General features: G+C 43.9%; 801 protein-coding genes, 62 tRNA genes, 12 rRNA genes, 1 other RNA gene, 7 pseudogenes, 1 riboswitch and 1 other annotated feature (1 of these 885 cut by a window edge). Of the genes and pseudogenes, 579 read left to right on the forward strand and 304 right to left on the reverse strand.

Translation table 11 applies throughout. The annotated features are described in order from the left end of the window. Positions 1-131: 131 nt before the first annotated feature. From JCM16456_RS23500 to JCM16456_RS00550, 11 genes are all read left to right on the forward strand, one after another. A complete protein-coding gene (locus JCM16456_RS23500; RefSeq protein ID WP_156430415.1) occupies positions 132-299 on the forward strand; it encodes a hypothetical protein in 168 nt (55 codons plus the stop codon). Between the two features lie 105 nt (positions 300-404). Next, on the forward strand, positions 405-2,084 hold the full coding sequence (locus JCM16456_RS00505; RefSeq protein ID WP_068711434.1) for a methyl-accepting chemotaxis protein: 1,680 nt from the start codon (positions 405-407) through the stop codon (positions 2,082-2,084). A 93-nt stretch (positions 2,085-2,177) separates the two neighbouring features. Beyond that, positions 2,178-2,852, forward strand: coding sequence for a RadC family protein (gene radC / locus JCM16456_RS00510; protein WP_068711436.1), 675 nt, complete (start codon positions 2,178-2,180; stop codon positions 2,850-2,852). A 605-nt stretch (positions 2,853-3,457) separates the two neighbouring features. After that, positions 3,458-3,694 carry a 50S ribosomal protein L28 gene (gene rpmB / locus JCM16456_RS00515; RefSeq protein WP_068711438.1) on the forward strand — a complete coding sequence of 79 codons (237 nt, stop codon included), beginning with the start codon at positions 3,458-3,460 and terminating at the stop codon, positions 3,692-3,694. Between the two features lie 13 nt (positions 3,695-3,707). After that, the gene (rpmG, locus tag JCM16456_RS00520; protein WP_001051801.1) at positions 3,708-3,875 is read left to right on the forward strand and encodes a 50S ribosomal protein L33; all 168 of its coding nucleotides are present in this window, start codon (positions 3,708-3,710) and stop codon (positions 3,873-3,875) included. Between the two features lie 156 nt (positions 3,876-4,031). After that, a complete protein-coding gene (locus JCM16456_RS00525; protein WP_068711440.1) occupies positions 4,032-4,529 on the forward strand; it encodes a hypothetical protein in 498 nt (165 codons plus the stop codon). Between the two features lie 105 nt (positions 4,530-4,634). After that, positions 4,635-5,444 (forward strand): bifunctional DNA-formamidopyrimidine glycosylase/DNA-(apurinic or apyrimidinic site) lyase, encoded by an 810-nt coding sequence (gene mutM / locus JCM16456_RS00530; RefSeq protein WP_068711442.1) that lies wholly within the window; start codon positions 4,635-4,637, stop codon positions 5,442-5,444. 31 nt (positions 5,445-5,475) lie between these two features. Next, complete coding sequence (locus JCM16456_RS00535; protein WP_068711444.1) at positions 5,476-6,480, forward strand: NAD-dependent epimerase; 1,005 nt, start codon at positions 5,476-5,478, stop codon at positions 6,478-6,480. A gap of 117 nt (positions 6,481-6,597) precedes the next feature. Beyond that, complete coding sequence (locus tag JCM16456_RS00540; protein ID WP_068711446.1) at positions 6,598-7,500, forward strand: glycosyltransferase family 8 protein; 903 nt, start codon at positions 6,598-6,600, stop codon at positions 7,498-7,500. A gap of 164 nt (positions 7,501-7,664) precedes the next feature. After that, complete coding sequence (locus JCM16456_RS00545) at positions 7,665-8,705, forward strand: capsular polysaccharide synthesis protein (RefSeq protein ID WP_068711448.1); 1,041 nt, start codon at positions 7,665-7,667, stop codon at positions 8,703-8,705. Positions 8,706-8,887: 182 nt separating this feature from the next. Next, entirely contained in the window at positions 8,888-9,850 is a 963-nt protein-coding gene (locus JCM16456_RS00550; protein WP_068711450.1) for a glycosyltransferase family 9 protein, read from the forward strand. Positions 9,851-9,908: 58 nt separating this feature from the next. On the opposite strand, the gene JCM16456_RS00555 is transcribed toward JCM16456_RS00550, so the two are convergent. From JCM16456_RS00555 to JCM16456_RS00575, 5 genes are all read right to left on the reverse strand, one after another. Next, positions 9,909-10,460 carry a YrbL family protein gene (locus JCM16456_RS00555; RefSeq protein WP_068711451.1) on the reverse strand — a complete coding sequence of 184 codons (552 nt, stop codon included), beginning with the start codon at positions 10,458-10,460 and terminating at the stop codon, positions 9,909-9,911. Next, positions 10,457-10,939, reverse strand: coding sequence for a pantetheine-phosphate adenylyltransferase (gene coaD, locus JCM16456_RS00560; RefSeq protein WP_068711453.1), 483 nt, complete (start codon positions 10,937-10,939; stop codon positions 10,457-10,459). The genes JCM16456_RS00555 and coaD overlap by 4 nt, the downstream gene beginning before the upstream one ends. Beyond that, entirely contained in the window at positions 10,936-11,970 is a 1,035-nt protein-coding gene (locus JCM16456_RS00565) for a glycosyltransferase family 4 protein (protein WP_068711455.1), read from the reverse strand. The genes coaD and JCM16456_RS00565 overlap by 4 nt, the downstream gene beginning before the upstream one ends. 5 nt (positions 11,971-11,975) lie before the next feature. After that, positions 11,976-12,758: a glycosyltransferase family 2 protein gene (locus JCM16456_RS00570; RefSeq protein ID WP_068711457.1), complete on the reverse strand. Its 783-nt coding sequence runs from the start codon at positions 12,756-12,758 to the stop codon at positions 11,976-11,978. Positions 12,759-12,827: 69 nt separating this feature from the next. Then, complete coding sequence (locus JCM16456_RS00575) at positions 12,828-13,883, reverse strand: glycosyltransferase family 9 protein (protein ID WP_068711459.1); 1,056 nt, start codon at positions 13,881-13,883, stop codon at positions 12,828-12,830. 327 nt (positions 13,884-14,210) lie between these two features. Here JCM16456_RS00575 and JCM16456_RS00580 point away from each other — a divergent pair, with 327 nt between their 5' ends. The 4 genes from JCM16456_RS00580 to JCM16456_RS00595 are packed head-to-tail and all read left to right on the forward strand — an operon-like array spanning position 14,211 to position 19,481. Then, the gene (locus JCM16456_RS00580) at positions 14,211-14,933 is read left to right on the forward strand and encodes a 3-deoxy-D-manno-octulosonic acid kinase (protein WP_068711461.1); all 723 of its coding nucleotides are present in this window, start codon (positions 14,211-14,213) and stop codon (positions 14,931-14,933) included. 52 nt (positions 14,934-14,985) lie between these two features. Then, complete coding sequence (locus JCM16456_RS00585; RefSeq protein ID WP_068711463.1) at positions 14,986-16,818, forward strand: DUF3413 domain-containing protein; 1,833 nt, start codon at positions 14,986-14,988, stop codon at positions 16,816-16,818. 55 nt (positions 16,819-16,873) lie between these two features. Then, complete coding sequence (gene waaA, locus JCM16456_RS00590) at positions 16,874-18,208, forward strand: lipid IV(A) 3-deoxy-D-manno-octulosonic acid transferase (RefSeq protein ID WP_331710513.1); 1,335 nt, start codon at positions 16,874-16,876, stop codon at positions 18,206-18,208. Beyond that, positions 18,195-19,481, forward strand: coding sequence for a PIG-L family deacetylase (locus JCM16456_RS00595; RefSeq protein ID WP_068711467.1), 1,287 nt, complete (start codon positions 18,195-18,197; stop codon positions 19,479-19,481). The genes waaA and JCM16456_RS00595 overlap by 14 nt, the downstream gene beginning before the upstream one ends. 1,725 nt (positions 19,482-21,206) lie before the next feature. Here the strand turns inward: JCM16456_RS00595 and JCM16456_RS00600 are convergent. The 7 genes from JCM16456_RS00600 to rfaD form a co-directional block, all read right to left on the reverse strand. Next, on the reverse strand, positions 21,207-22,391 hold the full coding sequence (locus JCM16456_RS00600; RefSeq protein WP_068711469.1) for a glycosyltransferase: 1,185 nt from the start codon (positions 22,389-22,391) through the stop codon (positions 21,207-21,209). After that, complete coding sequence (locus JCM16456_RS00605) at positions 22,360-23,205, reverse strand: O-antigen ligase family protein (RefSeq protein WP_082712195.1); 846 nt, start codon at positions 23,203-23,205, stop codon at positions 22,360-22,362. The genes JCM16456_RS00600 and JCM16456_RS00605 overlap by 32 nt, the downstream gene beginning before the upstream one ends. Next, entirely contained in the window at positions 23,190-23,726 is a 537-nt protein-coding gene (locus JCM16456_RS00610; protein ID WP_068711474.1) for a hypothetical protein, read from the reverse strand. The genes JCM16456_RS00605 and JCM16456_RS00610 overlap by 16 nt, the downstream gene beginning before the upstream one ends. Beyond that, on the reverse strand, positions 23,723-24,748 hold the full coding sequence (gene waaF / locus JCM16456_RS00615) for a lipopolysaccharide heptosyltransferase II (protein WP_068711476.1): 1,026 nt from the start codon (positions 24,746-24,748) through the stop codon (positions 23,723-23,725). The genes JCM16456_RS00610 and waaF overlap by 4 nt, the downstream gene beginning before the upstream one ends. Continuing rightward, positions 24,745-25,737, reverse strand: coding sequence for a lauroyl-Kdo(2)-lipid IV(A) myristoyltransferase (gene lpxM / locus JCM16456_RS00620; RefSeq protein ID WP_068711478.1), 993 nt, complete (start codon positions 25,735-25,737; stop codon positions 24,745-24,747). The genes waaF and lpxM overlap by 4 nt, the downstream gene beginning before the upstream one ends. Positions 25,738-25,929: 192 nt before the next feature. Next, positions 25,930-27,096: a nucleotide sugar dehydrogenase gene (locus JCM16456_RS00625; RefSeq protein WP_068711479.1), complete on the reverse strand. Its 1,167-nt coding sequence runs from the start codon at positions 27,094-27,096 to the stop codon at positions 25,930-25,932. A gap of 41 nt (positions 27,097-27,137) precedes the next feature. Further along, positions 27,138-28,079 (reverse strand): ADP-glyceromanno-heptose 6-epimerase, encoded by a 942-nt coding sequence (gene rfaD / locus JCM16456_RS00630; protein WP_068711481.1) that lies wholly within the window; start codon positions 28,077-28,079, stop codon positions 27,138-27,140. A gap of 195 nt (positions 28,080-28,274) precedes the next feature. Between rfaD and JCM16456_RS00635 the strand changes: the two genes are divergently transcribed. The 9 genes from JCM16456_RS00635 (at position 28,275) to JCM16456_RS00675 (ending at position 37,213) form a co-directional block, all read left to right on the forward strand. Continuing rightward, entirely contained in the window at positions 28,275-29,096 is an 822-nt protein-coding gene (locus JCM16456_RS00635; RefSeq protein WP_068711483.1) for a hypothetical protein, read from the forward strand. After that, the gene (locus tag JCM16456_RS00640) at positions 29,089-30,495 is read left to right on the forward strand and encodes a lipopolysaccharide biosynthesis protein (protein ID WP_068711485.1); all 1,407 of its coding nucleotides are present in this window, start codon (positions 29,089-29,091) and stop codon (positions 30,493-30,495) included. The genes JCM16456_RS00635 and JCM16456_RS00640 overlap by 8 nt, the downstream gene beginning before the upstream one ends. After that, on the forward strand, positions 30,492-31,532 hold the full coding sequence (locus JCM16456_RS00645; protein ID WP_068711487.1) for a glycosyltransferase family 10 domain-containing protein: 1,041 nt from the start codon (positions 30,492-30,494) through the stop codon (positions 31,530-31,532). Before JCM16456_RS00640 ends, JCM16456_RS00645 begins: the two co-directional genes overlap by 4 nt. Next, entirely contained in the window at positions 31,519-32,376 is an 858-nt protein-coding gene (locus JCM16456_RS00650; protein ID WP_068711489.1) for an alpha-1,2-fucosyltransferase, read from the forward strand. The genes JCM16456_RS00645 and JCM16456_RS00650 overlap by 14 nt, the downstream gene beginning before the upstream one ends. Further along, positions 32,340-32,834 (forward strand): acyltransferase, encoded by a 495-nt coding sequence (locus JCM16456_RS24300; RefSeq protein WP_082712196.1) that lies wholly within the window; start codon positions 32,340-32,342, stop codon positions 32,832-32,834. Before JCM16456_RS00650 ends, JCM16456_RS24300 begins: the two co-directional genes overlap by 37 nt. After that, complete coding sequence (locus JCM16456_RS00660; protein ID WP_068711493.1) at positions 32,827-33,834, forward strand: glycosyltransferase family 2 protein; 1,008 nt, start codon at positions 32,827-32,829, stop codon at positions 33,832-33,834. The genes JCM16456_RS24300 and JCM16456_RS00660 overlap by 8 nt, the downstream gene beginning before the upstream one ends. Positions 33,835-34,220: 386 nt before the next feature. Next, a complete protein-coding gene (locus tag JCM16456_RS00665; RefSeq protein ID WP_156430416.1) occupies positions 34,221-34,997 on the forward strand; it encodes a hypothetical protein in 777 nt (258 codons plus the stop codon). Continuing rightward, entirely contained in the window at positions 34,981-36,087 is a 1,107-nt protein-coding gene (locus tag JCM16456_RS00670; protein ID WP_231894433.1) for a glycosyltransferase, read from the forward strand. The genes JCM16456_RS00665 and JCM16456_RS00670 overlap by 17 nt, the downstream gene beginning before the upstream one ends. Further along, positions 36,059-37,213, forward strand: a complete 1,155-nt coding sequence (locus JCM16456_RS00675; RefSeq protein ID WP_231894411.1) for a glycosyltransferase family 4 protein — start codon at positions 36,059-36,061, stop codon at positions 37,211-37,213. The genes JCM16456_RS00670 and JCM16456_RS00675 overlap by 29 nt, the downstream gene beginning before the upstream one ends. Before the next feature lie 60 nt (positions 37,214-37,273). On the opposite strand, the gene JCM16456_RS00680 is transcribed toward JCM16456_RS00675, so the two are convergent. Beyond that, positions 37,274-39,142: a polysaccharide biosynthesis protein gene (locus JCM16456_RS00680; protein ID WP_068711499.1), complete on the reverse strand. Its 1,869-nt coding sequence runs from the start codon at positions 39,140-39,142 to the stop codon at positions 37,274-37,276. 212 nt (positions 39,143-39,354) lie between these two features. On the opposite strand from JCM16456_RS00680, the gene JCM16456_RS00685 reads away from it, so the two are divergent. Continuing rightward, positions 39,355-40,311, forward strand: a complete 957-nt coding sequence (locus JCM16456_RS00685; RefSeq protein WP_068711501.1) for a UDP-glucose 4-epimerase family protein — start codon at positions 39,355-39,357, stop codon at positions 40,309-40,311. Between the two features lie 4 nt (positions 40,312-40,315). Beyond that, the gene (locus tag JCM16456_RS00690; protein ID WP_068711503.1) at positions 40,316-40,861 is read left to right on the forward strand and encodes a sugar transferase; all 546 of its coding nucleotides are present in this window, start codon (positions 40,316-40,318) and stop codon (positions 40,859-40,861) included. A 51-nt stretch (positions 40,862-40,912) separates the two neighbouring features. Here the strand turns inward: JCM16456_RS00690 and JCM16456_RS00695 are convergent, their stop codons facing one another. The 5 genes from JCM16456_RS00695 to JCM16456_RS00715 all read right to left on the reverse strand — a co-directional run bounded on the left by JCM16456_RS00695 (position 40,913) and on the right by JCM16456_RS00715 (position 47,158). Further along, complete coding sequence (locus JCM16456_RS00695) at positions 40,913-41,656, reverse strand: S1 family peptidase (protein WP_068711505.1); 744 nt, start codon at positions 41,654-41,656, stop codon at positions 40,913-40,915. 1,441 nt (positions 41,657-43,097) lie between these two features. Further along, on the reverse strand, positions 43,098-45,293 hold the full coding sequence (locus JCM16456_RS00700) for a YjbH domain-containing protein (protein WP_068711507.1): 2,196 nt from the start codon (positions 45,291-45,293) through the stop codon (positions 43,098-43,100). Further along, positions 45,290-46,087, reverse strand: coding sequence for a capsule biosynthesis GfcC family protein (locus JCM16456_RS00705; RefSeq protein WP_068711509.1), 798 nt, complete (start codon positions 46,085-46,087; stop codon positions 45,290-45,292). Before JCM16456_RS00705 ends, JCM16456_RS00700 begins: the two co-directional genes overlap by 4 nt. Beyond that, complete coding sequence (locus tag JCM16456_RS00710; protein ID WP_082712197.1) at positions 46,087-46,785, reverse strand: YjbF family lipoprotein; 699 nt, start codon at positions 46,783-46,785, stop codon at positions 46,087-46,089. Before JCM16456_RS00710 ends, JCM16456_RS00705 begins: the two co-directional genes overlap by 1 nt. 79 nt (positions 46,786-46,864) lie before the next feature. After that, positions 46,865-47,158 carry a hypothetical protein gene (locus tag JCM16456_RS00715; protein ID WP_068711511.1) on the reverse strand — a complete coding sequence of 98 codons (294 nt, stop codon included), beginning with the start codon at positions 47,156-47,158 and terminating at the stop codon, positions 46,865-46,867. 618 nt (positions 47,159-47,776) lie between these two features. Here JCM16456_RS00715 and JCM16456_RS00720 point away from each other — a divergent pair. The 13 genes from JCM16456_RS00720 to JCM16456_RS00780 are packed head-to-tail and all read left to right on the forward strand — an operon-like array spanning position 47,777 to position 61,088. After that, a complete protein-coding gene (locus JCM16456_RS00720) occupies positions 47,777-48,928 on the forward strand; it encodes a polysaccharide export protein (protein WP_068711512.1) in 1,152 nt (383 codons plus the stop codon). 15 nt (positions 48,929-48,943) lie between these two features. Next, positions 48,944-49,384, forward strand: coding sequence for an arsenate reductase/protein-tyrosine-phosphatase family protein (locus JCM16456_RS00725; RefSeq protein ID WP_068711514.1), 441 nt, complete (start codon positions 48,944-48,946; stop codon positions 49,382-49,384). Between the two features lie 15 nt (positions 49,385-49,399). Then, positions 49,400-51,577, forward strand: coding sequence for a polysaccharide biosynthesis tyrosine autokinase (locus tag JCM16456_RS00730; protein ID WP_068711516.1), 2,178 nt, complete (start codon positions 49,400-49,402; stop codon positions 51,575-51,577). 20 nt (positions 51,578-51,597) lie between these two features. Further along, positions 51,598-52,665: a dTDP-glucose 4,6-dehydratase gene (gene rfbB / locus JCM16456_RS00735; RefSeq protein WP_068711517.1), complete on the forward strand. Its 1,068-nt coding sequence runs from the start codon at positions 51,598-51,600 to the stop codon at positions 52,663-52,665. A 51-nt stretch (positions 52,666-52,716) separates the two neighbouring features. Then, entirely contained in the window at positions 52,717-53,616 is a 900-nt protein-coding gene (gene rfbA / locus JCM16456_RS00740; protein WP_068711519.1) for a glucose-1-phosphate thymidylyltransferase RfbA, read from the forward strand. Beyond that, positions 53,616-54,158 (forward strand): dTDP-4-dehydrorhamnose 3,5-epimerase, encoded by a 543-nt coding sequence (gene rfbC, locus JCM16456_RS00745; protein WP_068711521.1) that lies wholly within the window; start codon positions 53,616-53,618, stop codon positions 54,156-54,158. The genes rfbA and rfbC overlap by 1 nt, the downstream gene beginning before the upstream one ends. Before the next feature lies 1 nt (position 54,159). Further along, the gene (locus JCM16456_RS00750) at positions 54,160-54,981 is read left to right on the forward strand and encodes an NAD-dependent epimerase/dehydratase family protein (RefSeq protein ID WP_068711523.1); all 822 of its coding nucleotides are present in this window, start codon (positions 54,160-54,162) and stop codon (positions 54,979-54,981) included. Further along, positions 54,972-55,568 carry a CatB-related O-acetyltransferase gene (locus tag JCM16456_RS00755; RefSeq protein ID WP_082712198.1) on the forward strand — a complete coding sequence of 199 codons (597 nt, stop codon included), beginning with the start codon at positions 54,972-54,974 and terminating at the stop codon, positions 55,566-55,568. The genes JCM16456_RS00750 and JCM16456_RS00755 overlap by 10 nt, the downstream gene beginning before the upstream one ends. Beyond that, a complete protein-coding gene (locus tag JCM16456_RS00760) occupies positions 55,561-56,757 on the forward strand; it encodes a hypothetical protein (RefSeq protein WP_068711525.1) in 1,197 nt (398 codons plus the stop codon). The genes JCM16456_RS00755 and JCM16456_RS00760 overlap by 8 nt, the downstream gene beginning before the upstream one ends. Then, entirely contained in the window at positions 56,747-57,967 is a 1,221-nt protein-coding gene (locus tag JCM16456_RS00765) for a hypothetical protein (protein WP_156430419.1), read from the forward strand. Before JCM16456_RS00760 ends, JCM16456_RS00765 begins: the two co-directional genes overlap by 11 nt. 10 nt (positions 57,968-57,977) lie before the next feature. Then, positions 57,978-59,195 (forward strand): oligosaccharide flippase family protein, encoded by a 1,218-nt coding sequence (locus JCM16456_RS00770; protein ID WP_068711530.1) that lies wholly within the window; start codon positions 57,978-57,980, stop codon positions 59,193-59,195. Next, on the forward strand, positions 59,195-60,292 hold the full coding sequence (locus tag JCM16456_RS00775) for a glycosyltransferase (protein ID WP_068711532.1): 1,098 nt from the start codon (positions 59,195-59,197) through the stop codon (positions 60,290-60,292). Before JCM16456_RS00770 ends, JCM16456_RS00775 begins: the two co-directional genes overlap by 1 nt. Positions 60,293-60,338: 46 nt before the next feature. Next, positions 60,339-61,088 carry a glycosyltransferase family 2 protein gene (locus tag JCM16456_RS00780; protein WP_068711533.1) on the forward strand — a complete coding sequence of 250 codons (750 nt, stop codon included), beginning with the start codon at positions 60,339-60,341 and terminating at the stop codon, positions 61,086-61,088. Between the two features lie 380 nt (positions 61,089-61,468). Here the strand turns inward: JCM16456_RS00780 and wecA are convergent, their stop codons facing one another. Beyond that, positions 61,469-62,554: a UDP-N-acetylglucosamine--undecaprenyl-phosphate N-acetylglucosaminephosphotransferase gene (gene wecA, locus JCM16456_RS00785; protein WP_068711535.1), complete on the reverse strand. Its 1,086-nt coding sequence runs from the start codon at positions 62,552-62,554 to the stop codon at positions 61,469-61,471. A 417-nt stretch (positions 62,555-62,971) separates the two neighbouring features. Here wecA and galU (JCM16456_RS00790) point away from each other — a divergent pair, with 417 nt between their 5' ends. The 7 genes from galU (JCM16456_RS00790) to JCM16456_RS00820 all read left to right on the forward strand — a co-directional run bounded on the left by galU (JCM16456_RS00790) (position 62,972) and on the right by JCM16456_RS00820 (position 70,738). Continuing rightward, positions 62,972-63,859 carry a UTP--glucose-1-phosphate uridylyltransferase GalU gene (galU, locus tag JCM16456_RS00790; RefSeq protein WP_068711537.1) on the forward strand — a complete coding sequence of 296 codons (888 nt, stop codon included), beginning with the start codon at positions 62,972-62,974 and terminating at the stop codon, positions 63,857-63,859. 364 nt (positions 63,860-64,223) lie between these two features. Next, positions 64,224-65,336, forward strand: a complete 1,113-nt coding sequence (gene gmd, locus JCM16456_RS00795) for a GDP-mannose 4,6-dehydratase (RefSeq protein WP_068711539.1) — start codon at positions 64,224-64,226, stop codon at positions 65,334-65,336. Positions 65,337-65,338: 2 nt separating this feature from the next. Next, on the forward strand, positions 65,339-66,256 hold the full coding sequence (locus JCM16456_RS00800) for a GDP-L-fucose synthase family protein (RefSeq protein WP_068711541.1): 918 nt from the start codon (positions 65,339-65,341) through the stop codon (positions 66,254-66,256). Further along, positions 66,253-67,422: a DegT/DnrJ/EryC1/StrS family aminotransferase gene (locus tag JCM16456_RS00805; protein WP_068711543.1), complete on the forward strand. Its 1,170-nt coding sequence runs from the start codon at positions 66,253-66,255 to the stop codon at positions 67,420-67,422. The genes JCM16456_RS00800 and JCM16456_RS00805 overlap by 4 nt, the downstream gene beginning before the upstream one ends. Before the next feature lie 9 nt (positions 67,423-67,431). Next, positions 67,432-67,893 (forward strand): GDP-mannose mannosyl hydrolase, encoded by a 462-nt coding sequence (locus tag JCM16456_RS00810; RefSeq protein ID WP_068711545.1) that lies wholly within the window; start codon positions 67,432-67,434, stop codon positions 67,891-67,893. Further along, complete coding sequence (locus JCM16456_RS00815) at positions 67,893-69,299, forward strand: mannose-1-phosphate guanylyltransferase/mannose-6-phosphate isomerase (RefSeq protein ID WP_068715826.1); 1,407 nt, start codon at positions 67,893-67,895, stop codon at positions 69,297-69,299. The genes JCM16456_RS00810 and JCM16456_RS00815 overlap by 1 nt, the downstream gene beginning before the upstream one ends. Then, positions 69,299-70,738 carry a phosphomannomutase gene (locus JCM16456_RS00820; protein ID WP_068711547.1) on the forward strand — a complete coding sequence of 480 codons (1,440 nt, stop codon included), beginning with the start codon at positions 69,299-69,301 and terminating at the stop codon, positions 70,736-70,738. Before JCM16456_RS00815 ends, JCM16456_RS00820 begins: the two co-directional genes overlap by 1 nt. 76 nt (positions 70,739-70,814) lie before the next feature. On the opposite strand, the gene manA is transcribed toward JCM16456_RS00820, so the two are convergent. After that, positions 70,815-72,011, reverse strand: a complete 1,197-nt coding sequence (gene manA / locus JCM16456_RS00825; RefSeq protein WP_068711549.1) for a mannose-6-phosphate isomerase, class I — start codon at positions 72,009-72,011, stop codon at positions 70,815-70,817. A gap of 129 nt (positions 72,012-72,140) precedes the next feature. Next, on the reverse strand, positions 72,141-74,048 hold the full coding sequence (locus JCM16456_RS00830; RefSeq protein ID WP_068711551.1) for a PTS fructose transporter subunit IIABC: 1,908 nt from the start codon (positions 74,046-74,048) through the stop codon (positions 72,141-72,143). A gap of 198 nt (positions 74,049-74,246) precedes the next feature. Here JCM16456_RS00830 and JCM16456_RS00835 point away from each other — a divergent pair, with 198 nt between their 5' ends. Beyond that, positions 74,247-75,092 (forward strand): helix-turn-helix transcriptional regulator, encoded by an 846-nt coding sequence (locus JCM16456_RS00835; RefSeq protein WP_068711553.1) that lies wholly within the window; start codon positions 74,247-74,249, stop codon positions 75,090-75,092. On the opposite strand, the gene JCM16456_RS00840 is transcribed toward JCM16456_RS00835, so the two are convergent. Beyond that, complete coding sequence (locus tag JCM16456_RS00840) at positions 75,085-75,870, reverse strand: PTS sugar transporter subunit IIA (RefSeq protein ID WP_068711555.1); 786 nt, start codon at positions 75,868-75,870, stop codon at positions 75,085-75,087. The two genes, JCM16456_RS00835 and JCM16456_RS00840, sit on opposite strands and share 8 nt — an antisense overlap. A gap of 2 nt (positions 75,871-75,872) precedes the next feature. Continuing rightward, positions 75,873-76,172 carry a PTS fructose transporter subunit IIB gene (locus JCM16456_RS00845; protein WP_068711557.1) on the reverse strand — a complete coding sequence of 100 codons (300 nt, stop codon included), beginning with the start codon at positions 76,170-76,172 and terminating at the stop codon, positions 75,873-75,875. A 153-nt stretch (positions 76,173-76,325) separates the two neighbouring features. On the opposite strand from JCM16456_RS00845, the gene rfbB (JCM16456_RS00850) reads away from it, so the two are divergent. The 19 genes from rfbB (JCM16456_RS00850) to JCM16456_RS00940 all read left to right on the forward strand — a co-directional run bounded on the left by rfbB (JCM16456_RS00850) (position 76,326) and on the right by JCM16456_RS00940 (position 98,021). Further along, complete coding sequence (gene rfbB / locus JCM16456_RS00850; protein WP_068711559.1) at positions 76,326-77,393, forward strand: dTDP-glucose 4,6-dehydratase; 1,068 nt, start codon at positions 76,326-76,328, stop codon at positions 77,391-77,393. A 733-nt stretch (positions 77,394-78,126) separates the two neighbouring features. Further along, positions 78,127-79,284 (forward strand): polysaccharide export protein, encoded by a 1,158-nt coding sequence (locus JCM16456_RS00855; RefSeq protein WP_068711561.1) that lies wholly within the window; start codon positions 78,127-78,129, stop codon positions 79,282-79,284. Positions 79,285-79,495: 211 nt separating this feature from the next. Continuing rightward, positions 79,496-81,646, forward strand: a complete 2,151-nt coding sequence (locus JCM16456_RS00860) for a polysaccharide biosynthesis tyrosine autokinase (protein WP_068711563.1) — start codon at positions 79,496-79,498, stop codon at positions 81,644-81,646. Positions 81,647-81,739: 93 nt separating this feature from the next. After that, positions 81,740-82,999, forward strand: a complete 1,260-nt coding sequence (locus JCM16456_RS00865) for an oligosaccharide flippase family protein (protein WP_068711565.1) — start codon at positions 81,740-81,742, stop codon at positions 82,997-82,999. Positions 83,000-83,005: 6 nt separating this feature from the next. After that, a complete protein-coding gene (locus tag JCM16456_RS00870) occupies positions 83,006-83,893 on the forward strand; it encodes a glycosyltransferase family 2 protein (RefSeq protein ID WP_068711567.1) in 888 nt (295 codons plus the stop codon). Further along, positions 83,884-85,002: a hypothetical protein gene (locus JCM16456_RS00875; protein ID WP_068711569.1), complete on the forward strand. Its 1,119-nt coding sequence runs from the start codon at positions 83,884-83,886 to the stop codon at positions 85,000-85,002. The genes JCM16456_RS00870 and JCM16456_RS00875 overlap by 10 nt, the downstream gene beginning before the upstream one ends. Further along, positions 84,990-86,165, forward strand: a complete 1,176-nt coding sequence (locus JCM16456_RS00880; protein ID WP_068711571.1) for a capsular polysaccharide export protein, LipB/KpsS family — start codon at positions 84,990-84,992, stop codon at positions 86,163-86,165. The genes JCM16456_RS00875 and JCM16456_RS00880 overlap by 13 nt, the downstream gene beginning before the upstream one ends. A gap of 1 nt (position 86,166) precedes the next feature. Then, entirely contained in the window at positions 86,167-86,943 is a 777-nt protein-coding gene (locus JCM16456_RS00885; protein WP_068711573.1) for a glycosyltransferase, read from the forward strand. A gap of 6 nt (positions 86,944-86,949) precedes the next feature. Continuing rightward, entirely contained in the window at positions 86,950-87,489 is a 540-nt protein-coding gene (locus JCM16456_RS24305; RefSeq protein WP_068711575.1) for an acyltransferase, read from the forward strand. A gap of 23 nt (positions 87,490-87,512) precedes the next feature. Continuing rightward, positions 87,513-88,559, forward strand: a complete 1,047-nt coding sequence (locus JCM16456_RS00895) for an acyltransferase family protein (protein ID WP_068711576.1) — start codon at positions 87,513-87,515, stop codon at positions 88,557-88,559. 8 nt (positions 88,560-88,567) lie between these two features. Continuing rightward, positions 88,568-89,626 (forward strand): glycosyltransferase, encoded by a 1,059-nt coding sequence (locus JCM16456_RS00900; RefSeq protein ID WP_082712199.1) that lies wholly within the window; start codon positions 88,568-88,570, stop codon positions 89,624-89,626. 21 nt (positions 89,627-89,647) lie between these two features. Next, positions 89,648-90,445, forward strand: a complete 798-nt coding sequence (gene kdsA, locus JCM16456_RS00905) for a 3-deoxy-8-phosphooctulonate synthase (protein ID WP_068711580.1) — start codon at positions 89,648-89,650, stop codon at positions 90,443-90,445. Positions 90,446-90,489: 44 nt separating this feature from the next. Next, positions 90,490-91,245: a 3-deoxy-manno-octulosonate cytidylyltransferase gene (kdsB, locus tag JCM16456_RS00910; RefSeq protein ID WP_068711581.1), complete on the forward strand. Its 756-nt coding sequence runs from the start codon at positions 90,490-90,492 to the stop codon at positions 91,243-91,245. Continuing rightward, positions 91,245-92,177 (forward strand): KpsF/GutQ family sugar-phosphate isomerase, encoded by a 933-nt coding sequence (locus JCM16456_RS00915; RefSeq protein WP_068711583.1) that lies wholly within the window; start codon positions 91,245-91,247, stop codon positions 92,175-92,177. Before kdsB ends, JCM16456_RS00915 begins: the two co-directional genes overlap by 1 nt. A 423-nt stretch (positions 92,178-92,600) precedes the next feature. Beyond that, positions 92,601-94,085 (forward strand): undecaprenyl-phosphate galactose phosphotransferase WbaP, encoded by a 1,485-nt coding sequence (wbaP, locus tag JCM16456_RS00920; protein ID WP_068711585.1) that lies wholly within the window; start codon positions 92,601-92,603, stop codon positions 94,083-94,085. A gap of 76 nt (positions 94,086-94,161) precedes the next feature. Then, entirely contained in the window at positions 94,162-95,049 is an 888-nt protein-coding gene (gene galU, locus JCM16456_RS00925) for a UTP--glucose-1-phosphate uridylyltransferase GalU (protein WP_068711587.1), read from the forward strand. A gap of 252 nt (positions 95,050-95,301) precedes the next feature. Next, positions 95,302-96,273 (forward strand): alpha/beta hydrolase, encoded by a 972-nt coding sequence (locus tag JCM16456_RS00930; RefSeq protein WP_068711589.1) that lies wholly within the window; start codon positions 95,302-95,304, stop codon positions 96,271-96,273. A 19-nt stretch (positions 96,274-96,292) separates the two neighbouring features. Next, positions 96,293-97,654 carry an MBL fold metallo-hydrolase RNA specificity domain-containing protein gene (locus tag JCM16456_RS00935; RefSeq protein WP_068711591.1) on the forward strand — a complete coding sequence of 454 codons (1,362 nt, stop codon included), beginning with the start codon at positions 96,293-96,295 and terminating at the stop codon, positions 97,652-97,654. A gap of 13 nt (positions 97,655-97,667) precedes the next feature. Further along, the gene (locus JCM16456_RS00940; protein WP_068711593.1) at positions 97,668-98,021 is read left to right on the forward strand and encodes an endonuclease domain-containing protein; all 354 of its coding nucleotides are present in this window, start codon (positions 97,668-97,670) and stop codon (positions 98,019-98,021) included. Between the two features lie 553 nt (positions 98,022-98,574). Here JCM16456_RS00940 and JCM16456_RS00945 read toward each other — a convergent pair. Beyond that, positions 98,575-99,594 (reverse strand): acyltransferase family protein, encoded by a 1,020-nt coding sequence (locus JCM16456_RS00945; RefSeq protein WP_068711595.1) that lies wholly within the window; start codon positions 99,592-99,594, stop codon positions 98,575-98,577. A gap of 734 nt (positions 99,595-100,328) precedes the next feature. Between JCM16456_RS00945 and JCM16456_RS00950 the strand changes: the two genes are divergently transcribed. The 3 genes from JCM16456_RS00950 to JCM16456_RS00960 are packed head-to-tail and all read left to right on the forward strand — an operon-like array spanning position 100,329 to position 103,485. Beyond that, positions 100,329-100,529 carry a DUF1656 domain-containing protein gene (locus JCM16456_RS00950; protein WP_068711597.1) on the forward strand — a complete coding sequence of 67 codons (201 nt, stop codon included), beginning with the start codon at positions 100,329-100,331 and terminating at the stop codon, positions 100,527-100,529. A gap of 8 nt (positions 100,530-100,537) precedes the next feature. Further along, positions 100,538-101,416: an efflux RND transporter periplasmic adaptor subunit gene (locus JCM16456_RS00955; RefSeq protein WP_068711599.1), complete on the forward strand. Its 879-nt coding sequence runs from the start codon at positions 100,538-100,540 to the stop codon at positions 101,414-101,416. After that, positions 101,413-103,485, forward strand: coding sequence for an FUSC family protein (locus tag JCM16456_RS00960; protein WP_068711601.1), 2,073 nt, complete (start codon positions 101,413-101,415; stop codon positions 103,483-103,485). The genes JCM16456_RS00955 and JCM16456_RS00960 overlap by 4 nt, the downstream gene beginning before the upstream one ends. A 1,011-nt stretch (positions 103,486-104,496) precedes the next feature. Here JCM16456_RS00960 and JCM16456_RS00965 read toward each other — a convergent pair. The 8 genes from JCM16456_RS00965 to JCM16456_RS01000 all read right to left on the reverse strand — a co-directional run bounded on the left by JCM16456_RS00965 (position 104,497) and on the right by JCM16456_RS01000 (position 111,631). After that, positions 104,497-105,276, reverse strand: coding sequence for an ETEC_3214 domain-containing protein (locus JCM16456_RS00965; RefSeq protein WP_068711603.1), 780 nt, complete (start codon positions 105,274-105,276; stop codon positions 104,497-104,499). Continuing rightward, positions 105,276-105,458 carry a hypothetical protein gene (locus JCM16456_RS00970; RefSeq protein ID WP_068711604.1) on the reverse strand — a complete coding sequence of 61 codons (183 nt, stop codon included), beginning with the start codon at positions 105,456-105,458 and terminating at the stop codon, positions 105,276-105,278. The genes JCM16456_RS00965 and JCM16456_RS00970 overlap by 1 nt, the downstream gene beginning before the upstream one ends. A gap of 57 nt (positions 105,459-105,515) precedes the next feature. Beyond that, positions 105,516-107,051 (reverse strand): transglycosylase SLT domain-containing protein, encoded by a 1,536-nt coding sequence (locus JCM16456_RS00975; protein WP_068715828.1) that lies wholly within the window; start codon positions 107,049-107,051, stop codon positions 105,516-105,518. Positions 107,052-107,215: 164 nt separating this feature from the next. Then, the gene (locus JCM16456_RS00980) at positions 107,216-107,821 is read right to left on the reverse strand and encodes an LPP20 family lipoprotein (protein ID WP_068711606.1); all 606 of its coding nucleotides are present in this window, start codon (positions 107,819-107,821) and stop codon (positions 107,216-107,218) included. A gap of 12 nt (positions 107,822-107,833) precedes the next feature. Further along, positions 107,834-108,823: a hypothetical protein gene (locus JCM16456_RS00985; protein WP_068711608.1), complete on the reverse strand. Its 990-nt coding sequence runs from the start codon at positions 108,821-108,823 to the stop codon at positions 107,834-107,836. Positions 108,824-108,897: 74 nt separating this feature from the next. Beyond that, the gene (locus JCM16456_RS00990; protein ID WP_068711610.1) at positions 108,898-109,878 is read right to left on the reverse strand and encodes an LPP20 family lipoprotein; all 981 of its coding nucleotides are present in this window, start codon (positions 109,876-109,878) and stop codon (positions 108,898-108,900) included. A 239-nt stretch (positions 109,879-110,117) separates the two neighbouring features. After that, complete coding sequence (locus JCM16456_RS00995) at positions 110,118-110,705, reverse strand: uracil-DNA glycosylase family protein (protein WP_068711612.1); 588 nt, start codon at positions 110,703-110,705, stop codon at positions 110,118-110,120. Further along, positions 110,705-111,631, reverse strand: a complete 927-nt coding sequence (locus tag JCM16456_RS01000; RefSeq protein ID WP_068711614.1) for a D-2-hydroxyacid dehydrogenase — start codon at positions 111,629-111,631, stop codon at positions 110,705-110,707. The genes JCM16456_RS00995 and JCM16456_RS01000 overlap by 1 nt, the downstream gene beginning before the upstream one ends. A 71-nt stretch (positions 111,632-111,702) precedes the next feature. On the opposite strand from JCM16456_RS01000, the gene JCM16456_RS01005 reads away from it, so the two are divergent. Then, positions 111,703-112,290 (forward strand): YjaG family protein, encoded by a 588-nt coding sequence (locus JCM16456_RS01005; RefSeq protein ID WP_068711616.1) that lies wholly within the window; start codon positions 111,703-111,705, stop codon positions 112,288-112,290. A 429-nt stretch (positions 112,291-112,719) separates the two neighbouring features. Here the strand turns inward: JCM16456_RS01005 and JCM16456_RS01010 are convergent, their stop codons facing one another. Together JCM16456_RS01010 and licT are read right to left on the reverse strand one after the other, a co-directional pair. Beyond that, positions 112,720-114,624, reverse strand: coding sequence for a beta-glucoside-specific PTS transporter subunit IIABC (locus JCM16456_RS01010; protein WP_068711618.1), 1,905 nt, complete (start codon positions 114,622-114,624; stop codon positions 112,720-112,722). Between the two features lie 307 nt (positions 114,625-114,931). After that, positions 114,932-115,774 carry a BglG family transcription antiterminator LicT gene (gene licT / locus JCM16456_RS01015; RefSeq protein ID WP_068711620.1) on the reverse strand — a complete coding sequence of 281 codons (843 nt, stop codon included), beginning with the start codon at positions 115,772-115,774 and terminating at the stop codon, positions 114,932-114,934. 697 nt (positions 115,775-116,471) lie between these two features. Between licT and JCM16456_RS01020 the strand changes: the two genes are divergently transcribed. The 3 genes from JCM16456_RS01020 (at position 116,472) to JCM16456_RS01030 (ending at position 121,279) form a co-directional block, all read left to right on the forward strand. Continuing rightward, positions 116,472-117,875 carry a glycoside hydrolase family 1 protein gene (locus JCM16456_RS01020; protein ID WP_068711622.1) on the forward strand — a complete coding sequence of 468 codons (1,404 nt, stop codon included), beginning with the start codon at positions 116,472-116,474 and terminating at the stop codon, positions 117,873-117,875. A gap of 110 nt (positions 117,876-117,985) precedes the next feature. Next, complete coding sequence (locus JCM16456_RS01025; RefSeq protein ID WP_068711623.1) at positions 117,986-119,557, forward strand: carbohydrate porin; 1,572 nt, start codon at positions 117,986-117,988, stop codon at positions 119,555-119,557. A 135-nt stretch (positions 119,558-119,692) separates the two neighbouring features. Further along, positions 119,693-121,279 (forward strand): carboxylesterase/lipase family protein, encoded by a 1,587-nt coding sequence (locus JCM16456_RS01030; protein WP_068711625.1) that lies wholly within the window; start codon positions 119,693-119,695, stop codon positions 121,277-121,279. 277 nt (positions 121,280-121,556) lie between these two features. On the opposite strand, the gene JCM16456_RS01035 is transcribed toward JCM16456_RS01030, so the two are convergent. Continuing rightward, positions 121,557-122,684, reverse strand: a complete 1,128-nt coding sequence (locus JCM16456_RS01035; protein WP_068711627.1) for a CNNM domain-containing protein — start codon at positions 122,682-122,684, stop codon at positions 121,557-121,559. Between the two features lie 433 nt (positions 122,685-123,117). Here JCM16456_RS01035 and hupA point away from each other — a divergent pair, with 433 nt between their 5' ends. Both hupA and JCM16456_RS01045 read left to right on the forward strand, forming a co-directional pair. Continuing rightward, on the forward strand, positions 123,118-123,390 hold the full coding sequence (gene hupA / locus JCM16456_RS01040) for a nucleoid-associated protein HU-alpha (protein WP_068711629.1): 273 nt from the start codon (positions 123,118-123,120) through the stop codon (positions 123,388-123,390). 50 nt (positions 123,391-123,440) lie between these two features. After that, positions 123,441-124,133 carry a DUF1481 domain-containing protein gene (locus JCM16456_RS01045; protein ID WP_068711631.1) on the forward strand — a complete coding sequence of 231 codons (693 nt, stop codon included), beginning with the start codon at positions 123,441-123,443 and terminating at the stop codon, positions 124,131-124,133. 94 nt (positions 124,134-124,227) lie between these two features. On the opposite strand, the gene purD is transcribed toward JCM16456_RS01045, so the two are convergent. The 3 genes from purD to JCM16456_RS24030 all read right to left on the reverse strand — a co-directional run bounded on the left by purD (position 124,228) and on the right by JCM16456_RS24030 (position 127,454). Then, positions 124,228-125,517, reverse strand: a complete 1,290-nt coding sequence (gene purD, locus JCM16456_RS01050) for a phosphoribosylamine--glycine ligase (RefSeq protein WP_068711633.1) — start codon at positions 125,515-125,517, stop codon at positions 124,228-124,230. Between the two features lie 104 nt (positions 125,518-125,621). After that, positions 125,622-127,229 carry a bifunctional phosphoribosylaminoimidazolecarboxamide formyltransferase/IMP cyclohydrolase gene (gene purH / locus JCM16456_RS01055; protein ID WP_068711635.1) on the reverse strand — a complete coding sequence of 536 codons (1,608 nt, stop codon included), beginning with the start codon at positions 127,227-127,229 and terminating at the stop codon, positions 125,622-125,624. 48 nt (positions 127,230-127,277) lie between these two features. Next, entirely contained in the window at positions 127,278-127,454 is a 177-nt protein-coding gene (locus JCM16456_RS24030; RefSeq protein ID WP_082712201.1) for a phosphoribosylamine--glycine ligase, read from the reverse strand. Positions 127,455-127,463: 9 nt separating this feature from the next. Here JCM16456_RS24030 and zntR point away from each other — a divergent pair, with 9 nt between their 5' ends. After that, a complete protein-coding gene (gene zntR, locus JCM16456_RS01060) occupies positions 127,464-127,862 on the forward strand; it encodes a Zn(2+)-responsive transcriptional regulator (protein ID WP_068711637.1) in 399 nt (132 codons plus the stop codon). Between the two features lie 40 nt (positions 127,863-127,902). On the opposite strand, the gene JCM16456_RS01065 is transcribed toward zntR, so the two are convergent. Continuing rightward, entirely contained in the window at positions 127,903-129,546 is a 1,644-nt protein-coding gene (locus tag JCM16456_RS01065; RefSeq protein ID WP_068711639.1) for a methyl-accepting chemotaxis protein, read from the reverse strand. Positions 129,547-129,725: 179 nt separating this feature from the next. Here JCM16456_RS01065 and JCM16456_RS01070 point away from each other — a divergent pair, with 179 nt between their 5' ends. Both JCM16456_RS01070 and JCM16456_RS01075 read left to right on the forward strand, forming a co-directional pair. Beyond that, complete coding sequence (locus JCM16456_RS01070) at positions 129,726-131,090, forward strand: ABC transporter substrate-binding protein (protein WP_068711641.1); 1,365 nt, start codon at positions 129,726-129,728, stop codon at positions 131,088-131,090. Positions 131,091-131,333: 243 nt separating this feature from the next. Further along, positions 131,334-132,755: a sugar porter family MFS transporter gene (locus JCM16456_RS01075; protein WP_197655208.1), complete on the forward strand. Its 1,422-nt coding sequence runs from the start codon at positions 131,334-131,336 to the stop codon at positions 132,753-132,755. Between the two features lie 92 nt (positions 132,756-132,847). Here the strand turns inward: JCM16456_RS01075 and fis are convergent, their stop codons facing one another. The 11 genes from fis to JCM16456_RS01130 all read right to left on the reverse strand — a co-directional run bounded on the left by fis (position 132,848) and on the right by JCM16456_RS01130 (position 144,491). Next, positions 132,848-133,144, reverse strand: coding sequence for a DNA-binding transcriptional regulator Fis (fis, locus tag JCM16456_RS01080; RefSeq protein WP_000462885.1), 297 nt, complete (start codon positions 133,142-133,144; stop codon positions 132,848-132,850). Positions 133,145-133,163: 19 nt separating this feature from the next. Next, positions 133,164-134,135 (reverse strand): tRNA dihydrouridine synthase DusB, encoded by a 972-nt coding sequence (gene dusB, locus JCM16456_RS01085; RefSeq protein ID WP_068715829.1) that lies wholly within the window; start codon positions 134,133-134,135, stop codon positions 133,164-133,166. A gap of 139 nt (positions 134,136-134,274) precedes the next feature. After that, positions 134,275-135,162: a 50S ribosomal protein L11 methyltransferase gene (gene prmA / locus JCM16456_RS01090; protein ID WP_068711645.1), complete on the reverse strand. Its 888-nt coding sequence runs from the start codon at positions 135,160-135,162 to the stop codon at positions 134,275-134,277. Positions 135,163-135,292: 130 nt separating this feature from the next. Beyond that, positions 135,293-136,753, reverse strand: a complete 1,461-nt coding sequence (gene panF, locus JCM16456_RS01095; RefSeq protein WP_068711647.1) for a sodium/pantothenate symporter — start codon at positions 136,751-136,753, stop codon at positions 135,293-135,295. Beyond that, positions 136,746-137,030: a YhdT family protein gene (locus JCM16456_RS01100; RefSeq protein WP_068711649.1), complete on the reverse strand. Its 285-nt coding sequence runs from the start codon at positions 137,028-137,030 to the stop codon at positions 136,746-136,748. Before JCM16456_RS01100 ends, panF begins: the two co-directional genes overlap by 8 nt. A 95-nt stretch (positions 137,031-137,125) precedes the next feature. Beyond that, a complete protein-coding gene (gene accC, locus JCM16456_RS01105; protein ID WP_068711651.1) occupies positions 137,126-138,469 on the reverse strand; it encodes an acetyl-CoA carboxylase biotin carboxylase subunit in 1,344 nt (447 codons plus the stop codon). Positions 138,470-138,483: 14 nt separating this feature from the next. Continuing rightward, positions 138,484-138,948, reverse strand: a complete 465-nt coding sequence (accB, locus tag JCM16456_RS01110) for an acetyl-CoA carboxylase biotin carboxyl carrier protein (RefSeq protein WP_068711653.1) — start codon at positions 138,946-138,948, stop codon at positions 138,484-138,486. A gap of 57 nt (positions 138,949-139,005) precedes the next feature. Then, entirely contained in the window at positions 139,006-139,458 is a 453-nt protein-coding gene (aroQ, locus tag JCM16456_RS01115) for a type II 3-dehydroquinate dehydratase (RefSeq protein WP_068711654.1), read from the reverse strand. Between the two features lie 355 nt (positions 139,459-139,813). After that, entirely contained in the window at positions 139,814-141,766 is a 1,953-nt protein-coding gene (acs, locus tag JCM16456_RS01120; RefSeq protein WP_068711657.1) for an acetate--CoA ligase, read from the reverse strand. Positions 141,767-142,019: 253 nt separating this feature from the next. Next, on the reverse strand, positions 142,020-142,655 hold the full coding sequence (locus tag JCM16456_RS01125) for a 3'-5' exonuclease (RefSeq protein ID WP_068711659.1): 636 nt from the start codon (positions 142,653-142,655) through the stop codon (positions 142,020-142,022). A gap of 12 nt (positions 142,656-142,667) precedes the next feature. Next, complete coding sequence (locus JCM16456_RS01130) at positions 142,668-144,491, reverse strand: DUF294 nucleotidyltransferase-like domain-containing protein (RefSeq protein ID WP_068711661.1); 1,824 nt, start codon at positions 144,489-144,491, stop codon at positions 142,668-142,670. A gap of 219 nt (positions 144,492-144,710) precedes the next feature. Between JCM16456_RS01130 and JCM16456_RS01135 the strand changes: the two genes are divergently transcribed. Next, on the forward strand, positions 144,711-145,913 hold the full coding sequence (locus JCM16456_RS01135) for a 3-phenylpropionate MFS transporter (protein WP_068711663.1): 1,203 nt from the start codon (positions 144,711-144,713) through the stop codon (positions 145,911-145,913). A gap of 143 nt (positions 145,914-146,056) precedes the next feature. After that, on the forward strand, positions 146,057-149,485 hold the full coding sequence (locus JCM16456_RS01140) for a hybrid sensor histidine kinase/response regulator (RefSeq protein ID WP_068711665.1): 3,429 nt from the start codon (positions 146,057-146,059) through the stop codon (positions 149,483-149,485). Between the two features lie 51 nt (positions 149,486-149,536). Here the strand turns inward: JCM16456_RS01140 and gppA are convergent, their stop codons facing one another. Next, positions 149,537-151,030 carry a guanosine-5'-triphosphate,3'-diphosphate diphosphatase gene (gene gppA, locus JCM16456_RS01145; protein ID WP_068711667.1) on the reverse strand — a complete coding sequence of 498 codons (1,494 nt, stop codon included), beginning with the start codon at positions 151,028-151,030 and terminating at the stop codon, positions 149,537-149,539. 7 nt (positions 151,031-151,037) lie between these two features. Continuing rightward, on the reverse strand, positions 151,038-152,339 hold the full coding sequence (gene rhlB / locus JCM16456_RS01150) for an ATP-dependent RNA helicase RhlB (protein WP_068711669.1): 1,302 nt from the start codon (positions 152,337-152,339) through the stop codon (positions 151,038-151,040). A gap of 111 nt (positions 152,340-152,450) precedes the next feature. On the opposite strand from rhlB, the gene trxA reads away from it, so the two are divergent. From trxA to JCM16456_RS01230, 17 genes and pseudogenes are all read left to right on the forward strand, one after another. Further along, complete coding sequence (gene trxA / locus JCM16456_RS01155) at positions 152,451-152,777, forward strand: thioredoxin TrxA (RefSeq protein WP_068711671.1); 327 nt, start codon at positions 152,451-152,453, stop codon at positions 152,775-152,777. A gap of 201 nt (positions 152,778-152,978) precedes the next feature. After that, entirely contained in the window at positions 152,979-154,238 is a 1,260-nt protein-coding gene (gene rho, locus JCM16456_RS01160) for a transcription termination factor Rho (RefSeq protein WP_068711673.1), read from the forward strand. 101 nt (positions 154,239-154,339) lie between these two features. After that, a complete protein-coding gene (locus JCM16456_RS01165) occupies positions 154,340-155,323 on the forward strand; it encodes a HEAT repeat domain-containing protein (protein WP_068711675.1) in 984 nt (327 codons plus the stop codon). A gap of 107 nt (positions 155,324-155,430) precedes the next feature. Continuing rightward, positions 155,431-156,811, forward strand: a pseudogene (ubiD, locus tag JCM16456_RS01170) (4-hydroxy-3-polyprenylbenzoate decarboxylase); the annotation flags it as partial. Positions 156,812-156,900: 89 nt separating this feature from the next. Beyond that, positions 156,901-157,284 (forward strand): annotated as a pseudogene (locus tag JCM16456_RS24420) (4-hydroxy-3-polyprenylbenzoate decarboxylase); the annotation flags it as partial. Then, entirely contained in the window at positions 157,281-157,550 is a 270-nt protein-coding gene (locus JCM16456_RS01175) for a 2Fe-2S iron-sulfur cluster-binding protein (protein WP_068711679.1), read from the forward strand. The pseudogene JCM16456_RS24420 and the gene JCM16456_RS01175, both read left to right, overlap by 4 nt. A gap of 14 nt (positions 157,551-157,564) precedes the next feature. Continuing rightward, positions 157,565-158,272, forward strand: coding sequence for an NAD(P)H-flavin reductase (fre, locus tag JCM16456_RS01180; protein WP_068711681.1), 708 nt, complete (start codon positions 157,565-157,567; stop codon positions 158,270-158,272). A gap of 454 nt (positions 158,273-158,726) precedes the next feature. Beyond that, a 16S ribosomal RNA gene (locus JCM16456_RS01185) occupies positions 158,727-160,279 on the forward strand. A 108-nt stretch (positions 160,280-160,387) separates the two neighbouring features. Continuing rightward, positions 160,388-160,463: transfer RNA gene (locus JCM16456_RS01190), tRNA-Glu, on the forward strand. A gap of 340 nt (positions 160,464-160,803) precedes the next feature. Then, a 23S ribosomal RNA gene (locus tag JCM16456_RS01195) occupies positions 160,804-163,693 on the forward strand. A 168-nt stretch (positions 163,694-163,861) separates the two neighbouring features. Further along, positions 163,862-163,977: ribosomal RNA gene (gene rrf, locus JCM16456_RS01200) — 5S ribosomal RNA — on the forward strand. 314 nt (positions 163,978-164,291) lie between these two features. Then, positions 164,292-165,844, forward strand: a 16S ribosomal RNA gene (locus tag JCM16456_RS01205). A gap of 61 nt (positions 165,845-165,905) precedes the next feature. Then, positions 165,906-165,982 (forward strand) — tRNA-Ile (locus tag JCM16456_RS01210). A 25-nt stretch (positions 165,983-166,007) separates the two neighbouring features. After that, positions 166,008-166,083, forward strand: a tRNA-Ala gene (locus tag JCM16456_RS01215). Positions 166,084-166,413: 330 nt separating this feature from the next. Then, positions 166,414-169,303, forward strand: a 23S ribosomal RNA gene (locus JCM16456_RS01220). A 169-nt stretch (positions 169,304-169,472) separates the two neighbouring features. After that, a 5S ribosomal RNA gene (gene rrf / locus JCM16456_RS01225) occupies positions 169,473-169,588 on the forward strand. Together the 16S, 23S and 5S rRNA genes with 4 tRNA genes alongside form the textbook arrangement of a ribosomal RNA operon. A 47-nt stretch (positions 169,589-169,635) precedes the next feature. Next, positions 169,636-169,712, forward strand: a tRNA-Asp gene (locus JCM16456_RS01230). A gap of 750 nt (positions 169,713-170,462) precedes the next feature. Here JCM16456_RS01230 and pssA read toward each other — a convergent pair. Further along, positions 170,463-171,803 carry a CDP-diacylglycerol--serine O-phosphatidyltransferase gene (gene pssA, locus JCM16456_RS01235; RefSeq protein ID WP_068711683.1) on the reverse strand — a complete coding sequence of 447 codons (1,341 nt, stop codon included), beginning with the start codon at positions 171,801-171,803 and terminating at the stop codon, positions 170,463-170,465. A gap of 87 nt (positions 171,804-171,890) precedes the next feature. Continuing rightward, complete coding sequence (locus JCM16456_RS01240) at positions 171,891-172,325, reverse strand: GNAT family N-acetyltransferase (protein WP_068711685.1); 435 nt, start codon at positions 172,323-172,325, stop codon at positions 171,891-171,893. 64 nt (positions 172,326-172,389) lie between these two features. Between JCM16456_RS01240 and murB the strand changes: the two genes are divergently transcribed. Both murB and birA read left to right on the forward strand, forming a co-directional pair. After that, positions 172,390-173,436 (forward strand): UDP-N-acetylmuramate dehydrogenase, encoded by a 1,047-nt coding sequence (gene murB / locus JCM16456_RS01245; RefSeq protein ID WP_068711687.1) that lies wholly within the window; start codon positions 172,390-172,392, stop codon positions 173,434-173,436. Next, positions 173,433-174,395 (forward strand): bifunctional biotin--[acetyl-CoA-carboxylase] ligase/biotin operon repressor BirA, encoded by a 963-nt coding sequence (gene birA / locus JCM16456_RS01250; RefSeq protein WP_068711689.1) that lies wholly within the window; start codon positions 173,433-173,435, stop codon positions 174,393-174,395. Before murB ends, birA begins: the two co-directional genes overlap by 4 nt. A gap of 74 nt (positions 174,396-174,469) precedes the next feature. Here the strand turns inward: birA and coaA are convergent, their stop codons facing one another. Continuing rightward, entirely contained in the window at positions 174,470-175,393 is a 924-nt protein-coding gene (gene coaA / locus JCM16456_RS01255) for a type I pantothenate kinase (RefSeq protein ID WP_068715830.1), read from the reverse strand. A gap of 206 nt (positions 175,394-175,599) precedes the next feature. Here coaA and JCM16456_RS01260 point away from each other — a divergent pair. The 13 genes from JCM16456_RS01260 to rpoC all read left to right on the forward strand — a co-directional run bounded on the left by JCM16456_RS01260 (position 175,600) and on the right by rpoC (position 189,490). Beyond that, positions 175,600-175,675, forward strand: a tRNA-Thr gene (locus tag JCM16456_RS01260). Positions 175,676-175,710: 35 nt separating this feature from the next. Then, a tRNA-Tyr gene (locus JCM16456_RS01265) sits at positions 175,711-175,795 on the forward strand. A gap of 35 nt (positions 175,796-175,830) precedes the next feature. Beyond that, positions 175,831-175,905: transfer RNA gene (locus tag JCM16456_RS01270), tRNA-Gly, on the forward strand. Positions 175,906-175,918: 13 nt separating this feature from the next. After that, a tRNA-Thr gene (locus JCM16456_RS01275) sits at positions 175,919-175,994 on the forward strand. A gap of 104 nt (positions 175,995-176,098) precedes the next feature. Next, complete coding sequence (tuf, locus tag JCM16456_RS01280; RefSeq protein WP_068711691.1) at positions 176,099-177,283, forward strand: elongation factor Tu; 1,185 nt, start codon at positions 176,099-176,101, stop codon at positions 177,281-177,283. 234 nt (positions 177,284-177,517) lie between these two features. Further along, the gene (gene secE / locus JCM16456_RS01285; RefSeq protein WP_068711693.1) at positions 177,518-177,901 is read left to right on the forward strand and encodes a preprotein translocase subunit SecE; all 384 of its coding nucleotides are present in this window, start codon (positions 177,518-177,520) and stop codon (positions 177,899-177,901) included. A gap of 19 nt (positions 177,902-177,920) precedes the next feature. Then, positions 177,921-178,469, forward strand: coding sequence for a transcription termination/antitermination protein NusG (gene nusG, locus JCM16456_RS01290; protein WP_068711695.1), 549 nt, complete (start codon positions 177,921-177,923; stop codon positions 178,467-178,469). Between the two features lie 129 nt (positions 178,470-178,598). Then, on the forward strand, positions 178,599-179,027 hold the full coding sequence (rplK, locus tag JCM16456_RS01295; RefSeq protein WP_068711697.1) for a 50S ribosomal protein L11: 429 nt from the start codon (positions 178,599-178,601) through the stop codon (positions 179,025-179,027). A gap of 4 nt (positions 179,028-179,031) precedes the next feature. Then, positions 179,032-179,733, forward strand: coding sequence for a 50S ribosomal protein L1 (gene rplA, locus JCM16456_RS01300; protein WP_068711699.1), 702 nt, complete (start codon positions 179,032-179,034; stop codon positions 179,731-179,733). Between the two features lie 260 nt (positions 179,734-179,993). Then, complete coding sequence (rplJ, locus tag JCM16456_RS01305; protein WP_068711701.1) at positions 179,994-180,488, forward strand: 50S ribosomal protein L10; 495 nt, start codon at positions 179,994-179,996, stop codon at positions 180,486-180,488. A gap of 60 nt (positions 180,489-180,548) precedes the next feature. Further along, positions 180,549-180,917, forward strand: a complete 369-nt coding sequence (rplL, locus tag JCM16456_RS01310) for a 50S ribosomal protein L7/L12 (RefSeq protein ID WP_068711703.1) — start codon at positions 180,549-180,551, stop codon at positions 180,915-180,917. Between the two features lie 245 nt (positions 180,918-181,162). Continuing rightward, positions 181,163-185,191: a DNA-directed RNA polymerase subunit beta gene (rpoB, locus tag JCM16456_RS01315; RefSeq protein WP_068711705.1), complete on the forward strand. Its 4,029-nt coding sequence runs from the start codon at positions 181,163-181,165 to the stop codon at positions 185,189-185,191. 96 nt (positions 185,192-185,287) lie between these two features. After that, positions 185,288-189,490: a DNA-directed RNA polymerase subunit beta' gene (gene rpoC / locus JCM16456_RS01320; protein WP_068711707.1), complete on the forward strand. Its 4,203-nt coding sequence runs from the start codon at positions 185,288-185,290 to the stop codon at positions 189,488-189,490. Between the two features lie 98 nt (positions 189,491-189,588). Here the strand turns inward: rpoC and JCM16456_RS01325 are convergent, their stop codons facing one another. Beyond that, complete coding sequence (locus JCM16456_RS01325; RefSeq protein WP_068715832.1) at positions 189,589-190,077, reverse strand: Rsd/AlgQ family anti-sigma factor; 489 nt, start codon at positions 190,075-190,077, stop codon at positions 189,589-189,591. 181 nt (positions 190,078-190,258) lie between these two features. Between JCM16456_RS01325 and nudC the strand changes: the two genes are divergently transcribed. Beyond that, positions 190,259-191,038: an NAD(+) diphosphatase gene (nudC, locus tag JCM16456_RS01330; RefSeq protein ID WP_068711709.1), complete on the forward strand. Its 780-nt coding sequence runs from the start codon at positions 190,259-190,261 to the stop codon at positions 191,036-191,038. A gap of 197 nt (positions 191,039-191,235) precedes the next feature. On the opposite strand, the gene JCM16456_RS23505 is transcribed toward nudC, so the two are convergent. Further along, a complete protein-coding gene (locus tag JCM16456_RS23505) occupies positions 191,236-191,403 on the reverse strand; it encodes a hypothetical protein (RefSeq protein ID WP_156430422.1) in 168 nt (55 codons plus the stop codon). Positions 191,404-191,555: 152 nt separating this feature from the next. Here JCM16456_RS23505 and hemE point away from each other — a divergent pair, with 152 nt between their 5' ends. From hemE to JCM16456_RS01345, 3 genes are all read left to right on the forward strand, one after another. Continuing rightward, positions 191,556-192,626: a uroporphyrinogen decarboxylase gene (gene hemE, locus JCM16456_RS01335; protein WP_068711711.1), complete on the forward strand. Its 1,071-nt coding sequence runs from the start codon at positions 191,556-191,558 to the stop codon at positions 192,624-192,626. A gap of 82 nt (positions 192,627-192,708) precedes the next feature. After that, positions 192,709-193,344: a TetR/AcrR family transcriptional regulator gene (locus JCM16456_RS01340; RefSeq protein ID WP_068711713.1), complete on the forward strand. Its 636-nt coding sequence runs from the start codon at positions 192,709-192,711 to the stop codon at positions 193,342-193,344. 90 nt (positions 193,345-193,434) lie between these two features. Continuing rightward, complete coding sequence (locus tag JCM16456_RS01345; protein WP_068711715.1) at positions 193,435-194,397, forward strand: acetyltransferase; 963 nt, start codon at positions 193,435-193,437, stop codon at positions 194,395-194,397. Between the two features lie 32 nt (positions 194,398-194,429). Here JCM16456_RS01345 and JCM16456_RS01350 read toward each other — a convergent pair whose 3' ends face one another. The 5 genes from JCM16456_RS01350 to rsgA form a co-directional block, all read right to left on the reverse strand. Further along, positions 194,430-195,566, reverse strand: a complete 1,137-nt coding sequence (locus JCM16456_RS01350) for a murein hydrolase activator EnvC family protein (RefSeq protein ID WP_068711717.1) — start codon at positions 195,564-195,566, stop codon at positions 194,430-194,432. A gap of 163 nt (positions 195,567-195,729) precedes the next feature. After that, on the reverse strand, positions 195,730-197,262 hold the full coding sequence (gene gpmM / locus JCM16456_RS01355) for a 2,3-bisphosphoglycerate-independent phosphoglycerate mutase (protein ID WP_068711719.1): 1,533 nt from the start codon (positions 197,260-197,262) through the stop codon (positions 195,730-195,732). A 172-nt stretch (positions 197,263-197,434) separates the two neighbouring features. Beyond that, entirely contained in the window at positions 197,435-198,316 is an 882-nt protein-coding gene (locus JCM16456_RS01360; RefSeq protein WP_068711721.1) for a DMT family transporter, read from the reverse strand. A 173-nt stretch (positions 198,317-198,489) separates the two neighbouring features. Beyond that, positions 198,490-199,347, reverse strand: coding sequence for an archaetidylserine decarboxylase (gene asd, locus JCM16456_RS01365; protein WP_068711723.1), 858 nt, complete (start codon positions 199,345-199,347; stop codon positions 198,490-198,492). A gap of 100 nt (positions 199,348-199,447) precedes the next feature. Further along, entirely contained in the window at positions 199,448-200,509 is a 1,062-nt protein-coding gene (rsgA, locus tag JCM16456_RS01370) for a small ribosomal subunit biogenesis GTPase RsgA (RefSeq protein WP_068711725.1), read from the reverse strand. Between the two features lie 145 nt (positions 200,510-200,654). Here rsgA and orn point away from each other — a divergent pair, with 145 nt between their 5' ends. The 13 genes from orn to JCM16456_RS01435 all read left to right on the forward strand — a co-directional run bounded on the left by orn (position 200,655) and on the right by JCM16456_RS01435 (position 202,818). Beyond that, positions 200,655-201,200, forward strand: a complete 546-nt coding sequence (gene orn / locus JCM16456_RS01375; protein ID WP_068711727.1) for an oligoribonuclease — start codon at positions 200,655-200,657, stop codon at positions 201,198-201,200. Positions 201,201-201,376: 176 nt separating this feature from the next. Beyond that, positions 201,377-201,452, forward strand: a tRNA-Gly gene (locus JCM16456_RS01380). A 44-nt stretch (positions 201,453-201,496) separates the two neighbouring features. After that, positions 201,497-201,572 (forward strand) — tRNA-Gly (locus tag JCM16456_RS01385). 47 nt (positions 201,573-201,619) lie between these two features. Then, positions 201,620-201,695 (forward strand) — tRNA-Gly (locus JCM16456_RS01390). Between the two features lie 58 nt (positions 201,696-201,753). Further along, positions 201,754-201,830: transfer RNA gene (locus JCM16456_RS01395), tRNA-Met, on the forward strand. A 34-nt stretch (positions 201,831-201,864) separates the two neighbouring features. Then, positions 201,865-201,940, forward strand: a tRNA-Gly gene (locus tag JCM16456_RS01400). 58 nt (positions 201,941-201,998) lie between these two features. Then, positions 201,999-202,075 (forward strand) — tRNA-Met (locus JCM16456_RS01405). Positions 202,076-202,109: 34 nt separating this feature from the next. After that, positions 202,110-202,185: transfer RNA gene (locus JCM16456_RS01410), tRNA-Gly, on the forward strand. 58 nt (positions 202,186-202,243) lie between these two features. After that, positions 202,244-202,320: transfer RNA gene (locus JCM16456_RS01415), tRNA-Met, on the forward strand. Between the two features lie 34 nt (positions 202,321-202,354). Then, a tRNA-Gly gene (locus JCM16456_RS01420) sits at positions 202,355-202,430 on the forward strand. Positions 202,431-202,488: 58 nt separating this feature from the next. Then, positions 202,489-202,565, forward strand: a tRNA-Met gene (locus tag JCM16456_RS01425). Between the two features lie 42 nt (positions 202,566-202,607). Further along, a tRNA-Gly gene (locus JCM16456_RS01430) sits at positions 202,608-202,683 on the forward strand. A gap of 58 nt (positions 202,684-202,741) precedes the next feature. Further along, positions 202,742-202,818: transfer RNA gene (locus JCM16456_RS01435), tRNA-Met, on the forward strand. A 712-nt stretch (positions 202,819-203,530) separates the two neighbouring features. On the opposite strand, the gene queG is transcribed toward JCM16456_RS01435, so the two are convergent. Beyond that, a complete protein-coding gene (gene queG, locus JCM16456_RS01440; protein WP_068711729.1) occupies positions 203,531-204,643 on the reverse strand; it encodes a tRNA epoxyqueuosine(34) reductase QueG in 1,113 nt (370 codons plus the stop codon). Between the two features lie 211 nt (positions 204,644-204,854). Here queG and tsaE point away from each other — a divergent pair, with 211 nt between their 5' ends. From tsaE to JCM16456_RS01485, 9 genes are all read left to right on the forward strand, one after another. Further along, positions 204,855-205,319 carry a tRNA (adenosine(37)-N6)-threonylcarbamoyltransferase complex ATPase subunit type 1 TsaE gene (gene tsaE, locus JCM16456_RS01445; protein WP_068711731.1) on the forward strand — a complete coding sequence of 155 codons (465 nt, stop codon included), beginning with the start codon at positions 204,855-204,857 and terminating at the stop codon, positions 205,317-205,319. Next, positions 205,313-207,031 (forward strand): N-acetylmuramoyl-L-alanine amidase, encoded by a 1,719-nt coding sequence (locus JCM16456_RS01450; protein ID WP_068711733.1) that lies wholly within the window; start codon positions 205,313-205,315, stop codon positions 207,029-207,031. The genes tsaE and JCM16456_RS01450 overlap by 7 nt, the downstream gene beginning before the upstream one ends. Positions 207,032-207,038: 7 nt before the next feature. After that, on the forward strand, positions 207,039-209,018 hold the full coding sequence (mutL, locus tag JCM16456_RS01455; RefSeq protein WP_068711735.1) for a DNA mismatch repair endonuclease MutL: 1,980 nt from the start codon (positions 207,039-207,041) through the stop codon (positions 209,016-209,018). Then, on the forward strand, positions 209,015-209,947 hold the full coding sequence (gene miaA / locus JCM16456_RS01460; protein WP_068711737.1) for a tRNA (adenosine(37)-N6)-dimethylallyltransferase MiaA: 933 nt from the start codon (positions 209,015-209,017) through the stop codon (positions 209,945-209,947). The genes mutL and miaA overlap by 4 nt, the downstream gene beginning before the upstream one ends. Before the next feature lie 192 nt (positions 209,948-210,139). Further along, on the forward strand, positions 210,140-210,403 hold the full coding sequence (hfq, locus tag JCM16456_RS01465; protein WP_068711739.1) for an RNA chaperone Hfq: 264 nt from the start codon (positions 210,140-210,142) through the stop codon (positions 210,401-210,403). Between the two features lie 31 nt (positions 210,404-210,434). Beyond that, positions 210,435-211,724 carry a ribosome rescue GTPase HflX gene (gene hflX / locus JCM16456_RS01470; protein WP_068711741.1) on the forward strand — a complete coding sequence of 430 codons (1,290 nt, stop codon included), beginning with the start codon at positions 210,435-210,437 and terminating at the stop codon, positions 211,722-211,724. 45 nt (positions 211,725-211,769) lie between these two features. Continuing rightward, complete coding sequence (gene hflK / locus JCM16456_RS01475; RefSeq protein WP_068711743.1) at positions 211,770-212,969, forward strand: FtsH protease activity modulator HflK; 1,200 nt, start codon at positions 211,770-211,772, stop codon at positions 212,967-212,969. 2 nt (positions 212,970-212,971) lie between these two features. Then, complete coding sequence (hflC, locus tag JCM16456_RS01480; RefSeq protein ID WP_068711745.1) at positions 212,972-213,955, forward strand: protease modulator HflC; 984 nt, start codon at positions 212,972-212,974, stop codon at positions 213,953-213,955. Positions 213,956-214,083: 128 nt separating this feature from the next. Next, positions 214,084-214,266 carry a DUF2065 domain-containing protein gene (locus JCM16456_RS01485; protein ID WP_068711747.1) on the forward strand — a complete coding sequence of 61 codons (183 nt, stop codon included), beginning with the start codon at positions 214,084-214,086 and terminating at the stop codon, positions 214,264-214,266. A 56-nt stretch (positions 214,267-214,322) separates the two neighbouring features. Here JCM16456_RS01485 and JCM16456_RS01490 read toward each other — a convergent pair whose 3' ends face one another. Both JCM16456_RS01490 and JCM16456_RS01495 read right to left on the reverse strand, forming a co-directional pair. After that, positions 214,323-214,550, reverse strand: coding sequence for a SlyX family protein (locus JCM16456_RS01490; protein WP_068711749.1), 228 nt, complete (start codon positions 214,548-214,550; stop codon positions 214,323-214,325). Between the two features lie 2 nt (positions 214,551-214,552). After that, positions 214,553-215,491 carry a WD40 repeat domain-containing protein gene (locus JCM16456_RS01495; RefSeq protein ID WP_068711751.1) on the reverse strand — a complete coding sequence of 313 codons (939 nt, stop codon included), beginning with the start codon at positions 215,489-215,491 and terminating at the stop codon, positions 214,553-214,555. A 178-nt stretch (positions 215,492-215,669) separates the two neighbouring features. On the opposite strand from JCM16456_RS01495, the gene fkpA reads away from it, so the two are divergent. The 14 genes from fkpA (at position 215,670) to rplI (ending at position 225,508) form a co-directional block, all read left to right on the forward strand. After that, positions 215,670-216,467, forward strand: coding sequence for an FKBP-type peptidyl-prolyl cis-trans isomerase (fkpA, locus tag JCM16456_RS01500; protein WP_068711753.1), 798 nt, complete (start codon positions 215,670-215,672; stop codon positions 216,465-216,467). A gap of 173 nt (positions 216,468-216,640) precedes the next feature. Further along, positions 216,641-217,363, forward strand: coding sequence for a helix-turn-helix transcriptional regulator (locus JCM16456_RS01505; protein WP_068711755.1), 723 nt, complete (start codon positions 216,641-216,643; stop codon positions 217,361-217,363). Positions 217,364-217,371: 8 nt separating this feature from the next. After that, the gene (tusD, locus tag JCM16456_RS01510; protein WP_179946793.1) at positions 217,372-217,767 is read left to right on the forward strand and encodes a sulfurtransferase complex subunit TusD; all 396 of its coding nucleotides are present in this window, start codon (positions 217,372-217,374) and stop codon (positions 217,765-217,767) included. Then, a complete protein-coding gene (gene tusC / locus JCM16456_RS01515; RefSeq protein WP_068711756.1) occupies positions 217,764-218,120 on the forward strand; it encodes a sulfurtransferase complex subunit TusC in 357 nt (118 codons plus the stop codon). Before tusD ends, tusC begins: the two co-directional genes overlap by 4 nt. Before the next feature lie 8 nt (positions 218,121-218,128). Next, positions 218,129-218,404, forward strand: coding sequence for a sulfurtransferase complex subunit TusB (gene tusB / locus JCM16456_RS01520; RefSeq protein ID WP_068711758.1), 276 nt, complete (start codon positions 218,129-218,131; stop codon positions 218,402-218,404). A gap of 170 nt (positions 218,405-218,574) precedes the next feature. Continuing rightward, positions 218,575-218,949, forward strand: coding sequence for a 30S ribosomal protein S12 (gene rpsL / locus JCM16456_RS01525; protein WP_004399892.1), 375 nt, complete (start codon positions 218,575-218,577; stop codon positions 218,947-218,949). A gap of 101 nt (positions 218,950-219,050) precedes the next feature. Next, positions 219,051-219,521, forward strand: coding sequence for a 30S ribosomal protein S7 (gene rpsG / locus JCM16456_RS01530; RefSeq protein ID WP_068711760.1), 471 nt, complete (start codon positions 219,051-219,053; stop codon positions 219,519-219,521). A 75-nt stretch (positions 219,522-219,596) separates the two neighbouring features. Continuing rightward, complete coding sequence (gene fusA / locus JCM16456_RS01535) at positions 219,597-221,693, forward strand: elongation factor G (RefSeq protein ID WP_068711762.1); 2,097 nt, start codon at positions 219,597-219,599, stop codon at positions 221,691-221,693. Positions 221,694-221,799: 106 nt separating this feature from the next. Further along, on the forward strand, positions 221,800-222,984 hold the full coding sequence (tuf, locus tag JCM16456_RS01540; RefSeq protein ID WP_068711691.1) for an elongation factor Tu: 1,185 nt from the start codon (positions 221,800-221,802) through the stop codon (positions 222,982-222,984). Between the two features lie 184 nt (positions 222,985-223,168). Further along, entirely contained in the window at positions 223,169-223,357 is a 189-nt protein-coding gene (locus tag JCM16456_RS01545) for a (2Fe-2S)-binding protein (protein WP_068711764.1), read from the forward strand. A 74-nt stretch (positions 223,358-223,431) separates the two neighbouring features. Then, positions 223,432-223,908, forward strand: a complete 477-nt coding sequence (gene bfr, locus JCM16456_RS01550; protein ID WP_068711766.1) for a bacterioferritin — start codon at positions 223,432-223,434, stop codon at positions 223,906-223,908. A gap of 205 nt (positions 223,909-224,113) precedes the next feature. Continuing rightward, positions 224,114-224,482, forward strand: a complete 369-nt coding sequence (gene rpsF, locus JCM16456_RS01555) for a 30S ribosomal protein S6 (RefSeq protein ID WP_068711768.1) — start codon at positions 224,114-224,116, stop codon at positions 224,480-224,482. A gap of 315 nt (positions 224,483-224,797) precedes the next feature. Then, positions 224,798-225,025: a 30S ribosomal protein S18 gene (rpsR, locus tag JCM16456_RS01560; RefSeq protein ID WP_000090471.1), complete on the forward strand. Its 228-nt coding sequence runs from the start codon at positions 224,798-224,800 to the stop codon at positions 225,023-225,025. Positions 225,026-225,058: 33 nt separating this feature from the next. Further along, positions 225,059-225,508, forward strand: coding sequence for a 50S ribosomal protein L9 (gene rplI / locus JCM16456_RS01565; RefSeq protein ID WP_068711770.1), 450 nt, complete (start codon positions 225,059-225,061; stop codon positions 225,506-225,508). Positions 225,509-225,577: 69 nt separating this feature from the next. On the opposite strand, the gene JCM16456_RS01570 is transcribed toward rplI, so the two are convergent. Further along, positions 225,578-226,360, reverse strand: a complete 783-nt coding sequence (locus tag JCM16456_RS01570) for a DUF481 domain-containing protein (RefSeq protein WP_068711772.1) — start codon at positions 226,358-226,360, stop codon at positions 225,578-225,580. 171 nt (positions 226,361-226,531) lie between these two features. Between JCM16456_RS01570 and JCM16456_RS01575 the strand changes: the two genes are divergently transcribed. Both JCM16456_RS01575 and alr read left to right on the forward strand, forming a co-directional pair. After that, positions 226,532-227,938: a replicative DNA helicase gene (locus JCM16456_RS01575; protein WP_068711774.1), complete on the forward strand. Its 1,407-nt coding sequence runs from the start codon at positions 226,532-226,534 to the stop codon at positions 227,936-227,938. Between the two features lie 4 nt (positions 227,939-227,942). Beyond that, positions 227,943-229,037: an alanine racemase gene (gene alr / locus JCM16456_RS01580; protein ID WP_068711776.1), complete on the forward strand. Its 1,095-nt coding sequence runs from the start codon at positions 227,943-227,945 to the stop codon at positions 229,035-229,037. Positions 229,038-229,048: 11 nt separating this feature from the next. Here the strand turns inward: alr and JCM16456_RS01585 are convergent, their stop codons facing one another. Continuing rightward, entirely contained in the window at positions 229,049-229,468 is a 420-nt protein-coding gene (locus tag JCM16456_RS01585) for a secondary thiamine-phosphate synthase enzyme YjbQ (protein WP_068711778.1), read from the reverse strand. 265 nt (positions 229,469-229,733) lie between these two features. On the opposite strand from JCM16456_RS01585, the gene pgi reads away from it, so the two are divergent. Continuing rightward, positions 229,734-231,386 (forward strand): glucose-6-phosphate isomerase, encoded by a 1,653-nt coding sequence (pgi, locus tag JCM16456_RS01590; protein WP_068711780.1) that lies wholly within the window; start codon positions 229,734-229,736, stop codon positions 231,384-231,386. A gap of 105 nt (positions 231,387-231,491) precedes the next feature. Here the strand turns inward: pgi and JCM16456_RS01595 are convergent, their stop codons facing one another. Both JCM16456_RS01595 and zur read right to left on the reverse strand, forming a co-directional pair. Continuing rightward, a complete protein-coding gene (locus tag JCM16456_RS01595; protein WP_068711782.1) occupies positions 231,492-231,953 on the reverse strand; it encodes a chemotaxis protein CheX in 462 nt (153 codons plus the stop codon). A 25-nt stretch (positions 231,954-231,978) separates the two neighbouring features. Further along, complete coding sequence (gene zur, locus JCM16456_RS01600) at positions 231,979-232,428, reverse strand: zinc uptake transcriptional repressor Zur (RefSeq protein ID WP_068711784.1); 450 nt, start codon at positions 232,426-232,428, stop codon at positions 231,979-231,981. A gap of 421 nt (positions 232,429-232,849) precedes the next feature. Between zur and dusA the strand changes: the two genes are divergently transcribed. The 16 genes from dusA (at position 232,850) to JCM16456_RS01680 (ending at position 252,518) form a co-directional block, all read left to right on the forward strand. Beyond that, positions 232,850-233,824 (forward strand): tRNA dihydrouridine(20/20a) synthase DusA, encoded by a 975-nt coding sequence (gene dusA, locus JCM16456_RS01605; protein WP_082712202.1) that lies wholly within the window; start codon positions 232,850-232,852, stop codon positions 233,822-233,824. Positions 233,825-233,970: 146 nt separating this feature from the next. Next, complete coding sequence (locus JCM16456_RS24425; protein WP_068711786.1) at positions 233,971-234,174, forward strand: envelope stress response protein PspG; 204 nt, start codon at positions 233,971-233,973, stop codon at positions 234,172-234,174. 97 nt (positions 234,175-234,271) lie between these two features. After that, positions 234,272-234,943 carry a TIGR04219 family outer membrane beta-barrel protein gene (locus tag JCM16456_RS01615; RefSeq protein WP_068711788.1) on the forward strand — a complete coding sequence of 224 codons (672 nt, stop codon included), beginning with the start codon at positions 234,272-234,274 and terminating at the stop codon, positions 234,941-234,943. A gap of 114 nt (positions 234,944-235,057) precedes the next feature. Next, positions 235,058-235,294 (forward strand): hypothetical protein, encoded by a 237-nt coding sequence (locus JCM16456_RS01620; RefSeq protein WP_068711790.1) that lies wholly within the window; start codon positions 235,058-235,060, stop codon positions 235,292-235,294. A 90-nt stretch (positions 235,295-235,384) separates the two neighbouring features. Next, on the forward strand, positions 235,385-237,220 hold the full coding sequence (locus JCM16456_RS01625) for an assimilatory sulfite reductase (NADPH) flavoprotein subunit (protein ID WP_068711792.1): 1,836 nt from the start codon (positions 235,385-235,387) through the stop codon (positions 237,218-237,220). After that, the gene (cysI, locus tag JCM16456_RS01630) at positions 237,220-238,953 is read left to right on the forward strand and encodes an assimilatory sulfite reductase (NADPH) hemoprotein subunit (protein ID WP_068711794.1); all 1,734 of its coding nucleotides are present in this window, start codon (positions 237,220-237,222) and stop codon (positions 238,951-238,953) included. Before JCM16456_RS01625 ends, cysI begins: the two co-directional genes overlap by 1 nt. Continuing rightward, a complete protein-coding gene (locus tag JCM16456_RS01635) occupies positions 238,946-239,722 on the forward strand; it encodes a phosphoadenylyl-sulfate reductase (protein WP_068711796.1) in 777 nt (258 codons plus the stop codon). The genes cysI and JCM16456_RS01635 overlap by 8 nt, the downstream gene beginning before the upstream one ends. A 552-nt stretch (positions 239,723-240,274) precedes the next feature. Next, a 16S ribosomal RNA gene (locus JCM16456_RS01640) occupies positions 240,275-241,827 on the forward strand. Between the two features lie 108 nt (positions 241,828-241,935). Further along, positions 241,936-242,011: transfer RNA gene (locus JCM16456_RS01645), tRNA-Glu, on the forward strand. A gap of 340 nt (positions 242,012-242,351) precedes the next feature. Next, a 23S ribosomal RNA gene (locus JCM16456_RS01650) occupies positions 242,352-245,241 on the forward strand. 169 nt (positions 245,242-245,410) lie between these two features. After that, positions 245,411-245,526, forward strand: a 5S ribosomal RNA gene (gene rrf / locus JCM16456_RS01655). A 314-nt stretch (positions 245,527-245,840) separates the two neighbouring features. Next, positions 245,841-247,393 (forward strand): 16S ribosomal RNA (locus JCM16456_RS01660). Positions 247,394-247,739: 346 nt separating this feature from the next. Then, positions 247,740-250,630 (forward strand): 23S ribosomal RNA (locus JCM16456_RS01665). Positions 250,631-250,798: 168 nt separating this feature from the next. Continuing rightward, a 5S ribosomal RNA gene (gene rrf / locus JCM16456_RS01670) occupies positions 250,799-250,914 on the forward strand. 47 nt (positions 250,915-250,961) lie between these two features. After that, positions 250,962-251,038, forward strand: a tRNA-Asp gene (locus tag JCM16456_RS01675). A 574-nt stretch (positions 251,039-251,612) separates the two neighbouring features. Further along, positions 251,613-252,518, forward strand: coding sequence for a phospholipase A (locus tag JCM16456_RS01680; protein WP_068711798.1), 906 nt, complete (start codon positions 251,613-251,615; stop codon positions 252,516-252,518). A gap of 103 nt (positions 252,519-252,621) precedes the next feature. On the opposite strand, the gene JCM16456_RS01685 is transcribed toward JCM16456_RS01680, so the two are convergent. After that, complete coding sequence (locus JCM16456_RS01685) at positions 252,622-253,914, reverse strand: cation:proton antiporter (protein WP_068711799.1); 1,293 nt, start codon at positions 253,912-253,914, stop codon at positions 252,622-252,624. Between the two features lie 191 nt (positions 253,915-254,105). Between JCM16456_RS01685 and metH the strand changes: the two genes are divergently transcribed. After that, the gene (metH, locus tag JCM16456_RS01690; protein WP_068711801.1) at positions 254,106-257,786 is read left to right on the forward strand and encodes a methionine synthase; all 3,681 of its coding nucleotides are present in this window, start codon (positions 254,106-254,108) and stop codon (positions 257,784-257,786) included. Positions 257,787-257,867: 81 nt separating this feature from the next. Here the strand turns inward: metH and lysC are convergent, their stop codons facing one another. Beyond that, positions 257,868-259,217 (reverse strand): lysine-sensitive aspartokinase 3, encoded by a 1,350-nt coding sequence (gene lysC / locus JCM16456_RS01695; protein WP_068711803.1) that lies wholly within the window; start codon positions 259,215-259,217, stop codon positions 257,868-257,870. Between the two features lie 119 nt (positions 259,218-259,336). Further along, positions 259,337-259,512, reverse strand: a riboswitch (Lysine riboswitch). 173 nt (positions 259,513-259,685) lie between these two features. Here lysC and JCM16456_RS01700 point away from each other — a divergent pair. Continuing rightward, complete coding sequence (locus tag JCM16456_RS01700) at positions 259,686-260,813, forward strand: pyridoxal-phosphate-dependent aminotransferase family protein (protein WP_068711805.1); 1,128 nt, start codon at positions 259,686-259,688, stop codon at positions 260,811-260,813. Between the two features lie 47 nt (positions 260,814-260,860). Here JCM16456_RS01700 and JCM16456_RS01705 read toward each other — a convergent pair whose 3' ends face one another. The 4 genes from JCM16456_RS01705 to JCM16456_RS01720 form a co-directional block, all read right to left on the reverse strand. Next, the gene (locus tag JCM16456_RS01705; protein ID WP_068711807.1) at positions 260,861-262,633 is read right to left on the reverse strand and encodes a PglL family O-oligosaccharyltransferase; all 1,773 of its coding nucleotides are present in this window, start codon (positions 262,631-262,633) and stop codon (positions 260,861-260,863) included. 67 nt (positions 262,634-262,700) lie between these two features. After that, on the reverse strand, positions 262,701-265,523 hold the full coding sequence (uvrA, locus tag JCM16456_RS01710) for an excinuclease ABC subunit UvrA (RefSeq protein ID WP_068711809.1): 2,823 nt from the start codon (positions 265,521-265,523) through the stop codon (positions 262,701-262,703). Between the two features lie 136 nt (positions 265,524-265,659). Then, the gene (gene galU, locus JCM16456_RS01715) at positions 265,660-266,529 is read right to left on the reverse strand and encodes a UTP--glucose-1-phosphate uridylyltransferase GalU (protein WP_068711811.1); all 870 of its coding nucleotides are present in this window, start codon (positions 266,527-266,529) and stop codon (positions 265,660-265,662) included. Positions 266,530-266,645: 116 nt separating this feature from the next. Then, positions 266,646-267,293, reverse strand: a complete 648-nt coding sequence (locus JCM16456_RS01720) for a helix-turn-helix transcriptional regulator (protein WP_068711813.1) — start codon at positions 267,291-267,293, stop codon at positions 266,646-266,648. Between the two features lie 295 nt (positions 267,294-267,588). Here JCM16456_RS01720 and JCM16456_RS01725 point away from each other — a divergent pair, with 295 nt between their 5' ends. Continuing rightward, a complete protein-coding gene (locus tag JCM16456_RS01725; protein WP_068711815.1) occupies positions 267,589-268,137 on the forward strand; it encodes a single-stranded DNA-binding protein in 549 nt (182 codons plus the stop codon). 69 nt (positions 268,138-268,206) lie between these two features. Here the strand turns inward: JCM16456_RS01725 and JCM16456_RS01730 are convergent, their stop codons facing one another. Both JCM16456_RS01730 and JCM16456_RS01735 read right to left on the reverse strand, forming a co-directional pair. Next, positions 268,207-268,962: a replication initiation protein gene (locus JCM16456_RS01730; RefSeq protein WP_162266521.1), complete on the reverse strand. Its 756-nt coding sequence runs from the start codon at positions 268,960-268,962 to the stop codon at positions 268,207-268,209. 214 nt (positions 268,963-269,176) lie between these two features. Further along, positions 269,177-269,656 (reverse strand): YbaK/EbsC family protein, encoded by a 480-nt coding sequence (locus JCM16456_RS01735; protein WP_068711819.1) that lies wholly within the window; start codon positions 269,654-269,656, stop codon positions 269,177-269,179. Positions 269,657-270,161: 505 nt separating this feature from the next. Here JCM16456_RS01735 and JCM16456_RS01740 point away from each other — a divergent pair. From JCM16456_RS01740 to JCM16456_RS01875, 28 genes are all read left to right on the forward strand, one after another. Then, positions 270,162-271,385: a DUF2075 domain-containing protein gene (locus JCM16456_RS01740; protein WP_068711821.1), complete on the forward strand. Its 1,224-nt coding sequence runs from the start codon at positions 270,162-270,164 to the stop codon at positions 271,383-271,385. 190 nt (positions 271,386-271,575) lie between these two features. After that, the gene (csrD, locus tag JCM16456_RS01745; RefSeq protein WP_068711823.1) at positions 271,576-273,579 is read left to right on the forward strand and encodes an RNase E specificity factor CsrD; all 2,004 of its coding nucleotides are present in this window, start codon (positions 271,576-271,578) and stop codon (positions 273,577-273,579) included. A 68-nt stretch (positions 273,580-273,647) separates the two neighbouring features. Continuing rightward, complete coding sequence (locus JCM16456_RS01750) at positions 273,648-275,033, forward strand: PilN domain-containing protein (protein WP_231894413.1); 1,386 nt, start codon at positions 273,648-273,650, stop codon at positions 275,031-275,033. After that, positions 275,030-275,677: a type II secretion system protein GspM gene (gene gspM, locus JCM16456_RS01755; RefSeq protein WP_068711825.1), complete on the forward strand. Its 648-nt coding sequence runs from the start codon at positions 275,030-275,032 to the stop codon at positions 275,675-275,677. Before JCM16456_RS01750 ends, gspM begins: the two co-directional genes overlap by 4 nt. 10 nt (positions 275,678-275,687) lie before the next feature. Next, entirely contained in the window at positions 275,688-275,984 is a 297-nt protein-coding gene (locus JCM16456_RS01760; RefSeq protein ID WP_068711827.1) for a hypothetical protein, read from the forward strand. Positions 275,985-275,998: 14 nt separating this feature from the next. Continuing rightward, the gene (gene mshL / locus JCM16456_RS01765) at positions 275,999-277,678 is read left to right on the forward strand and encodes a pilus (MSHA type) biogenesis protein MshL (protein ID WP_068711829.1); all 1,680 of its coding nucleotides are present in this window, start codon (positions 275,999-276,001) and stop codon (positions 277,676-277,678) included. A gap of 4 nt (positions 277,679-277,682) precedes the next feature. Then, positions 277,683-278,528: an ExeA family protein gene (locus JCM16456_RS01770; RefSeq protein WP_068711831.1), complete on the forward strand. Its 846-nt coding sequence runs from the start codon at positions 277,683-277,685 to the stop codon at positions 278,526-278,528. Then, positions 278,525-279,598: a tetratricopeptide repeat protein gene (locus JCM16456_RS01775; RefSeq protein ID WP_068711833.1), complete on the forward strand. Its 1,074-nt coding sequence runs from the start codon at positions 278,525-278,527 to the stop codon at positions 279,596-279,598. The genes JCM16456_RS01770 and JCM16456_RS01775 overlap by 4 nt, the downstream gene beginning before the upstream one ends. Further along, a complete protein-coding gene (locus tag JCM16456_RS01780; protein ID WP_068711835.1) occupies positions 279,588-281,315 on the forward strand; it encodes a GspE/PulE family protein in 1,728 nt (575 codons plus the stop codon). The genes JCM16456_RS01775 and JCM16456_RS01780 overlap by 11 nt, the downstream gene beginning before the upstream one ends. A gap of 9 nt (positions 281,316-281,324) precedes the next feature. Then, positions 281,325-282,557 (forward strand): type II secretion system F family protein, encoded by a 1,233-nt coding sequence (locus tag JCM16456_RS01785; RefSeq protein ID WP_068711837.1) that lies wholly within the window; start codon positions 281,325-281,327, stop codon positions 282,555-282,557. Between the two features lies 1 nt (position 282,558). Then, entirely contained in the window at positions 282,559-283,002 is a 444-nt protein-coding gene (locus JCM16456_RS01790) for a hypothetical protein (RefSeq protein WP_068711839.1), read from the forward strand. 51 nt (positions 283,003-283,053) lie between these two features. Further along, positions 283,054-283,638, forward strand: coding sequence for a prepilin-type N-terminal cleavage/methylation domain-containing protein (locus JCM16456_RS01795; RefSeq protein ID WP_068711841.1), 585 nt, complete (start codon positions 283,054-283,056; stop codon positions 283,636-283,638). Between the two features lie 43 nt (positions 283,639-283,681). After that, on the forward strand, positions 283,682-284,161 hold the full coding sequence (locus tag JCM16456_RS01800) for a type II secretion system protein (RefSeq protein ID WP_068715841.1): 480 nt from the start codon (positions 283,682-283,684) through the stop codon (positions 284,159-284,161). 20 nt (positions 284,162-284,181) lie between these two features. Further along, positions 284,182-284,664, forward strand: a complete 483-nt coding sequence (locus tag JCM16456_RS01805) for a prepilin-type N-terminal cleavage/methylation domain-containing protein (RefSeq protein ID WP_068711843.1) — start codon at positions 284,182-284,184, stop codon at positions 284,662-284,664. After that, entirely contained in the window at positions 284,661-285,239 is a 579-nt protein-coding gene (locus tag JCM16456_RS01810; protein ID WP_068711844.1) for a type IV pilus modification PilV family protein, read from the forward strand. Before JCM16456_RS01805 ends, JCM16456_RS01810 begins: the two co-directional genes overlap by 4 nt. Next, complete coding sequence (locus JCM16456_RS01815; RefSeq protein WP_068711846.1) at positions 285,239-285,964, forward strand: PilW family protein; 726 nt, start codon at positions 285,239-285,241, stop codon at positions 285,962-285,964. Before JCM16456_RS01810 ends, JCM16456_RS01815 begins: the two co-directional genes overlap by 1 nt. Next, complete coding sequence (locus JCM16456_RS01820; RefSeq protein WP_068711848.1) at positions 285,954-286,382, forward strand: MSHA biogenesis protein MshP; 429 nt, start codon at positions 285,954-285,956, stop codon at positions 286,380-286,382. The genes JCM16456_RS01815 and JCM16456_RS01820 overlap by 11 nt, the downstream gene beginning before the upstream one ends. Positions 286,383-286,385: 3 nt before the next feature. Then, positions 286,386-290,048 (forward strand): DUF6701 domain-containing protein, encoded by a 3,663-nt coding sequence (locus JCM16456_RS01825; protein ID WP_156430425.1) that lies wholly within the window; start codon positions 286,386-286,388, stop codon positions 290,046-290,048. A gap of 156 nt (positions 290,049-290,204) precedes the next feature. Then, positions 290,205-291,248 carry a rod shape-determining protein gene (locus tag JCM16456_RS01830; RefSeq protein ID WP_068711852.1) on the forward strand — a complete coding sequence of 348 codons (1,044 nt, stop codon included), beginning with the start codon at positions 290,205-290,207 and terminating at the stop codon, positions 291,246-291,248. Positions 291,249-291,306: 58 nt separating this feature from the next. Then, entirely contained in the window at positions 291,307-292,200 is an 894-nt protein-coding gene (gene mreC / locus JCM16456_RS01835) for a rod shape-determining protein MreC (RefSeq protein WP_068711854.1), read from the forward strand. After that, positions 292,184-292,678 (forward strand): rod shape-determining protein MreD, encoded by a 495-nt coding sequence (gene mreD / locus JCM16456_RS01840; protein ID WP_068711856.1) that lies wholly within the window; start codon positions 292,184-292,186, stop codon positions 292,676-292,678. The genes mreC and mreD overlap by 17 nt, the downstream gene beginning before the upstream one ends. Next, positions 292,675-293,256, forward strand: coding sequence for a Maf family protein (locus tag JCM16456_RS01845; protein ID WP_068711857.1), 582 nt, complete (start codon positions 292,675-292,677; stop codon positions 293,254-293,256). Before mreD ends, JCM16456_RS01845 begins: the two co-directional genes overlap by 4 nt. A gap of 138 nt (positions 293,257-293,394) precedes the next feature. After that, a complete protein-coding gene (gene rng, locus JCM16456_RS01850) occupies positions 293,395-294,864 on the forward strand; it encodes a ribonuclease G (protein ID WP_068711862.1) in 1,470 nt (489 codons plus the stop codon). An 11-nt stretch (positions 294,865-294,875) separates the two neighbouring features. Next, on the forward strand, positions 294,876-298,766 hold the full coding sequence (locus tag JCM16456_RS01855) for a YhdP family protein (protein WP_068711864.1): 3,891 nt from the start codon (positions 294,876-294,878) through the stop codon (positions 298,764-298,766). A gap of 13 nt (positions 298,767-298,779) precedes the next feature. Next, the gene (locus tag JCM16456_RS01860; protein ID WP_068711866.1) at positions 298,780-299,607 is read left to right on the forward strand and encodes a carbon-nitrogen hydrolase family protein; all 828 of its coding nucleotides are present in this window, start codon (positions 298,780-298,782) and stop codon (positions 299,605-299,607) included. A gap of 2 nt (positions 299,608-299,609) precedes the next feature. Continuing rightward, complete coding sequence (tldD, locus tag JCM16456_RS01865; protein WP_068711868.1) at positions 299,610-301,055, forward strand: metalloprotease TldD; 1,446 nt, start codon at positions 299,610-299,612, stop codon at positions 301,053-301,055. A gap of 204 nt (positions 301,056-301,259) precedes the next feature. Continuing rightward, positions 301,260-301,679: a ribonuclease E inhibitor RraB gene (rraB, locus tag JCM16456_RS01870; protein ID WP_068711870.1), complete on the forward strand. Its 420-nt coding sequence runs from the start codon at positions 301,260-301,262 to the stop codon at positions 301,677-301,679. 94 nt (positions 301,680-301,773) lie between these two features. After that, positions 301,774-302,544 carry a glycosyl hydrolase 2 galactose-binding domain-containing protein gene (locus JCM16456_RS01875; protein WP_068711872.1) on the forward strand — a complete coding sequence of 257 codons (771 nt, stop codon included), beginning with the start codon at positions 301,774-301,776 and terminating at the stop codon, positions 302,542-302,544. Positions 302,545-302,598: 54 nt separating this feature from the next. On the opposite strand, the gene JCM16456_RS01880 is transcribed toward JCM16456_RS01875, so the two are convergent. The 3 genes from JCM16456_RS01880 to argR all read right to left on the reverse strand — a co-directional run bounded on the left by JCM16456_RS01880 (position 302,599) and on the right by argR (position 304,971). After that, on the reverse strand, positions 302,599-302,979 hold the full coding sequence (locus tag JCM16456_RS01880; protein ID WP_068711874.1) for a DUF2061 domain-containing protein: 381 nt from the start codon (positions 302,977-302,979) through the stop codon (positions 302,599-302,601). 242 nt (positions 302,980-303,221) lie between these two features. After that, positions 303,222-304,190, reverse strand: coding sequence for a TAXI family TRAP transporter solute-binding subunit (locus JCM16456_RS01885; RefSeq protein WP_068711875.1), 969 nt, complete (start codon positions 304,188-304,190; stop codon positions 303,222-303,224). A gap of 310 nt (positions 304,191-304,500) precedes the next feature. Next, the gene (gene argR / locus JCM16456_RS01890; RefSeq protein WP_068711877.1) at positions 304,501-304,971 is read right to left on the reverse strand and encodes a transcriptional regulator ArgR; all 471 of its coding nucleotides are present in this window, start codon (positions 304,969-304,971) and stop codon (positions 304,501-304,503) included. A gap of 473 nt (positions 304,972-305,444) precedes the next feature. Between argR and mdh the strand changes: the two genes are divergently transcribed. Next, entirely contained in the window at positions 305,445-306,383 is a 939-nt protein-coding gene (mdh, locus tag JCM16456_RS01895; RefSeq protein ID WP_068711879.1) for a malate dehydrogenase, read from the forward strand. A 128-nt stretch (positions 306,384-306,511) separates the two neighbouring features. Here the strand turns inward: mdh and ispB are convergent, their stop codons facing one another. Further along, a complete protein-coding gene (ispB, locus tag JCM16456_RS01900) occupies positions 306,512-307,483 on the reverse strand; it encodes an octaprenyl diphosphate synthase (protein ID WP_068711881.1) in 972 nt (323 codons plus the stop codon). Between the two features lie 270 nt (positions 307,484-307,753). Between ispB and rplU the strand changes: the two genes are divergently transcribed. The 6 genes from rplU (at position 307,754) to folA (ending at position 311,643) form a co-directional block, all read left to right on the forward strand. After that, positions 307,754-308,065, forward strand: coding sequence for a 50S ribosomal protein L21 (gene rplU / locus JCM16456_RS01905; RefSeq protein ID WP_068711883.1), 312 nt, complete (start codon positions 307,754-307,756; stop codon positions 308,063-308,065). Between the two features lie 20 nt (positions 308,066-308,085). Continuing rightward, a complete protein-coding gene (gene rpmA, locus JCM16456_RS01910) occupies positions 308,086-308,343 on the forward strand; it encodes a 50S ribosomal protein L27 (protein ID WP_068711885.1) in 258 nt (85 codons plus the stop codon). Between the two features lie 217 nt (positions 308,344-308,560). Then, positions 308,561-309,736 (forward strand): Obg family GTPase CgtA, encoded by a 1,176-nt coding sequence (cgtA, locus tag JCM16456_RS01915; RefSeq protein WP_068711887.1) that lies wholly within the window; start codon positions 308,561-308,563, stop codon positions 309,734-309,736. Between the two features lie 167 nt (positions 309,737-309,903). Next, positions 309,904-310,665 carry a threonine/serine exporter family protein gene (locus JCM16456_RS01920; protein ID WP_068711889.1) on the forward strand — a complete coding sequence of 254 codons (762 nt, stop codon included), beginning with the start codon at positions 309,904-309,906 and terminating at the stop codon, positions 310,663-310,665. Between the two features lie 2 nt (positions 310,666-310,667). After that, positions 310,668-311,135 carry a threonine/serine exporter family protein gene (locus JCM16456_RS01925; RefSeq protein ID WP_068711891.1) on the forward strand — a complete coding sequence of 156 codons (468 nt, stop codon included), beginning with the start codon at positions 310,668-310,670 and terminating at the stop codon, positions 311,133-311,135. A 25-nt stretch (positions 311,136-311,160) separates the two neighbouring features. Further along, positions 311,161-311,643, forward strand: coding sequence for a type 3 dihydrofolate reductase (gene folA, locus JCM16456_RS01930; protein ID WP_068711893.1), 483 nt, complete (start codon positions 311,161-311,163; stop codon positions 311,641-311,643). A 56-nt stretch (positions 311,644-311,699) separates the two neighbouring features. Here the strand turns inward: folA and apaH are convergent, their stop codons facing one another. The 6 genes from apaH to lptD are packed head-to-tail and all read right to left on the reverse strand — an operon-like array spanning position 311,700 to position 318,466. Beyond that, on the reverse strand, positions 311,700-312,515 hold the full coding sequence (gene apaH, locus JCM16456_RS01935; RefSeq protein ID WP_068711895.1) for a bis(5'-nucleosyl)-tetraphosphatase (symmetrical) ApaH: 816 nt from the start codon (positions 312,513-312,515) through the stop codon (positions 311,700-311,702). 11 nt (positions 312,516-312,526) lie between these two features. Then, positions 312,527-312,907 carry a Co2+/Mg2+ efflux protein ApaG gene (apaG, locus tag JCM16456_RS01940; RefSeq protein ID WP_068711897.1) on the reverse strand — a complete coding sequence of 127 codons (381 nt, stop codon included), beginning with the start codon at positions 312,905-312,907 and terminating at the stop codon, positions 312,527-312,529. Between the two features lie 58 nt (positions 312,908-312,965). Further along, positions 312,966-313,775 (reverse strand): 16S rRNA (adenine(1518)-N(6)/adenine(1519)-N(6))-dimethyltransferase RsmA, encoded by an 810-nt coding sequence (rsmA, locus tag JCM16456_RS01945; protein ID WP_068711899.1) that lies wholly within the window; start codon positions 313,773-313,775, stop codon positions 312,966-312,968. A gap of 13 nt (positions 313,776-313,788) precedes the next feature. Next, positions 313,789-314,787, reverse strand: coding sequence for a 4-hydroxythreonine-4-phosphate dehydrogenase PdxA (pdxA, locus tag JCM16456_RS01950; protein ID WP_408068375.1), 999 nt, complete (start codon positions 314,785-314,787; stop codon positions 313,789-313,791). Then, positions 314,771-316,066 carry a peptidylprolyl isomerase SurA gene (gene surA / locus JCM16456_RS01955; protein WP_068711902.1) on the reverse strand — a complete coding sequence of 432 codons (1,296 nt, stop codon included), beginning with the start codon at positions 316,064-316,066 and terminating at the stop codon, positions 314,771-314,773. Before surA ends, pdxA begins: the two co-directional genes overlap by 17 nt. A 48-nt stretch (positions 316,067-316,114) precedes the next feature. Further along, positions 316,115-318,466 (reverse strand): LPS assembly protein LptD, encoded by a 2,352-nt coding sequence (lptD, locus tag JCM16456_RS01960; protein WP_068711904.1) that lies wholly within the window; start codon positions 318,464-318,466, stop codon positions 316,115-316,117. 153 nt (positions 318,467-318,619) lie between these two features. Here lptD and djlA point away from each other — a divergent pair, with 153 nt between their 5' ends. Further along, positions 318,620-319,471 (forward strand): co-chaperone DjlA, encoded by an 852-nt coding sequence (gene djlA, locus JCM16456_RS01965; RefSeq protein WP_068711906.1) that lies wholly within the window; start codon positions 318,620-318,622, stop codon positions 319,469-319,471. A 110-nt stretch (positions 319,472-319,581) separates the two neighbouring features. On the opposite strand, the gene JCM16456_RS01970 is transcribed toward djlA, so the two are convergent. From JCM16456_RS01970 to mutY, 12 genes are all read right to left on the reverse strand, one after another. After that, positions 319,582-319,657: transfer RNA gene (locus JCM16456_RS01970), tRNA-Asn, on the reverse strand. Positions 319,658-319,685: 28 nt separating this feature from the next. Beyond that, positions 319,686-319,761: transfer RNA gene (locus JCM16456_RS01975), tRNA-Thr, on the reverse strand. A gap of 37 nt (positions 319,762-319,798) precedes the next feature. After that, positions 319,799-319,874: transfer RNA gene (locus tag JCM16456_RS01980), tRNA-Asn, on the reverse strand. A 29-nt stretch (positions 319,875-319,903) separates the two neighbouring features. Continuing rightward, positions 319,904-319,979 (reverse strand) — tRNA-Thr (locus JCM16456_RS01985). 45 nt (positions 319,980-320,024) lie between these two features. Further along, positions 320,025-320,100: transfer RNA gene (locus JCM16456_RS01990), tRNA-Phe, on the reverse strand. Positions 320,101-320,718: 618 nt separating this feature from the next. Further along, positions 320,719-320,794: transfer RNA gene (locus JCM16456_RS01995), tRNA-Asn, on the reverse strand. 23 nt (positions 320,795-320,817) lie between these two features. Beyond that, positions 320,818-320,893 (reverse strand) — tRNA-Phe (locus tag JCM16456_RS02000). A 7-nt stretch (positions 320,894-320,900) separates the two neighbouring features. Further along, positions 320,901-320,976, reverse strand: a tRNA-Thr gene (locus tag JCM16456_RS02005). Positions 320,977-321,035: 59 nt separating this feature from the next. After that, positions 321,036-321,111: transfer RNA gene (locus tag JCM16456_RS02010), tRNA-Phe, on the reverse strand. Positions 321,112-321,216: 105 nt separating this feature from the next. Then, complete coding sequence (gene mltC, locus JCM16456_RS02015; protein ID WP_068711908.1) at positions 321,217-322,359, reverse strand: membrane-bound lytic murein transglycosylase MltC; 1,143 nt, start codon at positions 322,357-322,359, stop codon at positions 321,217-321,219. Between the two features lie 52 nt (positions 322,360-322,411). Continuing rightward, complete coding sequence (locus JCM16456_RS02020; protein WP_068711910.1) at positions 322,412-322,684, reverse strand: oxidative damage protection protein; 273 nt, start codon at positions 322,682-322,684, stop codon at positions 322,412-322,414. A gap of 12 nt (positions 322,685-322,696) precedes the next feature. Then, positions 322,697-323,752 (reverse strand): A/G-specific adenine glycosylase, encoded by a 1,056-nt coding sequence (gene mutY, locus JCM16456_RS02025; RefSeq protein WP_068711912.1) that lies wholly within the window; start codon positions 323,750-323,752, stop codon positions 322,697-322,699. Between the two features lie 177 nt (positions 323,753-323,929). Here mutY and trmB point away from each other — a divergent pair, with 177 nt between their 5' ends. Both trmB and glsB read left to right on the forward strand, forming a co-directional pair. Beyond that, the gene (trmB, locus tag JCM16456_RS02030) at positions 323,930-324,649 is read left to right on the forward strand and encodes a tRNA (guanosine(46)-N7)-methyltransferase TrmB (protein ID WP_068711914.1); all 720 of its coding nucleotides are present in this window, start codon (positions 323,930-323,932) and stop codon (positions 324,647-324,649) included. Between the two features lie 101 nt (positions 324,650-324,750). After that, complete coding sequence (gene glsB / locus JCM16456_RS02035) at positions 324,751-325,671, forward strand: glutaminase B (protein ID WP_068711916.1); 921 nt, start codon at positions 324,751-324,753, stop codon at positions 325,669-325,671. Between the two features lie 80 nt (positions 325,672-325,751). On the opposite strand, the gene hemW is transcribed toward glsB, so the two are convergent. From hemW to JCM16456_RS02065, 6 genes are all read right to left on the reverse strand, one after another. Then, on the reverse strand, positions 325,752-326,933 hold the full coding sequence (gene hemW / locus JCM16456_RS02040) for a radical SAM family heme chaperone HemW (protein WP_068711918.1): 1,182 nt from the start codon (positions 326,931-326,933) through the stop codon (positions 325,752-325,754). After that, a complete protein-coding gene (locus tag JCM16456_RS02045; protein WP_068711920.1) occupies positions 326,933-327,532 on the reverse strand; it encodes an XTP/dITP diphosphatase in 600 nt (199 codons plus the stop codon). The genes hemW and JCM16456_RS02045 overlap by 1 nt, the downstream gene beginning before the upstream one ends. Before the next feature lie 158 nt (positions 327,533-327,690). Next, positions 327,691-327,981: a DUF167 family protein YggU gene (gene yggU, locus JCM16456_RS02050; RefSeq protein ID WP_068711922.1), complete on the reverse strand. Its 291-nt coding sequence runs from the start codon at positions 327,979-327,981 to the stop codon at positions 327,691-327,693. Beyond that, a complete protein-coding gene (locus tag JCM16456_RS02055) occupies positions 327,981-328,538 on the reverse strand; it encodes a YggT family protein (protein WP_068711924.1) in 558 nt (185 codons plus the stop codon). The genes yggU and JCM16456_RS02055 overlap by 1 nt, the downstream gene beginning before the upstream one ends. Before the next feature lie 70 nt (positions 328,539-328,608). Next, positions 328,609-329,427, reverse strand: a complete 819-nt coding sequence (gene proC / locus JCM16456_RS02060; RefSeq protein WP_068711926.1) for a pyrroline-5-carboxylate reductase — start codon at positions 329,425-329,427, stop codon at positions 328,609-328,611. 53 nt (positions 329,428-329,480) lie between these two features. Continuing rightward, positions 329,481-330,188: a YggS family pyridoxal phosphate-dependent enzyme gene (locus JCM16456_RS02065; RefSeq protein WP_068711928.1), complete on the reverse strand. Its 708-nt coding sequence runs from the start codon at positions 330,186-330,188 to the stop codon at positions 329,481-329,483. Positions 330,189-330,213: 25 nt separating this feature from the next. Between JCM16456_RS02065 and JCM16456_RS02070 the strand changes: the two genes are divergently transcribed. After that, entirely contained in the window at positions 330,214-331,251 is a 1,038-nt protein-coding gene (locus JCM16456_RS02070) for a type IV pilus twitching motility protein PilT (RefSeq protein WP_068711930.1), read from the forward strand. A gap of 10 nt (positions 331,252-331,261) precedes the next feature. Further along, a complete protein-coding gene (locus JCM16456_RS02075; protein ID WP_068711932.1) occupies positions 331,262-332,371 on the forward strand; it encodes a PilT/PilU family type 4a pilus ATPase in 1,110 nt (369 codons plus the stop codon). A gap of 56 nt (positions 332,372-332,427) precedes the next feature. On the opposite strand, the gene ruvX is transcribed toward JCM16456_RS02075, so the two are convergent. The 5 genes from ruvX to JCM16456_RS02100 all read right to left on the reverse strand — a co-directional run bounded on the left by ruvX (position 332,428) and on the right by JCM16456_RS02100 (position 336,030). After that, positions 332,428-332,850, reverse strand: coding sequence for a Holliday junction resolvase RuvX (gene ruvX / locus JCM16456_RS02080; protein WP_068711934.1), 423 nt, complete (start codon positions 332,848-332,850; stop codon positions 332,428-332,430). A gap of 80 nt (positions 332,851-332,930) precedes the next feature. Further along, entirely contained in the window at positions 332,931-333,494 is a 564-nt protein-coding gene (locus JCM16456_RS02085) for a YqgE/AlgH family protein (protein ID WP_068715843.1), read from the reverse strand. 40 nt (positions 333,495-333,534) lie between these two features. Beyond that, positions 333,535-334,491: a glutathione synthase gene (gshB, locus tag JCM16456_RS02090; RefSeq protein WP_068711936.1), complete on the reverse strand. Its 957-nt coding sequence runs from the start codon at positions 334,489-334,491 to the stop codon at positions 333,535-333,537. Between the two features lie 14 nt (positions 334,492-334,505). Beyond that, on the reverse strand, positions 334,506-335,237 hold the full coding sequence (gene rsmE / locus JCM16456_RS02095; RefSeq protein WP_068711938.1) for a 16S rRNA (uracil(1498)-N(3))-methyltransferase: 732 nt from the start codon (positions 335,235-335,237) through the stop codon (positions 334,506-334,508). 85 nt (positions 335,238-335,322) lie between these two features. Continuing rightward, a complete protein-coding gene (locus JCM16456_RS02100) occupies positions 335,323-336,030 on the reverse strand; it encodes an endonuclease (RefSeq protein ID WP_068711940.1) in 708 nt (235 codons plus the stop codon). Between the two features lie 94 nt (positions 336,031-336,124). Here JCM16456_RS02100 and JCM16456_RS02105 point away from each other — a divergent pair, with 94 nt between their 5' ends. Beyond that, complete coding sequence (locus JCM16456_RS02105) at positions 336,125-336,355, forward strand: hypothetical protein (RefSeq protein ID WP_068711941.1); 231 nt, start codon at positions 336,125-336,127, stop codon at positions 336,353-336,355. A gap of 24 nt (positions 336,356-336,379) precedes the next feature. Here JCM16456_RS02105 and JCM16456_RS02110 read toward each other — a convergent pair whose 3' ends face one another. Together JCM16456_RS02110 and metK are read right to left on the reverse strand one after the other, a co-directional pair. Then, positions 336,380-336,880 (reverse strand): SprT family zinc-dependent metalloprotease, encoded by a 501-nt coding sequence (locus JCM16456_RS02110; protein ID WP_068711942.1) that lies wholly within the window; start codon positions 336,878-336,880, stop codon positions 336,380-336,382. A 155-nt stretch (positions 336,881-337,035) separates the two neighbouring features. Beyond that, entirely contained in the window at positions 337,036-338,190 is a 1,155-nt protein-coding gene (gene metK / locus JCM16456_RS02115) for a methionine adenosyltransferase (RefSeq protein WP_068711944.1), read from the reverse strand. Positions 338,191-338,509: 319 nt separating this feature from the next. Between metK and tkt the strand changes: the two genes are divergently transcribed. Both tkt and JCM16456_RS02125 read left to right on the forward strand, forming a co-directional pair. Beyond that, on the forward strand, positions 338,510-340,507 hold the full coding sequence (gene tkt / locus JCM16456_RS02120) for a transketolase (RefSeq protein ID WP_068711946.1): 1,998 nt from the start codon (positions 338,510-338,512) through the stop codon (positions 340,505-340,507). Positions 340,508-340,706: 199 nt separating this feature from the next. Continuing rightward, positions 340,707-342,800 carry a TonB-dependent receptor domain-containing protein gene (locus tag JCM16456_RS02125; protein WP_068711947.1) on the forward strand — a complete coding sequence of 698 codons (2,094 nt, stop codon included), beginning with the start codon at positions 340,707-340,709 and terminating at the stop codon, positions 342,798-342,800. A gap of 102 nt (positions 342,801-342,902) precedes the next feature. Here the strand turns inward: JCM16456_RS02125 and JCM16456_RS23510 are convergent, their stop codons facing one another. From JCM16456_RS23510 to JCM16456_RS23515, 3 genes are all read right to left on the reverse strand, one after another. Then, entirely contained in the window at positions 342,903-343,070 is a 168-nt protein-coding gene (locus JCM16456_RS23510; protein ID WP_156430427.1) for a hypothetical protein, read from the reverse strand. Between the two features lie 31 nt (positions 343,071-343,101). Then, the gene (locus tag JCM16456_RS02130) at positions 343,102-343,998 is read right to left on the reverse strand and encodes a LysR family transcriptional regulator (protein WP_068711951.1); all 897 of its coding nucleotides are present in this window, start codon (positions 343,996-343,998) and stop codon (positions 343,102-343,104) included. Between the two features lie 354 nt (positions 343,999-344,352). Further along, entirely contained in the window at positions 344,353-344,520 is a 168-nt protein-coding gene (locus JCM16456_RS23515; protein WP_156430428.1) for a hypothetical protein, read from the reverse strand. A 228-nt stretch (positions 344,521-344,748) separates the two neighbouring features. Here JCM16456_RS23515 and epd point away from each other — a divergent pair, with 228 nt between their 5' ends. From epd to mscS, 4 genes are all read left to right on the forward strand, one after another. Further along, the gene (gene epd / locus JCM16456_RS02135) at positions 344,749-345,777 is read left to right on the forward strand and encodes an erythrose-4-phosphate dehydrogenase (protein WP_068711953.1); all 1,029 of its coding nucleotides are present in this window, start codon (positions 344,749-344,751) and stop codon (positions 345,775-345,777) included. Positions 345,778-345,935: 158 nt separating this feature from the next. Beyond that, positions 345,936-347,096, forward strand: a complete 1,161-nt coding sequence (locus tag JCM16456_RS02140) for a phosphoglycerate kinase (RefSeq protein ID WP_068711955.1) — start codon at positions 345,936-345,938, stop codon at positions 347,094-347,096. A 152-nt stretch (positions 347,097-347,248) separates the two neighbouring features. After that, a complete protein-coding gene (gene fbaA, locus JCM16456_RS02145) occupies positions 347,249-348,325 on the forward strand; it encodes a class II fructose-bisphosphate aldolase (protein ID WP_068711956.1) in 1,077 nt (358 codons plus the stop codon). A gap of 242 nt (positions 348,326-348,567) precedes the next feature. After that, positions 348,568-349,434 (forward strand): small-conductance mechanosensitive channel MscS, encoded by an 867-nt coding sequence (mscS, locus tag JCM16456_RS02150; RefSeq protein ID WP_068711958.1) that lies wholly within the window; start codon positions 348,568-348,570, stop codon positions 349,432-349,434. A gap of 89 nt (positions 349,435-349,523) precedes the next feature. On the opposite strand, the gene JCM16456_RS02155 is transcribed toward mscS, so the two are convergent. Then, positions 349,524-350,156 carry a LysE/ArgO family amino acid transporter gene (locus JCM16456_RS02155; RefSeq protein WP_068711960.1) on the reverse strand — a complete coding sequence of 211 codons (633 nt, stop codon included), beginning with the start codon at positions 350,154-350,156 and terminating at the stop codon, positions 349,524-349,526. Between the two features lie 117 nt (positions 350,157-350,273). Here JCM16456_RS02155 and JCM16456_RS02160 point away from each other — a divergent pair, with 117 nt between their 5' ends. From JCM16456_RS02160 to JCM16456_RS02170, 3 genes are all read left to right on the forward strand, one after another. Beyond that, positions 350,274-351,170 carry a LysR family transcriptional regulator ArgP gene (locus JCM16456_RS02160; protein ID WP_068711965.1) on the forward strand — a complete coding sequence of 299 codons (897 nt, stop codon included), beginning with the start codon at positions 350,274-350,276 and terminating at the stop codon, positions 351,168-351,170. 60 nt (positions 351,171-351,230) lie between these two features. Then, positions 351,231-351,944 (forward strand): SIMPL domain-containing protein, encoded by a 714-nt coding sequence (locus tag JCM16456_RS02165; RefSeq protein WP_068711967.1) that lies wholly within the window; start codon positions 351,231-351,233, stop codon positions 351,942-351,944. Positions 351,945-352,102: 158 nt separating this feature from the next. Then, positions 352,103-353,926 (forward strand): sensor domain-containing diguanylate cyclase, encoded by a 1,824-nt coding sequence (locus JCM16456_RS02170; RefSeq protein WP_068711969.1) that lies wholly within the window; start codon positions 352,103-352,105, stop codon positions 353,924-353,926. Positions 353,927-354,331: 405 nt separating this feature from the next. On the opposite strand, the gene pykF is transcribed toward JCM16456_RS02170, so the two are convergent. Continuing rightward, positions 354,332-355,744, reverse strand: coding sequence for a pyruvate kinase PykF (gene pykF, locus JCM16456_RS02175; RefSeq protein WP_068711971.1), 1,413 nt, complete (start codon positions 355,742-355,744; stop codon positions 354,332-354,334). Positions 355,745-356,173: 429 nt separating this feature from the next. On the opposite strand from pykF, the gene JCM16456_RS02180 reads away from it, so the two are divergent. Together JCM16456_RS02180 and glmS are read left to right on the forward strand one after the other, a co-directional pair. Continuing rightward, complete coding sequence (locus JCM16456_RS02180; RefSeq protein ID WP_068711973.1) at positions 356,174-356,935, forward strand: DeoR/GlpR family DNA-binding transcription regulator; 762 nt, start codon at positions 356,174-356,176, stop codon at positions 356,933-356,935. A gap of 67 nt (positions 356,936-357,002) precedes the next feature. Next, positions 357,003-358,835 carry a glutamine--fructose-6-phosphate transaminase (isomerizing) gene (gene glmS / locus JCM16456_RS02185; RefSeq protein WP_068711975.1) on the forward strand — a complete coding sequence of 611 codons (1,833 nt, stop codon included), beginning with the start codon at positions 357,003-357,005 and terminating at the stop codon, positions 358,833-358,835. 831 nt (positions 358,836-359,666) lie between these two features. On the opposite strand, the gene JCM16456_RS02195 is transcribed toward glmS, so the two are convergent. Then, the gene (locus tag JCM16456_RS02195) at positions 359,667-360,575 is read right to left on the reverse strand and encodes a LysR family transcriptional regulator (RefSeq protein WP_068711979.1); all 909 of its coding nucleotides are present in this window, start codon (positions 360,573-360,575) and stop codon (positions 359,667-359,669) included. 127 nt (positions 360,576-360,702) lie between these two features. Here JCM16456_RS02195 and JCM16456_RS02200 point away from each other — a divergent pair, with 127 nt between their 5' ends. Next, positions 360,703-361,545, forward strand: a complete 843-nt coding sequence (locus JCM16456_RS02200; RefSeq protein ID WP_068711981.1) for a nitroreductase family protein — start codon at positions 360,703-360,705, stop codon at positions 361,543-361,545. 914 nt (positions 361,546-362,459) lie between these two features. Next, positions 362,460-362,546: transfer RNA gene (locus JCM16456_RS02205), tRNA-Leu, on the forward strand. 80 nt (positions 362,547-362,626) lie between these two features. Here JCM16456_RS02205 and JCM16456_RS02210 read toward each other — a convergent pair. Then, positions 362,627-363,511: a LysR family transcriptional regulator gene (locus JCM16456_RS02210; protein ID WP_068711983.1), complete on the reverse strand. Its 885-nt coding sequence runs from the start codon at positions 363,509-363,511 to the stop codon at positions 362,627-362,629. A gap of 184 nt (positions 363,512-363,695) precedes the next feature. Here JCM16456_RS02210 and JCM16456_RS02215 point away from each other — a divergent pair, with 184 nt between their 5' ends. Then, positions 363,696-364,052 (forward strand): cupin domain-containing protein, encoded by a 357-nt coding sequence (locus JCM16456_RS02215; protein ID WP_068711984.1) that lies wholly within the window; start codon positions 363,696-363,698, stop codon positions 364,050-364,052. A gap of 58 nt (positions 364,053-364,110) precedes the next feature. Here JCM16456_RS02215 and JCM16456_RS02220 read toward each other — a convergent pair whose 3' ends face one another. Continuing rightward, positions 364,111-366,108 (reverse strand): glycoside hydrolase family 28 protein, encoded by a 1,998-nt coding sequence (locus JCM16456_RS02220; protein ID WP_082712204.1) that lies wholly within the window; start codon positions 366,106-366,108, stop codon positions 364,111-364,113. 343 nt (positions 366,109-366,451) lie between these two features. Between JCM16456_RS02220 and JCM16456_RS02225 the strand changes: the two genes are divergently transcribed. The 21 genes from JCM16456_RS02225 to hypB all read left to right on the forward strand — a co-directional run bounded on the left by JCM16456_RS02225 (position 366,452) and on the right by hypB (position 390,462). Next, the gene (locus JCM16456_RS02225; RefSeq protein WP_068711989.1) at positions 366,452-367,057 is read left to right on the forward strand and encodes a 4Fe-4S dicluster domain-containing protein; all 606 of its coding nucleotides are present in this window, start codon (positions 366,452-366,454) and stop codon (positions 367,055-367,057) included. Positions 367,058-367,059: 2 nt separating this feature from the next. Next, positions 367,060-369,093 (forward strand): hydrogenase 4 subunit B, encoded by a 2,034-nt coding sequence (gene hyfB, locus JCM16456_RS02230; protein ID WP_068711990.1) that lies wholly within the window; start codon positions 367,060-367,062, stop codon positions 369,091-369,093. Beyond that, on the forward strand, positions 369,093-370,046 hold the full coding sequence (locus JCM16456_RS02235) for a respiratory chain complex I subunit 1 family protein (RefSeq protein ID WP_068711991.1): 954 nt from the start codon (positions 369,093-369,095) through the stop codon (positions 370,044-370,046). The genes hyfB and JCM16456_RS02235 overlap by 1 nt, the downstream gene beginning before the upstream one ends. A 13-nt stretch (positions 370,047-370,059) precedes the next feature. Continuing rightward, positions 370,060-371,499 (forward strand): hydrogenase 4 subunit D, encoded by a 1,440-nt coding sequence (locus JCM16456_RS02240; RefSeq protein ID WP_068711992.1) that lies wholly within the window; start codon positions 370,060-370,062, stop codon positions 371,497-371,499. 12 nt (positions 371,500-371,511) lie between these two features. Continuing rightward, positions 371,512-372,159, forward strand: coding sequence for a hydrogenase 4 membrane subunit (gene hyfE, locus JCM16456_RS02245; RefSeq protein ID WP_068711994.1), 648 nt, complete (start codon positions 371,512-371,514; stop codon positions 372,157-372,159). Positions 372,160-372,163: 4 nt separating this feature from the next. Beyond that, on the forward strand, positions 372,164-373,750 hold the full coding sequence (locus JCM16456_RS02250) for a hydrogenase 4 subunit F (protein ID WP_068711996.1): 1,587 nt from the start codon (positions 372,164-372,166) through the stop codon (positions 373,748-373,750). A gap of 16 nt (positions 373,751-373,766) precedes the next feature. Then, a complete protein-coding gene (locus JCM16456_RS02255) occupies positions 373,767-375,509 on the forward strand; it encodes a hydrogenase large subunit (protein ID WP_068711998.1) in 1,743 nt (580 codons plus the stop codon). An 8-nt stretch (positions 375,510-375,517) separates the two neighbouring features. Continuing rightward, positions 375,518-376,099: a formate hydrogenlyase complex iron-sulfur subunit gene (locus tag JCM16456_RS02260; RefSeq protein WP_068711999.1), complete on the forward strand. Its 582-nt coding sequence runs from the start codon at positions 375,518-375,520 to the stop codon at positions 376,097-376,099. Continuing rightward, positions 376,096-376,911 carry an NADH-quinone oxidoreductase subunit B family protein gene (locus JCM16456_RS02265; protein ID WP_068712000.1) on the forward strand — a complete coding sequence of 272 codons (816 nt, stop codon included), beginning with the start codon at positions 376,096-376,098 and terminating at the stop codon, positions 376,909-376,911. Before JCM16456_RS02260 ends, JCM16456_RS02265 begins: the two co-directional genes overlap by 4 nt. Further along, positions 376,898-377,332 carry a formate hydrogenlyase maturation HycH family protein gene (locus JCM16456_RS02270; RefSeq protein WP_068712001.1) on the forward strand — a complete coding sequence of 145 codons (435 nt, stop codon included), beginning with the start codon at positions 376,898-376,900 and terminating at the stop codon, positions 377,330-377,332. Before JCM16456_RS02265 ends, JCM16456_RS02270 begins: the two co-directional genes overlap by 14 nt. Beyond that, the gene (gene hycI / locus JCM16456_RS02275) at positions 377,329-377,787 is read left to right on the forward strand and encodes a hydrogenase maturation peptidase HycI (protein WP_068712004.1); all 459 of its coding nucleotides are present in this window, start codon (positions 377,329-377,331) and stop codon (positions 377,785-377,787) included. Before JCM16456_RS02270 ends, hycI begins: the two co-directional genes overlap by 4 nt. Positions 377,788-378,020: 233 nt before the next feature. Beyond that, complete coding sequence (locus JCM16456_RS02280; protein ID WP_068712006.1) at positions 378,021-378,569, forward strand: 4Fe-4S dicluster domain-containing protein; 549 nt, start codon at positions 378,021-378,023, stop codon at positions 378,567-378,569. Between the two features lie 15 nt (positions 378,570-378,584). Continuing rightward, on the forward strand, positions 378,585-380,729 hold the full coding sequence (gene fdhF, locus JCM16456_RS02285) for a formate dehydrogenase subunit alpha (RefSeq protein ID WP_068712008.1): 2,145 nt from the start codon (positions 378,585-378,587) through the stop codon (positions 380,727-380,729). A gap of 142 nt (positions 380,730-380,871) precedes the next feature. Then, a complete protein-coding gene (locus JCM16456_RS02290; RefSeq protein WP_231894414.1) occupies positions 380,872-382,893 on the forward strand; it encodes a sigma 54-interacting transcriptional regulator in 2,022 nt (673 codons plus the stop codon). Between the two features lie 21 nt (positions 382,894-382,914). Further along, a complete protein-coding gene (gene fdhD, locus JCM16456_RS02295) occupies positions 382,915-383,739 on the forward strand; it encodes a formate dehydrogenase accessory sulfurtransferase FdhD (RefSeq protein WP_068712012.1) in 825 nt (274 codons plus the stop codon). Positions 383,740-384,072: 333 nt separating this feature from the next. Beyond that, positions 384,073-386,541 (forward strand): carbamoyltransferase HypF, encoded by a 2,469-nt coding sequence (gene hypF, locus JCM16456_RS02300; protein WP_068712017.1) that lies wholly within the window; start codon positions 384,073-384,075, stop codon positions 386,539-386,541. A gap of 36 nt (positions 386,542-386,577) precedes the next feature. Beyond that, positions 386,578-386,832 carry a HypC/HybG/HupF family hydrogenase formation chaperone gene (locus JCM16456_RS02305; RefSeq protein WP_068712019.1) on the forward strand — a complete coding sequence of 85 codons (255 nt, stop codon included), beginning with the start codon at positions 386,578-386,580 and terminating at the stop codon, positions 386,830-386,832. Next, a complete protein-coding gene (gene hypD / locus JCM16456_RS02310; RefSeq protein WP_068712020.1) occupies positions 386,829-387,962 on the forward strand; it encodes a hydrogenase formation protein HypD in 1,134 nt (377 codons plus the stop codon). Before JCM16456_RS02305 ends, hypD begins: the two co-directional genes overlap by 4 nt. Beyond that, on the forward strand, positions 387,959-388,957 hold the full coding sequence (gene hypE, locus JCM16456_RS02315) for a hydrogenase expression/formation protein HypE (RefSeq protein WP_068712021.1): 999 nt from the start codon (positions 387,959-387,961) through the stop codon (positions 388,955-388,957). The genes hypD and hypE overlap by 4 nt, the downstream gene beginning before the upstream one ends. Positions 388,958-388,966: 9 nt before the next feature. Further along, a complete protein-coding gene (gene hypA / locus JCM16456_RS02320; protein ID WP_068712022.1) occupies positions 388,967-389,308 on the forward strand; it encodes a hydrogenase maturation nickel metallochaperone HypA in 342 nt (113 codons plus the stop codon). 2 nt (positions 389,309-389,310) lie between these two features. Next, positions 389,311-390,462 (forward strand): hydrogenase nickel incorporation protein HypB, encoded by a 1,152-nt coding sequence (gene hypB / locus JCM16456_RS02325; protein ID WP_068712025.1) that lies wholly within the window; start codon positions 389,311-389,313, stop codon positions 390,460-390,462. A 110-nt stretch (positions 390,463-390,572) separates the two neighbouring features. Here hypB and JCM16456_RS02330 read toward each other — a convergent pair whose 3' ends face one another. From JCM16456_RS02330 to JCM16456_RS02345, 4 genes are all read right to left on the reverse strand, one after another. Beyond that, entirely contained in the window at positions 390,573-392,327 is a 1,755-nt protein-coding gene (locus JCM16456_RS02330) for a lysophospholipid acyltransferase family protein (RefSeq protein ID WP_068712026.1), read from the reverse strand. 164 nt (positions 392,328-392,491) lie between these two features. Beyond that, positions 392,492-393,883 carry an NAD-dependent succinate-semialdehyde dehydrogenase gene (locus JCM16456_RS02335; RefSeq protein WP_068712027.1) on the reverse strand — a complete coding sequence of 464 codons (1,392 nt, stop codon included), beginning with the start codon at positions 393,881-393,883 and terminating at the stop codon, positions 392,492-392,494. 489 nt (positions 393,884-394,372) lie between these two features. Then, a complete protein-coding gene (locus JCM16456_RS02340) occupies positions 394,373-395,839 on the reverse strand; it encodes a leucyl aminopeptidase (RefSeq protein WP_068712030.1) in 1,467 nt (488 codons plus the stop codon). Positions 395,840-396,221: 382 nt separating this feature from the next. Next, on the reverse strand, positions 396,222-396,893 hold the full coding sequence (locus tag JCM16456_RS02345) for a glutathione S-transferase family protein (RefSeq protein ID WP_068712032.1): 672 nt from the start codon (positions 396,891-396,893) through the stop codon (positions 396,222-396,224). 109 nt (positions 396,894-397,002) lie between these two features. Here JCM16456_RS02345 and JCM16456_RS02350 point away from each other — a divergent pair, with 109 nt between their 5' ends. Continuing rightward, positions 397,003-397,851: a LysR family transcriptional regulator gene (locus tag JCM16456_RS02350; protein WP_068712033.1), complete on the forward strand. Its 849-nt coding sequence runs from the start codon at positions 397,003-397,005 to the stop codon at positions 397,849-397,851. A 267-nt stretch (positions 397,852-398,118) separates the two neighbouring features. Then, positions 398,119-398,712, forward strand: coding sequence for a porin family protein (locus JCM16456_RS02355; RefSeq protein WP_068712034.1), 594 nt, complete (start codon positions 398,119-398,121; stop codon positions 398,710-398,712). Positions 398,713-398,816: 104 nt separating this feature from the next. On the opposite strand, the gene JCM16456_RS02360 is transcribed toward JCM16456_RS02355, so the two are convergent. From JCM16456_RS02360 to rpsU, 8 genes are all read right to left on the reverse strand, one after another. Beyond that, positions 398,817-399,467: a restriction endonuclease gene (locus JCM16456_RS02360; protein ID WP_162266522.1), complete on the reverse strand. Its 651-nt coding sequence runs from the start codon at positions 399,465-399,467 to the stop codon at positions 398,817-398,819. Between the two features lie 415 nt (positions 399,468-399,882). Beyond that, on the reverse strand, positions 399,883-401,289 hold the full coding sequence (locus JCM16456_RS02365) for a HipA domain-containing protein (RefSeq protein ID WP_068712037.1): 1,407 nt from the start codon (positions 401,287-401,289) through the stop codon (positions 399,883-399,885). After that, complete coding sequence (locus JCM16456_RS02370) at positions 401,282-401,617, reverse strand: helix-turn-helix domain-containing protein (protein WP_068712038.1); 336 nt, start codon at positions 401,615-401,617, stop codon at positions 401,282-401,284. The genes JCM16456_RS02365 and JCM16456_RS02370 overlap by 8 nt, the downstream gene beginning before the upstream one ends. A 347-nt stretch (positions 401,618-401,964) precedes the next feature. Next, positions 401,965-402,040: transfer RNA gene (locus JCM16456_RS02375), tRNA-Ile, on the reverse strand. A gap of 154 nt (positions 402,041-402,194) precedes the next feature. Next, the gene (gene rpoD / locus JCM16456_RS02380) at positions 402,195-404,084 is read right to left on the reverse strand and encodes an RNA polymerase sigma factor RpoD (RefSeq protein WP_068712041.1); all 1,890 of its coding nucleotides are present in this window, start codon (positions 404,082-404,084) and stop codon (positions 402,195-402,197) included. 102 nt (positions 404,085-404,186) lie between these two features. Then, complete coding sequence (gene dnaG, locus JCM16456_RS02385) at positions 404,187-405,935, reverse strand: DNA primase (RefSeq protein ID WP_068712042.1); 1,749 nt, start codon at positions 405,933-405,935, stop codon at positions 404,187-404,189. A 96-nt stretch (positions 405,936-406,031) separates the two neighbouring features. Further along, positions 406,032-406,475 (reverse strand): GatB/YqeY domain-containing protein, encoded by a 444-nt coding sequence (locus JCM16456_RS02390; RefSeq protein ID WP_068712047.1) that lies wholly within the window; start codon positions 406,473-406,475, stop codon positions 406,032-406,034. Between the two features lie 28 nt (positions 406,476-406,503). After that, the gene (gene rpsU, locus JCM16456_RS02395) at positions 406,504-406,719 is read right to left on the reverse strand and encodes a 30S ribosomal protein S21 (RefSeq protein ID WP_001145625.1); all 216 of its coding nucleotides are present in this window, start codon (positions 406,717-406,719) and stop codon (positions 406,504-406,506) included. Between the two features lie 253 nt (positions 406,720-406,972). On the opposite strand from rpsU, the gene tsaD reads away from it, so the two are divergent. Next, a complete protein-coding gene (tsaD, locus tag JCM16456_RS02400) occupies positions 406,973-407,995 on the forward strand; it encodes a tRNA (adenosine(37)-N6)-threonylcarbamoyltransferase complex transferase subunit TsaD (RefSeq protein WP_068712049.1) in 1,023 nt (340 codons plus the stop codon). 65 nt (positions 407,996-408,060) lie between these two features. Beyond that, positions 408,061-408,879 (forward strand): alpha/beta fold hydrolase, encoded by an 819-nt coding sequence (locus tag JCM16456_RS02405; RefSeq protein WP_068712051.1) that lies wholly within the window; start codon positions 408,061-408,063, stop codon positions 408,877-408,879. Positions 408,880-408,955: 76 nt separating this feature from the next. Here the strand turns inward: JCM16456_RS02405 and plsY are convergent, their stop codons facing one another. After that, positions 408,956-409,561 carry a glycerol-3-phosphate 1-O-acyltransferase PlsY gene (gene plsY, locus JCM16456_RS02410; RefSeq protein ID WP_068712052.1) on the reverse strand — a complete coding sequence of 202 codons (606 nt, stop codon included), beginning with the start codon at positions 409,559-409,561 and terminating at the stop codon, positions 408,956-408,958. A gap of 175 nt (positions 409,562-409,736) precedes the next feature. Here plsY and folB point away from each other — a divergent pair, with 175 nt between their 5' ends. From folB to rpoS, 11 genes are all read left to right on the forward strand, one after another. Beyond that, positions 409,737-410,090: a dihydroneopterin aldolase gene (folB, locus tag JCM16456_RS02415; RefSeq protein ID WP_068712053.1), complete on the forward strand. Its 354-nt coding sequence runs from the start codon at positions 409,737-409,739 to the stop codon at positions 410,088-410,090. Further along, a complete protein-coding gene (gene folK / locus JCM16456_RS02420) occupies positions 410,087-410,587 on the forward strand; it encodes a 2-amino-4-hydroxy-6-hydroxymethyldihydropteridine diphosphokinase (protein WP_068712055.1) in 501 nt (166 codons plus the stop codon). The genes folB and folK overlap by 4 nt, the downstream gene beginning before the upstream one ends. Positions 410,588-410,591: 4 nt before the next feature. Next, positions 410,592-411,362 (forward strand): undecaprenyl-diphosphate phosphatase, encoded by a 771-nt coding sequence (locus JCM16456_RS02425; RefSeq protein WP_068712057.1) that lies wholly within the window; start codon positions 410,592-410,594, stop codon positions 411,360-411,362. Positions 411,363-411,748: 386 nt separating this feature from the next. Then, a complete protein-coding gene (ftsB, locus tag JCM16456_RS02430) occupies positions 411,749-412,030 on the forward strand; it encodes a cell division protein FtsB (RefSeq protein WP_068712059.1) in 282 nt (93 codons plus the stop codon). Then, a complete protein-coding gene (ispD, locus tag JCM16456_RS02435) occupies positions 412,030-412,731 on the forward strand; it encodes a 2-C-methyl-D-erythritol 4-phosphate cytidylyltransferase (protein WP_068712060.1) in 702 nt (233 codons plus the stop codon). Before ftsB ends, ispD begins: the two co-directional genes overlap by 1 nt. Then, a complete protein-coding gene (gene ispF, locus JCM16456_RS02440; RefSeq protein WP_068712061.1) occupies positions 412,728-413,204 on the forward strand; it encodes a 2-C-methyl-D-erythritol 2,4-cyclodiphosphate synthase in 477 nt (158 codons plus the stop codon). Before ispD ends, ispF begins: the two co-directional genes overlap by 4 nt. 19 nt (positions 413,205-413,223) lie before the next feature. Next, positions 413,224-414,270, forward strand: a complete 1,047-nt coding sequence (gene truD, locus JCM16456_RS02445) for a tRNA pseudouridine(13) synthase TruD (RefSeq protein ID WP_068712062.1) — start codon at positions 413,224-413,226, stop codon at positions 414,268-414,270. Further along, positions 414,263-415,018, forward strand: coding sequence for a 5'/3'-nucleotidase SurE (gene surE / locus JCM16456_RS02450; protein WP_068712064.1), 756 nt, complete (start codon positions 414,263-414,265; stop codon positions 415,016-415,018). The genes truD and surE overlap by 8 nt, the downstream gene beginning before the upstream one ends. A 4-nt stretch (positions 415,019-415,022) precedes the next feature. Then, on the forward strand, positions 415,023-415,649 hold the full coding sequence (locus tag JCM16456_RS02455; RefSeq protein ID WP_068712066.1) for a protein-L-isoaspartate(D-aspartate) O-methyltransferase: 627 nt from the start codon (positions 415,023-415,025) through the stop codon (positions 415,647-415,649). Next, positions 415,649-416,563, forward strand: coding sequence for a peptidoglycan DD-metalloendopeptidase family protein (locus JCM16456_RS02460; RefSeq protein WP_068712067.1), 915 nt, complete (start codon positions 415,649-415,651; stop codon positions 416,561-416,563). Before JCM16456_RS02455 ends, JCM16456_RS02460 begins: the two co-directional genes overlap by 1 nt. Before the next feature lie 77 nt (positions 416,564-416,640). Continuing rightward, positions 416,641-417,642 (forward strand): RNA polymerase sigma factor RpoS, encoded by a 1,002-nt coding sequence (rpoS, locus tag JCM16456_RS02465; RefSeq protein WP_068712068.1) that lies wholly within the window; start codon positions 416,641-416,643, stop codon positions 417,640-417,642. A 78-nt stretch (positions 417,643-417,720) separates the two neighbouring features. On the opposite strand, the gene mutS is transcribed toward rpoS, so the two are convergent. Then, positions 417,721-420,285, reverse strand: a complete 2,565-nt coding sequence (gene mutS / locus JCM16456_RS02470; protein ID WP_068712069.1) for a DNA mismatch repair protein MutS — start codon at positions 420,283-420,285, stop codon at positions 417,721-417,723. 84 nt (positions 420,286-420,369) lie between these two features. Here mutS and JCM16456_RS02475 point away from each other — a divergent pair, with 84 nt between their 5' ends. The 23 genes from JCM16456_RS02475 to luxS all read left to right on the forward strand — a co-directional run bounded on the left by JCM16456_RS02475 (position 420,370) and on the right by luxS (position 439,049). Further along, positions 420,370-420,855 (forward strand): CinA family protein, encoded by a 486-nt coding sequence (locus JCM16456_RS02475; RefSeq protein WP_068715848.1) that lies wholly within the window; start codon positions 420,370-420,372, stop codon positions 420,853-420,855. Positions 420,856-421,011: 156 nt separating this feature from the next. Then, positions 421,012-422,061, forward strand: coding sequence for a recombinase RecA (gene recA / locus JCM16456_RS02480; protein WP_068712071.1), 1,050 nt, complete (start codon positions 421,012-421,014; stop codon positions 422,059-422,061). Between the two features lie 70 nt (positions 422,062-422,131). After that, the gene (recX, locus tag JCM16456_RS02485; protein ID WP_068715850.1) at positions 422,132-422,599 is read left to right on the forward strand and encodes a recombination regulator RecX; all 468 of its coding nucleotides are present in this window, start codon (positions 422,132-422,134) and stop codon (positions 422,597-422,599) included. Positions 422,600-422,755: 156 nt separating this feature from the next. Further along, on the forward strand, positions 422,756-425,338 hold the full coding sequence (gene alaS / locus JCM16456_RS02490) for an alanine--tRNA ligase (protein WP_068712073.1): 2,583 nt from the start codon (positions 422,756-422,758) through the stop codon (positions 425,336-425,338). Between the two features lie 195 nt (positions 425,339-425,533). Then, a complete protein-coding gene (locus JCM16456_RS02495) occupies positions 425,534-426,721 on the forward strand; it encodes an aspartate kinase (RefSeq protein ID WP_068712074.1) in 1,188 nt (395 codons plus the stop codon). A 91-nt stretch (positions 426,722-426,812) separates the two neighbouring features. Further along, positions 426,813-427,010, forward strand: coding sequence for a carbon storage regulator CsrA (csrA, locus tag JCM16456_RS02500; RefSeq protein ID WP_004415691.1), 198 nt, complete (start codon positions 426,813-426,815; stop codon positions 427,008-427,010). A 184-nt stretch (positions 427,011-427,194) separates the two neighbouring features. Continuing rightward, positions 427,195-427,287: transfer RNA gene (locus JCM16456_RS02505), tRNA-Ser, on the forward strand. 39 nt (positions 427,288-427,326) lie between these two features. Then, positions 427,327-427,403 (forward strand) — tRNA-Arg (locus JCM16456_RS02510). Positions 427,404-427,431: 28 nt separating this feature from the next. Beyond that, positions 427,432-427,524 (forward strand) — tRNA-Ser (locus JCM16456_RS02515). A 76-nt stretch (positions 427,525-427,600) separates the two neighbouring features. Then, positions 427,601-427,677, forward strand: a tRNA-Arg gene (locus tag JCM16456_RS02520). A gap of 85 nt (positions 427,678-427,762) precedes the next feature. Further along, positions 427,763-427,839 (forward strand) — tRNA-Arg (locus tag JCM16456_RS02525). An 82-nt stretch (positions 427,840-427,921) separates the two neighbouring features. Continuing rightward, a tRNA-Arg gene (locus tag JCM16456_RS02530) sits at positions 427,922-427,998 on the forward strand. A gap of 81 nt (positions 427,999-428,079) precedes the next feature. Next, positions 428,080-428,156: transfer RNA gene (locus tag JCM16456_RS02535), tRNA-Arg, on the forward strand. Between the two features lie 82 nt (positions 428,157-428,238). Further along, a tRNA-Arg gene (locus tag JCM16456_RS02540) sits at positions 428,239-428,315 on the forward strand. Between the two features lie 345 nt (positions 428,316-428,660). Beyond that, positions 428,661-428,909, forward strand: a complete 249-nt coding sequence (locus JCM16456_RS02545; protein WP_068712075.1) for an oxaloacetate decarboxylase subunit gamma — start codon at positions 428,661-428,663, stop codon at positions 428,907-428,909. 23 nt (positions 428,910-428,932) lie between these two features. Beyond that, a complete protein-coding gene (oadA, locus tag JCM16456_RS02550; RefSeq protein ID WP_068712076.1) occupies positions 428,933-430,726 on the forward strand; it encodes a sodium-extruding oxaloacetate decarboxylase subunit alpha in 1,794 nt (597 codons plus the stop codon). Between the two features lie 12 nt (positions 430,727-430,738). Further along, positions 430,739-431,869, forward strand: coding sequence for a sodium ion-translocating decarboxylase subunit beta (locus JCM16456_RS02555; RefSeq protein WP_068712077.1), 1,131 nt, complete (start codon positions 430,739-430,741; stop codon positions 431,867-431,869). Between the two features lie 99 nt (positions 431,870-431,968). Further along, complete coding sequence (locus JCM16456_RS02560) at positions 431,969-432,919, forward strand: NADP-dependent oxidoreductase (RefSeq protein ID WP_068712078.1); 951 nt, start codon at positions 431,969-431,971, stop codon at positions 432,917-432,919. Then, entirely contained in the window at positions 432,913-433,371 is a 459-nt protein-coding gene (locus tag JCM16456_RS02565; protein ID WP_068712081.1) for a YqaA family protein, read from the forward strand. The genes JCM16456_RS02560 and JCM16456_RS02565 overlap by 7 nt, the downstream gene beginning before the upstream one ends. Positions 433,372-433,381: 10 nt before the next feature. Further along, positions 433,382-436,234 carry a M16 family metallopeptidase gene (locus JCM16456_RS02570; RefSeq protein WP_068712085.1) on the forward strand — a complete coding sequence of 951 codons (2,853 nt, stop codon included), beginning with the start codon at positions 433,382-433,384 and terminating at the stop codon, positions 436,232-436,234. 97 nt (positions 436,235-436,331) lie between these two features. Next, positions 436,332-437,897: a glutamate--cysteine ligase gene (gshA, locus tag JCM16456_RS02575; RefSeq protein ID WP_068712087.1), complete on the forward strand. Its 1,566-nt coding sequence runs from the start codon at positions 436,332-436,334 to the stop codon at positions 437,895-437,897. Between the two features lies 1 nt (position 437,898). After that, positions 437,899-438,504, forward strand: a complete 606-nt coding sequence (locus JCM16456_RS02580; RefSeq protein WP_068712091.1) for a transglycosylase SLT domain-containing protein — start codon at positions 437,899-437,901, stop codon at positions 438,502-438,504. Between the two features lie 26 nt (positions 438,505-438,530). After that, positions 438,531-439,049, forward strand: a complete 519-nt coding sequence (luxS, locus tag JCM16456_RS02585; RefSeq protein WP_068712093.1) for an S-ribosylhomocysteine lyase — start codon at positions 438,531-438,533, stop codon at positions 439,047-439,049. Between the two features lie 106 nt (positions 439,050-439,155). On the opposite strand, the gene JCM16456_RS02590 is transcribed toward luxS, so the two are convergent. Both JCM16456_RS02590 and JCM16456_RS02595 read right to left on the reverse strand, forming a co-directional pair. Beyond that, a complete protein-coding gene (locus JCM16456_RS02590; protein WP_068712094.1) occupies positions 439,156-440,433 on the reverse strand; it encodes an HlyC/CorC family transporter in 1,278 nt (425 codons plus the stop codon). Positions 440,434-440,519: 86 nt separating this feature from the next. Beyond that, entirely contained in the window at positions 440,520-441,314 is a 795-nt protein-coding gene (locus tag JCM16456_RS02595) for a cytochrome C assembly family protein (protein ID WP_068712095.1), read from the reverse strand. A 226-nt stretch (positions 441,315-441,540) separates the two neighbouring features. On the opposite strand from JCM16456_RS02595, the gene ffh reads away from it, so the two are divergent. The 5 genes from ffh (at position 441,541) to rplS (ending at position 445,141) form a co-directional block, all read left to right on the forward strand. Further along, positions 441,541-442,932 carry a signal recognition particle protein gene (gene ffh / locus JCM16456_RS02600; RefSeq protein ID WP_068712097.1) on the forward strand — a complete coding sequence of 464 codons (1,392 nt, stop codon included), beginning with the start codon at positions 441,541-441,543 and terminating at the stop codon, positions 442,930-442,932. A 221-nt stretch (positions 442,933-443,153) separates the two neighbouring features. Continuing rightward, positions 443,154-443,402 (forward strand): 30S ribosomal protein S16, encoded by a 249-nt coding sequence (gene rpsP, locus JCM16456_RS02605; protein WP_068712099.1) that lies wholly within the window; start codon positions 443,154-443,156, stop codon positions 443,400-443,402. A gap of 21 nt (positions 443,403-443,423) precedes the next feature. Beyond that, on the forward strand, positions 443,424-443,978 hold the full coding sequence (gene rimM / locus JCM16456_RS02610) for a ribosome maturation factor RimM (RefSeq protein WP_068712103.1): 555 nt from the start codon (positions 443,424-443,426) through the stop codon (positions 443,976-443,978). A 24-nt stretch (positions 443,979-444,002) separates the two neighbouring features. After that, positions 444,003-444,746 carry a tRNA (guanosine(37)-N1)-methyltransferase TrmD gene (gene trmD / locus JCM16456_RS02615; RefSeq protein WP_068712105.1) on the forward strand — a complete coding sequence of 248 codons (744 nt, stop codon included), beginning with the start codon at positions 444,003-444,005 and terminating at the stop codon, positions 444,744-444,746. A 41-nt stretch (positions 444,747-444,787) separates the two neighbouring features. Continuing rightward, a complete protein-coding gene (gene rplS / locus JCM16456_RS02620) occupies positions 444,788-445,141 on the forward strand; it encodes a 50S ribosomal protein L19 (RefSeq protein WP_068712106.1) in 354 nt (117 codons plus the stop codon). Positions 445,142-445,403: 262 nt separating this feature from the next. Here the strand turns inward: rplS and degS are convergent, their stop codons facing one another. The 3 genes from degS to zapG form a co-directional block, all read right to left on the reverse strand. After that, positions 445,404-446,465, reverse strand: coding sequence for an outer membrane-stress sensor serine endopeptidase DegS (gene degS / locus JCM16456_RS02625; protein ID WP_068712107.1), 1,062 nt, complete (start codon positions 446,463-446,465; stop codon positions 445,404-445,406). Between the two features lie 279 nt (positions 446,466-446,744). Then, positions 446,745-448,112: a Do family serine endopeptidase gene (locus tag JCM16456_RS02630; RefSeq protein ID WP_068712109.1), complete on the reverse strand. Its 1,368-nt coding sequence runs from the start codon at positions 448,110-448,112 to the stop codon at positions 446,745-446,747. 123 nt (positions 448,113-448,235) lie between these two features. After that, positions 448,236-448,685 (reverse strand): Z-ring associated protein ZapG, encoded by a 450-nt coding sequence (gene zapG / locus JCM16456_RS02635; protein ID WP_068712111.1) that lies wholly within the window; start codon positions 448,683-448,685, stop codon positions 448,236-448,238. A gap of 150 nt (positions 448,686-448,835) precedes the next feature. Between zapG and zapE the strand changes: the two genes are divergently transcribed. The 8 genes from zapE (at position 448,836) to sspB (ending at position 455,371) form a co-directional block, all read left to right on the forward strand. Further along, positions 448,836-449,939: a cell division protein ZapE gene (gene zapE / locus JCM16456_RS02640; protein ID WP_068712115.1), complete on the forward strand. Its 1,104-nt coding sequence runs from the start codon at positions 448,836-448,838 to the stop codon at positions 449,937-449,939. Positions 449,940-450,206: 267 nt separating this feature from the next. Beyond that, positions 450,207-450,635, forward strand: a complete 429-nt coding sequence (gene rplM, locus JCM16456_RS02645; protein WP_068712116.1) for a 50S ribosomal protein L13 — start codon at positions 450,207-450,209, stop codon at positions 450,633-450,635. Between the two features lie 15 nt (positions 450,636-450,650). Continuing rightward, positions 450,651-451,043: a 30S ribosomal protein S9 gene (gene rpsI / locus JCM16456_RS02650; RefSeq protein ID WP_068712117.1), complete on the forward strand. Its 393-nt coding sequence runs from the start codon at positions 450,651-450,653 to the stop codon at positions 451,041-451,043. A 539-nt stretch (positions 451,044-451,582) separates the two neighbouring features. Then, positions 451,583-452,179, forward strand: coding sequence for a ubiquinol-cytochrome c reductase iron-sulfur subunit (petA, locus tag JCM16456_RS02655; protein WP_068712121.1), 597 nt, complete (start codon positions 451,583-451,585; stop codon positions 452,177-452,179). Beyond that, on the forward strand, positions 452,176-453,438 hold the full coding sequence (locus JCM16456_RS02660; protein WP_068712123.1) for a cytochrome b: 1,263 nt from the start codon (positions 452,176-452,178) through the stop codon (positions 453,436-453,438). The genes petA and JCM16456_RS02660 overlap by 4 nt, the downstream gene beginning before the upstream one ends. Continuing rightward, on the forward strand, positions 453,435-454,139 hold the full coding sequence (locus JCM16456_RS02665) for a cytochrome c1 (protein WP_068712125.1): 705 nt from the start codon (positions 453,435-453,437) through the stop codon (positions 454,137-454,139). The genes JCM16456_RS02660 and JCM16456_RS02665 overlap by 4 nt, the downstream gene beginning before the upstream one ends. Positions 454,140-454,236: 97 nt before the next feature. Further along, entirely contained in the window at positions 454,237-454,872 is a 636-nt protein-coding gene (sspA, locus tag JCM16456_RS02670) for a stringent starvation protein SspA (protein ID WP_068712127.1), read from the forward strand. A gap of 10 nt (positions 454,873-454,882) precedes the next feature. Continuing rightward, the gene (sspB, locus tag JCM16456_RS02675) at positions 454,883-455,371 is read left to right on the forward strand and encodes a ClpXP protease specificity-enhancing factor (RefSeq protein ID WP_068712129.1); all 489 of its coding nucleotides are present in this window, start codon (positions 454,883-454,885) and stop codon (positions 455,369-455,371) included. A 104-nt stretch (positions 455,372-455,475) separates the two neighbouring features. On the opposite strand, the gene JCM16456_RS02680 is transcribed toward sspB, so the two are convergent. From JCM16456_RS02680 to JCM16456_RS02695, 4 genes are read right to left on the reverse strand one after another with little or no spacing between them, the layout of a single operon-like run. Further along, on the reverse strand, positions 455,476-456,048 hold the full coding sequence (locus JCM16456_RS02680; RefSeq protein WP_068712131.1) for a BON domain-containing protein: 573 nt from the start codon (positions 456,046-456,048) through the stop codon (positions 455,476-455,478). 4 nt (positions 456,049-456,052) lie between these two features. After that, positions 456,053-456,643, reverse strand: a complete 591-nt coding sequence (locus JCM16456_RS02685; RefSeq protein WP_068712133.1) for a phosphoheptose isomerase — start codon at positions 456,641-456,643, stop codon at positions 456,053-456,055. Positions 456,644-456,646: 3 nt separating this feature from the next. Then, positions 456,647-457,015, reverse strand: a complete 369-nt coding sequence (locus JCM16456_RS02690; RefSeq protein WP_068712135.1) for a YraN family protein — start codon at positions 457,013-457,015, stop codon at positions 456,647-456,649. A gap of 2 nt (positions 457,016-457,017) precedes the next feature. Further along, complete coding sequence (locus JCM16456_RS02695; protein ID WP_068712136.1) at positions 457,018-458,814, reverse strand: penicillin-binding protein activator; 1,797 nt, start codon at positions 458,812-458,814, stop codon at positions 457,018-457,020. Between the two features lie 69 nt (positions 458,815-458,883). Between JCM16456_RS02695 and rsmI the strand changes: the two genes are divergently transcribed. The 16 genes from rsmI (at position 458,884) to lpxC (ending at position 476,961) form a co-directional block, all read left to right on the forward strand. After that, on the forward strand, positions 458,884-459,741 hold the full coding sequence (rsmI, locus tag JCM16456_RS02700; RefSeq protein WP_068712137.1) for a 16S rRNA (cytidine(1402)-2'-O)-methyltransferase: 858 nt from the start codon (positions 458,884-458,886) through the stop codon (positions 459,739-459,741). Between the two features lie 109 nt (positions 459,742-459,850). Further along, an RNA gene (gene rnpB / locus JCM16456_RS02705) (RNase P RNA component class A) lies at positions 459,851-460,243 on the forward strand. A 183-nt stretch (positions 460,244-460,426) separates the two neighbouring features. Then, the gene (gene rsmH, locus JCM16456_RS02710; protein ID WP_068712138.1) at positions 460,427-461,377 is read left to right on the forward strand and encodes a 16S rRNA (cytosine(1402)-N(4))-methyltransferase RsmH; all 951 of its coding nucleotides are present in this window, start codon (positions 460,427-460,429) and stop codon (positions 461,375-461,377) included. Between the two features lie 7 nt (positions 461,378-461,384). Then, positions 461,385-461,702, forward strand: coding sequence for a cell division protein FtsL (ftsL, locus tag JCM16456_RS02715; protein WP_068712140.1), 318 nt, complete (start codon positions 461,385-461,387; stop codon positions 461,700-461,702). Beyond that, positions 461,699-463,465 carry a penicillin-binding transpeptidase domain-containing protein gene (locus JCM16456_RS02720; RefSeq protein WP_068712142.1) on the forward strand — a complete coding sequence of 589 codons (1,767 nt, stop codon included), beginning with the start codon at positions 461,699-461,701 and terminating at the stop codon, positions 463,463-463,465. Before ftsL ends, JCM16456_RS02720 begins: the two co-directional genes overlap by 4 nt. A gap of 11 nt (positions 463,466-463,476) precedes the next feature. Further along, positions 463,477-464,967, forward strand: coding sequence for a UDP-N-acetylmuramoyl-L-alanyl-D-glutamate--2,6-diaminopimelate ligase (gene murE, locus JCM16456_RS02725; RefSeq protein WP_068715852.1), 1,491 nt, complete (start codon positions 463,477-463,479; stop codon positions 464,965-464,967). After that, positions 464,964-466,325 (forward strand): UDP-N-acetylmuramoyl-tripeptide--D-alanyl-D-alanine ligase, encoded by a 1,362-nt coding sequence (locus JCM16456_RS02730; protein ID WP_068712143.1) that lies wholly within the window; start codon positions 464,964-464,966, stop codon positions 466,323-466,325. The genes murE and JCM16456_RS02730 overlap by 4 nt, the downstream gene beginning before the upstream one ends. Next, positions 466,322-467,404, forward strand: coding sequence for a phospho-N-acetylmuramoyl-pentapeptide-transferase (gene mraY / locus JCM16456_RS02735; protein WP_068712144.1), 1,083 nt, complete (start codon positions 466,322-466,324; stop codon positions 467,402-467,404). The genes JCM16456_RS02730 and mraY overlap by 4 nt, the downstream gene beginning before the upstream one ends. A 24-nt stretch (positions 467,405-467,428) precedes the next feature. Continuing rightward, positions 467,429-468,751, forward strand: coding sequence for a UDP-N-acetylmuramoyl-L-alanine--D-glutamate ligase (gene murD / locus JCM16456_RS02740; protein WP_068712149.1), 1,323 nt, complete (start codon positions 467,429-467,431; stop codon positions 468,749-468,751). Positions 468,752-468,765: 14 nt separating this feature from the next. Then, complete coding sequence (ftsW, locus tag JCM16456_RS02745; protein WP_068712151.1) at positions 468,766-469,962, forward strand: cell division protein FtsW; 1,197 nt, start codon at positions 468,766-468,768, stop codon at positions 469,960-469,962. Further along, a complete protein-coding gene (murG, locus tag JCM16456_RS02750; protein WP_068712152.1) occupies positions 469,949-471,013 on the forward strand; it encodes an undecaprenyldiphospho-muramoylpentapeptide beta-N-acetylglucosaminyltransferase in 1,065 nt (354 codons plus the stop codon). The genes ftsW and murG overlap by 14 nt, the downstream gene beginning before the upstream one ends. 10 nt (positions 471,014-471,023) lie before the next feature. After that, complete coding sequence (murC, locus tag JCM16456_RS02755; RefSeq protein WP_068712153.1) at positions 471,024-472,484, forward strand: UDP-N-acetylmuramate--L-alanine ligase; 1,461 nt, start codon at positions 471,024-471,026, stop codon at positions 472,482-472,484. 184 nt (positions 472,485-472,668) lie between these two features. Beyond that, positions 472,669-473,451 (forward strand): cell division protein FtsQ/DivIB, encoded by a 783-nt coding sequence (locus tag JCM16456_RS02760; RefSeq protein ID WP_068712155.1) that lies wholly within the window; start codon positions 472,669-472,671, stop codon positions 473,449-473,451. Beyond that, entirely contained in the window at positions 473,444-474,709 is a 1,266-nt protein-coding gene (gene ftsA / locus JCM16456_RS02765) for a cell division protein FtsA (protein WP_068712157.1), read from the forward strand. Before JCM16456_RS02760 ends, ftsA begins: the two co-directional genes overlap by 8 nt. Before the next feature lie 30 nt (positions 474,710-474,739). Further along, positions 474,740-475,945, forward strand: coding sequence for a cell division protein FtsZ (gene ftsZ / locus JCM16456_RS02770; protein WP_068712158.1), 1,206 nt, complete (start codon positions 474,740-474,742; stop codon positions 475,943-475,945). A 98-nt stretch (positions 475,946-476,043) separates the two neighbouring features. Beyond that, the gene (gene lpxC / locus JCM16456_RS02775; RefSeq protein WP_068712159.1) at positions 476,044-476,961 is read left to right on the forward strand and encodes a UDP-3-O-acyl-N-acetylglucosamine deacetylase; all 918 of its coding nucleotides are present in this window, start codon (positions 476,044-476,046) and stop codon (positions 476,959-476,961) included. A 592-nt stretch (positions 476,962-477,553) separates the two neighbouring features. Here lpxC and JCM16456_RS23520 read toward each other — a convergent pair. After that, the gene (locus tag JCM16456_RS23520) at positions 477,554-477,721 is read right to left on the reverse strand and encodes a hypothetical protein (RefSeq protein ID WP_156430422.1); all 168 of its coding nucleotides are present in this window, start codon (positions 477,719-477,721) and stop codon (positions 477,554-477,556) included. A gap of 353 nt (positions 477,722-478,074) precedes the next feature. On the opposite strand from JCM16456_RS23520, the gene secA reads away from it, so the two are divergent. The 6 genes from secA (at position 478,075) to JCM16456_RS02805 (ending at position 488,007) form a co-directional block, all read left to right on the forward strand. Continuing rightward, entirely contained in the window at positions 478,075-480,789 is a 2,715-nt protein-coding gene (secA, locus tag JCM16456_RS02780) for a preprotein translocase subunit SecA (RefSeq protein WP_068712163.1), read from the forward strand. Positions 480,790-480,864: 75 nt separating this feature from the next. After that, complete coding sequence (gene mutT, locus JCM16456_RS02785) at positions 480,865-481,263, forward strand: 8-oxo-dGTP diphosphatase MutT (protein ID WP_068712164.1); 399 nt, start codon at positions 480,865-480,867, stop codon at positions 481,261-481,263. An 86-nt stretch (positions 481,264-481,349) separates the two neighbouring features. Continuing rightward, entirely contained in the window at positions 481,350-482,174 is an 825-nt protein-coding gene (gene dapB / locus JCM16456_RS02790) for a 4-hydroxy-tetrahydrodipicolinate reductase (RefSeq protein WP_179946786.1), read from the forward strand. 482 nt (positions 482,175-482,656) lie between these two features. After that, positions 482,657-483,796: a glutamine-hydrolyzing carbamoyl-phosphate synthase small subunit gene (gene carA, locus JCM16456_RS02795; RefSeq protein WP_068712169.1), complete on the forward strand. Its 1,140-nt coding sequence runs from the start codon at positions 482,657-482,659 to the stop codon at positions 483,794-483,796. 16 nt (positions 483,797-483,812) lie between these two features. Further along, positions 483,813-487,043, forward strand: a complete 3,231-nt coding sequence (gene carB / locus JCM16456_RS02800; protein WP_068712170.1) for a carbamoyl-phosphate synthase large subunit — start codon at positions 483,813-483,815, stop codon at positions 487,041-487,043. Between the two features lie 184 nt (positions 487,044-487,227). Continuing rightward, positions 487,228-488,007 carry a TSUP family transporter gene (locus JCM16456_RS02805; RefSeq protein WP_068712171.1) on the forward strand — a complete coding sequence of 260 codons (780 nt, stop codon included), beginning with the start codon at positions 487,228-487,230 and terminating at the stop codon, positions 488,005-488,007. Here the strand turns inward: JCM16456_RS02805 and JCM16456_RS02810 are convergent. From JCM16456_RS02810 to gltB, 9 genes are all read right to left on the reverse strand, one after another. Beyond that, on the reverse strand, positions 487,943-488,803 hold the full coding sequence (locus JCM16456_RS02810) for a LysR family transcriptional regulator (RefSeq protein ID WP_068712172.1): 861 nt from the start codon (positions 488,801-488,803) through the stop codon (positions 487,943-487,945). The two genes, JCM16456_RS02805 and JCM16456_RS02810, sit on opposite strands and share 65 nt — an antisense overlap. Before the next feature lie 120 nt (positions 488,804-488,923). Next, on the reverse strand, positions 488,924-489,802 hold the full coding sequence (gene pdxY / locus JCM16456_RS02815) for a pyridoxal kinase PdxY (RefSeq protein ID WP_068712174.1): 879 nt from the start codon (positions 489,800-489,802) through the stop codon (positions 488,924-488,926). A 182-nt stretch (positions 489,803-489,984) separates the two neighbouring features. After that, positions 489,985-490,605: a TRIC cation channel family protein gene (locus JCM16456_RS02820; RefSeq protein ID WP_068712175.1), complete on the reverse strand. Its 621-nt coding sequence runs from the start codon at positions 490,603-490,605 to the stop codon at positions 489,985-489,987. A gap of 82 nt (positions 490,606-490,687) precedes the next feature. After that, entirely contained in the window at positions 490,688-491,521 is an 834-nt protein-coding gene (gene btuF, locus JCM16456_RS02825) for a vitamin B12 ABC transporter substrate-binding protein BtuF (RefSeq protein ID WP_068712176.1), read from the reverse strand. Beyond that, positions 491,522-492,475: a cobalamin biosynthesis family protein gene (locus tag JCM16456_RS02830; RefSeq protein WP_068712178.1), complete on the reverse strand. Its 954-nt coding sequence runs from the start codon at positions 492,473-492,475 to the stop codon at positions 491,522-491,524. 10 nt (positions 492,476-492,485) lie between these two features. Then, a complete protein-coding gene (gene mtnN / locus JCM16456_RS02835) occupies positions 492,486-493,181 on the reverse strand; it encodes a 5'-methylthioadenosine/S-adenosylhomocysteine nucleosidase (RefSeq protein WP_068712181.1) in 696 nt (231 codons plus the stop codon). Between the two features lie 68 nt (positions 493,182-493,249). Beyond that, positions 493,250-493,690 carry a DUF1499 domain-containing protein gene (locus tag JCM16456_RS02840; RefSeq protein WP_082712206.1) on the reverse strand — a complete coding sequence of 147 codons (441 nt, stop codon included), beginning with the start codon at positions 493,688-493,690 and terminating at the stop codon, positions 493,250-493,252. Positions 493,691-493,942: 252 nt separating this feature from the next. Then, positions 493,943-495,355, reverse strand: coding sequence for an FAD-dependent oxidoreductase (locus tag JCM16456_RS02845; RefSeq protein WP_068712183.1), 1,413 nt, complete (start codon positions 495,353-495,355; stop codon positions 493,943-493,945). Positions 495,356-495,375: 20 nt separating this feature from the next. Continuing rightward, a complete protein-coding gene (gene gltB / locus JCM16456_RS02850; RefSeq protein WP_068712185.1) occupies positions 495,376-499,839 on the reverse strand; it encodes a glutamate synthase large subunit in 4,464 nt (1,487 codons plus the stop codon). Between the two features lie 598 nt (positions 499,840-500,437). Here gltB and JCM16456_RS02855 point away from each other — a divergent pair. Continuing rightward, on the forward strand, positions 500,438-501,397 hold the full coding sequence (locus JCM16456_RS02855) for a TIGR01212 family radical SAM protein (RefSeq protein WP_068712186.1): 960 nt from the start codon (positions 500,438-500,440) through the stop codon (positions 501,395-501,397). A 17-nt stretch (positions 501,398-501,414) separates the two neighbouring features. Here the strand turns inward: JCM16456_RS02855 and JCM16456_RS02860 are convergent, their stop codons facing one another. The 3 genes from JCM16456_RS02860 to JCM16456_RS02870 all read right to left on the reverse strand — a co-directional run bounded on the left by JCM16456_RS02860 (position 501,415) and on the right by JCM16456_RS02870 (position 504,707). Then, complete coding sequence (locus JCM16456_RS02860; RefSeq protein WP_068712187.1) at positions 501,415-501,978, reverse strand: sugar O-acetyltransferase; 564 nt, start codon at positions 501,976-501,978, stop codon at positions 501,415-501,417. A 172-nt stretch (positions 501,979-502,150) separates the two neighbouring features. Further along, complete coding sequence (locus tag JCM16456_RS02865; RefSeq protein ID WP_068712188.1) at positions 502,151-503,002, reverse strand: helix-turn-helix transcriptional regulator; 852 nt, start codon at positions 503,000-503,002, stop codon at positions 502,151-502,153. A gap of 331 nt (positions 503,003-503,333) precedes the next feature. After that, positions 503,334-504,707, reverse strand: a complete 1,374-nt coding sequence (locus JCM16456_RS02870; protein ID WP_068712189.1) for an acetaldehyde dehydrogenase (acetylating) — start codon at positions 504,705-504,707, stop codon at positions 503,334-503,336. A gap of 316 nt (positions 504,708-505,023) precedes the next feature. Here JCM16456_RS02870 and arcB point away from each other — a divergent pair, with 316 nt between their 5' ends. Next, positions 505,024-507,357 carry an aerobic respiration two-component sensor histidine kinase ArcB gene (gene arcB, locus JCM16456_RS02875; protein ID WP_408068376.1) on the forward strand — a complete coding sequence of 778 codons (2,334 nt, stop codon included), beginning with the start codon at positions 505,024-505,026 and terminating at the stop codon, positions 507,355-507,357. 1 nt (position 507,358) lies between these two features. Continuing rightward, on the forward strand, positions 507,359-507,808 hold the full coding sequence (locus JCM16456_RS02880; protein ID WP_068712191.1) for a hypothetical protein: 450 nt from the start codon (positions 507,359-507,361) through the stop codon (positions 507,806-507,808). Between the two features lie 61 nt (positions 507,809-507,869). Here the strand turns inward: JCM16456_RS02880 and arcA are convergent, their stop codons facing one another. Continuing rightward, the gene (gene arcA, locus JCM16456_RS02885; protein WP_068712193.1) at positions 507,870-508,586 is read right to left on the reverse strand and encodes a two-component system response regulator ArcA; all 717 of its coding nucleotides are present in this window, start codon (positions 508,584-508,586) and stop codon (positions 507,870-507,872) included. Positions 508,587-508,903: 317 nt separating this feature from the next. Here arcA and JCM16456_RS02890 point away from each other — a divergent pair, with 317 nt between their 5' ends. Both JCM16456_RS02890 and JCM16456_RS02895 read left to right on the forward strand, forming a co-directional pair. Beyond that, positions 508,904-509,299 carry a DUF3293 domain-containing protein gene (locus tag JCM16456_RS02890; protein ID WP_068712195.1) on the forward strand — a complete coding sequence of 132 codons (396 nt, stop codon included), beginning with the start codon at positions 508,904-508,906 and terminating at the stop codon, positions 509,297-509,299. A gap of 50 nt (positions 509,300-509,349) precedes the next feature. After that, positions 509,350-509,838, forward strand: coding sequence for a putative 4-hydroxy-4-methyl-2-oxoglutarate aldolase (locus JCM16456_RS02895; RefSeq protein WP_068712197.1), 489 nt, complete (start codon positions 509,350-509,352; stop codon positions 509,836-509,838). 20 nt (positions 509,839-509,858) lie between these two features. Here JCM16456_RS02895 and JCM16456_RS02900 read toward each other — a convergent pair whose 3' ends face one another. Next, a complete protein-coding gene (locus JCM16456_RS02900; RefSeq protein WP_068712198.1) occupies positions 509,859-510,344 on the reverse strand; it encodes a hypothetical protein in 486 nt (161 codons plus the stop codon). Positions 510,345-510,688: 344 nt separating this feature from the next. After that, positions 510,689-510,814 (forward strand) — a sequence feature (Thr leader region). 30 nt (positions 510,815-510,844) lie between these two features. Here JCM16456_RS02900 and thrA point away from each other — a divergent pair. Genes thrA through thrC form a run of 3 tightly spaced genes read left to right on the forward strand, consistent with a single transcriptional unit; the run spans position 510,845 to position 515,563 of the window. Continuing rightward, positions 510,845-513,304 carry a bifunctional aspartate kinase/homoserine dehydrogenase I gene (gene thrA, locus JCM16456_RS02905; RefSeq protein WP_068712199.1) on the forward strand — a complete coding sequence of 820 codons (2,460 nt, stop codon included), beginning with the start codon at positions 510,845-510,847 and terminating at the stop codon, positions 513,302-513,304. 19 nt (positions 513,305-513,323) lie between these two features. Further along, positions 513,324-514,280, forward strand: a complete 957-nt coding sequence (thrB, locus tag JCM16456_RS02910; RefSeq protein WP_068712200.1) for a homoserine kinase — start codon at positions 513,324-513,326, stop codon at positions 514,278-514,280. Next, a complete protein-coding gene (gene thrC / locus JCM16456_RS02915) occupies positions 514,277-515,563 on the forward strand; it encodes a threonine synthase (protein ID WP_068712201.1) in 1,287 nt (428 codons plus the stop codon). Before thrB ends, thrC begins: the two co-directional genes overlap by 4 nt. Positions 515,564-515,655: 92 nt before the next feature. Here the strand turns inward: thrC and grcA are convergent, their stop codons facing one another. Continuing rightward, entirely contained in the window at positions 515,656-516,033 is a 378-nt protein-coding gene (grcA, locus tag JCM16456_RS02920) for an autonomous glycyl radical cofactor GrcA (protein ID WP_068712203.1), read from the reverse strand. 326 nt (positions 516,034-516,359) lie between these two features. Here grcA and nfo point away from each other — a divergent pair, with 326 nt between their 5' ends. The 3 genes from nfo (at position 516,360) to JCM16456_RS02935 (ending at position 518,853) form a co-directional block, all read left to right on the forward strand. Beyond that, entirely contained in the window at positions 516,360-517,235 is an 876-nt protein-coding gene (gene nfo / locus JCM16456_RS02925) for a deoxyribonuclease IV (RefSeq protein WP_068712205.1), read from the forward strand. Positions 517,236-517,514: 279 nt separating this feature from the next. Continuing rightward, positions 517,515-518,207 (forward strand): uracil-DNA glycosylase, encoded by a 693-nt coding sequence (gene ung / locus JCM16456_RS02930; RefSeq protein WP_068712207.1) that lies wholly within the window; start codon positions 517,515-517,517, stop codon positions 518,205-518,207. 94 nt (positions 518,208-518,301) lie between these two features. Further along, a complete protein-coding gene (locus tag JCM16456_RS02935; protein ID WP_068712208.1) occupies positions 518,302-518,853 on the forward strand; it encodes a hemerythrin domain-containing protein in 552 nt (183 codons plus the stop codon). A gap of 88 nt (positions 518,854-518,941) precedes the next feature. Here JCM16456_RS02935 and JCM16456_RS02940 read toward each other — a convergent pair whose 3' ends face one another. Next, complete coding sequence (locus tag JCM16456_RS02940; RefSeq protein WP_068712209.1) at positions 518,942-519,124, reverse strand: DUF3545 family protein; 183 nt, start codon at positions 519,122-519,124, stop codon at positions 518,942-518,944. A gap of 720 nt (positions 519,125-519,844) precedes the next feature. Between JCM16456_RS02940 and JCM16456_RS02945 the strand changes: the two genes are divergently transcribed. From JCM16456_RS02945 to JCM16456_RS02955, 3 genes are all read left to right on the forward strand, one after another. After that, positions 519,845-521,275 carry an alanine/glycine:cation symporter family protein gene (locus JCM16456_RS02945; protein ID WP_068712210.1) on the forward strand — a complete coding sequence of 477 codons (1,431 nt, stop codon included), beginning with the start codon at positions 519,845-519,847 and terminating at the stop codon, positions 521,273-521,275. Between the two features lie 121 nt (positions 521,276-521,396). After that, positions 521,397-522,170, forward strand: coding sequence for a peroxide stress protein YaaA (gene yaaA, locus JCM16456_RS02950; RefSeq protein ID WP_068712211.1), 774 nt, complete (start codon positions 521,397-521,399; stop codon positions 522,168-522,170). Positions 522,171-522,172: 2 nt separating this feature from the next. Beyond that, positions 522,173-522,943, forward strand: a complete 771-nt coding sequence (locus JCM16456_RS02955; RefSeq protein ID WP_068712213.1) for a TatD family hydrolase — start codon at positions 522,173-522,175, stop codon at positions 522,941-522,943. Positions 522,944-523,043: 100 nt separating this feature from the next. On the opposite strand, the gene JCM16456_RS02960 is transcribed toward JCM16456_RS02955, so the two are convergent. The 4 genes from JCM16456_RS02960 to JCM16456_RS02975 all read right to left on the reverse strand — a co-directional run bounded on the left by JCM16456_RS02960 (position 523,044) and on the right by JCM16456_RS02975 (position 527,801). After that, positions 523,044-524,009, reverse strand: a complete 966-nt coding sequence (locus JCM16456_RS02960) for an ABC transporter permease (protein ID WP_068712215.1) — start codon at positions 524,007-524,009, stop codon at positions 523,044-523,046. After that, on the reverse strand, positions 524,009-525,124 hold the full coding sequence (locus tag JCM16456_RS02965) for an ABC transporter permease (RefSeq protein WP_068712216.1): 1,116 nt from the start codon (positions 525,122-525,124) through the stop codon (positions 524,009-524,011). The genes JCM16456_RS02960 and JCM16456_RS02965 overlap by 1 nt, the downstream gene beginning before the upstream one ends. Positions 525,125-525,126: 2 nt before the next feature. Continuing rightward, entirely contained in the window at positions 525,127-526,683 is a 1,557-nt protein-coding gene (locus JCM16456_RS02970; protein ID WP_068712219.1) for an ABC transporter ATP-binding protein, read from the reverse strand. Between the two features lie 122 nt (positions 526,684-526,805). Continuing rightward, on the reverse strand, positions 526,806-527,801 hold the full coding sequence (locus JCM16456_RS02975) for a BMP family lipoprotein (protein ID WP_225250766.1): 996 nt from the start codon (positions 527,799-527,801) through the stop codon (positions 526,806-526,808). Between the two features lie 902 nt (positions 527,802-528,703). Here JCM16456_RS02975 and JCM16456_RS02980 point away from each other — a divergent pair. From JCM16456_RS02980 to deoD, 5 genes are all read left to right on the forward strand, one after another. Beyond that, a complete protein-coding gene (locus JCM16456_RS02980; protein WP_068712223.1) occupies positions 528,704-529,972 on the forward strand; it encodes a NupC/NupG family nucleoside CNT transporter in 1,269 nt (422 codons plus the stop codon). 456 nt (positions 529,973-530,428) lie between these two features. Next, a complete protein-coding gene (deoC, locus tag JCM16456_RS02985) occupies positions 530,429-531,208 on the forward strand; it encodes a deoxyribose-phosphate aldolase (RefSeq protein ID WP_068712224.1) in 780 nt (259 codons plus the stop codon). A 77-nt stretch (positions 531,209-531,285) separates the two neighbouring features. Then, a complete protein-coding gene (deoA, locus tag JCM16456_RS02990) occupies positions 531,286-532,605 on the forward strand; it encodes a thymidine phosphorylase (protein WP_068712226.1) in 1,320 nt (439 codons plus the stop codon). Between the two features lie 34 nt (positions 532,606-532,639). Beyond that, complete coding sequence (locus tag JCM16456_RS02995; RefSeq protein ID WP_068712227.1) at positions 532,640-533,878, forward strand: phosphopentomutase; 1,239 nt, start codon at positions 532,640-532,642, stop codon at positions 533,876-533,878. A gap of 42 nt (positions 533,879-533,920) precedes the next feature. Continuing rightward, positions 533,921-534,643 carry a purine-nucleoside phosphorylase gene (deoD, locus tag JCM16456_RS03000; protein ID WP_068712231.1) on the forward strand — a complete coding sequence of 241 codons (723 nt, stop codon included), beginning with the start codon at positions 533,921-533,923 and terminating at the stop codon, positions 534,641-534,643. A gap of 60 nt (positions 534,644-534,703) precedes the next feature. Here the strand turns inward: deoD and JCM16456_RS03005 are convergent, their stop codons facing one another. After that, positions 534,704-535,330, reverse strand: a complete 627-nt coding sequence (locus tag JCM16456_RS03005; protein WP_068712233.1) for a YtjB family periplasmic protein — start codon at positions 535,328-535,330, stop codon at positions 534,704-534,706. Positions 535,331-535,432: 102 nt separating this feature from the next. Between JCM16456_RS03005 and serB the strand changes: the two genes are divergently transcribed. After that, positions 535,433-536,413 (forward strand): phosphoserine phosphatase, encoded by a 981-nt coding sequence (gene serB, locus JCM16456_RS03010; protein WP_068712234.1) that lies wholly within the window; start codon positions 535,433-535,435, stop codon positions 536,411-536,413. Positions 536,414-536,509: 96 nt separating this feature from the next. Here serB and JCM16456_RS03015 read toward each other — a convergent pair whose 3' ends face one another. After that, positions 536,510-538,852, reverse strand: a complete 2,343-nt coding sequence (locus JCM16456_RS03015) for a PilZ domain-containing protein (RefSeq protein WP_068712235.1) — start codon at positions 538,850-538,852, stop codon at positions 536,510-536,512. A gap of 288 nt (positions 538,853-539,140) precedes the next feature. Here JCM16456_RS03015 and radA point away from each other — a divergent pair, with 288 nt between their 5' ends. From radA to JCM16456_RS23525, 3 genes are all read left to right on the forward strand, one after another. Further along, complete coding sequence (gene radA / locus JCM16456_RS03020) at positions 539,141-540,517, forward strand: DNA repair protein RadA (protein ID WP_068712239.1); 1,377 nt, start codon at positions 539,141-539,143, stop codon at positions 540,515-540,517. Between the two features lie 325 nt (positions 540,518-540,842). Continuing rightward, positions 540,843-542,930 carry an elongation factor G gene (fusA, locus tag JCM16456_RS03025; RefSeq protein WP_068712241.1) on the forward strand — a complete coding sequence of 696 codons (2,088 nt, stop codon included), beginning with the start codon at positions 540,843-540,845 and terminating at the stop codon, positions 542,928-542,930. Positions 542,931-543,101: 171 nt separating this feature from the next. Continuing rightward, positions 543,102-543,254 carry a hypothetical protein gene (locus JCM16456_RS23525; RefSeq protein WP_156430434.1) on the forward strand — a complete coding sequence of 51 codons (153 nt, stop codon included), beginning with the start codon at positions 543,102-543,104 and terminating at the stop codon, positions 543,252-543,254. 163 nt (positions 543,255-543,417) lie between these two features. On the opposite strand, the gene JCM16456_RS03030 is transcribed toward JCM16456_RS23525, so the two are convergent. Both JCM16456_RS03030 and JCM16456_RS03035 read right to left on the reverse strand, forming a co-directional pair. Next, positions 543,418-545,109, reverse strand: coding sequence for an AMP-binding protein (locus JCM16456_RS03030; protein ID WP_156430435.1), 1,692 nt, complete (start codon positions 545,107-545,109; stop codon positions 543,418-543,420). 72 nt (positions 545,110-545,181) lie between these two features. After that, on the reverse strand, positions 545,182-546,324 hold the full coding sequence (locus JCM16456_RS03035; protein ID WP_231894415.1) for an HD domain-containing phosphohydrolase: 1,143 nt from the start codon (positions 546,322-546,324) through the stop codon (positions 545,182-545,184). Positions 546,325-546,792: 468 nt separating this feature from the next. Between JCM16456_RS03035 and galM the strand changes: the two genes are divergently transcribed. Next, a complete protein-coding gene (galM, locus tag JCM16456_RS03040) occupies positions 546,793-547,842 on the forward strand; it encodes a galactose-1-epimerase (protein ID WP_068712244.1) in 1,050 nt (349 codons plus the stop codon). Between the two features lie 66 nt (positions 547,843-547,908). Here galM and JCM16456_RS03045 read toward each other — a convergent pair whose 3' ends face one another. Genes JCM16456_RS03045 through JCM16456_RS03055 form a run of 3 tightly spaced genes read right to left on the reverse strand, consistent with a single transcriptional unit; the run spans position 547,909 to position 550,960 of the window. After that, on the reverse strand, positions 547,909-548,463 hold the full coding sequence (locus tag JCM16456_RS03045; RefSeq protein ID WP_068712246.1) for a gamma-glutamylcyclotransferase family protein: 555 nt from the start codon (positions 548,461-548,463) through the stop codon (positions 547,909-547,911). Positions 548,464-548,510: 47 nt separating this feature from the next. After that, entirely contained in the window at positions 548,511-549,449 is a 939-nt protein-coding gene (locus JCM16456_RS03050) for a zinc transporter ZntB (protein ID WP_068712248.1), read from the reverse strand. Between the two features lie 59 nt (positions 549,450-549,508). Next, positions 549,509-550,960 carry a RimK family protein gene (locus JCM16456_RS03055; protein WP_068712250.1) on the reverse strand — a complete coding sequence of 484 codons (1,452 nt, stop codon included), beginning with the start codon at positions 550,958-550,960 and terminating at the stop codon, positions 549,509-549,511. Between the two features lie 70 nt (positions 550,961-551,030). On the opposite strand from JCM16456_RS03055, the gene JCM16456_RS03060 reads away from it, so the two are divergent. Then, the gene (locus JCM16456_RS03060) at positions 551,031-552,116 is read left to right on the forward strand and encodes a GNAT family N-acetyltransferase/peptidase C39 family protein (protein WP_068712252.1); all 1,086 of its coding nucleotides are present in this window, start codon (positions 551,031-551,033) and stop codon (positions 552,114-552,116) included. Positions 552,117-552,324: 208 nt separating this feature from the next. Then, positions 552,325-553,503, forward strand: a complete 1,179-nt coding sequence (locus tag JCM16456_RS03065; RefSeq protein WP_068712254.1) for a uroporphyrinogen decarboxylase/cobalamine-independent methonine synthase family protein — start codon at positions 552,325-552,327, stop codon at positions 553,501-553,503. 80 nt (positions 553,504-553,583) lie between these two features. Here JCM16456_RS03065 and JCM16456_RS03070 read toward each other — a convergent pair whose 3' ends face one another. From JCM16456_RS03070 to JCM16456_RS03085, 4 genes are all read right to left on the reverse strand, one after another. Next, a complete protein-coding gene (locus JCM16456_RS03070; protein ID WP_068712256.1) occupies positions 553,584-554,591 on the reverse strand; it encodes an adenosine deaminase in 1,008 nt (335 codons plus the stop codon). 150 nt (positions 554,592-554,741) lie between these two features. Continuing rightward, positions 554,742-555,773 (reverse strand): 2,3,4,5-tetrahydropyridine-2,6-dicarboxylate N-succinyltransferase, encoded by a 1,032-nt coding sequence (gene dapD, locus JCM16456_RS03075; protein ID WP_068712259.1) that lies wholly within the window; start codon positions 555,771-555,773, stop codon positions 554,742-554,744. A 273-nt stretch (positions 555,774-556,046) separates the two neighbouring features. Continuing rightward, entirely contained in the window at positions 556,047-556,340 is a 294-nt protein-coding gene (locus JCM16456_RS03080; RefSeq protein WP_068712260.1) for a YebG family protein, read from the reverse strand. An 89-nt stretch (positions 556,341-556,429) separates the two neighbouring features. Continuing rightward, a complete protein-coding gene (locus tag JCM16456_RS03085; RefSeq protein WP_068712262.1) occupies positions 556,430-557,320 on the reverse strand; it encodes a LysR family transcriptional regulator in 891 nt (296 codons plus the stop codon). A gap of 193 nt (positions 557,321-557,513) precedes the next feature. On the opposite strand from JCM16456_RS03085, the gene recC reads away from it, so the two are divergent. The 3 genes from recC to recD all read left to right on the forward strand — a co-directional run bounded on the left by recC (position 557,514) and on the right by recD (position 566,970). Continuing rightward, the gene (gene recC, locus JCM16456_RS03090; protein ID WP_068712264.1) at positions 557,514-560,963 is read left to right on the forward strand and encodes an exodeoxyribonuclease V subunit gamma; all 3,450 of its coding nucleotides are present in this window, start codon (positions 557,514-557,516) and stop codon (positions 560,961-560,963) included. Between the two features lie 293 nt (positions 560,964-561,256). Beyond that, positions 561,257-564,871, forward strand: coding sequence for an exodeoxyribonuclease V subunit beta (gene recB / locus JCM16456_RS03095; protein WP_068712266.1), 3,615 nt, complete (start codon positions 561,257-561,259; stop codon positions 564,869-564,871). After that, the gene (gene recD, locus JCM16456_RS03100) at positions 564,868-566,970 is read left to right on the forward strand and encodes an exodeoxyribonuclease V subunit alpha (protein ID WP_068712268.1); all 2,103 of its coding nucleotides are present in this window, start codon (positions 564,868-564,870) and stop codon (positions 566,968-566,970) included. The genes recB and recD overlap by 4 nt, the downstream gene beginning before the upstream one ends. A 74-nt stretch (positions 566,971-567,044) precedes the next feature. On the opposite strand, the gene JCM16456_RS03105 is transcribed toward recD, so the two are convergent. Further along, positions 567,045-567,233, reverse strand: a complete 189-nt coding sequence (locus tag JCM16456_RS03105) for a hypothetical protein (protein ID WP_068712270.1) — start codon at positions 567,231-567,233, stop codon at positions 567,045-567,047. Positions 567,234-567,572: 339 nt separating this feature from the next. Beyond that, complete coding sequence (argA, locus tag JCM16456_RS03110; RefSeq protein ID WP_068712272.1) at positions 567,573-568,910, reverse strand: amino-acid N-acetyltransferase; 1,338 nt, start codon at positions 568,908-568,910, stop codon at positions 567,573-567,575. Between the two features lie 294 nt (positions 568,911-569,204). Between argA and JCM16456_RS03115 the strand changes: the two genes are divergently transcribed. The 4 genes from JCM16456_RS03115 (at position 569,205) to csdE (ending at position 572,156) form a co-directional block, all read left to right on the forward strand. Further along, positions 569,205-569,600, forward strand: coding sequence for a DUF2850 domain-containing protein (locus JCM16456_RS03115; protein WP_068712274.1), 396 nt, complete (start codon positions 569,205-569,207; stop codon positions 569,598-569,600). A 73-nt stretch (positions 569,601-569,673) separates the two neighbouring features. Continuing rightward, positions 569,674-570,774: a murein transglycosylase A gene (gene mltA, locus JCM16456_RS03120; protein ID WP_068712276.1), complete on the forward strand. Its 1,101-nt coding sequence runs from the start codon at positions 569,674-569,676 to the stop codon at positions 570,772-570,774. A gap of 92 nt (positions 570,775-570,866) precedes the next feature. Next, the gene (gene tcdA / locus JCM16456_RS03125; protein WP_068712278.1) at positions 570,867-571,682 is read left to right on the forward strand and encodes a tRNA cyclic N6-threonylcarbamoyladenosine(37) synthase TcdA; all 816 of its coding nucleotides are present in this window, start codon (positions 570,867-570,869) and stop codon (positions 571,680-571,682) included. Positions 571,683-571,730: 48 nt separating this feature from the next. Then, entirely contained in the window at positions 571,731-572,156 is a 426-nt protein-coding gene (gene csdE / locus JCM16456_RS03130; RefSeq protein WP_068712280.1) for a cysteine desulfurase sulfur acceptor subunit CsdE, read from the forward strand. Positions 572,157-572,250: 94 nt separating this feature from the next. Here csdE and csdA read toward each other — a convergent pair whose 3' ends face one another. The 4 genes from csdA to JCM16456_RS03150 form a co-directional block, all read right to left on the reverse strand. Beyond that, the gene (gene csdA, locus JCM16456_RS03135; protein WP_068712282.1) at positions 572,251-573,459 is read right to left on the reverse strand and encodes a cysteine desulfurase CsdA; all 1,209 of its coding nucleotides are present in this window, start codon (positions 573,457-573,459) and stop codon (positions 572,251-572,253) included. 6 nt (positions 573,460-573,465) lie between these two features. Beyond that, positions 573,466-574,068 (reverse strand): DJ-1 family glyoxalase III, encoded by a 603-nt coding sequence (locus JCM16456_RS03140; RefSeq protein ID WP_068715858.1) that lies wholly within the window; start codon positions 574,066-574,068, stop codon positions 573,466-573,468. Further along, on the reverse strand, positions 574,065-574,976 hold the full coding sequence (gene panE, locus JCM16456_RS03145) for a 2-dehydropantoate 2-reductase (RefSeq protein ID WP_068712285.1): 912 nt from the start codon (positions 574,974-574,976) through the stop codon (positions 574,065-574,067). Before panE ends, JCM16456_RS03140 begins: the two co-directional genes overlap by 4 nt. A gap of 113 nt (positions 574,977-575,089) precedes the next feature. Next, a complete protein-coding gene (locus JCM16456_RS03150) occupies positions 575,090-575,878 on the reverse strand; it encodes a nucleoside-specific channel-forming Tsx family protein (protein ID WP_068712287.1) in 789 nt (262 codons plus the stop codon). 332 nt (positions 575,879-576,210) lie between these two features. Here JCM16456_RS03150 and JCM16456_RS03155 point away from each other — a divergent pair, with 332 nt between their 5' ends. Further along, positions 576,211-576,795 (forward strand): LON peptidase substrate-binding domain-containing protein, encoded by a 585-nt coding sequence (locus JCM16456_RS03155; protein WP_179946787.1) that lies wholly within the window; start codon positions 576,211-576,213, stop codon positions 576,793-576,795. 107 nt (positions 576,796-576,902) lie between these two features. Here the strand turns inward: JCM16456_RS03155 and JCM16456_RS23530 are convergent, their stop codons facing one another. Beyond that, positions 576,903-577,070, reverse strand: a complete 168-nt coding sequence (locus JCM16456_RS23530; protein ID WP_156430436.1) for a hypothetical protein — start codon at positions 577,068-577,070, stop codon at positions 576,903-576,905. Between the two features lie 78 nt (positions 577,071-577,148). Between JCM16456_RS23530 and JCM16456_RS03160 the strand changes: the two genes are divergently transcribed. Together JCM16456_RS03160 and JCM16456_RS03165 are read left to right on the forward strand one after the other, a co-directional pair. Then, on the forward strand, positions 577,149-577,748 hold the full coding sequence (locus tag JCM16456_RS03160) for a sigma-70 family RNA polymerase sigma factor (protein WP_408068372.1): 600 nt from the start codon (positions 577,149-577,151) through the stop codon (positions 577,746-577,748). Then, complete coding sequence (locus JCM16456_RS03165; protein WP_068712291.1) at positions 577,745-578,449, forward strand: ChrR family anti-sigma-E factor; 705 nt, start codon at positions 577,745-577,747, stop codon at positions 578,447-578,449. Before JCM16456_RS03160 ends, JCM16456_RS03165 begins: the two co-directional genes overlap by 4 nt. A gap of 107 nt (positions 578,450-578,556) precedes the next feature. Here the strand turns inward: JCM16456_RS03165 and JCM16456_RS03170 are convergent, their stop codons facing one another. The 4 genes from JCM16456_RS03170 to JCM16456_RS03185 form a co-directional block, all read right to left on the reverse strand. Further along, on the reverse strand, positions 578,557-579,912 hold the full coding sequence (locus JCM16456_RS03170; protein ID WP_068712293.1) for an AmpG family muropeptide MFS transporter: 1,356 nt from the start codon (positions 579,910-579,912) through the stop codon (positions 578,557-578,559). Between the two features lie 111 nt (positions 579,913-580,023). Continuing rightward, positions 580,024-580,569: a peptidylprolyl isomerase gene (locus JCM16456_RS03175; protein WP_068712295.1), complete on the reverse strand. Its 546-nt coding sequence runs from the start codon at positions 580,567-580,569 to the stop codon at positions 580,024-580,026. Continuing rightward, the gene (locus tag JCM16456_RS03180; RefSeq protein ID WP_068712297.1) at positions 580,562-581,137 is read right to left on the reverse strand and encodes a YajG family lipoprotein; all 576 of its coding nucleotides are present in this window, start codon (positions 581,135-581,137) and stop codon (positions 580,562-580,564) included. Before JCM16456_RS03180 ends, JCM16456_RS03175 begins: the two co-directional genes overlap by 8 nt. A 34-nt stretch (positions 581,138-581,171) precedes the next feature. Further along, complete coding sequence (locus tag JCM16456_RS03185; RefSeq protein WP_068712299.1) at positions 581,172-582,305, reverse strand: methyltransferase; 1,134 nt, start codon at positions 582,303-582,305, stop codon at positions 581,172-581,174. 188 nt (positions 582,306-582,493) lie between these two features. On the opposite strand from JCM16456_RS03185, the gene JCM16456_RS03190 reads away from it, so the two are divergent. From JCM16456_RS03190 to nqrM, 9 genes are all read left to right on the forward strand, one after another. Further along, complete coding sequence (locus JCM16456_RS03190; RefSeq protein ID WP_068712301.1) at positions 582,494-582,799, forward strand: BolA family protein; 306 nt, start codon at positions 582,494-582,496, stop codon at positions 582,797-582,799. 500 nt (positions 582,800-583,299) lie between these two features. Continuing rightward, positions 583,300-584,640, forward strand: coding sequence for a Na(+)-translocating NADH-quinone reductase subunit A (locus tag JCM16456_RS03195; RefSeq protein ID WP_068715862.1), 1,341 nt, complete (start codon positions 583,300-583,302; stop codon positions 584,638-584,640). A gap of 4 nt (positions 584,641-584,644) precedes the next feature. Next, positions 584,645-585,889 carry an NADH:ubiquinone reductase (Na(+)-transporting) subunit B gene (locus JCM16456_RS03200; RefSeq protein ID WP_068712303.1) on the forward strand — a complete coding sequence of 415 codons (1,245 nt, stop codon included), beginning with the start codon at positions 584,645-584,647 and terminating at the stop codon, positions 585,887-585,889. Then, positions 585,879-586,664, forward strand: coding sequence for a Na(+)-translocating NADH-quinone reductase subunit C (locus JCM16456_RS03205; protein WP_068712305.1), 786 nt, complete (start codon positions 585,879-585,881; stop codon positions 586,662-586,664). Before JCM16456_RS03200 ends, JCM16456_RS03205 begins: the two co-directional genes overlap by 11 nt. After that, the gene (locus JCM16456_RS03210; protein WP_068712307.1) at positions 586,664-587,296 is read left to right on the forward strand and encodes an NADH:ubiquinone reductase (Na(+)-transporting) subunit D; all 633 of its coding nucleotides are present in this window, start codon (positions 586,664-586,666) and stop codon (positions 587,294-587,296) included. Before JCM16456_RS03205 ends, JCM16456_RS03210 begins: the two co-directional genes overlap by 1 nt. 7 nt (positions 587,297-587,303) lie before the next feature. Then, a complete protein-coding gene (gene nqrE / locus JCM16456_RS03215) occupies positions 587,304-587,900 on the forward strand; it encodes an NADH:ubiquinone reductase (Na(+)-transporting) subunit E (RefSeq protein ID WP_068712309.1) in 597 nt (198 codons plus the stop codon). 33 nt (positions 587,901-587,933) lie between these two features. Then, positions 587,934-589,160 (forward strand): NADH:ubiquinone reductase (Na(+)-transporting) subunit F, encoded by a 1,227-nt coding sequence (gene nqrF, locus JCM16456_RS03220; protein WP_068712311.1) that lies wholly within the window; start codon positions 587,934-587,936, stop codon positions 589,158-589,160. A 169-nt stretch (positions 589,161-589,329) separates the two neighbouring features. Beyond that, on the forward strand, positions 589,330-590,337 hold the full coding sequence (locus JCM16456_RS03225) for an FAD:protein FMN transferase (RefSeq protein WP_082712315.1): 1,008 nt from the start codon (positions 589,330-589,332) through the stop codon (positions 590,335-590,337). Between the two features lie 18 nt (positions 590,338-590,355). Next, positions 590,356-590,589, forward strand: a complete 234-nt coding sequence (gene nqrM / locus JCM16456_RS03230) for a (Na+)-NQR maturation NqrM (protein WP_068712315.1) — start codon at positions 590,356-590,358, stop codon at positions 590,587-590,589. A gap of 41 nt (positions 590,590-590,630) precedes the next feature. Here nqrM and JCM16456_RS03235 read toward each other — a convergent pair whose 3' ends face one another. Continuing rightward, positions 590,631-591,851: a GGDEF domain-containing response regulator gene (locus JCM16456_RS03235; RefSeq protein WP_068712317.1), complete on the reverse strand. Its 1,221-nt coding sequence runs from the start codon at positions 591,849-591,851 to the stop codon at positions 590,631-590,633. A 153-nt stretch (positions 591,852-592,004) separates the two neighbouring features. Between JCM16456_RS03235 and dinB the strand changes: the two genes are divergently transcribed. The 3 genes from dinB to JCM16456_RS03250 all read left to right on the forward strand — a co-directional run bounded on the left by dinB (position 592,005) and on the right by JCM16456_RS03250 (position 595,478). Continuing rightward, on the forward strand, positions 592,005-593,072 hold the full coding sequence (dinB, locus tag JCM16456_RS03240) for a DNA polymerase IV (protein ID WP_068712319.1): 1,068 nt from the start codon (positions 592,005-592,007) through the stop codon (positions 593,070-593,072). Positions 593,073-593,132: 60 nt separating this feature from the next. Then, positions 593,133-593,879, forward strand: a complete 747-nt coding sequence (locus tag JCM16456_RS03245) for a DUF2884 family protein (RefSeq protein ID WP_068712321.1) — start codon at positions 593,133-593,135, stop codon at positions 593,877-593,879. A gap of 243 nt (positions 593,880-594,122) precedes the next feature. Further along, on the forward strand, positions 594,123-595,478 hold the full coding sequence (locus JCM16456_RS03250; RefSeq protein ID WP_068712323.1) for a sodium-dependent transporter: 1,356 nt from the start codon (positions 594,123-594,125) through the stop codon (positions 595,476-595,478). Positions 595,479-595,557: 79 nt separating this feature from the next. Here the strand turns inward: JCM16456_RS03250 and JCM16456_RS03255 are convergent, their stop codons facing one another. From JCM16456_RS03255 to gabT, 5 genes are all read right to left on the reverse strand, one after another. Further along, positions 595,558-596,661: a succinylglutamate desuccinylase/aspartoacylase family protein gene (locus tag JCM16456_RS03255; protein WP_068712325.1), complete on the reverse strand. Its 1,104-nt coding sequence runs from the start codon at positions 596,659-596,661 to the stop codon at positions 595,558-595,560. Beyond that, on the reverse strand, positions 596,621-597,526 hold the full coding sequence (gene rimK, locus JCM16456_RS03260) for a 30S ribosomal protein S6--L-glutamate ligase (protein WP_068712329.1): 906 nt from the start codon (positions 597,524-597,526) through the stop codon (positions 596,621-596,623). The genes JCM16456_RS03255 and rimK overlap by 41 nt, the downstream gene beginning before the upstream one ends. Further along, on the reverse strand, positions 597,523-597,966 hold the full coding sequence (locus tag JCM16456_RS03265) for an ATP-dependent zinc protease family protein (protein ID WP_068715864.1): 444 nt from the start codon (positions 597,964-597,966) through the stop codon (positions 597,523-597,525). The genes rimK and JCM16456_RS03265 overlap by 4 nt, the downstream gene beginning before the upstream one ends. A gap of 299 nt (positions 597,967-598,265) precedes the next feature. Continuing rightward, entirely contained in the window at positions 598,266-599,738 is a 1,473-nt protein-coding gene (locus tag JCM16456_RS03270; protein ID WP_068712331.1) for an aminoacyl-histidine dipeptidase, read from the reverse strand. Between the two features lie 744 nt (positions 599,739-600,482). Then, complete coding sequence (gene gabT / locus JCM16456_RS03280; RefSeq protein ID WP_068712335.1) at positions 600,483-601,757, reverse strand: 4-aminobutyrate--2-oxoglutarate transaminase; 1,275 nt, start codon at positions 601,755-601,757, stop codon at positions 600,483-600,485. Between the two features lie 491 nt (positions 601,758-602,248). On the opposite strand from gabT, the gene JCM16456_RS03285 reads away from it, so the two are divergent. From JCM16456_RS03285 to pgpA, 14 genes are all read left to right on the forward strand, one after another. Next, positions 602,249-603,538 carry an NCS2 family permease gene (locus JCM16456_RS03285; RefSeq protein WP_068712337.1) on the forward strand — a complete coding sequence of 430 codons (1,290 nt, stop codon included), beginning with the start codon at positions 602,249-602,251 and terminating at the stop codon, positions 603,536-603,538. A 34-nt stretch (positions 603,539-603,572) separates the two neighbouring features. Then, positions 603,573-604,037 carry a xanthine phosphoribosyltransferase gene (gene gpt, locus JCM16456_RS03290; protein WP_068712339.1) on the forward strand — a complete coding sequence of 155 codons (465 nt, stop codon included), beginning with the start codon at positions 603,573-603,575 and terminating at the stop codon, positions 604,035-604,037. 270 nt (positions 604,038-604,307) lie between these two features. Then, positions 604,308-605,555 carry an esterase FrsA gene (gene frsA / locus JCM16456_RS03295; RefSeq protein ID WP_068712341.1) on the forward strand — a complete coding sequence of 416 codons (1,248 nt, stop codon included), beginning with the start codon at positions 604,308-604,310 and terminating at the stop codon, positions 605,553-605,555. Between the two features lie 99 nt (positions 605,556-605,654). Further along, positions 605,655-606,026, forward strand: coding sequence for a sigma factor-binding protein Crl (gene crl, locus JCM16456_RS03300; RefSeq protein ID WP_068712343.1), 372 nt, complete (start codon positions 605,655-605,657; stop codon positions 606,024-606,026). A gap of 140 nt (positions 606,027-606,166) precedes the next feature. Then, a complete protein-coding gene (proB, locus tag JCM16456_RS03305; protein WP_068715866.1) occupies positions 606,167-607,300 on the forward strand; it encodes a glutamate 5-kinase in 1,134 nt (377 codons plus the stop codon). A 9-nt stretch (positions 607,301-607,309) separates the two neighbouring features. After that, positions 607,310-608,560, forward strand: a complete 1,251-nt coding sequence (locus JCM16456_RS03310) for a glutamate-5-semialdehyde dehydrogenase (protein ID WP_068712345.1) — start codon at positions 607,310-607,312, stop codon at positions 608,558-608,560. 103 nt (positions 608,561-608,663) lie between these two features. Further along, entirely contained in the window at positions 608,664-609,113 is a 450-nt protein-coding gene (gene nrdR / locus JCM16456_RS03315) for a transcriptional regulator NrdR (protein WP_068712348.1), read from the forward strand. A gap of 12 nt (positions 609,114-609,125) precedes the next feature. Next, positions 609,126-610,226: a bifunctional diaminohydroxyphosphoribosylaminopyrimidine deaminase/5-amino-6-(5-phosphoribosylamino)uracil reductase RibD gene (ribD, locus tag JCM16456_RS03320; RefSeq protein WP_068712349.1), complete on the forward strand. Its 1,101-nt coding sequence runs from the start codon at positions 609,126-609,128 to the stop codon at positions 610,224-610,226. A gap of 12 nt (positions 610,227-610,238) precedes the next feature. After that, positions 610,239-610,895, forward strand: coding sequence for a riboflavin synthase (locus JCM16456_RS03325; protein ID WP_068712351.1), 657 nt, complete (start codon positions 610,239-610,241; stop codon positions 610,893-610,895). A gap of 59 nt (positions 610,896-610,954) precedes the next feature. Then, entirely contained in the window at positions 610,955-612,064 is a 1,110-nt protein-coding gene (ribBA, locus tag JCM16456_RS03330; RefSeq protein ID WP_068712353.1) for a bifunctional 3,4-dihydroxy-2-butanone-4-phosphate synthase/GTP cyclohydrolase II, read from the forward strand. A gap of 142 nt (positions 612,065-612,206) precedes the next feature. Beyond that, positions 612,207-612,677, forward strand: a complete 471-nt coding sequence (gene ribH / locus JCM16456_RS03335) for a 6,7-dimethyl-8-ribityllumazine synthase (protein WP_068712355.1) — start codon at positions 612,207-612,209, stop codon at positions 612,675-612,677. After that, positions 612,677-613,147 (forward strand): transcription antitermination factor NusB, encoded by a 471-nt coding sequence (nusB, locus tag JCM16456_RS03340; protein WP_068712357.1) that lies wholly within the window; start codon positions 612,677-612,679, stop codon positions 613,145-613,147. Before ribH ends, nusB begins: the two co-directional genes overlap by 1 nt. 159 nt (positions 613,148-613,306) lie before the next feature. Continuing rightward, entirely contained in the window at positions 613,307-614,275 is a 969-nt protein-coding gene (gene thiL, locus JCM16456_RS03345) for a thiamine-phosphate kinase (RefSeq protein WP_068712359.1), read from the forward strand. Position 614,276: 1 nt separating this feature from the next. Further along, a complete protein-coding gene (pgpA, locus tag JCM16456_RS03350; RefSeq protein ID WP_068712361.1) occupies positions 614,277-614,780 on the forward strand; it encodes a phosphatidylglycerophosphatase A in 504 nt (167 codons plus the stop codon). 87 nt (positions 614,781-614,867) lie between these two features. Here pgpA and JCM16456_RS03355 read toward each other — a convergent pair whose 3' ends face one another. From JCM16456_RS03355 to map, 3 genes are all read right to left on the reverse strand, one after another. Next, positions 614,868-615,251 (reverse strand): DUF3461 family protein, encoded by a 384-nt coding sequence (locus JCM16456_RS03355; RefSeq protein WP_068712363.1) that lies wholly within the window; start codon positions 615,249-615,251, stop codon positions 614,868-614,870. Positions 615,252-615,377: 126 nt separating this feature from the next. Continuing rightward, complete coding sequence (gene glnD / locus JCM16456_RS03360) at positions 615,378-618,002, reverse strand: bifunctional uridylyltransferase/uridylyl-removing protein GlnD (protein WP_068712365.1); 2,625 nt, start codon at positions 618,000-618,002, stop codon at positions 615,378-615,380. A 108-nt stretch (positions 618,003-618,110) separates the two neighbouring features. Beyond that, entirely contained in the window at positions 618,111-618,953 is an 843-nt protein-coding gene (gene map / locus JCM16456_RS03365; protein WP_068712368.1) for a type I methionyl aminopeptidase, read from the reverse strand. 340 nt (positions 618,954-619,293) lie between these two features. Here map and rpsB point away from each other — a divergent pair, with 340 nt between their 5' ends. From rpsB to JCM16456_RS03470, 21 genes are all read left to right on the forward strand, one after another. Next, on the forward strand, positions 619,294-620,022 hold the full coding sequence (gene rpsB / locus JCM16456_RS03370) for a 30S ribosomal protein S2 (protein ID WP_068712370.1): 729 nt from the start codon (positions 619,294-619,296) through the stop codon (positions 620,020-620,022). 134 nt (positions 620,023-620,156) lie between these two features. Continuing rightward, positions 620,157-620,999 carry a translation elongation factor Ts gene (tsf, locus tag JCM16456_RS03375; RefSeq protein WP_068712372.1) on the forward strand — a complete coding sequence of 281 codons (843 nt, stop codon included), beginning with the start codon at positions 620,157-620,159 and terminating at the stop codon, positions 620,997-620,999. 158 nt (positions 621,000-621,157) lie between these two features. After that, positions 621,158-621,883: a UMP kinase gene (gene pyrH / locus JCM16456_RS03380; protein WP_068712374.1), complete on the forward strand. Its 726-nt coding sequence runs from the start codon at positions 621,158-621,160 to the stop codon at positions 621,881-621,883. Positions 621,884-621,922: 39 nt separating this feature from the next. Next, positions 621,923-622,480: a ribosome recycling factor gene (gene frr / locus JCM16456_RS03385; RefSeq protein WP_068712376.1), complete on the forward strand. Its 558-nt coding sequence runs from the start codon at positions 621,923-621,925 to the stop codon at positions 622,478-622,480. Between the two features lie 98 nt (positions 622,481-622,578). Further along, positions 622,579-623,331 (forward strand): isoprenyl transferase, encoded by a 753-nt coding sequence (locus JCM16456_RS03390; RefSeq protein WP_068712378.1) that lies wholly within the window; start codon positions 622,579-622,581, stop codon positions 623,329-623,331. 18 nt (positions 623,332-623,349) lie between these two features. Next, positions 623,350-624,189, forward strand: coding sequence for a phosphatidate cytidylyltransferase (locus JCM16456_RS03395; protein ID WP_068712380.1), 840 nt, complete (start codon positions 623,350-623,352; stop codon positions 624,187-624,189). Positions 624,190-624,241: 52 nt separating this feature from the next. After that, positions 624,242-625,450, forward strand: coding sequence for a 1-deoxy-D-xylulose-5-phosphate reductoisomerase (ispC, locus tag JCM16456_RS03400; protein WP_068712382.1), 1,209 nt, complete (start codon positions 624,242-624,244; stop codon positions 625,448-625,450). Beyond that, positions 625,447-626,805, forward strand: coding sequence for a sigma E protease regulator RseP (gene rseP, locus JCM16456_RS03405; RefSeq protein WP_068712383.1), 1,359 nt, complete (start codon positions 625,447-625,449; stop codon positions 626,803-626,805). The genes ispC and rseP overlap by 4 nt, the downstream gene beginning before the upstream one ends. Before the next feature lie 47 nt (positions 626,806-626,852). Next, the gene (gene bamA, locus JCM16456_RS03410; RefSeq protein WP_068712385.1) at positions 626,853-629,264 is read left to right on the forward strand and encodes an outer membrane protein assembly factor BamA; all 2,412 of its coding nucleotides are present in this window, start codon (positions 626,853-626,855) and stop codon (positions 629,262-629,264) included. Between the two features lie 14 nt (positions 629,265-629,278). Further along, positions 629,279-629,788 (forward strand): OmpH family outer membrane protein, encoded by a 510-nt coding sequence (locus JCM16456_RS03415; RefSeq protein WP_068712387.1) that lies wholly within the window; start codon positions 629,279-629,281, stop codon positions 629,786-629,788. Between the two features lie 8 nt (positions 629,789-629,796). After that, on the forward strand, positions 629,797-630,828 hold the full coding sequence (lpxD, locus tag JCM16456_RS03420) for a UDP-3-O-(3-hydroxymyristoyl)glucosamine N-acyltransferase (protein ID WP_068712389.1): 1,032 nt from the start codon (positions 629,797-629,799) through the stop codon (positions 630,826-630,828). 119 nt (positions 630,829-630,947) lie between these two features. Then, on the forward strand, positions 630,948-631,379 hold the full coding sequence (gene fabZ / locus JCM16456_RS03425) for a 3-hydroxyacyl-ACP dehydratase FabZ (protein WP_179946795.1): 432 nt from the start codon (positions 630,948-630,950) through the stop codon (positions 631,377-631,379). 1 nt (position 631,380) lies between these two features. After that, entirely contained in the window at positions 631,381-632,169 is a 789-nt protein-coding gene (gene lpxA, locus JCM16456_RS03430) for an acyl-ACP--UDP-N-acetylglucosamine O-acyltransferase (protein WP_068712393.1), read from the forward strand. 129 nt (positions 632,170-632,298) lie between these two features. Next, the gene (gene lpxB / locus JCM16456_RS03435) at positions 632,299-633,441 is read left to right on the forward strand and encodes a lipid-A-disaccharide synthase (RefSeq protein WP_068712395.1); all 1,143 of its coding nucleotides are present in this window, start codon (positions 632,299-632,301) and stop codon (positions 633,439-633,441) included. A gap of 1 nt (position 633,442) precedes the next feature. Beyond that, the gene (gene rnhB / locus JCM16456_RS03440; protein ID WP_068712397.1) at positions 633,443-634,060 is read left to right on the forward strand and encodes a ribonuclease HII; all 618 of its coding nucleotides are present in this window, start codon (positions 633,443-633,445) and stop codon (positions 634,058-634,060) included. Positions 634,061-634,130: 70 nt separating this feature from the next. After that, positions 634,131-637,610: a DNA polymerase III subunit alpha gene (dnaE, locus tag JCM16456_RS03445; RefSeq protein WP_068712399.1), complete on the forward strand. Its 3,480-nt coding sequence runs from the start codon at positions 634,131-634,133 to the stop codon at positions 637,608-637,610. A 45-nt stretch (positions 637,611-637,655) separates the two neighbouring features. After that, positions 637,656-638,615, forward strand: a complete 960-nt coding sequence (gene accA / locus JCM16456_RS03450; protein ID WP_068712401.1) for an acetyl-CoA carboxylase carboxyl transferase subunit alpha — start codon at positions 637,656-637,658, stop codon at positions 638,613-638,615. Between the two features lie 176 nt (positions 638,616-638,791). Beyond that, positions 638,792-640,117, forward strand: coding sequence for a tRNA lysidine(34) synthetase TilS (gene tilS, locus JCM16456_RS03455; protein WP_068712403.1), 1,326 nt, complete (start codon positions 638,792-638,794; stop codon positions 640,115-640,117). A gap of 23 nt (positions 640,118-640,140) precedes the next feature. Continuing rightward, positions 640,141-640,467 carry a c-type cytochrome gene (locus JCM16456_RS03460; RefSeq protein WP_068712405.1) on the forward strand — a complete coding sequence of 109 codons (327 nt, stop codon included), beginning with the start codon at positions 640,141-640,143 and terminating at the stop codon, positions 640,465-640,467. Between the two features lie 108 nt (positions 640,468-640,575). Then, positions 640,576-640,914, forward strand: a complete 339-nt coding sequence (gene glnB, locus JCM16456_RS03465) for a nitrogen regulatory protein P-II (protein WP_068712407.1) — start codon at positions 640,576-640,578, stop codon at positions 640,912-640,914. Between the two features lie 101 nt (positions 640,915-641,015). After that, the gene (locus JCM16456_RS03470; protein ID WP_068712409.1) at positions 641,016-641,873 is read left to right on the forward strand and encodes an endonuclease/exonuclease/phosphatase family protein; all 858 of its coding nucleotides are present in this window, start codon (positions 641,016-641,018) and stop codon (positions 641,871-641,873) included. A gap of 85 nt (positions 641,874-641,958) precedes the next feature. Here the strand turns inward: JCM16456_RS03470 and JCM16456_RS03475 are convergent, their stop codons facing one another. Both JCM16456_RS03475 and gloB read right to left on the reverse strand, forming a co-directional pair. Beyond that, positions 641,959-643,536, reverse strand: coding sequence for a LysM peptidoglycan-binding domain-containing protein (locus JCM16456_RS03475; protein ID WP_068712411.1), 1,578 nt, complete (start codon positions 643,534-643,536; stop codon positions 641,959-641,961). Between the two features lie 72 nt (positions 643,537-643,608). Beyond that, a complete protein-coding gene (gene gloB / locus JCM16456_RS03480) occupies positions 643,609-644,367 on the reverse strand; it encodes a hydroxyacylglutathione hydrolase (RefSeq protein WP_068712413.1) in 759 nt (252 codons plus the stop codon). A gap of 37 nt (positions 644,368-644,404) precedes the next feature. On the opposite strand from gloB, the gene JCM16456_RS03485 reads away from it, so the two are divergent. Continuing rightward, positions 644,405-645,154: a class I SAM-dependent methyltransferase gene (locus tag JCM16456_RS03485; protein WP_068712415.1), complete on the forward strand. Its 750-nt coding sequence runs from the start codon at positions 644,405-644,407 to the stop codon at positions 645,152-645,154. Positions 645,155-645,161: 7 nt separating this feature from the next. Here the strand turns inward: JCM16456_RS03485 and rnhA are convergent, their stop codons facing one another. Beyond that, positions 645,162-645,626, reverse strand: coding sequence for a ribonuclease HI (gene rnhA, locus JCM16456_RS03490; protein ID WP_068712417.1), 465 nt, complete (start codon positions 645,624-645,626; stop codon positions 645,162-645,164). Positions 645,627-645,682: 56 nt separating this feature from the next. Between rnhA and dnaQ the strand changes: the two genes are divergently transcribed. The 4 genes from dnaQ (at position 645,683) to JCM16456_RS03510 (ending at position 649,326) form a co-directional block, all read left to right on the forward strand. Then, positions 645,683-646,417: a DNA polymerase III subunit epsilon gene (gene dnaQ / locus JCM16456_RS03495; RefSeq protein ID WP_068712419.1), complete on the forward strand. Its 735-nt coding sequence runs from the start codon at positions 645,683-645,685 to the stop codon at positions 646,415-646,417. An 8-nt stretch (positions 646,418-646,425) separates the two neighbouring features. Further along, positions 646,426-647,676: a TIGR03503 family protein gene (locus JCM16456_RS03500; RefSeq protein ID WP_068712421.1), complete on the forward strand. Its 1,251-nt coding sequence runs from the start codon at positions 646,426-646,428 to the stop codon at positions 647,674-647,676. A 155-nt stretch (positions 647,677-647,831) separates the two neighbouring features. Then, complete coding sequence (gene lpcA, locus JCM16456_RS03505) at positions 647,832-648,407, forward strand: D-sedoheptulose 7-phosphate isomerase (protein ID WP_068712423.1); 576 nt, start codon at positions 647,832-647,834, stop codon at positions 648,405-648,407. Between the two features lie 73 nt (positions 648,408-648,480). Continuing rightward, entirely contained in the window at positions 648,481-649,326 is an 846-nt protein-coding gene (locus JCM16456_RS03510) for a class II glutamine amidotransferase (protein WP_068712426.1), read from the forward strand. Between the two features lie 101 nt (positions 649,327-649,427). Here the strand turns inward: JCM16456_RS03510 and purN are convergent, their stop codons facing one another. Together purN and purM are read right to left on the reverse strand one after the other, a co-directional pair. Further along, a complete protein-coding gene (purN, locus tag JCM16456_RS03515; RefSeq protein ID WP_068712428.1) occupies positions 649,428-650,066 on the reverse strand; it encodes a phosphoribosylglycinamide formyltransferase in 639 nt (212 codons plus the stop codon). Positions 650,067-650,069: 3 nt separating this feature from the next. After that, positions 650,070-651,110, reverse strand: coding sequence for a phosphoribosylformylglycinamidine cyclo-ligase (purM, locus tag JCM16456_RS03520; protein ID WP_068712430.1), 1,041 nt, complete (start codon positions 651,108-651,110; stop codon positions 650,070-650,072). Between the two features lie 249 nt (positions 651,111-651,359). On the opposite strand from purM, the gene upp reads away from it, so the two are divergent. Continuing rightward, positions 651,360-651,986: a uracil phosphoribosyltransferase gene (gene upp, locus JCM16456_RS03525; protein WP_068715868.1), complete on the forward strand. Its 627-nt coding sequence runs from the start codon at positions 651,360-651,362 to the stop codon at positions 651,984-651,986. 77 nt (positions 651,987-652,063) lie between these two features. On the opposite strand, the gene rluF is transcribed toward upp, so the two are convergent. Together rluF and smrA are read right to left on the reverse strand one after the other, a co-directional pair. Then, complete coding sequence (gene rluF, locus JCM16456_RS03530; protein ID WP_068712431.1) at positions 652,064-653,128, reverse strand: 23S rRNA pseudouridine(2604) synthase RluF; 1,065 nt, start codon at positions 653,126-653,128, stop codon at positions 652,064-652,066. A 100-nt stretch (positions 653,129-653,228) separates the two neighbouring features. Further along, positions 653,229-653,810 carry a DNA endonuclease SmrA gene (smrA, locus tag JCM16456_RS03535; protein ID WP_068712433.1) on the reverse strand — a complete coding sequence of 194 codons (582 nt, stop codon included), beginning with the start codon at positions 653,808-653,810 and terminating at the stop codon, positions 653,229-653,231. A gap of 532 nt (positions 653,811-654,342) precedes the next feature. Here smrA and JCM16456_RS03540 point away from each other — a divergent pair. Beyond that, positions 654,343-654,419, forward strand: a tRNA-Pro gene (locus tag JCM16456_RS03540). A gap of 191 nt (positions 654,420-654,610) precedes the next feature. Here the strand turns inward: JCM16456_RS03540 and JCM16456_RS03545 are convergent. Both JCM16456_RS03545 and JCM16456_RS03550 read right to left on the reverse strand, forming a co-directional pair. Next, positions 654,611-655,483, reverse strand: coding sequence for a TraB/GumN family protein (locus JCM16456_RS03545; protein WP_068712435.1), 873 nt, complete (start codon positions 655,481-655,483; stop codon positions 654,611-654,613). A gap of 146 nt (positions 655,484-655,629) precedes the next feature. Beyond that, positions 655,630-658,326, reverse strand: coding sequence for a heavy metal translocating P-type ATPase (locus JCM16456_RS03550; protein ID WP_068712437.1), 2,697 nt, complete (start codon positions 658,324-658,326; stop codon positions 655,630-655,632). A gap of 227 nt (positions 658,327-658,553) precedes the next feature. On the opposite strand from JCM16456_RS03550, the gene gltX reads away from it, so the two are divergent. Continuing rightward, positions 658,554-659,981 (forward strand): glutamate--tRNA ligase, encoded by a 1,428-nt coding sequence (gene gltX / locus JCM16456_RS03555; RefSeq protein ID WP_068712439.1) that lies wholly within the window; start codon positions 658,554-658,556, stop codon positions 659,979-659,981. 140 nt (positions 659,982-660,121) lie between these two features. Here gltX and JCM16456_RS03560 read toward each other — a convergent pair whose 3' ends face one another. The 9 genes from JCM16456_RS03560 to JCM16456_RS03600 all read right to left on the reverse strand — a co-directional run bounded on the left by JCM16456_RS03560 (position 660,122) and on the right by JCM16456_RS03600 (position 669,344). After that, positions 660,122-660,628, reverse strand: coding sequence for a Fe3+-citrate ABC transporter substrate-binding protein (locus JCM16456_RS03560; protein ID WP_068712441.1), 507 nt, complete (start codon positions 660,626-660,628; stop codon positions 660,122-660,124). A gap of 451 nt (positions 660,629-661,079) precedes the next feature. Continuing rightward, the gene (locus tag JCM16456_RS03565) at positions 661,080-662,108 is read right to left on the reverse strand and encodes a LacI family DNA-binding transcriptional regulator (protein ID WP_068712443.1); all 1,029 of its coding nucleotides are present in this window, start codon (positions 662,106-662,108) and stop codon (positions 661,080-661,082) included. A gap of 30 nt (positions 662,109-662,138) precedes the next feature. Continuing rightward, the gene (locus tag JCM16456_RS24080) at positions 662,139-662,765 is read right to left on the reverse strand and encodes a protein-tyrosine phosphatase family protein (RefSeq protein ID WP_068712445.1); all 627 of its coding nucleotides are present in this window, start codon (positions 662,763-662,765) and stop codon (positions 662,139-662,141) included. A 12-nt stretch (positions 662,766-662,777) separates the two neighbouring features. Next, the gene (locus JCM16456_RS24085; RefSeq protein ID WP_068712446.1) at positions 662,778-663,578 is read right to left on the reverse strand and encodes an inositol monophosphatase family protein; all 801 of its coding nucleotides are present in this window, start codon (positions 663,576-663,578) and stop codon (positions 662,778-662,780) included. A 108-nt stretch (positions 663,579-663,686) separates the two neighbouring features. Then, complete coding sequence (locus JCM16456_RS03580) at positions 663,687-664,799, reverse strand: ABC transporter substrate-binding protein (RefSeq protein ID WP_068712448.1); 1,113 nt, start codon at positions 664,797-664,799, stop codon at positions 663,687-663,689. A gap of 10 nt (positions 664,800-664,809) precedes the next feature. Continuing rightward, the gene (locus JCM16456_RS03585) at positions 664,810-665,988 is read right to left on the reverse strand and encodes an ABC transporter ATP-binding protein (RefSeq protein WP_082712208.1); all 1,179 of its coding nucleotides are present in this window, start codon (positions 665,986-665,988) and stop codon (positions 664,810-664,812) included. A gap of 1 nt (position 665,989) precedes the next feature. Further along, positions 665,990-667,807 carry an ABC transporter permease gene (locus JCM16456_RS03590; RefSeq protein WP_197655209.1) on the reverse strand — a complete coding sequence of 606 codons (1,818 nt, stop codon included), beginning with the start codon at positions 667,805-667,807 and terminating at the stop codon, positions 665,990-665,992. 176 nt (positions 667,808-667,983) lie between these two features. Continuing rightward, positions 667,984-668,059: transfer RNA gene (locus JCM16456_RS03595), tRNA-Arg, on the reverse strand. A gap of 133 nt (positions 668,060-668,192) precedes the next feature. Then, entirely contained in the window at positions 668,193-669,344 is a 1,152-nt protein-coding gene (locus tag JCM16456_RS03600; protein WP_068712450.1) for a flagella assembly protein FlgT, read from the reverse strand. Between the two features lie 164 nt (positions 669,345-669,508). Between JCM16456_RS03600 and JCM16456_RS03605 the strand changes: the two genes are divergently transcribed. Next, on the forward strand, positions 669,509-670,144 hold the full coding sequence (locus JCM16456_RS03605) for a FlgO family outer membrane protein (RefSeq protein WP_068712452.1): 636 nt from the start codon (positions 669,509-669,511) through the stop codon (positions 670,142-670,144). Between the two features lie 11 nt (positions 670,145-670,155). Next, complete coding sequence (gene flgP / locus JCM16456_RS03610; protein WP_068712454.1) at positions 670,156-670,590, forward strand: flagellar assembly lipoprotein FlgP; 435 nt, start codon at positions 670,156-670,158, stop codon at positions 670,588-670,590. 96 nt (positions 670,591-670,686) lie between these two features. On the opposite strand, the gene JCM16456_RS03615 is transcribed toward flgP, so the two are convergent. From JCM16456_RS03615 to flgA, 3 genes are all read right to left on the reverse strand, one after another. Beyond that, complete coding sequence (locus tag JCM16456_RS03615) at positions 670,687-671,112, reverse strand: flagella synthesis protein FlgN (RefSeq protein ID WP_068712456.1); 426 nt, start codon at positions 671,110-671,112, stop codon at positions 670,687-670,689. Between the two features lie 27 nt (positions 671,113-671,139). Next, positions 671,140-671,457 (reverse strand): flagellar biosynthesis anti-sigma factor FlgM, encoded by a 318-nt coding sequence (flgM, locus tag JCM16456_RS03620; RefSeq protein ID WP_068712458.1) that lies wholly within the window; start codon positions 671,455-671,457, stop codon positions 671,140-671,142. 117 nt (positions 671,458-671,574) lie between these two features. Further along, positions 671,575-672,318, reverse strand: a complete 744-nt coding sequence (flgA, locus tag JCM16456_RS03625) for a flagellar basal body P-ring formation chaperone FlgA (protein ID WP_068712460.1) — start codon at positions 672,316-672,318, stop codon at positions 671,575-671,577. A gap of 78 nt (positions 672,319-672,396) precedes the next feature. On the opposite strand from flgA, the gene JCM16456_RS03630 reads away from it, so the two are divergent. The 15 genes from JCM16456_RS03630 (at position 672,397) to JCM16456_RS03700 (ending at position 688,492) form a co-directional block, all read left to right on the forward strand. Further along, positions 672,397-673,323, forward strand: coding sequence for a chemotaxis protein CheV (locus JCM16456_RS03630; RefSeq protein WP_068712462.1), 927 nt, complete (start codon positions 672,397-672,399; stop codon positions 673,321-673,323). A gap of 11 nt (positions 673,324-673,334) precedes the next feature. Continuing rightward, the gene (locus JCM16456_RS03635; RefSeq protein WP_068712464.1) at positions 673,335-674,162 is read left to right on the forward strand and encodes a CheR family methyltransferase; all 828 of its coding nucleotides are present in this window, start codon (positions 673,335-673,337) and stop codon (positions 674,160-674,162) included. 290 nt (positions 674,163-674,452) lie between these two features. Continuing rightward, positions 674,453-674,848 carry a flagellar basal body rod protein FlgB gene (flgB, locus tag JCM16456_RS03640; RefSeq protein ID WP_068712466.1) on the forward strand — a complete coding sequence of 132 codons (396 nt, stop codon included), beginning with the start codon at positions 674,453-674,455 and terminating at the stop codon, positions 674,846-674,848. Between the two features lie 4 nt (positions 674,849-674,852). Then, complete coding sequence (gene flgC, locus JCM16456_RS03645) at positions 674,853-675,269, forward strand: flagellar basal body rod protein FlgC (RefSeq protein WP_068712468.1); 417 nt, start codon at positions 674,853-674,855, stop codon at positions 675,267-675,269. 17 nt (positions 675,270-675,286) lie between these two features. Next, positions 675,287-675,994, forward strand: a complete 708-nt coding sequence (gene flgD / locus JCM16456_RS03650; RefSeq protein WP_068712470.1) for a flagellar hook assembly protein FlgD — start codon at positions 675,287-675,289, stop codon at positions 675,992-675,994. A 30-nt stretch (positions 675,995-676,024) separates the two neighbouring features. Next, positions 676,025-677,329 carry a flagellar hook protein FlgE gene (gene flgE / locus JCM16456_RS03655; protein ID WP_068712472.1) on the forward strand — a complete coding sequence of 435 codons (1,305 nt, stop codon included), beginning with the start codon at positions 676,025-676,027 and terminating at the stop codon, positions 677,327-677,329. A 193-nt stretch (positions 677,330-677,522) separates the two neighbouring features. After that, positions 677,523-678,272, forward strand: a complete 750-nt coding sequence (gene flgF, locus JCM16456_RS03660; RefSeq protein ID WP_068712474.1) for a flagellar basal-body rod protein FlgF — start codon at positions 677,523-677,525, stop codon at positions 678,270-678,272. Between the two features lie 21 nt (positions 678,273-678,293). Next, the gene (flgG, locus tag JCM16456_RS03665; protein ID WP_068712476.1) at positions 678,294-679,082 is read left to right on the forward strand and encodes a flagellar basal-body rod protein FlgG; all 789 of its coding nucleotides are present in this window, start codon (positions 678,294-678,296) and stop codon (positions 679,080-679,082) included. A 23-nt stretch (positions 679,083-679,105) separates the two neighbouring features. Further along, a complete protein-coding gene (gene flgH / locus JCM16456_RS03670; protein ID WP_068712478.1) occupies positions 679,106-679,894 on the forward strand; it encodes a flagellar basal body L-ring protein FlgH in 789 nt (262 codons plus the stop codon). A gap of 85 nt (positions 679,895-679,979) precedes the next feature. After that, complete coding sequence (locus JCM16456_RS03675) at positions 679,980-681,065, forward strand: flagellar basal body P-ring protein FlgI (protein ID WP_068712480.1); 1,086 nt, start codon at positions 679,980-679,982, stop codon at positions 681,063-681,065. A gap of 17 nt (positions 681,066-681,082) precedes the next feature. Next, positions 681,083-682,024, forward strand: a complete 942-nt coding sequence (gene flgJ, locus JCM16456_RS03680; RefSeq protein WP_068712481.1) for a flagellar assembly peptidoglycan hydrolase FlgJ — start codon at positions 681,083-681,085, stop codon at positions 682,022-682,024. A 171-nt stretch (positions 682,025-682,195) separates the two neighbouring features. Beyond that, on the forward strand, positions 682,196-684,100 hold the full coding sequence (flgK, locus tag JCM16456_RS03685) for a flagellar hook-associated protein FlgK (RefSeq protein WP_068712483.1): 1,905 nt from the start codon (positions 682,196-682,198) through the stop codon (positions 684,098-684,100). 12 nt (positions 684,101-684,112) lie between these two features. Further along, positions 684,113-685,318, forward strand: a complete 1,206-nt coding sequence (gene flgL / locus JCM16456_RS03690; RefSeq protein ID WP_068712485.1) for a flagellar hook-associated protein FlgL — start codon at positions 684,113-684,115, stop codon at positions 685,316-685,318. A 380-nt stretch (positions 685,319-685,698) separates the two neighbouring features. Beyond that, a complete protein-coding gene (locus tag JCM16456_RS03695; RefSeq protein ID WP_068712487.1) occupies positions 685,699-686,838 on the forward strand; it encodes a flagellin in 1,140 nt (379 codons plus the stop codon). Between the two features lie 517 nt (positions 686,839-687,355). Next, positions 687,356-688,492, forward strand: coding sequence for a flagellin (locus JCM16456_RS03700; RefSeq protein WP_068712489.1), 1,137 nt, complete (start codon positions 687,356-687,358; stop codon positions 688,490-688,492). Between the two features lie 439 nt (positions 688,493-688,931). Here JCM16456_RS03700 and JCM16456_RS03705 read toward each other — a convergent pair. The 22 genes from JCM16456_RS03705 to lolB all read right to left on the reverse strand — a co-directional run bounded on the left by JCM16456_RS03705 (position 688,932) and on the right by lolB (position 695,498). Beyond that, positions 688,932-689,016 (reverse strand) — tRNA-Leu (locus tag JCM16456_RS03705). A gap of 49 nt (positions 689,017-689,065) precedes the next feature. Further along, positions 689,066-689,140 (reverse strand) — tRNA-Gln (locus JCM16456_RS03710). A gap of 29 nt (positions 689,141-689,169) precedes the next feature. After that, a tRNA-Leu gene (locus JCM16456_RS03715) sits at positions 689,170-689,254 on the reverse strand. Positions 689,255-689,309: 55 nt separating this feature from the next. After that, positions 689,310-689,384, reverse strand: a tRNA-Gln gene (locus JCM16456_RS03720). Between the two features lie 28 nt (positions 689,385-689,412). Continuing rightward, positions 689,413-689,497 (reverse strand) — tRNA-Leu (locus JCM16456_RS03725). 44 nt (positions 689,498-689,541) lie between these two features. After that, positions 689,542-689,615, reverse strand: a tRNA-Gln gene (locus JCM16456_RS03730). 24 nt (positions 689,616-689,639) lie between these two features. Then, positions 689,640-689,726: transfer RNA gene (locus JCM16456_RS03735), tRNA-Leu, on the reverse strand. Positions 689,727-689,757: 31 nt separating this feature from the next. Beyond that, positions 689,758-689,834: transfer RNA gene (locus JCM16456_RS03740), tRNA-Met, on the reverse strand. A 10-nt stretch (positions 689,835-689,844) separates the two neighbouring features. Beyond that, positions 689,845-689,929: transfer RNA gene (locus JCM16456_RS03745), tRNA-Leu, on the reverse strand. 49 nt (positions 689,930-689,978) lie between these two features. Continuing rightward, positions 689,979-690,053: transfer RNA gene (locus JCM16456_RS03750), tRNA-Gln, on the reverse strand. Positions 690,054-690,082: 29 nt separating this feature from the next. Then, positions 690,083-690,167 (reverse strand) — tRNA-Leu (locus JCM16456_RS03755). 55 nt (positions 690,168-690,222) lie between these two features. After that, positions 690,223-690,297 (reverse strand) — tRNA-Gln (locus tag JCM16456_RS03760). Positions 690,298-690,325: 28 nt separating this feature from the next. Next, a tRNA-Leu gene (locus tag JCM16456_RS03765) sits at positions 690,326-690,410 on the reverse strand. Positions 690,411-690,449: 39 nt separating this feature from the next. Beyond that, positions 690,450-690,526, reverse strand: a tRNA-Met gene (locus JCM16456_RS03770). A gap of 80 nt (positions 690,527-690,606) precedes the next feature. After that, positions 690,607-690,681 (reverse strand) — tRNA-Gln (locus tag JCM16456_RS03775). Positions 690,682-690,711: 30 nt separating this feature from the next. Continuing rightward, positions 690,712-690,796: transfer RNA gene (locus tag JCM16456_RS03780), tRNA-Leu, on the reverse strand. A 39-nt stretch (positions 690,797-690,835) separates the two neighbouring features. After that, positions 690,836-690,912, reverse strand: a tRNA-Met gene (locus JCM16456_RS03785). 281 nt (positions 690,913-691,193) lie between these two features. Beyond that, on the reverse strand, positions 691,194-692,285 hold the full coding sequence (ychF, locus tag JCM16456_RS03790) for a redox-regulated ATPase YchF (protein ID WP_068712491.1): 1,092 nt from the start codon (positions 692,283-692,285) through the stop codon (positions 691,194-691,196). Positions 692,286-692,295: 10 nt separating this feature from the next. Beyond that, positions 692,296-692,886 (reverse strand): aminoacyl-tRNA hydrolase, encoded by a 591-nt coding sequence (pth, locus tag JCM16456_RS03795; protein WP_068712493.1) that lies wholly within the window; start codon positions 692,884-692,886, stop codon positions 692,296-692,298. Positions 692,887-693,028: 142 nt separating this feature from the next. Next, entirely contained in the window at positions 693,029-693,976 is a 948-nt protein-coding gene (locus JCM16456_RS03800) for a ribose-phosphate pyrophosphokinase (RefSeq protein ID WP_068712495.1), read from the reverse strand. Positions 693,977-694,005: 29 nt separating this feature from the next. After that, positions 694,006-694,878: a 4-(cytidine 5'-diphospho)-2-C-methyl-D-erythritol kinase gene (gene ispE / locus JCM16456_RS03805; protein WP_068712496.1), complete on the reverse strand. Its 873-nt coding sequence runs from the start codon at positions 694,876-694,878 to the stop codon at positions 694,006-694,008. After that, positions 694,875-695,498 (reverse strand): lipoprotein insertase outer membrane protein LolB, encoded by a 624-nt coding sequence (gene lolB / locus JCM16456_RS03810; RefSeq protein WP_068712498.1) that lies wholly within the window; start codon positions 695,496-695,498, stop codon positions 694,875-694,877. Before lolB ends, ispE begins: the two co-directional genes overlap by 4 nt. Before the next feature lie 319 nt (positions 695,499-695,817). On the opposite strand from lolB, the gene hemA reads away from it, so the two are divergent. The 8 genes from hemA (at position 695,818) to ybaK (ending at position 703,663) form a co-directional block, all read left to right on the forward strand. Next, complete coding sequence (hemA, locus tag JCM16456_RS03815; protein WP_068712500.1) at positions 695,818-697,080, forward strand: glutamyl-tRNA reductase; 1,263 nt, start codon at positions 695,818-695,820, stop codon at positions 697,078-697,080. Between the two features lie 26 nt (positions 697,081-697,106). After that, positions 697,107-698,195, forward strand: a complete 1,089-nt coding sequence (gene prfA / locus JCM16456_RS03820) for a peptide chain release factor 1 (protein WP_068712502.1) — start codon at positions 697,107-697,109, stop codon at positions 698,193-698,195. 3 nt (positions 698,196-698,198) lie between these two features. After that, positions 698,199-699,044 (forward strand): peptide chain release factor N(5)-glutamine methyltransferase, encoded by an 846-nt coding sequence (gene prmC / locus JCM16456_RS03825; RefSeq protein WP_068712504.1) that lies wholly within the window; start codon positions 698,199-698,201, stop codon positions 699,042-699,044. Positions 699,045-699,055: 11 nt separating this feature from the next. Then, positions 699,056-699,439 carry a SirB2 family protein gene (locus JCM16456_RS03830; RefSeq protein WP_068712506.1) on the forward strand — a complete coding sequence of 128 codons (384 nt, stop codon included), beginning with the start codon at positions 699,056-699,058 and terminating at the stop codon, positions 699,437-699,439. Between the two features lie 15 nt (positions 699,440-699,454). Then, positions 699,455-700,270: a SirB1 family protein gene (locus tag JCM16456_RS03835; protein ID WP_068712508.1), complete on the forward strand. Its 816-nt coding sequence runs from the start codon at positions 699,455-699,457 to the stop codon at positions 700,268-700,270. A gap of 20 nt (positions 700,271-700,290) precedes the next feature. Then, positions 700,291-701,142, forward strand: a complete 852-nt coding sequence (gene kdsA, locus JCM16456_RS03840; RefSeq protein WP_068712510.1) for a 3-deoxy-8-phosphooctulonate synthase — start codon at positions 700,291-700,293, stop codon at positions 701,140-701,142. Between the two features lie 248 nt (positions 701,143-701,390). Continuing rightward, positions 701,391-703,055 carry a bifunctional UDP-sugar hydrolase/5'-nucleotidase UshA gene (gene ushA / locus JCM16456_RS03845; RefSeq protein WP_068712512.1) on the forward strand — a complete coding sequence of 555 codons (1,665 nt, stop codon included), beginning with the start codon at positions 701,391-701,393 and terminating at the stop codon, positions 703,053-703,055. Between the two features lie 131 nt (positions 703,056-703,186). Next, positions 703,187-703,663: a Cys-tRNA(Pro) deacylase gene (ybaK, locus tag JCM16456_RS03850; RefSeq protein WP_068712514.1), complete on the forward strand. Its 477-nt coding sequence runs from the start codon at positions 703,187-703,189 to the stop codon at positions 703,661-703,663. Positions 703,664-703,765: 102 nt separating this feature from the next. On the opposite strand, the gene JCM16456_RS03855 is transcribed toward ybaK, so the two are convergent. Next, on the reverse strand, positions 703,766-705,010 hold the full coding sequence (locus JCM16456_RS03855) for a uracil-xanthine permease family protein (protein ID WP_068712516.1): 1,245 nt from the start codon (positions 705,008-705,010) through the stop codon (positions 703,766-703,768). 308 nt (positions 705,011-705,318) lie between these two features. Here JCM16456_RS03855 and JCM16456_RS03860 point away from each other — a divergent pair, with 308 nt between their 5' ends. After that, a complete protein-coding gene (locus tag JCM16456_RS03860) occupies positions 705,319-706,572 on the forward strand; it encodes a DUF2066 domain-containing protein (protein ID WP_068712518.1) in 1,254 nt (417 codons plus the stop codon). 127 nt (positions 706,573-706,699) lie between these two features. Here JCM16456_RS03860 and wrbA read toward each other — a convergent pair whose 3' ends face one another. From wrbA to bepA, 3 genes are read right to left on the reverse strand one after another with little or no spacing between them, the layout of a single operon-like run. Further along, entirely contained in the window at positions 706,700-707,290 is a 591-nt protein-coding gene (wrbA, locus tag JCM16456_RS03865; RefSeq protein ID WP_068712520.1) for an NAD(P)H:quinone oxidoreductase, read from the reverse strand. Then, positions 707,287-707,637, reverse strand: coding sequence for an arsenate reductase (glutaredoxin) (gene arsC, locus JCM16456_RS03870; protein ID WP_068712522.1), 351 nt, complete (start codon positions 707,635-707,637; stop codon positions 707,287-707,289). Before arsC ends, wrbA begins: the two co-directional genes overlap by 4 nt. A gap of 19 nt (positions 707,638-707,656) precedes the next feature. After that, positions 707,657-709,126, reverse strand: a complete 1,470-nt coding sequence (gene bepA / locus JCM16456_RS03875; RefSeq protein ID WP_068712524.1) for a beta-barrel assembly-enhancing protease — start codon at positions 709,124-709,126, stop codon at positions 707,657-707,659. A 386-nt stretch (positions 709,127-709,512) separates the two neighbouring features. Between bepA and JCM16456_RS03880 the strand changes: the two genes are divergently transcribed. Both JCM16456_RS03880 and JCM16456_RS03885 read left to right on the forward strand, forming a co-directional pair. Further along, positions 709,513-710,577 (forward strand): AI-2E family transporter, encoded by a 1,065-nt coding sequence (locus tag JCM16456_RS03880; protein ID WP_068712526.1) that lies wholly within the window; start codon positions 709,513-709,515, stop codon positions 710,575-710,577. A gap of 157 nt (positions 710,578-710,734) precedes the next feature. After that, positions 710,735-712,606 (forward strand): methyl-accepting chemotaxis protein, encoded by a 1,872-nt coding sequence (locus JCM16456_RS03885; RefSeq protein WP_068712528.1) that lies wholly within the window; start codon positions 710,735-710,737, stop codon positions 712,604-712,606. Positions 712,607-712,712: 106 nt separating this feature from the next. Here JCM16456_RS03885 and bcp read toward each other — a convergent pair whose 3' ends face one another. Together bcp and JCM16456_RS03895 are read right to left on the reverse strand one after the other, a co-directional pair. Continuing rightward, on the reverse strand, positions 712,713-713,183 hold the full coding sequence (gene bcp, locus JCM16456_RS03890) for a thioredoxin-dependent thiol peroxidase (RefSeq protein WP_068712530.1): 471 nt from the start codon (positions 713,181-713,183) through the stop codon (positions 712,713-712,715). A 10-nt stretch (positions 713,184-713,193) separates the two neighbouring features. Continuing rightward, on the reverse strand, positions 713,194-713,739 hold the full coding sequence (locus tag JCM16456_RS03895) for a glycine cleavage system protein R (protein ID WP_068712532.1): 546 nt from the start codon (positions 713,737-713,739) through the stop codon (positions 713,194-713,196). 380 nt (positions 713,740-714,119) lie between these two features. Here JCM16456_RS03895 and dapA point away from each other — a divergent pair, with 380 nt between their 5' ends. Further along, the gene (gene dapA, locus JCM16456_RS03900) at positions 714,120-714,995 is read left to right on the forward strand and encodes a 4-hydroxy-tetrahydrodipicolinate synthase (protein WP_068712534.1); all 876 of its coding nucleotides are present in this window, start codon (positions 714,120-714,122) and stop codon (positions 714,993-714,995) included. A gap of 63 nt (positions 714,996-715,058) precedes the next feature. Beyond that, the gene (bamC, locus tag JCM16456_RS03905) at positions 715,059-716,111 is read left to right on the forward strand and encodes an outer membrane protein assembly factor BamC (protein WP_068712535.1); all 1,053 of its coding nucleotides are present in this window, start codon (positions 715,059-715,061) and stop codon (positions 716,109-716,111) included. 213 nt (positions 716,112-716,324) lie between these two features. On the opposite strand, the pseudogene JCM16456_RS24120 reads toward bamC, so the two are convergent. The 4 genes and pseudogenes from JCM16456_RS24120 to JCM16456_RS03925 all read right to left on the reverse strand — a co-directional run. Further along, positions 716,325-716,513 (reverse strand): annotated as a pseudogene (locus JCM16456_RS24120) (DUF2897 family protein); the annotation flags it as partial. A gap of 8 nt (positions 716,514-716,521) precedes the next feature. After that, positions 716,522-717,196, reverse strand: a complete 675-nt coding sequence (locus JCM16456_RS03915) for a M15 family metallopeptidase (RefSeq protein ID WP_068712537.1) — start codon at positions 717,194-717,196, stop codon at positions 716,522-716,524. Positions 717,197-717,214: 18 nt separating this feature from the next. Then, entirely contained in the window at positions 717,215-718,348 is a 1,134-nt protein-coding gene (gene dapE / locus JCM16456_RS03920; RefSeq protein WP_068712539.1) for a succinyl-diaminopimelate desuccinylase, read from the reverse strand. A 15-nt stretch (positions 718,349-718,363) separates the two neighbouring features. After that, on the reverse strand, positions 718,364-718,711 hold the full coding sequence (locus tag JCM16456_RS03925; protein WP_068712541.1) for an ArsC family reductase: 348 nt from the start codon (positions 718,709-718,711) through the stop codon (positions 718,364-718,366). A gap of 320 nt (positions 718,712-719,031) precedes the next feature. On the opposite strand from JCM16456_RS03925, the gene JCM16456_RS03930 reads away from it, so the two are divergent. Then, positions 719,032-719,319 (forward strand): winged helix-turn-helix domain-containing protein, encoded by a 288-nt coding sequence (locus tag JCM16456_RS03930; protein ID WP_068712542.1) that lies wholly within the window; start codon positions 719,032-719,034, stop codon positions 719,317-719,319. A gap of 115 nt (positions 719,320-719,434) precedes the next feature. On the opposite strand, the gene JCM16456_RS03935 is transcribed toward JCM16456_RS03930, so the two are convergent. Next, positions 719,435-719,782, reverse strand: a complete 348-nt coding sequence (locus JCM16456_RS03935; RefSeq protein WP_068712544.1) for a DUF2956 domain-containing protein — start codon at positions 719,780-719,782, stop codon at positions 719,435-719,437. 178 nt (positions 719,783-719,960) lie between these two features. Here JCM16456_RS03935 and JCM16456_RS03940 point away from each other — a divergent pair, with 178 nt between their 5' ends. Both JCM16456_RS03940 and JCM16456_RS03945 read left to right on the forward strand, forming a co-directional pair. Continuing rightward, positions 719,961-720,419, forward strand: coding sequence for a DUF2919 domain-containing protein (locus JCM16456_RS03940; RefSeq protein ID WP_082712316.1), 459 nt, complete (start codon positions 719,961-719,963; stop codon positions 720,417-720,419). A 66-nt stretch (positions 720,420-720,485) separates the two neighbouring features. Then, the gene (locus JCM16456_RS03945) at positions 720,486-721,391 is read left to right on the forward strand and encodes a Dyp-type peroxidase (protein ID WP_068712548.1); all 906 of its coding nucleotides are present in this window, start codon (positions 720,486-720,488) and stop codon (positions 721,389-721,391) included. 74 nt (positions 721,392-721,465) lie between these two features. Here JCM16456_RS03945 and JCM16456_RS03950 read toward each other — a convergent pair whose 3' ends face one another. Further along, positions 721,466-722,599 (reverse strand): flagellin, encoded by a 1,134-nt coding sequence (locus JCM16456_RS03950; protein WP_068712550.1) that lies wholly within the window; start codon positions 722,597-722,599, stop codon positions 721,466-721,468. A gap of 526 nt (positions 722,600-723,125) precedes the next feature. On the opposite strand from JCM16456_RS03950, the gene JCM16456_RS03955 reads away from it, so the two are divergent. From JCM16456_RS03955 to flhB, 25 genes and pseudogenes are all read left to right on the forward strand, one after another. Then, entirely contained in the window at positions 723,126-724,259 is a 1,134-nt protein-coding gene (locus tag JCM16456_RS03955) for a flagellin (protein ID WP_068712552.1), read from the forward strand. Between the two features lie 241 nt (positions 724,260-724,500). After that, positions 724,501-725,634: a flagellin gene (locus JCM16456_RS03960; RefSeq protein ID WP_068712553.1), complete on the forward strand. Its 1,134-nt coding sequence runs from the start codon at positions 724,501-724,503 to the stop codon at positions 725,632-725,634. A 227-nt stretch (positions 725,635-725,861) separates the two neighbouring features. Then, a complete protein-coding gene (locus tag JCM16456_RS03965; RefSeq protein WP_068712555.1) occupies positions 725,862-726,992 on the forward strand; it encodes a flagellin in 1,131 nt (376 codons plus the stop codon). A 76-nt stretch (positions 726,993-727,068) separates the two neighbouring features. Beyond that, the gene (gene flaG, locus JCM16456_RS03970; RefSeq protein ID WP_068712556.1) at positions 727,069-727,521 is read left to right on the forward strand and encodes a flagellar protein FlaG; all 453 of its coding nucleotides are present in this window, start codon (positions 727,069-727,071) and stop codon (positions 727,519-727,521) included. A gap of 18 nt (positions 727,522-727,539) precedes the next feature. Further along, the gene (gene fliD / locus JCM16456_RS03975) at positions 727,540-729,558 is read left to right on the forward strand and encodes a flagellar filament capping protein FliD (protein ID WP_068712558.1); all 2,019 of its coding nucleotides are present in this window, start codon (positions 727,540-727,542) and stop codon (positions 729,556-729,558) included. Position 729,559: 1 nt separating this feature from the next. Further along, on the forward strand, positions 729,560-729,865 hold the full coding sequence (locus JCM16456_RS03980) for a flagellar protein FliT (RefSeq protein ID WP_068712560.1): 306 nt from the start codon (positions 729,560-729,562) through the stop codon (positions 729,863-729,865). 11 nt (positions 729,866-729,876) lie between these two features. Further along, the gene (fliS, locus tag JCM16456_RS03985) at positions 729,877-730,287 is read left to right on the forward strand and encodes a flagellar export chaperone FliS (RefSeq protein WP_068712562.1); all 411 of its coding nucleotides are present in this window, start codon (positions 729,877-729,879) and stop codon (positions 730,285-730,287) included. A gap of 230 nt (positions 730,288-730,517) precedes the next feature. Continuing rightward, on the forward strand, positions 730,518-731,987 hold the full coding sequence (locus JCM16456_RS03990; RefSeq protein ID WP_068712564.1) for a sigma-54 dependent transcriptional regulator: 1,470 nt from the start codon (positions 730,518-730,520) through the stop codon (positions 731,985-731,987). A gap of 160 nt (positions 731,988-732,147) precedes the next feature. Then, on the forward strand, positions 732,148-733,200 hold the full coding sequence (locus JCM16456_RS03995) for a sensor histidine kinase (RefSeq protein ID WP_068712565.1): 1,053 nt from the start codon (positions 732,148-732,150) through the stop codon (positions 733,198-733,200). Then, on the forward strand, positions 733,200-734,618 hold the full coding sequence (locus JCM16456_RS04000) for a sigma-54-dependent transcriptional regulator (RefSeq protein ID WP_068712567.1): 1,419 nt from the start codon (positions 733,200-733,202) through the stop codon (positions 734,616-734,618). The genes JCM16456_RS03995 and JCM16456_RS04000 overlap by 1 nt, the downstream gene beginning before the upstream one ends. 82 nt (positions 734,619-734,700) lie before the next feature. Continuing rightward, entirely contained in the window at positions 734,701-735,012 is a 312-nt protein-coding gene (gene fliE / locus JCM16456_RS04005; protein WP_068715872.1) for a flagellar hook-basal body complex protein FliE, read from the forward strand. Between the two features lie 80 nt (positions 735,013-735,092). After that, positions 735,093-736,790: a flagellar basal-body MS-ring/collar protein FliF gene (gene fliF / locus JCM16456_RS04010; protein WP_408068377.1), complete on the forward strand. Its 1,698-nt coding sequence runs from the start codon at positions 735,093-735,095 to the stop codon at positions 736,788-736,790. Continuing rightward, complete coding sequence (gene fliG / locus JCM16456_RS04015; RefSeq protein WP_068712571.1) at positions 736,783-737,832, forward strand: flagellar motor switch protein FliG; 1,050 nt, start codon at positions 736,783-736,785, stop codon at positions 737,830-737,832. Before fliF ends, fliG begins: the two co-directional genes overlap by 8 nt. A 77-nt stretch (positions 737,833-737,909) precedes the next feature. Next, the gene (gene fliH, locus JCM16456_RS04020) at positions 737,910-738,716 is read left to right on the forward strand and encodes a flagellar assembly protein FliH (protein ID WP_068712573.1); all 807 of its coding nucleotides are present in this window, start codon (positions 737,910-737,912) and stop codon (positions 738,714-738,716) included. Further along, the gene (gene fliI / locus JCM16456_RS04025) at positions 738,716-740,041 is read left to right on the forward strand and encodes a flagellar protein export ATPase FliI (protein ID WP_068712575.1); all 1,326 of its coding nucleotides are present in this window, start codon (positions 738,716-738,718) and stop codon (positions 740,039-740,041) included. Before fliH ends, fliI begins: the two co-directional genes overlap by 1 nt. Before the next feature lie 3 nt (positions 740,042-740,044). Beyond that, positions 740,045-740,494 (forward strand): flagellar export protein FliJ, encoded by a 450-nt coding sequence (fliJ, locus tag JCM16456_RS04030; RefSeq protein ID WP_068712585.1) that lies wholly within the window; start codon positions 740,045-740,047, stop codon positions 740,492-740,494. Between the two features lie 181 nt (positions 740,495-740,675). Continuing rightward, on the forward strand, positions 740,676-742,484 hold the full coding sequence (locus JCM16456_RS04035; protein ID WP_068712587.1) for a flagellar hook-length control protein FliK: 1,809 nt from the start codon (positions 740,676-740,678) through the stop codon (positions 742,482-742,484). Positions 742,485-742,516: 32 nt separating this feature from the next. Next, the gene (gene fliL / locus JCM16456_RS04040; protein WP_068712589.1) at positions 742,517-743,011 is read left to right on the forward strand and encodes a flagellar basal body-associated protein FliL; all 495 of its coding nucleotides are present in this window, start codon (positions 742,517-742,519) and stop codon (positions 743,009-743,011) included. Positions 743,012-743,018: 7 nt separating this feature from the next. Further along, positions 743,019-744,086, forward strand: coding sequence for a flagellar motor switch protein FliM (gene fliM, locus JCM16456_RS04045; protein WP_068712591.1), 1,068 nt, complete (start codon positions 743,019-743,021; stop codon positions 744,084-744,086). Between the two features lie 16 nt (positions 744,087-744,102). Further along, positions 744,103-744,513, forward strand: coding sequence for a flagellar motor switch protein FliN (gene fliN / locus JCM16456_RS04050; RefSeq protein ID WP_068712593.1), 411 nt, complete (start codon positions 744,103-744,105; stop codon positions 744,511-744,513). 15 nt (positions 744,514-744,528) lie between these two features. Beyond that, a complete protein-coding gene (fliO, locus tag JCM16456_RS04055; RefSeq protein WP_404819152.1) occupies positions 744,529-744,915 on the forward strand; it encodes a flagellar biosynthetic protein FliO in 387 nt (128 codons plus the stop codon). 181 nt (positions 744,916-745,096) lie between these two features. Beyond that, positions 745,097-745,777 (forward strand): annotated as a pseudogene (fliP, locus tag JCM16456_RS04060) (flagellar type III secretion system pore protein FliP); the annotation flags it as partial. Between the two features lie 13 nt (positions 745,778-745,790). Continuing rightward, positions 745,791-746,060: a flagellar biosynthesis protein FliQ gene (gene fliQ, locus JCM16456_RS04065; RefSeq protein ID WP_068712599.1), complete on the forward strand. Its 270-nt coding sequence runs from the start codon at positions 745,791-745,793 to the stop codon at positions 746,058-746,060. A 9-nt stretch (positions 746,061-746,069) separates the two neighbouring features. Continuing rightward, on the forward strand, positions 746,070-746,852 hold the full coding sequence (gene fliR, locus JCM16456_RS04070) for a flagellar biosynthetic protein FliR (RefSeq protein WP_068712601.1): 783 nt from the start codon (positions 746,070-746,072) through the stop codon (positions 746,850-746,852). Positions 746,853-746,861: 9 nt separating this feature from the next. Further along, positions 746,862-747,992 (forward strand): flagellar biosynthesis protein FlhB, encoded by a 1,131-nt coding sequence (gene flhB, locus JCM16456_RS04075; RefSeq protein ID WP_068712602.1) that lies wholly within the window; start codon positions 746,862-746,864, stop codon positions 747,990-747,992. 18 nt (positions 747,993-748,010) lie between these two features. On the opposite strand, the gene smrB is transcribed toward flhB, so the two are convergent. Then, entirely contained in the window at positions 748,011-748,565 is a 555-nt protein-coding gene (smrB, locus tag JCM16456_RS04080) for an endonuclease SmrB (RefSeq protein WP_068712604.1), read from the reverse strand. A gap of 63 nt (positions 748,566-748,628) precedes the next feature. Here smrB and prmB point away from each other — a divergent pair, with 63 nt between their 5' ends. The 7 genes from prmB to JCM16456_RS04115 all read left to right on the forward strand — a co-directional run bounded on the left by prmB (position 748,629) and on the right by JCM16456_RS04115 (position 755,527). Beyond that, entirely contained in the window at positions 748,629-749,561 is a 933-nt protein-coding gene (gene prmB, locus JCM16456_RS04085) for a 50S ribosomal protein L3 N(5)-glutamine methyltransferase (protein WP_068712606.1), read from the forward strand. Positions 749,562-749,739: 178 nt separating this feature from the next. After that, positions 749,740-750,825 (forward strand): chorismate synthase, encoded by a 1,086-nt coding sequence (aroC, locus tag JCM16456_RS04090; protein WP_068712608.1) that lies wholly within the window; start codon positions 749,740-749,742, stop codon positions 750,823-750,825. Positions 750,826-750,946: 121 nt separating this feature from the next. Beyond that, positions 750,947-751,477 carry an elongation factor P hydroxylase gene (locus tag JCM16456_RS04095; RefSeq protein ID WP_068712610.1) on the forward strand — a complete coding sequence of 177 codons (531 nt, stop codon included), beginning with the start codon at positions 750,947-750,949 and terminating at the stop codon, positions 751,475-751,477. A 10-nt stretch (positions 751,478-751,487) separates the two neighbouring features. Further along, positions 751,488-751,751 (forward strand): YfcL family protein, encoded by a 264-nt coding sequence (locus JCM16456_RS04100; RefSeq protein WP_068712612.1) that lies wholly within the window; start codon positions 751,488-751,490, stop codon positions 751,749-751,751. A 109-nt stretch (positions 751,752-751,860) separates the two neighbouring features. Continuing rightward, entirely contained in the window at positions 751,861-752,388 is a 528-nt protein-coding gene (locus JCM16456_RS04105; protein WP_068712614.1) for an NADPH-dependent FMN reductase, read from the forward strand. A 272-nt stretch (positions 752,389-752,660) separates the two neighbouring features. Beyond that, a complete protein-coding gene (locus JCM16456_RS04110) occupies positions 752,661-753,593 on the forward strand; it encodes a TAXI family TRAP transporter solute-binding subunit (protein ID WP_068712616.1) in 933 nt (310 codons plus the stop codon). Between the two features lie 41 nt (positions 753,594-753,634). Further along, positions 753,635-755,527 (forward strand): TRAP transporter permease, encoded by a 1,893-nt coding sequence (locus tag JCM16456_RS04115; RefSeq protein WP_068712618.1) that lies wholly within the window; start codon positions 753,635-753,637, stop codon positions 755,525-755,527. A 99-nt stretch (positions 755,528-755,626) separates the two neighbouring features. Here the strand turns inward: JCM16456_RS04115 and mnmC are convergent, their stop codons facing one another. Then, positions 755,627-757,651: a bifunctional tRNA (5-methylaminomethyl-2-thiouridine)(34)-methyltransferase MnmD/FAD-dependent 5-carboxymethylaminomethyl-2-thiouridine(34) oxidoreductase MnmC gene (gene mnmC / locus JCM16456_RS04120; protein WP_068715874.1), complete on the reverse strand. Its 2,025-nt coding sequence runs from the start codon at positions 757,649-757,651 to the stop codon at positions 755,627-755,629. A 128-nt stretch (positions 757,652-757,779) separates the two neighbouring features. Between mnmC and fabB the strand changes: the two genes are divergently transcribed. From fabB to JCM16456_RS04135, 3 genes are all read left to right on the forward strand, one after another. Then, complete coding sequence (gene fabB / locus JCM16456_RS04125; protein ID WP_068712620.1) at positions 757,780-758,991, forward strand: beta-ketoacyl-ACP synthase I; 1,212 nt, start codon at positions 757,780-757,782, stop codon at positions 758,989-758,991. A 191-nt stretch (positions 758,992-759,182) separates the two neighbouring features. After that, positions 759,183-760,313, forward strand: coding sequence for a 4-phosphoerythronate dehydrogenase (locus tag JCM16456_RS04130; RefSeq protein ID WP_068712622.1), 1,131 nt, complete (start codon positions 759,183-759,185; stop codon positions 760,311-760,313). After that, on the forward strand, positions 760,313-761,326 hold the full coding sequence (locus tag JCM16456_RS04135; protein WP_068712625.1) for an aspartate-semialdehyde dehydrogenase: 1,014 nt from the start codon (positions 760,313-760,315) through the stop codon (positions 761,324-761,326). Before JCM16456_RS04130 ends, JCM16456_RS04135 begins: the two co-directional genes overlap by 1 nt. A gap of 63 nt (positions 761,327-761,389) precedes the next feature. Here JCM16456_RS04135 and fcrX read toward each other — a convergent pair whose 3' ends face one another. After that, on the reverse strand, positions 761,390-761,839 hold the full coding sequence (gene fcrX, locus JCM16456_RS04140) for a ferric iron uptake transcriptional regulator FcrX (protein WP_068712627.1): 450 nt from the start codon (positions 761,837-761,839) through the stop codon (positions 761,390-761,392). Between the two features lie 417 nt (positions 761,840-762,256). Continuing rightward, positions 762,257-763,165, reverse strand: coding sequence for a LysR family transcriptional regulator (locus JCM16456_RS04145; protein ID WP_068712629.1), 909 nt, complete (start codon positions 763,163-763,165; stop codon positions 762,257-762,259). 130 nt (positions 763,166-763,295) lie between these two features. Between JCM16456_RS04145 and JCM16456_RS04150 the strand changes: the two genes are divergently transcribed. Together JCM16456_RS04150 and JCM16456_RS04155 are read left to right on the forward strand one after the other, a co-directional pair. Then, a complete protein-coding gene (locus JCM16456_RS04150) occupies positions 763,296-763,721 on the forward strand; it encodes a CidA/LrgA family protein (RefSeq protein WP_068712631.1) in 426 nt (141 codons plus the stop codon). A 3-nt stretch (positions 763,722-763,724) separates the two neighbouring features. Then, complete coding sequence (locus JCM16456_RS04155; protein ID WP_068715876.1) at positions 763,725-764,420, forward strand: LrgB family protein; 696 nt, start codon at positions 763,725-763,727, stop codon at positions 764,418-764,420. Between the two features lie 102 nt (positions 764,421-764,522). On the opposite strand, the gene fldA is transcribed toward JCM16456_RS04155, so the two are convergent. Together fldA and JCM16456_RS04165 are read right to left on the reverse strand one after the other, a co-directional pair. Beyond that, on the reverse strand, positions 764,523-765,050 hold the full coding sequence (gene fldA, locus JCM16456_RS04160; protein ID WP_068712633.1) for a flavodoxin FldA: 528 nt from the start codon (positions 765,048-765,050) through the stop codon (positions 764,523-764,525). Between the two features lie 369 nt (positions 765,051-765,419). Next, positions 765,420-766,187 carry an alpha/beta fold hydrolase gene (locus JCM16456_RS04165; RefSeq protein ID WP_068712635.1) on the reverse strand — a complete coding sequence of 256 codons (768 nt, stop codon included), beginning with the start codon at positions 766,185-766,187 and terminating at the stop codon, positions 765,420-765,422. Positions 766,188-766,279: 92 nt separating this feature from the next. On the opposite strand from JCM16456_RS04165, the gene seqA reads away from it, so the two are divergent. Together seqA and pgm are read left to right on the forward strand one after the other, a co-directional pair. Further along, positions 766,280-766,843: a replication initiation negative regulator SeqA gene (gene seqA / locus JCM16456_RS04170; RefSeq protein ID WP_068712637.1), complete on the forward strand. Its 564-nt coding sequence runs from the start codon at positions 766,280-766,282 to the stop codon at positions 766,841-766,843. 107 nt (positions 766,844-766,950) lie between these two features. Then, positions 766,951-768,597 carry a phosphoglucomutase (alpha-D-glucose-1,6-bisphosphate-dependent) gene (pgm, locus tag JCM16456_RS04175; protein WP_068712639.1) on the forward strand — a complete coding sequence of 549 codons (1,647 nt, stop codon included), beginning with the start codon at positions 766,951-766,953 and terminating at the stop codon, positions 768,595-768,597. Positions 768,598-768,670: 73 nt separating this feature from the next. On the opposite strand, the gene JCM16456_RS04180 is transcribed toward pgm, so the two are convergent. Further along, positions 768,671-769,426, reverse strand: a complete 756-nt coding sequence (locus JCM16456_RS04180) for a DUF1853 family protein (RefSeq protein ID WP_068712640.1) — start codon at positions 769,424-769,426, stop codon at positions 768,671-768,673. 82 nt (positions 769,427-769,508) lie between these two features. On the opposite strand from JCM16456_RS04180, the gene JCM16456_RS04185 reads away from it, so the two are divergent. Next, a complete protein-coding gene (locus JCM16456_RS04185; RefSeq protein WP_068712641.1) occupies positions 769,509-770,267 on the forward strand; it encodes a Nif3-like dinuclear metal center hexameric protein in 759 nt (252 codons plus the stop codon). A 78-nt stretch (positions 770,268-770,345) separates the two neighbouring features. On the opposite strand, the gene JCM16456_RS04190 is transcribed toward JCM16456_RS04185, so the two are convergent. Beyond that, positions 770,346-771,632, reverse strand: coding sequence for a citrate synthase (locus JCM16456_RS04190; protein WP_068712643.1), 1,287 nt, complete (start codon positions 771,630-771,632; stop codon positions 770,346-770,348). 401 nt (positions 771,633-772,033) lie between these two features. Here JCM16456_RS04190 and sdhC point away from each other — a divergent pair, with 401 nt between their 5' ends. The 8 genes from sdhC (at position 772,034) to sucD (ending at position 781,603) form a co-directional block, all read left to right on the forward strand. Then, positions 772,034-772,426, forward strand: a complete 393-nt coding sequence (gene sdhC, locus JCM16456_RS04195; RefSeq protein WP_068712645.1) for a succinate dehydrogenase cytochrome b556 subunit — start codon at positions 772,034-772,036, stop codon at positions 772,424-772,426. Further along, a complete protein-coding gene (sdhD, locus tag JCM16456_RS04200) occupies positions 772,420-772,764 on the forward strand; it encodes a succinate dehydrogenase, hydrophobic membrane anchor protein (RefSeq protein WP_068712647.1) in 345 nt (114 codons plus the stop codon). The genes sdhC and sdhD overlap by 7 nt, the downstream gene beginning before the upstream one ends. Then, on the forward strand, positions 772,765-774,531 hold the full coding sequence (gene sdhA, locus JCM16456_RS04205; protein WP_068712649.1) for a succinate dehydrogenase flavoprotein subunit: 1,767 nt from the start codon (positions 772,765-772,767) through the stop codon (positions 774,529-774,531). It abuts the gene before it with no gap. A 14-nt stretch (positions 774,532-774,545) separates the two neighbouring features. After that, on the forward strand, positions 774,546-775,259 hold the full coding sequence (locus JCM16456_RS04210) for a succinate dehydrogenase iron-sulfur subunit (protein ID WP_068712651.1): 714 nt from the start codon (positions 774,546-774,548) through the stop codon (positions 775,257-775,259). 86 nt (positions 775,260-775,345) lie between these two features. Further along, a complete protein-coding gene (sucA, locus tag JCM16456_RS04215) occupies positions 775,346-778,156 on the forward strand; it encodes a 2-oxoglutarate dehydrogenase E1 component (RefSeq protein WP_068712653.1) in 2,811 nt (936 codons plus the stop codon). A gap of 28 nt (positions 778,157-778,184) precedes the next feature. Beyond that, entirely contained in the window at positions 778,185-779,399 is a 1,215-nt protein-coding gene (odhB, locus tag JCM16456_RS04220; protein WP_068712655.1) for a 2-oxoglutarate dehydrogenase complex dihydrolipoyllysine-residue succinyltransferase, read from the forward strand. Between the two features lie 165 nt (positions 779,400-779,564). Further along, positions 779,565-780,731, forward strand: coding sequence for an ADP-forming succinate--CoA ligase subunit beta (sucC, locus tag JCM16456_RS04225; protein WP_068712657.1), 1,167 nt, complete (start codon positions 779,565-779,567; stop codon positions 780,729-780,731). Further along, positions 780,731-781,603: a succinate--CoA ligase subunit alpha gene (sucD, locus tag JCM16456_RS04230; protein ID WP_068712659.1), complete on the forward strand. Its 873-nt coding sequence runs from the start codon at positions 780,731-780,733 to the stop codon at positions 781,601-781,603. Before sucC ends, sucD begins: the two co-directional genes overlap by 1 nt. 104 nt (positions 781,604-781,707) lie before the next feature. Here the strand turns inward: sucD and znuB are convergent, their stop codons facing one another. Together znuB and znuC are read right to left on the reverse strand one after the other, a co-directional pair. After that, the gene (gene znuB / locus JCM16456_RS04235; RefSeq protein ID WP_068712661.1) at positions 781,708-782,490 is read right to left on the reverse strand and encodes a zinc ABC transporter permease subunit ZnuB; all 783 of its coding nucleotides are present in this window, start codon (positions 782,488-782,490) and stop codon (positions 781,708-781,710) included. Further along, a complete protein-coding gene (gene znuC / locus JCM16456_RS04240) occupies positions 782,483-783,271 on the reverse strand; it encodes a zinc ABC transporter ATP-binding protein ZnuC (protein ID WP_068712663.1) in 789 nt (262 codons plus the stop codon). The genes znuB and znuC overlap by 8 nt, the downstream gene beginning before the upstream one ends. An 80-nt stretch (positions 783,272-783,351) precedes the next feature. On the opposite strand from znuC, the gene znuA reads away from it, so the two are divergent. The 4 genes from znuA (at position 783,352) to JCM16456_RS04260 (ending at position 787,366) form a co-directional block, all read left to right on the forward strand. After that, entirely contained in the window at positions 783,352-784,236 is an 885-nt protein-coding gene (gene znuA / locus JCM16456_RS04245) for a zinc ABC transporter substrate-binding protein ZnuA (RefSeq protein WP_068712665.1), read from the forward strand. 402 nt (positions 784,237-784,638) lie between these two features. Next, positions 784,639-784,866: a FeoA family protein gene (locus tag JCM16456_RS04250; RefSeq protein ID WP_068712667.1), complete on the forward strand. Its 228-nt coding sequence runs from the start codon at positions 784,639-784,641 to the stop codon at positions 784,864-784,866. Next, entirely contained in the window at positions 784,866-787,139 is a 2,274-nt protein-coding gene (feoB, locus tag JCM16456_RS04255) for a Fe(2+) transporter permease subunit FeoB (RefSeq protein WP_068712669.1), read from the forward strand. The genes JCM16456_RS04250 and feoB overlap by 1 nt, the downstream gene beginning before the upstream one ends. Next, the gene (locus JCM16456_RS04260; protein ID WP_068712671.1) at positions 787,136-787,366 is read left to right on the forward strand and encodes a FeoC-like transcriptional regulator; all 231 of its coding nucleotides are present in this window, start codon (positions 787,136-787,138) and stop codon (positions 787,364-787,366) included. Before feoB ends, JCM16456_RS04260 begins: the two co-directional genes overlap by 4 nt. Before the next feature lie 107 nt (positions 787,367-787,473). Here JCM16456_RS04260 and JCM16456_RS04265 read toward each other — a convergent pair whose 3' ends face one another. The 3 genes from JCM16456_RS04265 to argS all read right to left on the reverse strand — a co-directional run bounded on the left by JCM16456_RS04265 (position 787,474) and on the right by argS (position 789,970). Next, positions 787,474-787,899, reverse strand: a complete 426-nt coding sequence (locus JCM16456_RS04265) for an HIT family protein (protein WP_068712673.1) — start codon at positions 787,897-787,899, stop codon at positions 787,474-787,476. A gap of 43 nt (positions 787,900-787,942) precedes the next feature. Then, complete coding sequence (locus JCM16456_RS23540) at positions 787,943-788,173, reverse strand: hypothetical protein (protein ID WP_156430439.1); 231 nt, start codon at positions 788,171-788,173, stop codon at positions 787,943-787,945. Positions 788,174-788,239: 66 nt separating this feature from the next. Continuing rightward, on the reverse strand, positions 788,240-789,970 hold the full coding sequence (gene argS / locus JCM16456_RS04270; RefSeq protein WP_068712675.1) for an arginine--tRNA ligase: 1,731 nt from the start codon (positions 789,968-789,970) through the stop codon (positions 788,240-788,242). Positions 789,971-790,178: 208 nt separating this feature from the next. Here argS and JCM16456_RS04275 point away from each other — a divergent pair, with 208 nt between their 5' ends. Continuing rightward, positions 790,179-790,772 (forward strand): VOC family protein, encoded by a 594-nt coding sequence (locus JCM16456_RS04275; protein ID WP_068712677.1) that lies wholly within the window; start codon positions 790,179-790,181, stop codon positions 790,770-790,772. Here the strand turns inward: JCM16456_RS04275 and JCM16456_RS04280 are convergent. Next, entirely contained in the window at positions 790,769-793,558 is a 2,790-nt protein-coding gene (locus tag JCM16456_RS04280; protein WP_068712679.1) for an insulinase family protein, read from the reverse strand. The genes JCM16456_RS04275 and JCM16456_RS04280 overlap by 4 nt on opposite strands. Before the next feature lie 404 nt (positions 793,559-793,962). Between JCM16456_RS04280 and sixA the strand changes: the two genes are divergently transcribed. From sixA to JCM16456_RS04395, 24 genes and pseudogenes are all read left to right on the forward strand, one after another. Next, the gene (sixA, locus tag JCM16456_RS04285; RefSeq protein ID WP_068712681.1) at positions 793,963-794,430 is read left to right on the forward strand and encodes a phosphohistidine phosphatase SixA; all 468 of its coding nucleotides are present in this window, start codon (positions 793,963-793,965) and stop codon (positions 794,428-794,430) included. A gap of 315 nt (positions 794,431-794,745) precedes the next feature. Further along, positions 794,746-796,842, forward strand: coding sequence for a flagellar biosynthesis protein FlhA (flhA, locus tag JCM16456_RS04290; protein WP_068712683.1), 2,097 nt, complete (start codon positions 794,746-794,748; stop codon positions 796,840-796,842). Between the two features lie 31 nt (positions 796,843-796,873). Beyond that, positions 796,874-797,300, forward strand: a pseudogene (locus JCM16456_RS24430) (hypothetical protein); the annotation flags it as partial. 20 nt (positions 797,301-797,320) lie between these two features. After that, a complete protein-coding gene (flhF, locus tag JCM16456_RS04295; protein WP_408068378.1) occupies positions 797,321-798,388 on the forward strand; it encodes a flagellar biosynthesis protein FlhF in 1,068 nt (355 codons plus the stop codon). 12 nt (positions 798,389-798,400) lie between these two features. Continuing rightward, positions 798,401-799,288 (forward strand): MinD/ParA family protein, encoded by an 888-nt coding sequence (locus JCM16456_RS04300; RefSeq protein WP_068712687.1) that lies wholly within the window; start codon positions 798,401-798,403, stop codon positions 799,286-799,288. Further along, on the forward strand, positions 799,281-800,015 hold the full coding sequence (locus JCM16456_RS04305) for an RNA polymerase sigma factor FliA (RefSeq protein ID WP_068712689.1): 735 nt from the start codon (positions 799,281-799,283) through the stop codon (positions 800,013-800,015). The genes JCM16456_RS04300 and JCM16456_RS04305 overlap by 8 nt, the downstream gene beginning before the upstream one ends. A gap of 45 nt (positions 800,016-800,060) precedes the next feature. Beyond that, the gene (cheY, locus tag JCM16456_RS04310; protein ID WP_000697869.1) at positions 800,061-800,429 is read left to right on the forward strand and encodes a chemotaxis response regulator CheY; all 369 of its coding nucleotides are present in this window, start codon (positions 800,061-800,063) and stop codon (positions 800,427-800,429) included. A 58-nt stretch (positions 800,430-800,487) separates the two neighbouring features. Beyond that, positions 800,488-801,240, forward strand: a complete 753-nt coding sequence (locus JCM16456_RS04315; RefSeq protein ID WP_068712691.1) for a protein phosphatase CheZ — start codon at positions 800,488-800,490, stop codon at positions 801,238-801,240. Between the two features lie 9 nt (positions 801,241-801,249). Then, on the forward strand, positions 801,250-803,556 hold the full coding sequence (locus JCM16456_RS04320) for a chemotaxis protein CheA (RefSeq protein ID WP_068712693.1): 2,307 nt from the start codon (positions 801,250-801,252) through the stop codon (positions 803,554-803,556). A 28-nt stretch (positions 803,557-803,584) separates the two neighbouring features. Further along, positions 803,585-804,706, forward strand: coding sequence for a protein-glutamate methylesterase/protein-glutamine glutaminase (locus JCM16456_RS04325; RefSeq protein WP_068712695.1), 1,122 nt, complete (start codon positions 803,585-803,587; stop codon positions 804,704-804,706). Positions 804,707-804,715: 9 nt separating this feature from the next. Continuing rightward, positions 804,716-805,492 (forward strand): ParA family protein, encoded by a 777-nt coding sequence (locus tag JCM16456_RS04330; protein ID WP_068712697.1) that lies wholly within the window; start codon positions 804,716-804,718, stop codon positions 805,490-805,492. After that, a complete protein-coding gene (locus JCM16456_RS04335) occupies positions 805,485-806,606 on the forward strand; it encodes a chemotaxis protein CheW (RefSeq protein WP_068712699.1) in 1,122 nt (373 codons plus the stop codon). Before JCM16456_RS04330 ends, JCM16456_RS04335 begins: the two co-directional genes overlap by 8 nt. A 36-nt stretch (positions 806,607-806,642) precedes the next feature. After that, on the forward strand, positions 806,643-807,131 hold the full coding sequence (locus tag JCM16456_RS04340; protein WP_068712701.1) for a chemotaxis protein CheW: 489 nt from the start codon (positions 806,643-806,645) through the stop codon (positions 807,129-807,131). Continuing rightward, positions 807,131-807,640: a DUF2802 domain-containing protein gene (locus tag JCM16456_RS04345; protein WP_068712703.1), complete on the forward strand. Its 510-nt coding sequence runs from the start codon at positions 807,131-807,133 to the stop codon at positions 807,638-807,640. Before JCM16456_RS04340 ends, JCM16456_RS04345 begins: the two co-directional genes overlap by 1 nt. A gap of 203 nt (positions 807,641-807,843) precedes the next feature. Continuing rightward, positions 807,844-808,467, forward strand: coding sequence for a cytochrome c biogenesis heme-transporting ATPase CcmA (ccmA, locus tag JCM16456_RS04350; protein WP_068712705.1), 624 nt, complete (start codon positions 807,844-807,846; stop codon positions 808,465-808,467). Then, the gene (ccmB, locus tag JCM16456_RS04355) at positions 808,464-809,132 is read left to right on the forward strand and encodes a heme exporter protein CcmB (RefSeq protein ID WP_068712707.1); all 669 of its coding nucleotides are present in this window, start codon (positions 808,464-808,466) and stop codon (positions 809,130-809,132) included. Before ccmA ends, ccmB begins: the two co-directional genes overlap by 4 nt. A 133-nt stretch (positions 809,133-809,265) precedes the next feature. Further along, entirely contained in the window at positions 809,266-810,021 is a 756-nt protein-coding gene (locus tag JCM16456_RS04360) for a heme ABC transporter permease (protein WP_068712709.1), read from the forward strand. A 1-nt stretch (position 810,022) separates the two neighbouring features. Next, positions 810,023-810,229 (forward strand): heme exporter protein CcmD, encoded by a 207-nt coding sequence (ccmD, locus tag JCM16456_RS04365; RefSeq protein ID WP_068712711.1) that lies wholly within the window; start codon positions 810,023-810,025, stop codon positions 810,227-810,229. After that, positions 810,226-810,714 (forward strand): cytochrome c maturation protein CcmE, encoded by a 489-nt coding sequence (gene ccmE / locus JCM16456_RS04370; RefSeq protein ID WP_068712713.1) that lies wholly within the window; start codon positions 810,226-810,228, stop codon positions 810,712-810,714. Before ccmD ends, ccmE begins: the two co-directional genes overlap by 4 nt. Then, entirely contained in the window at positions 810,711-812,663 is a 1,953-nt protein-coding gene (locus tag JCM16456_RS04375) for a heme lyase CcmF/NrfE family subunit (protein WP_068712715.1), read from the forward strand. Before ccmE ends, JCM16456_RS04375 begins: the two co-directional genes overlap by 4 nt. Next, positions 812,660-813,214: a DsbE family thiol:disulfide interchange protein gene (locus JCM16456_RS04380; protein WP_068712717.1), complete on the forward strand. Its 555-nt coding sequence runs from the start codon at positions 812,660-812,662 to the stop codon at positions 813,212-813,214. The genes JCM16456_RS04375 and JCM16456_RS04380 overlap by 4 nt, the downstream gene beginning before the upstream one ends. After that, positions 813,211-813,693: a cytochrome c-type biogenesis protein gene (locus JCM16456_RS04385; RefSeq protein ID WP_404819149.1), complete on the forward strand. Its 483-nt coding sequence runs from the start codon at positions 813,211-813,213 to the stop codon at positions 813,691-813,693. Before JCM16456_RS04380 ends, JCM16456_RS04385 begins: the two co-directional genes overlap by 4 nt. Next, the gene (gene ccmI / locus JCM16456_RS04390; protein ID WP_068712719.1) at positions 813,690-814,589 is read left to right on the forward strand and encodes a c-type cytochrome biogenesis protein CcmI; all 900 of its coding nucleotides are present in this window, start codon (positions 813,690-813,692) and stop codon (positions 814,587-814,589) included. The genes JCM16456_RS04385 and ccmI overlap by 4 nt, the downstream gene beginning before the upstream one ends. A 120-nt stretch (positions 814,590-814,709) precedes the next feature. Further along, entirely contained in the window at positions 814,710-815,462 is a 753-nt protein-coding gene (locus JCM16456_RS04395; protein WP_068712721.1) for an MlaA family lipoprotein, read from the forward strand. Here the strand turns inward: JCM16456_RS04395 and JCM16456_RS04400 are convergent, their stop codons facing one another. From JCM16456_RS04400 to JCM16456_RS04410, 3 genes are all read right to left on the reverse strand, one after another. After that, complete coding sequence (locus JCM16456_RS04400; RefSeq protein WP_068712723.1) at positions 815,463-816,128, reverse strand: SDR family oxidoreductase; 666 nt, start codon at positions 816,126-816,128, stop codon at positions 815,463-815,465. A gap of 176 nt (positions 816,129-816,304) precedes the next feature. Next, complete coding sequence (locus JCM16456_RS04405; RefSeq protein ID WP_068712726.1) at positions 816,305-816,808, reverse strand: VC2046/SO_2500 family protein; 504 nt, start codon at positions 816,806-816,808, stop codon at positions 816,305-816,307. Positions 816,809-816,977: 169 nt separating this feature from the next. Continuing rightward, complete coding sequence (locus JCM16456_RS04410; protein WP_068712727.1) at positions 816,978-817,976, reverse strand: branched-chain amino acid aminotransferase; 999 nt, start codon at positions 817,974-817,976, stop codon at positions 816,978-816,980. A gap of 730 nt (positions 817,977-818,706) precedes the next feature. Between JCM16456_RS04410 and JCM16456_RS04415 the strand changes: the two genes are divergently transcribed. After that, positions 818,707-819,324, forward strand: a complete 618-nt coding sequence (locus JCM16456_RS04415; protein WP_068712729.1) for a YagU family protein — start codon at positions 818,707-818,709, stop codon at positions 819,322-819,324. 190 nt (positions 819,325-819,514) lie between these two features. Beyond that, the gene (locus JCM16456_RS04420) at positions 819,515-819,985 is read left to right on the forward strand and encodes a GNAT family N-acetyltransferase (protein ID WP_068712731.1); all 471 of its coding nucleotides are present in this window, start codon (positions 819,515-819,517) and stop codon (positions 819,983-819,985) included. A gap of 57 nt (positions 819,986-820,042) precedes the next feature. Here the strand turns inward: JCM16456_RS04420 and sodB are convergent, their stop codons facing one another. Then, on the reverse strand, positions 820,043-820,624 hold the full coding sequence (sodB, locus tag JCM16456_RS04425) for a superoxide dismutase [Fe] (RefSeq protein ID WP_068712733.1): 582 nt from the start codon (positions 820,622-820,624) through the stop codon (positions 820,043-820,045). A gap of 364 nt (positions 820,625-820,988) precedes the next feature. Here sodB and JCM16456_RS04430 point away from each other — a divergent pair, with 364 nt between their 5' ends. Together JCM16456_RS04430 and JCM16456_RS04435 are read left to right on the forward strand one after the other, a co-directional pair. Next, on the forward strand, positions 820,989-821,324 hold the full coding sequence (locus JCM16456_RS04430) for a Grx4 family monothiol glutaredoxin (RefSeq protein WP_068712736.1): 336 nt from the start codon (positions 820,989-820,991) through the stop codon (positions 821,322-821,324). An 83-nt stretch (positions 821,325-821,407) separates the two neighbouring features. Next, a complete protein-coding gene (locus tag JCM16456_RS04435) occupies positions 821,408-823,369 on the forward strand; it encodes a DNA topoisomerase III (protein WP_068712738.1) in 1,962 nt (653 codons plus the stop codon). A gap of 44 nt (positions 823,370-823,413) precedes the next feature. Here the strand turns inward: JCM16456_RS04435 and JCM16456_RS04440 are convergent, their stop codons facing one another. The 3 genes from JCM16456_RS04440 to JCM16456_RS04450 all read right to left on the reverse strand — a co-directional run bounded on the left by JCM16456_RS04440 (position 823,414) and on the right by JCM16456_RS04450 (position 827,066). Next, on the reverse strand, positions 823,414-825,174 hold the full coding sequence (locus JCM16456_RS04440; RefSeq protein WP_068712739.1) for a sensor domain-containing diguanylate cyclase: 1,761 nt from the start codon (positions 825,172-825,174) through the stop codon (positions 823,414-823,416). A gap of 226 nt (positions 825,175-825,400) precedes the next feature. Then, on the reverse strand, positions 825,401-825,820 hold the full coding sequence (locus JCM16456_RS04445; protein ID WP_068712741.1) for a DoxX family protein: 420 nt from the start codon (positions 825,818-825,820) through the stop codon (positions 825,401-825,403). A gap of 349 nt (positions 825,821-826,169) precedes the next feature. Continuing rightward, on the reverse strand, positions 826,170-827,066 hold the full coding sequence (locus tag JCM16456_RS04450; RefSeq protein ID WP_156430440.1) for a LysR family transcriptional regulator: 897 nt from the start codon (positions 827,064-827,066) through the stop codon (positions 826,170-826,172). Positions 827,067-827,223: 157 nt separating this feature from the next. Between JCM16456_RS04450 and JCM16456_RS04455 the strand changes: the two genes are divergently transcribed. Then, positions 827,224-828,441, forward strand: coding sequence for a multidrug effflux MFS transporter (locus JCM16456_RS04455; protein ID WP_068712745.1), 1,218 nt, complete (start codon positions 827,224-827,226; stop codon positions 828,439-828,441). 65 nt (positions 828,442-828,506) lie between these two features. Here the strand turns inward: JCM16456_RS04455 and JCM16456_RS04460 are convergent, their stop codons facing one another. Beyond that, positions 828,507-829,754, reverse strand: a complete 1,248-nt coding sequence (locus tag JCM16456_RS04460) for a glycosyl hydrolase (RefSeq protein ID WP_068712747.1) — start codon at positions 829,752-829,754, stop codon at positions 828,507-828,509. A 368-nt stretch (positions 829,755-830,122) separates the two neighbouring features. Here JCM16456_RS04460 and JCM16456_RS04465 point away from each other — a divergent pair, with 368 nt between their 5' ends. The 6 genes from JCM16456_RS04465 to JCM16456_RS04490 all read left to right on the forward strand — a co-directional run bounded on the left by JCM16456_RS04465 (position 830,123) and on the right by JCM16456_RS04490 (position 837,821). Further along, the gene (locus tag JCM16456_RS04465; protein ID WP_068712749.1) at positions 830,123-831,997 is read left to right on the forward strand and encodes a beta-glucoside-specific PTS transporter subunit IIABC; all 1,875 of its coding nucleotides are present in this window, start codon (positions 830,123-830,125) and stop codon (positions 831,995-831,997) included. Position 831,998: 1 nt separating this feature from the next. Further along, complete coding sequence (locus tag JCM16456_RS04470; protein ID WP_068712751.1) at positions 831,999-833,456, forward strand: glycoside hydrolase family 1 protein; 1,458 nt, start codon at positions 831,999-832,001, stop codon at positions 833,454-833,456. Positions 833,457-833,480: 24 nt separating this feature from the next. Next, a complete protein-coding gene (locus JCM16456_RS04475) occupies positions 833,481-834,335 on the forward strand; it encodes a PRD domain-containing protein (protein ID WP_068712753.1) in 855 nt (284 codons plus the stop codon). Positions 834,336-834,495: 160 nt separating this feature from the next. Further along, positions 834,496-834,586 (forward strand) — tRNA-Ser (locus JCM16456_RS04480). A gap of 659 nt (positions 834,587-835,245) precedes the next feature. Continuing rightward, a complete protein-coding gene (locus tag JCM16456_RS04485; RefSeq protein ID WP_068712755.1) occupies positions 835,246-835,920 on the forward strand; it encodes a LuxR C-terminal-related transcriptional regulator in 675 nt (224 codons plus the stop codon). Then, positions 835,920-837,821, forward strand: coding sequence for a sensor histidine kinase (locus tag JCM16456_RS04490; RefSeq protein ID WP_068712757.1), 1,902 nt, complete (start codon positions 835,920-835,922; stop codon positions 837,819-837,821). The genes JCM16456_RS04485 and JCM16456_RS04490 overlap by 1 nt, the downstream gene beginning before the upstream one ends. Positions 837,822-838,380: 559 nt before the next feature. Here the strand turns inward: JCM16456_RS04490 and aphA are convergent. From aphA to cowN, 3 genes are all read right to left on the reverse strand, one after another. Next, positions 838,381-839,091: an acid phosphatase AphA gene (gene aphA, locus JCM16456_RS04495; RefSeq protein WP_231894417.1), complete on the reverse strand. Its 711-nt coding sequence runs from the start codon at positions 839,089-839,091 to the stop codon at positions 838,381-838,383. 95 nt (positions 839,092-839,186) lie between these two features. Continuing rightward, entirely contained in the window at positions 839,187-839,654 is a 468-nt protein-coding gene (locus tag JCM16456_RS04500) for a DMT family transporter (protein ID WP_068712759.1), read from the reverse strand. Between the two features lie 154 nt (positions 839,655-839,808). Beyond that, entirely contained in the window at positions 839,809-840,099 is a 291-nt protein-coding gene (cowN, locus tag JCM16456_RS04505; RefSeq protein ID WP_068712761.1) for a N(2)-fixation sustaining protein CowN, read from the reverse strand. Between the two features lie 247 nt (positions 840,100-840,346). Between cowN and JCM16456_RS04510 the strand changes: the two genes are divergently transcribed. Together JCM16456_RS04510 and JCM16456_RS04515 are read left to right on the forward strand one after the other, a co-directional pair. Further along, positions 840,347-841,198 carry an MCP four helix bundle domain-containing protein gene (locus JCM16456_RS04510; protein ID WP_068712763.1) on the forward strand — a complete coding sequence of 284 codons (852 nt, stop codon included), beginning with the start codon at positions 840,347-840,349 and terminating at the stop codon, positions 841,196-841,198. Beyond that, entirely contained in the window at positions 841,199-841,939 is a 741-nt protein-coding gene (locus JCM16456_RS04515) for a methyl-accepting chemotaxis protein (protein WP_068712765.1), read from the forward strand. Positions 841,940-842,124: 185 nt separating this feature from the next. On the opposite strand, the gene JCM16456_RS04520 is transcribed toward JCM16456_RS04515, so the two are convergent. From JCM16456_RS04520 to JCM16456_RS04530, 3 genes are all read right to left on the reverse strand, one after another. Continuing rightward, positions 842,125-842,201: transfer RNA gene (locus tag JCM16456_RS04520), tRNA-Pro, on the reverse strand. A 62-nt stretch (positions 842,202-842,263) separates the two neighbouring features. Then, entirely contained in the window at positions 842,264-844,072 is a 1,809-nt protein-coding gene (locus JCM16456_RS04525) for a DUF3413 domain-containing protein (RefSeq protein ID WP_068712767.1), read from the reverse strand. 36 nt (positions 844,073-844,108) lie between these two features. Further along, positions 844,109-844,324, reverse strand: coding sequence for a YejL family protein (locus JCM16456_RS04530; RefSeq protein WP_068712769.1), 216 nt, complete (start codon positions 844,322-844,324; stop codon positions 844,109-844,111). 84 nt (positions 844,325-844,408) lie between these two features. Between JCM16456_RS04530 and yejK the strand changes: the two genes are divergently transcribed. Beyond that, the gene (yejK, locus tag JCM16456_RS04535) at positions 844,409-845,410 is read left to right on the forward strand and encodes a nucleoid-associated protein YejK (RefSeq protein ID WP_068712771.1); all 1,002 of its coding nucleotides are present in this window, start codon (positions 844,409-844,411) and stop codon (positions 845,408-845,410) included. A gap of 93 nt (positions 845,411-845,503) precedes the next feature. Here yejK and nhaC read toward each other — a convergent pair whose 3' ends face one another. Beyond that, a complete protein-coding gene (nhaC, locus tag JCM16456_RS04540) occupies positions 845,504-846,949 on the reverse strand; it encodes a Na+/H+ antiporter NhaC (protein WP_068712773.1) in 1,446 nt (481 codons plus the stop codon). A gap of 425 nt (positions 846,950-847,374) precedes the next feature. Here nhaC and asd (JCM16456_RS04545) point away from each other — a divergent pair, with 425 nt between their 5' ends. Beyond that, complete coding sequence (asd, locus tag JCM16456_RS04545; protein ID WP_068712775.1) at positions 847,375-848,487, forward strand: aspartate-semialdehyde dehydrogenase; 1,113 nt, start codon at positions 847,375-847,377, stop codon at positions 848,485-848,487. A gap of 116 nt (positions 848,488-848,603) precedes the next feature. Here asd (JCM16456_RS04545) and JCM16456_RS04550 read toward each other — a convergent pair whose 3' ends face one another. Continuing rightward, entirely contained in the window at positions 848,604-849,242 is a 639-nt protein-coding gene (locus tag JCM16456_RS04550) for a YchE family NAAT transporter (RefSeq protein ID WP_068712777.1), read from the reverse strand. A gap of 700 nt (positions 849,243-849,942) precedes the next feature. On the opposite strand from JCM16456_RS04550, the gene adhE reads away from it, so the two are divergent. After that, entirely contained in the window at positions 849,943-852,693 is a 2,751-nt protein-coding gene (gene adhE, locus JCM16456_RS04555; protein WP_068712779.1) for a bifunctional acetaldehyde-CoA/alcohol dehydrogenase, read from the forward strand. A 187-nt stretch (positions 852,694-852,880) separates the two neighbouring features. Then, positions 852,881-853,048, forward strand: coding sequence for a hypothetical protein (locus tag JCM16456_RS23545; protein WP_156430441.1), 168 nt, complete (start codon positions 852,881-852,883; stop codon positions 853,046-853,048). 368 nt (positions 853,049-853,416) lie between these two features. Here the strand turns inward: JCM16456_RS23545 and JCM16456_RS04560 are convergent, their stop codons facing one another. The 3 genes and pseudogenes from JCM16456_RS04560 to JCM16456_RS04570 all read right to left on the reverse strand — a co-directional run. Then, positions 853,417-854,976: a SulP family inorganic anion transporter gene (locus JCM16456_RS04560; protein ID WP_068712781.1), complete on the reverse strand. Its 1,560-nt coding sequence runs from the start codon at positions 854,974-854,976 to the stop codon at positions 853,417-853,419. 200 nt (positions 854,977-855,176) lie between these two features. After that, entirely contained in the window at positions 855,177-858,230 is a 3,054-nt protein-coding gene (gene rne / locus JCM16456_RS04565) for a ribonuclease E (protein ID WP_082712212.1), read from the reverse strand. A gap of 724 nt (positions 858,231-858,954) precedes the next feature. Then, positions 858,955-859,980: pseudogene (locus JCM16456_RS04570) on the reverse strand (ribonuclease E/G); the annotation flags it as partial. 362 nt (positions 859,981-860,342) lie between these two features. Here JCM16456_RS04570 and rluC point away from each other — a divergent pair. Next, complete coding sequence (gene rluC / locus JCM16456_RS04575) at positions 860,343-861,293, forward strand: 23S rRNA pseudouridine(955/2504/2580) synthase RluC (protein ID WP_068712785.1); 951 nt, start codon at positions 860,343-860,345, stop codon at positions 861,291-861,293. Between the two features lie 76 nt (positions 861,294-861,369). On the opposite strand, the gene JCM16456_RS04580 is transcribed toward rluC, so the two are convergent. Next, on the reverse strand, positions 861,370-861,951 hold the full coding sequence (locus tag JCM16456_RS04580) for a Maf family protein (RefSeq protein WP_068712787.1): 582 nt from the start codon (positions 861,949-861,951) through the stop codon (positions 861,370-861,372). Positions 861,952-862,097: 146 nt separating this feature from the next. On the opposite strand from JCM16456_RS04580, the gene yceD reads away from it, so the two are divergent. From yceD to JCM16456_RS04660, 16 genes are all read left to right on the forward strand, one after another. Beyond that, positions 862,098-862,622 (forward strand): 23S rRNA accumulation protein YceD, encoded by a 525-nt coding sequence (gene yceD / locus JCM16456_RS04585; RefSeq protein WP_068712789.1) that lies wholly within the window; start codon positions 862,098-862,100, stop codon positions 862,620-862,622. A 36-nt stretch (positions 862,623-862,658) separates the two neighbouring features. Further along, complete coding sequence (rpmF, locus tag JCM16456_RS04590) at positions 862,659-862,829, forward strand: 50S ribosomal protein L32 (RefSeq protein ID WP_068712791.1); 171 nt, start codon at positions 862,659-862,661, stop codon at positions 862,827-862,829. A 9-nt stretch (positions 862,830-862,838) separates the two neighbouring features. Beyond that, positions 862,839-863,864, forward strand: coding sequence for a phosphate acyltransferase PlsX (gene plsX / locus JCM16456_RS04595; RefSeq protein ID WP_068712793.1), 1,026 nt, complete (start codon positions 862,839-862,841; stop codon positions 863,862-863,864). A gap of 5 nt (positions 863,865-863,869) precedes the next feature. Further along, the gene (locus JCM16456_RS04600) at positions 863,870-864,823 is read left to right on the forward strand and encodes a beta-ketoacyl-ACP synthase III (RefSeq protein ID WP_068712795.1); all 954 of its coding nucleotides are present in this window, start codon (positions 863,870-863,872) and stop codon (positions 864,821-864,823) included. Positions 864,824-864,890: 67 nt separating this feature from the next. Next, the gene (gene fabD / locus JCM16456_RS04605; RefSeq protein ID WP_068712798.1) at positions 864,891-865,814 is read left to right on the forward strand and encodes an ACP S-malonyltransferase; all 924 of its coding nucleotides are present in this window, start codon (positions 864,891-864,893) and stop codon (positions 865,812-865,814) included. A 29-nt stretch (positions 865,815-865,843) separates the two neighbouring features. Then, complete coding sequence (gene fabG / locus JCM16456_RS04610; RefSeq protein ID WP_068715884.1) at positions 865,844-866,578, forward strand: 3-oxoacyl-ACP reductase FabG; 735 nt, start codon at positions 865,844-865,846, stop codon at positions 866,576-866,578. 231 nt (positions 866,579-866,809) lie between these two features. Next, positions 866,810-867,043, forward strand: coding sequence for an acyl carrier protein (acpP, locus tag JCM16456_RS04615; protein WP_014204679.1), 234 nt, complete (start codon positions 866,810-866,812; stop codon positions 867,041-867,043). A gap of 89 nt (positions 867,044-867,132) precedes the next feature. Beyond that, complete coding sequence (gene fabF, locus JCM16456_RS04620) at positions 867,133-868,380, forward strand: beta-ketoacyl-ACP synthase II (protein ID WP_068715886.1); 1,248 nt, start codon at positions 867,133-867,135, stop codon at positions 868,378-868,380. Positions 868,381-868,475: 95 nt separating this feature from the next. Next, entirely contained in the window at positions 868,476-869,282 is an 807-nt protein-coding gene (gene pabC / locus JCM16456_RS04625; RefSeq protein ID WP_068712800.1) for an aminodeoxychorismate lyase, read from the forward strand. Further along, on the forward strand, positions 869,276-870,292 hold the full coding sequence (gene mltG, locus JCM16456_RS04630) for an endolytic transglycosylase MltG (protein WP_068712802.1): 1,017 nt from the start codon (positions 869,276-869,278) through the stop codon (positions 870,290-870,292). Before pabC ends, mltG begins: the two co-directional genes overlap by 7 nt. Next, entirely contained in the window at positions 870,289-870,915 is a 627-nt protein-coding gene (tmk, locus tag JCM16456_RS04635) for a dTMP kinase (RefSeq protein WP_068712803.1), read from the forward strand. The genes mltG and tmk overlap by 4 nt, the downstream gene beginning before the upstream one ends. 13 nt (positions 870,916-870,928) lie before the next feature. Further along, on the forward strand, positions 870,929-871,897 hold the full coding sequence (gene holB, locus JCM16456_RS04640; RefSeq protein WP_068712805.1) for a DNA polymerase III subunit delta': 969 nt from the start codon (positions 870,929-870,931) through the stop codon (positions 871,895-871,897). Continuing rightward, the gene (locus tag JCM16456_RS04645; RefSeq protein WP_068712806.1) at positions 871,888-872,655 is read left to right on the forward strand and encodes a TatD family hydrolase; all 768 of its coding nucleotides are present in this window, start codon (positions 871,888-871,890) and stop codon (positions 872,653-872,655) included. Before holB ends, JCM16456_RS04645 begins: the two co-directional genes overlap by 10 nt. A 445-nt stretch (positions 872,656-873,100) precedes the next feature. After that, the gene (locus tag JCM16456_RS04650) at positions 873,101-874,723 is read left to right on the forward strand and encodes a PTS transporter subunit EIIC (protein WP_068712808.1); all 1,623 of its coding nucleotides are present in this window, start codon (positions 873,101-873,103) and stop codon (positions 874,721-874,723) included. Further along, complete coding sequence (locus JCM16456_RS04655) at positions 874,723-875,202, forward strand: RDD family protein (RefSeq protein ID WP_068712810.1); 480 nt, start codon at positions 874,723-874,725, stop codon at positions 875,200-875,202. Before JCM16456_RS04650 ends, JCM16456_RS04655 begins: the two co-directional genes overlap by 1 nt. A gap of 359 nt (positions 875,203-875,561) precedes the next feature. After that, positions 875,562-875,972, forward strand: coding sequence for a hypothetical protein (locus JCM16456_RS04660; RefSeq protein ID WP_068712812.1), 411 nt, complete (start codon positions 875,562-875,564; stop codon positions 875,970-875,972). A gap of 77 nt (positions 875,973-876,049) precedes the next feature. On the opposite strand, the gene JCM16456_RS23550 is transcribed toward JCM16456_RS04660, so the two are convergent. Further along, complete coding sequence (locus JCM16456_RS23550; RefSeq protein ID WP_156430442.1) at positions 876,050-876,145, reverse strand: MetS family NSS transporter small subunit; 96 nt, start codon at positions 876,143-876,145, stop codon at positions 876,050-876,052. Continuing rightward, positions 876,142-877,617 carry a sodium-dependent transporter gene (locus JCM16456_RS04665; protein WP_068712814.1) on the reverse strand — a complete coding sequence of 492 codons (1,476 nt, stop codon included), beginning with the start codon at positions 877,615-877,617 and terminating at the stop codon, positions 876,142-876,144. Before JCM16456_RS04665 ends, JCM16456_RS23550 begins: the two co-directional genes overlap by 4 nt. 658 nt (positions 877,618-878,275) lie before the next feature. Between JCM16456_RS04665 and cydH the strand changes: the two genes are divergently transcribed. From cydH to JCM16456_RS23560, 3 genes are read left to right on the forward strand one after another with little or no spacing between them, the layout of a single operon-like run. After that, entirely contained in the window at positions 878,276-878,365 is a 90-nt protein-coding gene (gene cydH / locus JCM16456_RS23555; RefSeq protein WP_156430443.1) for a cytochrome bd-I oxidase subunit CydH, read from the forward strand. 30 nt (positions 878,366-878,395) lie between these two features. Then, a complete protein-coding gene (locus JCM16456_RS04670; RefSeq protein ID WP_068712815.1) occupies positions 878,396-879,595 on the forward strand; it encodes a patatin-like phospholipase family protein in 1,200 nt (399 codons plus the stop codon). A gap of 20 nt (positions 879,596-879,615) precedes the next feature. Further along, positions 879,616-879,783, forward strand: coding sequence for a hypothetical protein (locus JCM16456_RS23560; RefSeq protein ID WP_156430444.1), 168 nt, complete (start codon positions 879,616-879,618; stop codon positions 879,781-879,783). A 140-nt stretch (positions 879,784-879,923) separates the two neighbouring features. Here the strand turns inward: JCM16456_RS23560 and pyk are convergent, their stop codons facing one another. After that, positions 879,924-881,369 carry a pyruvate kinase gene (pyk, locus tag JCM16456_RS04675; RefSeq protein WP_068712817.1) on the reverse strand — a complete coding sequence of 482 codons (1,446 nt, stop codon included), beginning with the start codon at positions 881,367-881,369 and terminating at the stop codon, positions 879,924-879,926. A 283-nt stretch (positions 881,370-881,652) separates the two neighbouring features. On the opposite strand from pyk, the gene mlc reads away from it, so the two are divergent. Both mlc and JCM16456_RS04685 read left to right on the forward strand, forming a co-directional pair. Next, complete coding sequence (gene mlc / locus JCM16456_RS04680) at positions 881,653-882,876, forward strand: sugar metabolism global transcriptional regulator Mlc (protein WP_068712818.1); 1,224 nt, start codon at positions 881,653-881,655, stop codon at positions 882,874-882,876. 108 nt (positions 882,877-882,984) lie between these two features. Then, complete coding sequence (locus tag JCM16456_RS04685; protein WP_068712820.1) at positions 882,985-883,926, forward strand: chemotaxis protein CheV; 942 nt, start codon at positions 882,985-882,987, stop codon at positions 883,924-883,926. A gap of 89 nt (positions 883,927-884,015) precedes the next feature. Here JCM16456_RS04685 and JCM16456_RS04690 read toward each other — a convergent pair whose 3' ends face one another. From JCM16456_RS04690 to JCM16456_RS04710, 5 genes are all read right to left on the reverse strand, one after another. Continuing rightward, a complete protein-coding gene (locus JCM16456_RS04690; RefSeq protein ID WP_068712822.1) occupies positions 884,016-887,087 on the reverse strand; it encodes an error-prone DNA polymerase in 3,072 nt (1,023 codons plus the stop codon). Positions 887,088-887,150: 63 nt separating this feature from the next. Next, complete coding sequence (locus tag JCM16456_RS04695; protein ID WP_068712824.1) at positions 887,151-888,560, reverse strand: Y-family DNA polymerase; 1,410 nt, start codon at positions 888,558-888,560, stop codon at positions 887,151-887,153. A gap of 3 nt (positions 888,561-888,563) precedes the next feature. Further along, entirely contained in the window at positions 888,564-889,238 is a 675-nt protein-coding gene (gene imuA, locus JCM16456_RS04700; RefSeq protein ID WP_068712826.1) for a translesion DNA synthesis-associated protein ImuA, read from the reverse strand. 257 nt (positions 889,239-889,495) lie between these two features. Beyond that, on the reverse strand, positions 889,496-890,098 hold the full coding sequence (gene gstA / locus JCM16456_RS04705) for a glutathione transferase GstA (RefSeq protein ID WP_068712828.1): 603 nt from the start codon (positions 890,096-890,098) through the stop codon (positions 889,496-889,498). 136 nt (positions 890,099-890,234) lie between these two features. Further along, positions 890,235-890,978, reverse strand: a complete 744-nt coding sequence (locus tag JCM16456_RS04710) for a YciK family oxidoreductase (RefSeq protein WP_068712830.1) — start codon at positions 890,976-890,978, stop codon at positions 890,235-890,237. An 88-nt stretch (positions 890,979-891,066) separates the two neighbouring features. Here JCM16456_RS04710 and sohB point away from each other — a divergent pair, with 88 nt between their 5' ends. After that, the gene (sohB, locus tag JCM16456_RS04715; RefSeq protein WP_068712832.1) at positions 891,067-892,128 is read left to right on the forward strand and encodes a protease SohB; all 1,062 of its coding nucleotides are present in this window, start codon (positions 891,067-891,069) and stop codon (positions 892,126-892,128) included. A 308-nt stretch (positions 892,129-892,436) separates the two neighbouring features. Next, on the forward strand, positions 892,437-893,399 hold the full coding sequence (locus JCM16456_RS04720) for a transposase (RefSeq protein WP_231894418.1): 963 nt from the start codon (positions 892,437-892,439) through the stop codon (positions 893,397-893,399). A gap of 7 nt (positions 893,400-893,406) precedes the next feature. Here JCM16456_RS04720 and fes read toward each other — a convergent pair whose 3' ends face one another. Together fes and rrtA are read right to left on the reverse strand one after the other, a co-directional pair. Beyond that, the gene (gene fes / locus JCM16456_RS04725) at positions 893,407-894,714 is read right to left on the reverse strand and encodes an enterochelin esterase (protein ID WP_068712836.1); all 1,308 of its coding nucleotides are present in this window, start codon (positions 894,712-894,714) and stop codon (positions 893,407-893,409) included. Between the two features lie 224 nt (positions 894,715-894,938). Beyond that, entirely contained in the window at positions 894,939-895,502 is a 564-nt protein-coding gene (gene rrtA / locus JCM16456_RS04730; RefSeq protein ID WP_068712837.1) for a rhombosortase, read from the reverse strand. A 3-nt stretch (positions 895,503-895,505) separates the two neighbouring features. Between rrtA and JCM16456_RS04735 the strand changes: the two genes are divergently transcribed. Further along, positions 895,506-896,117, forward strand: coding sequence for a tRNA-uridine aminocarboxypropyltransferase (locus JCM16456_RS04735; protein ID WP_068712839.1), 612 nt, complete (start codon positions 895,506-895,508; stop codon positions 896,115-896,117). A 20-nt stretch (positions 896,118-896,137) separates the two neighbouring features. On the opposite strand, the gene JCM16456_RS04740 is transcribed toward JCM16456_RS04735, so the two are convergent. The 3 genes from JCM16456_RS04740 to JCM16456_RS04750 form a co-directional block, all read right to left on the reverse strand. Then, entirely contained in the window at positions 896,138-897,448 is a 1,311-nt protein-coding gene (locus JCM16456_RS04740; RefSeq protein WP_068712841.1) for an anti-phage deoxyguanosine triphosphatase, read from the reverse strand. 44 nt (positions 897,449-897,492) lie between these two features. Beyond that, positions 897,493-898,077, reverse strand: a complete 585-nt coding sequence (yfbR, locus tag JCM16456_RS04745) for a 5'-deoxynucleotidase (protein ID WP_068712843.1) — start codon at positions 898,075-898,077, stop codon at positions 897,493-897,495. A 122-nt stretch (positions 898,078-898,199) separates the two neighbouring features. After that, positions 898,200-899,417: a pyridoxal phosphate-dependent aminotransferase gene (locus JCM16456_RS04750; protein WP_068712845.1), complete on the reverse strand. Its 1,218-nt coding sequence runs from the start codon at positions 899,415-899,417 to the stop codon at positions 898,200-898,202. A 218-nt stretch (positions 899,418-899,635) separates the two neighbouring features. Here JCM16456_RS04750 and JCM16456_RS04755 point away from each other — a divergent pair, with 218 nt between their 5' ends. From JCM16456_RS04755 to JCM16456_RS23565, 7 genes are all read left to right on the forward strand, one after another. Next, complete coding sequence (locus JCM16456_RS04755) at positions 899,636-900,943, forward strand: isochorismate synthase (protein ID WP_068715888.1); 1,308 nt, start codon at positions 899,636-899,638, stop codon at positions 900,941-900,943. Next, positions 900,940-902,652, forward strand: coding sequence for a 2-succinyl-5-enolpyruvyl-6-hydroxy-3-cyclohexene-1-carboxylic-acid synthase (gene menD / locus JCM16456_RS04760; RefSeq protein WP_068712847.1), 1,713 nt, complete (start codon positions 900,940-900,942; stop codon positions 902,650-902,652). The genes JCM16456_RS04755 and menD overlap by 4 nt, the downstream gene beginning before the upstream one ends. Further along, positions 902,642-903,418, forward strand: coding sequence for a 2-succinyl-6-hydroxy-2,4-cyclohexadiene-1-carboxylate synthase (menH, locus tag JCM16456_RS04765; RefSeq protein WP_068712849.1), 777 nt, complete (start codon positions 902,642-902,644; stop codon positions 903,416-903,418). The genes menD and menH overlap by 11 nt, the downstream gene beginning before the upstream one ends. Positions 903,419-903,464: 46 nt before the next feature. After that, positions 903,465-904,331, forward strand: a complete 867-nt coding sequence (gene menB, locus JCM16456_RS04770) for a 1,4-dihydroxy-2-naphthoyl-CoA synthase (protein ID WP_068712851.1) — start codon at positions 903,465-903,467, stop codon at positions 904,329-904,331. A 287-nt stretch (positions 904,332-904,618) separates the two neighbouring features. Further along, the gene (gene menC / locus JCM16456_RS04775) at positions 904,619-905,617 is read left to right on the forward strand and encodes an o-succinylbenzoate synthase (RefSeq protein WP_068712853.1); all 999 of its coding nucleotides are present in this window, start codon (positions 904,619-904,621) and stop codon (positions 905,615-905,617) included. Next, positions 905,617-907,023, forward strand: coding sequence for an o-succinylbenzoate--CoA ligase (gene menE, locus JCM16456_RS04780; RefSeq protein WP_068715890.1), 1,407 nt, complete (start codon positions 905,617-905,619; stop codon positions 907,021-907,023). The genes menC and menE overlap by 1 nt, the downstream gene beginning before the upstream one ends. A 95-nt stretch (positions 907,024-907,118) precedes the next feature. Then, a complete protein-coding gene (locus JCM16456_RS23565) occupies positions 907,119-907,304 on the forward strand; it encodes a hypothetical protein (protein WP_156430445.1) in 186 nt (61 codons plus the stop codon). On the opposite strand, the gene JCM16456_RS04785 is transcribed toward JCM16456_RS23565, so the two are convergent. The 3 genes from JCM16456_RS04785 to JCM16456_RS04795 form a co-directional block, all read right to left on the reverse strand. Continuing rightward, entirely contained in the window at positions 907,255-908,178 is a 924-nt protein-coding gene (locus tag JCM16456_RS04785; protein WP_068712855.1) for a YeiH family protein, read from the reverse strand. The two genes, JCM16456_RS23565 and JCM16456_RS04785, sit on opposite strands and share 50 nt — an antisense overlap. Before the next feature lie 420 nt (positions 908,179-908,598). Further along, positions 908,599-910,467 (reverse strand): MFS transporter, encoded by a 1,869-nt coding sequence (locus tag JCM16456_RS04790; protein ID WP_068712857.1) that lies wholly within the window; start codon positions 910,465-910,467, stop codon positions 908,599-908,601. Positions 910,468-910,481: 14 nt separating this feature from the next. Beyond that, complete coding sequence (locus JCM16456_RS04795) at positions 910,482-911,072, reverse strand: TetR/AcrR family transcriptional regulator (protein ID WP_068712859.1); 591 nt, start codon at positions 911,070-911,072, stop codon at positions 910,482-910,484. Positions 911,073-911,259: 187 nt separating this feature from the next. On the opposite strand from JCM16456_RS04795, the pseudogene JCM16456_RS04800 reads away from it, so the two are divergent. Further along, positions 911,260-912,126, forward strand: a pseudogene (locus JCM16456_RS04800) (Tim44 domain-containing protein). An 86-nt stretch (positions 912,127-912,212) separates the two neighbouring features. On the opposite strand, the gene JCM16456_RS04805 reads toward JCM16456_RS04800, so the two are convergent. Both JCM16456_RS04805 and JCM16456_RS04810 read right to left on the reverse strand, forming a co-directional pair. Beyond that, positions 912,213-913,508: a cation:proton antiporter gene (locus JCM16456_RS04805; protein WP_068712861.1), complete on the reverse strand. Its 1,296-nt coding sequence runs from the start codon at positions 913,506-913,508 to the stop codon at positions 912,213-912,215. 402 nt (positions 913,509-913,910) lie between these two features. Beyond that, positions 913,911-914,426, reverse strand: coding sequence for a copper resistance protein NlpE (locus tag JCM16456_RS04810; RefSeq protein WP_068712863.1), 516 nt, complete (start codon positions 914,424-914,426; stop codon positions 913,911-913,913). Between the two features lie 321 nt (positions 914,427-914,747). Here JCM16456_RS04810 and JCM16456_RS04815 point away from each other — a divergent pair, with 321 nt between their 5' ends. The 3 genes from JCM16456_RS04815 (at position 914,748) to JCM16456_RS04825 (ending at position 919,780) form a co-directional block, all read left to right on the forward strand. Next, entirely contained in the window at positions 914,748-915,206 is a 459-nt protein-coding gene (locus tag JCM16456_RS04815; protein WP_068712865.1) for an Lrp/AsnC family transcriptional regulator, read from the forward strand. 252 nt (positions 915,207-915,458) lie between these two features. Next, the gene (locus JCM16456_RS04820) at positions 915,459-917,375 is read left to right on the forward strand and encodes a methyl-accepting chemotaxis protein (RefSeq protein WP_068712866.1); all 1,917 of its coding nucleotides are present in this window, start codon (positions 915,459-915,461) and stop codon (positions 917,373-917,375) included. 488 nt (positions 917,376-917,863) lie between these two features. Next, positions 917,864-919,780, forward strand: coding sequence for a HAMP domain-containing methyl-accepting chemotaxis protein (locus tag JCM16456_RS04825; protein ID WP_068712868.1), 1,917 nt, complete (start codon positions 917,864-917,866; stop codon positions 919,778-919,780). Positions 919,781-919,993: 213 nt separating this feature from the next. Here the strand turns inward: JCM16456_RS04825 and tesB are convergent, their stop codons facing one another. Beyond that, the gene (gene tesB, locus JCM16456_RS04830; RefSeq protein ID WP_068712870.1) at positions 919,994-920,857 is read right to left on the reverse strand and encodes an acyl-CoA thioesterase II; all 864 of its coding nucleotides are present in this window, start codon (positions 920,855-920,857) and stop codon (positions 919,994-919,996) included. 84 nt (positions 920,858-920,941) lie between these two features. Then, complete coding sequence (locus tag JCM16456_RS04835; protein ID WP_068712872.1) at positions 920,942-921,253, reverse strand: MGMT family protein; 312 nt, start codon at positions 921,251-921,253, stop codon at positions 920,942-920,944. 53 nt (positions 921,254-921,306) lie between these two features. On the opposite strand from JCM16456_RS04835, the gene JCM16456_RS04840 reads away from it, so the two are divergent. Together JCM16456_RS04840 and JCM16456_RS04845 are read left to right on the forward strand one after the other, a co-directional pair. Next, on the forward strand, positions 921,307-922,053 hold the full coding sequence (locus JCM16456_RS04840) for a VP0952 family biofilm-associated protein (protein WP_068712874.1): 747 nt from the start codon (positions 921,307-921,309) through the stop codon (positions 922,051-922,053). Between the two features lie 235 nt (positions 922,054-922,288). Beyond that, positions 922,289-922,746, forward strand: the 5' portion of a protein-coding gene (locus JCM16456_RS04845; RefSeq protein WP_162266524.1) for a GGDEF domain-containing protein. Its footprint extends 1,423 nt past the window's final position; the window shows 458 of its 1,881 coding nt (coding positions 1-458); the start codon lies at positions 922,289-922,291; its stop codon lies off the right edge, out of view.

Here is a 922,746-nt window from a genome sequence, read left to right on the forward strand (position 1 = left end):
TCGAATATGAGATAGTTGCTTATAAACAACTCGTTGCATTTGAAGTGGTTTGGGTTTGGTGCAATGAAAAGCAGCCACCTTCTTTAGCTTAAGGCTATTGCAAGGATCTAATATACCCAAATGACCTCAAGATGCAGACTTCAGAGCTTCATCAACGAGCACAGGTTAAGCTCAATGACGGCAGGAATGGTCATTCCCTTTCAACGTCATTGGGCGCAGAAATGGGCTTGTTGATGAGCTCCCAAGGGGCGAGTTGTATTCGCTCCTATGCTGCGTTATCGATTTTCTACGTAGAATAACTAGGTATTCAAATCGGTGCCTTGCCTATGAGCGAATACATTCTCGCTGAAACCGCATCTTGAGGTTACTTGGGTATAAGAACAGAGCATATCAAAGGATATTTTATGGCGATCTCGTTACGCAGTAAGACCAAATTACTCTTACTTACCGTTATTCCGCTTGTGGTGATTACGTCTATTGTGACTTGGGTTTTCTATCGCAGCGGAGTGCAAAACTTAAAACAAGAGTTAACCCAATATCGTCACGACTTAATTGAAACGCGCAAAGCGGAGCTTAAATCCTACATATTGATGGGCGTTACAGCGGTTAAGCCTCTTTACGATGCCGATCAGCATGGAGAAAACCAAGCGTTGGCGAAGCAAATCCTAAAAGCCATGCGCTTTGGCGACGACGGCTATTTCTTTGGCTATAACTCGCAAGGCATTACGGTACTGCATGGCATGAATGCAAGTTTAGAGGGCAAAAACCTTTATGGCTTGAAAGATGAAAATGGTTTACTCGTCATTCAAGAAATCATCAAAACGGCGAAGCAAGGTGATGGGTATCTTGAGTTCTCTTGGAATAAACCGTCGTTACACAAAGCAGTGCAAAAACTGGGTTATCAACAGTACCTATCGAAATGGGACTGGGTGCTCGGGACAGGGGTTTATATTGATGACATCGATCATCAAGTGGCCGCCTATCGTAGCGCTCGTGAGGCGCAGCTTTATTCTCAAACTTGGTATGCGATTGGCTTATCGGTGCTCGGGTTAATCATTACGATTATTGTGGTGAGTGTGCTGGTGGCGCGAGGAGTTAAGCCGCTAAAACACATTGCTGAATCTTTACAGGATGTCGCAACAGGTGAGGGGGACTTAACCGCCCGCCTTGCTGTAGAAAGCCAAGATGAAATTGGTGATGCTGCGCGAGCCTTCAACCAGTTTATGGATAAAATCCATGCCATGATCAAAGACGTTAGTCGAGCAGAAACAGGTATCGCGCAAGCGGTGGTGTCACTCAATCAACAGAATGCTCAAGCCAACCAACAGATGAGTGAGCACAGCTTAGAAACCGATAAAGTGGTGACGGCAGTCACCGAAATGAGTGCCACTGCGCGAGAAGTCGCACAAAACACCAACTCCACAGCGCATGCGATTGAATCGGCAAATGAACAGAACTCTGCAGCTCAACATGAAGTAAATGATGCAGTGAAAGGCATTGATGCGTTGGTGAAAGAAGTTAATACCACATCGGATGCGATTTCTGAATTGAGCGCACAAGCGGGTCAAATCACTAAGATTTTAAGTGTGATAGGTGATATTGCCGAGCAAACCAACTTACTCGCCCTTAATGCCGCAATTGAAGCGGCGCGAGCGGGTGAGCAGGGACGAGGTTTTGCAGTAGTAGCGGATGAAGTGCGTTCACTTGCTGGCAGAACACAAGTCAGTACCCAAGAAATCGGTGATATGTTGACAACCCTCAACCACGGCGTAGAAAAAGCCGTCAAGAGTATGCAGGTCAGTCAGCAGCGTGGTGAGCAAACTGCGAAAGATTCACAAGCGATCCGAGAAAGCTTGGCGGGCATTGCTCAGGTGGTCAATACCATTCAAGAAATGGGCATTCAAACCGCATCAGCGGCAGAAGAGCAAAGTTTGGTGGCAGAAGACATCAATCAGAACCTTGTCCACATTCAGCAAATCGTGAATGAATTGGGGGATGGCGTTCATCAGTCTGTGGTGATTGGAGAATCTTTAGCATCTTCAGGTAATGAAATGAGTGCCTTGGTAGGAAACTTTAGGATCTAAGTTAAGTGAAGTGACTCCAAAGGATCGCATCGAGTAATTGAGCTTATTCGCGATTTTTGCCTTGATAGGGCTTCTGAGATAAGGAGCCCGTTTATGAAACTCAAACAGTTGCCCAGCGATTCATTGCCGAGAGAAAAATTGTTAAAGCGAGGTGCTCACTCGTTATCGGATGCGGAGCTACTGGCGATTTTTTTACGCACAGGAACACAAGGAATGAATGTGCTGACACTCGCAGATCACTTGTTGAATGATTTTGGCTCATTGCGGGCTCTGTTTTGCGCGTCTCAAGAACAATTTTGTTCGCGCAAAGGATTGGGGGTAGCTAAGTTTGTGCAACTGCAAGCTGTGGTTGAGATGACCCAACGTTTTCTGGCAGAAACGCTGCAAAGAGGCGATGCGCTCACCAGTCCCGACCAAACTAAGCTCTATCTCTCAAGCGTGCTGCGCGATCGCCAGCGTGAAGCCTTCTATTTATTATTTCTCGATAATCAGCATCGAGTGATTCAAGATGAAATTTTGTTTGAAGGCACGATCGATTCTGCTTCTGTCTATCCTCGTGAAGTTGTGAAACGAGCGCTGCATCATAATGCGGCGGCGGTCATTCTTGCTCATAATCATCCATCGGGTATTGCCGAACCAAGTCATGCTGACCGCAGAATCACAACTCGGCTTATCGATGCCCTTTCATTGGTGGATATTCGTGTTTTAGACCATTTTGTTGTCGGTGATGGTGAAGTTATCTCTTTTGTTGAGCGCGGATGGATTTAAATCATGCGAGTGAATTTGGTGAATAAATCGTCAAAATGAAATATTTCTTAGCCCATTGAGAAATTTTTTACGATCAAATTTAGCGATATTGCTTAGGATTAAGGATCTGGTTCCGCAAACCGGAAAATTTACAAAAAAAGGTCAGTAGTTGGCTCGTTATGCCCCGTGATTACAACAAATTTGGGTGGCGTTTTTTTCAACAAATAAAAAATCTGCAAGCAAAAAAATGCTCGAGTTAGAGTAAATAAATCCTAAAAAACAAGGAGCTTGGCAGATAATGACCATTTTGGTGGCGATATAATTAACTTTATAAAGCGGGTCATAGTATTAGCTTGTGTCACTCTATTACTTTTTCCCTTGTTAGTTGGCTAAAATCTGATACTATTCGCAAACATTTTTAAACCCCAACTCAGCTCGCCAGAGAAAAAAGATCAGTGAATCCTGCAAAAAGGATCTGTTCGGGTCTTGAGCAATGCATGGCAAGTTAGTATAATGCGCGACCTTTGATAGCCTTGTATGGATTTACCATAATGGTTTTTAACCTCTGACCGAGGTTCGGCCAAGCAAGGTTGATATCGAGCTGAAACGATTTGGAGAAGACATTCATGTCCCGAGTATGCCAAGTAACTGGTAAGCGTCCAGCAACGGGTAACAACCGTTCACACGCAAAAAATGCTACTAAGCGTCGTTTTCTGCCGAACCTACAAACTCATCGTTTCTGGGTAGAGAGCGAAAAACGTTTTGTTAAATTACGCCTATCTGCTAAAGGCATGCGTATCATCGACAAGAAAGGCATCGATGCTGTTCTTGCTGATATGCGTGCAAACGGCGAAAACGTTTAAGAGGAAATAGACCATGGCAAAAGGCATTCGTGAGAAAATCCGCCTAGTATCTTCAGCAGGTACTGGCCACTTCTACACTACTGACAAAAACAAACGTAACATGCCAGGCAAATTTGAGATCAAAAAATACGATCCAGTAGTTCGCCAGCACGTTGTGTACAAAGAAGCTAAAATCAAGTAATTGATTTAAGTCTCTTTACAGAGTGTAAATAAAACCCAACCTTCCGGTTGGGTTTTTTATTATCTGGACTTCATGCTTTACCTTTAGCTATATTCACTCATAGTGCGTCAAGATAATTCAAAGACGTATGGTCGTGTTTAGTAAAGAGGATTCCCCATGCGTGTAGCGCCATCAAAACGACGTCGCTGGAACAATATCATGATTGTTTTGGTGATTTTATTTATGGGTGTCCTTAACTTACCAACCTTAATCAAATCCTATTTGATTGCTCCCCCTGAAGAGGCGGCCCCGGCTTATCCTTATGTTCTTAATCACCATAAAGAACTGCATCAACTGAATTTTGCCCAGTTTTCATTAACGAAAAATGCTCAAGGTGAATGGCAAGCCAGCCAGTCGCTCCCCATTGCCCCACTCGAACTTGTGACACATTGGCAAGAGTTAAGTGGTACGGTTATCGATGAGAACACCATGCAGTCACTCGAACCTAAGCTGGGTAATCCAGGAACCGTAGAAGTGTGGTACCAAGACCAAGAAGAACCGCAAAGAGTGACGTACTATCAAACAGATAAGTTTTGGTTGTTTCATACTTGGCAAGGCCAATGGGTTGCGATTTCTGTCGCGAAAAGTTATATCATCCCTTATCTCGCTAAATAGCATCGTCCAGTTGTATTTAAGATGAGATCGCTATATTCACGTGAAGTAGTCACTTAAAAATAGCCTTTCAAGATCGCTAAACATTTATCTGAGGATTGATAGACCATGCCGGAATTACCTGAAGTTGAAGTGAGTCGCCAAGGTATTTCACCTTACTTAGTTGGAGTGACGGTGAAATCCATTGAAGTAAGAACCCCAAAACTCAGATGGGAGATCCCTTACGACTTGAAAAAGCTTGAAGGGCAGGTGATTCGTCACATTACACGGCGCGCTAAGTATCTATTATTGGCAACCGATGTGGGAACGGCCATCGTGCATCTTGGCATGTCGGGCTCACTACGAGTATTGGATGCGCCAATGGCTCCCGGTAAACACGACCATGTTGATCTGTTTATGAGTAATGGCCGAGTACTGCGTTACAATGACCCTCGCCGTTTTGGCGCATGGTTATGGTGCGATAAAGGGCAAGAGCACGCGGTGTTAGCCAATCTCGGCCCTGAGCCATTAAGCGATGAATTTACCGCTGAGTATATGATTGAGCGCGCCAAGCAAAAACGTGTCGCAATTAAGCAGTTCATTATGGATAACAAAATCGTGGTTGGGGTGGGGAATATTTACGCTAATGAATCTTTGTTTACCTCGCACATTTTGCCTTATCGAGAAACGGGGTCCTTATCTGCAGCTGAGTGGCATACGTTAGTACAAGAAATTAAAACAGTATTGGAACATTCGATTCAACAAGGCGGCACGACCTTAAAAGATTTTGCTCAAGCAGATGGCAAGCCCGGTTATTTTGCCCAAGAGTTAAGAGTGTATGGCAAAGCCGGTCAACCGTGTCCTGAATGTGGGGCTGACATTGCTGAACAAAAAATAGGCCAGAGAAATACCTTTTTCTGCCGCGTGTGCCAACGTTAATCTAATTAGTAAATAAATTAAGGGAGCTTTTATGAAATATTTGGTGACTGGTGCTGCTGGTTTTATTGGTTCGGCTGTTGTTCAGCGCCTTTGTGCTTTGGGTCACCAAGTGGTGGGAATCGATAATTTAAACGATTACTACCCTGTCTCTCTTAAAATGGATCGCCTAAAACGTATTGAGCATGAACTGTTTACGTTTAAAGAGCTGGACCTCGCCGACAGAGAAGGCATTGCCGAGTTATTCGCAACGGAGCAATTTCATCGCGTTATTCACTTAGCCGCTCAAGCCGGTGTGCGTTATTCCATCGAAAATCCAATGGCATATGCCGATAGTAACCTAGTGGGTCATCTAACGATTCTTGAAGGGTGTCGCCACAACAAAGTGCAGCATTTAGTGTATGCCTCTTCCAGTTCTGTTTACGGTTTAAACCGTAAGATGCCATTTGATACCTCTGACTCTGTTGATCACCCAGTTTCTCTTTATGCGGCGACCAAAAAAGCCAATGAAATGATGGCTCATAGCTATTCTCATCTTTATGATGTACCAACCACTGGCTTGCGCTTCTTTACGGTCTATGGCCCGTGGGGACGTCCGGATATGGCGCTGTTCAAATTCACCAATGCCATTGTTAAAGGTGAAGCGATTGATGTGTACAACAATGGCGACATGCAGCGCGATTTCACCTACATTGATGATATCGTTGAAGGTATTCTACGCATTCAAGATGTGATCCCAACTCGCCAAGAAGATTGGAATGTTGAGCAAGGATCGCCAGCCAGCAGTTCGGCACCTTACCGTATTTACAATATTGGACACGGTAGCCCAGTAAAACTGATGGATTACATTGAAGCACTGGAAGAGTCATTAGGTGTTGAAGCGAAGAAAAACTTTATGCCGATGCAGCCAGGTGACGTGTATGCTACATACGCAGATACCGAAGATCTCTTTAAGGCTATCGATTACCGACCTCAGGTCAAGGTAAAAGAAGGCGTACAAGCCTTTGTTGATTGGTATAAAGAGTATTACGGTTGCTAAGTAAGCCTTATGGAAAGTGAGCCGAAATGGCTCACTTTATGTATGGTAACGTACCATTCTTAAGATACTTCCCGTATAATTTGCGTCAGTATCCCCTTCAGAGATTTGCTCTTTATTATGATCGATATTGTTCTTTGTACAGACGAAAACTACGCAGCATATTGCTCTGTTGTTATGGTATCTGCGCTAAAAAATACTGTTTGTCCCGAAATGTTTCATTTTCATGTATTGACTCCCAATTTAACCTCATTATCTCAGGAAAAAATGAATAGTTTGGTCACGGAGTATGGTGCTAAATTAAGTATTTATGAAGCAGATACAGGCTTTTTTGACTCTGTGAAAGCTGATTTAGGTCGCTTTGGTATTGGAACTTTATTGAGACTATATATGGATCACTACTTACCACAAGAGTGTGAGCGTGTGATTTATCTCGATTGTGATCTGTTGATTTTAGGTGATTTAGCCAAGTTATCGAACGTTAATCTTAATGGTAATGTTGTTGGTGGAGTTCCTGATTTGTGCTCACCACAAACTTTTAAATCAAGAGAATATGAATATTTTAATGCAGGTGTTTTAGTTATTGATTTAGGTCTTTGGCGAGAAAAAAATATCGCCCAGCTAGCACTAGATTATTTGTCTAATCATAATGCTAAGTATTTAGACCAAGATGCTTTAAACTACATATTTCAAGGTCAATGGAAAATCTTGGATATTAGTTGGAACATGCAGCCAGCCGCTTATACTGCTTATGATAAAAAATATGATTATATTCCTCGTAAACAAATTGAAGAGGCAGTACATTTCCCGAATATCGTACACTTTATTGGTCCTGTAAAACCATGGCATGCTAACTGTACTCATCCACTGCAACAGTTATTTCTAGATTTTTCTAACTTTACCCCATGGCCAATCTCCCAGAAAGATTTACGTGCTCAAATTTCATGGACAAAACGAATAAACCGTCTGTTCAAGCACCTTAAAATCACTAAGCGACGCAAGATAACTAAGTATCAATTGTAGTAACCATCCTACATTAAATGTATTAGTTGTAATTCATTTTTCGTCGATTTGACACGATACGAACAGATACCTTATACATCTACAAAAAACATGGATTGTTTATTAGCGAGAGAGAATAATCACTAATATCGTCTAATAAGATAAAGCATTGAGTACAAATATATATGAAATTGACAAATCAAATTAAATCACTTGATCGTCGCATTGGTCCTTTACGACGCAAAAGTTCACTACTAAATTGTCTCTATAACCATATTACAGATATTAATGTTGAGCACAGTTTTCATTCAAAAAAAAGAAAAGAACAAGTTAAAAGTCAATCGACTCTTGCTATTAAGAAACTGTTAGAACCGACATCTTTGGTCTGCGATTCTACTGAACTGCCTAAGATTATTTGGATGTATTGGCATTCAGGTTTTGATACTGCACCAGAAGTTGTTCACTTAGCGGTTAGATCGTGGCAGGAAATGAATCCTGGGTATGAAGTAAGGCTCCTAACTGATAAGAATTTAAAAGATTATCTCGATTTTGACTTTAATATGGTTTTTAAGACCGCATCTATCCGTTGTTTAATGCCAACGAAGGCTGATATCTTGCGTTTTTACCTGTTAAGTCGATATGGCGGTGTTTGGGTTGATGCGACGACCTTTTGTATGGTTCCGTTAGATAAGTGGATTCACGAAGCTATGGCACCTTGCTCTCTTTTTAACTTCGTACAAAAAAACAATTTAACTCGACCTGTTGAAGCTTGGTTCATCGCTTCACCAAAGGCGTCTCCAATTATTCAAAGTGTTTTAAAACAGTATGTCGATTTGGTTTTTAAACCAAGATCTTACAGCTTATTTGTTATGGGTAAGCAAGCGCATTTTGAGCGGCTATTAAGTAAAGAAGAACGAGAGAAACCGTTGGATCCGAGCATTATTCAACGAGCAGAGCAACATGGTTTTATGCCCTATTTTTCAGTTGCTTATTTCTTCTATAAAGCGCTGAAAGATAATTTAACTCCAGAGCAAGTGAGCATTTACCTGAGACAAGATGAGCAGCAGTTAATGACCAATAAATTGGCTAAGACGAAAGATACAGAAGAAAACTTTATGAATTCTTGTGTCTCAAAGCAGACTTACCTTAGCTCTTATGCGAAAAGTGAATTGTTTGCGATGAGAAAGCATGAACTTTTAGCAAGAATTGAACAACAAACCGCCTAATTACTATTTGTAACAATTTGATTTCCCTCTTGTTTGGAGCTGCATCTGTTACTTTGATATTGTCGACAGTCAATGCTTTCATAGATGAGCAATACTTGGTTATGAGACCTTTGTTATTGTTACTCATAGGATTTTGTAATAGAACCATTACTAATGGTTAAGTTGTTCTAGAGATGAGGGAAATGCTAAAAATAGCTGTCTTTAACGTTGGTCGTAAGTGTTTTGGTAATACCATACTGCAGTTACCTTTTTTTGTTGCTTTGAAACAGCACTACCCAGATTGCCATATCACGTTATTTACGTCTCAACAAACGAGTCAAGTGCTGCTTTTTGATGGTTGTGTCGACCAAATTATCTCGGATAGAAAAGTGTCGCCAGTACGTTTATCCTCGATGATTAAAACGGGTGAATACGATCTTTTATTTAATTTAAGACGAACCAGTGGGCGCATTCATTTAAGTTGCGTTCTTAGTGGTATGGGCAACAAGTATGCCTACACAACTAGCCGTTTCCATGATGTCTTTTACAAAAAAAATGTGGTGTTTGATAAATGTACCATGTATCCAGCCATAGCGTATTTATCCTTGTTAAATGAAGTGACGGATAGCCATTACAATACGGATATTATTCGAACCTTAACGCCTGCTTCTGAACAGCGCCCTAATGCGCTCACATTGCTTCCTGGAGGAAGCTCTCATCCGAAAAAATGGCCGATTGGTCATTATATTAAAGCGGCAGAACAGCTGGTGTGCGATGAGCAGTTGAAGCACCAAATAGAGCAGGTCAACATTGTCTTGGGTCCTCAAGAAGAGGAATATCTCAGCCAGATTCCAGAGAGTATTGGTGTTGTTCCTGTGCGGATTCACAAACAACCTAACGTAAAACAATTGGTTGAGTTAGCGTCACAAAGTGTACTTGCTCTATCGAATGATTGTGGACCCGGGCATATATTTCAAATGAGCAAAGTGCCAATGGTGGTTTTATTTGGTTGGATTGATGGAGTATCACCATACCATGTTATTCAGGAATGGTTTTTAAGCCATAATAACTCGTGTGCTGTGACTCCAGATGTAGAACTAAAACAAGTTGATACTATCCCAGTCGAAAAAGTAGTGGGAATGGCTCGAGTGGTCGCCCATCTTTAGTCTCGTAAAAGATGAGAGAAAGCAGCTGACAAAAAAGAGCATGTAAATGCTCTTTTTCTCATAATAAGATATGTTGAAATGCTCGATTGATGCGCTTTAAGGTCTGTTTATAGGTGTAAGACGGAAACAGCATCCCAATCTTGATAAAGTTGGCAAACCCAATGCCATCAATCAAAATTAGCTCATACTCTCCTTGAGTGTTAGAGCGTAAGCAAATGTTTTGTAGGCGTAAATCGGTGACGGATACCGGTATGGCTAACATTTTGTCACGAAAGCGAATCGCTGCATCGCGAATCTTATCCATATCCAGTGCGATGTCGCTGTCCATCAGAGTCAGTAGGTTATGAGCCACACTGCCATCTTGTTCGAGCACTAATTCACAGACCAACCCTCTTCCTTGATTGGTTTCGACCCATTCGATCGGTTTGGCAACCGGAGCATCTTTATGCGCTAGATAGCGACGTGCGTAACGATACTCGCGTACACTTTCATCGATACGACGCTTTTGGTGATAGCGTACTTTAATGCATCGATCTGGAAAGTTCGGATGCTGATAACAGATCCGTTCCGAGCCCTTACCTATGACGTGTGCATGAGTAAGGTCAATCATGATTGCACCTTTTTCTCAATTGCCTCCGCAATGAACTCGGGAACAAAAGAGCGAATATCACCACCATGGATAGCCACTTCTCGCACGATGGTGGATGAAAGAAACATGTACTGCTCAGTCGGCGTAAGGAAAATGCTTTCTAAATTGGGTTGCAGATGGCGGTACATGTTCGTTAAACCAAACTCATATTCAAAATCGATAGTGGTACGCAAACCGCGAATCAATACATCCGCTTGTTCTTGCTTAACAAAATCGATCAGTAGTCCAGAAAAACCTTTCACTGAAACATTCGGTAGATGTTTGGTTACCTCAATGGCTTGTTCAACGCGCTCTTCTAAGGTGAACATGGTCTTTTTTGATGGGCTGGCCGCAACGCCCAGTACAACATGATCAAAAAGATTCGCGACACGTTGAATAATATCGAGATGACCGTTGGTTAACGGGTCAAATGTTCCCGGATAAACGACTTTCTTAATCATAATGGGTCAATTCTTTCGTAAATATCCTGATAAAGCATTGCAGTATGCTCAATTTTGAATGTCTGCAGCTTTTCTAATGCACCCGCTGCCAATGTCTCACGTAGTGGTTCATCATCTTTGATGGCGAGAATGGCAGACGCTAATGCCTGACTGTTACCTGGTTCAATTAGCAAACCAGATACGTGATCTTCAATAATATCGGGAATACCACCTGCTCGGCTTGCTACAACCGGCAATCCGCTATGCAGACCTTCTAAAATAACCGAACCTAAACCTTCGGTATAAGATGGATGAACCTGCATATCCGCAGCGGCAAACCAAGTTCCCATATTGCTCTGTTTGCCCATAAACGACAGGTTTGAGGGAGCGCCTGCGAGCTGCTCTAAATCTGCGCGCTCTTTGCCGTCACCCAATAACGCGAAATGGACATCAGGGTGGGATTTTTCGAGCAATTTAGCTGCGCCAATAGTGACATCAAATCCCTTGTGTTTGAGCATGTTGGCCGCATGAATTACCAGAAATTTCCCGGAAAATTGTTGCTGAATTTGCTCTAGTGCGGTTGGGTCAATTGGGTAGGTCACCGGAGAGCTTGGTATTTTAACGGTGTGCAGATTAGGGTAAGCATCATGGACTTTTTGAACAATGTCGCTACTTAAGCCAATGACCACTTTAGCGTTTGAATAAGCTTTAGTTGCCAACCATTTCTTTTTCAACACGTTATCAATACGGCGAGTAACGATATACGGAACCTTGAACAGTAAGTTCTGCAACCATGCCCAATAAATAGCTCGTCCTTCATGCACATGAATGAGCTGACAGCCTTCCGTAATATGACGTTGATGAGCACGCAAGTAGTGTGGTGCTAACACCAGACGGCAATCCAATTGGCGAATGGCTTCTGCAAAAGGGCTTTTGGGGTTCGCAACCACCGTAAGGTCGTACCCCATGGTAATTTGCTGCTTAATTAATTGCAGGGTTTGGTTTTCACCACCATGATACCCAGACGCCAAATTGACGTGACAAATCTTCATTCGTCTTACCAAACTTTGTTGAAGTCTTCTTGCGCGAGGACTTTTGGATCACGTTGGTATTCAAGCAATTTAGCGTATTTAAGATAACTGTTTACCGCAGAACTTAACGCTACAGTCATGCCATCTACGCCACCGAGAAAACCACGTTGTAGAATGTACTTACGGAAAAACGCGCTAAAACCGTGGGTAAACGGTGAGAATGCATTCGCGCGCTTTCCTTTTTGATACATGATCTTAGCGGCACGACCACTAAAATTGCGTCCTGGTTTAGCAAAGAGCTGACCGAGGTTTTCAAATGAATAGTGGATTAAATCGCAATCCAAATGTTTCGGGTTGTTCGCCTGAACAGACGCGTGTTGTTTGACTTCGGAGAATTTGGTTTTCTGACGGTTATAGAGACGAATACAGTAGTCAGGATACCAACCGCACTGTTTAATCCAGCGGCTACCAATATAATTACGGCGGCGGAAAGCAAACGCATCGTGCTCGGTGTGGGTGAGATCGAGCTGTTTAATCTGCTCAATGGCTTCAGGAGTTAAGCGTTCATCGGCATCAATGCTGAGAACCCAATCATTACTCGCGTGAGGTAGACCCACATTTTTTTGGAAACCGTCACCCAAGTAAGCCTGTTCTACGATAATGGCACCCATTTCGCGGGCAATCTCTTGCGTTGTGTCGGTACTTAATGAATCCACAATAATCACTTCAGAGCAAACGGTCTGAAGTGATTCAATACACTCTTTGATGTTCTTCGATTCATTGAGGGTAATGACAATGCCTGTAATCATTTTTATTCTCTCTAATTTCCAGTAAAAAGCCCGCCAAGGCATGGAGATTGGTCGGCAATATTAGCGATTTTATCGCCACAAGTCTTGCATAACCTTGTCAAACATCGCTTTGACCTGCTCTACAGAGATTCTTTCCATTGCTCGTTCGTCTTTGACTCGCGTGCGCCAATCTAACTCATCGATTGACTTATTTGGGTGCTCTAGCGCAATCGCTTCACGATAGGCTGATACCACATAATTACCAAAACAGTACGGGCCAGTTCGCTCTGGGTTGTGATGCGCGTAAAGGCCAATAACCGGTGTACCCATGGCATTCGCCATATGAGTTGGTCCGGTGTCAGGTGCGATCACCAAATCGACTTTGTCCAATAGCGCTAACATCTGCTTAATCGAGCTTTTGCCGACCACGTTGGTCACTGGATGGTGAATTTCGGCTAACACGGCGTTGCACAGCTTGGTTTCTACTGGCGAAGGGCTACCAGCGATAATCACATTAAAACCATGTTCTACTGCGTAATCGACGATCTGGGCATAGCCAGTGGCTGTCCAGTTTTTATATGCTTTACTTGCTCCAGGCACCATCACTAGGTTGCGCTTGGTGTTATCCAATTGAGCGTCTGCCCATTCGCCATCTTGTGGAGAGTACGGAATATGCCAAGTAGGATTCATATCCATCACTCCAAGTGTGTGCCCAAACGCAAGTAGTCCATCAAGCACATGTGGTGTGGCTGGAGAAGGCACTTTCACATTTGTGAACCATGTTTGGAAATCCTGACTCCGCAATGCATCAAAGCCCAGTTTATAGCGTGCTTTTATGCCCAGCGTTGCCACACTGGCACGTAAGGCGTATTGCATGTGTAACAGCGCATCAAATTGGCGACCTTTTAACTGGCTCCAAAGTTGTCGATACCCTTGCCACCCTTGTTTTTTATCAAACACGATAACTTCTATACCGGGCAGATCGTGGATCAATTGCGCTTCCAATTTTCCGGTAATCCAGGTGATCTGCGTTTGTGGCCATGCACGTTGAATGGCCTGCACCGCGGCAACGGTATTACACACATCCCCAATCGCAGAAAGACGCAATATACACAGCGATTGTGGGGCAGAAGTAAACAAAGTCATGGTGTCTCACTTGAATATCAATCTAATGGTAAAGCGGCGATTTGAGCAGTGCGCTTGTATGTTCATATAACGGCGTAATTTTATTGCGCCCATTAGTAAGCGTCTACTCATTTACCGGAAAACTATTGCAATACTGCTCAGCAATGCTTTGATTGTATTAGATGCAAAATCCTTTGTGGATTAAAAATAACTCAGTGTAAGTTAATTTATGGTTAAACTAGACACTTGTATAGCAAAAGTTTGTGTATTAGAGATAAGATAGTGACGAGCTTGTTGAGTTTTAGGTAAACTGCGTTACTTATTGACCAATAAGGAAAGAGTGAGCTTGTGAAAATACTTCATCCCTCGGCGAACCAGCAAATTTGGTACGACGAACATCTATTTAGTGGCGACCCACAGCAAGCATTTGACCCCCATTATTGGCAGCAGCAGCAAAAAGTTACCGGCAGTGCTCAAGGGCGCGGAACCACATGGTTTGTTCAATTAGACACCCTAGAGGGCGCTTTACGCCATTATCGCCGTGGTGGATTGTTTGGCAAGGTTGTCAAAGACCAATACTGGTTTCACGCGTGGGAACAGACTCGCAGTTATCAAGAATTCATTTTATTACAAAAGCTTAGTCAAGCTAACGTGAATGTTCCTCGCCCGATAGCGGCACGCGCCGTGAAGAGCGGCCCTTTTTACCGCGCCGATTTGTTGAGTGAAAAAATACCTAACGCCAGAGATATGGTGGAACTACTGTGTTCACATGCACTTAATCGACAAATCTATCAAAAAGTTGGACAGATGGTACGTCGTATGCACAATGTAGGGGTCAATCACACTGATCTCAACATTCACAATATACTGATAGATGACAACGAGAATGTTTGGATCATCGATTTTGATAAATGTGGCTTTGCCTCTCTAGGTGGCGAATGGGCCGAGCAAAATTTAGCTCGTCTTAAACGCTCATTTCTCAAGGAGCAGCCAAAATTTCCTACGCATTGGTCTTTAGAATGCTGGCAATGGCTAATGGAAGGCTATCAGCATCCTGAGGGCAATTCTTAGTCTTGAGTTGTTCGCCTGTCTTGTGGCAGGCAAATGAAAATAGGTCTCTGATATGAAAAACGTTAAGAGTAAATACACAACCCTCGGGTTGTTTGCTCTGGTGAATGCGTTGATTGCGATATTGATTGCAATGCGTTATTTCCAATATTTGCCTGTTATTCCAACCGACGGCATTGGGTTTACCTATTTAGTAACAGCGGTACTCGGTCATATCTCTATGCTGGCTGGCGTCATTGCTTTAGTTGGTCTTTTGGTGATGTGGTTGCCGTTTGGCGTTGCTCGTTGCCTTGTCGCGCTGTTAGCTACGTTATCTTTGGCCGCTTTAACGATAGATACATTTGTCTTTGCTCAGTATCGTTTTCATATCAATGCCGTTGTGCTCAACATGGTGTTATCAGGACAGATTGTTGAGTTTGCCTTACCCACTTGGCTCAAAGTGATTGGGAGCTTTGTTGCTCTATGGTTGATGCAATGGTGGTTAGTTGGGGTTACCCATCGCTACCTTACACCAATGCGCTGGCGTTTTGGCAAAGCATTTAGCGGGTTAATCGTGGTATGTGTACTGGTTTCTAGTGGTATTCACGTATGGGCTTCAGCCAATGGTCGTCAATCGGTGTTAATGACAGACCGTTATTTGCCATTGTATTACCCATTAACGGCCAATTCGTTAATGAAAAAAATGGGTTGGGTGGATCTTCAAGCGCTAGAGAATGAAAAGTCCCTGAAAAACAGCAGTAAAAAAAGCGATCTTCATTACCCAAAATCACCGCTACAAACGGAGCCGGTCGCCAAACCGCTTAACATCGTATTTTTGGTCATCGATTCATGGCGTTACGACAGCTTCACACCAGAAGTGTCACCGAACTTGTGGCGTTATGCGCAGCAAGGACGTATTTATCAGCACCATATCTCCACCGGTAATGCGACCCGTGCTGGCATCTTTGGTTTATTCTATGGCATACCATCTACCTACTGGCAAGCGTTCTTGGCTAACCAACGTTCACCAGTGCTAATGGATCGCATGCAACAATTGGGGTATGACATCCAAGCCTTTGGTTCAGCAAAAATCACTAACCCAGAGTTTAACCAAACCGTATTTCGTCATGTGCCGAATTTGCGCCTAGAGTCTGACGGTAATTCACCTTATCAACGAGATGAAGATGTCAACCACGATTGGATGCAATGGTTTGAGCACCGCGATACATCCAAACCAAGTTTCTCATTCTTGTTTTACGATGCGCCGCACGGTTACGATTTTCCTGCCGATTACTCACCTACCTTTGAGCCGATGCTTAAAGATGTGGATTATCTGAAGCTAAACAATGACTTTGATCCAAAGCCATTTATGAACCGCTATAAAACATCTGTTCATTTCACCGATGGTTTAGCGGGCCAAGTGTTAGATAAACTCAAAGCCAGTGGCCAGTTAGATAACACGGTGGTGATTATTACGGGCGACCATGGCCAAGAGTTAAACGACAATAAATTGAATTATTGGGGGCACAACAGTAACTTCACCAACTATCAGGTTCATGTGCCATTTGTGGTGTTAGCACCCGGTATAAAAGCAGGTGAAGAGCTGAATATGACCAGCCACCAAGATGTAGCGCCAACATTGCTGCACCATTTCCTTGGTGTGACTAGCCCGATAGCGGATTATTCAACGGGGGTTGATTTACTTGACCCAGTGGCTAAGCGCGATTGGATCATCTCCGCGAAATACAGTGGTTATGCGGTGATTACCGATAAAACCATCCTCGAAGTATCGTCGGTAACCGGTGGCTATGAGCTACTTGATAAGACAAATCGACCGATCAGTGACGCGAAGCCAAACTTCTCGCAATTACAGGCGGCGTTGGAAGAAATCAGCCGTTTTAGTAAGTAAATATCGATGCCCGACACGCTTTGCATGTCGGGCATTTTTTCTTTTGTGATAAAGTGTGGCTCTAAATCAGACGAACCAAGAACCCAACATCCTTATGTTCCGTATTTTCTATACCTTACTGATTACCCTAATTTCGCCTTTGGCGTTGTACGCCTTATTAAAAAAACGCAGCGACAAGCCCGCGGTTGGTTCGCGGTGGAAGGAATATTTCGGCCACGTGTCGCCACTCAAGAGTATTGCTTCTGCAGAGGATGATAACCGAACGGTTGTTTGGCTTCATACAGTGTCGGTGGGGGAAGTATTAGGCGCTACGGCTTTTGTCCGGGCGTTAAAAAAACGCTATCCCGAGGTAAGCGTGGTTATGACCACCACCACGACCACAGGGGCTGAACAAGTCGGCAAATTGGGTGATTTGGTCGAACACCGTTTTATGCCGCTTGATTTTCCTTGGGCCATTCGCCGTTTTATTCGTACGATTCAACCCAATCAACTGTTGATCATGGAAACTGAATTGTGGCCAAACACACTTGCGGTTGCCAAGCAGATGAAAGTGCCGGTTTCGGTGATTAACGCACGTTTATCGCAACGCTCTGCGCAGCGTTATCAAAAATTGGCTGCAATTGGCCGTTTCCTTGCTCGTCATATCGAACATATTTATTGCCTACATCAAGATGACGCAAAGCGCTTTGAATCATTGGGATTTGCCGCAACACAAGTGTCGGTGACCGGTTCGCTTAAATTCGACATTCAAGTCTCTGAGCAAGTGATTGAACAGGGCAGAAAATTAAGAACTGCATTAGGTGTCGACCGCCCGGTATGGGTTGCAGCCAGTACACACCAAGGGGAAGATGAACAGTTACTTGAAGTGCATCGTCAGGTCATCACTCAGTTACCTAATGCGTTGATGATATTGGTGCCACGTCACCCAGAGCGATTTAAAAGTGTGGCAGAGCTGGTGGTGTCGCAAGGCATGACGTGCGTCAGGCGAACCTACGCTCAAGCGGTTGAGGCTCAAACACAAGTCTATCTTGCGGATACCATGGGCGAGATGATGACGGTACTGAGCGCGAGCGATGTGTGTTTTATGGCGGGCAGTTTACTTGGCAATAAGGTCGGTGGGCATAATTTACTTGAACCTGCTGCTCTTGGCTTACCGACGATCACTGGACCAAGCTATTTCAATTTCACTGATATTACCCAGCAACTGTTACAAGCCAAAGCGACCACGGTGTGCGAAACCCCAGAACAAATCGCCACCACGTTGGTCGGCTTGTTGAATAATGAATCTGAACGAGCAGCACAAGGGCAAAGTGCATTACAGGTGGTAAACCGCAATCGTGGCTCAATAGATAACACGTTAACAGGATTATTTTCTCATGAAGCAGCTTGATTACCAGTACCCACTCAACCCAGATTGGCAGATGCCTGTTACCATTGATGCCAGTGGGCAACTGATATTTGATAAAAATGAGCTACCTGACTTAGATAAGATGACGCTATTGCTGGAATTTAGCTATAGCGCAAAAAGTAAGCAGAAAATGGGTTGTGTGACTCTGTCTCAACCGAACTATCAAGCCGAAGGGCGAGCAGGCGAACAGTATTTCGAAGCGGGGCAATCGGGAAAACGGTATGTGAACTTGTCGGCTTTTGAGCATCTCGATGAGTTAACCCTTAAAGCCGATGATTGCCATATGGGTGAACAAGCGCGTTTAATTGGGTTTCATAACCCAGATGTGTCGCAAGGCCCTATTTTAATTGTGGCACCGCATGCGGATGATGCTGAGTTAGCGGCTTATGGCCTGTACGCCAAGCATCATAAGAATGTGTGGATTGTTACCTTATATGCCGGTGAAACGCTGCAAAAGCTGGATAAACAGTATATTCCTAACCTTGATACCAAGCTCGAAGAGGGCATTGCGCGCAAGGCTAATATCCGCCATTGGAATAGCATGACCACACCGTTACTGGCTAATGTTCCCGCAAAGCAATTAGTGAATTTGGCCTATACCGGAATCACAGAGGATAACCTTCACTCGGCCCCTCATACCGAACTGCCTTACGGAGTTTCCGGTTTAAATCCAAGTCACTTTCGGCAATGGAATGGCGTGTCACTTGCCAATGATGATAAGGGCGAAAACTCACCACAGTCGATGGTAAATGAGCTAGCACAGCTACTGGATATCATTCAACCTGCGACTGTGCTGGTCACTGACCCTGAAATCGACCCTCATCCTGAACACCGAGCTGCGGCAAATGCGTTGGCCCTTGCTATCAAGCAGAGTGAGCACTTACCGCAGCAGGTATTACTTTATATTAATCACCTAAAAGGCATTCACGATTTTCCTTATGGACCAGAGCATGTGACTACGGCTCTTGCACCAAACTATCAGGAATTTCGTCAGCTTCAGGCTGTGAAGGTCTTTAGTCATCAGTTACCGTTTTCTACTCAGCTTAATAAGGTCGTAGCACTGGATTCGATGCATGATTTACGCGCCAAAGACCGCTTCGAGAAGAAACTCAAACGCTGGTGGAAGGAAAAACGCTTTGGTTATGGCTATCGCTACTACGGTGCCCACGCCTACTTCCAAACCCATATCAAAGCCGCAGAAGTGTTTACTGTCGTATCAGGTGAGGCGTTTAGTGAGCAGTTACTAGCAAGGTAATAGTTAACCACCATAGACCGAGCATCACTCAATCCGCGGCTCGAGCATATTGGCTACGGCGATCTCGATCCGGCCCCCTCCTTCTTTAGAGGGAGGGCTGGGGAGGGAGCTAGCGCGCGTTGCAGCTACAGTATTCGCAGTATTTTTTTGAGTACTTGGTGTGATTTGATGCTTTTGCATTAGCTTCAGTGGAAGCCAAATAAAATACGCAGGAATTTTAATTTTATTGAATTATTTGTATTTAATTTGTTGTTTTACAAAGAAAAGTTAGACTCCTGCGCATGTTCCCCCCTCTAACTCCCCCCTTAAAACCAAGGGGGGAGGACCAGATCGAGCACGCTGTGATTTTGGTGCTCACCGCATGCCCGAGGACCAGATCGAGAATGCTGAGATTTTAGTGCTCACCGCATGCCCGAGGACCAGATCGAGCACGCTGTGATTTTGGTGCTCACCGCATGCCCGAGGACCAGATTGAGCACGCTGTGATTTTAGCGCTCACCGTCATGTTCAAGAACTAAATGGATTTGTAGTAATTACTTGAAATTAAGCCAATGTTGATAGCTTATGTGATCACAGTTTCAAGCATTACTGAAGCCACGGCTCGAGCACATTGGCTACGGCGATCTCGATCCGGCCCCCTCCTTCTTTATAGGGAGGGCTGGGGAGGGAGCTAGCGCGCGCTGAAGTTACTGTATTCAAAGTATTTTTTGAGTACTTAGTGTGATTTGATGCTTTTGCATTAGCTTCAGTGGAAGCCAAATAAAATACGCAGGATTTTAAATTTTATTGAATTGTTTGTATTTAATGTGTTGTTTTACAAAGAAAAGTTAGACTCCTGCGCATGATCCCCCCTCTAACTCCCCCCTTAAAACCAAGGGGGGAGGACCAGATCGAGCACGCTGTGATTTTGGTGCTCACCGCATGCCCGAGGACCAGATCGAGCACGCTGTGATTTTAGCGCTCACCATCATGTTCAAGAACCGGATTGATTTGTAGTAATTGCATGAAGTTAAGCCAATTCTGATAGCTGATGTGGTCACAGTTTCAAGCATCACTGAACCCACGGTTCGAGCACGCTGTGATTTTGGTGCTCACCATCATGTTCAAGAACCGGATAGATTTGTAGTAATTGCTTGAAATTAAGCCAATGTTGATAGCTGATGTGGTCACAGTTTCAAGCATCACAGAAGCCACAGCTCGAGCGCATTGGCCAAAGCGAACTCGATCTGGCCCCCTCCTTCTTTAGAGGGAGGGCTGGGGAGGGAGCTAGTGCGCGATGAAGTTACAGTATTCGCAGTATTTTTTTGAGTACTTGGTGTGATTTGATGCTTTTGCATTAGCTTCAGTGGAAGCCAAATAAACTACGCAGGAATTTTAATTTTATTGAATTATTTGTATTTAATGTGTTGTTTTACAAAGAAAAGTTAGACTCCTGCGCATGATCCCCCTTCTAACTCCCCCCTTAAAACCAAGGGGGGAGGACCAGATCGAGCACGCTGCGATTTTAGCGCTCACCGTCATGTTCAAGAATCGGATGGATTTGTAGTAATTGCATGAAGTTAAGCCAATTCTGATAGCTTATGTGATCACAGTTTCAAGCATTACTGAACCCACGGCTCGAGTACATTGGCTACGGCGATCTCGATTTGGCCCCCTCCTTCTTTAGAGGGAGGGCTGGGGAGGGAGCTAGCGCGCGATGAAGTTACTATAATCCATATAAAACAATTAATTAGAATGGATGTCAGCAAACTCATCAATAAAGGTATTCACAATTTGTTTGCCATCAAATTGAGCCAGAGAGCGCGCTACGCAGTCATTGTAGACGTCATTCTGCTTCGCATTTAAAGCGAACCACATCTTCTCGGCTAATGCTTCTGGGGTCATCTCAGCTAAGTATTGACCAAGCTCTCCTTGCATAATGTCAGTCACACCGCCTGGGCAGTTGGTTGCGACTACCGTGGTACCGCACGCAAGTGCTTCAATTATCACCATTCCCAACCCTTCAGAACGGGAACTTAGCACAAATAAATCAGCATGATGGAACCAGGCATAAGGGGGATTTTGCGCGCCTTTGAAAAATACACGATCACGTAGCTGCAGCTCATCAACCAGCTTTTCTAAGCGCTCTCTTTCTTTACCATCACCGACAATCACCAAGTCTTGTGCTATCTCATGTTGTTGTATCAAACGATGGTAAGCATTAATCAGCAAAGGAAAATTCTTCACAGGATTGAGTCGACCTAACCCCAAAATAAAAGGTTTGGAGTGAAGTGTTTCACGAGAACCCACCGGATGAGATTCAATGCGTTCGAACTCTATAGGGTTGGTAATTAGTGCCATCTTCGCTGGCGTTATTTTGTGATGTTGTGTCATCTGACCAAAGCTTTCCAGTGCGCCTTTCGAGATGCAAACAACATTACGGTTGCTGTACAACTGCGAAAAAGCCCAACGAGATAGAAAGCCATAGTGTTCTTGAGCTTGTGTGCTTTCGCAGACAAATACAAAACGAGGATCTCGCAACGGCCAAACATGCTCAAAGGTGCCGTGACCACGAAAGATAATTAAATCAAACGGTTTTCCCGCTTCTTTTTCCATTTGTGCTAGCTTTTTAGCAAAGATTCTTGCTTCGGCATAAGCAAAAAAGAGCGAGTAAGTCTTACGCATCAAGAGGTTGGAAAAACGGCATAAGATTAGCCACAAAATCCCAATACCAGTTTGTAGAACGCCTCTTTTTACATCAATCAGAGAAACTGGAATCGCGGGGTTGTCTGGTTTTAATTCAACACGGCGATTTTTGAGATAGATCAGATCTACCTCATGACCATTATTATGATAGGCGCTCGCTAGATTGACAGCGACACGCTCCATACCACCAATTTTAAGACTGTTGACAACTACCGCGATTTTCATTGTTTGTCTCATCTGTATGTGTTGGGAAAAGATGATGTGTTATAGCAAAAGTATAGAAAGCAGCCATAAATACGTTATGAGTCAATACTCCGTATGTGCGGAAGTTAAATGATTCAAATCCATTGATAGTAAGCCAGTAAACGACAATACATAAAGCTAGCAGTATCCAGTGCTCTGAATGTGGAATATGGTTCCTAAGCTTAACTAATGAACATAGCATAACAATGTACGTTCCGTTTAAAATAGCAAAGCCAAAAAGCCCATAGGTGACAAGGGCATCCATGTGGAAACTGTGTAAATGTCGAAGACCAACGATAATGTCATAGTGTTCATTTATACGTTCAGCAAAAACTTGTGAGAGCATAATAACAGCAGCAGGACCTCGCTCTCCAACACCAATAAATGGATGATCAGCTATCCATTTTGAGGCTTCTATCCATGAGTTTATCCGTATACCTATGTTGGACATAGGTATATTGTGCCAATCGAAATTTAAGAGTTTTTGGACGGTGTTTGTGTCGCTTTGATTAAAACGATCAAGTATGACAGGGAGTAGGCAGTAGCCAACGAGAGAGATCAGAACAATAGTAGCAACATAAGAAATGATGAGTTTTATTGCACCTTTATGGCCATAAGCTATTTTATGAAGGAATGGGAATAAAACAGCGATCATTAATATACCTAGAAAAACCATTCTAGATTGAGATATGACGGTTATAGTTATAAAAAAGATAGCAAATAGGGCTAGAACTAAAGCTGTTATTAAACGGATTTTGGTAAATTCATATTTTTTGGAATTTAAATAAAAAAACAAAAACCAAACAGGCTTAGTATAGAAAAAATACCACCAAACATTGAGGTATATTGAGCATTTTTGATGTCGAAGTCAACTCTGTCCCCATTAAGCCCTCTCATGAAACTGTCAATAAAATCAGATTTTATTGACATCCCCAATATAAAACTCGCGGCAAATAGGATAAACAATAAATATATGGATTTTGGTTTACCTCTTAGCCAGTAAGCCATGGGAATAAAAATAAATAGCCTAGCTGCTCTATCAATTTCAGGGAGGTCTTTAGCATATTGTGGAATGACAGATAAGCTATTTATCCAACTAATAATTGTGGCTACTATAGCTAAACCTAACATTATAAACATTGGTTCTTGAAATATTTTATTGCGATAATAGAAAAATATCGGCAAAGAACCAATTAAAAATAGAGCCCGGAAAAAACCACTAACTTGAGGAAAAGGAATAGAAAATAGCACATATCCAAAAATAGCCAATAGCATGATTAACTGATAACGTTCATGCTCAAAAATATTTTTTATCATAATAGGTCAATAACTCGATTAGCTTCTAGGAGAGTCATACATTTTAAATGTCCTAGTGGACACTGACGTTGAAAACAAGGGCGACACTCAATATCGGTACTAACAATATTGACTTTATCAGTAAGTGGCGGAGTGTAATCTGGTGATGTGGACCCATAGACCCCAATTACATGACATCCGACTGCTGCAGCTACATGCATCAAGCCTGAATCGTTACTGACGACGGTTTTACAAGCACCGAGTAAATCCACCGCTTGAATTAAGCTGGTAGCACCTGCCAAGTTATGCAATTCACTTTGCTGCTGGGTGGCAACATGCTGAACAATTTCTTCGCAAGTAGCGTGGTCTTTCTTGGATCCGAATAGCCAAACTTGATAGCCTTTTTCAACTGCGTATTGTGCTACTTCTGCGTAGTGCTTAGTTGGCCACTGTTTTGAAGGGCCAAACTCCGCACCAGGGCAAAGGCCAATAACCGGTTTGGTAAGCGAAAGAGAAAACTGGCTTAGTGCTTGTTGTTGGGTATCCAAATCTACAGTGAGTTTAGGAACCGGTAGGGTGGATAAGCCACCTAACGAACTTGAATCGATCATCTCTTTCTTGGGGTGAGCTAGCGCAACTAGGCGTTCCACCATGTACTGAAAGGCTTTACGATTAGGGCGAATATCATTCAATAGCCCATAGCGCATTTCCCCTTTCCAACCAATACGCTTTGGAATTCGAGCAAAGAAAGGGACCAATGCAGACTTAGCTGAGCGAGGAACAATATAAGCTCGGTCATATTGTTCAGTACGTAACTGACGACCAATGCTGTAACGAGTTTTGATATCAAATGCGCCATGCCCCAGTGGCATTTCTAATGCTTGGCGAACTTCTGGCATGCGCTCGAGGATGGGCTTGCACCAACCTGGAGCTAATACATCAATGATAAGTTCAGGTTCTTGTTCTTTTAGGCGTTTAAACAGCGATTGTGACATCACCATATCGCCGACCCATGAAGGGCCAATAATTAACACTTTGCTCATTTTTTATCACTTTCTTGTAATTGAGCTTTTGCTTCTCGATAAAAGTCACGACCGTCTGGCTGGGTCTTCAATAAACGCAATGTCCACATATATTGCTCTGGTGACTGCGAAACTGTCTGTTCGATGAATTTGTTCATCATGCGAGCATCTTGCTCTTCCGATTGTGTTGGAAAATCATCAAAAGCTGGATAAATATCAACGGTGTATCTCCCCGATTTAGCGTCAATCGAAGTAAACACCGGAACAATAGCTGCTCTAGAGAGTTTAGACAATTTCCCTAGTCCTTTCAGAGTGGCTTTGGTTGTCGCAAAAAAATCCACAAAAACACTGACATCGGCACCGTGGTCTTGATCAGGTAAATAATAGCCAAGGTAGCCGTCACGAACCGATTTAATAAAAGGTTTAACTCCGTCGTCACGTTCGTGTACTTTACCGCCATATTGCACTCGTTGACGATGCATCAGCCAATCTTGAACTTCGTTTTTTTGTCTTTTAGCCATCGCGGCAACAGGTAAGTCCAAAGAGGCAAGCAAAATGGCTGGAATATCAATGGTCCAATAGTGTGGTACCAACAGAATGACATTCTTACCTTGTTCTTGTGCGGCTTTAATATGCTCTAAGCCGCGAACATCACACTGTTGCTGTAACCAATGGCGGCTTTTGAGTGTTAGTAAGCCAAAACCGGTAAGAAATACACCAGCAGTAACCAAGGTGTTGAGCAGTATCAGCTCTCTCTCTTCAACGCTTTTTTCAGGAAAACAATGCGCTAAGTTTGTTCGTGCGTTGAGCATTGTGCCGGTTTTCTTTTTGATCATCTTATTAGCCAACTTGGTTGATAACCAGTAGCGAAACTGATGAGGAAGTAAAGAAAACGGGATCCACACAACCAAAGTTAACCAGGTTCCCCAGTATTTAGGAGCGAAAAAACGCCAGGTTAATCGAGGGTTATACGCTTTAGGGTCGAAATCATCACGAGCAGAAGAAGGCATGCAAATCTCAAATCTATTACAAATCACACTAACAAATAAGTCGGTAGTATAGCAGTCAAGCACTGAGAAGGAAGATAAGTTGGTTAAACAAGGGGCTATTTTTACGTAAATAACCTCACGAGCTATTGAATAATGAGTGAAGAATAAGAAACGCGGTTAGCGAACATATCGCTAACCGCCAGTTTAAACGAGTTAGTCGTTACCGAATAAATCACGGGTGTAGACTTTACTTTCTACATCGGCAAGCTCTTTAGCCATACGGTTAGAAACAATCACATCTGCTTCTTGTTTAAAGGCATCTAAGTCGCGGATAACGCGAGAGTTAAAGAACTGGTCTTCTTTTAGTACAGGTTCGTAAACGATCACTTCAATCCCTTTTGCTTTAAGGCGTTTCATAATGCCTTGGATAGAAGAAGCGCGGAAGTTATCTGAACCAGACTTCATGATCAGGCGATAAACACCAACTACTTTAGGGTTGCGTTTTAAAATGCTATCAGCAACAAAATCTTTACGGGTACGGTTTGCTTCAACAATCGCATTAATAATGTTGTTTGGTACGTCATGGTAGTTAGCCAGTAACTGCTTAGTATCTTTCGGTAAACAGTAACCACCATAGCCAAAGGAGGGGTTGTTATAGTGGGAACCGATACGAGGGTCTAAACCTACCCCTTCAATGATCTGACGGGAATCTAATCCATGTACTTCAGCATAAGAATCAAGTTCATTAAAGTAAGCAACACGCATCGCTAAATAGGTATTAGAGAACAGTTTAACTGCTTCAGCTTCAGTAGAGTGAGTAAAGATCACTGGAATGTCTTCTTTTTCTGCACCTTCTACCAATAAGTTGGCAAACACTTTTGCGCGTTCACTCTGCTCACCAATAATAATGCGAGATGGATACAGGTTATCGTAAAGAGCCTTACCTTCACGCAAAAACTCAGGTGAGAATATAATGTTGTCGCAGTTCAATTCTTCTTTGATGCGAGCAGTGTAGCCAACAGGCACTGTTGACTTAATGATCATAGTGGCGTGAGGGTTAATTGCCATCACGTCTTTGATCACTGCTTCTACTGATGAAGTATCAAAGTAGTGAGCTTCTGAGTCATAGTTCGTTGGTGTTGCAATAACGACATACTCAGCATCGACATACGCTTCATTTTTATCTGTCGTTGCAGTGAAGTTCAGTTCTTTGGTACTTAGAAAGCGTTCAATTTCTGCATCAACGATGGGAGATTGATTGTTATTCAGCATCGCCACTTTTTCTGGAATGATATCAAGTGCGACGACTTTATGGTGTTGCGATAACAGCATGGAGATTGACAATCCCACATACCCTGTACCAGCTACTGCTATTTTCATATTATTAAGCCTTAAGATATTGATAAATATTTATGTCGCTGCTAGCCGTTAATGATTTTCATGTATTCAGCAACGCCTTCTGACACAGTTTTAAATTTCACATCGCACCCTGCGGCGCGTAGGTTCGTCAAATCCGCCTGTGTAAATTCTTGATAGGCACCTTTTAAATGTTCTGGAAACGGTATGGTTTCAATGGTGCCTTTACCATGATGTTTAACGACCGCTTTAGCGACTTCTTCGAACGATTCTGCATTGCCTGTGCCACAGTTAAATATGCCAGACACACCATGTTCCATAAACCACAAGTTAACCGCGGCAACATCACCCACGTAAACAAAATCTCGTCTAAATTGTTGGCTGCCTTCAAATAATTTAGGGTTCTCACCCGCGTTCATTTGATTATTTAAATGAAAAGCGACTGATGCCATTGAGCCTTTATGGTTTTCACGTGGACCGTAAACGTTGAAGTAACGGAAACCGGTAATTTGCGAAAGTGTTTCACCGTGTTGTTCAGCATCTTGCCATAAACGGCGCACGTAATTATCAAATTGCTGTTTGGAATAACCATAAACGTTTAGAGCACCTTCATATTGAGGCTCTTCAACAAACGTTGTTGTTTCGCCATAGGTGGCCGCAGAAGACGCATAAAGGAAAGGAATTTCTCGGTCTAAACAGTAATGTAAAAGCTCTTTTGAATATTCATAGTTATTGAGCATCATGTACTTGCCATCCCACTCAGTGGTAGCTGAACAAGCACCTTCATGGAATACCGCATCAATAGGACCAAAATCGTCACCCGCCATAATTTGGGTGAGAAAATCATCACGATCCATGTAATCAGCAATCTGAAGATCGACCAAGTTTTTGAACTTATGTCCATTTTTAAGGTGATCTACGACCAAAATGTCAGTGATGCCACGATCGTTAAGAGCCTTAACGATGTTGCTGCCAATCATGCCAGCGCCGCCAGTTACAATAATCATTACTTATCCTAGTTTTACAATCTCACTGTCGCCATTATAAACAGTTCTAAGGAGCTTGTAAGTGATCTTAGAGAAAATCGCTAAATTCAATGAGTTGTCTACTATTTAAGATAGGCAATGTTATGATTAAACTATAATGATGTCAGAACGACTAAAAAAAAAAGATATGAAACGATAGATAACTAAGGATAGGTAATGAAGAACGCTGATTTTTTCGAGGTAAAAGAGCCCTCAATTGGTGGTTTAGTCAACTTCTTGAGGTATATATATGCCCAAAAGAAAATCATAGTGTGTTTGACCTTTCTTAGTGCCCTTGGGGGGTGGCTATATTGTCAATATGCCCAGAATAACTGGATTGTACAAGCGACGGTAGTCGAGCCAACTAAACATGATATGAAAGACCTTTTTGTAAAATTGGGGGCCATAAATTTCATTTTCGATGAAACTTTAGATTTATCTCATAAAAGCAATGAGATAAAATATAACACAATGTTACTAGATCAAATTGAAAGTGAAAAAGTTTTTAATGATTTTATACTAGAGTTCGGCAATAGGAATAATCAAATTAATTTCAATAAATTAAATAACAAACAAGCAGTATTTTCTTATGAAGAATTGAAAGATAAAAATAAATATAGAGTATTAATAAGTTCTAGACAGAAAAGGAATGATCCTGAAATTCTTACAGGATATATCAGATATGTAAATGATAAGGTATTAAAAAATATCAAACAGGACTTGTTTTCAGTTTTAGAGTTTAAAAAAAATGAGTTAGAGTCTAGGAAATTAATGACAAAAGATAATCTACTAACATTAGGTAACATGATTAGAACTATCGATCTTATATCTCTAAAGGATGTAAATGTAAAAACATACAGATTGGTTTCAAATCTGCCTAAACCTTCATTGTCTTGGCCTAATAAGAAGTTAATAATGACATTTTCTATCTTTGTAGGATTGTTTATTTCAATGGTTTTTATTCTAATATTAATGGCTTTTAAAGAATCAAATGAATAAAGATGTAATCATACTTGCTTTGGGAAAAGTAACACAAGTAGCTATATCTCTAGCTAGTATTAGGATTATGACTGAATGGCTTAGTGAAAAAGAGATTAGTAATTATTATTTGCTAATTAGTTTAGTGTCACTTTTTGGTTTTGTATTATATAATTCATTTGGTCAATATTATGCTCGTTTTTTATTAGAGTGGAAAAGAAGAAGTGTTTTAAAATTAATAACAATTTCATTTATATGGTATAGGCTATATACAGTTCCTTTGGTCTTATTTATATCATGGGCGGTTTTTTACCTTTTAAACTATGAGAATAGTTTTAATTTTATACAATATTCAACATGTATAGTTCTCAGCTGTATATCTAGTTCTTTTGGATTCCTTATTAGTAGTGTTAACATTCTTTCTTATAGAAGAGATTTTGTCTTATATACAATATATCAGCTAATATTAGGTCTTGTTCTATCAATATTATTATGCATTACATTGGGATACAACGGTACATATTGGCTAGTTGGACAGTATATATCGCAGATGATTTTTATCCCGAAGCTTTATAGCATTGTCTGTAGTGATGAACATATTAAAAAAGAAAAAAGTTTTTTAGACATTGTAAATAGAAGAGAATTATTTGTTTTCTGTGCTCCCGTGATATTTACACTTTTCTTACAATGGGGTAGTTCCAATCTATACAGATTTATTGTGGAATTTAACTATGGGCCTATCGTATTTTCACAAATTGCTGTTGGTTTGGCTTTAGCTAATTCAGTATTTAGAATAATGGAATCTTTATTTAATCAATATGTTAATCCTATTTTTTATAAAAGGATTTCAAATGTGAAAAATGAACAGAGAGCTGAAGTTTGGAATGACATAGCGAAAAAAATAATACCATTATATATTATAATGGCAATGTTTTTGTGTGGCAGTTCAAGATTTATAACGCAGATTTTAGTATCAAATACCTATCATGATGCATATAAATACGTAATTATTGGTGCATTAATAGAATTGTTTAGAGTCCTTAATAATTTGTTTTACTTAGTATCTCAGTCTGAAGTTAAAACAGGAAGTACGATATATCCATATTTAATTTCAATAATATATATCATTATTTCTTTAACACTGTTTGACTACTCTAATCATATAGAGCTGGTTGCAGTTAATGTTATGATTGCATCTGCATTATCAAGTGCTTTTATGTATTATATGATGAAAAGAATATCCGAAATTAAAATAAACATTGTTGAATTATCATTAGCAGTTTTGTTTTCCCTACCACTTATTATACCAGGGTTTTATGATTTTCATAATTTAGCTATTCAAGTTTTTTCTTTAATTATATCTGTATTATACTTGATTGGTTTATTTCTTTGGTTTACGAAAAAGAGAAACTATAAATGATTAAGGTTTGTTTAGTTGTTAGTGACTATTTAAAAAATAATAGAATATTTGATGAAAGTGGGATTCATCGTGATGATATATTTGACCGTTTTTGTGTATTAAAAAAGAAATTTAAATCTTTGGGTTTTGATTTACAAACTCAAGATATCAATACTATAAACGAATCTGATATAGTTTTGTACGCTAGTAATATGCCACAAGATTTACCTGAGAGAAATAAGATTGATAAGTCTTATATCATTTTGTCTGAGAGTGAGTTTATTCGTCCAGATAACTACGATTTAGAAAACCATAAATATTTTAAACGAATATTTACATGGAAAGATGATATTGTTGATGGTGAAAAATATATAAAGCTAAATTATGCACATAAGATACCAAATAGTATAAATATAAATAATAATAAAGATAAGTTGTTAGTATTAATTTCAGCAAACAAAAAGCCCCCATTCAGTAAAAATAAAGATCTATATTCTGAGAGAGTCTCTGCAATAAGATGGTTTGAGAAAAATGCAGCTAATGATTTTGATCTTTACGGGATAGGCTGGGATAGGTTTAGATTTTACGGACCAAGATTAATTAGAGTATTGAATAGAGCTCCTTTTATAGGTAAGTTGATTTATAAGATATTCAAACTAGGTTATCCTTCTTACAAGGGAATGGTGGATAATAAAAAAGAGGTGATGGAAAAATACAAGTTTTCAATATGTTATGAAAATGCGAAAGATATTCCTGGGTATATTACAGAAAAAATATTTGATAGTTTTTTTGCTGGGTGTGTACCAGTTTATTTTGGAGCTGATAATATTGATAAACATATACCAAAAGAATGCTTCATCGATATGAGGTCATTTGATAATTACGAAGATTTGTATCATTTTTTAAAAAACATGCCGAATGAAAGGTATGAAGAGTACTTGAATGCTATATTTAATTATATTCAAAGCCGTAGTATTTATCCATTTTCCAGTGAAGGTTTTTCAGACACTATTATTGAAATAATAAAAAAGGACTATAATAAAAATGATAATTTCTAGAATAAATGGAGGCTTAGGAAACCAGATGTTTCAATATGCTATCGCAAGAAGTATTGCGATGCATCATTCCGTCGATTTTAAATTAGACATATCTTCATTTGAAAAAAATAAACAATTTGGATTTCGACTTAACAAGTTAAATGCAAAAATAGATATTGCAAAAAAAGAAGAAATTGAAAAGTATAAGGGAAGCGAGTCTAAAATATCTAAAATAATTAGAAGGTTTCCTTTATTAAGTGATGTTATATATCCTAAATTATATAGAGAAAAAGAAAGAACAGTATATGACATCGATGTCTTTAATAGTTCCAGTTTGTATTTGGATGGTTATTGGCAGAATGAAAAGTATTTTAATAAAATAAAAAATGAATTATACGAAGAGTTCATGCCCAAAGGTAATTTAGATGAAAAAATCATCGAATATGAAAGAGAAATAAGACAATGCACCGCGGTCAGTATTCATGTTAGGCGAGGAGATTATTTAAATATCCCAGATATTGGCGTTCTCGATTTGAATTATTACATGTCATCTGTTGAATATATATTGAGCCTTTTTGATAATGTAAAGTTTTTCATATTTTCCAATGATATTTCTTGGTGTGAAAATAATTTTAATTTTATAAAAAACAAGGTTTTTATATCGGGTTCGTCCAGTGAGATTGACGATTTGTATCTGATGAGTTTATGTGATCATAACATAATTGCGAATAGCTCTTTCAGTTGGTGGGGAGGGTGGTTGAATAAAAATGAAGATAAGGTAGTAATTTCACCTAAAAATTGGATGAAAGTAAATCCTAAGGATCATAAATGGGTTCCAGATACATGGTTGCAATTTCCAAATTAATATATAAGTTATCTTTCAAAATATATAATATAAGAGCTTGGCTTATAAAACATAGCTTTCATAGTTGTGGAAAAGGTTTTAAAGCGTGGGGGATTTTTTCTATAAAAAATCCGGACAAGCTTACCGTAGGAAATTACGTTTCAATTAATGATTTTGTATATATTAATGCGAAAGGTGGAGTTAGTATTGGTAACGATGTTGCCTTGTCTGTAGGATGCAAAATTATATCTACCTCTTTAGATTATAACAACATTGGGCCTAATAAAATTCATATTGATAAAGAAATAATAATAGGTAATAAAGTACAAATAGGTGCTGGCGCAATTATATTACCTGGTGTAACGATTGGAAATAATGTTGTAGTTGGTGCTGGAAGTGTAGTGACTGAAAGTATAGGAAACAATACCATAGTGGCTGGAGTCCCTGCTAGAAAAATTAGGGATTTAAATAATGAATAAAAATGAACTTTTAGTTTCTGTGATAATGCCTGTATTTAATTCAGAATCTCATTTGTCTGAAGCAATAGAAAGTATACTAAGCCAAAACTTCAAACAATTTGAACTAATAATTGTAAATGATGGTTCTACAGATAACAGTTTACGCATTATACAATCTTTCGTTGATCGTGATAGTAGAATTATTCTCATTAATCAGAGTAATTTAGGACTACCTATAGCATTAAACAATGCTATAGGGGTTTCTAAAGGGAAATATATTGTAAGAATGGATGCAGATGACATCTCTTTACCTGGGCGACTTGAAAAGCAGGTTGGTTTTATGGAGTGTAATAAGGAAGTTGACATTTGTGGTTGTTGGGCTCAACTTATTGACGATCATGGAAATAAGTTATCTAGGACCATGAAACATCCAGAAGATGATTATTTTCTTAAAGCTAAGCTTATTTTTTCTGTTTGTTTTATTCACCCGTCAGTAATAATGAGGAAGTCATCTTTAGATAATTATAACTTACGATATAATACAAGCTATAGATTCAGTCAAGATTATGAACTATGGTCTAAGGCTAGTGAATACCTGACTTTTTCTAATATCCAAGAGTGCTTATTAATGTATAGGATTAATAGTGAAGGGATTACGAAAAAAATGGCTAACAATAAAAATGATATAAAAATGGAGATGATTAAATCTATACAATATTCTATGTTGGAAAAATATGGCATTCACCTTAATACTGAGCTTTACCATATTCACTATAACATATCAGTAAATGACAGAATGATTAATAGTGATATTAATCATGAGTGCCTTAATAGTTATATGGATGAAGTAATAAATCAGGTTGGGTGCGATAAAGAAAAATTAATAAAAAGGGTATTATTTAAAAAATATATTATTTATATGTATTTTTCTTTTAGGAAAGATAAGTTAAATTTTTTAAAATTATTTAAATATAAAAATAGTTATTTATCATTGCTATACTATTTGCGTGGTTTAATATGATATGTAAAAGAGAAAATTGCGATAATCGTTATATAGAATTTATTGATATTTTTTGTTTGTTCATTATATCTATGAGCTTTGCATTTCCCGTTAGAATGCCATATATAGAATCAATATATATTTTCGATATACTAATTTTTCTATATGTCTCAATCACATTGTTTATAACTGGTAATCCAGTTAAGCTAGTAACAAAAAAAATAATTTATCTTTCTATCGCTACAATATCGCCTTCTCTTTTCTTGATTACTTACAGCAATAGTATAAATTTATCCTTAATTTTCATATCTCAGTATTTATTTACAGCTGTATTTTTATTTTTGTTTTTAGATAGGATTTTTGTTAGAAAAAAATTTAATATTTTCTTAAGATTCACGATATTTAATATGTCTGTGGTTTTTCTTGTGTATTTATTTGATGTTAAGATTTTTGGATCTTATAAGATATTTAGTCAGGATTGGGGAGGGAGATTCTATTTGACAGATTTTACTCCTAATGACGTGGGACACTATTTTTTGTTCTTTATGTTTTGCTGTGATTGGATCTGGAGTAAGAGGCCGGGAATAAGATATTTGTTTTATATTATATCTATTATAACTTTTATTTTCACTAAATCTAAGACCGTTTATCTTCAAATAGTAATTTTCTTTCTGTCTAAAGTAAGAAAAGTATACGTAGCTATATCTGGATTTGTGATTTTTTTATCTATAGTCTTTTTTATTCCTTTTTCTGAATTAACTTTTTTTACCAGAGATTTTTCGGCAGATAAGTCTAGTAACAGTATTAGACTTGATATGATAAATAACGCAGTTGATTATGTGTATAAATCAATATTTCATCCAGCTTATTATTCTAAAGTTAATGTTGATGGTGCTCATCATATTGCGGTTAGTTCGCATAATATAATAGCGTCATATATTGTTAATTTTGGATTTATTAGTTTCACTATTCTGATTTTATTATCTATTTTGTTTTTGTTTGTTTATAGGAAAAATTATTATATTAAGTATCTTAAATATATTATTTTTATAGATATTTTCACTTTAATGCTTAATCCCATGCTAAGTGCAAGAGTTCTTTGGTTTCCATTATCTACATATATATATATAATAATTTTAAGTAATTCTGAAGGAAGATACCTTGAAAGTGATAATGCTTATTAATACCCTTTGTAAAGGAGGGGCAGAGAGAGTCGTTACTGATTTGTTTAACCGATTTCACAACGAAGGGTATCCCTGTGACTTAGTCACATTGGAGAGTGTAAAAGATAATCCGTACACTTTATCCAAGAATAACATTCATACTTTATCAAATTCCAGTACTAATCGAGGAATCATTAACTTCATCAAATTACCTATACTTGCATTTAGGTTAAGCAAATTAATAAAAAATAATAATGTTAACGTTGTACAAAGTCACTTATATAGAGCTAATTATGTTAATATCCTAGCAAAAATACTATTTAGAAGTAAACATAAAGCCCAAATATTCAATCATTCAATAACTAGTCGATTTTATAATGAAGGCTTGTCTGGTAAGATTAATTTGTTTTTGGTTAAGTTGCTTTATAAGTTTGCTGATGAAATTTATGGAGTATCAAGTAGAGTTAATATAGATATTAATGAGGTGTTACCATATACTGTGAACGAAATGACAAAAGTTATTTCTAATCCTGTAAGTATAAAAAAAGCAGAAATGTTAGGTATTGTTGAACCTACAAAATTTATATTTTCATCAAATTTGAAGTATATTTGCGTTGTTGGGAGGCTAATTAAGATTAAACGATTCAATGATGTAGTTTCTTCAATGAGATTTCTCCCAGATAATGTTAATCTAATTATCATTGGCGATGGACCAGAACATGAATCGATTAAAAATTTAGCCTCAAACTTGGGGCTGTTAGATAGAGTTCATTTTGTTGGTTGGGTAAATAATCCATACTCATTTATTTCTAGATGCCTTTGCCTAGTATGCTCATCAGAAAGCGAAAGTTTTGGGAATGTTATAATAGAAAGCTATGCGTGTGGAGTTCCCGTAATATCTAGTAGGTGTGGTGGTCCTGAAGAAATTATAGATGATGAATTTGGCTTGCTATTTGATATTGGTAATGTAAAGCAGTTATCAGATAATATTAAAATTTATTTGAATAACGAAGAAGTGCGATTAGAGCACATTAACTCGTCAAAAGATAAAATCTCTAAATATGATGAGGATGTAGTTTTTGATGAGTATAAAAAAGCACTTTTTAGGTAGAGATTTTATGAGTTTAAAAAAAATACTTATAGTTGTTAACGTCGATTGGTTTTTTGTGTCACATCGATTACCAATTGCTTTAAAAGCCATAGAAATGGGCTATGAAGTCCACTTAGCTGCAAAGGATACCGGTCGATTTGGTGAATTAAAAAACCTTGGGATTATAACACATAACGTAAATTTTGGTCGTGGTAAAATTAGTTTACTTAACGAGATATACACCTTGTTTTCTTTACTTAGTCTTTTGAGATTAATACGTCCTAATTTAGTTCATGCAGTCACTATCAAGCCGGTACTTTATGCAGGTATTATTAAGAAATTGTTTATGAGTAATATGCCATTTATTGCAGCCATATCCGGTTTAGGTATAAGTTTTTCTAGTGACAAGAAAGGAATAGTTCCTTATATAGTTAAAGCTCTTTATAGGTTAGCTTTAAGTTCTAATACGACAAAAGTTATTTTTCAAAACCAAGATGACAGGGAAACGGTTTTGTCACTCTGTCCAAAGATTATTGGAAATGATTATCTTATTAGAGGTTCTGGGGTTGATCTGAATGAGTATAGTTGTGTCGACGAATCTAAAGAAAATATAGTAGTAATGGCTTCAAGATTGCTAGTTGATAAAGGCTTGTATCAATTCCATGCTGCAGCAAAAATAGTGAAGCAACGCTTGCCAAGGGCTAGGTTTATTTTGGCTGGAACTCCAGATGAGGGTAGTTTAAATAGTATTTCATTAGACACATTAGAAAAATGGAAGAGTGAAGGCATTGTTGAGCCTATTGGTTTCTGTTCTGATATGTCTCAGTTACTTCAAATGTCAAATCTAGTTGTGTTTCCATCTTTCTATGGTGAGGGAGTACCTAAGATCTTAATCGAAGCTGCTGCTAGTGGTAGAGCTGTAATAACGACCGATAATCCGGGATGTAAAGATGCCATTATTCATGGAGAGACAGGTTTATTGGTACCAAAAAAAGATTCTGAAGCTTTAGCAGATGCCATTATCAACCTTTTAGATGACGATGCTAAGAGAATTGAGATGGGTATGAAAGCCCGTGAATTTGCGAAAAGAGAGTTTGATATAAAAGAAGTAATCAATAAGCATATCGATATTTACCAGTCGTTCTAAATTTAGTTATTAATAGTAGTAGATGTTCTCATTCTACTCGATGAGAACATCTATAGACATCTACACCCTGTTAGTCGTATAACCAGTTGGGGCATCTTTTAAAATTCGAATTGCGCAATTTACATCAAAGTTGTGACAACAATCATCTAATTCAATTAGTAGATTGTTCATTTGTTCCCAAGATAATTTTTCTTCACAAGCAGTCATGATTTTTTTATGACTAGTGCCTTCGACATTCTCACCAATCAGTAGCTCTTCATATAATTTTTCACCTGGTCTAAGCCCAGAAAATCGGATTTCAATATCACCTTCGTCTGATTTTCCATCATAATATTCTTGCATGCCCATTAGGTGTATCATTCTTTTGGCTAAATCCAGAATCTTAACTGGTTCACCCATATCTAATACAAACACTTGACCATTTATACCCATTGCTCCTGCTTGTATGACTAACTGTGCGGCTTCAGGTATAAGCATAAAATAACGAATTATATCTGGGTGGGTTACAGTTACAGGACCGCCGAGGCGTATTTGTTTTTTGAATAAGGGAACAACGGAGCCCGACGAGCCTAAAACATTACCAAATCTAACCATGGTGAACGTTGTTTGGCTGTTTTTATCCGCAAGCGCTTGAAGAACAAGCTCTGCTAGGCGTTTTGTAGCGCCCATTACATTGGTTGGGCGTACTGCTTTATCGGTAGATATTAAAGTGAAGTTTTTTACTCCGGCTTTTATAGCTGCCTGAGCACAACCTAAAGTGCCAAATACATTATTTCGCATCCCTTCAATGACATTGTCTTCCACAATTGGAACATGTTTGTAAGCAGCTGCGTGATAAACGGTTTCGACTTTATGTAATTTCATTAGATTGAGAACCCTGTTCTCATTTTGAACAGATCCCAGTGCAGATACTATTTTTGTCGAAATTTTAAGATTTTTCTTAAGTGTATTTATTTCTTGGTCTATTGCATATAGATTGTATTCATTTAATTCAAATAATATCAGTGTTGATGGTCTTTGAATCAGTATTTGTCTACAAAGTTCAGAGCCAATGGAGCCACCAGCTCCTGTAACCATAACAGACTGATTAACAATATTCTTCTTGAGGAGATTCATATCAGGGTCGACTGGTGCTCTACCTAATAAGTCAGCGATATCTAAATCTTGTACATCTGTCGGTTTAGCTCTTCCTGCTGCAATGTCTTCAACACATGGAACTGATTGAACCTCAATGGGCCAATGAGAAATTTTTTCAACCAGTCTTAATCTCTCTCCTATCTTTACATTATTGACAGCTAACAATAATTTTACAGGTTCATATAGTGACTGTAATTTACTGAATTCATTGCTGTTATGTACTTTTATACCAAATATTATTTGCCCGATTTTATGCGGGTCATCGTCTAACATTATGACAGGGTGGTAATCATTACCTTGAATAAGAGCATAAGCTAATTCTCTACCTGTAGCACCTGCGCCATAGATAAAAACATTAGGTTTACGCCTTTTAAAGTAGTGGTAGTAAATTGTTCTAAATAAAATACGTGGCCCACCTAGAGTGAGTGTCGCTAATCCGACATAGATGAATGGCACGCTGCGAGGAATGAACGCTTGGAAAAAAAAGCCACTGAGTGCAAAAGTTAAAGCAGATACAATAACCGATATAAAAATATATCCAATTGCGGGTAATGTCATATATCTCAGAACAGCTCTATACATACCTAAGCGAACGAAGCAGTAAAGAGTGATGGCTAGCGTCATAAAAAAAGCGCACAACTCTTGTAATCCTGCTTGGAAAGTGAAGGAGTTAAGTCTTAATGCAACAGATATATAAAGGGAGAACATGATAGCAACACAATCGTATGCAATTGTAATTCCGCGTTTATGCATACGTTTTGCATTAAGAATATAATTTATTGATTTCCACATAGCCAAACTACTTATCTTTCTGTTAGATATCAGTGTGATGTTTACTGATTGCTGTCGCTTCGATGTGCTCAGATTGTAGTTGTCTTGCGGCTTTTTTGCTAGTATCAAGCGCGAGTTAGGTCGTAAAGACGGTAAACCCACACATTGTGAAGATTATTCTTTTTGAATTGCGTGGCGTGTCACGTGCTTAAGTAATGCCGATAGGAGAAAGGATGGTGAACATCTTTATAACAGGTATCACCGGGTTTGTTGGAAGTGCTGTTGCAAAAGAAGCTATGGCCCGGGGGATTCATGTTAAAGGGCAAGCCTCCCGACCAACCAATTTATTATCATGTAATGTAACGTCTCTTTACATAGATCGTAAAACAGATTGGTCAGATTGTTTTAGCAACATTGATTGCGTTGTACACTGTGCTGCTAGAGTGCATCAAATGGATGACGATAGTGCTTCACCGCTTGACCAATATCGAGAAGTGAACACGCTTGGTACTCTTAATTTGGCAAGACAAGCTGCTGCGAGTGGTGTAAAGCGTTTTGTGTTTATCAGTTCTATAAAAGTAAATGGTGAATATACATCTGCAAATCAGCCCTTCATTGAAGAGGTTACCTATCCTCCCGTCGACCCATATGGGCTGAGCAAATTTGAGGCTGAAGAACAATTAATGAAGCTGGCTAAAGAAACTGATATGGAAGTTGTAATTATAAGACCTCCGCTAATTTATGGACCTGGTGTAAAAGCCAACTTTTTATCCATGATGAATTGGGTATATAAAAAACTACCATTACCGCTAGGTCGTATCCATAATCGACGAAGTCTTGTGTTTGTCGATAATCTTGTTGATCTAATATTGACAACGTTAAGCCACCCATTGGCAGCAAACCAAACTTTCTTAGTCTCTGATGGCCATGATGTTTCTGTAACACAGTTGCTGCAAACTATCGCTCATGATATGAACGTTCGTTCTACATTGCTTCCAATTCCTCAGTCAATACTTTACATATCATTGAGCTTGTTAGGAAAAAAGAATGTTGCGCAAAAACTGGTTGGCTCTTTACAAATAGATATTTCGAAAACCAAAGAACGCTTGGGCTGGACACCTAAATATTCTTTTACTGTAGGAGTCCATAGAACCGTAACAGATTATTTGGTTAAGCAAGAGAGTAAATGACAACATGCTTCGTTTGATAGATTTTTTTGCCGCATTATGTGGTTTTATTGTGCTCCTACCTATTTTTTTAATTCTGTATGTAATGGGGCTATTCGATACAGGTTCTCCATTGTTTTTTCAAGAACGGGTTGGTAAACAACAAAAACCTTTTACTTTAATTAAATTTCGAACGATGCCTGTCCACACAAAGTCTGTTGCAACTCATCTAGTTGGTTCTAGTTCCGTCACCAAGCTAGGGCAGTTTTTACGTCGTACTAAACTAGATGAACTTCCTCAGTTACTAAATGTGATAAAAGGAGACATGAGTTTGGTCGGCCCTCGTCCATGCCTCTTCAATCAAGATGATGTTATCCGTGAAAGGTTGGAGAGAAACGTATTTGATGTTCGTCCTGGTATCACGGGTTTGGCGCAAATCCGCGAAGTAGATATGTCTAGACCTGTTGAGTTAGCTCAACTTGATCAAGAGATGATTAGAACGATATCGGTAAAACAGTACTTTTCGTACATAATAAAAACAGTGCTTGGCGAGGGGTCAGGCGATCGAGTGTAAAAAAAAAGAAGAGGCTTTGAGCCTCTTCTCTTTTTTTCTCTTCTCAATATATTATTCAGCTTGGGCTAACATACCTTTAGAGCCAGTAGTGTTCCAAGTCAAAACAGTTGACTGACTCTGATAAAAACCATCTACTTCTTTATTCAACCAATCTTTCACAAAGTTCAGTGAGACGAACAAGCTTAGGCGGTCATAAGGCAGCTTTTCACCATTCGCTAGGCGAGTGTTATAAGTGCTTGCCATTGATGAGATAATTCCGACCAACTCACCGCGCTCGTTAAATGCACCACCGCCGCTCATGCCTTCACGAATTGGAGCATCAGTGATACTCGCGTTACATTTCTTGAAGTAGCTGTTGTTGGTGAAGTTCAGGTCGATATGGTAAACACCTTTTCCGCTCAAGAGGTTACCAAAGCCATCTTTACCATAAGTAATCACAGTTTCGTTTACATAAACCAATCCCATGTCCGGGAAGCTGGTTACTTTGCTGTTATCAGACTTGATGATAGCAATGTCACACTCTGGATGGTATGCCACTACTGAGTCCCAGTTTACCTTCGCCACGTGAGCTGCAGTCAAGCTCAGGTCTTTAGTAATCGGAACGCTTGAGCCGAAACCTTGGTAAAGAAGTGGAATTCCCACCATTTCGTAGTCGATTGCAGGCACATTTGCATTGTTGCTCTCAAGTGTTGCCAAAGGACCATTACTGGTCGCACATCCTGTTGCGAGTAGGGATAGAGCGCCAATAATCAAAGTTTTAAAAAATGTAGACGCAAGTGAGCGAGAGTAAGCCATAGGATGCCTCTTATATTTGGTGAATATAATCAAACAACAAATGTGTAATGAGATGCGCGTCTCGCCCGAAGAGCAGAGTGTTTCTGTCTTGGTGTTGATAGGAGTTTAAGTGAATCAATTTCTATTGCAATCGATCACATAAAGATCACCCATTTAGGATTATATTGCCCAAAAGTGAGAAGTCTTATTATTGATACAATGTTTTCATGCTGAGATTATCAGTGCAACTTGTTAATTTATTTGAATAAAAAATATTTGCCTAAATTTGGATTGAAAGTCCGCTGTGTTTTTTACTCAAAATATGGAGCAAAAAAATCATCGTAAAGGGGTATATCAGTAAAACCTGTTATTGGCATTCTTTGAGTGTTTTGGGGGGTGATGTTTGGTTTGGGGTTAGTGGTTTTAGTCATTATTGACCACTAATTTTAGGTATTTACTGCATACCCGAATACCGGATCGAGCACGCTGCGATTTTGGTGATTGCCGTCATGTTCAAGAACCGGATTGATTTGTAGTAATTGCTTGAAATTAAGCCCATTCTGATAGCTGATGTGGTTACAGTTTCAAGCATCACAGAAGCCACGGCTCGAGCGCATTGGCCAAAGCGATCTCGATCCGGCCCCCTCCTTCTTTAGAGGGAGGGCTGGGGAGGGAGCTAGCGCGCGCTGAAGCTACAGTATTCGAGTTGATTTTCAGGTTTTTACACTGGATTTGGTAGAAATAAAATAAACCAAGTATAAGTGCGATATTTATTTTTTATTTTTAAATTCAGTGTGTTATGAAGTTAATCTTTGGCTTCTGCGCATGATCCCCCCTCTAACTCCCCCCTTAAAACCAAGGGGGGAGGACCAGATCGAGTACGCTGCGATTTTGGTGCTCACCGCATGCCTGAGGACCAGATCGAATACGCTGTGATTTTGGTACTTACCGAATGCCCGAGTACCAGATTGAATTCACGGTGATTGTGATATTTACCGAATGCACAAATATCACAGAAGCCACGGCTCGAGCGCATTGGCCAAAGCGATCTCGATCCGGCCCCCTCCTTCTTTAGAGGGAGGGTTGGGGAGGGAGCTAGCGCGTGCTGAAGCTACAGTATTCGGAGATTTTTCAGGTTTTTGCTTTAGATTTTGTAGAAATTGAATAAGCCAAGTGTAAGTTCGTGTTTTTATATTTATCTTTATTAAATTCAGTGTGTTATGAAGTTAATCTTTAACTTCTGCGTATGATCCCCCCTCTAACTCCCCCTTAAAACCAAGGGGGGAGGACCGGATCGAGTGCGCTGTGATTTTGGTGATTGCCGCATGCCCGAGTACCGGATCGAGTGCGCTGTGATTTTGGTGATTGCCGCATGCCCGAGTACCGGATCGAGTGTGCTGCGATTTTGGTGCTCACCGCATGCTCGAGTACTGAGTCGAGCATGCGGTGATTTTGGACTCAATCAATATTGAGGTGGGCGGGTAAACCATGGTGAGCGGGCGTCGGTCATCTCATACAAGCTGTATTGACGGTGTAGCTTGCTGCCGCCGTCGCGTTGTAGAGGTAGCCATGAAAGCGTGGCTCGGTCGGTGCTTGGTTTCACTGTCATCAAATCCAAAGGAATAGAAACGTAGAAACCTTTCGAGAAGCTACCTTCACCATATTCCGATGCCGATAGGTTAGTTTTCGTCGCAAATACGCCAGCTATTACACCGCTGTCAAACTGTTTGGAAAAATCAACGGTGATCCCTTTGTCTTCACTCAGGTAACGACCTGCACTGATTTTAAACAGTGTATTATCAAACATATCCCAGAATTTTGGTTGCCAATATAAAGTCGCATGGCCAGTTAATACCCCTGTTTGTACACGGTAGTAACGAGCAGTTTGGCTATCGTAATGGCGTTCTTGCTTATACAGGTTCAGATAAGTATCCGGATCGCGCTGTTTTACATAGTTACCTTCAATACCAAATGCCCAGTTTTGGTTCAGTGGGCGATAAAGGAATTCACTGCCGACACCAGCAAACATGGTTTCTAGGTAACCCGCATAGGCCTGACCATACACATTGCGACTCAAACGATCGAAATAAGTCAACTGCAGGTTATCTACTCTAAACGTATCTTCATAGTATTGACGAGTTAGCGTGCGTACACGCTTAAGGTTGGTACCGTCAGGCGGAACGGTGTACTTAAACTTGTCGTAGTTATCGAGCAGATTGCCGTACAAACTTCCTGAAATTAGGAAGTGATCCCCCAAGCGGTAACTGGCATTGGCTTTTACACCAATAGCATAAAGATAGAAATCTTCAGAGCCACCGAAAGACTGTGTGAGTGATGGAGCTAAACCAAATTTCCAGTCGTCGTGAGTTTGCGCTTTAAGCTCACCAGAAACCGCAACAGGGTTACCGGTTTCTCGCGCATCATCAAATGCGGCATTTGGGTAATCATGATCAGCCACGCGTTTAAATGAGTAAGTATTAATCCGCGTTTCCGTGACTGGCTGATCTTGCGCTGTATTAATGAATCGATAAGTTTGTGCTTTTACCCCAGTATTGGCGATCAACAGTGCCGCACGCTCTTCCGCTTCTTTGCGTTGGCGATAGCGGGTTTGTTCCCCAGTTACCGTCACAGTTTCACCATTTTTGTACACTTTTGCCCGTTCATAACCCGCAACTTGGCCAATTTGCTTGGTCAGCTCAATCCATTCATCAGGAGTTAGATCGTCTTTTTCCTGCTGGGGTTGATAGGTCGGCATCGGCTCATCCACCCACGTTTGCGATAAGGTCGCCAAATTAGTTGCCATGGTAAAGCCGGCTGTGATGGTATTACCTCGTTCATAACTTAGGCGTAACTTAGCCCAGTCATTAAACGCATACACCATTCCCACGTTCCAGGAGGTTGATACGGTCATGCTATTTGCCCCCCCCGTGACAGGAAAATCACTGCGATAATCGTTACCATCGTATTCCAGTTTTAGGCTTAACGGTGCCCACGGGGTTTGATACTCAACACCACCGTACACGGCAGCACAACCACCAAACATTCGCGAAATATCAACACTGCCACCTTTACCAGAAACGCTGGTATCGCGGCCGCAATCAGATGAACTGTCTTTATCGCCGATAAGATTTCCGCGGTTACCGATATAGCCCCAGCCCACGCCTAACGTAAAGTCTAAAGGCCCAACGCTTTTACTGGCTGCAATATATTCACCATCAAACAGCCCAGTACCACCAATGTCGCGTAATCCGATCGCCACTTCAGGCAGGTAATAGCTTTCTTCCCATACCCGCAACTTCGCATCAATCGATTTATCGGTGTAATCCGTGTCACCACTAAAGCTTTCATCATTGCTGTACAGCATGTCGTGAACTTGGGTATAACGAATCGTCGTTTCTAACCACGGGAACAATTGCAACGACATGGTGTAATGCAAATATTCGTCGTTATTGGTGACACCAAAACTCAGTTCGCCCTCTGGCATTGAGCGGGCCGTGGGCATTTGCATTAACCCCACGCCACCAAAGTCAGATTGAGAGTGGGTCAATTCTGGAGCAGAAAATGCGTCAGCATAAACAGTCGGTGTAAGCGCCAACCCCACCAAAGCGGCAAGTATCGAACGTTGAGGTCGGCGATGAATCAAAGCGTTATTTTTCATAATGGATAGGTATTTCTCAACAATTCGATAACTAAGCTATTGGTATTATATGGTGTATGGCTTTGGTTAAATAATGAATGATCATTAGGCATCGGCACATAAATAGTGGCGCCAGGGGCAACTTCCTGAAAATGACGATTCCAATATTCCACCGAGTGAGTTTCTACTACACCATCTGGTTGAATAACAGTAAGTTCAGACACTGTAGGCGTAAGCAAACCCGCTTGAGCCGCGTAATATTTCGCGTCTTTACGCTGTTGCCAATCAAATTTTCCAGATTGATAAACAGCACCAAAAACATAAACTTGAGTTTCGTTTGTACGCAATTCTAATAACCACTTCCCCTTAAGGTTCGGGTTTTTATTGCTATCAATAGCGGTAACATCTGGATCGATCGGGGTAAATACACGAGTGCCAAAACGCATGGTGTGAATTTGTTTGCGCAGTAATCGCCAAAATGGTTTTAATTCCATTGCGGCAAAATCTTCTTCGTTAGCGAGGCGCATCAATACATCTTGTTTTAGTGTTTGAGGTTGCGTTTCATCAAATAACGCACTGCTTTGCCAGTTGATGTCTAAAGAAGACAGTTTAAGCTGCTTTAATGTTTTGTTCACCAACTGATCTGCTCGCGGCACTATCGGGAAATCAAGCTGCAACGCAGGCTGATTATCCAATTGCACCATTACTTGAGTGGCCGGAAGAGAGGAGGTGACCGCGTTGGCTGCCCAGCTCATTGTGCTCGCCAAACCTAACATTGCAAACAAAGCACTTTGGAGGATACGTATTAATTTCATTACTGCTGCTCTCCAAAAGCCTTACCCTGAGTTAGGGTCATTGTGGAAAGAGAAGGGGCTAACGTTTGCACGCTTTTCAGCACCGTACCGTTATCGGGGTTAAGCCAATAGGTATTGGTATAAGTACTATCTAAACGCGGAATTGTTACTGTTTCATATACAAGTAAGGTGTCAACGGTTCCTTCAATAGGTAAGGTAAGTTGAGTATGGCCTTGAATAACAAAGTGGGATTCAGCGTTATATTTTGAATGATATCCAGGCTGCCAACTTAACTGATATTTCCAATATTTAGGTGTGCTTTCTTTTTGTAAGCCTAAAATAATAGGATCAATTGTATTTGATGATAATTTTGTAATATTACCGCCACCTAAATTGATGGTTTTAATAATACGGCCTGCACGTGTCACAATCATTTCTTTATTTGCCGAAAGCCACTTTAAATTAGGTGGGATATTATTAGAAGACGTGTGGGGATTATTTTCAGACCAAGCAAGAACTAATAATGCTTCTGGGCTGCTATTTTGTTGTGCCAGCATACTGGCATAGGGCAGTTGGGCAATTTTTTGTGGTGTGATAGCTACACCCTGAGGGCCTTCAAAGGCAAGGGCTAGGGTTTGTGTAAGGGATGAACTGCTTTGGGTACATCCACCAAGTAAGCCGAGAGTACCAAGTAATAACAAAGAGGTTAACTGACGCATAACATGCTACTAAATAAAAGAAAAAGGGCCGACAAAAAACAACCGCCCAAAGGCGGCTGTGCTTAATGAGCAGTCAAACTTAGTTAGTTGTAACTGAAGTTGTGCTGTTGTTGTCAGAGCTGTTTGCTGCAACGGCTACGCCAGCTACTACAGCACCAGCAACGGCAACAGTTGTTGCTGTTACAGTACCAGCTGCTGCGCCTGCAGCCGCTGTGCCACCTGCTGCTGCACCTGTTGAAGTTCCAGTTGCTGCAGTTGTGGTTGTGCTTGATGTGCTGCCTGTTACGCTAGATGAAGTGGCTACTTCATCAGCAAAAGCAGCAGTTGAACCTAAAGCCAACATCGCCGCTAAGGCAATCGCTGTTTTTTTCATAAATAATTCTCCATAGAGAGCGTGTTTACATCGATGTATGCTCAACTAATTGAGCTTATTTAAGATAAAATTATCTGTCGCAAATGTAAACAATATTAAATTCGGTCAAGAGTTTTATTTTTGAAGCACTAATTCTTTTTATTCAACTTCACATTCAAAGCTGGGCACGCTATCATGCGTCGCCTTAAAGTTTAAATAAAATGCATTGAAATGCATTCTTGGCCATGAATATAGCGTTATGGGAGTAAGATCTCATGCGGTAGCGTGGTCGAAATAAAATAACTGTTTATTTTGTTAATTAAAGTGCTAGCATGAGCAATGAATATATTGGCTTAGGATTCATTGGCTTAATGCAATAAATAACAATTGATATGCAATTTGGAGCGTATTGGTGTTCATCATTATGTCATCCACAAATTGCACTATTTATTGCCTTCATAAAAAGCACAATTACAACGTTAGGTTAGGCTAGAGAAAACTCCTCTTGCCATAGTGATGAATATGTCGATATCTTGTCTATGCTCATGGCCGGAGGTGTATCCACACTTCTGCTTAGCTATGACGTGCGACACGGACGTGATATCTCAGATATCTTAATGATTAGTTAGGAAAGTTGGTGTGTTAAACAAGACAATCTCCCTTATATTGGCCTCCTGCACTTTGGCAGGATGCACCATTCCCGGCGCCACCTTGCCGACCAGTAATAAAAATCAGGTATGGAATGCCGATGACTCCGATACACTCTCACCGCGAGTTAACGTATACCCTTTAACGCCTAATCTGATCAACGAGCTCAAACTCAATCAAATTACCCCATCGTCTCAGGTGAACTTAGGCCTGGAAGAGGAACTGTCCGATTACCAATACCATATTGGCACCGGTGATGTACTTAACGTGACGATTTGGGACCACCCTGAGTTAACAATCCCTGCTGGTTCATACCGCAGTTCGGAAGAAGCCGGTAACTGGGTACATGCCGATGGCACCATCTTCTACCCTTATATCGGTAAAATTGCCGTTAAGGGGCTAACGGTAACCCAAGTTCGTGATCTCATTACTCAGCGAATTAAAAAATACGTTGAAGACCCACAGGTCGATGTCAACATCGCGGCATTTCGTTCTCAAAAATCTTACGTGACTGGTGAAGTGAATAAACCGGGCGCGCAAGCCATTTCTAACATCCCGCTTACACTGCTTGATGCGGTCAATGCCGCTGGAGGCATTACCCAAGATGCCGATTGGCGCAATATCACCTTGACTCATCACGATGGTAAAGAAGAACACCTTTCCCTTTATGCTCTGATACAAAAAGGCGATTTAACTCAAAACCGCCTATTGCACAAAGGCGATATTATTCACGTGCCACGCAACGATACTCAAAAAATCTTTATCATGGGCGAAGTTGCCGACCCGCAAGTGGTCAAAATCGATCGCGCAGGCATGAGCTTAACCGAAGCACTAGCCAACTCTGGCGGAATTAATGAAAAAGAAGCCGACCCAACTGGGATTTTTGTCATCCGCAGTACGGGCTTAGCTAACGCCACCACTAAGCAGAGTAATGCGCCCCTTGCTGATGTATTCCAGCTAAATATGAAAGATGCTACCGCTTTGGTGATGGGCACGGAATTTGAACTGCAACCTTACGATGTGGTTTATGTGACTGCTGCCCCTGTGGCGCGTTGGAATCGTCTTATCAGCCAGCTAGTACCAACCATCTCTGGGTTTAACGACCTAACAGAAGGTATGCTGCGTTTACGTAACTGGCCATAGAAAGGAAATCGCGACATGTTTGATAACATTTTGGTGGTCTGCGTTGGTAATATTTGCCGCTCTCCCATTGGAGAGCGCTACTTACAGCAGTTATTTCCTAATAAACAGATTGCCTCAGCCGGCCTTGCCTCGAAAAAAAGCCATTTAGAAGGCAAACCTGCCGATGCCAGCGCGCAGCTGGTGGCGCAAGAGCATGGTCTCGATTTAACTGGGCATAAGTCACAGCAACTGACATCCGCTTTGTGTGCTCAATACGATTTGATCTTGGTAATGGAAAAAGGTCATTTAACGGCTTTAAACGATATTGCCCCAGAGGCAAGAGGCAAAGCCATGTTATTTGGCCAGTGGATTGGGCAAAAAGACATTCCCGATCCTTACCGCCAAAGTAAAGAAGCCTTTGATTACGCCTATCAATTAATTGCTCAAGCGGCTGATGCTTGGGCTGCCAAACTTTAATACGATTAGAAGATTATGACGGACAAAACTGCAACTTCACGTAACGCATCGGATAATGATGAGATTGACTTAGGTCAGCTGTTTGGCCTGCTACTGGATGGCAAATGGGTTATCGCCATTACTACCTTTTTATTTGCCCTTTTTGGTATTGCCTTTGCGTTACTTTCTACGCCGATTTATCAAGCCGATGCATTGATTCAAGTGGAACAAAAAAGCTCGGGCGGCTTTTCTGCCATTATGAGTGAAAGCTTGGGGGATATGTTTGCCTCTGAGTCAACCGCAGATGCGGAAATTCAATTGATTAAATCACGGATGATATTGGGCGGCACGGTGGATAAATTCGATTTAACCACCGTAGTGAGTCCAGATTACTTCCCGTTGATTGGTAAAGGCATTGCTCGTTTAACCGGTAACCAGCAGTTTGTTAAAGTGAGCAGTTTTGAATTACCTAAAATGGTATTTCCCGATGAAAACTCTTATCAAATCGTTGTATTAAACGGAGAGCAAGGTATTTATCAACTGGTGAACGATGATAACCAAGTTCTCCTGAAAGGGAAAGTGGGCACAAAAGTCGTTGACAACGGTTATGAACTGCAGATCAGTGCATTACAAGCAAAAAGTGGCACCCATTTCAATATTGAAAAACGCAATGACCTAGATGCAATTGATTGGTTAAAGCAAAACTTAGGTGCCGCGGAGCAAGGTAAGCAAACGGGCATTATCAAGTTAAGCTTTGCTAATGAAAATGGCCAACTGGCGCAAGACATTTTAAATGATATCGCCCAACGTTACTTTTTACAGAACGTAGAGCGTAACTCAGCAGAAGCTGGGCAGAGCATTCAGTTTTTAAAAGAGAAGCTTCCGCAACTGAAAGAAAAATTGGTCGAATCAGAAAACAAGCTCAATGCCTATCGTAAAAAGCGTGAATCTGTTGACCTCACCATGGAAGCTGAATCGACTTTGAAAGTGATGGTTAATTTGGATGCGCAGCTTAATGAGCTGACCTTTAAAGAAGCTGAAATCAGCCAAAAATACACCAAAGATCACCCTGCATATAAGGCTCTACTGGATAAGCGTCAAACCTTATTAAATCAAAAATCAAAGATTAATAAACGCATCGAGAACTTGCCTGAAACGCAAAAAGAGATTTTAAGCCTGCAACGTGATGTTGAAGTAAACCAACAAATCTACGTGCAGCTACTCAATAAAATTGAAGAGTTGAGTGTGGTGAAGGCAGGTACTGTAGGTAACGTTCGTATTGTGGACCATGCGCAGACCTTCTCTAAACCTATTAAACCTAAAAAGCCTCTGATTGTTGCTATTGCAACTATATTAGGTTTATTACTGAGTGTTGCATATGTCTTTGTGAAATCTGCTTTGCACAAGGGAGTTGAAAACCCAGATGAAATTGAAGAACTTGGCCTTTCTGTATATGCCAGCATTCCCCGCTCTGAATTGCAATTTTCGCTAGCAGATAAGCTAAGTGGTAAAAAGCGCGGCTCAAGCAAAGATATGCTGTTGTTGGCGGAGATGAACCCTGCCGACCTTGCTATTGAAGCGCTGCGTAGTCTAAGAACCAGCTTGCACTTTGCCATGATGGAAGCCAAAAACAATATCTTGATGATTTCTGGCCCTGCGCCGGGCATTGGTAAATCGTTTGTTTCGACCAACTTTGCAGCGGTGTACGCAAAAGCGGGCAAAAAAGTACTGATTATTGATGCGGATATGCGTAAAGGATATTTACAACGTGCTTTTGGCCTTAAATGGGACCAAGGTTTATCGGATTACTTGAGTGGTGAAATTGGCATTGATGACGTGGTGAAATCCACACGTGTCGAGAACTTAGATGTGGTTACTCGTGGGCAAGTACCACCGAACCCATCGGAGCTACTGATGCACGGACGCTTAAAAGAGCTACTGACTTGGGCATCACAAAATTATGATCTCGTGATTGTGGATACACCGCCGGTACTGGCAGTAACTGATGCTAGTATTGTCGGGGCGATTGCTGGCACCACTTTAATGGTGGCGCGTTTTAGTCAAAACACTGCTAAAGAGATTGATGTGGCTCGTAACCGATTTGAGCAATCGGGTATTGAAGTGAAAGGGGTTATCTTTAACGCAGTTGAGAAGAAAGCTTCCACCCATTATGGGTATGGTTATTACAATTACAACTACGACTCCAGTAAATAACAATAGGATAGTTGACTAGCATGAAAATTTTAGTAACCGGGGGAGCCGGTTTTATTGGCTCAGCCGTTGTGCGCCATATTATTAACGACACACAAGATGCCGTGATCAATGTAGATAAACTGACGTATGCCGGAAATCTAGAATCGTTGTTTGGTGTTGACTCAAGTGAACGTTACGTGTTTGAACAGGCAGATATTTGTGATCGCACAGCGATGGATCGCATTTTTGCCGAGCATCAGCCCGATGCTGTTATGCACTTAGCGGCCGAATCCCATGTTGACCGCTCAATTGATGGGCCAGCTACGTTTATTGAAACCAATATTGTGGGCACTTACACCTTGCTTGAGGCAACTCGTCACTATTGGAACAACTTGGATGAAGCGCGTAAAAGCGCATTTCGTTTCCACCATATTTCAACCGATGAAGTGTATGGCGATTTAGAAGGCTCCGATGATTTCTTTACTGAGACTACGTCATATTCCCCCTCTAGCCCATATTCTGCGTCGAAAGCATCAAGTGACCATTTAGTTCGTTCATGGCTGCGTACCTACGGTTTGCCAACGTTAGTCACTAACTGTTCGAATAACTACGGTCCTTACCATTTCCCGGAAAAACTGATTCCGCTAATGATTTTAAATGCATTGGATGGTAAGGCTTTACCTGTTTACGGTAATGGCATGCAGATTCGAGACTGGCTATTTGTGGAAGATCACGCGCGCGCACTCTACAAAGTAGTGACTGAAGGTGAAGTTGGTGAAACCTACAACATTGGTGGTCACAATGAGAAAGCCAATATCGATGTGGTGAAAACCATTTGTGCATTACTTGAAGAATTGGTGCCAAACAAGCCCGCTGGTGTCGAACGCTATGCAGATTTAATTACTTACGTGACCGATCGCCCTGGGCATGATGTGCGTTATGCGATTGACCCAAGCAAAATTGGTCGCGAGTTGGGTTGGGTGCCAGAAGAAACCTTTGAATCGGGTATTCGAAAAACCGTTGAGTGGTATTTGCATAACACAGAGTGGTGGAGTCGCGTGCTAGATGGTTCTTACTCAATGGAACGTTTGGGAACTCACCAAGCGTAATTCACCTCATTCTGGTTACCTCTTTATATTTTAGTTGGCTAAGGCAAAAAAATGAAAGGTATTATTTTAGCGGGTGGGTCGGGTACTCGCCTTTATCCTATCACCCGTGGAGTTTCAAAGCAGTTGTTACCTGTATACGATAAACCAATGATCTATTATCCATTGGCTACTCTGATGCTTGCAGGTATTCGAGATATACTAATTATTACTACTCCAGAAGAAAATGAATCGTTTAAACGTCTACTTGGGAATGGTAGTGACTTCGGCATCAATCTGCAATACGCAATCCAAGAGTCACCTGATGGTTTAGCACAGGCATTCATTATTGGCGAAAATTTTATAGGTAAAGACAAGTGTTGCTTAATTCTTGGTGATAATATTTTTTATGGTCAATCCTTTTCTCGTACTTTACGAAATGCTGTAGAGCGGGAAAATGGCGCTACCGTATTTGGTTATCATGTAAAAGATCCTGAAAGATTTGGTGTCGTCGAGTTTGACGAAAAGTATAATGCTCTTAGTATAGAAGAAAAACCGGATACTCCTAAATCCAATTGGGCAGTTACAGGTTTATATTTTTATGATAACCGAGTCGTAGAATTTGCTAAGAAAGTTAAACCATCAAGACGCGGTGAACTCGAGATTACGTCTATTAATCAGATGTATTTAGAAGATAAAACGTTAAAAGTTGAGTTGCTTGGGCGTGGTTTTGCGTGGTTAGATACAGGTACACATGAGAGTTTGCATGAAGCATCTTCGTTTGTTCAAACCATTGAAAACGTTCAAGGATTAAAAGTAGCCTGTCTTGAGGAAATAGCATGGTTTAATGGATGGCTCAGTGATGAATCGTTATTTGAGCATGCACAGCCCATGCTCAAAAATGATTATGGCAACTACCTAATATCATTGTTAGATAATAGACGATTAAGAGAATCACTTAAGGCAAATAGATAATGAACGTTATTAAAACAAAACTCAAAGATTGTGTAATAATTCAACCCCAAGTTTTTGGTGATAATAGGGGTTTTTTTTTAGAGAGTTTTAATTTAAATAGATACTTAAGTTTGGCAGGAATAAAGGATAATTTTGTCCAAGATAATCGTTCTCGTTCATCAAAAGGTGTACTTAGAGGATTGCATTTTCAAAAGACGAAACCACAAGGGAAATTAGTTTCAGTGACAAAAGGTTCTGTTTTAGATATTGCTGTAGATTTGAGAAAATATTCACCATCGTTTGGTCAATGGGAAAGTATTGTTCTTTCTGATGAAAACAAAACACAGTTCTGGGTACCACCAGGTTTTGCTCATGGTTTTGTAGTACTTAGTGATGTTGCGGATTTTTCATACAAATGCACAAATTACTATGACCCAAAAGATGAGTCTGGAATTCTCTGGAATGATCCAGATTTAGATATTGATTGGGGAATTGATAATCCAATTTTGTCCGAAAAGGATAAAAATCTTCCATTATTTTCAGAATTTTTGAATAGAAATTAAAATGAAAAGAATCACAGTAATAGGTTCATCTGGCTTTATTGGAAGCGCGGTAAGAAATAAGTTCCAATTGGAAGGTTATGATGTTTATGCTCCCGCTCGTCATGATTTAGATTTTAGCCTAAATTTAGGAATTATTATATATTGTGCAGGATATGGTGATTGTAATAGACCTAATGATGTACTAGATGCCAATATAAATTATCTAAGAGATATTCTAGATCGAGCTAATTTCGAAAAATTGATTTATCTGTCTTCAACTAGAGTTTATATGGGGTCGAATAGTGCTAATGAATCTAGTGATCTTGTTTTAGAAATTAATGACAATCGAAAACTATTTAATTTGACAAAACTAGTTGCCGAGGATTTATGTCTAAATTCAAATAAGAATACGATAGTGGTTAGACCTTCAAATGTATATGGTTTAGCATTAAATAGTTCGCTCTTTTTACCATCAATAATAAAAGATGCTATAAACAAAAATGTTGTTAATATGTATGTTGATAAAACATATTCTAAAGATTATGTATCTGTTCTTGATGTTGTTGATATCATATTTAGATTATCAATGACTAATAATGAATTCGAAGTTTATAATATTGCTTCAGGTGAGAATGTTACAGCAGAGGATATTGCAAGTATCTTGGTATCAAACACAGGATGTAAAGTTATTTGGCATGATAATAATGTGACAGATGTATTTCCTGTAACATCAATTTCACGACTAAAATATGAATTTAATTATAAACCAAGTTGCGTATTGTCAGACCTAAAAATGATGATATTAGATTATAAGAGAGAAATCGGGAGAGACTATTGTATATAATTAAAAGATTAATTAAATACCTTTGCTCCTCTTTAATTAACATTAAATTAATGCTGACAAAGAGAAATATTAAAATTGGACATGGTGTGTATATTTCTAACTCATCTATATTACATGGTGACAATTTAATTAATGATTATTGCCGGCTCATTGATGTAGAACTCGGTCGCTATAGTTATGTATCACCACTCTCAATTATCATAAATACTAAGATTGGTCGATACTGCTCAATTGGTCCTGGTACAAAAATTGGCTTAGGTCTACATCCCATTGATAAACTATCAACATCACCTTTTATTTATAATAAAAGCTTATTTAAAGAGAAAAGAAAAGATGATTTTGAGTTAGTCGAAATTGGTAATGATGTCTGGATTGGGGCTAATGCGCTAGTCATGGGAGGGGTAAAAATTGCGACAGGTGCTGTTATTGGATCAGGAGCGGTTGTTACACATGATGTAGAGCCTTATGAAATAGTTGTCGGAGTTCCTGCTAAAGTAATAAAGAAAAGGTTCAATGATGAGAAAATAGCAGAGCTTTTAAGCTCCGAGTGGTGGAGAAATAACCCAAAGGATGTCTTGTGTGAGTAGGAAAAAAGTCATAGTTGTAGGTTCATCAAATGTAATATTCACATATTCCTATATCATGTCTTTGAGTGAAGTGTCTGATATAGTTGGTTACATTGATGTTGGAGTTCAGAATATAGAATTACCAATTAGGTTAAAGAATATTCCAAAGATGAAGTATTCTTCAAATAGAACTTCATTGGGAATAAAATCTAACATAAAAAAATTACTTAAACGGATTGGTATCGATAGAAATAAGTATATACTTTCGTTGGTAAACAAAATTGAGTTTTCAAAAAAAAATATTACTAGCCCAGAGCTTAAAGAGTTTATTTTTTCTAGAAAACCAGATCATATATTATATATCTGGAGTACCACGGTAAAAAAAATAAAGTCGGATATTTCATCTATTATTGAGGAAGATGACATGGATTGTAAGCAGTCGTTACTGATCAATACATATCCCGTTAGAAGTAACATACAATATGATGAATATAATCCTGATGCGAAGGTTGATGCAGAGTATTTTAATAGTTTTGATAAATTAATATTAACATCAGATTTAATGAAGGAGTATTTTACTAGTTCATTAGGAATTAATGAGAGTAGTTTAGTATTACATCAGGATAAGTTACATTCAAGTTTTTTTAAGTATAATAAAAAATCAAATATCGGAATATGTAATGAAATAAGTAAAGTTATTTTTCTTGGGAATACTAATTTCAAAGAAAGAACAATTGATGATGTATCCGGAATAATAAAAAAATTAGCCGAGGGTAATGTTGAAGTCTGGATCCAAAGTAGTGGTGATAAGATAAAACATCATAATGTTAAATATTTTAATCCTTATACTTATCAAGAAATGTTAGATGGTAAATTATCCACATTCGTTTCTCAGTTTAATGCCGTTATTATGCTATATAATGATTTGGATAATCTTAGATCAAATATAAGCTATCCAACTAGGTTTGCAATGGGAACATTAGGTTTAATACCTATACTAATTAAATCTAACCAATTCAAGGCGATAGAGGAGCTCTATAAAAACAACAATACGGTAGTATTGTTTGATAACTATCAAGAATTATTAAATATATGTAAGAACAAGGAATTTCTGTTGGAGAAAACTAAACTTATTAGAGAGAATTTATCCGAAGTTATGGAGAATCATGATTCTTCGTTAAGATTGATGAATGAATTATATGAAAATTAATTATAAAAACATATATAGATTCTTGGTGGCTGCTTTAATTGTTTTTACTATTCCATTATCTATGATGGATAATGTACTAAGTACGTATACTAGTTTTAATATACCTAAAGTAAATAGTATTAGTGCATTATTGTTCTTTATAATGTTACCATTTTTTTTTGTTTACCAACGTTTTTCTAAATATAGATTTTCAAACAAATCATTTTTTTTGGTTTTTTCTATAGTAATTTTGTATTTTGTAGAAATTATTGTAGTGATTTATCATTATGATACGGTAGGTTATTCATCTGGACAAATAAAAAGCGCAATTGAGTATCATGCGCCTATTTTTTTACTACAAATAATGTACATTGTTATAGGATTTAGTTTTTGTCATGAATTTTATGGCTTCGTAAAAAAAATGGTTTTTGTTTTTTTTATTTTCTATCTACTTATATTATTCCTGTATGCTGTAGATTTTTCCATATTGAAGCTTTTTTTAGTTGAAGAGAAAATAAACTATTTATTTTTGGGTGATATGACTGCAATGATGTTTATGGTTTTCTTTTCTTTCTCTGAAAACAAAAAGCCATTAATATTTTCCTTAGGTCTTGTTGTGTTGTTTTTGATAACCTCAAGAAGTTCTTTTTATATATATATAATCTCCTTTTGTTTCTATGGTCTCCATTGTTATTGGCTTGGTAGTCGAAATAAAAGGTTAGTGATGTTTTCTTTAATCTTCATAGCTACTAGCCTTTTCTTGCTTGTCGGTGCTGATAGTGTATTAAAACATCTTGATATGGATAATTATCGAGTGTTTCGTGTATTTAGTGACTCAGATACATCAAAGATGGGAAGGGATATTATTAACCATTCTGGAATGCAGTCTATTATATCGAATTGGTTCATCGGTGATTTTGGTGGACAAGTCGATATGAATTTGGATGGGAGAGGTGCTAGGTGGGGGCAATATATACATAATTTTTTCTCTATCTGGAGACAGTTCGGATTTGTTGCCTTTGTTATTTATTCTTCTATGCTAGGTTTTCTATCTTTTTTTACAGCTCGAGTTATTATGAGTAGGAAATCATCTCAACAAACGGATTTATATATTTTATTTGCTATTTTTTCTATTATTTCAGTTTTAATGGCAAGGTCTTATATTTTTACATCTATATATTTATTTATGGGATATTTCATTGCTTACAATCTCAAAAAAGTAAGTGATTAAATAGATTAACATGACAAAAAATTCTTTATTATTTGTGATATCTAAACTACTAGGGTTAATATTAACGTTTTTTACCACGGCTCTAGTTGCGCGACATTTGTCCGTTGCTGAATTTGGATTATATTCAATAGTAAAAGTCGTTTTCTCATTTGTCTTTGTGATTTCGTGTGTAGTAAATGATGCCTATATCATTTCCGAAATGAAAGATAACCCTAAAAATGTGGTAATTATTAATTTTATTCGCCATTTATTATACATATTACTGTCAGTTATAATATTTTTTTACTTTGATAATAATATAATTGTTATCTCTATTATGGCCCTGTATTTTTTTCAATTGTCAAATTTGGGTGTGGCAAGGCTAAACTTTTCAAATAGTGGAAAGTTAATTTTATTAATTAACATTTCTTCTCTCTTTATTTCATTGATGATATCATATTTTATATATATATATTCACATGAAATGATAATATCACTACTGATAGTTCTACCTTTATTTTATTTTTTATTGCAAGTTTTTTGTCTTTTTTTTACTGATGTAAGAAAGTTTTACTTCTTATTTTTATATCGGTTCAAGTCTTCTGAGATTAAAGAGAATCTATTATCTGTTTGGCCAATACTTATTACATCCCTTTTGATATTAGCTTATACAAGAGTTGATTATATTGTTATTTCTTATTATTTGACTAAGATTGATTTAGGTATATATGCTGTTTCAGGTCAAATTTCCGAACCTTTTTCTTTTGCTATTTCCGCATATGCATCATCGATAATAATTAAGATAAAAAGTATAGATGATGTAGAAGAGAGAAATCGATATATATCATCTCAGTTAAAGTATGTGCATTTATATTCAATTGTTTTATGCATTATGTTTTATTTCTTTGGGCAGTATTTTATTAGTGTTTTTTTTGGTGATAAATATCTTTCATCTTATATTCCAGCATTTATTTTGTTGTTTGGGAAAATATTTGTTTTTTCCAATCTATTTTTTAGTTTTATTATGATAATAGATAGTAAGTATAAGGTTCGAATGGTTAGGACTTTTTATGGAATAATCGTTAATATTATATTAAACTTTATATTGATACCTTTATTCGGGATCATAGGGGCGGCGGTAGCAACTTCATTATCACAACTGATTACGCTAACGATAATTAACTATTGCTCAGTACAAACCAGGGATTATTTTTATGTTTTTATTAATAGTTTTAGATTGGGAAAATAATGAAGATTGTACATATTTGTAATAATTATGTCGGCACTAAAGTACATGCAAATCAAATAGAAAATATTTCAATAGATAAATCAGTATATCAAAATGTTATAGTGCCAGTTTATGATAAAAATCATATTGGCATAAATGAAATAGAAAAAGATAATATTGAAATTAACTATATTTATGTTAATGTGAAGTTTCTAAAATTTTTTCCCTTAATAAAATTATTGTACATTACTTATATAATATTTGCTAATTTTAAAGAAATAATAAAATCTGCCGACGTCATTTACTCTCATACACTTTGGACAAACGGCCTACCTTGTTATTTAGCAAGTATAATATATAGAAAAAAGTTTTTCATTACTATAAGGAGTACTGATGTTGGCTCTTTTATAAAATTTCTACCACATTATAGACCTTTGATGAAATTAATTATTAGAAAAGCTTCTAATGTCATATTCCTTACCCCGATTTATAAGAAAAGAGTAGTAAATAGCTACCCTTGGTTATTTAAAGGTATATCATCAATATATATACCTAATGGTATTGACGAATATTGGTTCACTAAAGTTAATAACAAGTCTAAACAGAATCAATTTATTTTTGTAGGAAGGTTTACAAAAAATAAAAACTTTAAAACAGTTTATAAATCATTTATGAAGTTTTATGATTTAAATAGGTCTTATAAGCTTCTCGTAATTGGTGGTAGTGAATCTGAGTTAAAACACATATTAAAAGTTGATAAATTGCCTGGTTGTATAGTTGTAAAGGGGAAAATAACAAACATTGAAGAGTTATCTGACTTATATTTAACATCTAGGGCTCTGGTATTACCATCTATTAATGAAACATTTGGCTTGGTCTATCTAGAGGCTCTTTCTCGTAAATGTCCTGTAATTCTATCAAAAGGTGAAGCAATCGATGGGCTTTTCCCTCCTTGTGAATCTATATCTACTGTTGATAGTTATAATGTTGAGCATATTTATGATGCATTGCTGAAGTATGGTAACGATGACTTTGAGTTTGACTTCGATGATGATGAATTGGTATCTAAATATTCATGGTCAAGTATCTCAGATAAAATATTTAACACGATAAAATAATTTTGAAATGGTGAAATAACAGTTAAATTGATTAGTAGGGTCTAATATGCTTATATCAATAATAACGCCCTCATATAATAGCGTTGATTTTATTGAAAAAACTTATGAGTCAATTCGGGATCAGAGTTATTCTGACTGGGAATGGGTTATTACAGATGATTGTTCCACTGATGGCACATTTGATTTTATTAGAAAATTATCTTTATCTGATAATAGAGTAAGAGTGTTCCAAAATGAAAGTAATTCTGGTGCGGCAGTTTCTAGAAATAATTCAATTCTTAATGCAAAAGGTGAATATATAGCTTTTATTGATAGTGATGATCTTTGGTCTAATAATAAGTTAAAGAAACAATTAGATTTTATGGAGTCTAATAATATTAAATTTTGTTTCACTTCTTTTGAAGTTGTTGATTTAAATGGTAATCCTTTATCGAAGATAGTTGATAGAGAGAAATTATCCCCTCTCTCTTATGGTGATATGCTAAAGAAAAAGGCGACGTTAGGCTGCTCTACCGTAATGCTGAGAAGAGATAATTTCTCAGATATATCTATGCCTTTAATCAGGACTGGACAGGATTATGGTTTGTGGTTGAAATTATTAAAAACTGGGGAGTTGGCTTATCATCTAGATATCCCACTTACAAGATATAGAATTTTGCCCAATTCAATATCTCGAAATAAGGTTAAAAAGGCTAAAAGGCAATGGCAGATTTATAGAGAAATTGAAGGTCTTAGTCTTATCAAGTCATTTGAATGTTTTTGCTTTTACGCTTGGCGAGCAGTTTTTCGTAAATAATACAGTTATATTCCAGTTTATTTGTAAGCGCCCCATGATTTCATGGGGCGTTTTAGTTGAGATATTCCACGGACAGCGAGACAGCATGAACAATCTGATTTTAAAGGGATAAGCTCAGGACTGGATTCATTATCCCCCTCGGCTTTAATTGACCTTTTTCGCATGTTTTAGTTTATAGATAGAGGTAATAGACGAGTGCGAAAGGTGTCATTCAGCGTAAGAGAATACGCTGCGTAATGGATGAAAATTACTTAATTAAGTCTTCAGAAGGCTTGTATGACGAGAACGTTCATGAGCTTTCCGAGGGGTTACATTGAAAAATAAAAGCGCCAATCGGCGCTTTTTATGTCTATCAGATAGGTAGGAATTTAAGGGTTTACTCAAACCCCTTCCTGCTGATGAATAAAAACTTCTTTATCTTTACCTTTTAGGTGTTTAACAAATGCAGTAATGCGCCAAATATAAGCTAATGTTGTTGCATAAGCAGCAAAGGCGATAATAAAGCTAACCAGCATAATGCTTTCTTTGATTTGGAAAACTTCACCCAAAACACCAAAACCAGCTAAAATGGCAGAGACAAAGCAAATAAACGCTAGGGTTTGGTGTGGTGTTAGCCCTAAGCGTTGGCAAATATGGTGTAAGTGCTCACGATCTGGTTTGAATGGGGAGTGACCACGGCGAATGCGGCGCATCATAATGGCTGCCATATCCATTAATGGAATAGCAATAATCCATACCGCAGTAATTGGGCGTATTACATGAACGCTGGGTTGCTGGCTAGCTCCCATTAATAGCAAAATTACAGTCATGCCGATCATCATGCTACCGGCATCGCCCATAAATACTTTGCGTTTTTTACCCAAAATACCAAGGTTCATACAAATGTATGGCACCATAGCAACGATAAGAGTTAAACATAGGCCTATTGCCCAGTGCTGCCCTGCTAAACCGAGCAAAATAGCTAGCGCAGCAAAAGTCACAATAGAAAGCCCACCAAGTAAGCCATCAATACCATCCACCATATTAAATGCATTAATACAGCCTATTACTGCAAACACGGTAAAAATAGTACCAAAGTAGCCTAACGATATATCGCCAGTGCCGAACAGATTCCCAAGATGGCTCAAGCTGGTATTAGTGACAAACATAACAAGTAAAGCTAAACCTGCTTGAATGCCCAAGCGAAGTTTGAAGCTGATATCATATTTATCATCTAATGCCCCTGTTGCAATCAGTACAGTAATACAGAAGAAATACAAGCCTGTATGTGCTAATACATTGGGGTTAAAGAATAAGTAAACAGAGGTAACGAGATAGAGTGAAATCCCACCTACTAGGGGAACTGCACCAGTATGACGTTTACGAAAGTTTGGTTGGTCTACCAGTCCTATTTTTTTCGCCACTTCCCTTGTAACAAATAGGGAAATAAATGACAAAAAGAATATTAATATCATTTCCATGATCATAGTATTTAGCCGACGTTGTTGTTACAGAAATATAATTTTTTTAGAACGCCATTCTACCTCTAAAAGGGTAGGGTGAAAAGTTCAAAATACACACAAATTTGTTAAGAAATTAGTCATTCTTACCTATGCGACACCACGCTTTTTATCAACTAATTAATATTCATGAGAATTTATAGTCTTTAAAATAATATTGCTGTTTAGGCGGGTGTATTATGAAGTTTAAAATTTGTGATATTGAGTTAGAAGATGGCTCTGGTTATTTTATAATCGCATTTTAATGGTTAGTTTAACTTTTCTATCAAATATATTGAGATATTTATAGATAAATGCAGGGGGGGGGGCTTAAGAAAAGAATAGATATTGTACTTTTATTTATGATTGGAAATAATACGCACGTCAGATAACTAGGTGATAATTATGATTAAAAAATGTCTTTTCCCTGCTGCAGGGTACGGAACCCGCTTTTTGCCAGCAACAAAATCAATGCCAAAAGAGATGATGCCAGTGGTAAATAAGCCACTTATTGAGTATGGGGTTGATGAGGCCATTCACGCCGGTATGACGGATATGTGCATTGTCACTGGCCGTGGTAAACATTCGATTATGGACCACTTTGATACTAACTATGAGTTGGAACACCAAATCAACGGCACTTCGAAAGAGGTTCTGCTTGAAGATATTCGTGGTGTGATGGATTCCGCCAGCTTCACTTATATTCGTCAGCGTGAAATGAAAGGCTTAGGTCACGCTATTTTGACTGGTAAAGCTTTAGTGGGTGATAACCCATTTGCTGTCGTGCTCGCTGATGACCTTTGCGTGAATGAAGACAAAGGCGTGTTAGCACAAATGGCAGAGCTGTATAACCAGTTTCGTTGCACCATTGTTGCAGTGCAAGAAGTTCCTGAATCAGAGACCCATAAATATGGCGTGATCTCCGGTGAGATGATTAAAGACAACATCTTCCGTGTGGATGACATGGTGGAGAAACCAGAACCAGGTACTGCGCCAAGTAATATGGCGATTATTGGTCGCTACATTATGACGCCAGATATCTTCGATTTAATTGAACAAACTGAACCAGGCAAAGGCGGTGAAATTCAAATTACCGATGCCCTGCTTAAACAAGCTCAAACTGGTTGTGTTTTGGCTTACAAGTTTAAAGGTAAGCGTTTCGATTGCGGTAGTGTGGAAGGCTACATTGAAGCGACTAACTACTGTTATGAAAACGTCTATCAGAAACAAAACCAGAAAAAGATTGAGCCTACTGTTGTAAAAGTGAAAACAGCAGAAGTTGAAATGGCATAACACTGTTTAGATAAATGAAAGGAAAAAGGAGCTTCGGCTCCTTTTTTACGTTTACTCAACTAAGCTGCTAACGAGGACTGCTGATGGAAGTGATAGGGTGTTAACAGCTCATAAGTGGTTCGGATTTGAATTATTAGCCCCTTATATTGGTGTGACTGGTAGGCTGTTAGTTGCTCTATTTACAATGCTCGATTTTTGAATCGCACGATATTGCATATGTAGAAGAAACATGAATCAATTCCTGTTATTGTTAGCACTGTAAAAATGATGTATGCCAATCTGTTGTGGCGATAAGTACGCTATCCTAAATCTATTGGTCGTATTTTAAAATGAACATACTCATATGAATGCTGGGTGAACAAACATGTCGAAAAAAGTAGCACTGATTACAGGGATTACGGGTCAAGATGGTTCGTATTTGACTGAGTTTCTTGTTGAAAAAGGGTATGAAGTGCACGGTATTATCCGTCGGGCTTCATCTTTTAACACGGAACGTATCGATGCAGTCTGCGAAGTCAGTGATCAAGTTCATCTTCATTATGGTGACTTGAGTGACTCCTCTAATCTGATCCGGTTAATTAAAGAAATTCAGCCGGACGAGGTGTATAACCTTGGGGCAATGTCTCATGTGGCAGTTTCTTTTGAATCGCCAGAATATGCAGCGGATGTTGATGCGTTAGGCACTATTCGTTTGCTTGAGGCTATTCGTATTAACGGATTAGAAAAGAAAACACGTTTTTATCAAGCGTCTACTTCAGAATTGTATGGGGAAGTGCAAGAGATTCCTCAACGAGAAACTACTCCTTTTCATCCCCGCTCTCCTTATGCTGTGGCCAAAATGTATGCTTATTGGATTACGGTAAATTACCGAGAGTCTTATGGTATGTACGCTTGCAACGGTATTCTGTTTAATCATGAATCCCCTCGTCGTGGAGAGACGTTTGTAACTCGTAAAATCACACGTGTTATTTCCAATATTTCTCAGGGGCTTGAAGATTGCTTGTATCTTGGGAATATGGATTCATTGCGAGATTGGGGACATGCCAAAGATTATGTGCGTATGCAGTGGATGATGTTGCAACAAGACTCGGCTGACGATTTCGTTATTGCAACAGGTAAGCAGATTTCTGTCCGGGAGTTTGTACGAATGTCCGCGAAAGAAGCAGGTATTGAATTAACTTTCTCAGGACAGGGGGTGGATGAAATTGCCACTGTCACTGCTGTAGAAAGTGATAAAGCACCTGCAGTTAAAGTCGGTGATGTGATTGTTCGAGTTAATCCTAAGTTCTTCCGCCCTGCGGAAGTCGAAACGTTGCTCGGAGATCCTACCAAAGCAAAAGAAAAACTGGGTTGGGTTCCTGAAATTTCAGTCGAAGAGCTTTGCGCAGAAATGGTTGCAAATGATATGAATAAAGCAAAACAGCATGCCTTACTTAAAGCACATGGTTTTGATGTGTCGGTAACTAAAGAGGCCTAGTAATGAAAATTTTTATAACGGGTGGCTCGGGCATGGTTGGGCGCAACTTATGTACATTGGCTTTGGCTGCTGGACATGAAGTTTTTGCTCCTAGACGCGATGAATTAGACTTATCTAATTATCAAGCTGTGCGTGATTATCTCCAAGAATGTGCTCCTGATGTCGTCATTCACTGTGCTGGTTTAGTTGGTGGGATCCAAGCTAATATTGCCGCGCCTTATGACTTTTGTTTCCAGAATCTTCAAATGGGAATGAATGTTGTGCAGGGCGCTTATGAAAGTGGGATTAAAAATCTCATTAATCTAGGCAGTTCTTGTATGTATCCAAGATTTGGTCAGAACCCTTTAACCGAAGATCAAGTTCTATCTGGTGAGTTAGAGCCTACAAATGAAGGATATGCTGTTGCCAAGGTAGCGGTTGCTCGATTGGCTGAATATCTCAATCGTCAGTTCAATCTAAATTACAAAACATATATTCCATGTAATTTATATGGTTACTGGGATAAGTTTGATCCTTTAAAGGCTCATATGATTCCAGCGGTCATTCGTAAACTGGATGATGCGGTAAAAGCTAATGCGAAAACGGTAGACATTTGGGGCGATGGATTATCTCGTCGAGAATTTATGTTTGCTGAAGATTTAGCTGATTTTGTATTGTTTTCTTTAACTTGTTTTGACGATGTTCCTAGCTTGATTAATGTGGGGATCGGTTCAGATCATACAATCAACGAATATTACCAAGCGATTGCTGATGTAGTTGGTTTTTCTGGTGAGTTTAAACATGATTTGTCTAAACCTGCTGGTATGAAACAAAAATTAGTAGATGTCTCAAAGCAAACTGCTTTGGGATGGGTTCCAAAGACATCGATATCTGATGGTATCAAGAAAACGTACCAATTTTATCTTAATGAGGTTTTATGATGCTTCCTTTAGCTACTTCAACATGGGATGACAAAGAATATCAAGCTATTCAGAGCGTGGTTGATAGTGGCATGTTTAGTATGGGTAAACGTGTTGCTGAGTTTGAAAAAGATTTTGCTCAATATGTCGGTAGTCGTTATTGCGTAATGGTGAATTCAGGTTCTTCTGCGAACTTATTAGCAATTGCTGCAATGTTTTATCGCAAAGAGAATGCTTTGAAGCCTGGGGATGAAGTTATTGTTCCGGCTGTTTCTTGGTCAACAACGTACTATCCTCTTCACCAGTATGGTTTAAAGTTAAAATTTGTCGATATTGATCAAAATACGTTGAATTTGGATCTTAACCAACTGGAAGCCGCAATTACGGATAAAACTCGAGCTATTTTTTCTGTTAACCTGCTAGGCAATCCAGTTGATTATCCGAAGTTACAAGCGTTAATTGCCGATAAAAATATAGTGTTACTAGAAGACAATTGTGAATCCATGGGAGCAACAATTGAAGGTAAGCAAGCTGGTACATTCGGCTTAATGGGAACTTACAGTGCGTTCTTTAGTCACCATATTTCGACAATGGAAGGCGGTATGGTTGTCACTGATGATGAAGAACTGTACCACATTATGCTTTCCGTTCGTGCCCATGGTTGGACCCGTAATTTACCTAAAGATAATCTGGTTTGTGAGAAAAGTGACAACCCATTTGAAGAATCTTTTCGGTTTGTATTACCAGGCTACAACCTGCGACCTTTAGATATGTCTGGGGCTCTTGGTGTTGAACAGCTTAAAAAATTGCCAGCTATTGTCGCAGGGCGAAGAGATAATGCTGCTTACTTCCAGGAAATATTTGCAGGTGTAGAGGGTATTTCTATTCAAAGTGAAGTTGGTGCTAGTAGTTGGTTCGGTTTTGCATTATTAGTCCATGCAGGAAAAGAGAAACGTAATGCGATCGTGTCTGCTCTTCAGATGAAAGGTGTGGATTGTCGACCTATTGTGGCTGGTAATTTTGTTCGCAACGAAGTTGTGAACTATTTTGACTATGAAGTGCATGGTGAATTGACAGTTGCAGATTTTATTACGGATTGTGGCTTCTTTATTGGTAACCACCATTATGATGTTAAAGAAGCTCTTCTAGCAATTAAAAACGTGATTGTGTCTGAATTGGCTGGTTAATTATATTTTATGTTTTTGACGGACGATCAGTTTAAGAACGTCATTGAGTATACTCCGCTAGTTTCTATTGATTTGGTTGTTTGTAATATGAGTGGCCAAATTCTGGTGGGCAAGCGAAATAATCGCCCTGCGAAGGGCGATTGGTTTGTTCCTGGTGGTAGAGTACTGAAAAATGAAGCATTGCACCAAGCGTTTAAGCGCTTATCGCTTAAAGAGTTAGGTGTCGAGTTCTCAATGTCTAATGCATCGTTTTTAGGTGTATTCGAACATTTTTATGACGATTGCTTTTTTGATGAATTTATATCAACTCACTATGTTGTTTTGGCCTATCAGTTGAATATTGATGAGCATTCTTTGTGCTTACAAGATGAGCAGCATTGTGAATATCGCTGGATGGATATAGCCAGCCTACTAAGTTCTGATTCTGTGCACCAAAATACAAAGCGTTATTTTGAAAGGGAATGTTTATGATGTTATTGCCTGTCATTATGGCTGGTGGTTCTGGCAGCCGATTATGGCCAATGTCTCGTACTTTTTACCCCAAGCAGTTTCTGACTTTGTTCGGTGAGCAGTCTATGTTGCAAAGTACGATCCATCGTCTTAAGGGGTTGGAGCATGAGTCTCCGTTGGTTATTTGCAATGAAGAACATCGATTTATTGTTGCTGAACAGCTTAGACAAGGGGCTTATGAGCATTCAGGAATATTATTAGAACCGGCTGGACGGAATACGGCTCCCGCAATTGCGCTTGCCGCTATTCATGCTCTTAAAAAGAATGAGGATGCGCTTCTACTTGTTCTAGCTGCTGACCACGTGATTTTAGATACCCCTGCTTTTTGCGAATCTATTGAGCGGGCTATTCCGTTAGCAGAAAAGGGTAAACTGGTTACTTTTGGTATCGTTCCTTCTCACCCAGAGACTGGTTATGGTTACATTAAAGCAGGAAAAGCTGTCGGAGATTTTTCATCCCTAGTGGATGCTTTTGTTGAAAAACCAAATTTGGAAAAGGCAAAAGAATATGTAGATAGTCAGCAATATCTTTGGAATAGCGGGATGTTTTTATTTAAAGCTTCTCGATATTTAGCTGAATTGGAGAAATTTCGTCCTGATATTCTTGAATCCTGCCAGTTAGCTCTTGAGCATATAGATCATGACTTAGATTTTATTAGGGTAGACAAAGATGCATTTTTGTCTTGTCCTGACGAATCTGTGGACTATGCCGTAATGGAAAAAACGCATGAAGCTGTAGTTGTTCCTATGGACGCTAAATGGAGTGATGTTGGCTCTTGGTCCGCGATTTGGGAAATATCCGATAAAGATAAAAATCAGAATGTGATCAAAGGTGATGTTTTAGTTGATGATTCGCAAGGCTGTTATATCAATTCTCAAAGCAAGCTTATTGCAACCGTTGGTGTTAATAACCTTGTTGTTATCGAGACAAAAGATGCTGTATTAGTCGCAAATAAAGATACGGTCCAAGATGTAAAGAATATTGTTGGCCAACTTAAAGAATTCAACAGAACGGAACATTTACAGCATCGTGAAGTTTATCGTCCTTGGGGAAGTCATGACGCAATTGCTGAAGGGCGTCGTTTCCACGTTAAACGTGTAACTATTAAGCCTGGGGAGAGAACGGCTCGTCAAATACACTTTAATCGAGCAGAACATTGGATTGTTGTATCGGGTACAGCGAGAGTCCGTAAGGGTGATGACGAGATATTACTTGCAGAAAATCAATCTATTTATATTCCTATTGGAATAAGTCACTCGATGGAAAATCCAGGGAAAGTGCCTTTGGTTGTTATAGAGGTTCGTTCGGGTGACTATCTAGGTGAGGACGATGTTATTCGTTTAGAAGAATATAGAGCAGGTTATTAATGAGTTTACTTATTACACATCAGGTTATTCAAAAATCTGGCATTCAATTTGGTACAAGTGGTGCCCGTGGTTTAGTTACTCAATTTTCAGCAGATGTTTGTGCTGCATTTACTCATGCGTTTATTGAAAGTCTGGCAAAGTTTGCACCGATAAAACGCATTGCTATCGCAATTGATAACCGACCAAGTAGCCCCGACATGGCACGAGCTTGTATTGCTGCTCTAGAGCAACGCAATATCGATTATGTCTACTATGGCGTTGTTCCTACTCCTGGTCTTGCCTATGCCGCGATGCAGCAGGGTATTCCTTGTATTATGGTCACCGGCAGTCATATCCCTTTTGATCGTAATGGATTAAAGTTTTATACGCCTGAAGGTGAAATAACTAAGGATGATGAGCAGTCAATTTGGCATGCTCAATATGAATTTGCATCGATTAGTCAACTGCCTGATGTGACTGTTGATGGTTATGCGGCACAGTTTTATGCCGAGCGTTATACGAGTTTATTTGCCGCTGATTTACTCGCGGGTAAAAAAATCGGCATTTATGAGCATTCTAGCGCTGGTCGTGATATTTACGCCTCTTTATTCAGTTCGTTAGGTGCCGAAGTTATTTCGCTAGAGCGTAGTGATGAGTTTGTCCCTATTGATACTGAAGCGGTTTCTGAAGCGGATAAACTCAAAGCGCGCTCTTGGTCAGAAGCTCATAAACTGGATGCTATCTTCTCTACCGATGGTGATGGCGACCGTCCTCTTGTTGCTGATGAACATGGTGAGTGGCTACGCGGTGATATTCTTGGGCTGCTTTGTGCGAAGGCGATGAAGATTGATGCGTTAGCGATTCCTGTTAGTTGTAATACAGTGATTGATCGCTGTGACCAATTTAAATTGGTTAAGCGCACTAAAATTGGTTCACCTTATGTGATCGCTGAATTCGCTCATTTAGCTAATGAATATCGTTCGATTGCAGGCTTTGAAGCCAATGGTGGTTACTTATTAGGTAGTGATACAGAGATCAACGGTAAAGTATTGAAAGCGTTGCCAACTCGCGATGCAGTATTACCTTTTATTATGCTGTTATCAGATGCTAAAGAGTGCGGTATTGCTGCTCTTGCAAAAGATTGGGCATCTCGTCAGGCGCATAGCGATCGCATTCAGAATTTTGCAACAGAGAATAGTCGCAAAATTATTGCATTTGGTACGGATCACGCGGAACGCTTACTGACCATGTTAAAAGTGGACAATACGACAGTGACCACTATCGATGTAACGGATGGTTTGCGTTTAACTCTAGAGAGTGGCGATATTGTTCATCTACGTCCATCAGGTAATGCGCCTGAGTTAAGGTGTTATGCAGAATCTGATGACTACGCTAAAGCAAAAAGCCTCGTCGATAACGTTCTTACCCATGTGAAAGCAATTGATATTTCACAGTTGTAGATTGTTGTTACTTTGATAGGGTTAATTATTTAAAAGCCAGTTCAGTTGTTGAACTGGCTTTTTTACCTTTATCCACTTAATTGTAAACGCGAGCTACGCGTGCTTGTGATTGAATTGTATATTGCTCAACATAGGCAGGAATAAATACTGACTGCCCTTTTTGTAGCACGAATGTTTCAGATCGGTGGCTAAGTACTACTTCTTCATCTATCGCCATAATGATTTCTGCACTTTGAGGTTTTACCACTGCTTGCAGTGGTGATGGGTATAACGAAAATTTAAAGTCATTTACAGGAATCGCGTATTTCTGCTCACCAAATTCATGCACAGTGGGTTCGAGTTTCAATGTATCGAAGGGTTTTTCTTTAAAGGCCGTACAGCTCGCCAGTTCGATAACATCAATATGCTTTGGAGTTAGCCCTGCTCTGAGTACATTATCAGAGTTAGCCATCACTTCTAAGCCAGTTCCTTTTAGATAGGCGTGAGGAGTGCGCGCATCTAAATACATCGCTTCACCAGGTTCTAAGGTTATTACATTTAGAAATAAAGGAGTAAATAACCCGATATCATCAGGATAATGCTGCTTTAAATCCGTAATTAGAGTAAATGGTGAAGAATCACTAGACTGAGAAAATGATACTAATTCGGAAATAGCCGATTTTTTTTCTAACCCCTGTAGTGAAAGTAATGATATGAAAAAGTGTTTCAAACCATCTTCTGTTTGATTTTTTGTGAATTTTTCAACCAAGGGAACAAGAGTTTTTGAAGCTAATTCTTGAAATAATTCTATTATTTCAATGTGGCTTCTAAATCCATTCATCGCTTGATATTGAGAGAGAGCATATACAAGTTCAGGTTTATGGTTTGGGTCTTTGTAGTTTCTTATTGGTGAATCTAAAGGGATTTTTGCTAAATTTTCTTTTTCATAACCAATCTCAGCTTCTTTCTTATCTGGGTGAACTTGGACTGATAAGGCTTTGTCTGCGGCTAACACTTTAAAAAGAAAGGGTAATTCTTGGTATTTTTGGGCTGTTTTCTCAGATAGGATTTCTTGTCTTGATTGTTCTATTAGTGTGCTTAGTTTTATTGTTTCACCATGCCATTTTACTGTTGAGCAGCCATTCTGATGTGCACCCATCCATATTTCTGCTTGAGGTAGATGGTTAGGGTTAGGAATATCAAATAGATTAGCTATGGCTGTTTTGCTGCCCCATGCGTAGTGCTGTATTACATTCTGCATGGGTAAAAATGAGGGGAAATCTGATACTGACATTTTAGATCCATTCTTTGTTGTGCAGTGGAAAATACACTAATTTTTGTTAACACATCTTACCTAAGTTTGAGCCATAAGTTAGTGTTAGGAAGGGGAAAACGTGCTGGTTATCCCCTTGTACATTATTTGTCAATGATGTTGGTTAGATGCTAACAACATTTGTTTTTTTTGATATTTCATTTTCTTCAACATCACACAAGTTACGGCTGTGACTATTGCACCAGCAACCATGCAAAGTAGAGCGGTTACTGGATGGTTTATCGCTCCAAGTACTGCGACTACTGGCCCACCATGCGCAACACTGTCGGTAATGCCAAAAGTAAAGCCTAATACTGCCGCCACAATTGAGCCAAGCATATTCGCTGGAATAACTGACATTGGGTCTTGTGCTGCAAATGGTATTGCTCCTTCTGAAATACCAACCAATCCCATAGCTCCCGCCGCTTTACCCGCTTCGATTTCCGATGCCTCAAAGATATTCATCTTACGGCCGATAATGGTTGCCAGCCCCATACCTAAAGGTGCGGCTGGAATCGCGCAGGCCATTGCGCCCATAAATTGTGTTTGTCCACTGGCAATCATACCAACCGAGAACAAGAACGCCACTTTGTTAAATGGACCACCCATATCAAAGCCAGCCATGCCACCTAAAACAATACCAAGCAAAATAGTATTACCTGTGCTCATGGTAGTGAGCATTTCTGTAAGGTTGTTCATTAGGGCGGCAATTGGAGCCCCAATCACAAACATAAATAAGCCTGCGATAAAAAGGGAGCCAAGGATTGGGGCGATCATGATGGGTACAAGAGGTTGAATAAATTTGTGGTATTGGATGCGAACCACTGCTCTAACAAAATAGCCGACTAACAGTCCGGCGATGATGGCTCCAATAAAACCAGTACCAGCACTTGCACCGTAAAATGAACCGTTGTTGGCTATCCAGCCTCCGATAAGCCCGGGGGCTAGTGCAGGGCGATCTGCAATGGCGTAGGCGATGTATCCTGCCAATATTGGAATCATTAAGGTGAAGGATACAGAACCAACATCAAGAACTTTATTCCACAAGCTATCTGGTGGAATGGCCATGCCGGCTTCTGTTGGAACCCCACCAATAGCCAGCGATAAGGCGATGAGTAGACCACCGGTTACGACGAATGGAATCATATGTGATACCCCATTCATCAAATATTTGTAGAGTTCTGGGCGCCCTTTTTCAGTCGACTCTACCGCTGTTGTTTGGTTATCTCCTTGATAAGTTGGTGCGGATAACGCTCTTTCAATCAGTCCCTTGGCATCTTTAATTGGTGCTTTGACGCCAGTTTGGATCAGTCTTTTTCCTTTAAAGCGATTCATGTCTACTTGTTTATCACAAGAAACGATAATGGCATCTGCTTGCTCTATTTCTGCTGGTGTTGGGCTGTTTTTTACGCCAATAGAACCATTGGTTTCAACTTTAATTTTGTACCCTAATGCTGCGGCTCCTTTTTCAAGAGATTCTGCAGCTAAATAGGTGTGGGCGATGCCTGCTGGGCATCCGGTTACACCGATTAGATATCCTTTTTTCCCCTGTTCTATGGTCTCTTTTTTTTCTGTTGGCATTAAGAGCAATTCAAGTGCTTCAGCGGAGTTTTTGGCATTGAGAAATTGAGAAATAAAATCGAGTTCAATGAGCTTTGTCGAGAGTTCAGCCAATACTTCAACGTGGTGGTTGGCATTATTCTCCGGAGAGGCAATCATGAAAAACAGTTTTGATGGGTTGCCATCTTCTGCTCCATATTCAATGCCGCAACGACTAACGCCAATGACAACCGCAGGAGTAATAACTGATGAGCTTTTCGCATGTGGAATTGCTACACCATCATCAAATCCAGTATTACCTAAAGCTTCTCTGGCGTATACGTCATTGATGAATTGGGTTTTATTTGAAATACGTTGATTATCTAAAAGTGCTTGAGCTAACTCATCGAATACTTCTTCTTTCGTTGTTGCTGTGAGGTTCAGAAGTATGAGTTGCTCATTGATTAGTTCGTTGATCATGAGGTGACCCCTGTTCATTTTTATTGTGCGGTTATTGTGGGATTAGGACCGAATAATAAATAGAGGACTCATAATTCATTTACTGGATTTTTGTAACCTCAAAAAAGGTTCGTGATCTAGGTCGTTTTTCCTATTCTGCACATAAAGTGACGTTATCAACCGTGGTAGCATCGCCTTGGATCGTGTGGAGATAAATGAATGGAAAGTGTTTTTACTAATATTCTAGGTGCAGTATTGGAGGAAAGAGAGAGTTGTCACCAGATATGGTTTGCTCAGGATAATTTGACACCACCGCCATTTAGTTACCAAGTGAACTTTCCACGTTTAGAGTTGGTTCTTAAAGGTAAATATCATAATCAGCTAGATGATGGAGGGCATAGCATTGTTGAAGCTGACATTATGGTTGGGGATGCACTTTACATTCCACCTAACTGTTGGAATAAGCCGAATTGGGATGACGAATGCTCTGTGCTGAGTTTGCTTTACGGTAAACGTCAGTTAGGATTTAGTTTTGTTGCCAAGCGTGCCGGAGAGGTGGGATTTTATGATGTGCAAAAGCATAGTGTTCCCACAAGAACAGGTTTTGCTATCGACAATATTCTTGAAAGCTTAAATGCGTTAGCGAGAGAGACCAAGCGTCAGCCAATGGGAGAACATTTGTTGTGTGCTCTGTTAAGTTACACGACTTCGATGATTCAACTTCCCTTAAATGGTTCTCACAATCATAGTAAGGACCTTTATCAAGGGATATGTATTTATATCCAAGAAAACTTTCATCGCTCTATCTCTCGTGAATCAATTGCGGCAAGGTTTCATATTTCTCCTAATCATTTATCTCGTTTATTTCGTCAGCAAGGCCATATGACATTGGCTGATTACATGACGTGGGTTCGTATGGAGCGAGCTAAGTTTATGTTGAAGAAATATCAATTTCGGTTATGTGATGTATCTACCCGATGTGGATATCAAGATGTAAATTATTTTTGTCGTGTATTTAAAACGAGGACTGGCATGACGCCATCCCAATATAGAGCTTCTATGTAGAGCGATATGGGGTAGAAAGAATGTAGCGGCATGCTGCATATAGGCTTTCTTCTCTTTGATACACTAACATCTGTTGTCCGTGAGTTTCATCTAATAGCCATCGAGTTAGGTGAGTACTGGAAATGATCATGTCTCTTGAACTTCCCTCGGGGAGCAAAAGTGCAATGGATAGTGAAATCGGCGGTTGAGATAAATGGGCGCTCCAGTGGATTGGTGTTAATAATGGAAGCACTACTAACGTTAAGTTGTGAACGCATGGCGACATAGCGTGTGGAATGGCAATTCCATTCGGTAAGCCGGTTGAGCTGATGTTTTCTCTACTCGCTAGTTGTTCGTATAAAAATAGAGGGTTTTCGTTAGCCGCTAAGTTTGCAATAGTTTGGAGCACATCTTGCTTGTTTTGGTAAGGCTGATTTTTGGCATAGTGCCAAGATAGACTAAAGGGTAAATTAAGCGCTGGTTCTTTCTCGATTGCCGACAAACTATGCTGTTTACAGGATGTTGAAAGAATATTTGAGTGTTCTCGAACGGCTTCAGTAAACACCATACATGCCAATTCGGCATCACTTCCTTCTATCACTATTTGGCATAAATCGTTGGGCTTGTTTACCATGGTGAGCGAGCGTAATACATCGCTCATATCGACTTGCCGATTTTTTACAAAATTAAATAGCACAATTTGCGATTTGAAATAGAGGGTCAGCTTTTTCAGGTGTTGCAGGTGCCAACTTGGTAGACCTTCTATGGGAACAAGAAACGTGATGGAAGTTTTAAACATGCCTAACTCACATATTTGGTGAGTACACTGTGCACATCAACTAATACGGTTTCAATAGGAATTGTGATTGGTCGACAACCATGAAATCGTTCAATACCCTCGATTTTTATATCAGAGACAATTATCTGGATATCAGATGTGGCGATGTCATTAACCGTTAGTGTATTTTCGATACCCATAGCGCCTTGGGTCTCAACTTTGATGGTTAACCCTAGCCGATGTGCTTCTTTCTGCAATAAATCGGCTGCCATATATGTATGGGCTATTCCGGTTGGGCAAGCGGTGACTGCGACAATTTTCAATGTATGGCTCCGCGAAAGTATGATGTTGCGATTATACGAAGCTCGTTATGAAATTTCTCACGCAATATGCTTAAGTTTGATCCGCGAGTGAAACTAATCATATTGCTTACTATTTTTAGTAATCTAACAGCGATACTAATTTAGGTTTAATCTATGAAAATCCTTATCACAGGTGGTGCCGGTTTTATTGGTTCCGCAGTCATCCGTTATATTATCGAACATACCTCAGATTCGGTTGTGAATGTCGATAAGTTGACTTACGCAGGGAATCTAGAATCGCTGTTAAGCGTTGATACAAGTGAACGTTACGTTTTTGAACAAGCAGACATTTGTGATCGCGCTGCGATGGAGCGCATTTTTACTCAGCATCAGCCCGATGCCGTTATGCACTTGGCGGCTGAGTCCCATGTTGACCGTTCAATTGATGGCCCTGCCGCATTTATTGAAACCAATATTGTAGGTACTTATACCTTATTAGAGGCTACTCGTGAGTATTGGAATACGCTTGAAGAGCCTAGTAAAAGTGCTTTTCGTTTCCATCACATTTCAACCGATGAGGTGTATGGCGATTTGGGCAAAGAAAGAGGGTTATTTACCGAATCAACAGCTTATTCACCATCGAGTCCTTATTCTGCCTCCAAAGCTTCAAGCGATCATCTTGTGCGTGCATGGCATCGTACATTTGGTTTGCCTGTGGTTATCACCAACTGTTCCAATAATTACGGGCCTTACCAGTTCCCAGAAAAGCTGATTCCACTCATAATTCAACATGCCCTGGTAGGTAAAGCATTGCCTATTTATGGTGATGGTATGCAGATTCGTGATTGGTTATTTGTGGAAGACCATGCTCGCGCTTTGTTCAAAGTGATGACAAAGGGCGAGGTAGGCGAAACTTATAATATCGGCGGGCATAATGAGAAAGCCAATATCGATGTGGTCAGAACCATTTGTTCGTTACTTGAAGAGTTGGTGCCAAACAAACCAGAAAATGTCGAACACTATGCGGATTTAATTACTTTTGTGGCTGATAGGCCGGGACATGATGTTCGTTATGCCATTGATGCCAGCAAGATTGCCCGTGAATTAAATTGGATGCCGCAAGAGACATTTGAATCCGGCTTACGCAAGACGATTGAATGGTATCTTTCTCACCAAACGTGGTGTAGCAGAGTACTAGATGGCTCTTACGCTTTACAGCGTTTAGGTTGTCATAGTGACTAATAATCTTAAGAAATAACCGTATATTTATATCTAATCAGTGTAAGAACGAAAATAAATTTATTATGTATTTATAAGATAAAGGAGTCTTGGCTCCTTTTTTTATACTTTAAATTCTATATCTTTCTATTTTTAAATTTGTTTATAACTTCCTTTTTTATCTATTATTTAAAATAAAGTTATTTAAATGGAAATCTAATTCTAACGACAATGTTTTGAAAGTAATAAATTCGTTATTTATATACGTTGAAAGGTTTTACATTTGTATTTACGAGTGAGTTATAGCATGCCACTCTGCATGCTTGAATGATACTGGTATAAAAATCATCCGGTTATGCATAGTTACGAGCTGTTGGTTATTGAATGAGTTTTTATAGTACGATGTTTTCTTTGGTGCTGATTGGTTGTTTTATGACTGGCCCAAGAAGATGGCGTGTTAAGTCTTATGCCCAAAAAAATGTGAAGTTTTTATTTTATTCATGCTTTTTCAATAAATTTATTTATTGTTTTTAGTTACATATTCCATTTATTAATCCATTTCTTTCAAATAAGTGATCTTCTTCCAATATTTTTTGTTTACGAATGAAAGTTATTTTTGCGTCAAGATTTCAAATATTGGGTAAAAATTCAAAATGACGCTTGTTTCGTGTAGAAAAAAAGCGTTAATTACATAATTATATTTTGCATTAAATAAAAAGTTTAATTCACGTCGCAACATTCAAGCAGGAGAGGGCCATTGATAAACAAGGTTGTTTCACTAAGTATACTGTCGTGCGCATTAGTTGGATGCACGGTGTTACCCGGGGGAGGGCTGTCTACTTATGATAAGCATGTTATCTATACGAAATCGAAAGATGGAAAATCCTCTGCTTCAAAAGTGAATGTTTACCCTCTTAATCCCGATCTGATTAATAAGCTAAGGGATGAACAAATTGTTCCAACTGGCAAAGCCAATGATGCGTTATACCAACAGCTGATTTCATACCAGTACCACATTGGCCCTGGCGATGTACTTAACGTGACGATTTGGGACCACCCAGAGCTGACTATTCCTGCTGGTTCTTATCGTAGCTCGACTGAAGCGGGTAACTGGGTTCACGCCGATGGCACTATTTACTATCCCTACATTGGCAAACTTCATGTGGCTGGGAAAACCGTTTCAGAAGTGCGTGACCTCATTGCCAAGAAAATTGATTACTACATTGAAGACCCACAAGTGGACGTCAACATCGCGGCATTTCGTTCGCAAAAATGTTACGTCACCGGGGAAGTGAATGATCAAAGTGAACAGGCCATCACCAATATTCCTATGACTATTCTCGATGCGATTAACAAAGCTGGCGGCATAACTAAAGATGCCGATTGGCAGAACATTACGTTAACGCGCAACGGAGTCGAACAGCACCTTTCTCTGTATGCCTTGATGCAAAAAGGCGACTTAACCCAAAACCGGTTATTACAAAATGGCGACATCATTCATGTGCCACGTAATGACGAACAAAAAGTGTTTGTGATGGGTGAAGTAGGGCAATCGCAAGTGTTACGCATTGGTCGCACTGGGATGAGCCTAACTGAAGCGCTTGCCGATGCTGGTGGTATTGATGAGAAAGAAGCGGATGCTACTGGGATCTTCGTGATTCGCAGTACGGCGGCAGAGCGCATTAAGCGCAAAGATGCCGACTCTAGTGTGATAGCGAATGTGTACCAACTGGATATGCAGGATGCGTCTTCTCTCGTAATGGGCACGGAATTTAGGCTCCAACCTTACGATGTGGTTTATGTGACCGCAGCGCCTGTGGCTCGTTGGAACCGTTTGATTGAACAAATTACACCATCGATTACCAACTTCAACAACTTGACCGAAGGTGTTCTACGCGTACGTACTTGGCCATAGAAACCAAGGCTGGCTACACAATGTGGGGAGAGCTTATCGCCCCACATTGCTTAGCCGCAACAAGCTGTCTTCCAGACCCTTTTCAACAACGTGAAGCATTATTTGAACTGTCTTTTAAGTTAATCGATAAATCGCAAAGTCCTGGATAGGAAAATGCCATTTTCTTACACGACTTTCCTTGGACACTAGCCTTAAAGCGAAAAGATATACAATGAAAACTACGGACAAACAGAGTCACTCAGTCAGTTCTGCAACGGATGATATGAGTTTAAATAAGATCATCGGGCTATTGTTTGATGAGAAATGGTTAATTATCTCCGTGACATCTCTTTTTATCGTCATTGGTGTCGCTTATGCCATTCTCGCTACGCCTATTTATAAAGCGGATGCTTTGATTCAAGTCGAAGATAAAAGCGATGGCGGTTTTTCGGCTTTGGTCGGCGACATGGGCGATGTGTTCTCACAAGAGTCTACGGCGATGACCGAAATTGGGTTGATGACCTCGCGCATGATTCTCGGTAAAACCGTGGATAAATACCATCTGCAAATCGTGGTAAAACCGAATTATTTCCCGGTCATTGGTAAAGGCATTGCACGCTTAACAGATAGTGAGCAGTTACTAACAGTAACCAAATTTGAGATGCCGGATTACGCGAAATATCAGCCGCATAAGATTGTGATTACCGATGCAAAAAACAAAGAGTATCAACTGATTGGTAAAAAGGATGAGGTGATATTAACGGGCAAGGAAGGCGAAGTCGCGCACACGGATAGCGGCTATACCTTGTTAGTTTCTGCGTTAGATGCAGAGGATGGCTTTGAATTTGATATTGCTAAGCGCACTCGCCTCAATGCGATTAACTGGCTTAACCAGAATATCGCCGCAGTTGAGAAAGGTAAGCAGACTGGGTTAATTCGTATCTCTTATCAGGATGCCGATCCGGCCAAAGCAGAAGAGATGTTGAATGACATTGCTGATAACTACTTTTTGCAGAACGTAGAACGAGATTCTGCCGAAGCAGAACAGAGTATTCAGTTTTTAAAGGAGCAGTTGCCTAAATTCAAAGAAAAACTGACCCACTCTGAAGATAAGCTGAATGACTACCGTCAAAAACGTGAGTCGGTGGATTTAAACCTCGAAGCCCAATCGACTTTGAATGTGGTAGTCGACGTTGAATCACAATTAAACGCACTGACTTTCAAAGAAGCTGAAATCAGTAAGAAATATAAGAAAACTCACCCAGCCTATAAAGCGTTATTAGATAAACGCCACACCCTGCTTGAAGAGAAAGCCAAAATCAATAAACAGGTGAAAAACCTGCCAGAAACGCAACGTGAAGTATTGCGTTTAAAACGTGATGTGGAAGTTGACCAACAAATTTACGTACAACTACTGAATAAGATTCAAGAGCTTAATGTGGTTAAAGCGGGCACGGTTGGTAATGCGCGTATTGTCGATACCGCAGTGGCTAACTTAAAACCTGTTTCTCCAAAGAAAGTGCTGATCGTCGTTATCTTAACGCTGCTTGGCGGCATGATCAGTGTGGCGATTGTCTTACTCAAAATGTTGTTGAACAGAGGAATAGAAAGCCCAGAAGAGATCGAATCTCTTGGGTTGCCTGTGTACGCGAGCATTCCTAAATCCACCATACAAAGTGGCTTAATGGAGCGTAAGTCGTCTCACAGTACAAGTATGCGGTTGTTATCGGTACTGGAACCAGCCGATTTATCGGTTGAGGCGTTACGTAGCCTGCGAACCAGTTTGCACTTTGCGGTGATGGAAGCCGAAAACAATATCGTGATGATATCGGGTTCGACACCGGGCATTGGCAAAACCTTTGTTTCCACTAACTTTGGTGCGGTGTGTGCTCACACGGGCAAGAAAGTGATTTTGATTGATGCGGATATGCGCCGTGGCTCTGCTCATCGCTTCATCGGTGTGTCGAATAAAGGCGGTTTAGCGGAATACTTGTCCGGTGAACTGAGCATCGAAGAGGTGATTAAACACACGGATATTGAGAATTTTGATGTGATTACCCGTGGCCAAGTGCCGCCGAATCCATCGGAGCTGTTAACTCGCCCTCGTTTTAAAGAACTGCTTAATGCACTTTCTGAGAAGTACCAGTTGGTGTTGATTGATACACCACCAGTATTAGCGGTGACTGATGCGAGCATTGTTGGACACTTAGCGGGTACGTCATTAATGGTTGCGCGCTTTGGCGTGAATACCACAAAGGATGTCGAAGTGGCATGGGGTCGATTTAAGCGCGCCAGCATTGAGGTGACTGGGGTGGTGTTCAACGGCGCTGAGAAGAAAGCGGACAACTATTACTACTACGACTATTCATCCAGTAAAGAGTAACTATCAGTAAAGAGTAACTATGTTCACACATCATCTCAGGTGGTTACGTCATGTTTGTTTACGGACGGTTTGTTTGCAATGGAATGGCGATAAATGAATAAATTAACTTGGAACATCATTTGGTTAATTTTTGACAAGCTGATCACTCTGCTCGGCGGCTTTTTAATTACCGTATTAACGGCACGTTATTTAGGCCCTGAGAAGATCGGCATCATCAACTATTTTCTCGCTATCTTGGCCTTTATCGTCCCCATTACCCAGTTTGGGGGCGATATCCTGATTTTCTTAAAAAGTGCCAAGAATGAACAAACGGGCAAGATGCTGATTAACCACACCAAGAACATGCGTCGTTTGCTGTTTACGGTGTCGTTTGCGGCGATTTATCTGTTTACTTACCAAGAGTACAACCAGTATGACCGGTTAGTGTTGGTGATATTGGGCGTTGCTTCTTTCTACCAATCTTATGATTTGTATAAGTTTTACTTTAATGGCGTGATGCGCTCTAAAGAGAACGTTATCTCAGGGCAGGTGGGATTACTGGCGAGTTTACTGCTGCGTTCGCTTTTTGTGTTCCTTAAATTACCGTATTACTTTTTTGCGTTGCCCTATGTGGCGCTGTACATCATTCCATTTTGGTATCGCAGATATCGCATTAAAGCCAAAGGGATTGAAACCGCGAAGTACGCCACTCAGTTTAAAGGTTATTTCCTTAAAAATGGCCTGCCTATTTTGATTAGCTCTTTGTCTATCTTGGTGTACATCAAGGTGGGGCAAATCATGCTTGGTACGTTTTTAAGTAATAAAGAAGTGGGGCTGTATACCTCTGCTCTTACATTGGCCCAGTGTTGGCAGTTTGTGCCTTTGGCGCTGATCATGAGTTTTATCTCGAAGTCGGTATCAAGCACCACTTTTAAAGACAAAGGGTTTCGTCTGTGCTTTTTGGCGTCCACGTTTTGCAGTGTGCCGTTTTTATTGGCGACCTATTTCTTTGCCACACCCATTATTGAGGCGACCTTTGGCGCTGAATTCTTAGAGGCGCAATCACTGCTGTTCTTACTCACTCTCACCACTATGTTCTCTCTGTACGGCACCATTTCGTCGCGCATCATTATTGAGGCGGGCGGTAACAAATACATGATGATGAAATCGCTGGTGGTTTCCATCATGAGTGTGGGGCTGAGCTACTGGTTTGTGAAAGAGTATGGATTGATTGGCGCAGGCTATGCGGCTCTCATTTCTGAAGCGATATCCGGCACTGTCGGTAATTACTTCTTTAGAAAATCCAACATATTTAAATTGCAGTATTCGATGCTGATGTCGAAAAAAGACATTCTTTCTTTCGTTAAGGGATAACTCATCATGGATAAAGTAAAAGATAACTATCAATCGGGGTTGGTTTCTGTGGTTATCCCGACATGCAATCGCGGTGAGCTATTTTACAAAGCCATCGAAAGTGTTTTAGGGCAAACCTACACTCAAGTCGAAATTATTGTGATTGATGATAATTCCGATGCACCGCCAGCGTTGGAGCAGTATCAGGCGCAACCGATGCCGATTATTTATCACAAGAACGACTCTAACTTAGGCGGGGCCATTTCACGCAATATTGGGGCTGCGCTTGGTCATGGCGAATTTGTCTGTTTTTTGGATGACGATGATGTTTATTTAGAAAACAAACTGGCTTTGCTGGTGGCAGAGCTTGAGCAAGATGCAGGGATTGATGCGGTGTTTGGCAAAATCGTCAAATTGAGTGATCCCAAGCGAGAATATCCCATTGATTTTGTGGACTCAAAAAGCATTCTGAATAGCTTGGAGAGCATTAAGTATTTGCACACCAACACCTCATTGATTCGTCACACCGTGTTTGATCGCATTCGGTTTGATGAGGCGTTAGCCAAGTTTCAAGATACGCAGTTACATATTGAGTTGGTGCAAAAATGCCGTTGTAAGTACCTCGATATTCCGGTGGCGTTGTGGAATGACAACCATGGCAGCGGCCAGATTACCGATATGAAAAATGCGGCGCAGCATGTACGCAGTATTGATAACTACACCAAGCTGAAGAATAACCTGTATCAACGCGATTCAATCAGTTGGCTGCAGTATCAAAAAATGGCGTTTAACCTGTCCAAAATGAAGGTGAAGTACGCGCTGAACTTTGGCCGCAGTCAGGATCTGCAACTGAATCTGTTTGAAACCAATGTGCTCTCATTGCTCAAATTTAGGAGAGCGTTATTTTGCAAATAGCCGTTAGCTTATCGCTCATCTTATATTCTCTCGCGACCTTCAACCCCATCATGATGCCGTTGGCTTTATGTATGCTGTTGGCGTGTTGCGTGACGAAACTAAAAGAGTTAAGCCCAGCGCATTTATTGGTGTTCTTCGTCACGCTGATTTTCCCTATCCTATTTAATGTGCTGTTCTCGATAGAGCATATTTACATCAATTCGGTAGTGAAATACGTGATGTTCGTGCTGTACGTTTTTCTGATGTTGCAACTGTCTCGATATGACCATGAGGTGGTTGAGAAGGCATTTGTTCATTGTTTGTTGCTGCACTTGGTGTTCTTTTATATCCAAGTGGTGGCTTACTTTGCTACAGGTGAGTTCATTGAGTTCAGTAAATACGTACGCGCAAAAGATGCCGTGGTTCTTTATGAATCCAAGGCATTGATGGACAGTTTTATTTCGGCTCGCTTCACGGGGTTATTTACCGAACCTTCGTATTACAGCATGGTCGCGTTACCTATATCCGCTATCTTCCTGATTTTAAATAAACACAAGCTGTTATCTGTGTTTGGCATCATCAGTGTCGGTTTGAGCCTATCCATTGCCGCCATCATCATTATGGCGCTGATGATTGGGATTTATATTGTTCTTAGCAAAGGCAATAAGTATCTCAAAGTGTTGTGTGTTGTTGCGGCAATACTCCTCACACCGGTTTTTTATGGCTTTTACGATGCTCGAATCAACGCGGAAGCGGACTATGATGCCATCGCTAGCCGTTCCCATGTGTTCACTGAATTACAGGTTCGCAACGCCTATCTCAATATGGTGGGCGAAGGGGTCTTTATCGATGAAGCCAAACCCTTGGGCATTGTTGGTTTAACTGGGGCGGAAATTCGCGATAGCTCTTTCTATATCTACTTACTCTACTCAGTGGGTTTGTTTGGTTTTCTTACCTTCTTTGCCTTGATGTTTTATCTGTTCGGTTTCAAAAGCATGGTGTATCTGATGCCTCTGTTGCTCTTCAAATACCACCTGCTCTCGACCATGTTTTTTATGACTTTGTTCCTGTTCTATTTCTACAAGGAAGAAGTTTCTCATTTCGCGGAGGTTAGAGAATGCGAAATATAGCGCTTGTCTGTGATTGCATTGAACGTTTTTGGTTTTTCAGACGGTTTTACACTTCACAACCGGACTATTCATTAACGCTCATCACCAATGATTTTGTGGTCCGCCTGCTGTGTGCGTGGCACAAGATCCCGTGTATTCAGTTGTCGCAAAACTTGCCGACGCCTGAGTATGCCCAATATGCCGATAGCGTAGCGAACTCTTCTGAGATTACCGTAGGGGGTTATCAACAAGATTTCGCCTGTAAGGTATACAGCTCTTATCTTGGTCAGGTGCCACACCGGTTAGCCCAGTTTGATGTGTTCCTAATCTGGAATGGTCAGCAGTTATTGGATAAAAGCATCATTGATGTGTTCCCAGATAAATGCGTTTATATGGAACTCTCTAATCTACCGAACAAAATCTTTGTCGATAAACTGGGTGTGAATGCGATGTCATCGCTCTTTTTCCATCCTGAGGTATTGGATAAAGAAGATCCGGTGGAAGATGAGTTTCATCACCAGTGGGTGGGGGAGTATGAGCAATACAAAATGGCTCCACCGCCACAATCTAAGGTGTCTAAATTTCAGCTCTATTGCCGTGCCATCAATATGTTGGTGACCTCTTGCTCCAGTATCGCTGGGATAAAAAACTTGCGTTATCGCATGAAAAAAATCACCCCAGAGCCAGTCGATTTTTCTCAGTTCCACCTAAAAAATGCGGACTTAGATGCGGCCTTTGTGTTTTGCCCTTTGCAGGTCTCTTCCGATACTCAGTTGTTGATTCATTCGGACTTCAACAACAAAGACATTATTCGTGAGGCAATGACCATCGCCCAAGATAAGGGGCTTGCGCTTTATGTGAAATTTCACCCAGCCGAACGCAACTTGGCCGAAGTTAAAGAGATCGTCGAGATGAGCCAAGCGCAAGGTTTTACGTTGGTTGCTAACAATACTAATGACTTATTGCGCCAATGCCGCGAAGTAGTGGTGAATAACTCCACGGTTGGGTTGGAAGCGATGATCTATGGCAAACCGACTCATGTGTTTGGTCGAGCCTTGTATAAGTCTTTCGATAATGAGCGGTTAAAGAAATATATCCATCGTTATTTGATCAGCGGTATCGATTATTTTGCTGACCATCCGGTGGATGTCGTCTCCATTTTGAACCAAGTGGAGGGGAAATAGCATGGTGTGTTACTTAATTCCTTACTTCAATTGCTTTGACGATTTGATTTTAACGTTACGCTCACTAGAAGGTGACTCAGCGGATGTGGTTATCGTTGATGATGGTAGTGAGGTTTCGTTAGCGTCTCAGATCGATATAAGTCAATTTAATCTTAAGATTCATGTGCTTGAGCTAGAAGCCAATCAGGGTATTGAAGGAGCATTGAATCGAGGATTGCAATTTATCGATCAGCAAGGCTATCGCTATATTGCTCGGATTGACTGTGGTGATTTATCCATGCCGGGGCGCATTGCGGCCCAAGTTGCGGCAATGGAAGCAGATGAAGAGATCGTACTGTGTGGCGGTTGGGCGGATTATGTGAATGAAGAGTATGAATTTCTGTTTACCAATAAAGTGCCCACTGATGATAGCAGCCTAAGAAAGCAGATGTTTTTAAACAATATGTTTATTCACCCTGCGGTAATGATACGCGCGGATGCGATTAAGCAGATTGGTGGTTACCCGACCAATCGTAAAGCTGCTGAAGATTACGCGGTGTTCTTTAAGTTAATGCAGTTGGGAAAGGTAAAAAACCTACCTCAATCTTTGATTCGTTATGTGGTGTCATCGGCGAGCATTTCTTCTCAAAAGCGTAATGAGCAGGTGAAGAACCGCATTATGGTCATTTGGGATAACAAAGCCTGCTCGCTGCATTTTGCTTATGGATTAATGCGCTCATGTTTGCTGTTGGCCATTCCTCGTACCGTGACGATGAAATTGCGCTCGTTATTAAGGTAGGTGAATGTGGATAAGTTATTAGTCGGTCTTTCCGTTTTGTTCGCCAATGTGAAAGCGCTTTTTTATAAAGTGGCCTATGCAGGGCGAGTTAGAGCCGAGTTGATTGTTGCATCGCCTTATTTCCCATCTGTGCGAGTGCGCAATGGCGGGATGATCACTTGTGCTCGGGTGAAGTTTCGTCGGCGTTGTTCCATTTTTGCCGATGGTGGAGTGGTGGACATTGGTCGCGGCACGTTTCTGAATAACGATTGCTCCATCAATAGTAATCAGTCGATTGTGATTGGAGAGAACACTTTGTTGGGGGAAGGGGTCAAAATTTATGACCATAACCACCGTGTTATTGATGGTGTGGTGAGCCATAGCGAGTTGGATTCGGCTCCTGTCAGTATCGGTAGTGAGTGTTGGATTGGCTCCAATGTGGTGATTTTACCCGGGGTTTCTATTTGCGATCGAACCATTATTGGAGCGGGTGCTGTGGTAACCAAGAGCATTACTGAGCCTGGTACCTACATTACTGAAAATATCCGTTTAAGGAAACTGAACTAAACATTCAATTCAAGGAGGGGCTTATGGTTAGAGATCCTAGAATTGATATATTTCGTGGTTTTTTGATATTGCTTGTTGTTCTGGGACATGTAAAAAATATCCCAATAGCTTTACATCACGCTATATATGCTTTTCATATGCCAGCTTTTTTTATCTTGGCTGGTTACTTATTTAATTACCATAAAGCTGGTGGTGTTTATGACAGCATCGTTAAAAAGTTTAATCGTTTAATTATACCAGCTTGGGTATTTGGTCTTATTTGTGGTTTGCCTTTTCTAGCGTTGACATTGTGGAAATTTAATGCTGATGCAGTCAATAATTTCTTAACGCGACTTTATGGTACTTTAACGGGTTATCCTTCATGGGATACCACGTTTAACTGTACACCACTATGGTTTTTATATGCGCTGTTTGTGATTGAAGCGATTGCCATTTTTTGCAAAAAACTCAGTGAACGAGTTTTTATTGCCACCTTAATGGGGCTGGGTATTGTCGGGGTGTTGATCAGCTATCAAACTGATGTGATTACGCCATTTAATGTCCTGATTGGTTTATCTTGTTTGGTCTACTTTGTTTTTGGTTTTTTCATCAAAAAAATCAGTGCTTCTGTACCCAAAGAACTTTTGTTTGTTGCTCCGTTGATGTACTGCGGTATTTGTTATTTTTTTGTTATTCAAACCAAAGGCGATGTAATTAGCTTGGCAGATAATAGCTTTGGTCCTGAGAATGATTTTGTGTGGAATATGTTGTTGTCATTAAGTGGAACCGGAGTCGCATTTGTTATTTCTTCTTTGCTTTCCAAAAATGAATTGTTATCAAAAGGGTTCTCTTGGTTAGGTGTTAATACCATTCCAATTATTGCCTTTGATTATTATGTTAACGATATTTTCGTGAAAGCTTTCGCTATAACAGGGATATCTGTTCTGCATGATTGGTGGTTTATATTCCCGCTTAAACTCGCCATTTTAATTGGCATTGTATGGTGTGTTACACGTATTTCTTGGTTGAATAATATTCAAAGTGGGAAGGTCCCCGCATTGAATAAAAAGCGAATGTCGGAGCAAATGTAGATAGCGTTATGAAAATAGTTCATGTTATAGAATCCTCAGCAACAGGCACCTTATCTATCGTGACGATGGCCGCTCAATATCAAGCGGATAAGCACGATGTGACCGTTATTTTCTCACGTCGCCCTGATACTCCACCGAATATTGCAACGCTCTTCCCAAGTAATGTGACTTTGGTGGAAGTGGGGATGAGCCCTAAGCATTTTCCTTTGTCTCTCTTCGCATTACGCCGTGAACTTAAGAAGATTCAGCCTGATGTTGTTCACTGTCATTCTTCATTTGGTGGCTTTGTCGGGCGTTTAAGTTCGGTGTTTATGCGTTGCAAAGTCTTCTACAGTCCGCACTGTATTTCCTTTATGCGTAAAGACATTAGCCCGCTGAAAAACGTTTTGTTCAAAGCGTTTGAGTCGGCAGCTTGCTTAAGACGGGCTACTTATATTGCTTGTTCGGAGAGTGAGCGCGTCGCGATTAAACAAGCATTGCCCTTTGTTGAGGTTTCCCTGTTGGAAAATGCGGTAGACCTGTCTGAATTTAAAACGTTGGCAAATCCATTCCATCCACAAGGTAAGAAAACCGTATTGACGGTGGGGGGCATTCGTCCTCAAAAAGGCTTTATTGAGTTTGCGAAGATTGCCCATGAGTGTAAGGAACTGAATTTGCGCTTTGTTTGGATTGGTGATGGCGCAGAGCAAGATAGGGCACTGTTGGAACAAGCTGGTGTCGAGGTGACCGGTTGGAAAAGTCGCCAAGAGGTGATTGCGCGGTTGAATGATGCCGACCTCTATTTATCAACTTCCCTTTGGGAGGGCATGCCTGTGTCGGTGATTGAAGCCAGTGCGGCGGGTCTTCCTCTATTACTCCGAGACTGCGCCGGCAATAGCGATATTGTTGCCGATAAGCGTGGCGGATGTCTATTTACCCAAACAGCAGAGGCAATTGAGTTATTAACTCAATTTGTTGCCGATCCAGAGCAGTTTCGTCACGCGACTCTCCCCGATAGAACGGCTGTATTTCAGCGTTTTTCTGTGGAGCGTTTTGCTCGCAATCTGGAAGAGATTTACCAAATCTAAACACTATTTATCGAGGCTTATATGTTTTTAATTGCAGGACCTTGTGTCATTGAATCAGAGCAACTTGTCATGGATGTTGCGGGCAAGATGAAAGAAATTACGTCAGAGTTGGGGATCGATTACATCTTTAAATCCAGCTTTGATAAAGCCAATCGCAGTTCTACGAGCAGCTACCGTGGCCCTGGTATCGAAAAAGGGCTGAGCATTCTTGCCAATGTGAAAAAAGAGTTTGGCTTGAGAGTGCTAACCGATGTTCATGAAGATACGCCAATTGATGAAGTGGCTTCTGTGGTGGATGTGCTGCAAACCCCGGCCTTTTTGGTGCGTCAAACCAACTTTATTCAGAAAGTGGCTGCAGCAGGCAAGCCTGTGAATATCAAGAAAGGTCAGTTTCAAGCTCCGTGGGATATGGAGCAGGTAGTGAAAAAATGCCATGAAGTTGGCAACAAAGATATTTGGCTATGTGACCGTGGTACATCGTTTGGTTACAACACCTTGATCTCTGATATGCGCGGTTTGTCTGTGATGCGTCAAACCGGATGCAAAGTGGTGTTTGATGCGACTCATTCGGTCCAGCAGCCGGGCGGTTTAGGTGCAACATCGGGTGGCCAACGTGAGATGGTGCCGGTATTGGCGCGTGCTGCGGTTGCGGTGGGTATTGATGGTTTGTTTATGGAAACGCACCCCAACCCAGAAGTGGCGTTGAGTGATGGCCCAAATATGTTGCCTCTCTCTGTGATGAAAGAGATGTTGGAGACGTTAGTCGAGCTAGACCAAGTGGTACACAAGCGTCCATATCTTGAAAGCAAGCTTTCATAATTTGGCGGCGCTCATGTGTAACAACAGAAAGTTAGGTGGATAAAATGGCATTTGAAAACGTAAAAATTGTGATTCCATCTCGTTATGGATCGTCCCGTTTACCGGGTAAGCCGTTAATGCCCTTGTGCCAAAAGCCCATGTTTTGGCATGTGGTCAATCAAGCAGTGACTGCCGGATTTTCAATCCAAGATATTGTGGTCGCAACCGATGATGAGCGCATTATGGAAGCCGCTCAACGCTATGTAATTCCCGCCGTGTTAACCGACGTTAACCACGCCAGTGGTACAGACCGGTTGTTTGAAGTGTGTCAAAAGTTAGGTTGGCGAGATGATACGTTAGTGATCAACGTGCAGGGGGATGAACCGATGATACCTCCTGCGCTTATTACCACATTGGCAAACTTTGCGACGCAGTCTCCCCAGTTTGATATTTGTACCGTGATGAGTCCGATTGCTTCCGTTGCTGACCTCCATAATCCCAATGTAGTCAAAGTGGCGGAGGGCGAACAGCAGCGCGCCGTTTATTTCTCGCGTTCACCTATTCCGTTTGATCGAGAGTCAAACGATTCGTTGAACCGTGCTTATCGGCATATTGGGATTTATGCGTACCGAGTTGAGTGTTTGCGTCAATTCTGTTCATTTCCTGAGTCATCGTTAGAGAAAATAGAAAAGCTAGAACAGCTGCGGGCATTGAGTAATGGAATGTCTGTTGGGGTTGTTCGTTATGACGATGCGCCTCCTCATGGGATTGATACCCAAGAGGATTATGACAATGTTAAACGAATAATGGAAAACAGCTAATGTCGATTTTAGATCAAGCAAAACAGGTTATTGATATTGAAATTGCAGGTTTAACCCAGATTTCTAATCAACTTGATGACCACTTTGAACAAGCCGTTAAGGCTATCCTGAATACTCATGGTCGCACCATCATTTGTGGTATGGGTAAGTCCGGTATTATTGGTAAAAAAATTGCCGCATCATTTGCTAGCACGGGCACGCCAAGCTTTTTTATGCACCCCGGAGAGGCGTTTCATGGTGACTTGGGCATGGTGCAACCTGAAGACGTATTTATTGCGATCTCAAATTCTGGTGAAACCGATGAAGTCTTAAAGTTGTTGCCGTTTCTTCGTGATAACGGCAACTACGTGATTGCCATTACCGGTAAGCCGAATTCCACGTTGGCGACTTCTGCGCATTGCCATCTTAATATTGCTGTGCCGCAGGAAGCATGTCCTTATCAGTTGGCACCCACCAGTTCAACAACAGCAACACTTGTGATGGGGGATGCGTTAACCATTACCCTGATGGAGTTAAGAGATTTTCAGCCAGAGAATTTTGCACGCTTTCACCCTGGAGGTAGCTTAGGACGCCGTTTATTAAGAAAAGTTCGTGATGAAATGGCAACCGATAGATTACCTGTTGTGAGGATGAACAGTGCCTTGCCAGAAATCATTGATGTGATCTCGCATGGCTGTTTAGGGTTGGCTGTGGTGGTCGATGAAGACAACAGAGTGAAAGGCATTGTGACTGATGGCGATTTACGCCGTTCAATGCAAAAGTATGGTCAAAATGCGTTTAGTGTGTGTGCGGAATCGATCTACAGTGAGAATCCGGTGTGCATTTCTCCAGAGACATCGATGGGTAAAGCGTTTGAATTGATGGAATCAAAACGCATTAGCGCTCTTTTGGTGTTGGATGACTCTAAGTTGGTTGGAGTTTTGAAAAAGTAAGGGTACTCGCCAGTGGGTATATTGACTGACATGGAATAGACAATTCCTAACATACTTTTTATCAATAAGTTATTGACTAATATATTTATGCGAGAGTTAGTATATATTTCTCTCGCATTTTTATGCCTATTATTATACTTAAAAGATATTAATTAAATCTTTGATAAATACAGGTTTAATAACATTTATTATGGGGTGAAGATCAAATCTGATTAAACGCTTGGATAGAATTGACATTAAATTGATATTTAAACAATAAGAGATCTTAATCTAAATTGTGTTTTCAATAAGATCGCATTATTTGGAATTTATTTGTTAAACACTTATCCTCCGTCCTTTAGGGAGAGCAAGGGTAATTATGTCTTTATTTATTTCTAGATAAAGATCTCAAAACGCAATTTGTGACAATTAATAGGTTATGCTATGGAACATGTAAATGTTGAGAGCGGTGGTTATGGAGTTAAATATTCGAGGTTGATTCCAGTTTTTAACTCTATGATATTAATCCTTTTTGATTTATTTGCCTTTATTGTTTCTGAAAATATTGCTTATGTTATTTCTGACAAAGGTTCGTGGTCCGGATTTTATTTATTAGGTGATGGCTATTCTTTAGGTAGTAACTACTGGCAAGGTACTGTCTTTTTCATTATCGCCTTTATGTCAATTTTTTGGTTTGGTGTTAACCGTCTTCATTATACTCGTCGAAAGCCATTCTGGGATGAGCTGAAGGATGTGATTAAAAATCTATTTATCCTATCTATTTTATCTCTAGCAATGAACTTGCTGTTAGTCTCCAATTATTCTGTTGAAATTTGGGCTATTTCTTGGGCTGTATTGTTTGTGTTGTTACCGCTATGCCGCAATAGCGCAAAGCTTATTTTGAACAAACTAGGCCTTTGGAGCGTACCATGTGTGATTATTGGTGAGCAGCAAAATGCCATTGAGGCGTACAAGGCGATTAGTAGCGATATGTCAACGGGTTACACCATTAAAGCTTTTGTTAACCCCTATGAGTCTTCTCAGTTGGATGTTCACCAAGAAAATAGTACGGATGTGCCATACATCAGTGAGACCGCATTTATTGGTAACTTAGATAAATACTATCGAGTGTTTATCGCGTTAGAAAAAGAAGATAACAAGACTCGAGATTACTGGGTAAGAAAGCTAGCATATTTGAATGTTTCAAATATATCGGTTATTCCTGCGATGCGTGGTATTCCGTTATATGGCGCTGATGTTTCGAACTTTTTTAGTTCTGAATTAATGATGTTAAGTGTGAAAAATAACTTATCTAAAACGTCGGCACGAATTTTAAAACGTTGCTTTGATATTGTAACTTCCGCTCTTTTACTTACTCTATTATCGCCGTTTTTCCTTTTTGTTGCTTTGATGGTAAAACGTGATGGTGGTTCCGCTACTTTTGGCCATGAAAGAATAGGTTTTAATGGTAAGCCTTTTAAATGTTTAAAATTCCGTACCATGGTAATGAATTCTCAAGAAGTATTGCAGGAACTGTTAGAAAATGACCCTCAAGCGCGCGCTGAATGGGATCGAGAATTTAAACTGAAAAATGACCCGCGTATAACCAAAATTGGTCATTTCTTACGTAAAACTAGTCTTGATGAATTACCACAGCTTTGGAATGTTTTAAAAGGTGAAATGAGCCTTGTGGGTCCTCGCCCAGTTATTGATGAAGAATTGAAACGCTATGGCGATGATGTTTTGTATTACAACTTAGTTAAACCGGGTATGTCAGGTTTATGGCAAGTAACAGGCCGTAGTGACACGGATTATACCACTCGTGTTTATTTAGATAGTTGGTACGTAAAAAACTGGTCTCTTTGGTACGATATTGTCATTTTATTTAAGACAGTCGGTGTTGTTGTTAGAGGAGATGGCGCTTATTAATTCAACAGAAAAAGGAATTTTAGTTAGTTATTAATATTGAACAGGCCTCCCTTAAATTAAAAATTTAGGAATTATTATGATTAAGAAATGTCTCTTCCCAGCAGCGGGTTACGGTACACGTTTTCTTCCAGCTACCAAATCGATGCCTAAAGAAATGATGCCGGTTGTGAATAAGCCTCTAATTGAGTACGGAGTGGATGAAGCCATTCACGCAGGTATGACAGATATGTGTATTGTAACGGGGCGCGGTAAGCACTCGATCATGGATCATTTCGATACTAACTATGAGCTAGAGCATCAGATCAACGGCACGGCAAAAGAAGCCTTGCTAGAGGATATTCGTGATGTGATGGATTCTGCGAGTTTTACTTATATTCGTCAGCGCGAGATGAAAGGCTTAGGTCATGCCATTCTTACTGGTAAAGCGTTAGTGGGTGATAACCCGTTTGCGGTGGTGTTAGCCGATGACCTCTGCGTTAACGAGGAAAAAGGCGTATTAGCGCAAATGACTGAACTGTACAATCAGTTCCGTTGTACGATCGTTGCTGTGCAAGAGGTGCCTGAATCCGAGACCCACAAATATGGTGTGATCTCCGGTGAGATGATCAAAGACAACATCTTCCGTGTTGATGACATGGTGGAGAAACCAGCTCAAGGCACTGCACCAAGTAATATGGCGATTATTGGTCGTTACATTATGACTCCAGATATCTTTGATTTAATTGAACAAACTGAACCAGGTAAAGGCGGCGAAATTCAGATCACCGACGCGCTACTTAAACAAGCGCAAACAGGCTGTGTTCTCGCGTACAAATTTGAAGGTAAGCGTTTCGATTGCGGTAGTGTTGAAGGCTACATTGAAGCAACGAACTACTGCTATGAAAATGTTTATCATAAAGCGGCGCCTAAAAAGGCCGAGCCTGCGGTAGTTAAAGTGGCTACCCCAGAAGTTGAAATGGCTTAATCTGGACGTTGGTATAAGAGTAAAGATATAAGAGTAAAAAGGAGCTGCGGCTCCTTTTTCTTTTGCTCGCTTCGCAGTGATGATGATGGTCATAACATTGGCCATTGTTTTGAACCTCGTCGAAATCCCTCCTCCTTTTTGCACTGTTTGTAAGTGATTTATTTGGGTCACTCGCAAACAGCCGTCAGCAAGATGTTCTCTAGCGCTTGGTTATTGAGTAATAGCCCTCTCACAATCAAAAGGAGAGCCGTGATGCTATTTATTACCAACCGCATACCTGTTCAATCGGCACGTTCCAAAGCGGGGCGCGCGATTCGGTTTGATTATCAGAATACCGATGTGTCGAAATGGCTCTACTTTTGTGAGCGACGCGGTGAACAAGACTATACAGAAATCCTTTCAGCCCCGTTTTTTGATCGGCTAAAAGCCTTACCGGCCCATACTCAGCTACTCTTTTATATTCATGGCTTTAACAACAATATGGAGCCACATGTGTTTCATAATGCCCAGCAGCTAGAGAACTTAATTAACCGCGATACTCCCGATTTAGTGAAGGTGATTCCTTTGATTTGGCCGTGTGACGATGATTCGGTGGTCAGGATTGTGGATGATTATTGGGACGATCAAAAAGCCGCAGATTTTAGTGCAATTGCGTTTAGTCGATTGTTGGATAAGTTTGATCAGTGGCGCCGCGCACCTGCGCAACAAACGGTGCCTTGCTTAAAGCGGATGAATTTATTGGCTCATTCGATGGGTAACCGAGTGTTAGTCAATACGCTTCATTATTGGGTCGATGGGAATGGTTACGATGGTGTGCCTTTGCTGTTTCGCAATGTGTTTATGGTGGCGCCCGATGTAGAAAATTCTGTATTAGAGCCGAAGAAACGCGGTCGGCATGTGTTGGATAGCTGTAAGAACACCTTGGTCTATTATGCGAGTGATGATTACGCCATGCCAGCGTCGAAAATTGCCAATTTGCGACACCGAATGTTGAGCCGTCGGTTGGGGATGACCGGCCCTGCTAATCCTCATTTGCTGCCGAGCAATCGGGTTTTTAGTTTCGACTGTGATAGTTTCAATAATCGGTTTGATTATCCGACTGGCCACTCCTATTTTCTTAATGACGCCGACGGCAACATTAGCCCCATTATTTCTCACATGGCGCAATCCATTCAGTTCGGGTGTGTACCTGAAACATGGGATCCCACGTTAGTGAGTGCTTAGTTCGGTTGGAGGTTAGGTTATGATTTCTCATACTGTCAAACATCATGGTGGTCATCATACGGTGACAGGTTCCTGCCACGAACTGCGCTGGGGCGATACCAGTATTCTGATTGATTGTGGTTTGTTTCAAGGTAGCGATAAAACGGCGCAAGAACCTACGATTGATTTCGCATTAGATGATATTTGTGGGTTAGTACTTACTCACTCGCACATCGACCATGTAGGGCGTTTACCTTGGTTAGTGGCCGCTGGGTTTAATCATCCAATTTATTGCACTCCGGCAACTGCTGAATTGGTGCCTTTGATGCTGGAAGATGGACTCAAGTTGCAGTTGGGTATGAGTCATAGTCAGGCGCATAAGGTGATTGATGCGATTACGGCGCTGATGATTCCAATGGAATATGGCCATTGGTACACCATTGATTGGTTTGCGGATTCGGCTTCTTGGCTAACGAAATCGGCTGAACCGACGGTAGATATTCGCTTTAACCCCGCAGGGCATATTTTAGGCTCGGCCTTTGTGGAGTTTCGGTTACCGAATGAAGAAATCGTGGTGTTTTCTGGTGATTTGGGGCCGAGTAATACGCCACTGTTGCCCGATCCTATCTCTCCCCCTCACGCAGATTATCTCTACATCGAAACCACGTATGGTGATAAATGCCATGAGAGTGTTGAAGACCGTGCGAATCGCTTGAAAGCGATTATTGATCGTTCGTTAAGTGATGGCGGCGTTATTTTGATTCCGGCTTTTAGCGTGGGAAGAACGCAGGAGTTGTTGTTTGATATTGAGCGATTGATACACGAACGAGAGATCGCTAGTGATTTGCCCATTGTTCTTGATTCACCCATGGCCAGCCGAGTGACGGAGTCGTACCGTCGCTTTAAAGCGTTGTGGGGTAAAGAGGCTAAACAGCGTTTGGCGCAGCATCGTCATCCGCTCGCTTTTGAGCAGTGTATTAAGATTGCGGATTTTCGTGGTCATCAGAAGTTGGTGAATCGTCTGGCATCAACAGGAGAGCCGGCGATTGTTGTGGCGGCATCTGGCATGTGTGAAGGCGGCCGTATTGTTGATTATCTTCGCCATCTATTACCCGACCCAAGAACGGATGTGATTTTTGCTGGCTACCAAGCGCAAGGCACGTTAGGCGACGCTATTTTACGTGGTGAGTCGCATGTGTTGGTTGATGGAGAACTGGTCCCCGTGAATGCTCATATCCATGCGATGTCGGGTTATTCAGCCCACGCCGATAAAGCGGATTTACTGCGTTTTATTGAAGGCATTCCTACCGCACCCAAAGAGATTCACTTGATTCACGGCGAACCTCATACGCAAGATGAATTTGCCCAACAGCTACGGCGGTTAGGCTATCAAGTAAGTTAGTAGGTAGTCGCCATTGAATTCTCGTGATCGCACCGAGTTGCGAAAGGCGTTACGTCAACATCAGACTGAACCGGAAATTAAGCTTTGGTATTGTCTGCGGCGAAAGCAATTAGGCGTTAAGTTTCGACGCCAGCATAGCATCGGCCGATACATTGTGGATTTTTATTGCTCAGAACAAAAACTGGTTATCGAGCTGGATGGCGATAGCCATTTTTCCGACGCGGCAATAAATTACGATCATCAGCGAGATCAATTTATCCGCAACCAAGGCATGCAGGTTCTCCGCTTCACCAATCTCGAGGTAATGGAGAACATCGAAGGTGTCCTATTTATGATCCAACAAGCTTTGAATATTCAACCCGAATAGATCTAGTTTGCCGTGATCTGGAGATTTTCTGTATCCAAAACACCACGAAACCCACGGTTCGAGCACAATTAGCCGCCGCGAACTCGATCAGCCCCTCCTTCTTTAGATGGAGGGATGGGGAGGGAGCTAGCACGCGCCGAAGCTACTGCATTCGCGTTGTTTTTAGTTTTTTATTTTATATTTAGTAAAAATCAAACAAACCAAGTGTAAGTTCAATTTTTTGTATTTATTTGTATTAAATTCAGTGTCTTATGGATTTAATCTTTGGCTCCTGCGTATGATCCCCCCTCTAACTCCCCCCTTAAAACCAAGGGGGGAGGACCGGATCGAGTTCGTTGTGATTTTGGTGATTGCCGTCATGTTCAAGAACCGGATTGATTTGTAGCAATTGCTTGAAATTAAGCCAATTCTGATAGCGGATGTGGTTACAGTTTCAAGCATCACTGAATCCACAGCTCAAGCGCATTGGCCAAAGCGATCTCGATCTGGCCCCCTCCTTCTTTAGAGGGAGGGCTGGGGAGGGAGCTAGCGCGCGCCGAAGTTACTGTATTTTTTACCCCGTAAACACGATGCGGACATTCTTTTTCAGTCCGTTCGGGAGTGAGTCATGATTGACGATTAATCTCACCATGCTTGTTTGGATGTAGGTAATGATGCCAGCAGATATGTAGGTAATTAGATATTTCTCCAGATACCCATTATCTGGTAGTAGCGTGATAAACACGATGTGCCATAGATAAACCCAGATTGAGTTTTGGGCGATAAAGAAGACAGCGTTAGATATCTTCACCGCTTCAAGTGCAGCAACGATTTTGTCGCTAATCGACCATAAGATGATGAATGCGATAATGGAGTAAGAGAAATAGTAAAAAGAGGGCGGGTATTTGTAATCTTGGGTCGATATTGAGCTATCAGTAAAACTGAACAGATACCAGCGAGTGAGAATAAACGTTGCTGCCGCGATGACCAGAGTCCCTATCAGCTCCGTTTTCTTTAATTGATAGATACGTAGGCCGAACGCAAAAATTAAAGAGTAGGCCAGTACATAGTGACTGACTAGAGAGAGTAAACGTAACTTATCGCCTTGTATGTAAGGTAACGAATAGTAACGGAATAATTCATAAGCGATAGCAAGTATTGCTAGGGTAAGAAGAAATCGAACGTTGCTCCTTTCCTTTTGATTCCACCAGTACAAAAGTGGTGATACCAAAGCAACGAGGATGAAGACACGAATGATCCACACGTAGCCGATGCCATCGTATAGCAAATAGGATTTAACTATGGTTTCCAAATTAAGGGTTAATGTGCCGGGGAATACATAGGTCATCAGTAAAAAGAACATCGACAGAAATGCCCATACAGGCAGCACTAACCGCTTAAATCTTTTCCAAACATAGATGGTGAATTTTTCACTGTTTTTGAAACTAATCGCAAATGAAATGCCAGAGATGATGACCATAAGCGGCACGTCGAAGTTGCGAATTTGCATGATGACATCAGGAGGAGTGACATGAGCCAAAATAATCATGGACAGGCCAATGAACCTTAACAGATCAATTCTTTTGTCTCTCATTTTTTAACCTTATCAATATGAAGAAGCCTGGTAAGGCTATCACTCAAGATTTTTAGGACATCGAATTAGGGTGATTTTTTTGTTAACAATTTATCTATGGGGATCAGATCTCAAAATCGACATCAGGTTGTGTAACCCTCAGATTTGTTTGGAATGAATGTGACGTTTGCTGGCTAAGATATGGCGATCGATAGCTGGTTAAATGAACGAACATTACCACCATTATTACCAATAAAAACTAGAATGGTATCGGCTGTTCTTGGGTAATTAGTTCCTAATAAGAAATAGTTTGTATCCGAATAATTTCTTGAAGTGTGTCACATTTAGGGCTAAAAATGACATTCTATAAATAGGAATAAAAACAGCTCAACGGATATACATCTAATCTGCTCGAACTTATGTTTTACTTTGACAAAGTTATTGAGCGGGGTTCTCTATCCTGTCTTATACTCCTGATGCTTGATGACCAAAAAATAGTCAATAGGCTGTTGCCAAGCGATGAAGGAAGTGATTCCTCAAGACAGAAATCCACAGTACTCAACCGTATGTCGTCTTCCTTCGTCTCCTTTCTTTGGAGTCGTCTCTTTGAAGTCGAAGTGTGTTGCTGAGTGTGGAACGTATAAACCAGCGGCTGTCGTCCATTATCAATCAACAATATTTCATCCACCTTCGTTGGCGTAAAGCAAGAATGATGGATGCTTTGAAGGGATCAACAATGCAGGATTATGTCCAATATGTTTGAAGAAGTTGCATTAGGGGGCTTACTTTTTAGTCCACTCGTCTTATTTGCACCGTTGGCCTTTGTTCTTTCTTGGATAACGCGGGTTATTTTGTACAAAACAGGGCTTTACGCCAAAATTTGGCGAGCAGCTTGGTTCGAAGTCGGGCTGTATGTTTGTTATCTCGCTTTAGTCGTATATTTACTCGGGAGCTAATCATCATTATGGCAAAAACAGTTCGAATCTCTCTAACCTTAGTGGTTGTGGTGATTGCTTTTCTCGCTGGACATTGGGTCTGGCAACATTATCTATATTCTCCTTGGACTCGCGATGGGCGCGTCCGTGCTGATGTCATCACTATTGCCCCAGACGTTTCTGGGTGGGTCACTCATCTTAATGTTAGCGATAACCAAGACGTGAAAAAAGGCGATGTACTGTTTACGGTGGATGATACGCGTTACAAAGCATCGATTGCCGAATTAGAGGCGCAAGTTGAAAGTAATCAGTATTCACTTGAATTAGCTAAACATCAGTATGAACGCCGTAAGGCTCTGAGTAAAAACGGTAAGCTAGTTAGTGATGAAACGGCGGAAAGTGCTCGTATTCAAACTAAGCTTGCGGAAGCTGCGTTAGATTTAAGCCTCGCTAAATTGAATACAGCAAAAATAAACCTTGATCGTTCGGTAATTAAAGCACCTGCTGATGGCAGCATGATTAACTTAACGTTGCGTGAAGGCAATTATGTCAGCCAAGGTAAGTCGGTTTTATCGCTAGTGAAAAAAGATTCGTTATACGTTACTGGTTATTTTGAAGAAACAAAGTTACCGCTCATTCATGAGGGACAAAAAGCAACGATTACCTTGATGAGTGGCGGCAAACCATTGATGGGGACGGTAACGAGTATTGGTAAAGCCATCGCTGATTCTAATACCAATGGCAACACTCAATTGTTGCCTCAAGTTCAGCAAACCTTTAACTGGGTTCGCTTAGCACAGCGTATTCCTGTGGATATTCGTTTGGATGACATTCCAGAGGATGTTCATTTAAGTGCAGGGATGACGGTGTCGATTTATCTGCAAGATGACGCAGTGCCAGCGCTATGAAGCTTCTGTTTAACAGCATTTTCTTTCCTTCCAATCAGGCGGTGAAATTTGCATTGAAGGGAGTATTGGCGATGGCCGTCTCTCTTTATATTGCGATGTTTTTCAATTTAGACCGTCCTTATTGGGCGCTTATAGGGGCGATATTCTTACAGATTCGCCCTGAAAGTGGCCTAGTGATTGAAAAAGGGTTGTGCCAAATTATTGGGACTATTGCAGGTGGGTTATTTGCGATTTTTGTGTTGGAGTTTTTTGCTCCATATCCAGAAATTGCGATTGGTCTTCTCGCATTGTGGCTTGGGGTGAACGCTGCGCTTTCTGCGTTGGTGCGTCAAGTTAACCTTATTTATGCTTTTGCTATGGCAGGTATGACCGCTTGTTTGATTGTTCTGTTGGTGATGATCCAACCGGCAACGGCAAGTAGCCAAACTATCTTTCAGGTTGCTCAAGCTCGTGTCAGTGAGATTATTGTTGGGGTGATTTGTGCGGCACTGATTAGTACGTTGATCTGGCCTGTTCGGGTACGCGACGGACTAAAAATGCACGCGCGAAGTGTTATCAATCAGTCTCTCCACTATTTTACTCTTGAGCTTAATCCTGATGGCTCGCACGAAGAACGGCACAAATCGATCGATAGTATTTTGGAATCGCTTACTGCATTGAGTGACGATTCTAGTGCGGTTGCCTATGAAGGCCCTAATGGCCCAGGGCAAAGTCGAGCATCTAACTTGTTGACCAACAAAACACTCTCCTTGTTAGCACTCATCCAGATTTTTGGGCGTTTACAACGTAAACACACTGAGTTGGTGTCTGAGAATTTGCAGAATTTGCTCAATGAAATGCGTGATACCTTTGATGCTATGGAGCAGTCCCAAGATTATCGCGAGTGCTATGAGATGGCGCAAAAGTTGCGCCGTAAGCAAATTTATGCGGTCAATAACACCGTAAAAGAGACGGCGTTTGAGGCGCGAATGCATAAAATTGCCCTCGAACTCAGTGCGGAATTGATCATGGTATTGAAAGGGTACAATGCGCTATTAGAGGATCAATCGGTGTTGCTTAATGCTCCGCGAATTGTGTCTCACCGTGACTTTTTGGTGGGGTTAACAACGGGTTTGCGCAGTATGGTGATGTTTTTGGTCGGAGCGGGGTTGTGGATTGGCACTGGGGCGACGGCGGTATTGATGATGATGATTTTGCCCGTGGTCTTTTCCATTATGATGGCCCGTTTGCCGATGATGATTTTGACCATAGTGTTAAGGCGAATTTTGGTCGGCGTTGTGTTGGTTTTACCTGTCACTATCTTTATCGTAGTGCCGCTTTTGGCACAAAGTAGTGGTGACTTTGAGTTGTTGGTACTGGTGCTGGCTTTACCTTATTTTGTCGGTTTACTTGCTTTAGCGAACAGGCCAACTTTGCCTTATGGGCTGGGGATCAGTATTCCTTTCACTATCTTTGTAATGCCTAGTAGCAATATGAGCCGAGCGTTTGCCATTGATTCCACTGTGAGTAATGCAATGGCGATCTTTGTGGGGGTCACTTTGCTGTATTGGCTGTTTAAGTTAATTACCGGTCCAAGCTTGTCATTGATGATGGGAAGTTTGATTCGCAACACTTACCGCGACTTGATTGATGTTCCTCATAAAAAGGCGGGAGAGAGCTGGTTTAATGCGCGTATGGGTGACCGTTTGTTGCGTATCTCGACTTACGAGAAAGGGATGAGTCAACATCGCGATCTCACCGACTTGGCATTGACCGCACTAAACCTAGGGCATGTTTCGTTGCGTTTACGTAAGGTCATTCAAAGCAGTTGCGGTTCAGCGTTAGACGATGAGCTTGACCGCTGGCAAGTCGCATTGGCCGATGCTTTTATGCATTGCTATCGTGGCCAAGGTACTTCTTCTTATACTGATGCCTGCCATCACTTACTAAGTCAGTTACCTAAGGATCAGATTCCGACTGATAAGTATGAATTGATTCGCGGTAGTTTTGAAAGAATGTCCCTCACCTTTGAACGCACCTCAGCCACGATTGCTGAAAATCGTGCCCTAGCAAAAGCTCAAACGGCTTAGCTTCACTAATCACATAGATCGAGTGAGCTGTGGTTTTGTATTTACTACATACAAAAACACCACAGAACTTACGGTTCGAGCGCAATTAGCCGCCGCGAACGCGATCTGGCCCCCTCCTTCTTTAGAGGGAGGGCTGGGGAGGGAGCCAGCGCGCGCTGAAGTTACTGTATTTGTGATATTTTATAGTTTTTTGAATTGTATTTAGTAAAAGCCAAATAAAGCGCTTGTAAGAAAAGCTATTACAGCTAATTTTTATTTAATTCAGTGTGTTATGAAGATTATATTTAACTCCTGCGCATGATCCCCCCTCTAACTCCCCCCTTAAAACCAAGGGGGGAGGACCAGATCGAGTACGCTGCGATTTTGGTGCTTACCGCATGCCCGAGGACAGGATCGAGTTCGCTGTGGTTTTGGTGCTCACCGCATGCCGAGGACCAGATCGAGTTCGTTGTGATTTTGGTGCTTACCGCATGCCCGAGAACCAGATCGAGCACGCTGTGATTTTGGTGCTCACCGTACGCCCGAGGACCAGATCGAGTTTGCTGTGATTTGGGTATTTCCCGTATCCAAAACACCACAGAACCCACGGCTCGAGCGCATTTTCCGCAGCGAACGCGATCTGGCCCCCTCCTTCTTTAGAGGGAGGGCTGGGGAGGGAGTTAGCGCGCGCTGAAGTCGATGTGTTTGTGGTATTTTATAGTTTTTTGAATTGTATTTAGTAAAAGCCAAATAAAATACTTATAAGTAAAAGTATTATTGTTAATTGTTATTTAATTCAGTGTGTTATGAGGATAATCTTTAACTCCTGCGCATGATCCCCCCTCTAACTCCCCCCTTAAAACCAAGGGGGGAGGACCGGATCGAGCACGCTGCGATTTTGGTGCTTGCCATGATATTTATGTGCAGGTTTTAGAGCTTTTGGGTTGCTATGTTCCTGAAGCTATTTAAGCGTCTGGGGCTGTTTTAAATACAAAAAAAGCAGCCCGAAGGCTGCGTTCACTATGTAATATTCTATTGGGTAATTAAACGATATTCGGATTTAGTGAGAATCGCGTCTTCCAAAGGACCAATACCCTGTAAAGCGCTGTAGCCAAAGAAGTTTGGCTTAAAGCCTGCGCGCACGGCTTCTAAATCTTTTTGGCTGTCGCGACCAAAGGTTTGGTCATCTGATAGGCGATTAAGTAGAGTGCGATGGGTTTCATCTAGCGCGGTATCAAACTCGGTGTAACCTGCAACAGAAGAGTATAGATTGCTAAATTCGCCAGTGGCGTTTTCTTCCAAATAGTACGTGACCATGCGTGACATGGTTGAACGGAAGTCTTGTACACTTTCTTGTTGGCTAAACGTTGTGTTTAATAGGTCTGAGCCACCTGCGTGTTGGGCGGTATTAGGAATAAACCCTTCTGAAGGGAACACGAGGTAGGCCATTAGGGCATCATTTTTAGTGACAGCAGATAGAATGAACTTATCATCGCGGTAGTATTTGATGACATCACCACTGTACGAATGTTTGATGTAGACCGGAGCACCAAATGTTTCCTCTAAGATGCTATCTGATGCGCGAATATAAATTTTATTCAGTTTTTCTTGTGACGGTATGGTTGTGAATTGTGACAATCCAAAATCATAGAGTTTTTCGACGGCATCGGATGAATCATTAAAATTACCGAGAGCGATGATAACTAATGAACATAGGGTAATGATGGCTGCTACCCTTTGTCCGACGTTAAATTTTACTCCGCCAACTTCAACTTCTCTTTTTTCTTTTGGTGGATTATTTTCCGTAGTCATTATTTTTTGATCTCATCAATTGTATCTGATAGTGCTTCTTTGCCGTTTTCGATGGTGTCATTAACCTGCTCTTGGATAGATTCCATTCGGTCATTACCGACCACACCGGTGATCTCATCTTTGTATTGCACGCCAATATAGATACCAATAACGATAAGAATCAGAGCGATATATTTAAACATAACGTGCTTCCTGTTTGTTAAAGCAGAGGCCTTGTGACCTCTGCTGGTGGGAGGTGATTACTGGTAAAGAGCCATGCGTGAGCTGACTTTTTTCAGGTAGTTTTTAGTTTCGTCATAAGGGAGGTTTTCAATTAGATGTTGATAAACCTCATCTGGTGTCATTGAGTTAATAATGCCAGCAGCTTTGCGAATATTAGTGGAATGATCTTGGTTAAACGCACGTGCTACGTTACCTGCACCTGTGTTGTAAGCTGCGATGGTACAGAATGTACGGCTCTTTTCGTCTTTAATTGCGCTTAGGTATTTATCATTCAAAATATGCAAATAAGCAGTACCTGTTTCGACGTTTACTGGTGGCTGATACAACTCATCTGCTTTCATCGGTGCATCAATGTTACGGATGGTGCGGTTGACATCATAACCAGCGCTGCTTGGTACTACTTGCATAAGACCGTAAGCTGGCACGTGAGATTTCGCGTCAGGGCGGAATGAAGACTCACTGTGCATGATCGCCATCACTAGCGCCGGGTTGATATCGAACTCTTTGCTCTCAGAGTCGGCCATTGGACGATATTGCTCTGCGCGTTTTTTCAGGGCACCTTCTGGTAGCTTGATTGTGTAGCTAACCACTTTCATTGGCTTAGGTGTTGCAGCTTTCGATGTCGGCTTGGCCGGTGTGTCAGTAACACTCGGTTTTGTCGTCTCAGTCGCCTCTGGAGTAACGGGCTGTTGAGGTACTTTTGCAATTTGTTCTGATTGCTCAGTCATTGGTTCTACAGCTGCTGGCTTATCGTTAGTTTCTACGGTAGGCGTTTTGGCAACGGAAGTTTCTTTTACTTCAGGTTGTTGAACCTCTTTTGGCGTTTGAGCGGTTTGTGTTGGTTCTGTTGTTGGCGATGGTTCTGGTTCAACAACAGGTTCAGGAATGCCTAGCTCAGCTCGTTTAGCTTTGTACAAGGTACGTAATGCTTTTACTCGTTCTTGTGCATCCGCAACTAGTGCCATTTTTTTCTTATACGCGCGTTCATAGATGAACGAATCTGGAATGCCGGTATTAGAGTGAATGAGACGTTCAGCTTGATTATCCAGCTCATTCATTTGTGCTTCCGTTTGTTCAACAATGAAGTTGTACTCTTTTTTCTCTTGTTCTGCGGAATAATCCACTTCTTGTTGTGATACTTGACCGTCGGTCATGGCAAGCTTATCACCATCTAAGTCAACAGAAAGGTTACCCAACTGTTTTTGAGCCTCTTCTTCTGAGGTGTCTGCAGGAACTAAAACAGAAATCGTGGCGGTATTATTTTCGTAGTCGATGACTTTTTTTACCGCATCATTGTCGCTGTATTCGACCGAGGTTGTTTGGTCAGATACGTCACCAGTGCCCCATTTTTCAATGTGTTTGGCTTTTTCTGCATCAAGCTGAGCCGTGTAGTCATCACGCCACTGTTCATACTCGTCTAAGTAGTTATTCACATACTTATAGAATTCTTCGAGCTTTTGTTCATGAGTTTGATGTGATTGTGCAACTGCGGTATCGAGTTCAGCGAAAGGGTCGGTTGTTGACCATGAAGTCGGGCTAACCATCACGGTCATAAGTGCAAGGGTAATTGCAGAGAGTTTTGTATTTTTCACAGTGCTGTCCCAGCCAGAGAGAGTCCAAAGAGAAAGAGACCACGAAATCGCAGTCTCTTTGATACCCGACCTAGAGGTCATCACGGGGTAGCAAGGTGATATCTCTAGGTGGGTATGTCAGCTCATTACATTTTTTTCAATGAAGTTAGCGCGTTTTGTAGATCTTTTGCTGCTTTATCATCATTGAATTGTTTCCAAAGCTTGCTGTCGCTATTGGCGGCATCAACAACTTTGTTTACGTTAGCGTCGTAAGCGTTTTGGTCCATACCTACTAATACGTATAGGCCACCCGCTGGGCTTGCTTGGCTTACGATTAAACGGCTGTTGGTCAGTGAGCGAGTCACGATGTTTTTGGTCGCACTTTCAAACGATTCAACAACATTTTCATCAGCACCCGTTGCCGTGGTGGTTTTGGTGGTGCTTTCAATCGCTTGCTTGAACATGTTGTTAACGTCTGTTTGGAATTCAGCTGCCAAGTTAACACGTGCGTCATTAATCGCGATTTTACGCATGACGGACATACCAGCTACGCTTTTTTTCGCATAACCTGTTGCGCCGATAGCCAGGTCTTTTGGCATGACGTCACAAATCCAAGATGGTGCTTCAACTGTCGGTGAATCAGGGAAAGTACATTGTGCAAAGTTTTGTGCTTCTTCAATGGTCCCAGTGTTCACTGTTTTACAACCCGCTAGGGCAAGTGTGATAACACTCAGTGCGATTAGCTTTTTCATATGACCAACCTATTATTTTGTTAACTCTTTAGCTTGACACTCTAAATCTAATAGTGAGCACGCAGAGAATTTAAGTTTCGCAGAGTCACCTTCTTTGATTTTAAGAGCCAAATCTTCTTTGATTGCCACCCAAGAATAGTCTGGTTTTACTGCATCTGCTTGGTTATCAACAACGTAACCTTTACCGATTTCAAAGGTTTCTACACCTGCATCAGTTTTGTAACGGCTAGAGAAAACCACATCTGTTTTTGGTGCTACGTTACGTTTAGAACCTACACCAATACGAACCATTGGGCCGAATTGCTCACATTGACGCATTTCCAGTACAGGGGCGCTTGCTGCTAGCATATCCTTAAGATCGTTAGAGTATTTTACTGCTTCTTCAGCAGCGGCTACTGCCATGCTTGTATATGATGCATTGTTGATTGGGCAGCTAGAATTGCGGGTTTCAGTAGAGCGGTTTTCATCACCTTTAAGCTCTACACGCTTAACCAATTGCATATCTGGTAGTGAGTAGACTTTCATTACCCCTTTAACGTCTGCTTCAAAGTAACACTTCGCAGGAATTTTATGCCATTTCCCTTTTTTGTCTTTCCATGAAGAAGCTTCTTCAAAACGCTTACCTAACTCTGAAGAATTAATTTGTGTGATTACTGCGTAATCAGCAATTGGCACGCCTTTGCTGTTGTAACGACCACTTTGTTCTGCGAGTTTAATTTCAGATTTTAATTTGTTGGCAATTTTGCGGTCTACTAGGGTCGTCCCCGTGGCAACCACTTGACCCTCAAGTGCGTTAAGCATTGTTGCTTGAATACGTTTTAACGCTGGATCTTTAAAGTCTGCTTCAACAGGGAGCACGATAACTTTGCTTGATGTACTTGTTTTGGCAGGAACTGCAGATTTTTCCATTGGTACTTTCGTATCAGGTGTACAAACACCTTTAACAGCACAACCAGAAAGTAAAGTTACCACACCCAATGCCACTGCGGTTTGTTTGAACATAATAGACAACTCCATATTGTTATTTATTACCCGCCTAGTGCCGGGTTGTTTGTATGTATTTTTTGAATTTATTGTTATTTAAGGCCTAAAGCTGACCAAATGCCTTTCTCATTGATAATGTCTGAGAAATTGCGTTCGGAGCCTTCGTTGGCTAAATCGTAGCCAGACATTGAGTTACCCGTAGAGATGATTTCTTGAGTAGCAATGACATGGCGATTTTGATTATTGGTCAGACTCAGAGTGGTTACCTTGGTAGAGATATACGATGATGCCATAAAGGCACGCCGAAACTCTGAAGTCATTTTTAAGGTGTGAGTAGCTCTGCTATTTGCGCCCATTGTGGTCGCAATACCTTGTTCGTTTAGGGCGCGAGCAAGGAATTCTGCACTTTTTTTGTCGTGATATGAGCGCACAATGCGAATCAACATACGTGATTGCATGGTCGATTTTTTCTCGAGCAGGGTTTTGACTGAGGGTGCTGATGGGAGTGCTTGCCCTGAAGTTAAAGCAGATAACATCGCCATACGAACAATCACGCTATCACGATATTCATTGGCGTTTTTGTTTTCCATCCACCATATAAGCGGGTCTTGGTGTGTTAACGCATCAAGTTGTATTTTTGCCTGTTCATTGGTGTTGCGAATATCTGTTTTGAGCTGTTGGATAACCGTCTGTTTTTTTATTCTGGCTTGAACGAAGTAGGCGATGTCATTTTTGTCGTTTTTAGTATATTCAATACCAGTAAAGGTGACGTTAGCTGTTTTGCTATTAACGTTATTATCAACAACTGAATAATTGTTGGATTTGTCATTAAAGTTTTTTGCCACTTCCCGCATAGAGAACGACGAATTAACTTGAGTCCAAAGTTCGGAATTGATTTGGCTTAATGCTGATTGTTTAGCTGAATTAAGAGTACGTCCTTGTCCTACCGCTTGAATGTAATCGCTATTGGTTTCTTGTGGTGTGGTATACCAACTTGGTGGAGTCGTAGATTGACACGCACTAAGCACTAGCGCCAAAAAAGAAGGAGCAAGTAACTTTCTGATTTTTTTCATAATGAATAGACAACACTTAAGCCAAACGATGAATTATCTGTTCGAACGCCCTTATGATTTGAGCTTATCCTTGTGCGAACAGTGCATAGGTTGATGGTAAAACCACCAGCTATTTACATTTATTTACTGGTGAATGCTATCTATCAATGTAGCTAAATTAAATCTAAATTTTAGATCCATATCTAAAAATATGAACTTGATCAGATAATCAGTGTCCGAAAAGTGGAACTAACCCTAATTTATTTGGATTTTACGGTTGTTATTTGCTTGGAAATGTGTCGACGAATATATGGCGTCAATTCTTTGTCAAACCACTCGTTACGTTTTAGCCAAATATTATTTCGTGGTGATGGGTGAGGTAGGGGAATATAGTGTGGTGCCCAGCGTTGCCACTGTTTTACTGTTTCGGTCAGTGTCGCGGGTTTGTTGGGTAAATAATAGTTTTGGGCATAATTGCCCACTAATAGTGTTATCTCTATATTTGGAAGATAATTTAAGATTTTTTCGTGCCACATTGGTGCACATTCTTTGCGGGGTGGTTTGTCGCCGCTTTTCGCTTTTCCTGGATAACAAAAACCCATGGGCATGATCGCGATTTGGCTTTCATCATAAAACGTTTCTTTGTTCACTCCCATCCACACTCGTAAGCGGTCACCACTTGGATCATTCCATGGAATGGATGTGGCGTGTACGCGTGTCCCTGGTGCTTGACCGATGATGAGTATACGAGCACTTGATTGTGCCCGAATTACAGGGTTGGCTCCCAGGGGGAGGTGAGGTTCACATGCTCGACATTGACGAACTTCATTGAGTAGTTGCACCAGCATTAGTAACCTTTATCAAAGTCGATGGCGTTACTGAGCTGGAAACCGTCGTTCCATAACGTGTAATTGTGTACAAATTGTTCCACGACTTGGCTTGGGAAGCTGAGCGCGGCAATGTGTGGTGTTACGGTGATGGCATGGTGGTGCCAAAATGGATGTTCTGGATCGAGAGGTTCTTTATCAAACACATCTAAATAGGCGTGCTGAATATGGCCTTGGGCAATCGCATCAATTAAGTCTGGCTCAACGAGCGTCTTACCTCTTCCGACATTAAAAAGAATGGCATTTTGGCAATGTGATAAGGTCTCGATATTGAGTAGGCCTTGAGTCTCGTCGGTATTAGGGAGGGTGTTTACTACAATATCAGCATTAGTTAATGCGCTGGCGATTTCGCTGCGATGATAGATTTGACTAAATTGTCCCTCTTTAGGTGGAATGCCTGTACTGTTCACGCCAATAATCTTTAGTCCCATGCTGGCTGCGACTCGACTTAAATATCCACCAATTGATCCTGTGCCTAAAATCACCATTTCTTTGCCAATAATGGATTCGTATAAATGTGGTGTCCATTGCGCCGCTTCTTGCTGTTGGCGGTACAGTGGAAAGTGGCGGTAGTGATTGATGATGTAGCCGATCACATATTCTGAAATTAATTGACCGAAAATGCCTTTGATATTGGTGAGCTCATAGTCGGTGCGTTTGGGGTCGATAACCAGTGCGTCTACGCCCGCATAAACCGATTGTAACCACTCAAGTTTAGGAAATTCATCAATGCAAGGTGCAGCCATAGGTGGGGCTGCGAGTAGGATGGTGGCTTGCGCTTTATCTTCGGTTATTTGCAAATTATCGAGTTGCAGGCGCTCTATCGATTGGCGGTATAAATCATCGTGCTCAGTCAAAATATAGAGTTGATGTTGAAAATTGTTCATTAGCGTGCCTTTTTTCCCTGCTGGTTATCCAGTACACTTCCGCTGTCTTTTTCTGCAACGATTGAGTGACTATGCTACAAAACCCTCTACAGCTTCGCCTTGAGAAGTTTGAACCTTGGCAACAGATTACCTTTATGGCGTGTCTATGTGAACGCATGTATCCTAATTACGCCGTTTTTTGTGAACACACTGAGTTTGCCGAGGCTCGTGGCTATCGGGAAATCCTTGATAGCGTGTGGGAGTTAATGACGGTAAAAAACGCCAAAATTAACTTTGAGCGTCAGTTGGAGAAATTGGAAGAATTAATCCCAAGTTCACAAGACTATGAGTTTTACGGTGTTTACCCTGCGATTGATGCGTGTGAAGCATTGGCCAATTTGTTGCACGGTCTGCTTGATCGTGAAGGTTTGCTTGAGTCTGTGATTGATGTTAGCCAAGTGTCTGTTCGTACCGTCGCTCAGCTTGAAGAAGCGCAAGGTGCAGATGAAATCACCAACACAAATCAAAAAGAAAATGAAGCGGTGTGTGCTGAGTGGGATGTGCAGTGGGCTATTTATCGTCCATTGAAAGATGCCCAAGAGCGCGACATTCAATTGATTAAAGATTTGCGCCAAGAGTTACGTGAAGAAGCCGTCAGTAATATTGGTATGAGTGTATAGCTCGGTTGGTATTGCTTTGAATGCAATAAAGCGGCCTCAGATATTTTTCTGGGGCCGTTTTTTATGTTTGAAAACTATTAACTAGATGATTTTATTGGCATCTGCGCGCGCTAGCTCCCTCCCCAGCCCTCCCTCTAAAGAAGGAGGGGGCCAGATCGAGATCGCCGTGGCCAATTGCGGTCGAACCGTGGGTTCTGTGGTGTTTTTGAATGCTGGAAATACCAAAATCACAGCAAACTCGAGCTGTTACTCGGGCGTACGGTGACCTCTACAGAGGAGGCTAGATCGAGATCGCAGTGGCCAATGCGCATAATCTAGAAAAATTAAATGAGTACCACAAGCCAATAAAAAGCCCCAGCCTCTAAAGAGGATGGGGCAGTCCGAGTTCGCTGTGGCCCATGCGCACGCGCAATGGGCCTGTAGAGCGTATTACACCAATGAAAGAATTGGAGATTGTAGATTAATGTGATGCTCTTTGGTTGAAGGCAACACATCCAAATACTCTTCCGTATTGGTGATGATAACTGGTGTGGTCACATCGTAGCCTTTGGCACGAATGGCTTCGATATCAAATTTCAGCAGTAAATCGCCTTTTTTGACTTTTTGACCTTCGCTGACTTGAGGAGTGAAGAACTCTCCGTTTAGTTGCACCGTATCAATCCCTACGTGGATAAGCACTTCAGCGCCATGCTCACTTTTTAGACCAAAGGCATGGTGAGTTTTGAAGATGGATTCGACCACGCCATCGACAGGGGAGTAAAGCTCGCCATTTTCTGGAATGACGGCAATGCCTTTACCCATGAGTTCACTAGCAAAGGTTTCATCTGCCACTTGGCTTAGGGAAATAATTTCACCATTAAAGGGGCTACTGAGAATCTCTTTTTCTGGTTTTAGTGGTGCAGCAGGGGCTGCTGGTGAATCAGTTGATGCTTCGTTAGTAACCACTTCGTCTTCCTCGCGGAAGAACAGAACCGTTAATACAGCAGGAATAATAAGACCGACCGCTGCGGCAATCATGGCTCCGTACACCGTCATATCAATACCCGTGCTAGGAATGTACTGCGCGATACTGAAAATGGCAGGAATACCCATTGAGAATACCTTGGTGCCAAAGAAACCGATCAAACCACCACCGACAGCGCCACCAACACAGCCAAAGATAAAAGGTTTTTTACGCGGTAGGTTCAAACCGTATACTGCAGGTTCAGTGATACCAAAGAAACCAGTGATACCTACAGAGCCAGCTAGCGCTTTGGTTTTTTGGTTTTTAGCAATAATAAAGATACCGATAGCCGCACCAACTTGACCAAATACCGCTGGTAACGTCATTGGGCTGAATACATCAAAGCCATTCACACTGAGGTTGTTGATAAATACAGGAGCTAGCCCCCAGTGCAGACCGAAGATAACCAATACTTGCCAGAATGCGCCCATTAATGCACCAGCAATGATAGGGCTAGTGTCGTACATAAACATGAAAATGCTTGATAGACCATGACCAATCATGGTGGCGATAGGGCCAATAACCAAGAATGTTAGCGGTACGGTGATCAGCAAGCACAAGAATGGGGTGAACAGGTTTTTGATGGCATCAGGAAGCCATTTATCCAAACGTTTTTCTAATTGAACGTTAAACCAAGACGCCAAAATGATTGGAATAACCGAAGATGCGTAGTTCATGTAGCTGATTGGAATACCAAAGAAATACTCAGGAGCAACCGCTGGGCCACCTAATTCAGAGGCAAATATCGCATTAAAGTGCGTGGTGATCTCGGGGTGAACTAATGCTGCGGCAATCGACATGCCGATAAAGGGTTTACCACCAAATTTTTTCGCTGAGGTGTAGCCAAGGAAAATCGGTAAGAAATAGAAAGTACCATCGGCAGCGGCATTAAGTATGCGGTATGCGCCGCTACCACCATCGATCCAACCCATCGCTAGGCTTAAAGCAAGTACCCCTTTCAAGATACCAGCCCCTGCCATCACGCCGAGAATTGGCGCAAAAATGCTGGAAATGATATCAATCAGTCGGTTCATTATTGGCTGATTAGAAGGAACATTTTCACTGTTATTGAGTGTGCCAACTAATGGCATTACAGCATCGAATACTTGTCCTACATGGTTACCAATAACAACTTGGAATTGGCCACCGCTTTTTACAACGGTAATGATACCAGGCTGTTTTTTAAGATCTTCGGCTTGACCTTTTTCCATGTCTTTTAATTGGAAACGAAGCCGTGTTGCACAGTGAACTAGGCTTGTGACGTTATCTGCGCCACCGACTTTGGCTACGATTTCTTTGGCTAGAGCATCGTAGTTTTTTTCATTGCTCATATAGATTGTCCTCTATGACTGCATACATCGATAAAGCGAAATCGATAGAGCGCAAGCAAAGAGTTTCTTCCTATTTCAGGAGCATGACCTAATAGGCAAGTCAGTCCCTAAAGAAGAATCTCGTTATGAAAATGCGCTTTCATAATGATTTCTTTCGTTTGGGTCTTGCCTGCCTGACCAGTAACAATCCTAATAAACAACCAAATTAGTGAAGGAATAGGGAATCCGATTCCTTACATATCCCTTAGGCATGTTGGTGAGGGTGCCTAAGGTGTAATGTCGTAGGTAAAGTGCTGTTACGTACGACTCAAATCGTGCGTCTTAGACGTTCGATATGAATAGTTAAAAACATCATTTCTTCCTGCGTCATGGTATGACGGAATTTTTCTTCCACATACAGGTAGATCTTCTGAGTGCAGGAAAATGATTGTGGGTACTGCAAGCGTACCGATTGAAACAGTGCGTCATCGTCACTTGTTACCGATGAACTATGCATTAAACGGTGCGCAAAAAATTTTAAATGCGTCACTAAACGTTGGTAATTTAAGCTTTCTTCATCCATTTCGATACGCAATTGGTATTTGATGATCTGAATAATGTCGCGAATCAGGTTGGTGATACCTATGGTGTTATGCATGTCTTCACTTAGCTGAGCATTCACCAAGTGCAGCGCAATAAAACCTGCTTCATCTTCCGGGAAAGCGATACCAGACGCCTTTTTGATGATGTCTAATGCTTCTAAGCCCAGTGCGTATTCTTTGGGATACAGTTTTTTTATTTCCCATAGCATCGCGTTTTGGATTTCTTTGCCTTGAACACAACGCTCGAGCGCAAAAAACAAGTGATCTGCTAGAGAAATACGAATACTGGGGTGCAGTTCACCAGGTAGTTTTTTCTGCGCGGTTTCGACAATGGTTTCTGTTGCGAGCAACAGGTCGATTGGTATTTCAGCCAACAGTTGATGATAGCGGGCGTCGATATTCCCATCCTGAGTCCGCTCTAAACTGAAGACTTTTTCTACTTTGTTTTTATCAATCGGCATCCCGGGTTTCATTTGAAAGCCGAGCCCTTTCCCCATGACAACAATTTCATTGTTGTCCGTGTCAGTGGAGATGATGACGTTATTGTTTAGGACTTTTTCAATTAGCATGATCACGCACTTTTGTTCTCAAATTTATGGATACAAAAAAACCTAGCCCGTGAAAGCTTCTGGAGGCTCTCATCGTCTAGGTTTCGCCTGCTTAATGCAGTAACAATCCAAATACGAATCTATTAATACTGAAACCGCTTTCACTGTGCAAGTACCAAACTGTTTAAGTGTGAGTTCGCTCTCTTTCGTTTTTGTTCCGTGAGTGAACTTAATTAAGTATTTACTAAATAAATTTTATATATCAAAAGGATATGTCTAGATGGTACTTCTGTTCTAAAAAAACCTTGGTGATGATTATCACAGCTTTTTATATTTTTCATTGCATCGACTCTCACCGTTGCTTTACAGTTTTGCCCATACAAACCGGATTGTTACTGCTAAGCAGGCAAGACCTTATATCCATAGTGAAATCGTTGTGTTTCGTTATGGATATGAGGTTTTTTTTTGGGTTTTTTTAGTCTTTTTATCGACTATTTTGATGTTTATTAGGGTTGCTACCGCCACTGAGCGGGCAAAACCTAGATGAGATTTCTAACGTGTGGGGAAATTTCGTCTAGGTTTTTTTTTACCCAAAATTCAGTCCCTTTAAATAAGATTTTGAACATAAATATGGTGTGAATCACCGAGGGTGAGTGTGACATTTAGAAAAATGAGCACTACCGGTGCAACAGCAAAATAAGCAACAGGAGTTTTTAGTATGAGTTTTCAATTTCCCGAGTCTTTTTTATGGGGCGGTGCCATTGCTGCGAACCAGGTTGAAGGTGCTCACATTACCGATGGTAAAGGGCTTTCCACTTCGGATGTACAACCAAACGGCGCGTTTGGCGAATTAGTCGAGCGCCAAGACGATGACTTCAATATCAAAGACGTTGCGATCGATTTTTATCATCGTTATCCAGAAGATATCGCGTTGTTTTCTGAAATGGGCTTTACCTGTTTACGTTTGTCTATCGCTTGGTCACGTATTTTCCCTAACGGTAATGATGCCGAGCCAAACGAAGCGGGTCTTGCTTACTACGACAAAGTATTTGATGAGTTAGAAAAACATAACATCACCCCATTAGTGACGCTTTCTCACTATGAAATGCCTCTGAACTTGGCTCATAAATACCAAGGTTGGGCAAGTCGTGATGTGATTGGTTTCTTTACCCAATACGCAGAAACCGTGTTTAAACGCTATGGTCACCGTGTAAAACGCTGGCTAACGTTCAATGAAATCAATGTCACTTTACACGAACCATTTACTGGTTCTGGCTTACCGCGTGATTGTGATGAGCAGACTCGTTTCCAAGCGATTCATCACCAACTCGTTGCGAGTGCCAAAGCGGTTAAGTTATGTCATGACCTGATTCCAGATGCCCAAATTGGCAACATGATTTTGGGTGCAATGCTTTACCCTCGTACTTGTCATCCAAACGATATGGTGAAAACTCTAGTGCAAAACCGCGAGTGGTTGATGTTTGGTGACATTCAAGCGCGTGGTTATTACCCAAGTTACATGACTCGTAAATTTAAAGAGATGGGTGTGGAACTAACTATCACTGAAGCAGATAAAGAAGACTTGAAAGAGACCATCGACTTTATTTCCTTTAGCTATTACATGACCGGGTGTGCGAGCGCTGATCCACAAGAGATGGAAAAGGCGGATGCCAATATGCTGCAGATGATCGCTAACCCTTATTTACAAGCCTCTGAATGGGGATGGCAAATTGACCCTGTGGGGTTGCGTTACCTACTGAACTTCCTTTACGACCGTTATCAAAAACCGTTGTTCATTGTGGAAAATGGCTTAGGTGCCAAGGACGTATTGAATGACGAGGGCGTGGTAGAGGATGACTATCGTATCGCTTATCTTAACGATCACCTCTACCAAGTGGGTGAAGCAATTCAAGATGGCGTTGAAGTGATGGGTTACACCTCGTGGGGACCTATTGATTTGGTTAGTGCTTCTACCGCACAAATGTCGAAACGTTATGGCTTTATTTATGTTGATCGTAACGATCAAGGCGAAGGTTCTTTAGCACGTAAACCGAAGAAAAGTTTTTATTGGTACAAAGACATGATTCAGTCTCGTGGCGCAAATCTCGCGGCACCTGAATAAAAAATAAAAGGTCGAAAAGGCCTTACCTTAACACCCTACAAACGAACACTCTCCATTAAGTTTTCCTGAGCTTGATGTGAGTTTGTTCGTCCCAAATAAGGATAATAATCATGAATAGCGTGACACATAGAACCAGTGGTAGAACAATAAAACCCCTATGTCTTGCTGTATTATTAGCACTGAGTGGGGCTGCAAATGCACAAGATCTGACTGTTCAACAGCAGATGGAGCAACTGCAGCAACAAATACAGCAAGCTCAGGATTTACTCAAACAACTTGCCGCAAAAAATCCTAGTGCGGTCGATCCTAAAACAGCGCATACCACTCCAGAGTTGGATGCGACTCAGTCTCCTGAACAAACTGCGGCAGTACATGCTGAGCAATCAAAACAAAATCTACCAACTTATACCAAACAAGTGCCTGTAGAGAGTGGTTTTACCTTTACCGGTTATTTCCGTGGCGGTTGGGCAACTGGGGGAGAAGGCTCGCCAGAGTCTTATGCGATTGGTTCATTGGGTCGTTTTGGTAACGAATATGGTGGCTGGTACGATCTTAACTTGAATCAGCGTGTGTATCAGGAAAATGGTCGAGAGATTAGTGCACATATTCAATTAGATGGTAACGAAACACAAAGCCGGACATCAGGATTATTTGGCGAGGATGACAGTTATCTGCAATTTTCTGAGTTGTACGTTCGTACCAAAGGTTTTATTCCAGGCGCGCCGGATGCTGAGTTTTGGGTTGGTCGTCATGCTATTCCTGTGTATGAAATTCAAATGCTGGACTGGAAGGGATACAAAGCGGCTTCTGCGGCGGGTGTCGGTTTTGACAAACTTGCGTTGGGTGAAGGGGACGTAAGTATCGCCTTGCTGCGTGAAGATTTTGATTATCTTAATAAAACAAACAAAGATGATGATGTTGATATGAACAGCAACACCATTGACGTGCGTTATAAAAATATTCCTATCGACAATGGGTTAACACTTGAGCTGGACGGTAAATACCAGTTTGCAAATAAATCTTCTAGTGTCGATGATGCTGAAAGCTCCAGTGATTACTACGACATTAAAAACGCCTACATGCTAGGGGCACGCTTACACCAAGCTTATTCTGATGGTGCGTTTGACGATATTAGTTTGCAGTATGCCAATAACTCATTTGCTAGTAACTTTGCCAACATCAGTGGTGCCAATGCCGATTTTGGTCATGGGACCAACTCTTACTACGGACATCACACCGATGGCTATGCATTTCGTGTAATGACACAAGGTGAGAACTATTTCTTTGATAAGAATATGATCATGGCGCATGCGTTTGTTTATGCGCAAGGTGATGATTTGTATGATTATCAATTAGAAAATGACCATATGGACTTTAAATCGTTACGTGCGGTAGTTCGTCCTGCTTATATCTGGAACCAATACAACCAGAGCGGTGTTGAGTTAGGTTACTTTACTCAAACGAATACGATCGATTCGCTGGATTATAAGGAAAGCGGTTACAAAGCAACGATGTTCCATACCTTTAAAGTGGCAACCAGTATGTTGCAATCTCGTCCAGAAATTCGTTTCTACACGACTTATCTGAAATCAGAAGATAATGACATTACTGATTTCAGCTTCGACAGTGGTCGTAACGATCAATGGAGCTTTGGTGTTCAAGCCGAGCTTTGGTGGTTGTAATCAAAACTAAGGGATGGCTAGGCTATCCCTTTTTCTCATTGTCAGAACTCGTCGAGAGTTTTATTTATCAATGAATTATCCTTGATCCAAGGATAAAAGTATTTCCATTAAACCCCAAAAAAGAGGGCCGTTGTGATGAAACAGAAGTTGCTTAGCCGTTGTATTGTCGGTTTGTTATGTACGCTTGGCAGTTATGCCGCATTTGCTGGGCCTGTTGTACAGACAGTGTCGGGTGATGTAGAAGGAGTGAGTGTCAATAATGTCGATTCATTTAAAGGTATTCCATTTGCTAAGCCTCCTGTTGGCGAGCTTCGTTGGCGTGCGCCACAAGCAGTAACGCCTTGGAAAGGTGTTTTTAAAGCGACCCAATATGGTCATGATTGTATGCAAAAGCCTTTTCCAAGTGATGCTGCCCCATTGGGAACGACGCCTGCTGAAGATTGTTTGGTGCTTAATGTTTGGAAACCTACGCAAAGCGCTTCCCAGCTTCGTCCGGTGATGGTGTGGATTTACGGTGGTGGCTTTGTTAATGGCGGTGCGTCACCTGCTGTGTATGATGCCAGCGAGTTTGCCAAGCAAGGCGTTGTGGCGGTGAGTTTTAACTATCGGTTAGGGCGTTTTGGCTTTTTTGCTCATCCAGCGTTAGTTGCGGAAGGGAAGGCCCATCCGCAAGAAGCACTCGGTAACTACGGTTTTATGGACCAAATTGCCGCGCTTAAATGGGTAAAAGAGAATATCAAACAGTTTGGCGGCGACCCTGAAAAAGTCACTATTGTCGGTGAGTCTGCTGGTGGTTTTTCTGATCATGTGTTGCTCAATTCTCCTTTGGCGAAAGGGCTATTTAGCCAAGCTATCATTCAGTCTGGATTGGGTCGGCAGTGGGAAAATTCTAAACGTGTTGATGCACCAGTGACGGATGTGGAACATTCTGCTCAAGCAAATGGTGTTGCGTTTGCGAAGAAGTGGGGCATTACTGGGGATGATAGTCAAGCGCTTGCTAAATTGCGCGCGTTGCCTGCTGCGAGTGTTGTAGATGACATGAATATGATGAATAAGAATACACCGACTTATTCAGGCCCTATGATTGATGGCAAAGTGATGGTTAAACAGCCGCAGTCTTATTATTCTGCGGGTCAAAATTTGGATGTGCCTATTATGGTTGGGGCAAATGGTGCGGATATTGGCTTTGCGCCAGTAGTTAACAGCACCGAGGAAGCATTGGCTATTTTTGGCAAAGACCAGTATCAAGCTGCGTTAGCGGCTTATGAATCTAATGGTCTTAAAGCACCACAAGCGATTGCCCAAGCATTAGCAAGTGATCGATTAATGGTGGAACCAGCTCGTTATGTTGCTCAGCAGGCGGCTAAACAAAGTGGTAAAGCTTACCTCTATCGCTTCTCTTATGTTGCTGATTCTATGAAGTCGCAGTGGCCGGGCGCTTTGCATGCCACTGATATTCCTTATACGTTCAATACAGTACAAGCAAAATATGGTGAGCAACTTACTGCAAATGACCAAGCTATGGCGAAGATGATGAATCATTATTGGGTGAACTTTATTAAAACCGGTTCACCTAATGGCACTGGGTTACCAAAGTGGGATGCATTTGACCCTGCAGTGGATAATCTTATGCTTTTTTCCGAGCAAGGGGTGAAGCAAACGAAGATGATTGTTGACCCTTGGAAGGCTCGTTTGGATTTGGTGCAAGGGATTCAGCCATAAACAGTGCTTCGTATGCGGTGAGCGAAAAATACCGAGAATGCAGTAACTTCATCGCGCGCTGGCTCCCTCCCCAGCCCTCCCTCTAAAGAAGGAAGGGGCCAGGCCGCATTCGATGCGTTCAATGCGCTCGAGCTGTGGGTTCTGAGGTACTTGTGAATACGGCAAATACAAAATCACAGCGAACTCGAACTGGTTTTCGGACTAGCGATTAGCGCCAAAATCGCCGCGCAGGCGATCTGGAGCTCGAGTATGCAGTGAGTATTATTGTTTGAGGTGATTAACTCTCGTCGCTTCCTTCTAAGATCTTAGGCTTATCTGATTTTTCTTTTTCTGTTGTTGGCGGAGCTTCAAGGTCATCATCTCGGCTTTCGATGACACCATGGGTTATCTTCCATGCTTCCCACTTTTCAGAGGCGAGCTTTTGCATGTCCATGGTGTTATCTGCTTCATCGACAATCTCTTCTCCTAGCAAATATTCAAAAATATCTTCTATGGTGACAATACCGATAACCGTACCGTACTCATCAACCACCAATGAAATTTGTTGACGGCGTTTGATCATCTGCTCAAAGGTCTTTGGCAAACTGAACGTTTTTAGTACGGTGTAGATAGGACGCATGACTGAGCCTAAAGTTTTACTTCCCAGACCCGACTGTTGCAGTTTAAACAGCTCCAAACGATGGACAAAACCAACGATGTTCTCGCGTGTTTCGCTATAAACCAAAGGTCTTGAGAACGGTGTATCTTTGTGATGATTTAAAAATTCATTAATCGTGAGCGATTGGTCGACACGAAACAATACGGTTCTTGGTGTAATAACATGAGTAATCGGCATGCTCTGCAACGATAACAAGTTATTGAGTATACGCGATTCTCCCTCATCCATTTCTCCGCTTTCATTAGCAAGCAGTGCCATTGCCGACATCTCTTCACGATATTTCGGGTGCTCAGTATTGCGAGATAAGCGGCGAGTGATCTGTTGTGAGAACCACACAAAAGGCGTAAGAAACCACACCATCCACTGCAGAATCCGAGCTGTGGTTGGGGCCAATTCTCGCCAGTAAGACGCACCAATGGTTTTTGGTACGATCTCTGAAAGCACCAAAATGCCGAGGGTGAGTACAGCAGAGAACACACCTAACCATTCACTGCCAAAGACAATGGCGGCTTGGGCGCCTGCACTAGCGGCACCAATGGTATGAGCAATGGTGTTAAGCGTAAGAATAGATGCGAGTGGACGATCGATATCAGCTTTTAAATTATAGAGACGCTGAGCAGCAGGATCGCCTTTTTGACGAAGTTGTGCAATGTAGCTTGGGGTAATACAAAGTAGAACGGCTTCGAGAACCGAACAGATAAATGAAATGCCAATCGCTACACAAACGTAGACGGTAAGCAGGAACATGTTGAATCCTTATTGTGTGTTCAATCTTAGCTGCTATGCAGACATTGAAACGAAGTTAAAGTATACCTAAATCACCTCAAATGTCGGCGAGGTTTTTTTCTCATCAACCTTCAAAGTGTTTTGGGTATCACTTTTTACCACTTATCTTTATTGTAGAAGTTCATATCTTTTTCGGAAAAACCGCCCTAAAAGCAGAGAGAAAGACGATTCTTGGTCGATATATAAGCACTTCTCTAGGTATAAAATGAGGCCATTATGGTGTCAAAACAAGCGTGAATAACTGGTTAAAGAGTAACAAATTGTGAGCTCTTACTCATATTATGGTTAAAAGTGCGTCAGAGTAACTCATCTTGTACGACAAACCTTTGCCATACGGGCTATTTATGCTTTAGAGTGAAGTGAATTCGATAACCTATCTAAGAAGGGAAACCTAATGAACAAGACCCAATTGATCGATTTTATCGCAGAGAAAGCTGACCTATCAAAAGCTCAAGCTAAAGCTGCTCTTGAAGCTACTCTAGGTGCGGTAGAAGGCGCGCTAAAAGAGGGTGACCAAGTTCAACTAATTGGTTTTGGTACTTTTAAAGTAAATCACCGTGCAGCTCGCACTGGCCGTAACCCTAAAACTGGTGACGAGATCCAAATCGCAGCAGCAAATGTACCAGCATTCGTCGCTGGTAAAGCACTGAAAGATTCAGTGAAATAATAGTTCTGTAACGCCGGGGTTTCCCGGCGTTCTTTATTCAAGTCGTTATTATGAAGTCACGCATTGTTCCTTTTCTTTTTGCCGCTGTTCTAGCTGGCTGTTCCTCATCTATATCAACCCCAAAATTAGTTAACACTCAGCATTACACTGGCGGTGAGCGCATTGGTGATGAAGCGCGTTATTACTGGTTTACTGAGAAAAACAATGTGCCAGACCAAGCATCAGATTATGTTATCGCTGGGCCTTTTAACTGGTACAAAACCACCTATCGTTGGGAAGATGGTTTTGTACGAGAAGTCTCTCGAGTAGGTGAACGTCTACAAAACGAAGAAGTGGCACCGTTTGAAACTTTGCTGCGCTTTGATAGCCATGGAGAGGCGATTTATCAGCGTTATCGATTAGATGGTAAAGTGTTGCCCTTATCAAGCGAGCAGATTGACCAATACGTTAAACAAGCTCGTTATGTTAGTAAGGTGACGCAAGATCAGAAAAAACAAGGTTTGGAGTTGATTCAAGGCGTGTGGAATGGTCAAGAGTTTGACCGCTGCAATGATGCCAAATATCAGAGACTGCAGTTTAACGATACCCTGCCAAGTTTAGTGATAAACCGTTTAGCATCGCTCGATAGTTATGTTGCTTTTATCGGTAAAGTGAACAAAGACTCGGTATACATTGATACTTTGCTTACCTTGGCAGAAGGCTCCCATGGGTGTATGCAAGCGCCAGATTTGCTTGCCAAGTGAGAAGATGGGTTAAATACCACTGCCTAGCCGATGAATCCAATAAAAAAGCGCTGAAATATCAGCGCTTTTTTCATTTTAGTGTCGCTAAGGGCAATTATTTTTCCGCTTGCTCACGAGCAATGGCGCGATAGCCGATGTCGTTACGGTAGAACATGCCGTTCCAGCTCACTTGCTTAGCTAGCTCATAAGCACGTTGCTGCGCTTCAGAGACCGTGTTACCCAGTGCGGTTGCACACAGTACGCGACCACCGTTGGTCACCACGTTGCCTTCTTTTTCAGAAGTACCTGCGTGGAAGATCTTTTGACCTTCTGCTTCTGTAGTTGGCAGAGTGATGATATCGCCTTTGTTGTAGTCACCTGGGTAACCACCAGCGGCTAGAACGATACCGATAGACGCACGAGGATCCCATTTCGATTCTACTTGGTCTAGCTTGCCTTCTAGTGCAGCTTGGCAAAGCTCAACAAGGTCTGATTGCATGCGCATCATGATAGGTTGAGTTTCTGGGTCACCAAAGCGGCAGTTGTATTCGATCACTTTTGGTGTGCCTTCGCTATCGATCATCAGACCTGCGTAAAGGAAACCAGTGTATGGGTGACCTTCTGCTTCCATTCCGCGTACGGTTGGGTAGATTACTTCTTCCATAATGCGGTTATGGATTTCAGGTGTTACAACTGGAGCAGGAGAGTAAGCACCCATGCCGCCAGTGTTAGGGCCTGTGTCTTTGTCGCCAACACGTTTGTGGTCTTGGCTGGTTGCCATAGGAAGAACGTTTTTGCCATCAACCATCACGATGAAGCTGGCTTCTTCGCCATCAAGGAACTCTTCGATAACCACACGGCTACCTGCATCACCAAAGGCATTGCCCGCGAGCATGTCTTTGATGGCATCTTCTGCTTCTTCAAGTGTCATCGCAACGATAACGCCTTTACCTGCAGCAAGACCGTCAGCTTTAACAACGATAGGTGCGCCTTGTTCACGAACGTAAGCTAATGCTGGTTCAATTTCAGTGAAGTTAGCGTAAGCAGCTGTTGGGATGTTGTGGCGAGCTAGGAAGTCTTTGGTGAAAGCTTTTGAGCCTTCAAGTTGAGCTGCGCCTTGAGTTGGGCCAAAGATTGGCAGGTTCGCTTCACGGAACGCATCAACCACACCGATAACCAGTGGGACTTCTGGGCCAACGATAGTCAATTCAATCGCATTGTCTTTTGCAAAGGCAACTAAGCCAGCAATATCTTCAACCGCGATAGTTACGTTTTCTAGTTTTGGTTCTAGAGCTGTACCTGCATTACCTGGTGCAACAAATACTTTTGCTACGTTAGGGTTTTGTGCAACTTTCCAACCTAGAGCGTGTTCACGACCGCCGGAACCGATTACCAATACATTCATCTTTGAATCCTTGTACTGTGAGGACTTGCTGAGAGTTTAAATAGCTTACACCAACGGGGTGTAAAAAATGAGGCGACCAGCGAATAACTGGTCGCCTGTTTTTCTTAGTGACGAAAGTGACGCATACCGGTGAAGATCATCGCCATGCCGTGTTCGTCAGCTGCTGCGATAACTTCGTCATCACGAATTGAGCCGCCAGGTTGGATAACGCATTTGATGCCCGCTTCGGCTGCTGCATCGATACCATCACGGAATGGGAAGAACGCGTCAGACGCCATTACGCTGCCTGCCACTTCTAGATTTTCATCGGCAGCTTTGATACCCGCAATTTTAGCAGAGTAAACGCGGCTCATTTGGCCTGCGCCAACACCGATAGTACCGTTGCCTTTCGCGTATACAATTGCGTTAGATTTGACGAATTTCGCTACTTTCCAGCAGAATAGTGCGTCTTTCATTTCTTCTTCAGTCGGTTGACGTTTGGTCACCACTTTAAGATCGTCAAGAGCAACCATGCCGTGGTCACGGTCTTGAACCAATAGGCCGCCGTTAACACGTTTCACGTCGAAACCTGTTGATTGTGCAGTCCATTCGCCGCACTCAAGTAGGCGTAGGTTTTTCTTCGCTGCAATTACTTCAACTGCTTCTGCTGTCACTTTAGGTGCGATGATCACTTCGGCAAATTGACGGTCGATGATCGATTTCGCTGTTTCAGCGTCTAGTTCGCGGTTGAACGCGATGATGCCACCAAACGCTGATGTCGGGTCAGTTTTGAAGGCACGATCGTAAGCCGCTAGGATGTTATCGGCAATTGCTACACCACAAGGGTTTGCGTGTTTTACGATAACACAAGCTGGCTCGGCAAATTCTTTCACACATTCTAGCGCTGCGTCAGTATCAGCGATGTTGTTGTAAGAAAGCGCTTTACCTTGTAGCTGTTTAGCAGAAGAAACAGAACCATTTTGTGCATCACTTTCTACATAGAAAGCAGCATCTTGGTGGCTGTTTTCGCCGTAACGCATGTCTTGTTTTTTCTCGAACTGCATGTTGAAAGTGCGAGGGAATTTACTTTTATTTTCAAAAGAAGGTTCGTCGCCTTCTTTGTTTTCGCCGTAAGAAGGAACCATAGTACCGAAGTAGTTCGCGATCATGCCGTCGTATGCTGCAGTGTGTTCAAACGCTGCAATCGCTAGGTCGAAACGAGTGTCTAGAGTAAGCGACTTGTCGTTTGCATCCATTTCAGCGATGACGCGGTCGTAATCAGACGCTTTAACCACGATAGTCACGTCTTTGTGGTTTTTAGCTGCAGAGCGAACCATAGTTGGACCACCGATATCGATGTTTTCAACAGCGTCAGCTAGAGTACAACCTTCTTTTGCTACGGTTTCGGCAAATGGGTAAAGGTTCACTACCACTATGTCGATTGGCTTGATGCCGTGCTCTTCCATGATTGCATCGTCTTGACCGCGACGGCCTAGCACACCACCATGAACTTTAGGGTGAAGCGTTTTAACGCGTCCATCCATCATTTCTGGGAAACCGGTGTAATCAGATACTTCTGTTACAGCAATACCTTGTTCTGCAAGTAGGCGAGCTGTGCCACCTGTAGACAGAATGTCGACACCGCGCTGTGTTAGCGCTTTTGCAAACTCAACAATACCGGTTTTATCTGATACGCTGATAAGTGCGCGACGGATTGGACGAGCGTTATTCATGCTTCCATTTTCCTCAAATTCGTGGAGTTAATGACGAAAGATACTTGCTCAACTCAACCTAAACTTTGAAAACAAGAGATTGTGTTTGGCAAGAACCTTATGTCGAATTTTGATGGCGCGTATTCTAACTAATTTATTACATAAAAGCTCGCGCAATCGTTTGGCATGCGAAAAATAAACGCTAAAACGACCTTTTTCAAGTGAAAAATTTAACGAATAAACAATGAGGCTGTCATGTTTCAGATTGGTGAATTAGCAAAACGGTGTGGTGTTTCAACCGATACGCTGCGATTTTATGAAAAAAATGGGCTAATTATTCCGGCTGGTCGTAGTGAATCTGGGTATCGCTTTTACGATGAAGGAAACCAAAAACAAGTTCATTTTATTCTCAAGGCAAAAGAGGTTGGGTTAAGCCTAGAAGAGATTAAAGAGCTATTGGAGATTCGCTTGGAAGCAAACAGCCATAGCTGTGCTGAGGTGAAGGCGATTACCACGACGAAGTTGCATGTGATTGATGAAAAAATCGCGGAGCTAAAACGCATTCGGACAGCGTTGAAAAAAATCAATGATGCGTGCTGTGGTGATGTGGACGACGATGCAAGTCACTGTTCAATTTTGGCAGCGTTGGAATAGGCCACAGGAAGAGGATCCCTCCTGTGGCACTTTTGCTCAGTTAAACTTTAAAACTTTTCATACTATGAGTGAGGTTTTGCCCGGTGTTGAGCAGGGTTTCACTGGCAGCAGAGACTTTCTTAGCACGCTCTGAAGCTCGAGCGCTAATTTGGGTAATGCGTTCTAAACTATCGGCCATATGATGTGTGGCGTCAGATTGATGTCCAATTGCGGTGACGATTTGACTGTTCACGTTCAATATTGTTTGTATCTGGTTATCAACAACGATTAGAGCTTGTTGCGCATCTTCGGCTTTTTTCAAGGTGGCTAGTGACTGTTGCTGAGTTTGTTCCATGGATTGACTCACCTCTTTCGCCCGTTGTTGCAAGCCTGTGACGATTTGTTCTATTTCGTCGGTGCTTTGTTGAGTGCGCGTGGCAAGTGTTCGTACTTCATCGGCAACCACTGCAAATCCGCGACCTTGTTCGCCTGCACGCGCAGCTTCGATTGCAGCGTTCAATGCCAATAAGTTGGTTTGTTCTGCCACGCCTCGAATGACTTCCAACACGGAGCCTACATTTTCCGTTTCTCGAGCAAGAGCTTGGGTGTTACCGTCGGTTTGGGTTAAGGATTGAGAAAGTGATGCCATGTCTTGGGATGCATCTTCAATCAAACGACGGCCCTCTCTTCCTTTCTCACTGGCGTTTTGTGCCGATTCTGCTGCATTCTCTGCAGCCTGTGTTACATCGTGATTGCTATTAACGAGTTCTTGCATCGCATTGGACACATTATCTACCGATTGTTTTTGTTCGTTTGCTTTACTTGATGCATCTAGTGCTAGGTTCGTTAGTTCATTGGCCGACGTGGTGACTTCCTGCGCCATCGGTTTTATGTCGATAATTGTTGAACGAAGTTTGTCGGTAAATAGGTTGAAGGCGCGAGCTATCTCTGACAGTTCATCTTTGCCATTGGCATTGAGTTTGCGCGAGAGATCACCATCGCCTTGGGATATCTCTCGAAGTGCAGCTAAGGTATCACGGCAGGGGCGTACGATGCTTGAGCTAATACGTAGCGCGAAGAGCAACATGATCAGAATTGCGACGCCAAGGCCAATAAAAATTGTTTTGGTGCGAGTGGCAATCAAAGTATCAACGTCATCGACGTATACGCCAGACCCGACAACCCATCCCCAAGGCTGAAATAATTTAACGTAAGAGACTTTTTCGATATCAGTGCTTGAGCCCGGTTTAGGCCACATATAGCTAACCACTCCCCCCTCTTGAGATTGTTTAGCAGCACTTACTATCGCCATAAATAGCGCTTTACCTGTTGGATCTTTGACGCCCGATAGCTCCTTACCTTCCAGCTGTGGCTTGATAGGGTGCATCACCATGACAGGGGTTAGGTCATTAATCCAAAAATAGTCACCTTGATCATAGCGAATCTGATTGATCACGCTTTTGGCTTGTTGCTTGGCGTCTGCTTCAGAGAGCTTTCCCTCGCTTTGTTGCTGATGGTAGTAGGCTAAAATAGATGAAGCACTTTCAACTAAGTGACGTGTTTTGGTTTTTTTTGCTTCCATCAAATCGGTTTGGTAACTGCTTAGCATTAACATAAATGGAATCAAAAGCAGAATAGTCGTGATCCCAATCATCAGGTATTGTCTTGTAGCAATTGGGAAGTTGCGTAACACTCCAGCAGTCATGTTGCTCTCCTTTTCATCAATACCCTCAACTGTAGTTGAAAACCGAGAATTCGTTACTCATTCCTTTGGGTTATTTGTTTTTGTCATAGAGCACTATACTTTTTTTACTACATATACATCTCGAAAGTTAATTCACTGCGTTGTCGCGGAGTGCCCAGTGATTTTAAAAGGAGAAGTTCATGTCCCGACTTTCTCAATGTTGGTTTGCTATTTTTATGCTGTTTTACCTGCTGTTTCTGAGGCAGGCGATGGCTGTGCCCTCTGTGTTTTATTGGCAACAAGCATCGCAGCAGGAAATTAACGTTATGTTAAACAAGCATCCTTATTCTGATGCCATTATTCAAAGGTTAGGCGAATTTGAAGCGCTCACTGGGATTAAAGTGCACTATGAGGTCACGTCAGAAGAAACCTATTTTGAAGACCTTAACGCATTATTGGCTAAGAATAAGGCTCCTGATGTGTTTATGACGGGGTCGTATCAACTCTGGGATTATGCGACCAAAGGTTATGTGCAGAGCTTAGATGATATTCTTCGAGATCGGCACTTAACTAACCCTCAATATGCATTAGAAGACTTTTTTGAGGGGGTTCTTAATGGTGATCGTTGGGATCTCGTACCAGGGCACCCTGTGGGAACGGGGAAGTTATGGGCACTACCACTTGGTTTTGAAGCGAACGTTATGATTTATAACAAGCGAGCTATCGAAATGGTCGGGGGAAACATACCGCAGACTTTTGCTGAGTTAATGACAACAGCGGCAAAGCTCAAAGGTTGGAATGGTGCTGGTTCTTATGGTGTAGCGGTGCGCGGAACGTTATCGTGGGCGACGATTCATCCCGGTTATATGACCGCATTCAGTAACTATGGTGCGCGGGATTTTGTGATCAGAAAGCAGCGTTTGGTTTCGCAGCTCGATTCTCCCAAGGCCATTGCGGTTACGCAGAAGTACACGGATTTAATTAAACAAAGTGGCCCTGAGGATTGGCAAAACTACACCTGGTATCAAGTAGCAAAAGATATAGGCTCAGGGAAAGCGGCGATTGCATTAGATGCGGACATTATTGGTTACTTCCAAAGTCATGATAGTGGGGCGATAGAGAGAGATAACCTCGGCTTTGCGCCCATTCCTGTTTTTGATAATGGTGTAAGTGGCGCTAATGAGTGGATTTGGTCGTTAGCGATGGCGAATGGGTCTCATCGTAAGCAAGCAGCATGGCTCTTTATGCAGTACTTTACTGGGAAGGAACACATGATGTGGGGGGCGACGCATGCCAATGTTGTTAACCCGGTTCGTAAATCAATTTGGGACAGTCCGCAATGGCAGTCAGCCATTAAGGAGCTAACGGGGTATGAAGATACCTTTCGAACTATTATCGATAATACGGAGATTAAATTTACTCCACAGCCACGGTTCTTTGAAACGACTACCGATTGGGCTGCTGCGTTGCAAGATATCGTGCTAAAAGGTGAGTCGGTAAAAGAGCGTATGCAAGAAGCCGCCGATACCATCAATCAAAAGATGTTGGATGTAGAAGTGCGATAGTATTTTCTGATATGTATAAAAAAGCCGCACTGATTTCATGCGGCTTTTTTATTAAGCTCAATAAAACAGGTGGTTAGACTGAAGACTTAAGTCATAAAGGTGATATATACACCGTTTATATGTACTTTTTTGCTAAAAAAATACATAAAAGCGCTCATTTTCTCATGGTGCGATTTCCTCAAGCGTTTCCGAATTGACGGTACGTATTATTGAGTGACCCTACTCATGAGGAATAACACTCTAATGTTTAATTACAATACTCTTATCTCTGTCGCCGCGTCTCTAGCGGGCCTCTTATTTGGTTTAGACATCGGACTGATTTCAGGTGCATTGCCTTTCATCACTAACGAGTGGAGCATTACCATTCATCAACAAGAGTGGATCGTCAGCACAATGATGCTCGGTGCCACATTAGGCTCAATTTCTAATAACTGGCTATCTGCGAGTCTTGGTCGAAAAAGGAGTTTAATGTGGGGGGGGATCATTTTTGCTATCGGTACGCTTGGTTGTACTTTCTCTAGCAATATTGATGTCATGCTGTTCTTTCGTGTGATTCAAGGTTTTGCGATTGGTATAGCGTCCTTTGCTGCTCCTCTTTATCTTTCTGAAATGTCGGATAAAGCGGTACGTGGTCGTCGAATTGCCACTTATCAATTGATGGTGACCGTTGGGATCTTGCTGGCGTTTCTGTCGGATACTTGGTTTGCGCAAACTGGCAACTGGCGCATGATGTTTGCAGTCCTGTTGATTCCGACTTTGGTGCTGGTGGCTGCGGTGTATTTTATGCCTCGTTCACCTCGTTGGTTAGCGTCTCGTGGTTATGTTCAAGAAGCGCAACAAGTATTACTTTCTTTGCGTATGGACGAACGTGCGGCAAGTTCTGAGTTCCAAGAAATTGTGGCTAGCTTGAAAGTGAAACAATCTGGCTTTGCGCTGTTTAAAGCGAATAAAAACTTTCGTCGCAGTGTCGGGTTGGGATTGGTTTTGCAATTTATGCAGCAATTTACCGGTATGAATATTTTGATGTACTACGCGCCTAAGATCTTTGAAATGGCGGGCTTTACGAGCAATATGGAGCAGATGTTTGGTACGGTTTTGGTTGGTGTCGCCTTTGTGGCAGCCACCTTCATTGCCATTGGTATGGCAGACAGTTGGGGCCGCAAGCCAGCATTAAAGATTGGTTTTACCGTAATGGGTATTGGCATGTTCTGCCTAGGCTTGCTGCTAAAATTTGTTCTAGCAGGAGAGGCGCCAGTTTACTTTTCTTACTTAGCTGTACTGACTTCTATCGTTTGTATCTGTGGTTACGCTATGAGCGCAGCACCTATGGTATGGGTATTGTGTTCAGAAGTTCAGCCGCTAAAAGGTCGCGATTTTGGTATCGCTTGTTCAACCACCATGAACTGGATTTCTAACATGGTGTTAGGCGCAACTTTCTTGTCACTTCTCAATGGTATTGGTACGGCACCAACTTTCTGGTTGTACGCGGTATTTAACATTGTGTTTGTGGCTGTGACGATTTTCTTTGTGCCTGAAACTAAGGGTGTGACACTCGAATCCATTGAAGCGAATTTAATGGCGGGTAAACCGTTACGTGATATTGGTATCCCTCATAGCGAGTTGGCAACCAATAAAACGTCATTAAGGTCGCGACATGCTCATTAATATACGTTAATCGCGGTGCGATGATAGATGAAAAAATAAAAGCCACGCTATTGATAGCGTGGCTTTTAAAATCAATGAATTAGAATTTCTTCTTAGTTCATGCCGTATTTTTTTAGTTTCTTACGAAGAGTACCGCGGTTGATACCCATCATTGTTGCTGCGCGAGTTTGGTTACCGCGAGTGTACTGCATGATGGTATCTAGTAGTGGCTGTTCAACTTCTGCTAGAACTAATTCGTAAAGTTCTGTTACTTCTTGACCGTTTAATTGAGCAAGATAGTTTTTAAGAGATGCTTTAACTGAATCACGTAGTGGTTTTTGCGTGATTTGGTCTTGTGAAGTTACTGTTGTTACTGTTAAAGCTTCTGAAGTCAGATTTTGTTCGAACATATTCGGTCTAGCTCTTCTCTTAATATTGTGCAACGTTATCAAAATAACCTTCGAGCGCCTCTAGTTGCAGCGGCGCTGACTCGATGGCGTTAAAGGTCCGGCGAAACTCAATTGCTTGTTCATGTTCTTTGAGATACCACCCTACGTGCTTGCGCGCGATACGGGGGCCAAGATACTCACCATAAAATTGGTGCAGAGCTTGTACATGACCAAGCATGATGTCCTTCACTTCCGAATGCGGGAGTTCTGGCATCGTTTTGCCGGTTTCCAAAAAGTGTCGGATTTCCTGAAAAATCCACGGGCGTCCTTGGGCTGGACGTCCAATCATTAAAGCGTCTGCACCGGTGTACTCCAGTACGTGCTTGGCCTTCTCCGGACTATCGATATCACCATTAGCGATAACCGGTATATTGATGGCTGCCTTGACCGCTTTAATGCTGTCATATTCCGCCTCACCTTTGTACATACAAGCGCGGGTTCTCCCATGAAGGGCCAGTGCTTGGATGCCGCAGTCTTCGGCTAGTTTAGCGATATAGATACAGTTTTTATTGTCTGTATCCCAGCCCGTTCTGGTTTTCAGTGTTACAGGAACATTGACTGCATTCACTACGGTTTCCAAGATATCTTTTATGATCTCTGGGTAACGAAGCAAAGCAGAACCAGCGAGCTTTTTATTCACTTTTTTTGCTGGGCAGCCCATGTTGATATCGATGATTTGCGCACCATTTTCAACACTAAATTGAGCCGCCTCGGCCATAAGCTGTGGGTCACTTCCAGCAATTTGCACTGAGCGAACGCCCGATTCGCCTTCATGCACCATGCGATTTTTTGACTTCGACGTTTTCCACAGTTCAGGATTAGAGGACATCATTTCACTGACGGCCATTCCTGCACCATAGCGTAGACACAACTCTCGAAACGGTCTGTCTGTAACTCCTGCCATAGGGGCAACGATGAGATTGTTCTTAAGTTGATAATTTCCGATTTTCAAAACGTCTTCACAGTTCTGTACCAGCAAGGGCGCGCATTTTACGCATTTTTTCACTGCGTGAAAAGACTAATATTTGAGCATTTACAAATTGTTTTTGTAATTTGTTGGTTTTTCAGTCAATTAGCGTACAAACCTTTCTCTAGCTGTGTTTGCGGCCAGTGATGCGACACCATTCTTGCATCTCAACAATTGGGTCGATATTCAATTCATCACGGTAGTAATTGGCAACATCTTCCGCTTGAGTGTCTAGCACACCAGACATGGCTAATTGACCGTTCGGTTTGATGAGGCTTTTAATGACAGGTGAAAGTTCACGTAGTGGGCCGGCAAGAATGTTCGCAACCACTACGTCTGCTACTAACCCTTCTGGTTGGTTTTGCGGCAGGTAAACTTCGATCTGATCTTCTACACCGTTACGTGCAGCATTGTCTTTTGATGCTTGTAGCGCTTGAGGGTCGATATCAATACCGATAACTTTGGCTGCACCCAATTTGATCGCGGCAATAGCGAGAATACCTGAACCACAACCAAAATCGATAACGGTTTTGCCTGACAGATCTAGGCTATCTAACCATTGCAGGCATAGAGCGGTTGTTGGGTGGGTACCTGTACCAAATGCTAAGCCTGGATCAAGCATAACGTTAACGGCATCAGGTTCTGGGATATCACGCCAGCTTGGACAAATCCATAAACGTTCACCAAACTTCATAGGATGGAAGTTGTCCATCCATTCGCGTTCCCAATCTTTATCTTCAATCTGTTCAACTTTATGTGCAAAGTCGTCTGCCAAAAGAGGGCTTGCTTGGATTTGAGCTAAAACTTGAGCTGTGTCGATCTCTGCATCGTAAAGTGCCAATACATCGGTGTCACCCCAAAGGCGGGTTTCCCCCGGTAGTGGTTCAAAAACAGGGGTATCTTTTGCATCTAAAAAAGTAACAGATAGCGCACCTGTTTCTTCCATTAGCATATCGCCAATGGCTTCGGCATTTTCGTTTGTAGCATTCAGCTTAATTTGAATCCAAGGCATCTCACATGACTCTCATTAGGAATTTAGGGGGCGAAGTTTATCAGATCCCCTGCGTGATGGCATCTTATCCACATCATGAGTGATGAAGAAAAGAAAACGGAGCCAATTGGCTCCGTTCTATTTCAAAGTGTTAGGTGGTTTCAGGTGCCACCATTTTGTTGCTTTTCGGTTTTAGTAGACTGCCGATAACAAACACAATGAGGCTGATGATTTGGGTGGGCACAATTGGATGCACTCCACCGAGATCGGGTTTTAGCCAGCTCAGTAAAATGAAGGTGACAAGGCCAACGACCATCGAACTTGATGCTCCAGCTGCCGAGGCTTTTTTCCAGTAAAGACCCAAGACCAGTGGCCAAAGAAAAGCCGCTTGTAGAGCACCAAAGGCCATTAAGTTGAGCCAAATGATCATATCCGGTGGGTTGGTGGCCGCACAAAAAACCAAAAGGGCAAAGATAGCGGTAACCCAAAGTGATAGACGGTTCAAACGACGTTCGCCGTCTGCTCTCTCGACCACTTGTGGATTGATGTAGTTGATGTACAAATCTTTAAGTAGTGTTGCCGATGCTTGAATCAGTTGTGAGTCGATGGTTGACATAATAGCCGCCATTGGCCCTGCTAAGAAAATCCCTGCTACGACAGGAGGGAGTACGGTCATCATTAGTGTTGGCATAATTTGGTCTGGACTACCAACTTCTGGCACGATGGCTCGGCCAAGAGCGCCTGCTAGTGAAGTACCTAACATCAATAGTGCGACCACTATGGTGCCAATGATCATGCCCTTATGCACAGAGCGGCTATCGCGATAAGACATGCAGCGTACCGCCGCGTGGGGAAGGCCAATCACACCAAAACAGACCAAAACCCAGAAACTTAAAATGAACGGTTGGCTGATAAAGTGATTAGGGCCATAAGGCGTTACGAGTGATGGGTCAATATCATGCAGTTTGGTGACCAATTCTCCGACACTGCCGCCAACATGAATTACGCCCCACAGCAGTGCGACAGTACCAATTAACATCATGATACCTTGTACTGCATCGGTTAAGACTACGGCTCTAAAGCCGCCAATTGTGGTGTATAAACCCACGGTAAAGGCGAAGATAAACAGCCCTTGTTGGTAAGGTAGGCCTGTGACTGTTTGGAGTAAACGAGCTCCTCCCACAAACTGAACTACCATGGTGCCAAAGAAGGCGAGCAGTAGAGACAGTGATGCCAGAATCACCACGGGACGGCTTTTAAAGCGAGCGTAAAGGATGTCGTTTACGGTAACAGCGTTGTGACGACGAGCTTCAATAGCGAATTTTTTGCCGAGAACTCCTAGGGTAAGCCACGCGACAGGCAATTGGATCATGGTAAGTAAAACCCATCCCAGCCCCATTTTGTAAGCCGCGCCCGGGCCGCCAATAAAACTACTGGCACTGGCGTAAGTGGCGGAAAGGGTCATGGCAAGCACAAAACCACCCATGCTGCGTCCGCCAACAAAATATTCATTTAAAAAGTGATTTTTGCTTTTGAAACGTCGAGTAAACGCCGCCAAAGCAAAGACCGCTATAAGGTATATTACGAGAGGAATGAGCAGTTCGCTATTCATGATTGTCCTCATCCGCAGCGATATCCAATGGTACGTCTTTGTAAAATACTTTCACCATAACGATACATAAGATGGTGAAAAGCAGTGGGCCGATAATGCACGAAAGCAGGAACCATAAAGGAAAGCCCCAATACAGTGTGGGCATGGTGTGATTGTCTGTTGTAGGAGACAAACCGTAGGCGGTGGCATACCACCAGAGGAAATACAGGACAGCAAGAGCGAAAGCCAAGAAGGCTTCTTTATGCGCCTGACGATAGATGTCAGTGAGCTTAGACATGCAATCTCCCTTGTTTATTTTCATAAATGAAACGTTATATAAATGAAAAGGCCACCCGTAGGTGACCTTTCGTATTTAAAGAAGCGACTGGCTGATTATTGCAGACCCAGTTTTTTCTCCAAATAGTGGATGTTGGTACCGCCATTCTGGAAGTTTTCATCCAGCATGATCGATTGTTGTAGAGGAACGTTAGTTTTAATCCCTTCAACAATCATCTCGTTAAGTGCGTTACGCATACGAGCGATAGCGACATCGCGGTTTTCACCGTAAGTGATCAGTTTGCCGATCATTGAATCGTAGTATGCAGGAACGGTATAACCAGAGTAGATGTGCGATTCCCAACGAACGCCCATGCCACCAGGAGCATGGAACATGTCGATTTTGCCAGGGCATGGCAGGAAGCGCTCAGGATCTTCCGCGTTAATACGGCATTCCATTGCATGGCCACGAATCTTAATATCATCTTGAGTAAATGACAAAGGTTGACCCGCTGCGATACGCAACTGCTCTTTGATGATATCGACGCCAGTGACCATTTCAGTTACTGGGTGCTCAACTTGAACACGGGTGTTCATTTCGATGAAGTAGAATTCGCCGTTTTCGTATAGGAACTCAAAAGTACCTGCACCGCGGTAGCCGATTTCTAGACATGCACGAGTACAACGTTCACCGATGTACTTACGCATTTCTTCAGTGATACCCGGTGCTGGAGCTTCTTCAACCACTTTTTGGTGACGACGTTGCATAGAACAGTCACGTTCACCTAGGTGAATTGCGCCGCCTTGGCCATCAGCCAAAACTTGAACTTCAACGTGACGAGGGTTTTCAAGGTATTTCTCCATGTAAACGATGTCGTTGTTGAATGCTGCTTTCGCTTCTGCACGAGTCATTGCAATCGAGTTGATGAGTTCAGCTTCAGAGCGAACTACACGCATACCACGACCGCCGCCGCCACCTGATGCTTTGATGATGACAGGATAGCCGATACGCTTAGCGTGAGCTTTGTTTTTCGCTTCATCGTTATCTAGTGGACCGTCTGAACCTGGTACACAAGGCACGCCTGCTTTTTTCATTGCAGTGATTGCTGACACTTTATCACCCATCATGCGGATGGTTTCCGCTTTAGGGCCGATAAAGATAAAGCCAGATTGTTCCACTTGCTCTGCAAAGTCTGCGTTTTCAGATAGGAAACCGTAGCCAGGGTGAATCGCCACTGCGCCTGTTACTTCTGCAGCAGAAATGAGGCGAGGGATGTTCAGGTAGCTGTCGATACTGCGAGCAGGACCGATACAGATAGTTTCGTCGGCCAGTAGAACGTGTTTCAAATCACGGTCAGCTGTTGAGTGAACAGCAACGGTTTTGATGCCGAGTTCTTTACAGGCGCGAAGGATACGAAGCGCAATTTCGCCTCGGTTCGCGATGACAATTTTGTCTAACATGATTTCAGCTCCACTTATTCGATGATAACAAGTGGTTGATCAAATTCTACAGGTTGACCGTCTTCAACTAGGATAGCTTTTACTACACCAGCTTTGTCTGCTTCGATTTGGTTCATCATTTTCATCGCTTCAACGATACATAGAGTATCGCCAACGTTTACACTTTGACCAACTTCAACGAATGCTTTAGCGTCTGGGCTAGGAGAGCCGTAGAACGTGCCAACCATTGGAGAAAGTACTTTGTGACCCGCTGGTTCTTGAGAAGCTGGAGCCGCTGCTGGAGCAGATGCCGCTACTGGAGCCGCTGGAGCTGGAGCTGCTACTGGAGCAGGTGCCGCAGCATATTGAATAGGTGCAGCAACTTGTGCAGGGCTATTACGGCTGATACGTACCGATTCTTCGCCTTCAGAGATTTCTAGCTCAGCAATGCCAGACTCTTCAACTAGTTCGATAAGCTTCTTGATTTTACGAATATCCATTGTTTCTTTCTCTTTTATCTGTGAATAAGACAGCCCCACAAGGGACTGCAGAGTGATTTATTTCTTCGTCTGCAGGTAATTTAGCGCTGCCGACAAAGCGAATTGATAACCTTGTGCGCCTAAGCCACAAATCACACCTTGTGCTTTATCTGACAAGTAAGAGTGATGGCGGAATGGCTCTCGCGCATGAATGTTTGACAAGTGCACTTCAATAAACGGGATAGCTACACCAAGTAAGGCATCACGTAGCGCTACACTTGTATGGGTAAATGCTGCTGGGTTAATGACGATAAAATCTACTTTCCCGTACGCTTGGTGAATCGCTTCTACCAATTCATATTCACGGTTAGACTGAAGGTGCTCCAGCTCAATGCCTGCGTTTATTGCTTGTTCACGTAACGTCGTTACGATTTGTTCTAACGTTTGTGAGCCATAGTGTGCTGGTTCACGTAAACCTAATAAATTTAGGTTTGGTCCATTGAGAACAAGAATGCGTGATTTTGCAGTCATTGTGCGGTTATCTTCCTTTATAGTAGATGAAATCGAAAACGTACCCTCATCATAGTGCATTTGACGCCAAATATTTGTCAAAATTCCGCTGATTTTTAAAATTGACCAAGATTATAGCTAATTCACAACAAATGGCAGCAATTTACTGGTCTAATCAGCTAGTTTTATTTGTTAAATGGGGAAATGAACACCGTACTGATTGTGAGGGTACTGCGGAGTTGAGTGTTTTCTCATTGCACTTTAATACTATTGTTCATAATCGAGAAGAGTAAAGCCAATAAAAAACTCCGATTACTGGGTATTCGGAGTTTTTATGCGATCGATATAACTTTATTGATGAATTAATAAATTAAGTTTACTGAGTGTATTTAGCTTTCTCAGTGATTAAGCGATCGACAACGCTTGGGTCGGCAAGTGTGGAGGTATCACCGAGATTACCTGTGTCACCCGTGGCAATTTTACGCAGTATGCGACGCATGATTTTTCCTGAGCGAGTTTTGGGTAATGCGTCTGTCCAATGTAAAACATCTGGGGTCGCGATTGGACCAATCTCTTTTCTTACCCAGTCTTTCACTTCTTTGTGTAGTTGAGCATCGGGGTAAACTCCGTCATTGAGAGTGATGTAGGCATAAATGGCTTGGCCTTTAATGTCGTGGGGAACTCCGACTACCGCCGCTTCTGCAATTTTATCAAAGGCAACAAGAGCTGATTCGATTTCGGCCGTTCCCATACGGTGACCGGAAACGTTGAGTACGTCATCTACTCGCCCTGTAATCCAAAAGTAACCGTCTTCATCTCGTCTTGCGCCATCGCCAGTAAAGTACATGCCTTTAAAGGTCGAAAAGTAGGTTTGTTCAAAACGTTCATGATCGCCATATACTGTGCGCATTTGTCCTGGCCATGAGTCAGTAATAACTAAGTTACCCTCTGTAGCACCTTCTAGTAGGTTTCCTTCGTTATCAACTAGTGCTGGCTGTACACCAAAAAAAGGACGAGTTGCTGAGCCGGGTTTTAACTCTGTGGCACCCGGTAGAGGAGTGATCAAAATTCCCCCGGTTTCAGTTTGCCACCATGTATCAACGATAGGGGAGTTCTCATTACCAATGGTTTTGTAGTACCACGTCCATGCTTCTGGGTTGATAGGCTCTCCGACTGAGCCCATGATGCGTAGGCTTGAACGAGAAGTGCCTTTCACCGCCTCGTCCCCTTTAGCCATCAAGGCTCGAATGGCGGTCGGTGCGGTGTAGAGTAAGGTGACTTGATGTTTATCGACTACTTCGCTCATACGACTGGTTGATGGATAATTTGGTACACCTTCAAACAAAATCGTTTTTGCCCCGTTAGATAGCGGGCCGTAAATTAAATAGGTATGTCCGGTAATCCACCCCACATCGGCGGTACACCAGAACACATCATCAGGCTGATAATCAAAGACATACTTAAAAGTCATGGTGGCATAAACCAGATAGCCCCCGGTGGTGTGCAATACGCCTTTAGGTTTACCCGTTGAACCAGAGGTATACAAGATGAAGAGTGGATCTTCTGCGTTCATTGGTTCTGGTGGGCATTGGTCGCTGACTTTAGCTATTGCGTCATGCCACCAAACATCGCGACTACTATCCCAAGCAACTTCTCCTCCTGTGCGTTGAAATACAATCACACTTTTTACGCCGTTGACACTGGGGTTGGCCAGGGCTTCATCGACATTTTTCTTGAGTGGGACAGGGCGGCCAGCACGAATGCCTTCATCGGCGGTGACCACGATTTTTGCGTTGGAGTCGACGATACGGCCCGCCAGCGCTTCGGGAGAGAAGCCTCCGAATACGACAGTATGCACTGCTCCTATTCGGGTACAGGCGAGCATGGCGACTGCCGCTTCGGGGACCATTGGCATGTATAGGCAAACCACATCGCCTTTTTTTACCCCTTGATCTTTGAGTGCATTAGCAAAACGACAAACACTCTGATGAAGCTGAGAGAAAGTGATCTTGTCATCTTGTGTTGGATCGTCGCCTTCCCAAATGATCGCGACATCATCACCATGATCTGCGAGATGGCGGTCTAGGCAGTTAGCAGAGACGTTCAGTTGTCCATCATCAAACCAGCGTATATCTACATGGCCGGTATCGAATGAGGTGTGTTTGACTCGAGTATAAGGTTTTATCCAATCAACAATTTTTCCATGTTCAGCCCAGAAGGCATCTGGGTTATTCACAGATTGCTGATACATGTTTAAGTAGGTTTCATTATCGGCATGGGTGTGCGCTTTTATTGTGCTTTTGACCGGATAAACGTGCGATTCACTCATTATCTTTCTCCTTGTGAAATCGTCAAATTTCCTTGTGGGCGTAGGTGTAACAGAAAATTTGTTCTGCCTATAACCTTTAGTCACGGGCCTCGAATACACAATTAGACTTTAGGAGTAAGCAAGGAAAAGAATGAGCATGGAAAATATCAACTTAAAGCATCAATTCAGCTTTAGGCTAAGGTAAGGTGAGCTTGCTGTCTTTAGTCGAAGGCTATCTTATTGAAATGTCGAAAGAGAGAGTGAGTTCACATCGTTATCTATGATGCTGTGGGGATTTTAACGATGGTAAATCACCATGAGTTAAGCGCACAAAAATCAGTGCGGCAGCGATAGCGTCTTGTAAAGCGTCGTGCTTGTCCTGAAGCGGTAGATCTAGGTGGCGACAAATGGCATCAAGGCTGAGATCGATATACGCATTGGGGAGCTGTTTCTCGAGTTGCTCTTGGTAAAGTTGGCTTACTTCAATTAGAGGATTGGGAAGAGGAAACCCCAGTTGTTTACGACAAGCAATATCAAGAATTTTTTTATCGTAGCGAATGTGATAGCCAACTAATGGACGGTTACCAATAAAGGCGAGAAGCTGCTGGAGTGCCTCTTTTTCGTTGAGTCCGTCGTGGAGGTCTTGATGACGGAGTTGATGTATTTTTACGGAAGCTGAATCAAGTGAGTGAGGTGCGGCTAAACGGATATCAAAAGGCTGGCTAAGTAATACTCTGTTGTCATTGATTTTAACCGCTGCGATGCTCACAAGATCTGCTCGCTCAGGATCAAGGCTGGTGGTCTCGCAGTCGAGCGAGACAAACTCTTGTTTCGATGGGGCATCAAATAGGTATTGATAGGCAGAACCTTCTAATTTATAAGACCATAAATGTCTAAGTAGCCAGTTCATTGGGTATACCTTCTAGTCACGAATTTGATAGTGATAAGCGAGCCACTGCTTGAATTTTTTCACCACATGCAGACTATGACGTAGCAGGTCTCGTTCAGCACGGTCGAGCTCTCTTACATTTAATTGGTTGATGTTTTGATGGTGTTTCAGTTGTTGAGCTAAACGCAGTTTGAAAAACAGCTTTAATGCTTCTGAAAGGTTTTCGGCTGTTTGTTTATCTAGAACACATTTTTGTTGCAGTGCGCTAATGCGTTCAAACGTATTGGTAACCGATATTCCATATTCCAAGCTGAGGGTTCGAATGCCATGCACTACCGGGAAAATACCGCCTTGTTTGATATCTAAACCGCTTTTGTCTTGTTTCACTTGCCCAAATAACGTTAACGGCGATGAGAATGCGAGTGCTGGACGTGCAAAGTCGGCCAGTAGGGCTTCTTGATGAAGTGTAAGCCGATTTAAGGTGTGTTTTAAAGAAGCCATAAGAGCGGCATCGCCTGCAACACAGTGGGCATCAGCAACAATTGCCAATCGCATCAGTTCTTCTGCATTGCGACTTTGGCACCACTGCTGAAGAGTGTTATCCCAATCCTGCTGAGATTTTACCCATTGACTGTTTTTTACCATTACGCCACCGGGGCAAAGTGGGTAGCCTAGGTCTAATAGGGTTTGGGTTATTTGTTGCATGGTTTGTTCATAGTCGGGCCAATCGGCATGATTGGCGATGATCAGCGCGTTATCTTGATCGGTCTTGAGGATCTGTTCATGTCGGCCTTCTGAGCCGAGTACCATTAAACAGCACTGTTTTTGGCGTTCAGGTGGTACGAGCAAAGAGAAGGCTTTCTCCATAATCTGTTCATTGACTGCGGAGATAAGCTCCATGATAAAACGAGTTCTTACCCCTCGATTGTATAAGCTTTCCACTAACACACGTTGTTTGTTCGCTGCTTCTGCAAGGGCTTCTAGGTTATCTGCTCGCGCGATGGCTAAGGTAATGATATGAGAGTGAGTTGAGAAGATACTCAGAATTTGAGTCATGTCCAACATCCCAACGGCACTGCCGTTGTGTGTCACCATTAAGCGCTTCACTTTTCTTCGGGTCATTTGCACCATTGCATCAAAAAGGTAATCACCTTGCTCGACGGCAAGAACTGGCGTTGTTGCGATAGACCCAATTGGGCTAGTGAGGTCTTGGTGTTGTATGACCAAGGCATGCAGCAAATTGGTTTGAGTGATAATGGCGTAGCTCGCGCTCGTATTGTGTGCGGATTCTTTTGTCTCTGGTGACAGTAGTACTAAAGCACAATCGACAGCGCGTTCTGTCATGGCAAGTGTCGCTTCTTCTATGGTTGTGTTAGGTCGCAGTTGGAGTGCGGGTTGGATAATGGAGCTGTCTACTTTGGTTAGAATAAATTCGGCGATATTTTTTTGTTGATGTGCTTTTTCTAATAAGGCGCGTCTGGTGACAAGGCTGGTATTAAAGTAGGACGCGAACTCTTCATTTTGTTGGTAAAACTGTAAAAATATTGCCTTAGGCAGCAAATAGGTGAGGGTGTCTTCCAACGCGACATAGCGGTGTTTTGATAGTGGCTCAAATAGGGCTCGAACATCAAACAAATCCTCTTGAGTGTAATGAGCGTAAATTTCTCCGCTTTCCGCTGATTTTTCCTCAACCAATCCTTTAATCACAATATACAGTGAGTGACTGGGTTGCTGGGCTTCAACCACGACTTGGTGACGACGAAAATAAGCGATATCTAAGGCGTTACGTAGTGTTTTTTGCTCACCCGTGGTTAAGCAAGCAAAAGGTGGGGACTGCATATCAAATTTTTCTGGCATGGTGATATCGTCCGAACAGAACTGGGTATCAGTAAGTGTGGCGGGTTTATCTATCTGCTCCAGACGACTTTGGTCTAATCATCTGAGCTTGAGTTTGTTTGACTGCTTGTCCGGAGAGGATTCCTAAATGGACACAATAAGTTGAGGAATCATCACTTTAGATAACACCTTGTTAGCGGCATAATAAATGCCCGTCACCTCTTTGAGACAAGGACCGCTATTTTGAAAACTTCTCCCTATGGATGGATATCCCAATATTTATTCGGCTTCTTTTTTGCGTACGGAGTTTATTTGCCATTTTGGGCACTGTGGTTCTCTTCGCAGGGCATTCCAACCGAAGATATTGGGACATTAGTCGGAATAGGGTTTGCAACTCGATGTTTGTCTAACTTGGTGATTACCCCTCGAGTACATAAAGTCGAATTTTTTCTTCCTGTCTTAAGGTGGCTTGCTTTTGGCGGGATGATTGCGGTTTCGCTCCATTTTACTGCGGGTGGCAGTTTTTGGTTAATGGCGTTAATGACGGTGTTGTTCAATATATGTATGGGGCCGATGATGCCGCTGCCAGATGCGATGGCCAATTATTATGCTAAGCAAAACATGCTCGATTACGGTTCGACTCGGGTATGGGGGTCGATCTCCTTTATCGTGGGGTCGACCTTGGTGGGATACCTTGCTTCTCGCTATGGAAGTCATTGGATTCTCTATGTCGGATTGGGCGGTTTCGTGGCAACTTGGCTGATGAGTTTGAGAATACCTAACCCATTACCTGTGTCTCTTAGTGAAGAAACGAAAAAGGCACGCCCCAAACTGTTTGCGTTGCTTCGTGAATGGTCGGTCGTGAAATTTCTATTGTTGGTTGCGCTTATTCAAGGCAGCCATGCGGCTTACTACAGTGTGGGATCGTTGTATTGGAAAGAGTCTGGTTATTCAGAAAATATTATTGGTTATTTGTGGAGTTTGGGGGTCGTTGCTGAAGTGTTGTTGTTTGCTTTAAGTAAACGACTTTTCTCGGGATTTAGTGTTCGTACACTTTTTTACGTATCCGCGATTGCGGTCTTTGTTCGTTGGGGGATTACCGCAACTACGACCGCATTGATTCCTTTGGTTGTTGTGCAACTTTTGCATAGTTTGACTTATGCTCTGGCTCATTTAGCGGCCATTCGCTACATCCAATTTGCCAATCAGAGTCGGATGGTCGCCTTACAAGCGCTATATAATGCCATCGCACAAGGGGCGAGCATTGCGATTATGACGTCATTTAGTGGGTGGGGATTCTCCCATTGGGGCGCGAATGTGTTTTGGGTGATGGCGGCGATGGGGATTGGCGCTTTATTTATTCGTTTAGATATACCGCGCTCGCAAATTAGAGGATCTAACTCATCGAAAGAGTCTGCTGTCGCACAGAAATCACTCTCATAGATTGAGAGATAAAAATATCCTCGGTTTAATGAAAGCCTCTTCTACTCTTAGAAGAGGCTTTCTTTTTAACTATCGGTTTTCTCGGGATTTGTTTGTTCATCTGATTAACCTAAATGTGAGAATGGAACGAGACAGGATGTGATATGCAAGATTGGTTGGTGATTCCAGTATCATTGCTGTATCTCGGTACGCTATTTTTGATTGCGTGGTATGGCGACCGTCAAACTCGTTGGTTGGCGAATTGGCGCCCATGGGTGTATAGCCTGTCTATTTCTGTTTACTGCACATCGTGGACATTTTATGGCACTGTTGGGCAAGCCAGTGTGAATCCGTGGTCTTTTCTTCCCATTTATGTTGCACCTATATTGGTATTTGTGTTTGGTTGGCGTGTGATAGCCAGACTGATTTTGATCGCAAAGCGTGAACACATTACTTCCATTGCGGATTTTATCGGTGCCCGATACGGAAAATCACAGGGGCTATCCGTAGTGATAACCTTGATTGCTGTGGTGGGCATCCTTCCCTATATTGCGCTGCAGCTTCGTGCCATTACTACTGGGTTAAATGTGGTGGCTCCCAACCTATTTTCGCTATTGGACTATGACAGTACAAACGTTTCATGGTTTGTGGTTTTGGCCTTGGCGTTATTTACCATGCTATTTGGTACACGACAGGTAGATAACACGGAACATCACCGTGGCATGATGATGGCTGTAGCTTTTGAATCAGTGGTAAAACTGGTGTGTTTTCTCTGTGTGGGGATTTTTATTTGTTACCTTTCATGGAAAACACCGAACTTTTCTATGAGTGAGATTGCAGCACAACATTATCAGTCGCCTAATTGGCCAACGTTGATCATTCATTTGTTGATGACAATGGTTGCTGTGATTTGTTTACCTCGGCAATTTCACACGACAGTGGTGGAGAATGAACAAGGGCAAGATTTACATACCGCACGTTGGATGTTCCCATGTTATTTAATGTTAATGGCACTATTTGTTCTGCCTATTGCTTGGGTTGGGCAGGGAATGCTAGGTTGGATTTCTCCAGATACCTACATGATTAGTATCCCTAAATTTGTAGGCGCAGACACCATAGCACTGCTTGCCTTTTTAGGGGGTACCTCTGCTGCTTCTGGCATGGTTATCGTATCTACCATCGCACTAGCTATAATGGTGTCGAATGATTTAGTGATGCCATTAATGTTAAGACGCATGCGCTTGAGTCAGCGTAATCACCGCCATATCGCCAATGTGTTGGCAAATGTCCGTCGTACGCTGATTTTTCTCCTGCTCATAGGTGCATGGCTTTTTTACCAAGTACTCGATGTTATTCCTTCTTTGTCTGCGATTGGCTTTCTTTCCTTTGCGGCTGTCACTCAGTTTGCTCCAGCACTGTTGGGTGGAATGTATTGGCGTGAGGGAAACCGAAAAGGGGTTTATTCTGGCTTAGCGATCGGTTTTACGGTGTGGTTGCTTACGCTGATGAGCGCTTCGGGGTTGTTAGCCGGTGATGCTGACAATAATGTGCTTATTTGGGTCATTACACCGCCTCTATGGTTACAAAATATAGGTGTTGCTGTAGCAGATTGGGGAATGTTGCTCAGTATCATTTTGAATACGCTTTGTTATGCAACGGTTTCTCTGCTTACTCGTTCTAGTTTAAGTGAACGATTGCAATCGGCAGCTTTTGTCGGTACGCCTCTACCAGATAATGACAATATGAGCATTTACCAAAGCCGTGTGACGGTAAATGAGCTTGAAATGCTGGCATCACGTTTTGTGGGAAGAGCGCGAGTAAGAACGGCATTTAATCAATATTGGAACGCTCAGGGTGATACTTTGTTGCCTGGTCAGCAGGCTCCTGCTTCATTGATTCGTCATACTGAGAGAGTGTTAGCTGGCGTATTTGGTGCCTCATCTGCCAAATTGGTTCTGACCTCTGCGTTGCAAGGTCGCAATATGTATTTGGAAGATGTCGCCACGATTGTTGATGAAGCTTCGGAATTGTATGATTTTAGCCGTGGGTTGCTGCAAGGTGCAATTGAGCATATTAGTCAAGGTTTGGCTGTTGTTGATAAACATTTGCGGCTGGTGGCGTGGAATCAACGCTATTTGGAACTGTTTAACTTTCCACCCGGATTAGTTCAAGTTGGTCGACCTATCGAAAACATTATTCGTCACAACGCTCAGCAAGGATTATGTGGCCCTGGTGATGTTGAAGAGCATGTTGAAAAACGCTTACGTCATTTAGAAAAAGGTACCGCTCATACTTCGGCGCGAGAAAGGCCAGATGGACGTGTTATTGAAGTGCAAGGTAATCCGATGCCTGGCGGTGGTTTTGTGATGAGTTTTAACGACATTACCGCGTTTCGTAGCGTTGAACAGAGTTTGAAAGAAGCGAATGAACATCTAGAAGAGCGTGTTTTGCAACGAACTCATCAATTGGAAACACTTAACCGTCAATTGGTTACTGCGACTCAGCGTTCAGAGCATGAATCGCAATCTAAATCGCGTTTTTTAGCGGCGGTGAGCCACGATTTAATGCAACCTCTCAATGCGGCTCGGCTTTTTTCTTCATCACTGGGTGAGCTTACTTTAGACGCAGAAACAAAACGTTTGGCACATCATATCGAAAGTGCTTTGGGGGCTGCTGAAGATCTCATTGGCGATTTACTCGATATATCACGCTTGGAATCGGGTAAGTTGGAGGTCTATCCGCAATCTTTTGCGGTTGGCGATATCCTTGATAATCTAGCGGCAGAGTTTCGTGCGTTAGCGAAGCTGCAGCAAATTGAATTTCATATGGTACCTTCTTCTCTTTACATTGTGTCGGATGTCAAATTGTTGCGCCGGGTAATTCAAAACTTCCTCACCAATGCCTTTCGTTACTGCTCCAAAGGCAAGGTGGTACTTGGCGTTCGTCATGAGCATGATAGTGTGCGCGTTGAAGTTTGGGACAATGGTGTTGGTATCGAAGAAGAGAAGCAGCAGGAAATTTTTGAGGAGTTTACACGTGGCTCTCAAGTTCGGTCCGATCAAGGTTTAGGGCTAGGATTGGCTATCTCTAAAGGCATTGCTCAAGTATTGGGGCATGAAATTTCAATGCGCTCTTGGCCGGGGAAAGGCAGTGTATTTTCTGTTTCTATTCCTCGAGCGCAACGACCGGTTACAGCGATGATATATTCTCCACCTAGCGAGGCTGCGCACGATGCAACTCAATTAAAGGTGTTGTGTGTTGATAATGAGGAGAGCATCTTACTCGGTATGAGAGAGTTACTTGAGCGTTGGGGATGCGATGTCAAAACGTCGACCGATTTGGTGTCAAGTTTACAGGTGATTGATGATGGATGGCTGCCGGAAGTTATTTTGTCGGATTATCGTCTTGAACAGGGTAGAACGGGACTGGAAGTATTGCAGCAATTTCGTTTACGAATGAGAAGTGAGTTTATTGGTGTGATCATCAGTGCTGACCGAACGGCAGAAATTGTTGATGCAGTGAAATCTAATGGCTTTCGCTTTTTACCTAAGCCAGTTAAGCCGCTTAAGTTACGTGCTATGTTACAGCAGTAATAGTAACGCCCTCAAAGAGGGCGTTAACATAGATTAGATTTCTCAATGATGTTACTTCGCGATAACGGTCAGAGGCCAGCCGATATCTGTTTGACGGTTCGCTTCTAGCTCGAGTTCGGTACGAGTTAATGGGTTGTTGTTTAACCATTGGGCATCAAGAGTCAATGTGAGGACATCACCATTTGCTTCGAGTTTGAATTCTGGCTCGAGTTCTGTATGACGACGGTGGCTAAGCAGCACAGCTAAACGTAATAAACGCAGAATACGTTTGGCACTTGTGCCAGATAGTGCATGCTGCTCTGGTAGTGAGGTTAGCTGTTCCCGATACCGTCTTGCCAGTTCGCCAAGGTAGTATTTTTGCGCGCGAGTATAACCAGGCAAATCTAGATTTTGTAATAGATACGCACTGTGTTCGCCACCTTTTTTAAAATCAATACTCAAACCTATTTCATGCAGTTGCGCTGCACTGCATAGCAGCATCTCTGCTTGGCTCTCTTCGACCCATTCGCTACTGCCACATTGTTGCAGTAGCTTACTTGCAAGATCTGCCACCTGTTGGGCATAAGATTGATCGATTTGGTAGCGACGTTGAATGCTGCGAAGTGTTCGCGCGCGAATGTCGTCTTGACGTAACCCTTCGACCATCTCATACACGAGACCTTCACGTAAAGCGCCACCAGCTAATGTCATCTCTTCGATATGGAATGATTCGAAAATCGCGATGAGAATGGATAACCCACTTGGGAATACCAATGCACGTTCGAGAGTTAATCCTTCGATTTCCAACTCTTCAAGGTGAGCCGACATCATGGCTTGTTTTTGCAACCGTTGCAGTTTTGGTAATGTAATGATTTCGTCCATCCCCTGAGCCAGCATGATTTCTTGTAATGCCTGAACGGTGCCACTGGCTCCAACACAAACATTCCAACCCAGTTCACAATACTGTTTTAAAATCGGCTCAAGGGTCTGTTTTGCGGCTGCAATCGCATTATTGAAGTTCGTCGTGTTGAGCTGACGATCTTTAAAGTGCCGTTCTAACCAAGTGACACACCCCATTTTTAAGCTGGTGAGTGCTTTGGCCTCAAATCCTTCACCTATGATGAACTCTGTACTTGCTCCACCAATATCAACGACTAAACGACGCCCCATTCCTCCCGAAGTATGCGCGACACCTTTGTAAATGGTGGCGGCTTCTTCTTCTCCGGGGATTACTTCAATAGGGTGTCCGAGGATCTGATTAGCTTTAACAAGAAACTCATTAACGTTGTTTGCTGTACGCAATGTTGCGGTTCCAACGATGCGGATATTCTCTTTGGGAATATCTTGAAGTCGCTCGGCAAATAGGCTCAAACAGTCCCAGCCGCGCTGCATCGCTTCTAGACTTAATACGTTATTTTCATCAAGCCCAGCGGCTAAGCGTACTTTACGCTTAATTTTTGCCATCGTTTGCACACTGCCATCAATGTGACGGACCACCAACATATGGAAGCTGTTGGAGCCTAAATCGATGGCTGCGTATAGTGGAGAAGATACATCGTGACTCATAGGTGAATTACGAATCCTTGTTCTGATTATGATGTGAACGACGTTGTGGTTTACGTTTACCAGAATGACGAGAACCACCCGTGTTGGTGCGACGTTGTTGCTGGTTTTTACGCATCACGATCGGTTTTGGTAAATCAGTTAATAGCGCTGTGGCATCGTACTCTGATACAGGAATTGCGTGTTCAATATACTCTTCAATACCTGGTAGATTGATTGCGTATTGCTCACAAGCAAAACTGATGGAATTACCGCTTTCGCCTGCGCGACCGGTACGACCAATACGGTGAACGTAGTCCTCACTATCGTCGGGTAAGTCGTAGTTGAAGACGTGAGTTACCTGTGGAATATGTAAACCACGAGCTGCCACGTCAGTTGCTACCAAAATGTCCAATTCGCCGCGAGTGAATTCTTCAAGAATGCGCTCACGTTTTTTCTGAGGTACATCACCGGTTAGCAAACCTACACGGTGTTTGTCTGCGGCAAGATGGCCCCAAATTTTCTCACATTGGTGTTTGGTGTTAGCAAAAATAATCGCACGATCAGGCCACTCTTCTTCAATAAGAGTTTGTAATAGCGACATTTTGTGTTCGTTTGATGGATAGAACAACTCTTCCTTAATACGAGCACCAGTTTTTTGCGATGGTTCCACCACCACATGTTCAGGGGTGTTCATGTGTTCAAAGGCCAGTTCTTGCACTCGGTATGACAGAGTGGCTGAAAATAGCATGTTGAGACGATCTTTCGGTTCCGGCATACGACGGAAAAGGAAACGAATGTCTTTAATGAAACCTAGGTCAAACATACGGTCTGCTTCATCTAATACAACCGCTTGAATGTTGTTTAGATTAAACACACGTTGTTTGTAAAAATCGATGATACGACCTGTGGTGCCGATCAGAATATCGACGCCTTCTTGCAGTTTAGATAACTGTTTGTCGTAGCTTTCGCCGCCATAAGCAAGCGCTGCTTTGAGTCCTGTGCTCTCAATAAGACATTCTGCATCATGAAAAATTTGGATCGCCAATTCACGAGTCGGAGCCATAATAATGGCACGAGGTTGTGTTGGTTGACGACCTTCATGTGCAGGTGTCACGAGTAAATGGTTAAAAGTAGCAGTAAGAAACGCAAGCGTTTTACCAGTCCCTGTTTGGGCTTGGCCTGCAATGTCTTGGCCGGCGAGCAGTACCGGCAACGCCATAGCCTGAATTGGGGTGCAATATTCGAACCCTTTTTTATTCAGTCCATCAATGACTTGCGGGTGTAAACCGAAGTCGGCGAATTTTTGCTCTGTGATATGCGTCTTTTTCATAGCTATAGAATATCAGCCTAGGCTTGCAATATGGAAGTAAATACATTCCAATAGAGCATCTATTTACTGGTTAGTATGCAACCAGTTCAGAAAAACACAGTGGAGTGGAAGATGAGTGATAAATTTTTGCAGCTAACAGATGATAGTTTTGAAGCTGATGTAATCAATGCTGCAGGCCCTGTTCTTGTTGATTTTTGGGCAGAATGGTGTGGTCCTTGTAAAATGATTGCTCCTATTCTTGATGAAATCGCAGAAGAATATGAAGGCAAGCTCACTATCGGTAAACTAAACATCGACCAAAACGCAGGTACACCACCTAAATATGGTATTCGTGGTATTCCAACGCTTCTTTTGTTTAAAGATGGTAGTGTTGCTGCAACAAAAGTAGGTGCATTGTCGAAGACTCAACTTAAAGAATTCTTAGACGCAAACCTATAATTCGCATTTACATAAACCGTACATAGAAATATGTGCGGTTTGTTTTTTGAAAAAAACAATTTCTAGACTAGGCTAAGTTTTAGTGCTAGTTTATCGCACGTTAATTAAACAAGTGTTCACTTCTTGGTCAATCCTGAGACCAAATCCTTCTTACTTAACTAGAAAACAGATCCTATTTTGACTAAACAAGTATCCACCACAATGAATCTAACTGAATTGAAGAACAGACCAGTGTCTGATCTTGTGAAACTTGGTGAAAGCCTAGGCCTTGAGAATCTAGCACGCCTGAGAAAACAAGATATCATCTTCTCCATCCTTAAAGCGCACGCAAAAAGTGGTGAAGATATCTTTGGCGACGGGGTGCTGGAAATTCTGCAAGACGGTTTTGGTTTCCTACGCAGCGCAGACAGCTCATATCTGGCAGGTCCAGACGATATTTACGTGTCTCCAAGCCAAATTCGCCGCTTTAACTTGCGTACAGGCGATTCAATCGCCGGGAAAATCCGTCCACCAAAAGAAGGTGAGCGTTACTTTGCACTTCTAAAAGTGAACACGGTTAACGACGATAAGCCTGATAATGCCCGTAATAAAATCCTATTTGAAAACTTAACTCCGCTACATGCCAACGAACGTATGGTTATGGAACGTGGTAACGGTTCAACAGAGGATATTACGGCACGTGTTCTCGATTTAGCTGCTCCAATTGGTAAAGGTCAACGTGGTCTTATCGTTGCTCCACCAAAAGCAGGTAAAACGATGTTGCTACAAAACATCGCTCAAAGTATTGCTTACAACCACCCAGAATGTGAATTGATGGTTCTTCTTATCGATGAACGTCCAGAAGAAGTAACAGAGATGCAGCGTCTTGTTAAAGGCGAAGTGGTTGCTTCTACGTTTGATGAACCGGCTTCTCGTCACGTACAAGTGGCTGAAATGGTTATCGAGAAAGCAAAACGTCTTGTTGAACACAAAAAAGACGTGGTTATCTTGCTTGACTCTATCACTCGTCTTGCTCGTGCATACAACACTGTCGTGCCTTCATCAGGTAAAGTCCTGACCGGTGGTGTGGATGCCAATGCGTTACATCGTCCAAAACGTTTCTTCGGTGCTGCTCGTAATGTTGAAGAGGGTGGTAGCTTAACTATCATCGCTACAGCACTAGTTGATACCGGTTCTAAAATGGATGAAGTGATTTACGAAGAGTTCAAAGGTACAGGTAACATGGAACTGCACTTGAACCGTAAGATTGCTGAGAAACGTGTTTTCCCTGCGATTGACTTCAACCGTTCTGGTACTCGTCGCGAAGAGTTGCTAACTAAGACTGACGAGCTACAGAAAATGTGGATTTTGCGTAAGATTGTTCATCCTATGGGTGAAACTGATGCAATGGAATTCCTCATTGATAAATTGGCGATGACCAAAACCAACGACGAATTCTTCGACGCGATGCGTCGTCAATAAGTCTGATTGGCAGAAAAACACCACCTTTTAGGGTGGTGTTTTTGTTTGCATTCTTGTTAGTGCTTGCCCACAATTAATAAGAATGAAAATAAGGATTAATTATGCAACAAGGATTGTTGTACTCGTTTCTTTTATCGCTAGCGCTCTACACAGGTTCGGTCTCTGCCGTAGATATGTCGACGACTGAACAACAGAAATTACTGCAGGATGTTACCCTACAGCATAAAGTTGAACAGTTATATGACTACGCGATTCAAGACAATATTGATGCACTGAGTTTTGCGCTTCAAAGGTTGGCTTTACCCCAGCAAGAAGCCGCCCGTTTTTTGCTATTCCAAAAAATAGAGCAGCAGAACTTGTCGCTTTCTTCTTTATTGGTTGATTTTGTTCAACTGCAGAATCGCATTTTACCTGTCTATCAGATAACAGAGAAAGGTGATGGGTATGAGTTCTCTGTTCCTGCCTTCAACTACTCATCCATTGGTCTACGCTTGTTAAAGCATTGGAAACGAGATCAGCGTGCAGTTGATTTTGTTTTGAAGGCGGAGATGAAAGATCTCAATTTGAAACAGTGGTTGTCTGGCCCCAATCGTATTTCCCATGAAAAATTGTTGATTGAAGATTTGGATAAACTGTCGGTTGCTGCTATCCAAGGCTTGGTTGATCAACTTACGTCTGTGAAGGTGACAAGTTGGTTGCCTTCTTCAGCGGTTATGGTTCGTTTGGCGCAAATTAGTCACAATCAAGACATATATAAATTGTTATGGTTAATGCGATCTGACAGTGCTATTGAAGCTGAACTAGAGCGTTTATCTAGCCGTAAAGATCCATTCGCTATTTCACAATTGATGCTGGCAGCACAAAATCCTCGTCTGAAGGATCTGGCAATACGGGCTTTGGCCCAGGTGGATCCCATGAGTGATGAAGTAAAACAGTTCTTAGTGGACCGGTTGTCTGATGACAACGATGTAGTGAGCGTCGCGAGAACCTTGGTTGAGCATGGACGACAAAATTGGCTACAAGAATTATTAGATTCGAATAAGCATGTGAAAGCCACAGCTATTATGCAGGCGTTGAATCGTTAGATAGCATAAAAGCCCTCTTTGGAAGAGGATGGTTTTGTAAAAAAGAAGAAACGAGTTATCGGACTTTTTGTTATACTGGCTTTATCCTAAATAGCGTCGAAACACTCATGATTTTTAAGGATTTACCTGAATTCATAGCTTATTTGGAACAAAATGGGCTACTCAAACGTATTGAACATCCTATAGATCCCGACTATGAGATGACAGAAATTAGTGACCGCACGCTTCGTGCTGGTGGTCCCGCGCTGCTATTCGAAAATCCTATTGGCTACGATATGCCAGTTCTGACCAATTTATTTGGTACGCCAGAGCGTGTTGCTTTGGGCATGGGACGAGAAGATGTTCAAGGTTTGCGAGAGGTGGGTAAATGGCTTGCTTATCTCAAAGAACCAGAGCCGCCACGTGGATTGAAAGAGGCACTGGAAAAGTTACCGGTATTCAAACAGGTTTTGAATATGCCAGCTAAGCGCATTCGTCGAGCTGCATGTCAGGAAGTGATCTGGCAAGGCGACGATGTCGACCTCGATAAAATTCCAGTGATGAGCTGCTGGGCTGATGATGTAGCACCTTTGTTGACTTGGGGACTAACGGTTACCAAAGGACCAACGAAAAAACGGCAAAATATAGGTATTTATCGCCAGCAAAAAATAGGCAAGAATAAGATCATCATGCGTTGGCTTGCTCATCGCGGTGGTGCGCTAGACTTCCAAGATTGGCAGGAAGCGAATCCGGGTAAGCCTTTTCCTGTCTCTGTCGCATTTGGTGCAGACCCAGCCACTATTCTTGCGGCTGTCACTCCTATTCCCGATACATTATCTGAATATGCCTTTGCTGGGCTTTTACGTGGCAGTCGTTCCGAAGTAACTAAATCCTTAAGTAATGATCTCGATATCCCTGCCAGTGCAGAGCTGGTATTAGAGGGGTACATCGACCCAAACGAGTATGCTCAAGAGGGACCTTATGGCGATCATACTGGTTATTACAATGAAGTAGAGATGCATCGTGTATTCACAGTGACTCATGTCTCTATGCGCAAGAAGCCAATTTACCACAGCACTTATACGGGGCGTCCACCGGATGAGCCAGCTGTTTTGGGTGTGGCGCTAAATGAAGTTTTTGTGCCTATCTTGCAAAAGCAATTTCCAGAGATTACGGATTTCTACTTACCCCCAGAAGGATGTTCGTACCGATTGGCTGTTGTCACGATGAAGAAGCAGTATCCGGGACATGCTAAGCGGGTAATGATGGGGGTGTGGTCTTTCTTACGTCAATTTATGTATACCAAGTATGTGATTGTCTGTGATGAGAGTGTTGATCCCCGGAACTGGGATGACGTTATTAAAGCAATGACGGATAACATGGCGCCGGTTGCTGACTCACTTTTTATTGAAAATACTCCCATCGATTCCCTAGATTTTGCTTCGCCTGTGGTTGGCCTTGGTTCAAAGTTGGGGATGGATGCCACTATTAAGTGGGAGCCAGAGTTAGAGATGACCCAAATGAATAAGGTGTCATCGAAAACGGGTGCCGAGATTTCTTTAATAGAAGCTGTGAAATTGCAATATCCACGAATCCGAGATATTCATTTACCTGAGTCAGCACAAGGACGGTTTATCTTAATTAATATGGAAAAAGATAAGGCGGGACAATCTGAGGATATACTGCAGGCGGTAATCAATGCATTATCTGACTGCCACGACGTTAAGTTTATTGCCCTTTTCGATTTGGATGTGAATATCCAAGATTGGAATGATGTGATCTGGGCAGTCACGACGCGAATGGATCCTGAGCGAGACTCTATTCGTTTGAAAGCAACCGGCGGAAGAAGTTCGTTGTTAGCGTTGGATGCTACCAATAAATTTATTGGTGAAGTAGAGCGCGAGTGGGGAACACCAATTAAGAAAGATCCTAAACTGGTAGCTAAGATTGATGAATTATGGGATGAGTTAGATATCCTATGACCCATACTGTTATATTGCTTCCTAGTAACATTCAGTTTGAGGTTGAACCTGGGCAAACGGTGTTAGAGGCTGCGCTCAACCAGCAGATCTCTTTTCCACATCGTTGTCAGGTCGGTGCATGTGCTGCATGCCTATGTCGAAAAGTAGAAGGTGAAGTGAGCTATCAACTTGAGCCCATGCTGACAGAAAAAGAGCAGCAGTTAGGTTGGGTGTTTGCGTGCCAAGCTTCCCCTGAAAGTGATTTAGTGCTTACTTTTGATGAGTAAGTTTAGAGGATCCCATGATTATAAATTGTAAAGTAAAGTCGATAGATGCTTTGGCAAGTAATACTTATAAAATTCTTTTGCAGCCAGAAAGCCCTGTTACCTTCAAAGCAGGTCAATACCTAATGGTTGTTATGGGCTTAAAAGATAAAAGACCATTTTCTATTGCCAATTCTCCAACTAGAGAGAATGAGTTTGAGCTTCATATCGGAGCATCTGAACATAATGCTTATGCTGGCGAAGTTGTGGAAAAAATGCGTCTTGCATTGACTACTCAAGAAAGTGTTGAGATCGATGTCCCACACGGTAAAGCATCATTGCAAGAAAGCGAACGCCCACTATTACTAATTGCTGGTGGTACTGGCTTTAGTTACGTACGTTCGATTCTCGATGATGTGGTTGCTAATCAATGGCAGCAACCAACATATCTGTACTGGGGAGCAAAAGATAAATCCCAGCTTTATGCTTTTGATGAGCTTGTGGCGATCGCTGATGGACATGACAATATTCACTTTATTCCAGTAGTTGAACATCAAGATGACAACTGGCAAGGGAAAGTCGGTAATGTTCTGCAGGCTGTCAGTCAAGATTTCGATACGCTAGAAGAATTTGATATCTATTTAGCGGGGCGTTTTGAAATGGCTGGAGCGGCTCGTGAACAATTTGTTCTAAATAAACAGGCTAACGCTGATCGTATGTTTGCTGACGCTTTTGCTTTTATCTAGGATTAGGCGGTAGTCATATCATCTAAAAAGGGCAAAAATGCCCTTTTTTTCGTCTAATTGCTCATTCAAGCAGCGAACGTGCCATTTTTTCATTTTTTTTGCAAAAATCGCTTGCGGCTTTTTAATTACTCCCTATAATGCGCCCTCACTGACACGGCAGACGCCACAAGGCTTCGGCAGTATCAGTAAGAGGATAAGACGCTCGAATGAGAAAGTTGAGAAAAGTGTTTGACACTGACAACAAAATCGCTAGAATGCACCTCCGCTTTGAGAGAAAAGTTCTTTAAAAGCAAAGCTCTTTAACAATTTAAACCTATCAATCTGTGTGGGCACTCGTTGATGATAATCATAGCTTCTTAGGAAGCACAATGGTTTCAATGAACTGAGTGACCAATCGATACTTTAGTATCGGCACAGTCAATTTATTCAGTATTCATTGAGCCGAAAAAACTTTTAATTGAAGAGTTTGATCATGGCTCAGATTGAACGCTGGCGGCAGGCCTAACACATGCAAGTCGAGCGGCAGCGACATAAACAAACCTTCGGGGGCGATTATGGGCGGCGAGCGGCGGACGGGTGAGTAATGCCTGGGAAATTGCCCTGATGTGGGGGATAACCATTGGAAACGATGGCTAATACCGCATAATAGCTTCGGCTTAAAGAGGGGGACCTTCGGGCCTCTCGCGTCAGGATATGCCCAGGTGGGATTAGCTAGTTGGTGAGGTAAGGGCTCACCAAGGCGACGATCCCTAGCTGGTCTGAGAGGATGATCAGCCACACTGGAACTGAGACACGGTCCAGACTCCTACGGGAGGCAGCAGTGGGGAATATTGCACAATGGGCGCAAGCCTGATGCAGCCATGCCGCGTGTATGAAGAAGGCCTTCGGGTTGTAAAGTACTTTCAGCAGTGAGGAAGGCGGATGTGTTAATAGCGCATTCGTTTGACGTTAGCTGCAGAAGAAGCACCGGCTAACTCCGTGCCAGCAGCCGCGGTAATACGGAGGGTGCGAGCGTTAATCGGAATTACTGGGCGTAAAGCGCATGCAGGTGGTCTGTTAAGTCAGATGTGAAAGCCCGGGGCTTAACCTCGGAATAGCATTTGAAACTGGCAGGCTAGAGTACTGTAGAGGGGGGTAGAATTTCAGGTGTAGCGGTGAAATGCGTAGAGATCTGAAGGAATACCGGTGGCGAAGGCGGCCCCCTGGACAGATACTGACACTCAGATGCGAAAGCGTGGGGAGCAAACAGGATTAGATACCCTGGTAGTCCACGCCGTAAACGATGTCTACTTGGAGGTTGTGGCCTTGAGCCGTGGCTTTCGGAGCTAACGCGTTAAGTAGACCGCCTGGGGAGTACGGTCGCAAGATTAAAACTCAAATGAATTGACGGGGGCCCGCACAAGCGGTGGAGCATGTGGTTTAATTCGATGCAACGCGAAGAACCTTACCTACTCTTGACATCCAGAGAACTTAGCAGAGATGCTTTGGTGCCTTCGGGAACTCTGAGACAGGTGCTGCATGGCTGTCGTCAGCTCGTGTTGTGAAATGTTGGGTTAAGTCCCGCAACGAGCGCAACCCTTATCCTTGTTTGCCAGCACGTAATGGTGGGAACTCCAGGGAGACTGCCGGTGATAAACCGGAGGAAGGTGGGGACGACGTCAAGTCATCATGGCCCTTACGAGTAGGGCTACACACGTGCTACAATGGCGCATACAGAGGGCGGCCAACTTGCAAAAGTGAGCGAATCCCAAAAAGTGCGTCGTAGTCCGGATTGGAGTCTGCAACTCGACTCCATGAAGTCGGAATCGCTAGTAATCGTGGATCAGAATGCCACGGTGAATACGTTCCCGGGCCTTGTACACACCGCCCGTCACACCATGGGAGTGGGCTGCAAAAGAAGCAGGTAGTTTAACCTTCGGGAGGACGCTTGCCACTTTGTGGTTCATGACTGGGGTGAAGTCGTAACAAGGTAGCGCTAGGGGAACCTGGCGCTGGATCACCTCCTTAATACGAAGATTATTGCGATGAGTGTTCACACAGATTGATACGGTTTAGTTATAGAGAGCACCGTGTAGATTCCTCTGCCCTCAGCCGATAACGGCGCAGAGATATTGTGTCCCGTTCGTCTAGAGGCCTAGGACACCGCCCTTTCACGGCGGTAACAGGGGTTCGACTCCCCTACGGGATACCATCTTTAAGTGTTCTTGCGAGAATATTTAGAAATGGTTTTACTTTTGTAATGAAAGTGAATCTTTGCTCTTTAACAATTTGGAAAGCTGACAAAACAATGTTTTATTTCAATGAAATAGAAGATTGTTTGTAAAGTTCTCAATTGTCTTCTTTATGAAGACAAACAAAAACACATTCAAGTGTTCTTGGATTTACTTTTTAAGTAAATGTTCAAAATTGAGTCCGGCAATATCGAGTCTGCAACATGTATAAAAATGCAGACAACCTTGGTGACTAACCTTTGTCTTCACTTTTAAAAAGTGAAAGCAAACAAGTCAACCCAAAACTCTTTTGGGTTGTATGGTTAAGTGACTAAGCGTACACGGTGGATGCCTTGGCAGTCAGAGGCGATGAAGGACGTACTAACTTGCGATAAGCGTAGATGAGGCAGTAAGAGCCACTTGAGTCTACGATTTCCGAATGGGGAAACCCAACTGCATAAGCAGTTATCATTAACTGAATACATAGGTTAATGAAGCGAACCGGGAGAACTGAAACATCTAAGTACCCCGAGGAAAAGAAATCAACCGAGATTCCGAAAGTAGCGGCGAGCGAAATTGGATTAGCCCTTAAGCTTTCTATGCGTCAGGCGAAGGTTCTGGAAAGGACCGCGATACAGGGTGATAGCCCCGTAGCCGTTAGCGTATATTCAGTGAAATCGAGTAAGGCGGGACACGTGATATCCTGTCTGAACATGGGGGGACCATCCTCCAAGGCTAAATACTCCTGACTGACCGATAGTGAACCAGTACCGTGAGGGAAAGGCGAAAAGAACCCCTGTGAGGGGAGTGAAATAGAACCTGAAACCGTGTACGTACAAGCAGTAGGAGCCTCCTTGTGGGGTGACTGCGTACCTTTTGTATAATGGGTCAGCGACTTATATTCAGTGGCAAGGTTAACCAATTAGGGGAGCCGTAGGGAAACCGAGTCTTAACTGGGCGTTCAGTCTCTGGATATAGACCCGAAACCGAGTGATCTAGCCATGGGCAGGTTGAAGGTTGAGTAACATCAACTGGAGGACCGAACCGACTAATGTTGAAAAATTAGCGGATGACTTGTGGCTAGGGGTGAAAGGCCAATCAAACTCGGAGATAGCTGGTTCTCCCCGAAAGCTATTTAGGTAGCGCCTCGGACGAATACTACTGGGGGTAGAGCACTGTTAAGGCTAGGGGGTCATCCCGACTTACCAACCCTTTGCAAACTCCGAATACCAGTAAGTACTATCCGGGAGACACACGGCGGGTGCTAACGTCCGTCGTGGAGAGGGAAACAACCCAGACCGCCAGCTAAGGTCCCAAATTATAGCTAAGTGGGAAACGATGTGGGAAGGCTTAGACAGCTAGGATGTTGGCTTAGAAGCAGCCATCATTTAAAGAAAGCGTAATAGCTCACTAGTCGAGTCGGCCTGCGCGGAAGATGTAACGGGGCTAAGCTATAAACCGAAGCTGCGGCAATGCGATTTATCGTATTGGGTAGGGGAGCGTTCTGTAAGCCGTTGAAGGTGTGTTGTAAAGCATGCTGGAGGTATCAGAAGTGCGAATGCTGACATGAGTAACGATAATGGGGGTGAAAAACCTCCACGCCGGAAGACCAAGGGTTCCTGTCCAACGTTAATCGGGGCAGGGTAAGTCGACCCCTAAGGCGAGGCTGAAAAGCGTAGTCGATGGGAAACGGGTTAATATTCCCGTACTTCTTACAATTGCGATGGGGGGACGGAGAAGGCTAGGTGGGCCTGGCGACGGTCGTCCAGGTTCAAGTGCGTAGGCTGAGTATTTAGGCAAATCCGGATACTCCTAAGGCCGAGACACGATGTCGAGCATCTAAGGATGTGAAGTCATTGATGCCATGCTTCCAGGAAAAGCCTCTAAGCTTCAGATTGTAAGGAATCGTACCCCAAACCGACACAGGTGGTCGGGTAGAGAATACCAAGGCGCTTGAGAGAACTCGGGTGAAGGAACTAGGCAAAATGGTACCGTAACTTCGGGAGAAGGTACGCTCTCGACGGTGAAGTCCCTTGCGGATGGAGCTATTGAGAGTCGCAGATACCAGGTGGCTGCAACTGTTTATTAAAAACACAGCACTGTGCAAAATCGTAAGATGACGTATACGGTGTGACGCCTGCCCGGTGCCGGAAGGTTAATTGATGGGGTTAGACTTAGGTCGAAGCTCTTGATCGAAGCCCCGGTAAACGGCGGCCGTAACTATAACGGTCCTAAGGTAGCGAAATTCCTTGTCGGGTAAGTTCCGACCTGCACGAATGGCGTAATGATGGCCACGCTGTCTCCACCCGAGACTCAGTGAAATTGAAATCGCTGTGAAGATGCAGTGTACCCGCGGCTAGACGGAAAGACCCCGTGAACCTTTACTACAGCTTGGCACTGAACATTGAGCCTACATGTGTAGGATAGGTGGGAGGCTATGAAGCAAGTACGCCAGTATTTGTGGAGCCATCCTTGAAATACCACCCTTGTATGTTTGATGTTCTAACTTGGTCCCGTTATCCGGGATAAGGACAGTGCCTGGTGGGTAGTTTGACTGGGGCGGTCTCCTCCCAAAGAGTAACGGAGGAGCACGAAGGTGGGCTAATCACGGTTGGACATCGTGAGGTTAGTGCAATGGCATAAGCCCGCTTAACTGCGAGAATGACGGTTCGAGCAGGTGCGAAAGCAGGTCATAGTGATCCGGTGGTTCTGAATGGAAGGGCCATCGCTCAACGGATAAAAGGTACTCCGGGGATAACAGGCTGATACCGCCCAAGAGTTCATATCGACGGCGGTGTTTGGCACCTCGATGTCGGCTCATCACATCCTGGGGCTGAAGTCGGTCCCAAGGGTATGGCTGTTCGCCATTTAAAGTGGTACGCGAGCTGGGTTTAGAACGTCGTGAGACAGTTCGGTCCCTATCTGCCGTGGGCGTTGGAGAATTGAAAGGGGCTGCTCCTAGTACGAGAGGACCGGAGTGGACGAACCTCTGGTGTTCGGGTTGTGTCGCCAGACGCATTGCCCGGTAGCTAAGTTCGGAATCGATAACCGCTGAAAGCATCTAAGCGGGAAGCGAGCCTTGAGATGAGTTCTCCCTGGCGCTATAAGCGTCCTAAAGGGTTGTTCGAGACTAGAACGTTGATAGGCAGGGTGTGTAAGCGTTGTGAGGCGTTGAGCTAACCTGTACTAATTGCCCGTGAGACTTAACCATACAACACCAAAAGGGTTTTGTACGGACTCGATTAAGACATTTGATTGTGTTTGAACTTTATAAAATCAGTTTTCCAGATTTAGGAATAGAATTTATCAACTACATCCTTGTAGTTGACCCTTCGGGCCGCACTAAAGTGCGTTAAATTTTGTTCCAGACAAAATTTTGCTTGGCGACCATAGCGATTTGGACCCACCTGATTCCATGCCGAACTCAGAAGTGAAACGAATTAGCGCCGATGGTAGTGTGGGGCTTCCCCATGTGAGAGTAGGACATCGCCAGGCTTTAATCTCGCTTGCTTGATGAAATATCAAGCAAGTCACCATAAAGTTTTAAGTTGATTAGAATTTTATGTTGACTTTCAAAGTGGGTAGCGTAAGATACGCCTCCTGCCTAAGTGCTAAGACACTGAAAGCAAAGCTCTTTAACAATTTAAACCTATCAATCTGTGTGGGCACTCGTTGATGATAATCATAGCTTCTTAGGAAGCACAATGGTTTCAATGAACTGAGTGACCAATTAAGACTTCGGTCTTAGCACAGTCAATTCATTTCAACTTCGGTTGAAATATCAGTATTCATTGAGCCGAAAAAACTTTTAATTGAAGAGTTTGATCATGGCTCAGATTGAACGCTGGCGGCAGGCCTAACACATGCAAGTCGAGCGGCAGCGACATAAACAAACCTTCGGGGGCGATTATGGGCGGCGAGCGGCGGACGGGTGAGTAATGCCTGGGAAATTGCCCTGATGTGGGGGATAACCATTGGAAACGATGGCTAATACCGCATAATAGCTTCGGCTTAAAGAGGGGGACCTTCGGGCCTCTCGCGTCAGGATATGCCCAGGTGGGATTAGCTAGTTGGTGAGGTAAGGGCTCACCAAGGCGACGATCCCTAGCTGGTCTGAGAGGATGATCAGCCACACTGGAACTGAGACACGGTCCAGACTCCTACGGGAGGCAGCAGTGGGGAATATTGCACAATGGGCGCAAGCCTGATGCAGCCATGCCGCGTGTATGAAGAAGGCCTTCGGGTTGTAAAGTACTTTCAGCAGTGAGGAAGGCGGATGTGTTAATAGCGCATTCGTTTGACGTTAGCTGCAGAAGAAGCACCGGCTAACTCCGTGCCAGCAGCCGCGGTAATACGGAGGGTGCGAGCGTTAATCGGAATTACTGGGCGTAAAGCGCATGCAGGTGGTCTGTTAAGTCAGATGTGAAAGCCCGGGGCTTAACCTCGGAATAGCATTTGAAACTGGCAGGCTAGAGTACTGTAGAGGGGGGTAGAATTTCAGGTGTAGCGGTGAAATGCGTAGAGATCTGAAGGAATACCGGTGGCGAAGGCGGCCCCCTGGACAGATACTGACACTCAGATGCGAAAGCGTGGGGAGCAAACAGGATTAGATACCCTGGTAGTCCACGCCGTAAACGATGTCTACTTGGAGGTTGTGGCCTTGAGCCGTGGCTTTCGGAGCTAACGCGTTAAGTAGACCGCCTGGGGAGTACGGTCGCAAGATTAAAACTCAAATGAATTGACGGGGGCCCGCACAAGCGGTGGAGCATGTGGTTTAATTCGATGCAACGCGAAGAACCTTACCTACTCTTGACATCCAGAGAACTTAGCAGAGATGCTTTGGTGCCTTCGGGAACTCTGAGACAGGTGCTGCATGGCTGTCGTCAGCTCGTGTTGTGAAATGTTGGGTTAAGTCCCGCAACGAGCGCAACCCTTATCCTTGTTTGCCAGCGAGTAATGTCGGGAACTCCAGGGAGACTGCCGGTGATAAACCGGAGGAAGGTGGGGACGACGTCAAGTCATCATGGCCCTTACGAGTAGGGCTACACACGTGCTACAATGGCGCATACAGAGGGCGGCCAACTTGCAAAAGTGAGCGAATCCCAAAAAGTGCGTCGTAGTCCGGATTGGAGTCTGCAACTCGACTCCATGAAGTCGGAATCGCTAGTAATCGTGGATCAGAATGCCACGGTGAATACGTTCCCGGGCCTTGTACACACCGCCCGTCACACCATGGGAGTGGGCTGCAAAAGAAGCAGGTAGTTTAACCTTCGGGAGGACGCTTGCCACTTTGTGGTTCATGACTGGGGTGAAGTCGTAACAAGGTAGCGCTAGGGGAACCTGGCGCTGGATCACCTCCTTAATACGAAGATTATTGCGATGAGTGTTCACACAGATTGATACGGTTTAATAGAGCACCTAGTGGGTCTGTAGCTCAGGTGGTTAGAGCGTTCGCCTGATAAGCGAGAGGTCGGTGGTTCGAGTCCACTCAGACCCACCAACATTTCCGTAAGGAAAACAACGATGGGGTTATAGCTCAGCTGGGAGAGCGCCTGCCTTGCACGCAGGAGGTCTGCGGTTCGATCCCGCATAGCTCCACCATCTTTAAGCGCATTTGCGTAAGTGTTCTTAAAAATGGTTTCGAAAGAAATCTCTGCTCTTTAACAATTTGGAAAGCTGACAAAACAATGTTTTATTTCAATGAAATAGAAGATTGTTTGTAAAGTTCTCAATTGTCTTCTTTATGAAGACAAACAAAAACACATTCAAGTGTTCTTGGATTTACTTTTTAAGTAAATGTTCAAAATTGAGTCCGGCAATATCGAGTCTGCAACATGTATAAAAATGCAGACAACCTTGGTGACTAACCTTTGTCTTCACTTTTAAAAAGTGAAAGCAAACAAGTCAACCCAAAACTCTTTTGGGTTGTATGGTTAAGTGACTAAGCGTACACGGTGGATGCCTTGGCAGTCAGAGGCGATGAAGGACGTACTAACTTGCGATAAGCGTAGATGAGGCAGTAAGAGCCACTTGAGTCTACGATTTCCGAATGGGGAAACCCAACTGCATAAGCAGTTATCATTAACTGAATACATAGGTTAATGAAGCGAACCGGGAGAACTGAAACATCTAAGTACCCCGAGGAAAAGAAATCAACCGAGATTCCGAAAGTAGCGGCGAGCGAAATTGGATTAGCCCTTAAGCTTTCTATGCGTCAGGCGAAGGTTCTGGAAAGGACCGCGATACAGGGTGATAGCCCCGTAGCCGTTAGCGTATATTCAGTGAAATCGAGTAAGGCGGGACACGTGATATCCTGTCTGAACATGGGGGGACCATCCTCCAAGGCTAAATACTCCTGACTGACCGATAGTGAACCAGTACCGTGAGGGAAAGGCGAAAAGAACCCCTGTGAGGGGAGTGAAATAGAACCTGAAACCGTGTACGTACAAGCAGTAGGAGCCTCCTTGTGGGGTGACTGCGTACCTTTTGTATAATGGGTCAGCGACTTATATTCAGTGGCAAGGTTAACCAATTAGGGGAGCCGTAGGGAAACCGAGTCTTAACTGGGCGTTCAGTCTCTGGATATAGACCCGAAACCGAGTGATCTAGCCATGGGCAGGTTGAAGGTTGAGTAACATCAACTGGAGGACCGAACCGACTAATGTTGAAAAATTAGCGGATGACTTGTGGCTAGGGGTGAAAGGCCAATCAAACTCGGAGATAGCTGGTTCTCCCCGAAAGCTATTTAGGTAGCGCCTCGGACGAATACTACTGGGGGTAGAGCACTGTTAAGGCTAGGGGGTCATCCCGACTTACCAACCCTTTGCAAACTCCGAATACCAGTAAGTACTATCCGGGAGACACACGGCGGGTGCTAACGTCCGTCGTGGAGAGGGAAACAACCCAGACCGCCAGCTAAGGTCCCAAATTATAGCTAAGTGGGAAACGATGTGGGAAGGCTTAGACAGCTAGGATGTTGGCTTAGAAGCAGCCATCATTTAAAGAAAGCGTAATAGCTCACTAGTCGAGTCGGCCTGCGCGGAAGATGTAACGGGGCTAAGCTATAAACCGAAGCTGCGGCAATGCGATTTATCGTATTGGGTAGGGGAGCGTTCTGTAAGCCGTTGAAGGTGTGTTGTAAAGCATGCTGGAGGTATCAGAAGTGCGAATGCTGACATGAGTAACGATAATGGGGGTGAAAAACCTCCACGCCGGAAGACCAAGGGTTCCTGTCCAACGTTAATCGGGGCAGGGTAAGTCGACCCCTAAGGCGAGGCTGAAAAGCGTAGTCGATGGGAAACGGGTTAATATTCCCGTACTTCTTACAATTGCGATGGGGGGACGGAGAAGGCTAGGTGGGCCTGGCGACGGTCGTCCAGGTTCAAGTGCGTAGGCTGAGTATTTAGGCAAATCCGGATACTCCTAAGGCCGAGACACGATGTCGAGCATCTAAGGATGTGAAGTCATTGATGCCATGCTTCCAGGAAAAGCCTCTAAGCTTCAGATTGTAAGGAATCGTACCCCAAACCGACACAGGTGGTCGGGTAGAGAATACCAAGGCGCTTGAGAGAACTCGGGTGAAGGAACTAGGCAAAATGGTACCGTAACTTCGGGAGAAGGTACGCTCTCGACGGTGAAGTCCCTTGCGGATGGAGCTATTGAGAGTCGCAGATACCAGGTGGCTGCAACTGTTTATTAAAAACACAGCACTGTGCAAAATCGTAAGATGACGTATACGGTGTGACGCCTGCCCGGTGCCGGAAGGTTAATTGATGGGGTTAGACTTAGGTCGAAGCTCTTGATCGAAGCCCCGGTAAACGGCGGCCGTAACTATAACGGTCCTAAGGTAGCGAAATTCCTTGTCGGGTAAGTTCCGACCTGCACGAATGGCGTAATGATGGCCACGCTGTCTCCACCCGAGACTCAGTGAAATTGAAATCGCTGTGAAGATGCAGTGTACCCGCGGCTAGACGGAAAGACCCCGTGAACCTTTACTACAGCTTGGCACTGAACATTGAGCCTACATGTGTAGGATAGGTGGGAGGCTATGAAGCAAGTACGCCAGTATTTGTGGAGCCATCCTTGAAATACCACCCTTGTATGTTTGATGTTCTAACTTGGTCCCGTTATCCGGGATAAGGACAGTGCCTGGTGGGTAGTTTGACTGGGGCGGTCTCCTCCCAAAGAGTAACGGAGGAGCACGAAGGTGGGCTAATCACGGTTGGACATCGTGAGGTTAGTGCAATGGCATAAGCCCGCTTAACTGCGAGAATGACGGTTCGAGCAGGTGCGAAAGCAGGTCATAGTGATCCGGTGGTTCTGAATGGAAGGGCCATCGCTCAACGGATAAAAGGTACTCCGGGGATAACAGGCTGATACCGCCCAAGAGTTCATATCGACGGCGGTGTTTGGCACCTCGATGTCGGCTCATCACATCCTGGGGCTGAAGTCGGTCCCAAGGGTATGGCTGTTCGCCATTTAAAGTGGTACGCGAGCTGGGTTTAGAACGTCGTGAGACAGTTCGGTCCCTATCTGCCGTGGGCGTTGGAGAATTGAAAGGGGCTGCTCCTAGTACGAGAGGACCGGAGTGGACGAACCTCTGGTGTTCGGGTTGTGTCGCCAGACGCATTGCCCGGTAGCTAAGTTCGGAATCGATAACCGCTGAAAGCATCTAAGCGGGAAGCGAGCCTTGAGATGAGTTCTCCCTGGCGCTATAAGCGTCCTAAAGGGTTGTTCGAGACTAGAACGTTGATAGGCAGGGTGTGTAAGCGTTGTGAGGCGTTGAGCTAACCTGTACTAATTGCCCGTGAGACTTAACCATACAACACCAAAAGGGTTTTGTACGGACTCGATTAAGACATTTGAATTGTGTTTGAACTTTATAAAAACAGTTTTCCAGATTTAGGAATAGAATTTATCAACTACATCCTTGTAGTTGACCCTTCGGGCCGCACTAAAGTGCGTTAAATTTTGTTCCAGACAAAATTTTGCTTGGCGACCATAGCGATTTGGACCCACCTGATTCCATGCCGAACTCAGAAGTGAAACGAATTAGCGCCGATGGTAGTGTGGGGCTTCCCCATGTGAGAGTAGGACATCGCCAGGCTTTAATTTCCATTAGCGAGATGCAAGTCTTGTTAATCTGAACATAGCGGAGCGGTAGTTCAGCTGGTTAGAATACCGGCCTGTCACGCCGGGGGTCGCGGGTTCGAATCCCGTCCGTTCCGCCACTTATTTGAAAAAGCCTCAGTCGAAAGACTGAGGCTTTTTTGCATTTGATGTTTTTATCGACTGGTTAATGGTGGCATTGCCGTGGGACGAATCCCGGTTGCCCGCAACCCCGGCCGTTCCGCCACTATTTGAAAAAGCCTCAATCGAAAGACTGAGGCTTTTTTGCATTTGATGTTTTTTATCGACTGGTTAATGGTGGCATTGCCGTGGGACGAATCCCGGTTGCCCGCAACCCCGGCCGTTCCGCCACTTATTTAAAAAAGCCTCAGTCAAAAGACTGAGGCTTTTTTGCGTTTGATGTTTTTTATCGACTGGTCAATGGCTGGCATTGCCGTGGACGAATCCCGGTTGCCCGCAACCCCGGCCGTTCCGCCACTTATTTAAAAAAGCCTCAGTCGAAAGACTGAGGCTTTTTTGCGTTTGATGTTTTTTATCGACTGGTTAATGGTGGCATTGCCGTGGGACGAATCCCGGTTGCCCGCAACCCTGGCCGTTCCGCCACTTATTTGAAAAAGCCTCAGTCGAAAGACTGAGGCTTTTTTGCATTTGATGTTTTTTTATCGACTGGTCAATGGTTGGCATTGCCGTGGGACGAATCCCGGTTGCCCGCAAACCCGGCCGTTCCGCCACTTTATACCACACCGTGCTGAATGTTTGTTCTGAAGCTCTTCAATAGATGTGTGTGATGTTTGCATGATACAAAAAAAAGCCACTCTTAGAAGAGTGGCTTAGTTCGTTAGGTAATAGAGTTACAGGATTTGTTTTAAAACTCTATCCGCTTTTACCCTTGTGATTTTTCGAATGAGACGTTGAACTGGAGCTGGATAATTCTCCATTTGTTCTATCTGCATGTAGCTACCGATTAAGTGCGTATGCTGTAGGATATTTTCTTTCTCTTTTTCGAACTGACCTGTTAGGTGCTGATTTTCATCACGAACCAAGAGACCATTTTCTAGATCTAATTTCCAAGCTCTAGGGTTTAGGTTATTTCCTGTTAAAAGCATATAGCGCTTATCAACCCAAACACCTTTTAAGTGAAAACTGTTTTCTTCATGTTTCCATAGATGGATAGACAATTTTCGACCGGCTATATTGGCTTCGTTGATACGAGCAAAGCGGCGCAAGTTCAGTTCATATAAGTAAGGTAAACCACCGATGGTTTTAAATTCTTGCTCCGGTGAAATATAAAAGTCGTTCGCCGTTTTATCGCCGATCACAATGTCGACTTTAACTCCACGACGAATCGCTTTCTTCACTTCTTTTGCCACACTCTTTGGAAAATTAAAGTATGGTGTACAAATAAAGATCTCTTCTTTTGCCTGAGCAATCATCTGAATGATGGTTTGGTTTAGAAAATTACGTCGTTTACCAATTCCGACTAGTGGAGTGATACCTATTTCTTGGTCACTTACTGATTGTGGGGCAAACTTGTAGTGTGATTGCGCCAAAGAAGATCTAAATTGGCGAATATCAATTTTAATTTCTTTTGTTTTTGGCTTATTACTAGCTGATAGGTCATAAACTGCAGGATGTGCGATCATTTCACTTTGTACGTAATTCACCATGGTATTGGCGAGTTCAGTACTCTCTATTGCATGATATCTATCAAAGCGGTAGCGATCTTTATAATGCAGATAAACGTTATTTAGGCTAGCACCACTGTAAATCACTTTATCATCGATGATGAAGCCTTTTAGGTGAAGAACGCCAAACACTTCACGGCCACGGACCGGTATGCCATAAACAGGAATGCTATGTTCGTACTTTTCTGCAAATTCTGCATACATAGCAGAATTACCTTGTGAAGATGCTGCTCCGATTAGACCGCGTTGAGCTCGGTGCCAGTCTACGCAGATATTAATATCTAAACCAGGGTTACGCTGTTTTGCTTCATATATTTCTGTCAGTATTTCACGTCCAGCATCATCGTTTTCTAAATACAGAGCAACGATGTAAATACGTTTTGTTGCGTGACGTATTGATTCGATCAACTGAGTGCGAAACTCTTTAGCAGAGAGAAGAACATTAAAATTCTCTGGAGATAGCGCAATCGCTGGTAGCTTTTTGACAGGGTGTCTACGAGCAATCATAGGGATGCTTTACCTTTATATGTGCAAAATTGCGGACTAAGTATTCTACCAAATTCGCCAGTTATATTGCTAGGAATGGTGTTCATTCTACATCTCATCCTGCATAAAATGCATAGGAATGAGATTCTTACCATGTTGAGTGTAGCGCTGATATAAACCTTTTAAGTCCGATGGAAGCGCATTTTCGTCAATTGTTACGAAATAGCCCTGCTGATAGAAATGCTCTAGATGCCCATAAGCGAAACAGTAGTCATGTGGGCCGAGTATATGCTGAGCACAATAGGCGAGTAATTCCTTGCCTATCCGTAGGTTGCGGCACTGTTCTGCCACAACCATACCTGTTAGGAGTCGATATTTGCCAATTTCTCTAAAGCGTACAAGAGCAACCATTGATGATTCTTTGTAGGCAACAATGGTCAATTCGTCACTTTTGGGCTTTGCTCCAGGGTAATGCTGTTTATAAAAGCGCTTAATTAACGGAATCTTGATGGGATCAAGAGTTTCAAACTGTAGAGTTGCCATTTGTTCTGTTCTGCATCGGTATCTGTTGTAGAATGCTTAGAGTTTAATAGATTACAAGAATGCCATGCAATTTCATCTCGATATATCATTAAAACCTTATCACACGTTTGGTATCGATCAGTCCTGTGAACGATTGGCAATCGCAGAATCGGTAGATGACCTCAAATGTATTTATCGCAATCCCGAATGGGCAAACTTCACTAAGCTTGTTATCGGTAAAGGAAGCAACATGCTTTTTACTGAGCCTTACCAAGGACTAGTTGTCGTTAATCGTATTAAGGGGATTAAATCTACTGAGGACGCAGACGCTTTTTATTTGCATATTGGTTCTGGAGAGGACTGGCCTTCATTAGTGCAATGGAGCGTTAGTCATGGTATCGCAGGTTTAGAAAATCTTGCGCTTATTCCTGGGTGTGCTGGTTCTGCACCGGTGCAAAATATCGGAGCTTATGGCGTCGAATTTAAAGATGTTTGTCAGTACGTAGATTATCTTTGTTTAGAGAGCCTTGAAGTGAAGCGACTACCGCTAGCGGAGTGTAAGTTTGGATATCGTGATTCTGTGTTCAAGCATCGTCTATTTAATAAAGCGGTTGTTGTCGCTATCGGTTTGAAATTAAATAAAAATTGGCAGCCCAATTTGCAATACGGTCCTCTAAAAACATTGGGGGATAATTGCTCTGCAAAAGCAATATTCGATACGGTGTGCAAAATTCGCCAAGAAAAGCTTCCTGACCCAATAAAGCAAGGCAATGCTGGGAGCTTTTTTAAGAACCCTATTATTAATCTAGAACACTACCAGCGGCTATTAACACAATATCCCGATATAGTGGGATACCCAGCAGGGGCTGACATGAAGGTCGCTGCAGGGTGGTTAATTGATAAGGCTGGCCTAAAAGGTGTATCCATAGGCGGTGCCTGTGTACATCCCAATCAAGCGTTGGTTATTGTTAACCAAAATGGCGATGCAACTGCTCAAGATGTTATTGATTTAGCAGCCAAAGTGTATGACGAGGTTTATCAAAAATATCAGATTAAATTAGAGCATGAGGTTCGCTTTATGGCTGCTGAATCAGAGACCCACTTAGCACAATTAATGGAGACGTCAGAGTGAAAGATCATAGTGTGAAATTAAATTTGTTAAACACCTTGTCCGATGGTGCGTTTCACTCTGGGGAATCATTAGGTAAACAACTTGGAATCACTCGAGCCGCAATCAGTAAACATATTCAAGGAATACAAGAGTGGGGCGTTGATATTTTTAGGGTACAGGGTAAAGGATATCAATTGGCACAACCTTTCATCATGCTTAACCATGAACGGATACAAAGCCAAGTAAATAACCCGGTTGAGTTACACCCTATTATCGATTCAACAAACCAATATTTGCTTGAGAGAACAGACACTATCACTTCTGGAACCGTGTGCGTAGCGGAATATCAATCTCAAGGTCGAGGTAGGCGAGGGCGTCAGTGGATGTCCCCATTTGGGACGAACCTATATTTTTCAATTTTTTGGCGCTTAGAAGCCGGCATGGCTGCTGCTATGGGCCTAAGTTTAGTGGTGGGGGTTGCCGTTGTTGAGGCGATTGAAGCTCTAGGTATTGAGGGTGTGAAGCTCAAATGGCCAAATGATCTGTACCACGATGATAAGAAGCTAGCTGGCATTTTGGTTGAGATGTCAGGGCAAGCCGGAGGTGCTGCGAATCTAGTGATTGGTATGGGCATGAATCTCGCGATGCAAGATAAAAAAGGGGCGATAGATCAGCCATGGACGAGTTTAGTTGAAGTGATCGGTAATGATCAGTTTGATCGTAACCAATTGGTGGTTGCCTTCATCAAAACGCTAGATCAAGCGCTTAAAGATTACGAGATGTATGGAATGCAAGATTTTGTTGCTAGGTGGAATCGGTTAGATAATTTTATAGACCGTCCAGTTCGCTTGATCATGGGTAATAACGAAATTAACGGTATCGAACGTGGTATTGATGCTCATGGCGGTGTATTACTGGAAACCAATGACGGTGTAAAGAGCTTTATTGGGGGAGAGATTTCACTGCGCAGCAATGGCTAAGATTGTATTGTTTATCCAAATAAAAAGAGACTTTGCAGTCTCTTTTTCTGTATCGATACCGTCTAAATCAGCGATTACTTTCGAAGTAAAATTTCTTCAACAGTATGATTTTCGCCCTTTTGTAGGATAAGTTGAGCTCGATACTTAGTCGGCAAAATGTTCTGCTGTAAATTCTTACCATTGATGGTATGCCAAATCGTCTGAGCTTTTTCTACTGCTGCGTCTTCTGAGAGTTGCGTATAGTGACTAAAATACGAACCTGGTTTAGCAAACGCGCTGAAGCGGAATTTCATAAAGCGATCTACATACCATTTTTCGATTAGTCTCGAGTCTGCATCCACATAAATAGAGAAATCAAGAAAATCTGATATGAATACTGTATGTGGAGCATGAGGATAATCCATGCCACTTTGCAGGACATTCAATCCTTCTATAATGAGCACGTCAGGACAGTCTACGACTTTCTCTTCGTCTGTAATATCGTAAGTGACGTGAGAATATACAGGAGCAACAACATGACGCTCGCCAGCTTTTACATCAGAGACAAATTGCACGAGTTTGCGAATGTCATAGGATTCTGGAAATCCTTTCTTGTGCATGATGTTTTTGTCTTGTAGAACTTTATTCGGATATAGAAAACCATCGGTTGTTATCAATTCTACTTTTGGGTGATTACCCCAGCGAGATAATAACGCTCGTAACAAACGGGCTGTTGTACTCTTTCCTACCGCCACACTACCAGCAATTCCGATAATAAATGGGGGGGCCTTCTCTTTGTTACCTAGAAACTGTTCGAGGACCGTATTGCGATTCTGTCTTGCTGCAACATAGAGGTTCAATAAACGAGCGAGCGGTAGGTAAATCTCTACAGCCTCTTCCATCGTCAATTTTTCATTAATACCTTGCAGCTCTTTCAGATCACTTTCTGATAGCGTCATTGGAACAGTGTTACGCAGATTTGCCCACTGTTCACGATCAAAAGACAAGTACGGACTCATAGTATTCTCGACAATCTCACCCATGCGAGAATGGAACATACAATACGTAGCAAATAATGCAAACGACAATCACGGCATATTTCATAATTGAATAAAAAATAGGGTAAAAACTAGTCATCTAACGCGAGTTGATTTAATTTGAGCATTTTTTTTGAAAATAGGGGTTGCAAGCTCCTAAATCATTCAATAGAATGCGCCCCACTTATGCCGACTTAGCTCAGTAGGTAGAGCAACTGACTTGTAATCAGTAGGTCACCAGTTCGATTCCGGTAGTCGGCACCATTTTCTCCAAGTAGTGAAAATGGCTATGTATTTTTGGAGGGGTTCCCGAGTGGCCAAAGGGAGCAGACTGTAAATCTGCCGGCTCCGCCTTCGATGGTTCGAATCCGTCCCCCTCCACCATATTGAATAGGAAATAGCACAAAGAGTTACGTGTTGCGGGCATCGTATAATGGCTATTACCTCAGCCTTCCAAGCTGATGATGCGGGTTCGATTCCCGCTGCCCGCTCCACTCATTTTAGTGTGCTGATATAGCTCAGTCGGTAGAGCGCATCCTTGGTAAGGATGAGGTCGGCAGTTCGATTCTGCCTATCAGCACCAGCTCTAAGCAAAGTTTTCCTTTTCATATATACTTCTACCGATAATTATTGGTTGCGTGGTCATACTTTTTGAGCCACCTAAATCCGTACCTAGAGGGACAACTCATGTCTAAAGAAAAATTTGAACGTACGAAACCGCACGTAAACGTTGGTACTATCGGCCACGTTGACCACGGTAAAACAACTCTAACTGCAGCTATCTGTACTGTACTTTCTAAAGTATACGGCGGTGCAGCTCGTGACTTCGCGTCAATCGATAACGCTCCAGAAGAACGTGAACGTGGTATCACAATCGCGACTTCTCACGTAGAATACGACACTCCAACTCGTCACTACGCACACGTAGACTGTCCAGGACACGCTGACTATGTTAAAAACATGATCACAGGTGCTGCACAGATGGACGGTGGTATCCTAGTTGTTGCTGCAACAGATGGTCCAATGCCACAAACTCGTGAGCACATCCTACTAGGCCGTCAGGTTGGTATCCCTTACATCATCGTATTCATGAACAAATGTGACATGGTTGATGATGAAGAGCTACTAGAACTAGTAGAAATGGAAGTTCGTGAACTTCTAACTGAATACGATTTCCCAGGCGACGACCTACCAGTAATCCAAGGCTCAGCACTTGGCGCACTAAACGGTGAAGCACAATGGGAAGAGAAAATCGTTGAACTAGCGAAAGCTCTAGACGAATACATCCCAGAGCCAGAGCGTGCAGTAGATCAGCCATTCCTAATGCCTATCGAAGACGTATTCTCAATCCAAGGTCGTGGTACAGTAGTAACTGGCCGTATCGAGCGCGGTATCCTAAAAGTAGGTGATGAAGTACAAATCGTGGGTATTCACGACACAACTTCAACTACTTGTACAGGTGTTGAGATGTTCCGTAAACTTCTAGACGAAGGTCGTGCGGGTGAGAACGTTGGTGCACTACTACGTGGTACTAAACGTGACGAAGTTGAACGTGGTCAAGTACTAGCGGCACCAGGTTCAATCACTCCACACACTACTTTTGAATCAGAAGTATACGTACTGTCTAAAGATGAAGGTGGTCGTCACACACCATTCTTCAAAGGCTACCGTCCACAGTTCTACTTCCGTACAACTGACGTAACTGGTGACATCCAGCTACCAGAAGGCGTAGAAATGGTAATGCCAGGCGACAACATCCGTATGACAGTAACTCTAATCGCGCCAATCGCGATGGATGATGGTCTACGTTTCGCGATCCGTGAAGGCGGCCGTACAGTAGGTGCTGGTGTTGTAGCTAAGATCGTTGCTTAATTGCAATAATCGTTTGACGAAACACTAGTAAAAAGGGCATCATTTGATGCCCTTTTTAACTGCTATCGAATGGTTTGTCGAATTGTTAATCAATCGAAAGCAGTATATTTGTAGGGCTAAGAGCATTTCTTAGTCTGAAGTGTTATGATTCAGCATTCAAAATGTTGAAAATGGATTTGCCCTGCAACAGCGGGGTTGTTGTCGTCTAAAGTAAGACTTGTGACAGGTTGGTTTATGAAAGCAAAAACTGCTGAAACTCCTGATAATAGCTCAAGTGCTGCAGAGATATTCAAGTGGGTTGTCACTTTTGCTCTGCTAGCTGTCGCTGTTGTGGGTAATTACCTATACAAAGATATGTCCGTTGTGATTCGTGCTGCTGGCGTGATCGTATTGATCGCTGCTGCCCTTGGCGTTGCTGCTGTTACTACCAAAGGTAAAGCTGCCGTGATTTTTGCTCGCGAATCTCGTATGGAAATTCGCAAAGTTGTTTGGCCAACACGCCAAGAAACAATGCAAACTACACTAATTGTTCTTGCTGTTAGCATCGTTATGGCCCTTGTGCTATGGGGTATTGACGGCATTATGGTAAAACTAGTCGATTTTGTGACTCGTATTTAATTGAGAGAGGGTAAGATACATGAGTGAAGCACCAAAAAAACGCTGGTACGTAGTTCAAGCCTTCTCAGGATTTGAAGGTCGTGTAGCTCAGTCTCTACGCGAGCATATCAAAATCCACGGCATGGAAGAGCACTTCGGTGAAGTACTTGTTCCTACTGAAGAAGTGGTTGAAATGCGTGCTGGTCAACGCCGTAAGAGCGAACGCAAATTCTTCCCAGGTTACGTCCTTGTGCAAATGGTTATGAATGACGAATCATGGCACTTGGTTCGTAGCGTTCCACGCGTAATGGGTTTCATCGGTGGTACTTCTGATCGTCCAGCACCAATTACTGATAAAGAAGCTGATGCGATTTTGAACCGTCTTGAAAAAGCAAGTGAAGCACCTCGTCCTAAAACTATGTTTGAAGCGGGTGAAGTGGTTCGTGTTAACGATGGTCCATTTGCAGACTTTAACGGTACAGTTGAAGAAGTGGATTACGAGAAGAGCCGTTTGAAAGTGTCTGTATCGATCTTTGGTCGTGCAACACCTGTAGAGCTTGAATTTGGTCAAGTGGAAAAACTTGATTAAAAAAACATCTTTTAGGCTTGTTTAGGGCGCGAAATCTGATTATAATTTCGCGCCTTTTTACAGGTCTCTATTGTAAAACGGGGAGCTGATCAAAGGATTAGCGTTTGAACCCAAATTTTAGGAAATATCATGGCTAAGAAAGTTGAAGCTTATATCAAGCTGCAAGTTGCAGCTGGTATGGCAAACCCAAGTCCACCAGTTGGTCCAGCACTAGGTCAACGTGGTGTGAACATCATGGAATTCTGTAAAGCGTTCAACGCAAAAACAGAATCTGTTGAGAAAGGTCTACCAATCCCAGTTGTTATCACTGTATACAGTGACCGTTCGTTTACATTCGAAACTAAGACTCCACCAGCAGCAGTTCTTCTTAAGAAAGCAGCAGGTATCAAGTCTGGTTCAGGTCGCCCTAACACTAACAAAGTGGGTACAGTAACTGAAGCTCAAATCCAAGAAATCGCAGAAACTAAAGCTGCTGATATGACTGGTGCAGACGTTGAAGCTATGAAGCGTTCTATTGCGGGTACTGCTCGTTCAATGGGCCTAGTGGTAGAGGGTTAATACAATGGCTAAACTAACTAAACGCATGCGTACTATCCGCGAAAAAGTGGATGTAACTAAAGAGTACGACATCAACGAAGCTGTAGCTCTTCTTAAAGAACTTGCAACTGCTAAATTCGTTGAGTCTGTTGACGTTGCTGTTAACCTAGGCATCGATGCACGTAAATCTGACCAAAACGTTCGTGGCGCAACTGTGCTACCACACGGTACTGGTCGTGACGTACGTGTTGCTGTATTCACTCAAGGTGCAAACGCTGAAGCTGCTAAAGAAGCTGGCGCTGACCTAGTGGGTATGGAAGATCTAGCTGAGCAAGTTAAGAAAGGCGAAATGAACTTCGACGTAGTTATCGCATCTCCAGATGCAATGCGCGTTGTAGGTCAGCTTGGTACTATCCTTGGTCCTCGTGGTCTTATGCCAAACCCTAAAGTTGGTACTGTAACTCCTAACGTTGCTGAAGCAGTTAAAAATGCTAAAGCTGGTCAGGTTCGTTACCGTAACGACAAGAACGGTATCGTTCATACTACGATTGGTAAAGTGTCTTTCGACTCTGCACAAATCAAAGAGAACCTAGAAGCTCTTCTAGTTGCTCTTAAAAAAGCAAAACCATCAGCAGCAAAAGGTGTTTACGTTAAGAAAGTAAGCATCTCTACCACTATGGGTGCTGGTGTTTCAGTAGATCAGAACACTCTATCTGCTGTAATTTAATGCATTTGCTTAGGCGTGAAATTAGTGTATAATTCTGCGCCTAATATTTGTGGTTGGGGCTGATTTTAATTTTCGAATTAATAGCCAGTCTCCGTCCAAGACCGTAGGCGTTATCGATAGATAACTTAATCGTTCCTACGTAGATGGTGCCCGAACTGACGAAAGCTCTATTTATATCTTTCTTCTGGGAATGCACCTCAATAGCTCTCACTGTTGTGATAATAGTGAGTGGTGTAACGACAACCAGGAGTTAATCCAACATGGCATTAAATCTTCAAGACAAAAAAGCAATTGTTGCTGAAGTCAACGAAGCAGCCAATGGTGCACTTTCTGCAGTTGTTGCTGACTCTCGTGGCGTTCAAGTTGCTGCAATGACAACTCTACGTAAACAAGCTCGTGAAGCTGGCGTTTACCTAAAAGTTGTTCGCAACACTCTAGCTCGTCGCGCAGTAGAAGGCACGTCTTACGAATGTCTACAAGACGTATTCGTAGGTCCAACTTTGATCGGTTTCTCTAACGAGCACCCAGGTGCTGCAGCGCGTCTTTTCAAAGACTTCGCTAAAGAGAACAAAGAATTTGAGATCAAAGCTGCTGCATTTGAAGGCGCTTTAGCTGATGTAGAAGTACTAGCTACACTACCAACTTACGACGAAGCAATCGCACGCCTAATGATGTGCATGAAAGAAGCTTCTGCTGGCAAATTGGTACGTACTATTGCTGCTGTTCGCGACCAGAAACAAGAAGCTGCTGCATAATAAAGCTTGCTTTTTATTGGTTGCAAAATAAACTTATTGTTGACTTAAAAGAGAATTGTTATGTCTATTACTAACGAGCAAATCCTAGACGCTGTTGCAGAAATGTCTGTAATGCAAGTTGTTGAACTAATCGAAGCAATGGAAGAGAAATTCGGTGTTTCTGCTGCTGCTGCTGTTGTTGCTGGCGGCGCTGCTGCAGGCGATGCTGCTGCTGAGCAAACTGAATTCGACGTAATCCTAACTGCTGCTGGCGCAAACAAAGTTGCTGTTATCAAAGCAGTACGTGGTGCGACTGGTCTAGGTCTTAAAGAAGCTAAAGGTCTTGTAGACGGTGCTCCAGCACCTCTTAAAGAAGCAGTTTCTAAAGAAGAAGCTGAAGCTCTTAAGAAAGAACTAGAAGAAGCTGGTGCGTCTGTTGAAGTTAAGTAATTACTTAATTTCATAGCCGTAATGGCTAATGGCTGGTGGTTTAATAACCACCGGCCTTTTTGCGCTGTAGGGTGTCGGCGAGTTTTCCCGCTGTTTAGACGTCGATTCCCGTGCAAATCACGACCTATTCTTTCGTAGTAAGTCGTCACTACAGTAAACAGCTATTAGTCACTGTCCTAACCCTTCGTTATTGAAATAACCAAGGCGGACAGTTTGGGTCACTTATCAGCGAGCTGAGGAACCCCATGGTTTACTCTTATACCGAGAAAAAGCGCATCCGTAAGGACTTTGGTACTCGTCCACAAGTGTTGGACATTCCATACCTGCTATCGATCCAGCTCGATTCGTTCGAAAAGTTCATCGAACAGGATCCTGAGGGACAATACGGTCTTGAAGCCGCTTTTCGTTCTGTATTTCCAATCCAGAGCTACAACGGCAATTCAGAGCTGCAATACGTTAGCTACCGTCTTGGTGAGCCAGTATTTGACGTTAAAGAATGTCAAATCCGTGGCGTAACTTATTCAAAACCACTTCGCGTGAAATTGCGTCTGGTGATTTTTGATAAAGACGCGCCAGCAGGTACTGTCAAGGATATTAAAGAACAAGAAGTCTACATGGGTGAAATTCCACTCATGACTGAAAATGGTACCTTCGTAATCAATGGTACCGAGAGGGTTATCGTATCCCAGCTGCACCGAAGCCCCGGCGTGTTCTTCGACAGCGATAAGGGTAAGACTCACTCATCAGGTAAAGTTCTTTATAACGCACGTATTATTCCTTACCGTGGTTCATGGTTGGATTTCGAATTCGATCCGAAAGACAACTTGTACGTACGTATTGACCGTCGTCGTAAACTACCTGCTTCAATCATTCTGCGTGCTCTAGGCAAAACGACAGAAGAGATTCTTGATATTTTCTTCGAAAAAATTCACTTCGAAGTGAAAGATCAGACTCTTTACATGGAGTTAGAACCAGAGCGTCTACGTGGCGAAACTGCTACGTTTGATATCGAAGCTGATGGTAAAGTCTACGTAGAAAAAGGTCGCCGTGTTACAGCACGTCACATTCGTCAACTTGAAAAAGACGGCGTGAAGTTCATCGATGTTCCTGTGGAATACATCGTGGGCAAAGTATCGTCTAAAGATTATATCGACGAAGCGACTGGTGAAGTTATCGTAGCTGCTAACCAAGAAATCAGTCTTGAAGCGCTAGCTAACCTATCTCAAGCAGGTTACAAGAAACTAGAAGTTCTATTTACGAACGATCTAGATCACGGTCCATTCATGTCTGACACACTACGTGTCGACAGTTCGTCTGACCGTATTTCTGCATTGGTAGAAATCTACCGAATGATGCGCCCTGGCGAGCCGCCAACAAAAGAAGCAGCAGAAGCGCTGTTTGAAAGCCTATTCTTCTCTGAAGAACGTTACGACCTATCTACTGTAGGCCGTATGAAGTTCAACAGCTCGATCGGTCGCGAAGACGCTGGTGAACAAGGCACACTCGATGAACTAGACATCATCGAAGTGATGAAAAAACTGATCTCTATCCGTAACGGTAAAGGCGAAGTGGACGATATCGACCACCTAGGTAACCGCCGTATCCGTAGCGTGGGTGAGATGGCAGAAAACCAATTCCGTGTTGGTCTTGTACGTGTAGAACGCGCTGTTAAAGAACGTCTAAGCCTAGGCGATCTCGACAACGTGATGCCACAAGATCTGATCAATGCGAAACCAATTTCTGCTGCAGTTAAAGAATTCTTTGGCTCTTCACAGCTTTCACAGTTCATGGACCAAAACAACCCATTGTCAGAAGTGACGCATAAACGTCGTATTTCTGCATTAGGTCCTGGTGGTTTGACTCGTGAACGTGCGGGCTTCGAAGTACGTGACGTACAGGTAACTCACTACGGTCGTCTATGTCCTATCGAAACTCCTGAAGGTCCAAACATCGGTTTGATCAACTCTCTATCAGCGTTTGCGCGTTGTAACGAATACGGTTTCCTAGAAACTCCGTACCGTCGCGTGGTTGATGGTGTTGTTACTGATGAAGTAGATTACTTGTCTGCGATTGAAGAAGGTCAATTCGTTATCGCTCAGGCGAACGCGAAACTGACTGAAGAAAGCACTTTTGCTGATGAGCTAATCACTGCTCGTCAAAAAGGTGAATCTGGTCTTCACCCTCGTGAACACGTTAACTATATGGACGTTGCAACTAACCAAGTTGTATCGATTGCAGCATCGCTTATCCCATTCCTAGAACACGATGACGCGAACCGCGCATTGATGGGTGCGAACATGCAACGTCAGGCTGTTCCAACACTGAAATCAGATAAACCTCTAGTAGGTACTGGTATCGAACGTAACGTAGCGGTTGACTCAGGTGTAACTGCAGTTGCGAAACGTGGTGGTATGATTCAGTCAGTTGACGCTTCACGCATCGTAGTAAAAGTTAACGAAGAAGAATTGATTCCTGGCGAAGCGGGTATCGATATCTACAACTTAACTAAATACACTCGTTCTAACCAGAACACTTGTATCAACCAGCGTCCATGTGTGATGCCAGGTGAACCTGTGTCTCGTGGTGACGTTCTAGCTGACGGTCCTTCTACCGACCTTGGTGAACTTGCGCTTGGCCAAAACATGCGTATCGCGTTCATGCCTTGGAACGGTTACAACTTCGAAGACTCGATCTTAGTTTCTGAGAAAGTTGTTCAAGACGACCGCTTTACCACTATCCACATCCAAGAACTTTCTTGTGTGGCTCGTGATACTAAGCTAGGTGCTGAAGAGATCACTGCTGACATTCCAAACGTAGGTGAAGCTGCTCTATCTAAGCTAGATGAGTCAGGTATCGTTTACATTGGTGCAGAAGTTAAGGGTGGCGACATCCTAGTTGGTAAAGTAACACCTAAAGGTGAAACTCAGCTAACTCCTGAAGAAAAACTGCTACGTGCTATCTTCGGTGAAAAAGCATCTGACGTTAAAGATACTTCTCTACGTGTTCCTGGTTCAGTTACTGGTACGGTTATCGACGTACAAGTCTTCACTCGCGATGGCGTAGAGAAAGACAAACGTGCGCTTGAAATCGAACAGATGCAGTTGAAAGAAGCGAAGAAAGACTTAACCGAAGAATTCCAAATCTTGGAAGGCGGTTTGCTTGCTCGTGTTCGTTCTCTGTTGATTGCTGGCGGTTATAGCGAAGCGAAACTAGACGGTCTAGATCGTAAGAAATGGTTAGAACAGACTCTTGAAGATGATGAACTACAAAACCAACTAGAGCAGTTGGCAGAGCAGTTCGACGAGCTGAAAGCTGAATTCGATAAAAAATTCGAAGCTAAGCGTCGTAAGATCACTCAAGGTGATGATCTTGCTCCTGGCGTATTGAAGATCGTTAAAGTTTATCTAGCAGTTAAACGTCGTATCCAGCCTGGTGATAAGATGGCGGGTCGTCACGGTAACAAAGGTGTAATTTCTAAGATTAACCCAATCGAAGATATGCCTTACGATGAAACTGGTCGTCCTGTAGACATCGTTCTTAACCCACTGGGTGTACCGTCTCGTATGAACATCGGTCAGATCCTTGAAGTTCACTTAGGTGCAGCAGCAAAAGGCATCGGTGACAAGATCAATACGATGGTCAAAGAGCAACAAGAACTAGCTAAACATCGTGAGTTCCTGCAAAAAGTTTATGATCTGGGTAATACACGCCAGCAAGTAGACATTGCTAGCCTATCTGATGATGAAGTTCGTACCTTGATTGAAAACTTGCGTGGTGGTCTACCGATTGCAACGCCAGTGTTCGATGGTGCATCTGAGAAGAACATCAAAGCGCTGCTTAAACTTGCAGACCTTCCAGAATCTGGTCAGTTGACTCTGTTTGATGGTCGTACTGGTGATGCATTTGAGCGTCCTGTAACTGTTGGTTACATGTACATGCTTAAACTGAACCACCTTGTTGATGACAAGATGCACGCTCGTTCAACTGGTTCTTACAGCCTAGTAACTCAGCAACCACTAGGTGGTAAAGCTCAGTTCGGTGGCCAGCGTTTCGGTGAGATGGAAGTTTGGGCACTTGAAGCATACGGTGCCGCTTACACGCTACAAGAAATGTTGACTGTTAAGTCCGATGACGTGAACGGCCGTACTAAGATGTATAAAAACATTGTGGACGGTAATCACTCTATGGAACCTGGTATGCCTGAATCGTTCAACGTATTGTTGAAAGAGATTCGCTCACTAGGTATCAACATCGAGCTAGAAGACGAAGAGTAAACCCTATAGCAGCCCCTTCGAGGGCTGCTAGATTGGTTTTCGGTAGGAAGGTGCTTACTTCGGTAAGCTCCTTTTAACTCCTTACAGGAGCTGATTGTGAAAGACTTATTAAACTTTCTAAAAGCACAGCATAAGACTGAAGAATTTGACGCGATCAAAATCGGTCTTTCTTCGCCAGACATGATTCGTTCATGGTCTTTTGGTGAAGTTAAAAAACCTGAGACCATCAACTATCGTACGTTCAAACCTGAGCGCGATGGTTTGTTCTGTGCGCGTATTTTTGGTCCAGTTAAAGACTATGAATGTCTTTGTGGCAAATACAAGCGTCTGAAACACCGTGGTGTTATCTGTGAGAAGTGTGGCGTAGAAGTTACACAAACTAAAGTTCGCCGTGAACGTATGGGTCACATCGAACTTGCTTCTCCTGTTGCTCACATCTGGTTCCTAAAATCACTACCATCTCGTATCGGTCTATTAATGGATATGCCGCTACGTGACATCGAACGTGTACTTTACTTCGAAATGTATGTAGTGACTGAGCCAGGCATGACTGATCTTGAAAAAGGTCAGATGCTGACTGAAGAAGAATACCTAGATCGCCTAGAAGAGTGGGGTGATGAATTCACCGCTAAGATGGGTGCAGAAGCGATCAAAGATCTGCTTCAATCTATGGATCTTCCTGCAGAAGTTGAGATGATGCGTGAAGAGTTACAAACCACTAACTCTGAAACAAAACGCAAGAAAATCACTAAGCGTTTGAAATTGGTTGAAGCGTTCGTTACTTCTGGTAATAAACCAGAATGGATGATCCTAACTGTTCTTCCAGTTCTTCCGCCAGATCTTCGTCCTCTAGTTCCACTAGACGGCGGTCGCTTTGCGACTTCTGATCTGAACGATCTTTACCGTCGTGTGATCAACCGTAACAACCGTTTGAAACGCCTTCTAGAGCTAGCTGCTCCGGACATCATCGTACGTAACGAAAAACGTATGTTGCAAGAGTCTGTTGATGCGCTTCTTGATAACGGTCGTCGTGGTCGTGCGATCACTGGTTCTAACAAGCGTCCTCTGAAATCTCTTGCTGATATGATCAAGGGTAAACAAGGTCGTTTCCGTCAGAACCTTCTTGGTAAACGTGTAGACTACTCAGGCCGTTCTGTTATCACAGTTGGTCCATACCTACACCTACACCAATGTGGTCTTCCTAAGAAGATGGCACTTGAGCTGTTCAAACCATTCATCTACAGCAAGCTAGAGACTCGTGGTCTTGCGACTACAATCAAAGCTGCGAAGAAAATGGTTGAGCGCGAAGAAGCAGTTGTTTGGGATATCCTAGACGAAGTAATTCGTGAACACCCTGTAATGCTTAACCGTGCACCAACACTGCACCGTTTGGGTATCCAGGCATTTGAACCTGTACTAATCGAAGGTAAAGCGATTCAGCTTCACCCGTTGGTTTGTGCGGCGTACAACGCGGACTTCGATGGTGACCAAATGGCGGTACACGTACCGCTAACGCTAGAAGCTCAACTTGAAGCTCGTACACTGATGATGTCGACGAATAACATTCTGTCGCCAGCGTCAGGTGATCCGATCATCGTACCTTCTCAGGACGTTGTATTGGGTCTGTACTACATGACTCGTTCGAAAATCAACGACAAAGGCGAAGGTATGTACCTTGCTGGCCCTAAAGAGGCTGAGAAAGCGTACCGCACCAAGACCGCTACGTTGCACGCTCGAGTTAAAGTACGTATTACCGAGACTGTAATTGATGACGATGGCAATACCACGACTGAAACTAAGATGGTAGATACTACCGTTGGTCGTGCAATGCTATGGCAAATCGTACCGAAAGGTCTGCCATACTCTGTTATCAACCAAAAACTTGGTAAGAAACAGATTTCTAACCTGTTGAACGTGGCTTACCGTAAGCTAGGTCTGAAAGATACTGTTATCTTCGCTGACCAAATCATGTACACAGGTTTTGCTTACGCAGCACTTTCTGGTGTTTCTGTTGGTATCGACGACATGGTTGTTCCACCAGCGAAATACACTGAGATCTCTGCAGCGGAAGAAGAAGTTCGTGAAATTCAAGAACAGTTCCAATCTGGTCTTGTAACAGCGGGCGAACGCTACAACAAAGTGATCGATATCTGGGCTTCTACCAACGACCGTGTTGCTAAAGCGATGATGGCTAACTTGTCATCTGAAACTGTTATCAACCGTGATGGTGAAGAAGAACAACAAGAGTCGTTCAACAGCATCTACATGATGGCCGACTCTGGTGCGCGTGGTTCTGCAGCTCAGATTCGTCAGCTTGCTGGTATGCGTGGTCTGATGGCTCGTCCAGATGGTTCAATCATCGAAACGCCAATCACCGCGAACTTTAAAGAAGGTCTAAACGTACTTCAGTACTTTATCTCAACGCACGGTGCTCGTAAGGGTCTTGCGGATACAGCATTGAAGACAGCGAACTCGGGTTACTTGACTCGTCGTCTAGTAGACGTTGCACAAGACGTGGTTGTTACTGAACACGACTGTGGCACGCACGAAGGCGTTGTTATGACTCCTCACATCGAGGGTGGTGACGTTAAAGTAGCACTGACTGAACTTGTTCTTGGTCGTGTGGTTGCAGAAGATGTTCTGATCCCTGGTACTGAAGAAGTTCTTGTTCCTCGTAACACGTTGATCGACGAGAAATGGTGTCAAATCCTGAATGAAAATTCAGTTGACCAAATCTTCGTACGTTCAGTGGTAACCTGTGATTCTGACTTCGGTTGTTGTTCACTATGTTACGGTCGTGACCTAGCTCGCGGTCATATGGTGAACCAAGGTGAAGCAGTTGGTGTTATCGCAGCTCAGTCAATCGGTGAACCTGGTACACAGCTTACCATGCGTACGTTCCATATCGGTGGTGCGGCATCGACAGCAGCAGCGGAAAACAGCATCAAAGCGAAGAACAAAGGTTCTGTTAAACTGCACAACGCTAAATTCGTAACAAACAAAGAAGGTAAGCTAGTTATCACGTCTCGTGCTTCTGAGCTAACCATCATTGACGAATTCGGTCGTACTAAAGAGAAACACAAACTTCCTTACGGTTCTCACCTAAGTAAAGGTGATAATGACGGCGTAGAAGTTGGTGACGTAGTTGCAAACTGGGAAGCGCACACACTGCCAATCATCACTGAAGTGGCAGGTCGCATCCAGTTTGTTGACATGATCGACGGTGTAACGGTTTCTCGCCAGACTGATGACCTAACAGGTCTATCTTCAAGCGAAGTAACTGATGCAGCAGCTCGTCCATCAGCAGGTAAAGATATGCGTCCAGCAATCAAACTTGTTGATGAGAAAGGTAATGATGTAACGATTCCTGGTACTGATATGCCAGCTCAATACTTCCTACCTGGCAAAGCAATTGTAAACATCGAAGATGGCGCGGAAGTTAACGTGGGTGATACGCTAGCTCGTATTCCTCAAAAATCTGGCGGTAACAAAGATATCACCGGTGGTCTTCCACGCGTTGCTGACTTGTTCGAAGCTCGTAAACCGAAAGAGCCTGCAATTCTTGCTGAACACACAGGTACTGTGTCATTCGGTAAAGAAACGAAAGGTAAACGTCGTCTAGTAATCACTCGTGATGGCGGTGACGCTTACGAAGAGATGATTCCTAAGCATCGTCAGTTGAACGTGTTTGAAGGTGAACGTGTTGAACGTGGTGACGTAATTGCTGATGGTCCAGAGTCTCCACATGACATTCTACGTCTACGTGGTGTTCACGCTGTGACTCAGTACATCACTAACGAAGTTCAGGAAGTATACCGTCTACAAGGCGTTAAGATTAACGATAAGCACATTGAAACTATCGTTCGTCAAATGCTACGTAAGTGTACTATCACTCATGCTGGGGATTCTGAATTCCTACCGGGTGAACAGGTTGAATACGCACAAGTTAAGATTGCTAACCGTGATCTAGAAGCTGAAGGCAAAGAGCCTGCACGTTTTGAACGTGAGCTATTAGGTATCACTAAAGCCTCTCTTGCAACTGAGTCATTCATCTCTGCTGCATCGTTCCAAGAAACAACTCGCGTTCTTACTGAAGCGGCTGTATCTGGTAAACGTGATGAACTACGCGGCTTGAAAGAGAACGTAATTGTTGGTCGTCTGATCCCAGCTGGTACTGGTTTCGCATACCACCAAGAACGTCAAGCTAAGCGCGAAGCGCAGAAAGAAGGCCCTTCTGTTGAACAAGCAACAGATAACCTTGCTGCATTGCTAAACGCTGGTTTCTCTTCTGACGAGTAATCGACAGCGATAAAAAAAGGCACCTTAGGGTGCCTTTTTTATTACTTGCCGTTTTGTTTTTGATAATAAAATCTGAAATGTTCTACGTTATCTGTGTGCTATGCACCAGGAGGTACAGCTAAGCTATCGGCAATTAATTGAATTAATGAATCTTCGATACCAAAGCGTTGCTCTAGTGCTTCTCCCACTTCGGAAAGATCATGATCCAGATCTTCTAAATCTTCATCGTCAGCAATCGTTGCGTATTTATCTGTGAAGCTTAGTAAAGGTTCATTCGTTTCAATAATATCGCCATAAGTGGCATTGATATCATCTGTGGCGTGAAAACCGGTGGCGTGCCATTTGTTCATCACCATATCGTATATTTTGAAATGTCCTTCCGAAATGTAATCAACGAGGTCTTGGCAGAAGACCTGAAGCTCAATAGGTGATGGTAGCTCAGCTATCGTTGCTTTAGCAGCACTTGGCTGCAGATTAGCTAGTTTGCAATAGGCGACGATCAGCACTTGTCTTTTGTTTAACCAATGGTCAATAACGTCGCTGGAGCCACCCCACTGTTCTTGTGTTTTTTTCAGTTTATTTAGCATAACAATGCCCTCATGGCTCATCATCAAACGATGATTATTCTATGGCTCATAGGAATAAAAAATGGAAAAAAACCTATTGGGTATACAAGAATTTATAGAACATTTAACCAACAACTACAAACTCTGGCATGAAATCAGATTGCCAGTAAAATGAAGTGACTTCAAGAAATGAGGATCAAAAATGTTAAAGAATAGTGATGAGAAAAACGCTTATTGGTGTGTTGTTTCAGGAACTGAGGTTTGGAGTGTTGATGGTGATATCCCTTTTGGCACTGCCGAGCAGTTCCAACTTCCTGTATCACAAGCAGTTCAGATCGGTAGTTATCAAGATTCACCGGTATATTGGATTAATGCTGATGAGCTTGAAACCGTCCCTGAATTGGTTTCTTTACGTAGCTTATTAGCGCTTGATACAACTCGTTTTCATTTATTGAGTAAAGCGGTTCAATATGGTCACATGACTCAATCGCAACGTTTTTGTCCAAACTGTGGGGGGCGCAACTATTTCAATCATAATCAGACGGCAATGCAGTGCCAAGATTGTCGTACATTGCACTATCCGCGTATTTCCCCATGCGTCATTGTTGCTGTGAGAAAAGAAAATCAGATCTTACTGGCTCAGCATCCACGCCATAAAACCGGAATGTATACGGTTATTGCTGGTTTTGTTGAGTCTGGAGAAACGTTGGAAGAGTGTGTGGCACGTGAAGTTCAAGAAGAAACGGGCTTACAAATTACTAATATTCGCTATTTTGGTAGTCAGCCGTGGGCATTCCCTTCCAACATGATGATGGGCTTTTTGGCTGAATACGCTGGTGGAGAAGTGAAACCTGATTACAGCGAATTAAGTGATGCACAGTGGTTTAGCCCTGATACCCTACCAGAGCTAGCACCTAAAGGTACGATCGCTCGCGAACTGATTGAACATACGGTTGCTACTATTTTAGAACAGGGCAAATAAAAAAATCCCTCCAAGAAGGAGGGGGTAAGTAATATGTCGTTATGAGATGTCGGTAGTTTGAGTACCTGCTACTTTTATTATTGTGTAGTGAGCGAACAAATTTGTAACATTTTGATAAATATACCCAAGTAACCTCAAGATGCGGTTTCAGCGAGAATGTATTCGTTCATAGGCAAGGCACCGATTTGAATACATAGTTATTCTACGTAGAAAATCGGTAACGCAGCATAGGAGCGAATACAACTCGCCCCTTGGGAGCTCATCAACAAGCCCATTTCTGCGCCCAATGACGTTGAAAGGGAATGACCATTCCTTCCGTCATTGAGCTTGACCTGTGCTCGTTGATGAAGCTCTGAAGTCTGCATCTTGAGGTCATTTGGGTATAGTAGCAAAATATTTATTGATTTATCGCTTAATTACTTGAACTGGATAACAAAGCCGAGCGGTTTTCCTTATAGAAGGGTGTTAGAATACCTGCCCAGTAAATCAGCTAATAGAAGAATAATTGGAAGACGGAATGACAGAATTAAAAAACGATCGTTATTTACGCGCCTTGCTTAAACAACCGGTCGATTGCACTCCTGTATGGATGATGCGTCAGGCTGGACGTTATTTGCCTGAGTACCGTGAAACTCGCGCTATCGCTGGCGATTTTATGTCCTTGTGTCGTAATGCTGAACTTGCTTCAGAAGTGACTTTGCAGCCTTTGCGTCGTTTCCCTTTGGATGCGGCCATTTTGTTTTCCGATATTTTGACTATTCCCGATGCAATGGGGTTAGGCTTACGTTTTGAAACAGGCGAAGGCCCTGTATTTGATAAGCCAATTACTTGTCGAGCAGATGTGGAGCGTATCGGCATACCAGACCCTGAAGGTGAGCTGCAGTATGTGATGAATGCGGTACGTCAAATCCGCAAAGATCTACAAGGAGAAGTTCCTCTGATTGGTTTCTCTGGTAGCCCTTGGACATTAGCGACTTATATGGTTGAAGGTGGAAGCTCAAAAGCATTCACTAAGATCAAAAAAATGATGTATAGCGACCCACATACCTTGCATCTGTTGCTTGATAAATTAGCGGATAGTGTCATTGATTATTTGAACGCACAAATTAAAGCGGGCGCTCAATCGGTGATGGTATTTGATACGTGGGGTGGAGTACTAACACCAAGAGATTACAACGACTTCTCTTTGCAATACATGCACAAAATTGTGGATGGATTAATTCGTGAAAATGATGGTCTTCGCGTACCTATAACCTTATTCACCAAGAATGGCGGCATGTGGCTTGAAAAGATTGCTGCAACAGGTTGCGATGCTGTTGGTTTAGATTGGACCATTAATATTGCGGATGCGAAAGCGCGTATTGGTGACAAAGTTGCACTGCAAGGCAATATGGATCCATCTATGCTGTATGCACAACACGATCGTATTCGTGAAGAAGTTGGCAATATTTTAGCGGGGTTTGGCGAAGGTACTGGACATGTATTTAACTTAGGTCATGGTATTCATCTTGACGTGCCACCTGAAAATGCGGGTGTGTTTGTGGATGCCGTTCATGAACTGTCTAAGCCTTATCACTCAAATAAATAAGTACTCATTGGCACTGTATTGCAGTGCCTACATTACAGAACGAACTTGGTAAATTGCGAACGTAGTGAGGGAATCCTCTTCGATGAAAACGAAAGACCGAATTGTTTATGCTGCATTAGAACTGTTTAATGATAATGGGGAGCGTAGCATTACGACTAACCATATCGCTGCCCATATCGATATTAGTCCGGGTAATTTGTACTACCATTTCCGTAATAAACAAGAAATTGTGCGTGAAATATTTAAATTGTATTCAGCAGAATTGATTGAACGTTTTACACCGCTACAAGGGCAGTACGAGAGTTTAACTTTACTTAAGCATTATCTCGATTCGATCTTTACTTTGATGTGGCGTTACCGTTTTTTCTACGCAAACTTACCAGATATTTTGCAGCGAGATGATCAATTACACGCGGAATATATTGCAGTACAAGATAAGCTCCAAGCAAATCTAATCAATATTATCCGAGCTTTTGTGGAAATGGATTTGTTAGATATTGCTGAGCAAGATATGCAGAAAACAGCGACAACTCTTCATATCGTGGCCTCTTCTTGGCTTGCGTATCGTTCTGCTATGTCGCCTAAAACTCGTATTACAGAGTCAGTGATTCATCAAGGTGTGTTACAAATTATCTCTATCGTAAAACCGACTGCTACAGCAACCGGATATGAGCAGCTGCAACTGTTGGAAGAAGGTGTGCGCGCGATGCATGCTTAAAAAGAAATGAGATATAACCTTTCTGTCTTGGGCAAGAAAGGTTAATGCTGGTAACGTGACTGAGTGAATTGACTCAGTAAACGGTTTGATATGCATTATGACATCTTTAACGGTGATGCCGATGGCATCATCGCTCTTCTTCAGCTTCGTTTAGCCAACCCTATTTCCAGCACTTTAATTACCGGTATTAAGCGCGATATTGAGCTTGTTGAGCAGATAAACTGTCAAGCCGGTGATAGTGTCACCGTGTTAGATGTCTCCATGGCAAAAAATAATGCGGCACTGGCAAAAGTGCTCGAACACGATGTCCCCGTCTTTTACGCGGATCATCACCTTCCGGGGGAAATTCCTCAACATCCCTTACTTGACGCGCATATTGATACCGACCCTAATATGTGTACTGGATTAATTGTCGACCGTTTGTTAGAAGGGCAGTTTCATGCTTGGGCGATTACGGCTGCCTTTGGCGATAACCTGATAGCAAAAGCAACTGAATTAGCAGAAATAGCGGGTTACTCTCAACAAGAACAGAGTCAGTTATGTGAATTAGGTACACTGATTAATTATAACGGTTATGGCCGAGCGGTAGATGAACTGCACTATCACCCCGCAGAATTGTTTCGCACTTTATGCCAATACGACAGTCCATTTGCTGCGATTACTGATACTGGGTCGCCTTATTACCAGTTAAAAAAAGGTTATGAGCAAGATATGGCCCTAGCTCAATCTATCACTCCTTATTGGGAAAGTGATTGCTTGCGGGTTTTCCTTTTGCCGCCAACGTCTGCGTCATACCGTATTAGTGGTGTATATGGTAATCAGCTAGCTAACGAGTCTCCTAATCAAGCCCATCTGGTTCTTACGGAAATGAATAGTGGGCAAGCTTATACCGTTTCACTGCGAGCCCCTCTTTCCAATAAACAAGGTGCTGGTAAGTTATGCAGTGAGTTTGCAACTGGGGGAGGCCGTGAAGGTGCAGGTGGCATTAACAATTTACCTGCTGAACAGCTCGACGAGCTGATCAGCAAGGTGGCAAACTTTTATCAATATTAATAGCATCTTGATGTTACTTGGGGAGCAAACTACTAGCGAGTTAACCAGGATGTTGGGTTGACTGCTTGGCTATTGCGTCTTACTTCAAAATAGACTGCTGGTTGTGGTTGTCCTCCGGTATCTCCCGCAAGAGCAATGGTTTCTCCCGCTCTCACTTTATCCCCCTCTTTTTTGGTGAGAGCTTGGTTGAAACCATACAGTGTCATATCCCCTCTACCATGGTCGATAAGTACCATCAAACCATAGCCACGTAGGTAATCAGAGAAAACAATGGTTCCGGGATATACGGCTTTAACTGGTTCGCCGTAATTGGCGCGAATAACAATCCCTTTCCAGTTTATTTGTCCACCCTGATAATCGCCATAACGATGCAGTAACGAGCCTTTAATCGGCCAAGGCAGCTTCCCTCTTTGTCGTGCTAAACCATCCATAGGGACCGCATTACGTTTCGCTGCTTTGGCAATTTCTGCTTTTAAGCGTGTTTCATTACGCTGAAGTTCAGCTAGGTAAACCTTGTCCCCAGAAATGCCTTTTCGAATTTTGCTAATGGTGCTGTGTCGTTGTTGCTGGCTATTGGCAAGTGCTTGGTATTTCTTGGTTTGTTTTTCTAAGAGCGAGGTAATTTGATCTCGTTCCAGCTTTAATTGATGTTCACTGTTGTCTAGCTCTTGATGGGTTCTCTCAAGTGTTTGAATCGCTTGAGTGCGAGATTTTGCTAGGTGTTGGTAATACTGGCTAATGCGATCTTCTTCCACTCCAGTATTTAGCAAGTTGCCACTGGCGCTTGCTCGTTTGGTGATGTAGTAAGTTTGCATGAGCTTGGTAAGAATATCGGTTTGCTCTTTACGCTTTGCTTCAAGTTGGGCAATTTTATGTTGGAGTTGCGCTATGTTTTGGTTTGCTTTCTTTTGTTGCAGTTTTGTCTCATTGATTTGCTTTTTTTGACTTGCGATATCCAGCTCTTGCTTTTTCAACTCTTGTTGTAGTTTATCTAACTCTTTTTGTTGTTGAGATAACGACTGCTTTTGACGCTGAATTTCACCGCTTACTCCTTTCAATTCTTGTTGAGACGCCGCATGAGCGCTAACAGACAAAAATAGGATCAAAATGAGTGCAGTTGCTGATGTAACTAAGTTGAAAAAGCGAGAGCGGTGAGTCTTAAACGTCATAGTGATTAGTTTTATTTACCATGTATAGCGAGACAGTATTACTCAAAGCGGTAAGTGAGGCGAGTGTGCCATGCAAAAAGTTTGTCATTCTATGCACAATTGAAGAATGAAATACAAAAAAGGCCTCGCATTGGAGGCCCTTTCAATTGTGATGCAAACGGCATTATTTGAACAGCACTTGGCCAGTCATTTCCGTAGGAATTTCAGTATCTGTTAGCGCCAACATGGTTGGAGCTAGGTCAGACAGTTTACCGCCTTCTTTGAATTCAAAATCTTTGTTACCAACATAGATTAGAGGTACAGGAAGGTTAGTGTGAGCTGTGTGGATACCACCTGTTTCAGGGTTAACCATCATTTCAGCATTACCGTGGTCAGCCGTGATCAACAGTTGACCATCCACTTCTTTAATTGCTTCAACGATACGACCAACACAAGCGTCAACTGCTTCACAAGCTTGAACTGCTGCATCGTATACGCCAGTGTGACCAACCATGTCGCCATTCGGGTAGTTACAGATGATCGCGTCGTATTTACCAGACTTGATTGCAGCAACGAGTTTGTCAGTCAGTTCACCTGAACTCATTTCTGGTTGTAGGTCGTACGTTGCAACTTTTGGAGAAGCAACAATTTGACGATCTTCACCATTAAATTCAGTTTCTACACCACCGTTGAAGAAGAACGTTACGTGCGCGTATTTTTCAGTTTCAGAAATACGTAGCTGAGTTTTACCTGCTTTTGCTAGCCATTCACCGTAAGTGTTTGTTAGAGACGCTGGTGGGTAAGCACAAGCTAGAGGAATGTCCGCAGCGTATTGAGTTAGCATAACGAAATCAATTGCTGGGAACTTAGCACGTTCAAAGCCTGCGAAATCTGTAACGAAAGTACGAGTGATTTCACGAGCACGGTCGGCACGGTAGTTCATGAACAAAACAGTGTCGCCATCTTCAATTGCTGAAGACTCTTGACCTGCTGCACAAACGACAGTCGCTTTCACGAATTCGTCGTTTTCTTCACGAGCGTAAGCTGCTTCAAGGCCAGCAACTGCTGAATCTGCAGTGAATTCACCTTTTGCTTCAACAAGAACGTCGTAAGCTTTTTGTACGCGATCCCAGTTGTTGTCACGGTCCATTGCGTAGTAACGACCGATCAAAGATGCAGTACGACCTTTGCCCAATTTAGCAAACAGTTCGTCAAAGCGTTTTAGGGAAGCTTCTGCGCTGCGAGGTGGAGTATCACGACCATCAAGGAAGCAGTGGAGGAAGATTTTTTCTGCACCACGAGCGGCGGCTAGTTCAACTGCAGCATAGATGTGATCTTCGTGAGAGTGTACGCCACCTGGAGACATAAGCCCCATGATGTGTACTGCTTTACCATTTTTTGCTGCTTTATCAATGGCTGAAACCAACACTTCGTTTGTTTGGAATTCACCATCTTGGATAGCTTTAGTAATGCGCGTTAGGTCTTGATAAACGATACGGCCTGCACCGATGTTTGTGTGACCTACTTCAGAGTTACCCATTTGACCATCAGGTAGACCTACGTCTAAACCAGAGGCTGAAATCAGAGTATGTGGGTTGTTTGCTGCTAGACCGTCTAGAACAGGGGTCTTTGCGTTGTTAATCGCATTGTTGCTGTTGTCTTCACGGTAACCCCACCCGTCAAGAATGACTAGAGCCATAGGCTTCTTAGCTGACATAGTATTGACCTCGTCAAATTCAAAGTAACTGAAATTAGCGTAATTTTACTACACTTTTTCCTCTTTGCAGTAGGTTAAGATCAATGATTCTACCTATCAATGTGATTAACCCCGACAGAGAGTCGTAAGTGGTAAATTAGTAACCATTTTAGGTGTAAGGATATTACGTACCCTAGTACACCAATATTCCAGTGCCTAGCACAGCGACAAAAGCGCCTGACCAAGCATACCGGTTTGGACATTGCTTCGTGTACAACCAGATAATTGGTAATAACATAATTGGAGTGGTAGAAGACAATAACGCAACCATGCCGACATTTCCATCTCGTAATGCGTACATGATAAGGGTCATACCCACCGCCATTGCCAGAAAACCGTTAACGAATGTTATGGCAAAAATTGTCGGTGTCATTTTTTGGGTTGCTTTCGCCATACGATAGCCAGTTAAACGTAGAGTGCTGTGTGCAATAAATGCGGTAAGCATACGTATGGCGGATGCGGCAATTGGGTCAATATCCGTCATCATAACGGGTTTTGCTAGTATTCCGCCTAATGCTTGGCAAATTGCCGCGGTGATGCCAAGAGCAATACCAGCACCTAAATGACCACTTACACTGTCTAATCGATGACTCTTTTTCCGACCAAAGAATATCGCACTTAATACACCAATAAAGACTAAAGTTGACCCCATTAGTTCCCGATTAGTCATGGTTTCGCTAAATAGGAAATAGCCTAATACCGCAGAAAATACAGCATGGCAGGAAAACAGCAAACCAGATTGGCGTGGTCCCATTCGGTTGAGGCAAGCAAACAGTGCGGTATCACCAATAAAAATACCAATAAGACCAGATAATGCCATGGGCAAAATATCGCTGGTGGCGACCGTACTCCACCCGCCCGTAAAAAGTGCAAATAGAGTCAAAATTATTGAGGTGCATCCCATGCGCCAGCGGCTATAAGCAAAAGAACCAAGATGTTTAGATGGTACTATCGACATTAAGCTGGAGATTGCCCAAAGCAAAGCTGCGCCTAACGCCAACCATTCGTAACCCATGAAGTTTATCCATAACGTGAAAGGGTAGAGAAGAGTGCTAATATGCCATTTAACCAAGCGAAAGCAATGACTATTTTGATGGTCGATTGAGTGTTGAGAACGGTTGAGGATAAAAAGAGACCCCAATAATTGGTGTCCAACTATTGGGGGCAGTTTACAGCGCTGGGATTTGTTTATGCTTTGTGTGCGTACGCAGAACCTAAACGAGTCGGCGTATTAACGCGCATCGAATCATCAAAACGAATCGCGTCTTTGGCAAACAGGTTAATCACTGTAGAACCTAGCTTAAAGCGACCCATCTCTTCCCCTTTCTTAAAGCGGATAGCCTTTTCGCCTTCTGCTGGGTAATTCCAACGATAAATGGTATTACCACGTGGTGGGGTAATAGTACCTGCCCACACGACTTCGATACTGCCTACGATGGTTGCGCCTACAAGAACTTGAGCCATCGGGCCATATGGTGTGTCAAAAATACATACGACACGTTCATTGCGCGCAAAAAGATTAGGGACATTCTCAGCGGTTAATGGGTTTACTGAGAAGAGATCTCCCGGTACGTAAATCATTTGACGCAGTGTTCCATCACATGGCATGTGCACACGGTGATAGTCACTTGGCGACAAATAGAGTGTGGCAAAGTCACCTTCCAGAAACTCATTAGCCAATTCAGCATCACCACCTAACAATTCTTGAGCAGAAAAGTCATGGCCTTTTGCCTGAATAAGCTTACCATCATTGATGTAGCCGAATTGACTAACACAAGCATCAGCAGGATGAGCCAATGTTTCCTCACCTTCCACTAGAGGGCGTGCGCCAGGTTTGAGTTCGCGAACAAAAAACTCGTTAAACGTACTAAAGTGTTTGGGATCGGAGTGCAACGCTTCATCCATATTCACTTTATACTGTTTGATAAACAAACGAATAACCGCTGTGGTTAGACCGCCTGCTTTGGCTGAAGCCAGTTTCCCTACCAATCGGGTTAAACCGTGCTGAGGGATCCAGTACTGCAGTCCAACTTTAATTTTATCCATTGTCGATAATTCCAATGTCTATTTATCATTTGGGCGCGAAATGTTACTGAAAAATTGTCATGATGTCAGTATTTGTGCATTTCTAGCCCACAAAATTCGATCAAAGATCGGCTTTCTTGCTCTTTGAATATTGGCGATTGGCTTTATTTTCCGCCATGCTTTCAATAATACGGTGGTAGTTGTCAAAACGAATTTCACTGATTTCTCCGTTCTCGACGGCCTCTCTGAGTAGGCAACCAGGATCATCACCATGTTTACAATCGCGGAACTTACAGCCGCCAAGGAAAGGGCGAAACTCACGATAAGCCTCAGTAATATCGTCATTCTCTAAATGCCATAAGCCGAATTCTCGAACCCCCGGTGAATCGATAAGATCACCACCTGACGGGATATGGTAAAGGCGAGCTGCCGTTGTGGTATGCTGGCCTAAACCTGAGTTTTCGGAAATTTCACCTTCTTCGACAGTATCTTCTAACTCAGGCATCAGTGCATTAACTAGACTAGACTTGCCTACCCCTGATTGACCAACAAAAATATTGATCTTGTTCTGAAGTAGGGTTTCGAGTTCTGCAATGCCTTCGCCTGTTTCTTTACTCACGTAGAGTACTTGATAACCAATGTTACGGTAAATCTCGAGCCATTCATGATAGAGTTCGCGCACCTCATCGTTTAACAAGTCGATTTTGTTAAGAACTAAGAGAGGGGCTATGTCTAAAGTTTCTGACGCGATCAAATAACGATCGATGATGTTTAGGGATAGTTCAGGTAAAACCGAGGAAACGATTACCATTTGGTCAACGTTGGCTGCAACTGGTTTAAGTCCATCGTAGTAATCTGGACGAGTTAATACAGAGCTGCGAGGTTCTACCGCTTCTACGACACCAGAAATACCGGCGAGAGTTTCGATGCCTGGACGCCAAATCACGCGGTCGCCCGATACGAGGGTTTCAATACCTCTGCGCATATTGCACCGATGGATGTCACCAGTTTCAACATCTTCGATGTCAGCATGCTGACCAAAACGGGTAATCACTAACCCATTTTTGGCACTTTCTAGCATGGATTCGTCCCATTGAATGGTCTCTTCCTGGGTAAGTCGTTTACTTTGATTGCTTCTTACTCGCCTTACTTGGCCTTTAGTCAGCTTTTTTCTTTTTGCCACTATGCGTTTCTTTATTCTAAGTTAGAGAATGTCGGCTGCATGTATACCAGCAGATGTTATGAAATCCAAGAGAGTGCGGTATCTTGGTTTTCTGATTTTAGGTATAGTACCTTTTTTCCAGACAATCCCATATAGGCACCTATCTATGTCTTTTAACGAACAGAATCTTATCTGGGTCGATTTAGAGATGACGGGTTTAGATCCAGAAACCCACAAAATTATCGAAATCGCCACCATTGTGACGGACAGTGAACTGAATATCTTGGCCGAAGGCCCTGTGCTTGCAATTCATCAGCCTGAATCTGAGTTAGCCAAAATGGATGATTGGTGTACCAATACACATACCGCTAGTGGGTTGGTAGAACGAATTCGTGCTAGTCAGATCACAGAAGATGATGCCGTGGCGCAAACCATTGAGTTTTTAGAAAAATGGGTTCCTAAAGGAAAATCACCGATTTGTGGTAATAGTATTGGTCAAGACCGCCGTTTCCTATATAAACATATGCCAACGCTTGAAGAGTATTTCCACTACCGCTATATCGATGTGAGTACGATTAAGGAGCTCACTCGCCGTTGGAAACCAGAAATGTTATCCGGTTTTACCAAGCAAGGTAGTCATTTAGCTTTGGATGATATTCGTGAATCGATCGCTGAATTGCAGTTCTATCGTCAACATGTGTTCTCTATTTAGGGGATAAAATGGCGACTTTGTCAGGGTAAAAAGCCTGGGAAGTGAAGGAAACTATTCGTTTTGTATGCTTTTTAAGCGGTTGAAGTTATTTTTTCTTTTTTTTTGACGAAGCTCTTGCATCAAAAAAAAATGCTCTTATAATTCGCAGCCCTGACAACGGGAAACCGAAAGTCAAAGCGACACTAGCTCAGTTGGTAGAGCGCAACCTTGCCAAGGTTGAGGTCACGAGTTCGAACCTCGTGTGTCGCTCCAATCTTTTTTAAGATTGAAAGCACAACGTTTAAACGACGCACGATGCGACACTAGCTCAGTTGGTAGAGCGCAACCTTGCCAAGGTTGAGGTCACGAGTTCGAACCTCGTGTGTCGCTCCAATCTCCCTTTTAAGGTTGAGAGCAGCAACGTTTAAACGACATACGATGCGACACTAGCTCAGTTGGTAGAGCGCAACCTTGCCAAGGTTGAGGTCACGAGTTCGAACCTCGTGTGTCGCTCCAGTTTGCTTCTCATAGAGAAGAGAGTCTTCATCGTACTTTAACGGTGACACAATATGGACGCGGGGTGGAGCAGCTTGGTAGCTCGTCGGGCTCATAACCCGAAGGTCGTCAGTTCAAATCTGGCCCCCGCAACCAAATTTTAATGATTTGTTGAAAAACAAGTTGTTATGCGACACTAGCTCAGTTGGTAGAGCGCAACCTTGCCAAGGTTGAGGTCACGAGTTCGAACCTCGTGTGTCGCTCCAGTTTGCTTCTCATAGAGAAGAAAGTCTTCATCGTACTTTAACGGTGACACAATACGGACGCGGGGTGGAGCAGCTTGGTAGCTCGTCGGGCTCATAACCCGAAGGTCGTCAGTTCAAATCTGGCCCCCGCAACCAAATTCTAATGATTTGTTGAAAAACAAGTTGTTATGCGACACTAGCTCAGTTGGTAGAGCGCAACCTTGCCAAGGTTGAGGTCACGAGTTCGAACCTCGTGTGTCGCTCCAGTTTACTTCTCATAGAGAAGAGAGTCTTCATCGTACTTTAACGGTGACACAATACGGACGCGGGGTGGAGCAGCTTGGTAGCTCGTCGGGCTCATAACCCGAAGGTCGTCAGTTCAAATCTGGCCCCCGCAACCAAATTTTAATGATTTGTTGAAAAACAAGTTGTTATGCGACACTAGCTCAGTTGGTAGAGCGCAACCTTGCCAAGGTTGAGGTCACGAGTTCGAACCTCGTGTGTCGCTCCAGTTTACTTCTCATAGAGAAGAGAGTCTTCATCGTACTTTAACGGTGACACAACACGGACGCGGGGTGGAGCAGCTTGGTAGCTCGTCGGGCTCATAACCCGAAGGTCGTCAGTTCAAATCTGGCCCCCGCAACCAAATTTAGATAATTTGAGTGACTCGAGTTATCACATTTCAGATGCGACACTAGCTCAGTTGGTAGAGCGCAACCTTGCCAAGGTTGAGGTCACGAGTTCGAACCTCGTGTGTCGCTCCAAATTCCTTCTCATTGAGAAGAGAGTCTTCATCGTACTATAACGATGGCACAATACGGACGCGGGGTGGAGCAGCTTGGTAGCTCGTCGGGCTCATAACCCGAAGGTCGTCAGTTCAAATCTGGCCCCCGCAACCAAATTTCGCTCAGAGTTGTCACTCTCAGCCTATAGCTTGAATGGGTAGCATAACTGTTGTCCATTCAAGTTATTTTCATTTTTGAGTTGTACCGGCTTATAAAATGAAGCTAACTTATCGTATTTTAAAATTAAGATTTTTACGATAAGTGCTGTAACAGTTAAGAATTGGAACTGTCATTTAGGTCACATCTTAAGGTAGAGCAGAGTAGTTGTTTGTGCTAGGCTTAAGTTCTCTTCGGTACATGCTCTTTTATTTAATGCTGAGAAGCATTACTCCCTAATAATGATTAAGTGGTAGGCCGAAGTTATTATGACTCTTGGTTTATATCCTGTCATTTCAATATGTTTTCCCAAACTTCTGAACTATCCGTTCACAGACTTATCCACATTTTTATATTGTGGATAACTTGGTGCATAAAGTGTTTTTTACAGTAAAAATGGCCTTGATAAAGAGGATCTTTATTGGTATATCAGTTTTTTGTATTTGATAGATTTTTTCTTAACTTGTTGTTTTTTAATGATTAATTGTGTTTGGTTTAGTTAACGATATTGCAATGAAAAGATCATTAACTACAAAATCCTTGATCCTAGTCATTTCCTGCTGTTGTGACTAACTTTATCTGACGTTAGAAAACGTTGTCTCATTAAATTTTTTTCCACACTTCCTTTTTGTGAGTGATGTCAAGTCAGAAGTGAAAAATTCGCTGAACCTTAGGCATCTCTAGGTAAACCTTTTTGTACAATGCGGATTAGGCGGTCTTTTTTTCTGTCTTTAAACGGTAATTGCTTCAACTGTTGAGTGAGAGCCCAATCAATATGTACGTCGAGTAGCTCTGATTTCCCTCTGTTTTCTTCAAGAGTATCAATGATAGCTTGAGAGTATGGTGCATTACCCATAGCCACAATAAGATTACGTTGCCATTGCTCATGACCAATTCGTCGGATAGCGGAACCTTCCATGTTTTTGAGAAATGTCGCTTCATCCCATGCAAATAATGCTAATAAATCTGGATCCATAAAGGCTTTGCGACGATGAAAATCCGTTTCTTGCGTTATCTCTGCAAAACGATTCCATGGGCAAACTAACTGACAGTCATCACAACCGTAGATACGATTGCCCATGAGTGGGCGAAACTCTTCTGGAATAACCCCTGAAAACTCGATAGTGAGGTAGGAGATACAGCGACGAGCATCAATGACGCCCTCAGCTACAATGGCTTGAGTGGGGCAAGACGTCATGCATGCGGTACATTTTCCACACTGATTTTCTTGTGGTGTATCAATGGGCAGCGGAATATCGACCAGTAATTCCCCAAGAAAGAACCATGAGCCTGCTTCCTTATCGAGGATAAGCGAATGTTTTCCTGTCCAACCGAGCCCTGCTTTTTGTGCTAGAGGACGTTCAAGGATGGGCGCGGAGTCGACAAATGGACGGTATCCCAACTCTCCAGTGACTTCTTTGATTTTGTCACCCAGCTTTTTGAGCTGATTACGTACGAGTTTGTGATAGTCTCGACCTAATGCATAACGACTTATGTATGCTTGTGAACCATCTTCTAAGTTTGAAGCAAAGTGAGCATCTGGCGGTAAGTAATCCATTCGTACGCTGATGACACGAATGGTTCCGGGCAATAATTCAGCAGGTCTCGCGCGCATCATGCCATGGCGTGCCATCCAATCCATATCACCATGATAGCCTGCGTCTAACCAGCGCTGCAGAGCTTCTTCATGTTCGGATAGATCAACATCGCAGATACCGGCTTGGCTAAAGCCTAGCTCTTGAGCCCAAATTTTGATGTTATCTGCCAGAGCTTGGTAGTTCATATCATATCTACGATCGAAGGGGGCGAGGATCTTAACGGATCTATTCTATGGGATCTAGTGTGTGAGCCTTAGCAATTTAACATGAAACTGAGCATGTTTTTCTGTTTGCTTACAGAAGAGATCTTGTTAATCAATTCCACTACAGTTTACTATTCCTTTTCTACAAGCATATTTTGCGCCGTAAAGGCGATCTTTTTTGAGATAGTATTTCATGAACACCAAAACATTTACTCTGAAGAACGAACAAGACACCGTTAGTTTGGGCACTGCGTTGTCCAGATTATGTCGTCAGCAAACGACAATCTTTTTATATGGTGATCTTGGTGCGGGTAAGACGACATTTAGCCGAGGTTTTATTCGTGCATTGGGTCATCAGGGAAATGTTAAAAGTCCAACATATACGTTGGTTGAGCCTTACCAATTAGATAAATGGCAGGTTTATCACTTTGATCTTTACCGCCTAGCAGATCCTGAAGAGCTCGAGTTTATGGGGATTCGTGATTATTTTACGGATGATGCTATCTGTTTGGTCGAATGGCCGGATAAGGGCCAGGGATTGTTGCCTGAGCCAAATTTGACTATCGATATTCGCTATGATGGAGAGCAGAGACAAGTTGCTATCACTGCGAATGACGAGTATGGACGTACCTTATTGAGCCAGTTGGAGTTATGTTGATTGTTAACCGTTTTCGTATCGTAGTTTTTCTCTTTGGGCTCTTTTTAAGTGTGGTTTCAACGTTTGTTCAGGCAAACGTTTTAGAGGGGATTCGTGTTTGGCCCTCGCCAGATGAAACTCGTATTGTGATGGATGTGAAATCTGAAGTGACGTTCAGTTACTTCACTCTATCCAGTCCTAACCGGCTGGTGATTGATTTGAAATCCACATCATTACATACCAAATTGCCAATTAAAGTCACTGATAGTGCAATAGTGAAGCAGATTCGCGCGAGTTCACCTCCAGAGAAAGGCACTTATCGTTTGGTGATTGAATTGAGCAAACGAGTTTCGCCACAGCTCTTTACTTTGCCTCCAACACCAGGCGGCCAATATGGGCATCGTCTTGTGGTTGATTTGCCCAATGAAACTCCGAAAGAAGCGCAAGCTGCGAGTAATTCTATTGCGAAATTAAAAGCAAGTCGCGATATCTCTCAGTTATCGGGTAACGAAGACATTATTATTGCTGTTGACCCTGGTCATGGTGGTGAGGATCCCGGTTCAATCGGCCCAGGTCGTCGTTTTGAAAAAAACGTCACAATTGCTGTGGCAAAGAAATTAGCTGACTTAATTAACCAAGTTCCTGGGATGAAAGCGATTTTGACCCGATCTGGGGACTATTATGTCAGTTTGAACAAGCGAACCGAGATTGCTCGAAAACAAAAGGCGCATTTATTAGTCTCAATTCATGCAGACGCTTTTAGCTCTCCACAGCCTCGAGGAGCATCTGTTTTTGTTTTGAATACTCGTCGAGCGAATACTGAAATTGCTCGTTGGGTTGAAAATCACGAAGAACAGTCTGATTTACTGGGTGGTGCCGGAGCGGTGCTCGCGAAAAATACCAGTGATCGAAATATCAGCCAAACGTTATTGGATTTGCAATTTAGTCATTCCCAGAAAGAGGGTTTTACTCTTGCGACGGATATTATTAAGCAACTTAGTAAAGTTGCACATATGCATAAAAGAAAGCCTGTGAATGCAAGCTTGGCTGTATTGAAATCTCCTGATATTCCTTCAGTGTTGGTTGAAACAGGGTTTATTTCGAACCCTACGGAAGAGCGTTTGTTGTTCCAAAGTTCACATCAAAACAAATTAGCTCGTGCAATTGCCACCGCGGTGGTGGATTACTTTAAAGGGAATCCACCAGAAGGCACTCTGTTCGCTAACCGCAATAAAACACACAACTATCGTGTCCAGCGGGGGGATTCACTCTCTATTATTGCTCATCGTTTTGGTATGTCAGTCGATGACATAAAAAAAGAGAACGCCCTAAAGAGTAATATGCTCAACATTGGACAAATATTGCGAATACCTGGTGGGCACACTTCCATTGCGGTTCCTAAAGAGAGTTCTCCTGTTGAAACGAGAGTGATTACTCACGTAGTGCAATCGGGAGAGTACTTGGGGCAAATAGCCAGTCGCTACAAAGTGTCAGTGGCCGATATAAAGGAAGAGAATAAGCTCAAGTCGAATACACTATGGATTGGGCAAAAACTCAAAATTACAGTGAATCTTAAAGATCGACCAATTCGCAAGCATACTGTGGCGCGAGGTGAGTTCTTAGGTAAAATTGCTGCTAAATATGATGTCGGTGTCAGTAGTATTCGTAAAGCGAACCATCTTAAGTCTGATAGTTTGGCTATTGGCCAAGTACTAATCATCCCAAATAAATAAGCAAATCATGGCAATCCAAATATTACCTGCTCGTCTTGCCAACCAAATTGCGGCTGGTGAAGTTGTTGAAAGACCGGCTTCTGTTGTTAAAGAGTTGGTCGAAAATAGCTTGGACTCTGGAGCAACCCGAATCGATATCGATATCGATAAAGGTGGCGCTAAGTTGATCCGTATTCGTGATAACGGTTGTGGCATTCCTAAAGATGAGCTCTCATTGGCGTTAAGTCGCCATGCGACGTCAAAGATTTCCAATCTTGATGATCTAGAAGCGATCATGAGTTTAGGATTTCGTGGTGAAGCGCTAGCAAGTATTAGTTCTGTTTCTCGTTTAACACTCACATCACGAACGACGGCGCAGGAAGAAGCATGGTCTGCTTATAGTGAAGGGCGAGACATGGCGGTTAAACTTCAGCCAGCGGCTCATCCTGTAGGCAGTACTGTAGAAGTGTTGGATCTCTTTTTTAATACTCCAGCTCGGCGCAAATTTTTACGTACGGAAAAAACGGAATTTTCTCATATTGATGAGTTGGTGAGGAGAATCGCACTTAGCCGTTTTGATGTGAGCTTTACATTGCGCCATAACGGCTCTGTCGTCAGGCAGTATCGTGCAGCTCAGACTCGTGCTCAAGAGGAGAAACGGATAGGTGCAGTATGTGGCAGTGCTTTTGCTCGGTCGATGTTGCGAGTGGATCTTGAGCATCAAGGACTGAAGTTATGTGGCTGGATTACCACACCGGAAGGAGCTCGGCAGCAAAACGATCTACAATTTTGTTATGTGAACGGACGCATGATGAAGGATAAGTTGATCAATCATGCGATTCGTCAAAGCTACGAGACTAGCTTACGTCCTGATCAATATGCTACCTACGTTCTTTTTATTGAAATCGATCCGCATCAAGTGGACGTTAATGTCCATCCAGCAAAGCACGAAGTTCGCTTTCATCAAGCCCGGTTAGTGCATGACTTTATTTATCAAGCTGTCAGTAGTGCGCTGTCTCAAGCATGTCATGTTGATGCAACAGTATTAAACGAAGCGGCGTTTCATTCTCCTGTTGAGGGTAACCCTGCGGATAAGTCTAAGTTAGATGAGATAGCGTCAGCTCCGGAGCGTCTATTAAATGCAGTAGAGCAAACACCGGCTTATCCTGGCCGTGCCGATTACGAAAAAACGAGATCAGAGAGCCGGTCAAATGAATCGCATTATCGAGTTCAAGAGCCAGCAGAAAATCATCGTGATTGGCAACCTTCGAGTCGTCAAACTGAACGCAACAAGAAGGGGGAAAGGACCGGTGATAGTGCCCCGACGGCAGAGCAGGTTCGTGTATATCAACAATTGATGCAAACGCCTGATGTTGAACCAGAGATTGTCGAGAATTCGACTTCTTATGAAGTCGTCTCTGATGTTACAACCGCACCGATTGAAAAGCTGGGTAAAGCTATCACTGTGATTCAAGGACAATTCCTAGTCATGGGATCGGCACAAGGTTGTGTATTGGTTTCTCTTGCTCAAGCAGAACGATTGAAGTTACTCGGCCAACTGGATGCATCGCATCAGGCTTTAAAGAGCCAGCCTTTGTTAGTACCGCTTTCGGTCAAAGTTGCTCCGAGTGAGTTGGTGGCGGTGGAACGTTATCATGAACTGTTTTTGCAATTGGGGTTGGATTTTCAGCCGCGCACCAAGCAGACGGTGATGGTGATGGGAGTACCTCAACCAATTAGACAGCAAAACTTGCAACTTCTTGTGCCAGATCTGTTATCTTACGCGGCCTTAACTTTGAACGAGGATGCCCCTGCGTTGGATCATACTCAACTTACCGTATGGCTAAGTGACCGTGTTAAATCCACAAAAACTGACTACACTCTATCTGAGGCGATTCAGTTGATCTCAGAAATTGAGCAGTTGTGGCAAGGGAAACTCCCTTTGCAAGATGGGCACTTTGTTCGACCTATAGATTTTTCAGCGACTATTGCAGTATTGACTTCATGACCAAACAACTACCTCTTGCCCTTTTTTTGATGGGACCTACAGCGTCTGGTAAGACAGACCTAGCGATTCGACTGCGTGAAAAATATCCTGTCGATATTATTAGTGTAGATTCGGCTTTGATCTACAAAGGTATGGATATTGGTACGGCAAAACCGACTGCTCAAGAGCTAGCGCAAGCGCCTCATGAATTGATCGATATTTTGGATCCTAGTGAATCCTATTCAGCGGCGGATTTTAGACGTGATGCTTTAAACGAGATGAATGCCATTGTTGAGCGTGGGAGAATTCCCCTGCTTGTTGGTGGAACTATGTTGTATTACAAAGCATTACTGGAAGGTTTATCGCCGTTACCGGCAGCAGATCCCAAAATTCGGCAACAAATAGAGCAAGAAGCATTGACTAAGGGTTGGTCATTACTGCACGATGAGCTAAAGATGATTGATCCAGTGTCAGCTGATCGGATTCATCCTAATGATCCACAACGGTTATCAAGGGCATTGGAAGTTTATCGAATTTCGGGTAAAACTTTAACTGAACTGACCGAAACGAAAGGGGAGGCAATTCCTTTTCGAGTTAAGCAGTTTGCAATTGCTCCCAAGGAAAGGGCAGAACTGCATCGTCGTATTGAACTGCGGTTCGAAAAAATGGTCGAAGCAGGGTTTGAAGATGAAGTGAAAGAGCTCTATTCACGAAAAGATCTTCATCCTGATTTACCATCGATTCGCTGTGTTGGATATCGTCAGATGTGGGACTACTTAGATGGGAATTGCAGTTTGGATGAAGCGGTTTTTCGCGGCATCTGTGCAACCCGTCAATTGGCCAAGCGGCAGATCACCTGGTTACGCAGCTGGGATGATTTAACTTGGTTAGATAGCGAGAACATTGAGCACGCCTTAGAAACTCTCTCAAATGCCATAGCATCAGATTGAGTAAGCTGTGTATAATGGAATCGCTTTTGCGTAATGTGCCCTGTAAGGGATCCGTTACTTGAACTTGGCTATGTGTGCCCCAATAACGGATCAGGGTGTTTTCATTCGTTTAGCTCAGATGTAAAGGCCGCACAGAACTCTAGTGCACCGCTAGCTAAATAATTACTACAAAATACAAATAAGGAAAATAAAATGGCTAAGGGGCAATCTCTACAAGACCCATTCTTAAATGCACTACGTCGCGAGCGTATCCCTGTATCAATTTACCTAGTGAACGGTATCAAACTACAAGGCCAAATTGAGTCTTTCGATCAGTTTGTGATCCTTTTGAAGAACACCGTTAACCAAATGGTTTATAAACACGCGATCTCTACAGTCGTTCCTGCTCGTCCAGTTAGCCACCACAGTGGTGACCGCCCAGCACAGGATCGCCCTTCTGATAAAGCGGAAGATTAATTAAGAAGTTTATTTATAAGGAGTTGATAGCTTGTTTGACCGTTATGAATCCGGGGAGCGAGCCGTACTTGTTCATATCAACTTCACGCAAGAGGGTGAATGGGCTGATCTTAGCGAATTTGAAATGCTAGTATCATCCGCCGGAGTATCGACACTGCAAGTCATTACTGGCAGTCGTCAATCTCCGCACCCTAAATATTATGTCGGTGAAGGTAAGGCCCAAGAAATCGCGGCTGCAGTGCGAGCTGTAGAAGCGGATATTGTGCTCTTCAACCACGCCCTATCTCCAGCCCAAGAGCGTAACCTTGAACAGTTATGTCAATGTCGAGTGATTGATCGTACGGGATTAATCTTAGATATCTTTGCGCAGCGAGCGCGTACCCACGAAGGTAAGTTACAAGTTGAATTGGCACAATTGCGCCATTTATCGACTCGATTAATTCGTGGTTGGACGCACTTGGAGCGCCAAAAAGGCGGGATTGGTTTACGTGGCCCTGGTGAAACTCAGTTAGAAACTGACCGACGTTTGTTGCGTGAACGTATCAAAGCAATTTTGCGTCGCCTCGACAAAGTGGCGAAGCAACGAGAACAAGGTCGCCGAGCACGAAACCGCGCGGATATCCCAACCATATCTTTGGTTGGTTACACCAACGCGGGAAAATCTACCCTGTTTAACCGCATTACTGAAGCGGGGGTTTATGCAGCCGATCAGCTGTTTGCCACATTAGATCCTACACTAAGAAAGATCGAACTGGCGGATGTCGGCCCAGCAATCTTGGCTGACACAGTTGGGTTTATTCGTCACCTTCCGCATGATCTTGTGGCCGCTTTTAAAGCGACGTTACAAGAAACACAAGAAGCTGACATTTTGTTACATGTTATCGATGCAAGTGATGACCGCTTTCGTGAGAATATTGAAGCGGTTAATGACGTGTTAGTAGAGATCGACGCTAGTGAAGTGCCGACGCTACTTGTCATGAATAAGATCGATAATCTAGACAATCCTCAACCTCGTATTGAACGTGACGATGAAGGGGTACCTAAAGTTGTTTGGTTATCAGCAATGGACGGTATCGGAATTGATCTTCTATTTGAGGCATTGACTGAACGTTTAGCCAGTCAAATCGTTGAACATAGTTTGTGTATTCCACCACAGCTTTTTGGTCGAATTCGCAGTATTTTCTTCGAAATGAACTGTATTAAGCAGGAAGAATATGATCCAGAAGGCAATTTATTGATAACAGTTCGTCTACAACAGGTGGATTGGTCTAGACTAGAGAAAAGAGAAGCAGCAGTTTTGCGTGACTTTATAGTTACTTAAATGACTGCTAGAGTATAACGTCATATCAAATGATGGAGCTTTCTAATGGCGTGGAATGAGCCTGGTAATAACAACGGCAACAATGGCCGCGATAATGACCCTTGGGGTAACAATAATCGTGGTAATAATGGTGGCCGCGAGCAAGGTCCTCCGGATTTAGACGAAGTCTTTAATAAGCTGAGTCAAAAGCTTGGAGGCAAGTTTGGTAAGAAGGGTGGCGGTAAAGGTCCTTCTTTTTCGAATGGCGGATTCATCGGTATTGGTGTCATTGCGCTTATCGCCGTTGTCATTTGGGTCTTTGCCGGTTTTTACACCATAGGTGAAGCCGAGCGTGGTGTAGTGCTACGTTTAGGCAAATACGATCGTATTGTTGATCCTGGTTTGAACTGGCGTCCGCGCTTTATTGACCAAGTTACCCCTGTTAATGTTCAAGCGATTCGCTCACTACGCGCGTCGGGTTTGATGTTAACAAAAGATGAGAACGTAGTTACCGTTTCAATGGATGTTCAATATCGTGTGTCTGACCCGTACAAATATTTGTATGTGGTGACCAACGCGGATGATAGCTTACGTCAAGCAACTGACTCTGCATTACGTGCAGTTATTGGTGACTCCTTGATGGATAGTATCTTGACTAGTGGCCGTCAACAAATTCGTCAGACAACTCAACAAACGCTAAATGACATTATCGACTCTTACGATATGGGCGTTTCGATTGTTGATGTGAACTTCCAATCGGCTCGTCCACCAGAGCAAGTTAAAGATGCCTTTGACGATGCTATCGCGGCTCGAGAAGATGAAGAACGTTTCATTCGCGAAGCAGAAGCGTACAAAAACGAAATTCTGCCAAAAGCGACTGGTCGTGCTGAGCGTTTGAAGAAAGAAGCACAAGGTTACAGTGAAAAAACCATTAACGAAGCGTTAGGTCAAGTTGCTCAATTCGAGAAATTATTACCTGAATATGAAGCGGCGCCTAAAGTCACTCGTGATCGTCTCTACTTGGATACGATGGAGAAAGTCTACTCAAGCACTTCAAAAGTGCTGATTGACTCGAAATCTAGCGGTAACTTGCTGTATTTGCCTTTGGATAAGCTGACAGAGAAAGCATCAAAGTCACAAGGTAGTAGTCAATCAGACTCTTCTATCTATGATTCGGTGACAGTGGATTCACAAAGCTCGAGCAGTTCAAAGAGTAATTCAGATTCTCAATCACGCACTAACGATTCACGTCAAGGGAGATACTAAGCATGCGTAAGTTAATGATCCCAGCGGTTGTCGTTGTTCTGGCGTTACTGCTTATGTCGATGTTTGTTATCCCTGAAGGTGAACGTGGTATCGTTATTCGTTTTGGTAAGGTTCTGAAAAACGAACAAGATCTTTCGAAGATATACGAACCCGGCTTGCACTTTAAAATGCCAATGTTTGATCGAGTAAAAACGTTAGACGCTCGTATCCAAACAATGGATGGCCGTTCAGACCGTTTTGTTACTTCAGAGAAAAAAGACGTTATCATCGACTCTTATGTGAAATGGCGTATTCAAGACTTTGGTCGTTACTACTTGGCTACAGGTGGTGGTAATACTCTAACAGCTGAAGCGCTATTGGAACGTAAGGTAACAGACGTATTGCGTGCAGAAATCGGTTCGCGAGAAATTAAGCAGATTGTTTCTGGTCCGCGTAACGATGATATTTTGCCTGACAGTACTGATGCGGATGTAGTGACCACAGAAGCGGCAAAAGAAGCGTTGGAAGTGGATGGTCAGCGTGACCAAATCATGGCTAACGTTTTGAAAGATACACAACAGAGCGCGGCAAAAGATTTAGGTGTATATGTGGTTGATTTCCGTATGAAGAAAATCAACTTACCTGATGAAATTAGCGAGTCTATCTATCGTCGTATGCGTGCTGAACGTGAATCTGTTGCACGTAAACACCGCTCTCAAGGTCGTGAAAAAGCCGAAGTTATTCGTGCTCAAGCAGAACTTGAAGTGGCAACTATCTTGGCAGAAGCAGATAAAACAGCACGTGTAACACGTGGTGGTGCAGACGCTAAAGCTGCTAAGATTTACGCTAACGCGTACAACGAATCTCCAGAGTTCTTTAGTTTCCTTCGCTCATTGCAGGCATATGAGAAATCATTCGACAGTAAGAGTGATATCTTAGTTCTTGATCCGAAGAGTGATTTCTTCAAATACATGAACGATGCTAAAGGCACTGTGAAATCGAAATAACGGCAAGTTCTAACCCATATAACAAAAGGTCCCGAAAGGGGCCTTTTTTGTTCTATTGCCAGATAGGTATACAAAAAACAATGGGTTATCTTGGTTCAATCAATTTGGGGAAATGAGGTGGGCGTGATATGAAAACTGTATTGGGTGTGCTTGGTGTGGTGTTGATTATTGAAGGTATTGGTCCTTTGTTGGCACCACAAGGGTGGAGAGCTATGATCGCACAATTGAGCCAGCAACCAGACCAGCAATTACGCCGCATAGGTGGTTGTTTAGTGGTTGCTGGCGTGGTGATGGCTCATTTCTTTTTGTAAGCAATTCCATGAAATTACTATCGAATTTTATGCCGATTGATATGATGCAAGGATCATTAATAGTGCGGTGGTGGTGTTTCTTCCGATTGATCGGCGATATTTGAGGAACTCATATTTTTGATTTTTCCCACCATGTATCTCATCTGATCTTGCATCTTGCTGATCGTTAATTGCTGTTGGCTCAATGCATCATTGAGCTCGCTAATGGTCTGCTCTTGAAAGGCGAGTTGGCATTCTAAATCGTCTATACGTTGTTGCAGTTGTGTCGTTGATTCATCTGTCATGATTACTCTTCGAATTTCCAAGCTTGAGCAATCCCAGCGGAAGACGCTGAGATAATGCGTTGTTGTTTATCTAATGTGGCATCATACACTACCGCTCGAGGAGGTCGTGCATCTTTTCTAGGTTTGGTTTCAAAAGAGTCTTGGCGTTTGCCTGTATGGGTATTCCAAATGTCGATACGACTTGAAGGTGTTCCTGTAATTAAGTATCGGCCATCATCGCTAAAACGGGCACTAGAGAAGATTAACTGACGCGAAAAACTGCTTAAGGTTGCTTCTTTTTTGCCGGTTTTCAAATTCCAAATAAACGCGTCCTTTCCGTCATCTGACGTAAACGCGTACTCTCCATCACGCTGCAACGCGACTCTATTCACTCTGTGTTCATGTTTAAACGTTAAGATGATTTGAGCGGTTTGGGTATCCCAGAGATAAGCAATGTAGTCATTGCCCCCAGTTAAGGCGTATCGACCGTTAGGAGAAAGCGCAACGGTGTTCACTTTCTCATTATGAGCAAGGAACTCTATACGTCTCCCGCTGACTAAGTCGACGTAGATGGCTTTTCCATTGGATAATCCCAATAGAATTTGCTGTCCGTCACTGGATATATCTATATCGCGGATTAGGCCGTCAGACACTGACCACAGTCCTTTTGCCTGTGCCATGCCCAAATCCCAAACAGCGAAGTCGGCTTGAGTAGCCGTCACCGCATAGCGATCGTTATCTGAGATACGTATGTTAATCACCGTATTGGCGTCGGGATCTTGTGCGCCTAAATCGGCCAGACGTTTACGTTCTGTTAGATCCCACAATATTAATTGATGTTCTTTCGAGTAAATTAGAGCAAAGCGTCCGTCGCGACTTAAGCCAAAAGCGGTGGAACCATTGGGCTCGAGATCCCATTCTTCAACAGAATTACTCGTGAAAAAACACCCAGTTAACGTCATGATGACAAACGTATATAGGATGAGATGAGAAATTATTGGTTTCACGTTTAATATTCCACTTAGTATAAAGACAATCGCATAACATAAAGCTATATTGGTACAATTGTGCGTTGTGCACCAATGGAAAACTCAGTTTTGTGCACAATCCAATAGGACTGCCGAATAATTGGAGAATTTGATGAAATCATTATTTAAAGTGTCACTGCTTGCCGCTACCGTTATGTTAGCTGTTGGCTGCCAGAAAGATGAACCTACAAAAGCTGACACTAAACCAGCTACTGAGCAATCGCAAAGCGCAGTAAACTTTAAATCAGACGATGACAAAGCAGCTTACGCTATTGGTGTGTCATTTGCGAATTACCTATCCACTAGTCTAGAAAAACCAAAAGAAATTGGTATTGAGCTGAACAAAGATATTGTTCTGCAAGGTATTGAAGATGCATTTGCTGGTAAAGCGGGCATGAAAGACGAAGAGACTCGTGAAGTTCTACAAGGTCTTGATAAACGTGTTGCTGAAAAGATGAAAGCTCAACAAGAAGAGAAAGCAGCAGCTAATGAGAAAGCAGGTGCGGATTTCCGCGCTAAATTCGCTAAAGAGAAAGGTGTTAAAACCACTAAGTCTGGTTTGATGTACCAAGTAGAAAAAGCCGGTTCTGGTGAATCACCTAAAGCGACCGATACGGTTGAAGTTCATTACAAAGGTACGCTAGTGGACGGTACTACGTTCGATAGTTCATATGATCGTGGTGAGCCAGTAACATTCCCACTAAACAAAGTGATTCCTGGTTGGACCGAAGGTGTTCAACTGATGAAAGTTGGTGCGAAATACAAATTTGTTATCCCACCACAATTGGCTTACGGCGCACAAGCAACGCCAACTATCCCTGGTAATTCAACGCTTGTATTTGAAGTTGAATTGTTGAAAATTGAAAAACCGGATGCAAAGGCAGCGAATAAGCCTCAAGCTAAAAAGTAATCTTGGTTTTTACTGATTGATGCTAAAGGGCCTGTTTTACAGGCCCTTTTTATATTGCGAAGACGATATAAATTGTTCTACGTCACTTGTTGATAATATAGAGCAAACCAATATTAAAATTTTCTGATAAACTTACCCTAATTTGTTGAATTATTGTTCTAAGGTCAAAAACAGTGACTACCACAGAAACCATTAATCCTGATCTGCTGTTGGAGATGGAATCCGTGCATGTGAAGCCTTTTACTCAACATGACAAAGTGATTCTTAAATCTTATGAAGCAGTGGTAGACGGCATCGCCAGTTTGATTGGTCCCTTTTGTGAAATCGTTTTGCATTCACTGGAAGATCTTAATACCTCTGCAGTGAAGATCGCTAACGGAGAGAACACCGGACGCCAAGTTGGGTCTCCTATCACCGATTTAGCCCTTAAAATGCTGAAAGACATTGAAGGGTCGGAACGTAATTTTTCTCGTTCCTACTTTACTCGGGCGAAAGGAGGAGTTTTGATGAAGTCGATTACCGTTGCTATACGCAATGGCGATAATCGAGTCATTGGATTGCTTTGCATCAACGTGAATTTGGATGCGCCATTCTCCCAAATCCTCAATTCATTTTTGCCTACGCCTGAAGCCCAGGCGGCTGCGTCCAATGTTAATTTCGCCAGTGATGTTGAAGAGCTGGTGGATCAAACGGTTGAGCGTACCATCGAAGAAATTAATGCCGATAAATCGGTATCGAATAATACTAAGAATCGTCAGATTGTGATGGAGTTATTCGATAAAGGGATTTTTGACATTAAAGATGCGATAAACCGTGTTGCAGACCGGCTAAATATTTCAAAACATACTGTCTACCTTTATATTCGTCAGCGTAAGACTGAGGAAGATGACAAGTGAGTTCTGTTGTGACACCACTGACCTATACGTTGTTAGTGAATGGACCGGCTTATGGTACTCAATCGGCACGTAACGCCTATTTGTTTGCGCAAGCCTTGTTAGCCAAAGGACACTCGTTGTCTAGCGTCTTTTTTTATCAAGAAGGTGTTCTTAATGGTTCAGCGTTAACTGTGCCAGCTAACGATGAGTTTGATTTAGTCAAAGCATGGCAGGATTTGTCTCTTGAGCATCAAGTGCGCTTAGAAACTTGCGTTGCCGCTTCTCTCCGGAGAGGGGTTGTCGGTGACCAAGAAGCACAGCAACATTCCCTCAAGCAAAGTAATTTAGCTCAGACCTTTACACAAAGTGGATTAGGTAGTTTGGCCGAAGCATTGTTAACTCAGGATCGGGTGGTGCAGTTTTGAGTAAATTAGCTTTCGTTTTCCATTCCTCACCACACCAAACTTCAGCTGGGCGCGAAGCGTTAGATGCGGTATTAGCCGCTTCTGCGTACAGTGAAGAGATAAGTGTATTCTTTATTGGTGAAGGCGTTTTGCAATTGCTACGTGACCAGCAGCCCGATCTTATTCTTAGTCGGAATTACATCAGTGCATTTAAATTGCTGGATCTCTATGACATCGAGGATCGAGTCATTTGCCAAGATAGCCTTATTGAATGGGGTATCGATGCCAATGAGTTGGTGATTGATGGTGAGATTATTGAGCGTAATCAGTTCGCTCTACGTTTGTCTCGGTTCGATAAAATCATTAATTACTAGGGGGGACGATGTTATACATTGTTAAGAGCATCGATAAGCTGCCTTTGGTAATATCACTACTGCAAAAAGAAGATGCGTTACTTCTCACTGAGGCCGCAGTATATGCTGCCAGTGAGCGTTCATCAGCCTTTTCGCTCTTGTCTGAGCATAGCTTAACCTACGTATTATCAGAGGATCTCGATGCGAGAGGTTGGAGTGAAAAAGCATCCCCTTTAGTGAAGGTAGTTGATATGTTGGGGTTTGTAGAGCTTACAGAACAATATAAGCAGTCAATTACTTGGTAAGCACTATGACTGTATACTCTTTTTGATTCTCATTTTTCTGCCTCATATGGTGAAAAAAGATCTGTATATTTCTTGACACACCCTCAACGGCTGCATAGAATTTTGCGTCCCTATTTAGGTAGGGATAGATTTTTCACAAAGCTTACTTTAAGTAAATCAGGAGCTAGTTAATGGCAACTATTAACCAGTTGGTACGTAAACCTCGTGCAAAGCAAGTTGTTAAAAGCAACGTGCCTGCACTAGAAGCGTGCCCACAAAAACGTGGTGTATGTACTCGTGTTTACACTACTACACCTAAAAAACCTAACTCAGCACTTCGTAAAGTTTGTCGTGTACGTTTGACAAACGGCTTCGAAGTAACATCATACATCGGCGGTGAAGGCCACAACCTTCAAGAGCACTCAGTTGTTCTAATCCGTGGTGGTCGTGTTAAAGACCTTCCAGGTGTGCGTTACCACACTGTTCGCGGTGCACTTGACTGTGCAGGCGTAAATGACCGTAAACAAGGTCGTTCTAAGTACGGTGTGAAACGTCCTAAGTCTTAATGGAATCCGTTAAGTAAGGCCAAACACTAAATTATTTTGAATTTTTTGAAAAAACTGAAAAGTTTTGGATAAAACCTGAAGAAGACAACGGAGATAAATCCATGCCACGTCGTCGCGTTATTGGTCAGCGTAAGATCCTTCCAGATCCAAAGTTCAAATCTGAACTGCTGGCAAAATTCGTTAACATCCTAATGGTTGACGGTAAAAAATCTACTGCAGAGAAAATCGTTTACACTGCACTAGACACTATGGCTGAAAAGTCTGGTAAAGACCACCTAGCTGTATTTGAAGAAGCTCTTGAAAATGTTCGCCCAGCGGTAGAAGTTAAATCTCGCCGTGTGGGTGGTTCAACTTACCAAGTGCCAGTAGAAGTACGTCCGGTTCGCCGTAACGCACTTGCTATGCGTTGGTTGGTTGAAGCTGCGCGTAAGCGTGGTGAAAAATCTATGGCTGGTCGCCTAGCTGCTGAAATGCTAGACGCTGCTGAAAACAAAGGTACTGCTGTTAAGAAACGTGAAGACGTTCACCGTATGGCAGAAGCGAACAAAGCGTTCGCACATTACCGCTGGTAATGCCTTCTGTGCTGCGAGGTTCTCTCGCAGCACATTTCTACAATCTAAGGTTAACCTTAGTAAGAGGATACAATCGTGGCTAGGAAAACTCCTATTGAGCTCTATCGTAATATCGGTATATGTGCTCACGTAGACGCAGGAAAAACAACCACTACTGAGCGTATTCTGTTCTACACTGGCCTTTCCCATAAAATTGGCGAAGTTCACGATGGTGCTGCAACCATGGACTGGATGGAGCAGGAGCAAGAACGTGGTATTACTATCACTTCCGCTGCGACTACGACATTCTGGCGTGGTATGGATGCACAATTTGAACCACACCGAATTAACATCATTGATACCCCAGGACACGTTGACTTTACTATTGAAGTAGAGCGTTCTCTTCGCGTGCTTGACGGTGCTGTTGTTGTATTCTGTGGTGCATCGGGTGTTGAACCTCAGTCAGAAACTGTATGGCGTCAAGCTGACAAATACCACGTTCCACGTATGGTATTCGTTAACAAAATGGACCGTGCAGGTGCAGACTTCTTACGCGTTGTAGACCAAATTAAAAATCGTCTTGGTGCGACTCCTGTCCCTATCCAATTAAACATTGGTGCAGAAGATGAGTTTAAAGGTGTCATCGACCTTATCAAGATGAAAGCCATTAACTGGAATGAAGAAGATCAGGGTATGACTTATACCCATGAAGACATTCCAGCAGAACTTGTTGAACTTGCAGAAGAATGGCGCACCCACATGGTGGAAGCTGCGGCAGAAGCGAACGACGAGTTAATGGATAAATACCTTGAAGAAGGTGAGCTAACTGAAGCAGAGATCAAACAAGGTCTTCGTCAGCGTACGCTTAATAATGAAATCGTGTTGGCTACTTGTGGTAGTGCATTCAAAAATAAAGGCGTTCAAGCTGTTCTTGATGCTGTTATTGACTACCTACCGTCACCAACCGAAGTCCCTGCTATCAAAGGTATTGATGACGATGAAAATGAAGTTGAACGTCCTGCTGACGACAACGCCCCATTTTCAGCGTTAGCATTTAAGATTGCGACCGACCCATTTGTGGGTACGCTAGCGTTTATGCGTGTTTACTCCGGTGTTGTGAACTCTGGTGATGCTGTATATAACTCAGTAAAACAAAAACGTGAACGTTTTGGTCGTATCGTGCAAATGCACTCAAACAAACGTGAAGAAGTTAAAGAAGTTCGCGCAGGTGACATCGCGGCTGCTATAGGCCTTAAAGATGTGACAACAGGTGATACTTTATGTGATCCAAACCACAAAGTGATTTTGGAGCGTATGGAATTCCCTGAGCCAGTAATTCAGATCGCTGTAGAACCTCGTTCTAAGGCTGACCAAGAAAAAATGGGTATTGCACTAGGTAAACTAGCTGCAGAAGATCCATCTTTCCGCGTTGAAACAGACAACGAAACAGGTCAAACGCTGATTTCGGGTATGGGTGAGCTTCATCTAGACATCATCGTTGACCGTATGAAACGTGAATTCAGCGTTGACTGTAACGTGGGTAAACCTCAGGTTGCGTACCGTGAAACCATTCGTGGTAAAGCGGAAGTTGAAGGTAAGTTTGTTCGTCAATCAGGCGGTCGTGGTCAATATGGTCACGTTTGGCTGAAGATTGAACCTTCTGAACCTGGCGAAGGCTTTGTCTTCGTTGATGAAATCGTGGGTGGTGTAATCCCTAAAGAATACATCGGCCCGGTAGCGAAAGGTATCGAGGAGCAAATGAACAACGGTGTGTTGGCTGGTTATCCTGTATTGGATGTTAAGGCAACACTATTCGATGGTTCATTCCACGATGTCGATTCAAACGAGATGGCGTTTAAGATCGCCGGCTCGATGGCGTTCAAGAAGGGGGCGCTTGAAGCAACCCCTGTGCTACTTGAACCGCTTATGAAAGTTGAAGTAACCACTCCTGAAGATTGGATGGGAGATGTCGTTGGTGACATTAACCGTCGTCGCGGTCTTATTGATGGTATGGATGATGGTCCTGTAGGGCTAAAAATTGTCCATGCTAAAGTCCCTCTATCTGAAATGTTTGGCTACGCAACTGACCTGCGCTCTGCAACTCAAGGTCGTGCATCGTACTCAATGGAATTCTCCGAGTACGCTGAAGTGCCTAAAAATGTTGCAGATGCAATCATTGCTGAGCGCGGTTAATTATGAATCTATTGCGCTGACGAGCGTTGGCGCATAAAATAGCAATTTCTGGCGCGCCTCAAGTCAACGTGCTTGGGGTGAATCATAACTAGGAAGGAACACGATCGTGTCTAAAGAAAAATTTGAACGTACGAAACCGCACGTAAACGTTGGTACTATCGGCCACGTTGACCACGGTAAAACAACTCTAACTGCAGCTATCTGTACTGTACTTTCTAAAGTATACGGCGGTGCAGCTCGTGACTTCGCGTCAATCGATAACGCTCCAGAAGAACGTGAACGTGGTATCACAATCGCGACTTCTCACGTAGAGTACGACACTCCAACTCGTCACTACGCACACGTAGACTGTCCAGGACACGCTGACTATGTTAAAAACATGATCACAGGTGCTGCACAGATGGACGGTGGTATCCTAGTTGTTGCTGCAACAGATGGTCCAATGCCACAAACTCGTGAGCACATCCTACTAGGCCGTCAGGTTGGTATCCCTTACATCATCGTATTCATGAACAAATGTGACATGGTTGATGATGAAGAGCTACTAGAACTAGTAGAAATGGAAGTTCGTGAACTTCTAACTGAATACGATTTCCCAGGCGACGACCTACCAGTAATCCAAGGCTCAGCACTTGGCGCACTAAACGGTGAAGCACAATGGGAAGAGAAAATCGTTGAACTAGCGAAAGCTCTAGACGAATACATCCCAGAGCCAGAGCGTGCAGTAGATCAGCCATTCCTAATGCCTATCGAAGACGTATTCTCAATCCAAGGTCGTGGTACAGTAGTAACTGGCCGTATCGAACGCGGTATCCTAAAAGTAGGTGATGAAGTACAAATCGTGGGTATTCACGACACAACTTCAACTACTTGTACAGGTGTTGAGATGTTCCGTAAACTTCTAGACGAAGGTCGTGCGGGTGAGAACGTTGGTGCACTACTACGTGGTACTAAACGTGACGAAGTTGAACGTGGTCAAGTACTAGCGGCACCAGGTTCAATCACTCCACACACTACTTTTGAATCAGAAGTATACGTACTGTCTAAAGATGAAGGTGGTCGTCACACACCATTCTTCAAAGGCTACCGTCCACAGTTCTACTTCCGTACAACTGACGTAACTGGTGACATCCAGCTACCAGAAGGCGTAGAAATGGTAATGCCAGGCGACAACATCCGTATGACAGTAACTCTAATCGCGCCAATCGCGATGGATGATGGTCTACGTTTCGCGATCCGTGAAGGCGGCCGTACAGTAGGTGCTGGTGTTGTAGCTAAGATCGTTGCTTAATTGCAATAATCTTTCTGCGAACCTCGCATAGAAAAGGGAAGCTTCGGCTTCCCTTTTTGTTGTTTGGAATAACTTAATGATAAATATATATATAATTTATTGGCATAAAAGTTAGCCAATAAATTATGGAAATAAGAATAGTTATTGTTTATATTGTCTTTAGTTTTTATATGAAGATGATGTTATGTACGTTTGTATCTGCCACGGTGTTTCAGATAAAAAGATTAAGCAGTTAGCCATTGAACATGGTGTGACGGATATTCGTGGAATAAAAAAATGTACTGCTTTGGGGAGCCAGTGTGGTCGCTGTGTACGCCAAGCTAAAGAAATTTTAGAGCAGGTAAAACCAGTAGAATTACAAAAGGCCAGTTGATTATTTTTTGTTCTTTTTTTGACACTCTAGATTTTGGTTCTTAAAGTTATTAGAACCAACTGGAGGGTATATCAATGAAAGGCGATCCAATTATAATTCAGCATCTCAACAAAATTCTTGGCAATGAACTCATTGCTATCAACCAATACTTCCTGCATGCCCGAATGTACAAAGACTGGGGCTTAAAACATCTTGCCGATAAGGAATATCATGAATCTATCGATGAGATGAAACACGCAGACCATCTGGTCGAACGCATTCTCTTTTTAGAAGGGTTGCCAAATCTGCAAGACCTCGGCAAATTAATGATTGGTGAAGACACCAAAGAAATGCTAGAAAGCGACTTAAAATTGGAAATGGTCGCAATCCCGGATTTGCGTGATGCAATTGCCTATGCTGAAGATATTCGTGACTATGTTTCTCGCGATCTCTTCCAAGAAATTCTTGAAGATGAAGAAGAACATGTCGATTGGTTAGAAACCCAATTAGGGCTCATTGAAATGACTGGCTTGGAAAATTATCTACAAGCGCAGTTTGTCGATGAAGACTAAGCATTTCGACTTTTCTATAATGTGCCCAAGCATGTGCTTGGGCTTTGTCTTTTAAACTCGTCCCACTTCACAATTCTCTTGCTTACTCCATAGTGATTCTGTACAATTCGTGCTCCTTTATTCTCGGTTAACTATCATTCGTTCCTTGCTTCCTTTGGATGACCGGGCCAAATTGGGAAGCTGAATAATCCGTAAGGAGCAATACATGCGTCATTACGAAATCGTATTCATGGTGCACCCAGATCAAAGCGAGCAAGTTGCTGGCATGATCGAACGTTACACTGGTTCTATCACTGAAGCTGGCGGTACTGTACACCGTCTAGAAGATTGGGGTCGTCGTCAACTGGCTTACCCAATCAACAAACTGCACAAAGCTCACTACGTTCTTATGAACGTTGAAGCTGACCAAGCAGTTATCGATGAGCTAGAAACTGCTTTCCGTTTCAACGATGCAGTTCTACGTAACATGATCATGCGTACTAAACACGCTGTGACTGAAGCTTCAATCATGCTTAAAGCTAAAGAAGAGCGTACTAAGCGTGACGAAGTGAAATCAGAAGCTAACGCTGAGTAATTTCGTTGTGACTATGCGAAGTGAGATATAAAAAACGTTGTTATTTATTCTCTAATTCGAAGCCACGTTGTTGAGTGTTGTATATCGTCTTTTGACTTTAACTTCATGAAATAGAATAAAAACTGAACTCAGTAAGACAATTTAGTCGGCATTAGTAAAGTTTTTGTGGTGAGTCACTAACCAAACCTCAGAATTTAGTACAAGGCAAGTATCATCAAGGTAAGACATTCTGACTTATCTAAAGCTCCGCAAAGGGCTAAAAAAATGATGCTACATGCTGACAACATTACTCATATTTAGATCAGGAGATAGCCCATGGCTCGTTTCTTCCGTCGTCGTAAATTCTGCCGTTTTACTGCAGAAGGCGTACAAGAGATTGATTACAAAGACGTAGCAACTCTTAAGAACTACATCACTGAAGCTGGTAAAATCGTACCTAGCCGTATCACTGGTACAAGCGCTAAATATCAACGTCAGCTAGCTCGTGCAATCAAACGTGCTCGCTACCTAGCTCTGCTGCCTTACACTGACAAACATCAGTAATCGGCACCGTTTATTAAGAAAGAGGATTAAGCAATGCAAGTTATTCTACTTGATAAAATCGGTCACCTAGGTACCCTTGGCGATACAGTTAACGTTAAATCTGGTTACGCTCGTAACTTCCTTATCCCTCAAGGTAAGGCTGTTATGGCAACTAAAGCTAACGTTGAAATGTTCGAAACTCGTCGTGCTGAACTAGAAGCAAAAGTTGCTGAAGTTCTAGCTGCTGCACAAGCTCGCGCTGACAAACTTAACGCTCTAGAAGCTGTAGTTATCGCTTCTAAAGCTGGTGACGAAGGCAAACTATTCGGTTCTATCGGTACTCGTGACATCGCTGATGCGATCACTGCCGCTGGTGTTGAAGTTGCTAAGAGCGAAGTTCGTCTACCTGAAGGTGCACTACGCACAACTGGTGAATTTGAAATCCAAGTTCAACTTCACGCAGAAGTTTTCGCAGCTGTGAAACTTCAAGTTGTTGCTGAGTAATCTCTCGGTATTCTGACTTAAAAAAAACACCAGCCTCGGCTGGTGTTTTTTTATGTCTGTAATTTGGGATTAGAACGAAACAAGAACACTGACGGTAAATATACCATCGTGTTTGAGCAGACCTTCCGGTACTTTATCGTAGTACTGCAAGTTGTGGCTTAGCTTTAGTGCTATGTCATCTGTGATGTTGTTGGTGATACCGACATCACTTGTATAGATTGTGTTACTGTCACCTGTTACAACGGTAACATCAGCATAAAAATTAAGATTCTTTCTTATCGCCCAATTATTTTTCACGTTCACTCGAATAATTGGCTCTTGGATTAAATCATCAAAAACGACATCATTGGAGTCTATTTCATCGACATTAGGTTCTTGATACCGATAACCAGGACCTAATTCAAATTCCCAAGTGACTTTTTCGGTGTGCATCAATTGGTAACCTAGACCTGCTGATAATGTGTAATCTTTGTAATAAGCAGTGTAGTTGGAGTCGGTACCTTTAAAGCTGCCATATAAATAGCGCTTAGGACCAAGTTTGTAGTCACTTTGCAGCGAATAGTCCGATTTTCGTTTATCTTTATACGTTTCACGAACTAATTTATAGAGCTTCCATTGCCCTGTCGTTCGGTGACGTCCTTCGGTGTAGCTGGCTTGTAACAGTGTGTTCAGGGCTTCTGTATTAGTATTCCCAGAATGTGCTTGATAGCCTAGCTCAACTTGACCTTCCCATGGTGAGGGTACTTTTATGTCCGTATTTTCGGGTGCTTCGGTTTGGGGCTGGGTAGTGTCTTCGGCACAAGCAATGCCCGAAAGCAACAAACTAACACTAAAAAGCCAAAATCTGGACACAAAAACCTCTGATGTTCTAATTTTACTGAGTGAATGATAGGGTTTGTACGGTGAATATTAGTCAAGCTTAGGTTAATTCTGCCTGAGAACACACAAACTTCCGATCCGGTAATTACAAATTATCTAATACCGCTATAATAAGCGGTCATTAAAGCGTTACAGAGTGAAGTCATGGCTGAACCACGAACTGAAAATCGAAACCGTAAACCATCTGATGCACAAGTTGATGCTATCAAAGTACCACCACACTCCATTGAAGCAGAGCAGTCTGTCATCGGTGGTTTGTTGTTGGACAATGAACGTTGGGATACCGTCTCTGAGAGAGTGGTCACGCAGGACTTTTATAGTCGCCCTCATCGCCTGATTTTTGATGCGGTAAAATCTATCCTTGAAAATAGCGAACCTCTCGATCTTATTACGCTCTCTGAGTTTTTGGAACTAAGAGAACAACTCGATGATGTTGGTGGTTTCGCTTATCTTGCCGATCTAGCTAAGAATACCCCAAGTGCGGCAAACATCAATGCTTATGCAGAGATAGTGGCTGAGCGTGCTTTGGTGCGAAACCTTATCGGTGTGGCAAATGAAATTGCTGATGCTGGTTATGACCCTCAGGGGCGTACATCGGAAGACCTTCTGGATATGGCGGAGAGTAAGGTTTTCGCGATTGCCGAGGCACGTACCTCTGAAAATGAAGGACCGCAGAGCGTTGATAATATCCTGAATAAGACACTAGAGCGCATTGAATTATTGTATAAAATGCCACAAGACGGTGTGACAGGTGTTGATACTGGCTTTACCGACTTGAACAAGAAAACGGCGGGTTTGCAAGGCTCGGATCTGATCATTGTTGCAGCGCGTCCTTCGATGGGTAAAACCACATTTGCCATGAACTTATGTGAAAATGCGGCGATGGCTCAGGACAAACCCGTTCTTATTTTCTCTTTGGAGATGCCTGCCGAACAGTTGATGATGCGTATGTTGGCCTCTTTAGCTCGTGTGGATCAGACTCGTATTCGTACAGGTCAGTTGGACGATGAAGACTGGGCGCGGATTTCTTCTACCATGGGACGACTTATGGAGAAGAAAAACATGTACATTGATGACAGCTCAGGTTTAACACCAACCGAAGTGCGTTCTCGTGCTCGTCGTATCGCCCGCGAGCATGGCGGCATATCCATGATCATGGTCGACTACCTTCAGTTGATGCGCGTCCCTTCTTTGGTGGATAACCGTACACTCGAGATTGCAGAAATTTCTCGTTCATTAAAAGCATTAGCCAAAGAGCTGAATGTGCCGGTTGTGGCACTTTCTCAGTTGAACCGCTCATTGGAACAACGTGCTGATAAACGCCCGGTAAACTCGGATTTGCGTGAATCAGGCTCTATTGAACAAGATGCCGACTTAATCATGTTTATCTACCGGGATGAGGTGTATCACCCTGATAGCGCTTTAAAAGGGACGGCTGAAATCATCATTGGTAAGCAACGTAACGGTCCTATCGGTTCGGTGCGTCTTACTTTCCAAGGTCAATTCTCCCGCTTCGATAATTATGCTGGACCAGCATTCGATGATGAGTAGTACTATGCAATACAAACAGGCGGCGACAGCGCACATTGATTTAGATGCGCTGCAATTTAATTTGGGCAAAATTAAGCAACAGGCGCCTAACAGTAAAATCATGGCTGTGGTTAAAGCTAATGGATATGGTCATGGTTTAAGAGACATTGCCCAAAATGCAAATGTTGATGCCTTTGGTGTCGCACGAATTGAAGAAGCATTGCAGCTAAGAGCTTGTGGGATTGTTAAGCCGATTTTGTTGCTCGAAGGTTTTTATTCTCCGGTCGATCTTCCAGTTCTCACCACTAACAACATTCAAACAGTCGTTCACTGTGTTGAGCAGTTAGACGCTTTAGAGCAAGCGGAATTAGAACAGCCTGTATCAGTTTGGCTTAAAATTGATAGTGGTATGCATCGCCTTGGCGTGCGGCCTGAACACTACTCTGATTTTGTTCGCCGCTTAAAAGCCTGTCCGAATGTTGTTAAACCTCTTCGTTATATTAGCCATTTTGCCTGTGCTGATGAGCTCGATAACACCATGACTACGGAGCAAATTTCTCGATTTCGTCAATTGACGGATGATGAGCAAGGTGAACGCTCCATGGCAGCTTCCGCTGGATTACTAGCATGGCCTGAAAGCCAGTTTGATTGGGTGCGTCCTGGAATCATCATGTATGGTGTGTCACCATTCGTTGAGAAAAATGCTGCTGACATGGGATATCGTCCAGTGATGACTCTGAAGTCACATTTGATCGCAGTGAGTGACGTTAAGGCAGGGGAGTCGATTGGTTACGGCACCATTTGGAAAAGTGAGCGTGATACTCGTATTGGTGTCATTGCGATTGGTTATGGCGATGGATACCCTAGAACCGCGCCAAGTGGAACACCAGTTGTGGTCAATGGTCGTACTGTACCAATTGCGGGACGAGTTTCAATGGATATGCTGACGGTTGATCTTGGCCCTAACGCACAGGATAAAGTGGGTGATGAAGCGATTTTATGGGGAGAGCAGTTACCCGTTGAAGTGGTAGCTTCTCATATCGGTACGCTAGGCTATGAGTTAGTGACTAAACTTACCGCTCGAGTTGCGATGTCTTACCATTACAAAGCAGGCCAATAGGCCTGCTTTGTTTATTCACCTTGGATCGTCGCGATAAGGCGTCTTTGACCGCCAAAGTCTCGGTGCTCCCCAAGGTAAATACCCTGCCATGTTCCTAAAGCCAATGACCCGTTGTGGATGGGGATTGTCACACTGGCACCTAAAAGTGATGCCTTAATGTGCGCAGGCATATCATCATCACCTTCATAGGTATGCTGAAAGTAAGATGCTCTTTCAGGCACAACGTGATTAAAGTAGCGTTCCATGTCTCCGCGTACGGTAGGATCAGCATTTTCATTAATGGTAAGACTTGCCGATGTATGTTGGATAAATAAGTGCAGTAATCCCACCGATACTTCTTTCAGTCTAGGCAGTTGCTGTTCGATATCACGAGTAATTAAGTGAAATCCACGAGGATAAGCGGGTAATAGGATAGTGTGCTGCTGCCACATGGTGAGCGCTCCGTAGGCTATTGTTTGTTCGACAGTATAGCGTTATGGTGGGCGTGGATCGATTGCAATATAATGAGGCGATTCCTATGGGTTACTGACTTAACTCAATGTGGAGATGAGTAAGGTCAGTCATACTCGGTCGTCGAAAACGTATTACAAAACTGTGACCTTTAGATCACGGTATTTTTTCTTTTTTTTATCGGGGATTCCAAAGGTAGATTTCTGCTGGAGGAATAAGACCAACTGCTATATCGGGATAGATACCATGCTAAAAAATATCAATCCAACGCAAACTGAAGCTTGGAAAGCGTTGACTGCGCATTTTGAAACCGCGCAAGACATGAACTTAAAATCATTGTTTGCTGAAGACAGCGAACGCTTTGCTAAATTCTCAGCTAGCTTCGGTTCTGATCTGTTAGTGGATTATTCAAAAAACCTTATCAACGAAGAAACCATGCAGCGCTTGTTTGCACTAGCCAAAGAAGTGGATATTCAAAGTGCAATTAAGGCCATGTTTAGTGGTGAAAAAATTAACCGTACTGAAGATCGTGCCGTTCTTCATACGGCACTTCGTAACCGCAGCAATACTCCAGTGTATGTTGATGGCCAAGATGTAATGCCAGCAGTAAATGCGGTTCTAGAAAAAATGAAGTCTTTTTCAGAACGCGTTATTTCTGGTGAGTGGAAAGGTTTTACTGGTAAGGCAATCACTGACGTAGTGAACATCGGTATCGGTGGCTCAGACCTTGGTCCTTACATGGTGACTGAAGCGCTAGTACCTTTCAAAAACCATCTAACCATGCATTTTGTTTCTAACGTTGACGGCACACATATTGCTGAAACGTTGAAAGGTGTTGATCCAGAAACCACATTGTTCTTGGTTGCTTCAAAAACATTTACCACTCAAGAAACTATGACGAATGCGCACACTGCTCGTGATTGGTTCTTGAAAGCAGCAGGTGATGAAGCTCATGTGGCAAAACATTTTGCCGCTCTATCTACCAATGGTAAAGCAGTTGCTGAATTTGGTATCGATACAGAAAACATGTTTGAGTTTTGGGACTGGGTTGGTGGTCGTTACTCACTATGGTCAGCGATTGGTCTATCCATTATTCTTTCTATTGGTTTTGATAACTATGTTGAGTTACTAGCTGGTGCGCATGAAATCGATAAGCACTTTGTGGAGACTCCACTTGAGCAAAATATTCCAGTGATCTTGGCTCTGATCGGCATTTGGTACAACAATTTCCACGGTGCTGAAACAGAAGCTATTCTACCTTACGACCAATACATGCACCGTTTCCCGGCTTACTTCCAACAAGGTAACATGGAATCGAACGGTAAATTTGTCGATCGTAATGGTGACGCTGTTACTTACCAAACCGGTCCTATCATTTGGGGCGAACCAGGCACTAACGGTCAACACGCGTTCTACCAGTTGATCCACCAAGGTACTAAAATGATCCCGTGTGACTTTATTGCTCCGGCGAAAACTCACAACCCAACTGGCGATCACCATCAAAAACTGATGTCTAACTTCTTTGCTCAAACTGAAGCATTGGCATTTGGTAAATCTGCAGAAACCGTTCGTGAAGAATTAGTAAAAGCGGGTAAATCAGAAGATGAGATTGCAGCACTAGTACCTTTCAAAGTCTTTGAAGGTAACCGTCCAACCAACTCTATTTTGGTTAAAGAGATCACTCCTCGTTCACTAGGTAACCTTATTGCGATTTACGAACATAAGATCTTTGTTCAAGGTGTCATTTGGAACATCTTTACCTTTGACCAGTGGGGTGTTGAGTTAGGTAAACAACTTGCAAACCAAATCCTGCCTGAATTGGTTGATGGTAGTAAAGTCGTTTCTCACGATAGTTCTACTAATGGCTTGATCAACGCATTTAAACAACTGCGTGATTAATCTTGATTAGCGCTCTAACCATAGAGCGCTAATGATGACTAATAAAAAAGCTGATGGTTTGCACCATCAGCTTTTTTAATTCTATTTGTGTTGGGATTGCCAATATTATTCGAAGCAAATCTCGATAAATGCATTACCCCATTGAGATGCAAATGGCATAAGGATAATCGAGCCTTCACATTTATGACGAATGGTATGGCCTCTGCCTGATACGACAACTGGCGTTGCCATATCAAAATCAAATCCACTTTCGGCTAGAATACGCTTTGCACCACCAGTCACCATGTTGGTTATTTCACCAACCATGTCGGTTACTTCTTCATTAATGCTGTTAGGCCGTTCACCTAGCATGTTTTGCATAATTTCAAAGGCTAAGCTTTCGTCAAAAGTTATCGACATTGAGCCCCTTGTTTGAGGACCTACCATGCCTATCAGCCCAGAGATATCTCCCCGAGCGATCTCATCTTTCTTCAGACGAGGTTTTTGTGGCTTCAATTCTAAGGAAGCCATGGTTTTTAGCACATTCATCAATGAAGCTAAAAACGGGTTCACAAATTCAGCTCGCATAACCTTCTTCTATTCGTTTAATCCATTATTTAGAGGAACATGACTGGCAAACACCATGTGATTCAATAACATGGTTCTGAATGGTAAAGCCGTGTTTCTCCGCATTTTCTTCCAATAGAGCTACAAGAGTATCATTTTGCAGTTCAATAACGTTACCGCATTTGTCACATATCAATAGATGTGAGAAGTGCTTATGTGCGTTACAAGAACAGCATGAGATAAAACTATTGGTAGACTCTACTCGGTGAATAAAGCCTTGTTCCATTAAAAAGTCGAGTGCACGATAAACTGTAGGAGGCTTTGCTTGAGGTTCACTTTCTTTAAGATCTTCAAGAAGCTCGTAAGCACTAGATGCTTTTTTACTGGAACAAATCAGCTCAAAGACACGCTTACGTTGTGTAGTAAGCCTGACTCCTCTTGCTGCACAGATTTCTTCAATTTGCTGAGTTAGCTTATTGTCCAAATTTATCACCATTGCTGTTGGACTCTAGTAATCATATACCATTTCACGGTGAATATCGTTTTGCATTAGAGAAATAGCAGAGCTTTATTCAATCACTAACATCGATATTCTCATCGATAAGGGAAAAGTATTCACTTTGATGATCGAACAATACCATTTATCAGTCAATTACGATATGACTAAAGTGAGTGGCGGTGACAAGGTTTTGATGCTCTGCTCTTCTCAAAAGGCACTTCTCGGTTATTAAGGTGGATATTTGTTCTGCACGATAGGTGTTCAGTGTGTATAATCCGCCGAAGATAAAGGTGCGTAGGCACTTCTAATAGTTTTTGAGTAGCGATGATCTAAAAGCTCTTTGAGCATGATGATTTTCCTAAGAGTGAATAATTGAGGTACATCAGTGTCAACACCTGATCTTACGAAAGACTTTGTTATGCAACGATTATCTGTTGCTCCTATGCTCGATTGGACCGACCGTCATTGTCGTTATTTTCACCGTTTAATGACGTCGCAAACATTGCTGTATACCGAGATGGTAACTACCGGTGCAATCATTCATGGTAAAGGGGATTTCCTTGCTTATAACGAGCAAGAGCATCCGCTTGCTCTGCAGTTAGGTGGCTCTAATCCAGTGGATTTGGTGCACTGTGCTAAGTTAGCTCAAGAGCGTGGGTACGATGAAGTGAACTTAAACGTAGGGTGTCCTTCTGATCGCGTACAAAATGGACGCTTTGGCGCATGCTTAATGGCAGAGGCTGAATTGGTGGCGGAATGTATTGCTGCGATGAAAGCGGTGGTGGATATTCCTGTGACCGTTAAAACTCGTATCGGTATTGATGATTTGGACTCATATGAGTTTTTGACCAACTTCATCGCGACTGTGTCAGAAAAAGGTGGATGTGAACAGTTTACTATCCACGCTCGTAAAGCATGGTTAAGTGGTCTTAGTCCCAAAGAGAACCGAGAGATTCCACCTTTGGATTACCCGCGTGCATACCAAATTAAAAAAGATTTTCCAGAGTTGACGATTGCTATTAACGGTGGTGTTAAAACGCTGGATGAAGCCAAACAGCACTTAACCCATTTAGATGGTGTGATGATTGGTCGAGAGGCTTACCAAAATCCATATATCTTGGCACAAGTTGACCAAGAGATTTTTGGTGTCGATACCTCTGTGAAGAAACGCTCTGACATTGTGAAAGAGATGTACCCATACATTGAAGCGTGTTTATCTAATGGCAGTTATTTAGGTCATATCACTCGTCATATGCTTGGGTTATTCCAAAATATGCCTGGAGCTCGTCAATGGCGTCGTTACATCAGTGAAAACGCACATAAACCCGGTGCCGGTATTGAGGTTTTGGAACAAGCATTAGCTAAAATTCCGTATCAAGAACTGGATGTGTGATCTTTATTCATAAATCGGTGAATGAATAAAAAGAAGAAGCCATACCTATCTAGGTTTGGCTTTTTGTCATTTAGAATGCGCATCAATAAAAAATAATGATAGAGAACAGTAGTCACTGTTCCAAATAACAACGTTAGAGGACGATTATGTACGCGGCTATTTTTTTATTTTCTTTTTTTGCCACTTTGTGGAGCTTGGGGATTAGCAAGTTGAACTTGATAATTTCTCTCGCGGTTGCTTTGGCTATTGTTTTTTTACTCAGTATGTTAGGTACTGTCTTTAAGATTCTACCTTGGTTAATTTTGGTTTGTGCGGGGATATGGTTATATCGCCGTTACGGAAGAGCGTGATCGCATAATCTTCAGTCCCATAACAACTCATTTTCTTTCCACTATACTGATACTTACGTACAAGGAACGGTAACTGTGAAAGGTGTGGAGTTCGTTGATGAGGAAATACTGTGTAAGATATGGGGCTTTTATACCTTTAGCTCTATCTCTCCCTGCGTGGAGTGCAGATAGTTTCTACTCAGGACAAGTAGGAACTGATGTTTGGCTAGCAGAAACTCAAGGCTCAGGTTCGGAAACTGAGCCATCTAATGTGCCTTCGTTATATATTGCGTTTGAGCATCAGTTTCCTTTTCTTCCCAATTGGGCTTTTCATTATACCAATTTAGTTGAAGACGATATGGCTTACGACCGCTATAGCTATCTCTTCTACTATTCTGTTCTAAACACTGAGTTGTATCGAGTTGATACCGGTGTAAAAGTCTCTCGTTTTAAGGACGGCTTCTATGTAGGGGCTAACTTGCAGATGTACCATTTTAATGCGACAACAGTGACATTTCATTCCTATGGTGAAGTTGCGATCCCCTATATGGTTATCGATGCTTTTGCTGAAATGGATATCGCGCATTTGGGGGGAGACAATGTGCGTTATCGAGATATGTCAATGGGTGTGCAATGGCAAATACCGATTAATATGGGAACGTTAGCGTTACGAGCCGGTTATCGGGAATCGAAAGTGGAATTAAATAATTTGGCGATTCCTAGTATTGTCAGTGATCCTAGATCAATTACATCATCAGGGTTGTTTATTGGGGCTAGAGTTATTTTCTGATGTGACTCTGTAAGCTTAACTCTTGCTATTGTTGAAGTTGTAAATAAACTGGATTTTATCGTAGATGTCGACCATCTTTAATCTATCAATATGGTGGATAGGGTGGGATGAGACATGACGATTACTGAATTAAAATCGCTGTTTCAAGAAAAACAGCTTATCGAAGCGATTATTGAACCTTCAACTCAAGATGGTGCTTGGATTGTTGAGTTTAGGCATCAACGTGGTGGATTCGTACTTTTAACCGATGCTACGGGAAGCGAATGCCAATACGATAACTTAGATTTGGCGTCTGAATCCGCGATGGAAGTCGGCTTTAATCAGGTTAGAGTTGAATCACGCGAATTTTGAGTTACAGCTTTATTTCTTCCAAAAAGTTATAAAACATACCTATCTATTCTTTCTTGTTATTAGGATGAGTGGTTAATCTATCGTCACGCAATGAATATGGAAGTCGTGACAATGTCTTCAGGAAATACCACATCAAAAGAAATAGCTGGTTTAGCGAGTCCTCTAAATGATTTGCAACTGAATCAGTTGCAAGAAACCGTTTCGCAACTCTCATCGACGCAATTGGCGTGGGTGAGTGGTTATTTTTGGGGATTAAGTCAATCGTCGAACGTCGCGATTGCACCATCTGCTCAAGCAGCTGCAACGCCAGCTGGCAAACTCACTATTATTTATGCTTCTCAAACCGGTAACGCCAAAGGCGTGGCGGAAGCATTGAAAGAACAGGCAAGTAATGCCGGTATCCCTGTATCCTTAGTGGATGCAAGTGACTATAAAGGTAAAGATTTAGCCAAAGAAACGCATGTTATTATTGTTTCATCAACCAACGGTGAAGGTGAAGCGCCGGATAATGCATTGGCGTTACATGAATTCCTTCAATCGAAGAAAGCACCTAAATTGCCAAACTTACAATATGGCGTGTTGGCGTTGGGAGACTCAAGTTATGAGTTTTTCTGCCAAACAGGGAAAGACTTCGATGAATTTTTAGAAAAACAGGGGGCAAAACGTTTTATCGACCGTGTCGATTGTGACGTTGATTATGACGCTCCAGCGCAAGAGTGGTCAGCTAAAGCGATTACTTTGGTAAAAGAAACTCTGGCAAGTGCAGCCGCAAGTATTGCGACTGCTGCAACTGCACAAAGTACAGCTCATTCTAATTACACCAAACAGAATCCATTTATCGCAAGCCTGCTTACTAACCAAAAAATTACTGGGCGAGACTCAGGTAAAGATGTTCGTCATGTAGAAATTGATCTGGCAGAGTCGGGTATCCATTACCAACCGGGTGATGCACTTGGTGTTTGGTATGAAAACTCTTCTGAATTAGCCAATGAGATTCTCAGTGCTGTCGGTCTTTCTGGAGTAGAGAGTGTTGATGTGGAGGGTGAAAGCCTTTCAATTCATAGTGCGCTTGTTTCGAAATTTGAAATTACCGCCGCGAATCCGCAATTTATCAATAAATTAAGTGAGCTTGTTGAAAATGCAGATTTGCAGAAGCTGGTGGCTGATAAAGATGAGCTTCGTGACTTTGCTGGTAAGACTCAGATTGTCGATGTATTACATCAATATCCGGTCAAACTCTCTGCTGAGCAACTTGTGTCGCTATTACGTCGTTTAACTCCGCGTCTGTACTCTATTGCATCAAGCCAAACCGAAGTAGATGAGGAAGTTCATCTTACTGTTGGTGTGGTTGAATACGATTACGATGGTAAGGTTCGCGAGGGCGGCGCATCAAGTTATTTAACCCGTCGTCTAGAAGAAGGCGATAACGTTAAGGTGTTCATTGAGCACAACAATAACTTCAAATTGCCTGAAGACGATAACGCTCCAATTATTATGGTTGGTCCAGGAACTGGGATTGCGCCTTTCCGCAGTTTTATTCAAGAGCGTGATAATCGAGGTGCCGCTGGTAAGAATTGGTTGTTCTTCGGTGATAGAACTTTTACGCAGGACTTCTTATATCAAGTTGAGTGGCAGAAGTATCTAAAAGATGGAGTGCTTACTCGTCTTGATGTGGCATTTAGCCGTGATCAGCATGAAAAAGTTTACGTACAGCATCGTATTTTGGAAGAAGCACAGCAGGTTTGGCAGTGGCTTCAAGAAGGAGCTTATATCTACATTTGTGGAGATGCGACTCGCATGGCCAAAGATGTTCATGATGCATTGATTACTGTAGCTAAACAAGAAGGTGGTTTAACTCAGGAGCAAGCTGAGGAATTCCTAAATGAACTGCGTAAAGCGAAACGTTACCAAAGGGACGTATACTAATGAGCATTAATCCAGAAACCAAAGTACAAGAAGTGTTAGGCGAGGTGCTTGGTCCACTTGCGGATAATGAGCGCTTTAAAGGAGAGAGTAACTTCCTACGTGGTACGATCGAGCAGGATCTACAAGATCGAATTACTGGCGGATTTACATCAGATAACTTCCAGTTAATCCGTTTCCACGGTATGTATCAACAAGATGACCGTGATATTCGTGCTGAACGTGCGAAACAAAAACTTGAGCCGCTACATAATGTGATGCTACGCGCTCGTATGCCTGGTGGGGTAATTAAGCCCGAGCAATGGTTAGCGATCGATAAGTTTGCTGCCGAGCACACTATGTACGGGAGTATTCGTTTGACGACGCGTCAAACCTTCCAATTTCACGGTGTACTTAAACCAAACATTAAGATGATGCATAAAATGCTGCATCAGATTGGGATTGATTCCATAGCAACTGCAGGTGATGTGAACCGTAACGTGTTATGTACGACTAACCCTGTTGAGTCTGAATTGCACCAAGAAGCCTACGAATGGGCGAAAAAGATCAGTGAACATTTGCTTCCAAAAACGCGTGCTTATGCTGAGATTTGGTTAGATGGTGAAAAGCTAGAAGGTCCTGATGAAGAGCCTATCTTGGGTAGCACTTATCTACCGCGTAAGTTCAAGACAACCGTTGTTATCCCGCCACAAAATGATGTTGACGTTCACGCGAACGATTTGAATTTCATTGCGATTGCTGATAACGGCAAGCTGGTGGGCTTTAACGTTCTTGTTGGTGGTGGTTTGGCAATGACGCATGGTGATACTTCAACGTATCCACGCCGTGCTGATGAATTCGGTTATATCTCTTTAGAAAATACGCTGAAGATTGCAGAAGCGGTGGTAACCACGCAACGTGATTGGGGTAACCGTTCTAATCGTAAAAATGCGAAAACCAAGTACACATTAGATCGCGTTGGTATTGATGTGTTTAAAGCGGAAGTTGAGCGTCGAGCTGGTGTTCAATTTGAAGCGATTCGTCCATATGAATTTACTGGTCGCGGTGATCGTATTGGTTGGACCAAAGGTATCGATGGTAAATACCATTTAGCTCTGTTTATCGAAAATGGTCGTTTGTTGGATTACCCTGGCCGTCCGCTGAAAACCGGTGTCGCTGAAATTGCGAAAATTCACCACGGTGATTTCCGCATGACCGCCAACCAAAACCTGATCATTGCGGGAGTACCTGCTGAGCAAAAAGATGAAATTGAACGCATTGCTCGTGAACACGGCTTAATGGATGACTCGGTTTCAGAGCAACGTAAGAACTCAATGGCATGTGTGGCTTTTCCAACTTGCCCATTAGCGATGGCGGAAGCAGAACGTTTCTTACCTGATTTCGTTACTCAGGTGGAAGGCATTCTGGAAAAACACGGCCTACCAAAAGAAGACAATATCATTTTACGTGTAACGGGCTGTCCTAACGGGTGTGGTCGTGCAATGTTAGCTGAAATTGGTATGGTGGGTAAGGCTCCAGGTCGGTATAACCTTCATTTAGGTGGTAACCGAGCAGGGACTCGAGTGCCGAAGATGTATAAAGAGAATATTACGGTAGAGCAGATTCTCACGGATATTGATGAGCTGGTGGGGCGTTGGGCTCAAGAGCGTCTAGCTGGTGAATGTTTTGGTGACTTTACTATCCGAGCAGGCATCATCGATGAAGTCGTCGTATCAAAGAGGGATTTTCATGCCTAATTCTCAGTATTCTGTTCCAGAGCTATCAGAATTGCTCTCTTTGTCTAAGGTGGAGCGTGTGCTTCGCCTTCAAAACGTCAATCAGTATTTGGAAACATTGACCGCGCAAGAGCGTGTTCAGTGGGCTTTAGATAACTTGCCGGGGACTCATGCCTTATCTTCTAGTTTTGGTATCCAAGCTGCAGTGATGCTGCATTTGGTATCGACAGAGAAGAAAGAGACTCCAGTAATTTTGACCGACACTGGATACCTATTTCCTGAGACCTACCGTTTTATTGATGAGTTAACTGAGCGTTTGGGGCTTAATCTGCAAATCTATAAAGCAGAACATTCTCCAGCGTGGCAGGAGGCGCGTTATGGAAAACTCTGGGAACAAGGTATAGAAGGTATAGAAAAGTACAACCATATTAATAAAGTAGAACCAATGCATAGGGCATTGGATGATCTCCAAGTGAATACATGGTTTTCTGGTTTACGTCATGAGCAATCTCAATCGCGTGCGAACTTACCTATCCTTGGTATTCAAAATGGTGTGTTTAAATTCTTACCGATTGTAGATTGGACCAATAAAGATGTTCACTATTATCTAAAAGAGTTTGATCTTCCATACCATCCGCTTTGGGACCAAGGTTACTTATCCGTAGGTGATACTCATACCACCAGAAAATGGGAGCCGGGAATGAGTGAAGAAGAAACACGATTTTTTGGTTTGAAACGAGAATGTGGCCTTCATGAAGATGATCATGAACAACATGGTTCTGGTATTTAATAGAAAATGATCAAAAAAAGAAAAAAGAGGCATGTGAATCACAGCCTCTTTTTTATTAGCGCTAGTCGGCTGTGGATAACTCAGTGGAAAAGATGTGCCTTAGATATGGGTAAAGTGGGATAAATAAAGCTTTGCTCGAGAATGCAGCACTTAACCGTTATTTTTGCAATTTTATGAAAAAAGCGCTTGCCACTGTGAGAGAGATCTCTATAATGCCGCTCCATCGACAGGGCAAGCGCTGACAGGCGTCAGAGGCAACAAAGTCAAGTCGAGAGGTCAAAAAAAGAAATTTAAAAAGTGGTTGACACTATTTTGAAAATCGTTAGAATGGCCGCCTCTTTCGCTGCGAAGTAACTCGCAAAGTTGAAAGAAAGCTCTTTAACAATTTAAACCTATCAATCTGTGTGGGCACTCGTTGATGATAATCATAGCTTCTTAGGAAGCACAATGGTGTCAATGAACTGAGTGACCAATCAAGTCTTCGGACTTAGCACAGTCAATTCATTTCAACTTCGGTTGAAATATCAGTATTCATTGAGCCGAAAAAACTTTTAATTGAAGAGTTTGATCATGGCTCAGATTGAACGCTGGCGGCAGGCCTAACACATGCAAGTCGAGCGGCAGCGACATAAACAAACCTTCGGGGGCGGTTATGGGCGGCGAGCGGCGGACGGGTGAGTAATGCCTGGGAAATTGCCCTGATGTGGGGGATAACCATTGGAAACGATGGCTAATACCGCATAATAGCTTCGGCTTAAAGAGGGGGACCTTCGGGCCTCTCGCGTCAGGATATGCCCAGGTGGGATTAGCTAGTTGGTGAGGTAAGGGCTCACCAAGGCGACGATCCCTAGCTGGTCTGAGAGGATGATCAGCCACACTGGAACTGAGACACGGTCCAGACTCCTACGGGAGGCAGCAGTGGGGAATATTGCACAATGGGCGCAAGCCTGATGCAGCCATGCCGCGTGTATGAAGAAGGCCTTCGGGTTGTAAAGTACTTTCAGCAGTGAGGAAGGCGGATGTGTTAATAGCGCATTCGTTTGACGTTAGCTGCAGAAGAAGCACCGGCTAACTCCGTGCCAGCAGCCGCGGTAATACGGAGGGTGCGAGCGTTAATCGGAATTACTGGGCGTAAAGCGCATGCAGGTGGTCTGTTAAGTCAGATGTGAAAGCCCGGGGCTTAACCTCGGAATAGCATTTGAAACTGGCAGGCTAGAGTACTGTAGAGGGGGGTAGAATTTCAGGTGTAGCGGTGAAATGCGTAGAGATCTGAAGGAATACCGGTGGCGAAGGCGGCCCCCTGGACAGATACTGACACTCAGATGCGAAAGCGTGGGGAGCAAACAGGATTAGATACCCTGGTAGTCCACGCCGTAAACGATGTCTACTTGGAGGTTGTGGCCTTGAGCCGTGGCTTTCGGAGCTAACGCGTTAAGTAGACCGCCTGGGGAGTACGGTCGCAAGATTAAAACTCAAATGAATTGACGGGGGCCCGCACAAGCGGTGGAGCATGTGGTTTAATTCGATGCAACGCGAAGAACCTTACCTACTCTTGACATCCAGAGAACTTAGCAGAGATGCTTTGGTGCCTTCGGGAACTCTGAGACAGGTGCTGCATGGCTGTCGTCAGCTCGTGTTGTGAAATGTTGGGTTAAGTCCCGCAACGAGCGCAACCCTTATCCTTGTTTGCCAGCGAGTAATGTCGGGAACTCCAGGGAGACTGCCGGTGATAAACCGGAGGAAGGTGGGGACGACGTCAAGTCATCATGGCCCTTACGAGTAGGGCTACACACGTGCTACAATGGCGCATACAGAGGGCGGCCAACTTGCAAAAGTGAGCGAATCCCAAAAAGTGCGTCGTAGTCCGGATTGGAGTCTGCAACTCGACTCCATGAAGTCGGAATCGCTAGTAATCGTGGATCAGAATGCCACGGTGAATACGTTCCCGGGCCTTGTACACACCGCCCGTCACACCATGGGAGTGGGCTGCAAAAGAAGCAGGTAGTTTAACCTTCGGGAGGACGCTTGCCACTTTGTGGTTCATGACTGGGGTGAAGTCGTAACAAGGTAGCGCTAGGGGAACCTGGCGCTGGATCACCTCCTTAATACGAAGATTATTGCGATGAGTGTTCACACAGATTGATACGGTTTAGTTATAGAGAGCACCGTGTAGATTCCTCTGCCCTCAGCCGATAACGGCGCAGAGATATTGTGTCCCGTTCGTCTAGAGGCCTAGGACACCGCCCTTTCACGGCGGTAACAGGGGTTCGACTCCCCTACGGGATACCATCTTTAAGTGTTCTTGCGAGAATATTTAGAAATGGTTTTACTTTTGTAATGAAAGTGAATCTTTGCTCTTTAACAATTTGGAAAGCTGACAAAACAATGTTTTATTTCAATGAAATAGAAGATTGTTTGTAAAGTTCTCAATTGTCTTCTTTATGAAGACAAACAAAAACACATTCAAGTGTTCTTGGATTTACTTTTTAAGTAAATGTTCAAAATTGAGTCCGGCAATATCGAGTCTGCAACATGTATAAAAATGCAGACAACCTTGGTGACTAACCTTTGTCTTCACTTTTAAAAAGTGAAAGCAAACAAGTCAACCCAAAACTCTTTTGGGTTGTATGGTTAAGTGACTAAGCGTACACGGTGGATGCCTTGGCAGTCAGAGGCGATGAAGGACGTACTAACTTGCGATAAGCGTAGATGAGGCAGTAAGAGCCACTTGAGTCTACGATTTCCGAATGGGGAAACCCAACTGCATAAGCAGTTATCATTAACTGAATACATAGGTTAATGAAGCGAACCGGGAGAACTGAAACATCTAAGTACCCCGAGGAAAAGAAATCAACCGAGATTCCGAAAGTAGCGGCGAGCGAAATTGGATTAGCCCTTAAGCTTTCTATGCGTCAGGCGAAGGTTCTGGAAAGGACCGCGATACAGGGTGATAGCCCCGTAGCCGTTAGCGTATATTCAGTGAAATCGAGTAAGGCGGGACACGTGATATCCTGTCTGAACATGGGGGGACCATCCTCCAAGGCTAAATACTCCTGACTGACCGATAGTGAACCAGTACCGTGAGGGAAAGGCGAAAAGAACCCCTGTGAGGGGAGTGAAATAGAACCTGAAACCGTGTACGTACAAGCAGTAGGAGCCTCCTTGTGGGGTGACTGCGTACCTTTTGTATAATGGGTCAGCGACTTATATTCAGTGGCAAGGTTAACCAATTAGGGGAGCCGTAGGGAAACCGAGTCTTAACTGGGCGTTCAGTCTCTGGATATAGACCCGAAACCGAGTGATCTAGCCATGGGCAGGTTGAAGGTTGAGTAACATCAACTGGAGGACCGAACCGACTAATGTTGAAAAATTAGCGGATGACTTGTGGCTAGGGGTGAAAGGCCAATCAAACTCGGAGATAGCTGGTTCTCCCCGAAAGCTATTTAGGTAGCGCCTCGGACGAATACTACTGGGGGTAGAGCACTGTTAAGGCTAGGGGGTCATCCCGACTTACCAACCCTTTGCAAACTCCGAATACCAGTAAGTACTATCCGGGAGACACACGGCGGGTGCTAACGTCCGTCGTGGAGAGGGAAACAACCCAGACCGCCAGCTAAGGTCCCAAATTATAGCTAAGTGGGAAACGATGTGGGAAGGCTTAGACAGCTAGGATGTTGGCTTAGAAGCAGCCATCATTTAAAGAAAGCGTAATAGCTCACTAGTCGAGTCGGCCTGCGCGGAAGATGTAACGGGGCTAAGCTATAAACCGAAGCTGCGGCAATGCGATTTATCGTATTGGGTAGGGGAGCGTTCTGTAAGCCGTTGAAGGTGTGTTGTAAAGCATGCTGGAGGTATCAGAAGTGCGAATGCTGACATGAGTAACGATAATGGGGGTGAAAAACCTCCACGCCGGAAGACCAAGGGTTCCTGTCCAACGTTAATCGGGGCAGGGTAAGTCGACCCCTAAGGCGAGGCTGAAAAGCGTAGTCGATGGGAAACGGGTTAATATTCCCGTACTTCTTACAATTGCGATGGGGGGACGGAGAAGGCTAGGTGGGCCTGGCGACGGTCGTCCAGGTTCAAGTGCGTAGGCTGAGTATTTAGGCAAATCCGGATACTCCTAAGGCCGAGACACGATGTCGAGCATCTAAGGATGTGAAGTCATTGATGCCATGCTTCCAGGAAAAGCCTCTAAGCTTCAGATTGTAAGGAATCGTACCCCAAACCGACACAGGTGGTCGGGTAGAGAATACCAAGGCGCTTGAGAGAACTCGGGTGAAGGAACTAGGCAAAATGGTACCGTAACTTCGGGAGAAGGTACGCTCTCGACGGTGAAGTCCCTTGCGGATGGAGCTATTGAGAGTCGCAGATACCAGGTGGCTGCAACTGTTTATTAAAAACACAGCACTGTGCAAAATCGTAAGATGACGTATACGGTGTGACGCCTGCCCGGTGCCGGAAGGTTAATTGATGGGGTTAGACTTAGGTCGAAGCTCTTGATCGAAGCCCCGGTAAACGGCGGCCGTAACTATAACGGTCCTAAGGTAGCGAAATTCCTTGTCGGGTAAGTTCCGACCTGCACGAATGGCGTAATGATGGCCACGCTGTCTCCACCCGAGACTCAGTGAAATTGAAATCGCTGTGAAGATGCAGTGTACCCGCGGCTAGACGGAAAGACCCCGTGAACCTTTACTACAGCTTGGCACTGAACATTGAGCCTACATGTGTAGGATAGGTGGGAGGCTATGAAGCAAGTACGCCAGTATTTGTGGAGCCATCCTTGAAATACCACCCTTGTATGTTTGATGTTCTAACTTGGTCCCGTTATCCGGGATAAGGACAGTGCCTGGTGGGTAGTTTGACTGGGGCGGTCTCCTCCCAAAGAGTAACGGAGGAGCACGAAGGTGGGCTAATCACGGTTGGACATCGTGAGGTTAGTGCAATGGCATAAGCCCGCTTAACTGCGAGAATGACGGTTCGAGCAGGTGCGAAAGCAGGTCATAGTGATCCGGTGGTTCTGAATGGAAGGGCCATCGCTCAACGGATAAAAGGTACTCCGGGGATAACAGGCTGATACCGCCCAAGAGTTCATATCGACGGCGGTGTTTGGCACCTCGATGTCGGCTCATCACATCCTGGGGCTGAAGTCGGTCCCAAGGGTATGGCTGTTCGCCATTTAAAGTGGTACGCGAGCTGGGTTTAGAACGTCGTGAGACAGTTCGGTCCCTATCTGCCGTGGGCGTTGGAGAATTGAAAGGGGCTGCTCCTAGTACGAGAGGACCGGAGTGGACGAACCTCTGGTGTTCGGGTTGTGTCGCCAGACGCATTGCCCGGTAGCTAAGTTCGGAATCGATAACCGCTGAAAGCATCTAAGCGGGAAGCGAGCCTTGAGATGAGTTCTCCCTGGCGCTATAAGCGTCCTAAAGGGTTGTTCGAGACTAGAACGTTGATAGGCAGGGTGTGTAAGCGTTGTGAGGCGTTGAGCTAACCTGTACTAATTGCCCGTGAGACTTAACCATACAACACCAAAAGGGTTTTGTACGGACTCGATTAAGACATTTGAATTGTGTTTGAACTTTATAAAAACAGTTTTCCAGATTTAGGAATAGAATTTATCAACTACATCCTTGTAGTTGACCCTTCGGGCCGCACTAAAGTGCGTTAAATTTTGTTCCAGACAAAATTTTGCTTGGCGACCATAGCGATTTGGACCCACCTGATTCCATGCCGAACTCAGAAGTGAAACGAATTAGCGCCGATGGTAGTGTGGGGCTTCCCCATGTGAGAGTAGGACATCGCCAGGCTTTAATCTCGCTTGCTTGATGAAATATCAAGCAAGTCACCATAAAGTTTTAAGTTGATTAGAATTTTATGTTGACTTTCAAAGTGGGTAGCGTAAGATACGCCTCCTGCCTAAGTGCTAAGACACTGAAAGCAAAGCTCTTTAACAATTTAAACCTATCAATCTGTGTGGGCACTCGTTGATGATAATCATAGCTTCTTAGGAAGCACAATGGTTTCAATGAACTGAGTGACCAATTAAGACTTCGGTCTTAGCACAGTCAATTCATTTCAACTTCGGTTGAAATATCAGTATTCATTGAGCCGAAAAAACTTTTAATTGAAGAGTTTGATCATGGCTCAGATTGAACGCTGGCGGCAGGCCTAACACATGCAAGTCGAGCGGCAGCGACATAAACAAACCTTCGGGGGCGATTATGGGCGGCGAGCGGCGGACGGGTGAGTAATGCCTGGGAAATTGCCCTGATGTGGGGGATAACCATTGGAAACGATGGCTAATACCGCATAATAGCTACGGCTTAAAGAGGGGGACCTTCGGGCCTCTCGCGTCAGGATATGCCCAGGTGGGATTAGCTAGTTGGTGAGGTAAGGGCTCACCAAGGCGACGATCCCTAGCTGGTCTGAGAGGATGATCAGCCACACTGGAACTGAGACACGGTCCAGACTCCTACGGGAGGCAGCAGTGGGGAATATTGCACAATGGGCGCAAGCCTGATGCAGCCATGCCGCGTGTATGAAGAAGGCCTTCGGGTTGTAAAGTACTTTCAGCAGTGAGGAAGGCGGATGTGTTAATAGCGCATTCGTTTGACGTTAGCTGCAGAAGAAGCACCGGCTAACTCCGTGCCAGCAGCCGCGGTAATACGGAGGGTGCGAGCGTTAATCGGAATTACTGGGCGTAAAGCGCATGCAGGTGGTCTGTTAAGTCAGATGTGAAAGCCCGGGGCTTAACCTCGGAATAGCATTTGAAACTGGCAGGCTAGAGTACTGTAGAGGGGGGTAGAATTTCAGGTGTAGCGGTGAAATGCGTAGAGATCTGAAGGAATACCGGTGGCGAAGGCGGCCCCCTGGACAGATACTGACACTCAGATGCGAAAGCGTGGGGAGCAAACAGGATTAGATACCCTGGTAGTCCACGCCGTAAACGATGTCTACTTGGAGGTTGTGGCCTTGAGCCGTGGCTTTCGGAGCTAACGCGTTAAGTAGACCGCCTGGGGAGTACGGTCGCAAGATTAAAACTCAAATGAATTGACGGGGGCCCGCACAAGCGGTGGAGCATGTGGTTTAATTCGATGCAACGCGAAGAACCTTACCTACTCTTGACATCCAGAGAACTTAGCAGAGATGCTTTGGTGCCTTCGGGAACTCTGAGACAGGTGCTGCATGGCTGTCGTCAGCTCGTGTTGTGAAATGTTGGGTTAAGTCCCGCAACGAGCGCAACCCTTATCCTTGTTTGCCAGCGAGTAATGTCGGGAACTCCAGGGAGACTGCCGGTGATAAACCGGAGGAAGGTGGGGACGACGTCAAGTCATCATGGCCCTTACGAGTAGGGCTACACACGTGCTACAATGGCGCATACAGAGGGCGGCCAACTTGCAAAAGTGAGCGAATCCCAAAAAGTGCGTCGTAGTCCGGATTGGAGTCTGCAACTCGACTCCATGAAGTCGGAATCGCTAGTAATCGTGGATCAGAATGCCACGGTGAATACGTTCCCGGGCCTTGTACACACCGCCCGTCACACCATGGGAGTGGGCTGCAAAAGAAGCAGGTAGTTTAACCTTCGGGAGGACGCTTGCCACTTTGTGGTTCATGACTGGGGTGAAGTCGTAACAAGGTAGCGCTAGGGGAACCTGGCGCTGGATCACCTCCTTAATACGAAGATTATTGCGATGAGTGTTCACACAGATTGATGGTTTTGAAGCGCAAGCTTCGAGCTATTATTGCTCTTTAACAATTTGGAAAGCTGACAAAACAATGTTTTATTTCAATGAAATAGAAGATTGTTTGTAAAGTTCTCAATTGTCTTCTTTAAGAAGACAAACAAAAACACATTCAAGTGTTCTTGGATTTACTTTTTAAGTAAATGTTCAAAATTGAGTCCGGCAATATCGAGTCTGCAACATGTATAAAAATGCAGACAACCTTGGTGACTAACCTTTGTCTTCACTTTTAAAAAGTGAAAGCAAACAAGTCAACCCAAAACTCTTTTGGGTTGTATGGTTAAGTGACTAAGCGTACACGGTGGATGCCTTGGCAGTCAGAGGCGATGAAGGACGTACTAACTTGCGATAAGCGTAGATGAGGCAGTAAGAGCCACTTGAGTCTACGATTTCCGAATGGGGAAACCCAACTGCATAAGCAGTTATCATTAACTGAATACATAGGTTAATGAAGCGAACCGGGAGAACTGAAACATCTAAGTACCCCGAGGAAAAGAAATCAACCGAGATTCCGAAAGTAGCGGCGAGCGAAATTGGATTAGCCCTTAAGCTTTATATGCGTCAGGCGAAGGTTCTGGAAAGGACCGCGATACAGGGTGATAGCCCCGTAGCCGTTAGCGTATATTCAGTGAAATCGAGTAAGGCGGGACACGTGATATCCTGTCTGAATATGGGGGGACCATCCTCCAAGGCTAAATACTCCTGACTGACCGATAGTGAACCAGTACCGTGAGGGAAAGGCGAAAAGAACCCCTGTGAGGGGAGTGAAATAGAACCTGAAACCGTGTACGTACAAGCAGTAGGAGCCTCCTTTGTGGGGTGACTGCGTACCTTTTGTATAATGGGTCAGCGACTTATATTCAGTGGCAAGGTTAACCAATTAGGGGAGCCGTAGGGAAACCGAGTCTTAACTGGGCGTTCAGTCTCTGGATATAGACCCGAAACCGAGTGATCTAGCCATGGGCAGGTTGAAGGTTGAGTAACATCAACTGGAGGACCGAACCGACTAATGTTGAAAAATTAGCGGATGACTTGTGGCTAGGGGTGAAAGGCCAATCAAACTCGGAGATAGCTGGTTCTCCCCGAAAGCTATTTAGGTAGCGCCTCGGACGAATACTACTGGGGGTAGAGCACTGTTAAGGCTAGGGGGTCATCCCGACTTACCAACCCTTTGCAAACTCCGAATACCAGTAAGTACTATCCGGGAGACACACGGCGGGTGCTAACGTCCGTCGTGGAGAGGGAAACAACCCAGACCGCCAGCTAAGGTCCCAAATTATAGCTAAGTGGGAAACGATGTGGGAAGGCTTAGACAGCTAGGATGTTGGCTTAGAAGCAGCCATCATTTAAAGAAAGCGTAATAGCTCACTAGTCGAGTCGGCCTGCGCGGAAGATGTAACGGGGCTAAGCTATAAACCGAAGCTGCGGCAATGCGATTTATCGTATTGGGTAGGGGAGCGTTCTGTAAGCCGTTGAAGGTGTGTTGTAAAGCATGCTGGAGGTATCAGAAGTGCGAATGCTGACATGAGTAACGATAATGGGGGTGAAAAACCTCCACGCCGGAAGACCAAGGGTTCCTGTCCAACGTTAATCGGGGCAGGGTAAGTCGACCCCTAAGGCGAGGCTGAAAAGCGTAGTCGATGGGAAACGGGTTAATATTCCCGTACTTCTTACAATTGCGATGGGGGGACGGAGAAGGCTAGGTGGGCCTGGCGACGGTCGTCCAGGTTCAAGTGCGTAGGCTGAGTATTTAGGCAAATCCGGATACTCTCAAGGCCGAGACACGATGTCGAGCATCTAAGGATGTGAAGTCATTGATGCCATGCTTCCAGGAAAAGCCTCTAAGCTTCAGATTGTAAGGAATCGTACCCCAAACCGACACAGGTGGTCGGGTAGAGAATACCAAGGCGCTTGAGAGAACTCGGGTGAAGGAACTAGGCAAAATGGTACCGTAACTTCGGGAGAAGGTACGCTCTCGACGGTAAAGTCCCTTGCGGATGGAGCTATTGAGAGTCGCAGATACCAGGTGGCTGCAACTGTTTATTAAAAACACAGCACTGTGCAAAATCGTAAGATGACGTATACGGTGTGACGCCTGCCCGGTGCCGGAAGGTTAATTGATGGGGTTAGACTTAGGTCGAAGCTCTTGATCGAAGCCCCGGTAAACGGCGGCCGTAACTATAACGGTCCTAAGGTAGCGAAATTCCTTGTCGGGTAAGTTCCGACCTGCACGAATGGCGTAATGATGGCCACGCTGTCTCCACCCGAGACTCAGTGAAATTGAAATCGCTGTGAAGATGCAGTGTACCCGCGGCTAGACGGAAAGACCCCGTGAACCTTTACTACAGCTTGGCACTGAACATTGAGCCTACATGTGTAGGATAGGTGGGAGGCTATGAAGCAAGTACGCCAGTATTTGTGGAGCCATCCTTGAAATACCACCCTTGTATGTTTGATGTTCTAACTTGGTCCCGTTATCCGGGATAAGGACAGTGCCTGGTGGGTAGTTTGACTGGGGCGGTCTCCTCCCAAAGAGTAACGGAGGAGCACGAAGGTGGGCTAATCACGGTTGGACATCGTGAGGTTAGTGCAATGGCATAAGCCCGCTTAACTGCGAGAATGACGGTTCGAGCAGGTGCGAAAGCAGGTCATAGTGATCCGGTGGTTCTGAATGGAAGGGCCATCGCTCAACGGATAAAAGGTACTCCGGGGATAACAGGCTGATACCGCCCAAGAGTTCATATCGACGGCGGTGTTTGGCACCTCGATGTCGGCTCATCACATCCTGGGGCTGAAGTCGGTCCCAAGGGTATGGCTGTTCGCCATTTAAAGTGGTACGCGAGCTGGGTTTAGAACGTCGTGAGACAGTTCGGTCCCTATCTGCCGTGGGCGTTGGAGAATTGAAAGGGGCTGCTCCTAGTACGAGAGGACCGGAGTGGACGAACCTCTGGTGTTCGGGTTGTGTCGCCAGACGCATTGCCCGGTAGCTAAGTTCGGAATCGATAACCGCTGAAAGCATCTAAGCGGGAAGCGAGCCTTGAGATGAGTTCTCCCTGGCGCTATAAGCGTCCTAAAGGGTTGTTCGAGACTAGAACGTTGATAGGCAGGGTGTGTAAGCGTTGTGAGGCGTTGAGCTAACCTGTACTAATTGCCCGTGAGACTTAACCATACAACACCAAAAGGGTTTTGTACGGACTCGATTAAGACATTTGATTGTGTTTGAACTTTATAAAATCAGTTTTCCAGATTTAGGAATAGAATTTATCAACTACATCCTTGTAGTTGACCCTTCGGGCCGCACTAAAGTGCGTTAAATTTTGTTCCAGACAAAATTTTGCTTGGCGACCATAGCGATTTGGACCCACCTGATTCCATGCCGAACTCAGAAGTGAAACGAATTAGCGCCGATGGTAGTGTGGGGCTTCCCCATGTGAGAGTAGGACATCGCCAGGCTTTAATTTCCATTAGCGAGATGCAAGTCTTGTTAATCTGAACATAGCGGAGCGGTAGTTCAGCTGGTTAGAATACCGGCCTGTCACGCCGGGGGTCGCGGGTTCGAATCCCGTCCGTTCCGCCACTTATTTGAAAAAGCCTCAGTCGAAAGACTGAGGCTTTTTTGCATTTGATGTTTTTATCGACTGGTTAATGGTGGCATTGCCGTGGGACGAATCCCGGTTGCCCGCAACCCCGGCCGTTCCGCCACTATTTGAAAAAGCCTCAGTCAAAAGACTGAGGCTTTTTTGCATTTGATGTTTTTTATCGACTGGTCAATGGCTGGCATTGCCGTGGACGAATCCCGGTTGTCCGCAACCCCGGCCGTTCCGCCACTATTTGAAAAAGCCTCAGTCGAAAGACTGAGGCTTTTTTGCGTTTGATGTTTTTTATCGACTGGTTAATGGTGGCCTTGCCGTGGGACGAATCCCGGTTGCCCGCAACCCCGGCCGTTCCGCCACTTATTTGAAGAAGCCTTAGTCGAACGAATGAGGCTTTTTTTGTTTATTGTGATTTTAGCTAATAGTGATCAATGTTAAATTGTTGTGATTAAACCTTAGCTCACCTTTTATTAGCGGAATGCCGATGCTAATTTATACCAATCGTGGAGATTGGTATTATCTGCTGAATGTTTAGCATCTAGCTATGGAGCTCATTGAATGAGATTGCCTTTATTATTGTTCCTTTTATTCTGTTCTGTGATGAATGCAGGCTATGCTGAAACCGCATCTACTGACGTGAAATCAAATAATGAGTCTTTGGTTGATGAGAGAGTGCAGGATGAGAAGAAGGTTCAGGATAACCCTTTTGTTATCATGCCACATAAGGCTAACTATATACTTCCTATAACTTATAACTCCAATCCAAATAACAAACCTTTTCGTGAAGATGATGAAAACGCAGATGATTTAAAAAAGTACGAAGCTAAATTTCAGATTTCATTTAAGATGCCTTTGGCTCTTGACCTCGTAGGTGATGGGGATCTTTATTTCGCTTATACAAATCAATCATGGTGGCAAGTATATAATCAAGATGATTCTGCTCCTTTTCGTGAAACAGTTCATGAACCTGAAGTTTTTATGCTTTTCGATAATGACTGGAAAATTGGTGGTTTCACCAATTCATATTGGGCCTTAGGTGCAAACCATCAGTCAAATGGTCGTTCTGGTACACTATCGAGAAGTTGGAATCGTTTATACGGTTCTATGGTGTTTGATAAAGGTGATTTTGCCTTGAGTGCTACAGCGTGGTGGAGAATACCGGAAAGCCGGAAGGACAGCCCTACTGATGCTACGGGGGATGATAATCCAGACATCACTCATTATATGGGACACTTTGAACTAGTTGGTTTATATGGGGTTGGTCAGCAGCGTTATACGTTTTTAGTCCGTAATAATCTCAAGCAGGATAACAAAGGGGCTTTACAACTGACATGGAGTTATCCAATTCATCGTAATTTGAGAGCTTATGTTCAATATTTTAATGGCTACGGTGAAAGTTTGGTTGATTATAATGTTCACACGCAACGTATTGGTATTGGTATTGCACTGAATGATCTGTTGTAGTTCAGTCCGTTGTTTATCTAAAAGAAAGCCTCCTAATTAGGAGGCTTTCTTATGCGGGATGTGTTGTTGATGATCTTTGATTCCAACAACACTAATTGCCAGATCACTCTTGTTGTTCTTCCATTTTCTTCTCGGCAATTTTTGCTTTCTCGATCATTGGAGTAATGGTTGATCCTTGAATTAGAATAGAGAAAACAACAACGGCATACGTCATCACTAGAATCAGCTCTTTGACATCTATTAATTTATCGGGGATAACCATGATGCCCGACGGGATAGAAAGCGCCATTGCTAAGGCTAAACCACCACGCAATCCTCCCCAAGTCAAAATACGGATAGACCACGGGTTATAGGTCCGGTAACGTTTAAAGCCAATGTAGGGGATGGCAACACTGACATAGCGACCTAGTAATACTAAAGGAACTGCTATTGACATGACGATCCAGTCTTCTTCATGAAATTTGAATAGGAGCATAGACATACCAATCAACAGAAATAATACACCATTTAAGAATTCATCTACTAATTCCCAGAAGTGATCTAAGTGTTCTTCACTCTCTTTAGAAAAACCAATAAAACGCGTCCAGTTACCGATCATAATTCCAGATACGACCATCGCTAGCGGGCCAGATACATGGATAATATCGGCAAAGACAAAGCCAGCAGTTGGAACGCCTATTGTCAGCAACAACTCCATTGAGTGGTCATCAGTGGCGCAAATCAAATAATGGAAAATGAGACCGAGCACTAAACCGTAAAGGATGCCGCCTAAGGCTTCATGTGCGAATAACTCAGCTACACTGCCAATAGTCGGTGCTTGGTGTCCAAAGGCTATAGTAAAAATAGTAACGAAAATAACTAGGCCAAAACCATCGTTAAATAAAGACTCGCCTTCAATTTGTGTAGATATACGTTTGGGAGCATTGAGTTTTTTGACTATGGCTAGTACTGCAATCGGGTCGGTTGGCGAAATAAGAGCTCCAAAAAGTAGACAATGTATTAACTGGAGGTCTATACCGATAAAGTGGCATACACCATAAAGCCCATAGCCGATAAAAAAGGTTGAGAAAAGTGTAGAGCCTAGGGCGAGAACGGTAATTTCCCACTTTTGATCTTTTAGGTTAGGAAGTTTGATGCCTAAACCGCCAGCGAATAGCAGAAATCCCAATATACCTTTGAGCAAAAAGTCTTCAAAGTTAATACTAGTCATGGTTGTGCGAGCGATTTTAGTTAATTGAAACCAATCATTTTGACCTGCAACTAAGATGAGCAGCGAAAGCAACATTGAGCCTGCGGTAATCGCAATAGTTGTTTGCATTTTACCTATCTTGCTATTAAAGAAGGCAATTAGCATCGCAGCAGCAGAAAGAAAACAGAGTGTGTAATAGACTGACATTTTCTTCTCTTTGATGTAACAAATTATGAGCGGAAATTGTCTGACGATGATGAGTAAATAGCAAACATTTTTTGTTGCTCATTTAATCAATTAAAAACCTTTGGTTTTATAATGTTTCTTTGTTTGGACGTCTAGATTTCTAGATGGTCTGTGGTAGGATAATTGGTAATCATAAGGAATGAGGCTGAATAGTGAGTAGTTATAACAGACAACAGATAGAAGAACGGTTAAAACAAAGCATACTGCTTATTGATGGCGGTATGGGAACCATGATTCAAGGGTATAAGCTACAAGAGCAAGATTATCGTGGAGACCGTTTTGCTCAATGGCATTGTGACCTCAAGGGTAATAATGACTTACTCGTTTTAACTCAGCCTCAGTTAATTAAAGATATCCATTCTGCTTACCTAGAGGCTGGGGCGGATATTCTTGAAACAAACACTTTTAACGCCACTACGATTGCGATGGCGGATTATGATATGCAGTCGATCAGTGAAGAGATTAACTACGCTGCAGCTAAATTGGCAAGGGAAGTGGCTGATGAATGGACGGAAAAAACACCAGACAAGCCTCGTTATGTTGCTGGCGTTTTAGGTCCAACTAACCGCACTTGTTCAATATCACCAGATGTTAATGACCCTGGATATCGCAATGTTCATTTCGATGAACTTGTGCAAGCTTATTCCGAGTCAACTCGAGCACTTATTCAAGGTGGATGTGACATCATTTTGATTGAAACCATCTTTGATACATTGAACGCCAAAGCGTGTGCTTTTGCTGTTGAGACTGTATTTGAAGAACTCGATATCACATTACCTATTATGATCTCTGGGACTATCACAGATGCGTCAGGTCGGACTCTGTCGGGGCAAACGACGGAAGCATTTTACAATTCCATGCGTCATGTTGACCCCATCTCATTCGGTTTAAACTGTGCGCTTGGGCCGGACGAGCTGCGCCAATATGTTTCTGAAATGGCGCGTATTTCTGACTGCTTTGTTTCGGCTCATCCAAACGCCGGTCTGCCAAATGCGTTTGGTGAATACGATTTATCGCCAGAAGATATGGCTGAACATATATCTGAATGGGCTAATTCCGGCTTTCTAAATCTTGTTGGTGGCTGCTGTGGTACTACACCTGAGCATATCCGAGCTATGGCAAAAGTGGTGGAAGGAGTCGCTCCTCGTGTTATTCCAGAGATCAATCGTGAATGCCGTTTATCAGGTCTTGAACCACTTAATATTGCTAAAGAAACCTTATTTATTAACGTTGGTGAACGAACTAACGTGACTGGTTCTGCTCGCTTTAAACGTCTGATAAAAGAAGAGCTATACGATGAAGCTTTAGAGGTGGCACGTCAACAAGTTGAAAACGGTGCTCAAATCATCGATATCAATATGGATGAAGGCATGCTTGATGCTCAGGCATGCATGGTACGCTTTCTCAACCTTTGTGCATCGGAGCCTGAAATTTCGAAAGTGCCTATTATGGTCGACTCATCGAAATGGGAGGTCATTGAAGCGGGTTTAAAATGCATTCAAGGTAAGGGGGTTGTTAACTCTATCTCTTTGAAAGAAGGGAAAGAGAAGTTTGTTGAACACGCCAAACTGGTACGTCGCTACGGTGCTGCCGTCATTGTCATGGCATTTGATGAAGTAGGACAAGCGGATACTCGCGAACGTAAACTGCAAATTTGTACCAGAGCTTACCGCATTTTGGTCGATGAAGTGGGTTTCCCTCCTGAAGATATTATCTTTGACCCCAATATTTTCGCTGTCGCGACAGGGATTGATGAGCACAATAACTACGCTCTTGATTTTATTAACGCAGTTGCTGATATAAAACGGGATTTACCTTATGCCATGATTTCTGGTGGGGTGTCTAACGTCTCATTCTCTTTCCGTGGTAATAACTATGTACGTGAAGCGATTCATGCGGTGTTCTTGTATCACTGTTTTAAGAACGGCATGGATATGGGAATTGTAAACGCAGGACAGCTTGAAATTTACGATAACGTTCCGGTTAAATTACGCGATGCTGTAGAAGATGTGATTTTGAATCGGCGTGATGATGCAACAGAACGTTTATTGGAAATTGCCGAGCAGTATCGTGAAAATGCGGTAGGTAAAGAAGAAGACACGTCCGCTTTAGAGTGGCGTACATGGCCTGTTGAAAAGCGTCTAGAACACGCGTTGGTGAAAGGCATTACAGAGTTTATTGTTGAAGATACAGAAGAAGCTCGGGTCAATGCGGCTAAACCAATAGAGGTTATTGAAGGCCCACTAATGGACGGTATGAATGTGGTGGGTGACTTATTTGGGGAAGGGAAAATGTTTCTTCCTCAAGTAGTGAAATCTGCACGAGTTATGAAGCAAGCCGTCGCTCACCTAGAACCATTTATCAATGCCCTCAAGCAATCAGGCTCATCAAACGGTAAAATTTTGATGGCTACTGTAAAAGGTGATGTTCACGATATTGGTAAGAATATTGTGGGAGTCGTATTGCAATGTAATAACTTTGAGATCATTGACTTAGGTGTGATGGTTCCTTGTGAGCAGATATTAAAAGTTGCTAAAGAACAAAATGTAGACATTATTGGTTTGTCTGGTTTGATTACACCATCATTAGACGAAATGGTACATGTTGCGAAAGAGATGGAACGCCTCGGTTTTGATATTCCTCTAATGATCGGCGGTGCGACAACATCGAAAGCACACACCGCAGTGAAAATTGAACAGAACTACCATCAACCGGTGGTCTATGTGAATAATGCCTCTCGCGCGGTTGGTGTTTGTACCGCGTTGTTATCAGATGAACAACGTCCTAGTTTTATAGAAAAACTCAATACGGATTATGAACGTACACGTGATCAGCATGCTCGCAAAACGCCTAAAACACGCCCTGTTACATTGGCAGAAGCCCGTGCGAATAAAGTTGATATCGATTGGAAAAACTACACGCCGCCAGTTCCGCTTAAAACTGGAATCCATGTATTTGACAATATGGATGTTGCCACCTTGCGTCAGTACATTGACTGGACCCCATTTTTTATGACGTGGTCCTTGATGGGGAAATATCCTGCGATTCTAGATCATGAGGAGGTTGGTGAAGAAGCTAAACGTTTATTTCATGATGCTAATGAATGGCTTGATCGTATTGAAAGTGAAGGATTGCTGAAAGCCTCAGGGATTTGTGGATTATTTCCAGCAGCCAGTGTAGGTGATGATATCGAAGTTTATAACGATAAAGAGCGTGGTGATGTCTGCCATATTCTCCATCATTTACGCCAACAAACACTTAAACCTAAAGGACCTAATTACTGTTTATCTGATTACATTGCGCCGAAGGAGAGTGGTAAAGCGGATTGGATTGGTGCTTTTGCCGTTACTGGTGGAATTAATGAACGTGAACTTGCCGATCAGTTGAAAGCACAAGGCGATGACTATAATGCGATTATGGTACAAGCGGTCGCAGATCGTTTAGCGGAAGCGTTCGCGGAATATTTACATCAAGTGATACGTAAAGAAATCTGGGGCTATGCTGCTAACGAAAGCTTATCGAATGATGAGCTGATTCGTGAAAAATACCAAGGGATTCGTCCTGCTCCTGGTTATGCTGCTTGCCCGGAACACACTGAAAAAGGGGCGATTTGGGAACTACTTAAGGTTGAAGAGACGATCGGTATGCAATTAACTTCGAGTTATGCCATGTATCCAGGGGCATCAGTATCTGGTTGGTACTTTTCTCATCCAGAGTCCCGCTATTTTGCAGTGGCACAGATTCAAGAAGATCAGTTGGAAGACTACGCTGAGCGCAAAGGTTGGGATCGTATTGAGGCTGAAAAGTGGTTGGGTCCTAATATCAATGGTTAATCCGATTCATCGATAACTGGGCAAGAAAAGGGCCATCAAATGATGGCCCTTATTACTTCTCGTTCGCCAGTAGGCTTTTTATTATTTTTCGAACAGCTCACCATGGAGATGCTGAATCACTTCTTTAGCTGATGATGAATCAACTAAGAAACAAAGATTATGGTCGCTGGCACCATAGCAAATCATACGCAAATTAAAATCATCAAGTACACCAAACACTTGCTTCGCGTAGCCACGGTTTTCCATTTGGTTACCTATTAAAGCCACCAAACTTAAATCGTGTTCTACTTTTACGGTACACAGATCTTGTAACTCGTCTTTCACTGCTTGTGGTAGTTCTGGAGCTCCGCCGGAAGTATCAGTCTTATCCAGAGTTAGCGATACACTAATTTCTGAAGTTGTAATTAAATCGACAGATATTTTATGTTTAGCAAGTATTTCAAATACCTTAGATAAGAAGCCACATGCTTGGAACATCTTTGCACTATGTAATGTCACCATAGTTTGATTATTACGTAGTGCAAGAGCTCGAAATGGTGGAGCGCTTTCTACTTCTTGGCGTATCCACGTGCCGCCACGTTCAGGTTCTTTTGAAGATCCTACAAATACGGGAATACCATCACGTAATGCTGGTAGTAACGTTGATGGATGAAGAATTTTGGCGCCGAAATTTGCCATTTCGGACGCTTCGTTAAAGCTGATTTCAGGAATTGGTTGGGCATTTGGTGCAATGCGAGGATCGGTACTGTAAATGCCAGGGACGTCAGTCCAGATCTCTAAACCGGATGCTTGAACCGCTTCTGCGATCAATGCTGCAGAATAGTCGCTGCCTCCACGACCTAGTGTCGTGGTGTTGCCATCTTCGTCGGAGCCGATAAAGCCTTGAGTCACCACAACATGGTTTTGACAAAGAGGAACAAGAAGCTCTTTGGCTAGAGAGTCAATTTCAACAAGTTGAGGTTCTGCTTTACCAAAGTTGTCATCGGTACGTAGTACTTCGCGAATATCAAAACGGACAGCATTAATACCACGCTCGACCATAACTTGAGTCAAGATGTAAGTCGACATCAACTCACCGCAAGCCACTAAATGGTCGGTCAGTTTATGGCTAGATTGATATGATGCAGCTTCTGAAGCACTGGTCACGATGTCTAAAATAGCATGAACCTGTTTTTCAACTTGAGTGGGTTCGCTTAATTGGTCAATGATTGCATGGTGTATATCTGCAATTTGATTAATGAGCGCAGCTCGGACATCAGCGTCTGCTACACCGTTAGCCAGTTCAACCAATAAATTGGTTACACCTGAACAGGCACTACTCACAACCAATTTGGTATTTTGATTGTTTTCGATAATAGCAGCACAGCGACTCATTGCGATAAAGTCTGCTACGCTAGTTCCGCCAAATTTCGCTACATTAAATGCGCTCACGATGTATTCTCCCGATACGTCCTAAAATAAAATGGGTTGTAAGAACAACCTTATGTCCTAATAATATGAAGAGAGAGACGTAGAGCCAAAAAGAGGTGTTAACTAAGAAAGGTTAAGAAGACCTCAGAAGCTCTTCATCAGACGGAGCTGATGACAGTTGAAGGGATTCAGCCCGTTCACCCGACAAGTCATTACCACATTATGACTTATCTCGGCACTACTCCCCCTCAGTGAATTGTATCGGAATTGTGGTTCCACAAAACACCTACCTGGGTAGTGCTCCTCTTCTGCTTGATAGCCTATTCATTGAACGTGTTTGTGTGATTAATGTCAATCGTAAATTGCATGATTATGCCAGTTAACTGCAATTTTTATGATGACTCATCCTTTCTGACTAATCGTTAGTGGCATTGAATGCTTTTCCATCTACTCTAAGCTTAGCAATTTGTTTGTCAGCAAGGAGGCGTTATGGCCATTACCAGTTTTTTACCACCACGACGTATTTTGATGGGCCCTGGTCCTTCAGATATTTCCCCTCAAGTATTACAAGCACTTAGTAGACCAACAGTGGGGCATCTGGATCCGTTATTTATTACTATGATGGATGAAGTGAAGTCTTTGCTGCAATATGCATTTCAAACTAAAAACAGTTTTACCATTGCCTTGTCTGCACCTGGTAGTGCGGGGATGGAAGCGTGCTTTGTAAATTTAGTCGAGCCAGGCGATAAAGTGATTGTGTGTCGCAATGGTGTTTTTGGCGAACGAATGCGTGAGAACGTGCTCCGTTGTGGAGGTGAGGTCGTTGTCGTAGATGATGAATGGGGCGCTCCTGTTTCTGTCGATAAAGTCGAGCAAACCCTTAAAGCTCATCCGGATGCAAAAGCGTTAGCATTTGTTCATGCAGAGACCTCGACAGGGGCTCTTAGTGATGCCCAAGCTTTAGGTGCTTTGGCTAAACGTTTCGGTATGCTCAGTATTGTTGATGCGGTGACCTCTCTTGGCGGTGTGCCACTGCTGGTGGATGAATGGCAGCTTGATGCGGTCTATTCTGGTAGTCAAAAATGCCTTTCTTGTGTTCCAGGGTTGTCACCTCTGACATTCTCAGATGCTGCAATTGCGAAAATTAGTTCACGTAAGACTCCGATACAAAGTTGGTTTTTGGACCAAACACTGGTTCTAGCTTATTGGAGTGGTGAAGGGCGGCGTAGCTATCATCATACAGCGCCAGTGAACAGTTTATACGCATTACATGAGTCGCTGTTAATGTTACAGCAGGAAGGGTTAGAAAATGCTTGGAAACGTCATCAAACCATGCATCAAAAGTTAAAAGTGGGGTTAGAAAATTTAGGCTTTGAATTTGTGGTTGATGAGGCATATCGTTTGCCGCAGTTGAATGCGGTTTACTTACCTCAAGGGGTAAATGACGGTGCAGTAAGGCAGCACTTGCTTAAGACTTATAACCTTGAGATTGGTGCAGGATTAGGTGGATTGGCAGGGAAGGCATGGCGTATTGGTTTGATGGGGTACGCCGCTAGGGAAGAAAATGTGGCTCTATGTTTAAGTGCATTAGAGGATTCTCTAAACACGAGTAAGTAATCTTTAGAGATAAGGCCTGAGTTTTCAGGCCTTACTTCTTTATGTGATTAAGGTGTTTTTGAAGCAACGGATGAGGCGGCTGACTTTGTCGCTGGATCGACATATTGCACGGAATCCAACTCTAATGCCATTCCTGGGAATAAGAACTTAGCCTCACTACGAATCTGTTCTGCGCGGCTAGCTTCCCCAATGCTTTGATAAGCAATAATCAAATTTTTGTAGAATTCAGGTCTTGGTTTCCGTTTGATGATCTCTAATGTCCAATCAATAAAAGGTTGAATATACTTCGGCTCGTGTTGTTTTAATCCCATACCTAAATAAGTGCTGTATACGTCCCAATCGTAACGGTCTTGCCATACATACAAGTTAGTTACCTTACTTAGCAAGGAGATGTCATGCGGGGGTAAACGCTCAAACCGTAGTAAAACATAGTTAGTTTGTAATGCGCTGCCCATAAAGGTTATTGTGAGTAATGGTATGAGTAGCGAGAATATTCTTAACCCGGCTTTTATCCATTGGTGGAATGGCCAATAGCTATACTTTGCTGAACGTTGATCAATCCAGTACAGCAGAATTAAAAAAGTGATCCAATGAGCAGCTGAATGGTAAAAAGGATACTCAAGTTGGGTGTGCAAACTAATCGGTACAATCAGAGCGAACAGAGCTAAGCGCGTATCTTTTTTTGTGTGATATAGCCTTAAAAGCACAAACCCTACAGCAATGAAAATACCAACGATAGGTAGCAAACCACCCTCAACAGCCCAGTAAAGTAGCTCATTATGAGGATGATCCATTGAGGGTAATCCGGGGTGATAATTAGCATTGAGTTGGTGCTGACGAGCTGTGTATAACAAATATTCAGATTCGAATTTACCATAGCCATAACCAGTAAATGGTTTTTCAATCACCATGTCGAGGGTTTGGGGAAACGTATAGCGACGAGGGCTTTGAAGATCGGCTTTATTAACCACAAATCCGGCATTTCCTTGAATCTGGACGGCTGATATACCAGATGATACCCCAAGGATAATAATGGCTACCCAGCTAATAAATCGGCGGCGCGGAGCGTACTTATAGAGATAAGGTGTTAACAGTAGGGATGTAAGCACTAAGGCTAGCCAACCTGTACGTGATGCTAATACCACTAAGAGCAAGGTTGATACAAACGTGGCAATATAAAGTAACGATATTTCAATGATCCGGCGATTATATTTTTGCGGTTGGCGTGCAAGCATATATCCAGCGAGAACAAACCCAGTAGCCATGAAGCTCGCCATGACGTTAGGTTGTTGAAAAATACCATAAGGGCGCAAAAACCTTAGTGTGCCATCGGTTCTCTCGGGAGCAATAAAATATTGATAAAGGCCAAAGATAGCCTCTATCAACGTTGCGAGAATAATGAGCCATAGTAAACGTTGACGTTCTTTATTGCTGAACTGAAATTGTTGCAGTAATAGAAAAAAGCCCCAGCCGCTCCAAAGTCCTATCAGTCGTAAAGCACTCTCTTCTAAAGACGCATTGCGGTAAAGCACCGGAATTGTCATAAGGATGCAAGCAATCAATAGGCCAACAGTGAGTTTGGAGTAGCGGAGTTTTAAATTATTACCCAACTGATACAACCCAATTCCCGCGGCAATGCTGACGGCTATCCAAGTTGTACTATTAAAAGAGAGTGCAAGTCCAGAACCGCCAGGGTTAGACATAAAAAAATGCATCGCGTAAACATAGAGTAATGCGATTGCGTAAATAAAGGCTTTATTGAGCGGAACCACTGGGGCTCTTGGTTCCAATTTAGTACCGCTTAAGAGTAATATCGCCATAATTTTCTCATAGACTTATAAAAAGAAACCAGCGTTCATGCTGGCTTCGATACTTTACCTTTTTGTCCTATTTCAACATAGGTTTAAGGAATCGAGCTGTGTGCGAACTTGCCACATCAACAATGTCTTCGGGTGTGCCTTCTGCAATGATTTCACCACCACCTTGTCCACCTTCAGGACCAAGATCGATAATCCAGTCTGCCGTTTTTATCACGTCTAAATTGTGTTCTATGACGACAATCGTATTTCCTTTATCGCGCAGTTGGTGAAGCACTGTAAGCAACTGCTGGATATCGTGGAAATGCAAACCAGTGGTTGGTTCATCGAGAATATACAGTGTTTTACCCGTATCTCGTTTAGACAATTCACGAGCCAATTTAACTCGTTGAGCTTCACCACCCGAAAGTGTAGTCGCTGCTTGACCTAAACGTATATAAGATAAACCAACATCCATCAATGTTTGCAATTTGCGAGCAATAGCCGGAACTGGTTCAAAAAATTCGCGAGATTCTTCGATGGTCATCTCAAGCACTTCGTGGATCGTTTTGCCTTTGTAGCGAACCTCTAAGGTTTCCCGGTTATAACGTTTCCCTTTACAAACATCGCATGGAACATACACATCGGGTAGAAAATGCATTTCCACTTTGATTACCCCATCGCCTTGGCAAGCTTCACAGCGCCCGCCACGGACGTTAAAACTAAATCGGCCAGGTTTGTAACCACGAGAACGAGATTCTTGAGTACCAGCAAAGAGTTCGCGGATTGGGGTAAAAATTCCAGTATAAGTGGCTGGGTTAGAGCGTGGAGTTCGACCAATTGGGCTTTGATCAATGTCGATTACTTTATCAAAATGCTCCAAGCCTTTTACTTTTTTGTATGGAGCTGGTGTTGAGGTGGTTGCTCCATTGAGTGCTGTGTGCGCAATTTTAAAGAAGGTATCATTTATTAAGGTTGATTTCCCTGAGCCGGACACACCAGTTACGCACGTAAATAGACCTACCGGAATGGATAAATCGACATTCTTTAAGTTATTGCCCGTTGCTCCCAGCACCTCAACAACTTTCTTGGCATTTTTTGCAACGCGTTGAGTCGGAACTGCTATTGATTTTGCGCCACTGAGGTATTGTCCTGTAAGAGAGTTTGGATTAGCAATGATCTCATCCACTTTACCCTCTGCGACAACTTGACCGCCATGAACACCAGCACCTGGACCAATATCAATTACATGATCAGCTGTACGAATAGCATCTTCATCATGCTCAACGACTAAAACAGTATTACCTAGATCTCGCAGATGAATTAAAGTTTTTAATAAGCGCTCATTGTCGCGTTGATGTAAGCCGATAGAAGGTTCATCAAGTACATACATCACACCAACAAGACCTGCACCAATTTGACTTGCTAAGCGAATACGCTGAGCTTCTCCACCAGATAAAGTATCGGCACTGCGTGATAAGTTAAGGTAGTTCAACCCCACATTGACTAGAAAATGTAAGCGATCTTTGATCTCTTTCATTACTTTCTCTGCAATTTGGGCTTTTTGACCTTTTAGCTCTAAGGTGTCAAAAAAGCCCAGCGCATCAGAAATACTCAACTCAACGATTTCGGGTAAGGCTGTATCATGAATAAAGACATTGCGAGCCTCTTCCCTTAAGCGAGTACCATGACAGTTTGCACAAGATTTATTGGATATATATTTGCTCAGTTCCTCGCGTACCGAGCTGGATTCTGTTTCACGATAGCGACGTTCTAGAGTATTCAAAATGCCTTCAAAAGGATGGCGTTTGATACGGATGTCACCACGATCGTTTACATACTTAAATTCAATTTCGGTATGGCCAGAACCATGTAATATGGTGTCTTGAATCTTCTTTGGTAGCTCATCAAACGGCGTAGTTAATTTGAACTTATAGTGTTCAGAGAGAGAAACCAGAATCTGAAAATAATAGAAATTACGCTTATCCCAACCCACGATAGCGCCATCGGCGAGGCTTAAGTTTGGATTTTGAATCACGCGTTCAGCATCAAAATATTGCTGTACGCCTAAACCGTCACAAGTTGGACATGCCCCTGCAGGGTTATTAAAAGAAAAGAGTCTAGGTTCTAACTCTCGCATGCTGTAACCACAGTGAGGACAAGCAAAGTTAGCAGAAAAGACGTGCTCTTCACCATCTCCATCCATTGGTGCAACAACAACGACACCACCAGAAAGTTCTAGTGCAGTTTCAAACGATTCCGCGAGGCGTTGTTGTAAATCTGCCCGTACTTTAAAACGGTCAACAACCACTTCAATGGTGTGTTTCTTTTGTAGTTCTAGAGCTGGTGGATCGGATAAATCACAGGTTTCTCCGTCGATACGAGCGCGGATAAAACCTTGTGCTGCTAGGTTTTGCAAAGTCTTAACGTGTTCCCCTTTACGCTCTTTGATGATTGGCGCAAGGAGCATCATTTTCGAACCTTCAGGAAGTGCTAAAACTTGGTCTACCATTTGGCTTACTGTTTGAGCGCTTAGAGGAACGCCATGTTCGGGACAGCGAGGTTCGCCGATGCGCGCGTAGAGCAAGCGCAGATAGTCATAGACTTCGGTAATCGTACCCACGGTAGAACGTGGGTTATGCGAAGTTGATTTCTGCTCGATAGAGATCGCAGGAGAGAGACCTTCAATATGGTCTACGTCAGGCTTTTCCATTAATGATAGAAACTGGCGCGCATAAGCAGACAGTGATTCAACGTAACGACGCTGTCCTTCAGCGTAGAGCGTATCAAATGCAAGAGAAGACTTTCCTGAACCAGAAAGTCCGGTGATCACAACCAATTTGTCTCTTGGAATTGTGATATTGATATTTTTTAAGTTATGGGTGCGAGCGCCGCGTACTTCGATTTTGTCCATCTGTCTGCTCTACATAAAATACCGAGGTGACAAGTATTACATAGAGTGAGAATTGTGCAAAGAAGTACTGGATAAAAAAACAGTTAGAAACGCTCGTTCCTAACTGTTTGATTTGGGATTCAACGCAAAAAGTGTATTAACCTTTTTTGGTTGAATGCTTATCTAAGGCCACTTTCTTTTCATTTTTCTTGTAGAGGTTTTCATAGCAGTAGTTAGTTGCTTCGATATAGCCTTCTACGCTACCACAGTCAAAACGGTGACCTTTGAATTTATACGCCAGTACACAGCCAGATTTGGCTTGCTTTAACAGTGCATCAGTAATTTGAATTTCGCCGCCTTTTCCTGGTTCAGTTTTTTCAATGAGATCAAAAATATCTGGAGTCAAAATATAACGACCAATGATTGCTAAGTTGCTTGGTGCTTTGCCAGGTTCAGGTTTCTCTACCATGTCATCTACACGGTAAATATCGTCTTTGATCATTTCACCAGAGATTACACCGTACTTGTGCGTTTCATCTGCAGGAACTTCCTGAACCGCGACAATTGAACAGCGGAACTGGTTATAAAGCGCGACCATTTGCGCCAATACGCCTTTGTCTTCATTGACACATAAGTCATCAGCAAGAACCACAGCAAAGGCCTCATCACCAACCAGTTCACGACCGGTTAGAATGGCATGGCCTAAGCCCTTCATTTCTCTTTGACGAATAAACGTGAATGTCGCGCTGTCCATAATGCTACGGATGTCGCCTAACAGCTCTTCTTTGTTGGTGCCTTTGATTTGATGCTCCAACTCATAGTTCATATCAAAATGATCCATGATGGAGTGTTTGCCGCGTCCAGTCACGATACACATGCCGTTCATGCCTGCTTGAATGGCTTCTTCAACACCGTACTCTATGAGTGGTTTATTGACGACTGGCATCATCTCTTTTGGCATGGATTTGGTTGCTGGCAAAAAACGCGTGCCGTAGCCAGCTGCAGGGAAAAGGCACTTTTTAATCATAACAATGACCTATTTAAAATCGAAAGTTCGAATGCTTGTGGGCACTTTAACACGGGCGTACGTTCTGTATCAGTAGATTTGCCAGATCTTAAGATAAAAATGTGCTGCAAAACGCACTACAACCTTAGGGTTTGCTTTGCCCATTCTATGGCTTCGACCCTATTTTTCACGTTAAGTTTTTTATAAATATTGTAGAGATGTGATTTCACCGTCAATTCACTGATGAAGAGTGTATCCGCAAGTTCAGTATTGGAGCTCGCAGAACAAAGGTTACGTAATATCTCGGTTTCTCGTTGACTCAGCATGGGAAAAGGGTGGGGTATTTCTTGATGAAGCTTTGCTTGCCAATAATTGATCAACTGTTCACTAACATGCTCTGGAAATCGAATTCGACCATTAATAATATCCGCTAGACTGACCGCCATCTCAGCAGTAGGCATTCCTTGATAAAAAACGCCACGTAGACGACCAAACCCTAGCAATTCATGTGTCGTTAGCCGTTTAGGTACATCGAATAGAACAACCTCAAAACGTTGTTCAGTAATTTGAATTGGAGAGAGTGCCTGACGTAAAGCTTGATGCTCACCGTAACTCAACAGCAAGATTTTATGCTTATATTCTTGATAGTGAAGAGAGATTTCTTCAGGGGTGACAATTGGAACATTAACACATAGAAGTTTTAGTGCATCAAGCATTTCTTGATTCACCTTTTGCGTGTTCAACGTTATCAAGTACAAGGTTCTTGCGTATTGATTTTTTGCCATCGTCTTTTCTCTCAATTGCTCATCTGATGGCACGTTTTTACAAAGATAATACCTGTGTTGACGATACAAATTTGAGAAATTTGCGTTCAACTTCTTAGCTTTTGTCTAAGGTTGAGTAAGAGGAAAAACAAAAATAAGAGACCGCCCGCAAAATCAAGATGAATGACATGAACTTTGATTTTTAGCACAGTACCAATAGAGTCGTGGCGGTAAGGGAAGATTGGTGAGAAGGATAAAGCATGTTATCCTTGCTGACTAATTTTAGAAACACTCACAGTGATAGACGGAGCAGAACATGGCAAGCCGTGGTGTGAACAAAGTAATTTTAATTGGCAACCTAGGTAACGATCCTGAAATTCGTTATATGCCAAATGGTGGTGCGGTAGCAAACATCACTATCGCAACCTCAGAGTCCTGGCGTGATAAAGCAACAGGTGAACAGCGTGAGAAAACTGAGTGGCACCGTGTTGCACTGTTTGGCAAACTTGCTGAAGTAGCGGGTGAGTATCTACGCAAAGGCTCTCAAGTATACATCGAAGGTCAATTACAGACTCGTAAATGGCAAGATCAAAGTGGTCAAGACCGATACACAACAGAAGTTGTCGTGCAAGGTTTTAATGGTGTAATGCAAATGCTAGGTGGTCGTCAAGGTGGCGCTCCGGCTGGTGGAATGCAGCAACAACAGCAAGGTGGTTGGGGTCAACCTCAGCAACCTGCGATGCAGCAGCAACCGCAGTACAATGCTCCTCAGCAGCCACAACAGCAGCAACAACAACAACCTTCTCAGTCAGCGCCTCAGTATAATGAGCCGCCAATGGACTTTGATGACGATATCCCGTTCTAAGACTTCTTTAGAATGCGAAGAGATCAAAAAAGCTCACACCTTGGTGTGAGCTTTTCTTTATCATCAACTTTAGTATTTACTATCGATGTATTTTTCAATGTACTGTTTTACCTTGGCACGCTCTTCACGTGTTTTAGACGAAATGTGAAACTCAATTTGGTTTACGGTTCGTAATCGGTTGATGTAGTACATTTCGACATTGATGTCGGTTAACTGGTTAATTTCTTGAATAGGTTTCAGTAAAGCGCGCTCTTTAAAGTGCTGCCAACAGTTTAACGACTCTTCAACGCCAAACTGCTTACGAAGTTTATCCACTTCAATAGTAAATGATTTTTTCACCTGCCAAGATTTGCACATTTCGTATAAACGAATGGAGTAGTAGCTGGTCAAAAAGGCAATGTTAATAAATTTGTATTGTGTATAAGGTGGTTCAACGTAATGCACAAGTGGTGTATACGAATCCGAAATACGAATGCGAGCTTCATTTTTTGAAGGAAAATCAACACTATCGATGATTGCTTCATTAATGCTGATCTGCTCACTTTCTACTTTAAACGGCGCTCCGACCATAGTGCTAAGTGCGTCTCGAATCCCTGAAAAATTATTCGATTGCAGAGTTAGCCCAATCGCTTGGCAATACTCTTTGATATTGATGTCGACGTAGGGTTGTTCTTTGTCAGCGAGGGAGGCAAAGCAATACTTTATGACCTTGTACTGGTTATATGAAATTTTGTATTCAGATGCTTGGATAAAGTCATTACTTTTCACCACAACTTTATTACGCATTTTATTAATATTGATTGATGGAGATTTTTTTATCGTCATAGTCTCACCATGCCACATATCGACTGTTCATTAAGGTCAAGATTTCTCTTTGAGAGAGAAATCCCACATCTAAATGATGCTTAAAAGAGACTAACCACTCTATTAACATAGAGAATTAAATGCTCTTTGGCTACCACTGAAAAATGAACAGTTAGCGAGTTATATTGAGGTTTCATGAAACCTGTACGCGTTACCTGTTCGGAAACATTATTCTTTATGCAAGCTCAAGAGATACCGCTGCAGCTTTAGCTCCTGTGAGCTGGATAAGATCTTGTGGTGCGAGTTTGACAACCAAACCTCGATCACCAGCATTTACGTAGAGCGCTTTGAGGTTCATCAACTCTTTGGCAACGTACACTGGCATTAAATTAAATACGCCTAGAGGACTGGTTCCTCCGGAGACAAATCCAGTTAATTTGGTGGATTTATCCGCATTCATCATACGAGCTTTTTTTCCCATCAATAGGCTGGCAACGTTATCCATGTTAACCTTTTTATGAACAGGTAATACTACACAGACCGGTTGTTTTTTATCGACTTCAATAATCAGTGTTTTCGCAACACTATTTTCATCTTGTCCCATGGACTGGGCTGCTTGAACCCCGATCGATGATCCTTGTGGGTTATATTCATACGTCTCAATAGAGAACGAAATACCACTTTCAGATAAAATATGGCGAATAGCTTGCTGCATATATGACCTTAATTTTTAGGTTAATTATTGTGTGTAAAACACAATAATTATATTTATGTGGTTTTCGTTTTTAATTAAATAAATGTTATAACTTAATGTATACGTTTATTTTTTAAAACAAAGCCATTCAAGGAAGCTTTTATTTAAAGTTAATTATTTAAGAGCTTGCTCCAAAAAACTGTGTGTATTATAAAAACTGTTCATACTTTAAACAAGATGGATTCGTGTTACGAAAGTGTGTTTTTTTGAATTTTAAATGAACATTATCAATTAATTGCAAAGCTATCGCACACAAAAAATATCGAAATAAACACAAAATTTAACACCTCAAAGGCTTCAAAATGTAAAGAGAATGTATTGATGGGGGAGGGGAGTAAGTTTAGGTGTCTTTTGTTAAAGCATCTATTCAGTTATTCTTGCCGATTATTTTTTATCTGGCAATACTAAAATCGTGATAAATATTGTGTTGCTTTTAATTCTAATGTTATTGGAGTGGATTTAAGATATGGAGATGCCATTCTTAGAGCAAAATAGGTCGATATTTAAGCTCTCTCCCGATAAGCCTCTTCAGGCAGAACAAAAAAATTTAAAAAATAGATTAGACGCATTTCTTTGTTCTAATAAAGATAAAAATCATGCTTGTTTTATTATTTATGGCGATGCAGGAACCGGAAAGAGCGTGTTTCTTAACCGAGTGTTTATGGAGCTACAGCAGCACGCAAGAGCAGATAGTCAGCATCCTCTATTTGGCTTAAATAATGCGTTACTGGTCAATCATCCTGAAATGCTCAAAGCATACAAAAATGCGACGGAATCTATACCAACCTTAAAAAAGAAAGATTATGAGCGTCCGACTACCTTCATTAATCAGCATCATAAAACAGGTAACATTGCCGATATTGTTTTCGTTGATGAAGCACATTTGCTTTTGACTGGACCTGATCGCTATAACCACTTTTTTCAAGATAATCATTTAGAAGAGATCATGCAGATAGCTCGTCTTGTGGTACTTGTTTTCGATGAAAAACAGGTGTTAAAAGCTAAAAGTTGCTGGGAGCAAAAGATGCTTAATGAGCTACTTCAAGATTACCCAGTAGAGACGTTTACTCTACAACGTCAATTTCGCATGAATGTAGCCAAGCAGCATGCAGAATGGATTGAACAATTTTGCCAAGGAAAACTGCGACCTATCCCGCTATCCACAGAGCGATTTGAGCTACGCCCTTACAGTAGTGCTCAACAAATGTATGAGGATATTCAGCAGCACAATCAATATCGTGGATTATCAAGAATGCTTGCAACCTACGATTACCCTTACCGGCTTGATGGTCATGATTACTTTATTATTGAAGGTGATTTTTGCCTGCGCTGGGATCGAGCCAAACCGCACGCGAAAGATCCTTGGGCAGAGCGGGAAGATACCATTGAGGAAGTCGGGTCGGTATACACTATTCAGGGGTTTGATCTTAACTACGTAGGACTAATCCTTGGCCCATCAGTGACATGGGATGAGGCTTCTCAGCAGATTGTGTTGCATCCAGATAAGTATGAAGATAAAGCGGCATTTAATGGTTTAGGCGCTAGAGATGATGCTCAGGAGATTAAGCAAAAGCTCATGTGGAATAGTATTAATGTATTAATGACTAGAGCGATTAATGGCTTGTATATTTATGCACACGATCCTGTTTTACGGCAAAAGCTCACTCAGGCAAAGATCCAAGCGGGGTAAGCATGATCTTTTGGTTCGATCAAACGTTATTGTTATTTTCTTCCTCTAACGCGTGTTGAGCCTCAAATTAATAAAAAAGCCGCTTAAATAGTGGTTTTTTTATATACTTATCTTAGGTTGTTTGTTTTAAAATTCATCACCTAAACGACCTTCATTCCGCGTAAGAGAACAGAAAAGGAATTCCATTTTCATGAGGTATACGCCAACTCTTAAGCTAAGTACACGCTTGGTTGCTTTTGTGACGTTAATCGTGATCTGCGCTATGTTCATTCTGTTCGTTGGTGGCGTGCTTTCATTTCAGCGTTTGGGCCAAGAATATATGACCCATTATTTAGAAGGGATTGTTGAAGTTCTTGATAAAGAAATGGAAGATCCTGAAGCTGTGTACTCCATGCAGCGCTGGATGCCGAAAATGTTGCAGGCGAGTAATATTGTTGAGATGCAATTGTCATCCAAATCCGGTGTTATTTATCGTTTTCGAGATACGACGAATAAAGTCGCTGCAGATAGGCTGTACGATTCCACACTCAAACTCAGGCGGCACGACGGATACGAAGTGACATTTAAAGTGATACCTCCGTATAACGGTTATAGCTATTCGTTGGGGGCAATGCTGTCGATCACCTTTGCGGTTGTTTTGATCATAATAGGGTTATTACAGGGATTGAAATGGCTAAAAAATCAATTACTCGGTTCTGAGCTTCTCGAGGAGCGAGGGCGGATGATTTTAGCTGGTCAGGTCGAGCGTTTTGCTGTGGGGGACGAGCGAGAGTGGCCTTATACCGCCAGCGAAGCATTGGATAAACTGATTGAAGAGTTGAAAGATGCTCGACAAGAACGCAGCCGTTTTGACACCTTTATTCGTAGCCAAACTTTCTTAGATCAGCTTACCGGATCTGCAAACCGCGTTCTTTTTGATAATAAATTGGAAGCGGCTCTGCAAGAAAATGGTGCTCATGGCGGAGTTGTCATGTTGCGAATTGACGAAATTGAAGCAGCCAAAGAAGAGAATGATAAGCAGTTGGTTGACGACTTCATTATCAGCGTAGGGCAGTGCTTATCAAATGTCACATCACGCTATCCCGATGTTATTTTGTCACGTTATTACGAATCTATTTTTGCTGTTTTTTTGCCTCATCAGTCATCTAAAGATGTGGCTTACGCAGCTTCGCAATGCCTCAAATTGACTGAGCGAATTATACCGCCAGCACCACTTGATAAAGAGAACTGGTTTCATCTTGGCGTCACGATGTACAACGAAGGTGAGCGCCGGGGACGAATTATCAATGAAGTAGAAACCGCATTGAAAAATGCCCAATTACAAGGTATGAATGCTTGGAGTCGATTTAAGAAGTTATCCAAGCCCCAAGATGAACGTGGCAGTGTTCGCTGGAGAACCTTGTTTGATGAGGCATTAAAGCCCCAGAATATTTTGCTTTATCAACAGCCTTGTTACGTACTAAATAAGAACGACCAGTTAACTAAAGTTCACCAAGAGATTTTTGCCAGAATAGACGATCCGCAACAGGGCATTATTAAAGCGTCGCGCTTTAGTGCTGCTTTAGAAATGGTAGGATATGAAGCAATGATGGACCGTGCGGTATTTGATCGAGTTATCGACTTTCTTCGCGTTAGTACGTCGAAAGAGTGTTTTTCACTCAATATGAATGTAGTCCCTTTTGCGGATAAACGTTTTGTTCGTTGGTTGCGTTTTGAGCTGATGCAAATGCCTTTAGAATGGCGTCAAAGGATCTCTTTTGATTTTTCGGAAGGCCATCTGGTGCAGCATTTGGATTATATGCGCCCAGTTTTAAAAATGATGTCTGCTTTAGGTTATAAGATTGTTGTTGGGCAAGCTGGACGAACAATAGTGAGTACTCACTATCTTAAAGACGTCAAGGTTGATGTGCTTAAACTACATCGTAGCTTGGTGAAGCGCATCGAAAAGCGCCATGAAAATCAGCTATTTGTTCGGAGTATGCTCGGGGTATGTAGTGGTACTGATACGAAAGTAATTGCAGTTGGGGTTGAAGAAGAGTCAGAATGGGCGATGCTCAAAACCCTTGGTGTTGATGGTGTTCAAGGACGTTTTTTCGATGAAGAGCGTCCACTACAACCCGAAAATCAAATGAAGAAACGCAGAGTTGAGTCTGTAGTTAAACCTGGTAGAAGAAATAGATGGCGAACTAAATGATAAGATTGGATGAATTAATAACCAAACTTAAAACAAAAAAAACGAACAAGCAGTCGATCGTTTTTGCTGTGTTTCAGCCTGATGCTATCTATTTTTCATCGAATGATACTCAATTAAGGCTACCTGCCCGTTACCCCTTAAGCGATAAAGGGCTCGCTGTTTCTCTCGCTTCTGCTTTAGCTACGGCTGGCATTCAAAATGTACTAGTGGATGTTATCCTTCACGTAAATCAGTACCAAAGTTTTCAAATTGATAAGCCAGCTATTCCTCAAACAGAATGGCAAGGTGCGTTACCTTTTCTCCTCAAGGATTTGATTAGAGAAAAAGTAACCGATGTTGTCGCAGATGCTTATGAGCTACCGAATAGTAGTAAGATTCAGTCTTATGTTGTGCACAAAAAACTTATTCTAGAATTTCAGCACCATCTCGACCAGCAACACTGTGAATTGCATCGTGTGCTTCCCGAGCAAGAAGTATGGGCTCGAGCTGATTCGGTACAAGAGCTCAGTCATTTCTTGCTACTGCAAAAAAGTGCACAAGGCAGTTTTAAACTTGAAGCCTTCTATCAGCAAAGATGTACGTTCCAAAGAACTCTGCGTGGGATTAGTTCTCCTTTGACGGGGCCTGATAGCTTGCCTTTGCAACTGGATGGACTCGCTCTAGAGTTGCAGCGTTCTGTTGACTATTTGTCAGCTCAGATGAAAGGTATTCCGCTTCACCTACTCAAAATTTGTTGTGATGAAGAGAATAATGAAGAAGTCTCAGCGGCACTGAATGAGCGTCTTAGCGTGAAATCTTCGGTGCTTGATTCAAACTTATCTTCTTCTGGGGTGGTGTTAGCTCAAATTGCCCATAAAGTGCCAACTGATGCAATTAATTTCTATCAGGCACATCTCAAGCCGCAGATTGACCACTTTACCTTAACTAATGTTGTTGCTGGTTGGGGCACTGTATGTGTGATTATGTTGCTGGTAACTGCGTTTTATCAGTATGAGCTATCTCAAAAAAGTAAGCATTTACTCACCTTGCAATCTCAGCAAACAATGTTGATCGCTCAGCGAAATGAGCTCAAAAAACAAGCTGCGAATCATCAACCATCTCCAGAGAAATTGGCCGCGATTAGCCGCTTGAAAAAAGAAATAGATGCTAAAAATACCTCTATAGGCGCTGTTGATAGCATAGAGCAATCAAAGCGGGCGGGGTATTCAGGGATCATGAATGGTCTCGCTAAGTTAGCCAATACTGATATTGCCTTATCTGAGATTGAAATTGATAATAACCAATTAAATATAAAGGGTTTTGCTCGTAGCGCTGCATCAGTGCCTGCTTGGATTTCACGATTTAAGCAAGAACTTCATCTCATTGGGCGTAGTTTCGAAAAATTGAATATTGAGCGTAATGACAAGGGCGTAGTAACATTTGAACTGAAGACGAAGCAGGAGGCTAACCAATGAAAGCGTACTGGCTACGTTGGAATCAGCTTTTTTCTGAGCGCTCCAATAGAGAAAAAATTCTCATAGCACTAGGTGGCTTAGTTGTTTTATTCCTCATTTTACAGATGTTGGTACTAGACCCTGTGCTTGCTAAGGTGACTGTACAGCAGCAGAAAACCCTTAATGTTGTCGCTGACACTCAGAAATTAACCACTGAAATAGCTCAGCTCAAAACCATCTTATCTACCGATCCTAATGCAGAAGTGGATAAACAATTCGCCAGTTTGCAGGTCCAGAGCCAACAGCTTTCGATGAGCATGTCTCAGGTTATGGAGGGGATGGTTTCCCCATCCGATATGGCCAAACTATTAGAAAGTGTATTGCGTAACGGTAATAAGCTCAAACTCATTAGTTTAACCTCGCTACCAGCCAAACCGGTTGGAAAAAGTAAGAGTGGTGTTGATGGTGCTTATTATATTCACCCTGTGCGTATGGAGTTAACTGGTCGCTACTTCGCTATTCGTGATTACCTCGCTGCGCTAGAAAGTTTGCCGATAAAATATTATTGGCATAGCTTTAAATACAGTGTTGAAACTTATCCTCAAGCCCGCATGGTTTTAGTGGTTTATACAATTGGCTCTCGAGAGGAATTTATTGGTGGGTAGGTATTGCAGATTGTTGGCTGTGTTGCTGTTTATTTCTTGGCGTGTAGTGGCAGCTCAGGATCCTACGGAGCCACTGTCTTGGATGAATCCCAGCCAAGAAAAAAAGGTGGTTCGACAACCGTTGCCCACTTTAAATAGCATTATTTGTTCCTCTGGCTGTAGCGCCATTATTAATGGTGAAATAGTCAGTCAAAATGATGTGATTAATGGTTATAAAATCAAAAGCATAAGTGTATCTTCGGTTGTGCTAGTGCGTGACAAGCAAGAATGGACACTTGATTTATACTCACAAGATATCAAGCAATAAGGTACTGGAATCGTATGCGTAGATGGTATTTAGGAACCTTGATCTTGGGGCTGGCTGGCTGTTCTATGGGCCATAGAGACCCCGTTGAGATTAAGCAGGCTCTGAATGAGGCGGTTGAAAGCAGTCAATCAAAGCGTCTGGCTTCTATTCCTGATGAGGTCGCTGCTGATTTAATGCCTGATTCAGGTATTTCAATGCCTTCAGACACACCTAAACAGTTAAAACGATTTCGAATTCAAACCGATGGTGTTGATGCAAAAGCTTTCTTTACCAGCCTAGTCAGAGGTACTGGTTATAGTGTGGCATTGCACCCTGATGTATCCGGAAAAATTACCGTCAACCTATCGGATGTGACTTTGGATGATGTGTTGAACGTCGTTCGAGATCTTTATGGATACGAAATAGAGAAAACAGGTCAAGTTATTCAGGTGTACCCCGCTGGATTGCGTACCGTGACTATTCCAGTTGATTATCTGCAATTTAAACGCATTGGCCGTTCGTTAACGGCGATTAACACGGGAACGATCACTAGTAATACCAACAACTCGAATAGTTCTAATTCCACTTCATCTTCAACGTCGTCGTCTTCCAATTCACTGGCATCTTTACTCAGCTCTGATTCTGGAGATAACAATAACAGTTCTGACGGTTCAACCAATACTTCTTCATTAAGTGGGGGAACTGAAATAGAAACGACCAGTAAAAGTGATTTCTGGGACCAATTACAGAAGGCCATCACTCAACTCGTCGGCTCAGGACGTGGACAAAGTGTGGTGGTATCGCCTCAAGCAGGTGTGATTACCGTCCGTGCTTTTCCTGAGCAAATCCGTGAAATTCGTCGTTTTCTTGGTGTCTCGGAGCAGCGATTGCATCGCCAAGTGATCTTGGAGGCGAAAGTTCTTGAAGTGACATTGAATGATAGCTATCAACAAGGAATTAACTGGTCAAACTTAACCTTGGGTAATAATAAAATTACCTTTGGGGTTGATGGCGTCACTTCATTGCCGGGTATGGATACAATAGGCACTTTGTTAGGCGGGACGACCAGTTTATCTATTTCGGATGGTAGTTTTTCTGGCGTACTCAGTTTTATGTCTACCCAAGGGGATATTAACGTACTTTCTAGTCCAAGAATCACGGCAGCAAATAATCAAAAAGCGGTGATTAAAGTTGGGACAGATGAATATTATGTGACGAATTTAACCAGTACCGTTGGTTCTGGTGATAATGCTCAGTCGGCCCCGGATATCGAGCTAACCCCATTTTTCTCCGGTATTTCTTTAGACGTGACACCTCAGATTGATGACCAAGGTAATGTATTGTTGCACGTGCATCCTGCAGTGATTGATGTGGAAGAAGATTCCAAATCAATTACCTATCAAGACCAAGAGATTGAACTGCCGTTAGCAAAAAGCTCTATTCGTGAATCTGACTCGGTGATTCGTGCCAAGGATGGTGATGTAGTAGTCATTGGTGGTTTGATGAAAACCAGTGTGTCTAAGAAACAGACGAAAGTGCCGCTACTTGGCGATATTCCTGGGTTAGGCCATTTGTTTCGGAGTAAATCGAATGCAACTGAAAAAACGGAGTTAGTGATTTTGCTCAAACCAACAGTGGTTGGTGTAAACACATGGCAAAAGGAATTGGAACGTTCCAGAGACTTATTGCAGCAGTGGCTTCCTGATACTAAGTAGGCTGATGTATTTAGAACATTTTGGTTTCACTCAATTTCCATTTCATCTAACCCCAGATACCTCGTTATTTCTGGGGCTAGCTCCACACTATGAGGCGTTACAAACCGTTAATGCGGCACTCATGATGGGAGAGGGAGTCATTAAGGTTGTTGGTGAAGTTGGCACCGGAAAAACCATGGTGTGCCGGATGCTACTCTCACATTTAGCGGACGCTTTTATTTGCCTTTACTTGCCAAATCCAGCATTGACTGGTCTTGAGTTAAGACAAAATATTGCGCGTGAGTTGCAATTAGGTCAGCCAGATGAAGCGGTGATCTTAGGGGATATTCAAGCTAAGCTCATTGAGTTGCATCAGCAAGGCATGAAAGTCGTGGCAATCGTCGATGAAGCTCAGGCCTTACCTGACGATGCGCTCGAAATGTTACGCCTTATGGGCAATCTTGAAACCGACCAAGATAAGTTGCTGCAATTGGTGTTACTTGGGCAGCCTGAGTTGGATGTTCGCTTGTCTCAACATCATTTAAGGCAATTTCGTCAGAGAATTACGTTTAGCGCCACTTTAAGACCGCTGACGCTGGCTGAGACGATTGCTTATATCGACAACCGTTTAACTAAGTCAGGCGTCAATGTAGAGTTGTTTTCACTGAGTCAAAAAAAAGCTGTGTGGCGAGCGGCAAGAGGAACACCCCGTTTAATTAATCAGATTTGTCACAAAACGCTGTTGCTCTGTTTTAACCAAGAACTAAAAAGTGTAGTTAATTCAATGCTTTTTTCTGCCATTCAAGATACATTTGATGCATGCAAACCCAGATTTAAAACCCCTTGTCTTTGGGGATGGAGTCATTCATGAGCACAGTTAATCAGGCGTTAATGCAATTAGTAAAAAAACGTTCTGGGCCGTTGCAAGACATTCCTCAAGCGACTGTTCCGGAAATAAAGAAACGTCATGGATGGCCTTGGTTTATTGCGGGATTCTCTGTCAGCTTAGCCATTGGTGGTTGGGCTGTGACTTCCAATCACCAGTCTCAGTTATCTACTGATACCCTAGTGCTCCCTGCTCAAGCCAGCGGCGTGACTCATAGCCCTACTCAAAAGGCTGTTGAACTCCAAGCTCAAGTTTATTCGCCAGAAAAAAACGCGCCATCCCAAGCGGTTTCTGCAGTAAGGGGCAGCGCTGAATTGGCGGCAAAGCCTACTCTGCTTGCCAGCGCTTCTCCATCAGAGCCTTCCTCTCAAACCGCAGCGGCTGCGAGTAACAAGGCAAAGCAAAATGTGACCACATTAGTCAATACGCCTCAAGCTATAATTGAACAAGTGGATTTAACCCCCAAACAACTGGCAGAAAATGCGCAAAGCCGGGCATTAAAAGCGTTAGACAGTAATGACTTTGATGCTGCAGTCGATGCTTACGCAGAGGCGCTTCGTTATACACCAAAGGATGAAGAGTTAAGACAGCGCTTAGCCGCACTTTATTACGGTAAAAATGATGTACGCAAGGCGTTTGACTTATTGCAGATTGGCATTGAAATGAACCCCAAAGGTGAGACGCTTCGTATTGCTTTGTCCCGATTGTTGATCAAAGAAAAGCAGTTAACGGCTGCTTTAACTCCGCTGTCACCATTGACAGATGATGCTTCTGTTGAATATCTCTCGTTACGTGCAGCGCTCGCTCAAAAGAATCAGTTTAATGATATAGCTTTAGAAAGTTATCAGGCATTAGTGCAAAAAGAGCCCAATAATGCTCGCTGGTGGTTAGGTTTAGGCATTCAGCAAGAGCGAGCATTTAAATTGGCTCAAGCTAAAACCTCCTATCAAAATGCATTGAGTAAAGTAGGAGTCTCGTCCAGTTCAATTACGTTCATTCAAGACAGATTAAAAACGCTAGACCATTTACAAGGAGGGGAACCTCATGCCAATTAAATTAAGAAAACGTCTTGGTGACTTGTTAGTTGAAGAAGGCATTGTAAGTGAGGAACAGGTTCAACAGGCTCTTAACGCTCAACGTAATACAGGACGTAAACTGGGCGATACTCTGATAGAGCTTGGTTTCATCAGTGAGAAGCAGATGTTAAGCTTTTTGTCTCAACAGCTCAATTTGCCACTCATTGACCTCAATCGAGCTAACGTCGATATTGACGCGGTGCAGTTACTGCCGGAAGTTCATGCTAGGCGTTTGCGTGCTTTAGTTATTGCTCAAAATGGTGATACTTTGCGTATTGCGATGAGCGATCCTGCCGATTTATTTGCGCAAGAATCTCTACTTAACCAATTACCGCAATACAGTTTTGATTTTGTTATTGCTCCTGAAAAACAGTTGGTTGCTGGCTTTGAGCGTTATTATCGCCGTACGAAAGAGATTGCAAGCTTTGCTGAGCAACTCCAAGCCGAACATCAGACTTACGACGTTTTTGATTTCTCAATCGATGCCGATGATGACTCAGATGAAGTTACGGTAGTGAAGCTCATTAACTCGTTGTTTGAAGATGCTATCCAAGTTGGCGCATCAGATATTCACATTGAACCTGATGCTAATTTGCTCCGCTTGCGTCAGCGTATTGATGGCGTGTTGCACGAAACATTACTCAATGAAGTGAGTATTGCTCCAGCGTTAATTCTACGCCTAAAGCTCATGGCTAATCTTGATATTTCTGAAAAGCGCTTGCCGCAAGATGGTCGTTTCCATATCAATGTGAAAGGTCAATCGGTGGATATCCGTATGTCGACTATGCCCGTTCAATATGGCGAATCTGTTGTTATGCGTCTTCTTAATCAGTCGGCAGGGGTAAGAAAACTCGAAGAGTCTGGCATTCCTGATGATCTGCTGGTTCGATTGCGCCGTCAGCTTCATCGTCCGCATGGCATGATTTTGGTAACAGGTCCTACTGGTTCTGGGAAAACCACAACATTATACGGGGCTCTAACGGAGTTAAATGAAGCTGGGAAGAAGATCATTACAGCTGAAGACCCTGTGGAGTATCGTATTTCTCGAGTAAACCAAGTACAAGTTAACTCTAAAATAAATTTAAGCTTTGCTACTCTTTTGCGGACCTTTTTGCGTCAGGACCCTGACATTATCCTAATTGGGGAAATGCGTGACCAAGAAACGGTGGAAATAGGGTTACGAGCTGCGTTAACAGGGCACTTAGTTTTGAGTACCTTGCACACTAACGATGCTGTCGACAGTGCTTTACGTCTTATTGATATGGGGGCGCCTGGATACCTAGTGGCCAGTGCTGTACGAGCGGTTGTGGCTCAGCGTTTGGTTCGTAAGGTGTGTCCAGATTGTAGTGAAACCATTGACACGGATGATGCGCAAAAACAGTGGTTACAGCAACGTTTTCCAAATCAAACGGATGCGGTATTTCGTCATGGGCGTGGTTGTCAAAGTTGCAACTTAACTGGCTATCGAGGCAGGATTGGGGTGTTTGAGATGCTCGAGTTAGAGCAGCATATGATGGATGCATTACGTTCAAATGATGCCGTTGCATTTGCTCAAGCTGCGAGACAAACTGAACAATATAAACCACTGCTGGTTTCGGCTATGGAATTGGCATTAAAAGGAATTGTGAGTTTAGATGAAGTGATGGCATTAGGTGAAGGTGACGCTTCTGGTAACGTACAAGCAATTTATCTCTAAGGACTGACTATGCCTACGTATCGTTATCAAGGGCGCCAAGCAGACGGTTCAAAAACATCGGGTAGCATCGATGCACCAACGCAGGAATTAGCTGCTGAGGCTCTGATGGGGCAAGGTGTGATTCCGACACTCATTACCGAAGGGAAAGAGAATTCTTCTGGATTTAGCTTTGGTGTGGACTTGAGTCAGTTATTCGTGCGTTCAGTGCCTCTTGAGGTGTTGGTGATCTTTTGTCGACAATTGTTTAGTTTAACCAAAGCAGGCGTTCCTTTACTGCGTTCTATGCGTGGCTTAGCGCAAAACTGCCCCAACAAACAACTCAAGCAGGCCCTTGATGAAGTGTGTAATGAGTTAACGAATGGTCGTAGTTTGTCTGCTTCGATGCAAATGCACCCTGCAGTATTTAGCCCACTATTTATTTCTATGGTTAACGTTGGTGAAAATACTGGGCGTTTAGATGAGTCTCTGTTACAACTGGCGATGTATTATGAGCAAGAAGTAGAAACACGTAAGCGGATTAAAACTGCCATGCGCTATCCTTCTTTTGTTCTGTCGTTCATTATGATTGCGATGTTTGTGCTTAACGTAAAAGTGATTCCGCAATTTACCAGTATGTTCAGCCGATTTGGTGTGGAACTGCCCTTACCAACTCGAATTTTGATTGGTATGTCGGACTTTTTTGTTCATTACTGGATGGGAATGCTCGGAGCCATGGTGGGGGCCTTTTTTGCTTTTCGTGCTTGGCTAGGAACGCCTCATGGTCGCGAAACCTGGGATAAATGGCGTTTGCGTATGCCTATTGTTGGCGGCATTGTAAACCGAGCTCAGCTTTCTCGTTTTTCTCGTACTTTTTCTCTAATGTTGAAAGCTGGTGTACCGTTAAATCAATCGTTGGCCTTGTCGGCTGAAGCTCTGCAAAACAAATTCTTAGAAGCTCGCCTATTAGAGATGAAAGCCGAAATTGAAGCGGGTAGTAGTGTGTCTCAAACCGCGACGAACACCAATATCTTTACGCCTTTGGTTCTACAGATGATTGTGGTGGGAGAGGAAACGGGGCGTATTGATGAGCTTCTAATGGAAGTATCTGATTTTTATGATCGGGAAGTCGACTATGATTTAAAAACCCTCACTGCTCGCATTGAACCGATTTTACTAGTGATTGTGGCGGGAATGGTATTGGTACTTGCTCTAGGGATATTTTTACCCATGTGGGGAATGTTGGACGCCATTCGAGGGCGGTAACATGAACGAACGTTTTCGTTTTGTTGTGTGGGCGGTATTGCTGGTGATTTTGGTCTCCACCTTTTTCCGTTACTGGCAAAAAGTACAAGTGGTTGCCGATCAAACCGCGTTCACTCTTGCTGCTGATCGCATGTTAGATAGAGCCAATCAAATTAAGCAACTTTGGATTCTGAAAGGAAAACCCTCTCGGCTAGAGTACGCTGAGCAAACAATATCTTTAAATCGTGATGGTTGGGTCTTTCCAAGCACAGGGAGCAGTATTGACTGTGAGAAAATAATGTCGATTTTGTATCCAAGTGAGACGATTCTCAACTTTGAACCACTTGTGGAAAATTTGAGCGAGAGAGATCGGTTTATATGCAATTTTGAGTATAATGGGCAGCACGCAATCCAAATTATTTGGATGGGAAAACAATTTTTTGTGAAGGTGCTCGAAGAACCCTAGCACATAAAGGGGAGAAGAGTTGTTTTGGTGCATAGTTTGGATGGTTGAGACATGGTGGTTGGGCTAAAGCGAGTAGCGGGTTTTTCACTGATAGAGCTTATTGTTGTGATTGTGGTTGTCGGATTACTTGCTGTTGCCGCTCTGCCTAAATTTATCGATGTAACAGACGAAGCAAAAAAAGCGAGTGTTGAGGGTATCGCTGGTGGTTACGCTACCGCAGTATTATCTGCTCGTTCTCAATGGGAAGCAGAAGCCCGACCAACACAAACGGTTGGTGGGCAGGTGCATAACACCGTAAATTATGATGGTGTCGAATTTTGGTTAACTCGCGCTGAGGACAGTAATGGAAACAGCACGGGCTATCGTGATGGTTATCCTTTCGCAATTAACAGTGGAACGGGAAGCTATCCTTCAACGTTAACGGATGCTGCTTGTATTTCTCTTATGGAGAACTTGTTACAGAACCCTCCCCGAGTTGGGACTGTGACTGCGGCAAACAGTGATTCAGATGTGCAATACTCGGCAGAAGCAAATACTTCTGCTAATACTTGTACTTATGTTCAAAAAGAAGGCGGCTCTGCACATCAGTTCGTTTATGAACTGGAAACCGGTCAAGTAACGGTATCACTGCAGTAGTTGGCGGGTTTTTAATTCAGTCGATGTAGAGAGATACAATATGATGAAAAAACAAGGTGGTTTTACCCTGATCGAATTGGTAGTAGTTATCGTTATCCTAGGTATTCTAGCGGTGACAGCTGCTCCTAAGTTCCTTAACTTGCAGGATGATGCGAAAAAATCTGCACTGCAAGGTTTAAAAGGGGCAATGGATGGCGCGGCTGGTATCGTCTACGGCAAAGCTGCTGTTGAAGGTAAGGATAGCGTCACCACATCTACTCCCTTAAATAACAGTAATATTACCGTTATTTATGGCTATCCTACAGCAACGTCTGCTGGGATCGGTGCATCAGTAACAGGTCTAACATCTGACTGGACTGCTTATCCTGACACAAGTACTTCTCCTGCAAGCTTTGTTGCGACATTCAGCAGTTCAAGTATTACTAGTGCATCAGGTGTGACTGGTACCAATTGCTATGTTAAATATGAACAGGCTACTAGTGCAGCTGCCGCTTCTACATCTGTCGAAGACTCAGGTTGCTAATTTTACGTAGCTAATCTCGTATGAGAAAGTCAAACCCAGCTCAATCTGGTTTTACTCTGGTTGAGCTAGTGGTTGTTATTATTTTGGTCTCCATCGTATCGCTTGCCGCCTACTCCCGATACATGGGGACCTCTGGTTTTTCTGTTTTTACTGCGCAAGAGCAGGCTATTTCGGTGATTCGTCAGGTGCAAATTAACCGAATGCAATCCAATCTTACTTCACCATTAAGCAATACTCATTACGTGTTGGCAATTTCGAACAGTTGTCTAGGTTCTGTTGCTGGATGTGCTAGCGGCAGTGGCGAACAACGTAGTGATGTTGTCCGTGAAGAGGGCATTACCTTTTCTACTTCTCCTAATGTGAATACAGTTGCTTTTGACCTGCTTGGCAACCCACTCGATAGCGCTGCAAGTGGTGTCACTATCACCATACGTTCCAATGCTAACACGGTGCAAATGTGCATTAACTCTCAAGGCTATGTTAGCAAAGGGGGGTGTGCATGAAGTCACCTAACGGTTTTACGTTAATAGAAAGTATTATGGCCATGATCTTGATTGGCTTTGCCATGGTGACATTAACCAGCTTTCTTTATCCCCAAGTTGAACGATCTGCTACTCCTCATTACCAAATGCGCGCGTCTCACTTACAGCAAAGTATTATGAGTCGTATTCTATCGCGTGCCTTTGATGAACAGAGTGATGAACAAGGTGGACAATACCGTTGTGGAGAGAATGATTTACAAGGGCAACCGACTACCTGCACTTTGCCTGCAAACTTGGGTAAAGATAGTAATGAAAGTGTTGACTCATTTAATGATGTGGATGATTACATTGGTTGTTGGTGGACTGACAGTGTCAGTGATTGTGGGTCAACGCCAGTGGCTGGAAGATTGAGTGATTTATTAGACATGTCATCAGCCAGTGAATACGCCCACTTTACCGTGTTTATCAATGTCCGATACGTTGATAGTAGCGGTAATGCAAGTTCGATAATTACGGATTTAAAACGCATTAGCTTAACGGTTGATGCTGGGAATTATGGCTCTTATCCATTAGTTGCCTTTCGAGGGAATTACTGATGCCTTCCTCTCGTGGTTTTACGCTGATAGAAATGATCGTGACCATCGTTGTTGGTTCGATTTTAGTGCTGGGCATTGCAGGGTTTCTTGAATTAGGAATGAAAGGGTATACCGATACGGTAGCAAGGCAACGGATTCAGACCCAAGCACAATTTGTACTGGAAAAAATGACACGTGAACTCCGCCATGCAGTTCCCAATAGTATTGCAGTGACTTCCTCGTCGCAGCAGCAATGCGTGTCATTTTATCCTGTCGAATACGCCGGTTTTTACGCTATAGATGAAGCAACGCAAACATTGGAGTTTTTGGTGAGAGGGGGCGATAACAATGGTGATGGCACAGCCGATGAGCCAACTCAATACGATGATCTCAAGCTCATTATAAATCCAAGTCGCCAACAAGATTTTACCGATAGTGCCTTCTACTTTACGTTGTCAGGTCCAGACACCTCTGTCTCATTACTTAGTGATCATTCATTGGTGAGTGGCTCGATCGCAAACAGAGCTTATTTATACAAAGATTCAGTGGCTTACTGTTTAAACTTTGCCACCCAAGCTATCACTCGTAATGGCACTCAAGTCGGTGATAGTGTCAGCTCTGGGACTTTTAGCTATGAGGCGCCAACACTACAACGAGGCGGCGTAGTGAGGCTATCGTTAACCTTAAGTCAAAATGGCGAGCAAAGCCGTTTTGAGCAAGATGTGCAGGTGCTCAATGTTCCCTAGACGAAAGAAACAAGCAGGTAACCTCTACATTGTTGCTATATTTGTCATTGTGGTGATGGGCTTCCTTGCTGCTGCAATAACCCGCATGGATTGGTCAAATCAAGATTCACTTTCTCGTGAGTTGCTAGGGACCAAAGCGTGGTTTGCGGCTAATTCGGTGAACGAGAAGGCGTTAACATTCCTCTATCCGTTAAATGCGACCAGCAGTGCAGTGTCTAGTGCTTGTGGCGTGTGGGGGGACAATTTGGCATCGGATGTGATGGCAAGTTACAGTCAATGCCATGTCGAAACCACCTGTAAAAACGAAGGAACATTAGAGTTAAGTCATAAAACTTATTATCGAATTGAAAGCGCGGTAACCTGCGGTAGCGATCAATTTGAAGTTCAGCGGGTGCAGGATGTTTGGGTTAAGGAATAAAGCATGAAGACAGTTAGGCGACTCTCTCTTTTGTGTTTGACGCTATTTATTTTCTTTAGTGGGGCGGCCCAAGCATTTAGTTTTACGGCGTTTCAATGTCAGCAGTTAAGGTCCGATAGACCTTTTTCGCTGCACTTCAGTGTATTTAGAATCCCAGGACTTTTTTCCGATAGTACTGTAGGGGTGAATCGTGGTTTGTGGATTCCACATACTATGTGGAGCAGTAATCCACTAACAATTGCAGACTTTCGAGATGTGACTCTAGAGTATGGGCAGGAACATCAAATTTGGTTGAAGTATGAGCCTATCCGTTCACGGTTTCCCTTTTTAGGTGGTTATAGGCCTAGTGGGGTATTGAGCTATTACCGCTTAATCAATAATGTTTGGGTTCAAATTGGAGAGACCAAAGAGGTGCGGCTTGAGGGGGTATTGTCTACTCGTCTTAGCGTCTATGGTATTAATATTCATGCTCTTAGATGCAGTGATGGCGCTACTTCTCCTCCAACTCAAGTGGAATTTGTTCGACCTCAAATATGCGATTTATTTCCGGAACCTGCTCAAAGTTGGATTACCCAAGATAACACTAGCTATGCAGACTTTCCTCGTAGTCATCTGAATGTGACGAATAATAGTGTCAGAATCAATGGTTGGTCTAAAGCCTATAAAGAAAACAACACGATAGACATTAATGCTGATAGAGGGAACGCTAGCTGGAAAGCGCTTCGAGTTGGTTTTGATTCAACTGATAATAATTGGATGGCATGGAACCGAAATGGTGTAAAAGTTTGTGATTCTATGGGGTGCTACCCGGGTAATGATGATGGCAAGATAAATGAAAGAAAAGTGGGGGCTCCACCACTATTGCCAGTCATTATCAATGAACCAACAAAAGATTTGTCTCTGGTTGATTCAAATTCTTATGATTCTCGGTTTTATGAAAATGCCTGTGACTTACAGCCCGATCAAAATTCGTTGTGTACCTACAATCCACAGCGTTCTGATGATGGCTACATCGATATTTATATCATCAAAGATATCCGAAAATTAGAACTGCTCAAATATGGCAACAATCCGATTCGCGTACATTTTAGTAATGGTGTGTATGTTGACCAATTAAATATAACTAATGAAGTTGCGCTCTATTTTGATGCAAACACAACCATTGCCTTTAGGCAGTTCACTTCTGCAACCAACATTCATATGTATTTTGAGTCTGGTGCGTGGGTCAACATTTATGGTAATGCGCAAGGTGATGATTTTTCGCTTAACAATGCAGTGGATTTTCACTACATCAATGAAGATAGCAATGGTTATCAATATCCCGTTATTTATGGCCCTACTGCGCAATTTCACCTAAAGAGTAAATTATTTAAAGGTTATTTACTGGCTAAAAACGTAATTCTAGATACGACCATCACTATTCAAGGTGCGGTGACAGCAAATTACTTATTAATGGTTGAAGCAGCGCGGATTGAGCCTCTGCCTGGAGGGAATCGATGTGGTGCGCCGATTGATGAGGATAACTACACGTTACAGATTTCTCCCAGCGAGGACTATGCACTTATTTGTAAGCTGCAAGACATTACATTTCAGGTGCTCGATCAAGATGGCTCTCCAGCGACAGATTTCTCTGGGACTATCGATGTGACATCAAGTTCAGGTAATTTTGCCCTTGTTGATGATTATGGTTCAGGGAGCAATGGAACGTATCAGCCGAATGCACAAGGAGTGCTAAAACTGAATTTAAGCGTCACTAATTCTCGCAATCAGGACGTAACCGTTTCTGCCTATCTTTCTACCCAAACGGATACATCCGATACCGTTTCTGGAACCTACCATTTTGTTCCTTATCAATTCAGTGCTGATGATTCGTATGTGATTGCCAGCCAACCTACAGAGGTCAGTCTTAAAGTAGAAGCGTGTGATGATAAAGGCAATGCCGTGGATGTTGGCTATGCTGGCACACCGAGTTACACATCGACTTGGGTTGCTCCTACCAGTGGTGTTGGCAGTTTAACCTTGGACAATAGAACATTTAGTGCGGGCAATGCTACGGCAACGCTGACCATGGAAGACTCAGGCATCAAAACCGTAACACTGGAAGACAGTTCGTTTAATTGTTCTGCACAAGGCAGTGATTGCCCCATCAGAGGCAATGGTACGTTAAAAGGCAGTTTCACCGTTTACTCTCGCCCTTGGACATTTGCAATTTGTCCTTCTGGATCGAATCAGATGAACGGCAATATTACGGATGAAAGGAGTGCCGGATTTACCTCCGCAGGTTCATCATTTGCACTGCTAGTGAAGCCGATTCGATGGCAGAGCGATGGCAGTACGTCGGGAGAGATTGCCAGTGCTGCTTATTGTAACGCAGCTGTAACGCAAAACTTCTTCTCGACCAATAGCCCGCTTACTGCAACGGTAGAGTTGACTCACAGTGTGGCTCAGCCTGCTGGCGGTACTGATGGTGTATTGAAGAGTGGTACAAGTACCAGTGTCACGCTGCCTAATAGCGGTGTTTCAAATGGATACTATAATTTTGCTGACTTAACGTGGAGTGAAGTGGGCGTTCTGCGTGTTAAGGCCAATACTCTGCGAGATGCTAATGGCGTTCCCGCCCCTTATCTACGTAGTGATCTCTCCATTCAAACAGGGTATCGAGATATTGGTCGTTTCTATCCCGCTTATTTAGCGATTACTAGTAACAATTGGAATTACGCTAGTGGTCACACTGGGTTTGCCTATATGGCGCAGCCCATTAGCTATGGTTTTACTGTGGAAGCGAAAAACTTAAGTGGGCAAGCGACAACCAATTACAGTCAGTTTACTAATGACTTAAAAGCGAACATTCGTTTGGTCGCCGTGGATACGAGTAACGATAACGAAGATATGAGCAGTCGCGTGGCTGACTATAATGATCATTTTTGGTCTGGAGCTGATTGGAATTCTGGCGCTGACTTGACCGTAAACCACAGTTTTACTTTTGCTCGGTTGGAGACTAGGCAAAGCCCGTTGACGACCAAACCAGATGGCCCATTTACTTCAGGGTTCGGTTTGCAAGTAACGACTAGACCAGATGGTGTTGATTTTAAAGATAATCAATTAACACATCAGGTGAATAACGTGTTAGTTAGTACTGATAAAGCGTTTCCTGAACAGCCTGATGTGCGTTATGGCCGATTAGCCTTTTCTGATGTCGGGGGGAACTCAATTGCGAGAGTGAATGTCCCATTAACGGCGCAATATTGGAACGGTAGCCAATTTGTCACTAACGACAATGACTCAGGTAGCCTACTTTCTATAGATGCGGACAAGGTATGTAAATCGACTATCTGGCCGAGTCCAACACAGACATCTAGCTCGCAACTCACAGGAATCACTGGTAATGTGGCGGTAAGCTCTGGCCAAAATCATCAAATTTATGCACAGCCGGATTCTGACTCTTCACTACGGGAACAAGTGCGTTTTTGGATGCGCATAAACGAAAACTCCCCTCAAGTGAATGAGCAAAATGTTGATTGTGGTAGTGCTTATCTTGACCAGCCGTGGCTACAATTTAATTGGCGTAACAACGGCGATGAAGATCCTTCTGCTGTTGTTACCTTTGGGGTTTATCGGGGAAATGACCGGGTGATTTATCGCGGAGAACCGAGAATCAATAACTAATATTGGTCCACATTTTCGGGACCGAAGTTAGGAATTTGTTAGAAATTACTTGTTTCGCTCTATGTTTATGCACCAATACCTTGCTGTGATGGCGAGGCGTTGGTACATTTAGAGCAATTTTTTATCTTCTTAATTCTTGCAGGACGAGCGAAGAATATGTTCAAAAAACTTCGTGGCATGTTTTCAAATGACCTATCTATCGATTTAGGTACTGCCAACACTCTTATTTATGTTAAAGGACAGGGCATTGTCCTTGATGAGCCCTCTGTGGTCGCTATTCGCCAAGACAAAGGTCGTGGTGGAAAAACTGTGGCAGCGGTCGGTCATGCAGCAAAACAAATGCTAGGACGTACACCAGGCAACATTTCTGCTATTCGTCCAATGAAAGATGGCGTAATCGCTGACTTTTACGTTACCGAAAAAATGCTTCAGCACTTTATTCGTCAAGTGCATGACAACAGCATTTTGAAACCTAGTCCTCGCGTTTTAGTGTGTGTTCCTTGTGGTTCTACTCAAGTTGAGCGTCGTGCAATTCGTGAGTCTGCTCTAGGTGCTGGTGCTCGTGAAGTGTATTTGATTGATGAACCAATGGCGGCTGCGATTGGTGCTGGTCTGCGCGTTTCTGAACCAACAGGTTCAATGGTGGTCGATATCGGTGGTGGTACGACTGAAGTTGCGGTTATTTCATTGAATGGTGTGGTTTACTCTTCATCTGTTCGTATTGGCGGTGACCGCTTTGATGAAGCGATTATCAACTACGTTCGTCGTAACTACGGCAGCTTGATTGGTGAAGCGACAGCAGAAAAAATCAAACACGAAATTGGTTCAGCGTACCCTGGCGATGAAGTTCAGGAAATTGAAGTACGCGGTCGTAACCTTGCTGAAGGTGTGCCACGTAGCTTTACGCTAAACTCAAATGAAATTCTTGAAGCTCTTCAAGAGCCATTAACCGGTATTGTTTCCGCTGTGATGGTCGCTTTAGAGCAGTGTCCACCAGAATTGGCTTCTGATATTTCAGAAAACGGTATGGTTCTGACGGGGGGCGGTGCGCTATTGAAAGATCTTGATCGTTTGCTTACTGAAGAAACAGGTATTCCTGTGGTTATCGCTGAAGATCCACTAACTTGTGTTGCTCGTGGTGGCGGTAAAGCTCTCGAAATGATCGACATGCATGGCGGCGATCTCTTTAGCGAAGAGTAATGGCTTAGCAGGAGTTTCATACGTAGGAAACTCCTGAATCAACTCTGGGATTGTTAAGATGAAGCCTATATTTGGTCAAGGACCATCTCTTCAGCTACGTCTATTCTTCGCTGTCATTGTATCAGCCAGTCTTATGCTGGCTGATAGCCGTTTAGATGCTTTTTCTAATGTGCGTTTTTTGCTTAATAGCTTAGTGGCGCCAATTCAGTATGCTGCGGATTTACCTCGTACCATGTTTGATGGTTTTTACGAGAGAATTAGTTCGCATCAAGATCTGCTCGAATCCAATCGAAGCTTGAAACAGGAAGTATTAACCCTGAAAAGTGACTTGATCTTATTAGATCAATATCGTGAGGAAAATAAACGCCTACGTAAGCTGTTAGGATCGACGTTTGTCCGAGATGAAAAGAAAGTCGTAACGGAAGTGATGGCCGTGGATACTTCTCACTATCGTCACCAAGTGGTGATCGATAAGGGCAGTTTAGATGGCGTATATGAAGGTCAGCCAGTAATCAACGAAAAGGGGATTGTTGGGCAGGTGACCTTTGTTGCTGCACATAACAGCCGCGTCTTGCTACTGATTGACCCCAATAATGCTATTCCGGTGCAGAACATCCGTAATGATATTCGTGTGATTGCTTCTGGTAATGGACAAAGCGATGAGATTCAGCTCGAACACATTCCAACTAGTGCTGACTTGCAAGTTGGAGATATGTTGGTGACTTCGGGGTTGGGCGGTGTTTATCCAGAAGGTTATCCTGTTGCTTACATCACAAATGTTGACAAAGATACCCGTCGTGAATTTGCCTCAATCAAAGCAAAACCAGTGGTCGATTTTGATCGGTTACGCTATTTGTTGTTGATTTGGCCAAACGAAGATCGTCAGCAAAAGGCAATGCAAGCAGATATTAAGCAAATGCAAGAAGAGGATAAGAGTGACGACGCTAAGTAATGAATGGAAAGGCCGCTGGGTTATTTGGGGCTCTTTCTTATGTGCCTTGATCTTTCAAACGATCCCTTGGCCTGGCTCGCTCGACCTTATAAGACCCTCTTGGCTTCTGCTCGTTACCTGTTATTGGGTACTAGCGCTTCCGCATCGTGTTAATGTGGGAACGGCGTTAGTACTTGGGTTGCTATGGGATCTACTGCTTGGTTCAACGCTAGGGATTCGGGGCATGATGATGTCGATTATCATCTATGTCGTGGCGATGAACTTCCTTGTATTAAGGAACATGGCGCTATGGCAGCAAGCGGTTGTGATTGGTTTGCTGACAATGGCTCTGGAATTTATGATTTTCTTAGGTGAGTATCTCATCCAAGATGTTGATTTTAATCCAATGTCGTTATGGAGCGGAGTGATCAGTTGTGTGCTTTGGCCTTGGATGTTTTTGCTACTGAGACGAGTTAGAAGACATTGGCATTTAAAATGAATTCATTTCCTCTTGTTTTGGCGTCTGGGTCTCCAAGGCGCCGTGAATTATTGACGCAATTAGGCTATACCTTTGACATTGTCGTTTCGGATGTTGAAGAGGTGCGCCACAGTGATGAAACGCCGGCTCAGTATGTGGAGCGTTTGTCTCGCGATAAAGCGCGTGCTGGCATGAAGCTTGTCAGTGAAGGTTCTGTGGTTATTGGCTCTGATACCATAGTGGTTAAAGGCGATACCGTATTAGAGAAACCACATGATTTTGCTGAGGCGAAATCGATGTTGGCGCTCTTATCGGGAGATGTGCATCAAGTGATGACGGCGGTTACCGTTGCATGTGGTTCACATTATGAATCAGCGGTGGTTGTTACTGATGTGTGGTTTAAAACCTTATCCGATGATGAAATTGAACACTATTGGCAGACTGGTGAGCCACAGGATAAAGCCGGTAGCTATGGAATACAGGGGATCGGTGGCCGGTTCGTAACAAGAATAGAAGGTAGCTATTATGCAGTCGTGGGGTTACCTTTATATGAAACAGATCAATTAATAAAACAAATCACCCATTCGAAAAGTCGCTAAATCAGCGGCTTTGTTATACGTCAATACATGAGACTTATTGCCATGTTATGACGTAGTTCTTTATTTACCAAATCATACAGCCTTCGCGTTATCAGTCATGAACATGATTTGGCCTAGTTGACTTATTTGAGGTTTGCCATGTGTGCAGAATTGCTTTTAAACGTTACACCGAGCGAGACTCGGGTGGCGATGATTGAAGGGGGAGTCCTTCAAGAGATCCACGTTGAACGTGAAGCGAAGCGCGGCATTGTTGGCAATATTTATAAAGGTAAAGTGAGCCGCGTATTGCCTGGTATGCAGGCAGCCTTTGTCGATATTGGCTTGGATAAAGCTGCATTTCTTCACGCCTCTGATATTGTGCCACATACTGAATGTGTGGCTGAAAACGAAAAACAACAGTTTCAGGTACGAGATATTTCTGAATTGGTGCGCCAAGGTCAAGACATTGTGGTGCAAGTGGTTAAAGATCCTCTTGGTACAAAAGGGGCCCGTTTAACCACGGATATTACTCTACCGTCCCGTTATCTAGTCTATATGCCTGGAGCAAGTCATGTGGGCGTATCACAGCGTATTGAGAGCGAAAAAGAGCGTGACCGTTTAAAAGCGGTGGTAGCACAATATTGTGATGAGCATGGTGGCTTTATTATTCGTACTGCAGCGGAAGCTGCGAATGAAAAAGAGCTGGATCAAGACGCTGCATTTCTGAAACGTCTCTGGACTAAAGTGATGGAGCGCCGGGCCAAATACAAGACTCGCTCTACACTCTATGGCGAGCCAGGCTTAGCGCAACGGATTTTACGTGATTTCGTTGCGACCGATATCACTAAAATTCTGGTCGACTCTCGTCAGGAGTTCGAAAATCTGAAAGAGTTCACATCAGAGTTCGTTCCTGAATTGACGGACAAGCTAGAACTGTACGAAGGTGATAAGCCTATCTTTGATATGTACGATACTGAAAATGAAATTCAACGTGCATTGGAGCGTAAGGTGGAGTTGAAGTCTGGCGGCTATTTGATTATCGATCAAACGGAAGCGATGACCACTATCGACATCAATACCGGAGCATTTGTTGGACGAAGAAATTTGGAAGAAACCATTTTCAATACCAACATCGAAGCAACTCAAGCGATAGCTCGTCAGTTACGTTTGCGTAATTTAGGCGGTATCATCATTATCGACTTTATCGATATGGCATCTGATGAGCATCGTAAGCGAGTGCTAACGTCACTAGATGCAGCGCTGAGCAACGATCGAGTCAAAACCAACATCAATGGTTTTACTCATCTTGGTTTGGTTGAGATGACTCGTAAACGTACACGAGAAAGTATTGAACATGTTCTCTGTTCTACTTGTCCAACTTGTGAAGGACGTGGTTCGGTAAAAACTGTCGAAAGCGTATGTTTTGAAATTCTTCGTGAAATTACACGAGTGAACAGAGCTTATGATGCCGACAAGTTTGTGGTTTACGCGGCTCCCGCGGTGGCAGATACCTTGCAAGGGGATGAATCGCATTCACTTGCAGAACTCGAAGTGTTTATTGGTAAAGAAGTTCGCATTCAAGCAGAACCTCTCTATATCCAAGAGCAGTTTGATGTAGTTATGATGTAATAGGACATTGAGTGATCTCGAGATTAACCCGTTTCGGACGGATAGCGGCTTGGCTTTCAGTCGGCCTTTTGGTTCTGTTGGCAGTCTTTATCACCTCTTTACGGGTGCTGTTGCCTCATATGAATCGTTTTCAGGGTGAAATCGAACAATGGGTCACTCAACAAACTAATATTCAGTTTGAAATCAAAGATGTGCGTGGTTTTTGGCGAAACACGCACCCTTCCATTGCTTTACAAGGCGTTAATGCCGATTTCCCAGACAGTTCTGATATTCATTTTTCTTTTGGTCAATTGGATATTGAATTTGATTTATGGCAATCCCTACTTGAGCAAAAACCAGTTGTTGCAGACCTTACTATCCACAAATTGAAATTGGATGTTCGTTCTGTTGATTGGCAAAAAATTCAATCTGAAGAGACTACTGCCAACCCTTCTGAACAAGAGGAAACCCAGCGACGTATTGTGCAGAGGATCGACAGTTTGTTCCTGCGTCAGTTGGATAACTTCTCTTTGCTCGATTCAACAGTGCAATATCGTGCTATGAATGGCGATATCAAGCAATTAGATATAGAAAGGTTGCGTTGGAATAATCAGGGTAATCAACACTCTGCTGAAGGTGTAGTGAGTCTTGCCGACGTAAAGTTAAACTCTCTGTCTGTGCAGGCTAAATTTGAAGATCATGGCTCCCTGCGAGATATTTCTGGTCAGTTTTATGTTGATGCGAAAGGCGTTCAAGTTCGCCCATGGTTAACTAAGTATGTTAAGGATAAAACAGGCATCAAAAATGGTGTCGTCAATTTTAATGCTTGGGTAACTTTACAGCACAATCAGCCAGTAGATGGATACCTGGAATTACAGCCTTCAGAACTCTCATGGCAGGATAAAAAGAAAACTCACTATTTGGCCTTAGAGTCTGGAATAATCAATTTGTCTCCAACTCATAAAGGATGGCAAGTTAGTATGCACTCACTTAAAGTGCGTACGGATGAACAACTATGGCCAGAATTTGATGCGGCTCTAGATTGGGCTCCGGAAAGTTGGCGTTTGAATGTATCGCAATTGGATATAGGTTCAGTCTTACCATTAGCGCGGCTTTTCTCTGACTCGCCCGAAACTCAGTCACTATTGGGGCAATTGCAACCACGCGGAAATTTAGAAGATATTCGGCTGTCTCGCGGTGATAGTTGGGATTCATTGCGCTATTCGGCTCGCTTAACCGATGGAGCAATTGCACAGTGGCAACTTTTACCTGAAGTTCATCATTTACAGGCGTCTATCCAAGGTTCTCTGGATAAAGCCGATATTCAAGCTTCGTTGCGGGATGATACGTTACCTTATGGTGATGTATTTCAAGCTCCCCTTGTTATTCGCCAAGGTGATGTCAATCTTGTATGGCAAAAGCAGTCTGATGGTTGGTCGCTATGGAGCGATAAGGTCAACGTTACTACTCCTGACTTAAGCGTGAAAGGAGAATTTCGTCTTGATATGCCAGAAAAAGAGAGTCCTCTGCTCTCTTTTTATGCTGAAACTGACTTAGACCAAGCAGGGCAAACATGGCGTTATTTGCCACGTTTGGCTCTTGGTGATGAATTGACAAATTATTTGTCAACTTCGATTCAGGCGGGGCAGGTAAAAACAGCTAAGTTGCTTTGGTATGGACGGTTAGCTGATTTCCCTTACCAAGATCACAATGGGATATTCCAAGCTTGGGTTGGTCTTAAAAATGCTCGTTTTAGTTTTGATACTGCTTGGCCACCGTTGACCGATATGCAGCTAGATTTGCTGTTTGAAAATGATGCGATGTACTTAGACTCGCACTCTGCCAAGTTGATGGATGTTTCTGCGCAGCGCATTATTGGTCAAATACCGTCATTGACAGAAGGTGGCCATATTGAGTTAGACGCACAAGCTCAAGGTGAAGGAAATGCCATCCGAGATTACATGACCTCTTCACCGTTAGTTGATTCTGTAGGCGCTGCCTTAACTGCGGTGCAAGTGAAAGGTATTGTTAAATCGCATTTTCGCTTGAATATACCATTTACTACAGCCGAAGAGCCAAGAGCTTGGGGGTGGGCGGATCTCAACAACAGTACAGTAGATATTGATGCTCCTGCCATTCACCTTAACAACGTTAGTGGGCGTATTGCGTTTGATAATGATGTGGTTACCGCCGCAGGATTGTCGGGGCAGCTACTGAAGCAGCCGGTTTCTTTAGATTTTAAAGGCGAAAGTAATAGCAAAGGCTACAGTGTTCAAATCGATACCATTGGTGATTGGGATGTAAAACCGTTAGGTGATTATGTTGGTCAGCAATGGATCAATCCTGTGAGTGGGCACGCACCTTGGCAAATGGGAGTTCATTTACAACTTAATGATGTAGGGTTTTCCTATCAGATTGACCTACAAGCGGGGTTAAAAGACGTTGCTAGTCATTATCCTTACCCATTGAATAAACGTTTAGGACAGGCTGGGATTGCTCGTCTTGAGGCTTCAGGTAACCAAGAGCAAGTGTCTGCTCGGGTGGAAGTGCCTAACGGTAAGTATCAAGCAGAGATTGATATTACGAAATCAGTACCGGTACTTGAAGCAACTAACCTGCTTTTAGGGCAAGGCAACTTTAAAATGAGTCCAGTGATAGGGAATCACGCGCAAGTAAGAACGAAGAAGTTCGATCTCGATCAGTGGATTGAATTTATTAATCACGCGAAATCGGCATCGGCAGCCATTGGTCCAAGTTCCACAGAGGATATTAAAATTCCTGAGCCTGATCGGGTTGAAATCAATACTAAAGAGCTTAGGTTGGCAGGCTTAGATTGGCACGATGTTGTATTTAGTGGCAGAGAAAAACCAAGTGGTTGGTCTATGAAGTTAGACAGCCAAGAAGCATCGGGAAAAGCCACTTATGTTATGTCGGATGACCTATCGGTTTCTCTTGATAAATTGCATCTCTATGTACCGAAATTGGATGAGCGAGATCCCAAAAAACCATTATTAATTGATGAAGTAAAGCAAGAAGACCCACTAATTTCGCAATTTGATCGCGAGTTCCATCAACTCATGCCAAACTTAAGCTTAGTGATCAATGATTTCTGGTTTCAAGGTTACAAAGTCGGCAAGTTGAATATGGACTTTGTGCGCGAAGGCGACACCTTGCGCTGGAAACGCATAGACATCAATAGTGGCACTAATGAAGTACATGCATCCCTCGATTGGACGCTAACGGATACTACCAGTCATACTCATATGAATATTGGTATGAAAGGTGAGAACAACAGTGATTTGATGGATCGTTTTGGTATCAGCTCCGGGATCCAAAAAGCGCCATTTGAATTGGACTCACAAGTGGAGTGGGATGGTTCTCCATGGACCATGAGGGTTAATACCTTGCAGGGCAACGTGAAAACCGAGCTGGGTAAAGGTGTTATTTCAGATGTGAGTGGTGCAGCGAACTTATTGGGTTTATTTAGCTTAGATTCGTTAATTCGGCGTATGAAACTCGATTTTAGTGACGTATTCGATAAGGGTATGGCCTTCAACTCCATTACGGGGTCTGGGAAAATCTCGCAAGGGGTTTTTGTGACTAACAATATCAATATGGATGCTGTTGCTGGCGAACTGTCACTCAAGGGAATGGCAGACTTGAATTCTCGTATGGTAGATGCCCAAGTCAATTTTGTACCCGATATGACATCAGGTATCCCTGTGCTTAGTGCATTTGCTGTAGCACCAACCACTGCGCTTTACGTTTTGGCGATAACAACAGTGATTTCTCCTGTTGTTGAAGTGTTTACGGAAGTGAACTATGAAATCAAAGGACCTTTGGATTCTCCAGTGGTAAAAGAGATTTCACGGAGCAAAGGTGAATACAAATTGCCGGAGAATTTAACTAAGCCGGCTCAATAAGAAGGAGAACAGTGTGAGTCGCGTGGGTGTAATCCAAATGACGTCTGGACCTTCAGTGGCCGATAACGTTACTTTTATCGAAAAGCAGATAGCGCGCTTAGTTAAACATGGTGCACAATGGATTGTGACACCGGAGAATGCCTTATTATTTAGTCATCGTAACGATTATCACGCTTATGCAGAAACATTAGGCCATGGGCCAATTCAGGTGCGTTTATGTGAAATTGTTCGCCATCATAAGGTCTGGTTGTTGATAGGAAGTATGCCTATTCGCCGTTCTACCGGTGTGACATCAACGGCTGTTTTACTTGATCCTCAGGGTCAATGTCATGCTTATTATGATAAGCTGCATATGTTTGATGTGGATGTCGATGATGCGCAGCAGCGTTATCGAGAGTCTGAAACCTTTGTTCCCGGTAATCAAGTTGTGGTAACAGACACGCCATTCGGTCGGTTAGGGTTCTCCATCTGTTACGATTTACGCTTCCCTGCCTTGTATTCTGAATTACGCAAACAAGGTGCACAGGTGATCGTGGTGCCGGCAGCTTTTACTGCTATTACAGGGCAAGCTCATTGGGAAGTATTACTACGAGCTAGAGCCATCGAAACACAGTGTTGGATTGTTGCTGCTGCACAAGGGGGAGTCCACCCTAATGGTCGAGAAACATGGGGACATTCGATGGTGATTAGTCCATGGGGTGAAGTCATTTCCTCATTAGAGCAGCAAGCGGGTTGTTTAATTGTTGAGATGGATGAGGAGAAATCTCAGCAGATTCGTAACACCATGCCCGTCATAGAACATGTGCGCTTTCGCAACCAATTTAAACCAATAAAGAGCTAGATATGAGTATTAACCGCATTGAAGAAGCACTATTAACACCCGCAGGGCTGACAGAGCAAGATATTGCGGATACCTTGTCGAGCATTGCAACTCGGCAAATTGATTACGCCGACATCTATTTTCAGTCCAGTTGGCATGAGTCTTTAGTTTTAGAAGATAGCATTATTAAAGATGGCTCATTTAACATCGATTGTGGTGTTGGTGTTCGTGCTGTCACTGGTGAAAAGACCGGTTTTGCTTATTCTGATCAAATTCAATTAGACGGCTTGAGACAGAGTGCACAAGCCGCTAGAGGTATTGCACAGCAAGGTCAACAAGGCCAAGTGCAGGCGTTTAAACGCCAAGATAACCAAGCTTATTATTCGGCTGTTAATCCACTTGATAGTTGGGAAAAACAGCAAAAAACAGAATTATTAAAGCAGCTGGATGCTTACATTCGAACTAAAGAACCTTTAATCCAAGAAGTATCGGTAAGTTTGAGTGGTGTTCATGAGCAGATGTTAGTTGCTGCTACTGATGGTACTTATGCTGGGGATATTCGTCCTCTTGTACGTCTTTCTATCAGTGTTCTTGCTCAGAAAGGTGATCGTCGTGAACGTGGTAGCTCTGGCGGTGGTGGTCGTTTCACTTACGACTATTTCTTAAATGAAGTTGAAGGTCAAAAAATCGCCTTTTCTTATGCCGATGAAGCGATTCGCCAAGCGCTGGTAAACCTTGAAGCGGTCGCTGCACCTGCAGGAACAATGCCAGTGGTTCTTGGCTCGGGGTGGCCTGGCGTGCTATTGCATGAAGCGGTAGGTCATGGTCTTGAAGGTGACTTTAACCGTAAAGGTTCATCTGTGTTTTCCGGTAAAGTCGGCAGTAAAGTCACTTCCGATTTATGTACCATTGTTGATGACGGCACACTGAAAGATTTACGAGGTTCACTAAATGTCGATGATGAAGGCGTCAATGGTCAATACAATGTGTTGATTGAAAAAGGCACGTTGAAAGGTTACATGCAGGATAAACTCAATGCTCGTTTAATGGGGGTTGCTCCTACGGGTAATGGACGCCGGGAATCTTATGCACATTTGCCAATGCCCCGCATGACTAATACTTACATGTTACCTGGCGAACACACACCTGAAGAGATTATCTCTACTGTGAAAAAAGGGGTGTATGCGCCTAATTTCGGTGGTGGCCAAGTAGATATTACCTCCGGTAAGTTTGTGTTCTCTGCTTCAGAAGCGTACTTGATTGAAAACGGTAAAATTACCACGCCAATCAAAGGCGCAACCTTAATTGGGTCTGGTATTGAAGCAATGCAGCAGGTTTCTATGGTTGGTAATGATCTTGGTATTGACCGTGGTGTTGGCGTTTGTGGTAAAGCCGGTCAAAGTGTTCCTGTTGGTGTGGGTCAGCCAACATTAAAATTGGATGCACTGACTGTCGGTGGTACTGAATAGTCATCCCAATATGATGAAAAGCTGCGCTGGTCGTGGCTTTTTTTATGTGGGTAGAAAATCGAACCGAAGAATCCGTTTGATCATTGAGCGGAAAAATAGTGGAAAGATCGGGCAATCACGATGTTGTGGCTGGTAATTGTTAACGATCCGTGCCATATTTCGGGCCAATTAAATTGATCCTGTTTTTATTATCTGGAGCGCACTATGTCTCATGAAGATGACTACATGTCTGTGGAAGAATTAATTGAGTTTCAAAAAGAAGAGACTCGCGACATTATCACAGCTTTACTTGAAGATGGCAGTGATCCGGATGCCCTCTATGAGATCGAACACCACTTGTTTGCTGAAGATTTTGAGCAGCTAGAAAAAGCAGCGGTTGATGCCTTCAAAATGGGTTTTGAAGTTCTAGAAGCAGAAGAAACTGAAGATGAAGACGGCAATAAATTGCTGTGCTTTGATGCAAGCATGCAATCAGCATTAACTCCAGAGCTTATTGATGCACAAGTCGAAAAACTAGTTAACTTGGCTGAAAAACACGACATCATTTATGATGGTTGGGGCACTTACTACGAAGGTGAAGATGCTCTTTACAGCGAAGAAGATGAAGAAGACGAAGACGAGTAACTGTTTTGTTACGGAAAGTGCCAGCCATGAGGCTGGCATTTTTTTATCCTGTTGGGTATAAAGAAACAAATTTATTACAACAATGATACTTAATATGACTCAGCTTTCTTTAGCCGGACTTTGGCAGGTTTCTCCGCTCACCGATCTTTCAATACCGCAAGATGACATCACTTTTCCAGCGCCTTTAAGTGCGGTATTGCCTGCAGAACTCAGTGAGGAGATCATTGCTCAGCAAGAATGGCACTTAATGCATGATTTTGAATTGGATGAAGCCCTTATGCTCTATCCAGCGATCGACCTAGTTCTCTCAGGGATCGACTATCATGCCGAAGTGCGGATTAATGGGGTGGCGGTATTTGATTGTGATGGATCTCAATCTGCGTACCGTAAAGACATTAAACCATACGTTAATCGTGGTGGTAATCGTGTTGAAATCCTGTTTCTTGAAGAAGATGAAGACTTGCTTCTTGGTGATGAATGGGGAGATGAGTTTGTCGATCCCATTGAATCTTTCGATTCTCGGATGGGGATTTGGCGTGAACCCTACTTGCAGTTTGTGCCACATGTTCGGCTCGGTAAGGTTGAGACAGAGCAGATCTGGCATCACGGTGGGTGTGAGTTATTGGTTACCTTTGGATTTGAGACTCTTAAACCTGATTTGGTCTCTGCATCGGTGAAATTTGATGGGATGACCTACTATGTTCCTATTGATGTAAGAGCTAGCCAAGCGAGTGTGCTTTTCCAAGTCGATGCACCTAAGCGTTATGATCCGAATAATCCTGATCAAGATGCATTGTACCAAGTCGATGTCGAATTGGATGGCCAGTCTTCCTCAGTCACCGTCGCTCTAGTGGAAAGCGACTAACGATTTATAAAAGAGAGCATCCATTGGTGCTCTCTTTTTTGTAATGTATCCAGACTAGTGCGCTAAACATTGCCACTGAGTTTTACGTTGCCAAATTCGTTCATGAAAATAGTACACACAGGTGTTAATACTTGGCTCGATAAGCGCCATGATACCACCAACGACTAAACTACCACTGATAATGTAAGAGACCATAAACGCCACACTAAAGTGAACGAAGGCGAAGCTCACCGTTTTCCACTGTGGTGTTTGTGTTCGTTGATTGCGCTTACTCATCATATTCCAAGCTCGTTCATGAAAGTAAAACGCAACCGTATTGACCATAGGTTCAATCATGGCAATTAGACTGCCGAGTAGAATGTCGCCAGTCAGTAGATAAGCGACAATCATTGCGACGGTAAAGTGTATTGCAGCAAAACTTAGAGTCTTTTTCATTGTGTTATCCACCGAGATAATGATGAGTTTTATATAGTATTGATAATTATTCTCAACTTTACCAGTGGATTTTATCTATCGGTGAGATAGGCAAAACATTGGATGCGATTAATCACATAGCAAAAGCAGTTGTTGGAAAAGGACTAAAGTGATTGGTCGGTAAGAGTAGGGAGCTGTTTTGGAATGTTGTCTCTGCTATCCCTAGTAACCTCAGGATCCTGAGGTTACTAGGGACATACAGGTTATTTTATGAGGCCAATTTCTTTGTAATATTTCAATGCTCCAGGATGCAGTGGAATTGAAATACCATCTTTTACCATGTCTTCTTTTTTTAAGTTGGCGAAAGCTGGATGTAGATGTTTAAACGTATCAAAGTGTTCAAATACGGCTTTTGCTACGTTATAGGCTACGTCATCAGGAACGTTTGAGTTAGTGACAAGAGTTGCTGCAACGCCAAAGCTTTTTACATCTTGGTCTGTACCGCGATACATGCCTGCGGGCACATTAGTATAAGCATAGTAGGGGTGTTCTTTTACTATATTATCTATTTTGTCCCCTGTGGCAGGGATCAACTTAGCGTTGCAAGCTGTGGTTGCTTCTTTGATGGCACCATTCGGATGGCCAACCATATAAATAAATGCATCAATTTTATTGTCACAAAGGGCTTGTGAACGCTCTGAAGCCTTTAATTCTGAGCTTTTTTTAAAGCTTGAGGTAGTCCACCCAAATGCATCCATCACGACTTGCATTGTCGCTCGGTCGCCAGAACCTGGATTGCCTAAATTAATTCGTTTACCAGCGAGATCTTGGACATTTTCTATATCTGAGCCTTCACGGGCGATAATGTTAAAAGGTTCTGTATGGAGAGAAAAAATAGCGCGCAGTTTTTTATAAGGCCCCTGCTCCTTAAATACACTTGTGCCATTGTAAGCATGATACTGCCAGTCTGACTGGACAATACCGAATTCTAGCTCGCCCGAGCGAATACTGTTTACGTTGTAAATTGAACCGTCAGTTGATTCAACAGAGCAGCGGATATTGTGAGCCTTGCGATCTTTGTTAACTAACTTACAAATCGCGCCACCTGCCGGATAATAAACACCAGTCACAGAACCCGTGCCGATCGTAATAAACTCTTGGGCGTTGGCTGTGCTAGCGAAACAAATGGCGGTGGTGAGGGCTCCCACGTGAACGAGTTTTTGTAATGTCATCAATTTTATCCTTCACTGTTCTGTTCGTTTTGGCGAAAGCTCGGGTATGAATAATTCTTCCCTTAAGCGAATTGTCGTCAATGAGTGCATATTGAGCAAATCATACCAACAAAATGAGGTGAAAATTACAGAAGGGGAGTATTTAGTGGCTGTAAATTGATGAATAATTGAGGAATAAGTAAGGCTTTTGTTTATTTTTACTTTTAAATCAGTGTGTTGCTGATTATGTGCCGGTATGGTGTTATATAAAATAAATGTGAGAAAAATCACGTACAGTTAGAAAACTGCACGTGAAAAATCAATGGGTTAATTACCCATTGTATTCAAAAAGTTCACAAACTGAGTTATACAACTGCTCTGTTGAGACTGGCATAGTTGGAGTAATAAAAATCGTATCGTCACCCGCAACTACCCCTAAGATGCCTTCAGATTTACCCAAAGAGTCGAGTAGGCGCGCGATCAATTGTGCTGCACCTGGGCCTGTGTGAATCACTACCAAGGCTGCATTATGGTCAATATCCAACACTAACTCACGCAGAGAGCTTGATACTGTAGGGACCCCCAATTCAGCGGGCAAACAGTACACCATCTCCATTTTGGCATTACGAGTACGTACGGCGCCAAATTTTGTTAGCATTCGTGATACTTTAGATTGGTTAATATTCTCAAACCCTTCACTTTTCAAGGCATCGACAATGTCACCTTGTGAACCAAAGCGTTCTTCTTTTAGCAAAGCCTTGAAAGCACGAATGAGATTATCTTGCTTATCTATATTGCGCATATTTCTTCTTTTATTCAGTTATACCCAAGTGCCCCAAAGGGCAAGTTGTATTCGCCCTTATACGGCATTACCGATTAATAACTAGGTATTCAAATCGGTGCCTTGCCTATGAGCGAAGACATTCTCGCTGAAACAGCATCTTGAGGTGACTTGGGTAGATGCTCATCAATTACTGCATATTTTCGCATAGATATGCATGATTAGCCAAATTATTCAATAAAAGTGTCAGAAAGGTCACTTAAACACACAAAAAGTACTGTCTTTGAGCTATCCTGACTTGAGGTTTTACGAATTATTCCCATAATGACGCCCCCTTTTAGGTGTAAGTGGTCGGTTATGTATTGAGCAAGCTCTCAAAAGTAAAAGTTAAATTATTGTAACGAAAATGTGATTACTATAATTTCACAGAAGTTAGCTCCACATACCCTACTGAACACATATATAAGAGACCAGAAGTCTCAAGGAGAATTAGAATGAAAGTCGCTGTTATTGGTGCCGCTGGTGGTATCGGTCAAGCTCTTGCATTGTTGCTCAAGAATCGTCTTCCTGCTGGATCTGATCTAGCGCTATACGATATCGCTCCCGTGACTCCCGGTGTTGCCGCGGATCTAAGTCACATTCCAACCCCTGTTTCGATCAAAGGCTACGCAGGCGAAGATCCTACGCTCGCTTTGGAAGGTGCTGATGTGGTTTTGATCTCTGCTGGCGTTGCTCGCAAACCAGGTATGGATCGTGCGGATCTTTTCAATGTGAATGCTGGCATTGTGAAATCAATCGCGGAAAAGGTCGCTCATTGCTGTCCTAAAGCATGTGTGGGGCTAATTACTAACCCAGTAAACACTACTGTCCCAATTTTTGCCGAAGTCATGAAAAAGGCGGGCGTTTACGATAAGCGTAAACTCTTTGGCGTCACTACCCTAGATGTTATTCGTGCGGAAACCTTTGTTGCAGGATTAAAAGGTAAAGACCCAAGTGATGTGCGTGTTCCCGTCATTGGTGGACACTCTGGTGTGACGATATTGCCATTACTTTCTCAAGTTTCAGGCGTTTCTTTCTCTGATGAAGAGGTTGAAGCGCTTACCAATCGCATTCAAAATGCAGGTACTGAAGTGGTAGAAGCCAAAGCGGGTGGTGGATCGGCTACGCTCTCTATGGGTCAAGCTGCTTGCCGTTTTGGTTTATCTTTAGTGAAAGCACTACAAGGCGAGAAAGGTATTTTGGAATACGCCTATGTGGATGGCGGCAGTCGTCATGCTTCATTCTTTGCCCAGCCAGTTACCTTAGGTAAAGATGGTTTAGAAGAAGTACATGATTATGGCAAGTTGAGTGCTTACGAGCAAAACGCCCTTGATGGGATGTTAGATACACTCAATAAAGATATCCAGCTTGGTGTCGATTTTGCCAATAAATAAGTTGTTTTCCTGCTAGTAGATCATCTGTTTGCTAACAGAGCGAATAGGAAATTGAGATAATAAAAAGCCGACGTTAGCTACGTCGGCTTTTTCATATCTGCTCTAAAAATAAAGAGGGGTAACAACGGTTACTTAGTGCGGTTCACTGCCATGTGAGCGAGAGTAATCAGTGCTTCTTTATACTGGCTATCTGGAATAATGGCTAATTCCGCGATCGCTTTATCTGCCTCTTGTTGCGCTTTTTTGATGGTGTAGTCTAACGATCCTGCTTGATCCATCGCTTCAAGGATCTCGTTGAGACGAGCCATGCCGTTGGCGTGTTCGATCGCCTCTCTGATCATCGTTTCTTGTTCTGGATTACCATTACGCATTGCGTGTAGTAGAGGGAGAGTTGGTTTCCCTTCAGCCAGATCATCACCGACGTTTTTACCCATCTCTTTACCATCAGAAGTGTAATCCATCACGTCATCGATTAATTGAAAGGCTGTGCCAAGATAACGCCCATAATTTTGCATTGCCACTTCTATCTCTTTTGGAGCTTCGATGAGCAGGGCGCCAATTTGGGTGGCTGCTTCAAACAAACGTGCCGTTTTAGAATAGATGACTTGCATGTAACTTTCTTCAGTGGTGTCAGGGTCGTTACAGTTCATCAACTGTTGAACTTCACCTTCGGCAATTACATTTACCGCATCGCTCATTACAGTCAAAATTGGCATTGAACCGAGTTGAGTCATCATTTGGAAAGAGCGAGTGTAGATATAATCACCTACTAGCACGCTAGCTGCGTTGCCAAAAGCCGCGTTTGCGGTTTCTTTTCCACGACGCATATCAGACTCATCGACAACATCATCATGCAGTAAAGTTGCTGTATGAATAAATTCGATGAATGCGGCAGCAAGTGTATGCTTTTCACCCTCATACCCAAGTGCTTTTGCCGATAATATCGCCAAAAGTGGACGTAAGCGTTTACCACCACTACTAACGATATAAAACCCTAGTTGGTTGATGAGAGAGACATCTGAGTTTAGTTGCGCTTGAATTGTTTCATTCACTTTTGCCATGTCATCGGCAGTAAGCGCTTGGATAGCTTTAAAATCCATTATAAATCCGGCTGAAGTTAGAGCCTTTATGGCGTTTTGTTCTTCGATAATTATTGAATAATACACTAAAAAACATTGATAAATACATGGTAGAAAGGCATGATTGCGCCACTTTTCTTTGGCGATTAGCTTTTCGCCAATTTTTTTCAAATATGGCTTGTCATGGGGACGTCATTCGCGTAGAATCTGCGCCCTATTGATGATTAGTTTAGCGCACACCCAAAATGCAAAAATTACGCATACGGCTGTGCGGAAAGAGCGGAGTAAAATATGTACGCTGTTTTCCAATCTGGTGGTAAACAACACCGTGTAAGCGAAGGTCAAACTCTTCGTTTAGAAAAATTAGACGTTGAAACTGGTGCAACTATCGAATTCGATAAAGTGCTTCTAGTTGCAAACGGCGAAGAAATTAAAGTTGGTGCTCCTCTAGTAGAGGGCGGTAAAGTTGTAGCAGAAGTTGTACAACACGGTCGTGGCGATAAAGTTAAAATCGTTAAGTTCCGTCGTCGTAAGCACTCTCGCAAACAACAAGGTCACCGTCAGTGGTTCACAGAAGTGAAAATCACTGGTATTAACGCTTAAGTTATTAGGAGAGTCTAACAATGGCACACAAAAAAGCTGGTGGTTCTACTCGTAACGGCCGCGATTCTGAAAGTAAACGCCTAGGTGTTAAACGTTTCGGTGGTGAATCTGTTCTTGCAGGTAACATCCTAGTTCGTCAACGTGGTACTAAGTTCCACGCTGGTTCTAACGTAGGTATCGGTAAAGACCACACTCTTTTCGCTCTTGCTGAAGGCAAAGTGAAATTCGAAGTGAAAGGTCCTAAAAACCGTAAATTCGTTAGCATCGAAGCTGAATAAGTTTAGTTTCTAGATGAATCCAAAAGCCCTGCCGTTAGGTGGGGTTTTTTATTTATCTAAGACAAAGAAAGTGTAGAGCTAATACCAAGATACTTACGATTGAGTAACTTGTTATCTGTTCCAAAGCGGAGAGGTGTGTCACGGTACACCGGCTTCTGCTAAAATTTATATCATTCTCAGTAAATGATGTTGCAACGCAAATTGTGCGGAGTAAAAAATGAAATTCGTTGATGAAGCGGTAGTGAAGGTTCAAGCTGGTGATGGCGGCAACGGTGTTGTTAGCTTCTGGCGCGAAAAATTCGTTACCAAAGGTGGCCCGGATGGCGGCGACGGTGGTGATGGCGGCGATATTTATATCGAAGCAGACGAAAACCTTAACACCCTTATCGATTACCGTTTTCAACGCTTCTATGAAGCAGAACGCGGTCAAAATGGTAGTGGCGGCAACTGTACTGGTAAACGCGGTAAAGACAAAGTTATGCGTGTTCCTGTCGGTACTCGTGCGGTTGATATCCACACCAATGAAATTGTGGGTGAAGTTGCTGAGCACGGTAAACGTGTGATGGTTGCTAAAGGTGGTTGGCATGGCTTAGGAAACACACGTTTCAAGTCTTCAGTTAACCGCGCACCACGTCAAAAGACGATGGGTACTAAAGGTGAAGTTCGTGAACTTCGCTTGGAATTATTGTTGCTTGCTGATGTGGGTATGCTTGGTTTGCCAAACGCAGGTAAATCGACCTTTATCCGTGCGGTATCTGCAGCAAAACCAAAAGTAGCTGATTATCCATTTACAACACTCGTGCCTAGCTTAGGTGTTGTGAGTGTTGTTCCAGAGAAAAGCTTTGTGGTTGCTGATATTCCTGGATTGATCGAAGGTGCGGCTGACGGCGCAGGCCTAGGTATTCGCTTCTTGAAACACCTAGAACGTTGTCGTGTATTACTACATATGATCGACATTATGCCGATCGATCAAAGTGATCCTGTTGAAAACGCTTTAACGATCATCGATGAGCTTGAGCAATACAGTGAAAAACTAACGAATAAACCTCGTTGGTTGGTATTTAACAAAGTGGATCTTATGCCTGAAGAAGAGGCGAATGAGATTATCCAAAACGTTATTGATGCATTAGGTTGGGAGGATGAATTCTTCAAAATCTCTGCTATCAATCGTAATGGAACTAAAGAACTTTGTATGAAGCTCGCTGATTTCATGGAAAATCTACCTCGTGAAGAGGAAGTGATAGCTGATGAGCAAAGCGTTGAGTTTATGTGGGATGATTACCACAAAACTGCGATGGCTAGTGAAGATGTTGTCACCGAAGATGATGATTGGGACGACGAAGATTGGGATGACGAAGAAGATGACGGTCACGTTATCTATGTTCGTGAATAATCACTGATCCAAATTTGGAAGAGCCGCAATAGTTATTGCGGCTTTTTTGTGTCTAAATCAAAGGAAATACATTCTCGCTGAAACCGCATCTTGAGGTTACTTGGGTATAAATCTTATGTATCATCAGCACATCAATGTCATTCACCGTATTGGTTAGGAAAGGAATCATGATCTCAAAGCAGAGAGCTGTCTCTCGTTTGATTGCTCAAGCTGGGCAGATGTTATTGGCCCACGGCGCAGAAAGTACTTTAGTTGGCGATATTATGCGTCGTATGGGATTTGCTTGTGGTATGCGTGAGGTCGAAGTCTCTCTATCTGCTAGCTCCTTAGTCGTAACGACTGTGTATGATGATCATTGCATTACCACTACCCGTAGTTGCCCCGATAAAGGGCTTAACATGCGAGTTGTGACTCAAGTGCAGCGGATCTGCATTATGATGGAGCGCAATTTGCTCGATCACTCCATGGCTCAACATAAACTGGATACGATCAGCCCCAAACGTTATAACCGTTGGATCGTGATCTTAATGATTGGTCTTTCCTGTGCTTCGTTCAGTCGTTTAGCTGGAGGGGACTGGGCTGTATTTGCTATGACCTTCATCGCTTCCGCGGTTGGTATGGGGGCTCGGCAGGAGATGGCCTCTCGTCATTTTAATCCACTACTCAACTTTGCAGCTACCGCGTTTGTGACTTCTCTTATTTCCACTCAAGCAATTAATTATCATATCGGTAATACGCCTACGTTGGTGATGGCATCTTCAGTGTTGATGCTGGTACCAGGCTTTCCTTTGATTAATGCGGTAGCGGATATGTTGAAAGGTTATGTGAATATGGGGATTGCCCGGTTTACTTTTGCCAGCCTACTGACATTGTCTATCTGTCTTGGCATCATTGCTGCTATGCGTATTACTGGAATCTGGGGGTGGTGATCATGGAATCGTTTTTCTTAGGCCTATTGAACGATATGTTTTTTGCTGCCATTCCCGCTGTCGGGTTCGCTTTGGTATTTAATGTGCCTGTTCATGCTTTGCGTTTTTGTGCCATTTTGGGGGCAGTAGGACACGGCTCGCGCTTCGTTATGATGCACTTTAACTTTCCGATAGAATGGGCCACGTTCTTTGCGGCATCGATTGTGAGTTTCATTGGTATTTATTGGTCGAAGAAGTTTCTTGCGCATCCCAAAGTTTTCACCGTTGCTGGAATAATTCCTATGGTTCCCGGTGTTTTTGCTTATAAAGCGATGATTGCCATGGTACAGATAAATCACGACGGTTTTTCACTGCATTTGATGCAAGTATTGACGGAAAATTTCTTAAAGGCGATGTTTATTATCGCTGGTCTAGCCATTGGTCTTGCGGTGCCTGGACTGCTATTCTATCGCCGTAAACCCATTATTTAGCCACCCAGTAAATCTGAGATAAAGCATGTTAATTAGTATGATTGCCGCGATGGCAAACGATAGAGTGATAGGTAAAGACAACCAAATGCCTTGGCATTTACCTGCTGACTTTACTTGGTTTAAACGCTGTACCATGGGCAAACCTGTGGTTATGGGTAGAAAGACGTATGAGTCAATCGGACGTCCGTTACCTGGTCGTCATAATATTGTGATCAGTCGCGACGACTCTTTAGTGATTGACGGTGTTTCCATTGTGTCATCGATCGAACAAGCTCTTGAGTTAGTTAAAGAGAGTGAAGAAGTGATGATCATTGGTGGTGGTTCTATTTATCAAGCATGTCTTGCCAAAGCTAACCGTTTATATGTCACAGAAATTAAAGCGGATATAGAAGGTGATACCCATTTCCCAGATTGGGGGCAAGGTTGGCAAGAGAGCCATCGAGAAACGTATAAGGCGGATGACAAGAACCAATATGATATGGAATTTGTCATTTTAGATCGTCAATAAAGAAAACCTGGCTCTGCCAGGTTTTTTTATGTGATTCGGTTTTGATACAGATGTTTTTATACCGATACCGTTAACGCTGCTTGGGTATGGAATTTTTGTGTTTCCCAACACATCATGGTGAGATCGCCTCCCCAAACGCAGCCAGTATCTAGACCAATAACATCTTTCCCTTGATACCCCTCTAAAGCGGCCCAATGACCAAAAAATATGGTTTTTTCTATCTTTTTTCTATTGGTTAGATTGAACCAAGGTGTCAGTTCGGCAGAGTCTACTTCGGCTGGTGGCAACTTGCATTGCATGTCTAAACGACCATCAGGGAAACAGAAGCGCATGCGAGTGAACGCATTAATTATATAACGATAACGATCAATGCCTTGCCATGTTTCATCCCAATAATCAGGGGTGTTGCAATACATGTTTTTGAGTAACCATTGCCATTGTTCGCCATGTAAAATCGCTTCAACTTCTCGAGCAGCCTTGCGAGCCGTGGATAGGTCCCACTGGGGAGATATACCCGCATGACACATCACGAACTCATCATGTTCTGCTAGAAGAGGCTGTTTTCTAAGCCATTCCAATAATATATCTTTGTCTGGTGCTTCTAGAATGGGGAGTGTTTTATCTTTAGGCTTGGCTTTGTGGATGCCAAGTGACACTGCTAGAAGGTGCAGGTCATGGTTGCCGAGAATCACTCGAGCTGCTGAGCCAAGCGAGCGGACGAAGCGCAGTGTTTCAAGAGACTTAGGGCCACGGGCAACTAGGTCGCCAGCCAACCAAAGAAAGTCTTTATCTTTGTTAAAATCAACGGCTTTTAGTAATAACTGTAACTCGTCTAGGCATCCTTGAATGTCACCGACGATATAATTTGCCATGTCAGCTCCAACTAATTCAATACATTAGGAACCGCAAGTCGAAACGGTTCTATATCAGTGATAAATTCATCCCCATTTTCATCATGCATGATGTATTGGCCCTGCATAACGCCAACTGGGGTTTCTATTGCAGTACCACTGCTGTAGGTGTACTCGTCATTACCTGCGATAAAGGGCTGTTCACCAACCACTCCTTCGCCCTCGATACTCATCTGCTTTCCATTTGCGTCTGTGATTAGCCAGCGTCTACTGAGCAGCTGTACCACTTCTTGGCTGAGATTTTTTATCGTGATGAGATAGGCAAAGACATAGCGATTTTGCTCAGGGGTTGATTGTTCAGGAATGTATTTAGTGTGAACTTGAATTTTGATACAAGGTTTTGAAACATCCATATCGACTCCTTGGCGGGAACTAAATAAAAATAGGACGACCTAAGTCGTCCTATTTATTTTAAGCTTCGTGATGAGCATCCAGCCAGTTTGCCATTGTGACAAACTGCTCTAAGGTTAAGTTTTCTGGACGCATTGTTGGGTTAATCCCAAACGCTTCCAGTTGTTCTAACGACAGTAAGCCTTTGTAGCAGTTACGAACCGTTTTACGACGTTGGTTAAACCCATCGCGTACTACACGATCTAGCCATTTCATGCTAGTGGTTGGGTGAGGTAGCGTTTCGTATGGAACCAAGCGTACTACCGCTGAATCCACTTTTGGTGGCGGTACGAATGCTGTTGGCGGCACTTCCAAAACGGGAACTACTTTACAGAAGTACTGTGCCATAACGGTTAGGCGACCGTATGCTTTGCTACCAGGTCCTGCTGCGAGACGTTTCACAACTTCTTTTTGCAACATAAAGTGCATGTCTTTGATGTCTTTGTGAAACTCAAACAAATGGAACATCAAAGGCGTAGAAATGTTGTAAGGCAAGTTACCAAAAATACGCAGCTTATTATTAGGTTTCACCAACTGAGTAAAGTCAAAACGCATCGCATCGCCTTCATGGATGGTCAGCTTTGAAGCTAGCTCAGGGTGGTTGCGTAGACGTTCAGCCAAGTCGCGGTCGAGTTCGATAACGGTCATTTTATCGATTTCTCGGCCTACAGGCTCTGTTAACGCACCTAGACCTGGACCAATCTCTACCAAGTTTTCGCCTGGCAGTGGATTAATCGCAGAGACGATACCGTCAATAATGTACGGATCGTTTAGAAAGTTTTGACCAAAACGCTTACGCGCCTTGTGCCCCATATGGACATCATTTCTCATAGTTTTCTCGAAATTATTTCGCTTTCTTATCTACTAGCTCGATAGCTTGTGTCAATGCTGTTTTAAAACTTCCAATATCAGCAAGACCGGTGCCAGCAAGATCGAGTGCTGTACCATGGTCAACGGACGTCCTAATAAAAGGTAAACCTAAAGTGATGTTTACTGATTGTCCAAACCCTTTGTATTTTAGTACAGGCAACACTTGATCGTGATACATGCCTAAAACCGCATCGGCGTCTTGTAAATATTTGTCACTAAAAATGGTATCTGCTGGTAAAGAACCAACCAGATGATATCCCTTTTCTTGACGTAATCGTTCGAGTGTTGGGTTTATGGTATCGATCTCTTCATGACCCAAAACACCATCTTCACCGGCGTGAGGATTCAAACCACAGACGTAAATCGTCGGGCGCTCAATCGCGAATTTTTCGACCAGATCTTTATGGAGAATATCGATAATTTTCTCCAAACGTTCACTGGTTACTGCTTTGGATACATATGCCAATGGAATATGTGTTGTTACCAGTGCCGTTCTGAGCCCTTCTGTTGCCAACATCATGACAACTAAAGGTGTTTTAGATAGTTCAGCAAAAAATTCAGTGTGGCCGCTAAATGCGACTCCAGCTCGGTTAATTACCCCTTTATGTACGGGGCCGGTGACAATAGCATCAAATTCATCATTCATACAGCCCAAAGCGGCTCTTTCTAATGTTTTTAGTACATATTGTCCATTGGCTTCATTTAGCTGACCTGCAATTGCAGGTTCAGCCATCGCAATATGTTCGACAACCAAGGTGCCCGCTTTTTGGGGCACCGCTGTGTTATCTTTTTGATAATCTTGTAATTGAACCGAGATGTTGAGTTGTTGTGCCCGAGTAGCTAACAACTGTTTATCGGCACAAATGACTAATTGGTGTGGCCAGTCGTGCTGTGATAGCGCTAAAACAAGATCGGGACCAATACCTGCAGGCTCACCTGCAGTAACAACCAATTTTCTAACGGTCACTGTCATCACCTTTGAGTACTTCAACGTAGGCGCCAGCGCGTAACTCTTGTAGCCATGCACTTGCTTCTTCATTGAACTTACGATTAAACAGAATTCGATAAGCTTTATTTTTCATCGCAGCGTCGGTTTTGTCGACTTTGCGGCGATCAAGTACTTCTACAATATGCCAACCATGGACTGTTTTAAATGGTTGGCTGATTTGACCCACAGGCAGTGTTTCTACTTGGTGCTTAAACTCGGGAACATACATGTCTGGAGTTTGGTAGCCTAGCTCGCCTTTTTGCGAGGCAGAACCTGGGTCTTGGCTATATTGTTGAGCCAGTTCACCAAAGGTTGCTTCACCTGATTTGATTTGACGAATAAAGCCATTTAACTCTTTTTTCGCCCCTTCATCGCTAAGGATGATACTTGGTTTAATCAAAATATGACGTGCGTTCACTTCAGTGACCGCCACAGATTGAAGTCCTTTAACATCGCTGATTTTTAGAATGTGGATACCTGCGCCACTAGTGAAAGGACCAATAATATCGCCTTTTTTGTGGTCTTTAAGTTGGTCTGCGAAGATGGTTGGCATTTCTTCTTTACGCATCCATCCCCAGTCACCACCTTCTAGTGCTTTGGGCCCTTTAGAAACACTCATAGCCAATTGGCTAAAGTCAGCACCTGCTTTTAACTGAGTAACGATTTTTTTCGCTTGTGCAGTGATTTGTGCTCGATTGGTATCGTTGTAGCGAAGTTGAATATGGCTAATTTGGTATTGCACAGAGGCATTGGTTTCTTTTGCCAGCAACTTAGCCATGTTGTCTACTTCCGCCGGAATGATATTGATTCGACGGCGCACTAATGCATTACGAGCCTCGTTAATCTCCATTTCTTTGCGGATTTGTTCACGAAACTCTCCGTAGGTTAATCCTTCTTCCTGAACCGATTTTGTCAGTTGAGCAACAGTTTGTTTATTACGTTTGGCAATGTCCTTAATGGCTTGCGTTAAACTGGCATCATCAATTTTTACACCAATACGTTTAGCTTCTTGCTCTTGTAAGGTATCTAGAGTCAGTTTTTCAATGACCTGATCACGTAGTACTTTATCGTCAGGTAGACTTTTTGCGCTTTTGCTTGCACTAGCTTTAATAGTTTTGATCGCGTTGGTGATATCACTCTGGAGAATAACGCCATCGTTAACGATGACTGCTACACCGTCAAGCTCAACGGGTTTAGCGAAAGCCGTGGAGGTAATCGTCAGCATAGTTGCGACACTAATTAAGGCGTGTTTCCACAAGTTCATTTCAGATCCTATTGAAATTAGAGGGCTGAAACATCAGCCCAAATTAGATTAGTTATTTAGGAAAAATGGTCGGCCGTAGCCCAAGGAGCTACTGCTAGAGATTAGGTCTGTACCCATATTGGTGCCTAACCCTGTGATACCAAAGCTGATACCAAAGTTGTTTTCATAAACAGGCGTTGCATCTGGGTAGTTATACAGGGTGCTATTCCAGTGATCCAGTTCTCTACTATAGGTAAACCCTAAGTACCAACAATCCGACGTATAACGTAGACCAGCGATCCACTCTAAAGGTTCATCGATTGTTAAATCATAGAAATATTGACCCGTGGCGTACCATTTTGGCGTAATTTGATATGCGCCTAAAAGGCCTGCTTGAGAAATACCATCTGTGGTGTAGTTACGATAGTTATCTTTGGTGATAAAGCTGGCTTGTTCTTGGATGTAATCCAAACTCACATAACGATAGTTAGCTTGTACATAACCTTGGTCAAAACGGTATTCCAGAGTGCTATTACCGGTTTGTACGCTGTCTTTATGCGTGTCGTACTGAATACCGCCATGGTAGAACAAGTAATCATCGTAGTTGAAGTCGGTTTCAATCGCCCAAGCAGAAAAATCAGAGCTGCCTTCTTCCTCATCAACGTCTTGTGGGGTTGATGCTGAATGGAAGTAAAATATCTGACCAAATGACACATTGAAACGTTCTTTATACTGATCGTCAAAGAAACGAGTAGTTGCACCGTAGCTTAGTTGGTTAGCCGAGGCGATATAGTCGATACTGCTATAACGATGTGAGCGGAACAAACCGTAGTAGTCCGTTTGCAGCAGGGTAGTATCGTAGTATGAGTAGATATCTTTCTGGTCTACCTTAGGTATGTAGAGATACTGTACTTGAGGCTCTAGTGTTTGAGTGTATTCACCCAACACCTTGTCATTACTTTCAAGTGTAATACCGGCATGGCTACGAAACTCTGGCACAACGCGAGAAGTACTCTCTTTCAGGTCATACCCATCGGCTTTTATGTCGGTTAAATCAATGTTATTCAGATCTTGTTGATAGTAGGTTCCAAGCACACGAGCGTCTGTGGTCCACGTTCCCCAAGTATTGCCCAGTGGAATAGTTAATCCCGGCTCTATGTGTACGCGGGTTGCGGATGGTTTGTTGTCTGAATCATTTTCAAACCGTGCGACGTGGCTTTTTAGATCGAAATCCAAATAACGCATCACTTCCGGCGCATAGTAGTTATACGATAGCTGAGGTAATAATTTATAAGGTAAATCGCTAGAGCTTTCGGTCAACAGCTGGAAGTTACGAACCAAGATGGAAGCATCCCAGTTTTGAGTACGATACTGAGCTTCACCTTCTTGCATTAACTGACCGTCTTCACGGTTACCCACACTAGAGCTTAAGTCAGAGAAGTAATCGATATCGCTTACTTTTGAGTAATCGATAGTGAATTTCCAGTTTTTTTCGTAAATACCATTGTGCTCATATTGGAAACCCCAACGAGCACTATCGTCTTCGTACTGGTTATCTTCTGGAAGATACTCAGAGGTGATTTCACCACTACCTAAATCGGTTAGATAGCGAAATTTACTGTTAAGTTGAGTACCTCGTTTTTGCATGTAGTGCAAAGTGGTTTCTAAATCGTAGTTCGGAGCCAAGTTCCAGTAAAAGGGAACTTCTATCTCCATACCATCTTGTGAGCCGTAAGAGACGCTAGGGTAGAGGAAGCCTGTTTTACGTGTGTCACCGATAGGTACGGTTAGCATCGGTAAATACATGACAGGAACGTTTTGAATTTCAAAACGAGGGTTGTAAAAAGTAGCTTCTTCTTCGTCTTGGTCAATGTCGATGCTTGATGCAACAAAACGCCATGAACTATCCCCTTCGGGACAAGAGGTGATGGAGCCGTCTTCAATTTGATAAACCGCTTTACCAGTGCGTGAAATGTAGACCGCATGCCCACGGCCTGGTTGGCATAAGAATTGGTAATCAGTGTTTTCTAAGGTCATTTGATCGGAGTTAAGGTTATTGGTCGCCTTATCCGAACGTGTTTTGACTTGGCCATCATTAAATTGAACATCACCTTCAGCAACAACGACGTTTTCTTTTTGGTGCAATGTAACGTTATTGGCTTTAATGCGTTTGGTGCCTTGAGTCACTACCACATTACCCGAGTAAGTAGCTTTATCACCATTAATTGCTTCTAGCTTATCTGCCTCTACATTGATAGGCTGTTCTTGCGAGTTTTTCTCTTCTAACTGAGGAGCTGCGCATTGTTCGATGCCGCTAATCTCTGTTGAACGAGTCACTTGGCTGTCTTCAGCTTGAGTTTGAGGCGCGAATAGAGCCGCACTAATGGAAGCGGCTAAAAACGTGCGGGGAAAACGTAACATTGAGTTGTTCTATCCTGTTGAGCTTAAATGATTCCTGAAATCGGGAGCGAAAATCAAAACTTAAATATAACAGTTCATATCATAAAGGAAATTGCAGCTTCCGACACTATCAGACTGCTTTGCAACTTAAAAATTCACACATGAGAGCACATAATGCAGATTTTTGGCAAAATTCTTGGCGCTTTCTTTGGGTTCCTATTTGGTGGACCTATTGGCGCTATTTTCGGGTTATTTCTTGGGCACCAATTTGATAAAGCAAGACGATTAAGTCAAGCAGGTTTTAGCTCTGGTCGGTTTGGTGGACCAAGCCAAGCAGAGAGGCAGCAGGAATTTTTTAATTCAGCCTTTGCCGTTATGGGGCATGTTGCCAAAGCAAAAGGGCAGGTGACTCGTCAAGAAATCCAACTAGCGACTCAAGTCATGGATCGTATGGGATTGGTTGGCGAGCCAAGAAAAGCTGCGCAAGATGCTTTTCGCCAAGGTAAAGAGTCATCGTTCCCTTTAGAGCAAGTATTGGAAAAAATACGCTTAATTACCGCTGGCCGTTATGACTTATTACAGTTTTTCTTGGAGTTGCAAGTCTCATCAGCCTTTGCCGATGGCGATCTTCACCCAAGCGAACGAGAGTTGTTATTTAAAATTGCAGCAGGGCTTGGTTTCTCAGCCGCTCAACTAGAGCAACGTTTACGGATGCAAGAAGCGGCATTTCGTTTTCAACAAGGCGGATTCGGTGGCCAAGGTTCGCAGCACAGCGGTGGTCAATCAAGTTGGCAACAAGCCAGCACGAAAGATCAATTGGCGGATGCATACGAAGTGTTAGGTGTGAGTGCGGATGCCGATGAGAAGACCATCAAACGCGCTTATCGTAAATTAATGAATGAACACCATCCGGATAAGTTGATGGCGAAAGGGCTACCACCTGAAATGATGAACGTCGCGAAAGAAAAGTCACAGCAAATTCAACATGCGTATGATTTGATAAAAAAAGCGAAAGGTATCCACTAAGTTATTGCAACTTTATCAAAACACATCAAGCCGGCCTCGTGCCGGTTTTTTTATAGAGCATTGTTCAGAAACGAAAAAAGCCACAACTTGCGTTGTGGCTTTTCGAAAAGTGGCTCCCCCTGCAAGACTTGAACTTGCGACATACGGATTAACAGTCCGCCGTTCTACCGACTGAACTAAGGGGGAACAGATTGTGTATTTCTCTTAAGAGAAATGGTGCCGACTACCGGAATCGAACTGGTGACCTACTGATTACAAGTCAGTTGCTCTACCTACTGAGCTAAGTCGGCTTGGTATCAACAAGAGTCACTCTTATCGATAAAATAGTGGCTCCCCCTGCAAGACTTGAACTTGCGACATACGGATTAACAGTCCGCCGTTCTACCGACTGAACTAAGGGGGAACAGATTGTGTATTTCTCTTTAAGAGAAGTGGTGCCGACTACCGGAATCGAACTGGTGACCTACTGATTACAAGTCAGTTGCTCTACCTACTGAGCTAAGTCGGCACATTATTCTTTGTCATTCGTGTTAGACACCAACAACTTAAATTGTGGTGCCCGGAGGCGGAATCGAACCACCGACACGAGGATTTTCAATCCTCTGCTCTACCGACTGAGCTATCCGGGCGACGAGGTGTATTAAAAGGTTTTTCTGGTTTTTCGTCAACACTAAATTGCAAAAAAAAGTTTGTTTGTTGTTTTTATATACTTTATGGCCTGTTTTTATCCATTTTTCTGCAAAAGCAGCGATATTTTAGGGGGGGAAGCCCCTTAAACTCTGGAGAAAAACTTAGGTTTTAACTCATTTTGCATAGTAAAAGAGTCATGCAATAGTAAAAGTGGATCCCTTACGCAAGGTATTGGTAATCCAATGAGATTAAAGCTTAACCGGAGCATGAGTAACAATCGAATGCAAAGTGAGCGGTCGAAATAGTGCTGTACTTTTGTTGGTTTATAACCATTAGGTTCGTGATCTAATAAGAAATACCCAAATAACCTCAAGATGCAGTTTCAGTTAGAGTGTATTTGCTCATAAGCAAGGCACTGATTTAAATGAATCCTCATCTAGAGAGAAAAACGCGATAGTGTAGCTGGGTTATAGCAATTTGATAGAGTGGGCGAGAAAAGAGAACGATGCTGGGATAGGGGAGAACCAGTGGTGTTGGGAAAGGTAATCAAAGCAGGAAAGAATGTAAGTATGGTAAAACGAAAAAAGCCACAACTTGCGTTGTGGCTTTTCGAAAAGTGGCTCCCCCTGCAAGACTTGAACTTGCGACATACGGATTAACAGTCCGCCGTTCTACCGACTGAACTAAGGGGGAACAAATTTTAACTTCAAAAGAAGTGGTGCCTCGAGGCGGAATCGAACCACCGACACGAGGATTTTCAATCCTCTGCTCTACCGACTGAGCTATCGAGGCAAATAAATGGTGCCGACTACCGGAATCGAACTGGTGACCTACTGATTACAAGTCAGTTGCTCTACCTACTGAGCTAAGTCGGCACACTTAATTGCTTAAGCGCACGATTTTTTATTTCTAAAAAATCCAACACCAAAATTTGTGGTGCCCGGAGGCGGAATCGAACCACCGACACGAGGATTTTCAATCCTCTGCTCTACCGACTGAGCTATCCGGGCAACGGGGCGCTATTAAACGGGTTTTCGCTCCAGTCGTCAACATGTTTTTTTAAAAAAATTAAAAAAATGATTTGAGTGACGTTATTTTGGGCAACTTGGTGATTTTTAGTGCTTATTAAACTCTTTTTTGTATTGAGTCACCTTTTCGAGGTAACGACGAGACTCCGCATTCGGATGTTTTTTAGTTAATGCCCAATACACTTGGTTAGGTTGTAAGCGGTTTATGTCTCTTACTGCACGACTTCTATCACGACTAAAGGTATTTAATACCCCACCGGTTCCCCCGTTGTAGGCGGAAATCATACTGTATTCTAAAGAAATGGGATTATTTACCTGTTTTAAATAGCGAGTTTTAAGTAGGTAGAAATAGGCTGTACCCACATCAATGTTGTTTTCTGGATTAAATAAGTACTTTGGCGATGGTTGGCCAGAACGATTTTTTACAAGGTTAAATACATCTCTACCTGCCGTTTTGGGTACGACTTGCATTAGGCCGTAGGCATTTGCCCAACTTACCGCATAGGGGTTAAAGCTACTTTCGGTTTTTATGATCGCGTAGATGAGATCTTCCGGAATGCCATAACGTTGTGATGCCTTACGCACGATATTGGCATATTGATAGCTGCGGATCTCAACTTGATCTTCTACCATTGGAATCTCGACGTAGTAGGCTTTTTTGAAATCAACCTCTTTGGTTTTTAGGTGGTGAGCAATTAAGTAATCGGCGTAACGATTGGCACGCCAGCTCCATTGAATGGGCTGTTTATCTTGGTCGACAACTTGTTTGTAGAGAAAGGGTTGCCCTTTTAACTGAATGTTTTGTGAGGAAAAAAGGTCTACTTGCGATGGGTTGTCGGGGGTGAGTAGGGTAGTGATAATGGCATTTTTTAAGTGTTGTTTGGGTTCTGTTGATGCTACCGTTTCAACCATAATAACCCCGGTATCGAAGTTAACATCGGTACGGCTTAGGTAGTTGTCGATGTATTTAACGTAGTTACGCTTACCCGCTATTTTGATCTCTCGACTGCCCCATTTCTTTTCAATGTTGCCAGAAAAACTATTAATTAAGGCATCTAGCGCTGCGGTGTCTTTTTGGTATTGTCCGGGAAGCCGAGCCAGATTTTTGGCAAATCGATTAGAGGGTTCAAAGTCGACGTTATATATACTTTCAACCATTTCTCGACTACAACCAACCAAAGTGCAGCTGATAAAGAGTAACGCAGCTAAGGGGTAAACAAACTGTCTCATTCCATCCTCTAACAATAAAAATGGCCATACAAAGTATGGCCATTAAATAATATTACTCACTTGGTGGAGTATAACCCTCGATGTGAACATCCTGTCCTTCGAAAAGGAAATTAACCATTTCAGTTTCAAGCAGTTTACGATGTTCAGGGTCCATCATGTTCAGTTTCTTTTCATTGATGAGCATGGTTTGTTTATGTTGCCATTCAGCCCATGCTTCTTTTGAAATTGAGTCAAATATACGTTTGCCCAGTTCTCCCGGATAGAGCTGAAAATCCAATCCTTCAGCTTCTTTTTGCAGGCGGGCACAAAAAACAGTGCGACTCATTGAGTTGTCCTCTTAGTTCATCAATTCAAATGGCAGGCTTTCCAGCAGTTGTTTCACTGGAGCAGCTAAACCTATTTGTTCTGGTTGTTGTAAGTTATACCAAAGACCTTTGTTGTCTTCCATTATCACGTTGGGTTTTGTCACTAACTCGATAAGAATAGGAGTAATATCGAGATGATAGTGACTAAATGTGTGACGAAAAGCGATCAAGGTTTGTTGTCGCTTGATCTGTTGATCTTCGACACCTAAACGGGCAAGAACGTCACTAACTTGCGCATTTTTATGCTCTGGGAAACTGTATAGCCCACCCCAAATACCCACTTGTGGTCTCTGCTCTAACCATACTTCGTCATTGTGGTGGAGCATGACAAACCATGTTTCCTTTACTGGTTTTTCTTTTTTAGGTTTTTTGCCCGGATAATCTTGTGGGTTACCTTGAGTTAGCGCTTGGCAACCTGCTGAGATAGGACACAAGCTACATTTAGGCTTGCTGCGGGTACAGATCATTGCGCCCATATCCATCATGGCTTGATTGTATTTATCCACGTCGATACTTGGCGTATTTTGTTCTGCATATTGCCAAAGTTGTTCTTCAACTTTTTTCTGTCCTGGCCATCCGTCCACGGCGTAGTAACGCGCTAGTGTCCTTTTGACATTTCCGTCCAAAATGGCGTGAGGCAGTTTATAAACAGAAGAAAGAACCGCTGCTGCAGTTGAGCGACCAATGCCGGGTAGAGCATTCATCGCGGTTAATTCTTGAGGAAATTCACCTTGATACTGTTCCATTACCGTTTGAGCTGCTTTATGTAGGTTACGGGCACGGGCGTAATAGCCCAAACCGGTCCAGTAGTGGAGTACCTCGTCTTGTGGTGCCGCAGCTAAGTCAGCTACGGTAGGGAAACGTTCAATAAACCGCTGGTAGTAAGGAATTACCGTTGCTACCTGCGTTTGTTGGAGCATGATCTCCGATAACCAAACGCTGTAAGCGGTTTTGTTTTGTTGCCATGGGAGCTCTTTACGTCCATAGGCTTCGTACCAATCAAGGATCGATTTTGCAAAAGGAGTCACGACATGCTCTTTTTATAATGATGTTGAGCTAAAATTGCACCACACTTTCGTTGATAAGTACAACGGACAAAATGTACGGGAATAGCGCATTTCATAGGATTTTTGTTGAAATACTTGCACCGAAGGCAATTCTTTGGATAATTCCCGCTCTGTTTAATCAATGTGCAGGCAAAACCGATGAGTGAAGTAACCACAAATGAGTTTACTGAAGACGGTAAAATCGTACGAAAAATTCGTAGTTTCGTACGCCGTGAAGGTCGACTAACAAAAGGTCAGGAAGCCGCTTTAAATGAGTGCTGGCCAACAATGGGAATTGATTACCAAAACCAATTACTCGATTGGAATGAAGTATTTGGTAACGACAATCCAGTGGTACTGGAAATTGGTTTTGGCATGGGAGCATCTTTAGTTGAAATGGCTAAAAATGCGCCTGAGAAAAACTTTATTGGTATCGAAGTTCACAGTCCGGGTGTTGGCGCTTGTTTATCAGCTGCGCGTGAGGCCGGTGTGACTAACTTGCGCGTGATGTGTCATGATGCGGTTGAAGTGTTTGAGCACATGATTCCTAATAGCAGCCTAAGCACATTGCAACTATTTTTCCCAGACCCATGGCATAAAAAACGTCACCATAAACGCCGTATTGTGCAGCTTGAATTTGCAGAAATGGTTCGTCAGAAACTGCAAGTGGAAACGGGTATCTTCCACATGGCGACAGACTGGGAAAACTACGCTGAACACATGATTGAAGTGATGAATCAAGCGCCTGGTTATGAAAATATCGCAACCGATGGCGATTACATTCCTCGTCCGGACGAGCGTCCATTGACGAAGTTTGAAGCCCGTGGCCATCGTTTAGGACATGGTGTTTGGGATATTAAATTTAAGCGTACTCGCTGAGTATCCCACTCAATATTCTGATTAAAAATCAGATTATTGAAAGCAATATAATGCCAACATTGTTTTGCAATGTTGGCATTTTTCACCTCTGGGGAGAGAGAATGAAACCGACACAAGAGATTTTGGCGACGATTTTGGATGAAGTTCGCCCACTAATTGGTCAAGGGAAGGTGGCAAATTACATTCCTGCGCTGGCGAATGTGCCAAATCAAAAGCTAGGTATTGCGGTATTTACTAACACTGGCGAAGTGATTAGTGCTGGTGATGCCGATGAAGGTTTCTCTATTCAATCGATCTCTAAAGTGCTGAGTTTAACCCTCGCTATGCGCTTATATGAGCCAGAGGAATTGTGGACAAGAGTTGGTAAGGAGCCTTCTGGTCAGGCATTTAACTCATTGATTCAGCTTGAAATGGAGCAGGGTATTCCACGTAATCCATTTATCAATGCTGGGGCTATTGTTGTTTCTGATATGTTGCAGAGTCGCTTGAGCGCACCGCGTCAACGCTTGCTCGATTTTTCCCGTTTTTTGTGTGGCAATGAACAGGTATTTTACGACAAAGTGGTTGCAGCATCGGAAATGATGCATAGCGACCGTAATGCGGCTATTGCGTATTTGATGCGTTCATTTGGTAACTTCGAAAATGAAGTAATACCTGTACTAACCAACTATTTTCATGCTTGTTCGTTACGCATGAGTTGTGTTGATTTAGCTAAAACATTCAGCTATTTGGCTAATAAAGGTAAGTCAGTAATTACGGGTGATGAGGTGATCACTTCCACTCAAAGCAAACAGATGAATGCATTACTTGCGACTTGTGGTTTATACGATGGGGCCGGTGAATTTGCTTATCGTGTTGGTATGCCGGGTAAGTCAGGTGTTGGTGGCGGTATTATTGCTATTGTACCGGGTGAAATGACCATTGCAGTCTGGTCGCCAGAGTTGGATAAATCGGGTAACTCATTGGCGGGGACTCGAGCTTTAGAGCTGCTGGCGAAACGCATTGGTCGGTCAATTTTCTAAATTAAAATCAATGTGTTAATCAATAAAATGCCACTCTTGTGAGTGGCATTTTTGATCTTGAAATTGTTCGTTGGCCGCGATTACTCGTCTTCGTCCTCATCCACCATAAAGGCTTCAAGCAGATCGTTTAGGAACAGTTTACCTTTCTGCGTTATCTGCCAATGAGTCTCGGATTCATCTAAGTAACCTTGTTCAATCGCCCAATTGATCGTTGGTGCTACTGTGTTCAACGGTAGACCTGTCGTCGTGACAAAGTCTTGCTTTGGACATGCTTCAATCAGACGAAAGCGGTTCATAAAGAACTCAAATGGACGGTCTTCATCGGCGACAAGCTGTTCGCTGTCTAAATACGGTTTCACCATATTTTGATACGCCGCAAGATAGCCACGAGGGTGTTTAATCTTGGTGGTTCGGACAATACGACCATCGGTAAAACTGAGCTTACCGTGCGCACCACAGCCAATCCCTAAATAGTCGCCAAAACGCCAATAATTGAGGTTGTGCTGGCATTGATAACCCGGTTTGCTATAGCCGGAGATTTCATATTGCACATAACCAGCATCGGTCAGCTTCTTATGCCCCATTTCGAAAATATCCCATAGGTCATCTTCGTCTGGTAATACAGGCGGTTTGGAGTAAAACAAAGTATTTGGCTCAATGGTTAACTGATACCAAGAAAAATGCGGTGGTGCGAGTTCGATAGCTTGATCTAAATCCGCCAGCGCTTGCTCTGGCGTTTGATCGGGCAAACCATGCATCAAATCCAAGTTAAAGCTGTTTAAGCCAATCTGGTGCGCTAAATTCGCCGCGTTGATTGCTTCTTCACGACCATGAATTCGACCGAGTGCTTTAAGCTTCGAGCTTTCAAAACTTTGCACGCCAATAGAAATACGGGTCACACCTTGTTCTCTGTAGGCTTTGAATCGATCCGCTTCAATGGTCCCTGGATTCGCTTCCATGGTGATTTCAATACTGTCTTCAAACGGTAAACGCTGCTCAACACCACGGAGTAGGGCGCCGATACCTTCAGCAGAAATCAAACTTGGCGTGCCGCCACCAATAAAAATAGAGTGCAGCGGGCGCGGCGCTTGTTCGAGTTGATAACGTTCAATATCGCGATCGAGATCTTCCAAAAGTGCCGCAATGTACTCTTGCTCAGGAATATTTTCCTTTAGAGCGTGGGAGTTAAAGTCGCAATACGGGCATTTTTGTACGCACCATGGAATATGGATGTATAAGCTTAACGCTGGTGGATTTAACATTAAGAATGTTGCTCTTCAATCGCTGCAAATAGTTTTTTGAGTGCTTTACCACGGTGAGATAGCTGCTTCTTGCGCGCTGGTTCGAGTTCTGCAGATGCACAGTTTTCCTCAGGTACCCAGAAAACTGGGTCATAACCAAAGCCATTGGTGCCATGAGTTTCGGTAAGGATGCGACCTTCCCACTGACCGTGACATACCAATGGTGTTGGGTCGTCAGCATGACGCATCAAAACCAGTACACAATGAAAACGCGCAGTACGCTGCTCTTCAGGCACGCCTTCCATTGCTTTCAATAGCTTTTGTAGGTTCTCTTCGTCAGATGCCTCTTCACCTGCATAACGCGCTGAATAGATACCCGGAGCGCCTTTTAGGTAATCCACCTCCAGACCAGAATCATCAGCAATGGCAGCAAAGCCAGTTTCTTGCGCCGCATGGCGAGCTTTGATGATGGCGTTTTCAATAAACGTGGTGCCTGTTTCTGGCACAGAAGAGACGTTTAATTCAGTTTGAGCAACCACATCAAAACCAAAATCAGACAGCAAATCTGCCATTTCACGAACTTTACCTTGATTACCTGTTGCTAGGACGATTTTTTTCATAATGGACTCTTGTTAACTAAGGCGTTGAACCTGAGGTCTTGTTGATTGATATCGACGTAAAACACGTCATTCATTGTCGGCAAGGATACCAGAAACAGGCAAGCGCAACGAGTAAAGAGAATAAGAAAAAGCCTCGTCATTAACTGACGAGGCTTAGGTTAATCAAGTAATGTTGCTATCTCTGGTGGAATCACTTTGGGGTCACTAATGCGAATCTGTTTATGTCGCCCCAGCTCCCCTTTTTCAATGGTGATTTGCCCTTTGGCAACTTTGCACTGTTTAGCCAAATACTTGGTTAGATGACCATTCGCTTTACCATCAACTGGTGGTGCTGTAATAGCGACTTTGATTTCATCGCCATGCAAACCAACGATTTGATCACGGCTAGCTTTAGGTTGAATGTACAGCCTTAAGACCAAATCACCCTGTTCATGAACGGCTGCGGTCATTAAAGCTGATACCACATTGGTCCGATAATATCGCCCATTAGGTAGTTAGCGAATTGTAAGATGATAAATAGTACAAGCACACTAAGGTCCAGTCCGCCCATTGCTGGAATGATGCGACGAATTGGAGTAAGCATCGGCTCTGTTAACTGATAAAACACATATTCAAGTGGGCTACGACCTTGGCTTACCCAACTCATAATTGCGCGGATAATCAGAACCCAGAATAGGAGACCGCCTGCGGCTTTAACTAACGCTATTAGACCAAGTAACAGGAAATAAGGACTGAAACTGACTGCTCCGCCTGATGCCAGCAAAAGAAGCAGCATAAATTTCACAACACATAGTACATACGCAAACAGTACCGTCGCGACGTCAATATTACCAATCGATGGAATCACACGACGTAGCGGTCTTACTACTGGTTGAGTCGCTTTCACGACAAATTGAGAAAATGGGTTATAGAAATCCGCACGAGCTGCTTGTAGCCAGATGCGCAGAATAACGACCATGATGTACAAGTCCAACACTGTGGAGATTAAAAAACTCATTGCATTCATATTAGGCCCTTTTTATTGCCATAGATTTTAATTACTAGCTCGTCCAGAGCCGCTGACCATCTCGGTGAGCTTAAAACAGTTTTTCCATTTCTTGTGCGCGAGCGATTGCAGCTTGCATTGCCTTAGCAACCGTCTCACTCAAATTATGTTGTTGGAAGGTTTCAATCGCTTGTGCGGTTGTCCCCCCCTTTGATGTTACCTGCTGGCGCAATGTTTCAAGCTCTAATTCTGGATTAGCTTTTACCATTTCAGCTGCGCCAATGGCCGATTGTTGAACAAGCAATCGTGCGGTGTCTTTGTCAAAACCTTGTGCAATCGCTTCTTTTTGCATCGCTTCCATAAAGAGGAAGAAATAAGCGGGAGCACTTCCTGCTGCAGCAATGACGCCATTAATATCAGATTCTTGCTCAACCCAACACGCTTCGCCGACGGCAGACATCAGTTCGTGGGTGAACTGCTTGTCGCTTTCAGAAACCGCGCTGGTAGCAAAAAGGCCACTCATGCCTTTTTGAATGAGTGATGGCGTATTGGGCATCACTCGCACCAAATTGAGTTCGCTGGCGAGCATTTCGTTAAAGCGTTCGCAGGTCACGCCTGCTGCGATAGAAATTACCAATTTATCAGAAAAATCTACTGCTTGAAGAGGTTCACAGACTTGAGCCATAAGTTGAGGTTTCACTGCTAACACGACTACGTCTGCTTCTTTTACCGCAGCTAAATTGTCTTCGGTAGTGCGAATTCCTAATGTTTCTTCGAGTGGTTTACGGCGAGTTTCGGTCGGAGAGCTGACCAGAATATTTTGGGCACAATAGCCGCTTGCAACCAAACCTGCGATGATCGCTTTCGCCATGTTACCTGCGCCTACAAATGTAATTTTTCTATTTTCCATCAGACTTCACTTCCCCGTGACCTTATCTCGTTATCGTAAAACCAATAATTAACTTATTGTTTATTTGTGTAATCTCGCTCACCAAAAATAGCGGTACCGATACGTACTATGGTGCTTCCTGCTTCGATGGCGGCCTCCATATCTCCCGTCATTCCCATAGATAAGGTATCGACTTGTGGGTAAGTGATAGCCAGCTTATCTTTCAATGCAGCAAGTGTTTTAAAGGCTCGCAGCTGAGATGGGTAATCGGTTACGTTTTCAGGAATCGACATCAATCCTCTTAAAGTGAGGTTTGGTAGAGTAGAAATCAATTGCGCGAGTTCAAATAATTCCGCCTCATTAATACCAGATTTTGACGATTCACCGCTAGTATTGACTTGTATCAGAACTTGTAGCGGCGCCATACCTGAAGGTCGTTGTTCGCTGAGACGTTGGGCGATTTTGGCACGGTCAATGGTGTGAACCCAAGCAAAGTTCTCTGCTACTGGACGTGTTTTATTGGACTGAAGCGGTCCAATAAAGTGCCATTCTAAAGACAATTCTGGGTGATTTTCAGAAAAGTAATGGATTTTGTTCACCCCTTCTTGAACGTAGTTTTCGCCAAATAGGGTTTGCCCTGTTTGTGACGCAGCAAGAATTGCTTCAACGGGTTTTGTTTTGCTTACCGCAAGAAGTTGCACCGAGCCTTGGGAACGTCCAAACTTAGTTTGAGCGTTTTCAATTAATGAAGTGATATGTTCAATGTTTTGTTGAATACTCATAGCCAGACTTTTGTAAGGAAAATAAATGGATATCGCCGAATTACTCGATTTTAGTGTAAAGCATAATGCCTCTGATCTACACCTTTCTGCAGGTGTGCCTCCAATGGTCAGAATTGATGGCGAAGTCAGAAAACTAGGTGTTCCTGCGTTTTCTCATGCGGAAGTTCACCGTCTGGTCTTTGAGATCATGAACGATGCCCAAAGGCGTGACTACGAAGAGAATCTTGAAGTCGACTTCTCTTTTGAACTACCTAATGTCGGCCGTTTTCGTGTTAATGCTTTTCATCAATCTCGAGGTGGTTCCGCTGTTTTTCGGACCATTCCTACCGAAGTTCCTACCTTAGCACAATTAAATGCCCCTGAGATCTTTCAAAAAATGACTCAGTATGAAAAAGGGTTAGTGTTGGTAACAGGACCAACTGGTTCAGGGAAGTCCACTACATTGGCCGCAATGATTAACGAAGTGAATACAACACAAAATAAACATATTTTAACGATTGAAGACCCGATTGAATTTGTGCACACCAATAATAAGTGTTTGATTAACCAACGTGAGGTGCACAGGGATACCCATAGTTTTAAAGCGGCTTTACGTTCGGCATTGCGTGAAGATCCTGATGTTATTTTGGTTGGGGAGTTGCGCGATCAAGAAACCATTAGTTTGGCTTTAACCGCTGCAGAAACTGGGCATTTAGTGTTTGGCACGTTACACACCAGTTCTGCTGCAAAAACCATTGATAGGATTATCGACGTATTTCCTGGGGCGGATAAAGGCATGGTACGTTCAATGCTATCCGAGTCGTTACGTGCTGTAATTGCACAAAAGTTATTGAAAAAAGTCGGTGGTGGGCGAGTGGCTTGTCATGAAATTATGCTGGGCACTCCTGCTATTCGTAATCTGATTCGCGAAGATAAAGTTGCTCAGATGTATTCAATTATTCAAACCGGTGCGGCACATGGTATGCAAACCATGGAACAAAATGCGCGCCAATTGATGTCGAATGGGCTTGTCGAATTATCCGAAGTTCAAGCTAAAATCGAATCAGATATGGCTAATTTCTGAGGAATAGACCATGTTTCTGGAACAATGTTTAAGTGGAATGATTACTCGTAAAGCCTCTGATGTGTATATCACTGTCGGAGCTCCAGTGTTGTATCGAGTGAATGGTGAACTGCAAGGGGATGGTGAAAAACTCACATTTTCGGATGTGAATAATTTGCTTAACCGGATGATGGACAGTGAGCAAGTCGAGCAGTTTTACCATACCCATGAAGCAAACTTTGCGATTGTGCGCGATAGTGGGCGTTTTCGTGTGAGTGCTTTTTTTCAACGCGAGCAACCCGGAGCAGTGATTCGCCGTATAGAAACGCGTATACCTACCTTTGATGAGCTGCACTTACCTGAATTACTAAAAGATTTAGTGATGAGTAAGCGTGGTTTGGTACTGGTTGTTGGATCTACGGGATCGGGTAAATCAACAACGATGGCAGCCATGACTGGTTACCGTAATAAAAACTCATCTGGACATATTCTGACGGTGGAAGATCCGATTGAATTTGTGCATGAACACCAAGGATGTATCGTGACTCAGCGTGAAGTGGGGCTAGATACAGATAGTTACGAAGTGGCACTAAAAAATTCGCTTCGCCAAGCGCCTGATATGATTCTTATTGGTGAAATTCGTTCGCGTGAAACCATGGAATACGCTATGAATTTTGCCGAAACAGGTCATTTATGCATGGCAACGCTGCACGCCAACAATGCTAACCAAGCATTAGAGCGCATTTTACATCTGGTGCCTAAAGAGCAAAAAGATCAGTTTTTGTTTGATTTATCGATGAATTTGCGTGGTGTGGTTGGTCAACAATTGGTTCGTGATAGCCAAGGGCAAGGACGTTACGGTGCGTTTGAGATTTTGCTAAATACACCGCGAGTGTCGGATTTGATTCGTCGCGGAGAGCTTCACGAGCTGAAAGAAACTATGGCTCGATCTCGTGAATCGGGAATGCAGACCTTTGATCAAGCTTTGTATGAATTGGTCATTGAGAATAAGATCTCTGAAGAAGATGCAATGCAATGTGCTGATTCAGCCAATGATCTGCGCTTAATGCTAAAAACCCAGCGAGGGGATACAAGCAGCGGAACCGGCTCGTTAGATCATGTCACCATTGATATGGATTAGTGACAAAAAAAGGTGCCTAGAGCACCTTTTTACTGATCCACATTGATCTACTTAAACTAACTCCACTGGTTTTCAAACCAGCTTTCTAAGATAACAACAGCAGACTGGCAGTCTATATTGCCTTTGCTTAAGGCTTTATAGCCGCCAAAAGAAAACAGTTCAGAGCGAGCTTCTGCTGTTGATAAACGTTCATCATGTAACTCAACCGGAAGACCAAAACGACCATGCAGACGTTGGGCAAACTTTTTAGCTCGAGCAGTGATTTCGTCTAACGCTTTGCCGCGTAGATCGGTTGGGAGTCCAACGACAAGTAAATTGGGTTGCCACTCTTTAATTTGCTTTTCGATGTCATCCCAGTTTGGAATTCCATCGTTCGCTTTAAATGCTTTGAGCGGCGAAGCTGTTCCAGTTATTTCTTGCCCGATTGCACTACCGATACTTTTGGTACCGAAGTCGAAGGCCATTATCGTACGCGACATAGTTGTGTTCTTTTAATACAGAGTGGATGGTAAGGTCTCAATAAGCGATGAACCGCAGTTGTTCATCGCTGAATTTGAGACTAAGCATGACCCGCTTGGCTGGATAAATTAATTGGATTTACCCCCAAGCTGTTGATCGCTTTTTGCCATTTTTCATGAATCGGCGTATTAAAAATTAATTCGGCATCCGCTTCAATGGTTAACCATGAATTTTCTGCCAGCTCTAATTCTAATTGGCCAGGTTCCCACCCTGAGTAACCCAGAGCAACAAGGTAGCCGCTAGGCTCTGCATCAGTACCCAAGACGGTAAGAATATCTTTTGATGTGGTGACCGAAATATCATCGCTCATGCGAATACTGGATTCATAATGATCGTGTGGTCGGTGTAGAATAAAACCACGATCTTCAGATACTGGTCCGCCATTAAGCACAGGTTTTTCTAAGCTATCGAAATGGGATTGCGGATAAGCAGGTTCTATCTCAACCTGCTTAAGCATGCCACCAATTGTGACATCAATCGGTGCATTGATTATCAGCCCCATGGCGCCTTCTTCGTTGTGTTCACAAATATAGATCACGCTATTTTTGAAGTAGGGATCTTGCATACTTGGCATGGCAACAAGAAAATGATTGGTTAAATTCATCATAATCTATCCTCATTTGCGTTATGAAGCTGATAACACATTAACGGTTGGCCGCTTTTACGTGTCGCTCAACAGCATCCATCAATTTGCCGACGATGGAGATATCAAACTCTTTTTCAATCTCACGGACACAGGTTGGGCTGGTCACGTTGATTTCGGTAAGTTTGTCACCGATGACATCAAGTCCAACGAAAATCAATCCTTTCTCTTTCAAGATCGGAGCAACAGTTTGGGCTATTTTTAAGTCTGTTTCACTTAGTGGGCGAGGTTCGCCACGACCGCCAGCTGCTAGATTACCACGCGTTTCGCCTTCTGCAGGAATACGTGCTAAGCAGTAAGGCATAGGTTCACCATCAACGACTAAAATACGTTTGTCACCGTTACTTACATCAGGAACAAAGCTTTGTGCCATACAGTAAGTTGAACCATGGTTAGTCAGTGTTTCGATAATAACAGAAACGTTTGGATCCCCCTCTTTTACGCGGAAAATAGATGAACCGCCCATTCCATCCAGTGGTTTTAGGATGATGTCACCGTGTTTAGCGCGAAATTCTTTAATCGTTTCGGCTTTACGCGTCACGATGGTATTTGGGGTTAGTTCTGGGAACCAAGCTGTAAAGAGTTTTTCGTTACAATCGCGCAAGCTTTGTGGCTTGTTGACGATCAAGGTTCCTTCTACTTCCGCTCTTTCAAGAATATAGGTTGCATAGATGTATTCAGTATCGAAAGGTGGATCTTTACGCATCAATACTGCATCCAGTTCAGATAGACGAATGGTTTGCTCTGACGTAAATTCATACCAACCCGTTGGGTCTTCCTTCACTTTTACGATTTTTGTATCTGCTAGAGCAACACCTTGATCTAAGTGTAGATCAGACATCTCAATATAATGAATCTCATAACCGCGACGCTGTGCTTCTAACATCATCGCGAAACTGGTGTCTTTCTTGATATTGATGGATGAAATAGGATCCATCACGATTCCGAGCTTAAGCATTCTTCTTTTCTCCGTTAGCCTAAATCGCCAAAGCGAACTTGCAAGGCTGTAATAGCGGTTAAGGCGGCGGTTTCAGTGCGCAGAACACGGGGCCCTAACAAGGTTTCTTCAAATTGATACTGACGGGTCATATCGATCTCCTCGGAGGACAAACCGCCTTCAGGACCGATTAACAAGCGCACTTTCGTTACCGGTTCTGGCAACGTGTTAATGGAGTAGCGTGCACGAGGATGCAAGTTGAGCTTAAGTGCATCGCTTTGTTCAGCACACCACTCTTCAAGTGACATCACAGGACGAATTTCAGGAACGCGGTTGCGACCACTTTGTTCACAGGCCCCAATTGCGATTTTTTGCCACTGTTGTAATTTTTTCTCGAAACGTTTTTGATCGAGTTTCACGCCGCAACGCTCTGAAATGAGGGGGGTAATCACATTGACACCCAATTCGACGGATTTTTGGATAGTAAATTCCATTTTGTCGCCACGGGAAATAACCTGACCTAAATGCAAATCTAATGGTGATTCACAGCCAGTTTCCACACGTTCGGTTACCTTTACCGATACCTGTTTTTTGGTCACTTCGGTTATGACTGCTGGAAATTCAGCGCCACTGCCATCAAACAATAACACCTCTTGGTCTGCCTGCATTCGCAGGACACGGCCAACGTGTCCACTTGCTTCTTCGCTGAGTGTGATAACACCCAATTGTTCAATGGTTTCCGGGTGATAAATACGGGGAATGCGCATGGATTATTTCCTGATATTCAGAGTCGACTTACTAGGGTCTAACATGGATGCTTTCAGGCAAAAAAACAAGGGCAAACACCCTTGTTCATGGCTGTTTTTGGCACCGATGAGTAACAAAGGTATTGTGATTCCCCTGAATGGCGGCAATTTTCTGGTCGCGCTCGCATTCCCATTGGCTAACAGGATAGGTGTTATCCCAAGCTCGCATTAGTTGCGTTTGTGCGTTGGATAGGCGTAAGTGATAGCGTTCACTCATGTATAAGTAGGTTCTCGCAATTGCACCACGGGCATTTTCCGGCGGCATCGCTCTACGGCCTTTAAAATTAACTTGCATGCTGCATTGACCATAGGTCACGCCATCCACTCCTCGCCATTGGCTAAAGCTAAAGTTGGAACGGTCTCCGTTTACTTCACCTATTGCGGGAGTAAGGTTGTGTAGGTCGGATTCTATTTGTTTGAACACACTATCATTGCGTTCGCAGTTTTTTCTACCGCCTTTTTGCCAACATTGACGCAGGTGACCAAATTGCCAAGCAGGCATGACATGTTCCCATTCAATTCGGTTTGCTCGCACTTTTTGTTTACGGACTTGGTAGCCGCATGAGGCGAGTTCGGGAATGCCTTTTTTACCATGCCAATCAATTTGGCAACCACAGTAAAAGGTGACAGGATGAGCTTGATAAATGGTGGTCGCCGCTTTCTTTGCTTGGTAGAAGGTTTTGGGCGCATCGGCTAGGGCTGCTTGTGGGAAAATAACCAGAGAGGTAAGCAGCAGAGTTGATGTGTATTTCATGGCAAGACTGAAAAAAGTATGATTTTTATCAGTCTAACATTCCACTAGGGGAAAGCTAGAGCGGAGCCATGTTATATACCCAAATGACCTCAAGATGCAGACTTCAGAGCTTCATCAACGAGCACAGGTCAAGCTCAATGACGGCAGGAATGGTCATTCCCTTTCAACGTCATTGGGCGCAGAAATGGGCTTGTTGATGAGCTCCCAAGGGGCGAGTTGTATTCGCTCCTATGCTGCGTTACCGATTTTCTACGTAGAATCACTATGTATTCAAATCGGTGCCTTGCCTATGAGCGAATACATTCTCGCTGAAACCGCATCTTAAGGTTACTTGGGAATAACGTTATGATTAGGTTAATTGTTTTCCAGTAAAGCGAATTTCTTGGTGGCAAGATTGGCAGCGATACACCGCTTGTCCACGTATAATACGATTGTGGCGGCGAATGGTTAATTGATGAGTTTGGCATGCACAGCGGTACTCAAACGTTTTACCTTGCACTGAGGTGATGGAAAACTGATGTGTGGTTTCCGGTTTGACCTGAAATACTTTACTCATCACGGCTTGCCATTCTGGACCGTGTGGTTTTACACGCCCAAAAATGTGATACGTCACTAAATGAGCGACTTCATGGGGGATGACCTGATCAAGAAAAGCATGCGTATTTTCGTTAAAAAGTACCGGATTGAGCCGAACCTCATTGAGATGCATGTAAGCCTTACCTGCTGTTTTCCCGCGTAATTTATAGCTTAACGTTGGAACAGGGAGTTCTTTGGAGAAGTAGTTGTTTGCTAGATCGATACAGAGTTGGATCGTGATGTGTGCTTGTTCGGTTAATTGTGGGCTGACCATACTTACTCTCTTGTGCGTTCGGCTTCATCTTACTGCAGCTTCGCAGAAAGTAAAATTAGCTGGCGACCTTTAGAACTGTATCCAATGATTGGATTGTTGATACAAAAAAGCCCCAGCTATGCTAGGGCTTCTTCTCATTGAATTCTAAAATAAGCTTATTTTAGACCTGCGAATTCACGTAGAAGAGCAGCTTTGTCGGTTGCTTCCCATGGGAATTCTTCACGACCGAAGTGGCCGTATGCAGCAGTTTGTTTGTAGATAGGTTGAAGCAGGTTCAACATCTCTTGTAGACCATACGGACGTAGGTCGAAGTATTGACGTACTGCTTTAACAATCACGTCAGTTGATACTTTTTCAGTACCAAATGTTTCCACCATGATAGACGTTGGATCTGCCACGCCGATTGCGTAAGAAAGTTGGATTTCACAACGATCTGCAAGGCCAGCTGCTACGATGTTTTTCGCAACGTAACGTGCTGCATATGCTGCACTACGGTCAACTTTTGATGGATCTTTACCAGAGAATGCGCCGCCACCGTGACGAGCTGCACCGCCGTAAGTATCTACGATGATTTTACGACCAGTTAGACCACAGTCACCCATTGGACCACCGATAACGAAACGACCGGTTGGGTTGATGAAGTATTTAGTGTCTTTATCAAGCCATTCTGATGGAAGAATAGGTTTGATGATTTCTTCCATTACGCCTTCACGTAGATCAGCAGTTGATACGCTGTCTGAGTGTTGAGTAGAAAGAACCACTGCATCGATACCTACGATTTTGTTGTCATCGTATTTGAAGGTAACTTGAGATTTTGCATCAGGACGCAACCATGGAAGAGTACCATTTTTACGTACTTCTGCTTGGCGTTGCATTAGACGGTGCGCATAAGTCACTGGTGCTGGCATTAGCACGCTAGTTTCGTTAGTTGCGTAACCGAACATGATACCTTGGTCGCCTGCACCCTGTTCTTTAGGATCTGCTTTATCAACACCTTGGTTGATGTCTGGAGACTGTTTACCGATAGTGTTTAAAACTGCACAAGTGTTAGCATCAAAGCCCATATCTGAGCCAGTGTAACCAATTTCACGTACAGTTTGACGAGTCAGTTCTTCGATATCAACCCACGCAGAAGTGGTTACTTCACCACCAACCATAACCATGCCGGTTTTTACGTAAGTTTCGCAAGCAACACGTGCTTTTGGATCTTGTTCCAGAATTGCATCAAGTACCGCATCAGAGATTTGGTCTGCAATTTTATCTGGATGGCCTTCTGAAACGGATTCAGAAGTGAACAGGTGCTTAGCCATGATAACTCCAATCTTCTATCTAATAGAGTAGCTGTCAGGACTTCGCTACTCTGCACTATCGATTAATATGTAGGCGTTTCTACATCTAGACGTCTATTCTAGAATGCAACAATCAAATTACAAGTTCTTTTTTGTATTAGTCATAACTAATCGTTTGCATAGAAGCTGAACAGTCTGCTGGGGGAGTGAGAAAAATTGTGGGAGTGCTTGGCAAAATCACAGTAAGGCTACCGTAAAAGGTTTGCAGTGATAGAAGGGCTTTGCGACAATACTGCCACCTTGTTATGGATAATTTATTTCTGCTTTTTTAGGAGCTGACATGTCTTCTCGCAAACATTTGGCGAACGCAATTCGTGCACTAAGTATGGACGGTGTTCAACAAGCTAATTCTGGTCACCCTGGCGCCCCGATGGGCATGGCTGATATCGCTGAAGTACTTTGGCGTAGCCACTTGAATCACAACCCGAAAAACCCACAATGGGCTGACCGCGACCGTTTCGTTCTTTCTAACGGCCATGGCTCAATGTTGATCTACTCTTTATTGCACCTATCTGGTTACGATCTTTCTATTAATGATCTGAAAAACTTCCGTCAGCTTCACTCTAAAACGCCTGGTCACCCAGAATACGGTTATGCGCCTGGCGTTGAAACGACCACTGGCCCTCTAGGTCAAGGTATCACTAACGCTGTAGGTATGGCGCTAGCTGAGAAAGCGCTTGCGGCTCAATTCAACAAAGAAGGCCACGATATCGTTGACCACTTCACTTATGTATTCATGGGTGACGGTTGTATGATGGAAGGTATTTCTCATGAAGCATGTTCATTAGCAGGCACGCTAGGCCTAGGTAAATTGGTAGCGTTTTGGGACGACAATGGCATCTCTATCGATGGTGATGTTGATGGTTGGTTCTCTGACGATACACCTAAACGCTTTGAAGCGTATGGTTGGCATGTTATCCCAGCAGTTGATGGTCACGATGCTGACGCAATTAACGCTGCGATTGAAGCTGCTAAAGCAGAAACGTCACGTCCTACTCTGATTTGTTGCAAAACCATCATTGGTTTTGGTTCACCAAACAAGGCGGGTTCTCATGATTGTCACGGTGCTCCACTGGGCGCAGATGAAATCAAAGCTGCGCGTGATTTCCTTGGCTGGAACTACGCTCCGTTTGAAATTCCGGCTGATATCTATACTCAGTGGGATGCAAAAGAAGCGGGCTCTGCGAAAGAAGTCGCTTGGGACCAAAAATTCGCGGCTTATGAAGCAGCTTATCCAGAACTTGCAGCCGAATTTAAACGCCGTGTAGCTGGCGAACTTCCTGCTAATTGGGAAGAAGTATCAAATGCTGTGATTGCGGATCTACAAGCTAACCCAGCAAATATCGCTTCTCGTAAAGCATCACAAAATGCACTAGAAGCATTCGGTAAAGTGCTTCCTGAGTTTATGGGCGGCTCTGCAGACCTTGCTCCATCAAACCTCACCATGTGGTCTGGTTCTAAATCATTGACTGCTGAAGATGCGTCAGGCAACTACATCCACTATGGTGTGCGTGAGTTCGGTATGACAGCCATCATCAATGGTATCGCTCTGCACGGTGGTTTTGTTCCTTACGGCGCGACTTTCCTAATGTTTATGGAATACGCTCGTAACGCAATGCGCATGGCTGCTTTGATGAAAATTCAAAACATCCAAGTGTACACTCACGACTCAATTGGTCTGGGTGAAGATGGCCCAACTCACCAACCGGTTGAGCAAATCGCTTCACTACGCCTAACGCCAAACATGAGCACATGGCGTCCTTGTGACCAAGTGGAATCTGCAGTGGCTTGGAAACTGGCTATTGAGCGCAAAGATGCACCATCTGCATTGATCTTCTCTCGTCAAAACCTAGCGCAACAACCACGTACTGCTGAGCAAGTGGCTGATATTGCTAAAGGTGGTTACATCCTAAAAGACAGCGCAGGCAAGCCTGAACTGATTCTGATTGCGACGGGTTCTGAAGTAGAGCTCGCCGTTAATGCTGCTGCTGAATTGGAAAAAGAAGGCAAAGCGGTACGTGTTGTCTCTATGCCATCAACTGACATCTTCGACAAACAAGACGCCGCTTACCGTGAAGCCGTTCTTCCTGCAGACGTAACAGCTCGTGTTGCTATCGAAGCAGGTATTGCTGATTTCTGGTACAAATACGTCGGCTTTAATGGTCGCATCGTTGGTATGACGACATTCGGCGAATCTGCACCAGCAGGTGAGCTATTCAAGCAATTTGGTTTCACAACTGAAAACGTTGTAGCAAAAGCAAAAGAGTTGCTTGCGTAACTGCCATTTGTGTTAAAGAAAAGGTCCTGCCTAGCGTAGGGCCTTTTTATTTGTCCCTTCCTTCGTTTACATATCTTTACCTTTGTTCCGTTTTCGGGTCATTCCATTCCACATTTCTATCTATTTTTTGTCAGTTAGATGTGAATAATTCTCAAATTGACTTTGATAATTATTTTCATTTAATTCTGGGAAATGTTTTATGTACAAGGGAACGAAATCTAAGGTTTCTATTGCGATATCTTTAGCTGTAATAGCGCATTCACCTGTGTTTGCTAATGAGTCAGCTCAAGAAGCTGATGAAACGGTCGTGGTCACCGCGTCTGGTTTTGAACAAAATATAACTAGAGCTCCAGCCACCATGTCGGTAATCACAGCAGAAGATATCGAGAAAAAATCATACACAGACATCACTGATGTATTAAAAAATATCTCTGGAGTGCAAATCTCTGGTGGTGGTATCGAACAGTCGGTCATGATCCGTGGTATGTCATCTGATTACACTCTATTTCTTATTGATGGACGCCCTGTTCAAGGTAATGATGCATTTGGCTTGAATGGTCTGCAAGAAGGCGCTCCGATAAACTTTTTGCCTCCGGTTTCAGAAATTGAGCGAGTAGAAGTCATTCGTGGTCCAGCATCATCCTTATATGGGTCTGATGCGATGGGCGGTGTAATCAACATTATTACCAAAAAAGTCACCAATGAATGGAGCGGCAGCGTTTCAACTGAATACAGTAAAGCGGATAGCGCGAACAAGGTGAATGAAGATGCAACGCAAACCAACGTATCTTTGAATGCTCCTTTAATCAAAGACAAGCTTTCTCTACAACTCAGTGGTTCTTTCCTAAATCAAGACGAGAGTCATTTTATTGGTGGAGACGATTCAGAAGCTTCTGATCCTGAGTTTAAACGACGCAATTTCAGCTCGAAAATGAATTGGGCAATCAATGATGATAACCGCATTTCATTTGGTTACAGTCGTTATCAACAAGAGCGAACTCATACTCCAGGTATCAGTATTGCTGAAACCGAAACAAGTAAAGATGGAACGGTGAGCGATGCTGAGATCAGCTATAACAAATCGATTCGTGATACCTATTTTATCGAACACGAAGGCCATTTTGATGGCATGCGCCTTAAATCTTATGTGAATTATGACCATTCAGAAAACCCATCTCGAGTGAATGAAAATACAGGCAATGGGATCACCTTTGATGTACTGACAGTGAATTCACTGGCCAATTGGTTTTGGGATTCAAACACCCTGACCTTAGGGTTTACCTACAAAAATGAAAAGTTAAAAGATGGCGCAACAAATGGGTTATCAGAACCAGTTGTAGCCGATGAAAACGCGATAAATAAAATGGAGCGTTATCAATATTCAATATTTGCTGAAAACGAATGGTTACCTCTCGAAGATTGGTCAATTGTGTTAAGTGGACGCTTGGATGATAACGAAGCATTTGGTCGTCATTTTAGTCCGAAAATTTATAGCGTATATGGAATCAATGACGAATGGGTTCTTAAAGGTGGTGTCACATCGGGTTATAAAGCACCTAGTTTACGTCAGAGCGCAACTGACTTTGGTTCGACATCTCGTGGTGGTGTTATTATTGGTAACCCAGAATTAAAGCCTGAAACGAGTGTTAACTATGAAATCGGTCTTGGATTCGATGATAAGGTCGAATCGGGCATATCTGCTACATTAACGGCTTATATCACCGAGTTTGAAGATAAAATTAATCGAACCGGTCGAGTCTGTGCGCAAAATGCAGCATGTACCTACAATGGCACTAACTACCCAGCTCACCAATATGGATATACCGCTTATGAAAATGTTGCCAAAGCGGAAATGTCAGGTATTGAAGCGACAATGGATTACCAGATCAATCAAGATGTGTTATTACGTCAATCGTATACTTTCACCAAAACAGAACAAAAGAGCGGTGATTATAAAGGCAAGCCTTTAAATGATGTGGCTAAGCATATGTACAATGCCTCTCTTGAATGGCAAGCGAACGAACGTTTAATGCTTTGGGGACAAGGTAATTACCGTAGTAAGACAACGGGTTCTTGGACAACAGGCTCAAGTAGCAGCAGTAATAATGGTATTGCAGTACCAAGCTACACTTTTGTCGATATTGGTTTAGTGTATTCACCGAAGAAAGACCTGAAATTAAAAGCGGGTGTTTATAACCTGTTTAATAAAGAAGTCAATCCTGATGAAAATGAAAACTATTCATACATCTTAGATGGTCGAAAATACAACATAGCATTAACCTACGCATTCTAATTAAAGCCCCTTTTTAAGGGGCTTTATACCCAAGTAACCTCAAGATGCGGTTTCAGCGAGAATGTATTCGCTTATAGGCAAGGCACCGATTTGAATACATAGTTATTCTACGTAGAAAATCGGTAACGTAGCATAGAGGCGAATACAACTCGCCCTTTGGGAGCTCATCAACAAGCCCATTTCTGCGCTCAATGACGTTGAAAGGGAATGACCATTCCTGCCGTCATTGAGCTTGACCTGTGCTCGTTGATGACGCTCTGAAGTCTGCATCTTGAGGTCATTTGGGTATATATTTGAGGAATTATGACCAGTTTTCAGGTCTTTGTTTTAGCATCGACTCGATAAACAATCTAAGACGTAATGGCGGTCGACCCAAAGGATAGTAATAATTTATTTTTACTGGATCTGAATACCATCCTGAAAGGCAATTAATAAGACTTCCTGGATGTGAACGGATAAAACCATTTGCAAAGGCGGTTGGGAGTAATCCAATACCTAAACCTTTTTTGATGGTATCGGCTTGCATTGCTAAGTGATCGTTTTGTAGTCGGCTTTCAAATGAAGGAAGTACATAATTCCCTTCTTCATGATGGCTCAATTTTAATCCTCCCTGACGAAAGGAAATAAAATCAATCCAATCATGCTCATTGAGCTGGCTGGGGTGGTTGATTGGACCATGCTCTAGTAAGTAGCTGGGGGAAGCATAAACACCATAACGCCAGCGGCCTAGTTGTGCGCAGTGATACCCTTCAGCGTGGTTTAAGCCTATCCAAACAATCAAATCAGGAGTTAACTGAGAGTTGGAAGGATTATATTGGCTATGTACGCGAAAACGTATATTGGGGTGGTCCAGCATAAAACTGTCGATCACTTTTGCCATCCATCCGCGCATCAAATTAGGATCAACAGCAATGACTAATTCGCCTGAAACTTGATGGTCAAGTTCTTGTAATGCTTCTTGGCTTTTGGCTGCAATATCGATCAATTGCTCAGAGTAAGAATGAAATATCTCTCCAGCCTTAGTTAGCGTGAGTCTGTTGCCATCTCGAGCCACCAAGGCTTGACCTAAATCCTCTTCTAGTTGTGCCAAACGCCTACTGAGGGTCGATTTAGGTTGGTCTAATTCCCTAGCCGCAGCGGTAAGGCTTTTATATTCACAAAGCGCATTAAATGCTCGGATTGCAGCTAAGTCGTGCATAAGTTCTCCAGTGACATTTTTGTTCCTTATGTGGAACAAATGGTTCGCAATAGGTAACTCGTTTTTACCTGAGAGCTGGGTAGAATTTAGAGGGGGTGAGACCAATTATCATTTAGGGGTAGGTTGAAGTCTATGTCACTGAGAAGGTTAAAGTGTGTCTAATTGTTCCAAATTGGTACGATTAGTTACAAACGTGATGATATATGTGGATAGCTAATACAGAAAGTTTATTCATGCTTTTTCTGAATATAAGTGATTATACCCAAGTAACCTCAAGATGCGGTTTCAGCGAGAATGTATTCGCTCATAGGCAAGGCACCGATTTGAATACATAGTTATACTTTGAATACATAGTTATTCTACGTAGAAAATCGGTAACGCAGCATAGGAGCGAATACAACTCGCCCTTTGGGAGCTCATCAACAAGCCCATTTCAGCGCCCAATGACGTTGAAAGGGAATGACCATTCCTTCCGTCATTGAGCTTGACCTGTGCTCGTTGATGAAGCTCTGAAGTCTGCATCTTGAGGTCATTTGGGTATAGAAAGATTGTTTTATTTGGTTTTACTGCGTGGGGGAAACCTTTTTACCGAAGCCGTGATAGCTTAAGCACAAAATATGCTTTAGTTAATGCATGATTTTGCTGTTGGAGGGCAGTTCAGTATCGAGGGGGGCTTTTTGGAATTCCGAGTGTCAATTGATGCAGAATGGAGTACTATCGCATCAAGATCAACGGTATGGTGCGGGAGCAATGGTAAGGGTAGCCATTAATGGATTTGGACGGATTGGTCGTAATGTTTTACGAGCAGTTTATGAAAGTGGAAAAAGCCAAAATATCAAAGTAGTCGCCGTCAATGAGTTGGCTAATCCGGATGCGATGGCTCATTTACTTCAATATGACACCAGTCATGGTCGTTTTGGTAAGAAAATTACAAATGATCAAGAACATTTGTATATTCACCATGATGATGGCAATTTCGACACGGTGCGCATCCTTCATTTAGCCGATATTCCAATGTTACCTTGGCGTGATCTCGGGGTTGATATTGTGCTCGATTGTACCGGTGTTTATGGTTGTCGAGATGACGGTTTGCAACATATCCAAGCTGGGGCGAAAAAGGTGCTCTTTTCTCACCCGGGATCTCACGATCTTGATAACACGATTATTTATGGCGTCAATCAAGATACGCTGACCTCTGCTCATCATATCGTGTCGAATGGATCCTGCACCACGAACTGTATCGTGCCGATTATCAAAGTATTAGATGAAAACTTCGGCATCGACTCTGGAACCATTACCACAATACATTCGTCAATGAATGATCAGCAGGTTATCGATGCTTATCACTCAGATTTACGCCGTACTCGGGCTGCAAGCCAGTCTATTATTCCTGTTGATACTCGCCTTCATAAAGGGATAGAGCGTATCTTCCCTAAATTTTCTAACCGTTTTGAAGCAATATCTGTCCGCGTACCGACGGTGAACGTAACAGCGATGGATTTGAGTGTCACAATTAATACAAAAGTGAAAGTTAATGACGTAAATCAAACCATCATTGAGGCATCTCGGTGTACATTACGTCACATAGTTGATTATACTGAAGCACCGCTTGTTTCCATCGATTTTAATCACGATCCCCACAGTGCGATTGTGGATGGAACTCAAACGCGAGTAAGTAATGGGCATCTGGTAAAAATGCTTGTATGGTGTGATAACGAATGGGGATTTGCTAACAGGATGCTCGATACAGCGTTAGCAATGCAGGCAACTGAGTCATAGCCCACATTTAGAGAAAAAAATATTTATTTTCTACTGTGAAATAAATATCCTCTACCCCATATCGGAAAAAGTAGTACGAAAAAGAATACCGAAAACCCGGCTAGTGATAGGCGGGGTGAACAAACTTTATTACTTATAAAAATTTGAGAGGACAAACCATGTCTGTAATCAAGATGACTGACCTGGAACTAGCAGGCAAACGCGTATTTATCCGTGCTGACCTAAACGTGCCAGTAAAAGACGGAAAAGTGACTTCTGATGCGCGTATTCTTGCATCACTGCCAACCATCAAACACTGCCTAGCAGCTGGCGCTAAAGTAATGGTGACTTCTCACCTTGGCCGCCCAACTGAAGGTGAGTACAACGAAGAATTCTCTCTACAACCTGTCGTTAACTACTTAAACGACGCACTAGATTGCGAAGTGAAACTAGCTAAAGACTACCTAGACGGTCTTGAACTAAACGCTGGTGAATTGGTTGTTCTTGAAAACGTTCGCTTCAACAAAGGCGAAAAGAAAAACGAAGACGAGCTATCTAAAAAATACGCAGCACTATGTGACGTATTCGTAATGGATGCATTCGGTACTGCTCACCGCGCTCAAGCTTCTACTTACGGCGTTGGCGTTTTCGCTCCTATCGCTTGTGCTGGTCCTCTACTAGCTAATGAACTTGAAGCTCTAGGCAAAGCAATGGACAAACCTGCACGTCCAATGGTTGCTATCGTAGGTGGTTCTAAAGTTTCTACTAAACTGACTGTTCTTGAGTCTCTATCTAAAATTGCTGACCAACTTGTTGTTGGTGGTGGTATTGCTAACACCTTTATCGCAGCAGCTGGTCACAACGTAGGTAAATCTCTATACGAAGCTGACCTAGTTGATACAGCGAAAAAACTGATGGAAGAGTGTGCGATTCCAGTAGCAACTGACGTTGCATGTGCTAAAGCATTCGACGAAAACGCAGAAGCTGAAATCAAGAAAGTTGAAGACGTTCAAGACGACGACATGATCTTCGACCTTGGTCCTGATTCAACTGCACAACTAGCTGAAATTCTTAAAAACGCAAAAACTATTCTTTGGAATGGTCCTGTTGGCGTATTTGAATTCAAAAACTTCGAAGCGGGTACTAAAGGTATCTCTGAAGCGATTGCTGCTTCTGAAGGTTTCTCTGTTGCAGGTGGTGGTGACACTTTGGCTGCTATCGATAAATTCGGTATCAAAGCTGACGTATCTTACATCTCTACTGGCGGCGGTGCTTTCCTTGAATTCGTTGAAGGCAAAAAACTTCCAGCTGTTGAAATGCTAGAGTCACGCGCAAAATAATATAAAGCAGAAGGCGAGGGAAACCTCGCTTTCTTGTTTGCTGCATACAGAGCACCCTTCTGTTAGAATAGGCCAAGCTACTGTAGGCAGTTGTTTACAAGATTTTAACTTAACCGTTTTATTTTAAAACGAGAAAATATAGGATCAAATCCATGTCTAAGGTCTTCGATTTCGTAAAACCAGGTGTTATTTCTGGTGATGATGTACAGAAAGTATTTGAAGTTGCAAAAGAAAACAACTTCGCGATTCCAGCTGTGAACTGTGTAGGTTCTGACTCTGTAAACGCAGTACTAGAAGCTGCAGCGAAAGCGAAAGCTCCAGTAATCGTTCAGTTCTCTAACGGCGGTGCTGCTTTCTTCGCTGGTAAAGGTCTAAAACTGGAAGGTCAAGAAGCTCAAATTCTTGGTGCTATCGCTGGTGCAAAACACGTTCACACTGTTGCTGAATACTACGGTGTTCCAGTAATCCTTCACACTGACCACGCTGCGAAAAAACTTCTACCATGGATTGACGGTCTACTAGATGCTGGCGAAAAACACTTCGCTGAAACAGGTAAGCCTCTATTCTCTTCTCACATGATCGACTTGTCTGAAGAGTCTCTAGAAGACAACATTGCAATCTCTGCTAAATACCTAGAACGCATGGCTAAAATGAACATGACTCTAGAGATTGAACTAGGTTGTACTGGTGGTGAAGAAGACGGCGTTGATAACTCTGATATGGATTCTTCAGAGCTATACACTTCTCCTGAAGATGTTGCATACGCGTACGAAAAACTAAACGCAATTAGCCCACGTTTCACTATCGCGGCTTCTTTCGGTAACGTACACGGTGTTTACAAACCAGGTAACGTTGTACTAACTCCAACTATCCTACGTGATTCTCAAAAATACGTTTCTGAGAAATTCAATCTTCCTGCAAACTCTTTGAACTTCGTATTCCACGGTGGTTCAGGTTCTTCTGCAGAAGAGATCAAAGAATCAATCAGCTACGGTGTTATCAAAATGAACATCGATACTGACACTCAATGGGCTTGCTGGAACGGTATTCGTCAATACGAAGCTGAAAACCACGATTACCTACAAGGTCAAATCGGTAACCCAACTGGCGAAGATGCTCCAAACAAAAAATACTACGATCCACGTGTATGGCTACGTGCTGGTCAAACTTCAATGGTTACACGCCTTGAAGAAGCATTCGCTAACCTTAACGCAATCGACGTACTGTAATTTCAGTCTGGTTTATTCGTTTTCAAAAACCCGCTCATTGAGCGGGTTTTTTTATGTCTATCCATCGTCATCCATCGTCAAATTTCCGCAAAGCCCTAGCGAACGAGGATGATTTTGCTTAACCTGTAAGGAATTACTTGTTGAATTTACGTTCTTTTTTATAAAGACCTAATACCAGCAGGGGGATAGCTATAGGACTCTCTAGTGCCATAGCTCGGCTCATTTTAATAGAGGACAACTAGATGGCTAGTGAACCGGTAGGTATTGATACCTCCATCGTCAACAATATCGAGCATGTGAATACGTGGTTGACAAAAAACTCGGATTTATTGATTCAATACGGCATCAATTTTATGTGGGCGCTGGTTATCCTGATCGTAGGTAACTTTGTCGTCAAGTTGATTGCCGGCAGTATTTCTAAGGTGTTGAAAAAGCGCCGGATGGATAAAGCCGTGATCGACTTTATTAATGCCATTGTACGTTATTTACTTTTTATCGTGGTGTTGATGGCGGCGTTGGGCAAATTAGGTATTCAAACTGCCTCTGTTGTTGCTGTGATTGGTGCCGCAGGTTTAGCGGTTGCACTGGCTTTGCAAGGGTCATTATCTAACTTTGCTGCTGGTGTCTTGATTGTGGCATTTCGTCCGTTTAAATCTGGGGATTATGTCGAAGTGGGTGGGGTTGCTGGTTCAGTCGATTCTATTCAAATTTTCCAAACCGTGCTCAGCTCTCCAGATAACAAAATGGTTGTAGTACCTAACTCTTCCATCATCGGTGGTCCAATTACTAACTATTCACGCCATAAAACTCGTCGTGTCGATTTAGTTATTGGTGTCTCTTACAAAGCGGATTTGAGAAAAACCAAACAAGTCTTACGCGACGTATTAGATAAAGATGAACGTGTTCTAAAAGATCCTGAACCAACCATTGGTGTGTTAGCACTTGCCGATTCTTCGGTGAACTTTGTCGTTCGCCCATGGGTTAAAACGGAAAACTATTGGCCTGTTTATTGGGATCTCATGCTTAACATAAAAGAAGCACTAGATGAGAACGGCATCGAAATTCCATTCCCACAAATGGATGTTCATTTGAACAAGCTCGAATCGTAAGATTTTGCGTATCGGAAGTTGAAAACGGAGGCGATGAGCCTCCGTTTTGCTATCTGTATGAATAAGCTCGCAACCCAATTCACGCATGTTTAAAAGTGGTTTAAATAGAGCTGTTTTGTCAGAGTAAATGCCAATACAAACATCATCGCTGAAATCAGCATATCGATAATTTGTTGTGCTTTAGGTTTAGATAATATGTGACTCAATTTTGCCGCACCGATTGAGATAGTAAAAAACCAAACAAAAGAGGCGGATATGGTGCCAACGGCAAATGCGAGACGGTCTGTTCCATGAAATTGCCCACCTAGAGAGCCTAAGATAACGACTGTATCTAGATAAAGGTGCGGATTAAATACGGTAACAGCGCAAGCACCAAGGATGACCGCAATTCGACTACTTTTGCTAATCGAACTTGCGTTGCTGTCGTTTGCATACTCAAAGCGTAAAGCTCGTTTTAACGATTGAAAGCCATAAACGGACAAAAAGGCAATGCCTGCGATGGTGATGCCAATCAGTACATTTTCATGTTGCGATAAAATCGCACCAGCGCCAAAAATACCAAGAGACATGAAAAAGAGATCAAGGAAACTGCACACGGTTGCGGTTGTCAAATGATGGTGACGTTTGATGCCTTGATTCAATACATACGCATTTTGAGCACCAATAGGGATAATCATTGTCGCCCCTAAACTAAATCCCTGCAATGCTACCCAGTAATTCACTACAACCTCGTACAACAACATATGGAAGAAAAGAGCGGGCAAGATATCGATAATTTTTTAATAAGTATAATTAATCATTTTAATATATTATTAGCTAAATTAATCATGGAGAGTGTTATGCGTGGTTTAGACTACAAATGGATTGAAGCGTTGGATGCAGTATTGTCTCAAGGGAGTTTTGAACGCGCAGCAGAAGAGCTTTATATTTCCCAATCGGCGGTATCACAACGTATTAAGCAGCTCGAAAAATTTCTTGCTCAACCTGTTTTGGTGAGAAGTGCTCCACCACAAGCGACTCCTATAGGTAAAAAGTTACTTGGATTATATCGCAGGGTTAGTTTACTTGAGCAGGAAGTGGTTCCTGAGCTAACCAATCAGCCTCATTTACGACCTGTCTCCCTGACGATCGCGACAAATGCTGATAGTTTGGCTACCTGGGTTTTGCCTGCGTTAAATAAAATCATGACAACAGAAGCAGTTGCACTGCATTTCTCCATCTTAGATGAGTCTCGATCGATTCAAAAGATGAAAAGTGGCGAAGCCGTAGGGGCTATCAGTGTTGAGTCTCAGCCGCTGGTGGGGTGTAGTGCTGAATACTTGGGTAAGATGGAGTACCTCTGTGTCGCTAGTCCTGCATTTATTGAGCGGCATTTTGCTCAAGGCGTGAATCGTGACTCATTACTCCGCGCGCCAATGGTATCGTTTGACTCACAAGATGATCAACACAAGCGTTTCTTGTCGGAATATTTTGGTCTTTCACAAGATTTAAATATTAATCATAAGGTGGGCAGTTCTGAAGCGTTTGTGACGATGGCGAGATCAGGAATGGCCTATTGTATGATTCCAAAATTGCAAATTGAGCGCGAACTTGAGGCTGGTGAGTTAATCGATATTACCCCTGGGTATTCGTTGACGAACAGTATCTATTGGCATCACTGGCAGTTGGAAACCGGATTATTGAAAGACATTTCTCAAGCTATTGTACAAGGCGCACATTCTCGACTTGAACAATAAGCTAAGCGTAGTCTAATAAACGAGGTACAAATAGTAAGACTTTGGTTAGGAGAATTTCAGATGCAAAATTATCGACGTGCTCTAACACTACTTTGTTTAGGGCTTGGATTTTCTGTTAGTGTTCCTGCTGTAGCGCAGGATTTAAGCTTTCCTCATGTTATTACCACGGGAAGTGCTACATTGATGGTCAATCCTGATAAAGCGGTTATATCCAGTCAAATTCGGGTTACCCAGCCCACTGCCGATGCAGTGAAAAAGCAAGTGGATGGTGTTGTCGCACGATATACTAAAGACTTAAAAAAGAAGATAGATAAACGTTTTATCAGTAGCTCAAACCTCTCTATTTCGCCTCAGTATCACTATGGTGACAAAGGAGAAAGAACACTGGTTGGTTATGTGGGGTCTCGGTCTGTCGAGGTCACCATTAATGATCTTAACCAATTAAATGACCATATCAATCTGGCATTGACTGATGGTATGAATCAGATCTCTGGTATCCAGATGGGGTTGAAAGATCGGAAAGCATATGAAGATCGCGTATTAAAAGCAGCAATGGAAGATGCACAAAATAAAGCGCAATTTTTGGCAGCTGGTTTTCAAAGTAAGCTAGGTCAAGTTTGGCAGGTTGAGTACCATTCCGAGCAAAATACGCCACGTTACGAACGAGTGTCTTTGATGCAAAGTAAAGCGGCGGATGTCTCAAGCTCCTACCAGAATAGCCAGATAGAGCTTGACGCAAGTGTTGATGTTATTTATCGCATTGATACCCACTAAGCGGTTACTTTAGTGGTAAATTTTCTATTTATCGATAGTTTTTCCAACGGAGCTTTCGCTAACTGATATAATTATAACTCATTATCCATGAGCAGCAGTGGCGTATAGAATTGGTGAGAGTTAATCGTTGGATGTTCTTTTTAGGGTGCAGCAGCCTAATGATTATTGTGGCTGGGGCACTCTTTTATTCTCATCGCTATGAAATGCTACTTGAAAGTAGTTTGACTACGATTGCGGATAAAGCGGATACGCAGCTCGAGTTTAATCAAGAGCACTACGAGCGAGCAAGAAAGCAGACCCGTTCAATTGTCACTTTGCTTAGCCATGATCCTGCACTCTATGATTACTTCTTTGAGCCAACTAAGGAACAAGACCATCTAACAAAGTCGTTATCCGCTATGATGGCGAGCTTAGAGTGGTATAACCGAATCCGTTTTATTGATGCTGATGGCAACGAGAAAATTTCGATGGCCTACCAGGCTGATAATCAGCTGGTTCAGCAAGCAACTAATTTGCAGAACATCAATAATACTGAATTGTTTGCGTTTTTAACCTCGATTCCAGATCAGACAGTCGATGTCTGGGGAGCGCGGTGGGTTAACCCTTCATCAGTTTCATCTCAACCTCCGGAGGCTGTTTTTTACGTGGCAACCCCCGTGACACTGTTAGGCCAAAGGCATGGTTATGTAGTGTTGGATGTTAGCCTTTCAACCATGTATCAAAAAATCTTAATTTCTCCTCAGCGCGGGTTTCATCTGCAAATTCTCAATCAAGATGGCCAATACATCGCAGGTTCTAGCCGGCAATTAATTAATTCTCAGCAAGAAATGTGGTCTGGCGATCGTTTTAACACGTTATACCCACGCTCTTGGGATGTCATTCAAAAGACTCATCGTGGTGTTCTTACCGAGAATAATCACCTCATCATTTATCGACGGGTTGCTCTCTCCGATACCATTTCGCTCACCATGTTGGTGAACTTATCCCCCCAGCAGTTGCAACATGAGATCCAATACGAAATTGATGCTCTGAAAAATGAAGCCTATTTTGTTTTATTAATCATGTTGTTATTTGCTTTGCCTGCTGCAATGTTAGGGTATCACTATCATCGACGTAATATTGAAAGCAAGTTAGCACATGCCGCCTTGCACGGGATGTCGGCAGTGGCTATTTGTGATGCTCAATATCGAATTAAACTGGTCAACAAAACCTTTGAAAAAGCGATCAATATAAGAGGAAGTGATATTGAGGGGATGAACATGCTCGATTTTCTTCTTTCGGAATATGATAGCAATTTCAAACATCAAGTGATGCGCATGGTGCAAGAGCATTCATTGTGGCGTGGTGAAATCAATTACATAGCGCCCAATGGTGAATTGCTAGTGGTTTTGGTGAGATTCCAAGCTGTTTTAGAGCGTGGGCAAGTGAGTTATTACATCATCAGCCTAATTGATATCTCTGAGCGCAAAGCATTAGAAAATCGTTTACGAAAAATGAGTGAGCTCGATGACATGACTAAGCTGTGGAATCGGCGCAAGTTTGAAATCGAAATAAAAGAACATGCCAATAGAGTTAAACAACAAGATGGAATCTACTCAATTCTGGTGTTGCTTGATATAGATTACTTTAAGTTAATCAATGATGAATTGGGGCATGATGAGGGCGATAGAGTCATTATCTATATAGCCAGTACTTTGACAAAACTGGTACGAACAACGGACTTTGTTGCTCGTATTGGAGGGGAAGAGTTCGCCATTATAATGCCCAATACATCGGTAGAAGAGGCAACCCAACTGATGAATAGTATTCGTCAACACATAGCTGAAGATAAACTCGCGCGGGCGACGGTTAGTGTTGGTATCACCGACATCACCGAAGATAGAACCCAAACCTACAAGTGGGCAGATGTCGCCTTATACAGCGCAAAATCGGATGGTAGAAATCGAGTCAGCATCTGTTTGAGTAGTGAGGAAATTGCATAAAAACTCCCTATTCTTTTTGATAGTTTAATTGATAAAACCATCTTGAGTTGGACTGGATATTCAGTAAACTGTGTTTTTTTTAAACAGTTTGGCTCCAGTGGTACAGGGAACTGCAAAGTTAAAAAGTCTTGTTTGATATAAAAGCTATGGAATTCAAACACTCTGGGCAGTATGAGGCAGAGCATGTTGTTAAATCATTTTGTCGTTAGGTTAACGATTGGTTGTTTGTTGGTATTGGGAATTAAATTAAGCGCACTTTATTTTCTTCCTATGGTGTTACTTTTGAATACGCACCACAGAGAATTTTTTGGTTGGTAACAAAACCACCGACCAAAATCTAACATCACTAGTTTAGCAAAGATAAAAAAATCGGGGCCCAGGCCCCGATTTTTGTTATCAGTTCGATTAAAGAACGTGAACTGACGCAGTGTTTGTTGTACCTGATGCAACAAGAGCACCAGAAACCATAACCGCGATATCACCTTTCTTACCTAGGCCTGATTCAAGAGCCATTTCTTTACCTAGACGGTAGAAGTCATCAGTGCTAGCAATTTCATCAACCACTACAGGTGTTACACCTTTAGAAAGAACAAGCTGTGCAGCTGTTTTCTTGTTAGTTGTGATAGCAAGAATGTTTGCTGTTGGGAAGTATTTACGAACTGAACGAGCAGATTTGCCTGCTTGAGTCGCTACCACGATAAGTGGAGCAGCCAATTTCTCTGCAGTATCTACAGCGCCTTTACATACTGCTTCAGTGATGCGTAGACGTGGGCTGTCTAGGCGAGTGCTAAGCTCAGCTTGTAGAGATGAATCAGTGCGTTCAGCGATACGAGCCATGATAGTTACCGCTTCTACAGGGTATTTACCTTTCGCTGTTTCACCAGAAAGCATGACTGCATCTGTACCATCCATAACCGCGTTTGCTACGTCGCCAGCTTCTGCGCGAGTAGGGCGTGGGTTTTTGATCATTGAATCAAGCATTTGAGTTGCTGTGATAACCACTTTACGAGCGCGGTTACATTTTTCAATCATCATTTTTTGCGCGAAGATAACTTCTTCAGCTGGGATTTCAACACCTAGGTCACCACGAGCAACCATGATGCCATCAGAAGCTTCTAGAATGTCGTCGAAGTTATCAACGCCTTCTTGGTTCTCAATTTTAGAGATGATTTGGATGTTTTCGCCGCCGTGAGAAGCAAGAACTTCACGGATTTCTTTTACATCAGATGCTTTACGGATGAATGATGCAGCAACAAAGTCAACACCTTGCTCACAACCAAACTTAAGGTCGTTTTTATCTTTTTCAGCAAGTGCTGGAAGATTAACTGCAACACCAGGAAGGTTTACACCTTTGTTTTCGCCTAGTGCACCGTTGTTCAGAACTTTACATTTTACTTCAGTGTCAGTTTTAGAGATAACGGTCATTTCGATTAGGCCGTCATCTACCAGGATAGTGTTACCTTCTGCAAGGTCTGCAGCAAAGCCTGGGTAAGTAACTGCTACGCGGTCTTTGTTGCCAACAACTGCTGTGTCAGTTGTGAAAGTGAATTCTTGACCAGCTACTAGATCAACGTCATCGCCGTTTTCTAGTTTGATAGTGCGGATTTCAGGGCCTTTAGTATCCAATAGGATTGCTAGAGGTTTACCAGTGTTCGCCATTACTTCGCGGAAGTTTTTGATGCGAGTACCATGCTCAACGTAGTCACCGTGAGAGAAGTTTAAACGCATAACGTTCATACCAGCATTCACTAGCTCGGTAAGTTTCTCTACTGACTCAGTTTTTGGGCCAATCGTACATACGATTTTGGTCTTTTTCATGGAAGTGTTTCTCCGGTAAATAGTATTAATTTTGAAAGTTGTTTCACGGGGTATAGAGGGCTCGTGGTGGCAATCTGTACTTTCTTTATCGCCTGTCTATATAAAAATCGAGCTAACGCCTCTTTACTTGAAAGTCTTACAACAGATTTGATCAATTTATAACTACATCTGTTGCCTAAAATTTCAGAATTATCGGGATTTCCCTAGGGTACAACGGGAAAGTTACAAAAATATCACGCCTAGTTCTGTAATTTTTTTTCTTTAGGGCTGGAATTCTACCACTTTATTTTTTCAATAGCACTGTCCAAGAATTGTCTTAGGACAAGGTTTTAGCGTGAAATATTAATTTTTTGGAGCAAAATAAATGGACAGTTATGTTTCGAAGTGATTATAATTGCTTTCGATTCGAAACCTGCTATAAAGTTAAAAATGTCGAAACGAAATACACAACTTAGAAGACACGCTATTGCGACTCTCGTTAATGAGATGGGAGAAGTGAGTGTTGAATCACTAGCTTCTCAATTTGAAACTTCAGAAGTCACTATTCGAAAAGATTTGGCTTCCTTAGAAGAAAACGGTTTATTACTGCGTCGCTATGGCGGCGCAATTGCATTACCGAAAGAAGTCGTAAGTGAAGAGTTGAGTCCAAAAGTTTCGGTTCGAAAGGTTTCTATCGCAAAAGCGGCTGCAAAGTTAATCCGAGATCATAACAGAATTGTGATCGACAGCGGCAGAACGACCGGTGCCTTGATTGAACAACTCAATGAAAAACGTGGTTTAGTTGTGATGACTAACTCATTGCAAGTGGCTAACGCGTTAAGTGAATTGGAGAATGAACCGACATTATTAATGACGGGCGGAACGTGGGATATCCGTTCTGAGTCTTTCCAAGGTAATGTCGCCGAATCGGTGTTGCGCTCTTACGATTTTGACCAACTTTTTATCGGTTGTGATGGTGTCGACTTAGAACGAGGCACGACTACATTTAATGAATTGATTGGCTTAAGCAAAGTGATGGCTGAGGTTTCTCGCGAAGTCATCGTCATGGTTGAGTCTGACAAGTTTGGACGCAAGATCCCTAACTTAGAATTGCCTTGGAACATCGTGGATGTGTTGGTGACCGACGAAGGTCTTCCCGATGAATTTGTTAAGAAAATAGAATCGCATCAAGTGCGAGTTATTCGCGCTTAATCAGTAGAGATTAGGACTTAAAAAGTTGTGGTAAGTCCTCAACGTCATTTTTTAGGAGCTTATTAGTATGTGTGGAATTGTTGGTGCAGTAGCACAGCGTGATGTAGCAGAAATTCTTGTTGAAGGCCTACGCCGTTTGGAATACCGCGGTTACGACTCTGCGGGTGTTGCAGTGGTAGATGCAAACAAGAATATGACTCGTGTACGCCGCCTAGGTAAAGTACAAGAATTGGCTGATGCGGTTGCAGAATCGCACGTACATGGCGGCACTGGCATTGCGCACACCCGTTGGGCAACCCACGGTGAACCTTCTGAAATCAACGCTCACCCACACGTATCTGGCGATATCGCAGTTGTGCACAACGGTATCATCGAAAACTACGAAGTTTTGCGCGAAGAACTTCGCTCTCGTGGTTACGAGTTCGTATCTCAAACCGATACTGAAGTTATTGCTCACTTAGTTGAATGGGAACTTCGTACTTCTTCATCGTTACTTGAAGCCGTTCAAAAAACCGCAAAACAACTTGAAGGTGCGTACGGTACCGTTGTTGTTGACCGTAAAGATCCTGAACGTCTTGTGGTCGCTCGCTCTGGTAGCCCAATCGTTATCGGTTTAGGTGTGGGTGAAAACTTCCTCGCTTCTGACCAATTAGCGCTTTTAAATGTGACTCGTCGCTTTATTTATCTTGAAGAAGGTGATGTGGCTGAAATTACTCGTCGTGAAGTGAAAATCTTTGCTGCTAACGGTACAGCTGTAGAACGTGAGATTACGGAATCTAACGCAGAACACGATGCGGGTGAGAAAGGCAAATACCGCCACTTCATGCAGAAAGAAATTTTTGAACAACCAAAAGCCCTGCTAAACACCATTGAAGGCCGTATCACAGATGATTCTGTGATTACTGATAGCATCGGTGTGCACGCAACTGAAATTCTTAGCAAAGTTGAACACATTCAATTAATTGCTTGTGGTACTTCTTACAACTCTGCAATGGCTTCTCGCTACTGGTTTGAAGCAATTGCTGGCGTGAGCTGTGACGTAGAGATTGCTTCTGAGTTCCGTTACCGTAAATTTGTGACTCGTCCAAATAGCTTGTTGATTACCTTGTCTCAATCTGGTGAAACGGCTGATACATTGGCCGCCCTTCGTCTTGCTAAAGAAAAAGGCTACATGGCGGCAATGACCATCTGTAACGTGGCAGGTTCTTCTCTTGTACGTGAATCTGATATTGCCTTTATGACCCGCGCAGGAACCGAAATCGGTGTGGCTTCAACTAAAGCCTTTACCACTCAGTTAGCAGCATTGCTAATGTTGGTGGCGGCGATTGGTAAGCAAAAAGGCACAGTGAACAAAGAAACTGAAAAAGAGATTGTCACTGCGTTGCATGCTCTGCCTAAACAGATTGAATCAGCTCTCGGCAGTGAAAAAGAGATTGAAGATCTAGCAAAAGACTTTGCAGATAAGAACCACACGCTGTTCCTCGGTCGTGGTGAGTACTTCCCAATTGCATTGGAAGCGGCTCTGAAACTGAAAGAGATCTCTTATATTCACGCAGAAGCGTATGCAGCAGGTGAATTGAAACATGGCCCACTAGCGCTTATTGATGCGGATATGCCAGTGGTGGTGATTGCACCGAACAATGACCTGTTGGAAAAACTCAAATCCAACATCGAAGAAGTGCGTGCCCGTGGCGGTCTGTTGTATGTCTTCGCCGATGAAAACGCAGGGTTCGTTAGCGATGCCAGCATGAAAGTGATCACCATGCCACACGTGAGTGAAATCACCGCACCGATTTTCTACACCGTACCAATGCAATTGCTGGCTTACCACGTTGCATTGATTAAAGGCACTGACGTTGACCAACCTCGTAACCTAGCGAAAGCGGTAACGGTAGAATAAACCATTTAATCAGATGGTTATCGATGCGGTCGGATAATAAAGTCTGATCAAAAGAAATAAAATTAAACCTCCTGATGTATGCCAATGCATCAGGAGGTTTTTTAATGCCAGCTTTAAATAAGCCAGTTCACTGACAAAGAAATAGCGTTGTAAGTGTCGTCGACATTAAAGCTCGAAACTGATGCGCTTGTAACCTATTGTGTCGTGAGTTTTGCTACCCAGTAGAGTTGGTTATTAGATGTCTCAATGACATCGAATTCATCTTTATCAAGTTGTTTTAACTTACTGCGTAGACTCCGCTTATAGTTCGAAAGTGGTTCCGTAAATTCGTTTGTATTTACACGTTGGCACAGGCGCAAATACTTTTCAGATGCGACGCGCCTAGCTTCAGATTGAAGCATGTGCACTATCGCCAATCTTTGATTTGGCAACACATTAGCAAGGGCGCTGTATGTGATTCTATTTGGCATACTCGAACTTTTGGATTTAGTTGACAGTAACACTAACGTTGCATAGCATACAGACATCAGCTTGTAGATGACCACTGATTCAAGCCACTACATAAGCAACCGTTTATCGGAAAAAAGCCCCAATCTTTTGATTGGGGCTTTTTACTTTCTGTAGTTCTAAAAATGACTACTCAAACTGTTTGTACGTTGCTTCATTTAATACTTTCAAAAACGTGATGTAGTGCGCCTCGAATTAAATGGGACAGAAGCGCCATAGAACATCCGCTCTAAAACATTTATGCCCCATTCCGTGTTTCGGACAGTGGGCAATGTAGAAATAAGAGTCCAACTGTACACAAATTTAAGTCATGTTATTAAATTACTACTGACTCGGAGTCACTCTCTCTGAAAGCCGTTGAGTTATCCAGTCAACAAAAAGACGAACTCTTGCACTTAGACGTTTTGTTGGGGGGTAAAGCAGAGAAATAGGAACATCGCCATCTGTTTCACGAGCAAGAACCTGAATTAATTCTCCTGAGAACAATAGATGACTAACAACTGAAGCATGAGCTTGTCCAATACCATAACCACTCAAAATAAAATTTACATAGCTTGCACTATCATTTGTAGCAATATTAAACCTCGATATTCGCTTTTCAACTCCATTGTTGTTAAAGATCATAGGCCAAACTTCGCCATTGTTTGCACTAATGTAACCAACAATCTGATGCGATTTTTCTAGTTCATCACTACTTTCAGGCATGCCAAATTGTTTAATGTACTTAGCACTTGCACAGGTAACTAATTTATCTTTATAAATCGTTTTTCCTATCATCGATGAATCTGCCAGTTTACCAGCTCGAATCACGCAATCTATGCCTTCCTCGACTAGATTTACTGGTCGATCACCACTCCCTAGGATTAACTGAATATCTGGATAACGTTGCCTAAATTCATCCAGCATGGGGAATAAAACAAATGTAGCTAATGATGAGTACACATCTACTCTTAATCTACCTTTAGCAGTTGACTTCATACCCATTAAGGCTTCGTCAGCTTCATCAAGTGCAGACATCAACAGATTAACACGATTGTAATAATCTATCCCTTCGACAGTAAGCGTTACAGAGCGCGTTGTTCGTTGAATCAACTTTGTACCTAAGTATTCTTCCAAATCTATTAGAGCTTTACTAACAGTTGATCTAGGCATGTCGAGCTGAGCTGCTGCTTTGGTAAAAGAGCGGCATTCAGCAATCTTTTGAAACGTTCTTATCGCTAGTAGTTGATCCATAAGTCTATCTGTTCTCTTTTTATTAATTGTACATAATTATGGAATATCATGTCATGATTAGCGTGTTTATCTAACCAATAATGATAGTTATTGTAGAAGCATCTTCAATGAACTAGGGATAAAGAAAATGTCACTTTATAAAGATGAAGAACTACTACAGCAGAGATATGGCTCACAACAAAAGCCAGATAACATACAATGGACTCCTGAAGTTAAAACGATGTTGACTCACCGTTCTGTGAGAACCTTTCTGCCTGAAGGTCTACCAGAAGGTACACTTGAAACTATGGTTGCTGCTGCTCAGTCTGCATCAAATTCTTCAGCACTAAATCAATGGAGCCTTGTCGCTGTTACAAAACCAGAATTGAAACAACAGATTGCTGATACTATTGCGGCCACCGTTCCTACAGATCGAATACCTTGGATAGAAGAAGCTCCTGCTTTATTACTTTGGGTAGCTGACTTGTCTCGCTCTGAAGAGATAACCAAACAGCACGGAGGCGATCCGGTTGTGCTTGATTACTTAGATTCATTTCTGATGGCTTCAATTGATTCAGCTTTAGCGGCACAAAATGCGTCTTTAGCTGCTGAATCTATGGGGTTAGGTATCGTGTTTCTTGGTGTAATGCGCAATGCAGCTAAAGAGCTTGCAGAAATGATTAATCTTCCACCTTATAGTTTTGTGACATTTGGTATGGCTGTGGGAAAACCAGATCCATCTAGAGCCAGTTCTATACGCCCACGTCCAGCACAGCCCATGGTTTTGCATTATAACAAATATGATCCGGGTGAATATGTTAAGTATTTAGATGGGTATGAAGAAGCTATACTCAATTTTCGTACCGAACAGGGTATGAAAATAAAAACTTGGCAAGAGGCTGTTTGCTTTGCTGCTACAGACATGAGCTATATGGGAGGAAGAGAAAAACTTCGTCAAACTATAGAACAGCGTGGTTTCAAATTACTTTAATTTAATACGATTTGTGCCAGATGTAGTGGCCGAAAGATCTTGGCCACTCAAATCGGGTTAAATTGCCTAGGTGCAATATTAGGAATAATCCGACTATCCTATGGTGTGTAACTCGTAATTGTCCAAAAGTTTGTTAACCAGCGTTGAATACAGGTTGTGACCCCCAAGTGATTCTGTCTCAATGACAATCAGCTTCATCTTTCTATGGGCTGGGAAAGTGCGAATGGATTTATGAAACCTTAGTAATATATAAACTGATATTATGGTGTCAATTTTAGCAATTAACGTTCCAAAATTGTCATCATGGTGGCAGTCACGAATCCATCATTAGAATGAATTTTTCGTCCCCCATGTTTTAGAAAGAAGATACCGTTAATCCTTGAAATTGCTACTATAGTAGCAATTGTCGAGGTATTGGGTTATTTGAAGAAGTTGCAAGACCTGACGAAACCGTCTGAGCCAGAATTAAAATCGATAGAGGATGTGCTTCGACATGCTTAAATCAGCCCTAACCCTTACAAAGAACATATGACGGCATTTGGTGGTAATGGCCGAACGCCAAAGAGCGCACTAGATTCAGTTAGCTGCTCAGTCGGAATTGTCTTCAAAGAACGCGATTATGGTGATGGCTGAAGAAATATTTGAAGCAACACGCTCGTTTAGTAATGAGGCCAAACATCTGGGCTTGTCACCTAATCTAATTAAGGAGATTGACAAGGATATGGTAGAAAAATTCCAGTCGCTGTATGTTTAGGATAAATCAAATTCGCCTAGCTCGAAGCTGACAAAATGTTCGCCATTTTTGTATTTTGCTTAAAAAACAAACATATGAGAAGGATAAGTGTGATCGTTATCTCTTTTCGTATATGTGTCTCTTTTCACACTTTGGGTTTAGCAGGATATTAGCGTCACACGCAGATGTGGTGGAATTGGTAGACACGCTAGCTTCAGGTGCTAGTGGCCTAACGGTCGTGGGAGTTCAAGTCTCCCCATCTGCACCAGTTTTAAAAAGCCCGTTATTTATAACGGGCTTTTTTGTTATTAAACAATTACTTGTCTTATATCTTGTGGCGCTTCTTTGTTAGTTTATCTTGTCCTTGAACTCTGAAATGAAGCGGATAAAAGCGTGTTCTGCCTGCGATAAGGCATCTTCATCCAACCAGCATAAATGAAAGTGACAATACTCTTTCGGCGATAAGGAAATAGCGTGTAGGTTAGGCGTCTTTTCTACGAGATCTCGCAGTAGTGTTGAAACGCCCAAACCATCCAGTGTGGCTTGTACTATTGTCGGAATGTAGTTGCTTTCGATGATGACATTAGGGCGAAATCCCGCTTGCTCGCAGCGCTTATCAATGATGTTTCGTTGCAAAAAGGTGTCATCCATTAATATGAGTGGCAAATACTCAAACTCATTGTCTTGCATCGATTCTTTTTGTGCCAATGGATGATCAAGCGCACAACTAGCAACCATCTCTTGCTGTTCTAATGAAATACGCGGCCACTTTCTATGTATGCGTCTTTCATCGATGATAGCAAGGTTCAGTTGTCCTTCTTCAAGATGGCTGCGAATGGTATTTGCGCTGTTTTGAATAACAGAGATGCGAATACCCGGATAGGTTTGATGGAACTGTTTGAGAATGTGAGGAAATTGAGTGTAACCATACATTTGTGGTACCCCAATTTTTAGGTGGCCTGTTCGAAGTTTTTGGTGATCGGCAATCTCTTGTTCTACTCGTTCAATTTCGCTGAAAATTCGTTTAGAACGTTTTAGGAGTAGATGACCTTCTTCCGTTAGCTTAAGTGGTTGATTGCGCACTCGTGTAAATAGTAACACTCCCAGTTCTTCTTCTAATTTCTTTATCGCTACACTCAAACTGGGCTGGGCAACATGCAGTTCAGCGGCGGCTCGAGTCACGTTTTGTAGACGAGCAATGGCTTCAAAATAACGTAATACTCTGATTTCCATATTAAGACACTATGCTGGGAATAAAAAAACAGTATTTCCTCTCTCGAGAAAGAGTCAATACAATTTTTGTTATTAATACGAGAACAATCAATATCTGGCCTGCAGAATGTTTACCTTGGGAATGGTGGTAAGCGATATGGGCATCCCTTGCTGGCTTTTTTCTTTCGTCTATAAATGAGCGATTATGTTAACCGATGAATTTCTCCACAACCTAGAACAAGCTGACTTGAGAGAGTCTTATGAAGGTATTCGATATGCTTCATTCGACTTTGGTGGAGGCTTTACGCAAGGTTACATGTTGTTTGAGCCGCAAAAGGTATTGCCTAAATTTTCGTTTCATCAGTCTATTAGCTTGCTCATTTTAGAAGGGCATGCAGAGCTTACTATTGACCAACACAATCATTTATTGCGTGCTTCTGACCTCTACGTTATCCCTGCTGATAAAGTATTTTCGTTAGAAAATGTTTCTGGGAAATACCGCTTAAAAATATTGTTAACCTCAGAACAACCGATCGATTTTGGTATTCGTTGGATACATTAGGTTTTAAAAAGTTGCTCCCTTCATTAGGGAAGGGAGCAAGCTATTTGTTTGACGCGTTTTATTTGTAAGGTGGTGAGACTTTTACAAATTTGACGTTCTTTGAATGGCTGAGTTTCCAAGGAGAGTCATTGCCGTTCAGGAATGTTACCTCTTCAAATTGGCTATCTTTAAGATGATCGATACGAGTTTTTTGGTCTTGGTAAAACGTCACTTGTTTAAATGATAAGTGATTGTGCCACGTTTCTGGGTAGCTCACTTTGCTGTCTTGACCGTCGTACCCATCAATCAAGATGGACGGTTTTTGGGATGGGTTGTGATTATCAACAGTAATATCGTCGATATCTATGTGGCTAAAATAGGCGGCTTGCGTGGCATTTTGGAAAACGTTGTCGCCCGCTTTGTACGCCAAAGTAAACACAAATGGGCTACCTAAGCCGCCGCGGTTTTCCACATCAAGGCCACTTGGCAATGCCGAGTGTGTATTGTGTGAACCAATATCGGCTAGGGCATTTTCTCTAAAGGTAATGCGCCTTACACCGCCACCAGTGGAGAGCGTGCTTTTTAAACGTAAGCCATTATCGGTCATAAAGGCGACGTTGTTTTCTGCGACAATATCTTGAATCCAAGCGCCAGTATGACTGCCCGCGACTAATACGCCATGGCCTTCGCGAGTGTAGTTGTTAAATACCCAGCCACGCTCGGTGGAGTGCACACCTTCGGTGCCCGCTTGATAATCTTTTCCTTGGCCAGCTGCGAAGTTAATGCAGTCATCACCGCTATCGATAAAGTTTGCGAATACGGCAAAGTCGCTACTATTACCAAACTCAACGCCATCAGCATTATTAATGTCGAACGTTTCGGTGCGAGTGTAAGCCATGGTGGCCTGTTCGCTATCAAGGAACATCACGCCGTGATACGCCGGGTTGAGTAAGGTTAACCCAGAGAAATAGATCTTATTGACTCCCCGAAACGTGGCTAAAGAAGAGCGACGATTAGCGTAGATATCTTTATTGAACTGGCCAAGATACTCAATTTTGGAAGTATCCCCATCCCAGTTTGGATGATACTCACGATAGGCCGATATCATTTGATCTTTGGCTAAGATTCCCAAGGTATAGACGCGATCTCGACCTCCTGGTGGATGATAGGCAAGTTCTTGTCCTGCTTCATCTCGTGTGGTGCCTTGTTTTAGCCACCCACTGCCATCCAACGTTCCTGCACCGACAATACGGATATTTTCAAAAGTCCCCATACGGTGGTCGTAACCTTGCTGACTGTGATTTTCACCATTGCGGTGATCAGCAGTTAATGCATTGAGCAAGGAAGGGGGGCGACGCGAATCGGTTGCATTGGTTCTAAAACTGTAGAGTTGGTAGCCCTGCTGTAAAGGATAATCTTTAGCATAAGGAGAGCCTTTTAACGTCGCGCCTTTAGCAATTTCCAGCGTCATATTGCTGTGTAGAAACAGTGCGCCAGTGACATAAGTGGCTCCTGAATCGCTGGGGGCAATCAATACTCGACAGCCGTAGGCATTGGTTGACTGATTTGCACATTGGTCAATGGCGGTTTGAATGGCTTTGGTGTTGAGGGTGTTGCCATCGCCTTTTGCACCTAATTGGGTGATATCAACCGTATGGGTATAAGTCGGAGTGGTGACTTGAAGTGGTGCGCTTAACTGAGATTCTTGCCCATCATCATAAACTGCCGCAATTTGAAACTGATATTGGGTCGCCGGTTTTAATCCAGTCACCATAAAATTTTGGTAACGAATCGAGTAAGCAAAATGCGCATTATCTCGTTCATAGAACGCTTTGAAATACGGCGCAGCGGGGTTGTGCAGAGTATTGTTGTCACTGGCTAAACCTAGCGATTGGCCATTTTGATAAAGGTGATAGTCAACAATATGTGCACGCTGCTCGGGCTGTTGCCACACCAGAACCACACTTTTTTCATCTTGAGCTAATGCTGGGGTCGAAAGTGCCAAATCGGTTGCGGGGGGAGGTGTGGCAGCTTGGCTTGATGCCGCCAGTAGCGCACAAGCGATTGAACTTAACATGGGGATTTTTCTCATGGTACCTCGCTAAAATAAAACATCGTTTCAAAATGTAATTAGAAGTTGTTTTACCATGGCTGAAAATTATGGCGTATGAGAGAGATCGCAATTTTTCATTGGCAGTCGACAAAGTTGTCACATAAGTTTTTGCGCTGTTTTTCAGTTCGACACTAGTGTCGACACTGGGTGTCGAAGTCACTGATTTTACGTTAATTTTCTGTTTTAAAACGGATTAACTTATTAACATTTTAATTCTAACATTATGATTTAATTGGTTTTGTTAAATCATATTCCAGATTGGCATACATGTTGCTCTAAAGGGCTTATTTAATTAACAGGGTATGCTATGAAGAGCTTTGTGATTGCAGATCCGAAAAAATGTATCGGTTGTGGTACCTGCATGGCAGCGTGCTCCGACGTACATAAGAAGGAAGGTCTGCAGAGTCATCCCCGGTTGACAGTTGTCAAGCATCAGGATGCGACGGTTCCTGTTATGTGTCGTCACTGTGAAGATGCACCATGCGCTACGGTGTGTCCTGTACAGGCGATTACGAAGGAAGATGATCGTGTACTGATTAATGAAACCTTATGTGTTGGCTGTACCTTGTGTGCTGTTGCCTGCCCATTTGGCGCCATTGCTTTTGATGGTAGTCGTCCGGTCGCCATGGCCAACAGTTACGATACTTATATTCCATCCACTCCTCGCTCAAGTAATCCTTGCACTTCCTCTCCTCAGACTTTTGGTCATGACATTCTTGCCTGGGAACCTGGCGTTAAAAGCATCGCAGTGAAGTGTGATTTATGTGGATTTCGTGAAAAGGGCCCAGCTTGTGCTGAGGTGTGTCCTACCGATGCGATTGTCATGGTGACAGACAATGAAGTGGTTGACTCTCGTTCGCTAAAACGCGAGATGGCTGCGGAAATGTCCCAAGCCACGAAGATGGAGAGATAGCAATGACGAATACACTTGAGTTATTGGCGATATCCATTGGCTGTTATGTCATCGCCAGTTTAGTGGCTTTACTCGGTAGCGGTGAACGTGAATCGAGCATCGTAAAAGTATCCGGAGTATTGGGTTTTATTGGTGGTGTGCTTGGCTTGCTAAGCTCTGCACAAGCTCTGCTGGGTGGCACTGCGCTGACGGCAACTCTTTATAGTCCTTTTGAGTTTGCCCAACTGGCTATCAATATGGACGCACTTGGTGCGTTTATGGTGTTGGTGATTTCTCTCATCATGGTCGCCGCTTCCATTTATTCATGGCATTACATGAATGAGTATTTGGGTAAAGGCGCGTGGGGCATCAGCTTCTTCCTCCATCTTTTTGTTGCTTCTATGGTGGCATTAGTGGTGGTTGATAACGCATTTTACTTCATCGTGTTCTTTGAAATGATGTCGTTAGCCTCTTACTTCCTCGTGCTGGTGGAACAAACTGAGAAAAGCGTTAAAGCCGGGTTGCAATACTTCTTTATTGCTCATGCCGGTTCTGTGCTGATCATGATTGCGTTTTTTATGTTGTACCGCGCATCTGGTTCACTCAACTTTGTCGACTTTACCAATTTGAATCTGCCCGAATGGGAATCTTCCGTCATCTTCTTATTAGCGTTCTTTGGTTTTGGTGCTAAAGCCGGGATGATTACACTGCACGGTTGGTTACCTCAAGCTCACCCTGCGGCACCTTCACACGCATCGGCTCTGATGTCGGGTGTGATGGTCAAAATTGGGGTGTTCGGCATTATCAAAGTCGGCGTGGTGTTCCTCGGTGGAACCCAAGCGTGGTGGGGATATGTTGTGCTTGTCTTTGGTGCCGTTTCTTCCGTACTGGGCGTTATGTACGCCTTGGCAGAACACGACATCAAACGCTTACTGGCTTACCACACAGTAGAAAACGTCGGCATCATCTTAATGGGGGTTGGTGTAGCGTTAATTGGTATGGCAACTGGTCATCCCGTTTTTGCTGCGTTGGGCCTACTGGGTGCTTTATACCACTTGCTTAACCACGCGGTGTTTAAAGGCTTGTTGTTCTTAGGTGCTGGCTCTGTGATTTATCGCATGCACACCAAAGACATGGAAAAAATGGGTGGTCTTGGCAAATTAATGCCTTACACCGCAACAGCCTTCTTGATTGGGACCATGGCGATTTCTGCTCTGCCACCACTGAATGGTTTTGTCAGTGAATGGTTTATCTATCAATCGCTGTTTGACCTAAGCCGTCAATCTGTTTTGAGCATGTCGATTGCGGGACCTATCGCAGTGGTGATGCTGGCGATTACTGGCGCGTTGGCGTGTATGTGTTTCGTTAAAGTTTACGGTATCTGCTTTAGTGGTGCGCCTCGTACGCAAAAAGCCAGTGAAGCCCGCGAAGTGGGCTGGCCTATGGTGCTTGGCTGCGCTTTCTTAGCCGTAATGTGTATCGTGTTGGGTGTCGGTTCTCCTTGGATCTCTCCTCTGATTTCAGACATTGCCACCACCACGTTAGCGGCTGCGCCAATTGTTGTTCATCAAGGCATGTCACTTCATCCTGTCTCAACCACTCAAGCCATCTTGTCGACACCGGTTATCACCATTGGTTTATTGGTGCTGCTGGTTGTTCCTGCGTTGATGTTGGCCTTCTTCAAAGGTCGTCGTTTGAGTAATCGTCGTCAAGGTGATCCTTGGGCCTGTGGTTACGCTTACGAAAGCCGCATGACCGTCTCTGCTGGTGGTTTCACTCAACCTCTGCGTCATATGTTCGCTCCGGTGTATCGCATTCGCGTGATATTAGACCCAAGTGGTTGGATGCAGCGCTCGTTGCAAGCCGTGACAACGTCTGCTGCGGCGATTGAGCCAAGTTTTGATCGCTACTTAGTGCAACCGGCTTGCCGCGCTGCCATGTCAGTCAGTGGTTGGGTAACGCGCATGCAAGGCGGTGATTTCCGGATCTACTGCTTGTACATCGTTGTGGCGTTACTGGCACTGCTTTTCCTTCCCGTTGATTTAGGAGCGAAATAATGGCTGAACTTCATATGCCCGGATTGAGCTGGATCGTACTTGCTGTAGTACAAGCGTTATTGATGCTGCTACTGGCACCGCTCGCTACCGGATTCTCGCGCATGATTCGCGCCAGAATGCACTCACGTCGTGGCCCCGGTTTGCTGCAGGATTATCGCGATATTGCCAAATTGCTGCGTCGCCAATCTGTGGCTCCAGCCAATGCGGGTCCTATCTTTTGGATCATGCCATGGGTGCTGATTGTCACCATGTTATTGGTGGGCATGGCGCTGCCTACGCTGACTCAAACCTCACCATTTCCGATTTCAGGTGATGTGATTACCGATATCTATTTATTGGCGATCTTCCGCTTCTTCTTCTCACTGGCTGGCTTGGATTCCAACAGCATGTTCAGTGGAGTGGGGAGCGCGCGTGAGTTAACGCTTGGTGTGTTGGTGGAACCGATTTTCGTGCTGTCGATTTTTATCATGGCGATGATTGTTGGCTCAACCGACTTAGGCTACATCAGCCAAGGGATGTTGGGTGAAATCTTCCAACAACCGGTCACCGTTGTGCTTGCGGGCGTTGCCTGTGCGTTTGCCATGTTTGTCGAAATGGGCAAATTGCCATTTGATGCGGCAGAAGCAGAACAAGAACTTCAAGAAGGTCCGGTAACGGAATATTCCGGCTCTGGCTTGGCGATGGTCAAGTTAGGTCTGGGATTGAAACAACTTGTTGTGGTTCAGCTTTTCCTTGCCATTTTCATCCCGTGGGGCAAAGCGGCAACCCTAGCGTTCCCTGATTTGCTACTGGCTGCTGTCGTACTGCTGTGCAAATTGATCATTGTGTTCTTCTTGGCTGGTTTGGTTGAAAACGCAATGGCTCGGGTACGTTTCTTAAATACGAGTCGACTAACTTGGTCTGCATTCTCATTTGCAGGTCTGTCGTTAGCCTTCTACGTCATCGGATTGTGAGGTTTTATTTACAATGGAGATGATCGGTTTATTTACGATTTTGGTGCCGTTCTTAGGTGCCATCCTGACCTTATTGGTACCCAAAACTTCGGCTAAGTGGGTCTGCCAGCTCTTTGCTGCGCTCGCTACATTGGGCACTTGGGCTTTGGCTTATCACTTCTTCTTGCAAGGTGGTGAGGCGCAGTCGGTTGCGATTGTGCAATTTGGTCACTTATTGATCTTCGGCTTAACCGTCGACAAAGTCAGCACCTTGATTGCTGCCGCTGTTGTTGGTTTGGGGTTGATTGTTGCGATTTACTCTTTAGGGTACATGAGCACCGGTAACAAAGAGCATCCTCATGAAGGGGACCCTCGTTACTACTCATTCTTACTGGTGTTCATCGGTGCAATGGCAGGCTTAGTATTGTCATCTACCTTGGTGGGGCAACTGCTGTTTTTTGAAATCACCGGTGCCTGCTCTTGGTCATTGATTGGTTACTACCAAACCCCGATTGCGTTTCGTTCTGCGTTGAAAGCGTTGATTGTGACTCACATTGCGTCACTGGGTTTATTTATTGCAGCAGCGACCTTGTTTATCCAAACAGGGACCTTTGAGCTGACTGCGATTGCGACCCTAACGCCTAGCGCGAAAATGATCGTACTGTTTGGCATCTTGTTCGCCGCTTGGGGTAAATCAGCACAACTGCCAATGCACATGTGGCTGCCTGATGCGATGAACGCGCCAACCCCGGTCAGTGCTTATTTGCACGCAGCATCCATGGTCAAAGTGGGTGTGTACATTTTTGCACGCGGCATTTTGTCAGCCGGTGATGTGCCTATCGAAGTGGGCGTAGTCGGTGTGATTGGTGCCATGATCACCATGATCTACGGCTTCGTAATGTACTTGCCACAGAAAGACATGAAACGTCTATTGGCTTACTCAACCATTACTCAACTGGCGTATATCTTCCTTGCTCTTTCCATGGCAGCCATGGGGTCTTCTTTAGCGTTAAAAGCGGGTGTGAGTTACATCTTCAACCACGCCTTTGCTAAGAGCTTGTTCTTCTTTGTCGCAGGTTCACTGAGCTTTGCCTGTGGTACTCGTATGTTGCCACAACTGCGCGGGATCATTACCAAATCACCATTGCTCGGTGTGGGCTTCTGCGTCGCTGCCATGGCGATTGCGGGTGTACCTCCGTTCAACGGTTTCTTCAGTAAATTCCCTTTGCTTGAGGCTGGTTTCCAACTCTCTGCTGAGCACAGCTGGTTAACACCAGTCTTGGTGTTGGCTCTGATTGAATCTGTTGCGACCTTTGGTTGGCTACTCTACTGGTTTGGTAAATCCGTCGTTGGTAAACCATCTGAAGAGGTCGAGAACATTTCACCTCTGCCTGCGTCAATGAAATCCATGTTGGTCGTGCTGATTGCCATGTCCGTTCTGTCCAGTTTCATTGCCTCAGCTTGGCTCAATTAAGGAGGTCAGACTATGAGTGATTTAATGATGAATAACCTAGCCAGTTTATTGGTGGTGACCTCCTTTTTGGTGGTGATTGCCCGTAAAGCGCGTAACGCAGCTTGGTTATACGCAATTCAGTCGTTGGTGTTGGTTGGGCTATTTGCTGCGATTGCACACCGTTATGACGCCCATGAGCTTTATAGCTGGTCGGTGACGGCGTTCATTTCTAAAGTGATTTTGGTGCCGGGCATTTTGTTTATTCAATTGGGCAAAATGCAGGATCCCAAGGCAGAGCAACCATTGATTCGTCCGGTGTGGATTGCCTTTATTGTCGCCATCATCAGTATTGCTTCGCTGTATGCCATCGAACCCGTTCAACTGCCGATGATTGCTGAGCTGAAACCGATTTTGGCGGTCTCTTTGGCGCACTTCTTTATCGGTTTGCTGTGCATCGTCAGTCAACGCAATATCCTCAAACAGATTTTTGGTTACTGCTTGATGGAAAACGGCTCGTCGTTGACGTTGGCGTTGGTGGCGCACAATGCGCCGCATTTGGTTGAAATCGGCATTACCGTTGACGCTATTTTTGCTGTGATTGTCATGGTGATTTTAGCGCGTCTGATTTTCGCAAAACTGCGCACATTAGACGTCAAACAACTCACTGTATTAAAAGGGTAATAGCATGACGTCTCTAAGTTCTATTTTCCCCTATCTGCTTGGCATCCCTCTGTTTGCTGCATTGGTGAGCTTGGCAGGTGCTTGTTTAAAAGGGGAGTTTCATAAACTTTCTTCACTGATTCACACCGTTAGCGTGTGTGCCACCTTTATCATCACTTGGATGCTGGCGCTGCAAGTGTTTGAGCACGGCGCGCTAGAAACGCAAGGGCATTGGTTGCTACTCGATAGCTTATCTGCTCTGTTTATGGGTGTGCTAGGGCTAGTGGCATTGATCACCGGTTTGCATTCATTGGGGTATATCGGCAGTGAGTTTCGTGAAGGTGAGTTGACCAGCCGTCAGGTGTCACTGTACTACGGTTTATTCAACTTGTTCCTTGCAACCATGTTGATTGCTTTAACGGCCAATAACATCATCATGATGTGGGTAGCCATTGAAGCCACCACCGTCAGTTCGGTGTTCTTGGTTGGGATTTACTACCAACGTTCTTCACTCGAAGCGGCTTGGAAATACATCATGCTGTGTAGCGTCGGTGTGGCGTTTGGTCTATTTGGTACGGTGATTACTTACTCCAACGCAGTCGCGGTATTTGGCGACCCTTCTCAAGCGATTTTCTGGACAGCGATTCGTGACAATGCGGCGCAATTCGACCCTCGTCTGATTCAAATTGGCTTCATCTTTATCATCATTGGTTTTGGTACCAAAGTGGGCTTGTTCCCTATGCACACTTGGCTACCAGATGCTCACTCTGAAGCGCCAAGCCCGGTTTCTGGTCTGCTTTCTGCTGGCTTGTTGAATTGTGCATTAATGGTGATTTTGCGTCACTTAGTGGTGGCTCAAGAGGTTTTGGGTCATGGGTATACTCAAGCTCTGATGCTCGGTTTCGGTCTGCTTTCCGTCGCCGTCGCTGCCTTCTTTATCTTGGTACAAAAAGACATCAAACGTCTGTTGGCTTACTCCAGTGTGGAAAACATGGGCCTTATTACCTTCGCGATTGGCTTAGGTCCCTTGGGCGTGTTTGCTGCGATGTTGCATGTCATCAACCACAGCTTAGGTAAAACCCTAATGTTCTGCGGCGCAGGTAACGTGATGCTCAAATACGGCACTCGCGACATGGGCATTATCAAAGGCGTGGTGCGTGTTGCGCCTTGGACTGGTGTGCTGTTTGGCGCTGGTGCATTAGCACTCGCTGGTGTTCCCCCATTTAACCTATTTGTCAGTGAATTCTTGATTGTCTGCTCTGCTCTTTATGCGCAGCACCCAGTGCTCATCATCATCTTGTTACTGCTATTGACTCTGGTTCTCGCTGGGCTGGCACGTTTGGTCGCAGCTTGTGTGTTGGGCAAAGCACCTGAAGGTGTCGACAAAGGCGAAGTGAACATCATGACCGTGGTGCCACTGGTCGCAATGATGGTGTTGATGGTGATCATGGGCACTCACATCCCTAGCGCGGTATTACATGGTGTCGACCAAGCGACTTTGGTGATCACTAATCAAGACTTCAGCACTGTATTGCAACAACTGCATTTGCCATGGCAATCCGTAACGGATTTGTCGAGCACCGCAGACCTAGTTACACCAATGACTCACTAATGAGAGAGAATGTCGAATGGATATGAAAACGAAAGATTACTCGCAACGTCAGCTCGGAAAACAGTACGTTGATGGGGTACGTCATCTATTCCCAGCCGCCATTCTTGAAGAAGAGTGGCAAGCAGAAAACCAAGTAACGATTACAGTCAAAATGACCGCCTTGGTCGATGTGATGAAATGGCTTTACTACGATCAAAATGGTTGGTTGTCCGTTAGCTTTGGTAACGACGAACGCAGTATCAACGGTCACTTTGCGGTGTATCACGCCCTTTCAATGGAAGGTGACGTGAAAAGCTGGGTGGTCGTGAAAGTGCTGGTGGATGCGAGCAGTGAAGAGTTTATCTCTATCACACCGCACATTCCTGCCGCGGTATGGGGCGAGCGTGAAATTCGCGACATGTTTGGTTTGCGCCCTGTTGGCCTACCTGACGAACGCCGTTTGGTGCTACCTGATGACTGGCCAGAAAATCTGCACCCACTGCGCAAAGACGCAATGGACTATCGTCAACGTCCAGAGCCAACCACCGATACTGAGAACTACCCGTTCTTAAATGAAATTGGTGACGATTCAAACCGCATTGTACCAGTTGGTCCATTGCACATTACCTCCGATGAACCAGGTCACTTCCGTCTGTTCGTGGATGGGGAAGATATCGTCGATGCAGACTACCGCATGTTCTATGTACACCGTGGTATGGAAAAACTGGCTGAAACGCGCATGGGTTACCATGAAGTGGGTTTCTTGGCTGACCGCGTGTGTGGTATCTGCGGCTTCACTCACAGTGTGGGTTACAACAACTCAGTAGAAACTGCGCTGCAAATTGATGTGCCTGAACGCGCCCAAATGATTCGTACCGTATTGCTGGAAGTAGAACGCCTGCACAGTCACTTACTTAATATCGGTTTATCTAGCCACTTTGTTGGGTTCGATACTGGCTTCATGCAGTTCTTCCGTGTGCGTGAAAAAACCATGGAATTGGCTGAAATTCTAACAGGTGCGCGTAAAACCTACGGCATGAACCTAATTGGTGGTGTGCGTCGCGACATCCTTAAAGAGCAACGCCAAAAAGGCATTGCTTTGGTTCGTGAAGCGCGAAAAACCTTTAGTGAATTAGTCGATATGCTCCTTGCTACACCAAACATCGATAGCCGTTTGTGTGGTGTGGGTGTATTAGCGAAAGACATTGCTCGTGATTTTAGCCCAGTAGGCCCAATGATTCGTGGTAGTGGCTTTGCTCGTGATGCTCGTGTTGTGCATGGTGCTCACCTTGAAGCTTACTCACAAGTGCCTATAGAACTGCAACACCTTGATACCGGTGACGTACAGGCGCGTGTTTTGGTGCGTGTTCGTGAAGTATTCAATTCATTAAACATCATTGAATTTGGTTTGGATCACTTACCACCGGGCGCGATTTTGACTGAAGGCTTTACTTACGTACCGCACAAATTTGCGTTGGGGTATACCGAAGCTCCTCGTGGTGAAAACGTACATTGGAGTATGACGGGTGATAACCAGAAAGTGTTCCGTTGGCGTTGCCGTGCGGCGACTTATGCAAACTGGCCAACATTGCGTTACATGCTGCGTGGTAACACAGTGGCCGATGCACCGTTGATCATTGGTAGTTTGGACCCTTGTTACTCTTGTACTGACCGCGTCACCATCGTCGACACCAAGAAAAAACGCAGTCAAACCATTCCATATAAAGCGATTGAGCAATACAGCGTGAACCGTAAAAACTCACCGCTCAAAGCGTGGTAGGGAACATCATGATCAAGTTACTTAAAACCATCTTAAAAGCAGGGGATGTCACTGAAAAATATCCCTTTGCCCCGTTCGAAGTGGCTCCGGATTTTCGTGGTAAACCTGAGCTCAATGCTAGCCAGTGTATCTCTTGTGGCGCGTGTACACGCGCCTGTCCTGCTAACGCATTGATCATGGAAACCGATGAAGCCAAAGGCAGCCGTCGTTGGGAGCTTTCCTTGGCTCGCTGTATTTACTGCGGCCGTTGTGAAGAAGTGTGTCCAACACACGCCATCGAGCTAACGCCACAGTTTGAATTGGCGGTAACCAATAAAGCTGATTTGTATGAAAGTGCTGAGTTCAAACTGGCGAAATGTACCTGCTGTGATCGCCCATTTGTGGCAAAAAAACTGCTCAATTACGTGATTGATACCTTGGAACAATCTGGGTTAACAGGTGAGCATTTAGTGATGCGTCGCGTGCAGTTGGAAACGTGTCCTGAATGTCGTCGTAAAGCCAATATGCTGGATGGTGAAAGCATTGCTCACCAACGCTTTATTGCCACTCCTGCAGAAATCGCACAGCGTCAAGAGAAGGAAGAAGCATGAAAGGCATAAAACAGTTATCAGGCATCAACCATACTCAGACAGTGCCTATTCCACTTTCTCCTGAACATGAAAAACTCAAACAGGTGTTGATTAAAGAGATCAAACGCTCTGCTTATGTGTATCGTGTTGACTGCGGTGGTTGTAACGGCTGTGAAATCGAAATTTTTGCTGCAACTACACCTGTTTACGATACCGAACGCTTTGGTATCAAAGTCGTCGCGTCACCTCGTCATGCCGACATCTTATTATTCACTGGCGCAGTCACTCGTGCGATGCGTGCACCGGCAATACGCGCTTATGAAGCGGCTCCTGATCCTAAAATTGTGGTCTCTTACGGCGCATGTGGTTGTGATGGCGGCATTTTCCACGATCTTTACTGTGTGTGGGGTGGCACTGACAAAATCGTTCCTGTTGACGTTTATATCCCAGGCTGTCCTCCAACACCTGCTGCAACCCTGTATGGTTTTGCGGTTGCCTTGGGTCTGCTTGAGCAAAAAATGCATAGCAAAGAGCACCAAGCTGACAAAGAACCGGCCACGTTGCGTCATACCGGTATTCCTTTAGATATTCGCGTGATGATTGAGCGTGAAGCACGTGTGTTAGCTGGCTATCGTGCTGGTAAACGAATCTCCAATGAACTGATGGATGTGCTTGAAGCGAGTGATGCTAATACGGTTGATCAGAATGTGAAAGCGTATCTTGATGAACATGCCGATCCCCGTTTGACCGAAATCGTAAACACCTTGATGCGCGGTGTGATGATGCAGTTAACCGGTGGCGAGCCTCAAGGAGCGTGTCATGGATGTCGCTGAGTCTCGCCATTTAAACGGAGAAGTCTATTTTTATCGTCTAACTCGCAAGTTTGTCGATGAGAAAGATGACATCCCTCAATCTGCCAAACAGGTGATGTATTACACCTTAGCCATCGGTCACCACTTGGGGATTGTCGATTGCTTAAGTGCTGCCATGACCTGCAGTGGCACAGAATATTTGGACTGGATTTCAGCGTTAGACCCTGAAAGCGAAGCGTATCGCAAAATGAAAGGGTTTCTTATGTTCGGGGAAATCACCGTGTTCCCCGAACACATCAATATGTTGGCATTGGCGTTTGACCGAATCGACCAAGCGCAACAAAGCGTTAAAAGTCGTGAACTCACCAAGGGTTTTATTGAAGTGTTAACGGCAATCTATCACGAACCCAATATGTATTTGATGATTCGAGGTGGACAATGAGCCAACAGATTTTACTCACCGTCGGTAACTACATGATGGGGGATGATGCTGCTGGCCCTTTGTTGGCGAAGCTATGTCGTGAAAACCCTCTTGGTGCATGGGATGTGTTGGATGGTGGCACCATGCCAGAAGACACCTTGCATTTGATTCGTCGGGCGCAGCCACAACGAGTCGTGGTGGTCGATGCGGCCGATTTCGGCGAGCAAGTTGGTGAAATTCGCGTGATTGAGCAAGAAACCAGTGCCGACATGTTTTTGGTTTCTACTCACAGTCTGCCTCTCAATTTCTTACTCAATGAACTAAAAACCTTTGTTCCGGAAGTGACCTTTATTGGTATTCAGCCAGAACAAGTTGGATTTTCTTACCCCATGACTCCGGCGGTAAGAAAAGCTGTCGAACATCTCTACCAGTGTTTACCTAACTGGGAAGGTGACGGCGGTTTTGCTCATTGCTAGTTCTGCTAGCTCGTCACTAGTGTCATTGGTGTTCGTCACTAATGTCGACTGACGAGATAGAGAGCTGTAATGACAGTGTTATTAAACGATATTTATCGTGAGCTATGTTTAAAAATAAATATAAAACAGTGAGTTATTTTGTCTTTTTACTCAACTGAAAGATTGGCACGTCTCGTGCTTAATAGGCATTAGAGTTTTTTAACTCTGGTGTACCGACACTAGAAGGATATCGCATGAATCGTTTTGTCTTTGCAGACGCCACTAAATGTATTGGTTGTCGAACTTGTGAAGTAGCGTGCGCGATTTCTCACCAAGAAGGATGTTCAGGCACGCTGCAGAATGCTGAGAGTTTTGTCCCTCGCCTGCAGTTGGTGAAAAATGCGCAGGTTACCACTCCTGTCATGTGTCGTCAGTGTGACGACGCTCCTTGTGCTCAAGTTTGTCCTAACAACGCCATCGTCCATGAAGATGGTTTTGTTAAGGTGATTCAATCTCGCTGCATTGGTTGTAAAACCTGCGCTGTTGCTTGCCCATTTGGCGCAATGGCGGTTGTAACCTCAATGGTAGAAGAAAATCACGGTGCTGCGGCTTTATTCAGCCGTAAAGTGCCTAAATCACAGGCGATTAAATGTGATTTATGTTCTCACCGTGAAAATGGTCCGGCTTGTGTAGAAGTTTGCCCAACTGGTGCTATCAGTATGATTAATTCTGATGAACTTCAACAAACCAGTCAGCAAAAACGCGAAGAAGCGGCCACTCGCGCTGCTGGTATCACTGTCTGATTTAAGAAGGTTAATATGAAAAAATCCATTGCTGTTTGCCCTTACTGTGGCACTGGGTGCAAACTGAATTTACTTGTTGAAAACGACAAGGTTGTTGGTGCAGAACCTGCTATGGGTCGTACTAACGAAGGTAACCTATGTTTGAAAGGTTACTATGGTTGGGACTTCTTAAATGACACCAACCTTTTGACTCCACGTCTAAAACACCCAATGATTCGCCGTACTCGTGACTCAAAACTTGAAGCGGTTTCTTGGGATGAAGCGTTAGATTTCGCTGTTGAACGTTTAACGGCAATTAAAGAAAAATACGGCGCTGATTCTATCATGACTACAGGTTCTGCTCGTGGTCCTGGTAACGAAGCAAACTATGTGATGCAAAAATTTGCTCGTGCGGTTATTGGTACTAACAACGTCGACCACTGTGCGCGTGTTTGTCACGCTCCATCTGTATCAGGTCTAGAATCCACCGTAGGTAACGGTGCGATGAGTAACTCAATCAACGAAATTGCAGAATCTAAATGTTTGCTGTTCTTTGGTTATAACGTCGCGGATTCTCACCCTGTTATCGCGCGTCAAGTTTTCAAAGCGAAAGCCAATGGCGCGAAAGTGATCGTGTGTGACCCGCGTAAAATCGAATCCGTTCGTATCGCTGACCAATGGGTTCCATTGAAAAATGGTTCTAACATGGCGGTGGTTAACGCGATTGCTTACACCTTGATTGATGAAAACCTTTACGATGTAGATTACGTGCAACGTTACACTGAAGGTTTTGAAGAATTCCGTAAAACCGTGATGAACTACTGTCCTGAAGAAGTAGAACACATCACTGGTGTACGTGGTGAAGAGATTCGTCAAGCGGCTCGCACTTACGCAAATGCCTCTGAATCTATGATTCTATGGGGTATGGGTGTAACCCAATTTGGTCAAGCAGTGGACGTAGTTCGCGGTTTGGCTGGTCTTGCTATGATGACCGGTAACTTTGGTCGTCGCGGTGTGGGCGTAGGTCCAGTACGTGGTCAAAACAACGTACAAGGGACTTGTGATATGGGCATGTTGCCTCATCAATACCCTGGTTACCAACCTGTTACTGATGATACAATTCGTGAAAAATTCGAAAAAGCATGGGGTGTGAAACTGTCTCACAAACCGGGCTACCGCATTACTGAAGTAGGTCATAAAGTGGCTGAAGGCGTATGTAAGGCTTACTACATCTTCGGTGAAGACCCTGCTCAAACTGAAGCTGACTTAGCACAAATGCGTAAAACATTGAGCGATCTTGAATTGGTTATCGTCCAAGATATCTTTATGACTAAAACTGCAGAACGTGCCGACATTATCTTCCCATCCACCAGTTGGGGTGAGCACGAAGGCGTTTACTCAAGTGCTGACCGCGGTTTCCAACGCTTCTACAAAGCAGTGACTCCGCCACCAGATGTGAAACCAGACTGGGAAATCTTCAGCCTATTGGCAACTCGCATGGGTTACCCAATGCACTTTAATAACACTGAAGAAATCTGGGACGAAATGCGTCACCTATGCCCTCTGTATGAAGGTGCAACCTACGAAAAAATGGCTGGCCTTAAAGGCGTGCAATGGCCATGTGTCGATGAAGCAGACCCTGGTACTCCTTATCTATTTGAAGGTAATAAATTCTCTATGCCTTCAGGTAAAGGTAAATTCTTGGGTGCTGAATGGCGTGCTCCTGTTGAACAACCTGATGCGGATTACCCATTGGTGCTTTCAACTGTCCGTGAAGTGGGCCACTACTCTTGCCGTTCTATGACTGGTAACTGTACTGCACTAACCACCTTGGCTGATGAACCTGGATTTGCACAAATCAACCCTGAAGATGCGACTAAATATGGCATCAAAGATCAGCAACTGATCTGGGTTTCATCTCGTCGCGGTAAAGTGATTACTCGTGCGAATGTGAACCCTCGTGTGAATAAAGGTGCTATTTACATGACTTACCAATGGTGGGTAGGTGCTTGTAACGAGCTAACTATCGAACGTGTCGACCCAATTTCAAGCACACCTGAATATAAATATTGTGCAGTGAAAGTGGAAGCGATCGAAGATACCGCGTGGGCTGAAAATTACGTGAAAACTGAATACAGTAATATGAAAGCTCGCCTAAGATCACACGTTGAACAGGCATAATTAAGATTTTAGTAAATTAAGTTCCTGATAATTTAGGATCTTAGTGAATTAAGATCAAAGAAGGCTCTTTTAGTATGCGGTATTATACGTGCAACTAAAGAGCCTTTTTATTAATGCCATGAATCAAATAGCCCAAGAATTAATGATATTCTCCAAGGCAATGTTATCGATTAACGATACCGCTGACTTGTTGATATTTCTTAACAGTGAAGAGTGTGCTTTTTTACAAGTAGATAAGATCAACATCATATTGCGTTGTGGTCAATCTGATGAATCTGTTCTTTATTATGTAGATGAGCAAAATCGCGTTCATCGCGAAGCTTTTTACCATCAGGAATACGATTTATACAGTATGCCTTATGATGATGGCTTATATAATTTAGATGGCGTTAGTTTTTATTATTCCCACCCGCACTTCGCTGAGCATCCTGCCTATTCCGATATTCATCATTATTGCAAAATCCCGCTTAAATCAATGAACCAACAAATCGGTTTTATTGAGTTTATTAACCCCCAAGTGGATGAGCTGGAAGATGGAGAGCGTCAGTTTCGTTTACAAAACAGCATGATAGTGTCCTTTGTTACTCATGTTCTTGATCATGAGTTAACCAGTTCCATGACGAAACAGATCAGTCACGAGCGGGACAATTATCATATCTTGGTTGATGTCACCAATGCGGTGATCAGCCAAAGCAATAAAGAAATGCTATTGAGTTCTTTGCAGCAGTGTATCTATCAGCATTTTTCGGTGACGGATCTCGCTCTTATCGATATCAATCAAGGACTTTATACGCAAAGTACCAGTCGGATGGCGGATGGTCAGGTGTATCAACAAAGCCATTTCTTTACCGATGATTCCGCCTTTCTCGCCGCAGTAAACAAAAATGAAGTGGTCTATTTGGATAAGAAGCTTCTTGCCAAAATGGAAGACCAAAAAAATACCCTACAGTTTGCCGATGATATCACCCAAATTATTGTGATGCCGTTGATTTTCCGTCGCATGAAAGTGGGCTACATCGCTTATATGATGCGTCAGGACAAACAGATGCAAAGCATGGATATTGATACCTTGCAGCAAGTGGCGGCGCGAGTGGCATTAGCGATGCACAGTGTTAATGTGCACGAAGCGCACACCAAAATGATGCCGAAAAGTGAATATGTATCGATTGAAGATAGCTATGATAAGCATCTGATTTTTGATGATATTATTAGTCAAAGCGAATCAATGAATAAGGTGCTCGACCAAGTGGCGATGGTGGCCGATTGCGACAGTACCGTGATGATTTTGGGTGAAACGGGCACCGGGAAAGAGCTGATTGCACGAGCGATTCATAAGATGAGTCGGCGTAGTCAGAAACGCATGGTGAAAATGAACTGTGCAGCGGTGCCAGAAGGGTTGTTTGAAAGTGAACTGTTTGGTCACGAAAAAGGGGCATTTACTGGCGCGATCAGCAGTCGAGTCGGACGATTTGAGCAAGCCAATAACGGCACTTTGTTCTTAGATGAAATTGGTGATATGCCGATTGAATTGCAACCTAAGTTGTTGCGTGCACTACAAGAAAGTGAAATTGAACGGGTGGGTAAAAACCAACTGATTCCCGTTGATGTGCGCATTTTGGTTGCCACCAATGCCGATTTGCTCTCCATGGTGCAGGAGAAAACTTTCCGTAGCGATCTTTATTATCGCCTCAATATTTTCCCAATTCAGATCCCGCCACTGCGTGAGCGTCCCGAAGATATTCCTTTGTTAGTCAAACACTTCACGCGCACTATCTCGAAAAAAATGGGCAAGAACATTTCGGCGGTTGCGAACAGTTCAATGCGCGCGCTAAGTGCATTTAGTTGGCCGGGAAATGTCCGCCAACTGCGTAATTTTATTGAACGTTCCGTGATCTTAACTCGTGGTGATGTCCTTAATGTGCCTGTTGAAGAGCTGCTTAGCCTCGGACTCGATTTAGATGATGTTGATGATGAGCAAGACAGTAACACCAAATCCAATAACGATATGGATCGCGATGTGATAATTCAGACATTGCGCGACTGTAATGGTATCGTAGCTGGCGCTCGTGGGGCTGCGGCTAAGTTGGGTTTGAAACGAACTACGTTGCTTTCTCGTATGCAGAAAATGGGTATCAGTAGCAAAGATTATTTGCCAGAAGTGTAAGGCAAACAGAAGGATACAAAAATGAGTGTTGAGTTGTCACCCGTCGATTTCCCAGCCTATAAAGAGAAATCGATCGTACGTTATGAGCAAGGCAAAGATTGGCAAACCAAACCGGATGCCTTAATTCAAGAGACGCCTGTTGCGATTGAATTTAATGGCGTTGCTTATACGGTGATGATGTGTACTCCGATGGATTTGGAAGAGTTTGCGGTTGGTTTTGCCCTAACTGAAGGCATTATCGACCAAATGAAAGATGTCCATGATGTAGACATTCAACCGCAAGACAATGGTATTACAGTCAACGTTCAGGTAGCCAATCGCTGCGTTGAGCGTTTGAAAGAAAAACGCCGCTCTTTGGCTGGAATGACAGGCTGTGGTATCTGCGGCACAGAAAAATTGGATTCAGTGTGTCGTTATCGTCAGCCGCTACCAAGCTCAGTACGGTTTGATATGGATAAGCTGCAAACTGCCCTCGATAGTCTTTTTGATCACCAAGAACTGAACCAAATGACGGGCTCTTCTCATGCGGCCGCTTACCTTAATCAAGCGGGGGAAATAGAAGCCATTTTTGAAGATGTGGGCCGTCATATTGCTCTGGATAAATTGGTTGGTTGGATTGCTAGAGAGCAAAAACGCCAAGGGGCAATTTTAGTTACCAGTCGCGCCAGTTTTGAAATGGTGCAAAAAGTCGTCGCCAGTGGGGTCGAAATATTATTTGCTGTTTCGGCTGCCACTAATATGGCGGTGGAGATGGCAGAACAACTTAATTTAACCCTGTGCGGCTATTGTCGTCGTGGTCGCGCTAATATTTATTCTCATCCAGAAAGAATTATTGAACTACCATAGTTGGAATGTCATTTTACAAATATAAATAGCACGTAAATTTCGGTGCTTTTTATATTTTTATTTCCATTAATATCCATTTCTTTAGAACAAAAAATAATAATAAACAAGCACGAAAAAATTGTTTGGCTTGGGATTGATTTGAGTCAACTCTCACCTCTGTATATTCCAAATAGGTTCGATAAAATAGGCACCAATTACTTATTGAACTGCTGAGAGTTATTGGTTTATCTAGCCGGAGGTTATCTGATTTTATAATTCATGATTTGAATTAATAATGCAGAATAACATGGTGCAAATGAATTATGGCTTTCGCTTAACCCTCGGAGCTTTTGCATGCTTTCTCGTCGCCTAATAGAGATTAGCGGAGTGGTACAAGGCGTGGGGTTTCGCCCTTTCGTCTACCAGTTAGCTACTCGTCATCAGCTATTAGGTTCGGTTTGCAATGATGCTTCTGGCGTTCATATTGATGTGCAAGGATTGAGCGAGCGTTTAGATCTGTTTATTGCCGAGCTGCATCGGTCTGCGCCGCCGCTTTCTCGGGTTGACCAAATTACCGTCGCTTACCAGAGCCCACATCAGGTCGACGCTTTTACCATTGTGCACAGTGAGCGCGAAAACCAAGTCTCGGTGAGTGTGTCTCCAGATCAAGCCATGTGCGGCGATTGTGCCCGTGAGCTACGCGACCCTCATTCTCGCTACTACCACTATCCCTTTATCAACTGCACCAATTGTGGCCCGCGTTTTTCGATTATCAAGCAGCTGCCATATGACCGTGAATTTACTTCGATGGCCGAGTTTGAGCTCTGTCCTGACTGCGCGCGGGCTTATCACAATCCGTTAGACCGTCGTTACCACGCCCAGCCGGTGAGCTGCGATGTTTGTGGCCCACAAGTGACTTGGCATGCTCCGGCGCATGGTCGATATGACCAAACCCAAACCCAAACCCAAATCAAAACAAAGCAACGAGATTTAGCCATAATCCAAGCTGCAGAGGTGATTGGGCAGGGAGGGGTGATTGCCGTTAAAGGTCTTGGCGGATTTCATTTAGTTTGTGATGGGCAAAATGAAGTGGCAGTGCAGAAGTTACGCGCTTTAAAACACCGACAAAGAAAGCCGTTGGCGGTCATGGTGCGCGATGTTGCCAGCGCCGAGCAATTGGTTTGTGGCGAGCTATTAGAGTGGCAAGCTTTGAGCTCGCAAGCCGCGCCAATTGTATTAATGAAACTGCGTGACGATGCTCAGTCTAAGTGCTTTGCAGTGGCTCCATCGGTTGCACCTCGCATGCGTTATCTTGGGGTGATGCTGCCTTATACGCCTTTGCATCTGCTGCTGTTTGATGAGCTACAAAAATGGCAGACCACCGCCTTGGTGATGACCAGTGCCAATGTCTCTGGTGTGCCGCTAGCGATTGAGATGAGCCAAGTTGTCGAGCAGTTTGGTGGACAACTTGATGGAGTGCTTAATCACAACCGCGAGATAGTAAACGCTTGTGATGATAGCGTGGTTCACTTAGCTGCTGGCGCGATACGAACTTTGCGCATGGCGCGCGGTTACGCTCCTTATAGCCAAGCATGTGAGGGGATTGAACATCCCATTATGGCGGTTGGGGCGCAGCAAAAATCGAGCGTTGCTTTTGCGATTCCTGGCCAGTGGATGCTCTCTCCTTATCTTGGTGATATCGATGATATCGATACCCAGCAGCGCTTTGTCGCAATGACTGACTATTTCCCATCCTTGTACAAAACCACGCCTCAGCAGTGGTGTGGCGACCGTCATCCCGGTTATTTTTCAACGCAGTTTCTTCATCAACAAGCAGGACAGATTCAAGCCCTCTCACACCATTACGCTCACTTGTTGGCGGTGATGGCGGAACATAGCTATACAGATTCTGTGCTGGGTTTTGCTTTTGATGGCACCGGTTGGGGGGACGATGGCACCGTGTGGGGCGGGGAAGTGTTAGTGGCTGATATTCATAGTTATCAGCGTGTAGCGCACCTGAGACCATTTCGTTTGATTGGTCGTGAACAGGCGATTTTCGAGCCAGCCCGAATAGTCTTTGCGATGCTGTTAGAGCAGTTGTCTGTGAGTGAAATAGAAGCCTTGGCGCTACCTCTGTTTCGTTCTTGGTCCCATGACCGATTTATCAACCTTCATCAGTTATGGCTCGCAGAGAAACACTCCCCTTATACCTCATCGATTGGTCGCCTGTTTGATGGGGTTGCTGCGCTGATTGAGCTGGTGATTACACCGGATTTTGAAGGGGAAAGTGGGCTGGTGATGGAGCAGTGTGTAGAGCTTTTGGATCATAGGTGTCCAAATGATCCAAAAGCTGTACGTGTTAATGATGAAAATAGTAAAAATTCATATTTATCAAAGGATAAAGAGTTTTTAGATCATAGGTGTCCAAACCAAGATAAAGCTGTACAAGAGGCTTTGTCCGACCAATGGTCGCTTATTTGGAATGAGCAAAAACAGTTGGATTGGTGGCCAATGCTCGCGTGTTTAGTTCGACATGCCGACGCTGTTACACCGCAGTGGCAAAACCAAGTGAGTCGCAGGCTGATTGATGAGCTTGCGAATGCCATTGTGAGTTTAGCCAATGATTATCCAGAGTTGCCTGTGGTGTTGTCTGGGGGCGTATTTCAAAACCGCCAGTTATTAAATCGTGTGACGGAGCAGCTAAGTGCACAAGGTCACCAATGGATGACGGGCAAAGTGATTCCTGTTAACGATGGTGGCGTTGCTGCCGGCCAACTCTGGTATGGCATTCATCATCAACAAAATTTAGCAATGGAAGGCTGAATAACAAGCCTTCGAGTGACACAAGAGAATAAGACTATGTGTTTATGTATTCCATCCAGTGTCGTGAGTGTGGATAACGACAACGCGACAGCCAAGGTTGAAACCTTAGGCGTCATTCGTGAAGTGAGTATCAGCTTAATTGACGAACCGGTTGAAGTAGGCGAACACCTGCTGATTCATGTTGGTTTTGCGATCAGCAAAATTAACCAACAGGAGGCGGAGGAAAACCTCAAAATGTATCAATCACTGCTGAGCGAGATGGAGCAGGATCATATGCAGGTTATGTTATGAGTAATAGCAGCCAACTCTATGCCGCCTATCGTCAGCCACAAGTGGTACAAGCTCTAGCGGAGAAAATCGCTCTTAAAGCAAGCGAGCTTACACAGCCGTTGTACATCATGGAGGTGTGCGGTGGGCATACCCATACCATCATGAAATATGGCTTAAAACAGCTGCTGCCCGATAATCTCCATTTTGTCCATGGTCCAGGTTGTCCGGTTTGCGTGATGCCAAAAGAGCGTATCGATCAGGCGATTGCTTTGGCAATGACCGATGGGGTTATCTTGGTGTGCCTTGGCGATATGATTCGCGTGCCTGGCTCGAAACTCTCTTTGGCACAATGTCGTGCCAAAGGTGGCAAGGTTGAACCGGTTTACGACCCGATGGATACCCTCAAAATTGCTGAGCAGAATCCGGATAAGAAAGTGGTCTTCTTTGCCATCGGTTTTGAAACCACCACGCCCATGACGGCGGTGTTAGTCGATTTAGCGGAAAAACGTGGCTTAGCCAATCTCTATTTTCATATTAACCATGTACTCGTGCCACCCGCGATGCATGTGGTGATGGCCGACCAACAAACACCGGTCAATGCCTTTATTGGCCCCTCTCATGTGAGCACCATTACGGGGGCAAAAATTTATCAACCGATTGTGGATCAGCACCATATTCCAATTGTGGTCGCAGGGTTTGAACCGGTTGATGTATTGGAGTCGGTATTGATGCTGGTGGAGCAAGCGGTTGAACGTGCTGCACGCCTTGATATTCAGTATAAACGTGTGGTGTCTATGGCAGGGAACATGGCAGCCCAAAAGCTCATCGAGAAGATATTCACAGTGCGCGAATCCTTTAATTGGCGAGGCTTAGGGCCGATTCCTAACTCAGCGCTACGTTTGCGTGATGAATACGCACACCGCGATGCGGAACGGGAATTTAAAGCCATTTTGCCCACTCACTCGGTGGCGGATCATAAAGCGTGTCGCTGCGGCGATATCTTGCGTGGTTTAGCGACCCCAGCCGACTGCAAAGTGTTTGGCAAAGCGTGTACGCCAACTCGGCCTATGGGCAGTTGTATGGTGAGTTCTGAAGGGGCATGTAATGCCTATTATCGTTATGCCGGAATTATGGAGGAAACCCTGTCATGAGTCGTCCACAGCAGGTGCAACTAAGCCACGGTGGTGGCGGACGGGAGATGAATGAGTTCATCCATGAGATTTTCTTTCGTCGTTTTGAAAACCCATTTTTGAAAGCAGAAGATGCGGCAACCTTAACCCTCAATGGTCAAGTGGCGATGACCACCGATAGCTTTACTGTTGAGCCGCTATTTTTTGCTGGTGGCAACATTGGTTCGCTGGCGATTGCGGGAACCACCAACGATTTGGCTATGGTTGCAGCACAGCCTAAATATCTGACTTGTAGCTTTATTCTGGAAGAAGGATTTGCCTTTAGTGAGTTAGAAAAAATCGTCGATACCATGGCGCAGGAGATTGTGCCCACTGGTGCGGTGATCGTGTGTGGCGATACCAAAGTGGTGCCTAAAGGCTGCGCCGACAAAGTGTTTATCAATACCACTGGCGTGGGCGAGATTCTGTTGCCGAACGTATCGGCAAGCCAGCTTCAAGTGGGTGATGTGTTATTGGTATCACGAGATATTGGTCGCCATGGGGCTTGTGTGCTGGCGGCACGTGAATCCCTACGCTTAGAAAGTGAGATTAAAAGTGACTGTGCCACGCTTTGGCCAGTCGTAAGTCAATTGCTCAGCAGCGGCATTACGCCACATGCGATGCGAGATGCCACCCGCGGCGGGTTAGCCGCCGTGCTTAATGAATGGTGTCAAAGCTCCAACGTGCAGATGCGTTTGCAAGAACAAGCGATTCCTGTGGATGCCGCAGTGAAAGGCGTGTGCGAACTCTTTGGTTTTGAACCATATGATTTGGCCAATGAAGGCACCTTTATTATTGCGGTTCCTGCGGAGCAAGCGGCGATGACGCTCGACGTGTTACAAGGTTTTCAGCCGCAAGCGGCCATCATCGGTGAAGTGGTGGCGGGTAGCCCTGCTAAACCTGTGCTGTGCAGCCCATGGGGAAGTAAGCGTTATCTTGATTTCCCAGTTGGGGAATTGCTGCCACGGATTTGTTAGGAGGCAGCCATGCATGAATTATCCATTAGTTTAAAAACGGTCGACATCGTCGTTGAACAGGCGCGTAAGCATCGCGTTAATAAGGTGACGGGGTTAACTTTGAGTATTGGGGCGCTCTCTTGTATCGAACCTGACGCTTTGCGCACAGGGATTGAGTTTGCTAGCCGTGAAACAGTGGCGGAAGGGGCGCAGTTATCGATTGAAATGGTGCCAGCAAGTGGTACGTGTTTGGATTGTGGCAGTCACGTTGATATCAGTAGTCATATGGATGCGTGCCCTAAGTGTAATAGCTACAACATCAGAGTCGAAACGGGTGAAGAACTCCAGATTAAAAATATCGAGGTAGAATAGTAATGTGTACGGTTTGCGGCTGCGGTGACAGCCATGTGGAAGGTCACCATCACGAGCATGACCATGCTCATGAACATTCACACGCCCATGCTCACGAGCACGAACATAGTCACGAGCATGAACATAGTCATGACCACGAGCATTCGCATCAGCACTCTCATGGTCATCATCATGATGAACCACATCACCATGAACATCACGCCAGTGACAATAGCTCATCTCAACCCGTAGTGATTCATCATCACTACTACCACAATGGCGATGTTCACCACCATGTGCATTATCACGTTGGGGAACAAAACCACGGGTATGAGAGTAGTGAACATGCGCACTCTCATCACCATACCCATGAGCACGAACACACGCATGATGAGCCACATCATCATGACCATCAGCATTCTCATCACCATGACCATGAAGGTGTGGTAGCGAGCAATGGCGATCTGCATTTTGGTCAAGGTGAAGCGCAAACCCATGTGGCTGGGGTATCGCAAAAGCAGTTGATTACCCTAGAACAAGACATCTTGGGGAAAAACAATCAGGTCGCTGAACATAACCGCGCGCATTTTATCGAGCAGAATCAATTGGTATTGAATCTGATGTCCAGCCCAGGATCAGGTAAAACCACCTTGCTGACCGAAACGATCGAACAGATCAAACAGAAAGTTGGCTGTGCTGTGATCGAAGGCGATCAGCAAACCAGTAATGATGCGGATCGGATCCGTGCAACTCAAGTGCCTGCTATTCAAGTGAATACCGGTAAAGGATGCCATCTGGATGCAGACATGATTCATCAAGCCTACCATCAGCTAGGGCAGTTAGACCAAGGTGTGCTGTTTATCGAAAACGTCGGTAACTTGGTCTGTCCAGCCAGCTTTGACTTAGGCGAGTTCTGCAAAGTGGTGATCTTGTCTGTTACCGAAGGTGCCGATAAACCGCTTAAATACCCGAATATGTTTGCGGCTTCGCGTTTAATGATCATCAACAAAATCGACCTACTGCCTTATGTTGATTTTGATGTTGAGCAGTGCATTGAAAATGCGAAGAAAGTGAACCCAGAGATCCAGATTCTTAAACTCTCTGCGCGCAGTGGTGAAGGGATGGAAGCATGGACCAGCTGGTTATTGGAACAGCAGCATCAACTCGCTCACTAAGTCTCAATTTGCTGTAAAAAATCACATTGATGTTAAGAATAAAATGGCTACCCGAGGGTAGCCATTGTTGTCTCTGTACTGTTTATTTACGGGAAGTTATTTATGGGAAGTTACTCATGAGAGGCCAAATAGTATTTGGCTTGCTCACTGCCCATGTAGCGCCCTAACGTCCGCTCAGGAACTTGTCTTAAATCGACCACGATTAACCCATCAAGGGCATCGTTAAAGTCGGGGTCGATATTGAAGCTGACTAACTTTCCGTTCAGTCCTAAATATTGACGTAGCAGCACTGGAACACCTTTGCCTTCATCGATGCGGGAAATCACGCGGCTTAGGAGCTGCAAATCCGCAAGTGAGGTCAGTAAGCTCGCGTTCCACTGTGGCTGACCAGAGGTTGGCAGTGGATTGGTTGCGGCTACCAGTTCAGCTTGTTGCTGGTCGTAATAGTGCAAGGTCATGGTATCGGCGAGTAAACGACGCGCCTGCTCGCTGTAGTCGTTACTGATACTCACAGGGCCAAACAGATGGGTGTATTCAGGGTGGCGATAGACATAAGTGGCAATCCCTTTCCAAAGTAACAGCAGCGGTGCCATCGATTTTTGATAACGATGATCAACCACTGAGCGTCCCATCTCGATCGCTTTGCCCATGTTGTCCATAAACTGACGATCGTATTGGAATAGGGTGCTGGAGTAGAGGCTATCGATCCCATCTTTTTGCATTAACTGATCGATTAAACCAAGTCGGTAGGATCCGACGAGTTGATTTAACTCGCGATCCCAAATAAACAGATGGAGGTAATCGCGATCAAATTGATCGATATCGAGGGCCAGTCCGGTGCCTTCACCCACCATACGAAAGTTCTCTTCGCGTACGCGGCCAATTTCCAGCATCATCGAAGGCAGTTTATCTGCGCTCGTGCAGTAAACATCAAACTCGTTATGACTAAGCAGCTTATCCTGAGCGGGTAACAGAGCTATATCGTTAAGTAAATCCTGTACGGGAACACGTTTGGCAATCGGTGCTAAGTTGGTATCTTGGCTGTTTTTATTGCGTTTGGTGCAAGGCACCTGCTGGAGCAGATACGTATTGAGGCGCAGGTAGTTGACCAGCTGCTCATCACACAGCGGATGCACTTCCTTATACGCTATCGCTTCACCGATAGAGATATTGATGGTCGATTGCTTTTTATTGAGTAGCTCACGCCCCAGCATTAAGGTGCGCAGTAACGGGTGAATTTTCCCTGCCATGTAAAAGCGACGAGAGTTATGACCGTCAATATAGACAGGTACGGTCGCCGTTTTGTGTTTTTTCACTAAACGACTTACTGAGTGGCTCCACTCTTTATCTTCAAGGCGACGCTCTTTGCTATTGACTAGTTGTGAGACTTCTCCCGCAGGGAAGATCAGCAACAAACCGCCTTGTTCCAGGTGCTTATGCGCTTTGCGCATCGCGACCAAGTTAGCTTGTGCTGCTTTGGCCGTTTCAAACACATCCACACCGATAAACAGTTCATCGAGTTCAGGAACCGTTTTTAAGTAATGGTTAGCAAGGATTTGCACATCAGAGCGTTTGGCAAGGAGTAGCTCGGCAAGAATAACGCCTTCTACGCAGCCAAGCGGGTGGTTAGCGACCACGACAGTGGCGCCGCTTTCAGGAATTTGATTGAGCGAACCGCGCACAACTTGATAGTCGATATTGAGGATGTCTAAGGTAAAGCGGAGAAATTCTCGGGTATCGCACGCGGCTGGGCGCTGTGCGTAAAACTTATCGAGTTGGCTTAAGCCTGTTGCCCATTCCGCGAACTGTTCTCCCAAACCAAATGGGGTTTTTCGTGGCAACTTAAAAGGGCTATTTGAGAGCATAACAACCTCACACTATGGGTGATCTTGGAACTTATGCTAGAGGTGGTCTATGTCAGTGGCACTGCAAAAACGTGAGAGTTTTGTTGAGCTTTGATGGCAAAATGATGAAGGGCATCGATTGATGCCCTTCCGATTATGGTGAGATAAACGTTCTAACCCTTTGATTAAAATGGTGCGTCGATATCCACAATGTTGATCAGTTTGTGGTTCACAAACTCTTTGATACCTAGGTCAATCAATTCACGGCCAAAGCCGGAGTTGCGCACGCCACCAAACGGTAGATCTGCTTTCACCATCGTTGGGTGGTTAACAAACATCATCCCCGTTGAGACTTGTTGTGCGACGCGTAAGCCACGGTTTTCGTCAGCGGTAAATACAGATCCGCCTAAACCAAATGGGGAGTCGTTCGCAATAGCAATCGCATCGGCTTCATCTTTGGCACGCAAAATCATTGAGACAGGGCCAAAGAACTCCCAGTAGTAAGCTGGGTTATCTGGCGTTAGGTTCGTTAGGATGGTTGGCTGAACAAAAGAGCCTTGCGCTGGCACTTTTGGCCCAACTTCTGTTGCTGTTGCACCATATTTAACAGCTTCGGCGATTTTTTCGCGCACTTCATCGGCAGCGCCTTGTGAAGAGAGCGGTGCTAATGTGGTAGTTGGATCCATTGGGTCGCCGGCTTTCAGCTCAGCCACACCCGCGGTGTATTTACTCAAGAATTCATCGTAAACCGAGTCTTCAATGATCATACGTTTTGAAGAGACACACACCTGACCACCATTCCAGTGACGACCGAAGACCGCCCATTTCACGGTCTTGTCCATCTCTGCATCGTCCAGCACGATGAAGGCATCTGCGCCGCCCAGCTCTAGAGTGGATTTCTTCATTGCTTTACCCGCTTGAGAAGAGACGACTGCACCAGCCCCTTCTGAACCGGTTAGAGCAACACCACAAACGCGAGGATCGTTGATGATGGTTTCAACCTGAGTACGTGTCGCGTATAGGTTTTGGAATGCGCCAGTCGGTAGACCAGCTTCTAACATAATATCGACGAACGCGGCGGCTGCTTGCGGAACGTTAGAGGCGTGTTTAAGCAGTAATGTATTACCTGCAGAAAGCTGAGGCGCCAAGATACGAGCAATTTGGTAGAACGGGAAGTTCCATGGTTCGATAGCGAGCAAAATACCCAGTGGATCGTGAACTACTTTGGCACGCCCTTCGGCAGGATCGGCAACTGGAAGATCGACTGGAGCAAGCAGGCTTTCAGCGTTTTTCACATAGTATTCCATGATCTGTGCTGATAGCTCGACTTCGGCTTCTGCTTCACCAATGATTTTGCCCATTTCTAGGGTGAGAATTTCAGCGTATTGGCGTTTGTTTTTACGCAGTAAGTTCGCTGCGTTTTGCAGAATGTTCGCACGGTGAGCAAATGAGGTTTGTTTCCATGCGAGGAATGCTTCATGAGCCGCATCAAGGGCTTGTTGTACTTCTTGATCGGTAGCGTTGGCGAAGGTTTTAACTAATTCACCGGTATAAGGGTTAACGGTAGAGTAACTCATGGGCTTCTTCCTTTTGCTGATTGTCTATTGATGTTTTTGTAGACAATGTAGTGATGTTATGGCCCTTCACGCTCTGAAGAGCTGACATTTTGTTAGTCACTGGTAAAAATGAACTGACTTCTGCTTGTTATTATTGGATGAAGAATAGGAAGGTCTTGGATTCAATTTGAAGGCTTGACCGGTGCACCAAACTATCTATTTATTTATCTACTTATCTATGTGTGCCCAAGTGATGGGGATTCAGGGGGCGTGTGCTTATGTTTTGTCTACTCATGTTGCATACGCGCTGACACATAAAGCCGGACTTAAAAACAGTCCAAATCGGTTTTGGTTGCTTTGCTTTCTTCACCTCGGTATTTGTTATAAAAGATTCGCTTTTGCTTTACAACTGTTTAACAGTGTTAGTATTTGTGTGTCTTGTAGCATAAGGAATTGGACAATAAAAAAGCAGCTCCGAAGAGCTGCTTTAGGGGATAACATTGCCGAGTGTTATTTTTCGAAATGTTCTTTGACCATGCGATCGAGGAGGCGAACACCGTATCCTGTCGCTCCTTTTGGCTTGTTAGGTTGGCCTTCGCCAGTCCAAGCTGTGCCAGCAATATCAATGTGTACCCATGGGGTATCGTTTTCAATGAAGCGGTAGAGGAATTGCGCTGCAACGCTGGCGCCACCAATGCGTAGTTTGTTGCCGTTGTTACGCATATCAGCGATGGTGCTGTCTAATAGGCGATCAAATTGACCACCCATAGGCAGGCGCCATACTGGCTCTTGTTCTACTTCACCAGCTTGAGTTAATTGTGTGGCAAGTTCGTCATTATTAGAGAAGATGCCTGCAATTTCCTCACCAAGTGCGATCAGAACTGCACCCGTTAGTGTTGCCAAATCAAACATCGCTTTCGGTTTTAGTTGACGTTGGGTGTAGGTTAATAGATCACACAGAACCAAACGACCTTCCGCATCGGTGTTCATCACTTCGATGGTTTGGCCAGACATACTGGTGACTACGTCACTTGGACGTTGTGCTTTGTCACTCGGCATGTTTTCAACTAAACCGAGTACGCCTACAGCGTTGATGTTCGCTTTACGTTTAGCTAGCGCCACCATTAGGCCAGTCACTGTTGCTGCGCCACCCATGTCTTCTTTCATGGTGTTCATTGACGAGTTTGGTTTGAGAGAAAGACCGCCGCTGTCGAAGGTGACACCTTTGCCTAAGAATGCTACTGGCGCTTCATTATCTTCACGACCTTGGTATTTCATTATCACCATCAGGCTTTCAAACGCAGAGCCTTGACCGACACCGAGTAGGGCACCCATACCCAATTCAGCCATTTGTTGGCTGTTGACGACTTCAACGCTCAAACCTTCAATTTCGAGGCCTAAGCAGAAATCGGCAAAAGACTGAGGGTAGATAACATTCGCTGGTTCCCAAATTAAATCGCGAGTGATGTAAATGCCTTCTGCTACTGCGTTTAATGGGGTATGAATTTGTTCTGCCGCGGTAGGGGTTGGTGTCGCAATTGTCACTGACTCAAGCAAACATTTTGCTTGTAGCTCTTGGCGAGTACGGTATTTATCGAAACGGTAATTACTTAATTGCACACCGTAGGCAAATTGTGCAGCTTGCTCATCTTCTTCAGCTAATACGTTAATTGTAGAGAGCTTGAAGGTTTCGATTTGATGAATAATGGTGTCTGCAGCTTGTTGAACTTCAAGGGCGCTGTTGCCCCCAACGCCAAGCAGCAGAATGCGATCAAGTTTAGTGTTGTTCGGCGCAACAAGGTTAATTAACTCGCCTTGTTTACCTGTAAACCCTTCTACACGCATCGATTTGGTGAGAGCACCGTGGGTTTGGTCATCTAGTGTTTGACCAAGCGAAGAAAGAGGCGCGTTTTCTTTCACTAAAACGATCAGTTGGCCTGATTCTGGTAGTGAGGTTGGTGTAAATTGAATTTTCATCTGTGAGCGATCCTTACTAAATCTTAGAGCCCGATGGCGAGCCTGTTCCTTTATCCACTGGAATTCCCTTTTAGAATGAAAACAAGGGGAGGAATGACCGGTCAATCCGAACTCGGCTTTATTATGTATATGTATGCACGACAAGAAGCTTGGCTATTTTTACTGAGAGTAGGGCATTCGATAAGATGGTTGTTACCAAGATATGGTGCTAGCTAGCCAAGAAAAATAAGAGCCTAAAACTTGATGTGTTCATCAATACTTGTTGTGAACACTAGGGTAAGGGATAGCCACTGAATTCGCAACGGCTACACCGCTGCTTTTTATTGATAATAAGAAAAATAGCCTGTCACCGGCATAACGATGACAGGCAAGGTAGATTTCATTAAACAGTTTCTGCTGTCGATAATGAGCGAGGTTCCCCGGCTTCATCTTCTTCGACCGTATCGGTTTCTAAACTTGCTTCAGCCACCCAACGTTGGATTTCAGGACTGGATAGAACCTTATCTTGGTATTGCTGCGCAGCAGTAGACAGTTCAATACCATAGGTTTTAAAGCGCAGCGCAATGGGCGCATACATGGCATCAGCAATCGACCAGTCACCAAATAGCCATTGTGACGGGTAAGCTTGCATTTGTTCACTCCACATGTCATCGATTCGCTCAATCTCCTTCTGGGCTGCGGATGACAAAGAAACTTTACGTATTGCACGACAGTTCATGGGTAATTCATTGCGCAGTGCTACAAATCCGGAGTGCATTTCACAGGCGATTGCTCGTGCTTTGGCTTTTTCGGCGCGTGATGCTGGCCATGCTTTGCCATCGAGATAGGTTTCATTAATGTATTCAAGGATGGCAAGGGAGTCCCAAACGGCAATGTCTCGATCCAGCAATACTGGAACCTTAGCGGCTGGTGTTTTCCCTTTTAGTTGGTGGTAAAACTCTGGTGTGAATAGAGCAAGCTTAGTGATGGTAGCGGGTAAATCAAAATGGGTCACAATAAGCCAGGCGCGCAGAGACCAACTTGAGTAGTTTTGGTTGGCGATATACAGTTGCATAGTTTTACTCCCTTTCCTTTGATGGAGTTCAGAGTAGGTAATTTAGACGGCTCTGACTAACGGATTGTTTTGATGTCTGTTATTAATAAAAACGATGGATGAATACTTCATGGATATTGAATCGCTGCGCAGCTTTCTTGCTTTTGTTGAAACCGGCAGTTTTACACGCGCCGCTAAGCAAATTTCTCGTACTCAATCTGCCTTCAGTGCTCAAATGCGTAAACTCGAAGAAGAGATTGGCAGTGAGCTGTTTGTTAAGGAGGGGCGTCATCTTGTGCTCAGCGAAGCTGGATTAAACTTGGTGAGTCATGCGACACAATTGATTCAAACTCATGATGGTGCGCTCGCACAACTTAAAAAATACAAAAATAAACAGCCGTTACGGTTAGGTTGTCCGGAAGATTATAACGATCAGGTCTTGCCTAAAGTGATGGCGGCATTAAAAGAATCGGAACCCACTTGTTCAATCCAACTGTTTAATCAACCAAGTAGTTTGTTACGTGATTGGTTAGATAAGGGGGAGTTAGATGCAGCCATTGTGACGCGCTCTCCGACCAGTGAAGAGGGGTATTGGATTACACAAGATCAAGGCGTATGGATTTCACAAAGAAATTCTCCTCTACTGCAAACGGCGGCTTCGATACCTTTGGCACTTTTTCAGTCCGATTGCCGTTATCACGCGGCTGCGATTGATGGATTAACTAAGCGTGGTCGGGCATTTCATCTTTTGGCGTGCAGTAATACCGCCTCTGCCCAGCGGGCGGTGGTGCGTGAAGGTTTAGCGATTGGTGCCATGGGGAAACTGAGTGTTACCTCTGATCTAGAGATTATCGAAGACATGCCGGCGCTTCCTGCTGTAGATGTTGTTTTGCTGGTTGGGGTGAAGTCTCACCCATTATTAACCAGTGAATTTCTTAGCAGATTAAATACATTAATGCCTCATTCAGAGCCATTTTAGATATAAAAATTATTTTATATTCATAACGTTACTATGTGTTCTTTTTAATATATTCCATTGCAAAAAATAACAATAAATTAGCCATTGCTAATTTATTGTTATGCGTTAATTCCTGTTGCTAATTCTTCTTAATTTGAATTATCTTAGATATCCGTTCCGTAAAAATATTATTTAAATATCACTTTTATCAACAAGTGAGCGGTATCACTATGCCTATTACAGTGCCTAAATAGCACTTCTTTGAGCCATTATTTATTAGTTAATATAATGATTATTAAAAAAATTTATCTCTCAGCAGCGATGTGCGCTTGCCTTAGCTCCTTTGCCATCTCTGCTCAAGAATCGGAAATAAGTCCTACAGAACACCCTAGTGGTTGGTATGTTGGCGTATATAAAACATTTCATAATTCAACGAAATTTACTTTAGATTCGGATTCTGCAACAGAAAATGCTGGCCCTCAATTTGGTGCTAGTGTTGGCTATGATTTTGCATTAACGCCTAAGTTTGTTCTGGGTGCAGAATTCGAATATCGTGAATTAGGTTCGCAAGTCTATTCTCAATTAATCAAAGTTCGAACTGATGGTTTTACATTTAACCTCGTCCCTAAATATTACTTAACTGACAACTGGTTTGTTGGCGCTCTTATTGGGTATGGTCATTACACGGTGGATGTGAAAGTACCTCTATTAGCGATTGAAGAAAAAGTATCAGACAATTCTTATCAATTTGGCGCAGAAACGGGTTGGCGTTGGAATAATGGCATCTCTGCTGTATTGGGCTATCGATATATTCCATTCTCTAAGGATGGTACTGGCTTCGATTTCACGAGTGTTACTGCTGGTTTACGTTATCAGTTTTAACCGATCTGAAGGGTAAATAAGGTGCTGCTAGTCAGGCAGATGCGCATAAGCATCTGCCTAAACGACTCACATTTAGGAGCCGTTATTTAGTTAGGATCCGTTATTTAGTTTGCACTTAACATCGGTGAACTAGGGAAGAGGGTGTGGGCTAATAGCGCACCATCAACCAATTCTATCGGTTTGTAACGGGCGAAGGTTGTTGCCTCTGGGGTAAAGGTGCCACAGGTCAATAAGATTGCTCGCCCGGCTTTGCGGTCTAGCAGGGTGTCATATAACTCGCGGACTGCTTTCACACCCACCTTGCTGCTTTGCCAGTATTTGCAATTCACCAGTATCAAGGTTTGTCCTTTAGTTAATTCCATATCCACTGTGTCGTCATCGCTGTAATCGAGCTTTTGGGTTACCTTGTACCCTTGTTGGCGATAGTTGTCGCTGACTAAGGCTTCAAACTCCAACCAAGATAATTGTGCCAACTGATGTTCGGCAACATGGCTGCTGATGGCATTGCGCTTGATATAAGCAGTACGAACAGCAACATAAACAGGCAACAATAAAACAATAGACAGCAGTGGAGCAATGATGGATAGAGCTTCTTGCCAATGTGGCAGATACGCGAGGAGCGTTGGGTTGGTCGAGGCTTGTAGCTGTGGAGAAACCCACTGGGTTAGCAATAGATAGGTCAATATGGATAAACAGATGCAAATCCACGGGGGAATTTTTGCCATCTTACTTAACCATGTTCGATGTCGTTTCATAATCCTGTGCATAAAAGGTAAAGAGAAATCGTAAGGTAAATACACCTACGAACTAGCAGGTTATTGTGCTACCGAGAGAGGAATATCACAAGCGGTGTTGGGGAAAAAAGCGATCTCTAGACGCAAAAAAGCCCGATGAGTTTTTTCACATTTAATCTAATGCAAGCATAGCCAGCAGATTGACGTGAATGTAATGCAAGATGCTGGAATTTTTAACATATCCATTCACGTTAAGATTCGTACTAAAAATATAATTATTTTAAATCAGTGTATTAAGGCTTTTTAATGGCGGTATACAACAGTATGCTTTAGAACGAAGAAAGGAAGTTAAATTAGTAGCTTCTTTTGTGTTTGTAGATAGACCAAAAATAAACTAATAACCAAGTGGATACATAAGTTTGTCTCGCTTTTTCTATTAAAGAAGCTCGCTCATTTCTGGCACGCTGTTGGCTTGCTCTAGCAAGTATTCACACTCTGTTTGGATGAGTGACACACATAGCTCTATGTGTTCACGTTCCCCATCGTCGATTCCTTGAGCTTCGGTAAGGTCAATGGCTTCCTTCAGAGCATTTTTTATAGCACCAACGGTTTCTACCATCATGGAAGCCATTTTTGTGCCTGAATAATCCAGTAGAGCGCCGAATTCAGCTAAATCATAGCTGGTGATAGGGCGTTTGAAGTTACCTTTCGGCGGATTTTGAAAGTCTTCGCTTTCCCAATCTCCAATCGACATTGCAAAATATTGAGGGATGCTGGCGGCACGGCCCTCATCAGCAGACAATTTACCGCTTCGTGAGTTGCGTTTTGCTCCCTCTTGAGCGATGGCTTCTATGTTTACTAAATCATAAAAAGGGGTCAGTTCCAGACCTTTAGGGGTGACGAAGAAGCTAATATTTTTACCATGGGCATCGTAGTTTAGCGTTGCTAGATTAAAGAGCATCCATTGGGTGAGCTTTAGGTTGGTGATTACCGTGTCTATGGTTTTGACGCACAGTAGGCGTGGGAAAGAAACACCATCACGCATATATACGCCATCACCTTCATCCCCATTCTGACGCTCGTATTTGTAACCTGGAGGTAAGTCAGTCGCCTGACAGCCATCAATCACATGTCTTCGTTGAACGACATCACGAGCTTCAATATAGGCACGATCGAACCGCTCTATGATCAGTGTCCTAGTGTTCCCAATGCGAGTTAACTCAACATTAGCGACGTCCAAACCTGCTAGCTTGGCTAATGTCATGCAAAAGAACTCATTAACAGCAATACACGGTGCTCTACCGCTTTCAAACTTCAGAATGTAGTTCGAACTTAATTTGCCTTCACCAAACCCCCATTCATCACCGCGCTTAAGTAAGTTTAATTTGTTTTGCACACCAGCAACCGAAAGGCGAACCTTACCGTCCCAATATACTAATGGCGCTAGATTTCGCTCTAGTCGTTCTATTAGTTCATCATTAGGAACAGATCTAAAACTGGTTTCCCCAGATTCTGAGCCTGGAACTCGAAAAGATAATGCGCCAGATGTTTCCGCACCAAGCTTACGAATCAGCCCGAACGTGTTGCTTTTGGAGATAGTGGTGTTTTGTATCATCTCCTCAAAGGCTTCTCCTTCAGGAAGGAGATTTCTGAGGTAGTTCTCAATACTACGTGGCGAAGCCTTATCATCGAAAGGGATGTGTGGCGAAATTGGGAAACCAGTGTGTTTCCATTCATCTTCATAGATGAATGAAAACTCGGTTTCTGTTCCGACAGGAAGAATCAAACGACCAATTTTGGTATTCGTACCGATAAACACGTCTAACTGTTGTAACTTACTCATACCAACCGTCCTCATTGCTTCTCACGCTGTTTTCAGCTTGGGAGGTTATTTGGCTATGTGGACGAACAAATAGGTTTAAATCGATAAGGCGTAACGATAGCCCTAAGATGTCCATGAGGATGAGTACATTGGCAAAGGTGACACTGGTATCGCCTTTTTCAATTTTCATAATAGTCCTGCGAGATAAATTGGCTTTTGAAGCGAGATCATCAATACGCCAGCCTCTATCGGTGCGCTTTGAGCGAATGGCGCTCCCCAGCGTTTCCATGCTGAACTCGGTATTCAAATCAGGCATAGGTTGTGCCTTTACCATCTTACCTTTTTTCATAAGTGCCTTTTAATGTACTTTTGTCACTATTGGGTTCGTTTTAATATATAAGTTCACTATAACTCACTTTTGTCGTGACTGTATAAGAAATTATCTATAAGTGCAATTTAAGTTACTTATGGTTGGTTTGCGAGTTCAATCCCTCTCTTTGTTCTCTAAGAGAGAGTTTTATCAGCCAGAAGGACACATTTGGCAACAGCGTAGTATTCGGATTAGTATTGGGAGAAGACAGAGAAGAGTGCGTGATCGGGGCTTACCTGACCCATTACCTGACCCATTACCTGACTCAAAATCGTCAGGTACAAAAAAAGGTTAGTAAACACTACGCTTACTAACCTTCTAGAATTTGGTGGCCCCTCGCAGACTTGAACTGCGGACCAATCGATTATGAGTCGACTGCTCTAACCACTGAGCTAAGGGGCCAAACTGGTGAAAGATTATAGGGGATGGGGCTAGGCGTGTCTAGATACAATAGGGTGAAATTGCGCTTAGTTTTTATCCACTTAGAACACTAGATACAAAAAAGGTGAGCTAATGCTCACCTTTTGCTTTTCTTTGGCGAAAAACTCGTCAGAGATTATTCGTCTAGGAAGCTGCGCAGAGTTTCTGAACGGCTAGGGTGACGAAGTTTACGAAGTGCTTTTGCTTCGATCTGACGAATACGTTCACGAGTAACATCGAACTGTTTACCTACCTCTTCCAAAGTATGGTCAGTGTTCATATCGATACCGAAACGCATACGCAGTACTTTCGCTTCACGAGGTGTTAGGCCTGCTAGTACATCACGAGTCGCAACTTTCAAGCTAGTTGAAGTGGCAGAATCTAGTGGTAGTTCTAGCGTAGTATCCTCAATAAAGTCGCCTAGATGCGAATCTTCGTCGTCACCGATAGGTGTCTCCATTGAGATTGGCTCTTTAGCGATTTTCAGTACTTTACGAATCTTATCTTCTGGCATTTGCATGCGCTCTGCCAGTTCTTCTGGTAATGGTTCACGGCCCATTTCTTGAAGCATTTGACGAGAGATACGGTTCAGTTTGTTGATCGTTTCGATCATGTGTACTGGAATACGAATCGTACGTGCTTGGTCTGCGATCGAACGCGTGATTGCCTGACGAATCCACCATGTTGCATAAGTAGAGAACTTATAACCACGACGGTATTCAAATTTGTCTACGGCTTTCATTAGACCGATGTTACCTTCTTGGATCAAATCCAAGAATTGCAGACCACGGTTGGTGTATTTCTTCGCGATAGAAATAACCAGACGTAAGTTCGCTTCAACCATTTCTTTCTTCGCACGGCGAGCTTTCGCTTCACCGATTGACATGCGACGGCTGATGTCTTTGATGCGTACAACGGTTAGTGATGTTTCAGATTCAATCGTTTGTAACTTCTGGATTGAACGACGAATATCATCTTCGCGTGCACGAATACGGTCGGCATAAGGTTTATCTGTAGCGAGTACTTGGTCTAACCAAGCTTCGCTTGATTCATTACCTGTAAATACAGCAATGAAAGATTTCTTAGGCATTTTTCCGTATTCAACTACGTGCTTCATGATCAAACGTTCTTGAGTACGAACGCGTTCCATTGAAGTACGTAAGGTATTGACCAAATGATCGAACTGTTTTGGCGTCAAACGGAATTCGCGGAAGACTTCTTGTACAAGACCTGTTGCGTCTTGAGAAGCTTGGCTTTCTTCACCGTGCTCGTTAATCGCTAGTTGTAAGTTTTGGAACTTATTGCGTAGCTCAGTGAATTTTTCTAAAGCAAGCTCTGGGTCGATACCAACGTCTTCTTCGTCATCATCAGAATCGTTGTCATCGCCGTCTTCGTCTTCATCTTCCTCGTTATCATCGCTATCGTCGTCTTTCTTTTTCATTGAACGACTTTCATCGTCCATTTCAGACAATTCAGAACCGATGTGAGTAGCGGTTGGACCATGCCCTTCTTCGTCCATATCGACAAAGCCAGAGATAAGGTCTGTTAGGCGAAGCTCTTCTGCTTGTACCTTGTCAAACTGTTCCAAAATGTATGGAATAGTGCCTGGGTATTCTGCCACTGCGCTTTGAACTTGGTTAATACCATCTTCAATGCGTTTGGCGATATCAATCTCACCTTCGCGAGTTAGTAGCTCAACGGTGCCCATTTCACGCATGTACATGCGCACTGGGTCAGTTGTGCGACCAATTTCACTTTCTACGCTTGATAGCGCAGCTGCGGCCGCTTCTGCAGCGTCCTCGTCAGTGATATTGTTATCATCGTTTAACGCTAGGTCATCGGCATCAGGAGCGGTTTCTACAACCTTGATACCCATGTCGTTAATCATTTGAATAATATCTTCTACCTGTTCTGAATCAACGATTTCAGCAGGTAGGTGGTCATTTACTTCGGCGTAGGTCAGATAGCCTTGCTCTTTGCCTCGTAGGACAAGTAGTTTTAGCTGTGACTGCGGATTTTGATCCATAGACGGTATCCAACTTCGTATCTGGTGAAGGAATAAAGTATGCGAAATGCAAACCACGTATTATAGCAAATTGAAATTATGCTGGCTATCTATTAATCAGGGTCAAGCTTTCAGGTCGTTCATTAACGCCAGTAGCTCCCTCTTTTCTTCGGTTGATAAACCGACGCTTCTATCTTTAGCGAGCAAGGTTTCAATTTGTTTCTCTACACATTGGGCCAATATTTTGTCCAATGAGTCTAAAAATAGTTCTTCTTGGTTGTCTTCAACAAGAGGGATCTCCCAACTTGCTAGACGAGACAGAAGTGCCTCATTTTTTTCGTTTCGCCAATGCTCTATGAGCTGGCCAGTGGTGATATGGGGGTGTTGTTGGCATTTATCAAGGATCTCTACCAGCAAACTTAGCCCCGGAATCGCCAAACCTCGTGCTGCAGAAAGGTTTGGCACCATTTCAGCATAGCTCGGATTTTGCAGAAGCAAAGCCATCACTTCGCGCATTGGCGTACGCTTTATCTGTTTATGTGGCTGTGGGCGAGAATTTGTTTCATTCGTAACTACTGGTTTCTTATAAATACCAGTCTTTTGCCCCAGAATCGTAAGTAATTGATCCTGTAAAAACTCGTCCGGTACTTTATGAATTAACGGTAGGGCAAGGGCTTCAAGAGCGGCTTTCCCTTCGTTATTTCCCACATCAACTTGTGATAGTAAGTTACTAAACAGATATTTGGAGAGCGGTTCGGCATTTTGCACTCTCTCTTCAAAGGCGTTTTTGCCGTATTTACGTACGAAACTATCCGGATCCTCTCCATCTGGGAGGAAAAGAAATTTCAATACGTTACCACTCTTTAAATAGCCCAAAGCATTTTCGAGTGCGCGCCAAGCTGCTTCACGTCCTGCTCGGTCTCCATCGTAACAACATACAACGGTATTGGTTTGACGAAACAATAACTGCAGGTGATCGCCAGTTGTGGAGGTACCTAGTGAGGCAACCGCATAATCCACACCATATTGGGCTAAAGCCACCACATCCATATACCCTTCGACCACCAATATTTGTGGCGGTTCACGGTAAGATTGCAGCACTTCATACAAGCCATACAGCTCTTTCCCTTTATGGAAAATAGGTGTTTCTGGCGAGTTTAAATACTTAGGTGTTCCATCCCCCAATACTCGGCCGCCAAAGCCGATAACGCGCCCGCGACGATCACGAATAGGAAACATGACTCGACCACGAAAGCGGTCGTAGCGATTGCCTTTATCGTTTTCGATCAACATGCCGCCAGTTACCAACATATCTTGGGTGTCTCGACGTTGGCCGAAATTCTTACGAATTAGGTCCCACTCATCGGCGACATAACCTATGCCAAATTTCTGAGCGATGTCGCTCGATAGGCCACGGTTTTTGAGATAGTCGATGGCAACTTTATTACCAGGAACTTTAAGCTGTTGGCGATAGAACTGCGCAATACTCCCCATTAAATCGTAGAGAGTGCGTTTTTCTTCAGTGTTTACTTTGGGGGTAAAATTGCCTTTGCCCGAGCTGTTTGCTCGCTCTTCGCGTGGTACTTCTAACCCTAAAGATGATGCTAGTTCTTCAATGGCTTCTGGAAATTCAAGGCGCTCGTATTCCATAAGGAAGTCGATGGCATTGCCGTGAACACCGCAGCCAAAACAGTGATAGAACTGCTTTTCTTGGCTAACACTGAAAGAAGGGGTTTTTTCATTATGAAACGGACAACAAGCACTGTAGTTCTTGCCCTTTTTTTTAAGTTTTACACGCGCATCAACGACGTCAACTATATCTAGTCGAGCAAGAAGGTCATCGATAAAACCGCGAGGAATATGTCCAGCCATAAAACCTAAAAGAAAGTTCCGATTATTGAAGAGTTAAGATACAAACAAGCCGTGCGTTCCAGAGGATAGCACGGCTTGATGTAATTTGGGCTGGGATTAAGACAGTTTAGCTTTCACTAAGCCGCTTGCTTTTCCCATATCAGCGCGCCCTTGAAGTTGAGGCTTCAAAAGTGCCATCACTTTACCCATGTCTTGCATACCCGCTGCACCAGATTCTTCTACCGCATTTTTAATCAATTCGGCAACTTCATCTTCAGTCAGTGGTTGAGGCATAAAATCCTCAAGTACAGTGATTTCAGCTAGTTCTGCATCTGCTAGGTCTTGACGACCCGCATCTTCATATTGAGCAACAGAATCGCGACGCTGTTTAACCATTTTAGTCAATACAGCAACGATCTCGTCATCAGAAAGAGTAATTCTTTCGTCGACTTCACGCTGTTTAATGGCTGATAAGGCCAAACGAATAGTGCCAAGGCGAACTTTGTCCTTGGCCTTCATCGCAGATTTTTGCTCTTCTTTGAGTTTATCAATAAGAGCCATAACGGATTTCCTTATTTGGAATCAGTTATTAGTACAAGCGAACGCGACGTGCGTTTTCGCGAGCTAGCTTCTTAGCGTGACGCTTTTGAGCTGCTGCTTTAGCGCGTTTGCGAACTGTAGTTGGTTTTTCGTAGTGCTCACGACGGCGCACTTCAGAAAGGATACCTGCTTTTTCGCAAGAGCGTTTGAAACGACGTAGAGCAACGTCGAACGGTTCGTTTTCACGTACTTTAACTACTGGCATATGCCTTTCACCTCAGGGGTTAATTCGTTAATGCTGGTATCTCATAACCTAAACTCTCTGCTATTTCATCTGAAATAGTAGGTGTTGGGTTTATAACCAGCGAGATCAAAAATGGTGCGGAATTTTAATCCGAACCCCATCGCTTTGTAAAGCGTTTTGTCGTCCATAGTCTGTACAAAATTTGTTTGTAAAGCAAACCCGAGGTAACATGGCCGCAATTTTGAATTCTTGAAGATAGCGTGCGAACAAAATTATGCGCATTATTGGTATTGAAACCTCTTGTGACGAAACAGGTATCGCCATTTATGACGATGAAAAGGGGCTGTTATCCCATCAACTTTATAGCCAAATAAAACTGCATGCAGATTACGGTGGTGTGGTGCCTGAATTGGCGTCTCGCGACCATGTAAAAAAGGCTGTTCCTCTTATTAAAGCTGCACTGGCTGATGCGAACTTGACGCCAGCGGATATCGATGGTGTTGCTTACACTGCGGGTCCTGGGTTAGTAGGTGCTTTATTAGTTGGGGCGACCATTGGTCGCAGTTTGGCTTACGCATGGAATGTACCGGCGGTGCCTGTACACCATATGGAAGGCCATTTATTAGCGCCTATGCTGGAAGACACTCCGCCAGAATTTCCATTTTTAGCACTGTTGGTTTCAGGTGGCCACACCATGATAGTGGAAGTTCGCTCAATTGGTGACTATCAAATTCTTGGTGAATCGATTGATGATGCTGCCGGTGAAGCGTTTGATAAAACAGCTAAATTAATGGGGCTAGATTACCCTGGCGGCCCATTATTGGCTCGTTTAGCGGAAAAAGGCACTCCTGGTCGCTTTAAATTTCCGCGTCCAATGACCGACCGTCCTGGCTTAGACATGAGTTTTTCTGGCCTTAAAACGTTTACGGCGAACACCATTTCGGCAGAAGGTGATGATGAACAAACTCGTGCGGATATCGCTTATGCATTCCAAGAGGCGGTTTGTGATACTTTGGTCATTAAATGCAAACGCGCCTTGGATCAAACCGGATTAAAACGTATTGTTATCGCCGGTGGGGTGAGTGCAAACAAAGCGTTGCGCGCCGCGCTGGAAAAATTAGCACAGAAAAGAGGTGGTGCGGTTTATTACCCACGAACTGAATTCTGTACCGATAACGGAGCGATGATCGCGTATGCGGGCATGCAACGTTTGAAAAATGGTGATGTGAGTGATTTAAGCCTTGAAGCGCGTCCGCGCTGGCCGATAGACCAGCTAACGCCGATAAAACACTCTTAACGTGCAAACGGTCGCAAATAGCGGCCGTTTTTGTTTCTACCCAACGTTCAATCAGGAAACCAGATATGAACACATTTATGATCGACGGCAACACAATGAATTACCTCGACCAAGGTGAAGGAGAGGTTCTGGTTTTTGGCCACAGCTATTTATGGGATAGCGAGATGTGGGCCCCGCAAGTTGCGGCGCTTTCTCAGCATTATCGCTGCATTGTTCCTGATTTATGGGCTCACGGTAGCTCAGAGGCTGCACCTTCTTCAATGCGTTCTTTACAAGATTACGCACGTCATATATTGGCTTTAATGGATCATTTAGCCATTGAACGCTTTTCGGTTATTGGCCTTTCTGTAGGGGGAATGTGGGGCGCTGAATTAGCCTTGCTTGCGCCGCAACGTGTGCAGTCTCTTGTTTTGATGGATACTTTTTTAGGCTTAGAGCCTCAAGTGACCCATCAGAAGTATTTTGCAATGCTCGATACTATCGAGCAGGTAAAAATGATGCCTCCTGCGATCGTTAATGCTGTCGTGCCACTGTTTTTCTCGTCACAAGTGATGACCAAAGCGCCACATTTAGTGGAACAATTTACAGCCCATTTGAGTGAGTTAAAAGGAGATAAGGCGGTTGAAATTGCACGCATCGGCAAAATGGTATTTGGTCGCCGTGATGTGATGGAAGAGGCTGAAAAGTTGGTTCTGCCAGTTTTGATTGCGGTGGGAACAGAAGATAAACCTCGTCCTGCGCTAGAGTCTTACCTGATGAATGATGACATCACGGGTAGTCAACTGGTGCTCATTCCTGATGCGGGACATATTAGTAATTTAGAACAACCAGAGTTTGTAACAGATATGCTGCAGACGTTTTTGCGCCGCGTTTACTCAAACTAAATTATCATGCAACGTTCGGTTGCTGAGTGATTAACAATCCCTTCTATTATTATCCTAAGTGAGCTATCACGCTCATTTAGGATTCATCGACGATCTTTTTTTCACCCACCTTTGGCTCAGTGCCTGTAAAGAGTCGTTTTATATTTTGATGATGACGCAGCACAATTAAGCAGCACAGCATGGCGACAGGCAAGGTGTACATGGGTTTGATCATCCACGTATAAAGCGGCGCTAACAATACAGTGACTAATGCTGCGAGAGAGGAATAGCGAAACACCACGGCAACAAGGAGCCAAGTGAGCATGATCGCGGCGGTGAGATTGAGGCCTATTGGTGCGATAGCACCTAATGCAGTGGCAACACCTTTGCCTCCTTTAAAATGGAAGAATATTGGATACATGTGACCTAAACAGGCCGCAATAGCAATAATTCCCAGAACAAAAGGTTCAATACTTAAAAAGTAGCTGCCCCAGACCGGAATTGTGCCTTTGAGCATGTCGCAAATTAATACCGAGGCTGCGGCCTTTTTCCCGCCAATACGCAAGACATTTGTGGCACCGGGGTTATGTGAGCCAGTTTCTCGTGGATCAGGTAACTTTAATAGGCGACAAATCAGTACGGCACTGGATACTGACCCAAGTAAATAGGCGAAAATCGTCATTATTAGTGCCAGTGGAGTCATATTTGCCTCTAAGTTGTGCTGATAGTTCCGTTGATACTATCTAACAGTAGGGAAAGAAAAAACAACGTGAAATTCACATATTACTATCGTTTCGGTATATGATATCGCGACTGACAAATAGTACGTTTTTTTAATCGATTTGGGTATCCGACCTGTAAAAGGAACGAAATAAATAATGGATAAAGTTTTTATAGACCAGCTTGAAGTCATCGCCACGATTGGTGTTTACGATTGGGAACAGCAGATCAAACAGAAACTCATCCTAGATATTGAAATGGCGCATGATAATCGCCCTGCAGGTCTTAGTGATGATGTCAGTGATGCTTTAGATTATTCGACTGTAAGTAGCGCTGTGATTCAGCATATTGAATCAGGCCGTTTCTTGTTAGTTGAACGAGTGGCAGAGGAGATCGCTCAATTGATCATGGAACGTTTTGGTGTGCCATGGATTAAGATTCGTGTAGCTAAACCCAAAGCGGTCGCCCAAGCACGCAGTGTTGGGGTTGTGATTGAACGGGGAGTGGCATGATCACAACCTATGTTGGCATAGGATCCAATCTCGAACGAGAAAAACATATAGAGGCAGCGGTACGAGAGTTGGCCCGGCTGGGGTCAGGCTTAAAGCTCTCTACCATCTATGAGTGCGATGCGATTGGATTTAATAGTCATCCCTTCTACAACTTAGTGGCTCAATTTAATACTTCGCTCAGTTTAGAAGAGTTAGTGAGTGCACTTCGTGATATCGAAATGCGCTGGGGGAGGGACGTGGATGCACAGAAGTTTCAAGATCGCACGCTCGACTTAGACATTATTCTTTTTGGTGATGTTTGTTCAACTCAGAAACCTCAGTTACCACGTCCTGATATTTATCGTTATCCTTTCGTGATTCAACCTCTTTATGAACTTTGTCCGGAACTTCTTATTCCAAATGATGGTCGTTCTATACGGCAAATTTGGTCTTTGGCCAACGATCTCGATATTTTAAAAGCAATTCAACCTTGGTTTGACGAAACAACAATAGAGTAAATAAATGGACATACTGCAAAGTGCAATACTTGGCCTCATTGAAGGGGTAACGGAGTTCCTTCCTATCTCTTCAACTGGGCATTTGATCATCGCTAGTGAATGGTTAGGCTTACCACAAACCGATAGTAATAAAGCGTTTGAAGTGATTATTCAGTTGGCTGCTATTTTGGCGGTACTAACCAATTACAAAGAACGTTTTCACCCTAAATATTTCTCTTTGTGGATGAAAGTATTTATTGCTTTCCTTCCAATTGCCGCGATTGGCTTTTTATTGAAAGATGAAGTGAAGTCTCTCTTTACCGTTACTGTTGTTCCAATCATGTTTATTGTTGGCGGTATTATCTTCCTAATTGTGGAACGATATCTAAAGAATCGCGAGCCATCGACTCATACCTTAGATGAGATTTCTTATCGCCAAGCTGTTGCGATTGGTGTCGCGCAAGTTTTTGCTTTAGTTCCGGGCACTAGCCGCGCCGGTTCAACCATTGTGGGTGCCTTGTTAGCCGGTGTTAGCCGCACTGCGAGTGCTGAGTTTTCGTTCTTACTGGCGCTACCAGTAATGGTTGCGGCAAGTGGTTTAGACTTGCTTGGTCACTACAAAGATTTCACCCCAGAAATGTTTAAAGCATTGGCGGTGGGTTTTGTTGTCGCTTACCTGTCTGCTTGGGTTGTAATGAAGCTGTTCTTAGCATTCTTAAATCGTTTTACATTCAATGCGTTTGGTATTTATCGTATTGTATTCGGTGTCGCGCTGCTACTGTGGATTTACGCATAATTTAGTGCACAAGGCCTCTCTATAGTAGGGGGCCTTAAAATCTATTCTGATTGGTATAAGAGAAAAGCGACTTTCTAGCGGAGGTCGCTTTTTTGTTTATCTAAGGGAATGACCATTCCTGCCGCCATTGAGCTTGACCTGTGCTCGTTGATGAAGCTCTGATGTCTGCATCTTGAGGTCATTTGGGTATAGAATATGTAATTTCTCGCAAAGGCATGACACCTTGAAAAATGAAGAGATTATTCTAAAAAGAGGTGATCTCCTTACAGAGAGGTTTTGGTCCTAACTCGCTAAAATGAGAGGCTTATGCTATAAGTGGACCGTACCTCCAGTTTTTAACACTTTATGTTTTTTATGTGGCATAAATTAAGCGGTGAGTATTGAAGATGCGACTCTTTGCCTTGACCTTATTACTGCTCCTCGGCAGTCTGCAATATACCCTGTGGTTTGGTAAAAATGGGATATCCGATTACCAAACAGTAGCGAGCGAGACTGAAGCTCAAGAACAGGTAAATGCAAACCTTCATCAACGAAATCAAGAGATGTTTGCGGAAATTGACGATTTACGTCAAGGCTCAGATGCGATTGAAGAACGTGCTCGCCATGAGTTAGGCATGATTAAAGATGGAGAAACCTTTTACCGAATCATCGGTGAGGATAATAATTAATGAACCATGAGATAATCGCTATTGTGCCTGCTGCTGGAGTCGGTAGCCGCATGAAAGCGGATCGTCCTAAGCAATATCTAAACTTACTAGGGCACACCGTGTTAGAGCACACGGTAGAAAAATTGCTCAGTCATCCAGCCATCACCCAAGTAGTGGTAGCAGTTAGTGACGATGATCCTTATTTCCCAGAGCTTTCTTTGGCATCCCATGAGCGAGTTATTCGAGTTTCCGGTGGTAAAGAGCGGGCTGATTCTGTGCTTTCTGCGCTCAACTATGTTTGCCAAAACCTGAAAAATGAATGGGTGTTAGTGCACGATGCAGCAAGGCCTTGTGTTAATCTAGATGACGTTTCCGGTTTGATTGATGTTGCTACGCAACATAGAGTAGGCGCAATTTTGGCGTCACCAGTACGCGATACAATGAAACGGTCTGATTCAGAACAACAAATTCAACATACTGTGGATAGAGTAGCACTTTGGCATGCGTTAACCCCGCAGATGTTTCGTGCTCAATCTCTACAACGTGCATTGCACGATGCATTACAACAACAAGTAACCATCACCGATGAAGCTTCTGCTTTTGAGTGGCTAGGTTATGCTCCTGCACTGGTCGCAGGTCGAGCAGATAATATTAAAATCACTCAACCCGAAGATCTCGCGTTAGCTGAGTTCTATCTCCGACGTGAAAAGGAAGAAAAATGATTAGAATTGGCCACGGTTTTGACGTACACAAATTTGGCGGTGAAGGCCCAATTATTATTGGTGGAGTGTCGATTCCTTACGAGCAAGGTTTGATTGCTCACTCCGATGGCGATGTTGCATTACACGCGCTTTGTGATGCTCTGCTTGGTGCAATCGCAGCCGGTGATATTGGTCGTCATTTCCCTGATACTGACGATAAGTGGAAAGGTGCGGACAGTCGAGAACTATTGAAAGATGTTTATCGCCGCGTAAAAGAGCAAGGCTATCGTCTTGGTAATGCTGACATTACTATTTTGGCACAAGCGCCCAAAATGGCACCTCACATTGAGGCTATGTGCCAAGCGATTGCTCAAGATCTAGAGACCGAACTGGGTAATGTGAACGTCAAAGCAACAACCACTGAGCGTTTAGGTTTTACTGGACGCAAAGAAGGCATCGCTTGTGAGGCGGTTGTCTTATTAACTCGCATTTAAGCGACATTGGAAATACAGAATGAGTGATATTTTGGCACCTTTTGCTTATCTATGTGGTAAGCCAACGGCAAAAGCAAAACTAAAAGCCTTACCTGAACATTTTCAGGTAGTTGAAGATCTTGGGTATCCTTTAAGTGGCAGTGGCGACTTTTTAATGGTGCACATTCGTAAAACGGGTGAGAACACCAGTTTTGTAGCAAATGAGCTAGCTAAAGCGTGTGGCGTTAAATCAAAAGATGTGAGCTGGGCTGGGTTAAAAGACCGCCACGCAGTCACGGAGCAGTGGCTGTGTGTTCATCTTCCTGGCAAATCGTTCCCTAATTTGGCGTTGTTCCAGATAGAGCATCCGACGATCGAAGTTCTGGAAATGACACGTCATAACCGCAAATTGCGCCCTGGTGATCTTCAAGCGAACCATTTTGTGGTCACTCTTTCTGAAGTTTCCGATGTGTCTGATGTGTTAGCACGTCTTGCAGTCGTCAAAGAACAAGGCGTGCCAAACTATTTTGGCAGTCAGCGTTTTGGTCGTGATGGCAATAACCTGCATGAAGCGCGCCGTTGGGGCCGCGAGAATGTTCGTACTCGTAATCAGAAGCAGCGCAGTATGTATCTTTCTGCGGCACGCTCTTGGATTTTTAATCACATTGTTTCTCAACGTATTGAACAACAGGTGTTTAATACGGTTATGGCTGGTGATTTAGTGTTAAGTGCGGGCGAAGCTGTTCTTGCTGATTCTGCTCAATTACCAACACTGCAACAGCAAGTGGAGTCTGAGATGGCTGCCATTAGCGCTGCCCTTGCGGGAGATAATGCCCTACCTACTCAAGGTGCTGCGCAGCAATTAGAGCAGTCTTGTCTTGATGCGGAAGACGATTTGATGGCGTTGATTCGTGGTAACCGGATGCGTCATGATCGCCGTGCCATTTCATTAAAAGCAAAAGATTTGGTCTGGGAAGTCGATAACGATATGATTAAACTCAGTTTCACATTAGATTCTGGTAGTTTCGCTACCTCAATCGTTCGTGAACTTATCGAAGAGATACCCGTAGAGCGCCACTATGACTGATAAACGAGTGAATATTCTCCTAAGCAACGATGATGGTGTTTATGCTGAAGGCATTGCTGTACTCGAACATGCCTTAGCCGATATCGCTAATATTACGGTAGTTGCACCTGATCGTAATCGTTCCGGTGCTTCCAATTCGTTGACTTTAGAACAGCCGTTACGTGTAAACCAAATTGCGCCACAGCGTTATTCGGTACAGGGAACGCCAACCGATTGTGTGCATTTTGCGCTTAACGAATTGCTACGCGACAACAAACCTGACTTGGTACTCACCGGGATTAATCACGGAGCCAATTTGGGAGATGATGTTCTGTATTCAGGAACGGTCGCGGCAGCGATGGAAGGGCATTTTCTTGGTGTGCAATCTATCGCGTTTTCTTTGGTTGGAACGCAGAATTTTACAACTGCAGCGCATATTGCGCGTCAAATGGTGGAGCAACACCTTGCTAATGCTATTCCAACCAATCGTCTATTAAATGTGAATGTGCCTGATTGTGCCATTGAACATCTGAAAGGATTTCAAGTGACTCGACTAGGTGCTCGTCACCACGCGGAAAACATGATTCGCCAGAAAGACCCCCGTGGTCACGATATTTTTTGGTTAGGGCCTCCAGGAGAGCGTGCCGATGCAGGTGAAGGCACTGACTTTCACGCTATCGATAAAGGGTTTGTCTCTGTAACGCCACTGCAGGTTGATCTTACGGCTCATGAGTCGCTCAATTGTATGAATGATTGGTTGAAAGGATAGGTGAATGGCGAACCCAAAAGCTGAAAAGTTGGTTCAGTTTTTAGCCGCTCAAGGCATCACAGATCAGCGCGTATTAGAGGCTATGTATTCAGTGCCCAGAGAAGCGTTCGTTTCTCAAGCCATGATGCATCAAGCCTATGACAATAACGCTCTACCTATTGGGCAGGGACAAACCATTTCCCAACCGTACATTGTCGCTAAAATGACGCAGATGCTGGAATTAAATCATGCTAGTCGAGTCTTAGAAGTAGGAACGGGCTCTGGGTATCAAACCGCGGTGTTAGCGCATTTGGTGCAACACGTTTGTTCGATAGAGAGAATCAAGTCATTACAGTGGGATGCAAAACGCCGACTGAAGCAGCTCGACATTTATAATGTATCAACAAAGCATGGTGATGGTTGGATGGGGTGGCCGAGCAAAGGGCCGTTTGATGCGATCATCGTTACTGCTGCTGCGGAATCTGTTCCTCAGGCCTTACTTGATCAACTTGCTGATGGAGGGCGTCTTGTGATTCCTGTTGGAGATGATCAACAACAGCTATATGTGATTCAACGCCAAGGAGACCAATGGATTTATCAGTCAATCGAAGATGTACGATTTGTACCGTTAATTCCTGGTGATTTAGCGTAATGATGAGCATCCCATTCAGACATCTGCTGGCATTTAGCCTCTCTGGCTTATTAGTCGGATGTGCACCACACATGCCTGCTCCGGTGTCTGGATTGGGAAAAGATTACAATGCCATAGAACGCGGTAGTTACCGTGGTAGTTACTATCAGGTAAAATCCGGTGATACGCTTTACTTCATCTCTTATATCACCGACAAAGATGTAAAAGAAATCATTCGTTACAATAATCTAGCGCCTCCTTATGTGATCCATCCCGGAGATCGACTCAAACTCTGGGGACCAAAGTACACTCCCCCCGTGCATGGTTCCAGAGCAAATGTTACGAGAAAAATCCCTGTTACTTCTCCGGTTATCAAGGCTCCAAGCACAATTTCTACACCTACGACAAAGGTGGCGAGTGCATCTAATTCTTTGAAAAATACCTCTAAAGTGGGTGGTAAAACCGCGAGTAAGGGTATTGATCAAGGCAAATCAAAAGAGTATGTTGGTCATAGCGGTAACAAGAATGTTAACGCTAAATTAAAAACTCCTAATGTGTCAGACCATAAGATTTCCAAATGGTTATGGCCAACAAAAGGACGAATTATTAGTCAGTTCTCAGCAGGGGATCAGGGAAATAGAGGGATAGATATCGCAGGGCAGCGAGGTCAATCCATCGTATCTACTGCATCAGGCACTGTAGTCTATTCAGGCAATGCATTACGGGGCTATGGGAACCTAATTATTATAAAGCACAATGATAACTACATTAGTGCATATGCCCACAACGACCGGTTGCTGGTTAAAGAAGGTCAAAGTGTGAGAGGCGGGCAGAAAATCGCCACGATGGGAAGTTCGGGTTCGACAAGTGTCCGTTTGCATTTTGAAATTCGCTATCAAGGTAAATCTGTTAATCCAAAACGGTATTTGCCATAAACAACATACTTTATAGATGAGTCATGTAACGACATTGAAGTTGAAATGTCTTGCTTTACTTGCCATGGGGAGGCGCTATGAGTATCAGCAATACAGCCACTAAAGTTGAAAATTTCGAATATGACCGTGACGTAATTGAAACGGATAACGAATTAACAACAACTAGTGAAGAAAGTTCTAATGACACGGACAGCAATGATGACGTTCGCGAAGAGTTTGATGTTTCATCCAAAAGTTTAGATGCAACACAGATGTATTTAAGCGAAATCGGCTTTTCTCCTTTGTTGACCGCAGAAGAAGAAGTTCTCTATGCACGCCGCGCTTTGCGTGGTTGTGAAGCCGCCAGAAAACGTATGATCGAAAGTAACTTACGTTTAGTGGTTAAAATTTCTCGCCGCTACAGTAATCGTGGTTTAGCTCTTCTGGATCTTATTGAAGAAGGTAACCTTGGTTTGATTCGAGCAGTGGAAAAATTCGACCCAGAACGCGGATTCCGTTTTTCAACTTACGCAACATGGTGGATTCGTCAAACGATTGAACGCGCTTTGATGAATCAAACTCGCACCATTCGCTTACCTATCCATGTTGTGAAAGAACTCAATATTTATCTGCGTACTGCTCGTGAACTATCACAACGTTTAGACCATGAACCAACAGCGGAAGAGATCGCTCTTGAGCTTGATAAGCCGGTAGACGATGTGAGCAAAATGCTTCGTTTGAACGAACGTATTAGCTCTGTTGACACGCCAATCGGTGGTGATGGGGATAAAGCATTGCTGGATATTATTCCAGATGCAAACAACTCAGATCCTGAAGTTTCTACTCAAGATGATGATATTCGTGATTCTCTAATGAATTGGTTAGATGAACTCAATCCAAAACAGAAAGAAGTGTTAGCACGTCGTTTTGGCTTACTTGGCTATGAACCATCGACTCTTGAAGAGGTGGGACGTGAGATTAATCTAACCCGAGAACGAGTTCGTCAAATTCAAGTGGAAGGATTACGCCGTTTGAGAGAGATCCTGATGAAACAAGGCTTAAGTATGGAATCTCTGTTCAACGTTGAAGTAGAAATGTAACGTTTCGACGATATCAAAAGTAAGGCACTCAAATGAGTGCCTTTTTTAGTTTTCGACTTTTTGGTTGAGCAAAGATCGTTACAACATTTTTTTTAGTTGATAGATCAAATCTAAGGCTTGGCGTGGTGAAAGATCATTTGGATCAATCGCGCTGAGTGCTTGTTCCACCTCACTTGGCTCGGGGATTAAACTGAGTTGATTAGCAATGTCGACGGTTGAAGTAGGATTGAGCCCTGTTTCACTTTTACCAATTTGCTCTAATTGAGCTAACTTCTGGCGCGCTTGCTTGATCACCTCTTTTGGTACACCAGCCAAACCTGCAACAGCTAAACCATAAGATTTACTTGCTGCGCCTTCATTAACGGAGTGCATAAAGGCAATGCTATCGCCATGCTCTACGGCATCAAGGTGAACGTTAACTAAATTTGGCACCAGTTTTGGTAACTCTGTGAGTTCAAAGTAGTGAGTCGCAAATAAGGTAAGAGCACCTATTTTTTTCGCCAACCATTCAGCGCTTGCCCAAGCCAGTGATAAACCATCATAAGTACTGGTACCACGGCCGATTTCATCCATCAGTACCAAGCTTTGCGCAGTTGCGTTATGCAAGATATTGGCAGTTTCTGTCATTTCAACCATGAAGGTAGAACGACCAGAAGCTAGGTCGTCAGAAGCCCCTATACGGGTGAAAATGCGATCAAGTTGACCAATCGATGCTGAGCGAGCTGGAACATAAGAACCGATATGTGCCATTAACGCGATCAACGCAGTTTGACGCATATAGGTTGATTTACCCCCCATATTCGGCCCTGTTATGATCAACATTTGACGCTCTGGAGCAAGGTCGATTGGGTTGGCAATAAATGGGTCATCCATCACTTGTTCTACAACTGGGTGACGACCATCTTCGATATGAATGCCTATCTCTGTCGTTAACGTTGGACGGCAATAATCCAAGGTATCGGCGCGTTCTGCTAGGTTTTGCAGAATATCGAGTTGAGATAGAGCTGATGCTAAGTTTTGTAGTGCTTCTAAATGCGGGAGTAGCAGATCAAAAAGCTCTTCCCAAAGTTGTTTCTCTAAAGCAAGGGCCTTGGACTTCGAATTTAGTACTTTATCCTCATGCTGTTTCAACTCTGGCGTGATATAGCGTTCGGCATTTTTCAATGTTTGACGACGCATATAATGCGGTGGAACAAGATGGCTTTGGCCTCGGCTTACTTGAATAAAGAAGCCATGCACGTTGTTATAACCCACTTTTAGTGAATCAATACCATGACGTTCACGTTCATCCGCTTCCATTTTTTCTAAGAAAGAAGTAGCGCCGGCGGCCAAGTCTCGCCATTCATCTAATTCGGCATTGTAGTTAGGGGCGATAACACCACCGTCGCGAATAACCACGGGTGGGTTCTCTATGATGGCGTTTGCAAGTAGTGCGCTTAACTCATCCATAGGGGCAGCATAGTCTTTCAACTGAGCCAAATATGGATGTTTCACTTGGGCTAATAGTTCCGCTAGTTCAGGCAGTTGCGATAGTGCATTACGTAAACGAGCTAGATCGCGTGGACGAGCTGAGCGCAAAGCTAAACGAGCAAGTATGCGTTCAATATCGCCGATCTGCTTCAATACGGGGTGAAGCTCAGCAAATAAGACGTCATCTTTAATTTCACCGATGGCATCTAGACGTTGATTTAATGCCTCGAAGTGACGCATTGGCTGATGAATCCAACGTTTGAGCATGCGGCTGCCCATTGGCGTTGCACAGTGATCAAGTACTTCAGCAAGGGTGTTATCTGTGCCACCGGATAGATTCTGAGTCAGTTCAAGGTTGCGACGAGTCGCTGCATCTAAGATCACTGATTGATCTTGGCGATCCAAGGTCAATGAACGAATGTGCGGTAATGCGGTGCGTTGGGTGTCTTTCACGTATTGAATCAGACAGCCTGCCGCGCAAAGACCCAAGTTCGCCTTTTCTACGCCAAAGCCTACCAAGTCTTTAGTGCCAAATTGTTGGTTCAATTGTTGTTTAGCGGTTTGCAGTTCAAATTCCCAAACTGGGCGACGACGATTACCTTGGCGATGTGCCATGAGTTGAACTGGCTCAAAGTCTTCAGGGAAGAGCAATTCGCGTGGCGCAGTACGTTGTAGCTCTGCAGCCATAGCTTCTTCTGTTTCAGGCTCGATCAGTTGGAAACGACCTGAGGTTAAATCTAGTGTGGCATAACCAAAGCGACCAGATTGATGGTAAATGGCGGCAATCAGGTTATCTACTCGCTCCGATAACAAGGCTTCGTCGGTTACGGTACCAGGTGTAACAATACGTACAACTTTACGCTCAACTGGGCCTTTGCTGGTGGCTGGGTCGCCAATTTGTTCACAAATGGCTACGGACTCACCGAGTTGCACGAGCTTAGCAAGATAGCTTTCAACGGCATGGAAAGGGACGCCTGCCATCGGAATTGGCTCGCCCGCCGAAGCGCCACGTTTCGTTAATGAGATATCAAGTAACTGAGATGCGCGTTTTGCATCGTCATAGAACAGTTCGTAAAAATCTCCCATTCGGTAAAACAGCAAAATATCTGGGTTTTCCGCTTTAAGCTTCAGATATTGCTGCATCATAGGAGTATGTTGTTTCTCGGCAGTCACGGATTACTTCTTTTGTTTAAGGACTTTGCGGCTTAGGATACGTGAATCACCATCATGCGAAAAGATGAAATGAGGTTTTTGGTCATGCAATCGTTACAAAATTTGAGTCATACCCTTGGGCAGATGTTACTTCAAGAAAAACAGGTATTGGTTACCGCTGAATCATGTACTGGTGGTGGTGTCGCCAGCGCAATTACGGATATAGCGGGAAGCTCCCAATGGTTTGATCGGGCTTTTGTGACCTACACCAATGAAGCTAAACAAGAAATGATTGATGTAAAAGAGGCCACATTAGCAGCTTATGGTGCGGTTTCTGAACCTGTCGTAATAGAAATGGTGCAAGGCGCTCTTGCTCATTCTCATGGTACGATTGGCGTATCGATTAGCGGTATCGCAGGCCCCGGTGGTGGTTCTGAGGCCAAGCCAGTAGGTACTGTGTGTTTCGCATGGGCAAATCGAGATGGTTGGCTCAAAGTCAGCACTGAGCATTTTGCTGGCGACCGAGCGCAAGTGAGGGAACAAGCTGTTCGTCATGCGTTATCAGTGATCAGTCAATATCTTGCTGGGTGAAAAAGTGACATCGGTCGAGTGCATGGCAAAAAATTAACATACAGGGGTGGACACTGTATGAATCAACAGTATAATGAGTGCCATCAAGACATTTAATTGTCGAACTGATTTTGCATCGATCACCCTATTTCAAAGAGTGACAGTCTGGAGAAAGTAATGGACGAAAATAAACAGAAGGCTCTCGCAGCAGCCCTAGGTCAAATTGAGAAACAATTCGGTAAAGGTTCCATTATGCGCCTTGGTGACAACCGCACAATGGATGTAGAAACGATTTCTACAGGTTCTCTCTCTCTAGACATCGCGTTAGGTGCTGGTGGTTTACCAATGGGCCGTATCGTTGAAATCTATGGTCCAGAATCGTCAGGTAAAACAACCCTTACTCTTGAACTTATCGCAGCAGCGCAACGTGAAGGTAAAACCTGTGCGTTTATCGATGCAGAGCACGCGCTTGACCCTATCTACGCTCGTAAATTGGGTGTAAATATCGATGAACTTTTGGTTTCTCAACCAGATACAGGTGAACAAGCACTTGAAATCTGTGATGCTTTGGCTCGTTCTGGCGCGGTTGATGTTATGGTTGTCGACTCGGTTGCGGCATTGACTCCTAAAGCTGAAATTGAAGGCGAAATGGGTGATAGCCACATGGGTCTGCAAGCTCGTATGCTTTCTCAAGCGATGCGTAAGCTAACTGGTAACCTAAAAGCCTCTAACTGTATGTGTATCTTCATCAACCAAATTCGTATGAAGATTGGTGTGATGTTTGGTAACCCAGAAACCACTACAGGTGGTAACGCACTTAAATTCTACGCTTCTGTTCGTCTTGATATTCGTCGTACTGGCGCAATCAAAGAAGGTGATGAAGTTGTGGGTAACGAAACCCGCATCAAAGTAGTGAAAAACAAAATTGCTGCACCATTTAAAGAAGCAAACACGCAAATTATGTATGGTCAAGGCTTTAACCGTGAAGGTGAGCTAATCGACCTAGGTGTTAAACACAAATTGGTTGAAAAAGCAGGTGCATGGTACAGCTACAATGGCGACAAAATTGGCCAAGGTAAAGCAAATGCGTGTAAGTATCTAAAAGAGAACACACATATTGCGCATGAGTTAGATACTAAACTACGCGATATGCTGCTTAGCCCTGTGTCAGAAGCTGATGTAGAAGAAGTGGATGCAAAAGCAGCCCCTGAGCAAGAAGAGCTATAAACTGCTCGACAGATAATTGAATAAACAAAGCCCTGCTCATGCGGGGCTTTTTGTTAGGATCAATACAATGATGAAGGCAAATAAAGCGCCAACACTGTCAGTTAAAGAAGCGGCTATTCAATTGCTTAGTCGACGCGATCATGGCATGTATGAGTTAGAGCAGAAACTGACGATAAAAGGTTACGAGTCGGCGGAGATCACTCAAGCAGTACAGTTGTGTCTTGAGTATGGTTATCTGGATGATTTTCGCTATGCCAAAAGTCAGGTAAGACAACATGTTTATAAAGGTCATGGTGAACGACGAATTCGTCAAGAACTGTCGCTTAAACGTGTTGCTGAGCATGATGTGGATGCTGCGATTGAAGAAGAACAACCGGACTGGTTTGAATTAGCGAAAGAGACTGCATGGAAAAAGTTCAAAGGCCAAAAAGCGGAAGATGCAAAAGAATACGCTAAACAAGTCCGTTTTTTACAATATCGTGGTTTTAGCTTTGACCAAATTCAGTATGCACTCAGTAACTCATCAGAAGATGAGTAAGTTGTTCCCTGAGGGGGATTTAATTCTGCAATAGTACCGCTAATGTTCATCAAAACTGAGTTGATTTGACTCTTTTCACTTAGAGAACTAGGCGAACTCTTATCCATGCTTTACAATAGCGCAAAAATTTCATTTGAGAATTTCAGGAAGAGCTGCATGTACATGAGCACGGATGAGGTTCGCAACGCGTTCCTCTCATTCTTTGAAAGTAAAGGTCACCAGATTGTTGACAGTTCATCACTGGTACCTCATAACGACCCAACTCTGCTGTTTACTAACGCGGGGATGAACCAATTTAAAGACTGTTTTCTAGGTTTAGAAAAGCGTTCTTACACTCGAGCGACAACAGCTCAGCGCTGTGTACGTGCAGGTGGTAAGCACAATGACCTAGAGAACGTCGGCTTCACTGCACGTCACCACACATTTTTTGAAATGTTGGGTAACTTTAGTTTCGGTGATTACTTCAAAGAAGACGCGATTAAGTTTGCGTGGGAATTTCTAACCAGTGTGTTGAAACTGCCACAAGAACGTCTGCTAGTCACTGTTTACCAAACTGACGATGAAGCTTTCGATATCTGGAACAAACAAATCGGTTTGCCAGCGGATCGCATCGTGCGTATCGGTGATAAAAAAGGTGGTAAAGCCTACGAGTCAGATAACTTCTGGCAAATGGGGGATACTGGTCCTTGTGGCCCTTGTTCTGAAATTTTCTATGATCACGGTGATCACATTTGGGGTGGCCGTCCTGGTACACCTGAAGAAGATGGCGACCGTTTTATCGAGATCTGGAACAACGTATTTATGCAGTTCAACCGTCTTGCTGATGGCACGATGGAACCTCTACCAAAACCATCAGTGGATACTGGTATGGGTATTGAACGTATTTCTGCAATTATGCAGGGCGTGCACTCTAACTACGAAATTGATGTATTCCAAACTCTCATCAAAGCAGCAGCTGACGTGATCGGTTACGAAGACCTTTCTAATCAGTCTTTGCGTGTTGTTGCTGACCACATTCGTTCATGTGCGTTTTTGATCGTTGACGGTGTAATGCCATCAAATGAAGGCCGTGGTTACGTTCTACGTCGTATCATTCGTCGTGCTGTTCGTCATGGTAACAAGCTTGGTGCGAAAGGCGCATTCTTCCATAAATTGGTTGGCCCTCTTGCTGAAATTATGGGTACTGCAGGTAAAGTTCTTAAAGAACAACAAGCTGTGGTAGAGAAAGTTCTGCGTATTGAAGAAGAGAACTTTGGTCGTACACTTGACCGTGGTCTTGCAATCTTAAATGAAGCGTTGGATAACCTTTCTGATAAAGAGCTTGATGGCGAAACCGTATTCAAACTCTACGATACTTATGGATTCCCAGCAGATTTAACCAACGATGTAGCGCGTGAACGCGGCTTTACTATCGACGAAGCTGGTTTTGAATCTGCGATGGAAGAGCAGCGTCAGCGTGCACGCGAAGCAGGGCAATTTGATACTGACTACAACACCAAAATTAAAGTAGATGGCAGCACTGAATTCTGTGGTTATACAGCAACAGAAGGTCGCAGCATCATCTCTCATTTGTTTGTTGATGGCGAAGAAGTAACTTCTTTATCTGCTGGTGACAAAGCGATTGTGGTTCTAGATGAAACGCCATTCTATGCTGAATCAGGCGGTCAAGCTGGTGATACCGGTGTTCTAGAAACAACTGCTGGTCGTTTTGTTGTTGAAGATACCCAAAAACTGGGTAATGCGATTGCTCATCATGGTGAACTCCAAGAAGGTGTTCTTGCTCAAGGTGATGAAGTGAAAGCTCTAGTGGATGAAGCTCGCCGTACAGCAAGCTCTCTAAACCACTCTGCAACTCACCTATTGCATGCTGCACTGCGTCATGTGTTAGGGACTCACGTTGCTCAGAAAGGCTCACTGGTTCGTGCTGAAGGCCTACGTTTTGACTTCTCTCATCTAGAAGCAATGACGGCGGATGAAATCAAACGTGTTGAACGTTTGGTTAATGAACATATCCGTCGTAACCACGTGATTGAAACGAACATCATGAACATTGACGAAGCGAAAGAAAAAGGCGCTATGGCTCTGTTCGGTGAAAAATACGATGATGAAGTTCGCGTGCTAAGCATGGGCGAATTTTCAACTGAACTGTGTGGTGGTATTCACGCTCATCACACTGGCGATATCGGTTTGTTTAAGATCACTTCAGAAAGTGGTATTGCGGCAGGTATTCGTCGTATTGAAGCGGTAACGGGGGACGCGGCTCTTGATTATCTCGAATCACAACATGCTAAATATGAGCATAAAGTGGAAGAGATGGCTCATAAAGCGAAGTCTCTAGAAAAAGAAATTCAACAACTGAAAGACAAGTTAGCTTCACAAGCGGGTTCAAGCCTAGTGAGTCAAGCTAAAGAAATTTCAGGTGTGAAAGTTTTAGTTGCTCAACTTGATGGTGCAGATAATAAAGCGCTGCGCGGCATGGTTGATGAACTGAAGAACCAATTGGGTAGCGGTATTATTATGCTCGGTAACGTAGCTGATGATAAAGTTGGCCTAATTGCAGGTGTGACAAAAGACCTAACTGGCAAAGTGAAAGCGGGTGACCTTGTTAATATGGTTGCTCAACAAGTTGGTGGTAAAGGTGGCGGTCGCCCTGATATGGCTCAAGCTGGTGGTAGCGATGCGAAAGCGCTTCCTGCTGCTCTTGAGTCTGTGGATGCTTGGATTGCTGAGCGTCTGTAAATAAAAATAAATGACGTACGGTTGATGTTTTTTTGACCGTGCGTAACATTACTCAATTAACCAAGTGGTTTAATTGGCTCAGTCAAAGCCAATTAGCTACTTGGTTTTGTTTTTGCAACTACCAAATCTATAGTCAATCAGTTGATTAGCTCGGTTTGGTCCTAATGAGACTTTGTCTTGGGAAGGTGAATACTGGTGAAAAAGTCCCTTGTCGTGCAAAAGTTTGGCGGAACGTCAGTTGGTTCTATTGAACGAATCAACACGGTTGCTGAACACATCATTAAAGCGAAAAATGATGGTAATCAAGTTGTTGTCGTGGTTTCTGCAATGTCGGGTGAAACCAATAGACTGTTAGGTTTGGCTCAACAAATCGATAGTGTACCGACAGCAAGAGAACTTGATGTTTTGCTCTCTGCAGGTGAACAAGTGTCAATGGCGCTGGTGGCAATGACTCTGAATAAAATGGGGTATTCTGCGCGTTCACTCACCGGAGCTCAGGCGAGCATTGTGACGGATAATCATCACAATGACGCGACAATTAAGCATATTGATACCCGAACGATTAATGAATTACTGGAACAAGATCACATTGTTATTGTTGCTGGTTTTCAAGGTGTCAATGAAAATGGGGACATCACTACATTAGGACGTGGCGGCTCAGATACCAGTGCGGTAACACTAGCTGGTGCTTTGCAAGCTGATGAATGTCAGATCTTTACCGATGTTAATGGTGTGTACACTTGTGACCCTCGTGTTGTGCCAACAGCTCAGAAACTGGATGTGATCGATTTCCCATCCATGGAAGAGATGGCTCGTAAAGGAGCTAAAGTGTTGCACTTGCCTTGTGTTCAGTATGCATGGCAACACCAAGTACCGTTACGTGTACTATCTACATTCGATGTAAATGCTGGCAGTCTAATCAAGGGTGAAGTGGGTACGCATCCTGTTTGTGGTATCGCGATTCAACGCGATATGGCAATTGTCTGTGTTAATCATGACGCATTATCAAGTTTAACGAAGCAGTGTCAGATGCTTGGGATTGAAGTTTGGAATGTGATCGATGAAGCAGATTGGGCAGGAGTGGTAGTAAAACATGATGCTTGCGCGAAATTAGAACTGGTTTTCAGCGATAAAATCCGTAACACTGAACTTGTGAGTTTATTGACCACGGTAGGTTTACAAGCACCACACTTGGTTGCTCGCTCTTGTGAGCTATTAGCCGAGAATGAGATTGATGTACGTTATATTTCGACCACAAACCAGTCTGCGATGCTGACCATAGCGCCGCAGGATGTTGTAGAAGCCGCTAATATTCTTCATAGTGCTTTTATTACATCAGACGAGGTTATACATGAACCAGTTATCCAAGCTAGCTTAGGTTAATAGCCATTTCGTCTAAAAGTTTACCTAAATATAACTTTTGATCGATAATAACGTAGTTGCAATAAAACAGAGATTACTCAAGGAGCAAAGAATGCTAATTTTGACTCGCCGCGTTGGCGAAACACTAATGATCGGTGATGAAGTGACAGTAACTGTTCTTGGTGTAAAAGGTAACCAAGTACGTATCGGTGTGAATGCACCCAAAGAAGTTTCTGTGCACCGTGAAGAAATTTACATGCGCATTCAAGCAGAAAAAGGTAACGGTAACGTTGCATCAGGCAACTACTAATTATCTCAATGAGGCTGACAAAATTTGTCAGCCTTTTTTGTACTTAGCATTTGTAATTTGAAGAAAAAGTTCATTTTCACAGCGCTTTGATTAAATACGCAACGGTTGAGCGTGTTTTTGCAATTTTCCTCAAGAAAGTGTTTGACATATTTTCGGTAAAACGTAATATGTGCCTCCGCAAGACGGTGAGGTGGCCGAGAGGCCGAAGGCGCTCCCCTGCTAAGGGAGTATACGGTTTGTAGCCGTATCGAGGGTTCGAATCCCTCCCTCACCGCCATTCTTGCTTTGCTTAATTTAGCAACTAAGCAAAAGATGCGCGCCTGTAGCTCAGCTGGATAGAGTACCTGGCTACGAACCAGGCGGTCAGAGGTTCGAATCCTCTCAGGCGCGCCATATTCTTTTGGAATATGAACAATAATGCGGTGAGGTGGCCGAGAGGCCGAAGGCGCTCCCCTGCTAAGGGAGTATACGGTTTGTAGCCGTATCGAGGGTTCGAATCCCTCCCTCACCGCCATTTATTGCTTGAGGCTAAAGCCTTGCAATAAACTGTTATCTTAAGTGATTTTTTGTGATACACTTCACAAATCAGCGCGCCTGTAGCTCAGCTGGATAGAGTACCTGGCTACGAACCAGGCGGTCAGAGGTTCGAATCCTCTCAGGCGCGCCATTTCTTATCTTGAGCCTTGTGTTTCAAAGAAAGAACGATTTAAGGGTATTGCCCTAACATAACGCAAGTTGTGTTGAAACACAGCGCGCCTGTAGCTCAGCTGGATAGAGTACCTGGCTACGAACCAGGCGGTCAGAGGTTCGAATCCTCTCAGGCGCGCCATTATTTATTTTTAAAGCATTGGCTTTGAAAAGTGATTTAAGGGTACTGCCCTGATACAACGTAAGTTATATCGAAACACAGCGCGCCTGTAGCTCAGCTGGATAGAGTACCTGGCTACGAACCAGGCGGTCAGAGGTTCGAATCCTCTCAGGCGCGCCATTCTTATTTTTAGAGCATTGGCTTTGAAAAGTGATTTAAGGGTACTGCCCTGATACAACGCAAGTTATATCGAAACACAGCGCGCCTGTAGCTCAGCTGGATAGAGTACCTGGCTACGAACCAGGCGGTCAGAGGTTCGAATCCTCTCAGGCGCGCCATTATTTATTTTTAAAGCATTGGCTTTGAAAAGTGATTTAAGGGTATTGCCCTGATACGACGCAAGTTATATCGAAACACAGCGCGCCTGTAGCTCAGCTGGATAGAGTACCTGGCTACGAACCAGGCGGTCAGAGGTTCGAATCCTCTCAGGCGCGCCATTTATTAAAAAGCCTCGCTATTGCGAGGCTTTTTTCTTTTCTAAGTTTTGTTTTTGTACGCCTTCAATCTTTCTCTCTTATTCTGATTTTCACCCCGTCATTAGTGTTATATCCCTTGCAAATTAGTTAATCCTTTTTGTTATCCGTCGTAATTTTGTGATGTAAGTGAATAAAAAATAACCGCCTTTGTGGATTAATAACGCTATACCCAAATTTCTTTTATTGATCATGAACTCAATTGGGATAAGAAGTTATTTAGGTATAGCGCTCGCTGTGTCATTCATCGTCGAACCTAGGGCGGTTCTTTTGTAGCCTCCCGTTCATTTTATGAATCAAGGATCCTATATGACGGATATCGGAAGCTTACTGGTCAATGCATTTACTTTAATGTGTACTGGGATGTTAGTGGTCTTTCTTTTTCTTACGATCTTAGTGTATCTAGTGAGATTAATGTCCCGCTTACTTCCTAAAGAATTACCTCAACCTATATCTACACCTCAAACACTTTCGTCTACTGATCTAAGCAGCACCAACCCCAAAGTGATTGCCGCCATATCTGCTGCGGTACATCAATATCGTTTGTCTCGTAATTAGTGAAAGAGAAAGGAGATTTAAGCATGTCTAAATCACTTGCGATCACGGATGTAGTTCTCCGTGATGCTCATCAATCTTTATTCGCGACCCGTATGCGTATCGAAGATATGTTACCTATAGCCGCTGAACTAGACAAAGTGGGGTACTGGTCTTTAGAAACTTGGGGTGGGGCAACGTTTGATGCCTGTATTCGTTTTTTAGGTGAGGATCCCTGGGAACGCCTACGCTTGCTGAAAAAGGCGATGCCGAATACGCCAATGCAAATGTTATTGCGTGGACAAAACTTACTTGGTTATCGTCATTACGCCGATGATGTTGTAGCGAAATTTGTTGAACGTGCCCATGCTAACGGTATGGATGTGTTCCGTATTTTTGATGCGATGAATGATGTACGAAATTTCCAAGCTGCGGTGAAAGCAACTATTGATGTTGGTGCTCATGCGCAAGGCACTCTCTCCTATACCATTAGTCCTGCCCATAACACTCAAACATGGTTAGATCTCGCGAAACGTTTAGAAGACCTTGGCTGCCACTCGCTGTGTATTAAAGATATGTCTGGGTTGCTCAAACCCTATGACGCACAAGAATTGATTTCGCGGATTAAAGAATCTTGCTCCATCCCCCTGGCTTTGCACTGTCATGCTACGACGGGGCTTTCAACCGCAACGGCCATTAAGGCTGTTGAAGCTGGCGTGGATATTTTAGATACCGCTATTTCCTCGATGAGCCAAACCTATGGTCATACGGCAACGGAAACCGTTGTTGCCATGCTTCAAAATACGGAGCGAGACACCAAGTTATCGCTTGAACAGCTTGAAGAAATTGCCACATATTTCCGTAGCGTGCGTAAGAAATACGCCAAGTTCGAAGGCCAACTGAAAGGGATTGATTCTCGAATTCTGATTGCTCAAGTGCCTGGTGGCATGCTTACCAATATGGAAGGTCAGCTTAAAGAGCAAGGTGCGGCGGATCGTCTTGATGAAGTGTTAAAAGAAATTCCGAATGTACGTAAAGACCTCGGTTTTATTCCTCTGGTGACACCAACCTCGCAGATTGTTGGGACTCAATCGGTTCTGAACGTTCTGACAGGAGAGCGTTATAAGAGCATTACCAAAGAGACCGCTGGTGTGCTAAAAGGCGAATACGGTGCAACGCCAGCAGAGGTAAACAAAGCGTTGCAAGACAAAGTGCTCAATGGTGAAAAACCGATTACTTGTCGTCCAGCGGATTTGTTAAAACCTGAAATGAGTCACTTAGCGACAGAGTTACGAGAAAAAGCCACTCAGGACGGAATTAAATTGGCTCAAGAGCAAGTCGATGATGTTCTAACCTATGCTTTGTTCCCTCAAGTCGGCCTTAAATTCCTGAAAAACCGGGGTAACCCTGCGGCATTTGAACCAGCGCCAACGGCTAAACCTGCTGCGCAAGCGCCTGTGCTGCCTCAAGCTGCTAAAGGTGTAGAGCAATATAGTGTGCGTGTTGATGGGCAGGTATATGACGTGGAAGTGGGGCCTAAAGGGGAACTCACCTCGGTGACGCCTGTCGGAGCTCCTGCGACTAAATCGGCCGCGTCTTCTCCTGCACCAACGCCAGTTGATAATAATGGTGACCCAGTTAAGGCTCCTCTGGCTGGTAACATTTTTAAAGTGGTGGTGCAGCAAGGTCAAGAAGTGCATGAAGGCGATATTCTGGTTGTTCTTGAAGCCATGAAGATGGAAACCGAGATTCGTGCCATACACGGTGGGGTAATTCAAGCGATTACGGTGAAAGAGGGTGATGCCGTTTCTGTTGGACAACCGCTAATGACTTTAGCTTAAGAGGTTGATGTTATGGACGGATTTGTCACTCTTTGGACTGAAACGGGCATCGCTAATTTTCACATAGGTCAAATTATCATGATCATTGTGGGGTGTGTGCTGCTCTTTTTGGCCATTCACAAACGGTTTGAGCCCTTACTTCTATTGCCAATTGGGTTTGGGGCTATTCTAGCGAATGTGCCTAATGCTGGATTTACTGAACCGGGAGGCATGCTGTATTACATTTATCATGTCGGCATTGAATCTGGGGTGTTTCCGCTGCTGATCTTTATGGGGGTTGGGGCATTAACCGATTTTGGTGCGTTGATCGCTAATCCGAAGACGTTGTGGTTAGGGGCTGCGGCTCAATTGGGTATTTTTGCTACCCTGTTTGGTGCGGTATTACTTAACTTAGTACCAGGTATGGAATTTACCATGGCGGATGCGTCTTCGATTGCGATTATTGGAGGAGCGGATGGACCAACGGCTATTTTCCTTGCTAGTCGTTTATCTCCGGATTTGTTAGGGGCGATCGCGGTGGCGGCATACAGCTATATGGCGTTGGTTCCTATCATTCAGCCTCCAATTATGAAAGCGTTAACAACTCCGCAAGAGCGCAATATTCAAATGGCCCAGTTGCGCCATGTGAGTAAGTTGGAAAAAATGATTTTTCCATTAGTCGTTTTGCTTATGTCGGTGCTGTTTTTACCATCATCAACCCCACTAGTGGGTATGTTTTGCCTCGGTAATCTGATGCGTGAGTCTGGTGTGGTTGATCGTTTATCGAAAACCGCGCAGAACGAGTTAATTAATATCGTGACTATTTTCCTCGGATTAGGTGTTGGGTCTAAATTGCAGGCGGATAAATTTCTTAATGTAGAAACACTTGGAATTTTGCTCCTTGGCGCGGTGGCTTTTAGTATTGGTACGGCTGGTGGAGTGATGATGGCAAAATTACTTAACCGTCTATCGAAAGAGAGTATTAATCCACTCATAGGTGCAGCTGGTGTGTCTGCAGTACCTATGGCAGCGAGGGTTGTGAATAAAGTCGGCCTTCAATCCAATTCCCAAAACTTTCTGTTGATGCATGCTATGGGACCTAACGTCGCCGGCGTATTGGGTTCTGCGGTTGCAGCGGGGATTTTACTGGCATTGGTTGGTTAAGCTGTTGTTAATTTGTCGAATAACACTGAGTTGGTATATATTCAAAGGGGTGCCCAGCAGACATCCCTTTTTTATTTAGCTCACCACAGGGAATTGGATATGGAAAATAAACAGGTCGCTATTTCACATTTTGGTGGAACGGAAGTGCTTATTATGCGGACAACCGAAGTTCCGAAGCCTAAGGCTGGAGAGGTGTTAGTAAAAGTCGCTTTTGCTAGCGTTAACCCCATTGATGTTAAAACTCGCGCCGGCGTAGGCTGGGCCGCTGACCAGAATAAAGATAAGTTGCCTTGGGTGCCTGGGTATGATATTTCCGGGCGTGTGGAAGCATTGGGCCAACAATCATCTCGTTTTGCTGTTGGCGATAATGTCGCTGGGTTTATTGGTTTTCCGTTGCAAGGTGGTGGATACAGTCAATATATCTGTGTGGCTGAGAGTGAGCTAAGTCGTGTACCAGACTCAGTGACGTTAGAGGCGGCTGCCGCGTTACCTGTTGCTGGTCAAACTGCGGCTCAAGCTCTAAACAAGGCTCAAGTGAAAGAGGGCGACTGTGTGTTGATCTTGGCGGGCGCCGGCGGTGTTGGACATTTAGCCGTGCAAATTGCGCTTGCGGCTAAAGCAGAAGTCTATACTACATGCAGCGAGGACAACCTCGATTATCTCGCTACCTTGGGGGCTCACGCCATTAATTATAATTTTGCTCCAGCCTCACAACGTTTAGAAAAAATAGACGTTCTTATCGACCTTGTTGGGGGGGATGCAGCGTTAGATGCTCTGAAATGCTTGAATGACAACGCGCGAGTCGTTACTGTTCCTACGATTACGGCTGAGCTGATTTGCGAAAAAGCCAAGTTGCTTGGTTTTGAAGCATCGGGCATTTTAGTGGATCCGAATCCAGAGCAACTCGATACCATGTTGTATATGGTGAGTGTTGGTTTGCTTAAAATAGAAATTTTCCACGTTTATCCGCTTAATGAAGCAGATAAAGCCCATCAACAGATCGAAACTGGACACACGCGAGGTAAGGTTTTGTTAGATATGAAATGTTGAATCATTTAGCGTCACTGCTAAGTGATCTTTGGCTGCTGTTTTCATCTTCGCCTTTATGGGTTCTTGGTGGTAGCGGTTTTCTCAGTGCTACGTTATTACCTGGTGGTTCTGAAGCCGCTTTTATTGCCACGCTATCTCTTCATCAATATTCTCTGTATCTTGTTATTTTTGTTGCAACACTAAGTAACACTTTAGGTGGCCTAACAAATTATTGGATTGGGTTATGGTTACCTAATCGTGCCGCACAGAATCCGCACCATAGAGTTATAAATTGGCTTAGCCGTTATGGTTATTGGGCTTTATTACTCAGTTGGTTGCCTGTCGTTGGCGATCCTCTCTGTTTAGTTGCAGGGTGGTTAAAAATGCGTTTTTTACCCGCTTTACTCATGATTGCTTTGGGTAAGGCTGCTCGTTATTTGCTTTTGGCTTTGGTTTTTAATGGTTTTTTCTAAGGAATCTCGTATGAGAAAAATCTTAGGTGGTGTTTTTTCTCTCATCTTATTGTCTGGCTGTGGAGCATCGAACACATCGTCTTTCTTCTCTTCATTACCTGCTGGGGTATCTCTGGTTGATGAGGTGGATGCTACGCCGGGTAGTGTGACTATTGATTATAAGAAGTATAAGTTAGCCAATGGGTTAACTGTCATACTTAGCCCTGATCATTCTGACCCTCTGGTGAATGTTAATGTGACTTATCACGTCGGTTCTGCTCGTGAAGAAGTGGGAAAATCTGGGTTTGCTCATTTCTTCGAACACATGATGTTTCAAGGCTCTAAACATGTCGGTGATCAAGAGCATTTTCACCTTATCACAGAGGCGGGTGGAACACTGAACGGTTCAACGGATCGGGATAAAACACATTATTTTGAAACGGTTCCTGCCAATCAGTTAGAGAAAGTTCTATGGCTTGAGTCGGATCGTATGGGCTTTTTGCTTGATGCCGTATCACAAAAGAAATTCGAAATTCAGCGTTCTACGGTGAAAAACGAACGAGCACAAAATTATGATAACCGCCCATATGGTTTGATGTGGATAAAAATGGCAGAAGCCATGTACCCGGTTAATCACCCTTATTCATGGCCAACCATCGGCTATGTGAGTGATCTTAATCAGGTCAATGTTAACGACCTCAAAGCGTTTTTCCTACGTTGGTATGGTCCTAATAATGCGATTCTGACCATCGGTGGGGACTTTGACGAACAGCAAACCTTAGCTTGGGTTGCGAAATATTTTGGCTCGATTCCTAAAGGTCCAGATGTTCCTAAGATGCCTAAGCAACCAGCAACACTCGATCGCGATCGTTTTCTCACGTTGCAAGACCGAATTCAGCAGCCCATGGTGTTGATTGGCTGGCCTACCAGTTATCTTGGTGCTAAGGATCAGGTGACTCAAGAAGTTTTGGCCACTGCATTAGGGCAAGGTGCGAATAGTATTTTGTATCGTGATTTGGTGAAAACACAAAAAGCAGTGAGCGCTGGGTCGTTTGTCGATTGTGGAGAGTTGGCGTGTACGTTTTATGTGTATGCCATGGCTCCTGCTGGTGAAAAAGGTCACCTTAAACCGCTTTATCATGATGTGATGCAATCGTTAGATCGCTTTAGTAAAGAAGGGATTTCTCCAAGTTTATTAAATCAAATTAATGGCATGGCAGAATCAAGCGCGATATTTGGTTTACAAAGCGTGCAGGGGAAAGTGAATGAGCTTGCGTTTAATGAAACCTTTTTTGGTCAGCCAGATAGGATTCAGCAAGAGTTAGCCGATATTCGTTCTGTTACCGCGAAGAAAGTCGCTAGCGTTTACCAACAGTATCTAGCCAATAAGCCGAAAGTTGTTCTTAGTGTTGTACCCAAACATCGTGAAGATTTAGCTGCCCACAAAGCGGATTTTACGCCACAAGAGCGTCAACTTCCCGATTATAAAGTGATGCAGGATAACGAGTTGGCGTATCGTCATGTAAACGATGATTTTGATCGCAGTATCATGCCAACCCCAGCGAGTGCCGTGACTATTCATACAGCGAAAACCTACAAGGCGTATTACGCCAATGGTGCTGAGTTAGTAGGGCAGCAGACGAATGAAACTCCGACCGTCTTGATTAGGTTGAGTTTGCCTGCTGGTGAACGTTATGCTCCGCTAGGTAAAGAGGGGTTAGCGGGAATGACTGCCACCATGGTCAGTCAGGGATCAAAGCAACACTCGATAGAAGAACTACAAGCTAAGTTAGACACACTTGGTGCCGACATCAGTATTGATGCTGGCGAATATACAACCCAAATAACAGTGTCTAGTTTGACAAGTAAGTTGCTGCCAACGCTGGATATTTTGCAAGAAGTTTTGTTTGAACCACGTTTCTCAGAGCAAGACTTTGCACGTGAAAAGCAACGACTATTGCAAGGTATTATGTATCAGCAGCAAACACCAGGATGGTTAGCCGCACAGGCGACTCGTCAAGTATTGTTTGGTGATACTTTATTTGCGCGTGAAAGTAGTGGTACGTCAGAGTCGATTCAAGCGCTGACTTTAGAGGATGTAAAAGCATTTTATCGTCAATATTACACACCGAAAGGTGCACAGCTCGTGGTGGTTGGTGATTTAAGCAAAGAACAAGCACGTAAGCAGTTGTCATTTGTGCAAAATTGGAACGGTAAAAATGTCCCTTTATTACGTCCTCAAGCTCTGCCAGAGATTAAGGGGCAAAAAATCTACTTGGTGGATAAACCGAAAGCAAGTCAGTCGGTTGTCCGGTTTGTTCGGCGCGGACTTCCTTACGATGCAACTGGTGAAAGCTTCTTGTCTGAGCTGGCGAACTTTAATTTGGCTGGCAATTTTAATAGCCGAATCAACCTGAACTTACGCGAGGACAAAGGGTATACCTACGGTGCCGGAAGTAACCTTATCTCCAACCGTGAAACAGGCGCTATTATCTTTTATGCCAATGTCAGAGCCGATGCAACTGCCAACTCGATAGTTGAGATACGCAAAGAGTTAGCGCAATATAGTGAGCACGGTCCAACAGGGGATGAGGTGAAATTTATGCGCTTGGCGCTCGGTCAGCAGCAAGCGTTGGCTAATGAAACCCCAAACCAGAAAGCTCGAGTATTAAGCCGTTTGGTTACTTATAGCCTTGATGATGATTACATACAGCAGCAAAATGAATTGGTGCAATCGGTTGATAGAAAAACCTTAACTCATCTGGCGAATAAATGGTTTAAGCCTGAGGATTACCAAATAATCGTTGTCGGGGATGCCCAGTCGTTGCGTCCTCAATTAGAAAAGCTCAATATTCCGGTGGAGCAACTTGAAATCAGCCGTTAGAGCACACATAAACAAGAGGTGAAAAGTCACCTCTTCCCTTTTTAAAGGGATAAAGCTCTGCTTCAATTGGATTACATAACCATAAGCGAATCATATTTTGACTAAATTTGCCGAGCGACTCGAACGAGTTGCAAAAAGACCTGAAGTGTTTAAAGCGTTTGGCCGTGGTGTTGAACGCGAAACTCTGCGATATCAAAAAGATGGCTCTATTGCTCAAACAAGTCATCCAGACGTACTAGGCGCTGCATTAACCAATTCCTTAGTGACTACGGATTATGCAGAATCACTGTTAGAGTTCATTACACCAGTCTCAAATGATGTTGATACGCTCATATCTCAGTTAGAAGACATCCATCATTTTGCTCAATCTCACTTGGATAATGAGCAGTTATGGCCACTTTCTATGCCTTGTTATGTCGGGGCTGAAGATGATGTGAAGATTGCACAGTTTGGTACATCGAATTCGGGTCGCATGAAAACTCTGTATCGGGCGGGGTTAAAGCGTCGTTACGGCAGTTTAATGCAGATCATTTCTGGCGTTCATTTTAACTTTTCTTTTCCTGACAGTTTTTGGGATGCCCTCTATGGAGAGCAAAGTGAAGAGCAACGTCAGACTACAAAATCCAAAGCCTATTTTGGCGTCATTCGCAATTACTACCGTTTTGGCTGGTTGATTCCCTACTTTTTTGGTGCGTCACCGGCACTATGCTCCTCATTTATCCAAGGTAGAGAAACAAGCTTACCTTTTGAAAATATTGGTCAAACGCTCTATTTGCCTAATGCGACGTCACTACGTTTGAGTGATTTAGGTTACACCAACCATGCTCAAAGCTCGTTACGTATCGGCTTTAATAGCATTGATGAGTATTTAGAAGGATTAAATCGAGCCATTCGCACTCCGTCAGAAGAGTTTGCTGAGATTGGTGTGAAAGTCGATGGTGAGTACCGCCAACTGAATAGTAATGTGCTACAAATAGAAAATGAACTGTATGCGCCAATTAGACCAAAGCGAGTTGCGAAAAAAGGAGAGAAACCTTCTGAAGCCTTATCCCGTGGTGGTGTGGAATATATTGAAGTTCGTTCTTTGGATGTAAACCCATTTAGTCCGATAGGGATTACAGCGCAGCAGATTCGTTTTCTGGACCTATTGGTTACTTGGATGGCGTTGTCTGATTCTGACCCAATGGATGACTGTGAACTTGGCTGTTGGCGCGATAACTGGCGTAAAGTGGTTACCGAAGGCCGCAAACCTGATTTGATGCTCCAGATCGGCTGTCATGGTGAGCAGCTAACTTTACAACAATGGGCAAAACGCGTATTTGCTGATCTCAAGCTGGTTGCTGAACTGATGGATTCAGCAAAAGGCGGAACTGAGTATCAAGCGGTTTGTCATGAGCTAGAGCGTTGGATTGATCACCCAGAGCTGACTTTATCTGCTCAAGTGCTAGCAAAAACCAAGGAACTCGGTGGTCTTGGTAAAGTTGGCAGTGCATTAGGTGCGCAACATAATGCGACCAATACTGAACATAGCTATAAGTTTTATAGTGAAGACTTTATGATGCAAGAGGCAGAAAAATCAAAAGTAAAACAGCGTGAGATGGAACAGAGTGATACGGAAAGTTTCGATGAATTCCTCGCTCGTTATTTTGCCTATCTAAACTGATATGAAGAATACCATTCGCTTTTTGTTATTAGTTGGAGTCGTCACCCTAATGGGGTGTGCGACTGCACCACCTAAAAATCAGTCGAATTTATGTGATATCTTTCGTGAAAAGCCTGATTGGTATGAAGCTGCATTGAACATGAACAAGCAGTGGGGCACTCCGATTCAGATAGCGATGGCGTTTGTTAAGCAAGAGAGTGCTTTTCGCCATGACGCTTTGCCGCCGAAAGATTATGTGTTGGGTTTTATTCCGTGGGGGCGAGTAAGTAGTGCTTATGGTTATGCTCAAGCTCAAGACCCCGCGTGGGAAGAATTTCAAAACTCGACCGATTATGGTGGTTCAAGAAACGATTTTGATGATGCTCTAATGTTTATTGGCTGGTATACCAGTGAGACTCAAAAACAATTGGGAGTCTCTAAATGGGATACTTTTCATCAATACTTAGCGTATCATGAAGGCCGAGGTGGTTTTCAACGTCACTCCTATCGCTCTAAACCTGCGGTGGTTGCTGTGGCCAGAAAAGTTGAACATCAGGCTAAAGAATATGGCTGGCAGCTGAAAAAATGCCGTCAGGAACTGGACGATAATTTAAGCTGGTTTTTCTAAACCAGTGTGCAATGGAGAAAAGAATCATGCCACTATTAGACAGTTTTACCGTCGATCATACACGTATGCATGCACCAGCAGTTCGTGTGGCAAAAAACATGACAACCCCTAAAGGCGATACCATTACGGTATTTGACTTGCGCTTTACTGTTCCTAACAAAGACATTTTGTCTGAAAGAGGAATTCATACACTAGAACATCTGTTTGCAGGATTCATGCGCGCGCACCTTAACGGTTCTGATGTCGAGATTATTGATATTTCACCAATGGGTTGTCGTACTGGTTTTTACATGAGTCTTATCGGCGCACCTGATGAGCAGCGTGTTGCGCAAGCATGGTTAGCAGCAATGGAAGATGTACTGAAAGTTGAAGATCAAAATCATATTCCTGAACTGAACAAATACCAATGTGGCACTGCAGCGATGCACTCTCTAGAGCAAGCAAAGGAGATTGCACAAAATGTGATTACCGCAGGTATCCAAGTCAATAAGAACGACGACTTGGCACTGCCAGAAGCGATGTTAAAAGAACTGAAAGTTCATTAAGTTCAGTATCATATTGAATAAAAAAGAAAAGGCTTGGTTGATACCAAGCCTTTTTTCTATGCAATTTCTGACCACATCATTACCACGATTGGTATTTAAAGTGGACCTAACTGATTTTTTTAAGCTTTGATGGGTAGACTTTAACCAGCTTAATCCGGTTTTCTTCCAGTTCAAGAATTTCCATTGGATGCTTGGCAATCTTAATGCTGATTTTATTTTCAGGAATCTCTTCAAGATGTTCCAAAATTAAACCATTTAGAGTGCGAGGGCCATCGGTAGGTAATTTCCATTTCAGGCTTTTGTTAATATCACGAATGTTTGCACTGCCTTCAATGAGGAAACTGCCATCACCTTGAGGAGTGATTTCTTCAGCAAGGCTAGGAGACATTGAGGTTGTAAACTCACCAACTATCTCTTCCAGAATGTCTTCCAAGGTAATCAAACCGACAATATCGCCATATTCGTCAACGATAAGACCAATGCGTTCTTTATTGCGTTGAAATTTCAGTAGCTGTACGTTCAGTGGTGTGCCTTCAGGAATGAAGTAAACTTCATCAGCAGAGCGTAGCAATGTCTCTTTGGTCAGTTCGTTTTTTTCTAACATCTGACGAGAGGCATCTCGTAGGCGTAATATACCTACTACCTCATCAATCTGGTCTCTATATAAAACCAAACGACCGTGAGGAGAGTGTGTTAATTGGCGAACAATGGATTTCCACTCATCATTGATGTTGATACCCGTAATTTCATTACGTGGCACCATAATATCGTTTACGGTAACGTGTTCCAAATCAAGAATGGATAGCAGCATATCTTGGTGGCGGCGTGGAATCAGGCCTCCAGCTTCATTTACCACGGTACGTAATTCATCTGAATTTAACGAATCATCACCGCTTTGTTGGGGCTTAATCCCTAACAGCATAATAAAGCCATTCGTAATGAAGTTCATGAAAATGACGATAGGCGACATTACCTTCATTAGAATGTTTAAAATAATACTGCTGATATAGGAGATTTTTTCTGGGTAAAGTGCGGCAATTGTTTTTGGCGTAACTTCAGCAAAGACCAGAACCACTAAGGTGAGTGCACCTGTTGCTATCGCTACCCCCATGTCACCATACAGACGCATACCAAGAATGGTCGCAATGGCAGAAGCAAGGATATTTACCAGGTTGTTACCGATTAGGATCAGACTGATGAGTCGGTCCGGACGTTCTAACAGCTTTTCAACCCGCTTGGCACCTTTGTGTCCAGTATTAGATAAGTGTTTGAGTCTATAACGGTTCAGTGACATTAATCCTGTTTCAGAACCGGAAAAATAGGCTGAGATAACAATAAGACACGCGAGTAGCGCAAACAATATACCCGTAGATATGTCGTCCAAAACGATCCATTTCCTTATAACAATTTGAGTAATTAATGACCTATGTGAGGTCAGGTGTCAATGATGAAAAGGTCTAAACTTAGACCTTAGCTAAGAATAAATTCCTTCACAAAGCGACTACCGAAGTAGGCTAAGGTGAGTAAGATGGCTCCGATAACAGAAAGCCAAGTCACTTTTTTACCTCGCCAGCCTTGTTGGTAGTGGCCCCATAATAAAATGCAATACACAACCCACGCGATAAAGGAGAGTATCCCTTTATGTGCATTTCCATCTGTAAACATATCGGTTAGGAACCAAAAACCGGTAATTAACGTACAAGTCAGCAGAGCGTTACCTACTACGATGATATTGAACATATGACGTTCAACTCTCAGTAGCGGTGGTAAATTTGGATTGATTGCGAGGCTCTTTTTCTTCTTTAATTTATGATCCAACCAAGCGAGCTGAATGGAATACAGCGCGCCGATACAGAGCGTAGAGTAAGAAAAAAGTGCGAAAGAAATATGAATGAGCAGTGTGCTGTTGTTTTCCAAATGCGTAATAAACGTATTTGGTACCACTTTAGCAATCACCAAGTTGATAGCAGAAAAACTATACACAATCGGCAATAAAAACCATAGACGCGCTTTAAACATCGATGCCGTCATTAAGCACGATACAATGAAGCTGGTTAACGATGCCACATTGAGAATACTTAAGTTCTGACCATTACGATGAAAAATTAGATCACTAAGTAGCCACGCATGAAAGACTAACGCGAGAACTGCACTGCCGAAGACGGCCTTAGTTTTGATGCCGGTCTGGTTTACCACACCCGGAACGATCATCGCGATAGAGGCAAAATACAAAATAGCGGCAACTGCGGTGATAAAGTTGTCCATGTTTCTCACTAAACCGATTATTGAATCGTTTGATTATACCTTGAGTGATGACAATGGGCTATGGCTGTTTCGTCAATGATTATGCAGACTTTGTTTAGAAAAGTGATCCATGCCAATAATGAAATTGATATCTTAAAGGATAGAGAGGGATCTCATGGGTATGCCTATTCCTCTGGCTAAGGTATACTCACGAGTAGATTGTCGCCTGATAGCGAAGAGAATAGAGATGTTTGAGAATTTAACCGATCGATTATCCAAAACGCTGAAGAACATCAGCGGTAAAGGTCGTCTTACTGAAGACAATATCAAAGAGACGCTGCGCGAAGTGCGCATGGCGCTGTTAGAAGCTGACGTAGCTCTGCCCGTTGTTCGTGATTTTGTAAATCGCGTTAAAGAAAATGCGGTTGGCGTGGAAGTCTCTAAATCCCTGACTCCTGGCCAAGAGTTCATCAAGATTGTTCAAGCTCAGCTTGAGGCTGTCATGGGTGAGTCTAACGAGGCTCTTAATTTAGCAGCGCAACCACCTGCTGTTATCTTGATGGCAGGTTTGCAAGGTGCTGGTAAAACGACCAGTGTTGGTAAACTGTCTAAGCTTTTGAAAGAGCGCGACAAGAAAAAAGTATTAGTGGTTTCAGCTGATGTTTATCGCCCTGCGGCGATCAAACAGTTGGAAACCTTGGCATCGGATGTTGGTGTGGATTTCTTCCCATCATCGGCTGATCAAAAGCCAATTGATATCGCCAACGGTGCCATTGACCACGCAAAACGTAAATTCTTTGACGTTGTTATTGTCGATACTGCGGGTCGTTTGGCTATCGATGAACAAATGATGGGTGAAATCCAAGAGTTGCATCAAGCGATCAACCCTGTGGAAACCTTGTTTGTTGTTGATGCGATGACAGGTCAAGACGCGGCTAATACCGCGAAAGCGTTTGGCGATGCTCTACCATTAACGGGTGTTGTTTTAACCAAAGTTGATGGCGATGCACGTGGTGGTGCTGCATTGTCTGTTCGCCATATCACGGGTAAACCAATTAAATTCTTGGGTGTGGGTGAAAAAACCGATGCTCTAGAACCTTTCCACCCTGATCGCGTGGCATCACGTATATTGGGGATGGGTGATGTTTTATCACTGATTGAAGATCTACAACGTAATGTTGACCATGAAAAAGCAGAAAAACTAGCGAAGAAATTCAAGCAGAAGAAAGGCTTCGACTTAGAAGACTTTCGTGAGCAGCTAGGCCAAATGCAAAATATGGGCGGCATGATGGGTATGTTGGACAAGCTTCCTGGCATGTCTCAACTTCCTTCAGATGTAAAAGACAAAGTTGACGACAAAGTTTTCAAGCAGATGGAAGCGATTATCAGCTCAATGACGATGAAAGAACGTCAAAATCCAGAGTTGATTAAAGGCTCGCGCAAGAAACGTATCGCGGCTGGTTCTGGTACTCAGGTACAAGATATTAACCGTCTACTAAAACAATTCACCCAGATGCAAAAGATGATGAAGAAAATGCAGAAAGGTGGCATGAAAGGTATGATGCGCTCCATGCAAGGCATGATGGGCGGAATGGGTGGCGGCGGCTTTGGTGGCGGTGGCGGTTTCTTCGGTCGTTAAGTTGTTTAAGCGATAAACAGCGGCTGATGGCTTTTCAAACTGTTAACCACTTCACAGACTTTTTCGTCCATTCTTGGTGGCGAAAAAATAGCTAAAACCCTTGCAATGCCTCGGAATAAGAGTAAAATTCCGAGGCTTTATTTTGGCACGAGACCCCAAACTGTTATTTTATGAACGGTTCTTGGGGTTAATTTTATTATTGAGAAAGCAAAGAGGACGACATGGTAACCATTCGTTTGGCACGTCACGGCGCTAAAAAGCGTCCATTCTATCAAATCGTTGTTGCAGATAGCCGCAACGCAGCTACTGGCCGTTTCATCGAGAAAGTAGGTTTCTTTAACCCTACTGCTCAAGGTCAAGAAGAAGGCCTACGTCTAGATCTAGACCGTGTGAACCACTGGGTATCACAAGGCGCTACTGTATCTGACCGTGTAGCTAAACTAGTTAAAGACGCTCAAAAAGCGGCTTAATTCTCTAAGAAGCACTAGTTTATGTCGATGAAAGGTAAAGAAACAATGAGTGAGCAAAATGAAAGAATCGTTGTAGGTAAACTTGGTTCTACTTACGGCATTCGTGGCTGGCTTAAAGTTTTTTCCTACACAGACAATCCAGAAGGTATTTTTGATTACAGCCCTTGGTTTATTCAACATAAGGGTGAGTGGGTCGAATATAAAGTGGAAAGTTGGAAGCGCCATAACAAAGGTATGGTCGCAAAACTTGATGGGCTTGATGTCCGTGAAGATGCGAATTTGCTCACTAACTTTGAAATCTTTATCGATCCTGCAGTCCTACCAGAACTGTCAGAAGAAGAATTCTACTGGCGTGAATTGTTTGGTATGCAAGTGGTAACAACTCAGGGTTATGACCTTGGTCAGGTCACTGATATGTTGGAAACTGGCTCAAACGATGTCCTGGTTGTGAAAGCAAATCTAAAAGATGCTTTCGGCCAAAAGGAACGATTAATTCCGTTCCTTGAAGAGCAAGTGATCAAAAAAGTTGATCGCGAAGCTCAACGGATCGAAGTTGACTGGGATCCTGGATTCTAACTCTAAAACGGAAGGCAAAGAACAATGTGGGTTGGCGTAATTAGCCTATTTCCAGAAATGTTCCGCAGCGTGACGGATTTTGGAGTAACAGGTCAAGCGGTTAAAAAAGGTTTGTTATCAGTTGAGCTATGGAATCCTCGAGATTTTGCTCACGATAAGCGTCACACTGTTGACGATAAACCTTACGGTGGTGGTCCTGGCATGTTAATGATGGTTCAGCCTTTGCGCGATGCCATTCATACTGCAAAACAGGCAGCACCGGGTAAGACGAAAGTTATTTACCTTTCTCCTCAAGGTCGTAAACTCGACCAAACGGGAGTTGAAGAGTTGGCAACGAATGAGAATGTTATTCTGATTTGTGGTCGATACGAAGGGGTAGATGAGCGCATTATCGAGTCAGAAGTTGACGAAGAATGGTCGATTGGTGACTTTGTAATGACTGGGGGTGAAATCCCTGCCATGACGTTAATTGACTCAGTATCTCGGTTTATTCCGGGGGTTCTTGGGGATTTTGCGTCAGCGGAAAAAGATTCTTTCGCAAATGGCTTATTGGATTGCCCGCACTATACACGTCCGGAAGTGTTAGATGGAAAAGAAGTGCCAGCGGTACTGAAATCCGGTAATCATGAGGATGTGCGTCGTTGGCGATTGAAACAATCGCTAGGCCGTACCTGGAAAAGAAGACCAGAGCTCCTGGAAAACCTAGCTCTGACTGACGAACAGGAACTATTACTGGCTGAGTTCATTAAAGAGACTCAGAACCCGTAACCTATTTTATTAAGTATCAGTTTATTCTAGGAATTTAAAAAATGAGTAACATCATCAAGGCTCTAGAACAAGAGCAAATGAAACAAGACCTACCTAAATTTGCACCAGGTGACACTGTTGTTGTTCAAGTTAAGGTAAAAGAAGGTGACCGTGAACGTCTACAGGCGTTCGAAGGTGTTGTAATCGCTATTCGTAACCGCGGTCTACACTCAGCTTTCACTGTACGTAAGATCTCTAACGGTGAAGGTGTTGAGCGTACTTTCCAAACTCACTCACCAATCGTTGATAGCATTGAAGTGAAACGTCGTGGTGCTGTACGTCGTGCCAAACTGTACTACCTACGTGAACTATCTGGTAAAGCTGCTCGTATTAAAGAGAAACTTGCTAAGAAATAATGCTAGAACTCGCGTTCTCATAAAAACGGAGCCCTATGGGCTCCGTTTTTTTTAGCGCGAAAGGAAATACACTGCGGTACTTTTGCTTTCCTTTAATTTTCCATCAGGCCGAATCTCAATAACCGAACCTCATTATGCTCCAGTTTTACGCATCAAGCGGATGCTGATAAGCAGACCCTCTTTACCAGAGAGGGTAAAGAGGAGCTCCATGGATGGGGTTATGTGAGTCTGAATCTTGAGGTCATTTGGATATAATATAAATTTAACTGCGAGTGTCTTCGGCAATAGTGACGGGAAGATCCATCTCTTTACCTTTACGCAGTATGGTGATGTTAACTCTAGTCCCCGGACGTAAGTTGGTTATCGTCTCCATAACACTTTGACGTCCACTGATTTTCTTACCATCGATTTTTAATATGATGTCATTGGCATGCAATCCTGCCTTGTGTGCAGGACCATTAGGGTCAATTCCTATCACTAAAATGCCGCCGATGTGCTCGCCATCAAGCAGTCTCGATGTCATCGCATTCATATCTTCACCATCAACACCAATGTAGCCACGAATGACTCGGCCATCGGCGATGATTTTATCCATGATGGTATTGGCTAGCGAAAAGGGGATTGCAAATGAAATACCGTAGGTTTCAATATCGGTTGCTTGTTGGAAGGATGCGGTATTAATGCCAACTAACTCGCCACGGGAATTCACTAGTGCACCACCCGAGTTACCTTCGTTGATTGCAGCATCTGTTTGGATAAACGCTTGGCGGCGACCTGCGCTAATGGATGAACGTCCGGTAGCAGAAATAATACCAAAAGTTGTTGTTTGACCTAAGTTGTAAGGGTTACCAATGGCTAATACCACATCGCCGACTTTAGGTTGATAATTGGGATTCAGAGGGATGACAGGAAGGTTACTTCCTTCGATGCGCAACACAGCAAGATCCGTTCGTTTATCTTTACCTACGAGCTGCGCTGCTGCTACGCGTCCATCTTGCAGGGCCACGATAATTTGGTCTGCTTGGGCAATCACGTGGTAATTGGTAATGATATAGCCTTTTTTGCTAACAATAACCCCTGAGCCTAACCCTTGAGTTGATAGCTTTTTATGATTATTGCGATCGTACTGGCGACTGTAGATATTCACGACTGCGGGCGCCGCACGGTGAACCGCTTGGTTAAATGAAAGCTGCACCGTTCCCATATCTGCTGCAGTGTCTTCACTTTTATGAAAAACATGAGCTCTAAGCGATGGTACTGACGCAATAATAATGGCAGCGGCAAGTAACCCTACGCTAATGGAACGAAGCCAAAATTTCAGCATAAAGACCCCAAAACAATCGATAACAACAATGAATATGTGCGACTAATAAGCGGTATTGTATGCTGAATTCGTGCTAAATCGCTACTTTGTTTTCATTCTATTACCTGACTAGACGCGAAAATGAGTCACGCATACAGCCAATAAAAAAGAAAGGCAGTGGCTGATTGGGCGCCACTGCCTATGCTGATCACATTCCAACCTGGATGAGGATTTACCCATTCACTTGGCTGGCTGATTAAGCACAGACGATAGGCTGCTGCGCTTAATCGTTATGATGCCTTAACGGATGATCAAGTAGATAGATTGTTCACCACGCTGGATGTTCAACGCAAGTACGCCTGGTTTTTTCTCCAGAATCTTACGAAGATCCGCGATGTTTTTCACTCTTTGACGGTTGACGCCAATAATGATGTCATCTTTTTGCAGTTGATACTGAGCTGCTGGTGAGTTTTTCTCTACGCCGACCACTTTTACCCCTTGGATTGAATCGGCTGGAGTTGTGTTGCTGAATTGAGCACCAGCAAGACCTTGGTGGAGATCTGCTGCTTGAGTCTTGGTTTCGTTTTGTTCGCCTAATGTGACTTTATAAGTTTTTTTGTCACCATCACGGATAATGCCAAGAGTCACTTCTTTACCGGCACCCAGAGTTGCCACTTTAGCGCGCAATTCAGAGAAAGTATCGATGGTTTTGCCATTGACTGAGACAATCACATCTCCAGCTTTTAATCCTGCTTTATCGGCTGCGCTATCTGGAACCACTTGGCTGACAAATGCTCCTTTACTTGAATCTAAGCCAAGAGCTTCAGCCAATTCGGAATTTACTTCACCACCTTGAACACCCAACATACCGCGTTTTACTTCGCCATATTTTAGGATTTGATCGGTGAGGTTTTTCATCATATTAGATGGAATGGAGAAACCAATACCCACGTTGCCGCCATTTGGACCCAAAATAGCGGTATTGATACCAATTAACTCACCATTTAAGTTAACCAAAGCGCCACCAGAGTTACCACTGTTGATTGCCGCATCGGTTTGAATGAAGTTTTCGAAGTTTTCAATATTCAAGCCACTGCGACCCAAGGCGGAAATAATGCCTGAAGTGACTGTTTGGCCAAGGCCAAATGGGTTACCAATAGCAACGGCAAAGTCACCAACTCGAAGTCGGTCTGAGTCTGCTATCTTGATTTCAGTTAGGTGTTTGGCGTTTTTAAGCTGTAACAGGGCAATGTCTGACATTTTATCACCGCCGACCAGTTTCGCATCGTATTCACGGCCATCATGAAGTTGCACTCGAATTGAGTTTGCGCCATTGATAACGTGATAGTTGGTTACAACATAGCCTTTGTCTGCATTGATAATAACGCCTGAACCTAGTCCTTTAAATGGACGTTCTTGAAGTTGTTCAGTTGGGAAGTCAGGTCCAAAGAAAAACTGGAACTGTTCTGGAAGACGTTGACGGGAAACTTGAGTTCCTTCGACTGCAATACTGACCACCGCTGGCGTTACCTTTTCTAGCATAGGGGCTAAACTAGGTACTTGCTCTCCTTGAACGGTTAAAGGGAGAGCAGCTGATGCCGGTAGTGGGGTAATGATGGAACTTAAGCTTAAAGACAATGCGGTAAGAACAAGCAAAGGTTTTTTCATCATAAAACTCCTCAAAGATATACGCCTGTAGTTTGGATATATGTGCCAAACGAAAAAATTCAACAGACCCAATGTGAGTTATGACTCAAAAACCTTTGCAAAGTTCAGTCACTATTTTAACAATTAGCTTGCTCGGCTATTAACCACCTGTGATGAGTCTAAAATTTCTTTCTTATCATCGGTTAATAATCCTGTTGCACCAGAAGCATAGTCTTTCGGCGGTAATGCATTACTTTCTTCTTCGACAACGACGGTTTCGTCAGCTTGATGTTGTGCCATCGTTTTTTCAAACGGATTGTCTTGCTCTGGCATGTTTGGTAGCAAATCGACCGATGTTTTGGCCATGTGCTGATATAGCTTGGTGTAATCTTTGCCTAATGCATCTAGCATGTCAGCAGTTTGAGAGAAGTGGTCTGCAAGCTCTTGACGTTGTTGCTCTAGCTCGAATTTTGCAGTTTGCAGATCTTTGTGTAGGGACTTTTGAGATTTATACTGTGGCGTAGTCAGGCGCGCGATGATAATCCCGACAACAACGCCAACCAGCAGGCCTACAATAGCATATATCCAAGGCATAACAGCTCCTTATTGTTGTTATTTAACATGTTTTTCACCAATTGGTTACACATGCCCTAACCACATGTTACTATGAGTTTATGGTTGGGATAAAGCAAAAAGCATGTGCGCTGTGCGTCAGTTTTTTCTCTTTATAGATAGTAGACAGCAATGACTCCAAAGCAACGTTACGAACAAGATTTAGCAAAGTCAGATTTTCAAAGGGATCCAGCGCAAGCAATGGCTGTCGATGCTTTGGATCGCCTGTATCATCAATTAGTCGAATATGAACACGCACCAGCGGTAAAACTTAGCTTTTGGCAAAAAGTGATCCGCCAGAAAGTTGCAGTAGCGAAACCACCTAAAGGTCTCTATTTTTGGGGAGGTGTTGGAAGAGGAAAAACCTATTTAATGGATACCTTTTTTGATGCGCTACCAACTGAAAAGAAAATGCGGATTCATTTCCACCGTTTCATGCTCCGTGTTCATCACGAATTGGCTCAGCTTAGTGATGTGAGTGATCCGCTTGAAAAAGTGGCAGACACGCTTGCTAAAGAAACGGATATTATCTGTTTTGATGAGTTTTTTGTGTCAGACATTACCGATGCGATGATTTTGGGGACACTGTTTCAAGAGCTTTTCTATCGGCATGTTGTGTTAGTTGCTACATCAAACATTCCCCCGCAAGAGCTGTATCGAAATGGTCTACAGCGAGCTCGTTTTTTACCTGCGATTGCTTTGATCGAAGCTAATTGTGACATTCTCAACGTAGATAGCGGCGTTGATTATCGATTGCGCACACTAGAGCAAGCTGAAATCTATCATTTCCCTTTAGATGAAGATGCTCAGCAAAATCTAGAACGTTATTACCAGCAGCTTACGGGGGGTGGGCAATCTCATCTGCAGGTGATTACTATCAATCATCGTGATATTGACGTGATAAACACCTGCGATGGTGTGTTGCATGCGAGTTTCGCGCAATTGTGCCAAACCCCCCGCAGCCAAAACGATTACATCGAGATTTCTCGTTTATATCACACCGTTTTTTTGAGTGATGTTCATCAAATGGGCGCGACCATTGATGATGCTGCACGGCGTTTTATTGCTCTAGTGGATGAATTTTATGAGCGTCATGTGAAGCTTATTTTGTCCGCTGAAGTCTCTTTGGAAGAGCTATATACTCATGGTCAGCTTGAGTTTGAATTTGCTCGTTGTCAGTCTCGTTTAATAGAGATGCAAAGTCGAGAATATTTGGCCAGAGAGCATTTAGTTTAGGCATAAAGAGAGCTTTGCTGTATGATGCCCGCCGCACTTGCTTTTTCGCACGGTGAGAAGTGTTTTTTTTATTAAAAAAACGGAAAAAAATTAGCAAAAAAAGGTGATTTTTTCTTCGCTCTTCTCTATAATCCTGCGACCCACCGTTACTGCAGGTCTTTTTAGGCCGAGAGTGCCATCCACTCGAAGGGGTGATGACTGGGCTCTTAGACAGTGGGAGCAAATGCTCCTTTAAGTGTAAATTTGAATTAACGGGTAATTATTAGCATGAAAACTTTCGTTGCTAAACCAGAAACTGTAAAACGCGACTGGTACGTTGTAGACGCTGAAGGTAAAACTCTTGGCCGTCTAGCAAGTGAAATTGCATCTCGCCTACGTGGCAAACACAAAGCTGAATACACTCCTCACACTGACACTGGTGACTACATCGTAGTTATCAACGCTGAGAAAGTGACAGTGACTGGTAACAAAGCTAAGAACAAAGTTTACTACCGTCACTCTGAATTCCCAGGTGGTATTAAATCAATCACTTTTGAAAAATTGATTGACCGTAAACCAGAAATGGCGATTGAAACAGCAGTTAAAGGTATGCTTCCAAAAGGTCCTCTAGGCCGTGCTATGTACCGTAAGCTGAAAGTTTACGCTGGCGCTGAGCACAACCACGCTGCTCAACAACCAAAAGTACTAGACATCTAATTGGGGATTTCGAAAATGGCAGAGAATCAATACTACGGCACTGGCCGTCGCAAAAGCTCAGCTGCACGTGTTTTCATTAAACCAGGCAGCGGCAACATCGTAATCAACAAGCGTAGCCTTGATGAATACTTCGGTCGTCCAACTTCTCGTATGGTTGTTAAACAACCTCTAGAGCTAGTTGAGATGGTTGAGAAACTAGACCTATACATCACTGTTAAAGGTGGTGGTATTGCAGGTCAAGCAGGTGCTATCCGTCACGGTATCACTCGCGCTCTTATGGAATACGATGAGTCTCTACGTCCTGCTCTACGCGCAGCTGGCTACGTTACTCGTGACGCACGTCGCGTTGAACGTAAGAAAGTTGGTCTACGTAAAGCACGTCGTCGTCCACAGTTCTCTAAACGTTAATCTTTTCTTTACGAAAAGATCATCGTCCAGAATTGTTGGATTATGGCTCAAAAAGCTCGGCTTATGCCGAGCTTTTTTATTTTTGGTTAACCTCATTTCACTCTTTCTTCTGATTCTTTTCCCTTTGTTGTCGTATTTGTCATTATACCCAAGTAACCTCAAGATGCGGTTTCAGCGAGAATGTATTCGCTCATAGGCAAGGCACTGATTTGAACACATAGTTATTCTACGTAGAAAATCAGTAACGCAGCATAGGAGCGAATACAACTCGCCCCTTGGGAGCTCATCAACAAGCCCATTTCCGCGCCCAGTTACGTTGAAAGGGAATAACCATTCCTTCCGTCATTGAGCTTGACCTGTGCTCGTTGATGAAGCTCTGAAGTCTGCATCTTGAGGTCATTTGGGTATATAAATAATCCCTTTACCTGACAAGGAAATAGCGGTTTACTTAACTTCCGTTTATTCAATGATATTTAGGATGGTTGTGATCTACTGTTATGTGATTTTGGTGTGTGCTGTAGGTGGCAGGGGCTTTGTAAATGAGTCATGAATCGGTCGATCGCTTAGCAAGACGACGTTTTCTTACTGTTAGTACATCTGTGGTTGGGGCATTGGGTGTCGCGGCTTTTTCTGTTCCGTTTATTCGCGCTTGGCAACCAAGTGTGACGGCTCAAATAGCAGCAGCGCCTGTGGAAGTTGATATCTCTAAAATTGCTGAAGGCCAATTGATTCGTGTTCAATGGCAAGGTAAACCGGTATGGATTGTCCGTCGCCCTCCCGCCATGATTGAAGCTTTGAAACAGGCCGATAATCGATTATTAGACCCTTTGTCGACGCAAGCTCAGCAGCCTGACTATGCCCAGAATCCGTTCCGGTCGATTCGACCTGAAATCTTTGTCGCCGTGGGTATTTGCACTCATTTAGGGTGCTCACCTACCTACTTACCTAACACGTTAAGTGAGCATGTGACGGGGGTACAAAGTGGTTTTTTCTGCCCGTGTCACGGATCGAGTTTTGATATGGCAGGGCGTGTTTTTGCTGGTGGACCTGCAGCGTTGAATTTGGCTGTGCCCAAATACCGTTATTTGTCTGCCAATCGGTTACTGATCGGTAAAGACGAAGGAGATAATACGTGAACTCTCGGTTAGTGAATTGGATTGATGCTCGATTACCAATCAAAGAGGCTTTTCGTAAGCATGCCTCCCAATATCCGATTCCGCGTAATATCAATATTTGGTGGCTGTTTGGTTCTCTCTCTTTGCTCATTCTAGTTAATCAAATTCTTACTGGGCTTTGGTTGGCAATGAGTTATCAACCTACTGTAGAGCAGGCCTTTGCGTCGATACAAGAAATAATGCGTAATGTCGAATATGGATGGTTGTTACGTTATCTCCATGTCGTGGGAGCCTCCGCATTCTTTATCGTTATCTATTTACATATTTTCCGTGGCCTGCTTTACGGCTCTTATCAAAAGCCTAGGGAGTTGGTATGGCTAATAGGGATGGCGGCCTTTTTGGTGATGATGGCGGAAGCGTTTATGGGCTATTTATTACCTTGGGGGCAGATGTTGTATTGGGGCGCTCAGGTGATAACGTCTTTATTTAGCGCGGTGCCTGTGGTTGGGGATTCATTAGCGAATTGGATACGGGGTGACTTTGTGGTCTCTGGTATTACATTGAGCCGATTTTTCGCTTTTCACGTGATCGGTTTGCCGCTGATATTGTTGCTCTTGGTGTATCTACATATTATTGCGTTGCATCAAGTGGGATCGAATAACCCAGATGGTATCGAGACGAAATTACCCAAAGGAACAGTGCAAGAACCAAGTCGATTTACGTTTCATTCTAGCTACACCAAAGACCACGATATTGTCGACTGTGTTCCCTTTTATCCTTATGGCGTTGTAAAAGATCTCTTTGGTATTGGCGTATTTTTAATCTTATTCAGTTACATCCTTTTTTTTCATCCGGGCTTAGATGGCTACTTTTTAGAAGCGACGAATTATGTTCCAGCCGACCCAATGCAAACGCCTGAGCATATTGCTCCGCTTTGGTATTTCACCCCTTTTTATGCGGTGTTAAGAGCTGTACCCGATAAATTATTCGGTGTTTTTGCCATGTTGATGGCGGTTATATTACTGTTCTTTCTGCCATGGATAGATCGCTGCTCGGTACGTTCTTTTCGTTATCGTAGCCGACTACATCGAGGAAATCTGCTGCTTTTTGTAGTCAGTTTTATTGCGCTAGGTATTCTTGGTAGCCTGCCTGTTACAACACTCAATACCGTGTTAGCGCGAATTTTTAGTCTGTGCTATTTCATGTTTTATGTGTTGCTCTTTTTTTATAGTAAACGAGAGAAAACGACTCCTCTGCCAAAAAGGGTCACTATGAAATGAAAAGTGTACAGGGCTTTTTTCTCGTTTTACTCGCCATGTTTTCTTTTGCGGCACAGGCGTTAATGACAGCCAATAATGACCTTGATGATATCGAGTCATTGCAAAGAGGAGCGCAGTATTATTCTCAATATTGCTTGGCGTGCCACAGTATGGAATACCAACGTTACCGAACGGTTGCTCAAGACTTACACATCAGCAAACAAGCCATGCGAGCCAGTATTATAGTTGATCCTCAAGTGCATTGGTCAGAACCTATGCAAAGTGTGCTAGCTAAAGACAACATGGAGGCGTGGTTAGGTGTAGCGGCTCCCGATCTCACATTGGCTGCCGGTCAATATTCAGTTGATTGGTTGTACACTTTTTTGCACCAGTTTTATCGTGATGAACAACGATCATTAGGGGTGAATAATCTGTTAGCGCCTAATATCATGATGCCCAATGTGCTTGAAGGTTTACAAGGCAGTCAGTCTTTGAGCCGAGAGTCTGATGGGGTGATGGCATTAATGCCGACGAATAAAGGCATGTTGAGCCAAGCCGAGTATGACCAATTGGTTCGCGATTTGGTGAATTATCTCGCGTATACCACTGAACCTAAACAACAAGTTCGCAGTGAGCTTGGGCTATGGGTGATAGGCTTTTTATCTGTTTTTACTATACTCAGTTTGTTGCTGAAGAAAGAATATTGGCGTGATGTGCACTAATTGTGCTATTATGCCGTGCTATTTCCCGATTTTGAATTAATCAATGGAGGCTTGTCCCTCCATTGTTTTTATCTGTTTAAGTGTGCTGGAGGGCTCCATGGCTGTAGCTGCCAATAAACGTTCTGTGATGACTCTGTTTTCAAGTGCCACTGATATGTATAGCCATCAGGTTCGCATCGTGCTGGCGGAAAAAGGCGTGAGTTTTGAAGTTGAGTTGGTTGACGAAAATAACCTACCAGCGGAACTGATCGAACTGAATCCATACAAATCAGTACCGACTCTTGTTGATCGCGAGTTGGCTTTGTACGATTCAAAAATCATCATGGAATATCTTGATGAGCGTTTTCCTCATCCACCATTGATGCCTGTATACCCAGTTGCTCGTGGTAACAGTCGTCTAATGATTTATCGTATCGAGCGTAACTGGTATTCACTTGCTGAGAAAATCGTAAACGGTACTGCAGAAGAAGCTGAAACTGCTCGTACTCGTCTACGTAATGATTTGCTTACTTTAGGTCCAGTATTTGCTGAGTTTGAATACTTCATGAGTGAAGAGTTCAGCCTTATCGATTGCTACTTGGCTCCTCTGCTATGGCGTCTACCTGTATTAGGTATTGATTTGATTGGCCCAGGTTCAAAAGAACTTAAAGTTTATATGAACCGCGTATTTGAGCGTGATTCTTTCTTGGCTTCTCTAACTGAAGCAGAACGTGAGATGCGTCTGGCGCGTTAATGGTTGCCTGATGGATATTGATAATATGACTCCACGCCGCCCGTTTATGCTTCGTGCATATTACGATTGGTTGTTGGAGAATGATCTCACACCTCATCTGGTTGTCGATGCCACGTTAAATGGTGTCAAAGTGCCACTTGAGTATGTTCAAGATGGTCAGATTGTATTGAATATCGCACCTCGTGCAGTTGGTAATTTACAACTGGGCAATGATGAGGTGACGTTCAGTGCTCGTTTCGGTGGTCGTCCACATTTGGTGATTGTACCTTTGTATGCGGTACAGGCTGTCTATGCGCGTGAAAATGGTGCAGGCACTATGTTTGAACCTGAACCTGCGTACATGGATATGATGGTTGAAGAAGATGATTTTGATGACATAGAAGAGACGGAAGATACGATGTCTCTCGTGACTGCAGAATCAGACGATGATCATGAACCAGACCCTGACGATGAACCGCCAAGACCACGTGGCCGTCCAAGTCTGAGAGTGGTGAAATAACGAAACTGCATCTCGCATAATGATAAAATAAAAAGCAGCGTAAATACGCTGCTTTTTTTGTTACTGCGATTGTAACTCTAATCTACGTGGTTAACTCTTTCAAATTAATCCGCGTAGTTAAAACCGCGCACCACTTCTTTGACGCCAGAGATATTACGTGCAACATCGGTCGCAATTTGCGCTTTATCACGAGTAATGTAGCCAAAGAGATACACTACTTTATCTTCGGTCTCTACACTGACTTTCACGCCATTAAGCTCAGATTTGGTTAGCAAGGCAGATTTCACTTTAGTCGTGATCCAACTGTCTTCGCTCACTTGGCTAAAGGAAAGTGGTTCTTTCACTTCGACTCGATTATGCAGCTCACGCACGCCTTTCATGTTACGCACTTCTGCTGCAAATTTATCAAGTAAGTCCTGTTGTTTGGCTTGACCAATCAGTACGACCTTACCTTGATAAGATACGGAGGTAATACGTAATTGATTTTTATAAGGTGCTTTATGGCTAAGGCCACCAATATTAAGCTCTAGGTGGTTATCATCCCAAATTTGCTGTGCAGAGCGTGGGTCGGTAACCAAGTTGGCAGTTGTTGCTGCGCCCGCAATAAAAATACCGGCACAGCCCGTGACGGAAAATAACACTGTTAATGCTAGTAAAAAGTGTCGATATTTTTTCACTCGATTAGTCCTCGTGTGCTGGGAACAATACTTGATCAATCAAGTCGCACAAGCAGTGGAGTGTTAGCATATGCACTTCATGAATGCGCGCTGTTCGCTGAGATGGAATACGAATTTCTACATCGTTTTCACCCAATAAACCTGCCATTTCTCCGCCATCTTTGCCTGTTAGTGCAATGATGGTCATGTCTCGAGTCACTGCAGCTTCCATTGCTTTGATGATGTTTTGGCTGTTACCACTGGTTGAGATCGCAAGCAATATATCACCAGGCTGGCCTAGAGCGCGGACTTGCTTAGAAAAGATCTCTTGGTATGCATAATCATTCGCTACGGCTGTTAACGTTGTGGTGTCTGAAGACATGGTTAATGCTGGTAGGCTAGGGCGTTCAGTTTCAAAACGGTTTAATAAACAAGACGTAAACTGTTGCGCGTTGGCTGATGAGCCACCATTACCACAGCAAAGTAATTTATTGCCGTTTAATAGGGTTGCCACCATAGCTTGTGCAGCATGCATGATGGCATCTGGTAATGCTTCTGCTGCTGCAATTTGAATTTGAATGCTTTCGGTAAAACTGTCTTTAATGCTGTCTAGCATTGATTATCCTTCGGTAATTGCGTTCTTTATCCACTCAATATGGCGACCCGAATCTTGGATCGCAACCACATCAAACCGGAAATCCGTGTTGTGTACATTGAGGTGTTGTTTTTTCATCCATATCATAGCCGAACGAATCAGACGTTTTTGTTTCTGCTTCGTGACCATTTCAGCGGCATGACCATGACGTGGGTTATCTCGATATTTTACTTCGACAAAGACCAACGTCTGTTTGTCACGCATCACTAAATCCAACTCCCCGCCGCGAATTACAAAGTTTTTCTCGACGAGGAAAAGGCCGTGGCGGATCAGATAATCTGCCGCTTGTTGTTCATAGAATAATCCCGTTTTACGGCGATTAAACAGACCCATAACTAGTGTTTAGCCCAACTGATCTCACGTTGTACAACACACTGCTCGTCAATGCTCAGAACACCAGTTTGTCCGTTAATGGTATAACCTTGGACCACTTTCATCTGAGGTAATTCCATCATTAGTCGATATGCATCCATACCAAGTGCTTGCAAACGACGTTCACCATTAGAGTCTTTTGGCCATAGACGTTCCATTTGGTTTGAGATTGAAGTGTCTGGATGAACCAGTAGTGGAATGTCACTGTAAGTAACGCCACTCAAATCTTCATATTGATGCCCATTACCATTACTTGTTGAATTGGAGAACAGACGTGGTGGCTGTGTATCTGGGTTAATCGCCACTTCAATAAATGGCTTGATTAACGTGAGATCTGCACTGTTTGCCACAATGTAAACCGAATCAATATCTCGACGACTGCGCGGCTGGCTTTGCAGCTTCATATTGGTTAACTCTTCCATCTGCGCGATGTTTTGTTGGCTGTCTTGCAAACCAAAAATTGAGTTAATATTTCTTTGCAATTGGCGTTTGTCACCAAACAAGCTTACAGCCACTTTGTTTTTGCTGTATTTACGCCATTCATCATTAAAGGCATCAACGACACGTTGACCATAGCTGCCATCAGGGGCGAGCAGTAGAGGGTATTGATAACCTTGGCTGAACAAATGCTTAGCTGCTTGCGCGACTTCTTGTTCTGGCGATAACGTGAGATAACAAGTTTGATAGCCTTCTTCTAGCTCTTCTGGAATATTCAGTGCAAGCATATTGATAGGCTTACTGTGACTTTCTTGAAGTTTTTGCAATGCCTCGATCTTGTCTTTTTCCAGCGGACCAACAATAAAGTCGATGTTTTTGTCGGTCAGTGTTTGATCAATCTGCTCTATGCTTTGCGCATTAGTGTCGATGACCGTGAAGCTAGCATCGGGTTTACGTGTTTGGTCATTCATTAATGACATAATAAAACCATCACGAATCAGCTGTGCTTGACGTGCGTATTTACCGGTTAACGGTAACAGCAAAGCTGTACGGCTAGGCTGGGCAATGTCCATCGCTAAGATATCTTGAATATCTTTCGGGGTATTTAATGCGGCTGGGTGTTGTGGGTTTTCTGCTAACCAGTTTTTCAGCGTATTCTGCAGTTGTGGGAGATCACTACCCATGGTCTTCATATAAACGGCAAGTTGTAACCAACCATCTAACACATCTTCATCAGGTTTGGTCGCTAAGCTCGTGATGCTGTGTCCATTATATTTACTTAAATTAGCCCAGACTTGGTCAGAAATGCCTTCCCAACTGCCTTGCGGGGTGTAGTCATATAAAGCGACTAGCTCGCGGCTTGAATCGAAAGGTTGCTCCAAATTGGTATAAATATCTGCTTTGAGCTGGTGATAATTTTTCCATTGCTCGTCAGACAGTTTCCAATAAGGTTTGAAATTAAGTTGTGCTAGAGCCTTATCATACTGCTCAACATTAGTGAGTAGATGCGCTTTGTTCAGTTGCCATTCTGCCATTTGCATCGAGCTAAGCTTCTGTTTCGATAGGCGTTTACTGATAAGCTCTGCTTGTTCAGTGTTGTTGGCGACAATCGCGGCTTTCATGGCCATGATCAACAGGTCATTTTGCAAACTACCTTGAGTGGTATCGGCTTGCATAATGTACACTTGTGCGGTTTCACTTGGTTCGTTCGTTATATCGACAAAATCAGGTGCTGAAGGTTTAGACGAACAAGCCGCTAACATGATCGCGAATGCAACAGGAGTGAGTAAGCGTGGTACACTGCGTCTCTGATGGTTTTTCATAGCCATGAGTTCTTAAGTTAATCCGTGTAAAATTGTCTCTATATTAATCGTTGAAGTGATGGTAAACAAATGACAGATAGCAAAACCTTGGACGTCCCTACGTTATACATAGTTCCGACGCCAATTGGTAACCTTGGCGATATTACCCAAAGAGCGTTAGATGTACTTTCCAATGTTGATGTTATCGCTGCGGAAGATACACGCCATACGGGTAAATTGCTTTCTCACTTCAATATACAAACTAAGACGTTCGCCTTGCATGATCACAATGAACAGCAAAAAGCTCAAGTATTAGTTGAGAAATTATTAGCGGGCCAGTCCATCGCTTTAGTTTCAGATGCTGGTACGCCCCTTATTAGTGACCCAGGTTATCATTTAGTCAGCCAGTGTCGTCAAGCGGGTGTTAAAGTTACGCCACTTCCTGGTGCGTGTGCTGTGATTACTGCCTTGAGCGCTTCTGGGTTGCCATCGGATCGTTTTAGTTTTGAAGGCTTTTTCCCAGCGAAAAGCAAAGGTCGCAAAGACAAATTGCTTGAGATCGCCAAAGTTGAACGTACTTGTATTTTTTACGAATCGCCACATCGTATCACCGAATCATTACAAGATATGCTCGAAATTCTTGGTCCTGATCGCGAAGTTGTATTGGCGCGTGAGTTAACCAAAACTTTTGAGACGATTCAGGGGTTACCACTTGGTGAATTGGTTACTTGGATTGAAGAAGATGACAACCGCAAGCGCGGTGAAATGGTATTACTGATTCATGGCTATCGTGAAGATAAAGCCAGTGGTATTCCCGATGAAGCGCTGCGTTCGTTAACGATTCTGGTCAAAGAACTGCCTTTGAAAAAAGCAGCGGCGTTGACAGCAGAAATTTATAATCTCAAGAAAAATGAACTCTACAAATGGGGTTTAGAGAACTTAGATTAATTGATATTGAGTTTAGAATCGGTGTAAGTTTAACCGTTTGGTAGGCAATTAGCAGAGTTTCTTGATTCTTCCTAGACACTGACGGCGGTTATCTATATTATTCGCGGTCGGAGTTGGCTGGGTAGTCGCTGCTTCATTGACGTCCCTTAACCTTGTGTTAGGGAGACTGATGGAGGGGAGGAAAGTCCGGGCTCCAAAGAGCAGGGTGCCAGGTAACGCCTGGGGAGCGTGAGCTTACGACAAGTGCAGCAGAGAGAATACCGCCGATGGCCTTCGGGTACAGGTAAGGGTGAAAGGGTGCGGTAAGAGCGCACCGTGCGACTGGTAACAGTTCGTAGCAAGGTAAACTCCACCCGGAGCAAGACCAAATAGGCTTCCACATAGCGTTGCTCGCGTTAGGAGGCGGGTAGGTTGCTTGAGCCAGTGAGTGATTGCTGGCCTAGACGAATGGCTACCGCCGCGCAAGCGGAACAGAACCCGGCTTACGATGCCGACTCCACCTATTCTAAACCCATCATGGCTCTCGAGTTATGATGGGTTTTTTGCTTTATATTGACTCAGCCGAAGCGAAAAGCTTTAAACTTAGCGCAAAGTCACGTCCCAGACGAGCTAACCGCTAGCGGTAGTGTCGGAAATAAGTACACTAATTAATAAAATTGATAGCCGATGGGCAAATGAGAATATTATGACTGAATCTTTCCAGCACATTTCTGTACTTTTACATGAATCCATTGATGGATTGGCGATCAAGCCAGACGGTACTTATATCGATGGCACTTTTGGTCGTGGCGGTCATAGTCGTACCATTTTGTCGAAACTGGGCCCTGATGGTCGTTTGTTTAGTATTGACCGAGATCCACAAGCTATCGCTGAAGCGCAAAAAATTGATGATCCTCGGTTTACCATTGTCCATGGTCCTTTTTCGGGGATTGCGGAATATGCGGAACGCTATGATCTTGTGGGTAAAGTCGATGGCGTGCTGTTTGATCTAGGGGTTTCTTCGCCCCAACTTGATGACGCAGAACGTGGTTTTAGCTTTATGAAAGATGGTCCGCTGGATATGCGTATGGACCCAACGAGCGGTCTTCCGGTATCGGAATGGTTAGCTAATGCCGATCTCGATGATATTACATGGGTGATTCGCGAGTTTGGTGAAGACAAACACGCTCGTCGCATTGCCAAAGCGATTGTGGCGTATCGTGAGAACGAAGAAAACGAACCTCTCACTCGTACTGGTCAACTAGCAAAACTTATCTCCGAAGCTGCGCCAAAAAGCTTTAAAGAGAAGAAACACCCAGCAACGCGTTCGTTCCAAGCATTTCGCATCTACATCAACAGTGAGTTAGAAGAAATCGATAAAGCGCTGAATGGTGCAATGAATGTATTAGCGCCAGAAGGTCGTTTATCTGTGATCAGTTTCCATTCTCTTGAAGACCGTATGGTGAAGCGCTTTATGCGTAAAGAGAGTAAAGGACCTGAGGTGCCGCATGGCATTCCATTGACTCAAGATCAGATCAAAGCGCTTGGTAGTGCTAACCTTAAAACGGTCGGAAAAGCGATTAAGCCAACAGAACAAGAAGTTGATATGAACCCTCGCTCTCGTAGCTCTGTGTTAAGGATTGCCGAAAAGCTCTAACGATATTATGCCTCAGCCAACCCCGAATTTAGCCAAATTGATATTCATTGATCTGCTGACTGTGGGTCGGATACCGCTTATCTTATTGGTACTTATTTTTGCCAGTGCTATGGGGGTTGTATTAACCACCCATGACACGAGACAAGCGGTGTCTAAGCTTGATCAGGTTCAAAGTAAGCGTTTGCAGTTAGATAATGAATGGCGCAATTTGATTATTGAAGAGACAGCGTTGGCTGAACATAGTCGTGTGCAGGACGTCGCACAAAGTGATTTAGATATGAAACGCCCTGATGCCGACAAAGAAGTAGTGATAAACGCCAAATGAAGAAGCCGTCTAAACCCTCCCAATCGAAATCCGTACCAGATAAAAGATCGATCACGGCGGCTAGCTCGGCCCCATTTAGCCGCTGGCGTTTTTATCTTATTCTCTTTTTTATCTTTGTTGCTTTTGCTCTTTTGGTAGGGCGTGCAGCTTTTATTCAAATTATTGAACCGGATAACTTGATTCATCAAAGTGATTTACGTTCGGTTCGCTCCAAAACCATCCATTCCGCCCGCGGTATTATTTCCGATCGCAACGGTGAAGCGCTTGCTGTGAGTGTGCCCGTTGAGGCTGTGTGGGCAGACCCTGCCACCATCATTAAAAAGGGCAGTTTACAAGATAAAAACCGCTGGTATGCGTTGGCAGATGTTCTGGGGCTTGATCGTCAGGGGCTTATCAAACGCATTAAAGACAATGACACTCGACGCTTTATTTATTTACAGCGTCAAGTTAACTCTGCCATGGCGAATTATATCCGTGAGTTGAAATTACCTGGGGTTGGGTTGAAGGCTGAATCTCGCCGTTATTATCCAGCAGGTGAAGTGAGTGCTCATACGGTTGGGGTGACAGGAATTGATGGGCACGGCTTGGAAGGGGTTGAACGCAGTTATGATAAATGGCTGACCGGAGAAGCTGGCAAGCAAATTATTCGTAAAGATCGCTATGGACGAGTGGTAGAAAATATCTCGCTAGAACAGAGTGAAGCGGGTAAACCATTGCAACTGACCATTGATCAACGTATCCAAGCGATTGCGTTTAGAGCCGTGAAGCAGGCGATGGCGGATTACCGAGCCACTTCCGCATCAGCAGTAATGGTTGATGTAAAAACGGGTGAAGTATTGGCGATGGTTAATGCACCGTCGTATAACCCCAATAATCGCGCTGATTATCAAAATTTTAAAATGCGTAACCGCGTGATTACTGATGCGTTTGAGCCAGGGTCAACCGTTAAACCTTTTGTTGTATTGGCTGCTTTAGAAAATGGGGTGGCAGATACCCGAACTATTATCGATATTGGTGATGGCACAATGCGCATTGGTGGCGCAATGGTGCGCGATTCGGACAAAATTCCGGGTGGTAAAGCGTCATTACAAATGATTTTGAAAAAATCGAGTAACGTTGGTGTATCGAAATTATCACTAAAGATGCCCATTGAAGCCGTTTTAGGTATGTATAGCTCAGTTGGTTTAGGCGAAACCTCAGGGTTGAACCTTCCTGGGGAAAGTATTGGTATCTTCCCTAACCGTCAACGTTGGTCCGACTTTGAGCGAGCGACTATTGCCTTCGGTTATGGTTTGGCGATTACCCCAATTCAGCTAGCCCACGCTTACGCGACGTTAGGTAACATGGGTAAATATCAACCTTTACATCTTATTGAAGGACATCGCCAAGATAACTTGGAACATCAAGTGGCGAGTACAAAGAATGTTCATGATGTGCTCGAAATGTTGGAAACGGTTACCCAGAAAGGTGGTACTGCTGTAAAAGCGGCTGTTCCTGGTTATCGAATTGCCGCGAAAACGGGGACATCGCGTAAGGCTATCGCTGGTGGTTATAGTGATGAGTATTTTGCTTATACAGCCGGTGTGGCTCCGGTAAGTAACCCACGCCTATCATTGGTAGTGATGGTGAATGAGCCACAAGGGGATTCTTATTATGGCGGTGCGGTAGCAGGTCCAGTATTTTCCGAAATAATGAAAGGGGCGCTACAAATTCTCAACATCGCTCCAGATGAGAACCGATTCGAACAAGATAAAAAGAATTAAGTGTGACAAGTATGACAAATAAGGGTAGAGCGCTTGCTGACCTACTTTCTCCTTGGTTAACCATTGAGATACCGACTGTGGCTAATGTGGTGGTCACGGAGTTACATTTAGATAGTCGCCGTGTCACAACTGGCAGCACCTTTGTTGCTATTGTTGGCCATGCCATTGATGGTAGACAGTTTATTACTAAAGCCATTGCTCAAGGGGCAACTGCAGTGATTGCTCAGGCCGATGAAGATCATGCCCATGGTGTGATTGAATTTGTTGAGTCTGTGCCCGTGGTTTATGTTGAGCAATTGCATGGCTTGCTTTCAGCATTAGCTGGCCGCTTATATGGTGCTCATCATAATCGACCAATAGCTGTGACTGGCACCAATGGCAAAACCACCATTACACAATTAATTGCTCAGTGGATGACTCTAGCTGGTCGTTCTGCTGCCGTGATGGGAACCACGGGTAATGGCTTTTTGGATGCGTTAGTTCCTGCGGCGAATACCACAGGTAATGCTATTGATATCCAAGCACAATTATCGACATTAGCAGAACAAGGTGCTCACTATACCGCGCTGGAAGTCTCATCTCATGGTTTGGTTCAAGGGCGAGTGAAAGCTCTGCATTTTGCAGCAGGTGTCTTTACCAATTTAAGTCGTGATCACCTTGATTACCACGGCACCATGGAAGCGTACGCTGAGGCAAAAAAATCCCTGTTTACAGAGCATCAATGCGATGTGGCGATTATTAATGCGGATGATGCAGTAGGCGCTGCCTGGTTAACATCGCTCGACAATCCAATTGGAGTATCGCTTCATCAACAACCTAAAACGGAACGTGCCGTGTGGGCAACTCAGGTTGATTATGCCGATAGCGGTATTCGTATGAGTTTCTCTGGAGCTTGGGGTGAGGGGGAAATTAATGTACCTCTGATTGGAGAGTTCAACGCTAATAACGTTCTTGTTGCTTTCACCACCTTGCTTGCTCTTGGTTTTGATAAAGCCACATTACTATCGGCTGCGACTCAACTTAAACCTGTTATTGGTCGTATGGAGTTATTCCAAGCGCCAAATAAAGCCAAAGTGGTGGTTGATTACGCCCATACACCAGATGCCTTAGAAAAAGCGCTCACCGCATTACGTGTGCACTGCGGTGGCAAGCTGTGGGCTATTTTTGGTTGTGGTGGTGACCGTGATAAAGGTAAACGACCACTGATGGCTCAAGTTGCTGAAAAGTATGCCGATAATCTTATTCTTACTGATGATAATCCTCGTAGCGAGCAGCCCGAGCAGATCATAAAAGACATGTTGGCTGGTTTGGTTGAACCAAATAATGCACAGGTTGAGCACCATCGTTTTCAAGCATTAGCATTCGCTTTAGCTCATGCAAGTGCAGACGACATTATTCTCTTGGCAGGTAAAGGTCATGAGGATTATCAAATTCTTGGTGATAATACAATTCACTATTCTGACCGCGAGTCAGCTCAAACACTATTGGAGTTAAAGGAATGATTACCGTTCAGTTGGCAGATGTTGCCGCGGAATTAGGTGGCACCCTTATTGGAAAGAATTGCGCTATTTCTGCTGTCTCAACCGATACTCGTGTTATTGGTGAGAAGGCATTGTTTGTCGCTTTAGTCGGTGAGCGTTTTGATGCTCATGATTTTATTGAACAAGCAAAAGCCGCAGGAGCGACGGCACTATTAGTGGCACGTCAGGTTGATAGTGCATTACCGCAAATTGTCGTAGCCGATACACGTATCGCCCTAGGTCAATTAGGGCGTTTAGTGCATCAACGTTGTGCAACCACCACGATAGGTATTACGGGCAGTTGTGGTAAGACGACAGTCAAAGAGATGGTGGCCAGCATTTTGGCGCAGAAAGGTCAGGTTTTATTTACCTCTGGTAATTTTAATAATGACATCGGTGTACCTTTGACCTTGCTGCGCAACACGCCAGCTGATGATTATTCTGTGATTGAAATGGGGGCAAATCATAAAGGTGAGATCGCTTATACCACGGCACTAGTACAACCCGATATTGCTCTAGTTAACAATGTGGCGGCGGCACATCTGGAAGGTTTTGGCTCTATCGATGGGGTTAAACAGGCAAAAGGTGAAATTTATCAAGGGTTAAAACCCGGTGCGACAGCCATTTTGAACCTTGATAGTCATGGTGGAGATTGGTGGCGCGATGTTCTCGCAGATAAAAAAGTGAAAACTTTTTCGGTTACCGATCAAAATGCTGACTTTTCCGCACAAAATATCAGGCTTAATGACGAAGGTAATGCAACCTTTGAGTTGCTTTCACCGATTGGTCAAATTTCAGTTTCGCTGGGAATTATAGGCAAGCACAATGTCGCTAATGCTCTAGCGGCTGCAGCTATCACTATGGAAGTGGGCGCGACTTTAGAAGAAGTTGCATTAGGATTGGCGCAGCTAACACCGGTTAAAGGTCGCGTTAATGTCTCTTCTTTATCTAAGTCAGTGAAGCTGATTGATGACAGTTACAATGCAAGCGTTCCTGCGATGAAGGCGGCAGTTGACTTACTCTCTGGTTTTCAACCTCAGCGTTGGCTAATTTTAGGTAACATGGCTGAGTTGGGTGAGGAAAGTCTTGCACTTCATCGTCAAGTCGGGGAACATGCGGCACCATTTAAGTTTGAGCATGTCTTGACCTATGGTCATGATGCTAAAGTTATTAGCGATATCTGTCATGGTAAGCACTTTGCTACACATGATGATATGGTTGCGTATATTGAGCAGCAACTCAATCAAGAAGCTTCTTACTCACACGTGCTATTAATTAAAGGGGCATTAAGCTCTGGTATGGGTAAAGTCGTTGCTGCACTTAAGGAGAAATTCGCATGATCATTTGGCTTTCGGAGCTACTCCAGCCATATTTTTCTTTTTTCCGTTTGTTTGAATATCTGTCTTTTAGAGCGATAGTCAGTATCTTAACTGCTTTGAGTCTTTCGCTTTGGATGGGGCCTCGGCTGATTAAGCGCTTGCAATTGCTGCAAATTGGTCAGGTTGTTCGTAACGATGGTCCGGAATCCCACTTTAGTAAACGCGGCACCCCAACGATGGGGGGAGTTATGATTCTTGCTGCGATTACCATCACTGTTTTATTGTGGACTGATCTTTCCAACCCTTATGTATGGGCGGTTCTCGCTGTATTGCTCGGTTATGGTGTGGTGGGCTTTGTTGATGATTACCGCAAAGTAGTACGTAAAAATACCGATGGTTTGATTGCTCGCTGGAAGTATTTTTGGCAATCGGCGATTGCTTTGATTGTCGCGTTTGCGCTATACGCTTATGGCAAAGATACATCCGCGACTCAGCTTGTGGTCCCGTTTTTTAAAGACGTGATGCCTCAGCTTGGGCTTATGTACATTGTTTTAAGCTACTTTGTGATTGTCGGCACCAGTAATGCGGTTAACTTGACCGATGGGCTTGATGGTTTGGCTATCATGCCTACGGTTTTAGTATCAGCTGGTTTTGCCGTGATTGCTTGGGCTACGGGTAACATTCATTTTGCTAACTATTTGCACATCCCTTATGTTCCACATGCCTCTGAATTAGTGGTTGTGTGTACCGCAATTGTGGGGGCGGGTTTAGGCTTCTTGTGGTTTAACACCTATCCTGCGCAAGTGTTTATGGGCGATGTCGGTTCTCTAGCATTGGGCGGAGCTCTTGGGACCATTGCGGTATTAGTGCGTCAAGAGTTTGTCTTGGTGATCATGGGCGGCGTGTTTGTTATGGAGACACTGTCCGTTATCCTTCAGGTTGGGTCTTATAAACTGCGTGGTCAACGTATTTTTCGTATGGCACCAATCCACCATCACTATGAATTAAAAGGATGGCCAGAGCCACGAGTGATCGTTCGTTTCTGGATTATCTCAATCGTATTAGTTTTGATCGGTTTAGCAACGCTGAAAGTTCGCTAATCGCTCGAGGAGCAAATAAATAAAATGGACCGTTGGCAAGGCATTAAGCATGTTGTGGTCGTAGGGCTCGGTATGACCGGGCTCTCTGTCGTTAACTACCTTAGAAAATATCACGCAGATGTGTCGCTGCGAGTGATTGATACGCGTGTTTCGCCTCCGGGGGCAGACCAACTGCCTGACGATGTCGCATTGCATTGTGGTAGTTGGCAGATAGAGTGGTTATTGGCTGCCGATTTGGTGGTGACTAATCCGGGAATTGCTCTTGCAACGCCGGAAATTCAACAGGTGCTTGCTGCCGATATTCCTGTCGTTGGTGACATTGAGCTTTTTGCTTGGCATGTAAATAAGCCTGTTATTGCGATTACCGGTTCTAACGGCAAAAGCACTGTGACTGATTTAACGGGTGTCATGGCGAATGCAGCCGGCGTGAAAACGGCAGTTGGTGGTAATATCGGCGTCGCTGCGCTGGATTTATTTGAGCAAGATGCGGAGCTTTATGTACTTGAGTTATCTAGCTTCCAATTGGAAACAACATCAAGTTTGCCTCTTGTTGCTGCTGCCTATCTCAACCTGTCTGAAGACCATATGGATCGTTACGAACACCGTATCGAACTCTATGGGGCAGCAAAGCAGCGTATTTTCCTCAATGCGCAAGCCGCGGTGGTTAACGCAGATGAGCCTGCTACTCATCCTATTCATGCGGTAGATAATGTGCTGAGTTTTGGCTTTGAAGAGTCTGCCGACTACACAACCAAGTCGCTTGATGGTCAAGAGTGGTTGGTGGCTAAAGAGCAGCCGATCCTACCTGTTGCTGATTTAAGCTTAGTTGGTCGCCACAATGTGGCCAATGTGCTTACGGTGCTTGCTCTGCTTGATGCGGCTCACATCGATAGTACCCCAGCATTAGATACACTTAAGTCTTACACGGGTTTGACACATAGGTGCCAAGTGGTTGCGGATAATCAAGGCATTAAATGGGTGAACGATTCTAAAGCAACGAACGTAGCAAGCACGCTTGCCGCGCTCTCTGGTCTATCTTTGCAAGGTAAACTCTATTTGTTCGTGGGTGGTGTGGGCAAGGGGGCGGATTTCACTCCGTTAGCGCCAGTATTTGCTACATTGCCACTTGAACTGTGCTGTTTTGGCCGAGATGGTAAGCAATTTATGTCGTTACACCCTTCGGCGAAATACTACGAATCGATGGAAGAGATCATTCAATCCATTAAGCCAATATTGCAATCTGGCGACATGGTGCTGCTTTCACCTGCGTGTGCGAGTTTCGACCAATTTAATAGTTTTGTGCATCGTGGCGAGGTTTTTGCTGCGCTTGCTAAACAGTATGCGTAAAGAAAGGTGAGTGTGTGGTGTTGTCCAAGCCATTAAATAAGGTATTGAAGTGGTTGAAAACACCTTCCCCAGAAGCGTTTTTTGATCGTCAATTGGTGTGGATAGCGCTTGGACTGATGTTGATTGGATTGGTGATGGTAACATCCGCGTCATTTCCAATCAGTTCACGACTGACGCATCAGCCATTTCACTTTATGTTTCGCCATGCCTTGTTCTTGTTGTTATCGCTAGTAACGTCATCGGTTGTATTGCAAATACCGATGCGAACTTGGCTTAAATACAGCTCGGTGATGTTGGCGATATCCTTTGTGTTGCTGATTGTGGTTTTGCTCGCTGGTCACTCGGTTAACGGGGCATCGCGTTGGATACCGCTTGGACTATTTAACTTACAGCCTGCGGAAGTGGCAAAACTTTCCTTGTTTATGTTCATGTCCGGTTATTTGGTGCGTAAGCAAGATGAAGTGCAGCAGACCTTTTTTGGCGGATTCTTAAAGCCGATCATGGTATTTGGTTCTCTAGCGGTATTGCTCTTGGGCCAGCCTGACTTGGGAACTGTAGTGGTAATGTTGGTGACCTTGTTTGGCATGCTGTTTATTGCTGGTGCTAAATTAACTCAGTTTATCGCCCTCATGCTTGCTGGTGTGTTGGCTGTGGTCGCTTTGATTCTTGCTGAACCTTATCGTATTCGTCGTGTTACCTCATTTTGGGATCCGTGGGAAGACCCGTTTGGAAGTGGTTACCAGTTGACTCAATCGCTGATGGCGTTTGGCCGTGGTGAGTGGTTTGGCCAAGGTTTAGGTAACTCAGTACAAAAATTGGAATATCTACCTGAAGCGCATACCGACTTTGTGTTCGCCGTGTTAGGTGAAGAATTAGGTTTTGTTGGTGTCGTTTTGGTGCTGATGTTGATTTTTAGTTTGGTACTAAAGGCGATTTTCATTGGTAAGAAAGCGTTTGAACATAAACAAAATTTTAGCGGTTATTTAGCGTTTGGTATTGGTATCTGGTTTGCGTTTCAAACCCTAGTTAACGTGGGAGCTGCGGCTGGTATTGTTCCAACCAAAGGGTTGACCTTACCGTTAATCAGTTACGGTGGCTCAAGTTTGATTATTATGTCTGTCGCGGTATCCATGCTATTACGCATTGATTATGAATGCCGAATGCAAGACAGGGATAAAATAGAAGAAATAGCAATTGATGAAGAAAAATAAACGTTTAATGGTCATGGCTGGTGGTACGGGCGGTCACGTATTTCCCGGCCTAGCGGTGGCTAAACAGCTACAAGATCAGGGCTGGGAAATTCGCTGGTTAGGTACTGCCGACCGGATGGAGGCAGATTTAGTACCTAAACATGGTATCGATATTGATTTTATCCGAGTTAAAGGATTACGTGGTCAAGGTATTTTGCGCCTACTTAAAGCCCCATTTCAAATCATCAATGCCATCTTACAAGCTCGAGCTCATTTAAAGCGTTGGCAACCTGATGCCGTGTTAGGAATGGGTGGGTATGTCAGTGGTCCTGGCGGTATTGCTGCATGGTTAATGGGCATTCCCATTGTATTGCATGAACAAAATGCGGTTGCAGGTTTAACCAATCAATGGTTATCAAAAATTGCGACTAGAGTCTTTCAGGCGTTTAAGGGCGCTTTCCCTAATGTGCCAGTGGTGGGAAATCCGGTGCGTCAGGATGTTGTTGCGTTGAGTGACCCTTCTGTTCGTATGGCTGAACGCCATGGTCCCATTCGTATTTTAGTGATGGGGGGAAGCCAAGGTGCTCGAATTCTTAACCAAACATTACCTGAAGTAATGGCTTTGTTAGGTGATGACTACGAAGTTCGTCATCAGGCAGGTAAAAATAATCAAGCCAGCGTTGAAGAGGCTTATCAGGAACAAGGTGTGTCACATGTTGATGTGACCGAATTTATCGATGATGTCGCCAGTGCGTATGCATGGGCCGATCTATTGGTCTGTCGCTCAGGTGCCTTAACCGTGTCTGAAGTCTCTGCTGCAGGTGTGGGAGCAATATTCGTTCCTTTCATGCATAAAGACCGCCAGCAGGCTTTAAACGCAGACCATTTGGTTGAATGCGGAGCCGCTAAGATGATCGAGCAGCCAGAGCTTACCGCACAGAAAATGGCCGACACAATCCAACAAATGGATCGCCAACAGTTATTAGATATGGCGGTCAAAGCGCGCAAAGCGGCACAAGTCGATGCAGATAAAGTAGTGGCTGAGGCCATTATCGCGCTTAGTAACAAATGAGATAGAATTCATGACAGTTAAACAAACGCCTGATTTGGCTCAGATTCGTTCTATTATTCCTGAAATGCGTCGTGTGAAATGCATCCACTTTATTGGTATTGGTGGTGCAGGAATGAGTGGTATCGCGGAAGTGCTTCTTAATGAAGGCTATCAGATTACTGGTTCAGATATCGCTGAAAATCCGGTAACCAAACGTTTAGTGGATAAAGGGGCGATTATTCACATCGGTCATGCCGCTTCTAATATTGATTTAGCCAGTGTTGTGGTGGTGTCTACAGCCATTAATGAGCAGAACCCCGAAATTATTGCTGCACGAGCAAAACGCATTCCTGTTGTCCGTCGTGCAGAAATGCTGGCTGAGTTGATGCGTTTTCGTCACGGTATTGCTGTGGCAGGGACGCACGGTAAAACCACCACAACGGCACTAGTTACCCAAATTTATAATGAAGCTGGGTTAGATCCAACGTTTGTTAATGGTGGATTAGTTAAAAGTGCGGGAACCAATGCTCGTTTAGGATCAAGCCGCATTTTGATTGCAGAAGCAGACGAGAGTGATGCGTCATTTTTGTATTTACAGCCGATGGTTTCTATTGTAACTAACATCGAAGCGGACCATATGGATACATATGGTGGTAATTTTGAAACCTTGAAGCAAACCTTCATCGATTTTCTGCATAATCTACCCTTCTATGGGCAAGCTGTTATGTGTGTTGATGATCCTGTTGTACGTGAAATTATTCCTCGTATTAGCCGCCAAGTTGTCACTTACGGTTTCTCTCCAGAAGCTGATGTTCGGATTGAAGACTATCGTCAAGAAGGTCAACAGGGGCACTTTACCGTTGTGCGTAAAGGGCGTGAAAATCTGCAGATTACGTTGAATATCCCAGGTCGTCATAATGCATTGAACGCGTCTGCTGCTATTGCGGTAGCGACCGAAGACGATGTTAGCGATGAGGCCATTTTACGAGCAATGGCTGGTACGCAGGGAACTGGCCGTCGTTTTGACCACTTAGGTGTGTTTGAAACAGGTAATGGTGAAGCTATGCTGGTTGACGATTATGGTCATCATCCAACTGAAGTGGACATGACGATTAAAGCAGCACGCAGTGGCTGGGCAGATAAACGTTTGGTCATGATTTTCCAACCTCACCGTTATACACGTACACGCGATCTGTATGATGATTTCGCAAATGTGCTAGAGCAGGTAGACGTGTTACTGATGTTAGATGTTTATCCCGCGGGTGAAAAACCGATTGCTGGTGCAGATGGTCGCTCACTGTGTCGTACTATTCGTGCTCGTGGCAAAGTCGATCCTATTTTCGTGCCAGATAGTCAAACTTTACCGTCAGTTTTGGCAAATGTATTACAAGATGGTGACTTAGTATTGACTCAAGGCGCTGGGGATGTAGGCAAAGTGGCTAGACAATTAGCGGCTATGCAATTAAACATTGATAAAATGCAACAAAACTAAGATAAGTTGTCTTATTTGATGTATTTGTCGTCTAACTTGGTATCAATAACAGATTTCTTTATATCAGTATTTGATACTTTGAATGACCTCAGTATAATCCATGGGTTACAGCTAATGCTTTTGCCTCTATTACAACAAAAAAATAGGGTCTTAAATTGCCAGTCGTTAACAGGATATTCGGACTTTGATACAGCAAGCTTTATCTAGAGGAAGTCGACTATCCCATTCACCACTAGTAAAACGGCACGCCGTGGGCGGTTGCTTCTTGCTTGTGGTACTGTTGTTGATTGGCTTTTTAATGTACTCAACGGTCAGTTGGATGTGGGATGAACAACGTCTTCCCCTCTCAAAAATCGTATTACAGGGTGATCTGAAATACGTCACACCGCTGGATGTACAAAAAGCGTTTGCCCAACTGGATCACATAGGGACATTTATGTCGCAAGACATTAATGCCTTACAGGCAAGCGTAGAATCCATACCTTGGGTTGCACATGCGTCGATTCGTAAACAGTGGCCTGATACAATCAAGGTGTTTCTGACCGAGCACCATATTGCCTCCTTTTGGAATGGTAATGCGCTGCTAGATACTGAAGGAAACGTCTTTCATGGCGATATTTCTTTAGTAAAAGAAGAATATGTCAAATTATATGGACCAGAGGGGAGTGCTCCTGAAGTTCTTAAAGTTTGGCGCAAATATAATCCACAATTTCAGCAATTAGGATTAACCATATCTTCTTTGCTATTAAACGAACGTCGCGCGTGGCAAATTATTTTGGATAACGGCATTCGTTTGGAACTTGGTAAAGAATCGCTAGATGAAAGAATCGAACGATTTTTCTTACTGTATAAGAAATTAGGCGATGATGTTGAGCGTATCAGCTATATTGATCTGCGATATGACACTGGTGCAGCAGTAGGCTGGATTCCTCAGCAAGAGTTAACACAAGAGAAGACCGATGACTAAAACTTCCGACGACAATTTGATTGTTGGTTTGGATATAGGCACAGCAACGGTATCTGCGTTGGTGGGTGAAATTCTTCCTGATGGCCAAATCAATATCATTGGTGCTGGTACCAGTCCTTCACGTGGTATGGACAAGGGCGGTGTCAACGATTTGGAGTCGGTCGTTAAATCAGTGCAACGCGCTATCGATCAAGCCGAACTCATGGCAGAATGCCAAATCAGTAACGTCTTTTTATCTATTTCTGGCAAGCATATTGCAAGTCGTATTGAAAAAGGCATGGGGGCAATTTCTGACGAAGAAGTGACCCAAGATGATATGGATCGTGCTATTCATACGGCTAAGTCCATTAAAATTGGTGATGAGCAGCGAATTCTGCATGTAATTCCACAAGAATTTACGATTGATTACCAAGAAGGGATTAAAAATCCGCTAGGCTTATCAGGAGTGCGCATGGAAGTGAGTGTGCACCTGATCACTTGTCACAATGATATGGCAAGAAACATTATCAAAGCAGTTGAGCGTTGCGGGTTAAAAGTTGAACAATTAGTATATTCAGGTTTAGCAGCAAGTCATGCTGTTATTACTGAAGATGAGCGTGAACTGGGTGTGTGTGTCGTTGATATTGGCGCAGGCACGATGGATATCGCAATTTGGACAGGTGGAGCACTGCGTCATACCGAAGTGTTCTCCTACGCTGGTAATGCGGTAACAAGTGATATTGCGTTTGCCTTTGGTACTCCGGTCAGTGATGCGGAAGAAATCAAAGTTAAATATGGCTGTGCCTTAAGCGAACTTGTTAGTAAAGATGATACGGTCAACGTTCCAAGTGTTGGTGGTCGTCCATCTCGCAGTTTACAGCGGCAAACCTTGTCTGAGGTAATCGAGCCTCGCTACACTGAACTGATGGGGATGGTTAATCAAGCCATTGATTCAGTGCAAGATGAGCTTCGAAAAGAAGGTATTAAACACCATTTAGCTGCTGGTATCGTTTTAACGGGCGGTGCTGCGCAGATAGAAGGATTAGTTGAGTGTGCGGAGCGAGTCTTCCGCAACCAAGTACGAGTAGGTAAACCACTCGAAGTGAGTGGACTTACTGATTACGTTAAAGAGCCGTATCATTCTACGGCTGTGGGTTTACTTCATTACGCAAAAGACAGCCAAATGAATGATGAGATGGACTACCAAGAGCCTAAGCGCCAGCAAGCTACGTCCAGCATTTTCAGTCGTTTGCGTAGCTGGATACAAAAAGAGTTTTAACCTGAGTTGCAGGAAAAACGGAGATAACACATGTTTGAACCGATGATGGAAATGTCTGACGATGCTGTAATTAAAGTCGTTGGGGTTGGTGGCGGCGGTGGTAACGCCGTCGAACACATGGTGCGTGAGTCCATCGAAGGCGTGGAATTCATCAGTATCAATACAGATGCGCAAGCACTTCGTAAAGCGAGCGTAAGCACTGTCATTCAAATTGGTGGTGACATCACCAAAGGTTTGGGTGCAGGCGCAAATCCGCAAGTTGGACGTGATGCAGCTCTCGAAGATAGAGATCGTATTAAAGAAGTTCTAACTGGTGCCGATATGGTATTTATCGCAGCAGGTATGGGCGGTGGTACAGGTACAGGTGCTGCTCCAGTGATTGCTGAAGTGGCGAAAGAACTTGGCGTCTTGACCGTAGCTGTGGTGACTAAGCCTTTCAGTTTTGAAGGTAAAAAACGTTTATCATTTGCTGAACAAGGTATTGAAGAGTTGTCAAAGCATGTTGACTCTTTAATTACCATTCCAAATGAAAAACTGCTTAAAGTACTTGGCCGTGGTATTACCCTACTTGAAGCGTTTGCGAGTGCAAACGATGTATTGAAAAATGCAGTTCAAGGTATTGCCGAGCTAATTACTCGCCCTGGCATGATCAACGTCGACTTTGCTGACGTGCGTACTGTGATGTCGGAAATGGGTCACGCCATGATGGGTAGCGGTGTTGCTTGTGGTGAAGACCGTGCTGAAGAAGCGGCAGAAATGGCTATTTCTAGTCCACTTCTTGAAGATATCGACTTGGCGGGTGCTCGCGGCGTATTGGTTAACATTACCGCAGGTCTTGATATGCGTCTTGATGAGTTTGAGACGGTTGGTAATACGGTTAAAGCGTTCGCTTCTGATAACGCAACTGTGGTTATCGGTACTTCATTAGACCCAGATATGGCTGATGAAATCCGAGTAACGGTTGTTGCAACTGGTATCGGTAACGAAAAACGCCCAGACATTACTTTAGTTGCTGGTGGTAAAACGAAAGTAGCAACAACGCCTGCTACTGCACCACAGTCACAACCACAACAAGTTGCAGCTAAAGTGGAAGAAAAAGTGGCACAGCCTGTGCAAGAGAAACCAGCAGCGACATCATCAAATGTCACTTCTGGCAATCAGAGCACTGCGCCTAAGCCAGAAAAAGAAAGCGGTTATCTTGATATTCCTGCTTTCTTACGCCGCCAGGCTGATTAAACTATCAGCATATAATTTGACACTGTTCAAAATTCTGGTAGCATGTGGCTCGGCTCTATTTAGAGTCGAGCTTTGTAGCAATAATTTGAGGCAAGTAGATGATCAGACAACGTACTCTGAAAGAAATCGTGAAAACAACTGGGGTGGGATTACACTCTGGTCGTAAAGTCACACTTACTCTTCGCCCTGCTGCTGCAAATACTGGGATTATCTATCGTCGTACTGACTTAAATCCACCAGTCGATTTCCCAGCAAATCCTGAAGATGTTCGCGATACTATGCTGTGTACAGCATTAGTGAACGATGCTGGTGTTCGTATCTCTACCGTTGAGCACTTAAGCTCTGCGCTTGCTGGTATGGGGATCGACAACGTGATCGTTGAAGTTGACGCTCCAGAGATTCCAATCATGGATGGTAGCGCTAGTCCATTTGTGTTCTTGCTGCAACAAGCAGGTGTACAAGAACTTAATGCGCCAAAACGCTTTATCCGTGTTAAAAAACCAGTTCGTATTGAAGATGGTGATAAGTGGGCAGAAATTGTGCCACACAACGGTTTCAAAATGGATTTCGAGATTGAATTTAATCATCCTGCAATCGATGGTGATGGGCAGCATTTAGTATTCGATTTCTCTTCCCAAGGTTTTGTGAAAGAAATTTCTCGCGCGAGAACATTTGGTTTTATGCGTGATATCGAGTACTTACAATCTCAAAATCTATGTTTAGGCGGTAGCTTTGATTGCGCAATCGTATTAGACGATTACCGTATCCTAAACGAAGATGGCCTACGTTTTAACAATGAGTTTGTTACTCATAAAGTACTTGATGCGATTGGTGACTTGTACATGTGCGGTCATGCATTAGTCGGTGAGTTTCGTGCTTTTAAATCTGGTCATGGCCTAAACAACCAATTGTTACGTGCACTTTTGGCAAACCAAGAAGCTTGGGAATGGGCAACCTTCGAAGAAGAAGTCGGTTCTCCAGTAATATTCGCTGAACCAAATATGGTTATTGCGTAAGCTAAGAAAATTCTAAAGAATAATAAAAGCCAGACAGATGTCTGGCTTTTTTGTTGTCTATTCACGACCATTGTTTATTTTCCCTATTAACAATTGATCGCCACCATACGTGATTGGATCGGTTATCTGTATTGTCTAATTTCTTGATTAAAAGCTTACTTCCTTTGAGGGAGGTAAATCATTGCCGTAGGATCTTTGCCGATCTTATTGTTTGATCAATTTATTGCCGCTTTGATCTTGTCTATTAAGTGTTATCCCCAAATGATCTCCCAAGGGCGAGTTGTATTCTCTTAAAAAGAATTTTGAGATTACTTGGGCTATTTCGATTTTATTATGGTCTTTAGTGCTAATTTCATTTTATCGCCTTAATTGACCATTATTATTAACCAATATTTTGTGAGGTGTAACACTCAACACTGATTGGCCAAATATTGAGTGCTGTTTTCTTGTTCTCGAATAAAGGTGAAGTAGTCGTACTGTGCTAATTATTATGACTATACCCAAGTAACCTCAAGATGCGGTTTCAGCGAGAATGTATTCGCTCATAGGCAAGGCACCGATTTGAATACCTAGTTATACTTTGAATACATAGTTATTCTACGTAGAAAATCGGTAACGCAGCATAGGAGCGAATACAACTCGCCCCTTGGGAGCTCATCAACAAGCCCATTTCTGCGCCCAATGACGTTGAAAGGGAATGACCATTCCTGCCGTCATTGAGCTTGACCTGTGCTCGTTGATGAAGCTCTGAAGTCTGCATCTTGAGGTCATTTGGGTATAAAGTGCGGGTAATTTGACCTAAATGCTAAATTTCTGGTCAATTTGATCGACTTGAGCCGCTTTAGCTATTGATAGATGAGCAGAAAAACCTTAGGTTAAGTGCACAAAATTCTAAGTTTGATCGAAACAACGCGCTTTGCTATTGGTCGTCTGGAAAAAAATTCCTTAAACTAGGCGGCACTTGTATCAATTGAATGCCTTGAAAATAGACATTGTCATCACCATATCACATGTATATATGACTTATCTCAGTATCCTTAGTTGAATAGGTAGAGACCAAAGGCATTAAGAAGTCGATCGATGACGATCTAATTACAGAGAGATCCACAAGAAATGATAACTAAGTTACTGACAAAAGTAATTGGCAGTCGTAATGATCGTACATTGCGCCGCTTGAGAAAGATTGTCAAAGAAATCAATAATTATGAACCAGCTTTCGAAGCGCTATCTGATGAAGAACTAAAAGCAAAAACCGCTGAATTTCGTCAACGTTTAGACCAAGGTGAAACTTTAGACCAACTACTACCTGAAGCATTCGCGACTGTACGTGAAGCTTCTAAACGTGTTTATGGCATGCGCCACTTCGATGTGCAATTAATCGGTGGTATGGTTCTTAACGGTGGTGAAATCGCAGAAATGCGCACAGGTGAAGGTAAAACCTTAACCGCGACGCTACCAGCATATTTGAATGCATTACCTCAGAAAGGCGTGCACATTGTTACCGTCAATGACTACTTGGCAAAACGTGATGCAGAAACTAACCGTCCTCTATTCGAATTCCTAGGTATGACTGTGGGTGTGAACGTACCCAACATGCCTCCTCACGAGAAAAAAGAATCTTACAAAGCCGACATCCTTTACGGTACTAACAACGAATTTGGTTTTGATTATCTACGTGACAACATGGCATTCCGTGTTGAAGACCGTGTTCAAGGTGAACGTTTCTTTGCTATCGTCGATGAAGTTGACTCTATTCTTATCGATGAAGCGCGTACCCCTCTGATTATTTCAGGTCCAGCAGAAGACAGTTCTGAGCTTTACACTCGTATCAATACGTTAATCCCTTATCTAAAGCAACAAGATAAAGAGGATTCAGAAGAGTATCGCGGCGATGGCCACTACACAGTGGATGAGAAAGCGAAACAAGTTTACTTAACTGAAACTGGTCAAGAGTACGTTGAAGAGCTTTTGGTTAAAAACGGTTTGATGGAAGAAGGGGATACACTGTATTCACCAACCAATATCAGCCTACTTCATCATGTTAACGCAGCATTGCGTGCCCATGTGCTGTTTGAACGTGATGTTGACTACATTGTAAATGAAAAAGGCGATGTAGTGATTGTTGATGAACATACAGGTCGTACGATGGAAGGTCGTCGTTGGTCTGATGGTCTGCACCAAGCGGTTGAAGCTAAAGAAGGGGTTAAAATTCAGAACGAGAACCAAACATTGGCTTCAATTACGTTCCAGAATTATTTCCGTCTTTACGAAAAACTGTCTGGTATGACGGGTACAGCGGATACTGAAGCATTCGAATTCAACCAAATTTATGGTTTAGAAACGGTTGTTATTCCAACCAACCGTCCAACGGTTCGTATCGATATGCCGGATGTGGTTTACCGTACTGAAGCAGAAAAATTTGCAGCGATCATTGAAGATATCAAAGAGCGTGTTCAAAAAGGCCAACCTGTTTTGGTTGGTACTGTTTCAATTGAAAAATCTGAGCTACTTTCTGATGCACTGAAAAAAGCGAAGATTAAACACAACGTATTGAACGCGAAATTCCACGAGAAAGAGGCAGAAATTGTTGCCGAAGCAGGTAAACCTGGTGCAGTAACGATCGCAACGAACATGGCGGGTCGTGGTACCGATATCGTATTGGGTGGTAGCTGGCAAACTAAAGTTGAGTCACTTGAGAATCCAACAAACGACCAAATTGACGCTATTAAAGCTGAATGGAAAAAAGTGCATGATGAAGTGCTGCAATCTGGTGGCCTACACATCATAGGTACTGAGCGTCATGAATCTCGTCGTATCGATAACCAGTTACGTGGTCGTTCAGGTCGTCAAGGCGACCCTGGCTCTACTCGTTTCTATCTATCTATGGAAGATACATTACTACGTATCTTTACTTCTGACCGTATGGCGAGTCTTATCCAAAGTGGTATGGAAGAAGGTGAAGCGATTGAAAGTAAACTGCTTTCTCGTTCAATTGAAAAAGCTCAACGTAAAGTTGAAGGTCGCAACTTCGATATTCGTAAACAGTTGTTGGATTACGATGATGTAGCGAATGACCAACGTAAAGTGGTTTATGAACTGCGTGATGCGTTGATGGGATCTGACGATATCAGTGAAATGCTGGATCAGAACCGTGAAGATGTCTTCAATGCTGTTATTGATGAGTTTATTCCACCACAAAGTCTTGAAGACATGTGGGACGTTAAAGGATTAGAAGAGCGTCTACGTAACGACTTTGATTTAGAGATACCTGTTCAACAATGGTTGGATGAAGATGATAAGCTTCATGAGGAAAGCCTGCGTGAGCGCATTATCGAAGAGGCAACAACCATCTACCGTTCTAAAGAAGAGGCGGTTGGTTCTGAAGTGATGCGTAACTTCGAAAAATCCGTTATGTTGCAAACGCTTGATAACTTATGGAAAGAACACTTGGCGGCGATGGATCATCTACGTCAAGGTATCCATCTTCGTGGTTATGCGCAAAAAGATCCTAAACAAGAGTACAAGCGTGAGTCGTTTGAGTTGTTTGGTGGCTTACTCGATGCGCTGAAAGCGGATGTGATTATGGTTCTGTCGAAAGTGCGAGTTCAACAACAAGAAGAAGTTGAACGTATGGAAGCGCAGCGCATTGCTCAAGCAGAAGAAGCGGCTCGTCGAATCAAAGAGCATAACGGTGAGTTAGCTGACCAAGCGAACGCAAATGATGGTCAACCAATTACTCGAGACATGCCAAAAGTAGGTCGTAATGATCCATGTCCTTGTGGTAGTGGTAAAAAATACAAACAGTGTCATGGTAAGATTACCCACTGATATCTGTTAGTCATGAAGAAAGAGTCGCACTAGCGGCTCTTTTTTTGGCTGTTATTTACAGCTCAAGGAGAGGCAATGAAACGTACACATATCGTCGCTGGTATTATTTTCAATTCCGATAAATCGGCTGTGTATATTACCAAGCGTTTAGCCGACCGCCACAAAGGTGGCTTTTGGGAATTTCCCGGCGGTAAAGTCGAAGTTGGTGAAGAGGCTCATGATGCAATGAGTCGTGAATTATTTGAGGAGATAGGTATTTCCGTCATTGAGCAGAGTACTTATCAGCAGTTGGAATACGATTATCCAGATAAGTCTTTGAAGTTTGACTTTATCTTGGTTACTGAGTTTGAACGCGAGCCGTATGGTAAAGAAGGTCAGGAAGGTAAGTGGGTCGCGGTTGCAGACCTTCCTCAATATACCTTTCCTGAAGCGAATGTGCCGATTTTAGAACGTGTAGTAAAAGAGTTTAGTTAGTGCTAGCCAGCGCATTCGATAGTTGGTAGTTTAACTGGGTAACCCTATAAAGTGGAAAGCCAGCCTGAAAAGGGCGGTGAATGAGAATGGAGAATAAGGCAATGGTTAAAATTGCAATTGCTGGTGCTGCTGGCCGTATGGGACGCAATCTAGTTAAAGCAACACATCACAACCCAAACGCACAAGTTGGAGCAGGATCAGAGCGACCAGAGTCTTCACTGGTAGGAGTGGATATCGGTGAGTTATGTGGCGAAGGCCGTTTTGATGTGGCTTTGGTAGACAAACTTGAGCAGGCTATTGAAGATTTTGACGTCATTATTGATTTTACAGCACCGAAAAGCACTCTTGCTAATATTGAGTTGTGTAAACAACATGGTAAGAAATTGGTGATTGGTACCACGGGATTCTCAGAAGAAGAGCGTGCCCTGATTGATGAAGCTGCAAAAGAAATTCCTATCGTTATGGCGCCAAACTACAGTGTCGGTGTAAATCTTGTTTTTAAACTGTTGGAGAAAGCGGCCAAAGTGATGGGCGATTATTGTGATATCGAAATCATTGAGGCTCACCACCGCCACAAAGTCGATGCGCCTTCAGGTACTGCAATTGGTATGGGAGAAGCGATTGCTGGGGCTATGGGGAATCAATTGAGTGATGTCGCCGTGTATGCTCGTGAAGGTATTACCGGTGAGCGTTCTCGCGAAGAAATCGGATTTGCGACCATTCGTGCTGGAGATATTGTTGGTGAACACACTGCAATGTTCGCCGATATTGGTGAGCGTGTGGAGATTACTCACAAAGCGACCGACCGTATGACATTTGCTAATGGTGCCGTTCGTGCAGCAATTTGGTTGGCGGATAAACCGGCTGGTTTCTATACCATGACTGAAGTGCTTGAACTCAATTCTCTCTAATTACATAATTATGCGCCAAATGCTCTTGGCGCATCTATTTTCTTCTGTATTTCCCCCTTCAAGAAAACTCCCTTTTTTTTCGCCTTTATCTCTTAGTTTAGTGTTGTTTTTGATAGTTTGATTGTTAAATGTGTCTGATTGGCTGCTTTTATCTATTTAATCTGAGTGTGTTAACGATTGCTTTCTTGGTCAGATTAACAAGCGGATAGTTGAAAATAGGTGAAGGTCGTTTTTTAAGCGATTTTTATTCATATTAGAAAAATATGATAGAAAAAAGGTGATTTTGGCCATTTTGGCCCGAAATTTTTAATTAGGGCGATAAATCTTCATTTTATTTTTTACTCAATGTTGACAGGTTTGGCTGCGCTCATTAGAATACCGCCAATTTGTCTGTTATACCCAAGAGCAATATTTATACGCGTAATGGAAGGCAAATTTGCAGTTTAATTTAAATTTTTTGCATTTTTATTCTGGAGGTTGTCTTGAGTAAATCAGCACTGTTAGTCCTAGAAGATGGGACAGTGTTCCGCGGAGTGTCCATCGGCGCAGATGGTTCTTCCGTTGGTGAAGTCGTTTTTAATACCTCGATGACGGGGTATCAAGAAATCCTCACTGATCCTTCCTATTCCCAACAAATCGTTACTCTCACTTATCCTCACATTGGCAATACCGGTACTAATACCGAAGATGAAGAATCCACAGCGATTCATGCACAAGGCCTTGTGATTCGCGACCTTCCCCTTATCGCTTCTAATTTCCGATCTGAACAATCCCTTTCAGACTATCTAAAATCTAACAACATTGTTGGTATTGCAGATATCGATACACGTAAGTTGACTCGTCTTCTACGTGAGAAAGGTGCTCAGAACGGCTGCATTATTGCGGGTGATAACTTGGATGAAGCACTTGCGTTAGCGAAAGCGAAAGAGTTTCCAGGCCTTAAAGGTATGGATCTCGCGAAAGTAGTAACAACGAAAGAAGCGTATGAATGGAAACAAGGTTCATGGACGCTTGAAGGTGGATTACCCGCTCCTAAAGAAGATAGCGAATTGCCATACCACGTTGTCGCTTATGACTTCGGTGCAAAACGCAATATCTTACGTATGTTGGTTGACCGCGGTTGTAAATTAACGGTTGTACCTGCGCAAACTTCGGCTGAAGAAGTTTTAGCTCTGAATCCCGATGGTGTATTCCTATCTAATGGCCCTGGTGACCCAGAACCATGTACATACGCGATTGAAGCGACTCAGACATTCCTTGAAAAAGGCTTACCAGTATTTGGTATCTGTCTTGGCCACCAAATTTTGGCTCTCGCATCTGGTGCGAAAACCATCAAAATGAAGTTCGGTCATCACGGTGCAAACCATCCGGTGAAAGACCTAGATCGTGGTGTGGTAATGATTACCTCTCAAAACCACGGTTTTGCTGCTGACGAAGCAACACTTCCTGCGAACTTACGTGCAACTCATAAATCATTGTTTGATGGTTCTCTGCAGGGGATTCACCGCACTGATAAACCAGCATTTAGCTTCCAAGGTCACCCAGAAGCAAGTCCTGGTCCGCACGATGCAGCTCCGCTGTTCGACCACTTTATTGAATTGATTAAACAACACCGCGCTTAATTTGGAGTAGTGAACAATGCCAAAACGTACTGACATAAAAAGCATTCTTATTTTAGGTGCTGGTCCTATTGTTATCGGTCAGGCTTGTGAGTTTGACTACTCTGGTGCTCAGGCTTGTAAAGCGCTGCGTGAAGAGGGTTACCGTGTCATTCTGGTGAACTCTAACCCTGCAACTATTATGACTGACCCAGAAATGGCGGATGCGACTTACATCGAGCCAATTAACTGGGAAGTTGTACGCAAAATTATTGAAAAAGAACGCCCAGACGCAGTACTGCCAACCATGGGTGGTCAAACGGCTCTAAACTGTGCATTAGACCTTGAAAAACATGGTGTACTTGCAGAGTTTGGTGTGGAAATGATTGGTGCAACTGCTGACGCGATTGATAAAGCAGAAGACCGTTCACGTTTCGATAAAGCGATGAAATCCATCGGTCTTGAGTGTCCGCGTGCCGATACTGCGAAAAGCATGGAAGAAGCTTACCAAGTTCTTGATATGGTTGGCTTCCCATGTATTATCCGCCCTTCATTTACCATGGGTGGTACCGGTGGTGGTATTGCTTATAACAAAGAAGAGTTCGATGAAATCTGTCGTCGTGGTTTAGACCTATCTCCAACCAATGAGCTATTAATCGATGAATCTCTTATCGGTTGGAAAGAGTATGAGATGGAAGTGGTTCGTGACAAAAACGACAACTGCATCATCGTATGTTCTATCGAAAACTTCGACGCAATGGGCATCCACACTGGTGACTCAATCACAGTGGCACCTGCTCAAACACTAACAGATAAAGAATACCAATTGATGCGTAACGCTTCTCTAGCGGTACTGCGTGAAATCGGTGTTGAGACTGGTGGTTCAAACGTTCAGTTTGGTATCAACCCGAAAGATGGCCGTATGGTTATCATCGAGATGAACCCACGTGTATCTCGCTCATCTGCACTTGCATCGAAAGCGACTGGTTTCCCTATCGCAAAAGTGGCAGCGAAATTGGCTATCGGCTACACCCTAGACGAGCTAATGAACGACATCACTGGTGGCGCAACTCCTGCATCATTCGAACCCACTATCGACTACGTTGTGACTAAGATTCCTCGTTTTAACTTCGAGAAGTTCAATGGTGCAAATGATCGTCTAACTACACAGATGAAATCTGTTGGTGAAGTGATGGCGATTGGTCGTAACCAACAAGAGTCACTTCAAAAAGCACTGCGCGGCTTAGAAGTAGGTGCAACAGGCTTTGATAGCATGGTTGACCTAGATGCTCCAGATTCACTGACTAAAATTCGCTACGAATTGAAAGAAGCGGGTGCTGAGCGTATTTGGTACATCGCTGATGCATTCCGTGCTGGTATGTCAGTTGATGGTATCTTTAACCTAACGAATATTGACCGTTGGTTCCTAGTTCAAATAGAAGAGCTAGTGAACATTGAAGCTGATATTAAAGCAGGTGGTTTTGCAGGTCTAACTGAAGAAGTGCTTCGCCGCGCGAAACGTAAAGGTTTTGCTGATGCTCGCCTATCTAAACTTCTTGGTGTGGCTGAAAAAGAAATTCGTCGCCTACGTGACCAATACGATATTCACCCAGTTTACAAACGCGTGGATACTTGTGCGGCGGAATTTGCCTCTGATACAGCTTACATGTACTCATCATACGATGAAGAGTGTGAAGCAAACCCAACTGACCGTGAGAAAATCATGGTATTGGGCGGTGGTCCAAACCGTATCGGTCAAGGTATCGAATTCGACTACTGTTGTGTACACGCTTCACTAGCACTACGTGAAGACGGTTACGAAACCATCATGGTGAACTGTAACCCAGAAACAGTATCAACCGACTACGACACATCAGACCGTCTGTACTTCGAACCTGTTACTTTGGAAGATGTTCTTTCCATCGTACGTGTTGAAAAACCAAAAGGCGTGATCGTTCAATACGGTGGTCAAACACCACTGAAATTGGCGCGTGAATTGGAAGCATGTGGTGTGCCAATTATTGGTACTAGCCCAGATGCCATCGACCGTGCAGAAGACCGTGAACGTTTCCAACACGCAGTTGAACGTCTAGGTTTGAAACAGCCAGAAAACGCAACTGTAACAGCGCTTGACCAAGCAGTAGAGAAAGCGAAAGAGATTGGTTACCCATTGGTTGTTCGTCCTTCATACGTGCTGGGCGGCCGTGCAATGGAAATCGTTTATGACGAAAAAGACTTGCGTCGTTACTTCAACGAAGCGGTTAGCGTATCAAACGAGTCACCAGTGTTACTAGACCGTTTCCTTGACGATGCAACTGAAGTGGATATCGATGCTATCTGTGACGGTGAGCGCGTGCTTATCGGCGGTATCATGGAGCACATTGAACAAGCAGGTGTTCACTCAGGTGACTCAGCATGTTCATTGCCAGCATTCACTCTAAGCCAAGAAATCCAAGACAAAATGCGTGAAGAAGTTGAAAAACTTGCATTTGAATTGGGTGTACGCGGTTTGATGAATACTCAGTTTGCGGTTAAAGATAACGAAATCTACCTAATCGAAGTTAACCCACGTGCTGCTCGTACGGTTCCATTCGTATCGAAAGCAACAGGTGCACAACTTGCGAAAATCGCAGCGCGTGTAATGGTAGGTCAAACACTAGAGCAACAGGGTTACACGAAAGAAATTATCCCTCCTTACTACGCAGTAAAAGAGGTGGTACTTCCATTTAACAAATTCCCTGGCGTTGACCCACTATTAGGTCCTGAAATGCGCTCTACTGGTGAAGTCATGGGTATCGGCGAAACTTTCGCAGAAGCCTTTGCTAAAGCTGAAATGGCTTGTGGTAGCTTCAACCCTGAAGCGGGTCGTGCACTTCTATCGGTTCGTGAAGGCGATAAGAAACGCGTAGTTTCTCTAGCATCTAAATTGGTGGATCTAGGTTACCAACTGGATGCAACTCACGGTACAGCTGTGATTCTAGGCGAAGCGGGTATTAACCCACGCTTGGTGAACAAGGTACATGAAGGTCGTCCACACATTCTTGACCGCATTAAGAACAATGAATACACCTACATTGTGAATACAGCGGCAGGTCGTCAAGCGATTGAAGATTCTAAAGTGCTTCGCCGTGGCGCGCTAGCTGAGAAAGTGAACTACACTACGACGCTAAACGCAGCATTCGCAACGTGCCAAGCACATAAAGAAGATCCGAAAGCGGTCGTACGTTCTGTTCAAGAATTGCATGCTCGCATTCAAGAAAAAAAGGCATAATGCCATAAGTTAAAAGAGAGATAATCTCTCTTTAGACAACCTCTTTACCCGCCCTTTAAGGGCGGGTTTTTTATTATTTGATTGATGAATATTAGGAATAGGTTGTTATCTTTGCTTTCGCTTTTTATTGCGATTCTACAGTGATAATGTTCGCTTTTTACCGGTCATTGAATTTAGGTGTTTCATGGAAGTATCGTTAGAGATATTGGCATTGCTGTTTTTAGTTGCGGGGGCGGCGGGATTTATTGATGCCATGGCTGGTGGTGGTGGTTTACTAACCCTTCCTGCATTACTTGCTGCGGGAGTTCCACCAGCACAAGCATTGGCGACGAACAAATTGCAGAGTTCATTTGGTAGCTTTTCTGCATCGTTGTACTTTGTGCGTCATGGTTTGGTTAACTTGAAAGAAATGGCGTTTGCGATTGTCTGCACATATATTGGTGCTGCAACGGGGGCGGAACTGGTCCAAAGAATTGATGCTTCAGTCCTCACAACTTTGATTCCAGGATTATTGATTGGTATTTCACTCTATTTTCTACTGGCACCACAAACGCGTAAAAATGTGGATAAAAAGCCTCTTTCACCGATTTGGTTTGCACTGATTATAGGTACTTGCGTTGGTTTCTATGATGGCTTCTTTGGACCCGGTACAGGGTCGATTTTTACGGTGTGTTTCGTGTTATTGGGACATTTCAGCTTGGTTGAAGCGACCGCAAGAACCAAAATTTTGAATTTCACCTCTAATTTTGCGGCGCTCACTTTCTTTTTGATTGCGGGATTACCGATTTGGAAGATTGGCCTGGTGATGGCTGTCGGGCAGTTTATTGGCGGGCGTTTAGGCGCTAAAGTGGTGATTGCCAAAGGACAAAAGTGGATTCGCCCTTTGGTCATTACGATGTCTATGGTGATGGCGATAAAATTGCTTTGGGAACAGCACCAACAATGGTTTCTATCAATCTTTTAACTCGCGCTACACGATAGGTATTCGCCCTGACACAGATGTGAATTGGGCGAATTAACGGAGCAAGTTGAGGAAAATCAAAGCAATATCGAGGATCTATGTTGAGCGTTTGTACTACTGATAGTGGTACAAGAGCGGGGGCGGTTCCTCCTAAAGCCAGCTGTGCGGCTGCAGTGTAGGAATCCATCTGCATGACGGGATTGATGCCTAACTTTGCTAATATCGCACTCTGGTAAGTATTAGCAGGATTGACAAGATCGTTGGTGATCAATTCATCGGGTAGCCGATCTAAATGTTTGTGGCTCACGATCAAAAAGGGTTCGTCGCATAGATGGAATGCCAACAGTCCATGGTTACTGACAATGTAACCAGCACAGAACCCTAGAGTAGCTCGACCTGATTTAACGTTTTCTACGATTCTTGGTGTGTGGTTTGTGGTGATTGAAAAATGACGATCACTTTGACGATATTGGCCAAGCACTTTAAAAAGGTAACCAGCAACGAGCGTTTCGGAGCAATCAATACGAATTTGAGAATGATCTTCTAATGATTCTTGATCAAACATTAAGCCCCTTAATTCGTTAAAGGTTGGCTCAATATTAGCGATTAGTTGTTCGGCTTCTGGAGTGAGTTTAATGTGGCGACCTGAAGGAACGATCAGTTTTTTCCCAAGCTTTTGTTCAAGGTTGGCAATCCGTTTACTCACTGCTGACTGGCTTATATAAAGCTGTGAGCCTGTTCGGCTCATGGTTTTCTCTTTGCTTAGTACCAGTAGTGTTTCTATTCCTTCGAGTAACATAAGTTGTTCTTATCGCGTGCTGATACGGCCATTTAAGCAAAATGTACTTTAGAAGTGTAGTGTTTATTGAGCACAAGAAGAACCCGCTTTGAAGCGGGTTCTGAATCACAAAAATAGGGTTTAGGCGAATGTAGCTGAATGCTCTTTCACTAATTGCGCTGGGAAGTGTTCACTCGGAGAGACTAATTCATCTTGAGCACTGATGGTTTGCAGTTCCCATTCTCCACTTTTATGAGTCGCCTTGAGCACACCATGAACAGCATCATGGCAATGCTGAAATGCTTGTAGTGGTGTCCAGCCTTTTAAAAGGCCTGCAGTAAAGATTGAAGTAATTAGGTCGCCGACTCCAATAGGCTCTTTGGTGATAGGGAATAGCGGGCGTTTTGCCAAATAGATCCCCTCTTTGGTTGCGAGCATCATATTGAAACAGCTGTTATCAACACCATGCAGATGTTTAGCAATGACCAACTTTGGTCCTTTTTTTAGTGCGCGACGACATGCCTCAACCGCGTCTTCTAAACAGGAAATTTGCATGTTGGCTATTTGAGCTAATTCAAATTGATTTGGTACGATGACATCGGCAATTGGTATTAGGGTACTGATCAGTTGTTCGGTGATTCCTGGCGCAACAATACATCCTTTTGCAGGATTGCTCATTACCGGATCGCACACATAAATCGCATTAGGATTGTGTGATTTCACCTTAGCTACGGTGTCTGCCACGACGGAGCATTGTTCAGCAGTGCCTTGATAGCCTGTGACGACAGCGTGGCAGTCTTTCAGTACATCCAAATTTTCTAATCCGCGTACGACGTCAGCGATATCCTGCGCTGAAAATGCATGCCCCGTCCACCCCTGCGTATAATGAGTGTGATTTGAAAATTGGACGGTATGGATTGGCCAAACTTCAAACCCCATTCTTTGCATAGGAAATACAGCACTACTGTTGCCAGCATGGCCATAACTCACATGGGATTGGATGGATAGAATTCCTTGCATAACTATCGTATCTCTTAATGTTAATATGAATGTATAACAAACGGTGTAGACCGCATGGGGTCTGGTTTCGTGACGTGAAGCACATTTATCCTTAGGCTACACCTAACATGAGCAAAGCAACAGTGATATTTACACCATAAGAGAGTTTATTCCTTACTCGACCGGCAGTGATACGCCAAGCATTACTTATTTAAAGCAAAAATTGGTAATGATAGATGCCAACGAATCGCGCCCAAACGAATAATGAGTGTTGAGAGTACACCTGAAGCCAATGCCGTTGATGGTGCGTAGCCTAGTGATAATGCGGTTGTATGGAAGATTCCCCCAATGATACAGGCTGTTGCGTAGACTTCACTGCGTAGAACCATAGGGATTTCTCTGGCTAATACATCACGAATAATACCACCGCCGCAGCCGGTGAGTACGCCCATAATGATTGCCACAAGTGCAGAATCCTGATAACTCATTGCTTTATCAACGCCGATTCCCACAAATACTGCAAGACCAATAGCATCACAAACAGGAAGTATCCACCAAGCAACGCGTTTAGGGCGTCTTACGACTAACATCGTCAGTACACATGTGGTGAGAATGACCCACAGGTAAGTGGTATTACGAATCCAGAATACTGGAGTCGCTCCAAGCGCCATATCGCGAATGGTCCCTCCACCAATAGCTGTGACGCTTGCTAACACGATAACCCCGAAAGGGTCCATGCGTAAGCGACCTGCGAGCAGAACACCGGAAATAGCGAAAACTGCAGTGCCAAATAAGTCTATAAAGTAGAGAAGTGAAGTATCCAAGGTTATCTGCTCTATTCATCAATAACGGAAGAAATTGGGCACGAATTGTACGCGTTTTTTTATTGGCTAGGCTACTTTTTTCTTACTTTTGCGCTCTTGCCTTGGCGAAGTACTCGCAGACCTCTTTTATGGCTCGCACTGTGCGCGGTGTTGGGCGATTTAACCAGTCTGAATGGAGCTTCCACACCTGATGTTTTGCCACCGCTGGCAGCTCATCGTGCCAATCATTCCACATTGAACCATCAGACATAGCATGCTCCGACGTAAAGATCACTTGTGGTTTAGCAAGTATCACCTGTTCCATTCCGACTTGAGGATAAGGGCTGGGGCTTTTAACAAACACATTCTTACCGCCGCAGAAAGAGAACACTTCACTTGGCCAGCTATCTTGAGCCACTGTGATGATTGGCTTTTGACTCAGTTGGTAAAAGTAGGGGACAGGTTTGCCATGACCATATTGCGTATGTAAAGCCGATAATTGGTCTCGAAAGGTTTGTGCTGCTTGATGGCCGATGTTGGGGTCATCGGCAAATTGGCTCAATTGGTCGATATTGGTCGCGATGTCTGCCAAGGTTTGTACATGAGAAGCGTAAAGTTTAAAGCCCATCTGTTTGAGTTTTTCCAGTTCTCGTACCGGATTACCCGCAGGCCAAGTGATAATAAGGTCAGGCTCTAAAGCCACAATGCGATCGACATTAATACCTTTGTAGTTAGCGACTTTCTCAAGCTTTTGCGCTGCGGGTGGATAATCGCTGTAATCACTAACGGCAACCAGTTTATCGCCAAGGCCTGCCGCATAGGCAAGTTCTGTTGCGTGAGGAGAGAGGCTAACAATGCGATGGATTGGGTTTTGTGCCTGACTGAAAAAAGATGCTAACAGCAATAAAATGACAGAAAAAAGGCGAGCAACAGGCATCTATATCCCTTGATAAATGGCAAATAAAATAACGCTTTCTAATAAAATCCAGATTAGTGAACGCCAAGCTAGTAGGCTCTGGATTTGATGCAAATGAATTGAAGCTGGCGCAATACGACCGCCAATTTTGCTGCGAATGGCTTTTTTCTTGCCATAAATTGCAGGGCCACCTAAAGACAACTCCAATTTATTACCCACCACACAAAGTAACCAAGCCGGTCCTGGTAGCGGCCATGATGGTGCTTGTTCTCTGACTTTTGTGAGAATTTGAGTGCTGCCTTTACCGATGAGTAGAATTAGGCTAAACAGGCGCATAGGTAACCATTCAAGCATGGAGATTACGCGAATGATGGGCAGGCCAAATGGGGAGAATTCTTCACGAGAAGGAGACCAAGCTCTGCCGAGTTCTGCTAATAAACGGTACGTTAGTGCACCGATACCACCCAATAACCCATACCAAAACAGCACAGAAATGACATTTCGACCAAAGCCCATGATGAGTGTTTCTGCACTTGCTTTGCCTAGTCCAAGCGCTGAGAGTCTTGATGTGTCTCGGTTAACGTAAGGTGCGAGTGCTTCTCTGGCGCTGGCTTTGTCTTGTTCTGCTAGCGATAGCGAAATGCGTTTGGATAGCTGTTCTTGGGTTCGCCAATCAAATGCCAATAGCAACAAGGCCAACTCAAATAGAGCAGGTTGCCAAACTAAGGTTTTAAGTGCGACCAACACCATTATGGTTGGAATGATCATCAGTAACCAAGCGAGTGTGCCGGAAATGTAGCTTTGTTGGTAACTGCTGTTACGGTTCACTTTACTCGCGAGTAACTCGGCAAACTTATGCCATAAAGTAACCGGATGAGCCGTGTGCGGGATCGGAATTATAAGATGAAATAGCAACGCTCCCCATAAAGCGAGGAGCGTTCCATTGGCATAAACTTGGTGAAAGAATCCGTCCATTCACAACTTCTTATTTCAGAAGGTCGATCATCTTCAATACCATGGCTGATGAACTTTGTGCAGCTAAAGGCAAAAATTCATCGAATGACATAGGTGATTCTTTATCCGCTACGTCAGAAATAGCACGTACCACAACGAATGGTACATTGAATTGGTGGCAAGTTTGCGCAATAGCTGACGCTTCCATTTCTACCGCAACCACACTTGGGAAATGGCGACGAATGTATTCTTGTTGCTCTGCTTTACAAATGAACGCATCACCAGTACAGATAAGGCCGCGAACCGCGTGTTTATCAGCTAAGCTTTCAAGTGCTTTTTCCGCAACCGACATGAGGTTTGTATCCGCGTGGAACGCCGCTGGTTGACCGGCCATCTGGCCCATTTCGTAGCCAAAGGCAGTGACATCAGCATCGTGGTGACGCACTTCGCTAGAGATAACAACATCACCCATAGTCAAAGAAGCATCGAAACCGCCAGCTGAGCCTGTATTTAATACTACATCTGGTTGATATTCGTTGAGCAAAATAGCAGTACCAACCGCTGCTGCCACTTTACCGATGCCAGATTGCAGTAGTACCACATCTACACCATTAATTTGGCCTGAATAGTATGTGCCACCTGCTTTGCTAACTGTCTGAACATTTTCCATCGCGTCTTTTAGAATCGCGACTTCTTGTTCCATCGCACCAATGATGCCAATTTTCATGGTATATCTCTTTGTTGTTTTTTAACGAATAAGCCTGAGTTTAACATGACCTTTCTATGAGAATCGAGTTATGGTGTGTCGAGTAACCCACCTAAGACGAGCTTTTCTCGTAATTCTTCAGTTCGACGACGATTAGAGCCAAAATCGGGGTACTCGTTTCTCGATTGTGAGCGAACAATTAACTGGAAGTCGGATATCTTCAGTTCTAAATCATCGACAAGTCGCAATATTTTAGAGGTGCATTCGACACGCACGTAGTCGCTGTCCTCGTCTCGAACAGCGATTCTTGTTCCTGGAAGAGTTAAAACTACACGCTCAACCTGCTCTAAGGTCACTCCGGGACGAAGAATAAAAGGGGCGAGATGAACTTTTTCGCTAGTATCTGCGGTGGAGACACACTGCGTATCCGCACGACATGGTTTTGTCGTACGATCGTTGGTGGGCTCAATGCCTTGACTACAAGCGCACAAGACACAGGCAATAATGATAAGAGAGACCGATTTAAACATGACTGCACCCCGAGTGCGTAATCAAATTACTTAGTATTTTCCCTTAGAGCACACTTCTTCAAGCAAGCCTGCACTTGTGTGAAGTGATTCGGGTTGCTTTGTCTGATCACTCAAATCTAATGTATTTTATCTTGGTTTTACATCCATCTTGTGACCAGAGTAAAGACGTTGCAATTATAGATCGTGCAACAAAAAAAGGATCCATATCTCTATGAATCCTTTATCAAATATCATTTTATGTGCGCTAAGGCACTAAATATCAAGAAAATCGAGGATACCGTTTGCTGCTTTACGACCTTCATCGATAGCAGTAACCACCAAATCAGAGCCACGAACAGCATCACCACCGGCGAAGATTTTTGCGTTGCTGGTTTGGTATTGGAACTCTTGTTTACTTGGCGCTTTAATGCGGCCGCGTGAGTCCAAGTCAACACCAAATGGTTCTAGCCAGCTCATTTGGTGAGGTTGGAAACCAAATGCCATGATAACTGCATCGGCGGGTAATACATGTTCGCTACCCGCGACAGGTTCAGGACGGCGACGACCGGCTTCATCCGGTTCGCCGAGTGCTGTACTCACCACTTTAACGCCAGTCACTTTGCCTTGCTCGTTAACGCGTACGCCAAGAGGTTGCAGGTTGAACATGAATTCCACCCCTTCTTCACGGGCGTTTTTCACTTCGCGGCGTGAACCCGGCATGTTCTCTTCATCACGACGATAAGCACAAACCACTTGTGAAGCACCTTGACGAATCGAAGTCCGTACACAGTCCATAGCGGTGTCACCACCACCAAGCACTACCACTTTTTTACCATCCATATCGATAAATGGGTCGCTGTTTTCAAGATCCATTACTTTGTAAGTATTAGAGACCAAGAATGGCAGTGCGTCGTAAACGCCATCGGCATCTTCGTTTTCAAGTCCAGCGCGCATGTACTTGTAAGTCCCTACGCCTAAGAAAACCGCATCGTATTCATCGAGCAGCTCTTGCATTTGAACATCTTTGCCCACTTCGGTATTTAAGCGGAATTCAACCCCCATTTCGGTAAAGATGCGGCGACGGTTTTCCATCACGCCCTTTTCCAATTTGAATGAAGGGATACCGAAGGTAAGCAGGCCGCCCACTTCTGGGTAGCGGTCGAATACCACAGGTTTAACGCCATTACGGACAAGAATGTCTGCCGCGGCTAGACCTGCTGGACCTGCACCAATGATGGCAACTTTCTTATCTGTCCATGTCACTTTGGACATGTCGGGTTTCCAGCCCATCTCAAAGGCTTTATCGGTGATGTATTTTTCAATATTACCGATAGTTACGGCACCGAAATCGGCGCTGAGGGTACACGAACCTTCACACAGGCGATCTTGCGGACAAACGCGGCCACACACTTCAGGAAGACTGTTGGTCTGGTGAGAGAGTTCTACTGCTTCAAGAATACGCCCCTCATTAGCCAGTTTTAGCCATTGAGGAATGTAGTTGTGTACAGGGCATTTCCATTCACAGTAAGGGTTACCACAATCTAAGCAGCGATCCGCTTGTGCGGTCGCTTGTTGCTTAGTGAAGGGTTCGTAGATCTCTACAAACTCAATTTTACGGATGTTGAGCGATTTTTTAGCCGGATCAACACGTTTTACATCGATAAATTGGTAAACATTCTGGCTCATTGTTTCTTGGCTCCTTCCAATTACTGTGCCTGAACACGAAGTTCTGCTGCACTACGGCTTTGGTGACCCAGAAGAGTCTGAAGATCCGCGGCTTGTGGTTTAACAAGGTAGAACTTAGGAATCCATTCATCAAAGTTCGCTAAGATGGTTTCTGCGTAAGTAGAGCCGGTTTGCTCTAAGTGCTCTGCAATCAAACCACGCAAATGTTCTTGGTGAATGTAGAGATCTTCCAGTGACAGTGCTTCAACGGATTCTTCGTTGACACGGCCTTGGAAATCGCCATTTTGGTCAAGTACGTAAGCGAAACCGCCTGTCATACCTGCGCCAAAGTTAACCCCTGTTGCGCCTAAAATAGCGACAATACCACCCGTCATGTACTCACATGCGTTATCACCCGCGCCTTCAATTACCGCGATGGTGCCAGAGTTACGAACGCCAAAACGTTCGCCTGCTTTACCCGCTGCAAAGAGCTTACCGCCCGTAGCACCGTACAAACAGGTATTACCAATAATGGTTGCTTCGTTACAAGCAAAAGCAGTGCCTTGGTGAGGTTTTATCACCAGCTTACCGCCAGCCATGCCTTTGCCCACATAGTCGTTAGCATCGCCTGTTAGAATCAGTTCGACACCACCAGCGTTCCAAACCCCGAAGGATTGACCTGCGGTCCCTTCCAACACGATACGAATTGGCGTGGCTGCGAGTCCTTGGTTGCCATAACGTTTGGCAATTTCGCCAGATAGGCGAGCACCGATAGAACGGTCAGTGTTAATCACGTTATAGTAAAGCTCTAATGACTCTTGAGCTTCAACCGCTTTGATTGCATCTTTGACGATGCGCTGGTTTAGCTCACCGTGGTCAAATGGTGTATTGGGTTCGGTACAATGCAAAGGCAAGCCTTCTGGAGAGACTGGTTTTGCCAATATATCAGAGAGGTCGAGTTTGCTCTGTTTTGCCGTCATGCCATTGACAACTTCAAGCAGGTCGGTTCGACCAATCAAATCCGTCAGTTTCTCAACACCTAGCTCAGCTAAGTAACCACGTACTTCTTCAGCAAGACCGGTGAAATAGTTCATCACCATTTCAGGTAAGCCTTTGAAGTATTGCTTGCGCAATGTTTCGTCTTGAGTTGCGACACCTGTTGCACAGTTGTTGAGGTGGCAGATACGCAGGAATTTACAGCCCATTGAAACCATTGGCGCAGTACCGAAACCAAAGCTTTCAGCACCTAAAATAGCGCCTTTGATGACATCTAAGCCCGTTTTCAAACCGCCATCCACTTGCAGGCGGATTTTGTGACGCAAGCCATTGGCAACCAGAGCCTGTTGGGTTTCGGCTAAGCCTAATTCCCAAGGACAACCAGCATATTTTACGGAAGTCAGTGGGCTTGCTGCTGTGCCACCGTCATATCCAGAGATAGTGATTAAATCGGCATACGCTTTTGCAACACCGGTTGCAATCGTACCTACACCGGGTTCAGAAACCAGTTTGACAGAGACGAGTGCATCTGGGTTGACTTGTTTCAAATCGAAGATCAATTGCGCCAAATCTTCAATTGAATAGATATCATGGTGCGGTGGTGGCGAAATAAGCGTAACACCTTGTACTGAGTGACGTAGGCGCGCAATTTCTGCTGTTACCTTATGACCCGGAAGTTGGCCACCTTCGCCCGGTTTGGCGCCTTGTGCCACTTTAATTTGCAATACATCAGCACTGGTCAAGTAATGCGGTGTGACACCAAAACGACCAGAAGCAACCTGTTTGATACGGGAGTTTTTCTCAGTACCGAAGCGACGTGGGTCTTCACCCCCTTCACCTGAATTAGAGAAACCGCCCAAACGGTTCATTGCCGTTGCTAATGCTTCGTGTGCTTCAGGGCTTAATGCACCAATTGACATCGCAGCAGAGTCAAAGCGTTTGAAGAGGTCTGTTGCGGGTTCAATCTTCTCTAAAGGAAGTGATTGGCCGGTTTTCTTTAGCGTCATCAAATCGCGCAGTGTTGCTACTGGGCGTGTATTTACTTGAGCCGAAAAATCATGGTAGTCGTTAGTATCGCCACTCTTAACCGCTTTTTGTAATGTTTGAACGACATCAGGGTTATAAGCGTGGTATTCACCACCGTGAACGTATTTTAGTAGCCCACCGTGTTCGAGAGGTTTGCGTTTTGCCCACGCTTTGCGCGATAAGTTAAATAGGTCTTGTTGGAAATCGGAGAAATTCGCCCCTTGAATGCGGCTAACAACGCCTTTAAAGCAAAGGGATGTCAGTTCTTTATTCAAGCCAACTGCTTCAAACAGTTGTGAACAACGATAGGATGCCACGGTCGAAATGCCCATTTTCGACATGATCTTATACAAGCCTTTATCGATGCCATACTGATAGTTTTGCATCACATCGCGATAGTTTTTATCAATTGCGCCATCGTCGACCAACTTACCTAATGTTTCGTAGGCGAGGTAAGGGTAAACCGCAGTTGCACCAAATCCGAGTAGTACCGCAAATTGGTGTGGGTCACGGGCGGCTGCAGTTTCTACGATAATGTTGGCATCACAGCGTAATTGAGTATCAACTAAGCGTGTTTGAATCGCACCAACGGCCATTGCTGCTGGAATTGGTAATTTGCCTTTAGTGAGCGCTCGGTCGGAAAGAACCAACAATACCGTACCTTCGCGAACTACTTTTTCTGCTTCGTCACATAGGTCTAAAACAGCTTGTTTGAGATCTTTTTCATCTGGATTAAAGTTGATATCCAAGATGGTATTGCGATAGTGCTCGTCATTCAGAGTAAGCAGTTGTTGCATGTCTGAGTAGAGCAGCACTGGCGAGCCAAATGTGACGCGATAGGCGTGACCATCGGTTTCGTTGAACACGTTCATCTCTTGACCAATACAAGTAGCTAATGACATCACGTGTTTTTCGCGCAGAGGATCGATTGGTGGGTTGGTCACCTGAGCAAATTTTTGACGGAAATAGTCGGTAATTAAGCGCTCTTTTGAGGAAAGTACCGCCATCGGAGCATCATCGCCCATAGAGCCGACAGCTTCTTGACCCATATCACCGAGAACACGAAGGATTTGATCAATCTCTTCATTACTCATCGCGAATTGTTTCTGATAGGTTCTTAGTAGGTCTTCGTCAAAGTTTCGCTCGCCCACTTTATCGTCTGGCAAAGCAGAGAATGGTGTGAGTGGGTAAACGCAGCGATCCAGCCATTCACGGTATGGATGGCGCTCTTTTAAGTCGTTATCGATTTCACTTGATTGCCAAATTTTCCCGCTTTGTGTATCGATTACCAGTAGCTCACCAGGACCAACACGGCCTTTTTCTGCCACTTCGTCAGGAGCGTAATCCCAAATTCCAATTTCTGATGCCAGAGTAATTAGCTTATCTTTGGTAATGACATAGCGAGCTGGACGAAGACCGTTACGGTCTAGGTTACAGGCAGCGTAACGACCATCAGACAATACAATCCCCGCCGGGCCGTCCCATGGTTCCATGTGCTTCGAGTTGAAATCGTAGAAGGCACGTAAGTCATCATCCATATCAGGGTGGTGCTGCCATGCCGGTGGCACTAGCATGCGCATCGCACGGAATAGGTCCATACCACCTTGCAGCAGCAGTTCAAGCATGTTGTCTAAGCTTGATGAATCAGAGCCGGTTTCGTTAACGAATGGCGCTGCGCTCTGTAAATCAGGAAGGAGCGGTGATGAAAACTTATAACCGCGAGCGCGCGCCCATTCGCGGTTCCCCTGTATGGTGTTGATCTCACCGTTATGTGCTAGATAGCGGAACGGTTGAGCCAATGGCCAACGTGGTTGTGTGTTGGTTGAAAAGCGCTGGTGGAACAGACAAATAGCGGATTCCATGCGTAAATCGGCTAAGTCTAAATAAAAGCGGGGAAGGTCTGCAGGCATACATAGGCCTTTGTAGACGATCACCTGGGTGGATAATGAACAGATATAAAAGTCATTATCTTCTGTAATTTGTTTTTCGATACGACGTCGTGCGATATACAAACGACGCTCAATGTCTCGTGCTTGCCAGCCTGCAGGTGCAGAAACAAATACTTGCTGAATATCGGGTAAAGAATCGCTTGCAATTGGGCCCAACACTTTCGGATTGGTTGGTACTGCACGCCAACCAGCAACGGTTAGGGTTTCTTGAGTCAGTTCTTTATTGATGATATCGCGAGCTGTTTGTGCTTTAACAGGATCACGGCTAAGAAAAATCATACCAATTGCGTACTGTCGACCGAGCTTCCAGTGTTGCTCTTCGGCGATCAGACGTAAGTATGAATCCGGTTTTTGAAGTAGTAGACCACAGCCATCGCCGGTTTTACCGTCAGCTGCAATCCCACCACGGTGAGTCATACGATCAAGAGCAGAGATTGCGGTACGCACAAGCTTATGACTCGCTTGGCCTTCCATGTGGGCAATTAAGCCAAAACCGCAGTTATCTCGTTCAAAACTTGGATCATATAGAGCCATTGCAATTCTCCCTTCTTGCCTTTCTGTCTTCCAGACAGCAAATGACTAGCTATTCTTGTTGATTATAATTATATGAGTGTTTATGTAATAAAAATGACTAAAACTGTAAAAGAGCTCAGTTATAAAATTTTCACTGAGTTCACAACCTATAGCTAATTGTACAAAAGGTCAAGCCACTGGTGAAAAATCAATCATGCAGGGGGTTTAGAGGTAAGTTCTATTTTAAAGTCTTTAATTTCAATGATTTAAAAAATCATTTGTTGCACTAAAATTCTTCATTTCTCTCACATTATGAGAAATTTAACTAAAATGAGTGTAGATGGTGCTGGTGTGCAAAGTCCAGATATGAGGTGGTTGTCATATTAATGCGGTTATTTTGCAGAGTTATTATCTGACTATTTATTTTATTTTGGTTTTTTACTCTAATTTATTGGCAAGGCCTTTATGAATCCTTTGATGGTGCCTTGTCGAGCCGTTATCTACTGAACAAAACACGATTTTATGTACTTTTCTTGATTTTGATTAGGCTTGCCGTGACTCTGGTCGCCTAAACTTCTTCCGTATTGATATCTCTCTTTTGTACAACGGAAAATGCTCCATGCAGTTACATGAATTGGTGAATACTATCGGCCAAGATTTACAACGTCGTTATGGAGAACGCGTTCATAAGTTAACTTTGCATGGCGGTTTTAGCTGTCCTAACCGAGATGGCACGATAGGTCGTGGTGGATGCACATTTTGCAATGTAGCTTCATTTGCGGATGAGCAAACCCAAATTCAATCGATTGAACAGCAACTCACCAATCGTGCCGGTGAGATTACTCGAGCTAATAAATACTTGGCATATTTTCAAGCTTATACAAGTACTTATGCAGAGGTTCAGGTGCTAAGAAACATGTATGAGCAGGCGTTGAAAATGGCCAATATTGTTGGTCTTTGTGTGGGGACTCGCCCAGATTGTGTTCCGGATGCTGTTCTTGAATTACTAGCTTCTTACGTAGATCAAGGTTATGAAGTGTGGTTAGAGTTAGGGTTGCAGACCGCCAATGACCAGACTCTTAAACGAATTAATCGCGGTCATGATTACGCGGCCTATGCCGAGATAGTGCCACGTGCGCGTGCGCTTGGAATCAAGGTGTGTACACATCTGATTATCGGCTTACCCAAAGAAGGGAAAGAGGATAACCTGCAAACGCTTGCCAAAGTGTTAGAGACAGGAACCGATGGCATTAAATTGCATGGTTTACACATTGTTGAAGGAAGCACGATGGCGAAAGCATGGCATGCAGGAAGGCTTGAGGCGCCCACGCTGGAGTTCTATCTTGATGTTGCGAGTGAAATGATTCGCCGTACTCCACCAGAGATCATTTATCACCGCGTTTCTTCAGCGGCGCGCCGCCCAACGCTATTATCCCCACTCTGGTGTGAGAACCGCTGGTTAGCGATGACCGAGTTAGGCAAAATCCTCAATGAGCTTGGCCCGCAAGGTTCCTTGCTCGGCCAGCCATTTTGTTACACTCTGCCTAATAGTCAGGCTCTCCATCACAATATCAACTAAATAGAGTTGGTTTAGCGTCAGTTTTCTTGAGGTAGTGTTCGGGATACTTTGGCTGGATTGCCCATCGCCAGATGATAGGCTGGGACATCTTTGGTCACTACACTACCTGCACCGATGACAGCACCATCACCAATCGTTACTCCTGGTAAAATAATCGCCCCGCCACCAATCCAAACGTGAGAACCTATGGTAATAGGCTTAGCCCAGCCTATGTGTTGGTCACGAGTTGCTGCATCTAATGGATGATGCGCCGTGTAAATTTGAACATTAGGGCCAATAAATACGTGATCGCCAATGGTTACTGGTGCACAATCTAACAACACGAAATTGAAGTTGATAAAAACGTGACTGCCAAGCGAGGTATTGACGCCATAATCAACATTTAATTGTTTCTCAAAATGCACGTCTTCCCCAATTTGAGAAAAAATTTGTTCCAATAATGCTTGTTGTTCATCGAGCGCTTCTCGTGGCAAAAGGTTGTATTCGGCGACTCTATTACGAGTTAGATTGCGAATTTCGATCAGTTCAGCATCATTAATTGGATAGCGTTTACCCGCCACCATATCTTGATAAGCACTCATGATTTCCCCTGTATACCCAAGTAACCGTATCTTGAGGTCATTTGGGTATATAACCAATAATATAAACCGCTAATACTACGGGGCTGTTATCAGGTAAAAAGAGAAGTAGGTCGAATTTACTTTATTCGACTTACTGTGAGGAATTATTTAGCAATAACTGATATTTAATGAGTTAACGCACTTCCATGAGCTGATATTGCTTAGGGGTAATGCCATATTCTTTTTTGAATAAACGAATATAGTGAGAGATATTGTCGTAACCAGTTTCATAAGCAGTGTCTGTGACAGAAAGGTTCCGCAAATACTGACGAGATTTCTTTAAACGCAGCTTGGTTAGATAGTCTTTTGGACATTGGTTGGTAATCAATTTAAATTTCTGGCTGAAATTAGACAGTGACATATCCACCTCTTCTGCAATATCTGAAATGGACATGTGGTTGCCTTGCGTCGAATTCATTAAGCGAATGGCTTTATTGATTGGATGATGCTGGTGGTGTTGAATAATGTCGTGGCATCCTTGAATTTTCATCAATTCATAGACTAATTCTTGGCTAGTAATATCTACCAAAAATTTCATGTTGGCATCTTCTTCCACCATGATCTCTTGCATGCGAGATTGTAACGCTGTTAGCCGATGGGAAATTGAATCTAGAAAAAATGTTGAATAGGTAATGTCTTTAGCTAACTCGATTTGCAAATTAGCTGACACTTTTTGGTTAACATCATCGATTAAGTGATCGCTAAATTCATACACCAACGCTTTAGTGTATTCTGGCATCGACATATAGACGTTGGAATGGGGTGGTAAAAGGATAAATTGCTCCTTACCGTAAACGAAGCGTTCAGACTGATTAATGCTTACTGTTTTGCTTCCTGAGATAATAGTACACAGGCGAGGTGAGTCATACGAACGATATTCATCGCAAAAATGCTTGGGTAGATCGTAGTACATCAAATTAATGCTATCAGTTGAAAAAGCATATTCGGTTTCAGCTACCTTGTTAAAATTAGAAATTTTATCCATAGGGCACCTCGTTTTTTTATGCCTGAACAGCGCTGATTATAGGGGAAGTTATTCCTATTCACTATATTAGTTTTTATGAGCGTAAGTTCATTATTTAGTCTTTAGTCATTAAATTTAATGAGTTATAAAGTGTAAATACGCGTTATTTGGTGAAATGTGTGATCTGGATTTAGTCCATGGATAAATAAGAAAGGCCCAACAAGTAATGTGGTAGGTCTTGTTGAGCCTGCTTATGTTATTGGTTTAGACAAGAAAGAACGGGTCTCTTCTATACCCTTTCTTTGCGACAGAAGCTTGGGAATGTCACTGACGCAGAAGAAACCAAGTTAACTTAAGCAACGTTTTCCAGTTGTTCTTCGAAGTGGTAAACCACTTTCTTGATATTAAATAGATGTTCAGGACCTACGTTATCAGATACTGAACTGCCACCAACAGCGCCGCAACCTAGCGTTAAAGCTGGTGTTAGGTCGGTAGTTGCGCCAATCCCGCCTAACGCACTTGGTGTGTTAACCAGACAACGTGATACAGGCATACGAAGAGAGAATTCTTGAATCACACTGATGTTGTTTGAGTGAATTGAAGCCGTATGACCACTACCTTCGTTGACTAATAAATCATTACAACGTTGCAGTGCAGCTGCGTTGTCTTCCTCTACATAGAACGCCAAGATAGGAGTCAATTTTTCTCTTGAATATGGGTTAGTTTTACTAACGGTGTTTTGCTCTGACAGTAAGATACGGGTGTCATCTGGAACAGTGATACCTGCAAGTTCTGCAACATATTGTGCTGTTTTACCAACGATTTGTGGGTTCATGGTGCCATTTTCACGCAGAATGAATTGGCCTAGTTGCGCAGACTCTTCGTTAGATAGGAAATAACCGCCATTTTTCACGATCTCATTGCGCACGCGTTCTGCCATGGATTTTTCAACCACAATGGATTGCTCTGATGCGCAGATAACGCCGTTGTCGAAGGTTTTACTAAGGAAAATCTTTTCTACAGCTTTTGTTACGTTTGCTGATTTTTCGATGTAAGCCGGTGAATTACCTGGGCCGACACCAATTGCAGGGTTACCAGAGCTGTATGCCGCACGTACCATCGCTTCGCCACCAGTTGCAAGAATAAGGGCGGTGTCATGGTTGGTCATCAGCTCTTGAGTGCCTTCGAGTGAAAGCTTGCTCATGCAGCCAATAATACCTTCTGGTGCGCCAGCTGCTAGTGCTGCTTCATAGACAACACGTACGGTTTCTGTAATGGATTTGATTGCAGATGGGTGTGGAGAAATAACAATGCCATTGCCTGATTTGATAGCAATCATTGTCTTATAAATAGTGGTCGATGTTGGGTTGGTTGATGGAATCAGTGCCGCCAATACACCCATAGGTACGGCTACATCCATTGTGCGAGTCACAAGATCGGTATTGAGTACACCTATCGTTTTCTGGTCTTTAATGTGCTCGTAAAGCTTTTTACTAGCAAATTCATTTTTCACTACCTTATCAGCAGCATTACCAAACCCGGTTTCATCAGCAGCCAATTGCGCTAGGCGAATGCTCTCACGTAGTGCTGCATCTGCCATGCTTTTTACGATGCTATCGATTTGCATTTGAGAAAATGTTTTTAAGGTGGTTTGGGCTTGAGCTGCCTGTTGGATAAGAGCTTGAGCTTCTTGTACCGACTCGTTAGTTAGGGTTTCACGTGTCATGGGAATATCTCCAATGTTGTACTCATTATGTATGTGAGCTTTCCATGGCGCGGATAATAGCAACGGGGCTTTTTCACAACTAATTCACATTTTAAAAAAATAGCTCATTTTTTAATGACGGAAATGGGAGTGCAAAATACGTGATCTGGGTAATAAAATCGGCCAACTAATGTTATTTTGTAAAATGAAAGGAAATGAGAGAGAAAGTGGGCGAATCAACTAACTTCAATGGGTTGTGATTGAGAAAGCTGACGAATAGGGCATAAACACGCTAGACTAGCACTAATTCATTCCTATGGAGTTTTGAATGAAACCAATGAAGAATTTGGCTCAGTATTATGTCGACTTGTTAGTCAAGCTGGGCATTTTGCGTTTTTCTATTCTCTTAGCGCTGGCGCTGGTTGCTCTCGCCGTTGTAGTTCAAGTGGGGATTACTTTAGCCCTGAAAGGACATGTGGATGACATTGATATCGTCCGCTCGGTCTTTTTTGGTTTGCTTATTACTCCATGGGCTGTTTATTTTCTTTCTGTTGTTGTCGATCAGCTTGAAGAGTCGCGTCAGCGTCTCTCTAAATTGGTTTCTAAACTGAAAGATATGCGCTCACGCGATCAGGAATTGAATCAGAAACTGCAGCAGAATATAGTCAAACTTAATCAAGAAATTGAAGAGCGAATAAAAGCGGAAGAAGCACGTGAGATTGCGATGGTCGACTTGGAAAACGAAGTCCATCAGCGTGAAAAAACGCAACTTGAACTGGCGGAACGTACGGCCTTGTTACGTTCTTTTATTGATGCATCACCTGATCTGATTTATTACCGTAATGCAAAAGGTGAGTTTTCTGGCTGTAACCGTGCCATGGAAGAGTTGACTGGACGCAGTGAGCACGAATTGGTGGGGCTAACGCCGTGGGATGTGTATCGCAAAGAGATTGCTCAATCGATTGTGGAAACTGACCAAGATGTATTCAAAACCAATAGTTCGATTACCTATGAACAATGGCTTGAGTATCCTGATGGAAGTAAGAGCTTTTTTGAACTGCGTAAGGTACCTTTTTATAGCAAAGATGGTGATCACCTAGGCCTAGTCGGATTTGGTCGTGATATTACCGAGCGTAAACGTCATGAAGAGTCTTTAGAGAAAGCGTCACGGGATAAAACCACCTTCATTTCTACTATTAGCCATGAATTGCGTACGCCCCTTAATGGTATCGTGGGTTTAAGCCGTATGTTACTGGATTCGCCGTTGACTCAAGAGCAGCACAAGTACATGCAGACGATCAATGTGAGCGCAGTAACGTTAGGTAATATTTTTAACGATATTATTGATATGGATAAGTTTGATCGTCGTAAGCTGGAGCTTTTCCCTGCATCGCTTGATTTCGATGAGTTTGTGGTTGAACTAGAGAGCCTTTCTACCCTAATGGCAGAGCAGAAAGGATTGCGTTTTGACCTTGACCGACTGACAGACTTGCCCCATTTGATTGAGGTTGATGCAACGCGTCTACGCCAGGTTTTGTGGAATATTATCAGTAATGCGGTGAAATTCACGAAAGAAGGCGGCATTGTGATGACGGTCAGTGCTGAGATTGAAGACGACTTTGCTGATATTATTATGGATATTGAAGATACTGGAATTGGCATTCCAGAAAGTGAAGTCGATAAAATCTTTGCCATGTATTATCAGGTGAAATCAGGTAAAGATAATCTTCATGCCGTCGGAACTGGTATTGGTTTATCTGTGTCTCGTCAGCTGATTAACCTGATGGGCGGTGACATTACGGTGAGCAGTGAAGAGGGCTTTGGTAGCACGTTCACCGTTACGATTCGTGTTCCTGTTATTCATGAGGAGGAAGATCATTCGATTCAGTATGAGTCGCAACGACCTTTAAATATCTTTATGGTCGAAGATATTCCTCTCAATATTACGGTTGCTCGCTCTTTACTGGAATCTTTAGGACATAAGGTTTCTGTCGCGATGACAGGGGAAGAAGCAAAAGCCAATTTTGACCCAGAGGTGTATGATTTGGTTTTCTTGGATATTCAATTACCTGATATGACAGGGTTTGATATAGCCAAAGATTTTCGTTCCCGTTATAAGCAGTTACCACCTCTGGTGGCATTAACAGCCAATGTATTGAAGAACAAAGATGAATATCGTCAAAAAGGCATGGATGATGCTATCAGCAAGCCGTTGTCTGTTGGCGCGGTTCAAGAGGTACTAGCAAAAATGACTGGTAAAGAGCTCCCCCAAACGTCTCAGGTGCAGGAATCGGCGCAGAGTGCGATCGGAAACGAAGTTTATTCAAGGCTTCTTGATTTGGATATGTTAGAGTCGTACGTCAGTATTGTTGGTGCTCAACCTGTCATTGAAAGTGTTCAGCTCTTTGAAGAGATGATGCCTTCCTATTTGGCGGTGTTGGATTCGAATATGGTCGCTAAGGATCAACAGGGTATCGCCTCCGAAGCGCATAAAATTAAAGGGGCTGCAGGCTCTATTGGCTTGAAACATATTCAGAGTGTGGCGCAAAAGGCCCAAACTCCAGACGCCCCAGCTTGGTGGGAAAACATCACCGACTGGGTAGATGAAATCAAAAATGACTATCAGTCTGACATTCAAGTGCTAAAACAGTGGTTAGCTCAAAGGAAATAGTATGAAAAAGTTCGCTTTACTCGCTTTGGTCTGTTTTTTGACCGCATGCTCCTTCTCTCCAAATGTGAACTGGGAGCAGGGTAACTTGGCTGAATTGGCTCACATTGATGTTGAGCTTAAAAGCAATTTGTGGACTGATTTATTACCGAATGCCGATAAGTCAGCTCAAACACGTAACTTAAACGGAACGTTAACACTAACGACTTCTGGCGAGTTGCCTGCTGATTTGACGGTTAAGCAGATCGTGTTAAAACAAGGCAAGGACTTTTGGGTGATCAATGGTGATGACGTAGAACTGCGTACTCAAAGTGAAAATGTTTGGGAGGTGGTTTTTCAAACCGAAATTGCATTGCACTTGAATAAAACCGTCGCTGTTGCTTTAGAGTTGCTTGATAGCGATGGTGATGTTTGGTTAGTTGAGCGCAAAGTTGATATTGACCGGGTATACTAAAATTAGCCTCTTATAAAAAAGCCCTGAATAATCAGGGCTTTTTTGATTAGACTAAATAGTCTTAATCTTCTAAGTCACCACAGAAACGGTAACCTTCACCATGAATCGTTGCGATAATTTCTGGTGTACCAGAAACAGATTCAAAGTGCTTACGAATACGACGAATCGTAACGTCTACTGTGCGATCGTGCGGTTTTAGTTCACGGCCAGTCATTTTCTTCAATAGGTCGGCACGAGTCTGAATTTTGCCCGGGTTTTCACAGAAGTGAAGTAATGCACGGAATTCAGAGCGAGGCAATTTATAACCATCACCACTAGGGCTAATCAAAGAGCGACTGTTGATGTCGAGCACCCAACCGTTAAACTCATATTTTTCTACAGAACGTTTTTCTTCTTGTGAAGCGCTTGCATTCATTGAACGGCTTAGCAGGTTACGTGCACGAATAGTCAATTCACGAGGGTTGAATGGTTTGGTGATGTAATCATCAGCACCAATTTCCAATCCTAGGATTTTATCGACTTCATTATCTCGACCAGTCAGGAACATTAGGGCAACATTCGCTTGTTCGCGGAGTTCGCGAGCGAGCAGCAGACCATTTTTGCCCGGCAAGTTGATATCCATAATCACTAAGTTAATTGGGTGCTCAGAAAGCACATGGTGCATATCTTCACCATTACTTGCTTCAAAAACAGCGTATCCCTCTGCTTCAAAAATGCTCTTTAGAGTGTTACGAGTTACTTGCTCGTCTTCAACAATAAGAATCTGCGGGGTTTGCATTGGCGGTACCTAAAATTGTGAAAAAACTGTGCTAATAGAACTCATTCTAGGCAAAAATATAACATACATGTAATGTTATGTTGATCATAAACCGATGTATTTTGACTAAATGTTCTCTGATCTCGCCCGCCCTCCTTGGGTTGTAATTACAATTGAAGTCTCCCCACTTCAAGGTTCTACTAGGCTATGGGCGGATTTTATAATGTTAACAGCATGCTAACAATGACCAAATGTTAATTCCAATCACTTTGTTGATTTACATCAAGAGTTGTAATCGAAGCGTTATTAACAATCGTAATCAATTGTAAACTGAGGCATTGATGAAAATAAATGCACATCTTTGGCAAAGTTATTCAGAGGTTAAGTTTGACTTTGAACAAGACTTTCTCACAAAATGCTATACCGTGATCACAGCTTGGAACCCTAGAAGTCAGAAGTTGTCACATAGTGAGAATTGCCTAAATAATCAACGTTTACAGGATGAGCTTGTTGATTATGATTGGGTGAGTGTCACTGTTGGTGATGCGAAATTTGAATGGTTTGAGGAAAGTTTTGCCGTTGCCATGGAGTTAGAGTCGGCATTGGAGCTAGCTCGCACTTTTGAACAAAATGCCATCTACTACGTAAGAAATAACATACTGTATCTATATTCTTGCGTAGATTCACAGTACCTCTCCCTAGGCAATATTCAAGAAAAGATAATAAAAACATAGCCAAGTTCGTTGTTGAGTGGCTTGGAGACGATAAAAATCAAGGAGGAATGATGAGAGACATAACACCGGATATTAGCGATAAATACGGTTCTAAGGTCACATTACTTGATCTACCGTTACAGAACTTCGGCCAACGATTTTCTTTTTGGGGTGAAGTTGTTACGGTTCGTTGCTATCACGATAACTCGAAAGTGAAAGATATCCTGCAAACCAATGGCAAAGGCAAAGTCTTAGTGGTTGATGGCCATGGCTCATGCCAACGGGCGTTGATGGGCGATCAAATTGCGATTTCAGCGATTGAGAATGATTGGGAAGGCGTCATTATTTATGGTGCTGTCCGCGATGTCGTTGCTATGTCTGAAATGGATCTAGGTGTCAAAGCGCTTGGTACATGTCCGATCAAAACAGAGAAGCGTGGGGCTGGCGAAGTGAATGTGAAACTCTCTTTGCAAAATCAAATCGTATTGCCGGGAGATTACATTTATGCCGATTGGAATGGCATGCTCATCTCTCCTGTTGAGCTAGATCTGACTTTTTAGCTTGTGCCACATAGCGTAATTTAAAAGCGAAATCCTAATCCAACTTCTACATCTTGTTGCCACTCTTGATAACCGAGAGTGGCATGCAAATCTATCTTATCTGATACTCGGTATTGACTGGAAAACTCGGCAGAAAGGGTATCACTATCCGATTCTTGAAGATCTTTATGATAGGAACTGATCACAGAGTGAAGTGTACTTTTGAGCAATAAGCGGTCGCTGTATTGATAACTCAGGCCACTCATAAAGCTTTTCTCGGAGAGTTCTGATGATGCACTAGTACCTAAGCTGGTCCCGATAAAGAGATCTATATTTTCAAACAGGGAGTAGCGATAACCACTATCCACCACCCATCCATCGACGTTATTGCCATTCTGCTGGCTACTGAAAAACAGCTTGTGCGGCGAAACGGGTGTTGCAGAATCATCTATGAGTTCTGGTAGCGTGTAAGCTTGTGCCGATACGGATAACAACAAACATGAACTCACTACCCATGCGAGTTTCATTATTGTTCCCTCTAATTAATGTGTACCCAAATGACCTCAATTAAACCCCTATGAGTTCTCCACGTAGCGTGCCTTGCAATGAGAAATCCTAGAGAGTCACTTGATTTAAGCATAGACGAGTTTAGTCAAATCGTCAGATTGTAATCTCCCCTAAGTCTATGTGCTTTGTACAAAATATCGTTGTTGTGAACAAAAGTAACCGATTCTATAGGGATTTTTATTATTTCAAGTGCATATGCGTGGTGGAGGGAAAAAAATACATTTTTTCATTGACTCATTGTGTGAAAATGGGTTAAACGTAGTGTCACGCAAACACAAGAGTGACACAAGAACGTCTATGTTATCCATCAGCCTAGTAGTAATGACCACCACCATTATTATTACCGACATTACGCATGTTGGGGCAGGCTGCTGAGCGTAAACAAATCACAAAAAAAGGCCTGTATCCCAACGATACAGGCCTTTTTTTATACTAATTAAAAATCTTCTCGGAGGAAGGGATGCGAGTATTAAAGTTTGGGGGTTCGTCGTTAGCGGATGCTGACCGTTTTTTAAGAGCGGCAGATATTATCGCCAATAATGCCAAGCAAGAAGAGGTTGCTGTTGTTCTTTCAGCACCAGGAAAAACCACCAATAAGCTTGTTGCTATTATCGAAAGTGCTATGCGTGATGGTGAGGCTGAATTGCAAGTAGAACAACTTGAAGGGGAATTTTACCAGTTGTTCAACAACATTAAAGCAGCTCTGCCAAATATCGATGGCACTGATTTTAGTGAGAAAGTTCGCCAGTCCATGTCCTCACTCCGCTCGTTTGTTCATGGTATTACCTTGCTGAGTATGTGTCCTGATAACATCAATGCTCGTATTATCAGTAAAGGCGAAAGGATCTCCATCCAATTGATGAAAGCGGTGATGGAAGCAAAAGGGCTAAATGCATTTTTAATTGATCCTGTCAGCTATTTAGTGGCGAAAGGAGACTACCTTGAAGCTGCTGTTGATGTTGATGCATCAACAAAAAAATTCCGTCAAGCACCGCTGCCTGAAAATCATGTTTGTATCATGCCAGGTTTTACAGCGGGTAACGCTAAGCAGGAATTAGTCTGTTTAGGCCGTAATGGTTCCGATTACTCTGCTGCAGTACTAGCAGCCTGTTTACGTGCTGATTGTTGTGAGATTTGGACCGATGTTGATGGGGTCTACAACTGTGACCCTCGTTTGGTTAAAGAAGCACGCCTACTTAAATCACTCAGTTATCAAGAAGCGATGGAGCTCTCTTATTTCGGCGCATCAGTGATGCACCCAAAAACCATCGCTCCGATTGCTCAATTCCAAATTCCATGCCTGATTAAAAACAGTTTTAATCCACAAGGGGCTGGCACATTAATTGGTCAAGATACTGGTGAAGATCAACTGGAAATTAAAGGCATTACGACTCTGAGTAACCTGACGATGGTGAACGTTTCAGGTCCAGGAATGAAAGGCATGGTTGGCATGGCAAGTCGTGTATTCAGCACCATGTCATCTCACGGAGTGTCTATTGTACTTATTACTCAATCTTCTTCCGAGTACAGTATCAGTTTTTGTATCGAGGCTGAGCATAAGGCGCAGGCTCAATTCGCTCTTTCAGAAGAATTTGAACTTGAATTGAAAGATGGTTTGCTTGAGCCGGTCGACTTTATCGACGATCTTGCCATCATTAGTTTAGTGGGAGATGGTATGCGTACTACTTGTGGTATCGCATCTCAGTTCTTTAATTCATTAGCCGAAGTGCATGTTAATATCATCGCGATCGCACAAGGCTCTTCAGAACGCGCTATTTCAGCAGTTATTCCTGAAAGCAAGATTTCAGAAGCCGTTAAAACCTGTCATGAGAACTTTTTCAACTCCAAGCACTACCTTGATGTGTTCGTCGTCGGTGTCGGTGGCGTTGGTGGTGAACTGATTGATCAAATCCATCGTCAACAAGAAAAGCTGGCGCAAAAGGGCACTATTATCCGCGTGTGTGGTTTAGCCAATAGCCAAGGGTTGCTTCTCGATAGCGAAGGGTTAGAGCTAGAACACTGGCGTGACCAGCTGAAAAATGTGACAGAAGAGTTTAGTCTGGCTCGATTAATTGCCTTGGTTCAACGTAATCACATTATTAACCCAGTATTAGTTGACTGTACTTCAAGTGATGAAATTGCGAGTCAGTATGCCGAGTTCCTTGCTGCGGGCTTCCATGTGGTGACGCCAAACAAAAAAGCGAATACAGGTAGCATGGCTTACTACCAACAACTGCGTGAAGTTGCGCGTCAATCGCGTCGTAAGTTGATGTATGAAACTACTGTTGGTGCTGGCTTGCCTGTCATTGAAAACTTGCAGAACCTTATTGCTGCTGGTGATGAGTTAGAACAGTTCCACGGTATTTTGTCAGGTTCACTCTCTTTTATCTTTGGTAAACTGGATGAAGGTTTAACTCTAAGCCAAGCAACGTTACTGGCCAAAGACAAAGGCTTTACTGAGCCAGACCCTCGTGATGACTTATCAGGTATGGATGTCGCACGTAAGTTGCTGATTCTTGCCCGTGAATCGGGGCTTTCTCTCGAGCTTAGTGATGTGGTTGTTGAACCTGCATTACCACCAGGTTTTGATGCGAGTGGCAGTGTCGAAGAATTCATTGCTCGCCTGCCAGAAGCGGATGCTTATGTTAGTGAGTTATCTGCGCAAGCGGCTGAGCAAGGCAAGGTATTACGATATGTGGGTGAAATCTCTGATGGTAAATGTTACGTACGAATTGCCATGGTTGATGAAAACGATCCTATGTACAAAGTAAAAGAAGGCGAAAACGCATTAGCGTTCTACAGCCGTTATTATCAACCAATCCCATTGGTACTTCGTGGTTATGGCGCAGGTACTGAGGTAACAGCAGCAGGTGTATTCTCCGACGTGATGCGCACACTTGGCTGGAAATTAGGGGTGTAATTGAATGAGTTCAAATGACATGGGCGTAGTTGTCTACGCTCCCGCTTCCATTGGTAATGTCAGTGTTGGTTTCGATGTGTTGGGTGCGGCAGTCTCTCCGGTCGATGGCACTTTGCTTGGCGACCGTGTTGAAGTAAAGACAGGTAATGAACCTTTTTCTCTAGCAGCGGTTGGACGTTTTGTTGGGAAGTTACCGAGTGACCCTAAAGAAAATATTGTGTATGACTGTTGGCAAGTGTTCGCTCGTGAAATTGCCAAGAAAAATGTTGAATTAAAGCCTGTCGCCATGACGCTCGAAAAGAACATGCCAATTGGTTCTGGTTTAGGCTCTAGCGCGTGTTCTATTGTTGCCGCTCTTGATGCGCTAAACCGTTTTCATGGCCAACCTCTGAATGAAACCGAATTGCTCACTCTAATGGGGGAAATGGAAGGTAAAATTTCCGGTGGTGTGCACTATGATAACGTGGCGCCATGCTATCTAGGTGGCGTGCAGTTGATGGTGGAAGAGCTGGATATTATTAGCCAAGAAGTGCCATGCTTTGATGATTGGTATTGGGTTATGGCGTATCCGGGAATTAAAGTATCAACCGCTGAAGCAAGAGCCATTTTACCAGCACAATACCGTCGCCAAGACATTATTGCCCATGGTCGTTACCTTGCTGGTTTTGTGCATGCTTGTCATACTGGGCAGGGTGAATTAGCGGCTAAGATGATCAAGGACGTTATCGCTGAACCTTATCGTCAAAAGTTGTTGCCGGGTTTTCCTGAAGCTCGTAAATATGCACTGTCTGCCGGTGCGTTGGCGACTGGCATTTCTGGTAGTGGCCCAACGCTGTTTAGCGTATGTAAAGAAAAAGAGGTGGCTGAACGAGTTGCTCGTTGGCTAGAACAAAATTACGTGCAAAACGATGAAGGGTTTGTACACATTTGTCGATTAGACAAACAAGGTTCGAAAGTGACAGGAAGTGAGCTATGAAGCTTTACAATATAAAAGAAAATGATGAACAGGTATCCTTTGGACAAGCTGTACGCCAAGGTTTAGGTCGTAACCAAGGCTTGTTTTTTCCAGCTGAACTGCCAAAGTTTGAAGACATCGACTCCCTGCTAGCGGAAGATTTTATCTCTCGCAGTACCAAGATCCTTTCCGCATTGATTGGTGATGAGTTATCAAAAGAGAAAGTGGCGGAAATGGTTGGCAATGCTTTTCAATTTCCGGCACCTATCAAAGCGGTAAAAGATGGTGTTTATGCGCTTGAGTTATTCCACGGTCCAACACTCGCGTTTAAAGACTTTGGTGGCCGCTTTATGGCTCAATCTCTTGCAGCAGTATCCGATGGCGGCAAAATCACGATTTTGACTGCAACCTCAGGGGACACAGGTGCAGCAGTTGCTCATGCTTTTTATGGCATGGAAAACATCAACGTTGTTATCCTGTATCCCAAAGGCAAAATCAGCCCGTTGCAAGAGAAGCTGTTCTGTACTCTAGGCAAAAATATTCATACGGTAGCGATAAACTCAGATTTTGACGCTTGCCAAGCATTGGTGAAAAAAGCATTTGATGATGAACCATTGCGCCAACAGGTTGGTTTGAACTCTGCTAATTCAATTAATATCGCTCGTTTGATGGCGCAAATCTGTTATTACTTTGAAGCTGCATCGCAGATGAGTAAAGCTGAGCGCGAAAATTTAGTGATTTCAGTACCAAGCGGTAACTTCGGTAACTTGACGGCCGGTCTTCTTGCTAAAGCTCTAGGTTTGCCAGTGAAACGCTTTATCGCGGCAACGAATGCTAATGACACTGTGCCTCGTTATCTTGAAACGGGTAAATGGGATCCTAAGCCAACTGTAGCAACGACATCAAATGCGATGGATGTGAGCCAACCTAATAACTGGCCACGTATTGAAGAGCTATGTCGTATTAAAGACTGGGGCTTAGAAACATTGGGTCGAGGTGCTGTTCGTGATGATGAAAGTGCGGCTGAAGCGGTTCGTGAACTGAACAAGCTTGGTTACCTGTGTGAACCACATGGTTCAATTGCCTACCGAGTGTTAGAAGAGCAGCGTAGTGCTGATGAAACAGGTTTATTCCTGTGTACTGCTCACCCAGCGAAATTTAAAGAAGTGGTTGATTCTATTCTTGAATCGGACATTGAGTTGCCAGCACCCCTAGCGAAACATGCTGCGATGGATCTACTCTCGTTGAATTTTGATGCAGACTTTGCTCAATTGCGTGAACTGCTAGTAAAAGTTAGCGGCTAATTTTATTTTCCCTTTCTATATCAATAGCAAGGGAAAATGAACATAAAAAAAGCGGTGCATTGCACCGCTTTTTCGTTCAACCTATTACCGAATTACATAGATTCAGTAAAAGTACGAGAAATAACGTCACGTTGTTGTTCTGGAGTTAGTGAGTTGAAACGCACTGCGTAACCAGATACACGGATAGTAAGTTGAGGGTATTTTTCTGGATGGTCAATAGCGTCCAGTAGAGTATCACGGTGTAGAACGTTTACGTTTAGGTGTTGACCACCTTCTACACGAGGAGCTGCTTCAATTGCTACTTCGCGGCTTTCGTAATCACCGAGATCGCTTAGAGGAACGACTTGATCCGCGTCGAAACCTTTTGTTGCAGCAACACAACGAGCTTCATTGGTTTCAGAATTGATCAACCAAATAGAGTTAAGTAGTTCGTCGTTAGCTGCTTTAGTAATTTGAATACCTTGGATCATCACAATCTCCTAAACCACTCAGAGTGGTGTTTGTTGGTGTTAAATTTCAATTCTTAGTTGAGCTGGGTATTGTATACCTAATGTCCATAATTATAGTATTGATTTAGGTCAAATAACAACAATAAACCTTATTTCGATAGAGGTTATTTTTTTGATTTGAATCAATAAGGTTAATAAAAATAAGGGGCTAACAATATAGTTGATGATTTAAAAAATAGTTAAACGTCATAAATGTTGTAAAATTACTACATTTATGACGTTTGATTAGTTCTTATTGCGTAATATCAAACTGTTATAAAGTAAATCTGAAAGTAAAAAGTGATTTAATGACAAATTCCAATATGGTAAATGACAACAAGTGGGTTGGTGCACATGTATCGGCAGCTGGTGGTGTTGATCAAGCTCCAGTAAGAGCGAAAGAGATCGGGGCTAACGCCTTTGCTTTGTTCACTAAAAATCAAAGGCAGTGGGTGGCAAAACCACTGGATGAGAAGACGATTGCTAATTTTAAGCGTAAGTGTGCCGCTCTTGGTTTTACTGCCGAACAAATCTTGCCGCATGATTCCTATTTGATCAATTTAGGGGCTCCCGATGAAGAAAAGCTGGCTCAATCACGAGCGGCGTTTATTGATGAGATGGAAAGGTGTGAGCAGTTAGGCCTTAAGCTATTGAATTTTCATCCAGGTAGCCACCTTAAGAAAATTTCTGAAGAGGAGTGCTTGCGTAAAATTGCCGAGTCTATCAACTTGGCTCACCAAGCGGTACCAAATGTCATTGCTGTGATTGAAAATACAGCAGGACAGGGATCTAACTTGGGTTGGCGCTTTGAGCATTTAGCACAAATCATTGAGCAAGTTGAAGATAAAAGCCGGGTTGGTGTATGTATTGATACTTGTCATACCTTTGCTGCGGGATACGATCTGTCGACGATAGAAGCTTGTGAAACCACCTTTGCTGAATTTGACCGTATTGTCGGTATGCACTATTTAAGGGCAATGCATATTAATGATTCAAAGAATCCTTGTGGAAGTCGAGTTGACCGCCATCATTCATTAGGTGAGGGAACCATCGGTTGGTCGTGTTTTGAATATATAGCAAAAGATCCTCGTTTTGATCGTATCCCGCTGATTTTAGAAACAATCAATCCAGATATTTGGGCTGAAGAAATCAATAAATTAAGGCAATTCCACTTAGAGGCGTAAACTATTTTGGGCTAATTCACAATTCTGGCATCTTTCTTTCATATAGAATAATGGCTTAGTAGTATCGGAGGAAGTCGTTATGTCAGTAGTTATGTTTATGGTTAGTCCACGCCCAATGCCAGTGCCAAATCGCCATGTTAATGGTCAAGGCCATCATCGTTCTCCACAAAGAGCGGGCAAATGAGTGTATAAAGTTAGGTTGATGGCTGAGGGTCCTGCATTCTGAATGTAATTAGGTATACAATGACCTGATTACTTTAAAGAATTAAGGATCTTTTTATGACTCAGTCATTGACCTGGCATGAAGTGATTGGTGCCGAAAAAGAACAGGCTTATTTCCAACAAACATTGCAATTCGTCGAAGCTGAACGACATGCTGGAAAAGTTATCTTCCCGCCAGCAAAAGATGTATTTAATGCATTTCGTTTTACTGAGTTTAATCAAGTAAAAGTCGTGATGTTAGGTCAAGACCCTTATCATGGTCCAAACCAAGCGCATGGATTGTGTTTTTCTGTCCTTCCTGGCGTACGAACGCCCCCTTCTTTAGTTAACATCTATAAAGAGATGACTCAGGATATTTCTGGTTTTATCACGCCAAACCACGGTTATTTAAAACAATGGGCCGACCAAGGAGTATTGTTGCTTAATACCGTGCTGACTGTAGAGCAAGGTAAAGCGCATTCGCACGCCAATACTGGATGGGAACAATTTACCGATAAAGTGATTGATGCGTTAAATCAGCATGGTGAAGGAATTGTATTCCTGCTCTGGGGGGCGCATGCGCAGAAGAAAGGACGTATGATTGACACTCAGCGTCATTATGTCCTTAAGGCACCTCATCCATCACCGCTATCTGCTCATCGCGGTTTTCTAGGTTGTCGGCATTTTTCTCAAACTAATCAGATTTTGCAGCAACAGGGGAAAAAACCAATAGATTGGCAAATATCAGTGGATGCTCCAGAAGTGCAGTGAGCACTTTTATCAGAAAGTAAAACTTCGACGCTAGTCAAAGTGTGGGGTGGTTAACTTTTATACACTGAGAAAAAGTGTGTAAAGGAGCTGCATTATGATGATTGAACGGATAAGGCGTGAGCATGGTTATATGACGCGTCTATTAGTGATTCTTCGCAGTAAACTCGAAGCATTGCAAGCTGAAGAAAGTGTGAATTATAGCCTTATTAAAGAGGTTGTTGATTATCTCTGTACTCATTCAGAAGCAGTTCATCACCCCAAAGAAGATATTATTTATCACTACTATATAGAGAAGTATGGTAATGATGACAGTATGGTGAACTTAGAAAGAGAGCATCTGGCACTAGCGGATAAAACCCACGACTTCTTAAATATTATTGAGATGATTTTGCAAGATGCGATAGTGCCTCAAGATCTCTTTATTAAGCAGTTGGAAGATTTTATCGTAACGCAGAAGCAGCATCTCGATGTTGAAGAACGCTCTGTTTTGCCGAAAATTGTTGAAACATTCACTGTCAACGATTGGCGAAAAGTGGAGTCTCAATGGAATAAAAGTGAAGCTGATCCATTGTTTGGTGACACCATTGCCGATCGCTATAAACAGCTAGCTAAGTTGGTGCGAGAAAACTCTCTGGAGTGTCATTAGAGTTTGCGGTGTGGTCGGTACAACATGTGATAAATAAAAGAGGCGTCTTAGACGCCTCTTTTGTTTATCTGATGTATATCAGCTGAGGTTAGTACTGAATGTCATCGATATCGAGACAGACATCCATATCCATTAGCTCTTTTTCGAGCCGTTTTTTATCACGTATTGCTTCGATTTCTCTCCACATCCTTTTTCCCGGTTTACTACTGCGGGCTGCGCGAATTTTATTAATCTCATTTTCCAACAGTTCCACGAAGTGCATATCATCCATAAGCAAGCCTCATCTGCGTTGTTGTGGTCAAGATAACTGTGAATTCAGTCATTCCCTCAATGCTGTAAATAGCACAACTGCGATCACTCTATCCATTGTTTGTTTCTCAAATGTTACGTTTTATTTAAGTTTTTTCTGACTTTGAGCTCGAATTCACAGTTTTACCACTTCGGGATAGTGCAAATTTTGTTCAATTAGATTGGGCAAACGTTTTCGTTGGTAAAAAAACCTTGTTAAAAAACTGTTGTGAAAAAAGGGAAAGGAAGTATTTGTGGTTATTTTTTGAGCGAACGATACTTTGACCAGTTTTTTTATCTGATTAGATAGCTGGACTCCGTTGAAACCCCTTTATTCTCAAGGGATGAGATTCATCTATGCTACAGAGAGACCATTGGCTGGTTTTTGTGCGCAAATGTTTATTTTTTGTTTTGTATATGTTTCTTGTTTGTTCTCTTGTTGGAGAATGGAGTGTTAATAATTGGTGATTTTACGGTAAAAAATAACAAATGTATGCTACTCGATTCCTATTGATTTTTGTGATTTGAGCCTGCATTATCCGCCCGTCAAAAAATGCGCTGAATAATCATGAACGGATTCCATGGCCACATATCGGTTAGGAGTGCCTAACTAATAATCTATAAATTCGCAGCGCGATGTACTCCATAATACATTTCGATAAATACGGCTGGGACAGCGTCAAACACTCTACGAGAGGTTCTTGTGACAGACTTAATTAATTTACTGAATGACCTACTTTGGGGGTCGATTCTTGTTTACTTATTAGTGGGTGTTGGAATCTACTTCACACTCCGTTTGGGTTTTATCCAAATTCGCCATTTCGGCCACATGTTCTCTGTTTTGAAGAACAGCCGCAAAGATGACAGTGCTGGTATCTCTTCTTTCCAAGCTCTTTGTACCAGTTTAGCTGCTCGTGTCGGTACTGGTAACATGGCCGGTGTTGCGGTGGCATTGACAGCTGGTGGCCCTGGTGCCATTTTCTGGATGTGGGTCACTGCGATGCTCGGTATGGCGACATCATATGCAGAAAGTACTTTGGCACAGCTATACAAAATTCGTGACAAAGACGGTAACTACCGTGGCGGTCCTGCTTACTATATGGAAAAAGGTTTGGGCATGCGCTGGATGGGCGTGTTGTTCTCTGTTTTCTTACTTATTGCGTTTGGTTTGGTATTTAACGCCGTACAAGCAAACTCAATCACTAACGCTATCCATACAGCTTTCAATTATGATGAAGTTTATATTGGTATTGTGATTGTGATTTTGGCTGGATTCGTGATCTTCGGCGGTATCCGTAAAATTGCACGTACTGCAGAAATCATCGTTCCATTTATGGCGTTGGCTTATCTAGCAATTGCTCTATTTGTTGTTTTCTCAAACATTGAGAAACTGCCTGATATTATTGCTCTTATTTTCAAAAGCGCTTTCGGCTTCCAACAAGCTGCTGCTGGTGGGGTTGGTTATGCAATCGCTCAAGCTATGATCAATGGCGTGAAACGTGGTCTGTTCTCTAACGAAGGTGGTATGGGTTCTGCGCCAAATGCGGCAGCAACGGCGACACCGTATCCGCCACACCCAGCATCACAAGGTTATGTGCAGATGCTTGGCGTGTTTATGGACACCATCGTTATCTGTTCTGCTACTGTGGCTATCATCCTGATGTCTGGTGAGTATGTACCGCATAGTGAGATCACTGGTATTGAACTGACTCAACGAGCTCTAAGCGCACAAGTGGGTGGTTGGGGTAGCACATTCATTGCACTTGCGATTTTCTTCTTCGCATTTACATCGATTATTGCTAACTATGCATACGCTGAAACGAACTTGATCTTCTTAGAACACAAGAACAAGAAAGGTTTGATTGTCTTCCGTATCATTTTCTTAGGCATGGTTATGTTTGGTTCTCTTGCCAACTTACCAACAGTGTGGTCTATGGCTGATGTATCTATGGGCTTGATGGCGATAGTTAACTTGGTGGCGATTCTGTTGTTGTCTGGTATCGTGGTGAAATTAACCAAAGATTACAACCAACAGCTTAAAGCAGGTAAACTGCCTACGTTTGATGTTAACGAGTACCCTGAGTTGAAAGCGCAACTTGAAGAAGGTATTTGGGATAACAACAAAAATGCTTAATCGGTAATACCAATTCATAAGATTGAAAAAGCCATGCAGACACTGCATGGCTTTTTTTGTACTCTAGAGACAAACAAAATATTGATAAATTTGCTCAACACTGAATTGTTAGGATGCCATTATGCTGATTGTTGTCTCTCCCGCGAAAACTCTGGATTACGAATCTCCGTTACCAACCGAACGACATACATTCCCTGAGTTGACTGAACATTCATCGGAACTGATAGATGTGTGTAAGACCTTAACGCCGCAAGCGATCTCTGAATTAATGAAAGTGAGCGATAAAATCGCTGGTCTAAACGTTGCACGCTTTACTCAGTGGACTCCACATTTTGATTTTGAAAACTCACGCCAAGCGATATTTGCGTTTAAAGGTGATGTGTATACAGGGCTTGAAGCTGAAACGTTAGATGAAGAAGGTCTTGAATTCGCTCAGCAACATTTAAGAATGTTGTCCGGTTTGTATGGTGTTCTTAAGCCATTAGATTTGATGCAGCCTTATCGATTAGAGATGGGCACCAAGCTGGAAAACCCTCGAGGGACAAACCTGTATCAGTTTTGGGGGAACATCATTACCGATAAAATCAATGAAGCGCTAGCAGAGCAGGGTGATAATGTTCTGGTTAACTTAGCTTCCAATGAATATTTTAAAGCAGTTAAACCAAAGGCGGTTGATGGGACAATTATTACACCAGTCTTTAAAGACGCTAAGAATGGTCAATACAAGGTGATCAGTTTTTATGCTAAGAAAGCGCGTGGCATGATGGCCCGCTTTATTATCGACCGCCAGGTCGGTTCGATTGAGGAATTAAAACAGTTTGATACGGCTGGTTATTACTATGTACCGGAAGAGTCTACAGCGACTGAGTTAGTATTTAAACGCGAAGAGCAGTAAGCATGCTATTTGATACTCACTGTCATTTTGATTTTGCGCCATTTGCACCGATTGAAACATCCTTAGTGAAGGCGCAAGCGGCAGGAGTATCAAAAATCCTCATCCCAGGGACTAAAGCTAAGGGGTGGGAGACTATTTCTCAGCTTACCCAGTTGCATCCTCAGCAGTTGTGGGGAGCTTATGGTCTGCACCCTTACTTTCTGCATGAAAAGAGTGCTAGCGTGCTTGTGGCGCTTGATAAAGCCCTCGCCGAGCGCAATTCAAATATTATTGCAGTAGGCGAGTGCGGGCTTGATGGGGTTGTGGATGTGCCTGCTCAGTTGCAAGAAGCGATATTTGTCGCACAAATTGACCTTGCGCAGCAGCACCATTTACCTTTGATTTTGCATTGTCGAAAACAACACCAGCGGTTGTTTAAGCTATTAAAGTCGTCTCGCTTTGAGTTTGGCGGAGTGCTGCATGGTTTTTCTGGCAGTGTTGAGCAGGTAAAACCCTTCATTGATCTTGGCTTTAAAGTGGGGATTGGTGGGGTAATTACGTATCCTCGCGCCAATAAAACCCGACAAAGCGTGGCTAGGTTGCCTGTGAACTCACTGGTGTTAGAAACCGATGCGCCAGATATGCCCCTTTGCGGGTACCAAGGGGAGCCAAACCATCCAGCCCATTTGCCGCAAGTGTTAACGTGTTTGGCTGAGTTAAGACAGGAAACCCCCCTCGAATTAGCGCAGCGTTTATGGCGAAACAGTCATGAGGTTTTTCACCTTAATGGATAGGTGTTTGGTTAACGTTAGCGGCAAATAGCCGGCCTCATTTAAACCTAAAACAAAGGGGCATAATGCCCCTTTGTTGATAGGAAAGTAAGCAACGCAATTGCTATTCACGCTCTTTGGTGTAAGGCACACCAACCGCTTTAGGTGCAATTGCTTTGCCAATAAAGCCAGCAAGTAGGAACACGGTAAGGATGTAAGGCAGTGCTTCGATAGCTTGTACCGGCACATCAAAACCAGCGATGGTGACACCTTGTAGGCGAATGGCTAGCGCATCCAAGAAACCAAACAGTAAACAGGCTGCCATGGCATTGAGCGGACGCCATTTACCAAAGATTAACGCAGCAAGTGCCATATAGCCTTTACCTGCGCTCATATTGGGAATGAATTGCGCCGTTTGTCCTACCGATAGGTAAACCCCACCCATACCGACCAAGATCCCACAAATGATTTGCGCACTGTAACGCATTTTAACCACTGAAATACCCGCAGTATCAACTGCCGCAGGCGATTCACCAACCGCGCGTAAACGCAAACCAAAGCGAGTTCTAAACAATATGAACCACGAGATGGGAACCATGATAAAGGCCAAGTATTCGATCAACGAGTGACCGCTTAGCAACTCGGAATAAATCTGACCAATCACAGGAATATCTTGTAACGCATCTGCACCGGGTAATGTTATTGGTGCGAAGCGACCATCTCCTGAGAGCGCGGGTGTATTTCCTCCTTGGTGGAACCAGTAGCGACCAAGCGTTACTGTTAAACCGGCAGCAAGAATGTTAATGGCCATCCCACTGACCACTTGATCACCTCGGTGCGTGATAGAGGCAAAGCCATGAAGCAACGAAAACAGGATTGAGATGCCTATCCCTGCACCAAGTCCAAGCCAGGCTGAACCGGTCACGTAAGCCGTGGCAGAGCCTGCAAAGGCAGCGGCCAGCAGCTTACCTTCTAGACCAATGTTGACCACACCAGAGCGTTCACTGAACATCCCGGCTAATGCAGCTAGAATCAGAGGCGTTGCCATACGAATGGTGGAGTCGAGAATTTGAATGATCGTTTCAAACATTAGGCTTCCCCTTCAATTTGACGATGAGCAAAGAGGCGTAGATAGAGTTTTTCAAGAGATGGTTTGAACATGTGTTCTAATGCACCACTAAACAGGATGACAAGCCCTTGTAGCACCACAACGATATTCCGGTCTACACCGTATTCAAAGCTTAACTCAGCGCCCCCTTGGTATAAAAAGCCAAACAGCAGGCTAGCAAAGAAAACCCCAATTGGATGGTTACGTCCCATTAGTGCGATGGCAATACCGGTAAACCCAAATCCTTCCACAAAGCCGAGCTTAACCTGATGCAGTTCTCCCTGTAGAACGTTAACCCCAAAGAAACCCGCCAGCATGCCAGAGACCAGCATAGTGATGACCACTACTTTGACGTAGTTGATCCCTGCGTAAGAGGCCGCTGATGGATTCGAACCAATAGAGCGGATTTCATAGCCCCAGCGAGTATGCCAAATTAGCAACCAGACAAATAAGCAGCAAATTAACGCAAAGAAAAAGCTGATGTTCAGTGGGCTTTGCGCCATATCGATACCCACCATTGCCATTACATCGTGCATTTGTGGTAGCCAACTGCCTTGAGCAAATACACGTGTTTCGGTAGCCATTGACCCCGGCGCTTTTAATACATCAACCAGCAAGTAGGCCATCAACGAAGATGCAATAAAGTTAAACATAATGGTTGTGATAACTATGTGTGACCCTCGCTTCGCTTGCAGGTAAGCGGGAATGAAGGCCCACAATGCGCCAAACAGGCCACCCGCAACGATACTGCAGGGTAAAACCACATACCAAGGTGCTATGTCGCCCACGCTTAAACAGATCAAGCCAACGCCTAAACCCCCGACGTAAGACTGACCTTCAACCCCAATATTGAATAGCCCTGCGTGATAGGCCACTGCCACCGCTAAGCCGGTGAAAATGAATCCGGTGGTGTAGTAAAGGGTGTAACCAAAGCCTTCCGAGTAACCGAAAGCTCCAGTCCACATCACTTTCACTGCATCAACAGGGTTAATGTCGATGTACATAAACAAAAATGCAGAGACAATAAATGCGACAAGAACATTAATTGCAGGCAATAGGCCGATCGTGACCCAAGCGGGAACCTTAACTTGACTCATGCTTATTCTCCTTGTTCTTGTTTAATATGGTCAGGAACAATATTTGCCATCATTAGACCAAGGGTTTTTTCATCCGCTTTATCGGCAGAGACTTCACCGACAATTGCCCCATCAAACATGACTAAAATACGATCTGCTAAAGTGAGGATTTCGTCCAGTTCAACCGATACGAGTAGAACGGCTTTCCCTGCATCTCGACTGGCGATAATTTGCTGGTGAATGTACTCAATAGCACCGATATCCACGCCACGTGTTGGTTGTCCTACTAATAGAACCTCTGGGTTTTCTTCCATTTCACGAGCAATCACCAATTTTTGTTGGTTACCACCGGAGAAGTTGGCTGTTTTGAGATGAATATCGTTTGGACGTACATCCCATTTTTTCATGCTCTCTAAACACAACTGGGCGATGGCTTGTTTATTTTGCAATAGGCCTTTGTTGTATTTAGGGAGGTTGTGATAACCCAAAATGTATGCTTCTTGAGCATCGAATTTGTTGATTAAACCTTGTTTGTGACGATCTTCAGGAATATGACCGACACCAATATTGCGAATTTGTTGCGGATCAAGTTGGTGATCGGTATTAATGACATGGTCGTTGAGGAAAATTTCACCTGAAGTGGGCGATATCATACCGGACAGCAATGATAAGATTTCTGACTGTCCATTGCCTGACACGCCAGCAATACCAACGACTTCTCCAGCACGAACACTGAAATTGACGTGTTTAACTCGCTCAACACCTGATTTGTCAGTAAAGCACAGGTCAACCACCTTGATGCGCTCTTGCGATGGTATTGCAGGGGCTTTGTCCACTTTTAAACGAACTTTACGCCCTACCATCAACTCAGCTAACTCTTCTTTATTTGTATGTGCCGTTTCGACGTGCGCGACCATTTCGCCTTGACGCATGACCGAAATATTATCTGTGATTGCCAATACTTCACGCAGTTTGTGCGTAATGATGATCACGGTAGTGCCTTGCGCTCGTAGCTTGTCTAAAATCACAAACAAGTGATCAGCTTCTTGCGGAGTTAGCACTCCGGTTGGTTCATCGAGAATCAAAATGTTGGCATTACGATACAGCGCTTTGAGAATCTCGACGCGTTGCTGAATACCAACTGGCAGTTCTCCCACTGGAGTATCCAAAGGCACTTCTAGTCCATAATCTTTTGCAAGTTGATGCAGTTTTTTACGAGCCGAAGAGAGGCTTTCTTTTAGTTGCCAATGGGTTTCGGCACCTAGAATAATGTTTTCCAAAGCCGTAAAGGTGTCCACTAACATAAAGTGTTGATGCACCATACCAATACCGGCTGCAATGGCTTCTTGAGAATTGGTGGGGTGATATTTTCGCCCTGAGACGATCATTAGTCCCGAATCGGGTTGGTAGAATCCATAGATGATGCTCATCAATGTTGATTTACCTGCCCCATTTTCTCCAATGATGCCATGAATAGTGCCCGCAGGAACCTGTAGATCGATACTGTTGTTGGCATGCACCGCACCAAAACGTTTATCGATTTCCTGTAGCTCTATGGCGAAATTATGAGCTTGAGTCACGAGATAACTTCCTGAATAAGAGAAAAAGACAATAAAAATGCACTTTGTTGCTTATTGCTCTGTGCAAAGTAACACGCCGCTTACATGAGCGGCGTGGTTTTTATTTCTATGAAATCATTAAGTTAGAACTTACAGGTGTTATCTGTAGTGTAATCGTGAACTTTGATTTTTCCTGAGATGATATCGGCTTTGATGCCTTCAACGTAGGTTTTTACTTCCGGAGTGATGAGGTCTTTATTGTATTGGTCAATGGCGTAATCAAGCGCGTTATCTTCAAGGCCAAGAACGGTCACTCCGGCTTTCCAAGTGCCATCCATCTCATCGTGCCAGCTCTTATAAGCGGCTTGACCCACTTTTTTCACCATAGACGTTAGCATAGTGCCTGGATGAAGGTGGTTTTGGTTTGAATCGACACCAATCGCGTATTTGCCTGCATCTGCGGCTGCTTGGTAAACCCCTAAACCTGTACCGCCAGCAGCGGCATAGATTACGTCAGCACCCTTTGAAAACTGTGCTTTAGCTAGCTCAGAACCTTTTGCTGGGTCATTAAATGCAGCACCCGTTGAGCCAGTCATGTTAGCTAGTACTTTTATATTTGGATTAGCAAATTTGGCACCTTGCTCGTAACCACATTCAAATTTGCGAATAAGAGGGATGTCCATACCACCGACAAAACCGACAACGTCTGATTTAGAGTATTTTGCAGCAATCGCACCAACAAGGAATGAGCCTTCGTGCTCTTTGAAGATAATAGATTGCACATTGGGTTTGTTTACGACTGAATCAAGAACAACGAAGTGGATATTTGGAAACTCAGTAGCGACTTTGTCTACTGCCGATACCATATTAAAGCCAACAGCGACAATCGGTGTAAAACCGCGACTTGCTAGACGACGTAAGCCTTGTTCACGTTGAGCTTCATTTTGTGGCTCGAATTCACGAACTTTGTTGCCTTCCGCGTTCATAACTTTAACGCCATTTTGGTAAACAGCTTCGTTAAATGATTTATCAAATTTGCCTGTGGTGTCATAGATGACAGCAGGTTTTGCTGCAGCTAATACGTTAAAAGAAGATACTGCTAGTGCAAGTGTTGTGAGTTTTAAAATGGACTTTTTCACAATTAAATCCCTATGTTGCAATGCCACTGTCTCTGTTTTCAATCCAAATTGAAAACGTATGTAGTAAAAAAAAACGGTACCTTAAATCCTGAGCTTTGCCCCAAATTAGGGAAGCCTCTAGGGGAGTCGTGTTAGGTACAAATAGCGACTCAGTTTATCGTTTGCTTAGAAAAAAAAAGTGGATTACTTCACATCAAGTCACATTTTTATCTTAAATAAACGAGTTTATTCTTTGTGGTTGTTAATTATTTGTTGGTATTGGTAACTCAATTTAACATTAATGGTTTTAAAAGGTGATCTGAACGACTTTATTTCATGCAAACGTTTCTTTGGCGCAAAGTGGTGCAATATTCACTAAAATGGTGCAATGTGGGAATAATGAGTTTTTACTGCGTCAATGAGAAAGGATTTGATGAAAGCGTTGTGTGAGTGAGAAAGTAACCAAAAAGTTAACTTGTTTTGCACGACTCACTTCACCTTTTTGGCATATCTATCCCAATCCAAGTGAGCAAGTATGAAAAATACGTGCCAATGAGTGTGATGAGACACTCATGTTTCACGGTGTAAAGAGGTTAAGGTTTGAAATAGAAAAGTCACGAATAGGTAGTCAAGATAAGATAAGTAATCGTTATCTTGTGGGTTACTTGCAAGCGCAAACGGTTGCTGTTAGATCAAGTTTTGTGAAAAAATAATGTTAAATTTATGTGATTTTTTAGTGTGTTCAGAGCGGGGTTTTTAGTTTTACCGTGATGAAACTCTCAAATAGAGATGTACGCTGATAAATCTGTTCATAAAAGCGTGAGCGGCTCATTACTTTTAATTAAGTCGTGCGTATAATCCGTGCCCGAAATTAATACAGTGTCCATCACCACAACTACTAACCTGGAAGGAAATCATAAACTATGAGCCTGTTTATGAGCCTAGTCGGCATGATTGCTCTCATTGCGTTTGCAGTGTTGCTTTCTGATAACCGCAAAGCTATCAATTTAAGAACCGTGGGTTTCGCTTTCGTAATCCAATTTATTATCGGTGGTTTCGTTTTATACGTACCATGGGGTCGTGATCTACTTGCTGGTTTTTCAGCAGGCGTACAACACGTTATCGATTACGGTAAAGACGGTATCGGCTTCCTATTTGGAAGTTTGGTGAACTTCTCTGTCGATGGCATTGGCTTCATCTTTGCTTTCCAAGTTCTACCAACAGTTATCTTCTTCTCTGCATTGATCTCTGTTTTTTACTACCTAGGTGTGATGCAGTGGGTTATTCGCATTCTTGGTGGTGGTCTACAAAAAGCATTGGGCACTTCTCGTGCTGAATCATTATCTGCAGCTGCAAACATTTTCGTTGGTCAAACTGAAGCGCCTCTTGTTGTTCGTCCTTTCATTTCACGTATGACTCAATCTGAGTTGTTCGCAGTAATGTGTGGTGGCTTGGCTTCTGTTGCTGGTGGTGTTCTTGCTGGTTACTCATCAATGGGTGTGCCTCTTGAATACTTGGTAGCAGCTTCATTTATGGCGGCTCCTGGTGGTCTTTTGTTCGCAAAAATCATCAAGCCAGAAACTGAAAAACCAAACGAAAACATTCTTGAAGAAGGTCTTGCTGACCAAGAAGACAAACCTGCAAACCTAATTGATGCAGCGGCAAGCGGTGCGGCAACTGGTCTGCAACTTGCGCTGAACATCGGTGCGATGCTATTGGCATTCGTTGGTTTGATTGCTCTTGTGAACGGTATCCTTGGTGGTGTTGGTGGTTGGTTCGGTATGGGCGACCTATCACTACAAATGCTTCTTGGCTGGGTATTCTCTCCTGTTGCATTCCTCATCGGTGTTCCATGGAGTGAAGCAACTGTTGCGGGTTCTTTCATTGGTCAAAAACTAGTAGTAAACGAATTTGTTGCTTACCTAGACTTCGTACCATACGTTAAAGACGCGGCAAACCATGTTGTTGCAACGACAGGTTTACCTATGACCGAGAAAACTCAAGCGATCATCTCATTCGCTCTATGTGGTTTCGCTAACTTGTCATCGGTAGCAATTTTGCTTGGCGGTCTTGGTCCATTGGCTCCAAATCGTCGTCACGACATCGCACGTTTCGGTATGCGTGCAGTAGCTGCTGGTACGCTATCTAACTTGATGGCTGCTACCATTGCTGGCTTCTTCTTGTCTCTATAATTAGTTGAGCTAATTTATATAGACGCCGCCTAATAACACCCCGTAGCAAGTAATTGCTGCGGGGTTTTTTAGTTTTGGGGATATGGAAAAATCCCTGAATTCTGGAGCGACACATGTCGAAAGCACGATGCTAGGCTTGTCGTAATAGAAACTAACCAAGATAGCGCGAGGGTTTTGAGATCCAAACCGTTTGCGTTTGTCTTACTGCTAGGGATTAGTACTGAAGAGCGCTAAGGTATGCGCGAACACAGTACGAACTCAATAGCAGAATAGCTTAGGCGTTTATCAGGATGATAACGTTTAGACTGAAAACTGCAGGCCACTAGGTACTGTGCGGTGCTAGGGATAGCGATCTCCTCACTGAGGGATTCTTCAAGGAACCAAGTCCGTTCATTGTGTGCTGATGTACCTTAGGTATTGGCATGAATTAATGAATTATTTTGATCGGAGATAGAAATGAGCGATTTAAAAGCGGCGGCTTTACGTGCACTAAAATTGATGGATTTAACCACTCTAAATGACAATGATACAGATGAAAAAGTGATCCAGCTTTGTCACGATGCGAAAAGCCCGGTTGGTAACACGGCCGCTATCTGTATCTATCCTCGCTTTATTCCTATTGCTAAGAAGACGTTAAAACAACAGGGAACGCCAGATATTCGTATCGCGACGGTAACCAACTTCCCGCACGGTAATGATGATATTGAGATTGCTGTTGCCGAAACCAAAGCTGCTGTCGCTTACGGTGCCGATGAAGTGGATGTGGTATTCCCTTACCGTACCCTTATTGCTGGTGATGAAACTTGTGGTTTTGAGTTGGTGAAACAATGTAAAGCCGCTTGTGGTGAGCATGTGTTATTGAAAGTGATCATTGAAACTGGTGAGTTAAAAGAAGAAGCGTTAATTAAAGCGGCTTCTCGTATCGCTATCGAAGCGGGTGCTAACTTTATCAAAACATCAACCGGTAAAGTTCCAGTAAATGCCACTCCAGAATCTGCACGTATGATGCTTGAAGTGATTCGTGATATGGGCGTAGCTAAAACCGTTGGTTTTAAACCTGCTGGTGGTGTTCGCACTGCGGAAGATGCACAAGCGTATCTTGCAATGGCGGATGAAATTTTAGGTAATGATTGGGTTGATAGTCGTCATTACCGTTTTGGTGCATCAAGCTTACTAACCAATCTATTGAATACCCTAGAAGTTACAGATCAAACGGCTGATCCTGCCGCGTACTAGTCAAACGTTTGGCGAGGGAAATACTTCGCCAATCTATTGGTTTATCGATATAACCGGTCTGTAAATAGGGATATCTTATGTTTTTAATTCAAGAAATTATCCGCAAAAAGCGCGATGGTGAGACCTTGAGTGCGGAAGAAATTCAGTTCTTTATTCAAGGTGTCGCCAATAATACCGTTTCTGAAGGTCAGATTGCAGCCTTTGCTATGGCGGTCTATTTTCGAGAAATGACCATGCCTGAGCGCATTGCGCTGACTTGTGCGATGCGTGATTCTGGCATGGTATTGGATTGGACATCGATGCAGTTTGATGGCCCTGTGGTGGATAAACACTCGACAGGGGGCGTGGGTGATTTAACATCGTTAGTGTTAGGCCCTATGGTTGCCGCCTGCGGTGGCTATGTTCCTATGATCTCTGGAAGAGGCTTAGGCCACACAGGTGGTACGTTGGATAAGTTAGAATCCATACCGGGTTACAACATTACACCAACAAACGATTTGTTTGCTCAAGTGACTAAGCAAGCTGGGGTGGCGATTATTGGCCAGACAGGCAATTTAGCTCCAGCAGATAAGCGCGTTTACGCTACGCGCGATATTACCGCGACCGTTGATAATCTTTCGTTAATCACCTCGTCGATTTTGTCGAAGAAATTGGCGGCGGGCTTAGATGCGCTAGTGATGGATGTGAAAGTTGGTTCGGGGGCGTTCATGCCGACCTACGAGTTATCGGAAGAGCTCGCTGAGTCGATCGTTACCGTGGCAAATGGCGCAGGCACTCGAACAAGTGCCTTACTTACTGATATGAACCAAGTATTGGCATCGTCCGCTGGTAATGCATTAGAGATTCGAGAATCGATTCGTTTTCTAACGGGAGAGTACCGTAATTCTCGTTTACTCGAAGTGACACTAGCACTTGGTGCTGAAATGCTGGTGTTGGGTGGGCTAGCCCAAGATATAACATCAGCTACAGCGAAATTGCAGCAGGCACTCGATGATGGCAGTGCGGCAGAGCGCTTTGAACGCATGGTGGCTGGACTTGGTGGACCCGTCGATCTGGTCGAAAACATGAACCGTTATCTGCCAGCCGCTAATGTGATTAAACCCGTATTTGCGCCACATTCAGGCGTTATCAGCTCAATGGATACGAGAGCCATTGGTATGGCGGTCGTGGGATTAGGTGGTGGCCGTCGTGTTGCTGAAGATGTGATTGACTACTCTGTTGGTATGGATCAGTTTCTGGCTCTTGGCGATAGGGTTGATACTCAAACACCAATTGCGATGTTACATGCGAAAAATGAGCAAGATTGGAAGGTTGCTGCAGAGCAGTTGATTAAGGCTATCAATATTAGCGACAGCGCGCCAAGCTTACCGATGATTTATCGTTCTTTGCGAGCTTAAAGGCTAGACAAGACGACTGGAAGTAAAAGAAACAATGAAAAGAGCCATTATTTTAGTTTTAGACTCATTTGGTATTGGCGCGACCGCAGACGCTGATTCATTTGGTGATGTCGGTGCAGATACATTAGGTCATATTGCGGAGCAATGTGCCCTAGGCCAAGCCGATAATGAACAGCGACAAGGTCCTTTGACGTTGCCGAATTTGTCTAAACTGGGTTTAGGGTTAGCTCATCAAGAGTCTACTGGGACGTTTGCTGCTGGTTTAGATGAGCGTGTAGATGTTATTGGTGCTTACGGTCATGCAGCTGAGCTTTCCTCGGGAAAAGATACACCATCAGGTCACTGGGAGATCGCTGGTGTGCCCGTGTTATTTGATTGGGGTTACTTCACCAACAAAACCGACAGCTTTCCGGCAGAATTATTGGAGCGTATTGTTGCTCGAGCACAATTACCTGGTTATTTAGGCAACTGTCACGCCTCCGGGACTCAAGTTTTAGATGATTTGGGTGAAGAGCATATGGTAACTGGCAAGCCAATCTTCTACACTTCGGCCGATTCTGTATTCCAGATTGCGTGTCATGAAGAGACGTTTGGTTTAGATAACTTGATGACGCTATGCCAAATTGTTCGTGAAGAGCTAGCGGATTACAATATTGGTCGCGTAATTGCGCGTCCATTTACGGGCAAAAAGTCGGGAGAGTTTGCTCGTACTGGTAATCGACGTGATTTATCAGTTGAACCGCCAGCGGCGACAGTATTGCAAAAATTGGTCAGCGAGAAACAAGGGCATGTGGTGTCGATTGGTAAAATTGCGGATATTTACGCTCATTGTGGTATCACTCATAAAGTGAAGGCAACAGGCATTCCCGCGCTATTTGATGCCACGTTAGAGCAAGTGAAATCCGCTGGAAATAATACTATCGTATTCACTAATTTCGTCGACTTTGATTCCTCCTATGGACATCGTCGTGATGTGGCTGGATATGCACAAGCGCTTGAATATTTTGATCGTCGCTTGCCAGAGCTGTTAGCAATGCTAGCACCGGAAGACGTATTGATTCTTACTGCCGACCATGGTTGTGATCCAACTTGGCCGGGCACAGATCATACCCGTGAACATATTCCTGTACTGGTTTATGGACCCAAAGTGGCGCCTGGTTCTTTAGGGCTGCGTGACACATTTGCCGATATTGGGCAGTCATTGGCGACCTATTTCCAGCTATCGCCAATGGAATATGGAAAATCGTTTTTACCCCAAGCCGCATCCGTTTAAGGTTGATGAGCTTGATATATAAATCATAAAGGAAACAAAACTATGGCAACTCCACATATTAACGCTGAAATGGGTGATTTCGCTGACGTTGTTCTTATGCCGGGCGACCCGCTACGTGCAAAATACATTGCGGAAACCTTCTTAGAGAATGTGGTTCAGGTTTGTGACGTGCGTAATATGTTCGGTTTTACTGGGACATATAAAGGTCGCAAAATCTCCGTTATGGGCCATGGCATGGGCATCCCATCATGCTCTATTTACGCAACTGAGCTTGTTAAAGACTACGGTGTGAAGAAAATTATCCGTGTCGGCAGCTGTGGTGCCGTAAGTACTGATATCAAAGTGCGTGACGTAGTCATTGGTATGGGCGCATGTACGGATTCAAAAGTAAATCGCATCCGTTTCAAAGGTCATGATTTTGCCGCTATTGCCGATTACAACATGGTACGCGCAGCAGAAGAAGCAGCAAAGGCACACGGTACAGCGGTCAAAGTGGGCAACCTGTTCTCTGCTGAATTGTTCTACACACCAGATCCTGAGATGTTCGATGTGATGGACAAATACGGTATTGTTGGTGTGGAAATGGAAGCAGCAGGCATTTACGGTGTGGCTGCAGAGTACGGTGCGAAAGCATTAACCATTTGTACTGTTTCAGACCATATCAAAACCGGTGAGCAAACCACCTCAGAAGAACGTCAAAATACGTTCAACGACATGATTGTGATTGCGCTTGAGTCGGTATTGATTGGCGATAAAGACGCATAATCAATCTTGATATCTGGATGAATAAAAAAACCTCAGTCGATGCTGAGGTTTTTTTGTTAATTAAGATTGCGGGGATTGTGAGGCGTTTTTTAACAGCAAGTTCTCACCGCGGCGTATGGCGACTTTTTTCTTGCGTAATAACAGTGTGATCAGAACTCCGCTGACAAAACTCATTAGAACCATCAAATACATGTAGCGATCACTTTTGCGATAGTGATGGTCTGAAATCGCCGTGACTTTGCCTGTTTCAAAGGTGACGCGCACAAAACCGATGATATCCCCATCGTGCATCACCGGCTCAACCAGTTGCTGGCGACCAATACTAGCGGTATGAAGTGGTGTATCGAGTCCTAGCACTTCACGTACGCTCATGGCGTTGTCACTAGAGGCAAGTTTTACCCCCTCAGCATCATAAATAGTGGCGTCAAACACCAATCGGTCTTGAGCTAGCTGATTAGTGAGAGCCAAGAGACGTTCTTGGTCTTGATCGGCTATCATACTACTGGCAGTCATTGCCGCTTGCGTAATGAGCACTTTAGTTAGTGTCTCTAACTGGTTGGCTTGAATACGTTCGTTACCTTTACTGATGATGACACTATTGGTTATGGTGATCACAAACATCACTGCAACAGCAATGACAGCAAAGAGACGAATCACTACACGAAACGAGAATAGTGAGCCATTCATAACTTTCACCTAATCAAAAAATAAGGGTTGGCCAATATTGGGACTTGCGTTTTTAAATTGCAATAGGTTAACGTTCAGTTCTCCCAATTAAGGATAGTATACATGGACGCTTTTAAGATTTTACCGATAAAAAAACATCCCTCTCTTATTCAACGGTTTCCAGAGGCTCGTGTCGTTAACCCGATCGAGCGTAAACGAGCCAATTGGATTGTCTTTGGTGAACACTTAGCGCCTCAACTCTTTATTGACCTCGATTTTTATGCCCGAGAAAAACACGCAATTTTGGATATCTGGCAAGTAGGTCATTATGAAGTTGCATTGATGTCTGGAGATTTGGATGGGAAAAAAGAGGCGATACTTCAAGACCTCAAAGTCGAATATGCCAGCATTCAAGATGTTCCTGACTTAACTCAGCCAGGGTTGATTGTGATGGATATGGATTCAACGGCGATTCAGATTGAATGTATCGATGAAATCGCAAAGTTGGCTGGTGTTGGAGATGAAGTCTCCGCGGTGACTGAGCGAGCCATGCAAGGCGAACTCGACTTTGAACAGAGCTTACGTTTACGTGTTAGCAAGCTAAAAGATGCCGACCAAAGTATCCTTGATGAGGTACGTTCAGGTATTCCTTTCATGCCAGACCTTGGTGAAATGGTGACGACACTGCAGCAGTTTGGCTGGAAAACAGCGATTGCTTCTGGTGGCTTTACCTATTTCTCCGACCACTTAAAAGAACGTCTAAATCTTGATTTTGCACAATCAAATGTACTTGAAATCGCTAATGGTAAGCTGACTGGTCAAGTCTTGGGGGGCGTGGTTTCTGCTCAAACTAAGGCTGATATTTTACAGCAACTGGCCGCGCAATATGGCATTGAAACCCATAATACAGTTGCCATTGGGGATGGAGCGAACGACCTTGTAATGATGTCCGCAGCTGGATTAGGTATTGCGTATCATGCTAAACCCAAAGTGTACGCTAAGGCGCAAACGTCGATTCGTCACATTGGCTTGGGGGGCGTGTTGTGTATTTTGTCTGCTGGTTTAGTGAAACGTCAAAAGCTAAGTTGGCAAGCTAAACCGTAATAGAGCGTATATTAATAAAAAGCCACTTTATTAAGTGGCTTTTTACATATATGAAACAGCATCATGAGGTGACTGAGTATATGAGGCAATTTCATCTTAATTGAGCTGTAAGCGGGTCAGTACTTCGTCGGTGATATCAACGATTTCACTGTAGCCTGCTAACGAGGTAATCTCTTTTTCAAGCGTGGTTGAATTTTGGATACTGATTTGTGCGAGCTCCTCCAAATCAGCGCGCAGTAATGTGGTAAAGGCGTCAAATATAGGCGCAGATGCAATCCTCAACACAAAAAGCTCCCCCATGTTCTGGGCGTTTTTGATGAACTCAATACGCTGTTGAGTCGTCTCAAACTCATTCATTAGCTGTGTTTCTATCGATTTTACTCGCGAGCCAAATTTTAATATTGAAATATAGAGTTCGATGAACTGAGGTTCAACGCCATCAATTCGCTTCATAGGATTGGCTAACAGCGTATTAGTGTGTCCTTTAAAAACGGGATCGAGAGAGATTTTGTTTTCGCGTCCTAGCTTGGCTAAAAATTCGATGTGGCGCGGTAATGGATAATTCACGCCTATTACTCTAGGGCGCAAGTTTCTCGTCGCTTTGTCAACAAAAACTGGCGTGCTTACCATTTTATCCAACAGGATATTATGCAGGCTTTCTAGTAGTTCATGCGACGGAAGAATCTCGTCTTTTTTCAATAGCTTATCGCGGTTATTTTCTATCATACCACTGAAGAAAGCGATAATTTTCATCGTGCTAGAGGTTTCTTCGAGCATGAGTTGTACTCGTCGTCCCTCAGGGCTGACTCTAATAACTTGGTAGGGCACACTGTTTAATGGTAACTCTTTGTCATAGAGCTTGAGTTCATTAAAATCAATGGTGGCTTTATCTTGTGCTTTTATTGATAACGGTTCTTCAATAATGATACTTAAACCGCGCTTTGATATATCAACCGTAAAGCCAGTATGCTGTTTCCCTTCACTGTCAATTAACGTTAACGGAGTGCGAAAATGGTAACGCGGTTCTTTACGTCGCGAGCGCGCATCAAAATAGACGCCCATTGGCATACCGTGAATTTTACGAGGGTGACAAAATGGATTAATCACTTTGCTGCTAAGTGCGGGTTTGTCGACAAAAAGATAGTCATGAGCTGATTGCAGGTCACTGATTTCTTGCAAAATACCAAAATGGGTTAAATTACGTGAACGTTGAGATAGCTCTTCACTGTGGCTCGCTAGTTCGCGGCGTTCTTCTTTCGATAATTCAAACATCCACAGCCGAAACACTTTCCAGCTATCGCGTTTAGCGCCAATATGCCAAAACAGCTTACGCTCTTCTGGTTTTGCTTCAGGCATCATCATGGAGAAAAACAGCGTTCTATCTTTATATTCATGTTTAAACGCATACAGCACGTTATTACTGTCGTGAACCCCCGCCTTTGTTAGTGATGCCATTCGTTGTGTATTAAACAGAGTACCAAGGGCTTGTTGGTTGCGCTCATCGTGCCAATATTGCCAAATTGGTAGGTTATTTTCAGTAATCAAGGCAATTTTCAGTTCGTTGCCACTAAAAAATAGTGGCAGTGAGCAACTGTGTTTTAGATAAGTATGCTCGTAAGCTCGAGTTCGAGCGCGAATGATTTTATCTTGATTATCATGTGAGGTTTTCTTACGGTTACTGTTGAGCGATTCGGTGATAACGCGATCAATTGCGTCGGTTTCTGTCAGACGCAATACACGGAGGAATTTGATGGCATCATTATCGTAAGATTCGTCGACAGCAAGAATCCGATACTCAATGTCAGCTTCTAACCCTGAGATCTCATACTCTTTATATAACTCAATAAATCTGACCGTAATGATGTCTCCCAACTTATAGTCAAAGAAAGATGGGACTTTGAAACGTGCTCCGGAAGTCGATAAATCGACACTCAAAGCATGGATCACTTGCTGTTTGTTTTGGAGGTGGATTTCGATCTGTGTAGAAATGCGCAGACGGTTTTCTAAGCGTTTGAGGTCATAACCCAGTTTGATTGGATCCGCTTCAAATTGACAACGCTTTGCTTGATTATCTTGTTGAGGAGCTCCCCGTTTTTGCATCACGCGAAAGTTATTGCGCGTATTGTTTAGCGCTTCCCAAACCCCTTCTGTGTATGAGCCATACTTACGAATACTCTTGTGATAGGCATTAAATGCCACATCATCTAGCCAGTGCGTTATACCATCGATTTCGTATTCCCGGCACTCGCCATTGACTCGGCCACGTAAATCGACACTCTTATGGCAAGAGGTCATGATCCGGTTGAGTTCCATTTTAACCAGTAATTTGGCAGAAGGAGATTGCCCCTGAGTTAGTTGCCCTAACAGGTGCTCAAGATCCCCTGAATGATAGGCCGGAATTAGGCGTTCGGCTAAAGAGAGTATTTCAGATTGCTGCATACTATTCTATTAGATTAATGGTCTCTGTTAGTTCATCGGCTTAAAACGGTATATCTTTAGTAATACACGTCAATTACGTCGTTAAGTTATTTTAAATAGATGGAGAAATTTTGCTGATAATTAAGGTAGTTATTTTACTCTTAAAGTCAGTAACGTCAGGTGCACATGTCGCAAATCCCCCGGTATTCATTTGCTGATGTAATTTGGGTATGGATTCACTAGTGCCATCCATCTTATTATTGTTTAAGAAGTTAGTATTGTCATTTTTGTGAGAAAAATAGAGGTTTCATGGCTAAGGCAAAGCGCGCATACGTGTGTAATGATTGTGGGGCTGATTTTCCCCGTTGGCAGGGACAGTGCAATGCATGTGGAGCATGGAACACGATTACAGAGGTTCGATTAGCCGCGTCCCCACAGGCTGCTCGTAATGAAAAGTTGAGCGGTTATGCTGGTGCTGTTGAGTCAAAAGTCCAAACGCTATCGGAAATTGACTTGCAAGAGGTGCCGCGTTTTTCCAGTGGTTTCAAGGAATTTGACCGTGTACTTGGCGGCGGTATTGTCCCAGGTGCCGCTATTTTGATCGGTGGTAGTCCTGGCGCGGGTAAATCGACCCTGTTACTGCAAACCATGTGTTTGTTGGCTCAAACAATGCCAACCTTATATGTGACTGGTGAGGAATCTCTACAACAGGTAGCGCTGCGAGCATCACGGCTTGGATTACCGAAAGACAACTTAAAAATGTTGTCAGAAACCAATGTGGATCGTATTTGCCAAATTGCAGAAAAAGAACAGCCTAAAATTATGGTGATTGACTCCATTCAGGTGATGCATGTTTCTGATGTGCAATCATCACCGGGCAGTGTGGCTCAGGTACGCGAATCCGCAACAGCATTAACGCGTTATGCTAAGCAAAATAATGTGGCTGTTTTTATTGTTGGTCACGTCACTAAAGATGGCACGTTAGCTGGCCCTAAAGTACTGGAACATATAATTGACTGTTCTGTTCTGCTTGATGGGGATGCTGATGGACGTTTCCGTACCCTGCGCAGTCATAAAAACCGTTTTGGTGCTATTAACGAATTAGGTGTATTTGCCATGACAGGGCAGGGCCTTCGCGAAGTGAAAAATCCATCGGCCATCTTTTTATCCCGTGGCGAGGAAGAGACCTCGGGCAGTTCGGTAATGGTGGTTTGGGAAGGTACGCGACCGCTATTAGTCGAAATTCAAGCGCTGGTGGATTACTCGCAATTAGCCAATCCACGTCGTGTTGCGGTAGGGATGGAACAAAACCGTTTATCATTACTGCTTGCCGTACTACACAAACATGGCGGTTTACAAATGGCTGACCAAGATGTTTTTGTTAACGTTGTTGGTGGTGTAAAAGTCACTGAAACCAGTGCCGATTTAGCTCTTTTAGTCGCTCTTTTGTCGAGTTTTCGTGATCGTACTGTACCAAAAGATGTGGTGGTATTTGGTGAAATTGGGCTTGCTGGTGAGATTCGCCCCGTGCCTAGTGGACAAGAGCGATTAAACGAAGCATTTAAGCATGGATTTCGTAAAGCGATTGTTCCTTTTGCGAATATGCCAAAGAACGGAATTGAAGGTATGCAAATCCATGGTGTTAAAAAATTATCGGAAGCGATCGAAGCATTTGATGAACTTTGAGTAAAATCCCTGTATGCTCGCGCGGTTATTTAACAGTGAACAAATTTATGTAGCAGTACAGGCAAGCAACATATTTGCTTCGTCTATACTTCGTCACTGAGAGAGAATGCACAGTTTGGTTCGCAGTTTATGGTGGAATTGGATAGTAAATAAGAGGGATTATCTAGCAGTGCCTAGTGCGGAATCTGTACTTTACTATATCGAATTTTCTTAAGCTGAAAAAAGCGACAAACTTTTTTTTTGGAATCTGCACGCAGGACTATCAGTCTATAAAGATTATGGTATACTCTGCGCGCACTTTATACCTTATTAACAGAGTAAGACAATGACTACTGATTTATCGAAATACAGAAACATTGGTATTTTCGCGCACGTAGATGCGGGTAAAACTACCACTACTGAACGTATCCTAAAGCTAACTGGTATGATCCACAAAACTGGTGAAGTTCATGACGGTGAATCAACTACCGACTTCATGGAACAGGAAGCTGAACGTGGTATTACTATCCAATCTGCGGCAGTATCATGTTTCTGGAAAGGTCACCGTTTAAACGTTATCGACACCCCAGGACACGTTGACTTCACAGTAGAAGTTTACCGTTCTCTTAAAGTACTAGACGGTGGTATCGGTGTATTCTGTGGTTCAGGTGGTGTAGAACCTCAATCAGAAACTAACTGGCGTTACGCTAACGAATCAGAAGTTGCACGTGTAATCTTCGTGAACAAACTGGACCGTATGGGTGCAGACTTCTACCGCGTTGTAGATCAAGTTAAAAACGTTCTAGCGGCAACTCCACTAGTAATGACTCTACCTATCGGTATCGAAGAAGATTTCGTTGGTGTTGTTGACGTTCTTAGCCGCCAAGCTTACGTATGGGATGATTCAGGTCTTCCAGAAAACTACGAAATCAAAGAAGTTCCAGCTGACATGGTAGATGACGTTGAGCAATACCGTGAAGAGCTAATCGAAACTGCAGTTGAGCAAGACGACGAACTAATGATGGCTTACATGGAAGGCGAAGAACCTTCAATCGAAGACATCAAACGTTGTATCCGTACAGGTACTCGTAACCTAGCGTTCTTCCCAACTTACTGTGGTTCTGCGTTTAAAAACAAAGGTGTTCAACTAGTACTTGACGCTGTTGTAGATTACCTACCAGCACCTCAAGAAGTTGACCCACAACCTCTAATGGATGAAGAAGGCAACGAAACTGGCGAACACGCTATCGTTTCTGCTGACGAATCATTCAAAGCGCTAGCATTCAAAATCATGGATGACCGTTTCGGTGCACTAACTTTCGTTCGTATTTACTCTGGTAAATTGAACAAAGGTGACACCATCCTTAACTCGTTCACTGGTAAAACTGAACGTGTTGGTCGTATGGTTGAAATGCAAGCTGACGATCGTAAAGAACTTACTTCAGCTCAAGCGGGCGACATCATCGCTATCGTTGGTATGAAGAACGTTCAAACTGGTCACACTCTATGTGATCCTAAACACCCAGTTACTTTGGAGCCAATGGTATTCCCAACTCCAGTAATCTCTATCGCAGTTAAACCTAAAGATAAAGGTTCAACTGAGAAAATGGGTATCGCGATCGGTAAAATGGTTGCAGAAGATCCATCATTCCAAGTTGAGACTGATGAAGATTCAGGTGAAACTATCCTGAAAGGTATGGGTGAACTTCACCTAGACATCAAAGTGGACATCCTTAAACGTACTTACGGCGTTGAACTAGAAGTTGGTGCTCCACAAGTAGCTTACCGTGAAACTATCACTCAACCTGTTGAAGATAGCTACACGCATAAGAAACAGTCTGGTGGTTCAGGTCAGTTCGCGAAAATCGACTACCGTATCAAACCAGGTGAAACTAACTCTGGCTTCACTTTCAAATCAACTGTTGTGGGCGGTAACGTTCCTAAAGAATTCTGGCCTGCAGTTGAGAAAGGCTTCGAAGGCATGATGCTAGAAGGTCCTCTAGCTGGCTTCCCTGTTCTTGACGTTGAAGTTGAATTGTTCGATGGTAGCTTCCACGCAGTTGACTCATCAGCAATCGCATACGAAATCGCTGCTAAAGGCGCATTCCGTCAATCTATGCCAAAAGCTGGTCCACAACTTCTTGAACCAATCATGCACGTAGACGTATTCACTCCAGAAGATAACGTTGGTGACGTTATCGGTGACTTGAACCGTCGTCGTGGTATGATTCGTGACCAACAAGCTGGTGCAACTGGTGTTCGTATTAAAGCGAACGTTCCACTATCAGAAATGTTTGGTTACATCGGTCACCTACGTACTATCACTTCAGGCCGTGGTCAATTCTCTATGGAATTCGATCACTACGCAGCTTGTCCAGCAAACGTTGCTGAAAAAGTAATCGCTGAAGTTAAAGAGCGTAACGCTAAGAAATAATTGTTCTTTTTGAACAGCTATTGATAAAAAGCCCCTCGATAGGGGCTTTTTTTATATTAGTAAGATTTAAAATGATCGAAAAATAACCACAAAGTAACTTGATTTAGGTCACACTTTTGGCTATAAAGTGATCTGTGTCTGGTTAATTAATCAGCGGTGAGAGAGATTATTATGAATACTTACAACAATGCAGTTCAACAACAAGTCACATCAGCGCCAACTTCAACTTGGCGTAAAACAGTGAAAGAGCTTTTTGGCGTAGTCACTCTATGGGCGGCAGCTAGTGCCGTTATCGGTGCAATTAGTCTTAATTGGATCGCCTAACGAAGCGATAGGTCACGTCTTACCTGTTTGGGTTGTCGTGCAACTAATGAAATAAGCCCTAGTCTGATGCTAGGGCTTTTTAGTATCGATTGAATTCTGCATCTTGGGTTCATTTGGGGTTATTTTCTTTCTCTATTACGTAGAAAAAGCAGTGGATGAGAGCTTATGGCTCATTGCCTTCCCAACGAATCAATTGTTCTTCTGGCCAGTTTTCACTGAGATTTTGATAGTGCTTCTCCAATTCAAAACGTTTAATTTTTAGTGTTGGGGTGAGAAAACCATTTTCAATGCTCCAGGGATTAGCGACCATGAGTACTCTTTTTACCTTGGCGTGAGGTTCTAATGTTTGGTTTACCTCCTCAATGATAAGCTTGGTCCGACGTTCATAACGAGATTTATCAAAATGGGGAAACGGATGCGGTACAACAAGTAGGATGGGGGATGGGTGACCCGAACCAATTAAACACAGCATTTCCACGCGACTTTTTGCGTAAAGTAGTTTTTCGATGGGTACCGGAGCAACGAACTTACCTTTCGCGGTTTTAAAGGTGTCTTTCTTTCTCCCCAATAAGGTGAGGTATCCTTGTTCATCAATAGAGCCAATATCACCTGTATGTAACCATCCTTGTACATCAAAACAAGGCTCATTGCTTTGCTGGTGATAATAACCTGCGAACATACCTTGCGTTTTCATCATTACTTCACCGTCTTCAGCAATGTGCAACTCAACGCCAGGCCCAGCTCTGCCTACGGTGCCAATTTTGCTCTCGATAAATGGGTAGTTTAGCGTGCCATAGCCTAAGGATTCTGTCATGCCCCACGCTTCAGTTATTTCAAGTCCTAAACGGTTGTACCAATGTAATAGAGAGGGAGATACGGGGGCGGATCCACAACCTAAAACTCGAGCGTCTTCTAAGCCTAAGCCACGTATGATTTTTCTACGAATGAGGCGCTTGGTGAGGAAGAAGCTCAGTAAAAATTGCAAAATATGATTTGGGATTTTATCTAAAATCCGCTGTTGGAATAGGTGCCAAAGTCTTGGGACGGAGATAAACAATGTGGGGCGGTGCATTTTTACATTGTCAATAAAGGTATCCAGCGATTCAGGAAAGGCGGTTGGAATACCAACCATGATCGATGAACCAAAAATGTAAACTCGTTCAGTAATGTGTGCCAGTGGGAGATAAGAAAACAGTCTGTCTTGTGAGTTAATACCAATGTGGTCGATGATCTGTTTCGATGTCCATGCGAAACTGCCATACGTTAAAATGGAGCCTTTTGGCGTGCCTGAGGTTCCTGAGGTGTAGACAATCGACATAATGGTGTCATCTTGATGTTGTGGGCGATGTTTGCTTGGTGGGGATTTTGCGATTAATTCTACAAATTGGTATTGGCAAACAGGAGCTGACGAATAAGGAAGAGCAATGGTTGTGAGAGTGCTCATATCAGCCATTACTTGGGTTATTTCTGTGTTGTCGTCAAGTTTGCCTGCGATGAGAAAGTGGCAGTCACTGTGTGTTAGGCAATATTCAATAGTGGATGCTTGAGCCGTCGGGAAAAGCGGCACGCTAATAAAGTCGCCCAGCATCATTGCTAAGTCACAAATAAACCACTCGGCGCAGTTTTTTGAGATAAGTGCAATTTTGTCTCTAGGTTTCGCGCCAAGATCGGTGAGTGCTGAGACCAACCGAAGAGCCTGCTCTGCTACTTCCATGTAAGTGAAATCTTTAAACTTATCGTCGATAATTTGCCGAAGATAAACCTCATTGGGCTTCATGCGGGCCCAAATAAGCAGCAGTTCATTGGGGGGAGGCAGTGTGCATTGACTTCCATTTGCAAGAGAGGATGGGTTCATTATCACTCCTGTCGTAATGAGTATTCTATTTCAGTGTAGAGTGTTGGATGCACTTCGCCACGCAAATCATGGTTAATGAGAATGGTGATGACATGGGTCAGTCCCTGGATAGTCACGAATAATTGCTTCCAATTCGTCTTGGTATTCACGTAGAGCATTGACGCAGTGCTTATCCAACTTTCCATCAAATACCATTTTTTCTAAATCGAGCAGAGCATAAGGGATAGAGCGTGCTTGCTTGTGTGGGTGATGGCTAGTTAAGGCATCAAAAACATTAGCAACGGTGACAATTCGAGCACAAACAGGAATTTGATCGCCTTTTAAACCATAGGGGTAACCTGAGCCATCAAGAAATTCATGATGATAGGCAACGATATCTCTTAATAGGTTCACACAATGATGGTTTGGAGAATTGAGCTGTTTAATGATTTGTTCAATGATCTCAACCCCTTGTTCGATATGTTCATCAATTTGGCGCCGTTGAGATGGCGTAAGGGATTCTGATGACGTTAATGTGGTGTATGGTACTGAAATTTTACCAATATCATGATACCGGGAGAATAGGGTGATATTTTCTATTTCTTCATCACTGAGTTGGTATAGAGCAGCAACATGTTTGGCAATAATCTGGCTAAAACGCCACATTCGCTCACGGTGACATGTTCCTGCTGACCAATGCCTAGGGGCGGAAAGATTACGATCTTTGGTTGAATCTAGTAGGGCATGGACCAGTTCATATTCTGAGATAATCGAAATGATCAATGTATCGATAAACTCTGCCAGAGCACTAACGATCACATCAGTAAAAAAATCTTCCTTATGCGAGTTGATGAATAATATACCAATGAAATGATGGTGACTGTAAACGGGAACCGCCACTGAGGAATGAAAACCTCTCTCAAGAAGCCATTTGGTGTGCTGTGTATTTGGGTTAAAGCTGTCTGCAATGTTATTTACAACTCGTGTTTCTCCGGTTTGAGCGCAGCTTTTCAATGTCGGAAGCTCGGAGAGGGATACAGAGTATTGGTTAAGCTCACAGCCATGGGCAGAGCTGTCGGCATAAGTTTTTAACTCGTCCGTTTCCGCGTTGTAGAGAGCAAAAGAGAGGCGATCAACATTGGGTATTGATATGCGCACTTGGTAATGAATATCAGATAATTGGTGGTTTAAAGTCGCGGATAATCTTGAGCGCGATAAATCATCATTCTGGTCCATTCTCTCCATGTGTCCCCCTTAGTCAATTTAAACTCGTTACTCATGTTTCGAAGAATACAAAAGGTAACGAAAAATAGTATCTCTGCAGTGTTTATCTTCGTTAAATCTCTATGGATGGCTGAACCATTTATCCATTTTGTGCTATTTGATTATTAATTAGTGTAGAGGATTATTCTCACTTCAACTGACACTTGCGTTCAACTTTTACTGCGTGAACCTTGTTAAACTGTAACACAAAGTTAGCCTTCAAAATTCGGAGGTGGTTTCTTTCAAAAGAAACGATAAATCATGATGTTATTGGTGTTGTTATGCGATTGGAAACGTTTACACTTTGCCATTTTGATCACAGACCCTATGGGATTTTGACTGTTAGACTGCGAAGATATTTAATCCATTCACTGAAGCTTAGTTGAGCTTAGCGTTCGAATACACAATGTGATGACTAAGTTGCGCAGGGGAGAGCAGTACATGATTCAAACATACTTACCACTATTAGCTGAACAGCCCGCATACGATGGTGAGCCAGCCAAATTAGTTACTCTAGTTAATGCGAACGGCATGCGTTTGTTGTTTATGGATATTGGTGCAACATGGCTTAGTTGCCAAGTTCCGGTTGAGGGCGATCTTCGTGAAGTATTGCTTGGAGTGAGTAGTATGGAGGCGTTCCTAAAACAAACAAGTTACCTAGGGGCAACCGTTGGTCGTTATGCTAACCGAATTGCCAATTCTCAGTTTAAAGTGGATGAAACGACGTATCATGTCACAGCAAACCAAGGTCAAAACTGCTTGCATGGCGGTATGCAAGGTTGGAGCCATTTACGTTGGAAGATGACCGTTATTAGTGAGCAAGCGGTTCGTTTTACAATCGATTCCTTAGATAATGATCAAGGCTTTCCTGGTAATGTGCTCGCACAGATGACGGTCGTTCTTACCGACGACAATGAAGTGCGCCTTGATTACCATGCAACGACTGATGCCACAACGCCAATTAATATGACTAACCATGCTTATTTCAATTTAATGGGAGCTGAGTCAGGCGCGACTGTACTAGAAGATACGTTATGTATTCACGCTCAACAGTACTTGCCAACAACCGAGATGGGAATTCCACTCGCTGATGGGTTAACTGATGTAGCGGGAACCAGTTTTGATTTCCGTGAGCCTACTTTGATTGGTTCAAGGTTGCTGGCTGATGAACAGCAAAAATTGGTCAAAGGGTACGATCATAGCTATTTCTTGGGGGATACAAGGTTAGATACCCCGGTGGCAACCTTAACGGCGGCAGATGGTGCTGTGAGCGTTAATGTGTTTACCGACAAACCTGCAATTCAGTTATACACCGGAAACTGGCTTGAAGGTACACCTAATCGAACTGGTGGTGTGTATGATGATTATCAGGGGGTTGCACTTGAAACCCAATACTTGCCTGATTCTCCGAATCGAAACTGGCCACATCAAAGCTGTTACTTAGAGCCTAATCAGGAATATCGTTTTACGACGGTTTATCAATTCGACTAATCACGAGAGCAAGCTTGAATACCCCAGTTCTGACACTAGTACTAGGATGGTAGAGCTGGGGCTGTTTTAGGCTTTGTATTCGAGCAATAATCTATCGATATTCACTTGGGCGTTAGCGGAAACACCTGCCATCCGAGTGTATTTAGGTGAGTGGCGGTCGTTTTCATAAGGGAATTGCCAGCCGATTGTGTTGGCAATAAAGTGGCGTGCAAACTGCTCAGAAATTTCCAGGCAGCCAGTGAGCACGGTATCCACATAGCTTTGTACGATGGGACTTTGCTGGCAGGGCGGTTGATGATGCTCGGTGATGTAGACCCATATAGGTAACTTGGAATCAAAAGAGTGCTCTGATTCAATTTGTGAACTCTCTAAAGCAATGCGTTGATACCCAGCTTCACGCCGGTCAAACTCAGCGAGTTCTTCTGCGCTTACTTCTAGTAGTACACCTGAGACTTCTCCCTTTCCTTGATTAACGACTAACGGAGACATGATGTAGCTATCGTCGATTTTTCCCCAATAACGTACTAATCCTTTCGCTATCACTGGAATGGCATCGCCAGTGCGACCTGTGAGCTGGCGTGAGGCAGTATTAATCAAACTACCATATCCAAAAATGTACATAATGGCTCCTTTATTCTGTTACAACTGAGACGTCCTTGTCTCATTAGCTAAGACTGACTAAAAAACTTCAGACGGCGTAAAATCCAAAACTCAACCCCAAAAATAATCACTAAACCTAGGCAAAACAACCCAAAGGCGATAGGTGACTCGGTGCCTGGGATTCCCCCGACATTCACCCCTAATAATCCAGTTAAAAAGCTGGTGGGTAGGAAGATAGCGGCGATAACGGAAAACAGGTAGGTGTTTTGGTTCATGCGTTCGGCATGGTATTGGCGCAGCTCACCTTTGATGATTTCCAGCTCACTTAGATAAAAATCAAGCGTTTCGTTAATACGGGTAATGGTGTTAACACTGTGGCGTAAACGCAAGCTTTTGCTTTGTGATAGATTGGTATCGCTCGCATGGTAGTCATCAATGGCATATTGTTGTGGCTTAATAAAACGCTTAATTTTTAATAGCGCTTTATGGGTTTGCATGAGTTCTTCACTTAATTCTACTTCGTCATCAAAACGATCAATTTTATCTTCAACCGTATCTAAATAAGCGTCAATGTTGTTGCTTAGACCATCAATAATTTGAATGACCAATTCTGCCAAGTTAGCAGGGCCGCGTTGATTTTCTAAGTTGTGACGAATAGAGCTCACGGTTTTAGATGGGATTTTTCGCGTTGAGATCAAGGCGCCATTGATATAAAGCAAACGTAAGCTGAGCATGTCTTCTGGATTAGCGTCAGCATTTAAGTTCACTCCGCGCAAGATCAGTAAGAAGTCTTGATCTTCGTATTGTTCAAATAGGGGGCGAGTATCTTCTGCTAATAAGCTATCAATGATGGAATTAGGAACTTGATTACGCTCTAACCAGCGACGCACTTCAGGCTCTTCTCGTTGGCAGTGATACCAATGTTCTGGTTGAATCTGCTCAGGGTCTAATACCTGCTTGGTTGGTTTGTCACTACAAAAATCCCAGTGCTCGAGTAAAAAATCCATTCAACCTCCTTTAATGTGTGGAGATGATAGGAGCTCAATTAAGAGCTCCTATAAAATAACTAGAATCCACGCAATTGGATGCGTCTTAGAAATTCTGTCATGACACTGTCGTACAACAAATCACCTAAGAAGCCATCTTCTACAGTATGGTCGATACTTGGGTTGTCGTTGACTTCGATAACATAAACTTGCCCGTCTATTTCTTTTAAGTCAACACCGTAGAGACCATTACCGATCAAGTTAGCGGCTTTTAATGCTGTATCGATGACGGCTTTGGGAACTTGTTTTAAATCCAAAGTTTCAAAACCACCAGAAGAAACACGACCACTATTATGATGCTGGTAAATCTGCCAGTGACCACGGCTCATCATATACTTACAAGCAAAAATTGGGTGACGATTAAGCACGCCAATTCGCCAGTCAAAGTCAGTAGGCATAAATGCTTGAGCCAAAATTAATGCACTTTTGCTAAACAGCTTTTCTGCTTCGATAGAGAGTTCTTCTTCGTTACGTACTTTCACCACGCCACGCGAGAAAGCCCCATCTGGAATTTTCAACACAAGAGGGAAACTCAAACGTTCAAGTAAACGTTGTTTCCACTCGGGATCGAAGCTCTGCAAAATGACACTGTCAGGTGCGGGTACCTTATTGCGTTGCAATAGCTCGGTTAAGAAGACTTTGTTGGTACATTTCATAATGGACTCTGAGTCGTCCATCACTATCATGCCCATCTTTTCCGCTTTTTTGGCAAAACGATAAGTGTAGTTACTGATATTGGTGGTAGCACGAATGAACAAACCATCAAATTCCCCTAAGCGAGAGCCATCTTCAGGAGAGATAGTTTCAAGGTTCATCCCTAATCGATTGGCTGCGCGGCGAAAGCGTTTAAGTGCTGATTTGTCTGAAGGAGGCATTTTCTCCTCTTCATCGACCAGCATAGCAATATCGTAACGATATTTTTTCTCTTGTTTTGGTCGACGCCAAACTTTGCTCGAGAACATTTCTAAAGATTCAATAAAGAAATCTTCCTCTTGCCCTTGCAAGTCTTGGAATGGGAATGGAGCTACTTTCTTGATTTGCCAGTGACCATCTAAAGTACCTACTTCTAATTCAATCACCGGAACCATGAATTGTTCAAAAAGTAATCTAGCTAGTTTCTCCAACCCCTTATGCTGGGTGCGACCAAAATAAATTTTGCAGCGAATAGGATCTTCTTCGCTACAAAGTTTGTGCATTTTTACTAAATCAGAGGAGAGAAGTAGCGGCTGGTTTATATCGTTGATAGCCATTACTCGAGGGATCACTCGGTGACCACGAGCTTCAGCCATCAGTGAGCAGTAATAACCACTGCTCATATAACCGTAATCGCGACACAAGTTGACTACTTGGATACTTTTAAGATTTTGTTTCCAGTCAGCATTAAGGTATTGATCGACGCTAACGACTTGTTCGGATGGGAAATATTGTTGCCAATCACTGACTTTGTCGGTCACGATTAAAAGGTTAGCCATAACTATAGGTTTCCTATTGCATTAGATCTATGATTGATGCGCAATCTTGCTAACCACCTAAGGACATCGTATGGACTTTCGTCATGCGAAGAGTACTGATTTAACTGCGCTTAATGCTTTAGAGCTTGAGCTCTTCGACGGAGACCGAATTGCTCCCCGCCAAATGAAGCGTTTTCTGCACTCCAACCACGCTATTGTGTTTGTGGCGGATTCCGGTACGGAATTGGCCGGATATGCATTGCTACTTTTTCATCAAGGTACACAGCTTTCAAGGTTATATTCGATTGCCGTTAAACCTGATTTCAGAGGACGGGGAATTGCTCGAAAACTCATCGAACAATGCGAGCGCGCAGCTCTTGATCAAGGTTCGACTACATTAAGGCTAGAAGTGCGTGAAGACAATACCTCAGCGATAAATTTGTATGAAAAAATGGGGTATAAAACGCTTAAATTATTGATTCATTATTACGACGATTTGTGCGATGGGCGGCGTTTACAAAAACGTTTAACTCCGACTGAACCTAAGGTCATGTTAAATATGCCGCTTTACCTACAAACGACCCCATTTACCTGCGGTGCTGCATGTCTTTTGATGAGCTTTGGTTGCCTTACGAATGAGTTTGAGCCAAGTCGTGCTTTGGAGTTACAACTATGGCGAGAGGCTACCACCATTTTTATGGCAGCAGGGCATGGCGGTTGCAGTGGGCAAGGATTGGCTTTGGCGGCTTCTCGCCGCGGTTATCATGTTGAGCTTTGGAACCAATCTCGTGGTATTCCCTTTATTGATAGTGTGCGAGATGAGAATAAAAAAGCGGTTATTGAAATCGTGCATCAGGACTTTTGCCGCCAGTTAGAAGAGCAGGAGGTCGAGATTATTGATGCGCCACCAAGCCAAGGTGATTTTGAACAGTGGATTCGCCAAGGTGCTTGTGTCTTGCTGCTTATCAGCACCTATCGTTTTGACGGCAAAAAAGAGCCACACTGGATTATTTTAAGTGGGATGAGTGAGAAGTTTTTTTTCTTCCATGATCCGCACGCTGAAACGGAAAACGATGTGATGGCATCGGGGTACGTTCCAATTGGTAAAGCGGCGTTACAACAGATTATCGGTTTTGGTAAACAAAAGCAGATATCGTGTGTCGTGATTCAAAAATAATCAGCCAAGTAATGGCTCTCAGTTGTTCAGAGTGGTAGTGAAAGCTATCACTCTCATTTCATGTGTTTCTTATTACTTCCTAACAAGTTAATTTTTATAGTGAATTTATCTACATACCAACATGAAACTTTTTCATTTGGATGTCTATACGGCTAAGTTTAGTATGGAGAGGTGTTAAAGAATTCCACATCATGTCAGGGAGAAAATCATGTCTCAATCTCAGTTAAATGCGCCTTTTCATGCCGATGTTGTCGGTAGTTATTTACGTCCTCAGTATTTGCACGATGCTCGTCGTCAGTTTGAACAAGGAGCTATTGATGCGAATCAGTTAAAAGAGATTGAAGACAAAGCGATTACCGAACTGGTTGAAAAACAAAAATCATTAGGCTTAAAAGTGATTACTGATGGTGAGTTTCGTCGTTCTTATTGGCACCTTGATTTTATGTGGGGCCTGCAAGGCATTGAGCACGTAACGCTAGATAAAGGTTACCAGTTCGTCAATATGGTTACTCGTGCTGACAGCGCACGTTTGACTGGTAAAATCAGTGGTGAAAACCACCCATTTATTGAGCATTTCAAGTTCCTTGCTAGCCTTGCAGACGAGACGGTTTTACCTCGTTTGACCATTCCGGCTCCTGCGCAATTCTTAGCGGAATTACAACGTTCTGATAACCAAGAAGCGACTCAAGCTATCTACAGTGATGAGAATGAGTTGGTAGAAGATATTGCTAAGGCCTATCACACTTTCTTTAAAGAACTTACCGCTGCTGGTTGTCGCAATGTACAGATTGATGACTGTACTTGGGGAATGTTGGTTGACCCTAAATTTGCTGCCAAAGGCGCGGCCGATACACCACTTTCTGAAGCGAGCAGCTGTGGGTGTGGTGCAAGCCATGAGTTGAGCCATGAAGGGCGTGTGGCTGATGCTGCTGAGCTTTACTTAACTGTGAATAACAAAGCAATTGCGGGAGCACCTAAAGAACTGACTGTGACCACTCACGTATGTCGTGGTAACTACCGTTCTACTTGGGCTGCTAGTGGTGGTTATGCTCCGGTTGCTAAAGTTTTGTTTGGTCGCGAAAACGTATCTGCATACTACCTAGAGTTTGATACTGACCGCGCAGGTGATTTCTCACCACTGGCCGAGTTAACGGGTGATAAAAAAGTGGTGTTGGGGCTGGTCTCTTCAAAAATTGCCGAATTGGAAGAGGTTGATGCGGTTGTTGCTCGCATAAAAGAAGCGGCTCAATACGTTCCTCTTGATCGCTTATTTTTAAGTACCCAATGTGGTTTTGCTTCAACAGAAGAAGGTAATTCGCTGACTGAAGATCAGCAGTGGGCCAAAATTAAATTGGTACAAGAAGTGGCAAAACGCGTTTGGCAATAAGCGCCTTGTCGCTGTAAGTTAAAAAAAACCGCTTTCGTAAGAAAGCGGCTTTTTGCTTGCTGAACTAGATGTTGAGCAGCTTAAGCGTGGCTAGCTACGTAGTGATCGACTTTTTCTGCCAGTGCCTGTTTTTCCGCATTGCTGATGAAGCTGGCTTCAATGGCATTCAGAGTAAATTGTGCCAATTCAGCGTGAGTCATCGGGTGCGCGTTGGCTACCGCGTTGAAGTTGTCTGTCATATAGCCACCAAAATACGCAGGGTCATCTGAGTTGATGGTCACACATAGCCCTTTACGTAGTAGTTCCACAATATTGTGCTCCGTCATTTCTTGGAACACTTTCAGTTTGGTATTGGAAAGTGGGCATACGGTGAGTGGCATACGTGTTTCGGCTAACTCTGCGACTAACTCTTCATCTTCCACGCAGCGTACCCCATGGTCGACACGCTGTACGCCAAGAATGTCAATCGCGTTACGAATATTAAGCGCAGGCCCTTCTTCACCCGCATGAGCAACCGCAAGGAAGCCTGCTTCACGCGCTTGGCGAAATACTTCAGTGAACTTTTCTGGTGGATGCCCTTGTTCAGACGAATCGAGACCCACACCAACGATTTTCTCTTTGTAAGGGAGAGCTTGCTGTAGGGTTTCAATGGCATCTTCTTCACTCAAATGACGCAAGAAACACATGATCAATTGACTGGATATTCCCAGTTCGGATTTCGCTTGCTCAAGAGCTTTAGTGATACCTTCGATAACCGTTTTGAATGCGACACCTCGAGCGGTGTGGGTTTGGGGATCAAAGAAAATTTCCGTGTGAATCACGTTATCTTGTTTACAGCGTAATAAATAGGCCCAAGTGAGATCGAAGAAATCCTGTTCGTGCAGCAGCACGTTTGCCCCTTGATAGTAAATATCAAGGAAAGATTGCAGGTTAGTAAATTGGTACGCGTTACGTACTTCTTCTGGAGAATTGAAAGGAATCTCAACTTGGTTACGCTGAGCCAGTTCAAACATCAATTCTGGCTCAAGAGAACCTTCGATATGAAGATGCAGTTCTACCTTTGGTAGGTGCTGAATAAAGCTGTGCATGCTAACCCCTTTGTATTTCATCAATAGCGAACATCCATAAATAAAAGCAGAAAGTATGCCAAATTATAGATATAGGAAAGAGGCTAGCATCTGCATGCTAGCCTCTTAGATTTTGATTTTTACGCTTCAAATACGTTTAAAAGCAACTGATTAGTTGTTGCTGTGCAGCTCGCTGTTCAGTTCAACAGCAGATTTATTCGCTAAGCACTCAACTTGACCAGTTTGTGAATTACGGCGGAATAGTAGATCAGAAACACCTGCTAGGTCACGTGCTTTTACGATTTCTACTTCGTTGCCTTCTTTGTCTAGCATGCGCACTTTTGTGCCTGCAGTCACGTAGAGGCCAGACTCAACTGTACAACGGTCACCTAGTGGGAAGCCTAGACCTGCGTTTGCGCCAAGCAGTGAGCTTTCACCGATGGAAATAACCACTTTACCGCCGCCTGATAGTGTACCCATGATAGAAGCGCCGCCGCCGATATCTGAACCATTACCCACAAGAACGCCAGCAGAGATACGACCTTCAACCATGCTTACGCCAGTGGTACCTGCGTTGAAGTTGATGAAACCTTCATGCATAACAGTAGTACCTTCACCCACGTGTGCGCCAAGGCGTACGCGAGATGTATCAGCGATACGAACGCCAGTTGGTACCACGTAATCCACCATTTTAGGGAATTTGTCGACACAATCGACAGTCAGAGTACGACCTGCTAGGCGAGCTTCGATTTGGCGGTCTGCCAATTCTGGTAGATCGATTGGACCTTCATTAGTCCATGCGATGTTGTGCAATAGACCAAAGATACCATCAAGTACGATGCCGTGAGGCAGAGCAAGACGGTGAGAGATAAGTTGCAGTTTTAGGAAGCCTTCAGCAACACTGGTTGGTTTTTCGTCAGATGCTAGAACCACCAAAACCAATGGTTGAGTTGCAGTTGCAGCTTTTTCTGCAAATGATGCAGCTTCTGCTTGGTCATTGGCTGCAAAGATGGTTGCGATAGCTGCAGCTTGTTCAGCTGAGATTTCTACTGCTTGATTACCTTCTGCGTAATCTGTTGCTGCAGTAAGTTCTGCAACTAGCTTGTCACTTGGGTTGATGATTGGGGTTGGGAAAAACGCTTCAATGATTTTTCCATCACGATTTTTGGTGGCAGTGCCGAAGCCGATTGCAAAATGAGCCATAAAAATTCTCCATATAGTTAATTCGTTATATCCAGACACCCACTTGAGGTAGCGTATTTCTAGCCACATCAAGGATCATGGTTGAGCCGAGCCATAGCGTGTCTTGTTGAGTTGAGATTCATCTTAAAGAGACTTTGCAGCGGAAGAAAGGGTAAAACGGTAAGAAGTCTGTAGAAAGATACCCTTTGTCTTTTTAGCGATATATGTCTTTAAGCGGAAAGTATAAAAAAACCGTTGCAGAGCAACGGTTCTTCGCAAAAATTTCGAGTGAGATTAAGCTGCGTCATCGACAGAAGAATCTTCTTCTTTGACTGCTTTAGGTTTCTTCGGTGCAGGTTTGCGTTTTGCACCTAGAGCACAAAGAACATCATCCTTGTGTTGAGCAAGGAACATTGCGAGTTCTTCTTGTTTCTCTTCTTGCTCAATGAGTTCGCTTTTACCAAGTAATTCGAACAGTTCATCTGCCATATCCAGCATTTTGTCATAAGCGTCAGCTTCGGCCTTAGAGGTAAAAGTCATTTTCTCTTCTCCGTTGCGTTCCACCACGTACTTAACGATGACAGCCATGGTTATTCCTCTGTTGGTTGCTCATAAATTACTGTATTTATATACAGTATATTAAGTGTAAAGTCTAGTGCAGTATATCAAAATGAGAGCTACTTATCCCAGTGATGACAAAATTCCATAAAATGTTTGAGTAGCGGGCTTTGGTATTTTTCTTTATGGACCAAAATCCAAAAACGGCGCTTCATATCCAACGGTACGTTAAGAATCTTGACTCGTCCATCTGCTACGGCGGAATGAGCCGCTAGTTTGGAGAGACAGGCAAAACCAAGATTCGCCGACACGCAGTTGATAATAGCCTCGGTGGTATTAAGCTCAAAAGCTTCATGCCACTGTTCGATGCGCGGTGCGACAGTGCGCAGGAAGAACTCCCGCGACCCAGAACCTGCTTCACGCAAAATCCATTCGCTCTGTTCAAAGTCGGTCATGGCGACTTTTTCTTGTTGAGCTAAGGGGTGGGCAGGAGAACAGATCACACACATCTCATCTTGGCTAAATTGCTGCGACATCAGTTGTGGATGGATGGTTTTCCCTTCAATCAAGCCAATATCCAACTCGTAGTCGACCAGTTTTTGACAGATTAATGCCGAGTTTGAGATAAATAAGCTCTGATCATAGTGCTGATACTGCTGACGAAATTGACTGAGTAAGTAAGGCACCACTTGGTTACCTATGGTGTCACTGGCACCAATGTGCAGTTGGCCTGATAGGGTTTGTTGGTCATTAAACACATGGTCAAGGTCATCTAAGCGATGGAGCAGTTCATCGGCAAAAGGCAGCAGTTTTTGCCCCTCTTGATTGAGAATTAAACGGTTATTCACTCGATCGAACAAGGCATGACCTAACTGCTTTTCTAGCTCCGACAAGGTCATGCTGACGGCTGCTTTGGACAGATAGAGTTTGTCTGCTGCGGCAGTAATGGTTTTTAGTTGGGTAATTATCGTAAAAACCCGAAGCTGCTTGAGAGTGATATGGCTGCTCATTTAACTGGTCATCATGTTCAAAGGAGAAAGATATGATTCTCGAAAAGGCCCATAAGTGCAACCGAGGGTGCTAACTAAGCAGCAAATTGAGTGTTTGCTAACCCTTTGCGTAGCAAATACAGGAATTTGCTCATAGGTTACTAGGGGATATGTTACTCTCAAATCAGTTAACGTCAGAGATACAGAGCGCATCGTGTTTACCGTTTATCATTCCAATAAAGTCGATTCTCTTAAAATTCTGCTGGTCTATTTGATTAAAAATGACCCCCTTGCGAATCCATTTGATGCTGAGCAAATCTTGGTACAAAGTCCGGGTATGTCTCAGTGGCTAAAAATGGCGTTGGCTGCTGAGCTTGGGGTGGCCGCTAATATTGATTTTCCACTGCCTGCGACCTTTATCTGGGAAATGTTTACCCGCATTTTGCCCGATGTACCCAAACGCAGTGCGTTTAACAAAGAAGCAATGACGTGGAAATTGATGGAGCGGTTACCCGCGCTACTGCCCCGTGACGAGTTCGCGCCGCTGCGCCGTTATCTAGAGCAAGATGATGATCAATCTAAGTGCTACCAGTTGGCGGAGAAAATCGCCGATATTTTCGATGGTTATTTGGTGTATCGCCCAGATTGGATTGCAACGTGGGAAGCGGGCGAAGAAGTCGCTGAACTGGAAGGGGAGCAGCCTTGGCAGTCGATTTTATGGCGTGATCTTTATCAGTACACCTTAGACTTAGGGCAGTCTCATTATCATCGTGCCAATCTCTACGACAGTTTTATTTCCGCCTTAGCCAATGGTCAAGTGGATGTATCGATCTTGCCTAACCGGCTGTTTATTTTTGGTATTTCCTCATTGCCGCCTCGCTATATGGAAGCGTTAAAAGCCTTGGGTGAACACATTGATGTCCATTTAATGTTTACTAATCCCTGTCAGCACTATTGGGGGGACATTCGTGATAAGAAAACTCTCGCACGGATGGAAAGCCAGCGTCGCAAAAAGCTGATCTTAAAAGCGCAATCGATTGAAGTGGCTGGGGAAGTGTCGCCACTTAAAGGCTCAATCGACGATTATGCTACTGATGAGCTGCATACGGCGGGTGCAGTAGGCAACAGCTTATTGGCCTCAATGGGCAAACTGGGGCGCGATAATCTTTATCTGTTAGCCCAAAGCGATAATGAAGAGCACCAACTGTTTATCGATGTCGACCGCGATAATCTGCTACATCAACTGCAGGCGGATATTCTCAATCTCGAAGAGCATCAAAACGAACAACTGTTGGAAAGTAGCGACCACAAGCCACAAATCGACCGTGATGACCATTCGGTTACCTTCCATGCGTGCCATAGCCCGATGCGGGAAGTGGAAGTGTTACATGATCAATTGCTGGCGATGTTTGATCGTCATCCCGACTTAAAGCCGCGCGATATTATTGTGATGGTGTCGGACATCAATGCTTACAGCCCTTACATTCAAGCGGTGTTTGGTAATGCACCGGGTGATCGCTTTATTCCGTATTCGATTTCTGACCGTACTGCCGATCAAGAAAGCCCCATGCTGACGGCATTTCTGCAGTTGGTGAATCTTCCTCAATCGCGTTGTCTGGCTTCTGAGTTACTCGAACTGTTAGAAACCCCAGCGATGATGGCGCGTTTTGACCTCGATGAAGAGGAATTTGCCACTGCTAAATTATGGATAGAAGAGTCGGGCATTCGTTGGGGGCTGAATGAGACGACCGCTACAGAATTTGATCTGCCGAAAACCCAACAAAACACGTGGGAGTTTGGTATTGCTCGTATGTTACTTGGCTATGCAATGCCGCCAAGTGTCGACCTTTATGAGAACGAAGCGTTAGCTCTGGCTCCTTATAACGAAGTGCAGGGCATGAGTGCAGAATTAGCCGGTAAGTTAGCTCACTTTATTGAAACAGTGAGTCGATATCGCCGTCTGTTGAGTCAAACTCAATCGGTTGATGCGTGGCGTGAAGTGCTTTACACATTGCTCGTCGATTTCTTTGCTGTGGATCTGGAAGGTGAGCTAGCGCTGCAATCGATTCGTGACACCTTAACGCAATTGAAAGAGCAATTAGTTGATGCGCGTTACGAGCAGGATATTGCCCCGATCATCATCAGCCAGTACCTCAATAACAAGCTGTCGGGAACGCGAGTTAGTCAGCGTTTCTTAGCTGGGCAAGTGAACTTCTGTACCTTGATGCCAATGCGCTCGATTCCATTTAATGTCGTCTGCTTGCTGGGAATGAACGATGGTGTTTATCCACGTACTATGCCGCCGGAAGGGTTTGATTTAATGAATAATCGTACTCGACCGGGCGATCGTTCACGGCGCGATGACGACCGTTACCTGTTTTTGGAAGCCATGTTATCAGCACAAAAAACGCTGTATATCAGCTTTGTTGGGCGTTCAATACAGGACAACACTGAACGGGTTCCTTCTGTTTTAGTCAGCGAGTTACTCGAGTATTGCCAACAGAATTATGCGTTATTCGGCGATGAAGCCCTAGATAGTGACCAATCGGGTGAGCGCTTGGTTGACCATTTAGTACAGCATCATGCCATGGTACCGTTTAGCCCAGATAGCTTCTTGCGTGATGGCAGTTATGCGCGTGAATGGGTGCCAGCGGCGCTGCGTCAAGGCAGTGCTGCGGGTCAGTTTAATCTCCCGCTGGATGATTATTTGTTGGATGCCACCTTTCCTCTGGAACTGGATCTGGTCGAGTTGCAACGTTTTTGGCGTTTGCCAGTGCAGTACTTCTTTAATCGTCGCCTCAAAGTGCAATTTGAAATGCCACAAGCGGTGATGGAAGACGATGAGCCATTTGCTCTCGGCGGACTGGAAAGTTACCAATTACGTGATGAGCTTTTGGACTTACTGCTCAGTTGTCAAAGTGAAGTGGAGCAACAAGAGGCAATAGACCATTTCGCGAAACAGCAGCGTGCGCAGGGCAAACTGCCTGTGGGAGCATTTGGTACGTTGGAATTGGAAACCAACCGAGTTCAAACCCAAGAATTGGCGCAGCGGATTCGCTTTTTAACCGCGCAGCCACTTGAGGACATTGAGGTGAATGCTCAACTTAACTTCCTTGGTGAAGGTAAACCGATTCGACTCACCGGATGGCTAACTCAGGTCTATCAATCAGGGTTACTGCGTTACCGCAGCGGATCAATTCGGGCGCAAGATATTTTAGCGGCTTGGATTGATCATCTGTGCATGAGTTTAGCAGGGTACAGTAAATCGACGCATGTGATTGGTTACGATCGTAAAGAGGGCGTAGTGCATCAAATATTGCCACCGATGGCGTCGAAAGAAGAGGCAATCGCAATGCTCAATGAGCTGGTGCGTCTGTTCTATCAAGGGCTCACCGAGCCATTAGCCTATTTCCCTCGTACTGCACTGGCCTGTGTTGAAGCTGGATTCTCACGGGGTAATTGGGTTGATGATGAAGAGAAGTCATTGAAGAAAATGGCCGATACGTTTAACGATGGGTATATGACCACGGGGGAAGGCAATAATCCGTACATTCAACGTATTTGGCCACAGTGGAATGATGAACTAGCACAGCAAGTTCGTACCAACAGTGCGTTGGTGTTACAGACGCCGCGCTTGGCGATGCAAGATGGTATGGAACAATGATGGCGTTGAGTTTGGGAATGAAGCAGGAATTTGTGGCCGTCAGAAAATCGTTGTGTTGTGTAGGGTGTTTGCTGTACGGCCACGGGTCAGAGGGACCTGTAATTCGGTATCCGTCTGAAGGTGGTGACCACCATCAGCGCTAAGATGGATTGAATTCTATCGAGCACCGCGATGGTGCGCTGTGAACGATCTCTCACAAAAATAGGGCAACTTGCTGTTTTATGGTACTAAATACCAATATTGCAGCTTGGATCACATATGCTTTGGCTTAAGAATTTGAAAGGTAATACATCATGTCGGTAACGTCGCACATCGAACCTATCGCTTTGGATACGATGACTTTTCCATTGCATGGCGCACGGCTGATTGAAGCGTCTGCGGGGACAGGTAAAACCTTTACCATCGCTGGTTTGTATCTGCGTTTGATTTTGGGGCATGGCACGGCTGACACCCGTCATGCCATACCATTAACGGTTGATCAAATCTTGGTTGTGACCTTTACCGAAGCGGCAACGGCAGAGTTACGCGATCGTATTCGTGCGCGTATTCATGCCGCCAAAATGGCGTTTGCTCGCGGGGTCAGCGACGACCCTGTGATTAAGCCCTTGCTGGTGGAATACGATGACCATCCACTGGCGGTACAACTGCTAACCGAAGCGGAACGTCAGATGGATGAGGCGGCGGTGTATACCATCCATGGTTTTTGTCAGCGGATGCTCACGCAAAACGCGTTTGAATCGGGCAGTCGGTTTAATAACGAATTTGTAACCGATGAGAGTCATTTGAAAGCTCAGGTGGTGGCCGATTATTGGCGTCGTCAGTTTTATCCTTTACCGTTGCCTTTAGCCGCCGAAATTCGTCGTATGTGGGGTTCCCCTGCCGATTTGTTAGCGCGTATCAGTGGGTATTTGACTGGAGCACCACTGACCTTAACGACTCTACCTATGAGTGGTGATTTGGCACAGTTGCATCAGCAAAATTTACAGCGTATCGATGAATTGAAAGCCCTGTGGCGCGAACATGAATCGGATATCGAGGGGTGTATTGCCAACTCAGATGTGAATAAGCGCAGCTACACCAAAAAATCCCTACCTGAATGGATTGCTGCGGTGAGCCTGTGGGCGAGTTCTGAGACCACCGGTTACGATGTTCCCGATAAATTAGAACGTTTTTCTCAAGCGATTTTAATTGAAAAGACACCAAAAGGAACCGCACCTGAGCACCCGGTGTTTGGCGCCATTGAGCAGTTTTTAGCTCAGCCAGTCAATCTTGAAGCGCCACTGCTTGCCCATGCGATTAGCGAATGCCGTCAGATGCTGGCCAAAGCGAAACAGACCAAGCAGTGGCTCTCGTTTGATGACCTGCTTACTCAGCTTTCTGCCGCGTTGGAAAACGATGACGATGACATTTTGGCAGAGCGGATTCGCCAGCTTTATCCGGTAGCGATGATCGATGAATTCCAAGATACCGACCCATTGCAATACAGTATTTTTAGCCGTATTTACTTGGCGCATCCACAAACCGGCCTGTTTATGATCGGTGACCCGAAACAGGCGATTTATGCGTTTCGTGGCGCAGACATCTTTACCTATATTCGCGCGCGCAATCAGGTGTCAGCGCATTACACCTTGGGCACCAACTGGCGCTCAAGTGCGGATATGGTAGCGTGCGTCAACCAAGTGTTTGCTCGCCCAGATAGCCCTTTTATTTATGATGATGACATTCCATTCTATCCAGTTAATGCAAGCCCTAAGGCGGAGCAAAAAGGCTGGTTTATTGGTAACGAAAAGCAGCCTGCGTTGACTTATTGGTCGCCTGATACCGAAGGCTCTTTGATGACCAAAGGGGATTATCTCAAAATCATGGCTGAGGCGACGGCCAGCCAAATTCAGACTATTTTGAGTGCTGCGCAGCAAGACAATGCCACATTTAATCAAAACCAAAGTATCACGGCGGGCGACATTGCTGTACTGGTGAGAACCGGCAGTGAGGGGCGCATGGTAAAAGAGGCGCTGGCGGCACAAGGGATTGCCAGTGTCTATCTTTCTAACCGCGACAGCGTGTTTACCAGCAGTGTTGCGAGTGATATTCAGCGTTTGCTCCAAGCGGTATTGAACCCAGAAAATGACCGCACGCTAAGAGCGGCGTTGGCCAGTCCGCTATTTGCCTTGAATGCCAAGCAATTGGATGCGCTCAATAACGATGAGAACGTGTGGGAAAGTGCCGTTAATGAGTTTAAATCTTATCGCAAACTGTGGACTGAGCGTGGTGTATTGCCGATGCTACGCGCGGTACTGAGCTTGCGTCATATCGCTGAACGTTGGCTTGAAGAAGCGGATGGCGAGCGCCATTTGACCGATTACTTGCACATCGGTGAACTGCTGCAACAAGCCAATCAAGATATCGACAGTGACCACGGCTTGCTGCGTTGGTTAGCGCAGACCATGACCGATGTCGCGCAAGGTTTAGGTGGCAGTGATGACCAAATTCAGCGGTTAGAATCAGAACGTAACTTGGTGCAAATCGTCACGATTCACAAATCGAAAGGTTTGGAATATGACTTGGTCTTTTTGCCGTTTGTCATTGGCTATCGAGCCGCCTCTGAGGGGAAATATTACGATGCCTCAAGTGGTAAAACCATGTTAGATATTACCGGCAATGATGCGGCGTTAGCTCAAGCAGACAAAGAACGTTTAGCGGAAGATTTGCGTTTGATTTATGTGGCGTTAACCCGTGCAGTGTATGGCTGTTTTATCGGTGTCGCGCCACTGCGTAATGGTCGTTCAACCAAAGAGCCAACCGGGGTACATCAGAGTGCGATGGGCTTTTTGCTGCAAAATGGTCAAGAGGGGGGCATTGAATTACTGGCAAGTTCACTCTCTGCTGCGATTGCACATTTAAACGCGACAGTGGCAGAGCCACCCACAAGGCCTGAGCAACCGTATCAAGCCCAAGAGAATCCGCACGATTCTCTGCCAGTCAAAGAGTTGCAAACCTCGATTGATCGTCATTGGCGGATAACCAGCTATTCAGGTTTGGTGAAACAAGGCAGCCATCACAATGTGGATGCTACTGTCGAAATATCAGGCTTTGATATTGATTCTGCCGATGAACAAGATGAAACCTTACTGCTCGAACCTGAGCGGTCGATTTTTACCTTTCCGCGTGGAGCGCAGCCAGGGACGTTTTTACATAGTCTGTTTGAACAGGTGGAGTTTACTCAGCCGGCAGGGAGTGACAGTAACCAGCAAATCATTATTGAACTGATGGAAAGAGAGCAACTTGATCTCGAATGGTTACCCGTTCTAACACAACTGATTGATTCGGTTATGAATACTCCATTAGATGGTAACAAACTGTATTTAAGTGAAAAGACGCCACAGCAGCGCTTAGTGGAAATGGAGTTTTTACTACCGATTACGGTATTGGATGCCCCAGGGCTTAATCGGGTGACGCATCGTCATGACCCTTTGTCAGCTAAAGCGGGCGACCTCGGTTTTTATACTGTGCAGGGCATGCTTAAAGGTTTCATCGACTTAGTGTTTGAACATCAGGGCAAGTATTACGTGCTCGACTGGAAATCGAATCACTTGGGGGATGAGCCAGAGGCCTATCGCGGCGCGCGGCTTGAGCAAGCGATGGCAGAGCACCGCTACGATTTGCAGTACCAAATTTACTCACTAGCATTGCATCGTTTTTTGCGTAGTCGTCTTGCCGATTACGATTATGAACGTCACTTTGGTGGGGTTTATTATCTGTTTTTACGTGGGGTGGATGGCCAGCCTAATAATGGAATATTCCATGCCAAACCAAGTAACGCTTTCTTAACGGAGTTGGATAATTTGATTGATGGTCAAGAGCCGGATGTTCGTCAAACGTCTCAAGGTCAGATGGAGTTGGATCTATGAATACGTCACCTCTTACGGATTTGTCTTTACTGGCAGAGCAGGGCGCGATTCGCCAACTCGATTATCAATTTGCCCGTTTTATCGGTGCTCAATGTCAACCGCAAGAGATGCCGCTGACCTTTTTGGCTGCGGTACTGAGTGCTGAACTAGGGCGCGGTCATATCTGTTTGCCAATGTGGGATGAAAACGGTCAGCTCACTGATTTTCTCAGTAAGTTAGGTGTGTATGGTGCCAGTGCCGAAGCATTCCAGCGTGATTGGCTTGCAACCGATTGGATTGGCTTACTTAACCAAAGTTCACTCGTATCAAATGGCGAACAGGCAACGCCGTTAGTCTTTGATGGCAACCGACTCTATCTACATCGTTATTGGTATTACGAAGTGATATTGGCGCAAAAATTGGGCCAATTTGCCAGCCCTTTGAGCTTTGAGGCTACGGGTGTCCAAAAGCTCCGAGAACGTCTTGATGAGCTATTTAGTCGAGACTATTTGCTGATATTTAAGCAGTTGTCTGGTATTGCATCGCAAGTTGAACGACAACGAAAAGTGAATGACTTGCTGGATATTGTTGCCCCGGATGGTTTGGATTGGCAGGGTATTGATCGCTGTGTTACACAAGCCACGACACCTGAACAATTAGAGAAATTAGACTCGCTAGTGCCGTTATCGGCTTGTCTCAACTGGCAAAAAGTGGCGGCAGCAGTAGCATTAACCCGGCGCTTTACGGTTATCTCTGGAGGCCCTGGTACAGGTAAAACCACCACAGTGACCAAATTGCTCGCAGCGCTGATTAGTCAAGCGACACAAAGTGGCTCCACGCCGACCATAAAATTGGTGGCCCCGACAGGCAAAGCAGCCGCACGTCTTACCGAATCGATTGCGAAAGCAGTGGAAAAGCTCCCGGTAGAGCCGGAGCTAAAAGCATTGATCCCTACTGAGTCGAGCACCATTCACCGCTTACTTGGTGCGATGCCACACAGCGTTGAGTTTCGTCATCATCAGCACAACCCTTTGCATTTGGATTTACTGGTGGTCGATGAAGCTTCGATGGTGGATCTATCACTGATGGTCAAATTGGTGGAAGCCTTACCGAAACACGCTCGCTTAGTGTTGCTGGGGGATAAAGACCAGTTGGCATCAGTTGAGGCCGGCGCCGTGCTGGGGGATATTTGTTCCTTTTTACCTTTGGGGTATGGGCACGAACAGGGCCAGCGTTTGGCTGATCTTACGGGCTTTGCCACGTTAGCTCATTCCCAACATGGCTCAACCGATAAAACCAGCGCGATAGCGGATTGTTTGTGTATGCTGCAAAAAAGTTATCGTTTTAATGCCAGCTCAGGAATTGGTCAATTGGCTCGCGCGGTCAATAGTGGTCAGGCACTACGCTTGGATACCGTGTGGGAACAAAAGTTTAGTGATATTGAACATCATCCGTTGAGCAGTGATGCGTATCAGCAGATGATTCAAACTTTAGTCAAAGGTTATTCTGAGTATCTCGATACGGCGCAACGTTCTTTTTACGATGAACATCAGCAAATATCGATGACGTTAAAAGCCAAAATGGCATTACAGCAGTTTAGTCAGATACGTTTGTTGTGCGCAGTGCGTGAAGGTGATTTTGGGGTGCTTGGTCTGAACTTGCGCGTTGAGCGCGCTCTAGCTGCACGCAAGAAAATTAAAACGCAGGATGAGCTTTGGTATCATGGTAGACCTGTGATGGTGACCAGTAACGATCATGGCTTAGGGTTGTATAACGGTGATATCGGGCTGTGCTTGGAGGATGAGTCTGATGAGTCTCGCCGCTTAAAAGTCTATTTTGAATTGCCTGATGGCAGTGTGAAAGGTGTACTGCCAAGTCGTGTACCACCTCATGAAACGGCTTATGCAATGACCATTCACAAATCGCAAGGGAGTGAATTTAACCATACCCTAATGATTTTGCCGCCAGAGTTTAGCCCTATTTTGACGCGAGAGTTGATCTATACCGGGATTACCCGTGCAAAGCAGCGATTAGATCTGTATTGCGATCTGGGTGTTTTGAAGCGGGGGATAAAAATCCAAACTCGCAGAGCAAGTGGGCTTAGGGAGCGATTTCATTGAGCCGTTTACGAGAGGAGAGCTATCTCCTCTCAAGTATCTTTAACAAAAGCGTATGTTTAACCTAAAGCGTTTTATTAACAAGCCTGACGAATCACTTTAGAGAAGCTAATTTGATTGATTTTATAACGATCACGAGTACCGAGAATATAGCTTTTAAGCTGATCGTTTACATGGAATACACAGTGTACATTTAGGCCTTCTAACAGCTCGTTATCAGCCATATCCCAAAAACTTTGTAGTGAATTACAAATGACGGTCTTCATTGATTTCATGCTATGAATTACGAGTTAAATCAGTAGTAAAAATCATCCCTGCCAGTGTTATACCAATCCTTGATATACAACTTTATTGGGCTGACCGTCATATCCATGAGTACAACATAATCACAATGCCAAACAATTGCGCAAAGTGATAATTCAATCTGACGTTTTCAGCTCATTTATGATACAAAAAAACATGATATGTATCACAGAGGTGCGGATTTTACAGACAATGGTATTAAATGGGAAGTGATCATTTAATAATCAATTGTGTAAAAAAGTTACTTTTTTGTATTAATTTCCCAAGTTTGAGAATTAAAAATTAAGTTTTTATGAACTATATCAAAGATTTAAAACTAGAATTTTTGATTTTCTTTGATAGTTGTACAAACTTTGTTTTGCCACTGGTAGGGCCTCTACCCCGACTTCTATAAAACCTTGTTCTCTAAACCAATGTAAGCTTTGTGTTGTTAAAACAAAGAGTTGCTTGATGCCGATGTTTTTTGCTTCGTGTTTCATATGTTCCAAAAGGACCAAGCCGCGGTGCCCGTCACGGTAGTCTTGATGGATAGCAACGCAGGCCATTTCGGCCATTTTTTCATCATGATATGGATAGAGTGCTGCACAACCTATGATTAAGCGGTCTTTTTCAATCACGGTAAACTTATGGATTTCTTGTTCTAGCTGTTCACGAGAACGACGTACCAAAATACCTTGTTCTTCTAATGGTAAAATCAGGTCGAAAATCCCGCTGATATCATCAATGTGTGCTTGGCGAACTTGTTCGGTGCGCGCGGTAACCACTTGAGTACCGATGCCATCAAAAGAGAACAATTCTTGAATTAAGGCGCCATCGTCTTTGTAACTGACTAAGTGGCTGCGAGTAACCCCAGCACGGCAGGCTGAGACAGAGGCTCGTAGGAAACGAAGCGTTCCTGTGGTGTCATCAAGGGTTGGGTTACTTTCCGATTCTAACTTGCGGATTAACTCTTCTACTTCGGCTGGAAATAGCTCGGCAATGGCATTGCCACGTTCATCAATGATCCCCTGAGCAGAACAGAAACCGATCAACTTGTCGGCCTTCAGACGTATGGCAACTTGAGTGGCGATTTCTTCAGATAACAAGTTAAAACACTCACCGGTTACTGAGCTAGCAATGGGTCCTAAAAGAACGATTGAATCTTGATTGAGAATACGATTGATACCTTCGATATCAATACGACGCACTTTACCACTATGACAGTAGTCAATGCCGTTATCCACACCAAGCGGTTGAGCAATAACAAAATTGCCACTGACGATGTTCAGTTTGTTACCTGCCATTGGTGTGTTATTGATGTTCATGGATAAACGAGCTGTGATCGCGAGCTGAAGTTGTCCTGCCGCTTGCATAACTAATCCTAAAGCCGTTTCATCCGTTACGCGGATACCTTTATGGTAAGGGGTTGAATGGTCATGTTGGTCAAGCAAGTGGTTTATTTGCGGGCGAGCGCCATACACAAGAACGATTTTTACACCCAAACTATGGAGTAAAGCTAAGTCACTAATAATATTTGGAAAGTTTTTATCTGCTATCCCTTCGCCACCTAACATTACAACCATGGTTTTATCTCGGTGGGCATTTACGTAGGGTACAGACTGCCTGAAACCTTTTACTAGTGCGGTACTGCGTATTTTCACTGCTTGATACCTTTGTGGTTATATATGTCTAAATAATGACTTTTTATTCACGACAGAGCAAGGTGTTTTTTTGATTCTACTGCAAATATTTACGACTTAGCTTTGGAGTCTACTTTTCATGGGTTACACTTTATTGATAAAGACATCATAGAATGAATATACCCAAGTTATTTGAAGATGCTGAAACAGTGTCTAGAGGTTATTTGGGCATAAAAGTGTGGAACTCTCATCGAGTTTCATTCCGTTAATTGAATTAAACCTACTTCACTACCGGAGTAGGTTAGGTAATGAAACTTGGCATCTCGTAAGACAAAAATCCTTGAATGGTCGCTACTAGGCGTAGCGGTTCTTGGTACTTTAATTGCTGCATTAATGTATGGTCATCTTTATTTGAAGGCTCAATTGCTTTTTGCGCCTGAAATGGCTATCCACGGGCGGTGGGTTGAACAAAATGTTCCGTCATACTCCGCGCAAACAATAGAAGTGAAAAAGAACGCTATTTCAGTTCAAGGTCACACGGTGACCACGCGCTACAAGTTTGATGGTACGTTTTTGAGTTATCGGGCGGGGGGGATTAATTACAAGTTCAAAATGACCAATGACGAACTGACGGAAATGAAATTAATTTCTCCTTCTTATTACAGCCCTGTGTTCCGACTGTCAGAAAAATACAAAAATAACATTAGGTAACCTTTCCAACATTGCGCTTCAAGGCGGAGTTTGCCATTCTTGGTGTGAACCTGATTTTACGGATGCTCTGCTTGTGATAAAACGTGCTTTACCTTTTGTTTGCCTGACCCTTTTGTTTGGCTGTGCTCCTACTGACCGAGGGCAGCAATATCTTGATAAAAATTTTCCCAGTATTCTTAATCAAGTCGACCAAGTTAGTTCTAATGCACCGCGCGACTATGCAACGTTTGAGAAGCAGAGCGAAGCGGTGGTGTCGAGCTCTCCGTCATTAGCGAATATGTACCAGCCTCTTTATGAAAAACTCAATGAGTGGGTGATGGAAAGTGGCGATCCGACTCAATTAGCAAAATATGGGATTCAGTCTGCGCAGTTAGGCGGCGGTGACAAAGAAGGCAATGTACTCTTTACGGGCTACTTCTCTCCTGTGATCGAGATGCGCCATGAGAAAGATGAAACCTATAAATACCCAGTTTACGGTGCGCCACAGTGCGATCAAGACTGTCCAACACGTGCGCAAATCTATGATGGTGCTTTAGCAGGCAAAGGGTTAGAGCTGGGTTACGCCAGTAACATGATTGACCCATTTATTATGGAAGTGCAAGGCAGTGGCTTTGTTCATTTTGGTGACGATGACTCGCTAGAGTATTTTGCCTACGGCGGTAAAAACAATAAAGCGTATATCTCGATTGGTAAGATTTTAATCGACCGCGGTGAAGTGCCACGGGAAAAAATGTCACTCAAGGCTATCAAAGATTGGGTACTAAATCATAATGAAGAAGAAGTGCGTGAGTTACTTGAACAAAACCCTTCTTTTGTGTTCTTTCTACCACGTGCAGCAGCTCCGGTAAGTGGAACGGCTGGGGTGCCATTATTGCCGATGGCATCCGTTGCTGGTGACCGTTCAATCTTCCCTATGGGAACGCCTATTTTGGCGGAGGTTCCTTTGCTTAACGCCGATGGAACTTGGTCTGGTGCTCATCAACTCAGACTGTTGATTGTGCTTGATACTGGTGGTGCGGTGAAACAGAATCATCTTGATCTTTACCATGGCATGGGACCAAGAGCTGGCACCGAAGCGGGTCACTATAAGCACTTTGGCCGAGTATGGAAGTTAGGTTTAAAAGACTCAAGTACACAAGCCCCTTGGGCTCTGCCGCCAGAAAAGCTAGAATAGACCCATCTTGCTTGCAAGAGATAGACATTTGTAGAAAGAGTGCGTATAAAACGCACTCTTTCTTTTTGATAGACCTGCATTGGATTGGTGTTATGCGTGAACTAGACTCCCCAGCCTCAGACAGTTATAACCAACGTTTTGGTGGTACACGACGTTTATACGGTAATAGCGAAGTGGATATCCTTCGTGCGGCACATGTGTGCGTCATAGGTATTGGTGGGGTAGGCTCTTGGGCTGTGGAAGCACTAGCTCGTACAGGGATAGGTGAGCTAACGTTGATCGATATGGATGACGTGTGCGTGACCAATATTAACCGTCAAATTCATGCGATGACAGGTACGGTCGGACAAAGCAAAATAGAAGTGATGGCTGAGCGTGTTAAACTGATAAACCCTGAGTGTAAGGTTAACCTCATTGACGATTTCATTACGCCCGACAATCAACATGAGTATCTGTCAAAAGAGTATGACTACGTTTTAGATGCCATTGATAGTGTTAAAGCCAAAGCTGCGTTGTTGGCTTACTGCCGCAGTAATAAAATTAAAGTGATTACTACAGGTGGAGCCGGCGGTCAGACGGATCCTACTCAGATTACCGTGGCCGATTTAACTAAGACGATTCAAGACCCTTTAGCGAAAAAACTCAAAGATCGTTTACGTCGTCACCATAATTTCCCAACCAATCCAGCACGTAAGTTTGGCATTGATTGCGTGTTCTCAACCGAGCAGCTTAAATACCCACAAGCGGATGGGTCGGTTTGTAATACCAAAGCCACGGCAGAAGGTCCTAAACGAATGGATTGTGCGTCTGGGTTTGGTGCGGCAACTGTCGTGACAGCAACATTTGGTTTTGTTGCGGTTTCTCGCATCGTAGAGAAAATTATTAATAAATATTCAAAAAATAGTTAAGCAAAAGTATGATCGGTTAGTTGTCGGTCCTGCTTTATGGAGTGAGTGATGTCGCCTTTTCCTGAAAGTCCTTTTGGTACTGCAATTACCCATCGAAATATTATTGATACCATGAGTCAGTTTACTAGCTGGGAAGATCGTTATCGCCAAGTTGTTATGTGGGGTAAACAGCTACCGGTTATGAGTGATGTGCTAAAAACGGATCAAGTGACCGTCAGTGGTTGTGAAAGCCAAGTATGGTTGTTAGCTCAGCAAGTGCATGATAATTGGTATTTTCATGCTGATTCCGATGCGCGGATTGTGCGCGGTTTAATTGCTATTGTACTCGCAGCTTTTGATGGTTTAACAGCGAAAGAAATCGCTCTATTTGATGTAGATGATTACTTCGCTCAGCTTGGCTTAATAGAGCATTTATCACCTTCACGTGGTAATGGTTTAAAAGCGATAGTAGAGCAGATTAAAGCCGTTGCTTAATTGCTGATAGATAGCTGACAAATAAAAATAGCCCACCGAATTGAGGTGGGCTATTTGTTTTAACGATCACGAATGTTTCTAACGATAGTAAAGCCTATAAAATATCGATGGCTTTATTGAGTGCAGCTATTAAGCGCTCGACATCATCAAATGTGTTGTAAATACCAAACGAGATGCGCACCGTGCCTTTGATATTGAGTGCGTCCATTAGAGGATGAGCACAATGATGACCTTCCCTTACCGCGATACCTTGCTGATTGAGCAGGGTTGCAATGTCTTGATGGTGAATACCAGGCATGATAAAGCTGAGCACAGTAGCATTAGGCTGATAGCCAATGATTTGGACATCAGACATTTGCTGTAATGCTTGATACGTTGCTGTTTGTAATTGATGCAGATGGTGATGTACCGCCTCACTATCAAACTGTTGATACCAATCAATCGCGCAGGCCAGACCGATCGCACCCGCGACGTTAGGGGTTCCTGCTTCAAAGCGAGCTGGTGGATTTGCAAAGGTGGTGCCAGAAAAAGAGACTTTCTCCACCATTTTTCCGCCACCATGCCAAGGCGGCATTTGAGCGAGTATGTCTGCTTTGCCATAAAGCACGCCAATCCCGTTGGGTGCGTAGATCTTATGGCCAGAGAAGAGGTAAAAGTCAGCGTCTAAGGCTTGCACATCCACTTTTTCATGCACAATACCTTGAGCCCCATCGACTAACACTTTGGCGCCGATTTGATGTGCAGCGGCAATCACCTGCTCAATGGGCTGGCGAGCACCAGTCACATTGGTCATATGGGCAATAGCGACCAACTTACAGCGCTCACTCAGCAACTGGGTAAATTGAGCAAAATCGAACTCTCCGTTGGCGGTAATCGGCACTTTGACGACTTTTGCTCCAGTTTGTTCTGCGACCAATTGCCAAGGCACGATATTGGCGTGGTGTTCGTTTTCACACACCAGTATTTCATCGCCGGTGTTGAGCGCATTACGGGCGTAGCTTTGGGCAACTAAATTGATTGATTCGGTTGCACCACGAGTCCAAATAATGGTCTCTTTACTTGGCGCGCCAATAAAATCAGCTACAGTTTGACGAGCTTGCTCAAATTTAGCTGTCGCTTCAGCTGTCATGCTATGACTACCACGGTGCACATTAGCGTTGTGAAAACGGTAGTAATCGGCCATTGCTTCAATGACAACTGTAGGCTTTTGTGTTGTTGCAGCACTGTCTAAATAGACCAGTGGCATGTCGTTTATGGTTTGAGTGAACGCTGGAAATTGCGCTCGGATCTCTGAGTCCCACATAAGTTGTTACTGCTCTTCACCAAGTTTGTCGTATTGCAATTGTGGTAGAACGACCATAGGTTCTGCCACTTGTCGCGCAAGTTCTTTTCCTGACAATTGAATGATAATTTCGATAGCAAATTCTAATGCTGAACCTGGTCCCTGACTGGTCAACAGATTATTGAGTACATCATAGGTGACACGTCTTGCGCGTAATAGGTCTGCCGGAATGTTGTCTTGGAAATTAGGGTGGCAAGTCATGATGGCTCCAGGGAACAGATCATGATGCTGTAAAACGATGGCGGGCGCGGCACAAATTGCAGCCACGAGACGACCATCGTATTTTTGTTGGCGCACGATTTCAATTAGCACGGTACTGTCACGAAAGACCTCGGCACCACCGACTCCACCAGAGAGAACCACGGCGTCAAATTCTTCATCAGCAATATCCACTAGAGTGCAATCAGCCGTTAGTGTTACCCCACGCGAGGCCTTCATGGTTAAGCTGCCATTAAAGTCAGCACTGGCAACAGTGACTTGGTAACCAGCTCGAGTCAGAATATCGATCACAGTAATGGCTTCCATCTCTTCAGTGCCGGGCGCGATAGGGACGAGTATACGTTTTGTCATGCTTGTATCCATAGTTGCTCCATCTGTTTGATTTGTTCAAACAGACGTAAGTTATTTGGCACAGCAATATGGTGTTGCTGTGCTTGTTGAATAAGGTATCCAGTAATGAAGTCTATCTCGGTTCGCCTTTGCTGGGCAATGTCCTGTTTCATCGAGGAGTGATTGGCTTTCGTGGCGACAATGACCTGATGGACTCGTAACGAGAGTTCTTCCAGCGAAGTTGTGAGACTTTCAGCACTCATGACCGCGGCAATTTCACCTAATAAGGCTTTGATTATGGGGCTAAATTGTTCTTCATCCAATGCGCCATTGGGGCATTGATGAATTGCAGTGAGTGGATTGATGACGCAGTTAATCGCCAGCTTGTTCCATAGAGGAATACGAATGTCGCTCACCCACAGCACTTCGCTGAGGGCATGGTTAAATACTTCTGCAAGAAAAGTACATTGTTCGCCAGATAAGTTTGCAGCCCCCAACATGGTTTGGCCCAGTCCCGAGTGGCAAACTTGCTGGGCATCCGTTTTAAATGCACCATGGGTCGTGGTGGCTAATACAAGTGGGAAGTGCTGAATTTTCTCGTAAACACTATCTGTTGCCCCCATGCCATTTTGCATACAGACGATGATCGTATCGGGATGAAGGTGCTGGATCAACGGGAGTAATGCGGGTTCGAGTTGCCATGCTTTGACGGTCACTAAGAGCAGATCCGCGGTTTTTAATGCCTCGGTATCATTAGTGGTAAAATCGATGGTTGGCAATGTGTCTTCTGCAAGAGTGCATAATGAAAGAGGATACAAACCGGATTGCGACGGGGTGTGGTGCCACAAACTGACACGATGACCTGCTTGGTGCAGGTGATAAGCCCAAAGAGAGCCTATGGCTCCAGGACCAACAACCACAATATTCATTCTCACCTCTGTACTGCGCTAAACAGAGGCAAGAATAATGATTGTTTTTTCGAATGCCAAATAAAAAATGGCGCGGATGTCGCGCCATTTAGACATTCAACAAACAAGTTGGATTAGAACTTGTAAGTTACGTCGAAGTAGTGAGAAACGCCTGAAGAACGTAAAGCTGAAGAATCTTTGATACCGTAAACGTCATCAAATACTTTTAGACCGTAACCCGCTGCAAAGCGGTCGTTGTGCCAGTATAGACCGTTGAACCATGCAAGGCCGTGGCTAGAAGATGCGCCCGCTTTTTCTTGTAGGTCAAATTCGTAATCTAAGTAACCTTGGTAAGCGATGAATGAACCGTTGTCGAAGTTAACAACAGGTTTAAACCATACAGTAGAGAATTGGTAACCGTTCCACTCGTTTTTCTTGATGTTATAAGATTTGTACAGGTTGAATTGTACTTTACCAAACCAAGGCACCATTACGTCAGTACCGATACCGTTTTTGGTTGCGTAGCCACCAGTAGAACCGCCATCGATAGTGGTGTAGTTAGCAACGTACCATTCTTTGATTGGACCAACTGATAGGTCAGTGTTGAATAGACCGTCAAGAGACATACGAGGCGCAAATTTAGCAAACATTTTGTCGCTACCAGCTTTATCGTTGCTGTCTTTGTCCGCTAGGTTAAATACATCTAGGTAACCATAAAGATCGAAAATTCCAGAACGACCGCCAAATTCCATTTCAAAGTATTCGTGGTCAGTGTTTCCTGGTTTCTCATCAAGTACATACATTAAGTTGAACTGCATCCACTTGTAATCATTTTTGTGTGTGTCGCCGTCAGTGTAATCTGCTGCCATTGCTGGTGCAGAAACTGATGCTGCTAAACCCAAAGCTAAAAGTAATTTGCGCATTTCTGTGATTCTCTACGTTTATATTGTGATTCAGAAGGTCGATAACGTTTCTGAGCTTCCATTCAGGGCGATGATAGCGATAAATATCTCAATTAAAAGAGGTAAATTATGTAACACAGATCATTTTTGGTGATCTGAATCACGTAAATAAAAATTTCAACGGAACTTTATTTTTATTACACATTTTTGCAGGTTTTATGTGATCTTAATCGTATGCTTGTCGAAATTCGCGATAAGGAAACGTTTGCTATCTTTAAATAAGAAATTGTGAACTGATCGCATTTAATTTGCTTAACGTACGATCTGCCATCAGTATCGAAAAGAGGTGATGTGTGGAAGAGATCATGTTGTTTCCTTTAGGATCGGTTTTGATGCCTGAAGGAAAAATGAAATTAAGAATTTTTGAACCTCGCTACCAGCGGATGGTTGCTCAAGCCAGTAAAACAGACACTGGCTTTGGCATCTGTTTGTACGACAGCAGTGCAGACAAAAAGAGCAACCCGTTATCGCACTTTGGTACTTGGGTTAAAATTGTCGATTTTGAGACCTTAGGGGATGGCTTGCTCGGTATTACTGTGGTTGGAGCTAAACGGTTTAAAATCCGCAGTGTCAGGTCGGAGTTTGATGGTTTGCGAATGGCAAAAATCGATCTATTACCTTCTTGGCCTGTTCGTCACATGGACGAAAATGAAGCTTTCTTGGCTCATCGTTTGCAGAAAGTGTATAGAGATTTTCCTCAATTAGGTGAACTTTATACTCACTGTTTTTATGATGACGCGAGTTGGGTTACACAGCGCTGGCTGGAGCTCATGCCATTAGTAAATCAGCAGTTCGATCAAATATCTCAAAACAATGATTGTGACAAAGCGCTATCGTACCTGCTCAATGCTATCGAATCTTTTGGGGACGGAGAGTGATCCTTTTTTGCAGCCCTGCGTATGACACTTATACCCAAGTAACCTCAAGATGCGGTTTCAGCGAGAATGTATTCGCTCATAGGCAAGGCACCGATTTGAATACCTAGTTATTCTACGTAGAAAATCGGTAACTCAGCATAGGAGCGAATACAACTCGCCCCTTGGGAGCTCATCAACAAGCCCATTTCTGCGCCCAATGACGTTGAAAGGGAATGACCATTCCTTCCGTCATTGAGCTTGACCTGTGCTCGTTGATGAAGCTCTGAAGTCTGCATCTTGAGGTCATTTGGGTATATCTGGATAGGTTTTCTATCCGGTTTATTTAGGTCAGCAACCACGGACTCGATGTTACTATGCGTATTGAACGGAATGAATCAATGCCTCCTAGCCAATATGGCCGCAAAGAGTGGACCGATTGTATGGAGAGGATTAAGCAGCACGACAAGGATGCATATGCGTTGGTATTTCGCTTTTATGCGCCGAAATTAAGGTCCTTTGTCTTTAAGTTTGTGCACTCGGATCAGGTCGCAGCAGAGTTAGTTCAAGATGTGATGGCAGTTGTGTGGCAGAAAGCACATCTTTTCGATGGATCGAAGAGCGCCCTTTCAACTTGGATTTTTACTATCGCTCGCAATCATTGTTTCGACGTTATTCGCAAGCAGAAAGGGCAAGAAGCCTACCTGTTTGCCGACGATATCTGGCCAACAGAATACTGTCCTCCCGATTTAGTTGAGCATTACGCTCCCGAGCATGAAAGGTTGAAAGAGCAGGTTTTGCAAAAACTGACTCTGCTACCTCAGGCTCAGCAAGATATTGTGAAAGCAGTATTTATTGACGAAATGCCGCAACAGCAAGTTGCTGACCTTTTCAATATACCTTTAGGTACCGTTAAATCTCGGTTACGTCTCGCAGTAGAAAAGCTGCGTGTAGCGATAGATGTGGAGCAATTATGAGTCATCATCCTTCAATAGACATGCTTGAAGCCTACGCGCTCGGGCAATTGGATATCGGGCATAGTATCGCTGTATCGGCGCATCTTGAGTTTTGTCCAGCTTGTCGCAGTCAATTGTTTCGGTTAGAGGAACTCGCAGGCCAGCAATTGCATAGTTTACCTGAGTCAGAGCCTTATGGCTTAGATACGGATGCTAATGACGCTGCCAGTGGACATTGGGACGATATGCTGGAGAAGATTACCGAAATGCCCCAGATTAGCGCTAGACCGACATCTCCAGCGCTACTTTGCTCCCCTAAAGTGGACATAGATGGTGTTAGTTTACGGGTTCCCAAAGCGTTACATCACTTACTAAAGAGCCAACCGGAATGGCGTAGTTATGCAGGCAAGGTGTACAGTTTGCCCTTGCATAATGAAGAGTCTAGCCGTGTGAATTTACTCTACATCGGACAAAATGTGTTGGTACCGCAGCACACCCATAAAGGCACAGAGGCAACCTTGGTATTGCATGGTGGTTTTAGTGACGAAGACGGTGAGTATCATGCTGGGGACTTCATACTACGCGACGCAAGTATCAGGCATTCGCCGAAAACGGCGGTGGGGCAGAATTGCTTATGCCTAACTGTGTTGACAGATAGCATGGTATTTACTCAAGGGATAGCAAGACTATTTAACCTGTTTGGTCGTGGGGTCTATCCTTAAATCCCGCAGAGGGGGACCGGTTTTGTCCCCCTACTCAAGTGCAGCAACGATTGCTCACCCACTTTGTTTAACTGCCATCTAACGGTTTTTAGGTTAGTGCTAGGTCGTTAATCATCTCTTTGTTTGGCTTTGTCGAGTAACGCATCGAAGTAGTGTCTCAAGCTATAGAGCATGATAAGACTCGGGATCACCATAATCGCTGTGAGAACAAAGAACAGTGACCAGTCATTGAGATACTCTGCTAATTGTCCGCTAAACGAAGAGAGTGTCGTTCGACTAAAATTCCCTAACGATGCCAATAGCGCATATTGGGTAGCAGAGAACGCTTGTCCGGTCAAAAGAGTAAGGAAAGAAACAAAAGCGACTGTGGAGAACGCTGTGGTGAAATTGTCCGTTATTATAGCAGCAAGCAGTATATGTTCATTGGGTCCAACTTGTGCCAACCAAGCAAACATCAAATTGCTCGCAGACATCGCAATGCCGCCTACTATCAAGCCGCGCACAATACCAAAACGGACATTGACCATACTGCCCACAAAGGTAAACAGCATGGTAATACCCCAGCCGAGCAGTTTGGAATAATAGCCAATTTGTTCGTTACTAAAGCCCACTTCTTTATAGAATGCGATAGACATTCTGCCTAAGAAAGCTTCACCGATTTTAAACAGAAAAACGAATAACAGCAGAGTTAATGCTACTTGGGGCCCGTTGCGGCGGAAAAAATCCGCGAAAGGTTCAACGACGGTGACTGACCACCAAGTCATTATCGGACCATTCATGTTTTTGCGATAACGCTGTTCTGCCTGTTGTTGCAATTGTTCACGATGATTGTTCGGCTCTTTTACCAGTAAGGTGAAGACCATTAATATCACTACAATGGCAGCCATGCCGTAAAAGACAGAGTTCCAACCAGAGCTGTCGGCATTAATAAAGGCCAAATATCCTGGCAGAGAATAGCCTGTCCACCAACCAATTACTGCCATCGCAGATGCTTGAGGTAACTTGCTCTCTTCAGATTTAGCAAAACTATCGATACGAAACGCATCAATGGCAATATCTTGCGTAGCTGAGGCGGTGGCGATTAAAAACGCCAGTGCCGAAGCTTGCCAAATATGAGCAGCAGGGTTGACTCCTGCTAACAGCAGTGTGCCAATAAAAATCAGAATTTGGCAGACAAAAATCCAACTGCGGCGCTGACCAAGCCAGCGATAGAAGATAGGAATTTTTACTCGGTCGACAAGGGGGGCCCAACAGAAGTTAATGGCATAAACTGCAAAAACACTACCAAAATAGCCGATAGCGGCTAGGCTAAGTCCTGCATCTTTTAACCAGCCTGACATGCTGGAGCCAATTAGTACCCAAGGAAAGCCGCTTGAGCAGCCGAGCATAAATACCCATAGTAAACGGCGGTCAAGGTAACTTTGAATCGTTTCTCGCCAAGAAGTTGCGTGGTGATGGGGCATAGTACATCCTTGATAAACAAAAGCTCCAAATCAATGGAGCTTTTGTCAAAGTGGTTCTTAACTACTTCAGTTTTTCAGCACATAAATGTCTAAAAACTTATGTATAAAAAGCTAGGGTGTCAGGGTTACTTTGCTTATGACAATCGGTGTTACGGGAACATCCTGCATGAAACCAACATTATGTGTTGGTTTGGTTGCCATTTTTTGAATAACATCAAAGCCTTTAGTTACTTTACCAAATACGGCATAACCTGGATTCTGACGGCTAAAGTTCAGAAAATCATTATCTTTTAAGTTAATGAAGAACTGGCGTGTAGCCGAATCTGGATTATTGGTTCTTGCCATTGCAATCGTTGCAGTGTCATTACGTAACCCATTATAGGCTTCATTCTTAATTGGTAACTCAGTGTTCAGCGTCTTTAGATTGGCATCAAAGCCGCCACCTTGTGCCATAAAACCTGGAATCACTCGGTGAAATTGGCTACCAACATAACTACCATCTTTCACATAGTGCAGAAAGTTAGCCACGGTGATTGGCGCCTTTTCTTGGTTTAACTCAACAGTAAACGCACCAAGATTGGTCTCAAACGTTACTTGGGGCGCGGACCAAACTGTTGAGCTAACTAGAGCAATTAATGCTATCCACCACTTACCCATGGAAGCGTTCCTTCATATAGTTTTGTAGCTCAGAGTCATTAGCGATCTCTTTCAAAACGTTATTAACCACATCGTTAAATACCATTTGCACGTCTTGAATATTGGCGCTTAATGCAGCAGTGCGTTTTGCCGTTCCCGTGTAGGTTTTTACTAGGCGACCTTGCGGGGTTTCGGCTGTCAGTTGAATGACCACTTTGGCATCCATCTGATTTTCCATGATGGAGTGTTTCACATTTACTAATGCTTGTTCTACTTGAACGGTTATGCTGTTTTCACTGTTGACTGTGACATTGAAACCTTGAGAACCAAATTGTTCAGCGAGAGCGTTCTCTAGTGCGATACGCACGTTTTGATTGGCATGAATCGGTTCAATGTGATTACGACCGCTATCAACTAAAGCAACGTATTGAGCTGATCGCACATCTTTACTCGTTAGGGTAAAAGAAGCGTTCTTTACGATGTCTGCGTTGCTGATGACAGCTTTAGGCATGAAGTTAACTTGCTCTTGTTGTGGAGCTGCACAAGCGGTCAGTAAGGCGATGGACGCCGCGAGAACCAATTTTTTCATGGTCAATTCCTTTCTTTGTTTTAGCATCAGATGCTTAGCCTTTGATAGCTTCTAAGATAACAAACTTTTGATTGCCTGCGACAGTCTTAACATGCGACTTGCCGAATAAGCGTGATAATTTTAAGTCATACCGTAGGTGACGATTACCGATCACCAGCAACTTGCCACCTTTTTTCAGTACATGTTTAGCATCACAGAACATTTGCCATGCAATGTGATCTGTAATCGCCTGTTGTTGATGAAACGGAGGGTTACACAATACCAACTCAGTCATCCCTGCAGCGAATTGTTCGAGGCAGTTATTGGCAACGCATTCTATTGAACGGTCATTTCCCAAATTGGCGATAAGATTCAGCCTCGCTGATTCCACCGCCATATAACTTTCATCAACACAGGTAATAGCCGCCTGAGGATTTAGTTGCCCCATTTTTACTGAAAGAACGCCGTTTCCACATCCCAAGTCAATAAAATGCGCTAAGTCTGGAAGGGTTGGCAAATGTTCCAACAAAAAACGTGCTCCCTGATCCAGATTTTCTCCCGAATAGACATTGGGAAGGTTGTTCAGTTCAATCTGACTATCAGTAACTTGCCAAGTGGTATTGGGGCTGACATTGAGAACTGGCTCACAATCGGCTGTACTAAATACCAAACGATGTTTCTTCCACGCCAAAGAGGTCGTCGTTGTGCCCAAATATCGACTAAATAGATTGAGTGTTGACGTATGAATCTCTTTGGCCTTATTTACGGCAATAATCGGAACCTGAATATCAATAGATTGACGTAATTGGCTTAATTGCCATGTTAAATGACGATTATTGCGTGGAATCTGCATTAAAACCAAATCCACTTTATTAGGTATAGCATCCATTGTGGTGAGTAATGTCACCGCAGGGCAATGATTTTGCTGTAAGTTATGCTTTATACCTTTATGAGCGAGGAACGAATCGCTCATGACCGTTACTTGGTGTTTACCGGAAAACCAACAGCTTAGGGCACCAAATTGATCGTTGAGAATTAAAATATTTAATCCATCAGGCAGTTCCATCTCTTCAATGTGGTTAATGAGATATTCATCGCCAGCATCCCATGCTTGCAATGTCTCGTTGCTGCGTACCGGGTAGCGGTGCAATGTCAGCGTTTGATGATGTAACGAAAGCTCAATATTCATAATTACGATGAGTTAACTGATGGAAACGCTATTGTCGCAAATGGTGAAAGAACAAGAAACCAAAACCTTTCTCTTCTGCCAGCTTGAGAGTTACACTGTGGAGGTTTATACCCAAGTAACCGCATCTTGAGGTCATTTGGGTATATTAAAGATTAATCGTCCACATGCAGATGTGACAAGGATACAATATGATTCAAGAAGTGATTGAAACAAAACTCCATAATGAGTTTTCACCTCAATATCTCAGTGTGGTTAACGAAAGCTACATGCACAATGTGCCACCCGGGGCTGAAAGTCATTTTAAAGTGGTTGTAGTGAGTGACAAGTTTGAGAATTTGCGATTAATCGCTCGTCATCGCTTAGTAAATCAAGCATTGGCTGAAGAGTTAGCTAATCATATTCATGCATTGGCGATCCATACCTATACACCTGACGAGTGGAAAGAACGTTCCTCAGGCAGTCCTGATAGTCCTATGTGTGTTGGTGGTCACTAATTCCACTATTTGGCTCAAATAATAAGCAAAGAGCGTTTTTTTGAGCAATAATGTAACAGGTTTTAAACAACTCAAATCAATATTTACATGGTGAATTATTGTTCGGGTTTATATTGACCCTTATGACCTTATTCATGATGTGGATAATTTTTACTGTGCGATGTATCAAATAGCAAATGATTTATCAGTAAAAGCGGAAGATTAATAATGATTTTCGCGCTAAATCTGATGATCCGGAATGGCATCAAGTTCGTAAAAAATGCTAAACTATCGCACCTGATAAATCTTGACTCTTAAATGTGACAAGGTTTTTAAAAGGATGTTGCGACTTTGATGATACGTATAACATCAAAGCGGACACTGATAATGTCGTGTCTAGGGGGCGTCAATCATCGAAAGTCTCTAATCAGAACGATTTCTGGCAAATCGAGAATGATATGCGCCTCAAATTTGCGCAATTAAAGAATCTTTTTCCCGATAAAAAAGTAGTGCAAGTGCGTATGATTACAATAAAAAAGGGTTTGGACCTTCCTATTTCTGGAACTCCTTCCCAGGTGATTAATGATGGTAAAGCCATCAAAAAAGTCGCCTTGCTTGGCGAAGAGTATGTTGGCATGCGTCCAACAATGCATGTTCGCGTAGGTGATGTAGTGAAAAAAGGTCAGGTACTTTTTGAAGACAAAAAGAACCTTGGCGTGAAATTTACTGCACCAGCTAGCGGTACTGTGTCTGAAATCAACCGTGGTGCAAAACGTGTTCTTCAATCTGTTGTGATTGAAGTAGCAGGTGATGACCAAGTTGAATTCAACAAGTTCGAAGCCAACCAAATTGCAAGTCTTGATCGTGAAGCGGTCAAAACTCAATTGGTGGATTCTGGCCTTTGGACTGCATTGCGTACTCGTCCGTTCAGCAAGGTACCAGCAATTGATTCCAACACTAAAGCGATTTTTGTAACTGCAATGGATACCAATCCTCTTGCAGCGGAGCCTAGTGTCGTTATCAATGAACAATCTGACGCTTTCAAAGCAGGTTTAGACATTCTTTCAGTTCTAACTGAAGGTAAAGTGTACGTTTGTAAAAAAGGTACAAGTCTACCTCGTGCGACTCAGTCAAACGTTGAAGAACATGTTTTTGATGGTCCTCACCCAGCAGGTCTTCCTGGCACTCACATGCATTTCCTTTTCCCTGTAAATGCAGACAATGTGGCATGGTCTATCAACTACCAAGACGTGATTGCGTTCGGTAAGTTGTTCCTAACTGGTGAATTGAGCACAGAACGTGTTATTTCTCTTGCTGGCCCAGTTGTAAATAATCCTCGTCTAATTCGTACTGTTGTAGGTGCGAGCCTTGAAGAAATTTTGGATAACGAAATTATGCCTGGCGAAGTTCGAGTGATTTCTGGTTCTGTACTTTCTGGTACACATGCAACTGGCCCACATGCATACCTTGGCCGTTACCATCTTCAAGTTTCAGTATTGCGTGAAGGCCGTGACAAAGAGTTTCTTGGCTGGGCATTACCAGGTAAGAACAAGTTCTCAGTCACTCGCTCTTTCTTAAGCCACATGTTTAAAGGTCAGTTGTTCAACATGACAACAACGACTGGTGGTAGCGAACGTTCAATGGTGCCAATCGGTAGTTACGAGAAAGTAATGCCGCTAGACATGGAGCCTACATTATTGCTGCGTGATCTTTGTGCCGGTGACTCTGATAGCGCTGTGCGCTTAGGGGCTCTAGAACTGGATGAAGAAGATCTAGCATTATGTACCTTTGTATGTCCTGGTAAATACGAGTACGGCGCGTTACTTCGTGAGTGCCTGGATAAGATTGAGAAAGAAGGGTAATTTCATGGGCCTTAAAAAGTTTCTTGAGGATATCGAGCATCACTTTGAACCAGGCGGTAAATATGAAATGTGGTTTGCGCTTTACGAAGCTGCAGCGACCATTTTCTATACTCCTGGTCAAGTGACAAACAAAAGCTCGCACGTCCGTGATGCCGTTGACCTAAAACGCATCATGATCATGGTTTGGCTAGCTGTTTTCCCTGCCATGTTCTTCGGTATGTACAACGCTGGTGGTCAAGCCATCGCTGCTTTGCATCACATGTATGCAGGTGACCAATTCACTTCAATTGTGAATGGCAACTGGCACTACTGGTTCACCGAAATGATCGGTGGCACTTTGGGTGCAGATGCAGGGTGGGGCAGCAAAATGCTGCTTGGCGCTACTTACTTCCTACCTATCTATGCGACGGTATTTATCGTTGGTGGTTTCTGGGAAGTATTGTTCTGTATGGTTCGTAAGCACGAAGTTAACGAAGGTTTCTTTGTTACTTCAATCCTGTTTGCATTGATCGTTCCACCAACACTACCTCTATGGCAAGCAGCGCTAGGTATTACCTTCGGTGTGGTTGTTGCTAAAGAAGTATTCGGTGGTACTGGTCGTAACTTCTTGAACCCTGCATTGGCTGGCCGTGCTTTCCTATTCTTCGCTTACCCAGGTCAAATCTCGGGTGACTTAGTATGGACTGCAGCGGATGGTTTCTCTGGTGCAACTGCTCTTAGCCAATGGGCTCAAGGTGGCGGCGGTTCACTAGTGAACGCTGCAACTGGTCAAACAATCACTTGGATGGATGCATTCCTAGGTAACATCCCTGGATCAATCGGTGAAACTTCAACACTGGCTCTTTTGATCGGTGCTGCACTGATTGTTTACATGGGTATTGCTTCATGGCGCATCATCGGCGGTGTAATGATCGGTATGATCGCACTGTCTACTCTATTTAATGTGATTGGTTCAGACACTAACGCAATGTTCAATATGCCTTGGCATTGGCACCTAGTTCTTGGTGGCTTCGCATTTGGTATGTTCTTCATGGCGACAGACCCAGTTTCTGCTTCTTTCACTAATAAAGGTAAATGGGCTTACGGCATTCTAATCGGCGCAATGTGTGTGTTGGTTCGTGTGGTTAACCCTGCATACCCAGAAGGCATGATGTTAGCGATCTTGTTCTCTAACCTATTTGCTCCTCTGTTCGACCACGTAGTTGTCGAAAGAAACATCAAACGGAGACTAGCGCGCTATGGCAAGTAATAACGATAGCATTAAAAAAACGCTGTTTGTTGTTATCGTGTTGAGCCTTGTGTGCTCAATCATCGTATCGGTAGCGGCAGTCAGCCTGCGTGATAAACAACAACTGAATGCGAAGCTAGATAAACAAAGCAAGATTCTAGATGTGTCAGGCATTGATTTATCTAAAGGTAAGATCCCTGATCTTTACGCACAGTATATCGAACCAAAACTATTGGATTTCTCAACTGGCGACCTAGTTGATGAGACTAAAGATGGTGTTTCAGCGGCAGATTACGACCAACGTGCTGCAGCGGGCAACGCAAAACAGTCTATCAAACTGAAAGCAGAAGACGATCCAGCGAAAATCATCAACCGTGCAAATTATGGTCTTGTTTACCTAGTGAAGAATGGTGATGAAGTTTCTCGTATGATTCTACCAATTCACGGTAATGGTCTATGGTCTATGATGTACGCGTTTGTCGCAGTTGAAATGGACGCGAACACAGTAGACGGCATCATTTACTACGAACAAGGTGAAACTCCAGGATTGGGTGGTGAAGTTGAGAACCCACAATGGCGTGCTCAATTTGTTGGTAAAAAACTGTTTGATGAAAACGGTAAGCCTGCAATTCGTATCGTAAAAGGTGGCGCTCCATCAGGTTCTGAACATGGTGTTGATGCTCTATCTGGTGCAACACTAACTAGTAATGGGGTTCAAAACCAATTCAATTTCTGGTTAGGCGATATGGGCTATGGTCCATTCCTAGCAAAAGTTCGTGACGGAGGTCTGAACTAATGTCTAGTGCAAAAAGTCTTAAAAAGAGCTTGTTAGAGCCGGTATTGGATAACAACCCAATTGCACTTCAAGTGTTGGGTGTGTGTTCTGCTCTTGCTGTAACAACTAAACTAGAAACAGCGTTTGTAATGACAATTGCGGTTATGTTTGTAACTGCGTTTTCTAACTTCTTTGTTTCTTTGATTCGTAACCACATTCCTGGCAGCGTACGTATCATCGTTCAGATGGCTATTATCGCTTCTTTGGTAATCGTGGTAGACCAAATTCTGCGAGCTTACGTTTACGACGTTTCAAAACAGCTTTCGGTATTCGTTGGTCTGATCATTACTAACTGTATCGTAATGGGTCGTGCAGAAGCATTTGCTATGAAATCTGCGCCAATCCCATCATTTATTGATGGTATTGCAAACGGTCTAGGTTACGGTTTCGTATTGGTCACTGTTGGTTTCTTCCGTGAGCTTCTGGGTTCAGGCAAACTTTTCGGTATGGAAGTTCTGCCTCTAGTGAAAGACGGCGGTTGGTATCAGCCAAATGGTTTGATGCTACTTGCTCCGTCAGCTTTCTTCCTAATCGGCTTCCTGATTTGGGCGATTCGTACGTTCAAACCTGAACAAGTAGAAGCGAAGGAGTAAGGTAGTCATGGAACATTATATTAGTTTGCTAGTTAGATCGATTTTTATCGAGAACATGGCGCTGTCTTTCTTCTTGGGTATGTGTACATTCCTTGCTGTATCAAAGAAAGTTAAGACTTCATTCGGTCTAGGTATCGCGGTAACTGTGGTACTTACCATTGCTGTTCCGGTAAACAACCTAGTTTACAACTTGTTGCTTAAGCCAGGTGCACTAGGCGAAGGTATCGACCTAAGCTTCCTTAACTTTATTACTTTCATCGGTGTTATTGCAGCGTTAGTACAGATTCTTGAAATGATTCTGGACCGCTTCTTCCCACCGTTGTACAACGCGTTAGGTATCTTCCTACCTTTGATCACAGTTAACTGTGCAATCTTCGGTGGCGTATCTTTCATGGTACAACGTGACTACAACTTCGGTGAATCGGTTGTCTACGGCTTTGGCTCAGGTTTGGGCTGGATGCTAGCAATCGTTGCTCTTGCAGGTATCCGTGAGAAAATGAAGTACTCAGACGTACCTCCTGGTCTGCGTGGTCTAGGTATTACCTTTATCACTGCTGGTCTAATGGCGATTGGCTTTATGTCTTTCTCTGGTGTTCAACTGTAAGTCGGGTAAACCGCAACAATTAAGGAATAGTCAATGGACGTTATTCTTCTTGGTGTAGTGATGTTTACTCTGATTGTACTGGTATTGGTATTAGTGATTCTATTCGCTAAATCAAAACTGGTTCCAACAGGTGACATTACAATCTCTATCAACGGCGATCCTGAAAAATCGTTCGTTACTCAACCAGGCGGTAAGCTACTGAGTGCTCTTGCTGGTGCAGGCGTATTCGTATCTTCAGCTTGTGGTGGCGGTGGCTCTTGTGGTCAGTGTCGCGTAAAAGTTAAATCTGGCGGTGGTGACATTCTACCTACAGAGCTTGATCACATTACTAAAGGTGAAGCTCGCGAAGGTGAACGTCTATCTTGTCAAGTTGCAGTGAAAACTGATATGGAACTTGAATTGCCAGAAGAGATCTTTGGTGTGAAAAAATGGGAATGTACTGTTATCTCTAACGATAACAAAGCAACCTTCATCAAAGAACTTAAGCTGCAAATTCCTGATGGCGAATCTGTACCTTTCCGTGCAGGTGGTTACATTCAGATTGAAGCTCCAGCGCACCACGTAAAATACTCAGACTTTGATGTACCTGAGAAATTCCGTGAAGACTGGGATAAATTCAATCTGTTCCGCTATGAGTCAAAAGTAGATGAGCCTATCATCCGTGCTTACTCAATGGCTAACTACCCAGAAGAACACGGTATCATCATGCTTAACGTGCGTATCGCGACTCCGCCACCACGTAACCCTGATGTACCGCCAGGTCAAATGTCTTCTTACATCTGGTCACTAAAAGAAGGTGATAAGTGTACGATTTCTGGCCCATTTGGTGAGTTCTTCGCGAAAGATACTGACGCAGAAATGGTATTTATCGGTGGTGGTGCAGGTATGGCTCCTATGCGTTCTCATATCTTCGACCAGCTAAAACGTCTAGATTCGAAACGTAAGATTTCATTCTGGTACGGTGCTCGTTCAACTCGCGAAATGTTCTATGTTGAAGACTTCGATACGCTAGCAGCTGAACACGATAACTTCACATGGCACGTAGCTCTGTCTGATCCAACTCCAGAAGATAACTGGGATGGTTACACAGGCTTCATCCACAACGTTGTGTACGAAAACTACCTACGTGATCATGAAGCACCAGAAGATTGTGAATACTACATGTGTGGTCCACCAATCATGAACGCTTCTGTTATCAACATGCTACATAACCTAGGTGTTGAAGACGAAAACATTCTATTGGATGACTTCGGTGGTTAATCTCCGGTCTCTAAGCTGAATGATGGCTGGCTTCCATAGGAAGTCAGCCATTCTTTCGTTTAAGGCTGCGCTATTATTTTATGCATTGTGCTTTCTTTCGCGGAAAGCTGAGCTGTGATAGGAAAGGCAAACGATGCTTTCTCTATCCCAGTTTATTAAAGGTGAGTATGTGAAATACCTCTTCGTCTTGTTCTCATGTTTGGTTTTTTTAGCCGGTTGTGGCCGTCAAGTTGAACAAGTGCATTTAAGTGGTCCTACTATGGGGACGACTTATAATGTGAAATATCTGGTTGCAGAAACATCACCTGATGCAGCGGTATTGCAGCAAGGGATCGATAAGATCCTTGTTCAAGTGAACGATCAAATGTCGACGTATCGCAAAGATTCAGAATTGAGTCGCTTTAATCAGACTCATGATACTGAACCGTTTATCCTGTCAAAGGAAACGGCAACCGTAGTGAAAGAAGCGCTGCGGTTGAATAAGCTAACATTAGGTAAGCTGGATGTGACGGTCGGCCCTTTAGTGAATTTATGGGGTTTTGGTCCGGAGGGGAGACCCGATAAAGTGCCTTCTGCCAAGGCACTAGCAGATCGTCGAGCTGAGGTCGGTATTTCACATCTGACATTAGATGGTGTGCAACTTAGCAAAGACATCCCTAATTTGTATGTCGATTTATCGACGATTGCCAAAGGTTGGGGAGTCGACCAAGTGGCCGATTATCTCGAACAATCAGGTATAGACAACTATATGGTTGAGATCGGTGGAGAAATTCGACTTAAAGGTCTTAACCGTGATGGTGTAAAATGGCGTATAGCAATTGAAAAGCCAGTGGCGAATGAACGTAGTGTTCAGGAAATTATTAGCCCTGGAACGATGGCCATGGCAACATCGGGCGATTACCGTAATTACTTTGAACAAGATGGTATTCGATATTCCCATATTATCGACCCTGACACCGGAAAACCGATTAATAATCGAGTGGTGTCAGTTACGGTATTGCATCCATCTTGTATGACTGCCGATGGCTTAGCCACGGGATTAATGGTTTTAGGCGATGAGCAAGGAATGGCCATTGCTAAGCAACATCACTTAGCGGTGATGATGATTGTGAAAACGGATACAGGATTCGAAGAAAAAGTTTCAGAGGCTTTTCGCCCTTATCTGAAAAAGCAGTAAATAAGTGAGCAGATTATTATGAGTACATTTTTGATTACATTTGCCATCTTTGTCTGTGTGATTGCAGCAATGGCAGTAGGTTATATCTTCCAGAAAAAAGTAGTACGTGGTAGCTGTGGTGGTTTAGGTGCCGTAGGTATCGAGAAAGTGTGTAACTGCCCAGAGCCGTGTGATGCACGCAAACGTCGCGAAGCGAAAGCCGCCAAACGTGCAGCATTGGTTGCGGAATGGGAAAAGGATCGTATTGCCTAACTTAACTTATAACTGAGATAGGTAATAAAACCGGGTTGATGTTAATTGCTTACGAGTAAATTACGTCCCCGGTTTTTTGCTAAATAGAGCCGACTATCTGCAAGGGTGAGCAGTTGATTGATGTCGCTATCATCCCCCTGAGCGGTTCCGATGCTGATGGTAACTCGAATTGAGTTGTCTAAATAGGGAATGGTTGTTTTCTCTATTCTTTGCCTTAGATTGTCGAGCCGTTGGATAAAATCATCATAGGTGCCGAAAAACTGAACACAAAATTCTTCGCCACCAAATCTTGCCACGACGGAGTCGGAAAAGTAGAGGTTTAGTATGTGAGCCACCGAGGTGAGTACTTTATCGCCACCATCATGACCCCAAGTATCGTTCACTTTTTTAAAATGGTCGATGTCCATCATGGCAACATGACAGCTGTGTTTGGTTTGCTCTTTGTATTGATTAAAAAAGTAGCGCCGATTCCACAATCCGGTTAATGCATCTTGGTTAGCCAGTCGAAACAGTTCGTTATTCGCTTCTTTCATATCCAATAGCTGGTGGACTCGGCAGTAAAATTCTTCTTGATTAAAGGGTTTGTTTAAGAAGTCATTAGCTCCCGCTTTAAGAAAGCGGGCCGTCATGGTTTTATCTTCAGAGCTTGATACGCCTAAGATGGCTAATTCGTTTTTACTGACGGACTGGCGAATTTCACGAATCATCTCTATGCCGTCTTTGTGAGGCATGTCATGGTCGGTAATTATAATGCTAATATCTTTATTTTCTTGAAGTTTTTTTAGTGCATCATTGCCATCAATTGCCGTTGTTGTACGAATATATTGATGTTCAAGAAGTTGTGAAACATGGCGACGAACGGTTTTGGAATCATCTACAACAAGTGCATGATGATTTTGATTGTTAAATAATCGTTTCATCATAGGAATGATGTAAGACACTGAACTCATGCTGTCCTTGAGTATATAATCTAATACTCCTCTGGCGATGCAGCGTTCACGCACTTTTTCATTGAATGTGGCGGTAAGTACTACGACTTTTTGTTTCGTAGCAAGCACTAGGTCGATCACTTCTCCATCTTGAGCGTCAGGTAAGCAGTAATCTAGTACTGCACAGAAAAAGGTATGGCCCTGAGATATGATGTGTTTCGCTTCTGCCAAGGATTCTGCGCAAATGACCTCATAGCCAATTTGAGATAGCTGGTTAAATAGGTAGTTACGAAAAGCTCTACTGTCCTCTACAACTAGAATTTTATGATTCAAGTCACCACCCTTGTTCCCACGCGCTTGTCGGTTATTTAACTATAAAAAGAATAGATCTAAATTTGAGAAACGCCTCTTTATTCCCGAATTAAGTGTCTGTTTTGCGATAATTGTGTATACTGTTTTTACATACAGTGTATTTGAGCTGAAGATGTGAGCACAGAACGACTAAAAAAAATTATTCATATCGATATGGATTGTTTTTATGCAGCAGTTGAAATGCGTGATCACCCTGAATACCGTGGGCGGCCTCTGGCTGTCGGTGGTAGTGAGAAGCAGCGTGGCGTCTTAAGTACCTGTAATTATGAAGCGCGTCAATTTGGATTGCACTCGGCAATGCCTACCGCACAAGCCCTTAAATTGTGCCCCAACCTTTTGCTTGTACCTGGACGTATGCAGGTTTACAAATCTGTATCTCGTCAGATTCATGCTATTTTTCAACGTTATACCTCAATTATTGAGCCTTTATCCCTTGATGAGGCGTTTCTTGACGTTACAGATAGCCATTTATGTCATGGCAGTGCCACATTGATTGCAGAAGCAATTCGGCGTGATATTTGGCAAGAGCTGAATCTCACGGCTTCAGCTGGTGTTGCTCCAGTGAAGTTTCTAGCTAAAGTGGCTTCGGATATGAATAAACCGAACGGTCAGTTTGTTGTTCCCCCTGATAACGTTCAAGACGTGGTCGATAAACTGCCGCTGGGGAAAATACCCGGAGTAGGCAAGGTGAGTCTAGAAAAGCTCAATCGTGCCGGGTTTTATTTATGTGAAGATATCAAAAATAGTGATTATCGAGATTTGTTGATTAAATTTGGCCGCTTAGGTGAGTCATTATGGAAGAAAAGCCACGGCGTTGATCGTCGAGAAGTGATTGTTGAGAGAGAACGTAAGTCTGTTGGTGTTGAACGTACGTTTAGCCACAATATCTCTAGTTATGAAGAGTGCTGGCAGGTGATTGAACGAAAGTTATTTCCAGAACTTGACCAACGGCTAACTAAAGCTTGCCCTGAAAGAGCGATTATCAAGCAAGGTATCAAGGTGAAGTTTGCCGACTTTCAACTTACAACTATCGAGCATATTCATCCCCAGTTGGAGCTTAGTGATTTTAAAGGGTTGCTCCGTGAGGTGTTGCGACGTCAACAGGGACGGGAGATTCGTTTGCTCGGACTATCTGTCATGCTCAAACCTGAAGCTCCTGGAGAGCAACTTAGCTTTTTTTAATTTGCAGTGAAATTAAGTACACTGGTAATTAAACACAGTTACTTGTTTTTAAGAGAGAAAATGATGAGACCAATACTCTTTATCGTGACCCTACTGACTTGTACTTCTGCGCTGGCTTCCCAGTGTCGAGTTGATATTAAGAATGAAGTACATATCAGAAATGACCAAGTAGAGATTCATCGTGCCGATGGTCAAATAGCGACACTAGCTGCTGATAATCAGTTACAGATAGACGGTCAATCGGTTGCTCTTAATTCAGAACAAGCGTCTGCTATGGGGCGGTTTCGCCAAAGTATGAGTGATAGTGTTCCTAAGGTGAAACAGGTCATTACTGATGGGTTGGCGATGGCGGATTCTGTCATCGATGATTTGTCTGCCAGTATGGGAGAGCCTGGTGCATTTGATAATTTAAAGGAGGGGGTTCGCTCCTATGCACAAGACTGGGAGGGTCGTTACTATAAAAACGGCGAGTTCGTGTTACCGGCCAGCAGTTATGAACAAATGAAGCAACAGTGGACGGGAGAGTTTGAAAAGGCCAAGGTCTTTTTTAGCCGAGAATTTATGACTAATGCTTTCAATACCATAGCGCAAAGTATGAAAGAAGAGGGGGGATTTAATCTCACCAAATTAAATGATTTGATGGCGAAACTCAAAACGTCGATGGCTGATCACTTAAAAGCGCATCAAAAAGAGCTGAATAAAAAGCGTGCAGAGCTATGTGATTCACTCGATAACATGGTTGAGCAAGAAAAGTCTTTGCATAACAAGATTCCACAACTCAAAGATTATCAAGTCTTTACTATTTAAGCTCATTAAGCTCAAACATTTCAATCATGATAAGGCGCTGTTTAACAGCGCCTTATCAGTTTTTATCGAGGCAAGTGGTTGTTTGGTTGAATTAAAGGATAAAAAACAATCAGAGAGAGTGGGGGTGATATAATTGTTTACTGTTTGGCTTTTTATTGGTTCACATCACTTAAATTCATTGATTAATTAGTGGAATTAATTTACTGTACTAGCCAACTAGTTCGTAAGTATTTGTGAGTGGTAATGGCACAGTCAGCATCTCGAGAGACATTCGGTTCTCGTCTTGGATTTATTCTTTCTGCCGCAGGCGCAGCGGTAGGCTTAGGTAATATTTGGGGATTCCCTACTCAAGCTGCTAGTAATGGTGGCGGCGCATTTTTGCTGGTGTATTTAGTACTCATTTTAGTTGTAGCTTATCCTATGCTAGTTGTTGAGATGGCGATTGGCCGCTATGGACAAGCAAACCCAGTTGATAGTATGCGCTCACTAACTGATAACGCACTGGCAAAAAAAGCAGGGAGTGCGGTTGGCTGGTTAGGCTTAAGTGTACCTAGTGCTGTATTGGCATTTTATAGTATCGTTGGTGGATGGATAATCTGTTATATGCTGGGAGCGATAACTGATCTTGCTGGTTTAGATCAGATGACCCAGTGGCTCAAGGGCTTTAGTGTCGAACGTAACCTGTTTGGTACGGTACTGTTTTATGTGTTTACGATTTTAATCGTCCAAGGTGGCGTGAAAGATGGGATCGAAAAATGGTCCACTCGATTGATGCCAGCTCTATTTGTACTGTTTGGTGTGATGTTTATTTACATCATGATGCAGCAGGGTGCAATGGATGGTTTGCGTCATTACTTGATTCCTGATTTTTCAAAAATTTGGGACAAAAAATTGATACTGGCAGCGATGGGACAAGGCTTTTTCTCATTGACTATCGGTGGCTGTTCAATGCTGATTTATGGCTCGTATTTAAGTAAAAAAGAGAACTTACCGAAGATGGCGATGAATGTGACGTTAGTTGATACTTCGGTTGCGTTTATTGCAGGGTTAGTTGTGTTACCGGCCATGTTTGTTGCGATGAATAAAGGTGTACCAATTTATGCAGCTGATGGTGCGCTACTGAGTTCGGATACGCTTGTATTTCGCGTGTTACCCATGCTATTTGATAGCCTAGGCATACTTGGTGAAGTCTTTGCTGTCGTGTTCTTCTTACTGCTGACTATCGCAGCATTAACGTCGTCTATTTCTATGCTGGAATGCCCAGTTGCGTTGGTGGGAGAACGTTTTCAAACTAAACGTACACCAACTGCATGGGTGCTAGGCTTGATTATCGCTTTGTTTAGTATTGTTATCGTTTACCACTTTGAAACCTTATTTGGTTTGGTTGCGATGGTTGCAACGCAATACTTGCAACCCTTTACGGCTCTGCTGTTCTGCTTATTTGGTGGCTGGGTATGGAGAAGTAATGCGAAATTTAATGAGCTTTCTCTAGGATTTGATGAGTTCCGTAATAGCTTGTTTGGAAAAATCTGGCCTTGGTATATTCGTTTGGTCTGTCCGTTATTAGTTGCGGCTATTATTTGGGCCTCATTTAGCTAACCAGCAGAAGAGCAAGTGCTATATAGACCATGATGACAAAAAGCCCCTCAAATTTGCGGGGCTTTTTGTATTGATAAGGTTAAGGTTGGGTAGATTGAAGATACCCAGTAGTCAGCGGCTCTAACTCCATATCACTAATATCTTCGATAAACTCTTCAACAAGCTGCTCAACAATCTCATCATCTTGAGAGAAATAGGCAATGTTAAATACCGCATCGCCTTCGTTAACTAAAGGTAGGGTTTGCTGGCCGATGATGACTCCACCTTTGTTGGCTCTGAGTTCTTCTTTTATCTTACCGAGAGGTGAGTTGACGTAGGCAAGGGTCTGTCCTTTCTCTACTTTGTCACCTAGGGAAACTAAGGTTCGTAGGATGCCATCCGTTTCAGCACGAGCCCAACTGGTGGATTTTGCAATGATGGTGGTCGGTGTCTTCTTACGGCTCTTTCTCAGCATATTCACCGCTTGCATGGTTCTTAGTATGCCCATGACACCGGCGTGAATTGCAATAGGATCGAAACGTAGTGCTTCACCCGCTTCATAGGTGAGAACTGTGATACCACACTTTTCTGCTTCACTACGAAGTGAGCCGCCACGCAATGGCGAATCTAATGTCACTGGTGTCGCGAAGGCTTGGGCAATGCGTAACGTTTCTGGCGTGCTCAAATCAGCACGAATTTGCGGCAAATTGGTTCGGTGAATTGCGCCAGTATGTAGGTCGATAATGTAATTACAGCGAGTGACGACTTGCGAGAAAAAGGTGTGGGCCATGCGTGAGGCAAGGGAGCCTTTTTCACTGCCGGGAAAGCTGCGGTTTAAGTCGCGTCGGTCTGGTAAGTAACGTGACTTATGAATAAAGCCAAATACGTTAACAATAGGAACCGCGATAAGTGTGCCTTTTAACTTATTCTCATCAATAGAGTTAATCAGTTGTCGAACGATTTCTACTCCATTGAGTTCATCCCCATGGATTGCGGCATTGACCATCATCACAGGGCCTTCATAGGCACCATTAATGATTTCTATTGGAATAGACAAAGGAGAGTGGGTATAAAGCTTGGCGGCTTCAAGTTCTATTACAGCTCGGCCAGCTGGGGGAACGGATTCCCCCAGAAGATTAAAAGCGACGTTTTTTCTTACTTTTTTAACCTTTTCCACGTGTTTTTGTCCTTTTGCTTGCCGCATTCTTCTCGATAAATTCGATGATCATGCCGGCAATATCTTTCCCTGTTGCGGCTTCTATGCCTTCAAGACCAGGAGATGAATTGACTTCCATGACAAGTGGGCCGCGTTCTGAGCGCAGCAAATCAACACCCGCCACATTCAGTCCCATTGCTTTTGCTGCTTCAATTGCAGTTTTGCGTTCTTGAGGGGTGATTTTTATTAATGATGCGGTACCACCTCTATGAAGATTAGACCGAAATTCGCCTTCTGCACCTTGTCGTTTCATCGCCGCGATCACTTTATCACCGATAACAAAGCAGCGAATGTCGGCACCACCTGCTTCTTTGATGTATTCCTGCACCATGATGTTCGCTTTTAGGCCCATAAAGGCTTCAATCACGCTTTCTGCTGCAGTTCGGGTTTCAGCAAGAACAACCCCGATACCTTGGGTGCCTTCAAGTAGCTTTATCACTACAGGAGCACCGCCTACCATATCTAGCAGATCCTTTACATCGTCAGGTTTGCTGGCAAAGCCAGTAATTGGCATGCCAATACCTTTGCGCGATAGTAGCTGCATTGAGCGTAACTTATCACGAGAGCGGCTAATCGCAACGGATTCATTCACCGGATACACGCCCATCATTTCGAATTGACGCAATACCGCCGTGCCATAAAAAGTTACCGAAGCGCCAATACGCGGAATAATGGCATCAATATCTATCAGCTCTTCACCTTTAAAGTGAATTTGTGGCTTATCTGAGTTGATGTTCATGTAACAGCGTAGAGCATCGATTACCTTTACTTCATGGCCACGTTGCTGGCAAGCTTCTATCAGGCGTCGGGTCGAATAGAGCGAGCCGTTGCGCGACAGAATACCAATTTTCATTGTTCAGTTTCCTCAAATGGGATTAAAAATGATTCAACAGGATCAACTACGATACGATGGTGCATGGCTGTACGACCAAGCAGCATACGAAATGCCATGTTTTCTCTGTTAGTTAGGGTAATTTCAGCTAGCCAAGTTTGGCCGCCGATACAGATATCGGTGCGAATAACGTAACGCTTTTCCTCATGTCCACCAGAGTCACGCACTACGCGTTCATCAACGATAGGGGCTTCACACTCTGTGACCACTTCATCATTATGTTGTTTCGGGTGGATCCAAAAACGTACCCAAGGCGCTTCATCACGTTCAAATGTCTCCACACGAAAAGCGTGTAAACAGGAGGTGCGAGCACCAGTGTCGATTTTAGCGTTAATCTTAATAATGCCTAAGCCAGGAAGGCTGAGGGTTTCTCGCCATCCGACAATCATTTTATCTGTCATCATAATGTCTTTCGTTGGAGAGTTTGAAATTCATCTTTGGAGCAGCGAGTTAATATTACGCTGTCAGGAGAGGCATCGGTGCATGAGTTCGACTCGAAGCCTTGAGGGGGCGAACTCTAGCAGTTGATACTTTGCTGTTGCCAATGAAAAATATCATTCGTATCGACAAAATTTATTAATCATTCTCAAGAAATTTTTCAATCAATAGAAGCACAGCTTATTGGCAAAATATGACCACTCAATGACGCCCACTCAGCCAGACCAAAAAAAAGTCGAATCCAAGGATTCGACTTTTAAGCTTAGGCTTTCGTTGGGATATTTTCTAGTAAACTGAGCATTTGTTGCCAGAATAATTCCACAGTATCAATTTTGACTTTCTCATCTGGTGAGTGAGGGAACTTGATGGTTGGGCCAAAAGAGATCATATCCATTTCAGGGTATGGCTTTTTGAATAGACCACATTCAAGACCTGCGTGGATCACCATGATGTTAGGCTTGTGACCATAGATCCCTTCATACATATCACGGAAGATGTGCATGATGGCTGAGTCTGCATCGGGTTTCCAACCTGGGTAAGCGTTAGCGAATTCAATCTCCGCTCCAGCTAATTGAGCTACAGAAGTCAGCATACCTTCGATTTGTTCACGGCCAGAGTCAATTAATGAGCGAATTAAGCACAATACGGTAACTTTATCTGCTTCCGTTGTTATTACACCTACGTTAAGAGATGTTTCCACTACGCCTTCTATTTCATCACTCATGCGCATTACGCCGTTAGGGCAGGCATTTAAACCAGCAATAAAGGTTTGTTGCGATGCACTTGAGAAAACGTCGAAAGAGCCAGAAACATCTTCATTAAATGTCACGATGTTGGTTTCGATTTTATTGAGTTCTTCTTGGATAAGAGAAGTGAATGCGCTAAATGCTTGATCAAGCGCTGGTAGGTTTTGTTCTGCAACCGCAACAGTGACGAAACCTTCACGAGGAATTGCATTGCGCAGGCTACCGCCACGAAAATCGATAAGGCGAAGATCCAAACCTTGAGTGTGGTCCGCTAGGAAGCGGCCTAGTAGTTTATTGGCGTTAGCACGACCGGTATGAATATCTGCACCAGAGTGACCGCCTTTTAAACCTTTTAGAATCAATTTACGGACGACGAAACCGGCAGGTAGCGCTTCACGTTGAATTGGGAACGTGAATGCACCGTCTACACCACCAGCACAACCCATGTAAACTTCGCCTTCGGTTTCTGAATCGGTATTAAGTAGGATGTCACCTTCTAACCAACCTTCTTTCAAACCAAATGCACCGGTCATGCCAGCTTCTTCATCGATAGTTAGCAGTACTTCAAGAGGGCCGTGTTTGATCTCTTTTGATGCCAAAACAGCAAGGCAGGTAGCCATGCCGATGCCATTATCAGCGCCTAGAGTGGTACCTTTTGCTGTTACCCACTCCCCATCAACATACGGTTGAATCGGATCTTTAGTAAAGTCGTGCTCGGTATCTTCATTTTTCTGAGGAACCATATCGATGTGTGCTTGTAGTACCACACCTTTACGATCTTCCATACCCGCAGTTGCTGGTTTCTTGATGATTACGTTACCAGTTTCATCACGACGAACGTCCAAGCCTTCACTGCTTGCCCAGTCAACAATATAAGAGGCTAGTTGCTCTTCATGTTTAGAAGGGTGAGGAATTGAACAGATCTTATCAAAGAACTGCCAAACAGGGGCTGGGGATAATAAGCTAATTTCAGAATGGAATTCAGACACGAATAACTCCTAGATGTGTAATCTTTCCTGATGCTCATCGTTATTTGAGACAACGTGGGATCAAGAGGGACAAATTTACCTCACAGCATATCACCCTAAGCGGATTCGGAGTAGCGTTTCAATGTGAACCGGTCGGATCTTGCTACGTTATTTATAGCTTTCTCCAATAGATCAGTTAGATGAGAAATGATCAATCTAACGAAATCACAGATGTTCTATTACGTAATTTCATCTGTTTTTTGTGCGCAATGTCTTTAAATATTCACTAATGTGTAATTTTATTACTTAATTTATTTGTTTTAAGTCAATAATAGAAAAAATTGTGATTTTTATCACCATGAGTATTGTAATAAATTTTCTTGGTGGTATATTTGTAACCAACTTCGATGTTGAAGTTAAATTGCTCAATGGACGAGTCTTGAAGATCCTTCTTAGGAAGATCAAAAAATCGGTTAGCAGTCAGGTTTTTTGGCGGATCTTGAAAGGTTTACCCAGTGGTGTTTGAGTGTCTGACGATGACATCACTGATCATTAGGTGCTGGTTATGTGACCAAACCTTGTGACTCGAACAGTTTGTTCACCCCTATTATTGGAATTCATTCGCAGTCCGTTTTGGGCTCACCATGATTCACCGCCATCTCACTATGAGGTGGCGTTTTTTTTGCCTAAAATTCGTGATATGTGCTTAGGGAATGAATAAAGCAGCTGAAAAGCTGCTTTATTTCTGTTGTTAGCGGGTATTCACTACTTAGTTAACGCTTGGAGCTGTTCTTTGACGATCTCTAAACCTTTTACAACCAGTTCTGATTCAATCGTTAGTGGTGGTAGGAAACGAATGACATTACCTTTCACGCCACAAGAAAGCAGAATGAGACCATTCTCATTACATGCTTTAACTAATTGTTTGGTTAAAGCTGCTAAAGGTTCCTTTGTTTCAGGATCGTTGAGCTCGATAGCCACCATAGCGCCTACTTGGCGAATGTCACCAATTTGTGGGATCACGCTTTGCATGCTTTCTAGCTGCTCTTTAAACAACAAACCAATGTGTTGGGCACGCTCAACCAGTTTTTCTTCTTTGATGATCTTCAATACTTCAACCGCTGCGGTACATGCGATCGCATTACCAGCATAAGTGCCGCCAATGCCGCCCGCTTGCGGGTGATCCATGATATCGGCTCGGCCTACCACTCCAGAGATAGGGAAGCCACCGCCAAGACCTTTTGCGATTGTGATCAAATCAGGAACCACATCGTAGTGTTCGCAAGCGAACATACGGCCAGTTCGGGCGAAACCACTTTGGATTTCGTCACAAATCATCACGATGCCATGTTGGTCACTCAATTCACGAATGGCTTTTACCCAAGATGCTGGCGCTTGATAGAAGCCTCCTTCCCCTTGAATCGGCTCAAAAATGATCGCTGCAATTTGGGTGGGTTCAATATCACAAGCAAACAGGTCATCAAAGGCGGCTAGGCTCTCTTCTTCCGTGACTCCGTGATACGCATTTGGGTAAGGCAAGTGATACACGTTATTTGGGAAAGGACCAAACCCAGCTTTATAAGGGTTCACTTTACCGGTTAGCCCCATACACATATTGGTACGGCCGTGGAACCCGCCTTTAAAAGCAATGACGCCAGGGCGACCAGTGAAATGGCGAGCAAATTTAATCGCGTTTTCTACTGCTTCAGAGCCTGTGGTTAAGAAAGCGGCTTTCTTTTCAAAATCACCCGGAGCGGCATCTACTACGCCTTCTCCTAACTCAACAAAACTGGTGTAAGGAACCACTGTTGAGCACGTGTGGCTAAAGTTTTCCAGTTGAGCTTTTACTGCTTCAACGATCCGAGGGTGGCTGTGACCCGTGTTGACGACGGCAATACCTGCTGCGAAATCGATGTACTCATTGCCTTCGATATCGGTAATGGTGGCATTTTTTGCTTTCGCTGCATAAACCGGGGCTAGGTTTGCTTCGCCTTTACAGATTACTTTTTCTTTACGGCTTTGCCATTCCTGATTCGTCATGATGTATGTCCTTATAAAAACGAGCTGAGGTATAAAAACCACCAAAGCAGAGGTATTGAGTATTCAAATATTCGTCGATGCCATAGAGCGCGCTTTTGCGCGATTTGTGAACGGACAATCCAATCGCTTTGATGAAGTTATGTTAGCGACAAAAAAGCAGGAGACTTAGTACCAGTTAGTAGAAAAAGGTAGTACCAGATAATACAAAAAGTCGGGAAAAGTTTACTCAGGACTCACTTTGACAATTCTAATGTAAAGAGTGAGAAATCAATCTGAACAATTGGTCAGGAGTTATTTGTTTTGTCATATGAATTTTATACGGAACTAAGATCCTAATTCTTATGCAGAACGAGCGGATTGTTTGCAGTATTTTCTGCGAAAAATGTGATGAGTAACGAATTCTGTCTGGAATTTGTTATTTTATGACTTTATAATCTGCGCCCAATCGATTACGCAACCGTTTACTAATTTACCTTTTATAGGAATCGAACATGCTGGAAAAACTTTTCAAACTCGGTGAGCACGGTACGACCGTTCGCACTGAGGTCATTGCGGGGATTACTACTTTCCTTACAATGGCTTACATCATTTTTGTGAACCCAGCGATTTTATCTGAAACAGGGATGGATCGTGACTCAGTATTCGTAGCAACCTGTCTAGCCGCTGCTGCTGGTTGTTTTATCATGGGTTTGGTAGCTAACTACCCAATCGCATTAGCACCAGGTATGGGCTTGAACGCCTTCTTTACCTTTGCTGTTGTGAAAGGCATGAACTACTCATGGGAAGTAGCACTAGCAGCTGTATTCTGCTCTGGTGTTATCTTTATTTTGTTAAGCCTATTCCGTATTCGTGAATGGATTATCAACTCGATTCCGATGTCTTTACGTACTGGTATTTCTGCTGGTATCGGTCTGTTTTTAGCGTTTATCGCGCTACAAAGTGCTGGGATCATCGTCGATAACCCGGCAACTTTGATTTCATTGGGTGATATCACGTCAATGAAATGTTTATTAGCGGCGGCTGGTTTCTTCATCACTGTTGGTTTGGTTTATCGTAACGTCACTGGCGCAGTAATGATTTCAATCTTAAGTGTTACTGTTTTGGGTATTATCTTTGGTGATGTGCCATACCACGGTATTTTCTCTGCGCCACCAAGCATGGCTCCGACTTTCCTTAAGTTGGATTTCGCAGGTGTATTCCAAGTCGGTATGATTTCTGTGGTATTTGCATTCCTATTTGTGGATATCTTTGATACGGCTGGTACATTGATGGGCGTTGCAACTAAAGCGGGCTTGATCGATAAAGATGGTAAACTTCCTCGCCTAAACCGTGCTCTACTTGCTGACTCAACAGCAACTTCTATTGGTGCACTGTTTGGTACATCGAACACGACATCATTCGTTGAAAGTACTGCAGGTGTTGCTGCTGGTGGTCGTACAGGTTTAACAGCAGTTGTTGTTGGCTTTTTATTCCTGCTTGCATTATTCTTCTCACCAGTTGCAGGTATGATCCCTGCTTATGCAACAGCTGGTGCGCTGCTGTATGTATCTGTTCTTATGCTTTCTGGTCTTGCTAACGTTGATTGGCACGACCTAACAGAAGCGGCACCTGCTGCCGTTACATGTATCATGATGCCAATGACTTACTCGATTGCTGAAGGTATTTCTTTTGGTTTCATTTCCTACGCTATTATCAAATTGCTAAGTGGCAAAGCTCGTGAAGTTTCTGTCAGTGTTTGGTTTATGGCAATCGTATTTGTTATCAAATACGCTATGGGATAAGCGGTACAACACTTTTCAAATTTAGGTTATACAAATGAGCAAAAAATTCGTTATCACTTGGGACAATATGCAGGCGTACTGCCGTGAGCTCGCTGAGCTACAAATGCCTGCAGAACAATGGAAAGGTATCCTAGGTGTAAGCCGTGGTGGCTTGGTTCCTGCAGCTATCCTCGCTCGTGAATTGGGTATTCGTTACGTAGATACAGTTTGTATCTCCAGCTACGACCATGATCATCAACGTGACATGACGGTTGTGAAAGCACCAGAACACGATGGTGAAGGTTACCTAGTGGTAGACGACTTGGTTGATAGCGGTGATACAGCTCGTAAAATCCGCGAAATGTACCCAAAAGCGAAATTTGTGACCGTTTGTGCTAAACCAGCAGGCAAAGATTTGGTTGATCAGTACATTGTGGATATTCCACAAGATACTTGGATTGAGCAACCATGGGATTTGTCTCTGTCTTTTGTTGAGCCAATCAACCGTAAACAAAAGTAAAGCTTGCATAATTGAGTAGAAAATGGCCCTTTGTAGGGCCATTTTTTTTATTACTATATACCCCAAGGGTGGAGTGTCTTCGCTGAAACAGCATCTCAAGGTTACTTGGGTATAGCGGTTTTGGTATCATGTTCGAGACGATTGAGCATAGACAGTCACCGTTTATGAGGGATACTCTAAAGCCTCCTTTCTTGATGATATGAGATACATTTAGTGGAATGTTGTGTCATGTCACCTGCCATTAGACACCATTATTTGAGACGTGCAGTTATGTCTGAAGAACGAAGTAAAAACCTTTCCGAGACGTTATTTAAAAAACACAAACAAGCTAAGGAAACCTCGATTCTTACTCCTTATATGCCAAGTAGTTTGGAGTTTCTTGAGCAAAAAAAACAGAGTGAAGGATTTGCTTGGTATCGTAATTTGAGACGGCTGCAATGGGCTTGGCAGGGTGTGGATCCTGTTGAACAAGAAGAAGTTTTATCACGTATTGCAGCGTCTAAACATTCTCGCAGCGAAGATAATTGGCTTGATACTGTTATCGGTTATCACAGTGGTAACTGGGCTTATGAATGGAACAAACTTGGTATGCGCCATCAACAGCGCGGTAGAGAGCTCGAAGGTGAGGAGGGCGCTGATGAGTTGTTCAGTGCGTCCCTTTGCTACAGCATTGCTGGGTACCCACATCTGAAAAACGATAATTTGGCCCTCCAAGCACAAGGGTTGGCCAACGCGGCGTATCAAGAAGCGGCTAAAAAAACAGGCTATGTGATCAAGCGTCTTGAGTTTCCATTTCAAAACAAAAAAATCATCGGTCATTTGCATCTGGCAAAAACCGATACGCCAAAGCCGGTGGTGATTGTGAGTGGTGGCTTGGATATCCTGCAAACGGATATGTGGCGTCTGTTTCGTGATTACTTAGCTCAGCGTGATATTGCGATGTTGACGCTCGATATGCCTTCCATCGGTTTTAGTAGTCATTGGTCAATCAGTGAAAACTCTTCACTATTGCATCAAGAAGTCTTAAATCAACTCCACTCATTGCCATGGGTCGATCATCGTCGCGTCGGTTTAGTTGGTTTTCGTTTTGGGGGCAATGCTATGGCTCGGTTATCTTTTCTTGAGCCAGATAAGATTCGCGCTTGTGTCACATTAGGAGCGCCCATTCATGATGTATTTGTTTCATCTGATAAACTAAAAAAAATGTCGAAAATGTATCTTGACGTGTTGGCTTCTCGTTTGGGGAAAAAAGCCGTTGATGTCAATAGTATGGCTGGGCAGATTATGGCTTGGTCTTTGAAGGTGCAGGGCTTTTTATCGAGTCGTCGCACAAAAGTGCCCATTTTAGCTTTAGGGTTGGAAGGCGATCCTGTATCCCCGCATTCAGATAATCAACTGTTGGCGCTGTTTAGCCAATATGGCAAAGCTACGCAAATAAAAAGCAAAACAATTTCACGAGGATATGAGCAAGCGCTCGATTTAGCAATAAAGTGGCTAGAAGATGAACTTTACAGATGACATTTTGACCAAATTGGATAAGAGTGGGAACTGTTACTTTTTAAGCATCTGATTCTTAAAAGTAATAGCCCTTCTTTACTATTGAAATGGAGAGTCAATATGTCAGAAGTGACAAAGCTTCCTACTCATTTTCGTTTGTTGGCCGCCTTCAAAACTGTAGGTCCTTATTTGCGTGAAGAACAATCGAAAGATGGTTCATACTGGTTTGACTGTCTCGCTGTGTGTGTGGACGACAAAAAGGCTCCGGAAAAACGCGAATTTTGGGGCTGGTGGATGATATTGACACCCACCGACTCAGGATTTGAAGCAACATATCATTCAGGTCGATATGATTTGGAAGGTGATTGGGTTGGCGATGCCATTCCTCAATCGGCTCAATCAGAAGTGGAAAGAACTCAAAGCGACTTTGAGAAAAAATTGGCAAAAATGCTCGATGAGCGCTTTGCGAAATCCTTATCTTCGGTAGAATAACGCTACCAATCTAGTCGTATACCATACGAACATTCCGGTCATTAAGAAAAAGGTGCTTTAAGCACCTTTTTTGCTTGTTTATTGGCTGGTTGATTGTTAAAACATCCACTCTCAAATGTTTTCCCATTACAGAAGAAATCATGACTAAACATCAACAAAGCGGCAATACAACGCATACTATAGTTGTAAAGCTGGGAACCAGTGTTCTTACCGGTGGTACACTCGCTCTTGATCGCGCTCATATGGTTGAACTAGCGCGGCAGTGTGCTGAACTGAAAAAACAAGGTCACAATGTTGTGATCGTCTCCTCTGGCGCCATCGCTGCCGGACGTGAACACCTTGGTTACCCCGCACTGCCCAACGCTATCTCAAGTAAGCAGTTACTTGCGGCAGTAGGGCAGAGTCAGTTGATTGAAGCTTGGGAACGCTTGTTCTCTATTTATGGAATCAAAATTGGCCAAATGTTGTTAACGCGTGCCGATTTGGAAGACCGTGAACGTTTCTTAAATGCTCGCGATATGATTCATGCTTTGGTGGAGCATGGCATTGTGCCCGTGGTTAACGAAAACGATGCGGTAGCGACCAATGAAATCAAAGTCGGTGATAACGATAACTTATCCGCATTAGTGGGCATTTTATGTGGTGCCGACAAACTGTTATTGCTTACCGACCAAAAAGGACTTTTTACGGCAGATCCGCGTAAAGATCCGAGTGCAGAGCTAATCAAAGAAGTGAAAACCATTGATGATACCTTGCGTAAAATTGCTGGCGGTAGTGGTACAACGCTGGGCACAGGCGGTATGGCGACCAAACTGCAAGCTGCGGATATTGCTCGTCGCGCCGGTATGGAAGTGATCATTGCCGCTGGTCGTGCGCCAAATGTGATTTTTGATGCACTGAGTGACCATCCGCAAGGAACCCGTTTTCTACCACTAGAAGAATCGTTAGAGAATCGAAAAACATGGATTCTTGCCGGACCTTCATCTTCTGGTGATGTTGTGATTGATGATGGTGCAGTCCGAGCAGTTGAATCAAAAGGCAGTAGCCTACTGGCTAAAGGTGTTGTTAGTGTGAGTGGCGTATTTGCTCGCGGTGCTGTAGTTAGAGTTTTGGATGGTAAAGGCCAGCAAAAAGCACGCGGCATAGTGGCCTATTCGAGTGAAGACTTGGCTAAAATTGCAGGTAAACATAGTAAAGTGATCTTTGATATCCTTGGTTATGACCATGGTTCAGAAGTGATTCATCGTGACAACATGGTTGTGATTCAAGAATAGGAGATGAGTGTGGACTTAACGATTATGGGAAAAGCGGCGAAAGAAGCGGCTTTTCAATTGGCGATTGCCCCAACAGCCCAAAAAAACCAAGCATTAGCGATCATTGCTGATGAGTTGGAAGCTCACGCTCCTGCCATTTTGGCGGCTAATGCCAAAGATATTGCTTCGGGTAAAGCCGCTGGTTTAAGTGATGCGATGCTAGACCGATTATTGCTTGATGAGTCTCGTCTTAGTGCGATTGCAGCCGATGTGCGTAATGTGATTGCGTTAAACGATCCCGTTGGCAGTGAAATTGACAGTCGCGTGCTAGAAAATGGCATGTCACTTTCTCGTCGTCGTGTTCCATTGGGTGTGATTGGCGTGATTTATGAAGCGCGCCCAAACGTGACGATTGATATTGCCGCACTGTGTTTAAAAACCGGTAATGCGAGCATTTTACGAGGCGGTAAAGAGACCTTTCATTCCAATATGGAATTGGTCAAAGTGATTCAATCTGCCTTAAGCAAAGCCGATTTACCAGCTGCTGCGGTCCAGTACATTGAGAAACCTGACCGTGAATTGGTCTCACAGCTTCTTAAACTCGATGATTATGTGGATATGATCATTCCGCGAGGCGGGGCTGGTTTACATAAGATGTGTAAAGAAAACAGTACCATTCCCGTTATTATCGGTGGGTTTGGTATTAGTCATATGTTTGTCGATGAGAGTGCGGATTTAGTGCGAGCTATCGCGGTAATTGATAACGCAAAAACGCAGCGTCCTTCTGCTTGTAACTCGCTTGATACCTTACTTGTGCATCAATGTGTCGCAGATGAATTACTACCACAGCTCATTACTGCTATTGGAGATAAAGTGACTTTTGTTACGGATGCTTCTGCAAGCAAGTGGTTTGCTAATGCACCCCAAGTGCGTGACGCGCAAGATGGTGATTTTGATACCGAGTGGCTGAGTTATACCTTGGGCGTGAAAGTGGTGACTGGTGTCGATGAAGCGATTGAGCACATGCATGAACACAATGCGAGCCATTCGGATGCCATTTTGACTAATTCGATTGTCCATGCAGAAAAATTCATCAATTCAGCAGGCTCTGCTGCAGTGTATGTGAATGCTTCCACTCGCTTTACTGACGGCGCTCAGTTTGGCCTTGGTGCCGAAGTAGCGGTGTCAACTCAGAAGTTACATGCTCGAGGACCTATGGGACTTGAGGAGTTAACCAGTTACAAATGGGTCGGAAAAGCGGATTATCTGTCGCGTAGCTAGCACTTTTACCATCAAGTTACGTAAAAAGGGGTCTGATGGCCCCTTTTTCTTTTCTTCCCAGAATGAATTCCGTTACACTTGAATTCGTTGAGATGGAGGTGATATGCATTGTCCTTTTTGTTCTGCGAGCGATACGAAAGTGATCGACTCAAGGCTGGTTGCAGATGGCCATCAAGTTCGCCGTCGTCGCCAGTGTTTAGCGTGTAGTGAGCGCTTTACCACATTCGAAACCGCTGAGCTGGTTATGCCCCGGGTAATAAAATCGAATGGCAACCGAGAACCATTTGATGAAAATAAAATGGTGGGTGGATTGCAGCGCGCATTAGAAAAGCGCCCAGTTAGCGCTGATTCGATCGAATTGGCCATCAGTACCATTAAATCGAAATTACGAGCCACGGGTGAGCGAGAAGTACCAAGTAAGTTAATTGGTAACTTAGTAATGGAACAACTAAAAGAACTGGATAAAGTCGCGTACATTCGTTTTGCGTCGGTTTATCGTAGTTTTGAAGATGTTCGTGAATTTGGCGAAGAAATCGCCAAGCTTGAAGATTAACTCAAATTCAATATGCCTCAATTTACCTCTTTTGATCATCAAATGATGTCCCGTGCGATTAGCCTCGCTAAGCGCGGGATATTTACTACCACTCCTAATCCTAATGTTGGTTGCGTCATTGCGCTTGGCGAACAAATCGTCGGGGAGGGGTACCATCGCAAAGCAGGTGAACCTCATGCAGAAGTTCACGCGATGCGTATGGCTGGTGAAAAAGCCGTTGGTGCAACGGCTTACGTTACTCTTGAACCTTGTTCTCATTACGGGCGAACGCCGCCATGTGCTTTAGGTCTTATCAAGGCTGGGGTGACAAAAGTGATTTGTGCCATGACCGATCCTAACCCTCAAGTCGCTGGGCGTGGTATTCGGATGCTGCAAGAGGCTGGAGTTGAGGTGTTAGTTGGGCTGTTGGAGCAAGATGCTCGGGCGTTAAATCCAGCGTTTTTAACCCGTATGGAGCGTGGTCGTCCTTATGTACAACTGAAAATGGCGGCCAGTTTGGATGGACAAACCGCATTAGCGAATGGTCGCAGCCAATGGATTACCTCGCCTCAGGCTCGCAAAGATGTTCAGCATTATCGCGCGCTTGCCAGTGCTGTGCTCTCGACTAGTCAAACAGTTGTGGCTGACAACGCCTCATTGAACGTGCGTTGGAGTGAACTGCCGACAGCAATACAAGAAGAGTATCCCGAGCAAGAGCTGCGTCAACCAACTCGCGTTATCTTGGATCGTCAACATCAATTAACACCAGAGCTTAAGTTATATGCAACGGATGGGCCTGTCTTGACTGTCGCTCACAGTGCAGCTGATATTTGTGTTGCTGTGGATGAAGACCAGCAGTTATCGTTAGTGGATACGCTTGAACAACTCGCCAGCGCACATAATATCAACCATGTTTGGGTTGAAGCGGGAGCGACACTAGCTAAATCGTTTATTGAACAAGAGCTGGTGGATGAAATTGTGTTGTATCTTGCCCCTAAAATTATGGGGTCGGATGGCCGTGGGCTTTTCGGAGCGTTGGGGTTAACGGATATGTCACAAGTACAGAATTTTACGATTAAAGATCTGCGTCAAGTTGGGCCAGATATTCGCGTTGTATTAACGCCGAAGAATTAAGAAGAGTCAATTATGTTTACTGGAATTGTTGAAGCTGTAGGTCGGTTACGTGCGATTACCCCGCGAGGTGAGGATGTGACGGTTACGGTTGAAGTGGGCAACCTTGATATGTCGGATGTAAAACTGGGTGACAGTATTGCAACTAACGGGGTTTGTTTAACCGTAGTGGCTTTTGACCAGCATACCTATCAAGCGGATCTTTCGGTTGAAACACTTAAAAAGTCGAGTTTTGTTGATAGCCAAGCTGGCGACAAAGTGAATTTAGAAAAGGCGATGTTGCCGACCACTCGCTTTGGTGGTCATATTGTTTCAGGCCATGTGGATGGTGTGGGTGAAATCGTAGAGCGTAATCCAGTTGGACGTGCGATCGAGTTTTGGGTTCAAATGCCTGCTGAACTATCGAAATATGTGGCTGAGAAAGGCTCGATTACCGTTGATGGTATCAGCCTGACGGTAAATGACTTACGTAAAAATGCGTTTAAGTTGACGATTGTGCCGCACACTACATCCGAAACAACAATCGATTCATTTCGAGTTGGGCGTAAAGTTAATTTGGAAGTGGATGTGTTGGCTCGCTACATGGAGCGTTTACTGCGTGGCAGTGAAGCAGAAACTCAACCAGAATCTCGAATTACGCTAGAATTCTTACAACAAAATGGCTTTGCTTAAACGGTATGTTTAAGCAAAGCACGACATTTGATCAATGATGATGCAATAGGATAAGTAGTATGACAATTAGTACGCCTCAAGAAATTATCGATGATATTCGCCAAGGAAAAATGGTCATTCTTATGGATGATGAAGACCGTGAAAATGAAGGTGATATCATTATGGCGGCTGAGTTTGTAACGCCAGAAGCGATTAACTTTATGGCGACTCATGGTCGCGGCCTGATCTGTCTTACGTTAACCAAAGAACGTTGTGCGCGTCTTGGCCTTAATCCGATGGTTAAAGATAACGGAGCGCAATTTTCGACCGCTTTTACCGTGTCTATTGAAGCCGCGGAGGGGGTTACCACTGGTATTTCAGCAGCAGATCGCGCACGAACCGTACAAGCAGCAGTCGCTCAAGATGCCAAAGCAGCGGACTTAGTTCAGCCGGGCCATGTGTTTCCACTTGCAGCGCAAGAGGGAGGCGTATTAATGCGCGCAGGCCATACCGAAGCTGGATGCGATTTAGCGCGTTTAGCTGGGCTTGAACCTGCTTCAGTGATCGTTGAAATCCTCAATGATGATGGCACCATGGCACGTCGTCCTGATTTAGAAGTGTTTGCTGAAAAACACGATATTAAACTGGGGACTATTGCTGCTTTAATCGAATACCGTAACAACACCGAAACCACCATTGAACGTGTTGCTCAGTGCAAATTGCCGACTGAATTTGGTGAATTTGATTTGGTGACGTATCGAGATGTGATTGATGATCAAGTTCATTACGCATTGGTGAAGGGCGATTTAGCGGATGATGCGCCTTTGGTGCGTGTACATCTGCAAGACACCTTTACTGATTTACTACGCAGTAATCGTAACTCTGATCGGAGTTGGACCCTAGACCAAGCCATGACACGTATTGGTAACGAAGGTGGTGTGCTGGTTATTTTGGGTAAAGAAGAGAGCAGCGATTTACTGATTCACCGTGTGAAAGCATTTGAAATGCAAGATAAAGGTGAAGCTCCAGCGATGGCTAAAAAGCCAGGCACGTCGCGTCGAGTAGGTGTAGGGTCGCAAATCCTAGCCGATTTAGGGGTGAGTAATATGCGTTTACTCTCTTCCGAAAATAAAAAATACCACTCTCTCGGTGGCTTTGGTTTAAACGTCGTCGAATACGTTTGCCAATAAGTATTTGATCAAGACCTTCCTCCACAGCAAGTGTGCTGTGGGGGCGGGTTGGTTTTGGCGTAAATACTATTAGATATGCCTCACAAATTTGTGCTAGAATCCGGCGATTCTCACGTGATGATTAGAGTTTAAAGGATAGCTTATGAAAGTGATCGAAGGTGGCTTCCCAGCGCCAAGTGCGAAAATTGCAATTGTAATTTCTCGTTTTAACAGTTTTATCAATGAAAGTTTACTGTCTGGTGCCATCGATACTTTGAAGCGTCATGGTCAGGTTGCTGATGATAACATTACCGTCGTTCGTTGCCCTGGTGCTGTTGAACTCCCTCTAGTTGCGCAACGTGTTGCTAAAACTGGCAAATTCGATGCGATTATTTCTCTTGGCACAGTAATCCGTGGTGGTACACCACACTTCGAATACGTAAGTAGTGAGATGAATAAAGGGTTAGCACACGTATCACTAGAGTACAGTATCCCTGTTGCTTTTGGTGTGCTAACAGTTGATACAATTGATCAAGCAATTGAACGCGCAGGAACCAAGGCTGGTAATAAAGGTGCAGAGGCTGCACTGAGCGCGCTTGAAATGATTAATGTTCTTTCTGAAATTGATTCCTAATGGGGGCCAGTGTGAAACCAGCCGCACGTCGTAATGCACGTCAATTTGCACTACAAGCTATTTATTCGTGGCAAATTACACATGAAAATGTGGCTACGATTGAAGAACAATTCCTTTCTGGTGGCAAATATGATGAGGAAGAGCATCGCGCATCTGAGCCAGCACTTGCTGCGCCTGAAACCGATGTTGAATACTTCCGTGACCTGCTGACCGGTGTGGTCCTTAGCCACAAAGAGTTAGACAGCAAACTTCGTCCTTTCGTTTCTCGTCCAATGCAAGACTTGGATTTGATGGAGCTGGCGTTGTTGCGTTTAGCTATGTACGAAATGACACGTCGTGAAGATGTACCGTACAAAGTAGTAATTAATGAAGCTATTGAACTAGCTAAAGTTTTTGCTGCAGAAGAAAGTCATAAGTTTGTGAACGGAGTGCTGGATAAAGCAGCACCTCATGTGCGCAAAAAAGCGTAATTCGCGATACAATCCTAAGGTCAGCATTGCTGACCTTTTTTATTACCTGTGATTTGTCACAGGCATCTGCCCTAAACAACGTAGACCATAAATCAAAGGGCAGAACGCGAGCCACTTGGTTCGCTGTTTTACGTCAACCTGATTCTAGGAAAAAAGCTCATGCCTGGTGAATTTGATTTTATACAGAGATACCTGTCAGATAGACAGGTGAATCGTAAAGACGTTCATCTGTCGCTTGGTGACGATTGTGCCATCGTAAAAGCGCCAGAGAATGTGCGTATCGCTCTCAGTACCGATACTCTCGTCGCGGGCACCCATTTTCTTGCTAGCGCTAACCCAGCATGGGTGGCCCACAAAGCATTGGCTTCTAACTTAAGTGATCTTGCTGCGATGGGGGCCACTCCTGCATGGGTATCACTTGCCTTAACTTTGCCGGAAATGGATGAAGTGTGGCTTGCGCCATTTTGTGATACCTTTTTTGAGCTCGCTAATTACTATCATCTGCAATTGATCGGTGGTGATACAACGCGTGGCCCGCTTAGTATGACTTTAACAGTACAAGGTTTTATTCCTGAATCCACAGCCTTGATGCGTAGCGGCGCTAAAGTGGGTGACTGGATTTTTGTGACCGGAGAGCTTGGGGATAGCAAGGCGGGGCTGGATGTCATTTTAGATAGTGCACTGCGTACGAAACCTTTTGCTTTGGAATTGGAAAAACGTCACTATATTTCCACACCACGTATTGTGGTTGGTCAAGCTCTGTTACCACATGCTTCTGCTGCAGTGGATATTTCCGATGGTTTGATTGCCGACCTGCGTCATATCCTAAACTGTTCGGGCGTTGGTGCGAGCATTGATGTTAGCCAGCTCCCTTATTCCTCTGAGTTACTTGCCTATTGTGGGGATGAGACATTGGCGACTCAATATGCACTGACCAGTGGTGAAGAGTATGAACTTTGCTTTACGGTGCCAGCAGAGCAGCGTAGCACTGTAGAGAATGCACTCGCTCACACTGGGACCAAAGTGACCTGTATTGGTCAAATTCGTCCTCAAGGTGTGTTTGAATTGCACAATAAAGGCCAAGCCGTTGATTGGCAAATCAACGGATACGATCATTTTAAGGCGTAGTATGACCTCTCCTAAACAACGACTCTCTCTCGCTAATCCTTGGCATCTTTTGGCGACTGGCTTTGGTAGTGGACTTTCACCTGTCGTGCCGGGCACGATGGGAACATTAGCTTCAGTGCCATTTTTTCTTTTGCTTGGTCAATTGCCTGTCATCCTCTACGTTGTAGTGGTCGTAATTGCCTCTATTGTGGGGATTAAAATTTGTCAGATCACTTCTGATGACATGGGAGTACATGATCACGGCTCGATAGTATGGGACGAATTCGCTGGTTTTTGGATCACCATGTTGATTGTCCCTTTGCTTGGGATTTCAGTGCTTGATTGGCGCTGGGTACTGACCGGTTTTGTCCTATTTCGCTTTTTTGACATGCTTAAACCTTGGCCAATCAGTTGGCTGGATAAACGCGTGCATGGCGGGTTAGGTATTATGATTGATGATTTAGTGGCAGGTGTGATTGCTGGCTTGTGTCTATTTGGTATTGGCCATTGGGCTAACTGGATCTAGTCATCATCTGTGATATTTTTCTGTAAAACAAAAACGCCTGCATCAAGCAGGCGTTTTGCTATCTCACTAAAAACGGTTAAGTAAGAACTATTTTAGCTTTGCGAGGTCCGATTCTATCTCAGCAATTTTACTCGCGACGACTTTTTCCAGATGACGTAAGTCGGTAAGGATCTTCTCTTTCACATCGACTTCGGGTTTGACTTCTGGTTTAGTGATCTTATTCAGCTCATCAATTATCAAAGTGAGGTTACGGCTAATTTCCGTAATTTCTTTGTATTGATGAGTGCCACCATCAACTAACACATTTTTAATTTGGCGAGGAAACTTAAACTTAACGCTTTTCGCAAACAGTTCGCCTTTCTGTTTTTTGAAGTAAATTTTCAGCACGTCCTTATGTGCTTCCTGACGAAGTGAATAACGCTCAATCAGTGTAGGATCCTGAATACCTAAACCATTTAGGTGTGGAAACATAAGAAACCTCTATTTATATCAAAGAGAAAACGATCCAATCCAATGTAGCAGCCAGACTTCGTGGTAGATAGAGCCAGATGCAGAAAAAACCATCACTTTGTGGACAAGATCGCTTTAACTCATAAGTTAGTTGGGAGCAAGCTCAGATATATTGTCAATCAATGATTGACGTAGCTGCTCTTCTTCCTCTTGATTTAATCGGCCACCATTGGTACTCGTGAGAATAAATAAGTCCTCAGCTCGTTCCCCAATCGTAGTGATTTTTGCTCCGTGCAAATCTAAGTTTAGATCAGCAAATGTTGCACCGATGGTGGCAAGTAGTCCAGGTGTGTCCAAGGCCACTAATTCTATCAAAGTGCGTTTGCGGCTGCGGGTGGGCAAAAAGTCCACTTGGGTGGCGACTTTAAAGTGTTTCAAGTTTCTAGGAATGCGGCGAGTTTTGCCTTTATGTGAGTCGGTATGTTGCAACACTTTCTCTAATTGACCAATTAAGGCAGGGTGAGATTGCTCGTCAATCGCTGCGCCATTCTGGTCTAGTACCATAAAGGTATCCAATACATAGCCATCTTTGCTGGTCATAATCTGCGCGTCGTGGACGTTCAAATTACGACGGTCTAATTCGGCCACTACACTGGCAAATAGGGCGGGTTGGTCTTTGGTGTAGACAAAGATCTCAGTACCACCCCGGGTCGGTTTTTTACTGATAAGTACTAATGTCTGTGTAGGGTCTTCCAAGCGTAATAGCTGACCGCAATGCCAAGCGATTTGTTTATGGGTATGGCGTAAAAAATAATCAGCCTTAAACCGTAACCATAGCATGTCGATTTGCTGTGGTGAGAAGCCTTCTTTACGCAGTAATGCCGATGCCATTTGCTGATTATGGCGAATACGTTCGCGCACATCGACGGGGTTTTCTAAACCGCGCCGCAATGCTCTTTGGGTGGAATAATAGAGTTCTGCAAGTAAGGTACGTTTCCAACTGTTCCACAGCTCAGGGTTAGTCGCGCAAATATCGGCCACCGTTAAACAGACTAATGCATCGAGATATTCTTCATCTCGAACTGTTTTGGCAAACGTAATGATCACCTCTGGGTCATAAATGTCACGACGCTGGGCCGTCACTGACATCAATAAGTGATTTTGCACTAGCCAAGAGACTAATCGCGCTTCTGGCTTAGATAATCCATGTTCTAAACAAAAATCATAAGCTTCAACAGCGCCTATTTCTGAGTGGTCTCCACCGCGACCTTTGCCAATGTCGTGGAAAATTGCCGCTAAAGTCAGTAGCTCTTTTTTCTGGGTGCGGGGATAAATTTCGCAGCAGATGGGGTGTTTTTCATAGTTGTTTGGATCGTTAAACTTATTGATGTGTTTCAGTAGCCGTACACTATGTTCATCCACAGTATAAACATGAAAAAGGTCGAACTGCATTTGGCCTACAATATGACTCCATTGTGGCAAATAGGTCGCGAGCACACCGAGTTCATGCATTTGTGGAAAGGCATTTTGTAAGGCATTCGGATGTCGCACCAGCTCCATGAATTTTTCACGAGCTTCAGGAATCGAATGCAGGAATAAGTTCAAGCGGCGTCTGGCGGTGCGTAATTGGCGCATCGTTGTTGGTGCAACCCCTTCAATCGATGAGTCATTCGCCATATGTAGGAACATATCCAAAATGGTTTCTGGCCGAGCTTGAAATAGTGCTGGTTTACGCGCTTCGATGAGGTTACCACGTTGTTGAAAATCTTCGTCAATCACTTGTGGTTCATCTTCTTCGCCATTATTGAGGATGGCTTGGTTAAACAACATGAGTAACATGCGATTGAGTTCTACTACGCGGCGTAGTGTTCGATAAAACTCTTTCATCATCATCTCGACCGGACGGTTTGCTTCGCCGGTAAAACCCAAATGTTCGGCAACTTGTGCTTGGTGAGCAAAGGTCAGGCGGTTGTCGTAACGTTTGAGTTCAAGGTGCAAAGCAAAGCGTACGCGCCAGAGAAAGTCTTGGCACTCAAGCAGTTCTCGATACTCGGCATCAGTTAAAAAACCGAAGCGACTCATCTCATACAGTGAAGTAGCACCAAAGTGGCGGCGAGCAACCCAACCTAACGTATGGATATCACGCAACCCTCCCGGTGTATTTTTTATATCGGGCTCAAGGTTGTAAGTGGTGTCATGATAACGACCATGACGCTCTTTTTGTTCTTGAATCTTAGCTCGGTAAAAGGTCTCACTTGGCCAAAACGATTCCGATAAAATCACCATTTTTAGATGGTGAAAGGTATCTGCGCAACCACACAGTAATCGAGCTTCTTGTAAGTTGGTTGCCACGGTGAGATCTTCGCTACCGATCTCGGCGCATTGAGTAACAGTGCGCACTGCATGACCTACTTCAAGACGTAAATCCCACAAAAAAGTGATGAATTCACTGATCTTCAGTGCTAATTCTTCTGGTAGTGCGTGTTGCGATACCACCAAAATGTCGATATCTGAGAGCGGGTGTAATTCACCACGTCCGTAGCCACCAACAGCAACTAGGGCTATCTCTTCGATACGATCAAAGTGGTAGAAACTCCATAGACGCTGTAGTAGCTCATCCATGTAGTAAGAGCGACCATGGACCAAATCGGCAATCGGCTCACGCAGGAGAAATTGCTCTTTTTGATAAGCTGCAAAATGATCGAGTTGTTTTTTGATTTCAGGAAGAATTAATTGTTCGTCCTGAAAAGTTTTGGGAGATTGAAAAGGCATAACTGCATTCCATGCGAGTAGATTCCAACTGAATCAGACTGTAGCAGATTGGCTCAGATAAAAAAATATCCCAGCAAGGCTGGGATACATATTGAAGCTGAAAAGTGCTTATGCGTTGTTGAAGTGACGAGGAATGGTTTCGTCTTTACGCAATGTTAGGATTTCACAACCCTCTTTGGTTACCAGTAGGGTATGTTCCCACTGGGCTGAGTTTTTACCGTCAGCAGTGTAAACCGTCCAATCGTCTTCTTCGTCAAGGCGACAACCGAACTTACCAGCGTTAATCATAGGTTCGATGGTGAAGATCATACCTTCGCGAAGGATAGTTCGGTCATTATTACGGTAGTGAACTACTTGTGGCTCTTCGTGGAAGCCAGCACCCACACCGTGACCACAATAATCACGAACGATAGAGAATTTCATCGTTGGATTATTTTTGTTATTGGCTTTGACATGTTTTTCAATCGCAGTACCGATTTCACCAAGCTGAGCTCCTGGTTTTACTTTTTTCAGTGCGATATACAAACATTCTTGAGCAACAAAACATAAACGTTTGTCAGCAGGGGAAACGTCGCCGACCAAGAACATTTTTGATGTATCACCGTGGTAACCATCTTTGATTACGGTGATATCGATGTTCATGATGTCGCCATCTTTAAGTACCGCAGGGCGGACATAAGGACCGTATTCGCCATCTTGTGTTGCTGGAATACCATGACAAACAATATGATTAATTGAAGTACAGATAGATTTAGGGAAACCGTGGTAGTTCAGTGGTGCAGGAATCGCGTCCTGAACTTCTGTGATGTATTTGTGGCAGATTTGATCTAATTCCTCAGTGGTAACACCTGGTTTTACATGAGGTTCGATCATTTCTAGCACTTCAGCGGCCAAACGACCAGCGACGCGCATCTTTTCAATTTCTTCAGCGTTCTTAATAATTACAGACATCGGCTTTCTCAATTTGTATTCGAGCACGGGTATGTGCGATGGGCAATATTGTAACAGCCGAGCGATGAAGCGCAATAATCTGTTTAATACGAATAAGAATACATCGCAATAACGATAGGGTGAACAATCGCCGATATCATTTTTTTCTAGCCATAACAGGGCAAAATATGGTATAAAGCGCGCCGAACTCTAGGTCTGTTTTCTTCATTTATGGCGAAGCAGATTTGGTGTTTAAACTTAACTTTTAATTTCACACACATTCCGTCACGTGTTCCGGGGTGCCCATTAAGGGTCGGATGCATGGGGAATGTGGAGGCCTAACCCCATAGAGGATTATATAATGGCAACTGTATCAATGCGCGATATGCTTAAAGCTGGTGTTCACTTCGGTCACCAAACTCGTTACTGGAACCCAAAAATGAAGCCATTCATCTTTGGCGCTCGTAACAAAGTTCATATCATCAACCTAGAAAAAACTGTACCAATGTTCAATGAAGCTCTAGCTGAGCTAAACAAAATTGGCGAGAAAAAAGGTAAAGTTCTTTTCGTTGGTACTAAACGCGCTGCATCTGAAGCTGTTAAAGAAGCTGCTATCGCTAGCAACCAATTCTACGTTAACAACCGCTGGTTGGGCGGTATGCTGACTAACTGGAAAACTGTTCGTCAATCAATCAAACGTCTGAAAGATCTAGAAAACCAATCTACTGACGGTACTTTTGACAAACTGACTAAGAAAGAAGCTCTAATGCGTACTCGCGAAATGGAGAAGCTAGAGAAATCTCTTGGTGGTATTAAAGACATGGGCGGTCTTCCAGATGCTCTATTCGTAATCGACGCTGATCACGAGCACATCGCTGTTAAAGAAGCAAACAACCTAGGTATTCCAGTATTCGCAGTTGTTGATACTAACTCTAACCCAGACGGTATCGACTACATCATTCCAGGTAACGACGACGCAATCCGCGCTGTTCAACTTTACCTGAACGCTGCTGCTGAATCTGTAAACGAAGGTCGCAACAAAGATGTTGCTGCAATCGCTGAAAAAGACGGTTTCGTAGAAGCTGAATAATAGCGGCTCTAAGTCACACTTAGTTGGCAGTGTCATTAAGTTGTCATTGTAAGCTAGGTTATAGTTAGCATTGGGGGCCGAAGATATAGGCCCCCAATTTTTACCAACTCCAGAATTAAACTGAGGAATAGAGAATGGCTGTTACTGCTGCTCTAGTAAAAGAACTGCGCGAACGTACTGGCGCAGGTATGATGGAATGTAAGAAAGCACTTGTTGAAACTGACGGTGACATCGAGCTAGCGATCGAAAACATGCGTAAAAGCGGCGCTGCTAAAGCGGCTAAAAAAGCGGGTAACGTTGCTGCTGAAGGCACTATCATCATCAAAGAAGGCAACGGTTTTGCTGCACTAGTTGAAATCAACTGCCAAACTGACTTCGTTGCTAAAGACACTGGTTTTAAAGCATTCGCTGAAGAAGTAGCAACTGTTGCTGCTGAAGCTAAAGTTTCTGTTGAAGAACTTCAAGCTAAATTCGAAGAAACTCGCGTTGCTCTTATTGCTAAAATCGGCGAAAACATCAACATCCGTCGCGTTGCATACCTAGATGGTGCACACGTTGCTTCTTACCGTCACGGCGAGAAAATCGGTGTTGTTGTTGCTGGTGAAGGCGACGCAGAAACTCTTAAACACGTTGCAATGCACGTTGCTGCATCACGTCCAGAATACCTAGATCCTTCTGACGTTCCTGCTGACGTAGTTGAAAAAGAGAAACAAGTTCAAGTTGAAATCGCTATGAACGAAGGCAAACCAGCTGAAATCGCAGAGAAAATGGTTGTTGGCCGTATGAAGAAATTCACTGGCGAAATCTCTCTAACTGGTCAAGCTTTCATCATGGAACCTAAGAAAACTGTTGGCGACGTGCTTAAAGAAGCTGGCGTTACAGTATCTGGTTTCATTCGCCTAGAAGTAGGTGAAGGTATCGAGAAGAAAGAAGAAATGAGCTTTGCAGAAGAAGTAGCTGCAGCTCAAAAAGGTTAATCTTTTACGATATTGCCTAATTAAAGACCGTAGCTTAGGCTGCGGTCTTTTTACGACTACCGTTCCATTAGCTGTGACGAATTGGTTCTAAACGTAGGCTTTCCCATTTAGAATCTATCCTTGACTGTTAATTAATCACTCTTTTAAAGGTAAGATCCATGACAACGAACCCTAAACCAGCATATCAACGGATTTTGTTAAAACTTAGCGGTGAAGCTCTACAAGGTGAAGAAGGTTTTGGTATTGACCCAGCCGTTCTTGACCGTATGGCTCAAGAGATTAAAGAACTGGTAGAACTAGGGGTTCAAGTTGGTGTTGTCATCGGGGGCGGAAACTTGTTCCGTGGAGCCGGCCTAGCTCAAGCGGGTATGAACCGTGTTGTTGGTGACCATATGGGGATGCTGGCAACAGTAATGAACGGTCTGGCTATGCGTGATGCACTACATCGTGCCTATGTTAACGCTCGCGTTATGTCTGCTATTCCTCTTAACGGCGTATGTGATGACTACAACTGGGCTGAAGCTATCAGCCAACTACGTGATGGTCGCGTAGTGATTTTCTCTGCAGGTACAGGCAATCCTTTCTTCACCACCGATTCTGCTGCGTGTTTACGTGGTATTGAAATCGAAGCGGATGTTGTATTGAAAGCAACAAAAGTTGATGGAGTTTACAGTGCTGATCCTGTAGCTAACCCAGAAGCACAACTGTATGATAAGCTTGCTTACAATGATGTGCTTGATAAAGAGCTGAAAGTGATGGATTTGGCAGCATTTACGCTGGCTCGCGATCACTCTATGCCAATTCGCGTTTTCAACATGAACAAACCAGGTGCATTGCGCCGTGTTGTTATGGGTGAAACGGAAGGCACGCTGATCAGCGCTTAAAGTATAATCACACTCGAGATAAAAAATTAAGGTGATATCGTGATTAATGAGATCAAAAAAGACGCTCAAGAGCGCATGGACAAAAGCGTTGAAGCGCTGAAAGCAAACCTGACTAAGGTTCGTACTGGTCGTGCACACCCAAGTCTTCTTGCGAGTATTTCTGTAGAATACTATGGCGCACCAACGCCTCTAAACCAAGTTGCTAACGTGGTAGCAGAAGATGCTCGTACTCTAGCAATCACTGTATTTGATCGCGAACTAACTCAGAAAGTAGAAAAAGCCATCATGATGTCAGATTTAGGTTTAAACCCTATGTCTGCTGGTACGGTTATTCGTGTTCCGCTGCCACCATTAACTGAAGAGCGTCGTCGCGATTTAGTTAAAATCGTTCGTGGTGAAGCCGAAGGTGGTCGTGTTGCTGTACGTAATATTCGCCGCGATGCTAACAGCGATCTAAAAGCGCTTTTGAAAGATAAAGAGATCTCCGAAGATGAAGATCGTAAAGCGCAAGAAGACATCCAAAAATTGACTGATGCAGCAATTAAGAGAATCGATGAGACTCTTGCTGCAAAAGAAAAAGAGTTGATGGACGTCTAATAATTCTAATAATTCAATGAAAAAAAACGCTGTGCTTACAGCTCAGCGTTTTTTTATTCGTTACTATCTACGTCTTTTGGTATTAAACAAAATAAACAATGCAAGATTCACAACTCTCTTCTGAGGTGCTACCTCAACACATTGCTATCATTATGGATGGTAACGGCCGTTGGGCAAAAGAACGTGGAAAACCACGGGTATTTGGCCATAAAAAAGGTGTGGATGCAGTTCGCAAAACCATCACTACAGCGGCAAAATTGGGCATCAAGGCAGTGACTCTTTTCGCATTCAGCAGCGAGAATTGGCGACGTCCAGAAGATGAAGTAGGGTTGCTGATGGAGCTGTTTATCACAGTCTTATCATCAGAAGTCAAACGACTTCATAAGAATAATCTACGCTTACGTATTATCGGGGATGTTTCCCGTTTTAACCCGCGTTTACAACGTAAGATTGAACAGGCCGAAGAGCTCACTCGTCATAATACGGGAATGGTGCTTAATGTTGCGGCTAATTACGGTGGTAAGTGGGATATTACGCAAGCAGCGAAGCAATTGGCTCAACAGGTGGCAAATGGGGAATTAACCCCTGAAGACATCGATGAGAGCAAAATGGCTCAGTATATTTCAATGTCCGATTTGCCTGACGTAGATCTACTTATTCGTACCAGCGGAGAGTGTCGGATCAGCAACTTTTTGTTGTGGCAATTGGCTTATGCTGAGATGTATTTCACGCCAGTTTATTGGCCAGAATTTGGTGAAGATAGCCTAGTTGAAGCTATCTCTTGGTTTGTGAACCGTGAACGACGTTTTGGTTGTACAGGGGAGCAGATTAAGGCCTTAATGGAAAAATAATAAAATAGGATCCAAAGTTTGAAGCAAAGAATTATTACAGCGCTCATACTTGCCCCTCTCGTTATCTTGGGCATTCTATACTTGCCCCTTGCTTGGTTTCTTTTCGCATTAGCGGTAATTACCTTAATTGGTTTCTGGGAATGGACGCAATTTGTTAATGCTAAATCACGTAATTTGGCGTTAATTCCTTCATTAGTATTCGGGGCTGGCAGCTTGATTTGGTTGCACCCAGATATGAATTCTCTCAATCATTTGACTTCCTCACACTACTCTTTACTAGTGATTGGCGTGATTTGGTGGGTAATTTCCAGCTATCTAGCCATCAGTTATCCTAAATCTCGTTCTTGGTGGGAAAATAGTCGCGTGATGCGTCATTTATTCGGTATTTTGACCTTACTACCATTTTATTGGAGTGTGGTTTATTTACGTGCTGAATCAATGGCAACCGATGCTTTTCATGGGGCTAAATTGGTGCTGTTTGTGTGCTTGATTGTTTGGGCTGCAGACAGTGGCGCTTACTTTGCTGGTAAGCGATTTGGTAAGCATAAAATGGCACCTGCTGTTAGCCCAAATAAGACAATTGAAGGCTTGCTGGGGGGGATGGTTATTTCCGTTCTTGTCGGCACTTTAGTCGCCCGTGGTTTTGAGTTGCATTTTAGTTCTGCAGCGATGATGTACTTTACTATTTTATGCACGGTCGGTATTTCTGTGTTGGGTGACCTAGTCGAAAGTATGTTTAAACGAGTATCAGACATCAAAGACAGTAGCAATATCATTCCAGGACATGGTGGTGTTCTTGACCGCATTGATAGCCTAACGGCAGCCTTCCCAGTTTTTGCATTTCTGTATTTCTTCTAAAAGAGTTAGGCAAGCGTTAGCTTGCCTAAACTAAATAACAACGGTTTTAGCTATGCGTAAGTTAACGATTCTTGGTGCAACAGGTTCTATTGGTGCGAGCACACTAAAAGTGGTCGCTGAAAATAAAGAGCAATTTGAAGTATTCGCTCTCGCAGCAGGAAGAAACGTAGCCAAAATGCGCGCTTTATGTGAAACATGGCGACCGACTTACGCAGTCATGGCAACGGCCGAAGCGGCTCAAGCGTTACAAGCAGAGTTAAGCAACTCAAAACTAGCAACAGAAGTGTTATACGGCGAAGAAGCGATGTGTCACGTCGCTTCTTGCGCAGAAGTCGATACCGTAATGGCTGCTATTGTTGGTGCAGCCGGTTTAGTGCCAACGATGGCTGCGGTAAAAGCAGGTAAACGGATTTTACTGGCTAACAAAGAAGCGTTAGTGATGTCTGGTCAACTGTTTATCGATGCAGTTGAACGACACGGTGCGGAATTGTTACCTGTAGACAGTGAACATAATGCGATTTTTCAATGTCTTCCTGCCCAAGTTCAAACCCAAATGGGGCGCTGTGATTTAGCAGGCGCTGGCGTTTCCCATATTATTTTAACTGGTTCAGGTGGTCCATTTCGTTACACCGACGTGAGTGAGCTTGCTGCGGTTACCCCAGCACAAGCGATTGCGCATCCTAACTGGTCAATGGGCCCCAAAATTTCCGTCGATTCCGCTACCATGATGAATAAAGGGCTTGAATACATTGAAGCCCGTTGGTTGTTCAATGCGGCGAAAGAACAATTACAAGTGTTAATTCACCCTCAATCTGTGATTCATTCTATGGTGCAATATCTGGATGGTTCGGTAATGGCTCAATTAGGTGAGCCTGATATGGCCACACCTATATCTGTTACCATGAACTATCCAGAGCGTATTCAAGCCGGTGTTCGTCCACTCGATTTTACGCAAATCAGTGAACTTACCTTTATGGCTCCAGATTTTTCCCGTTATCCATGCCTAGGTTTGGCAATTGATGCTTGCTACTTAGGTCAACACGCTACGACATCACTTAATGCGGCTAATGAAATTGCAGTTGATGCATTTTTAAAAGGCCATATTCGTTTTACGGATATTGCACGAGTTAATGAAAGTACTTTGTCAAAAGTGTGTGCGACAAACACTTCGTTACATAGCTATGACTTGGAAAGCTTACTAGAGCTAGATACAATGGCCCGCAGACAAGCCCGCCAAATAATAAAAGAGCGTATGTTATGACCGGCATAATATGGAATTTATTCGCATTCATTGTCGCCTTAGGTGTTTTGGTTGCAGTGCATGAGTTTGGTCACTTTTGGGTGGCAAGACGCTGCGGTATCAAAGTCGAGAAGTTTTCCATTGGTTTTGGTAAAGCTTTGTGGCAACGAGTCGGTAAAGATGGGACTCAATACAGTATTGCCGCAATTCCGCTAGGCGGTTATGTCAAAATGTTGGATGGACGAGTAGATGACATTCCTCCTGAACTTCAAGACCAAGCTTTTGATCATAAAACGTTATGGCAACGTGCAGCTGTTGTTGCAGCAGGTCCTGTGTTTAACTTCCTTTTTGCGATTATAGCTTATTGGTTAGTGTTTACTATTGGTGTTCCAACTGTAAAACCAGTGGTAGGTGAAGTATCTTCTTATTCGATCGCCGCAGATGCAGGGATTGCTCCTGGAATGGAGATTTTGGACGTTTCTGGGACCCGTACGCCAGATTGGGAAAGCGTCAATATGGAGCTCGCTTCTCATATTGGTGATGACAGCTTAACCTTGACCGTCACCTCACCAGAAAGTGTCGGACTGCAAGAAATCAAAACTTTAAACCTATCTAGTTGGAACTTTGACCCTGAATCAGAGTCTGCTATGGGAGCGCTCGGATTTAAGCCTTTTACTCCTGAAATATCGTTAACGCTGATTAATGTCGCTAAAGATGGGGCAGGAGCAAAAGCTGGTCTTGAAGTGGGTGATGAGCTGCAGTTTGTGGGTGGCCAGAAAATCACCCAATGGCAGCAGGTTGTCGATAGTATTCAAAATCATCCTGGTGAACCGATTACAGTAGACGTATTACGCCAAGGAGAACCTGTTTCTTTGGTCTTAACGCCCGAGCGTAAAGATCTTGGTAACGGTAAAGTGATTGGATTTGCTGGAATTGCTCCCAAAGTCGCAGATTGGCCTTCAGATTATCGATTTGAACTTCAGTTTGGTGTATTTGAGTCTTTCAGTAAAGCAGTTGATAAAACGGGACAAATCATTGGTTTAACCGTTAGTATGCTAAAAAAATTGGTGGTAGGTGATGTGGGGTTGAATAACCTTAGTGGACCTATCTCGATTGCGAAAGGTGCGGGAGCTACCGCCGATTATGGTTTGGTCTACTTCTTAGGGTTCTTGGCACTGATTAGTGTGAACCTTGGCATTATTAACCTTGTCCCATTACCAATGCTCGATGGAGGACACTTGTTGTTCTTTGCTATTGAAGCTGTAATTCGTCGTCCAGTACCAGAGAAGGTGCAGGAGATGGGATACCGCATTGGTGGAGCCATCATTTTCTCTTTAATGGCCGTGGCAATATTTAACGATTTTACTCGCCTGTGATTTTAAGCATTGGGCAAGGGTTGTAGTAAGGAATAACTCAAATAACTATGGCGATGAAAAAGATCCTTCTCGCGACACTGCTCGCAACAAGCGTGTCAGCGAACGGTGCCGAAAACTTTGTTGTAAAAGATATCCAGATTGAGGGGTTGCAGCGTGTTGCACTTGGTGCTGCGTTGTTAAAAATGCCTGTTCGTGTTGGAGATACCGTAGACTCACAAGATATTGCAGACATCATTCAGTCATTGTATGCCTCCGGTAACTTTGAGAATGTCAAAGTGTTGCGTGATGGTTCTGCATTAGTTGTGCAAGTTCAAGAGCGACCAACTATTGCGAGTGTTTCGTTCTCTGGCAATAAAGCGATTAAAGAAGAACAGCTCAAGCAGAACTTGGACGCTTCTAATATTCGTGTTGGTGAGGCGTTAGATCGTACCAAGCTAACCAATATCGAAAAGGGCTTAGAAGATTTCTATTACAGTGTCGGTAAATATAACGCGACGGTAAAAGCGGTGGTAACACCCTTGCCGCGTAACCGTGCTGACCTGAAATTTGTTTTCACTGAAGGTGTTTCTGCCAAAATCAAACAGATCAACTTTATCGGTAATCAAGTTTTTAGTGATGACGATTTGTTGAGTAAGTTCGATTTAAATGCAGACGTATCTTGGTGGAATTTCCTTTCGAGTGATAAATATCAAAAGCAAGTATTGGCTGGCGATTTAGAAAAACTCAGAACTTACTATTTAGATCGCGGTTACCTGAAATTTAAAGTGGAATCGACCGAAGTGTCGATCTCGCCAGATAAAAAGGGTGTGTATATCACGCTTAACATCAGTGAAGGTAAGCCTTACACAGTAAAAAGTGTTGATTTTAAAGGTAATCTCATTGGTAAAGAGGCTGAGTTCAAGTCTTTAGTTAATTTTGATATGGGCAGTACCTATAAAGGTTCTTCAGTTACTTCACTAGAAGAGAACGTGAAAAAACTGTTGGGCGAAGCTGGTTATGCTTATCCCCAAGTACGTACCGTTCCCACTTTTGATGATGATAAGCAAGAAGTTTCTTTAACGGTTCAAATTGACCCTGGGAAGCGTATGTACGTTCGTGATATTCGTTTCATGGGTAACACGGTGACCAAAGACGAAGTACTGCGTCGTGAAATGCGCCAAATGGAAGGTAGCTGGCTGAACTCCAAATCGGTTGAGTTAGGTAAAACACGTTTGAGTCGTCTTGGCTATTTTGAAACGGTTGATGTGCAAACTGACCGCGTTCCTGGTACCGATGACCAAGTTGATGTGGTTTATAAAGTAAAAGAAGCTAACTCCGGTAGTATCAACTTCGGTGTTGGTTACGGCACTGAGTCTGGGGTGAGTTTCCAAGTCGGTTTAACTCAAGATAACTTCTTGGGAAGTGGTAACCGCGTTAGTATCAGTGCGACCACCAATGACTATCAGAAAAACATCACGTTAGAGTATAAAGACCCATATTGGACACTCGATGGTGTGAGTTTAGGTGGTAAAGTCTTCCTGAATAAATTTGAAGCATCCGATGCGGGTATCGTCGACTACGACAACACTAGCTATGGTATGAACCTCACGTGGGGCTTCCCATTTGACGAACTGAACCGTTTTGAGTTTGGTGTTGGTTATACCCACAGTAAGATTGGTAACCTAAAGCCTTATTTACAAGTAGAGCAGTTCTTAAAAGCGCAGTCTGGTAACTTAACGTCAGATGGTAGTTTGGAAACAGATGACTTTGATATTAGTGTTGCTTGGACCCGTAATAACCTGAATAAAGGTTACTTCCCAACGGCGGGTAACTATCAACGCGCCTACTACGATATGACGGTTCCTGGCTCAGATGCGTTGTACTTCAAGATGCAATATGATGTGCGTCAGTACATTCCTCTAACCAAAAAAGAAGATTTCACCCTGTTACTGCGTGGTCGTCTAGGTTACGGTAATGGCTATGGTCAAACGGATGGTCAAGATAACCTCTACCCATTCTATGAAAACTTCTATGCTGGTGGTTTCTCTACACTACGCGGATTTAGCTCTAACAGTGCTGGTCCTAAAGCGGTGTATCGTAGTTATGCCGATTCAAATAATGGTACTGATACTGCGACAGATGAATCTGTTGGTGGTAATGCAACTTGGCTAGCGAGTGCCGAATTGATTGTACCAACGCCATTTGCTTCAGAAGAGGTACAAAGCCAGATTCGAACTAGTATCTTCTTTGATATGGCAAGTGTTTGGGATACCGAATTCCATTATAATGGTGACGTTTCATATGGTGATAAGTATTATTATGACTACTCAGACCCTATGAATTACCGTTCTTCATATGGTATGGCGTTACAGTGGATGTCTCCAATGGGACCTTTGGTCTTCTCGGTAGCGAAGCCTGTTAAAAAATACGAAGGTGATGACGAAGAATTCTTTACCTTTACCATCGGGAAAACCTTTTAATATAGGACTATATTTTGAAAAGTATCTTCAAAGCGGCTGGTGTCAGCCTTGTTATTCTTAGCTCATCATTCTTTGCCAATGCGGCACAAGCAGCTCAAAAAGTAGGCTTTATTAATACAGCCCAAGTTTTTCAATCTCTACCTCAACGTGAGGTGGTACTACAAAAACTTCAAACTGAGTTTAAAGATAAAGCTGATGAACTGAAAAGTATGCAGCAACAAGCTCAAGAAAAAATGCAAAAACTGAAACGTGATTCTTCTCTTATGAGCCAAGATGACATCGAAAAACTACGCATTGAAATTGGTCAGCTTGAAAGCAAATACAAAATCAAAGCTCAAGCGTTAGATCAAGCATCAAAACGTCGTGAAGCGGAAGAGAAACAGAAACTGTTCAAAATCATTCAAGATGCTGTAAAAAAAGTGGCTGAGAAAGACGGCTACGATATGATCGTTGATGCTGGTGCTCTGCAGTATGCGAAGCCTGAATACAACATCTCTGAAGAAGTGATTAAATCTATTAAGTAATTGTTATTATGACCACACTAACGTTAGCCGAATTGGCAAAAATTACCGGGGGTGAGCTGTTTGGCGATCACTCTGCGGTTGTGACAGCTGTCGCGCCGATGGATAAGGCTCAAGAGGGTCATGTTACCTTCTTGTCGAATCCTAAATACAGTAAACACCTTGCTGCGTGTAAAGCAACGGTCATCATGGTCAAAGCCTCTGAGCGAGAGCTTTGTCCATCAAATGCTTTAGTAGTGGCAGACCCCTATGTCGCGTTTGCGCTAGTGACACAAGCATTAGATACGACGCCAGCACCAGCAGTGGATATCGCACCATCAGCGGTGATCGCTAAGGATGCTAAGTTAGGAAAAAATGTTGCGATTGGCGCAAATGCAGTGATTGAGTCTGGTGTTGAACTGGGCGATAACGTTGTTATTGGTGCTGGTTGTTTCGTCGGCAAAAATACACAAATTGGTCAAAATACCAAGTTGTGGGCCAATGTGTCGGTTTATCACAGTGTGGTTATTGGTGAGCACTGTCTGGTTCAATCTGGAACTGTAATTGGTTCTGACGGGTTTGGTTATGCCAACGAACGAGGTGAGTGGATTAAGATTCCTCAACTTGGTTCAGTACGTATAGGTAATCGGGTTGAAATTGGTGCATGTACGACAATTGACCGTGGTGCACTCGATGATACTGTTATTGAAGATAATGTGATCATCGATAACCAATTGCAAATCGCTCATAACGTGCACATCGGATATGGTACAGCCATGGCAGGTGGTACTATCATCGCTGGCAGTACTACCATTGGTAAGTACTGTATTATCGGTGGAGCATCGGTAATCAATGGCCATATCGAAATCGCTGATGGTGTCACTATCACCGGTATGGGTATGGTAATGCGCAGCATTTCTGAAAAAGGCGTGTACTCTTCAGGTATCCCGCTTCAGACGAATAAAGAGTGGCGTAAAACCGCAACACGTGTTCATCGAATTGATGAAATGAACAAGCGTTTAAAAGCGGTAGAAAAGCTACTTGAACAAAAAAACGACGCTTAGTTCGGTTTTTTATCAAAAAGGCTCGCATGCGGCGAGTCTTTTTCGTCTATAATGCCCGCAGTTTAATTTAATCTGTACTTTTGAATAGGAATATGACTTTGACTACTGAAAAGAAAACGATGGATATCACTGAAATTCAGGCGCTTCTTCCTCATCGCTACCCATTTTTGTTGATTGATCGCGTTACGGGTTTTGAAGAAGGTAAGTATCTGATTGGTCTGAAAAACGTTTCAGTGAATGAGCCTCAGTTTACCGGTCATTTCCCTCAACTTCCTGTTTTTCCTGGCGTATTAATCCTTGAAGCAATGGCTCAAGCGACAGGTCTACTTGCATTTAAAACTTTTGGTGCACCAAAAGAGAATGAGCTGTATTACTTTGCTAGTATTGATAATGCTAAATTCCGTAAGCCTGTAGTGCCAGGTGATCAATTGGTCATCGAAGTTGAATTCTTGAAAGAGCGTCGTGGTATCGCTCTATTCAATGGCACGGCAAAAGTAGACGGTGAAGTTGTTTGTTCAGCTGAACTGAAATGTGCACGTCGAGAGTTTTAATATGATCCATGAAACCGCTCAAATCCATCCGTCAGCGGTGGTTGAAGAGGGTGCCGTTATTGGTGCCAACGTTAAAATTGGTCCGTTTTGTTACGTAGACAGTAAAGTTGAAATTGGCGAAGGCACTCAACTGATGTCTCACGTGGTGGTAAAAGGGCCAACCAAAATTGGTAAAGATAACCGCATTTTCCAATTTGCTTCGATTGGCGAAGAGTGTCAGGACCTGAAATACAAAGGTGAAGATACTCAGTTGATCATTGGTGATCGCAATACCATTCGTGAAAGCGTGACAATGCACCGTGGTACGATTCAAGATGGCGGTATCACGAAAGTGGGTAGCGACAACTTGTTTATGATTAACGCCCACGTTGCTCATGACTGTCTTGTCGGCGACCGCTGTATTTTTGCCAACAACGCAACCTTAGCGGGTCACGTGACGATTGAAGATAACGCGATTGTTGGCGGTATGTCTGCTATTCATCAGTTCTGTAAAGTAGGCGCGCACGCGATGCTTGGCGGTGGTTCAATCGTGGTACAAGATGTTCCTCCTTACGTGATGGCACAAGGTAACCACTGTGCGCCGTTCGGTATTAATATCGAAGGTTTGAAACGTCGTGGTTTCGAAAAAGCAGAAATCCACGCGATTCGCCGCGCATACAAAGCGATCTATCGTGCCGGTATTACTTTGGAAGAAGCGAAAGCGGAAATTGCCAAAGAAGCAAGCGAATTCCCAGTCGTACAGCGTTTCTTGGACTTCCTTGAAGACTCCAAACGCGGCATCATTCGTTAATTTTTGTTCAAGTTAATGAAATTAAAGATCGCTATTTTCGGGTAGCGATCTTTTCCATTTTTATGGAATGTCACTTTGCGAAGTGCTTTTCCATAAAATCGGACAGAGCATGACCAAGAGGATAAAAACGTGGAAAGACCATTGCGTATCGGCATTGTTGCCGGTGAGCTATCTGGAGATACGTTAGGCGAAGGATTTATTCAAGCAGTCAAAGCTCGTTATCCTAATGCTGAGTTTGTCGGTATTGGCGGACCAAAAATGATTGCCCAAGGATGCCAGTCTCTTTTTGATATGGAAGAGTTGGCGGTCATGGGATTAGTTGAAGTACTTGGCCGTTTACCTCGTCTTTTAAAAGTAAAAGCGGAACTTGTTCGCTATTTTACTCAAAATCCCCCTGATGTTTTCGTTGGGATTGATGCACCAGATTTTAACTTGCGTCTTGAACTCGATTTGAAACAAGCCGGTATCAAAACGGTTCATTATGTCAGTCCTTCAGTATGGGCATGGCGTCAAAAACGTATCTATAAAATCGCAGCTGCCACTAACCTAGTGTTGGCTTTTCTGCCTTTTGAAAAAGAATTTTACGATCGCTTCGATGTGCCATGTGAATTCATCGGGCATACGTTAGCGGATGCGATTCCATTCCATACGGATAAACAGCAAGCACGCCAACAGCTCGGTTTAGCACAAGACAAACAATGGCTGGCGGTATTGCCGGGCAGTCGCGGTGGTGAGATGAAAAAGCTCGCCGAACCTTTTATTCGTACGTGTTTGCGTTTACGTGAAACGCATCCTGAGTTGCAATTTGTCGTGGCGCTGGTGAATGCTAAGCGACGTGCTGAATTTGAAGAAATTCGCCAGCAAGTGGCTCCCGATCTTGAATTTACCTTAGTGGATGATACTGCGCGTAATGTGATTGCGGCATCCGATGCGGTGATGCTTGCATCAGGTACTGTCGCTCTTGAATGTATGCTGCTTAAGCGCCCAATGGTGGTTGGTTACCGTGTTAACCGCTTTACTGCATTTCTTGCCAAACGCTTATTGAAGACTAAGTACGTTTCTTTACCCAATATATTGGCAGATCAGCCGTTGGTTAAAGAGTTTTTGCAAGACGACTGTACGGTCGATAATTTGTATGCTGAAGTTTGTCACTTATTGGATGACGATAACCAAGCCATGTTGGATAAGTTTGATGAAATGCATCATTGGATTCGTAAAGATGCGGATGTTCAGGCTGCGAATGCAGTGCTTAATTTGATAGAGAAGGCATAACATGGCAAAAGCACCAGTAAAAGAGTTACCTCCTTTCGAAATGCCTGCTGGGTACACACTGATCGCTGGCGTCGATGAGGTTGGTCGTGGTCCACTGGTCGGTGATGTGGTGACAGCAGCGGTTATTTTGGATCCAAATAATCCGATTGAAGGGTTAAACGACTCAAAAAAATTGTCAGAAAAGAAACGGTTGGCTCTTTTCCCAGAGATTCAAGAGAAGGCGTTAGCGTGGGCGGTCGGCCGTTGTTCTCCACAAGAGATTGATGAGCTTAATATTTTGCAAGCGACCATGGTGGCAATGCAACGCGCTGTAGCTGGGTTAAAAGTGCAACCTGATTTGGTGTTGATCGATGGTAACCGCACACCAGAACTGCCAATGGATTCACAAGCTGTAGTGAAAGGGGATTTACGCGTGGCGCAAATTAGCGCTGCATCCATTATCGCAAAAGTCGTTCGCGACCATGAAATGGAAGAGCTCGACAAAACTTACCCACAGTTTGGTTTTGCTCAGCATAAAGGTTACCCAACCAAAGCACACTTTGAAGCCATTGAAAAACATGGTGTCATAGATCAACATCGTAAAAGTTTTGGTCCAGTAAAACGAGCACTCGGTTTATAATCCTAAACTTATCAGGGCGTGATGTCTTGACTAAGCAAATTTGAACACAAGGTAACTAGGATAGTATTTAATGTCTGACCCAAGGTTTATCCACTTACGCATTCACAGTGACTATTCCATGGTGGATGGGCTAGGAAAAGTCCCACCACTGGTAAAAAAAGTGGCTGAAATGGGCATGCCAGCCATGGCGTTAACCGACTTTACTAATCTGTGTGGTTTGGTGAAGTTTTATGGTAACGCCAACAGTAATGGCGTGAAGCCGATTGTCGGCGCGGATTTTTTAATGCGTTCCGAAGAGTTTGGGGATGAGCTCACCAAACTCACTGTATTGGCAAAAGATAATCAGGGGTACAAAAACCTTACCTTACTTATTTCTGAAGCTTATTTGCGCGGTCATATTCAAAATCAACCCGTTATCGACAAAGAGTGGTTGATTGAAAAGGCGCCGGGTCTGATCGTCATATCGGGTGGCCGCTGGGGTGAAGTGGGGCGAGCCCTGTTAAAAGGCAATCGTGGTACCGCAGAGCAATGTCTCGCCTTCTATGAAACTTATTTTAAAGATAATTTTTATTTGGAGCTGACGCGAACCGGGCGTCCCGATGAAGAAGCCTATCTGCATTTTGCATTGCAAGTAGCTGAAGAACACGACCTTCCTGTCGTAGCAACAAACGATGTGGTGTTTTTAACTGAAGACCTGTTTGATGCGCATGAAATTCGGGTAGCAATCCATGACGGTTATACCTTAGAAGATCCACGCCGACCAAAAAACTACAGCCCACAGCAGTACCTTCGCAGTGAAGAGGAAATGTGTGAGCTGTTTGCTGATATTCCAGAAGCACTACAAAACAGTGTCGAAATCGCCAAACGTTGTAACGTTACGGTGCGTCTGGGTGAATATTTCTTGCCGAACTTCCCAACCGAAGGGATGGAAATCGAAGAGTTTTTGGTTAAAAAATCTCATGAAGGTCTGGAAGAGCGCTTAGAGTTTTTATTCCCTGATCCCCAAGTTCGGGCAGAGCGCCGTCCTTCATATGATGAGCGTCTTGAAATTGAATTAGGCGTAATCAACCAGATGGGTTTCCCAGGTTACTTCCTGATCGTAATGGAGTTTATTCAGTGGTCTAAGGATAACGATATTCCAGTAGGGCCAGGGCGTGGTTCTGGTGCGGGCTCACTGGTGGCGTATTCACTGAAAATTACCGACTTGGATCCGCTCGAATACGATTTGCTGTTCGAACGTTTTCTTAACCCAGAACGTGTATCCATGCCCGACTTTGACGTCGACTTTTGTATGGATAAACGCGATAAGGTGATTGACCACGTCGCCGATATGTATGGCCGCGATGCGGTATCGCAGATCATTACCTTTGGTACCATGGCGGCTAAAGCCGTTATTCGTGATGTGGGTCGTGTCCTCGGACATCCTTTTGGTTTCTGCGACCGTATTTCTAAATTGATTCCGCCAGATCCGGGCATGACCTTGGAAAAAGCATTTAAAGCAGAGCCGGCGTTAGGTGAGCTTTACGAAGCTGATGAGGAAGTGAAAGAACTCATCGACATGTGTCGCATCTTGGAAGGATGTACTCGTAATGCCGGCAAGCACGCAGGTGGTGTGGTTATTTCGCCAACTACGATTACTGACTTTGCCCCAATTTATTGTGATTCAGAGGGTAATCACCCAGTTACTCAGTTCGATAAGAACGACGTGGAATATGCTGGTTTAGTTAAATTTGACTTCTTAGGTCTACGTACTCTAACCATCATTGACTGGGCTTTGGGGTTAATTAACCCACGTCAAGAGCAGAAAGGTTTACCACCGGTACGCATTGAATCTATTCCATTAGATGACCATGCCTCTTTCACTGTTTTGAAAAAGTCTGAAACCACCGCAGTATTCCAGTTGGAATCGCGTGGGATGAAAGAGCTTATCAAGCGTCTGCAACCCGACTGTTTTGAAGATATCATCGCATTGGTGGCGTTATTCCGTCCAGGGCCTTTGCAATCGGGCATGGTGGATAACTTTATCGACCGTAAGCATGGTGAGGAAGAAATATCCTACCCAGATGAAAAATGGCAGCATGAGTCTTTAAAAGAGATTCTTGAGCCCACCTACGGCATCATCCTGTATCAAGAACAGGTTATGCAGATTGCTCAGGTGTTGGCGGGGTATACCCTGGGTGGCGCAGATATGCTGCGTCGTGCAATGGGTAAGAAAAAACCAGAAGAGATGGCGAAGCAGCGTACGGTTTTCCGCGAAGGTGCGGAGAAAAACGGCGTTGACGGTGAGTTGGCGATGAAAATCTTCGACTTGGTGGAAAAATTCGCGGGTTATGGTTTTAACAAATCTCACTCAGCCGCTTACGCATTGGTTTCGTATCAAACACTGTGGCTAAAAACTCATCATCCTGCTGAGTTCATGGCGGCGGTAATGACCGCTGATATGGATAATACTGAAAAAGTGGTAGGTCTGGTCGATGAGTGCGTTCGGATGGGACTTACTGTATTGCCGCCCGACATAAACAAGGGTTTATATCGCTTTAACGTCGACGATGATGGCGCAATCGTGTATGGTATCGGCGCAATTAAAGGTGTGGGTGAAGGTCCGATTGAAGCGATTCTTGAAGCACGCAACGTAGACGGGTATTTTAAAGACCTATTTGATTTTTGTGCCCGTATTGATTTAAAACGTGTTAACAAACGTGTTTTAGAAAAGTTGATACTGGCTGGGGCGTTGGATCGTTTAGGTCCACATCGTGCAGCTATGATGGCATCACTTGATGATGCAGTGAAATCGGCAAGCCAATACCATCAAGCAGAGGCGTTTGGTCAAACCGATATGTTTGGTGTATTAACTGATGCACCAGAAGAGGTGGAACAAAAGTACACCCAAGTAGCTCCGTGGCCAGAGAAAGTATGGTTAGAGGGTGAACGAGAAACTCTCGGTCTATACTTAACCGGACACCCAATTAATGAATATTTAAAAGAACTAACTCACTACATTAGTTGTCGATTAAACGAGGCAGTACCGACTCGTCGCGATCAATCTCTGACTGTGGCAGGTTTGGTGATATCTGCTCGTGTAATGACAACCAAGAAAGGGTCTCGTATTGGCTTGATGACTCTTGACGACCGTTCAGGTCGAATGGAAGTGATGTTGTTCTCTGATGCGCTTGATCGTTATGCCGAACTGTTAGAAAAAGACAAAATTTTGGTGATTTCTGGACAGGTCAGCTTTGATGACTTCAATGGTGGTCTTAAAATGTCCGCGCGTGAAGTCATGGATTTGGGCAGCGCACGAGAGAAATATGCCCGCAGCTTGTCACTGTCGATTGAACAATCGCAAATCGACGAGCAGTTTTTTGAGCGCTTTAGTCAGATATTAGAGCCTCACCGAGCAGGGACGGTACCTGTCAATGTATATTACCAGCGTGCAGATGCAAGGGCGCGACTCGCACTCGGTACTGAGTGGCGTGTAACGCCAAACGATACATTGTTAGACGAATTAAAACAGCTACTTGGTCAAGACCAGGTAGAACTCGAATTTAACTAAAAAATTCAACGGTATTGTGCCAGTTGAATAGAAAAGGATCGTTAGATGAGCCTAAATTTTCTCGATTTTGAAAAACCTATCGTAGAACTGGAAGCTAAAATTCAGGCGCTTCGTGATGTATCTCGTCACGGCGGTGATGCTTCAGTTGATCTTGAAAAAGAGATCGAGCAGTTAGAAAAGAAAAGCTTAGAGCTTAAGAAAAAGATTTTTGGTGATTTAGGTGCTTGGCAAGTTGCTCAACTTGCTCGTCACCCTCAGCGTCCTTACACGCTAGATTACATCAAAAACATGTTTACTGAATTTGATGAGCTCGCAGGTGATCGTGCCTTTGCTGACGATAAAGCGATTGTTGGCGGTATGGCTCGTCTAGATGGTCGTCCTGTGATTGTCATTGGTCACCAAAAAGGTCGTGAAACTCGTGAAAAAGTGAAACGCAACTTTGGTATGCCAAAACCAGAAGGTTACCGTAAAGCGAAACGTTTGATGGAAATGGCTGAGCGTTTCAATATGCCAATCATCACCTTCATCGACACTGCGGGTGCATACCCTGGTGTTGGCGCAGAAGAACGTGGTCAATCTGAAGCGATTGCAACTAACCTTAAAGTGATGGCGGGTCTTAAAGTGCCAGTTATCTGTAACGTTGTTGGTGAAGGCGGTTCAGGTGGTGCGCTAGCGATTGGCGTGGGTGACTACGTGAACATGTTACAATTCTCAACCTACTCAGTAATCTCTCCTGAAGGTTGTGCATCTATTTTGTGGCGTGATTCAGATAAAGCACCACAAGCTGCGGAAGCGATGGGTCTAATTGCCCCTCGTTTGAAAGAGCTTGAGTTGATTGATGAGATTATTGAAGAGCCTCTAGGTGGCGCACATCGCGACCATGAGCTTACAGCAGCTAATATGAAAGCAACGCTGATTCGCCAGCTTGCTGAGTTAGATAAATTGGAAGCAAGCGATCTGTTGGATCGTCGTTACCAACGTCTAATGAATTACGGCTACTGCTAAGAGTCTTTTTTGTCAGGCTAATATTGCTTGTAAAGAGAAATAAAGAGGGTTGGCTTGGGCCAGCCCTTTTGTTTTTCTGCGAGTTAGGTTTTCAGAGCTTTTTGTTTGTAAAGTGAAGCGGTAAACTTTGGCTGTTAAGGTAAAATCTAGTTGTTAAATTGCAGGATATCCTAATCATGAACGACTTATATGTTGATGTCGCTCGTCAGCTTGATGAGCTTAAACCTGCTCGCCTTGTGATTGCCTTTAGCGGTGGGATTGATTCTAGGGTACTGTTGCACCTTATCGCGCGTTATCGCCAACATAATGCAATTCCATGCCTTGCTGTTCATATTCATCATGGTCTAAGTGATCATGCTGATGAATGGGCTAGCCAGTGCCAGCGCTGGGGGGCGGAAGAAGGGATTGAGGTCTGTGTTGAGCATGTAACGCTTGATCATGATTGTGGTGATAGCCTAGAGCAAATGGCGCGTGATGCTCGTTATGCTGTCTTGGCAAAGCATATTGATACCGAGACTCTGATGCTGCTAGGGCAGCATGCGGATGATCAAGTGGAAACGTTTCTACTGGCACTTAAGCGTGGTAGTGGTCCGAAAGGTTTATCCTCAATGGCTGCGTGCGGCGGTTTTGCCCAAGGACAATTACTGCGTCCTTTATTGAAAGTGACGCGTGCTGAGATTGAAGCGTATGCACAGCAAGTGCAGTTAACTTGGGTCGAGGACGAAAGCAACCAAGATACTCGTTTTGACCGTAACTTTTTACGTCATCAGGTAACGCCAGTATTGACTCAGCGTTGGCCTAGCTTTTATCAAGCAATTCAACGCAGTGCCGAGTTATGTGCCACGCAAGAAAGTGTTCTAGCTGAGCTGTTACAAGAGAAACTGCAGCAAGCTATGCATGCTGATGGCAGCTTGGTACTGGATGCATTGTATTCAAGTTCTGAGTTAGCGAGAGGACAACTGGTACGGTTATGGTTGCAACATCAGCAGATCCTGATGCCAAGTCGCAAGCATACTGAACTTATTTTACGTGAAATTGCTTTTGCGCAACCAGATGCCAATCCCAAGTTAAAATTGGGCAAGTATGAGATACGCCGTTTTCAACAACGACTTTACTGTATTGAAACTGAGAAAGATTTTTCGAGTTGGCATGCCACGCTCAACATAAATGAGCCTGTTATGTTGCCTGAGTCTTTAGGCTGCTTACGCTTGATAGCCAGTGAACAAGGCAACGTCCGTTTGCCTGCGAATAAGGCACCGTTTACCATTTCTTTTGACCCTAGTGGATTATCTGCCTGTCCTATCGGCCGCAGTGGTAGCCGTAAATTGAAAAAGCTCTATCAAGAATATAATGTTCCGAGTTGGCAGCGTAGGCAATTGCCTATTGTTCTTTGTGAAGACAAAGTCGTTGCGGTAGTGGGTTTATTTATTAGCCGCGAATTTAATGGTAAAGACTGTGAGCTCATCTGGGATAAATCTGAGGTTTTCATGGCAAACTCTTAACAAATATAGAATAAGGTGAAGCAATGAGAGTTTTTTCGTTAGTCTGTTTTTTGGTTAGTGCATTGTTTTCTTGCGCATTGTTTTCTGGTCAGGCATTGGCTGCTGACCCTGTAGCCGGTCAGCAAAAATCGGCTAGTTGTGTGGCGTGTCATGGCGCCAATGGGGTTGCGATTATTCCAGGCTATCCAAGCTTGAAAGGTCAAAACGAACAATATTTAGTGATGTCGATGCAGGCCTATAAGAATAAACAGCGTACTGGCGGTATGGCCAGTATGATGCAGGCACAGATGTCGATTCTTAGTAATGAAGATATTGAAAATATCGCCGCTTATTTTGCTAACATGAAGTAAGTATTCTCAGTCTGATTGAATGCGAATGCATCGGTCCGGCTTTTTCGTTGATTGTTTGCTTTGGCTAGATAATAATGCCGGCAAGTGTATGAAGTGTAAGGGACGAACATGAAAAAAATTGAAGCGATCATCAAACCGTTCAAGCTTGATGATGTCCGTGAAGCGTTGGCTGATGTCGGTATTACCGGTATGACGGTGTCTGAAGTAAAAGGCTTTGGTCGCCAAAAAGGTCACACAGAGCTTTACCGTGGTGCAGAGTACATGGTGGACTTTTTACCAAAAGTGAAACTTGAAATCGTTGTCTCTGATGATGTAGTTGAACAGTGTGTTGACACTATCATCGAAGTTGCCCAAACTGGCAAGATTGGTGACGGTAAAATCTTTATCACCGAAGTGGAACGTGTAGTGCGTATCCGTACAGGTGAAGAAGACGAAGACGCAATTTAGTCCCCTCATGTCAATATGTTGGAGTCGTATGATGTGCAACTCCAACATGTAATCGTTGAAAATCAAGGAGCCCATGCTCCTTTTTTTATAGTGAAAAACGTATGAGAAAACGCTACTTATTTTTTTCCAGCTTGTTGTTAATTGGCTCGGGGGTCAGTAGTTTCCTTACTATTTTCTCTATACCAAAACATCCACAGTTGTTGACTGTTAACGAAGAGGGAGAAGAACAACCTCTTGTCTGTTACCAAGGTGAGCCGCAGCACGTACTTGATCGCAACGGTGAGCTCAATGTTCTGGTCTGGAATATCTACAAACAAAATCGTGGGGAATGGGCCTCAGCATTAACGGGTTTTAGTTCTGATGCTGACCTGCTGCTGCTGCAAGAGGCGAGCATGAATGAGCCGTTGAAGCAGTGGATTGCGCAGAATAATTGGGATGGGGCACAAGCCAACGCGTTTCGAGTGCTCGGCGAATCAACCGGTGTGTTGAATTTGTCGAAACTCATGCCGAGTTTAGCTTGTGCCTATACTGAAGTTGAACCTTGGTTGCGTCTACCTAAATCAGGCATTTACGCCGAGTATCCTTTAAGTACCGGGGAAACACTTGCTAGTGTAAATCTGCATGCGGTTAACTTTACCTATGGTACAGCCGAGTATGAGGCGCAATTAGGGCGATTATTAGACCGACTTGCTCACCATCAAGGCCCTATTATTCTTGCCGGTGATTTTAATAGTTGGAGCTCTCGGCGCATGCATGTATTGACGCACGCATTGAGTGACATTGGTTTACGTGAAGTTGCATTTGATCCTGATAACCGCATTACTTTTTTCAACGATTTACCGCTCGACCATGTGTTTTATCGCGGATTAACATTAAATAGTGCGCGTGTACCTGAAACGCAAGCGTCAGACCACAATCCAATGTTGGTCTCATTCTCGCTGACTAAAGAGCAGCAATAACGTATGTAACGGTTAGCACTCAAACAAAAAAGAGCCTTTATATCGGCTCTTTTTTCGTTTAGATATCGGAGTGAGTCAAGCTTGGCTACACACTGACTTTGGTGACATCCACGTACAGTTTGAGTTTTTGCCCCGGCTGTAGGTATTTCTGATTCGCCATTTCGTTCCATTCGATGATGTCACCGGTTTTTACTTTGAAGCGACTAGCAATGCCACTTAGGGTATCGCCATTACGTACTTCATAGAACACCGTACGAATGATGGCACCGTCAGAACTCTCTTTCCAAATCACCAGCTTTTGCCCCACACGTAATGTGTCAATCGGGCTCATGCCATTCCATTTGGCTAATGAACGATAAGAAACATTATTTGAACGCGCAATGGTCCATAGGCTTTCTCCATCACGAACCGTATGATCGATTTTGTATTGGCCACGCGCTAAAGATTGCAGCTTGGCTAAACGGTTACTCGCGGTTAGAGCGTAAGCTTTTTCGTCTTTCACTGCCGTTGGAATCATCAAGTATTGACCGATACGAATGGTGTTTCCTGAAAGACTATTCGCAGTTTGAATTACCTTGGTTGTGGTACTGTGTTTTTGCGCAATCACACTCAGTGTGTCGCCTGAAACGACTTTATAACGAATCAGTTTCATACCAGAGCCACGATTCTTTTCAACGTTCGCCACAAATTTGGCTACTCGCTCAATTGGAATCAACAATTGGTAAGGGCCGCTTGGTGAGGTCGCCCACTGATTATAAGCTGGGTTATAGCTTTGGAGCTCTTTCACTGTCATGCCTGCATATTTAGCAGCAATGGCTAAATCGAGCTGTTCTTCAGGATCAACGAGTTGAAGTACTGGTGCATTGGTAATTTTAGGTAACTCGATGCCATACTTTTTCTGATGCGCCACGATATCTGCCAAAGCTAATAGCTTCGGAACATATCCTGTGGTTTCATCTGGTAAGTCAAGGGAGAAAAAGTCGGTTGGTTTCCCTAAACGTTGATTTTGACGGATTGCTCGTGAGATACGACCTCCGCCACTATTATAAGCAGCGATGGCTTGATACCAATCACCGTTGAAACGTTTACCTAATACACTAAGGTAATCTAATGCTGCATCGGTAGCGGCATCAACATCACGACGCCCGTCATACCAAAAATTTTGCTCGAGGCCGTACATTTTTCCGGTACTAGGAACAAATTGCCATAATCCAGCGGCACTGCCATGGGAATAAGCAAAAGCATCGAATGCACTTTCTACAATGGGTAAAAGGGCAAGTTCTAATGGTAAACCACGATCTTCGATCTTAGTGGTAATAAGATAGAGAAATGGTTTGGCGCGCTCCGCAACGATTTTTAAATGATTAGGATGCTTGAGGTACCAAGTACGGTAGTAATTGACCGACTTGTTATGCGGGATTCCAATGCTCAGTTGCATACCAATCCGTTGCCACAGGTCGTCTTGCTCTGAAGGTAGTATTACCTTAGGCTTTTTTACCTTTGTGGTGTCGTCTTTTTGCTGCGTTACAGTGGGTTGTACCACTGCAATGTCAGTTTGAGACGCAAGCTCCCCATTTGTCTCTACTGTTGTTTGATTCTCTGGCTGGGTAGTTTGGCAACCGGCTAGCAGCAGAGCAAATACCCAACTGAAATGTACTCGCATGTAAGACAGCCTTTCTTCTAAATGGCTGCTGATAATACTTGTCGTATTGACATCATGACAAGTAAGAAAACGTCAAAATTCGTTTTTCCACTCGCGCAAAGCTGCAAATACAGACAAAGGCTCAGCATTTAATGTGCGGTTAGATACTGATTTTGCAACACTTGTTAGGTGCGTTCGCAAAAAAGGATTGACCGCTTTTTCGATTTTTATTGTGCTCGGTAGGGTTGACCTATCTTGCGCTCTAAGACGAATAACATCGTCTCGATATAGTTTAAGTTCTTGATTATCTGGCTCTATTGCCATTGCAAAAGCAATGTTGCTGGTGGTGTACTCGTGAGCACAGTAGACCTCGGTTTCATCGGGTAACGTCAGTAATTTGTTAAGGGAGTGAAACATTTGCTCCATAGTTCCCTCAAAAACACGGCCACAGCCAGCAGAGAATAACACATCACCACAAAAAAGTTTGTTATCACCAATATAGCCTACATGACCAAGAGTGTGGCCAGGTAAATCGATTACGGTAAATAATTCTCCAAAAAGTTCAATTTGATTCCCTTCCTCTACAGGGTGAGTGAGCGTTGGAATGGGTTCTTTTTTCGGGCCAACCACATTAAGGTGAGGATAATGGTGAACTAGGTCTGGAACTCCACCGATATGGTCGTTATGGTGGTGGGTGATTAAGATGGCTTCTGGGGTTAGTTGGTGTTCTTGCAGATAACGTAATACAGGCGCTGCATCGCCCGGATCGACAATAGCGCAACGCTGATCGCTATTTTGAATCAGCCAGATGTAATTATCGTTAAATGCAGGTATGCTTTTGATATGTAACATGAGTTATCTCCAGTCGCCTAGGTGAAGCGAGTTAGCAATGAAACCAGCACGCAGCAAAAGAATAATTGAGCAGCCTCATTCTTGGGCCCAACTGAAAAATGGTCAGTGGGTCAGTGAATCCATTCAAATGCGCCTTGATGAGTGGAGCCCTAAACTGTTTGGCTACCATTTGCTCAAATTGGGTGGACTAAGCTGTGAGCTTGCCAGCAGTCACTGCAATATTCAACACCAAGTCCATATGGACATTGAAAATCCACTGCATACCGTGATTGCTGATGGTTATGATTTACCGTTTCTTGAAAAAAGTATTGACGCGGTTATCTTATCTCATCAACTGGATTACTGTAATGACCCGCACCGTTTATTGCGAGAGGTTGACAGAGTTCTGATAGACGATGGTTGTCTGATCATTACTGGGTTTAATCCAGTGAGTTGGATGGGCTTAACCCGGTTGTTGCCATGGCGGAAAAATAACCTACCTTGGAGTGGGCGAATGTTTACGCCTAACCGTGTTAAAGATTGGCTTGGTTTACTCAACTATCAAGTCGTGGATTGTGAGCAATATGCGGTATTTCCTATTTATAAATATCGCACGGTTTGGACTTGGTTAGAAAATTCAATGGGAGAGTGGGCCTCAGGTTTTGGCTGTCTCTATTTCATCGTGGCACGTAAGCGGACGTATCCATTACAACCTATCAAACCCCACTGGCGGTTTAAACGACGTTTTTATCCAGTAGGGCTTAATTATCGCATCAAAGATGATGGAGAGTGTCCACCACGAAGCTAGCCGTTAATTAGCTAGCTTGGTAGCCCGTGTCTTCTTCGGTTGGGTTACCTGCTGCTGTGCGGGCTAATTCATCACACAATTCGTTCTCACGATGGCCTGCGTGACCTTTTACCCAATGCCATTCAATGTCGTGGCGTTGAGTTTCTTGGTCGAGTAATTTCCATAGATCGGCATTCTTAACAGGTTTTTTATCCGCGGTTTTCCAGTCGCGTTTTTTCCAGTTATGGATCCATTGGGTAATACCTTGGCGAACGTATTGGCTATCGGTAGTCAATGTTACCTTGCAAGACTCTTTAAGTGTTTGTAAAGCAACAATTGCCGCCAACATTTCCATGCGATTGTTGGTCGTGAGTTTATAGCCTTTAGCCAGCGTTTTTTCGGTCTGTTTATAGCGCATTACCACACCGTAACCACCTGGGCCCGGATTGCCTAAACAAGAACCATCAGTGAAAATTTCCACCTGTTTCTTCATGATTTGATACTATTGGTTTAAGCACACAATTGGCATAGTCTGACATAGATATCCTAATGAATACTAGCATCAATTCCGAATACAACCGTATCGTCGTACTCGATACGGAAACTACAGGTATGAACCGTGAAGGCGGTCCACACTACGAAGGGCACCGAATTATCGAGATCGGTGCAGTTGAAATCATTAACCGTAAACTGACGGGTAAGCATTTCCACGTCTATTTAAAACCGGATCGTTTGATTCAAGAAGAAGCAATTGATGTCCACGGTATTACCGATGAGTTTTTGGTAGATAAACCGGAATATCGTGATGTACACGCCGAGTTTATTGACTTCATTCAAGGTGCTGAATTAGTTGCCCACAATGCGCCCTTCGACGTGGGCTTTATGGATTATGAATTTGCTAAGCTAGGTAATACATCGGTTAAAACAGCAGATATTTGCAAAATTACCGATACCTTAGCGATGGCGAAGAAAATCTTCCCCGGTAAGCGTAACAACTTGGATGTATTGTGTGAGCGTTATGGTATCGATAACTCCCACCGTACTCTCCACGGCGCATTGCTCGATGCGGAAATTCTAGCGGATGTTTTCCTGCTGATGACCGGTGGGCAAACATCGTTGCAATTTTCGGCATCAGGATCGGCTTCAGGGGAAATGGGAGCAAGTTCAATAAAACGTGTGGCTACTGATAGAAAACCATTAAAGGTTTTGCAGGCAACTGCCGATGAAATACAAGCACATGAGGAAAGGTTGGGATTAGTCAGTAATTGCCTCTGGGGACAGTAGGAGAGTCTATGTGGAAGGTGTTAGTGGGTGCGTTGGCCTTGTTGGCTAGCATCCATGTTTGGGCGGCCAGTGAGTCCACAATGTCTCTGTTAGACAACCGATTTCGGGTGGATCCGAGCATAGAACAGATTACATTTGTGATTTATCGGGCTAACAATTCACGCCCGGTGGTCTTGGTTCGTCCTGACGGAAAGAAATACTACGCTTGGAAATCACCAGAAAATGTTCGGTGGTATGAAGAGTCGTCGATGGATATTATTTCCATTGAGAAACCGATGCCGGGACCTTGGCAAGCGGTCGGTAAAGTGACACCAAAAAACCACATCAAGATGCTCTCTAATCTGAAACTCGCTTCCGATACATTCCCCGCTCGTTTATATCAGGGTGAAGAAATTAAATTTACTGCGCGTTTAACCTCTGATGGAAAGCCGCTCCAAATTCGCGAGTTCCTCGATAAAATTCACCTAAAAGTGACCTTCACTAAATACATTGAAAACGAAGAAGCCTTAGTCAAAGAAGCGCGTCCTATTCCAGATGTGCTTGGTGAGTTTTCTGATGACGGTAAAGGACTTGATGAAAAGGCAAGTGATGGGGAGTTTACCGTTGCGCTAAAGATTCATTCAGAGCCGGGCAAGTATCGGGTGCGTATTACTTCTGGTAACGGTGTGTTCCTTCGAGCTCAAGAGCAAGTTGTACTTGTCTATCCTACTCCCTATTCAGCCACCTTTATCCAATCTCGTGTTACAGGGCAACCGCATCAAATTGTGCTTAGTGGTGAACAAGGTATGGTTACTCCGGGGTCCCTTGCCACGCAAATAGAACATAAAGATGCACAAGGTGCGACGGCTTACTATGATGCGCAAGCGGATAAAAATGATTTAAAAGTTACGGTGAATGTTCCTAACAGTGGTGAGTTAGGTCAGTATTCTTGGTCTGGTACTTTATATACTAACGATTTAGCATCCGGACGCTCTTTAGTTTTTCCAATTAGTGAGCATACTTACAGCATTGTCAGTGAGATTGACCTAGAGCAAACGCGTTTAATGCGCGAAAAAGAAGCGGAAATGCAGCGTAAAATTCAACAAGAGAAAGATCTGCTGCAAGCTCGAGAAGATGCCCGTAAAAGTCGTATGATGGCGATCATCATTGGTAATGTGGTGGTTATTTTAGTTGGTCTAATTGCTTGGTTTGTCATTCGTAAATTGAAAGCGCGCAAGGCGTTGCAACCTGAGATGCAATTGGATATGCCAAAAAAATAGTAGGTTTGTGCATTTAATAATGCAGAAACGTCGGAAAGGTGGAAATCTTTTATATAAATGGTCGACAGTGTGGGAAGAATGGGTAAACTCACACTGGTTAAGCGTCATTTCATTAAGAGAATGTCCTACACAGAACAACAAAGAGAACCAAACCTATGTACCATGATTTGATCAAAAGCGAATTAACTGAAGCAGCTGAAGTATTGAACGCTTTTTTGAGCGATGAGCATAACATTGCTCAAATTGAAGCGGCGGCAAAGCTGATTGCGGACTCTTTTAAACAAGGTGGTAAAGTGCTGTCTTGTGGTAACGGTGGCTCACACTGTGATGCAATGCACTTTGCTGAAGAACTGACAGGGCGTTACCGTGAAAACCGTCCTGGCTACCCAGGTATTGCGATTTCTGACCCAAGCCACTTGTCTTGTGTGAGTAACGATTTCGGTTACGATTTCGTTTTTTCTCGCTACGTTGAAGCGGTAGGCATGAAAGGGGATGTCCTGTTTGGTTTATCGACTTCTGGTAATTCAGGTAATATTTTAAAAGCCATTGAAGCGGCGAAAGCAAAAGGGATGAAAACCATTGCTCTGACCGGTAAAGATGGCGGTAAAATGGCCGGTGTTGCGGATATTGAAATTCGTGTACCACACTTTGGTTATGCTGATCGCATTCAAGAAGTTCATATTAAAATCATTCACATCGTGATCCAATTGATCGAAAAAGAGATGGCGTAATGACGTTCATCCCCACGGGGAGTCCATGACTCTCGGTGGGGATGGTGGTTTAAAATAAGGAGTGGTTTAAACCATGTGTGAGTTGCTCGGCATGAGCGCAAATGTGCCCACCGATATTTGTTTTAGTTTTACTGGATTAATTCAACGAGGCGGCCGGACAGGCCCTCATCGTGATGGTTGGGGGATTACCTTTTATGAAGGAAAAGGTTTTCGTACCTTTAAAGATCCTGCTCCAAGCTGCCAGTCTAAAATTGCACAATTAGTTCAAAGTTATCCTATCAAAAGCCGTGCGGTTATTAGCCACATTCGTCAAGCAAATCGTGGTAGCGTGTGTTTGGAAAATACCCACCCTTTTACCCGCGAGTTGTGGGGGCGTTACTGGACTTTTGCTCATAATGGTCAATTGACTGACTATGAGACGATGGCGACGGGGCGGCATCGTCCTGTCGGTAAAACGGATAGTGAGGTGGCATTTTGCTGGTTGCTTAACCAAATGGAACATCGTTATCCTGAGCCACCGGTTAATATGACTGGGGTGTTTCGCTTTATTTGCGAATTGTGCGATGAACTAAAAGAGAAAGGGGTATTTAATATGCTTCTCTCTGATGGTGAGTATGTCATGAGTTACTGTACTAACCATTTGTATTGGATCACGCGCCAAGCTCCGTTTGGTCATGCAGCCTTGATTGACGAAGATGTGGAAATCAATTTCCAAGAAGAAACAACACCAGAAGATGTCGTGTCAGTTATCGCTACTCAGCCGTTAACCGGTAATGAGGCTTGGCAACGCATGAAGCCTGGAGAGTTTAGCTTATTCCATTTTGGTAAGCGCATTGCGACCAATCAAGCTGAATTAGTTAATGTTCCTTTTGCCGCTCCTCGGCCTGGAAATCAAGCTCCAACAGAACCTCTACGCTAGGGCTTGAGCAATAGATTCAAGTAACTTCAAGGTACTGTTTCAGTGGCAAATAAAAAGGGTTGAACTCAGTTCAACCCTTTTATACATCGGTATGATTTGAATTATTCGTAAGCGTGACCGTGAATGCCTAACGCTTTGCCATCAAGGAATGCTTTACCTTCTTTCATTTCTAAACGGCCTTCTACAAACCACTGCACTACCAATGGATAAATGCGGTGCTCTTGTGCTTGAACTCGTTCAGTAAGAATCTCAATCGTATCCTCATCGAAGATAGGCACTTTCGCTTGCAGGATAACGGGTCCACCATCAAGCTGTTCTGTTACAAAGTGAACGCTTGTGCCGTGTTCTTCGTCACCAGCCAAAATTGCACGTTGATAGGTATTCAAACCAGGATATTTAGGTAATAGAGATGGGTGAATGTTGATCATTCGACCCATGTAGTGACGAACAAAGTCGCTGCTTAAAATACGCATGAAACCGGCAAGAACCACTAAATCTGGATTAAACTCGTCCATTTGACGCATCAACTCTTGGTCGTAAGCATCACGAGTATCAAAAGACTTAGGGTCGATAAATACTGGTTGAGCGCCTGCTTGCTCTGCTCGTTCTAACCCATAAGCAGTTGCTTTATTCGAAAAAACAGCCGTGACTTTGCCGCCTTTAATGCTTGATTTACAAGCATCAATAATCGCTTGCAAGTTGGTACCATTTCCTGAAATTAAAACAACAACACTTTTCATAGGTTAAATTATCTCTACTTGACCTTCATTAGAATTTGCTGCTGCAATTGTACCGATTACCCACGCAGTTTCACCTTCTTTTTGCAGAAGCTGCACAGCATCTTGCGCTTGATCAGCAGGAAGCGCGATAATTAAGCCCACACCACAGTTGAATGTACGGTACATTTCATGGGTGTCTACATTACCTTTTTCTTGTAGCCAGTTGAAAATTGCAGGCCATTCCCAGCTGTTACCATCGATAACGGCTTTAGTGCCTTCTGGTAGTACTCGAGGGATATTTTCCCAGAAGCCGCCACCAGTAATGTGAGAAATTGCGTGAATGTCATGCTCGGCAATCAGTTTAAGACCTGATTTGATGTAAATTTTGGTTGGAGCAAGTAGGTGTTCACCAACAGTTTTACCTTCCAACATCTCGCTTTTATCTGCTTGAGATACTTCTAGGATTTTACGAACTAGTGAATAGCCGTTTGAGTGAGGGCCGCTTGAACCTACTGCAATGAGGGCATCGCCTGCTGCTACTTTGGTGCCGTCGATGATGTCTTCTTTTTCAACCACACCAACACAGAAACCAGCTACGTCGTAGTCTTCGCCTTCGTACATGCCAGGCATCTCAGCGGTTTCGCCACCGATAAGGGCACAACCTGCTTGCAGACAGCCTTCAGCGATACCTGATACAACGTCTGCAGCTGTGTCTACATCAAGCTTGCCTGTTGCATAGTAATCAAGGAAGAAAAGTGGCTCTGCACCTTGAACGATAAGATCGTTCACACACATAGCAACAAGATCGATACCGATCGTGTCGTGCTTTTGCATATCCAAAGCAAGTCGTAGTTTAGTACCTACACCGTCGGTACCTGAAACTAACACTGGCTGTTTGTATTTGGTTGGTAGCTCACATAGGGCACCAAAACCACCAAGGCCACCCATTACTTCTGGGCGACGAGTTCGTTTTACTGCGCCTTTAATGCGATTGACAAGTTCGTTACCTGCATCAATATCTACACCAGCGTCTTTATAGCTTAGAGAAGTTTTGTTACCGCTCACGGGGAAAGTCCTCGGTCTTAGTTGGATATGAAAACGGCGCTATTCTACCGCCTTATAATCAAAAGGAAAACGTTTGCGCGAGTTTTTTCGTAAGATTTTTTTTGTTTTTTCCCTTGCATTTGCGTAATGATGATTTTGGTAAAGTTAACTTACGCTATTGTTCTTGAGGGGAAATGGCCTAAACCGTACAAAAAGAGAGTAAATCTGTGTATAATCCGAAGGTTTGTTTAAATTATGCCGGAGATGGAAATGAAAGTTGTTGAAGTAAAACACCCGCTAGTAAAACATAAGATTGGTTTGATGCGTGAGGGTGATATCAGCACAAAACGTTTTCGTGAGTTAGCAACCGAAGTAGGTAGCTTGTTAACTTATGAAGCGACCGCAGACTTTGAAACAGAAAAAGTTACCATTGATGGGTGGATGGGTCCAGTTGAGATCGATCAAATCAAAGGTAAAAAGGTGACTGTGGTTCCAATTCTTCGCGCAGGTCTAGGCATGATGGATGGTGTTTTGGAACACATTCCTAGTGCACGTATCAGCGTAGTTGGCGTGTACCGTGATGAAGAAACGTTAGAGCCAGTACCTTATTTCAATAAGTTAGCTTCTAACATTGAAGAGCGCATGGCACTTGTTGTTGATCCTATGTTGGCAACTGGCGGCTCTATGATTGCAACGATCGATCTTCTGAAAGAAAAAGGTTGTGACCATATTAAAGTACTAGTATTGGTTGCTGCTCCTGAGGGTATTGCTGCTCTTGAAAAAGCACATCCAGATGTTGAGCTTTATTGTGCATCAATCGATGAGAAGTTAAACGACAAAGGTTACATTGTTCCTGGTCTTGGTGACGCGGGCGACAAAATTTTCGGTACTAAATAATTAAAATAAGTAATTAAAAAGAGAGGGAGCCAAGTGGCTCCCTCTCTTTTATTGATGCGCGCAGAAAAATGCGAACGCTATTTTTTCAAGCTTAATGTGCCACCCACTTTTTTATGCGTAGGTTTGCTTGGCCGGTTTGAATTATTCGTTGGGCGTGACGCATCATCACGTCTCTGGCTTGGTTTACGCGAGAATTCAGAACGTTCGTTACCTGAACGTTCATTAGTATTACTGCGAGATTGGCGGCCTTTCTTGGAGTTAGGTGCATGACGGAACTCTTCTGCATTGTTACCGCGAAATGTCCGAGGTTTCTGATTACGGCGCGCTTTGGATGTTTGGTTTTCTTCACGGCTATCGTAAAGTTTTGCCGCCGTCGCTTGACGAATTTTCTTGCCATTGGCAGCAATGCTTGACGCTTCTTCTGTTCCGCTAGAATCTTCACACAAAGAGAGAAGTTGTGATACTTCATCATCACTCAAATAACGCCATTCACCATTGGGAAGGCCATCAAGAGAGATATTCATAATCCGGACACGGCGCAGTTTGTAGACTTCGTAACCGAGAGCTTCACACATACGACGAATTTGGCGGTTTAGTCCCTGAGTCAAAACGATACGAAAACTGAATTTGGTTTCTTTTGTTACGGTACAAGGAAGCGTCACCGTATCGAGGATATTCACACCACTCGACATCTGCTTGATGAAGTCATCGCTGATGGGCTTATCAACACGAACGACATACTCTTTTTCGTGATTGTTTCCAGCGCGCAAGATCTTATTCACGATGTCGCCATCATTGGTCAAAAAAATCAAACCGTCAGAAGGTTTATCGAGACGACCAATAGGGAAAATACGTTTTGAGTGACCAATGAAATCAACAATATTACCCGGAACATCTCGTTCGGTTGTACAGGTAATGCCAGTTGGTTTATTAAGTGCAATATAAATGGTGCGAGGTTTGGCGCCGACAGGTTTTCCATCAACGCATACTTCGTCTTGGATAGTGACTTTAGTTCCCATCTCTGGTTTTTGACCATTAATGGTCACTCGACCTTGTTCGATAAGTTTATCGGCCTCACGACGGGAGCAAAAACCTGTTTCACTGATGAACTTATTGAGGCGTTTTTCTTCCGGTTGCGACATGGAAATCTCCTAATAATCTTAGAGGGGGGGTCTATTAAAAGAGCCACAACTCAACGCGCTCTTTAGTCAAAAGAGCGCGCATTCTAACAGGTCTATGGTTTCAGCCAAGTCGTTTTTGATGGCGCTCGCGGTTTTCCATTTTTTTCTCATCGCTCTTACGCAGTAATACATAAACAGCACCAGTGCCGCCATGAAATTGCAAAGCACTGTGGACACATTGTACTTCTTTTATTTGTGGTAACCATGACGCGACATAGCTTTTCATTAAGGCTGGTGGATTTGAACGTGCACCTTTACCGTGAACAATCATCACAGTACGGATGTCCATCCGTAAACACTGGCGTAAAAAGGCCACAATTTCATCCCGTGCCTGTTGTAGGGTTCTTTTATGCAAATCAAGTCTTGCTTGAATGGGGTATTTTCCTAAACGGAGTTTGCGATACACACCATCTTGAACACCATCACGTTTAAACTCGATCACGTCCTCTGGTTTGAGCATTGGCGCGTTATCGATGGAGAGATATTCTGGATCCCCTTCACTCAAGTGGGTGGCAGCTTCGCGTCTGGCTAAATGCGCTTCGGTTACCTGTATCGACTTTGGGTGTTCAGCTGTATCTTGTTTAATAGGCTTTACGTCACCCATCATTTGCTGGAACAGCTCGAAATCGTCTTCTTGAGACATAATCAATTATCTCGAATCCATGAATAGGTTATTTGATTATAACAATGCGGCAAGCAATGGGAATAAAAGACAAATAAAAAACCGGAGCAGGAAAGGGTCTACTCCGGTGCGTAGCGTCACTCTATCTTTCAATAGGTGCTAAGCGATCTAGTGAGGAGATTTGTCGTTCAGGACTTTGTCACAATAAAAAAGATCGCCAAGCATCGCTTTAGTTTGTTCTTGGATGTCCATTACCACTGAATTAGCCCACAGTGTAACCATACTGGAGAGTCCTAGAACCACCTTTTTTATTGCAAAGTATCGAAGACAGAGCTTAAGTTAAGGGTTACTCATTTTACGTACATTGATCTATATCAATGTTATTCGCGCGATTCATTTTCGCATATTGGTGATGGGAATTTAGTCACATTTTTCATGGGGTGGCGGGTTTTTGAGCGAACGGAATTTATTTGTAAGAAAGTGCTTGCGCCAGAAAAAAGAATCAGTAATATACGCATCCGTTCCCGATGATAAATACATCGGTTGAGCAACTCGGTGAATAGCGCAGTTTGGTAGCGCATCTGGTTTGGGACCAGAGGGTCGGGGGTTCGAATCCCTCTTCACCGACCACTTTCTAAGAAAGCCCCGGCAGCAATGTCGGGGCTTTTTTGCGTTTAGAGCCAAAGCTTATCCAGAGCTAGCGGGATTGTGCGCATTTACCGCAACGATCTCGATCTGGCCCCCTCCTTCTTTAGAGGGAGGGCTGGGGAGGGAGCTAGCGCGCACGGAAGTTACTGTCTTCGCGATATTTTCCGAGTCTTCTACTCAAAATCGCAGTCTGCAGCTTTAGCTTGATTAAGCCTTGTCACCGAAAACCCCTGCTTTTCCATCAGATCTAACACATTATTTGGCCCAATTAAATGCAGCACACCAACGACCATCACATAATTGCCTTGGGAATCGGGATAAAAGCTGGTTGAACTGAGCTTATTGGCCCAATCGAGATTACGTTTATCCACCACATCATCACGCATTTGTGCTGACATGCCATCTGCTTCAGCAAAACGCATCAAATTATTTTCATCGCCCGCTTTCCAGCTCTGAATTAAGCATTGCATAGTGGTTTCACTGCTTTTCCACTCTTTGAGCATGCCGAGTAAAAGCTCTTTCCCGTCATCAGGCTGTTGAGTGAGTAGGTCAATTTGAAATTGTAATTTCTCAAGGCCAATCACAGGAATGTTGTGCTGGGTCGCTTGGCTAAGCATCCGAGTATCGACCCCATTTCCTGAATGGTAACCCAGTTGGCTTAAATGATCATTTTGCAGAGCAATGGCTGTTGCCCATGGTGCCATCTCGCGGTATCGATCAGAATTCAACCCCAAGCTTTTCGCCATTGTAGAGAGCTGTGTTAACTGCTTTTTATTGAGAATATCTTTGGTCTTAACGGTTTGTGGTGGATATGTTACTCCGTTGGTGTTGCGGGTATCGGTTTCAACGATTAATCCTGAACCTTGGGTTAGGGTATCAGTAATGATTTTAGGTAAAGGATACATGGATGGAGTACCAACATGCACTGAGCCGATAACATAGAGGTTTAAATCTCCTCGGCTTACTTGCCAGTACAAAGGTTCTGCTTTAGTTACTGTAGTAAACAGCGCGAGAACGCCAGCAAGTACACGTAAATTCAACGGCATAGAATTGAGATCTCCAGTATTGGCTTGGATTTACTGTAGAGGTTTTCGTTGTAGATTTAAAGTATTAACCAGAGACACCACAGACAAAAAAGCGCAGAACTGAATGTCTGCGCTGTATTGCTCGTTGCGAGTGTTAGCTACTGAGTTTATCGCTTAAACAAGCGTAAGCGGTTGGCATTGCTCACCACCGTAATTGAGGAGAGTGCCATTGCCGCACCGGCAATCACTGGGTTGAGCATAAAACCAAAAGCAGGGTAGAGAACCCCCGCAGCAATAGGTATACCCAACGTATTGTAAACAAATGCACCCATTAGGTTTTGTTTGATGTTTTTAACGGTGGCCTTAGATAACTCAATGGCGTCAGCAATCGCCAGTGGTGACGAATTGAGCAGCGTCATTTGAGCACTTTCTATTGCAACGTCACTGCCAGATCCCATTGCGATACCAATATCTGCCTGAGCCAATGCGGGCGCATCATTAATCCCATCACCAGCCATTGCAACAGTGCGTCCCTCTTGTTGTAGCTTGGCAATATGTTGCGCTTTTTGATCTGGTAGTACTTGAGCTATGACTTGGTTGATCCCGATCTCTTTCGCGATAGCGTTTGCAACAGAGCTTTGGTCACCGGTTAACATCACCGTGTGGATGCCCATACGATTGAGCGTGTTGATGGCGCTAATTGCACTCTCTTTTAATGGATCGGCAATGGCGATAGCGCCGATGACCTTGCCATCGCTTGCGATCACAACCGGGCTCCAAGCTTGCGCTCTATAACGGTTTAGTACGTCGGCTAAGGGGGCTAAGTCCACGTTGCTGGTTTGCAAGTAGCCAATTGAGCCTACCGTGATTGTATGCCCGTCAATGTGACCTTTTAGGCCTTTGCCGCGTTGGTTAGCAAAGTCGGTTACCTCTGGGGCATTAAGATTTTGCTCTTTGGCATGCAGGCAAACTGCTTTGGCTAGTGGGTGCTCGGAGTGTTGCTCCAAGGCATACGCTAAAGTGAGCAGCTCATCAGCACTCATAGTTAATGGATCAATTGATTGAATGGTGGGGCGTCCCTGAGTCAAGGTGCCGGTTTTATCAAACACCACTGTGTCTATTTTGCTGGCACTTTGCAGCACATCGGCATCTTTGATCAAAATACCCAGTTCGGCTGCTTTGCCCACACCTACAGTGACGGACAGCGGTGTCGCTAAACCGAGCGCGCAAGGACAAGCAATAATGAGCACCGTGGTGGCCGCGACTAACATGTAGCTGATTTTAGGCTCTGGCCCAACTAAGTACCAAACTAACGCAGTAACAATTGCAATGGCGACAACCACAGGAACAAACACCGATGAGATCTTATCTGCCAACTTAGCTAAAGCGGGTTTACTGCTTTGCGCTTGGCGAACCAACTGAATAATGCGCGACAACATAGTTTGCGCACCAATACCGGTTGTTTCAATGACGAGTGAGCCATCTTGGTTAATGGTTCCTGCTGACACCGTTTCCCCAACAAATTTATGATTAGGGATTGGTTCTCCGGTAAGCATTGATTCATCCACATAGGAATCCCCGCTGACTACCTTACCATCCACGGCCACTTTTTCACCCGGTTTGATACGCAATTGCATACCTTGTTGGATCTGCTCGACCGCTATGGTTTGATCCCCTTGTTCGGTAATCAATGTCGCTTGTTGTGGCTGAAGGTTAATTAACGCTTGCAGCGATTGAGTGGTACGCGCCTTGGCTTTTGCTTCAATGTAATGACCAAGAGAAATTAAACCGATGATCATTGCACTTGCTTCGAAGTAAACGTGGCGAGCGGCATCGGGAAATGCGCTTGGCAGAATCACAACAAAAATAGAATAGAGCCAAGCAACACCGGTTCCGAGCGCGACTAAGGTATCCATGGTCGCGCGCCCGTGAGTTAATGACTTCCAAGCACTAGTGTAAAAGTGACGACCAGCGGTTGCGAGAAGCGCTAGACAGATAACGCCCACTATGCCCCAGCTCATCTGTTGCGTGGTGGTTTGAATCGCCATGTCACCACCCAAAACGCCCCACAGCATTAAAGGTACACCGACCACTAAGCCCATGATGGCGCTACGTAAGTGTTCCTTTTTAACCGTCTCTAGCTGTTGTTGCTGCTTTTCTTGTTGCAACGCAGGGTCGTCGACCCATTCTGCTTGATAACCGGCATCGGTCACCGCTTGAATTAACTCTTGAGCCAGACTTTTATTGGCAATCACCAACGCGCTTTGTTCCGCTAAGTTAACTTGAGCACGTTGTACCCCCTCTACTGAGAGCAGGGCTTTTTCAACGGAAGAGACACAGCTAGCACAGCTCATCCCCTTAACTAGGAGATGCGTGTGAACGTCTTTTTCAAGAAGCGTGCTAGCTTGTTGCTGTTTTGTAGAGGGGGTCTCCTCTGTAGTCACGTCATTACTGGTTGGTTCTGATGTTGCGATATCGTCATTGGCTGCAATTGCTTTAAAGCCAACCTCTGCGACCTTTTGCTCAATCTCTTGAGGAGAAAGGGAAGTAACCAGCGAAAGATGCTCTTTGGTAACCTCTAAGCGAGCAATGTTGTGTGCTTCCTGTAAATGCGTGGTGAGTTTATTGACGCAGCCACCACAATGCAGACCTTCTAGGCCAAATTCATAATGGTGACCTGCGGCAAACCCAACGGCTTCAACGCTATCAAGTACTTGATCTAATGATGCATCCGCCTCGAAATCGATATAAGTCGGGGTGAGTTCTTTAATGGTAACTGTGAAATCTTCATTGAGTTGACGCTCTAAACTGCGCGCGCACCCCATGCAATGAAGACCGGTGAGTGGTAAAGCATAATGGCTCATAAATTAGCCCTCCAAAGCTTAGATGGTGCTAAGCATAAACCTTCCCCTAAAGGTAAGGTCAAGGGGAAAAGATGGCAAATATGGTTCATATGAACAAGATAATCGGGAAGATATTGATATTAGAGCCAAACGATAATTGTCGTTAATATCCCCACAGTGATAGAATACCGCGCAAATTTCGCTTACGCTGTCGATTTAGCGCAAGCTTCTGACAAAGGTAATTCATAATGACGGTTAAAACTCGTTTTGCTCCAAGCCCAACAGGCTTTCTTCATGTCGGTGGTGCTCGTACGGCACTGTACTCTTGGTTGTATGCTAAAAACCAAGGTGGTGAATTTGTTTTGCGTATCGAAGACACTGACCTAGAACGTTCTACTCAAGAAGCAGTAGATGCGATTCTTGAGGGCATGACTTGGCTTGGTTTGGATTGGGATGAGGGTCCTTACTACCAAACTAAACGTTTTGATCGTTACAACGAAGTTGTTGACCAACTGCTTGCAGAAGGCAAAGCGTACAAATGTTATGCATCAAAAGAATTGCTTGATGAGGTTCGTGCAGAGCAAGAAGCGAACAAAGAACTGGTTCGTTACGATGCAAACCATCCAAAAATTAAAGCAGTAAACGAAGCAGCAAAAGAGGGCGATCCTTGCTGTATCCGTTTCCGTAACCCAACGGAAGGTTCTGTTGTATTTGATGATCAAATCCGTGGTCGTATCGAATTCTCAAACAGCGTATTGGATGACTTGATCATCCGTCGTACTGACGGTTCACCAACCTATAACTTCTGTGTTGTGGTTGATGACTGGGATATGGGTATCACACACGTAATTCGTGGTGAAGACCACATCAACAACACACCTCGTCAAATCAACATCTATAAAGCACTTGGTGCTGAAGTTCCTACTTTCGCTCACTGTGCAATGATTCTTGGTGATGACGGTGCGAAATTGTCTAAACGTCACGGCGCGGTTTCGGTTATGCAATACCGCGATGAAGGTTACTTGCCTGAAGCACTAATCAACTACCTAGTACGTCTAGGTTGGGGCCATGGCGACCAAGAAATCTTCACTAAAGAAGAGATGATCGAGTTCTTCAGCCTAAATGCCATTTCTAAATCAGCATCAGCATTTAATACTGAAAAACTACTTTGGTTGAACAACCATTACATCAAAACGCTTGCGCCTGAATACGTGGCAAGTCACCTAGAATGGCATTTCGAACACCAAGGTATCAACAAAGACAACGGTCCTGCACTGACAGATCTTGTTGCGCTAATGGGTGAACGTGCTCATACGTTGGTTGAGCTTGCATCTCAATCTCGTTACTTCTACGAAGACTTCTCTGAGTTCGATGCAGCTGCAGCGAAAAAACACCTTCGTGGCGTAGCGAAAGAGCCGCTAGCTCTTGCGCTAAGCAAAATTGAAGCGCTAACGGAATGGACTGCTGAGAGCCTACACGGTGTGATTGAAGCAGTATGTGCTGAACTAGAAGTGGGCATGGGTAAAGTAGGTATGCCACTGCGTGTTGCTGTGACTGGCGCAGGCCAATCACCTTCAGTAGATGCAACCATGCAGCTGATTGGTAAAGAGCGTGTGATTGCTCGTATCAAGATGGCAATTGAATTTATCGAACAACGCGAAGCAAACGCGCAATAAGCGATTTTCGATAAATAAAAGGTAAGTCAAGAAAACGCAGCGATTGTATCGCTGCGTTTTTTTGAAAGAAGAAAAGCACAAAGAGTCGGGGCTATGTTTTATTGGATATCTTGTATTAAAGAGGGGGCATTTAGTAATAGCTATTTCAGATCGATACTGTTTAAACGCCCCATGTAAATCAGAATATCTAAATACTCTTTATGTGCCTCAAGTAAGGCTTTCTTCGTTTTACTGTAAGCGGCTAACTTGCCATGTTTGTTAATCGAACACACTACGCTCTTAAAGGTGCATTGTCCTTTAGCATCATAGTGGCGCCATGCTGCTATATAACAGGCGTCTCTGCAATCTGGGTTTTCGAGAGTAGGTCTCGGTTTATAGATGATTTTCGGTTCTAAACTATGAGGTAGACGAGTCATGAGATAAGGATCTTTCAGAATACGTCTCCAGTGTTTGCCCCACATTTCAGAACCCAGTTCATTGCGCATGCGAATGGCTTTTTGTAATCCGCGTTTTTCACCTATACGAATGTAACCAACAGAGCGGTGTAACACATTATCTTCTGGGGTATGAATGTGGATTTTATACGCGGTTTTGGCTTTAGAAATAAAGCGATGGCCGGTATTGGTTTCCAAATTACTCTTCTTCATGTTCTCTTCTATCGCTACTCGACGTTGACAGTACTGTGCTCAGTTTGGGATGTTCATTTCCCTATAGGTATTTTTGAGTACAGTAAATCTTGTGACGGTTTCTCTCTCGCACGCGGCATCCAACGCGTGTTGTATAACTACCTATAGAGTGGCCAAATGAGTTGATTTTTTATCATCAACCAAAGCAAAGTAACGGAATTAAATCAGAGTTAAGTCAGGACAATGCGAGAATAAGCGAAGCCTGAACAATATGTTCAGGCTTCTGTGAAGTGGGTTCAATAACATTTGTGTTTGAATGCTAGCGGTCATTAAAGTTGTGCAGTGAGTTGGCATATACCCGAATCACCTTAAAATACTGAAACGGTATTTTGAGGTCACTTGGGTATAAAAAATGGTCAATGTTTCGCATCGCGCTTATGGTTACCTCACTACACTGCTGATATAAGGCAGATTAAGGTTTAGGTCGTACGCTTTTGCGCCATTGCGACCGTGCTAAAAAGGTGTAGGTTTCTGGTGGTGTTTCTGGCGACAATGCCACGAGTCGCTTGACTATGGCTTGTGCCATCTCTTCTAAAGGTTGCTTAAAGGTGGTGAGTTGATAGCTATGCCAACTGGCTTGTTCAATGTCATCGAAGCCGATAACACAAATGTCTTCTGGAATTTTCAGAGCAAATTCTTGTCTGGCTACATCCATAAAACCGCAGGCAATCAAGTCCGTTACACAAAAGACGCCATCGGGGCGTTGTCGACCAGAGAGTAATTGGCGGGCGGCTTCCACACCAGTTTGATACGCAGTTGGACCGACTCTTAGTAAGGAGCAACTGTGTTGATGCTCTTCGGCAGCCTGAATAAAAAAGCGTTCACGCGCCAGCAAGCTTGGTGATTGGTTAGTTGAGGAAATAACGGCTAACTTCTGACATCCCGCTTCATTAAACAAATAATGAGCGTCAGCCATGATCGACTCGTAATCAATCACAAAGTGATCGGCACCTGCAAACTGATGACCACGGTTGATCAAAATAACGTGTTGACCACTATCGATACAGGTTTGCACATACTCATTATCGGGAGTACCAGAGAGAACGATGGTAGCAAAAGCGCGGTAGTTAAGCGTTTGACTGAGTGATTCATTGGTGCTTTCGCGTCCACCGGCGGTATTGATCACCATAACGGCTTTACCCGCACGCTGTAGATTTTGGGTCAAAATATCGAGAAGACTGGCTTGAAAGGGAGCGTTTAAGTTGGCGCCTAAAATACACACCGGGCGGCTCGAATCTTTCGAGAGACTGCGGGCGAGATGATTCACGTGATAATTAAGCGTCTTTGCCGCTGCGAGTACCTTTTCGCGAGTTTGGGTTGAAACACTGGCTCCAGGAGTGAAGGTGCGTGATACAGCAGAGCGCGAAACGCCGGCAAGTTTGGCCACTTCAGCGGCACTAGCCATGGTTTTGGGTATCGTTTTGGGGACAGACGCTTTCATAGGGGTATCTACTCAATGTGGTGTTATCAATTAAATCAATTGCTGTGTTCGCAGTAAGTTATGCATTTTTACCGCTTGTTCTGCGAGGTTTTTCAGTTCAGGTTTAGGTGTCTCATACCATTCATCAGGATGAAGCTCTCGGGTTGTGCGAATATGTGCGATAGCGGCATCCAGTGTTGGGTATTTCTCTGGTATTTCCAGATGTAAAAACAGTGCAACAATGGTCACGGAACGGCTGCGTCCACCGCGGCAATTAACCAAGATATTGCCCAACTCACGGTTTTTGTATGACGGTTTATTGGGGATTTGTTGAGCCAGTGCTGAGCGCATCAGGTAGTAGCCAGCTAGGAGCATTTCAGCACTGTTTCCCGGTCCGTCAATAAGGCCGAGTTTGTAATAGCGAACAGGGCCTGAGCCAAACGAATTCGCGGCTTCACTCCATTTTCCATCGCGCTCTGTTACCCAATCAATATCCAAGTTGACCGCGCAATTGAGTACGATTTTAATATCGAATTCTTTCAATAGTGCGACATTTGCTGTGCCTTCCGAACCACCGATATAGATATTGACATGCCAGTGTGGAATGTCATTTTCAATCAAACTGATCGGGGGACGAGGATATTGTGGTGCAGGTTGGTGGGGGTTCTCTAGGTTCATAAATCTACCGAGTTAGTTAAATTGAATTGGAATCTCAACGGCTTGAGATAGGGCTACTGCAACATCTGGGGTAGCGGCGAAAATGGCTCCCCCTTGTTTAATCGCAGCGTAATCTTCTGGATAGCTGCCGGTGTAACCACCCGCTTCTCGAACAAGGAGCAATCCAGCCAGACAATCCCAGGCGTTCATGTGCAGCTCGGCGTAACCATCGGTTCTCCCTTCCGCTACCCATGCCAGAGCAAGAGCACCTGAAGCGCCGCGGCGGATATTAGCCCCTAAATCGAGGAGATTTTTGACCACATCCAGATAACGACTTTGCGGCACGCGTTTTGACCAGCCCAATTCAAAGGATGTGCTATCGAGAGAATGGGTCTGAGATACGTGGAGCGGTCGCTGATTTTTGCGGGCGTACTGACCTTTTCTGGCGATATAAAGCTCTTCGGTTACTGGGTTATAAATTGCCCCCAGTTCAGTTTGTCCCTCAGAGACAATGGCGATGGAGACACAAAAGTGGCCGATGCCACGAGCATAGTTTGCGGTACCGTCAATCGGGTCAATTACCCACAGGTATTCGCATTGTTCATCAAAACCGCCTGTCTCTTCACCAAAAATACCGTCGAGAGGAAATTGCTGGTGGATCACGTCGTTTAAGTAATGTTCGACCAAGCCATCGGCTTCGGTTAAAAAGTCTTGTTTGCCTTTTAGCGTAAACTCTTCAGGTGATCGTTGGTGAAAATGACTTAATGCCAGCAAACCTGCTTTTACGATATGAGTTTTTAATGCGGCCTCACGCAGTTCTAACGCTTGATTCAATGGTGTTGTCCTAATAGCGAAGTGCCTGCGGTACATTCGCTAATGTTGTATAAATCGATGAGGTGATTTAGGGATACGCTCCTCATCCGTATTACGATGAACACAAGATTACTTGTGGTAACTCAAGTTCCATAGGTCTTGCCAATCTTGACGGCTTTGCCAGTCGCTCTTAGCTGAAGATGTCTGGTAACCCATAATTTCTTGGCGGTAGTTGGCAATACCCGATGGTTCGTTATGTGGCAAATCCACTTGATTATTGGTCGACATCTTGCCATCAACGCCTTGCGGTGCGATGCCTTCCGATGTCAGCATGTAGTGAATAAACAACTTGGCCGCATTTGGGCTATGCGTCCCTTTGGCTATTAAACCTAAGCTTGGGTAGCTCCAGCCAGCAAAAGGCTTAAGACCATGGCAAAGACCCAACTTCATGCCATCTTTGTTATTACGAAACTTTGCTGTGCTGATAAGACCCACAAAACTTTGTTTCACATCGGGAGCACCAATTGCTTGAGCGGAGTCGCTATCAGAATGAGTCAAAAGCGGCCCATTTTCTGCGAGTGCTTGAACAAAAGCGGCGGTTGCTGAGCTCTCATCGGTTTGCAGTGGTCTACCAAACTCTTGCTGATAAGCGGCAGCAACTTGTTGGTCATAATGCGTTGCCATTTGGTTAAACCAGTCGGTATAAGAGGGTTTACCGAGCGGGTCTTGCATGGTTACTTTGCCTCGCCATTTAGGCTCAGTTAGCTGCCAGATGTTGGTGATTGGACATTCACTGTATTGCGCAGTGTTGTAAGCCCACACGTTAGGTGCCAGTACCACAGTCAAAGGATTTTGGTAGGTCGCGTCAATGTGGTTTTTTAAATCTGCTGGCGTCCAACTGTACACATAGCCTTTCGCCAGCAGTTGTTGAGTTGCTGCTGGTGCATCTGACAGAAAAGCCACATCCGCTTTCACATTTCCTGCTTGTGCTTCGCGGGAAATGATTTCCAATATTTGTGGTGCTTTTGCTTTTATGCCAATCGCTTTTACACCATATTTTTCGCTAAATGCTTTGGCTTGTTTGAGGATTTTGCCGGTAGAGTCGTACACGGTAATTGGTGCTTCATGCTGGGCAGCCTCAATCAGTTTCGATACGTTGAGTGAGTCTGCAGCAATTGCTGAACCCACACAGCCAAGCAGTAATGGCAGAGTCACTAATTGGCGAGTAACTGTCTGTTTCATCGAGATAATCCTATAGTTGCAACGTCGGAGAAGACGAGCTAGCAATTGATGGTTGATGGGGTGTTTCTCTGTTTGAATATGAACAACAAGAAGCCACTTGATAACCGCTGGTTTGTGCTGACAGTAAATTTAAGCGGGTTCCTTGGGCATCGAAACCGTGCAGCGCATCGATAGGAAGTTGGCAACGCACGACTTGATTTACTGTCCAGCGGGGCATTATTTGTGTGGAATGACTTAAAATGACATTGCCTGTTTGCAGCTCAATCACCCAGCTTCCCCCCGTAGGAATAATATTGGTTACCGTCGCTGAAAAGCCATTTGGATCGTCGTTGATGATAATCGACTCAGGTCGTACGCCCAATTTGACTAAGTTATCTTGGTGCACCATTAAAGGGGCTAGGTAGTGACCTAATTCACTTTGGCAAAACGTATGGGGTTCAAGCCAATTAATGCGAGGGTTACCGATAAACTGCGCAACAAATGGATTGGCAGGTTGTGCGTAGATCTCATCGGGTGTTCCCACTTGTTGAATCTCGCCTTCACTCATGACAGCAATGCGTGTTGCGAGCGTCATCGCTTCCCATTGGTCATGACTGACGAACACAATGGTTGTGCCGAAGGTTTCATGAATACGGCGCAGCTCTGCTCGCATCTCTAACCGTAAAGACGCGTCCAAATTGGACAGTGGCTCATCAAGGAGTAGGACTTTAGGGTTGACTGCGAGCATGCGGGCCAGAGCAACACGTTGCTGCTGGCCACCAGAGAGTTGTGAAGGATAACGTTTGGCATATTGTGCGATGCGCAGTTTTTCTATCACCTCTTGGCAGCGTCGTTGCCGCTCTTCTGTTGGGACTTTTTGCAGCCGTAAACCAAAATCCACATTGCGCTCAACGGTCATATGTGGCCAGAGTGCATAGCTTTGGAAGACTAAGCCAATGCCACGGTGTTCTGGTGGCACAAATTGCGCATCACTGACGGAGTCTACTATTTGTTCACCAATTTGGATGGCGCCACCAGAAGCGCTTTCGATGCCTGCAATCATGCGTAGCATGGTGGTTTTGCCACAGCCCGATGGACCAAGTAAACACATGAACTCACCGTCTTGTACGGTTAAATCAATGCCTTTTACAGCGGCACTTTGGCTACCAGAATACTGCTTCACGAGTTTTGATAGGGTAATAGTTGGCATATTAGCTCTCCAATCCTTGTGCTAACCCCGTACCTGAGATCTTTTGGATTAGCACAGTGCCAGACCAAGCCAGCAGTGCGATCATCAAGACCACAGCATTAGCTGCTTGTTCGTAGTTGTAATCGATAAGGCGCAATGAATAGGTGGTTAATACATCGGTCGCGGGGATTGCCAAAATAATGAATAGACTCACGCCTTTAATGCCGGAAATGAATGGCAATAGGATCCCTGTCATCAGAGGACCTGCTTGAATCGGAATGACAATGCGAGTTAAGCGGGTAAACCAACCTGCTCCTGCAATACGTGCTGCTTCTTCTGCTTCTTTGCCGAGTTGGGTCATGGCGGCAATGCCTGAGCGGCTGGCAAAGGGCATTTTCTCTGCCACTAAAGCAATGATGAGCAAAATAGGAGTTCCATATAAGGCCGGAATGGGGCCGCGGGCGACAGCAAAAAGCGATAAAAATGCAGCGGCAAAGGCGATACCGGGAACCAAATAAGGCATAAAGGTTATTTGACGTAAAAACTGACTGACCCAACGAATATTGACGCGAAGTACAGCGTAGCCGACTAACAATCCTAATAAGCCGGAACACAGTGAGGCAATTCCCACAATTGATAAGGTATTCCATGCCGCTTGCCAAAATTCAGGCGCAAGCAAAATGCCACTTTTCATCGCAATGGTATCGAGGTTTTGGCCGATCCAGTAATCAAGGGTGAAATTCTCCCAAGTAAATCGACCTGGCAAAATCATCACGGTGGATAAAAACAGAGTGATGAGGGGGATGACTACGCCAATAGCAACAAACACCGAGGCAATCGTTGCTGCAGAAAAGCGCCACTGACCTAATGCTCGAACTCGATTTTGGCTACCTTTGCCACCGACAGTAACGAACCGGCGTGCTTCTTTCATCATGCGGGTATCAATTAATAAAGTGATGATACCGATGAGCATAATGACACCGGCAATCACTGCGGCAACTCCGGTTTGGCGAGAGTCGAGTGCGCGATATAGGCCTGTGGCTAATGTGTCGTACCGTACTGGCAAACCTAAAATATAAGGAACAGCAAACTCGCCAATGCAGTCGGCAAAAATCAAAAGAGCAGAGGAAAGCAAAGCAGGACGTACGAGGGGCAAAATGATCGCTAAAGCTATTTTGTTGGGCTTGGCACCAAGGATGCGCGCACAATCTTCGAGCTGACCATCGAGGCGACGTAGGGCATTGCCGACGATTAGAATCACCAATGGCGTATAGTGAATCACTAGAATGACCACGATAGGAAAATAGCCATAAGCGAGCCAGTTTGGGGTATGAATACCCATCGCTTCTAACCATCCCGGCTGACCACCGATAGTGCGGTTTTTGAAAATAGTGGTCCAAGCTAAAGCGAAGGTCCAAGTAGGCAGCATGAACGGGACAACCAGGGCATTAGCGAACCATTTTCTTCCTGCCATATCGGTACGGTTAACTAACCAAGCCAGGGTAACACCAAGTAGAACTGCGAGAACAACGGTGGTTAAGGCGATAGTGATGGTATGGGCTAGCGGTGTCCAAAGCAGTAACTCAGACATGCGTGACATCAGTGTACGAATTAGATAATAGTTTGTCACACTACCTTCGGGGGAGTGCACACGTGTGCTATCACCGACTTGCACAATGAAGGAGTCGGTCAATATGGAAAGAACCGGTGCCAAAATAAGATAAGCAAAAAACAGCGCCAAGATCAGGCCAAGAATATTGGCGGGTTCGTGACGAGCTAAGGTCAATTTACGGTTTAATGAACGCCACAGTGAAGGTTGCTGTGCAAGTAAAGGTTCCAAGATCCATCCCTTATTGTCAAAAGGTATGGCGGTAATATAGAAATGGACTGTGACAGTCCAGTGACGATTTTGCACCTACGTGCAAAGCTTCATCAAACTGTCATCTTGGATCTTTTTATTAACATTTACGGTGCTCAGGCATTAAAAAAGCAGCACAACGGCTGCTTTTTTAATTTTGGCGTCCCCTGCGAGATTCGAACTCACGTCTAAGACTTAGGAGGTCCTTGTTCTATCCAGCTGAACTAAGGGGACAAATTGTGGACGAGGATTGTATACCAATTTTTTTTATTGGTGAACCTGGTTGTACTTTAACTGATTGTAATTTGTGCAGAATACCCATCTTTATTGAGCGCCTTGTACGTAAGGCGCAAAAATAAGGGTCTTTCTAATTACTAAAATTATCGGTGAGTACTTTATTCATTACATCGCCAATTTGAACACTCGACGCCAGATCTGGTTGATCAATTTTTGCTTCGGCGTCATGGTCATAAACTCGAGATACGGTAAGAGTGACATCACTACGACTCACTTTGGCGCGTGGAATGCCACGTTGATCAATGAAAGACCCCGTATGCCATAGGACTAATTTGTCACCTTCGTGTACGCCATGTATACGACCTAAGCTAATGGACACCGTGTTGTCAAAACGTGCCACCACTTCTGGTAACGTCATCTTGCACGCCATTTTTGACTCCATGTCCAACATAATATTACGGCTAACTCTTCGCAGCATTTCTCCATAGCTTGAGGTCCAAAAGCGTGATGTGCTGGTATCTACTTGGCTGGTCCTATCAAATGGCCAAATAGCCTCTTCACGATAGGTTTTCTCCATCACACTACTGCCTGTTTTACCGTCATATACTTTCATATCCAAAGCAAATTGACGATTGATGCTGTATTGGCTTAAGTTGCTTTGCATAATGGTTGCACTGAGGTCGGTGATTTCACCGTGAATAATATATTGTGCACCAGTGTCTTGAGCGATCATTTCTACTCGTTGCGGTGTATTATCATTAATGGCGTAAGGCGTTTGTCCTAGCGAAACAAAGCTGTGTGAGTCGAGCTCAAACTGGCGGCTTAGTATTTTAGAGAAGTCTGTGCCTAAGTCATAAATTTGACCCATAACCGCTTGTTGTTGAGAGGCAATATCAATTTTACTGAACAATAGGGTCTTTTTATATTGGCCGATGTGGCAACCTGTTGCCGAAGGGTAGATATCAATTCGTATTTTTACACGCATTTCATTGCCATAGCTACGAGCTTGCTCTACCTCGATATAACGTATCTCATTGTTGGTGAACTGGTATTCTCTACGATCGGTACTGAGTAGGGCGGTAATATTACTAATATTGCCGATATCTCCTCCGGCAAAATCCACGGCTTTGTAGACGGCATCTTCTAAAGCGTGAAGGCGAGCGCTGTCTGTGGAGGATACAATCGATGCCGTTCCTGTGACTTCATACCACGCTGCATTTGCTGGTGATGCAAATGCAAATAAAGAAGCCATTGATATTAATGGAAATATAATTTTTTTCATCGTAATTTACCAGTCAGGTATAAATTTTGCTTTTCATATCGTAGCTGATGTAGACCAGGCTATTTTGAATGAGTTAACACATTTAGAAAAGCAAAGAGCGTTCCAGTTTTACGATTGAGAGAAAACGGCTCTTACTACTTGAGTGATGAATGGAGATGAAGAGAATGAAAAAGTGGCTTCCTCTCGTACCTGCGATGTTTTTAACCGCATGTGCGTATGCGCCCATTTATAACGGTAAAGAGCCGTATAGTGGGTCGCAATTTATGTTGATGTCGAGCCCACAACATACGTTGAACTACTTTGTAGAAAGTATGACGGATGATTTGGTGAAATCGAATACCAGTGTGACGGCACGTACTCCAATTGCGGTAACATCATTTGTCGACCTGCAAAATTTGGATTCTACCAACTGGTTGGGTAATACCGTATCAGAAGGGTTTATTAATCAATTACAACAACGTGGATTTAAGGTTGTCGATTTTAAAACAACGGGTTCCATTCAGGTAACCAATCAAGGCGACTTTGCTTTTAGTCGAGATTGGAAAGAGTTGTCGAAAGAACAAGATATTCAATTTGTGCTAACAGGCACAATGCTGCGTCAAGAAGGTGGCGTATTGGTCAATGCTCGTGTGATTGGTTTACAATCTCGAGTGGTGGTTGCTACAGCTCAAGGTTTCTTGCCAGCAGACCGTATTGGTCGTGATTTGGATACGCTCAATATTATGCGTAGCCAAGATGGCATTTTAATTCGCTCTGACCCATCTATTTCTGAGCGTCATACGATCATTTTGCGTCATTAAGAGAGGCCCACATGAAAACGTTTGTTTGTTTTATTGTTACGGTACTCTTTTTATCAGGATGCCAACCTTTGGTCGCCATGCGTGCTGATGATTTTTTGACTGCGGTTGGCTATGCCACGATTAGTGAGCAAAAAGGTCGTGATGATCATGAGCGGCAAATTCGTGCGATGCGTGCATCGAAAGTGGATGCTTATCGTGAATTAGCAGAGCAAGTTTATGGCATGCGCGTGAGTGGTCGTGCCGAAATGCAAGATCAACGCTTAGGGTTAGAGAGAACCTCAGGTGCAGTCGATGGGGTTATCCGCGGAGCTGAAGTGGTACGTAGCTATAAAGTTGGTGATAGCTATGTAACTGAATTGCGATTAGATATTCGTAAGATGGAAAGATTGCGCGATTATGGCGAGGTACAACAAGTGCCGGAAAGACGCCAGCAAACCTTATTCTAAATTCTCTCTTCATCACTCAATAAAAAAGCGGCTTTTAGCCGCTTTTTTATGCTTGAATACTTTTTATACCCAAGTAACTACCAAAGCATACAAGATCTATGCTTTTATATTGGTGCCTAGTGTTGAAACACTGCGTGTTTGTCCGGTCGCATTGTAAGTCATGCCTGTTTTACCCAGACTTTGCTGCATAAGGTTGTTTAGCTTGTTAAAGCTTAACTGAGCACGATTTAAAGCTTCACCATTAATCATATTGGCTTGTTGACAGTCGGCAACAATTGCACGAATTTGCTCAACGAGATCGTGTAAGTACTGATCCTCTGTTAGGCTCGAAACATGAGGATGAGTGGCAATTCGTTGATCGGTTTGTTGCAATTGAGAAATTAAAGTGAGTTTTTGCTTAGCGAGGGTTTCGATATCCACAGACACGCGCGATGTAATCGCGATTTTCTCGTGTTCAAGGAGCTCAGTTAAGCCCTGCGCATTTTGTAACTGAAACTCGACTAAGTCTTTTAGAGCTGCCATAGCCTATTCTCTCTATCGAAGTGGCGGCTAAAAACCACCAAGTTCTTTTTCGAACTTGATCATGTTATCCGCCAGCTTATCAGCGTCAACCACATAAGAGCCATTGGCAATGGCTTCTTTAATTGCGGCTACCTTAGCGCTATCAAAGCTTGGTTTGCTTGCCATGTCATTTTGCATCTCTCCAAGCGCTCGGCTTTGCGAGCTAAGCGATACTGCGTCCTTAGGTTGACTCGTGCTGCGAGCCTCTTTCGAACTGCTGGAAGATACATTGCTGTCTGAACGGTTCAGAGAACGATTCGTTGTTGATAACGATTGCCCTGAACGGATGTTATCAATGCCTGCCATAAATTGAGCCTTTAATCAATGTAAAACTGTTAATATCAGTATCGACTGCTGTAACGAATACTTTAGCGCTTTTATTACTTGTCCAGTAAATAATTTGTCTAGTGATGAGATCTTAAGCTAGAACTGTACCATCACTTCACCGATTCCGCTTACTTTTGCATCAATTATACGGTTAGATTTATCATTTTTCACCTTTATCTGATCACCAAGTATCCCGTCAGACAAGGCTGTGCCTTTGGTTGTTATGCTCATCCCTGCAGATTGAGCGCGAATAATGACCTTTTCACTGCGACATACAAAACAGATGTCATTGGTGGTGATAACGCCTCCTAAAGAGACATTGCGTTTTAGTTTTGCCCCTTCAACCATTTTCGCAGAGGAAAATCCTTGCCGCCTAAAACGCAGCAGATTTACCATACTTATACTAATATTTTGGGAAGTGATGATTTGGCCTCTGGTGAGCGGTGATGCAGCCGTGACCAGAGGAACAGTGAGTGTCAGTTTTACGGGGACATAAATTTTCCAATCATCAGCGGTGCATTCGACCAGAACCGTAATATAGCTGGCGGAACCATTATGTGATGATGCCGATGTTTTTAATGGTTCTGGACATTGGGTAGCATATACACGAGGATCAATATCCGACGCTTGTGCTTCCACTTCACTTCCGACCGGTTTTTCTGCTGTGTTGAGAACGTGATGTTCAGCAGCTTCTTGAATTAATTTTATTTGTTCAGGTGTCGCGCAGTGCACATTAACGCTAAAGAAAAGCAATAAAAAGCCGATAGGGTTGTAAAATATCTTACAGAAAGCTCTACACTTAGATTGGATATGTGATTGATTACGCTTTTTCATGAGCATATTTGGTTCTCTGGTTTCTTTATAGCCTTTAGTAGACTATCACTTTTTAGGACAAAAGTTAGAGATGGAGATTAGCTTATGACGGGTATCCTTGATTCAGTGAATCAGCGTACGCAACTCGTCGGTCAAAACCGATTAGAATTATTGACGTTCCGTTTAAATGGTCGGCAACGTTATGGGATTAACGTCTTTAAAGTTAAGGAAGTTCTCCAATGCCCTAAATTGACAGCGATGCCTAACTTGCACCGCTTGGTTAAGGGGGTCGCCCATATTCGAGGGCAAACAGTATCGGTAATCGATTTAAGTTTGGCGGTTGGAGGTCGACCAACGCCAGATGTCACCAAAAGCTTTGTCGTCATAGCCGAATTTAACCGCACAATTCAAGCCTTCTTGGTCAGTTCTGTTGAGCGCATTATCAACATGCATTGGGAGGCTATTTTGCCCCCACCAGATGGTGCTGGTAAATCAAACTATCTTACAGCGGTAACCAACATCGATAATGAACTTGTTGAAATTATTGACGTTGAGAAAATTCTTGCTGAAATTGCGCCCATTGATGAAGCGATGGATAAAAGCATTGGTGAAGAAATCGCATCAGCAGAAGCTGAAAAAGAGATCGTGCGACGTATATTAATTGCTGATGATTCGACAGTTGCTCGAAAACAAGTTCAGCGAGCTATTGAATCTATTGGTTTCGAGTGTATCCTAGCTAAAGATGGTAAGGATGCTTATGAGAAGCTTCGCGCAATGGCGGAAGAGGGCAGTGTCTATGATCAAATTTCACTCGTGATTTCGGATATCGAAATGCCTGAGATGGATGGATATACTCTGACCGCCGAAATTCGTCGTGACAGTGGTCTTAAAGATCTCTACGTTATTCTGCACTCATCATTGAGTGGGGTGTTTAATCAAGCCATGGTGGAACGAGTTGGGGCGAATTCCTTTATCGCTAAGTTCAACCCCGATGAGCTTGGTAATGCGGTGAAAACTGCACTAATAAAATAAAAGAGAAATGAATGACTGCTATAACTATAAGCGATCAAGAATATCGTGAATTTTGTCGGTTCTTAGAATCCCAGTGTGGCATTGTCTTAGGTGACAGCAAGCAATATCTTGTTCGTAGCCGTTTAAGCCCTTTGGTAACTAAGTATAAGTGTGGTTCTCTTTCAGATCTGCTGCGTGATGTGGTGTCTGGTCGCAATCGCGATTTGCGCGTTGCAGCAGTGGATGCAATGACAACCAACGAAACATTATGGTTTCGTGATACTTACCCATTTCAAGTACTTGCTGATCGTCTTTTGCCGGAAATGGCAGCCAATAAACGTCCAATTAAAATTTGGTCAGCTGCCAGCTCGTCAGGTCAAGAACCCTACTCAATGGCAATGACCATCCTTGAAGTGCAGCAGAAGCGCCCTGGTTTTTTGCCAAACGTTTCGATCACTGCAACCGATATATCCTCCACTATGCTCGATATGTGTCGCGCTGGTGTGTATGACAATTTGGCCTTGGGGCGTGGTTTATCACCTGAGCGTCGCCGAACTTTTTTTGAAGACGCTGGCGATGGCAAAATGAAAGTGAAAGACAATGTGAAACGTCTAGTCAACTTCCGTCCTCAAAACTTGATGGAAAGTTATAGCCTACTGGGTAAATTTGACATCATTTTCTGTCGTAATGTGCTGATCTACTTCTCTGCTGACATGAAGTCTAAGGTGCTTAACCAAATGGCCAGTTGCTTAAATCCTGGCGGTTACTTATTACTTGGTGCATCTGAATCCTTGACTGGTTTAACGGATCGTTTTGAAATGGTTCGTTGTAACCCTGGCATTATCTACAAGTTGAAATAGCCATAGTTTGGTAAATGTTTGGCAAACTATTCCTAAGCCCGGCACCTTGCCGGGCTTTCTTTTGCCGCATCCCTTTCCTTTTGCACGCGGCAACTCTCTTCCTATCTAACATACCAATTCCTTGCTTTTTGTTATATACATAAAAGTGACATTCCAAACTATATGGTGCGCTTATTGCTTTATCTTCGATGAGTTAATCCATTATCACGTAATTAGCCGGCAATTAAAAAGTTGGTACGCTAATTGCAAAACTTTCAACAAGACGGTCAGTTCTGAATATAGAGGCAAACATGGCTATTTCTTTTGACAAAGCTCTAGGGATTCACCAATACACGGTGGGCGTGCGTGAGCGTAATGCTGAGTTGATTGCAACCAACATTGCTCAAGCCGATACTCCTGGGTATAAAGCAAAGGGAATGGACTTTCAAAAGGCATTGCAGGCGGCAAGTTCGGGGGCAAGTATTAGTCTTGACCTTACCAATGGTCGGCATATTCCTGCCTCTAAGACAGTAGCGGGTGAGGTGCTTTACCGCACTCCAACACAACCCGATACTGGTGACGGTAATACAGTTGATGTGGATTTGGAGCGTAATTTGTTTATGCAAAACCAATTGAGACATCAAGCTTCCCTTGATTTTTTAGGGGGCAAGTTTAAAGGCTTAACTAAAGCGATTAAAGGGGAGTAAGTAGATGGGCTTATTTAGTGTATTCAATGTGACTGGTTCTGCTATGAGTGCTGAGTCGGTGCGTCTAAATACTACCTCAAGTAACTTAGCAAACGCAGACAGTGTTAGCAGCTCAGCGAAAGACACTTATAAAGCGCGTCATGCTGTGTTCGGCGCTGAATTAAGCAAAGCACGTTACCGTAACGATCCGAATGTACCAGTCAAAGTTATGGGAATTGTGGAAAGTAATAAACCCTTAGTGGCTGAGTATAATCCTGATCACCCTCTCGCGAATGCCGATGGTTATATCTACAAACCAAATGTCAACGTGATGGAAGAAATGGCTAACATGATCTCTGCTTCCCGTGCATATCAAACGAATGTGCAGGTGGCAGATGCAAGTAAACAGATGCTGCTGCGTACGCTGCAGATGGGTCAATGAGGATAAGGGGGTAGCGTATGGCCGGAGTCAACAACGTTGGTCAAAGCGGCTTGTCCTATGTTGATCAGCTGAAGAGTCTGCAAGAGAACAAAAAGCCAGACGAAGCAACGGGTAAGAAAAATCTGAAACAGGAAGATTTCTTATCTTTGCTGACTAAGCAATTGTCTCAACAAGATCCTTTTAAGCCGGTCAGCAATGATCAGATGATTGCTCAAATGGCTTCATTTGCGACGGTTGATGGGATTGGCAAAATGAACAAACAGTTCGAAAGCCTCAACTCATCAATGACCTCAAATCAGGCTTTACAGGCATCATCTCTGGTCGGTCGTGATGTTTTAGTACCGGGAGCTGCTGGTCTCAAAAAAGATAATGCAGGTATGGCGGCAATGGTCAAAGTGCCAAAGTCGGTCGATAACCTGATGATTCGTATTGAAGACGAACATGGTCAGCTTGTTCGTACCTTTGATGCAGGCGCCAAATCGACTGGTGACACTCGCATTGATTGGGACGGCAAAGACCAGAACGGTAATCCATTGCCGGGCGGAAAATACAAAGTAAAAGCGGCAGGCCTAATTGATGGCGCCAGCAAAGACTTTGATGTATCCACCTACGCCAACGTGAATAGCGTATTACTCGGCAAAGGTAATGGTAATGTACTGCTCAATCTGGCTGGTTTTGAATCACCAGTTCGACTTGCTGAAGTACTGGAAGTTGGCAAAGCATAATCTGCTACGAGCCAGATAGGAGAATTTGGAATGTCATATGTATCTTTAAGTGGTTTGTCCGCTGCTCAGTTAGATTTGAATACCACGAGTAACAACATTGCGAACGCTAACACGTATGGCTTTAAAGAGTCTCGTGCTGAGTTCGGCGATGTGTATTCAAACTCTTTGTTCACTAATGCGAAAACAACCCCTGGTGGTGGTGTTCAATCGCAGAAGGTGTCGCAACAGTTCCATGAAGGTTCAAGTATCTACACTAATAACCCAATGGACTTACGTGTCTCTGGTACGGGTTTCTTTGCAGTCGCAAAAGACCGTTTGATTCCTCAACAGAACGAATTAACACGTAACGGTGCGTTCCATTTAGATAAAAATAACTACATGGTAACGGCAAATGATGAGTTCTTACTTGGTTATCAAGTGAACCCGGATACAGGTGATGTTCTTTCTTTTGAACCTCAACCAATGAATATTCCTGCTGAGTTTGGTAAACCGAAACAAACAGCCAATATCACTGTTGGGGTTAACTTACCAGCTAACGGTGATTTGAAAGATCCGACTTTGTTTGATTATACCGATCCAGAAACATACAACCGTTCGACGTCATCAACTATTTATGACTCTATGGGGCAGGCGTATAAGTTAACCACGTACTACTTGAAAGACCAAACCCAGCCCAACACATGGCAGGTGTATTACACCGCAACCGATAAAAATGGTGAAAAACCCGTTAATATCGTCAACGGTGATGCAACCACCGCGTCTGGTCAAGTTGGTCATACGTTGAAGTTTAATAACGATGGTACATTGGCAAGCTTGAATAACGGTCAACCGATTGTATCTCAACCGTTAGGCAGTGGTACGGACCCATTAGACCTTAATGGTGCGGATGGTTCTCAAACGTTGTCGTTTAGCCTCGATGCGGCCACTCAGTTTGCTGCGCCTTTTGAGCTAACCAAGTTTGATGAAGATGGTGCGACGACAGGTTTCTTGACCAAAATCGACTTTGACGAAAACGGCAGTATCTTAGGGACGTATTCTAACGGTGAAAACGTGACTCTAGGTCGTGTCGGTTTGGTTCGCGTACCAAACGAACAAGGTTTGGATAAGAAGAGTGGTACCCAATGGGATGCAACCCAGTTCTCTGGTGATAAGATCTGGGGTGAGTCAAACAAAGGGTCGTTTGGTTCGATTAAAAACGGTTCATTAGAGCAGTCTAACATCGACATGACTCAAGAGCTGGTGGATTTGATCTCTGCTCAGCGTAACTTCCAAGCGAACTCTCGTGCGCTAGAAGTGCATAACCAACTGCAACAAAACATTCTACAGATTCGATAACCATCGGATCGGCAAACACGGTAAGCTGGCGGCAATCGCCAGCTTCTTTTTGCCTTCCTCTTGCCGCTTTCCTGCTTCTAATTCCTGCTTTTTCGTTGTTTTTCTTTTTATCTATTTGAATAATATAGATAAATAAAACATGGCACATCTATTGCTTTAATGACCAAGAACAACCGATTTTTGGGATGGAATTATGGATCGTGCTCTGTATCTGGCCATGAGTGGCGCAAAACAAAACATGCAAGCCATGCAATTGCGGGCGAACAACCTAGCAAACGTTAGTACGACAGGTTTTCGTGCCGACCTAGAGCAAGCGCGTTCTATGCAGGCATATGGTGCTGGGCTACCAAGTCGAGTATTCAATATGACTGAACGTCCTGGAAATAATTTCCAACAAGGCAGCGTGATCACAACAGGTCGCGATCTGGACGTCACTGTACAAGGTGAAGGATGGATTTCTGTGATGGATAAAACGGGCAAAGAAGGACTTACCCGTAACGGCAACTTACGTATCGATGAGACTGGCCTGCTACTGAACGGTAACGGATATCCGGTACTGGGAGAAACAGGTGCTCCGATTACGCTGCCCGTGCCGCTAAGTAAAATTGAGATCGGCAATGACGGTACGATTTCCGTTCGACCTCAAGGTGCTCCAGCGAACGCGATGGAAGTGGTTGACCGTATTAAGTTGGTAAGACCCAATGACCGCTCACTCTTTAAAGATGTTAATGGTCTGTTCCGTTCAAAAGACCCTAATGCGACTTACGATGCTGACGCGAATGTCAAAATCCTTACTGGCGCACTTGAGGGCAGTAACGTAAATGCGGTTGGTGAAATGACCAACCTAATTGACTTGCAACGTCGCTTTGAAATGCAAGTCAAAATGATGCGCACGGCAGAAGAAAACGACAAGTCGTCAGATTCGCTGCTTCGAATGAGTTAATGAGAGTCACAGGAGTTAAGTATGCAACCGGCACTATGGGTCAGTAAGACAGGCTTAGACGCTCAGCAAACCAATATTGCAACGATCTCGAACAACCTAGCTAACGCCTCAACCGTTGGCTTTAAGAAAAGTCGTGCGGTATTTGAAGATTTGTTTTACCAAAATATCAACCAACCAGGCGGTCAATCATCGCAAAATACCGAGCTACCAAGCGGTTTGATGCTTGGCGCAGGTTCTAAGGTTGTGGCAACCCAAAAGGTGCACACCAATGGTAATGCACAAACCACATCCAACGCACTGGATATGATGATTGAAGGGGATGGCTTCTTCCAGATCCTAATGCCAGACGGCAATATCGGTTATTCCCGCAATGGTCAATTTACTTTAAATGATCAGGGGCAATTAGTGACCTCTGGTAGCGGTTACTTGTTGCAGCCACAAATTACAGTGCCGCAAAATGCCATTTCCATTACTGTGGGTACCGATGGCGAAGTGTCTGCTCGTGTACGTGGTCAGCAGAATAACCAAGTGTTGGGGCAAATTACTACTGTTGATTTTATTAACCCAGGTGGTTTAGAGCCGATAGGTCAAAACCTCTATTTGCCTACCGGGGCGAGTGGTGATCCACAAGAAGGTGTACCAGGATTAGATGGTATGGGTAACGTTCGTCAGAACATGTTAGAAAGCTCTAACGTAAATGTGACGGAAGAGTTAGTTAACATGATTGAAGCTCAACGTGTCTATGAAATGAACTCTAAAGTCATTTCTGCAGTAGACAAGATGATGAGCTACGTTAACCAACAACTATAGTGCTTTAGGAAGAGGGTAAGGCGATGAAATCGTTAATCAGTCTGTCTTGTTTTGTTCTTTTGTTATCTGGTTGCAGCAATTTGTTGCAACAAGACTCACTGACAGAGCAAACACCAACAGTGTTGGATGCTGTTGAAGGTGATAAAGCACAAGATACCTCATCAACGGGGTTAGATGGGCTGGTAGATACATTACGTCAACGTAATGATCCAGTGGCTGACGATCCCGCTTGGGCTCCCGTTCATCCAAGAAAAAGGCCTGACCATTATGCTGCAGAAACGGGTTCTTTGTTTGACCCTGCGAGTGATAGAGGGTTGTACGATGACACTAAACCTCGTGGGTTAGGCGATATTATTACGGTCAACTTGAATGAAAGTACTAAAGCTGCAAAAAGTGCAGATGCCGACTTGTCTAAAAATAACGATGCCTCTATGGATCCTTTAAGTGTCGGCGGGCAAGAACTCACTATGGGGAACTATAACTTCTCCTATGCTTTGAAAAATGACAATAGTTTTTCTGGTAGCTCTGCCGCTAACCAAAGTAACAGTATTTCCGGTTCAATCTCCGTTCAAGTGATTGACGTATTGGCGAACGGCAATTTGGTGATTCGTGGCGAAAAATGGTTAACGCTAAATACGGGTGATGAATATGTACGCTTAAGTGGTACTGTTCGCCCAGATGACATCGGTAACGACAATACTATTGATTCCACACGTATTTCTAACGCACGTATCCAATACTCTGGTACGGGAACCAATAAAGATATGCAGGAACCTGGATTTTTGGCACGATTTTTTAATGTCTCTTTATAGACAAGATCTCGACGTCGAAAATTTGACTGTTTAGTTTGATGGATGAGGTCTTTTAAGACCTCATTTTTTTTGCAAGGGTTACCCGATGAAAAAGCTCACACTGATGTTATTGATGTTTGTTACGGTTAGCGCTCAAGCTGCTCGTATCAAGGACCTAGCACAGGTCGCCGGTGTCCGTAGTAACCAACTTGTGGGTTATGGATTGGTGACAGGTTTAGCTGGTACAGGTGAATCAACGCCATTTACTAACCAAAGTTTTAATACCATGCTCAAAAAATTCGGCATTCAATTGCCGGAGGGCACTAATCCAAATGCGAAAAATATTGCCGCGGTAATGGTAACGGCAGATTTGCCAGCTTTTTCTAAGCCTGGGCAAACGGTTGATATTACTGTGTCCTCTGTTGGTTCTGCGAAAAGTTTGCGTGGTGGTACCCTGATGCAGACCATGCTGAAAGGTTTGGACGGGCAAGTGTATGCAGTAGCGCAAGGTAATCTAGTGGTGAGTGGCTTTAGTGCCACTGGTGCTGATGGGTCAAAACTGGTGGGAAATACTCCGACCGTGGGGATGATCTCCAGCGGTGCGATTGTAGAGCGCGAAGTACCCACGCCATTTAGCCGTGGTGATTATATTACCTTTAATTTGTTTGAATCAGATTTTACTACGGCTCAACGTATGTCTGATGTAGTTAATAATTTCCTTGGACCTAACATGGCATCTCCTATGGATGCAACATCTGTAAGAGTGCGTGCACCACGTGATATTAGCCAACGTGTTGGCTTCCTCTCTGCGATTGAGAACCTAGAAGTAGACCCTGCTGATGGCGCAGCCAAGATCATTGTTAACTCACGTACGGGTACGATTGTGGTTGGCCAACATGTGCGCTTAAAGCCTGCAGCGGTTACTCATGGTGGTATGACAGTTGCTATAAAAGAAAATCTCAATGTTAGCCAACCGAACGCTTTCGCAGGAGGGCAAACCGCCGTTGTGCCTGACACTGACATTGAAGTGACTGAAAAGCAGGGCAAGATGTTTAAGTTTCAAACAGGAACGTCATTGGATGATCTAGTGCGAGCTGTGAACGAAGTGGGAGCTGCTCCATCGGATTTGATGGCGATATTGCAAGCACTGAAACAAGCCGGGGCCATTGAAGGCCAGCTTATTATCATCTAATCAAAGGAGTGGCAGATATGGCAAGTAGTCCAAACGACATTGGCTTTATTCAAGACATTGCTGGATTAGATGCATTGCGTCAAAAAGCAGTAAAAGGCGATAAAGCATCGGAGAAAGAAGCGCTAACAGCAGCAGCTCGTCAATTTGAAGCGATCTTTACCACCATGATGCTTAAATCGATGCGTGATGCCAATAAAGAGTTTAAATCCGACATGTTTGATAGTCGCAACGAAGATTTTTATCGTCAAATGCGAGATGAACAGATGACCAGTGAACTCAGTGCGAATGGCTCTCTTGGTTTGGCGGACATGATTGTTAAACAGCTCACAGCCTCCAATACCATCAATGAGCAAGGTGACCGTACGTTCCAAGATGCCATGGAGCGGGTCAAACAAGCACGCACCGTGCAGAATACTGCTATGCCTTCTGCCACGTCAGCCAAAGAAGTTAGCTCTGTTGCTGCGGCGCAAACTTCTGATGTAACCAAGATGGATTTCAGCTCTCCACAAGCGTTTGTCCGTTCCTTAAAACCTTACGCTCAAAAAGCGGCTCAAGCTTTGGGGATCGACTCTACTTTGCTTTTAGCCCAGGCTGCATTAGAGACGGGATGGGGACAAAAGCTGGTTAAAAATGCGCATCATAGCAGTAACAACCTTTTCAACATTAAAGCGAATTCTGCTTGGCAAGGAAATAGGATTGCCACACAGACACTAGAATATCAAAACGATATTCCAGTGATGGAAAAAGCAGCGTTTCGAGCTTATCCAAGCTACCAAGCCAGTTTTGATGATTATGTGAAATTTTTGGAAACCAATCCTCGTTACAGTGAAGCGTTAGCGCAACAAGGGGATGAAGCTTTTATTCGTGGTGTACATCAAGCTGGATATGCAACGGACCCTAACTACGCAGATAAAGTGTTGCGGCTTAAATCCCAAATCGAATCGATGGACAATATCTAGCTTCTCTTTTTCCGGGTCGATGCAAAATCGGCCCGTTCCAATTCAGTATTACCCCTCTATTTTTATATATTTCCTTGAGTTAAATCCTAGTTTCTCACTTGGCACGCATGTTGCTTTATTACCTATAGGAGTCAGTAATTACTGGCATTTTAATGGGTTTTTGGGGGCAATATGGCGTCTGATCTTCTGAACGTTGGTAGGCAAAGTGTCTTAACCGCTCAGAGACAACTCAATACCACTGGTCATAACATTTCTAATGTTAATACAGAGGGTTACAGTCGTCAGTCTGTGATCCAAGCGACCAATATGCCACGCCAGTTTGGCGGGGAGACTTATGGTATGGGCGTACATGTGGACAATGTTCGCCGCTCTTGGGATCAATTTGCCGTTAAAGAGTTAAACCTTGCCACTACTGACTATTCGAACAAGAAAGAGCATGAGCAGAATTTGGATATGTTGTCCAAACTGTTGTCTTCAGTTGCGTCGAAAAAAATCCCAGAAAATTTAAATGAGTGGTTCGATGCGGTGAAAACCTCTTCGGACACGCCAAATGATGTTGGGGCACGTAAAGTGGTATTGGAGAAAGCCAATATCATTGCTCAGAACCTTAATGACTTCCATGAAACTGTGCGTCGTGAATACGATAATACCAACCAAGGACTTGAAGTTGGTATTAAACGTATTAACCAACTGGCGATCGAAATTCGTGACTTACAGCGCCTTATGATGCGTACACCAGGCCCGCATAATGACCTGATGGATACCCATGAAAAGTTAGTGAAAGAACTCTCTGAATACACCAAAGTCACCGTTACTCCACGTAAAAATGCGGAAGGATTTAATATTCACATTGGTAATGGCCATACCTTGGTTTCGGGAACGGAAGCCAGCCAGTTAAAAATGATCGATGGCTATCCAGATGTGAAGCAAACGCGTTTAGCTATGGTTGAAGGTGATGGTATCAAAGCCATCACATCAAAAGATATTGGTGGTCAGATAGGCGCGTTATTTGAAATGCGGGATAAGAGCATTCCTAACTTATTGGATGAAATCGGCCGAATGTCGACCGCTTTTTCTTACGAAGTAAATAAGCTGCAACATCAAGGTTTGGACCTCAATGGTGACGTTGGTCAGGACTTATTTACAGACGTTAACTCAGACCGTATTGCTAAGGCCCGTGTGGTTACTTCGGGTCAATCGACGGCGGATATGGCTGTCTACATTGATAACGTTGCCAGCTTAAAAGGTGGCGAATATTCACTGCAGTATGACGGTAGCGACTATCACGTCACAAAGCCAAATGGTGAGCAAGAGACGATGGTAGAAAGTGGTGGCAATCTTTATGTGCGTGACAAGCAAGGCGATTTGACTACTTTGGACGGTATGCGTATTCAAGTTAATAACGATGCAGCGACGGGTGAACGTGTGCTGATACGGCCAACTCGTGCCGGTGGTGCCGACATTAAAGTGAAAACCAACGATCCAGCAAAGCTGGCCGCGCAAAGTTATGAAGCTTCAACGACTTTTGCTCAAGGCAGTGCGAAATTTTCGATCAACGCAGCGGGCACATTACGCGAATTTCAAGTGGTGATTAACGATTTGGGAAATGCCTTTTCGATTCGCGATAAAGACGGCAAGGTGCTTTTGGATAATCAAACCTATCCACCGAGTGGGCCCGTCTCATTCCAAGGCACGGAGTTTGAGTTAACCTCTGGGGCATTACCCAAAGATAAATTTACGGCAAACCTTGTCCCCTCCGAAGGGGATAATGGCAACTTGCGTAAGATGATTAACATCCAAAACGCCAAGAATATGGACGATAACGAATCGACCTTGGTGGATGTGTATCACAATCTAAATACCAACTTCGGTTTGAAACTATCCACCGCATCACGCCTGACCGATGTAGCTCGGTTGGAAAAACAGTCTGCAGAAGACCGTATCGCATCAGTCTCTGGGGTTAACCTGGATGAAGAAGCTGCCAATATGATGAAATTTCAACAGGCATATATGGCTTCATCTCGCATCATTCAAGCAGCGAATGACACCTTTAACACCATTTTGCAGTTGAGATAGGAGGAAGAATAAATGCTAAATAGAATCGCAAGCTTCCATAACTATCAAGCTGTACAGAATGACCTACGTCGTCAAGAAGTTAAGGTACACCATAACCAAGCACAATTGGCTTCGGGTAAAAAACTGCTCTCAGCAGCAGACAACCCATTGGCGACCCATTACATCCAAAACGTAGCTCAACAAGAAGAGCAGATTCGTCAATATTTGGATGCAATTACTTTGGTTCGTAACCGCTTAGAGCATCAAGAAGTCTTGGTTTCTAATGCGGAAGATTATGCCGATGATGCCACGCGCAACGTCATGGAAATGATTAACGGTTCGTTATCACCCCAAGACCGTGATGCACATGCACGCGTTTTAGAAGAGATGGCAGATAACTTCCTTAACTTAGCCAACTCTCAAGACGAATCAGGCAACTATATTTTTTCGGGTACTAAGCCAAAGAATCAACCGTTTTTCCGTGATAACGAAGGCAACGTAAGTTATTCCGGAGATGACTACCAACGCAAAATGCGCATTTCAAACAGCTTAGAAATGCCGTTTAACACTCCTGGTAGCAAGTTGTTTATGGAGATTGATAACCCCTTTGGTGACTACGAGCCTGACTACCAGTTGCAAGAAGGTTCGGAACTATTGCTGGAAAGAGCAATAAACACCAATGCTAATGATGATTCGAACTACAAAGTGACGTTCGTGGACATGAACAATGGCAAGTTTGGCTATCAATTGGAACGTGATGGCAGTGTGGTGCAAGCCAGTGAATTTGATCCTAAAGAAGGGATTAAATATCAAACAGGTGATAACACGCTGACAATACAAGTGAAAGGGCAGGTGACCGCTGGCGATGAAATTAGCTTAACACCGCGTAAAACCTATAGCGTATTTGATAGCTTCCAAGATGCGATCAAATACTCCAAGGGGTCGGTGTCCGATGCTTCATCAACAGCCAAGTTGCAACAGGCATCAGAAGAGCTGCATCACGCCTTTATTCACTTAAGTAAATCGAGAACCGATATCGGAGCTCGTTTGGATACCTTAGATATCCAAGAAGAACAGCATCAAGATTTTAAACTCAGCTTGGCGAAATCTAAGAGTGAGTTTGAAGATTTGGATTATGCCGATGCCGTGATTGAATTTAATGAAAATTCACGTGCCTTGGAGGCATCACAAAAAGCATTCGGTAAAACCAAGGATTTAACTTTATTTAATTACATCTAATCTTCAATGCCTTACGTGCTATGCCGTATGTGCGAGATGAGTTGTGGTGAAAAATTGGCCTAATAGTTGCTCATAGTTAAATCAGATAGCCAAAGCGGCAATTAAGCGGCAACGCTTGTAGCCAGGAGGCGGTAATCTTAGAGCTTATGCATAAGGTTACACTTAATATTCCATGTAACTTATTGATTATAAAGTGTTTGTAAATTTTTTAATCAAAATTAATTAAGTTGGCACAGGAATTGAATTAATCAGTTAAAGGGTGGAAACCCGATTAAACCGGCAGTGATGCAGGTTTAACCCAGTGATTCACGGTCATGCTTCCAATCAGAGTAAAGCTGACCGCTTCGCAAGGGCTTGCGAACTCGACAGGAGAGCAAACTATGACCATTAACGTAAATACTAACGTATCGGCGATGACGGCCCAACGTTACTTGAATAAAGCGTCAAACGAGTTAAATACCTCAATGGAACGCTTGTCTTCAGGTAATCGCATCAACAGTGCAAAAGATGATGCGGCAGGTCTGCAAATTTCTAACCGTTTGAGCGCTCAGTCTCGTGGTCTAGAAGTCGCTATGCGTAACGCTAACGATGGTATTTCAATCGCACAAACTGCTGAAGGTGCGATGAATGAATCCACTAATATTTTGCAGCGTATGCGCGATTTGGCTCTGCAATCTTCAAACGGTACTAACTCAGAATCAGAACGTAAAGCGCTGAATGAAGAGTCAGTAGCGCTGCAAGACGAGCTAAACCGTATTGCTGAAACCACCTCATTCGGTGGGCGTAAATTGCTTAACGGAACCTTTGGAGAGTCTGCTTTCCAAATCGGTTCAAGCTCTGGTGAGGCGATCATCGTTGGCTTAACGAGCATACGTGCAGATGACCAGCGCATGGGCGGTGTCAGTTATAAATCGGAACAAGGTAAAGACAAAAACTGGGGGGTGCCTCCTCAAGCTCGAGACCTTAAGTTCGAATACACCGATGGCGATGGAAAACCAGTGACTGTCGATATCAATGCCAAACCTGGTGATGATATTGAGGAACTTGCCACTTACATCAACGGTCAAACTGAAGGCGTTAAAGCCTCTGTAGACCAAGACGGTAAGCTGCAGCTATTCGTGCCGGAATCAGGGATCCGTGGAAACCTAAATATTTCTGGTGGCTTAGCGAGTGAGTTAGGACTTAATGGTGGTCCGGGTCTAAAAACAACAGTTCAAGATATTGATATCAGCACCGTCGGTGGTTCACAAAACGCGGTTGGCGTTTTGGATGCTGCACTGAAATATGTCGATTCGCAACGTGCTGATTTGGGTGCGAAGCAGAACCGTCTCGGTCACAGCATTAGTAACTTATCGAATATCCAAGAGAACGTAGAAGCCTCGAAGAGCCGCATCAAAGATACGGACTTTGCGAAAGAAACGACTCAATTGACCAAAGCACAGATTCTGCAACAGGCAGGGACATCAATCCTTGCCCAAGCGAAACAGTTGCCAAGCGCTGCAATGCAACTATTGCAGTAGCTTTGGAAGCTTCACTAATAAGCTCAGACGTGGGTATGTAGTGAGGCCTCTTTGGCAACGTATGATAACCGACTGGTATGAGGCTCTCTCAATCAAACCTGCCTCTAATCTGACGTCATCATACGCCCCTGGTTAGCCAATAATGTGTTCATTTCTCTTGATCTCCACATTGGCGATGGCTACCACCAATAGCCCCGGTTCTCTCAAAGGAAAAGGGGCTTTTCTTCTTTTTATCCTTCTATTGCATCCCTTAGCTGCTGCTTATTTATACGAAATGTATTGCACCGGCAGTTAGCTGCATTTCTTTAATTTTTTTTGTGACTTCTGTTCAATTTTGTGGCGTTGTTCGCATTCCTATCTACTCCTTTCTCTTTTTTAACTATTTTCTCAGTTTTCATTAAAGGAACGCTTAAGTGGGTCGTTAACAGAGATAACTTTGAGAGAACTACTGGTTTTCCGAGACGTCGGAAACCGCACGGGAGTTCCGCTTGCCGGAAAATCAATAGGAGGCACCACAATGGCGGTTAATGTTAATACCAACGTGTCAGCGATGACTGCACAACGTTACCTGAACAGCGCAAGTAATGCTCAACAAGCATCTATGGAGCGTTTGTCTTCAGGTTACAGAATCAACAGCGCTAAAGATGATGCGGCTGGTCTTCAAATCTCTAACCGATTGAATGTCCAAAGCCGTGGTCTTGATGTTGCTGTACGTAACGCAAATGATGGTATCTCCATTGCGCAGACTGCTGAAGGCGCAATGAAAGAAACAACCAACATTCTTCAACGTATGCGTGACTTGTCCCTACAATCGTCTAACGGTTCAAACTCTAAGTCTGACCGTCAAGCGATTCAGGAAGAAGTAACGGCTTTGAATGACGAATTGAACCGTGTAGCGGAAACCACTTCATTTGGTGGTAACAAGCTACTTAACGGTACGTTCCAAACTAAAGCGTTTCAAATCGGCGCAGATAACGGCGAAGCTGTTAACCTAAGCCTTAAAGATATGCGTAGCGACAACAGAATGATGGGTGGTACCGGATATGTTGCAGCTGAAGCAAAAGGTAAAGATTGGGGCGTAAAACAAGGCTCTAACGATCTAAGTATTACCTTAAAAGATAAATCAACAGGTCAAGACCAAACGATCAACATCAAAGCAAAAGAAGGCGATGATATTGAAGAGTTGGCTACTTACATCAACGGCCAAACCGATATGGTGAAAGCGTCTGTTGATGAAGACGGTAAACTGCAAATGTTTACTGACAACAACAAAGTCGATGGTCCTGTCACATTCGGTGGTAGCCTTGCTGGTGAACTGAATATGGGTCCTGGTAAAGCTGAAACAGTTAATGACATCGACGTTACTTCGGTTGGTGGTGCTCAACAAGCTGTTGCAGTTGTCGACTCAGCGTTGAAATTTGTTGATAGTCACCGTGCGGAACTTGGTGCATTCCAAAACCGTTTCGGTCACGCGATCAGTAACTTAGAAAACATTAACGAAAATGTGAATGCTTCTAAGAGCCGTATCAAAGATACAGACTTTGCGAAAGAGACTACCGCTCTTACGAAATCGCAAATTCTATCTCAAGCTTCAAGCTCTGTTTTGGCGCAAGCTAAACAGGCTCCTCAAGCAGCGTTGGCTCTACTGGGTTAATCCCTTTACGATGACCAATATGCAAAAATCCAGCTTCGGCTGGATTTTTTCTATCTTGCCCAAAGAAAACAGTCTTGGTTTCTCCAATCCTAACTTCTTATCTACTGAAATCTAATCCCAATAACAGTTGTTATCTGATCATTCTAGCTGGTCATTACGTTCAAGTTTAAAGCTCACCTAAGCGATTGTGTGACATGATTTTTTCGGTCATGCCTACTTGCATAGATTTAAGGTTGAAACGGCTAGAAGTACTTATACGGCGCAATCATCATATATGGTTTAACAGCCTGTGTAAGAGGCTCGCTGAAACAGTATCTTGAAGTTACTTGGGTATAGCGGCATTGGGGATTCAAAAAGTATTGGAGATTTAAATAGGGGATTGGACAAAAAGTGAAATGCCAGATAAAACAAAACCCAGCATTGCTGGGTTTGTTTATTATGGTGCGGAAGGGGAGACTTGAACTCCCACACCTTGCGGCGCCAGAACCTAAATCTGGTGCGTCTACCAATTTCGCCACTTCCGCATGTTTGTAGATAACTCGACTGGATAGATATCGAATCATCGTTGTAATATGGCAGGTCTACCTGGATTCGAACCAGGGAATGGCGGCATCAAAAGCCGCTGCCTTACCGCTTGGCGATAGACCTACAGCTGATAGTTTTCACTATCAAAATAATGGTGCGGAAGGGGAGACTTGAACTCCCACACCTTGCGGCGCCAGAACCTAAATCTGGTGCGTCTACCAATTTCGCCACTTCCGCAACTTGTTCTATAGATAACTCGACTTGGATAGACTATCGAATCATCGTTGTAATATGGCAGGTCTACCTGGATTCGAACCAGGGAATGGCGGCATCAAAAGCCGCTGCCTTACCGCTTGGCGATAGACCTACAGCTGATAGCTTACGCTATCTAAATATGGTGCGGAAAGGGAGACTTGAACTCCCACACCTTGCGGCGCCAGAACCTAAATCTGGTGCGTCTACCAATTTCGCCATTTCCGCATGTTTTGCTGATCACCCGATACACTATCGAGCCATCTAAATAATGGCAGGTCTACCTGGATTCGAACCAGGGATGACGGAATCAGAATCCGTTGCCTTACCGCTTGGCGATAGACCTGCTACACAGTCACTTGAAGCACTTTGGTGCGGAGAGAGGGACTTGAACCCTCACGTCCGTTAGGACACTAGCACCTGAAGCTAGCGCGTCTACCAATTCCGCCATCACCGCGAAGTTGGGTCAAGTGATTGTAATGGTATTATGGTGGCTACGACGGGATTCGAACCTGTGACCCCATCATTATGAGTGATGTGCTCTAACCAACTGAGCTACGTAGCCATCTAAATTATGGTGCGGAAGGGGAGACTTGAACTCCCACACCTTGCGGCGCCAGAACCTAAATCTGGTGCGTCTACCAATTTCGCCACTTCCGCATGTTTGTAGATAACTCGACTGGATAGATATCGAATCATCGTTGTAATATGGCAGGTCTACCTGGATTCGAACCAGGGAATGGCGGCATCAAAAGCCGCTGCCTTACCGCTTGGCGATAGACCTACAGCTGATAGTTTTCACTATCAAAATAATGGTGCGGAAGGGGAGACTTGAACTCCCACACCTTGCGGCGCCAGAACCTAAATCTGGTGCGTCTACCAATTTCGCCACTTCCGCAACTTGTTCTATAGATAACTCGACTTGGATAGACTATCGAATCATCGTTGTAATATGGCAGGTCTACCTGGATTCGAACCAGGGAATGGCGGCATCAAAAGCCGCTGCCTTACCGCTTGGCGATAGACCTACAGCTGATAGCTTACGCTATCTAAATATGGTGCGGAAAGGGAGACTTGAACTCCCACACCTTGCGGCGCCAGAACCTAAATCTGGTGCGTCTACCAATTTCGCCATTTCCGCATGTTTTCCTAAAAGCTCTATTTAAAAGCGCTTAGGAAATGGTGGCTACAACGGGATTCGAACCTGTGACCCCATCATTATGAGTGATGTGCTCTAACCAGCTGAGCTATGTAGCCATGTTTTTAGAGCGAGACAATATAATACAATCTTACTCTAAGTTCCAATACTTTTTATGCATTGAAATACAACAAATAAGTGGCAGGTCTACCTGGATTCGAACCAGGGAATGGCGGCATCAAAAGCCGCTGCCTTACCGCTTGGCGATAGACCTACAGCCGATAGCTTTCGCTATCTAAAATAATGGTGCGGAAGGGGAGACTTGAACTCCCACACCTTGCGGCGCCAGAACCTAAATCTGGTGCGTCTACCAATTTCGCCACTTCCGCATTATTTCCTAAAAGCTCTATTCAAAAGCGTTTAGGAAATGGTGGCTACAACGGGATTCGAACCTGTGACCCCATCATTATGAGTGATGTGCTCTAACCAGCTGAGCTATGTAGCCATTTCCAAATTGTTGCTCTCGCTGCTAAGTTGCCTTGTCGTTGAGAACGGAGCGCATTATGCGGATATGACTGGAGAGCGTCAATAGTTTTTTTGAATAAATTCCCCAAAAATGACCGTTCGTGTTTTTTTTAAGCAAAGAGGCGTGTTTGTGATCAAAAACTGCTAATAAAACAACAGATTCATTTGGCTTGCTTCTTGTCTTTTTTGATACTTTCTTTGTGTTAAAAATAAAAAAGCCAACCGGCAGGTTGGCTTTTAAACAATTAGATTGGGTATGAACTACACATTGAAACGGAAATGCACTACATCGCCATCTTTTACGATGTAATCTTTTCCTTCTAGACGCCATTTACCCGCTTCTTTGGCACCGCTTTCTCCGCGGAACTGGATGAAATCGTCGTAACCGACAACTTCTGCACGAATAAAGCCGCGCTCAAAGTCGGTATGGATTTTACCCGCAGCTTGTGGCGCTGTTGCACCGACAGGGATAGTCCATGCGCGAACTTCTTTCACACCCGCAGTGAAGTAAGTTTGTAAGTCGAGAAGTTCATAACCTGAGCGAATCACTCGGTTAAGGCCTGGTTCTTCGATACCAAGATCTGCAAGGAACTCATCGCGCTCGTCATCTTCAAGTTCTGCCATTTCTGCTTCAATTGCCGCACAAACAGCTACAACTACAGCATTTTCTTTAGCGGCATGTTCACGAACAGCATCAAGATAGGCATTATCTTCAAAACCATCTTCATTGACATTCGCAATGTACATAGTTGGTTTGAGGGTTAAGAAGTTGAGATAACCGACAGCTGCGGTTTCTTCTTTACTAAGTTCAACTGAACGAGCTGAGCCACCTTCGGTCAGAACTGGTAGCAGTTTTTCTAGCACAGTCAGTTCAAATTTTGCGTCTTTGTCGCCGCCTTTAGCGCGTTTCGCTTGGCGTTGAATGGCGCGTTCGCAACTGTCTAAATCTGCTAGAGCGAGTTCCAAGTTGATGACTTCAATATCTTCAATCGGTGACACTTTACCTGCTACGTGAACGATGTTTTCGTTTTCGAAACAACGAACAACGTGACCGATCGCATCAGTTTCACGGATGTTAGCTAGGAATTTATTACCTAAGCCTTCACCTTTAGAGGCGCCAGCAACTAGGCCTGCAATGTCCACAAATTCCATAGTGGTTGGCAGAACACGCTCTGGATTTACGATTTCAGATAGCGCATCAAGACGCAAATCTGGCACAGGTACAACACCTGTGTTTGGCTCAATAGTACAAAACGGGAAGTTAGCCGCTTCGATACCTGCTTTGGTAAGTGCATTAAAAAGAGTCGATTTACCTACGTTTGGTAAACCCACAATGCCACATTTAAAACCCATGACTATAACCTTATTCAGCTTTGAACGTGTGTAAGCGGTTTTGTGCTTTTGTTAGACCATCTTTCAGCAAAATGTCTAGGCAACGAACGGATTCGTCTACCACGGCATTTAAACACTCTTGCTCTTTAGCAGGAGCTTTGCCTAACACATAGCCAGCTACTTTATCTTTATGTCCAGGATGGCCAATGCCAATCCGCAGACGGTAAAATTCTTTGTTGTTACCGAGTTTGGAAATGGTGTCTTTTAAGCCGTTATGGCCACCATGACCGCCCCCTTTCTTGAATTTAGCCACTCCCGGTGGAAGATCCAGTTCATCATGGGCGACCATGATTTCTTCAGGAGCGATCTGGTAAAACTTCGCTAGGGCTGCAATCGCCTTACCAGATAGATTCATATAGGTTGTCGGAATAAGCAAACGCAAATCTTCACCATCTTTCATGATACGTGCCGTCAAACCAAAGAATTTAGGTTCATTCTTAAGTACAACGTTGTTCATGCGGGCCAGTTCTTCAACAACCCAAGCGCCAGCGTTATGGCGAGTACGCTCATATTCCGCTCCCGGATTGCCTAATCCGACGAGCAATTTTATTGGTTGACTCAAGGTGTTATCCCTTCGTAAACAGAAAAGCGCCGTATGATAGCACAGATTTATCATTTAGGGCGATAGAGTGCCCAACTGCTCATGCGCCATAAAAAAACGCCCTATCCGAAGATAAGGCGTTTTATCGCAATTTGAACCAGAATTATTGGTTAAACATTGCTGAGATTGATTCTTCGTTACTGATGCGACGAATCGCTTCAGCCAGCATAGTAGAAAGTGTTAATTGACTTACTTTGCCGGTTGCGGCCATCTCTTTGGTTAGTGTGATTGAATCAGTGACGATCACTTGGTCTAACACAGAGTTTTTGATGTTTTTCGCAGCGTTGCCTGAGAAAACTGCGTGAGTTGCGTAAGCAAATACACGTTTTGCGCCACGGTTCTTTAATGCTTCTGCCGCTTTACATAGTGTGCCGCCTGTGTCGATCATATCATCAACGATGATGCAGTCACGACCTTCAACGTCACCAATAAGGTTCATCACCTCAGAAACGTTAGCGCGAGGGCGACGTTTATCAACAATAGCGATATCGATGTCACCCATGGCTTTTGCTGTTGCACGAGCACGTACAACGCCGCCTAGGTCAGGAGATACCACAACTGGATCTTCTAGTGCGCGCTCTTTCATGTCTTCTAGTAGGACAGGAGTACCAAAAATGTTGTCCACTGGAACATCAAAGAAGCCTTGAATTTGTTCAGCATGAAGGTCGATAGTAAGAACACGGTCAACGCCGACGTTAGAAAGGAAATCTGCAACAACTTTTGCAGTAATTGGCACACGAGCAGAACGTACGCGACGGTCTTGACGAGCATAACCAAAGTATGGGATCACAGCAGTAATACGGCCTGCTGAAGCTCGGCGCATCGCGTCAATCATTACCACCAATTCAATTAGGTTGTCATTGGTTGGTGCGCAGGTTGATTGGATGATGAATACATCGCTACCGCGTACATTTTCGTTAATTTGTACTGCAACTTCACCGTCGGAAAAACGGGAAACAGTTGCATCACCAAGGGAAATGTAGAGACGTTCAGCAATACGTTGGGCTAGTTCAGGTGTGGCGTTACCAGCAAATAGCTTCATATCAGGCACGGTGGAAACCTCAGGGTTGCGTCCAGTTTTTAAATAGAAAGGGTCTGGGCTGCTTTATACACAGCCAATGTCTCTTTTAGCGGGGAAATATTGCGCCCTTGGGCGACAAACGCTGAGACATTATCAACAAGTTCGGCAAGGACAGCATTTGCTTCTTGCTTACTGGAAAACTCGGCAAAAACGCAAGATCCCGTCCCGGTCAATCTTGACGGCGCGTATTGTAGCAGCCATGAAAGTTTCTTATCAACCTCTGGGTACAGTAAACGGACAATTTTTTCGCAATCGTTTTCGTACTGAGTGGCAAGAAGTGTTGCTAAATCTCGCTTTGGCGTGTCTCGGGTTAAATCTGGATGAGTGAAAATTTCCTTTGTTGCAATCGAGACATTGGGTCTGATCACTAAGTACCACTTCTCTTCTGGTGTTACTTGGGTTAATTGTTCACCAACCCCTTCGGCAAATGCAGCAAAGCCACGCACGAAAACCGGCACATCAGCCCCTAGAGATAAACCTAATTGGGCCAGTTCGTCATCGTTTAAATTGGTTTGCCACAGATGATTGAGGGCAACCAGAGTGGTCGCGGCATTTGAAGAGCCGCCCCCAATACCGCCGCCCATCGGCAACACCTTGGTAAGTTTTATCGCAGCGCCCAAACGACAACCGCTTTTTTCTTGCAGTAAACGAGCGGCTTTCCAAATCAAATTGTCTTCTAATGCAACGCCTTCGATGGCAGGAGTTAGGGTGATTTCTCCGCTGTCATTGGCTTGGATACTCAGCTCATCACCATGATCTAAGAACTGGAACAGGGTTTGTAACTCATGGTAACCGTTAGCTTGTTGTCCATTGATGTACAAGAACAGATTTAATTTCGCTGGTGAAGGCCAATGCGTTTCGGTGGTAATCATTGAGGCAGAGTCCATTTCGATATCACAATATTCAGTTTGGTGTTGGCTTGAGTTAGCTTGAGTTTAGTTGGTAGAGCCAATGGTTTTTCATTTGCCACTTCAACCAGCTCATAAGCGTTATAAGTCACTAACCAACGTTGTGGGCCAATCGCTTTAACAAGCGACGCTAATGTATTGTTGTTATTAAGGATATAATCGTCAGCATCGCTAGGTTGGCCAAGAATCCAATGCTCTAATGGTGCGACTGGAATTGATAAGCCGGTGAGTTGGGCTATCAATGTTTGCGCGTCTTGAGCTCGAAAAATTTGGTCGTCGTAGGTCTCTACCTGAGCGCCTTGCTCTGTCACCGTAAGGTGAAGTACGGTTTGACCTAAAAAGCTTGTTAGTCTGAGATCTGAGCTGTTAGGACCTTTTTGCCATTGAAAGTTAAGTGATTGGCGCTTTTCGGGAGAGATATAACCCAATTTGCCAGAGATTTTGAACTGTTCGATCTTATCGAGCCTAGCCTGATGAGCTTGCCAATCAATATTTGTAATCGGTGTGTTTGATACGGTACTACACCCAGCTAATACAAATAACAGGGTGAATAATATTAAAAAACGGTTAGCAGCCAATGTCATTATTTGTTCTCTTTTCTTATCTATTGTTTGAAAAGTGGAGTATTTCGTGAATGAAGCAAGTTCATTTTTTAGGTCTTAAGTTGTGGTTTATGCAAATTATTTAAGCCGATATGAGCAACTAACCAACGACTTAGTAATGGAAATGGACCTTAAGTAAACCTCTTCAATGCAGAGTAGGACTCTGCTCTATTTTGGGTATAAACTATAACATTGATGTCAGAAAGTCGTGAAAACAAATTGGCTTCAGGCTTTCAATCATACTGGGCATCAAGTAAAATTCTGCTCCTGATCAATTTTCTTACCAGAGAATCCTCTATCGATGTCTTTGCTTGCTATTGGTATTAACCACAATACAGCGTCGGTTGAATTGCGAGAAAAAGTCGCCTTCGGTCCAGAAAAACTGAAAGATGCTCTAACGCAGTTATCAACCAGCTCCCACGTAAATGGTGGCGTAATTTTGTCTACCTGTAACCGTACGGAGATCTATTGTGATGTTAAATCGGCTAGCAAAAACAAGGTGATTGAGTGGTTGTCGCAATTTCATGAACTGAAATTGGAAGATATTAAGCCCAGCTTATATGTGCATGAAGAACAAGCGGCGATTCGTCATTTAATGCGAGTTTCGTGTGGGTTAGATTCATTGGTATTAGGTGAGCCACAAATTCTTGGGCAAGTGAAGCAGGCGTATTCAGACTCGCGTGAAAACCATGCGGTTGACCCAGCTTTAGAAAAGCTGTTCCAAAAAGCCTTTTCTGTTGCGAAGCGGGTTCGTACCGAGACCGATATTGGTGGTCATGCCGTTTCAGTAGCCTATGCCGCGTGTACGTTAGCGAAACACATTTTCGAATCCCTTGATGATGCTACCGTCTTGTTAGTTGGTGCTGGTGAGACAATTGAGTTAGTGGCCACACATTTGGCGGGGCACAATTGTAAACGTATGATTGTTGCTAACCGAACGATAGAACGAGCCAAAGTATTAGCAGACCAGTTTGGCGGTGAGGTCATTACCTTGAATGAAATTCCCGATTACTTGCAATATGCGGATATTGTGATTAGTTCGACGGCAAGCCCATTGCCGATAATCGGTAAAGGGATGGTTGAAACCGCACTGAAAAAGCGTCGTTACCAACCCATGTTATTGGTCGATATTGCCGTGCCGCGCGATATTGAGGCCCAAGTTGGTGGTTTAAGTGATGTTTACCTTTACTCCGTTGATGATCTGCAATCGATCGTCGATAACAACCTCGAACAGCGTAAAGTGGAAGCGGTACAGGCAGAAGCCATTGTCAGTGAAGAGAGTGCTTCTTTTATGTCATGGATGCGCTCACTGCAAGCGGTTGATAGTATTCGCGAATATCGTCAAAGCTCTAACGATATTCGCGAAGAGCTATTACAGAAAAGTTTGCAAGCGCTGGCATCCGGTGGCGATCCAGAAAAATTGCTCATTGAACTGAGCAAAAAACTGACTAATAAACTGATTCATGCTCCAACTCGTGCTTTACAAAGTGCAGCAGAGCAGGGGGAGCCAGCTAAACTAGCCGTAATCAGACAAAGTTTGGGTCTTGATGACCCTCAACAATAAAGTTAATCCGAGTTAAAGAAGAATCTATGAAAGCGTCGATTTTAGTAAAGCTTGAAACCTTAGTTGAACGTTATGAAGAAGTTCAACACCTTCTTGGTGACCCAGGAGTGATTGGCGATCAAGATAAATTCCGTGCTCTGTCAAAAGAGTATTCGCAGTTGGAAGAGATTACCAAGTGTTTTCAAGCTTACAAACAAGCTCAAGAAGACTTAGCTGCAGCACAAGAGATGGCGAAAGAAGATGACGCAGAAATGCGTGAAATGGCCGAAGAAGAAGTGGCTGCTGCGAGTGCATCGATTGAACAACTGGCAGCTGAATTAGAAATTCTACTACTGCCTAAAGATCCAAATGACGACCGTAACTGTTTCCTCGAAATCCGTGCGGGTGCTGGCGGCGATGAAGCGGGTATCTTTGCTGGTGATTTGTTCCGCATGTACAGCCGTTTTGCTGAGAAGAAAGGTTGGAAGATTGAAGTGATGTCTTCCAACGAAGCTGAGCACGGCGGTTACAAAGAGATGATCGCGAAAGTGAATGGTGAAGGTGCTTACGGCGTTCTAAAATTCGAATCAGGTGGTCACCGCGTACAACGAGTGCCTGAAACCGAATCGCAAGGACGTGTTCATACCTCTGCATGTACTGTCGCTGTTATGCCAGAAATTCCTGAAGCTGAGATTCCAGAAATTCGTACCGGTGATTTGCGTATTGATACCTTCCGTTCCTCTGGTGCGGGTGGTCAGCACGTAAACACCACCGACTCAGCTATTCGTATTACTCACTTACCAACGGGTATTGTGGTGGAATGTCAGGACGAGCGTTCACAACATAAGAACAAAGCTAAAGCGATGTCTGTGCTTGCTGCACGTATTGCCCAAGCTGAAGAAGCGAAGCGTGCGGCAGAAATTTCAGACACGCGCCGTAACCTACTTGGTTCGGGGGATCGTAGTGACCGTATCCGTACCTATAACTACCCGCAAGGCCGTGTGTCAGATCACCGCATTAACTTAACGGTTTACCGTTTAAGTGAAGTGATGGAAGGAGACATGCAAACGCTTATCGATCCTGTGATCCAAGAGCACCAAGCGGATCAATTGGCGGCTTTAGCTGAGCAAAACTAATTCATGTCACAGACTTTAGATGCCGCCTTAAAGGCGGCAATTTCACAGCTAGAGGCAAGTGGCAGTGATTCGCCGTCGCTCGATGCGGCGGTACTGCTTTGCCATACCTTAGATAAACCTCGTTCTTACTTACTCACTTGGCCCGACAAGCTTCTTAATCAAGATCAGTTAACTCAATTTAACCAGTTGATTGAACGTCGAGTTCAAGGTGAGCCTGTCGCCTATATTATTGGTGAGCGCGAATTTTGGTCATTACCTCTAAAAGTCTCTCCTTCTACTTTGATTCCCCGTCCGGATACTGAACGCTTGGTGGAAGTCGCTTTAGAAAAAGCGGGCGAGCAAGGCGCCATTCTTGATTTAGGTACGGGGACGGGGGCGATTGCGCTGGCTTTAGCCTCCGAGTTGCCACATCGAGAGGTGGTGGGGATTGATCTACAACCGCAAGCTCAGCAACTTGCCACCAGTAATGCAGAGCGGCTAAACATTACCAATGTCACCTTTTTGCACGGTAGTTGGTTTGAACCATTACAAAGCGGTACGAAGTTTGCTTTGATAGTATCGAATCCACCGTACATTGAAAAAAATGACCCTCATTTGACGCAGGGCGATGTTCGATTTGAACCGTTAACTGCTCTTGTGGCAGAAGATAATGGTCTTGCTGATATTAAATACATTAGCCAAGAGGCTCGGGCATTTTTGACCGACCAAGGCTGGTTGGCATTTGAGCATGGTTATGATCAAGGTGAGGCGGTGCGTAGCATTATGATTAATTTGGGGTATCACCAAGTGGCTACAGTACAGGATTATGCCGGACAAGATCGTGTCACTTTAGGTCAGTTTCAACAATAGCGAGCAACGCAATGTACGTTTTTCTCAAAAATTTACATCTATTAACCATAGGCATCAGTGTGTTCTTACTGAGTATTCGTTATGTGTTAATGATGATGGATTCCCCAAAATTACAGAACAAATTCTTAAAAATTTTTCCTCATGTTAACGATACGGCGTTATTACTGACAGGTATCGCACTGATTTATATCACAGGTTTTGTACCATGGTCGCCTGCAGTACCGTGGATGATGAGTAAACTAACGTGTGTGATTGCGTATATTGCATTGGGCTTTTTCGCGCTCAAGATTGGCCGCAATAAAATGTTACGCACATTCGCGTTTTTTGGGGCACTGGGTTGGTTAGCCATGGCAGGGAAGATTGCGGTGACTAAACTACCGATGTTTTTTAGCTAAATACAGAGTACTTTGATGTTAAATTTATCCGACGATGACTTTGACGCAATGGAGCTAGTTGAGGGGGCTCTTGCGCTCAACAAAGCCATTAATTCTGACACGCGAGTTGAGTGGGCGAATGGAGAATTGGCTCGCCTACTGGCAGAAGCGCAGCAGCGTCTTAAAGATGCGGATGGGCTGACAGATCCTCAACGTTTAGAAGCTTTTTTGCATCTATTTTATGTCGAATGGGGTTTTGAGGGCGATCGTGACGCGTATTTTGACTCCAATAATGCCTTTATTGACAAGGTATTGGAAAGGCGCAAAGGGGTTCCTGTGAGTTTAGGCGCTTTGTTGCTTTACTTCGGCTCCAAGCTTGGCTTTACGCTGAAAGGCATTAATTTCCCCACTCAGTTTTTGGTTCAGGTAGATTGGCCTGACGAAGCGGCAAAATACATCAACCCATTTTCCGGTGAATACGTTTCTCATCACACCTTGCAAGCTTGGTTAATTGGTCATAAAGGCCCTTTAAGCAAGTTGAAAGCAGAACATCTTCAAGAAGCGGATCATCCAACGATTATTGGCCGCTGGTTAGCGCTACTAAAAAGTGCTTTATTGCGTGAAGAGCGATATACCTTGGCGTTGCGCTGTACCGACTTGGCGTTAACCTTTGTTCCTGATGATCCTTATGAAATTCGTGATCGCGGATTTATCTATCAACAGTTAGACTGTCATCAGGTGGCTATTTCCGACTATCAATATTTTATTGAGCATTGTCCGGATGATCCCGCAGCAGAATTGTTAAAAACTCAAGTCAGTGCCCTAAGTCACTCCCATGTGACGGTGCACTAACCATTACAAGAGAGATTAAAATGGAACAAAAAATTGTTCATGTAGGCGATATTCCTGTTGCTAACGACAAACCATTTACCTTATTTGCCGGTATGAACGTATTGGAATCACGTGATTTAGCGATGCAGATCTGTGAACACTATGTAAAAGTGACAGAGAAGCTAGGTATTCCTTACGTATTTAAGGCGTCTTTCGACAAAGCAAACCGCAGTTCTGTTCACTCTTACCGTGGTCCTGGTTTAGAAGAAGGGATGAAGATTTTCCAAGAGCTGAAAGATACTTTCGGTGTGAAAATCATCACTGACGTACATAACGAAGCTCAAGCGCAACCAGTGGCTGATGTCGTAGACGTTATCCAACTTCCTGCTTTCCTTGCTCGTCAAACTGACCTTGTTGAAGCAATGGCAAAAACAGGTGCGGTAATCAACGTGAAGAAACCTCAATTTATGAGTCCTGGTCAAGTAGGCAACATTGTTGAGAAGTTTGCTGAATGCGGTAATGACAAGATTATCCTATGTGAACGTGGTGCTTGCCACGGTTACGATAATTTAGTTGTGGATATGCTAGGTTTTGGCGTAATGAAAAAAGCGTCTAATGGCAGCCCAATCATCTTTGATGTGACTCACTCATTGCAAATGCGCGATCCATCTGGTGCAGCATCTGGTGGTCGTCGCCAACAAACAGTTGAATTGGCAAAGGCAGGTCTTGCGACCGGTATTGCTGGTCTGTTCATTGAAGCGCACCCAAATCCAGATCAAGCACGTTGTGATGGTCCATCTGCGTTACCACTCGATAAACTAGAACCATTCTTAGCGCAAATGAAAGCGCTGGATGATTTAGTTAAAAGCTTTACTGAAATCGATATTCGCTAAGCTTTTGGGTTAGAGAAATTTAAAAAACCACCGCAAGGTGGTTTTTTTATGGAAAATCAATGGGGTTTACGTGTGTTTATCACGCAATGCCGCTATTCACTTCATTTATAACGTGACCTTGAATGCATAAGTTTGTAACCTAATCGATATGCGTAGTACAGGGAAGTGCTTAACCATGTTTCGTTTTGGGAACCTTCCCTGCATTAACGCCCTACAGCAGTGGATATTAAACGTTCAAAGGTATGACAATGAAACACGGTGTGATTTTAAAAACAGCATTAAGCGCCGCTATTATGACGGTACTGGCGGGATGTGCCAGTCAACCAGCACATGAGTGGCAACAAGACAAAACCTACAAATTGACCATCCTACATACCAACGATCACCATGGTCGTTTTTGGCAAAACCAATATGGTGAGTATGGTATGGCCGCGCGTAAGACGTTAGTCGAGCAAATCCGCAACGACGTGGCGAAACAGGGTGGCAGTGTCTTATTGTTCTCAGGTGGTGATATTAACACCGGTGTACCAGAGTCGGACTTACAAGATGCAGAACCCGATTTTAAAGGGATGAACAAAATTGGTTACGATGCGATGGCGATCGGTAACCATGAGTTTGATAACCCTCTAAAAGTGCTGTTGAAGCAAAAAAACTGGGCACATTTCCCGCTGCTCTCTGCCAATATTTATGACAAGAAAACCGGTAAACGCCTCTTCCAGCCATATCAAATCTTCGATGAGCAAGGGGTAAAAATTGCCGTTATCGGTTTAACTACGGAAGATACCGCCAAAATCGGTAACCCTGAATACATCAGTGGCTTTGATTTCCGCGACCCTAAAGTTGAAGCGAAGAAAGTGATTGATGAGCTGAAAAAGACCGAACATCCTGATTTGATCTTCGCTGTGACTCATATGGGTCATTATCAGAATGGTCAATATGGTATTAACGCCCCAGGTGATGTATCGCTGGCTCGTTACCTACCTAAAGGTGACCTTGATATGATCGTTGGTGGTCACTCACAGGACCCTGTCTGTATGGAAGGCCCTAACGTGATGAAGAAAAACTTCCAACCAGGCGATGCGTGCAAACCGGATTACCAAAACGGCACATATATTGTGCAAGCTCATGAATGGGGTAAATACGTAGGTCGTGCTGATTACGAATTCCGCAATGGCGAATTGCGTATGGTGAGCTATAACCTGATTCCAGTAAACATGAAGAAAAAAGTCATGGTGAATGGTCAATCAGAGAAAGTGTATGCAACGCACCAAATCGCAGAAGATAAAGCGATGCTGGATTTCTTGCGTCCATATCAAGACAAAGGCCAAGCGCAGCTTAACGTGAAAATCGCCAAGATTAACGACAAGTTGGAAGGTGATCGTAATGTGGTACGTTTCCATCAAACCAACTTGGGCCGTTTGATTGCCACTGCACATATGCAGCGCGCGAAAGCGGATTTCGCCATTATGAACTCAGGTGGAGTACGTGATTCCATCGATAAAGGCGATGTGACCTACAAAGATGTACTTAAAGTTCAACCGTTTGGCAATATCATTACTTACATCGATATGAAGGGTAAAGAGGTTAAAGAGTACTTAGATACGGTTGCTACTAAGCCAGTTGATTCCGGTGCTTACCCACAATTTGCGGGGATTAGTATGACCGTGGGTAAAACATCCGTGTCTAACGTTAAGGTTGGCGGTAAAGCTTTGGATATGAATAAGACTTATCGCTTTACCGTACCAAGCTTTAATGCGGCGGGTGGTGATGGCTATCCTAAGCTCACCGACCGTACTGGTTTTGTGACGACTGGGTTTGTTGATGCTGAAGTGCTCAAACAGTTCTTAGAAGAAAATAGCCCATTGGATGTGAATCAATTCGCCCCTAAAGGCGAAATTGTCTACAAACTTTAAGGTTGACTCTTTTCGTTAAATTGCTTTAACTAACGGGCAGTTGCATTGGCAACTGCCCGTTTTTATTGACACTCTACGAATCACTATAGGTTATGCCACTTATCCTGATGAGTATAAGGAAATGAGCTACCATGACCCCAGCCATCAATTTAGCAAAAAAGAAAAAAGTCCCACACACCATTCACTCCTACGAACATGATCCTAGCGCTGCCAGTTATGGCGAAGAGGCGGCCGAGCTGTTGGGGCAAGACCCTGCGACCGTATTTAAGACATTGCTGTTTTGTCTTAATGGTGAGGAGAAGAATTTGGCGGTCGCCGTGATTCCTGTTGACCACCGCTTGAATCTAAAATTGGCAGCCAAGGCGGCAAAAGGCAAAAAAGCGGATATGGCTAACCCTGAGATTGCCCAGAAAACGACGGGTTATGTCGTTGGTGGAATCAGTCCTTTAGGACAGAAAAAAGCATTACCGACGTTTATCCATGAAAGCGCGTTAAATTTACCCACCATGTGCGTTAGCGCTGGTAAACGAGGTTTAGAAATTGAGTTGGCCCCCAAAGATTTAGCGACGTTGACTCGTGCTCAATTTGTGAACCTTTGTGTCGATTAAGTATGGAAAATTGACAACAAAAAAAGGCCTCATATTACATGAGGCCTTTTTCTAGCTAAATAATATCTTAGCGAGGTCGAAAACACAGGAGCGTAAAACGCTCTATTCGTTATCAACGTCTGCTTTATCTACGATGTGATTTTCGCCGAGATCTTGCGGCAGAAGTAAGTTCAATAGAATCGCAACAATACCACAAAGGCTGACACCTTGTAGGCTAAAGTCGCCGATACCAAAGGCCATGCCACCGATACCAAACACTAGTGTAACGGCAACAATCACGAGGTTACGCGATTTGTGCAAATCTACGTTGTGTTTGATTAACGCATTCAAACCGACCGTTGCAATCGACCCAAACAGGAGCATCATAATGCCACCCATTACTGGAACCGGAATGGTTTGCAGTAGGGCTCCGAGTTTTCCAACTAAGGCTAAAATGATCGCGGTTACTGCAGCCCAAGTCATGATCACTGGGTTAAAAGCTTTAGTTAATGTAACAGCACCAGTCACTTCACTGTAGGTAGTGTTTGGTGGCGCACCTAGGAAGGTTGCCGCCATTGTCGCGACCCCGTCACCAGTGATGGTACGATGTAACCCTGGTTTCTTCAGATAATCTTTACCTGTGACGTTAGAGATAGCAATGATGTCTCCTACGTGTTCAACCGCTGGTGCAATGGCGACTGGAATCATGAACAATATCGCGTTGATATTGAATTCAGGGAAAGTGAAGTTTGGTAATGCAAACCATGCGGCATTATGCACTGGTGTAAAATCGACCACGCCAAAAAAGAGCGATAGGGTATAACCTACGACGATCCCGCCACAGATAGGAATCAGTTTAAAAAAGCCTTTAGCGAACACATTGATCACAATGGTTGTTAGTAGCGAGGCAAGAGAGATCCAAACTGCAATATCCCCATTAACCAACTGCGCACTGCCATCACCTGTTTTGCCGATTGCCATATTGACTGCGGTTGGAGCAAGTCCTAAACCAATCACCATAATCACGGGGCCAACCACAACGGGAGGCAATAGCCTGTGAATAAAATTAACCCCTTTTACTTTTATTATGGCACCTAAAATGACGTAAATAAGACCTGCAACCATGAGTCCACCCATAGTAGCAGCGATACCAAAGGTTTTGGTGCCATACATAATAGGAGCAATAAAAGCGAAGGAAGAGGCGAGGAAGATAGGAACAGAGCGGCGGGTAATAAGTTGGAAAAGTAGGGTGCCGATACCTGCACCGAAAAGAGCGACGTTAGGATCGAGCCCCGTAAGGAGAGGGACAAGAACCAGCGCACCAAATGCGACAAAGAGCATTTGCGCGCCCAAAATGGCGTTTTTCATCGTAGATTCCCTGATGCTATAAAAAATTCGTGGGATTCTACCACTTTTGTAATCGATTGCCAGAAGCTAACTCAGGAAAATACTCATTTTTGCTAATAAACAAAAATATCCTGAATAGGCGGGAATGAACGAGAGAGTGCCGTTATCATTATGCCAAATCTCTTTGAGCAACGGCAGGATTGAGGAGTTGAAAGATAAAAAGCCGTTATCGCTTAGCAAAATTGACGCGATCCTGATGCCCATCCCTTGCTCGGGCTGAGATAGTTGCTTATCATCAAGCTTCACTTATAGGGAACAATAAAAATCTTATGCGTTACTTAGCTTTGTTGTTAATGGGATTGATTTCTATCCCCGCTTCAGCGCTCACTAAAGTAAATCTATATCAGACAGAAGTCGTTTTAGATTCTCAACAGCAGGATTCCGATGATGATGCGCGTTTACGCGGCATGGAACAGGTAATTGTTCGTGCTACGGGGAATACCGCATCACTCGATAATGATGTGATTAAAAAAGCGTTGCATCACAATAGCCAATACTTGACTCAAATCAGTAGTGGACAAAATAACGGTCAACCCACCGTAAAGCTTGGTTTTAGTGCGCCGCACATTCGTTCGCTACTGACTCAAGCCCAATTGCCTTTTTGGCCGGAGTATCGAGCGAACTTACTGGTATGGTTAGTCGAAGACAACAACTACGATCGTTCGGTGATGTGGGAACACTCTGATTCACCGTTATTGCAAAGTTTGCAAACAGAAGCGCAGTTACGCGGCTTGCCAATCACGGTTCCTGTTGGTGATTTTGATGATATTACCGGGATTCAAACGTCGGATTTATGGGGTGGGTTCACCGGCCCAATCGCTCAAGCGAGTATGCGTTATCCAACCGATGGCGTGTTGGTGATACGCGCGCAAGGTGAAGACCTGCGTTGGACCTTGTATGATCAAAATGCTGAGCAAATGGCTAGTTCAATTAAAGAGCCTGTAAGTGGTGATGCTTCTGGTGAGCAGGCCATGCAACAACTGATTGATGCTGTCAGCCAATATTATGCACAGAAAAACTCCGTGCTGGTGGCCAGTCAATCTTCCCAATATGTGTTAGCGGATTTTTCTGGTCTAAAGAATGCACAAGATTTCTTCACGCTTGAACAGACCTTGTCAGCACTAAGTTCAGTTGCTGCGCTTGATGTGTTAAGTATTCAGGGTGATAAAGTTGAATACAAGGTGCATTTATTAGCGACACCAGAAGATTTCGAGCAAGAAGTGATGCGCACCAAACAACTAGAAGAAGTGGACATGATGGGTGTGCCGATGAGTGATATTAAAACCAATTACTCCAACGACAATCTTGACCCATCAATCAGCTCGCCAATGACTGGAGCCACAATGCAAGATACACTGGTTGATAATCCATTAAGTGGTGACAATGTTGGTTCACCATCAGTAGATTCCTCAGTTCAAGGCGAAAACGCTGTAACAGGTGATGGACTCACTGCGCAAGGTTCAGCGATGGTATCTCAAGCGGATACACCGCCTAAAAATCTATATTTTAGGTGGCTTAACTAAGCTGCCTGATGATTCTGCTCGCGGTGTTCCGTAAATGGTTCAAAGCGGCAAATGTGACCCATTAGGTTTAAAACAAAAAAGAAGATCGGATGATCTTCTTTTTTTGTTTTTGATTATGTCCTGAATATTATACGGCGACCATTTTTAGCTTTTTAGCTACGCTTGCAATTCGTTTACCCAACTGCTGGGCTAGCTCTATTTCATCGCCACTTAACGTCGGTTTTGTTCCGGCCTTATGCAGCGCAACATGACTAGCTCCATAGGGAGTGCCACCGCGTTCTGTGGTGTGCAATTTAGGTTCTGAGTAGGGAATACCGAGTACCATCATGCCGTGGTGCAGGAGTGGTAGCATCATCGAATTTTGTGTCGTTTCTTGTCCACCATGCATTGTTGATGAGGACGTGAAGACACAGGCGGGTTTATCGATGAGATCGCCGTTAACCCAAAGGGCTGTGGTTTGGTCCCAAAAGTGTTTTAGGGCTGCAGCCATGTTACCAAACCAAACAGGGCTGCCTAGCGCCAGTCCGTCGCACTGTTTGAGTTCGTCTAAAGTAATGATGGGATCTTCATATTGGCGAGATCCCAACGATAAATCTTCTACAGTGCGCAGCACCGCTTCGCACTCGGGGATGGATTCCACTCCCCGAGCGATTTGTCTTGCAATAGAAAGCGTGCTGCCATGGCGACTGTAATAAAGTACAACAATCGTGGTGGTCATAAAATCTCTAGTACTTGTTCTGGTGGACGACCAATACGTGCTTGACCACCTGACACAACAATTGGTCTTTCAATCAATTTTGGATTTTCAGCCATCGCAGTAAACAATTGTTCATCGGTCAGTGACGAATCTGCTAAATTCAGCTTTTTATACAGTTCTTCCTTGGTTCGCATCATTTTTCTAACCTCTGTAAATCCAAGTTGTCCATATAAGGTTTTTAGCTGTTCAATACTTGGTGGTGTGTCTAAGTACTGAATAATTTCTGGGTTTACGTTGTTAGTCTCCAGTAAAACGAGAGTCTCACGACTTTTTGAACATCTTGGATTGTGGTAGATAACGACTGACATAGTTTCTTCCTATTGCTTCTTATTTATTTTGCAGAGCCATAAAGCGTTCACGCTGTAGAATTAACTGATCGATTCTCGCGTCATATCGAGCCTGCTCTAAGCTACCAAGCTTTGTAAGCTGACTAGCTTGAGTATAGTATTGAATCGCTTTGTTCCACTGTGCTTTAAGCGCCAAAATTTCAGCTCTAGCTGCTAAATCTTCTTCGCTGTTACCAGCGCGACTATTGGCTTCGGCTAAAAGGCTCCAGCCATTAGGATCATTCGGATTATCATGAGTATAACGCTGCAATACTCGAATAGCGTCTTGAAATTTGTCTTCTTTTAAAAGCACATTTCCGTAGTTAATTTCCAACACAGCATTGTTAGGGTTCTCTTTTAATGCTTTCTGTAACATTAATTCAGCATCATGTGCTTGATTTTTCGCTAGATAAAGGTCAGACATTGTATCTAGATAAAAGTTATTGTTCGGATCGTTTTTAACCAGTTTAGTCAATATTTCTTCGGCTTGAGTTAGTTTCTCATTGTCTAAATAAACGAGAGCCTTACCATATTCAAATGCCGGAGCCATTGCAGCAGAGGATTTCTTTGCTGTACGAGTAAACCAATCAAGAGCATCTTTTTCATCGAGGCCTGAATAACGGGCAATGACGCGGCTACGAGCCAAAAAGAAGTGCAATGAAGAGGTTGGATGTTCTTGTGGGTATTGTTGAGCGCGCTCACGCGTGTCAGTAATTCGAGCTTCTGGAAGGGGGTGAGTGAGCAACATTTGTGGCGGTTTACTGGAATAGCGATATTCCGCGGCTAAACGAGAAAAGAACCGTGGCATGGCCATTACATCAAAGCCTGATTTAGCTAATGTTTGCATACCAAAGCGGTCTGCTTCTCTTTCGTTTGAACGAGTGTAGTTAATCTGCCCTTGAATACTACCTGCAGTGGTCGCGGTAATGGCTGCGATTCCTGCTTCAGGTGCGGCTATCGCTAACAAAAGCGCACCGGCTAGAGCGGCCAAAGTAGCTGGTGAACGTTGTGCTTGGGCCTCCATGCTTCGAGCAAGGTGGCGCTGAGTGACGTGGGATATTTCGTGCGCCATAACCGAGGCCAGTTCACTTTCAGACTGCGTATCTAAAAATAGTCCCGAGTGCAGAGCGACATAACCGCCAAAGAAGGCAAAAGCGTTAATGGCATGATCGTTAATCAAAAAAAAGTGAAAGGGGGTTTTGACGTTATCGGCATGGGCAACTAAACGATGGCCCAAAGTATCAACGTATTCGCTTAGTACCGGATCATTAATGACGGGTTGGTTAGCTCGAATCATACGCATATAAGCATCGCCATAGAGCAACTCTTGGTCGATAGAGAGCGTTGCTCCAGCAACGGTGCCAATATCCGGTAAATCATTACCTTGAGCCAGACTCATTTGAGGTGCTGTGAACGATAGCGATGCTGCGATACATACACAAAGCAAAGAACGGTTACGTTTAACAAACATGTGACGAGTGAGACTCCTGAACCAACTGAAAATAAGACACTTCTTTATTTAAAAGGTTTCTTTTGATCTTGGCTTTGCCTTAGGGAGTAAATAGTTTTGTGATAAACAGTGGAACCCAAAGCAAAAGCCTATACAATGTGATTCCTATATTAAGGATTCAGCATCAGAATGGAACTGATAAAACAGGAATAGTTCTAATCTGATGAGTTCGTCAGTGAAGGCGCACGATAGAAATTACGCTTTGTTACATTCTTGTCTTTTTATTGATCCGTTTAATGACGAACTTCGTCTAGGATAAGGATAATATCTGACACCTATCTTAAGGATGTTCTTCTCAATTTTTTTATCGTAATGATGACGCTCAGCTTGTAAGGAGTGAGAAAACCGTGTTTGAAATGGTAACTCGTTGGTATCAGAGACGATTTTCCGACCCCAATGCCGTTAGTTTAGTGGCAATACTCGTCGTTGGGTTTGTGATCATTTATTTTATGGGGCATTTAATTGCGCCCTTACTGGTAGCAATTGTTTTGGCCTATTTATTGGAATGGCCTGTCAGTCAACTGCGTCGTTTTAAGTTGCCTCGTACCGCCGCGGTGGCTTTGGTCTTGATTGTTTTCATCAGTGTAATGTTGATGGCACTGTTGGGGCTCGTACCGACCATGTGGAAACAAATTTCCAACTTGGTTAACGATATACCTAATATGTACAGTGACTTACAGAGGTTTATTTCTACCATTCCTCAGCGTTATCCAGACTTGGCTAATTTAGACATCGTTGAACCCTTAATGGATAACACTAAAAATAAAGCGTTAGGGTTTGGGGAGTCATTAGTCAAAGAGTCATTTTCATCACTTGTTAGCTTAGCAACCCTTGCTATCTATCTGATTTTAGTTCCACTTTTGGTTTTCTTTCTGTTGAAAGATAAATATCAAATGTTGCGCTATGTGGGACGAGTCATGCCTCGTAATCGAGTGTTGGCTAATCAGGTTTGGGTTGAGATGAACCAGCAGATTTCCAATTATATCCGTGGCAAAGTGTTGGAGATCATTATTGTGGGCGTAACCAGTTATGTTGCTTTTGCTGTGCTAGGGCTGCGTTATTCCGTGCTTTTGGCTGTTGCGGTGGGGTTATCTGTGTTGATTCCGTATATTGGAGCGGCTGCGGTGACGGTGCCCGTGGCGATTGTTGCGCTTTTTCAATGGGGATTAACACCAGAGTTTTATTCCTTGATGATCGCATACGGTATTATTCAAGCCCTCGACGGCAATGTCTTAGTTCCGATTCTATTTTCCGAAGCAGTTAACCTGCATCCGGTCGCTATCATCGCTGCTGTGTTGATTTTTGGTGGATTATGGGGATTTTGGGGCGTTTTCTTCGCGATTCCTCTTGCCACTTTAGTTAAAGCTGTACTTCACGCCTTACCCGTTCAAGACGACGAAAACATCGCGTAATTTGGATTCACTTCTTAAAAAACACCCCATTAATTGAAATGGGGTTTTTTTGTGCTTATTTTTTATAGATAGCTCAAGTATTCCTAGAGCGAAGCCGATGTAGAGAGTAGGACGCCAATACATTGAAGTTAAAGGTAGTAGCAGTAGAGGGAAACTTATGAGGTTTAGCCAAAAAATCGTAGCAGCATCTTCAGTATTGCTGTTAATCACCATTGGATTGTTGTCGTTGCAACAGTTGTCTACCGTTCGATCTCAGGTCGAATCTCTTGTTTTTTCAAGCCTGAAAGAGATGGTTTCTGGGGTGAAAAATACCGTAAGTACGGATATGGTCAGCAAAAAAGCCATGGCTCAAGCGACGACAGAGATCCTGCAGTTAGATCCTGAAAACCGCACTTATGTAAAAAATGTCATTGAACGACCAAAGCTAAAGAGCCAGTTTTTGGCGATTGGTTTTGGATATCAAAGCGATGGTAAAACCGTAGAAAATGACGATGGATGGACACCCGGTGATGATTACGATCCACGTGTTCGTCCTTGGTATAAAGATGCGAAAGAGGCTGGGCAGTTAACCATCACTGAGCCGTACATGGACATGTCGACCAAAAAAATGATCATCTCCATTGGTACGCCAGTGAAACACGATGGTCAATATGTCGGCTCTATGTTCTACGACTTAGAGTTGGGTAAATTGTCTTCTTTGGTGAATTCAGTCAACCTATTTAATGCTGGCTATCTGTTTTTGATCACATCTAATGGCACTACCATTGCCCATCCGGATGCTGAAAATAACGGTAAAAACCTCTCTACCTATTTACCTGGAGTGAAACTTGAAGAAGGTTCGCAACAGATTGAGATCAATGGTAAAGAGTATCTTATCGGGCTGACTAAGATTCCTTCTGAGAATTGGTACGTTGGGGCGGTTGTGGATGAGTCCATTGCATTTTCCGCAGTCAGTAAATTGCGTAATAGCTCAATGATTTATGCAGCCGTTGCTTTAGTGATCAGTATTGTCTGTTTGACTCTTTTGATTCGTGTCTTAATGCGTCCGATCGGTTCTCTACGTGACGCTATTAAGGATGTAGCTTCGGGGCATGGCGACTTAACTCAGCGTCTTGATACCGATACTGACCCTGAGTTTTCTGAACTCGCGGAAGGGTTTAACACCTTTACCGGTACCTTGCAGCAATTGATTAAACAATCTAAAGCGATTGGTGAAGAGATTATCCATGGTACGGAACAAACTCTGCAAGGTTCTGTTGAATCGGTTAATGCAATGCATCAGCAGTTACAAGAGTTAGAGCAGTTAGCGACCGCGATGCATGAAATGTCAGTGACAGCAACTCAAGTGGCTGGCAATGCACAAAGCGCAGCAAATGCTGCAAAAGAGGCTGATGCAGCGACAGAAGAGGGATCGGCTGTGGTAAATGATACCACGCGTTCGATTGATACTTTGGCTGCGCGCATTGACCAAGCGGTAGAAGAAGTGCAGGGCTTAGAAGCGGCAACGGCAAATATAGAAACCATTTTGAAAGTTATTAATGACATCGCCGATCAAACCAACTTGCTGGCTCTCAATGCGGCCATCGAGGCGGCGCGAGCTGGTGAGTCTGGACGAGGTTTTGCTGTAGTGGCGGATGAAGTGCGTACCTTGGCATCACGCACTCAACAATCAACCACGGAAATTCGCAGTATGATTGAACAACTGCAATCTGGCGCAGGAGCAGTTTCTGCGGCGATGAGCGAAAGTAAACGTACAGCGGTAGAAGCGGTGGATAAATCTAAACTGGCCGATACCGCGTTGCAGACCATCCGTAACGCAATAGCTCAAATTAATGATATGAATATTCAGATTGCATCTGCAGCGGAAGAACAAAGTTTGGTCGCAGAAGAGATTAATAACAATACGGTGAAGATTAAAGATCTTTCGACTCTAGTCTCTGAAGCGGCTGAAAGCTCAAACTTAGCGATGCAAGCGCAAACAGAAAACGTGCGTGAGCAAGCGGCTGTGATGAGTAAATTTGTGGTTTAAGCTGTTTTACTGCTGGCAAAAGCAAATAAAATGCCTCCGAAGTTGGAGGCATTTTTATTGAATGCTGATTGTAGCTGCCGTTTTCTCGACAAGAAAGATACGGTGTTTAAGCATTACCTTGAAGGTAGTTAAGCACTACTTCGTGGTGGTCTTTGGTTTTGAACTTGTTAAATACGTGTTCAATTACGCCTTGCTCGTTAATCAAAAAGCTGATGCGATGTAGGCCGTCGTACACTTTGCCCATGAATTTTTTCTCGCCCCAAACACCAAATTGTTCTGCGACTGCATGATCTTCGTCGGAAAGCAGTGTGAAATTAAGGTTGTCTCGCTCAATGAATTTACCAAGACGTTTTACTGGGTCAATACTGATGCCGAGCACGACAACATTTAAGTCTTGTAATTGTTGTTGGCTATCACGTAAGCCGTGCGCTTGTACAGTACAGCCCGGTGTCATCGCTTTAGGATAAAAGTACACCAGCACTTTTTTTCCTGCAAAGTCGTTGAGAGAAACAGTATTTCCATCTTGATCTAGTAGAGAAAATGCAGGAGCTGGAGTACCTGCTTGCAATGTGTTCATCTGGCTTCCTTTATGACTGACTATTTTTTATAAAATTGAGTGAACCATGGACATTAAGCTGTTGGCATAAATTATCGAATTCTTCTTGCAACTGCATCAGGTTGTAGCCTGAGTCTACTTTTGCGGTAATGGCAATATGGAATTGGTTAGCATCACTGCCTAATTTCGTTTTGCTGATCGTTTGTGCGCTGAGCGATTCCATTCCGATGTTGCGGTTGGCAAAGAACGTCGTGAATTTCTCGGTTAGTCCTGGTTTATCTTCAGACTCAACAAACACTTCAACCAAATAGGTGTTGTCTAAGCACTCATGCGGTGAAGTTCTTTTTAACAAAGTGATTAAATCATGTTCCTGACCTAGCAGTGGCAATCTCGTTTCAATACGTGACAGTGCACTTGCCGTTCCGGAAACCAACATGATCAAGGTGAATTCCTTTCCAAATAACGCAATACGACTATCGACAATATTGAGGTCTGATTGCGTGACTAGCCGGACAATTTCGTTACATATACCGGGGCGGTCAGTCCCGACCGCTGTGATCACTAGGTGTTGAGTCATCATATCTCTTCACATCATCTTTTTTGAGCATGTTATCACACTTGGTGAGCAGAAAAAGCGTCGATAAATTGCTTTTTTTGTTCAGGTTAATCATAAAATGGCACAAGACTGACAAGAGGTACAAGCATTGTGTCTCAATGTGTGGTAAATCTATGTATTCCACTTCGGTGCGACAGTCAGAACAAGAGAATGTGTCTGTATTAGGTCGTGATGAATGTCCTTTTGTCTGCATCTTTATTTATTTTTGGTATAGCTTTTTGCCTTAGTTCTAACATTGGATAAATATTCACAAAAATAGACTGTTTAAGCGAGATTGCCCCCTTGTGTATGATAAGGGCGATGCAGTACTATGCACTGAGTATTCATCTAGGGAGATAGACATGTTTTCAGGAAGTATCGTAGCGTTAATTACCCCTTTCACACTAGACGGCGAAGTTGATTACGTCGGCCTTAAGAAGCTGGTTGAACATCATGTCGCAGCTGGTACTGACGCTATTGTTTCTGTAGGGACGACAGGTGAGTCTGCTACTCTGACCGTTGAAGAGCATGTCAAAGTTGTAGAAAAAACAGTAGAATTTGCCGCAGGCCGAATTCCAGTGATTGCTGGTACGGGCGCCAATGCGACCCATGAAGCGGTGGAATTTTCACGCATGCTTGATAACACAGGCATTGCCGCTTATCTAAGTGTTACTCCCTACTATAACAAACCGACCCAAGAAGGGTTGTTCCTTCATTACCAAGCAATTGCTCAAGGTACTGATATTCCGATTATTCTTTACAACGTACCTGGCCGTACTGGCGTTGATATGAAGCCAGAAACTGTCGCTCGTTTATCTGAAATTAAAAACATTATTGCACTAAAAGACGCTACCGGTGATTTAAGCCGTGTTGCGCTGCATCGTGAATTGTGCCGTGACGACTTCTTGTTGTTCAGTGGTGATGATGCTACTGGTCTTGATTTTGTAAAACTCGGTGGCCAAGGTGTGATTTCGGTAACCAATAACATTGCCGCTAAAGACATGGCGGATATGATGCATTTGGCGCTAAAAGGTAAGTTTGAAGAAGCGCAGGCTATCAATCATCGTTTAATGCCACTGCATAAAGGTTTATTCGTTGAATCCAGCCCAATTCCAGTGAAATGGGCCGCTCACAAGCTTGGCTTAATCGAAAATGGTGATCTACGTCTACCTTTAACGGAACTTTCTGAACAAGATCGCCCTGTTGTTGCCCAAGCGATAAATGACGCCAATATTTAATTTATCAGGCACTTTCGATTACAATGCCGAGGTATTATGCCTCGGCTATTTTTAGGAGTTTCAATGAAGTGTTCCCGTCAGCTAGTTATTAGTGCTCTAGCTGTGATTGTGTTAAGTGCTTGTTCAAGCAGCCCGGCAGAACGTCGTCAAGCCAAGGATGATTTTACTTACCTTGATGCAAAAGATTTCCACCAATGGAAGATGCCTTCTGGCACTGAACTCCATTACTATCCTGATTTTGCTGTTCCAACAGGACAATATCAGGGAGAAATCGGTTCTAAAGTGGATATTCGCCCGCCACAGCAAATCCTAGAATTAATTCCCGGAGCTCGTGCCGATATGACCAGTGGTGACGCTGTGTTATGGATGGTGCGTCAAGCCGAAGCGGATAAAGTCTGGGATACTACGCTCAAAGCGTTGACTGCGGGTAAAGTGCCGCTGGTAAAACAAACGGATACCTCAATTGAAACAGCATGGGTTCGTTGGGTTTCTAAAGACGAAGACAGTGAAATCGATGCGCGTTATCAGTTAAGCCGCGTGGCCGCCAATAACCGCTTTGGTATCAAAGTGAGTTTGGTTGATTGGCGTCAAGGTGGCGAGCAAGGTAAAGTCAGTGCGAGTCAAAAAGATCGTTACACCGCTTACATGACCAACTTAATCACTACACGTTACGATGAAGATGTTCGTCGTGAAGAGTTGCGTAAAGCTCGTGCTTTGATGAAGCACATTCCAGTGACTATGGGGTCTGATCGCAGTGGTTTACCTGTCATTATTGCTCGCGCACCGTATGAGGTATTCTGGCAGCGCTTGCCTGAGCTATTTGGTAAGCTCGGCATGAAGATTGAAGATCGTAACCGCTCACAAGGTACGGTGAAGGTGAAATACAGTGAATTGGATGAAGACTTCTTCACTGCTCATAAACTGAAACCGATGGACATGACCTCTGGCGAGTACACCTTGTTGCTAGGTGACCTAGGTAACCGTACTTCTATCAACGTCACGAACTCGAAAGATAAGCCGGTGAAAGAAGCGTGGCTTGAGCAATTGGTGCCTGTGTTGGCTTCTGTTATTGATGAAACTGCAAAAGCACCCGCAGCCGCTGATGCAGAAAAATAAGCCCGATCGTTCTAAATAGCTGTACCTAATTATGTTCCACTTCTGATGATTAGGCGAAGTTCTTCAGATGAATCGATCAACTAAAAAGGACGCTTTAGCGTCCTTTTTATTATTCTTTATTACTTTGGGCTAATGACGATGGTCTTTTGCCTGTGGTGACGAACTTGGCTGTGATGGGTTTTGCCGCGCGGATGGTGAATCTTGCTCTGCTACTGATTCATCAGACTCACTTCCTTTTTCACCGTGACGCTCTTTATCTAATTGATTGAGGCGGTCTAATTCTCGTTGCTTCATATACTGTTCGTATTTGATTTGCGATGTGTATTTGAGTGCGGCGATATTACCGATAACGACACTCACAACGACAATACTAATGACCCAAGGATTAAACAGGAGATCCATACGTAGCCTCACTGACTGATGTTGGTGACATAGTCAGTGTAGATCGTTTGCAGGCGTTGCAAAATCACTTCTTTGCCGAGAATAGGTGCTTGTTCAATTTGCGCTGTTAATATCGCTAAACTGAATTGCATTGAGCAGGTATTGGCTGTTATCCGATGACTGACATGCCATGGTTCAAATGCCACACCATTGCCTTTACCTTGAAATGGAAAGAAAAAACCGAATTGTTCAGCATTGTCTTTTAGCCATAAATAAAAGCGCTGCTGGTGGCCCTCAAGATACTCATCGGGTTCAAGTTGCAGCGTGGTTCCTTCCGGTATGGCTAATCGATCAAACAGGTCGAAGTCGGTGCCCCAATGATGCCGACTGGCTCCGGGGAGCGCCGACCAACGCAAAATGGCCCACACTTTTTCTTCATCACTAAGCTTATGGCTGTCGAGTGGTTGGCTAAATTCATCTAATAGCGGTGTTTCGCCGGACATCTTGCGATTCCAAATCGCCAGTTGTCGTTCGAAAGGGCGAAAACCACTGGCTATATGACAGAGAAAACCGGCGTTATGAGCAGCCGCTTGCAAAGCAAGCAGATCATCGCGAACGTTTGGATGCATTAGGAATGACTTTTGTCCTACTAATACCTCGACTAAATGTTCGTTTGATTGTCCTGTTAATTGCGCCGGTGTCATTATGTTGAATCCTTAATGTTAGCCAAGCAGATGATTTAACGTGTGTTGGTACATATCAGTCAGTTTTTCTAAATCGGCGACATTAACACACTCGTTCACCTTGTGGATGGTGGCATTCACAGGGCCTAGCTCAACAACTTGAGCGCCCATTCGAGCAATAAACCGTCCATCAGACGTGCCTCCAGTGGTTAATAACTGTGGTGCTTTGTTGTTGACTGCCGATACGCCCTTAACCACGGCATCAAGTAATGCCCCTTGGTCGGTTAGGAATGGGTGACCACTTAAGGTCCACTGCAAATCATAAGACAAGCCGTGGTTATCCAAAATAGTATGCACCTGCTCTTTGATAGCCTCATCGGTGAGTTCGGTACTAAAACGGAAATTGAACTGCACATCAAATTCGCCTGGGATGACGTTCGATGCTCCCGTGCCACTGTGTAAGTTAGGAATCTGAAAACTGGTCGGTGGAAAATAGTCGTTGCCTTTGTCCCACTCTTTCGCAGCCAATTCGGCAAGTGCTGGTAGCGCTTGGTGAACTGGGTTACGTGCCAAATGAGGATAGGCGACATGTCCCTGAATGCCTTTAACTTTAAGATCACCAGTAATCGAACCGCGACGACCATTTTTCACTACATCACCCACTTCGAGCGTGCTTGATGGTTCACCGACGATGCACATATCAATCGGTTCATTGCGTGCCATTAATGTATCGACTACACGCGTGGTGCCGTTGATAAACGGACCTTCCTCATCGGATGTAATGAGAAAGCCAATAGAGCCTTTATGATCTGGATGCTCAGCAATAAAGCGTTCAACCGCGACGAGCATACAAGCTAAAGAGCCTTTCATATCGGCCGCGCCACGACCGTATAACACGCCATCTTTAATGGTAGGTTCAAACGGAGGTGTGTCCCAGTGAGCCAAATTACCAGCCGGCACAACATCGGTATGACCGGCAAAAGCGAACAGCGGTGCACTGTGACCACGGCGCGCCCAAAAGTTGGTGGTGTCTTCAAACACCATGACTTCCACAGTAAAGCCAAGCGCTTCAAGGCGCTCAATCATTAATTGTTGGCATCCTGCATCTTCTGGGGTAACGGATTGGCGGCTGATAAGATCTTTAGCCAGAGCAATTACTGGACTGTCAGTCATCCTTGAATTCCTTAATTATGCAAAAAGAGAAGAATATTGTTCAGCTTTAAAACCCACATGCAACTGGGTATCAATACGCAAAATCGGGCGTTTGATCATCGCTGGTTTTTCCAACAGCAGTGCAGCTGCATTGTCGGAATTTAACGTGTCTTTTTGTTCTTGAGTGAGCTGACGATAGGTCGTTCCGCGCTTGTTGAGCACGTTTTCCCAGCCTAGTTGCTGAAAAAACTCGGTAATAAGCTCTGCCGTAATACCTTGCTTGCGGTAATCGTGAAATTGATATTCCACATTGGCTTCTTCTAACCATTTACGTGCTTTTTTTATGGTGTCGCAGTTAGGAATACCATACATAGTAACGGTCATAATTATCCTTGGTAGACTGAATGATTATTTATTTTTAGTAAATCCTAACAGGAAGCGACTCTGGTGACAAAGCGTATTGATAGTAAGGATAGGTTGTCTCTGTGAAAACATCGATGACATTATTTTCTATGTCACAAGATTTGGTTATGAATTGAAAAAATAGAGGCATATCACATTGTTGCCCAATTTTTACTTGCCTATTTGGGATTGAGGCACAAAAAGTACCCGAAATCTAAACCGATTGTAGAGTTATTGATCAAACTCAACACCTTGATAATGAAAACAGAAATAATGAGGTCTGCACAATTTAGGAGGTATCAATGGAATTGAGTCCTGTTTTTGCAAGGCGACTGTATTTAGCATTGTTAGTTGAGAGTCTTGAACGGCCAAACGTACCAAAGCTGATTGAGAAAACCGGTTGGCCACGTCGTACTATTCAAGACGTGATCAAAGCCTTACCGGGTATTGGTATTGAGTTAATGTTTGTTCAGGATGGTCGGCGCCATAACGATGGCTATTATCAACTTTCTGATTGGGGGCCTTTTGATAGTCAATGGGTTCTTGAGCGTAAAGTGGATATTGCAGAAAGCCTTGGATTTAGCGCGTAAAAGTCAGCCTAGCTGGCTTTTCTATTGTTGATATGTATGCCCAATAACGCTTTTAGCGTTATCTGGGTATGCGTTAATCAATCGCATTCGATAGCCAGATTATTCATTCTGGGCACTATTTCGTTGTGCTAATGACATAGACAATAAAGCCTATCCAACTGACGATGAGTAAAGCCCAAGGCAGTCGAGAGAGTAAAGTGTGGTTTGGCTCAGTTGCTTTGTCATCTACTTCTGGTTGAACTTGAGCTGGTTTGGATGTTTTTAACTTTTGTGCTTTTTTCTTTGCTTTGTCAGCTTGTCGACTCTTTTCTTTTTGCTGTTTTTTATACAGCGCTATGCCTTTCTCTATTCCCTGTGCAATCAGCTTTGTTTGTTCCTTGGTTTGCCCGGGGCGCTGAGTCGCTTTTGCCATCTTCATCGCATCGTTTTGCGTTTCAATAGAAGGCGTGCTTGGTGTTTTCATGATCTTCACCTTGTTGTTTTTTTTAAGGTTATCATGTTTTATGCTGTGGTAGATAACCTCTAGCTTGATATCAAGGCACAAAACGTGAGGATGGTAAAGTGCACATAATAGAGCTACTGATTCCCTTTAGAGTAGGGTAGAGTATTGCGCTGTTATCGATGGTATTTATAGGTTGCGCGTGCGTTATTCAGTGGAGCAGTACGATCAATATGGCTATTTAAAGCCGCCTTTTTGGTTATGGTTAACTTGGCTATGGCTAGTAAAAGCATGGGTGGTACTCGTGATGGCTGCTGTAAGCCGTGAATCCGGCCCAAGACTGCTTGCTCTTTGTTATCCGCAACAGAACCATTTTTATACTGAGTTGGTGCTGGGTGTGCCTGTGTTATTTGTGATGTGGATGATTCATTTACGTCGCCCCGAAGGGGGAAGGGTAACTTGTGTTGTACAACGTTGTAGTCGTATGGTGACATCTCTTTCTCTATGGGCGCAATTTGGGCTAACCAGTTATTACGTGCTGTTGCAGCACGGACAGTTTCACTGGTTTAGCGGAGTATCGATAGTTTTGTCTCTCTGGCTACTTTTGTACTTATGGCGCAGTGAGACGGTAAAAGCCTGCTTTGCTAAGCAAGTAAGATAAAAACCAGGGAAAGTCACCTTAAGTGACTCATATATTGAATTACACTGAGCAAAAAGTGAGGACATTATGTCACTATCACAATCAGCAATCCTGCCGGAAGCAGGTCCATTTGCCCTTTATGCACAGTTTAATGTGCAGCAAAATGGCGCAGAAGTTCTAAAGCAATTGCAGCAATTACCAACATTAGTTGAGCAATTAAATCAACAACAGCCCGGCGCTGAGTTAGTTATCTCTATCGCTTTTAGTCGCACATTATGGTCCAAATTTAATGCGCCGATGCCCGCTGAATTAGTGGATTTTCCAGAACTTGGTCAAGAACCAGTAAAAGCACCAAGTACTAAAGCCGATTTTTTAATTCACTGTCACAGTACTCGTCATGACTTGCTTTTTTATGTGTTGCGTAAATTTCTTGAAAACGTAGCGGAGGATGTCACAGCGGTCGATGAAACCTATGGTTTCCGCTACCTAGATTCTCGTGATATGACGGGATTTATTGATGGGACGGAAAACCCTAAAGAAGAAAAACGCAGTGACGTTGCATTAATTCCGGACGGTGAATTCGCGGGTGGTAGTTATGTGATGGTGCAACGCTATGTGCATAACTTGCCAGCATGGAATCGCTTGAATGTAGCTGCGCAAGAGAAGGTAATTGGCCGTACTAAACCGGATTCGGTTGAGTTAGATAAAGTGCCGCCAGCATCCCATGTTGGTCGTGTTGACATCAAAGAGGAAGGTAAAGGGCTTAAAATTCTTCGTCACAGCTTACCTTATGGCAATGTGACTTCTGATCATGGCTTATTGTTTATTGCCTACTGTAATACAGTGCATAATTTCCAAGTGATGCTTAACAGCATGTTTGGTGAAAGTGACGGCAAGACCGACCAAATGCTGCGCTTTACCAAGGCTGTGTCAGGGACTTACTTCTTTGCACCAGCACAAGAGATGCTTCAAGCTCTGACGTTTGAAGCGTAACTGCTTAAGATACAAAGCGAGTACAAAAAGGGCCATGATGATTCATGGCCCTTTTTGTTGCTAATTAGAGTGCCTTAACCTAGTAAGCTTAATGCTGCTTGAGGTAATTGTTTCGCTTGTGCCAAAATTGAGCTTGAGGCTTGTGACATGATTTGCGATTTGGTCATCTCAGTGGTTTCTTTGGCATAGTCGGTATCCATAATACGACCATTAGACGCTGCGATGTTTTCGTTTACTTTGTCTAAGTTGCTAATTGCGTGTTCAAAACGGTTTTGCAGAGCACCTAGATAGGAGCGTTGGTTGTCAACATATTTCAATGCCGAATCGATGACACCAATGGCTTGTTGTGAGCCCCCAACACTAGAAACATCGATCTCATCAACGGTTGTTTCTTTTGCTTCGGCAAAGTTCAACTCATCCGCTAAACTGCCGCTCACGCTGAGTTCACCATGTACTTTACTGTTACCAGCGAACAGTTGTAGGTGCCCTTTCTGATCAACAGAGGCTTGAACTTTGTCAGTTTGACCATTGATATAAGTGGCTAACTCTTCGATGTTGTCCCCGGCTTTTGCATTGATTTCAATGCTCTTCTGTTCACCATTTTTAGTGGTAAAACCCAATTGCAATTGGTTCTTTTCAGAGGAAACTTTCCATGACGCATCCGCGGCCGTCTGAGCTTGCATGGTTTTGCCGCCCATCATTTTATCGTCGCTACGCATGCTGCTTAAGTGCAGATGCACGGCCGCACCACCTTCATTACCAATTTGAAATGATTTAGTGCCGTAAGTACCGTTTAACAGCATTTTGCCAGCAAACGAAGTGGTATCTGCTATGCGGTTAATTTCTTCATTTATCGAAGAAACTTCTTGTTGGATGGTGTCGCGATCATCATCGGTGTTAACGCCGTTAGATGATTGTAGAGCCAAATCGCGCATACGTTGCAGTAGCTGTGATGTTTCTTTCATTGAGCCTTCAGCGGTTTGCGCAACCGAAATGCCATTATTGGCATTTTGTACTGCCATATCCAAGCCGCGACTTTGTGCGGTAAGGCGATTAGAGAGTTGCAATCCGGCAGCATCATCGGTCGCACTGTTTATTTTTGAGCCTGATGCCAAACGATTCATGGACGATTGTTGGCTTTGTGAGGTTTTTCCTAAATAGTTTTGCGCATTGAGTGCGGCTACGTTAGTACGAATACTGATGGTCACTTTTACAACTACTCCATAATTTTCGCGGCGTGAGGTGCGCGAAAATACAACTATCATCACAATTTATTTTGTAACGTATGACGTACGAATAGTGGTGATAGCGGAAGTAAATAAAAAAACTTTAGTGATTTTTGAAGAAAAATCACGAAAATAGTTTGAGTGGTTGTGTTTTAACCATTTTCTCAATAATGAACTATTAATATCAATCAGTTATGAGACAGTTTAAGTGGGATGTGAAAAGTTAATAGGCTATTAGGCTCATATTAATAATTGATTATGTGTCTATTTTTTTAGTTTTATCTTAATTAGCGTTACAAATGCTCAAAATTCTACTTTTTGAATTCGTAGGAATATATCCATCTGTTTTTATTCTACAAAATAATATTTTTGATTAATAAATAATCAAAAAATTGCTTTGAATACAGAAATTGAGCGCTCAATGATAGGGATCTTTTGTTAAAGAAATTTCTTAATTGAACGATAAACAAAGCACCAGTGTAACTTTTCTTAAAGTGCGGGGTAGCTTATGGCCATTACGGTGAATACCAATGTGTCAGCGTTAGTCGCACAAAGACATCTGGCGTCTGCTTCCGAGTTATTGAATCAGTCGTTAGAGCGTCTGTCATCTGGTAGCCGAATAAACAGTGCGAAAGATGATGCGGCTGGGCTGCAGATATCCAATCGTCTAGAAACGCAGATGAATGGACTTGATGTAGCAGTAAGAAATGCGAATGACGGTATCTCGATCATGCAAACAGCAGAAGGAGCGATGAAAGAATCGACTAACCTACTGCAACGTATGCGCGACTTATCGTTACAAGCAGCGAATGGTTCTAACAGTCGAGCAGACCGACAATCTTTGCAAGAAGAGATGACGGCACTGAATGATGAAATGAACCGAATAGCCGAAACCACCTCTTTTGGCGGTAGAAAGCTATTAAACGGAAGTTTTGGTGCACCTTCTTTTCAGATAGGTGCCAGTGGCGGCGAGGCGGTTCAAATCCCTCTTAGTAATATGCGGACTGATACCATCGATATGGGTGGGTTCAGTTACGTAGCGAACCAAGAGGTGAATAAAGATTGGACCGTGAGGCAGGGCAATAATCAGCTGGTCATCCATTATACCGATGATAAAGGGCAGCAGCAGTCAATCAATATCAGTGCTAAAGCGGGCGACGATATTGAGGAGCTTGCCACTTTCATCAATGGCCAGACCGATAAAATCTCAGCTTCAGTCAACGAGCATGGCCAACTTCAGATCTATATGGCGGGGAAAGAGACGGCAGGCACTTTGTCCTTTAGTGGCAGCCTGGCAGATCAACTCCACATAGGGCTGAAAGGTTATGAGTCGGTTAATAACCTCGATATTACTTCGGTCGGCGGCGCACAAAGAGCCGTGTCTGTTTTAGATACAGCTTTGAAGTATGTGGACAGCAACCGAGCAGGTATTGGTGCACTGCAAAATCGTTTCAATCATGCCATCAGTAACTTAGATAATATCCATGAGAACTTGGCAGCGTCTAACAGCCGGATCAAAGATACGGATTACGCAAAAGAAACGACCAAGCTAATTAAGCAACAAATCCTGCAACAAGTTGGTACTTCGGTGCTGGCACAAGCGAAGAGACAACCTAATTTGGTGGTCGCGCTACTGCGGTAAAAGAAAAAAGCCCTATGTATCGACAGTCGATACATAGGCTTTAGAAAAAAGTAAAAAATAACGTGAATTTTGGCGGCGAAATCACGTTTGTAGGGGCGAAAAAACTTTTTTTAAAATTTTTAGAAAAAAGATTAAAGGTTCTGAAATTCATGCCGTTACAGAGAGTAACTTTGAGAGAACTGCTTGGTTTTCCGAGACGTCGGAAACCGGAAACATCGGAAAACTAATTGGAGAAATCATCATGGCAGTGAATGTAAACACTAACGTATCAGCAATGACAGCACAACGTTACCTGAACCAAGCGAGCAACGCACAACAAACAGCGATGGAACGCCTATCTTCAGGTTACAAAATCAACAGTGCAAAAGATGACGCTGCTGGTCTACAAATTTCAAACCGTTTGACAGTACAGAGCCGCGGCTTGGATGTTGCAGTACGTAACGCTAATGACGGTATTTCAATTGCACAAACCGCTGAAGGGGCAATGAATGAAACGACTAACATTCTGCAACGTATGCGTGATTTGTCTCTACAATCGGCTAACGGCTCGAACTCAAAAGCTGACCGTCAATCTATCCAAGAGGAAGTGACAGCGCTTAATGATGAGTTGAACCGAGTAGCTGAAACCACTTCATTCGGTGGTAACAAACTGCTAAACGGTACTTACGGTACAAAAGCATTCCAAATCGGTGCGGATAATGGTGAAGCAGTGATGCTAAACCTAAAAGATATGCGCAGTGATAACAAAGAAATGGGTGGTACAGCCTACCACGCAACCAATGGTAAAGATAAAGATTGGACAGTGAAACAAGGTGCAAACGACCTTACCATTAACTTGACCGATAAAAACGGTGATGCGCAAACCATCAACATTAAAGCAAAAGATGGTGACGACATTGAAGAGCTAGCGACTTACATCAACGGTCAAACCGACCTAGTGAAAGCATCTGTTGATGATGACGGTAAACTGCAAATGTTTGCTGGTAGCAACAAAGTGCAAGGTGACGTAAGCTTCTCTGGCAGCTTAGCTGGTGAACTAGGCTTCAAAGAAGGCCAAAAAGTAACGGTTGATGATATTAACGTAACTAGCGTTGGTGGTTCACAAGAAGCTGTTGGTATTATCGATTCCGCTCTGAAATATGTGGATGCGCAACGTGCAAGCCTAGGTGCTTTCCAAAACCGCTTTGGCCACGCCATCAGCAACTTGGATAACATCAACGAAAACGTTAACGCTTCTCGCAGCCGTATCCGTGATACTGATTTCGCGAAAGAGACTACGTCACTGACAAAATCACAAATTTTGTCTCAAGCTTCAAGTTCAATCTTGGCGCAGGCAAAACAAGCTCCTCAAGCAGCATTGAGCTTGCTCGGCTAATCATACTCGCCAATTTAAACTACTTCACAAAATCCAGCTTCGGCTGGATTTTTTGTTGCATAAAATCTGAACACGCTTCACATTTTGATTACATGTCAGCAAATTGATTACTTTTTCTCTAAAGGATATTTAGAAAGGGCCGTTAACCAATACGAGAGAAATGAGATGTGCCGGAGAGAGGTGAGAGACTCGATGGTGCATCTAACTATCCGCCAAAGGAGATCAATATGGCAATAAACGTAAACACGAATGTGGCTGCGATGACTGCTCAGAGGTATTTAAATAACTCTGCAGATAGTACTCAAAAGTCCATGGAGCGGTTGTCATCTGGGTACCGTATTAACAGTGCGAAAGATGATGCTGCTGGCTTACAGATTTCCAACCGTTTGACTTCACAAAGTCGTGGTTTGGATATGGCTGTAAAAAACGCGAACGATGGTATTTCTATTGCTCAAACCGCTGAGGGAGCAATGAACGAAAGTACCAACATTCTTCAGCGTATGCGCGACTTGGCGTTGCAATCGTCCAACGGTTCCAACTCCAGCTCTGAACGCGGCGCTATTCAAGAAGAAGTTTCTGCGTTAAATGATGAATTAAACCGTATTGCTGAAACTACCTCATTTGGTGGCAACAGACTGCTTAATGGCAAATTTGGTACTAAATCATTCCAGATTGGTGCTGATTCTGGTGAAGCAGTGCAACTGCGTATGGGTGACCTGCGCTCAGATAATATCGAGATGGGTGGCCGTGCGTATCACGCCCAACAAGGTCAAGGATCGAGTTGGAAGGTGGGAGATGCCCAAGACATTACTTTTAGCTACACTACTAAAGATGGTGAAGCGAAGAATGTGTCTATTCAGGCAAAAAAAGGTGACGACTTAGAAGAGTTAGCCACGTTTATTAATGGTCAAAGCGATGACATTAATGCATCGGTTGGTGAAAACGGCAAAATGCAGCTTTTTGCCTCTTCACAAAAAGTGCAAGGCGATGTGGCTATTGGCGGAGCATTAGGTGGTGAGCTTGGTTTTGATCAAGGTCGTAATGTTACCGTTAAGAATATTGATGTGTCGACGATTGGCGGTTCTCAAGAAGCGGTTGCCGTTATCGATAGTGCTCTAAAAGCGGTGGATAGTCATCGAGCTTCATTAGGTGCATTCCAAAACCGTTTTGGCCACGCGATCAGCAACCTTGATAACATCAATGAGAACGTTAACGCTTCTCGTAGTCGCATCAAAGATACTGATTACGCTAAAGAAACGACAGCTTTGACTAAGGCACAGATTTTGCAACAGGCAAGTACATCTGTGCTCGCACAGGCGAAGCAGTCACCATCTGCGGCTCTGAGTCTACTGGGGTAATCCTGTAGGCTCACTTGGGCTTAATAGGTGACATAGTAGGATCTTTAGTCACCTATAAGGTGGAAGGGAGATTGTTATGGAAGTACCATCCTACGCATCGAACATCCAGCCTTACGGCTCACAAAATGGCATTAAACTTGCTTCTGAAAACGACAGCGTGAAAAGCGTTTCGAATTCGAAGGAAGATAGACCGACTGTCAGTCGATCTCCGGATCGTGTCTCTGAGCAGGTAAAAGAGAGTAGGCAGCGTGCAATAGATGCAACCAATGAGATGGTCCGTAAACGGGAGCAACTTAATGAGGAGCAGCGCGCAAAGGTAATGGAGCAAATGAATGATTTCGTTAACTCTATTAACAAAGGTCTCTCATTTAGACTGGATCAAGAGTCTGGACGGGAAGTTGTGACGATTTATGAAGCCTCGACGGGTGATGTAATTCGTCAAATTCCGGAAGAAGAAATGCTTGAAGTTTTACGCCGCTTAGCGAAAGAGCAAGATCATCGATCTGGCTTGTTTAACGCAAAAGTGTAACGTTTTTGAGGTGATTGGATGAGTATCGGCCCTCTGGGTATGAATTCTGGCATGGATATTAATTCCATGGTGAAAAAGATTGTTGAAGCGGAGCGTACGCCTAAACAGCAACGCATCGATAGCGATCGCACCAAGGTTAGTGCCAGTATTAGTGCTTATGGTCGTCTCAGAGAGTCGTTGGATACGATGAAAAATCTGATGACCAACTTTAGGCAAAATGAAATTTTTGCTGCTCGTAAAGTTGAAACTTCGGACGATAAAGCCGTATCTGCAACTGCAACCACCGATGCCATCGCTGGCAAGTACTCAGTCGATGTGGTGCAGCTTGCCCAAAGCCATAAATTGGCGTCAACTCCGTTTGACGACCGACAACGTTTTGGTCCGGGTAAGCTGCATATTTCGCTGGGGAATCGATCGTTTGACGTCAATGTATCTTCGTATTCAAATCTAATGGATGTAGTACGAGGTATTAATGGTAGCGATTCGAACCCTGGGGTTCGCGCTGCCGTTGTTAAAGACACAAATGGTCCGCGCTTAATTCTTGCTTCAAACCAAACGGGTGAAGAGCAGCGTATTGGCGTTTCTGTTGAAGCCCCGGAAGGGGATGCACTTAAGAACCTAGAGTTCAAAACCTTAGAAGATCGCGTAAAAGATCTTGAAAAAGCTCGGGCAGCAGCCCAACAAATTATCAATCCTTTGTCGCCAGAGCAGCAAAAAGTTGCCGCTAAGGTGGCAGAGAAAATCGAGAATGCGGCACGTATTGTCGATAAAGACGTTGCAGCGCAAATTGAGAAAGCAGCGCAAACGGCTCAATCGGCTGATGGTAATTCAGTTGACCCGATAAAAACGGCGCAGGGAGATGGGCAAACAGACTCGGCAGTCAAAGCGGCAGCGGACGCGGGAAGCCAAGTTAATCAATATGTCCGTCCTCAAGACCGAATTCCTGGTTGGACAGAAACCGCATCGGGTACCTTGCTTGATTCTTATGAAGAACCTCAGCCTGAACTCGACGACAAAGCACAAGCGAAATCCAAAGATGTACCGGGGTGGTCTAATACCGCTTCTGGCTCTTTATACGATTCTTATGTGACGCCAGAAGAGGCGAAAACCAAGCTTAAAGAGATTCTTAAGCAAGAACAGCAACAAATCGAAGACGCGGTCAAAAGCGGCAAAATTACGCCAGAACAAGCCAAAGAACAAGAGCGTGCTAAGCTTACTCCTGAGGAACGAGCTTACTTGGAAAATGTTGAGAAAACCCAAGCCGAGCTGAAAGCTGCGCAGGATTCTTTTGACCACTACAATGGCATGACACAAGTTCAAGCTGCCCAAAACTCAGAAGTGGTGTTGGATGGCGTGGCGAAGCTAAGTAGCAAAAACAACATCATTGAAGATGCAATCGAAGGGGTGGATTTGACCTTAAAGGGCAAAACCGATCCAACACAAAAGCCTGCTGATGTTGATGTTGAATACGACCGTAATACTGTGCGCGATTACATTGAAAAGTTCGTCAATTCCTACAATCAATTTTATCAAGTTAGTCAAGCGTTAGGTGGTGTAGACCCAACAACCGGTCAAGCTGGCCCGTTGGCGGGCGACAGCATTACTCGGAGTGCTGATTCGCGATTAAAGGCCGTATTTTCACAACCCGTAGCTGGGGCTCCAGAAGAGATGAACTCTTTAACGTCACTAGGAATTACCACGACTCGGCAAGGGAATCTTGAGATTAATCAGGATTTATTAAACCGCCAACTAAATAATAACTTTGATAAATTGGGTGAATTTTTTGGTGGTCGAGATGGCTTTGCCAAACGAATTGAAGATGCTATTCAAAGTATGACCGGGGTTACTGGGGCGATTCGGACTCGAGAAAGAAGTTTATCTGAGCAAACGCGTCGTTTACAAACCGATCAAACTAATTTGGATCGTCGTATGGGAGATTTGGAAAAGCGCACTCAATCCAAGTTTGAAGCGATGCAGGATGCGACCAGCAAAATGCATTCTCAGCTCGCTGGCATGATGAACGCGTTAGGTCAGTAAGATGAGTGACTTACTACAGAGATTATGTGAACTAGATCACCTTATCGAACAAAGTCTTTGTGTCGAAGATATTCAGGCTGAAGAAATTGTCAGTTTGGTCGATAAGAGGGAACAGTTATTGCAAAGTGTATTATCTTACGTGGCTGACCATCCACAGTTTGCCGCTACGCCGGAATGGCGTAATGCAATAAACCATACACAACAACTTGCTGGACTCATGCAGTCGAAGACTATGGCAATAGGTCAAGAGCTCAAGAAATATCGCCACGGTCATAAATCGGTTCAGCAATACAAAAAGTTTTTATAAAGAGGAAGACTATGCGTGGTTCTTTACAGGCGTACAAAAAAGTATCAGTGGATAGCCAGCTAAGCGCGGCCTCACCGCATAAAGTCGTTCAAATGCTAATGGCAGGCGCTATTGAACGCCTGATTCAAGGCAAAGCAGCGATGCTAGCGGGAAACATTCCTGTGAAAGGGGAGCGGTTAGGTAAAGCTCTGGATATCATCATTAGTTTACGCGGTTGTCTATCAATGGACGATGGTGGTGACATTGCCAAAAACTTAGATCAGCTTTATGAGTTTATGATTGGTCAAATCACGATTGCAAACCAGCAGAACAATCCTGAGCCACTTGATGATGTTATCGATATCGTACGTGAAATCAAATCTGCATGGGATCAAATTCCGACAGAATTCCATAATTTGACGGCCCAGCAAGTCGGTATTTAAAAGTTTATCAAAAAGATTAAAGCAATATCACATACGCTAATTGCTTGGTTGCCTTATTTTTTTTATCAAATACAATAAAAGCCACGAAGTAGCCACGTGGCTTTTTTTGTTGCTGTTTTTCCATTATTGACTATCGTTTAATCAAGATGTGCCAAATATTTGGCATCAAAGGTGACGGTTTTCAATCGACTAAAAGCAACTTCCCGAAATTAAGGCAATTATTCTCACCTATGCAAGGCTTAGCGAAACTTATTGTGATTGAAGACGACGATGCAGTTCGTGCTTATCTCAATACCATTTTAGAATTTGTAGGAGAGCAGTGTGAGGCTATTACGTCTTCTCAGATAGATCAGATTGATTGGTCATCTGTGTGGGCTGGATGCATTCTAGGTTCTCTGTGCGGCGAAGTGTTGCCAAAAGCACTGTCTGATTCGCTATTACGAGCTAACCATATTCCGGTCATTATCGCTAATAAGCAATCCTATTTGTTGGACGAATTTCCTAACTACATCGGCGAGCTGGAGTTTCCTCTAAACTACGCTCAATTAAGCGAAGCGTTACGCCATTGTAAAGAATTCCTTGGTCGTAAAGGCGTTCAAGCTCATACCCCTTTAAGAAATAACATCTTATTCAGAAGCTTGGTCGGCCAGAGTCACGGCATTCAAAATGTACGTCATTTGATTGAACAGGTAGCCAACACAGAAGCGAACGTATTGATTCTTGGTGAGTCAGGTACGGGGAAAGAGGTTGTTGCACGCAATATTCATTACCACTCTAGCCGCAAAGATGGGCCTTTTGTGCCAATTAACTGCGGCGCCATTCCTGGCGATCTTTTAGAGAGTGAACTCTTTGGCCATGAAAAAGGCGCTTTTACAGGAGCGATTACCGCGCGTAAAGGGCGTTTTGAGCTGGCTGATGGTGGTACGTTATTTCTCGATGAAATTGGCGATATGCCAATGGCGATGCAGGTAAAACTCTTGCGTGTATTGCAAGAACGCAGTTTTGAGCGTGTCGGTGGCAACACGACGATTAAAGTGAATGTTCGTATTATTGCTGCTACTCATCGCGATTTAGAACAGATGATCGCTGGCGAATCTTTCCGTGAAGATCTTTTCTATCGTTTAAATGTTTTTCCAATTGAAATGCCCCCTTTGCGTGATCGTAAAGATGACATTCCTTTGTTACTTCAAGAGCTTATGGCGCGCATGGAAGCGGAAGGTGCGCAACCAATTTGTTTTACCCCTCGAGCGATTAATTCGCTGGTGGAACATGACTGGCCAGGAAACGTACGTGAGTTGGCCAACTTGGTGGAACGTATGGTGATTTTGTATCCTAACAGCTTGGTTGATGTTAACCATCTCCCGACTAAGTATCGTTATAGCGATATTCCTGAATTCCAACCAGAATTCAATAATATTGCTCCAGTTGAAGAGCAGGAGAGGGATGTTTTAGCGAATATCTTCGCTGAAGATTTTTCTCTCGATGAGTCCGAAGACTTTATGCCTGGTATGGATACGATGGCGCAAGGCTTACCACCTGAGGGCGTTAATTTGAAAGAGATGTTGGCCGATTTGGAAGTCAGCATGATCAATCAAGCATTAGATGCCCAAAGTGGTGTGGTTGCAAGAGCTGCTGACATGCTGGGAATGCGTCGAACTACTTTGGTAGAAAAAATGCGTAAGTACAATATGCAACGTTAAGCGCAAGATATCGTAATCAAATAAAGTGTGATCAATCGCACTCTTTTCTGCTCAGTCAAGAAATTGTCATATCGATAACGTATTGTAAATAAACAAAAATAGTCTGGCATGCATCTTGCGTGTTAGACTATTGTTTATTTTAATAGGTGGTTTTTCGACGATGGACAACGCCATGGAGCAACATTCGCATTTAGACTCTCTTGAAGATCAAGTCGCACGTTATCGACAGGTTCTTGATGTGATGCCTGCTGGTGTGATTTTGCTTGATACTCAAGGTATCGTTCGTGAAGCAAACCCAGAAGCTAGGCGATTATTGGATGTGCCTCTTCTCGGTGAACGTTGGTTTACCATTATTCAATCGGCGTTCGCCCCACGTGACGACGACGGGCATGAAGTGTCTTTGCGTAATGGCCGCCGTGTGCGTTTGGCAATCTCGGCTTCAACTACGGGTCAGTTAATTTTGGTGACGGACATGACTGAAACGCGTTTGTTACAGTCGCGAGTGAGTGATTTGCAACGGTTGTCTTCGTTGGGGCGCATGGTTGCTTCCTTAGCTCACCAAGTTCGAACGCCATTATCAAGCGCCATGCTTTATGCCGCAAATTTAGGTGCACCTAACTTACCCAGCGCAACTCGAGAACGTTTCCAAACCAAACTGGTTGATCGGTTACACGATTTGGAAAAGCAGGTGAATGACATGCTGTTGTTTGCCAAAGGGGGCGATAACAAAGTTGTGCAGCCTTTTACTGTGGGTGATTTAGTTGCTGAATTTCAGCCAATGGTCGAAACCGTCTTAAAAACCAATCATATTGATTATGCTCAAGAGGTAGAAGAAGAGCAGACTATACTTTTGGGTAATGCGAATGCCATCGCTTCAGCACTGAGTAATTTGGTGATGAATGCGATTCAAATCGTGGGCAAAGGTGCGCAAATTGATGTGTTCTTTCGCCCAGTTAATGGCGAATTAAAAATTTCTGTACAAGACAATGGTCCGGGCGTTCCTTTGGAACTGCAAGATAAGATCATGGAGCCTTTCTTTACCACTCGTTCACAGGGTACTGGGTTAGGCTTAGCCGTTGTGCAGATGGTCTGTCGTGCACACGATGGGCGTTTGGAGCTCATTTCGGAGCCGGAAGAGGGAGCCTGTTTTACCATGTGCTTACCACTTGAACGTAACGTTAGCCCAACCACTTTAGAAACTGGAGAATCATAATGGCTCAAAGTAAAGTCTTGATCGTTGAAGATGATGAGGGTCTACGCGAGGCGTTAGTCGACACACTGGCGTTAGCTGGCTATGAATGGCTAGAGGCCGACTGTGCTGAAGATGCTTTAGTAAAACTAAAAAGTGACGCCGTAGATATTGTTGTCTCAGATGTGCAGATGGCAGGCATGGGTGGCCTCGCGTTGCTCCGTAATATCAAACAGCATTGGCCTAATTTGCCAGTATTGCTGATGACAGCTTATGCCAATATCGAAGATGCGGTATCGGCAATGAGAGAAGGCGCTATCGACTATATGGCTAAACCATTTGCACCTGAAGTGCTACTCAATATGGTTAGCCGTTATGCGCCAGTGAAATCTGACGATGATGGTGATGCTGTTGTCGCTGATGAAAAAAGCCTTAAGCTGCTTGCGCTTGCCGATAAAGTGGCGAAAACCGATGCGAACGTGATGGTGCTAGGACCCAGTGGTTCAGGCAAAGAAGTGATGTCGCGCTACATCCATAATGCCTCTTTGCGTAAAGACGGTCCTTTTGTTGCCATTAACTGTGCAGCGATTCCCGATAATATGTTGGAAGCGACCCTGTTCGGTTATGAAAAAGGGGCGTTTACCGGCGCAGTACAAGCGTGTCCGGGGAAATTTGAACAAGCGCAAAGTGGCACGATTTTACTTGATGAAATCAGTGAAATGGATTTAAACCTGCAAGCCAAATTGCTGCGTGTGTTGCAAGAGCGTGAAGTGGAGCGCTTAGGCAGTCGTAAGAGTATTAAGTTGGATGTGCGTGTTCTGGCGACCAGTAACCGCGATTTAAAACAGTATGTCAAAGAAGGACATTTTCGCGAAGACTTGTACTATCGCTTAAACGTATTTCCAATCGCATGGCCAGCGCTGTGCGAGCGTAAAGGGGATATTGCTCCACTGGCTCAACATTTGGTTGAACGTCATTGTAAGAAATTGGGCTTACCAGTACCGTCACTTTCTACCGATGCGATAAATAAATTGTTAAGCTATTCGTGGCCAGGTAACGTTCGAGAGCTCGATAATGTTATTCAGCGAGCCTTGATTTTGAGTGAGCAGAAAGCGATCGATGATGAGCACATTTTGCTGGAGGGGCTTGATTGGCAAGATGCAACCAGTTTGCAACAAGCGCTTGATAGCAGTGTCGTGCCAAGTGTTAAACCTGTGGCGGATCCTGAGTTATCGCGTGATTTGGCTGGCGAAACACTTGCTTCTTATTCAACGGGGCTTGGTGATGAGCTGCGCGATCAAGAATTCTCTATCATCATGGATACCTTAGTTGAATGTCAAGGTCGTCGTAAAGAGATGGCTGAGAAGCTTGGTATTAGCCCGCGCACATTGCGTTACAAGCTAGCTAAAATGCGTGACGCGGGAATTGATATTCCTAATTGAGTATTTCCGTACTGTGGCATATATATTGCTCTATTAATAGAAATGAACAGTTTTTAGTCAAACTTTTGGCGGCGAGGTCATGATGAGATTAGATGGTTTACAAAGTGAAATGCAGGCAATGAAGCTAGAAGCGACCAATTCTCGTCCCCTAGCTACAGGTCAGAAAGTTGGCGCTGATTTCGGTGACATGTTGTCTAAAGCCATTAATGGTGTCAATGGTCTGCAAAAGACCTCAGGCGACATGCAGGTACGTTTTGACCGTGGCGATGAAAACGTATCGCTTTCTGATGTAATGATTGCACGTAACAAAGCCAGCGTGGCATTCGAAGCAACAATTCAAGTACGCAATAAATTGGTTGAGGCGTATAAAGAATTGATGAATATGCCGGTCTAATGGTTTGATATAGGTAGTAAATTGTGGCTGAAGATAATCATAGCACCGACCTTGCCGTAAGCAGCGGTGGTGAAAATGCAATGATGCCGAGTTCGGGCAGTTCTTCAATGGAGCTGGATACGCAAAATCCAGATGTCGAAGAGAAAAGCTCGAATAAGATGGATTTTGCAATGGGCGATTTGGATCTGTTACGTCAGATCGTTCTGGTACTTTCAATCTCCATTTGTGTGGCGTTGATCGTGATGCTGTTCTTTTGGGTTCGAGAGCCTGAAATGCGTCCGCTCGGTGCATACGATACTGAAGAGTTGATCCCTGTTTTAGATTATCTTGATCAGCAGAAACAAGATTATAAGCTCGATGGCAACACTATCTTGGTGCCAAACTCCGATTACAATAGCCTCAAACTGAACATGGTTCGTGCTGGCGTTAATAAAGGTTCAGATGCTGCTGGCGATGATATTTTGCTAAAAGATATGGGCTTTGGTGTATCGCAACGCCTTGAACAAGAACGTCTCAAGTTAAGCCGAGAGCGTCAACTTGCCAACGCGATTGAAGAGATGCGCCAAGTCAGTAAAGCTCGAGTATTGCTTGCGTTGCCGAAACAAAGTGTTTTTGTACGGCAAAATGAACCTGCCTCTGCATCCGTATTCCTCACCCTGAAAACCGGTTATAACCTCAAACAAGAGGAAGTCGACTCTATCGTTGATATGGTGGCAAGCGCTGTTCCTGGTATGCAACCTACCCGCGTTACTGTCACCGATCAAAACGGTCGCTTACTTAATTCGGGGTCGCAAGATCCAATTTCAACGGCTCGCCGCAAAGAGCAAGATCTCGAACGTAAACAAGAACAAGAAGTTCGCCAAAAAATCGACTCGGTATTGATTCCGATTTTGGGTCTTGGTAACTATACCGCTCAAGTGGATATCGATATGGATTTTAGTGCGGTAGAACAAACCACGAAAAGTTTTGACCCGCAAAAACCAGCGACACGTAGTGAATACACGCTGGAAGATTACAACAACGGTAATGTAGTCGCTGGCGTGCCCGGAGCGCTAAGTAACCAGCCACCAGCCGATGCATCTATCCCTCAAGATGTTGCGCAGATGAAAGATGGTACTGGTGTCGGACAAGGTTCTGTGCATAAAGAAGCGACGCGCAATTATGAATTGGACACTACAATTAGTCATGAACGCAGACAAACCGGCACCATTGCACGCCAGACAGTTGCTGTTGCAGTGAAAAATCGCTCAAGCGTGGATGAGGAAACTGGTGAGGTGACCTACACACCATTGAGTGATGCAGAACTCAATGCTATTCGTCAAGTGCTTATCGGCACCGTGGGCTTTAGTCAAAACCGAGGTGATGTGCTTAATGTACTGAGCATGCAATTTGCGAAACCTCAAGTGGCCGAGGTAGCGGACGTACCTATTTGGGAAAATCCAAACTTCAGTGATTGGATTCGTTGGTTAGCAAGTGCCCTAGTGATTATTGTTGTGGTTATGGTATTGGTTCGCCCTGCGCTGAAAAAACTGCTCAACCCAGCGGCGGTGGAAGACGATTCACTCTACGGCCCAGACGGTTTGCCTATTGGAGCTGATGGTGAAACCAGCTTAATTGGTAGCGAAATTGATGGTGGTGAGCTGTTTGAGTTTGGCTCTGGTATTGATTTGCCGAACTTGCATAAGGATGAGGACGTACTCAAAGCAGTACGTGCCTTGGTGGCTAACGAGCCTGAACTTGCGGCTCAAGTAGTGAAGAACTGGATGCAAAATGCCTGAACAAAATAACCCCAATGGCGGTGAGTTGACCGAGTCTACCGCAGATATTTCGGAAATCCCTGGCGAAGAGCGCGCAGCTATTCTGTTGCTCAGTCTTAATGAAGATGATGCAGCTGGCATTATTCGTCACCTTGAGCCAAAACAGGTTCAACGTGTTGGTAGTGCCATGGCGAAAGCAAAGGATTTAAGCCAAGAAAAGGTGGGTGTAGTGCACCGTGCTTTTTTGGAAGATATCCAAAAATACACCAACATTGGTATGGGTAGTGAAGACTTCATGCGTAATGCCTTGGTGGCCGCTTTAGGTGCTGATAAAGCCAATAACTTGGTTGATCAAATACTATTAGGAACGGGATCGAAAGGTTTGGATTCATTGAAGTGGATGGATCCTCGTCAAGTGGCGAGCATCATCGTCAACGAACACCCGCAGATTCAGACTATCGTACTGTCCTATCTAGAGCCTGACCAATCTGCCGAAATTTTGGCTCAGTTTGCTGAGCGTGACCGCCTCGATTTGATGATGCGTATTGCTAACCTTGAAGAAGTTCAACCATCCGCACTGGCAGAGTTGAATGAAATTATGGAGAAACAGTTTGCGGGTCAAGCGGGTGCTCAGGCTGCGAAAATTGGTGGCTTGAAAGCAGCTGCAGACATCATGAACTACCTCGACAACAATGTTGAAGGTGTGCTCATGGATCAAATGCGTGAGCAAGATGAAGATTTGGCAACCCAAATTCAAGATTTGATGTTCGTGTTCGAAAATCTGGTGGAAGTCGACGATCAGGGTATTCAAAAATTGCTGCGTGATGTTCCTCAAGACGTATTGCAGCGTGCCCTTAAAGGTGCTGATGATGCTCTGCGTGAGAAGATTTTCAAAAACATGTCCAAACGTGCTGCTGAATTGATGAGAGACGATTTGGAAGCAATGGCGCCAATCAAGGTGTCCGATGTAGAAGCGGCACAAAAAGAAATTTTGGCGATTGCGCGCAAAATGGCCGATCAAGGCGAAATTATGTTGTCTGGTGGGGCCGACGAATTCTTGTAATTTGCAGTGCAGATACCTTACCCCAAGGGGCCACCAAATGGGGCCCCTTAATTTGTTTTTAGAGCATAGGAATTCTCATGTCTGGTGAAAGAAAACGCGGGTTTATACGTCTTGACGCGAATACAGCCACAAGTGACCAGCCTAAAAAGTGGGGGCTGACTGATTATGCGGCAGAGCAAAGTTCGCAAGCAAAAGAGACCGCATTAAATTATGACCCAGGGTGGATGCCTTCTTTTGATGAACCTGAAGTTGAAGAGCCAAAACCACTCTCTGTCGAAGATATTGAAGCGATTCGTCAGGCTGCGTACCAAGAAGGTTTAGAGCAAGGCAAGGCCGAGGGGCATGCACTTGGTTTTGAGCAGGGCAAGGAAGAAGGGTTCCAAGCCGGTCACACTGAAGGTGTAGAAGCAGGGCATCAAGAAGGGCTTGCGGCGGGTCAAGAGCAAGTTCAACAACAAGTTGCTCACTTTGTTGAGATGGCGAACCAGTTTTCACAACCGCTTGAGTTGATGAATGCTCAAGTAGAAAAACAATTGGTTGATATGGTGTTGGTATTGACCAAAGAAGTCGTGCACGTTGAGGTCAAAACCAATCCACAAATCATTCTTGATACGGTTAAAGCTTCGGTGGAAGCATTACCAATCGCTGGTCATGCTATCACCCTCAAACTGCATCCTGATGATGTCGAAACTATTCGCCAAGCTTATGGCGACAAAGAACTCGACTTTCGCCAATGGACCTTAGTTGCTGAGCCGGCTCTAAGTGTTGGCGATGTTCAAATCGAAGCGAGCGATTCAAGTGTGAATTACCGCATGGAAGAGCGGATTCGTTCGGTATTAAATAATTTTTGCGGTACTAACCGTCACCAAGCGGGTTTAGAGTAATGCTGTCGTTAGCCGAGCGTCTTTCTCACTACAAAACCGAAGGACTAACTAATCGTCCAATTGCATCGGGCAAATTGGTGCGCGTAGTGGGGTTAACTTTAGAAGCCACGGGGTGCCGAGCTCCCATTGGCAGTTTATGTCATATCGAAACCATGAATGGCGTGATGGAAGCTGAAGTGGTGGGATTTTCCGGTGACAACCTTTTTCTGATGCCCAGTGAGCAGATAACTGGAATCTTACCTGGTGCAAAAGTCACACCGTTGACGGAAGCGGCGGGAATGCCAGTGGGCATGGAACTGCTCGGTCGGGTAGTGGATGGGGTTGGTAATCCTCTTGATGGGTTAGGACCTATTTATACAGAGAATCATGCTTCATTAGATGCCCAACCTATCAACCCGCTAGCACGTAAGCCGATTGATGAGCCTTTAGATGTGGGAATTAAGGCGATCAATGGCTTACTGACCGTGGGTAAAGGACAGCGTATCGGTTTATTTGCCGGTTCTGGTGTAGGTAAGTCGGTTACTCTAGGGATGATGACTCGTGGTACCACTGCACAAGTTGTGGTGGTGGGGCTTATCGGTGAACGTGGTCGCGAAGTAAAAGAATTCATTGAAGAAATTTTAGGCGTTGAAGGACGCCAACGAGCAGTGGTGGTTGCAGCGCCAGCCGATGCCTCGCCTCTGATGCGATTAAAAGGTTGTCAGACAGCACTAACGATAGCCGAGTATTTTCGTGACCAAGGGCTTGATGTGTTGTTACTGATGGATTCGTTGACTCGCTTTGCTCAAGCGCAACGTGAGATTGCTTTATCGGTTGGTGAGCCTCCTGCAACCAAAGGGTATCCGCCTTCTGTGTTTGCTAAGTTGCCAGCCTTGGTTGAAAGAGCGGGTAATGGTGGCCCCGAGCAAGGTTCAATCACGGCATTTTTTACTGTGTTGACCGAAGGGGATGATTTACAAGACCCGATTGCCGATGCATCTCGTGCTATTTTGGATGGACATATTGTGTTGTCTCGAGAAATGGCCGATGCGGGTCATTATCCAGCGATTGATGTTGAAAAATCGGTCAGCCGTGTGATGCCGCAAGTAACGGATGAAGAGCATGTGTTGATGTCTAAAGCGGTACGTCAGGTGTTGTCTCTCTGTCGCAAAAACCAAGATTTGGTGTCAATTGGTGCTTATAAACCGGGAACAGATCAGGCTATTGATAGCGCGTTTACCCTTAAGCCGAAGCTGGATCAGTACCTACAGCAAGGTATGAAAGAGTCGGTTCCTTACGACATGTGCGTCAATATGTTACGTCATGTGCTAGGTGTAGGAGGGTAGTAGATGAACAGCGCGTTAGAGTTCTTATTGGACCAAGCAAAAGAGAACGAAAATAAAGCTGTGATGGCTCTCAGCCAAGCTCGAACTGAACTGCAAAATTATTATGAACAAATTGAACAGATTGAACAGTATCGCTTGGATTATTGCCAACAGTTGGTCGACCGAGGCAAGTCGGGGTTAACCGCAAGTCAATATGGGCATCTGCAGCGTTTTTTAAACCAATTAGACGAAACACTTTCTACCCAGCGTCAAGCGGAAAGTCACTTTAAACAGCAAGTGGATAACTGTGAGCAACATTGGTTAGAACAGCGAAAACAAAGACGCTCTTACGAATGGTTGATTGAGAAAAAACAGCGAGATGCTTCATTGCTGCAAGAGAAGCGCGACCAAAAAATGATGGATGAGTTTTCTACGTTAAGCTTCAATCGTCGCCGTCTTAACTCTGGACATTAACGAATCTGTTACGTTTTGGCGTGAATTTTGCACCATATGCGAATGCAGGCAGATTAATGCTCCAGTCTAAAGCACAACATCTGCTGCATAAAAGTATTCAAATAAATGAATCTTTGCATTTTCACTGAAATGCTGACAAAGGATATTTCAGTGGCCAAATTAGCCGTATTAGTGCGAGTGAATGGATATGAATGTTAATACCACATCTTCGGTTAGCAGCGGAAAATCTGCAGAATTATTAAAAGCTTCAGCGGATGCGAGCACTGAGAGCAGTGATGGTGTCTCTGAAGGTTTTCTCGATAAGCTACTCTCTTTGATGTTTGGTGGTAAAGAAGAGGTGGCTGAAAGTAAAGATGGAACAGCGCAGCTATCTGATAAAGAGGCAGTAACTGATGGTGAAGATGCGACGACTTTACTGAGCCATACATTGAAAGAAAAAGGGTTACAAGGGCTTTCTGCTGAACAGTTACAGGCACTTACCGAACTGAGTGATGCAGATTTAACACTGATTGCTCAACAGCAAGGTGTCGAGATTGATGACTTTAAAGCGCAGGTTTCTCATGAACTCTCTGCTGATACGGCAGCGGACATTAAATCACAAACATCTCTGGACGCTCAATCCGATATCAAGGATGCTGAAGCGATTAAAAGCCAATCAGCCCAATGGATGAATGCCGGCCAGCAACTATTAGGTAAGTTGCATCAAGCCAATCAAACTCTCGCAGGGCCGACTTCAAATGAAGCAAGCGGCAAAGCTTTGCCTCAAGAGCAATTGTTAGCTCAAGCAAAGTTGCAAGATACCGTACCAACTGATGCTCTTTCCGATAAAGAGTTGCTAGAGCTTAAACGTTGGCATGAGCTTTCTCAGCCAGAGGCTCAAGCCGAAGTAGACGCGGTCATTGCGAGTAGCCCAATCAGTGAGCAAGAGTTTGCTCAATTGATGGCGGTTAAGCAGAAGCATCCTGAATTAACCCAAGATCAACTTAAAGCTTTATTGGCAGCTCAACGCGAATTGCAACAAGAAGCTCAAGAATCTATGCCAACACTGGCAAGTGCAGCGGTCAATGGTGTGGCAGTTGGAACGTCTGGACAAGAGGCGGTTACCCCGCAGAATACAGCGGGAGCTGATGCAACAATGAGTGACAAACAAAAGTTGCATCAATTACAAGAGATGGCCGCGCTTAAGACGGGCTCTTCTACTCATTCGCAAGCCAATTCCCAGCCATTGCCTCAACACAACAATACGTTGGTAACGGATAAATCATTAGCTACATCGCAGGTCGTTGGCAATCAAGATGCAACGACGCAGCAATCTATTATTTCAGCTAATCCAATGGCGGCCGTTGCGGCTGCAAGTGATAAAGGCGTAACTGAGGCGGTACTAAAATCGACTTTGGGAGCCAAGGCGTTAGACGGTTTGAATAAAGGCAAACCCGCAGCATCGGGTGGCCAAGAAGCCTCTTTCGCTCACCAATTGGCTTCTGCAGCTGGACAGTCTTTGAGTGGCACCAATGGTGTAGCTCGAGCTGAAGCGACTGTGGCGCAACACAACGCAGTCCAATTGACCAAAGACGGTAGTGCAGCAGATCAATTGGCTGACCGTGTGCAAATGATGATGTCAAAGAACTTAAAGCAAATTGATATTCGACTTGATCCACCAGAACTGGGTCGTATGCATATCAAAATGCAGATGCACGCGGATGGTGGTGCCTCTGTCCACTTTACTGTTGCAAACCAACATGCTCGTGATGCCTTAGAACAATCGGTACCACGTTTACGAGAAATGTTATCTCAACAAGGTGTGCAGCTTGGTGGTACGTCAGTTCAACATCAAGGTGCTGGTCAACAGCAAGGGTATGCCGCAGCCGGGGGACAATCTGGTCAATCTGGCAGCGGTTCTTCACTGGGAAATCAAGAAAATCATGATGCGGACATCAAACTTGATTTGAATGTGGCATCAAAGCGTGATGGAATCAGTTATTACGCTTAAAATGATAAAAAACATAACCGTGTAGGAAAATTATGGCTGACGACGATGTACAAGATGCCCCTAAAGGGAAAAGTAAGTTACTGATCATTATTATTGCGGTGGTGGTATTGCTTGCCGCAGGTGGTGGTGCAGCTTTCTTCTTCATGGGGGGAAGCGACGATGAGCAAGTTGAAGCGGCAGCTAAAGAGGAGGTTGTCACTCCTGCTCTGCCTGTATCCTATGTCAATATTGCTCAGCCATTTGTATTCAATGTGTCGGGTGATAAACGTAACCGTATGGTGCAGGTAAAAGTGCAATTGATGGTGCGTGGGCCTGAAAATGAAGAATTGGCTCGTTACCATTCACCATTGATTGAAAGTACCATTTTATCTACCTTTGCTTCGGCAACGGTAGAACAACTGCGAACTCCAACAGGACGTATAGAGTTACGTGATAAAGCAACAGAAGACATTAAATCAGCTCTTTCCAAAGCGGTTGGAAATCCAGTGATTGAGCGGGTTTTGTTTACTGATTTTGTAATGCAATAGGTGTGCTGTGACCGATCTATTAAGCCAAGACGAAATTGATGCGCTACTCCACGGGGTAGACAGCGTTGATGATGTAGAAGATGAAGTAGAAAGCCAAGATGTGAATACTGCTTCATTCGACTTCTCATCACAAGATCGTATTGTCCGTGGTCGAATGCCAACATTAGAACTGATTAACGAGCGTTTTGCTCGCCATATGCGAATCAGTTTATTTAATATGTTGCGTAAAACGGCAGAAGTATCCATCAATGGTGTTCAGATGGTTAAATTCGGTGAATACCAGAACACTCTGTATGTTCCTACCAGTTTGAACATGGTGCGCTTTCGTCCGTTAAAAGGGACGGCATTGGTGACCATGGAAGCACGGTTAGTGTTTATTTTGGTAGAAAACTTTTTTGGTGGTGATGGGCGTTACCATGCGCGTATTGAAGGGCGTGAATTTACTCCAACCGAACGACGCGTTATTCAGTTATTACTGAAAATTGTGTTTGAAGATTACAAAGAGGCATGGTCTCCGGTCATGGGGGTTGAGTTTGAATATTTGGACTCAGAAGTGAACCCAAGTATGGCGAACATTGTTAGCCCGACTGAAGTGATTGTGGTGAGTTCGTTCCACATTGAAGTTGATGGTGGGGGCGGAGACTTCCATGTTGTTATGCCTTATTCGATGGTTGAACCCATCCGCGAACTGCTCGATGCTGGTGTGCAATCTGACAAGATGGAAACCGACGTACGTTGGAGTTCTGCACTGCGCGAAGAGATTATGGATGTTCCAGTCAACTTTCGTGTCAACTTACTTGAAAAAGACATCGCACTGCGTGATTTGATGGAATTGCAACCGGGGGATATCATTCCGATTGATATGCCTAAACATGCAACCATGTTTGTTGAAGAACTTCCGACTTATCGCGTTAAAATGGGACGGGCCGGAGATAAACTGGCAGTACAGGTGTCAGAAAAAATTAAACGGCCAGATGTGGTTAAAACCGATTTGGCGTTTTTAGGTAAAGATATTATCGCTGAGCTTGAAAATGAAGAGGATGATGAACTGCCTCGCCATAACGGCTTAGATTAAACAAAGGGTGACACAGATGTCAAAAAGTGAAGATCAACGGCTGGCTGATGAATGGGCTGCTGCGTTAGGTGAAGATCCAAGCGCTCCTGAGGTTGACGTAGACGAAGTTCTTGCTGCCCCTTTAGATGAGCTACAAGATACCTCTTCGCCGATTAGCGATGACGAACGTCGTAAACTTGACACCATCATGGACATTCCGGTCACCATTTCGATGGAAGTGGGACGTTCAAAAATCAGTATTCGTAACTTATTACAGCTTAACCAGGGTTCCGTTGTCGAGCTTGATCGAATTGCGGGTGAGTCTTTGGATGTGATGGTTAACGGTACATTGATTGCGCATGGCGAAGTGGTGGTAGTCAACGATAAATTTGGTATTCGTTTAACCGACGTTATTAGCCAAACTGAACGCATTAAGAAACTGAGATAGCCCATGAAAAGACTCATGGGATTTGTGCTTGGTGTGATAAGTACTCCGGTTTTGGCGCAAGAAACTAAGCCGGGACAGTTTGATATAGCGACCACAGTAGGGTCGCTATTGTTCGTTATTGCCCTGATTCTTTTTCTTGGCTGGTTAATGAAACGTATGCGTGTTCCAACCATCGGCCAGCAAAAAGGTTTGAGTATTGTGCGCCAAATTCCGGTCGGTACCAAAGAGCGCATCATGATTGTTCAAGCTGGCGAAGAACAGTTTTTGGTGGGGGCGACCAGTCAGTCAATCCAATTAATTGCTAAGTTAGATACGCCTTTAGCGCAAGAGGAAATCAGTGCGACGCCTTTTGCTATGCAATTAAGTAACCTATTGAAGAAAAATGATAAAAAATCATCTTAATGCTCATGCCTTTACGGTGAAATCTTGGGCGGTTGCTATGTGGCTAGGTCTGGCAATTTTGTTGTGCCCGACCGTTTCTTTTGCGCAAGCAGAACAAGACAATGCCACGTCTCCTAGCATGTCGTTTTCCACCAGTACCACGCAAAGCAGTAATGGCAGTAAATCCATTGCGATTACCAACCGCACTGGTGGTGTGCCCGCTTTAACCGTGACGACGAACCCAGACGGTAGTGAAGATTATTCGGTCAATCTGCAAATTCTGGCCTTGATGACCATGCTGGGCTTTTTGCCCGCGATTGTGATTTTGATGACCTCCTTTACTCGTATTGTGGTGGTGATGTCGATTTTGCGTCAAGCGATGGGATTACAACAAACACCATCGAACCAAGTCATCATTGGTATCGCGCTGTTTTTGACCTTTTTTATCATGTCCCCCGTGTTCAGCCGGATTAACGACCAAGCGATTCAGCCCTATTTGAATGATCAAATTAACGCACGCCAAGCGTTTAATTTGGCAGAAGCGCCGATGAAGTCGTTTATGCTCAAACAGACACGCTTAAAAGATTTGGAAACCTTCGTTAATATTTCTGGGGCTAAAGTGGATCAGCCGGAAGATGTCTCAATGGCGATTTTGATTCCAGCGTTTATTACATCGGAGCTAAAAACAGCCTTCCAAATTGGTTTTATGTTGTTTTTACCTTTTCTTATCATCGACTTGGTGGTTGCTTCTGTTTTGATGGCCATGGGTATGATGATGTTGTCACCCATGATTGTTTCGTTGCCATTTAAACTCATGCTGTTTGTACTGGTAGATGGCTGGAACCTTATTTTGTCGACCTTAGCCGGCAGTTTTGTCATGTGACTAGGGAGATGTCATGACACCCGAAATCTTTGTCGAACTGTTTCGTCATGCACTTTGGATAGTGTTGGTGATGGTGTGTGCCATTGTGGTTCCGAGTTTGCTTATTGGTTTGGTGGTTGCGGTATTTCAGGCCGCAACCTCAATTAACGAACAGACGTTGAGCTTTTTGCCACGTTTGATTGTGACTTTATTGGCGTTGATGTTCTTTGGACACTGGATGACTCGAATGCTGATGGAGTTTTTCTACTCGATGATTGAGCAGTTACCTCAGGTGATTCACTAGAGGTTTAGCATGGAATATCCAGCCACCGCAGTTCTCGATTTCATTGCCAACTATTTTTGGCCTTACACCCGGATCTCTGCCATGTTGATGGTCATGACGGTTACCGGGGCGCGTTTCGTTTCGTCGCGTATACGTCTGTATCTTGGCTTAGCGATTACTTTTGCGGTGATGCCAGCCATTCCTGCAGTACCGAGCAACATTGATTTATTTTCCCTACAAGGTGCGATTGTCACGTTCCAGCAGATTGTGATTGGTGTGGCGATGGGGATGGTCACGCAATTTCTTATCCAAACCTTTGTCTTGTTGGGACAAATATTAGGTATGCAATCAAGCTTAGGTTTTGCCTCTATGGTTGACCCTGCGAACGGGCAAAGTACGCCATTGCTTGGTCAGCTATTTATGTTTTTGGCGACCATGTTTTTCCTCGCTAGTGATGGGCATTTAAAAATGATTCATTTAGTGGTGATGAGTTTTAAAACGCTCCCCATTGGTGAGTCATCATTAACCGCAGTGGATTTTAGAGAGTTAGCTTTGTGGTTCAGTACTATCTTTAAAGTAGCACTGAGCATGTCGTTAGCGGGTATTGTGGCTCTGCTCACGGTGAACTTATCATTCGGGGTAATGACCCGTGCTGCGCCACAGTTGAACATCTTCTCTTTAGGCTTTTCATTCGCTCTGTTGATCGGTTTGCTGTTGTGCTGGTATCTGATTGGTGATTTGTACAATCAGTATGACTTATATTGGACTGAAGGTGAGGGTCAGCTTTGTCGCTTGATCCGCGCCAACTGTTAGGAGGCTGCATTGGCAGAAGCTGACGGTCAAGAACGTACCGAAGAGGCCACGCCCCGAAGGCGCGAGCAGGCCAAAGAAAAAGGTCAGGTCGCGCGATCTAAGGAGTTAGCATCGGTTTCCGTACTCGTCATGGGAGCCTTGTCGCTAATGTGGTTTGGTGGAGCACTAGCAAAAGGGTTGCTGGTGTCGATGCGTCGTTTGTTCAGTTTGAGTCGTGAAGAGATTTTCGATATCGGTAAACTTATTGATATTGCGCTTGGTTCTTTCTCACAACTTCTGATGCCGCTCATTCTTATATTGACTACACTCTTTGTCGCTGCGTTTATTGGCGCTGCTGGGGTCGGGGGCATCAGTTTCTCGGCGCAAGCTGCGATGCCTAAATTTTCTAAAATGAATCCACTGAGTGGCTTTAAGCGCATGTTTGGCATGCAAAGTTGGGTTGAATTAGGCAAGTCAATATTAAAAGTGCTGTTGGTGGCTGGTGTCGCTTTTTATCTTATTGATGCTGCCAAATACGATTTATTTCAATTGGCTTCCGATGTTTATCCAGAGAATATCTTTCACGCTTTACGTATTTTGCTCAACTTTGTCTTACTTATCAGCTGTTCTTTGCTGGTGGTGGTGGCAATCGATATTCCTTTTCAATTATGGCAACACTCAAATCAATTGAAGATGACCAAACAGGAAGTGAAAGACGAATACAAAGATACGGAAGGTAAACCTGAAGTGAAAGGGCGTATTCGAATGTTGCAACGCGAAGCGGCACAACGACGAATGATGGCGGATGTTCCACAAGCGGATGTTATCGTGACCAACCCAGAACACTTTTCCGTGGCTTTACGTTATAAACAAAATACCGATAAAGCCCCAGTGGTTGTCGCTAAAGGGGTTGACCACTTAGCCATGAAAATTCGTGAGGTAGCAAGAGAGCATGACATTGCGATTGTTCCTGCACCACCATTGGCTCGTGCTCTTTATCACACCACTGAGTTAGAGCAGGAAATTCCCGACGAGCTGTTTATTGCGGTCGCACAAGTGTTGGCGTACGTGTTCCAGTTAAAACAGTACCGTCGCCGAGGTGGCCAGCGTCCAGTTCTTAACGAAAAAGGCATGGAAATTCCGCCAGACATGCGTTTCTGACGGTTTTTCTCTCAGGTATTAGCGATCTGGAATGGAGAGCAGCACCAGCAGTGCTCCCATGCCTCCAAACTCAAGTGGTGCTTGGTGAAACGCCAGTACGTCGGGGTGTTGTGCTAACCAAAGTGGCACTTTCTCTTTCAAAATGTGCTTGCCGATACCGTGTTGTACACAGGCACAGCAGACACTCTCCTTCAAACAGTAAGCAATCATGGCACCAAGCTCGCGTTTGGCTTCCTGCTGTGTCATACCATGCATATCTAAAAATACATCTGGCACGTAAACGCCCCGACGAAGTTTCTTTACTTCGTATTTCGATACATTCGCCCGTGCATAACGAGTTGGCCCCTCATCACTTAGGTGTGGCATGAACTCATCGGAGAAATAAAAGTCGTTATCGCTCGCTTCGCGTTCATTTCGACGAATTTCTTTCTGTTTAGTGTTTCTTTTTGGTGGCTGGACTATGGTATCCTGACGGAACTTTTTTACGCCCTTTACTGCGTCCTGAAATAAAGCGAAATCGTCATCGCCCTCGAATTTATCGTAATTTTTGAAGTCGGTGTCTTTATTGCTCATTAGGGGTTGATAATCTTTAATTAATCGAAACTAGCAGTATTGTAGCGCTTTTTGGAGGCAAATTTGGATAAGATTTTCGTCGATGAAGCGGTTTCTGAACTGCATACGCTTCAAGATATGATTCGTTGGACTGTGAGCCGTTTTAACGCAGCTAACCTATTTTACGGCCATGGCACTGATAATGCTTGGGATGAAGCGGTACAACTGATTCTACCAACCCTTTATTTACCCATCGATGTGCCTCCTCATGTGTTGAACTCACGTTTGACCAGCAGTGAACGTTTACGTGTTGTCGAGCGAGTGATTAAGCGTATTAATGAACGTACGCCAGTTGCTTATTTGACGAACAAAGCATGGTTCTGCGGTCTTGAGTTTTATGTGGATGAACGTGTATTGGTGCCTCGTTCACCAATTGGTGAAATGATCCAGAACCAATTTGAACCTTGGTTAGTGGAAGAGCCAACACGTATTATGGACTTGTGTACCGGGAGTGGTTGTATTGCAATTGCGTGTGCCCATGCGTTCCCTGATACCGAAGTCGATGCGGTTGATATTTCGACTGATGCACTTCAAGTGGCTGAGCAAAACATTCAGGATCATGGTTTGGAGCAGCAGGTAACACCTCTGCGTTCGGACTTGTTCCGTGACCTACCGAAAGTTCAGTACGACCTTATCGTGTCTAACCCACCTTACGTGGATCAAGAAGATATGGACAGTTTACCAGATGAGTTTCGTCATGAGCCTGAACTAGGCCTTGCAGCGGGCTCTGATGGGCTAAAATTGGTACGTCGCATTTTTGCTAATGCACCAGACTATTTGACTGAAAATGGTATTTTGATCTGTGAAGTGGGTAACTCTATGATCCACTTAATGGAACAATACCCAGAAATGCCATTCACTTGGATTGAGTTTGAAAACGGTGGTCATGGCGTGTTTATGCTGACTCGCCAACAATTAGTCGATTGTGCAGAAGAGTTTAAACTGTACCGCGACTAAGTCATCTAACTCTGCTTAACGCCGGCTTCTTTGCCGGCGTTTTTCGTTGTGACGAATTTGTCAGCGATTAGCGCTTTACATCATTTCGTAATAAAGCCACTATTGAGCTACGAAGAATAGTAATGTTGGTTAAAAGCCGACACATTGTTGCGCTTTTAACTGCCTAATTGAGGAAAGAATGGCAGGAAATAGTATCGGACAACACTTCCGAGTGACAACATTCGGGGAAAGTCACGGTATCGCACTAGGATGTATTGTCGACGGTTGTCCCCCTGGACTCGAGATCTCAGAAGCGGATCTTCAGGTGGATTTAGACCGACGTCGCCCTGGCACGTCCCGTTATACCACTCAACGCCGTGAACCTGATGAAGTGAAAATTTTATCTGGGGTGTTTGAGGGGAAAACCACAGGGACTTCGATTGGTTTATTAATTGAAAACACCGATCAGCGCTCGAAAGATTATTCTGACATTAAAGACAAATTCCGTCCTGGTCACGCCGATTACACTTATCATCAAAAATACGGCAATCGTGATTATCGTGGTGGCGGTCGTTCATCGGCTCGCGAAACCGCTATGCGTGTAGCAGCAGGGGCGATTGCGAAAAAATACCTTAAAGATCGTTTCGGTATTGAAATTCGCGCCTATTTATCACAAATGGGCGATGTGACCATCGATAAAGTCGATTGGAACGAGATTGAGAACAACCCGTTCTTCTGCCCAGATGTGGATAAAGTGGACGCGTTTGATGAGCTGATTCGTGAACTCAAGAAAGAGGGTGATTCGATTGGCGCGAAGATCCAAGTCGTAGCAACCAGCGTTCCTGTTGGTCTCGGTGAGCCTGTGTTTGATCGCTTAGATGCGGACATTGCACATGCTCTTATGAGTATTAACGCAGTCAAAGGCGTTGAGATTGGCGATGGATTCGATGTGGTAAATCAGCGTGGTAGTCAACATCGTGATCCGCTAACACCAACCGGTTTTAAAAGTAATCATGCCGGTGGTATTTTAGGTGGTATCTCAAGTGGTCAAGAGATCGTGGCGAATATTGCGTTAAAGCCAACGTCGAGCATCACGATTCCAGGTGACACCATCACTAAAGAGGGTGAAGCTACTCAACTGATTACCAAAGGTCGTCATGACCCATGTGTGGGCATTCGTGCAGTGCCTATCGCAGAAGCGATGTTGGCCATTGTTTTAATGGATCATCTATTACGACATCGTGGGCAAAATGCCGATGTGGTAACGGAAACACCGCAAATCTAACGTTGATTAAGATAAAAAAGGCATCCATGCGGATGTCTTTTTTGTTTCTCCTTTACCTTGGCGGGAAAATCTGGAAAATGCTCGCCGTCTATCCCGTGTTATTAGCCTAAGCAGTAAAATCATGACTCATCAGAATACGGATATTATCCGGATCTTTAATGAAACGTTCTTCGATCAATATCAAACGCGGTTGGAGCTGGGTGGCGATGAACCTATCTATCTTCCGGCCGATGAACAACACGATTATCACCGCATTATTTTTGCGCGTGGTTATTATGCGTCAGCATTGCATGAAATTGCCCATTGGCTGGTGGCGGGGCCAGAGCGGCGTTTGTTAGAAGATTTTGGCTATTGGTATGAACCGGATGGCCGAACTGCTGAAGTTCAAGCTGAGTTCGAAAATGTCGAAGTTCGTCCGCAAGCCTATGAATGGATTATCGCCGTGTCTGCCGGTTTCCCTTTTAACGTGAGCTGCGATAACCTCAATGGTGATTTTGAACCTGATCGACTCGCGTTTATGCAGCGAGTACATCGTGAAGTGATGTCGATTTTAGACACCGGATTACCCCCGAGAGTTGCTCAACTCTCCGCGGCTTTACGTGCTTTTTACCAGACACCGCCCGTGTCTGCTGAGCTATTTACAGTGAAATAACGAGAAGAATATGATTATTGAATTTGAAGAAAAACTATTGGCGATTATCGACGAACGTATCGCTCATGCTAGTGACGATGAACTGTTTGCCGGTGGCTACCTTCGTGGTCATATTTCTCTTTCTGCGGCAGCTTGTGAAGAAGAAGGTATTACTGATCTTGATATATTTAAACAACGCATTGAAGCAAGTTTAAATGACGCCCGCAGCGAATTAACCCCGGCAGATCAAGTCATTGTGAATGGTCTTTGGCATGAGTTGTTAGCTCACGCTTAACATACGAGTTTATTCAAATAAATTGAATGATTCTGTATGTTTTTTGTGCTTGTTGCCATGTAACTTAAGGATTAACCTTTAGATATCGACTTAATACGAGGTTAATGACATGAAAGTTATCGCTTATGGAGCAAGCACCAGCTCAACATCGATCAATAAAGCACTAGCGACTTATGCTGCAAAACAGATTGATGGTGCAGAAGTGACAGTATTGGATATTAATGATTATCCAGTGCCAATGTTTAGTGAAGATAAAGAGAAAGAGATCGGTCAAGCCGAAGGCGCTAAAGCGTTTTTAGATGCGATTGCTCAAGCGGATGCTTTGGTTATCTCTTTTGCCGAACATAATGGCCACTATCCAGCTGCATACAAAAACTTGTTTGACTGGGCAACTCGTATTGACCGTAGTGTATTTAAAGATATTCCTGCTGTTTATCTTGCCACTTCACCAGGTCCTGGTGGTGCTGCGTCTGTTTTGGCTGCTGCCGTCGGTTCAGCTTCTTTCTTTGGTGGTAATGTGAAAGATTCTATCTCCATCCCGGCGTTCTACGATAATTTCAATGTAGAAACTGGAGAAGTGACTAACTCCGAAATTGCAGCCCAAATTAAAGCGGCAGTTGCTAAGTTATCTGCATAAATAGTTCTTTTATGTGAATAAAAACCCCGCAATGCGGGGTTTTTTTCTATTTAAATTCCTGCCAACCTCTCATTTTCTAGATGCTCAGATTGACGTTATGTTGAATGTCTAAGATAAATGTCTGGGTAATACCTAAAAAGGATTAGGTTTTTCTGCCCTCACAATGCTGCAGATCACCGGGAGTTGGTGAATTGCATCTCATCCCCTCCATTTACCTTCAGTGTTGTAGAGATTAGACCTAAGTAAGGGATATAAATACAAGGAGTACAAGAATGTACCGAATGATCAAACGAGGATTGTTAGCACTAACATTGGCGGTTTCTTTACCGGCATTAGCGGAAAACTACACCATAGGAACCGGAAGCCAAAGTGGTACCTATTATCCTCTTGGTGGCATCTTGGCGAAAATTTGGAGTGAAAATCTACCTGACTTTAATATGCGTGCAGAAGTGACCGCAGCTTCGGTAGAAAACACCATTAAAGTAGCAACGGGTAAACAGCTGGTTGGTGTTTCTCAAGGTAATGTCGTACTGCAAGCCGCGCAAGGGGAAAAGCCTTTTCCTCGAAAAATGGATGTAACCGTATTGTTTGCTCTCTATCCAAATGTTGTGCAGTTTATTGTGCCAGCCGATTCCGATATCCATTCCATTATGGATTTAAAAGGGAAGAAAGTTTCTTTGGGGGCTCCTGGTTCTGGTACTCGTGTGAGTGCAACGAATATTCTGCAAACCCTCGGTATCTCAACCGACGACATCAGAGCTCAGTCTCTTAATTACACCGCGACCACCAATGCGATTGCTAATGGGCAAATCGATGCGGGCGTGATTGTGGGCAGTTTAGGTGTTGGGGCAATTACCGAATTAGCCTTAACTCGTGATATTCGCATATTGTCATTTACGGCTGATGAATTAAAAAAAATCACAGCAGCCAACCCTTCTTATATCGAGCAAGATGTACCCAAAGACAGCTACAATAACGTACCCGCCTTTCAAGCACCTGCTGTATGGAATGTTTTAGTCGTTAACAATAAACTCGATCCGAAGTTAGCGTACCAAATGACAAAAGTGGCGTTTGAGCACATGGATGACATTCGTAAAGTGATTAATGTTACTCAGTTTACTACTGTAGAAAACATGAACAAACTGAATGGGATAGCGCTTCATCCAGGGGCCGAAAAATATCGTCAGGAACAGATGAGTCAATAATCGCCCTCTCTAAAAACTGACCTTTTTGCATGGAGTTAGCGATGAGTCAGAATAGCAATTTGAATCGGAAGTTAGCCGATTTTCTTACCTTGATAGCCGCGTTTGTGGCTATCGTTTTTTCTATTTTTCAGTTATGGCAGAGCTTGACAGCTCACCTTTCAGCACCCGTATTTTTGCCGCTTCATTTGAGCTGGGTATTGATGCTGGTCTTTTTGGCTTACCCTTTGTGTCGCAATGAAGATCATACCCCAAAGTACCTATTAGGGCGGGCTATTGATTTACTTTTAATGGTGGTTACTTGTTGGGCCACATGGCGCATAGCTCAGTTTGATTATGACGACATCAGCTTTTTGCTTGATGGCTTAACCATGGAAGACCAGATTGCAGGTATTGTGGTGATCGTCGCGTTAATGGAAGCAACCAGACGAACCGTTGGCATAATTATGGTGCTGATTGCGGTGATCTTTTTAGCTTACGCACTATTTGGCAACGCGTTGCCAGCTAATATTGCCAGCAAGGGATTTTCTGTCGAAGAGATTATCCGTTTCCATATTTTCTCCACTAACGGGGTGTATGGTGCGCCACTGGCCATCTCTGCGGGGGTGGTGTTTATCTTTGTCTTGTTTGGCGCGTTTTTACAGGTGACAGGCGCTGGACAATTTTTCATTGATATGGCATTTGCCGTGGCGGGCAAGTATCGCGGAGGACCCGCGAAAGCGAGTGTGATTGCCTCAGCAGCGTTGGGCTCGATTTCAGGAAGTGCGATAGCAAACACGGTTACCACTGGTGCGTTGACGATTCCCATGATGAAAAAGCTCGGCTACAAAGCAGAGCAAGCGGCTGGGATTGAAGCTGCGGCATCGACTGGTGGGCAAATTATGCCTCCTGTGATGGGAGCGGGCGCATTTGTGATGGCGCAATTTACCGGTATTCCTTACAGCGATATTTTGCTGGTTTCTATCGCCCCTGCGATTTTGTATTTCATGTGTACCTTGCTCTATGTCCATCTTATGGCGTGTAAACTGGGCCTTGAAGGCATGACAGTGACGGAAAAAATGCGTGTGGTGCTGGTCAACGGTTGGCACTTTTTAGTGCCTTTGGTACTTATTACGTTACTGTTATTACTCAGTTACTCGCCGGTATTGGTCGGGGTTGCAGGCTGTGTAGCGATTTTGGCTGCAGCAATGCTGCGTAAAGCAACGCGCATTCATTGGCGTGATTTCTTTGAAGGAATGAAGCAGGGCGCGTTGTTGATTTTACCCATTTCGGCTGCGTGTGCGACGGCAGGGATAGTGGTTGGTGTGGTAGGCCAAACTGGAATTGGATTGCAATTTACCCAATTTTTGATCGCGATGTCTGGCGGTTATCTGTGGTCTGTACTGGCGCTGATCGCTTTAGCTGCGGTTATCTTAGGCATGGGATTACCGGTGACAGCTGCTTATATTGTATTGTCGATTATGGCTGTGCCAGCCTTGATGAAGTTGGGCGTGAGTCTACTTGCCGCACATATGATTGTGTTTTGGTTATCTCAAACTTCGAACGTGACTCCTCCAATTGCTCTCGCGGCATTTGCTGGCGCGGGAATTGCCAATGCCAGTCCAATGCGCTCGGCCGTGCAAGCGTTCAAATTGGCACAAGGATTCTTTTTAATTCCGGCGATGATGGCCTTTTCTGGTCTGATTTTCCTAGATGAATCGATCTGGCACTTTATCGTTTCTATTATCGCTACCATCACTCTGTTTGTTGCGTTTGCTGGTGGTATTGAAGGACGTTTGGTGCAGGAGCTGACATGGCTAGAGCGTGCGATTCTGCTGGTAATGGCTCTTGTCGTGCTTTTTTCTAGCGATATTGTGCGTTTAGTTGCGATGTGTGTCGTGATCGCTATTGCGGTGATCAATGCTCGTCATCACATTGCGAAGGTTGTTCAGTCATAGAGCGATCTCGCAACCAATATCACACCAGTTAATGAAAAAGGACCGTTACGGTCCTTTTTCATTGTATCTTGCCTTCCTCACGAGCTGCTTGGGAGAGGGTTAGCTGTATTTGGTTGTTATTGGACGGCCCTTACGCAGTTTACGTACCCACATTCGACTTGGATGGAGTGCTTCCAACACTTGGCTTGGTAATGGTATCGGATGCTGGCACATCTGTGAGGCCAACACTTCTGCAAGCAGAGGTGCTGAACTTAACCCGCGCGCGCCTAAGCCAATAAATGCATATAAATCGGGATATTGGCTTATGCTCGGTATTTGGTCATCACTCATTTCTGGTAGTTGTTGATATTGATTAACTATGGCATCAAATTGACCGACATTGCCGACAAAAGGTAAATGATCGCGGCTCACACAGCGCACGCCTTGGCGTGATTCGTTACCACTGGTATCCACCTGTTTAGCCCATTCTTTATCTGGAAGACACTTCACCAAACGTTGACCGTTTTCAATTTGATCGTCAGGGTTAAATTGATTATCTAGCTGACCACGGTGATAGCTGGCACCGATGCAATGTTGGTGATTATTCGGATTCACTGGCGTCATATATCCGTCATAACACAATACGGTCTTGAGTGCGCCTATGGCTGCATTCGTTGGTATATGGCTTACCTGACCTTTGACCTTATTAAGCGGAATCATTCGAGTTTGCTCGAATTGATCAAATTGATGGCCATTAGCCACGACCACTGCTTGGTGAGGAAAGACGTGGTCATTTACCTGAAGGAGCCACTGGGAGTTATCAGGTTCGCGAGTCAATTGAGTGACTGTAGAGTAGTACTGCACAGCAAAAAGATCATCATGTGCTAAATGCTCAATCAGCCCTTGGGTTAACTGGGCAGGAGAGAGCCAGCCACCGAGTGGGTAGCTAATCGCATCCATACCGATCTCTACACCGGTAACCGCGTCCGTTTCAGTGGCATTAAGCCCTTGTACAAGGCTTGTATCGTATTGACCTTGTAATAATTGGCTTAGTTTTTTCGTCGATTTATCATCCCACATTAATTGAGTTACACCACACCAATCATGGTCGTAGGCTATCTGCTTGGCAGCCTGGTCGGCAAATTGTCTGGCGTAAAGAAATGCGGGAGCAAATAGGCGTGAAATGTCGTTTTGCACGTCGTTCAGTAATGGGTAAACCGCTCCTTGGCGGTTCCCTGATGCACCTTGTGCGGGCTGCTCATCTTGGCAGTACAAGGTGACCTTGATGCCACGACGAACTAACGAGTAGGCTAAGGTTGCGCTGGCAATACCTCCGCCGATAATGGCGACATCATGAAGATTATCCGTACCGTGACGAGCAAAACAGGGATGAATGTTGCTAAAAGGCGTTTTCTGTTCAATTTTGCCAGCGATCATTTCTCGTTTAGTGCCAAAGCCTTTGACTTTCTTCATCGCAAACCCTGCTTCAATCAGTCCGCGGCGGACAAAGCCAGCAGCGGTGAAGGTGGCGACGGAACAGTCGACCTTGGCGAGACGAGCCATGTTGTTAAATAGAGTTTGGTTCCACATCTCTGGGTTTTTGCTTGGGGCAAAACCATCAAGAAACCACGCATCGACCAAACCATGGTGGTTGGTTGGAACACTTGGCATGCAATCTTTGATGTCGCCAAACCATAAATCCAATGTTATTGCGCCATCGGCCAAGACTAAACGATGACATTCTGGCACTGCTGGAGGATAATATTCGTGTAATTGGCTGGCATATTCCGCAAGTTCGGGCCAAGCTTGATGTGCTTTGATGAGATCTTGCTTACTCAGTGGAAACTTTTCAAAGCTAATAAAATGCAGTGATTTCAGCTTGGCATCTGGATTCTCTTGTCGGAAGATGTCGAACCATTGCCAAAGTGCCAGAAAATTTAGTCCGGTACCGAAGCCAGTTTCAGCGACAACGAAACGATCTTGGTCATAATCATGCCATCTTTGTGGGAGATGATTCTGGGTCAAGAAAACGTAACGCGTCTCTTCTAAGCCGTTTACGTTGGAAAAATAGACGTCATCAAACTGATCAGAAACAGGCGTACCAGCGTCGTTCCAGTCGAGCTGAGCATGGGTAATAGAGGTCATCATGGGTGATTTCTATGAAAAACAGGCAAAAGATGATTAAGATTGTACGGATTTATAGGAAAGCTGACCACTTTTGTTATCCTAGATCTGTTATCATTTAGCAGAATTTTGAATTATAGGAATGTCACATGAAACGAGTCGTAATCACCGGTATGGGGATTATCTCAAGTATCGGTAACAACGTCGAAGAAGTTTTAGCGTCTCTTAAAGCAGGCAAATCGGGTATTACCGCTTCAGAACAGTTCAAAGAGCAAGGCCTACGCTCACAAGTGTGGGGCGACCTGAAGATTAACCCTGCTGAACATATTGACCGCAAGCAAATGCGTTTCATGGGTGATGCAGCCGCTTATGCATACCTAGCATTAGAACAAGCGATCACAGATTCAGGACTAGCTCCTGAACAGGTTTCTAACGATCGCACTGGTATCATTGCAGGTTCTGGTGGTGCTTCATCTCAGAACCAGGCGATTGCTGTTGACACTCTACGTGAAAAAGGCGTGAAACGTGTTGGTCCTTACATGGTACCTCGTACTATGTCTTCTACCGTTTCTGCATGTCTAGCAACACCATTTAAAATCCGCGGCGTAAACTACTCAATCAGTTCAGCATGTGCGACTTCTGCACACTGTATTGGTAACGCAATGGAACTTATCCAATTGGGTAAACAAGACGTAGTATTCGCTGGTGGCGGTGAAGAGTTGGATTGGACTCTAACCATGATGTTTGACGCGATGGGTGCATTGTCTACTAAGTACAATGAGACTCCAGAGCTTGCTTCTCGTACTTACGATGCAAACCGCGATGGTTTCGTTATCTCTGGTGGCGGCGGTATGGTCGTACTAGAAGAACTTGAACACGCTCTTGCTCGTGGCGCGAAAATCTACGGTGAAGTGGTAGGTTACGGTGCGACTTCTGATGGTTACGACATGGTAGCTCCATCAGGTGAAGGCGCTGTGCGTTGTATGAAGATGGCAATGCAAAACGTTGACGGCGTAGATTACGTGAACACTCACGGTACTTCTACTCCTGTTGGTGATGTGAAAGAACTTGGCGCAATTCAAGAAGTCTTTGGTGGCAACAGCCCTGCGATTTCTGCAACGAAAGCGATGACTGGTCACGCTCTTGGTGCTGCAGGCGTTCACGAAGCTATTTATTCAACACTGATGCTTGAGCATGGCTTTGTTGCTCCAAGCATTAACGTAGCTGAACTGGATGAAGCTGCTCAAGGTCTTGATATCGTGACTGAAATGCGTGAACAAGAACTAACTACCGTCATGTCAAACAGCTTTGGCTTCGGTGGTACTAACGCGACTTTGGTTATTAAAAAATACCAAGGCTAAGTAGGAGTTCGTTGGCACAAACAACGGATTACGTTGAATGAAGTGCCAGTGATATCAAGGCGACTATTGGTCTTGATAATGCTTTTGCTAGCACAGATGCCCGGCACCTTTAGGTGCCGGGCATTTTTATTCTCGACACTGTGCAAGGATTTTTGCACAATGCCTGCAGTGTCAATGAGTATGAAGCTGTTATGAAAATTCTAATCGATGAAAATATGCCTTACGCTGAAGCTCTGTTTAGTCAGTTAGGTGAGGTGGTACTAAAACCGGGGCGCACACTTTCTGCCGATGATTTGGTGGATGTAGATGCGTTGATGATTCGCTCTGTCACCAAAGTGAATGAAGCACTGCTGGCAAAAGCCAACAAATTGAAATTTGTGGGAACAGCCACCGCGGGTATGGACCATGTAGACCAAGACTTACTTGCCAAACGTGGTATCTTCTTTACTGCAGCACCAGGCTGTAACAAAGTGGGAGTCGCTGAGTATGTGGTGAGCGTGCTCATGGTATTGTCTCAGCAACAAGGTTTTTCTATTTTCGATAAAACGGTTGGGATTATCGGTGCTGGTCAAGTGGGTAGCTACTTACATCAGTGCTTAACTGGTCTTGGTTTGAATGTGCTCATCAATGATCCACCGAAACAAGCGGAAGGGGATTCACGCGAATTTACGCCGTTGGACACTTTGCTTGAGCAGGCGGATGTCATTACCGTGCACACACCGATCACCAAAGAGGGTCAATGGCCAACGCATCATATGTTTGATGAAGCGGTGCTTAATCAATTGCGCGGTGATCAGATTTTGATTAATGCGGCACGTGGTCCTATTGTTGATAACAATGCTTTGAAAGCGCGCTTGGCAAAACAAGATGGCTTTACCGTCGCTTTAGATGTGTTTGAATTTGAACCGCAAGTCGACGCTGATTTGCTACCTTTAGTGGCATTTACTACGCCTCATGTGGCTGGGTATGGCCTTGAAGGGAAAGCTCGTGGGACGACCATGATCTTTAATAGCTACTGTGAGTTTTTAGGTAATGAGCTACGAGCTAATGCCTCAGATTTGTTGCCAGTGGCTCCTATCCCTTGTATGCATTTAGATCGCACATGGGATGAAGCGGTACTCTTTACTCTGACACAAACCATTTATGATGTGCGTAAGGATGACGCGCTGTTTAGACGCGAGATACCTAAGCCTGGTGCATTCGATAAAATGCGCAAGCAGTACTGGGATAGACGAGAGTATAGCGCGGTTACTCTGGTTGGAGATGACAGTTGTAATCTGTCACCTCTGGCAAAGCTAGGTTTCAATATTGAGGTTAAATAATGAGCCAAGAATTTAATGTTGCCATTTTAGGGGCAACTGGCGCTGTTGGTGAAACCATCATCGAAGTGCTTCAGGAGCGTAAGTTTCCTTTGGGCGAGCTGTTTTTGCTGGCTAGTGAGCGCAGTGAAGGTAAATCGTACCGTGTGAATGGCAAAACGATCAGTGTACAAAACGTTGAAGAGTTTGATTGGAGCCAGGCGCACATCGGTCTGTTTTCTGCTGGCTCTGAGTTATCTGCTCAGTGGGCCCCTATTGCTGCAGATGCTGGTGTTATTGTGATCGATAACACCTCTCAGTTCCGCTATGATTACGATGTTCCTCTGGTTGTGCCAGAAGTGAATCCTCATGCGATTGCAGAGTTTCGTAACCGTAATATCATCGCTAACCCGAACTGTTCAACGATTCAAATGCTCGTGGCATTAAAACCGATTCAAGACGAAGTGGGCATTGAACGAATTAACGTGACTACCTATCAATCGGTGTCTGGTGCGGGTAAAAAAGGCATTGATGAATTAGCGGGACAAACTGCGAAACTACTAAACGGTATGCCTGCGGAAAATGAAGCATTTTCTCAGCAAATTGCGTTTAACTGCATCCCACAAATTGATGATTTTATGGAAAATGGCTACACCAAAGAAGAAATGAAAATGGTGTGGGAAACACAAAAGATTTTTGCCGATCAGAGTATTCGTGTAAACCCTACTTGTGTTCGAGTGCCAGTGTTTTATGGACATGCCGAAGCACTTCACATTGAAACCTTAGCACCTATCGGTGCAGAGCAAGTAATTAACTTGCTGCAAGCAACAGATGGCATCGAAGTGTTTACTGGTGAAGATTTCCCAACTCAAGTACGTGATGCTGGCGGTAAGGACCATGTGATGGTGGGTCGTATTCGTGAAGACATCAGCCACCATAGTGGTATCAATATGTGGGTAGTGGCGGATAACGTGCGCAAAGGTGCAGCAACTAATGCTGTACAAATTGCTGAGCTGTTAATTCGTGATTATTTATAAAACAGTTGATGAGAGTGTTACTCTCATCTGCTGGCATAAAAAAACCACCTTGCGGTGGTTTTTTTATTTTTTCGGTTTGTGCGCATCAGGGTCGTTTTTACATGAACCGTCACCACATTTACCGTATAGGTATAAACTGTGGTTAGTTAACTGCACATTATACAAAGCTGCGATTTCGCGTTGACGATGTTCAATGACCTCGTCAGAAAATTCAATCACTTCACCACAATCTAAACACACTAAGTGGTCATGGTGGTGCTGAGTTGATAATTCAAAAACCGACTTGCCACCTTCGAAGTGGTGACGAGTAACAATGCCTGCATCATCAAATTGGTTTAGAACTCGGTACACGGTTGCAAGACCGATCTCTTCTCCGAGGTCTATCAATTTCTTATACAGCTCTTCAGCGCTAATATGTTGGCACTCAGGTTGCTGTAATACCTCTAGAATCTTAAGCCTTGGAAGGGTTACTTTAAGACCAGCATCCTTTAGCGCTTGGTTATTATCTGACATATAGTTTCCCGTTGATGATCTGCAGTAAATAACAGAAGTCAGTGTTGCCCATATTATAGGTTAGTCACGCAGAACAATAAACCACGAAGTTCAAAGGGTTACTTCAAGTTATGTCTATATTGTGCACTTAACTGGCAATATAAAATGCAACCCATTTCGTATTTTTCATTGTTGCTGACTAGCAGTTCTCATTTCGAACTAAAGTCTAAGACAACTTTTTTCTTAATCAGTTTGATTTACTCGAGTTAAGAATAACACACTCATTTTATTACATAAAACGAATAGTGTGACATCAGATTTATTTATGATTAAAACTCATTTTACTTACAATACTGATGAAACGGTTGAGTCATCTGTTCAATATCGCTCGTAATTAATCCTACGAACGTTGATGATAAAAATAGTAAAACGATTTGGTTAGTTTAGCATCGGTTCCTGATTTTTCTTGGATTCAATATACTCTTTACCGAGTTTTATCAGGGCATCTGCCGTTTTTGAGACATAGCGGTCAGCATGCCAAATCATACCTAGTGGCCAATCCATTGAGGGAGAAATTGGCTTAACTAACACAGCTTCATCTCGAATACGATGACATAAGGGGTCAGGAAGAAAAGCAACACCTACGCCACTCTTAACCAATGCGACTAGAAAATCCCATTGACTGCTTCGGGCAGAAATTTGTGGGGCATATCCTGCATTTTGGCACAGCGTATTAATGTAGTCGCTCAAGGTAAACTCTTCTGTATAAAGATAGAAAGGCTCTTCTTTTAAGTCTTGCCACGTGATGTGCTTACAATCATGCCAACGTTCTGTATCAGGTAAAATGGCATGAATGGGATAGTTCGCCAGTGGTAATTTAGCTAAACAGTGGTCGTGATGAGAGGTGAGCATAGTGATTGCCATGTCTAATTCACCGTTAACTAACGCCTGTTCTATTTTGCGCCCGCCGTATTCAACAATGGTGAGCTCAACGTTGGGGTAAAGTTGCCGGTAACGACGGATTAGACCTGCGTATAAATGGCCAACCATGGGAGGAATTCCTAGACGTAAGTGACCACGTTGTAATTCATGTAAATCAATCAATTCCGCTTTAAGCTGATCCATCTGCTCTAGAATTTGTAGTGCCCTTTGATAAACAATTTCGCCTGCATCGGTTAACCAAAAACGTCTTCCCTCGCGGTGGAGTAGTGGTTGATTTAATGACTGTTCTAAGTTGCGTACCATCTTACTAATGGTGGGCTGGGTAACGTAAAGGCTTTCTGAAGCCCGAGTAAAACTCTGCAATTCCACTAATTTTACAAAATAGCGTAACGCTTTAATGTCCATAACAACGTACTTATTTCAAGTTGGGTTATGTATTCCATTTTGGCATGAAAATGATAATAAAAATTCATTTTATGATGGTTAGGATGGTCAATATACTGTGACAAAATTCACAAAACGAGTGTTTTCCACGATGAACAAAATAGGAAATGGAATGCTAACCATCATACAAGTGATAGGGCTTTCCGTGATTTGGTTTGCTGCCGATTACTTGGTAAAGCAGTTCCATTTACCCATTCCCTCCAACTTAACTGGTTTGCTGCTGTTATTGGTATTAGTGTTTGCGCGTATCATCAATGTTGAATGGTTGAGGCGAGGTGCGACTTGGTTGTTGGCTGAAATGTTACTGTTTTTCGTTCCTGCTGTTGTCACCGTTGTTAATTATCAATCTTTGATGGAGCAAGAAGGGCTACAAATCATTGCTGTATTGTTTATTAGTACGGCACTTGTTATTGGAGTAACGGCTTGGGTGGTTGATCGAGTCTATCGTTTTGAAGTTGCCCTGTCGCGCCGTAAGAGTAACCGTCGCGCGCAGCGGTTAGTTAAAGTGGGCCAATAAATGATGCTTTGGTCAAACTATGGGGTTGGTTTACTCTGTTTCGTAATGACAGTCCTGCTTTACTACGTGAGTAAGCAGTTGTACAGGCGTAAAAAAAGTATCTTTTTAATGCCATTAATGTTGGCGCCGTTACTGTTAGTGATGATGGTTATTGTGTTTCGAATTCCCTATCAATCTTACATGCAAGATTCCCATTGGTTGATGTGGATGCTCGGCCCTGCAACTGTGGCATTTGCTATTCCGGTTTATGATAATCGAGAGTTAATTCGTCGCCACTGGCTATCTTTATCTGTTGGGGTGATGGTTTCAGTAATGGTTGCGGTAGTCAGTACGGTGTTTTTAGCTCGCTTATTCCATTTACCTGAACTGCTACAACGCAGTTTAGCGATGCGTTCAATCACGACGCCTTTTGCCGTCGAGGCCACTAAATCCGTTGGGGGGCAAAGTGATCTAACTGCGCTTTTTGTGGTGTTAACGGGGTTAATCGGTATGGCGATTGGTGAAGTCATCCTTACGGTACTGTCGATTCGTTCACGTTTAGGTAAGGGGGCCAGTTTAGGCGCTTCTGCCCATGGTGCTGGTACCGCAAAAGCTTATCAGCTAGGCAGTTCTGAAGGTGTGGTTTCTAGCGTAGTGATGATGATAGCTGGAATGGTGACTGTTCTTTTAGCCCCAGCTATAGGTCATATATTGTGGTAACTCGGTAGGCTATTCGTCCAGTAATGAATTTTATCCACCAATAGATATAAAAAATCCCCAACGTTGGGGATTTTTGATCTGGTAAAGAAATAATCTTAGTGATTAGTCTTCAAGTTCAGCTAGACACATCTCTTCATATACTTGGTTTACCCAAGTTGAAACACGTTGTTCGGTTAGCTCAGGCTGACGGTCTTCATCAATACAAAGTCCAACAAAGTGGTTGTCATCAACAAGCGCTTTTGACGCTTCGAAGTCATAGCCTTCGGTTGGCCATTCGCCAACAATTGTGCCGCCTTTTGCTTCAACGATATCACGAATGGTGCCCATCGCATCGCAGAAGTACTCTGCGTAGTCTTCTTGGTCACCACAACCAAAGATAGCAACAAGCTTGGTTGAGAAATCAATGGTTTCTAGTTCAGGGAAAAAGTCGTCCCAGTCGCATTGTGCTTCGCCGTAGTACCAAGTAGGGATACCGAGTAGCAGTAGATCGAAATTATCGATGTCTTCTTTACTGCTTTTTGCGATGTCTTGAACATGAACTAGCTTTTCACCAAGCTTTTTCTGAATCATCTTTGCAACCGCTTCGGTGTTGCCAGTATCACTACCAAAGAAGATACCTACACTTGCCATAGAATCATTACCTTTAAATTGTTATGGGTGAACTCTCTGTCGTTACATCTAACTCTTATTCGGACCACAGAGTTGCCACTCAGTTGCAACAGAACTGAGTTATCCTGTTCAACCTGAAAAAAGAAAGAACTTTACTAATTGACGGCTAACAGCTTGTTTTTACGTGTTTCTCTCTACAAAGTAATTGTGTAGAGTGAGTTTTGCTTAGCACCAGCAAGGCTGTGGACGTTAAAGTCAAATGATAAAGCAAATTCTTACGCCAATTTTTATGGGCGCATAATACCACTGTTAAACAGCAAAGTTAATGTACCAATCGGTCTGTTTCAAGCCGATTAAACGCGAAAGGTGTTTTTATCCAGTACGGATGCCTTACACGATTAAAAATTTACGAATAGCACGCAAGACTTCCGCAGGTTTTTCCGAATGTAGCCAGTGACCAGTATTGGCGACGACATGGGCGCGAGCTTGGGTAAACTGTGCTTTGATTTCTGCTTGATATTCGGCTGTGACATATTCAGACAAACCACCTTTAATAAACAGTGTTGGGATAGAGCAAGGCTCTATCGTGTTCCAACCTAATATATCCCAGTAGTTTTTTTCCAAAGCTCGTACATTAAAGCGCCATTCCATATGTTCGCCATTATTAAACAGTGATTTACCAATGAATTGGCGAACTCCTTCAAGCTCAATATGCTCAGCTAAAATAGCCATAGCATCACGGCGGTTAGTGGGTTTGGCGTCGATCACAGCATTTAATCCTGCAAACACATTATCGTGGCGACGAGTTGTGTAGGCGACAGGCGCCATGTCCAACACAATGAGGCGAGTGACTATTTCGGGAGCGATGGCTGCGAGTTTCATCGCGGCTTTGCCGCCCATGGAGTGGCCAATAACGATTGCGTGATTGATGGATAAATGAGCGAGTAACTGTTTGATATCTTGAGCGAGAAGATCGTAATTATGTTCATCGCTATGGAACGATATGCCGTGGTTACGCAGATCGACACTCAGCACTTGGTGATCGTTTTTAAGATCACGAGCAAGCAGCCCAAGATTGTCTAAATTGCCAAATAAACCGTGGATCAAAACAATGGTGTGACCCTCACCTTCGAGTTTGTAATTGAGAAGTGCTGACATTTTATCTTATTAGTGATTGGTTTAACGTAGAGTCTGAGCGAAGATCTCGCTATAATCCCTGTGAGTTTAAACATTGAGATTGTGAAAAGCGAATGAAAACAATTGAGGTTGATGAGGATCTATACCGTTTTATTGCTAGCCAGACCCTACATATTGGGGAAAGTGCTTCGGATATTTTGCGTCGTTTATTAAACGTTGACGCTCAAAATAGCAGTAGCACTCCTGTTTCTGCGCCGAAGGCAAAAGAAACCACTGTGCAGCAGCAACCGACTGTAGTGATGAGCAAGAATGCGGCTCAAGAGAGTAAAGTGGATTGCGTAAAAGAGATGCGTTCTCTATTAATCTCTGACGAGTTTGCAGGTCTTAAAAAGGCCGTCGATCGTTTTATTTTGGTTCTTTCGACTCTGCACCGAATCGATCCAGTTAGTTTCTCCGATGCAATGTCAGTGAAGGGCCGCAAGCGGATTTACTTTGCCGATAATGAGCAAACGCTACTGGCTCACGGTCAAACGACCAAACCAAAATCGATTCCTAATTCACCTTTTTGGGTGATCACTAATAATAACACCAGTCGCAAACAGCAGATGGTTGAGCAGGTAATGTCACTAATGAATTTCCCTGCAGATATCATCGAGAAAGTGACCCATGCAATTTAACATGCATCGGACATTGGATGGACAAAAAGTCTGATTAAAACCTCATAATGGGTACTGAAAAGACCGTATTATGGGGTTTTGTTTGCATTTTTTTATAAGGATGTCATATGGCTATGCACCCTCGAGCAGGGCAAAAAGCGCTACAGGAGGATCTGAACAATATCCCAGCCCTTGTAGCTAACTACTATCTTCTCCAGCCAGATCCGCACAATTCACAGCATAAAGTGGAATTTGGTACTTCCGGCCACCGCGGCAGCTCAGATAAATCTACTTTCAATGAAAAGCACATTCTTGCTATTACTCAGGCGGTCGTGGATGTTCGTGCTGAGCAAGATACCACCGGCCCAATGTTTGTCGGTAAAGACACTCACGCCTTATCTGAACCTGCGTTTAGCAGTGTAGTAGAAGTGCTGATCGCTAACGGTATTGAAGTCATTGCCCAAGCTCATAATGGCTATACACCAACTCCAGGTGTTTCTCATGCGATTCTAACGTATAACCAGACTCACCAACAAAAAGCCGACGGTATTGTGATTACACCATCACATAACCCCCCACAAGACGGCGGGATTAAATACAATCCGGTGCACGGTGGTCCAGCGGAAGCTGAGTTAACTCAAGCTATCCAAGATCGCGCTAACGCATACATTGCCAATCAACTCGAAGGCGTAAAGCGCATTACTATCGTTGAGGCAAAACAATCACCTTTGTTCCGTGAACTGGATTTAGTTCAGCCTTACCTCGATGACTTAGTCAATGTCGTTGATATGGAAGCGATTCAAAAAGCGGATCTGAAATTAGGTGTAGATCCTCTCGGTGGTAGTGGTATCGATTACTGGCGTCGCATTGGTAAACAATACCAATTGAATCTCACCTTAGTGAGTGAAGCTATCGATCCAAGTTTCCAATTTATGTCTCTTGATAAAGATGGTGTGATCCGTATGGATTGTTCATCACCTTATGCGATGGCCGGCTTACTGTCGCTCAAAGATGAATACGATCTTGCGTTTGGTAACGATCCTGATTACGACCGCCACGGTATCGTGACGCCACAAGGTTTGATGAATCCAAACCACTTCCTCGCTGTTTGTATCGATTACCTATACCGTCACCGTGAGGGTTGGGCAAAAGATGTGGCTGTAGGTAAAACGCTCGTTTCCAGTGCCATGATTGACAAAGTGGTTGCAGATCTTGGTCGTGAGCTGTGTGAAGTACCAGTGGGCTTCAAATGGTTTGTTGATGGTCTATTTACTGGTCGCTTTGGGTTCGGTGGTGAAGAGAGTGCTGGCGCTTCTTTCTTACGTAAAGACGGTACACCTTGGTCAACCGACAAAGATGGCATTATTTTGTGTCTACTAGCGGCTGAAATCACTGCGGTAACCGGTAAGAACCCGCAACAATATTACGATGAACTGGCTGCAAAACATGGTGAATCTCACTATGCGCGTTTGCAAGCCGTTGCTAATGGCCCGCAAAAAGAGGTGTTGAAAAAGCTTTCTCCAGAGATGGTGTCAGCACAAACTCTTGCGGGTGACCCTATTGTAGCTCGTCTTACTCATGCACCTGGTAACGGCGCAGCAATCGGCGGCTTGAAAGTCGTGACCGATTACGGTTGGTTTGCTGCTCGCCCATCGGGTACTGAAGACATTTACAAGATCTATTGTGAAAGCTTCAAGGGTGAAGAACATCTAAAATTGATCGAAACCGAAGCTCAAGCGATTGTAAATCAAGTATTTAAAGACGCTGGTTTATAAAATTAAACGTTTTGTAACCTAGGTTAATGAAAGGGAGACTAATAGTGAGTCTCCCTTTTTTAATCCTAGTCGGTTAGGCGGTTGTATTGTTGGGCCAGTCATCCGGCACAATAAACCAAAACATGCCTGATTTACTTTGGCAGTGAACAAATCCTTTTGCATCCATTGAGTAGCTTTGACTCTCCTCAGATTTTCCTGTGATCCATTGCGGTTTATCTAAGAGAAATAACGGTTCATCAATAAGATGTTGCTGGTGTTGAAAACACCAATGACCAACCACTCGGTCTAGATTGATACTAATACCAGAACAATAGGTGGGGATCTCTTCCGGTTCAAATGGGTTAATATAGAGGCGACCTTGCATCAAAAGGTGCTGACTTGGCTTACCAAATTGAGGATAACTCGCTGAAAATTCGTTAGTGTGCGAAAAGGGCAGTTGCCGCTCTAGCATATGGTTAATTTTTTTATCGAGCCTATCTTTAGCATTCGGCCCGTACCAGTATCCATGGTGTAAAAGATAAAACTTGATGGCCACTTCCCAGTGTTGCCATTCTTTATCCGAAGTTTCGACCACAAAATCGACCGCACCTAAGGTTTTTCCCTGATGATTTATCTGTAACTCTTCATGCACGGCGCCAAAGTATTCACTGTGTTGAAATAACACTGAACAAAGATGTTGGTAAACAAAACCCAAACGACGATTTCCCGTATATGGGGCTAAATGACTTGGACTCGGATGTGAAAAAGGAGAAAACACGGCAATGGGGGCGGAACCAAGCAAAAGTGATGGTGTGGTAATGATCCAGTCGGATATTTTACGAAGATTCATACTGGTTACCCTAGGGGAGTTTCGACAAGAGTCTATTAAATTGTTATAACCTCACCATCAACTGGATGCAATGGAAGAAACCATGAATAATTTTGAACTTGAGACACTGCTCAACGACACATTGTCACCAAACTTGATTAAAGATTACTGTCCTAACGGCTTACAAGTCGAAGGGCAAAGTGAGATCAAGAAAATCGTTACAGGTGTGACTGCATCTGCAGCATTAATTGACAAAGCAATTGAACTCAATGCTGATGCCATCTTAGTTCATCATGGCTACTTTTGGAAAAATGAACCTCAAGCCATTAGAGGTATGAAAGGGCGCCGAATTCGTCAATTAATTAAACATGATATCAATCTATTGGCTTATCACCTTCCGCTCGATATTCATCCAACATTAGGTAACAATGCCCAGCTAGCACAACGGCTTGGCATTACGTTAGAGGGTGGTTTAGAAGGGCATCCTCAATCGGTAGCCATGCATGGGCGATTGGAAAAACCAGTGACAGGTGCTGAGTTTGCATCGCGTATCGCCAGTACTCTTAACCGTGAACCAATGCACATCGCACCTGAAAACGAAGCCAAACTGATTGAAACCGTGGGTTTATGCACCGGTGGTGGACAAGATTTTATTGAATTGGCGGTAGAAAAAGGGCTTGATGCGTTTATATCCGGTGAGATTTCTGAGCGCACAACGTATTCTGCTCGTGAGCAAGACATTCATTATTTTGCGGCGGGTCATCATGCAACTGAACGATACGGCGTAAAAGCGTTGGGTGAGTGGTTAGCGCAAGAGTACAGCTTAGACGTTACGTTTATAGATATAAACAATCCAGTTTAATACTCAGCTAATCACTAGCTCCAAAAAAAGAGCGAGACCTAAAGTCTCGCTCTTTTACATCGATGTAACACAAGTAAACTAGCGTTTTTCTAGTGGTACGAAGTCGCGCATGGTTTTCCCTGTATACAGCTGACGAGGACGACCAATGCGGTTTCCTGGATCACTGTGCATTTCGTTCCAATGAGCAATCCAGCCAATGGTACGAGACATAGCGAAAATCACGGTAAACATAGACACTGGAATGCCGATTGCCTTCAGAATAATACCTGAATAGAAGTCGACGTTTGGATACAATTTCTTGTCGATAAAGTAAGGGTCAGAAAGAGCTATTCGTTCTAACTCCATTGCCACATCCAACAGCGGATCTTTGATGTCCAGTTCTTCGAGAACATCGTGACAAGCGTTACGCATCACGGTAGCTCGAGGGTCATAGTTTTTATAAACACGGTGACCAAAGCCCATTAAACGGAATGGGTCATCTTTGTCTTTTGCACGAGCAACATATTCTGGAATTTTTTCAACAGAACCAATTTCTTCCAACATACGTAGACAAGCTTCGTTAGCACCACCATGAGCAGGACCCCAGAGGGAAGCAATCCCTGCAGCGATACAAGCAAATGGGTTGGCACCAGAAGAGCCAGCCAAACGCACAGTAGAAGTGGATGCGTTTTGCTCATGGTCTGCGTGTAGCGTAAAAATCTTATCCATGGCGCGAGCCACAATAGGATTGACTTCATACTCTTCACACGGTGTAGCAAACATCATATGTAGAAAGTTCTCAGCGTAAGTCAAATCGTTGCGAGGATAGATAAACGGTTGACCTACTGAGTATTTGTAACACATTGCTGCCAAGGTAGGCATTTTAGAAAGTAAGCGATAAGCCGCAATTTCACGGTGCGAATCGTTGTTGATATCCAGAGAGTCATGATAGAAAGCAGCTAATGCACCAACGACACCGCACATAATTGCCATTGGGTGCGCATCACGACGAAAACCATGATAGAAACTCGCAATTTGTTCGTGAACCATCGTATGTCGAGCAACAGTGTATTTGAACTCTTCATACTGTTCGCGAGTGGGAGCTTCGCCGTATAGCAGAATGAAACAGACTTCCAAATAATCAGCGTTGTTTGCTAACTGATCAATGGGGAAGCCACGGTGCAGCAGAACACCTTTATCGCCATCAATATAGGTGATTTGAGACTCACAAGATGCAGTGGCAAGAAAACCTGGGTCAAACGTAAAATAGCCATTTGAGCCCAATCCTCGAACGTCGATTACTTGGGGGCCAATGCTCCCATCCATAATCGGCAGTTCGATTGGCGCTTTTCCTTCGATGTGAAGGGTCGCTTTCTTATCTGCCATAACAATCTCCTTTGTTTTTTTAAATTATATAGTCCATCCAGGATATTTGTGCCTAGACTATTTAAGACTGATCCTAATTAAAGTCAATTTTTCTCAACTGATGTGTGCACTTACTTTGATTTTTCATAAATAAAACGTTAAAAATCTGTTCCATGTAGCAAAAATTGTTACATCAATTGTATTAAAATGTAGCGAGCCCTATATTGGCTAAGTGAATGCAGGCAAAGGCCTTGTTATTTCTAGCTTTGAAACGTTTCTCTCTGCAATTTTTAGCTAGAAAGTTGACTTTTATTGAGCACTTTAACCAGTTAAATTTTGGGTGAAATGTTTAGTTTTTGTTAATAAACCTTGGCTTTGTGTCTGAATTTTCATCAATAACAAAAAATGCTCAATGGAGCTGAGTGAGCAAGCCCGTGAAAGAAAGAAAGTTAAGACCTGTAAATTTAGATCTACAGACCATACGCTTTCCAATTACTGCTATTGCATCGATTCTTCACCGCGTTACTGGGGTGATCATGTTTGTAGCGGTAGGAATCCTGTTGTGGTTACTCTCCTTGTCCTTATCCTCTCCAATGGGGTTCATGGACGCTAGCGACATTGTCGATAGTTTCATCGTTAAACTCATCTTGTGGGGCATCTTGACTGCTCTAGCCTATCACATCGTTGGTGGTTTACGTCACTTGATGATGGATATGGGTTACTTTGAAGAACTCGATACTGGTGCGGCAAGCGCCAAAGTCGCTTTCGGTATTACGATTATCCTCGCCGTTTTAGCAGGAGTCCTCGTATGGTAAAGAATGTTGCTTCCCTAGGCCGTAATGGTGTTCACGATTTTCTACTTGTTCGTGGTACCGCCATTATTATGACCTTATATGTCATTTACATGGTTTGTTTCTGTGCATTTACCGACATCACCTATGTGTCATGGACTGGCTTTTTCGCTGGTACCTTCACAAAAGTGTTCACTATGCTGGCGCTCGTCTCTGTACTGATTCACGGTTGGATCGGTTTATGGCAGGTGCTAACGGACTATGTGAAATGCGCAAAATTGCGCGGATTACTTCAACTAGTCGTGATCGCTGTTTTACTTGGCTATTTCTTCTCCGGCCTATTCGTTTTGTGGGGTGTATAAGTGTCTATTCCAGTACGTCAATTCGACGCCGTAGTGATCGGTGCCGGCGGTGCAGGTATGCGTGCCGCATTACAAATTTCAGAGCAGGGTCTTACATGTGCTCTATTATCTAAAGTCTTTCCTACTCGTTCTCACACTGTGTCTGCGCAAGGTGGCATCACTGTTGCTTTGGGTAACTCGCACAAAGATAACTGGCAATGGCACATGTATGACACCGTAAAAGGGTCTGACTATATTGGTGACCAAAACGCCATTGAATACATGTGTAAAAATGGTCCTCAATCGGTGATTGAACTAGAAAAAATGGGTCTGCCATTTTCTCGTTTTGAAGATGGTTCAATTTACCAACGTCCATTTGGCGGCCAATCGAAAGAGTTTGGTGGTGAACAAGCCGCACGTACCGCTGCAGCGGCAGACCGTACCGGTCATGCACTATTGCATACTCTTTATCAGCAAAATATCAAACATAAAACCACTATTTTCTCCGAATGGTATGCGCTTGATTTAGTGAAAAACCAAGACGGTGCCATTTTGGGTTGTACGGCTTTATGTATGGAAACTGGTGAGATTTGTTATTTCAAATCCAAGGCGACTGTCTTGGCTACAGGTGGTGCTGGTCGTATTTATCAATCCACTACCAATGCCCACATTAATACCGGTGACGGCGTCGGCATGGCACTGCGTGCAGGCGCACCAATGCAAGACATGGAAATGTGGCAATTCCACCCAACCGGCATTGCAGGCGCAGGGGTACTCGTTACCGAAGGTTGTCGTGGTGAGGGGGGATATCTTCTCAATAAAGATGGCGAACGCTTCATGGAGCGTTATGCCCCTAACGCGAAAGACCTTGCAGGTCGTGACGTAGTTGCACGTTCGATGATGATCGAGATTCGTGAAGGTCGCGGTTGCGATGGCCCATGGGGTCCACACATCAAACTTAAATTGGATCACTTAGGTCGCGATGTTCTTGAATCACGCCTGCCGGGTATTTGCGAATTATCTCGTACTTTTGCTCACGTTGATCCTGTGAAAGAGCCTATTCCGGTCATTCCAACTTGTCACTATATGATGGGCGGCGTGCCAACTCAGGTCTCAGGACAAGCATTGAAACAGGATGCTTCAGGTAATGATGTCGAAATTCAAGGCTTGTATGCCTGCGGTGAAATCGCTTCAGTGTCGGTTCACGGCGCCAACCGTTTAGGGGGCAATTCGCTTCTCGATTTGGTGGTATTTGGTCGTGCAACAGGTCTGCACCTTGGCGAAACCTTAGCGGCACAAGTGGAAGCTCGTCCAGCCACGGAATCAGATATTGAAGCTTCTCTGGCTCGTACCATGCGTTGGGAAAACAGCACCAGCGGTGAAGATCCGGTGCAAATTCGTAAAGACCTACAACAGTGCATGCAACACAGCTTCTCTGTATTCCGTGAAGGGGAAGCGATGGCGGAAGGCCTTAGTGAATTGAAAGAGATTCGCGAACGTTTGAAAAATGCTCATTTGGCAGATAAATCGAAAGAGTTTAATACTCAACGTGTTGAATGCCTAGAATTGGATAACCTGATGGAAACGGCGTTTTCTACGGCGGTAGCAGCAAACTACCGCACGGAAAGTCGTGGTGCTCATGCTCGCTTCGACTTCCCAGAACGTGATGATGAAAACTGGCTATGTCATTCAATTTATAATCCGGAAACGGAGCAAATGAATAAACGTCATGTGAACATGCAACCCGTTTTCCGTGACCCGTTCCCACCAAAAGTACGTACATACTAGGGGAGGACTAAACTATGAAACTTAACTTCTCTTTGTATAGATACAATCCAGATATAGACAACAAGCCGTATATGAAAGACTATACTCTTGATGTGAATGAAGGTTCAGATATGATGGTGCTGGATGCGCTGATTCTTCTTAAAGAACAGGACGCTAGTATCGCATTCCGCCGTTCATGTCGTGAAGGAGTATGTGGTTCAGACGGCCTGAACATGAACGGAAAAAATGGATTGGCGTGTATTACTCCTCTTTCTGCATTGGCAGGCAGCAAGAAGATCGTAATTCGTCCCCTTCCTGGACTTCCAGTTATCCGTGATTTGATCGTGGATATGACGCAGTTTTATGACAACTACGCCAAAGTGAAACCTTTCTTGATTTCGGATGGCAACATGCCTCCGTCTCGGGAGAATCTTCAGGCGCCAGAAGAACGAGCGCATTTGGATGGTTTGTACGAATGCATTATGTGTGCATGTTGTTCAACCTCTTGCCCTTCTTTCTGGTGGAATCCAGACAAGTTTATCGGCCCTGCAGGCTTGTTGGCGGCCTATCGTTGGCTCATTGATAGTCGCGACACTGCAACTGATGAACGCTTGTCTGCACTTGACGATGCTTTCAGCGTATTTCGATGTCACGGCATCATGAACTGTGTCAACGTTTGTCCTAAAGGATTAAATCCGACTAAAGCGATCGGGCATATCAAGTCGATGTTGATTAACCGGTCGGTATAAAGTGATAAAGCAGGCTTTCGGGCCTGCTCTTTGATAGCTCGGCTAAGACCGAAGCTACTGTGAAAACTACTGGTAAAGGGAAAATAATGCACAACGGCGTGATGAAGGCATGGCTCGAGTCTTCACACTTGGCTGGCGCCAATGCAACTTATGTAGAGGAACTCTACGAATCGTATCTAAGCGACCCCGACCTGGTAAGTGAGGAGTGGAAACGTGTTTTTGATGGTTTGCCTAAGCAACCACAAGGTACTGTTGAACAACAGCATTCACGTATTCGCGACTACTTCCGGCGGCTCGCTCAAGAGACTAAGCATTACAGTGTCCAAGTTAGTGATCCTGAAGTCGATGCAAAACAGGTAAAAGTACTGCAGCTAATTAACGCGTACCGTTTCCGCGGTCACGAAGCTGCTCAATTGGACCCTCTCAGTTTATGGAAACGCCCACCTGTGGCGGAACTTGACCCCTCATTCCATAACCTGACCGACGATGATATGGAAGAAACTTTTAACGTAGGTTCGTTCGCTATCGGTAGCGACACTATGAAGTTGAAAGATATCTATCAGGCCCTAAACAACATCTATACCGGTCCTGTGGGTGCTGAATATATGCACATCACGGATACCGAACAGAAACGTTGGATTCAACAGCATATTGAACCCGTCAATGGTCGTCCTCAATTTACTCAAGCTGAGAAAGTGACTTTCTTGGAAGAGTTGACGGCGGCAGAGGGTTTAGAACGCTATCTAGGTGCTAAATTCCCAGGTGCCAAACGTTTCTCTCTAGAAGGTGGTGATGCGTTAATTCCAATGACCAAAGAGCTTATTCGTTACGCTGGCTCACGAGGTATGCGTGAAGTCGTTGTCGGAATGGCTCACCGTGGTCGTTTGAACATGTTAGTTAACGTGTTAGGTAAGAAACCACAAGGATTGTTTGACGAATTTGCGGGTAAGCATGATGAAACATGGGGTACTGGTGATGTTAAGTATCACCAAGGTTTCTCGGCAGACTTTGCAACTCAAGGTGGTGATGTGCATTTAGCACTAGCGTTTAACCCATCGCATCTTGAAATTGTTAACCCAGTGGTAATGGGCTCAGTTAGAGCTCGCCAAGACCGTCTGGAAGATAAAGACGGCAGTAAAGTTCTTCCTATTACTATCCATGGTGACTCTGCGATTGCAGGGCAAGGGGTTGTGGCTGAAACCTTTAACATGTCTCTGGCTCGAGGCTTCTGTGTTGGTGGTACGGTGCGTATCGTTATCAACAACCAGGTTGGTTTTACCACCTCTAACCCGCGCGATACGCGTTCTACCATGTACTGTACCGACATAGCCAAGATGGTACAGGCGCCGATTTTCCATGTGAATGCGGATAATCCAGAAGCGGTTGCGTTTGTTACTCGTGTTGCTTTGGACTATCGCAACACATTCAAACGCGACGTTGTGATTGATTTGGTGTGTTATCGCCGTCACGGTCATAACGAAGCAGACGAGCCAAACGCGACTCAACCATTGATGTATCAAAAGATCAAAAAACATCCAACGCCTCGTAAGTTGTATGCGGATGTATTGATGGAGCGTGGTGAAGCGGATATCGAAACCGCGACTCAATTGGTCAATGAATATCGCGATGCTTTAGATCACGGTGAAGTGGTAGTTAAAGAGTGGCGTCCGATGACGATGCACTCAGTTGATTGGTCTCCTTACCTAAACCATGAATGGAATATGGAATGGAAGAATCAGTACGATATTGACCGCTTACGTGAGCTAGGAAGCCGACTTTGTCAGCATCCAGAGAGTCATAAACTGCAGAGTCGTGTGGCAAAAATCTATAATGATCGTGTCGCTATGATTGCTGGCGAAAAACCGCTCGATTGGGGTATGGCAGAGCTCCTTGCTTATGCAACCTTAGTGGATTATGGCAAACGTATTCGTATTTCTGGGCAGGACTCAGGTCGTGGTACTTTCTTCCACCGTCATTCTGTGCTGCACAACCAAGCTGATGCTAGCGTTTATATTCCACTTAAGCATATTCATGACAAACAAGGCCCCTTCCAAGTTATTGACTCTGTGTTATCTGAAGAAGCGGTGCTCGCGTTTGAATATGGTTATGCGACAGCGGAACCCGGCGGTTTAACTATTTGGGAAGCTCAGTTTGGCGATTTTGCCAATGGCGCTCAAGTGGTCATTGACCAATTCATCTCCTCTGGTGAACAGAAGTGGGGCCGTTTGTGCGGTATCACTATGTTGTTACCACACGGTTATGAAGGGCAGGGACCTGAGCACTCATCGGCTCGTTTAGAACGCTATTTGCAGCTTTGTGCCGAGCAAAATATTCAGGTGGTGGTGCCATCTACACCTGCGCAGGTTTATCACATGTTGCGTCGTCAAGTGGTTCGCCCAATGCGTCGTCCGTTGATTGTGATGTCACCTAAATCGTTGTTACGACACCCTCTGTGTATTTCTTCGATGGAAGAGTTAGCTCACGGTACATTCCAAGCGGCTATTGGTGAAGTGGATTCGTTGGACCCTGTCAAGGTAAAACGCGTCGTGTTCTGTTCTGGTAAGGTGTACTACGATTTACTTGAACAACGCCGTGCCAATGAGCAAGACGATGTAGCCATTGTACGTATCGAGCAGCTATACCCGTTCCCAATTGATGAGCTTCAAGCGATTATTGCGCCGTACACTAACGCGGTGGATTATGTTTGGTGTCAGGAAGAGCCGCAAAACCAAGGTGCTTGGTATTCTAGTCAGCATAATTTCCGTGCAGCAATTCCTGCTGGTGCTGATCTGAAATATGCTGGTCGTCCCGCATCAGCTTCTCCGGCTGTGGGTTATATGTCCGTTCATTTAAAACAGCAGAAAGCGTTAGTCGAAGACGCACTGACTCTTAAGTAAGAACTAGAAGTAAAAGGAAGACACAGATATGACAATTGAAATTCTGGTTCCAGATTTACCTGAATCCGTTGCGGATGCGACGGTAGCAACTTGGCATAAAAAAGCGGGCGATTCGGTTGCTCGCGATGAAGTTATCGTTGAAATTGAAACAGATAAAGTGGTGTTGGAAGTTCCCGCTCCTGAAGAGGGGGTGATTGACGCCATTATCGAAGAAGAAGGGGCAACGGTCCTCTCTAAACAGTTGCTTGCTCGTATTAAACCGGGCGCAGTGGCAGGTGAGCCGACTAAGGACAAAGCCGATTTAACAGAGCCTTCTCCTGATCGCCGCCATAAAGCCTCTTTGTCTGACGAAACCAATGATTGGTTAAGTCCTGCAGTACGTCGCTTGCTTGGTGAACATGGTCTTGAAGCGGGTGATGTGAAAGGGACTGGTGTGGGTGGTCGTATCACTCGTGAAGATGTAGAAGCGCATCTTGCCAGTGCACAATCTGCGCCAGCCAAAGCCGTTCCAGCGCCTGCTGCGGTTGCTCCAGTGAACCCTGGTCGCAGTGAAAAACGCGTTCCTATGACCCGTTTGCGTAAACGTATTGCTGAGCGTCTGTTGGAAGCGAAAAACAGCACAGCAATGCTAACTACCTTTAACGAAGTGAACATGAAACCGATTATGGATTTGCGTAAGCAGTACCAAGATCTGTTTGAGAAAAAACATGATATCCGCTTAGGTTTCATGTCGTTCTATGTTAAAGCGGTCACAGAAGCACTGAAACGTTATCCTGAAGTGAACGCCTCTCTTGACGGTGATGACATTGTGTACCACAACTTCTTTGATATCAGTATTGCGGTTTCCACTCCTCGCGGGTTGGTTACACCAGTACTGAAAGATACTGATACGCTAAGTCTGGCCAATATTGAGAAGGGCATTAAGGATCTCGCTTTAAAAGGTCGTGATGGTAAGTTAACGGTTGATGAACTCACCGGTGGTAACTTTACTATCACCAATGGTGGTGTATTTGGGTCGTTAATGTCGACACCTATCATTAACCCACCTCAAGCCGCAATTTTAGGTATGCACAAAATCCAAGACCGTGCGATGGTCGTTGACGGTAAAGTTGAAATTTTGCCAATGATGTACCTTGCACTCTCTTATGATCACCGAATTATCGATGGTCGTGAGTCGGTTGGATTCTTAGTTACTGTAAAAGAGTTGCTAGAAGATCCTGCGCGTTTAATTCTCGACGTGTAATGTTTGAGTGTCTAGATTTCTAGACGTCTAAAACAATTCGGGCTAGACTAGCTCAGCGTCTAGCCCGGTTAAGTCACTGAAATGTGACACTCATCTGAGTCGCCCTACAAGACGTGAAGCCCTGTTAGGGTTTAATGGATAAAAACAAACAGACGGAACAACACAATGAATTTGCATGAATATCAAGCCAAACAGCTGTTTGCAGAGTTCGGACTGCCCGTGCCCGAAGGTTTTGCGTGTGATACGCCACAAGAAGCGGCGGAAGCAGCAGGAAAGATTGGCGGCACAAAATGGGTTGTGAAATGTCAGGTACACGCTGGTGGCCGCGGTAAAGCGGGCGGTGTGGAACTGCACGATACGAAAGAAGGCATCAAGGATTTTGCGCAGAAATGGTTAGGTAAGAATCTGGTAACCTACCAAACTGACGCTAATGGTCAGCCGGTGACCAAAATTCTAGTTGAAACGGCCTCTAATATTGCGAACGAGCTTTATTTGGGCGCTGTCGTGGATCGTTCAAGTCGTCGTGTTGTTTTTATGGCTTCAACGGAAGGCGGTGTCGAAATTGAAAAAGTGGCACACGAAACACCAGAGCTTATTCACAAAGCTGCGATTGATCCGCTCGTTGGCCCTCAGCCATATCAAGGCCGTGAATTGGCATTTAAACTGGGTCTTGAAGGTGAGCAAATTAAACAGTTCACAAAAATTTTCCTCGGCCTTGGTAATATGTTTACCAAGTACGATTTAGCGTTACTCGAAATTAACCCACTGGTCATCACTGGTGAGGGAAACCTCCTGTGTCTAGATGGTAAAATCAACATCGACTCAAACGCGTTGTATCGTCAACCTAAATTGCGTGAAATGCATGATCCATCTCAAGAAGATGCCCGTGAAGCCAATGCTGCGCAATGGGAGCTTAACTATGTTGCGCTAGATGGCAATATTGGTTGTATGGTAAATGGTGCAGGTCTCGCCATGGGAACCATGGATATTGTCAATCTGCATGGAGGTCACCCAGCTAACTTCCTTGATGTGGGTGGCGGTGCAACCAAAGAGCGTGTGACAGAAGCGTTCAAAATCATCCTGTCTGACAGTAATGTCAAAGCGGTACTCGTCAATATTTTTGGTGGTATCGTTCGTTGTGACCTCATTGCCGAAGGTATTATTGGTGCTGTAGAAGAAGTGGGTGTAACCGTTCCTGTCGTGGTTCGCCTCGAAGGTAACAATGCCGAACTCGGCGCAAAAACACTCGCCGACAGTGGTCTCAATATTATCGCCGCAACTTCATTGACAGAAGCCGCGGAAAAAGTGGTTGCAGCAGCGGAGGGTAAATAATGTCTATTCTGATCAACAAGGACACCAAGGTCATCTGTCAAGGTTTCACTGGCGGCCAAGGTACATTCCACTCTCAGCAAGCGCTTGATTACGGTACTCAATTGGTGGGTGGTGTGTCTCCTGGTAAAGGTGGCACTAAGCATCTTGGTTTACCGGTATTCAATACCGTGCGCGATGCAGTAGAAGCAACAGGGGCAACGGCTTCGGTTATTTATGTTCCAGCACCTTTCTGTAAAGACGCTATTCTTGAAGCGATTGACGCGGGCATTAAACTGATTGTTACTATCACGGAAGGTATTCCAACATTGGATATGCTAGATGTGAAAGTGCGTTTGGATGCTGAAGGCGTAAGTATGATCGGTCCTAACTGCCCAGGGGTGATTACGCCTGATGAATGTAAGATCGGTATCATGCCAGGTCACATTCACAAAAAGGGTAAAGTAGGTATCGTCTCTCGCTCTGGTACATTAACCTATGAAGCGGTTAAACAGACTACTGATGAAGGCTTTGGTCAATCTACTTGTGTCGGTATTGGTGGTGACCCAATTCCGGGCTCTAACTTCATTGATATTTTAGCGCTGTTTGAAAAAGATCCAGAAACCGAAGCGATTGTGATGATCGGTGAAATCGGTGGTACTGCGGAAGAAGAAGCGGCAGCCTACATTAAAGAGAATGTAACCAAGCCAGTTGTATCGTATATCGCTGGTGTGACTGCGCCTCCTGGTAAACGTATGGGACATGCTGGTGCTATTATCTCTGGTGGTAAAGGAACTGCGGATGAAAAATTCGCCGCGCTTGAATCTGCTGGTGTGAAAACCGTGAAAAGCCTAGCTCAGATTGGTTCTGCACTTCGCGAAGTGACGGGCTGGTAATCTAGCATTACTTTATAAGCGATTAATAGCAAAAACCCTAAGCTTATGGCTTAGGGTTTTTTGTCATTTTAATGAACTTGGTGGTATTAATTGGGTGATAAAGCTTAGCGACGTTTAACAATGTGGCTTAGTAGAAACAGCATTGAAGCGCTAATCACCACAGATGGACCCGCAGGCGTATCAAAATGCCATGACAGCGTAATACCACACAGTACGCTAATACAGCCAATGATCGAGGCGATAAACGCCATTTGTTCAGGTGTACGAGACAAACGACGAGCGGTAGCTGCCGGGATAATTAATAGTGAGGTCATGATCAGCGCGCCGACGAATTTCATCCCAACCGCAATCACGGCCCCCATCAACAGCATCAGAACGAGGCGCATTAAATCCACATTAATGCCTTCGACACTTGCCAGTTCTTCGTTAATGCTGCTTGAGAGCAGTGGCTGCCAAAAATAGTACACCAGAGCACCGACCACAATTACACCTGACCAAATGAAGACCAAGTCAGAGGGCGTAACCGCCAGCAGATCGCCAAATAGATAGCTCATCAGATCGATACGCACATCATCAAGAAAACTCACCGCAATCAAACCCAGTGATAGTGCACTGTGAGCTAAAATCCCGAGTAAGGTATCAGTTGCGACAATCTTTTGACGTTGCATCACCACCAGTAAACTCGCTAACCCCAAGCAACAGACCAATAACGCTAAATAGAGATTGATGTCGAGTAAAAAACCTAACGCGATTCCGAGTAGTGAAGCGTGAGCCAAGGTATCGCCAAAGTAGGACATCTTGCGCCAGACAACAAATGAGCCAAGAGGGCCAGCGATCAAGGCAATGCCTATACCAGCGAGGATAGAAGGAAGAAGATAATCAATCATGCGATGGATGCCCGTGATGATGTGCAGAACACTGTGCGCTATCGCCGGAAACAGGGATACCGGACAGATCATGGTGGTGATGGTCATGATGGTGATGATAAAACGCAAGGCTTTCTTGCGGATGATGGCCAAATAGCGATATATAGTTTGGATGCTGAGTAATGTCGTGTGGCGCACCAGAGCAACAAATATGGTGTTGCAAACAGATGACGTCATCTGTTTTCGCCATCACCAAATGGAGGTCGTGTGACACCATAAATACGGCGCACCCAAAGCGTTTACGGATATCATTAATCAATTCGTAAAGGTCAATTTGCCCTTGCACATCGACACCTTGGGCGGGTTCATCGAGCACCAAAAGATCGGGGCGTTGCAGTAGGGCGCGTGCAATCAAGATGCGCTGAGTCTCACCGCCAGACAATTGATGCATGTCGTTATCGCGCAAATGCTCTGCACCGACCAAACGCAGCGATTGTTCCAATTCGTTTTGGCTAAACTTGCCAGCCAAGCGAAGAAAGCGCGCGACTGTTAAGGGCAAGGTTTCATTTAACTTAAGTTTTTGCGGAACGTAGCCAATTTTGAGATGTTTACTGCGCTTAAGTTCGCCGGATGTCGGTTTCAATAAGCCCAGTAATACCTTAACGAGCGTCGACTTTCCTGCACCATTTGGTCCAATCAGCGTGGTAATCCTGCCTTTTTCCACTTTAAGGCTGACCGTATCAAGCACACGCCTTTGATGGAAATCTACGCAGATATTTTGTAATTCAATGAGGGTCGACATGGAAGGAACTCATTTGCAATTTGATGATGTTATAATGTAACATTCTACCACCATTTCTGCCACAGCTTAGAACAGTGATAATGTTAGCGAGATTCACTTTAGTCGCTTGGTTGGTTGCTTTTTGCGCACCAACATGGGCGAACACGATTTTAACCAGTATTAAACCGATTCAGATGATCACCAATGAACTGACATTGGGAGTGACGACGCCAGATGTTCTTTTAGGAACGAATGCCTCGCCGCACGATTATGCATTGCGCCCTTCAGATGTAAAGCGGATTCATCAAGCTGATTTGGTTATTTGGTTTGGTCCAGACTTAGAGCCGTTTTTGGAGAAGGTGTTAGCGTCGCAAAGTAATGTATTGACGCTAAGTTCCGTTGACCAGTTAAAGCTACGAGCTTTTTCAGAAGAAGAGCATCATGATGACGATGGTCACCACCATCATGGTACTCACGATCCCCATTTCTGGTTAGGTGTGGCGCAGGCAAAAACTGTTGCTCACGCAATTGCACAAAAGCTAATTACCTTAGATCCTAAACATCGCGCCACCTATGAAGCAAATTTAGCCCAATTTGATCAACACCTTGCCCAAACAGACAAGCAAATTGCTCAACAGCTAACGGCAATTAAGCATAAGCCCTATTATGTTTTCCACGATGGTTACGCCTATTTTGAGCAACATTATGGGCTAAATAACCAAGGCCACTTTACGGTTAGCCCAGAACGTAAACCTGGCGCAAAGACCCTAATTCATATTCGCCAAGCATTAGCGGATGGTGATATTCAGTGTGTTTTTGCTGAGCCTCAATTCCAACCGGCGGTGATTGAGAGTGTAGTACGTGGTACTTCATCAAACATTGGTATTTTGGATCCTCTTGCAACGACGATTCCCCTCAATGCAGGCAGTTATTTTGCTTTTCTTAAATCACTTGCTACCAGTTATTCAGATTGCTTAAGCAAGTAACGACAGAGAATAAACAAGAAAAAGATGACGTTATGTCATCTTTTTTGCATCTCGATAGTTATGCCTCAGTTCTAATAATAAGGCGATACGGATAAGCAGACCCGCCTCGCCAAAGGTGGCAAATAGGAGCTTCATCGATGGGATTATGCGAGCCCGCGTTCAGCATTAGCCTAGATGACTTACAGTTAAGAAGCGTTATTTAGCCAGCATCTTGAAAGCCTTTGGGGGCCGCTAAAGGTTTGATGAACGTTTTCGTCTATAAAGTAATCAACCCGACCGATATCCTTACTACCACTGTGGCTTTTTTGATGTTACGCATATTCACCGCAATAAAGATTCATTATCATTACTCTAATGAATAAAAATATTTCTCATTCACACTACTGTTAAATGGCAATGTCTATGAAGTTATCAGAACTAAAAAGTGGTGAGACCGTGAAAGTTACGGCCTTAAATCAGCTCTCTACAGAAACGAGAAAACGCCTAATGGTAATGGGTATTTTGCCACAAACAGAGATTACTCTGGTGCGCCGAGCGCCGATGGGAGACCCTTTACAGGTCGAGGTTCGTGGCGTTTCTGTCGCGTTACGCGAAAGTATCGCAGCATCAATCGAAGTGGAGCGCCGCTAATGCAGTATCAAGTATTAACAGTAGGTAATCCAAACAGTGGTAAAACTACGCTTTTCAATGGTCTAACCGGTGCTAAGCAACAGGTGGGTAACTGGGCCGGTGTGACAGTAGAGAAAAAAACCGGAAGATACATTCATTCGGGTGATGAATTTTTATTAACCGACTTGCCGGGGATTTACGCATTAGATAGCGGGAATGACTCTAACAGTATCGATGAATCGATTGCTTCACGCGCAGTATTAACTTTGCCTGCCGATATCATCATCAACGTTGTTGACGCAACATGTTTGGAGCGCAGTTTGTACATGACATTACAGCTGCGTGAACTGGGTCGCCCAATGGTGGTGATTCTGAATAAGATGGATGCATTAAAACGCGAACGTCAAACTATCGACGAAAAAGCACTGCAAGCCATGTTAGGGTGTCCTGTTGTCGCTATTTCTGCACACAACCGCCACCATGTACGTAAATTTAAAGAACAGCTTCACCGGGTGTTGGTGCAAGGCATTGCGCTAGAACCATTTAAGCTCAACTATGGTCCTGAATTTGAAGCGGCCATCAGTCGTATTGAACCTCTCTTCACGGGGAAAGTGGCAGCTGCTCGAGCCTTGGCGATTCGCGCATTAGAAAATGACCGCTTGGTCATTAATGAGCAACCCGCAGAAAAACGAAAACAAATTGATGCAGAACGCTTTGATTGCCCATTGGATATTGACCTCCATGTAGCGGATGTGAAATACACTTTCTTACACACTCAATGTCAAACGATTCGCCGCAGTGAAGGTAAATTGAGCCACAGTTTTACCGAGAAAGCCGATAAGTTCATGCTCAATAAATGGCTAGGTATTCCACTGTTTTTCTTTGTTATGTACCTGATGTTTATGTTCTCGATCAACATCGGTAGCGCCTTTATCGATTTCTTTGATATCGGGGTTGGTGCGCTATTGGTCGATGGTGGGCATTATCTGTTAGACGATCACTTACCGGTTTGGTTAACGACCGTTATCGTTGATGGTATTGGTGGTGGTATTCAAACCGTTGCGACCTTTATCCCTGTGATTGCCTGTTTGTATCTCTTCCTCGCGGTACTTGAAAGCTCTGGTTATATGTCCCGTGCTGCCTTTGTGTTGGATAAGGTGATGCAGAAAATCGGTTTGCCAGGTAAAGCGTTTGTGCCGTTGGTGCTGGGGTTTGGTTGTAACGTGCCGGCCATCATGGCAACACGCACGTTAGACCAAGAGCGTGAACGCAAACTTGCTGCCGCTATGGCGCCATTTATGTCTTGTGGTGCTCGTTTGCCTGTTTATGCACTATTTGCTGCCGCCTTCTTCCCTGAAAGTGGACAAAACATTGTGTTTGCTCTGTACATCCTTGGGATTATTGCAGCGGTGTTTACCGGGCTATTCATGAAGAAAACCTTGTACCCAGGTTCAAGTGATTCGCTCATCATGGAGATGCCGGATTACGAAGTGCCAACCCTGCAAAATGTGTTGATCAAAACTTGGCAGAAGCTAAAACGCTTCGTGCTCGGTGCGGGTAAAACCATCGTGTTAGTGGTCGCTGTGTTGAGTTTCTTTAACTCATTGGGTATGGATGGCAGTTTTGGTAACGAAGACAGTCAAAACTCTGTGCTATCAAGAGCGGCACAAGTGGTCACGCCAGTATTTACACCTATGGGCGTTGAAGATGACAACTGGGCAGCAACGGTGGGTATCATCACGGGTATTTTTGCCAAAGAAGCCGTAGTAGGGACGCTCAACAGCCTTTACACCTCTGCAGATGAAGGCGGTAATGATGAATTTGACTTGATGGCGAGTTTGAAAGAAGCGGTGATGTCGATTCCTCAAAACTTGGCTGATTTGAGTTATTCAGACCCGTTAGGCATTGAAGTGGGGGATTTAAGTGATAGTCAAGCGGTGGCAGAAGATCAAGCGGTTGATAGCTCTATCTTCACCAACTTGAACAAACACTTTACCAGTGGTTATGCTGCGTTCTCCTATCTGATTCTTGTTCTACTCTACACGCCTTGTGTGGCGGCCATGGGTGCGTATGTGCGTGAGTTTGGGCCTAAATTTGCCCGTTTCATTGCGCTTTGGACTTTTGGTCTTGGCTATGGCGGTGCAACCTTCTTCTATCAAGCCACTCGAATTGGCAGTCATCCGGTGGAAAGCATCAGTTGGATGGTGGTGATTGTTGCGGCGCTGATTGGGGTTTACTTATACCTACGTCGCGTGGGACATCGTGTGCAAGCGCAGGCTCTGGAGGCGCTATGATATTAGCCGAGCTAAAAAGTTACATTGCAGAACATCGCGGCGTGAGTCGCCGCGAATTAGCGCAACATTTTTGTATTAGTGAAGATGGTGTGGATGCGATGCTAGCGGTTTGGCTGAAAAAAGGTGTTATTTCTCGTCAAGAAGACACCAATGCGGCAGACAAAGTGCTGCGTGTTCGTTACGTGGTTAATCAAAGTAACGGCTTAGCGGTGAATGTTACGATGTAATTGATGGTATTTTGTTGATGCCAATAAAAAGCCTCACTTGATTTAAGTGGGGCTTTTTTTATGAATGTGCTTTTTGGTTGTAACACCGATGGCGTTGGCGCGTTAATTTAGGCGCTAAACAGAGAGCTTTGGCTCAATGCGTCACGCAGTTCAGCCAGCATGGTTTGTTGAGCTTTGGCTTCGCGGGGTTCACCCTTGGTATTTCCCCAAACTGGTCCCGGCCATGCCATGTCAGTTTTGAAACGAGCAATATGGTGAATGTGCAGTTGCGGTACCATGTTACCTAAGGCGCCAAGGTTGATTTTGTCGGGTTGGTAAAGTGCTTCAAGCGTTTCACTTACCAATTGTGATTCCAACAAAAACTGCTGCTGCTCTACCATTGGTAGGTGATGAAGTTCTTTCAAGTTCTCTTTCTTCGGCACCAAAATAACCCACGGTACGGCGCCATCTTTATGGAGTAACGCAATACAAATTGGGAAATGACCAATAACGTCGGTGTCTTTTTCTAACTGAGGATGCAGAGAAAAACTCATAATGATGATCCTTAATTAAGATGGTTACTATACCCAAGTAACCTCAAGATGCGGTTTCAGCGAGAATGTATTCGCTCATAGGCAAGGCACCGATTTGAATACATAGTTGTTCTACGTAGAAAATCGGTAACGCAGCATAGGAGCGAATACAACTCGCCCGTTGGGAGCTCATCAACAAGCCCATTTCTGCGCCCAATGACGTTGAAAGGGAATGACCATTCCTTCCGTCATTGAGCTTGACCTGTGCTCGTTGATGAAGCTCTGAAGTCTGCATCTTGAGGTCATTTGGGTATAGATAAACAAAAGGTTGGCTTACGCCAACCTTTTCGTTTTTTGGAAATTACATACGTTCTAGCGTATTAATACCCAATAGCGACAGACCTTGCTTGATGGTCTTCGCGGTTAATGCTGCCAATTTCAAACGGCTGTTCTTCACGTCTTCTTCCGCGTTCAGAATTGGACACGCTTCGTAGAAACCAGAGAATTGACCGGCTAATTCGAATAGGTAGCCACAAAGGATGTGCGGCTGACCTTCACGTGCAACAGATTGAACCGCTTCTTCAAATTGCATCAGTTTCGCAACCAATGCTTTCTCTTTCTCTTCTGATACTAGGATTGAACCTGAAAGCTCATCCATAGAAATACCAGCTTTAGAGAAGATTGAAGCAACGCGAGTGTAAGCGTATTGCATGTACGGTGCCGTGTTACCTTCGAATGCCAACATGTTGTCCCAATCAAAGATATAATCAGTGGTACGGTGTTTCGATAGGTCAGCGTATTTAACTGCAGCCATTGCAACGGTTTTCGCGATGTTCGCTTTCTCGTCTTCGCTCCAATCTGAGTTTTTCTCTTCGATCAGTTTGGTTGCACGCTGTTCTGCTTCATCAAGCAGTGCCGCTAGGCGAACGGTGCCACCTGCGCGAGTCTTAAATGGACGACCATCTTTACCTAGCATCATACCGAATGCGTGGTGCTCTAGACTTACAGTCTCAGGAACGTAGCCCGCTTTACGTACGATGGTCCAAGCTTGCATTAGGTGTTGGTGCTGACGTGAGTCAATGAAGTACAACACGCGGTCTGCGCCTAGCGTTTCATAACGGTATTTCGCACAAGCGATGTCGGTTGTGGTGTATAGATAACCGCCGTCACGTTTTTGTACGATAACGCCCATAGGGTCGCCATCTTTGTTTTGGTATTCATCAAGGTAAACAACTTGAGCACCATCATCTTCTTTAGCCAAACCTTGAGCTTTAAGGTCAGCAACAATGCCTGGTAGCATATCGTTGTACATGCTTTCGCCCATCACGTTCTCACGAGTGAGGGACACGTTGAGACGGTCGTAGTTACGCTGGTTTTGTACCATAGTGATATCAACCAGTTTCTTCCACATTTCACGGCAGTATTCATCGCCGCCTTGCAGTTTCACTACGTAGCTACGTGCTTTCACTGCGAACTCTTCGTCTTCGTCGTACAGTTTTTTCGATTCACGGTAGAACGCTTCAAGGTCAGACAGTTCCATTGAAACTTCGCCGTTCTCTTGTTGTACGCGCTCTAGGTTGGCGATCAACATACCGAACTGAGTACCCCAGTCACCGATGTGGTTCGCGCGGATAACGTTATGGCCTAAGAATTCAAGGGTACGAACAACAGCATCACCAATGATGGTTGAACGTAGGTGGCCTACGTGCATTTCTTTGGCTACGTTTGGCGCTGAGTAGTCAGCGACGATGGTTTGTGCTGCTTCTTTTGCAACGCCTAAACGTGCGTCGGCTAGCGCTGCTTCTGCTGATTTCGCTAGGAATTCGTCGCTTAGAAAAATGTTGATAAAGCCAGGGCCAGCGATTTCAGTTTTGCTCGCAATACCTTCAAGATCTAACACATCCAAGACTTTTTGCGCGAATTCGCGAGGGTTAGTGCCGAGTTTTTTCGCTACACCCATCACGCCGTTAGCTTGGTAATCACCAAACTGTGGTTTCGCGGATTGGCGAACCGCTGCAGGAGAGCCTGCAGGTGCACCTGCGGCTTCGAGAGCCTGAGAGACTTTGTCATTAATCAGTGCTTGGATATTCACACGTTTGTCCTTCAATTCTGGGAATTGGCTGGGTATGCCTTTTATTGCACTTATAAAAAGTGCATGCATATCTCAATCTTGTACATAAATTGGCGCACATAATACCAATTTTATTTCCGGTCTTATAGGGCGGAATTTAGTTAAATTTCTACTTTTAACGTCTTTACTGGTAGTATCCACGAAAAAACATGGGTTTGGACCAAAGAATATGACGCACGAACTACATCAGGCGGGGCTTGCACCGGATCAAATGCTGGCTAGACTAACGAGCTTTATCGACCAAATCGTTACTTTTTCTCAACGTATTGGTTTGGATTTAACCGCTTATCAGATGGATCACATCGCGCTTAGAATTAATGACGAAAAATTGGCGCAGCAAGCTCATCAAGCTTGGCTCGCTTATGGGGATGAGATTTCCTGTGCACAGATTAATGGCCGACCGATTATTGTGTTGGCATTTAATCCTGTGCTCGACGCCGGTTGTTGGAAAATTGATTGCTTAGAGTTGCCTTATCCAGCGTTGGGGAAAGCGTATCCTACGCAGGATTGGGAGCATGTTGAATGCGTTATTCCGTCTAATGCACAGACAGCGCAAGAGTATTTAGACGATTTATTGGCACGTTTTCCGCTATTTGCGACCCAATTTGCCCAGTTTGAGTCACTTGGTGTCAAGGTCAAGCTTTCCAGCCCGAAAGGAGAAGGGGAGCGACTCGCCAACCCAACGGTCGCTCTTAAGTGGCAGGGGATTACGATAAAACTGCATCCCCATTCTTTAAAAGCGGTTATCGAATCTGAACGTTAACCGATATCGTATGCTTTAGGACGAAGCTGAAATTCTTCAATTGAGCCAACTTCATGCCCGCAGTGCAGAGGTTGGTCTTGATCTTGATGGTTTTGTCCTAGTGTATGCATGATCAAACGATTAGCCCGGCGAGGTTTCAGCTCTTTTACCACGAAGCGAATCATATCGCTGCGAGACAGGTTTTTAAGCTCTTCTAATACATCTTCTCTTTGATGGAAAGTCCAATCCTTGTTGCCAATGCCAACCCACATCCTCTGGGCTCTTGAACGTAATGTCTGGTCAGGACTTGCAATCTGATTCCACAAACCTCGTTTACTGCTGTGCCATTCATATTCGTTTAGCTCCAAAAGCACCAAATAAAGTGCATTTAAGAACTCATCAATCGAGGTCAGCAATTCATTGGGTGTGGCGTGAGGTGATTGTACGTAGAGAACGATTCCCGGATGGCGATTGAGCGGCATATTGCCGGTGCCAACCATATATCCAAGTTGTTGTTTAGTCCGTATTTCATTAAAGAAAGCGGCAGACATCAGATGGTTAGCCAGAGAGTAGAGTGCGATACTGCGGGCATCCATCAATTCAGATTGGTAGTAGACAACAATGGCAGAATCTTCTTGTTTGCAATCAACGGAATATTGGAAAGTGCCACTATTGCCAAGCATAACCAGTGGACGCAATGACTCTTCATAAGTTTGATTATGAACACGAAGCGCATTTTTCAATTGTTCACCCATGCGCAGAGCATCGTCTCTTTGCCAATCACCAAATACGAACATTTCGACATGCAATTGTGCCAATATTTTGTCCACGAATGATGCTAACTCAGAAACTTCAATATCTTGTAATGCTTCTAATAACGTAGCGTAGGGTGGGTTATTGGGTTGCAATAACCCAGTCAGAGCATTGAATAGTTGGGATATTGGACGGTCTTGAGCTGCATTACGCCAATTGCGTTGTAACTGGTTTTTAATGGTGTTGAAACGCTGCTCGCTAAAGCTTCGCAAAGCAAATTTATCCAGAATCATTTTCATCAATTCTGGCTGTTTCTGGCTAAAGCCTGAAATAGATAATGTTACACCCCCTTGATGAGCGTACAGGTTATACCCCATCCCAGCGATTTCTGCTTGGTATGTCTCTTTGGTTAAGGAGTCCAAAAACATTTCGACACATAGACGTGTCATCACAATATTACGTGGATTGGCCACCGAATGTGGGCTATCGATGGCGATGTAGATGACGCCTTTAGGCACAGGGAAAACTTGATCCTGCATATGCCACAAACGGAAACCTTCCAACTCTTCTATCACTTCCGGAACGTTTTGTTCATTAAGTACCGGTTTGGAGGCTAAGTCGTAACAGATAAATGGATTTTGCGGCGGCAAGAAAATGGGCAAATCTGCAAGAGGTTCGCGCCACAATTGCTGTTGTTCTGTGGAAAATGATTCGACATTATAAGGGGTAAAGTACCACTTTGCTTTATGGGCATAGTGCTTGTGTTTGCCCTTTTTGGTGATGAGTGTGGCACGCAAGTTTTCTGGAGTGAAGTAGGTTAACAGTGACCGTAGTAGAGCTTCATCATACTCTTGCATGACGTAGTCGCCATAGATGATGTCTTCACTGTCGTAATGCTGCATGTTGATGACTAAGTGACTGACTAAATCCATTGAGCGCGCGGTTTCTTGAAATTGAAATGCTGATTCTAATACCGCCCGTTTTTCCAGATAGCGCCATCTAGCTAAACCTTCTTCAGCCACTAGGCGAATCGTTTGAAACAGCGCTTGAATGATCTCGTCGACGTGTTTTAATCCGGTTTTTGTTAGGCTACAACCGACTGAAAACTCGCGATAGTTACTGCCACTAGTACCGCCACCTGCGGAGAGGGAAGTAATCCAACCTTTTTCTTTAAGTGTCAGCATCAGGCTGCCTTCGCCTTCATACCCTAATAAATGGGCAAAATAGGAGAGCGGTTTTTTACGATAGTGGCTCTCCGTTCCCGGTAGCGGGAAGCTAAGAATCAGTTTGCGAATTTCTTTTAAAGGCTCTACCCGAATCATAAGTCCTGTTTGCTCGGGTGTTACGAAAGGTTCGGTAATGGTTTTTCCAAAGCGATGGTGATTAGGGATATCGGAAAACCCGTCTCTGACCCAAGTTTCGAGTTGGTCAAGAGAGTCGGGGCCTAGTACTGCTAATGTCATCAAATCAGCAGAATATTCACGGGCGTGAAACGCCATTATTTCGTCACGAATACTGCTTCCAGGGCGATCGCTTAGTGTTTCTAGGTTGCCGACAGAAAACTTGGCAAATGGGTGGTTGGGATTAATGGTTTCTTTTTGCACTTGATACAAACGACGCGCATCTTCATTAATCTTCATTTTATATTCAGAGTTAACTGCTTGACGCTCTTTGTCGAGTGCTTCTGCATTAAACAAAGGGGCGGTAAAAAACTGACTGAATCGGTCGAGAGCGGTATCAAATACATTGGGGGTGACATCGAAAAAGAAGCAAGTATGCTCTGTTCCGGTCCAAGCATTGTTGCTCCCACCGTGTTGATTGATAAAGTTTTGAAACTCACCAACTTTGGGGTACTTTTCAGTGCCGAGAAATAGCATGTGTTCGAGATAATGCGCTAACCCTTCACGGTCGAGTGGATCGTCAAAGTGTCCCACATTAACAGCAACAGCCGCTGCTGATTTTTGCGCATTCTCATCATGAATAAGTAGCACTCTCAATCCGTTGGCGAGAGTTAGATAGCGATAAGAATGATGATCATTAGGACTAATGTGCACGAGAGTTCTCCGAAGCGACATTTGGATTAAGTATGGCGTTGCTGCCTTGAGGCGCAAATTTAGAAGACAGATTTTGCGGACTGCAGAGCTATTTTAACGACATACTATGATTTTTAACAGAGTGTTACAGGCGTCGATTTCTTGTCAAACGCTCTTGCCTATAATCTGCTACTCGTTTTTTTAAGGAAAAGTGCTTTAGTAACGCGGTTTATTTAAGGACAGAATGGGCAAATTGGCAGATTTTAAGATTCAGTATCTAAAATAATACTGTTCGTTATCTGGCATCCATTGCCAATGGTTCATGAAAAAATGTACCATGCAGCACGCTTTATTGGCGTTTTGCTCAGTACATGCTTAATCCTGAATCCGACAGTGGCTTGGGAAAGTTGAAATAGGTAAACATAATGAAAATATTTATTATGCGTCATGGGGAAGCGGAATCGCTTGCGCAAAGTGATGACCAACGCGCTCTAACCGAACGAGGCCAAAATGATTCAGTAGTGGTAGCACAAGCGTGTGTTAGCGAACATGGTCCCGTGGTATTTGACAAGGTATTAGTGAGTCCTTACTTACGTGCTCAACAGACATGGGATGCCATTTCCGCGCATTTTTCTGCTCACTCTGTGGAAAATTGTGATGATATTACTCCTTATGGCCAAGCAGAAAACGTGCATGATTATTTGTTGGCGATTGCAGAACATGAGTCCCTAGAGAACATTTTGATTGTTTCTCACTTGCCTTTGGTCGGGTATTTGGTCTCCGAGTTCGTTGCCGATCTTCCTGCGCCGATGTTCACGACATCGAGTTTGTACTGTGTTGATTATCAAATTGACAGTCAGGTTGGTGAAGTTCTGTGGTCAGTACGACCATAACGTCGGTTGTTTGATAAAAAAAGGCTTCCTCAGATAGGAAAGCCTTTTTTATTGGTTTTTTGACTGGAGTGTCACTCTTGATTGTAGTATCAATAAGTTCATTTCTGCGTCCAATGACGTTGAAAGGGAATGACCATTCCTTGCGTCATTGAGCTTGGAATATCCTCGTTGATGAAGCCCTGAATTCTCCGTCTTGAGGTTATTTGGGTATAAAACTGACGTAAAATTGACATTGTTTGATGGACTAAAAATTGCATAAAACAGCTATCTGGCGCTATGGCGCGACTGCTAATGACCATTTGAAGCTGACAGCCTATGAAGTTTACACTGCCTTTTGCGGATAAGTTCCCCTCCATTCCTAAACGCTCTATGCCAGCGATCGGTGCGCCGGTTATGGTACTGGCGTCACTGGCGATGGTGGTTTTGCCGATGCCGGCATTCCTGCTCGACTTGTTCTTCACCTTTAATATTGCGTTAGCCTTGGTAGTGCTGTTAGTGACGGTATATACCCGTCGCCCACTAGATTTCGCTGCATTTCCCACCGTATTGCTGATCGCAACATTGTTACGTTTGGCGTTAAACGTGGCATCGACACGTGTGGTATTACTCAAAGGTCACGAGGGGGGCGGGGCTGCAGGTAACGTGATCGAAGCGTTTGGTAACGTTGTTATCGGTGGTAACTACGCAGTGGGTTTAGTGGTATTCCTTATTTTGATGATCATTAACTTTGTTGTGGTCACCAAAGGTGCTGGTCGTATTTCCGAAGTGAGTGCCCGCTTTACGTTGGATGCCTTGCCTGGTAAGCAAATGGCTATCGATGCAGATTTAAATGCAGGCTTGATTGACCAAGAGCAAGCACGTACTCGTCGTGGTGAAGTCACCAAAGAAGCGGACTTCTACGGTTCTATGGACGGTGCGTCTAAATTTGTGAAAGGTGATGCCATTGCCGGTATTCTCATCCTCTTTATCAACATTCTCGGTGGTTTAACCATTGGTATGCTCCAGTATGGATTGGGCTTTGGTGAAGCGATTCAAATCTATACCTTGTTGACCATCGGTGACGGCTTGGTGGCGCAAATTCCATCGCTGCTGCTCTCTATTGGCGCCGCCATCATGGTAACGCGTCAAAATACCGATGAAGATATGGGCCAGCAGGTTGTCTTTCAGCTGTTTGATAACCCGAAAGCTTTAACTATCACTGCAGCCATCCTTGGTACCATGGGGATCGTTCCTGGCATGCCTCACTTTGCTTTTCTGTTGCTGGCGGCATTAGCCGGTGGTGTTGCGTATTACATGCAGAAAAAGCAGAAAGAAGCGAAAGACGATGTCAATAAACTGCCAGCTACTTCCGACCAAGATGCACCGACTCAAAAAGAACTGTCTTGGGACGATGTTCAACCCGTTGATATGATTGGGCTAGAAGTTGGGTATCGCTTAATTCCTTTGGTGGATAAAGACCAAGGGGGAGAGCTACTCGAAAGGGTAAAAGGGGTGCGTAAGAAATTGTCGCAAGACTTTGGCTTCTTGATCCCTCCAGTTCATATTCGCGATAACCTAGAATTAACCCCGAACAGCTATCGTATTACCCTAATGGGGGTGGCTGTTGGTGAAGCGGAAATTCGCCCAGACCAAGAGCTTGCGATAAACCCAGGGCAAGTGTATGGCATGGTGGATGGGGAGCATACCTATGACCCAGCTTTCGGGCTGGAGGCTGTATGGATTCGTGATGAACAACGTGAACATGCGCAAGCATTGGGTTATACGGTTGTCGATTCGTCAACCGTACTCGCGACGCACTTGAGCCAATTGCTAACCAATAATGCATCACAGTTGATAGGTCATGAAGAAGTGACCAACCTACTGGATATGCTTGGTCGCTCAGCGCCTAAATTGGTGGAAGGTTTTGTTCCAGACCAGTTACCGCTGGGAGTGGTGGTGAAAGTGCTACAGAACCTACTTAATGAAGCCATTCCAATTCGCGATATTCGAACCATTATCCAAACCCTTGCTGAATACGCGAGTAAGAGTCAAGAACCTGACATTCTTACCGCCGCGGTGAGGATCTCCTTGAAGCGTCTAATCGTCCAAGAAATCAATGGAATAGAGCCTGAGTTGCCAGTGATTACCCTAATTCCTGAATTGGAACAAATATTGCATCAAACAATGCAAGCAGCAGGCGGAGAATCAGCCGGTATTGAACCTGGGTTAGCGGAGCGCTTACAAGCGTCACTGGCTCAAGCAACTCAAGAACAAGAGTTGAAAGGGGAACCAGCTGTGCTTCTGACCTCTGGAGTTCTACGTTCAACGTTAGCGAAATTCGTCAAAAATACGATTCCTAACCTGCGGGTTCTCTCCTATCAGGAGATCCCTGACGAGAAACAAATTCGCATAGTTCAGGCTGTGGGTAACTAGGTTAACTACACCTTAGATACGGATACTTGCTTTGAAGATTAAACGATTTTTTGCCAGAGACATGAAAACAGCTCTGCTTCAAGTTAAAGAAGAACTTGGGGTTGATGCGGTGATCATGTCAAATAAGAAGGTCGCTGGCGGCGTAGAGATCGTAGCTGCTGTCGATGGCGATACTCCCTCACCTAAGGGAGCGCTAAAGCGTCACGCTGCGCAAACTGCAAGAGAGCCAGTGCAGCGTTCGACCGCAAAGCCAGCTCCCGCTCGCAGTAGCTCCAGAGAGCTAGAAGACGATCGCGTTAGTCTAAAAGCTGGCGTTGAACAAGGTCGTTCAATGACGCAGCGTTTTGCTAACATGCTTAAGCAGTACAGTAATACGCAAGTCAATCATGGCGATGATGATAATCATCAGGGTGAAGAAGTTGATTCACTCACAGCATTATTAAGACGACAAGCAGAACAGCAGCAAGGTAATGGGCCTATCTCCCGTTACACTGACTCTTCATCACAGCCTCGTTTATCCGATAGAGAAAGCGATGGCCACCGTGGAAATGCAGGCCGTCAAACGCCCAAACTCGACCCAACTCGATTCGAACGTTCTCGGCGCGAGCAGGATACAAGCCTTGCTACTGAAGAGTTGGAAAGCATGCGCGAAGAGATGGAGTCGATTCGTCGTCTACTCGAACACCAAGTATCTGGTTTAATGTGGCAGGAAGTTGAGCGTCGAGAGCCGCTGCGTGCCATGTTAATTCGTCGCTTAGAGCGCATGGGCGTGTCGCTGGATTTAGCGGACCAACTTGCATGCTATATCCCAGAAGATACGCCGCCACCCAAAGCGTGGAAAGCGTTATTGCGTTTAGTCGCTGACCAAGTTCCTGTAGCGAAACAAGATATCCTCAAGCGCGGTGGTGTTGTGGCCTTGTTAGGGCCGACTGGAGTGGGCAAAACCACGACTGTCGCGAAATTGGCCGCGCGAGCCGCAATGGAATTTGGTTCGGACAATGTCGCGCTAGTTACCACTGATACGTATCGTATTGGTGCGCACGAACAATTATCTATTTACGGACGAATTATGGGGTGTCCTGTAAAAGTTGCTAAAGATTCCAAAGAGTTAGCCGATGTAATATCTCAGTTGCGAAATCGTCGTTTAATTTTGGTCGATACCGCAGGGATGGGACAGCGCGATGTTCGGCTTTCAGAGCAATTGGATACCCTAATGCAAGAGAGCGGAGAAGTCATTCATAGCTATCTTGTGCTACCTGCTACAGCACAACGCAAAGTGCTGCAGGAAACGATTGAGCATTTCAGAAGGATTCCGCTTTCTGGGTGTATTATGACCAAGCTAGATGAGTGCTTGAGTTTAGGGGAATTTGTCAGTGTTGTGGTACAGAACGCTTTACCAGTGGCCTACATCGCCAATGGTCAGCGAGTGCCCGAAGATATCGTGATTGCCCAGCCAAAATACATGGTATCTAAAGCTAACGAGTTACTGGAAAAGTCGACAGAAAATGAACCTCACTACTGGGCTAGTGACGTAGAGAAATTCTAGGCGGCGATGATTATGACGAATAAAATGATATATGACCAAGCTAGCGGATTACGCCGCTTAACCCAACCCTCTCTTACGAAAGTGATCACGGTCACTGGCGGTAAAGGTGGTGTAGGGAAAACCAACGTGACTCTCGGTATGGCGATTTGTATGGCTCGCCAAGGGAAAAAAGTCATGGTGCTTGATGCTGACTTAGGCTTAGCCAATGTCGATGTCATGCTTGGAATTCGCCCTAAACGCAACCTCGGACATGTTTTAGCCGGAGAGTGCGAGCTAAAAGATGCCATTGTTGAAGGCCCGTTTGGTATTCGAATTATTCCCGCCACCTCTGGAACGCAGTCAATGACAGAGTTGTCACACGCGCAACATGTTGGTTTAATTCGAGCTTTTGGTAGTCTAGAAGATGAAATGGACGTGCTGTTAGTCGATACAGCTGCCGGGATTTCTGATATGGTAGTAAGCTTTTCACGTGCAGCTCAAGATGTAGTCGTAGTGGTATGTGATGAGCCAACCTCGATTACTGATGCGTACGCTTTAATTAAATTGCTCAGTAGAGAACATCAAGTACAACGTTTTAAAATTGTTGCTAATATGGTGAGAAGCTATCGAGAAGGACGAGAATTGTTTGCAAAATTGACATTAGTCACAGAGCGGTTCTTGAATGTTAGCTTAGAGCTCGTTGCGTGCATACCTTTAGATGATAATGTGCGTCAAGCCGTGAAAAAGCAAAAAATTGTGGTTGATGCTTTCCCTCGTTCACCAGCTGCACTTGCAATTAGCTCATTAGCGACCAAAGCTTTAACATGGCCAATACCAAGGACGCCGAGTGGACATTTGGAATTCTTTGTTGAGCGGCTACTCAATCGTACGGAAATAGTAGGGGAACCTTTTGGTGAATAAAGCGCTAACTTATGATCAATACGGAAATGTGAACAGTCAGCAACTGTTCCTGGAGAAATACTCCGTATTGGTTAAGCGTATAGCTCATCATTTGATTGGGCGATTACCTCCAAGCGTTCTTATAGAAGATTTAATCCAAGCAGGAATGATTGGCCTGCTGGAAGCACAACGTAATTACGACGGGTCTAAAGGCGCTAGCTTTGAAACCTATGCAGGAATTCGAATTCGTGGGGCCATGCTTGACGATATTCGACGTGGTGACTGGGTACCACGCTCGGTTCATAGAGTGAACCGAGAAATTAGCCAGGCTATTTCAACATTGGAAGGTGAACTTAATCGAGATCCTTCTGACTCTGAAGTAGCGAAGTATTTGGGGATGTCGCTAGAACAGTACCACAGTGCCTTAAATGATATTAACTGTTCTCGAATAGTTGGTATAGAAGATTTAGGTGTCGCTGATGATGCTATCTCGCCCATTGATGATGAAGAAGACAACTCACCATTTAAGGGAGTTGCCGATGAATCATTTCGAAAAGCATTAGTTGAATCAATAAAATCGCTTCCGGAGCGTGAAGCTTTGGTACTTTCGCTCTATTATGATGAAGAACTAAACTTGAAAGAAATTGGTGAGGTCATCGGTGTCAGTGAATCTCGCGTTAGCCAGATACTTAGCCAATCAATGCAGCGTCTACGAACAAAGTTGAGTTCTTGGACAGAAAATGACTAAATATCACTGAATTTGAACTCAGTGGAGGCAATTTTGAATAAAAACATGAAGATCCTTATTGTTGATGACTTCTCAACAATGCGCCGTATTGTAAAGAACCTTCTGCGTGATCTTGGCTTTAATAATACCCAAGAAGCTGATGACGGTTTAACGGCTTTGCCAATGCTTAAAAAAGGGGACTTTGACTTTGTTGTGACTGACTGGAACATGCCAGGCATGCAAGGTATTGACCTACTTAAAAATATTCGTGCGGATGAAGAGCTTAAACATCTTCCTGTTCTTATGATCACAGCCGAAGCAAAACGTGAACAGATCATCGAAGCAGCTCAAGCAGGTGTTAACGGTTACATTGTGAAACCATTCACAGCAGCAACGCTGAAAGAAAAACTAGATAAAATCTTTGAGCGTCTATAAGCACCTTTGTTTTTCGCAAAAGGTGATCTATTCATTAAGCTTATAGAGGCTATTCAGGATGATTTCATTAGAACAAGCAAAAGAACTCGTTCAACTCGTTGAAAACGGTCTGCAAGATGAAGCAACTGCTTTAGTCGCGCAAATGAACCTTGCTCAACATAGTGAGGAATTGCAAGAGGTCGTTAAACGAGATCCTATGTTACAGGAAATTGGGACTCTTACTCGTGAATTGCATGATTCACTTACGCATTTTCATATTGACGATCGCATGACTGAAATCGCCAAAGATGAAATTCCCGATGCACGAGAACGACTAAATTATGTGATTGAAAAAACGGAAGTCGCTGCAAACAAAACGATGGATGCAGTGGATCGTTGTATGCCTATAGCTGACCGTATGCACGAGAGTTTGCTGCAAGTTCGTCCACAGTGGAATCAACTGATGCACGGCAAGATCGACCTCGTAGAATTTAAAGCTCTTTGCCACCGCATAGACGATTTACTCTCTTTGGTGGAAGGTGACAGCAGTGAGTTACGAGGTCAGTTAACCGAGATTTTGATGGCGCAAGATTTTCAGGACTTAACCGGACAAATCATTCGACGTGTCATAACATTAGTTAGCGAAGTGGAAAAACGCTTGGTTGACATACTTACAGTGTTTGGGACTGCCCAGACAGATAAAACAGCAGACGATAATAAGGATAAATCAGCAACTGAAGCTGAGGGTCCAATTTTGAATCCTCATGAGCGTCAAGATGCTGTGGCATCGCAAGACGAAGTAGACGATCTGTTATCGAGTCTTGGTTTTTAGGGGTTACGTATGAGCTACGAATTAGACGAAGATATTCTTCAAGACTTTCTGGTAGAAGCGGGTGAAATACTCGAATTGCTGTCAGAGCAATTGGTCGAACTAGAAAACAATCCTGAAGATAAAGATCTTTTAAACGCAATTTTCCGCGGCTTTCATACCGTTAAAGGCGGAGCCGGGTTCTTATCTTTAACTGAACTGGTTGAAACATGCCATGGTGCAGAAAACGTGTTCGATACGTTACGTAACGGTCAGCGCAGTGTTTCTCCCGGTTTGATGGATACCATGCTTCGTGCACTTGATACCGTTAACGAACAATTTAGTGCGGTGCAAGAACGTGGTCCCCTAGAAGCAGCCGAACCTGAACTTCTCGAAGAGTTACATCGCTTGAGCCGCCCTCAATCTGAAGATGAGGACGAACCTGCTGCAACTGCAGTAGTTGAAGATGAAGCGATAGAAGCTTTTGAAGAAGAGGTCTTAATTGAAGAAGAACCTGTTGAGGAAGAACCAGAGGTTGAGCAACCTGCTGCGGATGAAAAAGCGGTCAGTTCCAATTCAATTGACGAAATAACCCAAGACGAATTCGAAAAACTCCTTGATGAACTACATGGCCAAGGTTCTGCTCCTGGGCACCAAGGTGAAGTAAAACCAGTAGCGGAAGCTCCAGCCAAACCTGCAGCAGCCTCCGATGCAAGTGGTGATATTACCGATGATGAATTCGAAAAACTTTTAGATGAGCTGCATGGTGCGGGGAAAGGTCCTGCTAATACTGAACACGCGCCAGCGGCAGAAGCACCAAAACAGCCAGAGCCACCGAAACAACCAGAGAAACCTGCAGCGAAAGCGTCACCATCTACAGACGGTGACTTAATGACCGATGATGATTTCGAGAAGTTACTCGATGATCTGCACGGCAAAGGTAAAGGTCCATCGGTTGAAGAGTTAGAAGCTGCGACAAAACCAGCTTCCCAAAATCCAAAACCAGCAGCTAAAGCTGCGCCTGCACCGAAACAAGCTGCTCCGGCGGCTGCAGCGAAACCTGCCCCTAAAGCGGCTCCTGCGGCGAAAAGTGCCCCTCCAGCGAAGGCCGCAGAAGAAAAACAAGCGGTTGCTAAGAAAGCACCTGCTCAGCAAGCAGACACAACAGTCCGTGTTGATACGTCAACGCTCGATATCATTATGAATATGGTCGGTGAGCTGGTATTGGTGCGCAACCGTCTATTGAGCCTTGGCCTAAATAGCAATGACGAAGAGATGTCTAAAGCAGTGGCCAACTTAGATGTCGTTACTGCTGACCTGCAAGGTGCGGTGATGAAAACCCGCATGCAACCTATCAAGAAAGTGTTTGGTCGTTTTCCTCGCGTGGTACGTGACTTGGCTCGTAGTCTCAAGAAAGACATCGCCTTAGAGTTGCGTGGTGAAGATACCGATTTAGATAAAAACTTGGTGGAAGCACTAGCTGACCCATTGATTCACTTGGTGCGAAACTCTGTTGACCACGGTGTTGAGATGCCTGATGTTCGTGAGCAATCTGGCAAATCTCGTACGGGTAAAGTCATTTTATCTGCGTCACAAGAAGGTGACCATATTGAATTGGCTATCATCGATGATGGGGCTGGTATGGATCCGGACAAACTGCGTGGCATTGCCGTTAAGCGCGGGTTAATGGATGAGGATGCTGCATCTCGATTATCGAACAAAGAATGTTTTAACTTAATTTTCATGCCTGGCTTTTCTAGTAAAGAGCAAATCTCCGATATTTCCGGTCGTGGTGTAGGGATGGACGTGGTGAAAACTGCGATTAATACCTTAAATGGCTCAATTGATATCGATTCAGAGATGGGCAAAGGAACTAAGATTACGATCAAAGTTCCGCTAACGTTGGCGATACTCCCAACCTTGATGGTGGGTGTAGCGGGGCATCCATTTGCTCTTCCTCTTGCCAGCGTAAATGAAATTTTCCATTTAGATTTGGGGCGTACTAACGTTGTTGATGGACAATTGACGATTATTGTCCGCGACAAATCTATCCCACTGTTCTACTTACAAAACTGGTTGGCACCACAAAAAGGTCGTAAATCGGGTCGTAAAGGTGAAGGTCTTGGTCACGTAGTTATTGTTCAACTAGGTAGCCAACGAGTAGGCTTTGTTGTAGATACCTTAATTGGTCAAGAAGAAGTGGTGATTAAGCCTTTGGATCAGTTACTGCAAGGTACTCCAGGTATGGCGGGTGCGACCATTACCAGTGATGGTCATATTGCGTTAATTCTCGATGTGCCAGATCTGCTTAAGCAGTACGCGGCTGCTTCACGAATCTAAATGACCATATAAAATTATAAGGATAACTATGGCGATTAGAGTGCTAGTTGTTGATGATTCGAGCTTTTTTCGACGTCGAGTTAGCGAGATCATCAACTCTGAACCGCGGTTAGAGGTTATTGATGTGGCGGTTAACGGTAAAGAAGCAGTGGATAAAGCGCTGAGTCTTAAACCGGATGTCATCACTATGGATGTAGAGATGCCAGTGATGGATGGGATAACAGCTGTGCGTGAAATCATGGCTAAAGGTCCTATTCCAATCCTGATGTTCTCCTCTTTAACCCATGACGGAGCAAAAGCGACACTTGATGCCTTAGATGCTGGCGCTTTGGATTTCTTACCGAAGAAGTTTGAAGATATTGCACGTAACCGTGACGAAGCCGTTTCTGTTTTGCAACAGCGAGTTCTTGAGATTGCGTCGAAAAAAGGGCTTATGCGCCGAGCGCCCATTAGTCGCCCGACTCCAGCTACATCGTCTTTATCGACGACTGCTAGTTCACTTGACCGCGCTCAACGGGCTACAGCACCAGTAAGACCTAGTGCTCCAGCGGGGCGCTTTAAATCGACAGGTAAGAAATATCAGCTTACTGCGATTGGTACATCAACGGGTGGACCAGTTGCTTTGCAGAAAATTTTGACTAAACTGCCGGCAAACTATCCGCACCCAATTGTTCTTGTTCAACATATGCCTGCGACGTTTACCGCTGCATTTGCTAGCCGCCTTAATTCACTGTGCCAAATTCAGGTGAAAGAGGCGGAAGATGGCGATGTGCTAAGAGCTGGTGTGGCATACCTTGCTCCGGGCGGTAAGCAGATGATGGTGGAAGGTCGGCCTGGAGCGGCCAAACTGCGTATTCTCGATGGTGGGGAGCGCATGAATTACAAGCCTTGTGTTGATGTTACCTTTGGTTCAGCAGCAAAAGTGTTTGGTGATAAAGTGCTTTCGATGATTCTGACAGGAATGGGCGCAGATGGGCGAGACGGTTCACGAATGTTGAAAGAAGCGGGTTCGACGATTTGGGCTCAAGATGAAGACAGCTGTGTGGTTTATGGTATGCCACAAGCAGTAGCTAAAGCGGGTATTTCATCGGAAGACTTGCCTCTAGATCGAATCTCTGAACGAATGTTAGTTGAAGTCGGTCTTGGATAAGGGTACTGCATGATTGTTTGGAGTGTCGCTAACCAGAAAGGTGGGGTGGGTAAAACCACTACCACCATTACCTTGGCTGGTTTGTTAAGTAAACAAGGAAAACGCGTGTTGCTGGTGGATACTGATCCTCATGCATCTTTAACTACCTACTTGGGTTATGATGCTGATGCGGTTCCTGCCAGTCTATTTGATCTGTTTCAACTGTCAGATTTTACAGAGCAGACTGTTGCACCATTAATTTTACGTACCGATATTCAAGGTATTGATATCATTCCCGCACACATGTCGTTAGCAACACTTGACCGTGTGATGGGGAACCGTAGTGGTATGGGTTTGATTTTAAAGCGCGCTTTGCTCGCGCTGCGTAAGCAATACGACTACGTGCTCATCGACTGTCCTCCAATTTTAGGCGTTATGATGGTCAATGCTTTAGCGGCTAGTGATCGTATTTTGATTCCGGTGCAAACGGAATTTTTGGCAATGAAAGGCTTAGAGCGTATGGTTCGCACGTTAGCCATCATGCAAAAGTCACGGAACAAAGAATTTAAAGTCACCATCGTACCGACCATGTACGACAAACGAACCAAAGCATCATTGCAGACTTTGACCCAGTTGAAACGTGATTATCCAGACAAAGTTTGGACCTCAGCTGTGCCGATTGATACCAAGTTTCGTGACGCAAGTCTAAAGCGTTTGCCTGCGTCGCATTTTGCTGAGGGTAGCCGTGGCGTTTTTGCTTATAAGCAACTATTACTGCATTTAGAGAGGCTAGCGATCGATGAGTAGTGTGCAGCACCTGTCGAGTGAACAGGCGTTAGATGATTATTTTACTGCACTGCTTTCTGAAGAGTTGGGGGAGGAGATTGTTTCTGCCCCAAATAAGCCAGATGAGGCTCCAGAACTCGCTCGTCAATCTGCTTCTGTCACTGAACCTTCGGTGCAATCAACTCCATTTTTTGATGATGACAACATTGAAGAGTTACCTGGAGCGAACCTAGAAGAGGTGCAGCGTTTACTCAGTCAGCTAGAGCAGAGTAATCCAGTTGAAGAGTTACAACTTGATGAGTTAATGGAGCAGAACACCTTCGATATTTCTCACGATACGGTTGTGGTTGAAGCGACTCCCGATGTTGAAGAGATTCAAGAGTGGAATACAGAAACTCTTACCGAAGATGACGAGGGTGAACCTCATCATCACGAGGTGGAACTGGATACCCATGTTACAGAGGCAGAGATCGAAACGCCTCAAACAGAGACAGTTGAAGAAAATATTGAAGAAGCTTGGGCCTCAACGGCCGAAGTAGAAACAGAAGTTAAGTTAGAACCTCAATCGCCAGAGACGGTGGTTGAAACTGCTGAGATTGAACCGGAAGAGGTTGTCGAAGCTCAAGTTGAACCTCAAACTCAAACGGGGGACTTGAATTTAGACAACTGGCATACTCCGGTGCGGCAAGATGCTTTTCAGGTGCTTTATTTTGACGTCAATGGTGTGACGTTTGCGGTTCCTCTTGATGAGCTAGGAGGAATACACCGTAAAGCAGAACTGAACCATTTGATAGGTCGACCTGCTTGGTATCTTGGCCTTCAAACTCAACGTGATGCCCAGTTGGACGTGGTTGATACGGCTAAGTGGGTGATGGCTGAAAAGCTTCACGATGAGAGCTATAAAGAGGCATACCAGTATATTGTTATGCTCGGGGAAAGTATGTGGGGGCTGGCTTGTTCAAAATTGATGGGCACTGAGCTTCTGAGAAGTGAACAAGTACGCTGGCGAGAGCAAGTGGGTAAACGGCCTTGGCTAGCGGGCATGGTAAAAGAAAAAATGTGTGCTTTAATCCATGTTGATGCATTGATAGCTATGCTTAATGCAGGGCTCGATGTGAAGGCGCTCGATAAATAGTTTTTTTGGTCGGAGACGACGTAGAGAGGAAAAGGTATGTCTCAAAACGTAGAAGTTAGAAAAGAGAACTCCAATGACGAAGTGCTTCAGTGGGTAACATTCCAACTAGAAGAAGAGACCTACGGCATTAACGTAATGCAAGTACGTGAAGTTTTGCGTTACACTGAGATCGCTCCTGTCCCTGGTGCGCCAGATTATGTTTTAGGTATCATCAACCTTCGTGGTAACGTTGTCACTGTTATCGATACCCGTGCACGTTTCGGTTTAGTTCAGGGTGAAATTACGGATAATACTCGTATCATCGTGATTGAATCTGAACGCCAAGTTATCGGTATTTTGGTGGATAGTGTGGCTGAAGTTGTTTACCTACGCTCTTCTGAAATTGATACCACGCCAAGCGTGGGCACAGATGAAAGCGCGAAATTCATTCAAGGGGTGAGCAACCGTGATGGTAAGTTGCTGATTTTGGTTGATTTGAACAAGCTTCTGACTGACGAAGAGTGGGATGATATGGCTCACATGTAATGAATATGTGGTCTTGGATGAATCCTCCTGTCATCGCAGGGGGATTTGTATTAATCATTCTTTTGTTGATCATGATCTTGCTACAAGTACGACGAGAGTTGACTAAGCAGGGTGATGCTTTGCGTCAGCAAAATAGGGCTTTAGATAAAGAATTGACCAAAGCGAATAAACAATTGCTTGAAGTCCGTTCTGTTGTCGTAGGGTTGGGGCAGCGAGTTTCTGAGCAGCAAGATATTATTTCTCATTTAAATGAGCGCATTATGGCCTTGGAAAATGAAGATAATGATGCCCGACTCTATAGCCGTGCGACTAAAATGGTGCAGCTCGGCGCTGATGTTGATGAGCTGATATCAGAATGCGAATTGCCTAAGGCTGAAGCAGAGTTAATGATGTCGTTGCAAAATAAACTTGCAGGCCGAGAAGCTGTTCCTCCACTCACAAGTCACCCAGATGGCCGACAGCAAGAGTCTCCTCGACGTCGTCCACTAAGAAAAAAAACTAACTTCTAAGCCGCTGTTTAAAACAGCGGTTTTCTTTTATTCACTCCTTAGTTTATATGCGAAATGATGATGTTCAGCAAAATCGCTTGCGCTCATTCAGTAATGAATTTTATAAAAAATAATCTAACTCAATGATTTCGCGGAGTTAAGCCCTGTTTCGTGTACTTGTGCTTGTGGTAACATGACATGCTAATGTAACCGAAGAGATTGCTATGCTCGCCGTTAATCATCTCAGTGTCTTTCATGACGACCTCCCTTTGTTTGAATCGATCTCTTTTAGGTTACAAGCTGGCGATATTTTACAAATTGAAGGTGAGAATGGAGCGGGTAAAACGTCATTACTACGAATTGTTGCGGGTTTAGGTAAAAGCTGTTGTGGAGAGGTGCTGTGGCAGGGGGTACCTATTGCTCAACAACGAGAGGTGTACCACCAATCAATGTTATTCATCGGTCACCTCGCCGGAGTGAAGCGCGAGTTGACCGCTTTAGAAAATTTACGTTTTTATCAAACAATAGCGGGTAAGCGGTTCGCACATGAGGAGTTAATGACCGTTTTAGCCAAGGTGGGTTTAGTTGGACGTGAAGATGTGGTAGTCGCGCAATTGTCGGCAGGGCAACAGCGTCGTGTGGCTTTAGCTCGACTGTGGTTAAGCGATCATCTTTTGTGGATTTTGGATGAACCTTTTGCGGCGATTGATGCTAAAGGGGTTAAGGTTCTTGAGGCGCTCTTTGTGCAACACGCGCAACAAGGAGGGATGGTATTACTCACAACTCATCAATCGCTGCCTAGTCAGCACGCGATGCTGCAGACTCTGCGTTTGGATAAACGCCAATGATGAAAGGACTTTGCGCCCTGCTATTTCGAGAACTTTTAATCGCTTATCGCCGTTTGGCGGAAGTTTTTAATCCGCTGTGGTTCTTCGTTTTAGTGATCACGTTGTTTCCGCTCAGTGTTGGGCCTGATCCGCAAATATTGCAACGTATGGCGCCGGGCATCATTTGGGTTGCCGCTTTGTTGTCGGCGTTACTTTCTCTTGAGCGTCTTTTTCGGGATGACTTTATCGATGGGTCGTTAGAGCAACTTATGCTAACCCCGCTTCCCTTGCCTTTGATCGTCGTGACTAAAATCATCGCCCATTGGATATTAACCGGATTACCCCTGTTATTGATTAGCCCTTTGTTAGCGGTATTGTTGTCGTTAAATGTCGCGACATGGTGTGCCGTGGCATTAACCCTTTTGGTTGGGACACCTGCGTTAAGTTTTATTGGTGCGATTGGCGTTGGCCTAACGGTGGGGTTGCGTAAGGGTGGCGTACTAATGAGCTTATTAGTGTTACCTCTGTTTATTCCGGTGTTGATATTCGCAACATCGGCTGTTGATGCCGCTGCGATGGGAATGGCTTATTCCGGTCAATTAGCCATTCTTGCGGCAATTTTGGTATTGGCCTCAGTTCTTGCACCGTTTGCAATTAGTGCGGCGTTGCGCATTAGCGTTCGATAGCAACGAGGAGTCTCAAGGCTAGGTTGATGCGAGTCTGCGTTCAGTATCTGCCTAAATGTTTAGGCACAATTATTTAAGATGGGTTTGATTGACCAATATCAGCACCTTGGAAGCAATGAAAGTGAGATTGAATATGTGGAAATGGCTTCACCCGTACGCCAAGCCTGAGACGGTTTATCGTCTATGTGGCTGGTGGTTGCCGTGGTTTAGTATTGCTGCCGTCATTTTTATTGGAGTGGGTAGTGTGTGGGGACTAGCATTTGCTCCAGCAGATTACCAACAGGGGAATGGCTTTCGTATCGTTTACTTCCATGTCCCGGCGGCGATATGGTCGATGGGGATTTATATTTCGATGGCTATTGCGGCCCTCTTTGCCATTGTGTGGCAGATAAAAATGGCCAATTACGTGGCGGTTGCTATCGCCCCCATTGGCGCGGTGATGACGTTTATTGCGCTAGTGACGGGGTCCATTTGGGGTAAACCTATGTGGGGAACTTGGTGGGTGTGGGACGCTCGCCTCACCTCAGAGCTGATTCTGCTGTTTCTCTATTTGGGGGTTATCGCCCTCTATCATGCCTTTGATAATACCGCTACAGGAGCAGATGCAGCCAATATTCTAGCGCTCGTAGGCGTGATTAATATCCCAATTATTCATTACTCGGTACAGTGGTGGAATACCTTACATCAAGGGGCAACTATTACCCGTTTTGCTAAGCCGGCCATGGCGTTGGATATGCTGTGGCCATTACTGATTAATATCTTCGGTTTTGCCTTTTTTATTGGCGCAGTGGCATTGATCAGATTGCGTAATGAGATACTCAATCAAGAACGTCATCGTCCTTGGGTTGTTGCTATGGCAACCAAAAGCATCGCAAAGGAGGGCGCATAACATGTTTTTTGCCTCTATGAATGACTTGTGGTTGATGGGAGGCTATGCCGCCTATGTATGGAGTGCGGTGGGGGTTGCTCTTTGCGCCATGTTGATACTGGTCTGGCATAGCTTGCGTCGCCGTCGCAAAATTTTGCATGACGTGACTGAGAGATTAGCTCGTCAAGTGAGAATAGCCCAAGCAAAAAAACTGGAAAACACGTTATGAATCCAAGACGTAAAAAGCGCCTCTTCGTTGTAACCAGTATTGTTGCGGCAGTAGCGATTGCGCTGAGTCTGGTGATGTATGCTTTGAACCAAAACATGAATCTATTTTATACACCTAGCCAAATTATTTATGGTCGTGATGGGCATGTGCCGCAAGTTGGTGAGCGTTTACGTATTGGTGGTATGGTGATCGTTGGTTCAGTACATCGTGATCCTAACTCACTCAAAGTCACTTTTCAGCTCCACGATATCGGTCCTTCGGTGACAGTAGAATATGAGGGGATTTTGCCGGATTTGTTTCGTGAAGGGCAAGGTATTGTGGCGCAAGGGGTATTAACAAGTCGTGATACGGTAAAAGCGGTAGAAGTGTTAGCAAAACACGATGAAAACTACATGCCGCCAGATGTTCAAGAAGTCATGAAGAATAATCATGCCTTTATCCAAGCTCAGAAAAATGCGGCCCGTACGATGGCGGTACAACCATGATTGCCGAGCTAGGACATATCGCCTTAATTTTGGGCTGGGGTATCGCGTTACTGCTCAGTGTTTTACCTTTAGTCGGTGCCAAATATCAACGCGCTAGCTTGATGGCCTCTGCCCGACCATTTGCCACAGCAATGTTTATCTTTATTACACTCTCTTTTATCGCCTTAGCATGGGCGTTTTACAGTAACGATTTTACGCTGCAATACGTGGCGCAAAACTCGAACAGTCAATTGCCTTGGTATTATCGCGTGACGGCCGTATGGGGTGCTCATGAGGGTTCACTACTTTTATGGGTCTTTCTTCAAAGTCTATGGACGCTCGCCATAGCGTGCTTAAGTCGTGGGTTACCACTTGACACACTTGCTCGTGTATTGGCCATCATGGGAATGATCAGTGTCGGATTTTTGACTTTTATTCTTTTGACCTCGAATCCATTTATTCGCACTTTACCTTACTTCCCGGTAGATGGGCGCGATCTTAATCCGCTGCTGCAAGATCCGGGACTGATTCTTCATCCCCCTATGTTGTATACCGGCTATGTCGGTTTTTCGGTGGCGTTTGCATTCGCCATAACCGCATTAATGACTGGGAAGCTGGATACGGTTTGGGCACGCTGGTCACGGCCTTGGACTACTGCTGCGTGGATGTTTTTAACCGTCGGTATATGTTTAGGTTCGTGGTGGGCCTATTACGAGTTAGGTTGGGGTGGTTGGTGGTTTTGGGACCCGGTGGAAAATGCATCGTTAATGCCTTGGCTGGCAGGAACGGCTTTGTTGCATTCTTTGGCAGTGAGTGAAAAACGTGGCACGTTTAAAGCGTGGACTGTGTTGCTGGCGATATGTGCTTTTTCTCTCAGTTTGCTTGGCACGTTTTTGGTTCGCTCTGGGATTTTAGTTTCTGTTCATGCGTTTGCTTCTGATCCCTCACGAGGTTTGTTTATTTTGAGCCTATTGGTGATTGTTATCGGTGGCTCACTGCTCCTGTTCGCTCTAAAAGGCGGCGCGATTCGTGTCCATACCCAGTTTGCTTTGTTGTCTCGCGAATCCGCTCTGTTATTTAACAACGTTTTGTTGATGTGTGCTTTGGTGATTGTGTTCATCGGAACACTGCTACCTCTGGTTCATAAACAGTTGGGTTTAGGCTCCATTTCGATTGGTGCACCATTCTTTAACGTGATGTTTGCTTGGCTAATGTTGCCGTTTGCGTTGGCGCTCGGGGTGAGTCCGCTTATACGCTGGAAGCGAGAACAGGTCACTCGACTTATCCAACCAACGCTAATCGCTGGTGTATTAGCACTGCTATTTAGTTGCATCATTCTCATCATGTTTGCTAACCCATTCCGTCCTATGGCGATGATGGGATGGGCCCTTGCATGGTGGATTGTGTTATTGCATTTATTCGATATCTACCTGCGTTCCACTCATCGTTACGCTTTCTGGCAAGGTTTACGTAAGTTACCACGTAGCTATTGGTCGATGTGGGTTGCTCATTTAGGTCTCGCTGTTGCTATCATCGGCGTGGCCATGATAGAGAATTATGGCCTGAAAAAAGACATTCGCTTAGCGCCGGGAGAACAGGTGATTGTTGCTGGTTATCAGTTTGACTTTGTCGGACTGCAAAACATTCAAGGATCAAACTACAGTGGCTATCAAGGTAAGTTCAATATCAGTGTCGATGGTCAGTGGGTCAATACTCGCTATGCTCAGAAACGATTCTATCCGGTTGCGCGTTCAATGATGACCGAAGCCGCGATTGACCGCGGGATCACTCGCGATCTCTATTTGGCTTTGGGTGAACCTCTTGGTGATGATGCTTGGGCTGTGCGAATTTGCTATAACCCTTTTATTCGATGGATTTGGGGGGGAGCATTACTGATGGCTTGTGGAGGATTATTATCGATAACCGATCGCCGTTATCGATTTAAAGTGTTCAAGGAGACAAAAGCATGAGTAAGAAACTCCTTTTTATTCCTTTGATACTATTTATTGGCTTAGTAGTGATGTTTACCATCCAACTTGTCGATAATGCCGATGGGGATGACCCTACTAAATTAGAATCGGTACTCGTCGGAAAGCCAGTACCTGCTTTTAGATTGCCCAATTTGTTTGATGAACATCAGTATTATGATCAGCGCCTTTTTCAAGGTAAGCCAATGTTGCTTAACGTTTGGGCTACATGGTGCCCAACGTGTCATGCAGAGCATCAATTCCTCAACACCTTAGCACATCAAGGGGTCAACATCGTTGGCCTTAACTACAAAGATGATCGAGCTAACGCGATTGCTTGGCTCAATCACGCCAGTAACCCCTATGCGGTTAACTTATTTGATCGAGATGGCATGTACGGTTTAGATCTTGGCGTCTATGGCGCTCCAGAAACCTTTGTGATCGATGGGCAAGGTGTGATTCGCTATCGTCACATTGGCGATGTCAATGCTCAAAATTGGCAGATGAAACTTGAACCACTCTATCACCAACTTGTTCGGGAAACTCGCTCATGATGTGGCGTAGTGTTGTAGCGACATTCGTTTTGTTGTGGGCGAGCCATGTGTGGGCGGCGATTGATGTTTATCATTTTGATTCTGCAGAGCAAGAGATTCAGTTTCAGGAACTTAGTGCGGCATTAAGGTGCCCCAAATGTCAAAATAATACCATTGCAGATTCTAATGCTGCATTGGCGAAAGATTTACGCCAAAAAGTGTATGAAATGACCAAGGAGGGAAAAAGTCGCCAAGATATTGTTGACTATATGGTTGCTCGCTACGGCGATTTTATCACTTATAACCCGCCCTTAACCCTTGGAACGTTAATCTTGTGGGTCGGCCCATTGCTTGTCCTCATGTTTGGCTTGGTGATGATATGGTATTGTAGTCGCCGCAGCTCACTTGAGAGTCATGAGAGCGATAACTGGGACAGCAGTAAGGAAGAGCGCTTGAACACTTTGCTGGCTCGCTTTGAGAAAGAGGTGAACCGCAAATGATGTTATTTTGGATGGGGGTTGCGTTCTTGGTGCTACTGGCGTTATTTTGTGTGTGGATTACTTGGCGGTTTTATCAAAGACGGTCGATGGCTAGCACAGCGCGAGAACACCTCAGTGCCGCTTTTTATCAGCAGCGTTTGGATGAACTAAAAATAGAAAGCGAACAAGGTTTAGTGTTTGATGAGCATCGCTTAGTTATCGATCTCAAACAAAGCTTGCTCGATGATATTCCCGTCGAGAGGGACAATAACCAACTCATGTTACCAGTGGTGGAAAAGCGGCTGGTGTTCATCTTATCCACTGCGGTGTTACTGCTGTGTGCAGGGATGTATACTTGGGTTGGTGGCTATCACCAAGTGAGCCATTGGCAACAAGTACAGCATTCAACACCTGCGTTAACGCAAAAACTGATTACGTCGCATGGAGTACTTACCCCAAGTGATAGACAAGATTTGCTATTAGCACTGCGTACCCGTTTAGCGGATAAGCCTGATGATACAACAGGGTGGATGATGTTGGGGAGAGTTGCTACCGTCGCTCAGAACAATGCCATCGCGATTCCAGCTTTTGCGAAAGCGCATGATTTATCCAAGCAGGATGACAGCATCACTTTTGCTTACGGGCAGAGTTTGATTCTGACATCTAACTCAGGGCTGCAACAGCAAGGACGAGATTTGCTATTGCCGCTATTAACTAAGCCTTCCATAGCGTTTAACGTTCTTTCCTTATTGGCATATGACGCGTTTTCGCAGCAAAAATATGGGGACGCTATCGCGTATTGGCAAAAGATGCAAAACGCCATTCCTGTGGATGATAAACGCTATGCTAAGCTAGTTGACAACATTGCAAAGGCCCAACAGTTGCTAAGTGACAACAATAAGAGTCGTGGGCAGTAATAACCTTAGGGAACCCAGTAGAGATACTTATACCCATGGGTATATTCATTTGCACGACAATGTGCAGCCAGTCAGTTGAGTTAAACCGGCCGATAGAGCCAATTTTTTACGGATTACAGCATGAACAATCGCATTTTTCGCGTCTTTTTCTTAGGCTTGGTTTTTGCCCTAGCAGGGTGTAGTTCTGCACCAGATCAGCAGGGTAACCAAGAAACGAACACCGATGATCCTCTGCAAGGATTTAACCGTGCTATGTGGACGGTTAACTACGACTATCTTGACCCATACGTATTGCGCCCAGTCTCATTGGCTTATGTTGATTATGTACCAACGCCGGTGCGTTCTGGCATTGCAAACTTTTTTGGTAACTTAGATGAGCCTGCGAGTATGGTGAACAACATCATTATGGGTAATGGCCGTAAAGCACTAAATCACTTTAACCGTTTTTGGATAAACTCAACATTTGGTATTTTGGGCCTGTTCGATATCGCTTCAGCGGCGGGAATCAATAAAGAAGATCAAAAGGAATTTGGGGATGCGGTTGGACACTATGGTGTTGGCAAAGGTCCATACGTTATGGTTCCGGGGGCTGGACCTTATGCTTTGCGTGATGGGGCTGATTTAGTTGACTCCACCTACTTGCCTCTCTCTTATCTCAATATCTGGGCTAGCGTCGGAAAATTTGTCTTCCAAGGGTTGGAAAGTCGTGCAGCATTAGTGCAACAAGAGCCTATGCTGAAAAATTCGCCAGATCCTTACGCATTCACTCGCGATGCTTATCTGCAACATCTCGATTTTAAAGCGGAAATCACCAAAGATGATTACAATGCGGAAGAAGAAGATCAGCTAGACGAATACCTAGAACAGTATTGATTAAGCTGTCATAACTCTTCCACTAAAATACTCATTCGCCACAATATACTCAGTGTGGCGAGTGAGCTCTTCATAATGCAAAATATCACTGCGTTGTGCTTCGTTTGAGAGCTGTGGTATGACACCGCCCACACGAATATTAAACGGGGTCAGTTCTTGTGCCCAGCTTTGAGTAAACCCCGATACAATCGAACTTGCGCTCACCAAACCATTCGATTCCATTGCTTCGCCGTAGGAAATTACATTAACGATCACGCCGCTATTGTTAGCTTGGCGCATACGCTGTGCACAGGCATAACCAAACAGAAAAAAATGAGCAGTTAAGGTACTCCATTGCTGAACAAATTGCTCGGAAGCAGCTTTATCAACAAAAGAGGGCAACACAGTGTTAGGCCAGTGATTGATTAATACATCTGGTGCTTGATGGTAAGTTTCTTGGACGAAATCGAGAATCGCTTCGACCGCTTTGGGCTGGCAAGACGTAAGGATACAAGAGTGAACTTGATCGTTGACTTGACGGCACAATTGAACCGTTTTCATCAGATTGGTTTCGTCATGGTCACAAAGAATCAAACGAGCACCAAGATGAGCATAATGAATGGCGAGTGACCTTCCGAGTATAGAACTCGCGGAAGTGATTAAAATAACGGCACTTTCTATTTTCATCCCACTCTCCCACTTAATCTGTTGAACCACTCCCTTTATTAGAGGGTTTTGACAGCATGGTTGATGAGATCAATTCACAGTGTGAATAAGATCAAAGAACACTGTTTAGAGGAAAAATGGGGAGGGTTTCTTTGCAGCGATTCACACAAACGAGTGTATTACATTAAGCGTTGCACTTAAGCCTGTGCACGGATCTGATCATGGCGATTAGAGAAAACCAATTGTTGATATAAATCAGCGGGTAACAGCTTTTTAGGCTCTTTATCTGCTAAATGGCGTCGCTCATGTCCCGACAGATTAAAGTAGATATCTTCTGGTAAGACATGGGTGTCTTCTGGGAGATAAGTGAGGGCATCTGGTACGAGATAGTGGCTGAGCTTGGCACTTGATAAGCCACCATCATGAAACTGCTTTGCTTGTTCAGCAGAAATGGCATAGGAACTTTGATCGTTTTGCAGTGCCTGTGGTTCTTGTAGCTGAAAACGCTGACGCAACAACTTATCAGTCGTGATTACTTCATCAATCTGTTCGACCGGAGTGTTATCACGCACGTCATTAGAAAACATAGCAAGCATAAGCGCAAAATCGGCGCGACGAGTTTGGTGGACCGCTTGGTTAATTCCAGTGCCGACCTTAAGCTCGTTAATTATCGCTGCTTTGTCTAAAGTATGAACTTGCATGTGACTCTCCGTAAGTTATTCATCTTAACGGCGCGTCAGGTAAAAACTTGAGGATTTTTATTGGATTAATTATATCTCTAGCGAGGCAAGCTTAAGAAATGTTGAGTTAAATAAAAAGCCAGCGACTGAGAGCGCTGGCTTGATTCGGTAGCTTCAAAGGCACTAAGATTTAAGCAATCTTAGTTAACCAGTTGTGTGTATCTGGTGCTTTACCCCATTGAATGTCATTCAATGCTTGGCGAAGTTTGGTTGCCATTGGGCCGATATCACCATTACCTACTGGGTAATCTTTACCGTTATAAATGAAAGTACCTACTGAAGTTAACACTGCAGCTGTACCAGAAAGCATTGCTTCAACGCCAGGTTTTGCTGCACGTTCTAGCAGCTCTTCTACTGACACTTCACGTTCACTTACTGTCATACCAAGGTCTTTTGCGATAGTGAGGATACTAGAGCGAGTTACGCCATGTAGGAAGCTTGAATCCAATGCTTTGGTAATGATTTCATTTCCATCGACCAATAGGAAGTTAGCCGCACCTGTTTCGGTGATGTAACCATTTGGACAGAACAGAATTTGGTCTGCTTGGTATTTTTCTTTTGCTTCGATGGTTGGGCGTAGTGCACTAGCGTAGTTACCACCACTTTTGATCATCCCCATGTGTGACGCACAGCGTTGGCCAGTTTCATCTAGCATTAGACGTAGTGCGTGCGCACCGCCAGCGAAGTAGTCGCCAACTGGAGAAAGAAGAATATACGCCATAGAGCTATTTGTTGCAGACGCTGCTTTACCAATTTGCGCTTCGGTACCGATGTGAGTCGGGCGAATGTACATCGAGCCAGGTGCTTCAGGTACATCTGCTGCAAATTCAGCCACGATCGATTTGATCATGTCGCCAATCTGTTCTTTGTTTAGCTCAGGTAGTGCGAGTAAGTGACTGCTTTGAGCAAAACGTTCAATGTTTTGGTCCATTCGAAAGACGTGCACACTGCCGTCGGGGTGACGGAACGCTTTCAAGCCTTCAAAACAAGTACTTGAGTAGTGTAGAACGTGTGCACCAGGGTGAAGAGAGATGCTGTTTGAATCAACGATTTGAGTTTCTGACCATTGATTATTTTCGAAGGTTGCCATTGCCATTTTCGGCATGAACACGCTACCAAAAGCCGCCATTATGATTTCCCTAATAAATAATAATTGAAAAGATGTTGTGCGATTAAGTTTGGGCAGGCGATAAGATGAGTCGTCCAAGACCTAATCTCAGAATACTAAAACAGATCGAGTTTGTAAGAAAGAGCGAAGCGGTGATTGAGGTAAATTAGTTACGCTGATTCAGGTCGTTCATTATTTGGATCACATTATCGCGGTGCTTATATTGCTCGTGGAAATAAATAACGAGGATAGGTAAACGTTTTTGTCCATATCCACACTAAATGTACAACTATACCCAAGTAACCTCAATATGCGGTTTCAGCGAGAATGTATTCGCTCATAGGCAAGGCACCGATTTGAATACATAGTTATTCTACGTAGAAAATCGGTAACGTAGCGTAGGAGCGAATACAACTCGCCCCTTGGGAGCTCATCAACAAGCCCATTTCTGCGCTCAATGACGTTGAAAGGGAATGACCATTCCTGCCGTCATTGAGCTTGACCTATGCTCGTTGATGAAGCTCTGAAGTCTGCATCTTGAGGTCATTTGGGTATATCTATCTAAAATCAATAGAAAATTTTCAGATCAAAATTTGCGATGTGATTTGCCTTCAGTAAGTTTGCGATAGATCAATCTAGCCATTACTAAATGATAACTACTCACATCTAAATTGATCTAGATCCGTATTTTTCGTGCTTCACGGTGTTATTTTCTTTCACAACGAATTTATACAAGGTTATGGGTAATCATATGAATCTATTTGAACAAACCCCACGCGCTCGTCGCCGTTACGGTTTAGCTGCTTTCATCGGTTTGATTGCAGGTGTGGTATCTGCTTTTGTGAAATGGGGCGGTGAGGTTCCACTTCCTCCGCGTAGTCCTGTTGATATGTTCAACGCAGCATGTGGTCCAGAAACTCTAATTCGTGCGGCTAGCCAAATTGACTGTTCACGTAACTTTTTGAATCCTCCTTACATTTTCCTACGTGATTACATTGGTCTTGCTGATCCAAACGCTGCAGTATGGACATTTGCTGGTCACGTGTTTAACTGGGTTGGTGTCACTCACATCATTTTCTCTATCGTATTCGCGGTAGGTTACTGTGTCGTTGCTGAAGTGTTCCCTAAAATCAAATTGTGGCAAGGTCTACTAGCTGGTTTCCTAGCTCAAGTGTTTGTTCACTGGATTTCTTTCACTCTAATGGGTCTAACTCCACCACTATTCGACCTACCATGGTACGAAAACGTATCAGAAATCTTTGGTCACCTTGTTTGGTTCTGGTCAATCGAAATTATCCGTCGTGACCTACGTAACCGTATTACTAAAGAACCAGATGCAGAAATTCCAGTAGCTGCAGAAGTTCGCTAAATCTCCAAGCTTAAATCAGAATAAATTAATTAATCAGAATATGTTTAGGCCGCGCAAGCGGCCTTTTTTTTGTTTGGTATTTACCAATAACAAGATTGATCCTCGACGAGGAATCTTGGAATATGTGATTGATTTAGTATGAAGACGATCAATAGATCGAAGATTGGTTGTGACGGGAGGAGATAATCACATGCAGATAAGAGCCTATCAAAAAGATGATGCCCCAGAAATATGGCGGCTTTTCTATAACACGGTCCACCATGTGAACTGCCGCGATTATTCCCCAGAGTTACTTGATGCTTGGGCTCCGCTTGAGTTTGATTTTGCGATTTGGCAGAGAAAGATGGATACGATAAACCCTGTTATCGCTGAGATGGATGGCAAGATTGTTGGTTATACTGATTTGCAAGCCGATGGATTAATTGACCATTTCTTTTGTCATGTACAGTATCAAGGGCAAGGGATTGGACGGTTTCTTATGGAGCATGTATTGCGCTTAGGCGCCAAAAGGGGAATCACGCATTTTCGTTCGGAAGTGAGTATTACTGCACGGCCATTTTATGAGCGGTTTGGTTTTTCTGTCGTAACTGAGCAAAACGTGCCGATGCGGGGGCAAATTCTTAATAATTTTATTATGGAGAAAATTGTCCTACCCAATTGAAAATCAACAAAAAAGGCCTGCTGAGGCAGACCTTTTAGCTTACAGTGAACCTAAAGCTTATTTTGCTAGGTTAGCTGCAACGAATTCCCAGTTTACTAGGTTCCAGAATGCCGTCATGTAGTTAGGACGAGCATTGCGGTAATCGATGTAGTAAGCGTGTTCCCAAACGTCAACAGTCAGCAGTGGAGTTACACCGTCAGTTAGCGGAGTCGCTGCGTTTGAAGTGTTAACGATTTCTAGAGAACCGTCAGCTTTTTTCACAAGCCAAGTCCAACCTGAACCGAAGTTTGCTACTGCTGAATCAGTGAATTTAGTTTTAAACTCTTCGAAAGAACCAAACGCTTTGTTGATCGCTTCTGCAACTGCGCCAGTTGGTTCGCCGCCTGCTTTAGGAGCTAGACAGTGCCAGTAGAAAGTGTGGTTCCACACTTGAGCTGCGTTGTTGAAGATGCCGCCAGTAGAAGACTTGATGATCTCTTCTAATGATTTATTTTCGAACTCAGTACCAGGGATAAGACCGTTTAGTTTAACAACGTAAGTGTTGTGGTGTTTACCATAGTGGTATTCAAGAGTTTCTTTAGAAATATGTGGTTCTAGCGCGTCTTGTGCGTAAGGAAGAGCGGGTAGTTCAAATGCCATTGCTCAATTCTCCATTGATATGAAAGAGTTGCCTCTTTCGTTGATTGCTTCCAGTGTTATTGTTTTTTGTCTCTAGATGACTTTTTGCCACCTAGGTTCGTCGATACGACTGACTTGAGTTCTATTTTAGCAACTTTTTACTTTATTAAAACCCCAATCTGAATAAAAATAAGCAAGTGGTTGAAGATTCCCCACTGGCTGTCTAGGCACCTTAACGCGTTTAGATGAAAAGAAAATGACCTCATCCCGCACTTTGATGACTTGAGCGAGAGGTAAATTATATCCATAATGATTGTGGGCTTTTTATTCTCTACTAATGATTTAGAATACTGTTATTCAACAAAACGTCTCCAATGAGGAAGCAATGGAAACCATCGACAAAATCAAACAGCAAATCGCTGAGAACTCTATCCTTCTTTACATGAAAGGTTCACCAAAGCTACCAAGCTGCGGTTTCTCTTCTCAAGCGGCTCAAGCGCTTATGGCGTGTGGTGAGAAATTTGCTTACGTTGATATCCTGCAAAACCCTGATATCCGTGCAGAATTACCAATTTATGCTCAATGGCCAACTTTCCCTCAACTTTGGGTAGAAGGCGAATTGATCGGTGGTTGTGACATCATTTTGGAAATGTTCCAAAAAGGTGAGCTTCAGCCATTAATCAAAGAAGCTGCGGCTCGCACTGCCGATGATGCAGAATAAATACTGTATAAATTAACAGTTTTATTGCTATGATAAGGCCACATTTATGTGGCCTTTGCTTTTTCTGGGGATGTTGTTTGTCTATGAGCCGCCTGTTTATTGCTGAAAAACCGAGTTTGGCGCGTGCGATTGCTGATGCGCTGCCAAAACCACACAAAAAAGATCAAGGATTTATCCAATGTAGCAATGGTGACATTGTGACTTGGTGTATTGGTCATTTGTTGGAGCAGGTTGAGCCAGATGCTTATGATGAGCGTTACAAAAAATGGAATATGGCTGATTTGCCGATCATCCCGGAACAGTGGCAACTTAGGCCAAAGAAAAATGTTGGTAAGCAACTGACTATTATAAAAAAGTTAGTTAAAAAAGCGGCTCATATTGTCCATGCGGGTGACCCCGATAGAGAAGGGCAATTGCTGGTCGATGAGGTGTTGGATCACTGTAAGCTTAATGCCAGTCAAAAGAGCACCGTTGAACGGCTGCTGATCAGCGACTTAAACTTACCAGCGGTACAAAAAGCGTTAAAAAGTTTACGATCTAACCGTGATTTTATTCCCCTCTCTGTTTCTGCGTTAGCACGTTCACGTGCCGATTGGCTCTATGGAATGAACATGTCCCGTGCCTATACCTTGCTTGGGCAGAAAGCGGGTTATCAAGGTGTGCTATCGGTTGGGCGTGTTCAGACTCCGGTATTGGGGCTGGTGGTACGACGTGATGAAGAAATTGAGCAGTTCGTGCCCAAAGATTATTTCATTGTTGACGCTTTGATTCCCTATCAGGACAGTCACGTCAGTTTTGACATTCGTGCGCGCTGGAAACCGAGTGAAGCTTGCAAACCTTGGCAAGATGAAGAGGGGCGCGTGCTCAATCGCAAACTGGCAGATAATGTCGCTCAGCGTATTAAAGGCCAACCCGCGCGTGTGACTGAATCGGAACAAAAACAAACCAAGCAAAGTGCACCATTGCCTTATTCTCTCTCTGCTTTGCAAATTGATGCAGCCAAAAGATTTAATCTTAGTGCTCAACAGGTTTTAGATATCTGTCAGGCTTTGTATGAAAAACACAAGCTAATCACCTATCCCCGTTCCGATAGCCGCCACTTACCTAAAGCGCATTTAAGTGAAGCACCGAAAGTGGTGGAGGCGATTGCCAACAATGCCAAAGAGTTGGATGGTGCGGTACGCGGTGCTGACCTATCACTTAAATCGAAAGCGTGGAATGACAGCAAAGTCGATGCGCACCACGCCATCATTCCGACACCCAAAAAGGCCAGTGTCAATGCGTTGTCTGGACAAGAAATGAAGGTGTATCAACTGATTGCACGCCAATACTTGATGCAGTTTTATCCCGCTGCGATTTATGCAGAAGCCAAATTGGTATTTGAGATTGCTGGTGGGGTGTTTGTTGCTAAAGGTCGTCAATTAACCTTTGCTGGCTGGAAGACCCTACTCGGTCAACAAGAAGAGGATAACGAAGGCATTGATACTGTGCCGCCGCTCAGTGAAGGTACCGTTCTCACTTGTCGTGAAGGGGAAGTCCAAGCGAAAAAAACCGAACCTCCACGTCATTTTACCGAAGCCACTTTATTGCAAGCAATGACAGGAATTGCACGCTTTGTCGAAGATAAAGAATTGAAAAAAATCTTGCGTGATACCGATGGCTTGGGCACGGAAGCCACGCGTGCTGGTATTCTTGATACGCTATTCAAGCGCCAGTTACTCTCAAGGCAAGGCAAGACTATTTTAAGTACTCCAGCTGGTCGTGGGCTGATCCACGCCTTGCCAAGTGAATCCACTTACCCTGATATGACCGCCCATTGGGAGCATCAACTGCAGGCGATGGCGGAAAAAGGACAGGCCTATCAGCCTTTTATGACTGCGCTAGAGCAACGAATCAATGAGTTAATGAGTCAGGTCAAACAAGGCCCTGTACCCGAATCATTACGTTCACTACCTAAGGTCGAGCGTCCAGCTTTTCGTCGTAAAGGCAAAACATTTCGTAAAACGTCGAATAAAACGAGAGGTAAGGGAAAGTCGACGAGCTAAAACCTCGCGCTCTTTAGTGTGGGAGTTATCGTAACGCATTGATATTATGCAACTACCACTTTATTTCGGCCCTGTTCTTTGGCTTTATATAGCGCTTTATCGGCGGCATCAATTAAGTCTTGGCTGGTATGCATCATGGTTTTAGCGTAGTGTGCTACGCCAAATGAACTGGTAATAGAAGGGAGTTGCTCAGTAGCAGACTCTTCGGCAATAGTTTTACGCAACCGCTCCGCGATTTTTGTTGCAGCGGTTACATCCCGATTGGGCAATAGCAGTACAAACTCTTCTCCACCATAGCGAGCTAAGAGAACATCAGCATCGAGTTGGTTAGCGACAATTTCAGCTAAACGTTTAAGAACTTCATCACCAATAACATGGCCATACTTATCGTTGATCTGCTTAAAGTGATCAATGTCAAACAGAACTAAGGAAAGTGTGCATTGTTGCTGCTGACATAGTTCTATGTAGAAAGGAATGCGTTCTTCAATTACCCTTCGGTTGTTTAATCCCGTGAGTGCATCAATTTGCGCTAAGCGTTGCAGTTCCTTATTCGCTTGATTGAGTTTCTCTGTCGTCCGTGACACAAAACGCATTAGTCTCTTTAAGCGTTTTAAATGTCTAGATGGCTGGAGGGTATCGATGGGAAGTGCTGCACGGCGCAAATTTTCATCGATCGGTTGTTCACTGAGGGCTACGATTACAACAGAGGCGTTCAGTACTTTAGTTGGGGATGATGCGGTATCGATTTCTCCCAATGTAAAAAAGCCAGCAACAGCACGATCTTCTATTTGGAGCCGTGAATCCGATGAGGCATCTTCTTGCAGAAGGTGTAACCGACTACAACAGGAATAAACCAAAATAGCTTCTGGTTGAAATTGCGCTAACTGATGCCGAGCATACACGCGATGGCTCAAAATGGTGCTGACATCTCCATAGCTAAATTGAATTTCATCACCTACTTCCATTTCGGCGAGAAACAGCAGTTCATCACCATCGACAGATTGTGGGACGCGAGCAATATATTGTTCACCTTTGTGTAAAACAAAAGGGAATTCGACCGCATTATCAAAAAAGTTCTCACGCTCTATACCAGTAAAATAATGGTAGATTTGAAACGCTGGTTGATGATTTATCGTTGCAACACGATTGCCGTGCGCGCTGGTTACGGTCATTACCTCACCAAATGGTTGCCAACCTAAATAAGGTTTGGTTTCTACTCTTAAATCTTGACCGTAAAGCCCAGCAGCAATGATACCTGCTTGTTTTAACTCATCATTGAAAAAAAGATATGAGGCTTGATGTTCTTCGTAGTTTCCTACAATGCCTCCAAACACGGGCACATTAGAGATCGCGGTGGTTAATGTCTGCAAAACCACAGAAATTCGAACATTAAATGCAGTAGAAAGTAGTAATACCCCTTTTAGTGGTTTATTGGTTGATCTTTGCGTGGCTAATAAATGTTGAGCGAGTTGGTTGGTGAGCTGTTTTTCATTTTTATCAAGATTGGAATAATACTGAACATCGACTTGTGAGTGTTCAAAAAACATCAGTGACAAAACGCATGATTGGTGTAGGAATTGAGTGTCACACACAATCCCCATCGCATTACCACCAACTAAGGTCAGCTGTGGCAACTCGTGGTGCAGTTGAAAAATGAATTTTTCCAACACATCAGCAGACTGTTCGGTGGTATAGCATTGCGCTAAAGCATATTGTTGATACAAGTCGGGACGAGTTTGTAGGAACGTTTTGAGCTGTTCTTGTAACTCATAGTGACTGGCTGCATTTAACACCACATGTTGCATGTTTACTCCTAATTCACCGTTTGGCATACCGCCAATCATAGAGAATTAAGTATATGTAGCGGATTGAAAGCGCGCTGAATTTATCCGGCATAAGGATAAAATAATAAAGGTGAGATCAGTTATTTGAAATGAACAAAGTAGTAAGTCGAATAGTAAGTGTGAAAAAGCCAACGCATGATGGCGGTGGCTTATAAACATAGTGAGGTTGTCGTAAGGACGAGTGACGCTAGTCTTGTTTGATGGCGTATTTACCAGAGCCCATTAGTAATAGAGCGATGGCTGGGAATAGGTAAACGGCAACGCTTTCTACGCTCCATGCGCCTACTTTGGTTAGGGTAAAGAAATCGCCCATATGCATTAATCCAATAACCACTAGGCTAGTGCCGATAATTAGGACACTGGCGATACGGCTATACCAACCGACAATCCACATGATAGGTGCAACCACTTCGCCAAGATATACGGCGTAGGCAAACCAGCCTGGCAAACCAATATTGGTAAACATACCTTGAATAAAACCCGTGCCGGCTTCGATTTTATGAATGCCGTGCAACAAGAACATCAAACCAAAGCTAACTCGAAGAATCAGCTTTGCTGCATCTGGGTGGTCGAGCCATTGGTTGGCTTTTTCAATAAGTGCATTCATATCATTTCCTTAAAATGGAATAAGCAATAAGTGGAATAAGAATTGTTTTCAATTTTACGTAAACTTGGATATCAAAATTGTTTTTGAGATCGCATTCTAGAAGTTTTTATTCATCAATTTATTTAAAAGGAAAAATGTTGTCCTTTTTTAATAAGATTACGATAAAAATATTAACAAGGAATCTGCAGTGATGAATCATCATCATCAAATATTCTGAATAAGATTGTTGATATATATCAAAGCAAAAATCAGCCTCTCACTTTTAAAGTTTAAAATTGTAAGGTGATGTAACCATGCCAAGTGACTTAGAGCTGGCTATAAATGATGCTTTGTATTTAATATTCTGATTTTATTGTATTATTTTTGTTTTTGTGCAATGTATGTGTTCAACTAATGATTGCAGAGATGGCTTGTTTATCGGTTCAATAATTGCCATTGATATACCAATTCTGTCTGTTACATTCTTTAACGATCTAAATATTAGTCCCGGTTGATTTAGAGTTTTACTTAATATGCTAGGGACGATTGATATACCCATTCCGCTACCCACTAATGCTAATACTGACATAATATTGGATTCGGGGTGAATAATATTTGGTGTGTAATCAGCAAGTGCACGAATGGCGTTTGCTCCATCATCATTAGGCGATCTTGAATAGGTGATAAAGGTTTCGCTTTGCAGTTGTTCCATGGTGATCTCATCTTGGTGAGCAAGTGGATGCGTTGCTGGTAGTGCCACACATGGCGGCCAGCTAGCCAAATCATAGGTTTGGATATGGTCTGGTATGTTGAGTGAGAAGGTGCTCAACAAGCCTAAGTCTATCTCTCCTTGCTGCAATTGTTGCAGTTGCGTAAATGGGTCCATTTCGATGAGTTTCAGTTCGATATCTGGTTTGAGTTGCCGAAACGACTGAATCAATAAGCCAAGTAGACCCGAGTAAGTCACACTACCCGAATAGGCAATACTAAGACGGCCGATATCGCCAGCAAACGCGAGCTTGGCGATTTTTTCTGTTCGTTCCGCGAAGTAGAGGGTTTGTTTGGCTTCTTTTAGTACTCGTTCACCTGCTTCTGTCAAAGCTACGCTGCGACTGGTGCGTTGAAATAGAGATCCACCAAGTTGTTCTTCTAATGTTTTGATTTGTATGCTCAGTGCCGGTTGAGCGATGTGCAGTTTTTCTGCGGCTCTACCAAAATGAAGTTCTTGAGCGACAGTAACAAAATAACGTAAATGACGAAGTTCCATTGTTTCGATTTTATATATCAATAATGCGTAAATTATATATTGGTATAAATCGTTTTCTCTCCATAAAATGTGATCAGACACAAAATTCTATCATTCGTGATCCACTGAACTGCTTAAACAGCGATTGAGCAGTATAGCCATTAGGTGAAAGTTCGTTATGTCTGAAAATAATACGTTATCTGCTACTTCGAGCCGCAGCAGCTCGCGTACACTGTTAACTTGGATTCTTGGAGCGCTTTCTATTTTCGCTCCTTTTTCTACTGACATGTATTTGTCGGGATTTCCACTGATTGCGCAAGATTTCAATGCTGATATTTCACAGGTGCAATTGAGTTTATCGACCTTTTTCATTGGTGTTGCCATTGGTCAACTGTTCTACGGTCCATTGATCGACCGGTTTGGCCGTCGTATTCCTTTGCTGGTTGGTATTGCGTTGTTTATTGTTTCGTCTTTGCTGATTCTGTACGTACCTACAATTGAAGGTTTTGTCGGACTGCGTTTTCTACAGGCGGTTGGTGGTTGCTCTGGGATGATCATTAGTCGAGCAATTATCCAGGATTTGTATGATGAACAAGAGGGAGCAAAAGCCCTTTCTTTAATGATGGTGGTACAAACGGTAGGTCCGATTACTGCGCCAGTACTTGGCGCCTACTTACTGGTGTTTGATGGATGGAAAGCAGTATTTACCTTTCTGGTCGCGTTTGGGCTCGTTTGCTGGTTGGTAACCTATAAATTTATACCCGAATCGTTACCTGTGGAGCAGCGACAAAAACAGAGCATCAGCCAAACTTTGGGCGTGTTTGGTCACTTCTTGAAAAATTGGCGTTTTATGGCGCCAACACTAGCAGGGGCGTTTTCTAATGCAGTGATGTTCTGTTTTATTACTGGTTCGCCTTTTGTTTTGATGCAACTGTTTGGTATGGAGCGTGAAACCTATGGGTGGATGTTTAGCGCGACGGCGGCGGGGATGGTTGTAACCAGTCAAGCCAATAGCATGTTGTTGAAGCGTTACACACCGCAGCGCTTATTTACCGCCTCAATTATTGTCTCGTTACTCGCTGCGGCAACATTGGTGTTGGTGCGTAACACAGACAGCTTATGGTTACTTATGGTGCCTCTGTTTGTTTGCGTGTCGATGGTGCCTATGGTATGTGCCAATTCAATCTCGATTGCGATGGCCGCTAGTGGTAAAGACGTTGGGTCAGCCTCGTCATTGATTGGCGTAACTCAATTTGCTTTTGCTGGGGCAATCAGTGCCATCGTTGGCGCTTTGCACAATGGCACTTCATTACCTATGTGCGGCATGATTTTGGTGTGTACTGTACTGGCATTTATGATTAATACCTTTAGCCCAAAACATACCGCTAGGGTTTAGAGAGAAACTACAGCGATGACGAGAAAAGGCTGCTGAAAAGCAGCCTTTTCTATTGACAACGAGCGCTATTCAAACTTAAACCAATCAAATCCCGGATAACCGCTAGTGGCTTTGATGCTGATCGTATGATGGCCTGAACTGAGGTAAAGCGAGGTAGTGGCAGTTTCCCAGAAATAGACGCCACCAGTGTTAGGTAAAAATAGGTTTTGTGCTGAATTATCATCCACCTGAATACTGATGTATGAGTTTGAACCGGTCGCGTAGCTCATGCTCAAGTTATAGGTGTTGTCACTATTGGAATTGACTTGGAAGCTAAGCTCTTGCGCGCTATCGTCTTGATCGGAGAAGAGCTGTACTATCGGGGCGCCAGTACTGTCAGTGGTTGCTCGATGATGCATGCCTGTCATGGTGTAGGCATGTTCTGCTTGCAGTGTGGCGGGTAGGTCGGGGTAATAGTCTGCACCGGGAATCCCTTGATAGATTGAACCCAAGGCGGTCCATTCACCTGCGGTGGTAGATAAAATGTCAATAAAGGGAGACGTTGTTGCCCCGCCAGTGGTGCGACCGATAAACCAAGCGTAACGGAATACAAACGCTTGTTGCTCCATCCAACGTACGGTTTGCGCCAAATAATCCATCTGATTTTCGAGACTAGTTGAGTCGTTACTGTAATTCCACTCCGTGACCCAAATCGGCTTGTTGTAGCGAGTGTAAAATTCATTTACGTACCATTCGAACGAGGCTAATGACCCCATATAACTGTGAATCGCGATGTAATCGACGCGACAGTCACTACAGGCGGCAAAAAAAGCATCTAAATAGGCAAATGGACTACCGTCGTCATCGGTATCGGGAAGGTCTACTTCACCTGCGCTGTAATTCATCGCCGGACCAACAATCTTGAGGTCGTAATCATCAGCAATCGCTTCCAACGCAGGCCATGCATCTGCCGCTTGTTGCGGAGTGAGATTAGCTTGATCGGTAAAGTTGGGTTCATTAAATGCGAGTAGGTATTTCACTTCGGGATGGGCGCTGAGATACGAGCGCATCGCCGTTTCATCAAAAGTGGCATTTAACGCCATAGGCACGTATTCCACACCATATTGTGTGGCATTGTCGCCAGCACTCTCTTCTGGCACCTCTGCCCAGTTATACCACCAAGCAATATGTTCGTTCATTGCTGTCAAATCCGCAGGTTGCAAACCTGAGTAGGCGAGGCCTCGTTTGGTGCTGATAACCTCGGCAAAAGCGGAGTTGGTTATCAGAGAAATTAGGGCCGTAATAAAGAATGAATGTAAAGCACGAAGGGCCATTAAGTTACCTGTCAATTATTGAGAAAATAGCCAGTTAACTTAGACATAGCCACTGTTTAACGCATGAAGGTCGGATAAATTTTTGGTTAGAGATCGCTAAATTAGTTTGATTCTGGGAGCAAGTTATCTTTTTTCATTAGAGATAGGATGGTGTGTGATCTGAGGCTGGATTCTTCATCTTTGAATGTGAAGCAAGTAGCATTTTCAAGTTGATCTGATTGAGTGCTGGAACCGGTTGCATTATCACTGGTAACACAATCTGATCCGGGCATGTTACTGATCAAGCAGGCAGGACCCAAAATCACAGCTTATTTCGATAGGTTGGGGTTTTGGGTCTTTTTTGTTTCTGATAACGCAAAAGGTCGTCTATGAATTACAAAAATACCGCAGAGAGAATACTGCAATGCGTAGGTGGTAAGAATAACATCGCACATCTCACTCACTGTTCAACTCGCGTGAGGTTAACCTTGATGGACGATGATGTAGTGGATTATGAAGCGCTGCAACATGTCGAAGGCGTTATTGGGGTTCGCCGCAATGTGCAGTGTCAGATCATTATTGGCAACGAAGTGATTGAGGTATTTGATGCCCTAAGAGTGTTGGTAGGGGAACAAGATGGCACACCGACAAACACTAAGGTTCCCAAACATTGGGGTGCATTTATCCTCGACTTTGTCATTAGTATTTTTCAGCCTTTGGTGCCCGCTATTGCAGGGGGTGGGGTTCTCAAATCCTTATTGTTACTGTGTGCTGTCCTTGGCGTAATGGATAAGCAGTCACAGACTTATCAATTACTTGATCTCATCGGTAGTGCTCCACTCTATTTCCTGCCGATTCTCGTTGCGATCACGACGGCGATGAAACTCAACGTTAATGTTCTAGTTGCGGCTTCTTGTGTTGGGGCCTTGCTCTTACCCAATATGGCTAAGTTATTGGCGCAAGGGGTATCACTTGCGGATTTTCCTATACAGAACATCACTTACGCTTCACAAGTTTTTCCTGCCATTTTGTGTGTACTGTTCTATGCCTTGATGGAAAAATGGATCACAAAATATTCCCCTAAAGCCATTCGTATTTTCTTTGTGCCCATGGTGGCAATGGCTATCACTGTGCCTGTCACCTTACTATTACTTGGACCATTGGGATTCCATGCTGGTCAGTTGATGGCCACGGTGATTCTTTACTTGTTTTCTCATTTGGGGTTTGTGGCGACGGCTCTGCTGGCGGCGATTCTCCCTTTTATGATCGCGACCGGTATGCATAAGGCGCTCATTCCTTATGCGGTAGCAAGCATGACTCAAATTGGTAAAGAGTTGCTGTATCTGCCTGCTTCTCTGGCACACAACATCGCGCAATCGGGTGCCAGCTTTGCCGTTGCACTAAAAACAAAGGACAGTGGTTTGCGTTCTACCGCTATTTCTGCCGGAATTTCTGCCTTTTTTGGTATCACAGAGCCTGCCATATACGGTGTCACACTGATTCGCAAGCGGGTGCTCTATAGTGTAATGATTGGAGGAGCCGTTGGCGGTGCTTTTATCGGATTATGTGCGATTGAGGCTTTCGCTTTAGTTGGTCCAGGAATCGCCAGTATCACCATGTTCACTTCTCCCGATAATTCAATGAATTTGATTTATGCCTTAATCGCGATCCCCGTTTCATTTTTTACCGCTTTTGGTGCGGTGTTGCTTTTGTGGCATGAAGACTCTGCAAAAACTGAGGCGCCAGCTCATCAAGAAGGTGTAGAGACCAATGCGCAGTCTAGAGCGGTATCGCCCCAAATCGCCAATTGTTTTGAATCGCCGGTAGTCGGCCAGATGATCGCCTTAGAAGAGGTGAGCGATACCGTATTTGCCAGCAAATTGGTGGGGGATGGTATCGCTGTTATCCCCAGTGAAGGCACTCTTTATGCGCCGGTCAGTGGCGAGATCATCAGTATTTACGAGACAGGACATGCGCTTGGCATGATAGCGGATAACGGTGCTGAATTACTCTTTCATATTGGTATCGATACCGTGCAGCTGGAGGGGGATTATTTTACTGCTCTAGTTAAAGTAGGCGACAGAGTGAACGTAGGTGATGAACTGATCCATTTCGATTTAGACAACATTATTGCGGCTGGGTATGACCCAACGGTGATGGCTGTGATTGCCAATTATGAAGATTTTCAAATAGAGCCTGTTGCGGAGAAAAAAGCTCAGGTTCAACGTCATCAAACCATTTTTATGTTAGAGGAGCTTGCGTAACATGACGAATACACGTTTTCCTGATGGATTCCTGTGGGGGGGCGCTATTGCCGCGAACCAAGCAGAAGGTGCATGGAATGTGGGTGGTAAAGGACTTTCGGTTGCGGACGTGGCCACGTTTAAAGCCAATGTGGATGTAAAAAACTACGCGGCTCACAATGCAATTAACCGCCGAGTGGTAGAAGAGGCTGCTTTAGACCCTACTGATGGAATTTATCCTAAACGTCGTGGTATCGATTTTTATCATCGTTATCCGGAAGACATAGCTCTATTTGCTGAAATGGGGTTTAAAGCACTACGTATCTCGATTGCTTGGTCGCGAATATTTCCTAATGGTGAAGAGTCAGAGCCCAATATGGAAGGGGTCGAGTTCTATATCGGTTTATTACAAGAGATGCGTAAGCACAATATCGAACCGATAGTGACCCTGTCTCATTATGAGATGCCGCTGACGTTGAGCCTGAAATACAATGGCTGGGTGGCTCGTCCGGTGGTCGATTGTTTTGTGCGTTTCTGTAATGTTTGTTTCGATTACTTTAAACCTTATGTGACCTATTGGCTGACCTTCAATGAGGTAGACAGTATTTGTCGTCACCCATTTACTACGGCAGGCATTTTGCCGGACTGTTTGACTCCCGGTAAAGAGCAACAAGAGATCTATCAAGGTTTGCATCATCAATTGATCGCATCTGCCATGGTGACTCGCGATTGCCATGCTAAAGTACCGGGCAGCAAAGTGGGTTGTATGTTGACTAAGTTAACCACCTATCCACATACCTGCCATCCTAAAGATGTAGAACTCACTTTACTGAAGAACCTCGACAATTACTTCTATGCTGATGTTCAAGTTTTTGGAGAGTATCCCCGTTTAACACTTGCCCGTTGGCAGCGTGAAGGGATCGACGTGCAGATGACCCAAGGAGATCTTGAAGTTTTGAAACAGCACACCGTTGATTACGTTTCCTTTAGTTACTATATGTCGATGACTGAATCAGCCAGCGACGATGTGGAACGCACTCCGGGGAATACTATTATTGGGGTAAAAAACCCATACTTGGAATCAACCGATTGGGGATGGCAAATTGACCCTGTGGGTTTGAAAATTTCCTTGCTTGAACTCTATGACCGTTATCGTAAGCCTTTGATGGTGGTAGAGAATGGGATGGGAGCAAAAGATACCGTGGTTGATGGTGAAATTCATGACCCATATCGCATCGCCTATTTCAAGGCTCATTTTGAACAGATGCGCGAAGCGATCAATATGGGGGTAGAATGTCTCGGTTATACCAGTTGGGGGCCAATCGATATTGTTAGTGCTTCCACTTCACAAATGTCCAAACGTTATGGCTTTATCTATGTGGATCAAGATGATTTAGGTAAGGGGACTTTAGATCGTTTACGTAAAGACTCCTTCTATTGGTATCAGGACGTGATCCGCACTAATGGCGAAAGCCTATAACGACGAAAGTGGTTAGGTGACTCATTGCTCAAAATAGTAAAATCGCTCAATTCCAGTGTTGTTTTAGTCGAAAAAGATCAAAAGCCCATGATTTTAATCGGTAAGGGTATTGGTTACGGTAAGCAGCCTGGTACATCTGTCGACGAGAGGCTGGTCAGCCAAGTGTTTTTGCCAATAGATAATCTCTATGTGCAAAAATGCCTTACGTTAGCCGAGCAAATTGAGGTTGTTTACTTTGAGCTTGCTGAGGAGATCATCCGTTATGCTGAGGGTCTCCTTTCATGCCAACTCAATCCGAGTGTCTATTTCACTCTGACTGATCATTTGCAGTTCACCAAAGAGCGACTTGATCAGAACATGACCATTACGAATCGCTTGGTGTGGGAGGTAAAAAACTACTATCCCAAGGAGTTTCAGGTGGGGTGTTATGCGTTAGAGAAAGTAAAGCAAACATTAGACTGTGAGTTACCGGAGCAAGAAGCTGCGAATGTAGCATTTCATATTATCAATGCGCAAAGTAGCGACTCTTGTGCCAGTGATGCAGAGCGCTGTGCCCAGTTGGTGGGCGAGATTACCAGTTTAGTCCGGCACAAAGTGGGTGCCGCTCTGAGTCAGGATTCTATCCATTACGCGCGGTTTATTACTCATGTGAAGTTTTTTGTAGAACGTTTTTTTACTAATCGCATGTTAGACGATGGTGAAGACCCCATGTTTGAACATCTTTTGCGTCAATATCCACAAGCGATGGAGGGAGCCTTTGCTATTCGACAATTTATCGAACAGCGCTTTGAACGGTCGATCTCTGATGAAGAGGTGGTATACCTAGCGGTGCACATTTATCGTTTACTCAAACAGTACCAAAAGGAAATGGCCAAATAGTCATTTGAATTTGCTAATATTTTATGCGGCTTTTGTAAAGGCTTGGTAACAAAAACGCGCTTTTTGCGAAAAAAATCGCTTTTGTGCACATTATTTCAGCAAACGGTAAATTCAGGGGTTTACAAGCTTTTTAACCCCCTATATTATGCGCTCCAACAACGGAGAGATGGCTGAGTGGTTGAAAGCACCGGTCTTGAAAACCGGCATACGTTAATAGCGTATCTAGGGTTCAAATCCCTATCTCTCCGCCACATTCGAAGAACCCGCTGACTCGTCAGCGGGTTTTTTATTATTCGGATTTCAATTTTTTTAAACCACCATCTGTCTATTTAAACCTTGTCGTATCCCTATTCACTCCAGTACTGTTTAGGTCAATATTGATCTAACTTTTGGTTATTTAGGAAGATTACATCGCCTAATATGGCCAAGTAGTTTTATATTCTATTATAAATAGAGTTTTGATATATAAAACAGATTGTGTAATCGTTATGACCAATAAATTTGTCTAATTTGATTTCCTTATGACTAATAAGATGTGTCGATATCTATTTGTTATACTTATTACCTCAATACCGGTACGCAAATAAATGTTGACATACGAAGGTAACGCATTCTGTTTTATATGCTTGTCTACACGCTTTAGTTGAGTTATAGATAGAGTCAATTCGCGTAGCGTATTAGCACTATATTTGGATGAAAGACTATAAATAGAGGTTGATGTCGTAGGTTAGTGTGGACGATAAACTTTTGGTCTTTATCTTGTTTTGTTCAGTGTTTTCTCGCTAAAAATGATACATAACAAATCGGTGTAACAGAAATAAGAAACCAGAAATAAGAAATAATGATTTAATTATCATTGTTGCGTGTTAAGTATATAATTCTGCTCCAACTAAGGTATTAGAATTAAACCATGACTTCACAAATAACCACTCGCACAGAAGACCTCACTATTCTTATCGTTGAAGATGAAGCCATCTACTTGGATAGAATAAAATCAATATTGCAGCAGTTAGGCTGTCAACCCTTGCTGGTTCATAGTACGAGTACACTAAAAGAAGCTCTTCATATACTCCCAATGTATTCATGGGATTATGCATTTGTTGATTTAGGTTTACCGGATGGGGATGGAAGACAAGTGATCGACTGTTTACACCAATCCCATCCAGAGACTGGAATTACGGTCATATCCGCATGGAGCGATGAAAATACCATTTTTGCAGCGTTACGAGCGGGAGCGATCGGTTATCTTCTCAAAGAACGTGATGATCTGGAAATTATGCTCGGAGTTCGAAGTACTCTTAGAGGCGGAGCTCCTATCGATCCCTTTATTGCCAAGCGCATTTTACAAGAAATTCCGGCCAGCCCTTCAACAGAAGGTGAAGCTTCTGATTCGCCATTGAGTCGCCGTGAACATGAAATCCTAAGCTGGGTGGCTGATGGGATGTCTAATAAGGAAATCGCAAATCACTTAACGATTTCCCGCTATACGGTGGAAACGCACGTAAAAAGTATCTATCGTAAACTGGCTGTTTCATCGCGACTTAGTGCCGTTAAAGCGGCTCGAGAAAGTGGTTTATTACGCTAATGCAGTGCTTAAAATATTTGGGTTGGTGGATAGTCACTTTGCTGTGTTGCTCAAATGTTTATGCACAGAGCGTAGCTGTTCAACACAGTGAACATTGTACGGTTGAAGTCGGTGAGATTAGAGCTTATCAAAGCACTGAGCCCGCCGATATAACTGTCTTTAAACCGCCCTCTATCGACTCCCCATCCACACCAGTAGTGTTGCCTCATAATTGGTCGTCGCTTTGGCCTGAGTATAGCGGAGTGGTGTGGTATCGAATTCCTTGGTTTTGGCGTTGTGCTGATTATGCTGCTCAGCATAAACCGATTGGTATAGTCATTCGCTACATCAGTATGGCTGGAGCCGTCATGCTCAATGATCAGATGATTTGGCGAGATGATCATTTTACTGAGCCCTTGTCTCGCAGTTGGAATCGTCCGCTCTATTTTTCGATTCCTGATGCAGCTCTGCACTATGGAGAAAACTCTCTTTGGGTTCGTGTTATTGGTTTAAAAGAGCAGGCTCCAGGCGTAGGTGAGATCACGATTGGGCATGCTCAGGCCCAGTATGACATTTATCGTCAGTTAACTTGGCAACAACGTACTCTGTTTTTAATCAACCTCATCGTGTCGGTTGTCTTCGCATTGATCTTTACTTTTATTTGGTGGAGTTATCGCTCTGCGACTGCAAATGGTTGGTATGCTTTGCAAACTTGGTGCTGGATTGGTTTTTGTGCTCATTTATTGATGACGGAGGGCTTTCCTTTTGGCTCTTCCTTGCTGATTGCCAAAATTAACGCCATTTTTTTAGCTGCATTTATCTGTACCACTAATATTTTTTCATGGCGTTTTATTAACAAGCGTTGGCGATTGTGGGAAAAGATTATGTGGTCGGTATTCGCTGTTAGCTCAATTGTGTTGATAAGCTCACCATTCTCATGGTTACAAACCTTGCTCTATATTTGGGGCCCGCTGTTCATGTTGGTTTATTTAGGTAACCAAATTTGGTTTATTGGCGTTTCAATCTGCAGTAAAGAAATGGAGCATAAGCTCATTGCTGGTTGCTATGTGTTATTTATTGTTATGGCGGTTAACGACTATCTGGTTCTGATTAAAGTCAGATCTGAGGATGCGACGATTTTAATACCGTATGGTTCGATTATTACGACAGTAATGATCACCTATCTTTTGGCAAAACGGGTCGCTAATAATATGCTGCGTGTGACGCGTTTTTCTGCAGAAATGAATGAGGCTGTCACACGAGCTTGTGGCGAACTCAATGATCAATTAACGCAGGCACATTTACAGGATATTGAGTCGACACGTAACGAATTAAGACAAAACTTTTCTCATGATTTGCATGATGGTGTTGGTGGTGAGTTAGTCCGGTCCATCGCTTTATTTGAGAAAAAACAGGGGCCACTTGATCAAAAATTTGTGTTGTCGTTACTTAAACAAATGCGCGATGACTTACGAGGGGTACTCGACAGCTCTGCAAATAGTAGTATGCAAGTTCCTGATTCTCCAAGAGCATGGCTTGGGCCTTTAAAACAGCGCTTTGGTAACTTGTTTGATGAACTAGACATTGAACATAGTTGGTATATTGCTTCAGCATGGCACCTAACGCCAAAGTCTAATCAATGCGTTACCTTGGCGCGTTTTATTGAGGAAGCGCTTACCAATGTCGTTAAACATAGTCGAGCTCAAACTGTTCAAATAAGCGTCAACTATGGTGTCCAAAATGCACTTGTCATCTCCATCGAAGATGATGGCGTGGGATTTAACTGGCAGGAGATGCAAAGCAGTGGATTGGGAATTGGTTTACACAGTATGCAGGAGAGAGTGGTAAAAATAGGAGGGCAATTGTCTGTTCATTCGTCGCCAGGTAAAACCCAGTTAATTGCAACGGTTCCTTTGCACTAATACCAACGACGTCCATTCTCTGACCGTATGATTTCCACAATGGTTATCACGTTATTGATTGAATTAGCGAGCAAAATACCTGTTTTCAGTGATGTAACTACCACTTTGGTATAGGTATGATACTGACATCAACAAAGAGTTGGGATAAACCTCATATTTTCAATGCGCGCAGGCTGTTGAATGGTGTCTTTTATCTCATAACTTTGCTTGAACAAGGCTAAAAACTAACAGTGTTAGTTGGCATATAAAAATAAAATATAAAACAGATAGTTATCTAAATTAATCAGAAAGGCGCTTGAAATGTCTTATGAGTACTTAGAGTGTTCAATTTTATGTAGGATTTGGGTTCTCTAAGTGCTTATTTCAGTTTGAGCTGATTTGATATTGCTTGATAACGGCCCCTCGACAGTGGGGGTGGTTATCTAGAAAAGGTTCCGATTTTGTATTAGATAGCCAATCTACAACGTCATTGGTAGAAGCCCACTCCTCGGAGTGGGCTTTTCTCTTTCATACGCCATCACACAGTGTGCTGGTGGCTATTGGCCTTTATTTTCATAAATCAGTATTGTGAATTGCGCAGGATTCGTTCACCGTATAGGCCATTTTTCGGCAATGGTTTATAACTGGAGTTCGCGGCGCGCATTACTCGTATACCTTCTGCTCCTGCGTGACGTGCAGAGATAATGTCTCCATCCGAATCGCCATAATAGATTTTGATTTTATGGGCCTTGATGTACTGAGTTTTGGTGTAAACCGTACGGCTTGCCCCCGCAAAAATGACCTCGTTCATCTTCTTAATATGGAATGTCTTTTGCAAATAATCAGTGGTGAAATGGCAAGGAGATGAAGTTCTACCGGTGATAAAGTAGATATCGTCACCTCGATCTTGATGCATCGTAATCAATTGTTTCGCAATTGATTTTGGCATACTGAAAGCGTCCCAGCCACAGTTGGCTTTATCCCAAAACTTTTGGTTGCTCAGATATTCATAGCCATTAGGAGAAAACATCTGTTGGCCACGATAGAAAACGGGGGAGCTAAACAAAGTTGTATCGTCAATATCAAATCCCACTGCGATAGGGGCGGTATCCTTCAGTTCTTTTTGGATATCACTGACGTCAATCATGCGAAGATCACTTGGTATACCATTAGCTAACATTTCAGCGGTGGTATAGCCTGAATGTGTACCAGGGGTTTTAGGATCGGCATGAGTGGCGTAACTGAACAAAGCACTCAGACCAACAAGAGTAACCAATAGGGGCGCTTTCAAAATAATGTCCTTTTTAAGCAATGACATAGAATTTGCTAGGATAACCTTATGCCTCCAAGTGTGTATAGCTTAAATACGACTTACTTGATGATTTTTTAGCGTTGCCCAAACAATTTGTCACCGAACATAAACAGTACTAAACCCATTAGCATGATGAGCAGTCCGGCGTATTTCCACCAATAAACCGGTCGAATTGGCATTTGAATAAGTCCTAAACTATCGATGAGCATTCCAGCAATTAGTTGTCCTAAAATAAACAGGAACATAGCATTGGTGATGCCAATTCTTGGAGCCAAAAAGATACTGGTAAATACAACCGCTGCGCCGATTAAACCGCCAACCCAGCGCCACCAAGGTTGTTGAAGTAGCTGATTACTCATGCCACTCCATTGAACTTGCGTAAGAGCTAGAATCCCAAGGCAGATGGCTCCAACCGTAAAAGAAATAAAAGCGGCCATTAGTGGTTGACCGTTAACTCCGGCGCTTAAGCGACTGTTTACTGCGGCCTGTATTGAAAGCCCAATACCACTCACTAGAGCCATAAGAAAATAAAGCCAATTCATTAGAGTTCCTGATCACAAAGAGTGTCCAAATATGATGGACTATTTTGGTTAGGAGAGCGAGTAACAGAATTGTCTAACCAAATTTATTACATCATACCGAGATTATCTCTTTTGTTGGGGAACATTCATCCAAGCCTTGGTGATTGTCTTAAATTCAACAACACTCTTGTTCTATTTGATACAAAAGTGCCAGTGCAGGTTGGTCATCGCATTGAGTAAAGTAATCGAACAATATGTTCATCTGATTGCCAATAAAATGAAGATTGTCATGCCCACAACGCTGTTGGTGAGCTAGCTTGTCGGCAAAATAGGTCTGCCATTTGGTATCGCCAATTTGTTGGGTCAAGTTATGTTCAAGCATTCCCATTAAACGATCGGCATTTTGGTTGCATTTAATTCCTTCAAATGAAATGTAACGGTCGACATCTTGAGTCGTTTTGTTCATTTTTTAGCTCCTTTGTTCGTGTAAGAATTTCATTGCAAAAACAGTACCAAATCGGTTTCGAGACAGGGGGCTAGCGGGGTGAAGATAAGAAAATTATCATTAATACTACGCCGAACAAAAATTAATGTTCTAGACTGATTTTGAATAACGTAGGTGGTTGGACCATTTTGTTTGGGGTGAAGACCATCAAAATAACACGACTTGTAAGTCGGAAGCGTGTCTATTCAACAGAAAAGGATAACAACGTATGGGCTGGTTTATGGATTTGTCGTTGCGGTTGAAAATATCTCTACCGCTTGGACTCGTGTTTTTAGTATCTCTTCTTATTGGCTATAACACACTCTCTTCTTCTCGTACTTTACTCTTTGGGGTTAATCAAGCGACCCATTTTCACGTTCCAGCGATGTCACTATTACTTAATGTGGACCGTGACATGTACCAAGCAATGGAGGGGCTGGAAAATGGATTACGATCTCATCTAAGTAAGAAGAGCGATAGTACAAAATTTGAAGAAGACTTTAGTAATAATGCTGATCAGGTTAAACAACGCTTAACTCAATATGTTGCACTACAACAAGATGAGACTCATCGCGCTCAAGGAGAGCAACTTCTCACAAGTGCACTCGCGTGGATTAGTGATGCGGAGCAAGTGCAGGCGCTGATTAATAGCAAACAGCTTGATGCAGCGAATCAACTCTACTTAGGCGATGTTGAGGAAAAGTTTGACGCGACGCGCAGCCTACTCGACCCTATGGGAGTTTATGAAGCTCAGCAAGTTGAGGATATTTCTCAGTTAATATCCTCGACGATAAGTGAGTCAAACACGGCGCAACTTTGGGGGACGGGGATTGTGGTTGTACTGTTATTTATCGGTATTATCACGGTTCCTTCTTTGGTTCTGCAACGAGTTAAGTCGTTACAGGTTTGCTTAAATGAGTTAAACAGTGGTGAAGGGGATTTACGTTTCCGTATAAAACTGCGCGGTCGTGATGAATTTTATGGCCTAGCAGTAAGCCTAAACAGTTTTCTGGATAAGCTGCACGGTATTATGAAGCAGTTGGATAGCCAGGCTAAAGAGATGTCTTCTGCATCTAAATAATTGAGTGATCTTTCGAAGCACACATTAGATATCACACAAACTCAGACGGTTGCAGTGGAATCGATAGTGACCGCTGCAACAGAGTTGAGTGCTACGGTATCTCATGTCACTGAAAATACGGTTTCAGCCGCCAACGAAACAGAGCAATCAAACCAACATGTCGAAAGTGGGCGACAAACGGCCCAAAAAGCGATTACCAATTTGCAAGTCTTGTGTGGCAATGTAGAAACCAGTGCCACAACTATTCGGCAGGTTGCAGAATATGCTAATCAAATCACTGATATTTTGAATATCATTCAGAGTATTGCGGAGCAAACTAACCTATTGGCTCTTAATGCGGCAATTGAAGCGGCGCGAGCTGGAGAACAAGGCAGGGGCTTTGCGGTGGTAGCGGATGAAGTTCGGTCATTGGCAAAACGTACTCAAGATGCAACAGAAGACATCAATAATATGATTGATAGGCTTAACAGTGGTGTTTCTTCTTCGCTTAACGATATAGAGAAGAGCCTTAATCAAGCGCATCAAACTCAAACGTTTTCTGCCGATTTAGAGCAAGCACTGTTAGCGATATCGGAATCAGTAGTGTTGATTAGAGATATGAGCCAGCAGATATCAACCGCTTCCGAACAGCAGGATGTGACCACCCGAGATATCACTGAAAACATCACGAAGATCGGTGATTTGACCAAAGAGAGTGACATGGTGCACAAACGGTGGCAAGCGAAAGTCAGCATCTTTTGATGCTGTCTGGTACACTTGATAATCTGTTATCCCAATTTAAAGTGTAATACTAGCCAAGTTATTATCTGACCATTCTGGCTGGCTAAATGCGGTCTTTGGCCACATAAAAATTCGCGCGGTATATCATCTACTTGTAGGGATTAAAAAGACAAAAAGAGAGCCGAAGCTCTCTTTTTATTGGTGTATGGTCGGACTGAGAGGATTTGAACCTCCGACCCCCGACACCCCATGACGGTGCGCTACCAAGCTGCGCTACAGTCCGATGGAATTACTCTAATCATTTTTCCGAAAACCGTCAAGGTAATTAAATCATAACATTATGATTTAATTATCCTTTACATAGAAACGCTGTAATTCGGTTAAACCTTGTAGCAATACAGGTAGGGTTGGACTTTCGTGTTTCAAACGGTGGTAGTTTTCATCGTACACTTTAAAGTTACCAAATTTATCCACCACAGTGGTCTCATTACCGCTAATAAGAGCCAGTTCACGAGTATCGCCCGCAAGAATCCATTTCCGCGTGGTTTCATCAAATAGATTACGACCGCTACTAAAATCACTTGGATTAGAAGATACACCCATGAGGTCTTGCAAAATCGTCACAGAAAGATCGAGATGGCTAGAGCGATGCTTAAATCGCGCAGCAAGCTTGCCTGGCCAATGAATAACCATAGGTACTTTAATTTGATATTGGCTATAGTTGCTGTTTGAACCCCAAGAGTTGGTCTTGGTTTCATTGAATTCCATGCCGTGATTTGACGTAATGATAACAACAGTATTTTCCGTCAAATTCAGTTGATTCAATTTTTCAAACAACTGACCAAGTTCGTTATCTGCCAATGAGATAGATTGTTGATAGTCTTTTGATAACCGTTGTTTTGGCGAGCCTGTTTGTTCGCTACTGCGGTTTAGATCATTGAAGTCTTCAACGGACGTTAACTCAATATAACTAAACCAATGCTTGCTATCTTGGTTAACTACCCAATTGCCCCAGTTTTCGATGGTTTGTACGTCTGGGTTAACATCTGGTTTAAACTCTTGCTGAACCATGGGTAAACCGCGAAACATAGTTTCTTCATAAAGATTATCGTCAAAATTATCACCACTGAACAAGCCAAATTGATAGTGATGGCTTTTTAGTACATTCACCATGACAGGTGAGGCGCCTTGGGCAGTAATGCTGCTAGCGTAACTACTTGGCAAGCCGTAGAACAACCCAAACAGACCGTACATGTCATTACTGGAACTGTAGTGATTCAAGAAATTGAGATTTTGTTCTGCAAATGCGCTGGTGTAAGGCATTTGCGTTGGATTTAAAGCGTCGGCGCGCAGGTTGTTCACACTCACCAACAGAATATTGAGCTCATTGGCACGACGACCAAATTCGATTTTTTCGAGCGGATAGTTAACCAAGTCTACATTGTGTTGGTTTTCTTCCAATCGTTTTAAGTATTCATCTCGGTCCAACAACCCATGTTTCTCCATGAAGGATTTCGCCGTCATTGGGTAGGAGAGAGGGAAGTTAGATTTCTGTCCGGTGACTGGAGTATAAAAATACGCGTCGGACCAAACATAAATTAGGTGGCTAGCGATGAAGCAAACAAAAAAGACTGCAGTTAACGGCCGTCCAATACGTTTGTGTGACAATTTACGCTGTTTGCGCCATACCCATTCAGAGAGGCCTAACTCAAGTAAAAAGATGAGCGGCAATACAACAAAGAGGTGTTGTAAATCTGTGCTGATGGCGCTGCTTTTATCGCTAAATAGTAGTTCCCACACCACAGGTGTGAGGTGGAGATTAATAATTTGGTAGGCCTGAGTATCTACTAAAAGAATAGTCAGCCCTGACGTCGCGAAGCAGACCGAGAAAAAGCGGAAGACTGCTCGCGACGGTATCACAAAGGTCAACGGAAACAGGATCAGTAAGTAGAGAGCGAAGACCAAAAAGCCAAAGTGCCCTGCCCAAGATACAGCTAAGTAAAACTGTCCAAGCAAGGTTTCTGGCCATGGTGATTGCGCGATGTATCGCGTACCTATCAGCATCGCAGCTATGATATTAAAGAAGGCAAACCAGTGCCCCCAGCCAACGAGGCGTGAAACGCGTTCGCCGTATGTATTTCCGCTATCTACCATGTGATGTTCTGTAATTTATCCGTTCTTATGATGAATTCAGTTTTTAATTGATGACATCAACGCTTGAGCAAACTTCTCTGCGATTGCTTTACGCTGCCCAGCAGCGACATTCTGATTCAGTACATTTGTGGCAATATTGCCAGCAATCATCAATGTTAACTCTGATGATGCTTCGTGTTTATCAAGAACGGCAGCAATTTCAGTCAAGATTGTTTCAACTTTCTCGTCACTATATTTTGATGTAATTGGCATAGATACTCTGATGATGATAGTAAAAGCGGCTTATGATAACCTACTATGCCTTACAACTGAAACCACAACGATGATAATTTCACTATGAGTCTGCACCTTTCGAATGTCATTTTGCACCAATTGCGCAAAAATGATAACGACGAGCTGGTTGTTAACTTCCGAGCTCAAGCCCTTGATAATGATACATCAACTGAGAACCTTGTGGCTGAATTGCACCGAGTTTTTAATGCAAAATCAGGTAAAGGGTTCGGTTCTTTCCAATCAGACAGCGATTTTCAGCAGTGGTTGCAGGAACTGCGTCAAGGAAATCGCAATTTCTACGACTTCACTCAGCAGAGTGCACAACGTTTGCGTGACGAGCTGTCAAAATACCCGTTTGCCGATGAAGGCATTTTAGTGATGGCGGAGTATCAGTCGCTATCAACAGAATACTTGTTCATTGGTTTACTACCGATGAATCAGAGCCTTAAGGTGACTGAAGGATTAGATATCAGTGCGACGGATTACCTCGATATCAATAAAATGGATATCGCGGCACGCATTGATATCTCAAGCTTCGAGACGGACAAAGAGTCTAATCGTTATCTAAGCTACATTAAAGGTAGAGTAGGACGTAAAGTCGCAGACTTCTTCCTTGATTTTCTCCAAGCCTCGGTTGGATTAGACACTAAACAACAAAACCAAGTGCTAATGCAGGCGGTAGAGGATTTCTGTACCGATTCTAAATTGGAAAAGTCAGAAGCAATTAGTTACAAAAAACAGGTCTACGACTACTGCAATGATCAGATCAAATCAGGGGAAGAGATCGAGATCAAAGAGCTTTCGGGTGAGCTTACGCCAAGCGAAGATGGTACTAGTTTCATCGAATTTACTGAAAAGCATGGTTATGAGCTGGAAGAAAGCTTCCCTGGTGATCGTAGCACAGTAAGAAAACTGACCAAGTACGTGGGAGCTGGTGGCGGTTTGAATATCAGTTTCGATAGTTTACTCATGGGTGAGCGTGTGTTTTACGATCCAGAAACCGACACGTTGACGATCAAAGGAACGCCACCTAATTTGCGTGATCAGTTAACCCGCAATAAATAAACTTACTTTGCTACATTTAGCCGTAGGTTATTTATAAATAAAAAGAGCGCCTAAGGCGCTCTTTTGGGTTTTAAATCATAGTATTACAATCGATTAAGCCGAACTCTTTTCTGAAGAGAGTGCTACACCGGATTCTTCAGGTTCACCAGTAGTGGCTGTCGGTTCACATTTATCGACAAACCAACCCATGTATGAGCAGATAATCGTGATTACAATACAAACAAAGCTTAACCACATGAACGGCGCGTAAGAGAGTGTTGCTACTCCAAGAATGCTTGCCATATAGATACCATTGTCACTCCAAGGCACCATACCTGAGGTTAACGTACCACCAAACTCTGCGTTTCGAGATAGGTTCTTACGTTTGTAACCCAAGCGATCATAATTCTTCGCGCAGATCTTCGGTGTTAATATCAAAGATACGTACATAGCAGAGCCAAATACGTTACCTAAAAACGCTGTGCCAATGGTGCTAGCTGCTAATGAGCCAGAGCTTTTGATGCGGTGTTCAAATAACTTAGCGATGGTCTCCAAAACCCCCACTTTATCTAACAAGCCGCCAAAACCGAGGCCAAAGACGATCACCGCAACAGAACCTAACATTGACGACATACCACCACGGTTAAGAATAGAGTCGATAAAAGGCACGCCTGATTCAATGCTAAATGGAGCCCATGCTGTGTTAAATGCTTGTAGAAAATCCACATCTTGGATCATGACAGCCCAGACAATACCAAGAAGAGAACCAAAACTGATCACTGGGAATGAAGGCATACGCATCGCAAGTAAGCCGAGCACAATCAATACTGGCACAAATGAATATGGCGTGATGTAGAACTGCTGCTCCATTGCATGCATTACGTTTTGTACTTGTGACATGTCAACGTTGCCAGAATAGTGGAACCCAAATAACGTAAACATGATCGCAGTAATGATGTAGCTAATCGAGGCAATAGGTAGCATACCTTTAATGTGCTCAACCACTTCTACATTCGACATACTAGAGGCGAGGATAACCGAATCGGAAAGCGGTGACATCTTGTCGCCAAAGTAGCAGCCAGACAGAACCGCACCCGCTGTAATTGGTGCTGGAACACCTAAACCTTGGCCTATGCCCATCATCGCAATGCCCGCTGTGCCAGCTGCACCCCAAGATGTTCCTGTTGCAAGCGCCGTTAATGAACAGATCACCATGGTTGCCAATAGGAAAATTGACGGGTGAATCGCTTTTAAACCGTAATAAATAATTGTTGGAACAATACCACCTGAAATCCAGGTACCAACCAGAGCACCAACCGCTAAAAGTATTAAAACAGCACCTAGGCCGTTTGATATCCCATTTAGAGCTGCTTTTTCTAAGTCTTGATACTTATGACCAAGGCGAACACCTAAAACTATAATGATAAACCAGCCGATATACAGAGCTAGCTGAATAGGTAGGTCTAATTTCGCAGTAAAGGAGAAAGCTAACAATAAAAATAACCCTAGCGCGACTACTACTTGTAGCACGCTAGGTAAGCGTTTTGGGGCCTGTGCCATTATATATGCCTCATTTCGAATGAATATGCTAGTGGATGAGTAAGGAGCCTACTTAAAAGGAAGCGGCACTGTACCTTACTTGAATAAATATTTCGAGTTTGAGCGTATAAAATGTGATTTGGTAACCCATTTTTGTTAAAAATTAGTGCTAAATGTTGTTAGTTGTGGAGTAAGTCGAAATAAAATTTTGTGTAATGTAGAAGAGGCGTGTTACTGGTTTGTATGCGGTAAAAATCCACACTTTTTTGTCGGTGAAAAAAAGCATAATACTGGCTTTTTTATCTAGTTGAATGGCTAGTCAGAGTAAATCCTATCCATTGAGCCTAAAAACTTTGGGATTTTATTAAGAAACGCTTGAGATTTTATGCTGAACCACTTATAGATGGGGATACTATTTTTTTGGAGATAACAAGGAGAGTAAGAGAATGAGAGTCGGTCTTGTTGGTTGGCGTGGTATGGTAGGTTCTGTACTGATGCAGCGTATGGTTGAAGAAGGCGATTTTAACCTCATTGAACCAGTATTTTTCAGCACATCACAAATAGGTATTGCAGCGCCTAACTTCGGAAAAGAAGCGGGTTTACTGCAAGATGCATTCGATATTGATAGCTTGAAGAAATTGGATGCAGTGATCACCTGTCAAGGTGGTAGCTATACCGAAAAAGTGTACCCAGAACTGCGCAAAGCTGGTTGGAAAGGATACTGGATCGACGCTGCATCAACATTGCGTATGGCTGATGATTCAATTATTACTCTTGATCCTGTGAATCTAAACCAGATTCAAAACGGTATCCATCAGGGAACTAATACATTTGTTGGTGGCAATTGTACCGTTAGTTTGATGCTCATGGGGCTAGGTGGCCTATTTGAACGTGGTTTGGTTGAGTGGATGAGTGCGATGACTTATCAAGCGGCTTCTGGTGCTGGTGCTCAAAACATGCGCGAGTTGATTTCTCAAATGGGCGTTATCGCAGATTCTGTTAGCTCTGAGTTGGCAAACCCAGCAAGTTCTATTTTGGATATCGACCGTAAAGTCGCAGAGACAATGCGTTCGACAACATTCCCAACCAATCAATTTGGTGTACCTTTAGCGGGTTCCCTTATTCCTTGGATCGACGTTAAACGTGAAAACGGTCAATCTAAAGAAGAGTGGAAAGCAGCAGCTGAAGCAAATAAGATTTTAGGTATTCAAAACTCTCCTGTACCCATTGACGGCACTTGTGTTCGTATTGGTGCAATGCGTTGCCACTCTCAAGCATTAACTATCAAGTTGAAACAGAACGTTCCTCTTGATGAAATTGAAGAAATGATCGCCTCACATAACCAATGGGTAAAAGTGATTCCTAACGATCGTGACATTACTGCTCAAGAACTCTCTCCTGCTAAAGTGACTGGCACTTTGTCTGTTCCAGTTGGCCGTTTGCGTAAGATGAGTATGGGTGACGATTTCCTTAACGCATTTACCGTAGGTGACCAATTACTATGGGGTGCGGCAGAGCCATTACGTCGTACCTTACGTATTATTCTCGCAGAGAAGTAACCTTTTATTATCATGGTTTCTCTTGTGTGCAGTGTTCATTACTAGGTAAAGAGAAACCATGAGTTATCTCCTAAATAGAAAAGCGCCGTTATGGCGCTTTTCTATTTTATAAATCATTAACCTAAACCTGGGAGTAGGTTTCGCAAGCCGTTAGTAATGAACTCAATACCAAGCGATCCCAATATTAAGCCCATAATACGCGTAATGACGTTAATCCCTGTTTGTCCCAGTAAACGCACGATATAAGGTGCGGAGCGAAACAGCAGCCAGCTGGCTAGACTAAAAATAATAATGGTGAGTACAATTCCAAATGTATCCCAAGTACCAGGATAGCGAGCACCATACACAATGGTAGAACTGATTGCGCCTGGTCCAGCCATTAAGGGCATAGCGAGAGGAACAACCCCCACTTGTTCGCGGCTGATGTACTCGTTCTTCTCTTGTTTGTTCTGTTTATCTTCACCTAACTTACCGCTCATCATCGAAAATGCGATGCTCATTAATAGTAAACCGCCGGCGACTCGAAACGAATCTAGCGAGATGCTAAACATATCAAGCAGCATCTGACCACCGATCAACGCACACGTTAAGATGATTGCCACAGAGACGTTAGCCGTAATGGCCGTTTTACTGCGCTCTTCTGGTGTCATATGGCTGGTGAGTGAAACAAAAACCGGCATGATGCCCACAGGGTTCACTGCGGCAACGAGGCCTAGAAAAAATTGAAGAAAAATAGCGAACTCAATGCTGCTCATGTGTGGGCTCTCTCTATATAGGTGAACAACAACAAACGGCGCTAATGTAAGGCAAAGAATGGTACGCGACGAATGAAAAAAATTGTAGTCAACTCTTAGCACGCATTACAAAAAATAATGCGTTTTATCCCCCAATTAACCTCAAGGCGCTGTTTCATTTATCTCTTTCTTCTGCATGCCCTTTAACGGCTTTAGTTTGATAAAAAAGAGGAGGTATTCTTCTTAGTTGAGGTCGCCAGAATAACCTTGGAAAGGTTAAATTTTATATATTGGGGGTTAATTTATTGTTTGACCAAGGTGGTTAAACAGTGTTTATATGTACCACTAGTAGCACATGGTTTATGAGGTTCGGTTGTGTGTTTGTAGCAAAATGATACTTTTTGGTGCTGAGGTATATAATTTTTATTAGTTGTTTCTAAAATGAATAACTTTGTGACTTTTGTTCATAAAAATAATCTGTTTAAAATCAATGGGTTATATATTTTTTCTTCGAGTAATAAAATTTGTGTGCTTTTAGGTGTAGGAACTGATCTCAGTCAATTTTTTTCGAGGAGCGAAATATTATACTCAAACCATAAAAGCGATTTACTAAGTGTGTTGTTTTCTTGAATCTTTTTAGTCTAAGCTTTTGATAAATAGGCGTTAATGGGAAGCGAATACTTAATAAAAAGTTTTTAATTTTAAATTTAGGAGATTCATTATGCCTGTTACTAATTTGGCTGAACTCGACGCTCTTGTTGCCCGTGTTAAAAAAGCACAAGCGGAATTTGCAACTTACTCTCAAGAGCAGGTTGACAATATTTTCCGTGCGGCATCTCTTGCAGCGAACCAAGCTCGAATTCCTTTGGCACAACAAGCGGTTGCTGAGTCTGGCATGGGTATCGTGGAAGACAAAGTAATCAAAAACCACTTTGCTTCTGAGTATATCTACAACAAGTACAAAGATGAGCAAACTTGTGGCGTGCTGGAAGTTGATGACAGCATGGGTACCATGACCATCGCAGAACCTGTTGGCATTATCTGTGGTATCGTTCCAACCACCAACCCAACTTCAACCGCTATCTTCAAATCTCTCATTTCTCTAAAAACACGCAACGGCATTATTTTCTCGCCACACCCACGTGCTAAACACTCAACTAATGATGCTGCAAAATTGGTACTTGATGCTGCTGTTGCGGCTGGTGCACCTAAAGACATCATTGGTTGGATTGATGAACCATCTGTTGAGCTTTCTAATGCATTGATGCGCCACAATGACATCGCATTAATCCTAGCTACTGGTGGCCCTGGTATGGTGAAAGCGGCTTACTCTTCAGGTAAACCGGCCATCGGTGTGGGTGCAGGTAACGTTCCTGTTGTTATCGACGAAACGGCAGACATTAAACGTGCTGTTGCTTCTGTTCTTATGTCAAAAACATTCGACAACGGCGTGGTATGTGCATCTGAACAAGCCGTTATCGTTGTAGATGCTGTATATGAAGAAGTTAAACAACGTTTTGCAACACACAAAGCGTATGTACTCGATAAAGAAGAAGCGGCTAAAGTTCGCAACGTGCTACTTATTGATGGTGCGTTGAACGCGCGAATCGTTGGTCAACCTGCAACTAAAATTGCGGAAATGGCTGGTGTGACTGTTCCTTCTGACACTAAAGTGCTGATTGGTGAAGGCCTACATGGCAAAGTAACGACTGAAGATGCATTTGCTCATGAAAAACTGTCTCCTACTTTGGGTATGTTCCGTGCAGATAACTTTGAAGATGCTGTTGAACAAGCGATCCACATGGTAGAAATCGGCGGTATCGGCCATACTTCTGGTCTTTATACTGACCAAGATGCGAATCAAGACCGTATTCTTTACTTCGGTAACAAGCTAAAAACAGCTCGTATCTTGATTAACATTCCAACCACTCACGGTGGTATCGGTGACTTGTACAACTTCAACGTTGCACCTTCATTGACATTAGGTTGTGGTTCTTGGGGTGGTAACTCAATCTCAGAAAACGTGGGTCCAAAACACCTAATCAACAAAAAAATCGTAGCAAAACGAGCAGAAAACATGTTGTGGCATAAACTTCCAAAATCAGTTTACTTCCGCCGTGGTAGCTTGCCAGTTGCACTAAGTGACTTGGAAGGCAAAAAACGTGCATTCCTTGTTACCGACCGTTTCCTATTCAATAACGGTTACTCAGATGAAATCGTTGAGCTTTTGAAAGCTCAAGGCATGGAAGTGCAAACTTTCTACGAAGTAGAAGCTGATCCAACTCTTTCTATCGTGAAGAAAGGTGCGGAGCAGATGAACAGCTTCAAACCAGACGTGATTCTTGCTCTTGGTGGTGGTTCACCAATGGATGCTGCGAAAATCATGTGGGTAATGTACGAACACCCAGAAACTGAATTTGAAGAACTTGCCATGCGCTTTATGGATATCCGTAAACGTATCTACAAATTCCCTAAAATGGGTCAAAAAGCAGAGCTTGTTTGTATCACCACGACTTCTGGTACCGGTTCTGAAGTAACTCCATTTGCGGTAGTAACCGATGATGAGACCGGTGCGAAATATCCACTAGCTGATTACGAGCTAACACCAAACATGGCAATCGTTGATGCTAACTTAGTCATGAACATGCCTAAATCTCTGACTGCTTTTGGTGGTTATGACGCGGTGGTTCACGCTCTTGAAGCATACGTTTCTGTTATGGCAAGCGAATACTCTGATGGTCAAGCACTCCAAGCTCTGAAATTGCTAAAAGAGTACCTACCATCAAGCTATGCAAATGGTGCGAAAGATCCAATTGCTCGTGAACGTGTTCACAACGCAGCAACTATCGCTGGTATCGCATTTGCGAACGCCTTCTTAGGTGTATGTCACTCAATGGCGCACAAACTGGGTGCTGAATTCCACATTCCACACGGTTTGGCTAACGCATTGTTGATGGAAAACGTGGTCCGTTTTAACGCTAACGATAACCCAACCAAGCAAACTGCTTTCTCTCAATACGACCGTCCTCAAGCACGTCGTCGCTATGCAGAAGTCGCTGAACACTTAGGTCTAGCAAAACCTGGCGACCACACAGCAGAGAAAATTCAAGCATTGGTTACTTGGTTGAATGAATTGAAAGTGGCACTAGACATTCCAATGTCTATCCAAGCTGCTGGTGTTAACGAAGCCGACTTCCTAGCAAAACTTGACGAACTGGCTGTAGAAGCGTTCGATGACCAATGTACAGGTGCTAACCCTCGTTACCCATTGATCAGTGAATTAAAAGAAGTTCTACTTGCTTCTTACTACGGTAAGGCTTATGTAGAGGGTGAAACCTTCGAAGGCACAACCGTGATTAAGAAAAAAGCTGACCAAGTGGAAGCGGTAAAACGCGCACACGAAGCAGCAAAAGCGGAAGCCGCGACAAAAAACAAAGCGTCTAAAGCGAGTAAAAGCAAAACTGAAGCGTAACGCGCTCCAATAAGTTCAAATATCTTTATGAACAAGCCCCACACAGTGGGGCTTTTTTATATCTATCAGTTGCTTACCTAAAACCTTACAAGGACAGACATCACAAGCTACATTAAATTCTTACAGGGACAGAAATTCTTACAGGGACAGACACTTTAAGAGCGGCATATACCCAAATGACCTCAAGATGCAGACTTCAGAGCTTCATCAACAAGAACAGGTCAAGCTCAATGACGGAAGGAATGGTCATTCCCTTTCAACGTCATTGGGCGCTGAAATGGGCTTGTTGATGAGCTCCCAAAGGGCGAGTTGTATTCGCTCCTATGCTGCGTTACCGATTTTCTACGTAGAATAACTATGTATTCAAAGTATAACTATGTATTCAAATCGGTGCCTTGCCTATGAGCGAATACATTCTCGCTGAAACCGCATCTTGAGGTTACTTGGGTATAGTTTTATCTAAACGGGGAAAGGTCGTATAGAGCTATGGTGAGCCTGAAATGAGTGGAGAGTGCAATTGTGAGAGACGCGCTGTAAGCACTCGTAGTGCAGATAGCCAGTACTTAAAGGGTTAGCGGAGCATTTTTAGGTAATCACTTCTAGAGGGCGATTGAAGTGAAATTAAAAGGCCTGATTCCGATAGGGTATCGAAATCAGGCCTTGCAAGCCGCTTAACAGAAATGTCCAATTTTATGGGGGCACTTCAAAGCGGGAATTTTTGAATTAACCAGCCAGAACGTCTGTGACGACTTTGTATGTTGGATCGTCTTTAGCATCTATTTCAACAAGCGCACCTGCTTTGTTTAGTAGGGTGCGACAGTCGGGGCTTAAATGACGTAAGTGAATGTTTTTATCTAGTTGGGCGTAGCGTTCAGCGATGGTTTGAATTGCATCTATGGCTGAATGATCAACCACGCGAGATTGAGCAAAATCGATGATCACTTCTTTTGGATCATTTGCAGCATCGAATAGTTCGAGGAAATTGGCTGTTGAACCAAAGAAAATCGGGCCGTTGACTTTATATTCCTTGCTGCCGTCTTCCTTAGTCTGGCTGACAGCATGAATTTGTTTTGCATGTTGCCAAGCGAACATAAGAGCAGATGCGACAATACCAACGCCTACTGCGATAGCAAGGTCGGTAAATACCGTAACCACTGTCACCAATACAATCACAAAGAAATCTTGTTTGGGTACGCGGCGCGCCAACTTAAAGGTAGCCCATTCAAATGTGCCGATAACGACCATAAACATCACACCAACCAATGCGGCTAGTGGAATCATCTCGATGAGTGATGAAGTAAACAGAATGAAAACTAATAACCCCACCGCTGCTGTAATACCCGATAGTCGGCCACGACCACCTGAGTTAGTGTTGATCATGGATTGACCAATCATGGCACAGCCACCCATTGCTCCAAACATAGAACAGCTTATGTTTGCAATGCCTTGACCGACACACTCACGGTTTGATTTACCACGGGTGTTAGTCATTTCGTCAATCACCGTTAGGGTAAGGAGTGACTCAATAAGACCAACAGCAGCAAGAATTACCGAATAAGGCAGAATGATTTGTAACGTTTCCCATGTGAATGGGACATTGGGAATCGAGAAGGTTGGTAGTGTACCTGCAAGAGTTGCATTTTCGTTTCCTGACATCGTACGCAGAAAATCAACAACGGTACGGGTATCCAAGTGAAGTGCTTGAACTAATACGGTAATGGTAATAATAGCAACTAAAGACGATGGTACTGCTTTAGTAAATTTCGGCAAGAAGTGAATGATTGCCATAGTTAGGGCAACTAAGCCTAGCATCAGCCACATTTTGTCTTGAGGCAGCCACGTTAGAATACCAGCATCGTTTGGCATCTTAAACTGTGCCAACTGGGCTAGGAAGATGACAATCGCAAGACCGTTAACAAAGCCAATCATTACTGGCGTTGGAACAATCCGGATAAATTTGCCGAGTTTAAATATTCCAGCTAAAACCTGCAGTAAACCTGTTAGCAAGATGGCAGCAAACAGGTATTCGACGCCATGTTGAGCGACGAGGCTCACCATGACTACCGCCATTGCTCCAGTTGCGCCAGATATCATACCTGGACGACCACCGAAAATAGAAGTCATTAGCCCGACCATAAAGGCAGCGTATAGGCCAACCATAGGGTCAACACCGGCAACAAAAGAGAAAGCCACGGCTTCAGGAACCAGAGCAAGCGCAACCGTTAAGCCTGACAAAACGTCGTTTTTAACGGAATGCTTTGAAAATTTGGGAAATTCAAACATGTTAGTGGTTACTTCTTATTGTAAAGTTGAATGTGTTGAACAAATACGTTTGCGCTCGAGCAAACATTTGAAATTTCAAACGAAGCGCGGATGCTACAGAAATGCGTAAAAGAGTTCAATATATAAACAGGACTCTTTAAAGTTTAGACAAAAAAATAAAGGCTGCCGAAGCAGCCTTTATATTCTAGAGTTGATTGTGATTAGTAACCTTGAGGCTTAGTCATCTCAGCACTAGCGTGGCTACGAGCAACCTGACTACCAGCTCCTTTGGGTACATAGCGTTCAGTTTTGAATGGCGCTGCAATGATATCAATTGCTTTAATATCATTCGAACCTGGTGCTTTGGTCATCACAGATGCTGCGTGGTTTTTGTGGTTAAATGCCACTTTTCCAACACGCATGGCTGTTGGTGCTTTCACGACAGCTGGTGCCACTGGCTCTTCAACTGATTCCGTAAGTGCTTCCGCTTCTGCTGGCTTAGTCTCTTCAGCAACCACATTGTCGGCAACAACTGTTTCAGTTGCGACAGGTTCGACAACAATTGGTGATTCCTCGAACATTGGCGCTGTTTCTACAGCTTCCACCACATCAACAGGCGTTTCAGCTTTTGCTTCTGCAACTTCAGGAGCGGCGACTTCGCGACGAATGATCACTTTGCCCATAGCCATTTCAGGGAACGCAAACCCACCTAGAGTTGGTGTTACGGTTACCGTGGCTTGTGCTTCGGTAGCTTGAGGTTGCGTTGGTTTTTCTGCTTGGCGGGTTAAGCCATAACTTGGCATCACTTTACCCATCGCCATTTCTGGTGATGCTACACCACCTTTACGTAGACGGAATGGGTTAGGGCGACGATCACGACCGCGACGGCGACGTTGACCACTGGCTCTCAGATGACGAGGAGAACGGCGATTACGGCGTTGTTTCGTTTCTTTACCGCTTTCGTCATCGTTGATGTCGTCAGTCTTAGCGTTAACGTTAGCAACATCTGTGGTTTGAACAGTATCTTGTTCCACGTCAGACGTGGTGATGTTTTCTTCCGTTGCCTCAGGAGCTTGTCCATTACGACGAACTTGTTTAGTCAATTTACGACGTTGACGACGTTCTTTAACTTTCGCTGTTTTAGTTTCAACAGCTACAGCATTTTCTGTTGGCTCAACATCTTTAGCTTGTTGTGCTTCTTCAGCTAATTGACGCCCCTGTTCTTGCAATTTATTAGACTTAGCATCGCTACGCTTGTTATTGCGACGATCTTGCTTAGGTTTACGTTCTTGACGCTGTTTACGATTGTTATTGCCGTTTTCAGCTTTGTCTTGAACGTTTACCTCACCTTCTTGTTGCTTACCTTTCTTCTCGTTATTCGCATCTACGCCCGCTTTATTGTTGCGTTTGTTTTTGTCACGAGAATTACGACGGCGGTCGTTATTACGATCGTTGTTGCGCTCGCGACGAGGTGGTCGCTGAGTATTTTGTGTCGTTTTTTCCGCTGTCTGTTCAGTGGTTTCTTTTTCTGCAACTGGTGAGTCTGCAAACAATTTACGGATGGCAGTGATCACGCGGCTGAAGAAACTTGGTTGTTTTGGTAACGCAGGTTTTTCCGCCACTGGCTCAGGCGTTTTGACAGGCTTAGGTGCTGGTGCACTTTGATTTGGTGCGGCAAAACCTTTCAAAATCGGCTCTTCGACACGTCGTGGTTTGATATCGACATCAACCACTTCTTTGCCTTCGGCTTCTTTCATGCTGTCTAGTTTCTTCGGAATCAGATAAGACAGCATTTCTTGTTCGTCACCTTCACGGATACGAATCACTTCAAAGTGAGGCGTTTCCATGTCTGAGGTTGGAACAATTGTGATTTTAACTTCTTGCGCTTTTTCAATGTGATTGATTGAACGACGCTTTTCGTTCAATAGGTAAGAAGCGATAGAGACTGGAACCACAGCCAATACTTGGGCCGTATTATCTTTCAGCGCTTCTTCTTCAATCAAACGTAATACAGACAGGGCAAGAGATTCGTTGTCACGAATGACACCAGTACCGCTACAACGCGGGCAGATGTGGTGGCTTGCTTCTGCCAGTGAAGGGCTTAAGCGTTGGCGCGACATTTCAAGTAGGCCAAAGCGAGAAATTCGACCGATTTGAACGCGAGCACGATCAAGGCGAACGGCTTCACGTAGGCGACTTTCAACTTCGCGTTGGTGACGTACTGGAGTCATATCGATGAAGTCGATCACCACCAAACCACCAAGATCACGTAGACGCAACTGGCGAGCAATTTCATCTGCTGCTTCTAAGTTGGTGTTTAGTGCTGTTTCTTCAATATCTCCGCCTTTCGTTGAACGAGCAGAGTTGATATCGATTGAGGTTAATGCTTCAGTTGGGTCAATGACGATTGAACCACCTGATGGCAAGCGAACTTCACGCTGGAATGCAGATTCAATCTGACTTTCAATTTGGAAGTGACTGAATAGAGGCACTTCACCATCGTATTTTTTCACTCGATTAGCAAAATCGGGGCGAACCAGATTAATGTGCTCTAAAGCGCGTTCATAGATGGTGTTGCTGTCGATAAGAATTTCACCGATATCACGACGTAAATAGTCGCGAATTGCACGGACAATCACGTTGCTTTCTTGGTGAATTAGAAATGGTGCTGGGTTTGAATCAGAGGCTTCTTTGATGGCTCCCCAGTGGTTGAGTAGCACATTAAGGTCCCACTCTAGCTCTTCGCCACTTTTCCCTACACCTGCAGTACGAACGATAAGCCCCATGCCCTGTGGAAGGTCAAGTGTGCTTAATGCTGCTTTTAGTTCAGTACGCTCATCACCTTCAATGCGACGAGAAATACCGCCAGCACGAGGGTTGTTAGGCATAAGAACTAGGTAGCTACCTGCAAGAGAGATAAACGTAGTTAACGCTGCCCCTTTACTGCCACGCTCTTCTTTTTCGACTTGAACAATGACTTCTTGGCCTTCGGTAAGCACTTCTTTAATGCTTGGTCGGCCTTGGTAGGTGTATCCGTCAGGGAAGTATTCGCGGGCAATTTCTTTGAGGGGGAGGAAACCATGTCGTTCAGCGCCGTAATCAACAAAAGCAGCTTCCAGACTTGGCTCGATACGGGTGATACGTCCTTTGTAAATATTTGCTTTTTTCGATTCATGTCCTGGACTTTCGATATCCAAATCGAATAGTCGCTGGCCATCAACCAACGCGACACGCATCTCTTCTTTTTGAGTTGCGTTTATTAACATTCTTTTCATTGAAAAAATCTCATTATCATCTTTATCTTTCGTTTTGATTTTTGTTCTTGCTGCTGTATTTCGTTTTCAAGGTGCCTGATCCCATGGCTTAGGTGTGTACAGCCTCCCGGCTGGAGGGGATGCTCTAGGGCACATCAGTTATCACAAGTAAAAATGATTACTTGTGATCCGCATACTTAGGCGGTTGATACTCAACATGAAAAGACGATGAGTAGAGCAGGCAAGAGGACTTTAACCAACCGTGTCTTACGCCACATGCTGCACATTGGTTTTCAGCCAACTACTCATTAACATTGCGCACAGTAAAAGCACAAAACTAAATGATTCAGCGTTTCACTATGGACAGTGGTGAACTATAGCAGTGACTGTGGTAGTCAGCAATCTGCTTTATACGAAAGGGTGTAAAATTTTGCTTCTTCGCCCAAAAAATGACAGGTTGAGTGAGTATAAATGGGAGTATCAATAAAATTTGCATGGTTTTTAGTTGGTCGTTTTTTCGGCGCTCTACTCGCGTGAAAACAGATATTGCTGTTATTTTCACCGTTTTCGGCGAGATTAAGCGCAAAAGTGCATTTTTTGATTAATTACTTAAATGCGTTTTGCTGGAATGATGCGTAACTTTGTGACAAATGACCGTTATTGTCACATTCATAGCGTTCGTTGGGATTAACGAACGCTATGGCTTAGGGGATTACCTTCCGAATAACCAATACAAAAACTTGGACCCTAGGTCACCGAGGCGAAATGGCTGAGAAACATGATCAGTTTTGCGTACGTGCTCAGTCTTGTGTACGTGATGGCGCTCGATATTCGTGTTTTTGTTCTGTCTAACACTGTTTTTAGTTATTGTTGCTGTGCCTTCCGCTGGTGGGGGTGACTCTTTTGAACGGTCTTGTGATGCCGCTTCTTTTTTCTTGCGCATTGATTCAAACTGGCGGTCAATATTGAAGTGGTTAAATATGGGCGTTTTTTCTTCATATTTTTTTACACGATTAGCCAATTCAGGGTGAATTAGATTAATGTGCTCTAAAGCGCGTTCATAGATGGTGTTACTGTTGATGATGATTTCATCAATGTCACGGTGTAAATAGTCTCTAATTGCACGAATAAATACGTCACTTTCTTGGTGAATCATAAATGGTGCAGGGTGTGAATCAGCCGCTTTTTTGATGGCTGTCCAGTGGTTAAGTATCATACTAAGGTCCCACTTTAGATCTTCGCCATTTCTTCTTATGCCTGCATTACGAACGATAAGGCCCATGCCCGGTGGAAGTTCCAATGTGCTTAGTGCTGCTAATAGTTTAGTACGGTCATCACCTTCAATGCGGCGAGAAATACCGCCGGCACGAGGGTTGTTAGGCATAAGAACTAGGTAGCTACCTGCAAGAGAGATAAACGTAGTTAACGCTACCCCTTTATTGTTATGCTCTTCTTTTTCGGCTTGAACAATGACTTCCTGGCCTTCGGTAAGCACTTCTTTAATGCTTGGTCGGCCTTGGTAGGTGTATCCGTCGGGGAAGTATTCGCGGGCAATTTCTTTGAGGGGGAGGAAACCATGTCGTTCAGCGCCGTAATCAACAAAAGCAGCTTCCAGACTTGGCTCGATACGGGTGATACGACCTTTGTAAATATTCGCTTTTTTCGATTCAGGTTGTGGACTTCTGATACTCATATCTAATAGTCGCTGGTCATCAACCAACGCGACACGCATCTCTTCTTGTTTAGTTGCGTTTAATAATATTCTCTTCATTGAAAAGTCTCGTTATTATCTTTCGTTGTTAGCTAACTGCATAAATACCAAACGCCCTGATTTTTACAGTCGACTCTTGATGGAGAGAACTTTAGCAGTGGCATAAATTCCCATCAATCTGGTTACAATGGGGGTGTTAGAATATTGTATCTTCGCCCCCAAAATGGCAGTTTGAGTTGGTTAAAATGCCAATAACGCTGGATGCTGGACGGTTTGAATGGTCTTTTTTGTCCTCTTTAAAACCGTACATCATCAAATGTGGCTGTTATTTTTACTGTTTTCGGCGAGAATAAGCGTAAAAGAGCGGTTTTTGGTAAATACCTAAATAGGTTTTTTGCGTAATTAAGGTTAAAATACTCGCCATGAGCGAAATCAAAACACAAGTCCAGTTCGTTGATATCGACGAAGACATGGCTGGTCAGCGCATTGATAACTTTCTGCGCAACCAATTAAAGAATATTCCGAAAAGCGTGATTTACCGCATCCTGCGTAAAGGCGAGGTTCGCGTTAATAAAAAGCGGGTTAAAGCAGAATACAAAATTGCTGCAGGTGACATTGTACGTGTGCCGCCAGTGACTATTTCTGTGCAAGATGACCAACCCGCTGCCCCAGTAAGTACTAACTTACACAAAGTAGCTGAGTTGGAATCGTGTATTGTCTATGAAGACGATCATATGCTAGTGCTGAATAAGCCATCGGGTACAGCCGTCCACGGTGGTAGTGGCTTGAAGTTTGGTGCGATTGAGGCGTTAAGAGCTTTACGACCTCAGGCGCGCTTTCTCGAGTTGGTTCATCGCATTGACCGTGACACTTCAGGTCTGTTGCTGGTGGCAAAAAAACGTTCTGCGCTGCGACATTTACAAGCTCAGTTCAGAGAGAAAACCATTCAGAAATACTATTATGCCTTGGTGATGGGGAAGTGGGATACCAAATGCAAAGCGGTGAACGCTCCTCTGCTGAAGAATGACGTGAACAGTATTGTTCGTGTTAACCCGCAAGGTAAACCCTCTGAAACACGTTTTAAAATATTAGAGTCGTTCAAAGAGGCGACCCTGGTTCAGGCGAGTCCTATTACTGGGCGTACTCACCAAATTCGCGTCCATGTTCAGTACATGGGGCACCCAATTGCTTGGGATGACCGCTATGGCGATCAACGGTTTGATGCCTATACGTCGAAGTTCGGCATAAAGCGTCTGTTTCTTCATGCGGCAAATATTAAGTTTGTGCACCCTGGAACAGAAAAAGCCATGGAGCTCAATGCCCCGTTGGATAAAAACCTCGAAAACGCTTTAAGTAAATTACGCCAAGCTTAAAGTGAAACTGGACGAAAAAGGCTTGTGTAAACAAGCCTTTTTTATTGTTGTCAGGTTATGTTTCGGCGTGTCAATGCTAAAGAACTGGGTGTCCAGCGTGTTCGAGCATGGTAATGAGTTTAATTAAGGGCAAGCCAATTAAACTATTTGGGTCGTCTCCTTTGAGGCGTTCAAATAACGCAATGCCTAGTCCTTCACTTTTAAAGCTGCCGGCACAGTAAAGAGGTTGTTCTTTACGCACATACGTTTCCACTTGCGAACGGGTTAAGTGTCGAAAATGAACATCAAAGTGATCTAGGGCGACTTGAGTCTCTTTTGTTACCGTGTTGTATAAAGCAAGTCCCGTATAAAAGCGGATGCATTTTCCACTTTGACTGAGTAGTTGCTCAACTGCCACAGCTTCTGAGAGCGGTTTACCGACAATGTTGCCATCGATGACGCAAACTTGATCACTGCCAATAACCAAACTGGCCTTTGAAAGCTGACAAGACTGCGCTTTTTTTGCCGCAAGGCGAGTAACGAGTTGTTCTGCTGTTTCCCCTGTTATTGGGGTTTCATCGCAATCTGGTTTGGCGGTGATAAATGGAATGGCTAATTTTTCGAGCAATTGCTGACGAAAAATAGATGTTGAGGCTAAAACCAGTTGGTAATTTTGCATTTTAATTTACAATTATCGAAAGTTTGTGAATAGCATATCTGATTGTAGAAAGCGGTTCATAACTCATGACGTGAAAAGGGAAAAAAACTAAGTTTTTTGCCTTTTTCTTTGACTAAACTCTTTTTGGAAGATAATATTCGCGCCCTATGCAAAAGGTAAAAATACCGCGAACGATAGATCCTGGGAAAGCGGCTCAGAAACGACTTGATTACGATGGCATCATCCAAGTCAGTCTTTTCAAGCGCTTAACAGAATCGGTCGAAGGCGTTAAACGCGACGCTCAAGTGTCATTGTCATTTGGGTTAGATGAACAGCGACTTGTTGTTATCTCTGGTAAAGCTAACATACAAGTTGATTTAGAGTGTCAACGCTGTAATGAAGTTTTCGCACATGAGTGCGATGTCGAATTTACTTATACGCCTTACTACAGTGCGAAAAGTGAAGAAGACGCTCCGGAAGAGTATGATTTGGTAGATCTTAACGATTTCGGTGAACTTGATGTTATTCAGCTAGTTGAAGACGAGTTCATTCTAAACTTACCCCAAGTTGCGATGCATGATGAGTCTGAATGTAGCGTTAATTCAAACAACTTGGTGTTTGGTGAACTTCCAGAAGAAATTGTGGAAGAAAAGCCGAATCCATTCGATGTTTTAAAAAGTTTGAAGAAATAAATTCTCCAAACATTACTTAACATAGGAGTAGGGTCAATGGCCGTACAACAAAACCGTAAATCACGTGCACGTCGTGGTATGCGTCGTTCACATGATGCACTAACTACTGCTGCTGTATCTGTAGATGCGACTTCTGGTGAAACTCACCTACGTCACAACGTGACTGCTGACGGTTACTACCGTGGCAAAAAGGTTATCAACAAGTAAGGTTGACCTTTGCATAATTTAACCGTTGCACTTGATGCAATGGGCGGTGATTTCGGTCCCCGTGTCACAGTGCCTGCCGCCGTGCAGGCACTGTCGCATTTCCCTGAGTTGAAAGTGTCCCTCGTGGGTGACCAGTCGCAAATTGCCCACCAATTGTCTCTGTTGGGTTGCAAAGCAGATGCTCGTTTGAGCATTGTGCATTGTGATCGGACGATATCTGACTCAGCGAAACCTTCGCTCGCACTTCGTCACAGTGCAGGAACCTCCATGGGAGTTTCTATTGACCTTGTGGCTGAAGGGAAAGCCGATGCATGTGTTAGCGCCGGAAATACCGGTGCATTAATGGCACTCTCCCGATTTCGACTTAAACTATTACCTGGTATCGATAGACCTGCGTTAGTCTCGGCCCTTCCAACGGCCAGCGGACATAAGACGTGGATGCTCGATTTAGGGGCAAACGTGTCGAGTGATGCAGACTCTTTGTTTCAATTTGCCGTGATGGGTGCAGCGTTAGCTGAGGAACATTTAGGGCGAGCTCCACGCGTTGCGATATTAAATATCGGTGCTGAGGAAATAAAAGGTAACGACCTTGTCAAACGTTGTGCGGAAATGCTCAATCAAACACAAGAGGTAAACTATATCGGTTATATTGAAAGTAATCAGTTACTTCTCGATGTTGCTGACGTAGTCGTTTGTGATGGTTTTGTTGGCAACGTCTGTTTGAAGGCATGTGAAGGCACTGCTCAACTCTTTATTGATAAGCTTAGAGCTTGTTTTTCAGCTTCATCCATAAAGGGTTGGATTGCTCGAAAACTGTTTTCAGATTTATTTATCGAACTAAAAACACTGAACCCCGACCAGTATAACGGTGCAAGTTTGCTAGGATTGCGCGGCATTGTCATAAAAAGTCATGGAAGAGCTGATGTATCCGCTGTCGTAAATGCAATTTCCGAGGCGGTACACGAAATTAAACGACAAGTACCCAGCCGGATAAGCGATCGTTTGGAAGCGGTTTTACTCGAGAGGCATTATTAGTCTTCATGAATAGCAAAATATTAGGAACAGGCAGCTACCTGCCATCTCAGATTCGCACAAATGCGGACCTAGAGAAAATGGTAGACACAAGTGATGAGTGGATCGTAACTCGTACCGGGATTCGTGAACGTCGTATTTCTGCCGAAAACGAAACCGTAGCGGACATGGCAACCATTGCTGCGAAGAATGCGATTGAGATGGCCGGTATCGATAAAGACGATATCGACATGATTATTCTCGCAACTACTAGCGGCAGTCATACATTTCCGTCATCTGCATGTCAGGTACAAGGTAATTTAGGTATCAAAGGCTGCCCAGCATTTGATATCGCAGCTGCATGTTCTGGCTTTATGTATGGGCTTTCTATTGCCGATCAGCATGTTAAATCAGGAATGTGTAAAAATGTATTGGTGATCGGTGCTGATGCATTATCAAAAACCTGTGATCCAACAGATCGTTCAACCATTATCCTGTTTGGTGATGGCGCAGGCGCTGTTGTGATTGGTGCAAGTGAAGAGCCAGGTATTCTTTCTACTCATATCTATGCCGATGGTGAGTTTGGTGATTTGCTCAGCCTTGAAGTCCCTCAGCGCGGTAGCGGTGACACGGACAAATGGCTGCACATGGCAGGTAATGAAGTATTTAAAGTGGCAGTGACTCAGTTGTCTCGTCTCGTGAAAACAACGCTTGCTGCTAATAATATGAATAAGTCTGAGTTGGATTGGTTAGTTCCTCACCAAGCAAACTTACGCATTATTTCAGCGACAGCAAAGAAATTGTCTATGTCGCTTGATCAAGTCGTTGTTACTCTTGATCGACATGGTAATACGTCTGCAGCAACGGTTCCGACCGCACTCGACGAAGCAGTGCGCGATGGCCGTATTAAACGCGGTCAGACACTACTGCTTGAAGCATTCGGTGGTGGTTTTACTTGGGGCTCTGCCCTAGTTAAGTTTTAATTCTGATTCTAATGATTAGGGAGCCGACTCCGATTCCCTATCATGATTGCTATTGAAGGAAAAAAACATGAGCAAGTTTGCTATCGTCTTTCCGGGTCAAGGTTCTCAAGCTGTAGGTATGCTTGCTGATCTTGGTGAACAGTATGATGTTGTTAAACAAACTTTCGCTGAAGCGTCTGAAGCTTTAGGCTACGATTTGTGGGCACTTGTACAAGATGGTCCTGTAGAAGATTTGAACCAAACTTTCCGTACACAGCCTGCATTGCTAGCAGCATCTGTTGCTATTTGGCGTGTTTGGCAAGAGCTGGGCTTAGAACAGCCAGAAGTTCTTGCTGGTCATAGCTTGGGTGAATACTCAGCGTTGGTTTGTGCTGGTGTTATCGACTTTAAAGAAGCGATTAAATTGGTGGCTCTACGTGGTCAACTGATGCAAGAAGCGGTTCCTGCTGGTACGGGCGCTATGTATGCAATTATCGGTCTGGCTGATGATGCAATCGCGCAGGCTTGTAACGAAGCAGCGCAAGGTGAAGTGGTTTCTCCTGTAAACTTCAACTCACCAGGTCAAGTGGTTATTGCTGGTCAAAAAGCAGCAGTAGAACGCGCTGGCGCTCTATGTAAAGAAGCGGGTGCAAAACGTGCACTTCCACTTCCTGTTTCTGTGCCATCTCACTGTGCACTAATGAAACCAGCCGCAGACAAGTTAGCGGAAGCATTAAAGGCTATCGAATTCAACGAGCCTAAACTGCCAGTTATCAACAACGTTGATGTTGCTGCAGAAACTGCTCCTGAAAAAATTAAAGATGCGCTTGTACGTCAACTTTACAGCCCAGTGCGTTGGACTGAAGGTGTAGAGAAAATGCACGCACAAGGCATCGAAAAACTGATCGAAATGGGTCCAGGTAAAGTGTTAACTGGCCTGACTAAACGTATCGTTAAAGCGCTAGATGCAGCTGCAGTCAATGACGTAGCTTCTCTTGATGCTGTTAAGTAAAGAGTAGGAAATTAGACATGAGTAATTTCATGAATCTTGAAGGCAAAGTGGCTCTTGTCACTGGCGCAAGCCGTGGTATTGGTAAAGCGATTGCTGAATTATTGGCTGAACGTGGTGCTAAAGTGATTGGTACTGCAACCAGCGAAAGTGGTGCTGAAGCCATTAGTGCATACCTTGGCGAAAACGGCAAAGGTCTAGCATTAAATGTAACAGATGTAGAATCTATTGAAGCGGTTCTAAAAAACATCACTGATGAGTTTGGTGGCGTGGACATTTTGGTTAATAATGCCGGTATTACACGTGATAACTTACTGATGCGTATGAAAGATGATGAGTGGACAGATATTCTGGATACCAACCTAACATCTATCTTCCGTCTATCTAAAGCTGTGTTACGCGGCATGATGAAAAAACGTCATGGCCGTATTATCAACATCGGTTCTGTTGTTGGTACTATGGGTAACGCAGGTCAAACTAACTACGCAGCAGCTAAAGCGGGTGTAATTGGTTTCACTAAATCTATGGCACGTGAAGTTGCTTCTCGTGGCGTAACAGTGAATACTGTAGCACCTGGTTTTATCGAAACTGATATGACAAAAGCGCTAAACGACGAACAGCGTGCAGCAACTTTGTCACAAGTTCCAGCGGGTCGCCTTGGTGATCCTCGTGAAATTGCTTCCGCAGTTGTATTCTTGGCATCTCCAGAAGCAGCGTATATTACGGGCGAAACTTTGCACGTAAATGGTGGCATGTACATGGTTTAATGCCATATTCGTATTGAGTCTGGAAAAACTGTGTTAAAATCCCGGCTCTATACGAAACTTGATCTAAACTTGCGCATTATTTGTGCATGATTTATATCAATCTTGGTGTGAATTTCGGTTAAAATCATCAATTTTGTGGTTTGACCAGCAAGGTCACACTTGCAACTTTCCCTAGTTCTAATAAACTACGGAATCATCGCATTAGGCGAAATCTGTAAAGGAAAAGAAAAAATGAGCAACATCGAAGAACGCGTAAAGAAAATCATTGTTGAACAGCTAGGTGTAGACGAAGCAGAAGTTAAAAACGAAGCTTCTTTCGTTGAAGATCTAGGTGCTGATTCTCTAGACACTGTTGAGCTAGTAATGGCTCTAGAAGAGGAATTCGACACTGAGATTCCTGATGAAGAAGCAGAGAAAATCACTACTGTTCAAGCTGCGATCGACTACGTAAACAGCGCTCAGTAATATCTCTCCCAGGCGGCCCTCTGGCCGCCTGAGTTTTTATCAGTCATCTATACCTCTCATAGAATTTTTCAATTCCGGAGAATATGATCGTGTCCAAGCGTCGTGTCGTTGTCACTGGCATGGGTATGTTGTCACCGGTAGGCAACACAGTAGAATCTTCTTGGAAAGCCCTGCTAGCTGGTCAAAGTGGTATCGTAAATATCGAACACTTTGATACTACTAATTTTTCAACTCGTTTCGCAGGTCTAGTAAAAGATTTTGATTGCGAAGAGTACATGTCTAAAAAAGATGCTCGTAAGATGGATTTGTTTATCCAGTACGGCATCGCTGCTGGCATTCAAGCTTTGAATGACTCAGGTCTAGAAATCACCGCAGAAAATGCTCCCCGCGTAGGTGTAGCTATCGGTTCTGGTATCGGTGGTCTTGACCTGATCGAAGCTGGTCACACAGCATTAGTCGAAAAGGGTCCACGTAAGGTTAGCCCATTTTTCGTCCCTTCAACCATCGTAAACATGGTTGCTGGTAACCTTTCTATTATGCGTGGTCTACGTGGTCCAAATATCGCGATTTCTACAGCATGTACGACAGGTCTACATAACATTGGCCATGCGGCTCGCATGATCGCTTACGGCGATGCAGACGCAATGGTGGCTGGTGGTGCTGAAAAAGCATCAACGCCACTAGGAATGGCTGGTTTCGGTGCGGCTAAAGCGCTTTCTACTCGTAATGATGAACCGCAAAAAGCTTCTCGCCCTTGGGATAAAGACCGAGATGGTTTTGTTCTAGGTGATGGCGCTGGTGTTATCGTTCTTGAAGAATATGAACACGCAAAAGCTCGTGGCGCTAAAATCTATGCTGAACTTGTTGGTTTTGGTATGTCTGGTGATGCTTATCACATGACTTCGCCTAGCTCTGATGGCTCAGGCGGTGCGCTAGCAATGTCTGCAGCACTACGTGATGCCGGTCTAGAAGGCACTCAAATCGGTTATGTGAATGCGCACGGTACATCAACTCCTGCAGGTGATGTTGCTGAAGTGAAAGGCATTAAACTGGCTCTTGGTGAAGAAGGTGCGAAGCAAGTTCTTGTTTCTTCGACTAAATCTATGACTGGTCACCTTCTAGGTGCTGCCGGTTCTGTAGAGTCTATCATCACTATTATGTCGCTAGTTGACCAAATCGTTCCGCCAACCATTAACCTGGAAAATCCAGAAGAAGGTTTGGATATCGATTTAGTTCCAAATACCGCACGTAAAGTAGAAGGTATGGAATACGCGATTTGTAACTCATTTGGTTTCGGTGGTACTAACGGTTCACTGATCTTCAAACGTATGCAGTAATACGCGGTTACATTGATGCTTGTATTCGAACGGCTTGATGCTTAGCATTAAGCCGTTTGCTTTTTTAGGGAACCAAAAGTCGAAAGGGAGCTAAGATGATTTGGGTAAACGGCCAAGCGACACAGCATATTTCCGTTGGTGATCGTTCGTTCCAATACGGTGATGGTTGCTTCACGACTATGCTGACTTGTGATGGTAAGATTCAATTTTGGGATTACCACCTAGAGCGTATGCAAGCGTGTTTAGCCAAACTTGGTATTACGCAGCCCGATTGGTCTTTAGTGAATAACTGGCTGGCTAATGCCACGCTGCCAGCATCTCAGGCAGGGCTTAAACTGCATGTTAGCCGCGGAAATGGCGGACGTGGATATAGCCCTACTCAAGTGACTGTTCCCAATGTTACTATTAGCCACTTTGCGTTTCCTGAGCATTATCGTCAATGGCAAGTCGATGGGCTAGAGTTAGGTTTGTGTCAACAACGTTTGGGAATTAATCCTTTATTAGCCGGGCATAAACATAATAATCGCCTTGAACAGGTATTATTAAAAGCAGAAGCTGAGCAACAAGGCTTTAGTGATGCGGTATGTTGTGATGTAGAGGGGCGTGTTGTGGAAACAACAATGGCTAATCTATTTTGGATTAAAGCGAACCAGCTATTTACTCCATCACTTGAACGAGCTGGTGTGGCTGGTGTTGCTCGTCGTGTCATTTTGGAACGAGCAAACGCTTTAGGGCTTAGCGTTCAAGTTGGTGACTTTTCACTTACTGCTCTCACTTGTGCCGATGAGGTGTTTGCTTCTAACGCAATTCTAGGGGTAGCTCCCGTATGCCAAATTGGTATCGAACGCTATGAAATAGGAAAACAAACACGACGCTTTCAGGAGATTTTTCATTCGTGCTAAAGAAACTCGCTGTCATTGTTATCGCTTTATTTATCCTTGCGACGAGTGGCTATTTTTATATTAATCATGCAGTTAATGCCTATCTCAAACAATCACTGACTGTTCAACAAGAGCAGATAGTGACCATTCCTTCTGGTGCCAATATTAATCGTGCGTTCTCTTTGCTTAAAGATAAAGGGTGGGTACAGACCAGCTTTGCCGAGAAATTTGTGCGACGCTTGCATCCCGAACTGGTGCAAATCAAAGCAGGTACTTACCAACTTGAACCGAATATGTCGCTCAATGACGCAATTGAACTGTTTCGTTCTGGCAAAGAGCATCAATTCGCGATTACGTTTGTTGAGGGCAGTCGATTTGATGAGTGGCTTGCATTGCTGGCGAAAGCGCCTTATCTCACTCATACCTTAGGTGACAAATCTGAACAGCAAATTGCGAAGCTTCTCGGCATTGACCGCAGTAAGCTTGAAGGTTTGTTTCTCGCGGAAACGTATCACTTTACGGCAGGCGAGAGCGATATTGATATCTTACGTCGTGCTCACCACAAATTAATGGCTGTGCTTAATGATGCTTGGCAACATCGCCAAGATAAACTGCCACTAAAAACACCCTATGACGCGCTTACTTTGGCCTCTATTATCGAAAAAGAGACAGCAATCGAGAGTGAACGAGAGCGAATCGCGTCTGTATTTGTAAACCGTCTTAATAAACGGATGCGGTTGCAAACCGATCCTACGGTTATCTACGGGATGGGGGATGCCTATAAGGGGAATATTCGTAAACCCGATTTACGCAGGCCAACTCCTTATAACACGTACGTGATTTTTGGTTTGCCACCGACACCTATTGCAATGGTGGGCAAAAATGCCATCAATGCTGCGGTGAATCCAGAACAATCAAGTTACTTATACTTCGTTGCCAGTGGGGACGGAGGACATGTGTTCTCAAAAACTTTAAGTGAGCACAATCGCGCGGTACGCGCCTATTTAAACTATCTTAGAAAGCATAAATGAACGGTAAATTTATTGTCATCGAAGGCCTTGAAGGGGCGGGTAAAAGCACTGCAATTCAGACAGTCGTTGAGACATTAGCGGCTCATCAAGTTGGAAATATTGTCCGAACACGTGAACCTGGTGGTACCGTGTTGGCAGAAAAAATGCGTGCACTAGTAAAAGAAGAGCATGAAGGTGAAGTGCTGCAGGATATGACGGAGCTGCTGTTGATGTATGCAGCGCGTGTACAGTTAGTTGAAAACGTGATTAAACCCGCCCTTACTCGTGGTGACTGGGTGGTTGGAGATCGCCATGATCTTTCTTCTCAGGCATACCAAGGTGGTGGTCGTCAGTTGAGTAACGCGACGATGCAAGCGTTAAAACAAACTGCACTTGGCGATTTCAAACCCGATTTCACCTTGTATTTAGACATTGATCCGAAAGTGGGGTTAGAGCGTGCTCGTGGTCGAGGAGAGTTGGATCGTATTGAAAAAATGGACATCAGTTTTTTCGAGCGTACTCGTGCTCGTTATCAAGAACTTGCAGCTACGGATGATTTGATAGTGATGATCAATGCGCAGCAAAGCATAGACGAAGTAGCGGCAGATATTCGTGCAGCACTTGAGACATGGTTAGCCCAGTAGCAAAGGAACAATGATGGCGACTCTTTACCCTTGGTTGCTGCAACCTTGGCAACAATGGCAACAACGTTTACAGAGTAATTCTTTTGCTCACGCGACGCTTATTCATGCTCAACGAGGCTTGGGGACGGAAGCGCTTGTTACGCAGTTTGCCAACACCTTAATGTGTACTGGCAGCGATACTGAGCCGTGTGGTTTTTGTCACGGGTGTGATTTGATGCAATCTGGTACCCATCCTGACTATCATGAAGTTCGGCCAGAAAAAGAAGGTAAGGCGATTACCGTTGACCAAATTCGTCAATGTAATCGGGTTGCATTGGAATCGTCACAGCTAAATGGTTTTCGACTTATCGTTATTGAACCTGCTGAAGCAATGAATGAATCAGCAGCGAATGCATTACTTAAAACTTTGGAAGAGCCTCCTGAGAAGTGTGTGTTTGTTTTGGTGACTCACCAGCTAAATCAACTATTGCCAACCATTGTGAGCCGTTGTCAGTTGATCAATATTGCTGTTCCTAGTGCTCATCAAGCAAGTGAGTGGGTCGCTACACAGTTGAATACATCCATTCCGGAATATGCGGCGCACTTGCACGATAACGCCCCTTTAATGACCCTTAAGTTTGTTGAGTCTGATGGTGTAAAGCAGCTCAATGCTCTTGAGCGGGCGTTTATCAGTTCAGTCTCGGGTGATGTCACGGAGTCACTTCAATGTGCTCAGCTGGTCGCAGAGGAGCCCTCAGTGAGATTGAATTGGCTCTGGTACTTAATGAGCGATGCGCAAAAAGTACATTTTGGTATTGCCACACAGGACGCACTTCCTGGCGCGAAAGAGTTGGCACGCTTACTGAGCTACAATACTCTTTATCAACATTCACAAGCCTTGATTGAGCTAAAAGAGCGCTTGAGAGCCTTTAGCGGCCTCAATGCAGAGCTGCTGGTCACTCAATGGCTGTTTAACATTAATAACGAGGATTCATGTTTGTAGATTCCCATTGTCACTTAGATAAACTGGATTACGACGAATTACACAATGGTGTTGCTGATGTATTAGATAAGGCATCACAAGCTAATGTAAACGCCTTCTTATCCGTCGGTTGTACATTGGATTCTTTTCCACACATGATGGAGATGATCGAACCTTTTCCAAACGTTCATGCGTCAGTTGGGGTTCATCCATTAGATGTCGAAAGTGATTTTTCGTTAGATACTCTGCGCCGTTTTGCATCGATGCCAAGGGTTGTTGCGGTTGGTGAAACGGGGTTGGATTACCATTATCAACCTGAAACAGCAGACTTGCAAAAGCTGCGTTTTACCCAACAGGTTGACCTTGCAGTTGAATTGAACAAGCCGTTAATCATCCATACACGCAATGCTCGTCAAGATACATTGGACATTTTACGTAAAGGTGGTGCGGATAAGTGTGGCGGTGTGATTCACTGTTTTACAGAGGATCTTGATTTTGCACACGCGGCGCTAGAACTAGGATTTTATATCTCTATCTCTGGTATTGTGACCTTTCGTCAAGCGAATGAGTTGAAAGAGGTGGTGAAGCAACTTCCCCTTGAACGTTTGCTCATAGAGACCGATTCTCCTTACCTAGCGCCGGTGCCTCATCGTGGTAAACAGAACCAACCAGCGTATGTTGTTGAAGTGGCGGCGTATATTGCACAGCTTAAAGGTGTGTCCCTTGCTGAGGTTGCTCAAAAAACCACCCAGAACTTTGCAGATCTTTTTTTACGATAAAAATTTAGTTCATGAACAAAAGGGAGCTCTGGCTCCCATTTTTATTGCTGAAACCGATTTTTTGTGGCTTATTGCTGTTTATTTGATTGGTTTGGCTAATTGATAAACAAAAAGTAGGGTGGGGTTGTTTTTCTTAGAGAAAAATGTTTTTGGTTAATTTCTTTGCGACGCGAAATTATTGATTTTGTAATGAAAAATTAATATAAAACAGTGAGATAATCGACATTTAGTGTGATTGTTTTAGTGGTTTTTATTGTGATCTATTTATTACTTTGAAACTAAATTTCGTTACTAACTAGAAAGTTTGAGGCTCATCAAGATATATTTAGAGCCGGAAAATATAATGCAACATGCAGTTACATTTCCTCTTGGGACTAACACTATGGCTACGGGGGTGTGCCGTTAGGACCAATCATTCTAATAACTTAATCAGGAGCATAAATCTATGAAAGGTTTCTTTAGTAAACTTTCTCAAGCGATCATGCTACCGATAGCTTTGCTTCCAGCTGCCGGTATTATGTTGGGTATAGGTGGTAGTTTTACCAACCCAACCATGGTTGAAGCTTACCAAATCGGTATATTACAAGACGGCACTGCACTAAACAGTTTCTTACAAGTAATGACTGCTGCAGGTAATATCGTATTCGCAAACTTACCAGTAATGTTCGCATTGGCTATTGCAATCGGTTTTGCAAAAGCTGAAAAAGGTGCAGCAGCACTAGCAGCATTAATTTCTTACCTGGTAATGAACGTTGCTATCGCAAAAACATTGGTTGTGGGCGGTATGATCGATACCTCTTCAAACACTGTTATTCTGATGGGCAGCCACTATTCAGGTATCCTTGCTGATATGCTAGGTATCCACAACACGCTAAGTATGGGTGTGTTCGGTGGCCTGATCGCTGGTGCAGTTACTGTTGTTCTACACAACCGTTACCACGATGCGAAACTACCTGATTACCTAGGTTTCTTCGGTGGTGCACGTTACGTTCCTATCATCAGTGCATTTGCTGCATTGTTCTACGGTATCGTTTTAACCTTTATTTGGCCTTTCTTCGGTGCTGCATTTGGTGCTATCGGTGTTGCTCTAGGTGACCTTCGTGCTTCTGGTATGGGTTACGTTGCATCATTCATCTTCGGTATCATTGAACGTTCATTGATCCCTGTAGGTCTACACCACGTGTTCTACTTGCCTCTATGGCAAACAGAAATCGGTGGTACTGCAAATATCGCTGGTGAAGTTGTTAAAGGTACTCAAAACATCTTCTTCGCTTCTCTAGCAAGCGGCGACTTCTCACAATTCTCTTCAACTAACTTTATGACTGGTAAATTCCCATTCATGATGTTTGGTCTGCCTGCAGCAGCTTACGCTATGTACTCTGTTGTTGACCCAGAAAACCGTAAAGCCGCTGGTGGTTTGTTGTTCTCTGTTGCATTGACTGCATTCTTGACTGGTATTACTGAACCAATCGAATTTACATTCTTGTTCTTGTCTCCAGCGCTTTACTACTTCCTACATGTGCCATTGGCAGGTATCTCATTCCTACTAATGGATATGCTAGGTGTTAAAGTTGGTATGACATTCTCTGGCGGTTTCATCGACTTCTCATTGTTCGGTATTCTTCCAGGTGTTACAGGTGTTGATAACCACTGGTATTACATCATTGCAGTAGGTATTGTTTACGCATTCATCTACTTCTTCCTGTTCCGTTGGTACATCCTGAAATTCGACGTTAAAACTCCAGGCCGTAAAGGTAGTGCTGTAGCGGTTGTGTCTAAACAAGACTACCGTGATGCAAAATCAGGTGCAGCGGGTCAAGACGATGCGAAAATTGACGCAATGATCGAAGCCCTAGGTGGTAAAGACAACATTGGTGATGTTGACGCATGTATCACTCGTCTACGTATCACAGTTAAAGATTCATCTATCGTTAAAGACAACGAATACTGGACAACTCAACTAGGCGCTCGTGGTCTAGTGAAAGTTGGCGACACTGGTATCCAAGCGATTTACGGTGCTCAAGCTGCAACTTACAAAGCGCAGATTAACTCTAAACTTGGTAAGTAATGAGTATTAAAGAGAAATTTAAACGCACCGGGGCATTCGTTATCGATTTTCAAATCGTAAAAATGTTTGCTCAGGTTCTCATCGGTGGCGTGTATTACGCCATCATGGGGGTAAGTGCGAGACATCCTGATTATAAGGGACTTATTTCCTCAACCGGGAACGCAGCATTACCCCTAATGCTAGCCATATGTGTGTTTATTCTCGTGCTCTTTATCGGTATGTATTTGGGGTATCAGTGGGTTTGTTATCGCTATCTTGGCAATTCATTAGCTCGTTTCTTCTTGCGAGTGAGTGTGGTGTCTAGAGTGGATGGTAGTCCTGTTGATAAAAAGACTTACTTTGAACGTGAGTTTTACAAGATTGCATTGTGTGTTTGTACAGTTGGGCTTTATGCCTTGTACAGCGGGTCTCAATATTACGCCTTTGGCAGAAAACCCTACCACGACAATCGTTACTCTACGGATGTAGAAGTTAACTAGCTCCAACTAGCATAGAAATTAAAAGCCAGCTTCATAGCTGGCTTTTTCTTTATATATCTATAGCTTATCTTGATTTTATCATCTTTCTTATCGTGTCTGTCCTTATAAGAGAGCCTCGTACCTGTGGTGCCTGTCCTCTTAAGAAAGCCCGTTACCGAAACGTATTTTATAGTGCCTGTCCTCGTATTTTATAGTGCCTGTCCTCGTAAGAAAGTCTGTTATTGATAGGTATCTTACGATGCCTGTCCTTATAAGGATGGAGGGGAAGTTCTTGAAATCTCCTCACGTTTCATTGACAAGATTCATAACAGTAGTCGTTACAGTTTTGGTAGTGAATGAGCAAATTCAGGAAAATGGTAATGAAAAAAGTAGGGATTCTCGCGTTGGGATTATTGAGCTTTTCAATTTTGGCGCATGCCGAGGAGGAGAATAAGCTGGCAATAGGTATGGCAGTCGATCAGCAGTTGAGTGCTGTATTTGATGTTGACGGTCAATATCGTTTTGTCTTAGGGAATCAAGGGGCGGCGTTTGACTACATATTTGAGCGTGGTCAGTTTAACGATCCTTCCATTCCTGTGACTTGGTACGTCGGCGCTGGTGGTTGGTCACAATGGGATCATGACGAATTTGGTGTGCGAGTACCGGTGGGCGTGAATTGGGCTGCCAACAAACATATTGATGTGTATGGTCAAGTGCATCCCGAACTGGATCTTTATTCCGGACCAGATTTGCAATTAGGAGCAGCTGTTGGTGTAACTTATCGCTTCTAGTGCACATTCCGTTGAACAAGATAGTAAAAAGCCGATACGTAAAGTATCGGCTTTTGTTCGTTTGATCGTGGTAGCAATTAGCTGTTAGCCATTGCTTTGCGAATACAAAGAGCAGCACCGCCCCAAGTAATGCATACACCGACGATCATCATAATGATGGCACCTGTTGTCATGCTTCTGCTCCTGTACGGTTGTTATTTTTGCTTGATACGTTGATGGCAATGCCAATCACAAATAGTGCTGCAATCATGATCCAGCCTAATGTCAGGTCATAGCCGCCGTAGCCGGTCGTAAACAGAGTGTTTAGTTCGGTTACGATGATAACGGCAAGGATTGCTGGTGAAATGAAGCGCAGGCACACGTCAAACCAAAAACCTACTTTGAAATCAGACTGGTTGTTCACGTATTCGCGAGACTCTTTGACGTTCATTAACCAAGTCATTAGAAGTAGCTCAACTAAGCAGCTTGCGATAATGCCGATGTTGTTAGCAAAGTGGTCGACTAAGTCGAGCAGTAATAAACCGCCGTTTGTCGCATAAGCCATTGAAACAACAAGACCAATACCACACACGATCGTCGCTGCTTTACGACGACTCCAGTGCATTTTGTCAATAATTGCTGAGGTAACTGCTTCCATCAATGAAATATGTGAGCTGAAGCCTGCCACAACAAGGGCAAAGAAGAAGATTGGCCCTAGGATGTATGGCATTGGCAATAGGTTAATCGCCGCAGGAATCGTCACAAATGCTAGGCCTACACCTGCAGAAACAACGTCGGTAATTGGCTTATCTTGTGTAGCAGACATGTAACCTAGTACGGAGAAAATCATGATACCTGCTAGGATAGAGAAGCCACAGTTGATCAGCACTGTCATGAAAGCGTTGTTAGTGATGTCTGATTTCTCAGGGAGGTAACTCGAGTACGCCAGCATGATCGAGAAGCCGATACTTAGGGTGAAGAAGATTTGGCCATAGGCTGCAGCCCAAACTTTTACGTCCCAAATTTTGCTAAAGTCAGGTTGGAACATGTAGTTCACACCTTCAATAGCGCCAGGCAGCATGATGACGCGAGCGATTAACGCAATAACCATTACAAATAGAACTGGCATCATGATTTTGGATGCACGTTCGATACCTGCTTTAACGCCACCAGCAATCGCAGCGTAAGTTACGCCCCATGCGATCAGCATTGCAAAGGCAATACCCCATTGGATTGAACCAAGGTTGGTTGGTGAGTTATCCCCTAAGTGTAGGTAGTTCGAGAAGAAATAAGCGTTAGTATCTGTTCCCCAGCTTTGGGTGAACGACATCCCAAAGTAAGAAATAGCCCAACCGATTACAGCAACATAATAAACGGCAATGATGGCTGCAATGCCCACTTGGAACCAACCTAACCATTCAAATTTTTGGCTAATGGCTTTTAAGGTTTTTGGTGCGCTGCCGCGGTGACGCTGTCCCATACTGAACTCAAGGATCATAAATGGGATACCTGCGGTGATCATGGCAAATAAATAAGGAATGAAAAAGGCACCGCCGCCATTCTCATATGCCATATATGGAAAACGCCAAATGTTTCCTAAACCAATTGCTGATCCTACTGCGGCTAAGATAAAACCGACTCGAGATCCCCATTGTTCGCGCTTCATAGTCTACTCCTTACCACTCCGAGTTATGAAGCTTCTCGTTACCCGTGCTGTTGATTTCGGGACATATAATAAACAGAGCATCTAGTATGTTACGAAATCTCTATTTGTATCTTCCATGAACTAGCAAAATGTTAGTTATAAGTGTTGTTGGATAACGAGAACTCAGAATATTATGCTAATAAAAATGATGTGTGTTTGCGAAATCTGATATATTCAGCTACGCGTTAAATTTGAGACTACAATTTTCTTCTGGGCATGGCAATAGAATGTAAATGTGATCTTGGTGCATCTTTGTGGCTTATTCATTTAATTAGATATGAATAATTAGTGTGAAATTATAATGATTTGCTATTTACCCAGTGGAATTCACTAACAAATTAGCAATATATAAATGATGAGCCTGATTTAATTTTTAGTGCCAACGACTGATTTTTAATCACAATGTAGAGTATCACACCACTTTTGACTTCGGGTTGCTTAACTTATGTTACTTGGGTATAGCATAAAGTGATTTGAGAGTGATTGTTCTTGCGTTGAAGAAACGTGATCAATCTGTTCTAACACGGTTCAATTGTGTGACGCTAACGATATGTAATGAGGGGGAATTTCGGCTATGCTCATAATTTAGGCTGATGCCGATTAACTTAAGGAGATGTGTATGAACTTCGAACTAAAAGCTTCTTTGATCATTACCGCCATTTGCTTTGCTGTTTTTATTGGTTTTGGTTGTGTTGCCATTGCTTCGTAATTTGGCATGTTGGAATAGGTTGTTCTGCTAATGGAGCGAAATAGTGGAACGGTATCCGAAATCAACACACAGGTTGATGAGCTGCAATTATCGAAATTTCTCGGTGGTAAAAATGCGTTAGTCGCCCAAGGTGGGGGGCAGAGAGGTATTTTTACTGCTGGGGTTTTCGATGCTTTTATTTTGTCTAATTTTGACCCTTTTAATGACTATTTTGGCACCTCTGCTGGAGCGTTAAACCTGTGCCCTTTTATTTGTCGTCAGCATGGTTTAAGCCGCTCTTTCATTATGGAGTTAACCACTAACCCTTCTTTCTTTCATCTTTTTAGCTATATCCGCCGTAAGCAGTATCTTAATTTGGATTGGGCTCTGGATAAAATCTTAGATTTTCCTTACAAGCTTGATGTCGATATGGGACGACGAACGTTGGGATCGCAAAAAAAAGCGTTTGCCGCCGTAACCGCGATACCTTCGCTAGCCGATCATTATTTGCCGATGTTGCAAAAAGATTGGCGAGAGGTCCTTACCGCGACATGTGCTATTCCTGGCCTTTATCAGGGCACTGTTACTGTTGGTAATCAATCTTTTGTTGATGGTGGTGTATCTGCTGCTATTCCGGTGCAGGAAGCGTGGCGACGTGGTGCACGGTTCATTGCTATTGTTCGTACAGAGTGCATTGCTCAGGGGATGGAGGAGCACCTTGAGTTGGATATGCATCAGCAGAAGGTGACTTGGTTTCGTGATTCACTAAACCATATTCAACTGCATTGGCAGAACAAATTAGAGCAGTGGAAGCAGGACTGGGGCAGTTTTTTGGCACAGCAGCGTATTCGCGCCGAGCAAAAACGAGCATTAGAAATTATGAATGGTGGGCGTTGGTTGTTTGGGGCTGATGATATTTACCGCTTGAGTCATCTCCTCGGCGATAAATTTGATTCTGGGTTAGCAGACATGCTGATGGTGCATTACCAGACTTATGCGTTGACACAAGAATTTATTACCTCTCCTCCAGATGATACGTTTATTGTCCAAATTACCCCTGAAGAACCGTTGCGTTCTGGTTCGTTAATGAGTCGTCAAGAGGATTTGCAATACGACTACGAGTTAGGACTTAAAGCGGGTTTTCGATTTATCGACAGTTATGAAAGAGCGGTTAAACTATGGTCGCGTAGAACCATTTATGATCAGCTCGGTATTGATCACGATAATTCAGCAGATAACCCTACTGCATAATATACCCAAATGACCTCAAGATGCAGACTTCAGAGCTTCATCAACGAGCACAGGTCAAGCTCAATGACGGAAGGAATGGTTATTCCCTTTCAACGTCATTGGGCGCAGAAATGGGCTTGTTGATGAGCTCCCAAGGGGCGAGTTGTATTCGCTCCTATGCTGCGTTACCGATTTTCTACGTAGAATAACTATGTATTCAAATCGGTGCCTTGCCTATGAGCGAATACATTCTCGCTGAAACCGCATCTTGAGGTTACTTGGGTATATTTTTATACGGTTTCGCAGCTCTCAAGTGAACCCTTGAGAGCTGTTTTTATTCTACTGATGATTACAACACAGGCAAAATGCGTAAGGTGTTAGTTGAGCCTTCCACATCCATAATGTCGCCTTGAGTGATGATCACTAAGTCACCAAATTCTAATAGTTTTTGGTTCTTTAGTGCCTCTAATGCGGCTTGCGCTACATCATGTCCATCAAGGCCTTTACTATCAAAGTAGAATGGCGTCACACCGCGATAGAGGGAACAGCGATTGAGTGCAATGTCGTTTTTGGATAAGGCAAAAATAGGGAAGTGGGTGTTTAGACGCGATGTCATTAAAGCAGTACGACCTGACTCAGTAAAGATGACCATTGCTTGTACACCGTCTAGATGGTTGGCAGCATAGATAGTCGACATCGCAATAGCTTCTTCTTCTGTCGCAAAAGAGCCTGCAATGCGATAATTCTGATCCTTAGATTCGATCATTTTTTCAGCACCAACGCAGACATCTGCCATGGCTTTAACCGTTTCTACCGGGTACTTACCTGCCGCCGTTTCTCCAGACAGCATTACGGCGTCTGTTCCGTCCAATACAGCGTTAGCCACGTCCATGACTTCAGCTCGAGTCGGCATTGGATTGGTGATCATTGTTTCCATCATCTGAGTTGCAGTGATGACCACACGGTTTAATGCCTGAGCTCGTTTTATCAATTTTTTCTGCACAGCGATTAATTCAGGGTCACCAATCTCCACCCCAAGGTCGCCACGCGCCACCATGATAACGTCGGATGCCATGATGATATCATCCATGTTGGCGTCGGTTGCGACGGTTTCAGCCCGTTCGACTTTGGCTACCATGCGAGTGGTAAGCCCTGCATCACGAGCAAGACGACGCGCGTATTTCATGTCTTCGCCATTGCGAGGGAAAGAAACTGCGAGATAATCCACTTTTATTTCAGCCGCCAGTAGAATATCCCGTTTGTCTTTTTCTGTCAGTGCATCGGCAGAGAGGCCACCGCCTTTTTTGTTAATGCCCTTGTTATTTGAAAGAGGACCGCCAATCAGAACTTGTGTATGAACTTTTGAACCTTCTACAGACATTACATGTAATTGGACTCGTCCATCATCAAGTAGCAAAATATCGTCGCGTTGCACATCTTGTGGTAATGCTTTGTAGTCGATACCAACGGCTTCTTGGTCACCTTCTCCCGGAGCTAATTCGGCATCAAGCACAAAACGGTCACCTTCGTTGAGTAGAATCTTTCCTTCTTTAAACGTGGATACACGAATTTTGGGGCCTTGTAAGTCACCGAGTATGGCAACTGTTCTGCCCATGGAGGCGGCAATTTCCCGGACTTTTTGCGCTCGTAACTTATGGTCTTCCGCGGTGCCATGGGAAAAATTCATGCGGACGACATTGGCACCTGCGCGAATAATAGCTTCCAAAACGCCATCTTTGTCGGTTGATGGTCCTAATGTGGTGACTATTTTGGTTCTTCTTTGTACTTTGGTCATAAAATACTCCTGAGAGGACAGGGGGCGAAATGCCTGCTAAAAGTGACTCACTATCAAGAGTTTGGAAGTGATTGAAGAATTTACCAGTGCGAAAGGTATAATTCTAAGCGCGAATTAAATCGATCTTTTTGTGTATGCGAGGTAAGTAGATGCCTAACTATTTGACTTAAGGCGCAAACTTCTCGATATATACGTGATGAGGGTCACGGGTAGCCATCAAATCGCTTCACAATTACTTCGCAAAGTAAAAAAATTGGGTAGTTGTTTCTTTCTGGAGTGCGTCATGTACATGGCTCAACCAGGCCATATTGATCATATCAAACAGGTCAATGCTGGCCGTGTATATAAACTCATCGACCAAAAAGGTCCGATTTCTCGTATCGATTTGTCGAAAGAGAGTGAACTTGCACCCGCAAGTATCACTAAGATCACCCGTGAGCTAATAGATGCTCATTTGGTGCATGAAACAACGGTCCAAGAAGCTATTTCTCGTGGACGTCCTGCCATTGGTTTACAAACCAATAATGAAGGTTGGCAGTTTTTGTCGATGCGTTTAGGGCGCGGTTATCTGACGCTTGCTCTGCATGAGCTTGGTGGCGAAGTGCTGATCGATAATAAAATCGATATCCATGAAACAGATCAAGACGATCTGTTGGCGAGGCTACTCTTTGAAATTAAAGATTTCTTCCAAACCTATTCAGCAATGGTAGATCGCGTCACCAGTATTGCAATTACTTTGCCTGGCTTAGTGAATTCTGAAAAAGGCATTGTTTTAGAAATGCCACATTACCACGTGCATAACTTGCCGTTAGGGGAAGAGATATTTCGTGCCACAGGTTTGCCTGTGTTTGTGGCCAACGATACGCGAGCATGGGCCTTGGCTGAGCGTTTGTTTGGTCATTCCAAAGATGTCGATAATTCTATTCTCATCTCCATTCATCATGGTGTTGAAGCGGGTATTATTGTTGATGGTCGAATATTGCAGGGCCGTCATGGAAGCATTGGCGATTTAAGTCATATTCAGGTAGCTCCTCATGGCTTGCGTTGTGATTGCGGTAACAATGGTTGTTTGGCCACCGTGGCTAGTGCGGAAGCATTGCGCACGGAAGTCGCTTCTCGTCTACATGATGGTGAAGCGTCGATACTAAGTAGCAAAGATGAAGAAGAGCTTTCTATTGAAGATATCTGTGTCGCTGCCGCTCAAGGTGATGCATTGGCTATCGATGTGATTGAAAAATTAGGCCACTATCTTGGTTCTGCGATTGCGATCATGATTAACGTGTTTAACCCAGACAAAATTTTGATTGGCGGTGTGATGAATCAAGCAAAAAATGTGCTTTATCCTGCTTTGTTGCGCTGTATTCAAGAGCAAAGCTATCCGGTTTATCAGCATGATTTGCAATTGGTTGAATCTCGTTTCTATAAGCAGGCGACCATGCCAGGAGCGGCATTAATTAAGCAAGCTCTCTACGATGGTTTACTCTTAATGAAAGTTTTGGAAGGTTAAGCTTGGTCGCGTTTTTTAACGTTACCGATATTTTCATCAATCGGTGAGTTTACATTCTAATTAACTGGCTATAATGTTATGTAAGTTTGTTTATTTTCGGGAATCTCTATGTCAGGTGTTTTAAATACGGTCGATGCACGCACCAACCTTGTGGGTGAAAACCGGCTTGAGCTATTGCTGTTTAGTCTCAATAGCAGTCAGATTTTTGCTATCAACGTATTTAAGGTCAAAGAGGTGATCAAAGTGCCTGTGTTGACCAAAATGCCGGGCTCTCATGCGCATATTACGGGAGTGGCTTCTTTACGAGGCGAGCCTGTGCCAGTGATTGATTTGCGCAAGGCGATTGGCTTTCCAGAAAGCCGTCTTGAAAATCCAGAGCAGAATTTAATCATTACAGAATATAACCGTTCGACCCAAGGTTTTTTGGTTGGGCAGGTACGTAACATTATTAACACGACTTGGACAGATATCCAGCCACCACCGAAAACGTCTGGTCGGTCAAACTACCTCACAGCGATTACTCAAGTAAAAGAGACAGACCGTTCTCATATCGTTGAAATTATTGACGTAGAAAAAGTGTTGGCAGAAATCATTGATTATGATGTGTCCATTTCTGAAGAAGTTCTGGATAAAGATTTGATGTCGGAAATGGATGGTCGTCGTGTATTGATTGTTGATGACTCAACTACGGCACGTAATCAGGTCAAAGGCACATTATCACAGCTTGGTCTAAACATTATTGAGTGTCGTGATGGTTTAGAAGCGTTGAATTTATTGAAAGGCTGGTGCGATCAAGGTAAGAACATTAATGAAGAGTTATTAATGATGATCACCGATGCAGAAATGCCTGAAATGGATGGTTATCGACTCACTTTTGAAGTTCGCCAAGACCCAAGAATGAAAGATTTGCATATCGCTCTTAACACTTCTTTGAGTGGTAGTTTTAACGAAGCGATGGTGGAAAAGGTAGGTTGTAACCGCTTTATCTCGAAATTCCAGCCTGATATGTTAGTGCAAATTGCGCAAGATAGATTACGTGAGCTGCTCTAATAGTTACGTTATTTCCATGTGAAGGCGCCATAAAGGCGCCTTCACTGTTTTAGTGGGATGCAAGCAGTCCATCTAATGTATGAATGACGTTAGTGAAAGTCGCGTGATTTAGCTTGCAAGCTCCCGAGCTGTGACGTCATATCAATCAAACGCCCCGCAATGACATGACAAACCTCACCTTCTTTTTCCAAAATACCCTTCACCATCAAAATCTTGGCGTTGAGGTAAGGTTGTTTTTGCGCGCGAGCGGTAGCGCGCCATACCACGACATTGATGTTGCCCGTGTCGTCTTCGAGGGTAAAAAAGGTGACGCCACCTGCTGTTCCTGGCGATTGGCGTCCGGTGACAACACCCACAACCGTCACTAGTGAGCGATGAGTTTGCAACGCCAAATCTCGTTGCCGGACAAAATGACCTAACGCGCCTGCGCTCTCGAGTAGTGTGATTGGGTGATGCTCTAGCGATAATCCAAGCGCGGCATAATCCTCAATTAAATTGTCCGCCCTACTCGGGGTCGCATAGTGGGCTACTGCTGGCTCTTGCAAGTCACGAAACAGCGGTAAGTCACTGACGCTATCCATTAATTCCCATCGCGTGGCATAACGATTATTGGCAAGTTGTGCCATGGCGTTTGCAGATGCCAAGGCTTCGATATCTTTGCGATTAAGTCCTATTTGTTTGATTTGGTTAATATGGCAAAAGCCCTGTTCAGGGCGGTCACCTAATAGGGTAAATGCTCCTTGGGTACTGAGTCCTTTTACTTGGCGCAGCCCGACGCGAATGCCCTGAGCATCTTGTGCGGTGATCACGGTGTAATCATATTCGGAAGCATTAACGCATACAGACTCGACACGGATTCCATGGCGTTTAGCATCTTGAATTAGCTGAGATGGTGAGTAAAACCCCATCGGTAAGCTATTGAGCAACGCTGTGTAAAACTCCGCAGGATAATAGTATTTCAGCCAAGCGGAACAGTAAGCCAATACGGCAAAAGAGGCCGAGTGGCTTTCAGGAAAGCCATATTCGCCAAAGCCGCAAATTTGATCATATAAGGTTTGGGCAAAGTGATGACTGTAGCCACGACTTTCCATGCCATCGATCAGTTTGTCTTTGAATTTGGCAAGTTGACCATTTTTTTTCCACGATGCCATTGCTCGGCGTAGTTGATCAGCTTCTCCGCCGGTAAATCCAGCGGCCACCATGGCTAACTTAATGACCTGCTCTTGGAAAATCGGAACGCCCATCGTCCGTTCTAGCACTTGTTTCACTGCGGATGAAGGGTAAGTTATGGGTTCTAAGCCATCGCGACGTTTGAGAAATGGGTGCACCATGTCGCCCTGAATGGGGCCAGGACGGACAATCGCAATTTGAATCACCAAATCGTAATAGCAGCGAGGCTTCAAACGGGGCAGCATCCCCATTTGTGCGCGTGACTCAATTTGAAAGACCCCAACCGTATCGGCGCGTTGAATCATGCCGTAAACATTCGGGTCATCTTGCATACGCGTAATGTCGGCAATCGATAACTGCCGTTGATGATGCTTGGCAATCAGATCAAAACATTTGCGGATTGCCGTGAGCATGCCAAGGGCAAGCACATCGACTTTTAGTAGCCCTAAACTTTCGATGTCATCTTTGTCCCACTGAATGATGGTGCGCTCTGGCATGGCGGCATTTTCAATGGCTACCAGCTCATAAAGCGGACCAGAGGAGATAACAAATCCGCCCACGTGTTGGGATAAATGACGCGGAAAGCCCATAATTTCATTAACCAAGGTAATAAATTGCTCGCCTTTTAATGAACCAGCAGCAAGCCCTAGTTCAACCACTTGTGCTTGCCAGCCTTGGTCTTTATCACGCCGATTGACGTTTTTAATAAAAAACTCCAACTGAGACTCTTCAATTCCTAGAGCTTTCCCCACATCACGTACCGCACTTTTGAAGCGATATGAGATGACTGTAGCGGCAATGGCTGCTCGTTCACGACCATATTTTTGGTAGAGATATTGAATGACCTCTTCACGACGTTCGTGCTCAAAATCCACATCAATATCTGGCGGTTCATTACGTTCTTTACTAATAAAACGTTCAAACAACACGGAAATTTGGCGAGGGTCGACGGAGGTGATCTCTAAGCAGTAACAGACCACCGAGTTGGCGGCAGAGCCTCGACCTTGATAGAGAATGGCCTGACGCTTGGCAAACATCACCATGTCGTGAATCGTGAGAAAGTAAAATGGATAATCTAGCTCTTCAATTAAATCCAGCTCTTTGGCGATGATTTGTTCAATTTCAGCCGGAACACCCGTAGGGAAACGCAGCTGTTTACCTTGTTCAACCAAATGGCGTAAATAGCCTATTGCTGTTTCTCCTGATGGCACCAATTCACTTGGGTATTCATAACGCAATGAGTCTAAGGTGAATTGGCATTGCTCAGCAATGTGGATACTCTCAGCTAACCATTGATTAGGAAAGAGTTTCTCCAATTTAGTTTGGCTACGTAACGCTCGTTCTGTATTGGTGAGTAGGTGTGATTGAACCTGTTGTACAGGTTGTCCTTCTTTAATCGCGGTAAGAATGTGCTGTAATGGGAGGCGAGTGGCATTGTGCATTAATACGCCGCCGCATGCGGTAATCGGCAGAGTAAGCTGGCTTGCGAGCTGGCGACAATGATCCAAATACTGATGTTCATCTGCATTGAGATGACGCTGGACCGCGATCCAGAGTCTCCCCGTATGGTATTGTTGAAGCCACTGTCCCCAATGTAAGTCTTGGCCTTTATTTTGCGGCACCCACAAAATAAAGCAGTGTTTTACTGACATCAGGTCCCACTCAGAAAGCTGATAATGGCCCTTTTCGCTGCGCCGTCGGGCATTGGTGATGATACGACAGAGTTCAGCATAGGCTTGACGAGTGGGGCAAAGTAGTACGACTTGGCATTCATTATTGAGCCAGAAGAGACTGCCGACAATTAAGCGTATCGCTAACTGATGCTGTTTTATTGCGGTATAAGCACGTACCACGCCTGCTATAGAGCACTCATCGGTAATGGCGATGGAGTGATAACGTAAGAAATCAGCCTGCAAAGCCAACTCTTCTGCATGAGATGCGCCAGTTAAAAAGGAGAAATTGCTCTGACAAAACAGCTCTGCGTACGCCATGGGGACTCCTTTGAAAGAGGTGAAGGCTACTGTTTGTAGCTCTTAACGTTAACGGGTTGGAAATTAGCTAAATAGCCCATGGATAAACCACTGCTGCTCTGGCGTGCGAAAAACCCATAACCAGCGCCCTTGCGCCGATTGAGCAATAAAATAGTCGCGGATGATCGCTTCACCATCCCACCAGCCTGTGGCGATCCGTTCAGGCCCATGGATTAAGGTGACCTGTTCAATGAGCGCTTCCGGCGTCGGATAAAGCCATGTCGGGCGCAGTTGCGCTTGTCGATGTGTTGCTGGTGGTGTGACAATTGGATCAACGTAGCTTGTCGCTTTTTCTGGGCGAGGATCATCACTGCGAGCCGGACGAAATACATGTTCTGTCCCGAGTTTGGCTTGCAACAACCCTATCAATTCTAATGAGCTTTGCCGCCCTTTATTGCCTTGAAATAGGTCACGAGCTTCGCAAGAGGCAATAGCAGAACGAACAACTTTAAGAGTTAAGGCCATCACAGGGTGCTCCAATTTTATCGACTCCATCGTTAAACGGCATAGCGTAAGCCAGCGATCAGTGTGGTAATCACCTTGGGCAGAGGTAAAGGTGAGTGTCTCTTGCTTTTTATCCCGTTGAATTAAGGTGAGCGCTAACTCATAAGCCACTTGGTTACGTAGGCGCAAAAACATCTCCAGCTGTTGCAGCAGTTGTGTTAATGGCTTTTCTAACCATTGGATATTGGTGATCTCATAGAGCAGGTCAAGGTGACCATGAAATTGCTCTTTTGGATGATAAAACGGTAAGGGATGATGAAATTGCCCAAGTAACCGTCCCACATAGTTAACCAAGTCGATATCAAAGCGTCGCGCAATCTCTTGCATCGGCAGAGCAATCAGATCGCTTACTAAGCGAATCCCTACACGGCTTAGTTTCTCTTGATGTTGTAGGCTAAGTTCAGTTGCTGAAAGTGGGTAGGTGAGTAAGCGTGCGCGTAATGTTTCTCCATCTAAGGTCAGAATGTTTTCCGCTTGTTTAGCCAGGAGCATGGCGCTCAGTGGTGAAAACCCCGTCGCATAGCCATAACGAAGCGGATGATGCGTTGGGTAATTAGCAAGATGTTGTTGCACTGCCTTCCAATAGTTTTCTAAACCCGAATAGAGAGTCAGCATATCGGTAACTTTGAGCAGTAACCCTTGCGGAGGAAATAACACAATGTCCGAGGTGACGAGGTAGAGCCATTGTGCCAAGTGCTCAAGCATGGCGGCTTCTTGCTTTGGTTCATATGGCTGTACTTGTAATTGTGAGCAGAGCGAAGCGGCCGCATCAAGTCCCATGCCTAATTGAATCCCTTCTTCGATGGCCGCTGAACTTGCTTGAACGATGTGGTGATCGCGCCCTTTAACCAATATTAAAGGGCGTTCATCTTCCGTAAAAATGGTATCCAATTGCAGCGATGGAAAATGCAGATACAACCAAGTTTGCATACGTTATCCTTGCTTTTGTATCGGAAACGGAACCACAACTGGTGAGGTCAGTGGCTTGGTTAAACTGCTCCAGCGCTGACGAAAATTCACCACAAATGGTTCACTCGACCAGCCACCACGCCGTTTGGCAATAGTGACTTGAATACCGTCACTGTTTGCTGCCAATTGTAGGCTCAGCGTAACTGGTAGAGAAAACAGATGTTGTTGCTGTGGACGAAAGAGAAAATGCAAACTTTCGCCCGTCTCACTGGCTACTTGTAGACGCCTCGCTTGATGCACTTCGAGTTCTTCTTGCCACAATAACACTTGGCTACAGGCACCACTTTTCAAACACTGCTCTGCAGCCCACAGGGCTTCTTTAGCACTGCGTGGAGTCAGCACTAGCACTTGGCTAAGCATCAGGCCGGCATGTTGGAGCGCTTCACTATGAACGTTTCCTGGCGGATTAATCAATACCGTGAGACGTTCATTGTGTTGCTGTAAATAAGGCAGCAGCAGCCGAAATTCACCGATACCAATAGGACTTTGAATTTCAACCACACCATGGGTAGGAAAACCACCGCATAAGTGTGTATCCAGTTCTGGATAACCTGTCGTTTGGTAATCGGATGTTGTTTTCGTCTCCGAACCTTGCCAGAGCCAATGTTTGTTTTTGAGCTGTTCTATCAATTCATACATAATAAAATACCTGTATATATGTACAGTATATTTCTCTTGCGAGAACATTCAAGAAAAACTTGTGCGGATGAAATCTATTGGGACAAAATCGCACCAATTTAGGTTGAAGATGAGGGGCTGGAAAGGCGAAGTGGCAGTGACTTGCTGAGGTTTGAGAAGGTATTCGATGCTTGGTGATAAACAAAAAAGCTGAACAGTCGCCTGCTCAGCTTTTTATTCAATGGTAATGACCAAATCAGTCTTTTGGGCGCTAAAGCTTAGATTAAACCTTCTGCTTTCAGAGCGGCTTGAACTGCTGGGCGCTGTGCTACGCGTGCTGAGAATGCAGCAAGTGTTGGCCATGGTGTTAAGTCGAATTTAACGATATTTGCCCAGTTAAGCACGGTAAATAGGTAAGCATCGGCAATCGAGAACTGGTTAGCAAATAGGTAATCGTTGTCACCAAGTTGTTCTACGATCCAACCAAGACGTTTAGTTAGAGTCGCTTCTGCTGCTTGACGTGCATCGGCTGATTGGGCTGGATTGAACATAGAACCCATAGGTTTGTGTAATTCAGTCGAGATGAACACCATCACACTTTGTAGTTGGTAGCGTTCTTCACCCGCAGCTGGAATCAAACCTGCTTCTGGTTTTAGGTCTGCAAGGTATTGAGAAATCACTAAGCCTTCAGTCAGTAGATGGCCGTTGTCCAATTGCAGTGCAGGAACGTAACCTTTTGCGTTTAAAGCTAAAAAGTCGGCGCCTGATTGCGTTTTCTTGGCTTTGAGATCAACTTGATCAAGTTCATGAGATAGGCCCAGCTCTTCTAGAACGATGTGTGGTGCGAGAGAACAGGCACCTGGAGTAAAGTAGAGTTTCATGTTAGGAACTTCCTTGCCAAAAGGCGTTGATTAACTATTTGGGTATATCTATTTTGTAGAAGCTCTAGTCTAAACATGACGTTCAAACAAACAAGTACTTACTATTTGGTAAGTGCTTGTTTATTTGACGATAAGATTAACGTTTGGGTTGGGCATCAATGCATTGACCATGTACCGCGGCGCTTTCTGGAGCCATTAGATACACGTACAGAGGAATGATGTCTTCTGGGGTTTTTAGCGTGTTGGGATCTTCGGCTGGGAAGGCGCTCGCACGCATACCAGTACGGGTGCCGCCGGGGTTGATGGCATTAACACGAATCGGAGTATCGCTCAGTTCATCGGCGAGAACTTGCATCATTCCTTCTGTGGCAAATTTTGATATAGAGTAGGTTCCCCAGAATGCACGGCCAATATGGCCTACAGTTGAACTGGTAAACACCAAGCGCCCTGCTTGAGATTTACGTAGCAGAGGTAACAATGCCTGAGTCATCAAAAACTGTGCTTTGACATTCACTTGCATAACGGCATCGAATGTTGCTTCTTCAATTTGCTCTAAAGGGCACAGATCGCCAAGCAGGCCTGCGTTGTGCAAAATACCATCTAAGCGGCCAAACTGTTGCTCGATAGTGGCTGCCATATCAAGGTAGTTTTGCTTGGTTGCACCGAGCATATCGAGAGGAATAATAGCGGGCTGTGGGTAACCTGCTGCTTCAATGTCATCGTAGGTCTTTTCCAATTTTGCAACGGTTCGGCCAAGCAAAATGACAGTAGCGCCATGGGCTGCATAACTTAAGGCGGCTTGTTTACCGATGCCATCACCAGCGCCAGTCACTAGAATAACTTTATCATGCAGTGCAGTGGGAGATACGGAATAATCCACGAGCGACTCCTTGTTGTTAGAATTTCGTTTCAGTCTTGGTGACAAGATGGTTACAATACACTAATTCGCATGAAAGAGGATAAGAACATTGGAATTTTTGATGGACTATGGTCTGTTTCTGGCCAAGATTGCAACCATTGTAGTTGCTATCGTCGTATTGTTAGTCGTTATCAAATCCGTCGGTGGTAAACATCACAGTGCGAAAGGGGAGTTGGAAGTCACTAACTTGACCGAAAAGCACAAAGAGACGGTTGAGCATTTAGAACATTATTTGCACGACGATGCTTTTTTGAAAGCGCGTTATAAAGCGGAGAAAAAAAGCGAAAAAGAGAAACACAAAGCCCGTGAAAAGGATGTTAAAAAATCAGCAAAAGCCGGTGATTTAAGTTCTAATCGTGATCCTCATCTTTTTGTGCTGGATTTCAATGGTAGCATTGATGCAAAAGAAGTTGCCGCTTTGCGCGAAGAGATCACCGGTGTTTTGGCGGTGGCTAAAGAAGGTGATGAAGTCTTACTGCGTCTAGAATCTGGTGGTGGTATGGTGCATGGCTATGGCTTAGCGGCATCTCAACTGGATCGCATTAAAAATGCAGGACTGAAGCTCACTATCTCTGTTGATAAAATCGCAGCGAGTGGCGGTTATATGATGGCTTGTATTGGTGATCAAATTGTATCTGCGCCATTTGCGATTGTTGGTTCTATTGGGGTAGTGGCTCAGTTGCCTAACTTCAATAAGCTTCTTAAAAAACATGACATTGAGTATGAGCAACTCACCGCGGGTGAATACAAACGTACGCTAACCATGTTTGGCGAAAACACCGATAAAGCTCGTGATAAGTTCAAGCAAGAGCTGGAAGAAACCCATGTGTTGTTCAAAGATTTTATCCGTGAACATCGTCCTGAACTGGAACTAGAAAAAGTAGCAACCGGTGAGCACTGGTTTGGTACTCAAGCTCTTGAACTGGGGCTGGTGGATGCGATTAAAACGTCTGATGACTTAGTGGTTGAAGCGTGCAAAGAGAAAACCGTGTTAGCTATCCACTATGTGCAGAAGAAAAAGCTGACGGACAAAATCGCTGGTGTTGCCGGCGAAGCCGCAGACAGTGTATTTATGAAGTTACTCAACCGCGGCCAACGTCCTATTGTATAAAACGGTTTGATTTGAACAGTGATAAAAGCTCTGCAATGCAGAGCTTTTTGTTTCCTTCTCTTACAAGGACAGGCACTTCAACAATACCTAATAAACGCTATCTTTTACGGGGACAGACATCTTAATTTCTCTTATGAGGACAGACACTTTAATACAGATGTCTTAATCATGTTTACAGGGACAGGCACGCTAATGTTGGCGTTTGTTAAGCCGTAAATTTTTGAACTGACTCGCAGTAAGTCTTTGTTCTCCTTCAATCTCCATATTTTTCGTGTCACAACAGCAGCAGTTTCTTTATCTGGATGTTGATGATGACTATAGCTCGCCGCCACCAAGTTGATACCACGATCACGCCTTATTACCACTGTGTTTCTCGTTGTGTTCGCCGCTCGTTTCTATGTGGTGTCGATGCAGTGTCAGGTAGAAACTTTGAGCACCGTCGGGAGTGGGTGGAAAAACGGATACTCTATTTAGCAGAAATTTATTGTATTGATATCTGCGCTTATGCAGTGATGAGTAACCACTACCATTTAGTCGTGCATATCAATGAAGCCAAAGCGGCTGAGCTTTCCGGTTTTGAAGTTATTGAGCGTTGGGGCAAGCACCATCATTTACACCCGCTTGCTCAGCGTTATCTTAACGGAGAGATTACAACGAAGAGCGAAAACGTGGCTGCCAACAAATTAATTGAAGAGTGGCGTAAAAGACTCGCGTCTCTGAGCTGGATGATGAAAGAGCTTAATATGGCGATTGCCAAACAAGCCAATACTGAGGACGAATGCACGGGACATTTCTGGGAGGGACGCTTTAAATCACAAGCGCTTTTAGATGAAAAAGCATTACTAGCTGCGATGACTTATGTAGATCTCAATCCAGTAAGAGCCAATGCCGCGCCGACACCAGAAGAGTCGGAACATACTTCACTTAAGCTGCGTTTATCTGCTCTGGAAAATCAACAGCCTACACCGTCTTCCTTGTTTCCATTCGTTGGTGGCGAGCGAATGGATAGCAAGGACGGTATTCCGTTTCGGTTAATGGATTACATCGAGTGGGTTGATTGGGTAGGGAAACATCATTATTCAGAGGGTCGTTACTCAGTGGACCAAACACTCCCGCCGTTATTAGCGCGTTTGTCGGATAATCAACGAGAGTTTTTAGATCTTTGTACCTGTATTGAACAGCGGCGATGTCTGTGGATTGGGCCTAAAGATCAATTACTTCAGGCCAAACAGCAACTGAATAAACAACGTATTCATGGTGTAGTGTGCTGAGCTTGTGCTATTCAGATAGAACGTAATGTAACCCTTGCATTAATCCACCACGCCAGCACAGGCGTTCATGCCCGCCATCATAGGTACTAAAGAGGGTTTTGACTTGACCATGAGCGCTTAAAGCATCGGCGACTTGCTGATTTAATTCCACCATCCGTTTTTCCCTTAATCCTACATCGAGGTACGACTTAATGGTGACCTCTTTAGGTAGTTCATTTTGAATAAAATCAACGAACTTAGCGTCTAAAGTTGGTAGAACCTCATCCTTTGATTGCTGACGAATTTGCTCGCGATGAGGCCACCAAAAGGATCCCGATGAACTGACCACGCAGCCAAAGCGCTCTGGCCAGTGAAGAGCGGCATACATCGACGTTAAACCGCCATAACTTTGCCCGGCAACTACAGTTTTGAGTGGATTGCGAGAAACTTGATAAAGGGCCTCTATTTGGGGGAGCAACTCTTGTTGAATCGCTTGCCAATAGATGGGATTACAGGTGAGGTCCTCACCGCGATGGCGACGATTGATCGCATCGATCATCACATAGACCGCCTCAGGTAGATAACCGCTTTGGGTATTGTCATCTAGGGCAGAGAATACTGGCATTTGCTTGGCCCAAAAATCCCCATCTTGCATGATAATAATAGGCAAGTCAGTTGCTTGTGAAGATGATGTGCTATAGCACCAAACTTGACGAGATTTGTTCATTAATGCTGATTGCCAAGTAAACTCAACCACTTCTGCTTGCGCAAAAGCTTCGCCCCCTGTTTGGTCAAAACGCTCCCACCCTGGCTGATAAGGCGCTTCTGGCATCGCATATTGCGAGTATTCTTGACCCCATAGGCAGTTTGGTAGGTTACGCTTTTGTAATGGATCAACGGTTGCATAGTTGGCCATTGTGCTCATAAGCCATTGCCTATGCTGCTGTTTTTGTTCTTGCATCGTTCCGTGATAGTGGGGTTGAATCCCATCTTCAGGAACAGGTACAAACGCATATGCTCCGCGCCAAGCATTCGGTAGGCGGCAACAAAAATAGTAGAGGTCAGAATCTTGATACTGAGTGAATTTGTCTGGGGTGAAACTGTGATGGTCTGTAATGCCGTGAATATCCAAATAGACGGCTGCAACCGGATAGGATGCTGTGTTTCTCCAAATAAAACAGGCGTCTGCGTAGCCGCTGTCTGTTGGTAGCAACAAAGGTGTGCCGATGTATTCCAATTCATCCCACCATTCTTGAGAGCCTACAGAGAGAGTATTCAGCTTGGAGTTATGCTCAAGAAATGAATGAAGATCAGCTGAAGATGTATTAAGTTGCATGCGCCATCCTTACCAGACTAATGAAATACGCCCCGCAAAGAGTAATCAATTCAACTAAATAAGGCTAGAAATAATAACTATTATCAACAATATTAATGTGTTGGATACACTGCTTACGATGTCTGTCCTCGTGCTTATGGTGTCTGTCCTCGTAAAATAAAGATGCCTGGCCTCATAAAATACAAGGCTTTTAGCGTGCCTGTCCCTGTAAGAGATTCGATAGTCTATAAAGCAGGCTTGCTACTTTTTCTTTGATATAACAAATGGTTGGTTAGGGCGGTTAGGGTGCCTGTCCCCATACCGGCAAGGTGCGCTTGAATGGCGACTTTGGCGTTGATGAGGTGTGCGGTTTCGGCGGCGGGGCCGAAGATTTGTTCCCACATAACCTTGGCGATAACACCGATAAATAAAAGCCAACTGGAGCGGCGTCCTTCGAGTGCTTCTTTTAAAGCGAAAAACGCAAATAGACCGTGTAATGTGCCTGACAAACCAACGTAACTCGTGAGCGAGCTAAAGAGTAGGCATACACCCACGGCGATACTGACCCCGATACTGACCAGCACTAATTGGCGACTTTGTGGTTTGAAAATAAACCCACCCAGCCATAAAGCCGCTAGATTCATTAAAAGATGGGGAAAGTTGGTATGAGTGAAGTTTCCTGTTAGGATGCGCCACCACTGTCCGTGTTCAATCGAGGTCAGTTGCCAAGCCGCAAAACTCGCGAAAGGCTCAAATTGTAGCGCTAGACAAACTAAACTCATTAACAGCAGCGATAGGTAAAGATTCACAATATGTCCCGTTATTGTTCTCAGTGTGGTAAAGCCCACAAAGTATGTATATGCAGTGTGATAACCCCACTTCATAGTGATGTTGAGCTTATCATTCTTCAACATCCGACAGAAGAACATCGTCCGATGGGGACGGCTCGCATCCTCAGCTTATCGCTCAATAATAGCCAAGTTTTGATTGGTGAGGACTTTCGCCAAGATGAAACGCTCAATACTTTGTTAAGCGAAGAGGGTGTGGCTCACTATGTACTTTATCCTAGTGATACTTCAATATCCGCAAGTGATGTGATTGCCCTGCATCAACCTCAGCAAAAGGTTCGGGTGATCTTATTGGATGGAACTTGGAAAAAAGCATTCAAAATGTGGCAAATCAACACCCAACTACATGCATTACCTGCACTGCATCTACCAACAGATCTCAAAGGCAATTACCGGATTCGTAAAGCACCCAGTGATAATGCCTTATCCACCGTTGAAGCGGGTTACCATCTTCTTTCTATGATGGAGGTCGACGCCGATTTTTCTCCGCTATTAACGGCGTTTGAGCAAATGGTCGATGCTCAAATCCGTCATATGCCGCCAGGTGTATTTGAGCGCAATTACCTCAATAAATAGTGAGCATGGAACGCCCTTAACTAGCCGAATAACTCCTGATGAATACGTTGAGCATAGCCATCAGTCATTGCTGCGATATAGTCACACAAAACACGCATCCCATCACTGTGGGAGCATTCTGCCGCCGCCCATTTCTCTTTGGTCGCTTGTGGCAAGAGCCTTTCTGGATCTGCACTCAATGCTTCAAATAGATCCATAATCACTTGCTGACCACGATATTCAAAACGCTGCACGTTCGGTACTTGAATCACATACTTATTGACAAAGCCTTTAAGTACATCAAGGGCTTCCGACATTTCTGGCGTCAAATAAGCGTTATAAGCCAGTAGTGGGTTATCAAAATTCGCGGCTACTTTTTTTACACTAATACTGGTTAGCAGTGCATTAACTATGCTGCCTATCGCATCTTTACGCACATAGTGCTTGTCAGAAAAAAGCATGTCGGTAAGTTCATCAAGTTCAGTCGCAAACCAGCTTTTAGGAAAACGAGTGAGAGCGTCATAAGCACCTTGCTGCCATTGTGTTTTCGTTACCATGCCTAACACAATTGCATCTTCTAAATCATGTACGCCGTAGGCAATATCATCGGCCAACTCCATAATTGAGCAGTCGAGAGATTTAAATTGGGTTTTCTGATGCTCATAGGGCGTTGTTGCAGGCCCTCGCATCTGTTTAATAAGCTGACGATCTTTGTCTGATAGAGGTTCAAATACCCAACTAAGCATCGTACCATCGCAGTCATAAATCCCCTTGGCGGGCATCCAATCACGAGCTTTGAGTTGGCGAAGTTCAACGGTTTGGTGCAATTTTTCTGCGCGGGTATCACTTAGCAGAGCGGGGTACTTGAGTAACCCTAACAAAGTCCGACGAGCTAAATTCATTCCATGATGTTCGGTATATGGTTCTAGGCTCGTCACAATACGAAATGTTTGTGCATTGCCCTCAAAACCGCCATGTTCACGCATCATGTAATTCAACGCGATTTCCCCACCATGACCGAAAGGTGGGTGACCAATATCGTGCGCCAAACAAAGTGAATCGATCAAGCTGTCTGATGGCATTAATTCGCGCAGCTCGGGCTGTTTATTTTTGATTTGCGCGACGATACCCGTGCCAATCTGTGCCACTTCAAGTGAATGAGTTAGCCGCGTACGGTGAAAATCATTGAGACTGGTGCCATGCACTTGAGTTTTGGCTTGCAGGCGACGAAAAGCAGCGGAGTGCAATATCCTCGCACGGTCGCGCTGGAATGGGGAACGATGATCGTTTAAACGAACTTTATGTTCGTCATTATTACGTTCTTGCCATTGTTCACTGATTGAAAAAGACATTACCTCTCCTTCTGTCGCCACCTTTTCCCTAAATTTACAACCTGTTAACTAATTTCGTCTAGGGTTAATTCGAAACTCGGCGCAAAGGTATGGAGAAAATAATCCATTTCTTCGGTATAGCGTTCTTTGAGTGTGACATCGAGGCGTTTTTTCGCTAACGCGTACTCTTGGTTACCCGCACTGAGCTCTTCTAAGCATTTTAGGTAAGCGCAAATGCAGTCGGCTTGTTTCACCACTGCTGCATCTTCCTGATCCGCCGAGTCTGAGAGTAGAAACGGAGCAAAATCGTCTTGCAGTTCTTCAGGTAGCATAGAAAGCAGGCGTTTTTCTGCTGCGGCTTCTATCTTTTTGTACTCTTTGGCAATTTCAGAATTGTAATATTTGACTGGAGTGGGTAAGTCACCCGTCAGCACTTCACTGCTGTCGTGGTACATCGCTTTGATGGCAATGCGTTCAGGATTGAGTTTTCCACCAAATTTTTTGTTTTTGATGACGGCAAGCGCGTGGGCAACAAAAGCAACTTGCAGGCTATGTTCGGAGATATTTTCTTTGGAGATAGAACGCATTAGCGGCCAGCGCTGAATGAGTTTCATACGTGCAAGGTGGGCAAAAAAATGACTCTCTTTCATCTGCGAAAACATCCTTAATTAAAAATGTCTTGTCAGTGTACAAAAGAGAGTCACTTAACGATACCGTTAAACGGTTAGTTTCTGCTCATTAGAATGAGGTCATTGTCATTTTCTTAACGAGTTTATTTCTGTTTATACGTACTTAAGAAGCGTTCAAAGCGACCGATGGCATCTTCGAGTGTTTCCACATGAGGCAGAGTTACGATTCGTACATGGTCAGGCTCTGGCCAGTTAAAACCACTGCCTTGAACGAGTAACACTTTTTCTTGAACCAGAAAATCTTGAACCAGTTGTTGGTCATCTTTTAAATTGAATTTTTTCTTATCCAATTTAGGGAAAAGATACATTGCCCCTTTCGGTTTCACACAAGAAACCCCAGGGATTTGGTTGATCATTTCCCATGCACGGTCACGTTGTTCAAGAAGACGTCCACCCGGTAAGATCAGCTCGTTAATACTCTGGTAGCCACCGAGAGCGGTTTGAATAGCGTGCTGCATCGGCACGTTGGCACACAAACGCATCGAGGCCAAGATATCCAATCCTGCAATAAATCCAGATGCCAGATGTTTAGGGCCGGTTAGGAACATCCAACCGCCACGAAAGCCACAAACACGATAAGCTTTTGATAGACCATTAAAGGTCATCACCAAAATGTCATCGGCTAGGGTCGCTACAGAAGTATGAGTGGCACCGTCGTACAAAATTTTGTCGTAGATCTCATCGGCGAAAATGATGAGATTATTTTGTCGTGCTATTTCGACGATTTCTAGAAGAAAATCACGCGAATAAACCGCACCCGTTGGGTTGTTTGGGTTGATTAAAACAATGCCTCGGGTTTTCTTTGAAATCTTTTTCTTGATGTCATCGAGTGAAGGTAACCAATCTGCTTGTTCATCACAGAGGTAGTGTACAGCATTACCACCAGCCAAAGAGACGGCAGCGGTCCAGAGCGGATAATCCGGAGCGGGAACCAGCATTTCATCGCCATTGTTTAACAAGGCTTGCATCGACATCACAATCAACTCAGAAGCGCCATTACCAATGTAGACATCTTCTACATCGAGACTGCGAATGCCTTTTTTCTGATAGTGTTGTACTACTGCTTTACGAGCAGAGTAGATGCCTTTTGAATCACAATAGCCTTGTGATGTTGGCAAATTACGGATCACGTCGACCAGGATTTCATCCGGGGCATCAAAACCAAATGGGGCAGGGTTACCGATGTTGAGCTTCAGTATTTTATTCCCCTCTTCCTCCATGCGTTTAGCATGTTTGAGTACTGGACCCCTAATGTCGTAGCAGACATTATCGAGTTTTGACGACATCCCGATATTTTGCATTGTTTTGTTCCTGATTGTAATTGTTTTGTATTATCAAACTACACTAAATGACTTTTTTTTAGAATAAAAATCTAAAAAAATAATTGTTATTGATAAGTAACCAAAATTGAGCTGAGACAAGCAGATGGGAAAAAGATGGGGTACAACCTTGATTTAAGTGTGCTCTCTCAATAGAGTAGCCCACAGTAACACCGAATCTCTTGTTCTCCGAGGTCGCTTTGTCTAATTTTCACCAGTCTATTGTTCAACTGATAGAACAAATTTACCAAGCTGAGGATCACGCTCTACGCATCGAACTACCGTTGGACGATGCTCCGAAATGGTCGTTGATCGATTGGCTTGATGTACAGCCCGTGTTTCCCAAGTTCTATTGGCAAGATCGTGATGCCAGTGAAGAAGTTGTTTCTCTTGGTGCGGTGCACACATTTACTGACCCAGCGCCAGCGTATGCTGTGCTTGGAGAGCATCAACGTGTATGGGGTGGACGCTCCTTTGATGGCGGCACGCAAAAAAATGCCAGTGGCTTACCTTCTTTCTTCTTTTTGCCACAAGTGGAGTTGATTCGTCGTCAAAATCAGTGGTTTCTTGCTGTTAACCTCAATGCAGACCGCTTGTCAGTGATTGAAACGTTACACCGGCTAGAGACGCAACAAGTACAAATGGCAGAAATTGATGCTCAAATTACCGATGTTCGTCATGCTCCGACGCAAGCTCACTGGTCAGAATTGATCGATGATGTCCTGAGCAGTGTTGAACAACAGCACGTTAAAAAAGTGGTGCTCGCGCGCGAAACCTGTTTAGCGCTTTCTAAGCCTCTTAGTGCGGCTCAACTGCTTAAAGTCAGCTATGCGAACAACCACAACAGTTTTCATTTTATGTTGGTGCTTAATGAGCAGGAGAGCTTTATGGGTTCGACTCCTGAGCGTTTGTATCGTCGTTATGGTAATGAGCTGCAGACCGAAGCACTCGCGGGCACTATCGGTCGTGGTCAGACAAACGCAGAAGATGAAGCGTTGGCTTACTGGTTATTACATGATGAGAAAAACATCAATGAAAACCAGTACGTTGTCGATGACATTGTCGACCGAATCACCCCTCATGCTAGTGAGGTGACTGTTGAGCCAGAGGTAAAATTGGTACAACTGCGTAAAGTTCAGCATTTGCGTCGCCGTATTCAAGTAGCGCTTAAGTCTGGTATTAATGGTGTGCAGCTATTAAGTGCTTTGCAGCCAACGGCTGCCGTATCGGGCGTGCCACGTAAAGAAGCTTTTCAATTTATCTTAGATAAAGAGCCGTTTATCCGGGGTTGGTATGCAGGATCGATGGGCTACTTTAGCCATGAACAAGCTGAATTTTGCGTTGCGATTCGCAGCGCGTTAGTACTCGATAAAGAAGTTCGTCTGTATGCTGGAGCTGGGATTGTCCCCGGCTCAATTGCCGCATACGAATGGCAAGAATTGGACAAAAAGATGTCAACGCTAAAAAGCCTGATTGATGAATCTCACTCGCTTGAGGTTGTGCAATGAGCCACGATCAAGCGGTATTGAACCGTATTTGGAGTAAAACGCTACTCGAAGAGATGGCCCGTTTAGGGGTACGTCATGTTTGTGCTGCACCGGGATCGCGTTCTACGCCTTTGACGTTAGAAGCGGACCTCAATGATAAATTGACTTTACATACCCATTATGATGAACGTGGGTTAGGCTTTTTGGCGTTAGGTCTTGCTAAAGCCAGTGGTCAGCCAGTGGCGGTGATTGTCACTTCAGGTACAGCAGTTGCGAACTTATTACCTGCCGTTGCGGAATCTAAATTGACCGGCGAACAACTTATTATTTTGAGTTCAGATCGCCCTGTCGAATTGCTTGACTGTGGTGCTAACCAAGCGATCAACCAAGTGGGAATCTATTCTTCTCATGTGAATCACAGTGTGAATTTGCCTTCGCCATCAACTCAGGTGCCCCTGCGCTGGCTGTTAACCACTGTCGATGATGCTATGTACCACCAGCAAAAGCGACGTGGCAGTATTCATATTAACTGCCCTTACCCTGAACCGCTGTATTCTAATGGTTCGGAAGAGCTATATAGTGATTATCTTGCCCCCATCACCGCGTGGCGAGAGTCGAATGCGGTTTATTGTCAGCGTGATGCGGCTATCCAGGTTACCGCTCCAGAAGTGGCTGATTGGCTGGATAAAAAGGGGGTTGTTGTACTCGGAGCTTTGAGTTTAGAAGACGCTAAGGCTGCGCAACATTTTGCTCAAGCACTGGGGTGGCCATGTTTGTGCGACCCGCAAGCGGGTGTGAGCAGCGATTGGTCTGGCTTTGATTTGTGGTTGCAAAATCCACAAGCAAACCGCGAGCTATCTAAGTGTGATCACGTGGTTCAATTCGGCGCGAGAATCGTTTCAAAGCGATTGAATCAATGGATTAATCGTCATTTAAGTTCGGGCGGTGTTGGTTACGATTATGTCTCATCAAGTGAGTTACGTAATAACCAAAGTCATTTACCGCAGCGGCATTGGGTTACTGATATTCCTCAGTGGGTTGAGCAAAGACTGCAACAGCGAACTCTACGCCATTGCCCACATGCAGGATGGGGCGATCATTTGAAAAATATCGCTCGTCAATGCCGTGAACTCGCCCAATTACACAGTGCGACGGGTAAATTATCTGAAATCGCAGTAGCGTTAGAATTGAACCAAATGCCGACGACTGCGACGCTATTTTTGGGTAACAGCTTAATCATCCGTTTAGCGGATATGGTGAGCTCTCTGCCTTCGGTTCCTGTCTACGCTAACCGTGGCGCTTCGGGTATTGATGGTTTAGTGGCAACCGCAACGGGCGTGCAGCGTGCGACCAATAAACCACTGCTTATGTTATTGGGTGATACGTCGCTTCTGTACGATATGAATTCGTTGGCGCTGTTGCGTCAGACTTCTCAGCCTGTCGTGGTAGTGGTGACCAATAACGACGGTGGCGCGATTTTCGATCTCTTGCCTGTGCCTGAAGAGAAACGTCAAGCGTTGTACCAGATGCCTCATGGCATGACATTTGAACATACTGCAGCGCAATTTGGTTTGGCATATGAATGTCCCGAAACTTTAGAAGCATACCAAACAGCGCTAAATGACCATTTCGCTCATGGTACTGGTGCATTATTGGTGGAAGTCACAAGCATTCCGGGTGAAGCGTCACAGCATATCAAACAGCTGGTGGGTGAGCTAAATGCTGGCTAATCAAGTAAAGCGTTGTTGCCATCAGTCGAACCAACCGGTGTTGGTTTTTTTACATGGGCTTCTTGGTAGCGGCGCGGATTGGCAGTCCGTGGTGAGTATGTTAGAGCACGACTGGATGACGATTGATTTGCCATTTCATGGTAAGAGTCATGCTGTAGAGTGCGATGGCTTTAACTCTTGTGTAGCACTTGTGGTCGAAACTTTAGCGGCAACGCTACAAGAGAATACGCCAATAATACTGGTCGGTTATTCATTGGGGGCACGTGTGGCAATGATGGCTGCCGCAACGGGGGCTCTAAAAGATCTAAATATTCAGGGTTTGATTTTAGAAGGCGGTAATTTTGGGTTGTCTTCTGCGGCTGAGCGAGAATCTCGATGGGCTAATGACCAGCGATGGGCCGATCGTTTTGCTAATGAATCAATTGAACAAGTGTTAGCCGATTGGTATCTGCAACCGGTATTTAGTTCATTAAACCATGAGCAAAGACAAACATTAATTGCTGCGCGTAGTGATAATCTTGGTGGACAAATAGCAAAGATGTTACGTGCCACATCGTTAGCGAAACAGCCTTATCTGCTGTTTGATTTAAAGTCGCTTATCTTACCCATGCACTATGTCTGTGGGGAGCACGACACCAAGTTTCGCGCACTTGCGCAGCAAAGTGGTCTGGCATTTAGTCAAGTCACTAGCGCCGGACACAATGTACATAAAGAGCAACCCAAGGCGTTTGCTCAGATTATTGAAGATTTTATTCTTCAGCACTAATTTATCTGTCAACTCTATGTTGACCACAACAACAATGGGAATCACCATGGCGAAAACTGTAGGCATTTCAGAAGAAGAGCTTTACGCACCGGTTGTATGGACTGACTGCGGCGAGAGCTACGAAGACATTCACTATGAAAAATCTGAAGATGGGATTGCGAAAATTACCATCGCACGTCCACAAGTGCGTAACGCATTCCGTCCGCAAACTGTTAAAGAAATGATTAATGCTCTGGCTGATGCTCGTTACGACGAAAGCGTTGGCGTGATCATTCTTACTGGTCTTGGCGAAGATGCATTCTGCTCTGGCGGTGACCAAAAAATTCGTGGCGACTACGGCGGCTACAAAGATGAAACCGGTACTCACCACCTCAACGTATTAGACTTCCAACGTCAAATCCGTACTTGTCCAAAACCTGTGATTGCTCAAGTTGCTGGTTGGGCTGTTGGTGGTGGTCATGTTCTACATATGATGTGTGACCTGACTATTGCAGCAGAAAACGCTCAATTTGGCCAAACAGGACCTAAAGTGGGTTCATTTGATGGTGGTTGGGGTGCTTCTTACATGGCTCGTATCGTAGGTCAAAAGAAAGCGCGTGAAATTTGGTTCCTTTGCCGTTTTTACGATGCTCAAGAAGCATTGGACATGGGTCTTGTGAACACGGTTGTGCCACTAGCAGACCTTGAAAAAGAGACGGTTCGTTGGTGTCGTGAAGTTCTACAACACAGCCCAATGGCTCTACGTTGTTTGAAAGCTGCATTGAACGCAGACTGTGATGGTCAAGCGGGCCTACAAGAACTGGCTGGTAACGCAACCATGCTGTTCTACATGACTGACGAGGGTCAAGAAGGACGCAACTCGTTCAACGAAAAACGTCGTCCAGACTTTAGCAAGTTCCCTCGCAATCCATAGAATCGTTATCCTTGGAGCGAATGGGTTCTAGCACAGCAAGAGAGTTGACTCTCTTGCTGTATTCTCCCCAAGAATGACTATACTCTACACGCAAATCGGTTTGATCATGCCTAAGTGACTTGGATGGACAGCATTACGCTAATTTCTTCTATGCTGCGTTACTGATTTTCTGCGTAGAAGGTCTATGTATTCAAATCAGTGCCTTGCTTAAGAGCGAATATACTTTCGCTGAACCAGCATCTAAGGTGACTCAGGCATATATTATTTAATACGTTATTAGGATAACTATGCGCAGCGCAAAACTCTACCGCTATACTCTGCCAATGGACAGTGGTGTTATTCTTCGTGATAACAAACTTAAAGAACGTGAAGGTCTGATTGTTGAACTCTGCGATCAAGGGCGAACAGGACGCGGTGAAATTGCCCCGCTAGTAGGATTTAGCCACGAAACCTTGGCTGATGCACAGCAAATGGCTCAAACTCAACTGGAGCGTTGGGTGCGAGGCGAAACTCTCGATTTTAATTCTCTTTTCCCTTCCGTTGCGTTTGGCATTTCGATGGCTGAATTAGAGCTGGCTGGCGAATTGCCCGAGGCGGGTAACTATCGTGCCGCTCCCTTGTGTACAGGCGATCCCGATGAACTCATTCCAGCATTAAATGCGATGGAAGGGGAAAAAGTCGCCAAAGTGAAAGTGGGTCTTTATGAACCTATTCGTGATGGTATGTTGGTGAATCTCTTCCTTGAGTCTATGCCCGATTTAACCTTGCGTTTGGATGCCAACCGCGCTTGGACTAAAGAAAAGGCAGATAAGTTTGCTAAATACATTACTCCCTCGCTACGTCATCGGATTGCATTTTTAGAAGAACCATGTAAATCGCCAGCGGATAGCCTCTCTTTTGCAATTGATACCGGAATTTCGATTGCTTGGGATGAAACCTTGCAAGAAGTGGTGACCAAGCCAGATTTTTCTTTGGAAGATCTTATGGGCGGGAAAACCATCGTTATCAAACCAACACTGATTGGTTCGGTGCAGCGTTGTCAGGCACTTATTCAACGTGCTAGTGAATTAAAACTGCAAGCCATTATTAGTTCAAGTATCGAGTCAAGCCTTGGCTTAACTCAACTGGCGCGTATGGCAAAATGGTTGCTGCCGAATGAAGTGCCAGGATTAGATACTATTGGTTTATTTAAAGCACAGCTAGAGGTGTCTTGGCCTGATTGCCAATTACCCGTGATGACGTTGGCAGAGCAGCCTGTCGTATGGTCATCGGAGTCTGATCAGTGATCACTCCTTGGAAAAGGTGGCGCACCGTTGCGCCACACCAAATTGCACTTAAAACTGACCAAGGTGAATTAAGCTGGGATGAATTGTGTCAAACGGTTGATCGCTACAGTGCCCATTTGATCAAACAAGGTGTGGCATCAGGGGATGTGGTCACTTTAGTGGGCAAAAATCATATTGATACCTTGTTTGTTTTTTTAGCTGCGCATCAGGTTGGGGCCATATGCGCACTCACTATGCCGCAGCCAGTAGCACAGCTGGAAGTTAAGTTTGATACCCTGTATCCCCAAGGTCGTTCAGCCCTTATCTGGCTGGCCCCTAGTGCGCAAGTCACAGAAGATGAACTTTATAACCTTAAGCGTCCGGTGACGGTATTGTGTTTTAATGAGGCTTCAATAACCGAAAGCAACATTGATGACTTTCAGGCCTATGATGAACGAAACCTCGCTAGCCTCATTTTTACTTCTGGCTCGACAGGTGTGCCCAAAGCGGTTGCCCATACTCATCAGCAACACTTTGCTTCCTCTTCTGGCTTGCTTGAATGGTTTCACTTTAACCAGCAGCACTGTTGGTTACTCAGCTTGCCGATGTATCACGTCTCGGGTCTTTCGATTGTCTATCGCTGGTTAACCGCTGGTGCTTGTCTAAAGCTTGGTTCGGGGCATCTCACCGACGATATCCAAGGTGTAAGTCATGCTTCTCTGGTGCCAGTGCAGCTTAAACGGCTACTCGAGAGTGGTATCGATCTTAATCTCACCCACGTATTGCTTGGTGGCAGTCACATTCCCCAAGAACTTGGTATGCAAGCAGCGCAGCTTGGTATCGAAACGTGGTTGGGTTACGGCATGACCGAAGCAGCTTCAACGGTGACCGCAAGGCGAGTCGAAACTGGCTTAGGGGCTGGGCAAGTTATCCCAAACCGTAAGCTTGAGATTAGAGATGGACGCATCTATATCGGCGGCGCTACCTTAGCGTCTGGTTATTATCAGCAAGGGTACTTAGTTTCTTTCACGGATGAGCAAGGTTGGTTTGATAGCAAAGATCTAGGGCAATGGAACCAAGGTGATTTAGAGGTGATCGGCCGTGCGGATAACCTGTTTATCTCTGGCGGTGAAAATATTCACTGTGAGGAGATTGAAGCCGTACTCAATCGCCACCCAGATGTCGCCCTAGCTATGATTGTACCAATGGAAGAGACCACCTTTGGTTATCGGCCAGTGGCAGTGTTGTCTACCACTCAGAGTCTTGAAAAAGCGTATTGGGATAAGTGGTGTGCCGACTATTTGGAAAAATTTAAGTGGCCCATTGCCTATTTCTCGATGCCAGAAGAACTGACCACATCGGGTATTAAAGTGTCGCGAGCGGCGCTTAAAACATGGCTTAAAGAGCATTATTCTGCTTCGATATAAGCAGAAAGTTATGAGTTAGACCAAAACAGAATTTTCGCTTCTTATAACTGCAAAGCATAATAATCGTAATAACCACCTATTAGGGAATGACGATTGTGTTAGCGAAAATTCTGTTAATCTTGACCATTGTGCTGCAGCTATCCGTAGCGATTGCTGAACAGGGCTGGATTCGTTCTGCATCGGAATTCAGCGCCTTCTTGCTCGTTATTGTTCTTGCTATTTTGATTCAAGCTAAACGGGGTGAGTCAGCAACCAGCCCAACGATGAACACGATATTGTAATCCACAAGAGAACGCCAAATACAAAAGGTTTTGGCCCCGATTGCTTTAAGCGTTCCACCGAAATACCACAACCAATCAGATACAAACACACCACCAATGCCTGTTTTGCTATGGCAAAAATACCGTGGTAAATCACTTGCCCTGCTGGCAGTAAGTCGGCAATGCCAATCGCAATACAATAAAACAAGATAAAGTACGGAATGGTGATTTTGCGTGATTCACTTCGAAACGCAAACGCACTCAAAAATGCGACCGGAATAATCCATAGTGCCCGCGCAAGTTTCAGTGTTGTTGCCGTCTTTAATGCTTCAGTACCATAAGCCGAAGCGGCGCCCACCACAGAAGATGTATCGTGAATTGCTATCGCAGCCCATGTACCAAACGTCGCTTGGTTTAAATGCAGTAAATGACCAATCATCGGAAAGAGAAACAGCGCAACCGAATTAAGCACAAATACCGTACCAAGCGCCAAACCAATTTGATTGTCGTCCGCTTCAATTGCTGGTGCGACCGCCGCGATAGCACTCCCACCACAAATGGCAGTACCAGAGGCGATTAGATGCCCCGTCTTACTATTAAGCCCAATAATTCGAGCGACTAGCGCCCCTATCACTAATGTGCCCAGTATCGTACACATCACCAACCCAATACCATGGCTAGTGACAGTGAGTGCTTGCTGCAGCGGAATACCAAACCCAAGCCCAATAATGGAATAGGAGAGCAACTTTTTAGTCAGTTTCGTTAAGGCAAGGTTGTCTGGAATAAGACCAAGTGACGAAATAAAGAAACCCAGAACCAGAGCGGTAGGCGACGTGATGATCGGGGTGAGCGAAAGCAACAGTCCTAACCAAAATAAAAGATGCTTGAGTTTCATATAACAGGCCAAAAAGTAATAACGAATGCACGCATTGTAACGTAAGTCACACTGTCAGAAAGTCTTAATGTTTTGAACAGTCGTTAAGTAAAACTGAACATCTGATTTTATGGGGACAGACATCGTAAGAACCTATCTTGCACTACGAATGTCTTATGAGGACAGACACGTTAAGGTAGGCGCAATGTTACGGGGACAGGCGCCCTAAGATGCAGCGTTTTACGGGGACCGTTTTACAGGGACAGACACGCTAATAATTTTAGATTTTACGGGGACAGGCACGTTAAGGTAAGTTACTAACGATATGAATTAACGAAGATATTGATCAAGATTGAAGATTACGCAAAACAAAAGCCACTGCGAAAAACGGCAGTGGCCTTAGTGGTTTTGTTTGAGTATCTATCGCTTAGCCGTGCAGATTTAACGGTAATCACCGCGGAGATCGCACACCTTCTGGCGCAGTATTTCGTTATTTGCTTTGCCGGGGGAGACTGGGATGCCCACTTCGAGCTCGATATGCGAAAGCCAGCTTTGTGGAATGCCTTTGCAAGCACGGCCTTTGCGGCGGCTGAAATAACTGCGCCACAGGCCTTTCAGAGCCACGGGAATGACTGGTACCGGGCAACGCTTGAGTATCACGTCCATCCCTCGCATAAAGGGTTGTACTTCTCCATCAGGGGTTAAGCGACCTTCTGGGAAGATGCATACCAACTCACCATCTTTCAATGCTTGTTCAATCTCATTAAACGCGCGACGAATGGTGTTACCGCGACTGGCGTTAATAGGTATTACCCCGGCTCGGCGTAAAAAGCGAGCCACTGGCGGGTAGTTGGCATAATCTTCTTCCATGACAAACCGAATCAGCCGTGGACATGCGGCACTGAGCAGTAGCGCATCAAGATAGCTCACATGGTTAGACACAATCAATGCGCCGCCTTCTTTGGGAATAAAATGCATATTTTTATGATGCACACGATAAAAAAGGTGACTAAAGGCCCAAATTAACAAGCGAACCACATGAATAGGGTAGTGGTAAAGCAGCCAGCCTGCGACCAACAAATTGAGTAGTGCAATCACCCCAAACAGTTGTGGGATTGACAGATGCAGCAAACTTAATCCTATCATGCCCAAAATGGCGCTACCGACCATAAACAATGAGTTATAGATGTTGAGTGCCGCAATCACTTGCGCTCTTTCTGTCACTTTAGATCTATGTTGCATCAGAGAGTAGAGAGGAACGATAAACATCCCACCACTCATACCCAGGAGCAATAAGTACGCAAAGGTTGGCCACAGTGCTTGGTATTGCACAAAGTCGGAAAATCTATCAAGTGTTGGCAAATCTTTCGGCACGGAAGTCGCAAACAGAAAGCCAAACAACGTAATTGCGATACTGGCTAACGGCAACATACCCAGTTCGATGCGGTGTGAAGTGATTTTGTCATAGCTAAGTGAACCTAACGCAATGCCAACAGAAAATAGCGCCAGTAGGAACGACACCGCGCTCTCGCTGCCATGCAGGTATTGATGAGTAAAATTCGGAAATTGAGTGAGATATACAGCACCTAAAAACCAGAACCAACTAATGGCCAGAATCGCGCGGTAAATGGTGTGATTTTTTTTGGCAATGCGTAATGTTGCTCGAGTGTGAGCAATGGGCTTCCAGCGAAATTTAAGCTCTGGAGCACTGGCGGGTGCGGTTGGAATCCAGCGGCTGGCAACATAGCCGAGCAGAGCAAACAGCACCACAGAGCCAGCCGCGATATGTATCGCATAAGATGTTGAAGCGATCATTCCCGCGCCAATGGTGCCCAATAGAATGGCAAGAAAAGTACCGGTTTCGACTAAGGCATTACCGGGAACAAGCTCTTCTGGTTTGAGCTGTTGGGGAAGTAGGGCGTATTTGACAGGTCCAAAGAATGCCGACTGAGTCCCCATTAAAAAGAGAATCACCAGCAGTAGGCCGTAACTTTGCGTAATAAACCCCACAGCACCCAGAGCCATGATGGCAATTTCGAGCAGTTTTACTTTGCGAATAAACGAGGATTTTTCGTACTTATCTGCCAGCATTCCCGCAGAGGCAGAAAAAAGAAAAAACGGCAGGATGAAAAGACCTGCCGCTAAATTTATGAACAAATTGCTAGAAATCGGTAAGGTTTCTGCGCTCGCAAACGCAACCAATAGTAACAACACATTTTTAAAAATGTTGTCATTGAACGCACCGAAGAACTGCGTGACAAAATAGGGTAAGAAACGACGTTCTAGCAGTAAAGAGGATGATTTTGTCATGCGCGCTCCTTTACTCACCAGTTGGTGAGATAGTGGGAGAGCAGATTTTCTATCAACTCTTTTCCGTCAATGGGTTCTTTGGCGAAAAATTTATCATCGACACTTAACAGGGTGATACCGTGTACGCCAGACCATAACACGCGGCTTGCTTGCAGTACTTCGTAATTCGAACGCTGTGGTGCGATGACTTTTAGCAGTCCTTCCAACATGCCGGTCATATTATCGATACGGTCGCTTTGCCATTCAGGCAATGTATCGCCATTCATGTTGTGTTCAAAAATCAACTGCCAACGGAAAGGGTTCGCTTGGGCGAAATCGTGGTAGCAATAGGCTAATTGGTACAAGGCTTGTTCTGGGTCTTTACACTGACTTACCACATCCTTAGCTTGAGTCGCTAACTCATCTAAAGTATTGGCAACAACGTGTAATAGTAACAAATTGTAATTACCGAACACATTGACTAGAGTACTGGGCACATAACCTATCATGCCTGCGATTTTTCGTAAGCTAAGGTCATGATAAGAATGATCTTCCAGAAAATTATTTACGGCTTCCAGAGTGAGGCTGACCAGTTCTTCTCTGGTATGATCGTTTCGTCTAGCCATGATATCCATTCAATAATGTACAATGTTCAATATAGTAATGAGCTGATTACGGAGCGTCAACTTCTCTGATTGCAATATTCTGAAACAACAACGCTGGTTCAAAAGATTTTCTTATTGCAAGTTAGCCGCTATGATTCAGACAATTAAATGAGCTTGTCAGCCCAGATTAAGACACAAAAGGAAGACTATGAAACGACTATTCTCATTCGTCGCACTTCTCATGGTTTCGGTGATGGTAGTACCTCATGCCGATGCGAAGAAGTTTGGTGGCGGTGGTTCGTTCGGTAAGAGCTTTAAAACGGCTCCTGCGCCGAAGTACCAAAACAACTCAACATCGAAGCAAAATACCTCAACTGCCGCACAGCAAAACAACAGTCGTAAAGGATTGATGGGCGGTCTACTTGGTGGTTTGCTTGCTGGTGGTTTACTTGCGGCATTCTTTGGTGGTGCCTTCGAAGGTATCCAATTTATGGATATCCTAATTCTTGGTTTGATTGCGTTTGTTGCGTTTCGTTTCCTACGCGGCATGCTCGCAGCAAAACAAGGCAGTATGAATCAGCAGCAACCGGTATTTGGTGGTGCAAATCGCCAAAGCTTTGAGCAGCCAAACGTGCACAACTTTGAACAACCACAGGCAACTGGCGGTTTTGGGGCTAACGTTCAATCCGATGTACCTCACAACTACCCACCGGGTTTTGACCAAGTTGGGTTTGTTAACGGTGCTCGTTAACACTACCGTGTGTTGCAAGGTGCTTGGAACTACAACCAACTGGATAAGATTCAAGAGTATGTTTCTCAGAGCTTATTTGAAGATCTGAAAACAGAACGCGCGAAACTGCAGGGTGAGCAGCACACCGACGTTATGTATGTTGATGCTGAAATCGTTCGCTGCGATTACGATGCTAACAAAGCTCAACTTAGCTTGCAGTTCTCAGGTCGCTACCGCGACGCGGTAGAAGGTATTGAAGAAGATATCGAAGACATCTGGCACCTAGAACGTGACCTAACTGTCGCGAATGCTCCATGGCTCATCGTGGGTATCCAAAACAGTTAATCCCACGTTTAGCGGTAAGCAAGGGATAACAAAAAACCGGCAGAACATGCCGGTTTTTATCTGCTTATCGATAGGTGATCTTAAAGTTAGTGCTGAGTGATTGGCGTTTGACTTTGATCGACGTGTTTTGCTTTGGTGATCATCGGAGTAATGGTTGAGCCCTGTACGATGATAGAGAACAGTACAACAGCATAAGTCATTAGTACGAAGATCTCTTTGAGTTCCACGTGAGCGATTGGCGTCGTCACGCCGGATGGAATGGCCATCGCCATCGCAAGTGCGAGACCGCCACGTAAACCACCCCAAGTGAGAATCTTAACCGACTCGGAGTTGTAACGACGAAAACGGTTAAAGCCGACATAAGAGAGACGCACACTAAGGTAACGAGCACATAGTACTAAAGGAATCGCAATGACGACCGCAACCAGGTCGATACGATGGAATGAGAATGTCATCATAATCAGGCCGATCAACAAGAACAAAATCGCGTTTAAGATTTCGTCTGTCAATTCCCAAAGGTGCGTTAATTGGTAAGACTCTTCTTCAGACAGAAGATTACGCGTAATGTTACCAATGATAATACCTGCTACAACCATCGCCAACGGGCCTGAAACGCCAATATGTTCAGCCATGACATACCCAGCAGTTGGTACTAGCATGGTCAAGATAATGCGCATCAAGCTATCTTGCGTCACTTTAATCAAGAAGTGGAATAGGGCACCGAGTACCGCACCAAACAACACACCGCCAATCGCTTCGTGAGCGAACAGCTCAATTGTGCCACCAATGGTTGGTGTGCTTGAACTGAATGCGATTTGGAAAATCGTCACGAACACCACTAAACCAACCCCATCGTTAAATAGAGATTCGCCTTCAATTTGAATGGAAATACGTTGTGGCGCTTTCATTTTTTTTACAATCGCCAATACCGCAATTGGGTCGGTTGGTGAAATTAGCGCACCAAATAGGCAGCAATAGATAAATGAAATAGGAATGCCTACGTAACCGAAAATGGCCCACAATGCCCCACCGATAAAGAAGGTAGAAAGCAGCGTTGCTACGAGTGCAAGAAAGGCAATTTCAAATTTCTGGTCTTTGAGATGGTTTAAATTGATGTTAAGAGCCCCACCAAAGAGCAGAAAACCTAGCACACCTTTAAGCAGAAAATCATCAAACTGGATGTTTTTCAACATAGTTACAATTGGTTGCTCGCTATCGGCAGACAGCACACCCATGTAACTTAAGCTCAATACAATTGCGGCAATCAGTACAGACCAACCTGTAATAGCGATGGTTGTTTGAAAACGACCAAAACGATGGTTTATCAATGAAATGATGATAGCCACTGCAGCAATCATGCACACGGTGTCATAAACAGACATAGACAATATACCCGGTAAGTAGACGTTAAGAGAGGTCTCTCAACAGCAGTCGACAGGATAATAAAGAGTCTATTTGGGTGAGAGATCTCAAGGACGGCTAATGTTGCCCAAAAATAAGCACTTTGGCTATGGATATTCGCTAAATAAAGGAACGTTTGGCGATTAAATAAGCAAAAATGACCAAAAAAAGAAAATTACATACTTTGTAACAATGTAGATGTTGAAAATATATTCATTAATGATATGAAAACAAAATTCACAGTGGGATATCGTGATGGATATTATAAGAAATAGACTTCATATTGATAAAAACAAAAGCGCCAACTTTCGTTAGCGCTCATGTCGGACTGATTTTGGCAGCGGATTATCCATTACCCACTTATATTTTTGTGTAAATGTAACTTATTGTTTATGCAATAGGTATTGACTTGCCATATCGCCAGCAACACGGTTGCCTGCTGCATCCAGTTTAATTAGGGTATTGTCTTCAATTGCGTATTGAGCCGGTTTGCCTCGACCATCATCAAGAGTCAGCTTTGTACCCTCTGGGTCCCATGCAAACTTACCTTCAGATTTCTGCTCTTTGCCTTTCACGGTTTGTGTCATGGTAAAGCTTTGATCTGCATTCAGGGTAATCGTTGTGTCAACAGGTTTACCGTCAGTACCTAGAAGTGAACCTTGGTATGTACCTTGCCAATCAAGGTCTGCTGTTTTTTGTTGCAGTGGATCAACGGCTGTTGGCGCTGAGCCTTCCACACTAGTGGTCATATCGCCTGTAGCTGCGGGTTCAGAATTTTGTTGTACGGAACCTGCAACAGGTTGTTGGTCTGCTGCGGCAGTGTCTGCTTTCTCAGCGTTGTCGTTACAGCCAGCCAAAATAATTGTTAGCGCACTCAATGCAAAAATCGACTTTTTCATCGTATATTCCTTCTCAGTTTGCGATACAAACGGATGTCGTTGTTTTGTGGGGCCATTATTGAGCAATCTTGTGTAAACAGCGTCAAATAACCGTCATCCTTTCGCTAACTGCTGTAAGAAAGTTGTCAGAAAATGGTTAAGTGTCAAAAACTTATACAGTTAAGTCAAATTTGTCACAATTGACCCGTGTAAATTGGTATTTGTGAAACACCAATAAAGAGGAGGTTAGGAGATTTCCAGTTGTTATTGGTTGCCTAATAGAGTTGGTATTGCTAGCTTAGAGAAAATATTTCTCCAGTTTTCTATTTAAAGAGGTCAGCTATGGACTTGGATCCAATTGATCGCCAACTTTTGGCTATGTTGCAAGCGAATGGCAACGTTTCATTGAATGATTTGGCTGAAGCGGTCAATCTTACCACGACCCCATGTTGGAAACGTCTTAAAAAGCTCGAAGAGTCTGGCATCATCAAAAAGCGAGTTGCTCTATTAGATGCGGACAAATTAGGTCTCTCATTTATAGCTTTTGTGATGATAAAAACCAATGACCATTCACACGAGTGGTATCGTCGTTTTGTTCATGTCGTCGAGGAGTTTCCTGAAGTGATGGAGTTTTATCGTATGGCGGGTGAGTACGACTATATGATGAAGGTGCTGGCAAAAGACATGAAAAACTTCGACGAGTTTTACAAGAAGTTAGTGAATAGTATCGATGGTATAAATAATGTTACATCAACATTTGCTATGGAATCGTTAAAATATACGACAGAATTACCAGTTTAATAAATGGTATTTTGTCTCATTAATAAGAATGGTAAATGCAAGCTTTTTATTAATTAATCTTTATATTAATAAAGCATAAAGAGTACTGATTGATAAACTAATTGATCTGTCAAATTCGTTCAGGTTCGCTCACCCTTTCTATATACTTCACCTTCAAACAATCTGGTTGTCTACTCAACATTCCGTTGGCCTTATTCTCTATAGGTCATCAACAACCGAGATGCTATTCATCAAAAATACAAGGCTCATAATATGTCATCTTTTCAATCGTGGCTGCAGAACCGATCTGTTGGATATAAATTGGGATGTGGTTTTGGATTAGTTATTCTTCTTACCGTACTTGTCGCCTTTACTGGTCATTACAGTTTAAATATGGTGTCGAGTCGGGGTGATAAAGTAACGGCATCGTACAACATGGACATGTTGTTATTGACGGCTAAGTTAAATTTTAATGATTATGTTACAACGCGTAATAAAACCAACGCCGATGCAACATTAAATAATCTCAACACGCTAAAAAATGAGTTAACGAAAGAGCGCTCACTTTATGTTGACCAACAAGATTTAGAAGAGTTTGATTTCCTCATCAAAAACACCGATATATTAATTGACAATATTCGTAAGCAAATTGCTTCATTAGAAAAGAGTGATCAATTAAAGGCGCAGCTTGACCAAAGCTATGCCGATTTAGCGAGCGAAGTAAAACGTATCTTTAATAGTGACAATGACATCGATAGCCGCTTCTCTTCCGACACTCGTAGCCAAGCATTAGCCGTTCTATTTAATCTGAGCCGCTACTTAACCAGAACTGCGGTATATACTCATACCTCTGAAGATATGGATATCAGTAAAGATATGTTGCTGAATGAGAAAAGCCTGGCGGTAATTAATCAGCTTCCAGCTGCTACTCGAAGGATGTTTATGGCGCAAGGGCTGGATAAAATATTAAAAGAATACGATCAAGAATTAAAATTGTTGGTTCAAGTGAATCATCAATATCGCGAATATTCTAAAGCGGTCGAAAGCAAAGGTTTTGAAATAATAAACAGTGTTGGTCGATTGGTGAATTCCCAAAAAACCAAAAGGTTACAAGATAAAGGCACGGCGGCCTACATTGCTACGTTTGTTTCGGCTGTGGCTATTGCTGTTGGTGTATTCGCTGCTTGGTTGATTTGGCGCATGATTACCCAGCCTTTGCATGAGACGGTTAAAATAGCGCAGCGTATTGCAGATGGTGACTTGACTCAGGCCGTAACCACGTCACGTAAAGACGAGTTGGGAACCTTACAAAATACCATCGGACATATGACGTCGATGCTCAATAGCCTTATTGCGCAGATTGCGAGCTTATCAGCAGAATTAAGTTCTGCGACCACACAGTACGCTCAATCATCAAAGGCAAATAGCCAGCGGATGCAAAATCAGCAGAGAGAAAGTGAACAAGTCGCAACGGCAATGAATCAAATGAGCGCGACAGTAAACGAAGTTGCACAATATGCCGAACAGGCCTCTCATGCCACTCAGGAAGCGGGAACAGTGGTAGAAGATGGTCATAACATTGTTCGTGACACTGCCACCCAAATGCGCAGCTTAGCCTCTAACATCAGTAATAGCGCGGTCGCAATGGAAGACTTAAAACGCTATAGCGATGATGTTGGCAAAATTCTTGATGTGATCAATGGGGTAGCAGAGCAAACCAATCTATTGGCTTTGAACGCTGCTATCGAAGCGGCAAGAGCAGGGGAGTCTGGGCGCGGTTTTGCTGTAGTAGCGGACGAAGTTCGTAGTTTGGCTAGTCGTACTCATCAATCTATCCAAGAGATTGAAACCCTAATTGGTCGACTTCAATCTGGTGCAGACGACTCGCTGCACAGTATGCAGCAGAGTAAAGAGTATTCAGAAGTTACTCTTGCTCGCTCTAACGATCTGCAGCAAGCCTTTGACCAGATAAGCGAAGTGATCCGACGGGTACAAGATATGAGTGTGCAAATTGCAACCTCTTCCGAGGAACAAAGCTTGGTGTCTGACGACATTAGCCAAAGTATGGAGCGTGTTAATGTGATCACTCAAGAAGTTGCCGAGCAGGCACTTGAAGGCGAAGAGGGAATGCAATCTTTGCTTGCACGTACGCAGCAGTTGCATGAATTGACGACTCGTTTTCAGATATAACGTAAACGAAAAATCAAATTAATGATTTATGGGCCGGCTATGTAGTCGGCCTTTTTCTCTTTTCTGGCTAAGGCAAAATGGTCTGCAGTAGATTTTATGATACAAGTGGGTCGTAAAAGTGATCTTCATAATGAGATCTTTACCCCAAAATAAGCACGATGTTACTAACTAACTTCATATTCATGCACAATATTCATACCGTTATTACTTATAGATTAAACCAAATATAAAGGAATATTTGATATTTTATTCTAACATATGGCGAATATAACGGGTGATTTATTTATATAATTAAGAGCTAATTAATGTCATGTTAATTAACTTTTATAGATTGTATTTTTCTATAGCCGTAGTTGATAAATTATCAATTGAATCAATGCAATCCGTTGTATAGTATTCACGCCTCTAAATTACGTTTTATTACATTAATCAGCCGCTGTGCTGTTAATTTTATTTATCAGAATGTGAGTTTCCTATAAGGTATAAAAATGTCATCTTTGATCAAATTGATTGAGAATCTAACGGTTGGTAAAAAACTAAGTTATGGTTTTGGGTTAGTACTCATTTTAACTATTGTTGTTTCTATTTCTGGCCACATGAGTATTACCCGCGTTAATAATTCTGCATTGCAGCTCAAAACGATTTCTGATCTTAATACACTAGTTGCTAGTGCAAAGGTGAACTTTACGCTCTATTTACTGAATGGGAATAGTGATGATAAAGCATTGGTTTATAAACAGTTAGAACAGTTTAAAAATACATTATCTAAAAATAAATCACTGTTTACCTCACCATCTGATTTAAAAACAGTTAATGATCTAATTGATGAAACAAGCTCACTTGTTACTCAGATTGATACGCTTTTTAGTTATAAAGATGGCATGGAAAAGGATGAGCAGGATTTAATGAACTTATCTGACCAAGCTTTAGATAAAATAGCCAACGCGCTAACATTAATGAGTGCCGATGATATCAATTTAATTGATGAAGACAGAAATTCAGCCACGATGGCGCTGTTTAGTATTTCCCAATACATCAATGAAATTAACCAATACGTAGATAATCCGGCAGGCGGTGTTGATAAGCATCGAGTCGATCAGATGAAAACTGGGCTAAACCGTTTAAATGTGCTGTCTTTTATTGCCAAGCGTAAACTAGGTTTGGATTATTTTAACCAATTTATTCTCGACTTCGACCAAGAAGCTAAAGACTATAACCATGCCTACGAACAGACTGCTGAAATCAATAAACAAGTCGAGCAACAAGGATTAGTTGTTATTGACGGTGTGAGTACGTTGGTACAGCATTTGGCCCAAGCTCAAGAGTCCAAATCAGAGAACGCGAAATTGTTGATCACCACTATTTCAATCAGTGTTCTTGTTATCGGGGCGCTACTGGCATGGTTAATCAGTTATGTGATTACTAAACCTTTGCACGATACGGTAGATTACGCAAATAGTGTGGCACAAGGGCATCTCCAAGAGGCGGTTCAAACAACACGTAAGGATGAATTGGGCTTATTGCAAAATAGCATGGCGACCATGAGCGGAATGTTACGCCAAATGATCAATGAAATTATAGAGCTAGCAGAACAAGTTTCTGCCGCGACGACGCAAACCTCGGTGCTTACTAAAAATACGTCCGACCGCATGCTCAACCAACAGCAAGAGAGCGAACAAGTCAGTACGGCAATGAATGAAATGAGCGCCACAGTTCACGAAGTCGCTAAACACGCGGAACAAGCATCAGTTTCAACCCAAGAAGCGGCTCAGGTAGTCAAGCATGGCCATGAATTGGTCCATGAAACCGCGATTCAGATGCGTAGCCTCGTTGATAACATCAATCAAAGTTCTATCTCAATGCATCAACTGAAAGAGTTTAGCGATGAAGTGGGTAATATTCTTGAGGTGATCAATACGGTTGCAGAGCAAACCAACCTCTTGGCACTGAATGCGGCAATAGAAGCGGCGCGAGCTGGTGAGTCTGGGCGTGGCTTTGCTGTGGTGGCGGATGAAGTGCGTAATTTGGCCAGTAGAACGCATCAGTCGATTCAAGAAGTGGAGACCTTGATTGATCGTTTACAAAAAGGCGCTGATGAGTCGCTAGAGTTAATGAAAGCGAGCCAAACCTATTCTGAAAGCACGTTACAACGCTCACATGAACTGACGGAATCGTTCGAACAAATCAGCTCAGTAATGGCGCAAGTTGAAGACATGGGCATTCAAATTGCTACATCTTCAGAAGAGCAGAGCTTAGTTTCGGAAGAGATAAGCCGCAGTATGGTAAAAGTGAATGACATTACGCAGCAATCTGCCCGAGATGCTGATGAAACCAAAGGTGCGATTGAATCTCTTGCGACGCAAGCCAACCAACTACAGACGCTTACTCGACGTTTTAGCCTTTAAAGAAAAAAGCCTAGCGAACTATCGCTAGGCTTACTTTTATCCAAAGATGAGCGCAATGAGGAAAACAACGACAAATAGCCCCGCAAATACTTTCAATAATGGCCCGATCTCAGGAGTTCCACCTGCTGGTGGTTTGTTACAACAACTCATACTGCCTCCTGTTTTTTTGCGTTAAAACCACTATAAAGGTTTCCCTAGGGACAAGGTAAAGCGTTAGTTTTGTTTAAAACGCATCACACCTTCTTGCACGGCAGATGCGACTAATGTGCCATCGCGTGAGTATATTTCCCCACGAACTAAACCACGCCCATTGGACGCGGTCGGACTTTCAATGGCAAACAATAACCAATCATCCATCTTGAATGGACGGTGATACCATATCGAGTGATCAATTGTCGCTACTTGGAATTTCGGGGTCATCAAAGATACGCCGTGTGGTTGTAATGCAGTAACTAAGAACCCCCAATCTGAGGCGTAGGCTAATAGGTATTGATGGATCAATTGATCGTCTGGCATTGGGCCGTTGGCTTTAATCCAAAGGTATTGTTTAGGTTCAAGTTTTTCGGGTCTTAATGGGTTAACCACGGTGACCGGACGCACTTCAATCGGGCGTTCGCCACAGAAGGTTTTTTTCAATGGTTCTGGCAATAAATGCGCGATCTTGGCAGCAATTTGATTTTCCGAAGCAAAGTTCTCCGGCCCAGGAATGGTTGGCATGGTATTTTGATGCTCAAATCCTTCAGCGGTTTGTTGATAAGACGCCGTGAGGTAGAAAATAGAGCGCCCATTTTGCATCGCTTTTACACGGCGAGTACTGAAACTTTGCCCATCACGCAGTGTTTCCACATCGTATAAAATAGGTTGTTCAGGATCGCCCGGATAGAGAAAATAGCTGTGAAACGAGTGAACCGTTCTTTGAGAATCAACCGTATATCGAGCTGCAGAAAGCGCCTGACCAATCACTTGTCCACCATACACTTGTGGTAAGCCTAAGTTTTCGCTTTCCCCTATAAACGTGTTTTCATCTTGTCGAGAGAGTTGCAGAAGGGTTAATAATTCAGAGAGAGCTTTACTCATGCGGCTAACGATTCCTTTATATCAAGATGAAGTAACAGTACTTACAGTCGTCAGGATAGGCAAGGAAAGATAGCGGATTTGAACTTATTCTTGCTCCGGATTCCAGCGGTATTGACGAAGTTTGATTTTTCCTTCTTGGGAAACCTCGATACCTTCTGCCGTCAATTTCCTTTTTTGTCGTAGGAGATCATCGCCTTTTAATGAGATGCGTCCTTGGCTGTTGACAACACGATGCCAAGGCAATTTTGAGCCTTCAGGTAGCTGACTCAGTGCTTTACCCACATGGCGAGCATAGCCTGGAAAGCCCGCCATTCGGGCGACCTCACCATAAGTAGTTATACTACCTTCGGGTATTCTATCAATGACATAGAAGATCTGTGCTAAAAATTGATCCATACTAACAGTGTCCTACTTATAAATGTGCCAAGGAAGGGTTAAGGGGGGATCTCATGTTATTTTCAATACTTCAGTTTGGTATTACAACCTTATTAGCAGTGGTTTGTGCGAGAGCCATGGGTTTAAGTGGCAATGACATTCCATTTATCGCGTTGGTAATACCAGCTTTATGGATACTTCCTCGCGGCGGGATCGCCGGAATTTTATTACTTGCTGCTATGGCGGCCTATGGTATGACACTGTCTTATCAGCCCGCGTCACTTTCAGTGAGCGTGTGGGTATTATTCCCGCTACTTATGGTGGCATTCTCGCACCGAAGTAATATTGGCGTGGTGGCATGTTGCGCCCTGATTACTCTCACCCTTGAAGTGGGAATTATGGTGACTCAAGCATCAGGCAAGCTGGGCGGTACTCCGATGGTCACCGTGATTCAAATTTTGTGTGTATCAATGATTTGGTGGATCGCTCGAAGTTGGAAACCACGTCAAGGGCATAGCTGGTGGGCTCTGTTTTTAGTGATTCCACTATGGGTTGCTGACCTTGGGTATGCTGCACTGCTTTCTTTGACCATTGTTGGGATCATGGCATCAATGGAAACCATCCGCTCTACTTTTAAAGATACTGAATTTTGTTGGCATACTCTGTTTTGTTGGACATTACCTTCGGTAGGGTTTGCCACCTTTGTTTTGTCGCCCGACTTAGACGTGCCTAACCCCGTTTTCGTTGTTTGGATGTGTTTGCTAGTTACCGCATGGATGACGGATTATATCCTTCGCAGTAATGAAGAGCAGTTAGAATAAGTCGGAACTTGGTATCGAAATGAAATCGATTACCCCTTAAAAACGTGTAAAAAGAGTGCGATGCTGCCAGGTTATTTTTGGGCATTGTTGAGAATTATCTATATAATGTGCGCCTAAAATATTGATAACGAATAACTCAACAACGTCCATGCATAACAAACTTATCCTTTGCGGATGGTTGCTCGCACTTTTTGTTTCTCTCCCAAGCCGTGCTCAAATTAGTGACCCCGTAAAAATGTACCACGTAGCGACAGAATCCGATGATGTCGTGTCTCGGGTACTTTTTGATGCAATAGCGCATCAATTTGGTATTGATATTCAATACGCCACATACACAAGTTACGCTGATTTATTAAACGCGGTAGAACGAGGCGACGCTGATTTTGCAGCCAACGTTACCTACACAGATGAGCGCAACAAATATTTCGATTTTTCTAGTCCAACTAACGTGGAATATTCTTATCTATTTACACGTACTATGCGGGACTTGAGTTCGTTACATAAGGTTGCGGCCCCTCGTAATTCAATATACGGCAAGCTGTTACAAGATAAATACCCTCGTCTTGAAATACGATGGTTTGATGGTGTTAATGAAGCCATCGATATGCTTAAAACCTCACAAGTTGATGGGGTGGTTTCCGCTATCAATCAATTGCGACCAATGTTAGCGAAGGGCTATGAAGCTCAGTTAAT

Origin of the sequence: Vibrio tritonius (genome assembly GCF_001547935.1) — a bacterium.
GTDB lineage: Bacteria > Pseudomonadota > Gammaproteobacteria > Enterobacterales > Vibrionaceae > Vibrio > Vibrio tritonius.

Excerpts from the sequence above, each read along its gene's own strand:
- JCM16456_RS04840 (WP_068712874.1), top strand. The coding sequence starts at position 921,307 with ATGTTATTTTCAATACTTCAGTTTGGTATTACAACCTTATTAGCAGTG.
- JCM16456_RS02405 (WP_068712051.1), top strand. The coding sequence starts at position 408,061 with ATGAACACATTTATGATCGACGGCAACACAATGAATTACCTCGACCAA.
- tkt (WP_068711946.1), top strand. The coding sequence starts at position 338,510 with ATGTCTTCTCGCAAACATTTGGCGAACGCAATTCGTGCACTAAGTATG.
- JCM16456_RS03080 (WP_068712260.1), bottom strand. The coding sequence starts at position 556,340 with ATGGCTGTCATCGTTAAGTACGTGGTGGAACGCAACGGAGAAGAGAAA.
- flhA (WP_068712683.1), top strand. The coding sequence starts at position 794,746 with ATGAAGTTTACACTGCCTTTTGCGGATAAGTTCCCCTCCATTCCTAAA.
- rraB (WP_068711870.1), top strand. The coding sequence starts at position 301,260 with ATGTCTCATGAAGATGACTACATGTCTGTGGAAGAATTAATTGAGTTT.
- JCM16456_RS02065 (WP_068711928.1), bottom strand. The coding sequence starts at position 330,188 with ATGAGTATTCAACAAAACATTGAACATATCACTTCATTAATTGAAAAC.
- nusG (WP_068711695.1), top strand. The coding sequence starts at position 177,921 with ATGAGTGAAGCACCAAAAAAACGCTGGTACGTAGTTCAAGCCTTCTCA.
- JCM16456_RS00800 (WP_068711541.1), top strand. The coding sequence starts at position 65,339 with ATGAAAATTTTTATAACGGGTGGCTCGGGCATGGTTGGGCGCAACTTA.
- flgB (WP_068712466.1), top strand. The coding sequence starts at position 674,453 with ATGGCTATTTCTTTTGACAAAGCTCTAGGGATTCACCAATACACGGTG.
- JCM16456_RS00600 (WP_068711469.1), bottom strand. The coding sequence starts at position 22,391 with ATGAAAATCGCGGTAGTTGTCAACAGTCTTAAAATTGGTGGTATGGAG.
- JCM16456_RS00985 (WP_068711608.1), bottom strand. The coding sequence starts at position 108,823 with ATGTTCAAACAAACCGCAGTGGCATTGGGTGTGGTAACTTTACTTTCT.
- JCM16456_RS04835 (WP_068712872.1), bottom strand. The coding sequence starts at position 921,253 with ATGGATCAATTTTTAGCACAGATCTTCTATGTCATTGATAGAATACCC.
- kdsA (WP_068712510.1), top strand. The coding sequence starts at position 700,291 with ATGGAACAAAAAATTGTTCATGTAGGCGATATTCCTGTTGCTAACGAC.
- JCM16456_RS01740 (WP_068711821.1), top strand. The coding sequence starts at position 270,162 with ATGGAGATGCCATTCTTAGAGCAAAATAGGTCGATATTTAAGCTCTCT.
- JCM16456_RS00705 (WP_068711509.1), bottom strand. The coding sequence starts at position 46,087 with ATGAAATTAATACGTATCCTCCAAAGTGCTTTGTTTGCAATGTTAGGT.
- rhlB (WP_068711669.1), bottom strand. The coding sequence starts at position 152,339 with ATGAAAAAGACGCATATCACAGAGCAAAAATTCGCCGACTTCGGTTTA.
- pykF (WP_068711971.1), bottom strand. The coding sequence starts at position 355,744 with ATGAAAAAGACCAAAATCGTATGTACGATTGGCCCAAAAACTGAGTCA.
- znuC (WP_068712663.1), bottom strand. The coding sequence starts at position 783,271 with ATGTCGACCCTCATTGAATTACAAAATATCTGCGTAGATTTCCATCAA.
- imuA (WP_068712826.1), bottom strand. The coding sequence starts at position 889,238 with ATGTATGAATTGATAGAACAGCTCAAAAACAAACATTGGCTCTGGCAA.
- JCM16456_RS04185 (WP_068712641.1), top strand. The coding sequence starts at position 769,509 with ATGAATAATTTTGAACTTGAGACACTGCTCAACGACACATTGTCACCA.
- JCM16456_RS02180 (WP_068711973.1), top strand. The coding sequence starts at position 356,174 with ATGTCGAAACGAAATACACAACTTAGAAGACACGCTATTGCGACTCTC.
- ispE (WP_068712496.1), bottom strand. The coding sequence starts at position 694,878 with ATGATTACCACCGAAACGCATTGGCCTTCACCAGCGAAATTAAATCTG.
- JCM16456_RS02360 (WP_162266522.1), bottom strand. The coding sequence starts at position 399,467 with ATGAAACGACATCGAACATGGTTAAGTAAGATGGCAAAAATTCCCCCG.
- panF (WP_068711647.1), bottom strand. The coding sequence starts at position 136,753 with ATGAATAGCGAACTGCTCATTCCTCTCGTAATATACCTTATAGCGGTC.
- JCM16456_RS04420 (WP_068712731.1), top strand. The coding sequence starts at position 819,515 with ATGCAGATAAGAGCCTATCAAAAAGATGATGCCCCAGAAATATGGCGG.
- ftsL (WP_068712140.1), top strand. The coding sequence starts at position 461,385 with ATGCCTCAGCCAACCCCGAATTTAGCCAAATTGATATTCATTGATCTG.
- coaA (WP_068715830.1), bottom strand. The coding sequence starts at position 175,393 with ATGAGTCCGTACTTGTCTTTTGATCGTGAACAGTGGGCAAATCTGCGT.
- mshL (WP_068711829.1), top strand. The coding sequence starts at position 275,999 with ATGCGTAGATGGTATTTAGGAACCTTGATCTTGGGGCTGGCTGGCTGT.
- csrD (WP_068711823.1), top strand. The coding sequence starts at position 271,576 with ATGAGGTATACGCCAACTCTTAAGCTAAGTACACGCTTGGTTGCTTTT.
- JCM16456_RS03210 (WP_068712307.1), top strand. The coding sequence starts at position 586,664 with ATGTCTAGTGCAAAAAGTCTTAAAAAGAGCTTGTTAGAGCCGGTATTG.
- JCM16456_RS00805 (WP_068711543.1), top strand. The coding sequence starts at position 66,253 with ATGATGCTTCCTTTAGCTACTTCAACATGGGATGACAAAGAATATCAA.
- JCM16456_RS02860 (WP_068712187.1), bottom strand. The coding sequence starts at position 501,978 with ATGAGTGCTTATCAAGATATGGTGGCGGGTAAACGCTATCCAATTAAT.
- JCM16456_RS03630 (WP_068712462.1), top strand. The coding sequence starts at position 672,397 with ATGACGGGTATCCTTGATTCAGTGAATCAGCGTACGCAACTCGTCGGT.
- coaD (WP_068711453.1), bottom strand. The coding sequence starts at position 10,939 with ATGATTAAGAAAGTCGTTTATCCGGGAACATTTGACCCGTTAACCAAC.
- JCM16456_RS01795 (WP_068711841.1), top strand. The coding sequence starts at position 283,054 with ATGGTGGTTGGGCTAAAGCGAGTAGCGGGTTTTTCACTGATAGAGCTT.
- JCM16456_RS23500 (WP_156430415.1), top strand. The coding sequence starts at position 132 with ATGCAGACTTCAGAGCTTCATCAACGAGCACAGGTTAAGCTCAATGAC.
- ccmE (WP_068712713.1), top strand. The coding sequence starts at position 810,226 with ATGAATCCAAGACGTAAAAAGCGCCTCTTCGTTGTAACCAGTATTGTT.
- rpmB (WP_068711438.1), top strand. The coding sequence starts at position 3,458 with ATGTCCCGAGTATGCCAAGTAACTGGTAAGCGTCCAGCAACGGGTAAC.
- JCM16456_RS01100 (WP_068711649.1), bottom strand. The coding sequence starts at position 137,030 with ATGTCTAAGCTCACTGACATCTATCGTCAGGCGCATAAAGAAGCCTTC.
- tilS (WP_068712403.1), top strand. The coding sequence starts at position 638,792 with ATGAACGACTTATATGTTGATGTCGCTCGTCAGCTTGATGAGCTTAAA.
- JCM16456_RS02840 (WP_082712206.1), bottom strand. The coding sequence starts at position 493,690 with ATGTTTAAATCGGTCTCTCTTATCATTATTGCCTGTGTCTTGTGCGCT.
- JCM16456_RS04510 (WP_068712763.1), top strand. The coding sequence starts at position 840,347 with ATGGGCTGGTTTATGGATTTGTCGTTGCGGTTGAAAATATCTCTACCG.
- JCM16456_RS04430 (WP_068712736.1), top strand. The coding sequence starts at position 820,989 with ATGGAAACCATCGACAAAATCAAACAGCAAATCGCTGAGAACTCTATC.
- JCM16456_RS00730 (WP_068711516.1), top strand. The coding sequence starts at position 49,400 with ATGACGGACAAAACTGCAACTTCACGTAACGCATCGGATAATGATGAG.
- yejK (WP_068712771.1), top strand. The coding sequence starts at position 844,409 with ATGAGTCTGCACCTTTCGAATGTCATTTTGCACCAATTGCGCAAAAAT.
- JCM16456_RS02345 (WP_068712032.1), bottom strand. The coding sequence starts at position 396,893 with ATGCAACTGTATATCGCCAACCAAAACTACTCAAGTTGGTCTCTGCGC.
- surE (WP_068712064.1), top strand. The coding sequence starts at position 414,263 with ATGACTGATAAACGAGTGAATATTCTCCTAAGCAACGATGATGGTGTT.
- ccmD (WP_068712711.1), top strand. The coding sequence starts at position 810,023 with ATGTTTTTTGCCTCTATGAATGACTTGTGGTTGATGGGAGGCTATGCC.
- JCM16456_RS00725 (WP_068711514.1), top strand. The coding sequence starts at position 48,944 with ATGTTTGATAACATTTTGGTGGTCTGCGTTGGTAATATTTGCCGCTCT.
- JCM16456_RS01130 (WP_068711661.1), bottom strand. The coding sequence starts at position 144,491 with ATGCCAGAAAAATTTGATATGCAGTCCCCACCTTTTGCTTGCTTAACC.
- JCM16456_RS00915 (WP_068711583.1), top strand. The coding sequence starts at position 91,245 with ATGTCGATTTTAGATCAAGCAAAACAGGTTATTGATATTGAAATTGCA.
- JCM16456_RS03285 (WP_068712337.1), top strand. The coding sequence starts at position 602,249 with ATGCTGGAAAAACTTTTCAAACTCGGTGAGCACGGTACGACCGTTCGC.
- lptD (WP_068711904.1), bottom strand. The coding sequence starts at position 318,466 with ATGTTACGTTTTCCCCGCACGTTTTTAGCCGCTTCCATTAGTGCGGCT.
- JCM16456_RS01585 (WP_068711778.1), bottom strand. The coding sequence starts at position 229,468 with ATGTGGCAGCAGCACACTATCCTATTACCCGCTTATCCTCGTGGATTT.
- prmA (WP_068711645.1), bottom strand. The coding sequence starts at position 135,162 with ATGCCTTGGATTCAAATTAAGCTGAATGCTACAAACGAAAATGCCGAA.
- JCM16456_RS04335 (WP_068712699.1), top strand. The coding sequence starts at position 805,485 with ATGAGTAGTGTGCAGCACCTGTCGAGTGAACAGGCGTTAGATGATTAT.
- JCM16456_RS00570 (WP_068711457.1), bottom strand. The coding sequence starts at position 12,758 with ATGATTACAGGCATTGTCATTACCCTCAATGAATCGAAGAACATCAAA.
- rsmE (WP_068711938.1), bottom strand. The coding sequence starts at position 335,237 with ATGCGCATTCCCCGTATTTATCACCCGGAAACCATTGAACAATTGGGT.
- pgm (WP_068712639.1), top strand. The coding sequence starts at position 766,951 with ATGGCTATGCACCCTCGAGCAGGGCAAAAAGCGCTACAGGAGGATCTG.
- JCM16456_RS00820 (WP_068711547.1), top strand. The coding sequence starts at position 69,299 with ATGAGTTTACTTATTACACATCAGGTTATTCAAAAATCTGGCATTCAA.
- hemW (WP_068711918.1), bottom strand. The coding sequence starts at position 326,933 with ATGTTAAATCCACCAGCGTTAAGCTTATACATCCATATTCCATGGTGC.
- JCM16456_RS02580 (WP_068712091.1), top strand. The coding sequence starts at position 437,899 with ATGAAGAATACCATTCGCTTTTTGTTATTAGTTGGAGTCGTCACCCTA.
- JCM16456_RS02880 (WP_068712191.1), top strand. The coding sequence starts at position 507,359 with ATGAAAAAGTTCGCTTTACTCGCTTTGGTCTGTTTTTTGACCGCATGC.
- zapG (WP_068712111.1), bottom strand. The coding sequence starts at position 448,685 with ATGCCTTGGATATATGCTATTGTAGGCCTGCTGGTTGGCGTTGTTGTC.
- JCM16456_RS01360 (WP_068711721.1), bottom strand. The coding sequence starts at position 198,316 with ATGGGTTACGAATGGTTGGCGTTAGGCGCAGCTTTGCTTTGGGCAATC.
- thrA (WP_068712199.1), top strand. The coding sequence starts at position 510,845 with ATGCGAGTATTAAAGTTTGGGGGTTCGTCGTTAGCGGATGCTGACCGT.
- JCM16456_RS23520 (WP_156430422.1), bottom strand. The coding sequence starts at position 477,721 with ATGCAGACTTCAGAGCTTCATCAACGAGCACAGGTCAAGCTCAATGAC.
- mltC (WP_068711908.1), bottom strand. The coding sequence starts at position 322,359 with ATGAGACAGTTTGTTTACCCCTTAGCTGCGTTACTCTTTATCAGCTGC.
- JCM16456_RS04600 (WP_068712795.1), top strand. The coding sequence starts at position 863,870 with ATGAATAGCAAAATATTAGGAACAGGCAGCTACCTGCCATCTCAGATT.
- rpsB (WP_068712370.1), top strand. The coding sequence starts at position 619,294 with ATGGCAACTGTATCAATGCGCGATATGCTTAAAGCTGGTGTTCACTTC.
- rplU (WP_068711883.1), top strand. The coding sequence starts at position 307,754 with ATGTACGCTGTTTTCCAATCTGGTGGTAAACAACACCGTGTAAGCGAA.
- acpP (WP_014204679.1), top strand. The coding sequence starts at position 866,810 with ATGAGCAACATCGAAGAACGCGTAAAGAAAATCATTGTTGAACAGCTA.
- rpsF (WP_068711768.1), top strand. The coding sequence starts at position 224,114 with ATGCGTCATTACGAAATCGTATTCATGGTGCACCCAGATCAAAGCGAG.
- JCM16456_RS01045 (WP_068711631.1), top strand. The coding sequence starts at position 123,441 with ATGAAGTCACGCATTGTTCCTTTTCTTTTTGCCGCTGTTCTAGCTGGC.
- rfbA (WP_068711519.1), top strand. The coding sequence starts at position 52,717 with ATGAAAGGTATTATTTTAGCGGGTGGGTCGGGTACTCGCCTTTATCCT.
- JCM16456_RS00660 (WP_068711493.1), top strand. The coding sequence starts at position 32,827 with ATGAATAAAAATGAACTTTTAGTTTCTGTGATAATGCCTGTATTTAAT.
- btuF (WP_068712176.1), bottom strand. The coding sequence starts at position 491,521 with ATGCCTGTTGCTCGCCTTTTTTCTGTCATTTTATTGCTGTTAGCATCT.
- JCM16456_RS01010 (WP_068711618.1), bottom strand. The coding sequence starts at position 114,624 with ATGAGCAATGAAAAAAACTACGATGCTCTAGCCAAAGAAATCGTAGCC.
- JCM16456_RS01165 (WP_068711675.1), top strand. The coding sequence starts at position 154,340 with ATGCAACAAGGATTGTTGTACTCGTTTCTTTTATCGCTAGCGCTCTAC.
- JCM16456_RS04410 (WP_068712727.1), bottom strand. The coding sequence starts at position 817,976 with ATGGCGGCTTTTGGTAGCGTGTTCATGCCGAAAATGGCAATGGCAACC.
- JCM16456_RS03855 (WP_068712516.1), bottom strand. The coding sequence starts at position 705,010 with ATGAAAAACGCCATTTTGGGCGCGCAAATGCTCTTTGTCGCATTTGGT.
- ruvX (WP_068711934.1), bottom strand. The coding sequence starts at position 332,850 with ATGTCGCGTACGATAATGGCCTTCGACTTCGGTACCAAAAGTATCGGT.
- rseP (WP_068712383.1), top strand. The coding sequence starts at position 625,447 with ATGACCGGCATAATATGGAATTTATTCGCATTCATTGTCGCCTTAGGT.
- JCM16456_RS04210 (WP_068712651.1), top strand. The coding sequence starts at position 774,546 with ATGAAACTTAACTTCTCTTTGTATAGATACAATCCAGATATAGACAAC.
- JCM16456_RS03635 (WP_068712464.1), top strand. The coding sequence starts at position 673,335 with ATGACTGCTATAACTATAAGCGATCAAGAATATCGTGAATTTTGTCGG.
- JCM16456_RS02940 (WP_068712209.1), bottom strand. The coding sequence starts at position 519,124 with ATGGATGATATGCACTTCGTGGAACTGTTGGAAAATGAGATTAATAAA.
- JCM16456_RS03105 (WP_068712270.1), bottom strand. The coding sequence starts at position 567,233 with ATGAAGACCGTCATTTGTAATTCACTACAAAGTTTTTGGGATATGGCT.
- ftsZ (WP_068712158.1), top strand. The coding sequence starts at position 474,740 with ATGTTTGAACCGATGATGGAAATGTCTGACGATGCTGTAATTAAAGTC.
- JCM16456_RS00900 (WP_082712199.1), top strand. The coding sequence starts at position 88,568 with ATGAAAATAGTTCATGTTATAGAATCCTCAGCAACAGGCACCTTATCT.
- hemA (WP_068712500.1), top strand. The coding sequence starts at position 695,818 with ATGTCTTTGCTTGCTATTGGTATTAACCACAATACAGCGTCGGTTGAA.
- JCM16456_RS02695 (WP_068712136.1), bottom strand. The coding sequence starts at position 458,814 with ATGAAAAACCATCAGAGACGCAGTGTACCACGCTTACTCACTCCTGTT.
- ispD (WP_068712060.1), top strand. The coding sequence starts at position 412,030 with ATGAACCATGAGATAATCGCTATTGTGCCTGCTGCTGGAGTCGGTAGC.
- JCM16456_RS03965 (WP_068712555.1), top strand. The coding sequence starts at position 725,862 with ATGGCAATAAACGTAAACACGAATGTGGCTGCGATGACTGCTCAGAGG.
- JCM16456_RS01345 (WP_068711715.1), top strand. The coding sequence starts at position 193,435 with ATGCATTATGACATCTTTAACGGTGATGCCGATGGCATCATCGCTCTT.
- JCM16456_RS02340 (WP_068712030.1), bottom strand. The coding sequence starts at position 395,839 with ATGAAAATTCAATTTACACCAACCTCACTACCAGAATCAGGCCAACTG.
- JCM16456_RS00980 (WP_068711606.1), bottom strand. The coding sequence starts at position 107,821 with ATGAAAAAGCTAATCGCACTGAGTGTTATCACACTTGCCCTAGCGGGT.
- fbaA (WP_068711956.1), top strand. The coding sequence starts at position 347,249 with ATGTCTAAGGTCTTCGATTTCGTAAAACCAGGTGTTATTTCTGGTGAT.
- folK (WP_068712055.1), top strand. The coding sequence starts at position 410,087 with ATGATCACAACCTATGTTGGCATAGGATCCAATCTCGAACGAGAAAAA.
- uvrA (WP_068711809.1), bottom strand. The coding sequence starts at position 265,523 with ATGGACAAAATCGAAGTACGCGGCGCTCGCACCCATAACTTAAAAAAT.
- JCM16456_RS02365 (WP_068712037.1), bottom strand. The coding sequence starts at position 401,289 with ATGAGTAAGTTACAACAGTTAGACGTGTTTATCGGTACGAATACCAAA.
- murC (WP_068712153.1), top strand. The coding sequence starts at position 471,024 with ATGACAGTTAAACAAACGCCTGATTTGGCTCAGATTCGTTCTATTATT.
- wecA (WP_068711535.1), bottom strand. The coding sequence starts at position 62,554 with ATGATCATGGAAATGATATTAATATTCTTTTTGTCATTTATTTCCCTA.
- accC (WP_068711651.1), bottom strand. The coding sequence starts at position 138,469 with ATGTTAGACAAAATTGTCATCGCGAACCGAGGCGAAATTGCGCTTCGT.
- flgM (WP_068712458.1), bottom strand. The coding sequence starts at position 671,457 with ATGGCAGGCATTGATAACATCCGTTCAGGGCAATCGTTATCAACAACG.
- JCM16456_RS03185 (WP_068712299.1), bottom strand. The coding sequence starts at position 582,305 with ATGAATATTGAGCTTTCGTTACATCATCAAACGCTGACATTGCACCGC.
- mraY (WP_068712144.1), top strand. The coding sequence starts at position 466,322 with ATGATCATTTGGCTTTCGGAGCTACTCCAGCCATATTTTTCTTTTTTC.
- JCM16456_RS01030 (WP_068711625.1), top strand. The coding sequence starts at position 119,693 with ATGAAACAGAAGTTGCTTAGCCGTTGTATTGTCGGTTTGTTATGTACG.
- JCM16456_RS03990 (WP_068712564.1), top strand. The coding sequence starts at position 730,518 with ATGCAAGGCTTAGCGAAACTTATTGTGATTGAAGACGACGATGCAGTT.
- JCM16456_RS04790 (WP_068712857.1), bottom strand. The coding sequence starts at position 910,467 with ATGACAAAATCATCCTCTTTACTGCTAGAACGTCGTTTCTTACCCTAT.
- JCM16456_RS04180 (WP_068712640.1), bottom strand. The coding sequence starts at position 769,426 with ATGAATCTTCGTAAAATATCCGACTGGATCATTACCACACCATCACTT.
- JCM16456_RS01785 (WP_068711837.1), top strand. The coding sequence starts at position 281,325 with ATGCCTACGTATCGTTATCAAGGGCGCCAAGCAGACGGTTCAAAAACA.
- fabZ (WP_179946795.1), top strand. The coding sequence starts at position 630,948 with ATGGATATCACTGAAATTCAGGCGCTTCTTCCTCATCGCTACCCATTT.
- glnD (WP_068712365.1), bottom strand. The coding sequence starts at position 618,002 with ATGCCTTTTCAATCTCCCAAAACTTTTCAGGACGAACAATTAATTCTT.
- JCM16456_RS01885 (WP_068711875.1), bottom strand. The coding sequence starts at position 304,190 with ATGACATTACAAAAACTCGTTCACGTGGGAGCCCTCACCACCGCCATT.
- JCM16456_RS04275 (WP_068712677.1), top strand. The coding sequence starts at position 790,179 with ATGACGCACGAACTACATCAGGCGGGGCTTGCACCGGATCAAATGCTG.
- tsf (WP_068712372.1), top strand. The coding sequence starts at position 620,157 with ATGGCTGTTACTGCTGCTCTAGTAAAAGAACTGCGCGAACGTACTGGC.
- rimM (WP_068712103.1), top strand. The coding sequence starts at position 443,424 with ATGTCGATGAAAGGTAAAGAAACAATGAGTGAGCAAAATGAAAGAATC.
- asd (WP_068712775.1), top strand. The coding sequence starts at position 847,375 with ATGAGAGTCGGTCTTGTTGGTTGGCGTGGTATGGTAGGTTCTGTACTG.
- serB (WP_068712234.1), top strand. The coding sequence starts at position 535,433 with ATGGACGCTTTTAAGATTTTACCGATAAAAAAACATCCCTCTCTTATT.
- rpmA (WP_068711885.1), top strand. The coding sequence starts at position 308,086 with ATGGCACACAAAAAAGCTGGTGGTTCTACTCGTAACGGCCGCGATTCT.
- nudC (WP_068711709.1), top strand. The coding sequence starts at position 190,259 with ATGTTAAAGAATAGTGATGAGAAAAACGCTTATTGGTGTGTTGTTTCA.
- JCM16456_RS02555 (WP_068712077.1), top strand. The coding sequence starts at position 430,739 with ATGGACGGATTTGTCACTCTTTGGACTGAAACGGGCATCGCTAATTTT.
- JCM16456_RS02350 (WP_068712033.1), top strand. The coding sequence starts at position 397,003 with ATGGATATTGAATCGCTGCGCAGCTTTCTTGCTTTTGTTGAAACCGGC.
- murB (WP_068711687.1), top strand. The coding sequence starts at position 172,390 with ATGCAATTTCATCTCGATATATCATTAAAACCTTATCACACGTTTGGT.
- sucA (WP_068712653.1), top strand. The coding sequence starts at position 775,346 with ATGCACAACGGCGTGATGAAGGCATGGCTCGAGTCTTCACACTTGGCT.
- recA (WP_068712071.1), top strand. The coding sequence starts at position 421,012 with ATGGACGAAAATAAACAGAAGGCTCTCGCAGCAGCCCTAGGTCAAATT.
- flgH (WP_068712478.1), top strand. The coding sequence starts at position 679,106 with ATGAAATCGTTAATCAGTCTGTCTTGTTTTGTTCTTTTGTTATCTGGT.
- glmS (WP_068711975.1), top strand. The coding sequence starts at position 357,003 with ATGTGTGGAATTGTTGGTGCAGTAGCACAGCGTGATGTAGCAGAAATT.
- JCM16456_RS04550 (WP_068712777.1), bottom strand. The coding sequence starts at position 849,242 with ATGAGCAGCATTGAGTTCGCTATTTTTCTTCAATTTTTTCTAGGCCTC.
- degS (WP_068712107.1), bottom strand. The coding sequence starts at position 446,465 with ATGCTGAAATTTTGGCTTCGTTCCATTAGCGTAGGGTTACTTGCCGCT.
- JCM16456_RS04150 (WP_068712631.1), top strand. The coding sequence starts at position 763,296 with ATGAACAAAATAGGAAATGGAATGCTAACCATCATACAAGTGATAGGG.
- mscS (WP_068711958.1), top strand. The coding sequence starts at position 348,568 with ATGGCTAGTGAACCGGTAGGTATTGATACCTCCATCGTCAACAATATC.
- JCM16456_RS04375 (WP_068712715.1), top strand. The coding sequence starts at position 810,711 with ATGATTGCCGAGCTAGGACATATCGCCTTAATTTTGGGCTGGGGTATC.
- JCM16456_RS00815 (WP_068715826.1), top strand. The coding sequence starts at position 67,893 with ATGTTATTGCCTGTCATTATGGCTGGTGGTTCTGGCAGCCGATTATGG.
- JCM16456_RS02260 (WP_068711999.1), top strand. The coding sequence starts at position 375,518 with ATGATCAAGTTACTTAAAACCATCTTAAAAGCAGGGGATGTCACTGAA.
- JCM16456_RS01920 (WP_068711889.1), top strand. The coding sequence starts at position 309,904 with ATGATCTCAAAGCAGAGAGCTGTCTCTCGTTTGATTGCTCAAGCTGGG.
- lpcA (WP_068712423.1), top strand. The coding sequence starts at position 647,832 with ATGTACCATGATTTGATCAAAAGCGAATTAACTGAAGCAGCTGAAGTA.
- hupA (WP_068711629.1), top strand. The coding sequence starts at position 123,118 with ATGAACAAGACCCAATTGATCGATTTTATCGCAGAGAAAGCTGACCTA.
- JCM16456_RS01875 (WP_068711872.1), top strand. The coding sequence starts at position 301,774 with ATGACTCAGCTTTCTTTAGCCGGACTTTGGCAGGTTTCTCCGCTCACC.
- flgA (WP_068712460.1), bottom strand. The coding sequence starts at position 672,318 with ATGCTCATGAAAAAGCGTAATCAATCACATATCCAATCTAAGTGTAGA.
- rplS (WP_068712106.1), top strand. The coding sequence starts at position 444,788 with ATGAGTAACATCATCAAGGCTCTAGAACAAGAGCAAATGAAACAAGAC.
- JCM16456_RS03070 (WP_068712256.1), bottom strand. The coding sequence starts at position 554,591 with ATGCACAGCTTTATTCAGCACCTACCAAAGGTAGAACTGCATCTTCAT.
- JCM16456_RS02630 (WP_068712109.1), bottom strand. The coding sequence starts at position 448,112 with ATGAAAAAACCTTTGCTTGTTCTTACCGCATTGTCTTTAAGCTTAAGT.
- gshB (WP_068711936.1), bottom strand. The coding sequence starts at position 334,491 with ATGCTTAAGCTCGGAATCGTGATGGATCCTATTTCATCCATCAATATC.
- mutM (WP_068711442.1), top strand. The coding sequence starts at position 4,635 with ATGCCGGAATTACCTGAAGTTGAAGTGAGTCGCCAAGGTATTTCACCT.
- crl (WP_068712343.1), top strand. The coding sequence starts at position 605,655 with ATGTCAGAAGTGACAAAGCTTCCTACTCATTTTCGTTTGTTGGCCGCC.
- JCM16456_RS00700 (WP_068711507.1), bottom strand. The coding sequence starts at position 45,293 with ATGAAAAATAACGCTTTGATTCATCGCCGACCTCAACGTTCGATACTT.
- JCM16456_RS00550 (WP_068711450.1), top strand. The coding sequence starts at position 8,888 with ATGCTAAAAATAGCTGTCTTTAACGTTGGTCGTAAGTGTTTTGGTAAT.
- gspM (WP_068711825.1), top strand. The coding sequence starts at position 275,030 with ATGAAAGCGTACTGGCTACGTTGGAATCAGCTTTTTTCTGAGCGCTCC.
- JCM16456_RS04400 (WP_068712723.1), bottom strand. The coding sequence starts at position 816,128 with ATGAAAATAGAAAGTGCCGTTATTTTAATCACTTCCGCGAGTTCTATA.
- lpxC (WP_068712159.1), top strand. The coding sequence starts at position 476,044 with ATGATCAGACAACGTACTCTGAAAGAAATCGTGAAAACAACTGGGGTG.
- folA (WP_068711893.1), top strand. The coding sequence starts at position 311,161 with ATGTTAATTAGTATGATTGCCGCGATGGCAAACGATAGAGTGATAGGT.
- JCM16456_RS03030 (WP_156430435.1), bottom strand. The coding sequence starts at position 545,109 with ATGAACCCATCCTCTCTTGCAAATGGAAGTCAATGCACACTGCCTCCC.
- adhE (WP_068712779.1), top strand. The coding sequence starts at position 849,943 with ATGCCTGTTACTAATTTGGCTGAACTCGACGCTCTTGTTGCCCGTGTT.
- JCM16456_RS00995 (WP_068711612.1), bottom strand. The coding sequence starts at position 110,705 with ATGCTGGTGCAACTACTCAATGAAGTTCGTCAATGTCGAGCATGTGAA.
- flgC (WP_068712468.1), top strand. The coding sequence starts at position 674,853 with ATGGGCTTATTTAGTGTATTCAATGTGACTGGTTCTGCTATGAGTGCT.
- JCM16456_RS02130 (WP_068711951.1), bottom strand. The coding sequence starts at position 343,998 with ATGCACGACTTAGCTGCAATCCGAGCATTTAATGCGCTTTGTGAATAT.
- mlc (WP_068712818.1), top strand. The coding sequence starts at position 881,653 with ATGTACATGGCTCAACCAGGCCATATTGATCATATCAAACAGGTCAAT.
- thrC (WP_068712201.1), top strand. The coding sequence starts at position 514,277 with ATGAAGCTTTACAATATAAAAGAAAATGATGAACAGGTATCCTTTGGA.
- flgK (WP_068712483.1), top strand. The coding sequence starts at position 682,196 with ATGGCGTCTGATCTTCTGAACGTTGGTAGGCAAAGTGTCTTAACCGCT.
- rsmI (WP_068712137.1), top strand. The coding sequence starts at position 458,884 with ATGACAGATAGCAAAACCTTGGACGTCCCTACGTTATACATAGTTCCG.
- map (WP_068712368.1), bottom strand. The coding sequence starts at position 618,953 with ATGTCTGTAATTATTAAGAACGCTGAAGAAATTGAAAAGATGCGCGTC.
- hflK (WP_068711743.1), top strand. The coding sequence starts at position 211,770 with ATGGCGTGGAATGAGCCTGGTAATAACAACGGCAACAATGGCCGCGAT.
- rpsP (WP_068712099.1), top strand. The coding sequence starts at position 443,154 with ATGGTAACCATTCGTTTGGCACGTCACGGCGCTAAAAAGCGTCCATTC.
- hfq (WP_068711739.1), top strand. The coding sequence starts at position 210,140 with ATGGCTAAGGGGCAATCTCTACAAGACCCATTCTTAAATGCACTACGT.
- JCM16456_RS03585 (WP_082712208.1), bottom strand. The coding sequence starts at position 665,988 with ATGCCAACTATTACCCTATCAAAACTCGTGAAGCAGTATTCTGGTAGC.
- murD (WP_068712149.1), top strand. The coding sequence starts at position 467,429 with ATGGACCGTTGGCAAGGCATTAAGCATGTTGTGGTCGTAGGGCTCGGT.
- rplL (WP_068711703.1), top strand. The coding sequence starts at position 180,549 with ATGTCTATTACTAACGAGCAAATCCTAGACGCTGTTGCAGAAATGTCT.
- JCM16456_RS02690 (WP_068712135.1), bottom strand. The coding sequence starts at position 457,015 with ATGGGTCTGTTTAATCGCCGTAAAACGGGATTATTCTATGAACAACAA.
- rplI (WP_068711770.1), top strand. The coding sequence starts at position 225,059 with ATGCAAGTTATTCTACTTGATAAAATCGGTCACCTAGGTACCCTTGGC.
- accA (WP_068712401.1), top strand. The coding sequence starts at position 637,656 with ATGAGCCTAAATTTTCTCGATTTTGAAAAACCTATCGTAGAACTGGAA.
- mreC (WP_068711854.1), top strand. The coding sequence starts at position 291,307 with ATGAAGCCTATATTTGGTCAAGGACCATCTCTTCAGCTACGTCTATTC.
- JCM16456_RS03325 (WP_068712351.1), top strand. The coding sequence starts at position 610,239 with ATGTTTACTGGAATTGTTGAAGCTGTAGGTCGGTTACGTGCGATTACC.
- JCM16456_RS02125 (WP_068711947.1), top strand. The coding sequence starts at position 340,707 with ATGTACAAGGGAACGAAATCTAAGGTTTCTATTGCGATATCTTTAGCT.
- JCM16456_RS01450 (WP_068711733.1), top strand. The coding sequence starts at position 205,313 with ATGTTGATTGTTAACCGTTTTCGTATCGTAGTTTTTCTCTTTGGGCTC.
- JCM16456_RS02305 (WP_068712019.1), top strand. The coding sequence starts at position 386,578 with ATGTGTTTATGTATTCCATCCAGTGTCGTGAGTGTGGATAACGACAAC.
- JCM16456_RS04500 (WP_068712759.1), bottom strand. The coding sequence starts at position 839,654 with ATGAATTGGCTTTATTTTCTTATGGCTCTAGTGAGTGGTATTGGGCTT.
- flgG (WP_068712476.1), top strand. The coding sequence starts at position 678,294 with ATGCAACCGGCACTATGGGTCAGTAAGACAGGCTTAGACGCTCAGCAA.
- JCM16456_RS00750 (WP_068711523.1), top strand. The coding sequence starts at position 54,160 with ATGAAAAGAATCACAGTAATAGGTTCATCTGGCTTTATTGGAAGCGCG.
- JCM16456_RS04100 (WP_068712612.1), top strand. The coding sequence starts at position 751,488 with ATGATTATTGAATTTGAAGAAAAACTATTGGCGATTATCGACGAACGT.
- JCM16456_RS04395 (WP_068712721.1), top strand. The coding sequence starts at position 814,710 with ATGAACAATCGCATTTTTCGCGTCTTTTTCTTAGGCTTGGTTTTTGCC.
- gltX (WP_068712439.1), top strand. The coding sequence starts at position 658,554 with ATGACGGTTAAAACTCGTTTTGCTCCAAGCCCAACAGGCTTTCTTCAT.
- JCM16456_RS04470 (WP_068712751.1), top strand. The coding sequence starts at position 831,999 with ATGACGAATACACGTTTTCCTGATGGATTCCTGTGGGGGGGCGCTATT.
- JCM16456_RS02995 (WP_068712227.1), top strand. The coding sequence starts at position 532,640 with ATGAAAAGAGCCATTATTTTAGTTTTAGACTCATTTGGTATTGGCGCG.
- dapA (WP_068712534.1), top strand. The coding sequence starts at position 714,120 with ATGTTTTCAGGAAGTATCGTAGCGTTAATTACCCCTTTCACACTAGAC.
- hypF (WP_068712017.1), top strand. The coding sequence starts at position 384,073 with ATGCTTTCTCGTCGCCTAATAGAGATTAGCGGAGTGGTACAAGGCGTG.
- dapE (WP_068712539.1), bottom strand. The coding sequence starts at position 718,348 with ATGACTGACAGTCCAGTAATTGCTCTGGCTAAAGATCTTATCAGCCGC.
- JCM16456_RS04000 (WP_068712567.1), top strand. The coding sequence starts at position 733,200 with ATGGCTCAAAGTAAAGTCTTGATCGTTGAAGATGATGAGGGTCTACGC.
- mutT (WP_068712164.1), top strand. The coding sequence starts at position 480,865 with ATGAAACGTACACATATCGTCGCTGGTATTATTTTCAATTCCGATAAA.
- JCM16456_RS02240 (WP_068711992.1), top strand. The coding sequence starts at position 370,060 with ATGGAGATGATCGGTTTATTTACGATTTTGGTGCCGTTCTTAGGTGCC.
- JCM16456_RS01240 (WP_068711685.1), bottom strand. The coding sequence starts at position 172,325 with ATGGCAACTCTACAGTTTGAAACTCTTGATCCCATCAAGATTCCGTTA.
- pyk (WP_068712817.1), bottom strand. The coding sequence starts at position 881,369 with ATGACCAAAGTACAAAGAAGAACCAAAATAGTCACCACATTAGGACCA.
- JCM16456_RS03545 (WP_068712435.1), bottom strand. The coding sequence starts at position 655,483 with ATGCCGTTGAATTTACGTGTACTTGCTGGCGTTCTCGCGCTGTTTACT.
- JCM16456_RS00565 (WP_068711455.1), bottom strand. The coding sequence starts at position 11,970 with ATGAAGATTTGTCACGTCAATTTGGCGTCTGGGTATCATGGTGGTGAA.
- gpt (WP_068712339.1), top strand. The coding sequence starts at position 603,573 with ATGAGCAAAAAATTCGTTATCACTTGGGACAATATGCAGGCGTACTGC.
- JCM16456_RS00775 (WP_068711532.1), top strand. The coding sequence starts at position 59,195 with ATGAAGATTGTACATATTTGTAATAATTATGTCGGCACTAAAGTACAT.
- fliN (WP_068712593.1), top strand. The coding sequence starts at position 744,103 with ATGTCAAAAAGTGAAGATCAACGGCTGGCTGATGAATGGGCTGCTGCG.
- JCM16456_RS01810 (WP_068711844.1), top strand. The coding sequence starts at position 284,661 with ATGAAGTCACCTAACGGTTTTACGTTAATAGAAAGTATTATGGCCATG.
- JCM16456_RS00710 (WP_082712197.1), bottom strand. The coding sequence starts at position 46,785 with ATGCGTCAGTTAACCTCTTTGTTATTACTTGGTACTCTCGGCTTACTT.
- nfo (WP_068712205.1), top strand. The coding sequence starts at position 516,360 with ATGACAAATTCCAATATGGTAAATGACAACAAGTGGGTTGGTGCACAT.
- rho (WP_068711673.1), top strand. The coding sequence starts at position 152,979 with ATGAATCTAACTGAATTGAAGAACAGACCAGTGTCTGATCTTGTGAAA.
- fabD (WP_068712798.1), top strand. The coding sequence starts at position 864,891 with ATGAGCAAGTTTGCTATCGTCTTTCCGGGTCAAGGTTCTCAAGCTGTA.
- JCM16456_RS04155 (WP_068715876.1), top strand. The coding sequence starts at position 763,725 with ATGCTTTGGTCAAACTATGGGGTTGGTTTACTCTGTTTCGTAATGACA.
- nrdR (WP_068712348.1), top strand. The coding sequence starts at position 608,664 with ATGCATTGTCCTTTTTGTTCTGCGAGCGATACGAAAGTGATCGACTCA.
- JCM16456_RS01490 (WP_068711749.1), bottom strand. The coding sequence starts at position 214,550 with ATGACAGATGAATCAACGACACAACTGCAACAACGTATAGACGATTTA.
- JCM16456_RS00880 (WP_068711571.1), top strand. The coding sequence starts at position 84,990 with ATGCGAAATATAGCGCTTGTCTGTGATTGCATTGAACGTTTTTGGTTT.
- fliE (WP_068715872.1), top strand. The coding sequence starts at position 734,701 with ATGAGATTAGATGGTTTACAAAGTGAAATGCAGGCAATGAAGCTAGAA.
- dnaQ (WP_068712419.1), top strand. The coding sequence starts at position 645,683 with ATGAATACTAGCATCAATTCCGAATACAACCGTATCGTCGTACTCGAT.
- secE (WP_068711693.1), top strand. The coding sequence starts at position 177,518 with ATGAAAGCAAAAACTGCTGAAACTCCTGATAATAGCTCAAGTGCTGCA.
- JCM16456_RS04695 (WP_068712824.1), bottom strand. The coding sequence starts at position 888,560 with ATGCAAACTTGGTTGTATCTGCATTTTCCATCGCTGCAATTGGATACC.
- plsY (WP_068712052.1), bottom strand. The coding sequence starts at position 409,561 with ATGACTCCACTGGCACTAATAATGACGATTTTCGCCTATTTACTTGGG.
- fes (WP_068712836.1), bottom strand. The coding sequence starts at position 894,714 with ATGCAACTTAATACATCTTCAGCTGATCTTCATTCATTTCTTGAGCAT.
- gabT (WP_068712335.1), bottom strand. The coding sequence starts at position 601,757 with ATGACGAATCAGGAATGGCAAAGCCGTAAAGAAAAAGTAATCTGTAAA.
- tusB (WP_068711758.1), top strand. The coding sequence starts at position 218,129 with ATGTTATACATTGTTAAGAGCATCGATAAGCTGCCTTTGGTAATATCA.
- purD (WP_068711633.1), bottom strand. The coding sequence starts at position 125,517 with ATGAATGTATTGGTAATCGGTTCCGGCGGTCGTGAACACGCTCTAGGT.
- JCM16456_RS04815 (WP_068712865.1), top strand. The coding sequence starts at position 914,748 with ATGGACTTGGATCCAATTGATCGCCAACTTTTGGCTATGTTGCAAGCG.
- fliH (WP_068712573.1), top strand. The coding sequence starts at position 737,910 with ATGTCTGGTGAAAGAAAACGCGGGTTTATACGTCTTGACGCGAATACA.
- nqrF (WP_068712311.1), top strand. The coding sequence starts at position 587,934 with ATGGACGTTATTCTTCTTGGTGTAGTGATGTTTACTCTGATTGTACTG.
- hyfE (WP_068711994.1), top strand. The coding sequence starts at position 371,512 with ATGAGTGATTTAATGATGAATAACCTAGCCAGTTTATTGGTGGTGACC.
- JCM16456_RS04740 (WP_068712841.1), bottom strand. The coding sequence starts at position 897,448 with ATGTCTTTTTCAATCAGTGAACAATGGCAAGAACGTAATAATGACGAA.
- rpoS (WP_068712068.1), top strand. The coding sequence starts at position 416,641 with ATGAGTATCAGCAATACAGCCACTAAAGTTGAAAATTTCGAATATGAC.
- JCM16456_RS00625 (WP_068711479.1), bottom strand. The coding sequence starts at position 27,096 with ATGAAAATAGCAGTAGCTGGTACAGGGTATGTGGGATTGTCAATCTCC.
- JCM16456_RS04380 (WP_068712717.1), top strand. The coding sequence starts at position 812,660 with ATGAGTAAGAAACTCCTTTTTATTCCTTTGATACTATTTATTGGCTTA.
- JCM16456_RS02160 (WP_068711965.1), top strand. The coding sequence starts at position 350,274 with ATGCGTGGTTTAGACTACAAATGGATTGAAGCGTTGGATGCAGTATTG.
- JCM16456_RS00595 (WP_068711467.1), top strand. The coding sequence starts at position 18,195 with ATGAAGCAGCTTGATTACCAGTACCCACTCAACCCAGATTGGCAGATG.
- JCM16456_RS24080 (WP_068712445.1), bottom strand. The coding sequence starts at position 662,765 with ATGAACCTAGAGAACCCCCACCAACCTGCACCACAATATCCTCGTCCC.
- JCM16456_RS03355 (WP_068712363.1), bottom strand. The coding sequence starts at position 615,251 with ATGTTTCCACACCTAAATGGTTTAGGTATTCAGGATCCTACACTGATT.
- tldD (WP_068711868.1), top strand. The coding sequence starts at position 299,610 with ATGAGTATTAACCGCATTGAAGAAGCACTATTAACACCCGCAGGGCTG.
- mdh (WP_068711879.1), top strand. The coding sequence starts at position 305,445 with ATGAAAGTCGCTGTTATTGGTGCCGCTGGTGGTATCGGTCAAGCTCTT.
- JCM16456_RS01880 (WP_068711874.1), bottom strand. The coding sequence starts at position 302,979 with ATGAAAAAGACTCTAAGTTTTGCTGCAATACACTTTACCGTCGCAATG.
- flgE (WP_068712472.1), top strand. The coding sequence starts at position 676,025 with ATGTCATATGTATCTTTAAGTGGTTTGTCCGCTGCTCAGTTAGATTTG.
- JCM16456_RS00540 (WP_068711446.1), top strand. The coding sequence starts at position 6,598 with ATGATCGATATTGTTCTTTGTACAGACGAAAACTACGCAGCATATTGC.
- JCM16456_RS01820 (WP_068711848.1), top strand. The coding sequence starts at position 285,954 with ATGTTCCCTAGACGAAAGAAACAAGCAGGTAACCTCTACATTGTTGCT.
- hypA (WP_068712022.1), top strand. The coding sequence starts at position 388,967 with ATGCATGAATTATCCATTAGTTTAAAAACGGTCGACATCGTCGTTGAA.
- rfbB (WP_068711517.1), top strand. The coding sequence starts at position 51,598 with ATGAAAATTTTAGTAACCGGGGGAGCCGGTTTTATTGGCTCAGCCGTT.
- JCM16456_RS02980 (WP_068712223.1), top strand. The coding sequence starts at position 528,704 with ATGAGCCTGTTTATGAGCCTAGTCGGCATGATTGCTCTCATTGCGTTT.
- hypB (WP_068712025.1), top strand. The coding sequence starts at position 389,311 with ATGTGTACGGTTTGCGGCTGCGGTGACAGCCATGTGGAAGGTCACCAT.
- JCM16456_RS00810 (WP_068711545.1), top strand. The coding sequence starts at position 67,432 with ATGTTTTTGACGGACGATCAGTTTAAGAACGTCATTGAGTATACTCCG.
- JCM16456_RS02665 (WP_068712125.1), top strand. The coding sequence starts at position 453,435 with ATGAAAAGTGTACAGGGCTTTTTTCTCGTTTTACTCGCCATGTTTTCT.
- dnaE (WP_068712399.1), top strand. The coding sequence starts at position 634,131 with ATGTCTGACCCAAGGTTTATCCACTTACGCATTCACAGTGACTATTCC.
- JCM16456_RS03055 (WP_068712250.1), bottom strand. The coding sequence starts at position 550,960 with ATGGCTAACCTTTTAATCGTGACCGACAAAGTCAGTGATTGGCAACAA.
- JCM16456_RS03915 (WP_068712537.1), bottom strand. The coding sequence starts at position 717,196 with ATGACACCGGCGCAATTAACAGGACAATCAAACGAACATTTAGTCGAG.
- licT (WP_068711620.1), bottom strand. The coding sequence starts at position 115,774 with ATGCTAATTGAAAAAGTCCTAAACAATAACGTCATCATCTCCACTGAC.
- thiL (WP_068712359.1), top strand. The coding sequence starts at position 613,307 with ATGCCTGGTGAATTTGATTTTATACAGAGATACCTGTCAGATAGACAG.
- JCM16456_RS01340 (WP_068711713.1), top strand. The coding sequence starts at position 192,709 with ATGAAAACGAAAGACCGAATTGTTTATGCTGCATTAGAACTGTTTAAT.
- yaaA (WP_068712211.1), top strand. The coding sequence starts at position 521,397 with ATGCTGATTGTTGTCTCTCCCGCGAAAACTCTGGATTACGAATCTCCG.
- proC (WP_068711926.1), bottom strand. The coding sequence starts at position 329,427 with ATGGAAAATAGAAAAATTACATTTGTAGGCGCAGGTAACATGGCGAAA.
- manA (WP_068711549.1), bottom strand. The coding sequence starts at position 72,011 with ATGTCAGTATCAGATTTCCCCTCATTTTTACCCATGCAGAATGTAATA.
- JCM16456_RS02335 (WP_068712027.1), bottom strand. The coding sequence starts at position 393,883 with ATGAGTTACTCTACCGTTAACCCTTATACCGGTGAATTAGTTAAAACC.
- feoB (WP_068712669.1), top strand. The coding sequence starts at position 784,866 with ATGCAGTATCAAGTATTAACAGTAGGTAATCCAAACAGTGGTAAAACT.
- JCM16456_RS01705 (WP_068711807.1), bottom strand. The coding sequence starts at position 262,633 with ATGGCGATATTACTCTTAAGCGGTACTAAATTGGAACCAAGAGCCCCA.
- asd (WP_068711723.1), bottom strand. The coding sequence starts at position 199,347 with ATGGATAAAATTAAAGTTGGACTGCAGTACTGGATCCCTCAGCACGGT.
- JCM16456_RS03165 (WP_068712291.1), top strand. The coding sequence starts at position 577,745 with ATGAGTCATCATCCTTCAATAGACATGCTTGAAGCCTACGCGCTCGGG.
- ushA (WP_068712512.1), top strand. The coding sequence starts at position 701,391 with ATGAAACACGGTGTGATTTTAAAAACAGCATTAAGCGCCGCTATTATG.
- JCM16456_RS02560 (WP_068712078.1), top strand. The coding sequence starts at position 431,969 with ATGGAAAATAAACAGGTCGCTATTTCACATTTTGGTGGAACGGAAGTG.
- hypE (WP_068712021.1), top strand. The coding sequence starts at position 387,959 with ATGAGTCGTCCACAGCAGGTGCAACTAAGCCACGGTGGTGGCGGACGG.
- rnhA (WP_068712417.1), bottom strand. The coding sequence starts at position 645,626 with ATGAAGAAACAGGTGGAAATTTTCACTGATGGTTCTTGTTTAGGCAAT.
- holB (WP_068712805.1), top strand. The coding sequence starts at position 870,929 with ATGGCGACTCTTTACCCTTGGTTGCTGCAACCTTGGCAACAATGGCAA.
- JCM16456_RS02810 (WP_068712172.1), bottom strand. The coding sequence starts at position 488,803 with ATGTTACTCGAAGGAATAGAAACACTACTGGTACTAAGCAAAGAGAAA.
- aroC (WP_068712608.1), top strand. The coding sequence starts at position 749,740 with ATGGCAGGAAATAGTATCGGACAACACTTCCGAGTGACAACATTCGGG.
- JCM16456_RS03245 (WP_068712321.1), top strand. The coding sequence starts at position 593,133 with ATGATGAGACCAATACTCTTTATCGTGACCCTACTGACTTGTACTTCT.
- JCM16456_RS02070 (WP_068711930.1), top strand. The coding sequence starts at position 330,214 with ATGGATATCGCCGAATTACTCGATTTTAGTGTAAAGCATAATGCCTCT.
- menD (WP_068712847.1), top strand. The coding sequence starts at position 900,940 with ATGAGCCACGATCAAGCGGTATTGAACCGTATTTGGAGTAAAACGCTA.
- JCM16456_RS01620 (WP_068711790.1), top strand. The coding sequence starts at position 235,058 with ATGACGATTACTGAATTAAAATCGCTGTTTCAAGAAAAACAGCTTATC.
- alaS (WP_068712073.1), top strand. The coding sequence starts at position 422,756 with ATGTACATGAGCACGGATGAGGTTCGCAACGCGTTCCTCTCATTCTTT.
- JCM16456_RS01725 (WP_068711815.1), top strand. The coding sequence starts at position 267,589 with ATGGCAAGCCGTGGTGTGAACAAAGTAATTTTAATTGGCAACCTAGGT.
- JCM16456_RS01350 (WP_068711717.1), bottom strand. The coding sequence starts at position 195,566 with ATGACGTTTAAGACTCACCGCTCTCGCTTTTTCAACTTAGTTACATCA.
- csdE (WP_068712280.1), top strand. The coding sequence starts at position 571,731 with ATGTCGCCTTTTCCTGAAAGTCCTTTTGGTACTGCAATTACCCATCGA.
- JCM16456_RS04490 (WP_068712757.1), top strand. The coding sequence starts at position 835,920 with ATGCAGTGCTTAAAATATTTGGGTTGGTGGATAGTCACTTTGCTGTGT.
- fliJ (WP_068712585.1), top strand. The coding sequence starts at position 740,045 with ATGAACAGCGCGTTAGAGTTCTTATTGGACCAAGCAAAAGAGAACGAA.
- deoA (WP_068712226.1), top strand. The coding sequence starts at position 531,286 with ATGTTTTTAATTCAAGAAATTATCCGCAAAAAGCGCGATGGTGAGACC.
- JCM16456_RS00640 (WP_068711485.1), top strand. The coding sequence starts at position 29,089 with ATGAATAAAGATGTAATCATACTTGCTTTGGGAAAAGTAACACAAGTA.
- glsB (WP_068711916.1), top strand. The coding sequence starts at position 324,751 with ATGAAACCGACACAAGAGATTTTGGCGACGATTTTGGATGAAGTTCGC.
- tmk (WP_068712803.1), top strand. The coding sequence starts at position 870,289 with ATGAACGGTAAATTTATTGTCATCGAAGGCCTTGAAGGGGCGGGTAAA.
- JCM16456_RS00610 (WP_068711474.1), bottom strand. The coding sequence starts at position 23,726 with ATGATAAAAAATATTTTTGAGCATGAACGTTATCAGTTAATCATGCTA.
- JCM16456_RS02455 (WP_068712066.1), top strand. The coding sequence starts at position 415,023 with ATGGCGAACCCAAAAGCTGAAAAGTTGGTTCAGTTTTTAGCCGCTCAA.
- JCM16456_RS04795 (WP_068712859.1), bottom strand. The coding sequence starts at position 911,072 with ATGGCTAGACGAAACGATCATACCAGAGAAGAACTGGTCAGCCTCACT.
- JCM16456_RS04105 (WP_068712614.1), top strand. The coding sequence starts at position 751,861 with ATGAAAGTTATCGCTTATGGAGCAAGCACCAGCTCAACATCGATCAAT.
- JCM16456_RS04810 (WP_068712863.1), bottom strand. The coding sequence starts at position 914,426 with ATGAAAAAGTCGATTTTTGCATTGAGTGCGCTAACAATTATTTTGGCT.
- apaG (WP_068711897.1), bottom strand. The coding sequence starts at position 312,907 with ATGGATGTTTCAAAACCTTGTATCAAAATTCAAGTTCACACTAAATAC.
- JCM16456_RS00835 (WP_068711553.1), top strand. The coding sequence starts at position 74,247 with ATGGAAAGTGTTTTTACTAATATTCTAGGTGCAGTATTGGAGGAAAGA.
- JCM16456_RS03675 (WP_068712480.1), top strand. The coding sequence starts at position 679,980 with ATGAAAAAGCTCACACTGATGTTATTGATGTTTGTTACGGTTAGCGCT.
- bepA (WP_068712524.1), bottom strand. The coding sequence starts at position 709,126 with ATGTTTGTTAAACGTAACCGTTCTTTGCTTTGTGTATGTATCGCAGCA.
- fis (WP_000462885.1), bottom strand. The coding sequence starts at position 133,144 with ATGTTCGAACAAAATCTGACTTCAGAAGCTTTAACAGTAACAACAGTA.
- galU (WP_068711537.1), top strand. The coding sequence starts at position 62,972 with ATGATTAAAAAATGTCTTTTCCCTGCTGCAGGGTACGGAACCCGCTTT.
- JCM16456_RS03460 (WP_068712405.1), top strand. The coding sequence starts at position 640,141 with ATGAGAGTTTTTTCGTTAGTCTGTTTTTTGGTTAGTGCATTGTTTTCT.
- rluC (WP_068712785.1), top strand. The coding sequence starts at position 860,343 with ATGAGCGAAATCAAAACACAAGTCCAGTTCGTTGATATCGACGAAGAC.
- JCM16456_RS02355 (WP_068712034.1), top strand. The coding sequence starts at position 398,119 with ATGATTATTAAAAAAATTTATCTCTCAGCAGCGATGTGCGCTTGCCTT.
- fkpA (WP_068711753.1), top strand. The coding sequence starts at position 215,670 with ATGAAATCATTATTTAAAGTGTCACTGCTTGCCGCTACCGTTATGTTA.
- rnhB (WP_068712397.1), top strand. The coding sequence starts at position 633,443 with ATGGCAAAAGCACCAGTAAAAGAGTTACCTCCTTTCGAAATGCCTGCT.
- JCM16456_RS03255 (WP_068712325.1), bottom strand. The coding sequence starts at position 596,661 with ATGCGGCAAGCAAAAGGACAAAAACACGTGGAAAAGGTTAAAAAAGTA.
- JCM16456_RS02805 (WP_068712171.1), top strand. The coding sequence starts at position 487,228 with ATGGAAGTATCGTTAGAGATATTGGCATTGCTGTTTTTAGTTGCGGGG.
- radC (WP_068711436.1), top strand. The coding sequence starts at position 2,178 with ATGAAACTCAAACAGTTGCCCAGCGATTCATTGCCGAGAGAAAAATTG.
- JCM16456_RS02475 (WP_068715848.1), top strand. The coding sequence starts at position 420,370 with ATGCAATCGTTACAAAATTTGAGTCATACCCTTGGGCAGATGTTACTT.
- apaH (WP_068711895.1), bottom strand. The coding sequence starts at position 312,515 with ATGGCAAATTATATCGTCGGTGACATTCAAGGATGCCTAGACGAGTTA.
- zapE (WP_068712115.1), top strand. The coding sequence starts at position 448,836 with ATGACTCCAAAGCAACGTTACGAACAAGATTTAGCAAAGTCAGATTTT.
- JCM16456_RS03550 (WP_068712437.1), bottom strand. The coding sequence starts at position 658,326 with ATGAGCCATTATGCTTTACCACTCACCGGTCTTCATTGCATGGGGTGC.
- JCM16456_RS02900 (WP_068712198.1), bottom strand. The coding sequence starts at position 510,344 with ATGAAACTCGCATGGGTAGTGAGTTCATGTTTGTTGTTATCCGTATCG.
- pssA (WP_068711683.1), bottom strand. The coding sequence starts at position 171,803 with ATGATTGCTCGTAGACACCCTGTCAAAAAGCTACCAGCGATTGCGCTA.
- tesB (WP_068712870.1), bottom strand. The coding sequence starts at position 920,857 with ATGAGTAAAGCTCTCTCTGAATTATTAACCCTTCTGCAACTCTCTCGA.
- bamC (WP_068712535.1), top strand. The coding sequence starts at position 715,059 with ATGAAGTGTTCCCGTCAGCTAGTTATTAGTGCTCTAGCTGTGATTGTG.
- JCM16456_RS02955 (WP_068712213.1), top strand. The coding sequence starts at position 522,173 with ATGCTATTTGATACTCACTGTCATTTTGATTTTGCGCCATTTGCACCG.
- JCM16456_RS03510 (WP_068712426.1), top strand. The coding sequence starts at position 648,481 with ATGTGTGAGTTGCTCGGCATGAGCGCAAATGTGCCCACCGATATTTGT.
- dusA (WP_082712202.1), top strand. The coding sequence starts at position 232,850 with ATGCAACGATTATCTGTTGCTCCTATGCTCGATTGGACCGACCGTCAT.
- znuB (WP_068712661.1), bottom strand. The coding sequence starts at position 782,490 with ATGATTGATTATCTTCTTCCTTCTATCCTCGCTGGTATAGGCATTGCC.
- JCM16456_RS04415 (WP_068712729.1), top strand. The coding sequence starts at position 818,707 with ATGAATCTATTTGAACAAACCCCACGCGCTCGTCGCCGTTACGGTTTA.
- JCM16456_RS00680 (WP_068711499.1), bottom strand. The coding sequence starts at position 39,142 with ATGTGGAAATCAATAAATTATATTCTTAATGCAAAACGTATGCATAAA.
- JCM16456_RS03980 (WP_068712560.1), top strand. The coding sequence starts at position 729,560 with ATGAGTGACTTACTACAGAGATTATGTGAACTAGATCACCTTATCGAA.
- JCM16456_RS02250 (WP_068711996.1), top strand. The coding sequence starts at position 372,164 with ATGACGTCTCTAAGTTCTATTTTCCCCTATCTGCTTGGCATCCCTCTG.
- rsmA (WP_068711899.1), bottom strand. The coding sequence starts at position 313,775 with ATGAGAAATGATGTCCATATGGGGCACAAGGCGCGTAAGCGTTTTGGT.
- JCM16456_RS03470 (WP_068712409.1), top strand. The coding sequence starts at position 641,016 with ATGAGAAAACGCTACTTATTTTTTTCCAGCTTGTTGTTAATTGGCTCG.
- JCM16456_RS04250 (WP_068712667.1), top strand. The coding sequence starts at position 784,639 with ATGAAGTTATCAGAACTAAAAAGTGGTGAGACCGTGAAAGTTACGGCC.
- flgP (WP_068712454.1), top strand. The coding sequence starts at position 670,156 with ATGAAAACGTTTGTTTGTTTTATTGTTACGGTACTCTTTTTATCAGGA.
- JCM16456_RS24300 (WP_082712196.1), top strand. The coding sequence starts at position 32,340 with ATGGGTTCCAGATACATGGTTGCAATTTCCAAATTAATATATAAGTTA.
- rpoB (WP_068711705.1), top strand. The coding sequence starts at position 181,163 with ATGGTTTACTCTTATACCGAGAAAAAGCGCATCCGTAAGGACTTTGGT.
- arcB (WP_408068376.1), top strand. The coding sequence starts at position 505,024 with ATGAAGAATTTGGCTCAGTATTATGTCGACTTGTTAGTCAAGCTGGGC.
- JCM16456_RS03475 (WP_068712411.1), bottom strand. The coding sequence starts at position 643,536 with ATGCGAGTACATTTCAGTTGGGTATTTGCTCTGCTGCTAGCCGGTTGC.
- fre (WP_068711681.1), top strand. The coding sequence starts at position 157,565 with ATGATTATAAATTGTAAAGTAAAGTCGATAGATGCTTTGGCAAGTAAT.
- rfaD (WP_068711481.1), bottom strand. The coding sequence starts at position 28,079 with ATGATTATTGTAACTGGCGGCGCTGGCATGATTGGCAGCAACATCGTT.
- JCM16456_RS02830 (WP_068712178.1), bottom strand. The coding sequence starts at position 492,475 with ATGGACGGATTCTTTCACCAAGTTTATGCCAATGGAACGCTCCTCGCT.
- JCM16456_RS00885 (WP_068711573.1), top strand. The coding sequence starts at position 86,167 with ATGGTGTGTTACTTAATTCCTTACTTCAATTGCTTTGACGATTTGATT.
- JCM16456_RS04330 (WP_068712697.1), top strand. The coding sequence starts at position 804,716 with ATGATTGTTTGGAGTGTCGCTAACCAGAAAGGTGGGGTGGGTAAAACC.
- mtnN (WP_068712181.1), bottom strand. The coding sequence starts at position 493,181 with ATGAAAATTGGCATCATTGGTGCGATGGAACAAGAAGTCGCGATTCTA.
- JCM16456_RS02895 (WP_068712197.1), top strand. The coding sequence starts at position 509,350 with ATGAGAGACATAACACCGGATATTAGCGATAAATACGGTTCTAAGGTC.
- recD (WP_068712268.1), top strand. The coding sequence starts at position 564,868 with ATGAATACGTCACCTCTTACGGATTTGTCTTTACTGGCAGAGCAGGGC.
- JCM16456_RS01495 (WP_068711751.1), bottom strand. The coding sequence starts at position 215,491 with ATGACGTTAACTGGGTGTTTTTTCACGAGTAATTCTGTTGAAGAATGG.
- JCM16456_RS04300 (WP_068712687.1), top strand. The coding sequence starts at position 798,401 with ATGACGAATAAAATGATATATGACCAAGCTAGCGGATTACGCCGCTTA.
- gstA (WP_068712828.1), bottom strand. The coding sequence starts at position 890,098 with ATGAAACTCTACTTTACTCCAGGTGCCTGTTCTCTCGCACCACACATC.
- JCM16456_RS03925 (WP_068712541.1), bottom strand. The coding sequence starts at position 718,711 with ATGACCGTTACTATGTATGGTATTCCTAACTGCGACACCATAAAAAAA.
- rpsL (WP_004399892.1), top strand. The coding sequence starts at position 218,575 with ATGGCAACTATTAACCAGTTGGTACGTAAACCTCGTGCAAAGCAAGTT.
- JCM16456_RS00675 (WP_231894411.1), top strand. The coding sequence starts at position 36,059 with ATGAGTATAAAAAAGCACTTTTTAGGTAGAGATTTTATGAGTTTAAAA.
- JCM16456_RS02960 (WP_068712215.1), bottom strand. The coding sequence starts at position 524,009 with ATGTTTGAAACGATCATTCAAATTCTCGACTCCACCATTCGTATGGCA.
- JCM16456_RS01770 (WP_068711831.1), top strand. The coding sequence starts at position 277,683 with ATGTATTTAGAACATTTTGGTTTCACTCAATTTCCATTTCATCTAACC.
- JCM16456_RS02255 (WP_068711998.1), top strand. The coding sequence starts at position 373,767 with ATGGATATGAAAACGAAAGATTACTCGCAACGTCAGCTCGGAAAACAG.
- JCM16456_RS00830 (WP_068711551.1), bottom strand. The coding sequence starts at position 74,048 with ATGATCAACGAACTAATCAATGAGCAACTCATACTTCTGAACCTCACA.
- fliI (WP_068712575.1), top strand. The coding sequence starts at position 738,716 with ATGCTGTCGTTAGCCGAGCGTCTTTCTCACTACAAAACCGAAGGACTA.
- JCM16456_RS23550 (WP_156430442.1), bottom strand. The coding sequence starts at position 876,145 with ATGACAACAGGTGCCATCATTATGATGATCGTCGGTGTATGCATTACT.
- thrB (WP_068712200.1), top strand. The coding sequence starts at position 513,324 with ATGGGCGTAGTTGTCTACGCTCCCGCTTCCATTGGTAATGTCAGTGTT.
- ribD (WP_068712349.1), top strand. The coding sequence starts at position 609,126 with ATGCCTCAATTTACCTCTTTTGATCATCAAATGATGTCCCGTGCGATT.
- JCM16456_RS03600 (WP_068712450.1), bottom strand. The coding sequence starts at position 669,344 with ATGAAAAAAATTATATTTCCATTAATATCAATGGCTTCTTTATTTGCA.
- JCM16456_RS00525 (WP_068711440.1), top strand. The coding sequence starts at position 4,032 with ATGCGTGTAGCGCCATCAAAACGACGTCGCTGGAACAATATCATGATT.
- JCM16456_RS00695 (WP_068711505.1), bottom strand. The coding sequence starts at position 41,656 with ATGGCTTACTCTCGCTCACTTGCGTCTACATTTTTTAAAACTTTGATT.
- JCM16456_RS00535 (WP_068711444.1), top strand. The coding sequence starts at position 5,476 with ATGAAATATTTGGTGACTGGTGCTGCTGGTTTTATTGGTTCGGCTGTT.
- secA (WP_068712163.1), top strand. The coding sequence starts at position 478,075 with ATGATAACTAAGTTACTGACAAAAGTAATTGGCAGTCGTAATGATCGT.
- JCM16456_RS00635 (WP_068711483.1), top strand. The coding sequence starts at position 28,275 with ATGAAGAACGCTGATTTTTTCGAGGTAAAAGAGCCCTCAATTGGTGGT.
- JCM16456_RS01790 (WP_068711839.1), top strand. The coding sequence starts at position 282,559 with ATGAACGAACGTTTTCGTTTTGTTGTGTGGGCGGTATTGCTGGTGATT.
- yfbR (WP_068712843.1), bottom strand. The coding sequence starts at position 898,077 with ATGAAAGAGAGTCATTTTTTTGCCCACCTTGCACGTATGAAACTCATT.
- JCM16456_RS02280 (WP_068712006.1), top strand. The coding sequence starts at position 378,021 with ATGAATCGTTTTGTCTTTGCAGACGCCACTAAATGTATTGGTTGTCGA.
- JCM16456_RS04385 (WP_404819149.1), top strand. The coding sequence starts at position 813,211 with ATGATGTGGCGTAGTGTTGTAGCGACATTCGTTTTGTTGTGGGCGAGC.
- ftsB (WP_068712059.1), top strand. The coding sequence starts at position 411,749 with ATGCGACTCTTTGCCTTGACCTTATTACTGCTCCTCGGCAGTCTGCAA.
- prfA (WP_068712502.1), top strand. The coding sequence starts at position 697,107 with ATGAAAGCGTCGATTTTAGTAAAGCTTGAAACCTTAGTTGAACGTTAT.
- JCM16456_RS03895 (WP_068712532.1), bottom strand. The coding sequence starts at position 713,739 with ATGACTCAACACCTAGTGATCACAGCGGTCGGGACTGACCGCCCCGGT.
- JCM16456_RS03860 (WP_068712518.1), top strand. The coding sequence starts at position 705,319 with ATGCGTTACTTAGCTTTGTTGTTAATGGGATTGATTTCTATCCCCGCT.
- yggU (WP_068711922.1), bottom strand. The coding sequence starts at position 327,981 with ATGACCGCAGCCGTTCATGAACAGGGTGATTTGGTCTTAAGGCTGTAC.
- JCM16456_RS04165 (WP_068712635.1), bottom strand. The coding sequence starts at position 766,187 with ATGTCAGCACTTCTCAATTACAAACTCGAAGGTGAGGGTCACACCATT.
- JCM16456_RS00505 (WP_068711434.1), top strand. The coding sequence starts at position 405 with ATGGCGATCTCGTTACGCAGTAAGACCAAATTACTCTTACTTACCGTT.
- JCM16456_RS04750 (WP_068712845.1), bottom strand. The coding sequence starts at position 899,417 with ATGCAAAATATCGGGATGTCGTCAAAACTCGATAATGTCTGCTACGAC.
- pgi (WP_068711780.1), top strand. The coding sequence starts at position 229,734 with ATGCTAAAAAATATCAATCCAACGCAAACTGAAGCTTGGAAAGCGTTG.
- fabB (WP_068712620.1), top strand. The coding sequence starts at position 757,780 with ATGAAACGAGTCGTAATCACCGGTATGGGGATTATCTCAAGTATCGGT.
- yceD (WP_068712789.1), top strand. The coding sequence starts at position 862,098 with ATGCAAAAGGTAAAAATACCGCGAACGATAGATCCTGGGAAAGCGGCT.
- JCM16456_RS00930 (WP_068711589.1), top strand. The coding sequence starts at position 95,302 with ATGCTATTTATTACCAACCGCATACCTGTTCAATCGGCACGTTCCAAA.
- JCM16456_RS01845 (WP_068711857.1), top strand. The coding sequence starts at position 292,675 with ATGAATTCATTTCCTCTTGTTTTGGCGTCTGGGTCTCCAAGGCGCCGT.
- fliG (WP_068712571.1), top strand. The coding sequence starts at position 736,783 with ATGCCTGAACAAAATAACCCCAATGGCGGTGAGTTGACCGAGTCTACC.
- JCM16456_RS00780 (WP_068711533.1), top strand. The coding sequence starts at position 60,339 with ATGCTTATATCAATAATAACGCCCTCATATAATAGCGTTGATTTTATT.
- JCM16456_RS03955 (WP_068712552.1), top strand. The coding sequence starts at position 723,126 with ATGGCCATTACGGTGAATACCAATGTGTCAGCGTTAGTCGCACAAAGA.
- JCM16456_RS23545 (WP_156430441.1), top strand. The coding sequence starts at position 852,881 with ATGCAGACTTCAGAGCTTCATCAACAAGAACAGGTCAAGCTCAATGAC.
- queG (WP_068711729.1), bottom strand. The coding sequence starts at position 204,643 with ATGAACTACCAAGCTCTGGCAGATAACATCAAAATTTGGGCTCAAGAG.
- JCM16456_RS00770 (WP_068711530.1), top strand. The coding sequence starts at position 57,978 with ATGACAAAAAATTCTTTATTATTTGTGATATCTAAACTACTAGGGTTA.
- wrbA (WP_068712520.1), bottom strand. The coding sequence starts at position 707,290 with ATGACCACCACGATTGTTGTACTTTATTACAGTCGCCATGGCAGCACG.
- trxA (WP_068711671.1), top strand. The coding sequence starts at position 152,451 with ATGAGTGATAAATTTTTGCAGCTAACAGATGATAGTTTTGAAGCTGAT.
- rsmH (WP_068712138.1), top strand. The coding sequence starts at position 460,427 with ATGACTGAATCTTTCCAGCACATTTCTGTACTTTTACATGAATCCATT.
- JCM16456_RS03180 (WP_068712297.1), bottom strand. The coding sequence starts at position 581,137 with ATGAAAAAATTGGTTCTCGCGGCGTCCATCGCCTTACTGACCGCTTGT.
- rpmG (WP_001051801.1), top strand. The coding sequence starts at position 3,708 with ATGGCAAAAGGCATTCGTGAGAAAATCCGCCTAGTATCTTCAGCAGGT.
- fabG (WP_068715884.1), top strand. The coding sequence starts at position 865,844 with ATGAATCTTGAAGGCAAAGTGGCTCTTGTCACTGGCGCAAGCCGTGGT.
- sodB (WP_068712733.1), bottom strand. The coding sequence starts at position 820,624 with ATGGCATTTGAACTACCCGCTCTTCCTTACGCACAAGACGCGCTAGAA.
- JCM16456_RS03085 (WP_068712262.1), bottom strand. The coding sequence starts at position 557,320 with ATGAGCAGCCATATCACTCTCAAGCAGCTTCGGGTTTTTACGATAATT.
- JCM16456_RS01615 (WP_068711788.1), top strand. The coding sequence starts at position 234,272 with ATGAGGAAATACTGTGTAAGATATGGGGCTTTTATACCTTTAGCTCTA.
- JCM16456_RS04670 (WP_068712815.1), top strand. The coding sequence starts at position 878,396 with ATGGAGCGAAATAGTGGAACGGTATCCGAAATCAACACACAGGTTGAT.
- csrA (WP_004415691.1), top strand. The coding sequence starts at position 426,813 with ATGCTAATTTTGACTCGCCGCGTTGGCGAAACACTAATGATCGGTGAT.
- JCM16456_RS04115 (WP_068712618.1), top strand. The coding sequence starts at position 753,635 with ATGAGTCAGAATAGCAATTTGAATCGGAAGTTAGCCGATTTTCTTACC.
- JCM16456_RS00975 (WP_068715828.1), bottom strand. The coding sequence starts at position 107,051 with ATGACCGTGATGGTTAGCCCGACTTCATGGTCAACAACCGACCCTTTC.
- rpsR (WP_000090471.1), top strand. The coding sequence starts at position 224,798 with ATGGCTCGTTTCTTCCGTCGTCGTAAATTCTGCCGTTTTACTGCAGAA.
- JCM16456_RS03390 (WP_068712378.1), top strand. The coding sequence starts at position 622,579 with ATGCAAGATTCACAACTCTCTTCTGAGGTGCTACCTCAACACATTGCT.
- lpxD (WP_068712389.1), top strand. The coding sequence starts at position 629,797 with ATGACCACACTAACGTTAGCCGAATTGGCAAAAATTACCGGGGGTGAG.
- JCM16456_RS01830 (WP_068711852.1), top strand. The coding sequence starts at position 290,205 with ATGTTCAAAAAACTTCGTGGCATGTTTTCAAATGACCTATCTATCGAT.
- JCM16456_RS03485 (WP_068712415.1), top strand. The coding sequence starts at position 644,405 with ATGAAACCAGCACGCAGCAAAAGAATAATTGAGCAGCCTCATTCTTGG.
- JCM16456_RS00950 (WP_068711597.1), top strand. The coding sequence starts at position 100,329 with ATGTTTGAAGAAGTTGCATTAGGGGGCTTACTTTTTAGTCCACTCGTC.
- JCM16456_RS03500 (WP_068712421.1), top strand. The coding sequence starts at position 646,426 with ATGTGGAAGGTGTTAGTGGGTGCGTTGGCCTTGTTGGCTAGCATCCAT.
- rne (WP_082712212.1), bottom strand. The coding sequence starts at position 858,230 with ATGAAAAGAATGTTAATAAACGCAACTCAAAAAGAAGAGATGCGTGTC.
- JCM16456_RS04110 (WP_068712616.1), top strand. The coding sequence starts at position 752,661 with ATGTACCGAATGATCAAACGAGGATTGTTAGCACTAACATTGGCGGTT.
- JCM16456_RS03615 (WP_068712456.1), bottom strand. The coding sequence starts at position 671,112 with ATGGCAGCTCTAAAAGACTTAGTCGAGTTTCAGTTACAAAATGCGCAG.
- lpxM (WP_068711478.1), bottom strand. The coding sequence starts at position 25,737 with ATGCCTTCTTCTGCTCGTGATGATTTCGACCCTAAAGCGTATAACCCT.
- JCM16456_RS02425 (WP_068712057.1), top strand. The coding sequence starts at position 410,592 with ATGGACATACTGCAAAGTGCAATACTTGGCCTCATTGAAGGGGTAACG.
- JCM16456_RS03205 (WP_068712305.1), top strand. The coding sequence starts at position 585,879 with ATGGCAAGTAATAACGATAGCATTAAAAAAACGCTGTTTGTTGTTATC.
- frsA (WP_068712341.1), top strand. The coding sequence starts at position 604,308 with ATGTCTGAAGAACGAAGTAAAAACCTTTCCGAGACGTTATTTAAAAAA.
- JCM16456_RS04360 (WP_068712709.1), top strand. The coding sequence starts at position 809,266 with ATGTGGAAATGGCTTCACCCGTACGCCAAGCCTGAGACGGTTTATCGT.
- nqrE (WP_068712309.1), top strand. The coding sequence starts at position 587,304 with ATGGAACATTATATTAGTTTGCTAGTTAGATCGATTTTTATCGAGAAC.
- JCM16456_RS04315 (WP_068712691.1), top strand. The coding sequence starts at position 800,488 with ATGATTTCATTAGAACAAGCAAAAGAACTCGTTCAACTCGTTGAAAAC.
- fliL (WP_068712589.1), top strand. The coding sequence starts at position 742,517 with ATGGCTGACGACGATGTACAAGATGCCCCTAAAGGGAAAAGTAAGTTA.
- JCM16456_RS04325 (WP_068712695.1), top strand. The coding sequence starts at position 803,585 with ATGGCGATTAGAGTGCTAGTTGTTGATGATTCGAGCTTTTTTCGACGT.
- menB (WP_068712851.1), top strand. The coding sequence starts at position 903,465 with ATGGCGAAAACTGTAGGCATTTCAGAAGAAGAGCTTTACGCACCGGTT.
- recB (WP_068712266.1), top strand. The coding sequence starts at position 561,257 with ATGTCGGTAACGTCGCACATCGAACCTATCGCTTTGGATACGATGACT.
- wbaP (WP_068711585.1), top strand. The coding sequence starts at position 92,601 with ATGGAACATGTAAATGTTGAGAGCGGTGGTTATGGAGTTAAATATTCG.
- JCM16456_RS01775 (WP_068711833.1), top strand. The coding sequence starts at position 278,525 with ATGAGCACAGTTAATCAGGCGTTAATGCAATTAGTAAAAAAACGTTCT.
- bamA (WP_068712385.1), top strand. The coding sequence starts at position 626,853 with ATGGCGATGAAAAAGATCCTTCTCGCGACACTGCTCGCAACAAGCGTG.
- nusB (WP_068712357.1), top strand. The coding sequence starts at position 612,677 with ATGGGGGCCAGTGTGAAACCAGCCGCACGTCGTAATGCACGTCAATTT.
- fliO (WP_404819152.1), top strand. The coding sequence starts at position 744,529 with ATGGGATTTGTGCTTGGTGTGATAAGTACTCCGGTTTTGGCGCAAGAA.
- JCM16456_RS01800 (WP_068715841.1), top strand. The coding sequence starts at position 283,682 with ATGAAAAAACAAGGTGGTTTTACCCTGATCGAATTGGTAGTAGTTATC.
- ispB (WP_068711881.1), bottom strand. The coding sequence starts at position 307,483 with ATGGATTTTAAAGCTATCCAAGCGCTTACTGCCGATGACATGGCAAAA.
- bcp (WP_068712530.1), bottom strand. The coding sequence starts at position 713,183 with ATGAACACATTGCAAGCAGGTACTCCAGCTCCTGCATTTTCTCTACTA.
- pyrH (WP_068712374.1), top strand. The coding sequence starts at position 621,158 with ATGACAACGAACCCTAAACCAGCATATCAACGGATTTTGTTAAAACTT.
- cowN (WP_068712761.1), bottom strand. The coding sequence starts at position 840,099 with ATGAACAAAACGACTCAAGATGTCGACCGTTACATTTCATTTGAAGGA.
- cysI (WP_068711794.1), top strand. The coding sequence starts at position 237,220 with ATGAGCATTAATCCAGAAACCAAAGTACAAGAAGTGTTAGGCGAGGTG.
- JCM16456_RS00990 (WP_068711610.1), bottom strand. The coding sequence starts at position 109,878 with ATGAAAAAAATCAGAAAGTTACTTGCTCCTTCTTTTTTGGCGCTAGTG.
- JCM16456_RS01680 (WP_068711798.1), top strand. The coding sequence starts at position 251,613 with ATGAGATTGCCTTTATTATTGTTCCTTTTATTCTGTTCTGTGATGAAT.
- JCM16456_RS02870 (WP_068712189.1), bottom strand. The coding sequence starts at position 504,707 with ATGACACGTGAAACCCTAACTAACGAGTCGGTACAAGAAGCTCAAGCT.
- recX (WP_068715850.1), top strand. The coding sequence starts at position 422,132 with ATGAAGGCAAATAAAGCGCCAACACTGTCAGTTAAAGAAGCGGCTATT.
- zntR (WP_068711637.1), top strand. The coding sequence starts at position 127,464 with ATGTTTCAGATTGGTGAATTAGCAAAACGGTGTGGTGTTTCAACCGAT.
- panE (WP_068712285.1), bottom strand. The coding sequence starts at position 574,976 with ATGAATATTGTGGTTGTTGGTCCTGGAGCCATAGGCTCTCTTTGGGCT.
- JCM16456_RS02565 (WP_068712081.1), top strand. The coding sequence starts at position 432,913 with ATGTTGAATCATTTAGCGTCACTGCTAAGTGATCTTTGGCTGCTGTTT.
- sdhD (WP_068712647.1), top strand. The coding sequence starts at position 772,420 with ATGGTAAAGAATGTTGCTTCCCTAGGCCGTAATGGTGTTCACGATTTT.
- fdhD (WP_068712012.1), top strand. The coding sequence starts at position 382,915 with ATGAGTGTTGAGTTGTCACCCGTCGATTTCCCAGCCTATAAAGAGAAA.
- hypD (WP_068712020.1), top strand. The coding sequence starts at position 386,829 with ATGAGTAATAGCAGCCAACTCTATGCCGCCTATCGTCAGCCACAAGTG.
- oadA (WP_068712076.1), top strand. The coding sequence starts at position 428,933 with ATGTCTAAATCACTTGCGATCACGGATGTAGTTCTCCGTGATGCTCAT.
- JCM16456_RS01635 (WP_068711796.1), top strand. The coding sequence starts at position 238,946 with ATGCCTAATTCTCAGTATTCTGTTCCAGAGCTATCAGAATTGCTCTCT.
- JCM16456_RS03605 (WP_068712452.1), top strand. The coding sequence starts at position 669,509 with ATGAAAAAGTGGCTTCCTCTCGTACCTGCGATGTTTTTAACCGCATGT.
- JCM16456_RS04650 (WP_068712808.1), top strand. The coding sequence starts at position 873,101 with ATGAAAGGTTTCTTTAGTAAACTTTCTCAAGCGATCATGCTACCGATA.
- JCM16456_RS03995 (WP_068712565.1), top strand. The coding sequence starts at position 732,148 with ATGGACAACGCCATGGAGCAACATTCGCATTTAGACTCTCTTGAAGAT.
- JCM16456_RS00645 (WP_068711487.1), top strand. The coding sequence starts at position 30,492 with ATGATTAAGGTTTGTTTAGTTGTTAGTGACTATTTAAAAAATAATAGA.
- gloB (WP_068712413.1), bottom strand. The coding sequence starts at position 644,367 with ATGTTACATATCAAAAGCATACCTGCATTTAACGATAATTACATCTGG.
- fliQ (WP_068712599.1), top strand. The coding sequence starts at position 745,791 with ATGACACCCGAAATCTTTGTCGAACTGTTTCGTCATGCACTTTGGATA.
- JCM16456_RS04190 (WP_068712643.1), bottom strand. The coding sequence starts at position 771,632 with ATGGCAGATAAGAAAGCGACCCTTCACATCGAAGGAAAAGCGCCAATC.
- miaA (WP_068711737.1), top strand. The coding sequence starts at position 209,015 with ATGACCAAACAACTACCTCTTGCCCTTTTTTTGATGGGACCTACAGCG.
- JCM16456_RS01025 (WP_068711623.1), top strand. The coding sequence starts at position 117,986 with ATGAATAGCGTGACACATAGAACCAGTGGTAGAACAATAAAACCCCTA.
- folB (WP_068712053.1), top strand. The coding sequence starts at position 409,737 with ATGGATAAAGTTTTTATAGACCAGCTTGAAGTCATCGCCACGATTGGT.
- JCM16456_RS02225 (WP_068711989.1), top strand. The coding sequence starts at position 366,452 with ATGAAGAGCTTTGTGATTGCAGATCCGAAAAAATGTATCGGTTGTGGT.
- JCM16456_RS04735 (WP_068712839.1), top strand. The coding sequence starts at position 895,506 with ATGTCCCGTTATTGTTCTCAGTGTGGTAAAGCCCACAAAGTATGTATA.
- JCM16456_RS04340 (WP_068712701.1), top strand. The coding sequence starts at position 806,643 with ATGTCTCAAAACGTAGAAGTTAGAAAAGAGAACTCCAATGACGAAGTG.
- JCM16456_RS02935 (WP_068712208.1), top strand. The coding sequence starts at position 518,302 with ATGATGATTGAACGGATAAGGCGTGAGCATGGTTATATGACGCGTCTA.
- JCM16456_RS01595 (WP_068711782.1), bottom strand. The coding sequence starts at position 231,953 with ATGCGAGCTGAATTTGTGAACCCGTTTTTAGCTTCATTGATGAATGTG.
- JCM16456_RS04465 (WP_068712749.1), top strand. The coding sequence starts at position 830,123 with ATGAATTACAAAAATACCGCAGAGAGAATACTGCAATGCGTAGGTGGT.
- JCM16456_RS03170 (WP_068712293.1), bottom strand. The coding sequence starts at position 579,912 with ATGCCCCATCACCACGCAACTTCTTGGCGAGAAACGATTCAAAGTTAC.
- JCM16456_RS04260 (WP_068712671.1), top strand. The coding sequence starts at position 787,136 with ATGATATTAGCCGAGCTAAAAAGTTACATTGCAGAACATCGCGGCGTG.
- sucD (WP_068712659.1), top strand. The coding sequence starts at position 780,731 with ATGTCTATTCTGATCAACAAGGACACCAAGGTCATCTGTCAAGGTTTC.
- aroQ (WP_068711654.1), bottom strand. The coding sequence starts at position 139,458 with ATGACTGCAAAATCACGCATTCTTGTTCTCAATGGACCAAACCTAAAT.
- gppA (WP_068711667.1), bottom strand. The coding sequence starts at position 151,030 with ATGAGTCACGATGTATCTTCTCCACTATACGCAGCCATCGATTTAGGC.
- rpsU (WP_001145625.1), bottom strand. The coding sequence starts at position 406,719 with ATGCCAGTAGTTAAAGTACGTGAAAACGAACCGTTCGACGTTGCTCTA.
- pdxA (WP_408068375.1), bottom strand. The coding sequence starts at position 314,787 with ATGACAGTGACCGTTAGAAAATTGGTTGTTACTGCAGGTGAGCCTGCA.
- rplJ (WP_068711701.1), top strand. The coding sequence starts at position 179,994 with ATGGCATTAAATCTTCAAGACAAAAAAGCAATTGTTGCTGAAGTCAAC.
- JCM16456_RS03015 (WP_068712235.1), bottom strand. The coding sequence starts at position 538,852 with ATGCAGCAATCTGAAATACTCTCTTTAGCCGAACGCCTAATTCCGGCC.
- JCM16456_RS04445 (WP_068712741.1), bottom strand. The coding sequence starts at position 825,820 with ATGAATGCACTTATTGAAAAAGCCAACCAATGGCTCGACCACCCAGAT.
- JCM16456_RS02595 (WP_068712095.1), bottom strand. The coding sequence starts at position 441,314 with ATGGACAACTTTATCACCGCAGTTGCCGCTATTTTGTATTTTGCCTCT.
- tcdA (WP_068712278.1), top strand. The coding sequence starts at position 570,867 with ATGCGTGAACTAGACTCCCCAGCCTCAGACAGTTATAACCAACGTTTT.
- trmB (WP_068711914.1), top strand. The coding sequence starts at position 323,930 with ATGAGTGAAGTAACCACAAATGAGTTTACTGAAGACGGTAAAATCGTA.
- JCM16456_RS02085 (WP_068715843.1), bottom strand. The coding sequence starts at position 333,494 with ATGAATTTAACCAATCATTTTCTTGTTGCCATGCCAAGTATGCAAGAT.
- JCM16456_RS03195 (WP_068715862.1), top strand. The coding sequence starts at position 583,300 with ATGATTACAATAAAAAAGGGTTTGGACCTTCCTATTTCTGGAACTCCT.
- deoD (WP_068712231.1), top strand. The coding sequence starts at position 533,921 with ATGGCAACTCCACATATTAACGCTGAAATGGGTGATTTCGCTGACGTT.
- JCM16456_RS23560 (WP_156430444.1), top strand. The coding sequence starts at position 879,616 with ATGCAGACTTCAGAGCTTCATCAACGAGCACAGGTCAAGCTCAATGAC.
- JCM16456_RS03565 (WP_068712443.1), bottom strand. The coding sequence starts at position 662,108 with ATGAAAGCGTCTGTCCCCAAAACGATACCCAAAACCATGGCTAGTGCC.
- truD (WP_068712062.1), top strand. The coding sequence starts at position 413,224 with ATGAGTGATATTTTGGCACCTTTTGCTTATCTATGTGGTAAGCCAACG.
- JCM16456_RS04825 (WP_068712868.1), top strand. The coding sequence starts at position 917,864 with ATGTCATCTTTGATCAAATTGATTGAGAATCTAACGGTTGGTAAAAAA.
- hemE (WP_068711711.1), top strand. The coding sequence starts at position 191,556 with ATGACAGAATTAAAAAACGATCGTTATTTACGCGCCTTGCTTAAACAA.
- dapD (WP_068712259.1), bottom strand. The coding sequence starts at position 555,773 with ATGGCTCATTTTGCAATCGGCTTCGGCACTGCCACCAAAAATCGTGAT.
- ispC (WP_068712382.1), top strand. The coding sequence starts at position 624,242 with ATGCGTAAGTTAACGATTCTTGGTGCAACAGGTTCTATTGGTGCGAGC.
- ribH (WP_068712355.1), top strand. The coding sequence starts at position 612,207 with ATGAAAGTGATCGAAGGTGGCTTCCCAGCGCCAAGTGCGAAAATTGCA.
- flgD (WP_068712470.1), top strand. The coding sequence starts at position 675,287 with ATGGCCGGAGTCAACAACGTTGGTCAAAGCGGCTTGTCCTATGTTGAT.
- ung (WP_068712207.1), top strand. The coding sequence starts at position 517,515 with ATGACTCAGTCATTGACCTGGCATGAAGTGATTGGTGCCGAAAAAGAA.
- tsaD (WP_068712049.1), top strand. The coding sequence starts at position 406,973 with ATGCGCATTATTGGTATTGAAACCTCTTGTGACGAAACAGGTATCGCC.
- JCM16456_RS02100 (WP_068711940.1), bottom strand. The coding sequence starts at position 336,030 with ATGAAATACACATCAACTCTGCTGCTTACCTCTCTGGTTATTTTCCCA.
- JCM16456_RS03050 (WP_068712248.1), bottom strand. The coding sequence starts at position 549,449 with ATGGATTTTTTACTCGAGCACTGGGATTTTTGTAGTGACAAACCAACC.
- JCM16456_RS02290 (WP_231894414.1), top strand. The coding sequence starts at position 380,872 with ATGATATTCTCCAAGGCAATGTTATCGATTAACGATACCGCTGACTTG.
- murE (WP_068715852.1), top strand. The coding sequence starts at position 463,477 with ATGACAAATAAGGGTAGAGCGCTTGCTGACCTACTTTCTCCTTGGTTA.
- JCM16456_RS03005 (WP_068712233.1), bottom strand. The coding sequence starts at position 535,330 with ATGAATGGCTCACTATTCTCGTTTCGTGTAGTGATTCGTCTCTTTGCT.
- JCM16456_RS01700 (WP_068711805.1), top strand. The coding sequence starts at position 259,686 with ATGGCCATTACCAGTTTTTTACCACCACGACGTATTTTGATGGGCCCT.
- JCM16456_RS02265 (WP_068712000.1), top strand. The coding sequence starts at position 376,096 with ATGAAAGGCATAAAACAGTTATCAGGCATCAACCATACTCAGACAGTG.
- JCM16456_RS03160 (WP_408068372.1), top strand. The coding sequence starts at position 577,149 with ATGCGTATTGAACGGAATGAATCAATGCCTCCTAGCCAATATGGCCGC.
- pabC (WP_068712800.1), top strand. The coding sequence starts at position 868,476 with ATGATTTGGGTAAACGGCCAAGCGACACAGCATATTTCCGTTGGTGAT.
- JCM16456_RS04455 (WP_068712745.1), top strand. The coding sequence starts at position 827,224 with ATGTCTGAAAATAATACGTTATCTGCTACTTCGAGCCGCAGCAGCTCG.
- djlA (WP_068711906.1), top strand. The coding sequence starts at position 318,620 with ATGCAGATTTTTGGCAAAATTCTTGGCGCTTTCTTTGGGTTCCTATTT.
- JCM16456_RS04685 (WP_068712820.1), top strand. The coding sequence starts at position 882,985 with ATGTCAGGTGTTTTAAATACGGTCGATGCACGCACCAACCTTGTGGGT.
- JCM16456_RS02685 (WP_068712133.1), bottom strand. The coding sequence starts at position 456,643 with ATGCTAGACAGCATTAAAGACAGTTTTACCGAAAGCATTCAAATTCAA.
- JCM16456_RS00690 (WP_068711503.1), top strand. The coding sequence starts at position 40,316 with ATGCTTCGTTTGATAGATTTTTTTGCCGCATTATGTGGTTTTATTGTG.
- hyfB (WP_068711990.1), top strand. The coding sequence starts at position 367,060 with ATGACGAATACACTTGAGTTATTGGCGATATCCATTGGCTGTTATGTC.
- JCM16456_RS03060 (WP_068712252.1), top strand. The coding sequence starts at position 551,031 with ATGGACTTTCGTCATGCGAAGAGTACTGATTTAACTGCGCTTAATGCT.
- cheY (WP_000697869.1), top strand. The coding sequence starts at position 800,061 with ATGAAGATCCTTATTGTTGATGACTTCTCAACAATGCGCCGTATTGTA.
- dnaG (WP_068712042.1), bottom strand. The coding sequence starts at position 405,935 with ATGGCTGGACATATTCCTCGCGGTTTTATCGATGACCTTCTTGCTCGA.
- lolB (WP_068712498.1), bottom strand. The coding sequence starts at position 695,498 with ATGACATTGGCTGCTAACCGTTTTTTAATATTATTCACCCTGTTATTT.
- JCM16456_RS01075 (WP_197655208.1), top strand. The coding sequence starts at position 131,334 with ATGTTTAATTACAATACTCTTATCTCTGTCGCCGCGTCTCTAGCGGGC.
- JCM16456_RS01685 (WP_068711799.1), bottom strand. The coding sequence starts at position 253,914 with ATGTCAGTCTATTACACACTCTGTTTTCTTTCTGCTGCTGCGATGCTA.
- JCM16456_RS01000 (WP_068711614.1), bottom strand. The coding sequence starts at position 111,631 with ATGAACAATTTTCAACATCAACTCTATATTTTGACTGAGCACGATGAT.
- JCM16456_RS01175 (WP_068711679.1), top strand. The coding sequence starts at position 157,281 with ATGACCCATACTGTTATATTGCTTCCTAGTAACATTCAGTTTGAGGTT.
- murG (WP_068712152.1), top strand. The coding sequence starts at position 469,949 with ATGAAGAAAAATAAACGTTTAATGGTCATGGCTGGTGGTACGGGCGGT.
- galU (WP_068711811.1), bottom strand. The coding sequence starts at position 266,529 with ATGATTAAAAAGTGCCTTTTCCCTGCAGCTGGCTACGGCACGCGTTTT.
- JCM16456_RS03695 (WP_068712487.1), top strand. The coding sequence starts at position 685,699 with ATGACCATTAACGTAAATACTAACGTATCGGCGATGACGGCCCAACGT.
- JCM16456_RS02110 (WP_068711942.1), bottom strand. The coding sequence starts at position 336,880 with ATGGTCAGCCCACAATTAACCGAACAAGCACACATCACGATCCAACTC.
- JCM16456_RS03835 (WP_068712508.1), top strand. The coding sequence starts at position 699,455 with ATGTTAAATTTATCCGACGATGACTTTGACGCAATGGAGCTAGTTGAG.
- rimK (WP_068712329.1), bottom strand. The coding sequence starts at position 597,526 with ATGAAAATTGGTATTCTGTCGCGCAACGGCTCGCTCTATTCGACCCGA.
- arsC (WP_068712522.1), bottom strand. The coding sequence starts at position 707,637 with ATGTCAGTCGTTATCTACCACAATCCAAGATGTTCAAAAAGTCGTGAG.
- JCM16456_RS02045 (WP_068711920.1), bottom strand. The coding sequence starts at position 327,532 with ATGAAAAAAATCGTCCTAGCAACAGGTAATCAAGGTAAAGTTCGTGAA.
- JCM16456_RS23525 (WP_156430434.1), top strand. The coding sequence starts at position 543,102 with ATGAATACTTACAACAATGCAGTTCAACAACAAGTCACATCAGCGCCA.
- JCM16456_RS00895 (WP_068711576.1), top strand. The coding sequence starts at position 87,513 with ATGGTTAGAGATCCTAGAATTGATATATTTCGTGGTTTTTTGATATTG.
- JCM16456_RS00945 (WP_068711595.1), bottom strand. The coding sequence starts at position 99,594 with ATGAGAGACAAAAGAATTGATCTGTTAAGGTTCATTGGCCTGTCCATG.
- JCM16456_RS02330 (WP_068712026.1), bottom strand. The coding sequence starts at position 392,327 with ATGCTCTCAAATAGCCCTTTTAAGTTGCCACGAAAAACCCCATTTGGT.
- JCM16456_RS02210 (WP_068711983.1), bottom strand. The coding sequence starts at position 363,511 with ATGGAAATCAGAGTATTACGTTATTTTGAAGCCATTGCTCGTCTACAA.
- fliF (WP_408068377.1), top strand. The coding sequence starts at position 735,093 with ATGATGCCGAGTTCGGGCAGTTCTTCAATGGAGCTGGATACGCAAAAT.
- cydH (WP_156430443.1), top strand. The coding sequence starts at position 878,276 with ATGAACTTCGAACTAAAAGCTTCTTTGATCATTACCGCCATTTGCTTT.
- purH (WP_068711635.1), bottom strand. The coding sequence starts at position 127,229 with ATGAATAACGCTCGTCCAATCCGTCGCGCACTTATCAGCGTATCAGAT.
- fliR (WP_068712601.1), top strand. The coding sequence starts at position 746,070 with ATGGAATATCCAGCCACCGCAGTTCTCGATTTCATTGCCAACTATTTT.
- JCM16456_RS04145 (WP_068712629.1), bottom strand. The coding sequence starts at position 763,165 with ATGGACATTAAAGCGTTACGCTATTTTGTAAAATTAGTGGAATTGCAG.
- JCM16456_RS00960 (WP_068711601.1), top strand. The coding sequence starts at position 101,413 with ATGAAGCTTCTGTTTAACAGCATTTTCTTTCCTTCCAATCAGGCGGTG.
- JCM16456_RS04320 (WP_068712693.1), top strand. The coding sequence starts at position 801,250 with ATGAGCTACGAATTAGACGAAGATATTCTTCAAGACTTTCTGGTAGAA.
- prmC (WP_068712504.1), top strand. The coding sequence starts at position 698,199 with ATGTCACAGACTTTAGATGCCGCCTTAAAGGCGGCAATTTCACAGCTA.
- JCM16456_RS02460 (WP_068712067.1), top strand. The coding sequence starts at position 415,649 with ATGATGAGCATCCCATTCAGACATCTGCTGGCATTTAGCCTCTCTGGC.
- JCM16456_RS02195 (WP_068711979.1), bottom strand. The coding sequence starts at position 360,575 with ATGGATCAACTACTAGCGATAAGAACGTTTCAAAAGATTGCTGAATGC.
- JCM16456_RS23510 (WP_156430427.1), bottom strand. The coding sequence starts at position 343,070 with ATGCAGACTTCAGAGCGTCATCAACGAGCACAGGTCAAGCTCAATGAC.
- epd (WP_068711953.1), top strand. The coding sequence starts at position 344,749 with ATGGTAAGGGTAGCCATTAATGGATTTGGACGGATTGGTCGTAATGTT.
- rluF (WP_068712431.1), bottom strand. The coding sequence starts at position 653,128 with ATGTCGCAACCGGAAGAAAAACGCCTCAATAAGTTCATCAGTGAAACA.
- JCM16456_RS02965 (WP_068712216.1), bottom strand. The coding sequence starts at position 525,124 with ATGAGTCAAGTTAAGGTTCCCGCTTGGGTCACGATCGGCCTATTGCCT.
- JCM16456_RS02215 (WP_068711984.1), top strand. The coding sequence starts at position 363,696 with ATGTTAACCGATGAATTTCTCCACAACCTAGAACAAGCTGACTTGAGA.
- carB (WP_068712170.1), top strand. The coding sequence starts at position 483,813 with ATGCCAAAACGTACTGACATAAAAAGCATTCTTATTTTAGGTGCTGGT.
- hycI (WP_068712004.1), top strand. The coding sequence starts at position 377,329 with ATGAGCCAACAGATTTTACTCACCGTCGGTAACTACATGATGGGGGAT.
- JCM16456_RS01485 (WP_068711747.1), top strand. The coding sequence starts at position 214,084 with ATGAAAACTGTATTGGGTGTGCTTGGTGTGGTGTTGATTATTGAAGGT.
- galM (WP_068712244.1), top strand. The coding sequence starts at position 546,793 with ATGATTCAAACATACTTACCACTATTAGCTGAACAGCCCGCATACGAT.
- JCM16456_RS03065 (WP_068712254.1), top strand. The coding sequence starts at position 552,325 with ATGTCTCAATCTCAGTTAAATGCGCCTTTTCATGCCGATGTTGTCGGT.
- JCM16456_RS04485 (WP_068712755.1), top strand. The coding sequence starts at position 835,246 with ATGACTTCACAAATAACCACTCGCACAGAAGACCTCACTATTCTTATC.
- nhaC (WP_068712773.1), bottom strand. The coding sequence starts at position 846,949 with ATGGCACAGGCCCCAAAACGCTTACCTAGCGTGCTACAAGTAGTAGTC.
- JCM16456_RS00585 (WP_068711463.1), top strand. The coding sequence starts at position 14,986 with ATGAAAAACGTTAAGAGTAAATACACAACCCTCGGGTTGTTTGCTCTG.
- dapB (WP_179946786.1), top strand. The coding sequence starts at position 481,350 with ATGGAGAATAAGGCAATGGTTAAAATTGCAATTGCTGGTGCTGCTGGC.
- JCM16456_RS00555 (WP_068711451.1), bottom strand. The coding sequence starts at position 10,460 with ATGATTGACCTTACTCATGCACACGTCATAGGTAAGGGCTCGGAACGG.
- lpxA (WP_068712393.1), top strand. The coding sequence starts at position 631,381 with ATGATCCATGAAACCGCTCAAATCCATCCGTCAGCGGTGGTTGAAGAG.
- JCM16456_RS01070 (WP_068711641.1), top strand. The coding sequence starts at position 129,726 with ATGTCCCGACTTTCTCAATGTTGGTTTGCTATTTTTATGCTGTTTTAC.
- hflC (WP_068711745.1), top strand. The coding sequence starts at position 212,972 with ATGCGTAAGTTAATGATCCCAGCGGTTGTCGTTGTTCTGGCGTTACTG.
- JCM16456_RS03580 (WP_068712448.1), bottom strand. The coding sequence starts at position 664,799 with ATGAAACAGACAGTTACTCGCCAATTAGTGACTCTGCCATTACTGCTT.
- gmd (WP_068711539.1), top strand. The coding sequence starts at position 64,224 with ATGTCGAAAAAAGTAGCACTGATTACAGGGATTACGGGTCAAGATGGT.
- JCM16456_RS02140 (WP_068711955.1), top strand. The coding sequence starts at position 345,936 with ATGTCTGTAATCAAGATGACTGACCTGGAACTAGCAGGCAAACGCGTA.
- JCM16456_RS04820 (WP_068712866.1), top strand. The coding sequence starts at position 915,459 with ATGTCATCTTTTCAATCGTGGCTGCAGAACCGATCTGTTGGATATAAA.
- JCM16456_RS04530 (WP_068712769.1), bottom strand. The coding sequence starts at position 844,324 with ATGCCAATTACATCAAAATATAGTGACGAGAAAGTTGAAACAATCTTG.
- glnB (WP_068712407.1), top strand. The coding sequence starts at position 640,576 with ATGAAAAAAATTGAAGCGATCATCAAACCGTTCAAGCTTGATGATGTC.
- JCM16456_RS01625 (WP_068711792.1), top strand. The coding sequence starts at position 235,385 with ATGAATATGGAAGTCGTGACAATGTCTTCAGGAAATACCACATCAAAA.
- sspB (WP_068712129.1), top strand. The coding sequence starts at position 454,883 with ATGGATATTGATAATATGACTCCACGCCGCCCGTTTATGCTTCGTGCA.
- JCM16456_RS02105 (WP_068711941.1), top strand. The coding sequence starts at position 336,125 with ATGCAGACTTCAGAGCTTCATCAACGAGCACAGGTCAAGCTCAATGAC.
- luxS (WP_068712093.1), top strand. The coding sequence starts at position 438,531 with ATGCCACTATTAGACAGTTTTACCGTCGATCATACACGTATGCATGCA.
- JCM16456_RS00935 (WP_068711591.1), top strand. The coding sequence starts at position 96,293 with ATGATTTCTCATACTGTCAAACATCATGGTGGTCATCATACGGTGACA.
- nqrM (WP_068712315.1), top strand. The coding sequence starts at position 590,356 with ATGAGTACATTTTTGATTACATTTGCCATCTTTGTCTGTGTGATTGCA.
- galU (WP_068711587.1), top strand. The coding sequence starts at position 94,162 with ATGATTAAGAAATGTCTCTTCCCAGCAGCGGGTTACGGTACACGTTTT.
- mutL (WP_068711735.1), top strand. The coding sequence starts at position 207,039 with ATGGCAATCCAAATATTACCTGCTCGTCTTGCCAACCAAATTGCGGCT.
- upp (WP_068715868.1), top strand. The coding sequence starts at position 651,360 with ATGAAAGTTGTTGAAGTAAAACACCCGCTAGTAAAACATAAGATTGGT.
- JCM16456_RS00715 (WP_068711511.1), bottom strand. The coding sequence starts at position 47,158 with ATGAAAAAAACAGCGATTGCCTTAGCGGCGATGTTGGCTTTAGGTTCA.
- JCM16456_RS02220 (WP_082712204.1), bottom strand. The coding sequence starts at position 366,108 with ATGTTAAGTTCAATCGCTTGTGCGCTACTGGCGGCATCAAGCCAAGCT.
- JCM16456_RS01545 (WP_068711764.1), top strand. The coding sequence starts at position 223,169 with ATGTACGTTTGTATCTGCCACGGTGTTTCAGATAAAAAGATTAAGCAG.
- JCM16456_RS04785 (WP_068712855.1), bottom strand. The coding sequence starts at position 908,178 with ATGAAACTCAAGCATCTTTTATTTTGGTTAGGACTGTTGCTTTCGCTC.
- JCM16456_RS04720 (WP_231894418.1), top strand. The coding sequence starts at position 892,437 with ATGATGACTATAGCTCGCCGCCACCAAGTTGATACCACGATCACGCCT.
- smrB (WP_068712604.1), bottom strand. The coding sequence starts at position 748,565 with ATGAGCAATAAAGACACCGACTTCAAAAATTACGATAAATTCGAGGGC.
- ccmA (WP_068712705.1), top strand. The coding sequence starts at position 807,844 with ATGCTCGCCGTTAATCATCTCAGTGTCTTTCATGACGACCTCCCTTTG.
- JCM16456_RS02055 (WP_068711924.1), bottom strand. The coding sequence starts at position 328,538 with ATGAATGCAATGAGTTTTTTAATCTCCACAGTGTTGGACTTGTACATC.
- rpsI (WP_068712117.1), top strand. The coding sequence starts at position 450,651 with ATGGCAGAGAATCAATACTACGGCACTGGCCGTCGCAAAAGCTCAGCT.
- purN (WP_068712428.1), bottom strand. The coding sequence starts at position 650,066 with ATGAAAAGTGTTGTTGTTTTAATTTCAGGAAATGGTACCAACTTGCAA.
- JCM16456_RS01780 (WP_068711835.1), top strand. The coding sequence starts at position 279,588 with ATGCCAATTAAATTAAGAAAACGTCTTGGTGACTTGTTAGTTGAAGAA.
- JCM16456_RS02235 (WP_068711991.1), top strand. The coding sequence starts at position 369,093 with ATGGCTGAACTTCATATGCCCGGATTGAGCTGGATCGTACTTGCTGTA.
- JCM16456_RS04450 (WP_156430440.1), bottom strand. The coding sequence starts at position 827,066 with ATGGAACTTCGTCATTTACGTTATTTTGTTACTGTCGCTCAAGAACTT.
- fliD (WP_068712558.1), top strand. The coding sequence starts at position 727,540 with ATGAGTATCGGCCCTCTGGGTATGAATTCTGGCATGGATATTAATTCC.
- JCM16456_RS02845 (WP_068712183.1), bottom strand. The coding sequence starts at position 495,355 with ATGAGCCAGAATGTTTACCAATTTATCGATGTAAAACGTGTTGATCCG.
- menH (WP_068712849.1), top strand. The coding sequence starts at position 902,642 with ATGCTGGCTAATCAAGTAAAGCGTTGTTGCCATCAGTCGAACCAACCG.
- JCM16456_RS01720 (WP_068711813.1), bottom strand. The coding sequence starts at position 267,293 with ATGGCAAAAAATCAATACGCAAGAACCTTGTACTTGATAACGTTGAAC.
- gltB (WP_068712185.1), bottom strand. The coding sequence starts at position 499,839 with ATGGCTCTATATGATCCAAGTTTTGAACGAGATAACTGCGGTTTTGGC.
- fldA (WP_068712633.1), bottom strand. The coding sequence starts at position 765,050 with ATGGCAAGTGTAGGTATCTTCTTTGGTAGTGATACTGGCAACACCGAA.
- JCM16456_RS24425 (WP_068711786.1), top strand. The coding sequence starts at position 233,971 with ATGTACGCGGCTATTTTTTTATTTTCTTTTTTTGCCACTTTGTGGAGC.
- zur (WP_068711784.1), bottom strand. The coding sequence starts at position 232,428 with ATGGTGATAAATTTGGACAATAAGCTAACTCAGCAAATTGAAGAAATC.
- JCM16456_RS01035 (WP_068711627.1), bottom strand. The coding sequence starts at position 122,684 with ATGTTCCTGCTTACCGTCTACGTTTGTGTAGCGATTGGCATTTCATTT.
- JCM16456_RS04560 (WP_068712781.1), bottom strand. The coding sequence starts at position 854,976 with ATGTTTGAATTTCCCAAATTTTCAAAGCATTCCGTTAAAAACGACGTT.
- JCM16456_RS01065 (WP_068711639.1), bottom strand. The coding sequence starts at position 129,546 with ATGACTGCTGGAGTGTTACGCAACTTCCCAATTGCTACAAGACAATAC.
- JCM16456_RS04265 (WP_068712673.1), bottom strand. The coding sequence starts at position 787,899 with ATGAGTTTTTCTCTGCATCCTCAGTTAGAAAAAGACACCGACGTTATT.
- sspA (WP_068712127.1), top strand. The coding sequence starts at position 454,237 with ATGGCTGTAGCTGCCAATAAACGTTCTGTGATGACTCTGTTTTCAAGT.
- seqA (WP_068712637.1), top strand. The coding sequence starts at position 766,280 with ATGAAAACAATTGAGGTTGATGAGGATCTATACCGTTTTATTGCTAGC.
- JCM16456_RS04665 (WP_068712814.1), bottom strand. The coding sequence starts at position 877,617 with ATGAAGCGCGAACAATGGGGATCTCGAGTCGGTTTTATCTTAGCCGCA.
- deoC (WP_068712224.1), top strand. The coding sequence starts at position 530,429 with ATGAGCGATTTAAAAGCGGCGGCTTTACGTGCACTAAAATTGATGGAT.
- rplM (WP_068712116.1), top strand. The coding sequence starts at position 450,207 with ATGAAAACTTTCGTTGCTAAACCAGAAACTGTAAAACGCGACTGGTAC.
- JCM16456_RS00685 (WP_068711501.1), top strand. The coding sequence starts at position 39,355 with ATGGTGAACATCTTTATAACAGGTATCACCGGGTTTGTTGGAAGTGCT.
- JCM16456_RS03190 (WP_068712301.1), top strand. The coding sequence starts at position 582,494 with ATGATTCAAGAAGTGATTGAAACAAAACTCCATAATGAGTTTTCACCT.
- JCM16456_RS00955 (WP_068711599.1), top strand. The coding sequence starts at position 100,538 with ATGGCAAAAACAGTTCGAATCTCTCTAACCTTAGTGGTTGTGGTGATT.
- rplA (WP_068711699.1), top strand. The coding sequence starts at position 179,032 with ATGGCTAAACTAACTAAACGCATGCGTACTATCCGCGAAAAAGTGGAT.
- fliS (WP_068712562.1), top strand. The coding sequence starts at position 729,877 with ATGCGTGGTTCTTTACAGGCGTACAAAAAAGTATCAGTGGATAGCCAG.
- JCM16456_RS04525 (WP_068712767.1), bottom strand. The coding sequence starts at position 844,072 with ATGGTAGATAGCGGAAATACATACGGCGAACGCGTTTCACGCCTCGTT.
- kdsA (WP_068711580.1), top strand. The coding sequence starts at position 89,648 with ATGTTTTTAATTGCAGGACCTTGTGTCATTGAATCAGAGCAACTTGTC.
- radA (WP_068712239.1), top strand. The coding sequence starts at position 539,141 with ATGGCTAAGGCAAAGCGCGCATACGTGTGTAATGATTGTGGGGCTGAT.
- flgL (WP_068712485.1), top strand. The coding sequence starts at position 684,113 with ATGCTAAATAGAATCGCAAGCTTCCATAACTATCAAGCTGTACAGAAT.
- JCM16456_RS03150 (WP_068712287.1), bottom strand. The coding sequence starts at position 575,878 with ATGCGCAAATTACTTTTAGCTTTGGGTTTAGCAGCATCAGTTTCTGCA.
- rfbC (WP_068711521.1), top strand. The coding sequence starts at position 53,616 with ATGAACGTTATTAAAACAAAACTCAAAGATTGTGTAATAATTCAACCC.
- JCM16456_RS03265 (WP_068715864.1), bottom strand. The coding sequence starts at position 597,966 with ATGACAGATAAAATGATTGTCGGATGGCGAGAAACCCTCAGCCTTCCT.
- rpsG (WP_068711760.1), top strand. The coding sequence starts at position 219,051 with ATGCCACGTCGTCGCGTTATTGGTCAGCGTAAGATCCTTCCAGATCCA.
- sixA (WP_068712681.1), top strand. The coding sequence starts at position 793,963 with ATGAAAATATTTATTATGCGTCATGGGGAAGCGGAATCGCTTGCGCAA.
- JCM16456_RS03175 (WP_068712295.1), bottom strand. The coding sequence starts at position 580,569 with ATGGGTAAGTGGTGGATAGCATTAATTGCTCTAGTTAGCTCAACAGTT.
- ffh (WP_068712097.1), top strand. The coding sequence starts at position 441,541 with ATGTTTGAGAATTTAACCGATCGATTATCCAAAACGCTGAAGAACATC.
- JCM16456_RS01735 (WP_068711819.1), bottom strand. The coding sequence starts at position 269,656 with ATGCAGCAAGCTATTCGCCATATTTTATCTGAAAGTGGTATTTCGTTC.
- JCM16456_RS01805 (WP_068711843.1), top strand. The coding sequence starts at position 284,182 with ATGAGAAAGTCAAACCCAGCTCAATCTGGTTTTACTCTGGTTGAGCTA.
- acs (WP_068711657.1), bottom strand. The coding sequence starts at position 141,766 with ATGAGTGAATCGCACGTTTATCCGGTCAAAAGCACAATAAAAGCGCAC.
- ccmB (WP_068712707.1), top strand. The coding sequence starts at position 808,464 with ATGATGAAAGGACTTTGCGCCCTGCTATTTCGAGAACTTTTAATCGCT.
- JCM16456_RS02020 (WP_068711910.1), bottom strand. The coding sequence starts at position 322,684 with ATGAGTCGCACTGTTTTTTGTGCCCGCCTGCAAAAAGAAGCTGAAGGA.
- surA (WP_068711902.1), bottom strand. The coding sequence starts at position 316,066 with ATGAACTTGTGGAAACACGCCTTAATTAGTGTCGCAACTATGCTGACG.
- JCM16456_RS00650 (WP_068711489.1), top strand. The coding sequence starts at position 31,519 with ATGATAATTTCTAGAATAAATGGAGGCTTAGGAAACCAGATGTTTCAA.
- JCM16456_RS03930 (WP_068712542.1), top strand. The coding sequence starts at position 719,032 with ATGGAATTGAGTCCTGTTTTTGCAAGGCGACTGTATTTAGCATTGTTA.
- JCM16456_RS01005 (WP_068711616.1), top strand. The coding sequence starts at position 111,703 with ATGCTACAAAACCCTCTACAGCTTCGCCTTGAGAAGTTTGAACCTTGG.
- orn (WP_068711727.1), top strand. The coding sequence starts at position 200,655 with ATGTCTTTTAACGAACAGAATCTTATCTGGGTCGATTTAGAGATGACG.
- rng (WP_068711862.1), top strand. The coding sequence starts at position 293,395 with ATGTGTGCAGAATTGCTTTTAAACGTTACACCGAGCGAGACTCGGGTG.
- metK (WP_068711944.1), bottom strand. The coding sequence starts at position 338,190 with ATGGCTAAGCACCTGTTCACTTCTGAATCCGTTTCAGAAGGCCATCCA.
- JCM16456_RS23515 (WP_156430428.1), bottom strand. The coding sequence starts at position 344,520 with ATGCAGACTTCAGAGCTTCATCAACGAGCACAGGTCAAGCTCAATGAC.
- JCM16456_RS02730 (WP_068712143.1), top strand. The coding sequence starts at position 464,964 with ATGATTACCGTTCAGTTGGCAGATGTTGCCGCGGAATTAGGTGGCACC.
- accB (WP_068711653.1), bottom strand. The coding sequence starts at position 138,948 with ATGGATATTCGTAAAATCAAGAAGCTTATCGAACTAGTTGAAGAGTCT.
- JCM16456_RS00665 (WP_156430416.1), top strand. The coding sequence starts at position 34,221 with ATGTCTGTGGTTTTTCTTGTGTATTTATTTGATGTTAAGATTTTTGGA.
- JCM16456_RS03200 (WP_068712303.1), top strand. The coding sequence starts at position 584,645 with ATGGGCCTTAAAAAGTTTCTTGAGGATATCGAGCATCACTTTGAACCA.
- ftsA (WP_068712157.1), top strand. The coding sequence starts at position 473,444 with ATGACTAAAACTTCCGACGACAATTTGATTGTTGGTTTGGATATAGGC.
- bfr (WP_068711766.1), top strand. The coding sequence starts at position 223,432 with ATGAAAGGCGATCCAATTATAATTCAGCATCTCAACAAAATTCTTGGC.
- JCM16456_RS02200 (WP_068711981.1), top strand. The coding sequence starts at position 360,703 with ATGTCACTTTATAAAGATGAAGAACTACTACAGCAGAGATATGGCTCA.
- JCM16456_RS04580 (WP_068712787.1), bottom strand. The coding sequence starts at position 861,951 with ATGCAAAATTACCAACTGGTTTTAGCCTCAACATCTATTTTTCGTCAG.
- rfbB (WP_068711559.1), top strand. The coding sequence starts at position 76,326 with ATGAAAATCCTTATCACAGGTGGTGCCGGTTTTATTGGTTCCGCAGTC.
- JCM16456_RS04435 (WP_068712738.1), top strand. The coding sequence starts at position 821,408 with ATGAGCCGCCTGTTTATTGCTGAAAAACCGAGTTTGGCGCGTGCGATT.
- JCM16456_RS02170 (WP_068711969.1), top strand. The coding sequence starts at position 352,103 with ATGATTATTGTGGCTGGGGCACTCTTTTATTCTCATCGCTATGAAATG.
- argR (WP_068711877.1), bottom strand. The coding sequence starts at position 304,971 with ATGCGCAATATAGATAAGCAAGATAATCTCATTCGTGCTTTCAAGGCT.
- JCM16456_RS01020 (WP_068711622.1), top strand. The coding sequence starts at position 116,472 with ATGAGTTTTCAATTTCCCGAGTCTTTTTTATGGGGCGGTGCCATTGCT.
- arcA (WP_068712193.1), bottom strand. The coding sequence starts at position 508,586 with ATGCAAACCCCGCAGATTCTTATTGTTGAAGACGAGCAAGTAACTCGT.
- flgF (WP_068712474.1), top strand. The coding sequence starts at position 677,523 with ATGGATCGTGCTCTGTATCTGGCCATGAGTGGCGCAAAACAAAACATG.
- rpoD (WP_068712041.1), bottom strand. The coding sequence starts at position 404,084 with ATGGATCAAAATCCGCAGTCACAGCTAAAACTACTTGTCCTACGAGGC.
- JCM16456_RS03945 (WP_068712548.1), top strand. The coding sequence starts at position 720,486 with ATGTCACTATCACAATCAGCAATCCTGCCGGAAGCAGGTCCATTTGCC.
- alr (WP_068711776.1), top strand. The coding sequence starts at position 227,943 with ATGCAATACAAACAGGCGGCGACAGCGCACATTGATTTAGATGCGCTG.
- smrA (WP_068712433.1), bottom strand. The coding sequence starts at position 653,810 with ATGTCTCAAGAAGACGATTTCGAGCTGTTCCAGCAAATGATGGGTGAC.
- pgpA (WP_068712361.1), top strand. The coding sequence starts at position 614,277 with ATGACCTCTCCTAAACAACGACTCTCTCTCGCTAATCCTTGGCATCTT.
- odhB (WP_068712655.1), top strand. The coding sequence starts at position 778,185 with ATGACAATTGAAATTCTGGTTCCAGATTTACCTGAATCCGTTGCGGAT.
- JCM16456_RS23540 (WP_156430439.1), bottom strand. The coding sequence starts at position 788,173 with ATGCAGACTTCAGAGCTTCATCAACGAGCACAGGTCAAGCTCAATGAC.
- JCM16456_RS04130 (WP_068712622.1), top strand. The coding sequence starts at position 759,183 with ATGAAAATTCTAATCGATGAAAATATGCCTTACGCTGAAGCTCTGTTT.
- JCM16456_RS00860 (WP_068711563.1), top strand. The coding sequence starts at position 79,496 with ATGAAAACTACGGACAAACAGAGTCACTCAGTCAGTTCTGCAACGGAT.
- JCM16456_RS01125 (WP_068711659.1), bottom strand. The coding sequence starts at position 142,655 with ATGAACTGGCTACTTAGACATTTATGGTCTTATAAATTAGAAGGTTCT.
- JCM16456_RS00965 (WP_068711603.1), bottom strand. The coding sequence starts at position 105,276 with ATGACTACGGAAAATAATCCACCAAAAGAAAAAAGAGAAGTTGAAGTT.
- JCM16456_RS04440 (WP_068712739.1), bottom strand. The coding sequence starts at position 825,174 with ATGCAACATGTGGTGTTAAATGCAGCCAGTCACTATGAGTTACAAGAA.
- mnmC (WP_068715874.1), bottom strand. The coding sequence starts at position 757,651 with ATGACCTCTATTACCCATGCTCAGCTCGACTGGAACGACGCTGGTACG.
- sucC (WP_068712657.1), top strand. The coding sequence starts at position 779,565 with ATGAATTTGCATGAATATCAAGCCAAACAGCTGTTTGCAGAGTTCGGA.
- menC (WP_068712853.1), top strand. The coding sequence starts at position 904,619 with ATGCGCAGCGCAAAACTCTACCGCTATACTCTGCCAATGGACAGTGGT.
- cgtA (WP_068711887.1), top strand. The coding sequence starts at position 308,561 with ATGAAATTCGTTGATGAAGCGGTAGTGAAGGTTCAAGCTGGTGATGGC.
- JCM16456_RS02370 (WP_068712038.1), bottom strand. The coding sequence starts at position 401,617 with ATGAAAAAAGGTAAGATGGTAAAGGCACAACCTATGCCTGATTTGAAT.
- JCM16456_RS01815 (WP_068711846.1), top strand. The coding sequence starts at position 285,239 with ATGCCTTCCTCTCGTGGTTTTACGCTGATAGAAATGATCGTGACCATC.
- znuA (WP_068712665.1), top strand. The coding sequence starts at position 783,352 with ATGTTAGCGAGATTCACTTTAGTCGCTTGGTTGGTTGCTTTTTGCGCA.
- pdxY (WP_068712174.1), bottom strand. The coding sequence starts at position 489,802 with ATGCAAGGAATTCTATCCATCCAATCCCATGTGAGTTATGGCCATGCT.
- ispF (WP_068712061.1), top strand. The coding sequence starts at position 412,728 with ATGATTAGAATTGGCCACGGTTTTGACGTACACAAATTTGGCGGTGAA.
- JCM16456_RS03560 (WP_068712441.1), bottom strand. The coding sequence starts at position 660,628 with ATGAAGAAGAGTAATTTGGAAACCAATACCGGCCATCGCTTTATTTCT.
- JCM16456_RS02270 (WP_068712001.1), top strand. The coding sequence starts at position 376,898 with ATGGATGTCGCTGAGTCTCGCCATTTAAACGGAGAAGTCTATTTTTAT.
- proB (WP_068715866.1), top strand. The coding sequence starts at position 606,167 with ATGACTAAACATCAACAAAGCGGCAATACAACGCATACTATAGTTGTA.
- waaF (WP_068711476.1), bottom strand. The coding sequence starts at position 24,748 with ATGAGCAAAGTGTTAATTATTGGCCCTTCATGGGTCGGCGATATGGTG.
- flaG (WP_068712556.1), top strand. The coding sequence starts at position 727,069 with ATGGAAGTACCATCCTACGCATCGAACATCCAGCCTTACGGCTCACAA.
- JCM16456_RS04660 (WP_068712812.1), top strand. The coding sequence starts at position 875,562 with ATGAAAAAAGTAGGGATTCTCGCGTTGGGATTATTGAGCTTTTCAATT.
- JCM16456_RS03250 (WP_068712323.1), top strand. The coding sequence starts at position 594,123 with ATGGCACAGTCAGCATCTCGAGAGACATTCGGTTCTCGTCTTGGATTT.
- flgJ (WP_068712481.1), top strand. The coding sequence starts at position 681,083 with ATGGCAAGTAGTCCAAACGACATTGGCTTTATTCAAGACATTGCTGGA.
- JCM16456_RS03960 (WP_068712553.1), top strand. The coding sequence starts at position 724,501 with ATGGCAGTGAATGTAAACACTAACGTATCAGCAATGACAGCACAACGT.
- tsaE (WP_068711731.1), top strand. The coding sequence starts at position 204,855 with ATGAACACCAAAACATTTACTCTGAAGAACGAACAAGACACCGTTAGT.
- JCM16456_RS03885 (WP_068712528.1), top strand. The coding sequence starts at position 710,735 with ATGAGGTTTAGCCAAAAAATCGTAGCAGCATCTTCAGTATTGCTGTTA.
- trmD (WP_068712105.1), top strand. The coding sequence starts at position 444,003 with ATGTGGGTTGGCGTAATTAGCCTATTTCCAGAAATGTTCCGCAGCGTG.
- JCM16456_RS03140 (WP_068715858.1), bottom strand. The coding sequence starts at position 574,068 with ATGACAAAACGTATACTCGTCCCTATCGCGCCCGGCACTGAAGAGATG.
- rpmF (WP_068712791.1), top strand. The coding sequence starts at position 862,659 with ATGGCCGTACAACAAAACCGTAAATCACGTGCACGTCGTGGTATGCGT.
- JCM16456_RS04645 (WP_068712806.1), top strand. The coding sequence starts at position 871,888 with ATGTTTGTAGATTCCCATTGTCACTTAGATAAACTGGATTACGACGAA.
- JCM16456_RS03035 (WP_231894415.1), bottom strand. The coding sequence starts at position 546,324 with ATGGACCAGAATGATGATTTATCGCGCTCAAGATTATCCGCGACTTTA.
- JCM16456_RS02570 (WP_068712085.1), top strand. The coding sequence starts at position 433,382 with ATGAGAAAAATCTTAGGTGGTGTTTTTTCTCTCATCTTATTGTCTGGC.
- JCM16456_RS02720 (WP_068712142.1), top strand. The coding sequence starts at position 461,699 with ATGAAGAAGCCGTCTAAACCCTCCCAATCGAAATCCGTACCAGATAAA.
- JCM16456_RS04405 (WP_068712726.1), bottom strand. The coding sequence starts at position 816,808 with ATGCAAGTTCATACTTTAGACAAAGCAGCGATAATTAACGAGCTTAAG.
- JCM16456_RS00840 (WP_068711555.1), bottom strand. The coding sequence starts at position 75,870 with ATGTTTAAAACTTCCATCACGTTTCTTGTTCCCATAGAAGGTCTACCA.
- petA (WP_068712121.1), top strand. The coding sequence starts at position 451,583 with ATGAGTCATGAATCGGTCGATCGCTTAGCAAGACGACGTTTTCTTACT.
- JCM16456_RS04135 (WP_068712625.1), top strand. The coding sequence starts at position 760,313 with ATGAGCCAAGAATTTAATGTTGCCATTTTAGGGGCAACTGGCGCTGTT.
- JCM16456_RS00765 (WP_156430419.1), top strand. The coding sequence starts at position 56,747 with ATGAAAATTAATTATAAAAACATATATAGATTCTTGGTGGCTGCTTTA.
- JCM16456_RS01140 (WP_068711665.1), top strand. The coding sequence starts at position 146,057 with ATGCAAGATTGGTTGGTGATTCCAGTATCATTGCTGTATCTCGGTACG.
- JCM16456_RS04095 (WP_068712610.1), top strand. The coding sequence starts at position 750,947 with ATGACTCATCAGAATACGGATATTATCCGGATCTTTAATGAAACGTTC.
- JCM16456_RS04345 (WP_068712703.1), top strand. The coding sequence starts at position 807,131 with ATGAATATGTGGTCTTGGATGAATCCTCCTGTCATCGCAGGGGGATTT.
- grcA (WP_068712203.1), bottom strand. The coding sequence starts at position 516,033 with ATGATCCAAGGTATTCAAATTACTAAAGCAGCTAACGACGAACTACTT.
- JCM16456_RS02865 (WP_068712188.1), bottom strand. The coding sequence starts at position 503,002 with ATGGATAAAATTTCTAATTTTAACAAGGTAGCTGAAACCGAATATGCT.
- JCM16456_RS04655 (WP_068712810.1), top strand. The coding sequence starts at position 874,723 with ATGAGTATTAAAGAGAAATTTAAACGCACCGGGGCATTCGTTATCGAT.
- JCM16456_RS03700 (WP_068712489.1), top strand. The coding sequence starts at position 687,356 with ATGGCGGTTAATGTTAATACCAACGTGTCAGCGATGACTGCACAACGT.
- JCM16456_RS02855 (WP_068712186.1), top strand. The coding sequence starts at position 500,438 with ATGCAGTTACATGAATTGGTGAATACTATCGGCCAAGATTTACAACGT.
- JCM16456_RS03935 (WP_068712544.1), bottom strand. The coding sequence starts at position 719,782 with ATGAAAACACCAAGCACGCCTTCTATTGAAACGCAAAACGATGCGATG.
- JCM16456_RS02390 (WP_068712047.1), bottom strand. The coding sequence starts at position 406,475 with ATGGCTCTTATTGATAAACTCAAAGAAGAGCAAAAATCTGCGATGAAG.
- JCM16456_RS02075 (WP_068711932.1), top strand. The coding sequence starts at position 331,262 with ATGTTTCTGGAACAATGTTTAAGTGGAATGATTACTCGTAAAGCCTCT.
- JCM16456_RS04805 (WP_068712861.1), bottom strand. The coding sequence starts at position 913,508 with ATGTCTGTTTATGACACCGTGTGCATGATTGCTGCAGTGGCTATCATC.
- fusA (WP_068712241.1), top strand. The coding sequence starts at position 540,843 with ATGACTACTGATTTATCGAAATACAGAAACATTGGTATTTTCGCGCAC.
- JCM16456_RS01730 (WP_162266521.1), bottom strand. The coding sequence starts at position 268,962 with ATGACGATAAAAAAATCTCCATCAATCAATATTAATAAAATGCGTAAT.
- fcrX (WP_068712627.1), bottom strand. The coding sequence starts at position 761,839 with ATGTCAGATAATAACCAAGCGCTAAAGGATGCTGGTCTTAAAGTAACC.
- JCM16456_RS23505 (WP_156430422.1), bottom strand. The coding sequence starts at position 191,403 with ATGCAGACTTCAGAGCTTCATCAACGAGCACAGGTCAAGCTCAATGAC.
- JCM16456_RS00970 (WP_068711604.1), bottom strand. The coding sequence starts at position 105,458 with ATGTTTAAATATATCGCTCTGATTCTTATCGTTATTGGTATCTATATT.
- JCM16456_RS02545 (WP_068712075.1), top strand. The coding sequence starts at position 428,661 with ATGACGGATATCGGAAGCTTACTGGTCAATGCATTTACTTTAATGTGT.
- tuf (WP_068711691.1), top strand. The coding sequence starts at position 176,099 with ATGTCTAAAGAAAAATTTGAACGTACGAAACCGCACGTAAACGTTGGT.
- ribBA (WP_068712353.1), top strand. The coding sequence starts at position 610,955 with ATGACAATTAGTACGCCTCAAGAAATTATCGATGATATTCGCCAAGGA.
- JCM16456_RS03830 (WP_068712506.1), top strand. The coding sequence starts at position 699,056 with ATGTACGTTTTTCTCAAAAATTTACATCTATTAACCATAGGCATCAGT.
- fdhF (WP_068712008.1), top strand. The coding sequence starts at position 378,585 with ATGAAAAAATCCATTGCTGTTTGCCCTTACTGTGGCACTGGGTGCAAA.
- JCM16456_RS00865 (WP_068711565.1), top strand. The coding sequence starts at position 81,740 with ATGAATAAATTAACTTGGAACATCATTTGGTTAATTTTTGACAAGCTG.
- JCM16456_RS04035 (WP_068712587.1), top strand. The coding sequence starts at position 740,676 with ATGGATATGAATGTTAATACCACATCTTCGGTTAGCAGCGGAAAATCT.
- kdsB (WP_068711581.1), top strand. The coding sequence starts at position 90,490 with ATGGCATTTGAAAACGTAAAAATTGTGATTCCATCTCGTTATGGATCG.
- JCM16456_RS00545 (WP_068711448.1), top strand. The coding sequence starts at position 7,665 with ATGAAATTGACAAATCAAATTAAATCACTTGATCGTCGCATTGGTCCT.
- JCM16456_RS01825 (WP_156430425.1), top strand. The coding sequence starts at position 286,386 with ATGAAGACAGTTAGGCGACTCTCTCTTTTGTGTTTGACGCTATTTATT.
- JCM16456_RS01575 (WP_068711774.1), top strand. The coding sequence starts at position 226,532 with ATGGCTGAACCACGAACTGAAAATCGAAACCGTAAACCATCTGATGCA.
- rplK (WP_068711697.1), top strand. The coding sequence starts at position 178,599 with ATGGCTAAGAAAGTTGAAGCTTATATCAAGCTGCAAGTTGCAGCTGGT.
- JCM16456_RS01325 (WP_068715832.1), bottom strand. The coding sequence starts at position 190,077 with ATGCTAAATAAACTGAAAAAAACACAAGAACAGTGGGGTGGCTCCAGC.
- JCM16456_RS00870 (WP_068711567.1), top strand. The coding sequence starts at position 83,006 with ATGGATAAAGTAAAAGATAACTATCAATCGGGGTTGGTTTCTGTGGTT.
- JCM16456_RS01925 (WP_068711891.1), top strand. The coding sequence starts at position 310,668 with ATGGAATCGTTTTTCTTAGGCCTATTGAACGATATGTTTTTTGCTGCC.
- ychF (WP_068712491.1), bottom strand. The coding sequence starts at position 692,285 with ATGGGTTTTAAATGTGGCATTGTGGGTTTACCAAACGTAGGTAAATCG.
- JCM16456_RS02165 (WP_068711967.1), top strand. The coding sequence starts at position 351,231 with ATGCAAAATTATCGACGTGCTCTAACACTACTTTGTTTAGGGCTTGGA.
- csdA (WP_068712282.1), bottom strand. The coding sequence starts at position 573,459 with ATGTGGGACTCAGAGATCCGAGCGCAATTTCCAGCGTTCACTCAAACC.
- JCM16456_RS23530 (WP_156430436.1), bottom strand. The coding sequence starts at position 577,070 with ATGCAGACTTCAGAGCTTCATCAACGAGCACAGGTCAAGCTCAATGAC.
- JCM16456_RS03045 (WP_068712246.1), bottom strand. The coding sequence starts at position 548,463 with ATGTACATTTTTGGATATGGTAGTTTGATTAATACTGCCTCACGCCAG.
- ybaK (WP_068712514.1), top strand. The coding sequence starts at position 703,187 with ATGACCCCAGCCATCAATTTAGCAAAAAAGAAAAAAGTCCCACACACC.
- JCM16456_RS04690 (WP_068712822.1), bottom strand. The coding sequence starts at position 887,087 with ATGGCGTACGCAGAGCTGTTTTGTCAGAGCAATTTCTCCTTTTTAACT.
- gpmM (WP_068711719.1), bottom strand. The coding sequence starts at position 197,262 with ATGTCAGCTAAGAAGCCTATGGCTCTAGTCATTCTTGACGGGTGGGGT.
- JCM16456_RS04460 (WP_068712747.1), bottom strand. The coding sequence starts at position 829,754 with ATGGCCCTTCGTGCTTTACATTCATTCTTTATTACGGCCCTAATTTCT.
- ccmI (WP_068712719.1), top strand. The coding sequence starts at position 813,690 with ATGATGTTATTTTGGATGGGGGTTGCGTTCTTGGTGCTACTGGCGTTA.
- JCM16456_RS00575 (WP_068711459.1), bottom strand. The coding sequence starts at position 13,883 with ATGACTTTGTTTACTTCTGCCCCACAATCGCTGTGTATATTGCGTCTT.